824 protein-coding genes, 17 tRNA genes, 6 rRNA genes, 2 other RNA genes, 25 pseudogenes and 2 riboswitches (2 of these 876 running past the window's edge) are annotated in these 922,746 nt (G+C 53.6%); of the genes and pseudogenes, 488 read left to right on the forward strand and 386 right to left on the reverse strand.

What is annotated here, in order from left to right; genetic code table 11:
- On the reverse strand, positions 1–477 hold the 5' portion of the coding sequence (locus WM46_RS20035; RefSeq protein WP_102603127.1) for an MFS transporter. 699 nt of this gene lie to the left of the window's left edge; only the first 477 of its 1,176 coding nucleotides appear in the window; the start codon lies at positions 475–477; its stop codon lies off the left edge, out of view.
- 97 nt (positions 478–574) lie between these two features.
- Here WM46_RS20035 and WM46_RS20040 point away from each other — a divergent pair, with 97 nt between their 5' ends.
- A complete protein-coding gene (locus WM46_RS20040; RefSeq protein ID WP_061075888.1) occupies positions 575–1,333 on the forward strand; it encodes a MurR/RpiR family transcriptional regulator in 759 nt (252 codons plus the stop codon).
- Here the strand turns inward: WM46_RS20040 and WM46_RS20045 are convergent.
- From WM46_RS20045 to xanP, 4 genes are all read right to left on the reverse strand, one after another.
- Positions 1,317–2,696 carry a glycoside hydrolase gene (locus WM46_RS20045; protein ID WP_102603128.1) on the reverse strand — a complete coding sequence of 460 codons (1,380 nt, stop codon included), beginning with the start codon at positions 2,694–2,696 and terminating at the stop codon, positions 1,317–1,319. The two genes, WM46_RS20040 and WM46_RS20045, sit on opposite strands and share 17 nt — an antisense overlap.
- Positions 2,697–2,708: 12 nt before the next feature.
- Positions 2,709–4,271, reverse strand: coding sequence for a PTS transporter subunit EIIC (locus WM46_RS20050; protein WP_102603129.1), 1,563 nt, complete (start codon positions 4,269–4,271; stop codon positions 2,709–2,711).
- Between the two features lie 195 nt (positions 4,272–4,466).
- The gene (locus WM46_RS20055) at positions 4,467–6,200 is read right to left on the reverse strand and encodes an AsmA family protein (RefSeq protein WP_102603130.1); all 1,734 of its coding nucleotides are present in this window, start codon (positions 6,198–6,200) and stop codon (positions 4,467–4,469) included.
- Between the two features lie 121 nt (positions 6,201–6,321).
- A complete protein-coding gene (gene xanP / locus WM46_RS20060; RefSeq protein WP_061075892.1) occupies positions 6,322–7,713 on the reverse strand; it encodes a xanthine/proton symporter XanP in 1,392 nt (463 codons plus the stop codon).
- A gap of 229 nt (positions 7,714–7,942) precedes the next feature.
- Here xanP and gltS point away from each other — a divergent pair, with 229 nt between their 5' ends.
- Complete coding sequence (gltS, locus tag WM46_RS20065; RefSeq protein ID WP_061075893.1) at positions 7,943–9,148, forward strand: sodium/glutamate symporter; 1,206 nt, start codon at positions 7,943–7,945, stop codon at positions 9,146–9,148.
- A gap of 45 nt (positions 9,149–9,193) precedes the next feature.
- On the opposite strand, the gene recG is transcribed toward gltS, so the two are convergent.
- From recG to gmk, 5 genes are read right to left on the reverse strand one after another with little or no spacing between them, the layout of a single operon-like run.
- A complete protein-coding gene (gene recG / locus WM46_RS20070; protein WP_102603131.1) occupies positions 9,194–11,275 on the reverse strand; it encodes an ATP-dependent DNA helicase RecG in 2,082 nt (693 codons plus the stop codon).
- A gap of 3 nt (positions 11,276–11,278) precedes the next feature.
- A complete protein-coding gene (gene trmH / locus WM46_RS20075; protein WP_102603132.1) occupies positions 11,279–11,968 on the reverse strand; it encodes a tRNA (guanosine(18)-2'-O)-methyltransferase TrmH in 690 nt (229 codons plus the stop codon).
- Between the two features lie 4 nt (positions 11,969–11,972).
- Entirely contained in the window at positions 11,973–14,084 is a 2,112-nt protein-coding gene (gene spoT / locus WM46_RS20080) for a bifunctional GTP diphosphokinase/guanosine-3',5'-bis pyrophosphate 3'-pyrophosphohydrolase (protein ID WP_061075895.1), read from the reverse strand.
- A gap of 18 nt (positions 14,085–14,102) precedes the next feature.
- The gene (gene rpoZ, locus WM46_RS20085; protein WP_000135058.1) at positions 14,103–14,378 is read right to left on the reverse strand and encodes a DNA-directed RNA polymerase subunit omega; all 276 of its coding nucleotides are present in this window, start codon (positions 14,376–14,378) and stop codon (positions 14,103–14,105) included.
- A 54-nt stretch (positions 14,379–14,432) separates the two neighbouring features.
- Positions 14,433–15,056 (reverse strand): guanylate kinase, encoded by a 624-nt coding sequence (gmk, locus tag WM46_RS20090; RefSeq protein ID WP_061075896.1) that lies wholly within the window; start codon positions 15,054–15,056, stop codon positions 14,433–14,435.
- Positions 15,057–15,312: 256 nt separating this feature from the next.
- Between gmk and ligB the strand changes: the two genes are divergently transcribed.
- Positions 15,313–16,998, forward strand: a complete 1,686-nt coding sequence (gene ligB / locus WM46_RS20095) for an NAD-dependent DNA ligase LigB (RefSeq protein WP_102603133.1) — start codon at positions 15,313–15,315, stop codon at positions 16,996–16,998.
- Here ligB and WM46_RS20100 read toward each other — a convergent pair.
- Positions 16,995–17,612, reverse strand: coding sequence for a trimeric intracellular cation channel family protein (locus WM46_RS20100; RefSeq protein WP_061075898.1), 618 nt, complete (start codon positions 17,610–17,612; stop codon positions 16,995–16,997). The two genes, ligB and WM46_RS20100, sit on opposite strands and share 4 nt — an antisense overlap.
- A 254-nt stretch (positions 17,613–17,866) precedes the next feature.
- On the reverse strand, positions 17,867–18,730 hold the full coding sequence (locus tag WM46_RS20105) for a YicC/YloC family endoribonuclease (RefSeq protein ID WP_102603134.1): 864 nt from the start codon (positions 18,728–18,730) through the stop codon (positions 17,867–17,869).
- A gap of 125 nt (positions 18,731–18,855) precedes the next feature.
- Between WM46_RS20105 and rph the strand changes: the two genes are divergently transcribed.
- Together rph and pyrE are read left to right on the forward strand one after the other, a co-directional pair.
- Complete coding sequence (rph, locus tag WM46_RS20115; RefSeq protein WP_042998636.1) at positions 18,856–19,572, forward strand: ribonuclease PH; 717 nt, start codon at positions 18,856–18,858, stop codon at positions 19,570–19,572.
- A gap of 78 nt (positions 19,573–19,650) precedes the next feature.
- Entirely contained in the window at positions 19,651–20,292 is a 642-nt protein-coding gene (pyrE, locus tag WM46_RS20120; RefSeq protein ID WP_042998635.1) for an orotate phosphoribosyltransferase, read from the forward strand.
- Positions 20,293–20,331: 39 nt separating this feature from the next.
- Here the strand turns inward: pyrE and slmA are convergent, their stop codons facing one another.
- The 3 genes from slmA to coaBC form a co-directional block, all read right to left on the reverse strand.
- Complete coding sequence (gene slmA, locus WM46_RS20125) at positions 20,332–20,928, reverse strand: nucleoid occlusion factor SlmA (protein WP_042998634.1); 597 nt, start codon at positions 20,926–20,928, stop codon at positions 20,332–20,334.
- Between the two features lie 108 nt (positions 20,929–21,036).
- Positions 21,037–21,495, reverse strand: coding sequence for a dUTP diphosphatase (gene dut, locus WM46_RS20130; protein ID WP_042998633.1), 459 nt, complete (start codon positions 21,493–21,495; stop codon positions 21,037–21,039).
- Positions 21,473–22,693 carry a bifunctional phosphopantothenoylcysteine decarboxylase/phosphopantothenate--cysteine ligase CoaBC gene (gene coaBC / locus WM46_RS20135; protein WP_102603863.1) on the reverse strand — a complete coding sequence of 407 codons (1,221 nt, stop codon included), beginning with the start codon at positions 22,691–22,693 and terminating at the stop codon, positions 21,473–21,475. The genes dut and coaBC overlap by 23 nt, the downstream gene beginning before the upstream one ends.
- A 173-nt stretch (positions 22,694–22,866) precedes the next feature.
- On the opposite strand from coaBC, the gene radC (WM46_RS20140) reads away from it, so the two are divergent.
- The 4 genes from radC (WM46_RS20140) to mutM all read left to right on the forward strand — a co-directional run bounded on the left by radC (WM46_RS20140) (position 22,867) and on the right by mutM (position 25,131).
- Positions 22,867–23,532 carry a RadC family protein gene (gene radC, locus WM46_RS20140; RefSeq protein ID WP_061075901.1) on the forward strand — a complete coding sequence of 222 codons (666 nt, stop codon included), beginning with the start codon at positions 22,867–22,869 and terminating at the stop codon, positions 23,530–23,532.
- Positions 23,533–23,798: 266 nt separating this feature from the next.
- Positions 23,799–24,035 carry a 50S ribosomal protein L28 gene (gene rpmB, locus WM46_RS20145; protein ID WP_002436699.1) on the forward strand — a complete coding sequence of 79 codons (237 nt, stop codon included), beginning with the start codon at positions 23,799–23,801 and terminating at the stop codon, positions 24,033–24,035.
- Positions 24,036–24,055: 20 nt separating this feature from the next.
- Entirely contained in the window at positions 24,056–24,223 is a 168-nt protein-coding gene (rpmG, locus tag WM46_RS20150) for a 50S ribosomal protein L33 (RefSeq protein ID WP_003024094.1), read from the forward strand.
- 98 nt (positions 24,224–24,321) lie between these two features.
- A complete protein-coding gene (gene mutM / locus WM46_RS20155; protein ID WP_061075902.1) occupies positions 24,322–25,131 on the forward strand; it encodes a bifunctional DNA-formamidopyrimidine glycosylase/DNA-(apurinic or apyrimidinic site) lyase in 810 nt (269 codons plus the stop codon).
- Positions 25,132–25,156: 25 nt separating this feature from the next.
- Here the strand turns inward: mutM and coaD are convergent, their stop codons facing one another.
- Positions 25,157–25,636: a pantetheine-phosphate adenylyltransferase gene (gene coaD, locus WM46_RS20160; protein ID WP_061075903.1), complete on the reverse strand. Its 480-nt coding sequence runs from the start codon at positions 25,634–25,636 to the stop codon at positions 25,157–25,159.
- A gap of 8 nt (positions 25,637–25,644) precedes the next feature.
- Entirely contained in the window at positions 25,645–26,922 is a 1,278-nt protein-coding gene (waaA, locus tag WM46_RS20165) for a lipid IV(A) 3-deoxy-D-manno-octulosonic acid transferase (RefSeq protein ID WP_044263542.1), read from the reverse strand.
- A 411-nt stretch (positions 26,923–27,333) separates the two neighbouring features.
- Between waaA and rfaQ the strand changes: the two genes are divergently transcribed.
- The 10 genes from rfaQ to WM46_RS20215 all read left to right on the forward strand — a co-directional run bounded on the left by rfaQ (position 27,334) and on the right by WM46_RS20215 (position 37,341).
- Complete coding sequence (gene rfaQ, locus WM46_RS20170; protein ID WP_071887609.1) at positions 27,334–28,404, forward strand: lipopolysaccharide core heptosyltransferase RfaQ; 1,071 nt, start codon at positions 27,334–27,336, stop codon at positions 28,402–28,404.
- On the forward strand, positions 28,401–29,525 hold the full coding sequence (locus WM46_RS20175) for a glycosyltransferase family 4 protein (protein ID WP_102603135.1): 1,125 nt from the start codon (positions 28,401–28,403) through the stop codon (positions 29,523–29,525). Before rfaQ ends, WM46_RS20175 begins: the two co-directional genes overlap by 4 nt.
- Positions 29,518–30,315: a lipopolysaccharide core heptose(I) kinase RfaP gene (gene rfaP, locus WM46_RS20180; RefSeq protein ID WP_102603136.1), complete on the forward strand. Its 798-nt coding sequence runs from the start codon at positions 29,518–29,520 to the stop codon at positions 30,313–30,315. Before WM46_RS20175 ends, rfaP begins: the two co-directional genes overlap by 8 nt.
- A gap of 50 nt (positions 30,316–30,365) precedes the next feature.
- On the forward strand, positions 30,366–31,310 hold the full coding sequence (locus WM46_RS20185) for a lipopolysaccharide biosynthesis protein (protein ID WP_102603137.1): 945 nt from the start codon (positions 30,366–30,368) through the stop codon (positions 31,308–31,310).
- Positions 31,311–31,344: 34 nt separating this feature from the next.
- Positions 31,345–32,424, forward strand: coding sequence for a lipopolysaccharide 1,6-galactosyltransferase (waaB, locus tag WM46_RS20190; protein WP_102603864.1), 1,080 nt, complete (start codon positions 31,345–31,347; stop codon positions 32,422–32,424).
- Between the two features lie 5 nt (positions 32,425–32,429).
- Entirely contained in the window at positions 32,430–33,443 is a 1,014-nt protein-coding gene (gene waaO, locus WM46_RS20195; RefSeq protein WP_102603138.1) for a lipopolysaccharide 3-alpha-galactosyltransferase, read from the forward strand.
- 20 nt (positions 33,444–33,463) lie between these two features.
- Complete coding sequence (locus WM46_RS20200; protein ID WP_061075908.1) at positions 33,464–34,480, forward strand: glycosyltransferase family 8 protein; 1,017 nt, start codon at positions 33,464–33,466, stop codon at positions 34,478–34,480.
- A gap of 13 nt (positions 34,481–34,493) precedes the next feature.
- Positions 34,494–35,192 (forward strand): lipopolysaccharide core heptose(II) kinase RfaY, encoded by a 699-nt coding sequence (rfaY, locus tag WM46_RS20205; RefSeq protein ID WP_102603139.1) that lies wholly within the window; start codon positions 34,494–34,496, stop codon positions 35,190–35,192.
- 180 nt (positions 35,193–35,372) lie between these two features.
- The gene (gene waaZ, locus WM46_RS20210; protein WP_102603140.1) at positions 35,373–36,227 is read left to right on the forward strand and encodes a 3-deoxy-D-manno-oct-2-ulosonate III transferase WaaZ; all 855 of its coding nucleotides are present in this window, start codon (positions 35,373–35,375) and stop codon (positions 36,225–36,227) included.
- Positions 36,228–36,264: 37 nt separating this feature from the next.
- Positions 36,265–37,341: a glycosyltransferase family 9 protein gene (locus WM46_RS20215; protein WP_102603141.1), complete on the forward strand. Its 1,077-nt coding sequence runs from the start codon at positions 36,265–36,267 to the stop codon at positions 37,339–37,341.
- 26 nt (positions 37,342–37,367) lie between these two features.
- Here WM46_RS20215 and WM46_RS20220 read toward each other — a convergent pair whose 3' ends face one another.
- The 4 genes from WM46_RS20220 to rfaD are packed head-to-tail and all read right to left on the reverse strand — an operon-like array spanning position 37,368 to position 41,607.
- Positions 37,368–38,639, reverse strand: a complete 1,272-nt coding sequence (locus WM46_RS20220) for an O-antigen ligase family protein (protein ID WP_102603142.1) — start codon at positions 38,637–38,639, stop codon at positions 37,368–37,370.
- A 10-nt stretch (positions 38,640–38,649) separates the two neighbouring features.
- Complete coding sequence (gene rfaC, locus WM46_RS20225; RefSeq protein ID WP_102603143.1) at positions 38,650–39,612, reverse strand: lipopolysaccharide heptosyltransferase RfaC; 963 nt, start codon at positions 39,610–39,612, stop codon at positions 38,650–38,652.
- A gap of 3 nt (positions 39,613–39,615) precedes the next feature.
- Positions 39,616–40,662 (reverse strand): ADP-heptose--LPS heptosyltransferase RfaF, encoded by a 1,047-nt coding sequence (gene rfaF, locus WM46_RS20230; RefSeq protein WP_042998616.1) that lies wholly within the window; start codon positions 40,660–40,662, stop codon positions 39,616–39,618.
- 12 nt (positions 40,663–40,674) lie between these two features.
- Positions 40,675–41,607, reverse strand: coding sequence for an ADP-glyceromanno-heptose 6-epimerase (gene rfaD, locus WM46_RS20235; RefSeq protein ID WP_042998615.1), 933 nt, complete (start codon positions 41,605–41,607; stop codon positions 40,675–40,677).
- A 215-nt stretch (positions 41,608–41,822) separates the two neighbouring features.
- Between rfaD and kbl the strand changes: the two genes are divergently transcribed.
- The 3 genes from kbl (at position 41,823) to WM46_RS20250 (ending at position 45,325) form a co-directional block, all read left to right on the forward strand.
- Positions 41,823–43,019 (forward strand): glycine C-acetyltransferase, encoded by a 1,197-nt coding sequence (gene kbl, locus WM46_RS20240; RefSeq protein ID WP_042998614.1) that lies wholly within the window; start codon positions 41,823–41,825, stop codon positions 43,017–43,019.
- A 9-nt stretch (positions 43,020–43,028) separates the two neighbouring features.
- Positions 43,029–44,054: an L-threonine 3-dehydrogenase gene (gene tdh / locus WM46_RS20245; RefSeq protein WP_042998613.1), complete on the forward strand. Its 1,026-nt coding sequence runs from the start codon at positions 43,029–43,031 to the stop codon at positions 44,052–44,054.
- Positions 44,055–44,290: 236 nt separating this feature from the next.
- Positions 44,291–45,325, forward strand: a complete 1,035-nt coding sequence (locus WM46_RS20250; RefSeq protein WP_061075915.1) for a glycosyltransferase — start codon at positions 44,291–44,293, stop codon at positions 45,323–45,325.
- On the opposite strand, the gene WM46_RS20255 is transcribed toward WM46_RS20250, so the two are convergent.
- From WM46_RS20255 to gpmM, 3 genes are read right to left on the reverse strand one after another with little or no spacing between them, the layout of a single operon-like run.
- On the reverse strand, positions 45,312–46,271 hold the full coding sequence (locus tag WM46_RS20255; protein WP_061075916.1) for a divergent polysaccharide deacetylase family protein: 960 nt from the start codon (positions 46,269–46,271) through the stop codon (positions 45,312–45,314). The two genes, WM46_RS20250 and WM46_RS20255, sit on opposite strands and share 14 nt — an antisense overlap.
- A gap of 3 nt (positions 46,272–46,274) precedes the next feature.
- On the reverse strand, positions 46,275–47,558 hold the full coding sequence (gene envC, locus WM46_RS20260; RefSeq protein WP_042998610.1) for a murein hydrolase activator EnvC: 1,284 nt from the start codon (positions 47,556–47,558) through the stop codon (positions 46,275–46,277).
- A 9-nt stretch (positions 47,559–47,567) separates the two neighbouring features.
- The gene (gene gpmM / locus WM46_RS20265) at positions 47,568–49,112 is read right to left on the reverse strand and encodes a 2,3-bisphosphoglycerate-independent phosphoglycerate mutase (protein ID WP_061075917.1); all 1,545 of its coding nucleotides are present in this window, start codon (positions 49,110–49,112) and stop codon (positions 47,568–47,570) included.
- Between the two features lie 247 nt (positions 49,113–49,359).
- Here gpmM and WM46_RS20270 point away from each other — a divergent pair, with 247 nt between their 5' ends.
- From WM46_RS20270 to cysE, 5 genes are all read left to right on the forward strand, one after another.
- A complete protein-coding gene (locus WM46_RS20270) occupies positions 49,360–49,791 on the forward strand; it encodes a rhodanese-like domain-containing protein (RefSeq protein WP_061075918.1) in 432 nt (143 codons plus the stop codon).
- Between the two features lie 32 nt (positions 49,792–49,823).
- Entirely contained in the window at positions 49,824–50,075 is a 252-nt protein-coding gene (gene grxC / locus WM46_RS20275) for a glutaredoxin 3 (RefSeq protein ID WP_012908148.1), read from the forward strand.
- A gap of 62 nt (positions 50,076–50,137) precedes the next feature.
- A complete protein-coding gene (gene secB / locus WM46_RS20280; RefSeq protein WP_003024155.1) occupies positions 50,138–50,605 on the forward strand; it encodes a protein-export chaperone SecB in 468 nt (155 codons plus the stop codon).
- Entirely contained in the window at positions 50,605–51,624 is a 1,020-nt protein-coding gene (gene gpsA / locus WM46_RS20285; RefSeq protein WP_061075919.1) for an NAD(P)H-dependent glycerol-3-phosphate dehydrogenase, read from the forward strand. The genes secB and gpsA overlap by 1 nt, the downstream gene beginning before the upstream one ends.
- Before the next feature lie 79 nt (positions 51,625–51,703).
- On the forward strand, positions 51,704–52,525 hold the full coding sequence (cysE, locus tag WM46_RS20290) for a serine O-acetyltransferase (RefSeq protein WP_022646641.1): 822 nt from the start codon (positions 51,704–51,706) through the stop codon (positions 52,523–52,525).
- A gap of 78 nt (positions 52,526–52,603) precedes the next feature.
- On the opposite strand, the gene trmL is transcribed toward cysE, so the two are convergent.
- The 5 genes from trmL to WM46_RS20315 form a co-directional block, all read right to left on the reverse strand.
- Positions 52,604–53,080 carry a tRNA (uridine(34)/cytosine(34)/5-carboxymethylaminomethyluridine(34)-2'-O)-methyltransferase TrmL gene (gene trmL / locus WM46_RS20295; protein ID WP_102603144.1) on the reverse strand — a complete coding sequence of 159 codons (477 nt, stop codon included), beginning with the start codon at positions 53,078–53,080 and terminating at the stop codon, positions 52,604–52,606.
- Between the two features lie 39 nt (positions 53,081–53,119).
- Positions 53,120–54,307, reverse strand: coding sequence for an FMN-dependent L-lactate dehydrogenase LldD (gene lldD, locus WM46_RS20300; protein WP_102603145.1), 1,188 nt, complete (start codon positions 54,305–54,307; stop codon positions 53,120–53,122).
- Positions 54,304–55,080, reverse strand: a complete 777-nt coding sequence (gene lldR, locus WM46_RS20305; protein WP_102603146.1) for a transcriptional regulator LldR — start codon at positions 55,078–55,080, stop codon at positions 54,304–54,306. The genes lldD and lldR overlap by 4 nt, the downstream gene beginning before the upstream one ends.
- Positions 55,077–56,732 (reverse strand): L-lactate permease, encoded by a 1,656-nt coding sequence (gene lldP / locus WM46_RS20310; RefSeq protein ID WP_042998602.1) that lies wholly within the window; start codon positions 56,730–56,732, stop codon positions 55,077–55,079. Before lldP ends, lldR begins: the two co-directional genes overlap by 4 nt.
- Before the next feature lie 254 nt (positions 56,733–56,986).
- Positions 56,987–57,349, reverse strand: coding sequence for a YibL family ribosome-associated protein (locus WM46_RS20315; RefSeq protein WP_061075924.1), 363 nt, complete (start codon positions 57,347–57,349; stop codon positions 56,987–56,989).
- Between the two features lie 287 nt (positions 57,350–57,636).
- On the opposite strand from WM46_RS20315, the gene WM46_RS20320 reads away from it, so the two are divergent.
- Positions 57,637–57,843, forward strand: coding sequence for a hypothetical protein (locus WM46_RS20320; protein ID WP_102603147.1), 207 nt, complete (start codon positions 57,637–57,639; stop codon positions 57,841–57,843).
- 15 nt (positions 57,844–57,858) lie between these two features.
- On the opposite strand, the gene mtlR is transcribed toward WM46_RS20320, so the two are convergent.
- The 3 genes from mtlR to mtlA form a co-directional block, all read right to left on the reverse strand.
- Entirely contained in the window at positions 57,859–58,449 is a 591-nt protein-coding gene (mtlR, locus tag WM46_RS20325) for a mannitol operon repressor MtlR (protein WP_102603148.1), read from the reverse strand.
- Positions 58,449–59,594: a mannitol-1-phosphate 5-dehydrogenase gene (mtlD, locus tag WM46_RS20330; protein ID WP_102603149.1), complete on the reverse strand. Its 1,146-nt coding sequence runs from the start codon at positions 59,592–59,594 to the stop codon at positions 58,449–58,451. Before mtlD ends, mtlR begins: the two co-directional genes overlap by 1 nt.
- 136 nt (positions 59,595–59,730) lie before the next feature.
- The gene (gene mtlA / locus WM46_RS20340) at positions 59,731–61,644 is read right to left on the reverse strand and encodes a PTS mannitol transporter subunit IICBA (protein WP_102603151.1); all 1,914 of its coding nucleotides are present in this window, start codon (positions 61,642–61,644) and stop codon (positions 59,731–59,733) included.
- A 532-nt stretch (positions 61,645–62,176) separates the two neighbouring features.
- Between mtlA and WM46_RS20345 the strand changes: the two genes are divergently transcribed.
- From WM46_RS20345 to aldB, 7 genes are all read left to right on the forward strand, one after another.
- Positions 62,177–62,539: a DUF3302 domain-containing protein gene (locus WM46_RS20345; protein WP_061077957.1), complete on the forward strand. Its 363-nt coding sequence runs from the start codon at positions 62,177–62,179 to the stop codon at positions 62,537–62,539.
- Between the two features lie 2 nt (positions 62,540–62,541).
- Positions 62,542–63,678: an HlyD family secretion protein gene (locus WM46_RS20350; RefSeq protein WP_061075929.1), complete on the forward strand. Its 1,137-nt coding sequence runs from the start codon at positions 62,542–62,544 to the stop codon at positions 63,676–63,678.
- 72 nt (positions 63,679–63,750) lie between these two features.
- On the forward strand, positions 63,751–64,359 hold the full coding sequence (locus WM46_RS20355) for a glutathione S-transferase (protein ID WP_061075930.1): 609 nt from the start codon (positions 63,751–63,753) through the stop codon (positions 64,357–64,359).
- Between the two features lie 98 nt (positions 64,360–64,457).
- The gene (selA, locus tag WM46_RS20360; protein WP_102603152.1) at positions 64,458–65,849 is read left to right on the forward strand and encodes an L-seryl-tRNA(Sec) selenium transferase; all 1,392 of its coding nucleotides are present in this window, start codon (positions 64,458–64,460) and stop codon (positions 65,847–65,849) included.
- The gene (gene selB, locus WM46_RS20365) at positions 65,846–67,693 is read left to right on the forward strand and encodes a selenocysteine-specific translation elongation factor (protein WP_102603153.1); all 1,848 of its coding nucleotides are present in this window, start codon (positions 65,846–65,848) and stop codon (positions 67,691–67,693) included. The genes selA and selB overlap by 4 nt, the downstream gene beginning before the upstream one ends.
- A gap of 185 nt (positions 67,694–67,878) precedes the next feature.
- Positions 67,879–69,030, forward strand: coding sequence for an L-threonine dehydrogenase (gene yiaY / locus WM46_RS20370; RefSeq protein ID WP_061075933.1), 1,152 nt, complete (start codon positions 67,879–67,881; stop codon positions 69,028–69,030).
- A 252-nt stretch (positions 69,031–69,282) separates the two neighbouring features.
- A complete protein-coding gene (gene aldB / locus WM46_RS20375; RefSeq protein ID WP_042323250.1) occupies positions 69,283–70,815 on the forward strand; it encodes an aldehyde dehydrogenase AldB in 1,533 nt (510 codons plus the stop codon).
- A gap of 46 nt (positions 70,816–70,861) precedes the next feature.
- Here aldB and WM46_RS20380 read toward each other — a convergent pair whose 3' ends face one another.
- Entirely contained in the window at positions 70,862–71,176 is a 315-nt protein-coding gene (locus WM46_RS20380) for a hypothetical protein (RefSeq protein WP_061075934.1), read from the reverse strand.
- Between the two features lie 189 nt (positions 71,177–71,365).
- Between WM46_RS20380 and WM46_RS20385 the strand changes: the two genes are divergently transcribed.
- Both WM46_RS20385 and WM46_RS20390 read left to right on the forward strand, forming a co-directional pair.
- Complete coding sequence (locus tag WM46_RS20385; protein WP_102603154.1) at positions 71,366–71,692, forward strand: DUF3302 domain-containing protein; 327 nt, start codon at positions 71,366–71,368, stop codon at positions 71,690–71,692.
- A gap of 2 nt (positions 71,693–71,694) precedes the next feature.
- A complete protein-coding gene (locus WM46_RS20390) occupies positions 71,695–72,831 on the forward strand; it encodes an HlyD family secretion protein (RefSeq protein WP_102603155.1) in 1,137 nt (378 codons plus the stop codon).
- Here WM46_RS20390 and WM46_RS20395 read toward each other — a convergent pair.
- Entirely contained in the window at positions 72,828–73,802 is a 975-nt protein-coding gene (locus tag WM46_RS20395; protein WP_102603156.1) for a LysR family transcriptional regulator, read from the reverse strand. The two genes, WM46_RS20390 and WM46_RS20395, sit on opposite strands and share 4 nt — an antisense overlap.
- 122 nt (positions 73,803–73,924) lie before the next feature.
- On the opposite strand from WM46_RS20395, the gene WM46_RS20400 reads away from it, so the two are divergent.
- The 3 genes from WM46_RS20400 (at position 73,925) to WM46_RS20410 (ending at position 76,264) form a co-directional block, all read left to right on the forward strand.
- Positions 73,925–74,665, forward strand: a complete 741-nt coding sequence (locus WM46_RS20400; RefSeq protein ID WP_102603157.1) for a MipA/OmpV family protein — start codon at positions 73,925–73,927, stop codon at positions 74,663–74,665.
- Between the two features lie 478 nt (positions 74,666–75,143).
- Complete coding sequence (locus tag WM46_RS20405; protein ID WP_225622865.1) at positions 75,144–75,551, forward strand: transcriptional regulator; 408 nt, start codon at positions 75,144–75,146, stop codon at positions 75,549–75,551.
- A gap of 239 nt (positions 75,552–75,790) precedes the next feature.
- Complete coding sequence (locus WM46_RS20410) at positions 75,791–76,264, forward strand: 4Fe-4S dicluster domain-containing protein (RefSeq protein WP_061077959.1); 474 nt, start codon at positions 75,791–75,793, stop codon at positions 76,262–76,264.
- Between the two features lie 34 nt (positions 76,265–76,298).
- Here WM46_RS20410 and avtA read toward each other — a convergent pair whose 3' ends face one another.
- Both avtA and malS read right to left on the reverse strand, forming a co-directional pair.
- Positions 76,299–77,552 (reverse strand): valine--pyruvate transaminase, encoded by a 1,254-nt coding sequence (gene avtA / locus WM46_RS20415; RefSeq protein WP_102603158.1) that lies wholly within the window; start codon positions 77,550–77,552, stop codon positions 76,299–76,301.
- Positions 77,553–77,723: 171 nt separating this feature from the next.
- Positions 77,724–79,754, reverse strand: coding sequence for an alpha-amylase (gene malS, locus WM46_RS20420; RefSeq protein ID WP_102603159.1), 2,031 nt, complete (start codon positions 79,752–79,754; stop codon positions 77,724–77,726).
- A gap of 316 nt (positions 79,755–80,070) precedes the next feature.
- Between malS and WM46_RS20430 the strand changes: the two genes are divergently transcribed.
- A complete protein-coding gene (locus WM46_RS20430) occupies positions 80,071–80,895 on the forward strand; it encodes a protein bax (protein WP_061075950.1) in 825 nt (274 codons plus the stop codon).
- Positions 80,896–80,945: 50 nt separating this feature from the next.
- Here WM46_RS20430 and xylR read toward each other — a convergent pair whose 3' ends face one another.
- The 4 genes from xylR to xylF form a co-directional block, all read right to left on the reverse strand.
- Positions 80,946–82,124: a D-xylose utilization transcriptional activator XylR gene (xylR, locus tag WM46_RS20435; protein WP_102603160.1), complete on the reverse strand. Its 1,179-nt coding sequence runs from the start codon at positions 82,122–82,124 to the stop codon at positions 80,946–80,948.
- Positions 82,125–82,207: 83 nt separating this feature from the next.
- Complete coding sequence (gene xylH, locus WM46_RS20440) at positions 82,208–83,389, reverse strand: xylose ABC transporter permease XylH (protein ID WP_044328306.1); 1,182 nt, start codon at positions 83,387–83,389, stop codon at positions 82,208–82,210.
- On the reverse strand, positions 83,367–84,908 hold the full coding sequence (locus WM46_RS20445; protein WP_102603161.1) for a xylose ABC transporter ATP-binding protein: 1,542 nt from the start codon (positions 84,906–84,908) through the stop codon (positions 83,367–83,369). The genes xylH and WM46_RS20445 overlap by 23 nt, the downstream gene beginning before the upstream one ends.
- 78 nt (positions 84,909–84,986) lie before the next feature.
- Positions 84,987–85,979 (reverse strand): D-xylose ABC transporter substrate-binding protein, encoded by a 993-nt coding sequence (gene xylF, locus WM46_RS20450; protein WP_042998578.1) that lies wholly within the window; start codon positions 85,977–85,979, stop codon positions 84,987–84,989.
- A 363-nt stretch (positions 85,980–86,342) separates the two neighbouring features.
- Here xylF and xylA point away from each other — a divergent pair, with 363 nt between their 5' ends.
- The 3 genes from xylA to yiaB all read left to right on the forward strand — a co-directional run bounded on the left by xylA (position 86,343) and on the right by yiaB (position 89,732).
- On the forward strand, positions 86,343–87,665 hold the full coding sequence (gene xylA / locus WM46_RS20455; protein WP_102603162.1) for a xylose isomerase: 1,323 nt from the start codon (positions 86,343–86,345) through the stop codon (positions 87,663–87,665).
- 97 nt (positions 87,666–87,762) lie between these two features.
- Positions 87,763–89,217 (forward strand): xylulokinase, encoded by a 1,455-nt coding sequence (gene xylB / locus WM46_RS20460; protein WP_102603163.1) that lies wholly within the window; start codon positions 87,763–87,765, stop codon positions 89,215–89,217.
- 167 nt (positions 89,218–89,384) lie between these two features.
- Positions 89,385–89,732, forward strand: coding sequence for an inner membrane protein YiaB (gene yiaB / locus WM46_RS20465; RefSeq protein WP_102603164.1), 348 nt, complete (start codon positions 89,385–89,387; stop codon positions 89,730–89,732).
- A 129-nt stretch (positions 89,733–89,861) separates the two neighbouring features.
- Here yiaB and WM46_RS20470 read toward each other — a convergent pair whose 3' ends face one another.
- Positions 89,862–90,857 carry an acyltransferase gene (locus WM46_RS20470; protein ID WP_102603865.1) on the reverse strand — a complete coding sequence of 332 codons (996 nt, stop codon included), beginning with the start codon at positions 90,855–90,857 and terminating at the stop codon, positions 89,862–89,864.
- 177 nt (positions 90,858–91,034) lie between these two features.
- Between WM46_RS20470 and WM46_RS20480 the strand changes: the two genes are divergently transcribed.
- From WM46_RS20480 to glyS, 3 genes are all read left to right on the forward strand, one after another.
- Positions 91,035–91,340, forward strand: coding sequence for a YsaB family lipoprotein (locus WM46_RS20480; protein WP_042998574.1), 306 nt, complete (start codon positions 91,035–91,037; stop codon positions 91,338–91,340).
- 96 nt (positions 91,341–91,436) lie between these two features.
- On the forward strand, positions 91,437–92,348 hold the full coding sequence (glyQ, locus tag WM46_RS20485; RefSeq protein ID WP_102603165.1) for a glycine--tRNA ligase subunit alpha: 912 nt from the start codon (positions 91,437–91,439) through the stop codon (positions 92,346–92,348).
- Between the two features lie 9 nt (positions 92,349–92,357).
- Positions 92,358–94,427 carry a glycine--tRNA ligase subunit beta gene (gene glyS, locus WM46_RS20490; protein ID WP_102603166.1) on the forward strand — a complete coding sequence of 690 codons (2,070 nt, stop codon included), beginning with the start codon at positions 92,358–92,360 and terminating at the stop codon, positions 94,425–94,427.
- Between the two features lie 170 nt (positions 94,428–94,597).
- Here glyS and cueP read toward each other — a convergent pair whose 3' ends face one another.
- The 4 genes from cueP to WM46_RS20510 all read right to left on the reverse strand — a co-directional run bounded on the left by cueP (position 94,598) and on the right by WM46_RS20510 (position 97,719).
- Positions 94,598–95,137, reverse strand: coding sequence for a copper-binding periplasmic metallochaperone CueP (gene cueP / locus WM46_RS20495; RefSeq protein WP_061075958.1), 540 nt, complete (start codon positions 95,135–95,137; stop codon positions 94,598–94,600).
- Positions 95,138–95,316: 179 nt separating this feature from the next.
- Complete coding sequence (cspA, locus tag WM46_RS20500; protein WP_000014594.1) at positions 95,317–95,529, reverse strand: RNA chaperone/antiterminator CspA; 213 nt, start codon at positions 95,527–95,529, stop codon at positions 95,317–95,319.
- Positions 95,530–95,801: 272 nt separating this feature from the next.
- Positions 95,802–96,092, reverse strand: a complete 291-nt coding sequence (locus tag WM46_RS20505) for an HTH-type transcriptional regulator (RefSeq protein ID WP_061075960.1) — start codon at positions 96,090–96,092, stop codon at positions 95,802–95,804.
- 256 nt (positions 96,093–96,348) lie between these two features.
- Positions 96,349–97,719, reverse strand: a complete 1,371-nt coding sequence (locus tag WM46_RS20510) for an MFS transporter (RefSeq protein WP_102603167.1) — start codon at positions 97,717–97,719, stop codon at positions 96,349–96,351.
- A gap of 443 nt (positions 97,720–98,162) precedes the next feature.
- On the opposite strand from WM46_RS20510, the gene WM46_RS20515 reads away from it, so the two are divergent.
- Positions 98,163–98,873: a DUF3053 domain-containing protein gene (locus tag WM46_RS20515; protein WP_061075962.1), complete on the forward strand. Its 711-nt coding sequence runs from the start codon at positions 98,163–98,165 to the stop codon at positions 98,871–98,873.
- 41 nt (positions 98,874–98,914) lie between these two features.
- On the opposite strand, the gene ghrB is transcribed toward WM46_RS20515, so the two are convergent.
- From ghrB to WM46_RS20545, 6 genes are all read right to left on the reverse strand, one after another.
- Positions 98,915–99,889 carry a glyoxylate/hydroxypyruvate reductase GhrB gene (ghrB, locus tag WM46_RS20520; RefSeq protein ID WP_102603168.1) on the reverse strand — a complete coding sequence of 325 codons (975 nt, stop codon included), beginning with the start codon at positions 99,887–99,889 and terminating at the stop codon, positions 98,915–98,917.
- 22 nt (positions 99,890–99,911) lie between these two features.
- Positions 99,912–101,192: an MFS transporter gene (locus WM46_RS20525; RefSeq protein ID WP_061075964.1), complete on the reverse strand. Its 1,281-nt coding sequence runs from the start codon at positions 101,190–101,192 to the stop codon at positions 99,912–99,914.
- 67 nt (positions 101,193–101,259) lie between these two features.
- Positions 101,260–102,198 (reverse strand): sugar kinase, encoded by a 939-nt coding sequence (locus tag WM46_RS20530; protein WP_102603169.1) that lies wholly within the window; start codon positions 102,196–102,198, stop codon positions 101,260–101,262.
- 3 nt (positions 102,199–102,201) lie between these two features.
- Positions 102,202–102,951 carry a sugar phosphate isomerase/epimerase family protein gene (locus WM46_RS20535; protein WP_102603170.1) on the reverse strand — a complete coding sequence of 250 codons (750 nt, stop codon included), beginning with the start codon at positions 102,949–102,951 and terminating at the stop codon, positions 102,202–102,204.
- A gap of 100 nt (positions 102,952–103,051) precedes the next feature.
- The gene (locus WM46_RS20540; RefSeq protein WP_061075967.1) at positions 103,052–104,068 is read right to left on the reverse strand and encodes a LacI family DNA-binding transcriptional regulator; all 1,017 of its coding nucleotides are present in this window, start codon (positions 104,066–104,068) and stop codon (positions 103,052–103,054) included.
- 122 nt (positions 104,069–104,190) lie between these two features.
- On the reverse strand, positions 104,191–104,853 hold the full coding sequence (locus WM46_RS20545) for an OmpA family lipoprotein (RefSeq protein ID WP_061075968.1): 663 nt from the start codon (positions 104,851–104,853) through the stop codon (positions 104,191–104,193).
- Positions 104,854–105,007: 154 nt separating this feature from the next.
- On the opposite strand from WM46_RS20545, the gene WM46_RS20550 reads away from it, so the two are divergent.
- Positions 105,008–107,332: a molybdopterin guanine dinucleotide-containing S/N-oxide reductase gene (locus WM46_RS20550; protein WP_102603171.1), complete on the forward strand. Its 2,325-nt coding sequence runs from the start codon at positions 105,008–105,010 to the stop codon at positions 107,330–107,332.
- Here the strand turns inward: WM46_RS20550 and WM46_RS20555 are convergent.
- Both WM46_RS20555 and tag read right to left on the reverse strand, forming a co-directional pair.
- Entirely contained in the window at positions 107,310–107,741 is a 432-nt protein-coding gene (locus tag WM46_RS20555; RefSeq protein WP_061075970.1) for an N-acetyltransferase, read from the reverse strand. The two genes, WM46_RS20550 and WM46_RS20555, sit on opposite strands and share 23 nt — an antisense overlap.
- Complete coding sequence (tag, locus tag WM46_RS20560) at positions 107,722–108,300, reverse strand: DNA-3-methyladenine glycosylase I (RefSeq protein WP_042998561.1); 579 nt, start codon at positions 108,298–108,300, stop codon at positions 107,722–107,724. Before tag ends, WM46_RS20555 begins: the two co-directional genes overlap by 20 nt.
- A gap of 157 nt (positions 108,301–108,457) precedes the next feature.
- Between tag and WM46_RS20565 the strand changes: the two genes are divergently transcribed.
- From WM46_RS20565 to dppF, 10 genes are all read left to right on the forward strand, one after another.
- Positions 108,458–109,159, forward strand: a complete 702-nt coding sequence (locus WM46_RS20565) for an autotransporter outer membrane beta-barrel domain-containing protein (RefSeq protein ID WP_061075971.1) — start codon at positions 108,458–108,460, stop codon at positions 109,157–109,159.
- A gap of 230 nt (positions 109,160–109,389) precedes the next feature.
- A complete protein-coding gene (locus tag WM46_RS20570; protein ID WP_102603172.1) occupies positions 109,390–110,592 on the forward strand; it encodes an MFS transporter in 1,203 nt (400 codons plus the stop codon).
- Between the two features lie 262 nt (positions 110,593–110,854).
- Positions 110,855–112,546 carry a kdo(2)-lipid A phosphoethanolamine 7''-transferase gene (gene eptB, locus WM46_RS20575; protein ID WP_061075972.1) on the forward strand — a complete coding sequence of 564 codons (1,692 nt, stop codon included), beginning with the start codon at positions 110,855–110,857 and terminating at the stop codon, positions 112,544–112,546.
- A gap of 91 nt (positions 112,547–112,637) precedes the next feature.
- Positions 112,638–112,714: transfer RNA gene (locus tag WM46_RS20580), tRNA-Pro, on the forward strand.
- A gap of 32 nt (positions 112,715–112,746) precedes the next feature.
- A non-coding RNA gene (locus WM46_RS20585) (RtT sRNA) lies at positions 112,747–112,879 on the forward strand.
- A 701-nt stretch (positions 112,880–113,580) separates the two neighbouring features.
- Complete coding sequence (dppA, locus tag WM46_RS20595; RefSeq protein WP_061075973.1) at positions 113,581–115,188, forward strand: dipeptide ABC transporter periplasmic-binding protein DppA; 1,608 nt, start codon at positions 113,581–113,583, stop codon at positions 115,186–115,188.
- A 160-nt stretch (positions 115,189–115,348) separates the two neighbouring features.
- On the forward strand, positions 115,349–116,368 hold the full coding sequence (dppB, locus tag WM46_RS20605; protein WP_042323173.1) for a dipeptide ABC transporter permease DppB: 1,020 nt from the start codon (positions 115,349–115,351) through the stop codon (positions 116,366–116,368).
- 9 nt (positions 116,369–116,377) lie between these two features.
- The gene (dppC, locus tag WM46_RS20610) at positions 116,378–117,280 is read left to right on the forward strand and encodes a dipeptide ABC transporter permease DppC (RefSeq protein WP_102603174.1); all 903 of its coding nucleotides are present in this window, start codon (positions 116,378–116,380) and stop codon (positions 117,278–117,280) included.
- Between the two features lie 10 nt (positions 117,281–117,290).
- Positions 117,291–118,274 carry a dipeptide ABC transporter ATP-binding protein gene (gene dppD, locus WM46_RS20615; RefSeq protein WP_061075974.1) on the forward strand — a complete coding sequence of 328 codons (984 nt, stop codon included), beginning with the start codon at positions 117,291–117,293 and terminating at the stop codon, positions 118,272–118,274.
- Positions 118,271–119,284: a dipeptide ABC transporter ATP-binding subunit DppF gene (gene dppF, locus WM46_RS20620; RefSeq protein ID WP_102603175.1), complete on the forward strand. Its 1,014-nt coding sequence runs from the start codon at positions 118,271–118,273 to the stop codon at positions 119,282–119,284. Before dppD ends, dppF begins: the two co-directional genes overlap by 4 nt.
- 54 nt (positions 119,285–119,338) lie before the next feature.
- Here the strand turns inward: dppF and WM46_RS20625 are convergent, their stop codons facing one another.
- Positions 119,339–120,637 carry an amino acid permease gene (locus WM46_RS20625; protein ID WP_102603176.1) on the reverse strand — a complete coding sequence of 433 codons (1,299 nt, stop codon included), beginning with the start codon at positions 120,635–120,637 and terminating at the stop codon, positions 119,339–119,341.
- A 343-nt stretch (positions 120,638–120,980) separates the two neighbouring features.
- On the opposite strand from WM46_RS20625, the gene WM46_RS26420 reads away from it, so the two are divergent.
- The gene (locus WM46_RS26420) at positions 120,981–121,088 is read left to right on the forward strand and encodes a type I toxin-antitoxin system toxin Ldr family protein (RefSeq protein WP_187394407.1); all 108 of its coding nucleotides are present in this window, start codon (positions 120,981–120,983) and stop codon (positions 121,086–121,088) included.
- A gap of 82 nt (positions 121,089–121,170) precedes the next feature.
- On the opposite strand, the gene bcsG is transcribed toward WM46_RS26420, so the two are convergent.
- From bcsG to bcsE, 3 genes are read right to left on the reverse strand one after another with little or no spacing between them, the layout of a single operon-like run.
- Positions 121,171–122,850, reverse strand: coding sequence for a cellulose biosynthesis protein BcsG (gene bcsG, locus WM46_RS20635; RefSeq protein WP_102603178.1), 1,680 nt, complete (start codon positions 122,848–122,850; stop codon positions 121,171–121,173).
- Positions 122,847–123,038 (reverse strand): cellulose biosynthesis protein BcsF, encoded by a 192-nt coding sequence (bcsF, locus tag WM46_RS20640; RefSeq protein WP_102603179.1) that lies wholly within the window; start codon positions 123,036–123,038, stop codon positions 122,847–122,849. The genes bcsG and bcsF overlap by 4 nt, the downstream gene beginning before the upstream one ends.
- Positions 123,035–124,594: a cellulose biosynthesis c-di-GMP-binding protein BcsE gene (gene bcsE, locus WM46_RS20645; RefSeq protein ID WP_061075979.1), complete on the reverse strand. Its 1,560-nt coding sequence runs from the start codon at positions 124,592–124,594 to the stop codon at positions 123,035–123,037. The genes bcsF and bcsE overlap by 4 nt, the downstream gene beginning before the upstream one ends.
- Positions 124,595–124,883: 289 nt before the next feature.
- Here bcsE and bcsR point away from each other — a divergent pair, with 289 nt between their 5' ends.
- From bcsR to WM46_RS20695, 9 genes are all read left to right on the forward strand, one after another.
- Positions 124,884–125,072: a cellulose biosynthesis protein BcsR gene (bcsR, locus tag WM46_RS20650; RefSeq protein WP_042323607.1), complete on the forward strand. Its 189-nt coding sequence runs from the start codon at positions 124,884–124,886 to the stop codon at positions 125,070–125,072.
- An 11-nt stretch (positions 125,073–125,083) separates the two neighbouring features.
- Positions 125,084–125,836, forward strand: a complete 753-nt coding sequence (bcsQ, locus tag WM46_RS20655) for a cellulose biosynthesis protein BcsQ (RefSeq protein ID WP_102603180.1) — start codon at positions 125,084–125,086, stop codon at positions 125,834–125,836.
- Positions 125,833–128,454: a UDP-forming cellulose synthase catalytic subunit gene (gene bcsA, locus WM46_RS20660; RefSeq protein WP_102603181.1), complete on the forward strand. Its 2,622-nt coding sequence runs from the start codon at positions 125,833–125,835 to the stop codon at positions 128,452–128,454. Before bcsQ ends, bcsA begins: the two co-directional genes overlap by 4 nt.
- Positions 128,455–128,464: 10 nt before the next feature.
- Positions 128,465–130,819 (forward strand): cellulose biosynthesis cyclic di-GMP-binding regulatory protein BcsB, encoded by a 2,355-nt coding sequence (bcsB, locus tag WM46_RS20665; protein ID WP_102603182.1) that lies wholly within the window; start codon positions 128,465–128,467, stop codon positions 130,817–130,819.
- Between the two features lie 6 nt (positions 130,820–130,825).
- Entirely contained in the window at positions 130,826–131,932 is a 1,107-nt protein-coding gene (bcsZ, locus tag WM46_RS20670) for a cellulose synthase complex periplasmic endoglucanase BcsZ (RefSeq protein WP_102603183.1), read from the forward strand.
- Entirely contained in the window at positions 131,914–135,411 is a 3,498-nt protein-coding gene (bcsC, locus tag WM46_RS20675; RefSeq protein ID WP_102603184.1) for a cellulose synthase complex outer membrane protein BcsC, read from the forward strand. The genes bcsZ and bcsC overlap by 19 nt, the downstream gene beginning before the upstream one ends.
- Positions 135,412–135,503: 92 nt before the next feature.
- Positions 135,504–137,492, forward strand: coding sequence for a biofilm formation regulator HmsP (hmsP, locus tag WM46_RS20680; RefSeq protein ID WP_061075985.1), 1,989 nt, complete (start codon positions 135,504–135,506; stop codon positions 137,490–137,492).
- 175 nt (positions 137,493–137,667) lie between these two features.
- Positions 137,668–138,954, forward strand: coding sequence for a C4-dicarboxylate transporter DctC (gene dctA / locus WM46_RS20690; protein WP_061075986.1), 1,287 nt, complete (start codon positions 137,668–137,670; stop codon positions 138,952–138,954).
- Between the two features lie 222 nt (positions 138,955–139,176).
- Positions 139,177–140,670 carry a M16 family metallopeptidase gene (locus WM46_RS20695; RefSeq protein WP_102603185.1) on the forward strand — a complete coding sequence of 498 codons (1,494 nt, stop codon included), beginning with the start codon at positions 139,177–139,179 and terminating at the stop codon, positions 140,668–140,670.
- Positions 140,671–140,761: 91 nt separating this feature from the next.
- On the opposite strand, the gene WM46_RS20700 is transcribed toward WM46_RS20695, so the two are convergent.
- Entirely contained in the window at positions 140,762–141,691 is a 930-nt protein-coding gene (locus tag WM46_RS20700) for a sugar kinase (protein WP_102603186.1), read from the reverse strand.
- Positions 141,692–141,923: 232 nt separating this feature from the next.
- Here WM46_RS20700 and pdeH point away from each other — a divergent pair, with 232 nt between their 5' ends.
- Positions 141,924–142,691: a cyclic-guanylate-specific phosphodiesterase gene (gene pdeH, locus WM46_RS20705; RefSeq protein ID WP_102603187.1), complete on the forward strand. Its 768-nt coding sequence runs from the start codon at positions 141,924–141,926 to the stop codon at positions 142,689–142,691.
- A 77-nt stretch (positions 142,692–142,768) separates the two neighbouring features.
- Entirely contained in the window at positions 142,769–144,829 is a 2,061-nt protein-coding gene (locus tag WM46_RS20710; RefSeq protein WP_102603188.1) for an AsmA family protein, read from the forward strand.
- A gap of 105 nt (positions 144,830–144,934) precedes the next feature.
- Here the strand turns inward: WM46_RS20710 and WM46_RS20715 are convergent, their stop codons facing one another.
- The 3 genes from WM46_RS20715 to WM46_RS20730 all read right to left on the reverse strand — a co-directional run bounded on the left by WM46_RS20715 (position 144,935) and on the right by WM46_RS20730 (position 148,585).
- Positions 144,935–146,257 carry an MFS transporter gene (locus WM46_RS20715; RefSeq protein WP_102603189.1) on the reverse strand — a complete coding sequence of 441 codons (1,323 nt, stop codon included), beginning with the start codon at positions 146,255–146,257 and terminating at the stop codon, positions 144,935–144,937.
- A gap of 352 nt (positions 146,258–146,609) precedes the next feature.
- A complete protein-coding gene (yhjD, locus tag WM46_RS20725) occupies positions 146,610–147,638 on the reverse strand; it encodes an inner membrane protein YhjD (RefSeq protein WP_102603190.1) in 1,029 nt (342 codons plus the stop codon).
- A 47-nt stretch (positions 147,639–147,685) separates the two neighbouring features.
- Complete coding sequence (locus WM46_RS20730; protein ID WP_102603191.1) at positions 147,686–148,585, reverse strand: LysR family transcriptional regulator; 900 nt, start codon at positions 148,583–148,585, stop codon at positions 147,686–147,688.
- 119 nt (positions 148,586–148,704) lie between these two features.
- Between WM46_RS20730 and WM46_RS20735 the strand changes: the two genes are divergently transcribed.
- Complete coding sequence (locus WM46_RS20735) at positions 148,705–149,463, forward strand: SDR family NAD(P)-dependent oxidoreductase (RefSeq protein WP_061075994.1); 759 nt, start codon at positions 148,705–148,707, stop codon at positions 149,461–149,463.
- Between the two features lie 358 nt (positions 149,464–149,821).
- On the forward strand, positions 149,822–150,421 hold the full coding sequence (locus WM46_RS20740; protein WP_102603192.1) for a helix-turn-helix transcriptional regulator: 600 nt from the start codon (positions 149,822–149,824) through the stop codon (positions 150,419–150,421).
- Positions 150,422–150,436: 15 nt separating this feature from the next.
- On the opposite strand, the gene WM46_RS20745 is transcribed toward WM46_RS20740, so the two are convergent.
- Positions 150,437–150,985 (reverse strand): GNAT family N-acetyltransferase, encoded by a 549-nt coding sequence (locus tag WM46_RS20745; protein ID WP_102603193.1) that lies wholly within the window; start codon positions 150,983–150,985, stop codon positions 150,437–150,439.
- A gap of 153 nt (positions 150,986–151,138) precedes the next feature.
- Here WM46_RS20745 and WM46_RS20750 point away from each other — a divergent pair, with 153 nt between their 5' ends.
- A complete protein-coding gene (locus WM46_RS20750; protein WP_102603194.1) occupies positions 151,139–152,719 on the forward strand; it encodes an STY4199 family HEPN domain-containing protein in 1,581 nt (526 codons plus the stop codon).
- Between the two features lie 3 nt (positions 152,720–152,722).
- Here the strand turns inward: WM46_RS20750 and WM46_RS20755 are convergent, their stop codons facing one another.
- Positions 152,723–154,372 (reverse strand): alpha,alpha-trehalase, encoded by a 1,650-nt coding sequence (locus WM46_RS20755; protein ID WP_102603195.1) that lies wholly within the window; start codon positions 154,370–154,372, stop codon positions 152,723–152,725.
- A gap of 415 nt (positions 154,373–154,787) precedes the next feature.
- Between WM46_RS20755 and WM46_RS20760 the strand changes: the two genes are divergently transcribed.
- Positions 154,788–156,182 (forward strand): cytochrome-c peroxidase, encoded by a 1,395-nt coding sequence (locus WM46_RS20760; RefSeq protein ID WP_102603196.1) that lies wholly within the window; start codon positions 154,788–154,790, stop codon positions 156,180–156,182.
- 47 nt (positions 156,183–156,229) lie between these two features.
- Here the strand turns inward: WM46_RS20760 and gorA are convergent, their stop codons facing one another.
- A complete protein-coding gene (gene gorA / locus WM46_RS20765; RefSeq protein ID WP_061076000.1) occupies positions 156,230–157,582 on the reverse strand; it encodes a glutathione-disulfide reductase in 1,353 nt (450 codons plus the stop codon).
- A 71-nt stretch (positions 157,583–157,653) separates the two neighbouring features.
- A complete protein-coding gene (locus WM46_RS20770) occupies positions 157,654–158,496 on the reverse strand; it encodes a 23S rRNA (adenine(2030)-N(6))-methyltransferase RlmJ (RefSeq protein ID WP_102603197.1) in 843 nt (280 codons plus the stop codon).
- Positions 158,497–158,711: 215 nt separating this feature from the next.
- Between WM46_RS20770 and prlC the strand changes: the two genes are divergently transcribed.
- Both prlC and rsmJ read left to right on the forward strand, forming a co-directional pair.
- The gene (prlC, locus tag WM46_RS20775; protein ID WP_102603198.1) at positions 158,712–160,754 is read left to right on the forward strand and encodes an oligopeptidase A; all 2,043 of its coding nucleotides are present in this window, start codon (positions 158,712–158,714) and stop codon (positions 160,752–160,754) included.
- A 134-nt stretch (positions 160,755–160,888) separates the two neighbouring features.
- Positions 160,889–161,647, forward strand: coding sequence for a 16S rRNA (guanine(1516)-N(2))-methyltransferase RsmJ (rsmJ, locus tag WM46_RS20780; RefSeq protein ID WP_061076003.1), 759 nt, complete (start codon positions 160,889–160,891; stop codon positions 161,645–161,647).
- Positions 161,648–161,736: 89 nt separating this feature from the next.
- Here rsmJ and WM46_RS20785 read toward each other — a convergent pair whose 3' ends face one another.
- Positions 161,737–162,939 (reverse strand): NAD(P)/FAD-dependent oxidoreductase, encoded by a 1,203-nt coding sequence (locus tag WM46_RS20785; protein WP_102603199.1) that lies wholly within the window; start codon positions 162,937–162,939, stop codon positions 161,737–161,739.
- Between the two features lie 232 nt (positions 162,940–163,171).
- Between WM46_RS20785 and WM46_RS20790 the strand changes: the two genes are divergently transcribed.
- The gene (locus tag WM46_RS20790; RefSeq protein WP_061076005.1) at positions 163,172–163,675 is read left to right on the forward strand and encodes an RrF2 family transcriptional regulator; all 504 of its coding nucleotides are present in this window, start codon (positions 163,172–163,174) and stop codon (positions 163,673–163,675) included.
- Between the two features lie 59 nt (positions 163,676–163,734).
- On the opposite strand, the gene dtpB is transcribed toward WM46_RS20790, so the two are convergent.
- Together dtpB and uspA are read right to left on the reverse strand one after the other, a co-directional pair.
- Positions 163,735–165,207 carry a dipeptide/tripeptide permease DtpB gene (gene dtpB / locus WM46_RS20795; RefSeq protein ID WP_102603200.1) on the reverse strand — a complete coding sequence of 491 codons (1,473 nt, stop codon included), beginning with the start codon at positions 165,205–165,207 and terminating at the stop codon, positions 163,735–163,737.
- Between the two features lie 264 nt (positions 165,208–165,471).
- Complete coding sequence (uspA, locus tag WM46_RS20800) at positions 165,472–165,906, reverse strand: universal stress protein UspA (protein ID WP_000323571.1); 435 nt, start codon at positions 165,904–165,906, stop codon at positions 165,472–165,474.
- 402 nt (positions 165,907–166,308) lie between these two features.
- Between uspA and uspB the strand changes: the two genes are divergently transcribed.
- Positions 166,309–166,644, forward strand: coding sequence for a universal stress protein UspB (gene uspB, locus WM46_RS20805; protein ID WP_042323109.1), 336 nt, complete (start codon positions 166,309–166,311; stop codon positions 166,642–166,644).
- A gap of 60 nt (positions 166,645–166,704) precedes the next feature.
- Here uspB and pitA read toward each other — a convergent pair whose 3' ends face one another.
- On the reverse strand, positions 166,705–168,204 hold the full coding sequence (pitA, locus tag WM46_RS20810) for an inorganic phosphate transporter PitA (protein ID WP_061076007.1): 1,500 nt from the start codon (positions 168,202–168,204) through the stop codon (positions 166,705–166,707).
- Positions 168,205–168,434: 230 nt separating this feature from the next.
- On the opposite strand from pitA, the gene WM46_RS20815 reads away from it, so the two are divergent.
- From WM46_RS20815 to WM46_RS20830, 4 genes are all read left to right on the forward strand, one after another.
- Positions 168,435–169,628 carry an NAD(P)/FAD-dependent oxidoreductase gene (locus WM46_RS20815; protein ID WP_102603201.1) on the forward strand — a complete coding sequence of 398 codons (1,194 nt, stop codon included), beginning with the start codon at positions 168,435–168,437 and terminating at the stop codon, positions 169,626–169,628.
- Between the two features lie 321 nt (positions 169,629–169,949).
- The gene (locus WM46_RS20820) at positions 169,950–171,017 is read left to right on the forward strand and encodes an HlyD family secretion protein (protein WP_061076009.1); all 1,068 of its coding nucleotides are present in this window, start codon (positions 169,950–169,952) and stop codon (positions 171,015–171,017) included.
- Positions 171,014–173,752 (forward strand): ribosome-associated ATPase/putative transporter RbbA, encoded by a 2,739-nt coding sequence (gene rbbA, locus WM46_RS20825; RefSeq protein WP_102603202.1) that lies wholly within the window; start codon positions 171,014–171,016, stop codon positions 173,750–173,752. Before WM46_RS20820 ends, rbbA begins: the two co-directional genes overlap by 4 nt.
- The gene (locus WM46_RS20830; protein WP_102603203.1) at positions 173,752–174,876 is read left to right on the forward strand and encodes an ABC transporter permease; all 1,125 of its coding nucleotides are present in this window, start codon (positions 173,752–173,754) and stop codon (positions 174,874–174,876) included. Before rbbA ends, WM46_RS20830 begins: the two co-directional genes overlap by 1 nt.
- Before the next feature lie 94 nt (positions 174,877–174,970).
- Here the strand turns inward: WM46_RS20830 and nikR are convergent, their stop codons facing one another.
- From nikR to WM46_RS20860, 7 genes and pseudogenes are all read right to left on the reverse strand, one after another.
- The gene (gene nikR, locus WM46_RS26425) at positions 174,971–175,372 is read right to left on the reverse strand and encodes a nickel-responsive transcriptional regulator NikR (protein WP_042323093.1); all 402 of its coding nucleotides are present in this window, start codon (positions 175,370–175,372) and stop codon (positions 174,971–174,973) included.
- 12 nt (positions 175,373–175,384) lie between these two features.
- The gene (nikE, locus tag WM46_RS20835) at positions 175,385–176,182 is read right to left on the reverse strand and encodes a nickel import ATP-binding protein NikE (RefSeq protein ID WP_187394408.1); all 798 of its coding nucleotides are present in this window, start codon (positions 176,180–176,182) and stop codon (positions 175,385–175,387) included.
- Positions 176,179–176,943 carry a nickel import ATP-binding protein NikD gene (gene nikD, locus WM46_RS20840; protein ID WP_102603204.1) on the reverse strand — a complete coding sequence of 255 codons (765 nt, stop codon included), beginning with the start codon at positions 176,941–176,943 and terminating at the stop codon, positions 176,179–176,181. The genes nikE and nikD overlap by 4 nt, the downstream gene beginning before the upstream one ends.
- Positions 176,943–177,776: a nickel ABC transporter permease subunit NikC gene (nikC, locus tag WM46_RS20845; protein WP_102603205.1), complete on the reverse strand. Its 834-nt coding sequence runs from the start codon at positions 177,774–177,776 to the stop codon at positions 176,943–176,945. The genes nikD and nikC overlap by 1 nt, the downstream gene beginning before the upstream one ends.
- Positions 177,773–178,717 carry a nickel ABC transporter permease subunit NikB gene (gene nikB / locus WM46_RS20850; protein ID WP_102603206.1) on the reverse strand — a complete coding sequence of 315 codons (945 nt, stop codon included), beginning with the start codon at positions 178,715–178,717 and terminating at the stop codon, positions 177,773–177,775. The genes nikC and nikB overlap by 4 nt, the downstream gene beginning before the upstream one ends.
- Positions 178,717–180,291 carry a nickel ABC transporter substrate-binding protein gene (gene nikA, locus WM46_RS20855; RefSeq protein ID WP_102603207.1) on the reverse strand — a complete coding sequence of 525 codons (1,575 nt, stop codon included), beginning with the start codon at positions 180,289–180,291 and terminating at the stop codon, positions 178,717–178,719. The genes nikB and nikA overlap by 1 nt, the downstream gene beginning before the upstream one ends.
- A 303-nt stretch (positions 180,292–180,594) precedes the next feature.
- A pseudogene (locus WM46_RS20860) lies at positions 180,595–181,633 on the reverse strand (IS630 family transposase).
- Positions 181,634–181,933: 300 nt separating this feature from the next.
- On the opposite strand from WM46_RS20860, the gene WM46_RS20865 reads away from it, so the two are divergent.
- Positions 181,934–186,106: an RHS element core protein gene (locus WM46_RS20865; RefSeq protein WP_102603208.1), complete on the forward strand. Its 4,173-nt coding sequence runs from the start codon at positions 181,934–181,936 to the stop codon at positions 186,104–186,106.
- Between the two features lie 5 nt (positions 186,107–186,111).
- Positions 186,112–186,636, forward strand: coding sequence for an Imm57 family immunity protein (locus tag WM46_RS20870; RefSeq protein WP_262360405.1), 525 nt, complete (start codon positions 186,112–186,114; stop codon positions 186,634–186,636).
- Between the two features lie 187 nt (positions 186,637–186,823).
- Here the strand turns inward: WM46_RS20870 and WM46_RS20875 are convergent.
- The 3 genes from WM46_RS20875 to metJ form a co-directional block, all read right to left on the reverse strand.
- A protein-coding gene (locus tag WM46_RS20875; RefSeq protein ID WP_102603209.1) for an IS3 family transposase occupies positions 186,824–187,974 on the reverse strand; the annotation gives its coding sequence in 2 pieces (ribosomal slippage) (positions 186,824–187,716 and positions 187,716–187,974; 1,152 coding nt in all).
- A gap of 118 nt (positions 187,975–188,092) precedes the next feature.
- The gene (locus WM46_RS20880) at positions 188,093–188,701 is read right to left on the reverse strand and encodes a YiiX family permuted papain-like enzyme (protein WP_102603210.1); all 609 of its coding nucleotides are present in this window, start codon (positions 188,699–188,701) and stop codon (positions 188,093–188,095) included.
- A gap of 59 nt (positions 188,702–188,760) precedes the next feature.
- Positions 188,761–189,078 (reverse strand): met regulon transcriptional regulator MetJ, encoded by a 318-nt coding sequence (metJ, locus tag WM46_RS20885; protein ID WP_042325599.1) that lies wholly within the window; start codon positions 189,076–189,078, stop codon positions 188,761–188,763.
- Between the two features lie 277 nt (positions 189,079–189,355).
- On the opposite strand from metJ, the gene metB reads away from it, so the two are divergent.
- Both metB and metL read left to right on the forward strand, forming a co-directional pair.
- Positions 189,356–190,516 (forward strand): cystathionine gamma-synthase, encoded by a 1,161-nt coding sequence (metB, locus tag WM46_RS20890; protein ID WP_102603211.1) that lies wholly within the window; start codon positions 189,356–189,358, stop codon positions 190,514–190,516.
- 2 nt (positions 190,517–190,518) lie between these two features.
- The gene (metL, locus tag WM46_RS20895) at positions 190,519–192,951 is read left to right on the forward strand and encodes a bifunctional aspartate kinase/homoserine dehydrogenase II (RefSeq protein ID WP_102603212.1); all 2,433 of its coding nucleotides are present in this window, start codon (positions 190,519–190,521) and stop codon (positions 192,949–192,951) included.
- An 89-nt stretch (positions 192,952–193,040) separates the two neighbouring features.
- On the opposite strand, the gene WM46_RS20900 is transcribed toward metL, so the two are convergent.
- Positions 193,041–193,412, reverse strand: a complete 372-nt coding sequence (locus WM46_RS20900; protein WP_061075661.1) for a carboxymuconolactone decarboxylase family protein — start codon at positions 193,410–193,412, stop codon at positions 193,041–193,043.
- Positions 193,413–193,500: 88 nt separating this feature from the next.
- On the opposite strand from WM46_RS20900, the gene WM46_RS20905 reads away from it, so the two are divergent.
- Together WM46_RS20905 and metF are read left to right on the forward strand one after the other, a co-directional pair.
- A complete protein-coding gene (locus WM46_RS20905) occupies positions 193,501–194,406 on the forward strand; it encodes a LysR family transcriptional regulator (protein ID WP_102603213.1) in 906 nt (301 codons plus the stop codon).
- A 157-nt stretch (positions 194,407–194,563) separates the two neighbouring features.
- On the forward strand, positions 194,564–195,454 hold the full coding sequence (gene metF / locus WM46_RS20910) for a methylenetetrahydrofolate reductase (protein WP_102603214.1): 891 nt from the start codon (positions 194,564–194,566) through the stop codon (positions 195,452–195,454).
- A 94-nt stretch (positions 195,455–195,548) separates the two neighbouring features.
- Here the strand turns inward: metF and WM46_RS20915 are convergent, their stop codons facing one another.
- The gene (locus tag WM46_RS20915) at positions 195,549–197,024 is read right to left on the reverse strand and encodes a sulfatase (RefSeq protein ID WP_102603215.1); all 1,476 of its coding nucleotides are present in this window, start codon (positions 197,022–197,024) and stop codon (positions 195,549–195,551) included.
- 830 nt (positions 197,025–197,854) lie between these two features.
- Here WM46_RS20915 and katG point away from each other — a divergent pair.
- Positions 197,855–200,035, forward strand: a complete 2,181-nt coding sequence (gene katG, locus WM46_RS20920; RefSeq protein ID WP_102603216.1) for a catalase/peroxidase HPI — start codon at positions 197,855–197,857, stop codon at positions 200,033–200,035.
- Between the two features lie 108 nt (positions 200,036–200,143).
- Positions 200,144–201,049 (forward strand): DMT family transporter, encoded by a 906-nt coding sequence (locus tag WM46_RS20925; RefSeq protein ID WP_061075657.1) that lies wholly within the window; start codon positions 200,144–200,146, stop codon positions 201,047–201,049.
- A gap of 44 nt (positions 201,050–201,093) precedes the next feature.
- Here WM46_RS20925 and WM46_RS20930 read toward each other — a convergent pair whose 3' ends face one another.
- The 3 genes from WM46_RS20930 to ptsP all read right to left on the reverse strand — a co-directional run bounded on the left by WM46_RS20930 (position 201,094) and on the right by ptsP (position 205,586).
- Entirely contained in the window at positions 201,094–202,197 is a 1,104-nt protein-coding gene (locus WM46_RS20930) for a glycerol dehydrogenase (protein ID WP_102603217.1), read from the reverse strand.
- Positions 202,198–202,410: 213 nt separating this feature from the next.
- Positions 202,411–203,073 carry a fructose-6-phosphate aldolase gene (gene fsa, locus WM46_RS20940; RefSeq protein ID WP_102603219.1) on the reverse strand — a complete coding sequence of 221 codons (663 nt, stop codon included), beginning with the start codon at positions 203,071–203,073 and terminating at the stop codon, positions 202,411–202,413.
- An 11-nt stretch (positions 203,074–203,084) separates the two neighbouring features.
- The gene (ptsP, locus tag WM46_RS20945) at positions 203,085–205,586 is read right to left on the reverse strand and encodes a phosphoenolpyruvate--protein phosphotransferase (RefSeq protein ID WP_102603220.1); all 2,502 of its coding nucleotides are present in this window, start codon (positions 205,584–205,586) and stop codon (positions 203,085–203,087) included.
- Positions 205,587–205,894: 308 nt separating this feature from the next.
- Between ptsP and WM46_RS20950 the strand changes: the two genes are divergently transcribed.
- The 5 genes from WM46_RS20950 to WM46_RS20970 all read left to right on the forward strand — a co-directional run bounded on the left by WM46_RS20950 (position 205,895) and on the right by WM46_RS20970 (position 210,912).
- Positions 205,895–206,974: a PTS fructose transporter subunit EIIC gene (locus WM46_RS20950; RefSeq protein WP_061075654.1), complete on the forward strand. Its 1,080-nt coding sequence runs from the start codon at positions 205,895–205,897 to the stop codon at positions 206,972–206,974.
- 15 nt (positions 206,975–206,989) lie between these two features.
- Positions 206,990–207,310 (forward strand): PTS fructose-like transporter subunit IIB, encoded by a 321-nt coding sequence (locus WM46_RS20955; protein ID WP_102603221.1) that lies wholly within the window; start codon positions 206,990–206,992, stop codon positions 207,308–207,310.
- 102 nt (positions 207,311–207,412) lie between these two features.
- Complete coding sequence (locus WM46_RS20960) at positions 207,413–209,710, forward strand: formate C-acetyltransferase (RefSeq protein WP_102603222.1); 2,298 nt, start codon at positions 207,413–207,415, stop codon at positions 209,708–209,710.
- Positions 209,676–210,554 (forward strand): [formate-C-acetyltransferase]-activating enzyme, encoded by an 879-nt coding sequence (locus tag WM46_RS20965; RefSeq protein WP_102603223.1) that lies wholly within the window; start codon positions 209,676–209,678, stop codon positions 210,552–210,554. Before WM46_RS20960 ends, WM46_RS20965 begins: the two co-directional genes overlap by 35 nt.
- A gap of 1 nt (position 210,555) precedes the next feature.
- The gene (locus tag WM46_RS20970; RefSeq protein WP_061075650.1) at positions 210,556–210,912 is read left to right on the forward strand and encodes a PTS fructose-like transporter subunit IIB; all 357 of its coding nucleotides are present in this window, start codon (positions 210,556–210,558) and stop codon (positions 210,910–210,912) included.
- Here the strand turns inward: WM46_RS20970 and WM46_RS20975 are convergent.
- From WM46_RS20975 to argE, 4 genes are all read right to left on the reverse strand, one after another.
- Positions 210,899–211,750 carry a helix-turn-helix transcriptional regulator gene (locus tag WM46_RS20975; protein WP_102603224.1) on the reverse strand — a complete coding sequence of 284 codons (852 nt, stop codon included), beginning with the start codon at positions 211,748–211,750 and terminating at the stop codon, positions 210,899–210,901. The two genes, WM46_RS20970 and WM46_RS20975, sit on opposite strands and share 14 nt — an antisense overlap.
- Before the next feature lie 87 nt (positions 211,751–211,837).
- Positions 211,838–213,571, reverse strand: a complete 1,734-nt coding sequence (locus WM46_RS20980; protein WP_102603225.1) for a phosphoethanolamine transferase CptA — start codon at positions 213,569–213,571, stop codon at positions 211,838–211,840.
- Positions 213,572–213,775: 204 nt separating this feature from the next.
- On the reverse strand, positions 213,776–216,427 hold the full coding sequence (gene ppc, locus WM46_RS20985; protein WP_102603226.1) for a phosphoenolpyruvate carboxylase: 2,652 nt from the start codon (positions 216,425–216,427) through the stop codon (positions 213,776–213,778).
- A 372-nt stretch (positions 216,428–216,799) separates the two neighbouring features.
- Entirely contained in the window at positions 216,800–217,951 is a 1,152-nt protein-coding gene (argE, locus tag WM46_RS20990; protein ID WP_061075646.1) for an acetylornithine deacetylase, read from the reverse strand.
- 88 nt (positions 217,952–218,039) lie between these two features.
- Here argE and argC point away from each other — a divergent pair, with 88 nt between their 5' ends.
- The 3 genes from argC to argH all read left to right on the forward strand — a co-directional run bounded on the left by argC (position 218,040) and on the right by argH (position 221,313).
- Positions 218,040–219,044 carry an N-acetyl-gamma-glutamyl-phosphate reductase gene (gene argC, locus WM46_RS20995; protein ID WP_102603227.1) on the forward strand — a complete coding sequence of 335 codons (1,005 nt, stop codon included), beginning with the start codon at positions 218,040–218,042 and terminating at the stop codon, positions 219,042–219,044.
- A gap of 7 nt (positions 219,045–219,051) precedes the next feature.
- Entirely contained in the window at positions 219,052–219,828 is a 777-nt protein-coding gene (gene argB / locus WM46_RS21000) for an acetylglutamate kinase (protein ID WP_086512777.1), read from the forward strand.
- 111 nt (positions 219,829–219,939) lie between these two features.
- Positions 219,940–221,313 carry an argininosuccinate lyase gene (gene argH, locus WM46_RS21005; protein WP_102603228.1) on the forward strand — a complete coding sequence of 458 codons (1,374 nt, stop codon included), beginning with the start codon at positions 219,940–219,942 and terminating at the stop codon, positions 221,311–221,313.
- Positions 221,314–221,376: 63 nt separating this feature from the next.
- Here the strand turns inward: argH and araD are convergent, their stop codons facing one another.
- Entirely contained in the window at positions 221,377–222,069 is a 693-nt protein-coding gene (araD, locus tag WM46_RS21010) for an L-ribulose-5-phosphate 4-epimerase (RefSeq protein WP_102603229.1), read from the reverse strand.
- Between the two features lie 443 nt (positions 222,070–222,512).
- On the opposite strand from araD, the gene WM46_RS21015 reads away from it, so the two are divergent.
- The 8 genes from WM46_RS21015 (at position 222,513) to oxyR (ending at position 231,653) form a co-directional block, all read left to right on the forward strand.
- Positions 222,513–223,322, forward strand: a complete 810-nt coding sequence (locus WM46_RS21015) for a DeoR/GlpR family DNA-binding transcription regulator (protein ID WP_102603230.1) — start codon at positions 222,513–222,515, stop codon at positions 223,320–223,322.
- Between the two features lie 145 nt (positions 223,323–223,467).
- The gene (locus tag WM46_RS21020; RefSeq protein ID WP_102603231.1) at positions 223,468–224,472 is read left to right on the forward strand and encodes a substrate-binding domain-containing protein; all 1,005 of its coding nucleotides are present in this window, start codon (positions 223,468–223,470) and stop codon (positions 224,470–224,472) included.
- A gap of 63 nt (positions 224,473–224,535) precedes the next feature.
- A complete protein-coding gene (locus WM46_RS21025; RefSeq protein WP_102603232.1) occupies positions 224,536–226,050 on the forward strand; it encodes a sugar ABC transporter ATP-binding protein in 1,515 nt (504 codons plus the stop codon).
- Positions 226,043–227,035 (forward strand): ABC transporter permease, encoded by a 993-nt coding sequence (locus tag WM46_RS21030; protein ID WP_102603233.1) that lies wholly within the window; start codon positions 226,043–226,045, stop codon positions 227,033–227,035. Before WM46_RS21025 ends, WM46_RS21030 begins: the two co-directional genes overlap by 8 nt.
- Before the next feature lie 13 nt (positions 227,036–227,048).
- A complete protein-coding gene (locus WM46_RS21035) occupies positions 227,049–228,095 on the forward strand; it encodes an ABC transporter permease (protein WP_102603234.1) in 1,047 nt (348 codons plus the stop codon).
- Positions 228,095–228,976 carry an L-ribulose-5-phosphate 3-epimerase gene (locus WM46_RS21040; RefSeq protein WP_102603235.1) on the forward strand — a complete coding sequence of 294 codons (882 nt, stop codon included), beginning with the start codon at positions 228,095–228,097 and terminating at the stop codon, positions 228,974–228,976. Before WM46_RS21035 ends, WM46_RS21040 begins: the two co-directional genes overlap by 1 nt.
- A 10-nt stretch (positions 228,977–228,986) precedes the next feature.
- Complete coding sequence (locus tag WM46_RS21045; protein WP_102603236.1) at positions 228,987–230,471, forward strand: FGGY-family carbohydrate kinase; 1,485 nt, start codon at positions 228,987–228,989, stop codon at positions 230,469–230,471.
- Between the two features lie 264 nt (positions 230,472–230,735).
- On the forward strand, positions 230,736–231,653 hold the full coding sequence (oxyR, locus tag WM46_RS21050; protein ID WP_061075642.1) for a DNA-binding transcriptional regulator OxyR: 918 nt from the start codon (positions 230,736–230,738) through the stop codon (positions 231,651–231,653).
- On the opposite strand, the gene sthA is transcribed toward oxyR, so the two are convergent.
- Positions 231,636–233,036 carry a Si-specific NAD(P)(+) transhydrogenase gene (sthA, locus tag WM46_RS21055; RefSeq protein WP_042325654.1) on the reverse strand — a complete coding sequence of 467 codons (1,401 nt, stop codon included), beginning with the start codon at positions 233,034–233,036 and terminating at the stop codon, positions 231,636–231,638. The genes oxyR and sthA overlap by 18 nt on opposite strands.
- Before the next feature lie 198 nt (positions 233,037–233,234).
- Between sthA and fabR the strand changes: the two genes are divergently transcribed.
- Together fabR and WM46_RS21065 are read left to right on the forward strand one after the other, a co-directional pair.
- On the forward strand, positions 233,235–233,885 hold the full coding sequence (gene fabR, locus WM46_RS21060; RefSeq protein WP_043001797.1) for an HTH-type transcriptional repressor FabR: 651 nt from the start codon (positions 233,235–233,237) through the stop codon (positions 233,883–233,885).
- The gene (locus WM46_RS21065; RefSeq protein ID WP_102603237.1) at positions 233,885–234,244 is read left to right on the forward strand and encodes a YijD family membrane protein; all 360 of its coding nucleotides are present in this window, start codon (positions 233,885–233,887) and stop codon (positions 234,242–234,244) included. The genes fabR and WM46_RS21065 overlap by 1 nt, the downstream gene beginning before the upstream one ends.
- Positions 234,245–234,336: 92 nt before the next feature.
- Here WM46_RS21065 and trmA read toward each other — a convergent pair whose 3' ends face one another.
- A complete protein-coding gene (trmA, locus tag WM46_RS21070) occupies positions 234,337–235,437 on the reverse strand; it encodes a tRNA (uridine(54)-C5)-methyltransferase TrmA (RefSeq protein WP_102603238.1) in 1,101 nt (366 codons plus the stop codon).
- A 114-nt stretch (positions 235,438–235,551) separates the two neighbouring features.
- Positions 235,552–235,746, forward strand: a riboswitch (cobalamin riboswitch).
- 64 nt (positions 235,747–235,810) lie between these two features.
- On the opposite strand from trmA, the gene btuB reads away from it, so the two are divergent.
- From btuB to birA, 9 genes are all read left to right on the forward strand, one after another.
- On the forward strand, positions 235,811–237,649 hold the full coding sequence (gene btuB, locus WM46_RS21075) for a TonB-dependent vitamin B12 receptor BtuB (RefSeq protein ID WP_102603239.1): 1,839 nt from the start codon (positions 235,811–235,813) through the stop codon (positions 237,647–237,649).
- Positions 237,594–238,445, forward strand: a complete 852-nt coding sequence (murI, locus tag WM46_RS21080; protein WP_061075639.1) for a glutamate racemase — start codon at positions 237,594–237,596, stop codon at positions 238,443–238,445. The genes btuB and murI overlap by 56 nt, the downstream gene beginning before the upstream one ends.
- A gap of 395 nt (positions 238,446–238,840) precedes the next feature.
- Positions 238,841–240,382 (forward strand): 16S ribosomal RNA (locus WM46_RS21090).
- Positions 240,383–240,451: 69 nt separating this feature from the next.
- Positions 240,452–240,528, forward strand: a tRNA-Ile gene (locus WM46_RS21095).
- 108 nt (positions 240,529–240,636) lie between these two features.
- Positions 240,637–240,712, forward strand: a tRNA-Ala gene (locus WM46_RS21100).
- 182 nt (positions 240,713–240,894) lie between these two features.
- Positions 240,895–243,800, forward strand: a 23S ribosomal RNA gene (locus tag WM46_RS21105).
- A gap of 190 nt (positions 243,801–243,990) precedes the next feature.
- Positions 243,991–244,106: ribosomal RNA gene (gene rrf, locus WM46_RS21110) — 5S ribosomal RNA — on the forward strand.
- Together the 16S, 23S and 5S rRNA genes with 2 tRNA genes alongside form the textbook arrangement of a ribosomal RNA operon.
- Positions 244,107–244,261: 155 nt before the next feature.
- Entirely contained in the window at positions 244,262–245,290 is a 1,029-nt protein-coding gene (gene murB, locus WM46_RS21115; RefSeq protein ID WP_102603240.1) for a UDP-N-acetylmuramate dehydrogenase, read from the forward strand.
- Positions 245,287–246,249, forward strand: a complete 963-nt coding sequence (gene birA, locus WM46_RS21120) for a bifunctional biotin--[acetyl-CoA-carboxylase] ligase/biotin operon repressor BirA (protein ID WP_102603241.1) — start codon at positions 245,287–245,289, stop codon at positions 246,247–246,249. Before murB ends, birA begins: the two co-directional genes overlap by 4 nt.
- 30 nt (positions 246,250–246,279) lie before the next feature.
- Here birA and coaA read toward each other — a convergent pair whose 3' ends face one another.
- Both coaA and WM46_RS26680 read right to left on the reverse strand, forming a co-directional pair.
- Positions 246,280–247,230, reverse strand: a complete 951-nt coding sequence (gene coaA, locus WM46_RS21125; RefSeq protein WP_061069505.1) for a type I pantothenate kinase — start codon at positions 247,228–247,230, stop codon at positions 246,280–246,282.
- A 301-nt stretch (positions 247,231–247,531) separates the two neighbouring features.
- A pseudogene (locus WM46_RS26680) lies at positions 247,532–247,612 on the reverse strand (hypothetical protein); the annotation flags it as partial.
- 19 nt (positions 247,613–247,631) lie between these two features.
- Here WM46_RS26680 and WM46_RS21130 point away from each other — a divergent pair.
- The 13 genes from WM46_RS21130 (at position 247,632) to rpoC (ending at position 261,751) form a co-directional block, all read left to right on the forward strand.
- Positions 247,632–247,707: transfer RNA gene (locus tag WM46_RS21130), tRNA-Thr, on the forward strand.
- A gap of 8 nt (positions 247,708–247,715) precedes the next feature.
- Positions 247,716–247,800 (forward strand) — tRNA-Tyr (locus WM46_RS21135).
- 114 nt (positions 247,801–247,914) lie between these two features.
- Positions 247,915–247,989, forward strand: a tRNA-Gly gene (locus tag WM46_RS21140).
- 5 nt (positions 247,990–247,994) lie between these two features.
- Positions 247,995–248,070, forward strand: a tRNA-Thr gene (locus WM46_RS21145).
- Positions 248,071–248,187: 117 nt separating this feature from the next.
- Positions 248,188–249,372: an elongation factor Tu gene (gene tuf / locus WM46_RS21150; protein WP_042998968.1), complete on the forward strand. Its 1,185-nt coding sequence runs from the start codon at positions 248,188–248,190 to the stop codon at positions 249,370–249,372.
- A 239-nt stretch (positions 249,373–249,611) separates the two neighbouring features.
- The gene (gene secE, locus WM46_RS21155; protein ID WP_012907759.1) at positions 249,612–249,995 is read left to right on the forward strand and encodes a preprotein translocase subunit SecE; all 384 of its coding nucleotides are present in this window, start codon (positions 249,612–249,614) and stop codon (positions 249,993–249,995) included.
- Between the two features lies 1 nt (position 249,996).
- Positions 249,997–250,542 carry a transcription termination/antitermination protein NusG gene (nusG, locus tag WM46_RS21160; RefSeq protein ID WP_003862341.1) on the forward strand — a complete coding sequence of 182 codons (546 nt, stop codon included), beginning with the start codon at positions 249,997–249,999 and terminating at the stop codon, positions 250,540–250,542.
- Between the two features lie 157 nt (positions 250,543–250,699).
- On the forward strand, positions 250,700–251,128 hold the full coding sequence (rplK, locus tag WM46_RS21165; protein WP_012133815.1) for a 50S ribosomal protein L11: 429 nt from the start codon (positions 250,700–250,702) through the stop codon (positions 251,126–251,128).
- Positions 251,129–251,131: 3 nt separating this feature from the next.
- Positions 251,132–251,836, forward strand: a complete 705-nt coding sequence (rplA, locus tag WM46_RS21170) for a 50S ribosomal protein L1 (protein WP_042326238.1) — start codon at positions 251,132–251,134, stop codon at positions 251,834–251,836.
- Positions 251,837–252,173: 337 nt separating this feature from the next.
- Positions 252,174–252,671 carry a 50S ribosomal protein L10 gene (rplJ, locus tag WM46_RS21180; protein WP_004097644.1) on the forward strand — a complete coding sequence of 166 codons (498 nt, stop codon included), beginning with the start codon at positions 252,174–252,176 and terminating at the stop codon, positions 252,669–252,671.
- 66 nt (positions 252,672–252,737) lie between these two features.
- Entirely contained in the window at positions 252,738–253,103 is a 366-nt protein-coding gene (rplL, locus tag WM46_RS21185) for a 50S ribosomal protein L7/L12 (protein ID WP_012133812.1), read from the forward strand.
- Positions 253,104–253,422: 319 nt separating this feature from the next.
- Positions 253,423–257,451 (forward strand): DNA-directed RNA polymerase subunit beta, encoded by a 4,029-nt coding sequence (gene rpoB, locus WM46_RS21190; protein WP_042998970.1) that lies wholly within the window; start codon positions 253,423–253,425, stop codon positions 257,449–257,451.
- A gap of 76 nt (positions 257,452–257,527) precedes the next feature.
- Complete coding sequence (gene rpoC / locus WM46_RS21195; RefSeq protein ID WP_042998971.1) at positions 257,528–261,751, forward strand: DNA-directed RNA polymerase subunit beta'; 4,224 nt, start codon at positions 257,528–257,530, stop codon at positions 261,749–261,751.
- Between the two features lie 112 nt (positions 261,752–261,863).
- Here rpoC and WM46_RS21200 read toward each other — a convergent pair whose 3' ends face one another.
- The 10 genes from WM46_RS21200 to rsd all read right to left on the reverse strand — a co-directional run bounded on the left by WM46_RS21200 (position 261,864) and on the right by rsd (position 270,661).
- A complete protein-coding gene (locus WM46_RS21200; RefSeq protein WP_061075636.1) occupies positions 261,864–262,181 on the reverse strand; it encodes a PTS lactose/cellobiose transporter subunit IIA in 318 nt (105 codons plus the stop codon).
- 1 nt (position 262,182) lies between these two features.
- Entirely contained in the window at positions 262,183–262,491 is a 309-nt protein-coding gene (locus WM46_RS21205) for a PTS sugar transporter subunit IIB (RefSeq protein WP_061075635.1), read from the reverse strand.
- 181 nt (positions 262,492–262,672) lie between these two features.
- Positions 262,673–264,211 carry a sensor domain-containing diguanylate cyclase gene (locus WM46_RS21210; RefSeq protein WP_187394409.1) on the reverse strand — a complete coding sequence of 513 codons (1,539 nt, stop codon included), beginning with the start codon at positions 264,209–264,211 and terminating at the stop codon, positions 262,673–262,675.
- A 345-nt stretch (positions 264,212–264,556) separates the two neighbouring features.
- Positions 264,557–265,690: a 2-iminoacetate synthase ThiH gene (thiH, locus tag WM46_RS21215; RefSeq protein ID WP_061075633.1), complete on the reverse strand. Its 1,134-nt coding sequence runs from the start codon at positions 265,688–265,690 to the stop codon at positions 264,557–264,559.
- The gene (thiG, locus tag WM46_RS21220) at positions 265,687–266,457 is read right to left on the reverse strand and encodes a thiazole synthase (RefSeq protein WP_102603242.1); all 771 of its coding nucleotides are present in this window, start codon (positions 266,455–266,457) and stop codon (positions 265,687–265,689) included. Before thiG ends, thiH begins: the two co-directional genes overlap by 4 nt.
- 1 nt (position 266,458) lies before the next feature.
- Entirely contained in the window at positions 266,459–266,659 is a 201-nt protein-coding gene (gene thiS / locus WM46_RS21225) for a sulfur carrier protein ThiS (protein WP_102603243.1), read from the reverse strand.
- Positions 266,640–267,398 carry a HesA/MoeB/ThiF family protein gene (locus tag WM46_RS21230; RefSeq protein WP_102603244.1) on the reverse strand — a complete coding sequence of 253 codons (759 nt, stop codon included), beginning with the start codon at positions 267,396–267,398 and terminating at the stop codon, positions 266,640–266,642. Before WM46_RS21230 ends, thiS begins: the two co-directional genes overlap by 20 nt.
- Positions 267,391–268,026, reverse strand: a complete 636-nt coding sequence (thiE, locus tag WM46_RS21235; protein ID WP_102603245.1) for a thiamine phosphate synthase — start codon at positions 268,024–268,026, stop codon at positions 267,391–267,393. The genes WM46_RS21230 and thiE overlap by 8 nt, the downstream gene beginning before the upstream one ends.
- Positions 268,026–269,927, reverse strand: coding sequence for a phosphomethylpyrimidine synthase ThiC (gene thiC / locus WM46_RS21240; RefSeq protein ID WP_102603246.1), 1,902 nt, complete (start codon positions 269,925–269,927; stop codon positions 268,026–268,028). The genes thiE and thiC overlap by 1 nt, the downstream gene beginning before the upstream one ends.
- An 85-nt stretch (positions 269,928–270,012) precedes the next feature.
- Positions 270,013–270,122, reverse strand: a riboswitch (TPP riboswitch).
- Between the two features lie 50 nt (positions 270,123–270,172).
- Positions 270,173–270,661 carry a sigma D regulator gene (gene rsd, locus WM46_RS21245; protein ID WP_102603247.1) on the reverse strand — a complete coding sequence of 163 codons (489 nt, stop codon included), beginning with the start codon at positions 270,659–270,661 and terminating at the stop codon, positions 270,173–270,175.
- Positions 270,662–270,758: 97 nt separating this feature from the next.
- On the opposite strand from rsd, the gene nudC reads away from it, so the two are divergent.
- From nudC to WM46_RS21275, 6 genes are all read left to right on the forward strand, one after another.
- A complete protein-coding gene (nudC, locus tag WM46_RS21250; RefSeq protein WP_061075628.1) occupies positions 270,759–271,532 on the forward strand; it encodes an NAD(+) diphosphatase in 774 nt (257 codons plus the stop codon).
- 41 nt (positions 271,533–271,573) lie between these two features.
- A complete protein-coding gene (gene hemE, locus WM46_RS21255; protein ID WP_042326208.1) occupies positions 271,574–272,638 on the forward strand; it encodes a uroporphyrinogen decarboxylase in 1,065 nt (354 codons plus the stop codon).
- Positions 272,639–272,647: 9 nt separating this feature from the next.
- Positions 272,648–273,319, forward strand: coding sequence for a deoxyribonuclease V (gene nfi, locus WM46_RS21260; protein WP_102603248.1), 672 nt, complete (start codon positions 272,648–272,650; stop codon positions 273,317–273,319).
- A 41-nt stretch (positions 273,320–273,360) separates the two neighbouring features.
- The gene (locus WM46_RS21265) at positions 273,361–273,951 is read left to right on the forward strand and encodes a YjaG family protein (protein ID WP_102603249.1); all 591 of its coding nucleotides are present in this window, start codon (positions 273,361–273,363) and stop codon (positions 273,949–273,951) included.
- A gap of 186 nt (positions 273,952–274,137) precedes the next feature.
- Positions 274,138–274,410, forward strand: coding sequence for a nucleoid-associated protein HU-alpha (gene hupA, locus WM46_RS21270; RefSeq protein WP_001044509.1), 273 nt, complete (start codon positions 274,138–274,140; stop codon positions 274,408–274,410).
- Between the two features lie 12 nt (positions 274,411–274,422).
- Positions 274,423–275,118, forward strand: a complete 696-nt coding sequence (locus WM46_RS21275) for a DUF1481 domain-containing protein (protein ID WP_061077943.1) — start codon at positions 274,423–274,425, stop codon at positions 275,116–275,118.
- 70 nt (positions 275,119–275,188) lie between these two features.
- Here WM46_RS21275 and zraP read toward each other — a convergent pair whose 3' ends face one another.
- On the reverse strand, positions 275,189–275,617 hold the full coding sequence (gene zraP / locus WM46_RS21280; RefSeq protein WP_061077942.1) for a zinc resistance sensor/chaperone ZraP: 429 nt from the start codon (positions 275,615–275,617) through the stop codon (positions 275,189–275,191).
- Positions 275,618–275,867: 250 nt separating this feature from the next.
- Between zraP and zraS the strand changes: the two genes are divergently transcribed.
- Together zraS and zraR are read left to right on the forward strand one after the other, a co-directional pair.
- On the forward strand, positions 275,868–277,274 hold the full coding sequence (zraS, locus tag WM46_RS21285; RefSeq protein WP_102603868.1) for a two-component system sensor histidine kinase ZraS: 1,407 nt from the start codon (positions 275,868–275,870) through the stop codon (positions 277,272–277,274).
- Positions 277,271–278,596, forward strand: coding sequence for a sigma-54-dependent response regulator transcription factor ZraR (gene zraR / locus WM46_RS21290; protein ID WP_102603250.1), 1,326 nt, complete (start codon positions 277,271–277,273; stop codon positions 278,594–278,596). The genes zraS and zraR overlap by 4 nt, the downstream gene beginning before the upstream one ends.
- On the opposite strand, the gene purD is transcribed toward zraR, so the two are convergent.
- Together purD and purH are read right to left on the reverse strand one after the other, a co-directional pair.
- Entirely contained in the window at positions 278,593–279,882 is a 1,290-nt protein-coding gene (gene purD / locus WM46_RS21295; RefSeq protein WP_102603251.1) for a phosphoribosylamine--glycine ligase, read from the reverse strand. The two genes, zraR and purD, sit on opposite strands and share 4 nt — an antisense overlap.
- A gap of 11 nt (positions 279,883–279,893) precedes the next feature.
- A complete protein-coding gene (gene purH, locus WM46_RS21300) occupies positions 279,894–281,483 on the reverse strand; it encodes a bifunctional phosphoribosylaminoimidazolecarboxamide formyltransferase/IMP cyclohydrolase (protein ID WP_061075623.1) in 1,590 nt (529 codons plus the stop codon).
- A gap of 625 nt (positions 281,484–282,108) precedes the next feature.
- Here purH and WM46_RS21310 point away from each other — a divergent pair.
- The 4 genes from WM46_RS21310 (at position 282,109) to rrf (WM46_RS21325) (ending at position 287,227) form a co-directional block, all read left to right on the forward strand.
- Positions 282,109–283,650 (forward strand): 16S ribosomal RNA (locus WM46_RS21310).
- An 85-nt stretch (positions 283,651–283,735) separates the two neighbouring features.
- Positions 283,736–283,811: transfer RNA gene (locus tag WM46_RS21315), tRNA-Glu, on the forward strand.
- Positions 283,812–284,007: 196 nt separating this feature from the next.
- Positions 284,008–286,913 (forward strand): 23S ribosomal RNA (locus WM46_RS21320).
- 198 nt (positions 286,914–287,111) lie between these two features.
- A 5S ribosomal RNA gene (rrf, locus tag WM46_RS21325) occupies positions 287,112–287,227 on the forward strand.
- A gap of 132 nt (positions 287,228–287,359) precedes the next feature.
- Here rrf (WM46_RS21325) and WM46_RS21330 read toward each other — a convergent pair.
- Positions 287,360–287,809, reverse strand: coding sequence for an acetyltransferase (locus WM46_RS21330; protein WP_102603252.1), 450 nt, complete (start codon positions 287,807–287,809; stop codon positions 287,360–287,362).
- 156 nt (positions 287,810–287,965) lie between these two features.
- Between WM46_RS21330 and metA the strand changes: the two genes are divergently transcribed.
- The 4 genes from metA (at position 287,966) to aceK (ending at position 294,054) form a co-directional block, all read left to right on the forward strand.
- Complete coding sequence (gene metA, locus WM46_RS21335; protein ID WP_102603253.1) at positions 287,966–288,895, forward strand: homoserine O-succinyltransferase MetA; 930 nt, start codon at positions 287,966–287,968, stop codon at positions 288,893–288,895.
- 268 nt (positions 288,896–289,163) lie between these two features.
- Positions 289,164–290,765: a malate synthase A gene (gene aceB, locus WM46_RS21340; RefSeq protein ID WP_102603254.1), complete on the forward strand. Its 1,602-nt coding sequence runs from the start codon at positions 289,164–289,166 to the stop codon at positions 290,763–290,765.
- 157 nt (positions 290,766–290,922) lie between these two features.
- Entirely contained in the window at positions 290,923–292,227 is a 1,305-nt protein-coding gene (gene aceA, locus WM46_RS21345; protein WP_061077941.1) for an isocitrate lyase, read from the forward strand.
- 102 nt (positions 292,228–292,329) lie between these two features.
- Positions 292,330–294,054, forward strand: a complete 1,725-nt coding sequence (gene aceK / locus WM46_RS21350; protein ID WP_102603255.1) for a bifunctional isocitrate dehydrogenase kinase/phosphatase — start codon at positions 292,330–292,332, stop codon at positions 294,052–294,054.
- Positions 294,055–294,166: 112 nt separating this feature from the next.
- Here aceK and iclR read toward each other — a convergent pair whose 3' ends face one another.
- Entirely contained in the window at positions 294,167–294,991 is an 825-nt protein-coding gene (gene iclR / locus WM46_RS21355; RefSeq protein ID WP_102603256.1) for a glyoxylate bypass operon transcriptional repressor IclR, read from the reverse strand.
- Between the two features lie 193 nt (positions 294,992–295,184).
- Between iclR and metH the strand changes: the two genes are divergently transcribed.
- Both metH and WM46_RS21365 read left to right on the forward strand, forming a co-directional pair.
- Positions 295,185–298,868 (forward strand): methionine synthase, encoded by a 3,684-nt coding sequence (gene metH, locus WM46_RS21360; RefSeq protein WP_102603257.1) that lies wholly within the window; start codon positions 295,185–295,187, stop codon positions 298,866–298,868.
- Between the two features lie 130 nt (positions 298,869–298,998).
- Positions 298,999–299,400 (forward strand): hypothetical protein, encoded by a 402-nt coding sequence (locus WM46_RS21365; protein WP_187394410.1) that lies wholly within the window; start codon positions 298,999–299,001, stop codon positions 299,398–299,400.
- Positions 299,401–299,520: 120 nt separating this feature from the next.
- On the opposite strand, the pseudogene WM46_RS26895 reads toward WM46_RS21365, so the two are convergent.
- Positions 299,521–299,610, reverse strand: a pseudogene (locus WM46_RS26895) (hypothetical protein); the annotation flags it as partial.
- A gap of 57 nt (positions 299,611–299,667) precedes the next feature.
- On the opposite strand from WM46_RS26895, the gene WM46_RS21370 reads away from it, so the two are divergent.
- Positions 299,668–301,299, forward strand: coding sequence for a Na/Pi cotransporter family protein (locus WM46_RS21370; protein WP_102603259.1), 1,632 nt, complete (start codon positions 299,668–299,670; stop codon positions 301,297–301,299).
- 84 nt (positions 301,300–301,383) lie between these two features.
- On the opposite strand, the gene pepE is transcribed toward WM46_RS21370, so the two are convergent.
- From pepE to WM46_RS26430, 4 genes are all read right to left on the reverse strand, one after another.
- The gene (gene pepE, locus WM46_RS21375; protein WP_102603260.1) at positions 301,384–302,073 is read right to left on the reverse strand and encodes a dipeptidase PepE; all 690 of its coding nucleotides are present in this window, start codon (positions 302,071–302,073) and stop codon (positions 301,384–301,386) included.
- A 110-nt stretch (positions 302,074–302,183) separates the two neighbouring features.
- The gene (locus WM46_RS21380) at positions 302,184–302,462 is read right to left on the reverse strand and encodes an addiction module antidote protein (RefSeq protein ID WP_102603261.1); all 279 of its coding nucleotides are present in this window, start codon (positions 302,460–302,462) and stop codon (positions 302,184–302,186) included.
- Positions 302,455–302,772 (reverse strand): type II toxin-antitoxin system RelE/ParE family toxin, encoded by a 318-nt coding sequence (locus WM46_RS21385; protein ID WP_102603869.1) that lies wholly within the window; start codon positions 302,770–302,772, stop codon positions 302,455–302,457. The genes WM46_RS21380 and WM46_RS21385 overlap by 8 nt, the downstream gene beginning before the upstream one ends.
- Before the next feature lie 74 nt (positions 302,773–302,846).
- Positions 302,847–303,062, reverse strand: a complete 216-nt coding sequence (locus tag WM46_RS26430) for a hypothetical protein (RefSeq protein ID WP_187394518.1) — start codon at positions 303,060–303,062, stop codon at positions 302,847–302,849.
- A 38-nt stretch (positions 303,063–303,100) separates the two neighbouring features.
- Between WM46_RS26430 and WM46_RS26685 the strand changes: the two genes are divergently transcribed.
- Complete coding sequence (locus WM46_RS26685; RefSeq protein ID WP_262360407.1) at positions 303,101–303,280, forward strand: type II toxin-antitoxin system CcdA family antitoxin; 180 nt, start codon at positions 303,101–303,103, stop codon at positions 303,278–303,280.
- Positions 303,281–303,334: 54 nt separating this feature from the next.
- On the opposite strand, the gene WM46_RS21395 is transcribed toward WM46_RS26685, so the two are convergent.
- The 8 genes from WM46_RS21395 to WM46_RS21430 form a co-directional block, all read right to left on the reverse strand.
- Positions 303,335–304,147 (reverse strand): shikimate 5-dehydrogenase, encoded by an 813-nt coding sequence (locus tag WM46_RS21395; RefSeq protein WP_102603263.1) that lies wholly within the window; start codon positions 304,145–304,147, stop codon positions 303,335–303,337.
- Between the two features lies 1 nt (position 304,148).
- Positions 304,149–305,369 (reverse strand): L-sorbose 1-phosphate reductase, encoded by a 1,221-nt coding sequence (sorE, locus tag WM46_RS21400; RefSeq protein ID WP_102603264.1) that lies wholly within the window; start codon positions 305,367–305,369, stop codon positions 304,149–304,151.
- A 53-nt stretch (positions 305,370–305,422) separates the two neighbouring features.
- On the reverse strand, positions 305,423–306,247 hold the full coding sequence (locus WM46_RS21405) for a PTS system mannose/fructose/sorbose family transporter subunit IID (protein WP_046493831.1): 825 nt from the start codon (positions 306,245–306,247) through the stop codon (positions 305,423–305,425).
- A gap of 11 nt (positions 306,248–306,258) precedes the next feature.
- Positions 306,259–307,056, reverse strand: coding sequence for a PTS mannose/fructose/sorbose transporter subunit IIC (locus WM46_RS21410; protein WP_102603265.1), 798 nt, complete (start codon positions 307,054–307,056; stop codon positions 306,259–306,261).
- Positions 307,057–307,320: 264 nt separating this feature from the next.
- On the reverse strand, positions 307,321–307,815 hold the full coding sequence (locus WM46_RS21415) for a mannose/fructose/sorbose PTS transporter subunit IIB (RefSeq protein WP_102603266.1): 495 nt from the start codon (positions 307,813–307,815) through the stop codon (positions 307,321–307,323).
- A complete protein-coding gene (locus tag WM46_RS21420; RefSeq protein ID WP_102603267.1) occupies positions 307,815–308,222 on the reverse strand; it encodes a mannose/fructose/sorbose PTS transporter subunit IIA in 408 nt (135 codons plus the stop codon). The genes WM46_RS21415 and WM46_RS21420 overlap by 1 nt, the downstream gene beginning before the upstream one ends.
- Positions 308,223–308,231: 9 nt before the next feature.
- A complete protein-coding gene (locus tag WM46_RS21425; RefSeq protein WP_061075608.1) occupies positions 308,232–309,038 on the reverse strand; it encodes an SDR family oxidoreductase in 807 nt (268 codons plus the stop codon).
- A gap of 70 nt (positions 309,039–309,108) precedes the next feature.
- On the reverse strand, positions 309,109–310,062 hold the full coding sequence (locus WM46_RS21430) for a sugar-binding transcriptional regulator (protein ID WP_102603268.1): 954 nt from the start codon (positions 310,060–310,062) through the stop codon (positions 309,109–309,111).
- Positions 310,063–310,405: 343 nt separating this feature from the next.
- On the opposite strand from WM46_RS21430, the gene rluF reads away from it, so the two are divergent.
- Positions 310,406–311,284 carry a 23S rRNA pseudouridine(2604) synthase RluF gene (gene rluF, locus WM46_RS21435; protein WP_061075606.1) on the forward strand — a complete coding sequence of 293 codons (879 nt, stop codon included), beginning with the start codon at positions 310,406–310,408 and terminating at the stop codon, positions 311,282–311,284.
- On the opposite strand, the gene WM46_RS21440 is transcribed toward rluF, so the two are convergent.
- From WM46_RS21440 to rtcR, 7 genes are all read right to left on the reverse strand, one after another.
- Positions 311,281–311,553, reverse strand: a complete 273-nt coding sequence (locus WM46_RS21440) for a DUF3811 domain-containing protein (protein WP_061075605.1) — start codon at positions 311,551–311,553, stop codon at positions 311,281–311,283. The two genes, rluF and WM46_RS21440, sit on opposite strands and share 4 nt — an antisense overlap.
- A gap of 63 nt (positions 311,554–311,616) precedes the next feature.
- Positions 311,617–312,375, reverse strand: coding sequence for a DeoR/GlpR family DNA-binding transcription regulator (locus WM46_RS21445; protein ID WP_102603269.1), 759 nt, complete (start codon positions 312,373–312,375; stop codon positions 311,617–311,619).
- A complete protein-coding gene (locus WM46_RS21450) occupies positions 312,362–313,225 on the reverse strand; it encodes a Cof-type HAD-IIB family hydrolase (RefSeq protein ID WP_102603270.1) in 864 nt (287 codons plus the stop codon). The genes WM46_RS21445 and WM46_RS21450 overlap by 14 nt, the downstream gene beginning before the upstream one ends.
- Positions 313,226–313,240: 15 nt before the next feature.
- Positions 313,241–314,083 (reverse strand): histidine biosynthesis protein, encoded by an 843-nt coding sequence (locus WM46_RS21455; RefSeq protein ID WP_102603271.1) that lies wholly within the window; start codon positions 314,081–314,083, stop codon positions 313,241–313,243.
- A gap of 27 nt (positions 314,084–314,110) precedes the next feature.
- Positions 314,111–315,697, reverse strand: a complete 1,587-nt coding sequence (locus WM46_RS21460) for a PTS sugar transporter (protein WP_102603272.1) — start codon at positions 315,695–315,697, stop codon at positions 314,111–314,113.
- A 247-nt stretch (positions 315,698–315,944) separates the two neighbouring features.
- The gene (gene panS / locus WM46_RS21465; RefSeq protein ID WP_061075601.1) at positions 315,945–316,883 is read right to left on the reverse strand and encodes a ketopantoate/pantoate/pantothenate transporter PanS; all 939 of its coding nucleotides are present in this window, start codon (positions 316,881–316,883) and stop codon (positions 315,945–315,947) included.
- Positions 316,884–316,994: 111 nt separating this feature from the next.
- Positions 316,995–318,575 (reverse strand): RNA repair transcriptional activator RtcR, encoded by a 1,581-nt coding sequence (gene rtcR, locus WM46_RS21470; protein ID WP_102603273.1) that lies wholly within the window; start codon positions 318,573–318,575, stop codon positions 316,995–316,997.
- Positions 318,576–319,027: 452 nt separating this feature from the next.
- Between rtcR and WM46_RS21480 the strand changes: the two genes are divergently transcribed.
- From WM46_RS21480 to WM46_RS21490, 3 genes are read left to right on the forward strand one after another with little or no spacing between them, the layout of a single operon-like run.
- Positions 319,028–320,155: a slipin family protein gene (locus WM46_RS21480; protein ID WP_102603274.1), complete on the forward strand. Its 1,128-nt coding sequence runs from the start codon at positions 319,028–319,030 to the stop codon at positions 320,153–320,155.
- A gap of 5 nt (positions 320,156–320,160) precedes the next feature.
- Positions 320,161–321,387, forward strand: coding sequence for an RtcB family protein (locus WM46_RS21485; protein ID WP_102603275.1), 1,227 nt, complete (start codon positions 320,161–320,163; stop codon positions 321,385–321,387).
- Positions 321,388–321,393: 6 nt separating this feature from the next.
- The gene (locus WM46_RS21490) at positions 321,394–322,179 is read left to right on the forward strand and encodes a DNA polymerase beta superfamily protein (RefSeq protein ID WP_102603276.1); all 786 of its coding nucleotides are present in this window, start codon (positions 321,394–321,396) and stop codon (positions 322,177–322,179) included.
- A gap of 74 nt (positions 322,180–322,253) precedes the next feature.
- Here the strand turns inward: WM46_RS21490 and lysC are convergent, their stop codons facing one another.
- A complete protein-coding gene (gene lysC / locus WM46_RS21495; protein WP_102603277.1) occupies positions 322,254–323,603 on the reverse strand; it encodes a lysine-sensitive aspartokinase 3 in 1,350 nt (449 codons plus the stop codon).
- 293 nt (positions 323,604–323,896) lie between these two features.
- Here lysC and pgi point away from each other — a divergent pair, with 293 nt between their 5' ends.
- From pgi to WM46_RS21520, 5 genes and pseudogenes are all read left to right on the forward strand, one after another.
- Positions 323,897–325,543 carry a glucose-6-phosphate isomerase gene (pgi, locus tag WM46_RS21500; RefSeq protein WP_102603278.1) on the forward strand — a complete coding sequence of 549 codons (1,647 nt, stop codon included), beginning with the start codon at positions 323,897–323,899 and terminating at the stop codon, positions 325,541–325,543.
- 471 nt (positions 325,544–326,014) lie between these two features.
- A complete protein-coding gene (gene yjbE / locus WM46_RS21505) occupies positions 326,015–326,257 on the forward strand; it encodes an exopolysaccharide production protein YjbE (protein ID WP_042321038.1) in 243 nt (80 codons plus the stop codon).
- 63 nt (positions 326,258–326,320) lie between these two features.
- Positions 326,321–326,959, forward strand: coding sequence for a YjbF family lipoprotein (locus tag WM46_RS21510; RefSeq protein WP_102603279.1), 639 nt, complete (start codon positions 326,321–326,323; stop codon positions 326,957–326,959).
- Positions 326,956–327,693 carry a capsule biosynthesis GfcC D2 domain-containing protein gene (locus WM46_RS21515; protein ID WP_102603280.1) on the forward strand — a complete coding sequence of 246 codons (738 nt, stop codon included), beginning with the start codon at positions 326,956–326,958 and terminating at the stop codon, positions 327,691–327,693. The genes WM46_RS21510 and WM46_RS21515 overlap by 4 nt, the downstream gene beginning before the upstream one ends.
- Positions 327,693–329,788: pseudogene (locus WM46_RS21520) on the forward strand (YjbH domain-containing protein). Before WM46_RS21515 ends, WM46_RS21520 begins: the two are co-directional and overlap by 1 nt.
- Positions 329,789–329,800: 12 nt before the next feature.
- On the opposite strand, the pseudogene WM46_RS21525 reads toward WM46_RS21520, so the two are convergent.
- Positions 329,801–329,935 (reverse strand): annotated as a pseudogene (locus tag WM46_RS21525) (N-acetyltransferase); the annotation flags it as partial.
- A 13-nt stretch (positions 329,936–329,948) separates the two neighbouring features.
- Positions 329,949–330,458: a GNAT family N-acetyltransferase gene (locus tag WM46_RS21530; protein ID WP_102603281.1), complete on the reverse strand. Its 510-nt coding sequence runs from the start codon at positions 330,456–330,458 to the stop codon at positions 329,949–329,951.
- 140 nt (positions 330,459–330,598) lie between these two features.
- Between WM46_RS21530 and psiE the strand changes: the two genes are divergently transcribed.
- A complete protein-coding gene (psiE, locus tag WM46_RS21535; protein WP_042321046.1) occupies positions 330,599–331,009 on the forward strand; it encodes a phosphate-starvation-inducible protein PsiE in 411 nt (136 codons plus the stop codon).
- A 216-nt stretch (positions 331,010–331,225) separates the two neighbouring features.
- Here the strand turns inward: psiE and malG are convergent, their stop codons facing one another.
- The 3 genes from malG to malE form a co-directional block, all read right to left on the reverse strand.
- Positions 331,226–332,116: a maltose ABC transporter permease MalG gene (gene malG, locus WM46_RS21540; RefSeq protein WP_102603282.1), complete on the reverse strand. Its 891-nt coding sequence runs from the start codon at positions 332,114–332,116 to the stop codon at positions 331,226–331,228.
- 14 nt (positions 332,117–332,130) lie between these two features.
- Positions 332,131–333,675, reverse strand: coding sequence for a maltose ABC transporter permease MalF (gene malF, locus WM46_RS21545; protein WP_102603283.1), 1,545 nt, complete (start codon positions 333,673–333,675; stop codon positions 332,131–332,133).
- 209 nt (positions 333,676–333,884) lie between these two features.
- Entirely contained in the window at positions 333,885–335,075 is a 1,191-nt protein-coding gene (gene malE, locus WM46_RS21555) for a maltose/maltodextrin ABC transporter substrate-binding protein MalE (protein WP_061075588.1), read from the reverse strand.
- A 369-nt stretch (positions 335,076–335,444) separates the two neighbouring features.
- On the opposite strand from malE, the gene malK reads away from it, so the two are divergent.
- From malK to ubiA, 5 genes are all read left to right on the forward strand, one after another.
- Positions 335,445–336,554, forward strand: coding sequence for a maltose/maltodextrin ABC transporter ATP-binding protein MalK (gene malK, locus WM46_RS21560; RefSeq protein ID WP_042321056.1), 1,110 nt, complete (start codon positions 335,445–335,447; stop codon positions 336,552–336,554).
- A 74-nt stretch (positions 336,555–336,628) separates the two neighbouring features.
- Positions 336,629–337,954, forward strand: a complete 1,326-nt coding sequence (locus tag WM46_RS21565; protein WP_061075587.1) for a maltoporin — start codon at positions 336,629–336,631, stop codon at positions 337,952–337,954.
- Positions 337,955–338,146: 192 nt separating this feature from the next.
- Complete coding sequence (gene malM, locus WM46_RS21570) at positions 338,147–339,091, forward strand: maltose operon protein MalM (protein ID WP_061075586.1); 945 nt, start codon at positions 338,147–338,149, stop codon at positions 339,089–339,091.
- Positions 339,092–339,271: 180 nt separating this feature from the next.
- Positions 339,272–339,769, forward strand: a complete 498-nt coding sequence (ubiC, locus tag WM46_RS21575) for a chorismate lyase (protein WP_061075585.1) — start codon at positions 339,272–339,274, stop codon at positions 339,767–339,769.
- Positions 339,770–339,781: 12 nt separating this feature from the next.
- Positions 339,782–340,654, forward strand: a complete 873-nt coding sequence (ubiA, locus tag WM46_RS21580) for a 4-hydroxybenzoate octaprenyltransferase (RefSeq protein WP_061075584.1) — start codon at positions 339,782–339,784, stop codon at positions 340,652–340,654.
- Positions 340,655–340,780: 126 nt separating this feature from the next.
- On the opposite strand, the gene plsB is transcribed toward ubiA, so the two are convergent.
- Positions 340,781–343,201 carry a glycerol-3-phosphate 1-O-acyltransferase PlsB gene (gene plsB, locus WM46_RS21585; protein ID WP_102603285.1) on the reverse strand — a complete coding sequence of 807 codons (2,421 nt, stop codon included), beginning with the start codon at positions 343,199–343,201 and terminating at the stop codon, positions 340,781–340,783.
- A 170-nt stretch (positions 343,202–343,371) separates the two neighbouring features.
- Between plsB and WM46_RS21590 the strand changes: the two genes are divergently transcribed.
- The 4 genes from WM46_RS21590 to WM46_RS21605 all read left to right on the forward strand — a co-directional run bounded on the left by WM46_RS21590 (position 343,372) and on the right by WM46_RS21605 (position 346,222).
- Positions 343,372–343,740, forward strand: a complete 369-nt coding sequence (locus tag WM46_RS21590) for a diacylglycerol kinase (RefSeq protein ID WP_042999034.1) — start codon at positions 343,372–343,374, stop codon at positions 343,738–343,740.
- A gap of 122 nt (positions 343,741–343,862) precedes the next feature.
- Positions 343,863–344,471: a transcriptional repressor LexA gene (gene lexA / locus WM46_RS21595; protein WP_042321072.1), complete on the forward strand. Its 609-nt coding sequence runs from the start codon at positions 343,863–343,865 to the stop codon at positions 344,469–344,471.
- A gap of 85 nt (positions 344,472–344,556) precedes the next feature.
- Entirely contained in the window at positions 344,557–345,882 is a 1,326-nt protein-coding gene (gene dinF, locus WM46_RS21600; RefSeq protein WP_102603286.1) for an MATE family efflux transporter DinF, read from the forward strand.
- Between the two features lie 130 nt (positions 345,883–346,012).
- Complete coding sequence (locus WM46_RS21605; RefSeq protein WP_061077940.1) at positions 346,013–346,222, forward strand: CsbD family protein; 210 nt, start codon at positions 346,013–346,015, stop codon at positions 346,220–346,222.
- Between the two features lie 76 nt (positions 346,223–346,298).
- On the opposite strand, the gene zur is transcribed toward WM46_RS21605, so the two are convergent.
- A complete protein-coding gene (gene zur / locus WM46_RS21610; protein ID WP_042321076.1) occupies positions 346,299–346,814 on the reverse strand; it encodes a zinc uptake transcriptional repressor Zur in 516 nt (171 codons plus the stop codon).
- A 292-nt stretch (positions 346,815–347,106) separates the two neighbouring features.
- On the opposite strand from zur, the gene traF reads away from it, so the two are divergent.
- The 3 genes from traF to pspG all read left to right on the forward strand — a co-directional run bounded on the left by traF (position 347,107) and on the right by pspG (position 349,799).
- Entirely contained in the window at positions 347,107–348,342 is a 1,236-nt protein-coding gene (gene traF, locus WM46_RS21615; RefSeq protein WP_225622846.1) for a conjugal transfer protein TraF, read from the forward strand.
- An 85-nt stretch (positions 348,343–348,427) separates the two neighbouring features.
- Positions 348,428–349,423 (forward strand): tRNA dihydrouridine(20/20a) synthase DusA, encoded by a 996-nt coding sequence (gene dusA / locus WM46_RS21620; protein ID WP_102603288.1) that lies wholly within the window; start codon positions 348,428–348,430, stop codon positions 349,421–349,423.
- 133 nt (positions 349,424–349,556) lie between these two features.
- Entirely contained in the window at positions 349,557–349,799 is a 243-nt protein-coding gene (gene pspG, locus WM46_RS21625; RefSeq protein ID WP_044257370.1) for an envelope stress response protein PspG, read from the forward strand.
- A gap of 179 nt (positions 349,800–349,978) precedes the next feature.
- Here pspG and WM46_RS21630 read toward each other — a convergent pair whose 3' ends face one another.
- Positions 349,979–350,962: a quinone oxidoreductase gene (locus WM46_RS21630; RefSeq protein ID WP_102603289.1), complete on the reverse strand. Its 984-nt coding sequence runs from the start codon at positions 350,960–350,962 to the stop codon at positions 349,979–349,981.
- A 64-nt stretch (positions 350,963–351,026) separates the two neighbouring features.
- Between WM46_RS21630 and dnaB the strand changes: the two genes are divergently transcribed.
- The 5 genes from dnaB (at position 351,027) to WM46_RS21655 (ending at position 356,382) form a co-directional block, all read left to right on the forward strand.
- The gene (gene dnaB / locus WM46_RS21635) at positions 351,027–352,442 is read left to right on the forward strand and encodes a replicative DNA helicase (RefSeq protein ID WP_042321088.1); all 1,416 of its coding nucleotides are present in this window, start codon (positions 351,027–351,029) and stop codon (positions 352,440–352,442) included.
- A 95-nt stretch (positions 352,443–352,537) separates the two neighbouring features.
- Positions 352,538–353,617, forward strand: a complete 1,080-nt coding sequence (alr, locus tag WM46_RS21640) for an alanine racemase (protein ID WP_102603290.1) — start codon at positions 352,538–352,540, stop codon at positions 353,615–353,617.
- Positions 353,618–353,799: 182 nt separating this feature from the next.
- Positions 353,800–354,993, forward strand: coding sequence for an aromatic amino acid transaminase (gene tyrB, locus WM46_RS21645; RefSeq protein ID WP_102603291.1), 1,194 nt, complete (start codon positions 353,800–353,802; stop codon positions 354,991–354,993).
- A 198-nt stretch (positions 354,994–355,191) separates the two neighbouring features.
- Positions 355,192–355,905, forward strand: a complete 714-nt coding sequence (gene aphA / locus WM46_RS21650; protein WP_102603292.1) for an acid phosphatase AphA — start codon at positions 355,192–355,194, stop codon at positions 355,903–355,905.
- A 126-nt stretch (positions 355,906–356,031) separates the two neighbouring features.
- On the forward strand, positions 356,032–356,382 hold the full coding sequence (locus WM46_RS21655) for an MmcQ/YjbR family DNA-binding protein (protein ID WP_102603293.1): 351 nt from the start codon (positions 356,032–356,034) through the stop codon (positions 356,380–356,382).
- 41 nt (positions 356,383–356,423) lie between these two features.
- Here WM46_RS21655 and uvrA read toward each other — a convergent pair whose 3' ends face one another.
- Entirely contained in the window at positions 356,424–359,246 is a 2,823-nt protein-coding gene (gene uvrA, locus WM46_RS21660; RefSeq protein ID WP_061075571.1) for an excinuclease ABC subunit UvrA, read from the reverse strand.
- A 252-nt stretch (positions 359,247–359,498) separates the two neighbouring features.
- Between uvrA and ssb1 the strand changes: the two genes are divergently transcribed.
- Positions 359,499–360,026, forward strand: a complete 528-nt coding sequence (gene ssb1 / locus WM46_RS21665) for a single-stranded DNA-binding protein SSB1 (protein WP_046493925.1) — start codon at positions 359,499–359,501, stop codon at positions 360,024–360,026.
- A 250-nt stretch (positions 360,027–360,276) separates the two neighbouring features.
- Entirely contained in the window at positions 360,277–360,708 is a 432-nt protein-coding gene (locus WM46_RS21670; RefSeq protein WP_061075570.1) for a universal stress protein, read from the forward strand.
- Positions 360,709–360,773: 65 nt separating this feature from the next.
- Here the strand turns inward: WM46_RS21670 and WM46_RS21675 are convergent, their stop codons facing one another.
- Both WM46_RS21675 and WM46_RS21680 read right to left on the reverse strand, forming a co-directional pair.
- A complete protein-coding gene (locus WM46_RS21675) occupies positions 360,774–363,482 on the reverse strand; it encodes a cation-transporting P-type ATPase (RefSeq protein WP_102603294.1) in 2,709 nt (902 codons plus the stop codon).
- Between the two features lie 560 nt (positions 363,483–364,042).
- Entirely contained in the window at positions 364,043–364,324 is a 282-nt protein-coding gene (locus tag WM46_RS21680) for a YjcB family protein (RefSeq protein WP_042999048.1), read from the reverse strand.
- Positions 364,325–364,920: 596 nt separating this feature from the next.
- On the opposite strand from WM46_RS21680, the pseudogene WM46_RS21690 reads away from it, so the two are divergent.
- Positions 364,921–366,506: pseudogene (locus WM46_RS21690) on the forward strand (EAL domain-containing protein).
- A gap of 2 nt (positions 366,507–366,508) precedes the next feature.
- On the opposite strand, the gene soxS reads toward WM46_RS21690, so the two are convergent.
- On the reverse strand, positions 366,509–366,832 hold the full coding sequence (gene soxS / locus WM46_RS21695) for a superoxide response transcriptional regulator SoxS (protein WP_042321117.1): 324 nt from the start codon (positions 366,830–366,832) through the stop codon (positions 366,509–366,511).
- Between the two features lie 85 nt (positions 366,833–366,917).
- On the opposite strand from soxS, the gene soxR reads away from it, so the two are divergent.
- The 5 genes from soxR (at position 366,918) to WM46_RS21730 (ending at position 372,459) form a co-directional block, all read left to right on the forward strand.
- The gene (soxR, locus tag WM46_RS21700) at positions 366,918–367,382 is read left to right on the forward strand and encodes a redox-sensitive transcriptional activator SoxR (RefSeq protein ID WP_042321119.1); all 465 of its coding nucleotides are present in this window, start codon (positions 366,918–366,920) and stop codon (positions 367,380–367,382) included.
- Between the two features lie 254 nt (positions 367,383–367,636).
- On the forward strand, positions 367,637–368,305 hold the full coding sequence (locus WM46_RS21710) for a glutathione S-transferase family protein (RefSeq protein WP_102603295.1): 669 nt from the start codon (positions 367,637–367,639) through the stop codon (positions 368,303–368,305).
- A gap of 347 nt (positions 368,306–368,652) precedes the next feature.
- Positions 368,653–370,002, forward strand: coding sequence for a guanine/hypoxanthine transporter GhxP (ghxP, locus tag WM46_RS21720; RefSeq protein WP_042321123.1), 1,350 nt, complete (start codon positions 368,653–368,655; stop codon positions 370,000–370,002).
- Positions 370,003–370,150: 148 nt separating this feature from the next.
- Positions 370,151–371,797 carry a Na+/H+ antiporter gene (locus tag WM46_RS21725; RefSeq protein ID WP_061075566.1) on the forward strand — a complete coding sequence of 549 codons (1,647 nt, stop codon included), beginning with the start codon at positions 370,151–370,153 and terminating at the stop codon, positions 371,795–371,797.
- A gap of 170 nt (positions 371,798–371,967) precedes the next feature.
- Positions 371,968–372,459: an REP-associated tyrosine transposase gene (locus WM46_RS21730; RefSeq protein ID WP_102603296.1), complete on the forward strand. Its 492-nt coding sequence runs from the start codon at positions 371,968–371,970 to the stop codon at positions 372,457–372,459.
- A gap of 39 nt (positions 372,460–372,498) precedes the next feature.
- Here the strand turns inward: WM46_RS21730 and WM46_RS21735 are convergent, their stop codons facing one another.
- Positions 372,499–373,401 carry a LysR family transcriptional regulator gene (locus WM46_RS21735; protein WP_061075565.1) on the reverse strand — a complete coding sequence of 301 codons (903 nt, stop codon included), beginning with the start codon at positions 373,399–373,401 and terminating at the stop codon, positions 372,499–372,501.
- Positions 373,402–373,504: 103 nt separating this feature from the next.
- Between WM46_RS21735 and WM46_RS21740 the strand changes: the two genes are divergently transcribed.
- Both WM46_RS21740 and WM46_RS21745 read left to right on the forward strand, forming a co-directional pair.
- On the forward strand, positions 373,505–373,915 hold the full coding sequence (locus WM46_RS21740; RefSeq protein WP_042999055.1) for a CidA/LrgA family protein: 411 nt from the start codon (positions 373,505–373,507) through the stop codon (positions 373,913–373,915).
- A complete protein-coding gene (locus tag WM46_RS21745) occupies positions 373,908–374,597 on the forward strand; it encodes an LrgB family protein (protein WP_044257358.1) in 690 nt (229 codons plus the stop codon). Before WM46_RS21740 ends, WM46_RS21745 begins: the two co-directional genes overlap by 8 nt.
- Before the next feature lie 42 nt (positions 374,598–374,639).
- Here the strand turns inward: WM46_RS21745 and actP are convergent, their stop codons facing one another.
- The 3 genes from actP to acs all read right to left on the reverse strand — a co-directional run bounded on the left by actP (position 374,640) and on the right by acs (position 378,791).
- The gene (gene actP, locus WM46_RS21750; protein WP_061075563.1) at positions 374,640–376,289 is read right to left on the reverse strand and encodes a cation/acetate symporter ActP; all 1,650 of its coding nucleotides are present in this window, start codon (positions 376,287–376,289) and stop codon (positions 374,640–374,642) included.
- On the reverse strand, positions 376,286–376,600 hold the full coding sequence (locus WM46_RS21755; protein WP_061075562.1) for a DUF485 domain-containing protein: 315 nt from the start codon (positions 376,598–376,600) through the stop codon (positions 376,286–376,288). The genes actP and WM46_RS21755 overlap by 4 nt, the downstream gene beginning before the upstream one ends.
- Positions 376,601–376,832: 232 nt before the next feature.
- Positions 376,833–378,791 (reverse strand): acetate--CoA ligase, encoded by a 1,959-nt coding sequence (gene acs / locus WM46_RS21760; protein ID WP_102603297.1) that lies wholly within the window; start codon positions 378,789–378,791, stop codon positions 376,833–376,835.
- 431 nt (positions 378,792–379,222) lie between these two features.
- Between acs and nrfA the strand changes: the two genes are divergently transcribed.
- From nrfA to gltP, 8 genes are all read left to right on the forward strand, one after another.
- On the forward strand, positions 379,223–380,659 hold the full coding sequence (gene nrfA, locus WM46_RS21770) for an ammonia-forming nitrite reductase cytochrome c552 subunit (RefSeq protein WP_102603298.1): 1,437 nt from the start codon (positions 379,223–379,225) through the stop codon (positions 380,657–380,659).
- 44 nt (positions 380,660–380,703) lie between these two features.
- Entirely contained in the window at positions 380,704–381,267 is a 564-nt protein-coding gene (nrfB, locus tag WM46_RS21775; RefSeq protein WP_046493984.1) for a cytochrome c nitrite reductase pentaheme subunit, read from the forward strand.
- The gene (gene nrfC, locus WM46_RS21780) at positions 381,264–381,935 is read left to right on the forward strand and encodes a cytochrome c nitrite reductase Fe-S protein (protein ID WP_042999063.1); all 672 of its coding nucleotides are present in this window, start codon (positions 381,264–381,266) and stop codon (positions 381,933–381,935) included. Before nrfB ends, nrfC begins: the two co-directional genes overlap by 4 nt.
- Positions 381,932–382,888 (forward strand): cytochrome c nitrite reductase subunit NrfD, encoded by a 957-nt coding sequence (gene nrfD / locus WM46_RS21785; RefSeq protein ID WP_061075558.1) that lies wholly within the window; start codon positions 381,932–381,934, stop codon positions 382,886–382,888. Before nrfC ends, nrfD begins: the two co-directional genes overlap by 4 nt.
- A gap of 26 nt (positions 382,889–382,914) precedes the next feature.
- Positions 382,915–384,642, forward strand: coding sequence for a heme lyase CcmF/NrfE family subunit (locus WM46_RS21790; protein ID WP_187394513.1), 1,728 nt, complete (start codon positions 382,915–382,917; stop codon positions 384,640–384,642).
- A complete protein-coding gene (nrfF, locus tag WM46_RS26900; RefSeq protein WP_102603300.1) occupies positions 384,635–385,138 on the forward strand; it encodes a heme lyase NrfEFG subunit NrfF in 504 nt (167 codons plus the stop codon). Before WM46_RS21790 ends, nrfF begins: the two co-directional genes overlap by 8 nt.
- A complete protein-coding gene (gene nrfG, locus WM46_RS21800; protein ID WP_102603301.1) occupies positions 385,135–385,755 on the forward strand; it encodes a heme lyase NrfEFG subunit NrfG in 621 nt (206 codons plus the stop codon). Before nrfF ends, nrfG begins: the two co-directional genes overlap by 4 nt.
- A 470-nt stretch (positions 385,756–386,225) precedes the next feature.
- Positions 386,226–387,536: a glutamate/aspartate:proton symporter GltP gene (gene gltP / locus WM46_RS21810; protein WP_061075554.1), complete on the forward strand. Its 1,311-nt coding sequence runs from the start codon at positions 386,226–386,228 to the stop codon at positions 387,534–387,536.
- A gap of 194 nt (positions 387,537–387,730) precedes the next feature.
- Here gltP and yjcO read toward each other — a convergent pair whose 3' ends face one another.
- Complete coding sequence (gene yjcO, locus WM46_RS21815) at positions 387,731–388,420, reverse strand: Sel1 family TPR-like repeat protein YjcO (protein WP_102603303.1); 690 nt, start codon at positions 388,418–388,420, stop codon at positions 387,731–387,733.
- 103 nt (positions 388,421–388,523) lie between these two features.
- Complete coding sequence (gene fdhF / locus WM46_RS21820) at positions 388,524–390,671, reverse strand: formate dehydrogenase subunit alpha (protein WP_081093644.1); 2,148 nt, start codon at positions 390,669–390,671, stop codon at positions 388,524–388,526.
- A 290-nt stretch (positions 390,672–390,961) separates the two neighbouring features.
- Between fdhF and yjdP the strand changes: the two genes are divergently transcribed.
- Positions 390,962–391,297, forward strand: a complete 336-nt coding sequence (gene yjdP / locus WM46_RS21825; protein WP_102603304.1) for a DDRRRQL repeat protein YjdP — start codon at positions 390,962–390,964, stop codon at positions 391,295–391,297.
- On the opposite strand, the gene phnP is transcribed toward yjdP, so the two are convergent.
- The 16 genes from phnP to WM46_RS21905 all read right to left on the reverse strand — a co-directional run bounded on the left by phnP (position 391,294) and on the right by WM46_RS21905 (position 403,223).
- Positions 391,294–392,052 (reverse strand): phosphonate metabolism protein PhnP, encoded by a 759-nt coding sequence (gene phnP / locus WM46_RS21830; RefSeq protein WP_102603305.1) that lies wholly within the window; start codon positions 392,050–392,052, stop codon positions 391,294–391,296. The genes yjdP and phnP overlap by 4 nt on opposite strands.
- A gap of 63 nt (positions 392,053–392,115) precedes the next feature.
- On the reverse strand, positions 392,116–392,550 hold the full coding sequence (gene phnO / locus WM46_RS21835) for an aminoalkylphosphonate N-acetyltransferase (protein WP_102603306.1): 435 nt from the start codon (positions 392,548–392,550) through the stop codon (positions 392,116–392,118).
- A complete protein-coding gene (gene phnN / locus WM46_RS21840; protein ID WP_102603307.1) occupies positions 392,537–393,091 on the reverse strand; it encodes a ribose 1,5-bisphosphokinase in 555 nt (184 codons plus the stop codon). The genes phnO and phnN overlap by 14 nt, the downstream gene beginning before the upstream one ends.
- 2 nt (positions 393,092–393,093) lie before the next feature.
- On the reverse strand, positions 393,094–394,230 hold the full coding sequence (gene phnM / locus WM46_RS21845) for an alpha-D-ribose 1-methylphosphonate 5-triphosphate diphosphatase (protein ID WP_102603308.1): 1,137 nt from the start codon (positions 394,228–394,230) through the stop codon (positions 393,094–393,096).
- Positions 394,227–394,913 (reverse strand): phosphonate C-P lyase system protein PhnL, encoded by a 687-nt coding sequence (phnL, locus tag WM46_RS21850; RefSeq protein WP_102603309.1) that lies wholly within the window; start codon positions 394,911–394,913, stop codon positions 394,227–394,229. The genes phnM and phnL overlap by 4 nt, the downstream gene beginning before the upstream one ends.
- 168 nt (positions 394,914–395,081) lie before the next feature.
- Positions 395,082–395,840: a phosphonate C-P lyase system protein PhnK gene (gene phnK, locus WM46_RS21855; RefSeq protein WP_102603310.1), complete on the reverse strand. Its 759-nt coding sequence runs from the start codon at positions 395,838–395,840 to the stop codon at positions 395,082–395,084.
- Positions 395,837–396,628: an alpha-D-ribose 1-methylphosphonate 5-phosphate C-P-lyase PhnJ gene (gene phnJ, locus WM46_RS21860; RefSeq protein ID WP_233623242.1), complete on the reverse strand. Its 792-nt coding sequence runs from the start codon at positions 396,626–396,628 to the stop codon at positions 395,837–395,839. The genes phnK and phnJ overlap by 4 nt, the downstream gene beginning before the upstream one ends.
- 46 nt (positions 396,629–396,674) lie before the next feature.
- Positions 396,675–397,742, reverse strand: coding sequence for a carbon-phosphorus lyase complex subunit PhnI (locus tag WM46_RS21865; RefSeq protein ID WP_102603311.1), 1,068 nt, complete (start codon positions 397,740–397,742; stop codon positions 396,675–396,677).
- Positions 397,742–398,326, reverse strand: coding sequence for a phosphonate C-P lyase system protein PhnH (gene phnH / locus WM46_RS21870; protein WP_102603312.1), 585 nt, complete (start codon positions 398,324–398,326; stop codon positions 397,742–397,744). The genes WM46_RS21865 and phnH overlap by 1 nt, the downstream gene beginning before the upstream one ends.
- Positions 398,323–398,775, reverse strand: a complete 453-nt coding sequence (phnG, locus tag WM46_RS21875) for a phosphonate C-P lyase system protein PhnG (RefSeq protein ID WP_102603313.1) — start codon at positions 398,773–398,775, stop codon at positions 398,323–398,325. The genes phnH and phnG overlap by 4 nt, the downstream gene beginning before the upstream one ends.
- Positions 398,776–399,501: a phosphonate metabolism transcriptional regulator PhnF gene (gene phnF / locus WM46_RS21880; protein WP_102603314.1), complete on the reverse strand. Its 726-nt coding sequence runs from the start codon at positions 399,499–399,501 to the stop codon at positions 398,776–398,778. It lies immediately after the preceding gene.
- A gap of 20 nt (positions 399,502–399,521) precedes the next feature.
- Complete coding sequence (phnE, locus tag WM46_RS21885; RefSeq protein WP_044328535.1) at positions 399,522–400,301, reverse strand: phosphonate ABC transporter, permease protein PhnE; 780 nt, start codon at positions 400,299–400,301, stop codon at positions 399,522–399,524.
- Positions 400,302–400,398: 97 nt separating this feature from the next.
- Positions 400,399–401,415 (reverse strand): phosphonate ABC transporter substrate-binding protein, encoded by a 1,017-nt coding sequence (phnD, locus tag WM46_RS21890; RefSeq protein ID WP_102603315.1) that lies wholly within the window; start codon positions 401,413–401,415, stop codon positions 400,399–400,401.
- Positions 401,416–401,438: 23 nt separating this feature from the next.
- The gene (phnC, locus tag WM46_RS21895; protein WP_102603316.1) at positions 401,439–402,227 is read right to left on the reverse strand and encodes a phosphonate ABC transporter ATP-binding protein; all 789 of its coding nucleotides are present in this window, start codon (positions 402,225–402,227) and stop codon (positions 401,439–401,441) included.
- Positions 402,228–402,359: 132 nt separating this feature from the next.
- Positions 402,360–402,806, reverse strand: coding sequence for a VOC family metalloprotein YjdN (yjdN, locus tag WM46_RS21900; RefSeq protein WP_102603317.1), 447 nt, complete (start codon positions 402,804–402,806; stop codon positions 402,360–402,362).
- An 81-nt stretch (positions 402,807–402,887) separates the two neighbouring features.
- The gene (locus WM46_RS21905) at positions 402,888–403,223 is read right to left on the reverse strand and encodes a zinc ribbon domain-containing protein YjdM (RefSeq protein WP_042999087.1); all 336 of its coding nucleotides are present in this window, start codon (positions 403,221–403,223) and stop codon (positions 402,888–402,890) included.
- Positions 403,224–403,750: 527 nt separating this feature from the next.
- Between WM46_RS21905 and crfC the strand changes: the two genes are divergently transcribed.
- Together crfC and WM46_RS21915 are read left to right on the forward strand one after the other, a co-directional pair.
- Positions 403,751–406,105 (forward strand): clamp-binding protein CrfC, encoded by a 2,355-nt coding sequence (gene crfC, locus WM46_RS21910; protein WP_102603318.1) that lies wholly within the window; start codon positions 403,751–403,753, stop codon positions 406,103–406,105.
- Positions 406,102–406,992, forward strand: coding sequence for a diguanylate cyclase regulator RdcB family protein (locus WM46_RS21915; protein WP_102603319.1), 891 nt, complete (start codon positions 406,102–406,104; stop codon positions 406,990–406,992). The genes crfC and WM46_RS21915 overlap by 4 nt, the downstream gene beginning before the upstream one ends.
- A 17-nt stretch (positions 406,993–407,009) precedes the next feature.
- Here the strand turns inward: WM46_RS21915 and kdgT are convergent, their stop codons facing one another.
- Positions 407,010–408,008, reverse strand: coding sequence for a 2-keto-3-deoxygluconate transporter (gene kdgT, locus WM46_RS21920; protein WP_061075533.1), 999 nt, complete (start codon positions 408,006–408,008; stop codon positions 407,010–407,012).
- Between the two features lie 700 nt (positions 408,009–408,708).
- Between kdgT and proP the strand changes: the two genes are divergently transcribed.
- On the forward strand, positions 408,709–410,211 hold the full coding sequence (gene proP, locus WM46_RS21925; protein WP_061075532.1) for a glycine betaine/L-proline transporter ProP: 1,503 nt from the start codon (positions 408,709–408,711) through the stop codon (positions 410,209–410,211).
- 62 nt (positions 410,212–410,273) lie between these two features.
- Positions 410,274–410,363, forward strand: a complete 90-nt coding sequence (gene pmrR / locus WM46_RS21930) for an LpxT activity modulator PmrR (RefSeq protein WP_061075531.1) — start codon at positions 410,274–410,276, stop codon at positions 410,361–410,363.
- Here pmrR and pmrB read toward each other — a convergent pair.
- From pmrB to melR, 7 genes are all read right to left on the reverse strand, one after another.
- Positions 410,360–411,445 (reverse strand): two-component system sensor histidine kinase PmrB, encoded by a 1,086-nt coding sequence (gene pmrB, locus WM46_RS21935; RefSeq protein ID WP_061075530.1) that lies wholly within the window; start codon positions 411,443–411,445, stop codon positions 410,360–410,362. The genes pmrR and pmrB overlap by 4 nt on opposite strands.
- Positions 411,446–412,120: a two-component system response regulator PmrA gene (gene pmrA / locus WM46_RS21940; protein WP_102603320.1), complete on the reverse strand. Its 675-nt coding sequence runs from the start codon at positions 412,118–412,120 to the stop codon at positions 411,446–411,448. It lies immediately after the preceding gene.
- On the reverse strand, positions 412,117–413,760 hold the full coding sequence (gene eptA / locus WM46_RS21945) for a phosphoethanolamine transferase EptA (protein WP_061075528.1): 1,644 nt from the start codon (positions 413,758–413,760) through the stop codon (positions 412,117–412,119). The genes pmrA and eptA overlap by 4 nt, the downstream gene beginning before the upstream one ends.
- Positions 413,761–413,858: 98 nt before the next feature.
- Complete coding sequence (gene adiC / locus WM46_RS21950; RefSeq protein ID WP_044328920.1) at positions 413,859–415,196, reverse strand: arginine/agmatine antiporter; 1,338 nt, start codon at positions 415,194–415,196, stop codon at positions 413,859–413,861.
- A 128-nt stretch (positions 415,197–415,324) separates the two neighbouring features.
- Positions 415,325–416,086: an AraC family transcriptional regulator gene (locus tag WM46_RS21955; RefSeq protein WP_061075526.1), complete on the reverse strand. Its 762-nt coding sequence runs from the start codon at positions 416,084–416,086 to the stop codon at positions 415,325–415,327.
- A gap of 334 nt (positions 416,087–416,420) precedes the next feature.
- Positions 416,421–418,688, reverse strand: a complete 2,268-nt coding sequence (adiA, locus tag WM46_RS21960) for an arginine decarboxylase (RefSeq protein ID WP_102603871.1) — start codon at positions 418,686–418,688, stop codon at positions 416,421–416,423.
- A gap of 192 nt (positions 418,689–418,880) precedes the next feature.
- On the reverse strand, positions 418,881–419,816 hold the full coding sequence (gene melR / locus WM46_RS21965) for a transcriptional regulator MelR (protein WP_102603872.1): 936 nt from the start codon (positions 419,814–419,816) through the stop codon (positions 418,881–418,883).
- A 268-nt stretch (positions 419,817–420,084) separates the two neighbouring features.
- On the opposite strand from melR, the gene melA reads away from it, so the two are divergent.
- The 3 genes from melA (at position 420,085) to WM46_RS21980 (ending at position 423,213) form a co-directional block, all read left to right on the forward strand.
- Positions 420,085–421,440, forward strand: coding sequence for an alpha-galactosidase (gene melA / locus WM46_RS21970; protein WP_102603321.1), 1,356 nt, complete (start codon positions 420,085–420,087; stop codon positions 421,438–421,440).
- Between the two features lie 85 nt (positions 421,441–421,525).
- On the forward strand, positions 421,526–422,956 hold the full coding sequence (melB, locus tag WM46_RS21975) for a melibiose:sodium transporter MelB (protein WP_102603322.1): 1,431 nt from the start codon (positions 421,526–421,528) through the stop codon (positions 422,954–422,956).
- A 2-nt stretch (positions 422,957–422,958) separates the two neighbouring features.
- Positions 422,959–423,213, forward strand: a complete 255-nt coding sequence (locus WM46_RS21980) for a SemiSWEET transporter (RefSeq protein ID WP_061075522.1) — start codon at positions 422,959–422,961, stop codon at positions 423,211–423,213.
- A gap of 92 nt (positions 423,214–423,305) precedes the next feature.
- Here WM46_RS21980 and fumA read toward each other — a convergent pair whose 3' ends face one another.
- The 5 genes from fumA to WM46_RS22005 form a co-directional block, all read right to left on the reverse strand.
- A complete protein-coding gene (fumA, locus tag WM46_RS21985) occupies positions 423,306–424,952 on the reverse strand; it encodes a class I fumarate hydratase FumA (protein WP_061075521.1) in 1,647 nt (548 codons plus the stop codon).
- A 76-nt stretch (positions 424,953–425,028) separates the two neighbouring features.
- The gene (gene dcuB, locus WM46_RS21990; protein ID WP_042999100.1) at positions 425,029–426,369 is read right to left on the reverse strand and encodes an anaerobic C4-dicarboxylate transporter DcuB; all 1,341 of its coding nucleotides are present in this window, start codon (positions 426,367–426,369) and stop codon (positions 425,029–425,031) included.
- Between the two features lie 639 nt (positions 426,370–427,008).
- The gene (dcuR, locus tag WM46_RS21995; protein ID WP_061075520.1) at positions 427,009–427,728 is read right to left on the reverse strand and encodes a two-component system response regulator DcuR; all 720 of its coding nucleotides are present in this window, start codon (positions 427,726–427,728) and stop codon (positions 427,009–427,011) included.
- Entirely contained in the window at positions 427,725–429,356 is a 1,632-nt protein-coding gene (locus WM46_RS22000; RefSeq protein WP_102603323.1) for a sensor histidine kinase, read from the reverse strand. Before WM46_RS22000 ends, dcuR begins: the two co-directional genes overlap by 4 nt.
- A 121-nt stretch (positions 429,357–429,477) precedes the next feature.
- Positions 429,478–430,428, reverse strand: a complete 951-nt coding sequence (locus WM46_RS22005) for a nickel/cobalt transporter (protein ID WP_102603324.1) — start codon at positions 430,426–430,428, stop codon at positions 429,478–429,480.
- Between the two features lie 481 nt (positions 430,429–430,909).
- On the opposite strand from WM46_RS22005, the gene WM46_RS22015 reads away from it, so the two are divergent.
- The 5 genes from WM46_RS22015 to napF all read left to right on the forward strand — a co-directional run bounded on the left by WM46_RS22015 (position 430,910) and on the right by napF (position 435,962).
- Positions 430,910–433,342, forward strand: a complete 2,433-nt coding sequence (locus WM46_RS22015) for a DMSO/selenate family reductase complex A subunit (protein ID WP_187394412.1) — start codon at positions 430,910–430,912, stop codon at positions 433,340–433,342.
- Positions 433,343–433,355: 13 nt separating this feature from the next.
- Complete coding sequence (locus WM46_RS22020; protein ID WP_102603326.1) at positions 433,356–433,982, forward strand: DMSO/selenate family reductase complex B subunit; 627 nt, start codon at positions 433,356–433,358, stop codon at positions 433,980–433,982.
- Complete coding sequence (locus tag WM46_RS22025) at positions 433,975–434,748, forward strand: dimethyl sulfoxide reductase anchor subunit family protein (RefSeq protein ID WP_102603327.1); 774 nt, start codon at positions 433,975–433,977, stop codon at positions 434,746–434,748. The genes WM46_RS22020 and WM46_RS22025 overlap by 8 nt, the downstream gene beginning before the upstream one ends.
- Positions 434,749–434,832: 84 nt before the next feature.
- Positions 434,833–435,429: a molecular chaperone gene (locus tag WM46_RS22030; RefSeq protein ID WP_102603328.1), complete on the forward strand. Its 597-nt coding sequence runs from the start codon at positions 434,833–434,835 to the stop codon at positions 435,427–435,429.
- The gene (gene napF / locus WM46_RS22035; protein ID WP_061075512.1) at positions 435,426–435,962 is read left to right on the forward strand and encodes a ferredoxin-type protein NapF; all 537 of its coding nucleotides are present in this window, start codon (positions 435,426–435,428) and stop codon (positions 435,960–435,962) included. The genes WM46_RS22030 and napF overlap by 4 nt, the downstream gene beginning before the upstream one ends.
- An 85-nt stretch (positions 435,963–436,047) precedes the next feature.
- Here the strand turns inward: napF and WM46_RS22040 are convergent, their stop codons facing one another.
- On the reverse strand, positions 436,048–436,269 hold the full coding sequence (locus tag WM46_RS22040) for a hypothetical protein (RefSeq protein ID WP_102603329.1): 222 nt from the start codon (positions 436,267–436,269) through the stop codon (positions 436,048–436,050).
- Positions 436,270–436,601: 332 nt separating this feature from the next.
- On the opposite strand from WM46_RS22040, the gene WM46_RS22045 reads away from it, so the two are divergent.
- The 19 genes from WM46_RS22045 (at position 436,602) to WM46_RS22135 (ending at position 455,591) form a co-directional block, all read left to right on the forward strand.
- A complete protein-coding gene (locus WM46_RS22045; protein WP_061075511.1) occupies positions 436,602–437,132 on the forward strand; it encodes a fimbrial protein in 531 nt (176 codons plus the stop codon).
- A 75-nt stretch (positions 437,133–437,207) separates the two neighbouring features.
- Positions 437,208–437,756 (forward strand): fimbrial protein, encoded by a 549-nt coding sequence (locus WM46_RS22050; protein WP_061075510.1) that lies wholly within the window; start codon positions 437,208–437,210, stop codon positions 437,754–437,756.
- Between the two features lie 63 nt (positions 437,757–437,819).
- Positions 437,820–440,294, forward strand: a complete 2,475-nt coding sequence (locus tag WM46_RS22055; RefSeq protein ID WP_102603330.1) for a fimbria/pilus outer membrane usher protein — start codon at positions 437,820–437,822, stop codon at positions 440,292–440,294.
- A gap of 42 nt (positions 440,295–440,336) precedes the next feature.
- Complete coding sequence (locus WM46_RS22060) at positions 440,337–441,080, forward strand: molecular chaperone (RefSeq protein WP_187394413.1); 744 nt, start codon at positions 440,337–440,339, stop codon at positions 441,078–441,080.
- A 17-nt stretch (positions 441,081–441,097) separates the two neighbouring features.
- Complete coding sequence (locus WM46_RS22065) at positions 441,098–441,721, forward strand: fimbrial protein (RefSeq protein WP_061075507.1); 624 nt, start codon at positions 441,098–441,100, stop codon at positions 441,719–441,721.
- On the forward strand, positions 441,721–442,776 hold the full coding sequence (locus WM46_RS22070) for a fimbrial protein (protein WP_061075506.1): 1,056 nt from the start codon (positions 441,721–441,723) through the stop codon (positions 442,774–442,776). Before WM46_RS22065 ends, WM46_RS22070 begins: the two co-directional genes overlap by 1 nt.
- A gap of 9 nt (positions 442,777–442,785) precedes the next feature.
- Entirely contained in the window at positions 442,786–443,334 is a 549-nt protein-coding gene (locus WM46_RS22075) for a fimbrial protein (protein WP_102603332.1), read from the forward strand.
- A 23-nt stretch (positions 443,335–443,357) separates the two neighbouring features.
- Positions 443,358–444,017 carry a transcriptional regulator gene (locus tag WM46_RS22080; protein WP_061075504.1) on the forward strand — a complete coding sequence of 220 codons (660 nt, stop codon included), beginning with the start codon at positions 443,358–443,360 and terminating at the stop codon, positions 444,015–444,017.
- 89 nt (positions 444,018–444,106) lie between these two features.
- Positions 444,107–444,304, forward strand: coding sequence for a DUF4762 family protein (locus WM46_RS22085; protein ID WP_061075503.1), 198 nt, complete (start codon positions 444,107–444,109; stop codon positions 444,302–444,304).
- Positions 444,305–444,367: 63 nt separating this feature from the next.
- Entirely contained in the window at positions 444,368–445,039 is a 672-nt protein-coding gene (locus tag WM46_RS22090) for a DsbA family protein (protein ID WP_102603333.1), read from the forward strand.
- A 5-nt stretch (positions 445,040–445,044) separates the two neighbouring features.
- Complete coding sequence (locus WM46_RS22095) at positions 445,045–445,995, forward strand: ABC transporter (protein ID WP_102603334.1); 951 nt, start codon at positions 445,045–445,047, stop codon at positions 445,993–445,995.
- A gap of 8 nt (positions 445,996–446,003) precedes the next feature.
- Complete coding sequence (locus tag WM46_RS22100) at positions 446,004–448,112, forward strand: peptidase domain-containing ABC transporter (protein ID WP_102603335.1); 2,109 nt, start codon at positions 446,004–446,006, stop codon at positions 448,110–448,112.
- The gene (locus tag WM46_RS22105) at positions 448,109–449,260 is read left to right on the forward strand and encodes an efflux RND transporter periplasmic adaptor subunit (RefSeq protein WP_102603336.1); all 1,152 of its coding nucleotides are present in this window, start codon (positions 448,109–448,111) and stop codon (positions 449,258–449,260) included. Before WM46_RS22100 ends, WM46_RS22105 begins: the two co-directional genes overlap by 4 nt.
- 3 nt (positions 449,261–449,263) lie before the next feature.
- Positions 449,264–451,195: an ABC transporter permease gene (locus tag WM46_RS22110; protein ID WP_102603337.1), complete on the forward strand. Its 1,932-nt coding sequence runs from the start codon at positions 449,264–449,266 to the stop codon at positions 451,193–451,195.
- On the forward strand, positions 451,192–452,571 hold the full coding sequence (locus tag WM46_RS22115; protein WP_102603338.1) for a TolC family protein: 1,380 nt from the start codon (positions 451,192–451,194) through the stop codon (positions 452,569–452,571). The genes WM46_RS22110 and WM46_RS22115 overlap by 4 nt, the downstream gene beginning before the upstream one ends.
- On the forward strand, positions 452,558–453,811 hold the full coding sequence (locus tag WM46_RS22120; RefSeq protein WP_102603339.1) for a beta-ketoacyl-[acyl-carrier-protein] synthase family protein: 1,254 nt from the start codon (positions 452,558–452,560) through the stop codon (positions 453,809–453,811). The genes WM46_RS22115 and WM46_RS22120 overlap by 14 nt, the downstream gene beginning before the upstream one ends.
- Entirely contained in the window at positions 453,808–454,614 is an 807-nt protein-coding gene (locus WM46_RS22125; protein ID WP_102603340.1) for a MaoC/PaaZ C-terminal domain-containing protein, read from the forward strand. The genes WM46_RS22120 and WM46_RS22125 overlap by 4 nt, the downstream gene beginning before the upstream one ends.
- A complete protein-coding gene (locus WM46_RS22130; protein ID WP_061075494.1) occupies positions 454,601–454,852 on the forward strand; it encodes an acyl carrier protein in 252 nt (83 codons plus the stop codon). Before WM46_RS22125 ends, WM46_RS22130 begins: the two co-directional genes overlap by 14 nt.
- A gap of 1 nt (position 454,853) precedes the next feature.
- Positions 454,854–455,591 carry an SDR family NAD(P)-dependent oxidoreductase gene (locus tag WM46_RS22135; RefSeq protein WP_102603341.1) on the forward strand — a complete coding sequence of 246 codons (738 nt, stop codon included), beginning with the start codon at positions 454,854–454,856 and terminating at the stop codon, positions 455,589–455,591.
- Positions 455,592–455,623: 32 nt separating this feature from the next.
- Here the strand turns inward: WM46_RS22135 and WM46_RS22140 are convergent, their stop codons facing one another.
- From WM46_RS22140 to WM46_RS22150, 3 genes are read right to left on the reverse strand one after another with little or no spacing between them, the layout of a single operon-like run.
- Positions 455,624–456,808, reverse strand: coding sequence for an HD domain-containing protein (locus WM46_RS22140; RefSeq protein ID WP_410374615.1), 1,185 nt, complete (start codon positions 456,806–456,808; stop codon positions 455,624–455,626).
- A gap of 39 nt (positions 456,809–456,847) precedes the next feature.
- Positions 456,848–457,315 carry a FidL-like protein gene (locus WM46_RS22145; RefSeq protein WP_102603342.1) on the reverse strand — a complete coding sequence of 156 codons (468 nt, stop codon included), beginning with the start codon at positions 457,313–457,315 and terminating at the stop codon, positions 456,848–456,850.
- A complete protein-coding gene (locus WM46_RS22150) occupies positions 457,308–458,036 on the reverse strand; it encodes a transcriptional regulator (protein WP_102603343.1) in 729 nt (242 codons plus the stop codon). The genes WM46_RS22145 and WM46_RS22150 overlap by 8 nt, the downstream gene beginning before the upstream one ends.
- 168 nt (positions 458,037–458,204) lie before the next feature.
- Here WM46_RS22150 and WM46_RS22155 point away from each other — a divergent pair, with 168 nt between their 5' ends.
- Positions 458,205–458,570: a FaeA/PapI family transcriptional regulator gene (locus WM46_RS22155; protein ID WP_061075490.1), complete on the forward strand. Its 366-nt coding sequence runs from the start codon at positions 458,205–458,207 to the stop codon at positions 458,568–458,570.
- Between the two features lie 279 nt (positions 458,571–458,849).
- Here the strand turns inward: WM46_RS22155 and WM46_RS22160 are convergent, their stop codons facing one another.
- Genes WM46_RS22160 through WM46_RS22170 form a run of 3 tightly spaced genes read right to left on the reverse strand, consistent with a single transcriptional unit; the run spans position 458,850 to position 460,944 of the window.
- On the reverse strand, positions 458,850–459,485 hold the full coding sequence (locus tag WM46_RS22160) for a hypothetical protein (RefSeq protein WP_102603344.1): 636 nt from the start codon (positions 459,483–459,485) through the stop codon (positions 458,850–458,852).
- Positions 459,478–460,215: a hypothetical protein gene (locus WM46_RS22165; RefSeq protein WP_102603345.1), complete on the reverse strand. Its 738-nt coding sequence runs from the start codon at positions 460,213–460,215 to the stop codon at positions 459,478–459,480. The genes WM46_RS22160 and WM46_RS22165 overlap by 8 nt, the downstream gene beginning before the upstream one ends.
- A gap of 51 nt (positions 460,216–460,266) precedes the next feature.
- Entirely contained in the window at positions 460,267–460,944 is a 678-nt protein-coding gene (locus tag WM46_RS22170) for a hypothetical protein (protein ID WP_262360409.1), read from the reverse strand.
- Positions 460,945–461,014: 70 nt separating this feature from the next.
- Between WM46_RS22170 and WM46_RS22175 the strand changes: the two genes are divergently transcribed.
- From WM46_RS22175 to pilV, 21 genes and pseudogenes are all read left to right on the forward strand, one after another.
- The gene (locus WM46_RS22175) at positions 461,015–461,899 is read left to right on the forward strand and encodes a ParA family protein (protein ID WP_102603347.1); all 885 of its coding nucleotides are present in this window, start codon (positions 461,015–461,017) and stop codon (positions 461,897–461,899) included.
- A 117-nt stretch (positions 461,900–462,016) separates the two neighbouring features.
- Complete coding sequence (gene dnaB-PI, locus WM46_RS22180; protein ID WP_102603348.1) at positions 462,017–463,375, forward strand: SPI-7-type island replicative DNA helicase; 1,359 nt, start codon at positions 462,017–462,019, stop codon at positions 463,373–463,375.
- A pseudogene (locus WM46_RS22185) lies at positions 463,372–464,202 on the forward strand (ParB family protein); the annotation flags it as partial. The gene dnaB-PI and the pseudogene WM46_RS22185, both read left to right, overlap by 4 nt.
- A complete protein-coding gene (locus WM46_RS22190; protein ID WP_262360507.1) occupies positions 464,171–464,986 on the forward strand; it encodes a DNA topoisomerase in 816 nt (271 codons plus the stop codon). The pseudogene WM46_RS22185 and the gene WM46_RS22190, both read left to right, overlap by 32 nt.
- A gap of 625 nt (positions 464,987–465,611) precedes the next feature.
- Complete coding sequence (locus WM46_RS22195) at positions 465,612–466,109, forward strand: STY4534 family ICE replication protein (RefSeq protein ID WP_102603876.1); 498 nt, start codon at positions 465,612–465,614, stop codon at positions 466,107–466,109.
- Between the two features lie 73 nt (positions 466,110–466,182).
- Entirely contained in the window at positions 466,183–466,386 is a 204-nt protein-coding gene (locus WM46_RS22200) for a hypothetical protein (RefSeq protein ID WP_102603349.1), read from the forward strand.
- Positions 466,387–466,403: 17 nt separating this feature from the next.
- Complete coding sequence (locus WM46_RS22205; protein ID WP_102603350.1) at positions 466,404–466,952, forward strand: single-stranded DNA-binding protein; 549 nt, start codon at positions 466,404–466,406, stop codon at positions 466,950–466,952.
- A 179-nt stretch (positions 466,953–467,131) separates the two neighbouring features.
- Entirely contained in the window at positions 467,132–467,416 is a 285-nt protein-coding gene (locus WM46_RS22210; protein ID WP_102603351.1) for a DUF1778 domain-containing protein, read from the forward strand.
- Positions 467,407–467,889 (forward strand): GNAT family N-acetyltransferase, encoded by a 483-nt coding sequence (locus WM46_RS22215; protein ID WP_102603352.1) that lies wholly within the window; start codon positions 467,407–467,409, stop codon positions 467,887–467,889. The genes WM46_RS22210 and WM46_RS22215 overlap by 10 nt, the downstream gene beginning before the upstream one ends.
- Positions 467,890–468,169: 280 nt before the next feature.
- Entirely contained in the window at positions 468,170–468,814 is a 645-nt protein-coding gene (locus WM46_RS22220; RefSeq protein ID WP_410374616.1) for a PilL N-terminal domain-containing protein, read from the forward strand.
- On the forward strand, positions 468,811–468,978 hold the full coding sequence (locus tag WM46_RS26905; RefSeq protein WP_410374617.1) for a TcpQ domain-containing protein: 168 nt from the start codon (positions 468,811–468,813) through the stop codon (positions 468,976–468,978). The genes WM46_RS22220 and WM46_RS26905 overlap by 4 nt, the downstream gene beginning before the upstream one ends.
- A gap of 37 nt (positions 468,979–469,015) precedes the next feature.
- The gene (pilM, locus tag WM46_RS22225; RefSeq protein WP_410374633.1) at positions 469,016–469,417 is read left to right on the forward strand and encodes a type IV pilus biogenesis protein PilM; all 402 of its coding nucleotides are present in this window, start codon (positions 469,016–469,018) and stop codon (positions 469,415–469,417) included.
- An 11-nt stretch (positions 469,418–469,428) separates the two neighbouring features.
- On the forward strand, positions 469,429–471,099 hold the full coding sequence (locus tag WM46_RS22230; RefSeq protein WP_102603354.1) for a PilN family type IVB pilus formation outer membrane protein: 1,671 nt from the start codon (positions 469,429–469,431) through the stop codon (positions 471,097–471,099).
- The gene (gene pilO2 / locus WM46_RS22235; protein ID WP_102603355.1) at positions 471,096–472,397 is read left to right on the forward strand and encodes a type 4b pilus protein PilO2; all 1,302 of its coding nucleotides are present in this window, start codon (positions 471,096–471,098) and stop codon (positions 472,395–472,397) included. Before WM46_RS22230 ends, pilO2 begins: the two co-directional genes overlap by 4 nt.
- Positions 472,384–472,893, forward strand: a complete 510-nt coding sequence (gene pilP / locus WM46_RS22240) for a type IV pilus biogenesis protein PilP (protein ID WP_102603356.1) — start codon at positions 472,384–472,386, stop codon at positions 472,891–472,893. Before pilO2 ends, pilP begins: the two co-directional genes overlap by 14 nt.
- A 10-nt stretch (positions 472,894–472,903) precedes the next feature.
- The gene (locus WM46_RS22245; RefSeq protein ID WP_102603357.1) at positions 472,904–474,436 is read left to right on the forward strand and encodes a GspE/PulE family protein; all 1,533 of its coding nucleotides are present in this window, start codon (positions 472,904–472,906) and stop codon (positions 474,434–474,436) included.
- Entirely contained in the window at positions 474,429–475,541 is a 1,113-nt protein-coding gene (locus WM46_RS22250) for a type II secretion system F family protein (RefSeq protein WP_262360411.1), read from the forward strand. The genes WM46_RS22245 and WM46_RS22250 overlap by 8 nt, the downstream gene beginning before the upstream one ends.
- Before the next feature lie 16 nt (positions 475,542–475,557).
- Positions 475,558–476,175 (forward strand): type 4 pilus major pilin, encoded by a 618-nt coding sequence (locus WM46_RS22255; protein ID WP_102603358.1) that lies wholly within the window; start codon positions 475,558–475,560, stop codon positions 476,173–476,175.
- A 7-nt stretch (positions 476,176–476,182) separates the two neighbouring features.
- The gene (locus tag WM46_RS22260; RefSeq protein WP_102603359.1) at positions 476,183–476,659 is read left to right on the forward strand and encodes a lytic transglycosylase domain-containing protein; all 477 of its coding nucleotides are present in this window, start codon (positions 476,183–476,185) and stop codon (positions 476,657–476,659) included.
- 5 nt (positions 476,660–476,664) lie between these two features.
- Positions 476,665–477,303 carry an A24 family peptidase gene (locus tag WM46_RS22265; protein ID WP_102603360.1) on the forward strand — a complete coding sequence of 213 codons (639 nt, stop codon included), beginning with the start codon at positions 476,665–476,667 and terminating at the stop codon, positions 477,301–477,303.
- Positions 477,304–477,306: 3 nt separating this feature from the next.
- Positions 477,307–478,653 (forward strand): shufflon system plasmid conjugative transfer pilus tip adhesin PilV, encoded by a 1,347-nt coding sequence (gene pilV / locus WM46_RS22270; RefSeq protein WP_102603361.1) that lies wholly within the window; start codon positions 477,307–477,309, stop codon positions 478,651–478,653.
- 138 nt (positions 478,654–478,791) lie between these two features.
- On the opposite strand, the gene WM46_RS22275 is transcribed toward pilV, so the two are convergent.
- Positions 478,792–479,841: an acyltransferase family protein gene (locus WM46_RS22275; RefSeq protein WP_187394414.1), complete on the reverse strand. Its 1,050-nt coding sequence runs from the start codon at positions 479,839–479,841 to the stop codon at positions 478,792–478,794.
- 360 nt (positions 479,842–480,201) lie between these two features.
- On the opposite strand from WM46_RS22275, the gene WM46_RS22280 reads away from it, so the two are divergent.
- The 5 genes and pseudogenes from WM46_RS22280 to WM46_RS22300 form a co-directional block, all read left to right on the forward strand.
- A complete protein-coding gene (locus tag WM46_RS22280; protein ID WP_187394415.1) occupies positions 480,202–481,119 on the forward strand; it encodes a plasmid transfer protein in 918 nt (305 codons plus the stop codon).
- 24 nt (positions 481,120–481,143) lie between these two features.
- Positions 481,144–481,857, forward strand: a complete 714-nt coding sequence (locus WM46_RS22285; RefSeq protein ID WP_102603878.1) for a TIGR03759 family integrating conjugative element protein — start codon at positions 481,144–481,146, stop codon at positions 481,855–481,857.
- Positions 481,836–482,459, forward strand: coding sequence for a lytic transglycosylase domain-containing protein (locus WM46_RS22290; RefSeq protein ID WP_102603364.1), 624 nt, complete (start codon positions 481,836–481,838; stop codon positions 482,457–482,459). Before WM46_RS22285 ends, WM46_RS22290 begins: the two co-directional genes overlap by 22 nt.
- On the forward strand, positions 482,456–482,986 hold the full coding sequence (locus tag WM46_RS22295) for an integrating conjugative element protein (protein ID WP_102603365.1): 531 nt from the start codon (positions 482,456–482,458) through the stop codon (positions 482,984–482,986). The genes WM46_RS22290 and WM46_RS22295 overlap by 4 nt, the downstream gene beginning before the upstream one ends.
- Before the next feature lie 87 nt (positions 482,987–483,073).
- Positions 483,074–483,619, forward strand: a pseudogene (locus WM46_RS22300) (conjugal transfer protein TraG N-terminal domain-containing protein); the annotation flags it as partial.
- Positions 483,620–483,662: 43 nt separating this feature from the next.
- On the opposite strand, the gene WM46_RS22305 reads toward WM46_RS22300, so the two are convergent.
- From WM46_RS22305 to WM46_RS22315, 3 genes and pseudogenes are all read right to left on the reverse strand, one after another.
- The gene (locus WM46_RS22305; RefSeq protein WP_102603366.1) at positions 483,663–483,956 is read right to left on the reverse strand and encodes a hypothetical protein; all 294 of its coding nucleotides are present in this window, start codon (positions 483,954–483,956) and stop codon (positions 483,663–483,665) included.
- A 108-nt stretch (positions 483,957–484,064) separates the two neighbouring features.
- Positions 484,065–484,382, reverse strand: coding sequence for a hypothetical protein (locus tag WM46_RS22310; RefSeq protein WP_262360412.1), 318 nt, complete (start codon positions 484,380–484,382; stop codon positions 484,065–484,067).
- A gap of 120 nt (positions 484,383–484,502) precedes the next feature.
- Positions 484,503–484,820, reverse strand: a pseudogene (locus WM46_RS22315) (Tn3 family transposase); the annotation flags it as partial.
- A 141-nt stretch (positions 484,821–484,961) separates the two neighbouring features.
- On the opposite strand from WM46_RS22315, the gene WM46_RS22320 reads away from it, so the two are divergent.
- From WM46_RS22320 to WM46_RS22340, 5 genes are read left to right on the forward strand one after another with little or no spacing between them, the layout of a single operon-like run.
- On the forward strand, positions 484,962–486,188 hold the full coding sequence (locus tag WM46_RS22320; protein WP_262360413.1) for a DegT/DnrJ/EryC1/StrS family aminotransferase: 1,227 nt from the start codon (positions 484,962–484,964) through the stop codon (positions 486,186–486,188).
- Positions 486,172–487,005 (forward strand): HAD-IIB family hydrolase, encoded by an 834-nt coding sequence (locus WM46_RS22325; RefSeq protein WP_102603368.1) that lies wholly within the window; start codon positions 486,172–486,174, stop codon positions 487,003–487,005. Before WM46_RS22320 ends, WM46_RS22325 begins: the two co-directional genes overlap by 17 nt.
- Entirely contained in the window at positions 487,002–488,018 is a 1,017-nt protein-coding gene (locus tag WM46_RS22330; protein ID WP_102603369.1) for a Gfo/Idh/MocA family protein, read from the forward strand. The genes WM46_RS22325 and WM46_RS22330 overlap by 4 nt, the downstream gene beginning before the upstream one ends.
- A 1-nt stretch (position 488,019) precedes the next feature.
- Positions 488,020–488,289 (forward strand): SemiSWEET transporter, encoded by a 270-nt coding sequence (locus WM46_RS22335; RefSeq protein WP_102603370.1) that lies wholly within the window; start codon positions 488,020–488,022, stop codon positions 488,287–488,289.
- Positions 488,286–489,818, forward strand: coding sequence for a flavin-containing monooxygenase (locus tag WM46_RS22340; RefSeq protein ID WP_102603371.1), 1,533 nt, complete (start codon positions 488,286–488,288; stop codon positions 489,816–489,818). Before WM46_RS22335 ends, WM46_RS22340 begins: the two co-directional genes overlap by 4 nt.
- Positions 489,819–489,849: 31 nt before the next feature.
- On the opposite strand, the gene WM46_RS22345 is transcribed toward WM46_RS22340, so the two are convergent.
- Positions 489,850–490,302 (reverse strand): acyltransferase, encoded by a 453-nt coding sequence (locus WM46_RS22345; protein WP_057393711.1) that lies wholly within the window; start codon positions 490,300–490,302, stop codon positions 489,850–489,852.
- Between the two features lie 48 nt (positions 490,303–490,350).
- Between WM46_RS22345 and WM46_RS22350 the strand changes: the two are divergent.
- Positions 490,351–490,428, forward strand: a pseudogene (locus WM46_RS22350) (IS1 family transposase); the annotation flags it as partial.
- On the opposite strand, the gene WM46_RS22355 reads toward WM46_RS22350, so the two are convergent.
- The gene (locus tag WM46_RS22355) at positions 490,422–490,994 is read right to left on the reverse strand and encodes a recombinase family protein (protein ID WP_102603372.1); all 573 of its coding nucleotides are present in this window, start codon (positions 490,992–490,994) and stop codon (positions 490,422–490,424) included. The pseudogene WM46_RS22350 and the gene WM46_RS22355 overlap by 7 nt on opposite strands.
- Before the next feature lie 163 nt (positions 490,995–491,157).
- Between WM46_RS22355 and WM46_RS22360 the strand changes: the two are divergent.
- Positions 491,158–493,341: pseudogene (locus WM46_RS22360) on the forward strand (Tn3 family transposase); the annotation flags it as partial.
- Between the two features lie 19 nt (positions 493,342–493,360).
- Positions 493,361–493,570, forward strand: a complete 210-nt coding sequence (locus tag WM46_RS22365; protein WP_102603373.1) for a hypothetical protein — start codon at positions 493,361–493,363, stop codon at positions 493,568–493,570.
- A gap of 247 nt (positions 493,571–493,817) precedes the next feature.
- On the opposite strand, the pseudogene WM46_RS22370 reads toward WM46_RS22365, so the two are convergent.
- A pseudogene (locus WM46_RS22370) lies at positions 493,818–494,003 on the reverse strand (transposase); the annotation flags it as partial.
- Between the two features lie 802 nt (positions 494,004–494,805).
- Between WM46_RS22370 and WM46_RS26910 the strand changes: the two are divergent.
- The 9 genes from WM46_RS26910 to arnF all read left to right on the forward strand — a co-directional run bounded on the left by WM46_RS26910 (position 494,806) and on the right by arnF (position 503,811).
- On the forward strand, positions 494,806–495,144 hold the full coding sequence (locus tag WM46_RS26910; RefSeq protein WP_410374634.1) for a LuxR C-terminal-related transcriptional regulator: 339 nt from the start codon (positions 494,806–494,808) through the stop codon (positions 495,142–495,144).
- A 2-nt stretch (positions 495,145–495,146) separates the two neighbouring features.
- Complete coding sequence (locus tag WM46_RS26690; RefSeq protein WP_262360414.1) at positions 495,147–495,281, forward strand: hypothetical protein; 135 nt, start codon at positions 495,147–495,149, stop codon at positions 495,279–495,281.
- A 1,145-nt stretch (positions 495,282–496,426) separates the two neighbouring features.
- Positions 496,427–497,566 carry a UDP-4-amino-4-deoxy-L-arabinose aminotransferase gene (arnB, locus tag WM46_RS22380; RefSeq protein WP_102603375.1) on the forward strand — a complete coding sequence of 380 codons (1,140 nt, stop codon included), beginning with the start codon at positions 496,427–496,429 and terminating at the stop codon, positions 497,564–497,566.
- Position 497,567: 1 nt separating this feature from the next.
- A complete protein-coding gene (gene arnC / locus WM46_RS22385; RefSeq protein WP_102603376.1) occupies positions 497,568–498,551 on the forward strand; it encodes an undecaprenyl-phosphate 4-deoxy-4-formamido-L-arabinose transferase in 984 nt (327 codons plus the stop codon).
- Positions 498,548–500,530: a bifunctional UDP-4-amino-4-deoxy-L-arabinose formyltransferase/UDP-glucuronic acid oxidase ArnA gene (arnA, locus tag WM46_RS22390; protein ID WP_102603377.1), complete on the forward strand. Its 1,983-nt coding sequence runs from the start codon at positions 498,548–498,550 to the stop codon at positions 500,528–500,530. Before arnC ends, arnA begins: the two co-directional genes overlap by 4 nt.
- Positions 500,527–501,429 carry a 4-deoxy-4-formamido-L-arabinose-phosphoundecaprenol deformylase gene (arnD, locus tag WM46_RS22395; RefSeq protein ID WP_102603378.1) on the forward strand — a complete coding sequence of 301 codons (903 nt, stop codon included), beginning with the start codon at positions 500,527–500,529 and terminating at the stop codon, positions 501,427–501,429. The genes arnA and arnD overlap by 4 nt, the downstream gene beginning before the upstream one ends.
- On the forward strand, positions 501,426–503,078 hold the full coding sequence (gene arnT / locus WM46_RS22400; RefSeq protein ID WP_102603379.1) for a lipid IV(A) 4-amino-4-deoxy-L-arabinosyltransferase: 1,653 nt from the start codon (positions 501,426–501,428) through the stop codon (positions 503,076–503,078). The genes arnD and arnT overlap by 4 nt, the downstream gene beginning before the upstream one ends.
- Positions 503,078–503,404 carry a 4-amino-4-deoxy-L-arabinose-phosphoundecaprenol flippase subunit ArnE gene (gene arnE, locus WM46_RS22405; RefSeq protein WP_102603380.1) on the forward strand — a complete coding sequence of 109 codons (327 nt, stop codon included), beginning with the start codon at positions 503,078–503,080 and terminating at the stop codon, positions 503,402–503,404. Before arnT ends, arnE begins: the two co-directional genes overlap by 1 nt.
- Entirely contained in the window at positions 503,401–503,811 is a 411-nt protein-coding gene (gene arnF / locus WM46_RS22410; RefSeq protein WP_102603381.1) for a 4-amino-4-deoxy-L-arabinose-phosphoundecaprenol flippase subunit ArnF, read from the forward strand. The genes arnE and arnF overlap by 4 nt, the downstream gene beginning before the upstream one ends.
- A gap of 513 nt (positions 503,812–504,324) precedes the next feature.
- Here the strand turns inward: arnF and WM46_RS22415 are convergent.
- Both WM46_RS22415 and WM46_RS22420 read right to left on the reverse strand, forming a co-directional pair.
- A complete protein-coding gene (locus tag WM46_RS22415; RefSeq protein ID WP_102603382.1) occupies positions 504,325–504,588 on the reverse strand; it encodes a type II toxin-antitoxin system RelE/ParE family toxin in 264 nt (87 codons plus the stop codon).
- Between the two features lie 30 nt (positions 504,589–504,618).
- Positions 504,619–504,855: pseudogene (locus WM46_RS22420) on the reverse strand (CopG family ribbon-helix-helix protein).
- A gap of 998 nt (positions 504,856–505,853) precedes the next feature.
- Between WM46_RS22420 and WM46_RS22425 the strand changes: the two are divergent.
- The 6 genes from WM46_RS22425 to WM46_RS22455 all read left to right on the forward strand — a co-directional run bounded on the left by WM46_RS22425 (position 505,854) and on the right by WM46_RS22455 (position 512,636).
- Positions 505,854–506,594, forward strand: a complete 741-nt coding sequence (locus tag WM46_RS22425; protein ID WP_102603383.1) for a molecular chaperone — start codon at positions 505,854–505,856, stop codon at positions 506,592–506,594.
- Positions 506,595–506,650: 56 nt separating this feature from the next.
- Positions 506,651–508,291, forward strand: a complete 1,641-nt coding sequence (locus WM46_RS22430) for a fimbria/pilus outer membrane usher protein (RefSeq protein WP_102603384.1) — start codon at positions 506,651–506,653, stop codon at positions 508,289–508,291.
- Positions 508,243–509,487, forward strand: coding sequence for a fimbria/pilus outer membrane usher protein (locus tag WM46_RS26435; protein ID WP_187394416.1), 1,245 nt, complete (start codon positions 508,243–508,245; stop codon positions 509,485–509,487). The genes WM46_RS22430 and WM46_RS26435 overlap by 49 nt, the downstream gene beginning before the upstream one ends.
- A gap of 47 nt (positions 509,488–509,534) precedes the next feature.
- Positions 509,535–510,611 (forward strand): fimbrial protein, encoded by a 1,077-nt coding sequence (locus WM46_RS22445; protein ID WP_102603386.1) that lies wholly within the window; start codon positions 509,535–509,537, stop codon positions 510,609–510,611.
- Positions 510,612–510,698: 87 nt separating this feature from the next.
- Positions 510,699–511,373, forward strand: coding sequence for a hypothetical protein (locus tag WM46_RS22450; protein WP_187394417.1), 675 nt, complete (start codon positions 510,699–510,701; stop codon positions 511,371–511,373).
- A 450-nt stretch (positions 511,374–511,823) separates the two neighbouring features.
- Positions 511,824–512,636: a hypothetical protein gene (locus WM46_RS22455; protein WP_102603388.1), complete on the forward strand. Its 813-nt coding sequence runs from the start codon at positions 511,824–511,826 to the stop codon at positions 512,634–512,636.
- Positions 512,637–512,696: 60 nt separating this feature from the next.
- Here WM46_RS22455 and WM46_RS26440 read toward each other — a convergent pair whose 3' ends face one another.
- Positions 512,697–513,014: a hypothetical protein gene (locus WM46_RS26440; protein ID WP_187394418.1), complete on the reverse strand. Its 318-nt coding sequence runs from the start codon at positions 513,012–513,014 to the stop codon at positions 512,697–512,699.
- Between the two features lie 423 nt (positions 513,015–513,437).
- On the reverse strand, positions 513,438–514,544 hold the full coding sequence (locus WM46_RS22465; protein ID WP_102603390.1) for a reverse transcriptase domain-containing protein: 1,107 nt from the start codon (positions 514,542–514,544) through the stop codon (positions 513,438–513,440).
- 228 nt (positions 514,545–514,772) lie between these two features.
- On the opposite strand from WM46_RS22465, the gene WM46_RS22470 reads away from it, so the two are divergent.
- From WM46_RS22470 to WM46_RS22520, 11 genes are all read left to right on the forward strand, one after another.
- Positions 514,773–516,494, forward strand: coding sequence for an O-antigen ligase family protein (locus tag WM46_RS22470; protein ID WP_102603391.1), 1,722 nt, complete (start codon positions 514,773–514,775; stop codon positions 516,492–516,494).
- Positions 516,495–516,504: 10 nt separating this feature from the next.
- A complete protein-coding gene (locus tag WM46_RS22475) occupies positions 516,505–517,800 on the forward strand; it encodes an FKBP-type peptidyl-prolyl cis-trans isomerase (RefSeq protein WP_187394419.1) in 1,296 nt (431 codons plus the stop codon).
- An 85-nt stretch (positions 517,801–517,885) separates the two neighbouring features.
- Positions 517,886–518,587 carry an aquaporin gene (locus WM46_RS22480; RefSeq protein WP_102603393.1) on the forward strand — a complete coding sequence of 234 codons (702 nt, stop codon included), beginning with the start codon at positions 517,886–517,888 and terminating at the stop codon, positions 518,585–518,587.
- 125 nt (positions 518,588–518,712) lie between these two features.
- Positions 518,713–519,036 carry an ANR family transcriptional regulator gene (locus tag WM46_RS22485; RefSeq protein ID WP_102603394.1) on the forward strand — a complete coding sequence of 108 codons (324 nt, stop codon included), beginning with the start codon at positions 518,713–518,715 and terminating at the stop codon, positions 519,034–519,036.
- Between the two features lie 179 nt (positions 519,037–519,215).
- Positions 519,216–520,130 (forward strand): DMT family transporter, encoded by a 915-nt coding sequence (locus tag WM46_RS22490; protein WP_102603395.1) that lies wholly within the window; start codon positions 519,216–519,218, stop codon positions 520,128–520,130.
- Between the two features lie 174 nt (positions 520,131–520,304).
- On the forward strand, positions 520,305–521,132 hold the full coding sequence (locus WM46_RS22495) for a transcriptional regulator (RefSeq protein ID WP_187394420.1): 828 nt from the start codon (positions 520,305–520,307) through the stop codon (positions 521,130–521,132).
- Positions 521,129–521,611, forward strand: a complete 483-nt coding sequence (locus WM46_RS22500) for a hypothetical protein (RefSeq protein ID WP_102603397.1) — start codon at positions 521,129–521,131, stop codon at positions 521,609–521,611. The genes WM46_RS22495 and WM46_RS22500 overlap by 4 nt, the downstream gene beginning before the upstream one ends.
- A 370-nt stretch (positions 521,612–521,981) precedes the next feature.
- Positions 521,982–522,890, forward strand: coding sequence for a VirK/YbjX family protein (locus WM46_RS22505; RefSeq protein WP_102603398.1), 909 nt, complete (start codon positions 521,982–521,984; stop codon positions 522,888–522,890).
- 175 nt (positions 522,891–523,065) lie between these two features.
- Positions 523,066–523,410 carry a Dabb family protein gene (locus tag WM46_RS22510; RefSeq protein WP_102603399.1) on the forward strand — a complete coding sequence of 115 codons (345 nt, stop codon included), beginning with the start codon at positions 523,066–523,068 and terminating at the stop codon, positions 523,408–523,410.
- Positions 523,411–523,653: 243 nt separating this feature from the next.
- Positions 523,654–524,016: a YcgJ family protein gene (locus WM46_RS22515; protein ID WP_102603400.1), complete on the forward strand. Its 363-nt coding sequence runs from the start codon at positions 523,654–523,656 to the stop codon at positions 524,014–524,016.
- A gap of 187 nt (positions 524,017–524,203) precedes the next feature.
- A complete protein-coding gene (locus WM46_RS22520; protein WP_262360417.1) occupies positions 524,204–524,587 on the forward strand; it encodes a hypothetical protein in 384 nt (127 codons plus the stop codon).
- Between the two features lie 458 nt (positions 524,588–525,045).
- On the opposite strand, the pseudogene WM46_RS22525 reads toward WM46_RS22520, so the two are convergent.
- A pseudogene (locus WM46_RS22525) lies at positions 525,046–525,612 on the reverse strand (DUF4158 domain-containing protein); the annotation flags it as partial.
- Positions 525,613–525,829: 217 nt separating this feature from the next.
- On the opposite strand from WM46_RS22525, the gene WM46_RS22530 reads away from it, so the two are divergent.
- The 3 genes from WM46_RS22530 (at position 525,830) to WM46_RS22545 (ending at position 528,806) form a co-directional block, all read left to right on the forward strand.
- The gene (locus WM46_RS22530) at positions 525,830–526,852 is read left to right on the forward strand and encodes a tetratricopeptide repeat protein (RefSeq protein ID WP_187394421.1); all 1,023 of its coding nucleotides are present in this window, start codon (positions 525,830–525,832) and stop codon (positions 526,850–526,852) included.
- Positions 526,849–527,406, forward strand: a complete 558-nt coding sequence (locus WM46_RS22535) for a recombinase family protein (protein ID WP_102603880.1) — start codon at positions 526,849–526,851, stop codon at positions 527,404–527,406. Before WM46_RS22530 ends, WM46_RS22535 begins: the two co-directional genes overlap by 4 nt.
- A 635-nt stretch (positions 527,407–528,041) precedes the next feature.
- The gene (locus tag WM46_RS22545; RefSeq protein ID WP_102603403.1) at positions 528,042–528,806 is read left to right on the forward strand and encodes a DeoR/GlpR family DNA-binding transcription regulator; all 765 of its coding nucleotides are present in this window, start codon (positions 528,042–528,044) and stop codon (positions 528,804–528,806) included.
- Between the two features lie 56 nt (positions 528,807–528,862).
- Here WM46_RS22545 and WM46_RS22550 read toward each other — a convergent pair whose 3' ends face one another.
- The 4 genes and pseudogenes from WM46_RS22550 to umuD form a co-directional block, all read right to left on the reverse strand.
- Positions 528,863–529,663, reverse strand: coding sequence for a Cof-type HAD-IIB family hydrolase (locus WM46_RS22550; RefSeq protein WP_102603404.1), 801 nt, complete (start codon positions 529,661–529,663; stop codon positions 528,863–528,865).
- Between the two features lie 408 nt (positions 529,664–530,071).
- On the reverse strand, positions 530,072–531,895 hold the full coding sequence (locus tag WM46_RS22555) for an ATP-dependent nuclease (RefSeq protein WP_102603405.1): 1,824 nt from the start codon (positions 531,893–531,895) through the stop codon (positions 530,072–530,074).
- 297 nt (positions 531,896–532,192) lie between these two features.
- Positions 532,193–532,294: pseudogene (locus tag WM46_RS22560) on the reverse strand (hypothetical protein); the annotation flags it as partial.
- Positions 532,294–532,722, reverse strand: a complete 429-nt coding sequence (umuD, locus tag WM46_RS22565) for a translesion error-prone DNA polymerase V autoproteolytic subunit (protein WP_102603407.1) — start codon at positions 532,720–532,722, stop codon at positions 532,294–532,296. The pseudogene WM46_RS22560 and the gene umuD, both read right to left, overlap by 1 nt.
- A gap of 274 nt (positions 532,723–532,996) precedes the next feature.
- Between umuD and WM46_RS22570 the strand changes: the two genes are divergently transcribed.
- Positions 532,997–533,611, forward strand: a complete 615-nt coding sequence (locus tag WM46_RS22570) for a hypothetical protein (protein ID WP_102603408.1) — start codon at positions 532,997–532,999, stop codon at positions 533,609–533,611.
- A gap of 84 nt (positions 533,612–533,695) precedes the next feature.
- Here the strand turns inward: WM46_RS22570 and WM46_RS26525 are convergent, their stop codons facing one another.
- Positions 533,696–534,046, reverse strand: coding sequence for an FxLYD domain-containing protein (locus WM46_RS26525; protein ID WP_222859953.1), 351 nt, complete (start codon positions 534,044–534,046; stop codon positions 533,696–533,698).
- Positions 534,047–535,073: 1,027 nt separating this feature from the next.
- On the opposite strand from WM46_RS26525, the gene WM46_RS22590 reads away from it, so the two are divergent.
- From WM46_RS22590 to WM46_RS22630, 9 genes are all read left to right on the forward strand, one after another.
- Complete coding sequence (locus WM46_RS22590; RefSeq protein WP_102603411.1) at positions 535,074–535,964, forward strand: integrase domain-containing protein; 891 nt, start codon at positions 535,074–535,076, stop codon at positions 535,962–535,964.
- Positions 535,957–536,172 (forward strand): hypothetical protein, encoded by a 216-nt coding sequence (locus WM46_RS22595; RefSeq protein WP_102603412.1) that lies wholly within the window; start codon positions 535,957–535,959, stop codon positions 536,170–536,172. The genes WM46_RS22590 and WM46_RS22595 overlap by 8 nt, the downstream gene beginning before the upstream one ends.
- A gap of 454 nt (positions 536,173–536,626) precedes the next feature.
- Entirely contained in the window at positions 536,627–537,043 is a 417-nt protein-coding gene (locus WM46_RS22600) for a hypothetical protein (protein WP_102603413.1), read from the forward strand.
- Positions 537,044–537,131: 88 nt separating this feature from the next.
- On the forward strand, positions 537,132–537,497 hold the full coding sequence (locus WM46_RS22605) for a hypothetical protein (protein WP_102603414.1): 366 nt from the start codon (positions 537,132–537,134) through the stop codon (positions 537,495–537,497).
- A gap of 154 nt (positions 537,498–537,651) precedes the next feature.
- The gene (locus WM46_RS22610; RefSeq protein WP_102603415.1) at positions 537,652–537,960 is read left to right on the forward strand and encodes a hypothetical protein; all 309 of its coding nucleotides are present in this window, start codon (positions 537,652–537,654) and stop codon (positions 537,958–537,960) included.
- Between the two features lie 79 nt (positions 537,961–538,039).
- Entirely contained in the window at positions 538,040–538,663 is a 624-nt protein-coding gene (locus WM46_RS22615; RefSeq protein WP_102603416.1) for a hypothetical protein, read from the forward strand.
- Positions 538,664–538,762: 99 nt separating this feature from the next.
- The gene (locus tag WM46_RS22620; protein WP_102603417.1) at positions 538,763–539,755 is read left to right on the forward strand and encodes an ArdC family protein; all 993 of its coding nucleotides are present in this window, start codon (positions 538,763–538,765) and stop codon (positions 539,753–539,755) included.
- 88 nt (positions 539,756–539,843) lie between these two features.
- A complete protein-coding gene (locus WM46_RS22625; RefSeq protein ID WP_102603418.1) occupies positions 539,844–540,800 on the forward strand; it encodes a DUF1281 domain-containing protein in 957 nt (318 codons plus the stop codon).
- A 134-nt stretch (positions 540,801–540,934) separates the two neighbouring features.
- Positions 540,935–541,618: an integrase gene (locus tag WM46_RS22630; protein ID WP_102603419.1), complete on the forward strand. Its 684-nt coding sequence runs from the start codon at positions 540,935–540,937 to the stop codon at positions 541,616–541,618.
- Positions 541,619–541,656: 38 nt separating this feature from the next.
- Here the strand turns inward: WM46_RS22630 and WM46_RS22635 are convergent, their stop codons facing one another.
- The 5 genes from WM46_RS22635 to WM46_RS22655 form a co-directional block, all read right to left on the reverse strand.
- Positions 541,657–542,271, reverse strand: a complete 615-nt coding sequence (locus WM46_RS22635) for a hypothetical protein (protein WP_102603420.1) — start codon at positions 542,269–542,271, stop codon at positions 541,657–541,659.
- A gap of 1 nt (position 542,272) precedes the next feature.
- Positions 542,273–542,821: a hypothetical protein gene (locus tag WM46_RS26695; RefSeq protein WP_262360419.1), complete on the reverse strand. Its 549-nt coding sequence runs from the start codon at positions 542,819–542,821 to the stop codon at positions 542,273–542,275.
- On the reverse strand, positions 542,818–543,363 hold the full coding sequence (locus WM46_RS22645) for a hypothetical protein (protein WP_102603421.1): 546 nt from the start codon (positions 543,361–543,363) through the stop codon (positions 542,818–542,820). The genes WM46_RS26695 and WM46_RS22645 overlap by 4 nt, the downstream gene beginning before the upstream one ends.
- Positions 543,364–543,420: 57 nt before the next feature.
- Positions 543,421–544,617, reverse strand: a complete 1,197-nt coding sequence (locus WM46_RS22650; RefSeq protein ID WP_262360509.1) for a conjugal transfer protein TraF — start codon at positions 544,615–544,617, stop codon at positions 543,421–543,423.
- Positions 544,618–544,724: 107 nt separating this feature from the next.
- Entirely contained in the window at positions 544,725–545,741 is a 1,017-nt protein-coding gene (locus WM46_RS22655; protein WP_102603423.1) for a hypothetical protein, read from the reverse strand.
- A 1,031-nt stretch (positions 545,742–546,772) separates the two neighbouring features.
- Between WM46_RS22655 and WM46_RS22665 the strand changes: the two genes are divergently transcribed.
- Together WM46_RS22665 and WM46_RS22670 are read left to right on the forward strand one after the other, a co-directional pair.
- Positions 546,773–548,224 carry a TraI domain-containing protein gene (locus WM46_RS22665; protein WP_410374635.1) on the forward strand — a complete coding sequence of 484 codons (1,452 nt, stop codon included), beginning with the start codon at positions 546,773–546,775 and terminating at the stop codon, positions 548,222–548,224.
- 21 nt (positions 548,225–548,245) lie between these two features.
- Positions 548,246–549,205, forward strand: coding sequence for a tyrosine-type recombinase/integrase (locus WM46_RS22670; RefSeq protein WP_102603425.1), 960 nt, complete (start codon positions 548,246–548,248; stop codon positions 549,203–549,205).
- A gap of 280 nt (positions 549,206–549,485) precedes the next feature.
- On the opposite strand, the gene WM46_RS22675 is transcribed toward WM46_RS22670, so the two are convergent.
- Positions 549,486–549,561, reverse strand: a tRNA-Phe gene (locus WM46_RS22675).
- A gap of 169 nt (positions 549,562–549,730) precedes the next feature.
- On the opposite strand from WM46_RS22675, the gene WM46_RS22680 reads away from it, so the two are divergent.
- Together WM46_RS22680 and WM46_RS22685 are read left to right on the forward strand one after the other, a co-directional pair.
- Positions 549,731–550,576, forward strand: a complete 846-nt coding sequence (locus WM46_RS22680) for an AraC family transcriptional regulator (RefSeq protein WP_102603426.1) — start codon at positions 549,731–549,733, stop codon at positions 550,574–550,576.
- A 38-nt stretch (positions 550,577–550,614) separates the two neighbouring features.
- Complete coding sequence (locus WM46_RS22685) at positions 550,615–551,205, forward strand: LysE family translocator (protein WP_102603427.1); 591 nt, start codon at positions 550,615–550,617, stop codon at positions 551,203–551,205.
- On the opposite strand, the gene WM46_RS22690 is transcribed toward WM46_RS22685, so the two are convergent.
- The 5 genes from WM46_RS22690 to aspA all read right to left on the reverse strand — a co-directional run bounded on the left by WM46_RS22690 (position 551,202) and on the right by aspA (position 556,814).
- Positions 551,202–551,777, reverse strand: coding sequence for a transcriptional regulator (locus tag WM46_RS22690; RefSeq protein WP_043001810.1), 576 nt, complete (start codon positions 551,775–551,777; stop codon positions 551,202–551,204). The two genes, WM46_RS22685 and WM46_RS22690, sit on opposite strands and share 4 nt — an antisense overlap.
- A 35-nt stretch (positions 551,778–551,812) precedes the next feature.
- A complete protein-coding gene (locus tag WM46_RS22695) occupies positions 551,813–553,519 on the reverse strand; it encodes a protein-disulfide reductase DsbD (protein ID WP_102603428.1) in 1,707 nt (568 codons plus the stop codon).
- Entirely contained in the window at positions 553,495–553,842 is a 348-nt protein-coding gene (gene cutA, locus WM46_RS22700) for a divalent cation tolerance protein CutA (RefSeq protein ID WP_102603429.1), read from the reverse strand. Before cutA ends, WM46_RS22695 begins: the two co-directional genes overlap by 25 nt.
- A 119-nt stretch (positions 553,843–553,961) precedes the next feature.
- Entirely contained in the window at positions 553,962–555,263 is a 1,302-nt protein-coding gene (dcuA, locus tag WM46_RS22705; RefSeq protein ID WP_061075474.1) for an anaerobic C4-dicarboxylate transporter DcuA, read from the reverse strand.
- Positions 555,264–555,377: 114 nt separating this feature from the next.
- Positions 555,378–556,814 carry an aspartate ammonia-lyase gene (gene aspA, locus WM46_RS22710; RefSeq protein WP_042999158.1) on the reverse strand — a complete coding sequence of 479 codons (1,437 nt, stop codon included), beginning with the start codon at positions 556,812–556,814 and terminating at the stop codon, positions 555,378–555,380.
- Between the two features lie 340 nt (positions 556,815–557,154).
- Here aspA and WM46_RS22720 point away from each other — a divergent pair, with 340 nt between their 5' ends.
- Entirely contained in the window at positions 557,155–557,631 is a 477-nt protein-coding gene (locus tag WM46_RS22720) for an FxsA family protein (RefSeq protein WP_042999159.1), read from the forward strand.
- A 53-nt stretch (positions 557,632–557,684) separates the two neighbouring features.
- Here the strand turns inward: WM46_RS22720 and yjeH are convergent, their stop codons facing one another.
- Entirely contained in the window at positions 557,685–558,935 is a 1,251-nt protein-coding gene (yjeH, locus tag WM46_RS22725; RefSeq protein ID WP_102603430.1) for an L-methionine/branched-chain amino acid transporter, read from the reverse strand.
- 272 nt (positions 558,936–559,207) lie between these two features.
- On the opposite strand from yjeH, the gene WM46_RS22730 reads away from it, so the two are divergent.
- The 3 genes from WM46_RS22730 to WM46_RS22745 all read left to right on the forward strand — a co-directional run bounded on the left by WM46_RS22730 (position 559,208) and on the right by WM46_RS22745 (position 561,797).
- Positions 559,208–559,501 carry a co-chaperone GroES gene (locus WM46_RS22730; protein WP_000027827.1) on the forward strand — a complete coding sequence of 98 codons (294 nt, stop codon included), beginning with the start codon at positions 559,208–559,210 and terminating at the stop codon, positions 559,499–559,501.
- Between the two features lie 43 nt (positions 559,502–559,544).
- Positions 559,545–561,191, forward strand: coding sequence for a chaperonin GroEL (gene groL / locus WM46_RS22735; RefSeq protein ID WP_003025464.1), 1,647 nt, complete (start codon positions 559,545–559,547; stop codon positions 561,189–561,191).
- A 252-nt stretch (positions 561,192–561,443) separates the two neighbouring features.
- Positions 561,444–561,797: a DUF4156 domain-containing protein gene (locus tag WM46_RS22745; RefSeq protein WP_045438856.1), complete on the forward strand. Its 354-nt coding sequence runs from the start codon at positions 561,444–561,446 to the stop codon at positions 561,795–561,797.
- A 76-nt stretch (positions 561,798–561,873) separates the two neighbouring features.
- Here WM46_RS22745 and yjeJ read toward each other — a convergent pair whose 3' ends face one another.
- Both yjeJ and epmB read right to left on the reverse strand, forming a co-directional pair.
- Positions 561,874–562,740 (reverse strand): YjeJ family protein, encoded by an 867-nt coding sequence (gene yjeJ / locus WM46_RS22750; RefSeq protein ID WP_102603431.1) that lies wholly within the window; start codon positions 562,738–562,740, stop codon positions 561,874–561,876.
- A gap of 162 nt (positions 562,741–562,902) precedes the next feature.
- Positions 562,903–563,931: an EF-P beta-lysylation protein EpmB gene (epmB, locus tag WM46_RS22755; protein ID WP_102603432.1), complete on the reverse strand. Its 1,029-nt coding sequence runs from the start codon at positions 563,929–563,931 to the stop codon at positions 562,903–562,905.
- Between the two features lie 41 nt (positions 563,932–563,972).
- Between epmB and efp the strand changes: the two genes are divergently transcribed.
- The 3 genes from efp to ecnB all read left to right on the forward strand — a co-directional run bounded on the left by efp (position 563,973) and on the right by ecnB (position 564,990).
- Complete coding sequence (gene efp, locus WM46_RS22760; RefSeq protein WP_061075470.1) at positions 563,973–564,539, forward strand: elongation factor P; 567 nt, start codon at positions 563,973–563,975, stop codon at positions 564,537–564,539.
- 62 nt (positions 564,540–564,601) lie between these two features.
- Entirely contained in the window at positions 564,602–564,736 is a 135-nt protein-coding gene (locus tag WM46_RS22765) for an entericidin A/B family lipoprotein (RefSeq protein ID WP_061075469.1), read from the forward strand.
- Positions 564,737–564,843: 107 nt separating this feature from the next.
- Positions 564,844–564,990 carry a lipoprotein toxin entericidin B gene (gene ecnB, locus WM46_RS22770; RefSeq protein WP_017459191.1) on the forward strand — a complete coding sequence of 49 codons (147 nt, stop codon included), beginning with the start codon at positions 564,844–564,846 and terminating at the stop codon, positions 564,988–564,990.
- A gap of 33 nt (positions 564,991–565,023) precedes the next feature.
- Here the strand turns inward: ecnB and WM46_RS22775 are convergent, their stop codons facing one another.
- Positions 565,024–565,614, reverse strand: coding sequence for a LuxR C-terminal-related transcriptional regulator (locus tag WM46_RS22775; protein ID WP_061075468.1), 591 nt, complete (start codon positions 565,612–565,614; stop codon positions 565,024–565,026).
- A 255-nt stretch (positions 565,615–565,869) separates the two neighbouring features.
- Between WM46_RS22775 and sugE the strand changes: the two genes are divergently transcribed.
- Entirely contained in the window at positions 565,870–566,187 is a 318-nt protein-coding gene (gene sugE, locus WM46_RS22785; protein WP_042321373.1) for a quaternary ammonium compound efflux SMR transporter SugE, read from the forward strand.
- On the opposite strand, the gene WM46_RS22790 is transcribed toward sugE, so the two are convergent.
- The 5 genes from WM46_RS22790 to frdA form a co-directional block, all read right to left on the reverse strand.
- Positions 566,184–566,717, reverse strand: coding sequence for a lipocalin family protein (locus WM46_RS22790; RefSeq protein WP_061075467.1), 534 nt, complete (start codon positions 566,715–566,717; stop codon positions 566,184–566,186). The two genes, sugE and WM46_RS22790, sit on opposite strands and share 4 nt — an antisense overlap.
- 106 nt (positions 566,718–566,823) lie before the next feature.
- Positions 566,824–567,183, reverse strand: coding sequence for a fumarate reductase subunit FrdD (gene frdD / locus WM46_RS22795; protein ID WP_042999169.1), 360 nt, complete (start codon positions 567,181–567,183; stop codon positions 566,824–566,826).
- Between the two features lie 10 nt (positions 567,184–567,193).
- A complete protein-coding gene (gene frdC, locus WM46_RS22800) occupies positions 567,194–567,589 on the reverse strand; it encodes a fumarate reductase subunit FrdC (RefSeq protein WP_102603433.1) in 396 nt (131 codons plus the stop codon).
- A gap of 10 nt (positions 567,590–567,599) precedes the next feature.
- Positions 567,600–568,334 (reverse strand): fumarate reductase iron-sulfur protein, encoded by a 735-nt coding sequence (frdB, locus tag WM46_RS22805; RefSeq protein WP_061075466.1) that lies wholly within the window; start codon positions 568,332–568,334, stop codon positions 567,600–567,602.
- Entirely contained in the window at positions 568,334–570,118 is a 1,785-nt protein-coding gene (gene frdA, locus WM46_RS22810) for a fumarate reductase (quinol) flavoprotein subunit (protein ID WP_061075465.1), read from the reverse strand. Before frdA ends, frdB begins: the two co-directional genes overlap by 1 nt.
- A gap of 322 nt (positions 570,119–570,440) precedes the next feature.
- Between frdA and epmA the strand changes: the two genes are divergently transcribed.
- Positions 570,441–571,418 (forward strand): elongation factor P--(R)-beta-lysine ligase, encoded by a 978-nt coding sequence (gene epmA / locus WM46_RS22815; protein ID WP_102603434.1) that lies wholly within the window; start codon positions 570,441–570,443, stop codon positions 571,416–571,418.
- Between the two features lie 89 nt (positions 571,419–571,507).
- On the opposite strand, the gene mscM is transcribed toward epmA, so the two are convergent.
- The 3 genes from mscM to rsgA all read right to left on the reverse strand — a co-directional run bounded on the left by mscM (position 571,508) and on the right by rsgA (position 577,095).
- Entirely contained in the window at positions 571,508–574,834 is a 3,327-nt protein-coding gene (gene mscM / locus WM46_RS22820) for a miniconductance mechanosensitive channel MscM (RefSeq protein ID WP_061075463.1), read from the reverse strand.
- Between the two features lie 141 nt (positions 574,835–574,975).
- The gene (gene asd / locus WM46_RS22825) at positions 574,976–575,947 is read right to left on the reverse strand and encodes an archaetidylserine decarboxylase (RefSeq protein WP_102603435.1); all 972 of its coding nucleotides are present in this window, start codon (positions 575,945–575,947) and stop codon (positions 574,976–574,978) included.
- Positions 575,948–576,042: 95 nt separating this feature from the next.
- A complete protein-coding gene (gene rsgA / locus WM46_RS22830) occupies positions 576,043–577,095 on the reverse strand; it encodes a small ribosomal subunit biogenesis GTPase RsgA (protein WP_187394422.1) in 1,053 nt (350 codons plus the stop codon).
- Between the two features lie 106 nt (positions 577,096–577,201).
- Between rsgA and orn the strand changes: the two genes are divergently transcribed.
- From orn to WM46_RS22850, 4 genes are all read left to right on the forward strand, one after another.
- Positions 577,202–577,747, forward strand: a complete 546-nt coding sequence (gene orn, locus WM46_RS22835) for an oligoribonuclease (RefSeq protein ID WP_102603437.1) — start codon at positions 577,202–577,204, stop codon at positions 577,745–577,747.
- Positions 577,748–577,933: 186 nt separating this feature from the next.
- Positions 577,934–578,009: transfer RNA gene (locus WM46_RS22840), tRNA-Gly, on the forward strand.
- Positions 578,010–578,091: 82 nt separating this feature from the next.
- A tRNA-Gly gene (locus WM46_RS22845) sits at positions 578,092–578,167 on the forward strand.
- A gap of 82 nt (positions 578,168–578,249) precedes the next feature.
- A tRNA-Gly gene (locus WM46_RS22850) sits at positions 578,250–578,325 on the forward strand.
- Between the two features lie 269 nt (positions 578,326–578,594).
- Here the strand turns inward: WM46_RS22850 and queG are convergent.
- A complete protein-coding gene (gene queG / locus WM46_RS22855) occupies positions 578,595–579,734 on the reverse strand; it encodes a tRNA epoxyqueuosine(34) reductase QueG (RefSeq protein ID WP_102603438.1) in 1,140 nt (379 codons plus the stop codon).
- Here queG and nnr point away from each other — a divergent pair.
- From nnr to WM46_RS22955, 20 genes are all read left to right on the forward strand, one after another.
- Positions 579,733–581,280, forward strand: a complete 1,548-nt coding sequence (gene nnr, locus WM46_RS22860) for a bifunctional ADP-dependent NAD(P)H-hydrate dehydratase/NAD(P)H-hydrate epimerase (protein WP_102603439.1) — start codon at positions 579,733–579,735, stop codon at positions 581,278–581,280. The two genes, queG and nnr, sit on opposite strands and share 2 nt — an antisense overlap.
- Entirely contained in the window at positions 581,252–581,713 is a 462-nt protein-coding gene (gene tsaE, locus WM46_RS22865) for a tRNA (adenosine(37)-N6)-threonylcarbamoyltransferase complex ATPase subunit type 1 TsaE (RefSeq protein ID WP_042999180.1), read from the forward strand. Before nnr ends, tsaE begins: the two co-directional genes overlap by 29 nt.
- Positions 581,714–581,729: 16 nt before the next feature.
- Positions 581,730–583,061: an N-acetylmuramoyl-L-alanine amidase AmiB gene (gene amiB / locus WM46_RS22870; RefSeq protein ID WP_102603440.1), complete on the forward strand. Its 1,332-nt coding sequence runs from the start codon at positions 581,730–581,732 to the stop codon at positions 583,059–583,061.
- Positions 583,062–583,070: 9 nt separating this feature from the next.
- A complete protein-coding gene (mutL, locus tag WM46_RS22875) occupies positions 583,071–584,933 on the forward strand; it encodes a DNA mismatch repair endonuclease MutL (protein ID WP_102603441.1) in 1,863 nt (620 codons plus the stop codon).
- The gene (gene miaA / locus WM46_RS22880) at positions 584,926–585,876 is read left to right on the forward strand and encodes a tRNA (adenosine(37)-N6)-dimethylallyltransferase MiaA (RefSeq protein WP_102603442.1); all 951 of its coding nucleotides are present in this window, start codon (positions 584,926–584,928) and stop codon (positions 585,874–585,876) included. The genes mutL and miaA overlap by 8 nt, the downstream gene beginning before the upstream one ends.
- 83 nt (positions 585,877–585,959) lie before the next feature.
- A complete protein-coding gene (gene hfq, locus WM46_RS22885; protein ID WP_061069555.1) occupies positions 585,960–586,268 on the forward strand; it encodes an RNA chaperone Hfq in 309 nt (102 codons plus the stop codon).
- Positions 586,269–586,342: 74 nt separating this feature from the next.
- The gene (hflX, locus tag WM46_RS22890) at positions 586,343–587,623 is read left to right on the forward strand and encodes a ribosome rescue GTPase HflX (RefSeq protein WP_042321426.1); all 1,281 of its coding nucleotides are present in this window, start codon (positions 586,343–586,345) and stop codon (positions 587,621–587,623) included.
- Positions 587,624–587,812: 189 nt separating this feature from the next.
- Complete coding sequence (gene hflK / locus WM46_RS22895) at positions 587,813–589,069, forward strand: FtsH protease activity modulator HflK (RefSeq protein ID WP_061075453.1); 1,257 nt, start codon at positions 587,813–587,815, stop codon at positions 589,067–589,069.
- Positions 589,070–589,071: 2 nt separating this feature from the next.
- Complete coding sequence (hflC, locus tag WM46_RS22900; RefSeq protein ID WP_102603443.1) at positions 589,072–590,076, forward strand: protease modulator HflC; 1,005 nt, start codon at positions 589,072–589,074, stop codon at positions 590,074–590,076.
- Positions 590,077–590,162: 86 nt separating this feature from the next.
- Positions 590,163–590,360 carry a DUF2065 domain-containing protein gene (locus WM46_RS22905; protein WP_042321436.1) on the forward strand — a complete coding sequence of 66 codons (198 nt, stop codon included), beginning with the start codon at positions 590,163–590,165 and terminating at the stop codon, positions 590,358–590,360.
- Positions 590,361–590,463: 103 nt separating this feature from the next.
- A complete protein-coding gene (gene purA, locus WM46_RS22910) occupies positions 590,464–591,762 on the forward strand; it encodes an adenylosuccinate synthase (protein ID WP_042321439.1) in 1,299 nt (432 codons plus the stop codon).
- A gap of 221 nt (positions 591,763–591,983) precedes the next feature.
- Complete coding sequence (nsrR, locus tag WM46_RS22915) at positions 591,984–592,409, forward strand: nitric oxide-sensing transcriptional repressor NsrR (protein WP_042321442.1); 426 nt, start codon at positions 591,984–591,986, stop codon at positions 592,407–592,409.
- 227 nt (positions 592,410–592,636) lie between these two features.
- A complete protein-coding gene (gene rnr / locus WM46_RS22920; RefSeq protein ID WP_102603444.1) occupies positions 592,637–595,075 on the forward strand; it encodes a ribonuclease R in 2,439 nt (812 codons plus the stop codon).
- A gap of 210 nt (positions 595,076–595,285) precedes the next feature.
- Positions 595,286–596,290: a D-cysteine desulfhydrase gene (locus WM46_RS22925; RefSeq protein WP_102603445.1), complete on the forward strand. Its 1,005-nt coding sequence runs from the start codon at positions 595,286–595,288 to the stop codon at positions 596,288–596,290.
- Positions 596,283–596,990, forward strand: coding sequence for an aspartate/glutamate racemase family protein (locus WM46_RS22930; RefSeq protein ID WP_102603446.1), 708 nt, complete (start codon positions 596,283–596,285; stop codon positions 596,988–596,990). The genes WM46_RS22925 and WM46_RS22930 overlap by 8 nt, the downstream gene beginning before the upstream one ends.
- A gap of 69 nt (positions 596,991–597,059) precedes the next feature.
- A complete protein-coding gene (locus tag WM46_RS22935) occupies positions 597,060–598,061 on the forward strand; it encodes a glycine betaine ABC transporter substrate-binding protein (protein ID WP_102603447.1) in 1,002 nt (333 codons plus the stop codon).
- On the forward strand, positions 598,058–598,828 hold the full coding sequence (locus WM46_RS22940) for an ABC transporter permease (protein WP_102603448.1): 771 nt from the start codon (positions 598,058–598,060) through the stop codon (positions 598,826–598,828). The genes WM46_RS22935 and WM46_RS22940 overlap by 4 nt, the downstream gene beginning before the upstream one ends.
- The gene (locus tag WM46_RS22945; protein WP_102603449.1) at positions 598,828–599,604 is read left to right on the forward strand and encodes an ABC transporter ATP-binding protein; all 777 of its coding nucleotides are present in this window, start codon (positions 598,828–598,830) and stop codon (positions 599,602–599,604) included. Before WM46_RS22940 ends, WM46_RS22945 begins: the two co-directional genes overlap by 1 nt.
- Before the next feature lie 141 nt (positions 599,605–599,745).
- Entirely contained in the window at positions 599,746–600,477 is a 732-nt protein-coding gene (gene rlmB, locus WM46_RS22950; protein ID WP_042321448.1) for a 23S rRNA (guanosine(2251)-2'-O)-methyltransferase RlmB, read from the forward strand.
- 113 nt (positions 600,478–600,590) lie between these two features.
- The gene (locus WM46_RS22955; RefSeq protein ID WP_102603450.1) at positions 600,591–602,213 is read left to right on the forward strand and encodes an isovaleryl-CoA dehydrogenase; all 1,623 of its coding nucleotides are present in this window, start codon (positions 600,591–600,593) and stop codon (positions 602,211–602,213) included.
- A 37-nt stretch (positions 602,214–602,250) separates the two neighbouring features.
- Here the strand turns inward: WM46_RS22955 and yjfN are convergent, their stop codons facing one another.
- A complete protein-coding gene (yjfN, locus tag WM46_RS22960; protein WP_072140690.1) occupies positions 602,251–602,526 on the reverse strand; it encodes a DUF1471 family protease activator YjfN in 276 nt (91 codons plus the stop codon).
- A gap of 147 nt (positions 602,527–602,673) precedes the next feature.
- On the reverse strand, positions 602,674–603,003 hold the full coding sequence (bsmA, locus tag WM46_RS22965) for a biofilm peroxide resistance protein BsmA (protein WP_061075444.1): 330 nt from the start codon (positions 603,001–603,003) through the stop codon (positions 602,674–602,676).
- 181 nt (positions 603,004–603,184) lie between these two features.
- Between bsmA and yjfP (WM46_RS22970) the strand changes: the two genes are divergently transcribed.
- Complete coding sequence (yjfP, locus tag WM46_RS22970; protein WP_102603451.1) at positions 603,185–603,934, forward strand: esterase; 750 nt, start codon at positions 603,185–603,187, stop codon at positions 603,932–603,934.
- Positions 603,935–604,032: 98 nt separating this feature from the next.
- Here yjfP (WM46_RS22970) and yjfY read toward each other — a convergent pair whose 3' ends face one another.
- Entirely contained in the window at positions 604,033–604,308 is a 276-nt protein-coding gene (gene yjfY / locus WM46_RS22975) for a DUF1471 family protein YjfY (protein WP_044257220.1), read from the reverse strand.
- A 300-nt stretch (positions 604,309–604,608) separates the two neighbouring features.
- On the opposite strand from yjfY, the gene WM46_RS22980 reads away from it, so the two are divergent.
- The 6 genes from WM46_RS22980 to WM46_RS23005 all read left to right on the forward strand — a co-directional run bounded on the left by WM46_RS22980 (position 604,609) and on the right by WM46_RS23005 (position 608,046).
- Positions 604,609–605,373, forward strand: a complete 765-nt coding sequence (locus WM46_RS22980; RefSeq protein ID WP_061075442.1) for a TSUP family transporter — start codon at positions 604,609–604,611, stop codon at positions 605,371–605,373.
- A 159-nt stretch (positions 605,374–605,532) separates the two neighbouring features.
- A complete protein-coding gene (gene rpsF / locus WM46_RS22985; RefSeq protein ID WP_042321529.1) occupies positions 605,533–605,928 on the forward strand; it encodes a 30S ribosomal protein S6 in 396 nt (131 codons plus the stop codon).
- 6 nt (positions 605,929–605,934) lie between these two features.
- The gene (gene priB, locus WM46_RS22990; RefSeq protein ID WP_042321531.1) at positions 605,935–606,249 is read left to right on the forward strand and encodes a primosomal replication protein N; all 315 of its coding nucleotides are present in this window, start codon (positions 605,935–605,937) and stop codon (positions 606,247–606,249) included.
- A gap of 4 nt (positions 606,250–606,253) precedes the next feature.
- Positions 606,254–606,481, forward strand: a complete 228-nt coding sequence (gene rpsR / locus WM46_RS22995; protein ID WP_000135199.1) for a 30S ribosomal protein S18 — start codon at positions 606,254–606,256, stop codon at positions 606,479–606,481.
- A 41-nt stretch (positions 606,482–606,522) separates the two neighbouring features.
- Positions 606,523–606,972 (forward strand): 50S ribosomal protein L9, encoded by a 450-nt coding sequence (gene rplI, locus WM46_RS23000; RefSeq protein WP_061075441.1) that lies wholly within the window; start codon positions 606,523–606,525, stop codon positions 606,970–606,972.
- A 144-nt stretch (positions 606,973–607,116) separates the two neighbouring features.
- Positions 607,117–608,046, forward strand: coding sequence for a DMT family transporter (locus WM46_RS23005; protein WP_061075440.1), 930 nt, complete (start codon positions 607,117–607,119; stop codon positions 608,044–608,046).
- A gap of 110 nt (positions 608,047–608,156) precedes the next feature.
- Here WM46_RS23005 and WM46_RS23010 read toward each other — a convergent pair whose 3' ends face one another.
- Positions 608,157–608,807, reverse strand: coding sequence for a LysM-like peptidoglycan-binding domain-containing protein (locus WM46_RS23010; RefSeq protein WP_102603452.1), 651 nt, complete (start codon positions 608,805–608,807; stop codon positions 608,157–608,159).
- A gap of 222 nt (positions 608,808–609,029) precedes the next feature.
- Between WM46_RS23010 and fklB the strand changes: the two genes are divergently transcribed.
- The gene (fklB, locus tag WM46_RS23020) at positions 609,030–609,650 is read left to right on the forward strand and encodes an FKBP-type peptidyl-prolyl cis-trans isomerase (RefSeq protein WP_187394423.1); all 621 of its coding nucleotides are present in this window, start codon (positions 609,030–609,032) and stop codon (positions 609,648–609,650) included.
- A gap of 321 nt (positions 609,651–609,971) precedes the next feature.
- Complete coding sequence (gene cycA / locus WM46_RS23025) at positions 609,972–611,381, forward strand: D-serine/D-alanine/glycine transporter (protein WP_061075437.1); 1,410 nt, start codon at positions 609,972–609,974, stop codon at positions 611,379–611,381.
- 107 nt (positions 611,382–611,488) lie between these two features.
- Here the strand turns inward: cycA and ytfE are convergent, their stop codons facing one another.
- From ytfE to WM46_RS23045, 4 genes are all read right to left on the reverse strand, one after another.
- Positions 611,489–612,151: an iron-sulfur cluster repair protein YtfE gene (ytfE, locus tag WM46_RS23030; RefSeq protein WP_102603454.1), complete on the reverse strand. Its 663-nt coding sequence runs from the start codon at positions 612,149–612,151 to the stop codon at positions 611,489–611,491.
- 83 nt (positions 612,152–612,234) lie between these two features.
- The gene (locus WM46_RS23035; protein WP_102603455.1) at positions 612,235–613,206 is read right to left on the reverse strand and encodes a DMT family transporter; all 972 of its coding nucleotides are present in this window, start codon (positions 613,204–613,206) and stop codon (positions 612,235–612,237) included.
- Positions 613,207–613,281: 75 nt separating this feature from the next.
- Positions 613,282–614,106: an AraC family transcriptional regulator gene (locus tag WM46_RS23040; protein ID WP_061075434.1), complete on the reverse strand. Its 825-nt coding sequence runs from the start codon at positions 614,104–614,106 to the stop codon at positions 613,282–613,284.
- A gap of 81 nt (positions 614,107–614,187) precedes the next feature.
- Positions 614,188–615,036 carry an SDR family oxidoreductase gene (locus WM46_RS23045; RefSeq protein ID WP_102603456.1) on the reverse strand — a complete coding sequence of 283 codons (849 nt, stop codon included), beginning with the start codon at positions 615,034–615,036 and terminating at the stop codon, positions 614,188–614,190.
- A 90-nt stretch (positions 615,037–615,126) separates the two neighbouring features.
- Between WM46_RS23045 and WM46_RS23050 the strand changes: the two genes are divergently transcribed.
- Positions 615,127–615,507 (forward strand): winged helix-turn-helix transcriptional regulator, encoded by a 381-nt coding sequence (locus WM46_RS23050; protein ID WP_061075432.1) that lies wholly within the window; start codon positions 615,127–615,129, stop codon positions 615,505–615,507.
- 38 nt (positions 615,508–615,545) lie between these two features.
- On the opposite strand, the gene WM46_RS23055 is transcribed toward WM46_RS23050, so the two are convergent.
- Positions 615,546–617,489 (reverse strand): bifunctional 2',3'-cyclic-nucleotide 2'-phosphodiesterase/3'-nucleotidase, encoded by a 1,944-nt coding sequence (locus WM46_RS23055; protein ID WP_102603457.1) that lies wholly within the window; start codon positions 617,487–617,489, stop codon positions 615,546–615,548.
- A gap of 188 nt (positions 617,490–617,677) precedes the next feature.
- On the opposite strand from WM46_RS23055, the gene cysQ reads away from it, so the two are divergent.
- The gene (gene cysQ / locus WM46_RS23060; RefSeq protein WP_061075430.1) at positions 617,678–618,418 is read left to right on the forward strand and encodes a 3'(2'),5'-bisphosphate nucleotidase CysQ; all 741 of its coding nucleotides are present in this window, start codon (positions 617,678–617,680) and stop codon (positions 618,416–618,418) included.
- Here cysQ and WM46_RS23065 read toward each other — a convergent pair.
- The gene (locus WM46_RS23065; protein WP_102603458.1) at positions 618,408–618,965 is read right to left on the reverse strand and encodes a YtfJ family protein; all 558 of its coding nucleotides are present in this window, start codon (positions 618,963–618,965) and stop codon (positions 618,408–618,410) included. The two genes, cysQ and WM46_RS23065, sit on opposite strands and share 11 nt — an antisense overlap.
- 323 nt (positions 618,966–619,288) lie before the next feature.
- Between WM46_RS23065 and WM46_RS23075 the strand changes: the two genes are divergently transcribed.
- Positions 619,289–619,495, forward strand: coding sequence for a DUF1107 domain-containing protein (locus WM46_RS23075; RefSeq protein WP_004857160.1), 207 nt, complete (start codon positions 619,289–619,291; stop codon positions 619,493–619,495).
- Between the two features lie 62 nt (positions 619,496–619,557).
- Here the strand turns inward: WM46_RS23075 and WM46_RS23080 are convergent, their stop codons facing one another.
- From WM46_RS23080 to WM46_RS23110, 7 genes are all read right to left on the reverse strand, one after another.
- Positions 619,558–620,586: a hypothetical protein gene (locus WM46_RS23080; RefSeq protein WP_102603459.1), complete on the reverse strand. Its 1,029-nt coding sequence runs from the start codon at positions 620,584–620,586 to the stop codon at positions 619,558–619,560.
- A gap of 203 nt (positions 620,587–620,789) precedes the next feature.
- On the reverse strand, positions 620,790–622,127 hold the full coding sequence (locus WM46_RS23085; RefSeq protein ID WP_061075427.1) for a hemolysin family protein: 1,338 nt from the start codon (positions 622,125–622,127) through the stop codon (positions 620,790–620,792).
- Between the two features lie 142 nt (positions 622,128–622,269).
- Entirely contained in the window at positions 622,270–623,814 is a 1,545-nt protein-coding gene (locus WM46_RS23090; protein WP_061075426.1) for an MFS transporter, read from the reverse strand.
- A gap of 69 nt (positions 623,815–623,883) precedes the next feature.
- Complete coding sequence (locus tag WM46_RS23095) at positions 623,884–624,906, reverse strand: Gfo/Idh/MocA family protein (RefSeq protein WP_102603460.1); 1,023 nt, start codon at positions 624,904–624,906, stop codon at positions 623,884–623,886.
- An 11-nt stretch (positions 624,907–624,917) separates the two neighbouring features.
- Complete coding sequence (locus WM46_RS23100; protein ID WP_061075425.1) at positions 624,918–625,985, reverse strand: Gfo/Idh/MocA family protein; 1,068 nt, start codon at positions 625,983–625,985, stop codon at positions 624,918–624,920.
- Positions 625,982–627,166, reverse strand: a complete 1,185-nt coding sequence (locus tag WM46_RS23105) for a Gfo/Idh/MocA family protein (protein ID WP_061075424.1) — start codon at positions 627,164–627,166, stop codon at positions 625,982–625,984. Before WM46_RS23105 ends, WM46_RS23100 begins: the two co-directional genes overlap by 4 nt.
- A 15-nt stretch (positions 627,167–627,181) precedes the next feature.
- Positions 627,182–628,336 carry a Gfo/Idh/MocA family protein gene (locus WM46_RS23110; protein WP_061075423.1) on the reverse strand — a complete coding sequence of 385 codons (1,155 nt, stop codon included), beginning with the start codon at positions 628,334–628,336 and terminating at the stop codon, positions 627,182–627,184.
- A gap of 190 nt (positions 628,337–628,526) precedes the next feature.
- Between WM46_RS23110 and WM46_RS23115 the strand changes: the two genes are divergently transcribed.
- Positions 628,527–629,582 (forward strand): LacI family DNA-binding transcriptional regulator, encoded by a 1,056-nt coding sequence (locus tag WM46_RS23115; RefSeq protein ID WP_102603461.1) that lies wholly within the window; start codon positions 628,527–628,529, stop codon positions 629,580–629,582.
- A 2-nt stretch (positions 629,583–629,584) separates the two neighbouring features.
- Here WM46_RS23115 and msrA read toward each other — a convergent pair whose 3' ends face one another.
- On the reverse strand, positions 629,585–630,223 hold the full coding sequence (gene msrA, locus WM46_RS23120) for a peptide-methionine (S)-S-oxide reductase MsrA (RefSeq protein ID WP_102603462.1): 639 nt from the start codon (positions 630,221–630,223) through the stop codon (positions 629,585–629,587).
- Positions 630,224–630,437: 214 nt separating this feature from the next.
- On the opposite strand from msrA, the gene tamA reads away from it, so the two are divergent.
- From tamA to WM46_RS23135, 3 genes are read left to right on the forward strand one after another with little or no spacing between them, the layout of a single operon-like run.
- A complete protein-coding gene (gene tamA / locus WM46_RS23125; protein WP_061075420.1) occupies positions 630,438–632,171 on the forward strand; it encodes an autotransporter assembly complex protein TamA in 1,734 nt (577 codons plus the stop codon).
- The gene (tamB, locus tag WM46_RS23130; protein ID WP_102603463.1) at positions 632,168–635,944 is read left to right on the forward strand and encodes an autotransporter assembly complex protein TamB; all 3,777 of its coding nucleotides are present in this window, start codon (positions 632,168–632,170) and stop codon (positions 635,942–635,944) included. Before tamA ends, tamB begins: the two co-directional genes overlap by 4 nt.
- A gap of 2 nt (positions 635,945–635,946) precedes the next feature.
- Positions 635,947–636,291: a gamma-glutamylcyclotransferase gene (locus WM46_RS23135; RefSeq protein WP_042999209.1), complete on the forward strand. Its 345-nt coding sequence runs from the start codon at positions 635,947–635,949 to the stop codon at positions 636,289–636,291.
- 162 nt (positions 636,292–636,453) lie between these two features.
- Here WM46_RS23135 and ppa read toward each other — a convergent pair whose 3' ends face one another.
- Positions 636,454–636,984 carry an inorganic diphosphatase gene (ppa, locus tag WM46_RS23140; protein WP_061075418.1) on the reverse strand — a complete coding sequence of 177 codons (531 nt, stop codon included), beginning with the start codon at positions 636,982–636,984 and terminating at the stop codon, positions 636,454–636,456.
- A gap of 307 nt (positions 636,985–637,291) precedes the next feature.
- On the opposite strand from ppa, the gene ytfQ reads away from it, so the two are divergent.
- The 5 genes from ytfQ to WM46_RS23165 all read left to right on the forward strand — a co-directional run bounded on the left by ytfQ (position 637,292) and on the right by WM46_RS23165 (position 643,179).
- Positions 637,292–638,248 (forward strand): galactofuranose ABC transporter substrate-binding protein YtfQ, encoded by a 957-nt coding sequence (gene ytfQ / locus WM46_RS23145; protein ID WP_042999211.1) that lies wholly within the window; start codon positions 637,292–637,294, stop codon positions 638,246–638,248.
- 210 nt (positions 638,249–638,458) lie between these two features.
- Positions 638,459–639,961, forward strand: coding sequence for a galactofuranose ABC transporter, ATP-binding protein YtfR (gene ytfR / locus WM46_RS23150; RefSeq protein WP_102603464.1), 1,503 nt, complete (start codon positions 638,459–638,461; stop codon positions 639,959–639,961).
- A gap of 13 nt (positions 639,962–639,974) precedes the next feature.
- Positions 639,975–640,997 carry a galactofuranose ABC transporter, ATP-binding protein YtfT gene (gene ytfT, locus WM46_RS23155; RefSeq protein ID WP_061075415.1) on the forward strand — a complete coding sequence of 341 codons (1,023 nt, stop codon included), beginning with the start codon at positions 639,975–639,977 and terminating at the stop codon, positions 640,995–640,997.
- Complete coding sequence (yjfF, locus tag WM46_RS23160) at positions 640,984–641,985, forward strand: galactofuranose ABC transporter, permease protein YjfF (protein WP_061077936.1); 1,002 nt, start codon at positions 640,984–640,986, stop codon at positions 641,983–641,985. The genes ytfT and yjfF overlap by 14 nt, the downstream gene beginning before the upstream one ends.
- An 81-nt stretch (positions 641,986–642,066) precedes the next feature.
- Positions 642,067–643,179 carry a methyl-accepting chemotaxis protein gene (locus WM46_RS23165; RefSeq protein WP_102603466.1) on the forward strand — a complete coding sequence of 371 codons (1,113 nt, stop codon included), beginning with the start codon at positions 642,067–642,069 and terminating at the stop codon, positions 643,177–643,179.
- A 92-nt stretch (positions 643,180–643,271) separates the two neighbouring features.
- Here the strand turns inward: WM46_RS23165 and fbp are convergent, their stop codons facing one another.
- On the reverse strand, positions 643,272–644,270 hold the full coding sequence (gene fbp, locus WM46_RS23170) for a class 1 fructose-bisphosphatase (RefSeq protein WP_042999215.1): 999 nt from the start codon (positions 644,268–644,270) through the stop codon (positions 643,272–643,274).
- A 175-nt stretch (positions 644,271–644,445) separates the two neighbouring features.
- Here fbp and mpl point away from each other — a divergent pair, with 175 nt between their 5' ends.
- On the forward strand, positions 644,446–645,825 hold the full coding sequence (gene mpl, locus WM46_RS23175; RefSeq protein ID WP_061075414.1) for a UDP-N-acetylmuramate:L-alanyl-gamma-D-glutamyl-meso-diaminopimelate ligase: 1,380 nt from the start codon (positions 644,446–644,448) through the stop codon (positions 645,823–645,825).
- Positions 645,826–645,922: 97 nt separating this feature from the next.
- Here the strand turns inward: mpl and yjgA are convergent, their stop codons facing one another.
- Complete coding sequence (gene yjgA / locus WM46_RS23180; RefSeq protein WP_102603467.1) at positions 645,923–646,474, reverse strand: ribosome biogenesis factor YjgA; 552 nt, start codon at positions 646,472–646,474, stop codon at positions 645,923–645,925.
- Positions 646,475–646,569: 95 nt separating this feature from the next.
- Between yjgA and pmbA the strand changes: the two genes are divergently transcribed.
- From pmbA to WM46_RS23250, 13 genes are all read left to right on the forward strand, one after another.
- Positions 646,570–647,922: a metalloprotease PmbA gene (pmbA, locus tag WM46_RS23185; protein ID WP_061075412.1), complete on the forward strand. Its 1,353-nt coding sequence runs from the start codon at positions 646,570–646,572 to the stop codon at positions 647,920–647,922.
- Positions 647,923–648,020: 98 nt separating this feature from the next.
- Positions 648,021–648,407, forward strand: coding sequence for a cytochrome b562 (gene cybC / locus WM46_RS23190; protein ID WP_061075411.1), 387 nt, complete (start codon positions 648,021–648,023; stop codon positions 648,405–648,407).
- 325 nt (positions 648,408–648,732) lie between these two features.
- The gene (locus tag WM46_RS23200) at positions 648,733–649,071 is read left to right on the forward strand and encodes a glycine dehydrogenase (RefSeq protein ID WP_061075410.1); all 339 of its coding nucleotides are present in this window, start codon (positions 648,733–648,735) and stop codon (positions 649,069–649,071) included.
- 11 nt (positions 649,072–649,082) lie between these two features.
- Positions 649,083–649,445 (forward strand): SFCGS family glycine-rich protein, encoded by a 363-nt coding sequence (locus tag WM46_RS23205; protein WP_012134368.1) that lies wholly within the window; start codon positions 649,083–649,085, stop codon positions 649,443–649,445.
- 2 nt (positions 649,446–649,447) lie between these two features.
- A complete protein-coding gene (locus WM46_RS23210; RefSeq protein WP_042321633.1) occupies positions 649,448–649,747 on the forward strand; it encodes a DUF4312 family protein in 300 nt (99 codons plus the stop codon).
- A gap of 22 nt (positions 649,748–649,769) precedes the next feature.
- Positions 649,770–650,546, forward strand: a complete 777-nt coding sequence (locus tag WM46_RS23215) for a DUF4311 domain-containing protein (RefSeq protein WP_042321636.1) — start codon at positions 649,770–649,772, stop codon at positions 650,544–650,546.
- Positions 650,547–650,557: 11 nt separating this feature from the next.
- Positions 650,558–651,202, forward strand: coding sequence for a DUF4310 family protein (locus tag WM46_RS23220; RefSeq protein ID WP_042321639.1), 645 nt, complete (start codon positions 650,558–650,560; stop codon positions 651,200–651,202).
- Positions 651,203–651,299: 97 nt separating this feature from the next.
- Positions 651,300–652,433, forward strand: a complete 1,134-nt coding sequence (locus WM46_RS23225; protein WP_102603468.1) for an amidohydrolase/deacetylase family metallohydrolase — start codon at positions 651,300–651,302, stop codon at positions 652,431–652,433.
- Positions 652,417–653,535 carry a DgaE family pyridoxal phosphate-dependent ammonia lyase gene (locus tag WM46_RS23230; protein WP_102603469.1) on the forward strand — a complete coding sequence of 373 codons (1,119 nt, stop codon included), beginning with the start codon at positions 652,417–652,419 and terminating at the stop codon, positions 653,533–653,535. Before WM46_RS23225 ends, WM46_RS23230 begins: the two co-directional genes overlap by 17 nt.
- The gene (gene dagF, locus WM46_RS23235) at positions 653,532–654,272 is read left to right on the forward strand and encodes a 2-dehydro-3-deoxy-phosphogluconate aldolase (protein ID WP_102603470.1); all 741 of its coding nucleotides are present in this window, start codon (positions 653,532–653,534) and stop codon (positions 654,270–654,272) included. Before WM46_RS23230 ends, dagF begins: the two co-directional genes overlap by 4 nt.
- 16 nt (positions 654,273–654,288) lie before the next feature.
- Positions 654,289–656,199 (forward strand): BglG family transcription antiterminator, encoded by a 1,911-nt coding sequence (locus WM46_RS23240; RefSeq protein WP_061075406.1) that lies wholly within the window; start codon positions 654,289–654,291, stop codon positions 656,197–656,199.
- A 78-nt stretch (positions 656,200–656,277) separates the two neighbouring features.
- Positions 656,278–656,520 (forward strand): type II toxin-antitoxin system RelB/DinJ family antitoxin, encoded by a 243-nt coding sequence (locus tag WM46_RS23245; protein WP_102603471.1) that lies wholly within the window; start codon positions 656,278–656,280, stop codon positions 656,518–656,520.
- Complete coding sequence (locus WM46_RS23250) at positions 656,510–656,794, forward strand: type II toxin-antitoxin system RelE family toxin (protein WP_102603472.1); 285 nt, start codon at positions 656,510–656,512, stop codon at positions 656,792–656,794. Before WM46_RS23245 ends, WM46_RS23250 begins: the two co-directional genes overlap by 11 nt.
- 8 nt (positions 656,795–656,802) lie before the next feature.
- On the opposite strand, the gene nrdG is transcribed toward WM46_RS23250, so the two are convergent.
- The 5 genes from nrdG to treR all read right to left on the reverse strand — a co-directional run bounded on the left by nrdG (position 656,803) and on the right by treR (position 664,202).
- Positions 656,803–657,267 carry an anaerobic ribonucleoside-triphosphate reductase-activating protein gene (gene nrdG, locus WM46_RS23255; RefSeq protein ID WP_061075405.1) on the reverse strand — a complete coding sequence of 155 codons (465 nt, stop codon included), beginning with the start codon at positions 657,265–657,267 and terminating at the stop codon, positions 656,803–656,805.
- Between the two features lie 172 nt (positions 657,268–657,439).
- Positions 657,440–659,578: an anaerobic ribonucleoside-triphosphate reductase gene (gene nrdD, locus WM46_RS23260; RefSeq protein WP_102603473.1), complete on the reverse strand. Its 2,139-nt coding sequence runs from the start codon at positions 659,576–659,578 to the stop codon at positions 657,440–657,442.
- A 409-nt stretch (positions 659,579–659,987) separates the two neighbouring features.
- Positions 659,988–661,643: an alpha,alpha-phosphotrehalase gene (gene treC / locus WM46_RS23270; RefSeq protein ID WP_102603475.1), complete on the reverse strand. Its 1,656-nt coding sequence runs from the start codon at positions 661,641–661,643 to the stop codon at positions 659,988–659,990.
- A gap of 47 nt (positions 661,644–661,690) precedes the next feature.
- On the reverse strand, positions 661,691–663,109 hold the full coding sequence (treB, locus tag WM46_RS23275; RefSeq protein WP_187394516.1) for a PTS trehalose transporter subunit IIBC: 1,419 nt from the start codon (positions 663,107–663,109) through the stop codon (positions 661,691–661,693).
- A 145-nt stretch (positions 663,110–663,254) separates the two neighbouring features.
- Positions 663,255–664,202 carry a trehalose operon repressor TreR gene (treR, locus tag WM46_RS23280; RefSeq protein ID WP_102603477.1) on the reverse strand — a complete coding sequence of 316 codons (948 nt, stop codon included), beginning with the start codon at positions 664,200–664,202 and terminating at the stop codon, positions 663,255–663,257.
- A gap of 268 nt (positions 664,203–664,470) precedes the next feature.
- On the opposite strand from treR, the gene mgtL reads away from it, so the two are divergent.
- From mgtL to WM46_RS23300, 5 genes are all read left to right on the forward strand, one after another.
- The gene (gene mgtL / locus WM46_RS26915; protein ID WP_146109689.1) at positions 664,471–664,524 is read left to right on the forward strand and encodes a mgtA regulatory leader peptide MgtL; all 54 of its coding nucleotides are present in this window, start codon (positions 664,471–664,473) and stop codon (positions 664,522–664,524) included.
- A 144-nt stretch (positions 664,525–664,668) separates the two neighbouring features.
- Positions 664,669–667,377 carry a magnesium-translocating P-type ATPase gene (gene mgtA, locus WM46_RS23285; protein ID WP_061075399.1) on the forward strand — a complete coding sequence of 903 codons (2,709 nt, stop codon included), beginning with the start codon at positions 664,669–664,671 and terminating at the stop codon, positions 667,375–667,377.
- A 356-nt stretch (positions 667,378–667,733) separates the two neighbouring features.
- Positions 667,734–668,711, forward strand: coding sequence for a TRAP transporter substrate-binding protein (locus WM46_RS23290; protein ID WP_061075398.1), 978 nt, complete (start codon positions 667,734–667,736; stop codon positions 668,709–668,711).
- A 60-nt stretch (positions 668,712–668,771) separates the two neighbouring features.
- Positions 668,772–669,281 (forward strand): TRAP transporter small permease, encoded by a 510-nt coding sequence (locus WM46_RS23295; RefSeq protein ID WP_061075397.1) that lies wholly within the window; start codon positions 668,772–668,774, stop codon positions 669,279–669,281.
- Between the two features lie 30 nt (positions 669,282–669,311).
- The gene (locus tag WM46_RS23300) at positions 669,312–670,598 is read left to right on the forward strand and encodes a TRAP transporter large permease (protein ID WP_102603478.1); all 1,287 of its coding nucleotides are present in this window, start codon (positions 669,312–669,314) and stop codon (positions 670,596–670,598) included.
- A 52-nt stretch (positions 670,599–670,650) separates the two neighbouring features.
- Here WM46_RS23300 and ridA read toward each other — a convergent pair whose 3' ends face one another.
- From ridA to arcA, 10 genes and pseudogenes are all read right to left on the reverse strand, one after another.
- Positions 670,651–671,037 (reverse strand): 2-iminobutanoate/2-iminopropanoate deaminase, encoded by a 387-nt coding sequence (ridA, locus tag WM46_RS23305; protein WP_042999238.1) that lies wholly within the window; start codon positions 671,035–671,037, stop codon positions 670,651–670,653.
- A gap of 76 nt (positions 671,038–671,113) precedes the next feature.
- Complete coding sequence (gene pyrI, locus WM46_RS23310; RefSeq protein ID WP_042321682.1) at positions 671,114–671,575, reverse strand: aspartate carbamoyltransferase regulatory subunit; 462 nt, start codon at positions 671,573–671,575, stop codon at positions 671,114–671,116.
- A 14-nt stretch (positions 671,576–671,589) separates the two neighbouring features.
- On the reverse strand, positions 671,590–672,525 hold the full coding sequence (gene pyrB, locus WM46_RS23315; protein WP_061075395.1) for an aspartate carbamoyltransferase: 936 nt from the start codon (positions 672,523–672,525) through the stop codon (positions 671,590–671,592).
- A gap of 2 nt (positions 672,526–672,527) precedes the next feature.
- A pseudogene (gene pyrL / locus WM46_RS26920) lies at positions 672,528–672,663 on the reverse strand (pyr operon leader peptide).
- Positions 672,664–672,761: 98 nt separating this feature from the next.
- Positions 672,762–673,241 carry an arginine repressor gene (locus WM46_RS23325; RefSeq protein WP_102603884.1) on the reverse strand — a complete coding sequence of 160 codons (480 nt, stop codon included), beginning with the start codon at positions 673,239–673,241 and terminating at the stop codon, positions 672,762–672,764.
- A 251-nt stretch (positions 673,242–673,492) separates the two neighbouring features.
- Positions 673,493–674,968: an arginine-ornithine antiporter gene (gene arcD, locus WM46_RS23330; RefSeq protein WP_061075394.1), complete on the reverse strand. Its 1,476-nt coding sequence runs from the start codon at positions 674,966–674,968 to the stop codon at positions 673,493–673,495.
- Positions 674,969–675,002: 34 nt separating this feature from the next.
- Positions 675,003–676,082 carry an alanine/ornithine racemase family PLP-dependent enzyme gene (locus WM46_RS23335; protein ID WP_061075393.1) on the reverse strand — a complete coding sequence of 360 codons (1,080 nt, stop codon included), beginning with the start codon at positions 676,080–676,082 and terminating at the stop codon, positions 675,003–675,005.
- Between the two features lie 65 nt (positions 676,083–676,147).
- A complete protein-coding gene (argF, locus tag WM46_RS23340; RefSeq protein ID WP_061075392.1) occupies positions 676,148–677,164 on the reverse strand; it encodes an ornithine carbamoyltransferase in 1,017 nt (338 codons plus the stop codon).
- A 125-nt stretch (positions 677,165–677,289) separates the two neighbouring features.
- Positions 677,290–678,216, reverse strand: coding sequence for a carbamate kinase (arcC, locus tag WM46_RS23345; RefSeq protein WP_102603479.1), 927 nt, complete (start codon positions 678,214–678,216; stop codon positions 677,290–677,292).
- 10 nt (positions 678,217–678,226) lie between these two features.
- Positions 678,227–679,447 (reverse strand): arginine deiminase, encoded by a 1,221-nt coding sequence (arcA, locus tag WM46_RS23350; protein ID WP_061075390.1) that lies wholly within the window; start codon positions 679,445–679,447, stop codon positions 678,227–678,229.
- Between the two features lie 678 nt (positions 679,448–680,125).
- Here arcA and WM46_RS23355 point away from each other — a divergent pair.
- Complete coding sequence (locus tag WM46_RS23355; protein WP_042321710.1) at positions 680,126–680,578, forward strand: YhcH/YjgK/YiaL family protein; 453 nt, start codon at positions 680,126–680,128, stop codon at positions 680,576–680,578.
- A 121-nt stretch (positions 680,579–680,699) separates the two neighbouring features.
- Here the strand turns inward: WM46_RS23355 and WM46_RS23360 are convergent, their stop codons facing one another.
- Complete coding sequence (locus WM46_RS23360) at positions 680,700–681,623, reverse strand: IS5 family transposase (RefSeq protein WP_102602736.1); 924 nt, start codon at positions 681,621–681,623, stop codon at positions 680,700–680,702.
- 490 nt (positions 681,624–682,113) lie between these two features.
- On the opposite strand from WM46_RS23360, the gene WM46_RS23365 reads away from it, so the two are divergent.
- Both WM46_RS23365 and WM46_RS23370 read left to right on the forward strand, forming a co-directional pair.
- Entirely contained in the window at positions 682,114–683,214 is a 1,101-nt protein-coding gene (locus WM46_RS23365) for a NapC/NirT family cytochrome c (RefSeq protein WP_061075388.1), read from the forward strand.
- A gap of 27 nt (positions 683,215–683,241) precedes the next feature.
- The gene (locus WM46_RS23370; protein ID WP_102603480.1) at positions 683,242–685,689 is read left to right on the forward strand and encodes a molybdopterin guanine dinucleotide-containing S/N-oxide reductase; all 2,448 of its coding nucleotides are present in this window, start codon (positions 683,242–683,244) and stop codon (positions 685,687–685,689) included.
- A gap of 95 nt (positions 685,690–685,784) precedes the next feature.
- Here WM46_RS23370 and argF (WM46_RS23375) read toward each other — a convergent pair whose 3' ends face one another.
- Together argF (WM46_RS23375) and argL are read right to left on the reverse strand one after the other, a co-directional pair.
- Positions 685,785–686,789 carry an ornithine carbamoyltransferase gene (argF, locus tag WM46_RS23375; protein WP_102603481.1) on the reverse strand — a complete coding sequence of 335 codons (1,005 nt, stop codon included), beginning with the start codon at positions 686,787–686,789 and terminating at the stop codon, positions 685,785–685,787.
- Positions 686,759–686,854 (reverse strand): putative translational regulatory protein ArgL, encoded by a 96-nt coding sequence (argL, locus tag WM46_RS26925; protein ID WP_404979125.1) that lies wholly within the window; start codon positions 686,852–686,854, stop codon positions 686,759–686,761. Before argL ends, argF (WM46_RS23375) begins: the two co-directional genes overlap by 31 nt.
- Before the next feature lie 98 nt (positions 686,855–686,952).
- Here argL and rraB point away from each other — a divergent pair, with 98 nt between their 5' ends.
- The 3 genes from rraB (at position 686,953) to WM46_RS23390 (ending at position 689,128) form a co-directional block, all read left to right on the forward strand.
- Positions 686,953–687,378, forward strand: coding sequence for a ribonuclease E inhibitor RraB (rraB, locus tag WM46_RS23380; protein ID WP_102603482.1), 426 nt, complete (start codon positions 686,953–686,955; stop codon positions 687,376–687,378).
- A 67-nt stretch (positions 687,379–687,445) separates the two neighbouring features.
- Positions 687,446–688,210, forward strand: coding sequence for a tRNA isopentenyl-2-thiomethyl-A-37 hydroxylase MiaE (gene miaE / locus WM46_RS23385; protein WP_102603483.1), 765 nt, complete (start codon positions 687,446–687,448; stop codon positions 688,208–688,210).
- A gap of 87 nt (positions 688,211–688,297) precedes the next feature.
- Positions 688,298–689,128, forward strand: coding sequence for a topoisomerase II (locus WM46_RS23390; protein WP_102603484.1), 831 nt, complete (start codon positions 688,298–688,300; stop codon positions 689,126–689,128).
- Positions 689,129–689,134: 6 nt separating this feature from the next.
- Here WM46_RS23390 and WM46_RS23395 read toward each other — a convergent pair whose 3' ends face one another.
- The gene (locus tag WM46_RS23395; protein WP_061075382.1) at positions 689,135–689,638 is read right to left on the reverse strand and encodes a GNAT family N-acetyltransferase; all 504 of its coding nucleotides are present in this window, start codon (positions 689,636–689,638) and stop codon (positions 689,135–689,137) included.
- 177 nt (positions 689,639–689,815) lie between these two features.
- On the opposite strand from WM46_RS23395, the gene WM46_RS23400 reads away from it, so the two are divergent.
- The gene (locus WM46_RS23400) at positions 689,816–691,015 is read left to right on the forward strand and encodes a YjgN family protein (protein ID WP_102603485.1); all 1,200 of its coding nucleotides are present in this window, start codon (positions 689,816–689,818) and stop codon (positions 691,013–691,015) included.
- Between the two features lie 65 nt (positions 691,016–691,080).
- Here WM46_RS23400 and WM46_RS23405 read toward each other — a convergent pair whose 3' ends face one another.
- The 3 genes from WM46_RS23405 to pepA form a co-directional block, all read right to left on the reverse strand.
- The gene (locus WM46_RS23405; protein WP_102603486.1) at positions 691,081–693,936 is read right to left on the reverse strand and encodes a valine--tRNA ligase; all 2,856 of its coding nucleotides are present in this window, start codon (positions 693,934–693,936) and stop codon (positions 691,081–691,083) included.
- Positions 693,936–694,379, reverse strand: a complete 444-nt coding sequence (gene holC / locus WM46_RS23410; protein ID WP_042999255.1) for a DNA polymerase III subunit chi — start codon at positions 694,377–694,379, stop codon at positions 693,936–693,938. The genes WM46_RS23405 and holC overlap by 1 nt, the downstream gene beginning before the upstream one ends.
- Positions 694,380–694,516: 137 nt before the next feature.
- Positions 694,517–696,028: a leucyl aminopeptidase gene (gene pepA, locus WM46_RS23415; RefSeq protein WP_061075379.1), complete on the reverse strand. Its 1,512-nt coding sequence runs from the start codon at positions 696,026–696,028 to the stop codon at positions 694,517–694,519.
- A 153-nt stretch (positions 696,029–696,181) separates the two neighbouring features.
- Here pepA and ytgA point away from each other — a divergent pair, with 153 nt between their 5' ends.
- From ytgA to lptG, 3 genes are all read left to right on the forward strand, one after another.
- Positions 696,182–696,232: a protein YtgA gene (ytgA, locus tag WM46_RS26530; protein ID WP_211180521.1), complete on the forward strand. Its 51-nt coding sequence runs from the start codon at positions 696,182–696,184 to the stop codon at positions 696,230–696,232.
- A 62-nt stretch (positions 696,233–696,294) separates the two neighbouring features.
- A complete protein-coding gene (gene lptF / locus WM46_RS23425) occupies positions 696,295–697,395 on the forward strand; it encodes an LPS export ABC transporter permease LptF (RefSeq protein ID WP_061075378.1) in 1,101 nt (366 codons plus the stop codon).
- Complete coding sequence (gene lptG / locus WM46_RS23430; protein ID WP_061075377.1) at positions 697,395–698,477, forward strand: LPS export ABC transporter permease LptG; 1,083 nt, start codon at positions 697,395–697,397, stop codon at positions 698,475–698,477. The genes lptF and lptG overlap by 1 nt, the downstream gene beginning before the upstream one ends.
- 62 nt (positions 698,478–698,539) lie before the next feature.
- On the opposite strand, the gene WM46_RS23435 is transcribed toward lptG, so the two are convergent.
- The 5 genes from WM46_RS23435 to idnD (WM46_RS23455) all read right to left on the reverse strand — a co-directional run bounded on the left by WM46_RS23435 (position 698,540) and on the right by idnD (WM46_RS23455) (position 704,379).
- Entirely contained in the window at positions 698,540–700,042 is a 1,503-nt protein-coding gene (locus WM46_RS23435) for a helicase HerA-like C-terminal domain-containing protein (RefSeq protein WP_102603487.1), read from the reverse strand.
- Positions 700,043–700,120: 78 nt separating this feature from the next.
- Positions 700,121–701,119: a LacI family DNA-binding transcriptional regulator gene (locus tag WM46_RS23440; RefSeq protein WP_102603488.1), complete on the reverse strand. Its 999-nt coding sequence runs from the start codon at positions 701,117–701,119 to the stop codon at positions 700,121–700,123.
- Between the two features lie 57 nt (positions 701,120–701,176).
- Entirely contained in the window at positions 701,177–702,496 is a 1,320-nt protein-coding gene (gene idnT, locus WM46_RS23445) for a gnt-II system L-idonate transporter (RefSeq protein WP_102603489.1), read from the reverse strand.
- 63 nt (positions 702,497–702,559) lie between these two features.
- On the reverse strand, positions 702,560–703,324 hold the full coding sequence (gene idnO / locus WM46_RS23450; RefSeq protein WP_102603490.1) for a gluconate 5-dehydrogenase: 765 nt from the start codon (positions 703,322–703,324) through the stop codon (positions 702,560–702,562).
- Between the two features lie 11 nt (positions 703,325–703,335).
- Complete coding sequence (idnD, locus tag WM46_RS23455; RefSeq protein WP_102603491.1) at positions 703,336–704,379, reverse strand: L-idonate 5-dehydrogenase; 1,044 nt, start codon at positions 704,377–704,379, stop codon at positions 703,336–703,338.
- A gap of 217 nt (positions 704,380–704,596) precedes the next feature.
- Between idnD (WM46_RS23455) and idnK the strand changes: the two genes are divergently transcribed.
- Complete coding sequence (gene idnK, locus WM46_RS23460; protein ID WP_044264649.1) at positions 704,597–705,139, forward strand: gluconokinase; 543 nt, start codon at positions 704,597–704,599, stop codon at positions 705,137–705,139.
- A gap of 24 nt (positions 705,140–705,163) precedes the next feature.
- Here idnK and WM46_RS23465 read toward each other — a convergent pair whose 3' ends face one another.
- Entirely contained in the window at positions 705,164–706,183 is a 1,020-nt protein-coding gene (locus WM46_RS23465; protein ID WP_102603492.1) for an NAD(P)-dependent alcohol dehydrogenase, read from the reverse strand.
- Positions 706,184–706,382: 199 nt separating this feature from the next.
- Here WM46_RS23465 and WM46_RS23470 point away from each other — a divergent pair.
- The 5 genes from WM46_RS23470 (at position 706,383) to WM46_RS23490 (ending at position 710,563) form a co-directional block, all read left to right on the forward strand.
- A tRNA-Leu gene (locus WM46_RS23470) sits at positions 706,383–706,467 on the forward strand.
- Between the two features lie 198 nt (positions 706,468–706,665).
- Positions 706,666–707,934 carry a tyrosine-type recombinase/integrase gene (locus tag WM46_RS23475; RefSeq protein WP_102603493.1) on the forward strand — a complete coding sequence of 423 codons (1,269 nt, stop codon included), beginning with the start codon at positions 706,666–706,668 and terminating at the stop codon, positions 707,932–707,934.
- A 223-nt stretch (positions 707,935–708,157) separates the two neighbouring features.
- Positions 708,158–709,305 (forward strand): IS3 family transposase gene (locus tag WM46_RS23480; RefSeq protein ID WP_102603494.1). Its coding sequence is split into 2 segments (ribosomal slippage): positions 708,158–708,395 and positions 708,395–709,305, totalling 1,149 coding nucleotides; the frame shifts between segments, so codons are not numbered across the junction.
- Between the two features lie 23 nt (positions 709,306–709,328).
- Complete coding sequence (locus WM46_RS23485) at positions 709,329–709,550, forward strand: PTS sugar transporter subunit IIA (protein ID WP_262360420.1); 222 nt, start codon at positions 709,329–709,331, stop codon at positions 709,548–709,550.
- 71 nt (positions 709,551–709,621) lie between these two features.
- On the forward strand, positions 709,622–710,563 hold the full coding sequence (locus tag WM46_RS23490; RefSeq protein ID WP_102603496.1) for a sugar phosphate isomerase/epimerase family protein: 942 nt from the start codon (positions 709,622–709,624) through the stop codon (positions 710,561–710,563).
- Between the two features lie 56 nt (positions 710,564–710,619).
- On the opposite strand, the gene yjfP (WM46_RS23495) is transcribed toward WM46_RS23490, so the two are convergent.
- The 8 genes from yjfP (WM46_RS23495) to WM46_RS23530 form a co-directional block, all read right to left on the reverse strand.
- Entirely contained in the window at positions 710,620–711,369 is a 750-nt protein-coding gene (gene yjfP, locus WM46_RS23495) for an esterase (RefSeq protein WP_102603497.1), read from the reverse strand.
- A 59-nt stretch (positions 711,370–711,428) separates the two neighbouring features.
- Positions 711,429–712,532, reverse strand: coding sequence for a mandelate racemase/muconate lactonizing enzyme family protein (locus WM46_RS23500; RefSeq protein WP_102603498.1), 1,104 nt, complete (start codon positions 712,530–712,532; stop codon positions 711,429–711,431).
- Positions 712,529–713,329, reverse strand: coding sequence for an NAD-dependent epimerase/dehydratase family protein (locus WM46_RS23505; RefSeq protein WP_102603499.1), 801 nt, complete (start codon positions 713,327–713,329; stop codon positions 712,529–712,531). Before WM46_RS23505 ends, WM46_RS23500 begins: the two co-directional genes overlap by 4 nt.
- 67 nt (positions 713,330–713,396) lie before the next feature.
- Positions 713,397–714,167: an aldolase/citrate lyase family protein gene (locus WM46_RS23510; protein ID WP_102603500.1), complete on the reverse strand. Its 771-nt coding sequence runs from the start codon at positions 714,165–714,167 to the stop codon at positions 713,397–713,399.
- A gap of 52 nt (positions 714,168–714,219) precedes the next feature.
- A complete protein-coding gene (locus WM46_RS23515) occupies positions 714,220–715,503 on the reverse strand; it encodes an MFS transporter (protein WP_102603501.1) in 1,284 nt (427 codons plus the stop codon).
- A gap of 211 nt (positions 715,504–715,714) precedes the next feature.
- Complete coding sequence (locus WM46_RS23520; RefSeq protein WP_102603502.1) at positions 715,715–716,608, reverse strand: NAD(P)-dependent oxidoreductase; 894 nt, start codon at positions 716,606–716,608, stop codon at positions 715,715–715,717.
- A gap of 11 nt (positions 716,609–716,619) precedes the next feature.
- Entirely contained in the window at positions 716,620–717,924 is a 1,305-nt protein-coding gene (locus WM46_RS23525) for an FAD-dependent oxidoreductase (RefSeq protein ID WP_102603503.1), read from the reverse strand.
- Between the two features lie 55 nt (positions 717,925–717,979).
- A complete protein-coding gene (locus WM46_RS23530; protein WP_262360421.1) occupies positions 717,980–719,695 on the reverse strand; it encodes a dihydroxy-acid dehydratase in 1,716 nt (571 codons plus the stop codon).
- Positions 719,696–719,965: 270 nt separating this feature from the next.
- On the opposite strand from WM46_RS23530, the gene WM46_RS23535 reads away from it, so the two are divergent.
- Complete coding sequence (locus WM46_RS23535) at positions 719,966–720,679, forward strand: FadR/GntR family transcriptional regulator (protein WP_187394424.1); 714 nt, start codon at positions 719,966–719,968, stop codon at positions 720,677–720,679.
- 36 nt (positions 720,680–720,715) lie between these two features.
- Here the strand turns inward: WM46_RS23535 and WM46_RS23540 are convergent, their stop codons facing one another.
- The 7 genes and pseudogenes from WM46_RS23540 to WM46_RS23570 form a co-directional block, all read right to left on the reverse strand.
- A complete protein-coding gene (locus WM46_RS23540) occupies positions 720,716–721,435 on the reverse strand; it encodes a serine aminopeptidase domain-containing protein (protein ID WP_187394425.1) in 720 nt (239 codons plus the stop codon).
- Positions 721,436–721,437: 2 nt separating this feature from the next.
- A complete protein-coding gene (locus WM46_RS23545) occupies positions 721,438–722,556 on the reverse strand; it encodes a mandelate racemase/muconate lactonizing enzyme family protein (RefSeq protein WP_102603507.1) in 1,119 nt (372 codons plus the stop codon).
- A gap of 9 nt (positions 722,557–722,565) precedes the next feature.
- Entirely contained in the window at positions 722,566–723,447 is an 882-nt protein-coding gene (locus WM46_RS23550) for a D-hexose-6-phosphate mutarotase (protein ID WP_102603508.1), read from the reverse strand.
- Between the two features lie 2 nt (positions 723,448–723,449).
- Positions 723,450–724,589 (reverse strand): mandelate racemase/muconate lactonizing enzyme family protein, encoded by a 1,140-nt coding sequence (locus WM46_RS23555; RefSeq protein ID WP_102603509.1) that lies wholly within the window; start codon positions 724,587–724,589, stop codon positions 723,450–723,452.
- Between the two features lie 17 nt (positions 724,590–724,606).
- Positions 724,607–725,769 (reverse strand): annotated as a pseudogene (locus tag WM46_RS23560) (MFS transporter).
- An 85-nt stretch (positions 725,770–725,854) separates the two neighbouring features.
- Complete coding sequence (locus tag WM46_RS23565) at positions 725,855–726,565, reverse strand: SDR family oxidoreductase (RefSeq protein ID WP_102603510.1); 711 nt, start codon at positions 726,563–726,565, stop codon at positions 725,855–725,857.
- Between the two features lie 14 nt (positions 726,566–726,579).
- Complete coding sequence (locus tag WM46_RS23570) at positions 726,580–727,353, reverse strand: SDR family NAD(P)-dependent oxidoreductase (protein ID WP_102603511.1); 774 nt, start codon at positions 727,351–727,353, stop codon at positions 726,580–726,582.
- Between the two features lie 272 nt (positions 727,354–727,625).
- Here WM46_RS23570 and WM46_RS23575 point away from each other — a divergent pair, with 272 nt between their 5' ends.
- Complete coding sequence (locus tag WM46_RS23575) at positions 727,626–728,276, forward strand: GntR family transcriptional regulator (RefSeq protein ID WP_102603512.1); 651 nt, start codon at positions 727,626–727,628, stop codon at positions 728,274–728,276.
- A gap of 507 nt (positions 728,277–728,783) precedes the next feature.
- Here the strand turns inward: WM46_RS23575 and WM46_RS26930 are convergent.
- The 4 genes from WM46_RS26930 to WM46_RS23595 all read right to left on the reverse strand — a co-directional run bounded on the left by WM46_RS26930 (position 728,784) and on the right by WM46_RS23595 (position 730,741).
- On the reverse strand, positions 728,784–729,248 hold the full coding sequence (locus WM46_RS26930) for a putative zinc ribbon protein (RefSeq protein ID WP_102603513.1): 465 nt from the start codon (positions 729,246–729,248) through the stop codon (positions 728,784–728,786).
- Positions 729,239–729,577 carry a putative zinc ribbon protein gene (locus WM46_RS23585; protein ID WP_102603885.1) on the reverse strand — a complete coding sequence of 113 codons (339 nt, stop codon included), beginning with the start codon at positions 729,575–729,577 and terminating at the stop codon, positions 729,239–729,241. Before WM46_RS23585 ends, WM46_RS26930 begins: the two co-directional genes overlap by 10 nt.
- 270 nt (positions 729,578–729,847) lie before the next feature.
- The gene (locus WM46_RS23590) at positions 729,848–730,054 is read right to left on the reverse strand and encodes a helix-turn-helix transcriptional regulator (protein ID WP_102603514.1); all 207 of its coding nucleotides are present in this window, start codon (positions 730,052–730,054) and stop codon (positions 729,848–729,850) included.
- A 72-nt stretch (positions 730,055–730,126) separates the two neighbouring features.
- A complete protein-coding gene (locus tag WM46_RS23595) occupies positions 730,127–730,741 on the reverse strand; it encodes an inovirus-type Gp2 protein (RefSeq protein WP_102603515.1) in 615 nt (204 codons plus the stop codon).
- A 334-nt stretch (positions 730,742–731,075) separates the two neighbouring features.
- Here WM46_RS23595 and WM46_RS23600 point away from each other — a divergent pair, with 334 nt between their 5' ends.
- The 11 genes and pseudogenes from WM46_RS23600 (at position 731,076) to WM46_RS23645 (ending at position 737,346) form a co-directional block, all read left to right on the forward strand.
- A complete protein-coding gene (locus tag WM46_RS23600) occupies positions 731,076–731,780 on the forward strand; it encodes a hypothetical protein (RefSeq protein WP_102603516.1) in 705 nt (234 codons plus the stop codon).
- 97 nt (positions 731,781–731,877) lie between these two features.
- A complete protein-coding gene (locus tag WM46_RS23605; protein WP_102603517.1) occupies positions 731,878–732,765 on the forward strand; it encodes a GTPase family protein in 888 nt (295 codons plus the stop codon).
- 180 nt (positions 732,766–732,945) lie between these two features.
- Complete coding sequence (locus tag WM46_RS26455; protein WP_167809833.1) at positions 732,946–733,098, forward strand: hypothetical protein; 153 nt, start codon at positions 732,946–732,948, stop codon at positions 733,096–733,098.
- A gap of 135 nt (positions 733,099–733,233) precedes the next feature.
- Positions 733,234–733,689: a hypothetical protein gene (locus WM46_RS23610; protein WP_102603518.1), complete on the forward strand. Its 456-nt coding sequence runs from the start codon at positions 733,234–733,236 to the stop codon at positions 733,687–733,689.
- Between the two features lie 63 nt (positions 733,690–733,752).
- Positions 733,753–734,229 carry a DUF4234 domain-containing protein gene (locus WM46_RS23615; protein ID WP_102603519.1) on the forward strand — a complete coding sequence of 159 codons (477 nt, stop codon included), beginning with the start codon at positions 733,753–733,755 and terminating at the stop codon, positions 734,227–734,229.
- A gap of 192 nt (positions 734,230–734,421) precedes the next feature.
- A complete protein-coding gene (locus WM46_RS23620) occupies positions 734,422–735,240 on the forward strand; it encodes a DUF932 domain-containing protein (RefSeq protein WP_102603520.1) in 819 nt (272 codons plus the stop codon).
- A 137-nt stretch (positions 735,241–735,377) separates the two neighbouring features.
- Positions 735,378–735,842, forward strand: coding sequence for an antirestriction protein (locus WM46_RS23625; RefSeq protein WP_102603521.1), 465 nt, complete (start codon positions 735,378–735,380; stop codon positions 735,840–735,842).
- A gap of 11 nt (positions 735,843–735,853) precedes the next feature.
- On the forward strand, positions 735,854–736,333 hold the full coding sequence (gene radC / locus WM46_RS23630; RefSeq protein WP_102603522.1) for a RadC family protein: 480 nt from the start codon (positions 735,854–735,856) through the stop codon (positions 736,331–736,333).
- Between the two features lie 20 nt (positions 736,334–736,353).
- A complete protein-coding gene (locus WM46_RS23635) occupies positions 736,354–736,575 on the forward strand; it encodes a DUF987 domain-containing protein (RefSeq protein ID WP_102603523.1) in 222 nt (73 codons plus the stop codon).
- Between the two features lie 22 nt (positions 736,576–736,597).
- On the forward strand, positions 736,598–736,951 hold the full coding sequence (locus tag WM46_RS23640; protein WP_102603524.1) for a type IV toxin-antitoxin system YeeU family antitoxin: 354 nt from the start codon (positions 736,598–736,600) through the stop codon (positions 736,949–736,951).
- A 48-nt stretch (positions 736,952–736,999) separates the two neighbouring features.
- A pseudogene (locus WM46_RS23645) lies at positions 737,000–737,346 on the forward strand (TA system toxin CbtA family protein).
- Between the two features lie 64 nt (positions 737,347–737,410).
- Here the strand turns inward: WM46_RS23645 and WM46_RS23650 are convergent.
- The 8 genes from WM46_RS23650 to lsrA form a co-directional block, all read right to left on the reverse strand.
- Positions 737,411–738,544 carry a hypothetical protein gene (locus WM46_RS23650; protein ID WP_102603525.1) on the reverse strand — a complete coding sequence of 378 codons (1,134 nt, stop codon included), beginning with the start codon at positions 738,542–738,544 and terminating at the stop codon, positions 737,411–737,413.
- A gap of 455 nt (positions 738,545–738,999) precedes the next feature.
- Positions 739,000–739,746, reverse strand: a complete 747-nt coding sequence (locus WM46_RS23655; RefSeq protein ID WP_061075357.1) for an epimerase — start codon at positions 739,744–739,746, stop codon at positions 739,000–739,002.
- Between the two features lie 11 nt (positions 739,747–739,757).
- Positions 739,758–740,048, reverse strand: coding sequence for a (4S)-4-hydroxy-5-phosphonooxypentane-2,3-dione isomerase (gene lsrG, locus WM46_RS23660; protein ID WP_044264508.1), 291 nt, complete (start codon positions 740,046–740,048; stop codon positions 739,758–739,760).
- Positions 740,049–740,096: 48 nt separating this feature from the next.
- A complete protein-coding gene (gene lsrF, locus WM46_RS23665) occupies positions 740,097–740,972 on the reverse strand; it encodes a 3-hydroxy-5-phosphonooxypentane-2,4-dione thiolase (RefSeq protein ID WP_046487278.1) in 876 nt (291 codons plus the stop codon).
- Between the two features lie 28 nt (positions 740,973–741,000).
- A complete protein-coding gene (gene lsrB, locus WM46_RS23670) occupies positions 741,001–742,023 on the reverse strand; it encodes an autoinducer 2 ABC transporter substrate-binding protein LsrB (protein ID WP_000155278.1) in 1,023 nt (340 codons plus the stop codon).
- Positions 742,024–742,049: 26 nt separating this feature from the next.
- Positions 742,050–743,048 carry an autoinducer 2 ABC transporter permease LsrD gene (gene lsrD, locus WM46_RS23675; protein ID WP_061075356.1) on the reverse strand — a complete coding sequence of 333 codons (999 nt, stop codon included), beginning with the start codon at positions 743,046–743,048 and terminating at the stop codon, positions 742,050–742,052.
- Positions 743,048–744,097 carry an autoinducer 2 ABC transporter permease LsrC gene (lsrC, locus tag WM46_RS23680; RefSeq protein WP_061075355.1) on the reverse strand — a complete coding sequence of 350 codons (1,050 nt, stop codon included), beginning with the start codon at positions 744,095–744,097 and terminating at the stop codon, positions 743,048–743,050. The genes lsrD and lsrC overlap by 1 nt, the downstream gene beginning before the upstream one ends.
- Positions 744,091–745,638 (reverse strand): autoinducer 2 ABC transporter ATP-binding protein LsrA, encoded by a 1,548-nt coding sequence (lsrA, locus tag WM46_RS23685; RefSeq protein WP_262360422.1) that lies wholly within the window; start codon positions 745,636–745,638, stop codon positions 744,091–744,093. Before lsrA ends, lsrC begins: the two co-directional genes overlap by 7 nt.
- A gap of 255 nt (positions 745,639–745,893) precedes the next feature.
- Between lsrA and lsrR the strand changes: the two genes are divergently transcribed.
- The 3 genes from lsrR (at position 745,894) to WM46_RS23700 (ending at position 748,914) form a co-directional block, all read left to right on the forward strand.
- Positions 745,894–746,850, forward strand: coding sequence for a transcriptional regulator LsrR (gene lsrR / locus WM46_RS23690; RefSeq protein ID WP_061077934.1), 957 nt, complete (start codon positions 745,894–745,896; stop codon positions 746,848–746,850).
- A gap of 108 nt (positions 746,851–746,958) precedes the next feature.
- Positions 746,959–748,551 (forward strand): autoinducer-2 kinase, encoded by a 1,593-nt coding sequence (gene lsrK / locus WM46_RS23695; protein WP_061075353.1) that lies wholly within the window; start codon positions 746,959–746,961, stop codon positions 748,549–748,551.
- A gap of 12 nt (positions 748,552–748,563) precedes the next feature.
- The gene (locus tag WM46_RS23700; protein ID WP_061075352.1) at positions 748,564–748,914 is read left to right on the forward strand and encodes a cupin domain-containing protein; all 351 of its coding nucleotides are present in this window, start codon (positions 748,564–748,566) and stop codon (positions 748,912–748,914) included.
- Positions 748,915–748,960: 46 nt separating this feature from the next.
- Here WM46_RS23700 and WM46_RS23705 read toward each other — a convergent pair whose 3' ends face one another.
- From WM46_RS23705 to WM46_RS23720, 3 genes are all read right to left on the reverse strand, one after another.
- Positions 748,961–749,353 carry a hypothetical protein gene (locus WM46_RS23705; protein ID WP_187394426.1) on the reverse strand — a complete coding sequence of 131 codons (393 nt, stop codon included), beginning with the start codon at positions 749,351–749,353 and terminating at the stop codon, positions 748,961–748,963.
- Between the two features lie 867 nt (positions 749,354–750,220).
- Positions 750,221–751,093 carry a phosphorothioated DNA-binding restriction endonuclease gene (locus WM46_RS23715; RefSeq protein WP_102603529.1) on the reverse strand — a complete coding sequence of 291 codons (873 nt, stop codon included), beginning with the start codon at positions 751,091–751,093 and terminating at the stop codon, positions 750,221–750,223.
- 235 nt (positions 751,094–751,328) lie between these two features.
- The gene (locus WM46_RS23720; RefSeq protein ID WP_102603530.1) at positions 751,329–753,242 is read right to left on the reverse strand and encodes a sigma-54-dependent Fis family transcriptional regulator; all 1,914 of its coding nucleotides are present in this window, start codon (positions 753,240–753,242) and stop codon (positions 751,329–751,331) included.
- Between the two features lie 235 nt (positions 753,243–753,477).
- On the opposite strand from WM46_RS23720, the gene WM46_RS23725 reads away from it, so the two are divergent.
- From WM46_RS23725 to WM46_RS23755, 6 genes are all read left to right on the forward strand, one after another.
- Complete coding sequence (locus WM46_RS23725) at positions 753,478–754,674, forward strand: CaiB/BaiF CoA transferase family protein (RefSeq protein WP_001041752.1); 1,197 nt, start codon at positions 753,478–753,480, stop codon at positions 754,672–754,674.
- Between the two features lie 11 nt (positions 754,675–754,685).
- Positions 754,686–755,603, forward strand: a complete 918-nt coding sequence (locus tag WM46_RS23730) for a hydroxymethylglutaryl-CoA lyase (RefSeq protein ID WP_102603531.1) — start codon at positions 754,686–754,688, stop codon at positions 755,601–755,603.
- Between the two features lie 20 nt (positions 755,604–755,623).
- Positions 755,624–756,973: an MFS transporter gene (locus WM46_RS23735; protein ID WP_102603532.1), complete on the forward strand. Its 1,350-nt coding sequence runs from the start codon at positions 755,624–755,626 to the stop codon at positions 756,971–756,973.
- 356 nt (positions 756,974–757,329) lie between these two features.
- Positions 757,330–757,749 carry a hypothetical protein gene (locus WM46_RS23745; RefSeq protein ID WP_262360423.1) on the forward strand — a complete coding sequence of 140 codons (420 nt, stop codon included), beginning with the start codon at positions 757,330–757,332 and terminating at the stop codon, positions 757,747–757,749.
- A 618-nt stretch (positions 757,750–758,367) separates the two neighbouring features.
- Positions 758,368–758,568: a hypothetical protein gene (locus WM46_RS23750; RefSeq protein WP_061075343.1), complete on the forward strand. Its 201-nt coding sequence runs from the start codon at positions 758,368–758,370 to the stop codon at positions 758,566–758,568.
- Positions 758,569–758,588: 20 nt separating this feature from the next.
- A complete protein-coding gene (locus WM46_RS23755) occupies positions 758,589–758,813 on the forward strand; it encodes a hypothetical protein (RefSeq protein WP_146109663.1) in 225 nt (74 codons plus the stop codon).
- Here WM46_RS23755 and WM46_RS23760 read toward each other — a convergent pair.
- The 8 genes from WM46_RS23760 to WM46_RS23795 all read right to left on the reverse strand — a co-directional run bounded on the left by WM46_RS23760 (position 758,797) and on the right by WM46_RS23795 (position 765,840).
- A complete protein-coding gene (locus tag WM46_RS23760) occupies positions 758,797–759,996 on the reverse strand; it encodes an MFS transporter (protein WP_102603534.1) in 1,200 nt (399 codons plus the stop codon). The two genes, WM46_RS23755 and WM46_RS23760, sit on opposite strands and share 17 nt — an antisense overlap.
- 78 nt (positions 759,997–760,074) lie before the next feature.
- Entirely contained in the window at positions 760,075–760,938 is an 864-nt protein-coding gene (locus WM46_RS23765) for an SdiA-regulated domain-containing protein (protein WP_262360424.1), read from the reverse strand.
- Positions 760,939–761,051: 113 nt separating this feature from the next.
- On the reverse strand, positions 761,052–761,309 hold the full coding sequence (locus WM46_RS23770) for a DUF3343 domain-containing protein (protein WP_061075339.1): 258 nt from the start codon (positions 761,307–761,309) through the stop codon (positions 761,052–761,054).
- A complete protein-coding gene (gene yjiL / locus WM46_RS23775) occupies positions 761,306–762,073 on the reverse strand; it encodes a putative 2-hydroxyacyl-CoA dehydratase activator YjiL (protein WP_102603535.1) in 768 nt (255 codons plus the stop codon). The genes WM46_RS23770 and yjiL overlap by 4 nt, the downstream gene beginning before the upstream one ends.
- A gap of 9 nt (positions 762,074–762,082) precedes the next feature.
- Positions 762,083–763,234 (reverse strand): double-cubane-cluster-containing anaerobic reductase, encoded by a 1,152-nt coding sequence (locus WM46_RS23780; protein ID WP_102603536.1) that lies wholly within the window; start codon positions 763,232–763,234, stop codon positions 762,083–762,085.
- A 96-nt stretch (positions 763,235–763,330) separates the two neighbouring features.
- Positions 763,331–763,570: a DUF2164 domain-containing protein gene (locus WM46_RS23785; RefSeq protein ID WP_061075336.1), complete on the reverse strand. Its 240-nt coding sequence runs from the start codon at positions 763,568–763,570 to the stop codon at positions 763,331–763,333.
- Positions 763,571–763,579: 9 nt separating this feature from the next.
- Positions 763,580–764,863: a DUF445 domain-containing protein gene (locus tag WM46_RS23790; protein ID WP_102603537.1), complete on the reverse strand. Its 1,284-nt coding sequence runs from the start codon at positions 764,861–764,863 to the stop codon at positions 763,580–763,582.
- A gap of 50 nt (positions 764,864–764,913) precedes the next feature.
- Positions 764,914–765,840: a LysR family transcriptional regulator gene (locus tag WM46_RS23795; protein ID WP_102603538.1), complete on the reverse strand. Its 927-nt coding sequence runs from the start codon at positions 765,838–765,840 to the stop codon at positions 764,914–764,916.
- 224 nt (positions 765,841–766,064) lie between these two features.
- On the opposite strand from WM46_RS23795, the gene WM46_RS23800 reads away from it, so the two are divergent.
- On the forward strand, positions 766,065–767,303 hold the full coding sequence (locus WM46_RS23800; RefSeq protein WP_061075333.1) for a dicarboxylate/amino acid:cation symporter: 1,239 nt from the start codon (positions 766,065–766,067) through the stop codon (positions 767,301–767,303).
- Positions 767,304–767,329: 26 nt separating this feature from the next.
- Complete coding sequence (gene metC, locus WM46_RS23805; RefSeq protein WP_102603539.1) at positions 767,330–768,520, forward strand: cystathionine beta-lyase; 1,191 nt, start codon at positions 767,330–767,332, stop codon at positions 768,518–768,520.
- Positions 768,521–768,551: 31 nt separating this feature from the next.
- On the opposite strand, the gene mdtM is transcribed toward metC, so the two are convergent.
- From mdtM to WM46_RS23835, 6 genes are all read right to left on the reverse strand, one after another.
- Positions 768,552–769,784 carry a multidrug efflux MFS transporter MdtM gene (mdtM, locus tag WM46_RS23810; RefSeq protein ID WP_102603887.1) on the reverse strand — a complete coding sequence of 411 codons (1,233 nt, stop codon included), beginning with the start codon at positions 769,782–769,784 and terminating at the stop codon, positions 768,552–768,554.
- Positions 769,785–770,160: 376 nt separating this feature from the next.
- Positions 770,161–771,323, reverse strand: a protein-coding gene (locus tag WM46_RS23815) for an IS3 family transposase (RefSeq protein ID WP_102602369.1) whose coding sequence is annotated in 2 segments (ribosomal slippage) — positions 770,161–771,062 and positions 771,062–771,323 — 1,164 coding nt in all. Because the reading frame shifts where the segments join, the coding sequence is not laid out codon by codon here.
- A 250-nt stretch (positions 771,324–771,573) separates the two neighbouring features.
- Complete coding sequence (locus WM46_RS23820; RefSeq protein ID WP_102603540.1) at positions 771,574–772,293, reverse strand: FadR/GntR family transcriptional regulator; 720 nt, start codon at positions 772,291–772,293, stop codon at positions 771,574–771,576.
- Positions 772,294–772,382: 89 nt separating this feature from the next.
- On the reverse strand, positions 772,383–773,474 hold the full coding sequence (gene idnD, locus WM46_RS23825; RefSeq protein ID WP_102603541.1) for an L-idonate 5-dehydrogenase: 1,092 nt from the start codon (positions 773,472–773,474) through the stop codon (positions 772,383–772,385).
- Complete coding sequence (locus WM46_RS23830; RefSeq protein WP_102603542.1) at positions 773,443–774,804, reverse strand: MFS transporter; 1,362 nt, start codon at positions 774,802–774,804, stop codon at positions 773,443–773,445. Before WM46_RS23830 ends, idnD (WM46_RS23825) begins: the two co-directional genes overlap by 32 nt.
- Before the next feature lie 83 nt (positions 774,805–774,887).
- Entirely contained in the window at positions 774,888–775,655 is a 768-nt protein-coding gene (locus WM46_RS23835) for an SDR family oxidoreductase (protein WP_102603543.1), read from the reverse strand.
- Positions 775,656–775,992: 337 nt separating this feature from the next.
- Here WM46_RS23835 and WM46_RS23840 point away from each other — a divergent pair.
- A pseudogene (locus WM46_RS23840) lies at positions 775,993–777,245 on the forward strand (enolase C-terminal domain-like protein).
- 97 nt (positions 777,246–777,342) lie between these two features.
- Here the strand turns inward: WM46_RS23840 and WM46_RS23845 are convergent.
- Positions 777,343–777,811 (reverse strand): annotated as a pseudogene (locus WM46_RS23845) (recombinase family protein).
- Here WM46_RS23845 and WM46_RS23850 point away from each other — a divergent pair.
- Positions 777,782–778,809, forward strand: a pseudogene (locus tag WM46_RS23850) (Tn3 family transposase); the annotation flags it as partial. The pseudogenes WM46_RS23845 and WM46_RS23850 sit on opposite strands and share 30 nt — an antisense overlap.
- A 50-nt stretch (positions 778,810–778,859) precedes the next feature.
- Here the strand turns inward: WM46_RS23850 and WM46_RS23855 are convergent.
- Positions 778,860–779,501, reverse strand: a pseudogene (locus WM46_RS23855) (LysE family translocator).
- 48 nt (positions 779,502–779,549) lie between these two features.
- Positions 779,550–780,365, reverse strand: coding sequence for a helix-turn-helix domain-containing protein (locus WM46_RS23860; RefSeq protein WP_102603544.1), 816 nt, complete (start codon positions 780,363–780,365; stop codon positions 779,550–779,552).
- A 219-nt stretch (positions 780,366–780,584) separates the two neighbouring features.
- On the opposite strand from WM46_RS23860, the pseudogene WM46_RS23865 reads away from it, so the two are divergent.
- Positions 780,585–781,001 (forward strand): annotated as a pseudogene (locus WM46_RS23865) (Rpn family recombination-promoting nuclease/putative transposase); the annotation flags it as partial.
- A gap of 41 nt (positions 781,002–781,042) precedes the next feature.
- On the opposite strand, the gene WM46_RS23870 reads toward WM46_RS23865, so the two are convergent.
- Positions 781,043–782,455, reverse strand: coding sequence for a PLP-dependent aminotransferase family protein (locus tag WM46_RS23870; RefSeq protein WP_102603546.1), 1,413 nt, complete (start codon positions 782,453–782,455; stop codon positions 781,043–781,045).
- A 178-nt stretch (positions 782,456–782,633) separates the two neighbouring features.
- Between WM46_RS23870 and WM46_RS23875 the strand changes: the two genes are divergently transcribed.
- The 4 genes from WM46_RS23875 to WM46_RS23890 all read left to right on the forward strand — a co-directional run bounded on the left by WM46_RS23875 (position 782,634) and on the right by WM46_RS23890 (position 785,540).
- Positions 782,634–782,798: a DUF1127 domain-containing protein gene (locus WM46_RS23875; protein ID WP_102603547.1), complete on the forward strand. Its 165-nt coding sequence runs from the start codon at positions 782,634–782,636 to the stop codon at positions 782,796–782,798.
- A 150-nt stretch (positions 782,799–782,948) separates the two neighbouring features.
- Entirely contained in the window at positions 782,949–783,413 is a 465-nt protein-coding gene (locus tag WM46_RS23880; protein ID WP_102603548.1) for a MarR family winged helix-turn-helix transcriptional regulator, read from the forward strand.
- 5 nt (positions 783,414–783,418) lie between these two features.
- On the forward strand, positions 783,419–784,486 hold the full coding sequence (locus tag WM46_RS23885) for an HlyD family secretion protein (protein WP_102603549.1): 1,068 nt from the start codon (positions 783,419–783,421) through the stop codon (positions 784,484–784,486).
- Positions 784,476–785,540, forward strand: coding sequence for a DUF2955 domain-containing protein (locus tag WM46_RS23890; RefSeq protein ID WP_061075324.1), 1,065 nt, complete (start codon positions 784,476–784,478; stop codon positions 785,538–785,540). Before WM46_RS23885 ends, WM46_RS23890 begins: the two co-directional genes overlap by 11 nt.
- A 97-nt stretch (positions 785,541–785,637) precedes the next feature.
- On the opposite strand, the gene yjiA is transcribed toward WM46_RS23890, so the two are convergent.
- The 3 genes from yjiA to btsT form a co-directional block, all read right to left on the reverse strand.
- Positions 785,638–786,597: a GTPase gene (yjiA, locus tag WM46_RS23895; RefSeq protein WP_061075323.1), complete on the reverse strand. Its 960-nt coding sequence runs from the start codon at positions 786,595–786,597 to the stop codon at positions 785,638–785,640.
- A gap of 12 nt (positions 786,598–786,609) precedes the next feature.
- Positions 786,610–786,813 carry a YbdD/YjiX family protein gene (locus WM46_RS23900; RefSeq protein WP_024130742.1) on the reverse strand — a complete coding sequence of 68 codons (204 nt, stop codon included), beginning with the start codon at positions 786,811–786,813 and terminating at the stop codon, positions 786,610–786,612.
- Between the two features lie 107 nt (positions 786,814–786,920).
- Positions 786,921–789,071 (reverse strand): pyruvate/proton symporter BtsT, encoded by a 2,151-nt coding sequence (gene btsT / locus WM46_RS23905; RefSeq protein WP_042321961.1) that lies wholly within the window; start codon positions 789,069–789,071, stop codon positions 786,921–786,923.
- Positions 789,072–789,367: 296 nt separating this feature from the next.
- Between btsT and WM46_RS23910 the strand changes: the two genes are divergently transcribed.
- Together WM46_RS23910 and tsr are read left to right on the forward strand one after the other, a co-directional pair.
- On the forward strand, positions 789,368–790,375 hold the full coding sequence (locus WM46_RS23910; RefSeq protein ID WP_102603550.1) for an Ldh family oxidoreductase: 1,008 nt from the start codon (positions 789,368–789,370) through the stop codon (positions 790,373–790,375).
- A 165-nt stretch (positions 790,376–790,540) separates the two neighbouring features.
- Complete coding sequence (gene tsr / locus WM46_RS23915) at positions 790,541–792,205, forward strand: methyl-accepting chemotaxis protein (RefSeq protein WP_061075321.1); 1,665 nt, start codon at positions 790,541–790,543, stop codon at positions 792,203–792,205.
- Here tsr and WM46_RS23920 read toward each other — a convergent pair.
- The 5 genes from WM46_RS23920 to WM46_RS23940 all read right to left on the reverse strand — a co-directional run bounded on the left by WM46_RS23920 (position 792,202) and on the right by WM46_RS23940 (position 796,672).
- Complete coding sequence (locus WM46_RS23920; protein ID WP_102603551.1) at positions 792,202–792,717, reverse strand: GNAT family N-acetyltransferase; 516 nt, start codon at positions 792,715–792,717, stop codon at positions 792,202–792,204. The genes tsr and WM46_RS23920 overlap by 4 nt on opposite strands.
- A 98-nt stretch (positions 792,718–792,815) precedes the next feature.
- Complete coding sequence (locus WM46_RS23925) at positions 792,816–794,087, reverse strand: TRAP transporter large permease (RefSeq protein WP_061075319.1); 1,272 nt, start codon at positions 794,085–794,087, stop codon at positions 792,816–792,818.
- Complete coding sequence (locus tag WM46_RS23930; protein WP_061075318.1) at positions 794,084–794,557, reverse strand: TRAP transporter small permease; 474 nt, start codon at positions 794,555–794,557, stop codon at positions 794,084–794,086. Before WM46_RS23930 ends, WM46_RS23925 begins: the two co-directional genes overlap by 4 nt.
- A gap of 66 nt (positions 794,558–794,623) precedes the next feature.
- Positions 794,624–795,595, reverse strand: a complete 972-nt coding sequence (locus tag WM46_RS23935; RefSeq protein WP_061075317.1) for a C4-dicarboxylate TRAP transporter substrate-binding protein — start codon at positions 795,593–795,595, stop codon at positions 794,624–794,626.
- Between the two features lie 171 nt (positions 795,596–795,766).
- On the reverse strand, positions 795,767–796,672 hold the full coding sequence (locus WM46_RS23940; RefSeq protein WP_102603552.1) for a GntR family transcriptional regulator: 906 nt from the start codon (positions 796,670–796,672) through the stop codon (positions 795,767–795,769).
- 138 nt (positions 796,673–796,810) lie between these two features.
- Between WM46_RS23940 and WM46_RS23945 the strand changes: the two genes are divergently transcribed.
- Positions 796,811–797,833 (forward strand): zinc-binding alcohol dehydrogenase family protein, encoded by a 1,023-nt coding sequence (locus tag WM46_RS23945; RefSeq protein WP_102603553.1) that lies wholly within the window; start codon positions 796,811–796,813, stop codon positions 797,831–797,833.
- Positions 797,834–797,890: 57 nt separating this feature from the next.
- Here the strand turns inward: WM46_RS23945 and opgB are convergent, their stop codons facing one another.
- From opgB to WM46_RS23975, 6 genes are all read right to left on the reverse strand, one after another.
- Positions 797,891–800,182, reverse strand: coding sequence for a phosphatidylglycerol--membrane-oligosaccharide glycerophosphotransferase (opgB, locus tag WM46_RS23950; protein ID WP_102603554.1), 2,292 nt, complete (start codon positions 800,180–800,182; stop codon positions 797,891–797,893).
- A gap of 273 nt (positions 800,183–800,455) precedes the next feature.
- Positions 800,456–800,947 (reverse strand): DUF2501 domain-containing protein, encoded by a 492-nt coding sequence (locus WM46_RS23955; protein WP_102603555.1) that lies wholly within the window; start codon positions 800,945–800,947, stop codon positions 800,456–800,458.
- A gap of 60 nt (positions 800,948–801,007) precedes the next feature.
- Complete coding sequence (gene dnaC / locus WM46_RS23960) at positions 801,008–801,745, reverse strand: DNA replication protein DnaC (RefSeq protein WP_102603556.1); 738 nt, start codon at positions 801,743–801,745, stop codon at positions 801,008–801,010.
- Complete coding sequence (gene dnaT, locus WM46_RS23965) at positions 801,742–802,287, reverse strand: primosomal protein DnaT (RefSeq protein WP_102603557.1); 546 nt, start codon at positions 802,285–802,287, stop codon at positions 801,742–801,744. The genes dnaC and dnaT overlap by 4 nt, the downstream gene beginning before the upstream one ends.
- A 96-nt stretch (positions 802,288–802,383) precedes the next feature.
- Positions 802,384–802,857 carry a threonine/serine exporter gene (locus WM46_RS23970; RefSeq protein ID WP_061075312.1) on the reverse strand — a complete coding sequence of 158 codons (474 nt, stop codon included), beginning with the start codon at positions 802,855–802,857 and terminating at the stop codon, positions 802,384–802,386.
- The gene (locus WM46_RS23975; RefSeq protein WP_061075311.1) at positions 802,848–803,624 is read right to left on the reverse strand and encodes a threonine/serine exporter ThrE family protein; all 777 of its coding nucleotides are present in this window, start codon (positions 803,622–803,624) and stop codon (positions 802,848–802,850) included. Before WM46_RS23975 ends, WM46_RS23970 begins: the two co-directional genes overlap by 10 nt.
- A 295-nt stretch (positions 803,625–803,919) precedes the next feature.
- On the opposite strand from WM46_RS23975, the gene pobA reads away from it, so the two are divergent.
- The 4 genes from pobA to bglJ all read left to right on the forward strand — a co-directional run bounded on the left by pobA (position 803,920) and on the right by bglJ (position 807,589).
- Positions 803,920–805,107 (forward strand): 4-hydroxybenzoate 3-monooxygenase, encoded by a 1,188-nt coding sequence (pobA, locus tag WM46_RS23980; RefSeq protein WP_102603558.1) that lies wholly within the window; start codon positions 803,920–803,922, stop codon positions 805,105–805,107.
- 16 nt (positions 805,108–805,123) lie between these two features.
- Positions 805,124–805,999 carry a helix-turn-helix domain-containing protein gene (locus WM46_RS23985; RefSeq protein WP_102603559.1) on the forward strand — a complete coding sequence of 292 codons (876 nt, stop codon included), beginning with the start codon at positions 805,124–805,126 and terminating at the stop codon, positions 805,997–805,999.
- A 274-nt stretch (positions 806,000–806,273) separates the two neighbouring features.
- Positions 806,274–806,996, forward strand: a complete 723-nt coding sequence (locus WM46_RS23990) for a helix-turn-helix transcriptional regulator (protein WP_102603560.1) — start codon at positions 806,274–806,276, stop codon at positions 806,994–806,996.
- Positions 806,957–807,589: a DNA-binding transcriptional activator BglJ gene (bglJ, locus tag WM46_RS23995; protein WP_102603561.1), complete on the forward strand. Its 633-nt coding sequence runs from the start codon at positions 806,957–806,959 to the stop codon at positions 807,587–807,589. The genes WM46_RS23990 and bglJ overlap by 40 nt, the downstream gene beginning before the upstream one ends.
- A gap of 23 nt (positions 807,590–807,612) precedes the next feature.
- On the opposite strand, the gene WM46_RS24000 is transcribed toward bglJ, so the two are convergent.
- Positions 807,613–808,071, reverse strand: coding sequence for a YbaK/EbsC family protein (locus tag WM46_RS24000; protein WP_102603562.1), 459 nt, complete (start codon positions 808,069–808,071; stop codon positions 807,613–807,615).
- Positions 808,072–808,306: 235 nt separating this feature from the next.
- Between WM46_RS24000 and WM46_RS24005 the strand changes: the two genes are divergently transcribed.
- Entirely contained in the window at positions 808,307–809,653 is a 1,347-nt protein-coding gene (locus WM46_RS24005) for a PTS sugar transporter subunit IIC (protein WP_102603563.1), read from the forward strand.
- 28 nt (positions 809,654–809,681) lie between these two features.
- Here the strand turns inward: WM46_RS24005 and fhuF are convergent, their stop codons facing one another.
- Together fhuF and WM46_RS24015 are read right to left on the reverse strand one after the other, a co-directional pair.
- Positions 809,682–810,470 carry a siderophore-iron reductase FhuF gene (gene fhuF, locus WM46_RS24010; RefSeq protein WP_102603564.1) on the reverse strand — a complete coding sequence of 263 codons (789 nt, stop codon included), beginning with the start codon at positions 810,468–810,470 and terminating at the stop codon, positions 809,682–809,684.
- A 113-nt stretch (positions 810,471–810,583) separates the two neighbouring features.
- Positions 810,584–811,648, reverse strand: coding sequence for a GGDEF domain-containing protein (locus tag WM46_RS24015; RefSeq protein WP_061075303.1), 1,065 nt, complete (start codon positions 811,646–811,648; stop codon positions 810,584–810,586).
- A 243-nt stretch (positions 811,649–811,891) separates the two neighbouring features.
- On the opposite strand from WM46_RS24015, the gene WM46_RS24020 reads away from it, so the two are divergent.
- Entirely contained in the window at positions 811,892–812,128 is a 237-nt protein-coding gene (locus WM46_RS24020) for a DUF1435 domain-containing protein (RefSeq protein ID WP_080950076.1), read from the forward strand.
- A 36-nt stretch (positions 812,129–812,164) separates the two neighbouring features.
- Here WM46_RS24020 and WM46_RS24025 read toward each other — a convergent pair.
- The 4 genes from WM46_RS24025 to rsmC form a co-directional block, all read right to left on the reverse strand.
- Positions 812,165–812,251: transfer RNA gene (locus WM46_RS24025), tRNA-Leu, on the reverse strand.
- 31 nt (positions 812,252–812,282) lie between these two features.
- Positions 812,283–812,369: transfer RNA gene (locus WM46_RS24030), tRNA-Leu, on the reverse strand.
- A 28-nt stretch (positions 812,370–812,397) separates the two neighbouring features.
- Positions 812,398–812,483, reverse strand: a tRNA-Leu gene (locus WM46_RS24035).
- A gap of 302 nt (positions 812,484–812,785) precedes the next feature.
- Positions 812,786–813,817: a 16S rRNA (guanine(1207)-N(2))-methyltransferase RsmC gene (rsmC, locus tag WM46_RS24040; protein WP_102603565.1), complete on the reverse strand. Its 1,032-nt coding sequence runs from the start codon at positions 813,815–813,817 to the stop codon at positions 812,786–812,788.
- Positions 813,818–813,919: 102 nt separating this feature from the next.
- On the opposite strand from rsmC, the gene holD reads away from it, so the two are divergent.
- From holD to WM46_RS24080, 8 genes are all read left to right on the forward strand, one after another.
- Positions 813,920–814,333, forward strand: coding sequence for a DNA polymerase III subunit psi (gene holD / locus WM46_RS24045; RefSeq protein WP_102603566.1), 414 nt, complete (start codon positions 813,920–813,922; stop codon positions 814,331–814,333).
- Positions 814,302–814,748 carry a ribosomal protein S18-alanine N-acetyltransferase gene (gene rimI, locus WM46_RS24050; RefSeq protein WP_042322031.1) on the forward strand — a complete coding sequence of 149 codons (447 nt, stop codon included), beginning with the start codon at positions 814,302–814,304 and terminating at the stop codon, positions 814,746–814,748. Before holD ends, rimI begins: the two co-directional genes overlap by 32 nt.
- A 14-nt stretch (positions 814,749–814,762) precedes the next feature.
- The gene (gene yjjG, locus WM46_RS24055; RefSeq protein ID WP_061077931.1) at positions 814,763–815,440 is read left to right on the forward strand and encodes a pyrimidine 5'-nucleotidase; all 678 of its coding nucleotides are present in this window, start codon (positions 814,763–814,765) and stop codon (positions 815,438–815,440) included.
- Between the two features lie 92 nt (positions 815,441–815,532).
- A complete protein-coding gene (gene prfC / locus WM46_RS24060; RefSeq protein ID WP_061075300.1) occupies positions 815,533–817,122 on the forward strand; it encodes a peptide chain release factor 3 in 1,590 nt (529 codons plus the stop codon).
- Positions 817,123–817,536: 414 nt separating this feature from the next.
- On the forward strand, positions 817,537–818,154 hold the full coding sequence (gene osmY, locus WM46_RS24065) for a molecular chaperone OsmY (RefSeq protein ID WP_061075299.1): 618 nt from the start codon (positions 817,537–817,539) through the stop codon (positions 818,152–818,154).
- Positions 818,155–818,279: 125 nt separating this feature from the next.
- Positions 818,280–818,441 carry a DUF1328 domain-containing protein gene (locus tag WM46_RS24070; RefSeq protein WP_003019081.1) on the forward strand — a complete coding sequence of 54 codons (162 nt, stop codon included), beginning with the start codon at positions 818,280–818,282 and terminating at the stop codon, positions 818,439–818,441.
- Positions 818,442–818,562: 121 nt separating this feature from the next.
- Complete coding sequence (locus tag WM46_RS24075; RefSeq protein WP_102603567.1) at positions 818,563–819,636, forward strand: patatin family protein; 1,074 nt, start codon at positions 818,563–818,565, stop codon at positions 819,634–819,636.
- Positions 819,633–820,415 carry a metal-dependent hydrolase gene (locus WM46_RS24080; RefSeq protein ID WP_061075298.1) on the forward strand — a complete coding sequence of 261 codons (783 nt, stop codon included), beginning with the start codon at positions 819,633–819,635 and terminating at the stop codon, positions 820,413–820,415. The genes WM46_RS24075 and WM46_RS24080 overlap by 4 nt, the downstream gene beginning before the upstream one ends.
- Here WM46_RS24080 and WM46_RS24085 read toward each other — a convergent pair.
- The gene (locus WM46_RS24085) at positions 820,404–821,267 is read right to left on the reverse strand and encodes a YjjW family glycine radical enzyme activase (protein ID WP_102603568.1); all 864 of its coding nucleotides are present in this window, start codon (positions 821,265–821,267) and stop codon (positions 820,404–820,406) included. The two genes, WM46_RS24080 and WM46_RS24085, sit on opposite strands and share 12 nt — an antisense overlap.
- A complete protein-coding gene (locus WM46_RS24090) occupies positions 821,239–822,789 on the reverse strand; it encodes a YjjI family glycine radical enzyme (RefSeq protein ID WP_102603569.1) in 1,551 nt (516 codons plus the stop codon). The genes WM46_RS24085 and WM46_RS24090 overlap by 29 nt, the downstream gene beginning before the upstream one ends.
- A gap of 261 nt (positions 822,790–823,050) precedes the next feature.
- Between WM46_RS24090 and deoC the strand changes: the two genes are divergently transcribed.
- The 4 genes from deoC to deoD all read left to right on the forward strand — a co-directional run bounded on the left by deoC (position 823,051) and on the right by deoD (position 827,449).
- Positions 823,051–823,830, forward strand: a complete 780-nt coding sequence (deoC, locus tag WM46_RS24095; RefSeq protein ID WP_042322726.1) for a deoxyribose-phosphate aldolase — start codon at positions 823,051–823,053, stop codon at positions 823,828–823,830.
- A gap of 106 nt (positions 823,831–823,936) precedes the next feature.
- The gene (gene deoA / locus WM46_RS24100) at positions 823,937–825,259 is read left to right on the forward strand and encodes a thymidine phosphorylase (RefSeq protein WP_102603570.1); all 1,323 of its coding nucleotides are present in this window, start codon (positions 823,937–823,939) and stop codon (positions 825,257–825,259) included.
- 51 nt (positions 825,260–825,310) lie between these two features.
- A complete protein-coding gene (deoB, locus tag WM46_RS24105) occupies positions 825,311–826,534 on the forward strand; it encodes a phosphopentomutase (protein ID WP_061075293.1) in 1,224 nt (407 codons plus the stop codon).
- Positions 826,535–826,729: 195 nt separating this feature from the next.
- A complete protein-coding gene (gene deoD / locus WM46_RS24110) occupies positions 826,730–827,449 on the forward strand; it encodes a purine-nucleoside phosphorylase (RefSeq protein WP_102603571.1) in 720 nt (239 codons plus the stop codon).
- 97 nt (positions 827,450–827,546) lie between these two features.
- Here deoD and lplA read toward each other — a convergent pair whose 3' ends face one another.
- Positions 827,547–828,563 (reverse strand): lipoate--protein ligase LplA, encoded by a 1,017-nt coding sequence (lplA, locus tag WM46_RS24115; protein WP_102603572.1) that lies wholly within the window; start codon positions 828,561–828,563, stop codon positions 827,547–827,549.
- Between the two features lie 25 nt (positions 828,564–828,588).
- Positions 828,589–829,233 (reverse strand): YtjB family periplasmic protein, encoded by a 645-nt coding sequence (locus WM46_RS24120; protein WP_102603573.1) that lies wholly within the window; start codon positions 829,231–829,233, stop codon positions 828,589–828,591.
- A gap of 117 nt (positions 829,234–829,350) precedes the next feature.
- Here WM46_RS24120 and serB point away from each other — a divergent pair, with 117 nt between their 5' ends.
- The 4 genes and pseudogenes from serB to WM46_RS24140 all read left to right on the forward strand — a co-directional run bounded on the left by serB (position 829,351) and on the right by WM46_RS24140 (position 833,888).
- Positions 829,351–830,319, forward strand: a complete 969-nt coding sequence (gene serB, locus WM46_RS24125) for a phosphoserine phosphatase (RefSeq protein WP_042999345.1) — start codon at positions 829,351–829,353, stop codon at positions 830,317–830,319.
- A gap of 11 nt (positions 830,320–830,330) precedes the next feature.
- The gene (radA, locus tag WM46_RS24130) at positions 830,331–831,713 is read left to right on the forward strand and encodes a DNA repair protein RadA (RefSeq protein WP_044253979.1); all 1,383 of its coding nucleotides are present in this window, start codon (positions 830,331–830,333) and stop codon (positions 831,711–831,713) included.
- A gap of 21 nt (positions 831,714–831,734) precedes the next feature.
- Positions 831,735–832,966 (forward strand): annotated as a pseudogene (gene nadR / locus WM46_RS24135) (multifunctional transcriptional regulator/nicotinamide-nucleotide adenylyltransferase/ribosylnicotinamide kinase NadR).
- Positions 832,967–832,988: 22 nt separating this feature from the next.
- On the forward strand, positions 832,989–833,888 hold the full coding sequence (locus tag WM46_RS24140; protein ID WP_061075289.1) for a LysR family transcriptional regulator: 900 nt from the start codon (positions 832,989–832,991) through the stop codon (positions 833,886–833,888).
- Positions 833,889–833,895: 7 nt separating this feature from the next.
- Here the strand turns inward: WM46_RS24140 and argP are convergent, their stop codons facing one another.
- Positions 833,896–834,789: a DNA-binding transcriptional regulator ArgP gene (gene argP, locus WM46_RS24145; protein ID WP_061075288.1), complete on the reverse strand. Its 894-nt coding sequence runs from the start codon at positions 834,787–834,789 to the stop codon at positions 833,896–833,898.
- Positions 834,790–834,949: 160 nt separating this feature from the next.
- Here argP and rpiA point away from each other — a divergent pair, with 160 nt between their 5' ends.
- Entirely contained in the window at positions 834,950–835,609 is a 660-nt protein-coding gene (gene rpiA, locus WM46_RS24150) for a ribose-5-phosphate isomerase RpiA (protein WP_042322083.1), read from the forward strand.
- 267 nt (positions 835,610–835,876) lie between these two features.
- The gene (gene serA, locus WM46_RS24155) at positions 835,877–837,109 is read left to right on the forward strand and encodes a phosphoglycerate dehydrogenase (RefSeq protein WP_061075287.1); all 1,233 of its coding nucleotides are present in this window, start codon (positions 835,877–835,879) and stop codon (positions 837,107–837,109) included.
- A gap of 395 nt (positions 837,110–837,504) precedes the next feature.
- On the opposite strand, the gene WM46_RS24160 is transcribed toward serA, so the two are convergent.
- The 3 genes from WM46_RS24160 to zapA all read right to left on the reverse strand — a co-directional run bounded on the left by WM46_RS24160 (position 837,505) and on the right by zapA (position 838,676).
- Positions 837,505–838,101: a 5-formyltetrahydrofolate cyclo-ligase gene (locus WM46_RS24160; protein WP_102603574.1), complete on the reverse strand. Its 597-nt coding sequence runs from the start codon at positions 838,099–838,101 to the stop codon at positions 837,505–837,507.
- A 20-nt stretch (positions 838,102–838,121) separates the two neighbouring features.
- Positions 838,122–838,305, reverse strand: a non-coding RNA gene (gene ssrS / locus WM46_RS24165) — 6S RNA.
- 41 nt (positions 838,306–838,346) lie between these two features.
- The gene (gene zapA, locus WM46_RS24170) at positions 838,347–838,676 is read right to left on the reverse strand and encodes a cell division protein ZapA (protein ID WP_042322090.1); all 330 of its coding nucleotides are present in this window, start codon (positions 838,674–838,676) and stop codon (positions 838,347–838,349) included.
- A 166-nt stretch (positions 838,677–838,842) separates the two neighbouring features.
- Between zapA and ygfB the strand changes: the two genes are divergently transcribed.
- From ygfB to WM46_RS24215, 8 genes are all read left to right on the forward strand, one after another.
- On the forward strand, positions 838,843–839,421 hold the full coding sequence (gene ygfB / locus WM46_RS24180; RefSeq protein WP_086512802.1) for a UPF0149 family protein YgfB: 579 nt from the start codon (positions 838,843–838,845) through the stop codon (positions 839,419–839,421).
- Between the two features lie 28 nt (positions 839,422–839,449).
- Positions 839,450–840,763: a Xaa-Pro aminopeptidase gene (gene pepP / locus WM46_RS24185; RefSeq protein ID WP_061075286.1), complete on the forward strand. Its 1,314-nt coding sequence runs from the start codon at positions 839,450–839,452 to the stop codon at positions 840,761–840,763.
- Positions 840,763–841,941 carry a 2-octaprenyl-6-methoxyphenyl hydroxylase gene (gene ubiH / locus WM46_RS24190; protein ID WP_061075285.1) on the forward strand — a complete coding sequence of 393 codons (1,179 nt, stop codon included), beginning with the start codon at positions 840,763–840,765 and terminating at the stop codon, positions 841,939–841,941. Before pepP ends, ubiH begins: the two co-directional genes overlap by 1 nt.
- 91 nt (positions 841,942–842,032) lie before the next feature.
- Positions 842,033–843,235, forward strand: a complete 1,203-nt coding sequence (ubiI, locus tag WM46_RS24195) for an FAD-dependent 2-octaprenylphenol hydroxylase (protein ID WP_102603575.1) — start codon at positions 842,033–842,035, stop codon at positions 843,233–843,235.
- Between the two features lie 450 nt (positions 843,236–843,685).
- The gene (gene gcvT, locus WM46_RS24200) at positions 843,686–844,780 is read left to right on the forward strand and encodes a glycine cleavage system aminomethyltransferase GcvT (protein ID WP_102603576.1); all 1,095 of its coding nucleotides are present in this window, start codon (positions 843,686–843,688) and stop codon (positions 844,778–844,780) included.
- Positions 844,781–844,805: 25 nt separating this feature from the next.
- Positions 844,806–845,195: a glycine cleavage system protein GcvH gene (gcvH, locus tag WM46_RS24205; RefSeq protein WP_061075282.1), complete on the forward strand. Its 390-nt coding sequence runs from the start codon at positions 844,806–844,808 to the stop codon at positions 845,193–845,195.
- A 131-nt stretch (positions 845,196–845,326) separates the two neighbouring features.
- Positions 845,327–848,200 (forward strand): aminomethyl-transferring glycine dehydrogenase, encoded by a 2,874-nt coding sequence (gcvP, locus tag WM46_RS24210; protein WP_102603577.1) that lies wholly within the window; start codon positions 845,327–845,329, stop codon positions 848,198–848,200.
- Between the two features lie 78 nt (positions 848,201–848,278).
- Complete coding sequence (locus WM46_RS24215; protein WP_061075280.1) at positions 848,279–849,022, forward strand: SDR family oxidoreductase; 744 nt, start codon at positions 848,279–848,281, stop codon at positions 849,020–849,022.
- A gap of 90 nt (positions 849,023–849,112) precedes the next feature.
- Here WM46_RS24215 and bglA read toward each other — a convergent pair whose 3' ends face one another.
- Together bglA and WM46_RS24225 are read right to left on the reverse strand one after the other, a co-directional pair.
- Positions 849,113–850,546, reverse strand: a complete 1,434-nt coding sequence (gene bglA, locus WM46_RS24220) for a 6-phospho-beta-glucosidase BglA (protein WP_102603578.1) — start codon at positions 850,544–850,546, stop codon at positions 849,113–849,115.
- 120 nt (positions 850,547–850,666) lie between these two features.
- On the reverse strand, positions 850,667–851,395 hold the full coding sequence (locus WM46_RS24225) for a MurR/RpiR family transcriptional regulator (protein WP_102603579.1): 729 nt from the start codon (positions 851,393–851,395) through the stop codon (positions 850,667–850,669).
- A 52-nt stretch (positions 851,396–851,447) separates the two neighbouring features.
- Between WM46_RS24225 and yqfB the strand changes: the two genes are divergently transcribed.
- Both yqfB and trhA read left to right on the forward strand, forming a co-directional pair.
- Positions 851,448–851,759, forward strand: coding sequence for a N(4)-acetylcytidine aminohydrolase (yqfB, locus tag WM46_RS24230; RefSeq protein WP_102603580.1), 312 nt, complete (start codon positions 851,448–851,450; stop codon positions 851,757–851,759).
- 162 nt (positions 851,760–851,921) lie between these two features.
- A complete protein-coding gene (trhA, locus tag WM46_RS24235) occupies positions 851,922–852,581 on the forward strand; it encodes a PAQR family membrane homeostasis protein TrhA (protein ID WP_061075276.1) in 660 nt (219 codons plus the stop codon).
- An 81-nt stretch (positions 852,582–852,662) separates the two neighbouring features.
- Here trhA and ygfZ read toward each other — a convergent pair whose 3' ends face one another.
- On the reverse strand, positions 852,663–853,643 hold the full coding sequence (gene ygfZ / locus WM46_RS24240) for a tRNA-modifying protein YgfZ (protein WP_102603581.1): 981 nt from the start codon (positions 853,641–853,643) through the stop codon (positions 852,663–852,665).
- Between the two features lie 256 nt (positions 853,644–853,899).
- Here ygfZ and sdhE point away from each other — a divergent pair, with 256 nt between their 5' ends.
- Positions 853,900–854,166 carry an FAD assembly factor SdhE gene (gene sdhE / locus WM46_RS24245; protein WP_102603582.1) on the forward strand — a complete coding sequence of 89 codons (267 nt, stop codon included), beginning with the start codon at positions 853,900–853,902 and terminating at the stop codon, positions 854,164–854,166.
- Positions 854,147–854,554, forward strand: a complete 408-nt coding sequence (locus tag WM46_RS24250) for a protein YgfX (RefSeq protein ID WP_102603583.1) — start codon at positions 854,147–854,149, stop codon at positions 854,552–854,554. The genes sdhE and WM46_RS24250 overlap by 20 nt, the downstream gene beginning before the upstream one ends.
- Positions 854,555–854,654: 100 nt before the next feature.
- Here WM46_RS24250 and fldB read toward each other — a convergent pair whose 3' ends face one another.
- Complete coding sequence (gene fldB, locus WM46_RS24255) at positions 854,655–855,176, reverse strand: flavodoxin FldB (protein WP_102603584.1); 522 nt, start codon at positions 855,174–855,176, stop codon at positions 854,655–854,657.
- A 100-nt stretch (positions 855,177–855,276) separates the two neighbouring features.
- Between fldB and xerD the strand changes: the two genes are divergently transcribed.
- From xerD to lysS, 5 genes are all read left to right on the forward strand, one after another.
- Positions 855,277–856,173, forward strand: coding sequence for a site-specific tyrosine recombinase XerD (gene xerD, locus WM46_RS24260; protein ID WP_042999367.1), 897 nt, complete (start codon positions 855,277–855,279; stop codon positions 856,171–856,173).
- 23 nt (positions 856,174–856,196) lie between these two features.
- Entirely contained in the window at positions 856,197–856,910 is a 714-nt protein-coding gene (gene dsbC / locus WM46_RS24265) for a bifunctional protein-disulfide isomerase/oxidoreductase DsbC (RefSeq protein ID WP_061075272.1), read from the forward strand.
- 5 nt (positions 856,911–856,915) lie between these two features.
- A complete protein-coding gene (gene recJ / locus WM46_RS24270; RefSeq protein ID WP_061075271.1) occupies positions 856,916–858,649 on the forward strand; it encodes a single-stranded-DNA-specific exonuclease RecJ in 1,734 nt (577 codons plus the stop codon).
- 105 nt (positions 858,650–858,754) lie between these two features.
- Positions 858,755–859,853 (forward strand): peptide chain release factor 2 gene (prfB, locus tag WM46_RS24275; protein WP_099433741.1). Its coding sequence is split into 2 segments (ribosomal slippage): positions 858,755–858,829 and positions 858,831–859,853, totalling 1,098 coding nucleotides; the frame shifts between segments, so codons are not numbered across the junction.
- 9 nt (positions 859,854–859,862) lie between these two features.
- Positions 859,863–861,380, forward strand: a complete 1,518-nt coding sequence (gene lysS / locus WM46_RS24280; protein ID WP_102603585.1) for a lysine--tRNA ligase — start codon at positions 859,863–859,865, stop codon at positions 861,378–861,380.
- A gap of 50 nt (positions 861,381–861,430) precedes the next feature.
- Here lysS and idi read toward each other — a convergent pair whose 3' ends face one another.
- The 11 genes from idi to mocA form a co-directional block, all read right to left on the reverse strand.
- On the reverse strand, positions 861,431–861,979 hold the full coding sequence (gene idi / locus WM46_RS24285; RefSeq protein WP_102603586.1) for an isopentenyl-diphosphate Delta-isomerase: 549 nt from the start codon (positions 861,977–861,979) through the stop codon (positions 861,431–861,433).
- A 134-nt stretch (positions 861,980–862,113) separates the two neighbouring features.
- On the reverse strand, positions 862,114–862,239 hold the full coding sequence (locus WM46_RS26710; protein WP_225622841.1) for a hypothetical protein: 126 nt from the start codon (positions 862,237–862,239) through the stop codon (positions 862,114–862,116).
- A 1-nt stretch (position 862,240) separates the two neighbouring features.
- Positions 862,241–863,689, reverse strand: coding sequence for a nucleobase:cation symporter-2 family protein (locus WM46_RS24290; RefSeq protein WP_102603587.1), 1,449 nt, complete (start codon positions 863,687–863,689; stop codon positions 862,241–862,243).
- 63 nt (positions 863,690–863,752) lie between these two features.
- Positions 863,753–865,120 carry a guanine/hypoxanthine transporter GhxQ gene (ghxQ, locus tag WM46_RS24295; protein ID WP_102603588.1) on the reverse strand — a complete coding sequence of 456 codons (1,368 nt, stop codon included), beginning with the start codon at positions 865,118–865,120 and terminating at the stop codon, positions 863,753–863,755.
- Between the two features lie 32 nt (positions 865,121–865,152).
- Complete coding sequence (gene guaD, locus WM46_RS24300; RefSeq protein WP_102603589.1) at positions 865,153–866,469, reverse strand: guanine deaminase; 1,317 nt, start codon at positions 866,467–866,469, stop codon at positions 865,153–865,155.
- 17 nt (positions 866,470–866,486) lie between these two features.
- Positions 866,487–867,887: a nucleobase:cation symporter-2 family protein gene (locus WM46_RS24305; protein ID WP_046483296.1), complete on the reverse strand. Its 1,401-nt coding sequence runs from the start codon at positions 867,885–867,887 to the stop codon at positions 866,487–866,489.
- Between the two features lie 162 nt (positions 867,888–868,049).
- Positions 868,050–870,920, reverse strand: a complete 2,871-nt coding sequence (locus tag WM46_RS24310) for a molybdopterin-dependent oxidoreductase Mo/Fe-S-binding subunit (protein WP_046483293.1) — start codon at positions 870,918–870,920, stop codon at positions 868,050–868,052.
- A complete protein-coding gene (gene ygfM, locus WM46_RS24315) occupies positions 870,917–871,696 on the reverse strand; it encodes a molybdopterin-dependent oxidoreductase FAD-binding subunit (RefSeq protein ID WP_061075264.1) in 780 nt (259 codons plus the stop codon). Before ygfM ends, WM46_RS24310 begins: the two co-directional genes overlap by 4 nt.
- Positions 871,697–871,741: 45 nt before the next feature.
- Positions 871,742–873,070, reverse strand: a complete 1,329-nt coding sequence (ssnA, locus tag WM46_RS24320; RefSeq protein WP_102603590.1) for a putative aminohydrolase SsnA — start codon at positions 873,068–873,070, stop codon at positions 871,742–871,744.
- A 2-nt stretch (positions 873,071–873,072) separates the two neighbouring features.
- Positions 873,073–876,177 (reverse strand): putative selenate reductase subunit YgfK, encoded by a 3,105-nt coding sequence (gene ygfK, locus WM46_RS24325; RefSeq protein WP_102603591.1) that lies wholly within the window; start codon positions 876,175–876,177, stop codon positions 873,073–873,075.
- Positions 876,178–876,554: 377 nt separating this feature from the next.
- The gene (gene mocA / locus WM46_RS24330) at positions 876,555–877,127 is read right to left on the reverse strand and encodes a molybdenum cofactor cytidylyltransferase (RefSeq protein WP_102603592.1); all 573 of its coding nucleotides are present in this window, start codon (positions 877,125–877,127) and stop codon (positions 876,555–876,557) included.
- A gap of 48 nt (positions 877,128–877,175) precedes the next feature.
- Between mocA and yqeC the strand changes: the two genes are divergently transcribed.
- Both yqeC and yqeB read left to right on the forward strand, forming a co-directional pair.
- The gene (gene yqeC / locus WM46_RS24335) at positions 877,176–877,943 is read left to right on the forward strand and encodes a selenium cofactor biosynthesis protein YqeC (RefSeq protein WP_102603593.1); all 768 of its coding nucleotides are present in this window, start codon (positions 877,176–877,178) and stop codon (positions 877,941–877,943) included.
- Positions 877,944–877,991: 48 nt separating this feature from the next.
- A complete protein-coding gene (gene yqeB, locus WM46_RS24340) occupies positions 877,992–879,617 on the forward strand; it encodes a selenium-dependent molybdenum cofactor biosynthesis protein YqeB (protein WP_102603594.1) in 1,626 nt (541 codons plus the stop codon).
- Positions 879,618–879,701: 84 nt separating this feature from the next.
- Here the strand turns inward: yqeB and arcC (WM46_RS24345) are convergent, their stop codons facing one another.
- The 5 genes from arcC (WM46_RS24345) to ygeW are packed head-to-tail and all read right to left on the reverse strand — an operon-like array spanning position 879,702 to position 885,810.
- A complete protein-coding gene (gene arcC, locus WM46_RS24345; protein ID WP_046483274.1) occupies positions 879,702–880,634 on the reverse strand; it encodes a carbamate kinase in 933 nt (310 codons plus the stop codon).
- Between the two features lie 13 nt (positions 880,635–880,647).
- Positions 880,648–882,054, reverse strand: coding sequence for a dihydropyrimidinase (gene hydA / locus WM46_RS24350; protein ID WP_102603595.1), 1,407 nt, complete (start codon positions 882,052–882,054; stop codon positions 880,648–880,650).
- Between the two features lie 48 nt (positions 882,055–882,102).
- Positions 882,103–883,314 (reverse strand): YgeY family selenium metabolism-linked hydrolase, encoded by a 1,212-nt coding sequence (locus WM46_RS24355; protein ID WP_046483268.1) that lies wholly within the window; start codon positions 883,312–883,314, stop codon positions 882,103–882,105.
- Between the two features lie 55 nt (positions 883,315–883,369).
- Complete coding sequence (gene dpaL / locus WM46_RS24360) at positions 883,370–884,566, reverse strand: diaminopropionate ammonia-lyase (RefSeq protein WP_046483266.1); 1,197 nt, start codon at positions 884,564–884,566, stop codon at positions 883,370–883,372.
- A gap of 56 nt (positions 884,567–884,622) precedes the next feature.
- Entirely contained in the window at positions 884,623–885,810 is a 1,188-nt protein-coding gene (gene ygeW / locus WM46_RS24365) for a knotted carbamoyltransferase YgeW (protein ID WP_042999387.1), read from the reverse strand.
- Between the two features lie 467 nt (positions 885,811–886,277).
- Here ygeW and WM46_RS24370 point away from each other — a divergent pair, with 467 nt between their 5' ends.
- The gene (locus WM46_RS24370; RefSeq protein ID WP_102603596.1) at positions 886,278–888,056 is read left to right on the forward strand and encodes a sigma-54 interaction domain-containing protein; all 1,779 of its coding nucleotides are present in this window, start codon (positions 886,278–886,280) and stop codon (positions 888,054–888,056) included.
- Between the two features lie 89 nt (positions 888,057–888,145).
- Here the strand turns inward: WM46_RS24370 and xdhC are convergent, their stop codons facing one another.
- The 3 genes from xdhC to xdhA are packed head-to-tail and all read right to left on the reverse strand — an operon-like array spanning position 888,146 to position 891,808.
- Complete coding sequence (gene xdhC / locus WM46_RS24375) at positions 888,146–888,625, reverse strand: xanthine dehydrogenase iron sulfur-binding subunit XdhC (protein ID WP_102603597.1); 480 nt, start codon at positions 888,623–888,625, stop codon at positions 888,146–888,148.
- Positions 888,622–889,500, reverse strand: a complete 879-nt coding sequence (gene xdhB / locus WM46_RS24380) for a xanthine dehydrogenase FAD-binding subunit XdhB (protein ID WP_102603598.1) — start codon at positions 889,498–889,500, stop codon at positions 888,622–888,624. Before xdhB ends, xdhC begins: the two co-directional genes overlap by 4 nt.
- A 10-nt stretch (positions 889,501–889,510) precedes the next feature.
- Complete coding sequence (gene xdhA, locus WM46_RS24385) at positions 889,511–891,808, reverse strand: xanthine dehydrogenase molybdenum-binding subunit XdhA (protein WP_102603599.1); 2,298 nt, start codon at positions 891,806–891,808, stop codon at positions 889,511–889,513.
- A 321-nt stretch (positions 891,809–892,129) separates the two neighbouring features.
- Here xdhA and actS point away from each other — a divergent pair, with 321 nt between their 5' ends.
- The 7 genes and pseudogenes from actS (at position 892,130) to WM46_RS24420 (ending at position 899,219) form a co-directional block, all read left to right on the forward strand.
- Positions 892,130–892,867 carry an amidase activator ActS gene (gene actS, locus WM46_RS24390; protein ID WP_102603600.1) on the forward strand — a complete coding sequence of 246 codons (738 nt, stop codon included), beginning with the start codon at positions 892,130–892,132 and terminating at the stop codon, positions 892,865–892,867.
- Positions 892,868–892,946: 79 nt separating this feature from the next.
- Positions 892,947–893,020 (forward strand) — tRNA-Gly (locus WM46_RS24395).
- Between the two features lie 190 nt (positions 893,021–893,210).
- Positions 893,211–893,581 (forward strand): annotated as a pseudogene (gldA, locus tag WM46_RS24400) (glycerol dehydrogenase); the annotation flags it as partial.
- A 412-nt stretch (positions 893,582–893,993) separates the two neighbouring features.
- Positions 893,994–895,241, forward strand: coding sequence for an oligosaccharide MFS transporter (locus WM46_RS24405; protein WP_102603601.1), 1,248 nt, complete (start codon positions 893,994–893,996; stop codon positions 895,239–895,241).
- Positions 895,242–895,259: 18 nt separating this feature from the next.
- Positions 895,260–896,450 (forward strand): glycoside hydrolase family 88 protein, encoded by a 1,191-nt coding sequence (locus tag WM46_RS24410; RefSeq protein WP_102603602.1) that lies wholly within the window; start codon positions 895,260–895,262, stop codon positions 896,448–896,450.
- Positions 896,451–896,486: 36 nt separating this feature from the next.
- Positions 896,487–898,268, forward strand: coding sequence for a DUF2264 domain-containing protein (locus WM46_RS24415; RefSeq protein ID WP_102603603.1), 1,782 nt, complete (start codon positions 896,487–896,489; stop codon positions 898,266–898,268).
- A 105-nt stretch (positions 898,269–898,373) separates the two neighbouring features.
- The gene (locus WM46_RS24420; protein WP_102603604.1) at positions 898,374–899,219 is read left to right on the forward strand and encodes an AraC family transcriptional regulator; all 846 of its coding nucleotides are present in this window, start codon (positions 898,374–898,376) and stop codon (positions 899,217–899,219) included.
- Between the two features lie 322 nt (positions 899,220–899,541).
- Here WM46_RS24420 and WM46_RS24430 read toward each other — a convergent pair whose 3' ends face one another.
- The 5 genes from WM46_RS24430 to WM46_RS24450 are packed head-to-tail and all read right to left on the reverse strand — an operon-like array spanning position 899,542 to position 904,521.
- Positions 899,542–900,864, reverse strand: a complete 1,323-nt coding sequence (locus WM46_RS24430) for an ABC transporter substrate-binding protein (protein ID WP_102603605.1) — start codon at positions 900,862–900,864, stop codon at positions 899,542–899,544.
- Positions 900,857–901,930: an ABC transporter ATP-binding protein gene (locus WM46_RS24435; protein WP_102603606.1), complete on the reverse strand. Its 1,074-nt coding sequence runs from the start codon at positions 901,928–901,930 to the stop codon at positions 900,857–900,859. Before WM46_RS24435 ends, WM46_RS24430 begins: the two co-directional genes overlap by 8 nt.
- Positions 901,924–902,760, reverse strand: coding sequence for a phosphodiesterase (locus WM46_RS24440; RefSeq protein WP_102603607.1), 837 nt, complete (start codon positions 902,758–902,760; stop codon positions 901,924–901,926). Before WM46_RS24440 ends, WM46_RS24435 begins: the two co-directional genes overlap by 7 nt.
- 11 nt (positions 902,761–902,771) lie before the next feature.
- A complete protein-coding gene (locus tag WM46_RS24445; RefSeq protein ID WP_102603608.1) occupies positions 902,772–903,659 on the reverse strand; it encodes a carbohydrate ABC transporter permease in 888 nt (295 codons plus the stop codon).
- On the reverse strand, positions 903,649–904,521 hold the full coding sequence (locus tag WM46_RS24450) for a carbohydrate ABC transporter permease (RefSeq protein WP_102603889.1): 873 nt from the start codon (positions 904,519–904,521) through the stop codon (positions 903,649–903,651). Before WM46_RS24450 ends, WM46_RS24445 begins: the two co-directional genes overlap by 11 nt.
- Before the next feature lie 308 nt (positions 904,522–904,829).
- Here WM46_RS24450 and WM46_RS24455 point away from each other — a divergent pair, with 308 nt between their 5' ends.
- Positions 904,830–905,864, forward strand: a complete 1,035-nt coding sequence (locus WM46_RS24455) for a LacI family DNA-binding transcriptional regulator (protein WP_061075241.1) — start codon at positions 904,830–904,832, stop codon at positions 905,862–905,864.
- A 40-nt stretch (positions 905,865–905,904) separates the two neighbouring features.
- Here WM46_RS24455 and WM46_RS24460 read toward each other — a convergent pair whose 3' ends face one another.
- The 4 genes from WM46_RS24460 to WM46_RS24475 form a co-directional block, all read right to left on the reverse strand.
- Positions 905,905–906,324, reverse strand: coding sequence for an RbsD/FucU family protein (locus tag WM46_RS24460; RefSeq protein ID WP_061075240.1), 420 nt, complete (start codon positions 906,322–906,324; stop codon positions 905,905–905,907).
- 46 nt (positions 906,325–906,370) lie between these two features.
- On the reverse strand, positions 906,371–907,135 hold the full coding sequence (locus tag WM46_RS24465) for an SDR family NAD(P)-dependent oxidoreductase (protein ID WP_102603609.1): 765 nt from the start codon (positions 907,133–907,135) through the stop codon (positions 906,371–906,373).
- 117 nt (positions 907,136–907,252) lie between these two features.
- A complete protein-coding gene (locus tag WM46_RS24470) occupies positions 907,253–909,127 on the reverse strand; it encodes a TRAP transporter large permease subunit (protein ID WP_102603610.1) in 1,875 nt (624 codons plus the stop codon).
- A gap of 73 nt (positions 909,128–909,200) precedes the next feature.
- Positions 909,201–910,244 carry a TRAP transporter substrate-binding protein gene (locus tag WM46_RS24475; protein ID WP_061075237.1) on the reverse strand — a complete coding sequence of 348 codons (1,044 nt, stop codon included), beginning with the start codon at positions 910,242–910,244 and terminating at the stop codon, positions 909,201–909,203.
- Between the two features lie 450 nt (positions 910,245–910,694).
- Here WM46_RS24475 and WM46_RS24480 point away from each other — a divergent pair, with 450 nt between their 5' ends.
- On the forward strand, positions 910,695–911,429 hold the full coding sequence (locus tag WM46_RS24480) for an aspartate/glutamate racemase family protein (protein ID WP_102603890.1): 735 nt from the start codon (positions 910,695–910,697) through the stop codon (positions 911,427–911,429).
- A gap of 7 nt (positions 911,430–911,436) precedes the next feature.
- On the opposite strand, the gene hypT is transcribed toward WM46_RS24480, so the two are convergent.
- From hypT to WM46_RS24500, 4 genes are all read right to left on the reverse strand, one after another.
- Complete coding sequence (hypT, locus tag WM46_RS24485) at positions 911,437–912,345, reverse strand: hypochlorite stress DNA-binding transcriptional regulator HypT (RefSeq protein WP_102603611.1); 909 nt, start codon at positions 912,343–912,345, stop codon at positions 911,437–911,439.
- Between the two features lie 70 nt (positions 912,346–912,415).
- On the reverse strand, positions 912,416–913,582 hold the full coding sequence (gene iadA / locus WM46_RS24490; protein ID WP_102603612.1) for a beta-aspartyl-peptidase: 1,167 nt from the start codon (positions 913,580–913,582) through the stop codon (positions 912,416–912,418).
- 12 nt (positions 913,583–913,594) lie between these two features.
- Positions 913,595–914,056 carry a YjiG family protein gene (locus WM46_RS24495; protein ID WP_102603613.1) on the reverse strand — a complete coding sequence of 154 codons (462 nt, stop codon included), beginning with the start codon at positions 914,054–914,056 and terminating at the stop codon, positions 913,595–913,597.
- The gene (locus tag WM46_RS24500; RefSeq protein WP_102603614.1) at positions 914,053–914,739 is read right to left on the reverse strand and encodes a nucleoside recognition domain-containing protein; all 687 of its coding nucleotides are present in this window, start codon (positions 914,737–914,739) and stop codon (positions 914,053–914,055) included. Before WM46_RS24500 ends, WM46_RS24495 begins: the two co-directional genes overlap by 4 nt.
- 468 nt (positions 914,740–915,207) lie before the next feature.
- On the opposite strand from WM46_RS24500, the gene evgA reads away from it, so the two are divergent.
- The 6 genes from evgA to WM46_RS24530 form a co-directional block, all read left to right on the forward strand.
- Positions 915,208–915,837: an acid-sensing system DNA-binding response regulator EvgA gene (gene evgA / locus WM46_RS24505; RefSeq protein WP_102603615.1), complete on the forward strand. Its 630-nt coding sequence runs from the start codon at positions 915,208–915,210 to the stop codon at positions 915,835–915,837.
- On the forward strand, positions 915,834–919,022 hold the full coding sequence (locus WM46_RS24510) for a transporter substrate-binding domain-containing protein (RefSeq protein ID WP_262360427.1): 3,189 nt from the start codon (positions 915,834–915,836) through the stop codon (positions 919,020–919,022). The genes evgA and WM46_RS24510 overlap by 4 nt, the downstream gene beginning before the upstream one ends.
- Before the next feature lie 460 nt (positions 919,023–919,482).
- Complete coding sequence (locus WM46_RS24515) at positions 919,483–920,007, forward strand: helix-turn-helix transcriptional regulator (protein WP_061075233.1); 525 nt, start codon at positions 919,483–919,485, stop codon at positions 920,005–920,007.
- 116 nt (positions 920,008–920,123) lie between these two features.
- Entirely contained in the window at positions 920,124–920,642 is a 519-nt protein-coding gene (locus WM46_RS24520; protein WP_102603616.1) for a fimbrial protein, read from the forward strand.
- A gap of 44 nt (positions 920,643–920,686) precedes the next feature.
- Positions 920,687–921,364 (forward strand): molecular chaperone, encoded by a 678-nt coding sequence (locus WM46_RS24525; RefSeq protein WP_102603617.1) that lies wholly within the window; start codon positions 920,687–920,689, stop codon positions 921,362–921,364.
- 11 nt (positions 921,365–921,375) lie between these two features.
- Positions 921,376–922,746 carry the 5' portion of a fimbria/pilus outer membrane usher protein gene (locus tag WM46_RS24530; RefSeq protein WP_102603892.1) on the forward strand. Its footprint extends 1,131 nt past the window's final position, so 1,371 of the gene's 2,502 nt are visible here — the first part of the coding sequence; its start codon is at positions 921,376–921,378; its stop codon lies off the right edge, out of view.

The following is a 922,746-nucleotide window of genomic DNA, read 5'->3' on the forward strand; positions in this document are numbered from 1 at the left end:
GATGGGGGAAAACGCCAGGAGTAGCGCAACCAGCATGGGGGCCAGCGTGGTTCCCAGCGAATTAACCGCAGAGGCCAGGCACAGATTGCCAATTCGTTTGTGCGGTGCGCTGAGCAACGTCAGATAAGGATTAGCGACAACCTGCATCGCCGCCACGCCCGTCGCCACGACAAACATCGCCAGCAGCGACAGGGCGAAGGAATCCAGCCGCAGCGCCAGAGTGAACAGCAGGCATCCCGCAACCGACAACGTTAACGACAGCAGTAACACCTTACGGTACCCCTGGCGTTCAATCAGCATTGAACAGGGCAGGCAGGTCAGAAAAGGCGCCACGTAAAAAATAACGGTAATGAAAATAGACTGCGACCATGACAGATGAAAATACTGATAGAAAAAGATGATCAGCACGCTGTTGATGGCGGTTATATTTCCCCATAAGAAAAATATCATGGCGAGTAATGTCAGATTTTTATTCATTTCTTTTTTTAATATGAAATTGTGATGAAGTGACCTGTTGCACAGACCGTTTACTTAAAAAAATGATAAATTTATTCTGCACTCACAGGAGCAGAAAATGGAACTGGAAAATGTATTTCGTGATGTAAAATTAAGTAAGACAGAAGTTACCGTACTGCGCTTTATTCAGAATAATCCAGAGCAATGCATTCGTGAGGGTATCCGCACCGTCGCGGAGCACTGTTACAGCAACCCGTCATCGCTGGTCCGGCTGGCGAAAAAGCTCAAGTTTAGCGGTTGGCTGGAGCTGGTGTATTTCATTAAATTTAATATCACAATGCCAAAGCTTGATGTGACCAATGATATTAACTTTATGAATGTTCAGCCAACCGAAAACCTGGCGTTGCTATTAAATCGTCTGCAGCACGACCGTATTCTTATTCATGGCAGCGGTTTCTCTCAACTGATTGCACAATATATTTATAATAAATTCCTGGTGATTGGCGTGAATGCCAGTCTGGCGCTCTGGCCGGACTACGAAATACTGGAACAAAAAACGGCTGCAAAATTCGATTCTATCTGGCTGGTGTCTAAATCTGGTCGCAGCAGTTCGGCATTAAATTGGGTCAAGGCGCTGGAAGGAAAAAATACCGACCTTGTCTGCTTTACCGGTGACTACCAAAGTCCGCTGGCCCAGGCGGCGAACACCGCCGTCATCATTCACGATCCGCAGAAGTTTGATGATGATATCTACTGGAGCAACCCTTTCTTTGGTTACTGCATCCTGGGATTCGAACATCTGCTGAAGCTCTGGTTTTTGCAAAACCCGGGCGGGGCGCCAGTCGACGCCCCGGGGACGATCATTTCCAGTCGCTAAACTGTGCTTCGTCGAGATACTCGCCAACCAACTGTTCGGCCAACGACCAGGAGCCAATCAGCGGATGCGCCATTAATGCGCGGATTGCCAGAAACTTATCTTTGTGCATGATGGCGTCCACTGCCAGACGTTCATACTCTTTCACGCAGGCGATCATGTTTTTCTGCGCGTCCGGTACGTGGATCGGCGTCACCGGTTTCAGCCCCTCTTTGCTCAGATCACAGCTGATCTCAATGACATCATCCGGGCGTAAGAAATCCAGCGTGCCATTGTTTTGCAGTGAGACAACGATGCGTTTGCTGGTGGCGCTGTTCACGGCTTCGAGAATATCCAGCGCCACCCCGGCGTAACCGCCGCTATCCGGTTCTTCAATAAACTGTTGCAGCGTTAGCGGCGTGCGGGTATTGAATTTTTCCTGATGTGACTCACTCTGCATATAGCTATTTTCGCGGCGCAGATAGTGTTTCATCCAGATATCAAATGCGGCTTCCGGGTTTGCCTGCGCATCCACGTTCTGCAGTTCCTCGCGCATTTCCTTGTTGATCCGCGCGATGGTTTCACCGCGCGTTTCCGGCGCATCCTGAATCGCCTTCAGCGCCACTTCGCGATAGTAGTAGTAATAGAGATATTCATTCAGCAATTGCTTGTCGCAAAGCTGAACCAGCACCGGTGAGAAGTATTGCATCGCCGTTTTGCTGTACAGTTCCGGGTTGCTCACCAGTTTGTCGGTGACGTCCTCACCTTTCACTGTGAAATGGGTAAACCAGGAGAAATGGTTCAGGCCATAGCATTCCACCTTTAGATCCGCTTCGTCGCAGTTGAGAATGGCAGGCAACTCGCGAATCAGCTCTGATGGCGCATCGCAAATGCCGTAAACCCGACGTTTAAACCCGGACTTAATGATCGCCTCGGTAACCAGTCCGGATGGGTTCGTAAAGTTGAACAGAATGGCATCGGGTGCGGCATGCTCTTCAATCAGACGGCAGTAATTGAGAATGGCGGGAATTGAGCGCATCGCCATCGCAAAACCGCCCGCGCCGGTGGTTTCCTGACCTAATGTGTTATGGTTCAGCGCGATACGTTCATCGCGCACGCGGCTTTCATCGCCGCCGACGCGTAGCGTGGTGATGACATAATTACTGTTCTTTAAAGCGGATACCGGATCTGTCGTCAGGCTGAAACGAATATCAGGTCGAATCGTGGCAAAAACATAACGGGCGATTTCGCCGAAAATTTTCAGGTTCTCTTCTGCGTTATCGAGGAATACCACCTCTTGTAAACCAATACGATGCGCATTATAGGCCAGAGATTTTGCCAGGAACGCGGAACGAACGCCGCCCCCGCCTAATACGGTTAATTTCATAACAACTCCTGATTAATTATTTGCCAGCCAGTTATCTACCCGGGATCGAACCTGTCCAACCCTCACACCGTAAATAACCTGAACTTCATTTTGATTACGCACTACGCCATTGGCGCCGGTACTTTTTAATAAGGCTTCATCAATTTTGTCGGGATGATGGAGCGCGACGCGTAATCGGGTAAAACAGTTATCAACAGAAATAATGTTCTCTTTGCCGCCTAAACCCTTAATGATCTCATCGGCGACAGCCTGACCTGCATTGGCCTTTTTATTGCGATAATCTTCTTTGCTGTAGAGTTTCACTTCGCCGTCATCTTCGCGCCCTGGTGTTTTCAGGTTCAGCCTGATGACCAGCGTACGGAAAATGACGTAGTACGCAGCGAATTGCCCGATACCGATCAGAACGTATAGCGGCCAGCGGGTGAGGGCTGCCGGCAGCGGCAGGTTATATATCAGAAACTCAATGAGTCCGGACGCGCCCCATGGACGAACCGTCAGCAGATCGCAAATCGCCTGAGAGGCGGCGGTCAGCGTGGCGTGAATCAGCCACAACAGCGGTGAAATAAATAAGAACGTAAATTCAATCGGTTCGGTAATTCCGGTCAGAATAGAGGTAATAATAGCGGGCAACAGGATCGCCTTCGCCATCATTTTCTTCTCCGGCGTGGCGGTGTGGTAGAACGCCAGCGCCGCACCGGAGAGACCAAAGATTGTCGTCATGCCCTGCTGGGAAAAGCGCAGGGCTTCGTTCATCACCGGGGTGAGATCCGGATGGCGCATATAGGCCAGGAAGATGGCCTGCGTCCCGGACACCACCTGCCCGTCAACGCTCAGGGTGCCGCCAATCTGGGTCAACTGGAAGGGAGACCAGACAAAGTGGTGCAGCCCTGTTGGGATCAGGAATTTTTCAAAGAAGCCGTACACGAAGACGCCTGCCACACCGGCGTTTTTCATGAAACTGGTTAATGCCGCGATGCCGTGTGTGATGAACGGCCAGAACCAGGTAAAGGCAATGGCGTAAAAAAGGATCACCGGCGTCATGGCGATTAAAGTCAGTTTTGCTCCGCCGTACATCGAGAGTGCGCCCGGCAGCTCTATTTCAGAGACTTTATTATGGACCCAGGCAATGGTGCAGCCGAGAATAATCCCTAAAAAGATCCCCATGTCGACAACGACAAAGCCTAAAATTTGCGTTTGTCCGGTGCCATAATATTCGCCATTGACCTTTTCAGCGATGCCGTGAGTATATTCCAGCCAGGAGTGATTGGCGCCTAAAAACATAATAAAGCACATGACGGCAACCAGCGCGACTTCGGTTTTTTTATCTTTCGCCAGACCATAGCTGATGCCGACACAGAAAAGCAGTCCCAGGTTGCCAAATAATGGCCAGAAGGTATCACCGAGGAGTTGACCTATTTGATGTAAAAAGCTGGTTTCGGAAATAAGCGTCGGGTTAGTTAATATTGAGCTTAATGCCAGAATTAAGCCAATAACAGGTAAGAACAAGACCGCCCCGATCATTGCTCTGGAGAATCTTTGCATATCCGCCAGAATACGTTGACGTATTACAGACATGGCTATTCCTTTATTTTATGTAGGGTGTTTGTAATTATTAAATAAGACTTCCAACATCATCGTTATAACAACTCTCGGTGGGGATGAAAACCTGTTGCGGAAAATAGGCACAAATAGCCGATAAATGAATACCTGTTTCGTTTTCAGACAGAGAACGCTCCCGGATCGAGGATATCCGGGAGCGTTAAGAGGAGATTATGGCGTAACGGGCGCGGGGGAGACGGGGGCTGGTTCGGTTGACGTCACTTCACCTGCGGAAATAACTCCAGCCTGCATGGTTTGCGTGACCTGCTGTTTATTCGCATTCACGGCGTGCAATTGTCCATTCACTGTGGGTTTGAGCGGCGCGTCTGCCTGCACCGTTCCGCTGGCTGTCAGCTGGATATTACCGTCACCGGCGATCGGTAGTACCGGCCATCCCCATTGCTGTAGAACGTTCACCGGGACGCCGCGGCCATTCAGGCTGACCTGCGTCTGACGCGGCGGTAACTGTGACACGCTGGCGGTCGCTTCCAGAATCCCTCTTTCCGTAAAGGCGCTCAGTTCGCTGATGTTCACCGTGTTAGCGTTGGCGGCTAAAGACAAAGAGGGGCGGCGCACGTCAACGCGGTTGAAGGTGGCAGCGGCGGCATTCAGGGTCGCGTTTCCGCTCCAGACGCCCCATTTCTGGTTCTGGACCAGCCCCAGATTTGCGCCATAACCATCCAGCGCGGTCAACTGCCACGGGAATGTCGGGTCGATATCAATCACCAGGTTGCGGCTGGCAGTAAATTTCTTCAGCGTCAGGCTGTTCAGCCATGCCGGCAGCGGTTGCATCCAGCGCTGTTTCCAGTTTTCCGGCAGGGTGTACTCTATGCCCGCGATAGCGGCGTCATCGAGGACAAGGGCTTTACCTTGCCGCAGCCAGTTGCCGGAAGTCCTGACCATGCCGCCTTCCCAGCGGGTAGTGAACTGGCGCAGCGCGATACCTTGCGGCGAAAACTCGGCATTCAGAATAGGGTCGAACAGATGCAACGAGCCAAAAATGAACTCACTGGCATTCATCGACAGTTTTCCTTCCTGCGTCTGCCAGTCGTCTTTGCTGAAAGTCAGATTGCGCAAGCTAAGGTCAAGGTCGGTGACCGCCCAGTCCGGCCCCTGAAGGCGCGCGTCAGTGACCTCAAGGCGATTAATCTGTAGCGATGGAATGGTGTTAAGCGGCGCGAAAAAGTCGGCCAGCGATTTATCGCTTTGCAGTCGGATGTCGTTCAGCCGCAGATTCTCCACCATCCAACTGCCATCAGCATGGCGTTTTGCCACACCGGTTAAGGCACCGCGCGCGATATCAGCGCCGATAGTGCTTAATGTCACCTGTTCGTTATCGATACTGCCTTCAATCAGGACGTTGGCAGCAGGAACGTCATTTAGTGTCAGAGAACCCGCGCTGAGCTGAATCTGCGCTTTGCTACCGAGCACTTTACCGGCTTCGGGCAGCCAGGGAATGATGCCGCCATTTACCCGCTGAGCGCTCAGATCCCACTCGCTGCCCGGGCTATTAAACGCCATATCCTGCAACTGCAGGCGGTCGGCCTGGAAGGGGAGCGGCGCCGTCTGAGGCGAAATATTCAGGGTACCGTTTTGCAGCAGGATCGTATCGACATGCCGCGGATGCGTCAGTTGGCGAGTGCTCAGGCCAATATCGACCGCTTTTGCCACGAGCGTGGCTGGTTGACCGTCACGCCCAAAGGTGACGTTTTTCAGCAGGATATGTGAAGGAGAGGAAAAACGATGATCCATCGCCTCAAAGGATAACTGATAGTCGCTGTGCTCCGATATCCAGGCGCTGATGTGTTCTGCGCCCCAGCGCGTTTGCAGCAGGAAATAGAGGCCGAGAATCACCACCAGAAGGGCGATCAGCACGTAGAGAATCAGCTTTCCAATAAATTTCATGGTCTTCCATCCTGCGAAGGGCACATAGTTGAGTTATGCACGATTTACGCGCAATCCTCAAGGCAGGAATCGTGAAAGAGTATGATAGCGACGGTGAATTTGAATCACCGTCGCATTACGTTTACTGCTTTTCAGGTGGGAAAATCAGGTTCAGTACGATAGCGGTGATACCGCCCGCAGCAATGCCGGAAGAGAGCAGGTTTTTCACCCAGTCAGGCGCGAACTGTAGGATCAGCGGCTGCTGAGAGACGCCAAGACCGACAGCCAGCGACAGCGCAATAATCAGGATCGCGCGGCGGTTCAGGGGTTCGCGGGAAACAATGCGCACGCCAGACGCCGCGATAGTTCCGAACATGACGAGCGTCGCCCCGCCAAGCACTGGCTCAGGGATATGCTGCACAAAGCCGCTCACCGCCGGGAACAGACCGAGTACGATCAGCATCAGCGCAACCACAAAGCCAACGTAACGGCTGGCCACGCCGGTTAACTGAATGACCCCGTTGTTCTGCCCGAAACAGGAGTTCGGGAAGGTGTTAAAGACCGCAGAGACGAAGGAGTTCAGGCCGTTCGCCAGCACACCGCCCTTCAGACGTTTCATGTACAGCGGGCCAGAAACGGGCTGTTCGGAAACGTCGGACGTTGCAGTGATATCGCCGATGGTTTCCAGCGAGGTAATCATAAACACCAGCATCAACGGCAGCAGAAGGTTCCAGTCAATGCCCAGCCCATAGTACAACGGCGTCGGCACCATGATCAGTTCCTGGGAGGCTGGCGCGTTGTTTTCCGGCAGCATGCCCATAAACCATGCCAGCGCATAGCCCGCCGCCATAGCGATAACCAGTGAAGCCACGCGCAGATACGGGTTACGTTGACGGTTTAGCAGAATAATCAGCAACAGTACAACGCCTGCCAGCATCAGATTCTTGGGTGCGCCGAACGTGTTGTCGCTCATCGCGGCATAACCACCGCCGATGGACGTCAGCCCCACCTGAATTAGCGACAGACCGATAATCATCACCACCACGCCCGAGACCAGCGGGGTGATGATACGACGCGCGAGATGCAGGATCCGGGAGAGCACCATCTCCGTGCAACTGGCCAGCATCAGGGTGCCAAACAGCGCCGCCATCATGGTGGGGACGTCTGCGCCGCCGGTTTTCAGTGCGGTGCCGCCCATAATCAGCGGTGCCACGAAGTTAAAACTGGTGCCCTGAATCGATAACAACCCTGAACCCACCGGACCCCACGCTTTAATCTGAATAATGGAGGCCACGCCAGAGGCGAACAGCGACATACTGATAATGTGTTGCGTATCCTGAGCCGGTAACCCCAGCGCCTGACAGATGAGCAGCGCTGGCGTAATGACCGCAACGAACATCGCCAACAGATGCTGACAGGCGGCAAACAGGGTTTGCGGAAGCGGCGGGCGATCTTCAAGACGATAAATCAGTTCGCTGTTTTGAGTCTGCGCAACCGGTTGCGCATTTTCCGACTCGAGGGTGTTAACAGACATCAATGATAATCCCGTGGTGACAAAGCGGGCATTTTATCTGACCAGATGGTAAAAGCAAACGTTTGCGAGTGGGTATTCTTAATATTTAAAATAGATAAAATCACATTTTTATATAACTTTTCCCTCTTTTCTGCTTAAAATCCATGCCGAATTACTACTAAAAGCTAAAAATATCCGCAGGAATAAGACATCGTGCGTAACTGATTCAGACGTACTCAAGGAGCTTTGTATGTTTCAACTCGATACCTTATCAACCCTCGTTGCTGCAACGCTGACGTTGCTGTTGGGACGAAAACTGGTTCATTCAGTCTCCTTCCTCAAGAAATACACGATTCCAGAACCCGTTGCCGGCGGGTTGTTGGTGGCGCTGGCCCTGTTAGTACTGAAAAAGAGCATGGGCTGGGAAGTGAACTTTGATATGACGTTACGCGATCCGCTGATGCTGGCGTTTTTCGCTACCATCGGTTTAAACGCCAACATCGCCAGCCTACGGGCAGGCGGTCGCGTGGTGGGCATTTTCCTGATCGTCGTCGTGGGATTGCTGCTGATGCAAAACGCCATCGGCATTGGGATGGCCAGCCTGCTGGGACTTGATCCGCTGATGGGGCTGATTGCCGGCTCGATCACGCTGTCTGGCGGCCACGGTACCGGCGCCGCCTGGAGCAAGCTGTTTATCGAACGCTACGGCTTTGCTAACGCCACGGAAGTGGCGATGGCGTGCGCGACGTTTGGTTTGATCCTCGGCGGTCTGATTGGCGGGCCTGTTGCGCGTTACCTGGTCAAGCACTCGACGACGCCGGACGGCATGCCTGACGACCTGGCGGTACCCACCGCGTTTGAAAAGCCGGACGTCGGGCGGATGATCACTTCTCTGGTGCTGATCGAAACCATTGCGCTTATCGCTATCTGTCTGACCGTAGGTCGGATTGTTGCGCAACTGTTGGCGGGAACGGTGTTTGAGCTGCCTACGTTTGTCTGCGTGCTGTTTGTCGGCGTGATTGTCAGTAACGGCCTGGCGGCGGTGGGCTTTTATCGCGTCTTTGAGCGCGCGGTGTCCGTTCTCGGGAACGTTAGCCTGTCGCTGTTTCTGGCCATGGCGCTGATGAGTCTGAAGCTGTGGGAACTGGCTTCGCTGGCCCTGCCGATGCTGGCAATCCTGGTGGTGCAGTCCATCTTTATGGCGCTGTACGCGATAGTGGTGACCTGGCGGATGATGGGCAAAAACTACGATGCAGCCGTGCTGGCGGCGGGCCATTGCGGGTTTGGTCTGGGGGCGACGCCGACGGCAATCGCCAACATGCAGGCAATTACCGAGCGGTTCGGACCTTCACATATGGCCTTTCTGGTGGTTCCGATGGTCGGTGCGTTTTTCATCGATATCGTCAACGCGCTGGTAATTAAGCTGTATCTGCTGTTGCCTATTTTTGCGCAATAACGTGAAGATGCGGTGGTGATGAACCACCGCGCTTTTGCATCGCCATCAGGCGTTAGAATAGCGTTCTGTTTCCGGCATCCAGCGCTCGATTAACGCTTTTGCCTCTTGGGGGTAACGTTCATGAATGTGACGTGCGATACGCTGAACTTCCGGAATAATGGCCTGATCGCGCAGTAAATCCGCTACCTTAAACTCTGCATTCCCCGTCTGCCGCGTACCCAGCAATTCACCGGGTCCGCGAATTTCGAGATCTTTTTGCGCAATCACAAAGCCATCGCTGCTGTCGCGTAACACCTGCAGGCGTTTCTGCGCCGTTTTTGATAACGGCGACTTGTAGAGCAGTACGCAGTGCGACGCCACCGCGCCACGCCCGACACGTCCACGTAGCTGGTGTAACTGTGCTAAACCGAGACGTTCCGGATTTTCGATGATCATCAGACTGGCATTAAGGACATCCACACCGACTTCAATCACCGTGGTGGCGACAAGCAGGTGCAGTTCGCCCTGTTTAAACGCCGCCATCACCGCCTGTTTTTCGGCAGGCTTCATGCGCCCGTGGACCAGGCCGACGTTCAGTTCTGGTAGCGCGAGTTTTAACTCTTCCCACGTGGCTTCTGCGGCCTGCGCTTCTAACAGGTCAGATTCTTCAATCAGCGTACAGACCCAGTAGGCCTGGCGGCTTTCCTGCGTACAGGCGTTGCGCACGCGGTCAATAATATCGCTGCGGCGCGTATCCGGAATGGCAACCGTTGTGACGGGAGTGCGTCCGGGGGGCAGTTCGTCAATGACGGAGGTATCGAGATCTGCGTAGGCGGTCATCGCCAGCGTCCGAGGAATAGGCGTAGCGGTCATGATCAACTGATGCGGATGGAAACCCTGCTGCTGGCCTTTTTCCCACAGCGCGAGGCGCTGATGCACGCCAAAACGGTGCTGCTCGTCGATAATGACCAGCGCAAGGCCATTGAACTGCACCTGTTCCTGGAAGATCGCGTGCGTTCCTACCACCATTTGTACCTGTCCGCTGGCAATCGCGTCCTGTTGCGCCAGACGCGCTTTGCCTTTCTGCTTGCCCGCCAGCCAGCCGACTTCGACACCCAGCGGGGCAAACCAGTTACGGAAGTTATTGGCATGCTGCTCCGCCAGTAGCTCGGTCGGGGCCATCAGCGCGACCTGTTTTCCATGCGCAATCGCCCGCAGGGCGGCGAGCGCGGCAACCAGCGTTTTACCGGAGCCGACGTCACCCTGCACCAGACGCATCATCGGAATATCAAGCGCCATATCGTGCTCGATTTCCGCTACCACGCGGGCTTGTGCGCCGGTCGGCTTAAAGGGGAGCGAGGCTAACAGTTGATTTTTCAGCGTGTCATTGGCGCTCAGCGGTTGGGCATGAAAGCGCTGCGCACCCGCACGAAGCGCCAGCATGCTCAGGTTATGCGCCAGCAGCTCTTCCAGGATCAGACGACGCTGTGCCGGGTGTCGGCCGGTCTCGAGATCGCTTAACTGCAGCGTCGGCGGTGGGCGATGCAGCGTGCGGAGTGCTTCAGGCAAGCTGAGCATGCCCTGCAACAATTCCGGCGGTAAGAGTTCGGCAATGGCGCAGGTGTCCAGCAGATCCAGCGCCTGATCGGTGAGCTTGCGCAGTGTTGCCTGTTTGATGCCTTCGGTAGTGGGATAAACCGGGGTGAGGGTTTCCTGCAACTCTGGTGTACTGAGATCGCCCTGAACACGGTATTCCGGGTGGATCATCTCTGCGCCGTACTTCCCGCGCTTCGCTTCACCATAAGCCAGTACGCGCCGTCCGGTTGCGAGACTGTTTTTCATCGCCGCGCTGAAGTTGAAAAAGCGCATTGTCAGGATGCCGGAACCGTCGCTGATCTGACAGGTCATCATCCGACGCCCCCCGAAGGTGATGTTGCAGTTCAGTACTTCCCCTTCGACAGTGGCGTAAAAGCCTGGCAGCAGTTCGCCAATGGGATAGAGTTGGGTGCGGTCTTCATAACGCAGAGGAAGGTGTAACAGCAGGTCCTGCACGGTGTGCAGACCAATTTTCGCCAGTTTGCTGCTTTGCGCTGCGCCAACGCCCGTTAGTGAACTGAGCGGGACAGCATCTAACAGGCGCCCACTCATGATTTACTTCGCCGCCTGCATGGTGGACCACCAGGCGTCATCGGCTTCAATCGCACCCAGCTGATTGACATGCGGATAGGGTAGCCCTTTGCGTTTGGCGACTTTCGCCAGTACCGGATAGCCGCCTTCAAACAACAGGCGCTGCTGTTCGTCTTCCGGCAACATGCTGTTTTCGCGCAGATACATCCCGGCATTCTGCCGCTGGCGCTGCGCTTCATACAGAATCAGCGCAGAGGCAACGGAAACGTTAAGGGATTGAACCATGCCGATCATGGGGATGATGATATCCTGATCCGCCAGGTCCAGCGCTTCCTGGGTAATACCGGTTTTCTCCTGCCCCATCAGGATACAGGTCGGACGCGTGTAATCGATTTCGCGGAAATCGACGGCATTATCAGAGAGATGAGTTGCCAGAACCTGCATGCCCCGGCCTTTTAGATGGGTGACGGCATCGCCAATTGTGCGGTGGGTTTTCACCTGCACCCAACTGTTGCTGCCTGCCGCTGCCGAGGCCATGGTGCGCATACGACTGCCTGGCCAGACGGCGTGGACTTCGTGGACGCCAACGGCATCTGCGGTACGAATAATCGCAGAAACGTTATGAGGTTTGTGGACCTGCTCCATGCAGACGGTCAGGTCCGGCTGGCGCCTGGCGAGCATCTCACAAATACGTGCATAGCGCTGTAGGTTCATAAAACTAGTTTCGGTTACGGGTGACTTTTATCACGTCTGGCATCACGCGAATTTTGCGCATGATATTCGCCAGGTGCACACGGTCGCGCGCGGTAAGGCGAATAAAGGCGCTGTAGACGCGACCATCTTTCTCTTCAGTATTCAGGCTCTGAATATTAGAGGTGGTGGTGTTGATCGCCGCCGTCAGATTTGCCAGTGCACCCTGGTGGTTAAACATATCCACTTTGATTTCGGTGATAAATTCCTGCTCTGTCTCTTTGTCCCATTCCACCGCCATAAACTTCTCTGGCTCTTTCTGGTAGCCACGGATGTTACGGCAGGATTCATGGTGGATGACCAGACCTTTACCCGGACTGACGTGGGCAATGATCGGATCGCCCGGAATCGGACGACAGCACTTGGCAAAGGTAATCAGCACGCCATCTGCGCCTTTGATGGGCAAATGACCCTGGCCGGGCACCGCAGGTTGGATAGCTGAGGCATCACCCTGCTGCAGATTTTTCGCTACCACCACGCTCATGGCATTGCCAAGGCCGATTTCCGCCAGCAGGTCGTCAAGGGTCGCAAGCTTCATCCGCTCAAGCTCACGCTGGATACTCTCTTGCGGGATTTCGGCCAGCTTACGACTGCCACCCAACGCATGGTTGAGCAGGCGACGTCCCAGACTGACAGAATCATCGCGCTTGAGGTTCTTCAGCAACTGGCGGATCTTGGCGCGGGCTTTTGAACTGACGACGAAGTTAAGCCACGCCGCGTTCGGACGAGCCCCCGGCGCAGTAATGATTTCGACCGTCTGGCCGCTGGTCAGCGGTTGTGATAGCGGGTAAGGCTGTCTGTCGACGCGTGCGCCTACGCAGGCATGGCCAATATCGGTATGCACCGCATAAGCAAAGTCGACGGGGGTGGCACCGGCAGGCAGTTCGACAATGCGCCCTTCCGGTGTGAAAACGTAAATCTCATCCGGGAAAAGATCGGATTTCACGCTCTCGATAAATTCAAACGAGCTACCTGCGCTTTGTTGCAGTTCCAGCAGGCTTTGCATCCAGCGCTGGGCACGAATCTGCGCGGTAGTACTGGTTTCGCCGTGCTCTTTATAAGCCCAGTGCGCTGCGACCCCCATTTCCGCCATCTGGTCCATATCCTCTGTACGGATCTGGACTTCAACCGGAACGCCGTGCGGACCGATCATCGACGTGTGCAAAGACTGATAGCCGTTCGCTTTTGGAATGGCGATGTAGTCTTTTACCCGCCCAGGACGTGGTTTATAGAGGCTGTGCATTTGACCGAGCACGCGATAACAGGTGTCGGCGTCATGGACGATTACGCGGAACGCGTAGATATCCATGATCGAATGGAAACGCTGCTCTTTAAGCACCATCTTGCAATAGATGGAATAGAGGTGCTTCTCACGACCACTCACACGGCATGGAATTCCCGCTTCCTGCAGTCGCCCTTCGATTTCAGAGAGGATTTTTTGGATCATCTCTTTACGGTTGCCACGTGCGGCTTTAACCACCTCTTTAATCACGCGATAGCGGTTCGGGTACAGCGCCTCAAAGCCCAGCTCTTCAAGCTCGGTTTTAATGTGATGAATACCTAAACGGTGCGCCAGCGGGCTATAGATTTCGAGGGTTTCACGGGCGATGCGGCGACGTTTATCCGGGCGTAATGAGCCCAGCGTGCGCATGTTGTGGGTACGGTCGGCGAGTTTGATGAGAATGACGCGGATATCCTGCACCATCGCCATAATCATCTTGCGAAAGTTTTCGGCCTGCGCCTCTTTCTTATCGCGGAACTTGAGTTTATCAAGCTTCGACACCCCCTCTACCAGTTCAGCAACGCTTTTACCAAACAGCTGCTCCATGTCCTGATAGGTGGCGGGAGTATCTTCGATCACGTCATGTAGCAGCGCAGCCATCAGCGTTTCATAGTCGAGTTTCATCTCGGCCAGAATGCAGGCTACGGCAACAGGGTGCGTGATATAAGGTTCACCGCTTGAACGTGTCTGGCCCTCGTGAGCGTCACGTGCAACGAGATACGCCTGCCGAAGACGTTTGATCTGGTCTTCCGGCAGGTAGTGTTGAATCAGCTGATTCAGGCTTTCAAACAGATACAAGGGCGACCCGCTTTGTGATTAACGACGACCTTCAGCAATTGCGGTTACGGCTTGTAATTCAGCGGCTTCCTGCTCTTGCTGTTCCTGGCGCTCACGGACGTCGAGGATCTGGTTGTTGATCAGACCTTCTTCGATTTCGCGCAGCGCGATTACGGTAGTTTTATCGTTTTCTTCCGGTACGAGCGGATCCTTTCCGCCTACCTGCATCTGACGAGCGCGACGCGCGGCGACCAGTACCAGGTCAAAACGGTTACCAATTTTCTCTACAGCGTCCTGAACAGTTACGCGTGCCATACTTAAAATGCTCCACAGGTGAAGAAATGACTGGGCATGATACTGAATGTGGGTTCAGTCTGCCAACAGTTTGCTGATTAAAGCGTCATGACGCTGCTTTTGGCGGCTCATGCGCAGACGTTCGGCGCGAATGATGGTTTTCAGATCGCCCAGGGCGGTGTCGAAGTCATCATTCACAATAAGATAATCATATTCGGCGTAATGGCTCATTTCTGCAACAGCTTGCGCCATACGTTTCGCAATCACCTCTTCGCTATCCTGTCCACGACCCCGCAAGCGGCGGTCCAGTTCAAGTTTAGACGGCGGAAGAATAAAGATACTGCGCGCTTGCGGCATCTTCTTGCGAATTTGTTGCGCGCCCTGCCAGTCGATATCCAGAAAGACATCTACCCCGGAAGCCAGTACTTGCTCAATGGCTTCACGCGAGGTGCCATAGTAATTGCCAAACACTTCTGCGTGTTCCAGAAACGCGTCGTTGCCAATCATGGTTCTGAATTCGGCATGATCCACAAAGAAATAATGTTCGCCGTGAACCTCACCCGGGCGCGGAGCGCGCGTAGTGTGTGAAACAGAAACCTGGGTGTCGTACAACGGTTGGGTTTTTAACAAAGCCTGAATCAGGCTGGACTTACCCGCGCCACTGGGGGCAGAAACAATATAAAGCGTGCCTTGAGCCATGAGTATCTTACGTATGTGATTATCGAAAATGAACCTACATACGGGCTTATTATACACGTCGCCGCTACGCGACGTAGTCTTTGTCACACTTTTTACGCCAGATTATTGCTTTTTGCGCGCCTGTTTCCTGATTTACGCAACATTCTCTGCAAATGAGCGGAATCACTGGAAGCCTGAACGCAATCTTAACTTTTGTTGCTCGGCGCTGGCCACACAACGCGCTATATCTGCCTGGAAACGTACAGCGGAGGTGGCGATGAAAGCGGGGATAGCGATATTGATAGGGTTGTGGTTATGGCACGGGCAGTCCTGGGCGGTATGCCCGGTATGGTCGTCAGCGAGGGCTCACGAAGAGATCTCTCGTTTGCAACAGCAAATTGCGCAGTGGGATGACGCCTATTGGAAGGAGGGGGTGAGTGCGGTCGAGGACGGCGTCTACGATCAACTGCATGCACGACTGCTTCAGTGGCAGCACTGCTTTGCTGACAACTCCCCGCCCAGCCTGACGTTACCTTCTCCAGGCGGCACTGTCCCCCATCCCGTCGCCCATACCGGAGTGCAAAAGCTGGCTGACAAGCGAGCAGTGCAGCAATGGATGCGCGGGCACAACGATTTGTGGGTACAGCCGAAGGTCGATGGCGTGGCGGTTACGCTGAAATATCAGCATGGCAAATTGACGCAGGCGATCAGCCGTGGCGATGGTCTGAAGGGCGAAGACTGGACGCAAAAAGTACAGCTGATGCCAGCCGTGCCGCAAACCGTGGCGGGGGCGCTGACAAACAGCGTGTTACAGGGTGAGATCTTTCTGCGACGGGAAGGGCATATCCAGCAAAAAATGGGCGGGATGAATGCCCGTTCGAAGGTGGCGGGGCTGCTGATGCGCAAAACCAACGTGAGCGACTTATCATCACTGGGGATTTTTATCTGGGCCTGGCCTGATGGCCCGCAGACGATGTCCGAAAGAGTCAACCAGTTGAGTGCCGCGGGTTTTACGCTGGCGAAGACATTCACGCTACCGGCTGACAACGTTGAGGCCGTGGAGCGGGCGCGTACGCACTGGTGGACGTCTGCTTTGCCCTTCGTTACCGATGGGGTGGTTGTGCGAATGGACAAAGAACCTGCGTCCCATCAGTGGTTACCAGGACAAGGGAATTGGCTGGCCGCCTGGAAATACCCACCCGTTGCGCAGGTGGCGGAGGTCACAGCGATTCAATTTACGGTCGGCAAAAGCGGAAAAATCGCCGTTGTCGCAACGCTTGCCCCCGTCATGCTGGACGATAAACGGGTACAACGGGTGAATATCGGTTCCGTAACTCGCTGGAAAGAGTGGGATATCGCCCCTGGCGATCAAATCCTGGTGAGCCTTGCCGGGCAGGGGATCCCACGTATTGACGATGTCGTCTGGCGGAGTTCAGACCGCACTAAACCAATACCACCTGATAATCGCTTCAATTCATTGACCTGCTTTTTTGCTTCCGCATCGTGTCAGGAGCAGTTTATCTCCCGCCTGGTCTGGTTGGGCTCTGGCACGGTTTTAAAATTAGACGGTGTGGGTGAGGCGGGCTGGCGAGCGCTTCATCAGCAGCACCACTTTGAGCATATCTTTTCCTGGCTGGCCTTAACTCAGGAGCAGATTCAGCACACGCCAGGATTTGCGAAAGCAAAGGGCGAACAGGTATGGCATCAGTTTAATTTGGTGAGAAAACAGCCATTTATTCGCTGGATACAGGCGTTAGGCATCCCATTACCACTGGTGGCGCTCAATGCCAGTGGCGATCGTTCATGGCGGCAGTTGTCAGGGCGAACGGAATTGTACTGGCAACAACTCCCGGCAGTCGGCCCGCGTCGCGCACGTCAGGTGATGGCATGGCTGGACAACGCGGAGGTCAAACAGCTGAGCCGCTGGCTGGCGGCTCAGCAAATTGAGAGCTTTATTCCTTAGTGGCTTTCGTGGTGGTAGTAAAACACCGGCAAACCCAGCTTAAGGCGCAGCGCCAGGAGACGGGCGACAAAGCCAAACATCAGGGTTGAGATAACCACGATATCCTGATTGGAAACATAGTGTTGCAGGACGATATAAAGCACGGCAGAGGCGAATGAAACCCCGGCGTACAGCTCTTTCTGGAAAACGAGCGGAATACGTTTACAGAACATATCGCGCAGCACTCCACCGAAGACGCCAGTGGTGACCGCTGCAACGACGGCAATGATCGGCCCATGCCCCATATCCAGGGCCACCTGGGCGCCAATAATGGAAAAAACCACCAGGCCTAAGGCATCCAGCACCAGGAACACCTTGCGCAGGTAGGGCATGACGGGAGCCACAATAGTCGTCAGGACTGCCGCTGTGGCGACAATAATCACGTATTCGGGATGTTTAACCCAACCCAGAGGATAGTGGCCGAGCAGAATATCGCGGACAGAGCCACCGCCGATGGCTGTTGCGGTGGCAATAATGATGACGCCGAATGTATCCATCCGACGACGACCCGCCGCCAGCGCGCCGGTCATGGCTTCGGCAGTGATTCCTATCAGGTACAAAACGTGTAACAGCATGACTCCCCCCAGTATTTTGGGGACAAAGAGTAACGATTTGTGCTCGTCGTCACGATTGAGATTTTCTAAGGCGAGTGATTTTTAATAACTTCAGGTAATGTGAAATCGTTATTATTCTGAGGTGGTGCGTAGTATGAGGTTTTTTTTATCAACAAAATGAATGAGAAAAACTAAACTGAAGATATCCACAATTTAGCGTGGTTCGTGAAAAACGTAGCACCGCCATTGACTGACGGGCTACGCGGAAAGACGCTTTACTCGATGTTCTGGATCTGCTCGCGCATTTGCTCGATTAAGACCTTCAGTTCGATGGCGGAATTGGTCACTTCCGCATTAATGGATTTTGACGCCAGCGTATTCGACTCGCGATTAAATTCCTGCATCATGAAGTCCAGACGGCGGCCTACTGCCTCTTTTTTCTTCAGGATGTTGTAGGTTTCTTTGACGTGGGCGTCCAGACGATCCAGCTCTTCCGCCACATCAATGCGCTGTGCCATCAGGACCAGTTCTTGTTCCAGACGGTTATTTTCCAGTTGGACCTGAGCGTCTTCCAGCTTAGCGACCAGACGCTCGCGCTGCCATTGCAGAATTTCTGGCATATGGGCGCGGACCTTAACAACCTCAGCGCTGACGCCTTCCAGACGTTGTTCGATCAGGACTTTCAGTGCCTGACCTTCCGTTTCGCGGGCGACGATGAAATCGTCGAGCGTGCCGTCGAGTGCGGTCAGGATTTCAGCCGCAATGGCATCCAGATCCTGTTCCTGTGCTGCCATTACACCGGGCCAGCGCAGGATATCGACCGGATTGATTTCCCCTTCATCGCTCTGCATTTTGACCCAGTTGGCCGCATTCACGAGTTGTTTTGCGAGCTTTTCATTCAGGATGAGTTCGCCCTGCGCGCTGGCATCGGGTTCAAAGCGCAGCATGCATTCAACTTTACCGCGCGTCAGGCGCGTACGAATGCGTTCACGAACAACAGGTTCAAGGCTACGGAACTGTTCCGGCAGACGAAAGTAAGTTTCCAGATAACGCTGGTTTACCGAGCGCATTTCCCAGGTGGCGCTACCCCATTCACCCTTGATTTCACGCCGGGCGTAGGCGGTCATACTGCGGATCATAGACGTTCCTGTTTTTAAAGGAGAGATGGGAGGATTATAGCCATCCCGGCCTTGTCAGGATAGGAATAACCGCCGGAAGTCCGTATAATGCGCAGCCACATTCGTTTCAAGCCGGAGATCTCAATATGCGTCCAGCAGGCCGTAGCGCTAATCAGGTGCGTCCCGTAACCCTGACCCGTAACTATACAAAACATGCTGAAGGCTCGGTGCTGGTCGAATTTGGAGATACCAAAGTACTGTGCACGGCCTCGATTGAAGAAGGCGTACCGCGTTTTCTGAAAGGTCAGGGCCAAGGCTGGATCACCGCTGAATATGGCATGCTGCCGCGTGCAACACATACCCGTAACGCGCGCGAAGCCGCAAAAGGCAAGCAGGGCGGTCGTACAATGGAAATTCAGCGTCTGATCGCCCGTGCGCTGCGCGCTGCAGTCGATCTCAAAACGTTGGGTGAATTTACTATCACCCTGGACTGCGATGTGATCCAGGCCGATGGCGGCACGCGTACCGCTTCCATTACCGGCGCCTGTGTGGCGCTGGCGGATGCGCTGAACAAACTGGTGGCCAGCGGTAAGCTGAAAACCAATCCGATGAAAGGGATGGTTGCCGCGGTATCCGTGGGGATCGTTAACGGCGAAGCGCTCTGCGATCTGGAGTACGTTGAAGACTCGGCGGCGGAAACCGACATGAACGTGGTGATGACCGAAGACGGGCGAATCATTGAGGTACAGGGGACGGCAGAAGGCGAGCCGTTCAGCCATGAAGAACTTCTCACCTTGCTGGCACTGGCCCGAGGGGGAATCGAATCCATTGTCGCGACGCAGAAGGCGGCGCTAGAGAATTGATTTTAAGGCGACCAATGAGTCGCCTTTTTTTTGTCCGTAGATTTTGTCAATGATGAAAGTGAAATGAGGAGCGAATCCATGAAACCCTATCAACGCCAGTTTATTGAGTTTGCGCTTAACAAACAGGTACTCAAGTTTGGCGAGTTCACGCTGAAATCCGGGCGCAAGAGCCCCTATTTCTTCAACGCCGGGCTGTTTAATACCGGGCGCGATCTGGCACTGTTAGGCCGTTTTTACGCTGAAGCATTAGTGGATTCTGGCATTGAATTTGATCTGCTTTTTGGCCCGGCTTACAAAGGTATTCCCATTGCGACGACCACGGCGGTTGCGCTGGCGGAGCATCATGACAAAGATCTGCCGTACTGCTTTAACCGCAAAGAAGCTAAAGATCACGGAGAAGGTGGCAATCTGGTTGGCAGCGCATTACAAGGCCGCGTGATGCTGGTAGATGATGTGATCACCGCGGGTACGGCAATCCGGGAATCGATGGAAATCATCCAGGCCAACGGTGCAACGCTGGCTGGCGTGCTGATCTCTTTGGATCGTCAGGAACGCGGACGTGGCGAGATTTCCGCCATTCAGGAAGTTGAGCGCGATTATGGCTGTAAGGTGATTTCCATCATCACCCTGAAAGACCTGATTGCCTATCTGGAAGAGAAGCCGGAAATGGCAGAGCATCTGGCAGCAGTGCGGGCGTATCGGGAAGCGTTCGGCGTTTAACGTGAGTGGCCGGATAACGCGCGCGCTATCCGGCAAACATTACTGCAGTTGCGCAGCGAGCAGTGGCCAGCGGGCGTCAAAATCATCCGTAGGACGGTATTTGAATTCGCTACGCACAAAGCGCGACAGCATACCTTCGCAGAAGGCGAGCAGCTGGCTTGCCAGTAACGTTTCATCCGTCACGTACCCTTCACCTTCGCGCATCCGCTTTTCCCGCAATACCTGGCGCAGTTGTGCTTCAATGCGTTCGAACAGCTGGTTGATACGTCCTTGCAGACGATCCTGTTCAAACATCAACGCATGTCCGGTCAGGATGCGCGTCAGGCCTGGATTACGTTCACCGAAACCCAGAATCAATAACACAATCAGGCGCACACGCGCGTGGGTATCTTTTTCATCTTTCAGAATCAAATTGATACGGGTGATCAGGCTGTCTTCGATAAACTCAATCAGGCTATCGAACATGCGGGTCTTGCTGGGAAAGTGGCGATATAATGCCGCTTCGGAAACGCCGACAGAAGCCGCCAGTTTTGCCGTTGTGATGCGCTGGCTTCCATCGCTGGATTCCAGCATCAGCGCCAGAGACTGAAGTATTTCTTCGCGACGATTCCTTTTCGCAGTTTGTTTTTCTGCCATGTTACAAAATACCCCTGAAAATAAGCACTTGCAGGCGAGCATCCACACTATGACCGCAAACCCAAGGCTTGCGGTGATGTTATGACGTTATCGGGATGCGTAACTTTCTTACTTACGACCGGAATGGCCGAAACCGCCTTCACCACGGTGGGTGGCATCAAACTCTTCCACCAGATTAAATTCGGCCTGCACGACTGGCACAAAGACCATCTGCGCGATACGTTCGCCCGGCTCAATGGTAAAACTGTCCTGACCACGGTTCCAGACGGACACCATTAGCTGCCCCTGATAGTCAGAATCAATCAACCCCACCAGGTTGCCCAGCACGATACCATGCTTATGGCCCAGGCCCGAACGCGGCAGGATGACGGCAGCCAGAGACGGATCGGCGATGTGAATAGCCAGCCCGGTTGGCAGCAGTGTGGTTGCGCCCGGCGCCAGTTCTACGGCGTCATCGAGACAAGCCCGCAGGTCAAGTCCGGCGGAGCCGGAGGTGGCATACGTCGGCAGCGGGAATTGCTTGCCGACACGCGGGTCCAGAATCTTAACGTCGATTTTTTTCATCATAACGGGTCACGATCTCGTCGAGTAATAATTGGCCCAGGAGTGCTTTGCGCTCAAGCGGTAAGACTTTATCTCCATCCTGCCAGAAAAGGTGTAAAGCGTTGCTGTCGCTATTAAACCCTTGAGTTGAAAGCGAAACATCGTTTGCACAGATCAAATCAAGGTTTTTACGGATACGTTTTTGCCGGGCATATTCTTCCACATTATTCGTTTCCGCGGCAAACCCAACGACATAGGGGCGATGGTCTTTACGTGCGGCAACCCCGGCGATGATATCTGGGTTTTTGACCATTTTTATTGTTAATTCATCACCTTGTGTCGCCTGTTTCTTAATTTTTTCCGGGGCGACAATTGCGGCGCGATAGTCTGCTACGGCCGCGCAGCCAATAAAAATATGTTGCTGTTGGACGGCGGATTGCACCGCCGCTTCCATCTCCAGAGCGGTCATTACATCAACACGCTGCACAAAGGGCGGCGTGGGTAATGATACGGGGCCGGTGACCAGCGTAACGTTCGCCCCACGGCGGGCGGCGGCGGCGGCGATGGCAAACCCCATTTTGCCGGAGCTGTGGTTGGAAATGTAGCGTACCGGATCGAGCGGTTCACGCGTCGGGCCCGCGGTAATCATGATGTTGAGATGTTGCAGATCGTTGACAGGGGCGAAATGTGCCGCGGCCATATCGACAATCGTTAAGGGATCCAGCATACGGCCCGGCCCTACATCGCCGCATGCCTGGCTGCCGCTGTCCGGTCCCCAGATGAGCAGCCCGCGGGAAGTCAGAACGTCCAGATTATGCTGAGTTGCCGCAGTCCGGTACATCTGCTGGTTCATTGCTGGTAAAACGGCAACGGGCGCAGGGGTAGCCAGACAAATCGTGGACACCAGATCGTTTGCCATGCCGGCTGCAACCCGCGCGATAAGGTCTGCGGTGGCCGGGGCGAGCATCACCAGGTCGGCCCATTTCCCCAACTCAATGTGGCCCATCGCGGCTTCTGCTGCGGGATCCAGCAGACTGTCGGAAACGGGATACCCGGAGACTGCCTGTAAGCTGAGTGGGGTAATAAAGGCTTTAGCCGCCTCGGTCATTGCCACACGGACATCAGCGCCGCGTTCGCGCAGACGACGCACCAGTTCAGGGGCTTTGTAGGCTGCAATGCCGCCGCTGACGCCGAGAACGATTTTTTTACCGGCCAGGCTCATCATGATCATTCCTGTTGGATTACACCAGAAGGCGGATATTTTATCACAATCCGTAAACTGTCGTGCGTTCACCCATGAATCACTTTGCGAGGCGCTACGCAGGAGTGAAAATTGTACGTCGATTCCCCCACCGGGCCATGCCACCATGCGTACTGGCATGAGGAGGGGTGGGGATGGAAATTGCTGAATACGTGCTGCCGAGGGAAAAACTGTTGGCGCTTGGGGTCGACACGCTGACGGATGACGAACTACTGGCGCTTTTCTTACGGACCGGAACGCCCGGGAAAGATGTCTTTGCGCTGGCAAAAGAGATCCTGGAACATTTTGGCTCTCTCTATAGCTTGTTGACGGCGGATTACTCTCAATTCAGCGCCGTGACAGGGATTGGCGTAGCAAAGTATGCGCAGCTTAAAGGTATCGCGGAGCTGGCCCGGCGCTTTTATGAAGTGCAAATAAAAGGCACGAACCCGTTACTTAGCCCGGTGTTAACCCGGGATTTTTTGCAGAGTCAATTTGCGGGAGAAGCGCGTGAAGTTTTCATGGTGGTTTTTCTCGATTCCCAACACCATGTCATTAAACATAGCCGCCTTTTCTCTGGCACACTCACCCATGTTGAGATCCATCCGCGTGAAATTATTCGTGAAGCGATAAAAATCAATGCATCTGCGGTGATCCTTGCTCATAATCACCCGTCGGGGTGTGCAGAGCCGAGTAAAGCGGATAAACTTATCACCGAGCGTGTCGTAAAATGCTGTCAGTTCATGGATATCCGTGTGCTTGATCACCTTGTCATTGGACGCGGAGAGTACGTTTCGTTTGCGGAACGTGGTTGGATTTGACGCACTTTGCGCGATCCATCGGGATCTTTGTCTGTTCGGGACTTGAGCACATCGCTGACTCAGCGTATACTACGCCACCTTTGAGAATCTCGGGTTTGGCATTTGGGCCTGGCAATCGAGTGTTCACTTAGACGCCCAATCATTCACGTTGCGTTAAGGCAGCCTGAAGGGTGAGGTGTAGAACCGCGATGACCGGGCTGTAAAGCCTGACGAGGCGCCGATACCCCATACGAAGCTCGAGCTAATTTGATTTTTGGAGAATAGACATGTCCCGAGTCTGCCAAGTTACTGGCAAGCGTCCGGTGACCGGTAACAACCGTTCCCACGCACTGAACGCGACTAAACGCCGTTTCCTGCCTAACCTGCACTCTCACCGTTTCTGGGTTGAGAGCGAAAAGCGTTTTGTCACCCTGCGTGTATCTGCTAAAGGTATGCGTGTAATTGATAAGAAAGGCATCGATACAGTTCTGTCTGAACTGCGTGCCCGTGGCGAAAAGTACTAAGTACTAAGAGGAAATAAATCATGGCTAAAGGTATTCGTGAGAAGATCAAGCTGGTTTCTTCTGCTGGTACTGGTCACTTCTATACCACCACGAAGAACAAACGTACTAAGCCGGAAAAACTGGAACTGAAAAAATTCGATCCAGTTGTCCGTCAGCACGTTCTCTACAAAGAAGCGAAAATTAAGTAATTCTCGCTTTGCTGTAATGAAAAACCTCGCTTCGGCGGGGTTTTTTGTTTTCTGGCCATCCCCATATTAGTGAGACCTGATACAAAGCCGGAGACGTTATGCCTGAATTACCTGAAGTCGAAACCAGCCGCCGCGGTATTGAACCGCATCTGGTCGGGGCAACCATTCTGCATGCCAATGTGCGTAATGGACGTCTGCGTTGGCCGGTATCAGAAGAGATCTACCGTCTGAGCGACAAACCGGTGCTCAGCGTTCAGCGCCGTGCGAAATACCTTCTGCTGGAGCTACCCGATGGCTGGATCATCATTCACCTGGGGATGTCAGGTAGTTTACGTATCCTTGCTGAAGAACTTCCGGCAGAAAAACATGACCATGTTGATTTAGTGATGAGTAATGGTAAAGTCCTGCGCTACACCGATCCCCGTCGCTTTGGCGCCTGGCTGTGGACAAAAGAACTGGAAGGGCACAACGTACTGGCGCATCTTGGCCCTGAACCGCTAAGCGACGATTTCAACGGCGACTACCTGCAACAGAAATGCGCGAAGAAGAAAACGGCGATTAAACCCTGGTTGATGGATAACAAGCTGGTCGTGGGGGTCGGAAATATTTACGCCAGTGAATCCCTGTTTGCTGCGGGTATTCATCCTGACCGTCTGGCGTCGTCGTTGTCGCCGGCTGAATATGAACTGCTGGTGCGCGTGATTAAGGCCGTTCTGCTGCGCTCGATAGAACAGGGGGGAACGACGCTGAAAGATTTTCTGCAAAGCGATGGTAAACCGGGCTATTTTGCTCAGGAGTTACAGGTCTATGGCCGCAAAGGTGAGCCATGCAGAGTGTGCGGAACGCCGATCGTAGCATCGAAACACGCGCAACGTGCGACGTTCTATTGCCGTCAGTGCCAGAAGTAAGGCGGGGCGTCCCGGATCCGGGACGCTATTTGAGCTTAGCCAACAGCGCCTGATGAATATTCTCGGGCAGGAAGTGGGTGACATCGCCCTGATGGCGGGCCACTTCTTTCACCAGTGACGATGAGATGAAGGACCACTCTTTAGAAGGCATCAGAAAGACGCTTTCCAGTTCTGGCATCAAATGACGATTCATGTGGGCCAACTGCATTTCGTATTCAAAATCCGCCACGGCGCGCAATCCACGAATCAGGATGTTGGCCTGTTGCTCACGCGCAAAGTTGGCCATCAGATCGCTAAAGCCCAGCACTTCAACGCCAGACAGATGGGCAGTGGCCTGCTTAGCCAGCGCAACGCGCTCTTCAAGGCTGAACATCGGTTTTTTACCGGGACTCGCCGCAATCGCCAGAATGACATGGTCAAACATCTGCGTAGCACGCGTGATGATATCGATATGGCCGTTCGTCAACGGATCAAAAGTACCTGGATAAATCGCCCGTTTTTGCATAACAGCCCTCAATGCGTTTTCGGTGGCAGATAAGGTTCCAGCAGCTGTAGCAGGCGCTGTAACGCACCCTGGTTTTGATAGAGAACTTCAACTGCGTGACGACCATAGAAATTACGATAATCGGCATCGGTCAGTAAAGAGGAAACCTCCTTGGCGAGGCTTGTGGCGTCAGTGACCGTAATCAAACCGCTGGCCTGCTCCAGACGGGCGCAGATATCTTTGAAGTTGAAGGTGTGAGGTCCCATCAGCACAGGAATCGCGTGTGCCGCAGCTTCCAGCGGGTTATGTCCGCCACGTTCAACCAGTGATCCTCCGACGAACGCCAGATCCGCAATGCCGTAAAGCAGCATCAGTTCACCCATCGTATCTCCCACAACCACCTGGGTACTGGCTGAGGGAACTTCGCCGGAGGAACGTGTTGTATAGCTTAGTCCGGCTTCACGCACGAGGTTAATCGCATCCGGGAAGCGTTCCGGATGACGCGGGACCAGAATCAACAGCAGGTTGGGGAACTGGTGCAACAATGCCTGATGGGCAGCGATGATAATACTCTCTTCACCATCATGAGTACTGGTTGCGATCCACACCGGGCGATGCGGCGCCCACTGGCGACGCAGCGTAACGGCCTTTGCGGCCAGCTGTGGCGTTACGGAAATATCGAACTTCAGACTGCCGGTGACGGTCACTTGATTGTTCTTCGCGCCCAGCGTCACAAAGCGCTGACCATCCTCTTCATTTTGCGCGGCAATTAGCGTAATACGACGGAGGATTCGGCGGATAAATTTCCCCAGCTTCGCGTAACCGTCAGCGGAGCGGGCGGAAAGACGCGCATTGGCGATGACCAGTGGAATATGGCGTTTATGCAGCGCGGCAATCAGGTTCGGCCACAACTCCGTTTCCATAATCAGCACCAGCTTGGGATCAACCTTGTTCAGGAAGCGACCCAGCGCATCGGGTAAATCGTAAGGCAGGTAGACGTGCTGAACATCGCTGCCGAAGGCAGACTGGACACGCTCGGAGCCGGTTGGCGTCATCGTGGTGACGGTGATCGGCAGATCGGGGTAGCGATGTCGCAGGGCGCGAACCAAAGGAATGGCTGCCAGTGTTTCTCCGACAGAGACGGAATGAAGCATAATACCGCCCGGTTTCAGGGGGCGGCGGTAAAAACCGTAGCGTTCACCCCAGCGTTTACGGTAGGCCGGGGCCTTACGTCCGCGCACCCAAAGCCGTATCCAGATCAAGGGCTGAATAAGGTAGAGAAGGGCGGTGTAAAGCAATTCGAGCATAGTAAATAGCTGACTTATGGATGTGCTGGGGATTCTATGTATTTAGCCAGGGCTTTACCATTACTTTTCCTGTTTTTGACTTAAATAGCTTTAAGTCCGACTAATTCCGCCAGCCCGGCTCAGTTTTTTTGCATTTTTATGCCATTTATTGATTTTTACTGCCTCTGCCGTTGTTAGCCGATTCAATCGGTGACGAAAAAAGCGATGATAAGATTAATATCAATTTGATTTAAAAAAGAAAAGTATCCGTTTTGCGGTTAATTTATTCGAGTCGGATCGCAGCGAAAGAAGTGATACACTAGCGCGTAAAAGTCAGTGCAATATCAGTGATCGGGTAGCTGTTGAGCCTGGGGCGGTAGCGTGCTGTTTTCTGCTTAACTTTATCGGACAATCACAACAAAAGAGTCGCGTGTGGAAAAGCCTTTTCGAAAAATTCTGGTCATCAAGATGCGTTTCCACGGGGATATGCTATTAACCACTCCCGTTATCAGTACGCTGAAGCAGAACTATCCTGACGCCAAAATCGATATGCTTCTTTACCAGGATACGATGCCTATTTTGTCGGAAAACCCCGAGATTAATGCCCTCTATGGCATCAGCAATAAGGGGACGGGAGCGGCAGAAAAAATTAAAAATACGCTTTCGCTGATTAAGACCTTACGCAACAACCAATATGATCTGGTCATCAACCTGACCGATCAGTGGATTGTGGCGCTGATTGTTCGTTTTTTGCACGCAAGAGTAAAAATATCCCAGGATTTCGCCAACCGGCAGTCTGCATTCTGGAAACAGAGTTTTACCCATCTCGTTCCCTATTCCGGGGAACACGTTGTCGAACGTACGCTGTCAGCACTCAAACCGTTGGGTCTGGAGCATATTGTTACTGAAACGACCATGAGCTATCGACCTGAACACTGGGAGAACATGCGTCGACAGTTGCGCCAGCTCGGCGTGACGCATCAGTATGTGGTGATTCAACCCACGGCAAGGCAGTTATTTAAGTGCTGGGATAATGACAAATTTTCCCGCGTCATTGATGCTCTTGAGCGTCGTGGTTATCAGGTGGTGCTGACGTCCGGCCCTTCTGCTGACGATTTAGCCTGTGTGGAAGAGATTGCGCTGGGGTGCGAAACCAAACCGGTAACCGGGCTGGCAGGCAAAACCCGATTCCCGGAATTAGGCGCGCTGATTGATCATGCCGCCCTTTTTATTGGCGTTGATTCAGCCCCTGGGCATATCGCCGCGGCGGTCAAAACGCCGGTGGTATGTCTGTTTGGCGCGACAGACCACGTCTTCTGGCGTCCCTGGACTGACAATATTATTCAGTTCTGGGCAGGTGACTATCAGCCCATGCCTAAACGATCTGAACTGGACCGTAACAAAAAATATATGTCCGTTATTCCCGCGGAGGATGTGATTGCGGCAACGGAAAAACTGTTGCCGCAGAATGCGCAAATTATCGAAATGGATGCGCCAGTATGATCGTGGCTTTTTGTTTGTATAAGTATTTTCCGTTCGGCGGATTACAACGTGACTTTATGCGCATTGCGCAAACCGTCGCAGCTCGAGGTCATCAGGTCCGTATTTATACTCAATCGTGGGACGGAGAATGCCCGGATGCTTTTGAGCTCATTCGTGTACCGGTTAAATCGCGGACCAACCATGGGCGTAATGCGGAATATTATGCCTGGGTGCAGGCGCATTTGCGTGAGCATCCCGTTGACAGGGTCGTGGGGTTTAACAAGATGCCGGGTCTGGACGTTTATTTTGCCGCGGATGTCTGTTACGCCGAAAAGGTGGCACAGGAAAAAGGTTTTTTCTATCGTCTGACCTCCCGTTATCGCCATTATGCGGCGTTTGAACGGGCAACGTTTGAGCAGGGTAAACCGACGCAGTTATTAATGCTGACGGATACACAGATTGCTGATTTCCAGAAGCATTATCAAACCGAAGCGGAGCGTTTTCATATTCTCCCTCCGGGGATATATCCGGACAGAAAATACAGTGCGCAAATCCCGAATGCCCGTGAAATCGTTCGCCAGAAGAACGGTATTTCGGAGCAGCAAAACTTACTGTTGCAGGTCGGTTCTGATTTTACCCGCAAAGGGGTGGATCGTTCGATTGAAGCGCTTGCTTCACTGCCGGCGGCGCTGCGGCATAACACGCTTTTATATATTGTCGGTCAGGATAAGCCTCGCAAATTTGAAGCACTGGCAGAAAAACGCGGCGTGCGCAGTAATGTGCACTTTTTCTCCGGGCGCAATGATGTCGCGGAGTTGATGGCTGCCGCGGATTTGTTACTGCACCCGGCCTATCAGGAAGCGGCAGGTATTGTTCTGCTGGAGGCGATTACTGCTGGCCTGCCAGTGTTGACCTCTGCCGTTTGCGGCTATGCGCATTATATTGCGCAGGCTAACTGTGGCGATGTCATTGAAGAACCCTGGCGGCAGGACGCGTTGAACGACATTTTGCGTAAAGCGCTGACCCAGCCGTCATTGCGTGCAGCATGGGCAGAAAACGCGCGGCATTATGCGGATACGCAAGATTTGTACAGTCTGCCGGAAAAGGCGGCGGACATTATTACAGGTGGTCTGGATGGTTGAATTGAAAGAACCGTTAGCCACATTATGGCGCGGGAAAGATGCGTTTGAGGAAGTCAAAACGCTGCAGGGTGAGGTCTTCAGGGAACTGGAAACCCGGCGTACGCTGCGATTTGAACTGGCGGGGAAAAGCTATTTCCTTAAATGGCATCGGGGTACTTCTCTCAAGGAGATTGTCAAAAACCTTCTCTCACTGCGGATGCCGGTTTTGGGCGCCGACAGAGAGTGGAATGCAATTCATCGCCTCCAGGATTTAGGCGTGGATACGATGTATGGCGTTGGGTTTGGTGAGAAGGGGCTCAACCCTCTGACCAAAACGTCGTTCATTATTACCGAAGATCTCACGCCGACCATCAGTCTGGAAGACTATTGTGCGGATTGGGCAACGAATCCACCGGACGTCAACGTCAAGTGGATGCTTATTGACCGCGTGGCCACGATGGTGCGCAAGATGCACGCAGGCGGGATCAATCACCGTGATTGCTATATCTGCCACTTCCTGCTGCATCTGCCTTTTTCAGGCAATAAAGAAGACTTAAAGATTTCGATTATTGATCTACACAGGGCACAGATTCGTACGAAAGTTCCTCGCCGCTGGCGTGATAAAGACCTGATTGGCCTCTATTTTTCGTCGCTAAACATCGGGTTGACACAGCGGGATATCTGGCGGTTTATGCGGGTTTATTTTGGTGCTCCTTTGAAAACGATTATGCGCGAAGAATCGAGCCTGCTATCACATGCCGAGGCAAAAGCTGCGCAAATTAGAGAGCGGACACAGCGTAAAGGCCTATGATTTAGATCTTTTATTTGTGTATTTATAAAATACTGATAGTGTGATCCCAGATGACAGTATATTTTATAAATTGGAAGGCTGATTATGAATTAAACATGATCGGTTACCTACAAAAACATTATCAGGTAGTTAATATTTCAGTCCCATCGCGGTATGTTTGGGTTGCAAAAAAAATAAGAAAACTGAACATCAATACCAATTGGTTAGGGAAGAAGTTTATTAAAACCTATCTTCAGGAGTTGGAACCGCACGACGTTGCAGTATTTAATGATAGTGTTATAACTAAAGGTATTACTCCGCAAATTATTACTAATTTAAAATGCCATAAAGTGCTTCTGTTAAGAAATGCTGTGGATGAGTCATTTATTGAAAAACATGTTGACTCTTTTGATTTGATTTATGATTTTGAGCGCAAGGATATTAATTTTCAAAAAGTAAAACACTTAGAGCAGTTTTTCCCTATCGGACTCCATGATGTAGCGCAGTGTGCTTCTGATGAAAGAATAAATGATAAATTAGTTTGCTATTTTCTGGGGAAAGATAAAAGCAGATTAAATTTATTAACGGAGCTTGCAAGCAAGCTAATGTCATACAATGTCACCCTGGATTTTAATATTGTCGGTGATAATAACGTCAAGTATGATTCGAACTATGTAATAGATAATCCTTTATCCTATAATGAAAATTTAAAGCGTTCGTTGGCATCAGATATACTTATTGACATAACTCGGGAAGATCAAACTGGCTGGACTTTACGCATCTTAGAATCTTTGTATTTTAATAAAAAAACAATCACCAATAATAAAAGTATATTGAATTCTAATATATATGCAACAAATCGCTTCTTTATCCTTGGTTATCATGGGTGGGATAAATTTGAGTCTTTTTTGAATGCGCCTATCGAGCCCGTTACACATGATGTTTTGTATAAATACAGTCCGGACTGCATGTTGGAAACGATAATCAACGAATTCAAGAGAGATGAGTATCAATAACGATGGCTCAATTTATAATATAAAGCAAAAAATTATGAAAATCGCATTTATTGGCGAAGCTGTGTCCGGGTTTGGTGGAATGGAAACGGTCATCCGGGATGTTATCAACAACTTTCAGGCCGAACATTCTGCAATCCAGTGTGAGATGTTTTTCTTTTGCCGACATGACAAAATGGATAAGGCATGGTTAAGCGGTATTAACTATTCATGCTCTTTCTCCACTATCCGTCTGGGCTTTTTACGTCGGGCAAAGCATATCCATACGTTTAGCCACTGGCTAAAGAAAACAGAACCCGATGTGGTGATCTGTATTGATGTGCTGTCTTGCCTGTTTGCCAGTAAAGCGCGGAAGAAATCAGGCCAAAATTTTACGATATTCTCCTGGCCACATTTTTCTCTGGATCATAAAAAACACGCCGAATGTGTTAGCTGGGCTGATTATCATCTGGCAATCAGTAGCGGTATTAAACAACAGATGATCGCGCGGGGTATTGATCAAAAGGACATTACCGTTGTTTATAATCCCGTTTCCAGAAAATCAGAGATTATTCCGCAACCAGAAAAAGGCCAACCCGCGGTCTTTCTGTATGTCGGAAGGATGAAGTTTGAAGGGCAAAAAAGAATTAAGGACCTGCTGGATGGATTATCCCATGCAGAAGGCGAATGGCGGTTGCATGTGGTTGGTGACGGTTCAGATTTCGAAAAATGTCAGTCCTATGGACGAGAACTGGGTATTGACGAGCGTATAACCTGGCATGGTTGGCAGGTCTCTCCCTGGGATGTGGTGCAAAATAAGATAAAGAACGTCACGGCACTGTTGCTGACATCATCGTTCGAGGGCTTTCCGATGACCCTGCTGGAAGCCATGTCGTATGGCATTCCGTGCATTAGCTCTGACTGTATGTCTGGTCCACGGGATATGATCAAACCGGGTATCAATGGCGATTTGTATCCGCCGAACGATCTTGAACAGTTTACTCATCTGCTCAACCAAATCCTCTCTGGTCAAATGAAGTATGATAGTCATCTGATTCCTGAGACGATAGATAACTTCTATAATGAAGTCTATTTTCAACATTTAAGAAGTGCGATATTCTCCAAAATCAATAAGTGATCACTATGACTCAAACGTATTTTGAAGCAAAAGTCATTCAGCAGACTTTAGATTATAACTATGCAGAACATAGTGATGTTGATAAGTTTAATATTGCCTATGGCATTGACAAGAACTTCCTTTTTGGTTGCGGTGTGTCTATTGCGTCGATACTGATTGCTAACCCCAATACTTCGTTTGCCTTTCATGTCTTTACTGACTCATTTAGCAATGAGGAACAGACGCGATTTAATGCGTTGGCAAAGCAATATGCCACCCAAATTGTGGTGTATCTCGTTGACTGCGAGCAGTTGAAATCATTACCGAGTACTAAAAACTGGTCATATGCAACGTACTTCCGGTTTATTATCGCTGACCACTTCGCGGGAAAAACGGATAAGGTACTGTATCTGGATGCAGATATTGCCTGTCAGGGAAGTGTACAAGAACTGATTGACCTTCAGTTTGCTGAACATGAAATTGCGGCCGTGGTAGCAGAGGGCGAGTCAGAGTGGTGGACGAAGCGCTCAGTTAGTCTGGCAACGCCGGGACTGGTTTCTGGCTACTTTAATGCGGGCTTTTTGCTGATTAACCTACCTGTCTGGACCGCTGAGGATATTTCCCGCAAGGCCATCGAAATGTTACGCGATCCGGATGTGGTACAGCGTATCACTCACCTGGACCAGGATGTACTGAATATGTTGCTGGTTGGCAAGGCGCGTTTTATTGGTAAGAAGTTTAATACCCAATTCAGCATCAATTACGAATTAAAGCATGATGTGGTTAACCCAGTGGATGAAAACACGGTGTTCATTCATTATATTGGGCCGACTAAGCCCTGGCATCAATGGGGCAACTACCCCATTGCGCAAAGTTTTTTGAATGCGAAAAAGTTATCACCCTGGTGTAATGTTGAATTGCTGAAACCTAAAAATAGTCATCAGTTGCGTTATGCGGCGAAGCATATGTTCAACCAGAAGCAATATTTTTCTGGTCTGGTCGATTATGCCCTTTACTTTAAAAGCAAAATTATTAAATAAAAATAATTATAGGTGACGCAGTGGACTCATTTCCTGAAATAGAGATAGCAGAATATAAAGTTTTTGATGAGCGCTATGATAATAATGGTAACACATTAAATATCTCTTATGGAATTGATGAGAACTATCTTGATGGTGTCGGGGTATCGATTACTTCGGTGCTAATTCATAATGATATTAATGTTGCTTTTCATATTATCTGCGACAAATATACACAAAGCTTCGTTGATAAGATTGAAGCGCTGGTGCACGAGCATAAGATAAAAATTTCATTATATCTTATCAATGTCAAATGCCTTGAGGTATTGCCGAAAACACAGGTCTGGTCAAGAGCCATGTACTTTCGACTTTTCGCTTTTGATTATTTGCATCATAAACTGGATAAATTGTTGTATCTTGATGCTGATGTCATTTGCAAAGGTTCTCTGGATTATCTTCTGGACCTTGATCTCAATGATAACGTCGCTGCTGTGGTAAAGGATGTTGACTCCATTCAGTCCAGGGTAAATGAAAGACTTCCCTCTTTTAATCTACAGGGCCAATATTTCAACTCCGGTGTTGTCTTGATAAACCTCCGACAATGGGCTGAGAATCAATTAACGGCAAGGGCGTTGTCGCTTTTGACAGGCAATGATGGGAGTGCAACTTTTTTTAAATATCCAGATCAGGATGTGCTGAATATATTGCTGCGTGATAAAGTGTATTTTTTACCTCGTGAATATAATACAATTTATACTATTAAAAGTGAATTAAACGATAAGACGCATGAAAAATATTTAAATGTTATCCATGCTGATACAAAACTGATTCACTATACAGGGGCAACAAAACCCTGGCATGCCTGGGCAAATTATCCTTCCGTGATTTATTATACCACTGCTTTTATTAAATCACCGTGGAAAGATGTTCCTGCCAAAGATGCACGGACGATGGTTGAGTATAAAAAAAGATATAAACATCTTTTGGTTCAGAAACATTATCTGCGTGGAGTGATTGCGGGTGCAGCGTACCTCTATCGTAAAATTTTAGCGAAATAATACCTTTATAATTATGATCACTGAAACAAAAATTAAAAACTATACAGTATTTGTAAAACAAGACGGCGAAAAATACATTGATATTTTCAATGATTTTTTAACACATAATCTTAAAGTATTAAAAGTCTTTCGTAGTATTGAAGATACCAAGGTCGTGTTAGTTGATACCGACCATGGAAAATATATCCTGAAAGTATTTCACCCTAAAGTAAAAAATACTGAGCGATTCTTTAAGTCGTTGGTTAAAGGGGATTACTACGAAAAGCTTTTTTACCAGACCGATCGTGTGCGGCAGGAAGGTTTTGACGCCTTAAATGACTTTTATTTGCTTGCCGAAGTGAAGACCCTGCGTTATGTGCATACCTACATAATGATCATTGAGTATATCGAGGGTGTTGAACTGGTTGACCTGCCCGTCATCTCCGCTGATGTGAAAGAGAAGATAAAGCAGTCCATTCAAGGGTTGCATCGGCATGGTATGGTCTCAGGTGATCCGCATAAAGGTAACTTCATATTACAAAATGATGAAATAAGAATAATCGATCTGTCCGGAAAAAGACCTTCCCGACAGAGAATGGCGAAAGATCGTATTGATTTAGAACGCCACTATGGTATTGAAAATAATAGAAAAGACCTGGGTTTTTATCTCCTGGTTTATAAGAAAAAGTGGCGAAATTTCCTGCGCCGTCTGAAAGGTAAAAGTGTGCGCTAAGTTTCAATGTGATTATTTAGAATATTGCTTTTGGTCGTTCTAAATGCAAAAATGAGTTTGTATATTTTATGAGCAAATCTGGGCGGCCTGGTTTGTTCATCCTCGCTAAAGATAAACCATGAACACTTTCCTCAAAGATTCATCGTGATTTAAGTTGCATGACAAACCTACAGGTTTCATATGAGTAATGTTAAGTTTATAACTCGAGCAGGTGTTCAGCAACTTATTGCCAACAGAACATCTGATAACGTGATCATTTTCTTATCGGGACCCACCTCCCGAGGGACACCGCTTTCTCTTTTGCAGAACAATGATGTCATTACCGTTAACGGCGCCGCGGAATACTTGCTCAGTAATAGTATTACTCCCTTCATTTATGTCTTAACAGATGCACGTTTTTTGCTACAAAGACGTCACGATTTTTATCAATTTAGCCGGGCGAGCAAGTTTACTGTCGTCAATATGGATGTTTATGAAGCCGCTACCGAAGAAGATAAGAAATATATGCGGACTCATTGTTTGATTTTACGCGCATTTTATAAGCGTGAAAAAGGCGGCTTTTTCAAGAAACTGAAGCTGGAAATGCTTTCAAAATGGAATAAGCATCTCTTGATTCGAGTGCCCATTTCTAAACGTAAAAGACTGGTTGGGTTTAGTAAGGATATCAGTTCAGGCTACTGCTCATGCCATACTGTGGCGTATACGGCGATGCAGATAGCGTATTCATTAGGTTATGACAACACGATCTGTTCCGGATTAGACATCACCGGGAGCTGTGCGCGTTTTTATGATGAGAGTCGCCATCCGATGCCTTCTGAACTGAGCAAGGATTTAGTCAAAATTCTGCCATTTTTCCAGTTTATGTGTGAGAATGTTGACGACTTTAATATTTATAATCTGTCTGACGATACCGCCATAAGCTACGATATTATTCCCTATATCAAGGCAGCGGATGTTGCAACGTTACCTTCCAGACAGCACATCATGAACAATGCGCATGGTCTTCACGATCGTGCCGATTCTTATGTAAGTTAGTATTAACCTCTTTTTTATTTGTAGTGTGGTAACTCGCATGGGTTTAGGTGCTTTTCATAAGAAAAAAAGATACTGTATTAATAAAATTAAGATTAATTTTTTGTCATTTTTCTTCGCCAGCAAAAAGAATGCAAAAATTAATGCAGATAAGATTCAGACCTGCTTGCTAATCCATGATAACAACAAGTTAGGCGATTTAATCGTATTGAGTTCGTTGTATCGCGAACTGACTAATCGTGGTGTACAACTGTCAATATTAACCACAGAAACGGGGAAAGCGTTTCTTTCTGGTAATAGCCGGATACATCAGTTTTATATTAAAAAATCAAATGCTATCAGCGATGTGCTGGCATTACGTAAACGTCTTTCCCGCGAATCTTTCGATATCGTACTTGACCCCTTTGAAACCATGCCTTCCTTTGGTCATAGCCTGTTGCTGTCGGGTGTCAGACACGCTCATATCCTGGGTTTTGATAAGTGGTATAAACGTTACTATACCGTTTACCATCCGCATGATGAGAAGTTAACGGCGCACATGTGTACACGGGCCAGTGAGATACTGCGTCATTTTTATGGCGATGAGCGTCATGAATTTGATGTGAGTTATGATTTACCGTTACCAGAGTCGGTTGAAAAGGATGTTCTGAATTTTGTTGGCGACGCAAAAGTAATTATTATCAATGCGCTAGGGGCAAAGAAAATCTGTCGACTGTCTGATGAGCAGATCGGTACGATTTATTCGCATCTCCGTAAACAGCATCCGGATTACCGGGTTATTTTTACCGGCTTAGCCGAAGATATTCGCGCTATTGCAATACCGGGCATTGAATCCCTGCCCTTTAAAGAATTCATTTATACCGTTGCACTGACAAAATTCAGTCAGTATGTGATTTCCGTGGATACCGCACTGGTCCACATTGCATCGGCATATGAAATTCCTACGCTCGCACTTTATCCAAATGCGCGACAAACGACCTACCCCTCGCACCTCATCTGGGCACCGAATAACTGCAATGCATTACAGGTGGTCTCTCCGACGTATACGGTAAAGGATATTAGCCTGAAGGTTCTGACTGAATCGGTAGAGGGGTTGCTGTCGAAACATCAGAAGTGAGTGATAGCTCACTTCTGATGGTCAGCTTATTGTGTCGCAATATCGCCGTGCAATCGATTTTTCTTGAGGAAAAGCATTAAAACGATCGCGGTTATTAAGATGATTGGCACGCTACGAGACCAGAGAATGACATCACTGAGCCCCGTTCCGACGATCGCTAGCGTTAACGCAAAAAGTCCCAGCGAACGGTGATAATAAACCGTAAAGAACAGCGCGATATAGAATAACAGTGTCGACAGGACACCGGCGATCCCTTTCAGTGAAGCGGCTTCGATAAACTCGTTATGTAGATGGACATTCGAAAACTCCAGCGCGCCTTGCAAATATTTATGCTCAGTTGCGAGTTCTGTCATTCGCTGGGCCCGTGTATCGGCGGATCTCGCCGCGAGCGGAGCCTCTTTAAAGATGTCGAAGCCAATTTCATACATTGCCAGACGTGCACCCAGAGAACTCTTGCTATTACCCTGGCTATAGCGTGTCAGATCCGACACACCTTCGTGGAAGCGGTTATAAATCGGCTTACTAAACAAGGCAATCAGCACAACCAACGCGATGAAAAAGCCAATGACTGAAAAGAAGAGTTTCTTTGGCGACTTGATATATCCGGCAACCAACGACAGCGCGCAAATCACCGGGAAGATCAACAGCGTGGAGCGCGTCTGGGTAAGTGCCAGGGCATAGAATATCGCGATGGCATTCAGTAAAAATAATATCGGATGATTCCGCTGGGTGTAGAGAATCGATATCCCGCTGACAATTCCGACAAACATAATGGAGTAGGCCGCGCCCGTGGCCGAACCAATGCCAAAATCAAGACGAATTATGCCAGTGGTCGCTTTTATATAATACGCATATCCCGCGATAAAGAATGACAGCGAATACAGGATATAAAGCGGTAACTCTTTCTTAAAGCGAATTCTTGACGTCAGCGCCAGCAAAGTAAGAAAAGCGCCAAAGAGAAAGATTTTCGCCGTGTTCAAATAACTGTGATAGGTCGCGCGAAAGGGAGAGTGATCAACCTTAAAGGCGGAATACCACGCGACGTCCAGCGCGCCGATGATAAAAATAGCGAGCGGCAGCAACCAGTACTGTACCGAATAGCTTTCAGGTTTACCGCGTAATAGCAGCGCCAACAGACCCAATATCGCCGTAACATTATATAACTTCATGCTTAGCGTATTATCAAACATTGCAACAATCAGCGTGATGGCACAGAGCAAATAGGTTGTCACTTCCAGTGCTGAAGACGTCTTTGTGGCGTAGTGACGCCAGGGACTGATAAGACTCAAGGTTGGCATTCAATTACCTTTATAATAATGATGATAGTTCGTCGCGGACTGAATCAGCATTTAGCATTGCTAATTGATTTCCTGGCGCACGACACGCCACCTGGTTCTTCCCGTAACCACCAATAAGCCCTGGATCCGTAGGACCGTACAACGTGACGTTAGGTCGATCGAGTGCGGCGGTCAGATGGCTTAACCCCGTATCGACTGAAACGACAAATTTTGCTCCCGCCAGCACGCGTGCGACGCCTTCCAGCGTCATTCGCGGTAATACCTCAACGTGAGCGAATCCCTCAGATAACCTTTTCGCCCGTGCTTCTTCATGAGGCGCACCCCAGGGCAATTTAATGCTTATCCCACTGTCAGCCAACAGACCGATTAACGCTCGCCAGTTGGCCTCCGGCCAGTGCTTATCATCGCGCGTTGTGGCATGCAAAAATACGGCATAGGGCTGTTCATCCGTATTTCCGAAGGTAAGGAAATGCTGCGCAATGGCATAATCGCCCTGCGACGCCGGTTTTTGATAGCCTAAGCTTTTTGCAAACAGTTCGCGCGTACGCTCTACGGCATGCTGTTGTCTGGCAATATGATGGCGGCGATTATAGAACAGGCTGGCCAGCGGTTCACGCGCGGTTTGCCAGTCCATGCCGTGTTTAACCCCGTGCGCCAGACGCGTGACCAGCGCCGCGCTTTTCACCAGTCCCTGGGCGTCAATGATAGCGTCATAGTGCTCAGCCTGTACGGCATCGCGAAAGGCTTTGCGTTCTGCTTTAATCGGCGCGGAAAACCAGGCTTTACGCCAGCGGCGAATCGCCACGGGGATGACACGGTTCACCGCGGCATGCCAGGACGGTATCTGCGCAAACCCTTCTTCAACCACCCAGTCAAACTGAATATCCGGGATAGCCTGTTGCGCATCCGTGAGCGCGGGTAGCGTATGTAGCACATCACCCATTGAGGACGTTTTGACGATCAGAACCCGCATTCGTCAGGCTTCCTCTTGCAGTAACAGACTGTTGAGTTCTTCCAGTACGCGCGCCGGCGTAATGTCGATCAGACTCTGATGATAGCCTTCGGCGGCATCGCCTTTGCGTACTTTGTGATAGCCCGTTATCAGGCGAATTACGCGTGCTTTATGTGACAGAGGCGGGGTGAAATCCGGGCTGCTCGGACCATAGAGGGCGACCAGCGGACGATTCAGCGCCGCGGCGACGTGCATCAGGCCGGAGTCGTTAGTGACAACAGCCTTACACGCGCCAATCAATATGACCGCCTGTTCGAGCTGTGTTTCGCCCGCCAGGTTACGACACCACGCCTGTTGTTCATCACTCAATGTCGCCAGAATTTCGTTTCCGGCCTCATGATCTTTCGCCGAGCCAAACAGCACTATCTGATAGCCTTCATCAATGAGCTGTTTCGCCAGTTCCGCATAATGGTAGTGCGGCCAGCGTTTTGCCGGACCGAACTCCGCGCCGGGGCAAAAACCTATCATCGGACGTTCGTCAGAAAGCGAAAACGCGCTGCAGGTTAACGACTTTTCACCTTCGCTCACCTGGAGCTGCGGCCATAACAGCGGCTGAGGCAGATCTTTCGCCGTGCGCATCACGCCTTTGTCGTAAGCCAGCGCCACGTAGCGCTCGACCATTAAGGGCCAGGCGGCTTTATCCAGTACGCGCGCGTCGTTAAGCAGGCCGTAGCGCATTTCACCGCGCCAGCCCGTACGGTGAGGGATACCGGCAAAGAAAGGAACCAGCGCTGATTTAAACGAATTGGGCAACACATAAGCACGATCATAGCGTTTTTCACGCAGACTGTGACCCAGTTTGCGGCGTTCGCCGAGTTCGAGTGCGCCGTGACCGAGCGGCATCGGAATGGCCTCGTTGACTTCCGGCATCCGCGATAACAACGGACGGCACCATGCCGGTGCCATCACGTCGATTATCGCCTGGGGATAGCGCGCCTTGAGCGTGCGATAGAGACTTTGCGACATCATCATGTCGCCCACCCAGGACGGGCCAATCACCAGAATCCTCATAGATTGCCTGCCTTACGCGTCGCGGTTCAGCCAGGTCATATATTCCGTTACGCCTTCGGCAACGGTCTTGAAGGGCTTATCGTAGCCCGCAGCGCGCAGGTTGGTCAGATCGGCCTGAGTAAATGCCTGATAGCGACCTTTCAGTTTTTCCGGGAACGGAATGTATTCGAGTTCACTTTTCTTATGGTAGGCCAGCGCGGCATCTGCCACCGCCTGGAAGGATTCTGCACGACCGGTACCCAGGTTAAAGATGCCGGACACGCCGTTCTCCCAGAACCACAGATTGACATCCGCCACGTCGCCGACGTACACGAAGTCACGCTTGAAGTTTTCGCTACCTTCAAACAGCTTCGGCGTTTCGCCGTTGTTGAGTTGCGTATTGAGATGGAAAGCCACGCTCGCCATGCTGCCTTTATGGCCTTCACGCGGTCCGTAGACGTTGAAGTAACGGAAGCCGACGATCTGTGAGTTGGCTTCTGGCAGGATCTGACGGACATACTCGTCAAACAGGAATTTGGAGTAGCCGTAGACGTTCAGCGGTTTCTCATATTCGCGGGATTCGATGAAGTCAGAAGTGCGACCGCCATAGGTGGCGGCGGAAGAGGCATAAAGGAACGGAATTTCGCGCTCCAGGCAGTAATGCAGCAGCTCTTTGGAGTACTGATAGTTGTTATCCATCATGTACTTGCCGTCCCACTCGGTGGTGGAAGAGCAGGCCCCTTCGTGGAAAATGGCTTCGATCTCGCCGAACTCTTCGCCCGCCATGATCTGGATTAAGAAATCTTCTTTATCCATATAGTCGGCAATGTTCAGATCCACCAGGTTAACAAACTTGGTGCCGTCTTTCAGGTTGTCCACCACCAGGATATCGGTGATGCCTTTATCATTCAGGGACTTAACGATGTTGCTGCCGATAAAGCCCGCGCCGCCGGTAACGATGATCATAACTGTAACCTATGAATTATGGAGTCAGAGACAATCTCAGACACGAATACCTCTTATCATATCACTACATAGCGTTGGCTTCAGCCATTCACCGAATGGTCGTGTGGGTACGCGTGATTTATCCTGCATTTTAAAGAAGTGATAATGCGTCATCTCGTATCAGCGTCCAGGGTTAGGTAAGATGTGCTGAAATTTGCCCAGTCTGGAGAATCGCAATGCGTGGGGATTTTTACAAACAGTTAACCAACGATCTGCAAACCGCCCGTGCGGAAGGATTGTTTAAAGAAGAGCGCATTATTACGTCTGCTCAGCAGGCAGATATCACGGTGGCGGATGGCAGCCACGTCATTAACTTCTGCGCCAACAACTATCTGGGGCTGGCGAACCATCCGGAGCTGATTGCTGCGGCAAAAGCCGGTATGGATTCTCACGGATTTGGGATGGCGTCGGTGCGCTTTATCTGTGGCACCCAGGACAGCCATAAACAGCTGGAGCAAAAGCTGGCTGAATTTCTCGGCATGGAAGATGCCATTCTTTACTCCTCCTGCTTTGATGCCAACGGCGGCCTGTTCGAAACGCTGCTCGGCGCCGAAGATGCGATTATTTCCGATGCCCTGAACCATGCCTCCATCATTGACGGCGTGCGCCTGTGTAAAGCAAAGCGCTTCCGCTATGCCAACAACGATATGCAGGAACTGGAAGCGCGCCTGCAAGAAGCGCGAGACGCCGGGGCTCGTCATGTGCTGATTGCCACTGATGGCGTGTTCTCAATGGACGGCGTCATCGCCAACCTGAAGGGCGTGTGCGATCTGGCTGACAAATACAACGCGCTGGTGATGGTCGATGACTCTCATGCGGTGGGGTTTGTCGGTGAGAACGGTCGCGGCTCCCATGAGTACTGCGACGTGATGGGCCGCGTAGACATCATCACCGGCACGCTGGGTAAAGCGCTTGGCGGCGCGTCTGGTGGCTATACCGCCGCGCGCAAAGAGGTGGTTGAATGGCTGCGTCAGCGCTCCCGTCCGTATCTGTTCTCTAACTCGCTGGCGCCGGCGATTGTCGCTGCCTCCATCAAAGTGCTGGAGATGGTTGAGTCTGGCGGTGAACTGCGCGATCGCCTGTGGGCCAATGCGCGTCAGTTCCGTGAGCAAATGTCTGCCGCCGGGTTTACCCTGGCCGGCGCCGATCACGCGATTATCCCGGTGATGCTGGGCGACGCGGTGATTGCACAAGACTTTGCCCGCGAGCTGCAAAAAGAGGGCATTTACGTCACAGGATTCTTCTATCCGGTTGTTCCGAAAGGTCAGGCGCGCATTCGTACTCAGATGTCTGCGGCGCATACCCCGGAACAAATCACCCGCGCGGTGGAAGCCTTCACCCGCATTGGTAAACAACTGGGCGTTATTGCCTGAGGATGTGAGATGAAAGCGTTATCCAAACTGAAAGCGGAAGAGGGCATCTGGATGACCGACGTTCCGGAACCGGAAGTCGGCCACAACGATCTGCTGATTAAAATCCGTAAAACAGCCATCTGCGGCACTGACGTTCACATCTATAACTGGGATGAATGGTCGCAAAAAACCATCCCGGTTCCTATGGTTGTTGGTCATGAGTACGTTGGCGAAGTGGTCGGTATCGGTCAGGAAGTGAAAGGCTTCAAGATCGGCGACCGCGTGTCCGGGGAAGGTCACATTACCTGCGGACACTGCCGTAACTGTCGTGGCGGACGCACCCACCTGTGCCGTAATACCACGGGCGTGGGCGTGAACCGTCCGGGCTGTTTCGCAGAATACCTGGTGATCCCGGCGTTCAACGCGTTCAAAATCCCGGACAATATCTCGGATGATCTGGCCTCCATCTTTGACCCGTTTGGCAATGCGGTGCATACGGCGTTGTCGTTCGATCTGGTCGGCGAAGACGTGCTGGTGTCGGGCGCTGGCCCTATCGGCATCATGGCGGCGGCGGTAGCGAAGCACGTGGGCGCACGCAACGTGGTGATCACCGACGTGAACGAGTACCGTCTCGAACTGGCGCGTAAGATGGGTATCACCCGCGCAGTCAACGTGTCGAAAGAGAGCCTGAACGAGGTGATGGACGAACTGGGCATGACCGAAGGGTTTGATGTCGGCCTGGAGATGTCCGGTGCGCCGCCAGCTTTCCGCGCGATGCTGGACACCATGAACCACGGTGGTCGGATTGCTATGCTGGGCATTCCTCCCTCTGACATGTCTATCGACTGGACGAAGGTGATCTTTAAGGGGCTGTTCATTAAAGGCATTTACGGCCGCGAGATGTTCGAAACCTGGTACAAGATGGCCGCGCTGATTCAGTCGGGGCTGGATCTGTCGCCGATCATCACCCACCGCTTCTCGATTGATGAGTTCCAGAAAGGCTTTGACGCCATGCGTTCAGGCCAGTCCGGGAAAGTCATTCTCAGCTGGAATTAATCAGAAAAGGCCGGAAAATCCGGCCTTATTTCCTGAGGAATATCCGGAAAGCTGTAAAGAATTGTCATTGTCATAAATAATTCGTAATTGCGTCGTAGTCTTATATTGCTGTTTACCTGATGCCCCTACGCTGAAGTCTCCTGGAACCTTTACAAATATTATTATCAGCCTTAATCGTTTCTTAATACAAAGGCTGTAAAAAGGCGGATAACTTCAAAGGCATTCGGTAATTTATTATGATGAACAGTACAAACAGACTCAGTGTTATTATCCCGTTATATAATGCGGGTAATGATTTTAAAGCCTGCATGGAATCTCTCATCGCGCAAACATGGACTGCCCTGGAAATTATTATTGTAAATGACGGGTCAACGGATAATTCTGTTGATATAGCAAAGTATTACGCCGAAAACTATCCCCATGTACGACTGCTGCACCAGGCGAATGCCGGGGCATCGGTCGCCCGTAACCGCGGGATGGAGGTGGCGAGCGGTAAGTACATCGCGTTTGTTGATGCCGATGACCTCGTCTATCCGCACATGTACGAAACGCTAATGACAATGGCGCTGGAAGACGATCTGGACGTCGCGCAGTGCAATGCCGACTGGAGCGAGCGGGATACCGGCGTGACCTGGCAATCTATCCCAACCGACCGGATCCGTTCAACCGGCGTACTCACCGGCCCTGACTGGCTACGTATGGCGCTTTCTTCCCGCCGCTGGACTCACGTGGTGTGGATGGGGGTTTATCGTCGGGATGTGATTGAAAAGAATAACATCCGCTTTATTCCCGGATTACATCATCAGGATATTGTGTGGACCACGGAATTTATGTTTAACGCGTTGCGTGCGCGTTATACGGAAGAATCCTTGTATAAATATTTCTTACATAATAATTCTGTCAGCCGACTGAAACGTCAGGGTAATAAAAATCTGAACTATCAGCGGCATTACATTAAGATCACCCGCTTATTAGAGAAGCTGAACCGGAATTACGCAGACAGGATTACTGTCTATCCTGAATTTCATCAACAAATAACGTATGAAGCATTGCGTGTTTGTCATTCTGTGCGCAAAGAACCCGATATTTTGACGCGCCAGCGAATGATCGCCGAGATTTTTACCTCGGGGATGTATAAACGTATGATAATGAATGTGCGCAGCGCCAAGGTCGCCTATCAGGCGTTACTGTGGTCAGTGAGATTGTACCAATGGCGCGACAAAACGCGTTCGCACCATCGTACTGCACGTAAAGCGCTTAACCTGGGTTAACGCTGTTATCGCGGGGCGATTTTCCCCAGCCCTGCCACTGATTCTGGAACCAGTTCACCAGCGTGCTCTGACTGATGCTTTCGCTTAACACGCTGAAGAATCGACTGGTATAGACCGGTTCTACTGGTTTCTTCGGTTTACACAACGTCACGCCGCGGAATGGATTTCGCGGGGCGTCGTTGGTTTTCGGTGGTGTCAGATTCGGCGTGGAGGTATCCACCTGCGGCTCATTGAGCAGGCTGCTCGGACGGACAAGGGTGATGTCGGCTGGCAGGTTATACACCATTTGCTGTAACACACGTACCGTCGACGGATGAGGGTGGCCTATCGCGATGGCAGAACCGTTGCGGCGAGCCAGATCAATCGCGCGGGTAAACTGGCGGCGAATGTCCGCGTCGTTTTGCGTGTCGTCGAGAAACACTTTCCGCTTAATCACCTTCACGCCGGTCCCGGATGCGGCACGCATCGCCTGACTATTACCGATGGTCATACTGTCGAGAAAATAGAGATCATAGCGTTCCAGCGCCTGCATCACTTTCTGCATACCAAACAGGCTGGAAGTCATTGCGCTGCCCATGTGGTTGTTGAGCCCCACCGCGTAAGGAACTTTGCCAACCGCCTCGCGAATGATCCGCTCAATTTCGTCGCTGCTCATCTCCGGACGTAGGGTGTCTTTCTCCAGCGGCTGTTTACTCAGTGGTGCCATCGGCAGATGGATCAGCACTTCATGACCGCTGTTATGCGCTTTGGTCGCCATTTCGCGCGCATGAGGCGCATTGGGCAGCACGGCGACGGAGATTTGAGAGGGCATCGCCAGCACCTGATTTTCGTAGTGCGGGCGGTAGCCAAAATCGTCAATGACGATGGCAAGTTTGCCAGCAAAAACAGGGGAGGCGAATGCCAGCAGGCTGGCGAATGAAAGAACCGTACGACGAAACTGAGGCAAAACTTATCTTCCCAACCACGGCTGTGGATTGACGGCCTGACCCTGGCGACGAATTTCGAAATAGAGCGACGGTCGACCCTGACCCCCACTGCTACCCACCAGCGCAATCGGCTGGCCGGCGCGAACCTGCGTACCGACGCTGACCAGCGCACTCTGGTTGTAGCCATAAAGACTCATGTCGCCCTTGCCGTGTTCAACGACGACGACCAGTCCGTATCCCTGCAGCCAGTCCGCCAGAATGACGCGACCATCGGCAATGGCTTTCACTTCAGTGCCTTCAGACGCACCGATAACCATCCCCTTCCAACGTAGCTCACCTTGCAGTTGTTCGCCATAGCGATGCAGCGTGGGGCCGCGAACCGGCCAGAATGCCTGGCCGCGCGGTGAACCCAGGCCGCCGGTACGCGACATTAGCGATTTCTCACTGTCTGTGGGCTTGTACGTGGTGCCTTTGCGGGTGGCCTCTTTCTGGCGATTACGCACCGCTTCCGCCTCGCGTGCTTCACGTTCGGCACGGGCTTTGGCGGCCGCCTCGGCACGGGCAATGCTGTTACGCAAACGGGATTCGTTGGCGCGCAGTTCGCTGAGCTGTTGCTGGCCCTGCTGAATAGAGGACTCCAGCCCGGCGAGGGTTTTCTTACGTTCGTTACGCGCCTGTTCAAGCTTCGCCTGCTGGGCGCGCTGTTCATACAGCAGCGTCTGTTGCTGACTCTGCTTCTCTTCCAGTTCGGCACGCTGAGCGGCGACCTCTTCGCGAGTCTGCTTCAGCTCGTTGATCGTCTCCTGGCGCGCCTGGTTCAGATAACCAAAGTAGGCCTGCAAACGCTGGCCGCGCTGGCTCTCTTCACCACTGAGGATAAGCTGAATACCGGTGTGTTCACCCTGGCGAAACGCGGCATCCAGCTGCGCGGCGAGGCTGCGCTCCTGGTTGGCTTTCTGCCGTTCCAGCTTCGCGATAGAAGCATTCATCTCATCGATTTGTTTGTTCAGCTGCGCGAGCGTGTTTTGCGTTTCACGTAACTGGCGTGCGGCGGCGGAGATGGCCTCTTCCTGCGCCTTCAACTGCGCGAGCAGGCCGGAACGCTGTTGCTGTTGCTGACGAACGGCGCGTTCTTTGGCGGCGATATCGGCCTGAATGGATTTAAGCTGATCGCGGTCATCCGCGTGGGCGGAAAAGGCGCACAACAATACGCCAGCGCTCACCACGCTGGCGTAAATCAGAGGCCTGACTGAAAACCGTCTTGGTTTCATGGCCCCATTTTCGCTATTTATCGTCTTTCCCCTCATGGGGAAGGATTATTCCACGATGAACAGCGGCTTACCAGTCATCTCTTGCGGGATTTCCATACCCATCAGCGTCAACATGGTAGGGGCGATATCGGAAAGTTTGCCGCCTTCCACCGCTTTCACATTTTTGCTGCCGACATAAATCAGCGGAACCGGGAGGTTAGTGTGCGCGGTGTGCGCCTGACCGGTTGCCGGATCGCGCATCTGCTCGGCGTTGCCGTGGTCAGCGGTGATCAGCAGTTGACCGCCAACGGACTCAACCGCTTTCGTCACCTGCTCAACACAGTGGTCCAGTGCTTCAACCGCTTTAACCGCCGCTTCCATCACGCCCGTGTGACCGACCATGTCGCCGTTCGGGTAGTTACAGATGATGGTGTCGTATTTCCCGCTTTCGATAGCGGCCACCAGTTTTTCGGTCAGCTCTGCGGAGCTCATTTCCGGCTGCAGATCGTAGGTCGCCACTTTCGGTGAGTTAATCAGGATGCGATCTTCACCGGTGAACGGCTCTTCAACGCCGCCGTTGAAGAAGAAGGTGACGTGGGCGTATTTTTCCGTTTCGGAGATACGCAACTGCGTTTTGTCGTTCTTCGCCATCCATTCGCCAAGCGTGTTCGCCAGCGAGGCGGGCGGATAGGCAACGGCCGTTTTGATGTCGGCTGCGTATTCGGTCAGCATCACGAAGTTCAGGTTAACCACTTTCTTGCGCGCGAAGCCGTCAAAGTCAGCGTTAACAAAGGCGCGGGTGATTTCACGCGCACGGTCAGCACGGAAGTTCATGAAAATGAGCGTGTCGCCGTCTTCCATCGCGGCATCGGCCTGGCCTTCGGCGCGGATCACAGTGGCTTTCACGAATTCATCGTTTTCATCGCGGGCATAGGCGGCCTGCAGACCTTCAACGGCGGTATTAGCCTGGAATTCACCCTGCGCCAGCGTCATCAGGTCATACGCTTTCTCCACGCGATCCCAACGGTTGTCACGGTCCATCGCGTAGTAACGGCCAATGATGGAGGCGACGCGGCCTTTGCCTAGCGCGGCAAATTTCTCTTCGAATTTTTTCAGAGATGACTCTGCGCTGCGTGGCGGCGTATCGCGGCCATCGAGGAAAGCGTGCAGATAGATTTTCTCTGCGCCACGCTCTGCGGCCAGTTCAACCATCGCCATGATGTGATCTTCGTGGCTATGGACGCCACCGGCAGAGAGCAGACCCATGATGTGCACGGCTTTACCGGCGTTTTTCGCCTGGTCAACCGCTGCAGTCAGCGTCGGGTTAGCAAAGAAAGTACGTTCTTTAATTTCAACGTCCAGACGGGTCAGGTCCTGATACACGATGCGGCCCGCGCCCAGGTTAACGTGACCGACTTCGGAGTTACCCATCTGACGATCGGGCAGGCCCACTTCCAGACCGGAAGCATCGATCAGGGTATGCGGGCGTTTTGCCCACAGCGCATCCATTACCGGGGTTTTGGCAGTAAAAATGGCGTTATCCTGGCTGTCTTCACGGTAGCCATAGCCATCCAGAATCACCAGTACCATAGGTTTTTTAGAAACCGACATTGCGAAACCTCACACTCAAGAGACAAAAATAATTGCGTAATTTTACTACAGCTGAATCGATAAAATAGCCTCAGAAGATCAAAGAATGGGGCAGGCTGGTTCATGGATGGCACGGATTTGCACTTTTTTTTCCGTAGCGCCCCGCAAAAATGCAATCCATTGCACGCGCTGGCTGTATTTGCGCCAACGCGCAGGTATACTCCTGTCCTGGTTTTTTTAATCACTGAGTCGGGAGTTGTTACCCCCCATGCAAGAAATTATGCAATTTGTTAGCCGCCATCCCATACTGAGTATCGCCTGGATTGCGTTACTGGTGGCGGTATTGTTCACCACGTTTAAAGGCCTGACGTCGAAAGTTAAGGTCATCACTCGCGGCGAAGCCACGCGTCTTATCAATAAAGAAGACGCCGTGATCGTGGATTTACGTCAGCGTGACGATTTCCGCAAAGGCCATATCGCGGGTTCCATTAACCTGCTGCCGAGCGAAATCAAAGCGAACAACGTGGGCGAGCTGGAAAAGCACAAAGACAAACCGGTTATCGTGGTCGATGGTTCCGGCATGCAGTGCCAGGAAGCGGCAAACGCGCTGATCAAAGCGGGCTTTGAGAAAGTGTCTGTGCTGAAAGAAGGCGTTGCGGGCTGGAGCGGTGAGAATCTGCCGCTGGTTCGTGGGAAATAATTTTCCCGACGTAAACGAATTTGGAGATAAGTATGGCCAATATCGAGATCTACACCAAAGCAACCTGCCCGTTTTGCCATCGTGCGAAAGCGCTGCTGAACAGCAAGGGTGTGAGCTTCCAGGAACTGCCGATCGACGGCGATGCCGTGAAGCGTGAAGAGATGATCAAGCGCAGTGGTCGTACGACGGTTCCGCAGATTTTTATTGATGCACAGCACATTGGCGGCTGTGACGACTTGTATGCGTTGGATGCGCGTGGTGGACTTGATCCCCTGCTGAGCTAACGCTGGGCCATGTTATTGGCATCAAGCGCTATTTAAGGACAACACTAAAGGGTTTTCTACACATGTCAGAACAAAACAACACCGAAATGGCTTTCCAGATCCAGCGTATTTACACCAAAGATGTCTCTTTTGAAGCGCCGAATGCGCCGCATGTTTTCCAGAAAGATTGGCAGCCAGAGGTTAAACTTGATCTGGATACAGCATCTACTCAACTGGCAGATGACGTATACGAAGTAGTGCTGCGTGTTACCGTAACGGCTTCCCTGGGTGAAGAAACGGCGTTCCTGTGCGAAGTTCAGCAAGGCGGTATCTTCTCTATCAGCGGAATCGAAGGCACCCAGATGGCGCATTGCCTGGGCGCATACTGCCCGAACATTCTGTTCCCGTATGCCCGCGAATGCATCACCAGCCTGGTTTCACGCGGTACGTTCCCGCAACTGAACCTTGCGCCGGTTAACTTTGATGCGCTGTTCATGAACTATTTACAGCAGCAGGCTGGCGAAGGTACTGAAGAACATCAGGATGCCTGATGAACCAAAGTAATGCTTCAATGACTGTGATCGGTGCCGGCTCGTACGGCACCGCTCTTGCCATCACCCTGGCAAGAAATGGCCACCAGGTTGTCCTGTGGGGCCATGATCCTAAACATATCGCGACCCTTGAGCACGATCGCTGCAACGTCGCGTTCCTCCCGGATGTGCCTTTCCCCGATACGTTACGCCTCGAAAGCGACTTAGCCACTGCGCTGGCGGCCAGCCGCGATATTCTGGTAGTCGTGCCCAGCCATGTCTTTGGCGAAGTATTGCGACAGATTAAGCCTCTGCTGCGTCCTGACGCGCGTCTGGTCTGGGCAACCAAAGGGCTGGAAGCAGAGACGGGTCGCCTGTTGCAGGACGTTGCCCGTGAAGCGCTGGGCGATCAAATCCCGCTGGCGGTGATTTCCGGACCGACGTTCGCGAAAGAACTGGCGGCAGGCATGCCGACGGCCATCTCCCTGGCTTCCACTGACGACACCTTTGCTGACGATCTGCAGCAACTGCTGCACTGTGGTAAGAGTTTCCGTGTCTACAGCAATCCGGATTTCATCGGCGTCCAGTTGGGCGGCGCGGTGAAGAACGTGATTGCGATTGGCGCGGGAATGTCTGACGGCATTGGTTTTGGCGCTAACGCCCGTACCGCGCTGATTACTCGCGGTCTGGCGGAAATGTCGCGTCTGGGCGCGGCGCTGGGCGCCGATCCGGCAACCTTTATGGGAATGGCCGGGTTAGGCGATCTGGTGCTGACCTGTACCGACAACCAGTCGCGTAACCGCCGTTTTGGCATGATGCTCGGTCAGGGCATGGATGTCCAAGGCGCGCAGGACAAGATTGGACAGGTGGTTGAAGGCTACCGCAATACGAAAGAAGTTCGCGAGTTGGCGCACCGTTTTGGTGTCGAAATGCCAATAACCGAGGAAATTTATCAAGTATTATATTGCGGAAAAAACGCGCGCGAGGCAGCATTGACGTTATTAGGTCGTGCACGCAAGGACGAGCGAAGCAGCCACTAGTCTCAAGGATCCGTTTTTAAAAAATGACCCGGCCCGCGAAGAACGGGCCGGTCGTTAGCCTCATTACCTGGAGCCCGCAATGCCGTGTGAAGAACTGGATATCGTCTGGAACAATATAAAAGCCGAAGCCCGCGCTCTGGCAGACTGTGAGCCTATGCTGGCCAGTTTTTACCACGCAACGCTACTCAAGCATGAGAATCTGGGCAGTGCGCTAAGCTACATGCTGGCGAACAAACTGGCATCGCCCATTATGCCCGCCATAGCGATCCGTGAAGTGGTCGAAGAAGCGTATGCGGCAGACCCGGAAATGATCGCCTCAGCAGCCTGTGATATTCAGGCCGTCCGCACGCGTGACCCGGCGGTCGATAAATACTCCACTCCGCTTTTGTACCTGAAAGGTTTTCATGCCTTGCAGGCCTACCGCATCGGCCACTGGCTGTGGAATGAAGGTCGTCGCGCGCTGGCAATCTTCCTGCAAAACCAGGTCTCCGTGACGTTCCAGGTGGATATTCACCCGGCGGCGAAGATTGGTCGTGGGATCATGCTCGATCATGCCACCGGCATTGTCGTCGGTGAGACGGCGGTGATCGAAGATGACGTGTCAATCCTGCAATCGGTCACCCTCGGCGGGACCGGTAAAACCAGCGGCGATCGTCATCCCAAAATTCGTGAAGGCGTAATGATTGGCGCGGGGGCGAAAATCCTCGGCAATATCGAAGTCGGACGTGGCGCGAAAATTGGTGCCGGTTCCGTGGTGTTACAGCCCGTTCCGCCGCACACCACCGCCGCAGGCGTCCCGGCGCGCATTGTCGGTAAGCCAGACAGCGATAAGCCGTCCATGGATATGGATCAGCATTTCAACGGGATACACCATACTTTCGAGTACGGCGACGGTATCTGATCTCTTGCCCGGTGGCGCAGCGCTTACCGGGCCTACAAAACCGCAGGTCGGATAAAGCGACAGCCGGCATCCGACAATTCAAAGTGTGCGCAAGACTGCGCCAGGATATCCCAGCTGGCGCCACGCCTCATACACCACCACCGACACGGCATTTGACAGGTTCATACTGCGGCTGTCCGGCATCATCGGAATACGGATTTTTTGTTCAGCGGGCAGGGCATCGAGAATGCTGGCTGGCAGACCGCGCGTTTCCGGACCAAACATCAGATAATCACCATCCTGATAACTCACCGCACTGTGTGCAGGCGTACCTTTCGTGGTGAGGGCAAACAGGCGCTGCGGGTTTTCTGCGGCGACAAAGGCGTCATAATCATGATGGCGCTGGACGGCGGCGAACTCGTGATAATCCAGACCGGCACGGCGCAGGCGCTTGTCGTCCCAGGTAAAGCCCATCGGCTCAATGATATGCAGACGAAAACCGGTATTGGCGCAAAGGCGAATGATGTTGCCCGTGTTCGGCGGGATTTCTGGTTCAAATAAAACGATGTTAAACATGCTGCCCCCTTAATGACGGGGGGCAGAATAGCACTTTCACTACGCCGCATCACCCTGCGCCAATGAGGCCAGCGCGGCAGGCAGTTTGGTAAGCTCTTGCACCAGTGAATCGCGGCTGATTTCGCTGATAGATTTCGTACCGGTCAGCGTCATGGCAACCTTCATCTCTTTTTCGATCAGATTCAGCAGATTGGCCACACCGGCCTGACCCGCCGTCGCCAGCGCATACAGATATGCACGGCCCAGCAGGACGGTGTCGGCACCCAGCGCAATCATCCGTACCACGTCCAGCCCGTTACGGATGCCGCTGTCCGCCAGAATGGCGATATCGCCTTTCACCGCATCGGCAATAGCGGGCAGGGCGCGCGCGGAAGAGAGCACGCCGTCTAACTGACGACCACCGTGGTTAGAGACCACAATCCCATCGGCGCCAAAGCGAACGGCGTCGCGGGCGTCTTCCGGATCGAGGATCCCTTTGATCACCATCGGGCCATCCCAGAACTCCCGGATCCACTCAAGGTCCTTCCATGAAATTGACGGATCAAAGTTGTTTGCCAGCCAGCCGATGTAATCTTCCAGCCCGGTCGGTTTGCCGAGATAAGTGGAGATGTTGCCGAGATCGTGTGGACGACCGTTCAGACCGACGTCCCAGGCCCACTGTGGATGAGTGACTGCCTGCCAGTAGCGACGCAGCGCGGCATTCGGACCGCTCATCCCGGAGTGGGCGTCACGATAGCGCGCCCCCGGCGTTGGCATATCGACCGTAAAGATCAGCGTTGAACAGCCCGCCGCTTTTGCGCGTTCCAGCGCATTACGCATGAATCCACGGTCGCGCAGAACATACAACTGGAACCACATCGGACGGTTCATGGTTGGCGCGACTTCTTCTATCGGGCACACGGAGACGGTGGAAAGGGTAAACGGGATGCCTTTCGCATCGGCTGCCGCGGCGGCCTGCACTTCGCCGCGGCGGGCATACATGCCGCACAGCCCGACCGGCGCCAGCGCCACCGGCATCGACAGTTTTTCGTTAAACAGCGTGGTTTCCAGGCTCAAGTCAGACATGTTTTTCAGCACGCGCTGGCGTAGCGCCACGTCCGATAAGTCTTCCACGTTACGACGCAGGGTATGCTCCGCATACGCGCCGCCGTCGATGTAGTGAAACAGGAACGGGGGCAGAATGCGCTGGGCTGCGGCGCGATAATCGCTGGCGGCTGAAATAATCATGCTTTGTTCTCCCTGGGGTTTTCATTGTGGTCGCCGGGCAGACGGGTAATGCGCGCCTGGCGGGCCTGGTCTTCATCAAATTGTTTAATGGTGGTATGGACGAAACTGAGGTGCGCCATCATCGCCTTACGCGCGCCGTCGGCGTCGCCCGCGAGAATGGCATCTAATACGGCCTGATGTTGCTCCGTCAGCCGGGAAAAGACGGGTGGAACGAGATACATGCGTTGTCGGCTTTGCTTCACCGACGAATGCAGCACGTCGAAGAACCCGCGCATCGTTTGTAACAGCACCACGTTATGCGAGGCTTCGGCGATAGCCAGATGAAAACGAACGTCGGCCTGTGAGGCGAGATCCGGGTCTTCGCTGAGCGTGGCGTCAAAGCAGAGTTTGATTTTCTCTTTGTCGGCCGTGGTGGCGCGCATCGCCGCATGCCAGGCCGTACTGGCTTCGATGGCGTGTCGGGCTTCGAGAATATCGAAACTGTAATCCGGGTCGTCGGCCATCAGGGTTTTCAGTGGCTGAACGATGTTTTGTTCAGACCACTCTTCATGCTGCCAGCGGACAAACGTGCCGCCGCCGCGACGGCTGAGTAGCACGCCTTCGCTGACGAGCTTTGCCAGCGCTTCGCGCAGCGAGTTGCGCGAGACGCCAAGCTGTACCGCCAGCTGGCGCTCGGCGGGCAATTTCATGCCCGCTTCCAGCTGTTGTTCTTCAATCAGCGCCCGCACACGAGAGGCAACCTCGTCTGACAGGCGTCTGGGCATCACGATCATGGAATCATCCAGGTTAAGACGTAAGCCTGAAGCGTGGTGATAACGCCCACCATGCAGGTGAAAATCAGGCTGTGTTTGACGGTAAAACGGAACAGATCCGACTCTTTGCCGACCAGTCCGACCGCCGCACAGGCGATGGCGATGGACTGCGGCGAAATCATTTTGCCGGTGACGCCACCGGTGGTATTGGCCGCCACCATCAGCACATCGGACACGCCGATTTGCTGTGCGGCAGTCGCCTGCAGGGCGGCGAACAGCGCGTTAGATGAGGTATCTGAACCGGTCAGGAACACCCCCAGCCAGCCGAGGAATGGCGAGAAGAAGGTAAAGGCGCTGCCCGTGTGCGCCAGCGCTAACGCCAGCGTCGAGGAGAGCCCGGAATAGTTGGAGATAAACGCAAAGGCCAGCACCATCCCGATGGAGTAGATCGGCAGCGCCAGTTCCTTCAGCGTGCTGCCGAAGGTCTGAATGGCCGCGGAAGGCTTCATCTTCAGCCAGACGATGGACAGCAGCGCGGCGAACAGGATGGCGGTGCCGGTCGCGGAGAACCAGTCAAATTTATACACTGCCGCGTAGGCGGTGGCTTCGTGCACCACGGGCGGCATGCGGGCAACCAGTTTGTCGAGGAACGGGACCGGGATGTTAATCACCCAGTCGTACAGCGCGCCGCCGGGAGCGAACAGGGCTTTAAACGGCGGCACGCTCCAGAGGGTCACGGTGGCCGTCAGGAACAGGAACGGTGACCAGGCGCGAACAACCTGTCCGGCGGTATAGTTCGTGCGTGCCAGCGTCTGATCAACCTGCGATGCGCCCATATCGCCAAAGCGGAAGATGCGAACCGGCTGCCAGCGTTTCAGGAACAGCGTCAGACAAACCAGCGACACCAGCGAGGAGATGATGTCCGGCAGTTCAGGGCCGATAAAGTTGGAGCTGAGGTACTGGGCAATAGCAAACGAACCGCCCGCCACCATGACCGCAGGCCACGTCTCTTTCACGCCGCGCCAGCCGTCCATAATCGCCATGATCCAGAACAGCACGATAATCGTCAGGAACGGTAACTGACGACCAACCATCTGGCCGATTTCAAAGCTGTCGAGTCCGGTCACCTGGCCGGCGACCAGAATCGGGATCCCCATGGCGCCAAACGCCACGGGCGCGGTGTTGACGATCAGGCACAGTCCGGCGGCATACAGTGGGTTAAAGCCGAGACCTACCAGCAGCGCGGCGGTGATGGCAACGGGGGCACCGAATCCCGCCGCGCCTTCGAGGAAGGCGCCAAATGAGAAGCCGACGATCAGCATTTGCAAACGCTGGTCAGGGGTAATCGACAGAATGGACGAGCGGATGATGTCGAACTGCCCGGTTTTCACCGAAATTTTGTAGACAAACACCGCGGCGATAATGATCCAGGCAATCGGCCATAGACCGTAGAAGAAACCGTACACCACCGAGGCCAGTGCATGATCGACCGGCATTTTGTAGAACAGCAGCGCCACGGCCAGCGCAATCACCACCGTCCACGAGGCGGCAACATAGCCTTTCAGCTTGAGCTTAATCAGCGCGAAAAAGAAAAACAGAATCGGGAGCGATGCGATCAGACTGGAAAGCCAGATGTTACCGGCCGGATCGTAGTTTTGTTGCCAGAGATTCATTGCAGGTCTCCTGAGGACCACACGCACAATGTAATGAGTCTGTGCTCATCTTTTCGTCACATTATGTGTAAAAGTGGTCCTGCCAATATTGTAGTGTAGGGATAATGACAACGAATAGTTAATCAAATGTTATTTATTGGCAACGGCAGTGTAGGCTTAAATTAATGAATTGTGAACCAGTGGTCGTAACAGAAGGGGATTGGTAGGGCCAATTAAGGAAGGACCGGACAGCGGACGTGCTGCCCGGTATAAAATCAAAACTCGGTTTTAGCGAAGCCTGTCATCTCTTGCAGGCCCATTTCGCGGCCTAAGGCCGTCATCGGATGAACCACCACCAGACCGCGCACGCTTTTCTTCAGCTTGCCCATATCGGCCTGCTCTTTTTTGGTGATCGCACGACGGTACGGCAGGTTCATCAGTTTCTGCGCCTCTTTGCTCAGTTTCTGGCTGTGAACGTCACGCAGACGGGCGATTTCTGCTTCCAGCGTGGCTTTCTCTTTTTCCAGCTCAGCGTATTTATCGGCGGCTTCAACCAGGGACAGATCGGCCTGCTGGTGGCGGATAGCGTCGAGGCGATCGCTCAGACGTTTGATTTCGTTTTTTTCGACTTCTTTCATGGGATGGCTTCTGATAGAAATAAGGTGAATGGCCTATAGTATGCGCGCAGAGCGGGTTTATTCACAACTAATGGGATAATAATAATCAAATGCTGCGAGTATTTATTTGCTAACTATTTTTCTAATGGACTGATTAATTAAGAATTTTAGACAATAACAGGATCATGTAAGAGATAATTTGCCGCCGACGGATTAAGCACGTTTTCCTTAATATCATAACGCGGACGATCCTACACTAAAATTAACCGTTGCGCTTAAGCCCGACGGGAACGCATGGAGGATATAACATGGCAAAAATAGGCGAGAATGTTCCGCTTCTGATTGATAAAGCTGTGGATTTTATGGCCTCAAGTCAGGCCTTCAAAGAGTATCTGAATAAAATGCCTGAGCGTGATGACGTTCCGAGCGAAGTGCCTGCAGAAAATGCGCAGATGTACCTGCAACGACTGAATTATTATCGGCGCCTGTATCAACCCGTGCAGGAAAAGGAGTAGCAGGCAGGGAGAGGCCTACTTCTGGAAGGCTTTTTTTAAGCTGATTTTAGAAATCAGCTCAGTCAGGGAGAGAACCATCGTCGAGCGCACCGCTTGCTGGTAGCGCTGGATTTGCATGGCGTACAAACTGGGGTCGGCGGCGTCAAACTGCGGCGGTGGCGGCAGCGCCAGTACGCAGTGCAGTTCACCGAACGGCCCGAGAATCTCATCATCCGTAAAGGCATACTCATTGCCGTCATGATTCATCTCTTCGCGCATCGCCATCAGCAGCTCCGCGTCTTCATATTCAGGACGACTCAGGACGCCCAGACCGTAGATCAGTTTCAGGCGCACAGACAGATCGCCCAGCGGTCCGTCGCCGTCGAGTAACGGTTCTACAGCGTACTTCACTGCGTAGTCATCTTTGCGAAACACCTGAAGCACCAGAATGTTTACCGCCTCGGTGAGTAACTCCACGGCGGTGATCAGGAAGCTCCGTACGGTTTTGCCAGCATTCAGACGCTCAAGCACACGATTTTCAAAGGCCTGGGTTTGTTCCATTATTGCCTGCATATCTGACAATCTATTAATCAGGCGCAGGGGCTCCTGCGCCAGTTCCTGCAGCATTACTTTGCGTTATATGCGCTAACGGCCTCGACAACGACATCGCTGTTGATATCCAGCCCGGAAATCTGGGCAAGCGCAGCCTGTGGGCCTTTCTCGGCGATCAGCGCAGCCAGCTCCTGCGCCTGCGGATCGTCTTCGCTACGGAAGTGCATGGCGGCAGCAATCCCTTTGACCAGGTTAGCGTGCGGCAGATGGTATTCCAGCGTACCCAGCAACGGTTTGATTAAACGGTCACCCGCGCTCAGTTTACGCAGCGGCTGGCGGCCAACGCGCTCAACGTCATCTTTCAGATACGGGTTTTCAAAACGACCGAGGATTTTCTGAATGTATGCCGCATGTTTGTCGGCATCAAAACCGTAGCGTTTGATCAGCACCGCGCCGCTCTCTTCCATCGCCCCTTTGACCACAGCGCGGATTTTCTCGTCGAGAATCGCGTCGCGGATGGTCTGATGACCGGTCAATTTTCCGAGGTACGCGGTTATAGCATGCCCGGTGTTCAGCGTGAAGAGTTTACGTTCGACAAATGCCATCAGGTTATCAGTTAATTCCATTCCCGGGATGTTCGGCAGCTCGCCTTTGAACTGGGTCTGGTCAACGATCCACTCGCTGAAGGTTTCGACAGTCACTTCCAGCGGATCGTGGGTCGCAGAAGCTGACGGCGGCACGATGCGGTCAACGGCGGAATCCACGAAGCCGACATGGGCTTCAACCCAGGCTTTGTCGTCTTCAGCCAATGCATTCAGCACATGGCCTTTCAGTTGAGTGGTGCCTCGTACCATGTTTTCACAGGCGATGATGTTCAGCGGGGTGGTGATCCCTTGCGCTTTGCGTTTGACCAGGCCTTTGGCGATGGCCGGAGCGATGCGCTCCAGCACGACCGGGCCAACGGCTGTGGTGACCAGGTCAACCTGCGCGATCAGCTCAACAACGTCATCGCCAATGCTGCTTACCGCGTTGACGCCAGTCACGGTATCCACCTGCTCGTTTTCACCCACAACGTGAACCTGGTAGCTATGACGGGCATTCAGGGCGTCGAGCACGACCTGATTTACATCAGCGAATGTCAGTTGTATCCCCGCGTCCGCCAGCAGTTTGCCGATAAAGCCACGACCGATATTACCTGCGCCAAAATGTAATGCTTTCATAGTAGTAACCTTCATTAATGTTTTTACCCGAGAGGGCTGGGGTGAGGGGAAATCTGTTGATCCCTCACCCAAACCCTCTCCACAAGGGAGAGGATTGGGTCGGCCCGATAAGCGTAATGCCATCGGGCCACGGGGTTTACTTACGACCCGCCAACAGCGCCAGCACTTCATCCACGCTGGTGGTGTTAGCCAGGCGTTCGATGACGGATTCGTCATCCAGCGCGTTGGTCAGGCTGGTAATCACTTGAATGTGCTCGTTGTTGCGAGCGGCGATACCGATCACCAGACGGGCGATGTCGTCTTCTTCTTCACCGAAGCGAACGCCTTGTGGGTACTGGCAGAACACGACGCCGGTTTTCAGTACGCGGTCTTTCGCTTCAACTGTACCGTGCGGAACGGCGATAGACTCACCCAGATAGGTTGGGGTCAGTTTCTCACGTTCCAGCATCGCATCGACATATTCTGGCTCAACGTAACCGCCTTTCACCAGTTGCTCACCAGCGAAGCGAATCGCTTCTTCTTTGGTCGTTGCCGTACGTCCGAGGAAGATATTCTCCGCACCCAGTTTGAACAGGTTGTTATCCCCTTCATCAAAGCTGTCTTTCAGGCTGTCGCGGACTTTGACTTCATTGTCAGTGTGGCGCTGCGCGGCAACCAGACGCTCGGTCAGGCTGGAGTACAGGCCGCTGTCGAGGAAGTTGGTCAGCGAAATATGCTGCGCCTGCGGTACCTGACGCATCGCACGTTCGGTGAGATCGCGGTGGGTGATGACCAGGTCAACATCCGATGGCAGGTTGTTAATCGCGCTGTTGGTGACCGAGATCTGGCTCAGACCTGCATCCTGCACTTTCTTACGCAGTACGCCGGCGCCCATTGCGCTGGAACCCATACCAGCATCACAGGCAACGATGATTTTACGCACGTGGCTCAGGTCGTTGGTGACATCGCCAGCAGACAGCGGAGTACCGCCTTTGGATTCTGCTTTCATGTCATGCATACGGCGGGTCGCCGCTTCAATGTCATCATCTTCTTTCACTTTGCTGGTTTTCAGCAGAATGGCAGAGACAACGAAGGAGACCGCCATTGCCGCACAGATTGCCGCGATGTTAGCGAAGTAGGCGCCTTTCGGCGTCATCGCCAGCACAGCCAGGATAGAACCCGGAGACGCCGGAGAAACCAGACCGCCGTTCAGGATAGTCAGCGTAAACACGCCAGTCATACCGCCGAGGATAACGGCGAGGATCAGACGCGGGTTCATCAGCACATACGGGAAGTAAATTTCGTGGATACCGCCCAGGAAGTGGATGATTGCCGCACCGCCTGCAGACTGTTTAGCGCTACCGCGACCAAAGAACATGTACGCCAGCAGAACACCCATCCCCGGACCCGGGTTGGCTTCAATCAGGAAGAAGATGGATTTACCCAACTCATGGGACTGCTGAATGCCCAGAGGTGAGAAGATACCGTGGTTGATGGCGTTGTTCAGGAACAGGATTTTCGCCGGTTCAACGAAGATAGACGCCAGCGGCAGCATGTCATGGACAACCATGAAGTTAACGCCTGCAGCCAACACTTTCGACAGAACTTCAACTGCTGGACCAATGCCGAGGAATGCCAGAATGGCGAGGATCATACCGATGATGCCAGCGGAGAAGTTATTCACCAGCATCTCAAAACCGGATTTGATCTTACCGTCTACCCAACCATCGAAATGTTTGATTGCCCAGCCGCCCAGAGGACCGGCGATCATCGCACCGAGGAACATCGGCATGTCTGCGCCGACGATAACGCCCATGGTGGTGATTGCACCCACCACGCCGCCGCGTTCGCCACCCACCAGTCTACCGCCGGTATAACCGATCAGCAGCGGCAGGAGATAGGTGATCATTGGGCCGACCAGCTTCGCCAGCGTTTCGTTTGGCAACCACCCTGTCGGAATAAATAGTGCGGTGATAATACCCCACGCGATAAACGCGCCGATATTTGGCATCACCATATTGCTGAGGAATCGACCAAAGCTTTGCACCTTGATCTTAATATCGGATGACATAAAAACACCCCTTCTTATGTTTGCTGTCGCGCAGGCTGGAAGCCCGAGGTTTTGTTAATGTAGCGGCAGAGGTAGCCGGACCCTGTAGATATATTGCGAAATCTGGCACTGAATCGTTAAGCTGTCCAGTCAGCGACCTTTAATGTGATTTGTGTCACATAAATATAGGGGGTAGGGAGGTAATTGATGTGATGTTAATCACAAAATGACTGTGTAAAAAAACAACAAACCGCCGTTATAAACCATTAATGGCATAAATTTGTGATATGGCTCACGTTTTATATTTGCCTGTTTGTTGAATGTTTGTGATCTGAATCACAAGAAATCGTCATCCGGATTTGTCCCGATGTGATCCTGGGCAGATTCCTCTCGTCGTCACATGGCCTGATGTCATTAAGTAACCATCTGGCGCGAAAAATAGTCTTTGGCGTGATGGCGAAAATGCATAACTCCAATTATGTTCAAATCATCAGCCAAATTGCATTCGGCTGCCTGCAATAAAAACTCAAATGGGCGTGAAGTCGAGGCGGATATGTTTCTAAATTATTTCGCGTTGGGTGTGCTGATCTTTGTCTTTCTGGTGATCTTTTACGGCGTGATTGCCATCCATGATATCCCCTATTTAATTGCGAAGAAACGCAACCACCCGCATGCCGATGCTATTCATACCGCAGGCTGGGTGAGCCTGTTTACGCTCCATGTGATCTGGCCGTTTTTGTGGATTTGGGCAACCCTCTACCAACCGGAACGCGGCTGGGGAATGCATAATCACACCACGCCGCCGGGACAAGAGCCCGATCCTGAAATTGCCGCGTTATCCGCGCGTATTACACAACTCGAGAAAAAACTGGCCGAAGTAAAAACGGCTGACAATACGACGTTTCCGGAGATTTAATCATGGATCTGTTGATTGTATTAACCTACGTAGCGCTGGCGTGGGCAGTATTCAAAATATTCCGCATTCCGGTCAATCAATGGACGCTGGCGACGGCGGCTTTAGGCGGCGTATTTCTGGTCAGCGGCCTGATCCTGTTAATGAATTATAACCACCCGTACACCTTTACTGCGCAAAAAGCCGTTATTTCTATTCCCATTACGCCGCAGGTTACCGGAATTGTCAGCGAGGTGACGGATAAAAATAACCAACTGATTAAAAAGGGGGAAGTGCTGTTTAAACTCGACCCGGTTCGCTATCAGGCGCGCGTGGACAGGCTACAGGCCGATCTGGTGACCGCAACGCACAATATCCAGACGCTCAAGGCCCAACTGGCCGAAGCGCAGGCCAATACGACGCGGGTCTCTGCGGAGCGTGATCGGTTGTACAAAGATTATCAGCGTTACCTGAAGGGCAGTCAGGCAAAGGTGAATCCCTTCTCAGAAAGCGATATTGATACGGCGCGGCAAAACTATCTGGCGCAGGATGCGCTGGTGAAAGGGTCAGTGGCTGAGCAGGCGCAAATTCAAAGCCAGTTAGACAGCATGGTTAACGGCGAACAATCGCAGATTGTCAGCCTGCGGGCGCAACTGACAGAGGCCAAATATAATCTTGATCAGACCATTATTCGCGCTCCCAGCAACGGCTATGTCACCCAGGTACTGATCCGACCTGGTACCTACGCTGCTGCGCTGCCGCTGCGTCCGGTGATGGTCTTTATCCCGGAACAAAAACGACAGATTGTCGCCCAGTTCCGGCAGAACTCGCTGCTTCGCCTTGAACCTGGTGACGACGCGGAGGTGGTGTTCAACGCGCTGCCCGGACAGGTTTTTCACGGCAAGTTGACCAGCATATTGCCCGTGGTGCCGGGCGGTTCGTATCAGGCGCAGGGGGCATTACAGTCTCTGACGGTGGTGCCCGGGACCGATGGCGTCCTGGCGACGATTGAACTGGACCCGAATGCCGATGTGGATGCGTTGCCTGACGGCATCTACGCGCAAGTGGCCGTTTATTCCGACCATTTCGCCCATGTTTCGGTTATGCGCAAGGTGTTACTGCGCATGACCAGTTGGATGCACTACCTTTATTTGGATCATTGAGAGCGCCGTCACCTGCCTTTTCCCGCCGTGTGCGCCATACTCATTGTTTTGTGTTGGCGAAAAGGACTGATCATGAAACTCATTGGTAGCTACACCAGCCCGTTTGTACGAAAGATTTCGATCCTGCTGCTGGAAAAAGGCATCACGTTCGAATTTGTTAATGAACTGCCCTACAACGCGGAAAACGGCGTGGCGCAGTACAATCCGTTAGGTAAAGTACCGGCGCTGGTGACTGACGATGGCGAGTACTGGTTCGATTCGCCGATTATCGCCGAATACATTGAACTGCTGGATATTGCGCCAGCGATGCTACCGCGTGAATCGAAGGCCTCGCTGAAAGTCCGACAGCTTGAGGCGCTGGCCGATGGGATTATGGACGCCGGTCTGGTGTCAGTGCGCGAACAGGCGCGTCCCGCCGCGCAGCAATCGGAAACCGAACTGTTGCGCCAGCGCGAGAAAATCAACCGCAGTCTGGATGCGCTGGAAGGGTACCTGGTGGACGGGACGATTAAACCTGACACCGTCGATCTGGCGACCATCGCCATTGCCTGCGCGGTGGGCTATCTCAACTTCCGCCGCGTCTCACCGGGCTGGTGCGTGAGCCGACCTCACCTGGTCAAGCTGGTGGAGACATTGTTCCAGCGCGAGAGTTTTGCCCGCACTGAACCCCCAAAGGCTTGATTCATATTCTGTCCGTCCGGGCAATCTCACGTTACAATCCCCTCTATGTCGATATCCCTCTCCGTTGTGGGGAGGGTCACCAGCAGCCAGGCCTTTTCATGACGACCGAAACCCGTTCGCTCTACAGTCAGCTTCCCGCCATTGATCGCTTATTGCGTGAAAGTGAATTTCTTACCCTGCGTGAGACTCACGGGCATACCCGTGTCGTTGATCTGCTTCGTCAACTGCTTGATGAAGCAAGAGAGGTGATACGCGACACGCAGGCGTTGCCAGCGTGGTGTGAAGACTGGGCGCAGGAGGTGAACCTTCGGCTGGAAAAAGAGGCCCAGAGTGCGCTGCGTCCGGTTATTAACCTGACGGGCACGGTGTTGCATACGAATCTGGGGCGCGCCTTACAGGCCGAAGAGGCCGTCGCGGCTGTCGCGCAGGCCATGCGCTCGCCGGTGACGCTGGAGTATGATCTGGACGGTGCGGGGCGTGGGCATCGCGACCGTGCGCTGGCGGAATTGCTGCGCCGTATCACCGGCGCGGAAGATGCCTGTATTGTGAATAACAACGCGGCGGCGGTGCTGCTGATGCTGGCCGCCACCGCTGCCGGTAAAGAGGTTGTGGTATCTCGTGGTGAACTGGTGGAGATTGGCGGCGCGTTCCGTATCCCGGATGTGATGCGTCAGGCCGGGTGTACGCTACATGAAGTGGGAACCACTAACCGGACGCATGCCGATGACTATCGTCAGGCGGTGAATGAAAACACCAGCCTGCTGATGAAGGTGCATACCAGTAATTACAGCATCGAAGGCTTTACCCACTCTGTTGATGAAACGGAACTGGTTCAGATTGGCCAGGCGCTGGATATCCCGGTGGTGGCCGATCTCGGCAGTGGTTCGCTGATTGATTTGAGCCAGTACGGCCTGCCGAAAGAGCCAATGCCGCAGCAGTTGATTGCTGCGGGTGTCAGCCTGGTGAGCTTCTCGGGCGACAAGCTGTTGGGCGGTCCGCAGGCTGGGATCATCGTCGGTAAGAAAGAGATGATTGCACAATTGCAGCGTCATCCGCTTAAACGTGCGCTGCGTGCGGATAAAATGACCCTTGCCGCGCTGGAAGCGACATTGCGTCTGTATCTCCACCCGGAAGCGCTGGTTGAAAAACTGCCGACGCTGCGCCTGTTGACCCGACGCAAAGAGGCGATTCAGTCTCAGGCGGAGCGGCTGCTGGCGCCGCTGGCCGCGCACTATGGCGCGGAGTTTGCGGTGAGCGTACAGCCCTGCCTGTCGCAAATCGGCAGTGGCTCTTTGCCGGTTGATCGGCTCCCCAGCGCGGCATTAACCTTTACACCGCACGACGGCCGTGGAAGCCGTCTTGAAGCCCTGGCGACCCGCTGGCGTGAGCTACCGGTTCCGGTTATCGGCCGGATTTACGAGGGCCGACTGTGGCTGGATTTACGCTGTCTTGAAGATGAGACCCGGTTTATGGAGATGTTGTTGAAATGATTATTGCGACCGCCGGACATGTCGACCACGGGAAAACGACGCTGCTGCAGGCCATTACCGGCGTGAATGCCGATCGCCTGCCGGAAGAGAAAAAACGCGGCATGACCATCGACCTGGGCTATGCCTACTGGCCGCAGCCGGACGGGCGCGTGCTGGGCTTTATCGATGTTCCCGGTCACGAGAAGTTTCTCTCAAACATGCTGGCGGGCGTGGGCGGAATCGATCATGCGTTGCTGGTGGTGGCCTGCGACGATGGCGTAATGGCGCAAACGCGCGAACACCTGGCGATTCTGCAATTGACCGGGAATCCAACGCTGACGGTAGCGCTGACCAAAGCCGACCGTGTGGATGATACGCGGGTGCAGGAGGTTCAACAGCAGGTGGAGGATGTCCTGCGCGAGTATGGCTTTTCGCAGGCGACGCTATTTGTGACGGCCGCGAATGAAGGCCGCGGGATTGAGGTGTTACGCGAACATTTGCAGCAACTGCCCGCCCGCGAACACGCTCGGGATCAGTCGTTCAGACTGGCTATCGACCGTGCCTTTACCGTAAAAGGCGCCGGGCTGGTAGTGACCGGCACCGCGCTGAGCGGTGAAGTGAATGTCGGGGATACGCTGTGGCTGACCGGCGTGAACGCATCAGTGCGCGTGCGCGGACTTCACGCGCAAAACCAGGCGAGTGAGTATGCTCATGCCGGGCAGCGCATCGCGCTGAATATCGTCGGCGATGCTGAAAAAGAGCAGCTTAACCGGGGTGACTGGCTGCTTTCAGACGCCCCGCCTGAGCCGTTCACGCGGGTGATTGTCGCGCTGGAAAGCCATGTTCCGCTTACGCAGTGGCAGCCGCTACATATTCACCATGCGGCGAGTCATGTGACCGGGCGGGTATCGCTGCTGGAAGATAACCTGGCGGAACTGGTGTTTGATACGCCCCTGCTGCTGGCCGATAACGACCGTCTGGTGCTGCGGGATATCTCCGCGCGCGCGACGCTTGCCGGGGCGCGGGTGGTTGCACTTAATCCGCCACGTCGCGGTAAACGTAAACCAGAGTATCTGCAATGGCTGGCGTCGCTGGCGGCGGCGAAAGATGACGGTGCCGCGCTGGCTGTACACCTGCAACGCGGGGCGGTCAATCTGCCCGACTTTGCGTGGGCGCGCCAGTTAAATGGCGACGGTATGCGTTCGCTTATTCACCAGCATGGATTTATTCAGGCAGGCTACAGCTTGCTGAATGCGGAAGTTGCCGCGCGCTGGCAGCGCAAAATTCTCGACACGCTGGCGACTTACCATGAACAACATCGCGATGAGCCAGGTCCGGGGCGCGAACGCCTGCGCCGTATGGCGCTGCCGATGGAAGATGAAGCGCTGGTGCTGTTGTTGATTGAACAAATGCGCGACAGTGGCGATATTCACAGCCACCATGGCTGGTTGCATCTGCCGGATCACAAGGCCGGATTTACTGACGAACAGCAGGCTACCTGGCTTAAGGCCGCGCCGTTATTTGGTGACGAGCCCTGGTGGGTCCGCGATCTTGCTCGTGAAACCGCGACCGAGGAGCAGACCATGCGTCTGGTGTTGCGGCAGGCCGCGCAGCAAGGGATGATTACGGCGATCGTAAAAGATCGTTATTACCGCAACGATCGCATTGTGGCTTTCGCCAGCATGATCCGCGAACTGGATCAGGAAAAAGGCTCAACCTGCGCTGCGGATTTTCGCGATCGGTTAGGCGTAGGGCGAAAGCTGGCGATTCAGATTCTGGAATATTTTGACCGGATTGGTTTTACGCGTCGCCGTGGAAACGATCATTTGTTACGTGATGCGTTATTATTTCCGGCAAAGGAATAGTACAATTTATTTAAAATAAAAATGAATTGATACAATAAATAGTTTGAAACGAAAAGAGCCCATTAATTTGTAGCCTAATGTGCTCTTTTATTTTTTCATTAAATAAATGACCACTGTGATCATATTTTCTCCTGTGATTCGTTCGTATGCTGCAACCCCTTCTGAAACTATTAAGGATTGAGCATATGGCTGCTTCAACATTTTATATTCCCTCTGTGAATATAATAGGGGCTGATTCATTAAAAGATGCAATGAATGCTATGGCGGAATATGGTTTTCGTCGGACGTTAATTGTCACGGACAGTGTGCTGACGAAATTAGGCATGGCGGGTGATATTCAAAAAGCATTGCAGGAACAGGATATTTTCAGCGTTATATTTGATGGCACGCATCCTAATCCGACGACGATAAATGTCGCTGACGGCCTGAAAATCCTGAAAGATAATGACTGTGACAGCGTTATTTCACTGGGCGGCGGTTCTCCACATGACTGTGCCAAAGGGATTGCGCTGGTGGCCGCGAATGGGGGAGATATTCGCGATTATGAAGGCGTTGATCGCTCGGCAAAACCGCAGTTGCCGATGATTGCGATTAACACCACGGCAGGGACGGCGTCTGAAATGACGCGTTTCTGCATCATCACTGACGTCGATCGTCACATCAAAATGGCGATTGTGGATAAACACGTCACGCCGTTGCTTTCGGTGAATGACTCTTCACTGATGATCGGCATGCCAAAATCGCTGACGGCGGCGACCGGCATGGATGCGCTGACCCATGCGATTGAAGCCTATGTCTCTGTGGCCGCCACGCCGATCACCGATGCCTGCGCGCTGAAAGCCGTAACCATGATTTCTGACAATCTGAGCATCGCCGTGGAATCAGGCGGCAATGTGCATGCGCGTGAAGCGATGGCTTATGCGCAGTTCCTGGCGGGGATGGCCTTCAATAACGCGTCATTAGGCTATGTCCACGCGATGGCGCACCAGTTAGGCGGTTTCTATGACCTGCCGCACGGCGTGTGTAATGCCGTCCTGCTGCCGCACGTTCAGGTGTTCAACAGCCAGGTGGTCGCAGCGCGTCTGCGTGACTGCGCGGCAGCAATGGGCGTGCATATCGCGGGGATGACCGACGCCGAAGGTGCCGAAGCCTGTATCAATGCGATCCGCACCCTGGCGCGGCAGGTGAATATCCCGGCGGGCCTGCGCGATCTGGGCGTGAAAGAAGAAGATATTCCGGTGCTGGCGGCCAATGCATTGAAAGATGCCTGCGGTCTGACCAACCCAATCCAGGCCACGCACGACGAGATTATGGCAATCTATCGCGCGGCGATGTAATTCGTTTACCTGACACTCTGGCTTGCCGATCGGACGGGATTTGCAGGCCAGATAATATCCTCCGATAAGCTGATCACGTCACCCCACCGCCACGGCGTAATCGACAACAAACCGCACATCAACACCGAGATGTTTCACTCCTTGAAATAGCCTTACAGATAACGTGACCGTAGTCGTAAAGCTGTCACACCCTGGCGAGAAAATCGCCAGCGCAGACTACCCTTGTTATACCCCTGGAACAAGGAGACGATCATGACTAATAATCCCCCCCGTATTCAGCCCGGCGAGTATGGTTTTCCCCTGAAGTTAAAGGCCCGTTACGATAACTTTATCGGTGGTGACTGGGTTGCCCCGAGTGACGGCGAGTATTACCAGAACCTGACGCCCGTTACCGGGCAACTGTTATGCGAAGTGGCTTCTTCCGGTAAAAGGGACATTGACCTGGCGCTCGACGCGGCCCACAAGGTGAAAGATCAGTGGGCACATACTTCTGTTCAGGATCGGGCAGCGATTCTGTTCAAGATTGCCGACCGTATGGAGCAGAACCTCGAACTGCTGGCGACGGCAGAAACCTGGGATAACGGTAAGCCGATCCGTGAAACCAGCGCGGCGGATGTCCCGTTGGCAATCGACCATTTCCGCTATTTCGCCTCCTGTATTCGCGCCCAGGAGGGCGGGATCAGTGAAGTGGATAGCGACACCGTGGCTTATCACTTCCACGAACCGCTCGGCGTGGTCGGACAAATTATCCCGTGGAACTTCCCCTTATTGATGGCGAGCTGGAAAATGGCGCCCGCACTGGCGGCAGGAAACTGCGTAGTGCTTAAACCTGCGCGCCTGACGCCGCTGTCCGTTTTACTGCTGATGGAAGTGATTGGCGATCTCCTCCCGCCTGGCGTGGTGAACGTAGTGAACGGCGCGGGTGGTGAGATTGGCGAGTATCTGGCAACCTCGAAGCGCATTGCCAAAGTGGCATTCACCGGCTCGACGGAAGTCGGGCAGCAGATCATGCAATACGCCACGCAGAATATCATCCCGGTCACTCTGGAGCTGGGCGGGAAATCACCGAACATTTTCTTCGCCGACGTGATGGACGAAGAGGATGCCTTTTTCGATAAGGCGCTGGAAGGTTTTGCGCTCTTTGCCTTTAACCAGGGCGAGGTGTGTACTTGTCCGAGTCGCGCGCTGGTGCAGGAATCCATCTACGAACGCTTTATGGAGCGCGCCATTCGCCGGGTAGAAAGTATCCGCAGCGGGAACCCGCTGGACAGCGTGACGCAAATGGGGGCGCAGGTCTCTCATGGGCAGATGGAAACTATTCTGAATTACATTGATATCGGTAAGAAAGAAGGGGCGGATGTCCTGACCGGCGGGCGGCGTAAGCAGCTTGAAGGTGAACTGAAAGACGGCTATTACCTCGAGCCGACCATCCTGTTTGGTAAGAATAATATGCGCGTGTTCCAGGAGGAGATCTTTGGCCCGGTACTGGCGGTGACTACGTTCAAAACAATGGACGAGGCGCTGGAGCTAGCCAACGACACCCAGTACGGCCTCGGTGCGGGCGTCTGGAGTCGTAACGGTAACCTGGCGTATAAAATGGGACGCGGTATTCAGGCAGGACGCGTGTGGACCAACTGCTACCATGCTTACCCGGCTCATGCGGCCTTTGGCGGCTACAAGCAGTCGGGGATCGGCCGAGAAACTCACAAGATGATGCTGGAGCACTATCAGCAGACAAAATGTTTACTGGTGAGCTACTCCGATAAACCGCTGGGACTCTTTTAACTGACCGCGTTATGCCCGATGGCGCTTTGCTTATCGGGCATAACGATTAATCCATCACCTTAACCTGTAACGGACGGAAACGGCTGTAGACCCACAGTCCCAGGCAAGCAATCGACCCGATGAAAACGGTGAACAGTACGGTGATAAACACACCGCTGAACAGTGCGGCAGGAATCGCCAGTACACCATGCACGGGTTGATCGTTCCATTTCACCAGGTCGAAGCCGAAGAGACTCAAAACGCCACAAATAAAACTGAAAGATATCATTGGGATACCAAGGCCAATAAGTAATAAACGGTAAATAGTGGCCGCTTTGATGCGCTTAAGGCTGACGGTGGATGAGGTTTCCGCGTTGTTCATTTTTGTTCCCTTGTATTGATGTTAAAACATAATAAACTGCGACGTGCATAAAAAACAACATACTAAAAAACGTACTGTATATAAAAAAGCATATGTTGATATATAAATATGAGAATTGCAGGACATCTGGTCATTCCACTATCATTCTTAAACTCTTTTTTCTTTTTGATTCTATTCTCTGGGAGGAATATGTTTCTCGATTATTTTGCGCTTGGAGTGCTGGTTTTTGTATTCCTCGTCATTTTCTACGGGATTATTATTTTACATGATATTCCCTATTTAATTGCGAAAAAACGCAATCATCCTCATGCCGATGCTATTCATGTTGCGGGGTGGGTGAGTTTGTTTACATTACATGTTATCTGGCCTTTCTTGTGGATTTGGGCCACGCTCTATCGTCCGGAACGCGGGTGGGGAATGCAAAATCCTGAATCTGGCGTTATACAACTCCAGGAGCGCATTGCCGGGTTGGAAAAACAACTGGCTGACCTGAAATCCTCCTCTGGTGAGTATTAATTATGGATTTACTGATTATCCTGACCTATGTGGCTTTCGCATGGGCGATTTTTAAGATCTTTAAAATTCCCGTTAATAAATGGACGATACCGACGGCGGCGTTGGGCGGCATATTTATTGTCAGCGGTTTAATTTTATTAATGAATTACAACCACCCCTATACGTTTAAAGCGCAAAAAGCGGTGGTGTCTATTCCTGTTGTTCCGCAGGTCACCGGTGTAGTAATTGAAGTGACGGATAAGAAAAATACGCTGATTAAAAAAGGTGAAGTGCTGTTCCGGCTTGATCCCACGCGCTATCAGGCCAGGGTGGATCGTCTGCTGGCGGATATTGTGACGGCGCAATATAAGCAGCATGCGCTGGGCGCCGAACTGGATGAAATGGCCGCTAATACGCAGCAGGCAAAAGCCACGCGAGACAAGTTCGCGAAAGAGTATCAGCGCTATGCGCAAGGGAGCCAGGCGAAGGTGAATCCGTTCTCTGAGCGCGACATTGACGTCGCACGGCAGAACTACCTGGCGCAAGAGGCTTCGGTGAAATCGTCAGCGGCGGAGCAACAGCAGATTCAAAGTCAGTTAGACAGTCTGGTGTTGGGAGAGCACTCGCAAATTGCCAGTCTGAAAGCGCAATTGGCCGAAGCGGAATATAACCTTGAGCAGACTGTTGTTCGCGCGCCGAGCGATGGCTATGTAACCCAGGTGCTGATTCGTCCGGGAACCTATGCCGCCTCGTTGCCTCTGCGCCCGGTGATGGTATTTATTCCTGCTCAGAAGCGGCAAATTGTTGCGCAATTCCGCCAGAACTCGTTGCTGCGACTGGAACCCGGCGATGAAGCGGAAGTGGTATTCAATGCCCTGCCAGGCAAGGTATTCAGCGGTAAGTTGGCTGCCATCAGTCCGGCGGTACCTGGCGGGACGTACCAGTCTACCGGGACGTTACAGTCGTTGAATACGGTACCGGGGTCGGAAGGTGTTATTGCCACGATCGAGTTGAACGATCATGCTGATTTAAGTGCCTTACCGGATGGGATCTATGCGCAGGTGGCGGTCTACTCTGACCATTTCAGCCATGTCTCAGTCATGCGTAAGGTATTGTTACGCATGACCAGTTGGGTACATTACCTCTATCTCGATCATTAATTATCGTTGACTGAGGGTTGCTCAGGACGCAGCAGTTGCGTCCGGGCAAGCTGGTTGCGGATTTCACGTAGCATTTCATCCAGTACATACTGAACTCGCCAGGGCTGGTACTCCCGCTTGCGGAAGATCGCGACCAGGTCCAGCCACCACTCGTGCTGTTCTGAAAAGCAAGGAACCAGCGTTCCGGCCTTCAGATCGTTTTGCACGCTTTCGTTTGGCGCAAACACGATGCCCAGATGGTTACGCGCCAGTTCCAGCGCCGACTGGGTATTGTCACAAACGTAATTCCCCGTCACGCGATAATCCCGCATTTCTTTACTGCCGGCGCTGTTGAAGCGCCAGATGTTGGCGTCGTCAATCATCATGGAATCGATCAGAATGCAGGAGTGATGCTCAAGGTCTTCAGGTCGACGTAGTGGGTGCTTTTCAAGGTAAGTTGGGCTGGCAAAGGCCGTCACTGCGTATTTGGTAATAAAACTGGCAACCAGCGATTCATCTTTCGGGTGGGCATAGGTGATTAACACGTCACAGTCGTCAGGAAACTCGACGCCTTCATAAAAGGCTTTTGGCTCAAGGTTGCAGGTTTTCAGCGACAAAGAGATGTCGCCAATATCTTTAATTCTGGCGATAACCTGTTTCGATAAGTAAGCGATGATGCCTGTCGGCGCGTACACCGTTACTCGCCCTCGCTTTTCGTGTTTATAATCAGCAATGAAATGATTTAGCTGCGCGTTTCGGTCGAGCATATCATTAATGTAGGGCAGAAGCGCCGCGCCAAAAGGAGTCAGCGTCAGCTGCCGGGTCGTCCGGTCAAAAACCTTAAGGCCGACTTTTGATTCAAAATCAGCAAGATATTTGCTGACGTTGGCCTGGGCGATGCCGAGAACAGTCGCGGCATGACTGATGTTTTCACTGGCGGCAATGACCGAGATGATCTTTAATTCCCGATGCTTGAGTTGTAATTTATTCATCGCAGCAGCCCAATATATATAAGTTTTTATATATTACTATATAAATATGTGCCTTGCACCGAAGAATTTGTAAGCATTATTATTCCGACGCTTTGTGGCTTATTTTAAATGGAATGTCGGGCATGTTAATTAAACGCAATATAGTGGCACTATTTGCTTTCTCCTTTATCGCCAGTGCATCTGCTTCGGAATTATCCATCGGTGCGGGTGCGATATATAATGAATCTCCTTATCGCGGGTATAATGAAAATACCCATGCTATTCCCCTCATTAGTTATGAAGGCGAGTCATTCTATGTCCGGCAGACCACGCTGGGCTACATTTTGTCTAAAAGTGAACAAAATGAATTTAGCCTGACCGCTTCCTGGATGCCGTTGGAATTTGATCCTTCCGATAACGACGACCATGCCATGAAAAAGCTCGACAAGCGTGATAGCACGATGATGGCGGGCGCGGCATGGTATCACCATGAGAATTGGGGCAGCGTGAAAGTTTCAGCGGCCGCTGATGTTCTGGATAACAACAATGGCTGGATGGGGGAATTGTCACTGTTCCGTAAAATTCCTGTCGGCCAGCTTGCTCTGATCCCGTCCGTTGGCGTGCTCTACTACGATGAAAATTTCAACGATTACTATTACGGTGTGTCAGGAAGTGAATCCCGCCGCAGCGGCCTGGACCGCTATTCCGCACAGGACAGTTGGGTTCCTTACGTCAGCCTGACCGCAAAATATCCCGTCACTGACAACATTGTTCTGACGGCGAGCGCGGCTTATAGCGTGCTGCCGGATGAAATCAAAGACAGCCCGATGATCGACCGTGATGACAGCTTCACGTTTATGTCAGGCGTGAGCTGGCGCTTCTAAAGGTATGAGAAGAATTGCCGGACAGCGGCCATTGTCCCGGCCTGGAATTGTGCAATCCACAGGTCTGCCGCCGTTCGGCATATTTCTACCGCTATTCTGGTAAGAGAACTACACTGTAATGATAATTGTCCCGGAACGGCCTGTTGCCGGGAGTCACTTTCCCTCTCCATGACGCATTATTGATCCATGCAGCATATTAAGCTGTAATTTGTGATAAATATGCCCGTTTAACTTGCGTTGTCGAATATTCATACTGAAATAGAGTAACACTCTGATAATTTGTTTTTAGAGGTTATTTAACAGCGCCTGGATTTATCCTTTAGGTATTCAGTCTGCACTTTGCTTGCGGCGAGATTAAAATGAACGCTTCAGGTATCTATTGAAATTAACTCTATTTTTTTTAAACTTGCGTAAGACAATATCTACAAGGACTTACACATGTTTAGCTATCGATAGTTCAGTAAAACGTGAGTATGTAATGATGGAATACCAGTTACATGGATTTATGATAGGTCGGGAAATATTTTTTGACATCAATGAGTCGAGAATTTTCAGGCTTCCGGTAAATAAAATGGACAGTGTAATTGCATTTGGTGGCGTATTTTTTAACCGCACGATGCTACGCTTGTTTGTTTATCTTTTACTGAACGCCAGGACCCATTATGTTTCAAAAGATGAGTTACTCGTCAACGTCTGGGAAAAAAATGAATTAAGTGCTTCCACACAGCGTTTGTCTACGATGGTTAAAAATCTCAACAACAAATTATATTTGCTGGGATTACCTCAGCATTCCATCGTTAGCGTAAAAGGAAGCGGGTACATACTGGCACTGGATAATATTCAACCGCTCTACAGTGTGGTCGATGAGGCAGATTATCAAATATAGGTATCACTCAATCGGGTGCCAGCTTATTCCGCAGCGTGATGTCGCCTGCGGATTATTCCCCCTGGACGTCAACGCCCAGGGTTTTTTTTATGCCTCAGGCAGAAAATCGCCCGTAAGGATAAGGCGAATCCCCTGAACGCTTCTGGCATCTGACAAAATTCGACCATTTCCCCTGTTTGATCAAGGCAGCCGCGCCATTCTCTCTGGCACTCTGTGGTTTTATGGCGGGGGAGGGTGCAATGAACCGGTTTATCATGGCGGATGCGACTAAGTGTATTGGCTGTCGTACCTGTGAAGTCGCCTGTGTGGTCTCGCATCAGGAGAATCAGGACTGCGCTGCGGTGTCAGCAGGACACTTTGTCTCGCGCATCCGGGTTATTAAGGAAAATACCTTTACCACCGCCGTAGCCTGTCATCAGTGTGAAGATGCGCCGTGCGCCAATGTTTGCCCGACACAGGCCATTCGTCGCGATCGTGGACACATTTTTGTTGAGCAGGCGCGCTGTATTGGTTGTAAAAGCTGCATGCTGGCGTGCCCGTTCGGCGCAATGAACGTTGTTGCGCAAACCTCGCGCGTACAGGCGGTGAAGTGCGATCTCTGTTGGCATCGCGATACCGGACCTGCCTGCGTGGAGGCTTGCCCGACGGGGGCATTGAATTGTCTGGATGCGGCGAGCGTGCAGCGCCAGCGTCTGCACGCTCAGCCTTTATAAGCGCATTACCCGGCCTGACCAGGCCGGGACGGCATTACTGATTTTCCGTCCAGGCGCGTTCCACCTCTTCAGCCAGAATTTTCACCCCAGCTTCAATTTTCTCCGGATCGGGAACATAGTTCATGCGCATACACTGGTGCGTGTGCGGCCAGGGTTTATCGAGGCCCGGGAAGAAGTAATGTCCCGGCACCATCAGTACACCGCGTGCTTTCAGACGCTGGTAGAGTAACTCGGTGGTGATCGGCAGATCCTGGAACCACAGCCAGAGGAAAATTGCCCCTTCTGGTTTATGAATTAAGCAGCGATTTTCTGGTAAATAGCGGCGGATGATCGCAATGGTTTGCTGAACACGCTGAAAATAGAACGGTTTGATAACCGTTTCTGACAGTCGCATCAGGTCGTTACGTTTAATCATTTCGCACATCATGGCCGGCCCAATCCCGCCTGGCGCAAGGCTAATGATGCCGTTCATATTGGCGATGGCCGTGATGATTTTTTCATTGGCGATGATGATGCCGCAGCGTGAGCCTGGCAGCCCCAGCTTGGAGAGACTCATGCACAGCACAATGTTGGGATTCCACAGCGGACGCGCCTCGCTAAAAATAATGCTCGGGAACGGCACGCCATAAGCATTATCAATCACCAGCGGAATATCGTGCTGGTTGGCAAGCGTATCGAGTTTTATCAGCTCTTCATCTGTGATGACGTTACCCGTCGGATTAGTTGGCCGGGAGACGCAAATCATCCCGGTCTCTTCACCAATGTGCAGATGTTCGAAGTCTACGTGATACTTGAACTGACCCTCTGGCAGCAGCTCAATATTGGGACGCGCCGAGACGAACAGATCCTCTTCCAGCCCGGAATCCGCATAGCCGATATATTCCGGCGCGAGGGGGAACAGTACCTTTTTGGTGGTCCCATCAGCGCGACGACCGGCAAAGAGGTTAAACAAGTAGAAAAATGCGCTCTGGCTGCCGTTTGTTAGCGCAATATTCTGCGGTTCGATATCCCAACCCAGATTTTCACGGAGCAGCGAAGCAAGCATGGTCAGCAGCTCGGTTTTCCCCTGCGGACCGTCATAATTGCAAAGCGCATCAGTGAGTTTGCCGTTTTCCAGCATCTCAGTCAGGAGCGTATGGAAGTAATCCTGCATCGCCGGGATTTGTGCCGGATTACCGCCGCCCAGCATGATTGCGCCTGGGGTGCGTAAACCGTCGTTGAGGTCCTCCATCAGGCGGGTAATGCCTGAATGGCGGGTGAATTTGTCGCCGAAAAGTGAAAATGTCATAACGGATGGTCTGTCAAACGCTGAGTCGAAGTGGGTTACCTTAACGCTAGCACTGGCAGGGTGCAAATCGAGCTGAAACGGGTGCTTTGACGTTTTATGCTTATAATTTTCTTAAGAGTAGTGTTTTATTTTGCTGCGTCTGAGGGGGCTGACCTCAGACGCCGGTTTACGTTAGCGCTGACCTGCCCAGATGACCATCACCGAGTCGTCGCCGTGCTGGCGGACGAAGCCGTATCCCTGTTTGAGCGAGAGCGTGGTTTGCTTGCCTGCGCCGATGGCCGGATGTCGGGCTCTGAACTGACCGAGGCGCTGCCAGTGGGTAACGTTGTCGGCCATTTTTCCGCTGACATCCTGCCAGTTCATCTCTGAGCGTGTGCCCTGTAAAGGATCAGAGCCGGTGGGGCCAAAAGGCCGCGCGGACTCATCGCCATAGAATATTTGCACGGTGCCGGGCGCTAACAGCAGTAACTCAGCGGCTTTATCTCCACCTTCACGGAACAGACGAGTATCGTGTGAGGAGAGATAACTCAATACATTGAAACTCTGTAATTTTTCCGCCATCTGTTGCCAGATGAGATCCATATCTGACAGGCAATCAACGGCTTTTGCGGCCTGCTCCTGGTAGTCAAAGTTGATCATCGCGTCAAAACCGTGGCGATAGTAGTCGCTCTGCATTACGCCATGGCCCCAGGCTTCGCCAGTCATCCAGAACGGTTTATCATCGAGCGCTTTGTCCGGATTCGCTTTTTTCCATTCAACCAGTGCTGCGCTGGCCTGCGTTTTTAACTGTTGCCAGGCCGGAAGTTCGACGTGTTTCGCCGTGTCGACGCGAAATCCATCGACACCATAATCGCGCACCCACTGACTCAGCCAGTGGGTCAGGTAATCCCGGGGCGTGTAGCCTTCAATGGCTTTTGCGTGCGTATCGGCTTTATGTTGATAAAACACTGGCAGGCCAGATGGGATCGTCGATTCGGTTTTCAGATCCGGCAGGAAAGCCAGCGACATCGTGAGATCGTCAAAGCCTGGGTTGTCGTAATCGCCAATGTCAGTGCGGATCCACGCTTTCCCCCACCATTTTTCCCAGGCGGCCTTATCGCTAAAGTTGATGTAATCATTGAAGCTGTGCCAGCTCTGCCCGGCGGCAGGTTTCCAGTCTGTCCAGCGCTCGCCGAGCGTTTTTTTCAACTCATCGCCAGAAAGGTAGAGCGCGCCGAACTGATATTCCTGCATATCCGCCAGCGTGGCGTAGCCGGTATGGTTCATTACGACATCAAACAGAATGCGGATCCCGCGCCGGTGTGCGCCGTCAATCAGCGCGCGCAGGTCGGCTTCGTTGCCCATGTTGGCATCAAGCGTGATCCAGTCTTGCGTGTAATAACCGTGGTAGGCATAGTGCGGGAAATCGCCTTTCGTGCCGCCACCCACCCAGCCGTGGATCTGTTCGAACGGTGCGCTTATCCACAACGCATTCACGCCCAGTTGTTGCAGATAATCCAGTTTGTGAGTCAGTCCGCGTAAATCGCCGCCATGAAACGTGCCGATTTCCTCCATGCCGTCTTTATGGCGACCGTAACTCTGGTCATTGGACGGATCGCCATTCTCGAAGCGGTCGGTGAGCACAAAATAGACCGTGGCGTTGTGCCAGTCGAACGACGCTGGTGCGTCGGTCTCCGCCCGTTCCAGCAGTAACAGGCCATTACTGGCAGGGGCGGGTTGCAACGTTATCTGTCCGTTTTTCACCGTGGCGGTCTGTCCGCTGTAAAAATCGCGTACCACGCTCCCTTCCGGGAAAGTCTGCGCGACGGCTAACGTCAGTGGCTTTCCATCCCACTTCGGACACTGGCGCGCCACATTGGCGGTAGGTTCGGCCTCGCGCGGCACCGTAATCATTAACGTTGGCGTACCAGAACGGGTATCGATTTCCAGCGTATAACGGCCATCTTTGAACAGACGCCACTGTGGCGGGGTCCCTTCGCACGGGATCAGCGACAGCATCTGATTGAGTTTTATCGTATTAGCCGGCTGCCAGCACTGTTGGTCAAAATTTAGCGTTAATGAACGAGTACCCTTCGTCAGTTCAGCGTGACTGGCAAACTTACCGGTTCCCTCAGCGGTAAACGAGGGGAAGCCCTGAGACGTCCATGTTGCGGCGCTCGTGATGCCTGGCAGTAGCGCGAGGGCGATGGCGGCAAGTTTCATTGTGCGGTCCTTTTTGCGGCGATTTTAACCAGTTTGCCTGAGAAACCGCTGACGAAACTCATCCTTCAACCGCATTCAACCAGGATGAGGGGCGCGGATGAGTGATTTTGGGCAAAAAATAGCCTTAATTTGCGATAACCACCACAAATCTTTCGAATTAGTCCCTTGCGGGATAGTTTATGCGTGACACGGTTTCGGAATTGGCCTATTCCTTAGGGTGCTCTTGATCGCTATTTTTGATATGATTTGAGATTCAACTCTCAAAATTGTGAAAAAGATAAGGTGTTGGAATGATTCAATCCGACCAGGAGACCTAATGATATTGACTCCCATACGACGATATGGGGCAATGATTCTTATGTTACTCACCATCGTATTTTCGGGTGAGGTGCTGGCAAAGACGCACACAACGACATCGAGTCAAAAGTCCCACGTAACCAAGACAAGTAATAAACAGGTAAGCAGTAAACAAGAGTATTCTCGCAATAGTGCAAAGAGCAGTTCACTTCCTGATTTGCGAAAATACCCTTCCGGAACACCAAGGAAAAAAGCGTTTCTCCGGACGGTTATGCCTTATATTACCAGTCAAAATGCTGCGATCACTGCCGATCGTAACTGGCTGATCTCAAAGCAGTATCAGAACCGCTGGTCACCGACTGAGCGTACGCGCATGAAAGATATTGCGAAGCGCTACAAGGTGAAATGGTCTGGCAACACCCGGAGCATTCCGTGGAATACGTTGCTGGAACGCGTAGACATCATCCCGACCAGTATGGTGGCGACGATGGCTGCGGCAGAAAGCGGTTGGGGTACCTCTAAACTTGCGCGTAGCAATAACAACCTGTTCGGCATGAAGTGCGCGAAAGGGAGTTGTAACAATGCGCCAGGTAAAGTGAAAGGTTACTCTCAGTTCGATTCGGTCAAAGAGTCGGTCAGCGCCTACGTGATTAACCTGAACACGCATCCGGCTTACGCCTCTTTCCGTAAATCACGCGCGCAGTTGCGTAAAGCGGATCAGGAAGTGACGGCGACGGCGATGATTCATAAGCTGAAGGGTTATTCAACGAAGGGGCAGAGTTACAACAACTATCTGTTCGCGATGTATCAGGATAACCAGCGATTAATCGCAGCCCATATGTAATCCCCAAACGCCTTCTGCAAAGAAGGCGTTTTTGTTTCACTCCTGCTGCATCACATCAGCACTTCACTGTTCAGATCGCGATACTCTTTTGGCGTCGTGTCGTACTCTTTCTTAAAGACGGAATAGAAATACTGCAGCGACGGATAACCGCACATCTGCGAGATTTCGTTAATCGACAGCGTCGTGGAAATCAACAGGCTGCGCGCTTTCTCCAGCTTTTCAGCGTGGATCACCGCGTGAATGGTCTCTCCCACTTCTTCTTTAAACCGCTTCTCCAGATTGGAACGTGAAATCCCAACCGCATCCAGCACCTGATCCACCTTGATGCCTTTGCAGGCGTGGTTGCGGATATAGTGCATCGCCTGAATAACGGCGGGATCGGAGAGGGAGCGGTAGTCTGTCGAACGACGTTCAACGACGCGCACCGGAGGCACCAGAATGCGCTGGAGCGGCAGTGCCTCATCGGCCAGCAGGCGATGTAGCAGCTTTGCCGCCTGATAGCCCATTTGCCTCGCACCCTGAGCCACCGACGACAGCGCAACCCGTGACAGATAGCGGGTCAGTTCTTCATTATCAATGCCAATGACGCACAGTTTTTCGGGTACCGGAATATGCAGATGTTCGCAGACCTGAAGCACATGACGGGCGCGGGCGTCAGTGACCGCGATAATACCCGTCTGCGGCGGCAGGGTTTGCAGCCAGTCCGCCAGTCGATTTTGCGCGTGTTGCCAGAGTTCAGGCGCGGTTTCCAGTCCCTGATACACCACGCCACGATACTTCTCCTCCGCCACCAACTGGCGGAAGGCATGCTCGCGTTCCGCCGCCCAACGCTTTCCGCTGGAGGCAGGCAGGCCGTAAAAGGCAAAACGGTTGACCCCTTTTTCTTTCAGGTGCAGAAAGGCGCTCTCAACGAGGGCATGGTTATCGGTGGCAATGTAATGGACGGGAGGATAATTTTCCGCCAGATGATAGGAGCCTCCGACACCGATGATGGGCACATGGACATCAACTAACAATCGTGCGATCTCATCGTCGTCATAGTCGGCAATCACGCCGTCACCTAACCACTCTTTGATGTTATCAATACGGGCGCGGAAGTCCTCCTCAATGAAGATGTCCCATTCGGATTGCGAGGCTTGTAGATATTCACCGACCCCTTCCACCACCTGACGGTCGTAGGCTTTGTTGGCATTAAATAACAGGGTAATACGGTGACGTTTATCAAACATGGTTCTGTCTCTGCTCAATCTTTCATAAACGACAATGCCGGACAGGAGTGACCGGCATAAAAATAGCCCTATTTTTCAGCAGTTCAGGCGCGGCGTTTTGTCGCTGAATCCATCCATACTGCCAGCAACAGAATCGCGCCCTTCACGATATACTGCCAGAACGTTGGGACATCCATCATACTCATTCCGTTATCCAGAGAAGCCATAATAAATGCGCCCATCACCGCGCCCGCAACGCTGCCAACGCCGCCAGCCAGGCTAGTTCCGCCGATGACGCAGGCGGCAATGGCATCCAGTTCAGCGATGTTTCCCGCAGATGGCGACCCGGCACCGAGACGCGAACTGAGGATCAGCCCGGCAATCGCCACCATCAGACCGTTGATGGCGAACACCGCCAGTTTGGTCCGCGCGACGTTAATACCGGAAAGACGGGCGGCCTCCAGATTGCCCCCAATGGCATAAATACGTCGGCCAAATGCGGTTCGTGTCGCCATGAACATCCCGGCGAGCAGCAAAAATACCAGCAGCAGAACGGGCGTCGGCACGCCGCGATAATCATTCAACAGCCAGATGGCGCCTAACACAATAACGGCGGTTAATGCCTGACGGCCCACGACGCTGGTTGACGCCGGGGCATCAAGACCCAGGGACTGCCGACGCATGCGCCCGCGCCACTGCCAGCCGATAAACGCCATCAAACCCATCGCGCCGAGGGTGAAGCCCAATCCATTGGATAAGTAGCTTTGCCCAATCTGCGACATGGCGGAACTGGTCGGCGATACGGTTGTACCATTGGTGATGCCGATGAGGATACCGCGAAACGCCAGCATCCCGGCCAGAGTCACAATAAATGAGGGAACTTTGCGGTAAGCGACCCACCAGCCATTCCAGGCACCGAGCAGCAAGCCCAGCGCCAGCGTGACGATAATGGTGAACGGCAGCGGCCAGCCCAGCCAGACGTCGCAGATAGCCGCGACGCCGCCCAACAATCCCATCATGGAACCGACGGAGAGATCGATTTCCGCTGAGATGATGACGAATACCATGCCAACCGCCAGGATCCCCGTAATCGCGGTCTGGCGGAGCAGGTTGGAGACGTTACGTGCGCTGAGATACGCACCGTCCGTTGTCCAGGTAAAGAACAGCATGATCACAATGATGGCCGCGATCATCACGAACACCTGTAGATTCAGCGATTTAATCCCGGGAAAAACGCCCGTCAGTGGGGCGGTGAGTTTAACGTCAGACGGATTGTTTTTCGACATGATGTTCGCTCCTCAAAGCGGCTTCCATCACCTGCTCTTGCGTCAGGTTATGATTGACCAGGTTGGCTTTCAGTTTTCCTTCGTGCATCACCAGAATGCGATCGCTGAGTCCCAGCACTTCGGGCAATTCAGACGAAATGACGATCACAGCGATACCCTGCTGAACGAGCTGGTTAATAAGTTTGTAGATTTCATATTTCGCGCCGATATCGATGCCCCGCGTAGGCTCATCGAGGATGAGAATTTGCGGGTTGAGCAACAGGCAGCGCGCCAGAATGGCTTTTTGTTGATTCCCGCCGCTCAGACGGCCGATCGCCAACTCAGGAGAAGACGTTTTGACTTTCAGACGTTGCAGGGATTCGAGGATGCATTTGCACTCGGCGGCATCGTCTAACTGGCTTGCCTTGCCAGTGAACTGATCAAGCGCGGCGAGGGTAATGTTTTTCCCCACTGCCATGACCGGCACAATGCCATCGCGTTTGCGATCCTCCGGGACCATGGCGATCCCGTGGGTGATGGCCTGCTGACAGTTGCGGATGTTAACGGACCGGCCGTCAATCGCGACCTCTCCTTCCCAGCGTCCGGGCCAAACGCCAAACAGACACTGAACAAGCTCCGTGCGTCCCGCGCCCACCAGACCAGCAATCCCCAGGATTTCGCCGCGTTTTAACGAGAAGGAAACGTCATTCACGCGCCGGATATGGCGATTGACGGGATGCCAGGCCGTGAGATGATCAACGCGTAAAATCTCTTCACCCGTGGTGTGAGGTTCGCTGGGGTAAAGTGCGGTGAGTTCGCGACCAACCATCATGGTGATGATATCGTCTTCGCTCATGCCAGCTGCGTCGCGGGTGCCAATATGCTTGCCATCACGGATCACGCAGATCGTGTCGGAAATGGCTTTCACTTCGTTCAGTTTGTGTGAAATGTAGATGCAGGCGATATCGTGCTGTTGCAGATCGCGGATGATCTCCAGCAGCACCGTCGTTTCTTGCTCGGTGAGTGACGCTGTCGGCTCGTCCAGAATCAGCAGGCGCACCTGTTTATTCAGCGCTTTCGCAATTTCAACCAGCTGTTGCTGACCAAGGCCCAACTCGCCCACCCGGGTATCGGGAGAAATCGCCAGACTGACCTGCCTGAGCAATTTTTGGCAGCGCAGGGTCATCATGTCGTAATCAAGCACGCCATGACGGCTTATTTCGCTACCGAGGAAAATATTCTCCAGCACGGTTAAGTGTTTAACCAGCGCTAACTCCTGATGGATAATGGCAATCCCTTTGCGTTCGGTATCACGAATATGGTTAGCCTGTAGCGTTTCTCCGGCAAATACAATTTCACCTTCGTAACTGCCATGGGGATAAATACCGCACAGTACTTTCATCAGCGTCGATTTACCTGAGCCATTCTCGCCGCATAATGAAATAATTTCACCGGCATTCAGTCTGAGGCTGACGTTATCAATCGCCTTGACGACACCGAAGGTTTTGGTGATGTTCTTCATTTCAAGTAGACAGGACATAGCGACTCCGCAGTAGCCAATGAGAGAACCGGGCGTGGTGGGAAATGCGCGCCCGCAGCCATCGCTGGGGCGCTACGCTTACAGTTCGCTCTGCTTATGGAATCCGTCTTTAATCACGGTCTCATTGATGTTGTTTTTGTTAACGTCAATCGGCGTTAATAAGCGGGAGGGGACATCTTTCAGACCGTTGTTTAACGTAGCGTCGGCTTTAGGTTGCTGTCCGTTACCCAGTTCTACGGCGATTTCGGCGGCGGTATTGGCCAGCAACGTAATCGGCTTATAGACGGTCATTGTTTGGGTTCCTGCGACAATGCGCTTGATACCCGCAAGGTCGGCGTCCTGACCGGAAATCGCCACTTTCCCTGAAAGCCCTTGCGCACTGAGCGCCTGAACCGCCCCGCCTGCCGTCGCGTCATTGGAGGCGACAACGGCATCAATGTTGTTATTGTTGGCGGTTAAGGCGTTTTCCATAATTTTCAGCGCATTTTCCGGCAGCCAGCCGTCAACCCACTGATCGCCAACCACCTTTATTTTTCCGGAATCGATATACGGTTTTAACACTTTCATCTGCCCGGCGCGGAAAAGTTTGGCATTATTATCGACCGGCGAACCACCCATCAGAAAATAATTTCCCTGAGGGACACGTTCAACTAATGCCTGGGCCTGTAATTCACCGACTTTTTCGTTATCAAATGAAATATAGAAATCGATGTCAGCGTCATTGATCATGCGGTCATAAGCTAAAACTTTAATACCTTCTTGTTTCGCCTCTTTAACCACGTTACTTAATACTTGTCCGTTATAAGGAATAATAACGAGGACATCCACACCTCGGTTAATCATATTTTCAATCTGCGACATCTGGGTTTCTTCATTCCCGTTCGCGGACTGGACAAAGACTTTTGCACCAAGCGATTCGGCTTTGCTGACGAAAATATCGCGATCTTTCTGCCAGCGTTCGAGGCGCAGGTCATCAATCGCCATACCGATTTTAATTTCTTTGGCATGTCCCGCCACGCTGGTAAGCAAAAGGGAGGTGCAGACAGTGAGTAAGAGATTCTTCATCTTCATAATCGTGATGCCTTTTGTTAGAGGGAGCAACAATAAAAGTAACAATCACAGCATAAGACGTTGCAGAATTTAGCAATTCATACGGGGAAGACAATTACAGATTTTTATCTTGCGGTTACGAAATTTGGTTTATTTCCTGAATTATGACCAGGATCTTACTTTTTACCGTGGAGACTGAATGTTGCATTTATGCCAGCAGGATACCCATTTTTTGCAAATGGATATTTTTATTTTGCGAGGTGGCGCACACTTGTGAATTCTCTCAATAGCAGTGTGAAATAACATAATTGAGCAACGAGATGGGAGTGCTCAATATTACGACATGACCTATTTCCGTCGTATTCCCTGATTATGGAGTTCATTATGCAGGCATATTTTGACCAACTCGATCGCGTTCGTTATGAAGGCCCCCGTTCCACTAATCCGTTAGCATTCCGTCATTACAATCCTGATGAGATCGTATTGGGCAAACGGATGGAAGATCATCTGCGTTTTGCAGCCTGCTACTGGCATACCTTCTGCTGGAACGGGGCTGATATGTTTGGTGTCGGGGCGTTTGATCGTCCGTGGCAGCAACCGGGGGATGCACTGGCGCTGGCAAAACGTAAAGCGGACGTCGCGTTTGAGTTTTTCCACAAGCTGCACGTTCCGTTCTACTGCTTCCATGATGTCGATGTTTCTCCGGAAGGCGCGTCGCTGAAAGAGTACAAAAATAACTTCGCCCAAATGGTGGATGTGCTGGCTGAGAAGCAAGAGCAGAGCGGCGTGAAGCTGCTGTGGGGCACGGCAAACTGCTTCACCAATCCCCGTTACGGTGCCGGGGCGGCGACGAACCCGGATCCAGAAGTGTTCAGTTGGGCGGCCACTCAGGTGGTAACGGCGATGGACGCTACGCACAAACTGGGCGGTGAAAACTACGTGCTGTGGGGCGGTCGTGAAGGATACGAAACCTTGCTGAATACCGACCTGCGCCAGGAGCGTGAGCAAATTGGCCGCTTTATGCAAATGGTGGTTGAGCACAAACACAAAACGGGCTTCCAGGGCACTCTGCTGATCGAGCCGAAGCCGCAGGAACCGACCAAACATCAGTATGACTACGATGCGTCGACCGTTTACGGCTTCCTCAAGCAGTTCGGTCTGGAAAAAGAGATCAAACTGAATATTGAGGCTAACCACGCGACGCTGGCGGGTCATTCATTCCACCACGAAATCGCCACGGCGATTGCGCTGGGTCTGTTTGGCTCTGTGGATGCCAACCGGGGTGACGCGCAGTTGGGCTGGGATACCGACCAGTTCCCGAACAGCGTAGAAGAGAATGCGCTGGTGATGTACGAAATCCTCAAAGCTGGCGGTTTCACCACTGGCGGCCTGAACTTTGACGCCAAAGTGCGTCGTCAGAGCACGGATAAATACGATCTGTTCTATGGCCATATTGGCGCGATGGACACGATGGCGCTGTCGCTGAAAATTGCCGCGCGCATGGTTGAGGATGGCGAGCTGGATAAGCGCGTCGCGAAACGTTATGCCGGCTGGAGTAGCGAACTGGGCCAGCAGATCCTGAAAGGACAGATGTCATTAAGCGAACTGGCGCATTATGCTGAACAGCACAACCTGGCGCCGGTGCATCAGAGCGGTCATCAGGAACAGCTGGAAAACCTGGTGAATCATTACCTGTTCGATAAATAATCGACATCGCCGGGTGACGCTGCGTTTCCCGGTCGGTGATTTGACAGGCCCGGTGAGCATTGTGGCACCGGGCATTTCAGTTTAAGGAACCCACGCTATGTATATTGGGATCGATCTTGGCACCTCGGGCGTGAAAGCGATTTTGCTCAATGAGCAAGGCGAGGTGGTCGCATCGCAAACGGAAAAACTCACCGTCTCCCGTCCTCATCCGCTCTGGTCGGAGCAAGATCCCGAACAGTGGTGGCTGGCGACGGACCGCGCCCTGAAGGCGTTGGGCAAACAGCATTCGTTAAGCAAAGTGAAAGCGCTGGGGATTGCCGGGCAGATGCATGGCGCGACGTTGCTCGACAGCCAACAACAGGTACTACGACCAGCCATTCTGTGGAATGACGGACGTTGTGGCGAGGAGTGCGCGTTGCTGGAGTCAATGGTGCCGCAGTCGCGCGCCATCACCGGTAACCTGATGATGCCTGGATTCACGGCACCGAAGCTGCTGTGGGTACAGCGCCACGAGCCGGCGGTATTCCGTCAGGTGGCAAAGGTGCTGCTACCGAAAGACTATCTGCGTTTACGCATGACCGGTGAGTTTGCCAGCGATATGTCTGACGCTGCGGGAACGATGTGGCTGGATGTAGAAAAACGTGACTGGAGTGACGTGATGCTGAATGCCTGCGGCCTGACCCGTGACCATATGCCCGCGTTATTCGAAGGAAGTGAGATTACCGGCAAATTGCTGCCTGATGTCGCAATGGCATGGGATATGCCTGCGGTTTCTGTCGTTGCAGGCGGTGGCGACAACGCGGCAGGCGCAGTCGGCGTGGGGATGGTCAATGCCGATCAGGCTATGCTGTCACTGGGGACGTCTGGCGTCTATTTTGCCGTCAGTGACGGTTTCCTGAGCAAGCCCGAAAGCGCAGTACACAGCTTTTGCCATGCGTTGCCTGAGCGCTGGCATCTGATGTCGGTGATGCTAAGTGCGGCCTCCTGTCTGGACTGGGCGGCAACGTTAACCGGTCTGGAGACGGTGCCGGCGCTAATTGATGCGGCGCAGCAGGCTGATGATGCAGCCGACCCTGTCTGGTTCTTGCCGTATCTCTCAGGTGAACGTACGCCGCACAATAATCCGCAGGCGAAAGGCGTTTTCTTTGGTCTGACCCATCAGCATGGACCGGCTGAGCTGGCGCGCGCGGTGCTGGAAGGCGTGGGCTATGCGCTGGCCGACGGAATGGATGTGGTACATGCCTGTGGCGTGAAGCCGCGCAGTATCACGTTGATAGGCGGTGGTGCGCGTAGCGCGTACTGGCGGCAAATGCTGGCGGATATCAGCGGTCTGCAACTGGATTATCGCACCGGTGGCGATGTGGGACCGGCGCTGGGCGCCGCTCGTCTGGCTCAAATAGCGCAAAACCCGGAGAGATCGCTGGTAGAGCTGTTGCCGCAACTTCCGCTTGAACAGACACACATGCCCGATGCACAACGTCATACCGTTTATCAACAGCGCCGGGAAACCTTCCGCCGTCTTTACCAGCAACTACTTCCACTGATGTCCTGAGCCTGAATCCCTCCTGCAACGCAGGGGGGATTAACTCAACGCATATAAAAAATTCATCAATACATTAAATGTATGGATTTATTCTGAAATTCCACTTCTTGCTCATTTTCCAGTGTTGTCTTTCATGGTGTGTCCCTAATCTGCATCCGTTGGATAAGGAGATTCCAGTGAAAAGCTCGACGTTAATTTCATGGCTGTTGCTCATTTCAGGCACATCGACTTACGTTATTGGCTTAGGGCTGGCATGTCCGTCACTAAGCGGAAAGGGTTATTTTCTCAGCGTCCTGACGACCGCCATATTTGTTACGTACGCTTATCTGCGAGAAGAAAAACGCGGGCTACTGGACGATGGCTTCGTTACCGTGTGCCAAATGGTCGCGCTGATCACGCTGGGGTTGTTTCTGGTAGGCATCCTCAACGCGCCGTTATCACTGAGTGGGCGGGGTCTCTATCCGGTGGCGTTTTTTGTGGGTCTATTGGGTTTTGTTCGTTTATTTCGTGCATCGGGTCATTAAATAAAAGGGGATCACTTTGCTGTGGGGTTTCCTGGCTTGCTATCTGTTACGGCGTCTGAGACGGCGCTCTCTCTGATAACGGTTTTAGTCTCTCTGAAATGCCCGGCGTCACGACCGGGCATTTCATCATCAACTGACCAGCCTGCGCGTATCGACGCGTTGTAACAACATTGAAAGCAGTAAACTGCCGGCGAGGGTCGCGCTGAAAATCCACAACATATCCAGCGGCGGCCAGCGTTTGATTTCCAGCCCGCTGGTGCGCAAGGCATGAATAATGAGCGCATGAAAGCCATAAATGCCGAGCGAATGGCGGGAAATCAGCCCCAGTCCAGGGACCGTTTGCGTATTCAGCGTGTTTTTCACCAGCGTCAGCAGCGCGACGGCACAGATAAAGACCATGGGGCCGCAATAGAGATACCAGGTATCGGCAAAATTGCCGCGCCACTGTAGTTCATGCAACGTCCCACGAGAGATGATCCACACCGCAACCACAAAAAGCCCCGCGCTTAACCAGGAAAGCGCGCGTTTTTGTGTCTCCATCATGCCGATAGCGCGTCCCAGCATCCCGTACAAAATGTAGTAAAAGGTATCGCCGTTGATATACAAATTGATGGGGAGCCACTCGAACCCGCCCACTTTTTGCGACACGGTATTCGGATTGGCGAGGATGCCAATGACCACCATCAGCACCAGCAGCATTTTGCCGCTGACGTTTTTCACCTGAATCAGCGGTGAGACCAGGTAGATCACGGCGATCGCGAAGAAAAACCACAGGTGATAGAACACCGGTTTTTGCAGCAGATTTTTTAAGGAGAGTTCGGCGTTAATCGAAGTAAACAACGTGATGTAAAGCAGGGCAACGGCGCTGTAGAACAGCAGGCACAGCGCGATGCGTAAAAAATGGCGCGACTGTGCGCTGCGCTCGCCAAAAAAGAGGTAGCCCGAAATCATAAAAAATAGCGGTACGCTGACGCGTGAAGCCGAATTTAGTACGTTGGCAAGATCCCAGTTAACGGGACTGACACTCTGTGCATTGGTGATGTACCAGGTTGTGGTGTGAATCATGACCACCATCAGACAGGCGATCCCTCGCAGGTTATCAATCCAGAAAATTTTGGGCTGCATCAGTTCCTCTGTTTTCGTTTCAAAAATGGTCTGACTCACATTTTGTCAGCCTGTCCCGCTGGATTAATCTGAGTTTTTACACTAAAGCTTGTGATGGTCCGATGAGATTCGCAAAATGCGTCTGCCACACCGAACGTAATAATAATAAGACTGATCAGTAAATTAGGCGGTAATAAAATGATGATGAAATCTTTCTTTCCAGCAATGGTGATTCTGTTGCTGGCAGGATGTACTCCCTCCCAGCCATCGCCGACGCAAAAGGCGCAGAAAGTGAAAGTCAGTCCCACGCGCACGCTGGATATGGAAGCGCTGTGCAAAGATCAGGCTGCGCGACGCTATAATACCGGTACGCAGAAAATTGATGTTACGGGCTTTGAACAATTTCAGGGGAGTTATGAGATGCGCGGCGCTACCTTCCGTAAAGAGAGTTTTGTCTGCTCTTTTGACGCGGATGGGCAGTTTTTACATCTTTCCATGCGTTAAGCCCTGCCTTTTTCCCGTTTCGTACTGTATATCTTGCAGTCAGCGGGTATACTGATCCCTTCCTTTTAAAACCACACGTATCCAGCACGAAATACTATGCAAAAGTTTGATACCAAGACCTTCCAGGGCCTGATCCTGACATTACAGGATTACTGGGCTCGTCAGGGCTGCACCATTGTTCAACCTTTGGACATGGAAGTGGGCGCAGGTACCTCGCACCCGATGACCAGCCTGCGTGCGTTGGGGCCAGAACCGATGGCAACCGCGTATGTGCAACCTTCTCGTCGTCCAACTGATGGACGCTACGGCGAAAACCCGAACCGTTTACAGCACTACTATCAGTTTCAGGTAGTGATTAAACCCTCTCCGGACAACATCCAGGAGCTGTATCTCGGGTCGCTGAAAGAGCTGGGTATGGACCCCACCATTCACGACATTCGTTTCGTGGAAGATAACTGGGAAAACCCGACGCTGGGTGCCTGGGGTCTGGGTTGGGAAGTGTGGCTGAACGGGATGGAAGTGACGCAGTTCACTTACTTCCAGCAGGTTGGCGGACTGGAATGTAAGCCGATCACCGGTGAAATCACCTATGGTCTGGAACGTCTGGCAATGTACATCCAGGGCGTAGACAGCGTTTACGACCTGGTCTGGAGCGACGGCCCGCTGGGTAAAACCACGTATGGCGACGTGTTCCATCAGAACGAAGTGGAGCAATCCACCTACAACTTCGAATACGCGGATGTGGACTTCCTGTTCACCTGCTTTGAGCAGTATGAGAAAGAAGCGCAGCAACTGCTGGCGCTGGAAAATCCGCTGCCGCTGCCTGCCTACGAGCGTATTCTGAAGGCCGCCCATAGCTTCAACCTGCTGGATGCGCGTAAAGCCATCTCCGTCACCGAACGTCAGCGCTATATTCTGCGTATTCGTACCCTGACCAAAGCAGTGGCAGAAGCTTACTATGCTTCCCGTGAAGCCCTCGGCTTCCCGATGTGCAATAAAGACAAATAAGAGGCGGCCATGTCTGAGAAAACTTTCCTGGTGGAAATCGGCACTGAAGAGCTGCCACCAAAAGCCCTGCGCAGCCTGGCGGAATCCTTTGCTGCGAACGTGACGGCGGAGCTGGACAACGCCGGCATCGCGCACGGCCATGTTGAATGGTTTGCGGCGCCGCGTCGTCTGGCGCTGAAAATCGCTAATCTGGCGGAATCCCAGCCCGATCGCGAAGTTGAAAAACGTGGTCCGGCGATTGCCCAGGCATTTGATGCTGAAGGCAAACCGAGCAAAGCAGCAGAAGGCTGGGCTCGGGGGTGTGGTATTACCGTTGATCAGGCCGAGCGTCTGACCACCGATAAAGGTGAATGGCTGCTGTATCGTGCACACGTGAAAGGCGAAAGCGCCGAAGCGCTGTTGCCGAACATGATCGCGACATCGCTGGCGAAACTGCCGATCCCGAAACTGATGCGCTGGGGAGCAAGCGATGTGCATTTCGTGCGTCCGGTTCATACGGTAACCCTGCTGCTGGGCGATAAAGTCATTCCAGCGACCATTCTGGGTATTCAGTCCGATCGCATCATTCGCGGCCATCGCTTTATGGGCGAGCCGGAGTTCACCATCGACAATGCCGATCAGTATCCGCAGATCCTGCTGGAGCGCGGTAAGGTCATTGCCGACTACGAACAGCGTAAAGCCAAAATCAAAGCGGATGCCGAAGAAGCGGCGCGGACTATTGGCGGTAATGCCGATCTGAGCGAAAGCCTGCTGGAAGAAGTGACCTCGCTGGTGGAATGGCCGGTGGTACTGACGGCGAAATTCGAAGAGAAATTCCTCGCGGTGCCCTCTGAAGCGCTGGTGTACACCATGAAAGGTGACCAGAAATACTTCCCGGTCTACGCCAACGACGGCAAACTGCTGCCGAACTTTATCTTCGTTGCGAACATCGAATCGAAAGATCCTCAGCAAATCATCTCCGGTAACGAGAAGGTCGTGCGTCCGCGTCTGGCGGATGCCGAGTTCTTCTTCAATACTGACCGTAAAAAACGACTGGAAGATCACCTGCCGCGCCTGCAAACCGTGCTGTTCCAACAGCAACTGGGTACGTTGCGCGATAAGACCGATCGTATTCAGGCGCTGGCGGGCTGGATTGCCGGTCAGATTGGCGCAGACGTTAACCATGCCACCCGTGCGGGCCTGCTGTCGAAATGTGACCTGATGACCAACATGGTCTTCGAGTTCACCGACACCCAGGGCGTAATGGGCATGCACTATGCTCGCCACGATGGCGAAGCGGAAGATGTTGCCGTTGCTCTGAACGAACAGTATCAGCCGCGCTTTGCCGGTGATGACCTGCCGTCTAACCCGATTGCCTGCGCACTGGCGATTGCGGATAAAATGGACACCCTGGCGGGTATCTTCGGTATCGGTCAGCACCCGAAAGGGGACAAAGACCCGTTCGCTCTGCGTCGTGCAGCGCTGGGTGTGCTGCGCATTATCGTTGAGAAGAACCTGAACCTCGATCTGCAAACGCTGACGGAAGAAGCGGTGCGTCTGTACGGTGACAAGCTGACCAACGCCAACGTCGTTGATGACGTTATCGACTTTATGCTCGGTCGCTTCCGTGCCTGGTATCAGGACGAAGGCTACACCGTAGATACCATCCAGGCGGTGCTGGCACGTCGTCCGACCCGTCCGGCAGATTTCGATGCGCGTATGAAGGCGGTCTCCCACTTCCGCACTCTGGAAGCGGCTTCTGCGCTGGCGGCAGCCAACAAGCGTGTTTCCAACATTCTGGCGAAGTCTGATGAGACGCTGAACGAGCGTGTTAACGCTGCGACGCTGAAAGAGCCGGAAGAGATTGCGCTGGCGATGCAGGTTGTCGTGCTGCGTGACAAGCTTGAACCGTACTTTGCCGAAGGTCGTTATCAGGACGCGCTGGTGGAACTGGCTGAACTGCGTGAGCCGGTTGATTTATTCTTCGAAAAAGTGATGGTGAACGTCGAGGATAAAGACCTGCGCGTTAACCGTCTCTCGATGCTGGAAAAACTGCGCGAGCTGTTCCTGCGCGTGGCGGATATTTCGCTGCTGCAATAAATAGCGCGCAAGTCACCACCGCAGACAAACGCTGAAGTGCCCGATGGCGCAAGCTTATCGGGCCTACAGAACACAGTGCAGGCCGTCATCCGGCAAAAACTATCGCATGTGTTTTCAACGCGCTGAAACCTGCCCTCGGGCAGGTTTTTTTATGGGCGGAACAGAAAGCGTTACTGCAACTGCAATTCCGTCAGACAGGTCTGGCTGTCATCCTTCGTGGCAATGGCGTGTGACGCTGTTTTGCCGTTGTAGCTCACTTCTATTGTCCCTTCGATATTGCGTGGCAACCAGACGCCGATAAACCCATTCTGATAGCTTTTGATCGGTTTCTGAATCAGCACATCACCTTTGTTATCCGTCACTTTAACGTTGAACGTAGTGTCCGGCATTTCACCCTGGCAGCCGGACAGGCTGTGATTAAAGCATGGGTGCGTCTGCTGCTGGTAAGGTGCGAAGGAGAGATAGAACTTTTCGCCCAACGGCAGGGTATACATCTGCCCATCAGAAGCGAGTTTTAACTCGGTACTGGTGATGGACGCTGAATACGGCAGCGGACGGGATTGTGGCGTTTGATCGATGGTATCCACGATCTGCTCGACTGACTTACCGGCAAGACCATGTTCGGCAAGGAATGTGGCTTCTGGCGATGCGGCAAACGCGGCGCCGCTGGTGAGTAAACCTAGCGTGAAGAACAAAGGGAGTCTGGACATAGCGTCAATTCCATGTGAAAAACAGGGTCTTCACTATAAAGCTTACCCTTAGGGAAAGGTCAAAGCCTGGCCAGGTAAAGTAATGCAAAGAAGGGGAAGAGGGATAGCGAAAGGCGGGAAAGAGATAAAAAAAATCCCCGCCGTCTGGCAGGGATCTTGAATTCTGAGCTTATTTAAGCTTACAGGCTGGTTACGTTGCCAGCTGCCGGGCCTTTAGCGCCGCTTTCGATGGTGAAGGAAACTTTCTGACCTTCGTCCAGGGATTTGTAGCCATCGTTCTGGATAGCAGAGAAGTGTACGAACACGTCTTTAGAGCCATCGTCAGGAGTGATGAAGCCGAAGCCTTTGTCAGCGTTGAACCATTTTACGATACCAGTCATTTTACCGGACATAGTGTATTACCTTTTAAAAAATAAGTGTGCCTTTCGGCGATATGGCGTGCTCTACAGATTTTTTAAGCGTTAAGGAAATGCGCACTACGAGGGGTATCAACGATAACTCTTGAAGGGGACTGCCTTACTAAACTGCTTTAATGGTCTGTACGTCAAACCGTGGAGCGCATTAACTCATGTAACGCCAGGTGATGCAACTGTTATTTTTCTTCCTGTGGGTTAAGTGGTCAGAAAACGGCCCTGTATCAGGACCGTTCATCAACGATTGTCGATTACTCCATCAACTGCTTACTCAATGCCGGGTTAGCCTGTATCAGGCGCATCAGCTTCAATTCGGTACTGGACGGTTTAACGCGTTTTGATTCCCACTCCTGTACCAGTGCAACCGTTACGCCTAACGCTCTGGCGAAATCATCTGTTTCCAGGCCGCTCCCCCGTCGTAATTGTTCAAATTCGCTAAAGGGGCTTGGCTTATGTGTCAGGGCGATTTTTGATGATTCTTCTTTAAAAACAATTTGTTCCAGACTGCTCAGCAGCTCAAACATTGGATCTTTAGATTCCATTGAGAACTCCTTTAAATCACACTGCGGGATCGTGAATTTCATCGAAGCCAGTTAAGAATAGTCGTAAATGAGAAAGCGCGGTGGGCGTCACAGTTTATGAGGAGGACAAGACTCGTTTCAGCGACGAGGAGACGGCGGATTTGTAGCTTGCTAACGATCTGATAACGGACACTATATCCCGCGTCGTAATGAGAATTGTAAAGATTACGAAAATATGACTATTTCCTGGCAGGCCATTACCTGCCAGGAGGGGAAATCAGGCTTTTTGCGTGGCGTGAGTCGGTGATTCTGTCGGTGTTGATGCGCCAGAGAGCTGGCGTTTACCTGCCCAGTATTTCACCATCAAGGCAAAAGCAGACACCAGCGCTGGAATCGCCAGGAACGTAAAGATGGTTTCGAACGCAAGTTGCGCCTGCATCAGGAAGGCGCCGCTAAACGCGCCGAGGATGCCGCCGAAACGGCCCAGTCCTAACATCCATGCCACACCGGTCGCGCGGCCCTGCGTGGGATAAAAACCCGCTGCCAGCGCGGGCATGGACGATTGCGCACCGTTCATGATTGTCCCGGCGATAAAGACCATCACCCCCATGAGCACAAGGCTACTGGTGGAGAACCCGACCAGGCAGACGAACACTCCGGTCAGCAACCAGCCGACCGCCACCACTTTGTTTGGGTTGAATTTGTCCATCAGCGCGCCCAGCACCAGGACGCCAATTCCACCGCCCAACGGGAACAGGGCGGTAATGATGGACGCCTGACTCAGCGTGGCCCCTGTTTCACGGATCAGCAGCGGTAGCCAACTGGTCAGCAGATAGAAGATCAGCAGCCCCATAAAGTAGGTCAGGCACAACATCACCGTGCCCAGTGCGTAACGCGGCGAGAAGATAACGCCCAGCGCCGATTTCTCTTTAATCTGGCCGGTTTCACGCAGGACAAAGTGCGTCGCTTCCGGTAGCGGGGCGATACGGCGCAGAATGGTGCCAATCTGCTGCTGTGATTTGTTCTTAACCACCAGATAACGGGCAGATTCCGGCAGTAAAACGATCAACACCACTGCCAGCGCCAGCGGCATCACGCCGCCGAGGATCAGTACGCTTTGCCAGCCGTAATGCGGGATCAGCCAGGCGGAGACAAACCCGCCCATCGACGAGCCAATCGGGAATCCGACGAACATCAGATTCACCAGCAGCGCGCGACGGCGTTCTGGCGCGTATTCACTCATCAGGGTCGCGGCATTGGGCATTGCCGCCCCCAGACCCAGGCCAGTTAAAAAGCGCAGTGCCGTCAGTTGGTTCAGCGTGCCGGCAAAAGCGGTGAGCAGGCTGAAGCCGCCAAACACCAGAATCGACATGATCAGGACTTTTTTGCGACCGATGCGATCAGCCATTGGACCCGCGGTGAGCGCTCCGACGGCAAGTCCCACCAGTGCGGCGCTCATGACCGGGCCGAGCGCAGATTTTTCAACGCCCCACTCCTGAACGAGATCGGAGGCGATGAAGCCGATAATCGCGGTATCGAATCCGTCCATCGCGACGGTCACAAAGCACAGTACGAGAATCATCCACTGGTATTTTGAAAAGGGATGCTCGTTAATAAACGCTTGAATATCAGTCGTTTTGTTTGTCATGCGGTCATTCCTGCGAAAGCAACGCGGGGGACAGAGGGTGTTTTTATTTTCTCCACCGCAAGCGTTAGGATTAATTGTGCGATTATCGAACGTTTATTCGTTAATCGTTCAATTAATCAAAACATTGAAGCCCGTGTTCGGCAATCACCCCGCCGAGGTTAACGTGCGATAATCGTACGAATTGCCGCTTCACTGATCGCATACACGATGAAACTCTATTAAAATCATAGAACTACTTCCTGGTAATGCCCCTATGACAGAGGTGGTAAATGTGATGCAATTAACAATAAAATAACAATTCAGTCATCGCCATTTCGCCATGCGAATTTCCGCTACAAGATTACGCGGAAGGGGTATCCTGCGAGCCTGACCTGGACTATCCTTGTAAGCCGTAAGGCACGCGTATTGCGCAGTGCGCATTTTTGGGTGAAAGGAGTATTAAAATGGCGACAGGTAAGTCCTGCTCTCGCTGGTTTGCGCCTCTTGCGGCGTTGTTAATGGTAGTTAGCCTGAGTGGGTGTTTTGATAAAGAAGGCGATCAGCGTAAAGCGTTTGTCGATTTTCTACAGAATACGGTGATGCGTAGCGGCGAACGTCTACCCACCCTGACCGCCGATCAGAAAAAACAGTTCGGTCCGTTTGTTTCTGATTACGCGATTCTGTATGGCTACTCACAGCAGGTGAACCAGGCGATGGATTCCGCGCTGCGTCCGGTCGTTGATAGCGTTAATGCCATCCGTGTGCCACAGGATTATGTGACGCAACGTGGGCCGCTGCGTGACCTGAACGGTTCTCTTGGCGTACTGGGCCAGCAGCTGCAAAATGCGAAACTACAGGCAGATGCGGCGCATGGCGCGCTGAAACAAGCCGATGACCTGAAGCCGGTGTTTGACCAGGTGTATAAGAAAGTGGTGACGACGCCAGCAGACGCGCTGCAGCCGCTGATCCCGGCCGCGCAGATCTTCACTCAGCAACTGGTCCAGGTGGGTGATTTTGTCGCGCAGCAGGATACGCAGGTGAGCTTTGTGGCGAATGGTATTCAGTTCCCGACTTCGCAACAGGCAAGTCAGTACAACACATTGATTGGGCCGCTGGCCTCGCAGCATCAGGCATTTAATCAGGCCTGGACTGCGGCGGTTAACGCCATTCAGTGATGAAGCTGCCGGGCAGGCGATAGCGCCTCCCGGCCGTTTTGTTACCCCGCAACCTGCGGGTTCACGCAGTTCTTCTCGACCTTTCCTTGCAGCGCATCAATCAGATTATCTACCGCGCAGGCCGCCATGTTATAGCGCGTCTCGTGGGTGGCTGAACCAATGTGCGGTACCGCCACAACGTTACTCAGCGACAACAACGGTGAATCAACCGGCAGCGGCTCTTGCTCAAACACATCCAGACCGGCAGCGTGGATCTCGCCCTGTTGCAGCGCGGCAATCAGCGCGTTTTCATCGACCACCGGACCGCGTCCGGCGTTAATGAAGATGGCAGAGGACTTCATTATAGCGAACTGCTCTGCGCCAAACAGATGATGCGTCTCGTCGGTCAGCGGCAGGATCAGGCAGACAAAGTCTGATTCCTGCAGCAGCGTATCGAGATCGCAGTAGCGGGCGTTGAAGCGCTCTTCCGCTTCCTGATGGTGGCGGCGGGCGTTGTAGAGAATCGGCATGTTGAAGCCGAAGTGGGCACGCTGCGCCAGCGCAAGACCAATGCGTCCCATACCGACAATCCCCAGCGTTTTGTGGTGTACATCGATACCAAACCAGTCAGGGCCAATGCTGGAGGTCCATTCGCCGACCTTCACGCGCTCGGCCACTTCCACGACGCGGCGAGCGGTCGACAGCACCAGCGCCATGATCGTATCGGCAACGGTCTCTGTCAGCACGGTGGGCGTATGCATCAGCAGTACCTTGCGGGCGTTCAGCGCATCCACATCGAAATTGTCATATCCCACGGAGATCGTTGAAGTTGCGCGGAGCGTCGGCATTTTCTCCAGCAGCGCGGTATCGACGGTTTGGCTGGAGCCCAGCAGACCTTCAGCACTGGCAAAGGCTTGCGCGTGTTGTTCAACCGTCTGCGGGCTCAGGTTCGGCACCTGAGTGACGGTGAAATGTTCTTCCAGGCGATGCAGTAAATCGTCAGGTAACGCTTTGTAGAGAATAATGGACGGCTTCATACGACTCTCCGTGAGTTAAAGTTTACGCGTGGCGTGCGCCAACCGGGACGCGCTGATTATTAGCAGGCTTAACAATTAGAGTTAGCCATACTGAGGCGAAAAGCGCCACCCCCATAAAAATGTATGAGGCGGACGGGCTGCCGGTGGCGCCGTTGAGGTAACCGACAAACCACGAGCCGAGGAACGAGCCCAGCGCGCCCATACTGTTGATCAGCGCCATCGCGCCACCGGCAACGTTGCGCGGCAACATCTCCGGAATGATGGCGAAAAACGGGCCATACGGAGCGTACATCGCCGCACCGGCAATCACCAGCAGGGTATAAGAGGCCCAGAAGTTATTCGCGCCGACGGCCCAGGAACCGATAAAAGCGCACGCGGCAATCAGCAGCAGAGGCCAGACGAACAGCTTACGGTTCTGTAGTTTATCCGAGGCCCAGGAGGCGATAATCATCGCCACGGTGGCCGCCAGATACGGTACAGAAGAGAGCCAGCCCACTTCGACCATTCCCAGATTCGCACCGCCTTCGCGGATGATTGATGGCAGCCACAGCACGAAGCCGTAGACGCCAATGCTCCAGGTGAAATATTGCATGCATAACAGGATCACATTACGGGAGCGGAACGCTTCGCCGTAGTTGCGTACTGCCTTAATCCCCTGCTGCTCTTGTTCGAGTTGCGTTTGCAGCGCCGTTTTTTCTGACTCGGTCAGCCAACCGACCTGCGCCGGTTTGTCTTTCACCAGCACCCACCAGCAGAAGGCCCACAGAATGGCGGGAACCCCTTCGATGATGAACATCTCACGCCAGCCGAGCGCCTGGATCAGGTAACCGGACACCACTGACATCCACAGGACCGTCACCGGGTTACCAAGGATCAGGAAGGTGTTCGCTCGCGAACGCTCCGACTTCGTAAACCAGTTACTGATGTAAATCAGCATCGCTGGCATAACGGCGGCTTCCACTACCCCGAGAATAAAGCGAATAGCGGCCAGTGCCGGGATATTGCTGACCATCCCGGTCAGCGACGCGCAACCGCCCCATAAAATCAGGCAGACAAAGATCAGTTTGCGCACGCTCCGGCGTTCGGCATACACCGCGCCGGGGATCTGAAAGAAGAAATAGCCGAGGAAGAACAGGGCGCCGAGCAGGGACGAGACCCCTTTGGTGATGCCGAGGTCTTCGTTGATGCCCGCGGCGGACGCGAAGCTGAAGTTTGCGCGGTCGAGATACGCCAGGCTATACGTGATAAACACGATAGGCATGATGTACAACCAGCGTTTTGCTGCATTTGTTGAGTTTGCCATAATCAACCTCTGTGGTTTCTGCCGCCGCTGTCTGTAGGGTACAGGGGGCTGTTATCATTACGTAAGGTTATTCGCCTAACGTTTCACGTGTGGGTAAGCCTTCGCTGTCGCCCTGTACCTGAATGGCCAGTGCGCCAATTTTGTTGCCGCGTGTGACGGCCTGCTGCAACGTACGACCTTCCAGCAGGGCGCTGATGACGCCGACCGCAAAGCCATCGCCGGCACCGACCGTATCGACCACGTTGTCCACTTTGACCGGGGCAACGCTGCCTTTCTCGCCGTCGGCGGTTTTATACCAGGCACCGTCTGCGCCCGTTTTCAGCACCACGGCTTTCACGCCGTGACGGAGATAGAAATCCGCAATCCCTTCCGGCGTCTGTTGTCCGGTTAAAATCATCCCTTCTTTCAGGCCCGGTAATACCCAGTCGGCCTGGAACGCGAGACGATTCAGTTTCTCAACCATCTCGGCTTCACTTTTCCACAGCACCGGACGCAGGTTGGGGTCAAATGAGAGCGTCTTGCCCTGGGCTTTCATGATGCGCGCCGTGTGTGCCAGCAGTTCATAGGAGCTGGCAGAAAGCGCGGCGGCGACGCCGCTCAGATGCAGATGGCGGGCACTGGAGAAGTACGCTTCGTGGTAGTCCGCAACGGACAGATGGCTGGCGGCGGACCCTTTACGGAAATACTCCACAATGGGATCGGTTCCATTTTCAACTTTAGATTTCAGTTGAAAGCCGGTTGCGTAGCGCTCATCCAGGGTGACTCCCTGCGCATCAATACCCTCTTTTTTCAGTGAGTTGAGAACAAAGCGACCAAAACTGTCGTGACCTACGCGGCTCACCCAGCCGACCTTCAGACCCAGTCGCGCCAGGCCGGTGGCGACGTTCAGTTCGGCGCCGGCAACACGCTTGATAAACTGCTCGACCTCGGCCAGATCGCCGGTCTGTGTCGCCACAAACATCGCCATCGCTTCGCCGATCGTGATGACATCCAGTGAATGCTTCATGCCTTACTCCTTACGTAACAAATCGACGTAGTGGCGGGTAACCGCAGTCAGATCGGCCCCTTCCAGCGGGAATTCAATGCCGCGTGGAACGTCGGTGGGCAACAGGTTGAGCAGTTCGAGCCAGCGAGGCTCTGCCTGGTCCGGGGGAACGGCGCGATAGTTGTCGTGGTGCGCTGTGGCGGCTTTAACGTGAACATAACCGACTGACCCCGCCAGTTGACGAGCGGCCTCTTCCGGCGAATCGCCTACCCACAGCCAGTTGCCCATATCAAACGTCAGTTGCACGGGCAGCGCATGTTGCTGACTGGCGACGTTAAAACGTTGCATGGGGGCCAGTCGTCCACAGGCGGTCTGGTCGTTCTCTACTACCAGCGCCATACCGCTGCTTTCCAGCCAGTCGCGCAGGGTGTCAAACTGTTCTGCGTGGACAAAATGGCCCAGCGAAACCTTCAGCCACAGCGCGCGCAGCGTTTGCGCTTCCTGAAGCAGTGACGGCAGTTGTGGATTGAGGCGGCCATCGTCCATGAACAGCGGTTGTGGCGCGGAATAGCAGGCCAGCAGATCGAAGCATTCGATGGCTGAAGCCAGTGTGGTCAGGGCGCTGAGCTCAGCGTCAGTAAACAGTTCGCGACGAATCTCGACGCCGTCGGCACCTGCACCGGCAATGATTGGCAACATCGCGGTTTGTCCGCCGGCGGCGCGAACGGTGTCGTGACCATAGGCGGCGGTGACCACCATCATTTTTCTTTGCATAGGAACTCCAGAACTCACGCTATTGTGATTACGCTAGATGGAACCGGTTCCAAAGAAAAGCATGATGTGTCGAAATTATGATCACCATCACGAAGGAAAATTAACGGGCGGTGGAGCCGCGAACAATCAGTTCGCCGGAGAAAACCTGTTCATGAATCGCGTCGCTACCGCCTTCAATCCGGCGTACCACCTGTTCGACAGCGGCATAACCAATCTGCCACGTGGGTTGCTTCATGGTCGTAATCCCGACGCCGGCCAGTTCGGCCCATTCCAGCTCATCGAACCCCAACAGACCAATATCGCTGCCCCAGTTGAGGCCAATGCGCTTCAGCGAGCGGGCGACCTGAAGGGTGAGCGCACCGTTAGCGGAGATCACCGCCTTGCGCATCCCGCGATGCTGCTGGTGGAACTGACGTAAGGTGTTATCGAGTTGCGTATTCTCGGAAAGCGGAACTTCGGCGTTTTCGGCGACAACACCCGGATAGCGTGCCAGCGTTGCCCGAAAGGCGCTCAGTCGTTCACGGCGGGTATTGACCATCCCCAGCGGTTCACTGAGAAACAGCAGTGCCTCAAAGCCTTGTTCAATCAGGTGTTCGGTGGCGGTGGTGGCTGCCTGGGTGTTGTCCAGTCCGACGACGTCGCAGGCGAAGTCAGGGATTTTGCGATCGATCAGTACCATCGGCAACGCGGACTGTTGCAGCCGATTCAGCCCCTCTTCACGCATCCCCACGGCGTTGACCACAATGCCTTCCACCTGATAACTGCGCAGCAGATCGAGATAGTGTAATTCCTGGTTCACCTCGTTATTGGTGTTACAGACCAGCGGCGTAAAGCCTTTCTCGCGACAGGCGGCCTCGATACCGCTTAACACGTGGACGGAATAGGGGTTGGTGATATCGGCAATAATCAGACCAATCAGGCGGGTGCGACCTCGTTTCAGGCCACGAGCCATCAGGCTGGGGCGATAGTCGAGATCGGCAATGGCTTTTTCAATACGCGCCAGCAGGGCATCGGAAAGCAGGTGTTTTTCGCCGTTGAGATAACGTGAAATGCTGGTTTTACCGGTTTTTGCCGCTTTCGCGACATCGCTGATGGTGGGGCGTGTTGATTTGCTCATCGCTGATTTCCTTGCTTTTGGTGAGCATACCTTAGCGCGAAAATGCCTGATGACGCTACGCTTACCGGGTCTGGCGCGTGGTTTTGTCGGCCGGGTGGTAATGCCGCCACCCGGCACAACCGTTATTGAATCGGACTTAACGTAATTTCGACACGACGGTTCTGGGCTTTCCCTTCCGCCGTGCTGTTGCTGGCGATCGGATTTGCCGGACCCATACCGCGGGTACGGATGCGGTTAGCGGCAACGCCCTGGGTGATCAGCGCGCTGGCTACGCTGTCCGCACGCTGCTGTGACAGACGCATGTTCAGATCCTGGCCGCCGGTACTGTCGGTATAACCGATCACATTGACGGCGGTTTTTTCGTATTCCTTCAGTACCATCGCCACGCCGGTCAGCGTGTTTGCGCCTGCCGGTTTCAGGGTGGCGCTGCTGCTGTCGAAGGTGACGTTATTCGGCATGTTCAGAATGATGTTATCGCCACTTCGCGTCACGCTTACGCCGGTTCCCTGCATTTTGTCGCGCAGTTTGGCTTCCTGCACGTCCATGTAATAACCGACGCCGCCGCCGAGCGCTGCCCCTGCCGCGGCACCGATCAGTGCGCCTTTGCCGCGATCCTTCTTCGACGAGGAGAGGGCGCCAATGCCCGCGCCAACCAGCGATCCAATGCCCGCGCCAATACCGGATTTACCCGCTTCGCGCTCGCCGGTGTAAGGGTTCGTTGTGCAGCCAGAAACCGCCAGGGCGCCGCTCACGATAGCGGCAATGACTAAAACACGTTTCTTCATCTTAATTCCTTAATGACATTCTTATTTTTTGCCACAGCGACCGTGGCGGTTGATTATGACGTGTGAAGATGAAGAAAATTCCAGGGATCTCTCTGAAATTTGTAAGTAACATTGAACGCCGTAATACATCATTTTATCTGCAGGAGCGCCTGGTTTGACGACGCACAATTCGGTGTTAACCGCCGCCCATTGGGGACCCATACTTGTCGAAACGGACGGAGAAAAGGTGCTCTCCTCCCGGGGCGCGCTGCCCACTTCGCATCCCAATTCGCTACAAAGCGCGGTTCGCGATCAGGTACACAGTAAAACCCGGGTGCGTTATCCCATGGTGCGTAAAGGATTTCTCGCTTCGCCTGCGCAGCCGCAGGGTGTGCGCGGACAGGATGAGTTTGTGCGCGTGAGCTGGGACGATGCGCTGGCGCTAATTCATGCGCAGCACAAGCGGATCCGCGACACGTGGGGGCCCTCTTCTATTTTTGCTGGCTCTTACGGCTGGCGTTCCAACGGTGTCCTGCACAAATCGGCGACGTTATTGCAACGCTACATGGCGCTGGCGGGAGGATATACCGGGCATCTGGGCGACTATTCTACCGGCGCGGCGCAGGCCATCATGCCGTACGTGGTGGGCGGCAGTGAGGTTTACCAGCAGCAGACCAGCTGGCCGGTGATTCTGGAACACAGCGATGTGGTGGTGCTGTGGAGTGCCAACCCGCTGAATACATTGAAAATCGCCTGGAACGCGTCGGATGAACAGGGGATCCCTTACTTTGACGCGCTGCGCGAAAGCGGAAAAAGGCTGATCTGTATCGATCCCATGCGATCGGAAACCGTTGATTTCTTCGGCGACAAAATGGAATGGATTGCGCCGCATATGGGTACCGACGTGGCGTTGATGCTCGGTATTGCGCATACGCTGGTGGAAAATGGCTGGCATGACGAGGCGTTTCTTGCCCGCTGCACCACGGGCTATGCGATCTTCTCAGACTACCTGCTGGGCGTGAGCGACGGTATCGGGAAAACGGCTGAATGGGCGGCTGATATTTGCGGTGTTCCGGCGGCAAAAATCCGTGAACTGGCGGAATTATTCCATAAAAATACCACGATGTTGATGGCTGGCTGGGGCATGCAGCGCCAGCAGTTTGGCGAACAAAAGCACTGGATGATTGTCACCCTGGCCGCGATGCTGGGGCAGCCTGGCACGCCCGGCGGCGGTTTTGGTCTCTCCTATCACTTTGCCAACGGGGGGAATCCGACCCGCCGTTCTGCGGTGCTGGCGTCAATGCAGGGCAGTCTGGAGGGCGGCACCGACGCGGTGGAGAAAATCCCGGTGGCGCGCATTGTAGAAGCGCTGGAAAACCCCGGCGCGCCGTATCAGCACAACGGGATGAACCGTCACTTCCCGGATATCCGCTTCATCTGGTGGGCGGGCGGGGCGAATTTTACCCATCATCAGGACACGAACCGACTGATTCGCGCCTGGCAAAAACCGGAGCTGGTGGTCATCTCAGAATGCTTCTGGACCGCTGCCGCGAAGCACGCTGATATTGTGCTGCCAGCGACCACCTCCTTTGAGCGTCACGATCTCACCATGACCGGGGACTACAGTAATCAGCATCTGGTGCCGATGAAGCAGGTTGTGCCGCCGCAGGGAGAAGCACGTAATGATTTCGATGTCTTTGCTGAACTGAGCGAGCGCTGGGAAGCGGGTGGTTATCAACGCTTTACCGAAGGGAAGAGCGAACTGGAATGGCTGGAAACGTTCTACACCATTGCCGGGCAGCGCGGGGCCAGCCAGCAGGTGACGCTGCCGCCGTTTGCCGAATTCTGGGATGCTAACCAACTGATTGAAATGCCAGAAAGTCCGGCGAACGCGCAGTTCATCCGCTTTGCGGATTTTCGTCGTGACCCGGACGCGCATCCGCTGAAAACTGACAGCGGTAAGATCGAGATTTATTCGCAGCGGATTGCCGGATACGGCTATGCGGATTGCCCAGGACACCCGATGTGGCTGGAGCCGGATGAGTGGCACGGCAACGCCGAACCGGAGCAGTTACAGATCGTGTCGGCGCACCCGGCACATCGTCTGCACAGCCAGCTTAACTACAGTCATCTGCGTGAACGGTATGCGGTGGCGGATCGTGAACCGGTGACGATTCATCCGCAGGATGCGCAGGCGCGTGGCATCCGCGAGGGCGATGTGGTACGCATCTGGAATCACCGTGGTCAGATCCTTGCAGGCGCCGTGGTCACCGACGGTATCAAACCCGGCGTGATCTGCATTCATGAAGGGGCATGGCCGGACCTCGACCCTGCCGCGGGAGGCATCTGTAAAAACGGCGCGGTGAATGTGCTGACCAAAGACCTGCCCAGTTCGCGTCTGGGAAACGGCTGCGCGGGCAATACCGCGCTGGCGTGGCTGGAGAAATACAGCGGGCCAGCACTCACGCTGACGGCGTTTAATCCGCCCGCCAGCCCATAATCCAGGTGGGATGCTGGGTATCTTCCTGCCATGCGCTGTCTTCGATACGAAAGCCCAGCGCGTGGTAGAAATTCACCGCGTTCTGGTTTTTTTGATACACCTCCAGGCTCAGCACGTCAAAACGCTGCTGAACATGCTGTACCAGCGCTTTCCCTATCCCGCTACGTAACGCATCCGGGGCGACAAACAGCGCCCCTAAAAAACGTCCTTCCATGACGCTGACAAACCCTTTTAGCGCTTCTTCTTCCTCCCAGACCCAGGTTCTGGCGGCGGGCAGGTAAACATCGCGCACAACCGCCTCGCTCTCATGCCAGTAGCGTTCTGCGATAAAAGGGTGCGCATAGATGGTGCTTTCCATCCATAGCACCAACAGTGGCGTCATGTCAGCACTATGAAACTCGCGAATCATGTTTATCTCCTGGATGACAGAAACAGCCGGTGATGTGGTCGTTGACCAGTCCGCAGGCCTGCATGAAGGAGTAGCAAATGGTGGTGCCGACGAATTTGAATCCCCGTTTTTTTAACGCTTTTGACAGGGCGTCTGAGGCGGGGGTGGAGGTCGGGATTTCGCCCAACGCGGCGGCGCGGGTGATTTGCGGCTGGTTATCTACGAATGACCAGACGAAGTCGGCAAACGGTTCGCCGTTTTGCTCCATCGCCAGATATGCCCGGGCATTACCGATGATGGCCTGAATTTTCCCCCGATGGCGGATGATCCCGGCATCAAGCAGCAATCTTTCCACATCGTCTTCCTGCATGGCTGCCACACGGATGGGATCGAACTGGTGAAAGTTAGTGCGATAATTCTCGCGTTTCTTGAGGACGGTGATCCACGAAAGGCCGGCCTGTTGGCCTTCCAGACAGATCATTTCGAACAGTTTTTTACCGTCGTGCTCGGGTACGCCCCATTCGTTATCATGATAGGCAATATAAAGCGGGTCCTGACTGACCCAACCGCAACGTTCCATACTTTCCCTCGCTCTTTGACTTGCCATAAAAATATCGTTCCGGGTGCCTTGACGCTCCCGCGAAAAAGACAATATTTAATACAGGGCTTTCGCCTGTCATCCTTAATTACAATGACAATAATATCGCCGATTTCGGCTCTCTTCTGGAGTCGCATTGATGATGATAAAAAAATGCAGTGGTCGCCGGGAAATTATTCTCCTGGCGAGCGTCGTGGTTTGCTCGCTTTACATCAACACAGCCCGTGCCTGGCAGCAAGAATATATCGTTGATAACACGCCTGGATATACGACTGAACGCTATACATGGGACAGCGATCACCAACCGCGCTATGACGACATTCTGGCTGAACGTATCCGCACGACGCAAAGTGTGCCGGGTCTGGCGGTGAATCTTGAGCAAGCTTCGCCGACGGAGGCCACCAGCGGCATGAGTATGGGCTGGAATTTTCCCGTCTCTGGCGACGTCACGACCGGACCGGTGGCGGCATTACATTACGATGGCACTACGCCCGCCATTTATAACGAATTTGGCGATAGCGTGGTCAGCCAGTCGCCCGACCCGTTATGGCATGCCAGCGTCAGCACGCTGGGTTGGCGGGTGAATTCGCAATTTGGCGATCTGCGACCGTGGGCGCAAATCAGCTATAACCAGCAGTTTGGCGAAAATATCTGGAAGGCGCAGTCGGGACTGAGTCGAATGACGGCGACCACTCAGGACAGCAACTGGCTGGACGTGACGGTAGGCGCAGATATGCTGCTCAATCAGCACATGGCGGCCTATGCTGCGCTCTCGCAGGCGGAAAACACCACCAACAGTACCGATTACCTCTATACGATGGGAGTAAGCGCCAGGTTTTAACCTGCTATTTACAATTTAAACGCAGTAATAACAGTATCTGTGGCGATAGTACGCACTAACTGACGGGGCAAAAATTCATTCAATGAATATTTGTCTCGTCATTCATTCCGCATTCCAGGCATTTCATTCCATTCTGATGGCACTTCATGCCGTTTTCTCCCTGCATAAAATGCATTTCGATATGGTTGTCGGCAGAGAATTTTCCCTTTTGCTTATGCAGGAAGACTGCCATGAAAACCGCATCATATCAGCGCACCCGTTGGTTGACCCTTATCGGTACCATCATTACGCAATTCGCCTTAGGTTCTGTGTATACCTGGAGCCTGTTTAATGGCGTGCTTTCAGAAAAACTGGGTGAACCCGTCAGCCAGGTGGCTTTTTCCTTCGGCCTGTTGAGCTTAGGTCTGGCGATCTCTTCTTCTGTCGCCGGGAAGTTGCAGGAACGTTTTGGCGTGAAGCGCGTCACCATGGCGTCCGGTATTCTGCTCGGGCTCGGTTTCTTCCTGACCGCGCACTCCAGCAACCTGATGATGCTGTGGCTGAGCGCAGGCGTGCTGGTGGGGCTGGCCGATGGCGCGGGCTATCTGTTAACGCTGTCCAACTGCGTGAAGTGGTTCCCGGAGCGTAAAGGGCTGATCTCCGCCTTCGCTATTGGCTCTTATGGCCTGGGAAGCCTGGGTTTCAAATTCATCGATAGCCAACTTCTGGCAACCGTCGGTCTGGAAAACACCTTTGTGATTTGGGGTGCGATTGTGCTGGTGATGATCGTCTTCGGCTCTACGCTGATGAAAGATGCGCCGAATCATGAGGTTAAAACCCAAAATGGCGTCGTGGAAAACGACTACACCCTGGCGCAGTCCATGCGTAAACCGCAGTACTGGATGCTGGCGGTGATGTTCCTGACGGCGTGCATGAGCGGACTGTATGTGATTGGTGTGGCGAAGGATATCGCTCAGGGGCTGGCGCATATGGACGTGGCGTCGGCGGCCAATGCGGTGACGGTGATTTCTATTGCTAACCTGTCCGGCCGTCTGGTGTTGGGTATCCTGTCCGATAAAATTGCCCGTATCCGGGTGATCACCATTGGTCAGGTGGTGTCGCTGGTGGGGATGGCCGCTCTGCTGTTTGCACCGCTGAATGCGCTGACTTTCTTTGCTGCCATTGCCTGCATCGCTTTTAACTTTGGCGGGACTATCACCGTCTTCCCGTCACTGGTCAGCGAGTTCTTCGGTCTGAACAATCTGGCGAAAAATTACGGCGTGATTTATCTCGGCTTTGGGATTGGCAGCATCTGCGGTTCGATTATCGCGTCGCTGTTCGGTGGGTTCTACGTGACCTTCTGTGTCATCTTCGCGCTGTTGATTCTCTCGCTGGCACTCTCCACCACCATTCGTCAGCCAAAACGCGAGGTGCTGGAAATGGCCCACGCCTGATATCCGGTAAGATTTTTTTACAGGCCAGCCGATGAGCTGGCCTTTTTTGTTATATCTGCTGTGAATGGTCCGCTTTCAAACTTGATTTTTTGTAAATATCTCTTTCGATCACATTCTCTGTTGCCACTTTCTTTGCTGCTTGTGGTCTACTTAGCCGCGCGTGTCGATTTTACTATTTGACTACCTTCGCAATTTCACCTGCCCGGCGGATGCCGCCGTTGCGCAGGCGGTGTTAACCCCTCGATTTCCAGGGCTTGCTTGCATGAGATACATTACGTCGATGTCGCAGCAAAAGCTGAGTTTTTTGCTCGCGATCTATATCGGTCTGTTTATGAATGGCGCGGTTTACCTCCGTCGGTTTGACGGTTACGCGCAAGACTTTACCCTCTGGAATGGAATCTCCGCGGTGGTTGAACTGGCTGGCACTGTGCTGGCAACGTTCTTCTTTTTACGACTCCTGTCACTGATGGGCAGGACGGTATGGCGTGTTCTGGCTTCGTTGTTGGTGCTGATTTCAGCGGGCGCAAGTTATTACATGACCTTTATGAACGTGATGATCGGTTACGGTATCGTCGCCTCGGTCATGACCACGGATATCGATCTCTCCAAAGAGGTGGTCGGCTGGACGTTTGTCCTCTGGCTGGTGGCGGTGAGTCTTCTCCCGCTGATCTTTATCTGGTTTAACCGCTCGACGGATACCTTCTGGCGTCAGCTCTGCACGCCAAAAGTGCGCTGGCGCAGCGCGCTGATTGTGCTGATGGCGGGGCTGCTGGTCTGGGTGCCGATTCGTCTTCTGGAGATGCATCAGAAGCGTGCCGATCGTATTGCCGGTGTCGATATGCCGAGTTACGGCGGCGTACTGGCGAACTCCTATCTGCCGTCAAACTGGCTGTCTGCACTGGGCCTGTATGCCTGGGCGCAGGTGGATGAATCATCGGATAACAAATCGCTCATCAACCCGGCGAAGAAATTTACCTATACCCCGACACAGAACCTGGATGACACCTACGTGATTTTCATTATTGGTGAAACCACGCGCTGGGATCATATGGGGATGTTGGGCTATGAACGCGACACCACGCCGAAGCTTGCCAAAGAGAAGAACCTGGTGATGTATCGCGGTTATTCCTGCGATACCGCGACGAAACTGTCGCTGCGTTGTATGTTCGTTCGTCAGGGCGGGGCCGAAGACAACCCGCAGCGTACGCTGAAAGAGCAAAACGTCTTTGCGGTGCTCAAGCAATTAGGCTTTAGTTCCGATCTCTACGCGATGCAGAGTGAGATGTGGTTTTACAGCAACACGATGGCCGACAACATTGCCTATCGCGAACAGATTGCCGCTGAGCCGCGTAACCGGGGTAAAGCCGTGGATGACATGCTGCTGGTGAATGAGATTGATCGTTCGCTGCAGGAAAACCCGCAGGGTAAGCATCTGATTGTGCTGCACACCAAGGGGTCTCACTACAACTATACTCAGCGTTATCCGCGCGAGTTCGCTCAGTGGAAGCCGGAATGCTACGCTATCGATCGTAAGTGCCCGAAAGACCTGATGATTAATTCATACGATAACTCGATTACCTACGTCGATCATTTTATCGACACGGTGATTGATCAGGTACGTGATAAGAAAGCGATTGTGTTCTACGCTGCCGACCACGGTGAGTCAATCAACGAGCGCGAGCACCTGCACGGTACGCCGCGTAAGATGGCGCCGCCGGAGCAGTTCCGCGTGCCGATGATGGTCTGGATGTCAGATAAATACCTGGAGAATCCGACCAACGCCCAGGCGTTCGCGCACCTGAAGAAGGAAGCGGAAATGAAGGTGCCGCGCCGTCATGTGGAGCTGTACGACACCATCATGGGTTGTCTAGGTTATACCTCGCCGAATGGCGGAATTAATGAGAACAACAACTGGTGTCATATCCCTGATGGACAGAAAAGCGTCGCGCAGTAAGCGGGCTGACGACTTTCTCGCCGATCAAATGGCATTTTGATACTAAGGGATTGACGGGGGCGCACCTGCGCAGTAAGATGCGCCCCGCATTCGGTGATTGGCGCAGCCTGGTAGCGCACTTCGTTCGGGACGAAGGGGTCGGAGGTTCGAATCCTCTATCACCGACCAAATTCGAAACCCTGCTCAACGAGCAGGGTTTTTTGCATTCGGAGCCTGAGAGGATGAGAACCTCCGGGGGAAGAGGTTCGACTCGAGCGGAGCGAGAGAACGTTGCGTCAGCAACGGCCCGCAGGGCGAGCCACGACGTGGCGAGTTATCCTCTATCACCGACCAAATTCAAAACCCTGCTCAGTGAGCAGGGTTTTTTGCATTTGTAGGCCTGATAAGCGCAGCGCCATCAGGCATTCGGCGCACACTGCCGGATGGCGGCATACGCCTTATCCGGCCTACGAATCGCACCATCAGGCAAATATCCATTCCTACGGAACAACAACAAAATGCGCATCACTTCTCACTATTTGTTAACGGTTTTGTGACATATTCCATTGTCTTTTTTTATCTATGCATGAATCTTTTTTTGCGTTACTTATGGCTGGCGCTAGCATTTTCCGCTGTGCGTTTTAACGTTCGTGGGATTTATCGCTCAGATATGCAGCATTTCGTCAGAAATTTTTCATATTCTGCACGATTGTTAATCACCAAATGTTGCGAAATATTAAGGTATTTATTCTGGTGTTCTGGGCGTAGCATAAATTTCTCTGCTGAAAATACCCGCCTGAAGTTTTTTTAATCTTTGTTTGCTAATTCTCACCGTTGTTGTAAATCATGGTTACCTGTATTGACGTTTTCACATTCTGTTGACAGATTGTAGGGCATGAGGGGCATTTCATGGAGAATCCGCGCTGCTACTCAGTCGTCTATGTGAACGGAATCCCCACCTCTTAACGCCGACCCAGCCGGTTAAAAAACAAAAAAGGCCAGGCGGTGCAAACCCACTGCAAAGGGTAAAACAACATCACATTTGGAGCAGAAGAATGAGTATTTCCTTGAAGAAGTCAGGGATGCTGAAGCTTGGTCTGAGCCTTGTGGCTATGACTGTCGCAGCAAGTGTACAGGCTAAAACTCTGGTTTATTGTTCAGAAGGTTCTCCTGAAGGGTTCAACCCGCAGCTGTTTACTTCTGGCACAACCTATGACGCCAGCTCAGTACCTATCTATAACCGTCTGGTGGAATTTAAAACCGGGACAACGGAAGTCATTCCGGGCCTCGCTGAGAAGTGGGAAATCAGTGAAGACGGTAAAACCTACACCTTCCACCTGCGTCAGGGCGTGAAGTGGCAGGACAATAAAGAGTTCAAACCGACGCGTGATTTCAACGCCGATGACGTGGTGTTCTCTTTCGATCGTCAGAAAAACGCACAAAACCCGTACCACAAAGTCTCTGGCGGCAGCTATGAATACTTTGAAGGCATGGGCCTGCAAGACCTGATCAGCGAAGTGAAGAAAGTGGACGATAAAACCGTTCAGTTCGTGCTGACGCGTCCTGAAGCGCCGTTCCTCGCTGACCTGGCGATGGATTTTGCCTCTATTCTTTCTAAAGAATATGCCGACAACATGATGAAAGCTGGCTCGCCGGAAAAAGTAGACCTGAACCCAATCGGTACCGGTCCGTTCCAGCTGCAGCAATACCAGAAAGACTCCCGTATTCTCTACAAAGCGTTTGAAGGTTACTGGGGCACTAAGCCGCAGATCGACCGTCTGGTCTTCTCCATTACGCCTGACGCTTCCGTGCGTTACGCCAAACTGCAGAAGAACGAATGTCAGGTGATGCCGTACCCGAACCCGGCTGACATCGCGCGCATGAAGCAGGACAAAAACATCAATCTGATGGAGCAGGCGGGTCTGAACGTCGGCTATCTCTCTTTCAATACCGAGAAGAAACCGTTTGATGACGTAAAAGTTCGTCAGGCGCTGACCTACGCGGTGAACAAAGACGCGATCATCAAAGCCGTTTATCAGGGTGCAGGCGTTGCTGCGAAGAACCTGATCCCGCCAACCATGTGGGGCTATAACGACGACGTTAAAGACTACACCTACGATCCTGAGAAAGCGAAAGCCCTGCTGAAAGAAGCCGGTCAGGATAAAGGCTTTACCGTTGAGCTGTGGGCAATGCCGGTACAGCGTCCGTACAACCCGAACGCTCGCCGTATGGCCGAGATGGTTCAGGCCGACTGGGCGAAGATTGGCGTTCAGGCCAAGATCGTGACCTACGAGTGGGGCGAGTATCTGAAACGCGCCAAAGCGGGTGAGCATCAGGCAGTGATGATGGGCTGGACCGGCGACAACGGGGATCCGGATAACTTCTTCGCGACCCTGTTCAGCTGCGCAGCGGCGAAAGACGGTTCCAACTATTCTCGCTGGTGCTACAAGCCGTTTGAAGATCTGATTCAACCGGCGCGTGCGACCGACGACCACAACAAGCGTATTGAACTCTACAAACAGGCTCAGGTCGTGATGCATGACCAGGCTCCGGCGCTGATCGTGGCTCACTCCACCGTGTATGAGCCAGTGCGTAAAGAAGTCAAAGGCTATGTGGTTGATCCATTAGGTAAACACCACTTCGAAAACGTCTCTATCGAATAATAAAAGCAACGTCAGGTAAGCGCTACACACCGTTAAGTCGGTACGTGTAGCGCCACCCGGCAGTAATGCTTTATCCCCTTCTCATTGAGGAGGGGATAAGATTTGTGAGCAATACAGACTCACGGTTCCAGGCCGTGCGTCATTAGAGAGAATCCGGGTTATGTTGCAGTTCATTCTCCGACGTTTGGGACTCGTCATCCCCACGTTTATCGGTATCACTCTTCTCACCTTTGCTTTTGTCCATATGATCCCCGGCGATCCGGTAATGATCATGGCAGGTGAACGTGGTATCTCCCCTGAGCGTCATGCTCAACTGTTGGCTGAACTCGGTCTCGATAAACCGATGTGGCAGCAGTACCTCCATTACATTTGGGGGGTTATGCATGGTGATTTAGGTATCTCGCTGAAAAGCCGTTTACCGGTGTGGGACGAGTTCGTGCCTCGCTTTAAAGCGACGCTGGAACTGGGTGTCTGCGCCATGATTTTCGCTACCGCCGTGGGTATTCCCGTGGGCGTGCTGGCTGCCGTTAAGCGCGGTTCCATTTTCGATCATACTGCCGTTGGCCTGGCGCTGACCGGTTATTCCATGCCTATCTTCTGGTGGGGCATGATGCTGATCATGCTGGTCTCCGTACAGCTCAACCTGACCCCCGTCTCCGGGCGCGTGAGCGACATGGTGTTCCTTGATGACTCGAACCCGCTGACCGGTTTTATGCTGATCGACACCGCAATCTGGGGTGAAGAGGGCAACTTCATTGATGCTGTGGCGCATATGATCCTGCCTGCGATGGTGCTTGGCACTATCCCTCTGGCGGTGATTGTGCGTATGACCCGTTCGTCGATGCTGGAAGTGCTGGGCGAAGATTACATCCGTACCGCGCGAGCCAAAGGGTTGACGCGTATGCGCGTCATCATCATTCACGCGTTGCGTAACGCTATGCTGCCGGTGGTGACCGTGATTGGTCTGCAGGTGGGAACGCTGCTGGCGGGTGCCATTCTGACCGAAACCATTTTCTCGTGGCCTGGCCTTGGGCGCTGGCTGATTGATGCGCTGCAACGTCGCGATTATCCGGTTGTGCAGGGTGGGGTGTTACTGGTGGCGACGATGATTATTCTCGTCAACCTGCTGGTCGACCTGCTGTACGGCGTGGTGAACCCGCGTATCCGTCATAAGAAGTAAGGGGCCATCATGTCACAGGTTACTGAAAATAAAGTTATTGCTGCGCCGGTGCCGATGACGCCGATGCAGGAGTTCTGGCACTATTTTAAACGCAACAAGGGCGCCGTGGTGGGGTTGGTGTACGTCGCGATCATGATCCTGATTGCGGTATTCGCCAACTTCCTGGCGCCGTATAACCCGGCTGACCAGTTCCGCGATACCCTGCTGGCGCCGCCGGCCTGGCAGGAAGGCGGCACGCTGGCGCATCTGTTGGGAACTGACGATGTGGGTCGCGATATCCTGTCGCGCCTGATGTACGGTGCGCGTCTGTCGCTGCTGGTGGGCTGCCTGGTGGTGGTGCTGTCGCTGGTGATGGGCGTCGTGCTGGGCCTTGTGGCCGGGTACTTCGGCGGCATCGTTGATAACGTCATCATGCGTATCGTCGATATCATGCTGGCGCTGCCGAGCCTGCTGCTCGCGCTGGTGCTGGTGGCGGTATTCGGTCCCTCGATTGGTAACGCCGCGCTGGCGCTGACGTTTGTGGCGTTGCCACACTATGTGCGACTGACGCGCGCCGCCGTGCTGGTGGAGGTCAACCGCGACTACGTGACCGCTTCCCGCGTGGCGGGGGCCGGCGCGATGCGCCAGATGTTCATCAACATCTTCCCGAACTGCCTTGCGCCGCTGATCGTTCAGGCGTCGCTCGGTTTCTCTAACGCCATTCTCGATATGGCCGCGCTTGGCTTCCTGGGCATGGGTGCGCAACCGCCAACACCAGAGTGGGGCACCATGCTCGCTGATGTGTTGCAGTTCGCACAAAGCGCCTGGTGGGTCGTGACCTTCCCGGGTCTGGCGATCCTGCTGACGGTGCTGGCATTTAACCTGATGGGTGACGGTCTGCGTGACGCGCTCGATCCCAAACTGAAGCAGTAAGAGGTTCGAGATGGCGTTATTAAATGTAGATAAATTATCGGTGCACTTCGGCGATGTTGGTTCCGAATTCCGCGCCGTAGACCGCATCAGCTACAGTGTGAATCAGGGTGAAGTGGTTGGTATTGTCGGAGAATCAGGCTCAGGAAAATCGGTCAGTTCACTGGCGATTATGGGGCTGATTGATTATCCCGGCCGCGTGATGGCGGAAAATCTGCTGTTCAACGGTCAGGATCTGAAGCGTATCTCTGAGAAAGAGCGACGCAACCTGGTGGGCGCCGAAGTGGCGATGATTTTCCAGGATCCGATGACCAGCCTGAACCCGTGTTACACCGTCGGTTTCCAGATTATGGAAGCGATCAAGGTGCATCAGGGTGGTAACAAGAAAACCCGTCGTCAGCGGGCGATTGACCTGCTGAACCAGGTGGGGATCCCCGATCCGGCCTCGCGTCTGGACGTGTATCCGCACCAGCTTTCCGGTGGGATGAGCCAGCGCGTAATGATCGCGATGGCAATTGCCTGTCGACCGAAGCTGTTGATTGCCGATGAGCCGACGACGGCGCTGGACGTGACCATCCAGGCGCAAATTATCGAGCTGCTGCTGGAACTGCAGCAGAAAGAGAACATGGCGTTGGTGCTCATCACTCATGACCTGGCGCTGGTGGCGGAAGCCGCGCACAAAATCATTGTCATGTACGCCGGTCAGGTGGTGGAAACGGGGGCGGCGCACGACATTTTCCGCGCGCCGCGTCATCCTTATACCCAGGCGTTGCTGCGCGCGTTGCCGGAGTTTGCTCAGGATAAAGCGCGACTGGCCTCGCTGCCAGGCGTGGTGCCGGGGAAATATGACCGCCCGATGGGCTGTCTGCTGAACCCGCGTTGCCCCTATGCGACGGACAAATGCCGCAGTGAAGAACCTGAGCTGGCCCTGCTGGATGGCGGTCGCCAGTCGAAATGTCATTACCCACTCGATGATGCCGGGAGGCCCACACTATGAGTACGCATGAGGCCACCTCGCAACAACCGCTGTTGCAGGCGATCGACCTGAAAAAACATTACCCGGTGAAGAAGGGGATTTTCTCCCCGGAACGTCTGGTGAAAGCGCTCGATGGGGTCTCTTTTACCCTTGAACGCGGCAAAACGCTGGCGGTGGTGGGCGAATCCGGTTGTGGGAAATCCACGCTCGGCCGTCTGCTGACGATGATTGAAACGCCGACCGGCGGTGAACTGTATTACCAGGGACAGGATCTGCTTAAGCACGATCCGCATGCGCAGAAACTGCGTCGGCAGAAAATCCAGATTGTGTTCCAGAACCCGTATGGTTCACTGAATCCGCGTAAGAAAGTGGGACAGATTCTGGAAGAGCCGCTGCTGATCAACACTTCGCTGAGCAAAGAGCAGCGCCGCGAAAAAGCGCTGGCGATGATGGCGAAAGTGGGGCTGAAAACCGAGCACTATGATCGCTATCCGCACATGTTCTCCGGCGGCCAGCGTCAGCGTATTGCCATTGCCCGTGGGCTGATGCTCGATCCGGATGTGGTGATTGCCGATGAACCCGTCTCTGCGCTCGATGTTTCCGTCCGTGCGCAGGTGCTGAACCTGATGATGGATTTGCAGCAGGAGCTGGGGCTGTCCTACGTGTTCATCTCCCACGATCTGTCAGTCGTTGAGCACATTGCAGATGAAGTGATGGTGATGTACTTAGGCCGTTGTGTGGAGAAGGGGACGAAGGACCAGATCTTCAATAACCCGCGTCACCCGTACACCCAGGCGCTGCTCTCCGCCACGCCGCGTCTGAATCCGGACGAGCGCCGCGAGCGCATCAAACTGACCGGCGAGCTGCCCAGCCCGTTGAATCCGCCGCCGGGCTGTGCCTTCAACGCCCGCTGCCGTCGTCGCTTTGGGCCCTGCACTCAGTTGCAGCCGCAGCTGAAAGACTACAGTGGTCAACTGGTCGCCTGTTTTGCGGTTGATCAGGATGAAAATGCGCAGAAACCCGTAGCGTAAATTCGTCACTTCTTCAGGCCCGGGGATGCGGTTGTGCTCCCGGGCCTTTTCTTTCTATTCAATCAGTTTCAACAGCGGCGACAGACACAGCAACATCCCGTACAGCAAGATCAGCCAGGTTTTCAGACCGCGCAGTTTTTCCAGTGGGGCCACTTTGTAAATCAGGAAGAATGGGATCAGGCAGGAGACAATACCGTACAGCGGGCTGCCGAGCTGGAAGAACACCAGCACGGAGACGCGGAACGAAACCCAAATCACCAGCGTGGTGACGATAAACGCGCAAATACCCAGCGTAATGATGCGCGGAGGAATATTCCCGACGTTAATGATGCGCCCCAGCACATTCAAAATGATGCCCTTCATCGCCTCATGGAACCCCAGGTAGATCCCAAAGAATGCCGTCAGCACCGCAAAGATATTCAGCACTGTCGAGGTGATGTGGATAATCGGCCCCGGTATGACCTGTGCGGCTAACGCCAGCGCAGAAATGTTTTGCTCAAAGGCGGAGACCGCCTCCTCGTGGGTAATGGAAAAGGTGAACGAGAAGGAGAAAAACAGGATCACCGCAATGAGCGTGATGTAGCTGATACGGTGAGTGCGAATCGCCATGCGGGTTGCCTGCACTCTGTCCGCTTCACGCTTGCGATAGGCAATATTCATCGGGTTGAGAACCTGAATGAAGACGGCCGAAAAGAAGCAGAAGGGGATAGTGAGCAACACGTCGCGAAAGAATACCGACGCTTGCGGGAAGGCGGTGATATTGCTCAGGTTCCAGTGTGGGATCATTGCCAGTCCAAACACCACGATGATACCGACTTTCACCACCACCATAGGGCCGGAGATTTTAAAAAGTAGTTTCTCGCCGCCAGAGGCGATCGCCACCAGTGCCGCAAAAATTGCCACCTTGTAGATCAATGACTGCGAAAGGTCGGCATCAGTCAGGCCGAAGGTGCGAATGTACGATGCGCTGTCGAACACCACGGAAAGCGAGTAGATAAATATGCCGTGGATAATCATCAGGAAGTAGATCACGCCGAGGAAGACGCCCCAGTTTTTCCCCAGGTAATGGCTGATGACATCGGTATAGTCGTTACAGGTTTCGCTCTCGGAGAGCGTTTTCAGGTAGATATCCTGCACGATCCAGGTGGCCGGATAGGCAATCAGAGAGGCGGTAATAAAGACCCAGATGCCTTTTAATCCAATCTGCACTGGCATTAATACCGTTCCTGCGCCAATCGCCATGCCGATGCACAGCAACACCCAGCCAAAATCGTAGCGGGTAAACGGTAAACTCTGCGACGCCGGTTTGCCGGATGCGCGGTGATCGGAAAGTGGTGATGTGTCGTGCTGCATGGAGTCCCCTGCCAAAAAGAGCCGTCACGGCTTGATGACCGCGAGGGGACGCAATTCTACAGAAGAGTGTGGGTCTCTGCCAGTTGGCTGATTGCGAGGCGTCACGCAAAGCGAAAGCGTGTTGGATGTCGGGCCTGGCGGGTTATCGTAGAATCGGCGGCAAGCCGGGGTTTCCCCGGTGAGGCGCAACGTTGCGGGGGCTTGATCCCTGGCGGCAATGACGCTAGATGTAGAAAACCCCCGCACATTGCTCGGTAAACCAGGCAACACAACGGGGGCATCCCTATCTCTAGACAAGTTAAGGATAGCCGCGAACGGTTGCCATTGCAACACAGGCGGCGATATGACGTTGACTCAGATAGGCATGGCTTTCTGGCACGATTTAGCGGCTCCAGCCATTGCCGGTATCATTGCGGGCATGGTCGTGAACTGGCTACGTAGCCGGAAGTAAATGCGCTGATGGGCGTCTGCCTGCCGCAGTGGCAACATGCGTCCGAACCAGGCCGCAAGGGCGATCCTTGCGGCCTTTTTCGTTATTGCGGATATGGCACCCAGTCGCCGCCATTCAGACGGACGTACGGTTTGTCCTGATACTGGATAACCACCGCGTTGGCGTTTTCCGATACCGCCGCTGTTTGTGGCAGGTTGCTGGTGAGTTTTGCCCAGTCCACGTTGTCTTCGGAGAAGATCTTACCGTCAAGCACGCGTACCACCAGGTCAGAAATCGCCAGGTAGCTGCTTGGCTGATTAATGACGATCGGCGCACCCTGATGCGGCGCTTTCATGCCGAAGAATTTCACGCCAGCCGGGACGTTGGTGATCGATGGGCTCGGGATATCACGCAAACCAGAGACCTGCATTCTGTCGCCTTTCAGCGCGCCGCCGTGTTCTGGTACGACAACCACCATCACCTTACGACCCGATTTTTCCAGCTCGGTGAAGAACGCATCCAGTTCATCAAAGAATTTCTGGGCGCGCGCTTTGTAATCCGCCGTTTTGCTGACGCCAGGATAGTGGTTACCGTCATGGAGCGGCAGGGTGTTGTAGAAGGTGGCGCTACGGGAATCCTTATCTTTTTCCGTGGTTTCCATCCAGCGCTGTAGCACGGCGGTGTCGTCATACACCGGAGAACCATCAAAACCTAACAGCGGCACAGGTAAGCCCTTTTGGTCCATCAGTTCAGCCTGCATCCCACCGTTTTCACGAACCTCTTTCAGGAAGCCGCCGAATTCGCCGTTATGGCCCATCATCAGGTGCTGCGTAAAGCCCAGTTTTGACAAGTTATCAAACAGATAGCATTCGTTGCCTGCCGGTTGGTACAGGTTAGTGTGCGACGGCTGTCCGCAGCTGGCACGTAGCAAACGAATCGCCGCCGGGCCGCTATACGACGTGGCGGAATTGAAGTGCTTAAACTGAATATCAAAGTGCGACCACAGCGGGTGCGACATCAGCCCAGCGGCTTCAATATCGGACCAGGAGAGCGAGCAGATGTTGATGACCAGCAATTCAAAGGGCTGCGCATCGGCAGGAAGCGCTGACGGGAAAGGCGTTTTACGCTTGGCTTCCGCATTGTAGAACGTATTCAACCAGGCGTTGAGATTCGCCGAGGTCGGCGGCGCGGTTTGTGCCGGAATATCACCAACGACCGGCGCCCCTCCGGCGGTCGCGACCGTTTCTGCCGCCGTTCCGCCCGTGGTGGTCACCGTGGTCGTCGGTTGACCCGCCGGCCACAGAGAGAAGCCTGGTCCTGCCAGCGTCAGGACGTTCAGCCAGACCATAATTGCCACCACGAAGACGGTCACCCGAATCCATTGTGACAAAAACAGCCACGCGACCAGCAGGACAAACACGGCGCCAATCATTTGCCAGTTGATAAAGCGGGTCGCGAGATCCAGTAGATAGTCGGCGCTAAAGCCCGCTACCTGCGACCCCTGGCTCATAATACTTTCCGGGCCTGGCAGCCAGGTGTCGTGCCAGAACAGGCCAAAACCGATCGGAATAGCTATCCAGTGACGAATGCGATGCAGGCTGTAACGCGGAACAGGCATCAGCAGGAAGGCCATAAAGACCAGGTTCAGCAGCGGGTGAAAATTAAGATAGCCCGCCCAGAGCAGGCCGAACTTGACCAGAAAATAGAAGTTCCAGCCAGAAAGGCCGCGCCAGTATTGCCAGAGTGGTGAAGGCAGTGATGCGTTTTGTGTTTGTTGAGTCATTTTTTCGTTGCCCTGGAAATCACCGTGCGGCGCAATGTTCCGGCCGGTTTAACATAACGAGGTTTTGCAAATAACAGTCGGGTCATATTGCTGATCCGGCGTAGTGAATGGCGCGCCAGATATCCCAGCGGGAAGAAAATCAGCGCACAAACAACGATGATTTGCAGGATATCGCTGATAGTCATCATGATGAGCGCTCCGTTTCATCGTCCAGTAAGCGTAGTGGTTGCGGAATACGCCGCCACGTCTTGCCGTCATGCTCGGCATTGATGACGGGTTTCACGTTTTGGGTCAGCGGCAGCGGTTGTCCCCACTGTTCCGGCGCCAGTAAGCGCATCTGCACCAGTTCAGCGCTGATGAGATTATCTTCAAACCAGACCATGCGGTTAGAAAAGAGATCGCCGGTCGGGAGCGGAAAGATATGATTCAGTGCAGTATCAAGATCGTTGACGCGGCAAAACGACAAGAACAGGACCAGGCGGTTGCCGCCAATGGTGACAATATCGCCAGTACGGTGTGGGCGACACATCGTTAAGGCTTGCTCAACGCGGATACCCGGAACGGGCCGCAGCGCGACCATCACCCCTTTCCCGTCGGCAGGCAGCAGGGTGTTGCTCATCATATTGTTCACCGCTTCACAGAACACGTCCCACTTCTGGAAACCGCGCAGTTTCATCGGCTGGGTCATCGACAGCAGCGTTGTGATATCTTCCGGCACGTAGCGGCTAAATTGCTGGCCCTGAACGCTTTCAATCAGCGTCAGACAACGGGAGAGCGGGGCGTTCCACGGAATCACCATATTGGCGCCGCAGCCTAACAGCAGGCGTTCGTCAGTGGCGCGCAGGCTGGCGATGTTTTCTCGCACAAGGATTTTCAGCGCGCTTCCGCGCTGGCGACGCAGAGTATGGATGCTCCGTGCCAGGGGCTCAATCTGGCTGTTTTGCTGAAGCGAAAAGATCAACGTAGCCGCCTGAGCGGTACGCGCCTCATTGAATAAACTTTCATTATTATCGAATAATTTCCAGTGCTCGGAGAGTGGCGGCGCCCCTTCCAGCACGGCGACATTACTCAGGATCTGCTTTTCATCGCTACGGGGCTGGATTTCCGCTTCTTCTTTCTGCGCCAGTTCCCACTGTCCTTCATGATGGCGGACGGTGAGCTGTTGGCGAGCGCTGACCCCTTTTTCATTACACCAGAAGGCAATATCAAACAAATGCTGATCGCCCTGATAGCGCATACTGGCGAGGCCATAAAGCGAGCGATATTCCCCCATTAAAAGAGAGAATTGTTTATCGTTATTATTCCCGGGGTTAAGCACCACTACAGAACAGTGATGGAGACGCGTCCATTTATTCATTTTATCCAGCCACAGACGCAAACGTTCAACTGGTATATTTTGCCAGCCGTTATTTGCGCAAATAAGAATGAATAAGTAATGCGTCGGATCCACGGAACACAGCAAATCGCGGGTCATAAATTGTAGACCCTTTTCCGAATTTGGCATGGAAAATAACTGAATTTTTTCCGGACCGTGAGATTCATCTAATTTGAATATTTCTCCAGGATCGCGGCCCATAGAAATGCCCGCGACTTTTGCAGTCCCGGTCTGAAAGGCAATCGTTTGATTCGCCAGGCTGATAGCGTCTTCAACGCGATCAGTGTTAACCCACCAGACTCCGCCGGCTGGCATATGGCGTAGTTCATCCCACAATGATGAGATGCCAATTGAAAATACAGGGTCCACAGCGTTCCTCGGGTCGCTATTTTATCTGTTTATCAGTTTACTAGCGAAAGCCCAGAAATAAACCTAACATTGAAATTAAAACGTATCAGATTTAGCATGTGAATCGATTTGGCGAGCAAGAAGCCTTGTAACATCGGCCTTTCCGATTCCATGACGCGTATTTTCACGAAACAACAAGTCAGAAAATGAGCAACATTTGAGCTTGCGGAATTTCGGTGAGAACGAAGCGGAATGCGAAAAGAAAAAAATGTTTGAAGCATGGCGAGTCTATTCAAAGGGATAAAACAAAATGTCTGACAACGAACCCGGCACGCAAACTGATTCAACATTAGGCTATACCTTTCAAAACGATTTCCTGGCATTAAGCCAGGCTTTTTCATTGCCAGAATTTGATTACACTGATATTTCCCAGCGTGAACAGCTCGCCGCCGCGATTAAACGCTGGCCGCTGTTGGCTGAATTTGCGCAACAACAATAAGGGAGCCGTGGATGGCCATTTTGGGACTTCAGGGCATACGTGGCGGGGTAGGCACGACGTCGATCGCGGCTGCGCTGGCCTGGTCATTGCAATTATTAGGGGAAAACGTCCTGGTTGTTGATACCAGCCCCGATAATTTGTTGCGCCTGTCATTCAACGTCGATTTTACTCATCGCGACGGCTGGGCCAGAGCGATACTTGATGGTCGTGACTGGCAGGAAGGCGGGATGCGTTATACCTCGCAGCTTGATTTGCTGCCGTTTGGTCAACTGACGGTGCAAGAGCGGGAATATCCTGACCGCTGGCTGGAACGATTGGACAGCATCGCGGCGGGCATCCGCGCGCTGAAAGAGAGTGGACGTTACTCATGGATTTTACTGGATCTGCCTCCGGGTTCCGCGCCGTTGACCCGACAACTGGTCAATGAGTGCGATCACACGCTGGCGATTGTCAAAGCCGACACCAACTGCCATGTCCGTTTGCATCAGCAGTCGCTGCCGGCGGGCGCGCATATTTTGATTAACGACTTACGCGTTGGCAGTCAGTTGCAGGACGATCTCTACCAGGTCTGGCTACAGAGTCAGCGTCGTCTGCTGCCGATGGTGATTCACCGTGATGAAGCCGTGGCTGAGTGTATGGCCGCCAAACAGCCGTTGGGGGAATACCGCAGTGACTCACTGGCCGCAGAAGAAGTGCTGACGCTGGCAAACTGGTGTTTATTACATTACTCAGGCCATAAAACTCCTGTCGGGAGCGCATCATGAGTGTCCTGTCCCGGTGGCTGCTTATTCCGCCGGTCAGCGCCCGCTTAAGCGAGCGTTATCAGGGTTATCGTCGTCATGGCGCGTCGTCTTTCAGCGCGGCGCTGGGCTGCCTGTGGGTGATCCTCGCGTGGGTCTTCATCCCACTGGAGCATCCGCGCTGGCAGCGGATCCGTGCCGAACGTAAAGCGCTCTATCCGCATATTAACGCCGCGCGTCCGCGTCCGTTAGATCCTGCCCGTTACGCCATTCAGACCCTCTGGTTGATGGCGACGTCGCCGCGTCAGGAGACGACGCAGCCCCGCTGGCAAACCTTCTCCCGTCTGCAAGGCGTCAGAGGGCGTTACCATCAGTGGATGGATACGCTACCGGGACGCGTGACGCAAAACACCACGCACCTGGATAAACAAAAGGAGCTCGGTCACCTGAGCCCAGGCGCGCGTCGCTTTATTATCGGGATTATTGTCACCTTCTCGTTGATTCTGGCGCTGATATGCGTGACCCAGCCGTTTAACCCGTTGGCGCAATTTATCTTCCTGATGCTGCTGTGGGGCGTTGCGCTGATCGTGCGCCGTATGCCGGGTCGCTTCTCTGCGCTGATGCTGATTGTGCTGTCGCTGACGGTATCGTGCCGCTATATCTGGTGGCGCTATACCTCCACGCTGAACTGGGACGATCCGGTGAGTCTGGTCTGCGGGCTGATCCTGCTGTTTGCCGAAACCTATGCGTGGATTGTGCTGGTGTTGGGTTACTTCCAGGTCGTCTGGCCGCTGAACCGCCAGCCGGTGCCGCTGCCAAAAGATATGTCGCAGTGGCCGACGGTGGATATCTTTGTGCCAACCTACAACGAAGAGTTACACGTGGTGAAAAACACCATTTACGCGTCGTTGGGTATCGACTGGCCGAAAGATAAGCTCAATATCTGGATCCTCGACGATGGCGGACGTGAAGAGTTCCGCCAGTTCGCCCAGACCGTGGGGGTGAAATATATTGCCCGTACCACCCATGAACACGCTAAAGCCGGGAACATTAACAACGCGCTGAAATATGCCAAAGGCGAATTTGTCTCGATCTTTGACTGCGACCACGTGCCGACGCGTTCGTTCCTGCAAATGACGATGGGCTGGTTCCTGAAAGACAAGAAGCTGGCGATGATGCAGACGCCGCACCACTTCTTCTCACCGGACCCGTTTGAACGTAACCTCGGACGTTTTCGCAAGACGCCAAACGAAGGCACGCTGTTTTACGGTCTGGTACAGGACGGTAATGACATGTGGGATGCCACCTTCTTCTGCGGTTCCTGTGCGGTGATTCGCCGTAAACCGCTGGATGAAATTGGTGGTATTGCCGTTGAAACGGTGACGGAGGATGCGCATACGTCGCTGCGTCTGCACCGTCGCGGTTATACCTCCGCGTACATGCGCATTCCGCAGGCGGCAGGGCTGGCGACCGAAAGTTTGTCTGCCCACATCGGCCAGCGTATTCGCTGGGCGCGCGGGATGGTACAGATTTTCCGACTCGATAACCCGCTGACCGGCAAGGGGCTGAAGTTCGCTCAGCGATTATGTTATGTCAACGCGATGTTCCACTTCCTGTCAGGTGTTCCACGACTGATCTTCCTGACCGCTCCGTTGGCGTTCCTGCTATTGCATGCCTATATCATTTATGCACCCGCGCTGATGATTGCGCTGTTCGTCCTGCCGCACATGGTCCACGCCAGCCTGACCAACTCGAAGATTCAGGGCAAGTACCGCCACTCCTTCTGGAGTGAGATCTACGAAACGGTGCTGGCCTGGTACATCGCGCCGCCGACGCTGGTGGCGCTGATCAACCCGCACAAAGGGAAGTTTAACGTCACCGCAAAGGGCGGGCTGGTCGAAGAAGAGTATGTCGACTGGGTGATTTCCCGTCCGTACATCTACCTGGTGTTGCTTAACCTGTTCGGTGTGGTCGTGGGCGTCTGGCGTTACTTCTACGGGCCGGAAAATGAAATGCTGACGGTTATCGTCAGCCTGGTGTGGGTGTTCTACAACCTGATTATTCTCGGCGGCGCGGTAGCGGTGTCGGTTGAAAGTAAACAGGTTCGCCGCTCACACCGTGTTGAAATTTCTATGCCGGCGGCGATTGCCCGTGAGGACGGACACCTGTTCTCGTGCACCGTCCATGATTTCTCCGACGGCGGTCTGGGGATCAAGATCAACGGTCAGGCCCAGGTGCTGGAAGGGCAGAAGGTGAATTTACTGCTCAAACGCGGCCAGCAGGAATATGTCTTCCCGACGCTGGTGGCGCGCGTTTGGGGTGAACAGGTGGGGCTGCAACTGATGCCGCTGACCACCAAACAGCATATCGATTTTGTGCAGTGTACGTTTGCCCGTGCTGATACATGGGCGCTCTGGCAGGACAGCTATCCGGAAGATAAGCCGCTGGAAAGCCTGTTGGATATTCTGAAGCTGGGTTTCCGTGGCTATCGCCATCTTGCGGAATTCTCCCCGTCTTCCGTGAAAATAGTTTTCCGGTCTTTGACTTCTCTGGTTTCCTGGGTTGTGTCGTTCATTCCACGCCGTCCGGAGCAGGACGAGGTGGCGGTGCAACAGCCGGATCAGGTTATGGCTCAACAATGATGATAACGCGATGAAAAGAAAACTTTCCTGGATTTGTGCAGTGGCAATGGGGATGAGCGCAATCCCTTCTTTCATGACGAATGCGACGCCTGCAACGCAACCACTGATAAACACTGAGCCAACCGTGGCCCCGGCGGCGGCCCCTGCACAGGCAGATGAAAATCAGCCGGTGGGTCAGGTTATGCCGGGCGTTCAGGGGGCGGATGCGCCGATTGTGGCGCAGAATGGCCCCTCCCGTGACGTGAAACTGACGTTTGCGCAGATCGCGCCGCCGCCGGGCAGCATGGTGCTGCGTGGCGTGAACCCTAACGGCAGTATCGAATTTGGCATGCGCAGCGATGAAGTGGTCTCCAGAGCCGTGCTGAATCTGGAGTACACCCCGTCGCCGTCCCTGCTGCCGATACAGTCGCAGCTTAAGGTCTATCTGAACGATGAGCTGATGGGCGTGCTGCCGGTCACCCAGGAACAGTTGGGCAAAAAGACGCTGGCGCAAATGCCGATCAACCCGTTGTTTATCACCGACTTTAACCGCGTGCGGCTGGAGTTCGTCGGCCACTATCAGCAGGTTTGTGAAAACCCGGCCAGCAGTACGCTGTGGCTGGACGTCGGTCGCAGCAGCATGCTGGACCTCACCTACCAGACGCTGGAAGTGCAAAACGATCTCTCGCACTTCCCGGTACCGTTCTTCGATCCACGCGACAACCGCGCGGTGACGCTGCCAATGGTCTTTGCCGGCTCGCCGGATCGTACCCTGCAACAGGCGGCGTCAATCGTATCGTCCTGGTTTGGTTCCCGGGCGGGCTGGCGAGGTCAGCACTTCCCGGTGCTGTACAACACGCTGCCGGATCGTAATGCGATCGTCTTTGCCACTAACGATAAGCGACCTGATTTCCTGCGTGAACATCCGCCGGTGAAAGCGCCGGTGATCGAAATGATCAGCCATCCGGATAACCCTTATGTGAAGCTGCTGGTGGTGTTTGGTCGTGACGACAACGATCTGCTGCAGGCCGCGAAAGGGATCGCCCAGGGCAACATTCTCTTTCGCGGTAGCAGTGTGGAAGTGAACGAGGTGAAACCGCTGCTGGCGCGTAAACCGTACGATGCGCCAAACTGGGTGCGCACCGATCGTCCGGTAACCTTCGGCGAACTGAAAACCTATGAAGAGCAGTTGCAGTCCACCGGGATGGAACCTGCGGCGATCAACGTCTCTCTGAACCTGCCGCCGGATCTCTATCTGCTGCGCAGTACCGGTATTGATATGAACCTCAATTACCGTTACACCACGCCGCCGACCAAAGACAGCTCGCGCATGGATATCAGTCTGAACAACCAGTTCCTGCAAGCCTTTAGTCTGACCAGCAATGAGAAGAGTAACCGTCTGTTGCTGCGTCTGCCGGTACTGCAAGGGCTGTTGGACGGAAAAACGGATGTTGCCATTCCGGCGCTGAAACTGGGTGCGATGAACCAACTGCGGTTTGACTTCGAGTACATGAACCCGATGCCGGGCGGCTCGGTTGAAAACTGTGTTACCTTCCAGCCGGTGCCGAACCATGTGGTGATTGGCGACGACTCCACCATCGACTTCTCGAAGTACTACCATTTCATTGCGATGCCGGATCTGCGCGCGTTTGCGAACGCGGGCTTCCCGTTCAGCCGCATGGCGGATCTGTCGGAAACCATCACCGTGATGCCGAAAACGCCGAACGAAGCGCAGATGGAAACGCTGCTCGACGCCACCGCGACCATTGGCGCGCAAACCGGTTTCCCGGCGATTAACCTGACCATCACCGATGACAGCAGCCAGATTCAGGGCAAAGATGCGGACATTCTGGTTATCGGCTCGATCCCGGACAAACTGAAAGACGACAAGCGTATCGACCTGCTGGTTCAGGCGGCGGAAAGCTGGGTGAAAACCCCGATGCGTCAGACGACGTTCCCGAGCATCATGCCTGATGAAGCCGATCGCAAAGCGGATGCGCAGGCGACGGTAACGTCAAGTGGACCGATGGCGGCGGTCGTCGGCTTCCAGTCGCCGTTTAACGATCAGCGTAGCGTGGTGGCGCTGCTGGCGGACAGTCCGCGTGGCTACGAGTTGCTGAACCAGGCCATCAATGACAGCGGCAAACGGGCGGCGATGTTTGGTTCCGTCTCGGTGATCCGTGAATCTGGTGTGAACAGTTTACGTGTTGGCGATATTTACTACGTGGGCCACCTGCCGTGGTTTGAACGTCTGTGGTATGCGCTGGCTAACCATCCAGTGCTGTTAGCGGTGCTGGCGGCGATCAGCGTGGTATTACTGGCCTGGGTGCTGTGGCGTCTGCTGCGCATCATCAGTCGCCGCCGTCTCGATCCGGATCATGAGTGATAAATAATGAACGCGTTGCGAAGTGGGATAGTTATGGTGTTAATGCTGGCCGCACTGAGTGTACAGGCGGCCTGTACCTGGCCCGAGTGGGATCAATTTAAAAAGGATTACATCAGTCAGGAAGGGCGGGTGATTGATCCCAGCGACGCACGCAAAATCACCACCTCGGAAGGGCAAAGCTATGCGATGTTCTTTGCTCTTGCCGCCAACGATCGCCAGTCCTTTGACCAGCTACTGGACTGGACGCAGAACAACCTCGCGCAAGGGTCGTTGCAGGAACATCTGCCCGCCTGGCTGTGGGGACAGAAAGATCCCTCCACCTGGGCGGTGCTGGATAGCAACTCGGCTTCTGACGGTGATATCTGGATCGCGTGGTCGCTGCTGGAGGCGGGACGCTTGTGGAAAGAACCGCGCTATACCGACATCGGCAAAGCCTTGCTGAAACGCATTGCCAGCGAAGAAGTGGTGACGGTGCCGGGGCTGGGCTCCATGCTGTTGCCCGGCAAGATTGGCTTTGCCGAAGCCAACACCTGGCGCTTTAACCCGAGCTATCTGCCGCCGCAGCTGGCGCAGTATTTCACCCGTTTCGGCGCGCCGTGGTCCACTCTGCGTGAAACCAACCAGCGACTACTGTTAGAAACGGCACCGAAAGGTTTCTCGCCGGACTGGGTCCGTTACGAGAAAAACAAAGGCTGGCAACTGAAGGCAGAGAAAACGCTGGTCAGCAGTTACGACGCGATTCGCGTCTATCTGTGGGCGGGCATGATGCATGATGGCGACCCGCAGAAAGCGCGGCTGCTGGCAAAATTCAAACCGATGGCAACCCTGACAACTAAAAACGGTCTCCCGCCGGAGAAAGTGGACGTCGCCAGCGGCAAAGCGCAGGGCAATGGCCCGGTAGGCTTTTCTGCGGCCTTACTGCCCTTCCTGCAAAACCGCGACGCACAAGCGGTGCAGCGACAGCGCGTAACGGACCATTTCCCCGGCAGCGATGCCTATTACAGCTACGTGCTAACCCTCTTCGGACAAGGGTGGGATCAGCATCGTTATCGCTTCACCGCCAAAGGTGAGTTACTACCTGACTGGGGCCAGGAATGCGCAAGTTCAAATTGAGTTTACTCGGGGTTTCACTCGGCATTGCCCTGATGCCCTTTGCCGACGCCGCGCCGTCGGCGCAACAGCAGTTGCTGGAGCAGGTGCGGCTGGGAGAAGCAACGCACCGTGAAGATCTGGTGCGCCAGTCGCTCTATCGCCTCGAACTGATTGACCCGAATAATCCGGATGTTATTGCCGCTCGCTTTCGTTACATGCTGCGTCAGGGCGATAACGACGGCGCGCAGAAACAGCTTGATCGACTTTCTCAGTTAGCGCCAAGTTCTGACGCCTATAAATCGTCGCAAACCACCATGCTGTTAGCGACGCCGGATGGGCGTCAGTCGTTACAGCAGGCGCGTCTACAGGCGACAACCGGGCATGCCGAAGAGGCTGTCGCCGCCTACGATAAGTTATTCAAGGGCAACCCGCCGGAAGGCGACCTGGAAGTGGAGTACTGGAGCGCGGTGGCAAAAATTCCGGCCCGCCGCAATCAGGCGATCAATCAGCTCAAGGCGATTAACGCCCGCAGTCCGGGCAATAACCCATTGCAAAATACGCTGGCGCAGCTGCTGTTTGATAACGATCGCCCGGCCGAAGGCTTTGTGATTCTGGAGCAGATGGCGAAATCCAACACCGGGCGGAATGCCGCAGCCACTATCTGGTACACCCAGATCAAGGATCTGCCGGTCAGCGACGCCAGCGTGAAGGCGCTGCAAAAATACCTCACGGTATTCAGTGAGGGGGACAGCGTGGCCGCTGCGCGCAGTAAGCTCAGCGAACAGCAAAAGCAGCTCTCCGATCCAACATTCCGCGCGCGTGCGCAGGGTCTGGCGGCAGTCGACGCTGGTCAGGGCGGACGGGCGGTTTCTGAATTACAGCAGGCGGTGAGAGCCAACCAAAGCGACAGCGAAGCCGTGGGCGCGCTGGGGCAGGCCTACTCTCAGCGGGGCGATCGCGCCAGCGCCGTTGCGCAGTTTAAGAAAGCGCTGGCGATGGATCCGCAAAGCGGGAGCCGCAGCAAGTGGGAAAGCCTGCTGAAAGTGAACAGTTACTGGCTGGCGATTCAACAGGGCGATGCCGCGCTGAAAGCCAACAATATTGACCAGGCTGAACGTCTCTATCAGCAGGCCAGAAACATCGACAATACCGACAGCTATGCGGTGCTGGGGCTGGGCGATGCGGCAATGGCGCGGAAAGATTATCCGGCTGCCGAGCGCTACTACCAGCAGACGCTGCGCATGGACAGCGGCAATACCAACGCCGTACGCGGTCTGGCAAACCTCTATCGCGCGCAGTCGCCGGAGAAAGCCTCCGCGTTTATCGCCACGCTCTCTGCCAGCCAGCGTCGCAGTATTGATGATATTGAACGCGGACTGGAAAACGATCGTCTGGCGCAGCAGGCCGAAACGCTGGAGAACCAGGGCAACTGGGCACAGGCTGCGGAACTGCAACGCCGCCGACTGGCGCTGGATCCAGGCAGCGTCTGGATAACGTATCGTCTGTCACGCGATCTGTGGCAGGCCGGGCAGCGTAGTCAGGCTGATGCGCAGATGAGTGCGCTGGCGCGTCAGAAACCCAACGATCCGGAACAAGTGTATGCGTATGGGCTGTACCTGTCCGGCAATGATCAGGATCGGGCGGCGTTGGCGCATATCAACAGCCTGCCGCGCAGTCAGTGGAACAGTAACATTCAGGAACTGGCCGACCGCCTGCAAAGCAACCAGGTGCTGGAAACGGCTAACCGTCTGCGCGACAGCGGCCGGGAGGCTGAGGCGGAAGCGCTGTTACGCCAACAGCCTGCCTCCACCCGTCTCGATTTAACGCTGGCCGACTGGGCGCAGCAGCGTGGGGAATACAATGCGGCGCGAGGCGCTTACGACGCCGTGCTGGCGCGCGAACCGGACAACGTCGATGCGATGCTGGGGCTGACGGAAGTGTACATCGCCCAGGGCGACAAGTCTGCTGCGCGAGCGCAACTGGCAAAACTGCCCGCAACGCAGACTCCGTCAATCAACATGCAGCGGCGAATCGCGCTGGCGCAAATGCAGCTTGGCGACACCGCTGCGGCACAACAGACCTTCAATACTTTGATTCCACAGGCCAAAGCGCAGCCGCCGTCAATGGAAAGCGCGATGGTGCTGCGTGACGCCGCGAATTTTCAGGCGCAGAGCGGTGAGCCGCAACAGGCGCTGGATACGTACAAAGACGCGATGGTGGCGTCCGGCATCACGCCAACGCGTCCGCAGGATAATGACACCTTTACCCGTCTGACCCGTAACGATGAAAAAGATGACTGGCTGAAGCGTGGCGTGCGCAGCGATGCGGCGGATTTATATCGTCAGCAGGATTTGAACGTCACGCTGGAGCATGACTACTGGGGATCGAGCGGTACCGGCGGCTATTCTGATCTGAAAGCGCATACCACTATGCTGCATGTGGATGCGCCGTATTCGGACGGTCGTATGTTCTTCCGTACCGATCTGGTCAACATGAACGCGGGCAGCTTCTCAACAGATGCGAATGGTCGCTACGACAATAACTGGGGCACCTGTACGCTGGAAGACTGTAGCGGCAGCCGTAGCCAGTCGGACACGGGGGCGAGCGTTGCCGTTGGCTGGAAGAATGACACCTGGAGCTGGGATATCGGCACCACGCCGATGGGCTTCAACGTCGTCGATGTGGTCGGCGGCGTCAGTTACAGCAATGACATTGGGCCGCTGGGTTATACCCTGAACGCGCACCGCCGTCCGATTTCCAGTTCGCTGCTCGCCTTTGGCGGACAGAAAGATGCGCAGAGCCACAACGGCGACAGCAACGACGTTAACACCGGTAAAAAATGGGGGGGCGTTCGCGCGGACGGCGGCGGGATTAGTCTCAGCTACGACAAAGGTGAAGCCAACGGTGTCTGGGTGTCACTCGGCGCCGATCAGTTAACCGGAAAAAATGTCGAGGATAACTGGCGCGTCCGGTGGATGACCGGTTACTACTACAAAATCATCAACGAGAATAATCGCCGCGTTACCGTGGGCCTGAACAATATGATCTGGCACTACGACAAAGACCTGAGCGGTTATTCGCTGGGCCACGGCGGCTACTACAGTCCGCAGGAATACTTGTCCTTCGCGGTGCCGGTGATGTGGCGTCAGCGCACGGAAAACTGGTCCTGGGAACTGGGCGGCTCCGTATCCTGGTCGCATTCGCGCACCAAAACCATGCCGCGTTATCCGTTACTGAATCTGATTCCGTCGGATTACCGGCAGGAAGCCAGCGAACAAACTAACGGCGGCGGCAGCAGCCAGGGCTTTGGTTATACCGCGCGGGCGCTGATCGAGCGTCGGGTGACCTCTAACTGGTTTGTCGGGACCGCGGTGGATATTCAACAGGCAAAAGACTACGCGCCAAGCCATTTACTGCTGTATGTTCGCTATTCCGCCGCAGGATGGCAGGGTGATATGGATTTACCGCCGCAGCCGCTGGTACCGTACGCAGACTGGTAATCAGAAAAGTCCTTTTCAGACACAGCCTCTCTCAATGCCGCCGCGATCGGGTATACTCGGGCGGCAATCTGGGATATCCGGGGGAGACAATATTGCGCGTCAGTCGCTCGTTAACAATTAAGCAGATGGCAATGGTGGCTGCCGTTGTCATGGTGTTTGTGTTTCTGTTTTGTACCGTTTTGCTGTTTCATCTGGTGCAGCAGAACCGCTATAACACGGCGACGCAACTGGAAAGTATTGCCCGTTCGGTACGTGAACCGCTGTCTGCTTCAATTTTAAAGGCCGATATTCCCGGAGCCGAAGCGATTCTCGCCAGTATCAAGCCGGCGGGGGTGGTGCAACGGGCCGATGTGGTGCTACCGAATCAGTTTCAGGCGCTGCGCATGAGCTTTATCCCTGAACGGCCCGTCCCGGTGATGGTGACCCGGCTCTTCGAACTGCCGGTGCAGATCTCGCTGCCTCTCTATTCGCTTGAACGTCCTGCGAATCCGCAACCGCTGGCGTATCTGGTACTCCAGGCCGACTCATTCCGCATGTATAAGTTTGTGATGAGCACGCTGTCTACGTTAGTGACCATTTACTTACTTCTATCCCTGATGTTGACGGTGGCCATTAGCTGGTGCGTGAATCGCCTGATTCTGCACCCGCTGCGCAAAATTGCCCGCGAGCTGAATAACATTCCGCAACAGGATTTGATTGGACATCAGCTGGCGTTGCCGCGTCTGCATCATGATGATGAGATTGGCCTGCTGGTGCGCAGCTACAACCTCAATCAACAACTGGTCCAGCGCCACAGCGAAGAGCAGACGGACAACGCGATGCGTTTTCCGGTCTCTGAACTGCCGAACAAAGCGTTCCTGATGGGGCTGCTTGAGCAGGTCGTGGCGCGTCAGCACACCACGGCGCTGATGATTGTCACCTGTGAAACGCTGCGCGATACGGCAGGTGTGCTGAAAGAGGCGCAGCGGGAAATTCTGCTGCTGACGCTGGTAGAGAAACTGAAGTCAGTACTGTCGCCGAGAATGGTGCTCGCGCAGATCAGCGGTTACGATTTTGCCATTATCGCCCACGGCGTCAAAGAGCCGTGGCACGCGATTACTTTAGGTCAGCAAGTACTCACTATCATCAATGAACGACTGCCGGTGCAGGGGATCCAGCTCCGCCCGAGCTGCTGTATTGGCGTGGCGATGTATTACGGCGATCTCAGTGCAGAACAGCTCTACGGACGCGCGGTCTCCGCAGCGTTTACCGCCCGACGCAAGGGCAAAAATCAGATTCAGTTCTTCGACCCTGAGCAGATGGAAGCGGCCCAGAAACGGCTGACCGAAGAGAGCGATATTCTCACTGCGCTGGACAACCACCGTTTTGCCCTGTGGTTGCAGCCTCAGGTGGAGATGAGCAGCGGCAAGGTGGTCAGCGCTGAAGCGTTGCTGCGCATGCAGCAGCCGGACGGAAGCTGGGAATTGCCGGAAGGGCTGATTGAGCGGATTGAGTCCTGCGGCCTTATGGTCACCGTGGGCCACTGGGTGCTGGAAGAGTCCTGCCGCCAGCTCGCAGCCTGGCAGGAACGGGGGATCACCCTGCCGCTGTCGGTCAATTTGTCGGCGCTCCAGTTGATGCACCCGAATATGGTGTCAGACATGCTGGAACTGTTAAATCGTTACCGTATCCAGCCGGGTACGCTCATTCTGGAAGTGACGGAGAGTCGGCGGATCGACGACCCGCATGCCGCCGTGGCGATACTGCGTCCGTTGCGTAACGCCGGCGTGCGTATCGCGCTGGACGATTTCGGCATGGGCTACGCGGGACTGCGCCAGCTCCAGCACATGAAATCCTTGCCCATCGACGTGCTGAAAATCGACAAAATGTTTGTCGATGGCCTGCCGGAAGATAACAGCATGATCTCGGCGATTATCCTGTTGGCGCGCAGTCTGAATTTGCAGATGGTGGCGGAAGGCGTCGAGACCGAAGCGCAGCGTGAATGGCTGGCGCAGGCGGGTGTTGAAATCGCTCAGGGCTTCCTTTATGCCCGTGCGGTACCTGCAGAAACCTTCGAAGAACGTTATCTGAAGCACAATTGATGTGATTACAATACTTTAAAAAGGTCCGGCTTGTGCGAGCCAGCTCAAGGTTTTTAACATTTTTGTTTCAATTATGATCCTGGTGCATTTCTGCGATGTTGTCTGGGTGTTATTTTAAGGCCGCAGGTTAACCAAAACCTTACAAGACCTGTGGTTTTTACTTCAAGGACACCCTATGAAAATCTCTCTGTTTAAAAGCCTCTACTTTCAGGTCCTGACAGCAATTGCCATTGGTATTCTTCTTGGCCATTACTACCCTGAATTAGGCGCACAAATGAAACCGCTTGGCGATGCGTTCGTTAAGCTGATCAAGATGGTCATCGCACCAGTTATCTTCTGTACTGTCGTGACCGGCATTGCAGGCATGGAAAGTATGAAAGCGGTGGGCCGTACGGGTGCGGTTGCGCTGCTTTACTTTGAGGTTGTCAGTACGATTGCGCTGATCATTGGTCTCATTATCGTTAACGTGGTGCAACCCGGTGCCGGGATGAACGTTGATCCGGCAACGCTGGATGCGAAAGCGGTAGCGATTTACGCTGAACAGGCAAAAGACCAGGGAATCGTAGGCTTCCTGATGGATATTATCCCGGGCAGCGTCATTGGCGCCTTTGCCAGCGGTAACATCCTGCAGGTTCTGCTGTTTGCGGTGATGTTTGGGTTTGCCCTGCATCGTCTGGGCAGCAAAGGCCAACTGATTTTCAACGTCATTGAAAGCTTCTCGCAGGTCATTTTCGGCATCATCAACATGATCATGCGTCTGGCGCCAATCGGGGCGTTCGGGGCGATGGCGTTTACCATCGGTAAATATGGCGTGGGTACGCTGGTGCAGTTGGGGCAACTGATCGTCTGCTTCTACATCACCTGTATTCTGTTTGTGGTTGTTGTGCTGGGTTCGATCGCCCGTGCAACAGGCTTCAGCATCTTTAAATTTATCCGCTATATCCGTGAAGAACTGCTGATCGTGCTGGGGACGTCCTCTTCCGAGTCTGCGTTACCGCGTATGCTCGATAAGATGGAGAAGCTTGGCTGTCGCAAGTCGGTTGTGGGGCTGGTTATTCCCACCGGCTATTCGTTTAACCTTGATGGAACCTCAATATACCTGACGATGGCGGCGGTGTTTATCGCCCAGGCCACCAACAGTCATATGGATATCTTCCATCAGATTACGCTGCTGGTAGTACTGCTGCTCTCCTCGAAAGGGGCGGCGGGCGTTACCGGAAGTGGCTTTATCGTGCTGGCGGCGACTATCTCTGCGGTTGGCCATCTGCCGGTTGCCGGTCTGGCGCTCATCCTGGGTATCGACCGCTTCATGTCTGAAGCCCGTGCGCTGACCAACCTGGTCGGTAACGGCGTGGCAACGGTAGTGGTCGCGAAGTGGGTGAAGGAACTGGACCACAAGAAGCTTGATGATGTGCTGAATAATCGTGCACCTGAAGGCAAAACGCACGAAATATCCTCTTAATTTCGATACTTATGACCGCAGTCCCTTGTGGGGCTGCGGGCTCCTGCGCATAATTGACCCCTGGGCCCGAATCCTTCAACATGGAGGTATCGGGTTTATTTCACTTCTTCCGTGACATTTTCATGTTCTTGCGGTCTAACACGAAGTGTTTTTAACGTCATATTCAGACAAGCCCAACAGGGGTTGTCTTTTTATTACCAGGATTGTTGATCAGGGGTTCACATGCAGGGCACAAAAATTCGACTTATAGCGGGCGGTTTGCTGATGATGGCCACTGCTGGCTATGTGCAGGCAGATGCGCTCCAGCCTGACCCGGCATGGCAACAGGGGACGCTGGCGAATGGTTTACAGTGGCAAGTGTTAGCCACCCCGCAGCGCCCCAGCGACCGTATCGAGGTCCGTCTGCTGGTAAATACCGGTTCGCTCGCCGAAAGTACTCAACAGAGCGGTTTCAGTCATCTTATTCCTCGTATTGCGTTAACCCAAAGTGGCGGCCTCGATGCCGCGCAGGCACGTTCACTGTGGCAGCAAGGATTTGACCCTAAACGTCCGATGCCGCCCGTGACCGTCTCTTACGACTCCACACAGTACAATCTTAGCCTGCCCAATAACCGCAACGACCTGCTGAAAGAGTCGCTGAACTATCTGGCGAACACGATGGGCAAACTGACGATCACCCCCGACGTCGTCAATCATGCGCTAAGCACAGAGGACATGGTCACCACGCTGCCCGTCGACACGAAAGACGGCTGGTGGCGCTATCGTCTGAAAGGGTCGGCGCTGTTGGGTCACGATCCCGCCGAGCCGGTAAAAATGCCGGTGGACGCGGAGAAAGTGCATGAGTTCTATCAGAAGTGGTACACCCCGGATGCGATGACGCTGATTGTCGTCGGCAACGTTGATGCGCGATCGGTGGCCGAGCAAATCAACAAAACGTTTGGTGAACTGAAAGGGAAACGTGAAACCCCTGCGCCTGTGCCGACGCTCTCGCCGTTGCGTGCGGAGGCGGTGAGCATTATGACCGACGCGGTGCGCCAGGATCGTCTCTCTGTCATGTGGGATACGCCGTGGCAGCCGATTCGCGAGTCTGCCGCGCTGTTGCGCTACTGGCGTGCGGATTTAGCGCGTGAGGCGCTGTTCTGGCACGTTCAGCAGGCGCTGAGTAAGAGCAATGCGAAAGATATCGGCCTCGGCTTTGACTGCCGCGTGCTGTTCCTGCGCGCCCAGTGTGCAATCAACATCGAATCGCCAAACGACAAGATTTCCGCCAATCTGAGCACCGTGGCGCGTGAACTGGCGAAAGTGCGTGATAACGGCCTGCCGGAAGAAGAATTCAACGCCCTGGTGGCGCAAAAGAATCTGGAACTGCAGAAACTGTTTGCGACCTACGCCCGTACCGATACCGATATTCTCATCAGCCAGCGTCTGCGCTCGCTGCAAAATCAGGTCGTGGATATCGCGCCTGAACAGTACCAGCGTTTGCGTCAGGACTTCCTGAACAGCCTGACCGTTGAGATGTTGAATCAGGATCTGCGTCAGCAGTTGTCGCAGGATATGGCGCTGATTCTGCTGCAGCCGAAAGGCGAGCCGGAATTCAACATGAAGGAGTTGCAGGCGACGTGGGATCAAATCATGGCACCGGTGACTGCCGCGGCGACGCCGGTAGAAACGGATGATGCACATCCGGAAGTGACAGATATTCCGGCTGCACAGTAGGAGGATTGCCTGCTGGCGCTGCGCTTATCAGGCCTGGAGAACGAGTTTCCCAGGCCTGATAACGCATTTTCGTCGCGCCTCGGCGCTGGTTTTACTGCGGCATGGCGTCGCGTGGGATAATCGCCCCGCGATGCTGAATGACGGTGCTGGCGGTCAGGTGACCCCGTCTGGCGGCATCGGCGGCATCGCCGCCGATTAAGCGAACGGCCAGATACCCGGCGCTGAACGAATCACCAGCGGCAGTGGTATCGATCACTTTTTCTTTCGGCAGTTTCACCGCAGGAACGTCGATCGGTGCTTCACCGTCGACAGACACCAGGCACGAATCCGCACCGCGTTTCACCACCACTTCCTGCACGCCCGCGGCATGCGTCCGTGCGATCACCTCTTCAACCGGCTTCACGCCCCAGAGCGCATCTTCGTCGTCCAGCGTCAGGAAGGCAATATCGGTGCATTCCAGCATCTTCTGATACACCTGCCGGGTCTCTTCTTTGCTGGCCCACAGGCGCGGACGGTAGTTGTTGTCGAAAATCACTTTCCCGCCGTTGGCGCGGCATTCACGCAGCAGCGACAGCAGTTTGTCACGGCTGGATGGGCTCAGGATCGCGAGGCTGATACCGCTCAGGTAGAGATAGTCAAAGGTCGCCAGCTCTTCGCAGATAGCCGCTGACTGCTCGCTTTCCAGCCAGAATTTCGCTGCCGCTTCGTTGCGCCAGTAATAGAACGTCCGCTCACCGGTGCTGTCAGTTTCGATGTAGTAGAGGCCAGGCAGACGGTTTTCCATGCGCTGCGTCAGCGAGGTATCCACGTTTTCGCCTTGCCATGACTCGAGCATCTGCTGGCTGAAACTGTCCGTGCCCAGCGCCGTGACGTAGTGCACGGAGAGTGCCGCAGCATCAACCTGACGGGCAATGTAAACGGAGGTATTCAATGTGTCGCCACCGAATCCGCGCTGAACATCTGCGCCTTTCTGTGACAGCTCAATCATGCATTCGCCAATCACGGCAATCTTTTTGGACATAGTCGTGAACCTGCTTAAAAAAAGTTAGCGTTAGTGTGCGCTGTGGGTGTTAGGTGGTCAATCATATTAAAACAACGTTCCAAATTTTTTTTTGAGCCAGTCCGTATTCTGCATTGATTTTTACCAAACCGTTTTCGAATTTGCGCGTGGCTGAACATAAAGTTCTCCGTCTGAAGGCCGATAACCTTTGACGAGTCGGGGCAGTAACACACTTAATCACGGGACATCTGAGATGATAAACCAGGTTATCCAGCAGCGAAGCAATTCCGAGGCGAGCATTGAAAGCTTGCAGGATCGGCGCTTTTGGCTGCAGTGCGAGCGTGCTTACACTTATCAGCCGATTTACCGGACCGACGGACGCCTGTTAGCCGTTGAGCTGTTGACGGTGGTGACGCATCCGGACAACCCAACCCAACGTATCGCGCCCGACCGTTATTTTGCCGGGGTGGCGGTGCGCCATCGCATTGATATCGTCAAAGAACAACTTCAGCTACTGGAGCAGAAGGCCGACTTTTTCCGGCGTCATGAATTGTTGGCCTCTGTGAATGTCGATGGCCCGACGCTCCTCGCCATGCGCCAGCAGCCCAACATTGTGCAGATGATTGAGCGGATGCCGTGGCTGCGTTTTGAACTGGTCGAACATATCCATCTACCAAAAGAATCCTCTTTTGCCAGCATGTGCGAATTTGGCCCGCTGTGGCTGGATGATTTCGGTACCGGAATGGCTAACTTCTCTGCGCTGAATGAAGTCCGTTATGACTACATAAAAGTCGCGCGCGAACTGTTCGTGATGCTTCGCCAGACGCCAGAGGGGCGCAATCTCTTCACCATGTTGCTGCAACTGATGAACCGCTATTGCCGCGGCGTGATCGTTGAAGGAGTGGAAACGCTGGAAGAGTGGCGCGACGTACAACGTTCTCCCGCCTTTGCCGCACAGGGCTATTTTCTGTCGCGCCCGGTCCCGTTCGCCTGTCTCGACGAGGTCATTCTGTCACTGTAAAAACCGGCAGTTTCCGCTAACTCCGTCTGGCTGGACTATCTTTAGGACAGGCAAGGAAAGACGTGAGGACGCTAACTATGACTAAAGCCGGAAAAATAACTGCAGTGATAACAGGGACTTTCTTGTTGTTGATCGTGGTCGTTATCGTGCTGATAGCGACATTTGACTGGAACCGCCTCAAACCGACCATCAACCAGAAAGTCTCTACCGAACTTAACCGACCGTTCGCTATTCGCGGTGATTTAGGCGTTGTCTGGGAACGCCAGAAGCAGGAGACCGGCTGGCGCAGTTGGGTGCCGTGGCCGCACGTACATGCTGAAGATATTATCCTCGGCAATCCCCCCGACATTCCTGAAGTGACGATGGTGCACCTTCCCCGCGTCGACGCGACGCTCGCCCCGCTGGCGCTGTTAAGCAAAACCGTCTGGCTGCCGTGGATCAAGCTGGTGAAACCCGATGCGCGGCTGATTCGCCTGTCCGAGAAAAACAATAACTGGACCTTCGACCTCGCGAATAGCGAAAACAAAGATCCGAATGCCCAGCCGTCTGACTGGTCCTTCCGGCTGGACACTATTCTCTTCGATCAGGGGCGGATCGCTATCGACGATAAGGTCAGCAAAGCCGATATCGAGATCCTGGTCGATCCGCTGGGCAAACCATTGCCGTTCAGTGAAGTCACGGGAAGTAAAGCGAAAGGCGATAACGCGAAGGTTGAAGACTACGTGTTTGGCCTGAAGGCGCAGGGGCGATACAACGGCGAACCACTCACCGGAACGGGAAAAATGGGCGGCATGCTGGCGCTGCGTAGCGAAGGCGCAGCGTTTCCGGTACAGGCCGATTTCCGTTCCGGCAATACCCGGGTGGCGCTGGTGGGCGTGGTTAAGGACCCAATGAAGATGGGCGGCGTCGATCTGCAACTGAAATTCTCCGGGGATTCACTGGGCGAGCTGTACGATCTGACGGGAGTGCTGCTGCCGGATACGCCGCCGTTCGAAACGGACGGTCGGCTGGTGGCGAAAATCGACACCAACGCATCATCGGTGTTTGACTACCGGGGGTTCAATGGGCGGATCGGCGACAGCGATATTCATGGCTCACTGACCTATACGACAGGGAAACCGCGTCCGAAGCTGGAAGGTGATGTGGAATCGCGCCAGCTCAGGCTGGCGGATTTAGGACCGTTGATCGGCGTCGATTCCGGTAAAGGCGCGGAGAAAGCGCAGCGTTCGGAACAGAAAAAGGGCGAGAAGAACGTACAACCCGCGGATAAAGTGCTGCCCTATGACCGCTTCGAAACGGACAAATGGAATGTGATGGATGCCGATGTGCGCTTTAAAGGGCGGCGTATTGAACATGGCAGCAGCCTGCCCATCAGCGATCTCTCGACCCACATTATTCTGCAGAATGCCGATCTGCGTCTGCAGCCGTTGAAGTTTGGTCTGGCGGGCGGCAGCATCAGTTCGAACATCCATCTGGAAGGGGACAAAAAGCCGATGCAGGGACGTGCGGATATTCAGGCGCGGCGTTTAAAACTGAAAGCGCTGATGCCGGATGTTGAACTGATGCAGAAAACGCTGGGGGAGATGAGCGGTGATGCCGAATTTCGTGGAACCGGGAATTCCGTGGCGGCGCTGCTGGGTAACAGCAACGGCAACCTGAAACTGCTGATGAATGACGGGCTGATTAGCCGTAACCTGATGGAGATTGTCGGTCTCAACGTCGGGAACTTCATCGTCGGGCAAATCTTTGGCGATGACGAAGTGCGGGTTAACTGCGCGGCGGCGAATCTCGACATTGTAAACGGCGTGGCGCGCCCACAAATTTTCGCGTTCGACACCGAAAATGCGCTGATCAATGTCACCGGGACGGCGAGCTTTGCCTCAGAACAGCTGGATTTGACCATCGACCCGGAGAGCAAAGGCATCCGCATCATAACCTTGCGTTCGCCGCTGTATGTGCGCGGGACGTTTAAGAACCCGCAGGCGGGGGTAAAAGCCGGGCCGTTGATTGCGCGTGGCGCGGTAGCCGCGGCGCTGGCGACGTTAGTGACGCCCGCCGCCGCGCTGCTGGCGCTGATTTCACCGTCAGAAGGCGACGCCAACCAGTGCCGGACGATTTTATCGCAGATGAAGAAATGATGGTGTGCCTGCGTTGTGCCGGGTGGCGCTTGCGCTTACCCGGCCTACGGAAATGGAAGTGTTTGTAGGCCGGGTAAGGCGTCGCCACTACCCGGCATGTAAAGATTACAGCGACTGATGACGCGTCTCGTGGGTTAACAGCAGCGCAATCAGGGTTAATGCCGCCATTGATGCCAGATAGGTGCCCACCGCCGCCAGCCCGTAGTTGGACTGCAACCACGCGGCGATATACGGTGCGACAGATGCCCCGAGAATCGAAGAGACGTTATAGGAGAACGACGCGCCGGTGTAGCGTACTTCGGTCGGGAACAGTTCAGGCAACAGTGCGCCCATCGGCCCAAACGTCAGCCCCATCAGGCTCAGCCCCAACAGCAGGAAAGCGAAGACCAGCACCGGATTACCGGATCCCAGCAGCGGCTTAAAGGCGAACAGCGCAAACAGGATAATCATTGTGGTGATGATGACCATGCTCTTACGACGGCCAAACGCATCCGCGAGCAGGCCGGCGACCGGCACCATCACGCCAAAGCCAATGACCGCCATCATCAGCATCCACAGCACGTCGTTGCGCGGCAGGCCCAGACCGACCGGCGCAGCGGCGGTACTGAACGTCATTGAATACACGGTCATGATATAGAACAGCGTATAGGTCGCCAGCATAATGAACGTGCCGAGGATCGTCACGCGAACGTGTTTGGTCAGTAACGTCCCCAGCGGGATTTTCACCTGTTTTTTCGCGGCGGCCACTTTGGCGAAAACCGGCGTCTCATGCAGCGAAACGCGGACGTACAGGCCGATAATCACCAGCACCGCTGAGAAGATAAACGGAACGCGCCAGCCCCAGCTCATGAACTGCTCATCAGTCAGCAGCCAGGAGAGCAGCAGGAAGGTTCCGTTGGCAAAGAAGAAGCCAATCGGTGCGCCCAGCTGCGGGAACGAGCCGTACAACGCACGCTTACGCGGCGGGGCGTTCTCTGTCGCCAGCAGCGCTGCGCCGCCCCATTCTCCACCCAGTCCCAGGCCCTGCCCAAAACGAGCCAGCGCCAGCAGCAGCGGCGCGAAGACGCCAATGGTGGCATAGCCTGGCAGCAGGCCGATGATCACCGTTGAGATCCCCATTGTCAGCAAAGACGCCACCAGCGTCACTTTACGTCCTACCCGGTCGCCAAAGTGGCCGAAGAGCGCAGAGCCAATTGGGCGCGCGACAAAGGCGATGGCGAACGTGGCGAGCGACTGTAGCGTTGCCGCTGTCGGGTCGCCCTGCGGGAAGAAGATGTGCGGGAAAACAATCACGGCGGCGGTCGCGTAAATGTAGAAGTCGAAGAACTCAATGGCGGTGCCAATGAGCGAGGCGACGACGACCTTATTGCGCGAATTGACCGGAGTATGTTCTTGCTCGTTATCGAGTGTGGTGGCGGTTGCTTGCATAGTATTTTCTTATTTTTGGCGAACGAACGGCCATATTACGCACAGCAAAAGCGACATTTCAATCTGTAACAACCGCTCAACATGGTTAAAAATCAGGCAAAAAGCGGATAATGTTTACGCCTGCGATTTCTCGTCCATGAAATGCTTCACATAATTTTAAAATTAGTGGATAAAACTGGTTTTTGGTTAAATAAAAGTTAAGGACTGGATTTATGTGCTAAATGAGCGGAGCGAGGCGGAAGTAAGTGCCTGAACATAGTGCCGGATGGCGGCGCAAGACACTTATCTGGCCTGGGTAGCGGGTGAATGGTAGGCCGGATAAGCGCAGCGCCATCCGGCACAATACCGCGTATCAACGGTGTGTTTTGCCCGGCATCCGGGGATCGTCTTTGTACTCGGCGGTCGCAATCCATGCTGCGCAGAACAGCGTCAGACGTGCGAAAAAGTAGAAGAACGCCATCAGTCCCAGTACGGAACCAAACGCCGCGCCGGAGGGCGATTTCACCAGCGCCGGCAGAGTCCAGGTCATGATGATTTTAATGACTTCAAAGCCAATCGCCGCAATCAGCGTACCGCGAATCAATGCCTTTTTACGTGGACGATGACGCGGCAGGCGCCAGAAAATCCAGAAGAACAACAGGTAGTTGGCAAAAATGGAGATCGCCAGGCCAATCAACCGCCAGGTGGGCTTCAGCCACTCAATGCTGTCGAGATAGAGGGCGGAGATAATCATTTGTTGCGCCGAACCGGCGACCGAGGTGATCGACAGCGTCACAATCAAGGCAATCAACAGGCCAATCAGCGAGATGAAATCGCGCAGGTATTTGATCCAGATTTTTTCCTGATCCTGCGGCGTGCGCTCCCAGACGTCCCGCGACTGAGCGCGTATCGCCTCACGCAGGTTGCCCATCCAGTTAACCCCGGAGTAGAGGGCGATCCCTAACCCGACCAGACCGACGGTGGTACGCTGCTGCACCGCCGTATTGATGGTGCTTTTCAGCGTAGCGGCAAGCGTCGGGTCGCTGACGTTCATCAGGATTTTATTGAAGATGTCCTGCAACAGCGTGGGATGCGAGGCAAGAATAAAGCCCGCCGCGGCAAACGACACCATCAGGATGGGGATCATCGACAAAAACGAGAAGTAGGTAATGGCCGCGCCGAACTGGTTCCCTAACCGATCGTTAAAGCGTTCGGCCGCGCGAAGCAGGTGCGCAATTACGGGAATGCGCTGGATTTTTTCGACTGTGGTGGTCACCGTTTTCAGCTTCTCGCTGGCGGTGCTTTTCTTCTCGTGCTCAGCATCCCCGGTCGTGTCGATTTTGCGTACCGGGTCGTGTTCAAGTTCCTCAGTGGGGCGTTTTACGTCGTTATCCTGCATCATCAGGTCAGGCGTCCTTCTTTTGTTAATTCTCTGGACAGTATAGCGTCTCAGTCCACGTAGTCCTTCATTACCCCGGTCAGCCACTCCATAAACAGGTGCACACGGCGTGAAAGATTGCGCCGGTGCGGGTAAAGCAGCGATACCGGCATCGGCGAGGCGCGGTATTGCGGCAACACCTCAACGAGCGTGCCATTACGTAACGCCTCACGAACCCCGACGCGCGGAACCTGAATAATGCCCAGCCCAGCCAGACAGGCGGCGTGATAGGTTTCGGTGCTGTTAACCGTTAGCGTGCCGCCGGTTTTTATCCACTGTGTCCCACTGCTGGTGGCGATTTCAAAACCCGGCGGTCGTGTTCCCAGGTTTAGCGAGTAGTGCACCACCGCATGGGAGGCGAGATCCTCAAGACTTTCCGGGTAGCCAAAACGCGTCAGGTACTGCGGGCTGGCGCAGTTGATCACGGTAAGCTTGCCCAGCGGACGCGCGATCAGGCCCGAGTCCTTCAGCGTGCCGACGCGCACCACGCAGTCAAAGCCTTCACGGATCAAATCCACCAGTCGGTCACTGCTGCTGAGCTCCAGTTCGATCCCAGGGTACTGCTGCAAAAAGGCGGGCAGGCGGGGGATCACCAGATTTCGCGCGACGCCAACCGGCATATCGACCCGTAGCTTACCGCTGATACTGGTGGGATCGTGCTGAAACAGACCGTCCAGCTCATCCAGATTGCTCAACAGATCTTTCGCCCGTTCGTAATAGACCATGCCGTCCTGCGTCAGTTGTACCCGTCGCGTGGTGCGGTGTAAGAGCTGGGTGCCCAGATGGTTTTCCAGCGCCTGAATCTGGCGCGATACGCTACCTTTAGGGAGTCCCAACGTGTCGGCAGCGCGAGAAAAACTCTCCAGCTCTGCGACACGAATGAATAACTGCATTGCATGAATTTTATCCATCCTGTAGCCCTATTGTTGTTCCAGGTGAAACAGTCATGCGCAATTAGCGACATTTATTGTTTTTCTATCACCTAATAAGCTTTAGCTCAATCCACACAACAGCTGAAATGAGGTTTCTTATGACGCAACGTATCGCATTGGTGACCGGCGGGAGCCGCGGACTGGGTAAAAACGCCGCGCTTAAGCTGGCGGACAAAGGAACGGATATTCTCTTTACTTACCACAGTCAACAGCAGGCGGCGCGGGATGTCGTCGCTGAAATTGAGCAAAAAGGTAGGAAAGCGGCGGCAATTCAACTGAATGTCGGTGATAGTGCCAGTTTTGCGGCTTTTGCCTCTGAGGTGAAAACGCAGTTGCATACTCACTGGAACAGAGAGACGTTTGATTATTTAGTGAACAATGCCGGGATCGGTTTATACGCCCCTTTTGCCGACACCTCAGAAGAGATGTTTGACGAACTGATGCGCATCCATTTTAAAGGCCCGTTTTTCCTGACGCAGCACCTGTTGCCGTTGATTAACGAGGGCGGGCGTATTCTTAATGTTTCAACCGGGCTGGCGCGTTTTGCCCTGCCGGGGTATGCCGCCTACGCGTCGATGAAAGGGGCGATGGAAGTGCTGACGCGCTACCAGGCGAAAGAACTGGGCGCGCGTGGGATTTCGGTGAATGCCATTGCACCTGGCGCGATTGAGACCGATTTTGGCGGTGGCCGTCTGCGGGATAACAAAGAGTTGAATGCGTATGTGGCTTCGCAAACGGCACTGGGTCGCGCCGGTCTGCCCGATGATATTGGCGATGCGATTGCGGCGTTACTCAGCGACGAACTGGCCTGGATGACGGCGCAGCGTATTGAAGTTTCGGGCGGGATGTTCCTGTAAGCTAAATTCAGCGAGCCTTTGCGCTCGCTGAATGAGCATCAAATGCGAATTTTAATTCTGTAACATAATTCCACGCAGGCGACGGTTTCCTTTCTCATGCGTGTTCGTTATTCTTACTGAGATTTAATTTTCAATTAAGTTTATGGGCGGTGAAATATAAGGAATTCCTTAATTTACCGCCTGTTTTTTATCCCCGGATGTAATTCTCGTGTTTCAGCTGTAAAAAATTGTTTTTTTACTTCTCTCCCGACGCGATATCTGTACAATGGCCCCCCGCCAAATGGCGAATGTTTATTTTACCCGTCGGGTAATACCCTTCCCCTCCTTAATATTAATATCGGAAACGGTGGAGAGAGTAATGCAAATCATCATGTTTGACAGGCAGTCAATATTTATTCATGGAATGAAAATCAGTTTACAGCAACGAATTCCAGGAGTGAGTATTCAGGGTGTCAGTCAGACCGATGAACTCTGGTATAAACTGGAAGAGAACCCGGAAGCCCTGCTCATGCTGGACGGCGATCTTGACGGTGATTTTTGCCGTTGGATCCTGCAAAAAACGGTGCAACAATTCCCCCTCATCAAAACCTTAATTATCGCGACGGACTGCGCGAAAAAAGGATTACAGGAACTGACGCAATATAATGTGCTCGCTATTATTTCCCGCGATTCTGAACCGGAAAAATTTGTACTGGCGATCAATAGCGTCGCGATGGGGATGATGTTTTTACCCGGTGAATGGTTAACGACTCCGGCAGCGGAATGTCGTGATATTAATGCCTTAAGCGCCCGGCAGCGGGAAATTTTAACGATGCTGGCATCAGGCGAGTCAAATAAGGAAATTGGCCGGGCGTTAAATATCAGTACCGGAACGGTGAAAGCGCATCTTGAATCACTCTACCGCCGACTGGATGTTAAAAATCGCACCCAGGCGGCGATGCTGCTGGTTCAGCCTTAATACCCCGCTATTATATTACGACCGGGTTCCTGCGGTCGTAATATATTCCTGTTTTAATAACCCCAGCAGCCAGTCATTCTGCCAGCGCTGTTGCAGCCAGTAACTCTCCCTGAGCGTACCTTCCAGTACAAACCCCACTTTCTCCAGCACATGCCGGGAAGCCTGATTACCTTCAGTGACACAGGCAGTCAGACGGCGCAGACCCCCGGTGGTAAATGCGTAATCGCAGACGGCGCGTAGTGATTCTGTCCCGTATCCTTTTCCCTGCGCGTCTGCCGTCAACAGGAACCCGACCTCGGCACAGGCTTCCCCACGATGAATGTAGCCCGTCACCCCGAGCGGCTTGTGGTTTTCGTTATCGCACAGGAGCAAACACAGCCAGTGTGAGTCGCCTGGATGCCATGCCGGTAAGCGAGAATCGAACGCTTCCCGAATGTCGCGCTCACTTCGCGCGTCGGCCACATGGCGCATCACGTCCGGATCCTGCTGCAGTGCGAGAAAAAAGGGCCAGTCGGCAGAGGTTATCGGGCGACAGGTCAGGCGGGTTGTTTTCAGTATGGGCACGGGGCTCTCTCCTGGGATATTTCTCAATGTTCACGTAGCGGTCACTGTATTAATTATTGAACTTGTTATATCTATAAAAACTAATAATTAAAACAAAGAACTAAAGCAAAATTAATGGCTTCCGCATGGGGGCGCTTTTAGCGAAGGAAGAGAATGACGATTAGCGTTTTGACGACACGCACCACCTTTGAACACTGTCTGGGGATTATCCGCCAGGCCTCGGTGGAGATCCTGCTGCTGCTGGGGGTGCATGCCTCTGATGGCAAAGACCCGCGCTGGTTTCTGGAACACCTGGATCAGGCCCGGCTGAACCTGGGCGGCTGGAGTCAGGTCGCCCGGCGCCTGCATCTCAACGACGCGCAACTGAGCCAGTTCACGCTACAACTGCGCCATCTCCAGCAATGCGTACCGCAATATGACAGCGGGCAGGAGGTCAGTGAGAACCAACTGATTGCCGCCCTGCGCGTGGTCAGGTCGCTGGAGTTGCTGCGCCATCATCAATCGTTACTCAATTTTAAAACGGACATTGAAGAGGCCGACCACAGTCAGCAAGTGCGCGCAGAACGGCAGTTGCGCACGATTGAGCTGACCCTGACCGCGCTTATCTCGCAGATGTGGCCGGATAAAACGCAGCTCAATAATTACCTCAAAGACAACTTTGGCGCGGATAAACTCAGACGCTGGATTAAGCTGGGTGAACGTCAGGATCCGCTGAATGGGATGCGTTTTAGCGAGCTGGCGCTGATGATTGTCGATAAAAAGACCTTCACCCGCCACTATTCCGGCATCTTTAACGACGCGTCAGTGCTGAACCTGTTTGTTGAACCGCGTCTGACGCTGCGGGTGTTTCTCGATGACTGTCGCCAGGCGCGTAACACGGTGCTGGCCGGGGAGCCGCTGTCATCGGCACAGTTGACGTTACTCTCCTGTCAGTTTCAGCATATAGTCCGTCCTGTCCAGCGGGCCTATGAGCAAGGGCGCGCCCGCATTAATCCGGCGGCGTTGATGATTGTGGAAGAGGGGCAACTGGCGCAGTTTTGGGAGGAGGCGCGGAAAAAGGACCGTCAGGCGGGAGGCGATACCGAGGAAATTGGCGAATCCATTGAACCCCCGCGCAAGCGTTCCCTGCGCACGGCGGAAGAACGTGAACAACTGATCACAGGCGTGCTCTGGGGCGCGGTGGGGCTCATGGTGATCGCTATCCTGGGCGGTGGCGCGTGGTTAGTGAGTTCACAGCCGCCCGCGCCCGCGCCAAACATCAAGATCACCCAGGCGGAACCCAAGCGCGAATTGCCTTCCGCACGCGAAATGGTGACGCAGATGGGCATCACCTGGGATGTGTTTAATATGCGTGCGGCGATTGATCGCAATGACACTCGGGTCACCGCGCTCTTTTTGCAGGGCGGTATGAACTGGCAGGTCTCGTGGACCGAAACGGCGTTTTCCCGCGATAATACGGATGTCCTCGACCTGCTGTTGCGTTATCCCTCACAGATGGATGAGAGCAAACCCTGTCGCCGGTTTATCAATACGCTCGGCCACGCGATGTCTGACGGCGCGTCGTTGACCGGACAACATAAAGCGTATTTGCGGCGCTTTTGCACTGTGCCTGCAGTGGTGTCGCGGCAGCAGCATGATGCTGAACAGTCGGAACGACGTTACCGCGCCGACCCCAGCGCGGATAACAAGAAATGGCTGAAAATTCAGAGCGATATTTACGACGTGATCCGTTAGACGTTATGGCTCTCCATACAGCCCAATCAGACGGCGTGCGACGCCGTTGGTCCAGCCAAAACCATCCTGCAACGGATATTCGCCGCCGCCCCCTTCGCGCGGGGTGCCGCTGGCGATGTGATATTTCTCAATAAGTTTATGATGTTGTTGATAAAAATGATTCACCGTCTGCAGCCAGCTATGGGCGATTTCGTCTCCCAGCGCATCATCGCCGTACATCTTAAAGCCCTGAATCGCCATCCACTGTAGCGGCGCCCAGCCGTTGGGCTTATCCCACTGCTCGCCCGTTTCGTACTCGGAGGCCATAATGCCGCCGGGAGTCAACAGGCGGGCACGCACGGTATCCCCCAGCCGATCGGCCTGTTCATGGGTCGCCATCCCGACGTAGAGCGGGACAATGCTGGCGGCAGAGAACAGCGCCATCTGCTCCCGCCGCCAGTCATAGTCGCGATAGCAGCCATTTTCCTCATCCCACAAATAGCGGTTGACGGCAGCCCGTCGGTTGCTCGCCTTCTGGCGGAACAGTGCCTCAACGTCGCGTTCGCCTTTCAGCGCCGAAATATTGGCGATAGCGCTCTCCAGTTTGAACAGGAACGCGTTGAGATCGATAGGGATAAACTGCGTGGTGCGAATACTCGCCAGTCGCCCGGCGTCGCGCAGCCAGCGGGAGGAGTAATCCCAGCCGGATGCCGCGCCGGCGCGCAGATCGCGATACACTTCATTCGGCGGACGACCTGAATGTTTGGCGGTTTCCACATCTTCCAGCCATGACTCATCACGCGGCGTGTCACGGTCGTCCCAGTAGCGGTTAAGCAGGGAACCGTCCGGCATTCTGACCACATGACGATAGGCCTGGTTGAGTACCAGCGACTCTGCGCCATCCATCCAGAAGGCATACTCCATTTTCAGATGGTCGAGATAGCGCCGTGCGCCGCGTACGCCGTCCTCTTCGAACAGTTCGACCATCAGCGCAAATACCGGCGGCTGCGAGCGGCTGAGGTAATAAGTACGGTTGCCGTTCGGAATGTGGCCGTAGTTTTCAATCATCCACGCGAAGTTATCTGCCATACATTTCAGCAGGTCTTCGCGACCACTTTCCGCCAGACCCAGCATGGTGAAATAGGAGTCCCAGTAGTAGGTTTCACTGAATCGGCCGCCTGGCACGATATAGGACTGCGGCAGCGCCAACAGCGATGACCACGGAATATGATCCTGCGGCTCGCGGGTGAGTACCGGCCACAGCTGATCGATGTGCTCTTTCAGGGAATTTTCAGGATTGGAGACGTATTCGGTACCGTACTCTTCCGGCAACCAGAAATGATTTTCGATAAAGCGTCGCAAATCGAAATCCCGATGACGACGGACTTTGCGGTAGCGAATCAGAATATCGAGCGGATCCATTTTTGGCGCACAGTCAGGAAACGTTTTGCTGTCGGCAAAAATTTTCGAGGACTGTACGTGCTCGAACAGTTCGAGATAGCGGTCGGCTGGTGTCAGGGCGTCAGAGGCGGGGAGCCCCTCAATCATCTCAGGTTCCGGTTCTGCTTCAATCATCTCATCCAGTTTTAACTCGCACGGATCCGTTTCGTAGAAAAGATCGACGTCGATCGTGATTTCCTCTGACGGGGCGTGTTGCAGTTTCTGGTTGATCATAATGAGAAAGACCTCCGGATTGCGTCGTAAAGGATACGGGTGTTGCCCGGCTGTCTTTTAAGCGTAGACATTCGCTTCGGTACGCGGGGTGCAAAGCGTGCGGTAGATCACGTTTATGCCGCAGGCATTTAACGCTGTAACACTATAGTGCACTGATAATTCGAAATAATTATATTTCAGTGGAATAGTCGAGAAGGCTTATTTTCGGAACATTCGATTGCAACGATTTGTGAATGAAATAAACCTTACTCTTAATAGGGAAAAGCTATCTCATCGATAGATGCCGCCCATGTAATTGATTGATACTTATCAAGTTAGTCTCCTGCTTATTTTCTATGATGGCAAGGTCCATAAAGGACACCCGCTTTTCTCAATTTTCTGGGTCACAATAACTCACTACCGTGAGGGTAAAATAATGAAAATCATTACCCGTCTTACCGCGATTGCCATAGCAGGCATCGTTATCTGTTATTTAGGATTATCCGGTTACGTCTGGTATCACGAAAAACAACGCAGTCAGGCTGCTTCCGTTCAGGCCTCAACGCGGGAAGAAAATAATCAGGTTCTGGGATTTTTACGTGAGAAAGGATGCGATTATTGTCATACCCCTTCCGCAGAATTACCGTTTTACTCCTCTTTTCCCATCGCGAAACAGTTGATGAATTACGATATTCAACTGGGTTATAAATCATTCAACCTTGAAGCCGTTCGCGCCGCGCTGCTGGCCGATGAAGCCGTTTCACAGAGCGATCTGAATAAAATTGAATGGGTGATGCAGTATGAAACCATGCCGCCAACGCGTTATACCGCGTTGCACTGGGCGGGGAAGGTGAGTGATGAGGAACGGGAAGCGATTCTTGGCTGGATTGCAAAACAACGTGAGCAGTATTACGCCAGCAATGATACGGCGAACCAACATCGCAATGAGCCGGTGCAGCCGATTCCTAAAACGTTACCGACCGATGCACAGAAAGTGGCGCTCGGTTTCACCCTTTATCACGATCCGCGTTTGTCAGGTGACAGCACTATTTCTTGTGCGCATTGTCATGCCCTGAATGCGGGAGGCGTGGATGGGCGGAAGACATCGATTGGCGTCGGTGGTGCAATTGGACCGATCAACGCGCCAACGGTATTCAACTCGGTCTTTAACGTGGAGCAGTTCTGGGATGGTCGCGCGCCAACGCTGCAGGCACAGGCGGGAGGACCGCCATTGAACCCGATAGAAATGGCGTCGAAATCCTGGGATGAAATTATCGCTAAACTCGACAAGGATCCCATCCTGAAACAGCAGTTCCTTGCGGTTTATCCGCAGGGATTCAGCGGTGACACGATTACCGATGCGATTGCAGAGTTCGAGAAAACGTTGATTACGCCTGATTCTCCGTTTGATAACTGGCTGCGCGGTGATGAAAACGCGCTGACGGCTAAGCAAAAGCATGGTTATCAATTGTTTAAAGACAATAAATGCGCCACCTGCCATGGCGGGATGATTCTGGGCGGGCGTTCGTTTGAACCGCTGGGTCTGAAGAAGGACTTTAATTTTGGTGAGATTACCGCAGCGGATATTGGTCGAATGAATGTGACCAAAGAAATGCGCGATAAATTACGCCAGAAAGTCCCGAGTCTGCGTAACGTTGCGCTTACAGCGCCGTATTTCCATCGTGGCGATGTCCCAACGCTGGATGGAGCGGTTAAGTTGATGCTGCGTTATCAGGTGGGGAAAGAGATCCCGCAGGAAGATATCGATGACATCGTCGCCTTCCTGGAGAGTCAGACCGGAGTGTATACGCCGTATATGCAGGGTAAGTGATTATGATGTGCCGGATAGCGCTCACGCCCTATCCGGCATTTTAATGCTTAACGCATGGTCACAAACTCTTCCGCCGCCGTCGGGTGAATGGCTACGGTGTTGTCGAAGTCTTTCTTGGTGGCACCCATTTTCAGCGCCACTGCAAAGCCCTGCAACATTTCGTCCATGCCAAAGCCGATGCCGTGGATGCCGACGATTTTCTCTTCCGGGCCGACGCAGACTAACTTCATGCGGCACGGCTGGCGGTGTGAGGTTACCGCGGTATACATCGCAGTAAACGAAGATTTATACACTTTCACCTGATCGTCGCCATACTGCTCGCGGGCCTGCGGTTCGGTCAGACCTACGGTGCCAATCGGCGGGTGGCTGAAGACCACGGTAGGGATATTGCTGTAGTCCAGATGTTCGTCCGGCTTGTTGTTAAACAGGCGCTCAGAAAGACGGCGACCTGCCGCAACGGCAACCGGAGTCAGCTCGACGGCACCGGTGTTATCCCCGACCGCATAAATTCCGTCCACGCTGGTATTCTGGTACTTATCGACGACGATATACCCTTTTTCGTTGGTTTTTACGCCCGTTGCCGCCAGGTTGAAGTCATCGGTGGCCGGTTCACGACCAATCGCCCAAATCAGGCAATCGACCGTTTCACTGCGACCGTCATCCAGTTCGAGCGTCAGGCTACCGTCGGCATTTTTTACCACCGCTTTCGGGATCGCATGGGTATGGAGCTCAGGCCCTTCGGCATTCATCACTTCGACCAGGGTTTCGGTGATCATCGGATCAAAGCTGCGCAGCGGCGCGTGTTTACGCACGAACAGATGGGTTTTGGCACCCAGACCGTTAATCACGCCCGCCAGTTCCACGGCAATATAACCGGCACCGACAACCGCGACGCGCTCCGGCAGGGCCGGCAGTTCAAAGAAACCGTCGGAGTCGATACCGTATTCCACGCCCGGAATATCAGGGTGGCTCGGACGACCACCTGTCGCGATCAGGATATGGTCGGCGGTAAGGGTCTCGCCATTGACTTCGATGGTTTTGGCATCGACGAAGCGGGCAAAACCTTTGATGACATCAACGTTATTTTTACCCAGCACGTTGTCATACGAGGTGTGAATACGGTCGATATAGGCGGTACGACTGGCAATCAGTGTATCCCAGTTGAATTTATTGATCGTGGTGTCAAACCCATAGTCCGGACCATACATGTGGATCGCTTCACGGATCTGCGCAGCATGCCACATCACTTTTTTCGGGACGCACCCGACGTTAACGCAGGTGCCGCCCAGCGCTTTGGCTTCAATCAGCGCACACTTCTGGCCGTACATGGCTGCACGGTTAATCGAGGCGATACCGCCGCTGCCACCGCCGATGGCGATGTAGTCATAATGCTTGCTCATGAGTCTTATCCTTCCGTTCTGATTGCCGCGATTGTATACCTGAAATCAATAGCTTCCACCGATGACTGCGATTACTCTGGCACGATCCAGCTTACCGAGGTATGCCCGGTACCCGCTGGCACCAGCTTGCTGTGCAGCCACGGCAGCACCGAGTTCATTTGTGCTTCCAGCTTCCACGGCGGGTTGACCACAATCATGCCGGAGGCGGTCATGCCGCGCTGGTCGCTGTCCGGGCGGACTGCCAGCTCAATTTGCAGGATTTTACGGATGCCGGTCGCTTCCAGATCGTGCACCATGCGCTTGATTTGCTGGCGTAACACTACCGGATACCACAGGGCATACGTCCCAGTGGCAAAGCGTTTATAGCCTTCGCTGATCCCGGCGACAACGGCCTGGTAGTCCGATTTAATTTCGTAAGGCGGGTCGATGAGAATCAAACCACGACGGGAGACCGGCGGCAGTTTTGCCTTCAGTTGCTGATAACCGTCGGCGCGGGCGACGCGGGCACGTTCATCTTTCTGGAATTCACCCCGCAGCAGCGGGAAATCGCTCGGATGCAGCTCCGTCATATGTAGACTGTCCTGCTCGCGCAGCAGTTGACGGGCGATCAGCGGGGAGCCTGGGTAGTAACGCAGTTGCCCGCTACGGTTGAAGTGTTTGACCACGCCGATGTACGGCTCAAGTTCGGCTGGCAGGTCGTCCTGCTGCCAGATGCGGGCGATGCCTTCCAGGTATTCACCGGTGCGTTCAGCATGCTCGCCGCTTAACTGATAACGGCCCGCGCCTGCATGGGTGTCCAGATAGAGAAACGGCTTCTCTTTCTCTTTGAGCGACTCGATGATCAGGCTCTGAACCGTGTGTTTAAGGACGTCGGCGTGGTTGCCAGCGTGAAAGCTGTGGCGATAACTGAGCATGGGTAAACGTGTTCCAGGTTGTAAACGTAGGCCCGATTAGCGTCACGCTTTCGGGCGAATAAAAAGTCTATCGCCACAGTATACAGAAAACTCACCGCTGCCGCGAAAGCGCAACGCCTGGCATTGAAATCCTCTACACTTATCCCCATTCTACAGGGATATTGCACAGCGCCGGATGCGCGCTACATTCACCTTCTTCAAACAGGACAGCGCTTATGACCAATCCTCTACTGACGCCTTTCGAGCTCCCTCCCTTTTCCAAAATTCAGCCGGAACATGTGGTCCCGGCGGTAACGAAAGCGCTGAACGACTGCCGTGAGAATGTGGAACGCGTTGTGGCGCAGGGTGCGCCCTACAGCTGGGAAAATCTCTGCCAACCGCTGGCGGAAGTCGATGACGTCCTGGGGCGTGTTTTTTCTCCGGTCAGCCATCTGAATTCAGTAAAAAACAGCCCGGAACTGCGCGAAGCATACGAACAAACCCTGCCGCTGTTGTCGGAATACAGCACCTGGGTCGGTCAGCATGAAGGTTTATACAAGGCATACCGCGACCTGCGTGACGGCGATCATTACGCCACGCTGAACACCGCACAGAAAAAAGCCGTGGATAACGCGCTGCGCGACTTTGAACTCTCCGGGATTGGCCTGCCGAAAGAAAAACAGCAGCGCTACGGTGAGATCGCCACCCGCCTGTCTGAACTGGGCAACCTGTACAGCAACAACGTGCTCGACGCCACCATGGGCTGGACGAAGCTGATTACTGACGAAGCAGAGCTGGCCGGGATGCCGGAAAGCGCGCTGGCGGCAGCAAAAGCGCAGGCCGAAGCGAAAGAGCAGGAAGGTTATCTGCTGACGCTGGATATCCCGAGCTATCTGCCGGTAATGACCTACTGTGACAACGGACAGCTTCGTGAAGAGATGTACCGCGCTTATGTGACCCGGGCGTCCGATCAAGGACCTAACGCCGGTAAATGGGACAACAGCCCGGTGATGGCGGAAATTCTCGCCCTGCGCCACGAGCTGGCGCAACTGCTGGGCTTTGAAAGCTACGCCTTTAAATCGCTCGCCACCAAAATGGCGGAAAACCCACAGCAGGTGCTGGAGTTCTTAACCGATCTGGCGAAACGCGCGCGTCCGCAGGGCGAGAAAGAGCTGGCACAATTGCGTGCTTTCGCGAAAGCCGAGTTTGGCGTCGATGAACTGAACCCATGGGATATCGCTTACTACAGCGAAAAACAGAAGCAGCATCTGTACAGCATCAGTGACGAACAACTGCGTCCGTATTTCCCGGAAAACAAAGCGGTAAATGGCCTGTTTGAAGTGGTAAAACGCATTTACGGCATCACCGCGAAAGAGCGTCACGATGTGGATGTCTGGCATCCGGACGTGCGTTTCTTCGAACTGTATGACGAAAACAACGAGCTGCGCGGCAGTTTCTACCTCGATCTCTATGCCCGTGAGCACAAGCGCGGTGGAGCGTGGATGGACGACTGCGTTGGTCAGATGCGTAAAGCGGACGGCTCACTGCAAAAACCGGTCGCCTATCTGACCTGTAACTTTAACCGTCCGGTCAATGGCAAACCGGCGCTGTTTACCCACGATGAAGTGATCACTCTGTTCCACGAGTTTGGTCACGGCCTGCATCATATGCTGACCCGTATTGAAACCGCTGGCGTTTCCGGGATCAACGGCGTGCCGTGGGATGCGGTCGAACTGCCGAGCCAGTTTATGGAAAACTGGTGCTGGGAGCCGGACGCGCTGGCGTTTATCTCCGGTCATTACGAAACCGGTGAACCGCTGCCGAAGGAATTACTGGATAAAATGCTGGCGGCGAAGAACTACCAGGCGGCGCTGTTCATCCTGCGTCAGCTGGAATTTGGCCTGTTTGACTTCCGTCTGCATGCGGAATTTGATCCGCAGCAAGGGGCGAAAATCCTCGACACCCTGGCGGAGATCAAAAAACAGGTCGCCGTGGTGCCGGGGCCGTCATGGGGCCGCTTCCCGCATGCATTCAGCCACATCTTCGCCGGTGGTTATGCGGCGGGGTATTACAGCTACCTGTGGGCTGATGTGCTGGCAGCGGATGCGTTCTCACGTTTTGAAGAAGAGGGTATTTTCAACCGGGATACCGGACAGTCGTTCCTCGACAACATTCTGACGCGTGGCGGGTCTGAAGAACCGATGGAACTGTTCAAACGCTTCCGTGGCCGCGAGCCGCAGCTCGATGCGATGCTGGAGCATTACGGGATCAAAGGCTGATTTACCCGTCATACTTCACGTTGCCTCTTCGGCAACTGCGCTCACTCACCCTGGTCGCGTACGCGTTGTACGCTTCCAGGGATTCGTTCCCTTGTTGTCTTGATGCAACTCGAATTATTTAGGGTAAAGCGGAATTGAAAATCTGCTTAGTTGATGAAACGGGCGCCGGAGACGGCGCCTTATCTGTTCTGGCCGCCCGCTGGGGACTGGAGCATGACGAAGATAACCTGATGGCGCTGGTGCTGACACCGGCGCATCTGGAGCTGCGTAAGCGCGATGAACCGAAGCTCGGCGGCATTTTCGTGGATTTTGTCGGCGGGGCGATGGCCCATCGCCGCAAGTTCGGCGGCGGTCGCGGCGAAGCGGTGGCAAAAGCCGTGGGTGTTAAAGGCGACTATCTGCCAGATGTCGTCGATGCGACCGCGGGTCTGGGGCGTGATGCATTTGTCCTCGCCTGCGTTGGCTGTCATGTGCGGATGCTGGAGCGTAATCCGGTGGTGGCGGCGTTGCTCGACGACGGACTGGCGCGCGGCTATGCCGATGCGGAAATCGGCCCGTGGTTGCAGGCGCGACTGCAGCTGATCCATGCTTCCAGCCTGACGGCGCTGACCGATATCACGCCGCGTCCGCAGGTGGTCTATCTCGATCCCATGTTTCCTCACAAGCAGAAAAGTGCGCTGGTGAAGAAAGAGATGCGGGTCTTTCAGTCGCTGGTCGGGCCGGATCTGGACGCCGACGGCCTGCTTGAACCGGCGCGTCAGCTCGCAACCAAACGCGTGGTGGTGAAACGCCCGGACTACGCGCCGCCGCTGGCGGATGTTGCTACGCCGAATGCGGTGGTAACCAAAGGGCATCGGTTTGATATTTATGCCGGCACGCCTTTGGCGGATTAACAGACCGCCTGATGGCACTGCGCGTATCCGGCCTACGACGTGAAGCGCGTAGGCTGGGTAAGGCGTGAGCCGCCATCCGGCAATCCGGATTACACAAACGGTGCCAGCGGATCGGCAATTTCAAATGCGGCGGCTTTATCGGCTTTCGGCGGGTAGATCAGTTCGCGAGTGATCGACAGCTTCAGTTTCTTTGCCTCGGCACGCGTCAGTTTTACCTGCTGATCCCATCCTTCGGTATAGACCGCGCCCCAGGCCCCCAAATCCAGACAGGTGACGTAGTTTTCCTGACGATACGGCAGCGGGGCGACGTCCAGCAGGCTGGCTGCGGCGTTGTTGCCAGCAAATTTGCCCAGCAGGATTGCGTGTTGGCAGGTCATTAACGCGTGATTGCCCTTATCGTCAGTGGCGGCGTAAGCCACATCGCCCGTGGCAAAAATATCGTCATAGCCCACCACTTGCAGGTTGGCGTTGACGTGCAGCCGCCCCTGACGGTCACGCGGAGCATCAATTTGTGTTGTCAGATCGTTAGCCTGGACACCCACGGTCCAGATGACAGTCTGTGAGGCAATGGTTTGTCCGTCCTTCAGCGTAACGCCAGAGGCATCCACGCTTTCCACTTCGGCATTCACTCGCCATTCCACACCCAGTTCAGCCGAGGCGTCGACAATGACGTTACGCAATGCTTCGCTGTAGCGTGAGCCAGGCTGCGCACCGCGTTCAACTACGACCACTCTGGTCTTAGCTTCTGCGCCAAGGATATCACGCAGACGGCCAGGCAATTCCAGCGCCATTTCGATGCCGGTAAAACCACCGCCGCAAACGACCACCGTATTACGCGCATCACTCTCGGGTTGGTTTGCCAGATCCTGCAAATGTTTTTCAAGTACTGCTGCGCTTTCCAGTTGATCCAGATCGAAGGCGTGGGCTTGTGCACCCGCCACCTGCGAGCGGTTTACGTGACTGCCACTGGCGAGGACTAAGCGGTCGTAGCGCTGTAATCGCGTTTCACCGCTGGCATCCGTCCAGCTCACTTCTTTTGATGCGGGAAGAAGCTGGTCAACTGTCCCACGCAGAAAGTTAACGCCGGTGATATCGAACAGCGGCTGGAGCGGCGCGACGAGTGTTTCAACCGCATTCTCATAAAAACGCGGACGAACACGCAGCTCGGGCTGAGGAGCAATGACGGTGATATCAATGTTCGGGTTGGCTTCTTTATCAAGCAGACGAGCCGCGCTGAGTGCAGCCCACATCCCCGAAAAGCCTGCCCCGACGATCAGAATTTGTTTACGCATGTTGGTTTCATCCGGTAGTCATGATGGTTGATTTACTCGGATTTTATTTGTCGTAGTTAAAAGATGCAATCTGATTTCAGGCTCCTCTGGGGATAAACGGAGTAATATGTGTTTATCATATTGAAAAATAATAAATTAAATATTTTACCCTACCTGCTTCTCGCTTCTTGTCTGGAATGGTGATGATGAAAAAGCTACAATAACTCAGAATTATTTTGGCTGAGATAAGAGCATGGCATTCTACAGTTCCGGGGTTGAGTACGGCATTCATAGCCTGATGTGTATGGTGGATAGCAAAGGGGATGCCCGCGATATGAGCGTGCGCGAAATTGCCGATCTGCAAAGCGTGCCCTACGATTATCTGGCCAAAATTTTTACCCGTCTGTCGAAGGCGGGACTGGTGCGTAGTATTGAGGGGAAAGGCGGCGGTTTTCAGCTCGCCAGACCTGCCGAGCACATTACGGTGTTGGATGTGGTCAACGCGATCGACGGTGACAAGCGTATCTTTGAATGTCGGGAGATCCGCCAGCGGCTGGCGGTTTTTGAGGAACAGCCGCCCGCATGGGCCTGTGAAGGGATTTGCGGCGTCCGCTCGGTAATGGATATGGCGCAGCAGCGCATGGAAGAAGCATTAGGGCAGCATACGATTCTCGACCTGGCGCGCAAAATGTATCGCAAAGCGCCCGAGACCTTTGTGGTCGAGGTACAGGAATGGATTAACGTACGCAAAGGATGAATGTCTCTGGCACGAAAATCCAGGCCGGATGAGGCAAAGCCAACATCCGGCAATCACGATTATTGCGTGGTATCCGGCGTATTAATCATCCGGTTCAGCCACGGCACCATCAGCGCCATCACGACAGTGACAGCCAGCGTCACCAGCCCGATTTTACTGAACACGCCTGTATAGATCGGCAATGTCTGCAGCGGGTCGGTGATGTTCTCCGGTACGGCGGTAAAGGTCGCGACGTAACCCCCCAGCAGGAACGCAGCGGCCTGCGTCAGGAACCACATCCCAAGAATAAAGCCCATCAGATGCTGCGGAACCAGCGCCGCGACCATCGCCAGCCCCAGCGCGCTAATCAGCAACTCGCCGAGACTCTGGAACAGATAAACCAGTACGATAAACCACGGTGACGTCAGTCCCTGCGCATCTGCAAACCACATCCCCGCCGCAGCGGCGGTCAGAAAGCCCAGCGAACACAGGAACATCCCGAGAGTAAACTTCATCGGCATCGTCAGGTCTTTGCCTTTGCTACCCAGTCGCGTATAGATCGCCGCCAGTACCGGGCTGGCAACCACCACCCAGAACGGGTTCAGCGCCTGGAAGCTCACCGGGTTAATAGTGAAACCGAGGATCTCATGGTGAACGTTGTTGATGGCAAAGAAGTTCAGTGAAGTTGGCATCTGCGCATACAGAATATAAAACAGCACCGCTTCAAGCATCAGAATAAACGCCACAAACATCTTGTTGCGTCCGGTTTTATCCAGTCTGAAAGCCTGGCGGAAGAAGATAATGGTCACCACAATCGACAGAACAATCAGCACCAGGTTGGCGATTTTCACGTTGTGCATCAGCCAGGCGCAGAGGAAGACCATCGCCACGGTGCCAATCAGGACATACAGCAGATTGCGGAAGCTCATCGGCAGATGGTCTGGCTCGGAACCGATATCTTTCACCATACCGCGGCAGGCGAAATAGACCAGCAGCGCGACAATCAGCCCCGCCCCGCACAGGTTGTAGGTGACGGCATAGCCAAACTTATCCGCGATCACCGGCGCCAGTGACAGCGACAGCAGCGAACCGATGTTTATCGACATGTAGAACAGCGTGAATGCGCCATCCAGACGTGGATCTTTTGGCGGATAGCATTTGGAGAGCAGGCTTGCCGGGTTCGCCTTAAACAGGCCGTTGCCGACGGCAATCGTCCCAAGCGCGATAAAAATAAGGTCCGGTTTGAGCAACGACATTCCCGTCATGAAGTAACCAAGCGCCAGCACAATCGCGCCCAGCACCAGCGTACGTTTGGTGCCGAGCAGGTGGTCGCCAACGTACCCCCCAATCGAGATCAGACCGTAGACCAGTGCGGCAAAGGCACCGAAGGTGATAAACGCCTGCTCTTGTGAGAATCCCAGTTGCTTAACAAAGAAAACCGCCAGGATACCCTGAACGCCGTAATAACCAAATCGTTCCCATAACTCGACAAAAAAGATCATGAAGAACGGGCGGGGTTGCTGCAGCAAACCCGTTGGTGCAGATGTATTCATATTGCTTCGCCTTTCAATGCCATCCCGAAAAGTATGAACGCGTAATACAAAACGCGCCGAAAAAGTCTGACTCTGTTATAGACTGCGGCCATTGGCCGGTAGCGTAGAGTATTATACAGATTGATTTCATTCTAATCAGTTGATCACACTAATTGTGATTGATGGCCTGGAAGGTTGTACTGTTCAGGTATGGGGATGGCAGAAACAAAAACGCCCGCATAGGCGGGCGCTCTGACATGACCGGATGACCCGGTTAGCGATGTTTTATTCTTCTTCGTCGCGCAGCGGAACAATCAGCATGTCGACGTGAACGGTGTTGATCAGCTGACGCGCGGAGGACATCAGTTTGCTCCAGAAGTCCTGGTGATGACCGCAAACAACCAGGTCCATGTCGTATTTCTTAATAGCGTCAACCAGCACCTGACCCAGATCGCCGCTGCCGCTCAGGGTTTCGGTAATCGGATAGCCTGCGTTGGTGGACAGTTCGGTCAGTGCGTGGTGAGTTTCTTCAGAAATGCGTTTTTGCATGTCGCCCAGATTGACGTCGATCAGGCCGGTATAAAGGTCAGAGTAGTTTACATCAACGTGGATAAGGGAAACTTTTGCGTTGTACGGCCGTGCCATAGAGACGGCTTTTTCTACCAGAACTTTGCTTTCCGGAGAAAGATCAACCGCGATGAGAATGTGTTTGTAAGCCATAGTATTACTCCTTCCATAAAGTTGTCGATGACCAGCCAGCTAGCGATTTTTCTACCTTGCGTCACTCGCGTCCTGCGAACTGTGCGATATGTCTACGCGGGGCTAGCTCAGCCGCGATGAGGTGAATTGTAGAGACTATCCTTACATTATAGCGACCTGGATAATCCGTCAATCCGCCTTGCTTACCAAATAGTTAAACAAAATATTTAGATAATTGCATTGATAGTGATTAACCTTCTGGCAAAAAAATTAACTGATCTCCTACACTATTTAGAGAGCCGCTCTGATGATAAGCTCAAAATGAGCGGTTTTTAGTCGTACTTTTTCATTGACTGTCTGGCAAGTTTCGGGGAGCGGTAGTCCCGGAGCGGAGCTCCGTGGGCGGGTCGCCGGGGAGGTCGTATGATAAGCACCGTTGCATTATTCTGGGCATTATGTGTTGTTTGCATTGTGAATATGGCGCGCTATTTCTCGTCGCTACGCGCGCTGCTCGTGGTACTTCGTGGTTGCGATCCTTTGCTCTATCAGTATGTTGACGGGGGCGGCTTTTTCACCTCGCACGGCCAACCCAATAAGCAGGTACGCCTGGTGTGGTATATCTACGCCCAGCGCTACCGCGATCACCATGATGATGAGTTTATCCGCCGCTGTGAGCGGGTACGTCGTCAGTTCATTCTGACCAGCGCGCTATGTGGGCTCGTGGTGGTCAGTCTTATTGCATTGATGATTTGGCACTGAGCAAAAAAAGCGGGCCAGTTTCCTGACCCGCTTGCTACGGTAACTTCTTTTCTCTTTCGCTTAGATAAGCTTCAGCGAGATCCAGTACAGCGTACCGGACAACAGAATCGCGGCGGGTAATGTGAACACCCACGCCATCAGAATGCTGGTCACCGTTTTACGCTGCAGACCCCCACCGTCGACAACCATCGTCCCCGCGACGGAGGAAGAGAGTACGTGGGTGGTGGACACCGGCATCCCGGTGTAGCTGGCCAGACCGATAGAGACGGCTGCCGTCATCTGCGCAGACATCCCTTGAGCATAGGTCATGCCTTTCTTACCAATCTTCTCACCGATGGTGGTCGCCACGCGGCGCCAGCCGATCATGGTACCAATACCCAGCGCCAGCGCGACCGCCATGATGATCCAGATCGGCGCATACTCAATGGTGCTCAGCATATCGGTTTTCAGTTTCTTCAGCAGACGCTGATCGTCAGCGCTTACGCCCGGCAGCTTCGTCACTTTATCGGTTGTGTCGGAGATGCACAGCATGATGCGACGCAGTTGGCCGCGCTGCTCAACGCTCAGCTTGTCATAGCTTTCCACATTGTTCGACAGCATCGCCTTCGCGCGATCCAGCGCGTTAAGGGTGTTTGCCGGATGGCAGTGGAATTCCGTCGGCTGCGTCGCGGCCGGTTCCGGAGATGGAATGAGTTGATCGACGCCCGTCACTTTCTTCAGCAGATCAGGATGCTGCTGGAAGTAGATTTCGACGTTGTTGATGGCATCACGGGTACGGGTGATTTCATAACCCGAGGCATTCATGTTCACCACGAAGCCCGCCGGCGCCACACCAATCAGTACCAGCATCACCAGACCAATGCCTTTCTGACCGTCGTTCGCGCCATGCGAGAAGGCCACGCCGATAGCAGAAAGAATCAGGGCGATACGGGTCCAGAACGGCGGCTTTTTCTTGCCGTCTTTCTTTTCACGTTCCGCAGGCGTGAGGTGAATACGGGCGCGTTTTTTGGTACCGCTCCAGTAGCGACGCAGAAGGAAAATCAGGCCGCCTGCGACCACCAGGCCAACGATGGGCGAGACGATCAGCGAGGCAAAAATACCCATGACTTTCGGGATGTTAAGTGCGTCCACCACTGACGTGCCGGTCATCAGCGCATTGGTTAAACCGATGCCGATAATCGCGCCAATCAGCGTGTGGGAACTGGAGGCGGGTAAACCAAAGTACCAGGTTCCCAGGTTCCAGATGATGGCGGCGAGCAGCATGGAGAACACCATCGCGAGTCCGTGCGAAGATCCCATGTTGAGCAGGAGATCGGTCGGTAACATATGCACGATGGCATAGGCCACGCTGAGACCGCCCAGCAGCACACCAAAGAAGTTGAACACCGCAGCCATGACCACCGCAAGCTGCGAACGCATCGCACGGGTGTAGATCACGGTTGCGACTGCGTTGGCTGTATCATGGAAGCCGTTGATTGCTTCGTAGAACAGCACAAAAGCCAGAGCAAGCAATAATAAAAGCCCGGTATGTAAATCCAGGCCAGCAAACAAATGTAGCATAGGACGTTACGCCATCTTGAGGACATGAACGCGGCGCATTATCAGTGACTTTAGCGGCGCGGGCAAAGTGAAATATAGACTTTTTTTGATTTAACGTCTGAATACAATAGTGCCTATAAAGAATTATCTTATATATTTCATATAAATACTTCTTCCTAAGGATTTTGTCGCTGGTGCGACCACTGAGATAACTTTACAATTCACGCCCTGAATTCAGAGAGGAACGTAAAGTGGAAAGGTTTGATGCCATTATTATAGGCGCTGGCGCGGCAGGTATGTTCTGTGCAGCACAGGCAGGACAGGCCGGCAGTCGGGTGCTGCTCATTGATAATGGAAAGAAGCCTGGCCGCAAGATCCTCATGTCCGGTGGGGGTCGCTGCAACTTTACGAACCTTTATGTTGAGCCGGCGGCTTATTTGAGTCAGAACCCGCATTTTTGCAAGTCTGCGCTGGCGCGCTATACCCAGTGGGATTTCATCGATCTCGTGGGTAAACACGGTATTGCCTGGCATGAAAAAACGCTCGGGCAGCTTTTTTGCGATGATTCCGCACAGCAAATCGTCGATATGCTGGTGGCGGAATGCGAAAAAGGCAATGTAACCCTGCGCTTACGCAGTGAAGTTCTGAGCGTTGCGCGGGATGATGATGGTTTTACGCTGGAGCTGAACGGGGCGATCGTCGGCGCGAAAAAACTGGTGATTGCTTCAGGCGGGCTGTCGATGCCAGGTCTGGGCGCGTCGCCGTTTGGCTATAAAATTGCCGAACGGTTTGGCCTGAACGTTTTGCCAACCCGCGCCGGGCTGGTGCCGTTTACCCTGCACAAACCGCTGCTGGAGCAGCTTCAGGTGCTGTCTGGCGTTTCCGTTCCGTCGGTCATCACCGCGCAGGACGGTACCGTCTTTCGTGAAAATCTGCTCTTTACCCATCGCGGCCTTTCTGGCCCTGCGGTTTTACAGATTTCCAGCTTCTGGCAGCCAGGCGAATTCGTCAGCATCAATTTACTGCCGGATGTCAGTCTGGATGACGTCCTTAACGAACAACGCAGCGCCCATCCGAATCAAAGCCTGAAGAATACGCTGGCGATGCTGCTGCCGAAGCGTCTGGTGGAGTGCCTGCAACAGCTCGGGCAGATCCCTGACGTCTCGCTCAAACAGCTCAACGTTCGCGACCAGCAGACGCTGATCGATACGTTGACCGACTGGCGCGTACAGCCGAATGGCACTGAAGGCTATCGCACGGCAGAAGTGACCCTTGGCGGGGTAGACACCCACGAACTGTCGTCACGCACCATGGAAGCGCGCAAGGTGCCGGGTCTCTACTTTATCGGCGAAGTGATGGACGTCACTGGCTGGCTGGGCGGTTACAACTTCCAGTGGGCGTGGTCCAGCGCCTGGGCATGCGCGCAGGATCTTGCCGGGGAATAAGTGATTCACCCTGCATATCATTACAAACGATAAGCGAATAGACATCATCCATAATGATGCTAGTATTCCATTGATACTAGCTATGAGTATGCGTGTTTCATTTACGGCCAGGAACGCTGATGATGACAACATTACTACCCGTTTTTCGCACTTCTCTGTCATTCACTTTCCTTCACGGCGAGCGCAGTCATGACGTCTGCATGTCGCCCGGCCACTCTCACTTTTTCCTTCTTATCCCGGAGGGAAGATACCGCTGAACGTCCGTTTAGTGGGGTTTTGTGACACGCATTGTTTACTAACAGGGATTATGGCGGGTCGATTATGGACAACATTAAGCGTCATCTGACGTGGTGGGTTGTGGGCGTACTGGTGGTGATCGCTGCTGGCGTGTGGTGGGTACTACGGCCCGCAGGCGTACCGGACGGTTTTGCTGCCAGCAACGGCAGAATCGAGGCGACGGAAGTGGACATCGCCACCAAAATCGCCGGACGTATTGATACCATTCTGGTGACAGAGGGGCAGTTTGTTCGCCAGGGCGAAGTGCTGGCGAAGATGGATACCCGCGTGTTGCAGGAGCAACGGCTGGAAGCCATCGCACAAATCAAAGAGGCCGAAAGCGCCGTGGCTGCCGCACGGGCGCTGCTCGAACAGCGGCAAAGCGAAACCCGCGCTGCCCAGTCGGTGGTGAAACAGCGTGAAGCCGAGCTGGATTCCGTCTCCAAACGTCACGTCCGTTCCCGCTCGCTCTCCCAGCGTGGCGCGGTCTCGGCGCAACAGCTGGATGACGATCGCGCCGCGGCGGAAAGCGCACGTGCGGCGCTGGAGTCGGCAAAGGCGCAGGTCTCCGCGACGAAAGCAGCGATTGAAGCCGCACGCACCAGCATTATTCAGGCGCAAACCCGCGTCGATGCCGCGCAGGCGACCGAACGGCGGATTGTTGCGGATATCGAAGACAGCGAGCTTAAAGCCCCGCGTGATGGCCGGGTTCAGTACCGCGTGGCGGAGCCGGGCGAAGTGCTGGCGGCGGGCGGTCGGGTGCTGAATATGGTCGATCTCAGCGATGTTTACATGACGTTCTTCCTGCCTACCGAACAGGCAGGTTTGCTGAAAATTGGCGGTGAAGCCCGTCTGGTGCTTGATGCCGCACCGGATCTGCGTATTCCTGCCACTATCAGTTTTGTCGCCAGCGTCGCGCAGTTCACGCCGAAAACCGTTGAAACCAGCGATGAGCGCCTGAAGCTAATGTTTCGCGTCAAGGCGCGTATCCCCCCGGAATTACTCCAGCAGCATCTGGAATATGTCAAAACCGGACTGCCAGGCATGGCGTGGGTGCGACTGAACGAACAGCTTCCCTGGCCTGACTCGCTGGCGGTGAGGTTGCCGCAATGACCTCTCTGGCGCTGGTTCCCGTTCCTCCCGTGGCGCACCTTGACGGCGTGAGTCAGCATTACGGGACCACGGTGGCGCTGAATAACATCACGCTGGATATCCCCGCGCGCTGCATGGTGGGGTTGATTGGCCCCGACGGCGTGGGGAAATCAAGCCTGCTGTCGCTCATTTCCGGCGCTCGGGTGATTGAGCAAGGCAACGTCATGGTGTTGGGCGGCGACATGCGCGATCCGAAACACCGTCGTGACGTCTGTCCGCGTATTGCGTGGATGCCGCAGGGGCTGGGAAAAAACCTGTATCACACGTTGTCGGTGTATGAGAACGTCGACTTCTTCGCCCGTTTGTTTGGTCATGACAAAGCCGAGCGCGAAGCGCGGATTACGGAGTTACTGAACAGCACCGGTCTTGCCCCGTTTCGCGATCGTCCGGCGGGGAAACTCTCGGGCGGGATGAAACAGAAGTTGGGTCTGTGCTGTGCGCTGATCCATGATCCGGAATTATTGATACTGGATGAACCGACCACCGGCGTTGATCCCCTGTCTCGCGCCCAGTTCTGGGATCTGATCGACAACATCCGTCAGCGGCAGACCAACATGAGCGTGCTGGTGGCGACGGCGTATATGGAAGAAGCCGAGCGTTTTGACTGGCTGGTGGCGATGAACGCCGGCGAGGTGCTGGCGACCGGCAGCGCGCAGGAACTCCGCGATCAAACCGCCAGCGCGACGCTGGAACAGGCGTTTATCGCCCTGTTACCGCAGGCGCAGCGCCAGGCGTATCAACCAGTGGTGATCCCGCCGTATCACGCAGAGCAGGAAGAGATCGCCATTGAGGCAAAAGACCTGACCATGCGCTTCGGCAATTTTGTCGCCGTCGATCACGTTAACTTTCGCATCCCGCGAGGGGAGATTTTTGGCTTCCTCGGTTCCAACGGCTGCGGTAAATCGACCACCATGAAGATGCTGACCGGGCTGCTGCCTGCCAGTGAAGGTGAGGCCTGGCTGTTTGGTCAACCGGTTGACCCGAAGGATATCGACACCCGCCGCCGGGTGGGCTACATGTCGCAGGCGTTTTCGCTGTACAGCGAGCTGACGGTTCGACAGAACCTTGAACTCCACGCCCGGTTGTTTCACATCCCGGAAGCGGAAATCCCCCAGCGCGTTCAGGAGATGAGCGAACGTTTTATGCTGGCGGAGGTTGAGGATACGTTGCCCGAGTCGCTCCCGCTCGGCATTCGCCAGCGGCTGTCGCTGGCGGTGGCGGTGATCCATCGCCCGGAAATGTTGATCCTCGACGAACCAACCTCCGGCGTTGACCCGGTGGCCAGGGATATGTTCTGGCAACTGATGGTCGATCTGTCGCGTCAGGACAAAGTGACCATTTTTATCTCCACCCACTTTATGAATGAAGCCGAGCGCTGTGACCGCATGTCGTTGATGCATGCCGGAAAAGTGCTCGCCAGCGGTACGCCGCAGGAGCTGGTTGAACGGCGCGGGGCTGCAAGCCTTGAAGAGGCGTTTATCTCCTGGCTCCAGGAGGCGGCGGGCCCGGCGCCTGAAGCCTCTGTGCCAGTTGAAACAAAACATGAAGAGGCGAAGCCGCCGCGTCAGGGATTCAGCCTGCGGCGACTGTTCAGCTACAGCCGTCGCGAAGCACTGGAACTCAGGCGCGATCCGGTACGTTCGACGCTGGCGCTGCTGGGAACGGTGATCCTGATGCTGATCATGGGTTACGGCATCAGCATGGACGTCGAAAATCTGCGTTTTGCCGTACTCGATCGCGATCAAACCGTCAGCAGCCAGGCCTGGTCATTGAATCTGGCGGGTTCGCGCTACTTCATTGAACAGCCGCCGCTGACCAGCTATGACGATCTCGACCGGCGGATGCGTTCCGGCGAGGTGGCGGTGGCCATCGAAATCCCGCCCAACTTTGGCCGTGACATTGCGCGGGGGACGCCGGTGGCGATTGGCGTCTGGGTGGATGGCGCCATGCCCAGCCGTGCCGAGACGGTAAAAGGTTACGTGCAGGCGATGCACCAGAGCTGGTTACAGGACGTGGCGAGCCGCCAGCCGACGCCGGTGGGGCAGAGTGGACTCATGACCATTGAAACGCGTTATCGCTACAACCCGGACGTGAAGAGCCTGCCGGCCATTGTGCCGGCGGTCATCCCGTTGTTGCTGATGATGATTCCGTCGATGCTGAGTGCACTGAGCGTGGTGCGGGAAAAAGAGCTGGGGTCGATCATCAACCTGTACGTAACGCCTACCACCCGCAGTGAGTTTTTGCTGGGTAAACAGCTGCCATATATCGCGCTGGGGATGCTGAATTTCCTGTTGCTGTGTGCTCTGTCGGTGTTTGTTTTTGGCGTACCGCACAAAGGCAGTTTCCTCACGCTCAGCCTGGCCGCGCTACTGTATGTCACCATCGCCACCGGGATGGGGCTGCTGATCTCCACGTTCATGAAGAGTCAGATTGCGGCGATTTTTGGCACGTCCATCATTACCCTGATCCCGGCGACGCAGTTCTCCGGGATGATCGATCCGGTGGCGTCGCTGGAAGGACCGGGGCGGTGGATCGGCGAGATCTACCCAACCAGCCATTTCCTGACGATCGCCCGCGGCACATTCTCGAAAGCATTGGATCTCACCGATCTCTGGCCGCTGTTTGTACCGCTGCTGATCGCCATCCCGGTGGTGATGGGGCTGAGCGTGCTATTGCTGAAAAAACAGGAGGGGTGATGCGCCGACTACGCAATATTTATAATTTAGGCATCAAGGAGTTGCGCAGCCTGTTGGGCGATAAGGCGATGCTGACGCTGATCGTGTTTGCCTTTACCGTCTCGGTATACTCCTCCGCGACCGTGCTGCCGGGGTCGCTGCATCTCGCGCCGATTGCCATTGCCGATATGGACCAGTCGCAGCTCTCGAATCGTATCGTCAACAGCTTCTACCGTCCGTGGTTTTTACCGCCGGAGATGATCACCGCCGATGAGATGGATGCCGGGCTGGATGCGGGTCGCTATACCTTTGCGGTCAATATTCCGCCTAACTTTCAACGGGACGTGCTGGCCGGAAGGCAACCAGATATTCAGGTGAACGTTGACGCCACGCGTATGAGTCAGGCGTTCACCGGCAACAGTTACATCCAGAATATCATCAGCGGCGAAGTGAACAGTTTTGTCGCGCGTTATCGCGATAACAGCGAGCCGTTGGTTTCGCTGGAGACCCGAATGCGCTTTAACCCAAACCTTGATCCGGCGTGGTTTGGCGGGGTGATGGCGATCATCAATAACATCACCATGCTGGCGATTGTGCTGACCGGTTCGGCGCTGATTCGCGAACGTGAACACGGCACGGTGGAACACCTGCTGGTGATGCCGATCACCCCGTTTGAGATCATGATGGCGAAAGTCTGGTCGATGGGACTGGTGGTGCTAGTGGTCTCGGGGCTGTCGCTGATGCTGATGGTGAAAGGGGCGCTCGGCGTGCCGATAGAAGGGTCCATTCCGCTGTTCATGTTGGGTGTGGCGCTGAGCCTGTTCGCCACCACCTCGATCGGTATTTTTATGGGCACGCTGGCGCGTTCCATGCCACAACTGGGGCTGTTGATGATTCTGGTGCTTTTGCCACTGCAAATGCTATCTGGTGGTTCCACGCCGCGCGAAAGCATGCCGCAGGCGGTGCAGGACATCATGCTGACGATGCCGACGACACATTTTGTCAGTCTTGCGCAGGCAATTCTCTACCGCGGCGCCGGGTTCAGCATTGTCTGGCCGCAGTTTCTGACGCTCCTCGCCATTGGCGGCGTATTCTTCCTGATCGCGCTACTGCGTTTCAGAAAGACGATTGGCACGATGGCGTAATCAGATGCCGGATGGTGGTTACACCTTATCCGGCCTACGGGAGCGCAAAATCCAGGCCGGGCAAGCGAAGCGCCCCCGGCGGCATCGTTGACGCTTACTCTTCCTTCGGCAAACACTGTAAATGGCCGTGGCGCACGCCGCGCTGGGCGATAACATCATCGGCAAAATGCTGAACATCGCCCATATCGCCTTTCAGGACGGCAATCTCCAGACAGTCGTCATGATTGATATGCACATGCAGTGTGGCGACGGACAAATCATGGTGATGGTGCTGGGTCGACACAATGCGACTGGCTAAATCACGCTTCTCATGTTCATACACGTAGGAGAGCACCGCAAAGCCCTGGGTGCCGTGCTCCTGAGTGGTTTCCTGCGCCAGCGCGCCGCGCAGAATGTCACGAATGGCTTCGGAGCGGTTGTTGTAACCACGACGCTGGCTCAGGCTATCCAGCGTCTCCAGTAAATCGTCATCAAGCGTGATGGTGACTCGTTGCATCAGATATCAACCTTACGAAATGGCGCGATGGCGCACGGGGTAGGCGGGGAGTACCGCCTTTTGTAGCACACGACCGGCCTCGGAGGAAAAGGTTAATGCCTCACCCACCGTTTGTGTCTCAACTATTTGCCCGTCTTCCATCACCATTACGCGATGGCAAAAACGCTCCACCAGCCGCAGATCGTGGGTGATAAACAGGCAGGCGGTACCAAACTGCTGCTGTAGTTTTTTGAGCAGACGAATGACGCCTGCCTGCAACACCAGATCGAGATTCGACACCGCTTCATCGAGAATCAACAGTTTCGGCTCCACCACCAGTGCGCGGGCCAGACAGACGCGCTGGAGCTGACCGCCGCTGAGCTGTGGCGGACGTTTATCCAGCAGGTTTTCATCCAGATCGACGGCGTTAAGCATCTCGCGTACTCGCGCCAGCTGTTCGGCTTTGGACAATGAGAGTAAATGACGCATCGGCTCACGCAGGATCTCGCAGACGGTTTTACGCGGATTCACCGCGCTAATGGAATCCTGAAAGACCATCTGGATATCACGGCGAAATGCCTTTTGTTTAGCCCGGTTCAGTTTTGCCAGCGGTTCACCGCGCCAGCTCACGCTTCCCTGACTAGGCGATTCCAGCCCGACCAGCAGACGCGCTAACGTACTTTTCCCGCAACCGCTGCGCCCCAGCAGGGCAACGGTTTCGCCGCTTTTCAGGTTCAGGGAGACGTCTTTCAGTACCTGCTGATGCTGATGTTTCCCCAGACTGGCATGGGCATACTGATGAGAGAGGTCAGAGACGCTGAGTAAAGTCATGAGGCTAACTCCATACCGTACAGGGCGAGATGTGCCGATACCAGACCGCGGGTGATGGCGTGTCTGGGGGCCCTGAACAGGGTTTCCACGTCGCCCTGTTCGACGATGTTTCCGTTATCCATCACCGCCACATCGTCGGCCAGTCGTGCGACCACACCCATATCGTGCGTCACCAACAGCATGCCCGGCGCCCGGCTCTGCATAATGCTCTCCAGCAGATCGAGGATGCGCGCCTGCGCCACCACATCCAGGTCGGTGGTCGGCTCATCGGCGACGATAAACGGCGCATCGGACAGTACCGCCATCGCGATCATCATGCGTTGCAGCATGCCGCCGCTCATCTCGAACGGATAGAGCTTCAGCACGCGATCGGCATGCTCCAGGCCCACGGCTTGCAGGGCGTGGATAAGCGTGGCGTCATCTGCCGGTTTACCCAATGCCTGACAGGTTTCCCGCGCGTGAGTCGCCATCGTATGCAGCGGATTAAACGCGCTGCGCGGATTTTGCATAATGGTGGCGATTTTGAACCCTCGCAGGGAACAAGGTGCCACCGGCTTACCGTCAGCAAGAAGCGTTCCGCTTGTCTGGCGAACGCCTGCGGGCAAAATCCCCAGCGCCGCCGCGCAGGTCAGCGATTTACCGCTACCGCTGCCACCCACCAGCGCCAGCACACGTCCGCGTTTGAGCGTCAATGATACGTCGTGCACCAGCGGGCGATCGGCCTGTAAGGCGATGTTTTGCAGTTCAATGTGCTGTGGCATCAGTGGGCATGCTCCGTGACCAGATGAGGATCCAGGTGATCGCGCAGGGCGTCACCCACCATATTGAAGGCCATCACGGTGATAAACAGCGCCAGCCCCGGCCAGAACATTTGCAGCGGCTGGGTCCAGATGTACTGGCGGGCGTCGTTAATCATCACCCCCCATTCCGCCGTCGGTGCCGTCACGCCAAGGCCGAGGAAAGACATCCCGGCAACGTGCAGCATCATGTGGCCAATATCCAGCGTGGCCAGCACCAGTAACGATGGGATCACCGCCCCGGCCAGATGGTCGATGAATACCCGGACATGACCCGCGCCGGAAAGCCGTGAGGCGAGAACAAACTCGCGCTGGCGCAGGGAGATGACCAGACTGCGCACCATCCGCGCATACCACGCCCAGTGTGACAGGGCGATGGCGATAATCACGTTGGTGAGTCCCGTGCCCAATACGCCGACCATGAAGAACGACAGAATGGAGGTCGGGAAGGTCATAAACATATCGGCGATACGCATGGTGGCCTGATCGACGCGACCACCCAGCAGTCCAGCGCTACCACCGACGATCAGTCCCAGCGCCAGCACCAGCAGCAGACAGGCCATCACCGAACCCAGCGACACGCGGGTCGCAGCCAGCAGGCGAGAGAAAATATCGCGTCCCAGATGGTCTGTACCCAGCCAGTGCTGGCTGTCCGGCGCCAACAGGCGCGAGGGTAAATCGATCGCTTGCGGATCATACGGCAGCCACCACTGGCTGGTCAGCGCAATCACCGCCAGCAGGGCGATGACAATCATGGCCAGACGAACCGACCAGCGTGAAGAGAGGAAAAAGTTCACGAGTGCGCTCCTTCATGACGACGAATGCGCGGGTCCAGCGCGGCGTTCAGCAGATCAACAATCAGGTTACAGACCACGAAGACCACCACCATCATCAGCGTAAAGCACTGAATCACCGGGTAGTCGCGGTTAAAGATGGCCGAGACGGCATAGCGGCCAACGCCAGGCCAGGCAAAGATGTTCTCGATAATCATCGTCCCGCCAATCAGTTCGCCGATGTGCATCCCGACCGCGGTGATGACCGGCAGCGAGGCGTTACGCAAAATATGGCGGCGCTCGGTTTGTTTGTCGTTCAGTCCGCGCAGGCGCGCCCAGGTGACGTGACGCTGCCCGGCGACTTCTAACATGCTGGCGCGCAGGAGTCGGGCATTAATCGCCAGGGACATAAAGGCGATCGACACCGCCGGTAAAATAAGATGCTGCCAGCCGCCGTAGCCCATCGCGGGCAGCCACTGCAGGTATACCGAAAAGAACATCACCAGCAGGAAGGCGAGCCAGAAGTTCGGCATCGACACGCCGAGAAAGGCGATCAGTCGCACGACGAAATCTGGCAGACGGTCGCGGTGGCGCGCCGCCCAGATGCCGAGCGGTACGGAAGTCAGCAGGATCAGCACCAGTGCCGCGCCCGCCAGTTCCAGCGTCGCGGGCAGGAAATTCAGCATGTCATCCAGTACCGGGCGCTGGGTAGCGAACGAGATACCAAAATCCAGATGCAGCGCTTTCCACAGCCAGGTGCCGTACTGCACGACAAGCGGCTGATCCAGTCCCAGCATTACGCGGGTTGAGGCCACCATTTCCGGCGTCGGCGGCAGGTTCGATAAGCGCAGATAGTCGAGCGCCGGGTCGCCGGTGCCCAGGCGCAGCATCAGGAAGATGATCACCGAGGCGGCGAAAATCATCGGAATCAGCAGCAGAATGCGCCGCAGTACATAACGCAACATCAGGGTTTCACCGGTTTAATCTGTTCGAACGGAATTTCAGAAGCGATAGGCGCATACGGAATTGTGCCCAGTTCAGGTCTGGCGACCACCATCATCGAGACATAGCTGATGGGCAGATAGACCGCATCGTTGTGCAGGCGGGTCAGGATGTCTTTGTACAGCGCCTGACGCTGGGTGTCGTCGGTGGTTTCCAGCACCTCGCCAATCTCTTTGTCAATCAAGGCTTTGTCAGCCAAACCCTGCTGTGCCTGGTAATCCGCATGCGACGGCACGCGCATCGAACTCATAAAGGCGTGCGGGTCATACGGCGCGCCCCAGGTGCGGTTGAAGATCATACCGAAGCGACCGTCGCGCTGGCGTGCGTAAATACTGCTCTCTTCTTCGCCGATCAGTGCGACATCAACACCAATCTGGCGCATATCGGCCTGGATAATTTCCGCCATCGACTTACTCAGCGCATCGGTGCCAATGAACGACAGCTCAATGCGCAGCGGTTGACCGTTTTTCTCACGAATGTCTTTGCCCGCGGGTAGCGTCCAGCCGGCTTTTTCCAGCAGATCTTTCGCCTGCTGCGGGTCGTACTGACGTGGTTTCAGGCCAACGTTGGCATAAGGGACCGTCGGGGCGAACAGCGTGTCGGCGACCTGCTGCGTGCCGTACAGCGCATTGTCGATCAACGATTTCTTGTTCACCGCATAGTTCAGTGCTTCACGTACTGCCAGCTCATTGGTCGGTGCTTTGGCCGAATTGAGCGCCAGCATTACCGTTTCAATCGGCTGGGAAAGCTGGGTACGGTAGTTCGGGTTCTGACTGAAACGGGCGAAGGTATCGAGCGGCAACAACCCTTCGTTACCGTACAGCAGGTCGATGTCGCCAGTTTCAAACGCTACGGCGCGGGTCGTCGGGTCCGGGATCACTTTGACGGTAATCTTTTGAATCTGCGGCTTTTCACCCCAGTAGCGATCGTTGCGTACCAGTACATCGTACTGATTGAGCTTCGACTCTTTCAGTACCCATGGGCCGGTGCCAATCGGCGCTTTAATGCCGCGCATCGTTTCGTTGTCTTTAAATTGCGATGGCGCGATAAAACGGAACGGGCGCGGCAGCGCCAGCTCTTGCAGGAACGGGTAATAGGCGCTTTTCAGGGTGATTTGTAACTGGTTTTTGTCGAGCGCTTTCACGTCGACGATCTGATTGACCAGTTCCAGCCAGGCATGACGCTGACGGTTATCGAGTACCACGCGGAAGTTTTCCGCCGCGGCATGGGCGTCGAACGCATCACCGTTTGAGAAGGTCACATTATCACGCAGGGTGAAGGTCCAGGTTTTGCCATCTTCCGTGTGGGTCCAGCTTTTCGCCAGCCACGGAATGACCGAACCATCGGCCTGATACTTCACCAGCGGTTCATAGACCATGCTCTGGGCGAACATCTGGTTAGGGGTATACAGATGGGGGTTAAGTGGCCCAACGTTGACCGGCCAGGCGGTAGTGATTTCATCAGTGGCAGCGGCGTGCGTAAGGAATGACGCACAGGCCAGCAGCGCAAAAAGTGTGCGGCGTAGTCTGGACAAAATGGTGATCCCGAATGATGTAGAGGTACGACTTAATGAGTATGACGATTCTAAAGAATCATCATACTTTTGACGTGTTCTGGATCAAGAGAAGGGCGGTCAAAGGCGTGAATTATACGAAAATCGTATGTCATTCACACTCTCCAGACATCGTTGCGCCTTCGTCCAACTTGCCTTTGTATGGCGAAAGCGATTTTTCAGCAACCCTAAGGATATTGTGGTGAATGTTATGACTCACTATTTTAATATGGGTGATTAATGAGAGTTTTAATCTCTTTTCTATTTTTTAATTATACCCAATAAACCTCAAGATGCAGATTTCAGCACCTGAAAGTGATCATTAATTCGGGATGACAGAGAACCTGCTATATCCGGCAGCGTCTGGTTAAAAAACTCAGATATTGCGTCCCTGAATTCCTTCGTACTACTGAAGTAACGATTATTCCGGGCATGTTCGTTCATTAACTTCCACATTCGCTCTATCGGATTCGGATTCGGACTGTAAGGTGGAAGATAATGTAGCCTGATATTTACCACCTCCGCCCAGTCTTTCACTAACTGTGAACAGTGATAACCTGCTCCATCCAGAATAACGTGAATTTTCTGGTTGTAATCAGGATAAACCTTTCGTATCTCATTGAAAAAACGGGATACGTTATATTCATTAATCGTTTTATATTCGCAGATTAGCGGGTATTCCGGGGTCTTCAGATTCAGCGCCCCCATGATATTCAGCCGGGTACGACCTGCCTGTTGTTTTTACTGCTTTTTTCTGACCTTTGCATATCCAGCCGTAGCTGATTTTAGTGGCCTGAGTTGGATGGACTCCATCAATAAAAAGAACCGGTTCATCACCCACGGTTTCTTTCAGTTCCTCATAATATTCAATAAATTGTCTTTGTTTCTCTTCACTGAACTTATGGGGGACACCTGACGGCTTTTTGTAAGTGAAGCCGTTACGATGCAGCTACTTGTTCATGCCCGGAACGCTGAAAACGATGTTCCATGTCCGGGCAACAAACGCAATAACATCGCGGGCATGGTGAAACAAATTATCGGTTAACTGACTGATTAATAAGGCTGTTTGTTCAGAACTGAGTTTACTGTCTGAGCCGCCGTTTTCGGGCTTAAGCTTGCCTTTGTTCAGAAACTCGCTGATATGGTGGTCAACGGTCGTCTGATGCAGACGTAAAGCCTGAGCAATCATGGCAGAACTCCAGCCTTCGGAGGCCAGAAGAATGGCTTTAATACGATCGCAAACGCGCTTGTCACGACTGGAGTCGTGAAGGCGCTCAAGTTCAGCTTTTTGTTGGTCAGTGATGAATATTTTCATGGTGAACAGCATGATCTCCTGTTGCCGAAAAATCAAGCATCTTCAATGATCACGGGTATAAACATTAAATTTGTTTTTTTATTGATTATGAATTGGTTTCGCGAAAGACTACGCATTTGAATATAATTCTTATTTATTTTATTTGTTTTATTTATTTGATTCTATTAAATATTTATATCTATTATTATTTCTTTTTAATTATGTTATTAGATAATAAATTTGACTTTGAATAAATAATTTTACTCTCAACAAGATTACGCTCATCTTGCTGAATGTTCGATAATGATGAATTGGAATGCTGAGGAGAGGATCATGAGCGGAAAACCGGTCGCCCGGATGGGCGACATGACGGCTGTCGGCGGCCCGATAGTCCAGGGCTCGGCGGGCGTGATGATTGGCGCACCCACCGGCGTGGCCTGCTCGGTCTGCCCTGGCGGCGTCACCTACGGCCCGCCGGTCAATCCCTTACTCGGCGCCAAAGTCCTGCCCGGTGAAACCGATATCGCCCTGCCCGGTCCCCTGCCGTTTGTTCTCACCCGCGCCTACAGCAGCTACCGGACGAAAACGCCTGCCCCGTCGGGCATCTTCGGTCCCGGCTGGAAAGCCCCTTTCGATATCCGCTTACAGCTTCGCGATGAGGAACTTATCCTCAATGACAACGGCGGACGCAGCATTTACTTTGAACACCTGTTTCCCGGTGAAACCGCCTTCAGTCGTAGCGAACGCTTCTGGCTGGCGCGAGGCGGTGTGCTGACACTGGACAAGAGCAATCCCCTGCACCATCTCTGGCTGAGTCTGCCGGAAGACGTCCGGACCAGCGAGCATGTGTACCTGGCAACAGACAGCCTGCAGGGACCGTGGTGGCTGCTGGGCTGGAGTGAGCGGGTGCCGGGTGCGGATGAGGTCCTGCCCGCACCGCTGCCGCCGTACCGGGTGCTGACCGGGCTGACGGATAACCCGGGGCGCACGCTCACCTGTCATCGTGAGGCTGACGGGGTGTTCACCGGCCATATCACGGCCGTCACCGACGGCGCCGGTCGCCGCTTTCGCCTGGCGCTGTCCACGCAGGCGCAGCGCGCGGACGCTGCCCGCCGGTCTGGTTTAGCGGCCTGGCCTGAGGCGCTGCCTGCCACGGGGTACGGTACCGATGACGGTATCCGTCTGGAGGCGGTCTGGCTGGTGCAGGACCCGGCATACCCGGACAGCCTGCCGGCGATACCGCTGGTGCGCTATGAATACACTGACCGCGGGGAACTGGCGGCGGTGTATGACCGGGGCGGCGTGCTGGTCCGGCGCTTCACATACGATGCCGGTAACCCCGGCAGGATGGTGGCACACGGTTATGCCGGACGTCCGCAGACCACCTACCGCTACGATGCCGCCGGCCGTGTGGTGGAGCAGCACAACCCGGCAGGGCTGGATTACCGTTATGAGTATGAGAAAAATGCCGTCGCCATCACCGACAGTCTGAACCGCCGTGAAGTGCTGCACACTGACGGTGAAGGCGGGCTGAAGCGGGTGGTGAAAAAGTGTCACGCCGACGGCAGCGAAACCCTCAGCGAGTACAACATCCTGGGCTGGCTCACCGCGCAGACCGACGCTGCGGGGAGAAAAACGGAATACCGGCACAATATTGCCTCCGGTGACGTTTCAGAAATCACATCACCGGATGGCCGGCGTGTGCGCTATGGTTACAACAGCCGGCGGCAGTTAACCTCCATCACATACCCGGACGGGCTGCGGAGCACACAGGAATACGACGATAACGGCAGGCTGACAGCGGAGACGTCGCGTGCTGGCGGGACGACGCAGTATTTTTACGACAGTCCGCAGGATGAATCCCCCTCTGCAGTACAGGATGCCACCGGCAGCCGGAAACAGCTGACCTGGAGCCGCTACGGACAGTTGCTGACCTTCACCGACTGTTCGGGGTATCAGACCCGGTATGAATATGACCGTTACGGCCAGACCACCGCCATTCACCGCGAGGAAGGGCTGAGTCTTTACCGGCAGTATGATACCCGCGGCAGGCTGGTCAGCCAGAAAGACGCACAGGGACATGAAACCCGTTACGGCTATAACGACGCCGGCGACCTGACAGCCGTCACCGGACCGGACGGCGTGCGCACGGAAACCGCGTATGATGCGGCGGGCCGGGCAGTGAACACCACCACCGGCGGCCTGACGCGCCGGGTGGAATACGATACCGCAGGCCGTGTGACGCAACTCACTAACGAAAACGGCAGCCACACCACCTTCACGTACGACCTTTCGGACCGTCTGACACAGCAGACCGGCTTTGACGGCAGGACGCAGCGTTACCGCTACGCCGCCACCGGGCAGCTTATACGCAGTGAGGACGAAAGCCTTGTCACCCTCTGGCATTACGATGAATCAGACCGGCTGACGCACCGCACCGTCAACGACGAGGCGGCGGAACAGTGGCGCTACGACGAACACGGCTGGCTGACGGAGCTGAGCCATCTCAGCGAGGGACACCGCGTCACCATTCACTACGGTTACGACGATAAAGGCCGCCTCATCAGTGAGCAGCAGACGGTGAATGCCCCTGAGACCGGGGAACTGTTATGGCAGCATGAGACACAGCAGGCATACAGTGAGCCGGGGCTGGCGAACCGGTTTAAGCCGGACGGTCTGCCGCTGGTGGAGTGGCTGACGTACGGGAGCGGTTATCTGGCGGGAATGAAGCTGGGCGACATGCCGCTGGTGGAATACACGCGAGACCGACTGCACCGTGAGGTGTCGCGGCGGTTCGGTCCGGACACCCTCCCGGAAAGTTATGAACTGACCAGCATATACACACCGGGCGGCCAGCTTCAGCAGCACCTGACGCAGCCGCAACTGAACCGGGAATACGGTTACGATGAGGGAGGCAGGCTGGTACGCATCAGCGGGCCGCAGCAGACAAGGGCGTTCCACTACAGCGATACAGGGCGCTTAACAGGAGTCCACACCACCCGTCCCGGTCTGGACATCACCCTGCTGTATGCCACGGACCCGGCGGGCAACCGGCTGCCGGACCCGGAGTTTTACCCTGAGAGCAGCAGCACGGTGTGGGCGGATAACCGCATCACGGAAGATGTGCAGTACCTGTACCGCTATGACAAATACGGCAGACTGACGGAGAAGACGGACCGCATCCCGGAAGGGGTTATCAGGATGAACGACGAACGAGCACACCGTTACGAATATGATAACCAGCACCGGCTGGTCCACTATGTGCACACACAACACGGCGAAACGCAGACAGAGGGACGGTATATTTACGACCCGCTGGGCCGTCGGGTGGGTAAACGGGTGTGGAAGCGGGAGCGCAGTCTTGCGGGGTATATGGCGCTGGCGAAAAAGGCGGAAGTGACGTGGTACGGCTGGGAGGGAGACAGGCTGACGACCACTCAGACGGCACAGAGCCGCGTCCAGACAGTGTACGGGCCGGGGAGCTTCACGCCGCTGGTACGCATTGAAACCGACAGTGCAGAGCAGGCGAAGGCACAGCCCCGGAGCCTGGCGGAGAAGCTGGCGCAGGAAGGAAGTGAAGACGGTCAGGCGGTACAGCTTCCGGCAGCGCTGGTGACCCTGCTGGACAGGCTGGAGGACGAGCTGAGGCGTAACGCAGTGAGCGAGGAGAGCCGGGCATTTCTGGCGCAGTGCGGCCTGACGGTGGAGCAGATGGCGGGACAGCTGGAGCCACACGATGAGCCGCAGAGGACGCTGCATCTTTACCACTGTGACCATCGTGGTCTGCCGCTGGCGCTGATTACCCCGGATAACCAGATGGCGTGGCGCGGGGAGTATGATGAATGGGGAAATCTGTTGCATGAAGTTAATCCGGATAATCTACAACAGTTTATCCGTCTGCCGGGGCAGCAGTACGATGAGGAGTCGGGGCTGTATTACAACCGGCACCGGTATTATGCGCCGGGGCTGGGACGGTATATCACGCAGGACCCGATAGGGCTGAAAGGGGGATGGAACCTGTATAATTACCCATTGAATCCGATTGCAGGAATAGACCCTTTAGGTTTAGCTACTTGTATGTATAGTATAACGATAGGTATGCTTTCATGTGTTTCGGATATACCAAATGTTGATAATGTCCATGATGTGCTGAATATACCCGTTGCATCTGGGAATAACGGTAATAATATGCAATGTAAAAATAATCCTGACTGTACTCATTTAGCAAATAGGGGGCCAATCCCTCAAGGTTTATGGACATGGAATGTCAATGGACCTGGTGCCAGAAATACTAAACCTAATGGTACCAGACTGGTTCCCTCTGATGATACAGAGACTTATGGTCGAAGTGGTTTCTTAACACATAGTTGTTTGAATGCATTCGGGCCATCATTAGGTCCACGATTTTGTTCTGAAGGTTGTGTTACTGGCTCTTCGGAGGATATGGAGACATTAAATGAGATGTTGGCTGCTGAACCTGATAGTTCATTAACTGTAACGGATTAATTAGCATGAAACCAATCATTTTCATTTTCCTGTTTTTATTGTTTTTTTCTAATGCGACTCTGGCGGACCTGAGATTGCGAGAGTTAAAAGTGGCTGAAAATGCTATATTGTGGGAGAGAATATCTTCAAGCACAAAGGAAGGTAGAGAAGCTTGTGGGAGTAGTTCTTTTGCGTGCAAAGATTCAGATGCTGAACTTGGATTAGCCTATATAGCAGTAAGTAATGACAGAGCATCTCTTGCTTCATTATCAAAGATAATGCAATATAAAATAGATGCTAGCCTCTCTGAGTCATATACGTGTTATCTGTTAAATAAAGGGAAGCGTATAAAACCATTTTTAAAAAATTTAAACCCGAAACAACTTGTAGATGATTGCATTAAAGAAGTGCTATTTATAAAAAAAACTAATGCACCTAGATTCTCTGATTTAAATATCAAATATATATGTGCGAATGAAAGTAATATACAATGGAGGATTGATGATACGATCAAGGGCATTAACAAGTCAGTTAAATGTACGGATGAATAATGAAATAGATCACCATAAATCGAGTAGTCATCTGTCATGGTAACTGTGTGGTGAAGATTGAAATTGTATTCTAATAGGAACGGGTGTCACGCATCGGGACAAGGGATGTATCTTACTCAGGACCCGATAGGGCTGAAAGGCGGGCTAAACCCTTATATGATCCTACCCACGTAATGTGGACACGGTGCTAAGCGAGGTTCTGGTTTTCAAATTGTTCAGGGCTGAGTCCGCCACAGGCACTGTGTCGGCGCCACCGATTGTAATCACACTCGATATAATTAAACACCGTTGTCCGCATGATTTCCCGGCTGATAAAACGTTCCCCGTGGATACATTCCACTTTCAGCGAATGGAAGAAGCTTTCCGCGCAGGCATTGTCGTAACAACAACCCTTCGCACTCATACTCCCGCGCAGATTATACCGCTTCAGTAATGCCTGATAGTCCGCTGAACAGTATTGCCCGCCGCGGTCTGTATGGACGATGACATTTTCCGGGCGTTTACGTCGCCATAGTGCCATCTGTAGCGCATCGCACGCCAGTTGTGCTGTCATCTGCAGCGACATCGACCAGCCGATGACCGCACGGGACCACAGGTCAATCACCACCGCCAGATACAGCCAGCCCCCATCTGTGCGCAGATACGTGATGTCGCCTGCCCACTTCTGATTTGGCCCCCCGGCGTGAAAATCCTGCTTCAGCAGATTCTCTGATACCGGCAGACCATGTTCACGGTAGCTGACCGGCCTGAACTTACGTGCGGCTTTTGCCCTAAAGCCCTGACGACGCAGGCTGGCAGCGATGGTTTTGATGTTGTATTCCGGCAGTTCATCCGCCAGCTGCGGTGCACCATACCGCTGTTTTGCACCACTGAATGCCTGCCGGACAGTTGCATCACAGACCAGACGGAACCGCTGCCGTCGGTTTTGCTGATGGCGGCGCAGACACCATGCGTACCAGCCACTGCGGGCCACGCGCAGCACCCGGCACATCGCTTTTATGCTGAACTCTGCCCGATGACTTTCGATAAAGACATACTTCATTTCAGGCGCTTCGCGAAGTATGTCGCGGCCTTTTGGAGGATGGCCAGCTCTTCGTCCCGTTCTGCCAACTGGCGCTTAAGTCGGGCAATTTCAACAGCCATTTCCTGCTCACGTTCGGAAGAGGAATGCGCATTTTTTATCTTGCTGCGCCAGGCATAGAGTTGAGATTCATACAAGCTGAGTTCACGGGCGGCGGCTGCCACACCAATGCGTTCAGCAAGCTTTAGGGCCTCCTGCCGGAACTCGGGCGTGTATTGCTTACGGAGCTTGTTGCTGGTTATGGTTGATTTGGTCATGAGTCACCTCTGGTTGAGAGTTTACTCACTTAGTCCCGTGTCCACTATTCGCGGGTAGGATCAGAATACGGTTTTTTAATGTCTGCATTGTTATGCCGGTCACTCTAATAAGAGCTGTTCACAAGGAAAAAAGAGGCCACTCTTTGGCTACGGTTTTCAGTTGTGGAGCATCAAAAACCGCTTGTGGGGAGATAACTGTCTCATTCAGTGGAATGTTTTTACCGTAGCGTTCTTTGAGTTTGGCCTGTACCGCTGGTTGTTTGAGATCGAAATCTTTTAGTTTTTGCAATTCGCCGACACGCATGCCCAACGCATTGTGATAAACCTTCCACACCACTTCCGAACAATACTGGCGATCGTCAGTCCAGGAAAAAACCAGATCATAAGGTTTGCCGAGATAGCTTTTCGTCATTTGTATTAGCTTGTGCTGTTGCTGCGATGACAGTCCACCGTTCACTCGCCTGACGATATACTTTCCATTCTCACCGCGAGCAATCCAGTTCGGCAATGCGGTAAAGACAACCGGCCCAATAGCTTCAAAGACATAGGGCTTACCGTTACGTATGACCACCATGCCAGTATGGCTATAGTTCGAGTGAGTTGCCAGTTGGATAGCTTTACTTTGGGATGAGCGAGAAACCTGAAAGATAATGTCGCCAGTTTGCGGTTCCCAGGCAAAAACAGGAGTCGCAACCAGAAGACTGAAAATAAGTAAACCGCGATTCATGGCATAACATCCTTGTTACACAATTAAGAAGAGCAGCACTCGTGCCGCTCTTCTCTGCATCAATATTCCCACGTCTCCGGGTCGATCCCCAGTTCACGCATGATCTCTTTTGCCGCTTCCGGAATTTCGTCGCTGCGCTCTTTGCGCAGATCGGCATCGTTTGGCAGGGGTTGTCCGGTAAAAGCATGCAGAAACGCTTCACACAGCAGCTCGCTGTTGGTGGCGTGACGCAGGTTGTTCACCTGACGACGCGTGCGTTCATCGGTGAGGATTTTTAACACCTTCAGAGGAATGGAAACCGTAATTTTCTTTACTTGTTCACTCTTCTTACCGTGCTCAGCGTATGGGCTGATATATTCGCCGCTCCATTCAGCCATGAGATACCTTAATCCTCTTCGTCATTAATATGGGGCAAGACCACACCATCAGTGTGACTACTCGCCGTAATTCCGCATAGTTTACCGTACAGGCGATACCGTGACACGGATTAAGCACCTGTAGTTGTGCGCTAATGCAGATAATTTTAACGGCTATTTCCAGTTTGCTCAATCTATACGCAAAGAAGTTTAGATGTCCAGATGTATTGACGTCTATTGTTAACCTGTTTACTCTGGGACCTGATTTTTCATCGACTCAGCTCAGGAACACCCTAACATGACGCGTAAACAGGCCACCATCGCAGTGCGTAGCGGGTTAAATGACGACGAACAGTACGGTTGCGTCGTTCCGCCGATTCACCTTTCCAGCACCTATAATTTTACCGGTTTTAATGAGCCTCGTGCTCATGACTACTCCCGTCGCGGCAACCCTACGCGCGATGTGGTTCAGCGTGCGCTGGCCGAACTGGAAGGCGGTGCGGGTGCGGTGCTGACCAATACCGGTATGTCGGCGATTCATCTGGTGACGACCGTGTTCCTGAAGCCTGGCGATCTGCTGGTGGCGCCGCATGACTGCTACGGCGGCAGCTACCGCCTGTTTGACAGTCTGGCGCAGCGCGGATGCTATCGCGTGCGCTTTGTCGATCAGGGAGATGAGCAGGCGTTGCAGGCCGCGCTGGCCGAAAAACCTAAACTGGTGCTGGTTGAAAGTCCGAGTAATCCGCTGTTACGCGTGGTGGATATTGCGAAAATCTGCCAACTGGCGCGTGAAGCCGGAGCCATCAGCGTCGTTGACAACACTTTTTTAAGCCCGGCGCTGCAAAATCCGCTGGCATTGGGCGCCGATCTGGTGTTGCATTCATGCACGAAATATCTGAATGGTCACTCTGACGTCGTGGCGGGCGTGGTGATAGCCAAAGATCCGGAAATCGTCACCGAACTGGCATGGTGGGCGAATAATATCGGCGTGACCGGCAGCGCATTTGACAGCTACCTGCTGCTGCGCGGGCTGCGTACGCTGTCGCCGCGCATGGAAGTGGCGCAGCGTAATGCACAGGCAATCGTCGATTATCTGCAAACCCAGCCGCTGGTGAAAAAGCTGTATCACCCGTCGCTGCCGGAAAATCAGGGGCATGACATTGCGGCGCGTCAGCAGAAGGGTTTTGGTGCAATGTTGAGTTTTGAACTGGATGGCGATGAGCAGACGCTGCGTCGTTTCCTGAGCGGTCTGTCGTTGTTTACGCTGGCGGAATCCTTAGGGGGAGTGGAAAGCTTAATCTCTCACGCCGCAACGATGACGCATGCCGGCATGGCGCCAGAAGCGCGTGCTGCCGCCGGGATCTCCGAGACGCTGCTGCGTATCTCCACCGGTATTGAAGATGGCGAAGATTTAATTGCCGACCTGGAAAATGGCTTCCGGGCTGCAAACAAGGGGTAAACATGAGTGTGATTGCGCAGGCAGGGGCGAAGGGTCGTCAACTGCACAAATTTGGTGGTAGTAGTCTGGCTGACGTGAAGTGTTATCTGCGCGTCGCGGGCATCATGGCGGAATACTCACAGCCTGACGACATGATGGTGGTTTCCGCTGCGGGCAGTACGACCAACCAACTGATCAGTTGGCTGAAATTAAGTCAGACCGATCGCCTCTCTGCGCATCAGGTACAACAGACCCTGCGTCGCTATCAGTGTGAACTGATTAGCGGCCTGCTTCCCGCCGACGTGGCGGAGGCATTAACCAGCCTGTTTATCAGCGATCTGGAACGTCTGGCAAATCTGCTGGACAGCGGTGTGAATGACGCCGTGTATGCGGAGGTTGTGGGTCACGGCGAAGTGTGGTCGGCGCGACTGATGTCCGCGGTGCTCAATCAGCAGGGCATGGAGTCGGCCTGGCTGGATGCGCGTGAGTTCTTACGCGCCGAGCGCGCTGCGCAGCCGCAGGTGGATGAAGGGCTTTCTTACCCGTTATTGCAGCAACTGCTGATCCAGCATCCGCAGAAACGTCTGGTCGTGACCGGCTTTATCAGCCGCAGTAATGCGGGCGATACGGTGCTGCTGGGCCGTAATGGTTCTGACTATTCCGCCACGCAGATTGGCGCGCTGGCGGGCGTTTCCCGCGTCACCATCTGGAGCGACGTGGCCGGGGTGTACAGCGCTGACCCGCGTAAAGTCAAAGATGCCTGCCTGCTGCCGTTGTTGCGCCTGGATGAAGCCAGCGAGCTGGCGCGTCTGGCGGCGCCGGTTCTGCACGCCCGCACGCTGCAGCCGGTTTCCGGTAGCGATATCGATCTCCAGTTGCGTTGTAGCTACACGGCGGATCAAGGCTCCACGCGTATTGAGCGCGTACTGGCTTCCGGTACCGGCGCGCGTATCGTGACCAGCCATGACGACGTCTGCCTGATTGAATTCCAGGTGCCTGCCAGCCAGGACTTTAAGCAAGCGCATAAAGATATCGATCAGGTCCTCAAGCGTGCGCAGGTGCGTCCGCTGGCCGTTGGCGTCCATACCGATCGTCATCTGCTGCAGTTCTGCTACACCTCGGAAGTGGCCGACAGCGCCCTGCGAATCCTCGATGAAGCCGGCCTGCCGGGTGAACTGCGTTTACGTCAGGGGCTGGCGCTGGTGGCGATGGTGGGCGCGGGCGTCACCCGTAACCCGCTACACTGCCATCGTTTCTGGCAGCAGTTGAAAGGACAGCCAGTAGAATTTACCTGGCAGTCGGAAGAGGGTATCAGCCTGGTGGCCGTGCTGCGTACCGGCCCGACGGAGAGTCTGATTCAGGGTCTGCACCAGTCCATTTTCCGCGCTGAAAAACGCATCGGCCTGGTGCTTTTCGGCAAGGGCAACATCGGCTCCCGCTGGCTTGAGCTGTTTGCCCGCGAGCAGAGCACGCTCTCGGCGCGTACGGGTTTTGAATTTGTGCTGGCAGGGGTGGTGGATAGCCGTCGCAGCCTGCTGAACTACGAAGGGCTGGACGCCAGTCGGGCGCTGGCGTTCTTCAATGATGAAGCCATTGAACAGGATGAAGAGTCGCTGTTCCTGTGGATGCGCGCGCACCCGTATGACGATCTGGTGGTGCTGGATGTGACCGCTAGCGAACAGCTGGCGGATCAGTATCTCGACTTTGCCAGCCACGGTTTTCACGTTATCAGCGCCAACAAACTGGCCGGGGCGAGCACCAGCAATAAGTATCGCCAGATCCACGACGCGTTTGATAAGACCGGGCGTCACTGGTTGTACAATGCTACCGTGGGCGCAGGATTGCCGATCAACCACACCGTGCGCGATCTGATCGACAGCGGCGACACTATCCTGTCGATCAGCGGGATCTTCTCCGGCACGCTGTCCTGGCTGTTCCTGCAGTTTGATGGCTCTGTGCCGTTTACCGATCTGGTGGATCAGGCCTGGCAACAGGGGCTGACGGAGCCGGATCCGCGCGTTGACCTGTCGGGTAAAGATGTGATGCGCAAGCTGGTGATTCTGGCACGTGAAGCAGGCTACGACATCGAGCCGGATCAGGTCCGCGTTGAGTCGCTGGTTCCCGCGCATTGTGAAGAAGGCTCAATCGACCACTTCTTTGAGAATGGCGATGAACTGAACGATCAGATGGTGCAGCGTCTGGAAGCAGCCCGCGAAATGGGGCTGGTCCTGCGCTATGTGGCGCGTTTCGACGCCAACGGCAAAGCGCGTGTCGGTGTGGAAGCCGTTCGTCCAGAGCATCCGTTGGCAGCGCTGCTGCCGTGCGATAACGTCTTCGCTATTGAAAGCCGCTGGTATCGCGATAACCCGTTGGTGATCCGCGGGCCCGGCGCCGGGCGTGACGTCACCGCCGGGGCAATTCAGTCGGATATTAACCGTCTGGCGCAACTGCTGTAGTTTTTTGCCGGATGGTGCTGCGCTTATCCGGCCTGTAGTTCGGGTATAATCCAGGCCGGATAAGATGCCTCAGCATCCTGTCCGGCGCGTTACCGCCCGGCAAACACCTCTTTTGCGGCGAACAAACCGTTCAGCGCTGCCGGGAAACCGGCATACACCGCCATCTGCATCATGACCTCGATAATCTCCTCCTGCGTTAATCCAACATGCAGCGCGGCAGCGATGTGAACCTTCAACTGCGGCGTGGCGTTGCCCAGTGCGGTTAAGGCGGCAACGGTGGCGATTTCCCGACTACGTAAATCCAGCCCAGGCCGGGAATAAATGTCGCCAAAAGGAAACTCAATCAGATAGCGAGCGAAGTCGGGAGCGATGTCCTTCAGGCTCTCGACGACGGCATCGCCGCCTTTGCCATCAACCTGCTGTAGCAGGTTTTGACCGGTGATAAATCGTTCTGAATGCATGGTGTCTTCCTCATCTGTCAGGGGATGGCGTGAGGATAGGATGGGTGGAATGATTTGGATAATACCGTTTCCGTGATACCTTTTCGGTATGACAACACCGCCTCTGCACTCTCTGGATATTCGCCTGCTGCGTTACTTTGTCGTGGTGGCGGAAGAGAACAACATGAGCCGGGCAGCCCTGCGACTGTTTATGTCGCAACCGCCGCTTAGCCGCCATATACGCCAGCTTGAAGAACGTCTGGGGGTGACGCTGTTTGTCCGTCACACCAAAGGGTTGACGCTGACGAATGAGGGGCTGCGCGTGCTGGAGATCGTGCGTCCGCTGCTGGAACAGCAGGATAAAACCTATGCGGCCCTGAGCCAGCTTGCGCCAGACGGCGTGCAGTCGTTGCGCCTGGGGCTGACGACGGCATTTGAGCAGGGCGTTTTCGCCGCGCTGGAAACGCAACTGAATACCCGGGTCGACACCCTGCGTCTTGTGCGCCAGGGCTCGCCCGATCTCGTACGTCAGGTGCGACGCGGAAAACTGGATGCTGCCGTGGTGGCGCTGCCGCTGGAGACCACCGGACTGGCTATCACGCCGCTCGACTGGCGCGAGCCGCTCATCGCTGCGCTACCTGCTATCTGGCCAGAGTCTGGCAGTGACGCCCTCTCCCTGAAGGCACTTAATCTCCGACCGCTGTTCTGGTTCAGCCGGGAACGAAATCCGGCCTTCTTTGACGCTACGCGGGCGCGCTTTCAGCGCGTGGGTTACGCTCCTGCTTGTCTTGAAGAACCGCTGGAGCATGACGTTCTGCTGGCGCGAATTGCCCATGGCGATGGTCTGAGCTTATTTCCTGCTTCCTTTGCTGCTATTCAGCGTCAGGGCGTGGTTTTTCGTCCACTGAGTGACGGCGAGCTCAGTGTTCAGGCGGGGCTGGCGATGCTGCCGGAGAACGCTGCGCGCTTACAATGGCTGAAAAGCGTGATGCTATCCGCCGGCATCGCCGACTAACGTGAATTTTTTTCATCTTCCCTGACTTTTCCTCACCATCAACGATGATTTTTCAGTTGACGTCATCGCGCTTTTCCGTCATTTTTACATCTGGACGTCTAAACGGATAGATGTTCACAACACAACATATAATGACAAGCGATTGATGAGGTAAGGTATGAGCTTTTTTCACGCCAACCAGCGGGAAGCCCTGAATCAGAGCCTGGCGGAAGTCCAGGGTCAGATTAACGTTTCGTTCGAGTTTTTCCCGCCGCGCACCAGTGAAATGGAGCAAACCCTGTGGAATTCCATCGATCGCCTGAGCAGCCTGAAGCCGAAGTTTGTTTCGGTAACCTACGGCGCCAACTCTGGCGAACGCGACCGCACGCACAGCATCATCAAAGGGATTAAAGATCGCACCGGTCTGGAAGCCGCACCGCATCTGACCTGTATTGATGCGACCCGCGATGAGCTGCGCACTATTGCACAGGACTACTGGAACAACGGAATCCGCCACATCGTTGCGCTGCGCGGCGATCTGCCGGCAGGCAGCGGCAAGCCGGATATGTATGCTGCCGACCTGGTGAGCCTGCTGAAAGAGGTAGCCGACTTTGATATCTCCGTCGCCGCTTACCCGGAAGTGCATCCGGAAGCGAAAAGCGCGCAGGCGGATCTGCTCAACCTGAAACGCAAAGTGGATGCCGGGGCTAACCGCGCCATCACCCAATTTTTCTTTGACGTCGAAAGCTACCTGCGTTTTCGCGACCGCTGCGTCTCTGCGGGTATCGACGTGGAAATCATTCCTGGCATTCTGCCGGTCTCGAACTTTAAGCAGGCGAAGAAGTTTGCCGATATGACCAATGTGCGCATTCCGGCGTGGATGTCACAAATGTTTAACGGCCTCGATGACGATGCGGAAACCCGTAAGCTGGTGGGGGCAAATATCGCCATGGACATGGTGAAAATTTTAAGCCGGGAAGGGGTGAAGGACTTCCACTTCTACACTCTGAATCGGGCAGAGATGAGCTATGCCATCTGCCACACACTGGGTGTGCGTCCGACGGCGTGATACTGGCGAGGGCCGGATAAGCGTTGGCGTATCCGGCGAGAACGCCACATTGCGGGTGAAGGGCCTTCCGGCCCTGACTCGCCTGGCTGAGGAATCAGAAATCAGCAGGCCGTTCAAAACCGGGATCGCAGTAGAACGGGTAGCTATCAAAGTTATCCCCTCCACCCACGACTCTGGGGTCGTGCTCCTCTCTCAGTTGTTTCATTAACGCCTCGTCCATTTCTTGCAGAACCGCAGCATACTGCGGATCGCCAGCCAGGTTTTTCAACTGATCGGGATCGGAGACAACATGGTATAACTCCTTGTCTGCTCGTTTGCCCGTCGCTAATGCGAAAAGTGGGGCGACGCCGGGCTCGTTGCGATTTGTCACCAGCCAGGCTTTTGACGGTCCGGCATCGATGTTAGCAAATCCTGCATAATCTTTTGTTGCAACGGTATTGAAATCAACCGGCTTCTGATTGGGGCGACCGGCAGGCCAGCGATCGGGCTTGAAATTACGAATATATAAATACTCTTGCGTACGAATAGCCCGCATTGGATACCCTTCCAGAGGTTTTTCTCCGCCATCCATATGACGCTCCATCGCGGTGATGATAGAACGATGTGGTGGTTTTCCTCCCTGCATGAATGGCAGCAGATTGCGTCCGCCAATAGAGTCAGGGACGTTGCCTGCGCCAGCAGCCATAAACGTAGGGGCAAGATCTGCGAGAGAGACCAGCGCATCCGTGTTGCCCTGCGGGCGAATTCCTTTCTTCCACATCATCGCCAACGGTACGTGCGTACCTGCGTCGTACAGTGTCGCTTTGGCTCTGGGGAAAGCCCAGCCGTTATCTCCGGTGATCACAACCAGCGTGTTATCCAGCAGATTTTCTTTTTCGAGTTTCGCAAGCAACTCTCCTGCTTGTTTATCAAAATCCTGCGTGGAGGCCATGTAGTCTGCAATGTCTTCCCTTACCGGTTCCGCATCGGGTAAATAGGATGGGACTGCGCCTGCGGCTGGCATAATTCCCTGACGTTTTCCTTCCCCCTTCGCAAAAGGGCGGTGCGGATTACGGCTGCCAAACCAGAAGCAGAAAGGCGTATCCGAATTCCGTTCGGCAAGAAATGCGTCAAAATCAGCAAATTTTTTCCCTGCAGGGTTTTGTGTTCGTCCCCCGGGGGCGATTTGTCCAGGAGCCCAGCCTTTCCCAGAGAACCCGACGTGATAACCTTGCTTTGCGAGTAATTCGGTATATACATCAAACTTCACGGGGAAAGTACTTGCCAGGTTCGCGCCTTGTTCAAGCTGGTAAATGGGTCTGCCTGTCAGAATAGCGCCGCGTGATGCAGTACAGGTTGGTGCGGCCGCAAAGGCATGGGTGAAATTAATACCGTCGCGCTTAATTCGTTCAAATGTTGGAAGCTTCAATCCCAGACAATCAATCGCTCGTGAATTTTGCCAACTCCAGTCATCGGAGATGAGTAATAAGATATTAGGGCGTTGCTTAATTTCTTTTGCAAAAGCCTGATGCTGCACTAAAGCAAGTACGGCAATCGCTTCACAGAATGTTCGCCTTGTGATTCCTGTCATATTTATGTCCTTGAAGAATTAATGACTCTCTGTACTTAATGATTGTGCATCAATAATAAACTTTTAATGATTTTAATATCCGATACCCAGGCGGTTATGCCACTAAGGTATCTATGCCTGTACGTCGGTAGGCCCTGGTGTTCATGGCACTCTGTTAAACGGTGCATGTTTAATTCATTCGTTAATTGAGCAGGCCGATCAGCATCGAACTATATATCTGTAATTGATGCGTTGGGGTAATTAACGGTCCTCTACAAAAGGCTCGAAACGATAATTAAAACACTGCGGTCTTATGATTGGTGTGATAATTGTCACGCTTGCTGGTTGTCGTCGGGTGTTCTATCTTTTTATATTCATTATAAAAATAATTAAAAGATTACTTATTGGGAAATAAAATGATGTGCGGCGTCGCCATTGAAATATTACTGAAAAAAGGCGGCTATTTATTATGTATAATTGTAATCGCGTGGCACAGTGACTGGCGAATAACAGACATTTTGGCAATTTGAAGGTCCACGCACTCTGCACTCCGTATCCATTAACATCATCAGTGGCGCGACGACTCTGATGCGGCTGGTATCGTTGAGTACCCTAAGGTTACATTTTCAGAGTGAATGACGTTAACGCGTTAAGAGATCATTGGACACATTCACCTTCATAATCCAGGGTTATTGTTGAAAGTTTACGGACTCGTCGACATTTCTATGCACAGGTTTTGCTATGTTGGACAGCGCCAGAAGGAAACAACTATCAAATCTGTAGATTTTATCATCTATAACTTATCTGCAGAGCTGTATATCTTGGTATAAAACACTGAAGGGAGCAGGAAGATGAGCAATCAAGAAGACGATCACAAAACGTTATCTGCTGGAAAGTGCCCATTCCATCAGGGCAATCATGATGAAAGCGCTGGAGCAGGAACAACCAGTCGTGACTGGTGGCCTAACCAACTCCGCGTCGACCTTTTAAACCAACATTCCAATCGCTCAAACCCGCTGGGTGAAGAGTTTGACTACCGCAAAGAATTCAGCAAATTAGATTATGCCGCGCTAAAAGGCGATCTCAGAGCGCTTCTCACCGAATCTCAACCGTGGTGGCCTGCTGACTGGGGAACCTATGCCGGTCTGTTTATCCGCATGGCCTGGCACGGCGCAGGTACCTATCGTTCTGTTGACGGACGCGGCGGCGCGGGTCGTGGACAGCAGCGTTTCGCTCCCCTGAATTCCTGGCCGGATAACGTGAGCCTGGATAAGGCGCGTCGCCTGCTGTGGCCAATCAAGCAAAAATACGGTCAAAAAATTTCCTGGGCTGACCTGTTTATTCTGGCGGGTAACGTCGCGCTGGAAAACTCCGGCTTCCGTACCTTTGGTTTCGGTGCGGGTCGTGAGGACGTCTGGGAACCGGATCTGGATGTAAACTGGGGCGATGAGAAAACGTGGCTTGCCCACCGTGACCCCGAAGAACTGGCTAAACGTCCTTTAGCCGCCACCGAGATGGGGCTGATTTACGTTAACCCTGAAGGTCCTAATGCCAGCGGTGAACCGCTTTCTGCGGCCTCAGCGATTCGTGCAACCTTTGGCAACATGGGGATGAACGACGAAGAGACCGTTGCGTTAATTGCGGGTGGCCACACATTAGGGAAAACCCACGGCGCAGGCCCGGCGACGCACGTCGGCCCTGACCCGGAAGTGGCACCGCTCGAAAACCAGGGTTTAGGCTGGAAAAGCGATTTTGGCAGCGGTGTGGGCGCGGATGCGATTACATCCGGACTGGAAGTGGTCTGGACGCAAACCCCAACCCAATGGAGCAACTACTTCTTCGAGAACCTGTTCAAATATGAGTGGGTACAGACGCGCAGTCCGGCTGGTGCCATTCAGTTTGAAGCGGTCGATGCGCCAGAAATTATTCCTGATCCGTTCGACCCGTCGAAAAAACGTAAGCCGACGATGCTGGTCACCGACCTGACGCTGCGTTTTGATCCGGAATTCGAAAAAATTTCCCGTCGTTTCCTGAACGATCCGCAGGCGTTTAACGAAGCCTTTGCCCGCGCGTGGTTCAAACTGACCCACCGTGATATGGGGCCGAAAGCGCGTTACATCGGACCGGAAGTGCCAAAAGAAGATCTGATTTGGCAGGATCCGCTGCCGCAACCCACCTTCAATCCAACGGAAGAAGATATCCTGAGCCTGAAGTCTGCCATTGCGGATTCCGGTCTCTCAGTGGGCGAGCTGGTGTCCGTTGCGTGGGTGTCTGCGTCGACCTTCCGCGGCGGTGATAAACGTGGCGGGGCGAACGGTGCGCGTCTGGCATTAGCGCCGCAGCGCGGCTGGGATGTCAATGCGATTGCTACGCGTGCGCTGCCGGTTCTGGAGAAAATCCAGCGTGATTCCGCTAAAGCGTCGCTGGCCGATATCATCGTTCTTGCTGGTGTCGTGGGGGTTGAAAAAGCCGCCAGCGCTGCAGGTGTCAGCATTCATGTGCCGTTTACTCCAGGTCGTGTGGACGCGCGTCAGGATCAGACGGATATTGAGATGTTTGAACTGCTCAAGCCGCTCGCCGATGGGTTCCGTAACTATCGCGGCGAACCAGGCGCGGCAGCGACAGAATCTCTGCTGATCGATAAAGCGCAGCAGTTGACTTTGACCGCACCGGAAATGACCGTGCTGGTGGGTGGTCTGCGCGTGCTTGGCGCGAACTACGATGGCAGTAAACACGGTGTCTTTACCGATCGTCCGGGCGTACTCAGCAATGACTTCTTCGTCAATCTGCTGGATATGCGTCACGAATGGAAACCGGTTGATGAGTCAAACGAACAGTTTGAAGGTCGCGATCGTCAGACCGGTGAAGTGAAATACACCGCTTCCCGTGCCGATCTGGTCTTTGGCTCTCATGCGGTGCTGCGTGCTCTGGCGGAAGTGTATGCCGGTAGCGATGCGCACGTGAAGTTCGTGAAAGACTTTGTCGCGGCATGGGTGAAAGTGATGAACCTGGACCGTTTTGACCTGCAGTAAGCCCAACACTGACGTAATCTGACCCCACTTCAGCGACTGCTTGCAGTCGCTGAAGTGTATTTGTAGGGGTATAGTGTCCGCAGGAAACGTCAATCTACTGGATCTATCATGTCTGTCTCAGGAAAGGGCAATCCACTGGCAATCGGTGGTCTTATCTTGCTTACCCTTATCTGGAGCTATAGCTGGATTTTTATGAAGCAGGTCACGAGCTATATCGGCGCGTTCGACTTCACTGCATTACGCTGTATCTTCGGAGCCTTAATATTATTCATCGTCCTCCTTTTGCGCGGCCGTGGTCTGCGCCCGACGCCATTTCGGTTTACGCTGGCGATTGCGCTGTTGCAGACCTGCGGGATGATTGGCTTTGGCCAGTGGGCGCTGGTCAGCGGCGGGGCAGGGAAAGTCGCTATCCTGACCTATACCATGCCGTTCTGGGTCGTCATTCTGGCGGCGCTGTTTCTGGGTGAGCGACTGCGACGCCTGCAATACGCCGCGATTGCCCTTGCTGCAACAGGGCTACTGCTGGTGCTGCAACCGTGGCAACTGGATTTATCAACGTTGAAGAGCGCCCTGCTGGCGATTCTCTCTGGGGTGAGCTGGGGAGCGAGCGCCATTGTCGCTAAACGTCTGTATGCCCGCCATCCGCGCGTCGATTTGCTGTCGTTAACGGCCTGGCAGATGTTGTATGCCGCGCTGGTGATGAGTGCGGTGGCCTGGCTGGTGCCGCAGCGGGAAGTTGACTGGCAGCCGGTGGTCCTCTGGGCGTTGGGATATAGCGCGATTCTTGCGACGGCGCTGGCCTGGAGTTTGTGGCTGTTTGTCCTGAAGAATTTGCCTGCCAGTATCGCCAGTTTAAGCACCCTGGCGGTACCGGTCTGTAGCGTGCTGTTTTCCTGGTGGCTGCTTGGCGAAAATCCCGGTCCCGTTGAGGGTGGGGGAATTGTGCTGATCGTTATGGCGCTGGCAATTGTCAGCCGGAAAAAGCGTGAGCTACAGGCGGTAGAACAGGCTTGATGAAATGAGAAACACTCCCGGCGATGCCGGGAGTGTAGAGCGCGTTATTCCCACTCTTGCAGATAGCGCTGACCGTACTGGTCGGCAACCAACAGCGCTGCATAAACCTGATCCGGCGTTGCGCCGCCAGGCATGTTGTGAATGGTTTCGCCTTCCGCGCAGGAGGCTTCCGCCACGATACGCATTTTCGCCGGGATATCCTGTTTGATATCCAGTTGCGCCAGCGTAATCGGCAGACCGACGGAATGGCATAGTGCGGCAACGGTCTCAATCTCTTCAACCGGCGCGTTTTCCAGAATAAGCTGAGTCAGCGTACCAAAGGCCACTTTTTCACCGTGATAGTAGTGGTGCGCATCCGGGATCGCCGTCAGGCCGTTGTGAACCGCGTGCGCGGCAGCCAGACCGCCGCTTTCAAAGCCGACGCCGCTCAGATAGGTGTTGGCTTCAATCACGCGTTCAAGCGCCGGGGTCACGACGTGCTGCTCGGCGGCGAGCATCGCTTTTTCACCCTCTTCGAGCAGCGTGTTGTAGCACAGTTCAGCCAGCGCCAGCGCCGCCTGAGTGCATTTGCCGCCCGCCATGGTGATCGCGCCGCTGCGTGAACACGCGCGCGCTTCAAACCAGGTGGCCAGCGCATCACCAATCCCTGCGGCTAACAGACGCGCCGGGGCGCCGGCAACGATTTTGGTGTCAACGATAACCATATGCGGGTTGTGCGGTAGCAGCAGATAACGGTCAAATTCACCGGCATCGGTGTAGATAACCGAAAGGGCGCTGCATGGCGCATCGGTTGAGGCGATGGTCGGGGCGATCGCCACAGGCAGGTTCATAAAGTGGGCAAGGGCTTTGGCGGTATCCAGCGTTTTACCGCCGCCGATGCCGAGCACGGCGCCACACTGCGCGTTTTCCGCCACGCTGCGCAAACGGTCGATCTCGTTTTGCGAGCATTCACCGCCAAACGGCGCAACTTCCAGCGCCAGTTCTGCATTTTTAAAACTTTTTTCCAGCTCGCCCTGAGCGAAACCGAGAACAAATTTGTCGCCGACAACCAGCCAACGTTCAGCCAGCGGCTTGAGGTATTCGCCAAGACGTGTGATGACATCTGCACCCTGGATGTACTTACCGGGGGATTGAATAATGCGATCCATACTTTATTTCCTCTTTTATCCGTCATAATTCAGGCTGCAGATGCGTTGGCTTCTGAGTTACTCGTCTCATCCATGAGACTTGCCCTTACGGGCCGCCGCTCCGCGACGTTCAAATCTGTTCCTGACAGATTTGTCGCTCACCCCAGTCACTTACTGGTGTAAACTCCTGGGATTCGCTGCGTCGCCGTCTTCCTGCCGCGTGAATTATTTAGCCTAAAAATGAATGCTTCCGAATGCGTTTTTCCAGTCTTGTTCAAACTTCTCAACAGCTGACTGTACCGCAGGGGTATCGAGCATTTGTTGCGCTACATCTAAAGGAAGGGTGATTGCTTCACAGCCCGCCAACAGACAATCCAGCGCCTGGCGTGGCGTTTTAAAACTGGCGGCCAGCACTTTGCTTTTTGGTGCATGACGTTCCAGTAGCGTCTGTAATTCCTGAACTGTGCGGATACCGTCCCCGCCCTGGGCATCTACGCGGTTGACGTAAGGCGCGACATATTTCGCCCCCGCCAGCGCGGCAAGCAGTCCCTGAGAGGCGCTGTACACGGCGGTGCCCAGAGTGACTATGCCCTCTTTTTTCAACTGCTTGATGGCGACCAGTCCTTCAGAGGTTACCGGGATTTTCACCACAATTCCCGGAACGGCATTGTTCAGACGTTTAGCTTCGTTCACCATTCCTTGCGCATCGCGGCTCATGGTCTGGGCAAACAGAACGCCGTTTTCGCCAATCACCTTTTGCAGACGTGGCAGAACATCCCAGATGGATTCTTTGCTTGCCGCGACAATACTCGGGTTGGTCGTCACCCCGGCGATAGGGAAGATGCGGGCCAGACGTTCGACTTCCGCCACATTGGCGCTATCCAGATACAGTTCCATTTTGCTTCCTCTTAAAGTTCAAGCTCATGTTGCAGCAGGCTGGCAATCGCGTCGGCAGACGCGGCATTCACCAGCGCATTGCGAAATTCTTCGTGCATAATGCGACGGGCCAGGCGCGAGAAGATACGCATGTGCTGGTCCCCCGCAGCGTGTTTGTTGAGCGTGAGCATGATGATGAACTGCGCCTCATCATCTCCCCAGCGGACAGGCGCTTTCAGGCGTGCCACGCTGATAGTGGACTGCTCAATATGTTCAGATTTGCTGTGCGGGATGGCGAAGCTGAATCCCAGCCCGGTAGAGAATACGGCCTCACGCGCCCACAGATCGGCTTCCAGTTTGCGGGGGTAACGGCAGCGGCTGGCGAGCAGCAGATTGTCGGTCATCCCTTTGATCACCTCTTCTTTGCTGCGCCAGTCACTGTCGAGGGTGATGCATTGAGCGGTGACCAGCGGGGCATCCTGCTGCGTCATGCGGAACTGCGCCAGCAGATGTTCCACTTCCAGCGACGTGCGACAGGCCATCGCCTGATTCAGCAATTGTCGGCAGGCTCGACTGTCGAGTTGCGCCATTCGCGCTTTAGCGGCCGGAATGGAGGGGGCGCTCATGCTGATTTCATCCAGCCCCAACCCGACCAGTAATGGCAGAACGGAACCTTTTGCCCCGAGCTCGCCACACAGGCCGATCCATTTCCCCTGACGATGCACCGCCTGCACCGCGAAATCCAGTGCGCGCAGGAAGGCCGGGTTCAGGCTGTTGTAGTGGCGGGTGACTTTGGCGTTATCGCGGTCAACGGCCAACAGGTATTGCGTCAGATCATTGCTACCAATACTAAAGAAATCAATCTCTTCACAGCACTGATCGATGATGAACATCACTGACGGGACTTCCAGCATAATGCCGAGCGGGATCTTCTCATCAAACGGGATCTGCTCATTACGAAGCTGCTGTTTGGCTTCCGCCAGTTTCTCTTTCACCCACAGGATCTCTTCCATCGAGGAGATCATCGGGATCATAATTTTCAGGCTGCCGTGCGCCGATGCGCGCAGGATAGACCGGAGCTGAGTGGTAAACAGCGCGGCGTACTCTTCATAGATACGTACGGCACGATAGCCAAGGAACGGGTTGGCTTCAGCAGGAATATTCAGGTAATCAACGGGTTTATCGCCGCCGATATCCATCGTACGCACAATAATGCTGCGCCCCTGTGCGGACTCCAGCGCCTGGCAGAAAATGTTGTACAGCTCGTTCTCGTCCGGGGCGCTGGCCCGGTCCATATACAGCATTTCGGTGCGGAACAGACCCACCGCCTCCGCGCCGTTGCCAAATGCCGCCTGCGCTTCCACGGAGTGAGCGATATTGGCGGCAACTTCCATACGGATGCCATCGGCCGTGCGCGCTTCCTGGGTCAGCCAGACGCGCTGTTGCTCGCGCAGCGCCTCGTGCACGCGGGCTTCCTGCTGATAGTAGCGGCTGACCGGTTCGTCAGGTGCGACCACCACCGCCCCTGCATTGCCGTCGATATAAACCTCTTGCTGTAGCCACGGGGTTAAGGCGTCAATCGTGACGCCGACCAGGGTGGGGATGTTGAATGAACGAGCAAGAATCACGGTGTGCGAAGTCGTACCGCCGCTTTTCAGCAACAACCCTTTGAGGAACGTTTTGTCCAGTTCCAGGAACTGGCTGGGCGTCAACTCATCCGCCATACAAATGGTGGGCTGGGTCAGTTTTCCCGGTGCCGGAAAGCGTTTTTCACCGTAGATGTGTTGCAGCAACTGGAAACAGACGTCGCGCACGTCCAGCGCGCGTTCCTGCAAATAGCGACTGCTGGAACGGGCAAACTCATCGCAGAAATGGTTGGCGCTGTCGACAATCGCCTGCGCGCAGCTTAAGCCGCGAGAAACGCCAGCCAGCAAATGCTGACGCAAGGAGGTATCGCCTGCCAGCGAGCGGTGGGCTTCCAGAATCGCGCTGGTGGCGCCGTCGCTGTCGAGCAAACGAAACGCAATGTTTTTCACCAGCAGCGTTAAGCCGCGATCCAGCGCCGACTGCTCGCTTTCCACATCGGCTGCCACAGGGAGTTCGCCGAGCGCGTTGAGATCCAGCGAAGAGAGAAGCGTCAGGATGCCGCCCGCGCTGCCAGTGCAAACGCTACGGGCGCGGAAAAGCTGCGGATTCAGGTGAGTCAGTGAAGCCGGTAGCGGTTCTAATTCGCTGTTGCTGACTTCTGCCAGCGGGGCATCGCAGTGGGGGAACTCGTCGCGCAGCCACTGGCTCAGGCGCTGATGGGCATCAGCTTCATCCGCTCCCGTAATCAGCAACTGGCAGTGGTCGCCAGCCAGCGTATCCGTGCCAATCAACGCCAGCGCGCTCTTGGCGTTGCCCTTACGATCGGTTCGCAGGTTGTGCCACTCAATGTGTGAAGTAAAGGTGTTACACAGGGTTTCAACATGGCTTGCCGGACGTGCATGGACGCCATTGGGCAGCTCACAGGTAAATTCCACAATCAGGGCCATTGCCTCTCTCCCATAACAGTTTTCTGCCTACAGCATAAAAGGCCTTGCTTGTTCGCTGCCATGTGACAATTCTGCCAAAAACTGGACAAATGTAATGTAAGGCGAAAAGTGGGAGACAGTTCACAAGTCCTCTCGGTGTCCGTGAATTCTCTTATCCCTCAACTTATGAAGCGGATCGCATTTTTGTACTGACATTACAAAAATCCAGTAAATGGCCTTTTTATCCACTGTCTGCGACCTTGTGGATTGCCTATTGTTTGCCACAACAACGTTATGGACATGGGCAAACACCTGCCCGGGAGCGACTTATGAATGAGTTGGTACAAATCCTGAAAAATACCCGTCAGCATCTGATGACGGGGGTGTCGCATATGATCCCCTTTGTGGTCGCAGGCGGCATATTACTGGCGGTCTCCGTCATGCTGTATGGCAAAGGCGCGGTGCCCGATGCCGCGACCGATCCGAATCTCAAAAAGCTGTTTGACATCGGCGTGGCCGGGCTGACGCTGATGGTGCCTTTCCTGGCGGCGTACATTGGTTATTCCATTGCGGAACGCTCTGCGCTGGCGCCGTGTGCGATTGGCGCCTGGGTAGGCAACAGCTTCGGCGCCGGGTTCTTCGGGGCACTGATTGCCGGGATTATCGGCGGTATTGTCGTGCACTATCTGAAAAAGATTCCGGTCCATAAGGTGTTGCGTTCTGTGATGCCCATCTTCGTGATTCCTATCGTCGGGACCTTTATTACGGCGGGCATCATGATGTGGGGACTGGGCGAACCCGTTGGCGCGCTGACCGCCAGTCTGACCCAGTGGCTGCAAGGCATGCAGCAGGGCAGCATCGTGATGTTGGCAGTGATTATGGGGCTGATGCTGGCCTTTGACATGGGCGGACCGATCAACAAAGTGGCCTACGCCTTCATGCTGATTTGCGTAGCGCAAGGGGTTTACACCGTGGTGGCCATTGCGGCTGTCGGGATCTGCGTACCGCCGCTGGGCTTAGGCCTGGCGACGCTGGTGGGGCGTAAAAACTTCTCTTCTGAGGAGCGCGAAGCCGGTAAAGCGGCGCTGGTGATGGGGTGTGTGGGCGTTACTGAAGGGGCGATTCCTTTCGCTGCTGCTGATCCTCTGCGCGTCATTCCTTCCATCATGCTGGGTTCAGCCTGTGGTGCGGTCACGGCGGCATTGTTCGGCGCTCAGTGTTACGCCGGCTGGGGTGGACTGATTGTTCTACCAGTGGTTGAAGGCAAACTGGGCTATGTCGTCGCGGTGGCGGTGGGTGCGGTGGTTACGGCTGTCTGTGTGAACGTGCTGAAAAGTCTGGCGCGGAAGAATGTCTCTCAGACCGACGAGAAAGAAGACGATCTGGATTTAGATTTTGAAATTAATTAAGTGAGGAGTGGCGTCATGACGAAAATTATTGCAGTAACCGCATGTCCTTCAGGAGTTGCACATACCTATATGGCTGCTGAAGCGCTGGAAAGTGCAGCCAAAGCGAAAGGCTGGGAAGTGAAAGTGGAGACGCAGGGCTCGATTGGTCTGGAAAATGAACTGACACCCGCTGACGTGGCGCAGGCCGATATCGTCATTCTGACCAAGGATATCGGGATCAAATTTGAGGAGCGTTTTGCAGGCAAGACTATCGTACGCGTCAACATCAGCGATGCGGTAAAACGTGCCGACGCGATCATGAATAAGATTGGCGCGCATCTGGTGCAGACAGCGTAACCGTTTTGTTTGCCGGATGGCGGCGTTGCCTTATCCGGCCTACGAATCTGTAGGCCTGATAAGCGTAGCGCCATCAGGCATTCATGCCCACAGGAGTTCCTCATGATTAACCGCATCCACCGCTTAAAAGCGGCACTCTTTCAGAACAGCAGGGAAATTTCGCTTGAGCGTGCAATGCTGTATACCGCCAGTCATCAGCAGACGGAAGGGGAGCCGGTCATTTTACGTCGGGCTAAAGCGACCGCGTATATCCTCGAGCATGTCGCGATTTCGATTCGTGATGAGGAACTGATTGCCGGCAACCGTACCGTTAAACCGCGTGCGGGCATTATGTCGCCGGAGATGGACCCGTACTGGCTGCTCAAAGAGCTGGATCAGTTCCCGACCCGTCCCCAGGACCGTTTCGACATCAGCGAAGACGATAAACGTCTCTATCGTGATGTGCTGTTCCCTTACTGGGAAAAACGCTCGATGAAGGATTTCATCAACGGTCAGATGACGGATGAGGTCAAGGCCGCCGTCAGTACCCAGATTTTTAGCATCAACCAGACGGATAAGGGACAGGGGCATATCATCATTGATTATCCGCGCCTGCTGAATCTCGGACTGGGTGAACTGGTGACGCAGATGCGCACGCACTGCCAGCAGGAGCCGGATAACGCCTTTTATCAGGCGGCGCTGTTGCTGCTGGAAGCATCGCAGCGCCATATTCTGCGCTATGCCGTACTGGCGGAAGAGATGGCTGAACGTTGCCCGGACGCCACTCGTCGCCAGGAGTTGCTGACTATCGCCGCCAACTCGCGGCATAACGTGCAGCATAAGCCGTACACCTTCTGGCAGGCGTGCCAGCTGTTCTGGTACATGAACATCATTCTGCAGTACGAATCCAACGCCAGCTCGCTGTCGCTGGGCCGTTTCGATCAGTACATGCTGCCGTTTTATCAGGCGTCGCTGACGCAGGGAGACGATCCCGCATTCCTGAAAGAGTTGCTCGAATCGCTGTGGGTGAAATGCAACGACATCGTGCTTCTGCGTTCGACCAGCAGCGCGCGTTATTTCGCTGGCTTCCCGACCGGCTATACCGCGCTACTTGGTGGCCTGACGGAGAATGGCCGCAGTGCGGTCAACGTGCTTTCATTCCTCTGTCTGGATGCCTATCAGAGCGTGCAGTTACCCCAGCCGAATCTGGGTGTCCGCACCAACGCGCTGATTGATACGCCGTTTCTGATGAAGACCGCCGAGACTATCCGTCTGGGAACCGGTATTCCGCAGATCTTTAATGACGAAGTGGTGATCCCGGCATTCCTCAACCGGGGTGTCTCACTGGAAGATGCGCGTGATTATGCGGTCGTGGGATGCGTGGAGTTGTCGATTCCGGGCAGAACCTACGGCCTGCATGATATCGCCATGTTCAACCTGTTGAAGGTCATGGAAATTAGCCTGTACGAGAATGAAGGTAATCGCGAGCTGACCTGGGACGGTCTGCTGGCGCATATTCGCGCCAAAATCAGCCACTACATCACGCTGATGGTCGAAGGCAGCAATATTTGCGATATCGGTCATCGCGACTGGGCGCCGGTGCCGTTGCTCTCTTCGTTTATCAGTGATTGTCTGGAGAAGGGATGTGACATCACCGACGGTGGCGCGCGCTATAATTTCTCTGGTGTGCAGGGTATTGGCATTGCCAACCTCAGTGATTCTCTGCATGCGCTGAATGGACTGGTGTTTGATCAGCAGCGCCTCCGTTTTGACGAACTTCTTGCGGTGTTAAAGGCTAACTTTGCCACGCCGGAAGGGGAAAAGATCCGCGCCAGGCTGATCAACCGTTTCCAGAAATACGGTAATGACATTGATGAGGTGGATAACATCAGCGCTGAACTGCTGCGTTATTACTGTAAAGAGGTGGAGAAATATCAGAATCCGCGTGGCGGTCAGTTTACACCGGGCTCGTATACCGTTTCCGCGCATGTGCCGTTGGGAGCAGTGGTCGGGGCGACGCCGGATGGCCGTTTGTCCGGAGAACAGCTGGCGGATGGCGGTCTGTCGCCGATGCTTGGGCAGGATATGCAGGGACCGACGGCGGTGTTGAAATCGGTCAGTAAACTGGATAACACGCTGTTGTCTAACGGGACATTGCTGAACGTGAAGTTCACGCCCGCCACGCTGGAAGGAGAGACAGGATTACGCAAGCTGTGTGATTTCTTGCGTGCCTTTACCCAGCTCAAACTGCAGCATATTCAGTTTAACGTGGTAAATGCCGAAACGCTGCGGGAAGCGCAGTTGCGACCCCAGGATTTCGCCGGGCTGGTGGTACGCGTGGCAGGGTATAGCGCCTTCTTTGTCGAGTTGTCGAAGGAGATTCAGGATGACATCATTCGCCGCACCGCGCATCAGTTGTGAGGTTGTGGAGTCGTGCGGCGAGGAGGTCGCGCGCATCTTCAATATTCAACGGTATTCGCTGAATGACGGTCAGGGGATCCGCACGGTGGTCTTTTTTAAAGGCTGCCCGCACACCTGCCCGTGGTGCGCCAATCCGGAATCGATCTCGCCACGAATTGAAACGGTGCGACGGGAAAGCAAATGCCTGCACTGTACGCCGTGTCTGCGTGATGCCGACGAGTGTCCTTCCGGAGCGTTTGAGCGGATTGGCCGCGATGTCACCCTGGATGAACTGGAACGCGAGGTGATGAAAGATGACGTTTTCTTTCGCACCTCTGGCGGCGGGGTGACGCTATCGGGTGGCGAAGTGCTGATGCAGGCAGGTTTTGCCACCCGGTTCTTACAACGGCTGCGGCGCTGGGGTGTGCATTGTGCAATTGAAACGGCAGGCGATGCCCCCGCCCGTCGGCTGCTTCCGCTGGCGAAAGCGTGTGATGAAGTGCTGTTCGATTTAAAGATCATGGAGCCTGAACGGGCCCGTGAGATTGTGGCGATAAATATGCCGCGTGTGGTGGCGAATTTGCGAATGCTGGTGGCGGAGGGCGTAAACGTGATCCCCCGTTTGCCGCTGATCCCCGGCTACACGCTCACGCATGAGAATATGCAGCGCGCGCTGACGTTGCTGTTATCGCTTGGTATAAAGCAACTGCACCTGCTACCGTTTCATCTGTATGGTGAACCGAAATATCGGTTGCTTGGGCAGCAATGGGTAATGAAGGATGTTCCTGCGCCAACGGAACAGGTTATTGCCCAAATGCGTGAGATGGCGGAGAACGCGGGCTTTCAGGTCACAACAGGAGGTTAATATGTCCGTTTCAACAGGGCGATTTCTGGTCGCGGTGACGGCCTGCGTAAGCGGTGTGGCCCATACCTACATGGCGGCTGAACGGCTGGAGAAGTTGTGCCAGCAGGAAAAGTGGACCATCAAGATTGAAACGCAGGGGGCGCTCGGTACGGAAAATCACTTAACCGAAGAGGATATCCGTCGGGCGGATGCCGTGTTGCTGATTACCGATATCGAACTGGCGGGCGCGGAGCGTTTTACCCAATGCCGTTATGTTCAGTCCGGGATTAACGCCTTTCTACGCGAACCGCAGCGTGTGATGAGCGCTGTGCGTAAGTTGCTTTCCGCTCCGCAATATACCCATCTTATTCTGGAGTAATCTGCTTTTCCGTTAGCTGGCTGTGATACTGACGACGATATTCTGACGGCGAGCGTTCGGTATTTTTACGAAACAGGCGGCAAAAGTAGTTACTGTCCACAAATCCGCAGGTGTGCGCGACTTCTTTCACTTTTAAGTCGTAGCCTTTCAACAAGGTTTTTGCGTGTTCCAGTCGCGTATGGTTCAGGTATTCGTTAAAGCCAACAGCCCCTGTTTTTTGAAACAGATGCGAGAGATAGTTTGGCGAGATATAGAACGCCTGCGCCACCGATTCCCGGGTGAGCGGTGAGGCGTAACGCTCGTCAATGTAGTCACGGATAGCCTCAAACAGCGCCTGGCTGCGTGAGGCGGTTTGGATCTGGCTGCCGAGCAGGTCGCGACAGTGGCTGAGCAGACTGGCGACAATCAACCGCGCCGTTTGCTGCTCTTGTGGTTGCATCTGCATTTCATTGAGCGTCTGCAACAGAAAGGAGCCAATACGCGGGCCGCGACGCGCCACGTGTTGTTTGACCAGATTCTGGTACGTCTTTCCATCCCATTGCACCACGCTGAATCCCAGCTGTTGTTTGCCGAACAGAATACTGAGCGTGATGACCGGCACCTGCCACTGCGGAAGATTCCAGCCGCCAGCGGGCACATAAAGGACATCACACGGGGTGAGCGTGTCGGTAAGGCTGGCGTCGGACAGTTCACCTTCCAGCACGATTTCCAGACGGGGAAAATCGACCTGATACGCCAGCTCCGGGATGGGGGTGAGCGTACTGGCAAAGAAAATCTGGCGCAGCGGCGCGGGGCCATGAATCAGGCGGGATAGAAGATGGCTGACGTCTTGATACATGATGATCCCTTGCGTTGCGCAGACAGGGAAACAGTAACCGCCAGGGGGAAAAAAGGCCACCCTAAAAAGCGTGGCCTGCTGAATGACTTACTGATTTCCGACCTGATCGCCATACGGCAGAGTGTCGTAATCAATCAGCGCATTTTTCTTGTACGGGTTACCAATCCAGCGCGTGGTTTCTTTGAACTGCGGGCTGGTGATGGAACGCGTCGGATCGAAACCGTCGTAGGTCAGACCGGCTAAGTCGGACCAGGTGTGGATCAGTTCCGAGCTGCTGTACTTACGATTCACATCCTGTGATAAATCACGCGGATGCGCGGCCTGCCATTTCTCGGACGTCCACAACAGGAACGGCACGGTATACATGTGGCGCGTCGGGTTGTCCTCGTTACGACCCTGCGTTTTATGCGGCGGGGTGTCATACACCTCTTCACCGTGGTCGGAGAAATAGAGCAGGAAGCCGTTCGGATCAGTCGCTTTATAATCCTTAATCAGGCTCGCGACGACTTTGTCGTTATACAGGTTGGCGTTGTCGTAATCGTTATACGATTCCAGCTCTTCTGCGCTCAGGCCTGGCGGGACATGGTCGGTACTGCCGTCAAACTTGCCCTGGTCTTCCGGGTAACGGAATTTGTACTTAATGTGCGTGCCCAGCAAATGCACGATGATGAACTTTTTCGGTGCCGGGTCAGCCATGATTTTCTTAAATGGCGTCAGCACATTAGTGTCATATTCGCGCGCGCTTTGCGTCCGCTGCTGGTTCATATAGAACTGCTCGTCGGTCTGCTTAGAGAAAACCGTCAGCATGGTGTTACGGGCGGTCATCGTCTGCTGGTTTGTGATCCAGTAGGTCTTATACCCCGCCTGTTTCATCATGTTCATCAGCGACGGTTTTGTCAGATACAGGTCCGGGTTCTTCTCGTTCGCGAAGGTCAGCGCCTGTTGCAAGATTTCGATCGTGTAAGGGCGTGAGGTCACGACGTTATTAAACACGGTCAGATTCGGATCTGACTGATGCAAGGCGTCCAGTTCCGGCGTGGTTTCACGCGGATAACCATACAGACTCATGCGGCCACGTTGGGTGGATTCGCCAATCACCAACACCAGCGTGCGCGGCGCGTCGCCGGACGTATCTTTAAAATTGCTCAGCGGAGGCAGAGCGTGGTTCTGACTTAGCAAGTTGTTGAGTGAGGTCAACTGGCGCTGATACTGGTAGTAACCAATGACAAACTGCCATGGCGCCGCCGGCTCCATACGCGAGGAGAGACCGCTTAGCGTCTTCTCATACGGGGAGTCGCCAAACGCAGAACGAACCACAAACGGGTTCAGGATCAACCCATACAGCAACGCAAAAGAGACGAGCCAACGCCAGCGTCCGGGGATATAGACCGGGCGCAGTCGTGTCCAGAGAAACACGGCGACAACGGTATAAGCCAGCGCAATGGCAATAATCTTCAGGCTGAAGTATTGGCTCAGATATTCGCTGGCTTCGTTGGCGTTGGTCTCAAACATCACAAACAGGACGCTTTGCGAAAACTCTTGTCCGTAGATGACAAAATAGCAGAGCGTGGCCAGCGACGTAGCCCACAACACGATCCCCACCACCGCAGCAATAATGCGGGTCCGACTCGGGAACAGGAAAATCGGGATCAGCCAAAGGGAACTGTAAAGCAACGAGTCACGCAGTCCGTTGGTACCGCTGAAACCCGTAATTAAAATAATGGCCTGTAATAAGGTGGAGAAAAACCAAAAATAAAGAAGCGCCCAGCCAAGGGCTTTCCAGCTAAATGATGGCGTAGACTGGAGGGTTGTGGATTGCATATTGTCAGCCTGTCTTTAAACGTGGTGCCAAACGTAGCGACTAAACCTTAAGAGAATCTGAAGCACAGGCGCAAAGGCGCACGTTGCTCTGAAAAATCTCACGGCGGAAAAAACAGACAGAAATATAGTGAATGTGCGGGGGTTATGACAGAAATATTTCAGCCCCCTCGCGCGCAATAGCACGCGAGGGGGGAGAGGGTAAAATTAGCCGGTATTACGCATACCTGCTGCTACGCCGGCGATGGTGACCATCAGCGCTTGTTCAACGCGAGGATCGGGCTCTTTGCCCTGTTGTTCCGTCAGTCGTGAGCGGTGTAACAGCTCAGCCTGCAGGACGTTCAGCGGGTCGGTGTAGATATTACGTAACTGGATAGACTCGGCAATCCACGGGAGATCGGCCATCAGATGCGAATCGTTGGCAATCGCCAGCACCACTTTGATGTCCTCTTCCAGCAGTTCGCGCAGCTCTTTGCCCAGCGGCCACAGCTCTTTCGCGACCAGGCGATGATCGTAGTATTCCGCCAGCCACAGGTCCGCTTTCGAGAACACCATTTCCAGCATGCCGAGTCGCGTGGAGAAGAACGGCCAGTCGCGGCACATCGCTTCCAGTTCGCTCTGCTTACCATCTTCAACCACTTTCTGCAGCGCGGTACCGGCTCCCAGCCAGGCGGGTAGCATCAGGCGGTTTTGCGTCCAGGCGAAGATCCACGGAATGGCGCGCAGAGATTCCACACCACCGGTCGGGCGACGTTTCGCCGGACGCGAGCCGAGCGGCAGTTTGCCCAGTTCCTGTTCCGGCGTTGCGGAGCGGAAGTACGGGACAAAGTCTTTATTTTCACGCACGTAGCCACGGTACAAGTCACAGGAGATGACCGAAAGTTCGTCCATGATATGGCGCCAGTCGTCTTTCGGCTCCGGCGGCGGCAGCAGGTTCGCTTCCAGAATGGCGCTGGTGTACAGCGACAGGCTGCTGACGGTGACTTCCGGTAGACCGTATTTGAAACGGATCATCTCGCCCTGTTCGGTCACGCGCAGACCGCCTTTCAGGCTGCCCGGTGGTTGTGAAAGCAGAGCGGCATGGGCCGGTGCGCCCCCGCGACCGATGGAACCGCCGCGACCATGGAAAAGCGTCAGTTCGATACCGGCTTTCTCGCAGGTTTTGATCAACGCATCCTGCGCCTGATACTGCGCCCAGGAGGCCGCCATTACCCCGGCATCTTTTGCCGAGTCGGAATAGCCAATCATCACCATCTGTTTGCCCTGAATCAGACCGCGATACCAGTCGATGTTCAGCAGTTGGGTCATGACATCGTCGGCGTTGTTCAGGTCGTCGAGGGTTTCAAACAGCGGGGCCACCGGCATGGCAAAGCCAATTCCGGCTTCTTTCAACAGCAGATGCACGGCCAGCACGTCAGACGGCGTTTTTGCCATTGAGATGACGTAGGCGGCAATGGAACCTTTCGGCGCTTCGGCGATGACTTTACAGGTGTCGAGCACTTCACGAGTATCATTACTCGGCTCCCAGTTGCGCGGTAGCAGCGGGCGTTTGGAGTTCAGCTCACGGATCAGGAAGGCCTGTTTGTCCGCTTCTGACCAGCTTTCGTAATCCCCAATGCCGAGGTAGCGGGTCAGTTCACCCAGCGCTTCGGTGTGGCGGGTACTTTCCTGGCGGATATCAATACGCACCAGCGGGACGCCAAAACATTTCACGCGACGGAGGGTGTCGAGCAGTTCACCGTTGGCGATAATACCCATACCGCAGGCTTGCAGCGACCGGTAGCAGGCGTACAGCGGCTCCCACAGCTGTTCGTTTTGCGTCAGCAGACCTGCCGGTTTCGGCAGCTTCTCGCCTTTCAGACGCGCTTCCAGCCAGGCCTGAGTTGCCATCAGGCGCGCGCGCAGGTTTTTCATCAGATAGCGATAAGGCTCTGATGCGCCTTCTTCGCCGACCATCGCTAACAGCTCCGGCGTGGCATCGACCATCGACAGCTCGGAAACCAGAACATGAATATCTTTCAGGAACAGGTCGGTCGCTTTCCAGCGGCTCAGCAGCAGAACGTGGCGAGTGATATCCGCGGTCACATTCGGGTTGCCGTCACGGTCGCCGCCCATCCATGAGGTGAAACGTACGGGAACGAAATCAACGGGTAACTGGTAGCCCAGATTATCTTCCAGCTGTTCGTTCAGTTCGCGTAAATAGTTCGGTACGCCCTGCCACAGGCTGTTCTCGACCACCGCGAAGCCCCATTTGGCTTCATCAACCGGACTCGGGCGCAGCTTACGAATTTCGTCGGTGTGCCAGGACTGTGCAATCAGCTGGCGCAGACGGCGCATCAGCTGGTGGCGTTCGTATTCAACGATATCTTTGTTATCGAGCTGTTTCAGACAGGCGTTGATTTCGCCCATTTTGTGGATCAGCGTGCGACGGGTAATTTCCGTCGGATGTGCGGTCAGCACCAGTTCCAGAGACAACGACTCCACCGCTTTTTTGATGATGGCGTCGTTCAGGTCCGGCTGGCTTTTCAGTTTACGCAGGGTGCGGGCAATCACTTCCGGGTTGCTAGCGCCTTCGCCTTTTGGCGAACTGCTGTGATATTGCTCGGCGGTGTTGGCCAGGTTCAGGAACTGGCTAAACGCGCGTGCGACCGGCAGCAGCTCGTCATTCGACAGATTTTGTAACGTGGTGAGCAACTCCTGGCGATGAGCTTCATTGCCAGCGCGTGAGGATTTAGACAGCTTACGGATTGTTTCTACGCGATCAAGAATGTTCTCTCCCAGCGCATCCTTGATGGTTTCTCCCAGCACTTTGCCGAGCATACTGACATTACTACGCAACGCGGAATATTGTTCGTTCATATTAACCCAGACACCCCATCTTTAATCTATGAGTCCTGTATCTTTCGCGCCACAGCGGCGTTGGCTGCGCTCGCCCACCCAGGTCACTTACTTATGTAAGCTCTCAGGGATGGGCTCGTTTGCCGCCTTGCTGTGACACGGAATCTTTCGGACTTTGTTTATTAGTCGTCTTTTATAAAGCCACGTAAAATCCGTGACGTCAATTGCGGCGAAATCGGTTCAGCAAACGAATAAATGGCGGCTAATTTACGAAAGTTAATTCACATCCTGCCAGATAAGAAATGCTTATAGGAATGTGAAAATGCATTGCCGGATGACGCTGCGCGTATCCGGCCTACAATCGGAGGTAGGCCGGGAAAGCGGGCAGTTCGATCAGTGCCAGCAGAAGTGGTGCACAACCTGAGTAATTAATTCCCGGGTTGGCTTAATAAAACGCGTCTCGAGATACTCGTCGGGCTGGTGCGCCTGATTGATTGAACCCGGTCCCAACACCAGCGTCGGACACAGGGTCTGAATAAACGGCGCTTCGGTGCAGTAGTTCACCACATCGGTTTTTTCGCCCAGCAGTTTCTCCACCACCTCGACAAGCTGGTGGTCCGGCGGACATTCGTAGCCAGGGATAGGCGGATGGAGTTCGGAAACGGTCAGCCGACCCGGCCAGCGCTCGCTTACCGGCGCCAGAGCCTCCGTCAGCAGGCCATCCAGATCGCCCAGCGTCATTCCCGGCAGCGGGCGGATATCCATATGCAGTTCACAGCAGGCGCAAATTCGGTTCGATGCATCGCCACCGTGCAGACTGCCCAGATTCAGGGTGGGGTACGGCACGGTGAAAGCATCGTAGTGATAACGCTCTTTCAGGGTGTCGCGCAGTTGCATAATGCGGCCAATCGCGTCATGCATCAGTTCGATGGCGTTCACGCCGCGCGCCGGATCGCTGGAGTGACCGGACTGGCCCATCACCCGTACTGCCGTCGAGATATGACCTTTGTGAGCGCGAATCGGCTGTAGCGACGTGGGCTCACCGATGATCGCGCAATCAGGACGAATTGACGCGTTTTCCGAGAAGTAACGCGCCCCCGCCATACTGGTCTCTTCATCTGCCGTCGCCAGGATGTAGAGCGGTTTTTTCAGTTGTGTCACATCGACGTCGCGAAGCGCGTCGAGAATAAAAGCGAAGAAGCCCTTCATATCTGCGGTACCCAGACCATAGAGCTTATTGTCATGTTCGGTGAGGGTGAAGGGATCGCGCGTCCAGCGCCCATCGTCAAACGGTACGGTGTCGGTATGACCCGTGAGCAGTAAGCCGCCTGCTCCTTGTCCGGTACTGGCCAGCAGATTGAATTTATTGCGGGTTCCCGGGACCGGTTGAATCTCAACGTTGAAACCGAGATCGCTGAACCAACCCGCCAGCAGATTGATTAAAGACTCATTGCTCTGATCCAGCGCTTCTTCGGTAGCGCTGATGGACGGCGTGGCAATCAGCGCGCGGTAGATCTCGATAAATGGCGGTAAGTTCATTTTCATTGTTGACACACCTTAGGTCGTGATAGTATCAATATTCATGCAATAAATGTGCATAAAAATACATTAACGTTGAGCATAAAGGAACCTGATGTTGAATACGCTGATTGTAGGCGCTAGCGGTTATGCGGGCGCAGAGCTTGTAAGCTACGTGAATCGCCACCCTCATATGACCATAACCGCTTTGACCGTCTCAGCGCAAAGCAATGATGCGGGAAAGTTAATTTCTGATTTGCATCCACAGCTTAAAGGCATTGTCGATCTGCCGTTGCAGCCGATGTCCGATATCAGCGAGTTTACCGATGGCGTGGATGTGGTGTTTCTAGCCACCGCCCACGAAGTCAGCCATGACCTGGCGCCGCAATTTTTGGCTGCGGGTTGCGTGGTCTTCGACCTTTCCGGTGCCTTTCGTGTGAACGATGCCGGGTTTTATGAAAAATACTATGGCTTCACCCATCAGCATCCTGACCTGCTTGAACAAGCGGTTTACGGTCTGGCGGAGTGGAGCGCCGACAAACTGAAAGAGGCGAATCTGATTGCGGTGCCCGGGTGTTATCCCACGGCGGCGCAACTTTCTTTGAAACCCCTGATTGATGCCGGACTGCTGGATTTGGCGCAATGGCCAGTGATTAATGCGACCAGCGGAGTGAGCGGAGCGGGACGTAAAGCGGCGTTGTCTAACAGCTTCTGCGAAGTGAGCCTGCAACCGTATGGTGTGTTTACCCATCGTCATCAGCCGGAGATCGCCACCCATCTGGGGACGGACGTGATTTTCACCCCGCATCTGGGCAATTTCCCGCGCGGGATCCTGGAAACGATCGCTTGTCGGCTGCAGCCGGGCGTGACCGCTGCGCAGGTCGCACAGGTTTTACAGCAGGCGTATGCGGATAAACCGCTGGTGCGTCTGTATGACAAAGGCGTTCCGGCGCTGAAGAATGTTGTTGGGTTGCCGTTCTGCGATATTGGTTTTGCCGTGCAGGGTGAACATTTGATTGTAGTGGCAACCGAAGATAATTTGTTGAAAGGCGCCGCCGCACAGGCAGTGCAGTGCGCCAATATCCGTTTCGGCTTTGCTGAAACGCAGTCTCTTATTTAAGGGTGCAATGATGAGTCCATTAATTATCAAGCTGGGTGGCGTATTACTGGATAGCGAAGAGGCGCTGGAGCGTCTTTTTACCGCGCTGGTGAACTATCGTGAGTCGCATCAGCGTCCGCTGGTCATTGTCCATGGCGGCGGTTGTGTCGTCGATGAGTTGATGAAAGGGCTCAACCTGCCGGTGAAAAAGAAAAACGGCCTGCGTGTGACGCCTGCTGACCAGATCGACATCATCACCGGCGCGCTGGCGGGAACGGCGAACAAAACGCTGCTGGCCTGGGCGAAAAAACACCACATCGCCTCCGTAGGTCTGTATCTTGGCGATGGCGATAGCGTAAAAGTGACCCAGCTCGATGAAGAGCTTGGTCATGTTGGACTGGCGCAGCCGGGTTCGCCTACGCTGATTAACACGCTGCTGGAAAATGGTTTTCTGCCGGTCGTCAGCTCGATTGGGGTGACGGAAGAAGGGCAGTTGATGAACGTGAACGCGGACCAGGCGGCGACGGCGCTGGCGGCGACGCTGGGCGCGGATCTGATCCTGCTCTCCGACGTGAGTGGTATTCTCGACGGTAAAGGTCAGCGCATTGCTGAAATGACCGCCGCGAAAGCGGAACAGCTGATCGACCAGGGCATTATTACCGATGGCATGATTGTGAAGGTGAATGCTGCGCTGGATGCCGCACGCACGCTGGGTCGTCCGGTGGATATCGCCTCCTGGCGTCATGCCGAGCAGCTCCCGGCGCTGTTCAACGGTACGCCGATTGGTACGCGTATTCTGGCTTAACTATTAATGTGCCGGATGGCGGCTTCGCCCTATCCGGCCTACGTGAACACAACCTGTAGGCCGGATTAGCGCAGCGCCATCCGGCAATTCAAGAAATTAAGGAAGCATGTTATGGCACTTTGGGGTGGGCGTTTTACTCAGGCAGCAGATCAGCGGTTCAAACAGTTCAACGATTCGTTGCGTTTTGATTACCGTCTGGCGGAGCAGGATATTGTTGGCTCTGTGGCCTGGTCCAAAGCGTTGGTAACGGTTGGTGTACTGACTGCCGATGAACAGCTGCAATTGGAAGAGGCGCTGAATAACCTGCTGGAAGAAGTGCGTCTGGATCCGCAGCAAATCCTTCAGAGCGATGCCGAAGATATTCATAGCTGGGTGGAAGGAAAACTGATCGACAAAGTCGGTCAGTTAGGTAAAAAGCTGCATACCGGGCGTAGCCGTAATGACCAGGTCGCTACCGATTTGAAACTGTGGTGCAAAGAGACGGTGACCGAACTGCTTACCGCGAATCGCCAGTTGCAGAGCGCACTGGTCGAGACGGCGGAAAATAACCAGGATGCGGTGATGCCGGGGTATACCCACCTGCAGCGCGCGCAGCCGGTGACGTTTGCGCACTGGTGTCTGGCGTATGTCGAAATGCTGGCGCGCGATGAAAGCCGTCTGCAGGATGCGTTAAAGCGTCTGGACGTTAGCCCATTAGGCTGCGGCGCCCTGGCCGGGACCGCGTATGAAATCGATCGTGAACAGCTGGCGGGTTGGCTGGGCTTTGCCTCGGCCACACGTAACAGTCTGGACAGCGTCTCCGATCGTGACCACGTGCTGGAACTGCTGTCTGACGCCTCTATCGGTATGGTACACCTGTCGCGTTTTGCCGAAGACCTGATTTTCTTTAACACTGGCGAAGCGGGCTTTGTTGAGCTTTCCGATCGCGTGACCTCCGGTTCTTCATTGATGCCGCAGAAGAAAAACCCGGATGCGCTGGAGTTGATTCGCGGTAAATGTGGCCGTGTTCAGGGCGCGTTGACCGGCATGATGATGACGCTGAAGGGGCTACCGCTGGCGTATAACAAAGATATGCAGGAAGACAAAGAAGGTTTGTTCGACGCGCTCGACACCTGGCTGGACTGTCTGCATATGGCTGCGCTGGTGCTGGACGGCATTCAGGTGAAACGTCCGCGTTGCCAGGAAGCGGCACAGCAGGGTTACGCTAACGCCACCGAACTGGCGGATTATCTGGTCGCGAAAGGCGTCCCGTTCCGTGAAGCGCACCATATCGTGGGTGAAACGGTCGTTGAGGCGATTCGTCAGGGGAAACCGCTGGAAGACCTGCCGCTCGCCGATCTGCAGAAATTCAGTAGCGTCATCGGCGATGACGTGTACCCGATCCTCTCCCTGCAGTCGTGTCTGGATAAACGTGCGGCGAAGGGCGGGGTATCTCCTCAGCAGGTCGCACAAGCGATCAGCTACGCGAAGGCGCGTCTGGCATAACGGTTATTCTGTCTTACCAGGCCTGGCGAGATGCCAGGCTTTTTTATGGCATAAAAACACGCATTACTGACCATAATATGCATTCGCGCCATGTTTTCTCAAAAAGTGCTTGTCCAGTAACGTTTGCTGCATGGCGGTGAGGTGAGGTTGCAACTGCTGTGTGAACAAATTCATATAAGCAATTTCCTCGAGCACAACAGCGTTATGCACGGCGTTGGACGGATCGGTTCCCCACGCAAAGGGTCCATGGCTGTTTACCAGTACCGCAGGGATATCGTGGGAAGAGATCCCTCGCTGTCGAAAGGTTTCAATAATGACCTGACCGGTATCGTATTCGTAACGCCCGTTGATTTCGTCATCCCGCATGGGGCGTGTGCAAGGAACTGGGCCATAAAAATAATCTGCATGAGTTGTCCCCAACGGAAGTAAATCTTTTCCGGCTTGCGACCAGATGGTGGCATGGCGGGAATGGGTATGGACGATACCACCAATGTCAGGAAAAGCATGATATAGCGCCAGGTGAGTGTCAGTATCAGATGATGGTTTTTTATTGCCCTCAATGACGTTGCCACTGTCTATATCAATGACGACCATATCATCCAGATTCATGTTGTTATATTCGACCCCTGAAGGTTTTATGACCATGATCCCTTTTTCGCGATCGATACCGCTGACATTTCCCCAGGTAAAGGTGACCAGTTGATGGGCTGGCAGGGATAAATTAGCGGCAAGGACGTCTTGTTTCAGCGTATTCATTCGGTACTCCTGAATTACTGTTGAATATTTAAAGAAAGCGGAGTGTGCACGTTTTTTAATTTGTATGATTCATGAGTGTTGTTATTTAAATTACGCCGAATAAATAAGATGTAAAATGCCAGTGGTGCTAGCGAGGGCGTAAAACCACGTAAACGGGTGAATTCGGAATGATTCGGGCATATTTGATGATATTTTGAGTGCCCATAAATGCCCGAGTTGTGGTTTTATTGTGGAGTTAACCGAACGAAAATAGGGAAATTTGTGATGTGCATTGCTTTGTGTTGTCGTTGGTTATACCAATTGCATTGGCATTTATGATTAATATCACACTTATTGGTCGTGTGTCATTCATGTAAAACGATCCTTGACACGACTCACTTTAATTAACGGCAAAAGGACTGATTATATAGACATGATGAAATCAGTGGTTGCGAGTCGATATTATGCTGCAGGCAGAACGTTATAAAATGATTTGTGCACATGTTCAGAAGCAAGGAGCAGTGCGCGTTACGGAACTGTCGCAATTATGTCAGGTGTCGCAGGAAACGATTCGCCGGGATCTGACAAGGCTGGAAAAAAATAAGAAACTTACCCGCAGCTTTGGAGGAGCAGTCTCACTGGATATTCCGGATATTACGTCGGTAACTATCGAAGATAATACCTGGCAGGTAAACAGTGTAGATCGTGCAGAATCATTTCGTAAGCGCACAGAGGAACATCCTGATATTAAAGCTAAAATCGCCAAAGCAGCACTTCAGTTTATTCATCCTGGCGACTGTATTTTAATGGATAACAGTAGTACCTGTTGGTTTCTGGCCCGACAAATTCCGGATATCGATATTACCGTTGTGACCAATTCGCTTCGTATTATCCAGGCGCTGGCTTGCCGGGATAAAGTTCGTATTATTGGCATTGGCGGGGAATATTCTGAGCGTCATGACGATTTTCATGGTCCGGTTGCAGAGAGTGCCATCAGGAACTTTCAGATTAACAGTTTGTTTTTTTCTTGTCAGGGACTGAACCTGGAAAATGGGATCCGTGATGGTAGTGAAATAAATGCCAGGCTGAAGCAGGTTATGCTTCAGGTTTCAGCACAAAAAATATTGATGGTTGACTCCAGTAAGTTTGAGCAGTTTGCCTTTAGTAAAATATGTATGCTGGATGAAATCGATATTATGGTGACTGATCGATGCTGTGACGAACGTTACCGTAGTTTGCATCCACAGTTAAATGTTGTCGAAGTCGATAAGTAATAGATGTAAATCGTTATCTGAATAATTGAGATTATTCTCCGATTATTTAGCCAATACCAGAGAAAGGTCGAAATTAATAAAAAGTCAGGCTGATATTTTTATCGGGTTTTCCTGACGCATGAAGCTATTTCTTGAGGAAACTACGATGAGAAAATTACTTTTACCCTGCCTGATTACTGCTGTTTTAACGTCAACGACTGCCTGGGCGGAACAACCTGCCGCACCGCAAAAAGCAAACAAACCTTTTACGATGGGCGTTGTGGTCAAGGTGGGGGGCATTCCATGGTTTAACGTGATGGAACAAGGTATTAAGGAAGAGGGAAAGGCATTGGGTGTTAATGCCTGGCAAGTCGGACCGACGACGGCAGACCCGGCTGAGCAGGTCCGCGCTATTGAAGATTTAATTGCCAAAAAAGTCGATGTGATTGGCGTTGTGCCAAATGATGCAAAAGTCCTGGAGCCAGTGCTGAAGCGCGCTCAGGAAGCCGGTATTAAAGTCATTACCCATGAGTCGCCGAACCAGGCCAATGCAGACTGGGATTTTGAATTACTGAACACCCAAACCATGGGCGCCAATCATATGAAAGACATGGCTAAATGTATGGGTGAAGAAGGCAAGTACGCCATGTTTGTGGGCAGTCTGACGGTACCGTTGGTGAATGATTGGGCTGATGCCGCTATTGCCTATCAAAAAGAACATTATCCCAAAATGACACTGGTAGAAGATCGCTTTGGCGTGGCGGAATCAGTGGATGATTCGATGCGTACTGCGAATGACCTGATGTCTAAATATAAAGATCTCAAAGGCATTATGTCATTTGGTTCGCAAGGTCCGATTGGTGCTGGCCGTGCCATTGATAAACGCAAGAAAAACGATGCGATTTGCGTATTTGGCACTTTCACGCCAGGTCAGGGAATTAAGCTGCTGGAAAAAGGAGCCATTGATGGCGGCTATATTTCTAACCCAATGACGGCAGGCAAAGTCTTTGTCCAGGTTGCAACCGCAATGATGAACGGCGAACCCATTAAAGATGGCGTAACACTCGGTGATATGGGGGAAATTAAAGTTCAGAACAACACTATTCTGAGCGATAACCCTGAAAAACTCGATCTCGAAAATACGCAACGTTTAGTGAAATTAGGTTTGTAATGCCTATGTACCTCCGGGTCGTTGCTGGCCCGGACATCCTTACCGTCGTTCAGGAGCAGCAAGATGCCTCATAGTACAGAGCGAAATGCGGGTGAGCCGTTAGTGACATTAAAGTCACTGACTAAAAGCTTTGGTGGTCATCAGGCATTAAAAAATATTGATCTCACGATTAATAAAGGTGAGGTTCACTGTCTTGCGGGTGCGAACGGTTGTGGTAAAAGCACGTTGATAAAAACACTGAGCGGAGTTTATACCCCGGATACCGGCAGCGAAATTATCATTGATAATAAATCCTGGCAAAGACTGTCACCTGATAAAGCACGCGAATTAGGCATTCAGGTTATTTACCAGGATCTCTCTTTGTTTCCTAACCTGACGGTAGCGGAAAATATTGCCTTTGAGTACAACCTGAAAGGGTATTTGCGCTGGCATAAAAAATCCCACCTTAAAACCGTATCGCAAAAAATCATCCAGGAATTGAATTTCAATCTCAATGCGGATGCGCTGGTTCAGCATTTGCCTATTGCACAACGCCAGCAGGTGGCGATTTGTCGTGCCCTGGTCGCGGAAGCCAGGCTGGTTATTATGGATGAACCCACGGCGTCACTGACCCGTACTGAAGTTAACCAGCTTCTACGTACGGTGAATTATCTTCGTGAGAAAAATATTACTGTAGTTTTTGTCAGTCACCGACTGGATGAAGTGAAAGAAATTTCTGATCGCATTACGGTGATTCGCGACGGTGAGATCATTGGCACCTGGGCCGCAGATTTATTGTCACCTGGACACATTACTGAGCTGATGACTGGCAAAACAATCGTTCATCAGAAAAAATTGCCAAATAGCATTGGCGGAAAAGTCGTTCTTGAATTGAGTAAATTAAGTCGGAAAGGGCAGTTTGAGGATATTTCTTTCCAGCTTCATCAGGGCGAAGTGCTGGGATTGTGTGGTTTATTAGGTTCAGGACGAACAGAACTGGCGTTAAGTCTTTTTGGTATCACGCATCCGGATAGTGGTGATATTTATCTGGAGGGGAAGAAAGTCGCGATTAAAGATAATACGCAAGCCGTGAACCTGGGTATTGCCTATGTCTCTGAAGATCGCCTGACACTGGGGGCCGTTTTACCACAGTCAGTCAGCGACAATATGGTGCTCTCAATTCTGAATCGGTTAAAAACACCGTGGCAGTGCATTGATGAAAAGCGCCAGTCGACCCTTGTTAAGGAATGGATTCAGGATCTGGATATTAAAGTCGCCGATCCTGATAACCCACTGTCTACCCTTTCGGGCGGTAATCAGCAAAAAGTGGTGCTGGCGAAATGGATTTTAACGCGTCCGAAAGTCCTGATTCTTGATGCACCAACCGTTGGTGTCGATATCGGCGCGAAAGACAGCATTTATCAGCTTATTCATCGGCTTTCCGGGGTCGGTATTTCTGTATTGCTGATTACTGATGAGGCACCAGAAGCCTATTACAACTGCGATCGTATTTTCCATATGCAGCGTGGAAAGATTATTAATGAACTGCTGCCTTCTTGTTATACGGAACAGCAATTCGCGGAGGTGATTAATGGCTAATGTATTGCAGCCCCGATTTCCACGTTCGGTTGAAGGATGGCTGGGGTGGGTCATTGTTCTGATGCTGGCGTTTTTTTCTCTGATGAGCGATGAATTCCTGTCGATTCAGAATCTGCTGGATCTTACCGAAAGCTATGCCGTGACGGGGATTTTCGCCCTCGGTTTGTTTGTCGTCCTGGTGACCGGCGGTATTGATATTTCATTTGCGGCTGTCGCTTCCGTCGTGCAGTACGTAGTGGCGTCGTTGCTACTTAGTGGAACGATCGCCAATCCCTTGCTGTGTCTTGGGCTCGCGATCGCGCTGGGTGTGATATTTGGTTTGATCAACGCGATCCTGATTTATTACCTCAATGTGGTTTCCATCATTATCACTATCAGTATGCAGTCGCTGCTGTTTGGCATGCTGATGTGGTTGACGAACGGTCACAGCATTTACGACTTACCCGACTGGTGGGTTACGCAGCGATCCCTTTTTAGCTTTGAGATTGAAGGGGAAATGTATCAGGTCGGATTGCCGTTGGCGGTCATGCTGGGTATGGCCTGCATCACCTGGATGATCATGAATAAAACTCACATCGGACGTCAGCTTTATGCCGTCGGGGGTAGTGCGGAGTCGGCGCGGCGAATCGGTATTCGGGTTTCACTGATTTATCTGTTCGCCTATGGCTATCTTGGCGTCGCAGCGGCGATTGGCGGAATGCTGCAGGCGTATCGTATGAGCGAAGTGGTTCCCAATGCGTTGGTTGGGGGGGAGTTGGATGTCCTGGCGGCTGCGGTACTGGGAGGGGCGAGCTTATCCGGTGGACGCGGTTCCGTGATAGGTACGCTGATGGGGGTGTTCCTCATCGGGATACTCAAAAATGGTCTCAATCTGATCGGTGTGTCCAGCTACTTCGTCAATATTGTCATCGGGGTAGTCATTGTCTCGGCTATCTGCGTTACCCATTACAAAAAACGTAAAGAAACGGACGTTGGATTCGTCTGACAAGGGGCTTGAAATGAAAAAACAGGCATTTTTACCAATCGATGGCACCAGCTCCGGTTTACTGGCGATATGTTTTTTTGCCGTGGTGGCATTTAGTCTGGCGATGCCCGGACGTTTTTTTACTGATAATACGTTTCTGAGTATTGCCTTCCAGTTGCCGGAGCTGGGACTGCTCACCTTCGCGATGTTTGTCCCCATGTTGAGTGGCGGACTGAACCTGGCAATTATCGGTACTGCGAATCTGACCAGTTTGTTTATGGCCTGGCTGTTAATCCGGTTTGTGCCCGCGGATGCGTCCACTGTCCTGCAGTTAGGGTGGCTATTACTGGCATTACTGGGAGCGATGATCATTGCCATCGTAATTGGAGCCATTACGGGGATGATTATTTCCCGGGTTGGGGCTCACCCGATTCTGGTCACGCTGGGCAGCATGACGATTATCAGCGGCATTGGTATCTATCTCACCAAGGGCGCTGCGCTGAGTGGGATGCCGCCGATTGTCCGCAGTATCGGCTCGGAAGTGGTTTATGGCATACCCGTTCCCATGGTGATTTTTATCGTCGCGACGATCATGCTGGCGCTGTTTCTCGGAAAAACCCGCACGGGAAAAGTGATTTACATGTGCGGCAGCAATATCAATGCAACCTGGTTTAGCGGTATTCGGACTGACCGTGTACTGATTGCGATTTATGCACTGTCCAGTCTGCTCTGCGTGCTGGCTGGGCTCATTATGTTGGCCCGCTTTAACTCTGCGCGTATGGGCTATGGCGATTCTTATCTACTGCTGACAGTGCTGGCCATTGTCCTGGGCGGTACCGATCCGTTTGGCGGAGTTGGCAAAGTCGGTCATGTCTTCTGCGCGCTGTTGGTGCTTCAGGTGATCGCCACCGGATTAAGCCTGTCAGGCCTCAGTCTGCATTTCAATCTGGCCGTTTGGGGAATGACATTAATTGCCGCCCTGGCGTTTAAATTCTTCAAACAGAAATGGCAGGCGCGGCGTGCCATGAATAACAGCCTGAAAGCCTTTCAACAACAACTGGCCACTCGTGAGGGAAGATAATGCGTAGCCATCCATTAGGTATTTATGAAAAGGCACTCCCCAGGAATACCAGTTGGGTAGAAAAACTGGCTCTGGCGAAATCATGTGGTTTCGATTTTGTTGAAATGTCAGTAGATGAAAGTGAGGAACGACTGGCTCGTCTGGACTGGTCGCTTGCAGAACGCATGGAAATCATCAGCGCGATTCAGAAAACCGGAGTGCGTATTCCGACCCTGTGTTTGTCTGCTCATCGTCGGTTCCCGTTTGGCAGCCACGATAGCGATATTCGCCAGCAAGCGCGAATGATTATGCAAAAAGCATTGCGGCTGGCGCAAGACCTGGGGATTCGAACCATTCAGCTTGCCGGGTATGACGTTTACTATGAGCCGCAGAATGACGATACCATCGCCTCGTTTGAAGAGGCGATGGCCTGGGTGGCAGAGCAGGCCGCCGCCGCACAGGTAATGTGTGCTGTGGAAATTATGGATACGCCCTTTATCAACTCCATCAGTAAATGGAAGGTACTGGATGCGAAAATTAATTCTCCGTGGTTTTCCGTTTACCCCGACGTGGGCAATCTCACGGCATGGGGCAATGAGCTGGAGAGCGAGCTGGTAAAAGGTATTGACCGGATTGCGGCCATTCATCTTAAGGATACCTTCCCGGTGACGCCAGAGTCTCCAGGGCAGTTCCGCGATGTTCCCTTTGGTGAAGGATGCGTGGACTTCGTCATGTTATTCAGAATATTACGTCGTCTGAACTACCGGGGTACTTTCCTGATTGAGATGTGGACGGAAAAGTCCACCGAACCGTTACTGGAAATTATCCACGCGCGGCAGTGGATAGAAAGTAAGATGCAGGCGGCGGGATGGTATGACGATCGGTCGCTTATCGCAGGATAAGGAGAAGACAATGAACCATTACTTTATGGGCATTGATTTGGGCGGCACCGTCACCAAGGCGGGAATCTATACCGCCGAGGGCAGGGAAATCACGGTAGCCGCTCAGACCTTACCGTTACTTAGCCCACAGGCGGGATTCTGTGAACGCGATATGGATGAACTTTGGGTTGCAACCTGTGAAGTCATTCGGCGTGCGCTGGCTGAAAGCCATCTGTCAGCAGAACAGATTTACGGGATTAGTTTTTCCTCACATGGCAAAGGACTTTACCTGGTTAATAAGACAGGAACGCCGATACGTAACGGGATCGTCTCTTCGGATTCACGGACGCAGTCTTTGGTGGCAGCCTGGAAAGCACAGGATGTCGATCGACTGGCGTATCCGCTTAGCTTTCAGCAGTTGTGGCCTTCCCATCCGGCGGTATTGCTGAAGTGGTTGAAACTGCACGAACCGGAGAACTACGCACGTACGGGCTATGTCTTGATGGCCCACGATTATATCCGTTATCGCCTGACGGGGGAGTTCACCTGCGAAGAAACCAATATCTCGGGTAGTCAGTTGTTTAATTTGCAGCGTAATGAGTTTGATCCCACCTTGTTTGCTCTGTTTGGCATTGAAGAGATGATCGGTTGCATGCCGAAGGTGATTGGCTCTGCTGAACTGGCGGGGACGCTCACGCCAGATGCTGCTGCGTTATGTGGGTTGAAAACAGGAACGCCAGTCTTTGGCGGGGTGTTTGATGTGGTTGGCGCAGCCATCACTTCTGGCGTCTATGACAGTTCACAGTTAAGTGCCGTCGCCGGGACGTGGTCTATTGCCACCCGGGTTTTTGATAGCATTATCCCGGCAGATTATCCGTATGTATGGGGTAAATTCAGTATTCCGGGACACTATTTCGCTCATGAAGGCAGCCCCACCTCCGCCAGTAATCTGACCTGGTTTATTCAGCACTTTTTCCCGGAGTTGCAGGACGATCATGACACGCTTAACCAGTGGGTGGAACGTGGGTATGAGAAGTCGGATTGTATTCTGTTTTTCCCCTGGCTATACGGTTCGAATTATTGTGATTCATTAAGCGGCGGGTTCTTTGGGGTGGGAGGACATCACAGCGCAGAGGACATGGTTTTCGCTATCTATCAGGGAATTGTGTTCTCGCATCTGCTGCATCAGGACAAACTGTTGCAGCTTAGTGAGGGGACTCAAACAATTCGTTTTACCGGTGGTCCCACACATTCACGTATCTGGATGCAGATGTTTTGCGATGCCAGCAATCTCCCACTTGAGATTGTGGACGTGGCGCAGTCTGGCTGCCGGGCGGCGGCGATGTGCGCGGCCGTAGGGACGGGGGATTATGTCGGTTTTGAGCAAGCGATTAAGGCGACTCAGCCGCCGGTGATTCGTCTGGAGCCTGACGCAGAAAAGCATCAATTGCTGCGCCGGCGGTTCGAACGATTCAGACGTGTTGCGAAAGCCCTGAGTTCTATTGATTGCGAGTAACAGCATGTCGCTGATTCATCAATGCCTGGCGTAAAGCCAGGCTTTTTTACGCAAAAAAAATGCGGACCTCAGGTCCGCAAAAGTTCACGTTGGCTTTAGTTATTTGGGTATGAGAGAGACTCTCAGAACGGGCAGTGGCTTCAAGGGTTAAACGAGACCGCTCCGTTTCTGTGATGGATTATCAGACAGAAAGCTTGATAGGGATAATCGTTCGTTGCTATGCTACCTATCGCCATGAACTATCGTGGCGATGGAGGATGAATAATGAATATTCGTGATCTTGAATACCTGGTGGCATTAGCCGAACATCGCCACTTCCGGCGCGCGGCGGACTCCTGTCACGTCAGCCAGCCAACGCTGAGCGGGCAAATCCGCAAGCTGGAAGATGAGCTTGGCGTGATGCTGCTGGAGCGTACGAGTCGTAAAGTGCTGTTCACCCAGGCGGGTTTACTGCTGGTGGATCAGGCACGTACCGTGCTGCGTGAGGTCAAAGTGCTCAAGGAGATGGCAAGCCAACAGGGCGAAACCATGTCAGGTCCGCTGCACATTGGTTTGATTCCCACTGTGGGTCCTTACCTGCTGCCGCATATTATCCCGATGCTGCACCAGACTTTCCCGAAGCTGGAAATGTATCTGCATGAGGCGCAGACCCATCAGTTGCTGGCGCAACTGGATAGTGGCAAGCTTGACTGCGTGATCCTGGCGCTGGTGAAAGAGAGTGAGGCCTTTATTGAAGTGCCGTTGTTCGACGAGCCGATGCTGCTGGCGATCTACGAGGATCACCCGTGGGCGAATCGCGACTGCGTGCCGATGTCCGATCTGGCAGGCGAAAAACTGCTGATGCTGGAGGACGGTCACTGTCTGCGCGATCAGGCGATGGGATTCTGCTTTGAAGCTGGCGCTGACGAAGACACCCACTTCCGTGCGACCAGTCTGGAAACGCTGCGTAACATGGTCGCGGCAGGAAGCGGTATTACCCTGCTGCCTGCGCTGGCGGTTCCGCAAGAACGCAAACGTGATGGCGTGGTGTATCTGCCCTGCATTAAGCCTGAGCCGCGTCGTACGGTGGGACTGGTTTATCGTCCGGGCTCACCGTTGCGTAGTCGCTATGAGCAACTGGCAGAGGCCATCCGTGGTGCAATGGATGGCCATTTCGATAAGGCGTTAAAAAAGGCGGTTTAAGCCATTTAGCGCCGCTACCCGATAGGCTTCTGCCATGGTCGGGTAGTTAAAGGTGGTGTTAACGAAGTACTCAATCGTGTTACCACCACCTTTCTGCTCCATAATCGCCTGACCGATGTGAATAATCTCGGCTGCGCGTTCACCAAAGCAGTGAATTCCCAAAATCTCTTTGGTTTCCCGATGGAATAAAATCTTCAGCGTGCCCACGTTCATGCCGACGATTTGCGCGCGCGCCAGGTGTTTAAACTGAGCACGTCCCACTTCGTAAGGCACTTTCATCGCTGTCAGTTGCTGTTCGGTTTTGCCAACGGAACTGATCTCCGGGATGGTGTAAATCCCGGTGGGGATATCTTCAATCAGGTGCGCGTTCGCTTCCCCTTTCACCAGCGCCTGGGCGGCAATGCGTCCCTGGTCGTATGCTGCGGACGCCAGACTCGGGTAACCGATCACATCACCCACTGCGTAGACGTGCGGCAATGCGGTCTGGTACATGCTGTTGACCTTGAGCTGACCACGGCTGTCGGTTTCCAGACCGATATTCTGCAACGCCAGGGAATCGGTATTCCCGGTACGGCCATTGGCGTACAGCAGGCAGTCGGCCTTCAGTTTCTTACCGGACTTCAGGTGCATGATCACGCCATCGTCGCAACCTTCAATCTTCTCATACTCTTCATTGTGGCGAATGACGACGCCGCTGTTCCAGAAGTGGTAAGAGAGGGAGTCGGACATCTCCTGATCGAGGAACGCCAGCAGACGGTCACGGGTATTGATGAGATCAACTTTGACCTCCATACCGCGGAAGATCGACGCATATTCGCAGCCAATCACCCCGGCACCATAAATAATCACATGGCGCGGTTCGTGGTGCAGGCTGAGGATCGAATCACTGTCATAAATGCGCGGGTGCGAGAAATCCACGTCTGCCGGATGATAAGGGCGCGATCCGCAGGCAATGACAAATTTCTCTGCCGTCAGGGTTTCAACCGTACCGTCATGACATTCCAGCGCCAGCGTGTGTTCGTCAACAAAATGGGCGTTGCCCTGCAAGATCTCGCAGTGGTTACGCTCATAAAAACCCTGCCGCATCCGTGTTTGCTGATTAATCACGTTGTCGGCATGGTTGAGAATATCGGCGAATGAGGAACGAAGCAGGCGGGAATGATCGCTGTAAAGGGGATTCTGATTGAATTCGATAATACGACTGACTGCGTGGCGGAGCGCTTTCGACGGGATGGTGCCCCAGTGGGTGCAACCGCCGCCAACGTTATGATAACGCTCGATAACGGCAACGCGAGCTCCTTGCTTAACCAGACCCATTGCAGCGCCTTCGCCGCCGGGGCCGGAACCTATTACTATGGCATCGTAATCGTAGGAATGTGGCATGGTAAGGCTTACCTGTTCTTATACATAAAAGCAACAGAATAGTAACATCATTGCCGGGATAACCCAATTATCGTTGTGCTTTTTTGCGAAGCTGAAGCACAAACTGCGCGTAAACAATCATTCACAAAGCGGAACAAGCAGATTAACTTTGAACTCTGGTATAGTGCCAGACAAGACATTTGGAAGGATTCAGACATCGTGATGGGCGTTAGAGCGCAGCAAAAAGAAAAAACCCGGCGTTCGCTGGTAGAAGCCGCATTTAGTCAACTGAGCGCGGAGCGTAGCTTCGCCAGTCTCAGTTTGCGTGAAGTCGCACGTGAAGCGGGCATTGCGCCAACCTCCTTTTATCGTCATTTCCGTGATGTTGATGAGCTTGGCCTGACCATGGTCGATGAAAGCGGTCTGATGTTGCGTCAGTTGATGCGCCAGGCGCGTCAGCGTATCGCCAAGGGCGGGAGTGTGATCCGCACCTCGGTCTCCACATTTATGGAGTTCATCGGTAACAACCCCAACGCCTTCCGTTTATTATTGCGTGAACGTTCTGGCACCTCAGCGGCGTTCCGTGCCGCCGTTGCGCGAGAAATTCAGCACTTCATCGCGGAACTTGCGGACTATCTGGAAATCGAAAACCATATGCCGCGTGCGTTTACTGAAGCGCAAGCCGAAGCGATGGTGACGATTGTCTTCAGCGCAGGCGCCGAGGCGCTGGACGTGGGCGCGGAACAGCGTCGGCAGTTAGAAGAGCGACTGGTACTGCAACTGCGCATGATTTCGAAAGGCGCGTATTACTGGTATCGCCGTGAACAAGAGAAGATGCCCCTTATTCCGGGTAACGTGAAGGAAGAGTAATGAAACAGTCAGTTCAGGATAAAGGTACGCTGTTGCTGGCGCTGGTCGCTGGCTTGTCAATCAATGCCACATTCGCGGCGCTGTTTAGCTCCATCGTGCCGTTCTCTGTATTCCCGATTATCTCGCTGGTGCTGACGGTGTACTGTCTGCATCAACGTTATCAGAATCGCACCATGCCTGTGGGGTTGCCGGGCCTGTCTGCCGCCTGCTTTATTCTCGGCGTTCTGCTTTACAGCACCGTGGTGCGCGCGGAGTATCCGGATATCGGCTCCAACTTCTTCCCGGCCGTGTTGTCGGTCATTCTGGTCTTCTGGATCGGCGTGAAAATGCGTAATCGCAAGCAGGAAGTGTCGGAATAAAAACGGTCGATGTCCAGGCCGGATAAGGCATTTATGCCGCTATCCGGCGCGGTATTGCCTGATGGCGCTGCGCTTATCAGGCCTGCAACGTATCACTTCGCCGTCAACAACACCCCGCACTCCATGTGGTGCGTATACGGGAACTGATCAAACAGCGCCAGACGTGACACGTTATGCGTCTGGCTTAATGTTTCCAGGTTCTTGCACAGCGTCTCCGGATTACAGGAGATATACAGAATGCGCGGATACGCCTGCACCATTTTCTCCGTCTCGCTGTCCAGACCGCTGCGGGGCGGATCGACAAAAATCGTTTCGCACTGATAGCTTTTCAGATCGATACCCTGCAAGCGGTTAAACCCGCGCACGCCGTTCATTGCCTGAGTAAACTCTTCCGCCGCCATGCGGATAATCTGCACGTTATCAATCTGATTCGCCGCAATGTTGTATTGCGCGGCGGCAACGGACGGCTTGGCGATTTCGGTCGCCAGTACGCGATCAAAGTTGCGCGCCAGCGCGAGCGAAAAGTTGCCATTCCCGCAGTACAGTTCGAGCAGATCGCCTTTCGATGCGCGGGTGGCATCCAGCGCCCACTCCAGCATCTGAATGTTCATTGCCGCATTCGGCTGTGTAAAGCTGTTCTCTACCTGGCGATAGATCATCTCTTTGCCCGCGACCGGCAAGCGTTCATCGATGTAATCCTGGTCCAGCGCGATTTTGGTTTTCGTTGCGCGGCCAATCAGATGTACATTCAGGTTTTGCGCACGCAGAGCATCGCGCAATGCTTCGGCGGCTTCACGCCACTCGTCGTCCAGTTTTTTATGATACAGCAGCGAAACCACCGCCTGATTGCTCATGGTGGTGAGGTAATCAATCTGGAACAGCTTATGGCGCAGCACGCGGTTGTCGCGCACGCCTGCGATCATCGCGGTCATCAACTGGTTGATCAGTTCACTCGCCGCCGGGAAGCTGTCGACGCGGATTCGGCTTTTGCTCTGCTGATCAAAAATGATGTGATACAGGTCGTCACCATCGTGCCAGATGCGGAACTCCGCACGCATACGGTAGTGACTGACCGGTGAGCGAAACACTTCCGGAACCAGGTCAGAAAAGGGCGCCATCATACTCTGCAAACGCACCACTTTCTCGGCGAGCTGCGCGTCATACTGTTCTGTCGGAAGGTGTTCGGGGGTCATGATGTATCCTGAAAAATATAAGTACGCGGGGATTGTAGGGATTGCTCAACAGATGTCCAGACATTGATGACTTCCAATTTTTAACAAACGCGCTGGACAGTAAGATGTTACAAACTGTAGCATCCGTGTGCCGGTCCTGTGAGTTAATAGGGAATCCAGTGTAAATCTGGAGCTGACGCGCAGCGGTAAGGAAAGGTGAAATGAGAGCGTAAGCAGACACTGCCTTCGGGTGGGAAGTCTTCATTTCTATTATCCCTGACGGGGATAACCCTCCAAGCCCGAAGACCTGCCGGCTTACGTCGCAACTGGTTTTCATCATCGCGTACTATCGGTGGGACCTGCGGCATCCTTCTTATATTGTGGATGCTTTACAATGATTAAAAAAACATCGCTGCTGACGGCACTCTCCGTCACGGCTTTTTCGGGTTGGGCACAGGATGCCACCCCTGACACGCTTGTCGTGACGGCAAACCGTTTTCAACAACCTGTTAATACCGTTCTGGCCCCTACTGATATCGTCACCCGCGAGGATATCGAACGCTGGCAGTCCCGAACCGTTCTGGATGTCATGCGCCGCCTGCCAGGCGTGGATGTCGCTCAGAATGGCGGCATGGGGCAAAGCTCTTCTCTGTTTGTGCGGGGTACCGAAGCGAAACACGTTCTGGTGTTAGTCGATGGTATTCCGGTCGCCCGTCCGGGCATTTCGAATAACTCCGATATTGACCAGATTCCGGTTTCGCTGGTACAGCGCATCGAGTATATCCGCGGCCCGCGTTCAGCGATTTATGGCTCTGGCGCGATTGGCGGCGTGGTGAACATCATCACCATGACGGGTGAGGAGCGTTCGCAGATTAATGCTGGCGTGGGGTCAAAAGGTTATCAGCAATATGACGGTACGTACCGCCAGCGTTTTGGCGATACCGTGGTAACCGCGGCCGGGGCTTATCAGACCACCAAAGGCTTCGATGTTCAGCCGCGCTCCAGCTACAGCGGCGATAGCGATCGCGATGGCTATCGCAATAAACTGTTCTGGGGAGGCGTTGAGCACAAATTTAACGACCAATTCGATGGTTACTTCCGTGGCTACGGCTATGCCAGTAATGCTGATTATGATCAGGGAAGCTGGGGTTATGACGGCGGAAACGACGAGCACCAGAATTACACCCAGTCGTGGGATACGGGGTTACGCTTCAATTCCGGTATCTACTCGTCGCAACTGGTCGCCAACTACCAGCGTATAAAGGACTATAACTACAGCAGCCTGAACGGGCGCTATGCGACAGGTTATAGCCTTGATGATATGGAACAGCGCTACGTCCAGTGGGGCAACAACGTTATTGTCGGACACGGCGCTGTCAGTGCTGGCGTCGACTGGAAACAAGAAAAGCTGATGTCCTTTGGCGAGTATGGGACAGACAACTATAAGCGTGATAACACGGGCCTCTATCTGACCGGGCAACAGCAGATTGATAGCGTGACGCTGGAAGCGTCGGGCCGTGAAGACCATGACGACCAGTTCGGCTGGCACGGTACCTGGCAAACGGCGGCGGGATGGCAGTTTGTTGATGACTATAAGGTGACGCTTTCCTATGGTACGGGCTTCCTTGCACCTTCACTGGGGCAACAGTTTGGTGCGGAGCGTTTTGGTATCGCCTCTAACCCAAACCTGAAGCCGGAAGAGTCGAAGCAGTGGGAAGCCGGGTTAGAAGGGCTGACCGGTCCGCTTGACTGGCGTCTGTCGACCTATCGCTACAAAATTCAGAACCTGATCGACTACAACAACAATACCTACTTCAACGTCAAATCCGCGACCATCAAAGGTCTGGAATGGACGGGGAACCTGACGACCGGGCCGGTCGATCATCGCTTAACGTTGCAGTATGTTGATCCGCGTGATGATGAAACCGATCAGCAGCTTTATCGCCGCGCTAAGCAGCAGGTGAAGTATGAGCTGAGCGGACAGGTCTACGATCTGGGCTGGGATGTGACCTATCAGTATATTGGCGAGCGTTACGATTACGACTACGACAATTCCCGTAAGGTGAAAATGGGCGGGCTGAGCGTGTGGGACATCGGACTTTCATATCCAGTCACCTCACATCTCACAGTTCGTGGTAAAATAGCCAACCTGTTCGATAAAGATTACGAGACAGTTTATGGCTACCAAACTGCAGGACGGGAATACACCTTGTCTGGCAGCTACACCTTCTGATCCACGTCCCACCGTGCTGGTATTTGATTCCGGCGTCGGTGGGTTGTCGGTCTATGATGAGATTCGGCACCTCCTGCCGGATCTCCACTATATCTACGCTTTCGATAACGTGGCTTTTCCTTACGGGGAGAAGAGTGAGGCGTTTATCGTTGAGCGCGTTGTTGAGATCGTGACGGCGGTACAACAGCATTATCCTCTCTCCCTGGCGGTTATCGCCTGTAACACGGCCAGTACGGTCTCTCTTCCTGCCTTGCGTGAGAAGTTTGCTTTCCCGGTCGTGGGCGTGGTGCCAGCGATAAAACCGGCGGCGCGTCTGACGGCGAATGGCATTGTCGGGTTACTGGCAACGCGCGGGACGGTGAAACGTCCTTATACGCATGAGCTAATTGCGCGCTTTGCGAATGAGTGCCAGATAGCCATGCTGGGGTCTGCAGAGCTGGTGGAACTGGCGGAAGCGAAGTTGCACGGCGAGCCCGTGCCGCTGGAAGAGCTGCAACGGATCCTGCGCCCGTGGCTGCGGATGCCGGAACCGCCTGATACCGTGGTGCTTGGCTGTACCCACTTTCCCCTGTTGCAGGAAGAACTCTTACAGGTTCTGCCTGAAGGAACGCGACTGGTCGATTCCGGGGCGGCCATTGCGCGACGTACCGCCTGGCTATTAGAACATGAAGCGCCGGATGCGAAATCAGCAGATGCCAACATTGCCTATTGCATGGCGATGACGCCAGAAACTGAGCAATTATTGCCCGTTTTGCAGCGCTATGGCTTTGAATCGCTCGAAAAACTGGCGGTTTAACGCTGTTTTGGGCAAATATTACGCACTCGGAAAATTATTTTAAATTTCCCCTTGTCAGTCTGAAATAACTCCCTATAATGCGCCTCCACTGACACGGAACAACGGCAAACAAGCCGCCGGGTCAGCGGGGTTATCCGGTGAAAACCAGTGATGAACACCGACAGAGAAAAGCAAAAATAAATGCTTGACTCTGAATGAGGAAAACGTAATATACGGGACCTCGCGACAGAGCGCTAAAGCGCGTCGCAACTGCTCTTTAACAATTTATCAGACAATCTGTGTGGGCACTCAGAGTGACATGGATTCTTAACGTCGCAAGACGAAAAATGAATACCAAGTCTCAAAGAGTGAACACGTAATTCATTACGACGTTTAATTCTAAGAGCATCAAACTTAAATTGAAGAGTTTGATCATGGCTCAGATTGAACGCTGGCGGCAGGCCTAACACATGCAAGTCGAACGGTAACAGGAAGCAGCTTGCTGCTTTGCTGACGAGTGGCGGACGGGTGAGTAATGTCTGGGAAACTGCCCGATGGAGGGGGATAACTACTGGAAACGGTAGCTAATACCGCATAATGTCGCAAGACCAAAGAGGGGGACCTTCGGGCCTCTTGCCATCGGATGTGCCCAGATGGGATTAGCTTGTTGGTGAGGTAACGGCTCACCAAGGCGACGATCCCTAGCTGGTCTGAGAGGATGACCAGCCACACTGGAACTGAGACACGGTCCAGACTCCTACGGGAGGCAGCAGTGGGGAATATTGCACAATGGGCGCAAGCCTGATGCAGCCATGCCGCGTGTATGAAGAAGGCCTTCGGGTTGTAAAGTACTTTCAGCGGGGAGGAAGGTGTTGTGGTTAATAACCGCAACAATTGACGTTACCCGCAGAAGAAGCACCGGCTAACTCCGTGCCAGCAGCCGCGGTAATACGGAGGGTGCAAGCGTTAATCGGAATTACTGGGCGTAAAGCGCACGCAGGCGGTCTGTCAAGTCGGATGTGAAATCCCCGGGCTCAACCTGGGAACTGCATTCGAAACTGACAGGCTTGAGTCTCGTAGAGGGGGGTAGAATTCCAGGTGTAGCGGTGAAATGCGTAGAGATCTGGAGGAATACCGGTGGCGAAGGCGGCCCCCTGGACGAAGACTGACGCTCAGGTGCGAAAGCGTGGGGAGCAAACAGGATTAGATACCCTGGTAGTCCACGCCGTAAACGATGTCTATTTGGAGGTTGTTCCCTTGAGGAGTGGCTTCCGGAGCTAACGCGTTAAATAGACCGCCTGGGGAGTACGGCCGCAAGGTTAAAACTCAAATGAATTGACGGGGGCCCGCACAAGCGGTGGAGCATGTGGTTTAATTCGATGCAACGCGAAGAACCTTACCTGGTCTTGACATCCACAGAACTTTCCAGAGATGGATTGGTGCCTTCGGGAACTGTGAGACAGGTGCTGCATGGCTGTCGTCAGCTCGTGTTGTGAAATGTTGGGTTAAGTCCCGCAACGAGCGCAACCCTTATCCTTTGTTGCCAGCGGTCCGGCCGGGAACTCAAAGGAGACTGCCAGTGATAAACTGGAGGAAGGTGGGGATGACGTCAAGTCATCATGGCCCTTACGACCAGGGCTACACACGTGCTACAATGGCATATACAAAGAGAAGCGACCTCGCGAGAGCAAGCGGACCTCATAAAGTATGTCGTAGTCCGGATTGGAGTCTGCAACTCGACTCCATGAAGTCGGAATCGCTAGTAATCGTGGATCAGAATGCCACGGTGAATACGTTCCCGGGCCTTGTACACACCGCCCGTCACACCATGGGAGTGGGTTGCAAAAGAAGTAGGTAGCTTAACCTTCGGGAGGGCGCTTACCACTTTGTGATTCATGACTGGGGTGAAGTCGTAACAAGGTAACCGTAGGGGAACCTGCGGTTGGATCACCTCCTTACCTTAAAGAACCTGCCTTTGCAGTGCCCACACAGATTGTCTGATGAAAAACGAGCAGTAAAACCTCTACAGGCTTGTAGCTCAGGTGGTTAGAGCGCACCCCTGATAAGGGTGAGGTCGGTGGTTCAAGTCCACTCAGGCCTACCAAATTCGCTCCCGTGCTTTGTTGTGGCAAAGCTCGCATACTTCAGTATGCTTCGCTTCACCACGCCGCGCCCGGCAACGAATTAGGGATGAGGTTTAACTACACTGTATGGGGCTATAGCTCAGCTGGGAGAGCGCCTGCTTTGCACGCAGGAGGTCTGCGGTTCGATCCCGCATAGCTCCACCATACTGTAGAACGTAATCAAGAAAACTTCAGAGTGAACCTGAAAAGGTGCACTGCGAAGTTTTGCTCTTTAAAAATCTGGATCAAGCTGAAAATTGAAACGACACACCGTTATTGGTGTGTTCGAGTCTCTCAAATTTTCGCAATCACGATGATGAATCGAAAGAAACATCTTCGGGTTGTGAGGTTAAGCGACTAAGCGTACACGGTGGATGCCCTGGCAGTCAGAGGCGATGAAGGACGTGCTAATCTGCGAAAAGCGCCGGTAAGGTGATATGAACCGCTATAGCCGGCGATGTCCGAATGGGGAAACCCAGTGCAATTCGTTGCACTATCGTTAACTGAATACATAGGTTAACGAGGCGAACCGGGGGAACTGAAACATCTAAGTACCCCGAGGAAAAGAAATCAACCGAGATTCCCCCAGTAGCGGCGAGCGAACGGGGAGCAGCCCAGAGCCTGAATCAGCATGTGTGGTAGTGGAACGGTCTGGAAAGGCCGGCGATACAGGGTGACAGCCCCGTACACAAAACCGCATGTGTTGTGAGCTCGATGAGTAGGGCGGGACACGTGGTATCCTGTCTGAATATGGGGGGACCATCCTCCAAGGCTAAATACTCCTGACTGACCGATAGTGAACCAGTACCGTGAGGGAAAGGCGAAAAGAACCCCGGCGAGGGGAGTGAAAAAGAACCTGAAACCGTGTACGTACAAGCAGTGGGAGCCTCTTTATGGGGTGACTGCGTACCTTTTGTATAATGGGTCAGCGACTTATATTCTGTAGCAAGGTTAACCGAATAGGGGAGCCGAAGGGAAACCGAGTCTTAACTGGGCGTTAAGTTGCAGGGTATAGACCCGAAACCCGGTGATCTAGCCATGGGCAGGTTGAAGGTTGGGTAACACTAACTGGAGGACCGAACCGACTAATGTTGAAAAATTAGCGGATGACTTGTGGCTGGGGGTGAAAGGCCAATCAAACCGGGAGATAGCTGGTTCTCCCCGAAAGCTATTTAGGTAGCGCCTCGTGAATTCATCTCCGGGGGTAGAGCACTGTTTCGGCTAGGGGGTCATCCCGACTTACCAACCCGATGCAAACTGCGAATACCGGAGAATGTTATCACGGGAGACACACGGCGGGTGCTAACGTCCGTCGTGAAGAGGGAAACAACCCAGACCGCCAGCTAAGGTCCCAAAGTCATGGTTAAGTGGGAAACGATGTGGGAAGGCTCAGACAGCCAGGATGTTGGCTTAGAAGCAGCCATCATTTAAAGAAAGCGTAATAGCTCACTGGTCGAGTCGGCCTGCGCGGAAGATGTAACGGGGCTAAACCATGCACCGAAGCTGCGGCAGCGACACTAAGTGTTGTTGGGTAGGGGAGCGTTCTGTAAGCCTGTGAAGGTGTGCTGTGAGGCATGCTGGAGGTATCAGAAGTGCGAATGCTGACATAAGTAACGATAAAGCGGGTGAAAAGCCCGCTCGCCGGAAGACCAAGGGTTCCTGTCCAACGTTAATCGGGGCAGGGTGAGTCGACCCCTAAGGCGAGGCCGAAAGGCGTAGTCGATGGGAAACAGGTTAATATTCCTGTACCAGGTGTTACTGCGAAGGGGGGACGGAGAAGGCTATGTTGGCCGGGCGACGGTTGTCCCGGTTTAAGCGTGTAGGTGTGTGTTCCAGGTAAATCCGGTTCACTTTAACACTGAGGCGTGATGACGAGGCACTACGGTGCTGAAGCAACAAATGCCCTGCTTCCAGGAAAAGCCTCTAAGCATCAGGTAACATCAGATCGTACCCCAAACCGACACAGGTGGTCAGGTAGAGAATACCAAGGCGCTTGAGAGAACTCGGGTGAAGGAACTAGGCAAAATGGTGCCGTAACTTCGGGAGAAGGCACGCTGATACGTAGGTGAAGCGATTTACTCGTGGAGCTGAAATCAGTCGAAGATACCAGCTGGCTGCAACTGTTTATTAAAAACACAGCACTGTGCAAACACGAAAGTGGACGTATACGGTGTGACGCCTGCCCGGTGCCGGAAGGTTAATTGATGGGGTTATCCTCGCGGAGAAGCTCTTGATCGAAGCCCCGGTAAACGGCGGCCGTAACTATAACGGTCCTAAGGTAGCGAAATTCCTTGTCGGGTAAGTTCCGACCTGCACGAATGGCGTAATGATGGCCAGGCTGTCTCCACCCGAGACTCAGTGAAATTGAACTCGCTGTGAAGATGCAGTGTACCCGCGGCAAGACGGAAAGACCCCGTGAACCTTTACTATAGCTTGACACTGAACACTGGTCCTTGATGTGTAGGATAGGTGGGAGGCTTTGAAGCGCGGACGCCAGTTCGTGTGGAGCCAACCTTGAAATACCACCCTTTAATGGCTGGTGTTCTAACGTGGACCCGTAATCCGGGTTACGGACAGTGTCTGGTGGGTAGTTTGACTGGGGCGGTCTCCTCCTAAAGAGTAACGGAGGAGCACGAAGGTTAGCTAATCCTGGTCGGACATCAGGAGGTTAGTGCAAAGGCATAAGCTAGCTTGACTGCGAGCGTGACGGCGCGAGCAGGTGCGAAAGCAGGTCTTAGTGATCCGGTGGTTCTGAATGGAAGGGCCATCGCTCAACGGATAAAAGGTACTCCGGGGATAACAGGCTGATACCGCCCAAGAGTTCATATCGACGGCGGTGTTTGGCACCTCGATGTCGGCTCATCACATCCTGGGGCTGAAGTAGGTCCCAAGGGTATGGCTGTTCGCCATTTAAAGTGGTACGCGAGCTGGGTTTAGAACGTCGTGAGACAGTTCGGTCCCTATCTGCCGTGGGCGCTGGAGAATTGAGGGGGGCTGCTCCTAGTACGAGAGGACCGGAGTGGACGCATCACTGGTGTTCGGGTTGTCATGCCAATGGCACTGCCCGGTAGCTAAATGCGGAAGAGATAAGTGCTGAAAGCATCTAAGCACGAAACTTGCCCCGAGATGAGTTCTCCCTGACCCTTTAAGGGTCCTGAAGGAACGTTGAAGACGACGACGTTGATAGGCCGGGTGTGTAAGCGCAGCGATGCGTTGAGCTAACCGGTACTAATGAACCGTGAGGCTTAACCTTACAACGCCGAAGATGTTTTGGCGGAATAGAGAGATTTTCAGCTTGGATTCAGAGTCCGAAGGATTTTGTGCTGAGACAAGGCGGCAAACGCAGCGACGGAAGGAGCATACATGAGTATGTGACTGACGCCCGCCAGAGCAGCCAACGCAGTATCAGCACAAAAGACACAGGACAGAGTATAAAGAATTTGCCTGGCGGCTGTAGCGCGGTGGTCCCACCTGACCCCATGCCGAACTCAGAAGTGAAACGCCGTAGCGCCGATGGTAGTGTGGGGTCTCCCCATGTGAGAGTAGGGAACTGCCAGGCATCAAATAAGTGAAGAAGCCCATCCTGACGGATGGGCTTTTTTGCGTCCGTCATTTGCTGGAGCATTTTATCGAATAACGCCATCCCGCCATAATACAAGCCATACTGCGGCATATGCGGTAAACTAACCGCGATTTTGCATCAGGAAAGCGTCTATGAATCACTCCCTTAAATCCTGGAATACCTTTGGCATCGATCAAAATGCCAATGAGATTATTTGCGCCGAAAATGAACAACAACTACTTAGCGCATGGCAATCTGCCAATGCGTTGCATCAGCCGGTACTGATACTGGGTGAAGGGAGTAACGTCCTGTTTCTTGACGCCTTCCGCGGGACGGTGATCGTCAATCGTATCAAAGGCATTGAAGTGACAGAGCAACCAGATGCATGGCTGCTGCATGTCGGTGCGGGTGAAAACTGGCATCATCTGGTTCAGCATACGCTACAGCTTGGCATGCCGGGTCTGGAAAACCTGGCGCTGATCCCCGGCTGCGTTGGGTCTTCACCGATCCAGAATATTGGTGCTTACGGCGTGGAGCTCCAGCGAGTTTGTGATTATGTTGACTGTGTTGAGCTGGCGACAGGACAATCTCGGCGCGTGAGTGCGGCTGAATGTCGCTTTGGCTATCGTGACAGTATCTTCAAACATGAATACCAGGATCGCTTCGCGATCGTTGCGGTGGGGTTACGTCTGGCTAAGCAATGGCAGCCAGTGTTGACCTATGGTGACCTGACGCGTCTGGATCCGGCCACGGTAACGCCACAGCAGGTGTTTGATTCGGTTTGCCATATGCGCATGACGAAACTACCCGATCCAAAAGTGAACGGCAATGCGGGCAGCTTTTTTAAGAACCCCGTGGTGGCGGCCGATGTGGCACAAACATTACTGTCCCAATTCCCGAATGCGCCCCATTATCCTCAACTTGACGGTTCAGTAAAGCTGGCGGCAGGTTGGCTCATTGACCAGTGTCAGCTAAAAGGCACCGGGATCGGTGGGGCTGCAGTGCATCGTCAACAAGCCCTGGTGCTGATCAATGCGGATAATGCGACAAGCAACGATGTGGTCCAGCTTGCGCACCTTGTTCGTATGAAAGTGGGTGAAAAATTTAACGTCTGGCTGGAGCCTGAAGTGCGCTTCATCGGGCAGACTGGCGAAGTCAATGCTGTGGAGATCATTGCATGAAGGATAATACCGTTCCTCTGACGCTTATCTCCTTACTGGCCGATGGCGAGTTTCATTCCGGTGAGCAGCTAGGTGAGAAGTTGGGGATGAGTCGGGCGGCCATCAATAAACATATCCAGACCCTACGTGACTGGGGAGTCGATGTTTTTACCGTGCCAGGCAAAGGATACAGTTTACCGGAGCCGATTCAGTTGCTGGATTCCGACCGTATCTACAGCCAGTTGGATCGCGGTACGGTGGCTGTGCTTCCGGTTATCGATTCTACCAATCAGTACCTGCTGGACCGCATCGATCTATTGCAGTCTGGCGATGCCTGTGTGGCGGAATATCAACAGGCAGGTCGTGGACGTCGTGGACGTAAGTGGTTTTCCCCCTTTGGCGCAAACCTTTATCTTTCGATGTTCTGGCGCCTGGAGCAGGGGCCGGCCGCCGCGATCGGCTTAAGCCTGGTGATCGGTATCGTGATGGCTGAGGTGCTGCGCGATCTGGGGGCGGATAAGGTACGGGTGAAGTGGCCTAACGATCTCTACCTGCTGGATCGCAAACTGGCGGGGATCCTGGTCGAGTTAACGGGTAAGACGGGCGATGCTGCGCAGATTGTCATTGGTGCCGGCATTAACATGGCGATGCGCCGTGTGGAAGAAGGCGTGGTGAATCAGGGATGGATTACGTTGCAGGAAGCAGGGATTACGCTCGATCGCAACACGCTGGCAGCAAGGCTCGTTCGTGAATTACGTACCGCGCTGGAGTTATTTGAGCAGGAAGGGCTGGCTCCTTATCTTTCCCGTTGGGAAAAACTGGATAACTTTATCAATCGCCAGGTCAAACTGATTATCGGCGAAAAAGAAATATACGGTATTTCACGAGGTATTGATGCGCAGGGCGCATTACTTCTGGAACAGGATGGCATTATAAAACCGTGGGTTGGGGGAGAAATCTCCCTGAGAAGCGCAGAATAATAAAAAGGGAGCTTTCGCTCCCTTTTTTAATTATTTTCGCAGGCGAACCTGCTCGACGGCATGATTCGCGCTTTTGGTCATAATCAGACTCGCACGCTCACGCGTGGGTAGAATATTCTGTTTTAAATTCAGCCAGTTAATTTCTTTCCATAATGAGGTGGCCGTGTTGATCGCCTCCTCTTTCGTCAGTTTCGCGTAGTTATGGAAATAAGAGTCAGGGTCGGTAAACGCCCCCTCGCGGAATTTAAGAAAACGATTGATATACCATGTCTGGAGTAACTCTTCCGGCGCATCAACATAAATAGAGAAGTCGACGAAGTCCGAAACAAATACATGATGAGGGTCGTGTGGATAGTCCATCCCGCTCTGCAGAACATTGAGTCCTTCGAGAATTAATATATCGGGTTGGGCCACGGTTTTATCCCCATCAGGGATCACATCATAAATCAGATGTGAATAAACCGGAGCAGTTACGTTTGGCACGCCGGATTTGAGATCGGAGACAAACTTGACCAGACGGTGCATGTCATACGATTCCGGAAAGCCTTTTTTCTTCATTAATCCACGGTCTTTTAATACCTGGTTTGGATGAAGAAAACCATCAGTGGTGATCAGTTCAACACGACGGTGTTCTGGCCAACGACTCAGTAACGCCTGTAATACACGCGCGGTGGTACTTTTCCCTACCGCCACGCTGCCAGCAATACTGATGATATAAGGAATACGCTCGCCGTTCGTGCCCAGAAACTGTTCAAGAACAGCCTGACGACGCAGGTTCGAGCTGATATAGAAGTTAAGCAAACGCGACAGGGGTAAATAGATCTCTGCAACTTCTTCCAGCGATAAATCTTCATTAATCCCTTTTAACCGCGCGATCTCTTCTTCAGTGAGGGTCATCGGCACGGAATCACGAAGCGCAGCCCACTGGTTGCGGTCAAACTGTAGGTAAGGCGTCATTAACGTTTGCTCTTTTATACTCATAAGCATGTTTCTGGCTGTCATTACACCATCAGGGCAGTGATAAAAAGCGCGTCATCCCCGGCATGCAATGGCACGTCACATTTCAGTTAATTTGGACAATGGGCAGGAGGGTAACACCAGATGGGGGGGAATAATAAGAAAAAATCTCTTCTGAACATCATTCCCTGAAAAGCAATGTGACGGATATTCCAGATGTACAGGCGATGGTTTGGCGCGTTGAAGCACTACCTGACGCAGATGAGAGGAAATGGACTGCCAGATAATGTCGAAATTTTATGCTAAGCTGACTGAAAATACGTCATTTATTGGCCGTATAGCGCAAAATGTGAGCGATAGAACATTTTATGCAATTTTTTAGTTGCATGAGCTCGCAGGTCTCCATAGAATGCGCGCTACTTGATGCCGACTTAGCTCAGTAGGTAGAGCAACTGACTTGTAATCAGTAGGTCACCAGTTCGATTCCGGTAGTCGGCACCATCAAGTCCGGTGGGGTTCCCGAGCGGCCAAAGGGAGCAGACTGTAAATCTGCCGTCACAGACTTCGAAGGTTCGAATCCTTCCCCCACCACCACTTTCTGGCAGCAATTGCTGTCTGAGCTGGTTAAGAAAATAATCGGCTCGAATGAGAAAAGAGACTTGTCTCTTTTTTTGTTACAGAAAGAACTGGGTAGCCGAGTTTCAGGATGCGGGCATCGTATAATGGCTATTACCTCAGCCTTCCAAGCTGATGATGCGGGTTCGATTCCCGCTGCCCGCTCCAGACGTGCTGATATGGCTCAGTTGGTAGAGCGCACCCTTGGTAAGGGTGAGGTCCCCAGTTCGACTCTGGGTATCAGCACCACTTCACTTCTCCTCCCCGTGTTTTCTCTGTAACGACTCAATGATTCAACAGTTCAGGCATATCGCCTGGTTGATGTGGTGATATCACCGATTTATCCGTGTCTTAGAGGGACAATCGATGTCTAAAGAAAAGTTTGAACGTACAAAACCGCACGTTAACGTCGGTACTATCGGCCACGTTGACCATGGTAAAACAACGCTGACCGCTGCCATCACTACCGTACTGGCTAAAACCTACGGCGGTGCTGCTCGCGCATTCGATCAGATCGATAACGCGCCGGAAGAAAAAGCTCGTGGTATCACCATCAACACCTCTCACGTTGAATATGACACCCCGACTCGCCACTACGCACACGTAGACTGCCCTGGCCACGCCGACTATGTTAAAAACATGATCACCGGTGCTGCGCAGATGGACGGCGCGATCCTGGTTGTTGCTGCGACTGACGGCCCGATGCCGCAGACTCGTGAGCACATCCTGCTGGGTCGTCAGGTAGGCGTTCCGTACATCATCGTGTTCCTGAACAAATGCGACATGGTTGATGACGAAGAGCTGCTGGAACTGGTAGAAATGGAAGTTCGTGAACTTCTGTCTCAGTACGATTTCCCGGGCGACGACACGCCGATCGTTCGTGGTTCTGCTCTGAAAGCGCTGGAAGGCGATGCAGAGTGGGAAGCGAAAATCATCGAACTGGCTGGCTTCCTGGATTCTTACATCCCGGAACCAGAGCGTGCGATTGACAAGCCGTTCCTGCTGCCGATCGAAGACGTATTCTCCATCTCCGGTCGTGGTACCGTTGTTACCGGTCGTGTAGAACGCGGTATCATCAAAGTTGGCGAAGAAGTTGAAATCGTTGGTATCAAAGAGACTGCTAAGTCTACCTGTACTGGCGTTGAAATGTTCCGCAAACTGCTGGACGAAGGCCGTGCGGGTGAGAACGTTGGTGTTCTGCTGCGTGGTATCAAACGTGAAGAAATCGAACGTGGTCAGGTACTGGCTAAGCCGGGCACCATCAAGCCGCACACGATGTTCGAATCTGAAGTGTACATCCTGTCCAAAGACGAAGGCGGCCGTCATACTCCGTTCTTCAAAGGCTACCGTCCGCAGTTCTACTTCCGTACCACTGACGTGACTGGCACCATCGAACTGCCGGAAGGCGTTGAGATGGTAATGCCGGGCGACAACATCAAAATGGTTGTTACCCTGATCCACCCGATCGCGATGGACGACGGTCTGCGTTTCGCAATCCGTGAAGGCGGCCGTACGGTAGGCGCAGGCGTTGTTGCTAAAGTTCTCAGCTAATCGCTGATAACATTTGACGCAATGCGCATTAAAAGGGCATCATTTGATGCCCTTTTTGCACGCTTTCGAACCAGAACCTGGCTCATCAGTGATTTTATTTGTCATAATCATTGCTGAGACAGGCTCTGAAGAGGGCGTTGAGCCCGGAATGCCCAAATACATTTCGGCACAAGGTTAACTGGTTAGCCTCGCATTCGCGGGGTGAAATTATTTGTAGAATACTTCTGACAGGTTGGTTTATGAGTGCGAATACCGAAGCTCAAGGGAGCGGGCGTGGCCTGGAAGCGATAAAGTGGATCGTGGTTGTGGCATTGCTGCTCGTGGCAATTGTTGGCAACTATCTTTATCGTGACATGATGCTGCCGCTGCGTGCGCTGGCCGTAGTAATTCTGATTGCTGCAGCGGGTGGTGTCGCGCTGTTGACGACAAAAGGTAAAGCTACTGTTGCTTTTGCCCGCGAAGCGCGTACTGAAGTACGTAAGGTCATTTGGCCGACTCGCCAGGAAACATTGCACACCACGCTGATTGTGGCTGCGGTTACCGCAGTAATGTCACTGATCCTGTGGGGACTGGATGGTATTCTGGTTCGCCTGGTTTCCTTTATCACTGGCCTGAGGTTCTGAGATGTCTGAAGCTCCTAAAAAGCGCTGGTACGTCGTTCAGGCGTTTTCCGGTTTTGAAGGCCGCGTAGCCACGTCGCTGCGCGAGCATATCAAATTACACAATATGGAAGAGTTGTTTGGCGAAGTCATGGTGCCGACCGAAGAAGTGGTCGAAATCCGTGGTGGTCAGCGCCGTAAGAGCGAGCGTAAATTCTTCCCGGGTTATGTGCTGGTCCAGATGGTCATGAATGACGCGAGCTGGCACCTGGTGCGTAGCGTGCCGCGTGTGATGGGCTTTATCGGCGGTACATCTGACCGTCCGGCACCGATCAGCGACAAAGAAGTTGATGCGATTATGAACCGCCTGCAGCAGGTTGGTGATAAGCCGCGTCCGAAAACGCTGTTTGAACCGGGTGAGATGGTACGTGTCAACGATGGTCCGTTTGCGGACTTTAATGGCGTCGTTGAAGAAGTGGACTATGAGAAGTCCCGCCTGAAAGTGTCCGTCTCTATCTTCGGTCGTGCGACCCCGGTAGAACTGGACTTTGCTCAGGTTGAAAAAGCCTAAGTAGCGATCAAAAAAGCGGCGATTTAATCGTTGCACAAGGCGTGAGATTGGAATACAATTTCGCGCCTTTTGTTTTTATGGGCCTGGCCCGTAGAACGAATTTTTATATCACGGGGAGCCTCTCTGAGGCGCTATCACCCAACAGAGGAAATTGAGAATGGCTAAGAAAGTCCAAGCCTACGTCAAGCTGCAGGTTGCAGCTGGTATGGCAAACCCGAGTCCGCCGGTTGGTCCTGCTCTGGGTCAACAGGGTGTTAACATCATGGAATTCTGCAAAGCGTTCAACGCTAAGACTGATTCCATCGAAAAAGGTCTGCCGATTCCGGTTGTTATCACCGTTTACGCTGACCGTTCTTTCACCTTCATTACCAAAACGCCTCCGGCAGCCGTTCTGCTGAAGAAAGCGGCTGGTATTAAGTCTGGTTCCGGTAAGCCGAACAAAGACAAAGTAGGTAAAATTTCCCGCGCTCAGCTGCAGGAAATCGCGCAGACCAAAGCTGCCGACATGACTGGTGCCGACATTGAAGCGATGACTCGCTCCATTGAAGGTACTGCACGTTCCATGGGCCTGGTAGTGGAGGACTAAGAAATGGCTAAACTGACCAAGCGCATGCGTGTGATCCGTGAGAAAGTTGATGCGACCAAACAGTACGATATCAACGAAGCTATCTCTCTGCTGAAAGAACTGGCTACCGCTAAGTTCGTTGAAAGTGTAGACGTTGCCGTTAACCTCGGTATCGATGCGCGTAAATCTGACCAGAACGTACGTGGTGCAACTGTACTGCCGCACGGTACTGGCCGTTCCGTTCGCGTAGCCGTATTTACCCAGGGTGCAAACGCTGAAGCTGCTAAAGCTGCTGGCGCTGAACTGGTAGGTATGGAAGATCTGGCTGACCAGATCAAGAAAGGCGAAATGAACTTTGACGTTGTTATTGCTTCCCCGGATGCAATGCGCGTTGTTGGCCAGCTGGGCCAGGTTCTGGGTCCGCGTGGCCTGATGCCTAACCCGAAAGTCGGTACCGTAACGCCGAACGTTGCTGAAGCAGTTAAGAATGCTAAAGCGGGCCAGGTTCGTTACCGTAACGACAAAAACGGCATCATCCACACTACCATCGGTAAAGTGGATTTTGACGCTGACAAACTGAAAGAAAACCTGGAAGCTCTGCTGGTTGCGCTGAAGAAAGCAAAACCGACTCAGGCGAAAGGCGTGTACATCAAGAAAATCAGCATCTCCACCACCATGGGTGCTGGCGTTGCCGTTGATCAGGCTGGTCTGAGCGCTTCCGCGAACTAAGATTAGCTTTACGTGGGCGGTGGATTTGTCTACAATTCTACCCCCACGTTTCTGTTGAAAGAGACAGACACTATACAAGTCATTTGAATTGCGGTTCGAAAGACGAAGACATAGAACAGATTTGTTCGTTGGAGCCTGGCCTATCCAGGCCTCCGTCGAAGACCGCAGGTGTTTCGTAAGAGACTTAATCCCCTGCGTAGACGGTGACAGAACGCTAAGATTATTTTTGGATACTCTGGCTTGTTTCTGCTCACCGTATTTAAGACGCTCTTTTCGTTGGAAAGAGTGAAGTGAGTTCCGGAACATGAGTTCCGGCAAACATCCAGGAGCAAAGCTAATGGCTTTAAATCTTCAAGACAAACAAGCGATTGTTGCTGAAGTCAGCGAAGTAGCCAAAGGCGCGCTGTCTGCAGTAGTTGCGGATTCCCGTGGCGTAACTGTAGATAAAATGACTGAACTGCGTAAAGCAGGTCGTGAAGCTGGCGTTTACATGCGTGTTGTTCGTAACACCCTGCTGCGCCGCGTCGTTGAAGGTACTCCGTTCGAGTGCCTGAAAGACACGTTTGTTGGTCCGACCCTGATTGCATACTCTATGGAACACCCGGGCGCTGCTGCTCGTCTGTTCAAAGAGTTCGCGAAAGCGAATGCAAAATTTGAGGTCAAAGCCGCTGCCTTTGAAGGTGAGCTGATCCCGGCGTCTCAGATCGACCGCCTGGCAACTCTGCCGACCTACGAAGAAGCAATTGCACGCCTGATGGCAACCATGAAAGAAGCTTCGGCCGGCAAACTGGTTCGTACTCTGGCTGCTGTACGCGATGCGAAAGAAGCTGCTTAATCGCAGTTATCCTTTTAAAGCATCCGCTTACGTATAAACTTATTCTGATATTCAGGAACAATTTAAATGTCTATCACTAAAGATCAAATCATTGAAGCAGTATCCGCTATGTCCGTAATGGACGTTGTAGAACTGATCTCTGCAATGGAAGAAAAATTCGGTGTTTCCGCTGCTGCTGCTGTCGCTGTAGCTGCTGGCCCGGTTGAAGCTGCTGAAGAAAAAACTGAATTCGACGTAATTCTGAAAGCTGCTGGCGCTAACAAAGTTGCTGTAATCAAAGCAGTACGTGGCGCAACTGGCCTGGGTCTGAAAGAAGCTAAAGACCTGGTAGAATCTGCTCCGGCTGCGCTGAAAGAAGGCGTGAGCAAAGATGACGCAGAAGCACTGAAAAAATCTCTGGAAGAAGCTGGCGCTGAAGTTGAAGTTAAATAAGCCAACTTTTCTGGTTGCAGCTTGAGTAATCAGGCTGATGGCTGGTGACTTTTTAGTCACCAGCCTTTTTGCGCTGTAAGGCGCCAGTAGCGTTTCACACTGTTTGACTACTGCTGTGCCTTTCAATGCTTGTTTCTATCGACGACTTAATATACTGCGACAGGGCGTCCGTTCTGTGTAAATCGCAATGAAATGGTTTAAGCGTGATAGCAACAGGCATTGCGGAAAGTATTCGATTTTCCGGTCAACAAAATAGTGTTGCACAAACTGTCCGCTCAATGGACAGATGGGTCGACTTGTCAGCGAGCTGAGGAACCCTATGGTTTACTCCTATACCGAGAAAAAACGTATTCGTAAGGATTTTGGTAAACGTCCACAAGTTCTGGATGTGCCTTATCTCCTTTCTATCCAGCTTGACTCGTTTCAGAAGTTTATCGAGCAAGATCCTGAGGGGCAGTATGGTCTGGAAGCCGCCTTCCGTTCTGTATTCCCGATTCAGAGCTACAGCGGTAATTCCGAGCTGCAATACGTCAGCTACCGCCTTGGCGAACCGGTGTTTGACGTTCAGGAATGTCAGATCCGTGGCGTGACCTATTCCGCACCGCTGCGCGTAAAACTGCGTCTGGTGATCTACGAGCGCGAAGCGCCGGAAGGCACCGTTAAAGACATTAAAGAACAAGAAGTCTACATGGGCGAAATTCCGCTCATGACCGACAACGGTACCTTTGTTATCAATGGTACTGAGCGTGTTATCGTTTCTCAGCTGCACCGTAGCCCAGGCGTCTTCTTTGACTCCGACAAAGGCAAAACCCACTCTTCGGGTAAAGTGCTGTATAACGCGCGCATCATTCCTTACCGTGGTTCCTGGCTGGACTTCGAATTCGATCCGAAGGACAACCTGTTCGTACGTATCGACCGTCGCCGTAAACTGCCTGCGACCATTATTCTGCGTGCGCTGAACTACACCACTGAGCAGATCCTGGATCTGTTCTTCGAAAAAGTTATTTTCGAGATTCGCGACAACAAACTGCAGATGGAGCTGGTGCCTGAACGTCTGCGTGGTGAAACCGCCTCCTTCGATATCGAAGCGAACGGTAAAATCTACGTTGAAAAAGGCCGCCGCATCACTGCGCGTCACATCCGCCAACTGGAAAAAGACGATATCAAACATATCGAAGTTCCGGTTGAGTACATTGCGGGCAAAGTGGCTGCGAAAGATTACGTTGACGAATCCACTGGCGAGCTGATCTGCCCGGCGAATATGGAGCTGAGCCTGGATCTGCTGGCTAAGCTGAGCCAGTCTGGCCACAAACGTATCGAAACCCTGTTCACCAACGATCTGGACCACGGCCCGTACATTTCTGAAACCGTACGTGTCGACCCAACTAACGATCGTCTGAGCGCGCTGGTAGAAATCTACCGCATGATGCGCCCGGGTGAACCGCCGACACGTGAAGCAGCTGAAAGCCTGTTTGAGAACCTGTTCTTCTCTGAAGACCGTTATGACCTGTCTGCGGTCGGTCGTATGAAGTTCAACCGTTCTCTGCTGCGCGACGAAATCGAAGGTTCCGGTATCCTGAGCAAAGACGACATCATCGAAGTGATGAAGAAGCTCATCGATATCCGTAACGGTAAAGGCGAAGTCGATGATATCGACCACCTCGGCAACCGTCGTATCCGTTCCGTAGGCGAAATGGCGGAAAACCAGTTCCGCGTTGGCCTGGTACGTGTTGAGCGTGCGGTGAAAGAGCGTCTGTCTCTGGGCGATCTGGATACTCTGATGCCTCAGGACATGATCAACGCCAAACCGATTTCTGCGGCAGTGAAAGAGTTCTTCGGTTCCAGCCAGCTGTCTCAGTTTATGGACCAGAACAACCCGCTGTCTGAGATTACGCATAAACGTCGTATCTCTGCACTCGGCCCAGGCGGTCTGACGCGTGAGCGCGCAGGCTTTGAAGTTCGAGACGTACACCCGACCCACTATGGTCGCGTATGTCCAATCGAAACGCCTGAAGGTCCGAACATCGGTCTGATCAACTCCCTGTCCGTGTACGCACAGACTAACGAATATGGCTTCCTCGAGACGCCGTATCGTCGCGTTGTTGATGGCGTTGTGACGGATGAGATTCATTACCTGTCTGCTATTGAAGAAGGTAACTTCGTTATCGCTCAGGCGAACTCCAACCTGGATGACGATGGCCACTTCGTAGAAGATCTGGTGACCTGCCGTAGTAAAGGCGAATCCAGCTTGTTCAGCCGCGACCAGGTTGACTACATGGACGTTTCCACCCAGCAGGTGGTTTCCGTCGGTGCGTCCCTGATCCCGTTCCTGGAACACGATGACGCCAACCGTGCATTGATGGGTGCGAACATGCAACGTCAGGCGGTTCCGACTCTGCGTGCTGATAAGCCGCTGGTAGGTACCGGTATGGAACGTGCTGTTGCCGTTGACTCCGGTGTCACTGCGGTGGCTAAACGTGGCGGTACCGTTCAGTACGTGGATGCTTCCCGTATCGTTATCAAAGTTAACGAAGACGAGATGTACCCGGGCGAAGCGGGTATCGACATCTACAACCTGACCAAATACACCCGTTCTAACCAGAACACCTGTATCAACCAGATGCCGTGTGTGTCTCTGGGTGAGCCGGTTGAACGTGGCGACGTACTGGCAGATGGTCCGTCTACCGACCTCGGTGAACTGGCGCTCGGTCAGAACATGCGCGTCGCGTTCATGCCGTGGAACGGTTACAACTTCGAAGACTCCATCCTCGTATCCGAGCGTGTTGTCCAGGAAGACCGTTTCACCACCATCCACATTCAGGAACTGGCGTGCGTGTCCCGTGACACCAAGCTGGGGCCGGAAGAGATCACCGCTGATATCCCGAACGTGGGTGAAGCTGCGCTCTCCAAACTGGATGAATCCGGTATCGTTTACATCGGTGCGGAAGTGACCGGCGGCGACATTCTGGTGGGTAAGGTCACGCCGAAAGGTGAAACCCAGCTGACGCCAGAAGAAAAACTGCTGCGTGCGATCTTCGGTGAGAAAGCGTCTGACGTTAAAGACTCTTCTCTGCGCGTACCAAACGGTGTTTCCGGTACGGTTATCGACGTTCAGGTCTTTACTCGCGATGGCGTAGAAAAAGACAAACGTGCGCTGGAAATCGAAGAGATGCAGCTGAAGCAGGCGAAGAAAGACCTGTCTGAAGAACTGCAGATCCTCGAAGCTGGCCTGTTCAGCCGTATCTACGCTGTGCTGGTTGCCGGTGGTGTTGAAGCTGAGAAGCTCGACAAACTGCCTCGCGATCGCTGGCTGGAACTCGGCCTGACCGACGAAGAGAAACAAAATCAGCTGGAACAGCTGGCTGAGCAGTACGACGAACTGAAACACGAGTTCGAGAAAAAACTCGAAGCGAAACGCCGCAAAATCACCCAAGGCGACGATCTGGCACCGGGCGTGCTGAAGATTGTTAAGGTATACCTGGCCGTTAAACGCCGTATCCAGCCTGGTGACAAGATGGCAGGTCGTCACGGTAACAAGGGTGTAATTTCTAAGATCAACCCGATCGAAGATATGCCGCACGATGCTAACGGTACGCCGGTAGATATCGTACTGAACCCGCTGGGCGTACCGTCTCGTATGAACATCGGTCAGATTCTGGAAACCCACCTGGGTATGGCTGCGAAAGGTATCGGCGATAAGATCAACGCCATGCTGAAACAGCAGCAGGAAGTCGCGAAACTGCGCGAGTTCATCCAGCGTGCGTACGATCTGGGCGCTGATGTTCGTCAGAAAGTTGACCTGAATACCTTCAGCGATGAAGAAGTTCTGCGTCTGGCTGAAAACCTGCGCAAAGGTATGCCAATCGCAACGCCGGTGTTCGACGGTGCGAAAGAAGCGGAAATTAAAGAGCTGCTGAAACTGGGTGACCTGCCGACTTCCGGTCAGATCACGCTGTTCGACGGCCGTACGGGTGAGCAGTTCGAGCGTCCGGTAACCGTAGGTTACATGTACATGCTGAAACTGAACCACCTGGTCGACGATAAGATGCACGCTCGTTCCACCGGTTCCTACAGCCTGGTTACTCAGCAGCCGCTGGGTGGTAAGGCGCAGTTCGGTGGTCAGCGCTTCGGGGAGATGGAAGTGTGGGCGCTGGAAGCATACGGCGCGGCATACACCCTGCAGGAAATGCTCACCGTTAAGTCTGATGACGTGAACGGCCGTACTAAGATGTATAAGAACATCGTAGATGGCAACCATCAGATGGAACCGGGCATGCCGGAATCCTTCAACGTACTGTTGAAAGAGATTCGTTCGCTGGGTATCAACATCGAACTGGAAGACGAGTAATTCTCGCTCAAACAGGTCACTGCTGCCGGGATAACACCCGGCAGCGGAATGTGCTAACTCCGACGGGAGCAAATCCGTGAAAGACTTATTAAAGTTTCTGAAAGCGCAAACTAAAACCGAAGAGTTTGATGCGATCAAAATTGCTCTGGCTTCGCCAGACATGATCCGTTCATGGTCTTTCGGTGAAGTTAAGAAGCCGGAAACCATTAACTACCGTACGTTCAAGCCTGAGCGTGACGGCCTTTTCTGCGCCCGTATCTTTGGGCCGGTAAAAGACTACGAGTGCCTGTGCGGTAAGTACAAGCGCCTGAAACACCGCGGTGTGATCTGTGAGAAGTGCGGCGTTGAAGTGACCCAGACTAAAGTACGCCGTGAGCGTATGGGCCACATCGAGCTGGCGTCTCCGACTGCTCACATCTGGTTCCTGAAATCTCTGCCGTCCCGTATCGGCCTGCTGCTCGATATGCCGCTGCGCGATATCGAACGCGTACTGTACTTCGAATCCTATGTGGTTATCGAAGGCGGTATGACCAATCTGGAACGCCAGCAGATCCTGACTGAAGAACAGTATCTGGATGCGCTGGAAGAGTTCGGTGACGAATTTGACGCGAAGATGGGTGCGGAAGCGATCCAGGCCCTGCTGAAGAGCATGGATCTGGAGCAAGAGTGTGAAACTCTGCGTGAAGAGCTGAACGAAACCAACTCCGAAACCAAACGTAAGAAGCTGACCAAGCGTATCAAGCTGCTGGAAGCGTTCGTGCAGTCTGGCAACAAGCCAGAGTGGATGATCCTGACCGTTCTGCCGGTTCTGCCGCCAGATCTGCGTCCGCTGGTTCCGCTGGATGGTGGTCGTTTCGCCACGTCGGATCTGAACGATCTGTATCGTCGCGTGATCAACCGTAACAACCGTCTGAAACGTCTGCTGGATCTGGCTGCGCCGGATATCATCGTACGCAACGAAAAACGTATGCTGCAGGAAGCGGTTGACGCCCTGCTGGATAACGGCCGTCGCGGTCGTGCGATCACCGGTTCTAACAAACGTCCTCTGAAATCTTTGGCCGATATGATCAAAGGTAAACAGGGTCGTTTCCGTCAGAACCTGCTCGGTAAGCGTGTTGACTACTCCGGTCGTTCTGTAATCACCGTAGGTCCATACCTGCGTCTGCATCAGTGCGGTCTGCCGAAGAAAATGGCACTGGAGCTGTTCAAACCGTTCATCTACGGCAAGCTGGAACTGCGTGGCCTGGCCACCACCATCAAAGCCGCTAAGAAAATGGTTGAGCGTGAAGAAGCTGTCGTTTGGGATATCCTGGACGAAGTGATCCGCGAACACCCGGTACTGCTGAACCGTGCGCCAACACTGCACCGTCTGGGTATCCAGGCCTTTGAACCGGTACTGATCGAAGGTAAAGCTATTCAGCTGCACCCGCTGGTTTGTGCGGCATACAACGCCGACTTCGATGGTGACCAGATGGCTGTTCACGTACCGCTGACGCTGGAAGCCCAGCTCGAAGCGCGTGCGCTGATGATGTCTACCAACAACATCCTGTCCCCGGCGAACGGCGAACCTATCATCGTTCCGTCTCAGGACGTTGTACTGGGTCTGTACTACATGACCCGTGACTGTGTTAACGCCAAAGGCGAAGGCATGGTGCTGACTGGCCCGAAAGAAGCTGAGCGTATTTATCGCGCTGGCCTGGCCTCTCTGCATGCGCGCGTTAAAGTGCGTATCACCGAATACGAAAAAGATGCTAACGGCGAATTCGTTGCGAAAACCAGCCTGATTGATACGACGGTAGGTCGTGCAATCCTGTGGATGATCGTACCGAAAGGTCTGCCTTTCTCCATCGTCAACCAGGCGCTGGGTAAGAAAGCCATCTCCAAAATGCTGAACACTTGCTACCGTATTCTGGGCCTGAAACCGACCGTTATTTTTGCGGACCAGACGATGTACACCGGCTTTGCTTATGCAGCGCGTTCAGGTGCATCTGTGGGTATCGATGACATGGTCATCCCGGAGAAAAAACACGAGATCATCTCTGAAGCGGAAGCGGAAGTTGCTGAGATCCAGGAACAGTTCCAGTCTGGTCTGGTCACCGCCGGCGAACGTTACAACAAAGTGATCGATATCTGGGCTGCGGCGAACGATCGTGTATCCAAAGCGATGATGGACAACCTGCAAACCGAAACCGTGATTAACCGTGACGGTCAGGAAGAGCAGCAGGTTTCCTTCAACAGCATCTACATGATGGCCGACTCCGGTGCGCGTGGTTCTGCTGCACAGATTCGTCAGCTGGCTGGTATGCGTGGTCTGATGGCGAAGCCGGATGGCTCCATCATCGAAACGCCAATCACCGCGAACTTCCGTGAAGGTCTGAACGTACTCCAGTACTTCATCTCCACGCACGGTGCGCGTAAAGGTCTGGCGGATACCGCACTGAAAACAGCGAACTCCGGTTATCTGACGCGTCGTCTGGTTGACGTTGCACAGGATCTGGTTGTGACCGAAGACGATTGTGGCACGCTGGAAGGTATCACCATGACCCCGGTTATCGAGGGTGGTGATGTTAAAGAGCCACTGCGCGATCGCGTTCTGGGTCGTGTAACGGCAGAAGACATTCTGAAGCCGGGTACGGCGGATATTCTGGTTCCGCGCAACACGCTGCTGCACGAACAGTGGTGTGATCTGCTGGAAGCAAACTCCGTTGACTCTGTGAAAGTTCGCTCGGTTGTATCCTGTGACACCGACTTTGGTGTATGTGCGCACTGCTACGGTCGTGACCTGGCGCGTGGCCACATCATCAACAAAGGTGAAGCTATCGGCGTTATCGCGGCACAGTCCATCGGTGAGCCGGGTACACAGCTGACGATGCGTACGTTCCACATCGGTGGTGCGGCATCTCGTGCGGCTGCTGAATCCAGCATCCAGGTGAAAAACAAAGGTAGCATCCGTCTGAGCAATGCGAAGTCGGTTGTGAACTCCAGCGGTAAACTGGTGATCACCTCCCGTAACACTGAGCTGAAATTGATCGACGAATTCGGTCGTACCAAAGAAAGCTATAAAGTGCCTTACGGCTCTGTGATGGCGAAAGGTGATGGTGAGCAGGTTGCCGGCGGTGAAACCGTAGCAAACTGGGATCCGCACACCATGCCGGTTATCACGGAAGTGAGTGGTTTTGTCCGCTTCACTGACATGATAGACGGCCAGACCATTACGCGTCAGACCGACGAGTTAACCGGTCTGTCTTCTCTGGTGGTTCTGGATTCCGCAGAACGTACTACCGGTGGTAAAGATCTGCGTCCTGCACTGAAAATCGTTGATGCTCAGGGTAACGACGTACTGATCCCGGGTACCGATATGCCTGCGCAGTACTTCCTGCCGGGTAAAGCGATCGTTCAGCTGGAAGATGGCGTACAGATCAGCTCCGGTGACACCCTGGCGCGTGTTCCGCAGGAATCCGGCGGTACCAAGGATATCACCGGTGGTCTGCCGCGCGTTGCGGACCTGTTCGAAGCACGTCGTCCGAAAGAGCCGGCAATCCTGGCTGAAATCAGCGGTATTATTTCCTTCGGTAAAGAAACCAAAGGGAAACGTCGTCTGGTTATCACCCCGGTAGACGGTAGCGATCCGTACGAAGAGATGATTCCGAAATGGCGTCAGCTCAACGTGTTCGAAGGTGAACGTGTAGAACGTGGTGACGTGGTTTCCGACGGTCCGGAAGCGCCGCACGACATTCTGCGTTTGCGTGGTGTTCATGCTGTAACTCGTTACATCGTTAACGAAGTTCAGGACGTATACCGTCTGCAGGGCGTTAAGATTAACGATAAGCACATCGAAGTTATCGTTCGTCAGATGCTGCGTAAAGCCACCATCGAAAGCGCAGGTAGCTCCGACTTCCTGGAAGGCGAACAGGTTGAATACTCCCGCGTCAAGATCGCTAACCGCGAACTGGAAGCGAACGGCAAAGTGGGCGCAACGTTCTCCCGCGATCTGCTGGGTATCACCAAAGCGTCTCTGGCAACCGAATCGTTCATCTCTGCCGCATCGTTCCAGGAGACCACGCGTGTCCTGACCGAAGCAGCCGTTGCGGGTAAACGCGACGAACTGCGTGGCCTGAAAGAGAACGTTATCGTAGGTCGTCTGATCCCAGCGGGTACCGGTTATGCGTACCACCAGGATCGTATGCGTCGCCGTGCTGCGGGTGAACTCCCGGCTGCACCGCAGGTGACTGCAGAAGACGCCTCTGCCAGCCTGGCAGAACTGCTGAACGCAGGTCTGGGTGGTTCTGACAACGAGTAATCGTTGACTGCCTGACAGTAAAAAACCCGCTTCGGCGGGTTTTTTTATACCTGATGGCGCTGCGCTTATCAGGCCTGGAGTATACGACCCGTAGGCCGGATAAGACGTTTGCTCAATTGACCGGCGGCAACCTGCGATACAGTTCAATCATGTCACCTGCCAGATCCTGAATCACCATCGCGTTCATCAGATGGTCCTGCGAGTGGACGGTGATCAGATTCACTGGCAGCTTACCGGTCCCTTCATCGATCCCGATCAGCTGCGTCTGGATTTTATGCGCCAGCTTGACGTAATCGCGTGACTCTTCCATCGCCTGTTCGGCACCGGCAAAGTCGCCTTTGCGGGCCAGTTGCAGGGCGGTCAATGCCTGGCTTCGTGCGGCTCCGGCGTTAACCAACAGTTCCATAATGATGGTTTCTAACTCTTCCATGTTATGGCTCCATCAGCTTCAGGGCTTTGTCCAGAACGGCATCGCCTTTCATCATGCCGTAATCCATCATGTCGATCACGGCGACTTTCTTACCGAGCGGATCGGCCAGCGCCTGCAGTTTCGCCTGTTCATACTTGACCTGCGGGCCCAACAGGACGATGTCCGCCGTGGCAATATTCTCTTTAAACTCTGCGACAGGCACAGCCTTGATCGTCACGTCGATCCCTTTCTTCTGAGCGGCATCTTTCATTCGTTGTACCAGCATGCTGGTGGACATACCGGCGGCACAGCATAAAACGATATTCTTCATAGTTCGCTCCCACGGTTCCATTGATACTTCATCTTTAGTCTGAGCAAGTGATGAGAACAACCGCCTTACCGCGAATGTGTGTAAAGCATCACAAAGAAATCGCACAAATAATGAAACCGGTTACGGTTTTTCTCAAAATGAAAAAAAGCCCGTCGTAACGGGCGTTGCAGAGAAGAGGGGATTAGCGATTCGCGACAATAATCCGGTTTTTCCCTTCCTGTTTGGCTTTGTATAGCGCTTCATCAACACGCATGATCAACTGTTCCTGCGCTTCCAGATTCCATTCCCCGAGTCCGGCGCTAAAGGTGACGTGCAGACCCTCTTCACGCCATGAGCGCTGCGCGACCTCAATGCGCCAGCGTTCCAGTAGGGTATGCGCATTGTTCAATTGTTCACCCGAGAACAGCACGGCAAACTCCTCACCGCCATAGCGATAGACGGACACGGCGGCGGGTTGCATGATCTGAATCCCTTCGCGCGCGACGTTGCGCAGGACGATGTCGCCATTCAAATGTCCCCAGGTATCATTGATGGATTTAAAGTTATCAATATCCACCAGTGCCAGGGCGAACGGTTGGTGATCGTTCATCAGTGCGGCGATATCGCTGTCAAAAGCGCGGCGGTTTTTACAACCGGTCAGGGCATCAATGGTCGCCTGTCGGACGTAAGCCAGTTCGCGCTCCTTATTGGATTCGATAGCTTTGCTCAGCATTGCTTCAAGGCGCGGTGCGCGTTTCACGTCGCCGGTCTTGATCGCGTTGATGATATTCATCAGCACCGTGCGTGAGGCGTGGCGTAGATAGAGACCAAACAGCGCAATGATGATCGCCGCAAGGGCAAATCCCCAGGCCACAATGTTGGTTTCATGGCGTGTCAGGTCGACGAGTGTTGTATCTGAAACCCGATAAATCACAAACCAGTCCGGGTTGGTGAATGAATAGTAGTAGTACCAGTCCTGCGTATCCGGGTCGTACAGATGTCCTTCACCGCTGGTCATCCGGTTCATGGTTTTTTTACTGACATACTGTTTAAACAGCGCGCCCGTATCCGGATGCAATACCACTTTTCCATCACGGTCGACCACAAAGAACTCACCCTGGACGGGAGCCACCATCTGACGCAGTGCGTAACCCATTGACGTCAGATCAAGATGAAACGCAATCGTACCTTTCATTTTCCCTTCGGGAGAGATGACCGGTTTGTAGATCGTCACCGTTGGGTGGTGCGTAAAATAGTCAATATAGGGTGCGGTATAGTTGCTAAACGTACTGGCTTCAGCCTGATCCATAAACCAGGGGCGCGATTTCACGTCGAACGTTTTGCTGCGATCGGTGTTTTGCACCTGGGGCGCGCGCAGGTAATGGCCTTCTGTATCCACCAATGAGATCGAGGAGACTGACGGCATCAGCGTCTGCAATTGCATGATGGTTTTCAGACCCTGTTCCGGGTCAAGGTTTACCGTGTTGTTCAACTGGTCATCGCGAGAAAAGTAGGTCGCCGCCCGGCCAAGAATATAATCATTTTCGCGCAGCAAAGACTCGGTGTAGTTCACCGCCAGGTTATGGGTGAAGTTCCGATTAATGCCATGATAATCTTCAAGAAAATCATTCTTCTGCGTAAAGGTAATGAATATGGCGATCAATACAAAGCTGAGTATGATCCCCGTAAAGCTCACCAATATTGGAGTCGTGAATGAAAGTTTTCTGTTATGACCGGCCATTACTGTACTTATCCAGAAAGTGTAAATCCTGAAGAGAAGTGCGAAGTGAAGCCAGCAACGTGGCTCTGCATATCAGGAAAGAATGTAGGCAATTATAATCTCGCTGATATAAGTCGAGATGATTTATCTTAAGAAGTGTACACCCCAGTGGCCATTTTTGGCTGAAATTGGCGTTTTATCTCGCTGATTTCGGTGAAGGCAGGGCGAAACGAGGAAGAAGCTTTTCGCCCTGGACAGCGCAACGGCTGACGGTGATACGTTAAAAAAGTGAGAGGCTAACGACAACCTCTCGTTTTCTCTCTTTCGTCGCGGCTCGTAAAAGAGTTACCGCCTTTGCAAGGCGGTTCATAGCCTTTGCGAAGCGCGCCCCAGATACGCATCCCAGTCCTTCCATACCGGCTGAAGTCCCTGCGCGGAAAGCGCATCGGCGACAGTTTCGGGACGGCGGTTGTCATGCGGCGCGAACTGTTCCAGTTCGGGGTGATCGTCCGCATATCCGCCAGGCTGGGTTTTCGAGAACGCGCTGACATTGTTAATCGCCAGCGGGATCACGTGGTCACGAAACCAGGGCGATTCCCGCGTAGACAACGACAGCTCAATCTCCGGCGCCAGCAGACGGAACGCGCAAATGGTTTGTACCAGTTGACGCTCATCCATGATTGAGGCGGGCTCAATACCGCCAGCGCATGGGCGCAAGCGTGGGAACGAAATCGAGTAGCGGCTTTGCCAGTAGTGCTGCTGAAGCCACAGCAGATGCTCAGCAACCATATAGCAATCCACCCGCCAGTTGTCGGAAAGACCAATCAGCGCCCCGAGGCCGATTTTGTCGATACCTGCGCGCCCCAGCCGGTCCGGGGTTTCCAGACGCCAGAAGAAATCCTGTTTTTTCCCCTTCAGATGGTGCTGCGCGTACATCGCCTCGTGATACGTCTCCTGATAGACCATCACTCCGTCGAGCCCCAGCGTTTTCAGTTCGGCATATTCCGCCTCGGCTAATGGCTGAACCTCCATCTGTAATGACGAAAACTGCTGGCGAATGGTGGGTAAGTGGCGACGGAAATAGTCCATCCCGACCTTTGCCTGATGCTCGCCGGTGACCAGCAGGAGATGCTCGAAACCCAACTCGCGGATCGCCGCGCATTCGCGGGCAATTTCCGCGTCATCCAGCGTTTTGCGCTTGATGCGGTTACTCATCGAAAAACCACAGTAGGTACAGTCGTTAGCGCACAGATTGGAGAGATACAGCGGGACGTAAAAGCTCACCGTATTGCCGAAGCGCTGGCGGGTGAGCTTTTGCGCCTGTTGTGCCAGCGGTTCAAGGTATGCGCTCGCGGCAGGTGACAGCAGTGCCATCATATCGTCGCGGCTGGGGTGGGGCGCATTTAGCGCCCGCTCAACGTCAGCGGACGTTTTGCTGTTGATGCGCAGGCGGATGTCGTCCCAGTCGAGTTGCTGCCAGCGATCGGTGAACGTTTTCATGCTGAAGCCTCCAGAAAACCGGTCAGCGGGCTGGTGGCCTGCGCCTGACGGCTGCGGCTACCCGGTCCAGCCTGACGCGCCAGAAGACCCGCGTCCACCGCCAGACGGAAAGCGCGGGCCATCATCACCGGATCGTCCGCCACGGCAATCGCCGTATTCACCAGCACCGCGTCCGCGCCCATTTCCAGCGCCTGCGTGGCGTGGCTGGGTACGCCGATTCCGGCATCCACCACCACCGGAACGGTGGACTGCTGGATAATGATCTCCAGCATGGCCCGGGTTTCCAGCCCCTGATTAGAGCCAATCGGCGCGCCGAGCGGCATTACCGCTGCACAGCCCACCTCTTCCAGCCGTTTGCACAGTACCGGATCCGCACCGCAGTAAGGCAGCACCACAAATCCTTGTTTTACCAGCGCCTCGGCAGCTTTCAGCGTTTCAATGGGATCCGGCAATAACCAGCGCGCATCGGGGTGAATTTCCAGCTTCAGCCAATGGGTACCGAGCGCCTCGCGCGCAAGTTGTGCGGCAAAGATTGCCTCTTCCGCCGTTTTCGCCCCGGACGTGTTGGGCAGCAACGTGACGCCCGCGTCGATAAGGGGAGCCAGGATGGCGTCATTATGCTGGCGCAAATCCACACGCTTCATGGCCAGCGTCACCAGTTGGCTACCGGAGGCGCGGATCGCGTCAATCATTAATGCTGGTGATGCAAACTTACCCGTACCCGTGAACAGATGCGAATCAAACGTTTTATCTGCAATACGTAACATGTCAACCCCCCGCGATAACCTGAAAAAGCAGGATCTGGTCGCCTTCCTGCACGATGTGCTGCTCCCACTGCTCGCGGGGCAGGATCTGTTGATTCAGCGCCAGTGCGGCGCCGGGTTTTAACTGATTCAATTGAATCAGCAGCTTATGCACGGAGAGTCCCTCTGCACACTGCATTGGCTCATCATTGAACTGTATTCGCATGTCGCCCTCCACACACCGGACACCCGCTGGCGCGGTGTAATGCTAGGCTGCGCCACTGACTGGTTTTGCCGTCAAACAGGCGCAGTTCGCCGCCGGGTATCTCCATACCGCTGAGCAGTTTGATCGCTTCCAGCGCCTGCAGGGTCCCCATCACCCCGACGACGGGACCGATAACGCCCGCCGTACGACAGTTGCGCTCGGGTTCTGCGTCGTCTGGCCATAAGCAGCGATAGCAGCCTTGCGTCCAGGGCGGCGTCAACACCATCAACTGGCCGCCAAAACCGACCGCGCTGGCGGTAATCAGCGGGGTATCAAGCGCCACGCAGGCGGCGTTAATTTCCTGACGCGTCGCCATGTTGTCGGTGCAGTCGAGCACGACATCTGCTTGCGCCACCGCATGTCTGAGCGCCTCTCCACTCAGACGCTGCGTCAGCGAGAGCAGTTCGATATCCGGATTGAGTCGTGCCAACCGCTGCTGTGCAACCTGCGATTTAGCGCGGGCAATATCATCCGTGGTGAACAGGATCTGCCGTTGCAGATTGCTGAGGTGAACGTCATCGTCGTCAGCCAGCACCAGCGTACCGACACCGGCGCCTGCCAGATACAGCGCGGCCGGTGAGCCTAATCCGCCCAGCCCGACGATCAGCACACGGCTGGCAAGCAGCTTTTGCTGACCGTCAATAGCGATATCGCCCAGCAGGATCTGACGGCTATAGCGCATAAAGTCACGGTCATTCATCGCCTGCTCCTGCTATTGCCAGCAACTGCGCGGTGGCTGCTCGCCAGTCTTCGGCCTGGGTAATGGCGCTGACCACCGCAATACTCCCTACGCCAGTCGCCAGTACTGCGGGCGCGCGCTCCAGGCTGATCCCGCCAATGGCGACGGTTGGGTAATCGTTCAGACGATTGATATGCTGCGCGAGTTGCTCCAGTCCCTGCGGCGCAGACGGCATCTGCTTAGTCTGCGTCGGGAAGACGTGGCCCAGCGCGATGTAAGAGGGACGTGCCGCCAGCGCCACGTCGATCTCCATATCGTCGTGCGTCGAGACGCCCAGGCGTAATCCTGCCGCCTGAATCGCCTTCAGATCGGTGGTTTCCAGATCTTCCTGACCCAGATGCACGCCATATGCACGGTGTTTGATCGCCAGCCGCCAGTAATCGTTAATAAACAGACGGGCGTTGTATTTCCGCCCCAGTTCGATAGCGGCAACCACATCGGCTTCCACCTCTTCATCGCGCTTATCTTTGATGCGCAGTTGAAGCGTCTTCACGCCAGCGTCGAGCAGGCGCGCGATCCACGCCACGCTGTCGACAACCGGATAGAGGCCCAGGCGAAAAGGAACCGTCGGGAAATCAGGTTGAACCATCAGGCTTCCTCCCGTTTGAGGTAGATTTCTCCGCCTTTAGCGCGGAAGTTTTCTGACATATCCGCCATTCCCACTTCGATTGTCTGGGCGGCGGCGTAGTCACGAACCTCCTGACTGATTTTCATTGAGCAGAATTTCGGGCCGCACATGGAGCAGAAGTGCGCCACTTTGCCGGACTCCTGGGGCAGGGTTTCGTCGTGGTAGGCGCGGGCGGTGAACGGGTCGAGCGCCAGATTAAACTGGTCTTCCCAGCGGAATTCAAAGCGCGCTTTCGACATCGCGTTATCACGGATTTGCGCCCCCGGATGCCCTTTCGCCAGGTCGGCGGCATGGGCGGCAATCTTGTAGGTAATCAGCCCCTGTTTGACATCTTCTTTGTTCGGCAGCCCGAGGTGCTCTTTCGGCGTGACGTAGCAGAGCATCGCGCAGCCAAACCAGCCGATCATCGCCGCGCCAATCCCTGAGGTGAAATGATCGTAACCCGGTGCGATATCGGTGGTCAGTGGGCCTAAGGTGTAGAATGGCGCTTCGTGACAGTGATCCAGCTCTTCGGTCATATTGCGACGGATCATCTGCATCGGCACGTGGCCCGGGCCTTCAATCATCACCTGCACATCGTATTCCCAGGCGATCTTCGTCAGTTCTCCCAGCGTATGCAGCTCCGAGAATTGCGCCTCGTCGTTGGCGTCCTGAAGGGAACCTGGACGCAGGCCATCGCCAAGCGACAGCGATACATCATAGGCGGCGCAGATTTCACAAATCTCGCGGAAGTGCTGGTAGAGGAAGTTCTCTTTGTGATGAGAGAGACACCATTTCGCCATAATGGATCCCCCGCGCGAGACAATCCCTGTCAGACGTTTCGCGGTCATCGGCACATAGCGCAGCAGCACCCCGGCATGGATGGTGAAGTAGTCCACCCCCTGTTCGGCCTGCTCCAGCAGCGTATCGCGGAAGGCTTCCCAGGTCAGATCTTCAGCGATCCCGTTGACCTTCTCCAGCGCCTGGTAGATCGGTACGGTGCCGATCGGTACCGGACTGTTACGCAGGATCCACTCACGGGTTTCGTGAATATAGCGACCGGTGGAGAGGTCCATTACGGTGTCCGCTCCCCAGCGCGTTGACCACACCAGTTTCTCCACTTCTTCTTCAATGGAGGAGGTGACGGCGGAATTACCGATGTTGGCATTCACTTTCACCAGGAAGTTACGGCCAATAATCATGGGCTCAGATTCCGGGTGGTTGATGTTGGCAGGGATGATCGCCCGTCCGGCGGCCACTTCATCACGCACAAATTCCGGCGTGATGTTCTCCGGCAGGCGTGCGCCAAATCCTTCGCCAGGATGCTGCTGGCGTAACACTTCACTGCGGATGCGTTCACGGCCCATGTTTTCACGAATGGCGATAAACTCCATTTCCGGGGTGACGATCCCCTGGCGGGCGTAGTGCAACTGAGTCACGCATTTACCCGCTTTGGCGCGTTTTGGCGTCAGCAAGCCGGTGAAGCGCAGCTCGTCCAGACCGTCGTCGGCCAGGCGTGCTTTGGTGTATGCTGAGCTCCGATCGGTCAGCACCTCGCTGTCGTGACGGGCGTCAATCCACGGTTGGCGCAGCTTCGCCAGACCCTGCTGAACGTTGATCGCCACCTCGGGATCGCCGTAGGGACCGGACGTGTCGTACACCGGAATCGCTTCGTTCTCTTCAAACTGCGGCTCCGCTTTGCTACCGCCGATGAGCGTCGGGCTAAGCTGGATCTCTCGCATCGGAATGCGGATATCGCTCGTCGAGCCGGTGATGTAGATGCGTCTGGAGTTCGGGAAAGCGGTGCCTTCCAGCGTATCGATAAAGTGTTGTGCTTGCGCGCGCTGTTCGCGGCGGGACAATTTAGGGGTAGTTGCAGACATAGCTCATTCCAAAAAAGTAAGGAGATGGCTTGTCAGACGACGGAGGAGTAATAGGTGTGCGCCGCCCGTTAAGGCTTACGCATAAAGCAGAATTACTCTTGTTCCCTTCGCAGGTTTTAACCTGATCAGGTTCCGCGGATCCCGAATTAACGGTCTCAGCCGGTGTTTTCACACCAGGCACTCCGACAAGATGTAACCTCTGATAAGAGGCAATAGGGGTAAATTACGCGTTATGTGCGCCGAACTCAAGCAGGACGTTTAATGACCGCATTGTCATGCATGGCGTCAAAGACCAGCATGATCAGCTTATCTTCCAGCGCAAATCGGGCTTCCAGCGCTTCGCCGAGATCGGATAAAACCTGCTGAAACTCCAGGCAGTTATCGTGATCAATCGCCGTTTCCAGGCTGGAGTCATAGTAGTCCATAATGCGTTGTGTGTTAGCTTCCAGTAGCGGCCAAATTTTTGTCGCTTTTAAAAGCTGCCCGTTACCTTCCAATTTATACAGAATACGTTCATAAATACTGAAGTGTCCGGTGGAAAGGTAGTCGACCAGGCTCTGACAAAAATCATCCAGCGCTTTTTCATTCAGCCGCATGTACGATTCTTTGCCAGGCTTAATGCCAACCAGATTGTAGTAAGCCACGAGCAGATGCTTACGTATATGTAGCCAGCGATCAACCAGTTTGTTACTTCCTCTGACGCGCTCTGTCAGGTCTTCCAGCTGGTTTAGCATGATTGACTCCGCAAGTGTAGATTTAAAAACTGCTCACGCAGGAATTGTAAAAATAATGTTATCAACATGCCAGTGAAGCAAAGGTAGTGCAAGAGCTATGGATCGTATTATTGAAAAATTAGATCACGGCTGGTGGATCGTCAGCCATGAGCAAAAATTATGGTTGCCTCATGGCGAATTGCCACACGGCGACGCGGCAAATTTCGATCTTGTCGGGCAGCCAGCGCTGCAAATCGGAGAGTGGGAAGGGGAGCCCGTCTGGCTGGTGCTACAGCATCGGCGTCACGAGATGGGATCGGTTCGTCAGGTGCTCGATCAGGATGCGGGGCTGTTTCAACTGGCGGGTCGCGGTGTGCAACTGGCTGAGTTTTATCGATCGCATAAGTTCTGCGGCTACTGCGGGCACCCGATGCAGCCGAGTAAAACCGAATGGGCGATGCTCTGTACCCACTGCCGTGAACGTTACTATCCGCAAATCGCCCCCTGCATTATCGTCGCCATTCGCCGTGAGGATTCGATTCTGCTTGCCCAACACGTTCGCCATCGCAACGGCGTACATACCGTACTTGCCGGATTTGTTGAGGTGGGTGAAACCCTGGAACAGGCGGTGGCGCGTGAGGTGATGGAAGAGAGCGGCATTAAAATTAAAAACCTGCGCTATATCACCTCGCAGCCGTGGCCTTTCCCGATGTCGCTGATGACCGCGTTTATGGCGGAGTATGACAGCGGCGAGATCGTCATCGACCCGAAAGAGCTGCTGGAGGCTAACTGGTATCGCTACGATGATCTACCGCTCCTGCCGCCGCCAGGCACCGTCGCACGGCGTCTGATCGAAGATACCGTGGCAATGTGTCGGGCTGAGTATGAATGACATGATACACTGACGGCCTGACGCAATAAGGAACTGCAAAAATGACCGAACTGAAGAACGATCGTTATCTGCGTGCGCTGCTGCGCCAGCCCGTTGATGTCACCCCGGTATGGATGATGCGCCAGGCGGGCCGCTATTTACCGGAATATAAAGCCACCCGCGCAGAGGCGGGCGATTTTATGTCGCTGTGCAAAAATGCCGAGCTGGCCTGTGAAGTGACGCTCCAGCCGCTGCGCCGTTATCCGCTTGATGCGGCGATCCTCTTCTCGGATATCCTGACCATTCCGGATGCGATGGGGCTGGGGCTCTATTTTGAAGCCGGCGAAGGTCCGCGTTTCACCGCTCCGGTGGCTTGCAAAGCCGATGTCGACAAACTGCCGGTTCCCGATCCGGAAGATGAACTGGGCTACGTGATGAATGCGGTACGCACGATTCGTCGCGAGCTAAAAGGCGACGTGCCGCTGATTGGTTTCTCCGGCAGTCCGTGGACGCTGGCGACCTACATGGTGGAAGGCGGAAGCAGTAAAGCCTTTACCGTGATTAAAAAGATGATGTATGCCGACCCGAAAACGCTGCATGCGCTGCTTGATAAGCTGGCGAAGAGCGTCACGCTGTATCTCAATGCTCAAATCAAGGCGGGCGCACAGTCGGTGATGATTTTCGACACCTGGGGCGGCGTGCTGACCGGGCGCGATTATCAGCAGTTCTCGCTGTATTACATGCACAAAATCGTCGATGGCCTGCTGCGTGAAAACGACGGTCGCCGCGTGCCGGTGACGCTATTCACCAAAGGCGGCGGACAGTGGCTGGAAGCCATGGCGGAAACCGGCTGCGATGCGCTCGGACTCGACTGGACCACCGATATTGCCGATGCCCGTCGTCGTGTGGGGCATAAAGTGGCCTTGCAGGGCAACATGGATCCATCGATGCTCTATGCGCCTGCGGCGCGTATCGAAGAAGAAGTGGCGACGATCCTCTCCGGTTTCGGACAGGGCGAGGGCCATGTTTTTAACCTCGGCCACGGCATTCATCAGGATGTGCCGCCAGAGCATGCTGGCGTCTTTGTTGAGGCGGTTCACCGCTTATCTGCGCAGTATCATAAGTAGAGCGTCAGTATGGATCTCGCATCGCTACGTGCTCAGCAGCGTGAACTGGCCTCATCGGTGATCCGTGCGGATCGTTTCGATAACGATCCGCCGGAACTGATCGCCGGTGCCGACGTCGGGTTTGAGCAAGGTGGTGAGGTAACGCGAGCCGCGATCGTGCTGCTGAAATATCCCTCGCTGGAATTGGTCGAATACCAGGTGGCGCGGATCGCCACCACCATGCCTTATATCCCCGGCTTTCTCTCATTTCGCGAGTATCCCGCGCTGTTGGCCGCGTGGGAACAATTGCCGCAAAAACCGGATTTAGTGTTTGTGGATGGACACGGTATCTCACACCCGCGTCGTCTCGGCGTGGCCAGCCACTTTGGGCTGCTGGTGGATGTGCCCACCATTGGCGTGGCGAAAAAGCGTCTGTGCGGCACGTTTGGGCCCCTTGGTGATGAACCCGGCGCACTGGCGCCGCTGATGGACAAAGATGAACAACTGGCATGGGTCTGGCGCAGCAAAGCGCGCTGTAATCCGCTGTTTATCGCTACGGGCCATCGTGTCGGGTTGGACAGCGCTCTGGCGTGGGTGCAGCGCTGTATGAAAGGTTACCGCCTGCCGGAGCCAACCCGTTGGGCGGATGCGGTGGCATCTGAACGTCCGGCGTTTATGCGATGGCAGGAAATTCAGCCCTGATTGCGGTACACTGCCGCTAATTTCTGATTCGAGAATTCATCATGTTACAAAACCCGATTCATCTGCGTCTGGAACGTCTGGAAAGCTGGCAGCACGTCACGTTTATGGCCTGCCTGTGTGAGCGTATGTACCCGAACTATGCCATGTTCTGCCAACAGACCGGGTTTGGCGACGGACAAGTGTACCGCCGTATTCTGGACCTGATCTGGGAAACACTGACGGTCAAAGACGCGAAAGTGAATTTCGACAGCCAACTGGAGAAGTTTGAAGAAGCGATTCCGGCGGCAGACGATTATGACCTGTATGGGGTTTATCCGGCCATTGATGCCTGCGTGGCGTTAAGCGAGCTGGTTCATTCCCGTTTGAGCGGTGAGACGCTGGAACACGCCATTGAAGTCAGCAAGACGTCCATAACCACGGTTGCGATGCTGGAAATGACCCAGGCAGGTCGAGAAATGAGCGATGAAGAGCTCAAAGATAACCCGGCGGTGGAGCAAGAGTGGGATATTCAGTGGGAAATATTCCGACTTTTAGCTGACAGCGAAGAACGCGACATTGAGCTGATAAAAGGGCTTAGAGCAGACCTGCGTGAGGCTGGCGAGAGCAATATCGGTATAAATTTGCAGCAGTAAGACACGAAAACGTGATTTAACTTCTGAATTGTCGTACCTGAAGGCTTCCCTTCCGCCCCCCGTCTGGTCTACATTTGGAGGGCGAAAAAAAGTGGCTATCGGTGCGTGTATGCAGGAGAGTGCTTTTCTGGCATTTCCGTCGCACTCGATGCTTAGCAAGCGATAAACACATTGTAAGGATAACTTATGAACAAGACTCAACTGATTGATGTAATTGCAGACAAAGCAGAACTGTCCAAAACCCAGGCTAAAGCTGCTCTGGAATCCACTCTGGCTGCTATTACTGAGTCTCTGAAAGAAGGCGATGCTGTACAACTGGTTGGTTTCGGTACCTTCAAAGTGAACCACCGTGCTGAGCGCACTGGCCGCAACCCGCAGACCGGTAAAGAAATCAAAATCGCCGCAGCTAACGTACCGGCGTTTGTTTCTGGTAAAGCACTGAAAGACGCAGTTAAGTAAGACCGCGTGGCTGTGAACAGTTTTAATGAAGGGGCGGCTTCGCCCCTTTCGTCTGTCTGGCGTCGTACGTTGACGTTAGCAGGCGTGCTGTTGCTGACGGCCTGTAGCCATAACGCCTCTCTTCCGCCGTTTACCGCCAGTGGGTTTGCTGACAACCAGGGGGCGGTGCGTATCTGGCGTAAAGATGCGTCAGATGGCGTCCATATGCTTTCGGTGTTTAGTCCGTGGCGTAATGGCAGTACCACAACCAGCGAGTACCGCTGGCAGGGTGATTCCCTTTCACTGATAGAACTCAATATTTATGGCGAACCGCCGGAGCATATCCGCGTGCGTTTTGACGATCGCGGCGAGCTAAGCTTTATGCAGCGCGAAGTCGATGGCCATAAACAGCAGTTGTCGAACGACCAAATCGAATTGTACCGTTATCGTGCCGAGCAGATCCGCCAGACCAGCGATGCATTGCGACAGGGGCGGGTGGTCTTGCGTCAGGGACGCTGGCATGCCGCTGAACGTACGGTTACCACCTGCGAAGGCGAGACGATTAAACCGGATTTAGATGCCTGGGCGATGGGTCACATTGAGCGCCGCCAGAGCCGTTCATCTGTTGACGTCAGCGTGGCATGGCTGGAGGCGCCCGAAGGGTCACAGCTTCTGCTGGTGGCGAATTCCGATTTCTGTCACTGGCAGCCAAAAGAAAAAACGTTTTGATGGATGCCGGATGGCAGCCTACACCAGACATTCTGTAGGCCTGATAAGCGTAGCGCCATCAGGCAAAACATTACCAGCGCCCCATATGACCGCCGCCACCGCATCCGCCGTAACCCATCCCCATACCGCCAGGGACACCGGCCTGAGCCATGGCAACATCCCGTTTCACCCGCTGTTCATCCAGTGACTGTCTTAAGGTTTCCATCTCTTTCGCTACCGCGTTGATTTTGGCGGTATCCGGCGGATTCGTTGCTAACAGCGCGTTGTATTCATAGCGTTTGGACATCAGTTGCTGGCGTAAGGCGTTAGTCTGGTTGTAAAAGTCATTATGGATTTTTTGCGCGGCAGCCTGCTGCTCTGCGCTCAGTCCACTGCCATTCTGTTGCCACATGCCGCCGCCGTTCCCCCAGTGATGTCGCGCCAGTGCGGGGCTGGAGCCCAGCACCATCAAAGAGAGGGCGATCAGCGCCAGGCCTGCTTTTTTCGTGTTCCTTTTCATCATTTATCCTCCTGTGGGTGGTCTTATCTTCCGTATTGCATCTTCCGTGCCAGACCGATTTTTCCCGCCCGGTGTGGGTTCTGGCGACGCGCAGGCTGGCAAAGCGAGTAAAAATGACTCGCCGGAAGGATGCAGTGGGTCATTTTTACCCGGCGGTGTCGGCAGTTTGTGTGGCAAGACCGGGATACGGGCCGCGAAAAGTGGCATGATTTCTGCTGAAGCAAAAAAGGGATTGAGTCACTCAGAGCTGATGAGAATGATGCGAGAACATAAGGATACGGTAGCCCGATGGTTGAGCGGCGTGCTACCCGCCATCATCCTGATTCTGGTTGGGCTATTTGCCGTGATGGTGATCCGCGATTACGGACGGGAAAGTGACGCAGCGCGGCAGACGCTGCTGGAAAAAGGCAGTGTGCTGATCCGTGCGCTGGAGTCGGGGACGCGCGTCGGGATGGGCATGCGGATGCATCATGCTCAGCAGCAAACGCTGCTCGAAGAGATGGCGGGGCAGCCTGGCGTACTGTGGTTTGCCGTGACGGATGCGCAGGGCAACGTTGTCATGCACAGCGATCCTGCCCTGGTCGGGAAAACGCTCTACTCGCCGGCAGAGATGCAAACATTACATCCGGGAGAAGAGGCGCGCTGGCGTGCGCTTGACGCGACGGATGCGCAGGGGGAAACCGTTCCGGCGCTGGAGATCTATCGTCAGTTCCAGCCACTGTTTTTCCCCGGACGACACGGGATGCGCGGGATGTCGCGTGGCAATGCCGGAATGCCGGGTTCTGCCCATCAGTCTATTTTTATCGCCTTTGATGCCAGTGAGTTGGCCGTGACGCAGGCGCGTGAGTGGCGCAATACGCTGATTATGCTTTTCGCACTGACCACCGTATTGCTGGCGACCCTCCTGACATTCTTCTGGTACCGGCGATACCTGCGTTCTCGCCAGCTATTGCAGGATGAGATGAACCGTAAAGAGAAGCTGGTGGCGCTCGGGCATCTGGCGGCAGGTGTCGCGCACGAGATTCGTAATCCACTGTCTTCCATCAAAGGGCTGGCGAAGTACTTTGCTGAACGCGCGCCGGCGGGCGGTGAAGCGCATGAACTGGCGCAGGTGATGGCGAAAGAGGCCGATCGTTTAAACCGGGTGGTAAGCGAGCTGCTGGAGCTGGTAAAGCCTGCGCACTTGTCTTTGCAGTCGGTGGATCTGAATGCGGTGATTGGCCACTCTCTGCAACTGGTCAGCCAGGACGCGCAGAGTCGGGCGATAGATCTGCAATTTGTGTCTGACCCTGCGCTACCGCCCATTCAGGCCGACCCGGACCGGCTGACCCAGGTGTTGCTGAATCTTTATCTGAACGCGATTCATGCCATCGATCGGCAGGGGACCATCCGCGTTGAGGCAAGCACAAGCGGAGCCGATCGCGTTAAAATCACCGTTGCAGACAGTGGGAAAGGGATTGCGGCGGAACAGCTGGCCGCCATTTTCACCCCTTATTTCACGACTAAAGCGGACGGTACGGGGCTGGGGTTGGCGGTGGTACAGAACATCATTGAACAACATGGCGGGACGATTCAGGCGAATAGCTTGCCAGGAAAGGGCGCAACGTTCACCCTCTGGCTCCCGGTGACGTTAACACGTAAGGATTCACAAGGATGATTCGCGCAAAGATCGACATTCTGGTGGTGGATGACGACGTCAGCCACTGCACTATTTTACAGGCATTACTGCGAGGATGGGGCTATGACGTCGCGCTGGCCTACAGCGGGCGAGCCGCACTCGAGCAGGTGCGTGAACACGTCTTTGACCTCGTGCTGTGCGATGTACGCATGGCGGAGATGGACGGCATCGAAACGCTGAAAGAGATCAAAGCGCTGAACCCGGCCATTCCGGTGCTGATCATGACCGCGTTTTCCAGCGTGGAGACGGCGGTAGAGGCGCTAAAAACCGGTGCGCTGGATTACTTAATCAAACCGCTGGATTTTGACAATCTGCAAACGACGCTGGAAAACGCGCTGGCGCATACGCGAACGCCCGCCAGCGAGCTGCCGTCAGTTTCCGCCTCGCAGTTTGGGATGGTCGGCAAAAGCCCGGCGATGCAGCAACTGCTGAGTGAAATTGCGATGGTTGCGCCTTCCGATGCGACGGTGCTGATTCATGGTGATTCCGGTACCGGGAAAGAGCTGGTGGCGCGCGCGCTGCATGCCAGCAGCGGGCGGAGCGACAAGCCGCTGGTGACGTTGAACTGCGCGGCACTCAACGAGTCACTACTGGAATCTGAGCTGTTCGGCCATGAAAAAGGCGCATTTACCGGTGCCGACAAGCGCCGGGAAGGGCGCTTTGTCGAAGCCGATGGCGGCACGCTGTTTCTTGATGAGATTGGTGATATCTCGCCGATGATGCAGGTGCGGTTGCTGCGGGCGATTCAGGAACGCGAAGTCCAGCGCGTGGGCAGCAACCAGACGATCTCGGTCGATGTCCGGCTGATCGCGGCGACTCATCGCGATCTGGCGGAAGAGGTGAAGGTCGGGCGCTTTCGTCAGGATCTCTACTATCGCCTGAATGTGGTGACCATTGAAACGCCCGCGCTGCGTCAGCGGCGGGAAGATATCCCCCTGTTGGCTGACCACTTTCGCCAGCGGTTTGCCGAACGCAACCGTAAGGCGGTGAAAGGGTTTACCCCGCGGGCGATGGATTTGCTGATTCACTACGACTGGCCGGGGAATATCCGCGAACTGGAAAATGCGATTGAGCGTTCAGTGGTCCTGCTGACCGGAGAGTATATTTCTGAGCGCGAGCTGCCGCTGGCGATCGCGAGTCAGCCGCTGCCGCACATGACGGAACAGACCATTCAGCCGCTGGTGGAGGTTGAAAAAGAGGTGATTCTGGCGGCACTGGAGAAAACGGGCGGCAATAAAACGGAAGCCGCCCGCCAGTTAGGGATTACGCGAAAGACGCTGCTCGCGAAACTGTCGCGTTAGTTCTGCTCACGCTCGATGGCGCGCCAGCCGATGTCTTTACGGCAGAAACAGTCGTCCCAGTGGATATCGGTCATTAAGGCATAGGCGCGTTTTTGCGCCTCAGCCACCGTATCACCCAGCGCAGTGACGCACAGCACGCGACCCCCGCTGGTGACGACCTGCTCGTCATTGGTCAGTTGGGTACCGGCGTGGAACACTTTGCCATCTGCCACTTCTTCCAGCGGCAGACCGTGGATCACATCACCGGTGCGATAATCGCCAGGATAACCGCCCGCTGCCATCACCACACCAAGCGAGGCGCGCTCGTCCCACTCTGATTTTTGCTCATCCAGTTTGCCTTCGCAGGCAGCCAGGCAGAGTTCGACCAGATCGGATTTCATGCGCAGCATGATGGGCTGCGTTTCCGGATCGCCAAAACGGCAGTTAAATTCGATCACCTTCGGGTTGCCCTCCTTGTCGATCATCAGACCGGCATACAGGAAACCGGTATAGGTGTTACCTTCTGCCGCCATGCCTTTGACGGTTGGCCAGATGATGCGTTCCATCGTGCGCTGGTGGACGTCATCCGTCACCACCGGCGCCGGAGAATAGGCGCCCATCCCGCCGGTGTTCAGGCCGGTATCACCGTCGCCTACACGCTTATGATCCTGACTGGTCGCCATCGGCAAGACGTGCTCGCCGTCGACCATCACAATAAAGCTGGCTTCTTCGCCGTCGAGGAACTCTTCAATTACGATGCGATGACCCGCGTCGCCAAACGCATTGCCAGCCAGCATGTCATGTACGGCGGCTTCGGCTTCTTCCAGCGTCATTGCGACAATCACACCCTTACCGGCAGCCAGACCGTCAGCCTTGATGACGATCGGCGCGCCTTTCTCACGCAGATAAGCGAGGGCCGGTTCGATCTCCGTAAAGTTCTGATATTCGGCCGTCGGGATCTGGTGACGCGCAAGGAAATCCTTGGTGAACGCTTTGGAACCTTCCAGTTGAGCCGCGCCTGCGGTTGGGCCGAAGATTTTCAGGCCCGCCGCACGGAAGGTATCGACTACACCTTTCACCAGCGGCGCTTCCGGGCCGACGATCGTCAGGTCGATCTTTTCGCTCAGGGCAAAGTTCAGCAGCGCCGGAATATCGGTTGCGCCGATCGCGACGTTTTGCAGCGTCGGTTCCAGCGCGGTACCGGCATTACCCGGTGCAACAAATACGGTTGCCACTGTTGGTGACTGAGCGGCTTTCCATGCCAGAGCGTGCTCGCGCCCGCCGTTTCCGATAACTAATACTTTCATGTCTCGCTCCATTAATGGCGGAAGTGGCGCATGTCGGTGAAGATCATCGCAATGCCGTGTTCGTCAGCAGCGGCAATGACTTCATCATCACGGATGGAACCGCCAGGCTGGATCACACAGCTCACACCAACAGCGGCAGCAGCATCAATACCATCGCGGAACGGGAAGAAGGCATCGGAAGCCATGGCGGAACCTTTCACTTCCAGACCTTCATCCGCGGCTTTGATCCCGGCAATTTTGGCGGAGTAAACGCGGCTCATCTGGCCTGCGCCAATACCGATAGTCATGTTCTCTTTGGCGTAAACAATGGCGTTGGATTTTACGAACTTCGCGACCTTCCAGCAGAACAGCGCGTCACGCAGTTCCTGTTCGGTCGGCTGACGCTTCGTCACCACGCGCAGCTCACCGGCAGTGACCATACCCAGATCGCGGTCCTGAACCAGCAAACCGCCGTTAACACGTTTGAAATCCAGACCCGGCACGCGATCAGCCCACTGACCGCAGGTCAGGACGCGCACGTTCTGCTTAGCGGCGGTGATTTTCAGCGCCTCTTCGGTCGCAGATGGGGCGATGATCACTTCAACAAACTGACGGGAGATGATGGCCTGCGCTGTTTCAGCATCCAGTTCGCGGTTAAAGGCGATGATGCCGCCGAAGGCGGAGGTCGGGTCCGTTTTATACGCGCGATCGTAAGCATCCAGAATCGAGGTGCTGACCGCGACGCCGCAGGGGTTGGCGTGCTTGACGATCACACAGGCCGGCTCGCTGAACGCTTTCACACACTCCAGCGCCGCGTCGGTATCGGCGATGTTGTTATAGGAAAGCGCTTTGCCCTGGACCTGTTGAGCGGTCGCAACGGAGGCTTCTTGTACATTCTCTTCTATATAGAAGGCAGCCTGCTGGTGGCTGTTCTCGCCGTAGCGCATATCCTGCTTCTTAATGAAGTTCAGGTTCAGCGTCCGCGGAAAGCGACCCGCGGCATCTTTGCTTTCACCGTGATAGGCCGGAACCATGCTGCCAAAATAGTTGGCAATCATACTGTCGTAGGCGGCGGTGTGTTCGAAGGCTTTAATCGCGAGATCGAAACGGGTGTCGAGGGTCAGAGAACCGTCGTTGGCATCCATCTCATTAATAATGGCGTTGTAGTCGCTGCTCTTTACTACGATAGCGACATCTTTATGGTTCTTTGCGGCAGAGCGGACCATCGTCGGTCCGCCGATGTCGATGTTCTCTACGGCATCTTCCAGTGAGCAGCCTTCGCGGGCAACGGTCTGGGCGAACGGATAAAGGTTAACAACTACCATGTCGATGGGGGCGATGCCGTGCTGTTCCATAATCCCGTCATCCTGGCCGCGACGACCGAGAATGCCGCCGTGTACTTTAGGATGCAGGGTCTTCACGCGTCCATCCATCATTTCCGGGAAACCGGTGTAATCGGAAACTTCGGTCACCGGCAGACCTTTTTCTGCTAACAGACGGGCAGTGCCCCCTGTCGACAGCAGATCCACACCACGTGCGGAAAGTGCCTGGGCGAATTCGACGATACCGGCTTTGTCAGAAACACTGAGCAGGGCGCGGCGGACTGGACGACGTTGTTGCATGGTAAATCCCCTGGATTTGACGATAACAGAGAGCGTTAGCTGAATTTTTCGTGAAAAACTTAGCTAACGCCCCTTACGGGGCATCCTTGTTTTGCGGGGGCATTGTAACGAAAACGTTTGCGCAACGCTCGCGAATTTTTCTTTTTCGATTCTGGTACTGATTTTCTCTCTATATAGATCGTTAACGACAGGGAAGATCCGCTCAATGATCCCGACGATTGTGGATAAGTCTGTGTGTAAAAGGGTATAAGGCGGGGTTTTGCTGGGGAATGCAGCAGTCAGTCATTTTTCTGCAACTTTTCTATTGCGGATGCTCGGGAACTCCCTATAATGCGCCTCCATCGACACGGCGGATGTGAATCACTTCACACAAACAGCCGGTTCGGTTGAAGAGAAAAATCCTGAAAATCGGGGTTGACTCTGAAAGAGGAAAGCGTAATATACGCCACCTCGCGACAGAGCGCTAAAGCGCGTCGCAACTGCTCTTTAACAATTTATCAGACAATCTGTGTGGGCACTCAGAGTGACATGGATTCTTAACGTCGCAAGACGAAAAATGAATACCAAGTCTCAAAGAGTGAACACGTAATTCATTACGACGTTTAATTCTAAGAGCATCAAACTTAAATTGAAGAGTTTGATCATGGCTCAGATTGAACGCTGGCGGCAGGCCTAACACATGCAAGTCGAACGGTAACAGGAAGCAGCTTGCTGCTTTGCTGACGAGTGGCGGACGGGTGAGTAATGTCTGGGAAACTGCCCGATGGAGGGGGATAACTACTGGAAACGGTAGCTAATACCGCATAATGTCGCAAGACCAAAGAGGGGGACCTTCGGGCCTCTTGCCATCGGATGTGCCCAGATGGGATTAGCTTGTTGGTGAGGTAACGGCTCACCAAGGCGACGATCCCTAGCTGGTCTGAGAGGATGACCAGCCACACTGGAACTGAGACACGGTCCAGACTCCTACGGGAGGCAGCAGTGGGGAATATTGCACAATGGGCGCAAGCCTGATGCAGCCATGCCGCGTGTATGAAGAAGGCCTTCGGGTTGTAAAGTACTTTCAGCGGGGAGGAAGGGGTTAAGGTTAATAACCTTAGCCATTGACGTTACCCGCAGAAGAAGCACCGGCTAACTCCGTGCCAGCAGCCGCGGTAATACGGAGGGTGCAAGCGTTAATCGGAATTACTGGGCGTAAAGCGCACGCAGGCGGTCTGTCAAGTCGGATGTGAAATCCCCGGGCTCAACCTGGGAACTGCATTCGAAACTGGCAGGCTTGAGTCTCGTAGAGGGGGGTAGAATTCCAGGTGTAGCGGTGAAATGCGTAGAGATCTGGAGGAATACCGGTGGCGAAGGCGGCCCCCTGGACGAAGACTGACGCTCAGGTGCGAAAGCGTGGGGAGCAAACAGGATTAGATACCCTGGTAGTCCACGCCGTAAACGATGTCTATTTGGAGGTTGTTCCCTTGAGGAGTGGCTTCCGGAGCTAACGCGTTAAATAGACCGCCTGGGGAGTACGGCCGCAAGGTTAAAACTCAAATGAATTGACGGGGGCCCGCACAAGCGGTGGAGCATGTGGTTTAATTCGATGCAACGCGAAGAACCTTACCTGGTCTTGACATCCACAGAACTTTCCAGAGATGGATTGGTGCCTTCGGGAACTGTGAGACAGGTGCTGCATGGCTGTCGTCAGCTCGTGTTGTGAAATGTTGGGTTAAGTCCCGCAACGAGCGCAACCCTTATCCTTTGTTGCCAGCGGTCCGGCCGGGAACTCAAAGGAGACTGCCAGTGATAAACTGGAGGAAGGTGGGGATGACGTCAAGTCATCATGGCCCTTACGACCAGGGCTACACACGTGCTACAATGGCATATACAAAGAGAAGCGACCTCGCGAGAGTAAGCGGACCTCATAAAGTATGTCGTAGTCCGGATTGGAGTCTGCAACTCGACTCCATGAAGTCGGAATCGCTAGTAATCGTGGATCAGAATGCCACGGTGAATACGTTCCCGGGCCTTGTACACACCGCCCGTCACACCATGGGAGTGGGTTGCAAAAGAAGTAGGTAGCTTAACCTTCGGGAGGGCGCTTACCACTTTGTGATTCATGACTGGGGTGAAGTCGTAACAAGGTAACCGTAGGGGAACCTGCGGTTGGATCACCTCCTTACCTTAAAGAACCTGCCTTTGCAGTGCCCACACAGATTGTCTGATGAAAAGTGAATAGCAAGGCGTCTTGCGATTGAGACTTCAGTGTCCCCTTCGTCTAGAGGCCCAGGACACCGCCCTTTCACGGCGGTAACAGGGGTTCGAATCCCCTAGGGGACGCCACTTGCTGGTTTGTGTGAGTGAAAGTCACCTGCCTCAATATCTCAAAACTGACTTCAGAGTCATGTTTGAGATATTTGCTCTTTAAAAATCTGGATCAAGCTGAAAATTGAAACGACACACCGTTAATGGTGTGTTCGAGTCTCTCAAATTTTCGCAATCACGATGATGAATCGGAAGAAACATCTTCGGGTTGTGAGGTTAAGCGACTAAGCGTACACGGTGGATGCCCTGGCAGTCAGAGGCGATGAAGGACGTGCTAATCTGCGAAAAGCGCCGGTGAGGTGATATGAACCGCTATAGCCGGCGATGTCCGAATGGGGAAACCCAGTGCAATTCGTTGCACTATCGTTAACTGAATACATAGGTTAACGAGGCGAACCGGGGGAACTGAAACATCTAAGTACCCCGAGGAAAAGAAATCAACCGAGATTCCCCCAGTAGCGGCGAGCGAACGGGGAGCAGCCCAGAGCCTGAATCAGCATGTGTGGTAGTGGAACGGTCTGGAAAGGCCGGCGATACAGGGTGACAGCCCCGTACACAAAACCGCATGTGTTGTGAGCTCGATGAGTAGGGCGGGACACGTGGTATCCTGTCTGAATATGGGGGGACCATCCTCCAAGGCTAAATACTCCTGACTGACCGATAGTGAACCAGTACCGTGAGGGAAAGGCGAAAAGAACCCCGGCGAGGGGAGTGAAAAAGAACCTGAAACCGTGTACGTACAAGCAGTGGGAGCCTCTTTATGGGGTGACTGCGTACCTTTTGTATAATGGGTCAGCGACTTATATTCTGTAGCAAGGTTAACCGAATAGGGGAGCCGAAGGGAAACCGAGTCTTAACTGGGCGTTAAGTTGCAGGGTATAGACCCGAAACCCGGTGATCTAGCCATGGGCAGGTTGAAGGTTGGGTAACACTAACTGGAGGACCGAACCGACTAATGTTGAAAAATTAGCGGATGACTTGTGGCTGGGGGTGAAAGGCCAATCAAACCGGGAGATAGCTGGTTCTCCCCGAAAGCTATTTAGGTAGCGCCTCGTGAATTCATCTCCGGGGGTAGAGCACTGTTTCGGCTAGGGGGTCATCCCGACTTACCAACCCGATGCAAACTGCGAATACCGGAGAATGTTATCACGGGAGACACACGGCGGGTGCTAACGTCCGTCGTGAAGAGGGAAACAACCCAGACCGCCAGCTAAGGTCCCAAAGTCATGGTTAAGTGGGAAACGATGTGGGAAGGCTCAGACAGCCAGGATGTTGGCTTAGAAGCAGCCATCATTTAAAGAAAGCGTAATAGCTCACTGGTCGAGTCGGCCTGCGCGGAAGATGTAACGGGGCTAAACCATGCACCGAAGCTGCGGCAGCGACACTAAGTGTTGTTGGGTAGGGGAGCGTTCTGTAAGCCTGTGAAGGTGTGCTGTGAGGCATGCTGGAGGTATCAGAAGTGCGAATGCTGACATAAGTAACGATAAAGCGGGTGAAAAGCCCGCTCGCCGGAAGACCAAGGGTTCCTGTCCAACGTTAATCGGGGCAGGGTGAGTCGACCCCTAAGGCGAGGCCGAAAGGCGTAGTCGATGGGAAACAGGTTAATATTCCTGTACCAGGTGTTACTGCGAAGGGGGGACGGAGAAGGCTATGTTGGCCGGGCGACGGTTGTCCCGGTTTAAGCGTGTAGGTGTGTGTTCCAGGTAAATCCGGTTCACTTTAACACTGAGGCGTGATGACGAGGCACTACGGTGCTGAAGCAACAAATGCCCTGCTTCCAGGAAAAGCCTCTAAGCATCAGGTAACATCAGATCGTACCCCAAACCGACACAGGTGGTCAGGTAGAGAATACCAAGGCGCTTGAGAGAACTCGGGTGAAGGAACTAGGCAAAATGGTGCCGTAACTTCGGGAGAAGGCACGCTGATACGTAGGTGAAGCGATTTACTCGTGGAGCTGAAATCAGTCGAAGATACCAGCTGGCTGCAACTGTTTATTAAAAACACAGCACTGTGCAAACACGAAAGTGGACGTATACGGTGTGACGCCTGCCCGGTGCCGGAAGGTTAATTGATGGGGTTATCCTCGCGGAGAAGCTCTTGATCGAAGCCCCGGTAAACGGCGGCCGTAACTATAACGGTCCTAAGGTAGCGAAATTCCTTGTCGGGTAAGTTCCGACCTGCACGAATGGCGTAATGATGGCCAGGCTGTCTCCACCCGAGACTCAGTGAAATTGAACTCGCTGTGAAGATGCAGTGTACCCGCGGCAAGACGGAAAGACCCCGTGAACCTTTACTATAGCTTGACACTGAACACTGGTCCTTGATGTGTAGGATAGGTGGGAGGCTTTGAAGCGCGGACGCCAGTTCGTGTGGAGCCAACCTTGAAATACCACCCTTTAATGGCTGGTGTTCTAACGTAGGCCCGTGATCCGGGTTGCGGACAGTGTCTGGTGGGTAGTTTGACTGGGGCGGTCTCCTCCTAAAGAGTAACGGAGGAGCACGAAGGTTAGCTAATCCTGGTCGGACATCAGGAGGTTAGTGCAAAGGCATAAGCTAGCTTGACTGCGAGCGTGACGGCGCGAGCAGGTGCGAAAGCAGGTCTTAGTGATCCGGTGGTTCTGAATGGAAGGGCCATCGCTCAACGGATAAAAGGTACTCCGGGGATAACAGGCTGATACCGCCCAAGAGTTCATATCGACGGCGGTGTTTGGCACCTCGATGTCGGCTCATCACATCCTGGGGCTGAAGTAGGTCCCAAGGGTATGGCTGTTCGCCATTTAAAGTGGTACGCGAGCTGGGTTTAGAACGTCGTGAGACAGTTCGGTCCCTATCTGCCGTGGGCGCTGGAGAATTGAGGGGGGCTGCTCCTAGTACGAGAGGACCGGAGTGGACGCATCACTGGTGTTCGGGTTGTCATGCCAATGGCACTGCCCGGTAGCTAAATGCGGAAGAGATAAGTGCTGAAAGCATCTAAGCACGAAACTTGCCCCGAGATGAGTTCTCCCTGACCCTTTAAGGGTCCTGAAGGAACGTTGAAGACGACGACGTTGATAGGCCGGGTGTGTAAGCGCAGCGATGCGTTGAGCTAACCGGTACTAATGAACCGTGAGGCTTAACCTTACAACGCCGAAGATGTTTTGGCGGAATAGAGAGAATTTTCAGTTTGATACCGGATTGTAGTGCGCAATAGTTTGCGCAGCGGCAGGGCGGCAAATGAAGTGACGGAAGGAGCATACATGAGTATGTGACTGAGGTTCACGAATGCAGCCAGCGCAGCTGATGCGATAAAATATTGCGTACTGAGCACAAAAGAATTTGCCTGGCGGCTGTAGCGCGGTGGTCCCACCTGACCCCATGCCGAACTCAGAAGTGAAACGCCGTAGCGCCGATGGTAGTGTGGGGTCTCCCCATGCGAGAGTAGGGAACTGCCAGGCATCAAATAAGTGAAGAAGCCCATCCTGACGGATGGGCTTTTTTGCGTCTGTAGTAAGCCAGTGGCTGGTGCTGATAAGACAGCGCCATCCAGCAGAACGCCGGATGGCGGCTTCGCCTTATCCGGCCTACCGTCAGGACGAGGCAGCCTGGTAATGCAAATGCAATAACGGATATGGCTGTCCAAGATCATCGACCTCTGCGCGCCCCGTTACCCAGAATCCCATCTTCTTATAGAATCCAACGGCTTGCTCATTCTGTTCATTCACATTAGTCGTCAACGTGGGCACTAGCGAAAGCGCATGCTCAATCAACAGCTTACCCACGCCACAACCCCGGACGTCGGGATCCACAAACAGCGCATCCATATGATCTCCAGTGAGCAACATAAATGCGACGGGTTCATCCTGCTCATTAGCGGCAACCCATAAAGGGGCTTCGGGTAAAAACGAGCGGACCAGTTCTTCCAGCTCGATGCGGTACTCTTTAGACAGAAAATCATGCGTGGCGTCGACCGACCGACACCAGATCGCAATCAGTTTTTCCCCTTCATCATGCCGCGATCGGCGTATGTTAATAACCATACTCTCTCCTTTTCGTTATGCTTATATTCTAACGTATTTGTCGTCGTGAAACTTTCTCACCTTTAACATGCAGGCTCGACATTGACGTGATTTCTGGGTATCTTCAGCTATCTGGATGTCTAAACGTTTAAACGTATGTAGTGAGGTTATCAGGTTATGCCGATTCGCGTGCTGGACGAGCTACCCGCCGTCAATTTCTTGCGTGAGGAAAACGTCTTTGTCATGACGACTTCCCGCGCGTCAGGTCAGGAAATTCGTCCGCTAAAGGTGCTTATCCTCAACCTGATGCCGAAGAAAATCGAAACGGAAAATCAGTTTTTGCGGCTGCTGTCGAACTCTCCGCTGCAGGTGGATGTACAGTTACTGCGCATTGATGCCCGTGAGTCGCGTAATACGCCAGCCGAGCATCTGAACAACTTCTACTGTAACTTTGAGGATATCTGCGATCAGAACTTCGATGGCCTGATTGTCACCGGCGCACCGCTGGGTCTGGTGGAGTTCAATGACGTTGCCTATTGGCCACAGATCAAACAGGTGCTGGAGTGGGCGAAAGATCATGTCACCTCAACGCTGTTTGTCTGTTGGGCGGTCCAGGCCGCACTCAACATCCTCTACGGTATTCCGAAACAGACCCGCACCGATAAGCTCTCTGGCGTTTATGAGCATCATATTCTTCACCCTCATGCGCTGTTGACGCGGGGTTTTGATGATTCGTTTCTGGCCCCGCATTCACGCTACGCTGACTTCCCGTCAGTGTTGATTCGTGACTATACCGATCTTGAGATCCTCGCCGAGAGTGAGAACGGGGATGCCTATCTGTTTGCCAGCAAAGATAAACGCATTGCGTTTGTCACGGGCCATCCGGAATATGACGCCAACACATTGGGCAGCGAATATTTCCGCGATGTAGACGCCGGATTAAACCCCGACGTTCCATACAACTATTTCCCGAAAAACGATCCCCAGAACAAGCCTCGTGCCACCTGGCGAAGCCACGGTAATTTGCTGTTCATCAACTGGCTCAACTATTACGTCTACCAGATCACGCCATATGATCTGCGTCACATGAATCCAACGCTGGATTAATCGTCTGTCGCTGACGATCCTAAAGCGTTTCAGCATATTGAATCAGGCACCTTCGGGTGCCTTTTTTATTTCCGAAATGCACTTCAACTTGTGATTAAACTTTATTTTTATTGTTATCAATAGGTTAATTGATAATTAAATTAAAAATGGAAATTGTTTTTGATTTTGAAATTTAAATGAGTAGTCTTAGTTGTGCTGAACGAAAAGCGCACAACGATCCTTCGTTCGCATTGGGAATGCTTTGTTATCAATGACGAGGAGTTACAGAATGAATCAACAGGCAACGACTACCGATGAATTGATCTTCACGAGGCCCCATGGTGAGCCGGAGAAGCAGATCCTGACCGATGAAGCGGTCGAATTTCTCACTGAACTGGTGGCTCGCTTTACGGCGAAGCGCAATAAGCTGCTCGCGGCTCGTATCCAGCAGCAGCAGGATATCGACAACGGTATATTGCCTGATTTTATTTCGGAAACTGTTTCCATTAGAAACGATAACTGGAAGATTCGCGGTATACCGGAGGATTTACAGGATCGTCGGGTCGAAATCACCGGACCGGTTGAGCGCAAGATGGTTATCAATGCGTTGAACGCGAATGTGAAGGTTTTTATGGCCGATTTCGAAGATTCACTGGCACCGGAATGGAGCAAAGTGATCGACGGGCATATCAACCTGCGCGACGCGGTTAATGGCACCATCAGCTACACCAATGAAGCCGGCAAAATCTATCAGCTGAAGCCTAATCCGGCATTACTGATTTGCCGTGTGCGTGGCCTGCACCTGCCGGAAAAACATGTAACCTGGCGCGGTGAAGCGATCCCCGGCAGCCTGTTCGACTTTGCCCTCTATTTCTTCCATAACTACAAAGCGTTGCTGGCCAAAGGCAGCGGTCCCTATTTCTACCTGCCAAAAACGCAGGCGTGGCAGGAAGCGGCCTGGTGGAGTGAAGTTTTCAGCTATACCGAAGATCGTTTCAATCTGCCGCGCGGCACGATTAAAGCCACGCTGCTGATTGAAACCCTGCCGGCCGTGTTCCAGATGGACGAGATCCTGCACGCGCTGCGTGACCATATTGTCGGTCTGAACTGCGGGCGCTGGGATTACATCTTCAGCTATATCAAAACGCTGAAGAATCATCCGGATCGCGTTCTGCCGGACCGCCAGGTGGTGACGATGGATAAGCCTTTCCTTAGCGCCTATTCGCGTCTGCTGATTAAAACCTGTCACAAACGTGGCGCCTTCGCGATGGGCGGTATGGCGGCATTCATTCCAAGCAAAGACGCTGAACGCAACAATCAGGTGCTCAGCAAGGTGAAAGCGGATAAAGCGCTGGAAGCTAATAACGGCCACGACGGCACGTGGATTGCGCATCCGGGACTGGCGGATACCGCGATGGCGGTCTTCAACGAGGTGCTCGGCGAGAACAAAAACCAGCTGTTTGTGACCCGTGATGAAGACGCGCCGATTACCGCAGAACAATTGTTGGCGCCATGTGAAGGCGAGCGTACGGAAGAGGGGATGCGTGCCAATATTCGCGTTGCGGTGCAATACATCGAAGCGTGGATCTCTGGCAACGGCTGCGTGCCGATTTATGGCCTGATGGAAGATGCGGCGACGGCGGAGATCTCCCGTACTTCAATCTGGCAGTGGATCCATCACGAGAAAACCCTGAGCAACGGCAAGCCGGTCACTAAAGCGCTGTTCCGCCAGATGTTGGCTGAAGAGATGCGGGTCATCCAGGACGAACTGGGTGAACACCGCTACAGCAACGGCCGTTTTGATGATGCCGCGCGCCTGATGGAACAAATCACCACCTCTGACGAATTAATCGATTTCCTGACATTGCCAGGCTACCGCCTGCTGGCGTAAATGCCCAGGCTATTTTGTTCGCCATTTTGGCCCCGGGCAGTGCTCAAAATCCTCACGTACTATAAGTACGTTCCGGTTTTTGCGCGGCTTCCCGTGACCAAACTGCCTTCACCAATAACGCCTGGGAAGCCAGGAGAATAATATGGAGCATCTGCACATGAAAACCCGTACCCAACAGATCGAAGCGTTACAGAAAGAATGGACACAACCGCGCTGGGAAGGCATCCGTCGCCCGTACAGCGCGGAAGAAGTGGTGAAATTACGCGGCTCGGTTAACCCGGAATGCACGCTGGCGCAGCTGGGCGCGGCCAAAATGTGGCGTCTGCTGCACGGCGAATCGAAGAAAGGTTATATCAACAGCCTCGGCGCGCTGACCGGCGGTCAGGCGTTGCAGCAGGCGAAAGCGGGTATCGAAGCCGTATATCTGTCGGGGTGGCAGGTCGCGGCGGATGCGAACCTGGCGTCCAGCATGTACCCGGATCAATCGCTCTATCCGGCGAACTCTGTCCCGGCAGTGGTAGATCGGATCAACAACACCTTCCGCCGTGCGGATCAGATCCAGTGGTCCAGCGGTATTGAACCCAACGATCCGCGCTATGTGGATTACTTCCTGCCGATCGTCGCCGATGCGGAAGCCGGGTTTGGCGGCGTACTGAATGCGTTTGAGCTGATGAAATCGATGATTGAAGCCGGTGCAGCGGCTGTTCACTTCGAAGATCAGCTGGCCTCGGTGAAGAAATGCGGTCACATGGGCGGCAAAGTGCTGGTGCCCACTCAGGAAGCGATTCAGAAACTGGTGGCTGCGCGTCTGGCGGCAGACGTCATGGGGGTACCGACGCTGGTGATTGCCCGTACCGATGCGGATGCGGCGGATCTGATCACCTCCGACTGTGACCCGTACGACAGCGAATTTATTACCGGCGAGCGCACCAGTGAAGGATTCTTTCGTACCCATGCCGGCATTGAGCAGGCGATCAGCCGTGGTCTGGCCTACGCCCCGTATGCCGATCTGGTGTGGTGTGAAACCTCCACGCCGGATCTGGAACTGGCGAAGCGCTTTGCCGATGCTATTCATGCGAAATTCCCAGGCAAACTGCTGGCCTACAACTGTTCGCCGTCATTCAACTGGCAGAAGAATCTGGACGATAAGACCATCGCCAGCTTCCAGCAGCAGTTGTCCGATATGGGCTACAAGTACCAGTTCATCACCCTGGCGGGCATTCACAGCATGTGGTTCAACATGTTCGACCTCGCGCACGCCTATGCGCAGGGTGAAGGCATGCGCCACTATGTTGAGAAGGTACAGCAGCCAGAATTTGCGGCGGCTAAAGACGGTTACACCTTCGTGTCCCATCAGCAGGAAGTGGGTACAGGCTACTTCGATAAAGTCACCACCATCATTCAGGGCGGCACTTCCTCGGTGACCGCGCTGACCGGCTCGACCGAAGAATCGCAGTTTTGATTAATGCCCGGTGGCGCTGCGCTTACCGGGCCTACGAAGTGATGTAGGCCGGATAAGCGAACGCGCCATCCGGCATGACGTTGTGCCGGATGGGGAGAAGCGATGACACGTGGCCTGGAGTTACTGATTGCTCAGACGATTTTGCAAGGTTTCGACGCCCAGTATGGTCGATTTCTGGAAGTGACCTCCGGCGCGCAACAGCGCTTTGAACAGGCCGACTGGCATGCCGTGCAGCAGGCGATGAAAAGCCGTATTCACCTCTACGATCACCACGTGGGTCTGGTGGTGGAACAACTGCGCTGCATCACTGGCGGCAAAACTACCGACGCCGCGTTTTTGCTGCGTGTAAAAGAGCATTACACCGGGCTCCTGCCGGATTACCCGCGCTTCGAGATTGCGGAGAGCTTTTTTAACTCCGTATATTGTCGGTTATTTGACCACCGCTCGCTCACTCCCGAGCGGCTCTTTATTTTTAGCTCCCAGCCAGAACGTCGTTTCCGGACGATCCCGCGTCCGCTGGCAAAAGATTTCTTCCCCGATCACGGCTGGGAACCGCTGCTCACCCGCATTCTCAGCGATCTGCCGTTGCGTCTGCCGTGGCAGAACAAAGGGCGCGATATTCACTACATCATCATGCATCTGCGTGAAACCTTTGGTGAGGAGGCGTTGCAACACTGCCATCTACAGGTGGCTAACGAACTGTTTTATCGCAACAAAGCCGCCTGGCTGGTTGGTAAACTCATCACGCCGACGGCGACGCAGCCTTTTTTACTGCCGATCCATCGCACCGATGAAGGTGAGCTGTTTGTGGATACCTGCCTGACCACCACGGCAGAAGCCAGTATCGTGTTCGGTTTCGCTCGCTCCTATTTCATGGTGTACGCACCGCTGCCCGCCGCGCTGGTGGAATGGCTGCGTGAGATCCTGCCAGGAAAAACCACCGCCGAGTTATACATGGCGATCGGCTGTCAGAAACATGCGAAGACCGAGAGCTATCGCGAGTATTTATTGTATCTGCGCAGCTGCGATGAGCAGTTCATTGAAGCGCCGGGCATACGTGGCATGGTGATGCTGGTCTTTACGCTGCCGGGCTTCGACCGGGTTTTTAAAATTATTAAAGATAAGTTCGCGCCGCAAAAAGAGATGTCTGCCGCCCACGTTCGCGCCTGCTATCAACTGGTGAAAGAGCATGATCGCGTGGGACGCATGGCGGATACCCAGGAGTTCGAAAATTTTGTGCTGGATAAGCGTCAGATCGATCCGGCGTTGATGGCGCTGTTACTTGAGGAAGTGCCGGAAAAGATGACCGATCTTGGCGAGCAGATTGTCATCCGCCATCTCTATATTGAGCGGCGGATGGTGCCGCTCAATCTCTGGCTTGAGCAGGCAGAAGGTCAGCAACTGCGGGATGCGATTGAGGAGTACGGCAACGCGATTCGCCAGCTTGCCGCCGCCAATATTTTCCCCGGCGACATGCTGTTCAAAAACTTTGGCGTCACCCGTCATGGTCGCGTGGTGTTCTACGATTACGACGAAATCTGCTACATGACGGAAGTGAATTTCCGCCATATTCCGCCGCCGCGCTACCCGGAAGATGAACTATCGGGTGAGCCATGGTACAGCGTGTCGCCAGGCGATGTGTTTCCTGAGGAGTTTCGCCACTGGCTGTGCGCTGACCCGCGAATCGGGCCGCTGTTTGAAGAGATGCACGCCGACCTGTTCAGCGCCGACTATTGGCGCGGCCTGCAGACGCGTATTCGGGAAGGGCATGTCGAAGATGTTTACGCGTATCGCCGTCGCCAGCGATTCAGCGTACGGTTTGCCTGATTCCTGTAGGCCGGATAAGGCGATTGCGCCGCCATCTGGCAATGTGCGCCGATCTGCCTGATGGCGCTACGCTTATCAGGCCTACCGAAAATACCCCTCAGGGGTATTTTGCTTACCGAATCCCGCCGTACGCCAGCGTGACTTCTTTCGCCGCCTTGATCACCATCGCGCCAAACTCGGTCACGCGGTCGTCTGTGATGCGCGAAATCGGGCCAGAGATAGAGATTGCCGCGAACGGCTCGCGGTGTTCGTCATAAATGCACGACGCGACACAGCGCAGACCGAGCGCGTGTTCCTCATCATCAAAGGAATAACCGCGCTTGCGGGTCTGGGCGAGATCGTCCTTCAGATGAAGCGGGGAGACCAGCGTCGCATGGGTGTACGCATGCAGCCCTTTGCGGTGCAGCAACTGGGTCACCTGTTCTTCACTCAGCTGTGCTAAAAACGCTTTGCCCGCGCCAGAGGCGTGCATCGGCAGCTTACCGCCAATCGGCGCAGACATGCGCATCAGTTGGGTGCACTGCACCTGGTCAATGATTATCGCCTGATGATCGCTCTGATCCAGCACCGCCAGATTCACCGTTTCACCGGAATCTTCCATCAGTTTGCGCAGAATCGGGTGGACGATCGCCAGCAAATTGCGGCTCTGTAAAAAGCTGCTGCCGACGATGAACGCATGCGCGCCTATCGCCCAGTGTCCAAGATCGCCCACCTGACGCACAAAGCCCTGCTGCTGCATGGTGGTCAGTAAACGGTGAGTGGTCGAGTTCGGAAGACCTGCCTGCTGTGCCAGTTCGGTCAACGCCACGCTGCCGTTGGATTCCGCGATCCATTCCAGCAGTTTCAGTCCACGGGTCAGCGACTGAACCTGTCCGGCGGCGGGGGCGGTTGTCGCGGCGGGTTTTCTGCCGCGTTTGGCGGGAACGGGTGCAACCATAGCGGACTCCTTTTCTGTATCGTGGAAATCATTTTCGTTTTATTCAATTATAATGCAAGCAGTCTTGTACTGATCGGATGAGTGAAGCTGAACATGTCTCATGTTGCCTGTTGTTGGCTTTTCCGTCAGCCCTGTTTATGCCACTATGTTTTGTTGACTTTTTCGGTCTGGTTGAGCGTTGTCGGGAGCAAGTGTGAGCAGCAAAGTTGAACAACTGCGTGCGCAGTTAAATGAACGTATTCTGGTGCTGGACGGCGGCATGGGCACGATGATCCAGAGCTACCGTCTGAGTGAAGAGGATTTCCGTGGTGAACGCTTTGCCGACTGGCCGTGCGACCTGAAAGGCAACAATGACCTGCTGGTGCTGAGTAAGCCCGAGGTGATCGCCGCTATTCATAACGCGTACTTTGACGCGGGCGCGGACATTATTGAAACCAACACCTTTAACTCCACCCCTATCGCGATGGCGGATTACCAGATGGAATCCCTGTCGGCGGAGATCAACTTTGCCGCCGCGAAACTGGCGCGCGCCTGTGCCGATGAGTGGACCGCGCGTACCCCGGAAAAACCGCGCTATGTTGCGGGCGTTCTCGGCCCAACCAACCGGACCGCATCCATCTCGCCGGATGTAAATGACCCGGCATTCCGTAATATTACCTTTGATCAGCTGGTGGCTGCTTATCGCGAGTCCACCAAAGCGCTGGTGGAAGGCGGCAGCGACCTGATTTTAATTGAAACCGTCTTTGATACGCTGAACGCGAAAGCAGCGATTTTCGCCGTTAAAGAAGAGCTGGAAGCGCTGGGCGTCGACTTGCCGATCATGATTTCCGGCACTATCACCGATGCTTCAGGCCGTACCCTTTCCGGGCAGACGACAGAGGCGTTTTACAACTCCCTGCGCCATGCTGAACCCCTCACTTTCGGCCTCAACTGTGCGCTGGGGCCGGATGAACTGCGCCAGTATGTGCAGGAGCTGTCTCGCATTGCTGAATGCTACGTGACTGCGCACCCGAACGCCGGGCTGCCCAACGCGTTCGGTGAATACGATCTGGATGCCGATACGATGGCAAAGCAGATCCGCGAATGGGCCGAAGCAGGCTTCCTGAATATCGTCGGTGGCTGCTGCGGCACCACTCCGGAACATATTGCGGCGATGAGTCGTGCGGTCGAGGGACTGGCGCCGCGCCCATTGCCGGAGATCCCGGTGGCCTGTCGCTTATCCGGTCTCGAACCGCTGAATATTGGCGACGACAGCCTGTTTGTGAACGTCGGCGAGCGTACCAACGTCACCGGCTCCGCCAAATTTAAGCGCCTGATCAAAGAAGAAAAATACAGCGAAGCGCTGGACGTTGCCCGCCAGCAGGTAGAAAGCGGCGCGCAGATTATTGATATCAACATGGATGAGGGGATGCTCGACGCTGAAGCGGCGATGGTGCGCTTCCTCAACCTGATCGCCGGTGAGCCGGACATTGCGCGCGTGCCGATCATGATTGACTCCTCAAAATGGGAAGTCATTGAGAAAGGGCTGAAGTGTATTCAGGGGAAAGGCATCGTTAACTCCATCTCGATGAAAGAGGGGGTTGAGATCTTCACCCATCACGCGAAGCTGCTGCGTCGCTACGGTGCGGCGGTGGTGGTGATGGCCTTTGATGAGCAGGGCCAGGCGGATACCCGTGCGCGTAAAATCGAGATTTGCCGCCGGGCGTACAAGATCCTCACCGAAGAGGTGGGCTTCCCGCCGGAAGACATCATTTTCGACCCGAACATTTTCGCAGTCGCAACCGGGATCGACGAGCATAATAACTACGCGCAGGACTTTATCGGCGCGTGCGAAGACATCAAACGCGAGCTGCCGCATGCGCTGATCTCCGGCGGCGTGTCCAACGTTTCGTTCTCGTTCCGCGGTAATGACCCGGTGCGCGAAGCCATTCACGCGGTGTTCCTCTACTACGCCATTCGCAACGGCATGGACATGGGGATTGTGAACGCCGGGCAACTGGCGATTTACGACGATCTCCCCGCTGAGCTGCGCGATGCGGTCGAGGATGTGATCCTCAACCGGCGTGATGACGGCACTGAGCGGTTGCTGGAGTTGGCGGAGAGATACCGTGGCAGCAAGAGCGATGAGACGGCCAACGCGCAACTGGCAGAGTGGCGTACCTGGGAAGTCAAAAAGCGCCTTGAATACTCGCTGGTTAAAGGTATCACCGAGTTTATCGAGCAGGACACCGAAGAGGCGCGTCAGCAGGCGGCCCGTCCGATAGAGGTGATTGAAGGGCCGCTGATGGACGGTATGAACGTCGTCGGCGACCTGTTCGGCGAAGGTAAAATGTTCCTGCCGCAGGTGGTGAAATCCGCCCGCGTAATGAAACAGGCGGTGGCGTATCTCGAACCGTTTATCGAAGCCAGTAAAGAGAAAGGGTCCAGCAACGGCAAAATGGTCATCGCCACCGTGAAGGGCGATGTCCACGATATCGGCAAGAACATCGTTGGTGTGGTCCTGCAATGTAACAACTACGAAATCGTCGATCTTGGCGTGATGGTGCCGGCGGAGAAAATCCTTCGAACCGCTAAAGAGGTGAATGCGGATCTGATCGGCCTTTCCGGGCTGATTACCCCGTCGCTGGACGAAATGGTCAACGTGGCGAAAGAGATGGAGCGTCAGGGCTTCACCATGCCGTTGCTGATTGGCGGCGCGACAACCTCGAAAGCGCATACAGCAGTGAAAATCGAGCAGAACTACAGCGGCCCCACGGTTTATGTGCAGAACGCTTCGCGCACCGTTGGCGTGGTCGCCGCGTTGCTTTCCGATACCCAACGCGATGACTTCGTCGCCCGTACCCGTAAAGAGTATGAAACCGTGCGCATCCAGCATGGGCGTAAGAAACCGCGCACCCCGCCGGTGACGCTCGCCGCCGCGCGTGAAAACGATCTGGCGTTTGACTGGGAAAGCTATACCCCGCCAGTGGCGCATCGTCTGGGTGTGCAGGAGGTTGAAGCCAGCATCGAAACGCTGCGTAACTACATCGACTGGACGCCGTTCTTTATGACCTGGTCGCTGGCCGGTAAGTACCCGCGCATCCTCGAAGATGAAGTGGTGGGTGAAGAGGCCAGGCGCCTGTTTAAAGACGCCAACGACATGCTGGATAAGCTGAGCGCAGAGAAGGCGCTGAATCCGCGCGGTGTGGTGGGGCTGTTCCCGGCAAACCGCGTGGGCGATGACATCGAAATCTATCGCGATGAAACGCGAACGCACGTGCTGACGGTCAGTCATCATCTGCGTCAGCAGACTGAAAAAGTGGGCTTTGCTAACTACTGCCTGTCTGACTTTGTGGCGCCGAAGCTGTCCGGCAAAGCGGACTACATCGGTGCTTTTGCGGTGACTGGCGGTCTGGAGGAGGACGCGCTGGCGGATGCGTTTGAAGCGCAGCACGATGATTACAACAAGATCATGGTGAAAGCGCTTGCCGACCGTCTGGCGGAAGCCTTCGCGGAATACCTGCATGAGCGCGTGCGTAAGGTCTACTGGGGTTATGCGGCCAACGAGAACCTCAGCAACGAGGAGTTGATTCGCGAAAACTACCAGGGGATTCGTCCGGCGCCGGGGTATCCGGCCTGTCCGGAGCACACCGAGAAAGGCACCATCTGGCAGTTGCTGGAGGTGGAAAAGCACACCGGCATGAAGCTCACCGAATCCTTCGCCATGTGGCCTGGCGCGTCGGTTTCCGGCTGGTACTTCAGCCATCCGGACAGCAAGTATTACGCGGTTGCACAGATTCAGCGCGATCAGGTGGAGGACTACGCGTTCCGTAAAGGGATGAGCGTTTCTGAAGTTGAACGCTGGCTGGCCCCTAACCTGGGCTATGACGCCGACTGATCGGTCCGGGAGTCTCCCGCCAGCGTGAGCCGTTCAGCGGCGCTGGTGGGAAACGCAATGGCAACGGAGGCCATGTAACATGTTTAGCCAGTTCAAAACCCGACATAAAATTCTCTTATTCTGGGGGTTGATGGATCTGCTGGCGCTGGGCGCATATTTCTGGCTGTCTATGCGTCAGGGCAACGTTCCCTTTTATTCGGATGTGGTTAATTTCACCCGCACCTTTTCCGCTTTTGGGGCGAGTGAAGGGCCCGGCGCGGCGATCCAGATCTTCTTCTTCATGGGCGTGTTGATGAAGATTTCGCTCGTCTACACCGCATATCTGTTTCTTTTTAAAGATAAACTGAATTATATCCTGCTCGGCATTCAGGAAGTTTTACGCTTTGCATCACTGACCAGTTCGGTCTCCCTGTTTCCGCTGTTTTTCTCTTTCATCGGCAGCCATTCGGCGGCGTTGGCACTGTCCGGATTTCTTTTATCCGAATGCGCCAAAGTGGGATCGCTATGGTGGTATCACACACGTTCGGCATGAGGTGAGCGGGAAACTGCCGACGGGATGTCACGAAACTGTCATCTTTCCTTACAACTAACAGGGGGCTTACCGGGGACCCTGTCTCTTTCTTGCGTTTAAACCCTTATACTGGAAGAAGGCTCATGAGCGTGGCTTGCCGGATGGCGGCGTATACGCCTTATCCGGCCTACCGGGCTTCTTTGTAGGCCTGATAAGCCCAGCGTCATCAGGCATGATGCTGGCGCTATGAGCCCCGGGAACCTATAACAATAAGGAGTACCTGATTCCGTGTTAACTCTGCTCCACCTGCTTTCTGCTGTCGCCCTGCTGGTCTGGGGTACCCATATTGTGCGTACTGGCGTGATGCGTGTGTTCGGCGCTCGCCTGCGTACCGTGCTTAGCCGTAGCGTCGAAAAGAAACCACTCGCCTTCTGCGCGGGAATTGGCGTCACTGCGCTGGTGCAGAGCAGTAACGCCACCACCATGCTGGTCACCTCGTTTGTTGCCCAGGATCTTGTCGCGCTGACGCCTGCGTTGGTGATTGTGCTTGGCGCAGACGTGGGGACCGCGCTGATGGCGCGTATCCTCACCTTCGATTTATCGTGGCTCTCACCGCTGCTGATTTTTATCGGTGTGATCTTCTTCCTTGGCCGTAAACAGTCACGCGCCGGACAACTGGGGCGCGTGGGGATCGGCCTTGGCCTGATCCTGCTGGCGCTGGAACTGATTGTCCAGGCCGTCACCCCCATGACGCAGGCCAACGGCGTGCAGGTGATTTTTGCTTCGCTGACCGGCGATATCATGCTGGATGCGTTAATTGGCGCGATGTTCGCGATCATCAGTTATTCCAGCCTGGCGGCGGTGCTGTTAACGGCCACTCTGACGGCGGCGGGAATCATCTCCTTCCCGGTGGCGCTGTGTCTGGTGATTGGTGCCAACCTCGGTTCCGGCCTGTTGGCGATGCTCAATAACAGCGCGGCCAATGCCGCGGCTCGCCGCGTGGCGCTCGGCAGCCTGCTGTTCAAGCTGGTAGGCAGCCTGATTATTCTGCCGTTTGTCCATCCACTGGCGAATCTGATGGATGAGCTACCGTTACCGAAATCCGAGCTGGTGATCTATTTCCACGTCTTCTACAACCTGGTGCGCTGCCTGGCAATGATTCCCTTTGCCGAGCCGATGGCGCGCTTCTGTAAGCGCATCATCCGCGACGAGCCGGAGCTGGATGCGCATCTCAAGCCGAAGCATCTGGACGTCAGCGCGCTGGATACGCCAACCCTTGCGCTGGCCAATGCCGCCCGCGAGGCGCTGCGCATCGGCGATGCGATGGAACAGATGATGGAAGGGCTGAAGAAGGTAATGCACGGCGAGCCGCGTGAAGAGAAAGAGCTGCGCAAAATAGCGGATGACATCAACGTGCTCTACACCGCCATCAAACTCTATCTGGCGCGGATGCCGAAAGAGGAACTGGCGGAAGAGGAGTCGCGCCGCTGGGCGGTGATCATCGAAATGTCGCTCAACCTTGAACAGGCGTCGGATATTGTGGAGCGCATGGGGAGCGAGATTGCTGACAAGTCGCTGGCGGCGCGGCGGGCGTTTTCGATTGAGGGGTTAAAAGAGCTGGATGCGCTCTTCGACCAACTGCTCAGCAATCTGCAACTGGCGATGTCGGTGTTCTTCTCCGGCGACGTGACCAGCGCCCGGCGGTTGCGTCGCAGCAAACATCGTTTCCGGATCCTGAATCGTCGTTACTCGCATGCGCACGTTGATCGTCTGCATCAGCAGAACGTACAAAGTATCGAGACCAGTTCCCTGCATCTGGGGTTACTGGGCGATATGCAGCGTCTGAACTCGTTGTTCTGTTCCGTGGCTTACAGCGTGCTGGAACAGCCGGACGAAGACGACGAGCGGGATGATTATTAACGATAACGCGGCGTTTATCCGGTCTACAATGAACGCAATTTGTAGGCCGGATAAGGCGTTTACGCCGCCATTTGGCAACGTCGGTTAAAAGCAGTGACCCGCCTCAACGGCAACCGCGTCTTCGCCTGCTTTAAAAATATACGTGGTGTTCGGGCCGCCAAGTACCGCCTGACCTTTGCTCACTTTAATCCAGTTCCCTTCCGGCAGACCGATCACCGTCAGCTCTGGCGCGACAACCAGCAGCTCGCGAATACGCTGTTCACGCGTTTCGCCTTTATGGCCTTCCGGCAGCGCGTTGGTGAAATGTGGGTTAATCTGCAGCGGGAACAGGCCCAGCGCATCAAAACCTTTCGGATCGACAATCGGCATATCGTTGGTGGTGCGGATGGTCTGACAGGCGAGGTTCGCACCCGCGCTCCAGCCGATGTACAGCGCCCCGCGTTTAACCACGTCAACAATCGGTGCCAGCAACCCGCGTTCTCGACTCTCTTTCAGCAACTGGAAGGTATTCCCCCCGCCGACGATCACCACTTCCGCATTTTCAATTGCCGTCAGCGGATCGGCGACGCGGTGAATGCCCACCACCTTGACGCCCATGGGGGCGAAGATCGCTGCTGTTTTTTCCGTGTACTCATCCCAGGTCTGGGTCACGCCCGCGAACGGAATAAATACCGCTGAGCGGCGACCATTCAGCTGTTCCGCAATCAGCGGCAGCGCGTGTTCCATCCAGCCTTTACCTGGCAGCGTCGAGTTACTCAATAAAAGCAGTTCCATCATTTCTCCGTGAAATCAGAAAATTACAAAACGCGATAATGTACCACTGACAGTGTCGCGCCTTACTGACATGGCTCACGATGTTGGAAGGGGATTGTGGAAAGGCAAATTCATTTTTTAACGGTGAGGCTGATTCCCAGCGCCTTCATCACTGCCAGCGTGGTTTTCAGCGTCGGGTTGCCTTTCTCGCTGAATGAACGATAAAGCTGCTCGCGTGATAAACCCGTTTCCGCCGCAATATTCACCATCCCTTTTGCACGGGCCACGACGCCTAACGCCTTTGCGATATAAGTCGCGTCACCGGTTTCCAGGGCCTCCGCCATAAACACGGTCATCTCTTCGTCATCAACCAATGCAGCGGCGGGATCGTAGTGCGTAAGCTTAGTCATGGTTGGCGAGCTCCTGATAATCCAGTGAATTGGCAATGGCTTTGGCGAGAACAATATCTTTTGTTTGCGAGCTTTTATCGCCACCACAGAGCAAAACGATGATGACATTTCCTTGCTGCCTGAAGTAAATCCGGTAACCGGGTCCATGGTGGATACGCAATTCGCTGATACCTTCGCCAACGGGTTTAACATCGCCTGGTAATCCATTTGCCAGACGAAACAGACGCGAAGCAATGAGTGTTTTTGCTCTGCGATCCCTCAGACTTTGTTCCCAGCGCTGAAAGACCGCCGTTTGAAGTATTTCCACGATACTTTTCCTTTGTATTTTATAAACTACAACCTTGATTTGCAAGCAGAACGGAAAGGCTAATGTAAATCGGGTACTCAAATAAATGGCGGGTAGAGAAAACGGGAAAGCGCCTCGCAGTATTGAGCGAATGCGCCGGAACGGTGAGGGAAAAAGATCGTGGCAAGTGAGGCAATGATGGGTAAACGGGGGCGATCGTCATCAGCAATGAGAGCGTATGCCAGTTGATTCCCGCGCTGGCGCTGCTGGAAACGAAAGCCGATCAGCAGTTGTTTGCCTCCGAACTGCGTCATTAATCAGGATATTTTTCGGGATGTTAAGGAAAGACACGATGGATATTTCAGACGAAATCGAAGGCGAAGGGGGCCGTTTATCAGGGGATAAAGTTTCTGAGACGGCAGGAAAGAATGACCAGGAACGATGGTTAAGAGAGAACCAAAAATCAATTGATAGTATCAGTCTGTGGGTTGATGAGCATGGTTCTTTCAGTGAGTGCCAACGACCGTTTTAATTCATGACGTCGTAAAATGACCAGAGCGCCCATCGGCGCTCTTTTTACTCCCTGTTACCCCGCCCGGGCAAATTCAGCGGCTTCACTAATCAGCGCGTCATCCGGGCGTACGCCGGTGTACATCGCGAACTGCTCGACGGCCTGCAACGCAATCACTTCTGCGCCGCTGATGGTCTTTTTACCCAGCTTCTGTGCCAGTTTGATCACCGGGGTTTCCGGCGGCAGGGCGACAACATCGAACACCACGCTGGCGCTGGCGACCATGGCTTCGCTGTACGCCAGTTCATCGCGCTCTTTACCACCGGCCATGCCGACGGGCGTGACATTGACCAGAATGTCGCAGGCAATGCCTTCCGGCAGCGGCTGCCACTGAAAGCCATACTGTTTCGCCAGTGCCGGGCCGCTGTCCCGGTTACGAGCGGCGACGATCACATCGCGAAAACTGGCGTCGCGGAAAGCGGCAATCACCGCTTTGCCCATCCCGCCGCTGCCGCGAATCATCACCCGCGCAGCGGTGTCTAGCTGGTGGCTGGCAATCAGGCTTTTTACCGCGATGTAGTCGGTGTTGTAGCCCGTCAGTTTGCCGTCATCATTGAGGATGGTATTGACGGAATCAATGACTTTCGCCGACGGATCGACAGCGTCGAGAAACGGCATACAACTCTCTTTAAACGGCATTGAGACCGCGCAGCCACGAATGCCTAACGCGCGAACCCCTTTCACCGCCGCTTCAATGTCCTGGGTGGTAAACGCCTTGTAGATGAAATTTAAACCCAGCTTTTCATACAGATAGTTATGAAAGCGGGTGCCAAAGTTGCCGGGCCGACCGGCAAGCGACATGCACAACTGGGTGTCGCGGTTAATCATGTTAAATCTCCTCGGCATGCGACAGTAAATACTGTTCGGCTTCCTTAGACCAAATCCCGTGATGGCGTTCCAGAATAGCGCACAGCGCGGGATCGTCAATCTGGCTGAGAGCGGTTAGCGGTAACGCTTTCCCGGTATAGACCAGCTTTTTACCACCTCCCACTTTCGGCAGCTCCAGCGTGGTTTCTCCTGCGGCATTCAGGCCAAGAATGTGAGTGACCACTTTGGCCGCCTGCACTTTCTTCTCTTCAATCAGTTTGACCGCCGCGCGCATATCGTCAGTATTCCCGCCCGAAGTGCCCACGTAGTGAGTGAAGGCGTAATGCACGTCGTAGAAGTTGATCGGGGCGCTGAACTGCTTGTCCTGCGGGCCGGCAAAGAAGTTCATGCAACCGTCGGGGGCGAGCAGGGAAGAGGCCAGGGTGACCAGCTGTTCGTTCGGCACAAAGACAAAAATATCATCAAAACCGTGACCGCCGGTCAGCGCCATCAACGTGTCGTACGCGGCATCCTGTGCGTGCAGGTAGTGGATCAACGTTTGCGGTTCAGAAGGATAGTGTTTACGGGCATAGCTCAGCTTGTCGTGGTTGGTATCGGTCACCACCAGTAGCGCCGGGTTGATCGGGCCATGCAGCGCGTAGTCGATCGCCAGCAGCCCCATTGGCCCCGTCCCGCCGAGGATCAGCGTACGACCCTGCGGGCGAATCCCCATGTTGTGGTTATAGGTGCCTTCTTGCAGGTGATAGTTGGCGTTGAACGCGCCGATCACGCAGGAGAGCGGCTCGACCAGCGATCCTTCAAAGTACGTTTCGCCTTCGTAAGCCAGCAGGCAGTCCTGCTCCATCACCACATTGGGGATCACGACGTGTGTGGCTTCGCCGCCCACCCACGGGAAGGAGTAGCCGGGACAATCCGGGCGATCCGCCAGTTGCAGATTCGCCTGAATCACATAGCGCTGGCCGGGCTGAAATTTGTGCTGCCACTTTTTCCCGACGGCGACAATATCGCCGCAGAACTCGTGGCCGATGATGATCGGGTGGGTCGCCACATCGTCAGGCACCTTTTTATGATCCTCTCCCAGATTGGCCTCTTTCCAGGAAGAGAGGCACAGGCTGTCGGTGACCACGGTTGCCAGAATTTCATCGTCCTGCATCTCCGGAAGTTCAAACGTTTCCAGGCGCAGATCGCGTTTGCCATAAAGGCGCAGAGCTGTCGTTAACATATATTCCACCTCATATTGAGCGATAACCCCGGCTTACCACCGGGGTGAAAAAATCAGGACAGGAAGCCCAGTGCGTTACCGATAATCCCCAGACCAAACAGGGCGAAGATCAGCCATACCGGGTTAATTTTCTTGTTGAGCAGACGAACCATCAGCATTGTCAGGCCCAGCGCCAGCAGGCCGGGGCAGAGCTGGTCGAGGATGTTCTGCACCGTCATGGTGACAGTGCCGCCGTCCGCGCCGGGGGTTTGCGATACCACCAGTGGCACGTTGATGCTGGTCCACTTGGTCACCAGTACCCCCATCACAAACAGGCCGAGAATCGATGCGCCTTCGGTCAGTTTTTGCAACAGGTTGCCGCCCATATCACTGACGATGTTGACCCCTTTGTTGAAGCCAATTTGCAGGCCATACCATTTCATCGCCAGACGGACCGCGTTGAAAATAAAGAAGAACAGTAGTGGGCCGAGCACGTTGCCGGACAGCGCCAGCGACGCGCCGAGCGCGGCGGTGATCGGTCGCAACGTGCCCCAGACCAGCGGGTCGCCAACGCCCGCCAGCGGCCCCATCAGGCCGACTTTGATGCCATTGATCGCGCCATCATCGATTTCCGCCCCGTTCGCTCGCGCCTCTTCCATCGCGGCGGTCACGCCAATCACCGGGCCGCACACCGCGGGCGTGGTGTTGAAGAACACCAGATGGCGCTTGAGTGCCGCCACCTGATCTTCTTTCAGCGGGTACAGGCGCTTGATGGCGGGGATCATGTCGTAGCAAAAACCCAGCCCATGAATACGTTCAAAGTTGAAAGACGCCTGCTGCAGGTTGGAGCGAACAAACATGCTAAACAGGTCAGATTTGGTCAGTTTTTTCTGTTCCATGATGGGCTCCGTTAGTCATCAAGCTGGTCAAGGGCGGTGGAGGAGGTGGTCTGCGCCTGCGGTTCGGCTTTACGCCACTGTGGGTTCAGCTGGATGTAGACCAGCGCAATAATCGCGCCGACGCCGCCGAAAGCCAGCAGGCTCAGATCGAGGTAACCACCGGCGATAAAACCGAGGAAGAAGAAGGGCATCAGGTACTTCACGCCCATCATGCGCAGCACCATGGCGTAACCGACCACCACGATAAAACCACCGGCAATCTGCAGGCCGCGAGTGACGAATTCCGGGATGGCATTCAGCATATTGCTGACCATATCGGCACTGACAAACAGCGAGACAATTAACGCCGGGATGGCGACACGTAGCGCCTGCACGCCCAGCGCAGAGACGTGGAGGATGTCGATGGTGCGAAAACGCGCGTCTTCTGCGGCTTTATCCGCCGCATGCTGGAACACCACAGTGATCGTCCGGGCGAAGACGGTCAGGACCTGGCCTGCCGCTGCCACCGGCAGCGCGATAGCGATACCGGTCGCGATGCTCTGCTGGCCGACAATCACCAGAATGGCGGAGATAATACTGGCGAGCGCGGAGTCCGGGGACTGCGCGGCACCGACGTTCATCCAGCCAAGCGCGATCAGCTCCAGCGTTCCGCCGAGCATCACCCCGGTTTTTAAATCACCGAGGATCAGGCCGATAACCGTACAGGCAATAAGCGGGCGGTGGGTCTGAAATTCATCCAGCACGCTGCCCATTCCGGCAATACAGGAAAATATAAATATGGCGATAATTTGTAGGGTACTGATTTCCATAATGGGTCACCTTAAAATGTGAACATCCCTGCCTGTTAACGCATTTACACGTCGTCCTTCAGGCTGCCTCTTTGTTGGCTGAATGACTCGTCTCATCCATGAGAGTCGCCCTGACGGGCCGTCGCTTCGCAACGTTCAAATCTGTTCCCGACAGATTTGTGACTCACCCCCAGTCACATGGTTATCTACGTTCCTGGTAATTTGCTCATTTTCCGCCGCGATGCATCCAGAATGACGGTGTGTAATAAATACAGGCGCTTTTATTTATTCCGCGAACGACTGTTCTTTTATTTTTTCGAGAATATTAATGGAGGGATCGGAGGCGACCACGCGTAAATCCAGGGTGACGCCAAATTTATCCAGTTCGCGAAACGCATTAATATCATCGTCATCTAAGGATACGGCTTTGGTTAATTGTTTTTTACCCGGTCGCCAGGCCATGCCGCCAATATTTAAGGTGGCAATTTTCACCCCCTGTTTGACCATCGCCAGCGCATCCTGGGGGCGGGTAAATAAATAAAATACAGTCTCGTCCTGATATTGCGGATTATGATAAACCGCGACGGCTTTTTCGATATTCACTACGTTGACCTTCATCCCCGGCGGGGCGGCCTGGCGTAATAATGTCCGGCGCACTTCATCGTTATAAACCTCGTCATTACAGATAATAATCCGCTGGGCATTCGCCACCTTCGACCAGACGGTGGTGACCTGACCGTGGATCAAGCGGTCATCGATACGGGCAAGGGTAATATTCATCAGAAATCCTCTTCGGTCGTTTCCAGATGCTGCCAGACCACGCAGGTTTGTTGTGCAATGGTCGTCAGGTGTTCGCACAGTTCATCCACATTCATACTGCTCTGGTTATCTACCAGCTCCAGCGCCAGCGGCAGGGAAAGTCCGCTGATCACCCGAATGTCCGGGTTGTGCATCGCCAGCGTTGCCGCGGCGTTCCACGGGCTGCCGCACTGCAGGTCGACGGCAATCAGCCATTCGCTATCAGTGTGAGCACTTACCAACTTTTCCAGCTTTGTGACGATGTCGCTGGCGTTCTCGCCGGGGACAAACGCGACGGCCTCAACGTTGGCGTCACCGTAGACCATTTGCACTGATTCCAGCATGGCGCAGGCCAGTTTGCCGTGAGCACAGAAGATTGCATTGACCATAACGTCTCCTTAGCCGCGCGTTTTTCCGCCCGCAATGTTAGTGGTTACTCCGGTAATGTAGCTGGCACGTTCAGACAGAAGATAACAAACGAAATCAGCCACTTCAGTCAAACGTCCCGAGCGACCAATCGGAATGGCGTTCTTGCTATAGCCTTCGCGCAGCTGATCAACAGTGATATTGCGGGTCCAGGCCAGCGCCTCTTCATATTCCGGCGTGCGCAGTCCCGTTTTTTCCAGAATCCCGGGAGCAATCCCGACCACGCGAATGCCGTGTTTGCCCAGCTCTTTTGACCAGGAGCGGGTGAAGCTATTCAGCGCCGCCTTCGTGGCGGCATAGCAGCTCTGGCCTTCAGACCCTTCCAGCCCGCTTTCAGAAGAGACGTTGACGATCACGCCGTTACGCTGTTTCACCATCTGACGCGCCACTGCCTGTGACATTAAAAACACGCCTTTCTGGTTGATATTGACCATTTTTTCAAACGCGGCTTCGTTTAATTCATACTTTCCTGCTGGCGCTTTTTCATCGACCAACAGGCGGGGAAAGTTAACACCGGCGTTATTGACCAGACCGTCAATGCGGCCAAAGCGCTGGATAATTTCATCCACAGTGTGATTAACCTCTTTGGCGCTGGAAATATCTGTCGGCCAGAAGTGGTAGCCGTTATTACCTTCATGTTTTGCTTCGCCGCCATGAATATCCGCCATCTGGACATTTGCGCCTTGTGCTAATAACTCTTCGACAATGGCTAAGCCAATTCCGGATGCGCCGCCGGTTACAATAATAACTTTGTCCTGTAGATTTAACCACGTTTGCATAATTAACTCCCAATTTCAGAGAAGGGGATCCTGCATAAAGTTAATTACGTCAGGATCAAGATGAATATAGTTACTTCAACAATAATTCAGCAGTGTGGCTGTTAGTGACCAGACCATTAATATATTTTCCGCGTAATGCGCCGAGAATTCCGCTGAGTTTTTCCTCACCCATTGCGATGCCGATGGAATAACGTGCCTGCTTTAATTTGTTGGTTTCGATGGAGAGCGTTTTTTCGCTCATCGTGGTCTCCACCGTTACGCCGTTAATATCGTAAAAGCGCGAACAAATGTCTCCGGCAACCTGCCGGGCATGCAGGTCGTCACTCTCTTCGCTGCCGTAAAAGGCATGCCAGTTTGCGCCATCGCGAATTGCCGGAGAACCAATCCCTACCAGTGCAACATCCAGATTGTCCCAGTAGGCAGAAATCGACTTAAAGTGCTGGGACTGCATAATACCGTTGCGAATCAATGGGTTTTCCAGCAGTGCCGGAAAATCAGCCAGGTGTGATTCGCCTTTCAGCTTTGCCGCTGCGCCGTAGGTCAGCGTATTGACGTGATAGCGACTCTCGAGCTTCCCGGACGGCCCGCCGATGATCGGCACGCAGATCAGCTGGCGTGACTGGCTGGCAGGCGACAACCCTTCGACCAGTGCGCATACTGCGCGTCCCCAGGAAAAACCAATGATGTCGCCGGGTTCCAGTAAACGTTCCAGCAGTTGCGCGCCGTGCACGCCCATCATCGCGAGTTGTTCCTCTTCCTGCTCGTTGTCGCAGGTGATCACCACCGCCTCTTTGAGGCCGAATCGTTGTTTGAGCTGCTGTTCCAGCCACAGGTTTTCGTTGTAGTCGTAGTTGATGGCAATAGTGACGATGCCTTGCTCGCGACCGCGTTTCAGCAGGCGGCTGATGGTGGTGCGATAAATCCCCAGTTCACGGGCGATCTGCGCTTGTGTCATATCCTGTTCGTAATAGAGCTGCGCTATTTTTACGATCAGGCGGATATCATCACTGTTTTCCGTCGCCATTTGTAGACTCCTGCACATTTGTGCAAATCACGAACCTGCTCTCTTGATCTGATATAACCTCATAAAAGCGGGAGTTCAAAGCTATTTTCTCTTCTTTGCGCATCCTGAGTTGGCGATTAATGTTGCACATATGATGTGCGGAGTGATCGTTGTTGGCACAGATGTGCACATAATCCTAATGTATTGATTCTGCTAATTTTCATTCAACAAAATTGCACGCAAAGATCGGAGACACTTTTGTGTCGAAAGGTGTGGCGGATCACAAATAGCGCCGAGGCCATTTTGCACGATTATTTTTTATCGCCAGCAAGGTAGGGTATATTCCGCATTCAAAGGAGAAATTATGCTGCCCGACTCATCAACAACACGACTCAACAAATACATCAGTGAAAGCGGAATCTGCTCGCGTCGCGAAGCGGATCGCTTCATCGAGCAAGGGAACGTCTTCATCAATGGCAAACGCGCCACCATTGGCGACCAGGTGATGCCTGGCGACGTCGTGAAGGTGAATGGTCGGTTGATTGAGCCGCGTGAAGCGGAAGATCTGGTCTTTATCGCGCTGAACAAGCCGGTGGGGATCGTGAGCACCACTGAAGACAGCGAGCGCGACAACATTGTTGATTTCGTTAACCACAGCAAGCGCGTATTCCCGATTGGCCGTCTGGACAAAGACTCCCAGGGACTGATCTTCCTGACCAACCACGGCGATCTGGTGAATAAGATCCTGCGTGCCGGTAACGATCATGAAAAAGAGTATCTGGTCACGGTCGACAAACCAGTTACGGATGAGTTTATTCGTGGGATGAGTGCGGGAGTGCCGATTCTGGGTACCGTCACCAAGAAATGTAAGGTGAAGAAAGAGGCGCCGTTTGTATTCCGCATTACCCTGATCCAGGGGCTGAACCGACAGATCCGCCGCATGTGCGAACATTTCGGTTATGAAGTGGTGAAGCTTGAACGCACGCGCATCATGAACGTTGGCCTTTCCGGTCTGCCGCTCGGTGAATGGCGTGACCTGACGGATGATGAGCTGATCACGCTGTTTAAGCTTATCGAAAACTCTTCTTCAGAAGCGAAACCGAAGGCGAAAGCGAAACCGAAAACGGCGGGAATCAAGCGTCCGGTGGTGAAAATCGAAAAGTCGGCGGAAAAAGAGAAAGCACGCCCGGCGGCAAACGGTAAGCGCTTTACCTCGCCGGGGCGTAAGAAGAAAGGGCGTTAACGTCTGCCGCGCGTTGGCGTATTCGCAGACCAGGAAAAAGAGGCTTCTGCATCCGGTTTCCAGGCCTGCTTTTTCTTCAACTGACGGGCTTTTTTTGCCTCGGCTTCGCGCAAGACCATCAGCTTATCAATGTACTCTTTCTTTACGCTGTTGGTCTCTGCGTTGGTCAATTGGCGACCATGCGCGATACGGGCGCGATCCAGCAACGTTTTTAGTTCACGCTGTTCGCGCTCGGTCATCTCTTTTTGGGTAATGCGGGGGAGTGCCATACGGGTGCCCTCTGTCTGCCTGGTGATTTCAGTGTACGGCAATACGCTTCGGGCGGATAGCGCTCAGTCAGCAATACGCAGTTTTCCTGCGAAATCCTGTTGTGTATAACCCGTTGTTTTAAATCCCTTATCCGTAATGACGTGATCGATCTCTTTGAGAGAGGCGATACACATCACGCCGTCCTGACCAAATTTAGTATGGTCGGCGAGGATCACGGATTTTTTACTCATCGCAATCATCGCTTTGGCAACGTATGCCTCGTCAAAGCTCTTCACGAGTACACCATGCTGCGGTGAAATACCGCCCGCACCGATAAAGCAGATATCTGCGTGAATTGCATTAATCTGCTGGCACACCGAGACGCCCAGATTGGCGCGGAAATGGTAATCGTATTCGCCACCTAAGACGTAGACACGCGCCTGGAGATTATGCTCTTTAATTTTATCGGCAATTAAGGCGGAATTGGTAATAACGGAAAACGCGAGAGGGGGTAAGTGTTCGGCAAGAATAAGATTCGTGGTACAGGAATCAATAAATAGCGTATCGCGCTCGCTGACCATTCCCGCGGCCACTTTGCCAATCGCCATTTTTTCTTCGCGATGCGCATCAATTCTCGCGCCAAATGCATCTTCCTGAACAACCTGTTTTTTGACCGCGCCACCGTGAATTTTGGTGATTTGACCTTCAGACTCCAGTAAAGAGAGATCGCGGCGAATGGTTTCCGAGGTCACGTTTAGCGTTTCTGATAATTTAATAACGGTCACTTCACCGAATTTGTTTAATTCATCAAGAATATGCTTTCTTCTTTTAATCGGGTTCATTATTTTCCGCCAGGGTCGAACTTTGCCGCATGGTAACTGGATGCGCAGAGCAACGCAACCACTCCAGCGCACAGACGATACCGTCATCATCATTGGTGGTTGTCACATACCGGGCCTGACGTTTCACGCTATCTGGCGCGTTGCCCATCGCAATGCCGAACCCGGCAGCGGCAAACATGCTGATGTCGTTCTGCTGATCGCCAATGGCGGCAATCCCGGCAGGAGGCAGGTTTAATTGTCGGGCGATTTCAGCGATCGCATAGCCTTTATTTATTTCGCTACGTTGAATATCGATATAATTCCCACCGGTGATTGTCGCCTTATAGTCATTGGGTAACTGACGACTTATTTCCCGACAGAGATCTTCGATCCTGGCATGCTCTGCGACCAGTGTAATTTTAAATATATCGCGACGATTAAAGATATTCCCTGGTGCGGCGCTAATAAGCGGTAACTCAAATAAACTGGCCTCATAGGATGTCCACGGGGCGATAAGGCGATCGTAGCGATGATAAATCGCGTGTGCAGTAAAAAAATGATGAGGATAACGGGACAGCGAAATATGCCGGTCAATATCTCTGAGATCCATCCGGGTGAGGGGTGCAGAATGCAGAATGCGTTGCGACGCCAGCTCAAGGATCTGTCCGCCGTTGAAACCTGCACACCAGTCAAACAGTGACTCAACCTGCTGCTGTTGTAACAGGCGCGCTATTGAGGAGACCGGTCTGGCGGAACAGGCGGCCAGCAGACCGCCGCGCTGACGAAAGTCAACCAGCGCCTGACGTGTGCGTGGCGTGATAGTCTTCTGCGACGTCAGCAATGTTCCATCCAGATCGGTAACCAGTAGCATTATTGTTCTCTGTCGTTATGCATGAGCGATAAACGGTGTCACGGCCTCTTTGGCGGCGTTGCAAACCATATTGTCGATTGCCGTACCGACGACCAGAATATTGACCCCGGTGTCCTTAAACGCTTTGGCATTGGCGAGGTTAATGCCTCCTTCCGCCAGCGTCGGGACGTCCACCGCGCCAACCAGCGCCCGAAGACGGTCTTTAATCATCTGCGGGATATCGCCAGCCGCCACGCCTTCATAGCTCATGCCCGTCATCAGGCCAATCATATCGACGCCAATCTCCTGCATGCGCTTCGCTACGCTGGCGACCTCTTCCGGGGTGCGTGCCGGAATACCGAAGGTATGCAGATCATCCGGATGACCAATGTAGGCATCCACGGTCAGGCCATACTGATGGGCGAGGTTGACGATGTCCTGCAGGTCGTCCCAGTCAGATTTATGGGTGTGTAAACCGTCGGCCCCGGCGCGGGCAATCTCCAGAATCTCCGTTTCAGTGAGCGGGACGGGCAGTGTTTCGGTAAACCCGCCCGCAATGCCCACGGTGATGAAGATATCGTCCGGCACCACATTACGCACGCCGTGCACCGCTTCTGCCATCTGACCGTTGGTGATTTCGTGGCGGATTTGCTCCGCCGCGTGCATGTTGCTCACCCCTTTGTGTCCGCGCGCCAGCGCCAGTGCAGGATGGTTCGGCTCGAGCAGTTTCACGCCTGCCTCGCAGACCGCTTTTGCCAGGCGCGCATCGTCGCCGGTGATCCCCGTGCTGAGGATAGTTTGCCCGCCGTGCAGCGCGATGGCATCTTTCACTTTCTGTAACGCTTTGGCGCGTTTTTTATTCATATCGCCTTTAAACATGGTGTACCTCTGGTGTTGGTGCATTTATTAACGGGCAGACGCCACAGATTCACTCTGTACGACAGCCTTAAAACGGTTCGCAATGATGGTGGTGATACAGGTCATTGCCATGACAGTGACCATCACAATCGCCATCTGCAGCGCATTGCTGGATAAGAACGGTGAGGCGAACGCCGGGACGTAGGCCACCCCTTTGACGTTAAAGAAGCCGAGCATCATGCCGCCCATTCCGGCCCAGAAGATGGCGGAACCAAAGACGATTTTGTTGGCGAACATGAAGGGGTAGGCGGATTCCACAAACGTTCCGAAGCCCAGGTTGATAAGCAGGCCCGGTGTGGCGACGGCCGCTTCGCTTTTTTCGCGTGGCGCGATGACGTTAGCCAGGTTGATGCCGGCAGCAACCATCACCAGACCCACCATATCTACGGCACCGAGGAAGCTGACGCCGGATTTCTCCATCTCCAGCAGCACCAGCGGAAGAATGACCGCGTGATAGACACCACCGAGAATGGCTGGCCAGATCACCAGACCGGCCAGCAGCCCGGCCAGAATCGGACTGAATGCCAGCGTGCTTTCGATAGCCAGCTTGATATAGTTACCCGCAGAGAGCGCCAGCGGGCTCAGCAGATAGTGCATGATCAAACCGGCCGCCAGACCCGAAATCCCGCCGGCGACGATGTTGACGGTGGTCATCGGGAAGCGCCAGTTCAGGCACAGTTCAAACAACCAGCGCACAAAAATCCCGGCCATCAGACCGCCGATAATCCCCCCGATCAGGCCGCCTTCAACGGAAAGCACCCCGGCGACGACCCCGGCCACAATAGAGACTTCATCGAGTTCGGAAATCTGTTTTGCCGCCAGCACGGCAACCAGCACCGGCAGGCCCTTCAGCAGGATTTCAAAGATATCATTGAGTTTTTCCAGCCCGGGGATGTGACTCAGGGCGAGTACGATCGCCATCGCGATAAAGCCTGGCAGCGCCGGGATCATGATGCTGCGGATGTTAAAGCGCTTAAGCAGACTCTTTCCGGAACCGCCTTGTGCAGGCGACGCGCTGCCCAACTGGGGTTTGTATTTGATACCCCAGCATTTACACAGCGAGGCGACAAAGGAGACCGCGCGAGTGCGGCTGGTGGTCCCCGTGGTGCCTGAAGTCGCGACCACATTGGCGCCCTTTGCGGCGACCAGTGCCATCGAGGTGCCGCCGGTACCGACAATCGGCGTTTTCATCTCTACGGCGGCATCAAAGACGGCCTGGTTGGCTTTTACCGGATCGGCACTCATCACCACGATCCCGTCGATCTCACCGCTGCGGATCATCCCGGCTATCTGGCGATCGCTCTCGACGACGGAGGCATTCACCTCGGAGAGTTTGCCCTGGAAGATACGTTGTGGTTTTGTGTTGTTTTCTGTGGTTAAGGCATAGACGGCTGCGGGAGTGTCAGGTTTGGCGACATCCATTGAAGCCTCTGCTGCAATGAACTGCACGGCAGCGACGGTGACACCCGCGGCTTCACACTGCTGATAAATCTCCTGGAGTAACTTCTCTGGCTCGGCGCCACCCAGGTTGTAGAGGTTGCCTCCACTGCTTCCAATAATCGCAATTTTTTTCATAGCGGCCTCAAAGAAAAGATAGGGTAAGGGTTATCTGTGTTGTAGTGGAATCATATTCCCAAGCAAAACAAAATAAAGCAACATTAAAAGATCGAGGTGAGCTATCATTAAATCCGTTAATTGACATTAATTAACTGAAAATAAAGATATTAATTATATTTTTGTTTTATGTTGATATTTGTTGTTTTGTGATGAGGTTCAAACAAGGAAGGCAAGGAATGGGGGAAATCCCCCCATTCACAGGTGATCAATTTTCTTTGACAGCACTCTGCTGTTCATCAATCGGTTTACCGGACCAGTAGCCGGCCAGCAGAGAGCCGGAAAGGTTGTGCCAGACCGAGAACAGTGCGCCGGGCAGTGCGGCGAGCGGGCCGAAGTAGATTTTACCCAGCGCGGCGGCGAGGCCCGAGTTTTGCATCCCAACCTCGATTGCCAGCGTGCGGCAGGTTGACTCGTCAAAACCAAACAGACGTCCGCCCCAGTAGCCGCCAAGCAGGCCGATGGTGTTATGCAGGATCACCGCGATAATCACCACAAAGCCGACGGACGCGATATGGGCGGCGGAACCCGCCACCACTGCGCTAATAATCGCCAGAATGCAAACCATCGAAAACGCGGGCAGGTAAGGTTCAACTACCTTCACGACGCGCGGGAACAGGTGGTGGATCACCAGGCCCATGGCAATCGGAATCACCACAATCTGTAAAATACTGAGCAGCATGCCCATCACATCCACCTGAATATGCGCATCGACATACAGACGCGTCAGCAGCGGTGTGGCAACCACGCCCACCAGAGTGGAAACGGATGAGATCGTTACCGAGAGTGCGACATCTCCTTTCGCCAGATAGATCATGACGTTAGATGCCGTGCCGCTGGCGACGCTACCGACCAGTACCATCCCTGCGGAGAGCTCAGGCGGCATGTTAAACGCCAGCGCCAGTCCCCATGCCGCCAGCGGCATCACCAGATAGTGCAGGAAGATCCCCGCCGCAACCGGCGCAGGACGCGAAAGTACGCGTTTAAAATCGTCCACTTTAAGGTGTACGCCCATGCCGAACATAATCAGCATCAACAATGTGGTCACCCACGGACCGACAGGCGTAAAGGTGGATGGCGTGTAATACGCGATAACCGAGAGCAGCAGCGCCCATAACGGGAACAGCCGAGTGAGAGTGGCGAGCATGTTGTTTTCCTTGCACGTATGTTGTGTTTGCTTGTTATTAACGGGTTGGGATCGAGCCCAACCATCATTATTTTTTATCGTGCGAAGGAATATTATTCAAACAAATTATGCTTATGTTCTGACTTTGAGATTTTCCCAGCTCAGGCCAAACCGTGCCAGGTACTTACGTAAACGGTCGGCATCGTTGGGATTGGCTTTCTTTTGTCGGGAGACGGCGAAGAGTTCACGTCCGGCTTCGGACAACGATGCGCTGCGGCGACAGACCTCAAGCACGGTTTCCAGTTGGCGGCGGTCAAAAAGGTCAAGTTCCATCTCCAGTTCCGGTTGCGACCTTGCCTCTCCCCAGCTCTCCTGCAAAAGCGCAATCTCTTCGTCGACAAGGGTCAGCGTAATTCGTCCCTGCTCGGCCAGCGTCGCCATTCGCGCGACGGAGGAACTCAGTTCGCGGAAATTGCCGCGCCACTGCGCCTGGGGTGAACAGGCAAACGCCAGATAGCGTTCTCGCGCCTCTTTATCAAAACGAATCTGATTCTGTCGGCTGCGGGAGAAACGTTGTAGCTCATACTCCACGTTAGGGGCGATGTCTTCACGCCGCTGCGCAAGGCCGGGCAGGGCAAAGCGCCACATGTTTATCCGTGCGTAGAGATCTTCGCGAAAACGCCCTTCGGCGACCCACTGCGGCAGCTCGCGATGGGTTCCGGCTATCAACTGAAAATCGCTGTGTACCTCTTTATCTGAGCCAAACGGGAAGAAGGTTTTTTCCTCGATCGCTTTCAGCAGCATGGCCTGCTCATCCAGCCCCAGTTCAGCGATCTCATCCAGAAACAGCACTCCACCGTCGGCTTCGCGTAACAGTCCCGTTCGCGACGACAGTGCGCCCGTAAACGCGCCTTTCACATGACCAAACAGTGTCGACATGGCGTTATCGCCGCGCAATGTCGCGCAGTTCACTGCCACCAGTTTTCCGCCCACCAGATGCCGCGACTGGCGAAGCTGAAAAATCCGTTTTGCGAGGAAGGATTTCCCCGCGCCGGTGGGGCCGGTGAGCAGGATAGGATCGCCAGAGCGCAAGGCAACGCGCTCAATACGGTCAATCAGTGTGTTGAACGTGGCATTGCGTGTCTCGATACCGGCTTTGAGGAAGGAGACGGATTGCTGCTGCTCACGCTGAAAGCGACTGGTAAGCGTGGTATAGCGGCTTAAATCAAGATCGATCACCGAACAGGTGCCAGCGGCAACATCCTCCTGCGGCGCGCCCTTCGGCGCGGGTCCGGTTTGCAGCAGGCTGGCGGGCAGATAGCGGGCTTCCGTCAGCAGGAACCAGCAAATTTGCGCCACGTGGGTGCCGGTAGTGATGTGCACCAGATACTCTTCATTCTCGGTATCGAAGGTGTAGTGAGTGGCAAAGTCGAGGAACGCGGCGTAGACCTCTTCGAAATCCCACGGATCAGCAATGGTGATGGCATGCGGGCGGACCTGGGTATGTGGAGAAAGCAGGCTAATATCTTCCGCTAATTGCTGACACATCCCGGCATCGCGTGGCTGGTGGATAAGCTCCAGCCGATCGACCGGGAAATCCGGCTGTTGGCACAGTCCGACCGTAGGCCGCCATTTCTTTAACCGGTTTGCTCGCTTGCCGCGTTTATCCAGCACCGTACCCAGTACGCCAATCACCACCCGCCGTTTTTTCATGGCTTATCCCAAAAGATAAAGTTAGATATTAAAAGATAAAAAATATGTGCAGCCTCTGCAATCATCATTATTGGCAATAAAAATTAATTCCTTATTAATCAGATAACTAAAAATTAATTTTGTCCTGTTCTCTTTCTGGCACGCTTCTGGCAATAACTCTCTCGTCTACACGTTGAAAGCGCAGGGGGTTAAACCCCGCCGGCACGTCAGGAACGGCAGCGGCTGTTTTCCGGAGGTGTTCCGTCAACCGATGACACCTGAACAATGGGTTCGATTCCCGATTCATTTTCCCAATGAAACTGGTTGTTAATCATAGAAATAAAAACGGGCACTGCGCAGTTAACAGGCCCCAAAACAGGTTGCCGGTCACGATGCCGCGCCGCAGGCAAAAGGGAATTCCCCTGTCGCTTCGCCTCCGCACCCGCACCTGACTTGATAAGGAAAAGAGAAAAATGACGAAGAAAATCACTATCCGTAAAGGACAATTAGGTCTGTTAGCAAAAAACGGCGACTACTATCAGGTTCTGGAGGCGGGTGAACACCGTCTGCCGTGGTTCAATACGCCAGAGGTGTTGGTGGTGAATCTGGACGGCAGCGAAGTGCCGGAAGCGCTGGCGAATTATTTACGCCGCTTTCAGCCAGACTGGGTAACGCGTTATGCCCTGGCCGTTGATCTTAACGACAGCGAAGCGGGCGCGTTGTACATGAACGAGGTGTTGCAGGAGATCCTGCCGCCGTCGACGCGCCGTTTGTACTGGCGAGCCGACGACGCGTTGAAACTGGTGCGTATGGATACGCGTCAGGTTCAGGTGCCTGCAGAGGTCATGAATGCGGTTCTGCAACCGCGACGTAGCGGTGCGGTAAAAGGTCGTGACGCGATCCTCACCGTACAGGTTCCGGCCTGGCACGCGGGGGTATTGAAAATTGACGGCGAGACGCAGGCACTGTTGCCGCCGGGTCTGACGGCGTACTGGAAAGTGAATCATCTGGTGGACGCTGAAGTGGTAGATACCCGTTTGCAGGTGCTGGAAGTGGGCGGTCAGGAAATTTTGACCAAAGATAAGGTCAACCTGCGCCTGAACCTGGCGGCGAACTGGCGTTACAGCGATGTGTTGCAGGCGTTTGCGCAGCTCACTAAACCGCTCGATCATCTGTACCGCGAACTGCAGTTTGCGCTGCGTGAGGCCGTCGGGACGCGCACGCTCGATGAACTGTTGGAAGATAAACAGGTGATTGATGACGTGGTCAGCGCGCAGGTGAAAGACCGCATGGCGCCATATGGTATCGACGTGGCGTCGCTGGGCGTGAAGGACATTGTGTTGCCGGGGGATATGAAAACGATTCTGTCCCGCCTGGTTGAAGCGGAAAAATCGGCGCAGGCCAATGTGATCCGCCGTCGTGAAGAAACGGCTGCGACGCGCTCGTTGTTGAATACGGCGAAAGTGATGGAAAACAACCCGGTGGCTCTGCGTTTAAAAGAGCTGGAAACCCTCGAAAGAGTGGCAGAGCGTATCGATAAAATCTCGGTATTCGGTGGCCTGGACCAGGTTCTGCACGGCTTAGTGAACATTAAAGGATAAAAAACATGGCACATAACGACTATGCGCTGTTGACGTCGCAGAACGCGGCGCCGGTGAAAATGTGGACGCACGGCGTCCCGGTGGAACCCGAGGCGCGCCAGCAACTGCTGAACACGGCGAAGATGCCGTTTATTTTTAAACATCTGGCGGTCATGCCGGATGTGCATCTGGGGAAAGGGTCAACGATTGGCAGCGTAATCCCGACCAAAGGGGCGATTATTCCGGCGGCAGTGGGGGTGGACATCGGCTGTGGGATGATTGCAGTACGGACCTCGTTGCTGGCTGGCGATCTACCGGACAACCTCAGCGGGTTGCGGAGCGCGATTGAGCAGGCCGTTCCACACGGGCGAACCAATACGCGTTCCCGTCGCGATAAAGGGGCGTGGGACACGCCGCCAGAGGAGGTGAGTACTCACTGGGGGACACTGGCACCGCGCTTTAAGCGCCTGACTGACAAGTATCCCTCGCTGCTGAAAACCAATAACCATCAGCATCTTGGAACGTTGGGAACCGGTAATCACTTCATTGAGGTTTGTCTGGATGAGCAGCAGCGCGTCTGGGTGATGTTACACAGCGGTTCGCGTGGCGTGGGGAATGCCATCGGCAATGTCTTCATCACGCTGGCGCAGCAGGATATGCAACAACATATCGCGAATCTGCCTGACCGAAACCTGGCGTATTTCCAGGAAGGGAGTCGGCACTATAACGACTACATCGACGCGGTGGAATGGGCGCAGGATTTTGCCCGACAAAACCGGGAGGTGATGATGTCTCGTGTGCTGGCCGCGCTGTCGCGTAGCGTGAGTAAACCGTTTATCACGCAGCAGGAGGCGGTGAATTGCCACCATAACTACGTGCAGAAAGAACGTCACTTTGGTGAAGAGGTGCTGGTAACGCGTAAAGGCGCGGTTTCCGCACAGAAAGGTCAGATGGGGATTATCCCCGGGTCGATGGGGGCGAAAAGCTTCATTGTGCGTGGGTTGGGAAATGAAGAGAGCTTCTGTTCCTGTAGTCATGGCGCGGGAAGAACCATGAGTCGAACGGCGGCCAAAAAACACTTTACCGTAGCGGATCAGATCCGCGCGACGGCCCACGTCGAATGCCGTAAAGACAGTGAGGTGATCGACGAAATTCCGATGGCCTACAAAGACATCGATGCCGTGATGGCGGCGCAGTCTTCGCTGGTGGAGATCGTGCATACGTTGCGGCAGGTGGTGTGTGTAAAAGGATAAAAGAAGATGACCAAAAATGCAGTGAGTGCCGCAATGCGCGAACGGGTCATGCGGCAGCTCAAAGAGATAGAAACCCGCTACGGCGTCAGGGTGTTGTATGCCTGTGAATCGGGGAGTCGCGGCTGGGGATTTGCCTCGCCGGATAGCGATTACGATGTGCGGTTTTTGTATGTTCATCCGCCGGAGTGGTATCTGCGGGTCGAGGCGCCGCGGGATGTGATCGAACTGCCGATAGACGATGAGTTGGACGTGTGCGGCTGGGAGTGGCGTAAAACGCTGGGTCTGCTGAAGGGCGCCAACCCGACGCTGATCGAGTGGCTGGATTCCCCGGTGGTTTATCAGCAGGATGATGTGACGGTCAGCGCGCTTAAGACGATGATACCGCAGTGGTTTTCTCCGCTTCGTGCGCGCTGGCATTACTACTCGATGGCGCGAAAAAACTTTCGCGGCTACTTGCAGGGGGAAGCGGTGCGCCTGAAAAAGTACTTCTACGTCCTGCGTCCGCTGTTGGCGGTGCGTTGGGTTGAAGCAGGAAAAGGCGTTCCGCCCATGCGCTTTGCCGAACTGCTGGCGGGAAGCGATCTGGATGCGCCGTTACGTCAGGAAATAGATGAACTGCTGGCGCGCAAACAGCGGGCCGGAGAGGCGGAGTACGGCCCGCGTCGTCCGCTGCTGCATGCGTTTATTCACGCCGAACTGGCGCGAGGCGAAATCCCGCCGATGCTGCCGGATAGCCGCGAAGGTGACGTGAAGGCACTGGATCGACTGCTTTACGAGACGGTGATGTCATGATCGTGTGGCCCGATGACGCGCGCGCTTCCAGGCCGGATAAGGCGTTTCACCGCCATCCGGCATTCAGGTCTGTCTCACTCAAACAAATTCTGGTGCAGTTTCTGCACCACCTGTTCTGCCTCGGTGCCTGGCACCAGGAAACAGAGGTTATGGCTGGAGGCGCCATAGCAAATCATGCGGATATTGAACGGTTCCAGTACGCCGAACACCTCTTTGCCGACGCCGCAGGCTTTCGACAGATCGTTACCAATCAGCGCGACCAGCGCGAGACCCTCTTCGACTTCCACCCGACACAAGGCCGACAGTTCCATGAGTAGCGACTGCGTCAGCAGCGTATCGCCGGTGGAGGTGGAACCGGTGGTGTCCAGCGTCAGCGCCACACTCACTTCGGAAGTGGTAATCAAATCTACAGAGATATTATGGCGCGCCAGAATGCCGAATACTTCGGCCAGGAAACCGCGCGAGTGCAGCATATTCAGGCTGTGCAGGGTCAGCAGCGTCTGCTTACGACGCAGTGCCAGCGCACGGAACAACGGTGGATTCTGGGTTTTGTTACAGACCAGCGTACCGCCCGCTTTCGGATCTTTACTGGAGCCAACGAACACCGGGATATCGCTGCGCACGGCGGGCAGCAGGGTGGCCGGGTGCAGGACTTTCGCGCCAAAGGTGGCCATTTCCGCTGCTTCTTCAAAGGCGATTTCATCAATGCGTTGCGCCGCAGGCACCACGCGGGGATCGGTGGTATAGATGCCCGGAACGTCCGTCCAGATATCGACACGTGCAGCATGCAGCGCTTCGGCTAACAGCGCTGCCGTGTAGTCGCTGCCACCGCGTCCGAGTGTGGTGGTGCGTCCTTTGCCTTCGCTGCCGATGAATCCCTGAGTGATCACCAGCCCTTCGTTAAGACGTGGGGTCAACTGCAGCGTTGCCAGTTCTGCCAGCGCGGCGACGTCAGGTTCGGCCCGGCCAAAGCGATCGTTGGTACGCATTACTTTACGTACATCAAACCACTGCGCCTGAACGTGACGCTCACGCAGGATCTCAACAAACAGCAGAGTGGACATCAGTTCGCCGTGGCTGACCAGTTCATCCGTCAGCGCGGTAGAGGTGGCTAATGAGGCGGCTTCCGCCAGCGTGGTGATATTTTCCAGCAGGCGTTCAATCTCTTCACGAATGACGTTTGGATAACGCAGACGCTCCAGAATATCGAACTGAATTTTACGGATGGCATCGAGCTTCTCAAAGCGGGCCTGTGGTTCGAGTCCTTCTGCCAGCGCAACCAGCAGATTGGTGATGCCAGCAGAAGCCGAGAGCACCACTACGCGCACGTTTGCATCGGAAAGCACCACGTCGGCGCTGCGGTTCATGGCATCAAAATCAGCGACGCTGGTACCGCCAAATTTGGAAACAACGATTTCTGTCATAACAACCTCGTGTCAGGGAGTGAGAAAGCGACCTGGGCACAAAGGCAGAACAGAAACCGGTGCAGGCGCAAATACCGTATTTATAAATAAAATGTGCAGAGGGCACTGTCAACGCCGGGATTATGCGGATTTTTCATGCTGGCAAGTGGCTGAGTAACCGTACTTATAACAACACGGCTTTTTCACTGTATTTGACCGAAGCCAGGGCAACGGCACTAAAACAATCACACTTTTCTGTGACTGGCGTTACAATCGATCTCAGTCACAATTCTCAAATCAGAAGAGTATTGCTAATGAAAAACATCAATCCAACGCAGACCTCTGCCTGGCAGGCACTACAAAAACACTTTGACGAAATGAAGGACGTTACCCTCGCGGATCTGTTCGCGAAGGATAGCGATCGCTTCAGCAAATTCTCCGCAACGTTTGACGATCTGATGCTGGTGGATTACTCCAAAAACCGCATCACCGAAGAGACACTGGCAAAACTGCAGGATCTGGCGAAAGAGACCGATCTGGCGGGTGCCATCAAGTCCATGTTCTCTGGCGAGAAAATCAATCGTACTGAAGATCGTGCCGTGTTGCATGTGGCGCTGCGTAACCGTAGCAATACCCCGATTATCGTCGATGGCAAAGATGTCATGCCGGAAGTCAACGCGGTGCTGGAGAAGATGAAATCCTTCTCTGAAGCCATTATTTCGGGTCAGTGGAAAGGGTATACCGGTAAAGCGATCACCGACGTGGTCAACATCGGTATCGGCGGCTCCGACCTCGGCCCGTTCATGGTGACCGAAGCGCTGCGCCCATACAAAAATCATCTGAATATGCACTTTGTTTCTAACGTCGACGGTACCCATATCGCCGAAGTGCTGAAGAAAGTGAATCCGGAAACCACCCTGTTCCTTGTGGCGTCCAAGACCTTCACCACGCAGGAAACCATGACTAACGCCCACAGCGCGCGTGACTGGTTCCTGAAAACCGCCGGTGATGAAAAACACGTTGCGAAACACTTCGCCGCACTGTCTACCAATGCGAAAGCGGTCGGTGAGTTCGGTATCGACACGGCCAACATGTTCGAGTTCTGGGACTGGGTGGGCGGTCGTTACTCTCTGTGGTCAGCGATTGGTCTGTCGATCATCCTGTCTGTCGGTTACGACAACTTTGTGCAACTGCTGTCCGGCGCGCATGCGATGGATAAGCACTTCTCGACCACGCCTCTGGAGAACAACCTGCCGGTGCTGCTGGCGCTGATTGGTATCTGGTACAACAATTTCTTCGGCGCCGAAACCGAAGCCATCCTGCCGTACGACCAGTATATGCACCGTTTTGCCGCCTACTTCCAGCAGGGCAACATGGAGTCCAACGGGAAATACGTTGACCGTAACGGCAACCCGGTGGATTACCAGACGGGCCCGATCATCTGGGGTGAACCGGGAACCAACGGTCAGCATGCGTTCTATCAGCTGATTCATCAGGGAACCAAAATGGTGCCTTGTGATTTCATCGCCCCGGCGATTACCCATAACCCGCTGTCCGATCACCATCCGAAGCTGCTGTCTAACTTCTTCGCCCAGACGGAAGCGCTGGCGTTCGGGAAATCCCGCGAAGTGGTTGAGCAGGAATACCGTGACCAGGGTAAAGATCCCGCTACGCTGGAACACGTGGTGCCGTTCAAAGTGTTTGAAGGCAACCGCCCGACCAACTCCATCCTGCTGCGTGAAATTACCCCGTTCAGCCTGGGCGCGCTGATCGCGCTGTATGAGCACAAAATCTTTACTCAGGGCATCATCCTGAACATCTTTACCTTTGACCAGTGGGGCGTTGAGCTGGGTAAACAGCTGGCAAACCGTATTCTGCCGGAGCTGAAAGATGATAAAGCGATTGAAAGCCACGACAGCTCGACTAACGGATTGATTAACCGTTATAAAAACTGGCGTTAATCTGCCGGAGTGCCGGAGTGCCGGAGTGCCGGAGTGCCGGAGTGCCGGATGGCTGCGAATGCCTTATCCGGCCTACGGTGGGGCTGATAAGCGTAGCGCCATCCGGCAAATTAATAATGAAATCAGCCGATATTATTATCGGCTTTTTTTATAAGATAATTCCGGTTGTCCGTGTTGTTCTCCACAATTCTATATTGAGCATAATCCTAAAATAATAAATAACCGGAAAATAACTCCGTGTTATTTTAGGATAATACGGATCATTCAGATATACTCATTTAATGATAACTTATTGTTTTTAATGTTTATTATTATTTGTATTAAAATGAATAATTCAACAAAAGTCCAATTATCCTAAAACTGTTCCGCTATTTCTCCCTGCCGTAATTCGCATGCTTTAGTTGTGTATACTCGATCCCGCCTGAAACTCTTTTGGGCAAATCTCCATTCATTCAATGAAGGGAAATTGTTATGAAAAAAGTTCTGTATGGCATTTTTGCCATATCTGCGCTTGCGGCGAGTTCTGTCTATGCAGCCCCCGTTCAGGTGGGTGAAGCGGCAGGGTCGGCAGCAACGTCGGTGTCGGCGGGTAGCTCCTCGGCATCCAGCGTGAGCACCGTAAGTTCGGCGGTGGGTGTCGCTCTCGCGGCAACCGGCGGCGGCGACGGTTCCAATACCGGGACCACCACCACAACCACCACCAGTACCCAGTAATACCGGTACGTTTAACCATAACCACACTTCGGTGTGGTTATTTTGCCCCTCTGGAGAAGAGTCGTGAAGCGACCTGTAATCATACTGTTTTGCCTGCTGTTACAGGCATGCTCAGCCACCACAAAGCAGCTGGGCAACTCACTGTGGGACAGTCTGTTTGGCACGCCCGGCGTACAGCTGACGGACGATGATATCCAAAACATGCCCTACGCCAGCCAGTACATGCAGCTTAATGGCGGGCCGCAGCTGTTTGTGGTGCTCGCTTTCGCAGAGAACGGGCAGCAGAAATGGGTGACGCAGGATCAGGCCACGCTCGTGACCCAGCATGGTCGTCTGGTGAAAACGCTCCTTGGCGGCGACAACCTTATCGATGTGAATAACCTCGCAGATGACCCGCTGAGCAAACCGAATCAGATCGTCGACGGCGCCACCTGGACCCGCACGATGGGTTGGACGGAATACAAGCAGGTGCGCTATGCCACCGCGCGCTCCGTCTTTACATGGGATGGCAACGACACGGTAAACGTCGGCAGTGAAGAGACCCCGGTTCGCGTGCTGGACGAAACCGTCACGACCGATCAAGCGCGCTGGCATAACCGTTACTGGATCGATAACGAAGGGCAAATTCGCCAGTCGGAACAGTACCTTGGCGCGAACTTTTTCCCGGTGAAAACCACGCTGATTAAGGCGGCAAAATCATGATGAAACGGACTATTGCAGCGCTGATCTTCAGTTTGAGCGCGTCATCTGTTTTTGCTGCGGGGACCGTTAAGGTCTTTAGCGCCGGTAGCACAGAGCCGAAAACGCTTACCGGCGCTGAGCATCTTATCGATCTGGTGGGGCAGCCCAGACTGGCGAACAGTTGGTGGCCGGGCGCGGTGATCGCTGAAGAGAAAGCGACCGTGAAAGCGCAGAGCCAACAGCAGGCGCTGCTGGCACGCCTGGCGGCGTTAAGCGCCAACGCGAGCGGGGATGATGCCGCCGCCATTAATGCGCTGCGCCAGCAAGTTCAGGCGCTGAAGGTGACGGGGCGGCAGCCGGTGAATCTCGATCCGGATAGTGTACGGGTCAGCGAGCGCGGCAATCCGCCATTGCAGGGCAACTACACGCTGTGGGTCGGCGGGCAGCCGACGGACGTCACGCTCTTTGGCCTGATAAGCCGTCCCGGAAAGCAGCCGTTTATGCCCGGACGCGACGTTGTCAGTTATCTCGACGGGCAAGACCGGCTCAGCGGCGCGGATCGCAGCTATGCGTGGATTGTTTATCCCGATGGCCGAACGCAGAAGGTGCCGGTGGCGTACTGGAATAAGCGTCACGTTGAGCCGATGCCCGGCAGCATCATTGTTGTCGGGTTGGATGATGCTTTCTGGAGCAGCGAACCGGAAGCGCTGAACGCCGACGTTCTTCACACCCTGACGCAGCGGATACCCGAATAATGAAAAAAACATATCTGCTCAGCTTACTGGCGCTGGGCATCAGCGCGGCCTGCCATGCCGAAACGTATCTGGCGCCGATTGGGCCCTCTCAGTCGGACTTTGGCGGCGTGGGATTATTACAGACGCCAACCGCGCGCATGGCGCGTGAAGGGGAGTTGAGCCTTAACTATCGTGATAACGATCAGTATCGTTACTACTCCGCCTCCGTGCAGCTTTTCCCCTGGCTGGAAACGACGCTGCGCTACACCGACGTGCGGACCAAAAAGTACAGCAGCGTCGAATCGTTTTCCGGTGATCAAACCTACAAAGATAAAGCGTTCGATCTGAAGTTACGCCTGTGGGAAGAGAGTTACTGGACGCCGCAGGTGTCGGTTGGCGCGCGGGATATCGGCGGGACCGGTTTGTTCGATGCGGAATATATCGTGGCGAATAAAGCCTGGGGACCGTTTGATTTCTCGCTCGGCCTCGGCTGGGGATACCTGGGAACCAGCGGCAACGTCAGTAACCCGCTCTGTTCGTACAGCGATAAATATTGCTACCGCGATAACAGCTATAAACAGGCTGGCTCCATCGACGGCAGCCAGATGTTCCACGGCCCGGCATCGCTGTTTGGCGGTGTAGAGTACCAGACGCCGTGGCAGCCCCTGCGGCTGAAGCTGGAATATGAGGGCAACAACTACCAGCAGGATTTTGCGGGCAAACTGGAACAGAAAAGCAAGTTTAACGTCGGCGCCATTTATCGCGTCACCGACTGGGCCGACGTTAACCTCAGCTATGAACGTGGTAACACCTTTATGTTTGGGGTAACCCTGCGGACCAATTTCAACGACTTACGCCCATCGTATAACGATAACGCGCGGCCGAAATACCAGCCGCAACCGCAGGACGCGATCCTGCAACACTCGGTAGTGGCGAACCAGTTGACGCTGCTGAAATACAACGCCGGACTGGCAGATCCGCAGATTCAGGTGAAAGGCGATACGCTGTACGTGACCGGCGAGCAGGTGAAATACCGCGACTCGCGTGAAGGTATTGAACGGGCGAACCGGATCGTGATGAACGATCTGCCGGAGGGGATCCGCACGATCCGGGTGACGGAAAACCGTCTTAACCTGCCGCAGGTGACCACCGAAACGGACGTCAGCAGCCTGAAGCGCCATCTGGAAGGCGAACCGTTGGGACAGGAAACGCCGCTGGCGCAACAACGCCTTGAGCCGATAGTGCCGGAAAGCACTGAACAGGGCTGGTATATCGACAAATCGCACTTCGACTTCCATCTCGATCCGGTACTGAATCAGTCCGTGGGTGGACCGGAAAACTTCTACATGTACCAGTTGGGCGTGATGGCGACGGCGGATCTGTGGGTCACCGACCACCTGCTGACCACCGGAAGCCTGTTTGGCAATCTCGCCAATAACTACGATAAATTTAACTACACCAACCCGCCGAATGATTCGAAGCTGCCGCGTGTGCGTACCCGCGTGCGTGAATATGTGCAGAACGACGTTTACGTGAACAACCTGCAGGCTAACTACTTCCAGTACTTTGGTAACGGTTTCTATGGTCAGGCTTACGGTGGTTATCTTGAAACCATGTACGGCGGAGCGGGGGCAGAAGTGTTGTACCGTCCGGTCGACAGCAACTGGGCGTTTGGTCTGGATGCTAACTACGTGAAACAGCGTGACTGGCGCAGCGCGCAGGACATGATGAAATTCACCGACTACAGCGTGAAGACCGGACACCTGACGGCCTACTGGACGCCGTCATTCGCCCAGGACGTGCTGGTGAAAGCGAGTGTCGGTCAGTATCTGGCGGGGGATAAAGGCGGCACGCTGGATATCTCTAAACGCTTCGACAGCGGCGTGGTGGTTGGTGGTTACGCCACTCTCACTAACGTCTCGCCAGATGAGTACGGCGAAGGGGATTTCACCAAAGGCGTCTACGTGTCGATTCCGCTGGATCTCTTCTCTTCCGGCCCGACCCGCAGTCGTGCGGCCGTCGGCTGGACGCCGCTGACGCGCGATGGGGGCAGCAGCTCGGACGTAAATTCCAGCTCTATGACATGACCAGCGATAAAAGTGTGAATTTCCGCTGAGGTAGCGTGGCATTATCCAGCCGGAAGACGGCGTAATAACCTGGCTGGATTACCGGCATATACGCCTTTTTCGGTGATTGATTTGGTCACCACGCTACCCGCACCGATAACGACGCCATCGCAGATACTGACCGCCAGTATCGTTGCCATTTTGGGTCTCTCAGAGCCGTTTTTCCATGACGTGAAGCGTAACGGTCTGCGACGTGGTGGAAAAAAAAGTGTCTTTCACAAAGGTCATTCCCTGCTGTTCATAGAACTGGCGTGCCCGGGGGTTATCCGCCAGAACATCCAGCCAGATCCGCGTTTCTCCTTGTGCTTTGGCCTGGCGGACCACTTCGGCAAAAAGCTGTTCGCCGTACTGTTTGCCGGTTTCACCGGGCAGGAGGTAGATCTTGTGCAGCAATGTCCCTGGCGGGCCTTGCGGCTCAATGGCCTGATGCAACGAATACTTCGCAAAGCCAATCGGGGCGTCAGTAAAAGCGATTAACCAGAAGGTGTCCGCTTCTGCGAGACTTCTGGCGATGGCGGGCAGGGAATATTCCTGCTCAAGATACGCCGCCAGTTCGTCATCATTTTTCCACAGAGGGGCAAAATGATGACGATAGCTGGCATATCCCATTGTGCTCAACAGGCTGGCATCGTCACGTGTTGCCCTTTGAAACCGAAGCATTTGGCCTTCCTTTCAGGGGGTTAGGGTTGAGAGGATTGTTGCACCCTTTTGCTTCTGCACAAAACATAAACAAAAAATATAGATCACCGTCACATTTTTGCGTTATACAGGAACCTCACCACTGAGAAAGAGGTGCTGTTATGACGTCACTATCTCGTCCGCGCGTGGAGTTTATCTCCACGATCTTACAGACCGTGTTGAACCTTGGGCTGTTGAGTCTGGGCCTGATCCTGGTCGTATTCCTCGGTAAAGAGACGCTGCATCTGGCAGATGTGCTCTTCGCGCCTGAGCAAGCCAGCAAGTATGAGCTGGTGGAAGGGCTGGTTGTCTACTTTCTCTATTTCGAATTTATCGCGCTGATTGTGAAGTACTTTCAGTCAGGCTTTCACTTTCCGCTGCGCTATTTTATCTATATCGGGATCACCGCGATTGTCCGACTGATCATTGTTGATCACAAATCCCCTCTCGATGTGCTGATCTATTCGGCGGCGATCCTGCTGCTGGTGATCACGCTCTGGATGTGTAATTCGAAACGCCTGAAGCGCGAGTAGGTCGGATAAGGCAATGTGTGTCGTGGTTGCCTGATGGCGCTGCGCTTATCAGGCCTACAATGGGCTGGGGCGCGAATAAAAAGTGAGTAGGCCGGATAAGGCAACGCCGCCATCCGGCAGACAAAAAAAGGGCGCTCCGTGGAGCGCCGAATTACAGTCACAAGTTGGATAAAACAAGTTGAGGGTGCAGTGGCATTACAGGGACTTCGGTGAAACTTAACCTTTGACTCCGCCCGCCGTCAGGCCGTTAACCAGCCAGCGCTGCGCCAGCAGGAAGACCAGAGTGATTGGAATCGCAGACAGCACGGCGGCAGCGGCAAAATCGCCCCACAGGTAGTTTTGTGGGTTGAGGTACTGCTGCATCCCGACCGCCAGGGTGTAGCTGTTCACATCACGTAGCAACAGTGAGGCAACCGGTACTTCGGTGATGGCGGCAATGAACGACAGAATAAAGACCACCGCCAGAATGGGCACCGACAGCGGCAGCAGTACCAGGCGGAACGCCTGCCACGGGGTAGCCCCATCCAGTGCGGCCGCTTCTTCCAGCGAGCCGTCGATGGTTTCGAAATAGCCTTTGATGGTCCACACATGCAGTGCGATACCGCCGAGATAGGCGAAGATCACCCCGCCATGGGTGTTCAGACCAATAAACGGAATGTACTGACCGAGGCGATCGAACAACGCGTACAACGCGACCAGCGACAGTACCGCCGGGAACATCTGGAAAATCAGCATTCCTTTGAGCAGCGTGGCTTTGCCGGGGAAGCGCATACGGGCAAAGGCGTAGGCACAGGTGGTGGATAGCGCCACGATGCCCATTGCGGTGATCCCGGCGATTTTCACCGAGTTCCACAGCCATAACAGAACCGGGAAGGGGGGCGGCGTGACGCGGCCATCAGCGTGTTCAACGCTAAAGCCCAGCGCCAGCCGCCAGTGCTCCCAGGAGATTTTTTCCGGGATCAGGCTCCCGGTAGCAAAGTTACCTTCACGCAGCGAGATGGCGATAACCATCAGCAGCGGGAACATGATCGCCGCGATAAAAATCAGCAGGCTGAAGTGCGTAATGAAGAGACGCAGCTTTTGTGATTTGGGTTGGACCATTGCCATTTGTCGAGCCCTCCTTAGTCAAATTTCATGCGTGTGGCTTTCAGGTTCACGATGGCCAGCGCGCCGACCAGCAGGAAGATCAGCGTGGCGATTGCCGCCGCCAGACCAAAGTCCTGACCGCCGCCGCCTTCAAAGGCGATGCGATAGGTGTAGCTCACTAACAGGTCGGTATACCCGGCTGGCGTGGTCGTTCCGAGACGATCGGGACCGCCGTTGGTTAACAGTTGAATCAGCACGAAGTTGTTAAAGTTAAAGGCGAAGCTGGCGATCATCAGCGGCGTCAGCGGCTTAATCAGCAGCGGGAGCGTAATCTTAAAGAAGTTCTGGAACGGGCCTGCGCCATCCATTGCCGACGCTTCATACAGGTCATCCGGAATCGCTTTCAGCAGACCCATGCACAGGATCATCATGTACGGATAACCCAGCCAGGTGTTGACGATAATAATCATCGAGCGTGCGGTGGTCGGATCGCTGAACCACGCCGGTTTGATGCCAAACAGCGCGCTCAGCATCATGTTGATTTCACCAAAGCTCTGGTTGAACAGCCCTTTGAAAATCAGAATCGAGATAAACGACGGCACGGCGTACGGCAGGATCAGCAGGACGCGATAAATGGCTTTGCCTTTCAGCGATTCCCATTGAACAAGACAGGCCAGCACCATCCCGACCGCCACGGTCAGGATTACGGTGAGTACCGAGAACACCACGGTCCAGACGAAGATAGCGAAGAATGGCTTCTGGATCCCTTCGTCCGTAAAGACGCGGGTAAAGTTATCCCAGCCGATGGTGACGGTGTAGCCTGGACTCAGCTTCTCGTCACCCCAGTTGCCGGCCGCATTGATAGACTGGTAATAGCCGATGTCGTTATTAGGACGGTATTTCACGCCGCTCTGGTTGTTGGTCAACATACCGTCATCGGCGAGCGTGTACAGCGGCTGCGTGCCGGAGAACTGGCGCAGCGAGCTCATGATCACTTTGCTGTCATCGGGCAGCACGGCGGTAATCTGGTTCAACGCCTGACGATTCTGGGTGATGATGCGCAGCGTCGCGCGTTCACCTTCCGGCAGGGCGTTCGTTTCTTTCAGCGCCAGCTTTTGTTCGCCGCCAAATTTAAAGGCGTCGGAGAGGTAATTCTTGCCGGTTTCACCGTCGGTGAGGGCCAGTTGCCACGCTTCACCGGCCGGATACAGCCCAAAGTTGTAGGATTTACCCGCCTGATAAGAGCGGTCCATCAGCACCTCTTGGGCGCGTTCGAAAGTGAGCTGGTTGGTGCTGCTGTAGTTGGTAAAGGCAATGGCGATGGTGCAAATCAGCGGAAACAGGACGAACAGTCCCATACCGGCCATGCCAGGATAAACGTAGCGCCAGGCGTAGGCCTTACGGTTGGCGAAAATGTACAGGCCAGCAGAGCTTAAAATCAGCGTCATGATGGCGAACAGATACTCCCCTTGTGCGTACATTAAAACTACAAGGTAACCCACCAGTAGGCCCAGCAGACCAATCACTGACCACTTCAGCGTGTCGCTTTGCCACCAATGTTTCTTTTTAATGACATCCATGGGGATCTTCCTCTTTACACGTTATCCTTCACGCTACCTCTTTGTTGGCTGCGGAAGCGCACCCCAGTCACTTACTGATGTAAGCTCCTGGGGATTTGCATCCTTGCCGCCTTGATGTAGCGCGAATGATTTCGTGTAAACAATGGTTTAAATATTATCTACAACATGTGTGCCTGATAAGCGCAGCGCCATCAGGCACATCGACAGCATTACTTGGTGATACGGCCCTGTGCGTCTTTCAGTGCTGCGTCAACCGTCTGGCGACCGCTGGCGGCGTTGATGACCGCCGTACGCACGGCGTACCAGAACGCAGACATCTGCGGGATGTTCGGCATGATTTCGCCTTTCTGGGCGTTATCCATGGTGGCCGCGATGCGCGGGTCTTTCGCTAACTGCTCCTGATAGGATTTCAGCGCCACGGCGCCCAGCGGTTTATCCTTGTTCACTTCTTCCAGACCCTGATCGGTCAGCAGGTAGTTTTCAAGGAACTCTTTCGCCAGTTCTTTGTTCGGGCTGGCGGCGTTAATACCGGCACTCAGCACGCCAACGAACGGTTTAGACGGTTTGCCTTTGAAGGTTGGCAGCAGGGTGACGCCGTAGTTCACTTTGCTCTTGTCGATATTCGACCAGGCCCACGGACCGTTGATAGTCATCGCCGTATCGCCTTTGTTAAAGGCCGCTTCTGCGATGGAGTAATCGGTGTCCGCGTTCATATGTTTGTTCTTGATGAGGTCAACCAGGAAGCCCAGACCCGCCTTCGCGCCTGCGCTGTCGACGCCCACATCTTTCACATCATACTTGCCATTTTCAAACTTGAATGCGTAACCGCCGTCGGCAGCAATCAGCGGCCAGGTGAAGTACGGTTCTTGCAGGTTGAACATCAGGGCGCTCTTACCTTTCGCCTTCAGCGCTTTATCCAGTGCCGGGATCTCTTCCCAGGTCTTCGGCGGGTTCGGTACCAGGTCTTTGTTGTAAATCAGCGACAGTGCTTCTACCGCGATGGGGTAGGCGATCAGCTTGCCGTTGTAACGTACGGCATCCCAGGTGAACGGATAGAGTTTGTCCTGGAACGTTTTTTCCGGGGTGATTTCAGCCAGCAGGCCAGACTGTGCGTAACCGCCAAAACGATCGTGCGCCCAGAAAATGATGTCCGGACCGTCACCGGTTGCCGCGACCTGCGGGAATTTCTCTTCCAGCTTGTCCGGGTGCTCGATGGTCACTTTGATACCGGTGTCTTTCTCGAATTTTTTACCCACTTCGGCCAGGCCGTTATAGCCTTTGTCGCCGTTAATCCAGATAACCAGTTTACCTTCTTCAATTTTGGCCAGAGCCGGTGCGGAAATCATCATTGCTGCGAGGGCGGACAATGCGAAAACGCGTGCGCCAGTCTTGATCTTCATATCTGCCATCCTTTTGGTGATGTGCTCGTGGTATGACTTCAGTGGTTCAACGTCACTCAGTCTCCTTATTTGACATCCTCTTTCCATCCTCCTTACCCCTACGCCCCACCTGCTCTTTATGTGATCCGTGTTGCATAAATGTGAGTAATGCGTACTGGCGCACATAAAAACAGTCTCATTTTTGCGGGGGGCATCACGAAATTACGCGATGTCCCCCGGCCAGGGTCTCAGACTTCCTTCCCTCATCCTCCCGACTCCTCCCCCATAAAAAAGCCGGGGGGTGGAGGATTCACGCTCGCAGTGAATCCCTCATAGTCGGGCCATCATGAATGTTGCTGTCAATGACAGGTTGTAACGAAGGGAGAAGGCATGGCGAGCGTACAGCTGCGAAATGTAACGAAAGCCTGGGGTGACGTGGTGGTATCGAAAGATATCAATCTCGACATTCACGAAGGGGAATTCGTGGTGTTTGTTGGACCGTCAGGCTGCGGCAAATCGACCCTGCTCCGTATGATTGCCGGACTTGAAACGATTACCAGCGGAGACCTCTATATTGGGGAAACCCGCATGAACGATATCCCACCTGCAGAGCGTGGCGTTGGTATGGTCTTCCAGTCCTACGCGCTCTACCCCCATTTATCCGTTGCCGAAAATATGTCGTTTGGCCTGAAACTGGCGGGCGCTAAAAAAGAGGTGATGAATCAGCGCGTTAACCAGGTTGCAGAAGTACTGCAACTGGCGCATCTACTGGAGCGTAAACCGAAAGCCCTTTCGGGGGGACAGCGCCAGCGTGTGGCGATTGGCCGTACGCTGGTGGCGGAACCGCGCGTGTTCCTGCTCGATGAACCCCTCTCTAACCTCGATGCCGCGCTGCGCGTGCAGATGCGTATCGAAATCTCCCGTCTGCATAAGCGCCTTGGGCGCACGATGATCTACGTCACCCACGATCAGGTCGAAGCGATGACGCTGGCCGACAAAATTGTGGTGCTGGATGCCGGTCGCGTCGCGCAGATTGGCAAACCGCTGGAACTGTATCACTACCCGGCAGACCGCTTCGTCGCGGGCTTTATTGGTTCACCGAAGATGAACTTCCTGCCGGTGAAAGTCACCGCAACCGCCATCGACCAGGTGCAGGTGGAACTGCCGAACCGTCAACACGTCTGGCTGCCGGTCGACAGCCGTGATGTGCAGGTCGGCGTAAATATGTCGCTAGGTATTCGTCCGGAACATCTGCTGCCCAGTGATATCGCTGATGTCACGCTGGAAGGCGAGGTTCAGGTCGTCGAACAGCTTGGTCACGAAACACAGATTCATATCCAGATCCCCGCCATTCGTCAAAACCTGGTGTACCGCCAGAACGACGTGGTGTTGGTAGAAGAGGGCGCCACATTCGCTATTGGCCTGCCGCCAGAGCGTTGTCATCTGTTCCGTGAAGATGGCACCGCATGTCGTCGGTTGCATAAAGAGCCAGGCGTTTAAGGTGTCCCATTAAAAAAAAGCGCAAAACCCTACGGTGAAGCGTTCAAAGAAAAGCAATGATCTCAGGAGATAGAATGATGATTACTCTGCGCAAACTCCCCCTGGCGGTTGCCGTCGCAGCAGGCATTATGTCTGTTCAGGCAATGGCAGTGGATTTCCATGGTTATGCTCGTTCCGGTATCGGCTGGACGGGTAGTGGCGGCGAACAACAATGTTTCCAGGCAACCGGTGCTCAAAGTAAATACCGTCTTGGTAACGAATGTGAAACTTACGCGGAAATTAAACTGGGCCAGGAAGTCTGGAAAGAGGGCGATAAGAGCTTCTATTTTGACACCAATGTTGCCTACTCCGTGGCACAGCAGAATGACTGGGAAGCTACCGACCCGGCATTCCGTGAAGCTAACGTACAGGGTAAAAACCTGATCGACTGGCTGCCGGGCTCCACCATCTGGGCAGGTAAGCGCTTCTATCAGCGTCATGACGTTCACATGATCGACTTCTACTACTGGGATATCTCAGGTCCAGGCGCCGGTATCGAAAATATCGATCTGGGCTTCGGTAAACTGTCTCTTGCTGCCACCCGTTCTCAGGAAGCTGGCGGCTCTTATATCTTCAGCAGCAATGATATTTATAACCGTTACAAAGACACCGCGAACGATGTTTTCGACGTGCGTTTAGCCGGTCTGGAAACGAACCCGGACGGCGTGCTGGAGCTGGGTGTTGACTACGGTCGTGCGAACAAAACTGACGGTTACAGCTATGCCGACGGCGCCACTAAAGATGGCTGGATGTTCACCGCTGAACATACGCAGAGCATGCTGAAAGGCTACAACAAGTTTGTCGTTCAGTACGCCACCGATGCAATGACGACTCAGGGTAAAGGGATCCCGCAGGGTTCCTTCACGGGTAACAGCTACAACCCTGATACGGGAATTGGCGTCGTTAACAACGAAATCAACAACAACGGTAGTCTGGTGCGCATCCTCGACCACGGTGCAATCTCTCTGGGCGACCGTTGGGACCTGATGTACGTCGGTATGTATCAGGATATCGACCGTGACGATAACAACGGGTCAACCTGGTACACCGTAGGCGTACGTCCGATGTTCAAATGGACACCGATCATGAGCACCCTGATGGAAGTCGGCTACGACAACGTGAAGTCTCAGCGTACCGACGACACCAACAACCAGTACAAAATCACCCTGGCGCAACAGTGGCAGGCTGGCGACAGCATCTGGTCCCGTCCGGCTATCCGTGTCTTCGCGACCTACGCGAAGTGGGATGAGAAATGGGGTTACGACAACGGCATCGCCTACAGCGATACCAGCGCGCATACCTTCAGCCGTGGAGACAACGATGAGTGGTCCTTCGGTGCTCAGATGGAAATCTGGTGGTAATCCAGCACTAACCTGACGTAACGAGGGGCGAAAGCCCCTCCCAAACTGCTGCAATGCCCGATGGCGCAAGCTTATCGGGCCTACGGCACCAGTTTGTAGGCCCGATAAGGCGTCCGCCGCCATCCGGCATAATCTGGTTTAGCGCGCTATTGCCTGGCCACCGCTGAACCCATGCTTTCTGAGGTGATAACAATGAAAATGAAGAAAAGTCTCGTCGCCCTTTGTTTATCCGCAGGGTTAGTTGCCAGCGCGCCGGGTATCAGCCTGGCTGACGTTAACTATGTGCCGCAAAATACCAGCGCGGCACCCGCCATTCCGACCGCAGCGCTCCAGCAGTTAACCTGGACGCCGGTTGACCAGTCAAACACGCAAACGACACCGCTTTCGACCGGCGGTCAGCGTCTTGATGTCGCGGGCATCTCCGGTCCGGTTGCCGCTTACAGCGTGCCGGCGAACATCGGGGAGCTAAACATAACGCTCACCAGCGAAGTGAACAAACAAACCAGCGTCTTTGCGCCCAACGTCCTGATCCTCGATCAGAACATGACGCCTTCTGCGTTCTTTCCCAGCAGCTATTTCACCTACCAGGAACCGGGCGTGATGAGCGCGGATCGTCTGGAAGGGGTGATGCGCCTGACGCCAGCGCTGGGCCAGCAGAAACTCTATGTTCTGGTCTTTACGACCGAGAAAGATCTCCAGCAGACCACCAAACTGCTGGATCCAGCGAAAGCCTATGCCAAAGGCGTGGGTAACTCTGTTCCGGATATTCCGGATCCGATCGCCCGCCATACCACCGACGGCCTGCTGAAGCTGAAAGTGAAAACCAACAGCAGCTCCAGCGTGCTGGTAGGGCCGCTGTTTGGTTCTTCCGGCCCTGGTCCGGTGACGGTGGGCAATACCGCTGCGCCTGCACCGACCTATGCTGCACCGGTTGCCGCGCCGGTGGCTGCACCTGCGCCCGCGAAGAAAAGCGAGCCGATGTTGAACGACACCGAAAGCTACTTTAACAAAGCGATTAAAGACGCCGTTGCCAAAGGCGACGTTGATAAAGCGCTGAAACTGCTTGATGAAGCTGAACGTCTGGGATCAACATCTGCCCGTTCCACCTTTATCAGCAGTGTAAAAGGCAAGGGGTAATCTTCTCCCCACATTGCTGATTTGCAACAACTGGTGCGTCATCTGGCGCACCTTTTTTTTAGCATTTCCTGCGACTTGTTACACTTCTGTTGCGCAACAGATCACTTAATTATGTTTCCATCTTCCGTAAGCGTTTTTCTGCGATACAATGCCTTTCAGTTATGAAACGGAGAGTCAGGCATGTCACACCCCGCGTTAACGCAACTGCGTGCGCTGCGCTATTTTGAAGAGATTCCCGCCCTGGATCCAGAACAGCTCGACTGGCTGCTACTGGAAGATTCCATGACAAAACGTTTTGAGCAACAGGGAAAACGGGTCACGGTGACCCTGATCAGGGAGGGATTTGTCGGTCAAAATGAGGTGATGGAAGAGCTGACACGACTGCCAAAAGAATCCCGCTACTGGCTGCGTGAAATCCTGTTATGTGCCGATGATGAACCCTGGCTGGCTGGACGCACCGTGGTGCCTGAATCCACGCTGTCCGGCCCCGAACTGGCCTTACAAAACTTAGGCAAAACCCCGCTGGGGCGTTATCTGTTTACATCATCGACGTTGACCCGAGATTTTATTGAGATTGGTTGTGATGCCGGGCTGTGGGGACGTCGTTCCCGCCTGCGACTGAGCGGTAAGCCGCTGATGCTGACCGAACTGTTTTTACCTGCATCGCCGTTGTACTAAGAGGAAAATAAAATGGAGTGGAGTCTGACGCAAAATAAGCTGCTGGCGTTTCACCGCTTGATGCGTACGGATAAGCCCATCGGCGCCTTATTGCTACTCTGGCCGACGCTGTGGGCACTGTGGGTGGCAACCCCTGGCGTCCCTCAAGGGTGGATCCTGGCGGTGTTTGTCGCCGGGGTCTGGCTGATGCGTGCCGCCGGATGCGTGGTCAATGACTATGCCGATCGAAAATTTGACGGGCACGTAAAACGTACGGCGAACCGCCCATTGCCCAGCGGCGCGGTGACGGAGAAAGAGGCCCGGACGCTGTTTGTCATACTGGTGGTGCTCTCTTTCCTGCTGGTGCTGACGCTCAATACCATGACCATTCTGCTGTCGATTGCGGCACTGGCACTGGCGTGGGTCTATCCGTTTATGAAGCGCTACACTCACCTGCCGCAGGTGGTGCTGGGGGCGGCGTTTGGCTGGTCGATCCCGATGGCCTTTGCGGCGGTGAGTGAGTCGGTACCGTTGAGCTGCTGGCTGATGTTCTTGGCCAATATCCTGTGGGCAGTGGCCTACGACACGCAGTACGCGATGGTTGATCGCGATGACGATCTGAAAATCGGTATTAAATCGACGGCCATTCTGTTTGGCGAACATGACAAGCTGATCATCGGTATCTTGCAGGTAGCGGTGCTGGCGCTGATGGCGCTGATTGGCTGGCTAAACGGCCTGGGGCTGGGCTATTACTGGTCTGTGCTGGTCGCTGGCGCGCTGTTTGTTTATCAACAGAAACTGATTGCCAACCGCGAGCGCGAAGCCTGCTTTAAAGCGTTTATGAACAATAACTACGTCGGGCTGGTGCTGTTCATTGGTCTGGCGATGAGTTACTGGCACTTATAAAGCATCTTGCCCGATGGCGCTGCGCTTACCAAACCGTAAGCTGATGTAGGCCGGATCAGGCGGAACGCCGCCATCCGGCAATCTGACATAAAAAAAGCCGGTCATGTTGACCGGCTTTTCTATGTATTACTCGCCCTGCGTGGCGCTCTCGATGGTGAGGCGTACATCCGACGTGATGAGTTCCGCCAGCATCTGATACACCTTCATCGTTTCGCCCGGCTCCGCATCGCCGGTATCGCTGATGTAACCCTCGTCACGCAGGGTCAGCACCAGTGAGCTGAACACTGCCTTGTCGAAGAATTCCGGCGCGTTAATACCGTGCAGCACGGACAGACGCTGCGCCACGGTGCGGCTCTCTTTCTCCAGCGTCCCGCGGTTGATCGACGGGTTGGCGCTCAGCAGCCAGAAGGTAATGGCATAACGCTGCAGCGTTTCGCGCGCGCCCGCCGCCAGCAGTTGCAGCGTGCGGGAGTGGGCCGGATTGATATGCAGCTCATTATCCTGAACGGTAATCAGCCCCTGACGCTGCATTTCAGCCGTCAGCGCGTCAATCACGTCTGTCAGCTCATCGCGCTCCCAGCGCAGGAACAGCTCGGCTTTCAGCATCGGGTAGAGCACATCAACGTGTTGCAGCAGCGCTTCGCGGGAAATATGACGATGCTGGGTGACAATCGCTGCCATCAGCGACGGCAACACCAGCATATGCGCGATGTTATTGCGATAGTAGGTCATCAGCACCGCCTGCTCGCGCGGCAGAATGATGATATCGCCAATGGTATCCTTCTCGACTTCGAATTTGTTCATCTGCAACGCGTGATCGATAAGATCGCTGGCGCTGACAGACGGCACGGTCGAATCAGAGGAATACGGTACATTGCGCATTAGATCCAGGTAACAGTTGAGCTGCTCGGTCAACTGTTCGCGGGTCAGCGAACGCTGGCGAGAGGCTAGCAGCGCGGTGCAGCACAGGTTCATGGCGTTCGCCGCCCCCGCGTTGTTAATACGCACCATCAGCTCAGCCGCAATCCCGTTCACCGTCGGCGTCAGCCAGGCCGGACGCACTGCTTCGATGGGATCGATAGACTCGCGCCACTCCGGCACGTGGTGATTCAGGTACGTCATCAATGGCATTGGCTCGCCAAAGTTTACGTAGCCCTGACCGAGATTACGCAGCTTGCTCAGACCACGCAGCATCTGCGGCAGACTCTCTTTCTCTTTGGTCGCACCGCGCAGCTCTTTGGCATAGGTTCCCACTTCCATCACGTGCTCGTAACCGATGTAAATCGGTACCAGGGTGATCGGGCGGGTGCCGCCGCGCAGCATCGCCTGGATAGTCATCGACAGCGTGCCGGTTTTTGGGTCCAGTAAACGGCCGGTACGGGAACGACCGCCTTCGACAAAGTATTCAACCGAGTAGCCGCGGCTGAACAGCTCGCCCAGATACTCACGGAAAACGGTGGAATAGAGCTTATTGCCCTTAAAGGTACGACGAATAAAGAACGCGCCCAGACGGCGGAAGATCGGGCCTGCCGGCCAGAAGTTCAGGTTGATACCCGCAGCGATGTGCGGCGGCACCAGCCCCTGGTGATAGAGCACGTAGGAGAGCAACAGATAGTCCATGTGGCTGCGGTGGCAGGGAACATAAACAATTTCGTGCCCGTCGTGCGCAAGTTGGCGAACGCGTTCTGCGTTGTGAACGTTAATCCCCTGATACAGCCGGTTCCAGGTGAAGCCCAGAATACGGTCGGTCAGGCGAATCATCTCGTAAGAGAAGTTGGCGGCGATCTCTTCCATCAGCGCAATGGCGTTTTGCTGCGCCTTTTCATGGGAGATTTTCTTGCTGCGCGCTTCGTCTTCTACCGCGCGGGCAATCGCTTTGGAGGCCAGCAGTTTGTTGAAGAGATCCTGACGCGCAGGTAAACGCGGCCCCACAGCGGCCAGGCGCTGACGGGCGAAGTGCATACGCGCCACGCGAGCCAGTTTCTGCGCAATGGTTTTATCCGTGCCGTGCTCATCGGCCATTCGGCGCAGAGAGACGGAAGGCGAGAAGCGAACAAAGCTGTCGCGGCCCAGCCAGGAGACGGCAAAGAATTTCTGAATGCCGTTAAGCATGCGCAGCGGCGGGTTAACCTCGCCCTTTTCACGACCCGGAGAGCGTCCAAACATCACCGACACCGGCACCATTTGCACATCCAGATCCGGATTGCTGCGATGCAGGTCGAGGTAGTTATGGAACAGCTTGATGGACTCCTCTTTCGGCGTGTAATAGGTGAAGACACGCGGTCCGCCGTGAATGAACACATAGCGCGGCAACTGTGTGCCATCGATCTCCAGTGGTTCTAACGGGTCGGGGAGATCGTGCGCCAGACATTGTGCGCGCAGCGTCAGCAAGTCCGCTTTGGAGTTGTACGGTAAAACGTACATAATTGGACGAGAGGTATCGAGTCCCAATTCCGGGGCAGGATCCGCCGGAATAGACTTGCTTTTTACCAGTACGCTTAATGGTAAATTCAGGATTTTGTAGTAAATTCGTGGCCAGCCGGACATAAACGATGTAAAGCCTCTGGTTAATAATGCAATTGCGTTGCAAGGATATCAGAAAGTCATGTGAATTTCTGGTCTATCCCGTCATACTTCGCGCCGCGTTGCCCTGACTCGAATTACATGAGTTAACAAGACAATGTCATTGACGCCAATAATGCAAAAAGGTTCTTTTAATGGCTAATAATACCACTGGATTCACCCGAATTATCAAAGCTGCAGGCTATTCCTGGAAAGGTTTTCGCGCCGCGTGGATTAACGAGGCCGCGTTCCGTCAGGAAAGCGTGGCGGCGCTGCTGGCCGTGGCTATCGCCTGCTGGCTGGACGTGGATGCCATTACGCGCGTTCTGCTGATCGGCTCCGTTATGCTGGTCATGATTGTTGAAATCCTGAACAGCGCCATCGAGGCGGTAGTGGATCGTATCGGCTCTGATTATCACGAACTTTCCGGACGCGCAAAAGATATGGGGTCGGCGGCGGTGCTGCTTTCTATCATTGTGGCGTTGATCACCTGGGGACTCCTGTTGTGGCCACATTTTCGCTAACGTTTTTCGACCCTGATTCCATAACAGGCTAAATCTGCTGTCGAATGTGCAGTTTGTGGTTCCAAAATCACCTTTAGCTGTATATACTCACAGCATAACTGTATATACACCCAGGGGGCGGAATGAAAGCGTTAACGGCCAGGCAACAAGAGGTGTTTGATCTCATTCGGGATCACATCAGCCAGACAGGTATGCCACCGACGCGTGCGGAGATCGCACAGCGTTTGGGGTTCCGTTCCCCAAACGCGGCTGAAGAACACCTGAAAGCGCTGGCACGTAAAGGGGCGATTGAAATCGTCTCCGGCGCTTCTCGCGGCATTCGACTGCTGCAGGAAGAAGAGGAAGGGTTACCGCTCATCGGTCGCGTTGCGGCGGGCGAACCACTGCTGGCGCAGCAGCACATCGAAGGCCATTATCAGGTGGATCCGTCTTTGTTTAAGCCGAACGCCGATTTCCTGTTGCGCGTCAGCGGAATGTCGATGAAAGACATCGGCATTATGGATGGCGATCTGCTGGCGGTACATAAAACCCAGGACGTGCGTAACGGCCAGGTGGTTGTGGCGCGTATCGACGATGAAGTGACGGTCAAGCGCCTGAAAAAACAGGGCAATAAAGTTGAGTTACTGCCCGAAAACAGCGAATTTAAACCTATCCTGGTTGACCTTCGCGAACAGAATTTCACCATCGAAGGATTGGCCGTTGGCGTCATCCGTAACGGTGAATGGCTGTAGTATTCCTGTAGGCCGGATAAGGCGTTTACGCCGCTATCCGGCGCTCTCACCACTCTCGTTATGACCTCTTCTCAGGCTCGTCCCCATGCCGTTTTTTGCTTCTGCTGACAAAGCGCTCTGGCGTCTCGCCTTACCGATGATTTTCTCCAATATCACCGTTCCGCTGCTGGGACTGGTGGATACGGCGGTCATTGGTCACCTGGACAGTCCCGTGTATCTCGGCGGCGTGGCGGTGGGCGCAACCGCAACCAGCTTTCTGTTCATGCTACTGCTCTTCTTACGTATGAGTACCACCGGGCTGACGGCGCAGGCGTTCGGCGCGAAGAATCCTCAGGCGCTGGCGCGGGCTCTGGTGCAACCGCTGATCCTGGCGTTGGGCGCAGGGGCATTGATTGCGATTTTCCGCACGCCGATTATCGACCTGGCGCTACACATTGTCGGCGGCAGCGAAGCGGTGCTGGAACAGGCAAGGCGATTCCTGGCCATTCGCTGGCTGAGCGCGCCGGCGTCGCTGGCGAATCTGGTTCTGCTCGGCTGGTTACTGGGCGTGCAATACGCGCGTGCGCCGGTGATCCTGCTGATTGTCGGCAATATCCTGAACATTGTGCTCGACCTCTGGCTGGTCATGGGGCTGCATATGAACGTGCAGGGGGCCGCGCTGGCGACGGTGATTGCGGAATATGCGACGTTGCTGATCGGTTTGTTGATGGTGCGTAAGGTCTTGCACCTGCGTGGTGTCTCTCTCGCCATGCTCAGGCTGGCCTGGCGTGGAAACTTTTGTCGCCTTCTGGCGCTCAATCGCGACATCATGCTGCGTTCGCTGCTGCTGCAGCTCTGTTTTGGCGCCATCACCGTGCTGGGGGCCAGACTGGGTAGCGATATCATCGCCGTGAACGCCGTGTTGATGACGTTGCTGACGTTTACGGCCTATGCGCTGGATGGTTTTGCCTACGCCGTGGAGGCGCATTCCGGTCAGGCCTATGGCGCCCGCGACGGCAGTCAGTTGCTGGAGGTCTGGCGCGCGGCGTGCCGTCAGTCAGGTATTGTCGCACTGCTGTTCTCACTGGTTTATCTGCTCGCGGGCGAACAGATCGTCGCGCTGCTGACATCACTCCCGCAAATCCAGCTACTGGCCGATCGCTATCTGCTCTGGCAAGTGATTTTGCCGTTGGTCGGCGTCTGGTGCTATCTGTTGGATGGTATGTTTATCGGCGCAACGCGGGCGGCTGAAATGCGTAACAGTATGGCGGTCGCGGCTGCTGGGTTTGCGCTGACGCTGTTGGCGCTCCCTGTGTTGGGTAACCACGGTTTGTGGTTGGCGCTGGCGGTTTTCCTGGCGCTGCGCGGACTGTCATTAGCCTGGATCTGGCGGCGGCACTGGCGGAACGGAACCTGGTTTGCGGCTTCGTGATGGTTAAAGATTCTGAATAGTGAATTGAACCCAGAACCTATGACTACACTTAATCTCACGTCCAGCAGAAAATGAACGCAGTTGGGCGGTTTACTCTCACTATTCACAGCCTGATAAAGAGGACCTTATGATGAATAAAGACGAAGCCGGCGGTAACTGGAAACAATTTAAAGGTAAAGTGAAAGAGCAGTGGGGCAAACTGACCGATGACGATATGACAGTCATTGAAGGTAAGCGTGATCAACTGGTCGGTAAGATTCAGGAACGTTATGGTTACGCGAAAGACCAGGCGGAGAAAGAGGTCGATAGCTGGGAAAAACGCAACGACTATCGCTGGTAAGCCACCCTCATACCCGTGGTACAAGGATGTACACCCCTCTGTTTGCTTCGGGCGGCATAGCGTGCCGCCCACTTCCTTAACGGGGTTTCTTTTTAACCTGAATCGAATGATCGTGCTGGCACTCGCCAGGGTGACGGCAGGCTTCTACTTCCACGCAGGCTGAACATAATCCGTGTGCTTCAATCACATTGTGGCGCAGGGCAAATCCCATCTTCGCCGCCAGCGTATGCATGATGTCTTCCACGCCCTCCGCACACTCTTCTTTCACCGCGCCACAGCGGTCGCAGATAAACATCGCGGAAGTATGCGTTGGCTGATCGAACAGGTAGCACAATACGTAGCTGTTAGTGGATTCAACCTTATGCACAAACCCTTGTTCAAGCAGAAAATCGAGTGCGCGATAGACCGTTGGCGGCTTGGCCTGCGGTTCGGATTCACGCAGCAGGTCGAGCAGATCGTACGCGCTAATTGCGCCTTCCTGTAGACTCATCAGACGCAACACTTCGAGGCGCTGTGGGGTCAGGCGCACATTGCGTTGCGCGCACAGTTTTTCAGCTTGCGCCAGCAACTCTTGCGTTGTGGTCTTTTCCATTGGGCACCTCGGATCGCGTTGAGTAAGAAAACCCTCACTTTATCATGTTCTGGGAGAAACGCCGAGTTCCAGGCCGGAACGTTAAATCGCCTGCTAATCTTTCCCTGATTTACAAACTCTTCTATATATATTGAGGCAAATCACAAAAATAAATGCCCCAACATTAAAATGACAGGGGCAAAACAGGCGACTTTTTCCTTGTTAATCACAGCAATGCTCCAACTCTGTCCGGTTGATACTGGCAGAGACAATTTTCACCTGCGAATAAAATGGGCTTACTGTGAATAAAAATTTGAATCTTTTGGTGGTGGCGATAACGGGCTCGCTGTTGGCGTCTCAAACAGCGAGTGCGGCAAATTCCTGGACAGAAGCGCGGAATGACGCGATGGGCGGAACAGGCGTGGCGTCGGCAAATTATGGCAGCGGTGTCCTCATTAACCCGGCATTGTTGGCGAAGTCACAGCCGGATGATGACATTACGGTGATCTTCCCGGCTATCGGTGGACAGATTTCCGACAAGGATAATCTGCGCGATAAGATTGATGATGTCACCGACGACGTTAACCAATACCGCCGTTCTCTGGACAATATCAATCCCCTCGATCTCTTTGTTCCCGGCAGCGCAGGCTACCGGCAAGTGTCAACTGCCGCAGGCGATCTGGCCGACCAGCTTGAATCCCTGAAAGGGAAAACGGCCAGTGCGAAAGCCGGAGGTGGGCTTGCAGTAAGCATTCCGAACGATGTGTTAGCCGTGGCCTTTGTGGCGAAAGCCAACGCCCGCGCCCGTGTGAGTTCCTCTATCGATCAAGGTGACATTGACACGCTACGCGGCGTTGAAGCGGTGCCATCCAGCATCCTGGCGGTGGATCCCGATAACCTGAAGTCAAAAGGATTTGGCCGTGCCGCTATCGTCTCTGATTACGGTGTGGCGGTGGCGCGACAGTTCGAACTGGGCGGCGTACCGGTCTCGGTTGGCGTGACGCCGAAGCTGCAAAAGACCTGGCTCTATAACTACACGGTCTCGATTTATGATTTCAACAGCGACGACATTAACAGCAGCCGTTATCGCAACGATGACACCGGCTTTAACATGGATGCCGGTCTGGCTGCGGACTTCGGTGAACACTGGACGGTTGGCCTGAGCGGGCAAAACCTGTTCTCTCGTGATATTGACACAAAAGAGGTGGCGGGCGTTCGTGACACTTACCAGATTCGCCCGCTGGTCACCGCTGGCGTGGCGTGGCAAAACGATCTGCTGACGCTGAGCGCAGACGGTGATCTGACCGAAACTAAAGGCTTCAAAAGCGAGGAAAACTCACAGTATGTCGGCGTTGGCGCGGAAGTCCGGCCGCTCGACTGGCTGGCCGTCCGCGCCGGTTATCGTGCTGACGTGAAGGACAATGACAGTAATGTCTTCACTGGCGGCGTCGGGTTTGCCCCGTTCAATCGCGTACATCTTGATTTGATGGGACTGTATGGCGAGGACGAAACCTGGGGCGCAGGCGCGCAGGTCAGCGTGACGTTCTGATGAGTGATAACCGGAGGCATTACGTCTCCGGTTATGCCTGTGCTATAGTAGCGCCCCCAATTCACCAGATGCTCAAAAAATCACCATGTTACCAGAATCACAATCTGCCTTTCCGGCTCACCGTTTTTCCATCGCGCCTATGCTCGACTGGACGGACAGACACTGCCGCTACTTCCTGCGCTTGCTGTCTCGCCAGGCGCTGCTCTATACCGAGATGGTGACGACGGGGGCGATTATTCATGGCAAGGGAAATTATCTGGCGTACAGCGAAGAAGAGCATCCGGTGGCCCTGCAACTGGGCGGTAGCGATCCGGCAGCGCTGGCGCACTGTGCGAAGCTGGCTGAAGCGCGCGGCTATGACGAGATCAACCTCAACGTCGGTTGTCCGTCCGATCGCGTACAAAATGGCATGTTTGGCGCCTGTCTGATGGGGAATGCGCTACTGGTGGCAGATTGCGTGAAGGCGATGCGTGACGTGGTGTCGATTCCGGTGACGGTGAAAACCCGCATTGGTATTGATGATCAGGACAGTTACGAATTTCTTTGCGATTTCATCAATACGGTGTCTGGTCGCGGTGAGTGCGAGATGTTCATCATCCACGCCCGTAAGGCCTGGCTCTCCGGGTTAAGTCCGAAGGAAAACCGTGAGATCCCGCCGCTGGATTATCCGCGCGTTTATCAGTTAAAACGCGACTTCCCACAACTGACGATGTCCATCAACGGCGGGATTACGTCGCTGGAAGAGGCGAAGGTGCATCTCGAGCATATGGACGGCGTGATGGTGGGGCGCGAGGCTTATCAGAATCCGGGGATCCTGGCTTCTGTCGATCGCGAAATATTTGGCTCCTCAACCGCGGATGCCGATCCGGTTGCGGTGGTGCGGGCCATGTATCCCTATATCGAACGCGAACTGAGCCAGGGCACGTATCTTGGCCATATTACACGCCATATGCTGGGGCTGTTTCAGGGGATCCCGGGGGCGCGCCAGTGGCGTCGCTACCTGAGCGAAAACGCCCATAAAGCCGGTGCCGATGTCAATGTGCTGGAGCATGCGCTGAAGTTGGTGGCCGATAAGCGTTAGATTTTCACTAAAAGTTAGTCAATTTCACCACGCCCTGCAAAAGTTTGCGGGGTGTTTTGTTGATAAATCAATAAATTACGTTTGGCATGATTTTTGTAATGGTCTTAGCAGGAATTCATTATGGGAGAGCATCATGCTGGAACTACTTTTTGTGCTTGGCTTCTTTATCATGCTGATGGTCACCGGCGTCTCGCTGTTGGGCATTCTGGCCGCGCTGGTTGTCGCCGCATTCGTGATGTTCCTTGGCGGCATGTTTGCGCTGATGATCAAACTGTTGCCGTGGCTGCTGCTGGCTGTTGCAGTAGTGTGGGTGATTAAGGCGATTAAATCGCCAAAAATCCCACAATATCAGCGCAATAACCGTTGGCGTTACTAAAGATGTGAGGGATGCGTCACAACCTGTGATTTTGGCGTCAGAACCAAATAGGAATTGACTACCAAATCTGTCAGTATTGCGCGACTAACAGATTCATCGAGCTGTACCCTACATACAGCCGAACTAAAAAAGAAAGGGCTTCCCAATGGGAAGCCCAATTTCTTTCAGGAGCCTGGCAATTAAGGAATCAGCAAACTGGAACCCTGCGTCGCCCGACTCTCCAGCACTTCATGCGCGCGCCGTGCCTCTGTCAGCGGATATTTCTGACTGTCAGCCACATCCACTTTGATCACGCCGCTGGCAATCAGCGAAAACAGTTCGTTGCTGGCTTCGGTCAACTCTTCGGCGTTGGTGATGTAGCCCTGCAGAGAAGGGCGCGTGGCGTACAGTGAACCTTTCTGATTCAGAATTCCCAGGTTCACGCCGGTCACCGGGCCTGACGCGTTGCCAAAACTGACCATCAGCCCCCGACGTTGCAGACAGTCCAGTGAGGCTTCCCAGGTATCCTTACCGACCGAGTCATACACCACGCGGACTTTTTTGCCGCCGGTTACCTCTTTAACCCGCTCGGCAATGTTCTCTTCGCGATAGTTAATCACCTGCCATGCACCGGCATCCAGCGCTCGCTGCGCCTTTTGCGCGCTGCCGACGGTGCCAATCAGTTTCGCGCCCAGCGCTTTCGCCCACTGACAGGCAATCAGCCCTACGCCGCCAGCGGCTGCATGGAACAGGAACGGTTCGTCAGGCTTGATTTCGTAAGTTTTGCGCAGCAGATAAAAAACGGTCAGTCCCTTAAGGAAAGAGGCGGCAGCCTGCTCATAAGAGATGGCGTCAGGCAGGATAGCGGCTTTATCGGCGGGTACGTTGTGGACCGAACTGTAGGCGCCGAGTGCGGACTGCGCATACACCACGCGATCGCCCACGCGAATATGGCTGACGCCGCTACCCACTTTGCTGACAACGCCAGCAGCTTCGGTCCCTAAACCGCTGGGCAGTGCGGGAGGCGGATAGAGCCCACTGCGGATATAGGTATCAATAAAGTTAATGCCGATCGCTTTGTTTTCGACCTGGATTTCGTTCGCCGCCGGATCGGCGGGGGTAAAGTCCACGGCCTGAAGCACGTCAGGGCCACCATGCTTGTGAAATTCAATTCGTGTTGCCATGATTTCTCCAGTATCATCGGAAGATTAGCTTCAACTCACTTTTATCTCGGTAACTCCATTCACTATGGCAGGAAATAAACCCTTCAACAAACAACAGACTGATGTCCGTGACCGCGACCCACAGGTTGCCGGACTGAAAGTACCGCCGCACTCGATTGAAGCGGAACAGTCGGTGTTGGGCGGTTTAATGCTGGATAACGAGCGCTGGGACGATGTCGCCGAGCGCGTGGTAGCGGAAGATTTTTATACCCGTCCACATCGTCACATCTTCACGGAAATGGGGCGGTTGCAGGAAACCGGCAGTCCGATAGACCTGATTACGCTCGCGGAATCGCTGGAGCGACAAGGGCAACTGGACAGCGTCGGCGGTTTTGCGTATCTGGCTGAACTCTCCAAAAATACGCCAAGTGCGGCGAACATCAGCGCGTATGCGGACATCGTGCGCGAACGTGCGGTGGTGCGCGACATGATTGCCGTCGCCCATGAAATTGCCGATGCGGGTTTTGATCCGCAGGGGCGTACCAGTGAAGATCTGCTCGATCTCGCCGAGTCCCGCGTCTTTAAAATCGCGGAAAGCCGCGCCAATAAAGATGAAGGCCCGAAAAACATTGCCGATGTGCTCGACGCCACCGTTGCGCGTATCGAACAACTGTTCCAGCAACCGCACGACGGGGTGACGGGTGTTAACACCGGCTATGACGATCTCAACAAAAAGACCGCGGGCCTGCAGCCATCGGATCTGATCATCGTCGCGGCGCGCCCGTCGATGGGTAAAACCACATTTGCGATGAACCTCGTCGAAAATGCGGCGATGTTGCAGGATAAACCAGTTCTTATCTTCAGTCTTGAGATGCCCTCTGAACAGATTATGATGCGTTCTCTGGCCTCGCTGTCCCGCGTGGATCAGACCCGTATTCGTACCGGGCAACTGGACGATGAGGACTGGGCGCGGATTTCCGGCACGATGGGCATTCTGCTGGAAAAACGTAACATCTATATTGATGACTCCTCCGGTCTGACGCCAACGGAAGTGCGTTCCCGTGCGCGCCGTATCGCTCGCGAACATGGCGGTATCGGTCTGATTATGATCGACTACCTGCAACTGATGCGCGTGCCGTCGCTGTCCGACAACCGTACGCTGGAGATTGCTGAAATTTCCCGTTCGCTGAAAGCGCTGGCAAAAGAACTGCATGTGCCGGTCGTGGCGCTGTCGCAGCTTAACCGCTCGCTGGAACAACGTGCTGATAAGCGTCCGGTCAACTCCGACCTGCGTGAATCCGGCTCGATCGAACAGGATGCCGACTTGATCATGTTTATCTACCGTGACGAGGTTTATCACGAGAACAGCGACCTGAAAGGGATTGCGGAAATCATCATTGGTAAGCAGCGTAACGGCCCCATCGGGACGGTGCGACTGACCTTTAACGGACAATGGTCGCGCTTCGATAATTATGCGGGACCGCAGTACGACGACGAGTAAATTCTCGTCATCCTTTGTGCCACAGCGGCGTTGGTCGCCTTGCTGTGATGCAAATGATTGAGAAGATTATTTCTTTATTAAGGCAAGGAATGACAATGCAAGCGGCAACTGTAGTTATTAACCGCCGCGCTCTGCGACACAACCTGCAACGTCTGCGTGAACTGGCACCTGCCAGTAAGCTGGTTGCGGTCGTGAAAGCGAACGCTTACGGACACGGTCTGTTAGAGACCGCGCGAACGCTCCCCGATGCTGACGCTTTTGGTGTGGCGCGTCTCGAAGAAGCTTTGCGTCTGCGAGCAGGGGGGATCACGCAGCCCATCCTGCTGCTGGAAGGCTTTTTTGAGGCATCCGATCTGCCCACCATTTCCGCACAACACCTGCATACGGCTGTCCATAACCAGGAACAACTGGCCGCGCTGGAAGCCGCCGAACTGGATGAACCGGTGACCGTGTGGATGAAACTCGACACCGGCATGCATCGTCTGGGCGTGCTTCCTGAAGAAGCGGACGCCTTCTGGCAGCGGTTGACGCAATGTAAAAATGTGCGCCAGCCGGTCAATATCGTCAGCCATTTCGCCCGTGCGGACGAACCGGAATGTGGTGCGACCGAACGGCAGCTTGATGTGTTCAATACCTTTTGTGAAGGCAAAGCGGGTCAACGCTCGATTGCCGCCTCCGGCGGGATTTTACTCTGGCCGCAGTCGCATTTTGACTGGGTTCGCCCGGGCATTATTCTCTACGGCGTATCGCCGCTGGAAAACCAGTCCACAGGGGCCGATTTCGGCTGCCAGCCGGTCATGTCGCTGACCTCCAGCCTGATTGCCGTGCGCGAGCATAAAGCGGGCGAGCCGGTTGGCTATGGCGAAACGTGGATCAGCGAACGTGATACGCGTCTTGGCGTCGTGGCGATGGGCTATGGCGATGGTTATCCGCGCGCTGCGCCATCCGGTACGCCGGTGTTGGTGAACGGTCGCGAAGTGCCGATTGTGGGCCGCGTAGCGATGGACATGATTTGCGTTGATCTCGGGCCGCAGGCGACAGACCTGGCCGGTGACCCGGTGATTTTATGGGGGGAGGGACTCCCGGTTGAACGCATTGCGGCAATGACTAAAGTCAGTGCTTACGAACTGATTACCCGCCTGACTTCACGGGTAGCAATGAAGTACGTCGATTAAGCGGGCGTGTGGAGTGCCGGATGGCGGCGTAAACGCCTTATCCGGCCTACGGTCAGCGCGAATTTCAATAATGTAGGCCGGATAAGCGCTGTCCGGCAATATTCCCACCAGGCGCTCGATCTTCCTCTCCATCCGGTTTATTGTGTCTTAACACCCTGCCTGTAAACCTGGAGAACCATCGCGTGTTTCAAAAAGTTGACGCCTACGCTGGCGACCCGATTCTGTCGCTCATGGAGCGGTTCAAAGAAGATCCGCGTAGTGACAAAGTGAATCTGAGTATCGGTCTGTATTACAACGAAGACGGGATCATCCCGCAGTTGAAAGCTGTGGCGGAAGCCGAAGCGCGTCTTAACGCGCAGCCGCACGGCGCCTCGCTGTATCTGCCGATGGAAGGGTTGAATACCTATCGTCATACCATCGCGCCATTGCTGTTTGGGGCTGATCATCCGGTTCTCCAGCAGCAGCGTGTGGCGACGATTCAGACATTGGGCGGCTCTGGCGCGCTGAAAGTGGGGGCCGATTTCCTCAAGCGTTATTTCCCGGATTCCGGCGTGTGGGTCAGCGACCCGACGTGGGAAAACCATATCGCGATTTTTGAAGGGGCTGGATTTACCGTCAGCACCTATCCCTGGTACGACAATGCCACCAACGGCGTGCGCTTCAACGATCTGCTGGCGACCCTGAAAACGCTGCCTGCGCGCAGTATCGTCCTGCTGCATCCTTGCTGCCACAACCCAACCGGTGCGGACTTAACGCATGCGCAGTGGGATGCGGTTATCGAGATCCTGAAAGCGGGTGAGCTGATTCCGTTCCTCGACATTGCTTATCAGGGCTTTGGTGCCGGTATGGACGATGATGCCTATGCTATTCGCGCGATTGCCAGCGCCGGACTGCCTGCCCTGGTCAGCAACTCGTTCTCGAAAATTTTCTCTCTGTACGGCGAACGCGTCGGTGGGCTTTCTGTCGTCTGTGAAGATGCTTCCACCGCAGGCCGCGTACTGGGGCAACTGAAGGCGACCGTACGCCGTAACTACTCCAGTCCGCCGAACTTTGGGGCGCAGGTGGTCGCGACGGTGCTCGGCGATGACGCGCTGAAAGCCAGTTGGCTGGCGGAAGTGGAGGCGATGCGAACCCGTATTCTGGCCATGCGCCAGGAGCTGGTGAATGTGCTAACCGCTACGATTCCGGGCCGTAATTTCGACTATCTGCTGCAACAGCGCGGCATGTTCAGCTACACCGGACTGAGCGCGGCTCAGGTCGATCGCCTGCGCGAGGAGTTTGGCGTCTATCTGATCGCCAGCGGGCGTATGTGCGTGGCCGGTCTGAACGTGGCGAATGTGCAGCGCGTAGCGAAGGCCTTTGCTGCGGTCATGTAATCGGTAAGCCGGATAAGGCGATATGCCGCCTTATCCGGTCTGTTCATGAGTGCTCCCATGCTTATGTGATCCTGCTCCTTTTCCGGGACAAAACCGCAGAAAATCCTTCCTTTCACCTGTCGCCAGGGTTATGGTCAGAGAGTTTTTTGAACAATCGGTCTAATAAAATGATAACTAAATGACTTAACAGGGAAAAATATGCGAAGGCTCACACTGGCGCTGAGCGCCATCTGCTTGTTATTCACCTTAAACCATTCCGCCAGCGCGCTGGCCTCTTCTCCTTCTCCGCTGAATCCAGGCACTAACGTTGCGAAACTCGCGGAACAAGCCCCCATTCACTGGGTTTCCGTGGCGCAGATCGAAAACACACTGACCGGTCGTCCGCCTATGGCCGTCGGTTTTGACATTGATGACACCGTGCTGTTTTCCAGTCCTGGTTTCTGGCGTGGCAAGAAAACCTGGTCACCGGACAGCGAGGCGTATCTGAAGAACCCGGCATTCTGGGAGAAAATGAACAACGGCTGGGATGAGTTCAGTATTCCAAAAGAGGTCGCGCGTCAGTTGATTGACATGCACGTCCGTCGTGGCGACAGCCTCTTTTTTATCACCGGCCGTTCGCCGACCAAAACCGAAACCGTATCGAAAACGCTGGCCGATAACTTCCACATTCCGGCGGCAAATATGAATCCGGTGATTTTTGCCGGAGATAAGCCTGGTCAGAACACCAAAACGCAGTGGTTGCAGGATAAAAATATCCGCATGTTCTATGGCGACTCGGATAACGACATTACCGCCGCGCGTGATGCGGGTATTCGTGGGATCCGTATTCTGCGCGCTTCAAACTCGACCTACAAACCGTTGCCGCAGGCTGGCGGGTATGGTGAAGAGGTGATCGTAAACTCGGAGTATTAACCGGCGGGTGGGCATCTGCTGTTTTTTTAAACAAAATTGATCTGCCAGCTTTTACCTTTTGCTGTCTTGCTGCACACTGAATAGATGACATTTCAGTGGAGCATCACGCTTGCAAGGGGAATTACGATGACCAATTCGGAGTTACTGCAATACTGCATGGCGAAAATCGGCGCGGAGCAGAGTGTGCACAATGACTGGAAAGCCACACAAATCAAAGTTGAAGATGTGCTCTTTGCCATGGTGAAAGAGGTGGAAGATCGCCCGGCGGTATCTCTGAAAACCAGCCCTGAACTGGCGGAATTGTTACGCCAGCAGCATAGCGATGTGCGTCCGAGCCGACATCTCAATAAGGCACACTGGAGCACCGTCTACCTCGACGGTTCGTTGCCGGATTCACAAATCTATTATCTGGTGGATGCGTCGTACCAACAGGCGGTCAATACACTACCGGAAGAGAAACGCAAACAGTTGCAATGAACAACGCCGTTCACATCTTCACATGAACGGCGTTTTGCGTTTTACAGCATCGGTTTGAGGAAGCGAGCAGTATGTGATGCTTCACATTCCGCCACGGTCTCAGGCGTACCGGAGACGAGGATTTCCCCACCGCCGCTACCGCCTTCTGGGCCCAGATCGACGATCCAGTCCGCTGTTTTGATGACGTCCAGGTTGTGCTCAATTACCACGATAGTGTTGCCCTGATCGCGCAATTGATGGAGTACGTCCAGTAACTGCTGGATATCGGCAAAGTGCAGGCCGGTGGTCGGTTCATCCAGAATATAGAGTGTCTGACCGGTACCGCGTTTCGACAGCTCACGCGCCAGCTTCACACGCTGGGCTTCACCGCCGGAAAGCGTCGTCGCCGACTGGCCGAGACGAATGTAGGTCAGACCGACGTCCATCAGGGTTTGCAGCTTACGTGCCAGCGCCGGGACAGCATCAAAGAATTCACGCGCTTCTTCGATAGTCATATCCAGCACTTCATGGATGGTTTTGCCCTTGTACTTAATTTCCAGCGTTTCGCGGTTATAACGCTTGCCTTTACACTGGTCGCACGGCACGTAAATATCCGGCAGGAAGTGCATTTCGACTTTAATTACGCCATCGCCCTGACAGGCTTCGCAACGCCCGCCGCGAACGTTAAAGCTAAAACGCCCCGGCGTATAACCGCGCGAGCGCGATTCCGGCACCCCGGCAAACAGTTCACGCACCGGCGTAAACACCCCGGTGTAGGTCGCCGGGTTAGAACGCGGCGTCCGCCCAATCGGGCTCTGGTCGATGTCGATAACCTTGTCGAAATGCTCCAGGCCTTGCACGTCGCGATACGGCGCCGGTTCGGCGATCGTCGCGCCGTTCAACTGGCGTTGAGCAATCGGGAACAACGTATCGTTGATCAACGTCGATTTACCGGAACCCGACACGCCGGTGACGCAGGTAAACAGTCCTACCGGCAGCGTCAACGTCACATCTTTCAGGTTATTGCCGCGCGCACCGGTCAGTTTCAGCACTTTTTCCGGATTTGCAGGCACGCGCTGTTTCGGCACTTCAATCTTGCGTTTGCCGCTCATGTACTGGCCGGTCAGGGACTCCGGCACCGCCATAATCGCTTCCAGCGGACCTTCAGCAACCACTTCGCCGCCGTGGACGCCGGCACCCGGACCGATATCAATCACGTGGTCGGCGGCGCGAATCGCATCTTCATCGTGCTCCACCACAATCACGGTATTGCCGAGATTCCGCAGGTGGATAAGCGTCCCCAGCAGACGTTCATTATCGCGCTGGTGAAGGCCGATGGACGGCTCATCCAGCACGTACATCACGCCGACCAGACCGGCGCCAATCTGGCTTGCCAGACGAATACGCTGGGCTTCGCCCCCAGAGAGCGTTTCTGCGGAGCGGGACAGCGTCAGATAGTTGAGGCCAACGTTGACCAGGAACTTGAGGCGATCGCCAATCTCTTTAAGGATTTTCTCTGCAATCTTCGCCCGCTGACCGGCGAGTTTGAGATTGTTGAAGAAGTCCATCGCATGGCCGATGCTCATGTCGGAGATGGTCGGCAGCGGCGTATTCTCAACGAAGACGTGGCGCGCTTCACGCTTAAGACGGGTTCCTTCACAGCTGGCGCACGGGCGGTTGCTGATGAACTTGGCTAACTCTTCACGTACCGCGCTGGATTCCGTCTCTTTATAGCGGCGTTCCATGTTGTGCAGTACGCCTTCAAACGGATGGCGACGCACGGAGGTGTCGCCACGATCGTTCATGTATTTGAATTCGATATTCTCTTTACCAGAACCGTACAGCACCACTTTGTGCACGTTCGCGTTCAGGCTGGCCCACGGGGCTTCAACATCGAACTTATAGTGCTCCGCCAGCGATTTCAGCATCTGAAAGTAATAGAAGTTTCGACGGTCCCAGCCACGAATGGCCCCGCCCGCCAGCGACAGCTCAGGGTTCTGGATCACGCGATCGGGGTCGAAATATTGCTGTACGCCGAGCCCGTCGCAGGTCGGGCAGGCGCCCGCCGGGTTGTTAAAGGAGAACAGACGCGGTTCCAGTTCGCGCATGCTGTAACCGCAGATTGGACAGGCGAAGTTGGCGGAAAAGAGCAGTTCTTCTGCTTTTTCGTCGTCCATATCGGCAACCACCGCCGTCCCGCCGGAAAGCTCCAGCGCAGTCTCAAACGATTCCGCCAGACGAGTGCTCAGATCGTCACGCACTTTGAAACGATCGATCACCACCTCGATGGTGTGTTTCTTCTGCAGTTCCAGCTTTGGCGGATCGGAGAGGTCGCAGACTTCGCCATCAATACGGGCGCGGATATAACCCTGGCTTGCCAGGTTTTCCAGCGTTTTGGTGTGCTCGCCCTTACGCTCTTTAATCACCGGCGCCAGCAGCATCAGGCGTTTGCCTTCCGGCTGCGACAGGACGTTATCCACCATCTGGCTTACGGTCTGCGCCGCCAGCGGAACATCGTGATCCGGGCAGCGCGGTTCGCCAACGCGGGCAAACAGCAGACGCAGGTAGTCGTGGATTTCGGTAATGGTGCCGACCGTGGAGCGCGGGTTATGGGACGTCGATTTCTGTTCAATTGAGATGGCGGGAGACAGCCCCTCAATATGATCGACATCCGGCTTTTCCATTAGCGACAGAAACTGACGCGCATAGGCAGAAAGGGATTCAACGTAACGACGCTGCCCTTCGGCATACAAGGTGTCGAAAGCGAGCGAGGATTTGCCTGACCCCGAAAGCCCGGTCACGACAATCAGTTTGTCGCGGGGGATGACGAGGTTGATGTTTTTGAGATTATGGGTGCGGGCGCCCCGAACTTCGATCTTATCCATTCACCTTTCCCGGATTAAACGCTTTTTTGCCCGGCGCAGCAGGGTGCCACCGGCGATCACAAACGGTTAATTATGACACAATAAAACCTGAATGGATATACAGTATTGGAATGCAAAACGCAGAGTCTTATGTAACAATGTCCGGCTGAGGTTGTTTCGCGGAATACGCGTCGCAACGTAGTAAAATCGCTATTGGTAATGCTACAATCGCGCGTTTACACTTATTAAGAAACGTTTTCAGGAGACTCGATCATGGCCAGCAGAGGCGTAAATAAGGTTATTCTCGTGGGTAATCTGGGCCAGGACCCGGAAGTACGCTACATGCCGAATGGTGGCGCAGTCGCCAACATCACGCTGGCTACTTCCGAATCCTGGCGTGACAAGCAGACCGGCGAGATGAAAGAGCAGACGGAATGGCACCGTGTTGTGCTGTTCGGCAAACTGGCGGAAGTGGCCAGCGAATATCTGCGTAAAGGTTCTCAGGTCTACATTGAAGGTCAGTTGCGTACCCGCAAATGGACCGATCAGTCCGGCGTTGAGAAATACACCACGGAAGTGGTGGTGAACGTTGGCGGCACCATGCAGATGCTGGGCGGCCGTCAGGGTGGCGGCGCACCGGCAGGCGGTCAGCAGCAGCAGGGCAGCTGGGGTCAGCCTCAGCAGCCACAGGGCGGTAACCAGTTCAGCGGCGGTGCGCAGTCTCGCCCGCAGCAGCAGTCAGCACCGGCAGCGCCGTCTAATGAACCGCCGATGGATTTCGACGACGATATCCCGTTCTGATCCTCGTTAATTGCCCACTGATTTATTCAGTTAAAGAGCCCCGTAAATACGGGGCTTTTTTGTCAGTTTTTCTCACGCTAAGTAAATAAATCTGCAGAGTTATCAGGAAGATAAATTAACTGCGTGTGATCAAGTCATGACGACGATTATCGGTTATCCTGCGTTCGCAACTTTCACCCATTAAGACTGAACCTTGCCGGGCTTTTCAGGGAAACACGATCAGCCTGTCAGCGAACATAAGGAAATTAGTATGAACAAAGCCATTTTAATGCCGGTTGATATTCTGGCGATGGACCTTTCTGACAAAGCGATTGCCTGGGCCGATCACATGCTCAATAAAGAAGAGGGTGTGCTACATCTGTTGCATGTTTTCCCTAAGCTGCACACGTCGCCAATTCGTGGTTTTGCTTCGGATATCAAAAAATACGAAGAGTACATGACCAACGATGCGCAGGAGAAAATGCTCGCGCTGGCGAGAAAATTCAAAACGCCGCTGGAGAGGATCCGCTTTGAAGTCCGACACGGCAATATTCGCGATGAGGTGAATGACGCGGCAGCGGCGCATCATGCTGAAATGATTATTATCGGCTCACGCAAACCGGGGATTGCCACCCATCTGCTGGGCTCGGCAGCCGCTAATATTTTGCGTTACGCAAAGGTGCCGGTAATGGTTGTTCGTTAATCCGTCATCGTAGACGAAAAAGGCCTCCCGTTTTGGGAGGCCTTTTTATTGCCGGATACCGCCGGTTATTTCCGGCGGAATTTGCGGGTAAGGGGCTTCTCAATCTCAACAATGAAGAACAGCGCGATGCCGATGGCAAAGGTAATTCCCCAGTAGCGCAGCGGCAGGGCTTCAGTACCAAACAACATCTGCAAGAACGGCACGTAGATAATCGCCAATTGCAGCAGCAACAGAATACCGCTGACCAGCCAGATGCCTTTATTCATCAGCAGACCGCGACCCAGCGAGAAGCCGTCGGAAACGCGGCAGTTAAGCATGTACACCCACTGCGCCGTCACCAGCGTTTGCAACAGGACCGTGCGGATGAATTCCGGGCTGTGACCGCGCGGCTGTAGCCAGGCTTCCAGCATAAAGGCACAGGCGGCAATGAGCGTACCGACAAAACCTACACGCCAGATAGCAAAGCCATCCATCACGTTCTCATTACTCTGACGCGGTGGGCGGCGCATGATGTTGCGCTCTCCGGCTTCAAACGCCAGACCGAATGACAGCGTGGCGGAGGTCGCCATGTTCATCCACAGGATCAGCACTGGCGTCAGCGGGATCAGATTGCCCGCCAGCAGCGCGACGATGATCAGCAGTCCCTGTGCCAGGTTAGTGGGCATGATAAACAGAATGGTTTTCTTCAGGTTGTCGTAGACGCGACGCCCTTCTTGTACCGCGCTGGCGATGGTCGCGAAGTTATCATCCGTCAGCACCATGTCGGCGGCTTCTTTCGTCACTTCGGTGCCTTTAATGCCCATCGCGATCCCTACGTCGGCCTGCTTCAGCGCTGGTGCATCATTAACGCCATCCCCGGTCATGCCGACGATCTCGCCTTTATCTTGCAGGGCCTTCACCAGACGCAGCTTATGCTCCGGGCTGGTACGAGCAAAGATATCGTAGGTGACGGCAGCTTCGGCGAGTTCTGTTTCATCCATCTGCTCGAGTTCATAGCCCGTCACCGCATGTGTGCTGTTATGGATACCCAACATGCCACCAATGCTCATGGCGGTTTGCGGGTGATCGCCGGTGATCATTTTGACGCGGATCCCGGCCTGCTGACAGGCGCCGATCGCCGCAATGGCTTCTGGGCGCGGCGGATCCATCATCCCGGCGATACCGAGGAAAATGAGCCCCTCGTTCAGGCAGTCATGGGTTAGCGCATTGGCATCGGCATGTGCGGGTTTCCAGGCGGCGGCCACCATCCTCAGGCCTTCTTTGGCATAACGGGCGATTTCGGCCTCCCAGTGCGGCTGGGTAAAGGCTTCCGTGCCGTTCGCGGTTTGCTGTAACCGGCAGAGTTTAAACAGCACATCCGGCGCCCCGGTCACCAGCACGCGCTCGTCGTTGCCGATGCGATAATGCGTCGCCATATATTTGTACTGTGAATCGAAGGGGATTTTACTGCGCAGTTCGCTCTCAACGGCTGGCAGCATAGCTTTCGCGGCCAGTACTTTCAGCGCCCCTTCGGTTGGTCCGCCGGTAATTCCCCAGTGGCCCTGTTCATCGCGAATCAACTGGCTGTCGTTGCACAGATCAATCGTGCGCAGATAGCTTTCGAGCAGGCTACCAGGCGCAATCTCTGCCAGCGCGTCGTTTTCCTCGACGTGGATCTCGCCCGTGGGCTCATAGCTGTTGCCCTGCACGCGATAATTTTTATCCGCCGTGATGATGGCTTTAACCGTCATCTCGTTCATGGTCAGCGTGCCGGTTTTATCGGAACAGATCACCGACATGGCGCCCAGCGTTTCAACGGTAGGCAGTTTGCGGATGATCGCGCGTTTGCGGGCCATGGTCTGTACGCCCAGCGACAGGATAATCGAGATAATCGCCGGTAAACCTTCCGGAACCGCCGCAACAGCCAGGCTGATTAACGAAAGCAGTAATTCGCCCATCGGCATATCGCGCAGCAGCAGGCTGAAGATAAACAGCCCGACCATCATGGCAAGAATGAGGGAGAAAATCGCTTTGCCGAGCTTATCCATCTGCACCAGCAGCGGCGTGCGGTGCTTCTCGATTTCGGTCATCATCTGGTTGATATGACCCAGTTCCGTCGCTTCTCCGGTGGCGATCACCACGCCAAGTCCAGCCCCGGCGCTAATGGTGGTGCCAGAGAACAGCAGGTTTTTGCGATCGCCCAGCGGCAGTTCGCCAGTCAGGGCCTCTGCCGTTTTGTCCACAACGGTGGATTCACCGGTCAGGATGGCCTCTTCAACCCGCAGATTATGGGCCTCCATGACGCGAAGATCGGCGGGAATACGGTCACCCGCGCGCAGTACCACGATATCGCCGACGACCAGATCGGTAGTCGCGACCGTCTCATGTTGCCCGTTACGGACTACGACGGCGGATGCGGAGAGCATATTGCGGATGCTTTTCAGCGATTTTTCCGCGTTGTTTTCCTGAATATGGCCAATCAGGGCGTTGATCACCGCGACGCCGAGGATGACGGCTGTATCCACCCAGTGCCCCATGACGGCGGTGAGGGCCGCTGCGGCGATCAGGACATAGATCAGAACATCGTGAAAATGGGCCAGAAAGCGTAGCCAGGCGGGTTTGCCCGCTTTTTCCGGTAGTGCGTTCAGGCCATCCCTGGCGAGACGTGCGCTGGCTTCATTGTGAGTCAGCCCGGAAGGTTGGCTCTGCTGATTTTTCAGAACCTCTTCAACAGTCAGCTGGTACGGCTTTTTTCCAGCGCATGGCGCAGAATGGAGACGATTGCTGTTCGGCATTCTGGTCAAAGTAAATTTCCTCAAAGAATAAAATTTTAATATTTTGAAACACACGCATACTATTTGAATAATGCCTTTAGATGTTTGATATTAATCAATGGTGTTTCGGTAAATATTATTTTATCTTTGAGTGAAGGTGATATTTTCCCTTGTTTTTTATGAGGGTAAATGGAAGTGTAAATTTAGGAAAGGAGGTGTTTATGTTTGGAATATATAATGCTAAGAAGTTGATTTTATTGATTATGTTTGCAATTGTTGTTGCGGCAATTAGCGGTATTTCAACCTATTTCTTTGTAAAATATCTGAGGTGAGAATAATAAAAATAGTCTTCCTTACATAACTTTTAAATCCTGAACAATAATGACATTAGGGATATCAGAGACAACGGAAGAATATATTATAAAGCGCGGTCTGCTGAATAAATGGACCGCGCCAGATAAGCGAATCATCGATGCAGGTTTGCTGAAATCGAAGAGAGGGGGCGAGTGTGTCTGCAACAGACAGAGACGGGATTTTCTGGAAACAATAAAAAAGCCTCCGTCAGGGAGGCTCGGGGGAAATCAGGTCAATACCATCGGCCATTCCGGCGGCGTCTGGCTCATCACTTCGACCATCACGGATTCAATGTTGTTCCAGATGGCGGAGAGATCCATCAGGGTGATGCCGAGTAATCCCGTCGCAAACCAGCAGGCGGCGACAACCCCGAGTCCACTGCTGATCACAGCCAGACCAATGTAATCTGAGCGACGAAAACGAATATTCAATGTGCTGGCTAAAAACATGAGCACAGCGCTCAGCAGTTGCCAGCGGAGAAGAACCACGCCAGTGGTCAGGGTAGCCATGAAAGTTTTCCTCTGAGAATAGCAGGTGCCCTGGACAGCGCGGCGTTTTCACGGGAGGCGTGGCGCACTTTGGCTATCGACAGGCATTCACATCAACACTGAATGAAACGTTGTTTTTGTTTCATAATATTTGTGAACTATATCACGGTTAAGCGGTCGTTCGCCAGCCTGTCGGCCTCTTTTTTGCCTGTTTTATAACCATGATAAAAGCGTGGTTATGGATTCAACAATCAACACGCTTTCATCGTGGCGCAACCGGAGAGCGCGACGTAATAAAGAGGTATTGGTTTTACCTTTTCTGTATTGTCAAAAAATAAGCAGATGGAGAAATTTAACTTAATTTCATTTTGCGAATGAGCCAACAAAACTTTCATAAAACACGGCTCCTTTCGGAGAATGGATTACCCTTAATAAAATTAATCGTCACTGCGGGTTTGCTTTACGGTCGAATATTATCACCATCCTGCAATATCAGACTTTTGCTAATAAAAGTCTGTTGCTAATATTGATAGATTCATGCAACGTAACCACCTGTGTAATTTAGCATCCTGTCTTGATGATAACAGGCATATGAAATGCAGGGATATAGGGCTGAAATGAATCATCGGGTGCGACGCAATGTGCTGAAGTTCCTCGGGATAATCATGGTGGTTTTGCTCCCCGTGATGCTGGCGCTATGGTTTGCCCACCTGCAAGCGACTTCCCAAACCAGTAAGCAACTGAGCATCTTTGCTCATCTGGCTTTAGATAAAACTGAACTGGTCGTTTTACAGGCAGACTTAGCCCGTGATGCCGCTGAACAGTATCAGGGACAAGCGTGTACGCCAGCGCATCAACAACGAATGTTGAATATTATCCGTGGGCGCCTGTATATCAACGAGTTAATTTATGCGCAAGGCGATCGTTTTTTATGCTCTACGGTAATGGCACCGTCAGCGCCCTATATTATGCCGACGGCAGACTATAAACGAAAACCCAATATCTCCATTTATTACTTTCGCGATACGCCTTTTTTCACCGGTTATAAAATGACGTATATGCAACGCGGAAACTATGTTGCCGTGATCAATCCATTGTCATATAGCGAAGTGATGTCTGAAGACCCCGAGCTGGCCTGGGGGGTCTATGACACGGTAACCAACACCTTTTTCTCCCTCAGCGAACAGGCCTGGGCGGCTCAACTGTTGCCACTGGTCCAGCGTAATCAATCTGTCTTCCAGCAGGACGACCATTTTTATACCGTCGTTCACTCGGCTAAACGCCCCATTGCTGTGATTGTGTCGACCTCGATGCAGCGGTTTTATCAGAATCTGTATCAGCAGTTGTTGATTACGCTTCCGCTGGCGGTTATCAGCAGTATATTGCTGTTAATGTTCTGGTCGCGGGCGCGTCGGCAATACTACTCGCCACGGCGCATGCTCCAGCGCGCGCTTAAACAGCGCCAGCTCTGCCTGCACTATCAGCCGATCATTGATATTAAAAATGAGAAATGCGTGGGGCGGAAGCGCTGCTGCGCTGGCCGGGATGTAAAGAGCAGGTGATGAGTCCGGCGGAGTTTATCCCGCTGGCGGAAAAAGAGGGGATGATCGCGCAGATTACCGACTACGTGGTGGAAGAAGTGTTCCGTGATATGGGGACGTTTCTGGCTGCAAACCCGCAGTTGTATATCTCTATCAACCTTTCCGCGTCGGATTTCCACTCTTCACGACTGATTGCCATGATTGCGGATAAAGCGCGCGAACATGGCGTGCTTGCGCAACAAATTAAAGTCGAAGTGACCGAACGGGGATTTATCGATGTGCCGAAAACTACGCCGGTGATCCAGGCATTTCGTCAGGCAGGCTATGAAGTGGCGATTGATGATTTCGGCACCGGCTACTCTAACCTGCACAACCTCTATTCACTGAACGTTGATATTCTTAAGATCGACAAGTCCTTTATCGATACGCTGACCACCAACAGCACCAGCCATCTGATTGCGGAACATATCATTGAGATGGCGCAAAGCCTGCGTCTGAAAACCATCGCGGAAGGCGTGGAGACGGCGGATCAGGTGAGCTGGCTGCTTAAACGCGGGGTGCAGTACTGCCAGGGGTGGCACTTCGCGAAGGCGCTGCCGCCGCAGGACTTCATTCACTGGTTACAACAACCGCCCGCACTCCTGATGCAGCGCGGACAGTAATACTACAGGCGGTGGCGGTAGTCGCTGGGGGTACGATCAAATTCCCGGCGAAACACGCGGGAAAATGTCTGTTGCGACACATAGCCTAAATCCATCGCAATATCGAATATCGGTCGTTCGGTGTTGCGTAGTTCGACGGCGGCCAACAGCAGTCGGCGCTGACGGATATAGTCGCCCAACGTCTGGCGCATCACCGTGCGGAACATCCTCTGTAAATACCACTTTGAATAACCTGATTTTTTTGCGACCACATCAATGTTCAGCGGTTGGTCGATATGTTCATCAATCCATTCAATAAGGGTTTGAATAATTTGCTGATGGGACATATTGCTGCCTCCTTCTCAGTGTCCGATTCGTCTTTTGTCTGCGGGCGAGTATAATTCCTCAAGTTAACTTGAGGTAAAGCGATTTATGGAAAAGAAATTACCCCGTATAAAAGCGATGCTCACGCCGGGCGAAGTGGCAAAGCGCAGCGGCGTGGCGGTTTCCGCGCTGCATTTCTATGAAAGCAAGGGGCTTATCAGCAGTATCCGTAACAGCGGCAATCAGCGCAGATACCGGCGTGATGTGCTGCGTTATGTCGCGATCATCAAAATTGCTCAGCGGATCGGCATCCCGCTGGCGACCATCAGCGAAGCGCTGGGCGTGCTGCCGGAAGGGCATACCCTCAGCGCTAAAGAGTGGAAGCAACTCTCCTCGCAATGGCGCGAAGAGCTGGACCGCCGCATTCATACGCTGGTGGCGCTGCGTGATGAGCTGGACGGTTGCATTGGCTGTGGCTGCTTATCGCGCAAAGACTGTCCGTTGCGTAACCCCGGAGACCGGCTGGGCGAAGAGGGCACGGGGGCACGTTTGCTGGAGGATGAGCAAAACTAAAGCGCCGCAAGGGCGCTTTAGTTTGTTTTCCGGTCTTTGTCTTTCTCTCTATCCCGCTGGTTCACGGGAGGGTTTCCCCCGACGTCAACACCCCTCATTCGAGCACGTGGTGGAGGTTCCGGTCTGTGTTGATACTGTAAGTGTAAGCCGCATCATCCCGTTTGCCAGTGAATCTGGCGACTTTTTAGGCGAATTTTTTTCGCCATCTCCCATAATTTACTAGAGTGAGTAAGAGGAAATGACGGGAGAACATCATGTTGACGGTGCATCATTTAAACCAGTCCCGCTCACAGCGCGTTCTCTGGGCGCTGGAGGAGCTATCGCTGCCTTACCAGATTGTGCGTTACCAGCGTGAAAAGAGCATGCTTGCCCCGCCGGCACTGAAGAAAATCCATCCGCTGGGTAAATCCCCGGTCGTGGAAGATAACGGTGTGATCATCGCGGAATCGGGGGCGATTCTCGACTATTTGCAGGATACCTATGACAGCGAAGGGAAGTTCAAACCGGCTGATGCGGAATCCACGCGCCAGTATCGCTTCTGGCTGCATTACGCCGAGGGTTCGCTGATGCCGTTGCTGTTAATGAAGCTGGTTTTCGTCAGTCTGGGGAAACCGCCGATGCCTTTTGGTTTGCGCACGCTGGGCGGTGCGCTGGGGCAGGGCGTACAAAAAGCGTATCTCAATCCGCAACTGGAAACCCACGCGCGCTTTATCGACGCGCACCTCGCTGAGCGCCCGTGGTTTGCCGGCGACCATCTCAGCATGGCGGATATCCAGATGAGTTTTCCTCTGTTTGCGCTACTGGCGCGCGGCGGTATTGCCGATCTTCCTCATATCAGCGCGTGGAAAAAACGCGTGGAAATGCGTCCTGCCTGGCAACGTGCCATCCAGCAGGGAGGCCCTTTTGACATTCCCGGTGGTTGATGGCGGTTTTTTCACCGTCTTGCCTCCTGTATTTGCGACGCAATCCGGCAAAATTTGTTGCCGGATTGCGCATTGACGATAACGTTTGCGCATCAGTTGGCGATTTCTTCAGCGTTAGCGCAAGAAATGAGTAAAAAGCGGCAAAGTTCAGTTGATAATCCCCGTATGATCGCTGGATAATCGTTTGCTTTTTTTTACTACCCGTTTTTTTATGCGCGGAGCTAAACGTTTGCTTTTTGCGACACCCCTCTTTGTCGCGATCAGAGCACAGGGAGTTGACGTTGCGCTGGCAGTGGATTGTCCACCACGCATAAGAACGAATAATAAACTCTCAGGGGATGTTTTCTATGTCTACGCCTTCAGCGCGTACCGGCGGTTCGCTCGACGCCTGGTTTAAAATTTCACAACGTGGAAGCACTGTCCGTCAGGAAGTGGTGGCAGGTTTAACAACGTTTCTGGCGATGGTGTACTCCGTTATCGTCGTGCCTGGTATGCTGGGCAAAGCCGGATTCCCGCCAGCGGCGGTGTTCGTCGCGACCTGTCTGGTGGCCGGTCTGGGATCTATCGTCATGGGGCTGTGGGCCAACCTGCCGCTGGCGATTGGTTGCGCCATCTCTCTGACCGCCTTCACCGCGTTCAGTCTGGTACTGGGCCAGCAGATTAGCGTTCCGGTCGCACTGGGTGCGGTATTCCTGATGGGTGTCCTGTTTACCATTATCTCCGCCACCGGGATCCGTAGCTGGATCCTGCGCAATTTACCGCAGGGCATCGCGCACGGTACCGGCATCGGTATCGGCCTGTTTTTACTGCTGATCGCGGCGAATGGTGTGGGTCTGGTTATCAAGAACCCGCTGGACGGTCTGCCGGTGGCGCTTGGTCACTTCGCTACCTTCCCGGTGATTATGTCGCTGGTTGGTCTGGCGGTAATTATCGGTCTGGAGAAACTGAAAGTGCCGGGTGGCATTCTGCTGACTATTATCGGCATTTCTGTCGTGGGTCTGATTTTCGATCCGGCGGTGAAATTCTCCGGCATTTTCGCCATGCCATCGCTGAGTGATGAAACTGGTAAATCGCTGATTGGTAGCCTGGATATCATGGGCGCGCTGAACCCGGTTGTTCTGCCAAGCGTTCTGGCGCTGGTAATGACCGCTGTGTTTGATGCCACCGGCACCATCCGTGCTGTGGCGGGTCAGGCGAATCTGCTGGATAAAGACGGGCAGATTATTGACGGCGGTAAAGCGCTGACCACGGACTCCCTGAGCAGCGTGTTCTCAGGTCTGGTGGGTGCAGCGCCAGCAGCGGTCTACATTGAATCGGCAGCCGGTACGGCAGCAGGCGGTAAAACCGGCCTGACCGCCATCACCGTCGGCGTGCTGTTCCTGCTGATCCTGTTCCTTTCCCCGCTCTCTTACCTCGTTCCGGTGTATGCAACGGCGCCTGCGCTGATGTACGTCGGTCTGCTGATGCTGAGCAACGTGGCGAAAATTGATTTCGCTGACTTTGTCGATGCGATGGCGGGTCTGGTGACGGCGGTATTCATTGTACTGACCTGTAACATCGTGACCGGCATCATGATTGGTTTTGCCACGCTGGTGATTGGCCGCGTGGTCTCTGGTGAATGGCGTAAGCTGAACATCGGTACCGTGGTGATTGCCGTGGCGCTGGTGGCGTTCTATGCCGGCGGCTGGGCCATCTGATTCCGAAAGGGATTCCGAAAACGGGTGGCTTTTGCCACCCGTTTTTATTTTCAGCACACACTCGTTGTCTTTTGCGATACTCTGAGAAAGGTAAAATCGAGGCACGACGCCTCTCAAACACATAAGAAACATCGCAAACAGGGAACGCATGGAAATCTTCTTCACAATACTCATCATGACCCTTGTGGTCTCGCTGTCCGGGGTATTTACGCGCGTATTGCCCTTCCAGCTCCCCTTACCCCTCATGCAGATTGCTATCGGCGCGCTGTTAGCGTGGCCCACGTTTGGTCTGCACGTAGAATTTGACCCCGAACTGTTTTTGGTTCTGTTTATCCCGCCGCTGCTGTTTGCTGATGGCTGGAAGACGCCGACGCGAGAATTTCTTGAACATGGGCGAGAGATTTTCGGTCTGGCGCTGGCGCTGGTGCTGGTCACCGTGGTCGGGATTGGTTTTCTGATTTACTGGCTGGTGCCGGGCATTCCGTTGATCCCGGCCTTTGCGCTCGCCGCCGTGCTGTCGCCAACCGATGCGGTTGCGCTTTCCGGTATTGTCGGTGAAGGGCGGATCCCGAAGAAGATTATGGGCATCCTGCAAGGCGAGGCGCTGATGAATGACGCCTCCGGTCTGGTATCACTGAAATTTGCCGTTGCTGTGGCGATGGGCACGATGGTGTTTACCGTCGGCGGCGCGACGGTGGAATTCTTTAAGGTGGCGATCGGCGGTATCCTCGCGGGCTTTGTGGTTAGTTGGCTGTACGGTCGCTCGCTGCGCTTTCTCAGCCGCTGGGGCGGCGATGAGCCGGCGACGCAAATCGTCCTGCTGTTCCTGCTGCCGTTCGCATCGTACCTGATCGCAGAACATATCGGCGTCTCCGGGATCCTCGCGGCGGTCGCCGCCGGGATGACCATCACCCGCTCCGGGGTGATGCGCCGTGCGCCGCTGGCGATGCGTCTGCGCGCCAACAGCACCTGGGCGATGCTTGAGTTTGTGTTTAACGGCATGGTCTTTTTGCTGTTGGGCCTGCAACTGCCGGGGATTCTCGAGTCGTCGCTGGTGGCGGCGGAGGCCGATCCGAACGTGGAAATCTGGATGCTGTTTACCGATATCATTCTGATTTATGTGGCGCTGATGCTGGTGCGTTTCGGCTGGCTGTGGACGATGAAAAACTTCAGCATGCGTTTCCTGAAAAAGAAACCGATGGAGTTTGGCTCCTGGACGACACGGGAAATTTTAATCGCCTCCTTTGCGGGCGTTCGCGGGGCTATCACCCTGGCGGGTGTCCTGTCTATCCCGCTGCTGCTGCCAGATGGCAACGTCTTCCCGGCGCGCTATGAACTGGTCTTCCTGGCCGCTGGCGTGATTCTGTTCTCGCTGTTTGTCGGTGTGGTGATGCTACCGATTCTGCTGCAACATCTGGAAGTGGCCGATCATTCTCAGCAACTGAAAGAGGAACGGATTGCCCGCGCGGCGACGGCGGAAGTGGCGATTGTCGCGATCCAGAAAATGGAAGAGCGTCTGGCGGCGGATGCCGAAGAGAACATCGATAACCAGCTTCTGACCGAAGTGAGTTCCCGCGTCATCGGTAACCTGCGGCGTCGTGCCGACGGGCGTAACGATGTTGAGAGTTCGCTCCAGGAAGAGAATCTGGAACGCCGCTTCCGCCTCGCGGCGCTGCGTTCAGAGCGGGCGGAACTGTATCACCTGCGCGCCACGCGTGAAATCAGCAATGAAACGCTGCAAAAACTGCTGCACGATCTCGACTTACTGGAAGCGTTACTGATCGAAAATCAGTAACACCGTCATGTTGCCCGGTGGCGCTTCGCTTACCGGGCCTACAGGTTGTAGGCCGGATAAGGCATTTGCCGCCATCCGGCAACTCAGTTTGCGAGCCGTATTCCTGAATGAGTTTGTTACTCTTGCCAGCTCTCTCACCCCCTCCTATTTTTGCGAAAAAAGGAGGGGATATGTCTGATTATCGGCGTAACTACATTAACGGTGGAACATGGTTTTTTACCGTTAACCTGCGTAATCGCAGAAGTCATCTTTTAACAACACAAATTACGGTGCTCAGAGAGGCTATTTGGATGGCTAAAAGGAACAAACCATTTCAAATCAACGCCTGGGTCGTTCTGCCAGAGCATATGCACTGTATCTGGACTTTGCCTGACAACGAGTATGATTTTTCAGCACGTTGGCGGGCCATTAAAAAGACTTTTTCAAAGTCACTCGGTTTACAGCAGGTCTGGCAGCCCCGTTTCTGGGAACACACCATTCGGGAGCAGAAGGATTACCGACGACATGTTGATTATATTTATATCAATCCCATTAAGCATGGATGGGTAACGCAGGTAAAAGACTGGCCGTATTCAACGTTTCATCGCGATGTGCGGCGAGGTTTATACCCGCAAGATTGGGCAGGTGACATCACATCGTTACAGGCTGGTGAACGGGGGTAGGCCGGATAAGGCGTTAGCCGCCATCCGGCATTGCGATGCTTACCGGGCAACTGAGGGCACTTGCTCCGCCCAAAAACCTTCGCAGCACGATAACCACGCTTTGGCGCTGTGTGAGAGATACACCCCTTCGCGCCAAATCATCCCCAACTGCCAGCGCAACTCGCTTTCCAGTGGGATCCAGCGCAGCGTATTTTTGTCCAGTCGTTCGCAAATGGGCTCTGGCAGAATGGCAATCCCCACGCCTGCCTGCACCATCGCCGCGAGAAAATCCCACTGTCCGCTGCGGACCGCGATACGCGGCTTTACGTCATGCTCGTTGAACAGTCGCATTAACTGGCGGCTCAGGGCGAAATCTTCGTTGTAGATTAACAGCGGATGCTCGGCCAGTGCTTCTGGCGACACTGACTGACAGGTGGTCCACTGGCCGGAGCGCGGCACCAGCACACAAAGGGGGTGGCTGAATACCGGTAACGTCGCCAGACCACTTTCTTCTTCCACGGGTAGCGCGGTCATTGCGACATCCAGTTCACCATTCATCACCGCCTGCTGCACCGTCAGCCCGCCAAACTCGGAAACCTTAAGCTCTACGCCGGGGTAACGCTGGCGAAACAGGCCGATCGGTCCGGCCATCAGCATGCCGACCATCGGCGGGATGCCAAGGCGCAGCAGCCCTTTATTAAGATGGTTGATGTCGCCCAGTTCGGCTTCCAGTTGACGAAACTCGGCCAGAATCGCCAGTCCTCGCTCAAACACCACGCGACCGGTATCGGTGAGCAACAGCTTGCGGCCGTCGCGGATCAGCAGCGTACAGTTCAGTTCATCTTCCAGGTTTTTCAACATCTTACTGATGGTCGGTTGGGTGACAAAGAGTTTCTCCGCTGCGCGGGTGAAGCTCTGTTGGCGCACCACTTCAACAAAATAACGCAGCGTTCTGATATCCATGAGTATTCCTTCCGACTATGCCTGTAATGATTTTAATTCATTTCAGTCATCGGCGGGGTCTCTCTATACTGGCGTTCCGTATTATTTTTCAGGATGTTCCCTCATGGCTGTGGCGATAAGCCGCGTTACGCCTGCCGTTTTGCAACGACTCCAGGTTCCGGTTCAGGTACTGCTGTATGCAGGTTTGTTTATCGTTGCGCAATATCTTGTCTCCTGGCTGCATCTGCCGTTACCGGCCAATCTGGTGGGGATGGTGCTGATGCTGGCGCTGATTGTCTGTCGCATCCTGCCGCTGAGCTGGGTTCGCGCCGGGGCGCGCTGGCTGCTGGCGGAGATGCTGCTGTTCTTTGTTCCGGCGGTGGTGGCGGTGGTGAACTATGCCCATTTGCTGCTGGTGGACGGCTGGCGGATTTTTTCGGTCATTGCGATCAGTACGCTGATGGTGCTCGGTGCCACGGCATGGGTGGTGGATAAGGTTTATCGCTATGAAATAAGCAGGTTAAACCGTGACTAATCTCCAGCTCAGCGTGCTCTGCCTGGCGATTACGCTGGTTATCTATTTCGCCAATAAACGTCTGTACCGTCGTTTTCGTAAGCTGCCGTTGATGCCGCTGGTACTTACGCCCGCGCTGCTGGTGTTGATGCTGGTGTTGGGGCATATCTCCTGGCAAAGCTATATCGGTGAATCCCATTGGTTGTTGTGGCTGCTTGGCCCGGCAACGATCGCCTTTGCGGTGCCGGTTTATGACAATTTCGCCATTATCAAACGTCACTGGATGTCTCTGACCGCAGGCGTGGTGACGGCGACGGTGGTTGCGGTGACCAGTTCCGTCTGGCTGGCGCGTTTATTTACCCTGCCGGACGAAATTCAGCGCAGCCTGGCGGTGCGTTCGGTGACCACGCCGTTTGCCCTGGCGGCGGCTGAACCACTGGGTGGGCAGCCGGATTTAGTGGCGCTGTTCGTGGTGGTGACCGGCGTCTTTGGCATGGCGGTCGGCGATGCGCTGTTTTTACGTCTGTCGATTCGCGAAGGGATGGCGAAAGGCGCAGGATTTGGCGCGGCGTCGCACGGCGCGGGGACGGCGCGCTCGTATGAGCTTGGTCAGCAGGAGGGCGTGGTTGCCAGCCTGGTGATGATGCTTTCCGGTGTGGTGATGGTGCTGGTCGCCCCGCTGGTAGCAAGGCTGATGTTCTGAGAAGGGATCCCCGGTCAGAGTGACCGGGGAAAAACGTGTCGATTAATGGGCGCGGCCTTGTTCGACTCCGAAGCCCGTCTGGGAACGGATAAACTGAGCCCGGAACTGCTCCCGCTCGCGATTCCCTTCTGCCGAGTTATCGGTGGCAGAGAAGAACCAGATCCCAAGGAATGCCACGCTGATGGAGAACAGCGCCGGGTATTCATACGGGAAGATAGCCTTTTCATGGCCGAGGATTTGTACCCAAATGGTGGGGCCAAGAACCATCAGCACCACGGCAGTCAGCAGGCCCAACCAGCCGCCTAACATCGCGCCACGCGTGGTCAGTTTCGACCAGTACATGGAAAGCAGGATGATCGGGAAGTTGCAGCTCGCGGCGATAGCAAACGCCAGACCCACCATGAAGGCGATGTTCTGATTCTCGAACAGCACGCCGAGAATAATGGCGATGACGCCCAGCACCAGCACGGTGATTTTCGATACCCGCAACTCTTCACGTTCGGTCGCTCCTTTACGGAACACGTTCGCATACAGATCGTGAGAAACCGCGGATGCGCCCGCCAGCGTCAGACCGGCGACGACCGCCAGAATGGTGGCAAAGGCCACGGCGGAAATAAAGCCGAGGAACAGGTTGCCGCCCACCGCATTCGCCAGGTGTACCGCCGCCATGTTGTTTCCGCCAATCAACGCGCCCGCCGCGTCTTTATACGCCGGATTCGCACCGACCAGCATAATGGCGCCGAAACCGATGATGAAGGTCAGGATGTAGAAGTAACCCATAAAGCCGGTGGCGTAGAACACGCTCTTACGCGCTTCGCGGGCATCGCTGACCGTGAAGAAGCGCATCAGGATGTGCGGCAGGCCCGCCGTACCAAACATCAGGCCAAGTCCCAGTGAGAGCGCGGAGATCGGGTCTTTCACCAGCCCGCCAGGGCTCATAATCGCACTGCCTTTCGGGTGGACCGCCATCGCTTCGGTGAACAGGTTATTGAAGCTAAAGCCGACGTGCTTCATCACCATAAAGGCCATAAAGCTGGCGCCGAACAGCAGCAGCACGGCTTTGATGATCTGCACCCACGTGGTCGCCAGCATGCCGCCGAACAGCACGTACATCATCATCAGCACGCCGACCAGCACCACCGCAATGTGGTAGTTCAGGCCGAACAGCAGTTCAATCAGTTTGCCCGCGCCGACCATTTGCGCGATCAGATAAAGGGCAACCACCACCAGCGAACCACAGGCCGACAGAATACGGATCGGACCTTGCTTCAGGCGATAAGAGGCCACATCGGCAAAGGTATAGCGACCGAGGTTACGCAGACGTTCAGCGATCAGAAACAGGATGATCGGCCAGCCGACGAGGAAGCCCAGCGAGTAGATTAACCCGTCATAACCGGAGGTAAACACCAGCGCGGAGATCCCGAGGAATGACGCCGCCGACATGTAATCGCCCGCAATCGCCAGTCCGTTCTGGAAGCCGGTGATATTCCCGCCCGCCGTATAGTAGTCGCTGCGTGAACGTACGCGTTTAGAGGCCCAGTACGTAATACCCAGCGTAAACACAACGAAAATCAGGAACATGACAATCGCCTGCCAGTTGGTCGGCTGGCGTTGTACTGCACCGCTAATGGCATCCGCCGCGTTGGCCGCGAAGGGTAGTGTGGCGGCAAGCGCCGTCAGGACTCTCTTCATGATGCGTTAACCTCGCGCAGTACTGCATTGTTCAGACGGTCGAATTCGCCGTTCGCCCGCCAGATATAGATGCCGGTCAGAACGAAGGAGATCAGAATCACCCCCACGCCAATCGGAATACCCCGGGTGACACTGGTTCCCTCGTGAAGCGGGGTTCCCAGCCAGCCAGGCGCAAAAGCAATCAGTAGAATAAAGCTGATATAGACCACCAGCATGATGATCGACAGTATCGTGGCAAACCGTTGCCTTTTTTCAACTAATTCCCTGAAACGCGCACTGTCTTCTATCCGCTGATAAATGGTGTCATTCATCACAGAGTCTCCAGAGGCCCCCTGAGTCTTTCGCGTCACAGGTGCGTTGGCCGCACTTGCCCACCCCAGTCACATAGTGAACTATGCTGCTGGGATGTGCTCGCTTGCCGCTTTCCTGTGACACGAAATCCTTTGGGGAGGTTTTTATATTTTCCCTCCCAATGAAGAGAGGGTAGGGTCAGAACCTGTAGGCCCGATAAGCAGCGCGCCATCGGGCATTTCACGGTGGTGGTTATGATGGCATCGCGATGGCCTGCTTCTCTTCGAGCAGCTTCTCTACTACGCCAGGATCGGCGAGCGTCGAGGTATCGCCCAGATTGCTGGTATCGCCCGCCGCGATCTTGCGCAAAATACGACGCATGATTTTGCCGGAACGGGTTTTTGGCAGTGAGTCGGTCCAGTGCAGCACGTCTGGCGTCGCCAGCGGGCCAATCTCTTTACGGACCCAGTTGCGCACTTCGGCGTACAGCTCAGGGGACGGTTCTTCGCCGTGATTCAGCGTCACATAGGCATAAATCGCCTGGCCCTTGATGTTATGCGGAATACCGACCACCGCCGCTTCGGCGATCTTCGGATGCGCCACCAGCGCGGATTCAATCTCCGCCGTGCCCAGACGGTGACCGGAGACATTCAGCACGTCGTCGACGCGGCCGGTGATCCAGTAGTAACCGTCTTCGTCACGACGCGCGCCGTCGCCGCTGAAGTACATGTTTTTAAAGGTTGAGAAGTAGGTTTGCTCAAAGCGTTCGTGATCGCCGAACAGCGTACGCGCCTGTCCCGGCCAAGAGTCGGTGATCACCAGGTTGCCTTCGGTGGCCCCTTCCTGCGGATTGCCTTCGTTATCCACCAGCGCTGGCTGCACGCCGAAGAACGGACGGGTCGCGGAACCCGCTTTCAGTTCGGTTGCGCCCGGCAGCGGGGTAATCATGAAGCCACCGGTTTCGGTCTGCCACCAGGTATCCACCACCGGGCATTTTTCGTTACCGATCTTTTTCCAGTACCACTCCCACGCTTCCGGGTTGATGGGCTCGCCAACCGATCCCAGAATGCGCAGCGATGAGCGGTCAGTGCCCTCAATCGCCTTATCGCCTTCCGCCATCAGGGCGCGGATCGCCGTCGGCGCGGTGTAGAGAATGTTGACCTTATGCTTATCCACCACCTGGCTCATGCGCGCCGGCGTTGGCCAGTTCGGCACCCCTTCAAACATCAGCGTGGTAGCGCCACAGGCCAGCGGCCCATACAGCAGGTAGCTATGTCCGGTAACCCAACCCACGTCGGCGGTACACCAGTAGATATCGCCCGGATGGTAGTCAAACACATACTTAAAGGTCGTTGCGGCATACACCAGATAGCCGCCGGTGGTGTGCAACACGCCCTTCGGTTTACCGGTGGAGCCCGAGGTATAGAGGATGAACAGCGGATCTTCGGCGTTCATCTCTGCGGGTTGATGCTCAGGGCTGGCTTTTTCAATCAGATCGCTCCACCACAGGTCACGACCTTCCTGCCACTCGATGTTGCCGCCGGTGCGCTTGAGTACAACCACATGCTCGATGGTTTTCACGTTCGGGTTTTTCAGCGCATCGTCGACGTTTTTCTTCAACGGAATGCTGCGACCGGCGCGCACGCCTTCGTCAGCGGTAATCACCAGCTTCGAACTGGAATCAATGATGCGCCCGGCGACCGCTTCCGGTGAGAAACCGCCGAAGATCACCGAATGTACGGCGCCAATGCGGGCGCAGGCCAGCATCGCGACGGCGGCCTCTGGCACCATCGGCATATAGATCGCCACCACATCGCCTTTTTTAATACCCAGATCCTGCAGCGTATTGGCGAAACGACAGACATCGCGATGCAGTTCGCGATAGCTAATATGTTTGCTCTGCGAGGCGTCATCGCCTTCCCAGATGATGGCGGTGCGTTCGCCATTTTCCTGCAGGTGGCGGTCGAGACAGTTGGCCGCCAGGTTCAGCGTGCCGTCCTCATACCATTTAATGGAGACATTGCCTGGCGCGAAAGAGGTGTTCTTCACTTTCTGGTACGGCGTGATCCAGTCGAGAATTTTTCCCTGCTCGCCCCAGAAGGTATCTGGCTCGTTAATAGATTGTTGGTACTTCGCTTCGTACTGCTCCGGATTAATCAGGCAACGATCCGCAATGTTTGCGGGAATAGCGTGTTTGTGAATTTGGCTCATGGCTTTTGTTCTCCTTGTAGGATGTTAATAATATGTCTCACAAACGTTAAATGTAGGGGCTTTGACAGTTTTGTTTAGGTTTTGCGCGACAGATCACGCAATACAGGAATTGTGCAAATTAACGGCAATACGTTTTTTGAAGGAAACCAACAAAAGTTGGTAAAATCTTTCCGTTACAGAGGGTTATGTTAATTGTTCACGAACGGTGATCGCGGTCGAAAAAGGGGAAAGGAGTAGAGAAAAAACGGCCTGACTAACTCTAAAGTGGTATTTTACATACACTTACAATTGATTAAAGACAACATTTTGTGTGTGGTTTTTTGTTACATCTAGATTAGGGCAATGTCATGGCGGTGTGTGTGGTTATCGTCATGGATAGAATAAAAAAGAACCGTCATTGAACGCAATGGCGCAATCTGGATGAGACCTCTATGGCAAGGATTACACTACGCGCACGCCGTTTCTTCAGCCTGATCGTACCGCTGTTTTTCATTTCTGCGGTTTATGCTGAGCAAACGCCCGAACCCGCAAAGACTGTTACCGTTGAAGCGAAGAATGAAGTCTTCGCCCCTCAGCATCCCGATCAATACCTCTCATGGAAAGCGACCTCAGAACAATCAAAACGTGAAGACGCATTAGCGGAAGATCCTCGTCTGGTGATCTTGTGGGCGGGATATCCGTTCTCCCGTGATTACAACAAACCGCGTGGGCACGCCTATGCGGTGACTGATGTGCGTGAAACCTTACGTACCGGCGCCCCAAAAAATGCTGAAGACGGTCCACTGCCGATGGCGTGCTGGAGCTGTAAAAGCCCGGACGTGGCGCGTCTGATCCAGAAAGACGGTGAAGACGGCTACTTCCACGGCAAATGGGCGCGCGGCGGTCCGGAAATCGTGAATAACCTGGGCTGCGGCGATTGCCATAACACGGCGTCACCTGACTTTGCGAAAGGTAAACCTGAGCTGACGTTGTCTCGCCCGTACGCTGAACGAGCGATGGAGACCATCGGCAAGCCGTTCGATAAAGCCGGTCGTTTCGACCAGCAGTCGATGGTTTGCGGACAATGCCACGTTGAATATTATTTTGACGGCAAAGACAAAGCCGTTAAGTTCCCGTGGGATGACGGCATGAAAGTCGAAGACATGGAGAAATACTATGACGCCATTACCTTCGCTGACTGGACCAACTCGCTGTCAAAAGCGCCGATGCTGAAAGCACAGCATCCGGAATATGAAACCTGGAGCGTGGGTATTCACGGCAAAAACAATGTGACCTGTATCGACTGTCACATGCCGAAAGTGCAGAACGCCGAAGGCAAACTCTATACCGATCACAAGATTGGCAACCCATTCGACAACTTCCCGCAAACCTGTGCGAACTGCCATACCCAGGATAAAGCCTCTCTGCAAAATGTGGTCGCTGAGCGTAAGAAGGCGATCAATGGGCTGAAAATCAAGGTTGAAGATCAACTGGTTCGTGCTCACTTCGAAGCGAAAGCAGCCTGGGATGCGGGCGCAACGGAAGCGGAAATGAAGCCGATTCTGAGCGATATCCGTCACGCGCAGTGGCGCTGGGATCTGGCCATTGCCTCTCACGGTATCCATATGCACGCACCGGAAGAAGGTCTGCGGATGTTAGGCATCGCGATGGACAAAGCTGCCGATGCCCGGACTAAACTGGCGCGTCTGCTGGCAACCAAAGGCATCACCCATGAAATCGCGATTCCGGATATCTCCACCAAAGAGAAAGCCCAGGCGGCCATTGGTCTGAACATGCAGCAGATTAACGCCGATAAACAGGACTTTATCAAAACGGTGATCCCGCAGTGGGAAGAACAGGCGCGTAAAAACGGTTTGTTAAGCCAATAACCCCATTCCGCCTCGCAAGGGGCGGATAACTCAACGGAGTGAATATGAGCGTATTCCGTTCGTTATTAACTGCTGGGGTGCTGGCGTCAGGTCTGTTATGGAGCCTGAGTGGGATAACCGCCACGCCAACGCCGCAGGAGTCTGAACGCTGGACGGTCACCCAACAGCGTAGCCCGGATGCCGCGTGTCTGGACTGTCACAAGCCGGATACCGAAGGGATGCATGGTAAGCATGCGTCTGTGACCAATCCGAACAATAAACTGCCGGTCACCTGTACCAACTGTCATGGCAAGCCATCGCCTCAGCACCGTGAAGGGGCGAAGGATGTGATGCGCTTTAACGAGCCGATGTACAACGTGGAGCAGCAGAACAGCGTTTGTCTGTCCTGTCACTTGCCTGAGCAGTTGCAAAAAGCGTTCTGGCCGCACGATGTCCACGTTACTAAAGTGGCCTGCGCCAGTTGTCACTCGCTGCATCCGAAGCAAGACACGATGCAGACGTTAAGCGATAAAGGACGAGTTAAAATTTGCGTCGATTGCCACAGCGATCAGCGTAACAACCCGAACTTTAATCCGGCGTCTGTTCCTTTGCTTAAGGAGCATCCATGAGTTGCTCTCGTCGCCAGTTCATCACCGGCGTCGGCGCGCTGGTGGCCGTCAGCGGTACTGCAGGACGCGTGGTGGCGAAAACGTTGAATATCAACGGCGTGCGATACGGCATGGTGCATGATGAATCATTGTGCATCGGCTGTACCGCCTGTATGGATGCCTGTCGGGAAGTCAACAACGTGCCGGAGGGGGTGTCGCGACTGACCATCATTCGCAGCGAACCGCTGGGCACGTTTCCGGATGTGAAGTACCGCTTCTTCCGCCATTCGTGCCAGCACTGCGATCACGCGCCGTGCGTTGACGTCTGCCCGACCGGAGCGTCGTATCGCGATGCCGCGAATGGCATCGTGGATGTGAACCCGGATCTCTGCGTCGGCTGCCAGTACTGCATCGCCGCCTGTCCGTACCGTGTGCGCTTTATCCATCCGGTCACGAAAACGGCGGATAAATGCGATTTCTGCCGTAAAACCAATCTGAAAGCGGGCAAACTGCCTGCCTGCGTCGAGTCTTGCCCGACGAAGGCGCTGACGTTTGGCAATCTGGACGATCCTGACAGCGATATTTCCCGGCTGCTGCGGCAGAAAACCACCTATCGCTACAAGCTGGCGCTGGGTACCAAACCGAAGGTCTACCGCGTTCCCTTTAAATATGGGGAGGTGAGCCAATGACAAACGCATCTGCTTTCCATTTTGAATCGCTGGTGTGGGACTGGCCCATCGCCATCTATCTGTTTCTGATCGGTATCTCTGCCGGACTGGTAACGCTGTCAATCCTGCTGCGCCGTTACCATCCGGAGGCGGGCGGAGCGGACAGTACGCTGCTGCGCACTACGCTGGTGGTGGGGCCGGGGGCGATTATTCTCGGCCTGCTGATTCTGATCTTCCACCTGACGCGTCCCTGGACCTTCTGGAAGCTGATGTTCCACTACAGCTTTACGTCGGTGATGTCGATGGGGGTTCTGTTATTCCAGTTGTATATGGTTGTGCTGATTCTGTGGCTGGCTATCATCTTTCAAAAAGAGGTGATGGCCCTGCAACAGCGTTGGTTCCCCCGTCTGGGACTGGTGCAGAAGGTGTTGGCGCTGTTAACGCCGTTCAACCGTGGACTCGAAACGCTGATGCTGGTACTGGCGGTGCTGCTGGGCGCCTACACCGGCTTCCTGCTTTCGGTGTTGAAATCCTACCCGTTCCTGAATAACCCGATTCTTCCGGTGCTGTTCCTGTTTTCCGGGATCTCTTCCGGTGCGGCGGTGGCGCTGATCGCGATGGCATTACGTCAGCGTGGTAATCCGCACAGTACCGAGGCGCATTTTATTCACCGCGTGGAAACCCCGGTGGTGTGGCTGGAGATCTTCTTGCTGGCCGCCTTCTTTGTGGGGCTGGCTTTGGGCGATGACGGCAAAATGCGTGCGCTGTCGGCGGCGTTGGGTGGCGGCTTCTGGACCTGGTGGTTCTGGATCGGCGTCGCGGGGCTGGGACTGATCGTTCCGATGCTACTGAAACCCTGGGCCAACCGCGGTTCGACGTTTCACGGGGTGCTGGCGGTATGTGGTGCCAGCCTGACGGGCGTACTGTTGCTGCGCTTTTTCATTCTCTATGCTGGACAGCTCACGGTTGCATAAGCATGGCTGTGAGGGAAAGGTGATTTCTGGACGTACTCCTTCCTGAAGCCGGTTTTCTGGCGCTGTTATTCAGTCTCGGGGTCAACGTGTTGACCCCGCTTGCCGTACTGGCCGGTGAACGCCTGCGCTGGCAGGGCGTCATGCGTCTGGCGAGCGTGGGCACCTGGGCGCAATTTGCGTGCCTGCTGCTTGCCTTCTTGATTCTGGTGTTCTGCTTTCTGACCAGCGATTTCTCGGTTACCTATGTGGCCCAACATAGTCACAGCCTGCTGTCGTGGGGACTCAGGCTGGCGGCAGTGTGGGGTGGTCACGAAGGGTCTCTGCTGCTGTGGGTGTTATTTCTGTCCGGCTGGAGCGCGCTGTTTGCCTGGCGCTATCGCCGCGAATCTGATCCTCTGTTTCCGTTCACGCTCAGTGTACTCTCGGCGATCACCGCATTGCTGCTGCTGTTTGTGGTGTTCTGGTCCGATCCGTTTGCCCGTATCTTTCCGCCAGCGATAGAAGGGCGCGATCTTAACCCGATGCTGCAACATCTGGGGCTGATCCTGCATCCGCCGCTGCTGTATCTGGGGTACGGTGGCCTGATGGTCGCCGCCGGCGTGGCGCTGGCGTCGTTGCTGCGCGGTGATTTCACGACGTTGACTGCCTGGGTATGCTGGCGCTGGGCGCTGCCCGGTTGGTGTGCACTGACGCTTGGCATCATTCTCGGTTCATGGTGGGCCTATTGCGAACTGGGGTGGGGCGGCTGGTGGTTCTGGGACCCGGTGGAAAACGCGTCTTTATTACCCTGGCTTTCTGCCAGCGCGCTACTGCATAGCCTGTATGTGTCGCGTGAACGCGGCATTTTTCGCCACTGGTCGCTACTGCTGGCCATTGTCACGCTCATCCTCTCTTTGCTGGGAACGCTGATTGTCCGTTCCGGCATTCTCGTTTCCGTACACGCTTTTGCGCTGGATAACGTGCGCGCCGTGCCGTTGTTTGCCCTCTTTGCCATTCTGAGTCTGGCCGCGCTCGGCTTGTACGGCTGGCGCGCGCGGACTAACCAACAGGCCGTTCGTCTGGGCGGCTGGTCACGCGAAATGCTGATTCTGGCGGCGCTGCTGCTCTTTTGCGCGGTACTGCTGATCGTGCTGATTGGAACGCTCTACCCAATGCTTTATGGCCTGTTGGGGTGGGGAAGACTCTCCGTGGGCGCGCCGTATTTCAATCGCGCCACCTTGCCGTTTGGCCTGTTGATGCTGGTGGTGATCGTGATCACGATGGTCAGGAGCCGGAAGGGGGCCGTACACCGTCAGCTTCCGGCGCTGCTGGCGCACGCTGGCGTGCTGGTTTTTGCCGCGGGGGTTCTCTTCTCCAGCGGCAGTCGCCAGGAGGTAAGCCTTAACCTGAGTCCAGGTCAGCAGGTTGAACTGGCGGGTTATACCTTCCGCTTTGAACGGCTGGATCTGGCCGCGAAAGGGAACTACACCACCGAAAAGGCGCTTATTACGCTGTGGCAGGGCGACAAACGAATCGGCAGCCTGACGCCCGAGCGGCGCTTTTATTCCGCCCGCCGCCAGCAAATGATGGAGCCGGGCATCCGCTGGGATCTGCTTCATGACTGGTATGCGGTGATGGGTGAAAAAACGGGCGAGGAGCGGTATGCCATGCGCCTGTATGTGCAGAGCGGTGTGCGCTGGATTTGGGGCGGGGGGCTGTTAATGATTGCCGGGGCGCTGCTCAGCGGCTGGCGGGGGAGAAAGCGCGATGCGTAGTCATATTTGCAATGTGCCGGATGGCGGCGCAAGCGCCTTATCCGGCCTACGATTTACGCGCGGCGTAGGTCTGATAAGCGCAGCGTCATCAGGCGCTCTCATGGCGTTTATCTTTCTATTGGTTATCTCCTTTTCCGCTCATGCTCAGGTGGTTGATACCTGGGCTTTTGATAACCCGCAGCAACAGGAAAAGGCGCTGTCGATCGCCAGCCAACTGCGCTGTCCGCAGTGCCAGAATCAAAACTTGCTGGAATCCAATGCCCCGGTTGCGGTCAGCATGCGCCACCAGGTCTATACGATGGTGGCTGAAGGGAAAGATGAAGCTGAAATCACCGCCTGGATGACCGCGCGGTACGGTGATTTTGTCCGCTATAACCCGCCGCTCACCGGACAGACGCTGCTGCTGTGGGCGTTGCCGTGCCTGCTGTTGCTGCTGGTGGGCGGCGTGCTCTGGCGGGTCAGTACGCGCCAGCGTAAAGAGGAGGGCGAACCATGAGTCTGTCCGAACGCTCAGATGCATCTTCCCGTCCATTGCCGGTGAAGTGGCTGGCGCTGGTCGTTGGGCTGATGATTATCGTTTGCCTCAGTGGCTATCTGCTGTCGCCAAAATGGCAGGCCGTGCGAGACGAACAACGACGACGGGCCGATCCGCTACATGAATTTGCAGAGACCGCGACGCCGGAGGCCCAACTGATAGCTCTGCAAAAACAGATTCGCGCCAACCCACAGGACAGCGAAAAGTGGGCGCTCCTCGGCGAGTATTATCTGTGGCGCAATGATTACGATAATGCGCTGCTGGCTTATGGTCAGGCGCTGCGTAGCCGAGGAGAGAATGCGGAGATCTATTCGGCGCTGGCGACCGTGCTCTACTACCAGGCCGGGCAGCACATGACGCCGACGACCCGCGAGATGATTGATAAGGCGCTGGCGCTGGATGCCTCGGAAGTTACCGCGCTGATGCTACTGGCGTCGGATGCATTTATGCAGGCGGATTACAAACAGGCGATTTTGCAGTGGCAAAAAGTCCTGGATTTAAATTCGCCGCGGGTGAATCGTGCGCAGCTGATAGAGTCGATTAATATGGCAAAGTTGTTACAGAATCGGCAGAAATAGTTTTGTGATCTGTGCGATTTATCTGTTTAAAAAACAGGCAAATGAACCTCGCGGCCAAAATAATTCATGATAGTTATAATTCAAAAATTTAGATTTAAAAATCTTTCCATAACAAATAGTTATGCAATATAAACCCGATAAATTCGCGTTATTATGCATTATTTCAGCGAAAAGCCCTGTTCTTAAAGGGTTGCGCAAGATGCCCTGCAAATGGTACTGATTATACACCCGTCATATTTCAAGCTGCAGGTGTGTTGGCATGACTCGCCCTAAAGGGCCGCTTACCCCAGTCACTTACTGATGTAAGCTCCCGGGGATTCGCTGCGTCGTCGCCTTCCTGCAACTCGAATTATTTAGGGTGTAAGCGTTAATAAAATCGACAAACCAACGCAACACAATTCATACCCTTTCAGTATGTAACCATTCCTGTTTTTTACCGGAGTGGTGTTCCATTGAGGAAGTCCGTCGTTATGAAAAGTTTTAAACTCAGCCTGGCCTGGCAGATCCTGATTGCCATGGTGCTGGGCATTTTACTCGGCAGTTATCTGCATTATCACAGCGACAGCCGCGAGTGGCTGATTGCAAACCTGCTCTCTCCGGCAGGGGATATCTTCATCCATCTGATTAAAATGATCGTTGTGCCGATTGTGATCTCCACGCTGATTGTCGGGATTGCCGGTGTCGGCGATGCGAAACAGCTGGGACGTATTGGTGCAAAAACCATTCTCTATTTCGAAGTGATCACGACCATCGCCATTATCCTCGGGATTACGTTGGCGAATGTGTTCCAGCCGGGTTCCGGCATTGATATGTCGCAACTGGCGACCGTGGACATTTCGAAATACCAGAACACGACGGCAGAGGTGCAGAGCCACGCGCATGGCCTGATGGGCACCATTCTGTCGCTGGTCCCGACAAACATCGTTGCTTCGATGGCGAAAGGCGACATGCTGCCAATCATCTTCTTCTCGGTGCTGTTTGGTCTGGGGCTTTCCTCGCTACCGGCAACGCATCGTGAGCCGCTGGTGACGGTGTTCCGCTCCATTTCTGAAACCATGTTTAAAGTGACGCACATGGTCATGCGCTATGCGCCGATCGGGGTGTTCGCGCTGATCGCCGTGACCGTGGCGAACTTCGGTTTTGCCTCGCTGTGGCCGTTGGCGAAGCTGGTGCTGTTGGTTCACTTCGCGATCTTGTTCTTCGCGCTGGTGGTGCTGGGTATCGTCGCGCGTATTTGCGGGCTGAGTATCTGGATCCTGATCCGCATTCTGAAAGACGAATTGATTCTGGCGTACTCCACCGCCAGCTCTGAAAGCGTGTTGCCGCGAATTATCGAGAAGATGGAAGCCTATGGCGCGCCAGCCTCGATCACCAGTTTTGTGGTGCCGACCGGGTACTCGTTTAACCTCGATGGCTCGACCCTGTATCAGAGTATTGCGGCGATCTTCATCGCGCAGTTGTACGGTATTGACCTGTCGCTGTGGCAGGAAATCGTGCTGGTGCTGACGCTGATGGTGACATCGAAAGGGATTGCTGGCGTGCCGGGCGTCTCCTTCGTGGTACTGCTGGCAACGCTTGGTAGCGTGGGCATCCCGCTGGAAGGCCTGGCCTTTATCGCCGGGGTTGATCGTATTCTCGACATGGCGCGTACGGCGCTGAACGTGGTGGGGAATGCGCTGGCGGTATTGGTTATCGCCAAATGGGAACACAAGTTTGATCGCAAAAAAGCGCTGGCGTATGAGCGCGAAGTATTGGGTCAATTCGATAAGACCGCCCAGTAACGGTAAACGGCCTGCCGGATGGCGCTGCGCTTATCCGGCCTACGGGCTGGTATCGCTTGTGCCGGATGGCGGCTTCGCCTTATCCGGCCTACGGGCCGGTATCGCTTATGCCGGATGGCGGCTTCGCCTTATCAGGCCTACGAGTCGGTATCGCTTGTAGGCCGGATGAGCAAAGCGCCATCCGGCAATCTGAGTCAGCCGTTCGTTAATCGGTCAAACTCTTCGCAGCCGGTATCGAAGCCTTCGGTACAGCTCAGATTCAACCAGTGCAGCGCCTTCTGTTTATTCTTCTCAATAAAGCCCTGTTCGCCGTTCAGAAACAGCATTCCCGCCCAGTATTCGGAATACCCGGTGCGAGAGATGGCAGAACTGCGCTTGAAATACCAGGTGGCTTTATCATCATCAGCCTGAATCCCGACGCCGTTGGCATAAATCAGGCCGAGCAACATCTGCGCATCCACAGCAACATCGCTCTCCAGATTTTCAGAGGCGTTTTGCAGCAGGGAAATGGCTTTGGGGTAATCGGGTTTACCGGCCTGAGTATTGACCAGAATACGTGCCAGCGTAATTTCACCCGCTTTACTGCCCGCCTGAGCGGCCTTTTCCGCCAGCATTTTCGCTTCAGGGTAATCCAGACTGACCGGGTTAGTGATTTTAATTTGCGCCAACAGCGCACAGGCGTCCGCATCGCCATTGTCGGCGGATTTCTGTGCCCAGTATTCGGCTTTACTCAAATCGCCGAAGCTAAACCAGCTGTCAGCAAGGTAATATTGCGCGCGTTTGTCACCGGCCTCTGCGGCCTGCAAATACTGGCTTCCAGGCTCAGGATTGGCAGCACGGGCAAAGAATGTCATCAATAACATCAATGCAAGAAGTGGTTTCATTATTAAGTTTTAATTAGGGTACGGAATGGACAGTATAAAGAGATCGTATGGATAAAAAAACAGCCTCCAGGGTGGAGGCTGTTGAGATGCATCAACGTTGTGGTCAGCCCATTGCGGTTTCGCGCAGGCGGGCCTTCAGCTTGTTGTATTCATCAATCACGTACTGCTCGGCGGCGGACTGATCGGCAATCGGCTCCACGCGCACGGCGCAATACTTGTACTCCGGCGTTTTGGTAATCGGGCTTAAGTTCTCGGTCACCAGCTCGTTACAGGCGCCAATCCACCACTGGTAGGTCATATAGATCGCCCCTTTGTTCGGGCGTTCGCTGACCTGCGCGCGGGTGATAATTTTGCCTTTACGCGAGTGAACCCACACCAGCGCTTCATCTTCAATGCCCAGACGCGCCGCGTCGGCCGTGTTGATTTGCGCATAGCCTGGCTCGTCCGCCAGCGCGGCCAGAGCCGCACAGTTACCGGTCATCGAACGACAGGAGTAGTGGCCGACTTCACGCACCGTCGACAGTACCATCGGGTACTCTTCGGTGAGTTTATCGATCGGCGCGACCCAGTCACAGGTGAAGAACTGCGCCATGCCGTTCGGGGTATCAAACTTCTCTTTAAAGAGGTAAGAGGTCCCCTGATCGGCGTCCGACGTATCGCGGCAAGGCCACTGGATGTAACCCAGTTCGCCCATCTTCTCGTAAGTCGCCCCGTAGAAATCCGGGCACAGATGACGCAACTCATCCCAGATCTCCTGGGTGTTGTTGTAGTGCATCGGATACCCCATCCGGGTGGCGATCTCACTGATGATTTGCCAGTCGGTTTTCAGATCCCACTTCGGCTCAACGGCTTTAAAGAAGCGCTGGAAACCACGGTCAGCGGCGGTAAAGACCCCTTCATGCTCGCCCCACGACGTCGACGGTAAAATAACATCCGCCGCCGATGCGGTTTTGGTCATAAAGATGTCCTGCACGATGACCAGTTCCAGATCCTCAAAGCCTTTACGCACCGCAGAGAGTTCCGCATCCGTTTGCAACGGATCTTCGCCCATGATGTACGCCGCGCGCACTTCGCCATGTGCCGCACGGTGCGGCAGTTCGCTGATGCGATAGCCGGTGTGTGCAGGCAGGCTGTCCACGCCCCAGGCTTTGGCGAATTTCTCGCGGTTAGCCGGATCTTTCACGTACTGATAGCCCGGATAGGTATCCGGTAGCGCACCCATATCGCACGCGCCCTGAACGTTGTTCTGGCCACGTACCGGGTTAACGCCCACGCTGGGCTTACCGAGGTTGCCGGTCAGCATTGCGAGGCTGGTCAGTGAACGCACGGTTTCTACACCCTGATAGAACTGGGTGACGCCCATGCCCCACAGGATCGCTGCGCTTTTCGCACTGGCATACATCCGCGCCGCCTGGCGAATTTCACTCGCGCTGACGCCGGTTATCTCCTCGACGGACTCCGGCGTATAGCCTTCGACAATCTTGCGGTACTCTTCAAAGCCTTCCGTACGCGAGGCCACAAACGCCTGGTCGTACAGATTTTCTTCAATAATGACATGGCCCATCGCGTTCAACAGCGCGATATTCGAGCCGTTTCGCAGTGCGATGTGCATGTCGGCAATGCGCGCGGTTTCAATTTTGCGCGGATCGCAGACGATAATTTTCGCCCCATTACGTTTAGCGTTAATCACGTGATTCGCCACAATCGGGTGGGAATCCGCCGGGTTGTAGCCGAAGATAAACACTAAATCGGTGTTATCAATTTCGTTAATTGCATTACTCATTGCGCCGTTACCGACCGACTGGTGCAGACCTGCAACCGATGGGCCGTGTCAGACGCGAGCGCAGCAGTCAACGTTATTGGTACCAATAACGGCGCGCGCAAATTTTTGCATGATGTAGTTGGTTTCATTCCCGGTGCCACGCGACGAGCCGGTCGTCTGGATGGCATCAGGGCCGTATTTCGCTTTGATGGCGCTCAGGCGTTCGGCGACATAGTTCAGCGCTTCATCCCAGGAAACAGATTCCAGCTTGCCGCCACGCTGGCGACGAATCATAGGGGTTTTCAGGCGCGGGGTCAGGATCTGGGTATCGTTAATAAAATCCCAGCCGTAATAGCCCTTCAGACACAGGGTACCCTGATTGGTTTTCCCCTGCGCCGCCTCAGCCCGGACGATTTTGCCGTTATCGACCACCAGGTTGATCTTGCAACCTGATGCGCAATACGGGCAAACCGTGACGACTTTTTTCATCGGTCTCGCTCCAGTTAATCAAATCGCGCATACACGCTTGTCGCCCTGAGTATGCATCTTTTATGCCACATTTTAATTGGGGGCTTTCCCTGATATTACGGGTAATTTTTGGACAAAACCCTGACGAAAAACAGGCTGTCGTCATATTTGACGTGACGATTTCCCGTGAATGACAACACATCGCCCCTGCACAACGGCGGGGCCGCGCTGGCCGAATTTGAGATTCGTCCTCTGGTTGCATCAGGTTGCGTTAACTACCGTAGAAACCGTCCCCTTTTGAGGCAGGTTTTATGAAACGTACCCCGACGCTCTTTTTATTCAGCCTGCTGTTGCTGGCGACCGTGCCGACACAGGCCGATATCATTGATGATGCCATCGGCAACATTCAGCAGGCGATCAACGATGCCTATAAGCCTGACAGCAACAGTGGGCGGGATTATGAGGATTCGCGTGACGACAGGTGGCAGAACGAAATGAGCGACGATCGCCGCAGACAGTATGATGACCGTCGCCGTCAGTTTGAGGACCGACGACGTCAATTGGATGATCGCCAGCGCCAGCTCGATCGTGAGCGCCGCCAACTGGAAGATGAAGAGCGGCGAATGGAAGAGGATTACGAGCGTTAATCCACCACAATCTGCATCCCGTCATAGCCCGCTTCAAATCCGTTCGGGAGCGGGTTATCCATCAGCCAGACGTCAAACTGGTGGCTGATATGAGTGAGGATCACCTGCGGGCAGCGAATCACCTCATTGAGCGCCATCACTGTGGTTAAATCACAGTGATTATGCGGCGGTTGGGGACGCGGCGGATGGCTACAGTCAATGACGATAACCTGCGGTTGATTGTTGAGCAGAAAGGTGAGCGTTTTATCGGGCAGTCCGGCGGTGTCAGACAGCCACGCCACGCGGCTGTGCGCGGTCTCCAGAAGATAACCCAACGTCAGCTTTGAGTGATTTAGCGGTAGCGGTGTGACCTGCAATCCCTGTAACTCAAACACCACAAACGGCTCGATAGCGTGGCTAAAGTCGAGAATGCCGGGATGCTTAAACAGATCGTCGCACCCCTGTTCGTCCGGCGGGCCGTACACCGGGATGGACGCCCCAACGCCCCAGCGCAGCGGAAACAATCCCTGTACGTGATCCATATGGTAGTGGGTGAGTAAAAACTGTCGAAAGCTGCCCGCCGGCCAGTCGTCCATCAGGTGCGGTATGCCCGCATCCAGCAGCGTCACCGTATCGTTGAATTTGACCACGCCGCTACACGGGCGTCTACGATACTGTTCCTGCAGGCGTGCGCGACGACAGGCAGCACAGTCGCAGCCAAACGCGGGTACCCCTTGCGCACCGCCGGTGCCGCTTAGCGTGATGCTCAGACTCATCGTGACTCCCCTTGTCGTATCGCGCCGGATGGCGACGCGAGCGTCTTATCCGGCCTGCGTACCTCACAATGCTTTTGTGAAGCGAAAATGGCTCTGTTCGTAGCCTTCGCGCTGATAAAAACGGTGGGCATCATGACGCTTCACGCTGGTGGACAGTTCTGTCATCTCCGCACCTGCCTCACGGGCTTCCTGTTCCGCCCATGCCAGTAACTGGCTGCCGATTTTCAGACCCCGCGCCTGCGGCATCACCACCAGTTCCTGAATCTCGCCAATCCAGTTGGCGTGATGTAAATGATACTGCAGATGCAGGCCAATTAGCCCAACCGCCTGACCCTCAAGCAGTGCCAGTTGATAGCGCAGTCGGGCATCCTGCAAATTGGCGGTGAACCCGGCGCGAAAAGTCGGGTAATCAAAGTGGGCTTGCTTCAGTTCGCAGATGAGCGCGTACACGGCCTCGGTGTCTTGTCCGGTGGCGCGACGAAGTTCACAGGCAGACATGGCGTTGCTCCTTACGTCCCATTAAGGTTAACAGCGAATCGACGGACTGGTGCAAACTGCCATCGTTATTGAGCATATGGCAGTCAAACGGAGCATAGCGGGCGGCGCGTTCAAGACGCGCGGCGATCTCAGGTTCGCTTTCCCGCCCGCGCGTCTGTAAGCGCTGGCGCAAAATTGTCGGGGAGACCTGCAAGCAGACCGGCAGCAGCGCCGTGCCGTAGCGCGCCTGCGCCTGGGGCAGATGTGCGCGTGAGCCGTTGACCACCACGTCGAAGCCGCCGTTGAGCCAGAGATCGATCTCCACGCCGACGCCATAATAAAAGCCGTTAGCATGCCAGCTTAGCGCCAGCAGGTTATGCCCGGCGCGGGTGAAAAACTCTTGTTCGCTCAGGGCAACATGATTCTCGCTCCCGGCATTCGCCGCGCGGGTGATATAACGATGCGCCACCAGGAGTTGCGCATGTTCCTGCTGACGGAGTGCGGTCAGCAAACTGTCCTTCCCGGAGCCGGACGGCCCCATCAACCAGATCAGTTTTCCCATACTCAGAACACCCTCTTTCCCTGGCGCCAGACGTGGTCAATGTGGATGTGATCGCCTTTACGGTGCGCCAGTACCAGATCGGCGCGTTTACCTTCGCCGATCACGCCGCGATCGCTGAGACTGAGCGCCCGCGCCGGGTTGGCGGTTACCAGGCGGATCGCCTGCGGCAGAGTAAAGCGGTTGGCCTCGTCGTCTGCGACGCGAAACGCGGCATCCAGCAGGCTGGCGGGGTAGTAATCTGACGAGAGGATATCCAGTAACCCCAATTCAGCCAGCGTGTGCGCCGCGACGTTACCGGAGTGAGAGCCACCGCGCACAATGTTCGGCGCGCCCATCAGTACGTTCATGCCGTGCTGGCGTGAGGCTTCTGCAGCTTCGAACGTGGTGGGAAATTCGGCGATCACGCTGCCAAGCTGATGAGATTCCTGCACATGCCCGGAGGTGGCGTCATCGTGGCTTGCCAGCGCAATGTTGCGCTCACGGCACAGTTGCGCGATAGCGGTCCGGTTGGGCTGCGACCAGCGAGCCGCCAGTGCCAGTTGTTCCTCTTCATAGCGCGCCATCTGTTCATCGGTCAGCGAATATTTACCCTGATAATACTCACGATATTTCTCGCGGTTGGCGAACTGACGCTGTCCCGGAGAGTGATCCATCAGCGAAACCAGCGTGACCGGTTCGCGACTGACCAGCTTCTCGAACAGCGGCAGTGTGGTGTGGTGCGGCAGTTCGCAACGCAAATGCAGGCGATGCTCGGCGCGGTTTACCCCACGCTTTTGCGTCTCCTCCACGGCGTTGATCATTTTCTCCAGGTTTTCCAGACGATCGCCGCCGTCGCGGACATCGCCAATCGCCACCGCGTCCAGCACGGTGGTGATACCGCTGGCAACCATCAGCGCGTCGTGGCTGCTCATTGCCGAATGGGCAGGCCAGTCCACTTTCGGGCGTGGGGTAAAAAATTTGTCGAGATTATCGGTATGCAACTCAATCAGCCCCGGCAGCAGCCAGCCGCCTTCGCCGTCCAGCGCTTGCGGAAGACGGCTCTGACTTTGTGCAAAGGCGCGAATCACGCCATCCTGCATTTCCAGCGATCCCTGCACCACTTCATCTTCCAGCACCAGCTTTACATTGTTGATAATCATGGTGTTGTTCCCATCAGGTGCAAACGATCCGCCACGCGGTCGCGCACAGTTTGATCGTGAAAAATGCCGACAATGGCCGCACCGCGCGCTTTCGCCTCTTCAATCAGCGCCACCACGGCGGCACTGTTTTTGGCATCCAGCGACGCGGTTGGTTCGTCGAGTAACAGAATCGGGTAATCGACGATAAATCCGCGCGCGATATTGACGCGCTGTTGTTCACCGCCGGAAAAGGTTGACGGGGCGAGGTGCCACAGGCGTTCCGGCACGTTCAGACGGGTCAACAGGCTTGCGGCTTTGGCGGCGCATGCCTCGCGCGGTACGCCGAGATCCAGCAGTGGCTGCATCACCACATCCAGCGCGGAGATCCGCGGGATCACCCGCAGAAACTGGCTCACCCAGCCGATCGTGGCGCGGCGGACTTCCCGCACTTTGCGCGCCGGGGCCTGCACCAGATCCACCCATTCGTCGTGATGGCGAATGTGAATGTGCCCCTCATCGGGCAGATAGTTGGCATACAGCGAACGCAGCAGCGTGGATTTCCCGCTGCCGGAGTGGCCATGTAGAACGACGCATTCGCCGTTTTTGACTTCCAGCGAGGCATTTTGCAGCACCGGCAGGCGCACGCCGTTTTGCTGGTGGAGCACAAAGGTTTTACTGACGTTTTCAACGCGGATCGCGTTCATTTTTAGCCTCTTTAAGCATTTGTGCATTCGATTGCCTGATGGCGCTTTGCTTATCAGGCCTACAAGCGATGCCGACCCGTAGGCCGGATAAGCAAAGCGCCATCCGGCACAAGCGATGCCGACTCGTAGGCCGGATAAGGCGCAGCCGCCATCCGGCAAAACAAAAAATCAGTTCTGCAATACGGACGACACCAGCAACTGGGTATACGGATGATGCGGATCGTCGAGCACGCGGTCGGTTAATCCACTTTCCACCACCTGACCCTGTTTCATTACCAGAAGACGGTCCGCCAGCAGGCGTGCCACGCCTAAATCGTGGGTGACAATCACCACCGCCAGATCCAGTTCCACCACCAGTCCGCGCAGCAGATCCAACAGTTTCGCCTGGACGGAGACGTCGAGGCCGCCGGTCGGCTCATCCATAAACACCAGCTTCGGGTGGGTGACGAGGTTGCGGGCGATCTGCAGACGCTGCTGCATGCCGCCGGAAAAGGTGGTCGGGAGATCGTCGATACGTGAGGCTGGAATTTCGACCTCCTCCAGCCAGCGCTGGGCGGTGGCGCGGATCTCGCCGTAGTGGCGCGCGCCGGTCGCCATCAGGCGTTCGCCGATATTACCGCCCGCCGAGACCTGACGACGCAGGCCGTCCAGCGGGTGCTGATGTACCACGCCCCATTCAGTACGCAGCAGGCGGCGGCGGTCGGCTTCGCTCATGGCGTACAGCGAACGGTTCTGGTACTGAATCTCGCCTGACTGCGGCGTCAGGCGCGAGGAGATGGATTTCAGCAGAGTGGTTTTGCCGGAACCGGACTCCCCGACAATGCCCAGCACTTCGCCAGGCCACAGGTCAAAGGAGACATCGCTGAAGCCTTTGCCCGGCGCGTAGAGATGGGTCAGGTTATTAACCGAAAGCAGCGGTTGCGTCATTGGCTGAGTGCCTCGCTCTGTTGGCGGCAGTAGTCGGTGTCGGAGCAGACAAACATGCGTTTGCCGGTGTCATCGAGCACCACTTCATCAAGATAGCTGTGCGTTGAACCGCAGATGGCGCAGGGCTCATCCCAGGTCTGTACGGTGAACGGATGATCGTCGAAATCGAGACTTTCCACGCGGGTATACGGCGGCACGGCATAGATACGCTTTTCGCGTCCCGCGCCAAACAACTGGAGGGCGGGCATCATGTCCATCTTCGGGTTGTCGAATTTCGGGATTGGCGACGGGTCCATCACATAGCGTCCGTTGACTTTTACCGGGTAGGCGTAAGTGGTGGCGATATGGCCGAAGCGGGCGATATCTTCATACAGCTTCACCTGCATGATCCCGTACTCCTCCAGCGCGTGCATAGTGCGGGTTTCCGTTTCACGAGGTTCGATAAAACGCAGCGGTTCAGGGATCGGCACCTGAAAGATCAGGATCTGATCTTCCGCCAGCGGCGTTTCCGGGATCCGGTGACGGGTCTGGATCAGCGTGGCGTCTTCCGTGCGCTCGGTGGTATTGACCCCGGTGACGCGTTTGAAGAAGTTGCGGATCGATACGGCGTTGGTGGTGTCATCCGCGCCCTGATCGATAACCTTCAGCACGTCCGGTTCGCCAATCACGCTGGCGGTAATCTGGATCCCGCCGGTTCCCCAGCCGTAAGGCATCGGCATCTCGCGGCCACCGAACGGCACCTGATAGCCGGGGATGGCCACCGCTTTGAGGATTGCGCGGCGGATCATGCGTTTGGTCTGCTCATCCAGATAAGCAAAGTTGTAGCCGGAGAGGTTAGTGGTCACGAGCGGCCTCCTGTTGCAGGCGTTTGAGCAGTTCCAGCTCGGCCTGGAAATCGACGTAGTGGGGGAGCTTGAGGTGCGAAACAAAACCCGCTGCCTCGACGTTATCCGCGTGCGCCAGCACAAACTCTTCGTCCTGCGCCGGTCCCGTGACCGTTTCATCGTAATCGGGTGCCTGTAGGGCTCTGTCTACCAGCGCCATTGCCATCGCTTTGCGTTCGCTCATGCCGAACACCAGTCCGTAACCGCGGGTAAAGTGAGGCGCATCGTTGTCCGGGGCGACAAAGCCGTTGACCATTTCACATTCGGTCATCAGCAGTTCGCCGACGTTGATCGCAAATCCCAGTTCTTCCGGTACCGTTTCCAGCGCAACGTAGCCGCTGCGGATTTCGGCCGCGAACGGGTGATTGCGGCCATAGCCGCGTTGGATGGAGTAGGCCAGCGCCAGCAGATAGCCCTCATCGCCGCGCATCAGCTGTTGCAGACGTGAGGCGCGGGAACAGGGGTAAACCGGCGGCGTGCGGGTGATGTCATCCGGCGCGGCGCCGTTATCTTCTTCGGGCTTCGCCAGCCCTTGATTCGCCAGCAGCGAAAAGACGTGCGGGGCGGCGTCCTGCGTACTTTCTGCAGTCCGCAGCGGCGGCGTTTCGCCATTCGCCAGCAGCGTAAAATCGAGCAGACGATGAGTGTAGTCGTAGGTGGGCCCTAACAGCTGTCCGCCCGGAATATCCTTATAGACTGCGGAGATGCGGCGTTCCAGGCGCATTTCCGCGCTGTTCAGCGGCTCGCTTACCGCCAGCTTTGCCAGCGTGGTGCGGTAGGCGCGTAGCAGAAAGATGGCTTCGACGCTATCGCCGCTGGCCTGCTTGAGCGCCAGCGCCGCCAGTTCGCGATCGGCAATGCCGCCTTCGGTCATTACGCGATCAACCGCCAGATTCATCTGCTGTTCGATCTGCGCCACGCTCAGTTCGGCAACGGCATCGTCGCCCCGGCGTCGCTGCTCCTGTAACGCGTGGGCGTTGGCTATCGCCTTTTCGCCCCCTTTGACGGCTACGTACATCAGCACACCTCCACATGGGTGGTTCGCGGGATAGCCAGCAGCCGTTCGCTGCAGGTGAGGATGAGGTCAACGCCCAGCGGGAACGGATGCGGACGTTCGGTGAGTTCGTGGATCAGGCACTCTGGTAACTGCGGTGCGATCATTCGCTCTTCGGCGATACCTGCCCCGGTCAGGCGTAACATCCGCCCGCCGCTCAGGCTGGAGACCTGCACGATCAGCGTGGCGCTGGTCTCTGGCGCGACGGCGGAACCGGCGGAGAGGGCATTAAGCTGTTCGCTGCTGATGCGCTCGTCGGCCACGGCAAAGGCCGCCAGTTGGGGTTGTTCGACCATCGGGGCATTGGTGTGAAAACGCAGGTTCTGGCTGGCGATATCATTATTCATCGCAGGCGACAGCCAGACCGGCGTATCGCCGTCGACTAACGTCAGCAGGACGCTGGTGGTCGCCAGATTCAACGGCTGCCAGCCGTGTTTCAGTTGATGCAGGGCAACAATCACCCCCGGTTCGCTCATCGCTTTCAGCAGACGGCGAAAGCTTTGTTGGGCGTCCTGGACGGGCAGGGTAAAGGCGGTCTGTAGGGTCATTCGTTATCTCCGCGTACCAGCGTAAAGAAGTCGACCCGGCTGGCGTTGACTTCGGCGCGACGGGCGGTGATTTCCGCATCGCGTTCTGCTTCCAGCGGGCTAATTAAGGTTTCCATCAGGTTCTGGAAATGCGTTTGTTCCTGCAGTAACGCGTCGATGACGGCGCACTGCTCGGCGTGATGTTTGTTGCGTCCCAGCAGGTAGCTGTAACCCAGCGTGCCGCTTTTCAGGCGAACCACTGCGCGGGTCAGCGTGGTGTCCCCGGCAAAAAAGCGGTTGCCGGTGCCGCCCATGCGCGCCTGAATTTGCATCAGTCCGCTTTCCGGGGCGCGAATCAGTTCATATTCTGGTGCCAGTTTTAACGCCTGGAGTCGCGCATTCAGGGCATCGGCCTTGCTGTAAGCCAGCGCGCGCATCCAGCGCTGGCGGGTGGCGGTATCGAAATGCATTCAGTGCTCCATAGTGAATTCGATCATGTCGGCGCGGGTCAGGCTGACGGAATACTCCATCGCACGTTCCTCGCCTTCACGGTGGTTCAGGGTGCGCACGCAGAGCAGCGGCGCCATGTTGGGGATTTCCAGCACCTTGCTCTCTTTGGCCTGCGCACGCCGGGCGCTGATGCGCGTCTGGGTGCGCTTGAGCGTCAGGCCGGACTGTTCGCGCAAATAGTCGTGCAGCGAGCCGTGGTTAAAACCTTGCAGCAGCGGCCAGAGGGTCAGGTCGGAAAAGTAATGGTCGATCAGACACAGGGCGATGCCGTTTACCCGTCGCAGGGTGCGCAGGTGAATGACGTTATCGCCCTCCTGCACGCTGAGCGCATCGGCAACGTGACGGGAGGCCGGGCGCAGTACCGCCAGCAGTTTTTCGCTGGTGGGATGGCTTCCCTGATCCAACAGGTTTTGACTAAAACGTGCCTGGGCGTTAAGCGGATAATCGAACGGGCGCATCAGCACCAGTACGCCGACGCCCTGACGACGCTGGACCCAGCCGCGCTCAACCAACTGGTCGATGGCGCGGCGCAGGGTGTGGCGATTAACCTCATAACGCGCGGCAAGCTGATGCTCGGCGGGCAGATAATCGCCGCAGCGGTAATGTTGACGTAGCTCCTGCTCTAGTCTCGCGGCAATCTCCTGATAACGCGTTGGATAACTGGTCGGATGTGTAGACAAGTGCATAGCAATCAATGCCTCGCTAATCAGATAAAGTGCTTACGTAAACGCTGGGAAAGAAAATCCAGCAGGCTGACGGTCACAATGATCAACACCATCAGGGCGCAGGTTTGCTGGAACTGGAAACCGCGAATCGCCTCCCACAGCGTGACGCCAATGCCGCCTGCGCCCACCATCCCGACGACGGTTGCTGAACGGACGTTGGATTCAAAGCGGTACAGCGAGTAGGAGATCAGCAGCGGCATCACCTGGGGCAGTACACCGTAAAGAATCTCTTCGATTTTGTTGGCGCCGGTGGCGCGAATGCCTTCAACCGGGCCAGGCTCAATGGCTTCCACCGCTTCGGACAGCAGTTTGGAGAGCACGCCGGTAGTGTGGATAAACAGCGCCATGACGCCGGCAAACGGACCGAGGCCGACAGCGACCACGAACAGCATCGCAAACACCATTTCGTTGATGGCGCGGCAGGCATCCATCAGACGGCGCATCGGCTGGTAGATCCACCAGGGCACGAGGTTGTCGGCGCACATCAGGCCGAAGGGAATGGAGAGGATCACGGCCAGCGCGGTACCCCAGACGGCGATTTGCAGGGTCACCGCCATTTCACCAAGATAGTCCTGCCACTGGCTAAAATCGGGGGGGAAAAAGTCGGCGGCGAAGGTCGCCATGTTGCCGGAATCCTGAATCAGCGTGAGCGGGGCCATTTCGGCGCCTTTCCACGACACGACCAACACGGCAAGCAGAATGGCCCAACTCACGAGCGAGAACCAACTGCGCTTTGGCGGGGCAACGGTGATGGTTTGCATGTTTAGCTCCGTGCGTAGGTTATTGCCGGATGGCGGTTCCGCCTTATCCGGCCTACGTTTGTCGGCCCGGTAAACAAAGCGCCACCGGGCATCAGGTTTACTGCACCGCTTTAGTGACGCTGGTCATGGCGCTCAGCGCCGCGGTCAGACGGTCAAGATCGTCCAGTTGCGCTTTAATCGCGGAAGATTTGCTGGTCTTCTCTTCGGCGTTCAGTCCCTTGTTGTCCTGCACGCCCTGCATCTCTTTAAACAGCGCGAGCTGGCGAATCGGCACCAGTTGCAGGTCGCTGGAGGCGCGGAACGGCGCCCAACCCAGGCGTTCCAGCACGGTTTTTTCTTCTGGCGTTTTGCCGTAGTTCATGAAGAAGTCGTACACCTTGTCCTTGGTGGCTTCAGAGAGGTTCTTACGCCAGACGATCGGATCGCCCGGGATCAGCGGCGACTTCCAGATCACCTTCAGCGCTTTCAGCTTGTCCGGCGCGGACGTTTTCAGCTTATCGAGGTTCTCGGTGTTGTTGGTGGCAACATCCACCTGCTTGTTGGCGACTGCAAGAGCGTTGGTTTCATGACCGGCGTTGACGGTGCGTTTGAAGTCGCTGGCGGTAATATTGTTTTTCGCGAAAACGTAATAGCCAGGGACGAGATAGCCGGAGGTGGAGTTAGGATCACCATTACCGAAGGTGAGATCTTTGCGTTTGGCGATCAGATCGTCGAGGTTGTTGATCGGACTGTCCTTGTTGACGATCAGCACGCTCCAGTAACCCGGCGATCCATCGGCGGCGACGGTCTGGGCAAACACTTGTCCGTTAGCGCGATCCACCGCTTCCATTGCCGAGAGGTTACCGTACCAGGCGATATCAACTTTGTTAAAGCGCATGCCCTGGATGATCCCGGCGTAGTCCGGGGCGAAGAAGGCGTTCACTTTCACGCCCAGTTTCTTCTCCATATCCTTCAGAAACGGGTCCCATTGGGGTTTCAGGTTTTGCTGTGATTCGGTCGAAATAATGCCAAAGTTCAGTGCTTTTTCTTGTTCCTCGGCATGCGCCGGGCTTAACAAGGCGCTGATGCTGAACATGCTGGTGAAGGCCAGCGCGGCAACGGCTTTATAACTCATTTCCATTCCTCATTGTGGGGATGTCAGGCAGCCTGTGCGCTCTGTTCGACGCGGTTCATGCTGCGGTAGAGATGGTCAAATCGTTCGTTATCAAAGAGCTGGCTGCTGCCGTCATAGAAGACGTGTCCCTGACGCAGCGCGACAATGCGTTCGCAGTAGCGCAGGGCGTAATCCACCTGATGCAGCGTGACGACGACGGTAATGCCGTCGGTCTGGTTAATGTCGCGCAGGGTGTCCATCACGATGCGCGCGGATTCCGGGTCCAGCGAGGCAATCGGCTCATCGGCGAGGATCACTTTGGCCTGCTGCATCAGCGCCCGGGCGATGGCCACGCGCTGCTGTTGACCGCCGGAGAGCGTTGAGACGCGCTGCCAGGCAAAGTGCGCCATCCCGACGCGGGTCAGAGCCTGGAGCGCGCGCTGTTTCTGCTCTGCGCTAAACCAGCTAAAACAGGTGCGCCAGAACGGCGTGCTGCCGAGCGCGCCAATCAGCACGTTCTCCAGCACCGTCAGTCGATTCACCAGATTGAACTGTTGGAAGATGTAACCGGTATGCGCGCGGCTTTTGCGGATATCGCGCGCCAGTCGGCCTTCGTGTTGAACGGTGCGACCGAGTAGCTCGACGCGGCTACCTGCTGATTTATCACCGGGAATCAAACCGCTCAGATGACGTAAAAGGGTGGATTTGCCGGAACCCGACGGCCCAAGCAGAGCTACCATCTCACCGGAACCGATGTTCAGATCAACCGCATGCAGCGCCTGATGCTGATTGAACGTTTTGGAGAGTTTCTCGACGCGAATGATCGTTTCCATGATGCGGCCTCTCTAAAAAAAGTGGCCCCATCGTGGCGGATCAATATGACGTTTGGGTTAAGGGGACGTTACCCGCCGATGAAGAGTTAAGGTGAGTTTGATGACAGGACGGGAGGCACGCCTCCCGTGAGGTTACTCGGTTGGCTGGGGTTGTTTGACGACGTTGATCATCCACGGTACGCCGAAGCGATCGCTGACTTTGCCAAAGCCATGCGCCCAGAAGGTTTCCTGCCAGTCCATTTCGATTTGACCCTCTGCGGCGAGATTGTCAAACCATTGCTTCCCTTCGTTGACATTTTGCGTGTCGAGGACCAGCGTGAAACCTGAATAGTGGGCGTTTCCCGTTGGGATGCCATCGCTCATCATGATGTCGCTATGGGCGATGCGTACGTTGGCATGGGCGATGGCGGTGTCGGGGAATATCATTCCGGACGGGCAACCGTCTTCGCTGTCCTGCGCCGGTTTGGGCATTTCACCGAAGCTGATTTTATAAAGGAGTTCTGCACCCAGCGTCTTTTGATAATACGCGATGGCGTCGGCACAGTTTCCGGCAAAAGAGATGTAGGGACTTAACGGCATAATCTTTACCTCAGGTAAGAGAAGCCAGTTAAGTGTAGTTATCACAGGCCCGGTAAGCGAAGCGCCACCGGGCAATTTACATCAGTTCTTTTTCACGAATTCTGATTTCAGCTTCATCGGGCCAAAGCCATCAATTTTGCAATCGATGTTGTGGTCGCCTTCCACCAGACGAATGTTTTTCACTTTCGTGCCGATTTTCAGCATTGAAGAGCTGCCTTTGACTTTCAGATCTTTCACGACGGTGACGCTGTCGCCGTCAGCCAGCAGATTACCGTTGGCATCTTTCACGATCAGTTCGTCGCTGTCATGCGCTGGTTCTGCATCGTTCCATTCATGGGCGCATTCCGGGCAGATGTACATGCCGTTATCTTCGTAAGTGTATTCGGAGTTGCATTGTGGGCAGTGGGGTAATGACATGTCGATTTCCTCAAAAGTCAGCAAGGGCAAAAGCGCCCAAAAAATGGCAGATTGCCGAAAAAGGACGCAATTATACACAAAATCCTTAACGTTGTCGGGACTACTCTGTTTTTAAGGTAAATACCGTACTGTGACCGTAACCTATCTGCCAGACAGAAAAAACGCGCTAATATTTTTAAGGGAAATTGCTACCGTTTGTTATTTGAGATAAGGTGACGAGAGATATTCGAAATAATTGGCTGAGCGAATTTTAGTTAGGGTTCATTTACATCACCTTCCCCCTTATTTCTGGTAGGTGAAATTCACCAAAACTGGCCTGGATTTTTATAAAACTGAACTACGCTTTTTTACTTTCTTATGCCACTGAGTGTTATTCAAAAATAGTAATTAAAATAATAACTTCATCAATATCAGTAGATTAATTAATAAATTCTTTTTCCATACGTAATTATTAAAGCCGAGCATTCACTAATAAACGAAACGGCTAAATAAAAGCAATAAAAATTTGCGTTAAGGAAACATTTTTTATGTACACACAGACAATATATGAATTGAGCCAGGAAGCGGAACGCTTGCTGATGCTCTCTTTAGAGCATCTTAAGACCGTAAAAAAAATGCCAACGGCCACGCTGGAGGACGCTTCCTCATTAAAGAGTGAGGATGACTTCAACGTTCAGCCCATGCATTTCAGTACCCGGGGTGCCGAGGCCCAGCAGGCCACGCTGAATAATGAGTTGCGAAAAATCTCGCGACTGGAAATGGTACTGGCGATCGTTGGCACCATGAAAGCGGGAAAGTCGACGACGATCAATGCCATTGTCGGCACGGAGGTGCTGCCCAATCGCAACCGTCCGATGACCGCGTTGCCGACGCTGATCCGTCATACGCCAGGTCAGAAAGAACCGGTGCTGCATTTTTCCCACGTTGCGCCCATCGATGCGCTGATGAAGACACTGCAAGAGAGCATGCACGCCTGCGATCGGCAGAATCTGACGCAGGTGTTGGAAATTGATAAAGACATGAACGGCCTCATGCAACGCATCGAAAGAGGGGAAGCGTTTGAGCGCCATTACCTCGGCGCGCAGCCGATCTTTCACTGCCTGAAAAGCCTTAACGATTTGGTGCGCCTGTCGAAAGCGCTGGACGTCGATTTTCCCTTTTCTGCCTATGCGGCGATTGAACATATTCCGGTGATTGAGGTGGAGTTTGTGCATCTGGCGGGGCTGGAGAATTATCCGGGTCAACTGACGTTACTGGACACCCCCGGGCCAAACGAAGCCGGGCAGCCGCATCTGCAAAAAATGCTCAATGAGCAACTGGCTCGCGCCTCCGCCGTTCTGGCGGTGATGGACTATACGCAGTTGAAATCGATTTCTGATGAAGAGGTGCGTCAGGCCATTGCCGCGGTAGGAAAATCGGTGCCGTTGTATGCGTTGGTGAATAAATTCGACCAGAAAGATCGCAACAGCGATGATGAAGAGCAGGTGAGGGCGCTGATTTCCGGTACCCTGATGAAGGGCTGTATTAATCCGGCGCAAATTTATCCGGTCTCCTCGATGTGGGGATATCTGGCCAATCGGGCACGCCATGAGCTGGCAAACCAAGGTCATCTGCCGGATCACGAAGAGCAGCGCTGGGTACAGGACTTTGCTGAAGCCGCGCTTGGTCGGCGCTGGCGAAGCGCCGATCTGGATGATATCGAACACCTGCGCCATGCGGCGGATTTGCTGTGGGAAGATTCGCTGTTTGAACAGCCGATCCAGACCTTAATTCATGCCGCCTATGCTAATGCGTCGCTGTATGCGCTGCGTTCCGCCTCGCATAAATTGCTGAATTACGCCCACAGCGCCCGCGAATATCTGGATTTCCGCTATCACTGTCTGACGGTGGCCTTTGACACGTTGCAGCAAAATATCGTGCGTCTGGAAGCGGATATGCAGCAACTTAAGGTGAGCCAGGACAGCGTCAGTGACGAAATCCACCATGAGGTCGGGCTGGCGCTGACGTCGGCCAACGACTTTCTCAACCAGCAGCAGGCCACGATCTTGCGTAACATCGAGACCTTTTTCAGCCGCGAACAGATCCTGAAACTGTCGCGTGGCGATAGCTGGTCGCCGCTGCCGCAGGCGGAGATTGACGGGGAGATGTTGGTGCTGCATGACGAAGCGCAGGCGCAGGTGATCCTCAGTAAGCTACGTTCCGCCTGTGAGGGCGTTCTGCTGGCGGCGCAGGAAAACATCAGCCGCGACCTGGCGATGCGTTTTGAACAACTGGAAGCTACGCTCAGCCGGTCACTGAACGAGGCAATGCGCCCTATCGAAATGCGGGTGAAAGAGGAGTTGAGCCATGCCGGGTTTCGCCCCCGAATCAGCTTTCCGGCCTTTCACGCGTCCATGTTTAACTTCACGACGCGCCAGTTATTCAGCGATGCGATTGCCCAGCAGGACCACGTCGAAAGTGACGAACCTCGTGTAAGCGGGGTGCGTGAAACTTTCTCCCGCTGGCTGAATCAGCCGAACTGGAGTTGGAATGACTATGTCGAAGCGAAGACACGCTATCTGATTGATATTAATGCGCTACACCAGAGCCTGGCGGAGTACGTCAGCCACTTCTGCCAACAAATTCGTAAAGCTTTAGCCGCGCAGGTCGATGTTTCAGTTACGGCAGGACTGGCAACGTTTTTTGCCGATTTCTCATTGTGCCTGGCGGGATTACAGGAGAGCCTGCGCGAGAGTTTGCTGGTTCGTCAGCAGAATGAATCGGCTGTTCAGAGTCTGAGTCAGCAGTTGCAGCACAGTATTGCCGCCACCGCCTGGATTTATGAAGACTCTCGCCTGCTCCGTGACGACATTCAAACCCTTTTTGTGGCCGAACACACATGACAAACGCGTTACTGGAAGGCCCCGGACGGACGCTGGAGTGTATCCACCCGAAGTTTATGGTCGATCTGGTTCAGGGAGAAGAACCGAAACGGGCAGGCGGCACGTTGCAACAGCAGCAGTTTCGCGAACGTCTGACGCAGGAGATTCTGTCCCAGACGCAGTTGCGGGCGTGGGCGATGGCCGGAATGTTCAGCGAACATCTGATGATGCGCCTGAAGCTGGTGGAAAAGCTGGCGGGTATGCTCGATCCGGGGCATCTGGCGCTGACGCGGATCTCTGCGCGACTGCAGGTTCTGCAACAGACGGATCTCTCTCGTGGACCGTCCATCCCAGGGCTGGCTCAGCAACTTACCACCCTCAGCGAGTGGTTTTGCCAGCGCAGTGCCTGGAAGGAGAAAGCGCTGAGCCAGCGTGGCCTCACGGTCCAGGCCGGGGAACACAGTGAACAGGTGTTTACTCGATGGCTGGCGGGGGCCTATGAGGGATGGTCGCTGCCGGGGAGGTGTTTTATTGCGCTTGAAGAGTTGCGTTGGGGACCGTTTGGCGATGCCTGTCGTCTGGCGAATCCGGACGTGGCGGCGATGCTGAAAGATAATCTCCGGGCGATGGCGACAAACTATCTGGCCCACAGTATCAATGCCGCGCCGACGACGCGTCACTATTATCATCAGTGGTTGAGTACCACCGCGACCGCCGGTTCAGGCGAATACAGCGACATGCTGAGCTGGTTGGGAGACTGGTGCGAGGCGGATAAACATCCGGTGTGCTGGTCTGTGACGCAGCGCTGGCAGACGGTTGCGTTGGGTATGCCGCGACTCTGTTCGGCAAAACGGTTGGTGGATGCGATGGTCGAAGAGGTGTTTCCACCCTCTCCCCTCAGGTTTTGAGAGGAGAGGGCTGATGATTAGTGGTTTGCGGATTCCGCTGTCGCTTCTTCCGCCGCTACAGGCGCCGGTAGCCTGGCGAAGCGTTTGGCGTAGAGCGCGGTAATAATCGGCACCAGAATCGCCGTGACCACTACGCTGGCGGCGACCAGCGCCGTCGCGGAGGCGGCGACCGGTTCAAACGCCGGGTTGATTTGCGCGATGATCACCGGGTTGGCAACGGCGGCACCTGCCGCAGAGGACGCCGCGACACCTGCAGTACCATTACCACCACCGATCACACGGTCAGCAATGATCAGCGGAATACCGGTGATGACAATGACTGCCACACCCAGCAGGATGCCCAGCAGACCAGTATCAACAATCACGCCCAGGTTAATGGTGTTACCCAACGCAAAGCCGAAGAATGGAATCAGTACCGGTGTTGCTTTGCTGAAGAACGCACGCAGATCGTGGTCAAGGTTGCCCAGCGTGAAGCCGATCAGGAACGGCAGTACCGCGCCGATAAAGTGATGCGGTTCAAAGGAGCCCAGACCCGCCGCGCCCAGAATCACCATCGTCATCAGCGGACCGGATTCCAGAGACATCAGAACGAACGCGCCGGACTCTTCTTTCGTACCGTACTGGTTCATCAGGCTGGCATACAGACCGCCGTTGGTCATATCCATTGCGGATACAATCGCCAGTACGGAAAGACCGGCAAAGAAACCGGTCTGAATACCGGTATCCGGAATAAACGAGGCGGCAATCATTGCCACTGCCCACGCCACCGCAATTTTAGTAATCACCAGCGTACCGGATTTACGCAGGACCGTACCGGTTGCGCGTAAATCAATTGATGCACCAATACAGAAGAACCACACAGCAAGAATCGGTACCGTGCCGGTAATCATGCCTTTTGTAAAGGAACCAAAATAAGCACCGGTATTCGGCGCCAGGGTATTTACAACCGCACCCAGCAGCAATGGAATCAACATCATCCCACCAGGGATGCGTTCAATGGTGGCTTTAATTCTCATAAATGTCCTCACTTCTTGCCCGTGGAACATACGGGTAAGGTGGCAAAAAATATTAAAATTCAGAAGGTTGTATCTAACAAGAAGGCAGGAAAACCTACATTCTCTTTATGTTCTACGTAGCGATTGCACCGTGTATCGGCGTTTTTCGCTTCCCGGTGGTATTGCAACGACTATTATCTTGCATTCATTGGAATGCTGATTCAATCAAAACGAAACACTGTTTTAGTTATCTTTGTCACATAATCAATGTAAACATTCCAGCGCGATCTGAATATTTAAAATTACCGTAAAGAAGTTGTGAAAAATGAGAGAGTATTACCTGGCAGAATAATAATAACAGCAGTGACTTTTTATTAAGCAAGCACTACAAAATAGAGATCGAAAACGTAAAAAAGAACAACTCTGCGCGTTAAAAAAAGAGACTCAGGATCACCTAATTTACCTCCGTTGACGAAACCTAAACATATATGTGAAGTTGATCACAATTTTAAACACTGGTAGGGTAGATAGCTCATTAACCGCCCAAATCAGGCGTCAACAGGTTCGGTTGTACAGACCTTAACCAGTCCGTGTAAGTAAACCTGCTACGCTTGTTACAGGAGTTGCGTCTGAGCAACCCCGCGCTCGACGGTGACGTTGCGCCCAGTGCGCCAATGCAGTCGATATGCCGCGAGACAGGGCTTAGTCTACGAGGACAGCTATGCTGAAAAGGAAAAAAGTAAAACCGATTACGCTTCGCGACGTCACGATTATCGATGACGGTAAATTGCGAAAGGCGATTACCGCCGCTTCGTTGGGTAACGCGATGGAGTGGTTTGATTTTGGGGTTTATGGCTTTGTTGCCTACGCATTAGGTAAAGTGTTCTTCCCGGGGGCTGACCCCAGCGTGCAGATGATTGCCGCCCTTGCTACTTTCTCTGTTCCCTTTCTGATTCGTCCGCTCGGTGGTTTGTTCTTCGGTATGCTCGGCGATAAATATGGTCGCCAGAAGATTCTTGCCATCACCATAGTGATTATGTCGATCAGTACCTTCTGTATCGGCCTGATACCGTCCTACGCCTCGATAGGCATTTGGGCACCCATCCTGCTGCTGCTGTGTAAGATGGCGCAGGGCTTCTCCGTCGGCGGTGAGTACACCGGCGCGTCTATTTTTGTGGCCGAATATTCCCCGGACCGTAAACGCGGCTTTATGGGAAGCTGGCTGGACTTCGGCTCTATTGCCGGGTTCGTGCTGGGTGCGGGCGTGGTAGTCCTGATCTCGACGGTGGTCGGAGAAGAGAACTTCCTGGAATGGGGCTGGCGTATTCCGTTCTTTATCGCCCTGCCGTTAGGGATTATCGGACTCTATCTGCGTCATGCGCTGGAAGAGACCCCGGCGTTCCAGCAGCACGTCGATAAACTGGAACAGGGCGACCGCGAAGGCTTGCAGGAAGGACCGAAAGTCTCCTTTAAAGAGATTGCCACTAAGCACTGGCGCAGCCTGCTGGCCTGTATTGGCCTGGTGATTGCTACCAACGTCACCTACTACATGCTGTTAACCTATATGCCGAGCTATCTGTCGCATAACCTGCATTACTCTGAAGATCACGGCGTGCTGATTATCATCGCCATTATGATCGGGATGCTGTTTGTCCAGCCGGTGATGGGACTGCTGAGTGACCGTTTTGGTCGTCGTCCGTTTGTGATCATGGGGAGCATTGCGCTGTTTGCGCTGGCAATCCCGGCCTTTATTCTGATTAACAGTAATATCATCGGCCTGATTTTTGCCGGTCTGCTGATGCTGGCGGTGATCCTCAACTGCTTCACCGGGGTTATGGCGTCTTCGCTGCCAGCCATGTTCCCGACGCACATTCGTTACAGTGCGCTGGCGGCGGCATTTAATATTTCGGTACTGATTGCCGGTCTGACGCCAACGCTGGCTGCCTGGCTGGTGGAAAGCTCGCAGAATCTGATGATGCCTGCTTACTACCTGATGGTTATCGCGGTGATTGGTTTCATTACCGGTATCACCATGAAAGAGACCGCGAATCAGCCGCTGAAAGGGGCAACGCCCGCCGCCTCGGATATTCAGGAAGCGAAAGAAATTCTCGGTGAACACTACGATAATATCGAGCAGAAAATTGAGGATATCGATCAGGAAATTGCGGACCTGCAGGCGAAGCGTACGCGCCTGGTGCAGCAGCATCCGCGAATTGACGAGTAAAGCTTAAGGTTTGCTTAATCTCTGACTGGCACACTCTCTTCCATACCCTGGAGGAGAGTGTGATGAAACAGCGTATTTATGAAAGTATAACGACCGTATTCAGCGTACTGATTGTCAGTAGCTTCCTGTACGTTTGGGTCTCAACCTACTAAACCTTTTTCAACAGCACCGAGGCGCGGGTTCCGGTTGTTCCACTGCGATTTTGCAGGAAAAACTGCCCGTGGTGCAGCTGCGTAATGCGGCTGACGATGCTTAACCCCAGGCCGATTCCGCCGTAACGGCTGTCCATACGGACGAAGGCTTTGCTGAGTTCTCCGCATTTGCTCTCATCGATCCCCGGTCCTTCATCTTCTACCGCCATTGTCATTGTTGCGTCGTCATCGACATTCAGCGTAATGGCGATAGTGGTGCCTTCCGGACTGTAGCGATGGGCATTTTCCACCAGATTACGCAGCAGCATCCGCAGCAGCGTCGCGTCGCCCTGAACAATGGCATCGTCCTGGCTGTCAGGCAGCAGTAGCGTCTGTTCGCGCTGTTCCAGCATCGTGCTCAGCTCGTCGTAAGACGGCAGGATCACATCTTCCAGCAATCTGACATGCTGATAATTTCCCGATGAAAAAGACTGGCCCACGCGGGCGAGTTGTAACAGCTGCGAGACGCTGTCCATCATTTGATCAAGACGACCCAGCAGCGGCGCGACATCCACGTTATGCGCTTTTGACAGCAGTTCCAGATGTAAACGGACGCCCGATAGCGGCGTTCGCAGTTCGTGCGCCACGTCGGCGGTAAACAGACGCTCGTTCTCGATGGTCGTGGTCAGTCGATTGACCAACTGGTTGAGCGCCGAAACGACCGCTTCGATTTCGACCGTTGAGCTGTGAATTTCGATAGGGGAGAGATTATCCGCCGTGCGGGTTTCTAACTCTTGTTGCAGATTGGCGAGCGGACGGGTAATACGACGAACGGCCTGATAGCAGATGAACAGGGTTAACCCCACCATAAACACGCTGGGGACGATCAGGCTGGCGACCGCCTCGCGGATTTCATGCATGATGTGGCGATCGTTATTGCGGTTATCCCGCAGCGCCTGTTCAAACAACTGGATCTGCTCAGTGCTTTCATGCCAGAGCCAGAAGGTGCTGATAAGCTGGAAAACCAGCAAAATCATGCCGATGGTGATCATCAGCCGCCGACGCAGGGTCATGGGCTGGCGCAGAAAACGCTTCAGATTCAATTAGTTTTCCTCAGTCGCGGTCGCCACCAGCATGTAGCCAAAGCCGCGCACGGTACGAATACGGGATTTGCCCACTTTATCGCGCAGGTTATGGATATGCACTTCCAGAGTATTGGTGGACGGTTCGTTATCCCAGTTATAGATGTCGTTATAGAGGATTTCCCGGTGTACCGGGCTTCCCGATTTCAACATCAGACGCGACAGCAGCGCGTACTCTTTAGGGGTGAGAATTAACTCCTCTCCCGCTTTCCACACCTGGCGGCGGCCCATGTTCAGCGTCAGGTCACCGACCACCAGTTCACTCTCGCCCTGGTTATTGTGACGACGTAGCAGCGCGCGGATTCGGGCGTGCAACTCTTCCAGCGCAAAAGGTTTCACCAGATAATCATCGGCCCCGACGTCCAGCCCGGAAATCTTATCGCCGAGCGTGTCCCGCGCGGTGAGGATCAGTACCGGCAGGGTATATTTTTTCTGTCGGATGCGGGTAAGAAAATGCAGGCCATCTTCGTCAGGCAGGCCGAGGTCCAGCACCACCAGGCTGTAATGACCGGTTTCCAGGCATTGCTCAGCCGCACGGGCGGTCGATACGCCATCGCAGGCGTACCCTTCGGTTTGCGCCGCCAGAATCAAGCCCTGCAAAAGCAGCGTATCGTCTTCAACAATCAGTATTTTCATTGCGTGGTTCTCCTGCAGGGCTGCAGAATATCATCTGCGGCCTGATATTGCGTGGTCTGTACGCCGGTCAGTCCCAGCATGGTCGAGAAAAGATTGTCCTGTGAGTAATCCTGAGTACGCGCCTGTTTTTGCAGGCAACTGGCATCAACCTGATAGCGCTGCTGATAATCCTCTGACAGCCACAGCAGCATCGGCACATGCTTCTGGGAGTCTGGCGCAATGGCATACGGCAGGCCGTGCAGATAAACGCCGTTTTCACCCAGCGACTCGCCGTGGTCAGAAAGATAAACCAGGCTGGTGGTGAATTTGTCCTGATGCGCTTTCAGAAGATTAATTGTTTTATCAACAATATAGTCGACATACAGCACGGTATTATCGTACGTGTTCACTAATTGTTCCTGTGAACAGGTCTGGATTTCATTGGTATCGCAGGTTGGGGTAAATTTCCTGAACTGCGGCGGATAACGGTTGTAATAGGTCGGGCCGTGGCTGCCAATGGTATGCAGCACGATCACCCCGTCACCTTGCAGGTTGTTGATGTACTCTTCCAGACCGTGGAACAGAACCTCGTCATAGCATTCGCCGTCGATGCATTCCCCTTTCAGGTTTAACGCTGTCATATTCTGATGTGGCACGCGGTCACAGGCGCCTTTACAGCCGCCGTCGTTGTCATTCCACAGCACGTTAACGCCCGCGCGCTGGATAATATCGAGCATCCCTTCCTGATGCTGCGCCAGCTCTTCGTCGTAATGCTTACGCGGCATGTTAGAGAACATGCACGGTACAGAGACCGCCGTGGCGGTGCCGCACGACGTGGCGCGCGGGAAGTAGACCACATTATCTTTGGCCAACAGCGGGTTGGTTTCGCGGGAGTAACCGCCGAGCGAGAAGTTTTCGCCACGCGAGGTTTCACCGACGATCAGGATGGTCAGATTTTTGCGCTTCTCTTGCTGCATCAACGGATTACGATGTGCGTCTTCACCGATGCGTACCAGCGGCAGGTGCGCGAGGCGCTGATGGGAATACCATGACCAGCTGGCGACAATGCCGTTAGACGGGCTGAGGGCTTTGACCAGTTCTTTATTGTTGCGAAACAGCGAGGCGTAATCTTTATAGAAAAAGGCCGCCACCAGCACGATCAATAACACGGATACCAGTACGTTGGCCGCGCGATACAGCACGCTGCGCAGGACTGGCGTGGTCGGTTTGATTTTGATCCAGCAGGCGACGATGGCCGCCACAATGCCGCTAAGACCGAGCGTGAGCACCATTCGTGGCGTCATCAGGGCGAACGTTTCGGCAGGTGTCGTATCCACCATATTGGCAATCATCGAGCGGTCGATGATGATGCCGTAGGTCATGATGAAGTACTGCGCCGACGCGGCCATCAGAATAAACAGGCAGGCCAGCAGGCGGTTCAGCCACAGGAAAGAGGCCAGCGTCAGGACAATATTAATGACGCTGAACGCCACCACTGGCATCGACAAGAAGACCAGGATGTTACGCAGGGAATCCAGCGGCAGGTCCTGCACAACCTGCTTGTAGAACGCGATGTTCAGACAAACCGACAAATAGAATGAAACCAGTAGTAACCAGGCCAACAGGCTGAGAAGAGGTCTTTTGACAATGCGCTTTAACATGGTGGAGCTTCCGTAGACTAAGTCGCGCAGATCCTCGCAAAGTAAAATTAAGCCAACCTTAAGAACTTAAGGTTGGCTTCATAGTGTAAAAGAGGGGATTAGTTGCGGTTAACCGGCGCATCCAGCGGGAAGGGGTTTTTGTGGATCCGGTTGTAGTTCAGGGCGTACAGCGCGGTGATGATCATCAGGGTCACGAATGACCACATCACCTCTTTCGCGCCGGAACCCACCACTGCCCAGATGCAGTAGATAAAGGCGACAAAGGTCACCAGCAGATAGAGCGGACGCGCTTTGCCGAAGTGTCCGTGGCCGAGCAACAGCAGCGCGGCACAGGTGTACAGATACGGCACCAGCGTAAAGATGACGGACACTGAAGAGACGAGACCAAACTCTTTCGCGGCGTTTGGCGACATACTGCTGAACTGGAAGATGGTCATCAGAATACCGACGATAATCAGCCCGGCAACCGGCGTACCAGCCTTATTTACACGGGCAAAAATAGGTGGGAACAGACCGTCATCGGCGGCGGCTTTCGCGGTCTGTCCGGCCAGCAGCGTCCAGCCGCCCAGCGAACCTAAGCAACCTGCGGCCGCGCAGAAGGAGACAATCGCGCCGGCGGTGTTACCCAGCGCCATGCGTGCCGCGTCACCGAACGGTGAAGCGGAGACGCGCAGCGCGGCGTTGGGGATCATCCCCATGATGGCGGTTGTGGAGAGCACATAGCATACGGCCGCGATCAGCACCCCGCCAATGGTGGCAATCGGCACGTTGCGTTTCGGGTTTTTGACCACGCCTGCCGCTACCGAGGCGCTTTCGACCCCGATGAATGACCACAAGGTGACGTTAAGGGTGCTCTGAATCGCGCCGAAGGTGTTCATGCCGCTCACGTTCCAGGCCGCCATATAGGTTTCGCCACGGAACCAGAACCAGCCAAACACCGCGATACCGACGATGGGGACCAGCGCCAGCACGGTGGCGACGGCCTGAACGCGGGTGATCATTTTCGGACCAACAATATTGAGCAGAACAAAAATCCACAGCACCACGACGCAGGTCAGCGTCAGCACCAGCGGATCTTTCAGAATCGGGAAGAAGTAGCTCAGGTAACCTACGCCGATAACAACCATCGCGATGTTACCGATCCAGCAGGCCAGCCAGTACAACACGTTGGTCTGGTAACCGAGGAATGGCCCAAAGCAACGACGAGCATACGCGTAAGAACCGCCGGGACTGGGATCTAAGGACGACATTTTTGCGTAGACCATCGACAGCGCCAGTGCGCCGATAATCGTGACTAACCATCCGTAGATTGCAATCCCGCCGGTGGCGGCCAGGTTCGCAGGGAGCAGGAAAACCCCTGAGCCCATGATATTCCCCGACACCATTAAGGTGACGGGGATTAAGCCCACTTTGTGAGCATCAGCATCCGAGGACATAAATACACTCCTGAAAGGAACAATAAATGATGTCTCATAATACGCCTTCAGGTGTCGGTTGAATTATGTGCGACGTGGGTTATCGCTAATGCTGATATTATCGTAGCTCATTGCAAAATGTTCAAAAATCACGCGACTGCGCGATCTTTAAACTGGCTGACATAATGCAGCGGAGTCATGCCATAATACTCTTTGAAAACAGAGATAAAGTAAGATGTACTGTTATAACCACACAGTTCGGAAACCTGGGATATATTCTTGCCATCCATCAGGAGTTGATTAACGGCATAGCGCATGCGGCAAGTGGTGATGATTTGACTGTAGCTGGTATTTTCGCTTTTGAGTTTCTTCTTTAGCAAACTCGGGCTCAGGCAGAGACAACGGGCGACCTGGTTAAGATTCCAGGCTTTATGAATGTCACTCTCAATAATATGGTAAACGCTGTCGCTGACGCGACTTCGCAGCATATACATGAGCAGGGGCATGAACTTCTTGCTGTCGAGAAAGCGTGATAGCACGGTGAACAGCAGGGAGCGCGTGCGTTCCTCTTCACCAGGACTGTCGGTATGGGCAATGCTGTGCTGCGCTGCGACCCGAAAGACATCGGGAGTCAGGCAATCGGCGGTTAATACCGGGGAGGCGTTCCGTTGCCAGAGCGGAATAGCCGTGAGATCTTTATTTAAGAAACGCAGATATTCTTTAATGATATCGCGGCTAATATATGCAACCAGTGCGTTATTAATTGATGAGATATCGATGATGTTATTTTCACAGGCGATAAGCGCCATATGATTCGCTTTTAAATTGATAGCCTCTTTACCATTTACACGTAGCCAGACGTCTTTTTCAGTTAACACTATAATGCAAGGATTATTGCTGAAAATTCTCATACCCCAACTCCTGAAATATGAACATAAAATATCCGTTCTCGCCAAAGGGGAGAGATAAAGCAGATATTTTGATTTGTATGATGAATTAAGTCCGTAATAAAATAATGGTTTTTGTCGGAATTACAATAGGCGTCAGATAATAGCTATGTACAGAAACTTTTACAGGGTGGAAACCCTGTATTGTAGATAAAAAAAAGCGCGGGGGGACCCGCGCAAAAAGGTATGACAATGTTGATTTTTTTCAGCAATACTCAGGAAACGCTCGTCATAACCCTACGGCCTAAACCAGGCTGCGTCAGGGTGGCCATGTCATGACGCAGTCGTCGGAATAGATTTACGCTTTCACGCACATCACGTGATAGACGCCATCAATGATTTCAGTGCCTTCGGTTTCATGTTCGAAACCCGGGAAGTGGTGATCCCAGGACTGCAGGGCGCGGAGATAGCCCACCTGCGGACTGTTTTCGTCACCGAAGTTCTCGCCGGAAAGCAGCATCGGGATTCCCGGTGGATAAGGGATCACTGAGTTTGCTGCAATGCGTCCCGGCAGTTTCTCAATGGCCACCATTTCGATGTTGTCGTTAACGATAGCGTTATAGGCTTCACGCGGCGTCATTGCGGCAACCGGCAGGCCGGAATAGGCGGCGTTGAGCTTCGCGCCCGGATTGTTTTCCCGCAGCCAGGCGAACATCCGATCGCCCAGGTCGTGAATGCCCATATTGGCGTAGGTTTCAGGATGTTCTTCGACCAGTTCCGGCATAACCTGTGCCAGTGGGGTGTTGGCATCGTAGTGATGTTTAAATGAGCACAGGGTGTTGATCAGCGTTCCCCATTTCCCACGCGTGATGCCCATCGAGAACAGGAACATGATCTGAAAATCGGTGGTTCGGGTTGGCACGATTCCGTGACGCCCAAGCCAGGCGGTGACCAGCGCGGCAGGCACCCCCGTCTCTTCCAGTTCGCCGTCGTCACCCATCCCCGGCGCGAGAATGCTGACCTTGATCGGGTCAAGCATGCTCCAGTTATCGGGTAAGTCTTTAAAGCCGTGCCAGGATTCGCCAGGACGCATCACCCAGCAGTTCTGGTCTGTTGCCAGCAGTTTCGTCGGCGCATCAGCAAAATCGAATGTTTTCCCGGTCTGCGGATCGGTGACCACGTCTTTGTTCCACGGCTTGAAGAACCAGTCGCCGTCGGCGCTGAACTCTTTATACAGACGCGCCATGGCCTGACGGAAGTCGATGGCTTCGTCGATCACTTCCTGAGTCAGCGACAGGCCGCTGTTGCCGTCCATCATGGACACCGCCACATCGTTAGATGCGCAGATGGCATACAACGGCGAGGTGGTGGCATGCATCATGTACGCCTGATTGAAGCGGGAAAAATTCACCGCGCCGCGGCCTTCACGCACGTGGATGTAAGACGCCTGAGAGAGGGCGTTCAGCAGTTTGTGCGTAGAATGGGTGGCGAAAACGGTAGGACCGCTGTGATCACCCGGTTCACCGCGCATCGCATAGTGGTCGGCGTAAATCGGATTAAAGCGGGCGTAGCCGTACCAGGCTTCGTCGAAGTGGATGCGGTCGGTGGTCTGCGCCAGTAACGTCTGTGCGGATTTCGCGTTGTAGCAGACACCGTCGTAGGTACAGTTGGTCACCACGCTATAAGACGGCTTTTGCCCCACCTTGCCTTTGGTCAGCGGGCTTTCGCTGATCTTTTTCTGTAAGGTTTCCGGCTGCATTTCCTGCGGATAGATAGGGCCGATGATGCCGTAGCGGTTACGGCTGGGCACCATATACACCGGTTTCGCACCGGTCAGGATCAACCCCTGTTCAATCGATTTATGGCAGTTACGGTCCAGCACCACCACATCGTTATCGGTCATGCAGGCCTGCATAATGGTGCGGTTAGATCCGGACGTCCCGACCACAACGGACCAGGAACGGTCTGCGCCAAAGACCCGTGCGGCATATTTTTCGCTTTCGCCGAAAGCACCGGTGTGATCGAGCAGAGAGCCCAGCGACGCCCGTTCAATCCCCATATCGCTGCGAAACAGGTTCTCGCCGTAATAGTCATGATAGAAGCGACCGGCAGGCGTTTTGGTAAAGCCAACGCCGCCCTGGTGGCCCGGTGCGGCCCAGGAGTATTCGTGGATATCGCTATATTTCATCAGCGCATTGAACAGCGGCGGCAGCAGTTGCTGACGATAACGGGTCATCGCGGCGACCGCGCGCCCGGCGATAAAGTCAGCGGTATCTTCGAGGATCCAGGCGAACTCATCGACAAGCTCCAGCATATCGCGGTCCAGCGAGGCGGTGGCTTTCTCTCTGTCACCTAACAGAAAGACGGGCACATTTTGCTGGCGTTCATGAAGCTTACCGATCAGTTCTCTGACATTCTGATGTTCATCAGGCTGTTCCATTTGATAACTGAACATCAGGCAATCAATGGCTTCGTTTGCTGACAGGATGGCGTAGCCGTCGTCGAAAGACGTGGACTTAATGACGGTAATATTTTGCCGACTTAAGGCGTCTGCCAGACGTTCCACGGCCTTGCCAACCCAGGTGTCCTGATGCAGAAATTCACTTTCAACAATTAATACTTTCATCATCTTTTACCCGGTTGTGGAGGAATCTGTGATGCGGGCAAGTATTATCCTGACTAAAAAAGGTGTAAAGAGGGCGCGAAACGATGGGGATTCATGAATAGTTTTTTATAAACAACGAATTAAAATGATTTATCAGGCGTTTTGGGCGGCGGTTTATCGACAGCTGAACTATTTTTTGAGCTGATAGTGATATTACGCATTCCCTGCCATTTGCCGACGCTGCTGGCTCAACTTACGGTATTGTTGCGGCGACATGCCGACATATTTACTGAAGGTGCTGTAAAAACGGCTACTGGAGCGGAAGCCTGCCGTCAGCGCCACGTCGAGGATGGTTTTATCGGTATCGCTGAGCAGGGCGCGAACGTGATTAATACGCATGGCGGTGATGTATTGCTTCAGGGTCAGTTGCATCACGCGTTGAAATATCCCCATCGCATAGTTGGCATTGAGTTTCACATGGTCCGCAACGTCATTGATGGTGAGGGCCTGATCGTAATGATCTGCAATGAATCCCAACATCTGGCTGACGTAAAACTGCGCGTGGCGCGAAACGCTATTCTTGTGCGTGCGTGAGGTTTTGTTGAGCAAAATCGGCTGCCAGCCGGAAAGGCTAAAGCGCTTAAGCATCAGGCCGATTTCATCGATCGCCAGTTGACGAATTTGTTCGTTCGGGCTGTTTGTCTCCTGCTGCCAGCGCAGAACTTCAAAGGTGCTGAGCTGTTGGGTGGCCAGGGATTTTATCACCATGCCGTGCGTGACATGGTTGATAAGCTCCCGATCCAGCGGCCAGGAGAGAAACAGGTGCATCGGCAAACTGAAAATCGCCATCTGCCGACAGTTGCCAGGACGGGTAAGTTGATGTGGCGTACAGGCCCAGAACATCGTGATATGCCCTTGTTTTATCTGCACAACTTCGTTGTTAATCAGGTACTCCACGTCGCCGTCAAAGGGAACATTCACCTCGACCTGACCATGCCAGTGACTGGCGGCCATCGCATGCGGCGGGCGTAGCTCAATATCCATCCGTTGATATTCGGAATAGAGCGACAGCGGACTACGCGTCTGCTTTTCATCACCGTTGCACATATGTGGATCGGGTGGGAGAAAGGGAATTGGTTGCGTGCTCATCATCACTCCGTTTCCTGAATTGTCAGAATCATGCCAGCTTTACGGGATCAGAACCGGGAATTCGGGCACAAAATCGACGGTTATGATGGATAGTAGACCTATTAACCGCCCGGATACTCTGCTTTTCAGGCCATTTTGTCCCAAAAGCTCAGATCGCCGTGCTGCCAGCAGAGGATCTGAGCTTTCGGGAATGCTCACCGGGGAAGACGGAGGTTTTCACTCAGATCGCGTGCCACCATGAAGCTGTCCACTACTGTTCTGGAGAGTCATGATGACAGCCCCCAAAATTACTTTTATCGGCGCCGGTTCAACGATTTTCGTGAAAAATATTCTCGGCGATGTCTTTCACCGCGAGGCGCTGAAGTCGGCGCATGTTGCCCTGATGGATATTGATGAGACGCGCCTTGAAGAGTCGCACGTCGTTGTGCGTAAGCTCATGGATTCTGCCGGTGCGTCCGGCCACATTACCTGTCATACAGACCAAAAAGCGGCGCTGCAGGATGCCGATTTTGTGGTTGTCGCCTTTCAGATTGGCGGCTATGAGCCCTGCACGGTGACCGATTTTGAGGTCTGCAAACGTCATGGCCTGGAGCAAACGATCGCCGATACGCTTGGCCCCGGCGGCATTATGCGCGCGCTGCGTACCATCCCTCACCTGTGGCAGATCTGTGAAGACATGACGCAGGTCTGCCCGGATGCCACTCTGCTGAATTACGTCAACCCGATGGCCATGAACACCTGGGCGATGTATGCCCGTTATCCACACATTAAACAGGTGGGGCTTTGCCACTCTGTGCAGGGAACGGCGGAAGAGCTGGCGCGCGATCTGAACATTGATCCTGCGTCTTTGCGTTATCGCTGTGCCGGGATTAACCATATGGCGTTTTATCTGGAGCTGGAACGTAAAGCTGCCGACGGCACGTATGTGAATCTCTACCCGGAACTGCTGGCAGCCTACGACGCCGGACAGGCGCCGAAACCCAACATTCACGGTAATGATCGCTGTCAGAATATTGTGCGTTACGAGATGTTCAAAAAGCTGGGCTATTTCGTTACCGAGTCATCGGAACACTTTGCCGAATACACGCCGTGGTTTATTAAACCAGGCCGCAATGACCTGATTGAGCGTTATAAGGTGCCGCTGGATGAGTACCCGAAACGCTGTGTTGAGCAACTGGCAAACTGGCATAAAGAGCTGGAGGAGTACAAAACGGCGGAGCGAATCGATATTCAACCGTCACGGGAATATGCCAGCACCATTATGAACGCTATCTGGACGGGTGAGCCGAGCGTGATTTATGGCAATGTGCGTAACGACGCGCTGATCGACAACCTGCCACAGGGCAGCTGCGTGGAAGTGGCCTGTCTGGTGGATGCAAACGGTATTCAGCCCACCAAAGTGGGGGCGATTCCGTCACATCTGGCGGCGATGATGCAGACCAACATCAACGTACAGACGTTATTGACCGAAGCCATTCTGACGGAAAATCGCGATCGCGTTTACCACGCGGCCATGATGGACCCGCATACGGCCGCGGTATTGGGCATTGAGGAAATTTATGCGCTGGTGGATGACCTGATCGCCGCCCACGGCGATTGGCTACCGGCCTGGCTACACCGTTAATCGTCCATTTCGCCGGGTAGCAAACCCGGCGTTACCCCTTTCTAATAACAGAAGGCGGGCGCTGGTAACAGCGACCCGATACCCTATGAGCATCTCTCTGACAACAAAACTAAGTTACGGGTTCGGTGCGTTTGGTAAGGATTTCGCCATCGGCATCGTCTACATGTACCTGATGTATTACTACACCGATGTCGTCGGGCTATCGGTTGGCATCGTCGGCACACTGTTTCTGGTGGCACGAATCTGGGATGCGATTAACGACCCGATTATGGGCTGGATCGTTAACGCCACGCGTTCGCGGTGGGGAAAATTCAAACCCTGGATATTAATCGGAACGTTGACGAACTCCCTGGTGTTGTTCCTGCTGTTTAGCGCCCATCTGTTTGAAGGCACCACACAGGTGGTCTTTGTCTGCGTGACCTACATTCTCTGGGGCATGACCTACACCATTATGGACATTCCATTCTGGTCTCTGGTACCGACCATCACGCTTGATAAACGTGAGCGTGAGCAACTGGTGCCGTTTCCTCGTTTCTTCGCCAGCCTGGCAGGATTTGTCACTGCCGGGGTGACGCTGCCGTTTGTGAGTTATGTCGGGGGTGAGGATCGCGGGTTTGGTTTCCAGATGTTCACGCTGGTGCTGATCGCGTTCTTTATTGCCTCCACCATCGTGACATTGCGCAACGTGCATGAAGTGTTCTCATCTGACAGACATGCGACGGCCGACAGTTCACGTCTGACGCTTAAATCGATTGTGGGACTGATCTATAAAAACGATCAGCTTTCCTGCCTGCTGGGAATGGCGCTGGCCTATAACATTGCATCTAACATCATTAACGGATTCGCGATCTATTACTTCACGTATGTCATTGGGGATGCAGATCTTTTTCCGTATTACTTATCTTACGCCGGAGCCGCGAACCTGCTGACGCTGGTTTTCTTCCCACGGCTGGTGAAGATGTGGTCTCGTCCTCTCCTGTGGGCCGGTGCATCGGTGTTGCCTGTGGTGAGTTGCGCGGGGCTGTTTGCCATGGCGTTAGCGGGTTATCACAACGCGGCGCTGATTGTGATCGCGGGGATTTTCCTCAATGTGGGAACGGCGCTCTTTTGGGTGCTGCAGGTCATTATGGTGGCGGATACGGTTGATTATGGCGAGTGTAAACTCAACGTGCGTTGCGAGAGTATTGCCTATTCCGTACAGACGATGGTGGTGAAAGGGGGATCCGCCTTTGCCGCGTTTTTTATCGCTGTGGTGCTGGGGATCATCGGTTATACCCCAAATGTCGCGCAATCAGCGCAAACTCTCCAGGGCATGCAGTTCATCATGATTGCACTGCCGACGCTGTTTTTCATCGCGACGCTGATTCTCTATTTCCGCTACTACCGCCTGAACGGCGATACATTGCGTAAAATCCAGATTCACCTGCTGGATAAGTATCGCAAAGTGCCGCAGCCCGACTTGCAACCGGAAACACCTGCAATACCGGTTAGCGCGACTGGCGATGTGAAGGCGTAATCATGGAATGGATTTCGCTAATAGGCTATCTGGCGGCAAGCCTGACCACGCTCTCTTTTTTGCCACAGGCGATAAAAGTCATCACTACCCGTAACACGCAGGGGATTTCTGGCCTGATGTACGTCATGTTTGTCTGTGGGTTAGTAATGTGGTTGATCTACGGATTACTCATTGAGGACACCGCGGTCAGCATGGCGAACTTCCTGACGTTGGTATTTGCCTTGCCGATTCTGGTGATCAAATACCGCAGGGGATAGCGCTTCCTGCCATGAGGGGATAAGAAGTGGCCCGGGGGGATCACCGGACTGCCTTCAAACGTTGAGAGCAGTCCGGTGCCGGGCCGAAGAGGTTATTTCGCGCAGTTAGCGCACTGCTTGTTCACTATCTGCTGGAAGAAATCGTTGCCTTTGTCATCGACCAGGATGAACGCCGGGAAATCTTCCACTTCAATTTTCCAGATCGCTTCCATACCCAGTTCCGGATACTCAACGCATTCCAGATGCTTGATACTCTGCTGCGCCAGGACCGCTGCCGGGCCGCCAATGCTGCCCAGATAGAAGCCGCCGTGTTTCTGGCAGGCATCGGTCACCTGTTGGCTGCGATTGCCTTTTGCCAGCATGATCATGCTGCCGCCGTGCGATTGCAGCAGATCAACATAGGAGTCCATGCGGCCTGCGGTGGTTGGTCCTAATGAGCCAGACGGATAGCCCGCCGGTGTTTTCGCCGGACCGGCGTAGTAGATCGGGTGATCTTTAATGTACTGCGGCAACCCTTCGCCAGATTCGATACGCTCTTTCAGCTTCGCATGCGCAATATCACGGCCGACGATAATGGTGCCGGTCAGCGACAGACGGGTTGAAACCGGGTATTGCGAAAGCTGAGCCAGGATCTCTTTCATCGGGCGGTTGAGGTCAACTTTCACCACTTCGCCTTCACCAGCCTGACGCAGGGCTTCCGGGATGTACTGGGCAGGGTTGTGTTCCAGCTTTTCGATCCAGATCCCTTCGCGGTTGATTTTGGCCTTGATGTTGCGGTCCGCCGAGCAGGAAACACCCATGCCGACCGGGCAGGAGGCACCGTGACGCGGCAGACGGATCACGCGAATATCGTGGGCGAAATATTTGCCGCCAAACTGCGCGCCGAGACCCAGTTTTTGCGCCTCTTCCAGCAGTTCCTGTTCCAGTTGTGTATCACGGAACGCCTGACCGTGTTCGTTACCGGTGACAGGCAGCGCATCGTAGTAATGCGTGCTGGCGAGCTTCACGGTTTTCAGCGTGCTTTCTGCGGACGTACCGCCAATCACAAAGGCGATATGGTACGGCGGGCAGGCTGCGGTACCGAGTGTACGCATTTTCTCAACGAGGAAGTTTTTCAGCTTGCCCGGGGTGAGCAGCGCTTTGGTTTCCTGGTATAGATAAGTTTTGTTGGCGGAACCGCCGCCTTTCGCTACGCACAGGAATTTATACTCATCACCATCGACGGTGTAGAGGTCGATCTGTGCCGGCAGGTTGGTACCGGTGTTCACCTCTTTGTACATATCCAGCGCGGCGTTTTGCGAATAGCGCAGATTGTCTTCGATATAGGTGTTGTACACCCCTTTTGACAGCGCCGCTTCATCACCGCCGCCGGTCCAGACTCGCTGGCCTTTTTTCCCCATGATAATGGCCGTGCCGGTATCCTGACAGGTCGGCAGAATGCCTTTGGCGGCGATTTCGGAATTTCTCAGGAATTGCAGGGCGACGTATTTATCGTTTTCGCTGGCTTCGGGGTCATGCAGAATGGAGGCAACTTGTTGCTGATGTTCGGGGCGGAGCATGAAGGAGGCATCGTGGAAGGCTTGTTGCGCCAGCAGCGTCAGGGCTTGCGGCTCAACCTTCAGTATGGACTCACCTTCAAACTCACTCACGCTGACATAATCGGAAGTGAGCAGGTAGTACTCTGTTTCGTCTTTCCCCATCGGGAAAGGTGCCTGATAGAAGAACGCTTTATTTGACATGTGCTTCCAGCCTATTGATTTCTTTTAATATCATAAGTGACGTACCGCCCGGCGATGGGCGGCACGCGGGAGACCTTTACAGGAATCCGTACATGGCAGCAAAGATCCAGCCAAAGACGCAGGAGACGCTCACGCCAATCAAACCCGGGAGAATAAAGCTGTGGTTGATGACGAAGCGACCAATGCGGGTGGTACCTGAACGGTCGAACTGAATGGCGGCCAGATCGCTCGGATAGGTCGGCAGAATGTAGTAGCCGTAGCACGCCGGGGCAGACGCCACGATGTAGGCCGGGTCAACGCCAATCGCCAGCGCGACCGGAACGATAGCCGCCAGCGCCGCTGCCTGAGAGTTAACGAATTTAGACACCAGCAACAGAACAATCGCATAGGCCCACGGATATTCTTTCACCATGTTACCCAGCACACCTTCGATTTCTGTCATGTGCGCGCCGAACATGGTTTCCGCCATCCAGGCGATACCGTACACCGCCACAATCGCGATCATACCTGAACGGAAGACTTCGTTTTTAGAGATTGAAGCGGGATTGGTTTTGGTCAGGATAATAATCAGCGCGCCGGTCAGCAGCATGAACATCTGGATAACCAGCACCATCGACAGCGCTTTGCCGCCAAATGAAGGGCGAAGTTCAGAGAAGGCACCCAGGATAGCGACGACAGCAATTGCGGCAAGGAAGATCCACATTGCCAGCCAGTTGCTTTTCGGCAACTTTTTGTCCAGCAGCGTAGCGGTGTCGCCATACACGTAGTGATGGTTTTCCGGTACGGAGATGAATTTCTGGAAGTCTTCGTCTTTATCCAGATCTTTACCACGGAACCAGCTGAAAATACCGATCGCCAGAATACCAATCAGCGTGGACGGGATAGTGATCGCCAGCAGGTCGAGGAATTCGAGGTGCTTGCCTTCAAACGTCACGTTACCCAGCATGGCAACCAGAGACACCACCGCCACCGATACCGGGCTTGCGATAATCCCCATTTGCGCGCCGATGGAGCTGGCGGCCATAGGACGTTCCGGGCGAATGTTATTTTTAATCGCAACGTCGTAAATGATTGGCAGGATCGTGTAGACCACGTGGCCGGTACCGCAGAGGATAGTCAGGGTACAGGTGACGAACGGGGCAACGATAGAGACATATTTCGGGTTGCGGCGCAGCAGTTTCTCGGCGATCTGCAACATCACATCCAGACCACCGGAGGCCTGTAGTGTTGCCGAGGCCGCGACCACGGCGATGATCACCAGCATGACGTCAACCGGTGGCTTACCCGGCTGGAGGTGGAAAACGAAGACCAGAATGACCAGGCCGATACCGCCTAACAAACCCAGCGCGATACCGCCCTTTCTGGCACCATAAAACAAACATATTAATATTATGAGAAGTTGTATACTAAATAGCATTTATTTACCCTCGCGATAAAACCAGTCAATTTTGATAAATGGATCACAGCCATGTTCTGTTTTTTGTGAAGTGGGCGCAGAGCCTGGCTAATATTCGTTTCGTCTGAAAGTGTGATTAGTTTCTAAACATCGAATAAAAGTTTTTCATAAGGACAGGAAAACTCTCATCGTTTTCTTTCAGGCTGTTTTCAGAGAGCAAGACTCCCTGGCGATGGGTAGTGTTGAAAAAAGGAGAGCAGAGGCAGGTTCGGGATCTTTTTTTGTATCTTTATGAAAATTATGAACATATCATCTGCTCACAGAGTGTGCTTATCCGTAAGATGTAGCATGAGCTCCGTTGCTACCGTTTATCGTTTTTGTTAATCCGTCCGGTTATTTCCGGACTACTCCTTTGTGATTAAAAATACACACTCTGCGTAAGGGATAATACTTTATTAACTTTTGTTAGCGTTTTTGAAATTAAAAACAATGGCATGTCAGGTAATAATAACGCATTGAAAAATGAGAGATGATGCAATTATATTTGATCTGGCACAATTTCTGGATTTTCAAAAAGTAACCTTAACCTTTTTATTTTTTCATTATTGTAATAATTGTTACCAATATATAACGAAATAACGCAAGGTTAAGATTGATCTTCTACTGGCAATATTGCTTAAGTAAAGAATAATGTTCTGCCTGAATACGGTAGCGGTAAACTGGCCTGCCCGTGACGCCATAATGAATACTGGTGACCAGAATATGACAGTTAACCAGCCAGATAAGGTATTTGCGGCAAGAGACGCGAGAGATATTCACCGCATTCGCCAGCTCATCGGTTGAAAACTCATAATCCTGATGTGCGTCGATCCACTGACACAGCGTGCGCAGCGTCTGCGGCGTCAACCCTTTCGGCAGGCGGCGGGTGTCCTGCTCATTGGACGCATTGCCGTGAATCAGTTGGTCCAGCTCTGACTGCTCATAATACTGGTGCTTATCCATGTCCCTTTTCTTTTGCAGCCAGCTGGTGAGGGCTTCCTCAAAGCGTGAGGCCTGAAACGGCTTGATTAAGTAATCAACAACGCCGTAGTGCAGCGAATCCTTTATCGTCATGGCATCGGCGGCAGACGAGATGACAATGACATCGCTTTTGCAGCCCGCGGCATGCAAAAGCGGGAGCAGGTCCAGCCCGTTCTCTTTCTGCATGTAAATATCCAGCAGAATCAGGTCAATCTGAACATCGCTATGAAAAATAACCTCTTTGGCTTTTTCCAGCGTTGAGGCGGTTCCGCAGCACTGAAAACCGGGGATCTGTGCGACATAGCGGCGGTTTAACTCCGCGACCATGGCGTCGTCATCGATAATAAAGACATTGATCATGTGCTGGTCCTCTCCCCATCCCAGGGTATTTGTACAAAAAATTGTGTGAAAACGCCAGGTTCGGATTCCACAAAAATATTGCCACCAAGACTTTCAACTTGTTGTTTAACAAGCGCTAAACCAACGCCGCGTTCAGTTCCTTTAGACGAGACGCCTTTATCAAAAATCGCGTCAAGGCGGTGCGGTTCAATGCCGGGACCATCGTCACTCACTTCACAATGTAGCCAACCATTGCGATAGTATAAGGAGACGCTGATCTCACCTCCTGACTGCTGTGCTAACGCGTCGATCGCGTTTTCAATCAGATTTCCGAGTGCGGTAATCAATACCGCAATTTGATCTTCATTGCCGCTGTCCGGGACCTGGCTGTCATGGCTAATCACCAGTTTGTGCCCTGAATCGGATGTGCGATTAATCTTACTGAGTAAAAAGCCTGCAATGACCGGCGATCTAATTTTGCCTAACAGTGAGCCGATCTCTTCCTGATAGTTGTTTGCCGTCTTAATAATATAGTCTTCAAGCTGCTTATAACTCTTCAGATGTAACAATCCCAGAATCACATGTAATTTATTCATGAATTCGTGGGATCGTTCACGGAGTGAGTCGGCATAGTTCACCATGCCATCAAGTCGTTGCATCAACTGGCGAACTTCTGTTTTGTCCCTGAAGGTGGAGATCGCGCCAATAATCTTGCCGTCGCTGCGAACCGGGACGGTATTAATGAGCAGTAACCGGTCCTTGATGTTGATCTCTTCATCGCGGTGCGACGTACCGTCGCGCAGCACTTCGCTGAGATCCACTACCTGCGACCAGGCGTGGCTGAGCGTGGAAAACTGGGGGTCGTCCTGTGACTTACGGTAGTTCAGCAACTCCTGGGCGGCCTCGTTGATTAACGTCACTTCGCCTTTGTCGTCAACGGCAATGACCCCCTCTTTGATTGACTGCAGCATCGCCTGACGTTGTTCAAACAGGGTGGAAATTTCATACGGTTCCAGGCCAAACAGGATGCGTTTGAGCACTTTCACCAGCCCCCATGTCCCCAGCAGGCCAACCAGCACGCCAAAAAGTACGGACCAGATGATGCTGCCGCGGCTGTTGTTAATCTGTTCGGTAACCCGACTCAGTTCCAGACCGATCGACACCACCCCAATCTGGCGGTGATTGTCGTCATAAATGGGGGTGAAAACGCGCAGCGCCTGGGCGAGAAAGCCCCGGTTGATGGCGATATTCTCTTTGCCATCCAGCGCCAGCAAAATATCGTCGCCCTTAAATGGTTGTCCGATGCGCTGGGCTTCCGGATGAGAGTAACGCAGGCTTTTCATGTCGGTGACAACAATGAACAGCATATCGTTACGCTTACGCACCGCTTCGGCAATCGCCTGAATCCCACTCTCCTCGGGTTTTTTCATCAACCCCTCGCGGATTTCCGGCGAGTCTGCCAGCGTCCGGGCAACGGCCAGCGCCTTGTCTGCTAATGCATCGCGCGTCATGTGGCTGATTTGTGAGAAGTAGAACAGGTGTACGACCAGCAAGACAGAAAACAACACGGCGCTGACCATCAATATCACCGTCGTACCGAGTTTCATCGGCCGTTCACGTAGCTTGCGGCAAGGCAGGGAGTGTCTCATGGTGGTCCCGGGTTCACAGTTCGTGTGGGTATTATCCCTATTGGGACGCGTAATTCAAAGGTGGCAGGGAAATTCACTGGCGCAGGTGTGCCATTATCGGATAATTATCGCGCATACCCGCTCAGCAACCTGCGGCGATATAATCGCCGTTCGCGCTTATCGGGATCACCGTTAAAAACAGGATTGTGGCAAAAAGAATCAGCACCACACCGCCAACCATTTTCGCCGCAGGTGCAAGCCATTTCAGTGCTGGATGTCCTGTACCGAACCACGAGAGCGTCTGATTTCGGGCATAGCGTACCGCCAGAGACAGACCCATGATCGACAGCGCGGTGCCAAAGGACATGGTCATCACCGCTGCTATACCCCAGGTGACGATACCGAGAGCATTGGAAAACAGCAGGATCATGATCGCCCCGCTGCAGGGCCGGGCGCCGATGGCGAGAATCACCCCCAGTCGGGTTTTCCAGTGACCGTCCACCAGCGTCTGTCCGACGCCGTGATGCCCGCAGCCGCACTTCTCGTCATGACTGTGCAAGGGAGTGAATCGGGTGAAGGTTATCGGGCGTAAGGATTTAAGTGCCTGATAAATTAGAAACGCGCCGAATCCGGCGATCAGCCCTGCGCTGATTTTCTCTACGTACCATCGGCTGGCGCTCAAGTCGCCGGATGCGAGGTTAAAGCCAATTGCGAGAATAAACACAAACAGAATCGCGCAGACTCCTTGCATCAGGCTGCCAACAAAGGGCACGACCCGCGCGGCCAGCAGGCTTTCTTTATTGGTGCTCAGATAGGTCGTCACGATGAACTTTCCGTGTCCCGGTCCGATGGCATGCAGTACGCCGTACAGAAAGGCCCCCGTCAGTAACCAGAAACCGCCGCTGTACTGATGATTATTTAGCTGCAGCAGGTACATCACCAGATAACGATGCAGGGTGATTTGCGTCGCCAGACACCACTGAATAAACGCTCCCCAGTGCAGATGCAGGGTATAGCCGATCCCAAACAGCGTCAGCGTCAGAAGTCCTGCCAGTGACAGGCGCAGAGAGGGGTGGCGTCCGGATACGATCATGATTCAGTCTGGCTATGGGGATGATGAAACAGTATAGCCAGTTTACGGTAAGAACCCAGTTCACGCAGAAGGCTTTCTCCTTTTTGTATAACAAAAAATTATATTTTTGCGAAATTATCATAAAAAATTATATGTTTCTGAACGCCTGGAATATTCCTTTCGTCCAGGAATAATCTTTTTTGCACGCGCCACGAGAATAAGAATTTTATTGCGCTTGCCTGACGGAATATATATGCGTAGTATATTTAAGTATATAGCGATCATGCCGCTGTTGTTCTATTTTTATCTCTTGTTTGTTTCCAGAAATGCCATGTTCAGTTAAATCACTGCTTTTTATCAGATGAAAAATGATAAGAATGTCATGATTTTCCCTCTTTATTTTTCCATAAAAGTTCGTTTGATCATAATCAACCATCAGCCGTGTCTAGCCCTTTATGATTACTCATTAATAATAACTATGGATGCAATGTGAGAAATAAAGATGGAAATAAAAAAGTGGCTAAACACAACACTGTCCCGACGGGATGCGGTGACAGGCACCGCAAAAATAGGTGCCGCCGTTGCGCTCAGTAACGCGATTACATTGCCTTTCTCTGCCACCGCGCAGGCCGAAACGACCGACGCGCCAACGCAAGGTGGCAATGGCGAAACCGTTCGCCACAGTGCCTGCCTGGTCAACTGCGGCAGTCGTTGCCCGCTGAAAGTGATCGTGAAAGATGACCGTATCGTGCGTATTGAACCGGAAGACGCAAAAGACGACGCGGTATTTGGCGAACACCAGATTCGTCCGTGTTTACGCGGCCGTTCCAGTCGCTGGCGGGTATATAGTCCGGACCGCATTAAATATCCGATGAAACGCGTAGGTAAACGCGGCGAAGGGAAATTCAAACGTATTTCCTGGGACGAAGCGACAGCATTTATCGCTGCAGAATTAAAACGCGTGACGGAAAAATATGGCCGTGAGGCAATTTATTATAATTATCAGTCGGGCGCTTATTATCATACTCAGGGCACGCCTGCCTGGAAACGTCTGCTGAATCTTACCGGCGGCTATTTAAATTATCATAACACCTATTCCACGGCGCAAATTGCCACCGCAACGCCCTATACCCACGGTGTGTATGTCGGGAGCCACTTTACGCAAATTGCGCATTCCGATCTGGTGGTGTTGTTTGGTCTGAATTTGTCTGAAACGCGCATGTCCGGTGGCGGACAGGTGGAAGAGTTACGTCGTGCGCTGGAAGCCTCAAAGGCGCGGGTGATTATTATTGATCCGCGTTATACCGACTCGGTGGTTACCGAGCATGCCGAGTGGCTGCCGATTCGCCCGACGACCGACGCCGCGCTGGTGGCCGGTATCGCGCACACGTTGATTACCGAACAGTTGATCAATGAAGCCGAGGTGAATAAGTACTGCGTGGGCTATGACAGCAGCACGCTGCCCGAAGGCGCTGCGCCGAATGCCAGCTATAAAGACTATGTGACCGGTAAAGGTGATGATGGCATCGCTAAAACGCCGGAGTGGGCGGCTGAGATCACCGGTATTCCGGCGACGCGCATTCGCCAACTGGCGCGCGAAATCGCTTCGGCTCGTGCCTGTTACATTTGTCAGGGCTGGGGACCGCAGCGTCACGCCAACGGCGAGCAAACCGTGCGCGCCATTCAGACGTTACCCGCACTGACGGGCCACTTTGGCCTGCCGGGAACCAACAACGGTAACTGGCCTTATGGCACCCCCTATGGCGTGCCGCTGTTACCGATTTTGACCAACCCGATCAAGACCTCTATTCCGTGCTATCTCTGGACGGATGCGATTCAACGCCCGGAAATGATGACGGCCACCACGATGGGCGTGAAGGGGGCGGATAAACTGAAAACCGGCATTAAGCTGTTCTTTAACCAGGCCGGTAACACGCTGCTGAACCAGCACGGTGAAACCAACCGCACGCGCAAAATTCTCGCGGATGAAAGTTTGTGCGAAACCATTATCGTCATTGAAAACCACATGACGCCGAGCGCGAAGTACGCCGATCTCCTGCTGCCGGAAACCAGCTATCTCGAAGCGGAAGATCTGGTGGACAGTTCCTATGCCACGGGTTCTCACAACTACATGATCGCCTTACAGAAAACGGTCACGCCGATGTGGGAAGTGCGTAGCACCTACGATATCTGTGCCGATATCGCCGGCCATCTGGGGCTGCGTGAGCAGTACACCGAAGGACGGACACAGGCGCAGTGGGCAGAAATGCACTATCAGCAGATCCGTGAAAAACGTCCATACCTGCCGGATTGGCCGGTGGCGAAAGAGATGGGGGTCATCGACCAGCGTATCGCGACAGACAAACAGAGCCTGGCGTTTGCTGATTTCCGCGCCGACGCCGTGGCCAATCCGCTGACCACGCCGTCCGGCAAGATTGAGATCTACTCGCAAGCGCTGGCCGATCTCGCGAAAGCGTGGACGCTGCCGGAAGGCGATCGCATCCCGGCGGTACCGGAGTTCTGCGCGGTGACAGAGTCGCATCTGAACAAAGCGCTGACCGCGAAGTATCCGCTGCAGTTAAGCGGTTTTCACACCAAAGGCCATACCCACTCAACCTATACCAACGTGCTGATGTTGCATGAAGCGGTACCGGATGAAGTGTGGATCAACCCGATAGATGCCAGCGCGCGTCAGCTGAACTCTGGCGATCTGGTACATGTGTTCAACGATCGCGGCGTGGTGGCGATTCCCTGCAAGGTGACTCAGCGCATTCTCCCGGGCGTAGTGGCGATGCCACAGGGGGCGTGGACCCGTCTGGACAGCAACGGTGTGGACGTTGGCGGGTGCATCAACACCCTGACCAGTCATCTGCCGTCGCCGTTGGCGAAAGGGAACCCGCAGCATACCAACCTGGTTGAAATCAAACGCGCTTAAGGAGTGATCCGCAATGAAACAGTATGGCTTTTATGTTGACTCCTCGCGCTGCTCAGGCTGTAAAACCTGCCAGGTCAGCTGTAAGGATAATAAAGATCTGGACGTCGGTCCAAAATTCCGCCGGGTCTATGAATACGGCGGCGGAAGCTGGGTGAAAGAAGGGGAAAGCTGGCACAACGACACCTTTACCTACTACCTCTCTATCGCCTGTAACCACTGTGATGAACCCGTCTGCGTATCAGGCTGCCCGACCGGCGCGATGCACAAGCGTGAAGAAGACGGTCTGGTGCTGGTCGATGACAGTATCTGTGTCGGTTGCCGCTATTGCGAAATGCGCTGCCCGTATGGCGCGCCGCAGTTTGATGCTAAGGCCAAAGTCATGCGCAAATGCGACGGCTGTCTCGACCGACTGGAGCAGAATCTGCGTCCCATCTGTGTGGATTCCTGTCCGCAGCGAGCGCTGGATTTCGGCCCAATCGATGAACTGCGCGCGAAGTACGGCAACGAGAACGAAATTGCGCCGCTGCCCGCCGCGTCGTTTACCCATCCTAACCTCATCATTAAGCCGCATCCGAAGGCCAAACCTACGGGCGACAAGGAAGGGGCCATTATGAACATGGGAGAGGTGCGCCATGCATGAGTTACCGCTGGTCTTTTTTACCGTCTTTACCCAAAGCGCAGTCGGCGCATTTATTCTGCTGCTGATTGGCGGCACTCTGGGGCAGATCGAGGCGCGACGGATGGCCATCGGCCTGTTCTCCGTCATGTGTCTGTTTGGGGTTGGGGTACTGCTGGGGGTTATCCACGTCGGGCAACCGCTGCGTGCGCTGAATATGCTGCTGCGCGTAGGGCATTCGCCGATGAGCAACGAAATTGTGCTGTCGGCAGTGTTTGCCACGCTCGGCGGGCTGGGTTCTCTCGGTCTGCTGCTGAACCGTGGCGCGACCGCGCTATGTAAAGCGCTGGTGTGGCTGGCTGCGGTGGTGGGCGTGGTCTTTATACTGGCGATCCCGCAAATCTACCAGTTGCCGACGGTGGTCACCTGGCGCACCTCGTATACGACGGTGATGATGGTGCTGACGCCGCTGATTGGCGGCGGCATTCTGGCCGGCCTGTTCGGACTGCGTCTGGGCCTGCTGGTCAGTGTGCTGGCGATCCTCGCCAGCTTCTGCCTGCGTCCGGGGTATATGTCGACGCTGATGAGTGCGGACGGCGCGTTAACGGCGGCGCAAACCAGTTGGTTTACCGCGCAGGCGGCGCTGCTGGCGGTGGGCATTATTGGGGTGGTGACCTGGGCGCGACTGAAGTCCAGCGTCACCGTTCTGGCGATGACCGCCGTGGTTGTCATCGTGGCTGAGCTGGTGGGCAGGATTGCGTTCTACAATCTGTGGACGTTACCGATGTAAGCCTCATGGGCCGGACCGCGTGTCCGGCCCCGCCGTCTGGGCGAACATTAACCGCCATCAGGCACTTTTTCAGGAGTATCCAACATGCCATCCAGTGCTGTATTACCGAGGATCCTTGGTGCACTGTTTTACTACTCCCCCGGGCGACCGGAGGTGAAAGCGCTGTTTGACTGCCTACCTACGCTGCCCGATCTGTACCCGTGGCGCGATCCGGCGCAGATGACCAGGCTATGTGCCGACTGGCCGTTGCCGGATGCTGATGACCTGGCGTGGCAATTTTCCGTGCTGTTCGAGGGGCAGGGCGATATGCCCGCGCCGCCATGGGGCTCCGTCTGGCTGGAACGCGATAATCTGCTGATGGGCGATACCACCGCGGAATACCGCGCGTTTTTACAGTCGCAGGGAATGGCGTTTGACTCGCACCAGAGCGAACCCGAAGATCAGTTTGGCTTGATGCTGTTAGCCAGTAGCACGCTGCTGGAGGCCGGTAAAGACGCGGCGGTGAATCAGTTATTCGAAGTGTATCTGCTGCCGTGGGGATATCACTATCTGGAACGAGTGCAGGACAGCGCGGTGAGCCCGTTCTATGCGCGTTTAGCCGCTGTAACGGCGTGTTATCTGCAGGAGATGGAGCAACAGCGTGCGTTGCAACCTGCGGTGAAACGGCTGTACTTCGGATGAACAAGTCAGAGAAATATTATCAGGCGCTGATGACGCATCGGCACGTCAGTCGGCGTGGGCTGTTTCGCGTGTTTGTCAGCGCGGCAAAGCACACTGCGCCGGAGAGCGCACCGGTGCCTCAACTCGCGCATCCACTGCCGCCAGGAGCGGCGCCTGATGCGCAGTTTATCGCGCAATGTACCCGCTGCAATCAGTGTATCGATGCCTGCCCGATGGGAATTCTGACCCGTCACGAAGACGGCTACCCGCAACTGGCGATAGAGTATGCCAGTTGCGATGGTTGTGGGGCGTGCATTGACGCATGCCCGAGTGGCGCGCTGTGCGTACAGGTTCGTTTTGATACGGGTCTGCGCCCGACGTTCAGCGCTGCCTGCGTTAATCCGGTGCGCTCGTGCAACCAGTGTGTTGAGGCGTGCCCTGAGCTGGCCTGTACCCTCGGCGCGACGGGGATCCCTGTGCTGAACAGCGAGCGCTGTACCGGCTGCGGAGAATGCCGGGTACAATGCGGCGTTGATGCCGTCAGCCTGAGATAATCTTTCCGCCCGGATTTGCGAGGCGGCTTTTTCCTCCTTTATAGGTTTTGAATCCTTTGTCATCGCATGGGTGAATGATGAAGGGTCATTGCACACCTACGGCCGCAAGACCGATGCCTATAAGATTTTCGGGAAATGCTCGATAAGGGGAATCCGCCCGACGACTGGCTAAGTTTGCTTCAGGCTTGTCAAAACGACGGGAAGGAACATCCCTGAGCTCTGCTGTTGTTATTTTGACCTTAACTATTCCAATAATTTCCTGAATAACTATTTTGTTTCCGGTATTATCGGGAATTATCTTAATCACCTCGCTGTTTCTCTAATTTATTTTACTAAAAATCCATCGTGTATTTCGGATTAATCGCGCGGTTTCGCGAGATATAAACCCACCTTTCCTTTCCCTGCGAGTTAACAATGCGTATCTATTCCACAGCAAATGTAGTGCTTTGTGTGGAAATTTTGATTTGGTAGCATTTTCATCAGTTCGAAGGAGTGGTGATAATTAATATTATTGCAGTTTTAATTATTACCAGGACATTTCCAGAACAAAACCAAGAGTTGATTACAGCAGAACGGAATAACGAATGCGACGTGATGACTCTTTATTTCTCAGGATATTGGTACAAACAGGAAATTGTTATGAAAATGAATAAAGTTGCTATGGCTGTTGCGTTCAGCGCCGCTCTGGGTTCTATGTCTGTGTTAGCTGACACAACGAACGGTGTGATTGAATTCCAGGGTGAACTGGTAAATACCGCCTGTGGTCTGGCGCCAGGTTCAAGCCCGGTGACCGTTGATTTTGGTCAGATTCCTGTTTCTGCACTGGCTAACGGTGCTCGCGCCGGAAACGTACACCAGAACATCGAACTGCAGCACTGTGACATCACTGTCGCGCAAACTGCAGAAGTGACTTACACCCCGACCAGCACCAACCTAACTGACGCCACTCTGGCGGCCTTCACCTCTGGCACTGCGTCTGGTGCGGGTATCGGCCTGCGTGACAGCGCCAGCCAGGATGTGGTGTGGGGCACGGCAACTACACCGGTGCAGCTGGTTAACGGCACTAACACCATTCCGTTTGTGGCCTATGTGAAAGCAGAAAGCGCAAGCGCAACCGTGGCTGCTGGTTCCTTCCAGTCCACAGTGAACTTCGAGATTGCATACCAGTAATTGACCTGAAGTGTTGAGTGCGGGACGTGTTCCCGCACTTTCTTCACCGCAGGCATCGTACCAGGGAGGGACAAAGTGAAAATAAACAATACGCTCCTCATCGCCGTCTATTTTTGCGCTCTGGTCGGGTCGGCTTCGGTTTCAGCATCCACCGTCACGCCGGGTAAATTAGCGATGAGCGGTGAACTGATTGAGGCGGCATGCAGTCTTGACCCGAACAGTCGGGATATAGAGGTTGAGTTTGGCGATGTTTCTGCCAGCCTGATTAATCGCAATGATGAAGGCAATATTACGCGGCCAGTCCTGATACGCCTGACGGGATGTTCCGTGGTGAAACGAGGCAACGATGGTTCACTTTATCCTTATGCTTCGGTCACCTTTATGGGTAATGCGGCGGCATCCGACCCCACCACATTATTAGTCAGTGGTGACGCCGATGGCTTTGGTATTCGTCTACGTGACAATCAGGGTGAAATATTAACGCTGGGTCAACCCTCTCCGGAATATGAACTGAGCGAAACTGATAACGTTTTAAAATTTTCCGCATCGCTGGTACCGGTTCAAAAATATATAAAAGCGGGCGAGTTTACTGCCGTTGCGCAGTTTTTTATGGATTACCACTAACAGCATAACAATAACGTAGCGGGACGCAGGCCGTTTTTAACGGATTTATTCGGGACGAAAATCATGTCGGTAAAATTAAATACCCCTCTAACGATCATTGCTCTTCTGGTAATGCATAGCGGCTATGCGCCGATGGCCAGTGCCGAGGAGAGCGTTGAGTTTAATACCGATGTCCTGGATGCCGCGGATCGTACGCAGATTGATCTGTCGCGTTTTGCGACCGACAACTATGTCACCCCTGGCGATTATTTGCTGGATATCCGTATTAACGGTCAGCCAGTCGGTCAGGAGAAAATTCGTTATATCGAGGCTCCCGAAGGGAAGCGCACGCTGCCCTGCATCAGTGGCGACCTGCTGGACAAACTGGCGCTGAAAGATGAGGCCCGCGTCAGGGTCACCCAGCTCTATGAGAATTGCTACTCCCTGCAAAGTCTGCCAGGGGCGAAATTAAGCAACTATGCCGGTGTGCTTGAAATTACCGTGCCGCAGGCGTGGATGAAGTATAACGATCCCAACTGGACGCCGCCTGAACGCTGGGATGAAGGGATCGCGGGCCTTCTGTTTGACTACAGCCTCAACGGGCAACTCACCCGCCAGTTCAACGGTCAGGAAAACTACAGCGCGGTTTCAGGCTACGGCCAGGCGGGTGCGAACATCGGCGGTTGGCGTCTGCGTGGTGAATACCAGACCAGCTACTACAGCCAGAACCATCAATTCGATTTCGACTGGAATCAGATCTACGCCTACCGCCCCTTGCCGATGATCGCGGCGAAACTGACGCTGGGTGAGATCTACCTGAATTCGCAGGTTTTCGATACCGTACGTTTTACCGGGGTCAACCTGGCCAGCGATGAGCGCATGCTGCCGCCGGCGTTACAGGGCTATGCGCCTGAAATTCATGGTATCGCTCGTACCAACGCCAAAGTGACCGTTAGCCAGAGTGGACGCATCATCTATGAAACCACGGTGCCTGCCGGGCCGTTCAACATTCAGGATTTGCGCAGTTCAGTGCGCGGTACCCTCGATGTACGCGTTGAGGAACAGGACGGCTCAGTCTCCACCTTCCAGGTGAACACCGCCAATATTCCGTATCTCACGCGTCCGGGCTACGTTCGTTACAACATCTCAGGCGGTACGCCGTCCCGTTACAACCATAAAATGCAGGGTCCAACGTTCCTTTCCGGCGATTTCTCCTGGGGGGTTAGCAACGCCTGGTCGCTGTATGGCGGCTTACAGTCTTCCGGTGAAGAGTACACCGCGGCATCGTTGGGTATCGGGCGCGATCTCTACGCGTTTGGCGCGATTTCCGTGGATGCCACTGAATCCTGGAGCCGCGAGCCTGACGGCAACCGGCTGAAAGGGACCTCTTACAAGCTGAGTTACGCGAAAACCTTCGACGAATACAACAGCTCCATTACCTTCGCGGGCTACCGTTTTTCGCAGGAAGATTTCCGCTCTATGTCGCAATACCTCGATGAACGCTATCAGGGATACGATCACATCGGGCGCGAAAAAGAGCTCTATACCATTACCGGGAATAAAACGTTCTGGGCCGGTGAAGCGGGAAAGGCGACGACCGTCTTTCTGACCTGGACGCACCAGAACTACTGGGATAAGCGCAGCCAGGATCGCTACGGCATGTCGGTGGGACGCGCCTTCCGGATTGGCGAGATCAACGGCATCACCGCCAACCTTTCCGCTTACCGTACTGATTACAAAGGGCGCAAAGACGACTCGATCTCCTTCTCGTTGTCGGTGCCGATTGGCGACAACAAATGGGCGGGTCTGGATATCCAGACCAACAACGGCAAAACCAGTCCGATGGCGTCCTACACCGACAACAGTGATTACAACAACTTGTGGCGCATTCGTGCCGGTGCCAGCCAGAGCGGTAACGCCAGCGTTGACGGCTATTACCAGCATCGTTCGCAACTGGCGGAAATCAATACCAACGCCAGCTATCAGCAGAGCCAGTACATGGCGCTGAGCACGACCCTGCGCGGCGGCTTCACGGCAACCCGCCACGGCGCGGCGATGCATAACAGCGGCGCAACGATCAACACGGCGCGCGTCATGGTGGATACCAATGGCATTGGCGGCGTGCCGCTTAACGGCAAGAAGTCGCGGACTAACGGCTACGGCATTGCCGTGGTGCCGGATGTGGTGAGCTACAACAGTTTTGACACCCGCGTGGACGTGGATGCGATGGACAGCGACATCGAACCGTCAAAAGCCATCAGCACGACGACCCTGACGGAAGGCGCGATTGGCTATCAGGCCTTCGGTATGGCGAAGGGGATGAAGATGATGGGGACGCTACGCCTCGCGGATGGCAACGTCCCGCCATTCGGCGCGGAAATTTACAACCCCGATGGCGTAAGCGTCGCGATGGTGCTGGAAGACGGGCAAGCCTGGCTTGCGGGGGTCAATGCGAACGAAACGCTGAACGTGATGTGGGGCGGTAAGCAGCAATGTCAGGTCACGATTCCGCCAGGTGCAAACAACGGATCAGCGAACGCGCTTCTGCCGTGTCGTTAATCCCGACAGAACGAGTTATCTCACTGTAATAAAAGGCCAAAAATGAGCAAGAAAAGACATAGCGGATATCTGATGGCGGCGTGGGCGCTGAGCATGATTGGCGGCTACGCGCAGGCGGGGGTCTCTCTGGACAGAACCCGCGTCATTATTACGGAGAAAGAGGCATCATCGAGCGCCAATCTGTCCAATACCAGCCCGGATATTCCCTTCCTCGCCCAGTCGTGGGTCGAGGATGAAAAGGGTAACAAGATTACCTCGCCGCTGATTGTGTTACCGCCGCTACAGCGAATCAACGGGGGACAGAAAGGGATTGCGCGCGTCACCAAAACCGCGGGGATCGACAAGCTGCCGCAGGACAGAGAAAGCCTGTTCTACCTCAACGTCCGGGAGATCCCGCCGAAGCCGGATAAACCGAATACGCTGCAACTGGCCATGCAGTCGCGCATCAAGCTGTTTTACCGCCCGGCGGCGGTGATCCCGAAGACCCGGAGTGAAATCTGGCAGGACCAGGTGGTGTTTCATAAAAACGGCAGCCAGATGACCGTACAGAACCCAACGCCCTACTACGTCACGATCCTCGGGCTGTCCAAAGGGGCCGGACAAAAGATCACCCAATTTCCAGGGATCATGATCGCACCCAAATCGAGCCAGCAGTTTGCGGTGACGGACGGGAGCGTCAGCCAGTTTTCCATGATGTACGTGAACGACTATGGCGGACACCCGGAGCTGAAGTTTCGTTGCGATGGCAACACCTGCAAAGCGCTTCCACCGGCGCAGCAGGGCTAACCAGGAGGAACCAGACAATGCAAAATCCTTTATCCACTGTGGCCCTCCTTGCGATGGGCGTGGCATTTCAGTGCGGGGCGGATGTGCCAGCGCAGCCACAGCATAGCGCTCAGGAACATGTCAGCGAAGATAGCGGCATTGTCCGGTTTCACGGCTCCGTGTTTGCCTCTCCCTGTGTGCTGATGACACAAGGGCGCATTCAGGATGTCGAGATGGGCGAGATCAGCGCGCAGAATTTTCGCCAGGCGGGCGATCGCAGCGAGCCGGTACGCTTCAAATTGCATCTGAAGGACTGCCTGAAAGGGGCGTCGCAGTCGCGAGGGAGTCTGGCTTCCAGAACCACCGGGAATGACTGGCGAGCCTACAGCACCGGGGAGCAGGCGGTACAACTGACGTTCGTTGGTGAATCCGATCTTAATAACGGGCAGCTATTACGCACCAGCGGTACGACTCAGGGCGCGGGCGTGCGACTGCTCGATAAGGACGGGAATGCGCTGGATGTCGGTCAGACCCATGCGCCCTGGCTGGTGAATTCCGGTGACAGTGAACTGAATTTTATGGCGGCGCTGGAATCCACCGGTTTGCATGTGAGCGCGGGCGACTTTAGCAGTCTGGTCCGTCTGAAGATGGAGTATTTGTAATGAAACTGTCAGGCCTGTTCCGCCGAAAATGGCCGGTCTTACTGGCGCTCAGCACGCTTGGCGTGTCGGGCACGGCGTGGTCCGCACTGGATGGTGAAATTGAACCGGTGAATGGGACCTATGACTATCTGATTAATATTAGCAATCATGATATTACCTCCAACCAGGCCGGGGCGACCATTACTGATGAGTTCAATCTGGCGGGGATGTTCCAGGGGCGAGCGTACTGTACGCAGTCAGTGGTGGATCAGCCGGTGTATTACATGTCGCAGGCGACGTTGACGCAGTCCGGAATGACGGCGGGTTACCTCAAGCTCAATGACTATATGGACGTTAAAATTGAGATCTACATCGGTGGGAATCTGCAAGATTATAAAACCGTACCGTTTGATAACATCTCAAACGACGCCAATCAGAACTACTGCAACCCGCCCAGCACGATCCTTGACAACCAGTTTACCTCCGGCGCAAAGGGGAAGGTGACCTTTATGATCACCAAACCGATTATCAACGGGGTGAACCTGCAAGGCTCTGAGATCGCAAAACTCTTTGGTCGCCTGGGGCCGGGCGCAATGGGGCAAACCCCTCTGTCGCGCATCACCATCGCTTCCGGGGTCATCACCGTGCCGGATAAATGTACCGTTAATCAGGGGACGCCGATCGTCGTCGACTTCGGCAACATTCCTGGGATCGGTAGCCGACTGAACGGCACCAACTACAGCCAGAATGTGCCGATTCATGTGAAGTGCGAGGGCGGCAGCTTCGCCCAGGGCGCACTGAATATCAAGCTGGGGATCCAGCAGGCCAATCCGGCGTTTGATGACGGCAAGTACCTGAGTACGCAGGGAACAACGGATCGTTCCGAGCTGGGCATTGCGCTGCGTGACCGTCAGGGTAACCCGGTGGCACCCAACACCTTCTATAACGTGCCGGGGTTTGCCAATAACGAAGGCGACTGGAACCTGACTGCCGCACCGGTGGCGAAATACACCACGTCAGTCATTCCGGAAGGCGAGTTCCATGCATCGGCAACGGTTGTGGCTGAATTCCAGTAAGGAGGGAATATGCATCGCGTAACAATGATCTTTGCCTGTTTATTGACGACGCTCGCTCCGGCCCCGGTGTGGGCGCTGGGGGAGTTACTGGGTGGCGATCTCAGTTTCACCGGCGTGGTGATGGCCTACCCGTGCAGCATTGCGCCTGATTCAGAGCGGGTGCCGGTCGATTTCGGGAAAGTATCGACAAAGTCATTGTATATCAACGGGAAAACAGTGCCGGTTCCGTTCACGATCAAATTAGAGGATTGCACGCCGAGCGTCTTTAATTCCGTCACGGTGACGTTCAGCGGTATTGCCAACGGCAATCTGGCGGACCGACTGGCGATCAGCGCCACGTCGCCGGGCAATGCGGGGGGCGTGGGGATCGGTCTGCTGGAGGAGGACGATACGCCTGTACGCCTGAATGTGGCGACCCGTCCGGCCGCGATCAACGACACCATTTTACGGCTTAATTTCCAGGCGTTTGTGGAGGCCGAGCCGTATGCCTTAGCAAACGGCACCCTGACCACCGGACCTTTTACCGCCACGGCAAATTACACATTGAACTATCAGTAGCGTCATCAAAAGGATATTGAGGCATGGTGTATCAGTGTTTTCTTTACAACAAAGATCTCTTTTTTTCGCAAGGAATCAAAACGGTGATTGCCAGTTTGCTCGCGGAGCAAACGGACGTTTTATATTCCTTAACGGATGATTACACGCAGTTGATCAAGCAGTTACAGACTCGCGTAAATGATGACTGCTGCCTGTGGATCCTCTGCGATTTGGACAGCCTGCCGCGTGAGCGGATTCGTGCGCTGCAGCTCATGAATAATTTCTATCAGCGTGAAAACAAGAATCTGATCATTTTATTAAGCGAGCACAACATGCCGCTGTTTTTCACGTTGTATGCGCTCTTGCCAGGCGCGCACTGGTTATTGAAAAGCGAGAATCTCGCCAATACCACCCCTTTTTTTCAGGAATTATTAGATCAACGACATCAGGGATGCTGCTTTAGCTATTCATTAGTGAATTACACCCGCAGAAGACTGCACCACCGGGAAATGAATTATACGATTTCCGGTAATGAATGGTGGCTGATGGAAGAGATATTCAAAGGGAAATCACTGTCGCAGATTTCCTGCGAAGTGAATATCGATGTCCGACGCCTGAGCTATATCAAGCGGCACTTAATGAAACGACTGAATATTAGAAACAACATTGCGTTATTCACGGTGTTCAAGGGAATTATGCCGTGACCCGTGAAACGTCTTTTCGGCAGTGGTATTTGCCGAGCGATCGGTGCAAGTGATTGCACCCCATTAAACCCTAAGTAAGGAAAACAGAGATGAAAAAATTAACTGCGATCGAAGTGGCTAACGTTGTGGGCGGAACCTGTAAAACCTGCGAAACAACGTATCAGAACGTCACCATTGGGGGGGTGACCTCCTGTAAGGAACTGACGACCTGTACGGATAAGCACGGCAGCACCACCTCAATGAAAGATGCAAATGCCAGCAAGTGTGGTGGGGTTCCGAACCGCTAATCATTGGCTATGACCTGGAGGTACCCGCGCCTCCAGGTTTATCTTTTCCGCTGCGAGAATACTATGGCGACCCAATTTAAACGCATCACCATTATCAGCTATTCGCTGTGCTTGATCGTTATCTCTTCGTTGATGACGGTGCTTTGTTACCACATTTTTGTCTTTAATACCTTTGCCACGGATCACTCACAAACGCAGGCTTTTCGTGAAGTCAGCGCAGAACACATTGCACAGAGTCCGATTAAAGACGCGCGCAGTATTATCGAGGTGATGTCTTACGGTTGCCATTATTGTGCGGCAAACGAAGAAAATCTGGCGGAATTTTCCCGCACCCTGCCACCGGGCAGTTCATTTACCGCGATTCATATTGCCAGTGAGGACAGCGGTCTTGCCGCTTACGCGCCGATTTTTGCCACGCTGGAAGAGATGGGAATTGAAAAGAACGTTCGCGATAGCGCTTATAACGCCGTTATTACCCGCAATGTCGATCTCTCCGATGAGAAGGCACTGAATACCTGGCTGGTAAAAAACAATATTGATGTGGATAAATTTAACACTCTGCGTCAGAGCGATGCGGTTAAAAACCGTCTCAGCACGATGGCCGCCATTACCGCACACTATGACATTAACGCGACGCCGATGTTTATTATCAATAAACGCTATGTGGTGGCCCAGGACAGTGAATTTCCTCAATTTGCGCAGCGCATGCTGCAATTGCTGAAAGAGGATAAATAACCGCGGTGGTCAGATTTTTTATTGTCTGGAGCGTATTTAGTTTTAAAAACAGTGCGGGATGGCTGTATAACGCGAAGCGTAATTTTTCTCAGGGAACGCTGATTCTGCTGCGAAAAATAATGCGCTATCTACCGCTGCCCGTATTACTGACCGTGGCGAAAGGACTCAGCGCGCTACGGTTGCTGGGGCGCTCATTTCGCTTACGCAATGCGGTGGCAAACGAAAACACCCGCTGCCTGATCGGGCAAACCGGCCGGGTGGACGCGGCCTGGGTCGCCGTGCGTCGCCGCCTGCTGGAAGAGGCCGCAACATGGGGACAAAACCCGGCGCTGCTCCAGCAGATCCGTGCCTGTGCGGCTGAACTTGATGCCGTAGTCGCACCGCTACATCAGCAGAACATTCCTTACATTCTGGCGCCGTTACATACGGTGTCGGACGTGCTGGCGGCGATGGTCGGCGCCTGCGTCACGCCGGGTAAAGCCTGCGTGGTGGTCTCTTCCAGCGCCGAACTCTATAACGCGCAGACCCGTGCCCTGGGCGGTATCGACCTCTCCTATTGCTCCATTCATCAGCAGAACAAAACGCTGGCCGGCAGCCTGATGGCGCTCATCACCGATGTCGCTACCGGGCGGCAGAACATGATTATTTTTCCCGATATCTCGCCGGACTATACCCTACAGGCCGAAGGGGCGCTGGCGGCGAAACTGCCGTGTCGTTTATTCGGCCGCAGCGCGAAGTTACACAATGGTGTGGTTCGCCTTTCCGGGGTGATTGCGGCGCAGGTGGTGTTTTATCACCTCAGCTACCACAACGGCCTGCGCATCCATATTCATCCGCCGGTGAGCAGTCAGAACGTCGCCCGCGAGCTGCCTGACATTATTGAATCCACGCTGCGTGAATACCCACAGGAGTGGCTCCTTTGGCACAGCCATTCTCTCTTCTTTATTAATCACTGATGATAAAAATGACGACCACGATCCCGAATCTGATCTTTCAGGAAGAGACCAACGAGTGCGGACTGGCGTGCGTGGCGATGCTGGCACAAACGCAGGGTCAGCCCGTTTCGCTGGCAACATTGCGCGAGTGGTTTCCGGCCTCTGACCACGGAACCTCACTGGATATGCTGATGCGCATTCTGGCGCGGCTGGGCATTGCGACGACGCCGGTGCTGTTTGAGCACGATGAGCTGAGCTCCCTGCCGCTACCGGCCATTTTGCATTACGGTGCAAGTCATTATGTCCTGCTGGCCTGGCGCAAAGGCAACCACGTGTGCGTGATGAACCCGGCGATTGGCGAGCAGTGGTTACCGTTTGCCGCGCTTAAGCAGGAGATCAGCGGCTATGCCCTGATTGTCGAACCTGAGCAGGCATTTGCCGCAGACCCTGATTTACCGTTGTCGACAACCGCGCAGAGCGCGCCGCGGGCGATGAGCATGCAGGAAACCGCGGCGGTGCCGGGGATCTATCGGCTGATGCTGTTGACCTTCCTCGTCTCGCTGACGCTATTTCTGATGCCGACGATGGTGAGCAACGCCATCAACCAGGCCTTCTCCAGCGTGGAGAGCCGCGACTTTCCCTACGGCTGGTTTATCCTGGCGTTTGTCGCCTCCTCACTGATGGCGCTGGGCGTGCGGGTGATTAGCGAACGTTTTATCAAACGCTTTGTGCTGATCCACAGTGGCGTGGGGTTTTCCCGTCTGCTCCACAACCCACTGCGTTTTTTCGAAAAACGGGCGCCGGGGGAGATCTTCAGCCGCTTCACGGCCTGGCAGATTGGCCTGTTGCAAAAGATTGAGCTGGATAACGGCCTGCGCTCCGACTGGGTGATCTGTACGATCGCGTTGGCGATCATGTTCTGGATTGCGCCCGTGCTGGCGGCGATCTCCGCCGTCGGCGTGACGGTAATGGGGATCATCAGCGTCTGGGCGGTGATCCGCGACCGCTGGTTCACCCAGCAACTGCAGCTGAAAAGCGCCACCCTGAACGATTTTTTCATGGAGACCATTCAGGGCATTTTGACCGTCAAAACCGCCGGACTGGAAGGGCAGCGCCAGGGGCAATTCGCCGGCTTCAGTCGCGATCTGTTTTCGTGTTTGCAACGCCAGAAGGTCTATCAGCAGGTGAAAGAGGGGCTGTATCAGCTCACCGGGAGCCTGGAAATGGTGGTGTTTATGCTGGTGGTTCTGCCGATGGTGCACAGCAAACTGATCTCACTGGGCGATTTTTTTGCCTATAGCTTCCTGCGGCAAATCTTCACCTCCTACGTCACGCGGATCTTCTACGCCATCATCCAGAAATCGCAGTTGAACGTAATCGACACCCGCGCCCATGCGCTGTTTGCGCCACAGGACGAGGCAGCGCCTGTTTCGCAGGCAGCGCAACTTCCCGCCGATACGGCGCCGGACCTGACGTTTGCGTCGTTGTGCTATGGCTACGATCCCGCCAGGCCGGTGCTGTCGTCGGTTTCGCTGTCGCTGCGCGCGGGCGATCAGATTGCGATTGTCGGTGAATCCGGTGCGGGTAAGAGCACCTTACTCCGCCTGATTGCCGGACTATTTTCTCCGCAGGCGGGGGGCTGTTATGCCGCAGACACGGCGCTGACTGCGCAACAACTGGCGCAGTTTGTCTGTCTGCAAAGTCAGGAGGACATTCTGTTTAATGCCTCGGTTCGCGAAAACATTACGTTGTTCGACGCGCACTACCGCGAACGCGATCGTGGGCGGATTGAGGCATTGCTCGATTCCCTCGCGCTGGGCGAGGTGGTACGCGGATTACCGGGCGGTATTGACGCCCTGATCCGCGAAAGCCATGCGGCGCTGTCGCTCGGCCAGCGTCAGCGGTTATTGCTGGCGCGCGCGCTGTACAGTTCGCGTCCGGTGTTGTTGCTTGACGAGCCGACCGCCAATCTTGACGACGATACGGCGGCCATTGTGATGGCGGCGATTCACGCGCATTGCCAGAACGCCGGTAAGTCACTGATTGTGGTCACCCACAGCGACGCGATTCTGTCGCGGTTTCAGCGGGTTTATCAACTGACCGACGGCAAGCTCAGCCCGCTGGAGGTCAAGGTATGACGCCGAAATCGCGTTGGCTGCTGATCGGCGGCGCACTGGCGCTGGCCGTTGCGGTTGGTGGCACGTGGGCGACGCTGGCGTCGACCGCGCCGCAGGAGAATTTACCGCTGGAGACCATTGGCACGGGCGACATCGAAAAGGTGGTGCTGGTAACGGGGGTTCTGAAACCGGCGGTGCAGGTTAACGTCGGCGCGCAGGTCAACGGACAGTTGCGCAAGCTGTACGTGCGCCAGGGCGAGAAGGTGCAAAAAGGCCAACTGCTGGCGGAAATTGACCCCACTTTGCAGGAGTCTGATCTGAACAACACGCGTGCACAACTGGCCAGCGCTAAAGCGCAAAAGCTGTCGGCGCAGGCGACGCTGTTACGTTATCGTCAGGAACTGAACCGCCAGCGCATGATGCTGCGTGACGGTTCTGCCGTGCGCAGTGAATACGAGCAGGCGAAGGCGCAATACGATGCGCAGGTGCAGCAAATTGACGTGAGCGATGCGCAGATTGTGCAGGCGGAGATGGCGGTGAAAACGGCGCAGGCCAACCTCAGCTATACCCGCATTGTGGCGCCCATCGACGGCGAAGTGCTGGGTATCGTCACCCGGGAGGGGCAGACCATCGTCTCCTCGCAAACGGCGCCGACCATTCTGGTGCTGGCGGATCTCGACACCATGCAGGTGCAAACGCGTATCTCGGAAGCCGACGTGCAAAAAATCCGTCCGGGTCAGCCGCTGCGCTTCTACGTTATCGCCAATCCGGATAAACGCTACGCCAGTACGATGGGCTTCGTGCAGCCTGCGCCGCAGGAAGCGCTGGAAGCGCCCGGTGAGAGCGGCATGGGCGGTAATCAACAGGCAATGGCGGTGTACTACACCGGCACCTTTGAAGTGCCTAACGCTGAGCGAGAGCTCAAAACGTCGATGACGGCGCAGGTATTTATTCAGATTGCCGAAGCAAAGAACGTATTGCGCGTGCCGGTCGCAGCACTCGGGCAGGCGCTGGATACCGAGCGCTACACCATCACGACCGTTGAAAACGGGAAAACGCGCACCCGCACCATCCGCATCGGGATCAACGATCGACAGTACGCCGAGGTGCTGGAGGGATTGCAGGCTGGCGATCGCGTGGTGCTGGCGCAGGACACGGTGCGGGGATAGCGGATGGAACCGATTATCGTCTTACGCCAGGTTTGCCGGACATTCAGCGCGGGAAGCGAGACGCTTGCGGTGCTGAGCGACATTTCACTGACCATCCACGGCGGTGAGATGGTGGCGATTGTGGGCGCCTCGGGGTCGGGGAAGTCCACGCTGATGAACATCATCGGCTGCCTGGACAAGCCTTCTTCCGGCGAAGTGCTGATCAACGGAACGCCGGTACATGATGCCGACAGCCTGCACCTGGCCGATCTGCGCAGCCGTTATCTGGGGTTTATATTTCAGCGCTATCACCTGATGCCGTATCTGACGGCGGAAGAGAATATCGCCATTCCCGCGCTGTACACCGCGATGTCAGCGCAAGAGCGCAATGCGCGCACCCAGCGTCTTGCACGTCAGCTTGGCCTGGAAAACCGGCTCCAGCACCGACCCGCTCAGCTTTCGGGTGGGCAACAGCAGCGCGTGAGCATCTGTCGGGCGCTGATCAACGGTGCGCATATCATCCTCGCGGATGAACCCACCGGTGCACTCGACAGCGTCAGCGGCAAGGCGCTAATGGATGTGTTGCACCAGCTACATGCGGCGGGGCACACGGTCATCATCGTCACCCACGATCGCGACGTTGCCCGGCAGGCGCAGAGAATGATTGAGATCAGCGACGGGCGGATCATTCGCGACGTTCAGCACGCTGCCGTTCGTCGTCCGATTGCGCTGGGGGAGCAGGATAACGGACGCGCCTCGCTGGGTCGCCGTCTTCATGAGGCGGTCCGCATGGCCTGGCGTTCGCTGCTCGGGCACCGGATGCGCGCGTTTCTCTCCATGCTGGGGATCATTATTGGCATTGCGTCGGTGGTGTCCTCGATGGCGGTAGGCGAAGGCGCACGGCAGGCGATCATGAGCGAGATTGGCAAACTGGGAAGCACCACGCTGGAGATCCATCCCGGCACGGGGTGGGGCAGCAAGCGCCCGGATATGGAGCGCGCATTGTCGATGGATGATGTGCGCAGTTTGCAGGCGCTGCCGTGGGTCATCGGTGTCTCGCCGGTGGTCAGCAGCACCACGCTCGCGGTTCGCAAAGGGCTCGACTCCTCCATGATGCTCTCCGGCGTGTCACAAGACTTTTTCGCCCTGCAAGGGCTGCGTTTTGTGCAGGGAAATGGCTTTACCGCACGCGACGTCGCGGAAGGCGAACCGGTGTTGATCCTCGATGAGACCGGGCGCGATACGCTGTTTCCCGGTGGAGAAAATCCGCTTGACGAGATCGTCCAGATTGGCGGCGCGCCGTGGCGGGTGATCGGCGTGGCGACACGGCCCGGCCCGAAAGTGGTGGGCGGATTCATGACCGCCTGGGTTCCGCATACCTCATTACAGCAGCGACTCACCGGCGAAAAGCCGCTGGAATCGTTGATTCTGCGTTTTCAACCGCCGCTGGAACCGCATGAGGCGGCGCAGCGGGCGGAACGTCATCTGCTGCGGGAACATGGCCGGAAGGACTTCTTTATCCAGACCGACGATCAGCTGGCGAACGCGCTGCAAAAGACCTCTGACTCTATGTCGTTGTTGATTACCGCCATTGCGGCGATCTCCCTGCTGGTGGGCGGCGTCGGGGTGATGAACATCATGCTGGTGTCGGTGACCGAACGAACCCATGAAATCGGCATCCGCTTATCCGTTGGCGCGCGTCCCTCGGACATCATGAACCAGTTTCTGATTGAGGCCGTGATGATCTGCGCCCTCGGAGGCCTGCTGGGCGTGTTCGGTTCGTGGGTGGCGGGGCATCTTTTTGCTCTCGCGACCGATGCGTTCTCAATGGTGTTCACGGCGTTTCCGGTGCTGATGGCCTGTGGGTTTTCTGCCCTGATCGGCCTGACGTTTGGCTATTTCCCGGCGCGCAGGGCTGCTCGCCTCAACCCAACGGAGGCGCTGGCTCGCGAATGAAAAGACGGCTTGTGTTGCTCGCACTTTTGTTGCTCGCGGGTTGTAGCTCACAGACCCGTAGCGACTACCAGCGTCCGCTGCTGTCATTGCCCACTCAATGGCAACCGGCTACCGACACGGTGTCGGAATACGGCTGGCAGCGTTTTGGCGATCCCCGACTGTCGCGGGTGATTGAACAGGTGCTGGAAAGCAATAACGATCTCGCGGCGGCGGCCATCATCGTGCAACAGGCGCGTGTGGCTGCAGGGTTAACTGACACCAATATGACCCCCGATGTGGCGGTCAGCGGTTCTGCCAGTAACAGCAAAAACGTGCGCCGGGGAACATCCGCGCAGGAAAACTACAGCAGCGGCATCACCATCGCCTGGGAACTGGACCTGTGGGGAAAACTGGCGCGTACCCGTGAGCAAAGCGAATGGGAAGTGGTAGCGAGCGAGCAGGATTACCACGCGACGGTACTCACCACGATGGGGACCACCGCCCAGCTTTACTGGCGCATCGCGCTGTATAACCAGCAGATTCGCAATCAGCGTGACGGTCTGGCTATTTCGCAACAGACCGTGCAGCAGGTGACGTCATGGTTTAACGCCGGGAAGGTCGGCCAGCTCGATGTGTTACAGGCGCAGCAGGCCCTGCTGGAACGAGAGAATCAGTGGCGAACGCTGGTTCAGCAACGTCAGAACACGCGGAATGCGCTGGCGCTGTTGCTCAACAGACCGGCAGAGCAGCATGCCGATGAATCGCCCGCGCTGGATGCAAATCAGCAGGTGCCGATTGCGCAAAAAACACCGCTGCGGGTGATCGCGCAGCGGCCGGACATTCAGGCCGCGGAGTCGCGTCTGCGCGCAGCCCTTGCAGGTTACGACGCCTCACGGCTGCAGTTTTATCCCGCACTGTCTCTTGATGCCTCACTGAATGCCGGCAGTCAGATCTTCAGCCAATGGTTCAGCGATCCGATCCGCACGATTGGCGGCACGCTGGCGCTGCCGTTTATCCAGTGGAACACCCAACAGCTCACCGTGAAGCAAGCGGATCTCGCGGTAAAACAGGCGGCAATAGCCTTTCGCTCGACGGCCTACGCCGCGCTCGCCGAAGTGGATGAGGCGATGGAAAACCGCCTGAGCGCTGATGAGCAGCGCACGCGACTTCACCAGTCGCTGGTCCTCAGCCAGCGGCGTTTAACCCTGACGGAAAGCCGCTATCGCGCGGGCGCCGTGGATTTTCAGACGTTGTTGAACGCGCAGGACGATCGGTTGACGTTAGAGAACGCCCTCGCACAAACTCAATACGACTACCTCTACGCCACGTTGCAGCTCTGGCTGGCGCAAGGGGGTGGCGAAACGCAATACAGGATGATGCAACATGAAGCCGAATAATGAATTTAAGCGGGCCGTCGTTACCGGGTATGGCGCCGTGACCCCACTTGGCGCGACGGCTGATGAGAGCTGGCAGGCGATGATGGATAACCGTCTGGGCTATCGCTACGTCGATAAAACGGCGCTGAACATCAACACCCATTTTCTCGGGCTGGTGGATAACGAACCGAGCCTGGCGGGTGTTCCTGCGGTTATTCGTCGTCGGCTGCCGCGCTTTGCCCGGCTGACCGTCGGCGCGGCGCGTCAGGCAATGACGATGGCCTTTGGCGTCAGGCCGCCGCAGGAATACTACAGCACGCTCGACTGCGGCGTGATCATGGGGACCGGCTGGGGCGGACTGGACGAAAGCTACGACGCGCAAAGTGAGTTTGCGACCACGGGCGTCGCCTCGCCGTTTAACTGTTTTTACTCGATGCCCAGCGTTACCACCGCAGCCTGCAGCCAGTTCTGGGGACTCAATGGCTATCAGAACACGGTGGTTGCCGCCTGCGCGACGGGGACGATCGCCATTGGCGACGCTTACGAGGTGATCCGCAGCGGCAGGGCGAAAATGATGCTGGCCGGTGCCGGAGAATCTCTCACCAGCCACTGCGCGGTGTGGAACATTGACGTGCTGGGCGCACTGAGCAAGGAAGCGTCGGATCCGCAGCGCGCCAGTTGTCCATTCAGCGCCCATCGTAGCGGTTTTGTGTTATCGGAAGGGGCGGCAGTGCTGTGTCTGGAAGAGCTCGAAGGGGCGCTGGCACGCGGCGCTACCATTCTCGGCGAGATTACCGGCTACGCCAACTTCTCTGATGCCTGGGATTTCACCTCACCGGCGGAAGACTGTCTTGCCCGCGTACAAACCATTACCCACGCGCTGCAACAGGCGGAACTGGAACCGGATCAACTCGACTACATCAACGCGCACGGTACCTCGACGCCGCTGAACGATATCAATGAAACGCAGTCGCTAAAAATGGCGTTAGGGGACGCGGTGTGGTCCATTCCGGTTTCCAGTACGAAATCGTACTCCGGGCACTTAATTTCCGCGGCAGGCACCTTCGAGAGCATTGTCTGTCTGCAGGCGATCGCCAACGGCATCATTCCCGCAACGGCCAATTTCCAGCAGGCGGATGAATGCTGCGATCTGGATTATGTGGTTGAAGGCCATCGTGCGGGCAATGTCCGTCGCACGTTGAACCTGAGTTTCGGCTTTGGTGGCGCGAATGCGGCGTTGATTCTGGAGAAGCACGTATGACGCCCCTTCATTATGGCCAACAGGATGCCCGGCGCTGGGCCGCGTTTTCGGGCGATTACAACCCGGTACATTTCGACGAGGCGTGGGTCAAAGCGCAGGGCGGAAGCGGACTCAGCGTGCATGGCATGCGTGCTTTGCTGGACGTAAAACGGTTTATCAGCCCCCCGGTTGACGACGCCCCGTTTCTGAAATGTACCGTGCGTCTGCGCCGACCGCTGTGGCGGGATACCGCTTATCGCCTGACGCGCGATGCGACTAAGCGGGTTGCGGCATCGGTGCGCGAATTCTCTGCCGAAGAGGCCTGCCTTTCCTGCCAGCTCACGCCGGAAAAACACCTGCCGCTCGTCGATGGCGAAAGTCAACGGGTACTGGATTCGTCGGCGCTGGCCACGCTGCATCAGGCGTTCATGCCGCTGCTGCCCGACGCTCAGCAATGGCATTTTCTCGACGCCCTGTTGTTTCGTCATCTTCTTCAGGATACCGCGCTGTTACGCCAGCAGGCCATTGCCTCCATGCTGCCGACGTGTCGGACGCTGGATGCGCTGTTTACTCTCTTTCCCGTGGTTCAGACCCATCAGGAAGTCATTTTCGACAGTCATCTGCTGGCCTCCTGGCGAGCAGAGTCGCTGCCGGAACATCTTGAGATCGACACGTTGCCTGCCCTGGTGGTTGGCGATCTTGCGAGTGGCGCGGTGGTGGTGCGAATCGCCGCGCGAACCTGTTATCAACATCACTACATTAGCAATGCCGTGACGCTAAAAGTCGGCGCGCTGACAAAAGGAAAATCGAATGAGCCAGCATGAAATGATCTACAACAAAATCAGTGAAATGATCTGTGATGCCAAAGACCTGGCGCCGGAGGCGCTGACGCCAGAGACGACGCTGCCTGAACTGGAGCTGGACAGTCTCGACTACGTTGAACTGATGGTACTGGCGAAGCGTGAATTTAACGTCACGCTCAATCCTGAAATGTTTATGAAAAATCCCACCATGACGCTTCGCGAACTCAGCCAGCGTATTGCGCAGGAAATGGCAGGTTGATATGGCGAGGAAATGGATGCTCATCACCGGCGGCAGTCGGGGAATCGGCCAGGCACTGGTGAGTCACCTGTTGCCTGAATGGAATATTGTCTTTACCGGTCGCAACGAGGCCGGGATCGCTCGTACGCTGGATATCGCGCAAAGCCAGAGTACGTCGACCTGGGTGAAGGGCGTTCGCTGTGACGGCAGCGATGAAGCCAGCGTCGAGCCGTTAGCCATGTCGCTGCTCGAGGCGCATGGCGCGCCCGCCGCCATCATCCATAACGCCGGTATGACCAATGACGCGCTGCACATCCATCAGAACGCGCGCGACTGGCAGGAGGTGCTGGGAAACAATCTGGTCGCGGTGGTGAACTGGAATCGCATCCTGCTGCCCGCCATGATGACCCAGGGCAGTGGCTCGATTGTGTTTATGTCGTCCGTGACGGCCATTAAAGGCAACAGCGGACAGACGGCCTATGCCGCGAGCAAAGCGGCGATGATTGGCCTGACGCATTCGCTGGCGCGAGAAGTGGGGCGTTTTGGCATTCGGGTGAATTGTCTGGCGCCGGGTTTAATTGAAGGCGAGATGGTTCAGGCCATTCCGGAAGCCCGATTGAAAACCATGCGACAGAATATTCCGCTGCGCCGTCTCGGACGCACGCAGGACGTCGCCCGCGCGGTCGCATTCCTGACCGGGGAAGGGAGTAGCTATCTCACCGGTCAGACGCTGGTGCTGGACGGTGGTTTGTCCGCCTGATAACGGGAACCGCGAGAATGGCATCTCGCGGTTCAGGTCAGGCCAAGTTGGTTAATTCTCTGGACCAGGGCGCGTCGCTCTTTGACCGACTCCTGAAAAATTTGCAGTAAAACCTCGCTATTTTGCCGCACAATGTCCGCCAGCTCAGGGGCGATTTCTGCCGTTTCCCCGACGCGCGCTTTAAATTCCGATGACAGCGTGACGCCCTGCAACAGCGACGCCAGCCAGATGCTGGCCTTCAGAATCCTCACTTCCGGAGGATGTGCGGCGGTTGCAACTACTGTTTTTTGAATCTGACACCAGCGGGCAATATCCCGAATGGCTTCAATCGGATAGAGTTCACCCCAGATGGCATTATCTTCCCCGGTATGTGCCGGAGCGGCACACAGCGCCAGGGATGTCAGGTTATGCAACAAGCCACCTATTTCGATTTTCAGGCACTGGACCGGGGGAATCCCCATTTCCCGGGCCAGGTAACCGGATATACGGCCGACAACCAGGGAGTGCTGGACGCCGTTCTGGCTGAACCCATCAATAATAAACGCCAGCATGTTGGCGATATCGCGAAAGTTATGCAAAGAGATGGAGTCGTTATGGATGCGGGGAATGTCCTGGATGTAATCGTCGAACTCTGTGGATTTAATTTTTAACCAGAAGTGTTCGCAATTTGCTATTTTTCTGAATGCGTTGATAAATTCGGGGTTATACAGAATATGTTCGCCGCCAACAATAATATTAATAATTTCATCTTTTGCCGATATTATATCGCTGGAGCGGTAATGGGCGATTAAAACATCCAGACGATCCGCCAGATAAACGACATGGCTCTCTCTGGGCACTTTTTCACCGTTAACGTGGTCGCCTTTTCCATTGTCCCAGTGGGTGTGGTGATAGCGAACAATCGAACTTAACGGGTTCAGTAAAGGGACGCTGGCCAGTAATTCAGCACCGACGGCCGCGTGGTTATTGAGTTCATTGTCGTAATAGCTGAGAGGCTGAAGGCGCGATTCTTCGTTCAGTCCTCCGATATCATGAAGCAGGGCCGCCAGCAGCGTTTTTCTGCACTGTGCAGGTGTGAACCGGGATACCCTGGCCAGGTGCCAGGCGATGAATGCCGTTCTGACATGATGCAGGTTAAGCCTGGGGTTAATCATGTCTATTATTTTTGAGATGCAAGCCAGTGATTCTATTAATTTTATATTCATATAATGAGACATTTAACTTTCGCTGTGCTTCGTTAAAGAAAACCACGCTAATTAATCTCGTTTGCAACCATATTGCGGGAATACGTGGTTACCAAATAGTATGACATTATTATTGACTTTTTTTAGGAAAATTATCTTGTCGTTCGGACCTTTGCCAAACAACAAACTATTAGCAATCTCATCATCAACATTATCAGTATTATCATGTATGGTTTTGACGCTCATTATCTTATATAGATGCGCATTGGCATTGTATGTTTCATATTTCATTTTGAGCGTGCGCGAGATTAAATACTTTTTTTCATTATGTGTGAGCAGCCCGTCAATATTGATAAGAAGTTGCTCATCCGTCATGTGAACAAAAATTAGCCCTTCGGCGCGAATGTTGTCGTTGTTGATACTCTGGATAACAGAAAACTGCGACTCGCAAGAGAAAACCGGGGGCCGGGTAAAACAGTAAACCGCGCCGATCAATAACAGGCCGACACCGATCAAAAGAAAAATGGCTTGTTTAGGCATTATTTTTTTCTCTGTAATAAAAACTCATGCAACTGTCTTTATCACATTTAATGAGTAACAATTGCACAATATCACCCAGGGCACCTTGTACCTGTTGCTTGTAAACGTACAACTCCTTTTGCTGGGAGCAATCGAATGGTTGCGGGACAAAATCAAAGCTCTGTGTCACCTCTCGTAATGAGAGTGAGGAGGGCATAAAAATGACGCACTGCCCCTGAACCAGTTTTTTTATATCGGTGTCGGCTCTGAATGAATCTGGATTTATTATGAGCAGAAGGAAGGCGATAGCCAGGGCGATTATGCGGGTAAACCGCTTAAGACAGAGTTTCTGCGGCTCAACCGGCGGAGCCTCCGGCTCCTTTTCTTCGAGGAAGGGCGTTCGATACTCACGATCGTTATTGATAATGGCATCTTCCGCTATTTTGAAACCAATACGGGGAACCGTGACAATGATTTCTTTTGCGATACCCAGATCGCTCAGATTTCTACGCAATGTTGAGATATATTGATTTAGATTACTATTTGACGCTCTGGCACCATATTTATCAAAAACAGTCTGAAAGATTTCATTTCTCGAAAGGATATCGCCTTGATGATTGAGCAATTCCGCCAACAGGCGCGTAGAGGTTTGGGATAATTCAACGCAATCTCCAGTCAACAGGTTAACGAGAGACGCATCCTCCGTATCAAAAGTGATAAATCCCTCAATGTCGAACCTCATGTTCATCTCCACCCTAAACCCTGCTTTTCTCTAACATACAGTCTTCTCTTAATAAAACGACGTGAATGTTAGATAAAAATCCTGTATTTACATTCATTTCAAGCTAATGTTGCTGGCTGAATCAGGAGAACGCATACTGCTAACACCTTCAAAATCCAGGAGTCTGCAATGAAACTCTCGCTGTGTTCATATAACCCGGGTGCAGCACATCCAGGCTACAACGTACCTCATGACAATCTGCAGATGTTAGCGGCGGAAATGGGAATAAGTGACCTGCCGATGATCAGGGGGCCGGAACAAGTTTTTATTCTCAATCTATTAAAAGATCACAGTACCCAGGGCCTGTCGACCAGAGAGCTTGCCGATCTGTGTGGCATTTCAATTTATAAAGTCAGACACCTACTTCTTCCGCTGGAGAAATATGGTCAGGTTATAAGAAATAAAATGCAAAAGCACCATCAGTGGTTTTTGTCAAAGGACTCTACAGATATTGATTGGCATTCTAACAAGGGGTATTTTCATTTGCAACAATGACCGGAAAGTCAATTAGATAACGCTGAGAATATGTAAAATGCTGCTTATTATCTCGCGAGATATTAGGAAAAATCCCAATAAAATGGTAATGTCCGCGCGTAATCACTATTGCCTTCCGTCCATTTTGTTCATACCTTGCGCAAGGAGAGCAAATGAAACGTATTTCGCCGCTAAGAACTCGAGTAATACTTAACACTTTTTAACGCTGTATTACATCTGCGATGAGTCTGCTTATCAGATGCCCGTGAAACTTGGTTTCAACGGGCAACTATTTTGTTGTTAACTCTCTGTATCTGACAGCAGATGCGCCAACTGCGTATTAATCTTATCAACCAGCCATTCACTTCCTTTTTCCTGAGCTAGCGTATGAAGGGGTAATAAAATCCCCGTTCCCTTAATACCGTTATTGTCAGAAAAATAGATACCCTTATCTGTTTCCGGATAGCCTTCATAACTTTCCCAAAGGGTATAAGGCGCGTCGTAAGCCGCATCATTTCGAGTCGGTGAAAAAAGATAAATGCAGAGATAACTTTTGGCTTCTTGAGCAGAGATTTCTAGCTCAGTAGCAAGCGGTTCATTGTCTTTGCCATAGTGTTTTAGGCGCTGCTCGTAGAGAAGTTCACTATCAGTGACCAGTTTAAAATCGAGAACGTAATCCTTTGTTGTCATAGGCGTTCCAGGTTCTTGTTGCCGACTGAAAACAAATGAAACGTCCATGATGGGAAGGTAGTCCCATTTCCATGACTCAAAAGGGTTTTTGTTTGATTGCGGCGGCTTATTAAAACTCCATGTGTTCCAGCTCAGGAATGTGGTATCCAGTTTTTGTGCGGTTTCATTCAGTAAAGGGAAGAGTTGTTGATAATAAGCAGCACAAATCCGATGTGCTTGCCTGACAGCAATAAAAGGATCAGACATGATGGTTTCCTGTAAAAAAAGAGAAGGTGGTAGGGAGATATTGTGACGACAAATAGTCTAAAAGCGGTTGCCAGGACTGGAGAGGGGAGCTGACCTTGTACAGGGCAAGTGCATTCAGACAATCCTGGATAATTCTTCTTTCTTGTTGTGATGCCCATGCCGTCTCAGGATATTGAATTTTTTCCCTGACCGTACGCCATTCCAGCCCGTGAAACGTGGCTTCAGGGAAATTGTGTTTGAGTTCGGCAAACCATGCTGAATGCTTTTCCGGCAGATTTCCCAGTGCTAAAAAGTGCAGGGCAGGTTTTTTATCCTCACTGTTTTGCCAGCCGTAGATCTCTTTGTACCATTGTTGTTTATACTGTTGCCCGCCAGCTGGTGGTTTCACTTCAATAAGCAGTGCGGTATGAGTGAATTTTAAAATAACATCGGGTTCTGCATAGCGATCCTCTTTACTCACCCACTCCGCGACGTGGGTACTGATCGTTGGCGGAAAATTGTACTTCGGCCAGAAAGCGATGGACTCAAATGCTCCCCAATTTTTTACATCAACGCCGAGTAGTGAAGTGAGCACCGTTTGCAGAGATGCGTCAGACAGATAACTCATGCGTCCCCAGAATGCCGCCGTAAGCAGATCCTCATAACGCTGAAATATTGAATGCCAGCTTAGTGTTTCTTCACCTGGTAAGCTTACCCGTCGGGCCTTCCCGTTTAAAATTGCCTGTAGCATAAATATGTCCTTGCTATGAAATACCAACTGTTTTTTATCATTTTTAAGCCTTTAACCTAATGTAAAAAATTCAGGGTTCAATAAATAGACAAATGAAATCGTGAGATAGAGGTAGCCAGCCAAAAAACGCCAGTTTCTTTTGAGGATAAAAACAACGTTTTTATTTCTTCGGAATTTTTTGATTTTAGTTAAGCGTAAATAAAGCGCGCTTCTTTGAATATCTGAAACAGGAGCTTGTCTGATTTTCTTTGAAATGCGTTTTTCTGAGTCAATAAATGAATGTTTATGATGCAATTTTGACAATTTGCTGGCAAAGAAAATCAGTGTGAGCATAAAGGCACTGAGCTGAAAAAAGCGATTCGGTATTCCCCAGCATGCAAAACTTGTGAGCAGCACCCATTCAGCAACAGAATCACTTTGCAGATTTTTCCACCAGTGATTCATATCATGGGCGTAGACTCGTATCTCTTTTTTAATCTCTTCGTAAGGATCGGTTGTCATCTCTTTCTCCAGGGCCGCATCTGTGCGAATGATCGCAATGTAACAGATCAAGAGACTGAGTATTGGTAAGTTGACTAGTTTATAAGGCCGGAAAATAAAAATGAGATAAATGCGGATGGTTTCTGATGATGGGCCAAAACCCCAAAAGCAAAAACCCGCCTTTTGGGCGGGTTTTCTGAATGAGTGGTGCCGGACTCGGAATCGAACCAAGGACACGGGGATTTTCAATCCCCGTGTTCCTGTAGCGCAGGAAAATGAGCAATCGTTCTCATCTGAATAATGTTATTCAGGTGACGAAATGCATTCAAAAACAAAAGTAATACCTGTAGTTTCTACCAAAGGTGGGGAGGGTAAGTCTACCCAGTCTGCCAATCTCGCAGGTTTTCTGGCCGATGCAGGAATAAAAACCCTTCTGCTCGATGGCGACCATGCGCAGCCGACAGCCAGCAGTATCTTCCCTTTGGCCTATGAAGCTCCCTGTGGTCTGTACGAACTGCTGATGCAGACGGTCGACCTTTCTAACCCCGAAAACCTCATCTCCCGCACGTCGATTGAGAACCTGGACGTCATCGTTTCTAACGATCCACGTAATTTTCTTCCCACTGCAATGCTGAATGCACCTGATGGCAGGGTTCGTCTGCGAAATGCACTTTCGCATCCTCTTTTTAGTCCATATGGCGTAATTATTGTCGATTCACAGGGCTCACGCTCTGTAATGTCTGAGCTGATTATCCTGGCTTCTACCGGGACGATGGTTGGCGTGGCAAAACCCATTCTTCCTGATGTAAGAGAGTTTATGCGGGGGACTGTTGCTCTGATGGAAGAACTCCTTCCGTACAGTGCATTCGGTATTCAGCTACCGAATACAAAATTGCTCATCAATTGCATGGACTATGACAACCTTTCGGTTGAAACACTTGCTCAGGTTGAAAAAATCGTAGAAGAAAAACGCTACAGCGCCCATGCCGACAAAATCCATATTGACCTGCTGATGACGCGTATTTATGACCTGACCGTCTATGTTCAGGGGCATGTTAAAGGTGTGCCAGTCCATCGCCTCGAGAAAAAAACCGGCCGCAAAAGCGATTCAGCCTTTACCTCCATGTATAACCTGAGTTGTGAACTATTTCCGGAATGGAAGAATAAATTCGATGCACTAGCTGAAAAGGGGGATGAAAAATGAGCCCTGCGACCATGCTCATCGCCCTGGTATCTGACCGGCAGCAAGCACTGCCGGTGCTTCTGGTCTTAATGTCGACCCCGGCAATGAGCTGCTCCATATCGCAAATGGAGGCGGCTTATGTCTGAACTTAAAAAAGCTCTTGAAGGCCTGGCTTCTCTCGATGCCGAGCAGTGTGTACTCGGCGGCCTGATGCTGGATAACGATCGCTGGGATGAAGTCGCCATGCTTATCTGCGCGGAAGATTTTTACTCCCGGCCACACCGCGTCATCTACCAGGAGATGGTTCGTCTGGTTAACGCCGGACGCCCGCTGGATTTGATTACCATCAGCGAAAGTATTGAAAATCAGGGAAAGCTGGAGCAACTGGGTGGCTTTGCCTATCTGGCGGAAATCTCAAAAAACATCCCCAGTGCTGCCAATATCATGGCGTATTGCGAAATTGTGGCCCGCTACAGCCGGGCCCGACAGCTGGCCAGAATTGGGGCTGATATTACTCATGAAGTCCGTCAGCCTGGCAACGATATCACTCGCATCATGGAGAAAGCTGAGAGGGATATTACCCGTCTGGCTGAGCGCGCTGAACCGGAGCAGGCCGTTACGTTGATAGAAGGTATGGAAAAGCTCCTTACTGAGCTGGAGCGCCGCTGTAACGTACCTGATGGTATTACCGGGACCCCCACCGGATTTGAAGATTTCGACGCCATGACCAGTGGTCTCCAGGCGGGCGACCTGGTGCTTATTGCTGCCCGCCCCTCTATGGGGAAAACGGCTCTGCTTATCAGTCTGCTACTCAATGCTTTGATGAAAAAAGCAGACTCACTTTGTCAGTTTTACAGTCTGGAACAACCGACAGAGCAGATTTTGATGCGCATGTTTGCATCACTTGGAAGCGTCGATCTTACCCATCTTAAAAGTGGGCTGATGGATGATGAGGACTGGGCTCGTGTGTCAGGTGCCTGCGCATTAATGAGCGGTGAGCTTAATGACCGGCTTATTATTGACGACACGGGTTCTCTGACTCCAGCGATGCTGCGTGTCCGAGCCAGACGTAATGCGCGCCGCTATGGCCATCCATCGATTATCGGACTGGATTATCTGCAACTGATGCGTTGCCCGGATCAGGAAAACCGGACGCAGGAAATTGCGGAGATCTCCCGGTCACTGAAAGCGCTGGCCAAAGAGATGAAGTGCCCGGTGGTGGCGCTGTCTCAGCTGAACCGCCAGCTGGAAAGCCGCGCAGATAAACGTCCCAACAACGGCGATTTGCGGGATTCCGGTGCGCTGGAGCAGGATGCTGACGTTATCGTCTTTATCTATCGTGATGAGGTTTACCACGAAAACACTGACGATAAGGGCGTTGCTGAAATCATTATCAGCAAACAGCGTCAGGGGCCCACGGGCACGATCCGCCTGCAGTATGAAGGTCGTTACACCCGTTTTTCTGATTTAACGGGGCAGACCGGGAGGGGCGCATGAGCAATATCCATAACCTGAATCTCGGTGCAGCCATGTTGCAGCGTGGCAAATCGCCGGTTCAGGCTGCTGAGCTTTCTCCCGCTGTTGTCCAGCCAGTCAGTGAAATGGCAATGGTACTGACACTTGATCAGTTACGCCCGAATCCTGATAACCCTCGCAAAGGGCGCAATCCACGTTTTGAGGAAATTAAAGCGTCGGTTCGTGCCCGGGGGCTGGATTCCATTCCAAAAGTGACCCGCGACCCGGACGGAGATGATGTTTATATCTTCAGTGACGGAGGCAATACCCGTTATCAGATTCTCTGCGAGCTGTGGCAGGAAACCGGTGATGAACGTTTCTACCGCGTTCACACTATCTTCAAGCCCTGGCCAGGACGACTTAAATGTCTCGTTGGTCATCTGGCTGAAAATGAAGTCAGGGGAGATCTTACTTATATCGATAAAGCTTTCGGTATTCACAACGCCAGAGCAATTCAGGAAGAGCAACTGGGGCGCGCTGTTACTCTGAGAGAACTGTCGGAACTGTTAAATGCGGAGGGCTATCCGATTGATAACTCCTCTATTAGCAGGATGGAAGACACAATTAAATATTTGTGGCCTTGTTTCCCTACATTGCTTGAGAGTGGCCTTGCCCGTCTCCAGGTACTGCCATTACTACGTGTCCGATCTCAGGCAGGTAAAGTCTGGGCGCAGTTTGCACATGAATCATCGCCACAACTTTCTTTTGAACAGGTCTTCGAAGACTGTTGTCGGGGTTTTGATGATCCAGACAGTTATGCCTTTGAAACATTTCGCGATGAGTTTATTGGCCAACTGGTTCCTGTCATTGCATGAGTCCGACATTACCCGATTACAGTTCGACATTGGCGGGCAGTTGTTCCGTACAACCGGACGGACGGAAGTGGTAAAGGGCTGGAAGATACTGTTTGAGAAAGCGGGTGACGATGATGCTCAGGAAGACGATGAGGCAGGCGTTGCTCTGCCTCCGCTGGCGCCGAATGATCGTTGCGCGGTGAGCGGCGCTGAGGTGACACAGCTGATGACCCGTCCGCCGGCACAATATACGTTTGCCACGCTGATTGGTGCCATGATGAACGCTTCCACGTTTGTTACCGATCTCGCACTGCGTAAGGTACTTAAAGACAATGCGGGTTTGGGTACAGAAGCGACCCGGGCGGGTATCATTGAGCAGTTGCTGAACCGGCGTTTCATCGTGCGCAAAGGCAGTAAGCTTATGGCGACTGAACTTGGGACTGATGTTATTGATGCCCTCCCACCGCAACTGACAGATCCTGGTATGACCGCGCTCTGGGAGCAGGCGCTCGATGAGGTTGCTGGCGGACGTATGTCTCTGGACGATTTTATGTGCCGGCAGGCTGTCTGGACGCATAATCTTGTCTCCCAGGGGTTGGCGCAGCAAGTCCGAATCCGTGTGCCGCCTGTTCCTGCCTGCCCGCTGTGCGGCGGCAAAACTCGATTACGTAAAGGGGAGAAGGGCGAGTTCTGGAGTTGTCGGCGTTATCCAGATTGCAAAGGCGTCATTAACACTGGTAGTGGTAATAAACCGAGGCGATCCCGAAAGACTAAGTCGGTAAAACCAAAGAATAATTAATTCCCTGTCTCTGATTGCGGGGGCAGGGTGCCTTTGGTATTGTGACCCCGGCTCTGAAGCCACACCCCGTGACTGCGGGTCCTGTAGCACCTAATGCAGTGTTTGCAGGATACAGTCTGTATGGCCACGTCCACACCTGAACGTGAGCCATGAAGGCACAAAACTCCGTGAGACCGTGCCGGGCCCTTTCAGCCAGCGGAGCAACTGCGTTGCAGCTCAACCTCAGGTCTGTGGTGCAGACCTCACAGGCGGTGCCGAAAGGTGCCGCTTTATTATTTTTTTGCATAGATGAATTTTTACGCGAAGCGGCGTTGACATCCGCTGCGTCTGAATAAATGATAGAGAGGCTAATCGTTGTCATCGACAACTGCCAATGCCTGAGTGATTTGAGACAGGCGCCTTCGGGTAATCACATGCCAATGCCACGCAAACCTGAGAGTGGCGCCTTCGGGTGGTTTTGTTAAACCTGTTAACCTCTGAGAACAGGTACTCCCTGCGAGTTGAGGTCCATTTCACAAATACAGCCAGTCGGCACATATCTGCTGACTTCCCTGCGGGAAACACATCCCGCATGGGATCGATGTTTCTCCGCTACCTGTTTAGTTTTCACTCCGGAGATAACATTATGACTGCAACCAACAATTCTACTGCATCCTCTTCCAGCAACTCTTCTTCTGCAGCTCAGAAAAAAGAGTTTTTCAACCTCAATGTCAGCGGTATTGGCTACCTGAGTTCGATTCGTCGTGTTCAGGGACCAAATGGTGAATTTACCTGTGCCGTTATTAATGCCCTTACTGGTCCCACTGACAACGCGTCCTACACTCGTTTTGATGTCACTGTCGCGGGGCCTGATGCAACAAAACTCATCAACCGCTGCCAGAAGGCCGTCGATGAAGAAGAAAAAGTCCTGCTGGGCTTTGTACTGAGCGGCCTTAAAGCTGATGTGTTCACCCTCCAGTCTGGTGAGCATGCCGGCGAGTCCAGACCTTCTTTGAAAGCCCGACTGATTAAGGTTGAGTTCATTAAGAAAGGTCAGGAAGTCGTTTACACCGCACCGAACGCTTCTCAAACCCCTGTTGAAGGTTCTGCAGCACCGAAGGATTACGATCCGAACTCGTTCTGATTCTTTTTTTCTCACATCCGGTAAATCTCTTTCGGGAGATTTACCTTTCCCGATAACGTAACGGAGTTTTCACATGGGAAATCCATTCGGTTTATTAGCTGCAGAATCCGGGGTTGAGTTACACATCCAGGTTCTGTCCAGTCAGCGCGGTTTTTATATCGATACCGCGAACGAATTGGGGCCCGTGTCCCGTGAGTCAGTCGAATACTACAAAACCAGTCAGCAGGCCGACATTGCTCTTGAAAAAGGGGAATGGACGCAGCGCGAATATGATTAGGTACAGGAGATTACATCATGGCAAGTCGCGGAATTAATAAAGTTATTCTCGTTGGTCATCTCGGTCAGGACCCTGAAGTGCGTTATTTGCCAAACAGCACCGCAGTAACAGGGTTGAGCATTGCAACATCAGAGTCCTGGCGTGATAAACAAAGCGGTGAAATGAAGGAAAATACTGAGTGGCACCGTGTTGTGTTGTTTGGCAAGCTCGCCGAAGTAGCCGGTGAATACCTGAAAAAAGGTTCACAGGTCTATATTGAAGGCCAGTTGCGTACCCGCAAATGGACCGACAATGGCGGGGTTGAACGCTGGACAACAGAGGTTGTGGTTAGTGTAAACGGGACGATGCAGATGCTCGGTGGTCGTAATACCCAGGCCGGTTCCGGGAATGCTCATCAGTCTGGTCAGGCTCAGGGAGGTTGGGGGCAGCCTCAACAGCCTCAGTCTCAGCAGCCAGCTGCACCACGTAATCCTGCTAATGAACCTCCAATGGATTTTGACGATGACATACCGTTCCTTGGGCACGGTTATGGGATCTGCCGAAAAGCGATCTACGCCATTTCCTGAAACAATCCCACAGATGCGCCAGATTGACTGGCGCTTTTTTTCACTTCTGTTGAACTGCAGGCAGAGGGAAAGCACCGTCACATACCTCTCCCTCTTTCTGTAGAATGACAATGTATAGCAATTTGCTATCAATCGCGTTACTATGAGTGTATAGCAAATTGTTACCATGTGGAGGAAGAATGCAAACTACTATCCGTAAATCTGTTCGTGATAAGCAAATAAATATCCGGGCAACTGATGAGGAACGTGCAGTGATTGATTATGCTGCAGGTCTGGTTAACAAAAATCGTACTGATTTCATCATTGAGAAGGCTGTGCACGAGGCCCAAAATATAATCCTGGATCAGCGCGTGTTCGTCCTGGATGATGCCCGTTACCAGGAATTCATTAAGCAGCTGGAAGCACCTGTGCAGAATGTTGAAGGTCGTCAGCGGCTGATGGATGCAAAGCCTGAATGGAAATAAATGTCACTGCGCCTGTTTTACTGACAGAACAGCATGTTCTTGAGCCGTTCGATTGCGGGAATGAGGTACTTGATGACTGGCTTCGTCGGCGTGCGATGAAGAATCAGCATCTCAATGCTTCCCGCACATTCGTCATTTGCCTGGAAGGTACCATGCGTGTAGTAGGGTATTATTCCATCGCGACTGGCTCAGTGAGTCATGTCGATTTGGGGCGTAGCCTGCGGCAGAATATGCCAGATCCAATACCGGTTGTTTTGCTGGGCCGCCTTGCAGTCGATGTATGTACTCAGGGACATAACTACGGAAAATGGTTGCTGAATGACGCAGTGGTACGCGTCTCGAGTCTGGCAGACCAGGTCGGAATCAAGGCTATCATGGTGCATGCAATTAATGAGCAGGCTAAAGCGTTCTATGAATATTTTGGCTTTGTGCAGTCACCAGTTGCGGCCAACACGTTATTCTACAAAATATGATGTGTTGCCTGGCAATCTCTAAACCTTAGACAAATGCGTCGGATTACCCGGCGCTTTTTCTATTCTGCAGTTATGGTTCGGATTTAATTATAGATACATTCTGCAAGAAACAGGGACAAGAAAGTGACCACAATGAAAAGCAAGCTGATACCCCACCTTTAGCTTTTACTATCGCCAGCAGGACGTTTTTCTTCAGTTTGCAGAAATAGTTTCTCATTGTTCGATTCGCCATCAACGCCAGAATATCCGGGTTATTTCGGACTAATTCTGGGGAACCCTGATGGTAAAAATAAACCTGCAGACACGGCATCGGCTTGGGGCCATCACGCTCTGTGTGCTTGCAGCCGGTTGCACCGATTTTAATTCTCGCTCTGAACCTGTTAGCAGGCTGCAGGGCTCGCCACGTGTTCAGGATCTGTATCAGAACCGTTCCCCTGAAGTTGTTCGTTACGATCGCTACACGCTGGTCAGTACGCGGCCTGTTGATGCGCAGCGTGATCCTCTCAATCAGATTATCGATATCCGGATGCCGGCACAGGTGGTGAATACCATCGGGGAAGGTATGCGCTATGTCATGCTTGAATCAGGGTACTCGCTGTGTTCAGGCGAACCTGGTGTCTTTTCGGAGCTGTTCATCAAACCGCTACCCGCTGTACAGCGCTCAATTGGCCCCGTTAAGCTTGGTGATGCGTTACAGATTCTGGCTGGCCCGGCCTGGCGAATGCGGGTTGATGATCTGAACAGAGAGATCTGTTTCGTTCTTCGCGATGAATACCGCCATCTTGCATCTGCAACGTCAGTTTCCACCCAGGGCCGCTCTGTCAGCCAGGGGGCGGGGAAACCTCCTGCCACAGGTTCACTGTTGACCGGCACTTCGCAACCTGCAGTAGCCCGACATGGGTCGTTATCTGGCCAACCTCTGTGAATTATCGAATCGAGGCGCCTCTTACCCTTCGGGGTAATTTCGAATCCGTTGTGGTGCAACTGTTTGAGCTGTATCGCCCGGCAGAAAAACCGCTTTACGCGTCAGCAAACCGTCTCCAGTGCCTGGTATACGTTAACGATAAACCGCTTCAGGGCGGGCAATGACATGGGCTACGCCATTGTGGCAATCGCAATGCTGATGATGCTTGTAACGAACAGTATCACCGCAGTGGATACCTCTGAACAGCAGACGCAGCAGGCAAATGCCGCGGCAGAGCTGCTGGCAGACGATATGTTGCGAACAGCCAGCATGGTCAACGACTGGCGATACAGCCACAGCCTTCCTGAGGGTGGGCTGAGTCTTTCACTGTTCAGCTTCTCACCAGCGCCGGATACCCGCATTCGTGCTGCGATCAGTGGTGGCCGGCTCTGGGTATGGACACCGGAACAACCTGGTCTGCGGCCTGCGCTTAACCGTCTTTCCTCAGGCTCTGCGCTGGTCCTTTCTGTTACAGGCGGCCATCTGCTCATGGCGGATGGTTCCGATATGAATCTCTCCTTACCGGCCGGGGTGTCGGAAGGAAACATTGTTTATCTCAACTGAAGGAAGGCCGGATGACATCCTTACTGCCTCGTTTACGCGCAACCGCAATAGCGATATCCATTATGCTGCTCTCTGGCTGTGCCTGGCATGAAATTAATAAAATCGAAAAGCAGGCGCGCGCGGAAAGTGATACCGCAACACGAATTTTTGACAGCAAAACAGCCCGTCCCCCGCAACTGGTGAGCTGGACTGAAAAACCCTGGGTTGACCTGAAACCTATCGGGCTTTCGTCTGTGGTATCTGATGACAGAAACGTGCCTGACTGTCCTATTCTGATCAATCGTCCTGATGGTGTGACACTTCCGGAACTGGCGCAGCGCATTACCTCTGTCTGTGGCATAAGGGTCTCGTTTACGCCTGATGCACTTGCGTCATTGTCGACAGGCAGCTCCGGTAATGCCGCAACACGACAGGTATCCGGTTCCCTGCCAGCCCCGGATGATAACGGACGCGTATCACTTGATGCCATCAACGGTCAGAACGGTAACCAGCCACCTGTTGTGAGCGCCGGTGCCATGGCGGGCATCAAATGGGATGCTCAACTGAGGGGGTTACTTGATATAGCCGAAAGCCGGTTCGGGGTTTCCTGGCGTATGGAAAACGGTGGAATTCTCTTCTATCGCTTTGATACCCGTATGTACCAGCTGTCGTTTATGAACTCCAAAATCAACAGTTCTGCCTCGATTAATTCTGGTTCAGGTACTCAACTTGGCAGTGATGGCTCTTCCAGCTCTGGTGAAGTCAGCACTGAGCAAAAAACAGCATACGGCCTCAGCAGTGAAATTTTTGATGATATACGCAAAACCATAGCGCAAATTCTTACGCCGAACGTTGGGCGATTCTTCCTGTCCTCTTCAAGTGGCACGCTGACGGTCACTGACACACCGGAAGTGCATAATCGCGTGGCAAGTTTTGTTGAATATGAAAACAAAATTCTCAACCGTCAGGTTCAGCTGAATTTCCAGATTTTAACCGTCACTCAGTCGGTTAATCACGAGCTCGGGATGGACCTTGATCTTGTCACGAACTCCCTTCGTAACTACGGGATTAATGTCAAAGGGACTTTCAATGGTGCGACTACCGGTGCAGGGTCGATGGGGGTATCAGTTCTTGACACAGCGACCGGAAAGGCGGGCAAATTTGCAGGCAGCAATCTGATTGTTAAAGCCCTGTCCGAACAGGGTGATGTCAGTGTTGTGACCCGCCAGACCCGACTGACCACGAATTTCACGCCGGTGCCCTATCAGCTTTCAAACCAGCAGGGGATGATCACCAGCAGCGCATCGACGGCAACGGCCAATGTCGGGGTTACTTCGACAATGACCACCACGACCCTCACGACAGGGTTGTTCATGACGGCTGTGCCTTCCATTCAGGATAATGGCGACGTGCAACTGCAGTTCGCATTCAGTTATGACACACCGCCGAAGATTGAGAAGTTCATCAGCGCGGACGGCAATACCCGTAACGATTTGGCCGTTTATTCCAAAGAAGCGATTACCCAGAAATTCAACTTGCGTTCCGGAGAAACCATCATGGTCACCGGTGCCGATCAGGTCTCTAACTCTGCAGATAAACAGGGGACTGGATCTGCTGATTTCTTCGGTTTAGGCGGTGGTCGGACTGGTGCCACCAAACGTTCAACGCTGGTCATCCTTATCACACCGGTGCTGATGCCATGATCTACAGAAAAAGCAGAAAGCTGTTACAGCAGGGGGAGCGTACCGCTGGCGTTCTGGTACTGAATGGTCGCACCGGCTGGGTTGCCGGCATGCACTGGACGCAATCCGGTGCAACAGGCCTCCTTAACCGTCTGCGTCTCCAGGACACTCACTGGGTAACCAGTGGCAAGGGGACCGGCAGAGTGACGGGGCTGGTCAGCCCCGGAAAAATCCGTCGCGGGGTTAAGTTGTATTCTCTGGCATCTGTATTCCAGAGTGCAGTCGGCGGCAGCAGTCATGGTCTTTACCGACTTGATGATGACAGTAACAAATGGGTCTTTCTGGCCACGGTCCGCGACCAGCTTACAGTGATGGCTGATGTAACCGGCACACTGCAGGAAGTGTGTACGGCCCGCAACCATTTCCTGACGTTCAACGATCCCGGGGAAGAAGGCTGGCGTTGCGTCGCGGATCATCAACAGAATATCAGCTGGAAGACGCTGGTTGAGGGCCTGTCTTCTCAGAATATGGCCCGCGCACGTCTGAAAGAAACGTCCCTGCGCAGACCCCTGACCGTTATTGCCATTGCTGCGGTCATGATGGTGGCCGGCGCATGGATTCAGAATGAATCCTCGCAGGCCGCCCGGGATGCTGCTATCGAGGCGAGCCGGAAGGTCGTGAAAGTCATCAAGCCTGAAGAGGCAGTACAACCCGAAAAGCTCCCCGGTCCGTGGGCGACACGCTTCACGGTGCCGGCATTTCTGAAGGCGTGCTGGGCTACCCGGAGCCAGACCCGGATTTCGATCGTGGGATGGCGTGTTTCAGTGGGCGAATGTGATGAGCAACAGCAGGGGCTTCGTCTGCATTACGAAGCTGTCCAGGGCAGCACCATCGATAACTTTGACCGACGTGTCATTGAGCTGTACGGCCATCCGGCAACGTTTGATTTTGTTGATGGCGGAAAGAACGGAAATGTCTTTATTCCTTTTGGTTTTCCTGACGTGCACTCACTGCAGGATGAGCCACTTCGTCCGGCAAATGAACGCCTGAAGAGTTTCATCTCCCATATGCAGCGTAAAACTGTCCCGGTCCAGCTCAGTGAGGTGAAGCAGCCAGAAACACTGCCCGGTACTAAAAACGAACAGCCGAAAACCGACTGGCAGGAATACACCTTTACGCTTTCAACCGGACTGATGCCCGAACTGTTGCTTGAGGGTATGGACGCCAGGGGGGTACGCATCAGTTCCATTTCTTACACCGTAAGCCCACAGGGGCTTTATCACTACACCCTTCGTGGGAGCCTCTATGCAAAAAAATAATGCACTTCGCTGGCTTTTGCCATGCGGTCTGACTCTGCTGATGATGACGGGTCAGGCAAACGCCGATGAGAGTATGACCATCAATCGCGTCATCCCTGAAAACGTTGTAAGCGGTGAGCTTGAGCTGGCCCAGGCGCGCAATATGGTGCTTGAACAGCAGGTTCAGACAGCGCGCCTGCAACAACAGTTACGTCAGGCACAAGCCCCCGCTGAGACGAAAAACTGGACGGAAGGGGCTCCGGCCGGGTATCCCCAGACATCTGTTGCGGTAGCTCCTCAGACTCCGGAGGCCTCTTCCGTCAGTCGTGCTCCGGAACGGATCCGCCTGCAGGAAATTTACGGGAAACCTGGCTCCCTGCGGGCGCGTATCGCCCTGCCGGGTGGTGGGGTAACGGAAGTTAAGAAAGGGGATGTCATACCGGGCATGAAGGGGACCGTGGCGTTAATAAGTGGTGAGAGCGTCCGCCTCAGCGACGGAAGCGACCTGACATTCTGAGGAAGATGTGATGAAGAAATACGCAGAAATTGAGAATTTTGTTCTGGTTGATAATTCTGCCGGACAGATCTCTCTGGTCATCGATAAAAACCGGCGCACCGATGTACGTATACAGCGCTGGGTGATGGACCAGACTAAGCGTTTTCCTTATGCAATACCTGAGTTTGTCTCGCTTGGTGAGCTTAAGGCGCGCCGTGAGAAATTCCTGCCCACTCAGTCGGCGCAGCTGGTCAGTACAGTATTCGACGATGCATGGAGTGATGTGCAGAAACGTATGGTGGGGTATTTTGCACTGGCCCAACAACTGGGATCGTCAGATATCCATATTACGGTTATGCGCAGCATTGGCCTGACACGCATCGAGATGCGTATTCATGGCGAGCTGGAAGTGATTGACGAACTGACGAGTGAGGAGGGGGATTCGCTCATTCAGACCCTGTTTATGTCGATGTGTGACATCCGCATCCCTCCGGCCTTCAACGACAGCGACATGCAGGCCGGACGTGTCGACGCGAAATTTGCGCGCGCTGCGGGATTGTTTGGCGCGCGCTACCAGCATATGACAACGGCCGATGGGATCTACGTTGCGCTGCGAACCATCATTGATGACAGCGATCGGGTGCCGACACTTGAAGTGCAGGGTTTTCTGCCTGAGCAGATTGTTCTTGCTAAACAAATTATCCGTTTTCCAAACGGACTAGTTCTGCTCACCGGGCCAACCGGCTCCGGTAAAAGTACCACCCTTCGTATTTTCAGCAATATGTGGCTTGAGCGTACCCGGCACCGTAAACGTCTGCTTACGGTGGAAAACCCTGTTGAAGGCCGAATTGCCGGTGCTATCCAGACGCCTGTCATTAATGGTGACTGGGACAAGAGCAATGCCGCCGTAGTGCGCTCTGACCCTGATGCGATCCTCCTGGGTGAGATGCAGGAGATAAACGCGCTCATCGCCGCCATTCATGCCGCACACGCGGGGCACATTGTGTTCGATACCGTGCACAGCAACAGTGCAGCGGGCGCGTTACCCCGAATGGAAGTGATGGGGGCTGACAGACGTCTGATCGCTGATGCGGAACTGGTGCGGGGGCTTGTGAGCCAGCGTCTCGTGCCGACCCTGTGCCCTCACTGCAGCCTGACCTGGGCGCAGATGGCACCTGAATTGCCACCGGAAACGCGCGCCTACCTGGAAAAATATTGCACCGAGCCCGGGGTATGCACCCCTGAGAACCTGCGCTTTCACAACCCGGAAGGTTGTGAACACTGCCGCAGGACCATTGAGCTTACTGGCCGTGTGATAAGCCGGGGCATAACCGGCCGGACCGCAATTGTAGAAATTATCCCCCCGGATGCGCGTTTTATGTCGCACTGGCTCTCCCATGGAACCGCAGCAGCACGCCAGTACTGGCTTAATAACGGCGGTATCAGCCGCCGGACTCATCTTCTGATCCGGCTGAATGAAGGGCTTGTCGATCCACTGATGGGGGATGTCGAAGTGCCTCTTGATGAAGATGAATTACTTGCCATGGAGGTGGCCAGTGTCTGAGAACCGTTTCCGGCCGTCACGGCCAATGAATATTTTTCAGCGTGCCCGTTATCATTTTTTACGTCATTCCTTCTCCGGGAAGCGCCGTAAGCCATTTTATGAGGTGTTACGTTTCCTGCTGGAGAACGACAAGGCCGATGCTGAAGCCTTTCGTATGATCGGTGACGTGTATACCGATTTTGGCCTGCACTGGCACCCTTATTCGGAGCTGGTCGAAGACTGCCTGCAGGCGCTTCGTGACAACCGCCCCGGGCAACAGCTTCAGGATGCGCTGGCTCGCTGGATCCCGGCAGAAGAGGCCGCGTTGCTGGGAGCCGGGCGTAAAGGCAAGACGTTATCTGTCGCACTGGAGCAATCTGAAAGGCTGATTGATGTGCGGGGCCGCATTCTGCAACAGGTGATTTTTGCATCCACCTACCCGGCGCTGTTTGTTGTCCTGTTCGGCGCCATGATGGTGATTAACACAGTAAAAATTGTGCCAACGCTCAGTAAGATGTCAGATCCGGCCACATGGTCCGGCGCGCTGGGTGTGATGAACAGCATGGCACAGTTCACCACTCAGTGGGGGCTTGTATGTGGGATTTCCTTCGCCGGACTCCTTGCGGTTGTTCTCTGGTCGCTTCCCCGCTGGACCGGACGGATCCGTCAGTTCGCTGACCGTTTTATGCCCTGGTCTCTCTATTCCGATCTGCAGGGCGCTGTATTTCTCATGAACGTCGCTGCCCTGCTCGAGGCCGGGCTCCCTGAAATTGACGTGCTGAAGACCCTGCGTAAAACGGCGTCCCCGTGGCTGCGTGAGCGTCTTGACGCAACGATTGCCGGTATCAACCGGGGGAATTCTCTCGGGCGTGCACTGCGTTACAGTGGCTTTAATTTCCCCAGCCGGCAGTCAGCTAACTATCTCTCCCTGCTGGGGAAAGGGGACGGCGCGTCCTTACTCATCAGTCGCTACGCCGATCGCGCGCTTGACGAAATTATTGCCCGTGTGAAACGGCGCGCGAACACCGCCCGCGGTCTGTCCATGCTTCTCATTTTACTCTTCTTTGGTCTGATGGGCTCTATGGCCTTTGAGATCCAGGAAATGTCCCGCATGCCAATGCATTAATCATAAGGAAATTTTTATGTCTCAGTTATTGACCGTTTTACGTAACCGGAAACCAGGGCGCGTCGGACCTGAACCGGACAGAGGGTGGGGATCAGCAGACCAGGGTGGCTCCGGTATTCTGGGTATTCTTGGCCTTGTTGTTGTGGTTGGCCTTATCTGGGGGCTGTGGGCTCTGTTTAATGGCGGGCAGGAGGCATCCAATATCTCCGATATTGCGACCAAAACAAAGGGCTACATGGGGGGGCGCACGGGATATAACTTTACCAGTGGTACCACGATGACCGGTAACTTTATTCAGCGCGGATTCGCCCCGGGCAATATGCGTGTCGTGGGTGATGCAGATTCCGGCACGGCCACCCTCTGGAATGCCTGGGGTGGTCAGGTTGTTCTTACTCCGGTATCGAGCGGCGCAGGGATGAATTCTGGCTTCTCCATTACCACGAACAACGTGCCTATGAAGGACTGCATTTCACTGGCGCAGCAGTTCGGTAATGGTGGCATTTTCAGTGAGATTGCGATTAACAGCACCCAGCATCCTGACGGGACCGTAACCTCGGAAGAGGCGGGCAAGGAGTGCACGAAAAACAGTGGCAGTGCAGGGACCAACACAATGAAATTCCAGGTTAACGGGTAAGTAAGTTATGTGGCGACTGGTTTTCTTACTGCTGCTTCCCTTTTCCTTCTGCGTCAGGGCGTTCTGCTTTGACGCAGCCGGGCAGAAGTACCATGTTGATCCGCTTCTTATTGAGGCCATAACGATTGGGGAAAGCAGTAAGCGTCCAGGTATTACGCATGCTAACCGTAGCCCTAAAACCGGGAAAGTCGTGAGTACGGATTACGGCCTGATGCAGATTAATTCCATTCATATCCCGGGGCTGATTAAAAAAGGCTTTATCAACAGCGCGCAGGATTTGCTCACACGTCCATGCCTTAATGTGCAGATTGGGACATGGATTCTGGCCGGTCATTTTCAGGTTTGTGGTATTTCGTGGAACTGCCTTGGCTCCTATAACGCGGGTTTTCGTCAGGACCGGCATGAAACAAGGGAAGCCTATGCGAATCGCATATACAGGATTTACGTGAACCTTCTTCGGGAGAGAAGGGGGATCGCGTTGTGAAGTCCATGTTGACTACAGAGACCCTGGTGACTGCTGCGATAACCCCTCTCTTTTTTGTGTTACTGCTGCTGGTCAGGGATGAATTACGTGCTGAGCTGGCACGACTGAGCGGAGATGATGAACGTCATGCCTCAGTGACGGAAACGTTCTGGATTGCTACCCATACGGGGGTGATGTCGCTGTACTGGCTTGCTGAGGCCGGACTGTGGCCAACGTGTACCGCACTGCTTTTTTGTGTCTTTGTTTTCCGTCTGACGCTCATCGACCAGCTGACCGGCTATTTGCCGAGAGAGATGACACTCAGCTTTCTGGTGGCGGGGCTGCTCGTCGCCGGCGCAGATGGAGCCCTGTTACGTCATGCCGGCGCGGCCCTGACGGTCTGGAGTTGCCTGATGATGTGGCGGCTTGCTGGCTACCGTCTGGCGGGGCAGGAGACGCTGGGGATGGGGGATGTCTGGCTGGGTGGTGCGCTGGGTGCCTGGCTGGGGCTGTTGCCTGCGTTGTATGTCACGGCCGCAGGCGCAGGCGGTTTTTTTATCTGGCTGATGTTTTCCCGTCGTGCCGGTGGTCCTGCGGGTCCCTGGTTCGGATACAGCGCGCTGGGCGCGATGCTGATTCCGCTTTATCAACCTGTAATGTGGTGAGCCATGACTGTAGAAACTGAAATTCCAACATCCCGTAAGGATCGCGGATGGGCAATAGCGTCAACCGGCGCTGCGCTTGTCATCCTGATTACTGTTGTGATCTGGGGCGTGCAGCGATGGGATGAATACTTTGCCCGCCAGGACTGGCAGGTTAGCGCCAGGCAGGTCACACGGTTTACTCAGGCCGTTCGGGCCTATACGGGCAAATACTACGATACGTTGCTGAGTTCAGCGACAACGACAAAACCCGTCATTGTTACTGCGGATATGCTGAAAAATACCGGTTTCCTTGAACCGGGTTTCAGCGAAACCATTTCCTCTGGCCAGCAGTTGCGTGCTGCGCTCGTCCGCAATGCAACCAACACCGATCAGTTGCAGGGGCTTATCGTCAGTCAGGGGGGAACCTCGCTTCCGTATATGGGCGTTCGTGACATCTCGGTCTCAATCAGTACGGGGCTGGGGGCGTATATCTGGGGCAGTAATACAACTGTCACGGGGGCTAATCAGAGCTGGACACTCCCTTTGTCGGCTTTCGGCATCACATCGACGACGGGACATGTCGCGACGTTGCTCACAACGGATGCCCTGAATGAGGCCCGCCAGGATTCAGACCGACTGTACCGTTTTGCTGTAACGGGTAAACCCGATCTGAACCGGATGCATACCAGTATCGACATGGGGAGCAATAATCTCAATAACGCTGCTGCGGTGAACGGGCAGACCGGTAATTTCAGCGGAAATGTTACTGCCGGTGGTAATGTGGCGGCCAGCGGTAATGTAACCGCGAATGGCGGAATGACGGCCAATAATGATATCCGCAGTAATAACGGATGGATGATAACCCGGGGCAATAAAGGGTGGCTCAATGAAACTTATCAGGGTGGGTTTTATATGTCTGATAATGCCTGGGTAAGAGCAGCGAATAACAAGAATATTTATACAGGAGGCCTGGTCCGTGGAGGGACATTGCAGGCAGATGGAAGACTCACTGTCGGAGAGTATTCGCTTCATCAAAAAGTGGAAACAGCTGGCACAGCCTGCCCTCAAAACGGACTTCAGGCCCGCGACGTAACTGGCAGCGCACTTTTCTGTCAATCCGGTGCGTGGAAGTCAGGGCAAGTTAAGTTCAATACTCAGGTATACAACATCGGACAAAACGTGAGAGATCAGTATATTGGGGTTCATGCCTATTGCTCATGGACTTATCTCCTGGGGGCACCTCTGGGGGGTACACAAAAAATTTATAATAACGGCACGAACTGGTATGTCACAAATACCCCCTGGGATGGCTGGCAAACGGGCTCGATTGTATCTGTTACTTGCCTGAATCTTCCTGGTGCTGGTATCTGACTGTCAATCAATCCTGTATTCGGAAGTACGAAAGGAGTCGATAATTTTTGATAACTTGTTTTTACAATGAGTTAAAGGTTTGATGCAGAGCGTGGGGGATTAGCGAATTCGCCCCACTAAAGAGGGGCGAGGGCTTGATCATGCCTGGGTTGATGTTTGTGGTAAATATTTTTTATAATTCATACTTATGTTTTCAACAAATTTATACATGACAGGAGATAGTATTCCAGTAGCTATGATTGCAGTTATTTGCCAACAATAATTCCCACTGGAATAAAGATAGTTTTTTGCTACGGTTTGGGTAATGCCATGTATGAGATAGATAGAGTAACTACATGTTCCAAGTAACATAAATGGTTTGGATGTTAATAGCCCAAAGTAGTCGCAACCACATTTTATCGTATAAAAAATGAAGAACATGTAAAGTGGTGTTGTTGTATTATAGGCGTGTTTGGTAAAAAATAATGCCAATGCCAGAATTAATATAGCCAACAAATCCGGAACTCTTTTTTCTGTTTTTATTGTGGCAATGAGAAAACCAACCAAAAAATACATAAGAAAACTTAGGTATTGTTCTTTTGATATGAAGCTTTTATAAGTTAGAATGCAGCACATTAAAAAAATAATGAAAAATGATTTGTACTTTACTTTCTTCATGAGCAAGTACAGGAGTGGTATTGCAAAATAAAGTCGTAATTCCCACACAAGTGTCCAAAAAACTCCTGATGTAGCTATCTGTAGGGATAGTCCATTAATTAAAGCCGTGGGGGGGTCGAAAATGAATGGTAAAGACGATTTAAACCAATCAAATGAATATGAGGCGCTTTCAGGATACATGATAAATGTTGATAAATAAATCAACACTAAAGTTACAACAATTGGGGGATAAATTCTCATAAACCTTGAGACAGCGAATCCTTTGAAATCAAAAGATTCCGCAAGGGCTTTTCTGAAAAAAAGAAAACCGGATAGCATGAAAAAAATCCCAACCGAAAGCTCCCCTGTGAGATATATGAATTTTTTGGCTTCAGAGTTTATTATGTAATCAAGGGACCAGTAATTATTTTGAACTCCACCGGCTCTCCAGTATAAATGAAATATAGCAACGAGAGCTGCACAAACACCTCGTAATCCATCAAGAGCACTATATTTATGTGTACCTGGACTTATGCCGAGTATATAAGACATGACCATCACTGTGCATATCAGTATGCTGAAATACAGCAAATATTCATAAGTTATTGTCATTGCTTAAGTTCACTTTTTTTTGATGACACATTGTACAAGAAATTCCAACAAATGCACATATATGGACATGATCGAGATGAGCGCAGCCCTGGAAGTCCTTCAGGCTCTGAGGCGTTAACCGCCAGCATCGTCAGCGAAGTCCCGGTTCCTGGTGTCGATGCGTATTAAAAACTCAAAAGTGATCATAAGCACTCCTGTTCATATGGGCAGGGTGCTCCTCTGTAAGTTGTGCCCTGTCGGCTAAATCTATTATCACGAGAAATTTTCGTTTCTGGCTGATGAGTTAATCATCGCCATAGAATGATGTTTTTTGCACCTTATGGCTGTTCTGCAGCTATAAGGATTTTTGAAATGTCAGTCAGTCAAATTATGCCGGAAGATGTTGCACCCGCAAGCCCGGGTGTAACGCCCCAGGATGTTGCGCCAGTTGAACCCGATTCTCGCCGGCGTTCCCCCTTTAATCTCAAAAAAATCGCCCGGACCGGAGGTCTGGCACTGCTTATCGTTTCTCTCGTCGGTTCTGTGACCACGATTGTTGTCATGGCAGGGCAGATCTCCTCCCTGACCATCCGGGTTAACTCTCTGGATGCTGCGTTCCGCAGCGGACAGATGAGCCAGTTGTCCGGATCGGTTTCAACGCTTGAAGTGAAAAGCCTGAAATACGGCCGGCAACTGGAGTCGCTCTCATCCGGATTGTTATCCGCCACAAATCAGATGACCAGCTATCAGGACGACCTTTCTAAATTTTCCAGAACCCTGAATGACTTTTCTTCTGAAGAACAGGCACAGCGTACAGCGATAGACGGTCACTCGGAACGAATTGATACCCTCAGTACCCGACTTTCTCAACTGGAAGAACGGGTAGCCGTGATGCTCAGGACTGAAAACCATAACGCTCAGAATAGCCAGAAGCAGGCAACGCAGCCGGTTACGAAGGGTAAAGCACCGGCTAAATCCGGAGCAGGTAACTCTGCAAAAAAGCCTGAGCGGTCAGTCAGGCGCGCCGCTGTTGAAGCACCGTTTGTACTGACCGGCATTGAGCGTCGTGGTGGCCAGATGTTTGTCGTCGTTATTCCCCGCGGAAATACGCAAATTTCCGCGATGCGGTTGCTTTCTCCAGGCGACGGGATGCTGGGCTGGACGCTCCGGGCAATCCGGGACAATGGTTCAGCTGTATTCAGCGTAAACGGTGCTGAACAGAGTTTACAGGTTCAATAAGAGGTCAGGCATATGAAGCATCAGATGAAAAAAATGATGATGGCAGGAGGGTTGTTCCTGCCGTTGTGTGTGGGGGCATCGACTATCTCAACGCCATCTAACCAGAGCCAGCAAACCTCTCTGCAGGCATCGTCAACAAACCAGGTTCAGACACAGCAACAGGCTCAGCAATGGGGACTTTCAGATGCTGACTGGGGTCGCTATCAGTCGCTGATGAAAGGGGCGAGGGGCATCATGTCGCCTGGTCTTGATCCGCTGACGACGCTGGGCGTCGAGACGGACAATTCCGCTGAACGCCGCCGATTTGCGGAGCTGTGGGTTAAGCATGAATACGCCCGTGCTGAGAAGGAACTCGCGTTTCAGCGTGAAATTAATACTGCCTGGCTACGTCTTTATCCTGAAACGCTGGCCGTGAATATGGGGAATGCTGCGGGTATCGCACATGACACTCAGGGGCGGCTAGCGTTGTTTGTCAAAGAATCCTGTTCACGCTGCGATGCACGACTTGCCGCTGTTATTGCCGACAACCGGCCGGTTGATATCTATCTCGTCGGCAGTGACGGCAATGATGACAAAATCCGGGCCTGGGCAATCAGCCACGGTATATCCGTCGATAAAGTGCGCAACCGACAAATCACCCTTAATCATGATCGTGGTCTGTGGCAACGCTATGGTCAGGGACAGATGCCGGTCGTTCTGCAACAGGGAGAAGAGGGATGGCAAATCGCCGCATTCTGAAACTGGCCTGTGGTTTATGGTTTGCCTGCAGCAGCTGTCTGGCGGGCACAACATTTAACAGCAGCAATCAGGCGATCCCTCCGGCATACAGGGAAATTGCCGCAGCAGAGCGTGTGCCTGCTGAATCCCTTTACTCTCTTGCGATGGCCGAAACCACTCGTAAGACCGCCTGGGGGGCCAGACCCTGGCCCTGGACAATTAACGTTGCCGGGAAAGGGTATCATTATGAAACCCGCGAAGAGGCCTTTGAGGCACTGCTGGGGTTTATGCAGCGCTATCCGCTCAAGCGCATCGATGTTGGTGTGGCCCAGGTCAATCTTGGCTGGAACGGGCATTTTTTCCCGTCGTTTCATGATGCGTTTGATCCTTATATAAACCTGCGCGCAGCAGCCCGTATCCTCCGGGCATGCTATGACGCAAAGCCTGGTAGCTGGATAAGCGCTGCTGGTTGCTATCACCACCCCGCAGGTGGACAACCCGCGGCGAAATATATGGCTATCGTACGCCGAAAGTTAAACCAGATCACACCGGAGATTAAGGTCCCTGACGGGGAGCCGGTTGTCCTGGCCAGCCACTCATTAACCTGGGTAGAGCCACAATGAAAAAAAATCACGGCAGTTATTTAAAACCCGTTATGTGTATATCTCTTTTTGCTGCTGCGTTCAGTTGCCTGGCTTCACTGACCGTTGTAGGCGATCTGGGCGGGAAACCAACCCGGCCGTATTTTGATGCCATTAATGCAGGCCCTGATTCACCCGCACCTGATATATCGTCTCTGCCGCAAGCCCCCTCATCACTGTCAATTTCTGACATGTTGCCCGTCATTACACCTGAAATGACCCCTGGTACTGTGCCTTCACGTCCTCTGCAGTTGCCGGGGTTACCGCCTGTTTTTGTGGTCGGTGATGACGAGATGTCCCGGGCGTGGTTACAACAGCGTGGTGCTGAACTGAAACGGATGGGTGCCACGGGAATGGTGGTGAACGTCAGGACGGAAAGGGCTCTTGACTCACTGAGGAGGCTCCTGCCAGATACAGAGATGGTGCCCGTTCGTGGCGGGGATTTAGCTCAGCGACTGAAACTGTCCCATTATCCTGTGCTGATTACGGCTGATGGGTTAGCACAATGACACCCGTGTTTCTTCTGCTGGCTGCCGTATTTGTCGTCGCGTTTCTGCTGCTGCGCAAAACCAGAGGTGCCCGTGCGCGCAGGCATCAGCGATATTGGTCTTGGTCTGAAGCAGGCAGAAGCGTTACCTGGTTTTGATGCTTTGAAACAGGCACTGCCAATGATTCAGGCATTATTGTTGATGATGGTAATCACGGTCATTCCGGCATTGTTGATGTTCAGTGCCTACGATCCTAAAACCATTTTTACTATCTCATTCGCGTTGTTCGCACTTCAGTTCATTACATTCTGGTGGGAGTTAGCAGGCTGGCTTGATGACAGACTGATCACCATCCTCTATGACAATATGGCTGCGCAGGGGATTGCAAACAGCTCAGTGCCTTTCGCTGCTTTCTTTAGCTCAACGGCTGACGGGTGGATTATGAACCTAGTTCTGGGGATGATGTACTTGGTATTTCCCGCGTTTTGGGTAGGAATGCTTAGCTGGATTGGTGTTAATCTGGGAACGGCAATAACCAGTGGGTTAGAAAATGGTGGTTCTTTGCCTCAGAAGGCCGGTGCAGAGGCGGGAAAAGGGGCCCAAAAGGCCGTTACAGATACAGCTGGAGGTGCTGTAAAAGGTAGCTTCAAATAGGAAGACTTATAAGATGAACTGCACGGAGCTATAAACGTGCAGTTCATCTATTGTTTTCATACCATTGCCTGTCACGATTACTCCATTCTTCCCTTTCTTCTTCCCAGCGTTCACTCCATTCTTCATTCTGTTTTCTGCGCTCGGGAGTTACAGTCAAAATATTTGCTACACCAGCCAGTACGGCGGCTCCACATGCATTGGTTGCACTGGATAATGAAATTGGCTCAGGTTTTTTCCGCTTCAGCCTGGATTCATCATGAACGATGTTACGCCGCTTACCGGCGAACCGGGCCAGAGTGAGGCTTAAGTCGTCATCATCGAATCCACTTTCACTCATTGTGACGGTTCCTTTTGCTCTAAGTGTGATAGAAATAAGCTACTAAAAAACTATTATGCAAGCAAATTATTGTATGTTTTTTGAATAGTTTGTACTTCTCAGTTGAGATTACCGGAACGGCGTCTCAGTAAACGAAATCCGGGTACTGGTATACCCCTTGTTCTGCAACAGGAATGATATCCCCTCCATCATCATTGATCTGTTACTGCGAGGACCAATTCTGATGCTTTTCAGTGGCAGCTTATCTTTTGCTTCAATGATCATATATGGCACCAGACCGTTATCACTGACACGAAAATTGACACCATCAAAAGGACTGTCCGGCAAAATGACCATCCGGAACTCCTGTTCCTCTTTGAAACCGTCATTCTTGAAAAAAGGCGGCAGGCTGTGAGCCAGTTCTGCTGCATAGCCCAGCTCATACATCGCATCCTGGCTTATGGCAGATTGCACTTTCGGGGCATTGAAGAAAGCGAGGATCTCATTCCGGGCTTCAACCGTGGAATTCTCTTTGGGGTTTGAGGGCCAATGGAACGAAAACGTACGCTAAGTAGATAATTCATTGTTTAAATTGAAATTTAATGTCCTCATTTCTCCCTTCAGAATATCCTCCGGTAGCGTGAACGTATAATGCCCCAGCATATTGATATGCCCGTGCATCAGTGGAGATAACCGGGCGATATCTTCATCCCCGGTTTCTTCTCCATTACTGCGCATCCAGCTCAGGGCTTCCTGCATATAAAGTGTGTTCCACAGTACCACTGCGTTAGTGACCAGGCCCAGAGCACCCAGTTGATCTTCCTGACTTTCACGATAGCGCTTTCTGATCTCACCACGCTGACTATAACAGATGCCCCGGGCTACAGTTTCTGCATATTGCTAAGGCGGTCAGTAGCCCCATAAATTATGTAACATAATTGTGATCATCTTCGCTTATTTGTGATTCAGGCGCGAAAATATCGTTTTTCTATGTTTTATTTTCTCTGACATTAAATGGAGGTATTTATGGAAGATGTCAGCGTTTTGAATGAAACGATTTTCAGTGCATCAACGGAAAATGAACTGCAGGAACGATTTAAAGATATATACCAAAGTATTAATAATGAAAGTGAATATGATGATTCAGGTTCAGTCTCATTTTTGCCACTTTCAAGGCTGAACTCCCGTTCTGAACGGGCAGAAGCAAAGGACATCATTTCAGTTGTGATTGAAAGCGGATGTTTTACCAGTGGCCCCTATATCGGAGAAGTAGAAGAAACATTAAGAATATTTTATGGTGCTCATACCTGTATTGCCACCAGTAGCGGCACCGACGCGTTAAAAATAGCCCTTAAATCTGTTGGTGTAGGACCCGGTGATGAGGTCATTGTTCCTCTGAACTCCTTTGCTGCTACGGAAAATGCAGTGATGGCCGTGGGGGCCGTTCCAGTCTTCGCTAATATCGACAGTTCTTTCAATATGCTTCCGGATGAAGTGGAGCGCCTCAGTACCACAAGAACTAAGGCTGTGTTACCGGTCTGTCTTTATGGCTCATGCATGTATATTGATGCCATCCACCGAATTGCCCGCAAAGCCGACATTCCTGTTATCGTGGATGCAGCCCAGTGCTTTGGTATCAGGTCACTCATCGGTCACTGTGATCTGCTGGCGTTGAGTTTTAATCCGTTCAAGAATATTGGTTCTTTTGGTAAGTCCGGTGCAGTACTGACCCGCTCTCCTGAGCTGGCACGTCTGGCGAGGCAATATTCTTATCACGGATTTGCTGAAGGTAAAAAGAATATTAAAGCTCAGGACTGGGGATTAAACAGCCGTATGGATAACCTGCAGGCTGCCACGCTTAGTGTCAAACTTCGCCACTTTGAGAATAATGCCAGAAAACGCTGCCTGCTTGCAGCCCGTTACCATCTGTTACTGGCAGACCTGTCACATAAAATGACACTTCCGTCAGATATCCTTCAGAATACATGGCATCTTTTCCCGGTTCTGCTCTGCCAGGGCGAGCGTGATTCTCTCTTCGCCTTTGCGCGTGAAAGGGGTGTGGAGTTAGATATTTATTATCCCGTCCTTTCACATTGCGGAGAACATCCGCTGGCTACCGGATATTCCCGTCGGGAGCAGTTCAGTGCTTCTGAAAGAATACATTCTGCATTATTCCATCTGCCACTGCATAACCATATGTCGTTCCAGGAGCAGAACATCATTACCGGAGTATTGCATGACTATTTTAAATAAAGACTGGCCGGTTGAATTTCCGCTCCCGGCAGTAATTCGCACGATAGTGTGCTGTGATCTTGATGAAACTTATATTCCTTCGGACACCAAAAAAAAGGCACTGGGAGGGGTTGAACTGCTGGAGTCCTATATTACATCCCATGCAGAAGAAAAGGGCATTCTCGCTGGCTGGATCACAGGAACAAATCTGGATTCGGCCTGGCGAAAATCCAGAGGCTATATTTCGCGAAGCCCTCACTTTATCTGCTGCAGTCTCGGCACCGAATTTTACTGGGTCAAAAATGGCAGGCTTAGACCCTCTGAAACCTGGGCAGAGCGGATACGCCGTTCAGGCTACAGCCTTCAGAACGTCAACAGCCTGGCCAGGATCCTGATGGGAAAAGGGATGCCCCTGCAGAGACAACCGGAGGATTATCAGGGCCCCTTTAAAGTGAGCTATTACTACCCTGAGGGAGCTTCGATGGCCGGCGATTTTGCCACCATCCAGGCTCTGGCAGACGAACGAGGAATTCGTGTCGTTTTTACCCGCTGTAACCCGGCGGCTGGCGATCCCCCTGACTGTTATGACGTTGAATTTATCCCCCTCTGTTGTGGTAAGGATCAGGCAGTGTCTTTTCTGATGGAGGAAACCGCGCTGCCGAAAGAAGCCATTATTGCCTTTGGTGACAGTGCGAATGATTTTGCCATGTTTGCACAGGCCGGAAAAGGCTATCTGGTGGGGAATGCGGACCCGTTCGCGATCAGACAGTATGGCAGCAGCCTGAACGCTGCTTACTGCCACGGGATACTTAACGTACTTAAGGAGCTACAGGGATGAACATCGGAATTGTAGGTTGTGGGGGGATTGCCCGCGCCCATGTCAGTGCACTTTGTCTGAATCCGCTGGTCACCGGACTGGCCCTGTACGATGTGAGTGCAGATAACGTGCGGCTGCTCAGCGAAATCAGCACCGTGCCGGTGATATGCTGCCAGGACCTGAAGCAGCTTGCCGGAGTCAGTGAGGGTTTCGTTATCTGCACACCAAACCATCTCCACGTCAGCGTGGCAGAGGAAGTACTTCGCTACAAACAGCTCCCTTTTGTGTGTGAAAAGCCCCTCTCAACGGATCTGAACTCAGCACAGTATCTTCAGGAAATTGCCCCACAAGGCAGTATCGTGTCTTTTAACTACCGGTATAACCGTGTTATCGACACGATGATGCGTCTGAGAAATGAGAGGGATTTAGGTGAACTGCATTTCTTCTCAGCAGAGTTTAATAAAAATTCTGCACTGACCCGCCATCACCTGACCTGGCGTGACTCTGCACGGCAGAGCAAAAGCAGCGGAGCACTGGGCGACTTATCCTGTCATCTGCTTGATTTATTTTGTTTTATAGGGGGAAGCCCAGTTGTGGTTGATGGGATCAGGACGGTGAAGGGTACGCGCGTGGGTGCAAAATCAGATGGCCGGGTTGAAGTGGATGATAACGGCTATGTGATGGGCAGCTCAGAGAAAGGGGCTTATTTCAGAATTCATGCCAGTAAATCGGAAACAGGGCAGGATCTGGGGCTGTATATGCAGCTCGTGTTTGAAAAGGGTGAAATCAGATATTCAACTCATCATGAAAACAGTCTGCTCCTGGTCCTGTTTAATGAGACGGACGCGGAAACCGTGGGCTTCGACGGCCTAAAGCGTTTACCCGATCCACCACGGGAGCTTCCGTTCTGGTCTGATTCGTTTATTCACCTTCATGACGACTGGTGTGCCCTTATTAAATATGGCCACGCAGCCCCGAAGCTGGCGGATCTGTCATCCGGCCTTCATATACAGGAAATAATTGAGGCATTCTGATATGGACACCATTCTTTTAACTGGGCTGTTTGCCGCATTTTTCACGACGTTTGCGTTCGCCCCCCAGAGCATCAAAACGCTCCGGACACGCAACACCGAAGGTATCTCCGTTGTTATGTATATCATGTTCCTGACAGGTGTAATTGCATGGATAGCATATGGCATTCTGCGATCTGATTTGGCCGTACTGGCCGCAAATATTGTCACACTGTTTCTGGCTGCACCGGTGCTGGTAATGACACTTCTCAACCGCAGGAAAAAACACGTATGAATATTGCGATCATCGGCGCAGGACCTGCCGGCATCATTTCTGCCCGTAATGCGATTAAGGCGGGGCACTCCGTGGTTCTGTTTGAGAAAAATGCCCATATTGGGTGGATCTGGAACCCCTGGAGTAGTGGAGCTTACCGTAATGCCTGTATGCAAAACTCCCGTTGTGCATTCCATTATACTGACTTTCCCCCAGGCAATATTGATGAATTTCCGGGTGTGGCGCAGGTATTCGCATATCTTTCGGCGGTGACCGGAGAGGATGCCCTCCGTGCGTCTACCCGGCTTAATACTGAAGTGGTTGCACTCAGAAAAGACTCCGGGCACTGGGTTATTCGCAGCACCTCTGCAGGAAATGACCGGGAAGATATTTTTGACCGGGTCATCATTGCAACAGGGGAACTCTGGCAACCTCGCCGGCCTACCCTGCCGGGTGCGGAATACTTCTCCGGCACGCTGATCACATCCAAAGATTATCAGGAGCCGGAGGTATTTAAAGGGAAAAATATACTCATCATAGGCGGTGGTGTCAGCGGGGCGGATATTGCCTCAGACCTTGTTCCCTTTGCCAGAAGCGTGAGTCTGCCCGTTAAAAAGATGGGGCTGTATCTGCCAAGACAATTCCGGACGGGTCCGAACGACATGATGCATTCCTATCTGGGCCGGTGTCTGCTGAGTCGCTTGAGTTATGCAGATTTTGTCGGTTATCTCGATACCACGATGCCTGACTACATGCAGACCTACCGGGCATCCGGTTTGTTGCCCGACATGGCGAACAATAACGCGGTGCATGTTAACGAAAAAATCATACCGAATGTGGCCGCCGGACTGATAAAAATTAAACCCCAAGCAGAGCGTTTCACCGGAGAAGGGGTGATTGAGTTCGTCGACGCAACGCAGGAAAAATATGATGTCATCATTACCTGCACCGGCTATGAAATGCCTGATTATTCGTTCATTCCGGGGTTTGACAGGGCACAGCTGTATGAGCACTTTTTCTGGACGGAAGATCCTTCGCTGGCCGTCATAAATCCGCCGGTAGATACTGCCGGTTTCGGGGCCGCGTTCCCCTATTTTGACATCATCAGCCAGTGGGTCATCAACGTATTCTCCGGAGAGTCGCTTCTTCCGGAAAAAGAAGCCATGCGCAAATGGTGCGCTGAGCACATGGCTTCACTTCATGTTAAGCGCTTTTATGACAGTTGGCTGGAAACCATCCGGATTGGACTGCTGGCGGGCCTTCTCCCGGATCCCTCACGCGACTTTTCCCGATACTGGAACATCATCAGCAGTGTGGTCAAACCTGCCTATCTGGCCAGTCCTCCCGCAGCTCCGGAGCCGGGTATGATGGACAGCCTGTTTGATTTCCGGGTCGCCAGAATACGCATACTGTCAGGACTGGGAAACGATGCTCTCGGTTATTTGCTGAAAAAAGGTGATATCACTGACGCAGAATACCAGGCGGCGCTGGAAACCGATCCCCGGCAGTCGCTTTCTGTACATCTGCCGTATTCGCAGACCTACCTCTGATAGAAAGGGCCTTTACTGGCCCTTTTCTTTTTCATAATGATCTAATCAGCCTCGCCGGGTTTCCTGCATAAATACCTTTGATTTCTATCGGTTTAACCACAACAGCACCCGCGCCAATGACGGTCCCGCTGCAGATATATGGTGACAGAATGGTGGCTCCGCTGCCTATAGTAACCGAATCCCCCAGGGAAATGGTGATCCAGTTATCCGGTGATGGGTCCGGCGCTCCAGACCTGAAAAGGTCGTTGGCGAACGTCACGTTATGGCCAATGAAACAGTTCTCACCCAGTGTTACGTTTTCGCAGATAAACGTGTGCGACTGGATCCGGCTTCCACTGCCAATGAGACAGCCTTTCTGTATCTCAACGAAGGGGCCGACAAACACGTTATCCCGGAGTTCACATTCATAAATGTTGGCCGGTTTGACAATACGGACATTGGTTCCGTAAATCACATCCCGAACAGCACATTCCATAAATTTCATATAAACACTTCCTTCAAATACTGATCACCCATACTGGAATTGTTGTGGTCAGTGTCGTTCTCAAAATCGGTGGAACTGCATGACAAAACCATTGGACATTATCTGAACACAAAACATTATCAGTAAGTTGAAGTCACAACCCGATTCTGCTCTTCGAGAATTTTATAGACAGTGGAACGTGCAATGCTGAGTTGATGAGAAATATTAGTTGCACCAATACCTTTCTGATGGAGTTCCAGAACGGCATCCCTGTCTACACTTCGCTTGCGTCCGAATTTGATACCTTTAAGCCTCGCCTCCTGCCTGCCTTCATTAGTGCGCTCAAGAATTCTTTGGCGTTCGGCCTGTGCTACAGCTGAAAGAATAGTGATCACCATTTGTCCCATTGGTCCGTCGGTGCTAATCCCGTCATCAATGAACCGGACTGCAACGCCTTGAGTATCGAATGCTTTTATAAGGTGAATCATATCAGCAGTGTCGCGGCCAAGACGGTCGAGTTTTTTTACCAATATGACGTCGCCTTCCTCCACCTTCATTCGCAGCATGTCCAGACCTTCTCTGTCGGTAGAGATGCCTGATGCTTTATCTGTAAATATACGATTGGCTTTTACCCCAGCGTCTCTGAGCACCCCGATCTGAATATCGAGAGACTGCTGACTGGTAGAGACCCGCGCATAACCAAAAAGTCGCATATAAATGTACCTTAAATCGAATATCAGACACCTTGTGTCTATTATGGCAAAAATACGATTTAATAGACAGCCCATGCCTTCCGTTTTATGTTGTCTGATAATTTATAATATTTCGGATGGTTACAAAGTTGTTAACTTGTAACCTTCAGGCAGGGAGGCTGATATGCCCGTCGATTTTCTGACCACCGAGCAGGAACTGAATTATGGTCGCTACGTTGCGGAACCCAATGACGTGCAGCTGGCGCGCTATTTTCATCTTGATGAACGGGATCTTGCTTTCATTAACCAGCGGCGGGGAAGGCATAACCGGCTGGGAATAGCGCTTCAGCTTACCAGCGCCCGTTTTCTGGGCACCTTTCTAACAGATTTAACCCGGGTTCTGCCGGGTGTTCAGCAATTTGTTGCGGTGCAGCTTAATATCCGCCGTCCGGAAGTCCTCTCCCGCTACGCTGAACGGAATACGACACTCAGAGAGCATACTGCGCTGATTAAGGAATATTACGGTTACCATGAATTTGGCGATTTTCCCTGGTCTTTCCGCCTGAAGCGCCTGCTGTACACCCGGGCATGGCTCAGTAATGAGCGACCCGGCCTGATGTTTGATTTTGCCACCGCGTGGCTGCTTCAGAATAAGGTCCTGCTGCCCGGAGCAACCACACTTGTTCGTCTCGTCAGTGAAATACGCGAACGGGCAAATCAGCGTCTGTGGAAGAAACTGGCCGCGTTGCCGGACAGCTGGCAGACCGCCCGCGTGACGGAACTGCTGGACATTCCTGAGGGGCAGAGAATTTCACCGCTGGAACAACTAAAAAAGGGACCAGTCACCGTCAGCGGCCCGGCATTTACAGAAGCGCTGGAGCGGTATGTCCGGCTGCGAACCCTTGAGTTTTCCCGGCTGAATTTTACCGGCCTGCCCGCTATACAGCTACGTAATCTGGCGCGTTATGCAGGTATGGCATCGGTAAAATATATCGCACGCATGCCAGAGCAAAGAAAACTGGCCGTACTCACAGCATTTGTTAAAGCTCAGGAAATAACAGCGCTGGATGAGGCCGTTGATGTGCTCGATATGCTGATACTGGACATCACCCGCGAGGCGAAGAAAACGGGGCAGAAAAAGCGGCTCAGGACGCTTAAAGATCTTGACCGTGCTGCGCTACTGCTGGCGCGAGCATGTTCATTGTTGCTGGATGAGCAGGCTGACGATGCTGAACTGAGGGAGACCATCTTCAGCTGCGTACCGAAAAGCAGGCTGGCAGAATCCGTCAGCAAGGTTAATGAACTTGCCCGCCCTCAGAACAATAACTTCCATGATGAAATGGTGGAGCAGTACGGCCGGGTTAAGCGTTTTCTTCCTGCGGTATTGCGGGATCTGCATTTCCGCGCTGCGCCAGCAGGAGAACATACGCTGGCCGCGATTCATTATCTGACCGAACTGAACGGCTCGAAAAAGCGCATCCTCGATGATGCTCCTGAACATATCATCACCGGCCCCTGGAAACGCCTCGTGTACGATGCGGAAGGCCGGATACAACGCGCCGGTTACTCACTGTGTCTGCTCGAACGCCTTCAGGATGCACTGCGCCGCCGGGACATCTGGCTCGAAAACAGCGATCGCTGGGGAAGTCCCCGTGAGAAGCTGTTGCAGGGTGAAGAGTGGCAAGCTCAGCGTATCCCCGTCTGTCGTGCGCTGGGACATCCCACCGATGGGCATAAAGGCGTGCAGCAACTGGCCGTTCAGCTGGATGAGACCTGGAAAGCTGTCGCATCCCGATTTGAAGGGAATGCGGAAGTCCATGTTTGCAATGACGGTAAATATCCTTCCCTGACCATTAGTAGCCTGGAGAAACTGGAGGAGCCACAGTCATTGCTTTGTCTCAACAGTCGGGTCAGACAGTTGCTTCCTCCGGTTGATTTGACGGAATTACTGCTTGAAATAGACGCCAGAACAGGATTTACACGGGAATTTATGCATGTCAGTGAGTCCGGAGCGCGGGCGCAGGATCTGCACGTCAGCCTGTGTGCGGTCCTGATGGCTGAAGCCTGCAATATCGGACTGGAACCGCTGATAAAGCACAATATACCGGCACTGACCCGCCACCGGCTCAGTTGGGTGAAACAGAATTACCTCCGGGCAGAAACACTGGTCAGCGCCAATGCCCGTCTGGTTGATTTTCAGTCTACGCTGGAGCTTGCCGGGCGCTGGGGCGGTGGTGAAGTGGCGTCAGCCGACGGCATGCGCTTTGTCACGCCGGTGAAAACCGTCAATTCTGGGCCTAACAGAAAATATTTTGGTTCCGGGCGTGGCATCACCTGGTACAACTTCGTCTCTGATCAGTACTCTGGATGCCGTACCGGTGAACCCCGTGCTCAACTGTCTTTATCTGGCTAAATCTTCCCTCGATGCCGCATTTGACGACGACGGCAGGCTGAAAGGCAAACTGCTGGCCAGAATCACCGGAAACATCGCCGGTTTATCGACGCTGCTCTCACGGTGTGGCTGGAAAGCGATATCCGCTGAAACCTCCTGGACTGGCTTTTATTTACTGCGCGTAGCACCCTCTGACAAAATTTAAGGCGCTTCACATTATGCCTCCCTCTGTCTCTGACCCAGTTGAAATGCTCGAAGCCTGCCTTAATGCACTTAAATCAAGGGGACTTCCCGATAGCGCAGGTCTTAAGCCAGATATGTTTCCGGACAAAAAGCGACTCCTGGCTGACACAGAAATACAGCTGGCCATTATTGCCGTTGAAGCTGAAAAACTACTGAAACTGCAGCCCGGGGATGCCTTGTTTAGGATTGAATGTGATTATGACGATCGTGTCGCCGTCACCGGCATCGCGCTCCTGCCGGCGTATCCAGGCTCTGAGCGTCTCAGGGGAGCAACCAATCTTTTGGGCAACGGAACAGATAGCTTCCCACTGCGAGCTGTACTCATGCTGGCTTTCAAAAACCAGGCGGGTGGCACGCTGACGCACCTCGGGGGAAAACTGATTGTTTTTTGTCATCCTGTTACCTCTCTCAAGGAGTTTAGTCTCCAGGAAACCCGGTACGGTTCACTTACATTTTTTGTGTTGGTTTTATTTTTATTTTTATTTTTTTTTATGATTTCCGTTGATTGAGAGTTGCTTTGGTTTTGCATTGGGGCATAGTTACGAGCCGTGGACATGGCTGGAGTCATACCAGAGTTCGCTAAGCATAGAACGTATGTGAGATGCACCCGATAATTTTGGTGCTTCGGCTCACAAGGCAGGGCACCGCCCCTCTGCTTTCTCACCCTATGTAACTTAGGACAGTAGAACCTAGAACGGAGCACACGCATGCGGAAGACAATACAAAATCTCGGAAATACACGCGCAAACATAACCGTAGCGGGGGTTGCCCGCGTGAATGGCTGCGCCATGTGTTACGTATCGTGGGGCAGCGCCGGTCCTTTAATTATTTTCCCGTCCGTTTTACTGAGCGGTGGGAGATGTGATTGAACCCGGATTGGGCCCGACAACCGGGCAGTGCCGGGTGGAAGTGTTTTCGCCATGCTGGCTGGCTCGTACAGGAATAGTTCGTCTCCTGGAAGAAAGCGGGTGGTCGGTGGCAGAGGGCGTGGAAAGCTCAGGGGAATCGCTTACCGTAGTCTGGCTGGCCGCGCCACTTCAACAACAACTTGCTACCCTGAAGGACCTATTGGGTTACCTGTGTGAGAAGGCCGGGAAGGCATCTGTTCTGCTTATCTGCCGGGTTGATCTTGACTGGCTGTGGCAGTTCCTGCCCCCGCTCCTTAGTACGAGGCAGGGAATTGGTCAAATCCGTATTATGGATGCCGGAGACTCATTGCATCGCTGGCGGAGAACACTGAAGGGACAGGATACGCAGGTGTCTTTTTCCGGAGTGTGGGCCAGAGGTATCACGAATTCCGCGCTGACTTTCAGGGAAAAACAGGCACTATACAGTCTACTGGAGGGGAGGTCTGTCCGTGAACTCAGCGAACAACTAGGACTGTCACCCAAGACTGTATATGTCCACAGATACAGTGCAGTGCACAAGATAGCGGAAGTCCTGGCCTCTTGTTCCTCTTCACCTCGTATCCGGCACAGGCGACTGGTTCGGGAGCTGGCTATGTCGTATACGTGGCTGTCGGGAGAAGGGATGTGAATATGACAGAGAAGCTTTCAGAAACACACCGGGTACTGGTGGAGCAGTCCCGGGTGCTGCTTGAATCATGGCCGCAGGCGATTGTGATTGTCCTTACGGGGATTTTGTTGTGGGTATTCACCCGCCCCCGAAGGTGAGAGGTGACTGGCTATGGAGCGGAAAAATGAATAAAAACAGTCATGTTCGGCAGACCGTATGTCCTGAAAACGGGGGCAACAGAGAAGGGGAAGAGTGCGACAATTATCTTATTCTGGTTTTTATGGTGTGCCTGGTGCTGGTTAGGTTACTGAGGTATCTGATAGTATAGTGAAAACGGTTTGTTACGGTAAGCGTAAAGCTGGCCAGAATAATCAGCACCGGGCGGACTGACTTATTGTCGTCTTATAGCCGGCGGATGTAGCCATTAACACAGTGCAGTTAACTTAGACTGCCCACCAGTACAGACGGACATCTAGATATGAAAACCCAATCCTGACGACACAAAACCCGCAGGAATGATTCGACTGACATCAAGCTCCGTGTGGTTGAACTGGCTTACCCATGAATGAATAATCACGCCGCAGTAATCACGATTAACTATCGAATGCACAGCTATGCTGTGCCGGATTCAGTATAAGTCAGGTCAAATACGTATGGGTAATATATCAGTCGCAAAAGACTTCATTGTTTAACCACTTAACTGAGGACGGCTACGATGCCTGTACCCTATATTGTTCTTTTCCTCATTGCCTGTGTCTGCTGCGAGCCTCCGGGACAATCGGTTTTTCAGTAACATAATCTCAGTAAAATAATGTGATGCCAGAAGTTCCGGCATGACCAGAGATAAAAATACAGAGCTAATCGCTAATAGCCAGACGCAGCATAAGCTCTGTTGATAATGAAAACTCCCGGCCAGACCAACGTGATATTACGATGTATCGGGTGAAATATTTAATGGTATTTCTTCTCTTCTGGCAACGCGTCCCCTGCAAAGGTGACACGAAATGGCTTTATCTGGAATCAAAATGTGCCCAGTGTGTATTACCGTGAATAAGAACGGTGAGTCCCCCTGTGCCAGCATAGTTGTCGCTTACTTTTTTTGAAGGAATCTTATTATGTCTGTGCATACGGTGCCGACTAACATGAAATACCCGGGTGGGATGTGGCTTTTACCTCCCTGTAATAATTTTCCCCCTGAGAAATGAACGCTACCTTGAGATGAGTTTATGGTTCGTTTAAATAAAGGCGTCGGTATTTGGATAATATTGAAAAGCTACCTTTTACTCCGAAAGAGAAATGAATAATGCGCGATTTTTTGCCTTTTTCCCGTCCCTCCATGGACGTTGAGGAAATCGCCGCTGTACAGGAGGTGTTAACCTCTGGCTGGATCACCACCGGGCCGAAAAATCTGGAGCTTGAAGAGGCGTTCTGTACGCTGACGGGAAACCGTCATGCGATTGCCGTCTCCTCCGCCACGTCGGGGATGCATGTCACCCTGATGGCGCTGGGCATTGGTCCGGGCGACGAAGTCATTACGCCGTCTCTGACCTGGGTGTCGACGCTGAATATGATCGTGCTTTTGGGCGCCACACCGGTGATGATCGACGTTGACAAAGATACGCTGATGGTGACGCCAGAGGCGGTCGAGGCTGCCATTACGCCCCGCACCAAAGCCATTGTGCCGGTGCATTATGCAGGCGCGCCGTGCGATATCGACGCCATTCGCGCCATCGGTGAATACCACGGCGTTCCTGTCATTGAAGATGCTGCCCATGCCGCCGGAACGTACTACAACAACCGTCATGTGGGCTGGCTGGGGACGGCAATTTTCTCCTTCCATGCCATCAAAAATATGACCTGCGCCGAAGGCGGCCTGGTGATAACGGACGATGAACAACTGGCGCAAAAAATCCGCAGCCTGAAGTTCCACGGTCTGGGCGTCGATGCCTATGGCCGCCAGACCCACGGCCGCGCGCCGCAGGCAGAGGTCATCACCCCGGGCTTCAAATACAACCTCGCGGATATCAACGCCGCGCTGGCGCTGGTGCAGTTGGGCAAACTGGGCGAGGCCAACAGGTACCGTCATGACATTGCCAACCGCTACCTGCTTGAACTCTCGGATACCCCTTTTCAGCCGCTGCGCATTCCGTCCTGGCCGCATCTGCACGCCTGGCACCTGTTTATTATTCGCGTGGATGAAGCTCAGTGTGGCATCTCACGGGATGCCTTAATGGCGGCGCTGAAAGAGCAAGGCATCGGTACCGGCCTGCATTTTCGTGCGGCCCATACGCAAAAATACTACCGCGAGCGTTTCCCGGAGGTGTCGCTTCCAAACTCTGAATGGAACAGCGCGCGTATTTGTTCTCTCCCTCTTTTCCCGGACATGACCCATGACGACACAACCCGCGTCATTACCGCGCTCCATCAGCTTGCAGGACATTGATATGTTCAGTGCACTACCCGTACACAAAATCTCCGTGGTGATCCCTGTCTATAATGAACAGGAGAGCCTGCCGGAACTGATCCGACGCACGACGGCCGCCTGCGAGACACTAGGTAAGGCGTATGAAATTTTGCTGGTGGATGATGGCAGCAGCGACGATTCCGCGCGGATGCTGACCGACGCCGCGCAGGTGGAGGGAAGTCACATTGTTGCCGTGCTGCTCAACCGTAACTACGGTCAGCACTCGGCAATCATGGCCGGGTTCGGCCATGTCACGGGCGATTTGGTGATTACGCTGGATGCTGACCTGCAAAACCCGCCGGAGGAAATCTCTCGGCTGGTTGCCAAAGCCGACGAAGGCTACGACGTGGTAGGCACCGTGCGGCAGAACCGTCAGGACAGCCTGTTCCGCAAGCTGGCGTCACGCACCATCAACCGCCTGATCCAGCGCACCACCGGTAAAGCTATGGGCGATTACGGCTGCATGCTACGCGCCTATCGTCGCCACATTGTCGACGCCATGTTGCACTGCCATGAGCGCAGCACCTTCATTCCGATTCTGGCGAATACCTTTGCCCGTAAAGCTACGGAGATCCCGGTGCTGCACGCCGAGCGCGGGCATGGGGAGTCGAAATACAGCTTTATGCGCCTGATCAACCTGATGTACGACCTGATCACCTGTCTGACCACCACGCCGCTGCGCCTGCTGAGCGTCTTCGGTAGCGTTATCGCGCTGGCCGGGTTTGCGCTTTCCGTTCTGCTGGTTGTGCTGCGGCTGGTCTTTGGCCCGCAGTGGGCGGCGGAAGGGGTCTTTATGCTGTTTGCTGTCCTGTTCACGTTCATCGGCGCCCAGTTCATTGGTATGGGGCTGCTTGGTGAATACATCGGCCGTATTTACAACGATGTTCGCGCGCGTCCGCGTTACTTTATTCAACGTGTTGTCCGTCAGGCACACACCGCATCTCAAGAGGAAAAACACCCATGAAAGCTGTCGTCTTTGCCTATCACGATATGGGGTGCTCGGGCACGCAAGCCTTGCTGGACGCAGGTTTTGACATTGCCGCGATCTTCACCCACCCGGACGTTGCCGGAGAAAACCACTTCTTCGGCTCGGTGGCGCGTATTGCGGCTGAACACGGAATTCCGGTTTATGCCCCGGACGATGTGAACCATCCGCTGTGGGTGGATCGCATTCAGAAACTGACGCCGGATGTGATTTTCTCGTTCTATTACCGCAATCTTCTCTGCGATGCTATTTTAAGTGTAGCCGCTAAAGGGGCGTTCAACCTGCACGGCTCCCTGCTGCCAGCCTACCGTGGCCGCGCCCCGCTGAACTGGGCGCTGGTAAACGGTGAAACGGAAACGGGCGTCACGCTGCACCGTATGGTACGACGCGCCGATGCAGGCGGTATTGTGGCGCAGCAGAAAGTGAGCATTGATGCTGATGAGACGGCGCTGGAGCTGCACCGCAAGCTCTGCTCCGCCGCGCAAAGTCTGCTGCGTGACGCGCTGCCGACGATCCTCCAGGGAACCTTTACCGAAACCGCGCAGGATGAGAGCAAGGCAAGCTGCTTTGGCCGCCGCACGCCGGAAGACGGGCGTCTGGACTGGAACAAGCCCGCTCGCCAGTTGCACAACCTTGTGCGCGCCGTGACCGACCCGTGGCCGGGGGCATACAGCTTCGCCGGGGTGTGCAAATTTATCGTCTGGAAATCTCGCGTGCGTGACGACATCCCTGCGGCAAAACCGGGTACCGTCGTCTCTGTCTCCCCGTTGATTGTGAGCTGCGGCGAGCAGGCTCTGGAGATCGTCACCGGACAAACCGACAACGGCCTGTACGTTCAGGGGGCGCAGCTGGCGCTATCGCTGGGACTGGTGGCGGGGGCGCTGATTACCAGTGCGCCGGTGGTGGCTATCAAACGCCGCACGCGCGTCCTGATCCTCGGCGTGAACGGGTTTATCGGTAACCACCTGACCGAGAGACTGCTGAAAGACGATAACTACGAGATCTACGGTCTGGACATTGGATCCGATGCGATCGGCCGTTTCCTCAGCAATCCGCGTTTCCACTTTGTGGAAGGGGACATCAGCATCCACTCCGAATGGATTGAGTATCACATCAAAAAATGTGACATGGTGCTGCCGCTAGTGGCAATTGCCACGCCGATTGAATACACCCGTAACCCGCTGCGCGTCTTCGAGCTGGATTTCGAAGAGAACCTGAAGATTATCCGCGACTGCGTGAAATACGATAAGCGCATCATCTTCCCGTCGACGTCGGAAGTGTACGGCATGTGCACCGACAATAACTTCGATGAAGACGCGTCCAATCTGGTCGTTGGACCCATTAACAAGCAGCGCTGGATCTATTCAGTTTCCAAGCAGTTGCTGGACCGCGTGATCTGGGCATACGGCGAGAAAGAGGGGCTACGCTTTACTCTGTTCCGTCCGTTCAACTGGATGGGCCCGCGTCTGGATAACCTGAACGCCGCGCGTATTGGCAGTTCCCGCGCCATCACCCAGCTGATCCTCAACCTGGTGGAAGGCTCGCCCATTAAGCTCATTGAAGGCGGCAAACAAAAACGTTGCTTCACCGATATCAGTGACGGTATCGAAGCGCTGTTCCGCATCATCGAAAACAAAGATGGCCGCTGCAACGGGGAGATCATCAACATCGGTAACCCGGATAACGAAGCGAGTATCCGTGAGTTGGCCGAAATGCTACTGGCAAGCTTTGAACGCCACCCGTTGCGCAGCCAGTTTCCACCGTTTGCCGGTTTCCGCGAAGTGGAAAGCAGCAGCTACTACGGTAAAGGTTATCAGGACGTTGAGCACCGCAAGCCGAGCATCCGTAACGCGAAGCGCTGTCTGAAATGGACGCCAACCGTGAAGATGGAACAGACCATTGATGAAACGCTCGACTTCTTCCTGCGTACCGTGGAACTGTCGGAACAGGCATCATGAAAAAAGTCGGTTTACGCATTGATGTCGACACCTTCCGCGGCACGCGCGACGGCGTCCCGCGGCTGCTGGAGTTGCTGAGCAAGCACTGCGTGCGCGCCAGCATTTTCTTCAGCGTCGGGCCAGACAATATGGGGCGCCATCTGTGGCGTCTGGTTAAACCGGCCTTTCTGTTCAAAATACTGCGATCGCGCGCGGCCTCTCTCTACGGCTGGGACATCTTGCTGGCAGGTACCGCCTGGCCCGGCAGGCGCATCGGTGCGGAGAATGAAGCCATTATCAGTGAGGCCGTACATCAGCACGAGGTGGGGCTTCACGCCTGGGATCACCACGCGTGGCAGGCCTGGGCGGGCGTCTGGGATATTCCGCGCCTGACGGCTGAAGTTGAGTACGGCGTGCAGGCACTGGAGGCGATTACCGGCCAGCCCGTACGCTGTTCCGCCGTGGCGGGATGGCGCGCCGACCAGCGCGTGGTAAAAGCCAAAGAGCCCTTCGCGTTTCGCTATAACAGCGATTGTCGCGGCACTGCTCCGTTTTTACCGCTGTTGGGGAACGATTGCACCGGTACGGTTCAAATCCCGGTAACGCTTCCCACCTGGGATGAAGTGGTCGGGCGTGGCGTTAGCCCCGCAGGGTTTAATCGCTACATACTGGACTGCATGCATCGCGACGCGGGGACGCCGGTCTACACCATTCACGCCGAAGTGGAGGGGATCGTCTGTCAGCATGATTTTGATGCCCTGCTGACGCTGGCCGCAGCAGAAGGCATTCATTTCTGCCCGCTAAGCGACATGTTGCCAGATGATCTCAGCACCCTGCCCGTGGGAAGAATTGTCCGTCAGGAAATGGCTGGTCGGGAAGGCTGGCTTGGTTATCAACACACCGTGAGCACGCTATCATGAAAGCAGCCCACTATGGCGTAGCACTACTGGCACTGTTTATTGTTTATTACATTATCCCGGTCGATCTCCGCCTGTTATGGCAGCCGGACGAGACGCGTTATGCGGAAATAAGCCGCGAAATGCTTGCCTCGGGAGACTGGATTGTGCCGCATTTTCTGGGCCTGCGTTACTTTGAAAAGCCGATTGCCGGTTACTGGGTTAACAGCATCGGACAACTGCTGTTTGGTCACTCCAACGTTGCCGTGCGCGCCGGGGCTATCTTCTCTACCGGCTTAACGGCGCTGCTGGTGATTTGGCTCGCCTGGCGTCTTTGGGGGGATAAGCGGGTGGCGATCTTCTCCGGCCTGATCTTCTTAACCCTGTTCCTGGTCTATGGTATTGGCACCTACGCCGTACTGGATCCGATTATCGCCCTGTGGCTGGCAGCGGCGATGTGCAGCTTCTGGCTGGCCGCGCAGGCGAAAACCGTCGCCGGAAAAGCGGGGGGCTACGTTCTGTTGGGGCTGGCCTGCGGCATGGGCGTCATGACCAAAGGTTTCCTGGCGCTGGCGGTACCGGTGATTGGCGTGCTGCCGTGGGTGATTGCGCAGAAGCGCTGGAAAGAGGTGCTGGTTTTCGGCTGGCTGGCGATCCTGAGCTGCGTGCTTATTGTCCTGCCCTGGGGGCTGGCGATTGAGCAGCGTGAACCGGATTTCTGGCGCTATTTCTTCTGGGTGGAGCATATTCAGCGTTTTGCCCAGAGCAATGCCCAGCATAAAGCGCCGTTCTGGTACTACCTGCCGTTCCTTATTGCCGGGAGCCTGCCGTGGCTGGCGCTACTGCCAGGCGCACTGCGGCTGGGCTGGCGTGAGAGAAAAAATGAGGGCGCAGGGCTTTATCTGCTGGGCTGGGTGGTGATGCCGCTGTTGTTCTTCAGTATTGCCAAAGGCAAGCTGCCGACCTATATCCTGCCGTGCTTTGCGCCGCTGGCGATTCTGATGGCGCGCTATGCCTGCACCGTCGCCGAAAAAGGGGCCAGGGTGTTACGCATTAATGCAGGGATCAACCTGGCGTTTGGCGTGCTCGGTGTGGTGGCGGCACTAGTGGTATCGCCATGGGGGCTCGCTATTCGTCCGGTCTGGACATCGGTCGAATTATACAAAGTCTTCTGCGCGGTCATCGCTTTTCTCGTCTGGGCAGCAGTGGGCTGGTTTACGCTGAAGCTGAGTCTGCAGCGCTGGTGGCTGGCGGCGCTCTGTCCTGCCGGGCTTGCCCTGCTGATTGGTTTTGCCATCCCCAATCTGGTGGTGGATTCCAAGCAGCCACAGTCGCTGGTGTATACCGTGCGCATGCCATTAGAGGAGAGCCGGTTTGTGCTGGCAAACAGCGTTGGCGTGGCGTCGGGGCTGGCGTGGGAGCTTAATCGTTCTGACATCATTCTCTTTGGTCAGATGGGGGAGCTGAAATATGGCCTCAATTACCCGGATGTGAAAGGACGGTTTGTGAGCAATGACGAAATCGCGCAATGGATCGAAACACATCGCCAGCAGGGGGCGGTGTCGCTGGTGATCCTGCTGTCAAAAAACGATGACATTGCCCGCGCCGGGCTGCCAGAACCGGACAACCTGACGATTCAGGGGCGTCTGGCTTACCTGCAATACCTGCCGTAATGATGGCCTGGGTCTGGCTGGTACTGGCAAGCCTGTTGAGCTGCGCAGGACAACTGTGTCAGAAACAGGTGACCCGTTCGGGGGGCGGTCAGCAGGTTGCCCTGTGGCTTGGACTGGCTTTGCTGGCGCTTGGCGGTGGGATGCTTGCCTGGCTGGTAGTATTGCAGTATCTACCCGTTGGGGTGGCCTATCCCATGTTGAGCCTCAACGTTGTCTGGGTCACGCTGGCGGCGAAAACGCTCTGGCATGAGTCTGTGCCGTCACGTCACTGGCTGGGCGTCGGGTTGATTATCGTCGGGGTTATTGTGCTGGGAGGAAGTCTGTGAACGGTGCATTTTGGGCGTTATGCAGCGTGATATTAGTCAGCGTGGCGCAACTTTTGCTGCGCCATGCCATGATGACGTTACCCCCCGTTAATGACGCTTTTTTTGCTGCTCTCTGGCACGTTGCGCCCGGTACGGGAGCGCTGATGTTGGGGTTAACTGGGTATGTCGCTTCAATGGGCTGCTGGCACCTGGCCCTGCTCCGAATAGCGCTCAGTAAAGCCTGTGCCCTGCTGAGCCTCAGCTACATTCTGGTGTGGGGAGCCGCGATTTTGCTGCCCGGCTGGGGAGAACACTTTTCCTGGTGTGGGCTGGCGGGCGTCGGCTTGATTGTACTCGGTGTGCTGACGATATTTATGCCGCAGAGAGTTTGTTTCATTCTCCATGGCCCGTCATCTAAATCGTTGTGATCAGTTCGGGGGAAATCCATCCACAATCACCAGAGGGCGTCTGTCCAGCAGCGCCATCATGTCATGCTGGCGAATATGTTTCCATCTGCAGGAGCAGATGAAAATGAACGCGAGTGAGCCACTGGACAAGTGTCGCTATATGTAAACGTTGTCAAAACAGAGTTCTTGTCGTTACTCCGGGATAAGGATGGCGGAAAACTGCTTACTGGCCATCCGTCAGCCGGCATTGAGGTGGCAGGATCTCTGCGCAGGCTAAGATACAGAACGTGTGAACCTGACACGCCGATGCTAAGGGAGAAACTGTGGTTGAACACCGTGCAGAAAGAGTACCGTTGCGACATACAGGGACGAAGTTTCCCATAGTAGTGACGAAGGCGCTGTAATGGCGGACGTTATTCAGCTTTGTTTAAAGCAACAACTGCTGACAGGATGATTATTTTGAACAAAGTAAAACCTTATCTGATCGATAAGCCTCGCACCCGATTTAGATAGTTGATGGGTGACTCACCTGTCTCAACGGTTTTCTCGGGTATTCCACAGCCGTAGCACGTAGACGATAGAATCAAGAATCTCGTAACGAACCTCGTACTCTCCAGGCAAAATCCGCCTGACCTCATATGGTTCAAATTGGAACAATTGCTCTTCAGTACGCGGATTACTTAGCAGAATGGTCGGGGATTGAGTCAACAAATGTATCGCCCTCGCCGCTGCGGACTTGTTAGCCACATACAAGTGCTCCAAATCTGATAGCGCCATGCTGGTCCACTTAAGTTCCATCAACGCAGCACAGACAACGGTTAGTCGGTATCAGAGTTGCACTGCCTGATGATCAATAACCTGGCCAGCATCCACATCTGCCAGAGCTTCCAGAGTAAGGCGATCTCGCTTTTCTTCCTGGGCTATCTATGCGGAAAGTGCCTGTTTCATGATCCAACCCCGTGAACGTTCAAGTCGTGCTGCCCATTGGTCAACCTTTTCGGCCATCAGTAGTGGCACGTGTGCTGTCCGTACCCTGGATGTTGCTTGTGTCATGTTGCTCTTCATTTACCGACTCCTGGTGATTTATTATTCAAAGTTAATCAGAATGATTATTCTAAAATCAATCAAGGTGGTGTCAGTCTGGATTCGCCGTGGGTTAACCATGTTGAGCGTCTGTGGCAGTTACTGACGACACAGTCACCTGCCGTTCAATGTGGTAACGGCCAACAATCCTGGCGCTGACAACAACAATTGAAGCAGCACTTGCAGGCGTTGTCTGTGTTCTCCCCTGTTTCGCCTGTATTCGTCTTCTGTTGTCTGTGGCACCAGGGGCTGGTGAGGATTGACGTCACACGAGCGTCGACAAGACACAGTCATTGTCTGCCGAATGATAATATTTTATATCATCCATTATTCTTACCAGGGTTGACAAAAGTTTCAGGCCTGCCGCTTATTTTAAGAACGGTGAAAGGTCTGGTGAACGATAAGCCAGTATGTGTGGTATGAATCCATGAACTTTCTTTTTTATTTTCTAAATCCATAGCATTCACTTAACTGATGGAATAAATGAGTATATTAGTAAACAATAATATGTCAGGTTGTTGTTTTTTTTCTGGGGGAGGGGAGCCAGTCTGTGATAACCCCACAGGGTAAGAATGATTTTGTTGTTAGGTTTCCCCTGGTTTTTTTGTGGTTTTGTTTTTTTTGTTATGATGGGGATGTTTTGTTTTTATTTTTTCATTATAAATCATCTTGTTGCTGTATTTATTGTTTTGTGTTTGTTGTTGTTTGTGATTTTGACTGGCTGTGGGTTGTGTGTGTTTTTTTTGATGGGTATTATTTGCATCTCGAATTATGGGAATGTCCATATATGGTGACCGATAGTAACACTAATTATCTAAAAATCTCATCCCTCTGTGTGTTGATTAAGGTGAGGGTAATGATGAATGTTTTTACTTGTTAGTCTATGTAAGCTTACTGGTAAGTAGAATATAGAAGCAGATCAGATTTAGATATATAGCGTTCCCTGCTGATGTAAATATATTCACAAGAGTAAAAAAGTAATGATTAAACAAATATGGTCAGGTTCAATCCTGAGCGCAATCCTGATGATGACGAGCCTGTCGGGTGCTCATGCTGATGACGGGAAAGGCGGTATATCTCTGGACGGGACGCGTCTGGTATTTGATGGCAGCAAAGATACTGCATCCATGACTGTAACGAATTCATCGTCCACTGATGTCTGGCTTATGCGTTTCTGGGTCTCTCCTTATGGAGAACAAAATGCAGAAAAAAAACAGGATGTCCCTTTTGCTGTTACCCCGCCTCTTTATCGGCTGGATGCAAAGAGCGCGGTTCAGATCCGCGTAAACCGCCTGTCGGACAGTCTGCCGACGGATCGGGAATCAGTGTTCTACCTGAACAATCTGGCTATCCCGCCGAAAAAGGGCGAGAAGACCTACCAGAAAGCGGTACAGAGTGGTCTGCAGTTTGCTGTGAATACGCGTATCAAACTGCTCTATCGCCCGGCGGCACTGAATGATACGCAGGCATTGAAAAATGCGCCGGAAAAATTGTCGGTAGCCTCCTCCGGGAAAGAACTGCTGGTGAAGAACCCGACGCCGTACTTCATCACCCTGACACAACTGACCGTGAATGGTAAAGCAGTATCAACGGGCAAGGACACGATGATATCGCCGTTCGGTTCACTCAGTGTGAGCACGCCGGTGGCGCACGGAGCCTTCAGCTATACCACGGTGGATGACCACGGCATGACCACCCGGAAACTCGATAAAACGTTCTGAGTTCCGGGCGTGGACCGGAAGGCGGTATGCCGGACACAGGTCAGCAGGAGTAAGTGATGAGGGTGTGGCAACCGGAAGCGAAGAAAATGCCTGCGTCCAGGCGCAGGGTGTTGTCGGGATGGGTTCTGGGGGTGCTTACCGCCGTGAGCAGCATGCAGGACGGTGTTGCTGCCGACAATGGCGGAATGCCTGGTGTAAAGGCCTCCGGTGCCCTGCAGGGAAAGCAGGAAGACCAGTCGCTGAGCTTTGACAGTGATTTTCTGGGAATGGGGGGCGGAGGTACGGGCAAACATGTTGACCTCTCTTATTTTGCTCATAAAGGGGGAATGCTGCCGGGGCGGTACGCCGTCCAGGTGAAAGTGAACGGCAACGTGGTAGATGACGGGCGGATGGTGGAATTTCGCTCCCGTACTGACGAACCCGGAAAGTTGTATGCCTGCGTGAATGAGCAACAGCTCACGGAATGGTGGGGAATTATCGCTTCACGCCAGGGAGAGCCGGTACAGGTTCAGAAAAAAGAAGTGTCGGTGTCATATGGTGACAACGAAAAGAGGGACGAACCGGTGCACCCGGTCACCCTACCAGATGAAGGTTCCGGAGGCGATGCCACGCGGAGGGCGGTAGCGTTGTCGGACGCAAGTGGAAAAAACGATGCCGGCATGGACAGTAACAGCGGTGATGCCACTTGCCCGGTCAATGGTGTGGAAGCGATGGTCCCTTACGCGAAGGAAGACTTTGATTTTAACAAACGAACCCTGTCGCTGACGGTTCCTCAGGCTTCACTGGGGCCGGCCTCACGGATGCGAACTTCCCCACAACTGTGGGATGAGGGGATGACTGCCATTCTGATGAACTACAACTACAGCGGCAGTCAGCAGAACAGCAATGGTCAAAAGCGTGGCAGCGATTTTCTGGGAATGAACGGTCAGTTGAACCTGCTGGGCTGGCGTATTCGCAACGACCTGACCTGGCACAAAAGTCAGGGGAGCGGTGGCGAATGGAATGCCTCCCAGGTCTATGCTCAGCATGATTTTCAGGGGCTTGGTGGTGGTCAGATGACTGTGGGGCACACCACATCCACGGGCGGTGGTGTGGACTCAGTGCCGTTCACCGGTATCCGGCTCGATTCTGATGAGGGGATGCTTGACCCCAGATATACCACTTACCGTCCGGCTATCACAGGCATTGCCAGTTCACCGGCGACGGTGACGGTAAGACAGTACGGTAAGGTGATTTATCAACAGAATGTACCACAAGGTCCCTTTTCTCTGACGGATTTTAACCGCAGTGGGAACGGTGATGTGGATGTGGAAATTCGTGAGGCGGATGGCCACTCGCGCCACTTCACGATGGCCCAGGCCAGTAATGGTACGCTCATGCAACGGGGGGCGACCTCATGGAGTGCCTCCTCAGGAAGGGCCATCGGCAGCGCCGGCTATGTCGACGATAAGTTTGTGCAGACGGGGATTTCGTACGGTGCATGGGCAAACAGTACCCTGAATGGTGGTGTACTGCTGTCGCGAAACTATCAGGCTCTTTCGGTCGGAACGGGGGTTTACGCTGGTGCCTGGGGGGCTCTGGCCTATACCCTGAAAACCGCCCGTGCCGACCTTGCAGCGATCCCCGGACGGGGGGAGCCGCTACCGGGGTGTCACATGATGTCAGCTGGTCGCGTAATTTTGGTGATACATCGGTGAGCGCGACATGGTCGCATGCACAGACACGTGACTTTTACAGCTATTCAGACCTGCTGGTCATGAAACCGTTGACGCCCGGGGAAAAAGAGGATGCCACTGTCGGTACCCGGGACAGCTACGGTCTGTCGCTGTCGCAGTCGCTGGGAATGTGGGGGAGCATCTCCCTGAACGGGACACACTCAACTTCCTGGGGGAGTAGTGCAGTACAGAATAACGTGTCACTCAGTTACAACACCACGGTTCGTGACGTGGGTATCGGCGTCTCTCTGGGGTACAGCACGATGAATGGCAGCAGCGAGGCCGGTAGTGACAATAATGGCTCACCGGTACGGATGAACAGCAGCCTGGATAACCGGACAGACAGAAGCATTGCGGTGAATATCTCGCTACCGCTGGGGAAATGGCTGAATGCCAACAGTGTGAGTGGTAACTACTCGTATTCGCGCTATAACGGTATGGCCAGCCAGCAGGCAGGCGTGAGCGGCTCTGCACTTAATGGTGCTATGTCATGGTCCACCTCGCAGTCTCTGACCGGTACAAAAACTGGCAACGCAAGTGCAGGATACAGCGGTCGATTTGGGTCAGTCAGTACCGGTTACAGCTATGGTGGTGACAGTAAAAGCGTGTCGTACGGCCTGAATGGTGGCCTGGCCATACATCGCCACGGAGTGACTCTGGGCAGGCAGGTAGCGCTCAGCGGCGGCAATGCTCTGGTTGAAATACCCGATGTGAGTGGTATCAGTGTGAATGGTGCGGTAACTGACTGGCGGGGCTATGCCCTGGTGGGGGGACTGACACCTTATGACCGAAACCGTATTAATGTGGATATGAGTAACCTGCCAGGGAATGTTGAGCTGGATGCTTCCAGCAAGAATGTGGTGCCGACCCGAGGGGCTATGGTGGAGATACCGTTCAGAGGGCACAGGGGCTATCGCCTGATGGTTACCCTCAGGCGTAGCGGTGATGAGGTTCCGTTTGGCTCCACTGCATCGCTGAAGCAGGACGGCGAGGAGGCTATGCCGGTGACCGGTATCGTGGGTGACAGCGGGCAGGTCTATATGTCAGGCATGCCGGAGAAGGGGCGTATCACGGCGACCTGGGGGGAGGATAAGGATGCGCAGTGTACGGCGACCTACACCCTCCCGGCGAAGACGGATATGTCGCTGCTGAACGAGATAACGGCACGATGTGAGTAATTCCCTGGCCTGGCGTGGGGCAAGGATAATCAGGAAAAGGCAGGAACATGAGACAGAATGACGGCCAGAGGTCACTGGTGCACATGGTATTGATCGCCATGACGATAATGTCGGGAATGATGGCGGCGGGACATGCCGAAACGCTGAATGCGCAAAAAAGTCCGCCGGTACCGGTCACCTTTGGTATCAGAGCCCTGTCGCCGGAGACGCCGGTCGACCCGCAGACCGCTTTTGTGTCGCAGTCAATAAGGCTGCCGGATGCCGTCTGCAGTGCCTGTACGGACCAGGACCGCTGGGCCCGGACATGGACTCTCTCACAGATGACCCTTGACCGGGATAATACGCGACGTGACCAGGGCTGGTACCTGTTTCGCAGTGGGCTGAAGGGGATTGGCGTCAGTGTGAAGGTGGATCCGAAAGTGGCGCGCCCCCTGAGTGGGGTGGGCAGGCAACTGAAAAGTGATGATGAGCCAGAGGTGGGGCTGGTGCGAACCGCGCAGGATACCGGGGCTGGTCTGGCGGATTTACCGGCGGCAGAATTCACCCGAATCACCACATTTACCGGCCAGGACGGGCAGGTGAAGTATGTGCAGGAAGATACTATCCGGGTATCAGCTGACCTGCGGGTGCCGACGTGCACCACTTCGGCCGGGAATCTGAGCTTCGTATTACCGGATATAAGCCAGGCGTGGCTGCACCGTAACGTGAATGAAGGAGGATTCAGTGATACGCAGGCTTCTGACGTCCGTCTCGTGGTGGCGAACTGTTCGTCGAACACCCGAAATCTGCGTGTACGTTTTATTCCGGATGGCAACGTCACGGATTCTGCATATGGGCCGGCAACCATTCTGGTGGGACGCGATACCGACGGACAGGATAGCGGAGTGGGTTATCTGATGAAATACGACGCTACGGGATTCGGGCGCACGCAGCAGGGGATAGTACAGTGGGACCGCAACCGGCCACTGGTCGTGACGAACCCGCAACCGGAAGAGAGCAGCGATGCACTGACTCAGGGGATTACTGTTTCGCTGCAGACGTTTTATGCCCGACCGGAGAATGGTAAGGCAATCGCTGCCGGAAAAATTACGGCAAAGGGCCTTTACCAGGTCTCTTATGACTGAGGTGTATGAGACATGTACGGTCTGAGACATATACGTAACACGAATATAATTAATGAAACGAACAGCATAAATAACGGTATCAAGAGCATGCCGGGAAAGGACAGTAACGTTCCCGGTATGTTGAAAGAAATGCTCAAGGGCACCCTGCCGTGTCTGCTGTTATTCGTGGTGGTGGCCGTGGGGGGAGAGGGTGAGAGGGCTCTGGCCGGAAGTGAGACTTTTCTGCCGTCAAGGGAAATCTCTCTCAGCGGGACGGTGACGGCCCCCTCCTGCCAGGTGAAACTGGAGGAAGAGCAACTTAACTTTTCACGACAGACCGGGGGGAATGACATGCAGGTTCAGACCCTGCATCTGCGACTGAGTGAGTGTGATGCGAACGGTATAGGTATGACCTTCACTGCCACACACTGGCCGGATATGCCTGAGAGGGGGGGGCTGCAGGAGGAAAACAGCGGCGCTTATGCCACGCGGTGGTACTACACAATATCACCTCAGGACTCTCCGGAGGACGAGTGGCCCCTGACTCTGGCGCCGGACTCGCCGGCTCCGCTGCAGGTGACAGGCCGCAATAAAACAGATGCACAGGCGTACTTCAGCCTGGACAGGGTGAATTACTGGTACGACATGAAGACACCCCTGAAAACGGGAGATATGATGGTGATCCCGTTTGCGGTGACGGTCCGGCATGACGACACGCAACGCGCTGAACTGACAGAGGATGACCTTGAGGCAAAATTCACGGTACAGCTTTCCTGGCGATAACCACATGTTATTAGCCTCTCCCGCTGGAGCCGGGTGGCATATAGCGTATGAACGTGACGCCTGACTTAATAAAAGACGGCGGGAAACATATATCGTTATAAGGGGCGGAAAGTCACGATGTTATTTTGCAATCCTGAATGTGCAGAAAATCATATGCAAATAATATCATTAATATTAATGCACCAGAATAAATGTTACCTGACTGAAGGCTAACAAACGTATTGGACGTGGCAAGGTAAAAAGAAAAGCAGAGGCGTGTGTAAATGGCGATAAGGATTATAGCTGTTATTATTTTCTGTTATTGATGGAATAATGTGGCAGGAAATATAAGGAGTGATAATAATAGAATTTGTTCTGTATCATACTTCAGCTGGAGTGATGATTTTGCAATATCAATGACTTTCTGTTAATGCAGTTATTATTAGTTAATAACATTTAAAGGTATACGTTATGAGTTTTGTTATCAAAAGAAAAATGAACACCACTGCACTGGCCGTCTGTGCAATCCTGGGGATGGGTTATAATGCGATGGCTTCAGCAGCAAGCGCGGATTTTACGACGAATATTACAGTCGTTTCGCCAAATACGTGTGAAATTGAGACCACTGCTCCTGAAAGCAATTCGTGGGCGTTAACATGGACGCTCGCGGATGCTGCAGACACCAGTGGCACACTGGATTACGGCGCATCTTCCACCACCCCGTTTTTTATTAAAGCTGCACTGAAAGAGGGCTCTGCCGCAAACTGTAACCTTAATGGTGTTGTCGCCGGGGCGAACGTTACTGGTAGTAACGTTACGGAAGTGAATGGTCAAAAAGGCTATTTCCGTGTTGCTACTGAAGGCGGTTTCTGGCGTTATGCACCGACGATTGCACAGGTTAAGATGTATACTGATGCGGATGCAACGGCGGAGGCAATCGGCGATATCAAAGTGGTGGATGCCGTTGGTAAAGAACATTCCCAGTCTGCCACGCCACTCTACGCGCATCATGACGATATCAACGCGCTGGCAGGGATGAACTCTAACCCGGCGGTGGAGCTTACTGATAACTATTTTGTGGCAACGGGCGATTCATTACTGGCCGGTAATCAGGATGTAAAAATTACATCCACAGCGACCGACGCCATCAAATCGGTTCAGATTGGTGTGAGTGCGCTAATCGCCAAAGACCCGGAGAATGCTGAAGGCAATGTTGACGTCGTTGCCGTGACGGGAGATGAAAATATCTCCATGCCATTCACCGTGGATGTTGGTTACCGTTAATTTAACCCCGTTATCAGATAATACCTCCCCTCCTGGTTTTCGGGCCGGGTTGTGGAGGTGTTATACAGTTTCATTCAATAGGAAAACAGGTATGAAATTGAAAACTATTTTATCATCCTTTGCTGCGCTGGGATTGATTGCCTCATCAGCCGCCGTTGCTGCGCCGGTCGACTTCAGTGCAGCCATCGCCGCGTCAGGACCTGAGGTCGGAATTACAATTGTTCCCGAGACAACCGACATGAACGCCACGTACACGGTAACAGGAGATGACGAGTCCGGATACACCGGGTCTTTCGCCGAATTCGCACAGCCTGCGACATTTCTGGTGAAATCGACGACGGGAGGGGTATTACCTGCTTTGTCCGTTACAATACGCACCGAAGCTCACCAGAACGGCGGACGCCCTCGCGCCGTCCCAGTTGTCGAGAGGTCAGGCGTGAAGTGGGGTTTCGCTGCGGCGTACCAGCGCCTAGACGCTTACGCCGAGCCAGACGGCACGGGGGTTGCCAAGCATTTACCAGGCAAGTTCGTCAATGAAGCATATGGTAACGAACTCGCAGTTCGTTACAGCCCCCCGGATGGCGCGATGGTCGCGCCTATGTCGAAAGCCCCCGAGACGGTAAGGTTCACGCCGTTGTCCGGAGTAAAACCGTTGGTGTCCGTCACAGGGGCCAGCTCACTTGACAATAACAACGGACCGGCCCTCGAGGCGGCTGGCGGTTACCTTAAGCCGTGGGGAGTACGTAAGGTCGTGTTCCCGGACACTCTCGACTCGCGTTCGTTGCGGGTAGGCTTAATAGCCTACGCTTCGGTAACGCCCCTAACATCTGTCGGCGCTTTGGTCAACGGGTTTGCATTATCGGTTCCTGGTACGCTGACGGTTACTCCTATGTAACAACTTCTTGCCGAAGACGGAATTAAAGCTGTCAACCATCGTCTGCGGTATAACGCCATCCGTGCAGCCTGAACGTTTTTGTTCAGATGACGGATTTGCTCATAAAGCCGGTGACACTGCAGGCGGTGTTTTTCTATGGCGCGGGGAGCAATGGAATGTATCCCGTGCTCTTTAAACCACAGCCCCATCCAGTCAAAACCCCGTTCGGTTTTCCCGAGCTGGGTTTTGTCCGGGTGGAGCGTAAAACCAAATGTGTTCAAAAATTGTTTCAGGTCCCGCACTGCACGACGCAGTGTCCAGCGGGTCGGAGCCAGGAGAATAAAGTCATCCATGTAGCGGGCGTAGCGCACGCGGGTGTTTTTCGCGAACAGGCTGTCCAGTTCGTACAGGTGAAATGCCGCCAGCAGCGGGCTCAGGGCGGCACCACGACTGATGCCGCGGCGGGGAGTGTGAAAGTTTCCTCCGTCCTCAACGCTGTAGTGCAGAAACTGCCACAACAGGTTGCGCAGTACGGGATGGCTGACGTGACGGGTGAGCTGGTCGTACAGGCGCTGTTTATCAATGGCTGCGTAATAACCCTTTATGTCGGTACGGAACACAAAGGGTGTGGCACGCCGGCGGAGGTGATGATGTACCCGCAGGGCGCTCTGGCGACCACCGCCGTTTCCTTTAACGTGTTCACACAGAGGGTGGACAGGCAGGGATGGCGTCAGGATGTGGGTCAGCATTTTTAATACGAGTGCATCACGGGATGACCATAATGCGATGGTTTCACCTGTGGATTTTTTTATTATCTGCAACGGGGAGAAATGGTATTCACCTTTATTTAACTCAGATAAAATAATTTTACGCTCCCGTTGCCAGTGAAAGCGAAGGTGCCATATATCTGCGTTGTCGGGATAGCTTTTTCGCTGAATCAACCACTGATATGCGCTTTCGATATTTTGCGCCGTGAATGGATTATTGTTATTTACGTGCTGCTGTTGGTTTTTATTTGTTTTTCGTTGTTTCATTTTTAATTATTTGTCTTTCTTAACTGGTTTTGTCAATGTTTTATAATTCTGAGTGCTGTGTATTTTTACTGGTCTGGTTGCACGATTTTCTGTCCGGGCTCTTTTTTATTTATTTTTGTTATCTGGTTTGTTTTTTATATTCCCTGCCCGGTTATCCGGTGCAGGATTCTGATTTTCCGGGGTAACACTCCGGTTGTTTTTATTCTGACCGTAAAGGAAGGTAATCTGATGACTGAAACACGTCAGTATCCCGGGCAGACGGGTATTCTTGCCGGTGCACTGCTCTGTTTTGCCCTGTTATATGTGCCCTGGGGATGGCTCCTGCACACCGGTATTTCTGTGCAGGAGCATGCCGGCTGGGCGCTGGCCGGACTATTGTGTCTGCTGGCGGCCTGTCTGCCGGATATCCGCCTGCACCGGGACTGGTTCCTGTGGTGCGCGGGGGGACTGCTAACTCTTCCACTGTTGTGGATGCCTGAACAGGCTGATGTATGGGGAGCCCTGAGCCGTACCGGTGCACTGTTGACCGGCGGACTTTTATTCTGCTGGATGGCAGGGCGAACAGTGACGGAACGACAGGCCGGGCTGGTTTTCCGCCTGCTGGCTCTGTCTGGCGTCGCCTGCGCCCTCAGTGTGTTCCTGCGCGTATACTGGCCGGCCGGATTTTCAGTCTGGCACCCACTTGCCGGCGGTGGCTGGGTACCGGGCGGTGCGCTGCTTCCTGACCTCATGGCCACTTTTCTGGCTGTCGCCGTTGCGGCAGCCCTGCACTTCTGGCTGTTTCGTGCCAGGTTGCTGACCCTGGTGTTGCTGGCGGTATTGATGTATGCCCTCACCCTGTGTCAGAGCGTGCCGGGCCTGGCTGGTGTGGGCGTGGTCTTCGTGGTTATGTTGCTGGCCTGTGCCCGGGGGCTGCGTCGTCGTCTTCTCCTGGCCGGCCTGGTGCTGGCTGTTGCCGGGGTGAGTGCCTGGTATATACAGACAGGAGGAAAGACCAGTACAGTCTTCCTTAGCCTGCCGGCCGCATGGCTGTTACTGGCACCCGTCACGCGGGCGTGTCTGGCTCTGCTGATGGCTCATCCCCTGAGCGGTACCGGATATGGACGCTTCGAAGGGATGTTGCCTGATGGCCTGAATCTGTCCGGTGAGATGATGGCTTTTCATCCACATTATGTAGTCTCACATCCGGGAAACGAGGTGTTGTACTGGGCTGTTGAGGGGGGCGTTGTTGCCGTCGCAGGTCTGCTGCTGTTTCTGTTCTGGGGAGGACGGATACTGGTTCGTCTGTTCCGTCAGGCTGCACGAGTGGGTGGCTATGGTCACGCAGACAGCGATGCCCTCAGTGGTCTGGTCTGTGCCCTGCCGGTGATTCTGTTTGCTCTGTGTGGTACGCCCTGGTATCAGTCTCCGCTGCATTTCCTGCTCAGCGTAATGCTGCCAGGAATGGCCGTTGCCCGTCTGGCAACCAGCGTGCGGGTTGAAGTGTGTGAACCGGGAGTGGTTACCACTGTGTGTATCCGTACTCTGATGCTTGTCGCCGGGGCTGCACTGGTGTGGTTTGCTGCAACCAGCACTGTGGTGGCGGTGACCCTGCAGCAGGCCAGACAGTCCTCAGGCCATGATATCACTGCTCTTGAGCATACTGTTCGGCTTAACCCCTGGTATATGAAGGATTCGGTACATTTTGCCCGGACAGTGCATCGGTGGCAGGAGTATGCGCAGACAGGAGATTCAGCCATCCTGGCGGATACGGAGTCTTTCTTCAGGGACTACCTGATCCGCCATCCCGATCCGAATGTATACAGCATGTACATTACAGTACTGGATAAACAAGGGAAATCCGATGAAGCTGAACGTGTCTGGGAAGAAGGTATGCGCCGTGTACCATGGGATCGCCGCTTTACCCCTGACGAGCCGATAGTATCTACAACACAAGATGAAAACTATTAAAGGAAAGATTATGTCCCGGTTTCCCGTACAGAATACCGTGCCTTTTCGGCAACGGCTCTGGGCTTGTTTGCGTTATAACATTGTTGTTCCGGTGCTGATCGGCGCTTTATCCGGTCAGATTGTGCCGGCAGTTGCCGGGGAGCAACCGGACAGTCTGCCTCTCCAGTCAGCAACCATTTCTGAGGGGGGAGCTGATACTGATAACACGAAAAAGGCTGATGAAATGTCCACCATGGTGGAGGCTTTACAGAAACAGATAGCCGCTCAGCAGTCTCTTCTACAGACTCTACAGGCACGTCTGGCGGAGCGCTCCACCCCTGTTCAGGGTAATGAGACTGACAGTAAGGCCGGGCCATCTCAGGTGCTGGCTCAGCCTGACAGTTCTGCTTCGCCGGGACCCCCGGGGGCCGAAGTGGATGTGAAAGCGGCACCGCAATCAGAGCCGAATGCTGACTCAACGTCAACATCAACGGAATTACCATCGGATTCGGAGGTCACTGTACCAGCAACAGACGATACACTGGCAGAGCCGAAATCCCATAATGACAGTAAGCGTGATATTCCACCTGTTTCACCATCAGTGGCCGAACCGCCTGTGCCAGTTACGGGCCTGTCCTCAACGCAAGCAGATGACTCCCGTGCCCCAGTCAGTACGGAAAAGGACAGCAGTGTGGAATTAACGCTGTCAACAGATGAGCAGCGCCGGGCATATGCCAGTGGTGTCTCTGTCTGGAGGGAAATCAAGGGATCAATTGCCCTGCAGCAGTCACTGGGGATACTGCTGGACGAACGTTATGTGATGGCCGGTCTTCAGGATATGGCATTACGACGTTCCCTGAAAATGACGCAGGATGAAATGGACCGGACGATGGCGGAGCTTAACAGCGACTATACGCGGCGGGCCAGTGATGCCCGTGAGCATCAGGAGGCTGAGGGTAAGGCATACCGAATTGCGTTCAGTAAGGAAAAGGGAACCTACAGCGATGCCGGGGCATGGTACCGGATTGAAGAAAAAGGGAAAGGGCGTCACCTGCGTACGACTGATATTGCCGAAATTCAGGTAACTGGAACTCTGCCTGACGGTACTGTTTTTGATGGTAGCGGTCTGCGTGGAGAGGTCCGTAAGGTAAAAGTTGGAGCCCTGCTACCTTCGGTTGTAATCGGCCTCCAGAAAATATCTCCCGGCGGGCGACTGACGGTGGTGGTTCCACCCGGCAAAGGGTACGGCGATGCCGGGTTACCTCCCACTATCCCGGGGGGAGCCACCCTGATATTTGATATCACGGTAAAGAGTGTAAACGATTAAGCAGGATAACAGTGAAACGGATAGCTTTTCTGGAACGCTGTATCTGACGTCCGTACCTCAGGGTACAGAAAAGCCGGGAGTGTGTATGCAAAAAATCAGCGTGGTGTCGCTGCTGGCTGAGGGGCTGGGAAGTGCCTGGTTGTTGCTGTGTGGTAGCGGTGTAGCGGTGCTCGCAGCAGGGTTTCCGGTTCTTGGCGTGGGTTTTCTGGGAATTAGTCTGGCCTGGGGGCTGGGAATGATGACTGCCGGGTGGGGGCTGGGAGGAAAAGCCTTTGCCGGATTTACTCCGGTTATAGCCGTGGGGCGCTGGAGTGCGGGTGAATTGTCATTCCTGCACTGTCTGTATGGCCTTCTGGCGCAGATGGTCGGCAGTATCTTGGGGGCAGGTATACTCTTCCTGATGGTATGCCGGATCCCGTCCTTTGATGTTCATCAGGGTTTTGCCGGTAACGGCTATGATGTTCTTTCACCGGGAGGATTTACCGCTGAAGGCGTTGCACTGGCTGAATGTGTGATGGCTTTTTTTCTGATTATCCTGGTCCAGGGTTCCGGGCAGTCTCGTCGTTATCTGGTTGCCGCAGGCGCAATGATGTTGACGTCAATGCTGACCGTAACTGTAGATAATGCCATGGTCAGCCCGGCGAAAAGTATTGCTGTGGCGATTTTTGCCGGAGGCGACTGGTTCAGGCAGCAGTGGGTGTTCCTGCTGGCTCCCTTTTCTGGTTCTGTTGCCGGCGGAGTGTGTTCCCGCTTTTTATTTCCTGCACAGCCTGTAACTACCGGATAGTGTTACGGACGCACTGATGTGTACGCTGGAAAGGCTTCTGCCGTCAGCTGCGTGTGTATTTGTCGGAGGGGGCTGTTGCAGGTTCAGATTATACAGTATCCAAATAAATTCTGGGGAAATTGGTCATGAAAAAAAGAGATAAAGTGAATGAAGATTATAATCTGTCGGTTGAAGAAATTAAGCAGCAGGAAATGCAGCAGTTTCTGAACCAGACAATGCTAGAACGGTATCGAAAAATCGCAGCAGCAGCGGCATATAGTGAGCGAGCCGGGAATTACCATATTGGAGCAAAACTCTGGATGGATGCCATGCAGGTTGCAACGGGTATAAATCGGGACTGGTGTGAAAGCAGGATGGCAAGGTGCCAGCTAAATTCTTACCGGATCAAAATGAATGAGGAGGCTGCATCAGGTGAGGATACTATGGTGTATGATACAAAGTTTACGTAATGTGACTGGGTATTTCCCCATAATCAGGAAAGACGTCTTTAATACATTAATTAAAGTAACGAATTAAACATAAAACCTCACAGGATTTTTTTGCATACACCTCAGAAAAATGTGTTGTTAGATGCATAATGTTATTTACCTTTTCTATAAAACACAAAAAATAATTGTAAGGATATTGCATGATAAAAAATGACCTTTCCAGACGCATATTTGCTGGGGTGTTGTTTCTCGCCGTTTCACTGACATGGGGAACAACATGGATGGCAATGAAATTTGCCCTGACATCCTTTACACCCGCTCTGGCAACCGGTTTACGTTTCCTTCTGGCTTCACCATTATTGATTTTGATGACAAAATTTTCAGGGAAACCCTTACTGTTTCCGAAAGGGAAAAGGAAATTCCAGATGATGCTTGCTGTGTTTTATTTTGCTCTCCCTTTCTTTCTGATGATATACAGTGAGGAAACGGTCTCCCCGGGAATAACGGCTCTTATCTTTTCCGTTATGCCGGTAGCTGTTGTTGTGTCATCTTTTATGCTGATGGGGAAAAAAGTTACGCGATTACAGATAATTGGGACATTAATAGTCATGCTCTCTTTGTGCCTGATAATTACCACAGAGTCTGGTACTGCGAAGGTTGAAAGCTGGAAAGGCGTTGCGGCTATACTGATTGCTGTTGCCTGCCATGCTATTATGTATGTGCAGTGCAGAAAATATTGTTCAGATATTTCGGTGTTAACCTGTAATGCAATCCCGTGTTTTCTGGCTTCATTATTACTTATCCTGTACGGCATTCTGGAAGAGCATCCAGACAGTTACTCTTTCAGTTTCGGGGCTGTTGCTGCCATCAGCTACCTTGGTATCGTTGCAGGTGTTGCTGGCATAATGGCATATTTTAAACTTCAGCAGATCATCTCCCCGTTCCATGCCTCACTCGTTTATTTCGTTTTTCCTCTGGTTGCTATCAGTTTTGATACGGTCCTGACCGGAAATGCAGTTTCAGGGACATCTGAGGTTATGATCGTTCCTTTTCTGGCAGGCGCATGGATGGTACTTCACCCGTCAAGTCAGGTGGCAGCAACTACTGTAAAATAGCATTCACAAAGGAATGCGGATATTTTACTTCAATATTTTTGTAACGATTTCGGTAGATATGCACAGATACAGCCAGATGGTATATACTCTGCTTTTCTTCAGGGAAATAGATTAAACTGACGATAATTCAATGCCCTGTTAATGATTTCATTTGCAATTAATTCATGGCTATCTATGAGCAATAAAATAATAGTTAACGATTCTGTTGTGTACGATAAAATGCACCATTGCATATATACACAGAACAATCCATCAGGGAAAATCACTCTTCCGATTCCTGCCAGTTTGTGTCTGCAGGTTCTGATTGAAAAACCAGGAGAAATAATCCCTTACCAGTACTTCCTCGAGAAAGTCTGGCGGGAAAGAGGTATGGTTGTAGCATCAAATACACTGAGCCAGAATATTGCTCATTTAAGAAAGGCCTTCGCTAATGCAGGACTTGACGAGCAGGTCATTAAAACCCTTCATAAAAGAGGGGTTATTTTTGTTGGTGATATCGGTGTTACTGACGAAGTGGACAGTGAACTCTTTAACACTACAGCAGATACTCTGGCGGAAGAGTGTGCCACAATAAATCAGGGAGGGGTTTATGATGATGTCAGTACAACTCCGGAAAAAAAAGGAAGAGATGCACGACAAGAATACGGAGGAGTTATTCTCAGTGGTGCGAGTATTGTATCTGTAATCGCATTTCTGTTGTGTTATAACTTCATGCAAGAAAAGGGTATTCCTGTACATCGCCCGGAAGCAATACGTGACATTTCACTGGATAAAAAATGTAATATATATCGTAATATTACGTTTAAAACTGATGAGTATTATCATGATTTTATCAGAATAAATAATGCAGGGTGTGATCACAATAAAAAATGGGTGTATATCGTTAACTTCCCTCCTTCAGAGCATTTTTCTGTGATGAGATGTGTGTCTCCTTTATATTCTAAAAAACATAAAGAGTTACCACTGTGTATATCAGAGTATTACGAAGGAGGACATCAATGAAAGTTCGTACCGTATATGCATTGTCAGTTTTATTAATATTATCTGCAGTTATGGGGGGGGGGGGCGCAGGGCGCGTATTCCAGCGCATCCCCGAGTTAACCTGTGGTTCAGATTTTCATATCCATTCCGGAGATGAGACTCTGAAAATGGATGTCAGTTTTGAACTTACTGAGGGCGAAGGTATCATTACACTTAATGGTAAATACTTTAAACAGGGAAAAGAAATAGCACCATTCTGGATAACTAAATTAGTATCATATGAAACCAATGGAATGAACCTGAAGTTAACAAAGAGAAAAAACTCTCTTTCTTTTAGTGAAGAGACTCCGATGGATGTTATGAGGAAATATATTGCTACCTTTTTTACTGATGATACAACACAAAACTATATGATTAGAGTTGAAAAGTTAGAAGGTACAGAAAAAGCATGGTTGTTCTCCTCCTCGAGAACACCCTATTTTATTTGTACAAATGAATAGTTTCATTCCGGGAAACTAAGGATAAACATTCATGAAAACATGTGATGGGTTCTGGATTAGACTTATACGACAGTATTTATTCTGCAGGAGTATGCCAGTAAACCTGTAAATTCTCCTGAGCTATAGTATATAGCCCCATCAAAATTATAATTAACGAGCCTGTATGGTGTTATCCACCCCCCTCGTTATAATCACTTTTCATGACTTCTCGTTATGTTCAGAAGGTCTGGTAGTCATGTTTATTAACTTTGGGCAGAGGTGTTCTGTTACGCCACTCAGTGGAAGTTTCTACTATTTTAATTAAAGACATTTAATATCCGTTTATGTTTTTTTTGCTAATCTACGAATATATAATCAACCGGGAGTAATCATGCAGTCTATTAATACAGTGAAACTAATAACGTTATTAGTTCAGGGGCAGTGGCTTAAACATAAGCGATGGACTGAGACGAAGTTTCGGTTGAAGTTTTTTTCTCGTTGTCTTTGTCATCCATTTGTGACAATAAAATATTTTCAGGGGCTATGTTCTCTGGATAACGCAAAGTGTTTAATTGAAACTCATCCCTTGTTACCCACGAAGTTGCAACGCCCCTATTTATATAAGGGGTTGAGAATTTCGAAACGAGTTGATTGTATAATCGAACATTATATGTTTTTACAAAATACAAAATCAGTACGGGCAAAAAAAATATTGTTATCGGGTGAGACAACAAGGTTAGCCCTGCTTCGGGGGAAAAATGGCGAATTAATTGAAATTCTGTGTGGCCCCTGTGAATTTGACCGGGAGGGAGAGATTACTTTGACTTTTCTTTTCAATGGGCAAATGCTTGCTATGCTTTCTTTTGCTTTCATTAAATACAGAAATAAAAATGTTGCATTCATTGCTGGCTTACAAGGTCCAAAAAAAGGAACGGGTACAGGCCCAGTACGTGAGGCGACTAGGGCTTGTTATGGTATTTTTCCAAAGCGAATTCTGTATGAGTCATTCTGTGTTCTGATAGAAAAATTTAGTATTGAAAGTGTATTTGCTGTAGGTGAAAACAACCATGTTTATAAAGAGTCAAGATATTTAAAACATAAACAGAACTCGTTTGTTGCGAGCTATAGTGAATTCTGGAAATCAATAAATGGTCTTGAAATTGATAATGTGTATATGCTGCCATTAATAACAGAACGTAAAGAAATTGAATCCATTCCCAGTAAGAAAAGATCTGAATACAGGAATAGATATAAAATGCTTGATACTCTTAATGAGATGATAAGTGAAAAGCTCAATTAGGATAATATGTTTATTGATGTTTTATGGTCTGATATGTTTTAGTGATCACGAGTTGATATCCTCAGGTTAATTAATTTGTTATTTGTATTTAACTAACGATATTCCACATTTCTGCGCTAGCTTTCTGTTTATCTGAACGGAACATGTTTATATCTTTACATAAAGAGGGGTAACGATGATTCGTCATATTTTGTTTATTGCGTTTACCGATTCAGTGTCAGTTGAAAAAATGATTTCAGTAAAGAACTCATTTTTGCAAATCCCCACTTATGTTGATGGGGTTCTGGGTGTGGAGTGGGGGAGGAATAATAGCCAGGAAGGGAAGGATGCTGGATTTACACACTGCGTTATGATGACGTTTCAGGATGAAGTTGCACGTCAACGATACTTGCACCATCCTGCACACGACGAACTTAAAAGTTTATTCCTTCCAGTACTACAGGATATTATTGTGTTTGATTACGAAACTGGGGTTGATAGCTTAAATGCAATACTGTACCAGATGAGCGATAAAAAATAAAAAGAGTATTTAATATTAAATGTCAGTTTATTCAGGTTGATATCCCTTGCAGGAGATATAATGAATTACTCATTTGGGGCGTCGTGCTTTATTTTTCTTTTAATCACAGCATTATCAATAGTGTTGACTGTGCTGGTTAATGTTACGTAGACTCTATTGTATATCACGATATCGAAACATCGCAGGGAACCGCGGGTACCTCGCTTTTAAAATGGTACGCTGACTTCCGGTAGAGGAAAACTGATGAGTAAAAAAACTGCATTTACCGCGCTGTTACTGGTTATCGGGAGCGGCTTCTCTGTTCTGGCGGGGGCGGCAGAACACAACCCACTGCGTTCTCCGACAAAAGGTGTCGTCTGCGATGCGTATTTTTGTGCTGATGCGACAGGTATTTCAGATGTACTGACAACGAAATACCTGGGCGCGAAAAAAGGGAAGCAACTGGCTGCGCAGGAAGAGTTTGACCGCACGGTGTTTACATTTGCCAATGGCGTGTATTGTGATACCAAAGCACACGAGTGTCGTCAGGACCGCTATTTTGGTGCTGACGGTAAACCTTCCGGTAAAATCGACAGCAAAACGACACAGTGGCTGTTTGCCCAATGAGTGAAGGGACCTGGCAGATCCCTTAGTTTTTTTCATTGCTGGCAGCGATCGCTTACCCCATTCAGCCCCTCGCTTCTGGCACGGCACAGAAAAATATCCTGACGTCGCTGAGCGCCTGACGCAAATTGGGGAACAGATAAAAAGGGAAATTCCTGCCGCTCATTTTGCCGACGATCAACCTTTCAGGATGACGTCCATTGCCTTTGCTAAACCGCCAGAAGCCCATCAGTGTTCATTAATACTTAACGCATTGACGCAAGCAGGTGCTACAACCACCGTAAACAATCTCTGGATTCTTGGCTGGTCTGGAGAATATGACAAGTTATCTATGGCCCGACGAGTGCTCAGGGATTTTTACGATCTCGACATTGATGCCGAACGTTCTGCCGTATTGTATAGCGGCGACTCGACGAATGATGCGCCGATGTTTTCATTCTTTGAACATACGGTTGGAGTGAGCACGGTATCAGATTACCTTGATCAAATCCCGAAACCTCCGCAGTGGATTACCCGTGGCCCGGGAGGTGCTGGTTTTGTGGAAATTGCAGATGCGGTAATTGCCGCCAGATAGTGAAAAACGCAGGTCCCGTCGGCTTATCCGGTCACAGTGGCCGGGTTTTTAATGCGTGCGCTACGTGAAATCTGACGCAGGATAACCGCCAACAGTTTGCAGAATTCACACAGGGCACGATGGAAGGCGTGCAGAAAAGGCGAGGGATGCATTATGAGTCAAGGGAGTAAGCCTGTATTGGGCGTCATAAATTCAATTTAACATAATGTTTCTTAAGAGCACTTTAACTTATTGTTATTAAAGGATAATTAAAGACTGAGCGTTATGGACCAGCGGGAGCATTTGAACAGAAACTTACGGTTTTGCCCTTTCGTTAGGCTCAGTAACGTAAGGTTCGCCATCAACAAAGTAAGTTCCATTGGGTAATACGTGTTTATAGGGTAGTAAAGATATATGGGCTAATACGTCATCATCAATAACCTCACCATTTTCACGTAACCCTTTAACAATGTTACTTATAGCTGGTTATACAGAGTTTCGAACATTCGCTCATGTACCTGAGCACAGATACTGATGATTAGACGTTCAATTACTGTCGGTCCAGGCAAAATTACCCTGGCAGAAAGTAAATATTGCCCAGCCCGAAGAAACAGGTCATCCGGTAAAAAACCTTTCTCAGCCTGTTTTACTAACCAGATTTTAAGGTCCGACTGAATATTTTCATCATAACGGATAAAGCCCAGATAGGTCAGTATATTTTTACGTTGTTCAGCAAGCGTCGCTTCTCGCTCAGGTGAAACAACACTCAGTGATGGTGGTAAGGCAAGCTGGTTATTCAGGTAGCTCACAATGCGTGGTGACACGTTACCGATGTCCTGGATAAATCTGCCATAAAGACGGACGGCGCAAATCTGAATGGCGATAAACAGACGGGAACGGGCCCGGTAGCGACCAATCTCCTGTTGATCAGATGTGGTTAGCGTCCAGTCCCGCGCCATTTCCTCGTCAGAGAAATCCTGTGGCAACGTAACCGGCTGGTAACGTTGTCGCTGAGTCAGAAATCTTTCGTTTGCTGACACCGTCACCTCCTCCTGAAGTTTACCGTCCCGTTGATATGTTTGTGGGGAACATAGCCCTCACACAGTAAAGAAAACCCTGGTTTGTGAGAATCAAATCTGTCGTTTTGTGCATAACGTAGTTTCAGGGCTTATCGATTCTCGAAATCCATTCTTGAAACTCTATTCTTAATTCCCTATGCTCTCAACGGGTTTTGATAAAAAAATCAGCAGACAGGTGAGAAAAATGGAAAACAGATTGCGGTTTGAAGTACAGGACGATTTCGGCTGTTTCGTGTACCCGGATGAACGGTTTGCTCCTTTGCTGGATGAGTTCGATGATTTGCTCGATACCTATCAGTCCGGCGAGATGAATGATAAACGCTATATTACCGAACTGAACCGTCTCATCAGACAGGAACCGGACTTTATCGATCTTCATGCACACCTGTCATTTGCCTTCCTGGAGCAGGATAAGCCCAAAAAAGCACTGGATGCCGCCCTGACCGGGCTGGCAGCAGGTAACCGACTTATCCCTGAAAATTTTTCAGGTGTTATTGAATGGGGATATGTGGAGAATCGTCCGTATCTTCGCGCCCTGCAGGGAGCCATGCTGGCGTATGTGCGCTTACGGCGCCATAAAGATGCGGCCACGCTTATTGATAAGATGCTGGCCTGTAACCCAAATGACAATCAGGGAAGTCGCTATCTGCTGGGATCGGAAATATTGCGCGCCGGCGACAAAGAACGAGCGGCTAATATTTTTGATGAATACGCCGATGATTATCCACCTTACTGCTACGAGCTGGCCCTGCTTCATATTCTTAATAAAGACTGGGTTAAAGCTGCAACAGCACTTCGACACGGATTCAGTGCAAACAGTTACATTGCCGAAATGCTTTGCGGTAATTTTAACCCGATACCGTTAGCGATATGGCACGGGACTAATTTCGCGGAACCTGAAACGGCGACGGACTATATAGAAATGTATGGTGAATTGTGGTTTCGTTATCCTGAAGCGCTGGTATTTGTACGCTGGTTATTTAACCACTCCAGCGTTATGACTGAACGTGCCTCGCTAATGAAATGTTCTGAGGACCTCTTCAGTGAACGGGATTTTGATGCCAGGGGGCAAATTATTGACCGCCAGCGGCAGTTGCTGAATGGAATTGATCATCGGCTTTCCACAAAGATCGTTAAGAAGGTTAAAAGCAGACAAGGGCAGGAAATCTGGCCGTGGATGCACAGTTTTGGATGGTCACCCGTATGATGATTGGCTACGCACGGGTTTCTACACAAGATCAGAACCTTGATTTACAAACTGAGGCTCTGACCAGGGCCGGGTGCGAAAAAATCTATGAAGATAAAATCAGCGGTGTACGAGTTGAACGTCCAGGGCTCACCCGTGCACTAGAAATGCTCCGTGAAGGCGATACACTGGTTGTCTGGAAGCTCGATCGTCTGGGTCGTAGCGTAAAACAGCTTGTTGATATGGTTGGTGAACTGCACAAACAGGGCATTCAGTTCAAAAGTCTCACAGATGCTATTGATACAGGAACACCGGCGGGGCGTTTCTTTTTTCATGTGATGGCCAGCCTTGCAGAGATGGAGCGAGAGTTGATCATCGAACGTACCCGTGCCGGGCTTGATGCAGCAAAGCAACTCGGCCGTAAAGGTGGGCGAAAACCCAAAATGACCAGCAGTAAAATTGAATCGGCTAAAAAACTATTAGCCAGCGGTATCCCTCCCAGAGACGTAGCCAAAGATCTCGGTGTTTCCGTACCGACGCTGTATCGCTGGTTGCCAGCATCAAAACATTCTTAGCACACATTCAGGAAATTACGGTTTGCATGCTCCACAAAGAGTGAAACCGTAAGTTTCTGTTCAAATGCTCCCGCTGGTCCGTAATGGAGAAGAAACCGGTGGTGAAGATATCGCCCGGTTATCCCCACTGATGCACGGGCATATCAATATGCTGGGGCATTATACGTTCACGCTACCGGAGGATATTTTGAAGGGGGAACTGAGAACATTAAATTTCAATTTAAACAATGAATTACCTTCTTAGCGTACGTTTTCGTTCCATTGGCCCTCAAACCCCTCGACAGGGTGTTTGCAATTTGCGGAAGAACCCTTGTAAGGCATTCCACTGAATCATCCAGGATGCAGTCGTAGTAATCTTTTAAGCTGCCTGATTGTGCCTCTTTGAAGTAGAGAACAAGCATTGCCGATAATGTGTTATGTTTATGAGCTTTAAACCAGACAGAACTGAGCTTTTCCAGGTTCGCAATTCGCTGTTCAAATCTCTCCGCGCATACTGGCTCACACATTTCCCCGCCCTCATGATGAACATTCTTAAAAGATAACAGCCTGGTTACGTTACACGTGTATTATGATCGTATACCACAATGCTCTATTGTGTCCATTTTTGCAATGTTATGTTTATTTAAAGGTGAAAAATGATTGATTATGACGCCTTACCTGAGCAACGACAGGAAGTGATTTACCAGATGTTACAGCAGACCGGTCGGGTCATTGGCTCTGATATTGCCCGCCAACTGGGTGTGTCTGAGCACACTATACGCCGGGATTTGCAGGCGATGGTCCGTAAGGGAATGTGTAAAAAGGTCTACGGAGGGGCTGTAAGCCAGTTTAAACAATCAGCAAGCTTTGAAACTCGGGTGATGCACAGCATCGAGGAAAAGACTGGTGTGGCAAAACGCTGCGCGGAACTCATCAAATCCGGGACCTGTATCTTCATCGACGGGGGTTCTACGTATCTAACTATGGTGAATTTTATCCCTACGGATTTCGATCTTACCATTGTGACAAATTCTCCGCAGATAGCAGCCGCCCTGAGTGGACGTCTGCAGGGGGAAGTTATCATGCTCGGCGGGAAGCTCAATCCTCAGACAGGAAGCATTCTGGGTTCAGAGCCTCTTATTCATGTCAGAGAGATGCTGTTTGACCAGATGTTTATCGGCGTTTGCGGATTAGATATTCAGGCCGGACTGACAGCTGTTTACTATGAGGATGCCTGCTTTAAAAAAGAGGTGATGAGGCAGAGCAATGAGATTATTGCCGCAGTTATTGCGGATAAAATGCCCCAGGTCGCGCGGTATAAAGTCGCGTCATGTGAAGATATTGATATTGTCGTGGCAAGTAGTCTGACGGATACAGATTTACTAGCTCATACAAATATACGGCTTGAAATCGCAGGCTGACATGTGCCTTGTTCTCGGGGGAAGGCATGTGAATAACACCTTCCCGTTCATATTACTCAGGATTGTAACGCAAGCAGGCTGTTGATGGTTTCCATTACGGCACTATTATCATTAGTTCCGGTGACAAAACGCGCCGCATTCTTAACCTCCTCAAAAGCATTTCTCATAGCAAAGCTGTACTCTGCCTGAGCCAGAAGTTCCAGATCATTATATCCGTCACCGAAGGCCATTGTTTCCTCCGGACTGACATTCAGGATTTCTTGAAGCTTTTGTACTGTACTTCCCTTGTGTACACCATAACCGGCTATGTCTATCCATGCGGCCTCCGAGACCACGATATAGACATCATCCTCGAAAGGAGAGAGATGTGGACGGGTTTGCGGACAGTTTCCGTTCTCATCAAACACAGTGATTTTTACAAAATCACTTTTAACGCTACTGAAGTCATCTGTCTCAATAATGCGTGCATAGGAGCGTCTGACTTTATCCTTAAGCCGCTGAGGGATATCTGAGCGAACCACTGCACCATCCGGTGTACATGCAATGACAACATGAGATAAGCTGACCTCTTGAAGTGTATTGATAATTGCAAGCCCTAACGCATTATCAATAAGTGACTGAAAGGCAAATTCTCCTTGGTGCTTTATACGTGTGGCACTGTCCCCAACGATCCAGATATCCTTGCTGAAGTCACCAAACAACTCCTCCACTCTTTCACACTGTTTTCCTGTGCATGCAGCAAAATGCACTCCTTTCTCAGTCATAATTGCCAAGGTTTTTCCGAAGGCTTTTTTATCATATTCGCCCTGGCTGTTCAAAAATGTCCCATCCAGATCTGTAATAACCAGCTTGATCATCTTTTCACCTTGAACCTTTTAATTAAGATTTAGTTTCTCATCACGCGTGATGAGAAACTTGCTGCAAATAAAGCAAGCGCCAAGGTAACATTCAATGCTTGATTGTGTAAAGTTGTGTTTGGTTTGTATAAGAGAATCGATACTATACACCATTAGCTGATGCTAAGTGGCATCAATCACGCTTTCTATATCTGCAGCAGAGGCAAGTAAAGTAAAAACAGCAATATGTAGAGATGGCCAGCGCCAACTTCTGATCCTTGCTCATAGAGGACCAGGCAGCCAACTGGGCTGTCCGCTAAGTGCCACAAGCGGACGTTGACACAGCTTTTGGCTAAGTAAACTGGGAGCAGATCAACAACTCTGAATGCTCCCGAAGTTCTACAGGGAATCTCAGTTTCTTTGAAGTATTTAAAGCGCTAAATGATCAAGATGCGGGGAATGAAGCCTAATAAATATTTGTTTCCAGTTTTCCGGTAAATTTACAAAATCTGATGACCAGTTGTCCTCTATATGTTTATATGCTTTATATGGTTTTTCACTACTCGGAGGTGAATAACCTAGGATATCTTCAATACATTCCTCGACCATTATTCGGCGTTCAGGTCCAGTTACGGATAATATTATAGGATTCATGGCTTCTGCCCTTTCAGTTCCACGATCTCTATCATGCATGACTATGTAGTTAACATCTAACGCATTTAAATACTTAGCTAAAGATATGAGAACTGCTTTCCCCCTCGCCCTTAACAACTCACAATTCCCGATGACAATAGCTTTGTCACGCGGTGATAATCGCTTGATTGTTTCTCGAACAACCACCTCTTCGGTATCACCTTCAACAAAAATACACTTATTTGTGAAAAATAATCGTGAAATATAATCATCTACCTTTAATAACATCTTCAAGTTTTGTTTTTCATCTAATTGAAGATCGGTAAATGCCTTTTCAAGATTGAATGATTTAGTGGCTGAAAACCCATTTGCACTTATTGAAAACTTGGTTAGGCTGATTTTTTTATCAGATCCTAAATTAATCATATATGGAGAATGTGTTGTAGCTACAATCTGATGATTTTCACCTGCAAAGTCGTATAGAGCATCTCTAAGTTGATTAGATGCAGCAGGGTGCAAAAAAAGCTCTGGCTCTTCAAAACAAAGGATTGTCCTTCTGGGTAATTCTGATGTCCTATTTAAAAAATCTTGGATAAACCTTAACAACTGAAACACTGTCGTTCTTATCATTCCATGTCCCTGATAACTGACAGCTGTTTTGACATTACTTTCCATCTCGACATTAAAGAGTGGTTTGATACTCTTATCAGCATCATCAAGGCTGGCAGATACATGTATCGATGTATTTGGGAAAAGGCTATGTGACATCGAGTTGAGTTGATCCATCAACTGGCCAAATTGGGTATCTCTATCTTGGGGGTTCATTTCCCTAGCAAGAGCGGCCAAATATGTTTGTGCTTGTGAATAATTATCAGAACTTTGTCTAACCTCATTAAATAGATCGACTAATAAACTTAGTAAGGCACCGCTCTGGCTTGTTAATTCTGATATGCATGATTCTGCAGGAACAATTATAACCTTTGGCAGTTTTGATAATATATTCCCTGGAATCCCTCCCGGATTTTTTACCCAAGTCACTTCACTGGTAGTATCAACATCCCATAATTCTGGTAAATCACTATATTTTTCTTTGTTATTTTTATGTGTAAACAATAAATCGAGATTATCAGGGCCAAAGTACAGGGATAGAGTATCCAAATCAAAATCATCACCAATAAGATCACTGGGCTTTGTTGCAGATGAATATTTTTCTGACCTAACCTTAGTGTATTCTTTTAAGTAAACCTCCGGCTTCCCCGCATCAATTTTCCATACTTTTCTGTAAACTATCATATTTTCACTCTCACCTTCCGCTGGTGAGTTGTTTTTTATGACTCGCCCCTTAAAACCCACCCAGTTTTTTGCGATGTCTGGAATATTATGATATTCACCTATTATTTCTATCTCAGTAGCCTTGATGAAATCTTCTCGCTCTTCATTATAATGTTTTGAATAATCATCCGAAGATACGTTTGAGTTTTTATGTAGATAATCAAGAGCTTTAAAAACACTTGACTTTCCTGCGTTATTAGAACCTATCAAAAAAGTAGTATCTCTAAAGTTTACAACGCAATCTTTAAGTTTCCGAAAATTTCTTATTGTTAGCTTATCTAATCTCATCTTTACCTCAGCTGTGTTTGGAAGATTGATTTCTTTTCATTAAAATTAAACTGAAGAGGTTTATGAACCTCCAATAACTTATGGCTAAATTAATTATCGGGCAAGTATAAATTAGTGGAGAAAAGCGAATTTCTGCGGGAGATACGACATAACCTCAGTAGATAGAAGCTGGATACCAATCAAAGCAACATAACTGATACGTTCGAACGCCCGCTCCTCGCTCATAGCGGACCATTCAATTCTTCAAAGCTGAAGAATTGAAAAGCACGAAACTAACTAACACTTATCACCACTCAGATCGTTATTACTGAGCACCACCACCGGTCTGCCGCGCAGGTCCGGGCGAAAGACTTTCTCACAGCTCGCATAAAAGCTGTTCACATCTGCCAAAGCGTACATTACTTTGCTCCGCGAGTTTTATGAACAAAGGCTGTGACAACGCCAAAAATTTGTAATTGTTCTGGTTCTGGCCATAGCGTGGGATACGCAGGATTCATTGGTTGTAGCCCCGGACGTGGCGTGAGCAGCAGTCGTTTTACGGTGAATTCGCCATCGATTTCCGCGATGACGATATCGCCATGCCGTGGCGGTTCTGCCTTATCTACTACCATTAAATCGCCTGAATGAAGACCAATATCTGTCATTGAATTACCGATGGCCCTTACAAAATAAGTGGAGCCTCGTCGCTGAATGCAGTATTCGTTTAGATCAAGTTCGGCTTCGATGTAATCTTGCGCCGGGGACGGGAACCCGGCAGGGCATCGCTCAGTGAAAAGGGGAGCGGTAAACGACTCGGGACTGGATGCTGCAGGGACAAAGCGAAGCATACTACACCTCAATGATACTGTACGGATAAACAGTATTATTGATCTTTTTTGGAGGCTTTCAAGTCCTGTCAGCGCTGTTTACAGTAATCGTATGTTATTGCATGAAAAATAAGATCGGCATTACTGGGTTCGTGAGTATCTCATTGTGGGCAACCGCGTAGGAAGGGCACAGGATAAGAGCATAATTAGTTAGATGTGTACCATTATTGATAGGTTGACGTAAGTCCTGAATTCAACTGATCTCCATAGAGAGATTAAATAAAAAGGAAATGAAATGAGCAAAGACTACACAGAGGCATTTTTGAAAGCTTGCAGCTTTACAGAACATCTGGGGTGTGTATGTCCAAAAATAAATGTAGTAAATGAATTCTATCTGGATTCTGAAGAAAAACAGTCCAGCGTTCTGAATAGTCTTCAAAAGAAATTTAATGAGCAACATGGCGTTCCTTCAGTAACTGATTTTTTTGCACAATGTATCAGTACAGGTTATTTAATGCGGCCTGTCTTATCTGAAATTATAGGTAGTCCATGTGCTCTGACATTTGGTTATGTAACAGAAGGGGATGAGGCTTTTTTCAGACAGGAAGATAGTTTTTTCCACAACAGTCTCAGGAATGGTGTTCCTGATATTGTGAATATCCACGCATGGCTAACATTACCTTCCATGGAAATACTTGATTTGACCTTGTGCACAACCAGGTTGATAGCCTTATTAAGGCAAAGAAACCTCGAGGTCAATGCTTTTCATGAAGCATTAATAAGTTCACCAGATTTTGGCGGGATTATTGTTGGTGATGGTAATAATTTAAAAGACACAGATGTGAGATTCCACCCTCAAGTTATTGGTGAAGATTTTATGTTGAAAGCTGGCTTTCTCCGATTTAACTAAAGTTAAAAGTTAAAAGTTAAAAGTTAAAAGTTAAAAGTTAAAAGTTAAAAGTTAAAAGGGCTGACGAATATCAGCCCGATTTAATTATTTGGATAATATATCGATTACTTCGAATTCATCCGGTTTGCCATTAATGATATTAACCGGTGCGAATATTTTCCATTGCTGATTAGGTTTAATACCACTTGCTGTGTCAATGGTTGAGTCTGTAATTATACCATTCTGTAATAAATTGAATTTAACAAAATTTGTTTTGATGACTTTATCGGACTTATTCCTACCAAGACCTGTAATCGCATAAATACCACTCGGAAGCGATTCCAAATGTAAGTCTGTTAAAACCACTTTATCGTTTTCCACATCTTTAGCTGCACATCCGAAGCTTACAGCCAGGGCAATTACTAAAGAAACAAAGTTGCCAGAAAAACGTCTCATGTCTTACTCCATATTAGCTATATCATTTTTAAACGGCCCCGCATTACAACAAGTAATTATCGGCAACATAGTACATTTCTTCATTTTTTTGCCTCCCGTAATACATCCGACACACGGAATTACCCATTAAGATCTGGTTGAAACCGATTACGATCATGATCTAAGATGCTCTCGTTGTAACGTTGCAGATATGCAACATGCCAATGTCCCGGTGATTTGAGAGGGACGCCTTCGGGTAATCACATGCCAATGCCACATAAACCTGAGAGTGGCGCCTTCGGGCGGTAAACCTGTTAGCCTTTGAAAATGGGGATCGTTGTAATAGCGATAAAGGATTCCTCTTCACCAATAGCCTGCTTTAAGCAGCGCTTCAAAGCAGACCAGTTCAGTCTGTTTTCTTCGTTTCGTCTCGTTATTTTGACGACTGCAGCCCGTTGCGAACTTTGCGGCGTGGGTATGACCATTTGGAACATTTGGGCATCTTCCACGACCGCATTGAGAGCAGAGGAGCGCGGCGTCACTTGTGTACGAGTGAAACGAGTACCAAGTGACGCGCGCAGCGCATAACTGGCAGAGCTGACGCACTGCCGTTTCAACAACTCTTTTACTAACTGACCAACACGTACTTAAAGGTTTTAAGGGCCTTAAAAACGTACTTCATTCACTGTTTGTTTATTTATTAACCAACTGTCTTACCCGTAAAAACGGGTCAGGACTTCATTCAAAGAGGAGAAAAATCGACACGGTATCGATGGCGACACCAGTCAACCAACTGGTGTGTGGAAGCAGACTGATTAATTTCAGCCCGGTGCAAACCGCGAACAGGTCAGAGACCTGGGGAGCTTCGCAATAACTCAACATTTCGCCGCCCCGATGCACAGATATCTGTCGAGACGCAGGAAGCGCAACCATAAACCGTGCCGTCGGGGTGAAATTCATCGTCTGTAGCTGTGGCGCAGCCGGTGTCAGTGCTTTTCCGTTCACGCAGACGGAAAAGCACTGACACCTGTTTAATGGAGAGTTGACTATGGCAAAACTGAATAAGAATTTAAAAACGCTTGCCAGACAGGCTGGCGGAAGTTTTAAAACTGTTTCTGACCGTATGAAAATTGCGGACAGGTTTGCTGAACGTTTATTAAAACTTAACGTCCAGATTAGAGATATTAAGAACATCAGGACGGGGCATATCGAGTTGTATATGAAAAGCCGTCTTTCCGAAGAGATTTCCAGACGCACACTTCAGAATGAAATGTCAGCTATCCGGGCTTTGCTACGGGTTGCAGGTAAAACATTTATGGCTAATCCGGCGCATGAAAAACTGAGTAACCAGGCTCTGGGTATTTCAGAAACCAGCCGGGACGGAACTAAGGTGGCCATCCCCGAAAATTATTTCCGGCAGGTACTGACGAGTGTGGAAAAAAAAGATGAAGGTGTTGCATATGCGTTGAGGCTATCCCGGTTACTTGGTTTACGAACGGAAGAAACAGTACAGTCTGCAAAATCATTACGAACCTGGCAAAAAGCCTTGTTTAATGGTGACGAAAAAATTCGTGTTGTATTCGGGACAAAAGGAGGACGTCCCAGAGATACGACAGTGTTAGATCGTGAAGCAACACTTTCCGCAATCAATGCTGCGCTGAAACATCTGAAAGAAAATAACGGGAAGTTAATCGACAAGCCTTCATTACACACAGCAATCGAACGTTATCGCAATGTGGTTCGTGAAGCAGGCTTAACAGGGAAATATGCACCGCATAGTCTGCGTTATGCCTATTCTGTTGATGTTATGAATCTTCATATGAAAAATGGTTTCAGTAAAGAAGAGGCACAGGCTCTCGCATCAATGGATTTGGGACATGGGGATGGCAGGGGGCATTATGTGGCCCGTGTTTATAATAAGGTAGAGAGCAATGAGTAAAAATCTTTTTGTTTTTGCTGACCATTTGGTTACTGGATGTGCATTTTTTAAATTGAAGGACAGAATTGCACGTATTATCGACAGAGGGTACTACGAAGTGTCCTGTTCACAGGAGGCTCATGCACATTACGGCGATAAATTCACCCGTGCTGATGCTTGTTTTTATTTCATCCATGGTGCACTGTCTGAAATTATCAGTAAAATCTAAGGGAAAACGATTATGATACGTAAAAATATCATCCTGTGCTCTGGTCAATTTAAACAGAGCAGTAGTGGCATTCCTGTTGAAGACTTCATCTCCCGGGCTTACACCGCAATATGGGAAGATCTTTGCGTTGACACTCTTGCCGAAGATGCGGGAATTGTGTACGCTTAATTTGCTAACGTTGTCTCTGACAACTGCCAATGCCTGAGTGATTTGAGACAGGCGCCTTCGGGTAATCACATGCCAATGCCACGCAAACCTGAGAGTGGCGCCTTCGGGTGGTTTGTTAAATCTGTTAACCTTTGAAAACAGAGACTCGTACGAGTTAAGGTCCTTTCTACTTCACTTCACACTACTAAACACCTGATTTACTCATCCGGCATTTTTGGCCTGATTCTAACCCTGAGGGATACTTTCCCTTTGGGACGGTTCCCTTTATTCATAAGGAATCGTACCCATGCATTACACCAGAATGATCAATCCGCTCGCGTTACTGAGTTGTGACTCGCCTACTTCTGCAAAAATTATTGTGGATTACGTTAAAACTCAGCTTAACGTTCGTCTGGATAACAAACACAAGGTCGACGCAGATCCTCAGGTTCCTTCTGACGGCCTTCCTGATTACCTGACTTTTCTCAGACATGTCGCGCATACAGTTGGTTTTGCAACTGAGCATGGCTACATAAAACATACCTTTGTCGAAGAAGCAGTGAGCGAGCTTACGCTTCTGGGGACAGATGTTCACAGTCTTCACTGGAATACGGCTTTTCTTCAGGGCGTTACCAGGTCTTGCGAGGAAAAAGAGCTGGACGAAGCTACAGAACAATTGCGCGAAATGTTTTATCAGAGCGCCCATTTCTCTGACATCGCCTGACGGCCTTATTAATCGAATATTTTCTCACCCTAACGGGACTTCTGTCCCAGTCAGGGACAGGATTCCACAACTCTTTAAGGAATCCTTTATGAACGAGTTAATTCTCACCGAAGATTTTCACATCCGTGCCAGCGAGCGTAATGCTCACAAAGTTGCACTGGCTAAAGCGGAAGGCGAGCTGCTGAGTATCGCAGCGCTTCGCCGCCTTGACCTAAATACCGGGACAGATGAAGACGGCTTTCCGTATTACGTCTGGGATATGGCTTCTGTTGCCCGGGAACTGGCTGAACTGTATGTTCGAAAACTTATACCGGGATCATGGGAGGCATTCTTTAACGACCTCTGCCGCATGGCAGAAGGTATTGATAAAGAAGCCTGGACATATTTCTACAAAAGCGCAGTCAAAGACGAAGAGGCCTTTCTGGCTATGGAACGCAGCGATGCTGATTTCTGACGTGATGCACTGAACCCTATGGGGACTTTCTCCATACGGAGGTGGTTGTGTTTTCTGAATGAAGCCAGCTTATAACTGATGTACCAACCCATGCGGGGACAACCTCCCTGCATCTGCGGTGATGGTTTTCTCCGCATTAACTAAGGAGAAAACCATGAGCAGTATAATACTGTTGTTTATCACCCATACCACGTTCGTCCTCAGCCGCATTTCAGAAGCAATGCGGCAACAGCAGGCTGAATGGTTCACCAACCGCAGCGGCCACAGCAGTTTCCGCGCCGAGGTCGTTCAGTCTGAAGGGGGGTTTACCGCCATCATTTCACGCAGAACGGGCTACAGTTCGCGTGACTGGCAGTATCAGCAACTAGCCAGCGCTGGTCAGTTTGCCTCCGCACGTAAGGCTTTACGGGCGGGGCGGCTGATGGCGCAACAGATGGCCTGGCTGCGTTACCGTTTCGACTGAATCAGTTCTGACTGATTAACACTTCCCGGAGGGACCTTCCCTCTAGGGGAGGTTTCCTCCTTAGACTTAAGGAGTCCAGATGATTCGCTTTACCTCAACCGAATTACGCCCGCTTTTATCACAGCAGGGCGGTATGCAAAGGCCACTGCTGCTTGAGAAGAACCTTGGTATATACATCCGGGTTCCGGATGACAGAAACCCCGGGGAATGGCTCAGGGCATGGGCGGAAGGTTGTAATCCCTCTAAAGATGAAAACTGGTCGGAAAATGCTGACCGGCTAATCCCGGAGAAGGAATACTCTTTTAAGACCTTCATGGAGCAAAGCAAATTCGATGCGGTTCTGAATGAACACCACGATCTTTTTATGATGCCTGCAGATGGCCCCTTGGGTACAGGTATGACAATTCGTAAAGAGACCCGTCCGCCTGAGAAGGTTTATGTCCTGGTTGATGAATTCCGCAGCAATATTTGCTGGCTCTACGATCAATCTCTCCGTCATTTGCCTGCTTGTGTGGGTAATGTGGAACGCCTTAGCTGGCGTTCACAGGCACTGCATGTGCTTGACAGGGTAATACGTCTTGACTGCAAGCGGGCAAAGCAGGCTGATCGCGATATGCTGGAGAATGCTGTCCGCAGCGTGCGCAGCAGCGTCAGCGAGATTATGTCTGACGGTTCATTCCGTTACAGGGGGAATCGTCCCTGAGACTTAGCTGACAGCCTACGCAGTATTTTTCCACTCACCGGTGGCGCATTCTTCCACCACCGGGAAGGAGGCGCCCGTTTTTTTACAGGTTGCTTCCGTATGAACAAATCCATTCGCGGCCGACAGGCCGCGCCGTCTCAGAAAGCCGATCTTTACCAGCAGGTCACCGATAAAATAATTGCCGCCATGGTAAAAGGTGTTCCACCGTGGCGCCGGCCGTGGCGTTCTGCACAGAATGTGCATGGCAACGCTTTACCGGTGAATGCAACAACCGGCAAACATTACAGTGGAGTAAATATTCCGCTGTTGTGGATGTCAGCTGAAGAGCGGGGATTTTCTTCCGACCGATGGCTGACATATCAGCAGGCGAAGGCAGTGGGCGGTCAGGTTCGTAAGGGCGAAATGTGCTCGATGGCCATCATCTACAAGTCTTTTGAGAAACAGACGACAGATGATGATGGCACCAGACTGTTCGATGAGGATGGCAGGCCCATGATGGAGTCGCTTGCAATGCTGAAACCACTACAGCTCTTCAACGTTGCCCAGTGCGACGGACTGCCGGACGCTGTCGCAGGTATGCAGCAGCAGGTGACAACGACAGAAGATGACCGTGGTTCAATACTCAGTGAGCATCAGCAAGCGCAGATGCTGGCAATACTGAATGCGGCAGGCGTAGCGTGTACGTCTTACCGCCAGAACCGTGCGTATTACCAGCCATCGACCGATCGGATTGTGATGCCAACAACGTCCCAGTTTGTTTCTGAGGCCGATTACTGGTCCACATTGCTGCATGAACTGGTCCATGCCACCGGGCACAGCAGCCGCCTGAACCGTGAAGGGATAACCTCGTCGTCACGTAAATTCGGTGATCCGGTTTACGCCTTCGAGGAGCTTATCGCGGAAACCGGCAGCGCCTTTCTCTGCGCAGAACTGGGTGTTTATGGTGATGTGCAGCATGAAAGCTATCTGGCGAGCTGGCTGAAGGTACTTCGTGACGACAAAAAAGCATTTTTCCGTGCCTGCCGGTTTGCCCGGGAAGCGTCGGAATTTCTACTGCAGCCCCTGAACCGTCAACCGGAACAGGCTGCTTAACCACAACCTGATGGCTTCGGCCATACGTCCCCTGAGGGCATCTCCTCAGGGGGATGTCCTCTTATTTAACTAAAGAGGAGTAAACACTATGTTTTCATGGTGCAAAAACCGTCTGGAAATTACCGCAAAATCTGTTTGTGTTGACGTCATGCAGGCCTGGATCGCCGGCACAGAAACTCCGCGTTACCGGCATGCCATACGGCAGGCGATAAAGCTGTTTCTGGCCGGATGTGCCGGCATACTTAAACCCACCAAAGCAACGGAGTATGTCGCTTACCCTTTACTTACCGCCGCCGGCGCCGGGTCATCAGTCCCCTCTAATCTGGCATTCCAGCATTTTCTGGAATTGCTGGAAAAGGATGTATGGCTCGACAGTCAGGTAATTTCCCGTATGGAGCGGATCTATCTTCAGTCCGGGGTAGACAGTCTGAAATGGGAAAGCTTACCGGTCAGCGCGCGGCAGGTAATGACGCAACTGATGGCCGTTCACTACGCTGACTGGTTTGGTATCGCCGGCGCAGGTGGCACGTTTGATCCGGAGGAGCGCTGGAACTGGCTCAGTATAATGCCGGAGACGACATGCCCCTGCGATATGCTGATGGTGATGCCGTCACGTCTTGCGACAGAGCTGAACGGTAACAGCGGGCTGTTTCGTGAACTCAACACAACGTCGGAACTGTACATGCAGCTTTTTGGTATGGAATTCCCGGCCGGGCATCAGGCCGTCTGGAACAGAGAGACGATGAACACTCTGGTGCTGACGTTTGTTTCTCCGTGGTATCCGCCCTCAGGGGAGGTGATGGGAGAGATGTCCAGGCTGTTTGACTGTGAAATCCGGCATTACTGGACATCGCCTGATGTCGGTACGTTCGGGTACAACTGCTTCGAACAGGGTGATCATGTTGACAGTGGCCCTTATCCGGAAGACGTACCGGGAATGACGTCTGAAGAAGGTGCCGGTGCCCGGATGTATCTGGTCACTGACTCCACTTCTGTTATGCCGGTTACGGTAGCGACAAATCAGTACGGCAGTGTACGTGCCTGACGCTCAGACTGAATAACCGGGGAAACCCGTTGAACCCACAGGCCACGACATAAGTTGTGGTCCTTTTTTACCCTCAAGGGAAACACTGTTTCCCTGGGGGGATCGTGTTTCCTGATACGGAGACACGAACGAATATGAAAGGTGTAATTGATCACGAAAAGGCTTTTATTTCCCTCTTTAACCAGACAGCCCGGTACCATCACCGGCATCAGGTTTTCGAAGACTTTGTCAGCTGCAGCGTCATTGCTCTTCAGAATGCCCTCAGCTTTTGCGAAAAGCGGGAACAGAAATATCTGCGTATCGTTGCACGTTATGAAAAGCCGGATGTCGTCAGCATGGCAAAGCTGCTGGCCCATGTGGTAAACGGACTGGAGGACAAGCCGGGGGATTTTCTGGGCCGGATCTTTATGCAACTGGAAATGGGCGATAAGTACCGCGCTCAGTTTTTCACACCCTGGAGCGTTGGTGTGATGATGGCCAGAATGCAGCTTGGCAAAGTCGAAGAAAATTTCAGAAACAAGCCGTTTATCACACTCTCCGAACCTGCCTGTGGCGCCGGCTGTATGACACTGGCATTTGCCTCTGTTTTGCGTGAAGCAGGCTACTCTCCTCATCGATATTTATGGGTGTCTGCAACTGACATCGATCCGCTGGCAGCAGGAATGGCATACATTCAGCTGTCACTGTGCGGCGTGGCGGGAGAGGTGGTCATAGGTAATTCGCTGAATGATGAGCGCCGGCGGGTGTTATATACGTTTGGACATTATCAGGGAAACTGGTCCAGCCGTTTACGATCCGTCCTGAGTCAGGCCGCCTGAATCATTTTAAAAGCTCCCGCCGGTCGGGAGCTTTTATTTTATGGCTCCTCTTCGAACAGAGAATTTTCCTGCAGATGACGGAGTGCACCTTCCAGAGAGGGGAATTCCATTGTTTCCTGACGTGACATAAATCGGTCTGTGGCAATACCATATTTTCCGGTTTCGATGTTGAAAACGAAGCTCTGGCAACAATCCATTGCGGGATAGTTATAAATCATTAATGCTTTTTCTTTTCGCTCATCCGCAAGGAGGTATGGCAGAATGAACTCTACCATCCTGATTGTTTGTTCCAGTTCTGTCTCAGACTTTGTCGTAAAACCGATCCCGTAAACTGACTGCCCGGTATATATATTGCCGTAGGACGTCAGACGCATGCCGGGTATCGTACTGATCCATTTTTCCCGGTATGCTCGCATGGCAGAGGAGGCGTCCTCACTCATTCCAAATATTCCCTGCCAGTTTGGCGCATCTCCCCAGCTCGCGATGATGAGTTCATCTCTTTGGTTTTCCAGCTCAGCAAGGTGGTCTTCGGTTATTTCCAGATTTCGTTCTGCCCGTCTGACTGAACGCTCGCGCTTTGAAATAACTTCACCGGCATCGCTAATTTGCTTATCAATAGCGTTGATACGTCCTTTCATCGTTACACTGGACATTTCAGTCTCCTTTGATCCGGATGCCTGCAGTTGCGCATGCGTTTTTGAATTTTACTTCGCACTCTAATCGGCATGCATTGTAAATACCCGCCAAATCGAAGTTATCGAAAGTCCCGCCAACGTAGTCGTTTTCGCTTTTACGTGGTGGCATGATTAACGAAATGGTTCGCGCCTTGAGTTCAGCAACCTGCATTTTCGCTGCGTCCAGTTCTTTCCGGAAGGCCTGAAATTCATTGCGCTCATGACTGGTCAGCGGTAATACCGTATAGAGTGCAACAACACGATAACCATCAGAGCCTTCGCTCAGATTAAGTTCGCCGGCGATACTCTCAAGCAATCCCCTGTCGTGTGATACGCACACCTCATCCATGTAAGCGCTGCCATCAGGTTCTGCGATCCCATACATGAAAAAGTTCTTATCGGCTGCACGGCGCTGCTGAAGCTCTCGCATGGCAGCCGCAATATCTGCGTAATCTGTCAGTACCGAGTCATCGAACACCTCAGCACGAGCCAGAATCTCTGTGATGCGATTGTCTGTCAACTTGCTCATTGTGTGCTCCCATGGATAGCTGTCGCACCGCGTGCGACTTCCGGAATTTCTTTCCACAGGCGTGCGGTCCATTCGGGTTTGAGATGTTCCGGAGTGGAGGAGAGGTAGGTTGCTGTTACATTACTTTGTTTAGCATCGCCTCTGACTTCTAACGTCAGACGGTCACTACCAGCCCAGATCCGGCTCATGCGATAATAAGAACCTGGCTGTGCTGACCAGCTCGCACCTTCTGAAATCGCTGATGCGGACCAGCCTGCATTTCCCTGACCATTGTTTCTGGCAGCAGCAACGTCTTCATCGGAGGGAAAACCATAATGCTGCTTCAGGCGCATGGCTGCTGTATCAACGCCGACTGGCAGGATGAAAGAACGAACAACCTCATGACGTTCAGCCTGTTTTTCAGAAGTCTGTTGCTCTCCGGATGACATCATCGTGCTGACATCTGACAGTTGTTGCTGAAACGCCTTGAGCTGGTTCTGACTACACCCCACAAGGGTCAAAAGCACGAAAGACATTACAGATTGAAAGATTAGATTTTTCATAGTGTTCTCCTGAGGGCTGGAGGGGCTGTGGGTAAACAGCCCCTTAAATTTGATAAATCAGAAGGTAAATTGAAGTTGTGCAACAGCGCCGTAGGTACGATCGGTACCTGCGATACCCGTGATATCCAGGTGAACCACATCAAACGGGGAGAAACCCAGACCTGCAGTGAAGGCATTGCCTTCGCCGGAAGCCATGTTCTGGCGGTAACCGGCGCGTACCTGCATCCAGTTCCAGGCATTAATCTCGGCACCCAGGCTCGCAAACTGGCGTTTCTTGTCACTGTTGAAACCACTCGCTTCAGTCAGATCGATATCGAGCGCGGTTGTGATAAAACTGTTGTGCCATGAAGTACCGGCCGTGGCCTGCGGTTTAACCTTGAACGTTTCTTTTTCACCGTTAACTTCTTTGGTATCGATTGAGCGTGGGATGATATTCTGAACGGCCAGACCGAGAGTCCAGTTATCATTCAGGTTCGTCGCAAGACCGATATCGGCGTTAAAACCGGTTTTGGTATTACGGTACTCACTGGAATCAATGTCGTTTTTGTCGAAGTTGCTGACAGAAACGTTGTAGTTAAACAGGTCAACGCGCTGGTATTTAGGTGTGATACCGAAAGACCATGCTTGTCCTGCAATTTCAAATTCATGCGCCATAGCCACGCCGACGTCGGTGATCACCGCCGCACGTCCGTAAGCTCTGGATGTCAGGGCATCAGTGTCCACTGCAGATGATGGAATGGTGCCGTCTGCCACCTTATCGAGATATTCCAGGTCATGTTCGCTGACCTCTCCGTTGACCGAGACGGTTCCCCATGATTTCACCACGACGGCAAATGGCAGGGTCTGGTTCGGAACTGTGGCAATAACGGAAGCACCAACCTGTCCATTGGCATGCGCGTTTTTCAGATCACTGAGTTTACTTTTCAGCGCGGCCGCGCTTTCACTGACGCCGGACTGACTGTCGACTGCCGCGTCAAAATGGTCCCACAGGTCTTTCACATCATCAGCGCTGTCTACGGCTTTATCCGGGTCAGAGACCTGAGCGCCCACAGACGGCAGTACGAGACTAAAATCATCAGTCGGACCGTACTGAGTCAGTAGTGCCGGGTTAGCCAGCGCTGCGGTACCGTAGTGTGCTGACGCCACGCCGGTACCTCCCATTGCATCACCTCGGGCTTCCATCCAGCTTGTGGCCGCATGGACTGAAGGTACAGCGGAAACCAGCAGGGCTACAGAAATGCTGCGTGTAATCATTGAAATTGAAGCTTTCATCATTTATTCCTTTCTCGTTTAAGGTTTTTAAGGCAAAAGAATCCCCTGGTGCAGGCGCACCAATAAAAACAATATGTTGATTAGTTATTTCACTGAATGTTGAGCGCTGTTATTTCGCTGGCAAATTTACTCCATTCGGGGGTTATATACTCCTCGGGGAAAAGAAACGCTTCTCTTTCCTCCTCGGTCCATATGTTTTGCGAAAACTTACCTGACTCTGTACGGTGAAGTTTCTGTATCTCCCACAGAGCTGAAGCCGGAAGTACCTTTCCTTCTTTCAGTGCATCCAGTAAATAACCGGAGGCATAAAAGGTGTCGACGCTTTTGAAAATATGCTCCCTGAAAAGAATATTGCTCATGCAGAGGAACGAATTTAGCTGTGTCTTATAATCCCCTGAGGATGGACAATATCCGATACATTCAACGACACGGATTGTCGTGTTATTAATTGTTTTATAGCGCCGGATAAAAATGAATACGTGTCCGGGGGCGTCTGTGATATCCGCTACGGCGATGTCACTCTGTCTGACCAGGTAAATATCTGGTTGGGTCAGGATGTCGGCGGTGACAGTACCCTGGATTCTTTTTTTTATCGTCCGGGCAACCTGCATCCAGTCGCTGAAAGCGGTCAGATGTACGGGCCGGGCTTCACTTCCTTCCAGCCATTGGGAGCTGACATAAAACCACTCTGCCAATTGCTTCAGCAAAGGGGCAGTTAAATAATCCATCGTCCTTTCACGGCTTTCCAGAACGCTCAGGCCGATGTTCCAGTCCGAGAGCAGTCGGGCCACATCGAGAACCGAAAGCCGGTGTTCATCCATCAGCAGCCAGAACCGTTCATGAATGTGTGTGATAACAGCCTGCCGGGGAATAAGCGTCTCACGCATGATGCCCTCGACCAGAATATTAACCAGTTCAGCTGATGAGATACCCAGACGGCCTGATACCAGGGTGACGAAGTCCCTTACGGCGGGTTTAAAACGTATCGCAACAGGGCTGACAGACGTTTTTTTTCCGTCGGAAAGCCGGGTGACCAGCTGCTGCATTTTTTCATCCCGTTCAGTGGTGATGCTGGCCAGAATGGAGGTGATGTTCAGACGGTTCATAACGTTTCCCGGTGTTGGCTAACACAATAATTTGCCTTAAGTTATTTGTTTATGTATCCACTGTGGATACGTTACCGCGCGTCACACTGGATGTATAACGATGAAAATCGATCGTTCAGATCGACTACATTGATGTAGCCAGTGTGATGACAACCTGAAAATCAAAACAGGGGATTTTATTTTTCCGGATTAAAAGATTTTCGGATGACAAGAACAGGCCATATCGTTCTTGACGGGACGCGCCAGCGCCACTGTGCCAGAAGAATTTCGAGCTGCATGACTGCACGCGCAGCGGGTGTGAAGGGGACATGAATGACATGGCTCCGGTAACAGCCAGACCGAAGATGCCTTCTGATGCGTTTAATTCGGCAGGAGGTCAGCAGGTGGGATGCAATCACGACGGTGTTTTTATTATCCCTGAGGGCTTCTGCCACGCTGTCCAGAACGCCATTCCAGAACCAGACTACGCGCCTGGATGAAATACTGACGGTTGGCTGGCCAGGATGCAGGTGTACGAACGTCCTCGATTTATGCTTATGGTGGCTCAGGATGCAGGGCCGGTTGATGAGTCTGCGTTGTACCAGGTTCACTGCGCGTAAAGAAAAAGGGGATAGCAAAACAAGCCCCCAGATATATACCATCCCGTCCTGATACCCCGTAATGAGAGCGCTGATCCCGTAACTTACCAGACCCCAGCAGAGGATAATTCCACAGACCACTACTCTTTGCATTCCTGTCGCTCCACTCAGATTTCTGATGGTGCATAAGGAATCACGCAGATGAATTCACTTCACGTGAAAACTGTAAATCGCCCCTGAAGGATTAATGCAAGTTCGTTTTGTTTAATCAGGCACTAAGGCTTTTGCCTTGCAAAAAACAATGGCCCCCATAGCGTAGCCCCAATTCAGAATCAGGTTAAGGAGGTGGTGATGCGGGGGCTAAAGTGGTTAACAGGTCTGGGCCAGTCAGGCAGGGTAGAGCATACAGCAAGGCCTTCCGTACAGCTATCACAGGCGGGGAACTACAGGTGCGTGCGGCCCGGTCAGGCGATGCTGGAAACAGTGGAACGACAGAAACTCATCAGGATGTTGAGAGAGAATTGCCCGTTATCACAGGCAGCCTGTGATGAGTTCTGGTTAAAACCGCTTCAGCAGCTGGCGGGGCGTGTTCAGGAGGTACCGGCAGCATGGGCCGGGCCGTTCTCTTCTCCCGGGGGCTTTATTGACCTCAGCCTGTCTGTGGCTGCAGGTTCAGTAAGGCTGGTTCGTGGCATGATGTTACCTCCGGGAGCAACACCTGAAGAGCAGTCAGAACAGGGGCCGGCCTGGGTATGTGCCGTATTCTGGGCGGGACTTTTTCATCACCTGGACTGGCTTTCGCAGGTGGAAGGGAGTCTGGCGGGCGGTAAAACCTGGTATCCGGGCATGGAAATGCCAGGGGCTAACTGGCGGGTTCGTCCACGGCAGGGGGGGACGGGGGCGATGAATGGTATGTACATTGCCAGCAGATTAATCCCGGACGCTGCTGCGGTCTGGTTGCTGCGCTGGCCAGGGATTTCTGGTGCGCTTTATTTGTACCTCAGTGGTCAGAAAGCGCAATCTGGCATTCTGAACAGCATCATCAGTGATGCGCTTGCCAGTGTTGCTTTTACTCCAGGAACAGAATCTGTCCAGATACTGTCAGCGGTAATTCCGGAGGCTCCAGGCGAATGTATCCAGCGAAGTGACAAAACCGGGGGAAACAGCCTCCCAGATTTAATAGACGACGATATGAAACAATCGTCCAGTCATAAAGATATAACACCAGTTGCAGGGCCAATCAGTATTACATCAGCGGGTTACGATATAAACCAGACCCGGACAAGTAATGATGCTGCCGGGGGCGTTACAGAGCAGGTTACATTGTTGTCGGCATTTGATAATCGTGACATTCAGTCTCCTGACGTTACATCTGAAGAATCAGACACGAATGAGTCAGTATCAACTGCAGAACTTCTGAGCGTACTTGACCAGATGTCCGGCTCTCAGGCTTCCGGTACCGCGGTGCCCGTTGAAACAGCTACTGAAGATGATACAACGGTCACGGCGGAAAGCAGTAATCCAGGGAAAGCTTTTCTGGCATGGCTTAAATCTTCGATTCCTGACGGTTCGGTCAGCGTCAATGAGAGCGACAGCTTTGCTCATATTCTGGCTCAGTTTGTATTCATCGTATCGCCGGAGTGTTTTTATAAATATTTATCGCTGAATACTAATGAGTCGGTCGATAAATCGGAACTGCAAAAAAGCTTTGAAGCTCTTGATGTCCATTATTCACGAAATGGTAAAGGCCTGTGGCATTACCATAAATATGATACGCCAGATAAAAGCGGTCATTATGATAAATTGTCAGGTTATATGATCAATGCTGACATTATATTCAATAGAGGAAACTGTCCTGCTGACAGTATTTGGTTATCACCGAGAAATCAAAATAAACAAGTTTGATGATTGATAAATGGAGTCAAAATGAAGACTGTCATAACTTTCGAAGACCTTCTGACTGATTACTTTTTAAATAAGTTCCTGCGTCCTGCTACGGAGTGGAGTTACCGAAAAGTGGTTAATACGTTTAGCGAGTTTGCAGGCGAGGATAAATTACCGGGAAGTGTTACACGGACTGATGTACTTAAATGGAGGCGTTATGTTCTTAATGAGCAGGGGTCAAGTAAACGGACATGGAACAATAAGGTTGCACATATGCGTGCGCTTTTTAATCATGCAATAAAATATCAATTTATTACTGATAAAGAAAATCCCTTTCAGCTTGTAGTTGTGAAACCTGATATCAAGAGGAAAAAGACACTTAACGGTGACCAGATTAAGAAAATATATCTGGTAATGGAAAGAAGGATAAGAGAAGAAGAAGCAGGTATTGAGGATCACAGACCCAATGCGCTTGAACCTGCATGGTTCTGGATGACGGTTGTCGATACTCTCAGGTATACAGGAATGCGGCAAAATCAGCTGCTGCATATACGTCTGAGAGATGTGGATTTAAAGGATGGAGTGATTAATCTCAGGCCGGAAGGTTCTAAAAATCATCGTGAACATCGTGTTCCGATTACAGATCGCCTTCGGGAAAGACTGATGTACCTGTACCAGACGTCTGTTAAAAAGGGTGCCAAAGAGGACGACCAGCTCTTTAATATCAGTCGTTTTTCACTCAAGAAAAAGGTGCAAGGAAAAAATATGGATCATCCGCCGATGCGTGCTTTTTTCCGTCGCCTGTCAAAAGAATGTGATTGCGTTATCAGCCCTCATCGCTTCCGTCATACCATTGCCACGGATCTGATGAAACTGCCCGAAAGGAGCCTTAATGATGTGCAGATGCTTCTTGGTCACTCAAGCCTTGCAGTGACACTTGAGTATGTTGAAACGAACATCGAAAACCTGCGCAGAAATCTGGAGTCAGCCTTTGCTTTCTAGGAGTAATCCTAAGTCAAATTTTAAGGTCTTGATATTAAAAAGGGAAAAAAAGAGGTGTTTTACTTTACAGAACGTTGACAGAATGACGCCGAAACGGTAGAAACCTTTAACTGAAAGTATTGGGATGCGAGAAATCCGGGTGATGCTGGAACATCACCCGGATTCTTAATCCCTTAACCCTCAGATGCAGAACGATCTGTGCTCATCCTGCAAGATGATGGTTCGGGACTTTTCTTGCCCGTTAAGGATCTCATCTCTTAACGAACAGGCTCTGAAGAAGTGGTGCCCGGACTCGGAATCGAACCAAGGACACGGGGATTTTCAATCCCCTGCTCTACCGACTGAGCTATCCGGGCAACGGGGCGCATTAAACCGTAATCATGCATGACAGTCAACCTAATTTAGGGAAAAGCTGTTCAACTGCTTAAGTTTGCGGCAATCTGTGCGTTTCTGCGTTCAGTTTGCACAAATCTTCCAGACAGACGCGTTCTGAACAGGCAATGCTGGCAGCGAGAGGAGGGCAGTATGGCAAACGACTGGCTTGAGCTGCGACAACATGCCGATACCGGTATTGAGACAATCAAAGCCCATTTTGAAGGGCATGCATTTGACCCGCACTGGCACGATAGCTATCTGGTCGGCATTACGCTTTCCGGTACGCAGCAATTTCACTGTCGGCGTGAGCGTCACCATAGCCAGCCGGGTGATGCTTTTTTGCTGGAGCCGGGTGAGATTCATGATGGCGATGCGCCGGTGGCCGGTGGGTTTACCTATCTCACCTTTTATCTGGATGAGCAGTGGCTGACAAAAACGTTGCAGGGCCTTTATGACACCACGCCGGACCGCTATTCCCTGCATTTCAGCCGGACGCTGTCGCGTGAGCCGCAGCTGGTGCGCGCCATTGGCGAAACGTTTAGCGCTTTGCATACCGAAGAGATGCGTATTGTGCAGCAAAGTACGATGGATCATCTTCTTTCACAGCTCACCACCCATTGCCACTGGCGAAAGCGCCTTCCTTCGCAGATACAGAGCGCGGCGATCGCCCACCGCGCCAGGGATTATCTGCATGCGCATATGGGTGACAATATTGGACTTTCCGATCTGGCGCGCGAGACCGGAACGGATCGTTTTACGCTGACGCGCAGCTTTAAACGCGAGTTTCACCTCGCTCCGCACGCGTGGTTGATTCAGCTGCGGCTGGCAAAGGCGCGTCAGATGCTGGCGAAGGGCGCGCTGCCGGTCAATGTCGCAGCCGCGTTGGGATTTGCCGATCAAAGCCACCTGGGGCGCTGGTTCCAGCGTGCGTATCGTATTTCGCCTGCGCATTACCGTCGCTTGTGCACAAACCTTCCAGACGTTCACTGGAAATAGCGTCACAGTCAGAAGCTCAACTAAAAAGGAGTCTGCCTGTGAGTATCGCGCCGTTTTTGCTGTTTGCGTTTGTCGCCTCTATCACCCCCGGTCCCACCAATATCCTCATCCTGGCGAACAGCCAGCATCATGGCGTGAAAGCGACACTCCCCGCGTTAGTCAGCGGTTGTGTGGCGGCGAGCATGATTGTGTTGATTTCCGGTGCCGGGGCTGGGGAGGTATTGCATCAATATCCGCTGGTGCGGCAGGTGATGAGCTGGACAGGCGTAGCGTGGCTCAGTTGGATGAGCTGGCAGTTATTCAACGCTCCGGCTGCGAATCTGTCCGGAAAACCATCTCATCGCTTTACCGCGCGGGCCGCGGCGCTGTTGCAGATAGTAAATCCGAAAACGTGGATGATGGCGTTGGCGGTGGTGAGTCTGTTTGCGCCGACGGGGAGTCATGCACTGCGCGATATTGCATTGATGGCGCTGTGGTTTTTGCTCATCTCTATCGGATGTTTACTGTGTTGGGCGTGGCTGGGGAAGGCGGTAAACCGAGTGTTTCGCACCACCGTGGCGATGGTGCGCTTTCAGCGTTTGATGGCGCTGTGTCTGCTGATCTCTGCGTGGGCGGGGTTGTTGGCTTAGGTCAGCGCACCGCCCTGGCGGCACTGGGCAAAGCGCAGAATATCTTCTGCCAGACGATGCGCCGTCTCCACATCCGCATGGCTGCGATTGACCAGCATGCGGCTCAGACAGCCTTCCAGCACCAGTTCCATCTGTTTGGCCACCATTGCCGGATCGTCAATCTCCAGCGTGGTCAGCAGTTCGTGAGTGAAGTCGTGCGCCGCGCTTTTCTGCTGATCCGCCAGTTGATGAATCGGGTGCGACGGATCGGGATAAAACGTACAGGCGGCGATAAACAGGCAACCCGGGTAGCGATTATTACTCACGCACTCTGCCAGCGCAGTGTAGCGGGCCAGCAGCTTTTGCTCGGCACTCAGGGTGTCATCCAGCAACAGCTGACGACGCCAGATATCCACCTGTTGGCTGAGATAGCGCAGCGCGTCATACAGAATCGCCTCTTTGTCCGGCCAGAAACGCTGCATTTCATCGAGCGGATAATCAACGCGCTCGGCCACCATCTCCAGCGTAGTGTTCGCAATCCCATGGATCTCGAGTAATTTTAGGGCTTCTCCCAGGACATCTTCACGTTGCACGGTCATTCCTCCGTCTTTATCTCTGAAAGTGTCGCTCACGGTTGGCGATCGCGCAAATGCGCACTAAACGTCGCCGCATCCATAAAGCCCGTCACCCGTGCCTGCGGGTGTTCCTGTCCTTGTGCATCAAAGAACAGGATGGTTGGCAATCCTAATACCTGCAAATGCTTTAATAGCGCCACATCCTGCGCGTTATTGGCGGTGACGTTAGCCTGTAACAGTACCGTATCACCCAGCGCCTGTTTTACCTGTGGATGGCTGAAGGTGTACTTTTCAAACTCTTTACAGGCGACACACCAGTCGGCGTACAGGTCCAGCATCACCGGTTTGCCTTTCGCCTCGGCCAGCGCCTGCTTGAGTTCCTCAACGCTTGCCACCGGTTTGAAGTCCAGATGCGCCTGTGCCTGCGTCACCGTAGTGCCAAACGCCCAGTCCTGGAGCGGACGTACGCTGACCAGCGCCGCCGCCAGCAGGATTATCTGCACGATGCGCATCCAGCTACGCGTTGCCTGCAGGCTGGTGATAAACGCCCAGCCAAAGAAGGCCACGCCCAGCAGCGACCACAGCCGTAAGCCCCACGTATCGCCGATGATGCGCTCCAGCAAAAAGACCGGTAGGGCGAGGATAACAAAGCCAAACGCCGTTTTGACCTGCGCCATCCACGGCCCGCTTTTCGGCAGCAGACGGTTGCCAAAGACGGTGACCAGCATCAGCGGCAGCCCCATCCCCAGCGCGTAAAGATACAGCGTACCGCCGCCAAGCCACAGGTTCCCGCTCTGGGCGATATACAGCAAGATGGCGCTCAGCGGGGCGGTTGTACACGGCGAACAAATCAGTCCGGCAATTGCACCCATAACAAAAACGCCACCCGCAGAACCGCCTTGTTGACGGTTACTCATCAACGTGAGGCGCGTTTGCAGCGACGATGGCAGTTGCAGAGTGAACAGGCCGAACATTGACAGGGCGAGCAGGGTAAAGACCACCGCCAGACCGATTAAGACATACGGATGCTGAAGGGCTGCCTGGAACTGCAATCCAGCGGCGGCTACCACCAGACCCAGCGCGGTATAGGTTAGCGCCATCCCCTGTACGTAGATGAAGGTCAGCAGCAGCGCGCGTCCGGTGGAAAGACGCTGTTTACCGCCAAGTACGATGCCGGAAATCAGCGGATACATTGGCAGTACGCAGGGGGTAAACGCGATGCCAATACCGATCAGCAGCGCCCACAGGGCGGAGAAGGGGAGCTGGGCTGGCGCTTGCTCTGGTTGCGGTTGCTGTGTTGCTGTTGGCGCCGCGGGTTTTGGCTCTGCGCTGGCGGTCACTTCGCTTAGCGGCACGGTTTTGCTTTCCGGCGGATAGCAGAAACCCGCGTCGGCACAACCCTGATACGTTACCGTTAGCGTCGCGCCTGACTGCGCCTGGCTGATGGTGACCGGAATGGTGAGCGTATTGCGATAGATTTCGCTTTTCCCGTAGAACTCATCTTCATGCCAGACGCCCGCAGGCAGCGTCACTTCCGCGATTTCCGCCCGCGCAGGGGTAATACTGACCTGCTTGCGATACAGGTAATACCCGTCTTTCACCTGCCAGGTGAGATTCAGATCGTGTTGGTTTTGCTGAAAGTCAAAGGCAAAGGCCTGGTCAGCAGGGACAAAACTCGAGCGACCCGGCGCGTCGAAAAGTCCGGCAAAAGTTGATGTGCTGCAAAAAAGCAGGATCAGCGTAAGGATGCGTTGAGCCATGAGAGGTAATCACTGTCTCCGTGAGTAACGGGTAAAACCAGAAGCTCGGGCGTTTGATACGGGTGATGAGACTTCAGGCAATCGAGTAAGGCGTCCTGGTGTGCCACCGAGGTTTTTAAGATCATCTGGACTTCGTATTCCTGCTCCAGTTTTCCTTCCCAGTAATACAGCGAGGTGGCACCGGGAATAATCGTGGCGCAGGCCGCCAGTTTTTCTGCCAGCACTTTGGCCGCCAGATCCTGGGCGGTGGCTTCATCCGGCGCTGTACAGAGCACCACAACGGCATCGGAGAGGGAGATATCCTGACGACTTACATCATGCATAAACACCTCGAATGAACAGAATGACCGGCAAAAGAGTGGTCACTATACAACGGACGAGGGAAGGATGTTAGACAAAGGGGAGGGAAATGCGGGGCGTGAACACGCCCCGCAGGTAACACTTACAGCATGAAACTGCCCAGCAGGAAGCCGAAGCAGACCGCCAGTACGACACCCAGCGTACCAGGGATGAAGAACGGGTGGTTAAAGACAAATTTACCGATACGCGTTGTCCCGGTGTCATCCATCTGTACCGCCGCAACCAGCGTTGGGTAAGTAGGCAGAATGAACAGACCAGAAACCGCAGCGAAAGACGCAACGGCAGTCAGCGGGGAAACGTTCAGCGCCAGCGCCATCGGCATCAGTGCTTTAGCGGTTGCTGCCTGAGAGTACAGCAGTGCAGAAGCAAAGAAGAAGATGACGGCCAGCAGCCACGGATGGCCCTGAATCACTTCACCTGCAGTGTCTTTGATCCAGTCAATGTTGTGAGACACGAAAGTGTCACCCAGCCATGCAACGCCCAGGATACAAATACAGGCGCTCATACCGGCTTTGAAGGTGCTGGAGTTGAGGATGGCGTCAGTTTCCACTTTGCACAGGATCGTGGTCAGCGTCGCGACGCTCAGCATGATGATCAGGATAGCGTTAGTGGTGTTCATCAGCGGTTTCTCAACCAGACCGAGGCTCGGGCTGTTGACGATCGCATAAACGACTACGCACACCACGCCCAGCAGGAACAGCCAGACGGAGTTTTTCGCCATCGGTTTGATTTCGATCTGCTTCTCACCGCGCAGCTCAATCAAACCCTCTTCCAGACGTTTGCGGTATACCGGATCGTCAGAGAGTTTGGAGTTGAACAGCATGGTTACGAGGAAGGACATCACCAGCACGGCCAGCAGCGTGGACGGAATGACCACGGACAGCAGGTGGATGTAGCTAATGCCATGGCCTTCCATGACCGAAGACATGTATACGACCGCAGCAGAGATAGGCGATGCGGTGATCGCTATCTGAGCGGAAACCACCGCGGTGGAGAGCGGACGGCAAGGCTTGATGCCCTGTTCCTTCGCCACTTCAGCGATAACCGGCAGCGTTGCCAGGGAGATGTTCCCGGTGCCTGCAAAAATAGTCAGGAAATAGGTCACGATCGGTGCAAGGATCGTGATGTATTTCGGATTCCGACGCAGCAGTTTTTCTGTCTGGTTAACCAGATAGTCCAGACCGCCCGCCACCTGCATCGCAGAGATAGCAGCAATAACCGCCATGATGATGGAAATCACATCGAACGGAATGTTACCCGGTTTCACGCCGATAGCGGCAAGAACCAGAACACCCAGTCCACCTGCAAATCCAATCCCGATGCCCCCAAGTCTGGCGCCCAAAAAGATTGCCAGCAAAACAATGATAAGTTCGACAACTATCATATTAGCCTTCCTTGTTGTTTAACAAGTTGATATTAAATTGTTGTTATTTAGTAACTTCTAATAAGAAAAAGGGCACGTCATCTGACGTGCCCTCCTTGGTACTACCCTGTACGATTACTGTTCGTTTTCATCAGTATAGCGTTTTGCTTTGTAAGCCGGGTGCATCAGGTTCTGTGCGGAGAAAATATCGTCCAGCTCAGCTTCAGTCAACAGACCGCGCTCCAGCACCACTTCACGTACGCTCTTACCGGTCTCGGCGCAAATCTTACCAACGATGTCGCCGTTGTGGTGGCCGATGAACGGGTTGAGGTAAGTGACGATACCAATAGAGTTGTAGACATACCCTTCGCACACTTCTTTGTTAGCGGTAATACCGTTAACACATTTCTCCAGCAGGTTGTAGCAGGCGTTGCTGAGGATGTGAATGGACTCAAACATCGCCTGACCAATCACGGGCTCCATCACGTTCAGCTGCAGCTGACCCGCTTCAGATGCCATGGTGACGGTGATGTCGTTACCGATGACTTTGAAGCACACCTGGTTGACGACTTCCGGTACGACCGGGTTCACTTTTGCTGGCATGATAGAAGAGCCCGCCTGCAGTTCCGGCAGGTTGATCTCATTCAGGCCGGCACGTGGGCCAGAGGAGAGCAAGCGCAGGTCGTTACAGATTTTGGACATCTTCACAGCCAGGCGTTTCAGCGCGCCGTGTACCATCACGTAAGCGCCGCAGTCAGAGGTCGCTTCGATTAAGTCTTCAGCCGGAACGCAGGCAAAGCCCGTCACTTCCGCCAGTTTCTGTACGGCCAGCGGAGAGTATTCTTTCGGTGTGTTCAGACCGGTACCGATAGCCGTTGCGCCGAGGTTAACTTCCAGCAGCAGTTCAGCGGTACGTTCGATGTTTTTCACTTCTTCTTTCAGCAGTACGCTGAAAGCACGGAATTCCTGACCCAGGGTCATCGGAACCGCATCCTGCAACTGGGTACGACCCATTTTCAGGATGTCCTGGAACTCGACAGCTTTACGCTCAAAACCTTCACGCAGTTGGTTGATTGCGTCGACCAGTTTAACGATAGAAGCGTAAACGGCGATGCGGAAACCGGTTGGGTAGGCGTCGTTAGTAGACTGACATTTGTTCACGTGGTCGTTCGGGTTCAGGTACTGATATTCACCTTTCTGGTGACCCATCAGTTCCAGCCCGATATTGGCCAGCACTTCGTTGGTATTCATGTTGACGGAGGTGCCTGCACCGCCCTGGTAAACGTCTACCGGGAACTGGTCCATGCATTTGCCGTTATTCAGGACTTCATCACATGCGGCAATGATAGCATTCGCTACACTTTTAGGGATGGTCTGCAACTCTTTGTTTGCCAGAGCAGCGGCCTTCTTAACCATTACCATGCCGCGCACAAATTCAGGGATGTCACTGATTTTGTTGTTGCTGATGTAGAAGTTTTCAATCGCTCTCAGAGTGTGAACACCATAGTAGGCTTCGGCTGGAACTTCCCTGGTACCCAACAGATCTTCTTCGATACGAATGTTGTTTAACATGTGAACCTTCTTTATTTAAAGCTGCCAATGAATGCACTAAACACACAGAATATATGTGGTTTCGATTGTTTCTTGACCGACGATTATCCCCTACATCGGTCTGGTCAACGAGATCATATTCTGCTCCAGAAATTGTGCCGTAATCTGGATCACTTTAAGTGTGGTAAATTACTCCTTAATTATTATTTTGTGAAATAGGTCACCGCTTTAGGATTAACTCTAAAAATAAGTGTACAAACAGCTTGAAATTTTGCGAACCACCCCTATATCCGACTAATGCGAATCGCAACTATTTTCGGACCGACGTGCGCACCACGGCGGTCGTTTGAGGAGAATCCTTTTGCGCTGGATACCGTTACTTGCAGTCTTTCTCTATGTTTATATTGAGATTTCTATCTTCATTCAGGTCGCCCATGTGATGGGTGTACTGATGACGCTCATTCTGGTGATCTTCACCTCGGTCATCGGGATGTCGCTGGTTCGCAACCAGGGATTTAAGAACTTTTTGCTGATGCAGCAGAAAATGGCGGCAGGAGAGAGCCCGGCTGAAGAGATGATTAAGAGTGTTTCGCTGATCATCGCGGGTCTGTTGCTGTTGTTGCCAGGCTTTTTCACCGATTTCCTTGGTCTTCTTCTTTTATTACCCCCTGTGCAGAAGCATCTGACGATGAAGCTGCTGCCGCATTTGCGTTTTTCCCGGATGCCGGGTGGCGGCTTTAGCGCCGGAACCGGCGGTGGCGACACCTTTGACGGCGAGTTCCAGCGCAAAGATGAAGAACGTGACCGTATCGAACACAAAGACGATCGTCGCGACTGATTCCTGTTGGCCCGGTAAGCGTAAGCGCCACCGGGCCTTTTCGCAGAACCGGCCTATAAGTGATGTTCAACCTTTTTTCGTTGTGGCAAAAACAGCCACAGTATCACCAGCATAATCAGCGCATACAGACTCTTCCAGCCGACCATTGCCAGTAACAGAAGGCATAATAATCCGCCCACCATCGCCAGCGCACGATACCGACCTTTCAACAGGCGACACCCTGCCAGCATGCACAGCAGATAGATCATGATAAAGATGCCATTGGCGTAGACGATGAGCGCATCGAGATTGATCTCTAACGCATAAATGCACAGCGTACTGACCACACAGCAGCCCAGCACGGCATTGAGCGCATTGCGTGGAATATGACGGGAGGAGAGGCGGGCCAGATAATGGTCTGGTTTGTATTGCGCCTGTGACCACACCAGACGGGCAAAACTCTGTATATAAATGTTGAGACTGGCAAAGCAGGCCAGATAACCGATCACACAGGCTACCCACAGCGCCTGGACGCCAAACAATTGCACGACGATTTCCGGTAACGAGGCCGCCGCTGCCATCGTTTCGCCATAGGCGTCAAAGTGCAGAACCACAACGGTGCAGGCCCAATAGACCGAACCGGCCAGCAGCAGACCAATCATCAGCGCGCGCGGGAAATCCCGCTCAGGATCCTTGAATTCAGAGGCCAGGTGGGCGAACGCTTCCAGACCGACGAAACACCAGAACATCACCGACAGTGCGGAGAACAACCCCGACATCTCAATATCGCCTGGCGCAGGGAAAGGAATCTCTGCCGGTTGAAGGTCGCCAGCCCACCAGATAGCGACAATCAGCGCCACGATCAGACCCGCAATCACCGTTTGCAGGTTCGCGCTGGAGCTCGCGCCGCGTGAACCGACAAACCACACCAGCGCCAGGGTGCCAAGTTCGGCCAGCAACAGTTGCCAGCCGTGCCAGCCAAACATCGCCTGACCAAACCCGGCGGCAATGTGCAGCGCGGCAGGAAGACCTACGGGAATGACGGACAGAAACAGCCAGCCGGTGACCCGTTCAAGATGTGGGCCAAACGCCATACCGACGAAATGCGCGACGCCGCCTGCGCTGGGGTAATGGCGGCCTAGCAGGGCAAACACAATCGCAACGGGAAACACCAGAACAATCAAAACTGGCCAGGCCCACAGGCTGTTATTGCCTGCCACCAGTGCCGCCAGGGCCGGGACGGCAAACACGCCTGTTCCCAATAATGATGTCGACAACAGGCCAATGCCCTGAGCCAGTCCCAGCTCTTGTTTCAGTCCACTCATGAGTTGTTATCCATTTGCGCCTGAATTCCAGGCAACTGCGCAGGTTTTCGATGTTATCACAATCGGATTTGCTTATGACGCCAGCGATTAAATAGGCGAGAAATGTGAGGTAAGTAGGGTTTTTGCAGGATTTTTTGCTGATCAGAATTTTTTTTCACGTTGCCCCTTGAAGGGGCAAAAACCCATCCCCATCTCTCTGGTCACTAGCCGGGAACCTTAGCGGGCCGGCGTCACCCATAACTGATAATGACTTTCTCAAAGGAGAGCTATCAATGAGTATTCGTCCGTTACATGATCGCGTGATCGTTAAACGTAAAGAAGTTGAGTCCAAATCTGCTGGCGGCATCGTTCTGACCGGTTCTGCAGCGGGTAAATCAACTCGTGGCGAAATCATCGCTGTCGGTAAGGGTCGCATCCTGGATAACGGTACCGTGCAACCGCTGGACGTGAAAGTCGGCGACATCGTGATTTTCAACGATGGTTACGGTGTGAAATCTGAGAAGATCGACAATGAAGAAGTGTTGATCATGTCTGAAAGCGACATCCTGGCAATTGTTGAAGCGTAATCCGCGAACGACACTGAACATACGAATTTAAGGGAAAGAGAAAATGGCAGCTAAAGACGTAAAATTCGGTAACGACGCTCGTGTGAAAATGCTGCGCGGCGTAAACGTACTGGCAGACGCAGTGAAAGTCACCCTCGGTCCGAAAGGCCGTAACGTCGTTCTGGACAAATCCTTCGGTGCACCGACCATCACTAAAGATGGTGTTTCCGTCGCACGTGAAATCGAACTGGAAGACAAGTTCGAAAACATGGGCGCGCAGATGGTGAAAGAAGTCGCCTCTAAAGCGAATGACGCTGCAGGCGACGGTACCACCACCGCGACCGTACTGGCTCAGTCCATCATCACTGAAGGTCTGAAAGCCGTTGCTGCGGGTATGAACCCGATGGATCTGAAGCGTGGTATCGACAAAGCGGTTGCGGCTGCGGTTGAAGAACTGAAAGCGCTGTCCGTACCGTGCTCCGACTCTAAAGCCATTGCTCAGGTTGGTACCATCTCCGCTAACTCCGACGAAACCGTAGGTAAACTGATCGCGGAAGCGATGGACAAAGTCGGTAAAGAAGGCGTGATCACCGTTGAAGACGGTACCGGTCTGCAGGACGAACTGGACGTCGTTGAAGGTATGCAGTTCGACCGTGGCTACCTGTCCCCGTACTTCATCAACAAGCCGGAAACTGGCGCAGTAGAACTGGAAAGCCCGTTCATCCTGCTGGCTGACAAGAAAATCTCCAACATCCGCGAAATGCTGCCGGTTCTGGAAGCCGTTGCGAAAGCAGGCAAACCGCTGCTGATCATCGCTGAAGATGTGGAAGGCGAAGCGCTGGCAACGCTGGTGGTTAACACCATGCGTGGCATCGTGAAAGTGGCTGCGGTTAAAGCACCTGGCTTCGGCGATCGTCGTAAAGCGATGCTGCAGGATATCGCGACTCTGACCGGTGGTACCGTAATCTCTGAAGAGATCGGTATGGAGCTGGAAAAAGCAACGCTGGAAGACCTGGGTCAGGCAAAACGCGTTGTGATCAACAAAGACACCACCACCATCATCGATGGCGTGGGTGACGAAGCGGCAATCCAGGGTCGTGTGACGCAGATTCGTCAGCAGATCGAAGAAGCCACCTCCGATTACGACCGCGAAAAACTGCAGGAGCGCGTAGCGAAACTGGCAGGCGGCGTAGCCGTTATCAAGGTTGGTGCTGCGACCGAAGTTGAAATGAAAGAGAAAAAAGCCCGCGTTGAAGATGCCCTGCACGCGACCCGTGCTGCGGTAGAAGAAGGCGTGGTTGCCGGTGGTGGCGTGGCGCTGATTCGCGTAGCCTCCAAAATCGCTGGCCTGAAAGGTCAGAACGAAGATCAGAACGTGGGTATCAAAGTTGCGCTGCGCGCAATGGAATCTCCGCTGCGTCAGATCGTTCTGAACTGCGGCGAAGAACCGTCTGTTGTCGCTAACACCGTGAAAGCGGGTGATGGCAACTACGGTTACAACGCAGCGACCGAAGAATACGGCAACATGATCGACATGGGTATCCTGGATCCAACCAAAGTAACCCGTTCTGCTCTGCAGTACGCGGCTTCTGTGGCTGGTCTGATGATCACCACCGAGTGCATGGTAACCGACCTGCCGAAAGGCGACGCGCCTGACTTAGGTGCTGCTGGCGGTATGGGCGGCATGGGTGGTATGGGCGGCATGATGTAATTTAATCTTCATACTTCAAGCCGCAGGTTCGTTGGCTGCGTTCGTTCACCCCAGTCACTTACTCATGTAAGCTCCTGGGGATTCATGAACTTGCCGCCTGCCTGCAACTTGAATTATTTGATTAAATACATATCTCGCGAAAAATGAGAAACCCTCGGGCAGAAATGTCCGGGGGTTTTTCTTTTGGTCATCTTTTTAGTATAAGATTCAGTGACGGACAAAACGTCCAGCTCATTGATTATGGGGAATAACATGCACGTGAAATATTTAGCAGGGATCGTCGGTGCCGCGCTACTGATGGCGGGTTGTAGCTCCAGCAACGAACTGAGTTCCGCCGGGCAAAGCGTTCGCTTTGTTGAAGAGAAGCCAGGCGCTGAATGTCAGTTGGTTGGCACGGCCACCGGGAAGCAAAGCAACTGGCTTTCAGGTCAGCACGGTGAAGAAGGCGGTTCTATGCGTGGTGCGGCAAATGACCTGCGCAACCAGGCAGCAGCGATGGGCGGCAACGTGATTTATGGCGTCAGCAGCCCGAGCCAGGGCATGTTATCCAGCTTTGTCCCGACTGCCAGTGAGATGATTGGTCAGGTTTATAAGTGCCCTAACTAACAGGCGTTGTGGTTCGGGAGAATCCTCTTATCAGGCCTGTGTTCGTACACCAGTAGGCCTGATAAGCGCAGCGCCATCAGGCGTGTTGGGTTGCGGTGTGAACGGACTGAACCCGTAAATGATGCAGCGCGCGCAGGCATTGCTCCTGGGTCAGCGTTTGTGCTTTATCCGCCGTCAGCGTTCTGACAAAAGCCTGACAAGGTTTACCTGCCAGCTTTTTCAGCCTCGGGCTAAAGTCGAGTAAACGACGGGAAATGGCTTCAGCCTCTTTACTGCCCGATGGAACGCGGGTTTTCACGACAGTGCCGCTGAACCGTTCCTTTCCTGTTTCATCCGTAAAACGATAAAGTACCGCAAGATAATGCGTGAAAAGCGCGTGTTTCCACTCTGGCTGCGTGTAGGTGTCGTATTCCAGTCGCTCATGGTCCAGGCAGTCCGCATCATACAGCGGCAAAAAGTCCAGCAACGAGGAGAGCCGTAGCGCCAGTTCTCGCATGCCGGCATTCTCTATCGCCCGAATTATGGCATACACCAGCACCTCAATCTGTAATTCGTTCACCCGCAGGATGCAGGTATTGCCGTCGTGAAGCGTGAAGGTCAGCGTGATGTTGTCGCCATTCCCGTCGGTTAAGGCGACGGCGGTGACGCGGCGATGAATATCCGCGTGTCGAAGTTCGTCTTCCACTATCGCGGGAATGTTTTCCTGCATTTTCTTGCTGATATTGTCGCGCGTTTTTTCGTAGTGCTGACGTTCGGCAGCGTTCAGTTGCTGTTTCTGGTACAGACGACTTTCCACGGCAATCAGCAGATCGCGTAATTCCAGCACAGGCAGAAAAAACAGCGATTCCTTGTTCCTTGGCTCTTTAATTTTCAGCGCCAGCGCGATGAATTCGTTAGCTTTACGGATAACACCCGTATTCACGCCTTTGATACTGATAGCCATAACGGTTCTCCCTCACCAATAATAAATTTAGCGATTAGTTGCGACTTATAGATATGATTTTTAAATATATAGTTCGCAAGGTGTCGCTAAAATAACATACAGGATGGGGGAATCCGGGGGTTTTGGTGACGGGTGTCCGGAAACGGACACCTGATTGCGAGGTTATTGTTGACGCAGTTGTAAATCCAGTGGCGTTTTACTCGGTTCGCCGCCAATTTCCCGCGCCAGTTTGGGCACCATATAACCCGACACCAGCGTGAGCAGTTCGCGCACGATCTGGCGTGCGTCATCATCCGTCACCATGAAATGCGCCGCACCCTGCACTTTATCCAGCACATGCAGGTAATAGGGCATGACGCCTGCATCAAACAGCGCATTACTGAGGTTTGCCAGCGTCTGCGCATTATCATTGACACCACGCAGCAGGACGCTCTGATTGAGCAGCGTCACGCCTGCGATCCGTAGTTTCGCCATCGCTTGTCGAAACGCGTCATCGACCTCGTTAGCGTGGTTAATGTGATTCACCAGCAGGATCTGCAGCGAAGAACGGGTGAAGCGGGCAACCAGCTCCTCTGTAATCCTCGCAGGGATGACGATGGGCAGACGGCTGTGAATACGCAGGCGTTTGATATGGGGAATAGCTTCCAGTTGCGTGAGCAGCCAGTCCAGCTCATGATCTTTGGCCATCAGTGGATCGCCGCCAGAGAAAATGATCTCATCCAGCTCGGTATGCGCGCTGATATAGTCCAGTGCCGCCTGCCAGTTTCGCTTATTTCCCTGATTTTCGGCGTACGGGAAGTGGCGACGGAAGCAATAGCGACAATTTACCGCACAGCCGCCTTTCACCAACAGCAGCGCCCGGTTACGGTATTTATGCAGCAGTCCAGGTACGACACTATGCTGTTCTTCCAGCGGATCGGTAGAGAAACCCGGTGCGGCAATAAACTCATCCTCGGAGGTAAGTACCTGACGTAAAAGCGGATCGTCAGGATTGCCTTTTTCCATGCGCGCGATAAATGCACGTGGCACACGCAGGGCGAACAGCCGTTTGGCATCGCGTCCAGCCAACAGTTTTTCATCTGCGTCTATATTCAAAAGACGCAGGAGTTCATCGGGATTGGTCACAACATCGGCAAGTTGCGATAACCAATCTTCTCTGGATGGGGTATTTAGGGTTACAATATGCGCCATTTTGTGGCTTAGCTACCAGTTAACAATTTTCAGAGGGCCTTATGGCAACGTACTATAGCAACGATTTTCGTGCTGGTCTTAAAATCATGTTGGACGGCGAACCTTATGCGGTTGAAGCCAGCGAATTCGTTAAACCAGGTAAAGGTCAGGCTTTTGCGCGCGTGAAACTGCGTCGCCTGCTGACCGGTACTCGCGTTGAGAAAACCTTCAAGTCGACTGACTCTGCTGAAGGCGCTGACGTTGTAGATATGAACCTGACTTACCTGTACAACGACGGCGAGTTCTGGCACTTCATGAACAACGAAACCTTCGAGCAGCTGTCCGCAGATGCTAAAGCGATCGGCGATAGCGATAAATGGCTGCTGGATCAGGCTGAGTGCATCGTGACCCTGTGGAACGGTCAGCCTATCTCCGTGACGCCGCCGAACTTTGTTGAACTGGAAATCGTTGATACCGATCCGGGTCTGAAAGGCGATACCGCAGGTACGGGCGGTAAGCCGGCAACGCTGTCTACTGGCGCAGTGGTGAAAGTGCCTCTGTTTGTTCAGATTGGCGAAGTGATTAAAGTGGATACGCGTTCAGGCGAATACGTTTCCCGCGTTAAATAATCCGCGCGTTTAGTTCATTATGGTGCAGCGCTTTGCTGCGCCATTGTTTCTCCAGGGCAGGAATGATGAAACATCTTCTCGGTCTTGTAACACTGATTCTTCTCACCACCTCGTTGCTGGCGGGCTGCAATACCGCGCGCGGCTTTGGTGAGGATATTAAGCATCTCGGCAATTCCATTTCCCACGCTGCCAGCTAATTTCTTCTCGTCGTCCTAAAAAGCGTCTATCTCCCGCCATTGTTTGGGATCTTGTCTATGATTAAGTGGCACTACACAAATAACATAGGCTAGAAAAGGAAGACGTTATGGTTAAGAAGACAATTGCAGCGATCTTTTCTGTGTTGGTACTTTCCTCCGTATTAACTGCTTGTAATACCACACGCGGCATGGGTGAGGATATCTCCGACGGCGGCAACGCCATTTCGGGCGCAGCAACCAAAGCTCAGCAGTAGCCGTGTAAACGGTACGACAGTGTTGTCGTGCCGTTAATTTTTCAGTTCGGATGGCGCAAGAAACGGCGAAAAGCGATTATCCATGTGTAGCTTCATGCGGATATTACGTTTGTAGGTGTACACCGTTTTGCCATGAATGCTGAGCGCACAGGCAATCGCGTTGTTACTCGCCCCCTCCATCCACATCGTCAGCACTTTCTCTTCCTGTGGCGTAAGCAGTGTCGAGGCATTGCCGGGCGCTTCGGATACCGAGCCGCTCAGCAGGGCGTTGTGGATATTTTCAGCCAGCATCGCCAGCGAGACCTGCTTAGTTAATGACGCACAGACAGGATAGCGCTGCGTCTCTACCATCACGCCTCCTGACTCCAGTAATATCAACGGACTGCTGCCGCAGGCGAGTAAAAATGGGGCAATGGACTGGGCTGATAGGGTGTCGTTGAGAAAACCGTATAAGTCCGCAATGACCAGGTGAGGTTTCCACTGCTGGATGTGCTCTTTAACCAGTAAGAGATTATTGAGCCCAGAGACCACAAACGACGTATTAAAGAGTTCGGAATGATTAAGCCATGCCTCGATCCCTGTGCGGGTGAAGTGGCAACGGTCAATCACTAATATTTTCAACATAGCGTTTTCGCATTCAGAAGTAAGGCAAATGGCTTCCTGACTTCAGAAAGCGTCCCATCATAGAGAAGTCGGATGAGTGCTGAATGCGCAAAATACGCAGCGAAATGCGCCTAATTCAACCTTTTAGGCGCGGAAAGATAAAAATGTTGAAATTCACCGCCGCTCGGGCAAGAATGTTTTTCCACCTTCAGCGTTGCAGGACGACCTGCGAACGCTTCTTTCACCGGGGACGGCCCCATTTCTCTGGAGCCTGATATGTCCTGGATAATCTTATTAATCGCCGGTCTGCTTGAAGTCGTTTGGGCGGTGGGGCTGAAATATACCCACGGTTTTAGTCGCCTGACACCGAGTATCATCACCATTGCCGCGATGATCGTCAGTATGGCGCTCCTTGCGTGGGCGATGAAAACGCTACCCGTGGGTACCGCGTATGCCGTGTGGACAGGGATTGGCGCTGTCGGTGCCGCCATCACCGGTATTCTGCTGCTGGGTGAATCGGCCAATCCCATGCGTCTGGCCAGTCTGGCGTTAATCGTTGTCGGTATTATTGGTCTGAAATTAAGCACCCACTAAGCGCCGGGCTGCTTCACCCAGATGAGTTTACTGACATCAAACCCTTCCCGGGTCGCGACGGCCAGCATCTGCTGTTTCATTTCGTCAGAAAGCGTTGGCGTGCGTGAGAGTATCCACAGGTAGTCGCGATCCGGACCGCAGACCAGCGCGTGTCGGTACTCTCTGTCGAGCGCGATAACGTTATAGCCACCGTAGAACGGGCCGAAGAAAGAGACTTTCAGCGCAGCGCGACTGGGGTCGCCGGTGAAATAGGCTTTCCCCTCGCTTTTCTGCCACATCGCTCTGTCCGGATTCCAGCCTTTGTTGATCACAGTGAGACCGCCGTCATCGCGCAGACTGTAGGTCGCCGTGACCTTTTCCAGTCCCCGTTCAAAGCGATGATCAAAGCGGGCGATTTCGTACCAGGTTCCGAGATAGCGTTTGGCATCGAAGTTATTCACCACGGTAACGCCCTGTGGCGGGGTTGGGGTACTACAGGAAACCACCAGAAACGCAGCCGTCACAGCGGCAACGATGGGGAGCAGGCGCATAGGTTTATCCTTAGGATGTTTTTCCTAAGTGTAGAACCTGATGGGGAAAAAAACGGTGGGGACGAAAAAAATGCCCTCTTATCAGCAGACAAGAGGGCGGATTGCTTTAGACGGACAGAATGCCAATTGCCGTGACGACGGTCAGGATGGCGGCCAGACCGTAGAACACCCATTTGCCAGCCGGCACATGGATTTTCAGATCATGCATCGCGTGGTGCATACGGTGTAAGCCACACCACAGCGGCAGGACAATCATCAGGAACAGGAAAGCACGGCCGATAAAACTCTGAGCAAACGCCAGTACGCGCTCATAGCTCAGGGCATCGCCCGGGAACAGACCCAGCGGCAGCAGAATCCCCACCAGCAGAACCATCACCGGCGCGATAATCGCACCCCACATACCGCCTGCGCCAAACAGACCCCAGAATACGGGTTCGTCAGAACGTTTTGGATTTGGATTAATCATCCCGGACTCCTTACCAGAACAGGGCAACAAACAGTATGACTACGGTCGCCACCACAGTAACCGCCCAGAGACCTTTGATGATCGGCTCTGGCCCCATTTTTTCGTCTTTTACGATGATGTTGGCGGCTTTCGGTGCCAGCTCAAACCAGGTTTTGGTGTGCAGCAGCGCTGCCGCCAGGGCGATCACGTTGAGGATCACCACCACCGGGTTTTGCAGAAAACCGACGAAGCCCGCCCAGGATTCGGCACCGTGCTTCAGTGCGAACAGGCCGAAAATCAGCTCAATGCTGAACCAGACTGCCGGAACGGCTGTGCCTTCGCGCAGCATGTAAAAGCGATAAAACGGCAATTTTTTCCACCAGGTGGACGTCATCGGCCGCACATAGGGTTTGCGTTTAGTCGTCATGTTGCACTCCTTAGCGTGGTTTCAGGGTGGCGATAAGAAAGTCTTTCGAACTTTCCACTTTACCCTGCTGAATGGCAGCCGCCGGATCGACGTGCTTCGGACAAACTTCGGAGCAGTAGCCCACGAAAGTACAGGTCCATACGCCGTTCGGGCTGTTCAACTGTGCCATACGCTCCTTCTTACCGTGGTCGCGGCTATCTTCGTTGTAACGATGCGCCAGGGTAATCGCAGCCGGTCCGATGAACTCAGGGTTCAGACCGAACTGCGGACATGCGGCATAGCACAGACCACAGTTGATGCAACCAGAGAACTGGTGGTACTTCGCCATCTGTGCCGGGGTCTGGGTATTTGGCCCCTGATCCGGCGTGCGCGGGTTACCGATGATGTACGGCTTAATCGCTTCCAGACTTTCGATAAAGTGCGTCATATCGACGACCAGATCGCGTTCGATCGGGAAGTTACCCAGTGCTTCAACCTTAAGACCGTTGGTGTAATCACGCAGGAAGGTTTTGCACGCCAGTTTTGGCACATTGTTGACCATCATGCCGCAAGAGCCGCAGATCGCCATACGGCAGGACCAGCGATAGCTCAGGTCTGGCGCCAGGTTATCTTTGATGTAGCCCAACGCATCCAGCAGTGACGTTGTTTCATCATAAGGCACTTCATAGAAAGCACTGTGCGGCGCGGTGTCGGTCTCAGGGTTATAGCGCACCACCTCAACTTTCAGGTTTTTCATCTCAGCCATTACGCCTTCTCCTTCTTATCGGCTGCTTCCGCTTCTCCACCGTAAACACGTTTTGCAGGTGGCAGCGTGGTGATTTTCACGTCGCTATAGTCGAGGCGAGTCGTGCCATCAGCATCGCGGAAGGCGAGAGTATGTTTGAGGAAGTTGACGTCGTCACGCTCGGTGCAACCTTCGTCCAGACGTTGGTGGGCGCCACGTGATTCCTTACGAGCCAGCGCGGAATGCGCCATACACTCAGCGACGTTCAGGCCATGACCCAGTTCAATGGTGTACAGCAGGTCGGTGTTGAACACGCTAGAGGTGTCGGTGATGCGAACGCGCTTGAAGCGCTCCTGCAATTCGGCCAGTTTATCCACGGTTTTCTGCATGAGTTCCGGCGTACGGTAGATACCGCAACCTTCTTCCATAGAGAGACCCATTTCGTCGCGAATTTTCGACCAGTTCTCGTTACCTTCCTGGTTAACCAGGTCTTTCAGACGCTGTTCAACGCCTGCAACCTGTGCGTCGAGCGCAGCGTCGTTCGCAGTGCCCGCAGTAGATGCACGCTCCATCGCCTGCTCACCGGCCAGACGGCCAAAGACCACCAGTTCAGCCAGCGAGTTGGAACCCAGACGGTTCGCGCCGTGCAGACCGACAGAAGAACATTCGCCGACGGCAAACAGACCTTTGATGCGGGTTTCGCAGTTCTGATCGGTTTCGATACCGCCCATGGTGTAGTGCGCGGTCGGACGAACCGGAATCGGCTCTTTCACCGGATCGACACCCACGTAAGCTTTCGCCAGTTCACAGATGAACGGCAGACGTTCCAGCAGTTTCTTCTCGCCCAGGTGACGCAGGTCGAGGTAAACCACATCACCACGCGGCGTGGAGATGGTGTTACCTTTACGCCATTCGTGCCAGAAGGCCTGAGAAACTTTGTCGCGCGGACCGAGTTCCATGTATTTGTTCTTCGGCTCGCCCAGCGGTGTTTCCGGACCCATGCCGTAATCCTGCAGGTAACGGTAGCCGTTTTTGTTGACCAGGATACCGCCTTCACCACGGCAACCTTCGGTCATCAGGATACCGGAACCCGGCAGGCCGGTCGGGTGATACTGAACAAATTCCATATCACGCAGCGGAACGCCGTGGCTGAGCGCCATGCCCATGCCGTCACCGGTGACGATGCCGCCGTTGGTGTTATAGCGATACACGCGGCCTGCGCCGCCTGTTGCCATCACCACCGCGTTAGCACGGATCTGCACCAGCGTGCCTTCCATCATGTTCATCGCCACCAGGCCGCGAGCATGACCATCATCGACCAGGATATCCAGCACAAAGTGTTCGTCAAAGCGTTGGATCTGTGGGAACTGCAGAGAAGTCTGGAACAGGGTATGCAGCATATGGAAGCCGGTTTTATCCGCAGCAAACCAGGTACGCTCAATTTTCATCCCGCCGAAGCGACGAACGTTGACGCTACCGTCTTCGCGGCGACTCCACGGGCAGCCCCATTGTTCCAGTTGGGTCATCTCGGTTGGACAGTGGTGGACAAAATAATCCACGACATCCTGTTCACACAGCCAGTCTCCACCCGCTACCGTATCGTGAAAATGGTAGTCGAAGCTGTCATGATCCTGGGCGACAGCGGCTGAGCCCCCTTCGGCAGCAACGGTGTGGCTGCGCATCGGGTACACTTTTGAAATCAGTGCGATTTTCGCATTAGGATTTGCCTGCGCTGCGGCAATTGCAGCACGTAATCCCGCGCCACCGGCGCCTATAATGGCAAGATCGGCTTGAAAGGTTTGCACGACATTCCTCCAGATTATTGTAATTTCGCCACCACATATCTCGTAAAAGAGCCTGAAAAAGGTGGGTAGCGAACGTGTTTCCACTGCTCCTTTATAGGTACAACAGTATAGTCGTTGCTATGTGTGGGAAATTTGACGTGTTCGATTTTTTTAGCGTGTCAAAGGGGGGAATTATCATTGATTTTGATTAATTTAATTACTAAACCATCCCTCGGCGGTTTTTTAACCCTTCAGCCGTGCTTGAGTATTCCTGAGCAAAATTTGTTTCATCGTCGCGTTACGAGTAGACTTCGTGCCCTTGTCTTAAACTGGAGAAAGAACCATGAGCGAAACGGCAACCTGGCAGCCGAGCGCGTCCATACCTAACCTGTTAAAACGCGCGGCAATTATGACGGAAATTCGTCGTTTTTTTGCCGATCGCGGAGTGCTGGAGGTTGAGACGCCCTGCATGAGCCAGGCGACGGTCACAGACATTCATCTGTTCCCGTTCGAAACGCGTTTCGTCGGCCCCGGTCATTCGCAGGGGATGAACCTCTATTTAATGACCAGCCCGGAATACCACATGAAACGTCTGCTGGTGGCAGGGTGTGGTCCGGTCTTTCAGTTGTGCCGTAGTTTCCGTAATGAAGAGATGGGGCGTCATCACAACCCCGAATTCACCATGCTCGAGTGGTATCGTCCACATTACGACATGTACCGGTTGATGAACGAAGTGGACGATCTGTTGCAGCAGGTGCTGGAATGCCCGGCGGCAGAGAGCCTCTCTTATCAGCAGGCTTTCCAGCGTCATCTGGAGATTGACCCGTTGTCTGCGGATAAAACGCAACTGCGCGACGTCGCCGCGAGGCTCGACTTAAGCAACATTGCGGATACTGAAGAAGATCGCGATACATTACTGCAACTGCTATTTACGATGGGCGTTGAACCCCACATTGGCAAAGATAAACCGACGTTTGTTTATCACTTCCCGGCAAGCCAGGCATCACTGGCGCAGATCAGTACGGAAGATCACCGTGTAGCAGAACGTTTCGAGGTTTACTTCAAAGGTATTGAGCTGGCGAATGGTTTCCATGAACTGACGGATGCGCGTGAACAGCAGCAACGTTTTGAACAGGATAACCGTAAGCGTGCCGCGCGCGGATTACCGCAGCAACCCATCGACAACAACCTGATCGAAGCGTTGAAAGTTGGCATGCCGGACTGCTCGGGCGTAGCGCTGGGTGTGGATCGTCTGGTGATGCTGGCGCTGGGCGCAGAAAGCCTCGCGGAAGTAATCGCCTTTACTGTTGATCGCGCATAACGCGTTCTGACGTGATGAAAAGCGGTGCATAGTGCACCACTTTTCATCTCTGCGCTCGCTTCGCCTGCCCTGACGGGTACGACTAAAACTTACAAACTCCCCGCCGGACGACTTCTTCTGCCGGCAGAACTGAGCGTTTTCCCTGTTTGTCGGCCATTCAGGCTCTCCAGACGCATCTGGAACGGTGGGAATGGCATATCGATACCGTGCTCGCGGAAGCCCGCCAGAATCAACTGGTGGATTTCATGGCGCAGCGGCATGCGATGACCCATCTCGGCGGCGTAGATACGCAGTTCGAAGATCTGGATCCCCTGTTGCAGATCCACCAGGAAGACTTCCGGCGCCGGGTTGTCGATCACCAGCGAACAGCGGTGCGCGGCGGTTAGCAGGATCTGCGTCACCTCTTCGCTGTTCACATCGGACGGTGCCGGAATGGTCAGCACCACACGCGTCACGGAATCAGACAGCGACCAGTTGATGAACTGCTCGGTGATGAACGCTTTGTTCGGCACGATGATCTCTTTGCGGTCCCAGTCGCTGATGGTGGTTGCGCGGGTATTGATCTTCGTTACGCTGCCGGTCAGATCGCGAATGGTTACCGTATCGCCAATACGAATCGGTTTTTCAAACAGGATGATCAGGCCGGAGATAAAGTTGGCGAAGATTTCCTGCAAACCAAAGCCCAGACCGACGCCGAGCGCCGCCACCAGCCATTGCAGTTTAGCCCACTCAATTCCAATCATCGAGAAACCCACCAGACCGCCAATCAGCATCAGCAGGTACTTAGTGATGGTGGTAATGGCGTAGCCGGTACCCGGTGTGAGATCGAGGTGCTGCAGCAACGCCAGTTCGAGAAGCGCAGGCAGATTACGCACCAACTGGGTGGTGATGATAAACACCAGAATCGCGATCAGCACCGCGCCCAGCGTAATCGGTTCTAAACTTTCAACCCCTTGCACCGTCGAGGTGACGTCCCACAGCGAGATGTTTTCGAGGAAGCCGAATGCGGAGTGAATTTCCGACCACAACACAATGACCGACAGCAGGGCGATCAGCATCAGGATGGAGCGCACCAGACGGAGCGACTGGGCGCTGATAGCATCGAGATCGACTTCGCTCTCATCAACGTCGATGGTCCCTTCCAGACTGGTCGAATGGGCCGGTTCTTCTTCGCCACGCGCGCGCTGGGCCAGCATTTCCGCGCGGCGGTGCTTGGCACGGTCAAAGGCCAGTCTGCGGCGCTGAATCAGCATCCAGCGACGAATGACGTGGTAAATCACCAATAGCAGGAACCAGATGGCGACGGAGGTTTCCAGTCGCGCCAGCAGCGCCTGTGACGTTGCCAGATAACCCACGGCGGCCGCCAGTATCGCCACCAGCGGTGCGCCAATCATCAGGTTCCACAGCATGCTGTTCACGATGTTGTCACCACTGCCCTCTTTATCGAGATAGAGCGGAATGCCGGCTTTCTTCAGACTCAGGGTAACCAGCGCCAGCGCACCGCAAATCAGGATAAAGCACAGACGACCGAGCGAACCGGAGAACTCCCGATCGTTCAGGTTATCGAACATGATGAGCGCCATGATTAGCGGTACGATAAGCCCGATACTCATCAGGTAATAACGCATCGCACGCGACACGCGTTCGCGCGGCCAGCCGAAGTGGGCGATAAACAGGCCATTGGGCCGGGCAAATGTCGCGCAAATCATCACTACCCACAGCAGCGGCACCGTCGCCGTGACGCCATCGCCTATTGCGACGGCCAGTGGCCAGGGCCAGGCCTCGCGCAGTCCATACCCCAACGTCATCCACAGTACCGGCAGCGGCGAGGCAACCAGTATCGACCAGAACACGGTGCGTAGCGTCAGCCAGAAGTGATCCTGCGTCACCTTGCCCACTCTGGCGGCGGAACGCTCCAGAAAACGGGTGAAGTGGCGACGTGAGTAAATGCTGAACCCGACCAGAATCAGCGCGCCAAACAGCGGCAGTAGGGTATCTCTGCTGGTCAGCATCATCACGCTGGCCTGACCTAACTGGCTGAAGGTGTCGAGTGAAATCAGCCGACGCAGATCCTGCACAATATCAATCGGCCAGGAGAACGACATCGGGCGAACGTCAGAGGTCCAGAACAGATAGCGGTGGGTCGCTTCATTCACCTCTTTCAGCGCATCCTCAAGCTGGCTATTGGAGACTTTCAGTTTGGTCAGTTCGAGGATCAGCGTGTCGCCGCCCTGTAACAGCGAATTCAGCAGCTCGCGTTGGGTGCGCAGTTGTGCTTCAAGAATACGGTTTTGCTCCGCGGTGAGCGGTTGTCCGTCCGCCTGATGGAGCTGGCGCAACTGAGGCTGCTTATTGAGCTGATCTTCATAGCGCAGACGCTGGACGCGCAGTTGCGCCATTTCAGTATCTAGCTGCTGGGGTTTGGGCATTTCCGGCAGACGCGCCACCTGGGCACGTAACGCTTCGCCCAACAGGTTAGACGAGCCTAACCATTGCGACTGTTCACGCAGCGTCGTCAACGCCTGACGTACCTGCTGAGTCTGGCTGGTGGCCTGACGCTGTTGAGACGCGACGAGATCCATGCGTTGCGCCTGCTGATTCAGCGCGGCTGACAGCTCCCGGTTCACTTTGAACTGGGCGACAATGTCCGGCGGTAAATCAGCGCTGTTCTCTGCCAGTAACTCGGTGCTTTCCAGCGCCCGTTCGGCTTCACGCTGGCGCTGGCTGTTGAGCTGATTGCGCAGGGCCTGTAAATAGGCATCCAGTTGCTGGCTCTGTTTTTCCGCCAGTTCGGAGCGCATACGCGCCAGTTCCTGACGGTTGTTGGCCGAAAGTTGCGCCAGTTCCAGCTCATCAACCTGCGCTTTCAGGCGGGCGGATTCTGCCTGCATGCTGAAATTTTGCGCCTGGTTGAGCGGGGTGTTGCCGGTGGCGCTGCCAATGCGGCGTTCGATTTCGTTGAGCTGTCGGCGGGCGTCGGTTTGCTGCTGAGGCAGTTGGCTCAGCGAGTCGGCAATCTCACGGGCGCGTTCCTGCTCTTGCTGGGCCTGACGGCTCTTTTCCAGCAACTGACTGCTGACCTGGAGAATCTCCTGATTCAGCGCATCGGTCGTCATGCCCGGCGAAACGCTGCGAGGTTCATCGCGCAGATTGGTTAACTGCGCGCGCAGGCTGGCGGACATTTTCGGGAAATTATCGATAACCTGCTGATATTGCTGAGTGCGCTCGAGTGAACCTTTCCGTTCTTCAAGCGCGTTCAGGGCAGACTGAAGGGCTTCGACGACATCGGGTTGAGCAGGCTTTGCGGATTTCGCCTGCTCCAGTTCCTGGGTGATTTGTTTGGCGTCGGGGGCGGTTGCAGCGTACGCCCCCAGGCTGAGGCACCAGGCCATCAGAAAAGTTATAATCAGGCGCACAGCAGCTTCCTTTTACACGTTATCATTTAAGCTGCCTCTTTGTTGGCTGCGTTCATTCACCCCAGTCACGTACGAAGTGTACGTGACTGAGACCTCATTCTCTCGCCGCCTCGACGCATCCTGAATGATGTTGTGTATTGATTAGGTTTCGTCTTTCTTATCATCAACCAGCGGGCTGGCATCGTGCTCGGCGTTGATCTCTGCTTCTGCCAGCGGAGCGGGCTCTGCGTCAACGGGCGCAACGAATGTCTCGGTAGAGACCGCCAGCGGCTGACCAATTTTGGTCACCGAAAGACTTTCAAGCTGCTCGACCAGATTCACTTTCCCCGGCGCAAACAGGTTGATTACCGTGGAGCCCAGTTTGAAGCGGCCCATTTCCTGGCCCTTCAACAGCGCCAAGGAGCCTTCGCTTTCACCGGCAGGCCAGGTCCAGCGTTTGATCACGCCTTCGCGCGGTGGTGTGATGGTTCCCGCCCAGACGGTTTCGATACTGCCAACAATCGTAGCACCGACCAGAATTTGCGCCATTGGACCAAACTCCGTATCGAACAGGCAGATAACACGCTCATTACGGGCAAACAGGTTCGGGACGTTCTGGGCCGTCAGATGATTGACCGAGAACAGATCGCCCGGCACATAGATCATCTCACGCAGAATGCCGTTACATGGCATGTGTACGCGGTGGTAGTCACGCGGTGACAGATAGGTGGTCACAAACGACCCGTTACGGAAAAGATCCGCCATCAGGTAGTTACCTGCCAGCAGGGCTTCCAGGCTGTAGTTGTGACCTTTAGCTTGCAGGATCTTATCTTCTTCGATAGCGCCTAACTGGCTGATGACGCCGTCAGCCGGCATGACCAGCACGTTCGGATCGGTATTCAGCGGGCGAACGTCGTCACGCAGTGGGCGGACAAAGAAATCATTGAATGAGCGGTAGCTGGCGGTATCCGGCTTCTGCGCTTCTTTCATATCGACCTTGTAGTACTTCACGAACAGATCGATAACCAGCTTAGTCAGCCATCCCGCTCGTTTGCTCGCGCCCCAGCCCGCCAGGCGAGTGAGCCATAGTTTCGGCAGAATGTATTGTAGCGAAAGTTTAAATGAGTTTAACAAGGTAGCCTCCAGGCTATTGTTTTGTCGTTCCTGACCCGGCGTTCACGCCGGATCCTGAAAAGGGGGGACGATTCTAGCGATGCTTAGCTTAGTTGTCAGTCATCGGTATCAGAAAAGTTTTTACGCGTTTTTACCTGCGACATGCTTTCGAGAATACGGTGATAATTTTCGAAACGGGTTTCCGCAATTTTCCCGTCCTCTACGGCGGCACGGATGGCACAGCCTGGGTCAGCGTCGTGCTTACAGTCACGATATTTGCACAGCCCCAGATAGTCATGGAATTCGACAAAACCATGGGTGATTTGTTCCGGCTCCAGGTGCCACAGGCCAAATTCACGCACGCCAGGGGAATCGATGACGTCGCCGCCATGTGGGAAGTGGTAGAGGCGGGCTGCGGTGGTGGTGTGCTGTCCCAGGCCGGAGTTGTCAGAGACATCGTTGGTGAGAATTGCTTCCTGCAGCCCCAGCAGCGCGTTGAGCAGGCTGGATTTGCCGACGCCGGACTGGCCGGCAAAGATACTGATGCGCCCGGTCAGCGCTTCTTCCAACGGTTTCAGACCGTCCTGGGTGTGGCTGGAGACCATCAGCACGCGATAGCCGATATGACGGTAGATATCCATCTGCTCATTCACAAACGCCATGCTTTCATCATCCAGCAGATCGATTTTGTTGAGCACGATGATCGGTTCAACCTGCAATGTCTCGCAGGCCACCAGATAACGATCGATAATATTAAGCGACAGCTCCGGTAAGATCGCGGAGACAATGACAATCTGGTCGATGTTGGCGGCAATAGGTTTTACGCCATCGTAGAAGTCCGGGCGCGTCAACACCGAGGTACGTTCATGCACCGCCTCGACGATTCCTTTGACGTTGACCCCTTCCGCTGCCGCTTTGCCGGGACGCCAGACCACACGGTCGCCGGTCACCAGCGAGCGGATCGTCCGGCGAATGTTGCAGCGGTGAATTTCACCGTCGGCAGATTCGACGTCGGCATGCATGCCAAAACGGCTAATGACGATACCTTCAGCGGTCTCGCCAAACAGGTTGTCATCGTAGTCTGGCTTCTCCTTAGACGTTTTAAGACGACGCTGGTGATTAGCGTTCACGCGGCGCTGTTGGCCTTTGGAGAGTTTATTTTTACTCAATCGTACTGGCTCCTGGTCGCCCATGTTGGGCAAAACATCTATGATACACACAATTCTAGATGAGAGTAGTCACACAGAATGTGACGCATGAGGGGTGGAAAATAGCATGAGTGCCAATGAAAACAACCTGATTTGGATTGATCTTGAGATGACCGGTCTGGATCCCGAGCGCGATCGCATAATTGAAATCGCCACGCTGGTCACCGATGCCAACCTGAATATTCTGGCTGAAGGGCCAACTATCGCTGTGCATCAGGCCGATGAACAACTGGCGCTGATGGATGACTGGAACGTGCGTACCCATACCGGCAGCGGGCTGGTGGAGCGAGTGAAGGCGAGCACAATGGGCGAACGTGAAGCGGAGCTGGCGACGATTGAATTTTTGAAAGCGTGGGTGCCAGCGGGTAAGTCGCCAATCTGCGGGAACAGCATCGGACAGGATCGCCGTTTTTTGTTTAAGTACATGCCGGAACTGGAAGCGTATTTCCATTACCGCTATCTGGATGTGAGCACGCTGAAAGAGCTGGCGCGTCGTTGGAAACCCGAAATTCTGGACGGTTTGAGCAAGGAAGGAACGCACAAGGCGATGGACGATATTCGCGAGTCGGTGGCGGAACTGGCTTACTATCGTGAGAACTTTATAAAGTTGTAAGTTTGTTACTTAGCAGGCTTGCACTGTCGGGGTTTTGTCGCTAAATTGTGCAGCCTGCCGATTAATTAATCACTTGAACCTGATTTCAAAAAAATCGCTTTTAGAGGGGTTGCAGGCGGGAAGATTTCTCGTATAATGCGCCTCCCGTAACGACAGAGAATTACGCGTTACGGCAGCAACAAATTTGCGGGAATAGCTCAGTTGGTAGAGCACGACCTTGCCAAGGTCGGGGTCGCGAGTTCGAGTCTCGTTTCCCGCTCCAAAATTTGAAAGTGCTTATTAAGCACAGACCACCCAATCGCAGGATTTCGAAGCGCGACAGCAGTTCGAAAGACGAAGATTAAGCGGGAATAGCTCAGTTGGTAGAGCACGACCTTGCCAAGGTCGGGGTCGCGAGTTCGAGTCTCGTTTCCCGCTCCAAAATTTGAAAGTGCTTATTAAGCACGGACCACCCAATCGCAGGATTTCGAAGTGCGACAGCAGTTCGAAAGACGAAGATTAAGCGGGAATAGCTCAGTTGGTAGAGCACGACCTTGCCAAGGTCGGGGTCGCGAGTTCGAGTCTCGTTTCCCGCTCCAAATTCTTATCTCCAGAAAATCAACCACAGTGCATTTATGCGTTGGGGTCGTTTCGTTTTGTATCTGTCACACTCTTGTGAACAGAGTTATCCACAGCTTCAGATTTTTCTTCGGAAGATTCAAACACTTCGCCAGGTGAATAGTTTCTTTATAACTATCTGAAATCAAAGTTTAAATTAAGATTGCAAATTGTTAATGCGATCACTTGACGATTTTCTCGTTCTTGAATAGCAATGTGTTTTTATTTTTATGCACAGCCTGTGGATGATTCAGGCGTCCCGCGGCAATCCCTTCTCGATCGCATTAACCAGTCGCCTTTGCTTTGGTGATTGCACCTCGATCACGTCGGCGTTTCGCTTCGCGATCTGCTGCGCGACGGCCCACTCAATGTGTTCATCAAGAAGTGGGTGCTCACCCCGGCGGCTTTCCAGTGCGGACAGGGCGGCGTCACTCCAGGGCGCATTACCGAGTGCTACCGCAATATTACGCAGCCAGCGCAGATGACCAATACGACGAATGGCTGAACCTTCTGTGACTTTTAAAAACCAGGCTTCATTTCTGGCGAACAGCTCAATTAACTCGGGCGCATGAAGCGGCTTACGAGGACTGAAATCGTCTTCATCAGTCAGTTGCGAGTAGCGATTCCATGGGCAAATCAACTGGCAGTCATCACAACCGTAGATCCGGTTGCCCATCAGTGGCCGCAATGCTTCCGGGATTGCGCCTTCCAGTTCGATGGTGAGGTAGGAGATGCAGCGACGCGCATCCACCGTGTAGGGGGCGACAATCGCCCCGGTCGGACAGGTGGTGATGCAGGCGACACATTTTCCGCAATTTTCTTCCACGGGAGCGTCAACCGGCAGGGGGAAATCAATCAGCAACTCACCGAGAAAGAAAAATGACCCGGCCTCGCGGTTCAGGATAAGTGAGTGCTTACCTGTCCACCCAAGACCGGCTTTTTCCGCCAACGGGCGCTCAAGTATGGGCGCAGAGTCGACAAAAGGTCTAAAATTCAGCGAGACACAGTGCTGCTGAATCCTCTCACCCAGCTTTTTGAGGCGGTTTCGTAAAAGCTTATGGTAGTCGCGGCCCAGGGCATAGCGACTGATGTAACCCTGCGTGGGATTTTTCAGCGTACTGGCAAACGCGGCGTGGGCGGGAAGATAGTTCATGCGCACGCTGATGACGCGAAGCGTGCCGGGCAGCAGCTCATGGGGACGCGCGCGCATCATGCCGTGGCGCGCCATCCAGTCCATTTCGCCGTGGTATTGTTTGTCCAGCCATGCCTGCAGTTTGGGTTCGGACTCGCTCAGGTCAGTATCGGTAATACCGACCTGCTGAAAGCCCAGTTCCAGCCCCCACTGCTTAATTTTCTGCGCTAACTGATTGAGATCGAGGGGCTCTGACATGACGGACCATACAATGAAGAAAAACCCCATCAGTATACCACACTCCATCTGGCCCGCCGATGACATCAAACGGCTGGAGCGAGAAGCCGCTGATACGCTGGGGCTCACGCTGTTCGAACTGATGTTGCGAGCGGGCGAGGCGGTGTTTGACGTGGCGCGTGAGTCCCGGCCTTATGCCCGGCGCTGGTTGGTGCTCTGCGGTCACGGTAATAACGGTGGCGATGGCTATGTGGTAGCGAGACTGGCGAAAGCGGCAGGGATTCTGGTCACGTTGATAGCGCAGGAAAGCGACAAACCGCTGCCCGAGGAGGCCGCACAGGCGCGGGAAGCCTGGCTGAATGCGGGAGGCGTGATTCATTCCCCGGCGATCGCCTGGCCGGAAAATATCGACCTGATTATTGATGCGCTGCTGGGGACCGGGTTAACCCAGGCGCCGCGCGAGCCGTTGTCTGAATTAATCGAACGGGCAAACGCTCACCCCGCGCCTGTTGTCTCGATAGACATTCCTTCCGGGTTGCTGGCACAAACGGGCGCGACGCCCGGTGCGGTCATCAGGGCTGAACGCACGGTCACGTTTATCGTCCTGAAACCCGGTCTGCTGACGGGGAAAGCCCGGGATGTGACCGGGCGCCTTCATTTTAATTCGCTGGGGCTGGACGACTGGTTGGCAGGGCAGGACGCGCCGATTCAGCGCTTTGACGCCTCGCAACTTGCGCGCTGGCTCTCTCCGCGCCGTGCAACGTCGCATAAAGGCGATCATGGTCGACTGGTGGTGATCGGCGGCGATCACGGCACGGCGGGAGCGATTCGACTGGCCGGTGAGGCGGCGCTGCGCGCCGGCGCGGGACTGGTGCGCGTGCTGACGCGCAGCGAAAATATCGCCCCACTGCTGACCGCTCGCCCCGAACTGATGGTGCATGAACTGACGCCGCAGTCCCTTGACGAAAGCCTCGCATGGGCGGATGTCATCATCATTGGCCCTGGGCTTGGGCAGGCGGAGTGGGGGAAGAAAGCGCTGCAAAAAGTCGAGAATTTCCGTAAACCGATGGTCTGGGACGCCGATGCGTTGAACCTGCTGGCAATCAATCCCGATAAACGTCACAATCGCGTCATCACACCGCATCCGGGAGAAGCCGCGCGGTTACTGGGGTGTTCTGTCGCAGAAATTGAAAGCGATCGCTTACATTCTGCACAGCGTCTGGTAAAACGTTACGGAGGCGTTGCGGTGTTGAAAGGGGCGGGAACCGTGGTTGCCGCACAACCGGAGGCATTGGGAATTGTTGATGTCGGGAACGCGGGCATGGCCAGCGGCGGCATGGGCGATGTGCTCTCCGGTATTATTGGCGCATTGCTCGGACAGAAGTTTACCCCGTATGATGCAGCCTGTGCTGGCTGTGTGGCTCACGGTGCGGCGGCCGATGTTCTGGCGGCGCGTGCGGGCATGCGCGGCATGTTGGCAACCGACCTTTTTTCCACGCTACAGCGTATTGTTAACCCTGATGTGATTGACGTTTATCATGATGAATCGAGTAATTCCGCTACCTGACGAACAGGCAACATTAGACCTGGGACAACGGGTAGCCAAGGCCTGCAACGGCGCGACCGTGATCTATCTCTACGGTGATTTAGGCGCGGGTAAAACCACCTTTAGTCGGGGATTCCTGCAGGCGTTAGGCCATTCCGGTAATGTAAAAAGTCCAACCTATACGCTGGTCGAACCCTATTCTCTCGATAACCTGATGGTCTATCACTTCGATCTGTATCGTCTTGCCGATCCCGAGGAGCTCGAATTTATGGGGATCCGCGATTATTTTGCCAACGATGCCATTTGCCTGGTGGAATGGCCACAACAGGGTAAAGGTGTACTCCCGGACCCGGATGTCGAAATACACATAGATTACCAGGCGCAAGGTCGTGAGGCGCGCATCCGTGCTGTCTCCTCATCAGGTGATTCGTTGCTGGCGCGTTTAGCCGGTTAACCTTAAAGGTGGCGGGATGATTTATCGCATCAGAAATGGGTTGGTGGCCATGCTGGTTCTGCTGTGCGCGCAGGCCGGAGCAGCCAGCCTCTCCGATATACAGGTCTCCAACGGCGAACGGCAGGCGCGTATTACGCTCAGCTTTATTGGCGATCCCGATTATGCCTTTTCCCATGAAGGCAAACGTACCGTTGCGCTGGATATTAAGCAAACAGGGGTCATTCAGGGGCTTCCGCTGATGTTTAGCGGTAATAACCTGGTGAAGACCATTCGCTCCGGCACGGCGAAAGATCCACAGTCGCTACGACTAATGGTGGATTTAACCGAAAACGGGAAAACCGAGGCGGTAAAACGGCAGAATGGTGGAAATTACACGGTGGTCTTTACCATTAACGCCGATACGCCTCCGCCGCCGCCACCCGCTCCTGTCGTCGCTAAACGCGTGGAAACGCCGGTGGTGACGCCGCGTCCGACTGAACCTGCGCGAAATCCGTTTAAAACCAGCAACGATCGCACCACCGCCGTGATCAGCAGCAATACGGCGACGCGCCCTGCGGCCAGGACAACATCCAGCAATGGTGACAAAGTGGTGATCGCCATTGATGCCGGGCACGGTGGGCAGGATCCCGGGGCGATCGGTCCCGGCGGTACGCGAGAGAAAAATGTCACTATTGCGGTGGCCCGTAAACTGCGCACGCTGCTTAATGACGATCCGATGTTTAAAGGCGTATTAACCCGTGACGGGGATTATTTTATCTCTGTGATGGGGCGCTCTGACGTGGCGCGTAAACAAAACGCCAACTTCCTGGTGTCGATTCACGCTGATGCCGCGCCCAACCGTAGCGCTACCGGCGCCTCCGTGTGGGTGCTGTCGAACCGGCGCGCCAACAGCGAAATGGCGAACTGGCTTGAAGAACATGAAAAACAGTCGGAGCTGTTGGGCGGCGCGGGGGATGTGCTGGCAAATAGCCAGGCCGATCCGTACCTAAGTCAGGCGGTGCTGGATTTGCAGTTCGGCCATTCCCAACGCGTAGGGTATGATGTGGCAACCAACATGTTAGGCCAGCTCGAACGGATTGGGTCACTGCATAAACGGCGACCTGAACATGCCAGCCTGGGCGTTCTGCGCTCGCCGGATATTCCGTCGGTGCTGGTGGAAACCGGGTTTATCAGTAATCACAGTGAAGAACGTCTGTTGGCGAGCGATGCGTATCAGCAGCAGTTGGCCGACGCGATTTACAAAGGACTGCGTAACTACTTCCAGGCGCATCCGATGCAGTCGGCCCCGCAGGGAAGTGCGGCGCAAACCGCGAGCGCCGCTACGCCGGGTGAGTCGTTGATCAACTAAGGAATTTGCATGCCGATTCAGGTGTTACCGCCACAACTGGCGAACCAGATTGCCGCAGGTGAGGTGGTTGAACGACCTGCATCGGTGGTCAAAGAGCTGGTGGAAAACAGCCTTGATGCCGGGGCAACGCGTATCGATATTGATATCGAACGCGGCGGCGCGAAGCTGATCCGTATCCGTGACAATGGCTGCGGGATCAAGAAAGACGAACTGGCGCTGGCGCTGGCGCGGCACGCCACCAGTAAAATTGCCTCACTTGACGATCTGGAAGCGATCATTAGCCTCGGTTTTCGCGGCGAAGCGCTGGCGAGTATCAGCTCGGTATCTCGCCTGACCCTCACGTCACGCACTACAGAGCAACAGGAAGCCTGGCAAGCCTACGCCGAAGGGCGCGACATGGATGTGACGGTCAAACCGGCCGCGCATCCGGTGGGCACCACGCTGGAAGTGCTCGATCTGTTCTACAACACGCCCGCCCGGCGCAAGTTTATGCGCACCGAGAAAACCGAATTCAACCATATTGACGAGATCATCCGGCGCATTGCGCTGGCGCGTTTTGACGTGACGATCAATTTGTCGCACAACGGCAAAATGGTGCGTCAGTACCGCGCGGTGGCGAAAGAGGGACCGCAAGAGCGTCGTCTGGGCGCCATTTGCGGCGCGCCGTTTCTTGAGCATGCGCTGGCGATTGAGTGGCAGCATGGCGATCTGACCTTACGCGGCTGGGTCGCCGATCCCCATCACACCACGACGGCGTTGGCGGAAATTCAGTACTGCTACGTCAACGGACGCATGATGCGTGACAGGCTGATCAACCACGCGATTCGTCAGGCGTGTGAAGATAAGCTGGGCGCCGATCAGCAGCCCGCATTTGTGCTGTACCTTGAGATTGATCCGCATCAGGTGGATGTCAACGTGCATCCGGCCAAGCACGAAGTCCGTTTTCATCAGTCGCGCCTGGTACACGACTTTATCTACCAGGGCGTACTGAGCGTGCTGCAACAGCAGCTTGAATCGCCATTGCCGCTGGAAGCAGAAGGCGAACCCGCGCCCCGGCACGTTCCGGAAAACCGCGTTGCCGCAGGGCGTAACCATTTTGCTGAGCCGGCGCAGGCCCGAGAGCCTACGTCACCGCGTTACGCTTCCACACCGACAGCGGGCAGCAGCGCGCCGCGCCCGACGGCGGCAAGCTGGCCGCATGCTCAGCCGGGCTACCAGAAACAGCAGGGCGAGGTGTATCGCCAGCTCCTGCAAACGCCGACGCCTGCGACAAAATCGCCTGCGGTGGAACCTGCTGCGTCGGCGTTGGCGGGGCACTGTCAGAGCTTTGGCCGTGTGCTCACAATTGTGGGCAACGACTGTGCGCTGCTGGAACGCGAAGGGAATATTCACCTGCTGGCGCTGCCCGTTGCAGAACGCTGGCTGCGTCAGGCGCAGCTTTCGCCGGGAGCAGGGCAGGTTTGCGCTCAGCCGTTGTTGATCCCGCTGCGGCTAAAAGTCTCTGCGGATGAAAAGGCCGCGCTGGAGAACGCGCAGGACGCACTGGTGGAATTGGGGATTGAATTTCAGGCAGATGCCCAGCATGTGACCATTCGGGCAGTGCCTTTACCCTTACGCCAACAAAATTTACAAATCTTGATTCCTGAACTGATAGGCTACCTGACGCAACAGTCAGCGCGTGAACCTGGTAATCTGGCGCAGTGGATTGCGCGTAATTTGATGAGTGAGCATGCGCAGTGGACAATGGCTCAGGCCATTACCCTGTTGGCTGATGTGGAGCGGCTTTGCCCACAGCTCGTGAAGGCGCCGCCGGGTGGTCTGTTACAACCTGTTGATTTACATACGGCGATGAATGCCCTGAAACATGAGTGATATCAGTAAGGCGAGCCTGCCAAAGGCAATTTTTTTGATGGGGCCAACGGCCTCGGGTAAAACGGCGCTAGCGATTGAATTGCGTAAAGTTTTGCCAGTAGAGTTGATAAGCGTCGATTCCGCCCTTATTTACAAAGGGATGGATATCGGGACGGCGAAACCGGACGCTGAAGAGTTAAAGGCGGCTCCGCACCGATTGCTGGATATTCGCGATCCGTCGCAGGCGTATTCTGCCGCGGATTTCCGCCGTGATGCGCTGGTGGAGATGAGCGAGATCACTGCTGCGGGGCGTATTCCGCTGTTAGTGGGCGGTACGATGTTGTATTTCAAGGCATTGCTGGAAGGTCTTTCGCCGTTACCGTCGGCAGACCCACAGGTCAGGGCCAGAATTGAGCAACAGGCGGCAGAGCAAGGGTGGGATGCGTTGCACCAGCAGCTACAGACAATCGATCCCGTTGCGGCTGCGCGTATTCATCCAAATGATCCGCAAAGACTTTCCCGGGCACTGGAAGTTTTTTTCATTTCGGGTAAAACTTTAACGGAACTGACGCAAACGTCAGGCGATGCTTTACCGTACCAGGTGCATCAGTTTGCCATCGCCCCAGCGAGTCGTGAGCTGTTGCATCAACGCATCGAGCAGCGTTTTCATCAGATGTTGGCTTCAGGATTTGAAGCAGAAGTTCGGGCGCTTTTTGCCCGTGGAGATTTGCATACGGACTTGCCTTCCATTCGTTGTGTGGGATACCGCCAGATGTGGTCATACCTTGAAGGCGAAATATCATACGATGAAATGGTTTATAGAGGTGTTTGCGCCACGAGGCAGTTGGCAAAGCGCCAGGTAACCTGGTTACGCGGTTGGGAAGGAGTGCACTGGCTTGACAGTGAGAAACCTGAGCAGGCGCGGAACGAAGTATTACAGGTTGTTGGTGCTATCGCGAACTGAATGTGTACAATTAAGGCGTATCGTGCGCAATTTTCAGAATCGAAAGATTCAAAGTACAAATAAGCATATAAGGAAAAGAGAGAATGGCTAAGGGGCAATCTTTACAAGATCCGTTCCTGAACGCACTGCGTCGGGAACGTGTTCCAGTTTCTATTTATTTGGTGAATGGTATTAAGCTGCAAGGTCAAATCGAGTCTTTTGATCAGTTTGTGATCCTGTTGAAAAACACGGTCAGCCAGATGGTTTATAAGCACGCGATTTCTACTGTTGTCCCGTCTCGCCCGGTTTCTCATCACAGTAACAATGCCGGTGGCGGTACCAGCAGTAACTATCATCACGGTAGCGGCGCGCAGGGTTCTGCGGCGCAACAGGACAGCGAAGAGACCGAATAAGGTTTTTGGCTGTTTTACACACGGGGAGCCAGAATTTCTGCGTTCCCCGCTGATCTATATCGAGGGGTTGACGCTTGTTTGACCGTTATGACGCCGGTGAGCAGGCGGTACTGGTACACATCTATTTTTCGCAAGACAAAGATATGGAAGACCTCCAGGAGTTTGAATCTCTGGTCTCTTCCGCCGGTGTCGAAGCAATGCAGGTGATTACCGGTAGCCGTAAAGCACCGCACCCGAAGTACTTTGTTGGTGAAGGTAAAGCCGTTGAAATTGCGGAAGCCGTAAAAGCGACAGGCGCTGCCGTCGTATTATTCGATCATGCATTGAGCCCGGCCCAGGAACGTAACCTGGAGCGCTTGTGCGAGTGTCGTGTTATCGACCGCACTGGCCTTATCTTAGATATTTTTGCGCAGCGTGCACGTACCCATGAGGGGAAATTGCAGGTTGAACTGGCGCAGTTGCGCCATCTGGCTACGCGTCTTGTCCGTGGCTGGACCCACCTTGAAAGACAGAAAGGCGGGATTGGTTTGCGCGGTCCGGGTGAAACCCAGCTCGAAACCGACCGTCGTTTATTGCGAAACCGTATATTGCAGATCCAGTCGCGCCTGGAAAAAGTTGAAAAGCAACGTGAGCAGGGGCGACAGTCGCGCATTAAGGCGGATGTCCCGACCGTCTCGCTGGTGGGATATACCAACGCCGGAAAATCCACCCTTTTCAATCAGATAACCGAAGCCAGGGTCTATGCGGCAGATCAACTGTTTGCGACCCTGGATCCGACGCTGCGGCGTATTGACGTGGCGGATGTCGGGGAAACCGTGCTGGCGGATACCGTTGGGTTTATCCGTCATCTTCCGCACGATCTGGTAGCGGCGTTTAAAGCGACCCTCCAGGAAACGCGTCAGGCGACACTGTTGCTGCATGTGGTTGATGCAGCGGATGTGCGCGTGCAGGAAAACATCGACGCAGTGGATACGGTTCTCGAAGAGATCGATGCTCACGAGATCCCATCCCTGATGGTGATGAACAAGATCGATATGCTGGATGACTTTGAACCGCGTATCGACCGTGATGAAGAGAACAAACCGATCCGTGTCTGGCTTTCCGCGCAGACAGGGGTTGGGATACCACAGCTTTTTCAGGCTTTGACGGAGCGACTTTCCGGCGAGGTGGCGCAGCATACGTTGCGTTTGCCGCCGCAGGAAGGGCGTCTGAGAAGCCGTTTTTATCAGCTTCAGGCAATAGAAAAAGAGTGGATGGAGGATGACGGTAGCGTAAGTCTGCAAGTTCGCCTGCCGATCGTTGACTGGCGTCGCCTCTGTAAACAAGAACCGGCTTTGGAAGACTATGTTGTCTGATCTGACGGATATGGCCTGAAGATTTTTTCGCCTCTGTACCTTGTGGAGGTTGAGCGGCAGGAAGGCGGCAAGTCCTGAAATCCTCTGGAGCATAGTCAACTATGTGACGGGGGCTGAGGGATGTAGCCAACGCATCTGCCGCGCAAAAAACACAGGTATAGCATCGCATAACAAATATGGAGCACAAACATGGCGTGGAATCAGCCCGGTAATAACGGACAAGACCGCGACCCGTGGGGAAGCAGCAAACCAGGCGGCAACTCTGAGGGAAATGGAAACAAAGGTGGTCGCGAGCAGGGGCCACCTGATCTCGATGACATCTTTCGCAAGCTGAGTAAAAAACTCGGTGGTCTGGGGGGCGGTAAAGGTACCGGCTCTGGCGGCGGAAGCTCATCGCAAGGCCCGCGCCCGCATCTGGGCGGACGTGTCGTCTCCATCGCGGCGGCAGCTATCGTCATTATCTGGGCGGCAAGCGGTTTCTACACCATCAAAGAAGCAGAGCGCGGCGTGGTGACACGCTTTGGTAAGTTCAGCCATCTGGTTGAACCGGGCCTGAACTGGAAGCCGACGTTTATCGACGAGGTTACGCCGGTGAACGTGGAAGCCGTCCGCGAACTGGCCGCTTCCGGTGTGATGCTGACGTCGGATGAGAACGTGGTGCGCGTTGAGATGAACGTGCAGTACCGCATCACCGATCCGCAGAAATATCTGTTTAGCGTAACCAGCGCAGATGACAGTCTGCGTCAGGCGACCGACAGCGCCCTGCGCGGCGTGATCGGTAAATACACCATGGACCGTATCCTGACCGAAGGGCGTACCGTTATTCGTAGCGATACCCAGCGTGAACTGGAAGAGACCATTCGTCCGTACAACATGGGTATTACCCTGCTCGACGTCAACTTCCAGGCTGCACGTCCGCCGGAAGAGGTGAAAGCGGCGTTTGACGATGCGATTGCTGCCCGTGAGAACGAACAGCAGTACATCCGTGAAGCGGAAGCGTATACCAACGAAGTTCAGCCGCGTGCGAACGGTCAGGCACAGCGTATCCTCGAAGAGGCGCGTGCTTACAGAACGCAAACCATCCTGGAAGCGCAGGGTGAAGTGGCGCGCTTCGCGAAAATTCTTCCGGAATATAAAGCGGCGCCAGAGATTACCCGCGAGCGTCTGTATATCGAGACGATGGAAAAAGTGTTGAGCCATACCCGTAAAGTGTTGGTTAACGACAAAGGTGGCAATCTGATGGTTCTGCCATTGGATCAGATGCTGAAAGGCGCGAACGCGCCAGCGGCAAAGAGCGATAGCGGTTCGAACCTGCTGCGTCTGCCCTCCACGTCTTCTTCCAGCAGCAGCGGAGCAAGCAACACCTCGTCCACCAGTCAGGGCGATATTATGGACCAACGCCGCGCTAACGCGCAGCGTAACGACTACCAGCGTCAGGGGGAATAACGATGCGTAAGTCAGTTATTGCGATTATCATCATCGTGCTGGTAGTGCTGTACACCTCAATTTTCGTGGTGAAAGAAGGCGAGCGCGGAATTAAGTTCCAGTTCAGCAGCGTCGTGCGTGATGGCGACAAAAAACCGTTGATTTATGAGCCAGGCCTGCACTTTAAGGTTCCGTTTATTCAGTCGGTGAAAATGCTCGACGCGCGTATCCAGACGATGGATAACCAGGCCGATCGCTTTGTCACCAAAGAGAAGAAAGACCTGATTGTCGACTCTTACATCAAATGGCGCATCAGCGATTTCAGCCGTTACTTCCTGGCGACGGGCGGCGGCGATATTTCTCAGGCCGAAGTCCTGTTGAAACGTAAGTTCTCTGACCGTTTACGTTCTGAGATTGGTCGTCTGGATGTGAAAGACATCGTGACCGACTCCCGTGGTCGTCTGACCCTGGAAGTACGTGACGCACTGAACTCCGGCTCTGCCGGAACCGAAGACGAAGTGGCGACCCCGGCAGCGGATAACGCGATTGCCGAAGCCGCTGAGCGTGTTCAGGCTGAAACCAACGGCAATGTGCCGGTGATCAACCCGAACAGTATGGCCGCATTGGGTATCGAAGTGGTCGACGTGCGGATCAAGCAGATCAACCTGCCGACCGAAGTGTCTGAAGCGATCTACAACCGTATGCGCGCTGAGCGTGAAGCGGTAGCGCGTCGTCACCGTTCACAAGGTCAGGAAGAAGCGGAAAAACTGCGCGCGACAGCCGACTATGAAGTGACCAAAACGCTGGCGGAAGCTGAGCGTCAGGGGCGTATCATGCGCGGTGAAGGGGATGCAGAAGCGGCGAAGCTGTTTGCCGATGCGTTCAGCCAGGATCCTGACTTCTACGCCTTTATCCGTAGCCTGCGCGCTTACGAGAAGAGCTTCGAAGGCAATCAGGATGTCATGGTCATGAGCCCGGACAGCGATTTCTTCCGCTACATGAAGACACCGAATACCGCTACGCGATAATATCGTCGCAACGGTTTTAGGTTAGACGCATAAAACCACCGGCATCCTCAGGGATGCGGTGGTTTTCTTTTTATAAAGGACGTCCGATGAACTCAACAATCTGGCTCGCGCTTGCTCTGGTGTTAGTGCTTGAAGGTTTAGGTCCGATGCTTTACCCGCGAGCATGGAAGAAGATGATTTCTGCCATGACGCAGTTGCCTGAAAATACTTTACGTCGTTTTGGCGGTGGACTTGTGGTGGCGGGCATTGTGGTCTACTACATGTTGAGGAAAACGATTGGCTGATCAAAAAACGTGCGAATTTAGCTGATTTTTGCATGCAAAAAGTGCTGTATATCTGAAAAAGCGATGGTAGAATCCATTTTTAAGCAAACGGTGATTTTGAAAAATGGGTAACAACGTCGTCGTACTGGGCACCCAATGGGGTGACGAAGGTAAAGGAAAGATCGTCGATCTTCTGACTGAACGGGCTAAATATGTTGTACGCTACCAGGGCGGTCACAACGCAGGCCATACTCTCGTAATCAACGGTGAAAAAACCGTCCTCCATCTTATTCCATCAGGTATTCTCCGCGAGAACGTCATCAGCATCATCGGTAACGGTGTTGTGCTGTCTCCGGCTGCGCTGATGAAAGAGATGAAAGGACTGGAAGATCGTGGTGTTCCTGTTCGCGAGCGTCTGCTGTTGTCTGAAGCATGCCCGCTGATTCTGGACTACCACGTTGCGCTGGATAACGCGCGTGAGAAAGCACGTGGCGCGAAAGCGATCGGGACTACCGGTCGTGGTATCGGGCCGGCTTACGAAGACAAAGTCGCACGTCGCGGTCTGCGCGTTGGCGATCTGTTCGACAAAGCCACCTTCGCTGAAAAACTGAAAGAAGTGATGGAATATCACAACTTCCAGCTGGTTAACTTCTACAAAGTTGACGCGGTTGACTACCAGAAAGTGCTGGATGATGTGATGGCGATTGCCGACATCCTGACCTCTATGGTTGTTGATGTGTCCGATCTGCTGGACCAGGCGCGCAAGCGTGGCGATTTCGTCATGTTCGAAGGCGCGCAGGGTACGCTGCTGGATATCGACCACGGTACCTATCCGTACGTAACGTCCTCTAACACCACTGCGGGTGGCGTGGCGACCGGCTCTGGCCTGGGCCCGCGTTATGTGGATTACGTTCTGGGTATCATCAAAGCTTACTCCACACGTGTGGGTGCGGGTCCGTTCCCGACGGAGCTGTTTGATGACATCGGTGAGTTCCTGTGCAAACAGGGTAACGAATACGGCGCTACCACGGGTCGTCGTCGTCGTACTGGCTGGCTGGACTCCGTTGCTGTGCGTCGTGCAGTACAGATCAACTCCCTGTCGGGCTTCTGCCTGACCAAACTGGACGTACTGGACGGTTTGAAAGAGGTGAAAATCTGTGTCGCTTATCGTATGCCGGATGGCCGTGAAGTGACCACAACACCGCTGGCGGCTGACGATTGGGAAGGTATCGAGCCGATTTACGAAACCATGCCGGGCTGGTCTGAGTCCACCTTCGGCGTGAAAGAGCGTAGCGGTTTGCCACAAGCAGCGCTGAACTACATTAAGCGTATCGAAGAACTGACCGGTGTGCCGATTGATATTATTTCGACTGGCCCGGATCGTACTGAGACCATGATTCTGCGTGACCCGTTCGACGCATAATTTTGGTTCGTGGCGCAGTGCCTGATGGCGCTGCGCTTATCAGGCCTACAGAGTGTCGTTGGCCGGACAAGACGCAAAGCGTCGCCATCCGGCTTAATCGTGCGTTAAACCCTCGCTTTTTTCCTTCCCGAACTGAAATAAATTAGCGGCCTGGCTAGTGGCTGGTTTATCATCAATATAAATAAGATGTATCCCGATTCCCCCTTTTCCCTGAGGTTGATGTGCAGTTAACGAGTTTCACCGATTACGGACTACGAGCGCTAATCTATATGGCATCACTCCCGGAAGGTCGCATGACCAGTATTTCGGAGGTGACAGACGTCTACGGCGTTTCCCGTAATCATATGGTCAAAATAATCAATCAACTTAGCCGGGCGGGCTTTGTAACGGCTATTCGGGGAAAAAATGGCGGGATCCGTTTAGGCAAAGCCGCGAATACCATTCGAATCGGCGATGTCGTGCGCGAACTCGAACCGCTGTCGCTGGTGAACTGTAGCAGTGAGTTTTGCCACATCACCCCTGCCTGTCGACTCAAACAGGCGCTTTCTAAGGCCGTGCAAAGTTTTCTAACGGAGCTGGATAACTACACGCTGGCCGATTTGGTTGAAGAGAATCAACCGCTTTATAAATTATTGCTGGTGGAATAATGAAGTCCAAAGTATTTCGCGTCGTATCGCGGCAGCAACAGAGTGACAAATTCGTCAGGAACGAATTTGAACAGCCGCAGGCTGGCCTTCGGTGAGAGACAGCGATGTCTCTCATCAATCCCCAGGAGCTTACAAAAGTAAGTGACTGGGGAGAGCAAAGGCAGCCAACAAAGAGACGGCGTGAAAGACGACGGAATTCCACCGGAACTGACAATGGAGGAACCTCGATGTCACAAGATCCTTTCCAGGAACGCGAAGCTGAAAAGTACGAAAATCCTATCCCAAGCCGGGAATTTATCCTCGAACATTTAACAAAACGCGAAAAACCCGCCAGCCGCGATGAGCTGGCTGTGGAACTGAACATAAAAGGCGAAGAGCAGCAGGAAGCCCTGCGTCGCCGTCTGCGCGCGATGGAGCGTGACGGACAACTGGTCTTCACCCGTCGCCAGTGTTATGCGCTGCCGGAACGCCTCGATCTGCTGAAAGGTACCGTTATTGGCCACCGTGATGGCTACGGCTTTCTGCGCGTCGAAGGACGTAAAGACGATTTGTATCTCTCCAGCGAGCAGATGAAAACCTGCATCCATGGCGATCAGGTATTGGCGCAACCGCTAGGCGCGGATCGTAAAGGTCGCCGTGAAGCGCGTATCGTGCGCGTGCTGGTGCCGAAAACCAGCCAGATTGTCGGTCGTTACTTCACCGACGCTGGCGTGGGCTTTGTCGTTCCTGACGACAGCCGCCTGAGTTTCGATATTCTGATCCCGCCGGACGCGGTAATGGGCGCCCGCATGGGCTTTGTGGTAGTGGTCGAACTTACCCAGCGTCCAACGCGCCGCACTAAAGCGGTAGGGAAAATCGTCGAAGTACTGGGCGATAACATGGGGACCGGTATGGCCGTCGATATGGCGCTGCGAACCCATGAAATCCCGTACATCTGGCCAGCCGCCGTTGAAAAACAGGTTGCCGGTCTGAAAGAAGAGGTGCCTGAAGAGGCAAAAGTCGGTCGTGTGGATTTACGTGATTTGCCGTTGGTCACCATCGACGGCGAAGATGCCCGTGACTTTGACGATGCGGTCTATTGTGAGAAGAAACGCGGTGGCGGCTGGCGTTTATGGGTGGCGATTGCCGACGTGAGTTATTACGTGCGTCCGCCGACGCCGCTGGACCAGGAAGCGCGTAATCGCGGGACGTCCGTGTACTTCCCGTCGCAGGTGGTACCGATGCTGCCGGAAGTGCTCTCCAACGGTCTGTGTTCACTGAACCCGCAGGTTGATCGCCTGTGCATGGTCTGCGAAATGACCATCTCGACCAAAGGCCGTCTGACGGGGTATAAATTCTACGAAGCGGTGATGAGCTCACATGCGCGTCTGACCTACACCAAGGTCTGGCATATGTTGCAGGGCGATCAGGATCTGCGCGAGCAGTATGCGCCGCTGGTTAAGCATATCGAAGAGCTGCACAACCTCTATAAAGTGTTGGATAAAGCCCGTGAAGAGCGCGGCGGCATCTCGTTTGAGAGTGAAGAAGCGAAGTTCATTTTCAATGCGGAACGCCGTATTGAACGAATTGAGCAAACCCAGCGTAACGATGCGCACAAGCTGATCGAAGAGTGCATGATTCTGGCGAACATCTCGGCGGCGCGTTTCGTTGAGAAAGCCCAGGAGCCTGCGCTGTTCCGTATTCACGACAAGCCGACCACCGAGGCGATCACTTCCTTCCGTTCTGTTCTGGCGGAACTGGGGCTGGAACTGCCGGGTGGCAATAAGCCGGAACCGCGTGACTATGCGGAACTGCTGGAATCGGTCGCCGATCGTCCTGATGCCGAAATGCTGCAAACCATGCTGCTGCGTTCGATGAAGCAGGCGATTTACGATCCGGAAAACCGGGGCCACTTTGGTCTGGCGCTACAGTCGTATGCGCACTTTACCTCGCCAATCCGTCGTTATCCGGATCTCTCCCTGCACCGCGCCATTAAGTATCTGCTGGCGAAAGAGCAGGGCCATAAGGGTAACACCACCGAGACGGGGGGTTACCACTATTCGATGGAAGAGATGCTGCAACTGGGCCAGCACTGTTCGATGACTGAACGTCGCGCGGATGAAGCAACCCGTGACGTCGCTGACTGGCTGAAGTGCGACTTCATGCTGGATCAGGTCGGCAACGTCTTTAAAGGCGTGATTGCCAGCGTCACCGGCTTTGGCTTCTTTGTGCGTCTGGACGAACTGTTCATCGATGGTCTGGTGCACGTCTCCTCGCTGGATAACGACTACTACCGTTTTGACCAGGTGGGACAGCGCCTGACCGGCGAATCCAGCGGACAGACTTATCGTCTCGGCGATCGCGTGGAAGTGAAAGTCGAAGCCGTGAATATGGATGAGCGCAAGATTGATTTCAGCCTGATCTCCAGCGAGCGTGCGCCACGTAACGAAGGTAAAACGGCGCGAGAAAGAGCGAAGAAAGGCGATGCAGGCAAAAAAACCGGGCGTCGTCGTCAGGTTGGTAAGAAAGCCAATTTCGAGCCTGACAGCGCTTTCCGTGGCGAGAAGAAACAAAAGCCAAAGGCGGCGAAGAAAGAGGCCAGAAAAGCGAAAAAGCCTTCTGAGAAAACGCAAAAAATAGCGGCGGCGACAAAAGCAAAGCGTGCCGCTAAAAAGAAACCCGCGTAGTAATTACTTCTGATAACCCCTTCCAGGCGAAGGGGTTATTCTTTTTTGTCGTAAGACATTCCACAAGAGTATATACACTCCCGTCATCACTCCTTTTTTCTGCCTTATTCATTTTTCAGTAATCGTTATTTATTCTTTTTGATTAGCCCTCTTCGGCAGATGTGTATAGTGAATTTCACTTTTTAAAATCCTTAATAGCAAGGAGCACTTATGCATCTGGCTCGTTTTCCAAGAGTATCTCTTGGCCATTTTCCCACGCCGCTGGAGCCGCTAAATAATTTAAGTAAATTATTAGGTGGACCAAAAATATGGATTAAACGTGATGACGCGACCGGCCTTGCAAGTGGCGGGAATAAAACCCGCAAGCTGGAATTCCTTTTGGCAGATGCACTGGAGAAAAAAGCGGATGTGGTCATCACCCAAGGGGCGACGCAATCAAACCATGTCCGTCAGACAATCGCAGGTGCTGCAAGGCTTGGGTTAAAAGCGAAAGCGCTGTTGGAAAAACGGGTGACGGATTTTGGTGAAGATTATCAGCGCTCGGGCAATGTGTTACTCGATAACTTGCTGGGAGGGAAGATCGTTGCTCACCTGCCCGGTGGAACGGATATGCAGCAGGCAATGGAAGAGTATGCCGCAACGTTGCGTGAGCAAGGGTACAACCCGTATGTCATTCCGGGGGGCGGGTCGAACCCGACGGGGGCACTGGGTTATGTCGCCTGTGCAGAAGAGTTGCTGTATCAGTCATCCGAGCGCCGGCTGCGCATTGATCACGTCGTTCATGCCACGGGCAGTACCGGTACTCAGGCGGGATTAGTGGCGGGCTTTACGGCAACCCACAGCCATATTCCCGTGTTGGGTATCAGCGTGCGGGCGCCTAAAGCAAAACAGGAAGAGAACGTGTGGACGCTGGCTTCCCGCACGCTGGAACGGCTTGGCGTGCCGGGAGAGTTGTCGCGTCACGCAGTAGTGGCGAATAGTGATTATGTTGGCGATGGGTACGGTTTGCCGACAGAAGGGACACTGGAGGCGCTGACGTTGCTGGCTCGTCATGAAGGTATCTTGCTTGATCCCGTTTACTCCGCAAAAGGGATGGCTGGGTTGATTGACCTTATTCGTAAAGGTCACTTCCGTCGGGATGAGAACATTGTCTTTATCCATACCGGGGGATCGGCGGGGCTGTTTGGTTACCGGCAGGTGCTGGAGCATGGCTAAACCTTTCTTGCTTGGCGTGTTGGGGGGAATGGGTCCTCTGGCGACGCTGGACTTTCAACGTCGCCTGCTGGATGCCACGCCTGCGCAAAGCGATCAGCAGCAGATCCCCATGGTCGTCTGGAATGTGCCGCAAATCGCGGATCGCCAGCAAGCGCTGGCAGGAACGGGGCCATCACCCCTTCCACAACTGATACACGGTATCAGGACGCTGAATCAGGCGGGAGCAAGCCATATTGCAATCCCTTGTAATACGGCACACCACTGGTATAACGCGCTCAGCGAAGTGAGTCATGCACCCATCTTGCATATCGTTGACGCCACGCTGGATGCTTTGACTCAGTCTGATGACAAACCTTCGCGAGTGGGCGTTATCGCGACAAAAGGCACGCTGGATGCCGGCTGGTATCAGCAGAGGCTGGCTGCGCAGGGCATTGAGGTGCTGGAGCCAACCGCAGAGGAACTGACACAGTGGTTCGTACCCGGTTGTTATGCCGTCAAACGCGGCGCGCTGGTTGAAGGGGGAGAGTTGTTAGCGCGACAGGCTCATGCACTGTTTGAACGCGGGGCGCAAAAGCTAGTGCTGGCGTGTACAGAGGTGCCTGTCGCACTGGAGGCGATCAATACGCCATTTCATCATCTGACATATGACCCGGCTCAGGCACTGGCAGAGCGATGTTCGCAGTTATGGCAAATGAACTAACGTCTTAAATATATGTGCAGTCCGCACAGTGTCGGACTCAATATTCGGATTCCTCAAAGGATAAATAAAATGAAAAGAAGTCTCTTATTATTAATGGCTGTGGGTAGTTTGTGGGCGAATATGAGTGTTGCTGATACGCCAACTGAAGTCCGCGTAGCATATAGCGGTGGCTCTCAGGTATTAATGTTGGCAAAAGCGGATGGTTCTCTGGATAAAGCCTTAAACACGAAAGTGAAATGGGTGCAATTTGCTTCAGGCGCTGATGCGCTAAATTATTTCGCCAGCAATGCGATTGATATTGCCAATTTTGGCTCCAGTCCGGCGACGGCAGGTATTGTACGTAAATTACCGGTCGAGATTATTGGCGTTTCAGGGGTGATAGCCAGCTATGAGCGTCTGATTGGAAAAGACGGCATAGTCAACATCAAGGATATCGAGGGTAAACGCGTTGGCTATCCGCCAAATTCGACGGCGCAGTATGCCCTTGAAGCCGCGATCAGTGTGAACAAGCTGGATCGTAGCAAAATCACGCTGCTGCCACTGCGTCCTGCTGAGATGGTGGCGGCCTGGAAGCGTGGTGATATTGATGCTGGTTATGTCTGGGCGCCGTTTGCTCAGGAACTGGAGGCTTCGGGCGGGCATCAGGTTTTTGCGACCAAAGATCTGCAAAAAGATGGCTATCTGATTTACAACAACTATGTGGTGCGTAAAGCCTTTGCTGAGCAGCACCCTGAAGCGGTGACTGCTTTCCTGCGTGTGCATCAGCAGAAAGTAGATGAGTTCAAAAACGATCCGGAACGTGCTGCAGGGATTGTCGCCAAAGAGGTCGGTGCGCCAGTCACCACGGCTGCAAATACCCTGGGAGGACTGGAGTATCCCACGCTTGCCCAGCAAGGAACCGCTGACTGGTTGGGGAACGGGACTCAAACCACTGACAGCGGTATTGGCAAAGCGTTGAGCAAAACCTCCCATTTCCTTGCCGGTATTGGTGAGATCCGTAAGCGTGATATTCCTGCTAACTGGGATACGGCGATTGATTCTCGTTACATTCGCGAAGCGGCGGCACAATGAGATTAAGTCAGCATATCGCCATCAGTGTGTTGTCGGTGGTGGTTTTCTTTATCGTCTGGCAGCTAGCGGCGACACGGCAGTGGGTCGACCCGCTGCTGTTACCGTCTCTCACCGATATTGGTCTGACTACGGAAGAACTGATGGCGGATGGCTACCGTCAGGTACCGCTGTGGGAACATATTGTGATTAGCCTGGCGCGTGCGCTAAGCGCGTTTGCAGTGGCGATTGCTATCGGTATTCCTCTGGGTCTGTTGATGGGGCTATCGGACGGACTGGCTGCGGTGCTCAATCCTTTTGTTCAGTTTCTGCGTCCTTTGCCAAAAATTGCGTTGATCCCGCTGGCAGTGGTCTGGTTGGGAATCGGCGAGGCATCGAAGTTTTTCCTGATCTTTATTGCCACGTTTTTGAGCGTGGTGGTCGGCGCTTCGGCTGCTGTTGATCGCATTGGGCGTTCACGGATTCGCGTGGCACAAACGCTCGGTGCTTCACGCAGGCAGATCTTTATGCGTGTGGTATTGCCCGACGCGTTACCGGATCTCTTCACGACGGTCAGACTCTCCATTGGTATTGGCTGGACGTCACTGATTGCCGCAGAGATGGTTGCGGCCAGTTCTGGTCTGGGCTGGATGGTGATCAACGCCAGCTCTTATTTGCGCACTGATATCGTCATGCTGGGAATTTTACTTCTGGGCGGTATTGGATACTTGCTGGATTTGTTGTTGCTGGGGTTACAGCGTCTGACTGTGCCCTGGGCGGGGAAAGAATAATGAGTACGATTACCCTGGAAAATGTCTCGCTCTCCTTTGCGGCAAAACCGCAGCCGTTTACGGTGCTGGAAGACATTAACCTGTCGTTAAACCGCGGTGAGTTTGTGGTACTGCTTGGACCCTCTGGTTGTGGGAAATCCACCATCCTGAACCTGGTCGCTGGATTTAATCAACCGGATCGGGGACGGGTGGTTGCGGGAGGGAAAACGGTAAAACAACCGGGTCCGGATCGCGGAATGATCTTCCAGCAGCCCAATCTTTTCCCGTGGCTATCGGTGCTGGAAAACGTCACTTTTGGCCCCCGTTTGGGCAAACATCGCAAAGACGAAACCAACGCCCAGGCGCAGTTATGGCTGGAACGCGTAGGGCTGAAGGGCTTTGAACATCATGCGCCCTGGCAGCTTTCTGGTGGTATGAAACAACGCGTGGCGCTAGCCCGTGCCTGGCTTCCCGGCCCGGAAGTGCTACTGCTTGATGAACCATTTGGTGCGCTGGATGCGCAAACCCGACTGATGATGCAAGAGTTATTGCGTGAGGCCTGGCTGTCCACGGGCACCACATTACTGTTCGTCACCCACGACGTGGAGGAGGCGCTCTTTCTGGCCGACCGCATTCTGATCATGTCGGCAAAACCGGGAAAAATCGTCGACGAGATTAGTCTGCCGTTTGGGCGGGAACGGGATATTGAAACCCTTGCTGAACACCCCTTGTATAGCGAGATCAAGCATCACGTCCTGCATCGGGTTCGTCAGGAGGCGAGACGGCACTTACGTTAATAAGCGGTTTAAATGACGCAGCCAGCCGGCGGTTAAGGCTGACAGGGTCGATTTGAACGCCGGGTCGGTTATAATGGGGGCATGTGAGTTTTCTCACGGCTAATTTAACCCGGCGCACACCGCCCAAAACGAGTAAGTTCAATGAGTGAAATGATTTATGGCATCCATGCGGTGCAGGCCCTGCTGGAGCGTGCTCCTGAACGTTTTCAGGATGTTTTTATTCTCAAAGGCCGTGAAGATAAACGCCTGCTGCCGCTGATCCATGCCCTTGAAGCGCAGGGTGTGGTCATCCAACTGGCGAACCGTCAGTTTCTGGATGAGAAAAGCGAAGGGGCCGTACATCAGGGCATTATCGCCCGCGTGAAGCCGGGGCGTCAGTATCAGGAAAACGATCTGCCGGATCTGATTGCTTCGCTGGATCAACCTTTCCTGCTGATTCTGGACGGCGTTACCGATCCGCATAACCTCGGAGCCTGTTTGCGTAGCGCCGATGCCGCTGGCGTCAATGCGGTGATCGTGCCGAAGGATCGTTCTGCGCAGTTGAATGCCACGGCGAAGAAAGTCGCCTGCGGTGCAGCGGAAAGCGTCCCGTTGATTCGGGTGACGAACCTGGCGCGTACCATGCGTATGTTGCAGGAAGAGAATATCTGGATTGTCGGCACGGCGGGTGAAGCTGACCATACTCTTTATCAGAGCAAAATGACCGGCCGTATGGCACTGGTGATGGGCGCGGAAGGTGAGGGGATGCGTCGCCTGACGCGTGAACATTGCGACGAACTGATCAGCATTCCAATGGCCGGAAGCGTTTCTTCGCTCAACGTTTCTGTCGCCACCGGCATCTGTCTGTTCGAGGCTGTGCGACAGCGCAGCTAATCGACGATTTCTGAAGCCATCCAACAGGATGGCTTTTTTGTATCCCCCTTTCCAGGCATTCTCCCCTCAGACTGACCATACTTATTGAGATGCCATTGAAGGAGGGAAACAAAATGCACTGGCAAACTCACACCGTTTTTAATCAGCCGTTACCCCTGAATAACAGCAATCTGTTCCTGTCTGATGGCGCGCTCTGCGAGGCTGTAGCGCGTGAGGGGGCAAGCTGGGACAGTGAACTTCTCGCCAGTATCGGTCAACAGCTTGGCACCGCGGAATCGCTGGAGCTGGGACGGCTGGCAAATGCCTGGCCGCCGGAACTGCTACGTTACGATCCGCAGGGGCAGCGTCTGGACGATGTTCGCTTCCATCCTGCGTGGCATCTGTTGATGCAGGGACTGTGTGCCAACCGTATCCACAATCTGCCCTGGGTTGAGGCGGCGCGAGACGGATCGTTTGTCGCCCGGGCAGCGCGCTTTGTCTTGCATGCGCAAGTGGAGGCCGGCACGTTATGCCCCATCACCATGACTTTTGCCGCGACACCGTTATTACAGCAAATGTTGCCCGCCGTATTTGCCGACTGGCAAACGCCGCTATCCAGCGATCGCTATGATTCGCATCTTGCGCCGGGGGGCCAAAAACGTGGCCTGCTCATCGGCATGGGGATGACGGAAAAACAGGGCGGTTCTGATGTGTTGAGTAACACCACCCGCGCCGAGCGTCTGGCGGATGGGTCGTACCGGTTGGTGGGGCATAAATGGTTTTTCTCTGTGCCGCAAAGTGATGCCCATCTGGTGCTGGCACAGGCAAAAGGCGGGCTCTCCTGTTTCTTCGTCCCGCGTTTTTTACCTGACGGGCAGCGCAATGCGATCCGCCTTGAAAGGCTGAAAGACAAGCTGGGGAATCGTTCCAATGCCAGTGCGGAAGTCGAGTTTCAGGATGCTATCGGCTGGCTTCTTGGCGATGAGGGCGAGGGCGTTCGTCATATTCTGAAGATGGGCGGCCTGACGCGTTTTGACTGTGCGCTCGGCAGTCACGGACTGATGCGCCGCGCCTTTTCGGTGGCGATTTACCACGCGCACCAGCGTCAGGTGTCCGGCAAACCGCTGATCGAGCAACCGATGATGCGTCAGGTGCTCAGCCGTATGGCGCTCCAGTTGGAAGGGCAAACCGCGTTGTTGTTTCGTCTGGCCCATGCCTGGGATCGGCGTAGTGATACCAAAGAGCGACTCTGGGCGCGTCTGTTCACTCCCGCCGCAAAATTTGCCGTCTGTAAAGGCGGTATTCCGTTTGTGGCGGAGGCGATGGAAGTGCTTGGCGGCGTAGGGTATTGCGAAGAGAGCGAACTGCCGCGACTGTACCGGGAAATGCCGGTCAACAGTATCTGGGAGGGATCCGGTAACGTCATGTGTCTTGACGTCTTGCGGGTTATCAACAAGCAAACCGGCGTCGATGAGATGCTGAGTGAGGCATTCTCTGACGTCAGGGGCCAGGACCGGCATTTTGATCGCGCGGCACGTCAGCTTTTACCGCGACTGCGCAAACCTTCTGAAGCGTGGGGGCGCGATATCACCCAACAGATTTTCCTGCTGGGATGCGGAATGGAAATGTTACGGCACGCGTCACCGCCTGTTGCCCAGGCCTGGTGTCAGATGATGCTGGATACGCGCGGTGGGATGCTGTTATCCGAACGGGTACAGGACGCGTTGCTGCTGCGGGCGACGGGGGGATTACGCTGATACGTTGCCGGATGCGCTTTCGCCATCCGGCAGTCTGTTACGCGTAGAGTATGGCTTGTACGCGCCAGTTATCGGGCTGCTGCTCTTCATACATCTGAATAATGCGATACCACGACGCGCCTTGTTCATCGGCTTTTAACGCGACAATACGCTCCACATCCTGTGGGTTTCCGGAAATATTACTGACAGAGATCAGGCCAATTTCATTGAGGCCAGTCACGCAATCCGCACTCGCGAATTCGGCAGACTGCGCCGTCGTACTCACCAGTCCGGCAGTTAACAGCAGTGAGGATAAGGCAAGAGATTGTTTCATCGTCAGCTCCATTTTACGTTTCCCCGCAATGCGCAGGGCATTCCATCGCCGAAATAAACGTCCAGCCTCCTGCTGTCGGTTTATTGTGCACAGGTAAACGTATAGAGGCGTAAAGCTACGTGAAATTGGCTTAAATTCCATCAATGATTATTTACGATATAAGATGGCCTGCGAATACCACTGACCCGTCACGATGGTTTCATCAACCATGACAATAACGTAATAATCGGCTTTCGCTGCGGCGGCTTTCGCTCTGACTTCATCAACTGCATCATCCGGAGAGCCTCTGACCAGAGAGGTCACGGTTCCCATTCGCTGCAACCCTTGTGTCTGGTCACGACGAATTTCCTGCGGATGATCAGCGACGGGCGGTGCTGGCTGCGGCGTTCCCTGAAGAATGCTACATCCACTTAACAGCATCACCAACATCAAAGAGGTAAACCGACGCATCACTCTATCTCGTTTCCTGATAGCCATAGTGTAGTGCCTTATTAATTTCCCTTTGGGGGAATGTTCCCAAAATGTTACCTTCCGCGCGATTTTCGAATGAAAATGTCGTGAAAGCGTAATCCAGTTCTCAACATTATGAATCGTTGTTGAACACGCCACCTTGTTTAATAATGTGACCCATGGCATACCCACGCCAAAAGAGGTGCAAATGATTGAAATTGAAACATGTCAACTGGCGGAACATCATCTGCTTCACGCCTTTCCTTCGGGGCAACGCAGTACACCTTTGCCGTGTATTGTTTTCTACCACGGGTTTACCTCTTCCAGCCTGGTCTACAGCTATTTTGCCGTGGCGTTGGCGCAGGCCGGATTTCGGGTCATTATGCCAGACGCCGCCGGGCATGGGGCGAGTTTCAATGGTGACGAACAGGCGAGAATGGGCTGCTTCTGGCAGATTTTGCAGCAGAGCATGCAGGAGTTTACGGCGTTACGTGCGGCACTGCGTGCAGAAAACTGGCTGCTGGAGGAACGTCTTGCGGTTGGCGGCGCATCGATGGGGGCAATGACGGCGCTGGGGATCATGACTCAGCATCCTGAGGTCAAATGTGTCGCCAGCCTGATGGGCTCGGGCTATTTCACCCGTCTGGCGCGAACGCTGTTTCCTCCTTGCGCCCTGGACACGCCCGCCCGTCAGGAGGAATTCACGCATATCATTGCGCCGTTGGCGAAGTGGGATGTGTCGCAGCAGCTTGCCAGACTGGCCGACAGACCGCTGCTGTTATGGCATGGCCAGGATGATGATGTGGTGCCAGCGGCGGAAAGTGTCCGTTTACAGCAGGCGATGATTCAGGCCGGCCTCGACCACAATCTGACCTGTCAGTGGCAAGCAGGCGTGCGCCATCGCATTACGCCCGAAGCCCTGGCCGCAACGGTGTCGTTTTTCCGTCAGCATCTCTGACGCCTGGCGCCAGCTGCCATACGTCATTATGCAAAAAAAGCCCCCTGAACAGGGGGCAAGTCAAACTATGGCTTTCTTTTCGTTGGACTTTCCTGGTGCTAGCGATAAATATCCGCGCTGGCGTGGATGTTGCCGTTGCTACCCGGTTCCCGCATCAGGATCACATGATAGTACGTTGCGCCCTGCGCGTCGGTCTCTTCATTCAGGGCCCTTTCTGCATCACTTTCAGTGGCGAAGTTATGATTGATGTAAATGACGCCTAAGCTCTGCACATCATCCATGTTTCGGGCTTGCTGGTGGTCTATTTCAATGGCGGCGAAGGTATTTGCACTGAGCAACAGTCCCGCCAGAAGGGTGACAAAACGGATTCGCATACCTACCTCCTCGACAACTGACTCTGATTAGTGGTTTCTCCTGTTAGTCGATAACGTCTCATTTAATTTTAATCGCTACTTTGTCGGTCGATAGCGACCATTTCTGATGCAGTTGTTCAAAAAATTACCGCGATCCGTTCTTTCTGAGCGTAAACAATCGGCTAGCCTGTTTTGCTGTGGCGAAAAATACCTGTTTTTCTGGCAAGAACACTTACCGAATCGTCAATATCACTGCCGGCCATCGCCGCTTATAGTGAGCCGAAACATAAAGTTAACTTTATGATAATAAGGCAAAAAGATATGGATACTTCATTCATGGATTTCAGCTACTTCGCCATTATGTTTATGGTGGCGCTGATAGCGGGTTTTATTAATGTGGTTTCAGGCGGCGGTGGGTTCTTATCGATTGGGGCGCTGTTGATCTCAGGATTGCCGCCAGCCAATGCGCTGGCGACCAATAAGATTCAGGCGCTGGGCAGTTCATTGACGTCGGGGATCTACTTTCTGCGTCGTGGACATATCAACGTCCAGCAGCATAAGTTTGTCTTTTTAGCGGCGTTTGTGGGATCGGCGCTGGGGACGACGCTGATCCAGTTCATTGAACCGGAACTGCTGAAAAAACTGTTGCCGGTACTCATCATCGCGGTAGCGCTCTACTTTATTTTCGCCCCCAATCTCACTGAACCGAAAAAGAAGCAACAGGTGTCACTGTTTCTCTTTTCTCTGATAGGGGGAGGGTGCGTTGGTTTCTATGATGGATTCCTCGGCGCCGGGGCCGGTTCCTTTTATACCCTGTGCTACATCCTGTTGTGGGGTTACAGCATCGATAAAGCGCAAATTCACTCTAATTTCATCAACCTTGCGTCCAACATCGCCTCTATTCTGTTCTTCATTTTCGGCGGCAAGATGATCTGGTCGCTGGGGCTGGTGATGTTCGCCGGGCAGGCGCTTGGCGCACGCCTGGGGGCGACGGTGGTACTCACGCGTGGGAAGAAAGTGATCAGACCGATGATCGTGATTGTCTCTATCTGCATCAGCGGCAAAATGCTGTTGGATATGTATTAAGGACGTCCTGACAAATATTCCTGGAATCACCTTGAGTTTGCGGCCTGACACCAGTATTATGACGCGTCAATTTTTCAGCCGACCTTTAACACGTTCCTTGCCTCCATGGGCCGCGGCTGACCCAGACAGGAGGCTGAATAATCCGTAAGGAGCAATTCGATGCGTCATTACGAAATCGTTTTTATGGTCCATCCTGACCAGAGCGAACAGGTTCCGGGTATGATCGAGCGTTACTCTGCTGCCATCACTGGCGCAGAAGGCAAGATCCACCGTCTGGAAGACTGGGGCCGCCGTCAGCTGGCTTACCCGATCAACAAACTGCACAAAGCACACTACGTTCTGCTGAACGTTGAAGCTCCGCAGGAAGTGATCGATGAGCTGGAAACAACTTTCCGCTTCAACGACGCCGTTATCCGCAGCATGGTAATGCGTACTAAGCACGCTGTTACCGAAGCATCTCCGATGGTTAAAGCGAAAGACGAGCGCCGTGAGCGTCGCGATGATTTCGCAAACGAAACCGCAGATGATGCTGAAGCTGGGGATTCTGAAGAGTAATTTCTGATGACCAACCGTCTGGTGTTGTCCGGCACCGTGTGCAGGACCCCCCTTCGAAAGGTCAGTCCATCAGGAATTCCGCACTGCCAGTTCGTGCTTGAGCATCGTTCTGTGCAGGAGGAAGCCGGATTTCACCGGCAGGCGTGGTGCCAAATGCCCGTTATTGTTAGCGGACACGAAAACCAGGCCATTACTCACAGTATAACGGTCGGTAGCGCAGTGACCGTTCAGGGGTTCATCTCTTGCCACAAGGCAAAGAACGGCCTGAGCAAAATGGTTCTGCATGCCGAGCAGATTGAATTGATAGATTCTGGAGACTAGCCATATGGCACGTTATTTCCGTCGTCGCAAGTTCTGCCGTTTCACCGCGGAAGGCGTTCAAGAGATCGACTATAAAGATATCGCTACGCTGAAAAACTACATCACCGAAAGCGGTAAGATTGTCCCAAGCCGTATCACCGGTACCCGTGCAAAATACCAGCGTCAGCTGGCTCGCGCTATCAAACGCGCTCGCTACCTGTCTCTGCTGCCGTACACTGATCGTCATCAGTAATCGGTCACGGTCCATTAATACGACTTTGAGAGGATAAGGTAATGCAAGTTATTCTGCTTGATAAAGTAGCAAACCTGGGTAGCCTGGGTGATCAGGTTAACGTTAAAGCGGGCTATGCTCGTAACTTCCTGGTACCACAGGGTAAAGCTGTTCCTGCTACCAAGAAAAACGTTGAATACTTCGAAGCACGTCGCGCTGAACTGGAAGCTAAACTGGCTGACGTTCTGGCTGCTGCAAATGCACGCGCAGAGAAAATCAACGCACTGGAAACCGTTACCATCGCGTCTAAAGCAGGCGAAGAAGGTAAACTGTTCGGTTCCATCGGTACCCGCGACATCGCTGATGCAGTGACTGCAGCTGGCGTTGAAGTGGCTAAGAGCGAAGTTCGTCTGCCGAACGGCGTTCTGCGTACCACTGGTGAGCACGAAGTGGACTTCCAGGTTCACAGCGAAGTATTCGCTAAGCTGACCATTAACGTTGTTGCAGAATAAGTTTTTATTCTGACAACTTCGTAAGAAACGCCGACCTTGTGTCGGCGTTTTGCTTTTCTGCTCCCCTCATTTTTCGCGCTGGCTATTCTTTATCCTTTTCGGGATAATCACTAAAAATAAAACATAATTTCAATATGGTGATGAATGGATACTCCGCACCCACAACCTCTGTTTGCGCGTAAAAATGTTGTCTGGCTGAGCGCGGCGTTTTGTTGCCTGCTCTGGGGCAGCGCCTATCCGGCCATAAAGAGTGGTTATGAGATCTTCCAGATCGCCGCTGACGATATCCCGTCCAAAATTGTTTTCGCCGGTTACCGCTTCCTGTTCGCAGGCCTGCTGTTACTCTTGCTGGCGATAGCGCAGCGTAAGCCGATAGGCCGTCTGAGTTCCCGGCAGTTTGGGCAATTGACGCTGCTGGGGGTGACGCAAACCTCGCTGCAATACATCTTCTTTTACATCGGCCTGGCGTTCACTACCGGCGTGAAGGGGTCGATCATGAATGCCACGGGCACCTTCTTCAGCGTGCTGCTGGCGCACTTCATCTATCAGAACGACAAGCTGAGCTACAACAAAACGCTGGGATGTATTCTCGGTTTTACCGGCGTGATGGTGGTGAACTTTAACAGCGGGCTGCTGGATTTTAGTTTTACCCTGGCGGGCGATGGCTCGATTGTGATGGCGGCATTTATTCTCTCCGCCGCGACGCTTTACGGTAAGCGACTTTCTCAGACGGTGGATCCAACGGTGATGACGGGCTACCAGTTAGGGATTGGCGGCCTGGTGTTGGTCATTGGCGGTTATGTCTTTGGCGGCACACTGGCGGTCCACGGACTCGCGTCGGTGGCGATTCTCGGTTATCTGACGTTGCTCTCTTCGGTGGCGTTCGCGCTGTGGAGTATTTTGCTCAAGTACAACCGTGTGGGGATGATAGCGCCGTTTAACTTCCTGATCCCGGTCTCCGGGGCGGTGCTGTCCGCGATTTTCCTCGGCGAGAATATCCTGGAGTGGAAATACGCGATCGCGCTGCTGCTGGTCTGTTCGGGGATATGGTGGGTCAATAAGGTGAAGCGGTAACGCCACTAATGTCGTTGTTGGCCGGATAAGGCAAAGCCGCCATCCGGCACTGCGCTGATGTGCCTGATGGCGCTGCGCTTATCAGGCCTGCCAGACGACGGCAATATGCTTTAACGTGCGCGGATAAAGCTGCCGTCAGGCTGGCGGGTAAACAGCACCTGTTGATTGTTTCCGGCATCGATGGTCAGCCCGGTCACCACGCCGTTTGCATTCTGGCGAATCTGCACCATCTGCCCATTTTGCAGATTACTGAGCGGTTTGCCCGCACCTTCAACCTGCGCCATTGCGTACACGTCAGTTGGCGGCAGTCCGTGGTCACGGAACAGTTGCGCCATCGTTTTACCGGACTCAACCCGATAAGAGCGCCACTGCTGGTCAATACCGCTGTCTTGCTGGAAAGGCTGAGTTTGCGGCTGTGCTTGCTGTGCCTGAGGTTGCTCTTCCGGCTGGCCTTCCTGAACAGGTTCCGGCGCAACGGGCGCGACTTGTCCGGGATCGTTTTGTGGGGCGACAAGCTGAGCCTGAAGTTGTGCTTCTGTCGGTGGTTGAGACTGCGACTGGAGATCCAGCGGCGCGTCACGGGTTACCGCTGGCGCATCGTTTGTGTCGCTTGAGGGAAGCAGGAAACCGACGATCAGCACAATCGCCGCAATGATAATGCCGCGGCGGTGCATAGGCGGAAGCGGATCCATAATGCGAAAATTGTCCGGTGCATGCCAGATTTTCGCCAGGGTTGGTTTTAATTCAAAGCGCCCGGGCATGGCTTTCCTCCTGCTCCGCGTCTCGTTCCTCAATCATAGAGTATAGACAGCTAACGCTATGATGTTCGTGATATTCCCCGTTTTTGGCACATATACAGGGGGATATCCCTATTGTTTCTTTTTCGTCGTGATTTGTCATCCTCCCCGAGACAACATTTTACCGGGAGAAGCCTGGCTGTTATGCTGCCCGCTACTTTTTTATATCCGATGAAAGGAAATACGATGGCAACCCCGACTTTTGACACTATCGAAGCGCAAGCAAGCTACGGCATTGGTTTGCAGGTAGGACAGCAACTGAGCGAATCCGGACTGGAAGGGCTGTTGCCTGAAGCGCTGGTTGCCGGTATTGCTGACGCGCTGGAAGGCAAGCAGACAGCCGTGCCGGTTGATGTGGTACATCGCGCCCTGCGTGAAATTCATGAACGTGCGGATGCCGTACGTCGCGAACGCTTCCAGGCGATGGCAGCGGATGGCGTGAAGTATCTGGAAGAAAACCGTGAGAAAGACGGTGTGAACAGCACGGAGTCTGGTCTGCAATTCCGCGTCCTGACTCAGGGCGAAGGCGCTATCCCGGCTCGTACTGACCGCGTTCGCGTACACTACACCGGTAAACTGATCGACGGTACCGTCTTTGATAGCTCCGTTGCGCGCGGCGAACCGGCAGAATTCCCGGTAAACGGCGTGATTCCTGGCTGGATTGAAGCGCTGACCCTGATGCCGGTTGGCTCTAAATGGGAACTGACCATTCCTCAGGAACTGGCTTACGGCGAACGTGGCGCTGGCGCTGCGATCCCGCCATTCAGCACCCTGGTGTTTGACGTCGAACTGCTGGAAATCCTGTAAGTAGTCACTTCTGTTCCCCTCCATGCCGGAGGGGGACGAAAAATGCGCAATAACGCTGCCTGATTGCCGGGTATCGGAATTTTATCTTGCAAATGCATCAGTTGCGTGTATTTTTGTGAGCTAATTCGCGTTACCAGAGTGATATGACACTCACTTTAAACATATAATTAACATAATATTTAAATCTTAGTATTCATCCCGCCGATTCTTACCTAATATCGATAAGTCCTGAAAACAGGATCGTCGTATCATAGATGCACAACAGACGCATTAAAGGCCGCAGAGCCCGCACAACACAGACAGGTACAGGAAGAATAAAACATGGTAGATCAGGTAAAAGTCGCCGCCGACGAACAGGCTCCGACTGAACAGTCGCTACGGCGCAATCTTACAAACCGACATATTCAGCTTATCGCCATCGGCGGCGCCATTGGTACGGGCCTGTTTATGGGGTCGGGTAAAACGATCAGTCTCGCCGGGCCGTCGATCATTTTTGTTTATATGATCATCGGCTTCATGCTCTTTTTCGTGATGCGCGCAATGGGAGAATTGCTGCTCTCGAATCTGGAATACAAATCTTTTAGCGATTTTGCTTCGGACCTGCTGGGACCGTGGGCAGGTTATTTCACCGGCTGGACCTACTGGTTCTGTTGGGTGGTGACCGGGATGGCAGATGTCGTCGCGATTACCGCCTACGCGCAGTTCTGGTTCCCCGGTCTTTCCGACTGGGTCGCCTCGCTGGCGGTGGTGATCCTGCTGCTGAGCCTTAACCTTGCCACCGTGAAAATGTTCGGTGAGATGGAGTTCTGGTTCGCGATGATCAAAATCGTCGCCATCGTGTCGCTGATTATTGTCGGCCTGGTGATGATTGCCATGCACTTCCAGTCGCCAACCGGTGTGGAAGCGTCGTTTGCTCACCTGTGGAATGACGGTGGCTGGTTCCCGAAAGGCATTAGCGGCTTCTTTGCTGGCTTCCAGATAGCGGTCTTCGCTTTCGTTGGTATTGAACTCGTAGGTACTACCGCCGCGGAAACCAAAGACCCGGAGAAATCCCTGCCGCGCGCGATTAACTCGATTCCGATTCGTATCATCATGTTTTACGTCTTTGCGCTGATCGTCATCATGTCTGTGACGCCGTGGAGTTCGGTGGTGCCGGATAAGAGCCCGTTCGTTGAGCTGTTCGTGCTGGTGGGTCTGCCTGCCGCTGCGAGCGTGATTAACTTCGTGGTCCTGACGTCCGCCGCGTCCTCAGCAAACAGTGGTGTCTTCTCCACCAGCCGTATGCTGTTTGGTCTGGCGCAGGAAGGCGTGGCGCCGAAAGCGTTCGCTAAGCTGTCTAAACGCGCCGTTCCGGCGAAAGGGCTGACCTTCTCCTGTATCTGCCTGCTGGGCGGCGTAGTGATGTTGTATGTCAATCCAAGCGTGATTGGCGCGTTCACCATGATCACGACGGTGTCGGCCATCCTGTTTATGTTCGTCTGGACCATCATCCTGTGCTCATACCTGGTGTATCGCAAACAGCGTCCACATCTGCATGAGAAGTCGATCTACAAAATGCCGCTCGGTAAAGTGATGTGCTGGGTATGCATGGCGTTCTTCGTCTTCGTGCTGGTGCTGCTGACTCTTGAAGATGATACCCGTCAGGCGCTGATCGTCACGCCGTTGTGGTTCATTGCGCTGGGTCTGGGCTGGTGGCTGATTGGTAAGAAGCGGATGGCAGGCGTTCGTTAATTCGATTGCCGGATAGCGCTGCGCTTATCCGGCCTGTAAACTGACAAAAAAAGAGCCGCGACGCGGCTCTACAATTCCATGAATCAGGGCGCTCTCGGGCGCCTTTTTTATTCGCCTGCGAGGGCACGCGGGAACAACACATTGTTTTCTAAGCTGATGTGTTCCATCAGGTCATCAATCATCTCATTGATGCCGTTGTACATCGCTTTCCAGGTGGTGCACGCTTCTGGCGGGATCGTCACGTTCTGAGTGGTGTGTTTAATCACTTCCAGCAGTTCCCCCGCGTCATCATGCTCACTTTCCATGACGCTGATCGGCCCCATCGCCTGGCTGCCCATGCCCTGTTTGATCATCGGGAACAGGATCTGTTCCTCTTTCATCATGTGGCTTGAAAGCTCCTGATGTAGCATGGTCAGATACTTCGCCAGGCCTTTTGGTACGTTGGGCTTATCAGCATGAACGCGTTCAACTTTGGTAGCTTGCAGGATCAGTTCCGGCAGTTGTTCACGGTGTCTGTCGTGATAGCGCACGATGATGTGGTCGATAATTTCGGCCAGCGGCGCGGTACGCCAATCTTTATCGATCGGCTGTTCAGCCAGCTGCGCCAGTTGCGCTTCGATAGCATCAACATCCAGCTCTTTACGGGCGGCAGCACGCGCCAGCGTCTGCTTACCGCCGCAGCAGTAATCCATATCGTACTTACGAAACAGGGCCGAAGCGCGAGGGATAGAGAGCGCCAGTTCACCTAAAGGTTGATCGCGATAAGCCATAGCCGTTACCTCATTCTCAATAATATAAGGTGTATTTTAAATGCAACTTTAATCAAGCGCTATAACCCTTTCGGGGGGATGAATTAACGACCTGGCTCTGAAAGTGGAATGACGCGTGGTTTTTCCGGTTTTGCTCTGACCGCCACCACCACGCCGATAACCAGCAAGGCGATACCGCTGAGCGTCAGAACAGGGGGAAGGGCCTGACGCAAGATGAAGGTGTACAGTAAACCCGCCAGCGTTTCGAACACAATCAATGGGCCGAGGATCACCGTTGGTAATCGCTGGCTGGCAATATTCCAGCACAGCGCGCCTACCCATGAGCACAGCACCGCGATCGCCACCATCAGGCCTACAAACACCGCCGGTCGCGGGCCGAATGGCAGGGCGAAGTCAGGTGTTTGCCCATGCAGCCAGACGCAGGCGACGAGGTAGCCCAGCAGCGACACGGGCAGGGTCACCAGCGCCTGCGCCGTCGCCCACATCATCGGGTGTTTATCTGGATTTTCCCGCAGCCAGCGGGCATTACGCAGCGCATACCAGGCCCAGCACACCACCGATACCAGCGCCAGCGCGATGCCGGAACCGTAGCGCCAGCCGCTAAAATCAGGCAAGCCCTGATTGAGTTCCGCAATGTTCACGCACAGCAACCCGATGCCTATCAGCACCAGGGCTGGGGCCAGCCGTAGCCAGGAGAGCCTGCCGTCGCGATGGCTGTACAGCAGGTTGGCAAATACCGGAATGACGACCGGCAGCGTGCCGATGATCATCGTTGAGACCGGCGCGCCGGTGCGCTGAATGGCGCTGGCAAGGCAGACGTAATAAATCAGGTTGCCCATCATGGTCAGCGCCAGCGCGGTCAGCCAGTCTTTCGCCGAAAGCTGCCGCAGGCGCACGCGTCCGAGCCACGCCAGCGGCAGGGCAATCAGGCCTAATGCCAGATAACGCCCCATCGACTGCAGCACCGCCGGATATTCCGGCACGATCAACGGTCCGACAAAAATCAGTCCCCACATCAACCCTGCCAGCAGGGCGTACAACACACCGCTAATCATGCTTTACATCCACATCGTTAAACATGACGAAAGTGTAGGCAGGGAACCGGGGCGCGTATTGTATGAGCTTGCGCATTAGCGCGAATAAACCTGTTTTTGATAGCGCACGGGAGTGATGCCGTAGCGATGGGTAAAGGCGCGGGTGAGATGGGACTGATCGGTCAGGCCGGTCGCGGCGGCAACGTCCGCAGCGGGCATGCCGAGTGTCAGAAAGCCTTTTGCCCGCCACAGACGGATCGCCATCAGCATCTGGTGCGGCGTTACGTGGAAATGGGCTTTGAACTGACGCTGAAAATGCCAGGGGCTTAGCGAGGCAACGCGTGCCAGTTCATCAAGGGTGACCGGGCGCATGTAGTTGTCATGCAAATAGTCGCGCACGCGCTCAAAGCGATGCGCGCCTTCCTGCGGCACCGGGGCATGACGTGCCAGCGGCTGGAAGGTGTCGATCAGATCCAGCAACAATCCTTTTTGCGCCAAAGGATCGTCGGTGTGCCACAGGCCGTGGATCAGCGAACAAATCTGACGCGAGCGGCGCGGATCGTGACGCGTGACGTCGTGAAACCACCAGTGACGCACGCCAGTCACCTCTTCCAGCAGATCGGGCTCCAGATAGATCATCCGGTAGCGCCAGCCGTCGGCGGTTTCGGCCTCGCCGGTATGCAGCTCATCCGGATTCATCGTCACGACCGAGTGGGCAGGGGCAACGTACTGCGTGCCGCGATAGCGAAAGCGCTCGGCGCCGGCTTCTATCGCGCCAATACCGAACGCTTCGTGGGTGTGTGGCTCAAAGGCGTAGCGTGAGATATGCGCGTGATACAGCTCAACGCCCGGCACCTGCGCCAGATGGCGAAAGCGGGCGCTGTCTTTTTCATCGCTAAACTGCTCAGGTACACCTTGCACGTTGTCTCTCCCCACGCATCATTCTGTCATTATCAGAGAGGATGCGCGGGGATGCCACCATAATTAACCGATTATTAACACTTACAGGATACCGTTGACGCTTTCGGCCAGCGAAGTGGTCGGGCGACCGATCAACTTGCTCAGCGTGCGGCTGTCATCGAACAGGCCACCTTTGGATGCCCCGGTGTCTGAATCGGCCAGCATATCCGCCAGGCCCGCTGGCAAACCGACCCCTTTCAGCGCGGCGGCGAAATCGGCTTCGCTCAGGTTCTGATAGACGACAGGTTTGCCGCTCTGTTTACTCAGTTCTGCGGCCAGTTGGCTCAGCGTCCAGGATTCATCACCCGCCAGTTCATACACCTTCCCGGCATGGCCTTCGGTGCTGATGACCTGTGCGGCGGCGGCGGCGTAATCCGCGCGTGTCGCGGAGGCAATTCTGCCCTCGCCCGCCGCGCCGATAAACACGCCATGCTCCAGCGCAGCAGGGGCGCTGGCGAGATAGTTTTCGGTATACCAGCCGTTACGCAGCAGCGCGTGGGCAATACCGGAGTTAGCCAGCATCTTCTCGGTGTCGACGTGTTCAACGTGCAAAGCAAGGGGAGAGCGGTCGGCATGCAGCAGGCTGGTGTAGGCGATAAATTTCACGTTCGCTGCCTTTGCCGCATTAATGACGTTACGGTGCTGAGCGGCACGTTGGCCGACTTCGCTGGAGGAGATCAGCAGCAGCTTGTCCACACCCTGTAACGCCTGGGTGAATGTCGCTTCGTCACTGTAATCCGCCTGACGTACGGTGATTCCCTGTTGGCTTAACGCGGTGGCCTTCGCCGGGTTGCGAACGATCGCCACCATCTGGCTGGCAGGAATGGTTTTCAGCAGGTTCTCAATAACGTGTTGGCCCAGTTGGCCCGTCGCGCCGGTAATTGCAATCATGAGGTGACTCCTTAATGTGTCGCTTGTGTTTTATAAAGCTAGCACTTAAACTTACTTTAAGTAAGTACGCACAAAAAGGTAAGTATAAAGATGAGTGCATCGACCCTTTCTCAACAACTGCGTGACGGTAATTTGTTTGCCGAGCAGTGTCCGTCGCGTGAGGTGTTAAAGCATGTGACCAGTCGCTGGGGCGTATTGATTCTGGTGGCGCTGCGTGACGGTACCCACCGTTTTAGCGATCTGCGCCGTAAAATGGGCGGCGTGAGCGAGAAGATGCTGGCGCAGTCATTGCAGGCGCTGGAGCAGGATGGGTTTATCAACCGGGTCTCTTATCCGGTCGTGCCGCCGCACGTGGAATACAGTTTGACTCCGCTGGGCGAGCAGGTCAGTGACAAAGTCGCCGCGCTGGCGGACTGGATTGAGCTGAATTTGCCGCAGGTGTTAGCACTACGGGAAGAACGGGCGGCGTAAAACGTTGCCGGATGGCGGGGTGTCATCCGGCATTAACGTTACTTGCTTAAATCCATCTGATAAATCGCGAAACCGATGTCATCGGTAGCGACGTGTTGCATGGGATACTGGCCTTTCTCTTTGATAAACGCGGCGGCTTTATCCCCCGGCGAGGTTTCGAAGCGGATATCCAGTTTTTTCTCACTGTGAATCGACGCCAGACGCCAGTTGTTATCGGCCGCCGGATGAATTTCCCCGGCGCGTTTAGATTCCGCGCCAATCCATGCCGCCAGCACCGAGCGGTTCTCATCCGGTGATGCAAAGGCAATATGGTTGTCGCCGGTTCCGGCAAACTTACCGCCATAGGCGCGATAGTTATTGGTGGCGACCAGGAAAGTGGCATTCGGGTCAATCGGCTTGCCGTTGAAGGTCAGATTTTTAATCCTTTCTGCGGACGGATTTACCGTCTGGCATTCACCGTCATAGCGTGCGGGCTGTGAGACATCAATCTGGTATTCCACGCCATCAATCACATCGAAGTTATAGGTGCGAAATCCATCCCAGTTGATGAGCGACTGCGGCTTGCTGCTGGTGACATCGATCTGATTAAACTGCCCGGCTGAGCACTCCAGCCACTCTTTTACCTCTTTACCGTTGGCTTTAACAACCACCAGGGTGTTCGGGTACAGGTAAAGGTCAGCGGCATTGCGGAAAGTCAACTGGCCTTTTTCGACTTCGACAAAACTGGCCGGATCGTTCTTGCGCCCGCCAACTTTAAACGGAGCGGCGGCGGAAAGCACCGGCAGTTTCGCCAGATCCGGATCGCCCTGAATGAAATGTTCGACATAGGCTTTCTGTGCGTTATTGACCACCTGAACGGTCGGATCGTCCTGCACCAGCGCCAGATAGCTGTACATGTTATCAGCGGATTTGCCGATCGGCTGGCTGACAAATTCGCGCGTCGCGTCGTGGTCAGCTTTCAGAATATCCACCAGTTTGCGGTCTTCGGCAGCGAGTGATTTCTTCGCGGCGGCGTCGTAAATGGGGCGCGCTTCGGCTTTGGCCTGCGTCACCTGCCATTTGCCGCTGTCGTTATTGAGCACCAGATCCACCACACCCAGATGATCGCCCCACATGCCCGGCATCACCGCCGGCACGCCGTTCAGCGTCCCTTTTGCGATATCCGCGCCTTTGATGTTGGCAAAGTCTTTACCGGGAAAGACCGCGTGAGCATGACCAAACATGATTGCGTCCACGCCTGGCACTTCACTGAGATAATAAACCGAGTTCTCAGCCATGCTCTGGTATGGGTCAGCAGAGAGTCCCGAGTGCGCGATCACCACCACCACATCGGCTCCTTTTTCACGCATTTCCGGCACATATTGACGTGCGGTTTCGGTAATATCGTTAACCGTCACTTTGCCGCTCAGGTTCGCTTTATCCCAGGTCATGATCTGCGGAGGGACAAACCCGATATAGCCGATTTTCAGCGTCTGCTTATGGCCTTCCTGATCGACGACATCCGTCTCTTTAATAAGATAAGGGGTAAACAGCGGCTTTTGGGTCTTAACGTCGATGATATTGGCGTTAACGTAAGGGAATTTCGCGCCAGCCAGCGCTTTTTGCAGATACTCCAGCCCGTAGTTGAACTCATGGTTACCGAGGTTACCCACCGCGTAATCCAGCGTATTCAGCGCCTTGTAGACCGGATGGATATCCCCCTCTTTTAGCCCTTTGGCCGCCATATAGTCGCCCAGCGGACTGCCCTGAATCAGATCGCCATTGTCGACCAGCACGCTGTTTTTGGCTTCATCGCGTGCGGCGTTAATCAGGCTTGCGGTGCGTACCAGTCCGAATTTTTCGGTTGCGGTATCTTTGTAATAATCGAAATCCATCATGTTGCCATGCAAATCAGTGGTTTCCATTATCCGCAGCTCGACGGTCGCGGCATTCACGCTGGCCGCGATCAGCGTGGCCAGAAGCGTTGCACTAAACTTAATCATCAGAGGGCATCCTTTTAAGATCTGAAACACAGTAAAAAATGTATTTATATCTTCTTGCTTACAGAACTGTGAAGCATGCATCAGTTTAGCAAGCAAAACCGCAGACACTATCACAGTTGGCGGATTCGCTTTTGATCGGGTATAAGTAAAACAATGAGTTAAGACCACTGCCACAAATGAGGTGGAGAATGTTAGAACACGTATGCCAGCTTGCACGGAACGCGGGCGATGCCATTATGCAGGTCTATGATGGAGTCAAACCGATGGAGATTGCCAGCAAGCAGGACGACTCCCCGGTGACAGCGGCCGATATCGCGGCGCACGCGGTGATTGTTGAAGGGTTGACGCAATTGACGCCGGATATTCCTGTGCTCTCCGAAGAGGACCCGCCAGCCTGGGAAGTGCGCCAGCACTGGCAGCGCTACTGGTTAGTCGATCCGCTGGATGGCACCAAAGAGTTCATCAAACGCAACGGCGAGTTCACCGTAAACATTGCGCTTATCGAGAAGGGCAAACCGGTACTGGGCGTGGTCTATGCGCCGGTGATGAAAGTGATGTACAGCGCGGCGGAAGGCAAAGCCTGGAAAGAAGAGTGCAATGTGCGCAAGCAAATTCAGGTACGTGACGCGCGTCCGCCGCTGGTGGTGATTAGCCGCTCTCACGCAGACAACGAACTGAAAGAATATTTACAACAACTGGGCGAGCACCAGACGACGTCGATTGGTTCGTCGCTGAAGTTCTGCCTGGTCGCGGAGGGGCAGGCGCAACTGTACCCGCGCTTTGGACCGACCAACGTCTGGGACACCGCTGCGGGTCATGCCGTCGCGGCAGCGGCCGGGGCGCACGTTCACGACTGGCAGGGTAAACCGCTGGATTACACCCCGCGTGAATCGTTCCTCAACCCCGGCTTCCGGGTCTCTATTTATTAAGTAACTTATGCAGCAGGGCAATGACCTGCTGCACCTCTTCCTGGGTTAGCGCCCCGTCTTTCGCCCACTGTACGCGACCCTCTTTATCAAGCACCGCGATAGCAGAGCTCTCTTCATCCAGTTGCCAGGCTTTACGGGCCACGCCGTTACTGTCGACAATAAACTGCGACCACGGGTAGAGCTTCTTATTGCTCTCGAGGCTGCTGCGCACAAACATACCGGAGCCAGGAATCGCGTCGTCAGTGTTGACGATCGTCGTGGTCTGGTAAACGTCATGGGGCAGCTTAGCCGCTTTGATCGCTTCAATCAGCGTCGCATTTTTTTCTTTAGCGGAGGTACGCCCGGCGATGTGCTGAAGGATTCGCACCTTCCCGGGCAACTGTGCGCTGTTCCAGCTTTTATAGCTGAACTTATCATTTTCAAGAATCAATTCGCCGCGATCGGCAATCCCTACCGGCGGGACGCGCTGGCCTGTTTCGAAGCTATGCGCGGAGGCCATTATTGGCGCCAACAGGCACGCCAGCGCCAGAATCTTACGTAAGGTCATGGTGTTTCCTTCTTATTGTTTGCAGGTGATCCGACCACTTGGGTCTGATTTTTAATCATATGTGCGAATGATGCTTTTTCCCGCAAGAGTGATGCCAGTTTGCGGACGGGCGCACAAATCCTGCGAAAAACGAAGGCTTATACTGAGGAGCGCACCCTGATTCAGAGATGATTCTGATTAACTGTAATGAAAAGGTAAATAAACTTATACGCGCTGGAAACATCGTACAGATAGTCTATAGTCAAATGGCATTAAATTTTGCGCCTTAGAACGGTTGGACCGATTGTGGTACCACAAGGGCGTGACTTAAGCAGGAGATAACAATGAAAATTTTCCAACGGTACAACCCACTGCAAGTGGCGAAGTACGTGAAGATCCTGTTCCGTGGACGGTTATATATCAAGGACGTTGGCGCTTTTGAGTTTGATAAGGGCAAGATTCTTATCCCAAAAGTGAAGGATAAACAGCATCTGTCTGTGATGTCCGAAGTTAACCGTCAGGTTCTGCGTCTGCAAACTGAGATGGCTTAACCAAAGTGCTATGCAGTAGTTTAAAAAACGGCTCCCACTGGGAGCCGTTGATGTTTGTAGGGCTACGAGTGGGTCGTGCTACCGCCAACCTTTGCTTCCAGCTCTTTACTGACCCTGTCCAGTACGTCGGGGACGAAGCGTTCGGAAAAACCGCAGGCGATAGACAGCAGGATGTATTCAGCAATATCTTTTTTGGTCTCAAACCGTAAACCATAAAGCAACGACATGGCGGTGCCGGGGCTGCTTTTCGTACCGCAACCACACGCTTCACCCAATTGTTGAATTTTCGGCAGGACGTCAATGCTAACGCTATCAACGGTGAAATTCGTATCCTGTAGCATGACGAGGAGGAGTAATAACACAAACGGGGCGAGCGTTCCTAAAACGATAGAGAGAAAGATCCCCCATTTACCGTTAACCAGTTTTAGCAGTAAATCTTCCCGATCAATCCCATCCATGTTTTCTTCAGCGATGCCCTGGATGCGCCGGACAATGCTGATAATGGCGCCAAAATAACCTGCACAAATACTCGCAATCACCAGCATTGCCGCATCACTCGTAAGCGCGAGCCGGGAATGGGCTTCCATCGAATTGGTCACAACGGTAAACGCAAAGGAGAGTGCTGACACCGCAAACATGATTAGCAGTAGTGTAATAAACAGCATTTTATATTTTGCGATTACTTTCTCTTTGTTATCAAGGAAATGGTAGAATTTATGCAATAACCCGGAAATAAAAAGCGTCTCTTTTCTCAGGATTTCTTCATCGGCAATGGCCGTTTCTCCATCCTTGTTGTAGATATATTTCTCAGATTCCTTCGGTAATACCTCTTTATAGCGAAAAATGAGCTGCAGATAATACTTATCCAGGCAGTCTTTGGGCGCGATACTGATTAACTTTTTCTCGATGTAGCAGAGGTCTTCAAGCGTATCGTTATGGCTCAGGAAGCGGGCTTTAATTTCTTTAATATCATCAATATTCAGGCCAGAGGAGGGCGTTTTTAGCGCCGTGAGTTCAACCAGTTGCAGCAATTGATTAATTTTAAATCTGAACTCATCAATAATAACGTTATCGTGATTACAGAACGCCATAATGATTTCCTCTTAACAGGAATGTTAAGTGATTTTTGGCGAGCTTGTTTCATTCATCACTGATTAATTATTCGTATTTTAATCATGATTTTTGCAATAATTTGCTGGCGATGATTACGGTTTTTATTTTACGTCAATGGGTTAGCGCAAGAAGGGATAAGGAATTTTGATGAGGGGCAACAGGGTTGTTGCCCCGACGATCATCAGGATGTGCTTTCTTCTTTTGCGTCCGGCAGCTTCGGTACCAGTACGCTGGGTTTGCTGTCCAGGCGGGTCACCAGCAGCTGATCGATACGGTAGTTATCGATATCCACCACTTCGAATTTGTAGCCCGAGAACTTCACGGAATCGGTCCGTTTCGGGATTTTACGCAGCATGAACATCATAAAGCCGCCAATCGTTTCGTAGTTGCCCGACTGCGGGAACTCATCGATATCCAGCACGCGCATCACGTCATCGATCGGCGTACCGCCGTCAATCAGCCAGGAGTTCTCGTCGCGCGCCACAATCTGCTCTTCCAGGCCCTGGCCGACCAGATCGCCCATCAGCGTGGTCATTACATCATTCAGCGTGATGATCCCCACGACCAGTGCGTATTCGTTCATGATCACCGCGAAGTCTTCACCGGCGGTTTTGAAGCTTTCCAGCGCTTCAGAAAGGGTCAGCGTATCCGGAACAATCAGAGTGTTACGAATTTGCACGCCGCTGTTCAGCGCCATGCTCTGATTCGCCAGAACACGATTCAGTAAATCTTTCGAGTCAACGTAACCAATGATGTGGTCAATATCTTCGTTACAGACAAGGAACTTGGAGTGCGGATGTTCCGCCACTTTGTTTTTCAGGCTCTGCTCGTCTTCATGCAGATCGAACCAGATCACGCTTTCACGCGGCGTCATGGAGGATGGCACGGTGCGCGATTCCAGCTCGAACACGTTCTCAATCAGCTCATGTTCCTGTTTACGCAACACACCTGCGAGCGCGCCGGCTTCCACTACGGCATAAATATCATCAGACGTGATGTCATCCTTGCGCACCATCGGCAATTTGAAGATGCGGAAGATCACGTTCGCCAACCCGTTGAAGAACCACACCAGCGGCGTGAAAACAAACAGACAGAAGCGCATCGGGTTGATGATACGCAAAGCCACAGCTTCTGGCGCAATCATACCGATGCGTTTCGGGGTTAAGTCCGCGAAGAGGATAAACATACCGGTGACCAGCGAGAAGGAGAGAATAAAGCTCAACTGCTCAGAGAGTTCCGGCGACATATAGCGAGAAAATAACGTGTTAAAAGCGGGGGAAAATGCGGCATCACCCACGATACCGCCAAGAATGGCGACCGCGTTCAGACCGATTTGCACTACCGTGAAGAACATCCCCGGGTTTTCCTGCATTTTCAACACGCGTTGCGCATTGAGATTGCCTTCATCGGCCAGCAGTTTGAGTTTAATTTTACGTGAGGCGGCAAGTGAGATCTCGGATATCGAGAAGAACGCACTCACAGCGATCAGGCAAAGAATAATGAAAATACTGTTTAACATATCTTATCCGGCGTCACGCCAGATCCTCGGAAGGGAAGTTGATAAATCCATGTGGTATAGCTTAATGAAAACCGGCTCGTAGAGGTGAGCCGGTAAGTTCAGGGGCTAGTATAGCGTAAGGGACTGTAAAGCCGCCAGAGGCTTAATTTTCAGCGGTAGCCGTTCGCCTCTTATCGCGTGTGTCCGGCGTGGCGTCCCAGATTTCATCGTAGGCGAAGCCTGTGAGTGACTTAATGACGGCGCGGGTCTCTTCGTCGCAATCTTCACATTTACCGCCAAGTTTGCGGCGCGCCACCTCTTTAATCAGAATTTTGTGCGTCTTTTGCGTCAGTTTAAAGCGGAACGTGGTGTAAAAGCTGACGGCCAACAGGGCGGCGGTGGCAAATATCATCAGACCAATGATCGCGTGCAGCGCGCTGACGGGTTGCGAACCGCCGCCTTTAACAAAACCGCTCTCTTCCAACACCACGCCAATCAACATAATCGCCAGCGCGACGGTGCTTTTGCGGGTCAGCACCATCACCCCGGCAAAAATGCCTTCCCGGCGCTGACGGGTGACGATCTCATCCACATCCGGAATAAAGCTGTAGATATTCCACGGGATGTAGTACAACCCGGCTTTTGCCAGGCCGAACAGGACAAATATCGCGGAAAAGAGCAGTGCCGGGAGTTGGATATCGCCCAGATAAAGGGTCAACAGACAGGCCAGAACAAAGAAAATGCTGCCATAGGAGAGGCGCAGCGCTGCGGAAGGCGTCATGTTGAGCTTATTCATCAATTGCATAAAGCCGAACGTGCCGGGGACTGAGACAAATGCGGCAATACTTAAAAGGCCAGAAACCGTTGCCGCATCCTGTTTTAATCCATAGACCACGTAATAGGTAAATACCGCGCCAAAGACATCCAGGGCGGTGAATGAACAAATATAGATAATAATGTGCTGGCGAAAAATACGCAGTTTAAAGGCGGAAAAGAGATCCACAACCAAATACTTCAGGTGATTAAATAATCCTGTACTGCGCTGTGTGTCCGGCGTGAATTCATATTCTTCTCGCACATCTTTTGCTTCCCAGGTTGTCGCCCAGGTGGTGAATACCGCAATACAATAGATAATCGCAAATACGATCCCGGTCAGGGTATAGGTCAATGAATTATCTTTACCCGTATATTGCATAATAATACCCGGAACGGAAACCGCTAAAAAACCGCCCAACTGTGAACACATCATGCGCACGCCGGAGAGGCGAGTTCGTTCGCTGAAGCGGTTGGTCATCTCTGCCGATAGCGTCTCCCAGGGAACCAGCACCATCGCTGAGAGCAACTCGATGGAAAGATACGTTCCCAGGTAATACCAGTAACTCATGTCGGTAATCCACACCAGCGCGTAGAGAAACATGAGCGGAGCACTGATCAATAAAAAGAAACGACGGCGGCCAAACTTTTTGCCCAGCCAGGTATTGCCAAAATTATCGGTAATATAACCCATCACTGGGCTTAATATTGCATCGATGATACGTGCAATCGCAAATATAGAACCGGCTTCCAGTACAGACAGTCCACAATAGGTGGTGTAAAAAAATAACAGCCAGGTGCCAATAACTGCGAATGCACCGCCACCAAATAAATCGGTTACGCCATAGCCAATCGCTACGCCGTAACCTACTCTACGTTCAGTAGGTTTCGCCATATCATTATTCCTGTAGGGTCACTTGATTGCCGGATTGCCTTATCCGGCCTGCATTCACTTTCTGCGGGTTTATTTCTCCAGAGTTATCCAGGTCCGTAATTGCGACGAACGATAAATAGCATCGACAATCTGCAATGATTTAGCGGCTTCGTGAATGTTGCATACGTTCCCGGTGGTGGGATGGTGGAGGGCGTAATAGAACTGACGGATCGCTTCACGATGGCCGACGCCCCAGTAACGTTTACCGCTGCCATCGGGGGCGGCGTCGCTTGCCAGCTTTTGCCGCGTCTCCCCGTTGATATGCCACAGCTCGCTTCCCTCAAGGAGCAACGTGCCTTTTTCGCCGTGGATTTCCAGCTGTAGCGGTGAGTTGGTGGTGTGGCAGTTGCTGGCATAAAACAGTCCACGCGCGCCGTTGCGAAAGGCAAAAGTCGCCATGGCGCTGTCCTCACCGTCGATGGTACTGGCAAGCCAGGTGCTATCGACCACCCCCTTGACCCGCGTTGCGCCTTCGCCAAACCACTGCATCAGATCGAGCGTATGGATCGCCTGGTTGATCAGCAGACATCCGCCTTCGGTGGCTGATTTTCCGCGCCAGGGACTGGCAGTGTAATAACTACCGCCACGCGACCAGGTCAGCACCGCTTTCATTGCGAGCATCTTGCCGATGACGCCCTCCTGCAACTGCTGCTTCATGGCGAGGCTGGTGGGATTGAGCCGGTTTTGATAACAGATCCCCAGCTTGCCCCGCGCATGGGCGAGGGCCGTCTCGATTTCACCCACGTCCAGCGCGCGCATCACCGCCGGTTTTTCGCAGAACACATGTTTTCCTGCCGCCAGCGCGGCAAGGATCATCGGTTTATGCAGATAGTGCGGCGTACAAATATGCACAACGTCGATCGCGTCATCCCAGAGCATTTCGCGGTAGTCATGATAAAAATGGCAATCATAAAGCGCCGCCAACTGCCGTCCTTTGTTGATGTCCGTTTCGGCAATTGCGCGCAGCCTGACGTTGGGTAACTGCTGCAGCGCCTCTGCGTGGATGGCATGGATCGCGCCACCGCCGATAATGGCGGCATTCACTGTGTTCATGGTGCCTCCCGTCACGCGCTTGCGTTTGCCTGCATCTGCGCCTTAACGCACAGTTCCGCCGCCTTAAAGGCGTGTTCCTGCGTCATGGCGTTTTCGGTGCGCTGGATACAGTCGAGGATGAGCTGACCAAAGTAGGGAAAGCCGACTTTGCCCGCGACGGGATAGCGGAATTCGCCCTCTTTGTTGACCAGATAGACCACATCCTGCTCACCGCGAGTGAGATCGACATATTTGCGGATTTCGATATAGCCCTCAGTGCCGAGCAGCGTCAGGCGGCCATCGCCCCAGGTCGAAAGACCACCCGGTGTAAACCAGTCACAGCGAAAGTAGCCCGTTGCGCCGTTGTCTCCCGCCAGCATCGCGTCACCAAAGTCTTCGAACTGTGGATACTGCGGGTGATTCACGTTGCGTACCTGGCTTGCCACAATGTGCGCATCGCTGTTGCCGGTATAGAACAGAAACTGCTCGATCTGGTGGCTGCCAATATCACAGAGAATGCCGCCGAAATAGCGTCGCTCGTAAAACCAGTCCGGGCGATCGCTGCCTTCACGGTGCGGACCGGTGCCAAGGGTTTGTATGACCCGGCCAATCGCGCCCTGCCTGATCAGCTCTCCTGCGAAAACGGCGCTTTCCACATGCAGACGTTCGCTGTAGTAGACCGCGTATTTACGCCCGGTTTTTGCCACCATCGCTTTGGCGTCTTCCAGTTGTTCCAGCGTGGTTAACGGCGCTTTGTCGGTGAAATAGTCTTTCCCGGCGGCCATCACCTTCAGCCCCAGCGGACAACGTTCGGAAGGGATCGCCGCGCTGGCGACCAGGTCTATCGTTGCATCATTGAGGATCGTTTCCAGAGAATCGGCGACCTGCGCCTGCGGAAATTGCTGTAAAAAACGCGCCACTTTTGCTGGATCCGGGTCGTACACCCATTTCAGCGTCGCACCGGCCTCAGTCAACCCGTTGCACATGCCGTAGATATGGCCGTGATCGAGAGCCGCTGCGGCAATGATAAATTCGCCAGGCTTGACGACCGGCTGAGGTTTACTGGTCGGGGCGTAGTGCATTCCGTCATGCTTGTTCATTCTTCTGCTCCTGAATCTAAGTCTTTACCCAGCGGGATCGCACCGGCTTCAGCGAAATGGCTCACTGAGGTGGATTTCTGATAAAAATGCGGCGCGTTGTGCAGCAGGCCGCCCGTGCGATAAAACACATCGTCACGCTGAACAGGCAGCGTTACCACCGTACGGGTAATAGCCGATTTGTAGATAGCCGTGATCAATTCCAGCGATCGTTTGCCCTGTTCGCCATCTACCAGCGGCGCGACCTGCTGTTCAATGGCGGTTAACACGTTGTCGATTTGCCCGGTATGCAGCGTCCATTGCAGAGCCGGGGTGGCGTGGAACTGCGCCGTCAGTCTGTTTTCGCGCGCATCATCGTTTTCTGCTTGTGGGAAACCATTGTCTGCGGACTGGCTGGCAAATACTTTCCACGGCGCGGAAATGCGCGCCTTCTCGCCCTGAATCACAATTTTCTGATCTTCACCGTGGTGCACCACGGAGGCCGTCAGTTGGGTCAGCGCGCCGTTGGGGTAGCGGAAGATAGCCGCGCTGAGATCTTCCACTTCCGCATTATCGTGGGCGACGTTGGTCATCATCGCGACGACTTCACGGGGAAAACCAAGCATCCACTGGATGGCGTCAATATGGTGCACTGCGTGGTTGAGCGTGCAGCCACCGCCTTCTTTCTCCCACGTCCCACGCCACCACAAGTCGTAGTAGCAGTGTCCGCGCCACCAGAAGGAATCCACCTGAGCGTGGCAAATCTTGCCCGCCAGGCCGGAATCCACTGCCGCTTTCAAACGCCAGAAGGCGTCGGTAAAACGGTTTTGCGCGATGACCGACAGGATTTTGCCGCTGGCCTGCTGTGCGGCAATCATCGCGTCGCACTCTTCCAGCGACGCTGCCATCGGTTTTTCGCAGAGGACATGTTTGCTGCGGTTCAGGGCCGCGATGGCAATTTCCGCGTGGACGTAAGGCGGCGTACAGACATCCACCAAATCAACCGCCATCGCGCTCTCCAGCATTGCCTGATGGCTGGAGTAAATCTGGGCGTCGTGTAGTCCGTAACGCGTTTTTTTCTCTACGGCTTTTTCGGGAAAAATATCCACCAGGGCGACAATCCGACAGCGTTCAGGAAATGCCTGATAGGCCTGAATGTGCTGATGAGAGATATTCCCCGTTCCGACAATCGCGATGTTCAGCATGATCACTCCCCGCCGTTACCAGGTTCCGGAGGCGTCCAGCGTGCGGCTGGCGACCGTTTTTTCGACCGATGACGCCACATGTTCCTGCAACAACTGGTAGTAGCGCTGCTCGTCAATCGGCAGCGAGACCCAGTCGTCGGTCCAGGTGGAGAGATGCATCGCATTGGATAGCGTCAGGCCGTGAATACCCTCCTGGCCGGGGGCGATGAGGGGTTCGCCATGCAGGATGGCCGCGGTGAAATTGCGGGTAATGACAACGTGTTCGCTGCACTCCGGAGCGGTGGGGATAGTCACTTCCCAGCACTCCGGCTCGCCGAAGCCGTTTTGCCAGCGGGCATTAAATTCCGTTTCGGACTCGCGTAACCGCCAAAAGCGCAGGCGACCCTCTTCGACGACCACTTTGCCGCGATCGCCGACAATTTCCAGACGGTTCGTGCCCGGCGCCTCGGCGGTGGTGGTGATGAAGACCCCTGTCGCTCCGTTTGCGTACTCGGCATACGCCGTCACCTCGTTTTCAACTTCAATCTGCCGATGTTTGCCGAACTGGCAGAAGGCGCGCATTCGCACGGGCATACCGACCAGCCACTGCCAGAGATCGAGCTGGTGCGGATCCTGGTTCAGCAATACACCTCCCCCTTCGCCTTTCCAGGTTGCGCGCCAGCCGCCGGAGTTGTAGTAGCTCTGTGAGCGATACCAGTTAGTGATGATCCAGTTAGAGCGGCGCAGTTCGCCGAGTTCGCCGCTGTCGATCAGGTCTTTCACCTTCTGATACAGCGGGTTAGGCCGCTGGTTGTACATCATGCTGAAGACCACGTCGCACTGGCGGGCGCAGGCGTTCATCTCTTTAACCTGCGCGGTGTAGACGCCAGCGGGTTTCTCACAGAGGGTGTGGATCCCCAGACGCATTGCCATGATGGATAGCTCTGGATGGTCGTAATGCGGCGTGGCGACGATGACAGCGTCGATCAGTCCGCTCTCCAGCATGGCGCGCGCGTCGCTGAACAGCGTCACGGAATCACCCACCAACTGGCGGATAGCGGCATGCTTAGCGGCGTTGTTGTCGCAGACGGCGGTCAGGCAGGCGTCATTTACGGTTTCTGCCAGCAGATAACGGGCGTGAACTGTACCGATGTTACCCACACCAATAATGCCAAAACGTACTTTTTTCATGTCATGCCTTATTCAGGAGCAATGAGGGATAAGCGGAACATAAGAAACGCCTGGATGCCCGACAACGGGATTTTGTGAGAGCGCTTGCAGGACGAAAAATAAGTTAGCGAGCTAATTAAAAAGGTGTTTTAGAATCAATGAAGTACGTCTGCAAAAATTTGCAAAGATACATTGCGAGCGGGGTCACAGAATGCCGGGCAAGCTGAAAATGGATGAAATTGCCGCCTTAACGGGCTTCTCTGTGAGTACCGTTTCGCGGGTGCTGAGCGGAAAGGCCTACACCAGCGGCAAGGCGCGTGAGGCGATTGTGAAATGCGCACGACAACTGGGCGTGCTCGACTCGCTCGCCAGCGGGCGACTGTTGATTAACGGCATCGCCGTCTTTGCTCCGCAGCGCACGTTCACGCCGCAGGGGGATGCTTTTTACCTTGAAGTGACGCGCGGAATTGCAGAAGCGGTCGCTTCACACGATGTCTGGGTGAGCTATTGCGGTCTGGATGAGCAGCGCGCGGATATCAAAATCTTTCTGGAAAAGGCCAACCATAAAAACATCAATGCCATCATCCTGATCGGGATTGATGATCCGACGATCCATAAGCTGGCGCTGTCGCTGGAGAAACCCTGTGTGCTGATCAACTCGCAGGATCGGGAAGGGCTGCTGGATTCGGTGTCGCCGGACCATCGGGCGATTGGTAATCGGGCGGCGCAGTATCTGTTCGAGCAGGGGCACCGTCGTATTCTTAACGTCACCAGTCTGCGGCGGGAGACGATGTACTGGCGACTGGAGGGCATCAAAGAGGTTTATCGTCAGTACCAGATCCCGTTTGACGCCCATTGCGATCTGCTGGTCACGGAAGGGTTTTCTGCCGAGGAGTCGGAGAAAGCAATAGGCGAATGGCTGCACGATACGCCGTGCCATGACTGGCCGGAAGTGATTTTCTGCGCAGGAGCGCCGATGTCCACCGGTATTCTGCGCGTACTGAACGCTCACGGGGTGCGCGTGCCTGAGGATATGTCACTGATGACCACCGGCGTACAGGAGCTGGACGCCCGCATCGTGGCGACGATGAGCTGTATTACCATCCCCTGTCGGGCGCTGGGCGTAGAGGCGGTGCATCTGCTGCAACACCGCCTGAACCGACCTTGCGCGCCGGTATTTAATCTGCTGCTGAAGGGGATGCTTTCACACAAGGGCACAGTTGCCAGCGCCACGCGGCATGCGGCCCGCGTGGCGGTGGAGCGTTGATGTTATGCGTCAGGGGGTAAACAGACGCCAATCCCGCCGATACCGCAGTAGCCGTACGGGTTTTTGTGCAGATACTGCTGGTGGTCGTCCTCAGCGTAATAGAACGGCGTCGCGTTGCTGATTTCGGTGGTGATGGGACGGTCATCGCCTGCCGCGCGCATGGCGGCCTGGAAGCGCTCAAAACTGGCGCGAGCGGCGCTATCCTGTTCTGGCGTCAGTGGATAGATAGCCGAACGATACTGAGTGCCGTGGTCGTTGCCCTGTTGCATGCCCTGTGCCGGATCGTGGTTTTCCCAGAACACCTGCAGCAGTTGCTCATAACTGATGACCGCCGGGTCGTACACCACGCGTACCGCTTCGGCGTGGCCCGTTTCACCGGAGCAGACTTCCCGGTAGGTGGGGTTGGGCGTATAGCCGCCGGTGTATCCTGCCGCAGTGCTGTAAACGCCAGGCAGTTGCCAGAACAACCGTTCAACCCCCCAGAAACAGCCCATCGCGAAAATGGCGATGTCCATCCCGTCGGGGACATTTGTCATCGAGTGTTCGTTGACGGCATGCAGCGTCGCCACGGGCATCGGGGTATTGCGCCCAGGTAGTGCATCTGACGGTGAAATCAGGTGCTTTTTATCAAATAGACTCATGGTGCCATTCTCCCGAAAATCAGTAATTGGGGTTAAGGTTGTAACAAGACGCGTATTTGCACACAATAACCGTTATGAATGCGTCTACAGTAAACATAAGAAATATTTGGGTTGTCGTCTGTTTTTCAATCCCAGTTGTTGGGTTTTTGTTAAGCCGTGGATCGGCGTTATGATTTTTTTCCAGGGGTGGAAATAAGGGATTTCAGGAGAAAAAGTGCCACATATCCGTCAGTTATGCTGGGTGAGCCTGTTGTGTTTAAGCAGTTCTGCCTTTGCCGCGAACGTCCGTCTACAGGTCGAAGGGCTATCAGGAGAACTGGAGAAAAACGTCCGGGCACAACTCTCAACCATCCAGAGTGATGAAGTCACGCCGGACCGGCGCTTTCGTGCGCGCGTGGATGACGCCATCCGCGAAGGGTTAAAGGCGCTCGGTTATTACGAACCGACCATTGATTTCGACCTGCGTCCGCCTCCGGCGAAAGGGCGTCAGGTGCTGGTAGCCAAAGTGACGCCCGGTGAACCGGTGCGCATCGGTGGGACAGAAGTCATTTTACGCGGCGGCGCGCGTACCGACAGAGATTACCTGGATCTGCTGAAAACGCGTCCGGCAATCGGTACGGTGCTCGATCATGGGGATTATGACAGCTTCAAAAAGTCATTAACCAGCGTGGCGCTACGTAAAGGGTATTTCGACAGCGAATTTAATAAGAGCCAGTTGGGCATTGCGCTTGATCGCCATCAGGCGTTCTGGGATATCGATTACGACAGCGGTGAACGTTATCGCTTTGGTCACGTCTCCTTTGAAGGTTCGCAGATCCGCGAGGAGTACCTGCAAAATCTGGTGCCGTTTAAAGAGGGGGATGCGTACGAGTCGAAAGATCTTGGCGAACTGAACCGTCGGCTCTCGGCGACCGGCTGGTTTAACTCCGTGGTTGTGGCGCCCGAATTCGACAAAGCGCGGAAAACCAAAGTACTGCCGCTGAAGGGCGTGGTTTCACCGCGAACGGAAAACACCATTGAGACCGGGGTGGGTTATTCCACTGACGTGGGGCCGCGTGTGAAGACCACGTGGAAAAAGCCGTGGATGAACTCCTATGGTCACAGCCTGACGACCAGCGCCAGTATCTCGTCGCCTGAACAGCAGCTGGATTTCAGCTATAAAATGCCGCTGCTGAAGAACCCGCTGGAGCAGTACTATCTGGTGCAGGGCGGCTTTAAGCGTACCGATCTCAACGATACCGAACAGGACTCCACCACGCTTGCGGTTTCCCGCTACTGGGATCTTTCCAGCGGCTGGCAGCGCGCCATTAACCTGCGCTGGAGTCTCGACCACTTTACGCAGGGGCAGGTGACGAACACCACCATGCTGCTCTATCCCGGCGTGATGATCAGCCGCACCCGCTCGCGCGGCGGACTGATGCCTACCTGGGGCGATTCCCAGCGCTACTCTATTGATTATTCCAACACCGCCTGGGGCTCTGACGTCGACTTCTCGGTCTTTCAGGCGCAAAACGTCTGGATCCGTTCCCTGTACGATCGCCATCGCTTCGTCATGCGCGGTAATCTCGGTTGGATCGAAACCGGCGATTTTGACAAAGTGCCGCCGGATCTGCGTTTCTTCGCCGGGGGCGACCGCAGTATTCGTGGCTACAAATACAAATCTATCTCGCCAGAGTACAGTAATGGTGACCTGAAAGGGGCCTCAAAACTGGTCACCGGATCGCTGGAATACCAGTACAACGTCACCGGGAAATGGTGGGGGGCGATGTTTGTCGATAGCGGTGAAGCGGTCAGTGATATCCGCAAGAGTGATTTCAAAACCGGCGCCGGGGTGGGGGTACGCTGGCAGTCTCCGGTCGGGCCGATCAAGCTCGATTTTGCCGTGCCGGTCGGTGACAAAGATGAGCACGGTTTACAGTTTTACATCGGTCTGGGGCCTGAATTATGAGTTTATGGAAGAAGATAAGCCTCGGCGTACTGATTTTTATCCTGCTGTTGCTGGGAACGGTGGCGTTTCTGGTCGGAACCACAACCGGCCTGCATCTGGTCTTCAATGCGGCGAATCGCTGGGTACCGGGGCTGGAAATTGGTCAGGTCACCGGCGGCTGGCGCGATCTGTCGCTGAAAAATATCCGCTTTGACCAGCCTGGTGTGGCGGTTAATGCCGGGGAAGTGCATCTGGCGGTCGGGCTGAATTGCCTGTGGAACAGCAGTCTGTGCGTGAACGATCTGTCGCTCAAAGACATTAATGTGGCGATCGACAGTAAAAAGATGCCGCCTTCTGCGCCGGTCGAAGAAGAAGAGAGCGGTCCGCTGAATCTCTCCACGCCGTATCCGATCACGCTTTCCCGCGTAGCGCTGAATAACGTCAATATTAAAATCGATGACACCATCGTGTCGGTGATGGATTTTACCTCCGGCCTGCACTGGCAAGAGAAGGATCTGACCCTGAAACCCACGTCGTTGCAGGGATTGCTGATCGCGCTGCCGAAAGTGGCGGAGGTCGCTCAGGAAGAGGTGGTCGAGCCGAAGATCCAGAACCCGCAGCCGGATGAAAAACCGCTCGGTGAAACGCTGAAAGATCTGTTTTCGAAGCCGGTTCTGCCGGAGATGACGGACGTGCATCTGCCGCTCAATCTCAATATTGAAGCGTTTAAAGGCGAACAACTGCGCATCACCGGTGATACTGACCTGACGGTGCATAATCTGCTGCTGAAAGTAAGCAGCATCGACGGCAACATGAAACTCGATGCGCTCGATATCGACTCCAGTCAGGGCACAGTGAATGCCAGCGGTACGGCCCAGTTGGCCAATAACTGGCCGGTAGACATCACCCTGAACAGCACGCTGAACGTCGATCCGCTAAAAGGCGAGAAGGTGAAGCTGAAGGTGGGTGGGGCGCTGCGTGAACAACTGGAAGTGGGAGTGAACCTTTCCGGGCCGGTGGATATGGATTTGCGCGCCCAGGCGCGTCTGGCGGAAGCCGGGCTGCCGCTGAATCTGGAGGTGGTCAGTAAGCAGGTTTACTGGCCGTTTACCGGCGACAAACAGTTCCAGGCCGACGATATCAAACTCAAGCTCACCGGCAAGATGACGGACTACACGCTGTCGATGCGTACGGCGGTGAAAGGGCAGGATATCCCGCCAGCGACCATCACGCTCGATGCGAAGGGCAACGAACAGCAAATTACTCTCGATAAACTCAGCGTGGCGGCGCTGGAAGGGAAAACCGAGCTGAAGGCGCTGGTGGACTGGCAGCAGGCGATCAGTTGGCGAGGCGAATTGACGCTCGACGGCATCAATACCGCGAAAGAGGTGCCGGACTGGCCGTCGACGCTTAATGGTCTGATTAAAACCCGCGGCAGCCTGTATGGCGGTAGCTGGCAGATGGACGTGCCGGAGCTGAAGCTGACCGGTAACGTTAAGCAGAACAAAGTGAACGTTAACGGGTCGCTGAAAGGCAACAGCTACATGCAGTGGACCATTCCGGGGCTGCATCTGGCGCTGGGGCCAAACAGCGCCGACGTGAAAGGTGAGCTGGGCGTTAAAGATCTCAATCTGGATGCGACCATCGACGCGCCGGGACTGGACAACGCGCTGCCGGGACTCGGCGGGACGGCGAAAGGGCGGGTCAACGTGCGCGGTACGGTTGACGCCCCGCAACTGCTGGCGGATATCACCGCCCGTGGGTTGCGCTGGCAGGAACTGTCCGTTGCGCAGGTACGCGTGGAAGGCGACATTAAATCGACCGACCAGATTGCCGGTAACCTCAACGTGCGGGTTGAACGCATTTCGCAACCCGACGTGAACATCAACCTCGTGACGCTGAATGCCAAAGGCAGCGAAAAGCAGCATGAACTGCAGCTGCGCGTTCAGGGCGAACCGGTCTCCGGTCAGCTTGATCTGGCGGGGAGCTTTGATCGTAAAGAAGAGCGCTGGAAGGGCTCGCTGAGCAATACCCGCTTCCAGACGCCAGTCGGGCCATTGACCCTGACTCGCGCCATCGCGCTGGACTATCGTAACAAAGAGCAGAAAATCAGCATCGGGCCACACTGCTGGGCCAACCCGAATGCTGAGCTGTGCGTGCCGCAAACCATCGATGCTGGTGCCGAAGGGCGGGCGGTGGTGAATCTCAACCGCTTTGATCTGGCGATGCTGAAACCGTTTATGCCGGAGGCGACGCAGGCCAGTGGCGTATTTACTGGCAAAGCGGACGTGTCGTGGGACACCACCAAAGAAGGGCTGCCGCAGGGTAATGTCACGCTCTCCGGGCGTAACGTGAAGGTGACGCAGACGGTGAACGACGCACCGCTGCCGCTGGCGTTCGAAACCCTGAACGTGACAGCCGATCTGCGCAACAATCGTGCGGAACTGAGCTGGCTGATCCGCCTGACCAATAACGGTCAGCTTGACGGACAGGTGCAGGTGACCGATCCGCAGGGACGTCGTAACCTGGGCGGCAACGTCAACATCCGCAACGTCAACCTCGCGATGGTGAATCCCATCTTCACGCGTGGTGAGAAGGCCGCAGGTATGCTGAGCGCCAATCTGCGTCTGGGCGGCGATGTACAGAGCCCGCAGATGTTTGGGCAACTGCAACTAAGCGGGCTGGATATTGACGGCAACTTTATGCCGTTTGATATGCAGCCGAGCCAACTGGCGATGAATTTCAACGGTACCCGCTCGACGCTTGCTGGGGTGATACGAACCCAGCAGGGGCAGATCAACCTGAGCGGCGACGCAGACTGGAGCCAGATCGACAACTGGCGCGCGCGCGTGGCGGCGAAAGGAAGCCGGGTGCGTATCACCGTGCCGCCGATGGTGCGACTGGATGTTTCTCCGGATGTGGTATTTGAAGCGACGCCGAGTCTGTTCACCCTCGACGGTCGGGTGGACGTGCCGTGGGCGCGTATTGTGGTTCATGACTTGCCAGAGAGCGCGGTGGGCGTCTCCAGCGATGAAGTGATGCTCAATAACGACCTGCAACCTGAGAAGCCGCAGAGTGCCGGGATCCCGATCAACAGCAATCTGATTGTGCATGTCGGTAACAACGTGCGGATGGATGCGTTTGGTCTGAAAGCCCGTCTGACAGGCGATCTGAACGTGGTGCAGGATAAGCAAGGGCTGGGGCTGAACGGACAGATCAACATTCCGGAAGGCCGTTTCCACGCCTACGGTCAGGATCTGATTGTGCGGAAAGGCGAACTGTTGTTCTCGGGACCGCCGGACCAGCCGTTGCTGAACATCGAAGCTATTCGTAACCCGGAAGCCACCGAAGATGAAGTGATTGCTGGCGTTCGCGTCACCGGAACGGCAGACGAACCAAAGGCTGAGATCTTCTCTGACCCGGCAATGTCGCAGCAGGAAGCGCTCTCTTATCTGTTGCGCGGCCAGGGTCTGAGTAGCGATCAGAGCGACAGTGCGGCGATGACCTCAATGCTTATTGGCCTGGGGGTTGCACAAAGTGGTCAGGTTGTGGGTAAAATCGGGGAGACATTTGGCGTAAGCAATCTGGCACTGGATACTCAGGGGGTGGGCGACTCCTCCCAGGTCGTCGTCAGCGGATACGTACTGCCAGGTCTGCAGGTGAAATATGGCGTGGGTATATTTGACTCACTGGCGACACTCACGTTACGTTATCGCCTGATGCCTAAGCTATATCTGGAAGCCGTGTCTGGCGTAGATCAGGCACTGGATTTGCTCTATCAGTTTGAGTTTTAGCAATGCGAATATTTGTCTACGGCAGTTTACGAACCAAACAAGGCAACAGCCACTGGATGACCAACGCCCAGTTGCTGGGCGATTACAGTATCGATAACTACCAGTTGTATAGCCTGGGCCACTATCCAGGCGCAGTTCCGGGGAACGGAACGGTACACGGTGAGGTTTATCGTATTGATAACGCCACTCTGGCCGAGCTGGATGCGTTGCGCACCCGCGGTGGTGAATACGCACGCCAGTTGATCCAGACGCCGTACGGTAGTGCATGGATGTACGTGTACCAGCGCCCGGTAGAGGGATTAACACTGATCGAAAGCGGTAACTGGTTAGACAGAGACCAGTACTGAGAAAAACGCGCCACCTTCGGGTGGCGTTGTTTTATGCGCCGACATGCCTTTCGGGGAGTCAGCCTTCCTCTGTGTGCTTTATGACCTTTCGTCAAAATACAGGCATAAAAAAACCCTTACTGACCGGTAGCCGGCGTTCAGGGTTTTCAGCGTTCAGCGAACTTATTTCTTCGCCGCGCGCTCGAAGGAGGCCACGATTTCAGCTTTAGCGGCTTCTGCGTTGTCCCAACCGTCCACTTTCACCCACTTACCTTTTTCGAGATCTTTGTAGTGCTCGAAGAAGTGCGTGATCTGTGCTTTCAGCAGTTCCGGCAGATCGTTCACATCGTTGATGTGATCGTACTCTTTGCTCAGTTTGGTATGCGGTACGGCAACCAGTTTCGCATCTTCACCGGATTCGTCGGTCATTTTCAGTACGCCAACCGGACGGCAACGGATAACGGAGCCTGGCTCCAGTGGGTACGGAGTCGGGACCAGCACGTCAACCGGATCACCGTCCAGGGACAGGGTGTGGTTGATGTAACCGTAGTTGCACGGATAGAACATCGCGGTGGACATGAAGCGGTCAACGAACAGTGCGCCGCTCTCTTTGTCGACTTCGTATTTGATCGGATCGGCGTTAGCTGGGATCTCGATAACAACGTAGATATCTTCCGGCAGATCTTTACCGGCCGGGACGTTGAGTAAGCTCATGTCTGTTTCCTTTAACTGTGTCGTAAACAAGTGGCGAGTATTATAGCGATCTCGCGCCGAATGTCTCCGCCTGATTTCGATTTCACACGCCTCGTCCCCGCCTTTTCAGACCACTCGCATGACAGGAAAATCCATAACCATAGCCGCATCATTCATAGGTAAATGGAAGCGATTACAAACTTGTGATTAACGTTCTATTTACTTTTTTGAAGTGTGATGTAACGCAATCCGTTACATGCTCGATTGTCTATAGTTTTTTCGCGACTGTTTCTTAACCAACAATAACCTACCCTACGAGGACACAGTTATGTGGAAGCGCTTACTTATCGTCACAGCAGTTTCGGCAGCCATGTCGTCTATGGCCATGGCCGCCCCATTAACCGTAGGATTTTCGCAGGTCGGCTCTGAGTCCGGCTGGCGCGCCGCAGAGACCAATGTGGCGAAAAGCGAGGCCGAGAAGCGCGGCATCACGCTGAAAATCGCTGACGGTCAGCAAAAGCAGGAAAACCAGATTAAAGCCGTGCGTTCATTTGTCGCTCAGGGCGTCGATGCCATCTTTATTGCGCCGGTCGTGGCAACAGGGTGGGAGCCGGTGCTGAAGGAAGCGAAAGATGCCGAGATCCCGGTTTTCTTGCTCGATCGTTCCATCGATGTAAAAGACAAATCTCTCTATATGACCACCGTCACCGCTAACAACGTGCTGGAAGGTCAACTGATCGGCGACTGGCTGATCAAAGAGGTGAACGGCAAGCCGTGTAATGTGGTTGAGCTGCAGGGCACCGTCGGCGCCAGCGTGGCCATTGACCGTAAGAAAGGGTTTGCTGAAGCCATCGCCAAAGCGCCAAACATCAAAATCATCCGCTCTCAGTCCGGTGACTTTACCCGCAGTAAAGGTAAAGAGGTTATGGAGAGCTTCATCAAAGCGGAGAACAACGGCAAGAACATCTGCATGGTTTATGCCCATAACGATGACATGGTGATCGGCGCTATCCAGGCGATCAAAGAAGCGGGGCTGAAACCGGGCAAAGATATTCTGACCGGTTCTATTGATGGCGTACCGGACATCTACAAAGCGATGATCGACGGCGAAGCGAATGCCAGCGTTGAACTGACGCCGAACATGGCAGGCCCGGCCTTCGATGCGCTCGAGAAGTTCAAGAAAGATGGCACGATGCCTGAGAAAGTCACGATCACCAAGTCGACGCTGTACCTGCCGGATACCGCGAAAGAAGAGTTAGAGAAGAAGAAAAACATGGGCTACTAAGTTCGGGCTCTCTGTAGGCCTGATAAGCGTAGCGCCATCAGGCGTTGGGATGCCGGATGGCGACGCAGTGCGTCTTATCCGGCCTACAAACCAGCACCGTAGGCCTGATCAGCGCATCGCCATCAGGCAAATGCTCTGGCGGATGGCGGTGTAACCGCCTTATCCGGCCTACGGGCCTCTAGGGCCACACTCTTGTCGCGGAGGGCAATTATGATCGCGGAACAACACCAGGAGATCCTCCGTACAGAGGGATTAAGTAAATTCTTTCCTGGCGTCAAAGCGCTGGATAACGTCGATTTCAGCCTGCGTCGCGGCGAAATTATGGCGCTGCTCGGTGAGAACGGAGCCGGAAAATCCACGCTCATCAAAGCGCTGACCGGCGTCTATCATGCCGATCGCGGTACTATCTGGCTGGAAGGCAGTGCCATCTCCCCCAGAAATACCGCACATGCCCAACAGCTGGGCATTGGCACGGTCTATCAGGAAGTGAACCTGCTGCCGAATATGTCGGTGGCGGATAACCTGTTTATTGGTCGTGAACCGCGTCGATTTGGTCTGCTGCGGCGCAAAGAGATGGAAAAGCGCGCCACGGCGCTGATGGCGTCTTACGGTTTTTCCCTCGACGTACGTGAACCGCTGAACCGCTATTCGGTGGCGATGCAACAGATCGTCGCGATCTGCCGGGCGATCGATCTTTCCGCCAAAGTCCTGATCCTCGATGAACCCACCGCCAGTCTTGATACGCAAGAGGTTGAGATGCTGTTCGGTCTGATGCGGCATCTGCGCGATCGCGGCGTGAGTCTGATCTTTGTCACCCATTTTCTCGATCAGGTCTATCAGGTCAGCGATCGGATCACCGTCCTGCGTAACGGCAGTTTTGTCGGCTGCCGGGAAACCCGCGAGCTGCCGCAGATTGAACTGGTCAAAATGATGCTGGGACGCGAGCTGGACACCCATGCGCTACAGCGTGCGGGGCGTACCTTGTTGAGCGATAAACCGGTTGCCGCGTTCAAAGATTTCGGTAAGAAAGGGACGATCTCCCCGTTCGATCTCGAAGTGCGACCTGGTGAGATCGTCGGTCTGGCCGGGCTGCTTGGATCCGGACGCACCGAAACGGCTGAAGTGATCTTCGGTATCAAACCGGCGGACAGCGGCAGCGCGCAGATCAAAGGCAAGCCGCAGACGCTGCGATCCCCCCATCAGGCGTCATGCCTTGGGATCGGTTTTTGCCCGGAGGATCGGAAAACGGACGGCATTATCGCCGCCGCTTCAGTGCGGGAAAACATCATCCTGGCCCTACAGGCCCAGCGCGGCTGGTTGCGGCCGATTGCGCGCAAAGAACAAAACGACATTGCCGAGCGGTTCATCCGTCAGCTTGGCATTCGTACCCCCAGCGCAGAACAGCCGATCGAATTTCTCTCCGGCGGCAACCAGCAAAAAGTGCTGCTGTCGCGCTGGCTGCTGACTAAGCCACAATTTCTGATCCTCGATGAACCGACGCGAGGGATTGACGTGGGCGCGCATGCCGAGATCATCCGCCTGATAGAAACGCTGTGCGCCGATGGTCTGGCGCTGCTGGTGATCTCCTCGGAGCTGGAGGAACTGGTGGGCTATGCGGATCGGGTGATCATTATGCGTGACCGCAAACAGGTGGCGGAGATCCCGCTGGCTGAACTGTCCGTTCCGGCGATCATGAACGCCATCGCGGCGTAAGGAGACTCTTGTGATGCCCCAATCTCTCCCGCAAACCACGCCGCCAAAGCGACGCTTTCGCTGGCCGACCGGCATGCCGCAGCTGATTGCGCTGCTGCTAGTGCTGTTGGTGGACAGCCTCGTCGCCCCTCACTTTTACCAGGTTATATTGCAGGACGGGCGCCTGTTCGGCAGCCCGATCGATATCCTGAATCGCGCCGCCCCTGTCGCGTTGCTGGCGATAGGGATGACGCTGGTCATTGCCACCGGCGGCATTGACCTTTCCGTTGGCGCGGTGATGGCAATTGCCGGAGCCACGACCGCGGCGATGACCGTCGCCGGTCACAGCCTGCCGGTGGTGCTGCTTGCCGCATTGGGGACCGGCGTGCTGGCTGGCCTGTGGAATGGCGTTCTGGTGGCTATCCTTAAAATTCAGCCGTTTGTCGCCACGCTAATCCTGATGGTGGCGGGTCGCGGCGTGGCGCAACTGATCACCTCCGGACAGATTGTTACCTTCAACTCGCCTACGCTCTCCTGGTTCGGCAGCGGTTCGCTGCTGCTGTTCCCCACGCCGGTGATTATCGCGCTGATCACGCTGCTGCTGTTCTGGCTGCTGACCCGGCGAACGGCGCTCGGAATGTTTATTGAAGCGGTGGGGATTAACATCCGGGCGGCGAAAAATGCCGGGGTGAACACGCGGGTCATCGTCATGCTTACCTACGTGCTGAGCGGATTGTGCGCGGCGATTGCCGGGATTATCGTCACGGCGGATATACGCGGCGCCGATGCCAACAACGCCGGATTGTGGCTGGAGCTGGACGCCATTCTGGCGGTGGTGATCGGCGGTGGTTCCCTGATGGGCGGGCGCTTTAATCTGCTGCTGTCGGTGGTGGGCGCGCTGATCATTCAGGGGATGAACACCGGGATCCTGCTGTCCGGGTTCCCGCCGGAGATGAACCAGGTGGTCAAAGCCATCGTGGTGCTGTGCGTACTGATTGTGCAGTCACAGCGCTTTATCAGTTTGCTAAAAGGAGTGCGTGGTCGTGATAAAACGTAATTTACCGTTAATGATCACCCTCGGGGTTTTCGTGCTGGGTTATCTCTACTGCCTGACTCAGTTTCCCGGCTTTGCCTCCACGCGCGTGATCTGCAACATTCTGACCGATAACGCCTTCCTGGGGATCATCGCCGTGGGGATGACCTTTGTGATCCTCTCCGGCGGGATCGATCTCTCCGTGGGGTCGGTGATTGCCTTCACCGGCGTATTCCTGGCGAAAGCCATCGGCTACTGGGGGATCTCGCCGCTGCTGGCGTTTCCGCTGGTCCTGGCGATGGGCTGCGCGTTTGGCGCGTTCATGGGGTTGCTGATTGATGCGCTAAAGATCCCGGCGTTTATCATCACGCTTGCCGGTATGTTCTTCCTGCGCGGGGTCAGTTATCTGGTATCGGAAGAGTCGATCCCGATTAACCATCCCATCTACGACACGCTATCCAGCCTGGCGTGGAAAATCCCCGGCGGTGGGCGTCTGAGCGCGATGGGCCTGCTGATGCTGGCGGTGGTGGTTATTGGGATTTTCCTCGCGCATCGCACCCGGTTTGGCAATCAGGTGTATGCCATTGGCGGGAATGCGACATCGGCAAATCTGATGGGGATTTCCACCCGTAGCACAACGATCCGGATCTATATGTTGTCAACCGGGCTGGCGACGCTGGCCGGGATTGTCTTTTCTGTCTACACCCAGGCTGGCTATGCGCTGGCAGGGGTCGGTGTGGAACTGGACGCCATCGCTTCGGTGGTGATTGGCGGTACATTGCTGAGCGGTGGAGTCGGTACGGTTCTTGGAACGCTGTTTGGCGTGGCGATTCAGGGGCTGATCCAGACCTACATTAACTTCGACGGCACGCTCAGTTCATGGTGGACGAAAATTGCCATTGGCGTTTTGTTATTTGTTTTCATTGCGTTGCAGCGCGGTCTGACGGTGCTTTGGGAAAATCGACAGAGTTCGCCGGTCACGCGGGTCGGCCCGGCGGCTACGCCGAAGTGAGACACAGATTTTACTTAAACACCTAAACTTTTTCCGGTTGTTGTCGATAGTTTCTGTATATCTTACAACCGGAAAATAACGATGCCAAAATCCCTCTCCCTACGAAATACCCTGTTGGTTTTATTGTCGCTTATTACCCTGTTATTGCTGCTAACAGGCGGCATGGGGATTTACGCCTCCACGCGAATCATTACCTCATGGATCTATTACGGGGTGATGACCGCGACGACGCTGACGGCCATCGCCCTGCTGGCGGTGGTCTGGCTGTTAATGCGTAATAAACTACTGAAACCGCTAGATAATGTGGTTGAACAACTGGAACGCCTGGCAACGGGAGATTTGTCGGCGGCGGAAAGCCGTTATGCCAGCGCCGAGTTTAATCGTCTGCAGGCCGCGCTTGAAGGGATGCGCATGGCGCTGAGTGAGTCCGTCAAACGTGTCCGCGATGCCAGTTCGCAGATCGACACCGGCAGTCGTGAACTGACGGCGGGCAACATTCATCTGGCGACGCGCACCGAATCGACGGCGACCTCGCTGGAACAAACGGCCGCCAGCATGGAAGAGCTCACCGCAACGGTGAAACAGAATGCGGAAAACGCCGATCAGGCGCATCAACTGGCGAAATCGGTTTCTGATACCGCCGATCGCGGCAGTGAAATGGTGTGTTATGTCATTGAAAAAATGCGCGACATTTCCGGCAGTTCTAATCGTATCGCCGATATTCTTGGCGTGATCGACGGGATTGCATTCCAGACCAATATTCTGGCGCTGAACGCCTCAGTTGAAGCGGCGCGCGCGGGAGAGCAGGGACGCGGTTTTGCCGTGGTGGCGGGCGAAGTGCGCAATCTGGCCAGCCGCAGTGCGGAGGCCGCAAAAGAGATCCGTACGCTCATTGGTGATTCGCAATCTCAGGTCGGCGAAGGCAGCGATTTGGCGATGCAGGCGGGAGAAACGATGGATGAGATTGCCAGCGAAGTCATGCGGATGACCAAACTGATGCGGGAAATTGCCAGCGCGTCGCAGGAGCAGAGTCGCGGTATCGAACAGGTGAATATCGCGGTGAGTCAGATGGATGAAACGGCACAGCAGAATGCGGCGCTGGTACAACAGTCTTCTGCGGCAACCCGCTCGCTGGAAGAGCAGTCGCACGCGCTGATTGAAGCGATGGCGTCGTTTAAATTGCAGACCGCCTGATGTGAAATGCTGGATGACGACGTTGACACGTCTTATCCGGCCTACGCAGCTATTGTAGGCCGGATAAGCGTCAGCGCCATCCGGCAAGGGTTTTACGCGTCCGGGAATTCCCGGATAAAGCGTTCGACATCTTCAACCATATGGTTGTTGCCGACGAAGAACGAACGACGCTGATGCAGGCTTTCCGGGGTGATATCCAGAATACGTTCTTTCCCGTCGCTTGCCTTGCCGCCCGCTTGCTCTGCAAGGAACGCCATTGGGTTGCATTCGTACAGCAGACGCAGTTTGCCGTCCGGGTGGCTGGCGGTGCTTGGGTAGAGGTAGATCCCGCCTTTCAGCAGGTTACGATGGAAGTCAGCAACCAGTGAGCCGATGTAGCGTGAGGTATACGGGCGCTGCGTGGATTTATCCTCTTCCTGGCAGAACTTGATGTACTTCTTCACGCCGTTCGGGAATTTGATGTAGTTGCCTTCGTTAATGGAGTAGGTGTTGCCTTTCTCCGGGAAGCGCATCCGTTCCTGACACAGGCAGAACACACCCAGTGATGGGTCGTAAGTAAAGGCATGGACACCGCAGCCGGTGGTATAAACCAGCATGGTGGAAGAGCCGTAAACCACGTAACCCGCAGCAACCTGTTTGTTGCCCGGTTGCAGGAAATCTTCTTCAGTGACCGGCGTACCGACAGGCGTCACGCGGCGGTAGATAGAGAAAATGGTCCCGACAGAGACGTTAACATCGATGTTGGACGATCCATCCAGCGGATCCATCAGCACCACGTATTTCGCGTGTTCACAGCCTTCGAAAACGACGATTTCATCTTCTTCTTCAGAGGCAATACCCGCGACGATATCACGCGCCTTGAGTGCAGCTTTCAGTTTTTCGTTCGCGAACAGGTCGAGTTTCTGCTGAACCTCACCCTGTACGTTCTCAGCACCGCTGGCACCCAGGATATCGACCAGACCGGCCTTGTTGATATCGCGGTGGATGATCTTGGCGCCCAGCTTTATTGCCGACAACAACGCAGTGAGCTCACCTGTAGCATGAGAGAACTCGTGCTGCTTCTCGACAATAAATTCACCTAACGTTTTCATAACACTTTCCCTGCAATTAATATGGAGTAAAGCGACCGTAACAATCTTAACAAATATTTCAGTGGCTGCGCTCAGGTGAATCGCGCCAGCAAACTACGGATTATCCTGAAATGCGTTTCTCACTTGGCTGACATATGCGTAAAATGCCCCCTGGGTTAAATTAGGATAGTGACGTATGCGCATTCATATTTTGGGAATTTGTGGCACGTTCATGGGCGGTCTGGCGATGCTGGCGCGCTCGCTCGGTCATGAAGTAACGGGTTCGGACGCCAATGTGTATCCGCCGATGAGTACTTTGCTTGAGAATCAGGGCATCTCCCTGATTCAGGGTTATGACCCCAGTCAACTCGACCCGCAGCCGGATTTGGTGATCATTGGCAATGCCATGACCCGTGGGAATCCGTGCGTTGAGACGGTGCTGGAGAAAAACATTCCGTTCATGTCCGGTCCGCAGTGGCTGCATGACTTTGTGTTGCGCGATCGTTGGGTGCTGGCCGTCGCGGGAACGCACGGTAAAACCACGACCGCCGGCATGGCGACCTGGATTCTGGAAGTCTGCGGTTACAAACCCGGTTTTGTGATTGGCGGCGTGCCGGGGAATTTTGACGTTTCTGCGCGTCTGGGCGAAAGCGACTTCTTTGTGATTGAAGCGGATGAGTACGACTGCGCCTTCTTCGATAAACGCTCCAAATTCGTACATTACTGCCCGCGTACGCTGATCCTCAATAACCTTGAGTTTGATCATGCGGATATCTTTGATGATCTGAAAGCGATCCAAAAGCAGTTCCACCATCTGGTCCGTATTGTGCCGGGGCAGGGGCGGATCATCTATCCTGAGCACGACATCAACCTGAAGCAGACGATGGCGATGGGCTGCTGGAGCGAACAGGAGCTGGTGGGCGAGCAGGGCCACTGGCAGGCGAAAAAGCTGAACGTTGATGCTTCTGAATGGGAAGTGTGGCTGGACGGTGAGAAGGTCGGCGAAGTGAAGTGGTCGCTGGTCGGTGAGCACAACATGCACAACGGTCTGATGGCGATCGCCGCGGCCCGTCATGTTGGCGTACAACCGGCGGACGCGGCTCAGGCGCTGGGATCATTTATTAATGCCCGTCGCCGTCTGGAACTGCGCGGTGAAGCAAACGGCGTCACGGTGTATGACGATTTTGCCCATCACCCGACGGCGATTCTGGCAACGCTTGCGGCGCTGCGCGGCAAAGTGGGCGGTACGGCGCGCATCATCGCCGTGCTGGAACCGCGTTCCAACACCATGAAGATGGGGCTGTGCAAAGACGATCTGGCACCGTCATTGGGCCGTGCGGATGAAGTCTATCTGTTGCAGCCACCACATATTCCGTGGCAGGTCGCGGAAGTGGCGGAGGCCTGCATCCAGCCTGCTCACTGGAGTGGCGATGTCGATACGCTGGCTGAGATGATCGTGAAAACGGCGCAGCCTGGCGATCACATTCTGGTGATGAGTAACGGCGGGTTTGGTGGTATTCACCAGAAACTGCTGGATGGTCTGGCGAAGAAAGCCGAAGCGGAAGCTGAAGAGTAAGAAAAATGCCCGGTGGCGCTGACGCTTACCGGGCCTGCGGGCTTGTAGGCCGGATAAGACGCTTTGCGTCGCCATCCGGCCTGTTTAGCGTACGGGATTACTCTTCGTTTTCCGCCAGTTCGCGCAGATACTGGAAGATCTGACGCGCGGATTTCGGCGGCTTATTCCCTTCTTTCTCTTTCTTCGCATTGCGGACCAGCGAGCGAAGCTGTTGGCGATCGGCGTGTGGCCACAGATTCAGCACCTCTTCTACCGCGTCATCGCCTTCATCGATCAGGCGATCGCGCAGTTGCTCAAGCTTGTGAAACAGCACCACCTGTTGGTTGTGGCGATTTTTCAGCTTATCCAGCGCCTGGCGGATGGAATCCACCTCGCGTTGGCGCAGCATTTTACCAATCAACTGCAACTGGCGGCGGCGACCTTCCATCTTGATACGCTGGGCCAGCTCAATGGCGGCACGCAGGTCCGCATCAAGCGGGATCTTGTCCAGCGCGTTTTTCCCCAGATCCACCAGTTCCGCGCCCAGGCGTTTTAGCTCCTCGGCGTCGCGTTTAATTTCACTTTTGCTGACCCAGATAATTTCATCGTCTTCGTCTTCGATGTCATCACCGGGAACGTCGTCGAGCCAGTCTTCGGGCTGCTTTGTCATGTCAGGCTCCTTAAAAAAAGAGGCTAATGTTACCAGTTAAGATGCGCACTGAAAAACGGTTCTCTGTTAGACTTCAGAGAAACTCTCTCTACATTATGGCATTTGCGATGAAAGTAATCTCACAAGTTGAAGCGCAGCGTAAGATTCTGGAAGAAGCAGTCTCGACAGCGCTGGAGTTAGCCTCAGGCAAATCGGACGGGGCGGAAGTCGCCGTAAGCAAAACGACCGGCATCAGTGTCAGCACCCGTTATGGTGAAGTGGAGAATGTCGAATTCAATAGCGATGGTGCACTGGGGATTACCGTCTATCATCAGAACCGCAAAGGCAGCGCCTCATCGACCGATTTAAGTCCGCAGGCGATTGCCCGTACCGTCCAGGCGGCGCTGGACATCGCGCGTTACACCTCGCCGGACCCGTGCGCCGGTGTGGCCGACAAAGAACTGCTGGCCTTTGACGCCCCGGATCTGGACCTGTTCCACCCGGCTGACGTTTCTCCGGACGATGCCATTGAACTGGCGGCGCGTGCCGAACAGGCCTCTTTGCAGGCCGACAAACGCATCACCAATACGGAAGGCGGCAGCTTTAACAGCCACTATGGCATTAAAGTGTTCGGCAACAGCCACGGCATGTTGCAGGGCTATTGCTCCACCCGCCATTCGCTTTCCAGCTGCGTAATTGCCGAAGAAAACGGCGATATGGAGCGCGATTACGCCTACACGATCGGGCGTGCGATGGGCGATCTGCAAACGCCGGAATGGGTGGGCGCAGACTGTGCTCGCCGCACGTTATCCCGCCTGTCGCCGCGTAAACTCTCGACCATGAAAGCGCCGGTGATTTTTGCCAACGAAGTGGCAACCGGGCTGTTTGGCCATCTGGTTGGCGCAATTGCGGGCGGTTCGGTGTACCGCAAATCCACGTTCCTGCTGGATTCGCTGGGCAAACAAATTCTGCCTGAATGGCTGACCATTGAGGAGCATCCACACCTGCTGAAAGGACTGGCCTCCTCACCGTTTGACAGCGAAGGCGTGCGCACGGAACGTCGTGACATTGTGAAAGATGGCGTTCTGACCCAATGGCTGCTGACCAACTACTCCGCACGCAAGCTGGGGCTGAAAAGCACCGGTCATGCGGGCGGCATTCATAACTGGCGTATTGCCGGACAAGGGCTGAACTTTGAGCAGATGCTTAAAGAGATGGGCACCGGACTGGTGGTCACTGAACTGATGGGCCAGGGCGTGAGCGGCATCACCGGGGATTACTCCCGTGGCGCAGCCGGTTTCTGGGTTGAAAACGGAGAAATTCAATATCCTGTCAGCGAAATCACCATCGCCGGAAACTTAAAAGAGATGTGGCGCAATATCGTGACTGTGGGTAACGATATTGAAACGCGTAGCAATATACAGTGTGGTTCAGTGCTGTTGCCGGAGATGAAAATCGCCGGGCAGTGATACCTGTCATCCTTCGGGCTACAGATGCGCTTGTCGCCTTTCTGCTGCCCGAAGGCTACAGCGTATCCGTTCTATTAAAAATAAGAAGGAAGTGAGCAATGCGTAAACACCTGTTAGCAATCATCGCAGCTTCAACGTTAGTTTTGGGCTCTTCCGTGTTCGCCGCCGAACTCGAAGAGAATATGGAAACGCTTAACGATAACCTGAAGGTCATCGAAAAAGCGGATAACGCGACGCAAGTGACGGATGCGTTAACCAAAATGCGCGCCGCTGCGCTGGATGCTCAAAAAGGCACACCACCAAAGCTGGAAAGCAAAGCCTCCGATAGCCCGGAAATGAAAGATTTTCGTCATGGTTTTGACATCCTCGTCGGTCAGATCGACGGCGCGCTGAAGCTGGCAAACGAAGGGAAGGTCAAAGAAGCGCAGGCTGCGGCGGAAGAATTCAAAACCACCCGCAACGCGTACCACAAGAAGTATCGTTAATTTATAGCGCGGTTAAGTGAAAGCAGGCCGGATAAGATGTTCGTGTCGACATCCGGCATTTTTAGCAATCCATAAGTAAACGTAATATTCATCACACTTTCTCATTTTCTTCGTCAATGTAATTGTTCTTTCGGCTACGTCTTTTTCCGTTTTCACTTGCGATATTCATCACACTTTCCCAGCGATAAATCATCAAAACCGCCTTTTCTGTGGAACAGATCACTATTGCCACTCGCCTTTCCACTTCGAAGTGGAAAACAACTCGCTACAAACTTTTTACCCCCGCCGCTAGTTTTAACCCAGAGCCATTAACGGGGTAAGACGAGTGAATAACGGAGCAGTAATGAACGACATGGGGGAACAGGTGGCGCAGATTGGTGAACTGGCCGATCGCATGCTGGCGCAAGTGTATGCCTTGCTGCGTGAACATCACATCATTCCCAACGCCGTACAGGAACAAATGCTGACGTCTCACGTTCGCGCCATGGCGCACCGGTCGGTGACCGGCGAGCCTTTGCCGGAAGTGGAAGCCAGTTTGTTTGATGAAATTTCAGCCGATTCAATGGCGCTTGCCCGCGACGTGGTCGCAGCGTTTGGCAACCTTCCCGAGGAAGAAGCCTGGCTGCTGTCCGTCCACTTTGAAGTCGCGAAAGACAACCTTTAAGGAGCAACAACATGGAACAGATTACAGTCGTGATTGGCGATCGTCTGGGTAAAGGCCAGAAAGTGGCGGCAGGCGTCGAGAAAGCCGGTGGTCGTGCGGTGGTGGTACCGGGCGTTGCCGCGGATATGAAACTGGGGGACGTGATGAAAGCGGAAAACGCCACGTTCGGCATCTCTTTTTGCGGCAGCGGCGGCGCGGGCGCCATCACTGCACAGAACAAATACGGTTACAAAGCCAAATACGGGATGCGCTCTGTGGATGAAGGCGTAACAGCGATTAACGAAGGCTGCAACGTGCTGGGGTTCGGCTTTATGGATAAAGAAGAGCTTGGCGAGCGTCTGGTTCAGGCGTGGCAGAAAAAATACGGCGCGTAAGTATGAAAGAACAATTCACCACAACGGTGAGAGTCACCGGTAAAGGCGAAGCCAAAGCGCGCGCCTTTGCCGATGCCCTGAACCACGTTCAGGCCGCGGTCATGAAGGCATCGCCGCATATTTTACTGCGTATTGAGCCACAGGATGTGCAGGTTGTTCAAGCGCGTGAAGCGGTGCGCAAAGAAGCGTTTTTGTTCTTCTTTCTGCGCCGGGAACGACGCACTTACAGCGTGGAGCTGGATGTGACCGTCAACGTGACAGCCATCAATCTGGACAAGGTGGATTTTGTCTCGCAACGCTGATTCTTGTTAAGAAGGCATAATTATGTTCCTGATAATTTTAATAAAATCGCTCATCATCGGTGCCCTCGTCGGCGTGGGTGTGGGGGCCGGGGCTGCACGCATGTTTCATGCGCCTACCACACAGGGGATGGGTGCGTTTCGAACTCTGGGGGAGCTGAATTCCTGCGAAGGGGATCCGGCTTCTCACTTCTCGTTTGGTCTGGGCTTTTTCTTCAACGCCTGGGCCTCATCCGTTGCGGCGGGCTCGTTCACACAGGACGTGGATCACCGCATCATTCCTAACTGGGGCGCGGCAGCGCTGATGATCAAAAACCGCAACGTCGGTGAAACGCTGCATGACCCGAAAAAAATGGCGATTGCCTGCGGCATCATCGGCATGATTGTCGTGACCTTCCTGAACCTCACGGCTTCTTCCGTACCGGAAGCGTTGCAGGTGACCGCCGTTAAGGTGCTGGTCCCTGCGGCAAACCTGCTGGTCAACACCGTGATGCCGGTGATCTTCTGGCTGGCGGCGATCGACGCCGGTAAGAAATCAGGCTTCTGGGCAACCGTTTTCGGCGGCGCGGCACAGTTGATCATGGGTAACGCCGTACCGGGTCTGGTCCTCGGCATCCTGATTGGTAAAGGCGTTGAAGAGAGCGGCTGGAACCATGTGACCAAAGTGATGATGGCGGCCATCGTCCTGCTGTTCGTCCTGAGCGGCTTCTTCCGTGGCTTCGACATGAAGATGATCGAATCCTTCCACATGACCGTGCCGAACTGGCTCGAACTGATCCACAACTCGCTTAGCGGCAAATAACGGAGGCCACAATGGAACAGAATAAAGGTTTTTGGTTTGCCGACTGGTCGTTCCCGATCTTCGTTGGCCTGCTCTCCTCCGGCGTGTTTGCCGGGACGCACATGTACTACCTGTACGGGATTGGCGCGTTTAACGAAGTGGCTTTCGTGGCCATGCTGAAAGCGGGGATTGATACCGGATCGTACGGCGCAGTGGCGGCGTTTGGCGCCAGCTTCCTGTTCGCCCGTATTATCGAGGGCTCCCTGGTGGGGATTCTGGATATCGGCGGTGCGATTCAGACCGGCGTTGGTCTGGGGGTTCCGGCGCTGCTGTTGGGCGCAGGCATTATGTTCCCGGTTGAGAACTTTATTGCTTCTCTGGCAACGGGGCTGGCGATTGGCCTGGCAATTGGTTACGTCATTATCCTGGCGCGTAAGTTCACCATCAATCAGAGCGATTCAACCTACGGGGCGGACGTGATGATGGGCGCCGGTAACGCCTCGGGGCGTTTCCTCGGCCCATTGATCATCCTCAGCGCGATGACGGCGTCGATCCCTATCGGCGTGGGTTCTCTGGTCGGCGCACTGCTGTTTTACATCTGGCAGAAACCGATCACCGGGGGCGCGATCCTTGGCGCAATGATTTTAGGTTCAATCTTCCCGATTGCGATTAGCTAATTGCCTGATGGCGAAGCGCTTATCAGGCCTACGGATAAGCGCGTCTTTGTAGGCCGGATAGGGCGGTTATGCCGCTATCCGGCAAAAGGAGAGAGACATGTTTGATTTACTCCTGCGCCGTGCGCGTCTGGTTGACGATACGGTCTGTGATATCGCCCTGAAGGACGGCAAAATCGCCGCGTTAGGCGAGATAAACGACCCGGCGGTGAAAACCGTTGAGCTCAACGGCGAGTGCTACGTCAGCGCCGGATGGATTGATTCCCACGTTCACTGTTATCCAAACTCCCCGATTTATCACGACGAACCGGACAGCGTAGGCATTGCCACCGGCGTGACAACCGTTGTGGATGCGGGCAGTACCGGTGCCGACGATATTGATGATTTCTATGCCCTCACGCGCGACGTCGCGACGGAAGTCTATGCACTTCTGAATATCTCCCGCGTCGGACTGATTGCACAAAACGAACTGGCGAATATGGCCAACATCGATGCCGATGCGGTGCAGCAGGCAGTGAAACGCTACCCTGATTTCATCGTCGGCCTGAAGGCGCGAATGAGCAGCAGCGTGGTGGGTGAAAATGGCATCACGCCGTTGGATCGCGCCAAAGCGATGCAGCAAGCGAACGGTGATTTGCCCCTGATGGTCCACATTGGCAATAACCCGCCGGATTTGGATGAGATCGCGGAGCGCCTGACGGCGGGCGATATCATCACCCATTGCTACAACGGAAAACCCAATCGCATTCTGACGCCGGAGGGCGAACTGCGCGCCTCGGTCACCCGGGCGATCCAGCGCGGCGTGCGTCTGGACGTCGGGCACGGTACGGCCAGCCTGAGCTTTGCGGTGGCGAAACGTGCCATCAGCTTAGGTATTCTGCCGCACACCATCAGTTCTGATATCTATTGCCGCAACCGTATCAACGGTCCGGTGCATTCGCTGGCGAATGTGATGTCGAAATTCCTCGCCATCGGGATGTCGCTGCCGCAGGTCATCAACTGCGTGACGGCCAATGCCGCCGACGGTTTGCGTCTGAAATCCAAAGGTCGCCTCCAGCCAGGTCTGGACGCTGACTTAACCCTCTTTACGCTGAAGCGTCAGCCAACCGTGCTGATAGATGCCGAGAATGACAGCTTACAGGCTGAAAAACTGCTGGTGCCGCTTGCCGCAATACGTGCGGGCAAGGGCTATATGACCGAACAAGGGAGCGCGGAACATGCCTTCAATTTTTGAGAAATACCATTTAAAACAGGTGATTAATACCTCCGGACGGATGACGGCGCTGGGCGTGTCCACGCCGCGCCCGGAAGTGGTGGAAGCGGCGATGGCTGGTATGAACCAGTACTTTGAGATGAAAGATCTGGTGAATAAAACCGGGGAATACATCGCGAAGCTGCTGGATGTGGAAGGGGCGACGGTGGTTTCCTGCGCGTCTGCGGGCATTGCCCAGTCGGTGGCCGCCGTGCTGGTCCAGGATAGCGACTGGCTGCTGGAGAACCTGCACGTCACGCCGATTGAGAATAACGAAATCGTGCTGCCGAGAGGCCATAACGTCAACTTTGGCGCGCCGGTTGGCACGATGGTGGCGCTGGGCGGCGGCAAGCTGGTCGAAGCCGGTTATGCCAATGAATGCTCTGCCGCGCAGTTGGCGGCGGCGATCACCCCGCGCACGGCGGCGATCTTATATATCAAATCCCACCACTGCGTGCAGAAAAGCATGCTCAGCGTTGAGCAGGCCGTCGTTGTGGCGCGTAAACACAATCTGCCGCTGATTGTTGATGCGGCGGCGGAAGAAGACCTGCAGTGCTACTACCGTTCGGGGGCCGATCTGGTGATCTACAGCGGCGCGAAGGCGATCGAAGGCCCTACCAGCGGACTGGTCATCGGTAAAACCCAGTATGTCGAGTGGGTGAAACGCCAGACGGCGGGTATTGGCCGGGCGATGAAGGTCGGCAAAGAGGGGATTCTTGGCCTGACCTGCGCCATTGAACTCTATTTGAATGCGCAAAAAGAGAGCGGCGCGGAGATGGTGGAAAAAATGACGCCGTTTATTGATGCGCTGAATGCGCTCAACGGTGTGACGGCTCGCGTGGTGTGGGACAGCGCCGGACGGGATATCGCCCGCGCAGAAATTAAGTTTGATGAAGCGGTCACTGGCATCGCGACGGGCGAACTGGTGGAAGCGCTCAAGCAGGGCGAATACGCGATTTACTTCCGTGGTTACAAAGCCAACGAAGGGATTATTGAAGCGGATGTGCGCAGCGTAGACCGCGCACAGCTGGACATTGTGGCGCGCCGGATTGGCGATGTGATTAATCAGGAGAAACAAGCATGAAATTGACCCCGAACTTTTACCGCGATCGCGTCTGCCTGAATGTGCTGGCCGGCTCGAAAGAGAACGCGCGTGACATTTACGACGCGGCGGAAGGTCATGTGCTGGTCGGCGTACTCTCCAAAAATTACCCGGATGTCGAAAGCGCAGTGGCGGATATGCGTGACTACGCGGCGCTTATCCACAACGCGCTCTCCGTGGGGCTGGGGGCGGGCGATCCGAACCAGTCGGCGATGGTCAGTGAAATCTCCCGCCTGGTTCAGCCGCAGCACGTCAACCAGGTGTTCACCGGCGTGGCAACCAGCCGCGCCCTGCTCGGGCAGAGTGAGACGGTGGTTAACGGGTTGGTATCGCCGACCGGTACGCCAGGTCTGGTGAAAATTTCTACCGGGCCGTTAAGCAGTAAAGCGGCGGACGGCGTTGTCCCGGTCGAAACGGCTATTGCCTTGCTGAAAGATATGGGCGGCAGCTCGATCAAATACTTCCCGATGGGTGGTCTGAAATGCCGTGACGAGTTTAAAGCGGTGGCTGAGGCCTGTGCGCGTCATGATTTCTGGCTGGAGCCAACCGGCGGGATCGATCTGGAAAACTACGCTGAGATTTTGCAAATTGCCCTTGACGCTGGCGTCAGTAAAATCATTCCTCACATTTATAGTTCTATTATTGATAAGGTAAGTGGAAACACCCGTCCGGACGATGTGCGCCAGTTGCTTGCGCTGACCCGGGCGTGTGTAGGTTAAAAACGAGGAGAGTGATGTGCGATTCCCCAACCAACGTTTGGCGCAACTGTTTACTATGTTGCAAAACGAGACGCTGCCACAGGATGAGCTGGCGCAGCGGTTGTCGGTGTCCACACGAACTGTTCGTGCCGATATTACTGCGCTCAACGCCCTGCTGACTCAGCACGGCGCGCAGTTTATCCTCAGCCGGGGCAACGGTTATCAGCTCAGGATCGATGACCCGGCAAGCTATCAGTCCCTGCAATCGCAGCAGCCCAGCGCGCTGCGAATTCCGCGCACCAGTCAGGAACGCGTGCACTATCTGATGGTGCGCTTTCTGACATCCGCCTTTTCTCTCAAACTCGAAGATTTAGCTGATGAATGGTTTGTCAGTCGGGCGACGCTACAAAACGACATGGCCGAAGTGCGTGAATGGCTGCAACGCTATCATCTGACGCTGGAAACACGCCCGCGCCATGGCATGAAACTGTTCGGCAGCGAGATGGCGATCCGCGCCTGCCTGACTGACCTTCTCTGGACGTTGGCGCAGCAGGATCCTGCTAATCCGCTGGTGACCGAAGAGGCGCTGTATGCCGGGGTGCCGTCGCAGCTCCAGCCGCTGCTTGAGGAGATTTTTAATCGCTTCCATATTCGCCTTACTGACGAAGGCGAGCTGTTTTTACGCCTGTACTGCGCGGTGGCGGTACGCCGTATCAGCGAAGGGTATCCGCTGTCGGAATTCACCAACGAAGAGGTGGAAGAGAACGTGTGCCTGGCGGCGCGTGAGATTGCCGCTGTCGTGCAGCATCTGGCAAATCATCCGCTCTCGGTATCGGAAGAGAACTGGCTGAAGGTGCATATCGCGGCGCGGCAGGTACAGGAGATTGCGCCCAGTGCGATCAATGCCGACGACGAGGAAGCGCTGGTCAATTACATCCTGCGATTTATCAACAGCCAGTACAACTATAACCTGTTGAATGATAAACAGCTTCATGCGGATTTACTCACTCACATCAAAACGATGATCACCCGGGTACGCTATCAGATTATGATCCCGAACCCGCTGCTGGAGAACATCAAACAGCACTATCCCATGGCATGGGATATGACCCTGGCGGCGGTCTCAGGCTGGGGGAAATATACCCCTTACGCCATCAGCGAAAACGAGATCGGCTTTCTGGTGTTGCATATCGGCGTCGGGCTTGAGCGTAGTTACAACATCGGTTACCAACGGCAGCCAAAAGTTTTGCTAGTCTGCGACGCAGGAAATGCGATGGTGCGGATGATTGAAGCGGTACTGGCGCGCAAATATCCGCAGATCGAGATTGTAAACACGCTGACGCTACGCGATTACGAACAGCGTGAGAGTATCGCGGAGGACTTTGTGATCGCCACCGCGCGGATCGGTGAGAAAGACAAGCCGGTCGTGCAGATCGCCCCGTTCCCTACCGACTATCAGCTGGAGCAGATCGGTAAGTTGGTGCTGGTGGACAGAACCCGTCCGTGGATGCTGAACAAATACTTTGATGCCGCGCATTTTCGTATTATCGAAGGCGAAATGGACCAGCAGACGCTGTTTAAAACCTTGTGCGATCAGTTGCAGAGTGAAGGGTTTGTTGACGCGGAATTCCTCGATTCGGTGGTGGAACGCGAGGCGATTGTCAGCACGATGCTCGGTGACAGCATTGCGTTGCCGCACGCCCTCGGACTGCTGGCTAAAAAAACGGTGGTCTACACGGTGCTCGCCCCGCAGGGCATCGCCTGGGGTGACGAAACCGCACATGTGATCTTTTTACTCGCTATCAGTAAAAGCGAGTACGAAGAGGCAATGGCCATCTACGATATCTTCGTCACTTTCCTGCGTGAACGCGCCATGACGCGACTGTGCGGCAGCCAAAACTTCGCCGAGTTTAAAGCGGTGGCGATGGAGTGCGTGAGTCGTTTTTGAGAGGCATTATCCAGATATGAATGTAATGCAGATGTAATGCTATAATGCATTACGTCTTTTTCTTGATCTGGAGGCATAATGGCCACATTGAACGTCCGTCTGGATGACAAACTCAAAAATGAGGCGTACGCCGTGCTGGATAAACTCAATATTACGCCTACGGAAGCCGTAAGACTGCTTTTTCAGTACGTGGCTGAAAATGGACGAATGCCGGTGAAAACGGTCACGATTAGCGACAGCGAAGAGGCGCTACTTCAGACCGTCCGGGAACGACTGGCTAACCCGCAAAAGGGCATTAAGGTTCAGTTGGATGAGCTATGAACTGGAGTTTGATCCGCGGGCGCTGAAGGAATGGCAAAAATTGGGTGAAACAGTGAAAAATCAGTTCAGGAAGAAACTGGCTGAGGTGCTTTCACATCCGCGGATCCCCTCCGCGCGGCTTCATGACTTTCCTGATTGCTACAAGATAAAACTCAAGGCGTCTGGCTTCAGGCTGGTCTATCAGGTGAAGGACGCACAGGTTCTGGTACTGGTGATCGCTATTGGTAAACGGGAAAAATCGGCCGTTTATCAGGACGCTGACAAACGGCTTTGACGGGGACGTTAACGTAAATGATGGACAACCTGGTTGCTGCTGCCGCGCCAGATCAGCGCCGGGTCTTTCAGATCCTGCACAAATTTGCCGTCGACCAGCACGTTAATGAGATCCACAACCTGCATTTGCGCGGCGTTGAGTTCATCCAGCTTATAGCCGGTCCACACCCAGATATCTTTGCCCGCACATTCAGCGCGAATGCGTTGCACCAGCTTCAGGATATCCGGTACGTTCTGCGGATGAAGCGGATCGCCGCCGGAAAGGGAGATCCCCTGGCGGTGGATCCGCGTATCGTTCAGATCGTTAATGATCTGGTCTTCCATTGCTTTTGTGAATGGCTGACCGGAATTCAGCCGCCAGGTGCTTTTGTTATAGCAGCCAGGGCATTCGTGCACGCACCCTGAAACAAACAGGGTGCAGCGAGTGCCGGGGCCATTAACGATATCGACGGGATAATACTGGTGATAATTCATTTTTCCTCGTTGCATTTGGCGCTGTAGCGGTGTTGGCCGCTCTCACTCACCCGGGTCACTTACCGATCGGTAGTAGGCCGGATAAGGTGCTTGCACCGCCATCCGGCAACATTGTGATGCCTGATAAGACGCGATTGCGTCTTATCAGGCCTGCGGCCTTTGCAAACGGAAATTAACCGATCTGCCCATTCCCCAAATGCTTAACGCGACGCTTCACTTCTTCCTGTTTACCGGCGTTAAACGGACGCGCGTCCGGGCTGCCTAAATAACCGCAGACGCGGCGGGTCACCGACACGCGCGCGGCGTCGTGGTTGCCGCATTTCGGACAGGTGAAACCTTTGCTGGTGCACTCGAACTCACCGGTAAAGCCGCACTCGTAGCATTCATCGATTGGCGTATTGGTGCCGTAATACGGCACATGCTGATAGCTGTAGTCCCAGACGTCCTCCAGCGCTTTCAGGTTGTGCTGGATGTTCGGGTATTCGCCATAGCAAATGAAGCCACCGCTCGCCAGCGGCGGGTAAGGCGCTTCAAAATCGATTTTGTCGTACGGGTTTACCTTCTTCTCCACATCGAGGTGGAAACTGTTGGTGTAGTAGCCTTTATCGGTGACGCCCGGCACGACGCCAAACTCGGCGGTATCCAGACGGCAGAAGCGGTCACACAGGTTTTCACTCGGCGTGCTGTACAGGCTGAAGCCATAGCCCGTCTCTTCTTTCCACTGATCGACAGCCTGACGCAGACGTTCAACGATGGCGATGCCTTTTGCTCGCAACGTTTCACTGTCGTACATGTGCTTGTCGCCACAGAGGGCATTAATGGTTTCGTGAATACCGATATAGCCCAGTGAAATCGATGCACGACCGTTTTTGAAGATTTCCGCGATATCGTCATCGGCTTTCAGACGTACGCCGCAGGCACCTTCCATATACAGAATTGGCGCAACGCGAGCTTTCACACCTTCCAGACGGGCAATACGGGTCATCAGCGCTTTACGTGCCAGCACCAGACGATCGTCGAGCAGTTTCCAGAAGGTGGCTTCATCGCCATGGGCTTCCAGCGCGATACGCGGCAGGTTAAGGCTGATTACGCCGAGGTTGTTACGGCCATCGTGAACCTGTTCGCCGTTCTCGTTTTCCCACACGCCGAGGAAGCTGCGGCAGCCCATTGGGGTTTTGAACGAACCGGTGACTTTCACGACCTGATCGTAGTTCAGAATGTCCGGATACATCCGCTTGCTGGCACACTCCAGCGCCAGTTGTTTGATGTCGTAGTTCGGATCGCCAAATTTGTGGTTCAGGCCGTCACGGATCGCAAACACCAGTTTCGGGAACACGGCGGTTTTACGGTTTTTGCCCAGACCGGCGATGCGGTTACGCAGAATGGACTGCTGAATCAGGCGCGATTCCCAACTGGTGCCCAGGCCGAAACCAAAGGTCACGAACGGCGTCTGGCCGTTGGCGGTATGTAGCGTATTAACCTCATACTCCAGAGACTGGAATGCGTCGTAGCACTCTTTCTCGGTACGGGAATGCGCGTAGCCGTCGGCATCCGGAATTTGCCACTCTTCCGCCGTTTTACGGTGCTTGTTAAAGCTGGCGGTCACGAAGGGCGCCAGTACTTCATCAATACGGTTAATGGTGGTGCCGCCGTAAATATGGCTGGCGACCTGCGCGATGATTTGCGCGGTCACGGCGGTGGCGGTAGAGATGGATTTTGGCGGCTCGATCTCCGCGTTACCCATCTTAAAGCCCTGCGTCAGCATCCCTTTCAGATCGATCAGCATGCAGTTGAACATCGGGAAGAACGGGGAATAGTCGAGATCATGATAGTGAATATCACCGCGCTCGTGCGCCTGTACCACATCACGCGGCAGCAGATGCTGACGGGCATAGTGTTTGGCGACGATACCGGCCAGCAGGTCGCGCTGGGTCGGGATGACTTTACTGTCTTTATTGGCGTTTTCATTGAGCAGCGCGGAGTTGGTCTGCTCCACCAGGCCGCGAATTTCCTGGTTCAGACGACCGCGTTTCTCACGCTGAATATCACGGTCATGGCGATATTCAATGTAGGCGCGCGCCAGTTGCTTGTAAGGACCGGACATCAGTTGGTTTTCAACCGCTGTCTGGATCTCATTAATATCGACCTGGCTACGCGTGTCCATCTGACTGCTAACGACTTCTGCGACGGTGGCGCAGTAATCTGCGTCATCGACTCCCGCTGCTTTAGCTGCACGCAGAATGGCTTCTTTGATGCGCTCTGATTTAAACGGCACTTTACAGCCATCTCGTTTCATCACATGCGGTGTCATGATCACTCCATAATGTATAAGAACAGGTTATCCACAGAGGCTCGGGAAGCATTGATATGGTTATTCATCTCTCTATCCAATCACTTCCCGCAATCCAGTCCCATGTTATCCACAAAGTCACCCTGACTGTGGACATCATCGTTGTTGTAAATGTAGTTGATTAATACAACATGTTGGGGCGGATTGCATTTTAAGTTCTATATATAGTGATTTGCATCAAAAGTGTTTGCGATTTTTTTGATATAGCGCAAGGTAAACAGCAGAGCGTACAGTTGGCGGGCGTTATAGCGATTGTAAATTGTGATAGAGAAAAATCTGATTATTTATTCAGCAAAAACAGTGAGCTAAGGCAGAGAGGGGAATTCTGCCCGGGAAGACGTGCTTCTCCGGGCAAGAGGGGCTCAAACGATTACTTCTGTAACCACCAGATAGCTTCGAAAGGAAGCAGCGTCATCGCCGTCGGCAGTGGTGAAACTTCATCATAGTTGTGCATTAACACCTGCCAGTTGCCCCGGTACGATTCCGGGAACCAGGCCTGACATTCACCGCTCAGATTGGCAATGACCAGCAGCGTTTGTCCTTGCCATTCACGGCGGTAACACCAGAGATGTGGGCTGTCCGGCAACAGATCCTGATAGTCGCCCCAGGTCAGCACGGGTTCGGATTTGCGCAGCGCAATCAGCCGTTGATAGGTATAAAACACCGACGAATTATCGCCGAGCGCGTTCTCCACGTTGATGTCCGCGTAGTTATCGCACAGCGGGATCCACGGTTCGCCCTGGCTGAAACCGGCGTTCTTGCGGTTATTCCACTGCATTGGCGTACGGCTGTTGTCGCGGGATTTACTGGCCAGGATTGCCAGCAGTTCATTGGCATCGCGACCCTCCGCCCGCAACCTGGCAAACATGTTATGGCTTTCCACATCGCGGTAGTCGGTGATCCGGGTGAAATGAGGATTGGTCATGCCGATCTCTTCCCCCTGATAGATGTACGGCGTTCCCTGCATACCGTGCAGCACCATCGCCAGCATTTTCGCGGCCGGCACCCGATATTCCCCTTCGTCGCCAAAGCGCGACGCGATGCGCGGCTGATCGTGGTTACACCAGAACAACGCATTCCACGCGACGTTGTGCATCCCTTGCTGCCAGTGGCGGAACAGGGTCTTCAGCGCGACAAAATCGGGCTTCGCCAGCGTCCATTTCTCTCCATCGGGGTAATCGACCTTCAGGTGATGAAAATTGAACGTCATCGACAGTTCGCTACCGTCCAGCGCGGCGTAACGCTGGCAATGTTCCAGCGTGGTGGAAGACATTTCGCCGACCGTCATCAGCTTGCGCGGGGTAAAGACGTCACGATTCATCTCATGCAGAAATTCATGCGCTCGCGGCCCATCGGTATAAAAACGGCGACCGTCGCCGTCCAGGTCATTGGGGAAGCGCTGATCTTTGGAGATCAGGTTGACGACGTCCAGGCGCAGACCATCCACGCCGCGATCGGCCCAGAATTCGCAGACTTTTTTCAGTTCGGCACGGACGGCAGGGTTTTCCCAGTTCAGGTCCGCCTGTTCCGGGGCGAAGAGGTGCAGATAATACTGTTCGCTCTGGGCATGCCATTGCCAGGCGTTGCCGCCAAATTTGGCGCGCCAGTTGTTGGGCTGTGCATCGGGCGTGCCGTCGCGCCAGATGTAAAACTCGCGATATGGACTGTCTTTATCGAGCGCCTCATGAAACCAGGCGTGCTGCGTGGAGGTGTGGTTAAACACCATGTCGAGAATAATGCGGATGCCGCGCGCTTTCGCCTGGGCGACCAGCGCATCGAAGTCATCCAGCGTACCGTAAGCGGGATCGATAGCGGTGTAGTTAGCGACATCGTAGCCATTATCCACCTGCGGTGAGATATAGAACGGAGTCAGCCAGAGGGCATCCACGCCCAGTTTATGCAGGTAATCGAGGCGCTGCGTCACACCGCGTAAATCGCCGGTGCCGCTGCCGGTCGTATCCTGAAAGCTTTTGGGATAGATCTGGTAGATGACACCGTTTTGCCACCAGTGGGGAAGGGTATTCATAGTCAATTCCTGGTTATGCGAGGGGCGCAAGTGCGCCCCGAATAAAATCAGACAATCTGTAACGTGCCCTGACGGTATTTGCGCTGGTAGACCATGGAGGTCAGCACGATCGGGATGACAATGGCGATCGCCATCGCCACGGCGTACACCTGCCAGTAAGTCGGTTGGATGGAAAGGATGCCCGGCAAACCGCCGACGCCGATACCGTTCGCCATCACCCCGTACAGGCCGCAGAGCAGACCGGCGAGACCGGAGCCGATCATCGCGCAGAGCATCGGAAAGCGGTATTTCAGGTTGATACCGTACATTGCCGGCTCAGTGACCCCGAGATAGGCGGAGATCGCGGCAGGAACGGAGATCTCACGTTCGTTCTGTTTACGGCTGGCGATAATAATGCCTACCACCGCAGACGCCTGTGCGATGTTGGAAAGGGCAATCAGCGGCCATACCGGCGTTCCGCCCATGCTCTGGATCATCTGCATGTCGATGGCGAGCGTGGTCTGGTGCACGCCGGTAATCACCAGCGGGGCATACAGGAAGCCAAACAGCGCGGCACCAATCGGCGCGAAGCTACCGGTCATCAGATGGCGAACCGCAAAGGCCACACCGTCGCCAATCAAGCGGCCAAACGGACCGATCAGCGCATGAGCGAGGAAAACCGCGAGGATCAATGAACACACGGGCACCACAACGAGATACAGATAATCCGGCACGATGCGTTTCAGGCGCGTTTCAATCACGCCCAGCGCCAGGCCAGCCAGCAGTGCCGGAATGACCTGGGCCTGATAGCCCACTTTCGCGATGGTGAACAGGCCGAAGTTCCATACTTCCGGTATTTGTTGCCCCAGCAGATACGCGTTCATCAACTGTGGCGATACCAGCGTGACGCCAAGCACGATGCCAAGGATCGGCGTGCCGCCCATTTTTTTCACCGCCGACCAGCAGATGCCTACTGGCAGATAGAAGAAGATGGCTTCGCCAATCAGCCACAGGAAGTCATAGACCGTTTTCAGCGCCGGATACATCTGCGCCAGCGTCTGGCCGTTACTCATTGGCAGGTCGCCAATGACGTTGCGGAAACCTAAGATCAAGCCTCCGCTGATCAGCGCCGGCAGGAGCGGAAAGAAGATTTCAGCGAAGTGGGAGATCAGTTGCTCATGCCATTTCATGTTCTGACGAGCCGCTTTTTTCGCCTGCTCTTTATCGGCGTGCGCCTGCCCGGTGGTGGCCAGCAGCGCCTTGTAATAATCGCCAACCTCGGTGCCAATCACCACCTGGAACTGACCGGCGTTGGTAAAGCAGCCTTTGACCATCGGTAAGGCTTCAATTTCTTTCGGTCTGGCGTTTGCTGGCTGATTCAGCACAAAGCGCAGGCGCGTAATACAGTGACTCACTGTGGCGATATTCTCTCGCCCGCCTACCAGCTCTATCAGCCGGTCAATATCCGCTTGTTTAACTTTGCTCATCATGAAGCCTCGTGGCGATGACTGTGAAAAAGGGGGGTTATGCGATGGGCACAGAGTATATCCGGGATAAAAATTTAAAAATGGGAACGTTCCCGAAACGCAGCGAAGATCACAAATTATCGTTCAGAAAGCGATCGGCAATGATTCAGGAAAGGGTGGAAGGAATGACGATCTGGCGCAGATCGCTGCGTCCGTTGATCTGCTCGATCAACTGGGCCGCCGCCTGGCGTCCGGCTTCGGCATAGCCGGGATCGACCGTGACGATCTCCGGATGCAGGAATTTCATCAGCGGCGTATTACCGACGCTCGCCAGTTGCAGGTTATCGACCCGCTGCTCCTGTAAATACTTACTGGCACCGAGCGCGAGAGTATCCGTGGCGCAGACCAGCGCGGTCGTGTCTGGTGTAATGACGCTCGCGGCATGCTCATAGCCTTGCTTCATCGCCAGACCCGGCAGGGCCGCGACGGGATGTAACTTATGCTGTTTGCAAAACGCGAGATAGGCGTCATGGCGGCGCTTCCCGGTGGTGACGTCACTGTGCGGCACACCGAGAAAGCTGATGTTTCGATGTCCCTGATCGTACAGGCGCTGCATCAGGATTTTAATCGCCCCGTCGTCGTCGTAGCAGACGGAGGCAAAGCCTTTCGCGTCACGAGCCAGCAGCACCAGCGATGCCTGCCACGGGGCGATCATCGCGTCCGTGATGCCGGTAAAACCGAACAGCACCACGCCGTCGATGTTGCGGCGTTTCAGCATACCCAAGTGTTCTTCGACTTTTTCCGGGGAAAACTGACTTTCCATCATGATCGGATCGTAGCCCTGCTCATAAAACACCGGCAGCATCGTCTGTACGGCAAGGTTTTCCGACAGGGAGTCGAGACGGGTCACAATGATGGCGACCACTTTATCGCTCTGACCACGCATGGCGCGAGCGGAACGGGAGGGGGAAAATCCGTGCTGATTCATCACTGCTTCGACACGCTCGCGAGTCCGTTCACTGACGCCGCTTTCGTTGTTCAGCACACGGGAAACGGTGGATTTCCCCACGCCGCTTAAGCGGGCGATGTCTTTGATAGTCAGCCGATTTTGCATCCTGTTTTCCCGTGGTACGCAACAAAAGATGATAAGAGGGTAACTTTACTTAGAGAAACCTCAATGGGCAAAGTCTGGTTTATACACGTCATCCTTCACGCTGTCTCTGCGTTGGCGTCGTTCATTTTCTGCCGGGATGCGAACTGAATGATTTTGTGTATATGTTTTGTTTAATTGCCGGGGGTTATTATAACGCCATAAATGCCACAAATATTATGATCTACAACTTATAATCTGTGGGCTAACTCATTCAATTACCGGAGGCTTTATGGATCCCGATCCCACCCCTCTCCCGAAATGGAGAATACGCGCTTTCCGGTAAGCCTGCCTTTCGCTGTCTTACCGGTGATGTAAGACAGTGACGCATTAACGTCCCTGTTTAAAAATTATGTTACCTGTCAGGTAAGGCTTTGCCACGCCTGAAGGATATTTCTGCGCCCGTCTTGTTGGCGCGGAGGGACTGCCTATGTTTAAAAATATCACTCGCCAGCTGTTTGCCCGGCTTGGCCGCCATCTGCCCGATCGCCTGGTGCACCGCGATCCATTGCCTAATGCACAGTCGATTGCCAGCACCCCGATGCCTTCTTCACTGAGCGAACATTGCCTGAAAGTCGCCGTGATGGATGAAAAGACGCTATGGAAAACGTTTAATGCGCATCCGGAAGGACTCAATGCGGCAGAGGTGAACGCCGCCCGCGAACAATACGGTGAAAACCTTCTGCCGACCCAGAAACCGTCACCGTGGTGGAAGCATCTGTGGGTCTGTTATCGCAACCCGTTCAATATCTTGCTGACTCTTCTGGGCGCGATCTCGTATGCCACGGAAGATCTGTTCGCCGCCGGGGTGATCGCCCTGATGGTAGTGATTTCCACGCTGCTTAACTTTGTCCAGGAAGCGCGTTCCACCAAAGCGGCGGACGCGCTGAAAGCGATGGTCAGCAACACCGCGACGGTGCTGCGGGTCATCAATGAGAAAGGGGAAAACGGCTGGGTGGAACTGCCTATCGATCAGCTGGTGCCCGGCGACATCATCAAGCTGTCGGCGGGGGACATGATCCCGGCCGATCTGCGGGTCATTCAGGCGCGAGACCTGTTTGTCGCTCAGGCGTCGTTAACCGGCGAATCGCTGCCGGTGGAGAAAGTGGCGCACACCCGCGACGCCAGCCAAAGCAACCCGCTTGAACGCGACACCCTGTGCTTTATGGGGACTAACGTAGTGAGTGGCACGGCGCAGGCGATGGTCATCGCCACTGGCGCGCATACCTGGTTTGGTCAACTGGCGGGGCGCGTCAGCGAACAGGAAAGCGAGCAAAACGCGTTCCAGAAGGGCATCAGCCGCGTCAGTATGTTGTTGATCCGCTTTATGCTGGTGATGGCGCCAGTGGTGCTGCTCATTAACGGTTACACCAAAGGTGACTGGTGGGAAGCGGCGCTGTTTGCGCTCTCCGTCGCCGTGGGCCTGACGCCGGAAATGCTGCCGATGATTGTCACCTCGACGCTGGCACGCGGCGCGGTAAAACTGTCGAAGCAAAAAGTGATCGTCAAACATCTGGATGCCATTCAGAACTTCGGCGCGATGGACGTTCTGTGCACCGATAAAACCGGCACGCTGACCCAGGACAAAATCGTGCTGGAAAATCATACGGATATCTCCGGTAAGCCCAGTGAACGCGTTCTGCACGCGGCATGGCTGAACAGCCATTACCAGACCGGGCTGAAAAACCTGCTGGATACCGCCGTGCTGGAAGGTGTTGATGAAGGCTCCGCACGCACATTGTCTGCCCGCTGGCAGAAAATTGATGAGATTCCGTTTGATTTTGAGCGCCGCCGGATGTCGGTAGTGGTGGCAGAAGAGACGGATGTGCATCAGCTGGTATGTAAAGGCGCGTTACAGGAGATCATCAGCGTCTGTACGCAAGTACGTCATAACGGCGAAATTGTGCCGCTGGATGACAACATGCTGCGCCGGGTGAAACGCGTGACCGATACGCTGAACCGTCAGGGGCTGCGCGTGGTCGCCGTGGCGACCAAATACCTGCCGGCGCGGGAAGGGGATTACCAGCGTATTGATGAATCCGATCTGATCCTTGAAGGTTACATCGCCTTCCTCGATCCGCCGAAGGAAACGACCGCACCGGCTCTGAAAGCGCTGAAAGCCAGTGGCATCACCGTGAAGATCCTGACCGGCGACAGCGAACTGGTCGCAGCGAAAGTGTGTCATGAGGTAGGCCTGGACGCCGGAGAGGTCATTGTCGGGAATGAGATCGAAGGCATGAGCGACGACGCGCTGGCCGCGTTGGCTCAGCATACCACGCTGTTCGCACGCCTGACGCCGATGCATAAAGAGCGGATCGTCCGCCTCCTCAGACGTGAAGGACACGTAGTGGGCTTTATGGGCGATGGCATTAACGACGCGCCAGCGCTACGTGCGGCGGATATTGGCATTTCGGTGGATGGAGCGGTCGATATCGCCCGCGAAGCGGCCGATATTATCCTGCTGGAAAAGAGCCTGATGGTGCTGGAAGAAGGCGTGATTGAAGGGCGTCGTACGTTCTCCAATATGCTGAAGTACATCAAAATGACCGCCAGTTCTAACTTTGGTAACGTCTTTAGTGTGCTGGTGGCGAGCGCTTTTTTGCCGTTCCTGCCTATGTTGCCGCTGCACTTGCTGATTCAGAACCTGCTGTACGATGTATCCCAGGTGGCGATCCCGTTTGATAACGTTGATGATGAGCAGATCCAGAAACCACAGCGCTGGAATCCGGCGGATCTGGGCCGTTTTATGCTCTTCTTTGGCCCGATCAGCTCGATCTTCGACATTCTGACGTTCTGCCTGATGTGGTGGGTATTCCACGCCAATGTGCCGGAAGCGCAAACGCTGTTCCAGTCAGGCTGGTTTGTGGTCGGGCTGCTGTCGCAAACGCTGATTGTGCATATGATTCGTACGCGCCGCGTGCCGTTCATTCAGAGTCGCGCCGCCTGGCCGCTGATGCTGATGACGCTGGTAGTGATGGTCGTGGGAATTGCGCTGCCGTTCTCACCGCTGGCAGGTTATCTGCAATTGCAGGCGTTACCGCTGAGTTATTTCCCGTGGCTGGTAGCGATTCTGGTGGGATATATGACGTTAACGCAACTGGTAAAAGGGTTCTATAGCCGCCGATACGGCTGGCAGTAATCGAAAATAATGGCTGCTTCGGCAGCCATTTTCTTTTTCATCAAGCAAGAATATATTCTTCCCTCCGTCGTGTTTTATTTTTTTTGAAAAACCAAAGAGGTGTGGTCGATCACAATTTAAGCCCGCTTCAGGACATCTTTTTTCCAGGAAAAAGACCTTCATTGCAAAAATGAAACAGCGTGCTAAAAAAAATTCCATCCATCGTCATTTTGTGAACATAATCATCGTAATACTTTGTTACACCGACGAGTCTGTCTGGGCAATGTCATTCCTTACTGTCCCTTTTAATTAAGGCGGCCCTCTATCCTGCAAGTCGTTTGTATTAATGAAAATTATAAACCTCTGGAGATGGAAAAATGAAACTGACCAAAACCTTGTTAAACCTGTGCATGGGTACTGCTTTAGTACTGGCAGCGCAGGCGGCGTCTGCGCAAACGCTGCGTGCGGCAGATGTCCATCCGGCTGATTATCCGAACGTGGTTGCTGTGAAGCATATGGGCGAAAAACTCAGCGCCGCTACCGACGGACGTCTGGATATTAAAACCTTCCCGGGCGGTGTGCTGGGCGATGAAAAGCAGATGATTGAACAGGCGCAACTGGGGGCGATTGATATTATCCGCGTATCGATGTCTCCGGTTGCCGCAATATTGCCAGAGATTAACGTCTTTACGCTGCCCTATATCTTCCGCGATGAAGATCACCTGCACAAGGTTCTGGACGGGGCAATTGGTCAGGAAATTGGCGACAGGCTGACCGCCAACAGTCAGTCCCGACTGGTGTTTCTCGGCTGGATGGATGCCGGAACGCGTAACCTGATCACCAAAGATCCGGTCGTGAAACCGGAAGACCTGAAAGGGATGAAAATTCGCGTTCAGACCAGCCCCGTATCGCTCGATACCTTAAAAGCGATGGGCGCGAATGCGATCGCCATGGGGACCAGTGAGGTGTTCAGCGGGATGCAGACCGGGGTTATCGATGGCACGGAAAATAACCCACCGACCTTTGTCGCACATAACTATCTGCCGGTTGCCAAAAATTACACCTGGAGTAAGCATTTCATTATTCCTGAGCTGTTCCTGTTTTCAAAAGCCAAGTGGGACAAGCTGAAAAAAGAAGATCAGGAATTAATTATTAAACTGGCGAAAGAAGCGCAAATGGAACAGCGTCAGCTCTGGGAAGCATATAACGCGAAATCACTGGAAACGATGAAAGCGAATGGTGTGAATTTTCATGATATCGATACGAACTATTTCTATAAAGCCACACAGCCTGTCCGGGATCAATACGGTAAAGACCACCAGGATTTGATCAAGCGAATTCAGGATGTGAAGTAATTCATCAGGCGGGTGACGGAGGTCATCCGCCTGAATCGGTTATTCGTCGAGGTGATAATTATGGGTGAATGTTATTCATCGGTAATGGATGTGCTGTACCGAATTTCAATGTGGATTGCCGGGTTGGCTTTATTGGTGATGGTGGCGGTTATTCCTGTTGGGATATTTGCGCGCTATGTCATGAACAGTGCACTGTCATGGCCTGAGCCGGTCGCCATATTGTGTATGGTAACGTTCACCTTTATCGGTGCGGCGGTCAGTTACCGCGCGGGTTCGCATATTGCTGTCAGCATGGTGACCGATCGTCTTGGTGAAATGGGGCGCCGGATCTGTTTTATTGGTGCCGATCTGATGCTGCTGGCGATCAGTGTTTTTATTCTTTGGTACGGTTCGACGCTCTGTTATGAGTTGTGGCATCAACCTGTGGCGGAATTCCCCATTTTGACCGCCGGGGAAAACTATCTTCCGCTCCCTATCGGTTCGGCGATCACGCTGCTTTTCATCATCGAAAAGATCTGCCGTGGCGCTCAGTATCAACGTCCCGTGGTCATGCTGGGTTCAACCAGTTGATGACCGAACCGACTTCATAGGGGAAAGCAAATGGATGCATTTATTCTCGTTTTTACGCTCGGCATCATGCTGGCGATTGGGGTGCCGGTAGCGTACGCGGTGGGGATCAGCGCGATCGTCGGGGCGTGGTATATCGATATCCCGCTCGAAGCGGTGATGATCCAGTTAACCAACGGTGTGAACAAATTTTCGCTGCTGGCGATCCCGTTCTTTATTCTGGCCGGGGCCATTATGGCGGAAGGGGGGATTGCGCGACGGTTAGTGAACTTCGCCTATATCTTTGTTGGCTTCATTCGCGGCGGCCTGTCGCTGGTGAACATTGTGGCGTCGACCTTCTTTGGCGCGATCTCAGGATCGTCGGTGGCGGATACCGCATCGATCGGTTCGGTGATGATCCCCGAAATGGATAAGAAAGGCTATCCGCGTGACTTCGCCGCAGCGGTCACTGCCAGCGGTTCCGTGCAGGCCATCCTGACGCCGCCCAGCCATAACTCGGTGATCTACTCGCTGGCGACGGGCGGCACGGTGTCGATTGCCGCGCTGTTTATTGCCGGGATCCTGCCAGGACTGTTGCTGAGTTTTACCCTGATGGTGATGTGCGTGGGTTTTGCCCATAAGCGCGGCTATCCGAAAGGGGAACGCGTGCCGTTCCGACAGGCACTGAAGATCTTTCTCGATACGCTGTGGGGACTGATGACGGTCGTCATCATAATGGGCGGGATCCTTTCCGGTATCTTCACCGCGACGGAGTCGGCGGCGATCGCCTGTCTGTGGGCGTTCTTTGTCACCATGTTTATCTACCGCGACTACAAGTGGTCTGAACTGCCGAAGCTGATGTATCGCACGGTGAAGACGGTGACTATCGTGATGATCCTGATCGGTTTCGCCGCGGCATTTGGCGCCATCATGACATACATGCAGCTGCCGATGCGCATTACCGAAGCCTTTACCAGCATCTCAGATAACAAATATGTCATCCTGATGTGCATCAACATCATGCTGCTGCTGATCGGTACGCTGATGGACATGGCGCCGTTGATTCTGATCCTGACCCCTGTGCTGCTGCCGGTCACCAACGCCCTCGGCATTGACCCGGTACATTTCGGGATGATTATGTTGGTGAACCTGGGGATTGGCCTGATCACGCCGCCGGTAGGGTCGGTGCTGTTTGTTGCCAGTGCGGTGAGTAAACAGAAGATCGAGCAGGTGGTGAAGGCGATGCTACCGTTCTACGCGGTGCTTTTCCTGGTACTGATGCTGGTGACTTATATTCCTGAAATCTCGCTGTTCCTGCCGAAATTCTTTGGCGTAATGTAAGAGGACGACAGTAACGAAAATCCGGGCAGAAATGCCCGGATTTTTTTATCGCTTAGCGACGAACGGCGATCGCTTCGATCTCGATCTTCACGTCTTTTGGCAGACGCGCAACTTCCACGCAGGAACGAGCCGGGAAGGTGGCGTTGTGTTCGGTGAAGAACGCTTCGTAGGTGGCGTTGACGGTCGCGAAATCGTTCAGATCTTTGACAAATACGGTCGTTTTCACGATGTCGCCTACTTTCAGGCCAGCGGCTTCAACGATAGCTTTCACGTTTTCCAGCGACTGACGCGCCTGCGCGGAGACGTCGTCCGACACGCTGCCGGTTTTCGGGTCAACCGGGATCTGACCGGAAGTGATGATCATGCTGCCCAGATCTACGCCCTGAACATATGGACCGATTGCTGCGGGTGCATTTTCCGTCGCGATAGTTTTGCTCATGATTTCTCCTGAAGTACAGCGGTAAATGAATTTTCTCAGGCATTATAGGGAGCCAGGAATTTTTAACCAACTGCAATTAGTTGGCCAGCACCACATAATGAGAAAACTCTTTTTCACAGTATTTGCATTTAAGTGCGATGTCATCCACACGTTTTTTCACTGCAAAGCTGGAAGAGACCGGCTCGGCATGGCTGATGCAGTTACTGTTCGGGCAGACCAGAACGCTGTCGATACGATCCGGCAGGCTTGGACGCGATTTACCCACCACTTCGTAGTTGTCGATACGGTTGACGGTAGCCTGTGGCGCGTACAGTGACAGTTGGTTAACCTGTTCGGCGGTCAGGAAGGTATTCTCGATCTTAATCAGGTCCTTACGCCCCATTTCACCGGAAGGCAGATTAAGGCCGATAGTGATGCGCTGGTCGGTTTCGGTCAGCTTGAACAGGGTCAGCAACTTAAAGCCGATTTGCGCGGGAATATGGTCGATTACGGTGCCGCATTTGATCGCTTCAACCTGCAGTTTGTTATCGTGTGTCATCTCGTTATCTCCCCTTACAGTGCCAAATCGCTAGTCAGAACCAGTGCCAGTAACGCCTGGCGCGCGAAAATCCCGTTGCCTGCCTGCTGGAAATACCAGGCGTGAGGCGTTTTATCCACATCCGTGGCGATTTCATCAATACGCGGCAGCGGATGCAGTACCTTCATGTTTTCCCGCGCTCCCGCCAGGTCGCTGGCGCGCAGGACAAACTGGGCCTTCACGTTGGCGTATTCTGAAGGGTCCAGACGCTCTTTCTGTACGCGGGTCATGTACAGAATATCCACCTCCGCCATCACCTCTTCGATAGAGGCGTGCAGGCTCCAGGCAATGCCTTTTTCGTCGAGCATGTCGAGAATGTACTGCGGCATCGCCAGCGCATCCGGGGCGATGAAGTAGAAACGGTTGCCGTCAAACTTCGCCAGCGCCTGCGTCAGGGAGTGCACAGTACGGCCATATTTCAGGTCGCCGACCATCGCCACATGCAGGTTGTTCAGACGCCCCTGCGTTTCCTGAATGGTGAACAGATCCAGCAGCGTCTGGGTCGGATGTTGATTCGAACCGTCGCCGGCGTTCAGTACCGGCACGTTACCGGAGAATTCGGTCGCCAGACGCGCCGCGCCTTCCTGCGGGTGACGCATCACGATCGCGTCAACGTAGGTGCTGATCACAGAGATGGTATCTGCCAGTGTCTCACCTTTCTTACCCAGCGACGTGTTGGCGCTGTCGGAAAAGCCGACCACGCTGGCGCCCAGGCGGTGCATTGAGGTTTCAAACGACAGGCGGGTACGGGTCGAGGCTTCAAAGAAGCAACTGGCGATAACCTTGTGTTTGAGCAGCTCCGGCTGGGGGTTCGCTTTTAATTTCGCCGCTGTCGCCAGCACCAGATTGAGGTCGTCGCGACTGAGGTCGTTTATGGAAATGATGTGTTTTTGATATAGCGGGTTAGCCATGTTTATCTCCTGACGCCAGGGCAAAAAAAAAGCCCCTCATTTGAGGGGCTGGGAATAGGTTAGCAACGGAAAGAAAAACGGCAGGCCAGCGTCTGTTTTCAGACGCGGTAAGACAGAATGTCGTACACACTGGACCATACTTCCTCCCGGCAAATTGTCCGCGATTATACTCAGCTCCGTTTGCGGATCAAGCAAATAATGCCATTTTTATTCAATGCAAACGGTTTTAATGAATATTAATTCATTTTTAGTAAGTAGTTAATCTGTTTGTGGACAAGGCCGGTACGCTGCACAACCCGTGGTGCAACCCAGACAATACTGCTACCCGCGATGACCCCCAGGATCTCCGGCAGGGCATGATAATCAAGGATTCTGGCGACGGCGCGGCCATATCCGGCCGCCGTATGGATAAGGATAAATTCGCTGTTGTGCTCCACACTCACCACCATTTCAGCAATCGAACGGGCGGCATCGGGGGCAGGGCGCAATTGCGGATTGACGGCATAAATTTTTTGTCCTTTCGTATTTCTAATTTTTATGACGCCAAGAATTTTCAGCAGGCGGGAAACCGTCGACTGGCTGATGGTTTCAAAGCCGTAGTTTTGCAGATCGCGGCGGATCTCCTCCTGTGAGAGATAGCTTTTTTCGCCAATCAGGCGCTGACAAACAGAGAGTTGTAGTTCTTCTTTTTCTGAAGCGGGTTGGTAAAGTTTCATCATCAGTTAGTCCAGTGTAATCAGCCGAAGATAACAACCAGTAGATCTGCCCAATGTTTCTATTTTTAATTGATGACGCACTAAGCAAATGTTCTCCATTTCAACCGGGATGTCTTTGATCGGCTTATTGAAATTTTACTGGAGCGCGCTTCAGCATCCTGACGGATGGCATCTGCATGAGAAAATATTCCACTTAGTCGTCTAAGGGAAGGCGGAGTTTTGCCGCTTCGTCTTCCCTGTGCTGACGTGCATCAACTGAGCGTGAGCACGCCTGTCGCCAACAGATAGACCGCGTAGATCCCTGCGGCCACCACCATAATAGCCAGAACGATCTCTATTGGATTGAAAAGTCTTCCATTTTTCTCTTTCCGCGCCCAGACATAAAACACGATACCGAGGGCGTAAAGGATCATCGACAGCAGCAGATATTCCATCCCGGCGGCATAGACCAGCCAGGCGCCATAGAGTGTTGCCAGCGCGCCGATGATGATGTCGCGGGTGATGGAACGCTGTTCATCACTGTTATAACCGTCCTTCTGCCACGCCACTTTCAGGGCATACAAACCGCTGAGAAAATAGGGGATCAGGATCATTGAGGTGGCCAGCAGCAGCAGCGCAAGATACCCCGCCTGTTGGAAATGGGCGATGATCAGGAACAGTTGGGTCAGACCATTGGTCAGCAGCAGCGCGTTGACCGGCGCTTTGTTGGCGTTCTCCTTGCCGAGAAATTTGGGCATGGTGCCGTCTTTACCGGCCATGTACGCCGTTTCCGCAGATAATAATGTCCAGGCCAGCAGCGCGGCGCCGACGGAAACGATAAGACCGATATTCATCAGGGCTGCACCCCAAGGGCCGACCGCCGCAGCCAGGACGCCTGCGGTAGAAGGGTTCTTCAACTGGGCGAGCTCTGGCTGAGACAGAACGCCGAGCGACAGAACCGAAACGGCGACAAACAGCAGGATTGAGATGAAAAATCCAATCATGGTGGCTTTACCCACGTCTGATTTTTTCATCGCCCGACCCGAGTACATGGCGGCGCCTTCAATACCGATGAATACCCAGGTGGTGACCAGCATGATGTTTTTCACCTGGTCCATAACAGAGCCAAGCTGTTCATTGCCCCAGAATTCAATCTTAAAGGTGCGAACCTGAAAGGCGACGCTGACCAGCACGACAAACATGATCAGAGGAACCACTTTCGCGACCGTGCCGATCAGATTGAGCAGGGCGGCACCCTGTACGCCGCGACAGATCAGAAAATGCAGACCCCAGAGCAGGATAGAACCCACAATCAGCGCGGAAAGGGTGGTGCCATCACCGAAGAAACCGAGCGCGCTGAACGAGCCGAGGGCGGAACAGATCACCACATAGTACGAAACGTTGCCGATCCACGCTGAGATCCAGTAACCCCAGGCGGAGTTAAAACCGATGTACTCGCCAAATCCCGCGCGGGCATAACCATACACGCCGCCTTCAACTTCGCTTTTACGGTGCGCCAGGGTCTGGAAGACAAACGCGAGGGTTAACATCCCGATGAAGGTAATTCCCCAGCCGATCAGGATCGCGCCAGCGCCCGCTTTGGCCGCCATGTTTTGTGGCAGAGAAAATACCCCGGCGGCGATCAGCGCGCTGACCACAAGCGCCGTCAGCGCCGGAAGTTTGAGCTTACCTTCGGACTGGGAAGTCGAAGCGTCCGCAGCCGGTTTGCTGGTATCAAGAGTAGTCATGAAGAGAGTCCTCAATCTGACAGAGAGTGATTTTTTAGAAGTAGCTGTATTGTTTGCCGACGTATTCGGAGGTCATGCACTGCAAGACGCCGCTGTATCCCAGGGAGAAATAGACGATGTCGCCCACCTGATATCCCGATGCGGCGTGGGTGACATCGAGGATCAGGTGATCGGAGCTGGCGCCGAGCACTTTGACGCCGGGATCAAATGGCCGGAGCTGGGAGAAAGAGACGTCCTGTTCGCCGAGCGCGGCCAGCGCCCGATGGTGTACGCCAAGATCTTCGAATACCGGCTTTCTCCCCATGGCATCCAGCGCCGTGGAGTGTTGCGGAACGGAGGGCTTGTCTTTCAGCTCGATGATCTCCACGCCGAGCTTGATAGCGTCCTGACGAGTGTCGGGGATCGGCTCGTCATTCAGGCCGAACCCCATGATCAGCGATGCGCCAAGCCGCAACTGGTTGACGCCCGTCGGCAGTCCGCCGTTGATCAGCAGGAACAGGGCGGCGGAGCTGGCGCCGGAAATTGTGCGCAGTGCAATACCCAGCTCGTCTTCGATCTCATGGGCGAGATCGACCAGCGCCTGCTGGTTTTCGGTGGTGGGTTCCACTCCGCCGTAGCAGGCAAGATTGGCGCCCAGTCCTTCCAGCGTCAGCCCTGGCAGTTCCTTGTGCACCAGACGTGCAAGGCGCCGTGTCTCCTGCGGATCCACGCAGCCTTCGCGCAGATCGCCCAGGTCATGCATCAGAATGACCCGGTGCGTTTTGTTCTGCGCGATGGCTGCCGCAGAGAGCGCCTGCAACGTATGTTCTTCGGAATTCAGTGAGATATCCGCATAGGCCACGATGTCGTGTGCAAGGCTTATCTGCGGCAGACGCAGCAGCAGTTTGTCGACGGGCAGGTCGGCGATTTTTTTGAGATTCTGGATGCGGGAATCTGCAATCGTGCTGATACCCGCATCAATCATGGCTCTGGCGACATTTGCCGCTTCGCAGCTCAGCTTATTGACGCCGACAGGCTCTACACCGTGCTGGCGGCACAGCGCAATCAGCGTCCGGGTATTGTCACGAATGACCGAAAGATTAACGAAGAGGCATGGAAAATCTTGGTTTCGCATAATGGGTCTCCTTACGTGGGCGCGGGTCAGGAAGGCACCCGCGCCCGGTGCATTCGGTCCAGTAGCTACCGTGTGAGTGAGTCGCCGAGCGTCGCCACCATCACCGCTTTGATGGTGTGCATGCGGTTTTCCGCTTCGTCGAACACGATGGAGTGTGCGGATTCAAAAACCTCTTCCGTCACTTCCAGCCCTTTCAGGCCGTAGGCGGCTTCAATTTCACGTCCCACTTTGGTGTGTTCGTTATGGAAGGCGGGCAGGCAGTGCATGAACTTCACGTTGGGGTTGCCGGTGGCGTCGATGACCTTCTGGTTGATCTGGTACGGCGTCATCAGGCTGACGCGTTCCGCCCAAGCGTCTTTCGGTTCTCCCATTGAGACCCAGACGTCGGTGTACAGAAAATCAACGTCGTAGACGCCTTCTTCCACATCGTCGGTCAGCGTGATGCGTGCCCCGGTGGTGCTGGCGATGTCGCGGCATTGCGCAACCAGCGTTTCATCTGGCCAGAAGGATTTTGGCGCGACGAGGCGAATATCCATGCCCATCTTCGCGGCGCCGACCATCAGGGAATTGCCCATGTTGTTGCGCGCATCGCCAAGGTAGGCGAAGCTCAGCTCGGGCAGCGTTTTCCCAGGCGCGTGCTCCAGCATGGTCATCAGATCCGCGAGGATCTGCGTGGGATGGAATTCGTCGGTCAGGCCATTCCACACCGGTACCCCGGCGTATTGCCCCAGTTCCTCAACGATCTGCTGACCGAACCCGCGGTATTCGATGCCGTCGTACATCCGACCCAGTACACGAGCGGTATCTTTCATCGACTCTTTATGACCGATCTGCGAGCCGCTTGGGCCGAGGTAAGTGACCTGCGCGCCCTGGTCGAATGCCCCGACTTCAAAAGCACAGCGGGTGCGGGTGGAGGTTTTTTCGAATATCAGCGCGATGTTTTTCCCGATCAGCGTTTGCTTTTCGCGCCCGGCTTTTTTCGCCGCTTTCAGTTCAATCGCCAGATCGATAAGGAACTGGATCTCCGCCGGAGTAAAGTCGAGAAGCTTCAAAAAATTGCGATTTTTCAGTGAAATAGCCATCAATGTATCCTTGTTTGATGTAGGCCTGATAAGCGCAGCGCCATCAGGCAATGGCTGCGTTTCTCTGCCGGATAGCGGCGTCGCCTTATCCGGGCCTACGGATTCGTGCCATCAGGTAAAAAGGGTTATGCGACAGCGGTTTCGCGCCGGATCAGGGTGCCTTTATCTCCGGCGAGAATGGCCGGGCCATCGGCCAGCGAACCGATGCCCGCAATGCCGTGGCAGCGGCTGACAAAGTCGGCGCAGGCGCTGACTTTGGGTCCCATCGAACCGGCATCAAATTGCATTTCGCTCAAGAGTTCGGGTGTCACCTGTGCCAGGGGACGCTGGGTCGGTTTGCCCCAGTCGAGGTACACCGCGTCGGCATCGGTCAGGATCAGCAGCGCGTCGGCGTGGATCTGGCTGGCGAGCAGCGCGGCGGAAAGGTCTTTGTCGATCACCGCTTCCAGGCCGTGGTAACCGTCCGCTCTCTCGACGACCGGCACGCCGCCGCCGCCGTTACAGATGACCAGATGATCGCGGGCGATCAGCGCCTGGATGGCGTCGCTCTCTACGATGCGTTTTGGCTGCGGTGAAGGCACCACGCGGCGGAACGCTTTGCCGTCCGCTTTGAAGACCCAACCTTTTTCGGCCTGCAACGCGTCGGCCTGGGCAGGGTCATAAACCGGACCGATATACTTGGTCGGGTTGTGAAAGGCCGGATCGTTAGGGTCCACTTCCACCTGCGTGAGCAGGACGCTGATTTCGCGCTGCGGCAGTTGGTTCTTCAGCGCCTGTTGCAGCATGTAGCCGATCATCCCCTGGCTTTCCGCCCCGAGAATATCCAGCGGGTAGGGGGTGACGCGGTCGTAGGCGCTGTTTTGCAATGCCAGCAGGCCCACCTGCGGTCCGTTGCCGTGAACCAGCACCACCCGCCACTGCTGTGTGAGTTGGGCGATCGTTTTCGCTGCCAGGACGATGTTCTTGCGCTGGACATCGGCTTCCAGCGGTTCGCCGCGCTTGAGCAACGCATTGCCGCCGAGGGCGACAACCAGAGTCGGTTTGTTTTGCATGGTGGGTTCCTTAAATGCCATCGCGTTCCAGTGGGCAACTCATGCAGCGCGCGCCGCCGCGTCCGCGTCCCAGTTCATCGCCGGGGATAGGCAGCACAGTGATGCCAGCTTTGTCGTATTTCTCGTTGGTCCAGATGTTGCGCTCGTAGCCCACCACCACGCCGGGGCGCAGCGTGAGGACGTTGTTGGCGTCGTTCCACTGCTCACGCTCGGCTTCAAAGGCGTCGCCGCCAGTGGTAATCAGGCGCACCTGATCGATGCCGAGCGCTTTCTCAATGGCGTTAACCAGCGTGCGTTCTTCGGTACGTTTCAGGCCGCCCCGGCCGTCTGGTGTCAAGGTCCAGCACTGCACGTCCTGGCGCACCACTTCCGGATAGACGGAGAAGGTGTCGATATCGATGTGGGTCATGACGGTGTCGAGGTGCATGCAGGAGCGGTGTTTGGGGAGCTCAACGGCAATCACCCGTTCGGCCTGGCGATGGTTAAACAGCGACTGGGCAAGGAACTCGATCCCCTGCGGCGTCGTGCGTTCAGACATGCCGATCAGCACCGCACCGCGCCCGATGACCAGCACATCGCCGCCTTCTAAGGTGGCATGGTCGTAATTGATATTCTCGTCGCCGAAATATTTAATAAAATCGCCGTCGGCAAATTGCGGATGCCAGCGATAAATGGCCCGTAGATTATTGGTTTCACGCTGGCGAGCCGGTTTGGCCATTGGGTTAATGGACACACCGTTATATATCCAGCAAGAGGTATCGCGGGTAAATAAATGGTTTGGCAATGGCTTCATAATAAAGTCATTAATATCGTGGGTATCAACCACCATATTTTTAATTGAGGCGGGAATTTCACCGTAGGTGAGTCCGCCGCTTAAATGACGGGCCAGTTCCCGGTGCGACATGTCGGCCAGCCAGGCGCGGATGTCGGTGGCGAAAGTAGGGCCAAGTCGATAATCCGAGATTTGCGTTTCCAGTAGCCAGCTTTTAGCATCCGCGATATCCAGAGTTTGTGTCAGTAAATCAGTCAGTAACAGAACTTCGATACCCTGCTCGCGTAACGTGTTGGCGAAAATATCATGCTCTTCACCTGCGCGTTCAACTGACAGTACGTCATCAAACAGCAGCTCCTGGCAGTTAGACGGCGTGAGGCGTTTCAGGCTGAGATTAGGGCGATGCAACATCACACTACGTAGTTGGCCGATTTCAGAACCGACATAATGTTTTTCCATTACGATACCTTTCACTCTATTTCAGGAATAAAAAGGGGGTGGCTGCGAATAATGAAAATGCTCGCAGTCATAAGTGTTCCGATATTTTTCGAGAGGCATCATTGAATTATTTAGAGGTCGGAAATGTGATGAGTTTCACATCCATTCGGTTATTTGTTTTTTCTTAATTAATATATGACAGAGGTCTGAGAAATAACAAAAATAAAAAGTCTTAACCTGAATTACTACGCAGTTATACGTCAGATTATTCTTTAGTGTTAATTATTTGTTGGCTAAAGCAAAGAATGAAAACAACGTAACATTATGATTTTTATCGAGTAATATTAATTTAATGCATAGATATGCGTATTGTGAATTATATTATTTTCTCCATAAAGTAAATTGAGCAATAACTATGGCGATTATCATTGATTAAGCAGTGGAAATGAATTGTGATCGACTAAGGGTTTTTCTTATAAATCCTTATATAACAATTTGTTGCGAGAGTTCTTCATTGGGCATGTTTACATTTTATGCATTAAAGATGCATAGATCGCTGTTTAGTGTTAACAGACAGTCAACAACTTCAGCGATAAACATGCGCTGACGCAAAACTTTGCAAGATAGCGATGGCACGACCGGACTTTTTTTCGTATAACAACTAAAAATTGAAACGCTGTTTTGAATGAGGGGTATGAGATGATCGTTGGTAATATTCACCATCTGCAATCCTGGCTTCCTGAAGAACTCCGCCAGGCGATTGAGTACATTAAGGCAAACGTCACCGAGACGACGGAGAAGGGGAAACATGAGATTGACGGTAGCCGTCTGTTCTACCTGATTTCTGAAGATATGACCGAGCCGTTCGAGAAGCGTCGTGCGGAGTATCACGCGCGCTATCTGGATATTCAGATCGTGCTGAAAGGGCAGGAAGGGATGACCTTCAGCGTACTGCCTGCCGGTAAGCCGGATACCGACTGGCTGGCTGATAAAGATATTGCGTTTTTAGCGGAAGGCGAGCAGGAGAAAACGCTGATCCTGAATGAAGGTGACTTTGTCGTCTTTTATCCGCAAGAAGTGCACAAACCGCTGTGCGCCGTCGGCGCGCCTGCCCCGGTGCGTAAAGCGGTAGTTAAGCTGCTGGTGGCTTAAACAGAAAAGGCAGGAATTGCACAGCCGCTCCCTGAATCGGAGCGGCTGTCCTTTTTATGATTTATCCGGCTTTGTTGAATAAATCGGGTTTAAATAAAAACTTTCCCTTTCAGTCACTTCCTCAGGCAATTCGTACACTTTCTGGCATGCCTGCTCGCGTCATTTTGTTTAAGGCACGGATCATGGCCATAGCTTCTCCAACCTGCGCATCATAATCCCGCAGCGTAAGATGCCCACCGAACAGTTGTTTAACACGGTACATCGCCGTTTCTGCCACAGAACGCCGGTTGTAAGCCGTGTGCCATTTCCAGTAAGCATTACTCCCCGTCAGACGCTGCCTCGCCACCGCCTGATTTCTGTCGGCATACTCCGCCGGCCAGTAACCGGAACGCGCTCGCGGCGGGATTAATGCCATAATTTTCTTGCGCCTTAGCTCGTCGTGGCACCGTTTTGTGTCATACGCCCCATCTGCGCAGGCGACCCGAATTTTCCTGTGCGTCTGACGGATAAGCCCCGGGAATGCCTCTGCATCAGTCACATTGTTCAGGGAAAGTTCAGCGCAGATAACCTCATGCGTACCGGCGTCTACCGCCAGGTGCAGTTTACGCCAGACGCGGCGCTTTTCCTGGCCGTGTTTTTTCACCTTCCACTCACCCTCACCGAAGACTTTTAATCCGGTGGAGTCGATAACCAGATGGGCTATTTCGCCGCGCGTGGGGGTTTTGAACGGGATATTGACGGACTTAGCCCGTCTGCTGACGCAGGAGTAATCCGGACAACGGAGCGGGAGCTTCATCAGGATAAAAATAGAGTCAATAAACCCCTGCGCGGCGCGCAGTGTGAGGTGAAAGACGCGTTTGAGCATCAGTACGGTGGTAATAGCGAGCTCAGAATAACGCTGAGGACGACCACGTGAAGACGTGTTGGGCTGTTCATACCAGGCCTGAGTAGTCGACTCATCAAGCCAGAATGTCAGTGAGCCCCGATTGACGAGCGCCTTGTTGTAGTCAGCCCAGTTGGTGATTTTGAACGTTTGTTTTGCCATGTGATACCGCTACAGGATCGGGAATATGGTGATCTGATCCTGACTACGGCCAAAAGTTCGATTTATTCAACAAAGCCGATTTATCCTACATTCGTCCATAAAGATCCTTGCTCCAGCGCGAGTAGAAAAATCGTAAACTGCATCGGTATTCATTAAGAAGTGACCCGAACGGTAAAAGACGGTTTATTTCAGCCATTAATAGTGCACCGCGATCACATTATTTCCTTATGTATTTAAATATATAACGGCGGCTTGATTTTAGTTAGTCGTTGTATATTTAATTTTATATCGCTACCGGCGTAACTTCAGTCACAACATACAGTTAGCTGTAACCTTTCCTGTTAACTTTCAAAAACTCGATCAAAAGCACGTTTAACTCTTTCTGGTTAATAACACTTTTGTGTTACATCAATTCTTGTTGAAAAATCATCCAGCAAAATACATTGCACAAAATTAAATATTAACTTTTGAATTAATTTCAGGGCAAGGTATGAATAAAAAATGGAAGTGGATAGCGGGTCTTGTATTCGTGGGTATTCTGCTGGGGGGAACACTCGCGCTGTCATCGATGTGGATAATGCATAAAACGTCAGATACCTCGTTTTGTCTCTCCTGCCACACAATGCAAGCACCCTATGAAGAGTACCAGGGGTCTGCGCACTTTATGAACCAAAAAGGTATCCGTGCTGAGTGCCGTGATTGCCACATTCCACAATCGGGTATGGATTACCTGATCACCAAAGTTCGGGCCAGTAAGGATATCTGGCATGAGTTTGTCACCGGCAAAATTGATACACCGGAAAAATATGAGGCACATCGCCTCGAGATGGCGGAGACCGTCTGGGAGCAGATGAAAGCTAACGATTCGGCGACCTGCCGCTCGTGCCATCAGTTTGACGCCATGGATCTACAAAAGCAGAGTGCCGATGCGCAGAAAATGCATGCGCTGGGTATCAAAGAAAAACAAACCTGTATTGATTGCCATAAAGGTATCGCGCACTTCCCGCCTGAAATCACGATTGACACCAAAGCCCATGATGCGCTGATGGAAAACGCGCGCCAGACGCCGGCTGATGCGAAAGAAGTGTACCCCGTCGCGCCTGCCGCACTGGGCAACCTGGGCACGGTTTATCCGGCCACCAAACTGAACGTGGTGGGGCATTCCGGCGATGCGCGGGAAGTGGAGATTACCGGTAGCCAAATGCAGGGCGCTGAACAGGTGATTTACTTCGCGGCGGGTCAGCGTTTGATCCTTGCCACACTCACCGATGAAGGTCAAAAAGCGCTCAAAATCTCCAGCGACTGGGAAAAGGATCCCTACGGAAACGCATGGCGCAATGTGTCTCTACGCGCACCTCTGGCTGAACCCGCACTGAGTAAACCCGACGTCATCTGGGACTACGCCAAAACACTCGACAAAACGTATTGCTCCGGATGTCATGCGCCGATTTCCTCCGAGCATTACACCTTAAATGCCTGGCCTTCCGTAGCAAAAGGGATGGGCGCGAGAACGGATATCAGCGCCGAGGATTTAGACATCCTTACTCGCTGGTTCCAGTATCACGCCAAAGATTTTACCTCTAAGGAATAACTGACAATTACGATTAAAGGAAAACCTATGAACCTTACACGACGTAACTTTATAAAGTATGCTGGCGGTTCCGCTGGCGCGATGATGATTACCTCGGCAATCCCGATGCCAGCGTGGGCCGCAGAGGCGCCGGGTAATGCCATCCTGACGGCAGGGCGTTGGGGGGCGATGTACATCGACGTTAAAGACGGCAAAATTGTGTCGTCGCGCGGCGCGCTGGCGAAAACGATTCCCAATGATCTGCAAACTACCGCACCCGATCAGGCACATACCCCGTGCCGTATTCAATCTCCGATGGTGCGTAAAGGCTTTCTGAATGCGCCGGGCAAACCGGACGGCAACCGTGGTAAAGACGAATTCGTCAAAGTGTCATGGGAAGACGCCCTGAAGCTCATCCACGAGCAACACGCCCGTATCCGTGCTGAGCATGGCCCATCTTCCGTATTTGCGGGTTCTTATGGCTGGCGCTCCAGTGGTGTGCTGCACAAAGCGCAGACGTTGCTTCAGCGCTACATGAGCATGGCAGGCGGCTATACCGGGCATACCGGCGACTACTCTACTGGCGCGGCGCAAGTGATCATGCCGCACGTCGTCGGTTCGGTTGAAGTTTACGAACAGCAGACGGCATGGCCGCTGCTCCTCGAACATAGCCAGGTGGTGGTCCTGTGGGGCCTTAACCCGCTGAACACCCTGAAAATTGCCTGGACCAGTACTGATGAGCAAGGCCTCGAGTACTTCAATAAACTGAAAGCTTCCGGCAAAACCGTTATCGCCATCGATCCACAACGCTCAGAAACGATCGAGTTCTTCGGTGATAAAGCACAGTGGATTGCGCCGAATATGGGTACTGACGTGGCGCTGATGTTGGGTATTGCGTCCGCGCTGGTAGAAAAAGGACTGCATGACAAAGCCTTCCTCGATAAATACACCACCGGCTATGGCGAGTTCGAAGCGTATCTGACCGGTAAGAACGACAACACGCCGAAAAATCCGGCCTGGGCCGAGAAGATTTGCGGCGTTCCGGCGAAGCAAATGGAAATTCTGGCGGAAATCTTTGCCAAGAATAAAACCATGCTGATGGCGGGTTGGGGCATTCAGCGTCAGCAGTATGGCGAACAGCGCCACTGGATGCTGGTTACCCTGGCGGCGATGCTCGGCCAGATTGGGACCGAAGGCGGCGGTTTTGGTTTCTCTTACCATTACTCTAACGGCGGCAACCCAACTCGCAGTGGCGGTGTGCTGTCGGCGATTTCAGCGACAATCGCAGGCGGCTCGTCTGCTGGCAACGACTGGGCAACTTCCGATGCGGTTGAAGCGTTCCCGGTGGCGCGTATTGTTGAAGCCCTGGAAAACCCCGGCGGCAAATATCAACATAATGGTAAGGAACAAACCTTCCCCGATCTGCGCATGATCTGGTGGGCCGGCGGTGGCAACTTCACTCATCATCAGGACACCAACCGTCTGGTGAAAGCCTGGCAAAAACCGGAACTGGTGGTGATCTCCGAGTGTTACTGGACGGCTGCCGCCAAGCACGCTGATATTGTTCTGCCGATCACTACATCGTTTGAACGTAACGATCTGACCATGACCGGCGACTACAGCAACCAGCATCTGGTGCCGATGAAACAAGCCATCCCACCACAGTTCGAAGCCCGCAATGATTTTGACGTGTTCGCGGATATGGCTGAGCTGCTGAAACCAGGCGGTAAAGCTGCTTACACTGAAGGCAAGAGCGAAATGGACTGGCTGCGCGAGTTCTACGACGTGGCGCAGAAAGGCGCGCGCCAACAGCGCGTCAATATGCCGCAGTTCACCGCTTTCTGGGAGGCGAACAAGCTGATCGAAATGCGTAAGAATCCGAAAGAAGAAGTTTTCGTGCGCTATGCCGATTTCCGCAAGGACCCGGTGATGAACCCGCTGGGTACGCCGAGCGGTAAAATCGAGATTTACTCGAAAACCATCGAAGGCTTCAACTATAAGGATTGCCCGGCGCATCCGACCTGGCTGGAACCAGACGAGTGGGCTGGCAACGCGAAGGAGGATGAACTGCAGCTGCTGACCGCGCATCCGGCGTATCGTTTACACAGTCAGCTTAACTATGCGTCGCTGCGCAAACAGTATGCGGTGGCCAACCGTGAGCCGTTCTACATTCATCCGGAAGATGCGAAAAAACGCGGCATTGCCGATGGCGATTTGGTGCGCGTCTGGAATGCGCGTGGTCAGGTACTGACTGGCGCGAAAGTCACCGACGGCATCAAGCAGGGCGTGGTGTGTATCCATGAAGGTGCATGGCCGGATCTGGATTACGCCGGTACCGGGATCTGTAAAAACGGTGGTGCCAACGTGCTTACCAAAGACATCCCGACCTCGCGTCTGGCGAATGGCTGCGCGGGCAACACTGCGCTGGTGATGGCGGAGAAATACACCGGACCGGAGCTGGAACTTACCGCGTTTACACCGCCAATGGGCGCATAATTCACGGTTGTAACACTGGGCGGAAACGATGATTTTCGCTTCAGACTGCTGATGAACCCCACATTGTTATGTGGGGTTTTTCTTTGCGGACAATATTATTGTGCCAGCGTCGCCACCATCACCGCTTTAATGGTGTGCATCCGGTTTTCAGCCTGGTCGAACACAATACTGGCCGGGGATTCAAACACTTCATCGGTGACTTCCATTCCGCCGTGCAGACCAAATTCCTCCGCCATTTTTTTACCGAGCGTGGTCTGGTCATCATGAAACGCGGGCAGACAGTGCAGGAACTTCACCTGCGGGTTCCCGGAAAGCGCCATCATCTGGCTGTTGACCTGGTAGTCGCGCAGCATGGCGATACGTTCCGCCCACATATCTTTCGGTTCGCCCATCGACACCCAGACGTCGGTGTAGATAAAGTCCGCCCCTTTCACGCCAGCCGCGATATCTTCGGTGAGCGTAATGTTGCCGCCGTTTTTCTTCGCCATTGCGCTGCATTCTGCGACCAGCGATGCTTCCGGCCAGCAGCTTTTGGGAGCCACCAGGCGCAGATCCAGCCCGGTGAGCGCGGCGGCTTCCAGCATTGAGTTACCCATGTTATTGCGCGCATCGCCGGCGTAAACCAGCGTCATGTCGTTAAACGCCTTACCTGGCAGATGTTCCTGCATCGTCAGCAGGTCAGCCAGTAATTGGGTAGGGTGAAACTCGTTGGTCAACCCATTCCATACCGGGACGCCAGCATATTCGGCCAGCGTTTCGACCACTTCCTGACCGTAACCGCGATACTGAATGCCGTCATACATCCGGCCCAACACGCGCGCGGTGTCTTTAATTGACTCTTTATGCCCAATCTGGCTCCCGCTGGAACCGAGATAAGTGACGCGAGCCCCCTGGTCGTAAGCGGCAACTTCGAAAGAGCATCGTGTACGGGTCGAGTCTTTTTCGAAGATGAGCGCGATGTTTTTGCCTGTAAGTTTTTGTTCTTCTTTGCCGTTTTTCTTATCGGCTTTTAGTTTTGCGGCAAGTTGGACGAGTGCGGTGAGTTCAGCAGGGGTGAAATCGAGTAATTTTAAAAAATGCTTCTGATAAAAACCTGACATAGTTCCCTCCCATGGCGAATGCCATCTATTGAATTAAAATTCAATTTATATGGATGATTATGCATTTGCAACCCTGTTTCACAAATCTTTTCTGGAAAGGTGGAGGCAATGACGGCGGTATGTGACAATAAGAGTATCGGCAGGACATTATGAGGAACGAGCCATGGCAAACCCGGAACTACTGGAAGAGCAGCGTGAAGAAACGCGCCTGATTATTGAAGAATTACTGGATGATGGTAGCGACCCGGACGCGCTGTACACCATCGAACACCATCTTTCCGCAGACGATTTTGAAACCCTGGAAAAAGTCGCGGTTGAAGCGTTTAAACTTGGCTACGAAGTGACTGAGCCGGAAGAGCTGGAAGTGGAAGAAGGCGACACCGTCATTTGCTGCGATATCCTTAGTGAATGTGCGCTGAAAGCTGACCTCATCGACGCGCAGGTTGAACAGTTGATGAATCTGGCTGAGAAATATGACGTCGAGTACGACGGCTGGGGCACCTACTTTGAAGATCCGAACGGTGAAGAAGGTGAAGAGGGCGACGACGAAGACTACGTCGACGAAGATGACGACGGCGTGCGTCACTAAGATCTCCAAACGTTAAAATGTTAAAAAGTACGGCAGTGTGCTGCCGTACTCTTTCGACAGGGTACACATGGATTATCCGCAAATTCTCTCCCCGGTACGCCAGTTTCTGCACTGTCCGACCCCGCAGGCCTGGGTTGACCAGGCGCGCGATCCGCAAAACCTTCCTCTGCTGCTCACCGATCATCTGATATGCGAACTCAAGGCGGCGCAAACGGCGATGCTGCTGGTGCGTAAGTACGTAGCGGATAAACCGGGTGCGGATGCGCTGCTCGCCTGGCTACAGCCGTATGAAGCTTTTGCTTTCCGGGAGGGGCCGGAACCGGACTTTGTTGCGCTCCATAAACAGATGGGTAAAAGCGTGATGCCGGAAACGGACGATCCGTGGGGCCGTCAGCTTATCAACAGCATGGTGCTGTTGATAAAGGAAGAATTGCACCACTTCTGGCAGGTGCGAGAAGCGATGCAGGCCAGAAACATTCCTTACGTGAAGATCACCGCCAGTCGCTACGCGAAAGGGATGCTGAAAGCGGTGCGTACGCACGAACCGCTGATGTTGATTGATAAGCTGATTTGCGGTGCCTACATCGAAGCGCGCTCCTGCGAACGCTTCGCCGCGCTGGCCCCGTTTCTCGATGATGACCTGCAAAAATTCTATCTGTCGCTGCTGCGCTCCGAAGCGCGTCACTACCAGGACTATCTGGCGCTGGCGCAACAGGTTTCGCTGGAAGATATTTCTCCCCGCGTCCGCTATTTTGGCGACGTGGAAGCGGCGTTGATCGTCTCGCCGGACAACGAGTTTCGCTTTCACAGCGGTGTCCCCGTCGCCTCTTAATTTCGGTAGTTCTGCCCGCCGTAAGGTGACATCCCGACGCGGGCAGTGAAAAATATGTCCTTTTCAGGGCAAGGAATACCAATACCGATGAACTGGACACATGTACTTCTCGCAGGCTACGTCGGCGCGGTCATCGCCGCGGTGATAGGGCTCATGCGTAAAAAAGGCTGGGTGGGGAAGGCTTCCGGCGCGGTACTGATGATGGTGGCGATCGTCGCGTGGAACCTCTTTGACGTGCACTACCTGATCCCGCGAGACAAAGCGGCGTCCGGTCAGACGGAAGAGCAACAGTTTGATGCCGCGCTACTGCAAATGCCGACGTTTCAGGTACTGAAGGAACAGGAGCCAGCATTCTGGGTCCATCTTCGCACCCAGGCGCTACAGCTGAAAAATGAAGGCAAAACCGAACAACAAATTATCGATACCATTCAACCGCAGGTGCTGCAAATTCAGATGTCGCGTTTACAGCAGGCGCCGGACAGTAATGTCATTGATTATATGAAGATCAATCTCGAACAGACTGCGGCGGTGCAGAAAAAAGGCGACGACGAGTGTTTCCGCTTTCTCTTCCCGCAGGTCAAAGGCGGCATTAACCCAACGCGTCTGATCTCGCCGGATATTCTGAAACGGCGTATGGAAGGCGATGCGGCGATGATGCGCGCGGCATACGGCCCTAATAAACACACGGTAACCGACACTGAGAAACAGCAGGCAATGCAGGATCTGCAAAGCGTCGTACCGGTACTGGTGCAGCGCTACGGGCAGGATGTACAGCTTATGGCTGAGCCGGAGAAGGGGATCGGGAAAGAGAAGGTCGTTTGCGATCTGGTGCAGGATATGTGGACGGAAGTGTTGAAATTGCCAGCCGCGCAGGCCGCTGGCGTGATTCGACTTTCGGTATCGCCTGAGATGCAATAGCCGGTATTACAGGGGTTTGAGCATCCGCACTTCGCAATCGACGTGCCCGGTGCAGCCCAGCGGTTCGCTGATATGCTCAAACCCTAAATGTTCATACAGGCCAATCGCTTCGCGTAAAAAGGCGGTTGTTTCCAGATAGCAATGTTTAAATCCCTGCGCGCGGGCGTGATCCATCGCCATCAGCGCCAGCTTTTTCGCCATGCCTTGTCCGCGCGCCGCAGGCAAAAAGTACATTTTTTGCAGTTCGCAAATATCGGGTTCGCTACAGGTTAACGGCGCAATTCCGCCGCCACCCACAACTTCGCCATTACGCTCTACCACCCAATATGCATGTCCTGGTTGCGAGTAGAGTTGATACAGCTCATCCAGATTCGGATCGGCAACGGTATAGCCTTTGTCAGCGGTGAGACCATATTCGGCGGAAACCTGACGGATAACGTCAGCGATGGCAGGATTATCCTGTGCTGAAAGAGGGCGGAGAGTGAGCGTCTGATGCTGTTGATTACTCATATTTTTCGTTTGTTAAAGCTAAATATATATAATTGTAATTGATATCATTCTCTTTGAAAGCATGCAAGCGGTACGTAAAAAAACAAGCGTTTATTCAGCGAACAGGTTATTCTATCTTTGCTAATAAGGATACTTTTATTATTTATTAGATTTATTTTTGAAAACAAAGGAATTGTTATGGATTTGTTTGCGAACAATGAACGGAAGCCTCGTTGGCAGTTTGACTTTCATGGTCGTGCCGGGGAGTATTTTATCATCTGCTTAACTAATGTCCTTCTATGCGTCATTACTCTTGGCATTTATACACCGTGGGCAATCGTACGTAGTCGTCGCTATGTTTATGAAAACATGGAATTGAATGGCGCGCGTTTTGGTTATCATGCGACAGGGTTGGCCATTTTTTTGAGTTGGTTATTCGTCGTCCTTTTTTTTGTCGTCATCTCCTTCTTCGCGGCGATTCCGGCTCTTGAACTGACGTTAATGTTAGTATTTTTCCTCGTATTACCTGTCTTTATGGTCAAAAGCATAAAATATAATGCCATGATGACCACACTGAATAATGTGCGTTTTAACTTTCACTGCTCATTGGGGCGCGCATGGTGGGTGATGATGGGATTGCCTGTCGTGCTCTATATTATACTGACAGTATTGATTCTTGTAATAGTGAGTATTCCTGGTGATATTTCTTATAACGTAGAGGCTATTATTACAAAATTCTTGCTGGCATTTGTCATTTTTCTCGTGGGTATGGGAATAATTGCCGGTATCATCTATGCGAAATGGATTTCACTGGTTGGTGGGGGAGGGCAGTTTGGTATTCACCGTTTCTCCGTTGCCGCCAGTGTGAAGCAGTGCATCAAAGTGTGTTTACTGTCGATGCTGATTCTTGTTCCCTTCCTGGTGGTTATCGCCTGGCTCTTTTCTGACATTTTCGGTGCAATCGTGCTGGCCAATATGGGTGGGGGAATGAGTGACGAGAGGCTGGGAATGTTGATTTTAAGTTACCAGGGGGAAATCATCGCCTGTTACTTGCTTTACTTCGCGGCGATACTTTTCTCTACGGGTTATATGTGGATGGGGTTGCGCAACCACTTTATGAACAACCTGACTCTCGCGGACGGCAGTATCCGTTTTCATTCCGGTATCGCATTTCATGCACTGATAGTGCAGTGGGTGCTGATTGCCGTGGTCTCGTCCATCACACTGGGGCTGGCTTATCCGTTCATGAAGATGCGCTATCTGCGTTTCCTGGCGGCGAATACATGGGTTGATGGCGATCTGGATACTCTGGAACTGACTGACCATGATGAGCAGCCTGAGACAGGGCCGATTGCGGTGCTGTCTCGCGGCATGATGACGCAGATTCCCTTTATCTGATACAAAAGTCTGATACAAAAAGGCCGGAGCATGCTCCGGCCTTTTTACATTACCACTGTCCGTGATTACAGCGCGGCGATCACCGCCTGTTGCTCAATCAACTTCGCTTTCGCTTCGGCGTAGCCTTCCAGCTTCTCACGCTCTTTGGCGATCACCGCTTTCGGCGCGCGTGCAACAAAGCCTTCGTTAGCGAGTTTGTTTTCGATACGGCTAATTTCGCCTTCGATTTTCGCCACTTCTTTCGCCAGACGCGCCAGCTCATCTTCTTTGTTGATAAGGCCCGCCATCGGGATCAGCAGCTCGGCGCCGTCGATGATTTTGGTCACGGAAACCGGACCTTTGTCATCGGCAGGCAGTACGGTGATGCTTTCCAGACGCGCCAGGTTCAGCAGGAAGCTACGGTTGTCGTTTACGCGACGCATCGCGTCATCACTGCAACCACGCAGCAGCAGCGCCAGCGGTTTACCCGGCGCAATGTTCATTTCCGCACGGATGTTACGTACGGCAACGATCGCCTGCTTCAGCCATTCGGTGTCAGCGAGTGCGGCTTCATCAACCTGTGCGGCGTTATATTCCGGGAACGGCTGCAGCATGATGGTGTCAGCGGTAATACCGGCAATCACTTTCACTCGCTGCCAGATGGTTTCGGTGATGAACGGGATGATCGGGTGCGCCAGGCGCAGCAGACCTTCCAGCACGGTCACCAGCGTATGGCGGGTGCCACGCAGTTCGGCTTCAGAACCGCCGGTCATGACCGGCTTGGTCAGCTCCAGATACCAGTCACAGAACTGGTTCCAGGTGAACTCGTACAGAATGCCCGCGGCGATATCGAAACGGAAGTTATCCAGCGCTTCACGATACGCTTTGGTGGTCTGGTTGAATTCAGCGAGGATCCAGCGGTCCGCCAGCGACAGGGTCATCTCGCCGCCGTTGAAGCCGCAATCCTGCTCTTCGGTGTTCATCAGCACAAAACGGCTGGCGTTCCACAGCTTGTTACAGAAGTTACGATAACCTTCCAGGCGCTTCATATCCCAGTTGATGTCGCGACCGGTAGACGCCAGCGCGGCCAGGGTGAAACGCAGGGCGTCGGTGCCGTGCGGCTCGATACCTTCCGGGAACTGTTTTTCAGTACGTTTGGCAATCTTCTCAGCCAGTTGCGGCTGCATCATGTTGCCGGTACGTTTTTCCAGCAGCTCCGGCAGCGAAATACCGTCGACCATATCCAGCGGGTCAATCACGTTACCCTTGGATTTGGACATCTTCTGGCCTTCGTCGTCGCGGATCAAACCAGTCATGTAGACCGTCTTGAACGGAACCTGCGGCTTGCCGTTTTCATCTTTGATGAAGTGCATGGTCATCATGATCATGCGGGCAATCCAGAAGAAGATGATGTCGAAGCCGGAAACCATCACGCTGGTCGGATGGAACTGACGCAGCGCGTCGGTGTTTTCCGGCCAGCCGAGCGTCGAGAAGGTCCACAGCGCGGAGGAGAACCAGGTATCCAGCACGTCGTCGTCCTGACGCAGGGCAACGTCTGCGCTCAGGTTGTTTTCCTGACGCACTTCGTCTTCGTTGCGACCCACATAAACGTTACCGTCGTTGTCGTACCATGCCGGAATACGGTGACCCCACCACAGCTGACGGGAGATACACCAGTCCTGAATATCGCGCATCCAGGAGAAATACATGTTTTCGTACTGCTTCGGCACGAACTGAATGTCGCCGTTCTCAACGGCTTCTACCGCCGGTTTTGCCAGTACATCGGCACGGACATACCACTGGTCGGTCAGCATCGGTTCGATGACCACGCCGCCACGGTCGCCGTACGGGACGGTCAGGTCGTGCGGTTTAATCTCTTCCAGCAGGCCCAGCGCGTCGATCGCAGCCACCACCGCTTTACGTGCGGCAAAGCGCTCCAGTTTCTGGAATTCCGCCGGGATTTCGTTGGAGTAGACGTCGGACTCATTGCCTTTGGTGTCGTACACTTCCGCCGTTTCGCGGATATCGCCATCAAAGGTGAAGATATTGATCATTGGCAGGGCATGACGACGACCGACTTCGTAGTCGTTAAAGTCGTGCGCCGGGGTGATCTTCACGCAGCCAGTGCCTTTTTCCATGTCGGCATGTTCATCACCGACGATCGGAATGCGGCGGTTCACCAGCGGCAACACCACGAATTTGCCAATCAGATCTTTATAGCGCGGATCTTCCGGGTTGACGGCCACGCCGGTATCGCCCAGCAGGGTTTCCGGACGGGTGGTCGCAACCACCAGGTAATCTTTGCCGTCTGCGGTTTTCGCGCCGTCGGCCAGCGGGTAGCGGATGTGCCACATCGAGCCTTTAGACTCGCGGTTTTCCACTTCCAGGTCAGAAATGGCGGTCCGCAGTTTCGGGTCCCAGTTCACCAGGCGTTTGCCACGGTAAATCAGATCTTCTTTGTACAGGCGGACAAAGACTTCTTTCACGGCATTGGAAAGGCCTTCGTCCATGGTGAAGCGCTCGCGCTCCCAGTCAACAGAGTTGCCGAGACGACGCATCTGGCGGGTGATGGTGCCGCCGGATTCCGCTTTCCACTGCCAGATTTTATCGATAAAGGCATCGCGACCGTAGTCGTGACGGGTTTTACCTTCTTCAGCGGCAATTTTACGCTCAACCACCATCTGGGTCGCGATACCGGCGTGGTCGGTCCCGACCTGCCACAGGGTATTTTTCCCCTGCATGCGCTGATAGCGGATCAGCGTATCCATGATGGTTTGCTGGAAAGCATGACCCATATGCAAACTGCCGGTGACGTTCGGCGGCGGGATCATGATGCAGAAGGACTCTTTGCTTTCATCGCCGTTAGGCTTGAAATAGCCCTGCTTTTCCCAGTGCTCGTAAAGCGGCTGTTCGATATCTTGGGGGTTGTATGTCTTTTCCATTATTTCCAGGTTGCCGTATTCAGGTTAAAACCAGCCACGCGGTAGGCTTTGTAGCGCTCGCGTGCCGATTGTTTCAGAGAATCTTCGTAAGGGACGAAGTCTATCACTTCTGTGAAAGCGGTGGCAAAATCTGCAAAGCCAACGCGCAGGCTGATGAGCAGATCGCGCGGGCTGCTGTTGCGTTTTTCCGGCCAGGCGATTTCCACCGGCGCACCGCCGCGCGGCCCTTCACCGGCCAGATTGTGCGGGACGAAACGGTCGGCCGGTCTGGCCCACAGCGCTTCATCCAGGCGAATCGCCTGCTTTTCGTCTTCGCAGGCAATCAACACGCGTTTGCCGCTGCGCCAACGTTCTGCGGCAATTTCACACACCAGTTGCTCGACGGCGCTAAGGCCATCGTGTTGTGTGTCGTTGTCCAGAAGATAGAACGTTGCGTTTCTCATGATATGGGGCTTCTTGTGGTGGATTTAAATGCGTTGCCATGTTGCACGCTGTAGGCCTGATAAGGCGCATTCGCGCCGCCATCAGGCATTTTGCCGGATGGCGCTGCGCGTATCCGGCCTACGGGGCAATTTCAAACTTACTCTTCGCCGTTAAACCCGGCACGATTGAGCAGGAACTGCGACAACAGCGCCACCGGACGACCGGTTGCGCCTTTGGCTTTCCCGGAACGCCATGCGGTACCGGCGATGTCGAGGTGCGCCCAGTTGTACTTGCGGGTAAAGCGCGACAGGAAGCAGCCTGCGGTGATTGCGCCGCCAGGACGGCCGCCGATATTCGCCATATCCGCGAAGTTGGACTCCAGCTGTTCCTGATACTCATCACCCAGCGGCAGACGCCACGCGCGGTCACCTGCTTGTTCGGACGCGCCGATCAGTTCGTGTGCTAGCGGGTTATGGTTCGACATCAGACCGGTAATGTGGTGGCCGAGCGCAATCACGCAGGCGCCGGTCAGGGTTGCCACGTCAATAACCGCTTCTGGCTCGAAACGCTCAACGTAGGTTAAGACGTCGCAGAGTACCAGACGGCCTTCGGCATCGGTGTTCAGCACTTCAACCGTCTGGCCAGACATTGTCGTCAGCACGTCGCCCGGACGATAGGCGCGACCGCCAGGCATGTTTTCACAGCCTGCCAGCACGCCGATGACGTTGATTGGCAACTGCAGTTCCGCCACCATGCGCATTACGCCATACACTGCCGCCGCTCCGCACATGTCGTACTTCATCTCGTCCATGCCTTCAGCCGGCTTGATGGAGATACCGCCGGAGTCAAAGGTGAGCCCTTTACCGACCAACACAATCGGACGCACGTCTTCGGACGGACTGCCTTTGTACTCAATCACTGACATCAGCGATTCATTCTGCGAACCGTGACCGACGGCGAGGTAAGAGTGCATTCCCAGCTCTTTCATCTGCTGTTCGCCGATGACGCGGGTGACCACATTCTTGCTGTAGCTGTCAGCCAACTGACGCGCCTGTGAGGCTAAATAGGCGGCGTTACAGATGTTCGGCGGCATGTTGCCGAGATCTTTCGCGGCCTTAATACCGGCGGCAATGGCCAGACCGTGCTGAATCGCACGCTCGCCGCTGGTCAGTTCTCGGCGGGTTGGCACGTTGAAGACCATTTTACGCAGCGGGCGGCGCGGCTCGCTTTTGGTGGTTTTCAGTTGATCGAAGCTATACAGCGTCTCTTTGGCTGTCTCGACAGCCTGACGCACTTTCCAGTAGTTATTGCGGCCTTTGACGTGCAGTTCGGTCAGGAAGCAGACGGCTTCCATCGAGCCGGTATCATTCAGAGTGTTTATGGTTTTCTGAATCACCTGCTTATACTGACGTTCATCCAGCTCGCGCTCTTTGCCACAACCGATGAGGAGGATACGCTCGGACAGTACGTTGGGAACATGGTGTAACAACAGGGTCTGACCCGGTTTGCCTTCCAGTTCGCCACGACGCAGCAGGGCACTGATGTACCCGTCGCTGATTTTATCGAGCTGTTCTGCAACCGGAGAAAGGCGGCGTGGTTCAAAGACGCCCACGACGATGCAGGCACTCCGCTGTTTCTCCGGGCTACCGCTTTTTACACTAAACTCCATGCACTACGCTCCTGAATCTTAAAGACAACGGCGGCGCCTGCGGTTAGAATTGCAAGCTTTCGTAACTCATATCCGCAGTTGCGGTGACTTCGTGTTAATCTTAACGTTATTACGGCATTGGCACATCAGAACGTGTTCTGAGTGGCGAATCCGCTGAGTATAATAATTTTAGCGACGATTTCGACGACTCAAGAGAATAAATGACGTTTAAGCCATGAAACAAGCTAAATTCCTGCAAAAGACGAGTTTTTACGGGCGTATTTAAAGTGATAATCATAAGATATCTGGTGCGGGAGACGCTCAAAAGCCAGCTTGCCATCCTCTTCATCCTGCTTTTGATCTTCTTTTGTCAAAAGTTAGTGAGGATCCTCGGCGCAGCGGTTGACGGTGACATTCCGGCAAATCTGGTGCTCTCGCTGCTGGGCCTCGGCGTGCCTGAAATGGCACAACTCATCCTGCCGCTCAGTCTGTTCCTCGGACTGTTGATGACGCTGGGCAAACTGTATACCGAAAGTGAAATTACGGTGATGCACGCTTGCGGCCTGAGCAAGGCCGTGCTGGTGAAAGCGGCGATGATCCTGGCGTTGTTCACCGGTATCATTGCCGCCGTTAACGTCATGTGGGCGGGGCCGTGGTCGTCAAAACATCAGGATGAAGTGCTGGCGGAAGCGAAAGCCAACCCTGGTATGGCCGCACTGGCGCAAGGGCAGTTCCAGCAGGCCACCAACGGCGGCTCGGTACTGTTCATTGAAAGCGTTGACGGTAGCGACTTTAAAGACGTGTTCCTCGCGCAGATTCGCCCGAAAGGCAACGCCAGGCCTTCCGTGGTCGTGGCCGATTCCGGACACCTGTCGCAACTGCGCGACGGTTCGCAGGTGGTTACGCTGAATAAAGGCACCCGCTTTGAAGGTACTGCGCTGCTGCGTGATTTCCGCATCACCGATTTCCAGGACTATCAGGCGATTATCGGTCACCAGGCGGTGGCGCTGGATCCGAACGACACCGACCAGATGGACATGCGCACGCTGTGGTCCACTGATACCGATCGCGCCCGTGCGGAACTGCACTGGCGTATCACGTTGGTATTCACCGTATTTATGATGGCGCTGATGGTCGTACCGCTGAGCGTGGTCAACCCGCGTCAGGGCCGCGTGCTGTCGATGCTGCCCGCGATGCTGCTGTATCTGATGTTCTTCCTGATCCAGACCTCCCTGAAATCCAACGGCGGGAAAGGGAAGCTGGACCCGGTTATCTGGATGTGGGTCGTCAACCTGCTGTATCTGGCGCTGGCGGTGGGTCTTAACCTGTGGGATACAGTGCCGGTGCGCCGTCTGCGCGCCCGTTTTTCGCGTAAAGGAGCGGTGTGATGCAGCCATTTGGTGTCCTTGACCGCTATATCGGTAAAACCATTTTCACCACCATCATGATGACGTTATTCATGCTGGTGTCGCTTTCCGGCATCATCAAGTTCGTCGACCAGCTGAAAAAAGCCGGGCAGGGGAGCTACGACGCGTTGGGCGCGGGGATGTACACCCTGCTCAGCGTGCCGAAAGATGTGCAGATTTTCTTCCCGATGGCGGCGCTGCTTGGCGCGCTGCTGGGACTCGGGATGCTGGCGCAGCGCAGTGAGCTGGTCGTGATGCAGGCGTCGGGTTTTACCCGTATGCAGGTGGCGCTCTCGGTGATGAAAACCGCGATCCCACTGGTGCTGCTGACCATGGCCATCGGCGAGTGGGTTGCGCCGCAGGGCGAGCAGATGGCGCGTAACTACCGTGCGCAGGCGATGTACGGCGGTTCGCTGCTTTCCACCCAGCAGGGGCTGTGGGCGAAAGACGGTAATAACTTTGTTTACATCGAACGGGTGAAAGGTGACGAAGAGTTAGGCGGCATTAGCATATACGCCTTCAACGATCAGCGTCGTCTGCAATCCGTGCGCTATGCCGCGTCTGCGAAGTTTGACCCGGAACAGAAGGTCTGGCGTCTGTCGCAGGTGGATGAGTCGAATCTGACCGATCCGAAGCAGATCACCGGTTCGCAAATGGTGAGCAGTACCTGGAAAACCAACCTCACGCCGGATAAACTGGGCGTGGTGGCGCTGGACCCGGATGCGCTTTCTATCAGCGGTCTGCACAACTATGTGAAATACCTGAAGTCGAGCGGCCAGGAGGCCGGGCGCTACCAGCTCAATATGTGGAGTAAAGTCTTCCAGCCGCTGTCCGTTGCGGTGATGATGCTGATGGCGCTGTCGTTCATCTTTGGTCCGCTGCGTAGCGTGCCGATGGGCGTGCGGGTGGTGACGGGGATAAGCTTTGGTTTTGTCTTCTATGTACTGGACCAGATCTTTGGCCCGCTGACGCTGGTGTACGGCATTCCGCCGATTATCGGCGCGCTGCTGCCGAGCGCCTCGTTCTTCTTGATCAGCCTCTGGTTGATGATGCGTAAGTCATAATCGTCCGCCGCCACCGGCAACGTAAAGCGCAGTGCCTGATGGCGCTGCGCTTATCACCGGTACTATCGTTTTCTGCCGCCCATTAAGCTGCCTAACATCCCGCGAATGATCTGATTGGTGACCTGACGCGCTGCGCTTTTCGCCACGCTCTGCACTACGCCATCGCGCTTGCCGCCGCGCGGTCCGGTACTGCCGAAGAGAATGTCTTTCAGCCCGCCGAGGATCCCGTCGTCAACCGCCACCGCTTTGCCTTTCGTCGTCGGGTTACTTTGCGCTTCAGTCGCCGCCTGGACGCCTTTTTGCAGCATTTCAAACGCTGATTCACGATCCAGGTCGTCTTCATATTTGCCATAAACCGGAGAGTGGTTGATAAGCCCATTGCGCTCATCATCCGTCACCGGTCCCATCCGTGAGCACGGGGCGATCACCATCGCCCGCTCAACGACCGACGGACTGCCTTTGGCATCCAGGAATGAAACCAGCGCTTCACCGGTGCCCAGTTCCTGAATCGCCTTCTCTGTATCAAATGCCGGATTGGCGCGCATGGTCTGCGCGGCGGTTTTCACCGCTTTCTGATCTTTCGGCGTGAAGGCGCGCAGGGCGTGCTGAACGCGATTGCCCAACTGACCGAGGACGTTATCCGGAATATCCGCCGGGTTTTGCGAAACAAACCAGACGCCAACCCCTTTCGAGCGGATCAGACGGATCACCTGTTCGATTTTATCCAACAGCACCTGCGGGGCGTCGTTGAACAGCAGATGCGCTTCGTCGAAGAAGAAAACCAGCTTCGGTTTTTCCAGATCGCCGGCTTCCGGCAGTTGCTCGTAAAGCTCGGAGAGCATCCACAGCAGGCTGGCAGCGTAGAGTTTTGGCATCTGATAGAGCTTCTCGGCGCTGAGAATATTGATGATCCCTTTGCCACTGGCATCGGTCCGCATCCAGTCTTTGATATCGAGCATCGGCTCGCCAAAGAAGTGCGTCGCGCCTTGCTGTTCAAGCGTCAGCAGCCCACGCTGGATCGCCCCGACCGAGGCGCTGCTGATGTTGCCATACTGATTCTGGAAGGATTTGGCGTTATCGCCGATGTATTGCGTGATAGCCCGCAGGTCTTTGAAATCTAACAGCAGCAGGCCCTGGTCATCGGCAATACGGAAGATAATGTTCAGCACGCCGGACTGCACCTCGTTGAGGTTCAGCAAACGCGCCAGCAGCAGCGGCCCGAGGTCTGAGACCGTGGCGCGAACCGGATGACCTTTTTCGCCGAAGATATCCCACAGTACCACCGGATTGCCGTGCGGTTGCCAGTCGGTAATGCCGATATTCTTCAGTCTGGTGAGCAGTTTTTCGGAGGCCAGGCCCTCGGCGGCGACGCCGGTTAAGTCACCTTTCACATCGGCCATAAATACCGGTACGCCGATTTCCGACAGCGACTCGGCCAGCTTTTGCAGCGTGACGGTTTTCCCGGTTCCGGTCGCCCCGGTAATCAGCCCGTGGCGGTTCGCCATCCCGGGGAGTAAAAACAGTTCAGTGTCTGGCGTGCGGGCAATCAGCAGGGGTGAGCTCATTAGATTTCCTCCATTTATCCTGCGTCGAGTATAGGCAATGTGAATAAAAGAGAATATGCGCCGGGGAGAGAAAATCACTTATAGCGTATTGCCGTGGTAAATCTGGTATCCCAAATCGATCGTATTGTGGTTGTGGTCGTTGTTTTTGATTTTACTTAGCAACATCTGTGCCGCCATGCGGCCAATGTCAAAGCGGGGTGTGATGACGCTGGCAAGGCTGGGGATCATCTGTCGGCCCATTTCCAGGCCGTGGAAACCGGCAATGGAGACCTGTTCCGGTACGGACAGTTCACGTTCCCGGCAGAGCAGCAGCGCGCCCATCGCAATATCATCGTTGGTGCAAAACACGCCGTCTAAATCCGGGTGGGCAATCAGCGCGTCACGCATCAACTGCATGCCCAGACGAATCGACGAGATCGCCCGCGGGTTAACGCGCAGGGGCGTCAAGCCTCGTTGCGTCATCGCGTCACAGTAGCCGCGAAAACGCTGTTCATCACGGATATCGTCTTTCGAGCCGAGATAGAGAATTTTGCGCCGCTGGCGTTTATCCAGCATGGTGCTGACCATATCAAATGCCGCCTGGCGGTTATCAAACCCGACTTCCATATCCAGCCGATCGCCCTGAATATCCATTAGCTCGATAATGGGAATGGCCGCCGAGCGCAGGAATTTCACCGTGCGCAGGGTGTGATACTTCTCGGAAAGAATAATGCCGTCGATATTGTAGGAGAGCAGATTGATCACCGACTCTTCTTCCGACTCTCGATCGTAGTTGTAGTTGGCAATCAGCGTCTGGTAGTTGTGGTCAGAGGTAACGGATTCAATGCCGGCAAGAATGTCGGCGAAGAGCTGGTTCTGAAAGGAGGGAATGAGCACGCCAAGCGTGTAGCTTTGCGCGTTCAGCAGCATGGCCGGCGCACGGTTCGGGATGTAGTTGATCTCCTCCATGATCTGCGCGATACGCTCGCCAGTTTCCTTTGCGACCTTTTTCGGCGAGCGGATATAGCGACTCACCGTCATTTTGGTCACGCCCGCGAGCGTGGCGATGTCCTGCAAAGAAATTCTGTGGTTCCTCATCTTCTCTCCGGTACCGGGGAGCGGCGGCGACATCGCCCCCCGGTGGTTAATCACGCCTTAATGCAGAACCGCATTTAGCGCCAGCACGCCCAGCAGCCCCATGATTGAAATCAGCGTTTCCATCACGGTCCACGTCCGCAGCGTTTCACCGACGCTGAGGTTAAAGTAGCCCTTGAACAGCCAGAATCCTGGATCGTTTACGTGCGAAGCGATTACGCTACCGGCCCCGGTTGCCAACACCATCAACGCTGGATCGGCATGGGTGACGTTAATGATCGGCAGTACCACGCCTGCGGTCGTGATCGCGGCGACGGTCGCCGATCCCAGTGCAATGCGCAGTAACGCGGCCACTGTCCAGCACATCAGCAGCGGCGACAACGAGGTGCCGGTCATCAGGTGCGAGATATACTGACCCACGCCGCTGTCCACCAGAACCTGTTTAAACGCGCCGCCACCGGCGATGATAAACACAATCATGGCGATGGCGCCGATGGAGTCACCGACGATATCCATGATCTGTTCAATCGTCCTGCCATTGCGTCGACCGAGGGTGAAAATCGCCAGCACGATGGCGATAAACAGCGCGACGGCAGGGTTCCCGATAAACTCAAAGAATACCCGCACTGAGTTGGTTTTGGGCAGTGTAATTTCACAGACGGCGGCAACGGCCATCAGTATGACGGGGATCACCGCCGCAAAGATACTGTTCCAGAAGGACGGCATCTCCTCTTCGGTGAACAGGTGCGGGTTAAACAGCCCTTCCGGCGGCGCTTTTTCAAAGCGGGTCAGCAGTTTTGAAAACAGCGGGCCTGCGACAATCACCGTAGGAATGGTGATAATGAACCCGTACAGCAGCGTGGTGCCGAGGTTGGCTTCAAAAATCGTCGCAATGGCGGTCGGCCCCGGATGCGGCGGCAGGAAGCAATGGGTGACCGAGAGGGCAGCCACCATCGGCACGCCGACGTACAGCAGCGGCAAACCGGATGAGGCCACCACCGTAAATACCAACGGCAGCAGCAGTACAAAGCCGACTTCGAAGAACATCGCCAGCCCGACGACCAGTCCGGTGATAACCAGCGCCCACTGCACGCGTTTTTTACCAAACGTCCCGATCAGGGTGGTCGCGATGCGCTGCGCGGCCCCCGTATCAGAAATCAATTTCCCCAACATTGCGCCAAAACCGAGGATCATCGCCAGCCCGCCGAGCGTGCCGCCGATCCCGTTTTGAATGGAATGTAAAACGGCTTGTGCGTCCATCCCTTCGGCGAATCCCACGACGGCTGCAACCAGGACCAGGGCGATGAAACCATTGACTTTAAAGCCAATCATCAGGACCAGAAGCAGCGCGACGCCTGCCGCAATTATGATTAATGGCATAATCTTATCTCTTATGTGTGCCAAAAAGGCAGCGCTTGCGCGCTGCGTAGGGTTGTTCAGTGGTTACACAGCGACCAGCATGCCGCCATCGACGAACAGCAGGTGTCCGTTGACGAAGTCTGAGGCTTTGGAGGAGAGGAATACCGCCGCGCCAATCAGCTCCTGCGGATCGCCCCAGCGAGCGGCAGGGGTACGTTTGCACAACCATGAGGTGAAGGCTTCATCTTCAACCAGCGCTTTGGTCATTTCCGTTTTGAAGTACCCCGGTGCGATGCCGTTAACCTGGATGTTATGGCGCGCCAGCTCAACGCACATACCGCGAGTCAGCATCTTCACGGCGCCTTTCGAGGCGGCATACGGGGTGATGGTGTCGCGACCCAGTTCACTCTGCATCGAGCAGATGTTGATCACTTTCCCGGCCTGGCGCTCCACCATCCGGCGGGTGACCGCCTGGGAGACGAGGAACACGGCGGTCTGGTTAACCGCGATCACGTCGTTCCATTCCTGCTCCGGGAATTCGGTAAACGGATGGCGGCGCTGGATCCCGGCGTTGTTGACCAGCACATCAATTGGGCCAATATCCTTTTCGATATGGTCGATTGCGGCGTCGATATCCTGTTTGTACGTCACGTTAAAAGGAGCGGCAACGGCGCGGATCCCTTGCTGCTGCAGTTTTGCAACCGCGGCTTCTGCCCGTTCTGACGTAATATCGTTGACGATAATCTGCGCGCCATACTGACCAAGACCCGTTGCCAGCAAATAACCGATCCCCTGGGCGGAGCCGGTGATCAGGATATTTTTACCTGCCAGTGAAAAAAGATCGTTCATGATGTTGTTCCTTATTTTTCATTCTCAAAGACGAGCTGAACTTTCGCCGCCTGGGTTTTGTCGCTGGCGAAAATCAGCGCCTGTTCCAGGTCGGTAAACGGATATTCCGCACTCAGCAGCGGCAGTGGATCGATAACGTTATGCGCCAGCCAGGAGACTGCGGTGTTAAATTCGGTGGTAAAGCGGAACGAGCCTTTCAGGGCGATCTCTTTGCCGATGAGCATCATCATTGGGAAGTCCGGAACGGCACCGCCCATACCGACCTGCACCATCACCCCTTTTGCGCGAGTGACTTCCAGACAGGTGGTTATGGAGGAGGGATGGCCGGAGACCTCGAAACTGATATCGAAATAGCCTTTCTCTGTTTTCCACTGGTCGAGAGAATCATGCTGGGGATTCACCAGCGTATCCGCGCCCATTTGCTGAGCCAGCGATAGCGAACGGGGGCTGACATCGGCGCAGACCACTTCCGCCGCGCCCAGCGTTTTCACCGCGCTGACGATCAGGCAACCGATGGGGCCGACGCCGGAGATAAACACTTTCTTACCCTGTAGATCGCCAGCCTCATGTGCGGCATGGATGGCTACGGCCAACGGTTCAGCAAAGGCCATGACCTTTTCGTCCGCCTGTTCCGGGTAAGGAATGCACTGGGCGGTATCGACCGTTTTAAACTGGGTAAAGCCGCCGTCGACGTGCGGAAAATACATCGCACTGCCAAAAAAGCGCATTTCAGTGCACTGGTTTTCTTCATGCTGAAGGCAGTATTTACAATGACCGCATGGCTTAGACGGATTAATGGCAATCGACTGTCCTTCGCGTAAAGTTTCTGAATCGCTATGGACTACTTTACCAATAACTTCATGGCCTAAAATCATCGGCGCTTTGACGGTAAAATTACCGACTTTGCCTTCCTGATAATAATGTAAGTCGGAGCCGCAAATGCCTCCGCGGGTTATTTTTACGAGCGTGCCTTTATTATTCCATTCGATATTCTGTTGTGTTACGGCAACAGAACGCTTACCCGCGACAACGCAGGATTGAGTTTTCACTTCCATAAATGCCTCACTGGGTCAGGTCTTCATCTCCGGTGCATTTAAGCGGTTTTAATTGTCCTTATTTGTGACGCAAGTCACACTGGAAAATTGTTACACTACAATGTTACGCATAACGTGATGCGCTTTATAATTCTCATCTATGGAAATAAAAAAGCGTGAAATTGCCGATTGTACAGGCGTAGTATCGCGCCATGGAATATGACGCAGAGGGTTTTACATGGCCGGGGAAAGCTATATTTTGATGGGCGTTTCAGGAAGTGGTAAATCGTTAATTGGTAGTAAGGTGGCGGCATTATTATCGGCAAAGTTTATTGATGGCGACGATCTCCATCCCGCCAAAAACATTGATAAAATGTCTCAGGGAATACCGTTAACTGACGAAGACCGGTTACCGTGGTTAGAACGCTTAAATGATGCATCTTATAGTCTGTATAAAAAGAATGAGACGGGTTTTATTGTGTGCTCATCATTAAAAAAACAGTATCGTGATTTTTTACGTAAGGGCAGTCCTAACGTGCATTTTCTCTGGCTGGATGGCGACTACGATATTATCCTGGCGCGGATGCAGCGTCGGGCAGGGCATTTTATGCCGGTCGGCTTGCTGAAAAGTCAGTTTGAGGCGCTGGAGTGCCCGCTGGCGGAAGAAGCCGATATCGCGCGTATCGACATTAATCATGACATTGAGAACGTGACGGCGCAGTGCCAACAGGCGGTTCTGGCGTTTCGCCAGGCACGAGAGCGACTCAGCGCTTCACTTTGAACAGGGAGGCGCTGAGTCAGACCGTCAGAAATCGGCTTTCAGCACCACTCGGTAACGGGCTTTACCGTCGCGCACGTGCTGGATTGCCTCGTTAATTTGCGACATCGGGAACAGTTCGGTGGTTGGCGAGACCTTGCTGCGCCCGGCAAATTTCATCAGCTTACGCAGTTCATACGGCGTGCCGGTCGCCGAACCGGAGATGCTGCGATCGCCGGCAATCAGCGTGAAGGCGGGGACCGGCAGCGGCTTCAGCACCGCGCCGACGGTGTGGAAGTTGCCGCCGTAGGCCAGCGCTTCGAAGTAGGGTTGCCAGTCGAGATCAACATTGACGGTGTTGATGATGAGATCGAACTGGCCCGCCAGCGCCGTTAATGCCTGCGGATCGCGACTGTTCACCACTTTATCGGCGCCCATTGCCAGCACTTCTTTCTCTTTCGCCGGGTTAGAGCTGAACGCGGTGACTTCACATCCCATCGCATGCAACAGCTTGATGGCGATATGACCCAGCCCGCCAATGCCAATCACCCCGACGCGGCTGGTGGCGGTGACGTGGTGCATCAGCAGCGGTTTAAACACCGTGATACCGCCGCACAGCAGCGGGCCGGCGGATTCAATATCGATGCTTTCCGGAAGCGGGATCACCCACTGCCAGTCAGCGCGCAGCTTCTCAGCAAAGCCGCCGCGATTGAGAATGGTTGGTACTGCTCCTTCCAGGCAGTTGATCTGATTACCACTGATACAGGCATCGCAGTGACCACAGCTGCGCGCCGTCCAGCCAATCCCCACGCGCTGACCGATCTTCAGTCCTTTCCCCTGCGCCGCGCTGCCGAGGGCGGCCACGCGACCAATCACCTCATGTCCGGCAACCAGTGGATACTGAGAGAATCCCCACTCATTGTCGATCATCGACAAATCGGAATGGCAGATACCGCAGTAATCGACCTGCACCTCGACATCTTCCGGCTTGAGTTCGCCAGCATCGTATTCAAAGAGTTCGAGTTCGCTGCCCACCTCTTTTGCGGCATAGCTTTTTATCATCGACATCGTGTTTCCCTCAGTGTGGTGTTGGACAGGAAAGTGTAGAGCATGGATAACGGCGTCGCTTTGCAGAAGGGGGGATTAAGAAGAGGGCGGGATGGAAGTATGCTGATTTTTTCGACACTTAACGGAGTAGACACACGCTGGCGCTTGCATGGTGGCGCATGACAGGTATAATCCACAACGTTTTCCGCATCCCTTCCGTGCCGGAGTGGCGAAATCGGTAGACGCAGTTGATTCAAAATCAACCGTAGAAATACGTGCCGGTTCGAGTCCGGCCTTCGGCACCATCGGAACATCAATAGACGTCAACGACGTCTTTTTTTGTGCCTGAAATCCGCGATACTCAAGGCTTTACGCGATTTTCCTTTCAACAGAAGTCAATCTGAGTCAACCCACATCAAGTCGCTTGTGAGTATAGAACCGAGTATATATGCTGGTTCGATAATGGTTGTATACTCACAGTGGCACATGGAAGGAGAACTTTTATGGCTCTGACAGATATCAAAGTGCGTTCCGCAAAACCGCAGGAAAAGGAGTACACCCTTGTCGATGGGGATGGCATGTTTTTGCTTATTCATCCCAATGGCTCAAAGTACTGGCGGTTCCGCTTTCGCTTTGGTGGCAAGCAGCATCTGATGGCTTTTGGTGTTTACCCTGAAACTTCACTGGCTGATGCCCGTCAAAAAAGAGAAGAGGCTAGGAGGCTTGTTGCTGCCGGTGTCGATCCTCGTGAGCATAGGCGTGCGGTAAAAGAAGAACAGGCTAAAGAGGTCATCACATTTGAATCTGTTGCCAGAGATTGGCATGCCAGCAATCAAAAGTGGTCTGAGTCGCATAGTGGCCGTGTCCTTAAAAGTCTGGAAGATAATCTGTTCGATGCGATTGGTAAGCGTAATATCGCTGAGTTAAAAACCAGAGATTTACTTATACCTATCAAAGCCGTAGAGATGTCTGGACGTCTTGAGGTGGCGGCGCGTTTGCAGCAACGAACAACAGCAATTATGCGATTTGCCGTGCAGAGCGGTTTAATCGATTACAACCCTGCCCAAGAGATCGCTGGAGCGGTCGCCACATCTAAACGGCAACATCGTGCTGCGCTTGAACTTAACCGTATTCCTGAACTACTTCATCGTATCGACACATATACCGGCAGACCACTAACACGTTTAGCTGTTGAGCTGACGTTGTTGGTATTCATTCGATCTAGTGAACTGCGTTTTGCACGCTGGTCAGAGGTGGATTTTGATACTGCTATGTGGACGATTCCGGGAGAACGTGAGCCACTGGAGGGAGTTAAGCATTCTCAGCGTGGTTCGAAGATGAGGACTCCTCATTTAGTACCGCTGTCTCGCCAGGCATTAGAAATCCTTAAACAGGTTCACAAGCTTAGTGGTGAGCGTGATTTTGTTTTCGTTGGCGATCATAACCCTCGTAAACCGATGAGTGAAAACACGGTGAACAAGGCGTTGCGTGTTATGGGGTATGACACCAAGGTGGAGGTTTGTGGGCATGGATTCAGGACCATGGCATGTAGTTCGTTGATTGAATCGGGATTGTGGTCGAAGGATGCAGTAGAGCGGCAGATGAGCCATATGGAACGTAACTCTGTACGGGCTGCGTATATTCATAAGGCTGAACACTTGGATGAGCGCAGGTTGATGCTGCAATGGTGGGCTGATTTTCTGGATGCGAATCGGGAGAGTGGGATTACTCCATTTGACTATGCGAAGATCAATCGGGGTAATAGTATGTGAGTTATTTACGAATGTACATTTAGGTCTAATATAAAAGCTGCTGAATAATTTAAGCGGGTGGGGCAGCAGTGTTATCACCGGGTCAATTCTTTGCATTGAGTCGCATCGACGGAAACTCCGCCCCAAGTCAATCAATAAGTAATGCATTAATCAGGTTGTTTGAATCGCCACGGGTTTAACAGACACCTCAGAGTCATTTAAGATGGCTTAAAGAGAGGTGCCCATGAGCGGTAAGCGTTATCCCGAAGAGTTTAAAATTGAAGCGGTAAAACAGGTTGTTGAGCGAGGCCATTCTGTTTCCAGCGTGGCAACACGTCTGGGTATCGCCACCCACAGTCTTTATGCATGGATAAAGGCATATGGCCCGGATTCCTCAACCAATAAAGTTCAGTCAGATGCTCAGGCAGAGATCCGCCGTCTCCAGAAAGAGCTGAAGCGGGTTACCGACGAACGGGACATATTAAAAAAAGCCGCGGCGTACTTCGCAAAGCTGTCCGACTGAGGTACGCCTTTATCCGTGACAACACCTTTTTCTGGCCTGTCCGCCTGCTCTGTCGGGTGCTGGATGTTCATCCCAGTGGCTTTTACGCCTGGCTTCAGCAGCCGCATTCACAACGCCATCAGGCAGACCTGAGACTGACAGGACAGATTAAACAGTTCTGGCTGGAATCGGGGGGCGTCTATGGATATCGCAAGATCCATCTGGATCTGCGGGACAGCGGGCAACAGTGCGGAGTCAACAGAGTCTGGCGACTGATGAAACGTGCAGGGATAAAGGCTCAGGTCGGATACCGGAGCCCGCGGGCACGTAAAGGCGAGGCCAGTATCGTGTCGCCCAACAGGCTCCAGCGGCAGTTCAATCCGGATGCACCGGATGAGCGTTGGGTAACGGACATAACCTACATCAGGACCCACGAAGGCTGGCTGTATCTTGCCGTGGTTGTTGATCTGTTCTCACGCAAAATTATCGGCTGGTCCATGCAATCCCGGATGACAAAGGACATTGTCCTGAACGCACTGCTGATGGCTGTATGGCGGCGTAATCCCCAAAAACAGGTGCTGGTTCACTCGGATCAGGGCAGTCAGTACACAAGCCATGAGTGGCAGTCGTTCCTGAAATCACATGGCCTGGAGGGCAGCATGAGCCGTCGCGGTAACTGCCACGATAATGCAGTTGCAGAAAGCTTTTTCCAGTTGCTGAAACGCGAACGGATAAAGAAAAAGATCTACGGAACGCGGGAAGAAGCCCGCAGCGATATTTTTGATTACATCGAAATGTTTTATAACAGTAAGCGTCGGCATGGCTCTAGTGATCAGATGTCCCCGGCAGAATATGAAAACCAGTATTATCAACGGCTCGGAAGTGTCTAAATTATCCGTGGCGATTCATACATTTGGTAGACAAAACCGGTTTTCAGATTTTTCAGTTCCCGGATGGAGTTAACTGGGGTGATGGGAAAATTGCTTTCCTGATTGTCGCTGTTGCTGCACAGAAAGATGAACATATTAATGTGCTTTCTGGCATTGCCGGCCTCTTAGACGATGAAGTCAAAACAATGATATTAGGCAGAATCACTGATAAAGCAGAGTTTGTCGCTGAATTTAACAGAGAGTGATTCTAAGAAAACCATAATGCTGGTAGTGAAAATCCAGTGTTATTTAATTCAGAATGCAGAAGGGATTAAAAATGAAGCTTTCACTTTGTACCGACGTATTAGGTAATCTTCCGTTTCCAGCGATGCTCGACCGTGTAAAAGAATACGGCATTACTGCGGTAGAGATGACCGCTGGCGGTTGGGCCGGTTGTCCTCATGTTAAAACCAATGAACTTCTCGAATCTTCATCATTACTTGCCCAGTTCCGTAAAGAGCTGGAAAGCCGTGACATGGAAATCGCGGCGCTGAACTGCTCCGGTAACCCATTAGCGCCGGGTGAACTCGGTGCTAAACATACCGCCAGCAGCTATAAAGCCGTTGAACTGGCTGGCAAGCTTGGCGTGAAAAAAATCGTCATGATGAGCGGGCTGCCTGGCGGCTGCGCAGAAGACAAAATCCCCAACTGGATCACATCAACAGTTTCATGGCCCGACTATATGCCAGGCGTAGTGGACTATCAGTGGAATCAGGTTGCGATTCCATGGTGGAAAGAGTTTGTTGCTCATGCCAAACGTCATGGCATAGAGAAAATCGCACTGGAAGAGTTCCCAAGCCAGCTGGTCTACAACCCTTCGACCTTACTGCGCCTGCGTGATGCAGTGGGTGAGATGGTCGGTATTAACCTCGACCCTTCTCATCTGATGGTTATGGGAGCAGAACCGATTGCAGCAATTCGAAAACTCGAAGGTGCAATTTATCACGTGCATGGCAAAGATGCCCGAATCGAACGTGGTTTGGCAGATATTGATGGACTGCTGGACTATCAGCCGGTTACGGCAACTAAAACCCGTGCATGGAACTATGTAGCGGTAGGCTGTGGCCGCGACCTTCAGTGGTGGAAAGAGTTCTTCTCAGTACTCAGCATGTGTGGCTATGACGGCCACGTATCTCTTGAAATGGAAGATCTGACCATGAGCGTCGAAGCTGGCTTACAAACCTCCATTGACGCGTTAAATGCTACAATTAGCCGCTAATTTCTAAATTGCTATTTTGGATAAGAGTCTGATTACAGACTCTTATCCATGCTTTGCTATAAATTCATGCTGAAGAAATCCACACCTTCCATCAAGGCTTTCATGGGGACTTTGTGCGTTGCATCAGGATCAATGCTCATGATGCATTTATCGGCATTACCACTCTTTAGCATATGCGCATAGAGTTCTTCACTTTCCCGAACAGGAACGATTTCATCCAGTCGGCCATGCCAAAGAAAAAGCGGCTGAGCCCCCAGAGAGTCCAGGTTTTCACGCGAATCCAGTTTATTCAAATCAACTAATAATTTATCAACAGCTAAAATATCATCCTCATTATTAATAATGATGGGCGGAAACAGGCTATGGGATAGCGTCGAGTAGAACCCGGAGCCCATATAACTGGCTGCTGCGGCAATATTTTTATATTTCGCCAGTATACCTAACACCGTAAAACCACCCATAGAGGTGCCGCAAACGCCGATCCTGCCGTCAATCAACAACCCTTTTTCACGGTAATGCTGCAGATAAATACCGAACTCATTAATGTTTCTTTCGAGGATATCCCAAAATTGATAACGTCTGCGCTCGACATTTCCATCAAATCTCTCACCATGTTCTACCGCTTCCGGGAGAATAACTCTGAACCCTGCACGGGCGAAAGCATAAGCAAAAAAACTATGTAATTCTTTTGACGACGTATAGCCGTGAAAATGAAATATTGTCGGTAATGGTTGGTCTTTACAGCCTGCCGGAACGGCATGAATAACAGGAATATCGCCAATATACTCGTCGTAAATTTCAATCATTTCAGTTCTCACATCTTTCGAGAAGATGCAGCATATATTACTATATGCTGCTTGCAGTCTCAGGACACTTTAAATCGATTGATAACAGCCTCATCCGGTTCAAGACCAATACCAGGTCGATCGTTAATCGTAAAGACATTCCCTTTACGAATAGAATCGTATTTGAACAACTCAGCAGCAGGCTGGACATAAAGATATTCGACGTCTTTAACGTTACTACAGGCATTAGCCAGGTGTAGGGTCGCCAGGAATCCTGGCCCAAAATAGGGGCTGTGAGGCAATATTGTCGTCTGGTGTGCTACAGCAGTATCAACGACCTTTAAAAACTCGGTGATTCCGCCTACTTTCGTTACGCTTGGCTGAACATAATCGACGGCACCCTGTTCTATCGCGCTACGGAATTGCTGCTCAGTGCACCAGTTTTCTCCGGCTCCCAGTGCGACGCCGTGGTTACGCAGTCCGGACAGCAGAGCAAAGTCTTCAGGAGGGAAAATAGGTTCTTCCAGCCAGGCTATTTGCGCCATTGCCTCAAGCCGTGAGATGTACTCTCTGGCCTGTAAGGTTGACCAACTGCAATTTACATCGATGGCCAGTCTGGCAGACATATTCACTGAGGCAATCGCATCATGACAGGCAGCGATAATATCGATATCGGTCTCATGAACTTTCACGTCAATATAACCGTCCGCCAGCGCTTTACGGCACTGGGCGGTCGCAACATCGCGATCGTTATAGCCCACAAGGCTGGCATAGGTCGTTAATGACTTTCGTTCACCGTTACCCAGCAATGTGTATAAAGGTGCTTTATTGCGTTTCGCCCACAGATCCCAAAGCGCAATATCAACGCCAGAAATCGCGAACAGAGTAATACCGTAACGGCCAAAAATATGTAGCTTGTGCTGAATCATCCGACTCCATTCAGGAATAGATTCAACTTCGGTTCCTTCCAGCAGCGGCTTAAGAAGAGTATCCACCACTGATTTTGTTGCCGCTGACACGAAGTAGCCAAATGCCTCGCCCCAGCCCACATTACCGTCCGTGTCTTCAACCCGTATCAGTACCATTTCCAGGCTATTCCACGTGGTTGGGGTGATCGGTTTTTTCTTCCCACCGTCATCAAAAGGAATATCGATGACTTGTGTCTGGACTGAACGTATTTTCATCGTTTCTCACCCAATTCCGGAGGGAATGGGATATAGGGTCCCCCTACCCATGCGGGCCCTTCGGCCTCTGGCATCTCTGCAAGCGGCACAAAATCAACCGCTAAATGATCCTGAGCGTTTTCCAGTGGGACATAACCCAGTTCTCGTGCCCGTGTATTCGGGAAGAATGCATCGGGGCAGGCTGAAACCCCATAGACAATATCTCCACAGGCATCCGGGTGTTCGAGGCCAATAAGGGTTAATTGCGCCATATCCGCTGCACTCAGCCAGATCTTTTGACGACGACCATCGACGACATAATCCGCCGCGCTACCAATACGAATACTCAGCCCCTTTAGGCCAATTTTATGCGCGTACAGCGCCAGCGCAGACTCACCAAACGCTTTGCTTAATGCGTAGAAACCATCCGGTGCAACCGGGGCGTGGTCATCACAAAAACCAGCAGAAGGATGATGACCCACCGCATGATGAGAACTGGCAAAAACAAAACGAGGAATCGCGTATTGCTTACAGGCATCCAGTAAATACAACGTCCCCCGGTAGTTTGCCTCCAGCGTATCCTCAAACGTAATGGACAGGCTGTAGGCACAGGCCAAATGAATGATACCATCCACACCTTCACATGCTCTCAGTACCGTTTCCCGGCATGCAATATCCCCGATAATCTGTTCTTCATTATCGTGAAGGTCGTTGCAGCCAATACGATCAAACAAACGTAAACGGTAATTCTCACGTAAATAAGGACGAAGTCGCGTCCCCACGCCACCAGCAGCACCGGTGATTAAAATTGTTTTCATTCTGTTCTCATCCTGATGAATATGCATATTACCCCCGCGCCCGTGGTCAAACGGGCCCTCTCAGTATTCAGTCTTTAAACTTCGCCGTCAGCGACAGCAGACCGTTTTTCAGCACGCCTAGATCGCTGGCGATGGCCACAAAGCTCATCCCCTGCGCGATATACTGCTCAACGGCGCGCGGATCGAAAGAAACCGTACCGACCGGTTTGCCGTACTTCCGGCAGGTTTCGATAATGTGCGCGATGGCGCTGACTACTTCCGGATGTCCCGGATTGCCGAGGTAGCCCAGTGACGATGATAAATCGCTTGGACCAATAAAAATCCCGTCCACCCCAGGTACCTGGATAATCTCCTCAAGGTTCTCAACCCCTTTACCGCTTTCAATCTGGACAATGACGCCGATATTGTCGTTAATCCGGGTGAGATAATCGTCCATCATGCCAAAGTAGTTACCGCGATGAGACACGGCCAGACCGCGCGTTCCGCCGAGTGGATAGCGCGTCGCCGCCACCGCGCGTTCCGCTTCTTCGCGGCTTTCCACCATCGGGACTAAAAAGTTGGTACAACCAATATCCAGCAGCCGCTTGAACAGAACCGGATCGTTCCAGTACGGGCGAACCAACGCTGAGGTGGTGCTTCCCTTCAGGGCCATTAACTGCGGCACCAGATTACTGACGTCATTAGGCGAGTGCTCGCAGTCAAACATCACCCAGTCAAAACCGCATAACCCCACCAGTTCCGTCACCACGTGACTGGACGAGGAGCTCCAGCAGCCAATGGTCAGCTCGTGGGCGTTTAAACGGGTCTTGAATTGATTCTCAACAAATGGATATTTCATTTTTAATCCCGGTCTGTTTATGACTTAGCAATAAGGACGATAGTTAAAGAGATTAATGAGCAAGCGTAGCCTGACTCGCCTGGACTTTCGCTTTCACCAGGAACAGGACCACCGCTGAGCCAATCACACCCAGTACCCCTGCCAGAATAAAAGCGCCGGAATAGGAGCTGTGCTGCACAATCACCCCGGTCACTGTTGGCCCGATAATGCCGGAGGTGTTGGCGATTCCGTGCATCAGACCGCTGGCGCTGCCGACGTAGTTTTTCGGTGCCGCATCCTGAATAAGTGCCCAGTAAGCCGGGCCCGCCAGCTGCAGCAGGCCGATAGCCGCCGTCATGGTGGTTACCGCCACGATGGTGGTATCAGCCACCCCAGTCACGGCGATGCACAGCGAACTAAAGAAGAAGGCGGTTACCAGCACCACTTTGCGCGAGAAGAAACGGCGCTGCGTTTTGCGGTAGATGGAGTCGATCACCACGCCGCCCATCGCATAACCAATCGCACCAATTAGCCACGGCAGTGAGGTGATAAAGCTCATGTCATGAGCGCTGACACCACGGGCTTCCACGAGGAAGGTCGGGAACCAGGTGATAAAGAAGAACAGCACATAGTTGTAGCAGAACAGGGAGAGCGCCATCGCCAGAATGGCCGGTTGCAGGATCGCTTTCCACATGGACGGTTTTTCACCCGTTTCCGGTTCCACTACGGTTTCATGATCCGTCTCGCGGATCAGCGCTAGCTCCTGCGGGCTGACGCGTGAATGCTGCTCAGGTACGGATTTGGATTTCATTGACCAGATCAGCACCCAGGTCAGGCCGATAAACATCAGAACCACGAAAGAGACACGCCAGCCGAAGTAGTAGCACATCATACCGACAAACGGCCCGGATATGGCGCCACCCAGCGGGCCCCCGGCCTGCTGGATCCCAACCGCCGTGGCTTTTTCACGGATCGGGAACCAGTCGTAGATCACCTTGTTGGCAACAGCGGCATTTGGCCCTTCCCCCATGCCGAACAGGACGCGGCAGGCAAAGAACGTCCAGAAGCTGAAAGCTCCGGCAGTCAGGCCGCACATAATGGACCAGAAGCCCATCGCAATGGCGAGAACCCGTTTGGCGCCGTATTTATCAGCCAGCGCACCACCAATAAAATTAAATAACGCGTAGCCAATGGAAAAACTACTGAATATCAGCCCTTTTTCCACACTGGTAAGATGAAACTCTTCACTTATAAAGGGCATGGCAACCGAAAGTGCGGCGCGGTCAATATAGTTAACGACATAAGCAGAAGCCAGCATCGCCAGTATGACATAGCGATAATTCTTAAATACTTTCATAAAGTTCACCTATTGTAGGGTACGAAGCAGATCTTTATAAAACATGGTCAGGCATCATTATTTCTTTTGTTCGCATATCACTGCCTGTAGCAATATGTTTTTTTGAGTCTTGATTCTGGAATAGTTATTAATATTTCCTTGTTACAGTTTAAATAGCGAGGCGGCAAATAGACCGCTCCGCTATTTCGCCCTCACCAGACAGTATTTGTTATTAACAGCCCTTAACTTCAATACCTGCCATATTTTCAAAAACCTTGATCACGTTGGAGTGATCTTCGTTGCCCAGCCCCTGTGCAATACAGGTTTTGTACAGTTCGCGAACCAGGCTGGCGACAGGCATTGGGGCGTCGATCCCCGTCGCCAGTTCCATGGCCAGATTGAGATCTTTGTACTGTAAGCGGGTCATAAAGCCTGGATCGAAATTACGCTCAAGCAGCAGGCTGCCACGGATATCCAGCGCGCCGCAACGAGCGTAACCCGCAGACAAGACTTCAACAATTTTCGCCGGGTTAACGCCGGCTTTTGCCCCCATCACTAGCGATTCGCCCAGCGCCGCCATCGTGGCCGCCGCCAGCACCTGATTACAGGACTTCACCACCTGACCCGCGCCGTTATCCCCCACATGGGTGACGCGACTGCCCAGCACGTCGAGGATCGGTTTACACTGCTCAAACACATGGGCGTCGCCGCCGACCATGATGGAGAGCGTACCGCCCTTAGCCCCTTTATCGCCGCCGCTTACCGGCGCATCGAGCACCTGTGCGCCCAGCGCTTTGATGGATTTTGCAAACTCCCGCGTAGCCAGCGAGGAGATGGTGCTCATATCGATAACCACTTTGCCTTCGCCCAGAGCCGCCGCCATCCCGGTTTCACCAAACAGCACCTCTTCCACCTGCGGGGTATTGGGCACCATAGTGATGATGACGTCTGCCGCTTTCGCCACATCAAGGCTGGAGCCTTGCCCGGTTGCACCATCCTGCGCGACCTCAGCAATGTCGCTGTCGATAATGCTGTAAACGTGAACCTGATAACCGGCGTTCAGCAGATTACGTACCATCGGTTTACCCATAATGCCCAGACCGATAAAGCCTAAAACTGGTTTCATTCTCTCAATCCTTAATGCGTGTGATATTCAATGATGCTACGTAATTCATCGACATCGATTTCGTCGAAGGCGCAATTGTCACGGTGACTCAGGTGTGCCGCTGACCCTGCCGCGTATCCGGTCAGAAAACACTGTGCGGTAACACGTGCCGAGGCGAGTGCCTCATGCTCCGCGCACAAAGTGCGTCCTGCCGTAATCAGATTGGGGATGTTCTCCGGCAACAGGGTGTCGTATGGAATGTCGTAATAGTCATTGTCCAGATAGAACATAAAGATGCCGTCAGGGCCGTGAGCCTCAATGCACCAGGCACTGCTGGCGATGGCGCGGCGACTCTTACGCGCCTGAAACACATCTTCGTTGGTCAGGCAACGCTGCCCCTGAATGGTCCGGCTCTGGCGAATACCAATTTGTGCCGCCACGTCGTTAAGGCGCGCCTGCTCGAAACCGGGCACATATTTTTGCAGGAAGCGCTCATATTCGCGCACCAGCTTGCGGCCTTTCAGTTCAGCAAACGTAAGGTCTTCCGCTTTGGTGGCATCAATCGGGCGACCATCATCACGCAGCACGCTGGTGACGTTACACATCACTTCACCCGGCCGTGGCGATGGCAACAGGTAGATGTGTTTGCGCGGCAGGTTAAAGCCCTGTCCCTGAGCCTGCTCGACCCAGGCTTCCAGTTGCGGCACCGGATGACCCACGCCACGGCTGATATCGACGTTCGCCATGCGGAACACCATAGTCGGATACTGCACCATGCCGTTACGGCCGAGGGTATAAGGCACACCCGCTTTGGCACACAAGTCGCCGTCACCGGTCGCATCCACAAAACGCTTCGCGGTAATGCACTGACGCCCGGTTTTGTTCTCCACAATAACGCCGTGGACTTTCCCCTCTTCCATCACCACATCGGTCACCAGGCTGTGGAAGAGAATATCGACTCCGGCATCCTGCAAAAGATCATCAGCAATCTCTTTCCAGGTATGGGGCTCATGCACAACCAGCTTTGTTTCACCAAACGGGAACGGCTCGCTGACCGCGTGGCGGTGTTTCAGATGCTGATAAAATTCCCCGGCAAAGCCATGTACCAGCTGCTCATGCGGCCCTTTACCCGACGTAAAGAGGCCGCAGATGGCGCCCGACATGCCAGCGGTCGCCATGCCACCGCAAAAACCGTATTTTTCAATCAGCAGCGTCTTCTCACCGGCACGTGCGGCTGCCGTGGCTGCCGCAACACCGGTTGGACCACCACCCACTACCAGCACATCAACATTCAGCGAAACGGGAATATCCCGCGCCTGTTCATGACAGATCTGCATTGCTCACCTCTGGTCGAAAGAGGACAGGTCATCCCTGCCCTCTGGTCAGTGGGTTTCAATCCACAGCTTTGACGTGAATACGGCGTTTACCGAGCACCGCGCCCTGGGCGATAGGCTGCACCAGTTGTGCATACTGCGAGAGATAGGTGCCGCTCCCCCCACCCAGCTCAATAGGTTTCGGCTCCCAGGCCGCCAGGCGTGCATCGATGACTTCCTGAGGAACGTCCATATTGATGCTTAAATCGACAAAGTTGATGTGCACGGTTTCGCCCTGTGCTACCACCGCCAGCGGACCACCCGCCGCCGCTTCAGGCATCAACTGACCGACGATAATCCCACGGTTCAGACCGGAGAGTTCACCGTCCGTTATCACCGCCACATATTCAGCGATACCCGCACCGTTCAGTGCCGCCACAAAGCTACAGGCGAATACCGTACCCGGACCACCCGCAGGCCCCATATTACGCAGCACGATCACATCACCTTTGTGGATTTTGCCTTCAGACAGCGCCTCGATGGCTTCGTCTTCGCCTTCGTAGATGTTGGCAGGGCCGGTGAAGTGCTCCAGTTCACCCGGTACGGCAGAGAGTTTTACAATCGCGCCATCCGGGGCGAGGTTGCCGCGCAGAATGGCAACACCGGGGCGCTGGCTGACCGGGTTATCGAGGGTGCGAATGACTTCGTCGTTTTTCACCACCGCATGCTGGATGTTTTCGCCCACCGTTTTTTGCGTCACGGTCAGCGCATCCAGATTGAGGAAGTCACGCAGTTGATTCATGACGGCAGTGGTGCCGCCTGCCGCTTCCAGGTCTTCGGTTCTGTATGGGCCGTTCGGGCGAACAGAAGTCAGCAACTTGATGTTTTTTCCGTACTTTTCATATAGACCGACCACATCAATCGGCAGTTCTGCCTCCGTTGCGATGGCTGACAGGTGGCGAACGGTGTTTACCGAGCCTCCTACGGCCAGTACGGTCATCACGGCGTTCTGAATCGCTTTTTCGGTGATGATTTCGCGCGGCAACACCTGCGCTTGCGTCAGTTCAACAATGCGTTTACCTGCCGCCTGGGCGTACTCTTTCACCTTGCGGCCATTAGCCCAAATCGGCGAGTTACCCGGTAACGACATGCCCAGCGCTTCGGCCACAATGTGCATGGAGTTGGCGGTACCCAGACCGGCACACACGCCCGGAGACTGAATGCCGACGTCGGTCATATCGGTCAGATCCTGTAGCGAGATCGCACCGGTCGCCAGCGCGCCAACCTGCTCATAGACATCATCAATATCAAAGAACTGGTCGTCGAATTTTTCGTTAGAGCACTTACCGCCCACCTGGTAGCCGCAGGTCAGCAGCAGAGACGGCACATTAAGGCGGGCCGCAGACATCAGATGTGCCGGGGTAGTTTTATCGCAGGAGGAGAGACAGATCATGCCGTCCAGCACCGCCCCTTCCATCATGCACTCAACCTCGTTAACCATCAGGTCGCGGGTTGGCATCAGATACCGGGCTTTTTTTCCCGCGCTGGTCACGAAGTCGCTGGGTGCGACAGTGCGCACTTCAAATGGTAATCCCCCTGCGTCACGAATTGCCTGCTCAACGATTCGGCATAGTTCATCCAGATGGACATAACAGCAGGAGAGCTTGTTGGAGGTATTGATGATCGCGATCTTCGGTTTATGCATGTCTTCTTCGCGGATCCCCATACTGCGCCATTGCGCACGACGTACTGCCCAGCGGGTCGAGCCCGGCTTAAAATTGCTTCTGTACATCATGAATTCCTTTATCGGGTTGTGGTTATATGAATCGGAATATCCTCTCATTGGGTTGGTTGTCCAACCAATTTTTAAAGGAAATGCAACAAAGGTCACAAAATGCAGGTTTTTTAGTCTTTTTGATCCTTGTGCAGGGAAAGGTAGGGCGCTGAATGGCCAATAATGATATAGTGGTCCATCCAATTTTTTTGCCACAGTGATTGAGTACGACGTAGTGCAGAGAAAGCAACTGCCCACAAGTGCGATATGTCGTTGGGAAGAGGTAACGGTATGCCGGATAAGAATAAATTTACGATGATCCCCATTAAGCGCACGGACGTTTTTCAGACGATCATCCAACACATCACGAATTTCCTCGACAGCAAACAGATCAAACCGGGTGAGCGCCTGCCATCCGAGCGTGAGCTCGCCAGTATGCTCAATGTCAGCCGTACCTCAGTGCGTCAGGCGCTGAAGGTACTCGAATCGTCCGGACGTATTGAGACGCGCGTGGGCAGCGGAACCTTCCTGGCGGAACCTCCGACGGTGTCGCTTAGCGATACCCATAGTCTTGAAAGGTTGATCGAAGGTGGGGTGACAAAAGAGTTCTTGCGTAATTTGATAGTGGCACGGACGTCGATCGAGCGAGCCATCTTTGAAGACTACGCCTGGCGCGCCAATAAGTCGGGAATTAACCAACTACGGGAACTGATCGAGCTTAACCGGGAAAAATTCTCGAGCCAGGATTGCGATGATGATGACAGCGCGCTGGATCTGAGTTTTGAGAAAAAAGTGGCCCAGTTGGGCGGTAATCCGATCCTGATCAACATGCAGGAGCAGTTGCACCATTTATGGGGGCTGGCCTGGCGACAGTATGGTTTCACGCCGGAGCAGACCGAGGTGTTGCATGAAGAGCACTTAGCGATTATGGATGCGCTGGCGGCGAAGAACTCAGCGCGCGTTGCCGATCTGATCGTCCAGCATGTGGATAAAGAGATCGACTGATTGCGCACAAAGCCCGGTAATACCGGGCTGCTCGAGTTAAACCGGTAAGGACTGACGGAAAAACAGGAGGCCTTCCTCAACGGAGGATTGCGTGATTTTATGCCCTGCCTGTGGATCGATGATGCAGGTTAGTGAATCACTGTTGATAGCCTCCCGGAGACGTTCAGTGTACTGCACGTCGACAATCGTATCTTGCTCACCGTGCCAGAGAAAAAGGGGTTGTTGAGCCAGAATAGCTTCTTTTCCTGCGACGTCGTAAGGGGCCAATCCGCACAGGCAATCTGCAGTCATGTTGCCTGAAGGAGGATGAATAGCAGGGATGGCGTCGGTAAAATAACCGCTTGCCATGTAGGCGGCTCCGGCCTGAATACCCGGATAACGCGTCATCGCCCCCAGCACCGCAAAACCGCCCATTGAGGTACCCAGCAATCCGAGTCGAGTAATATCGCCCAGATTATCCTGCTGACATGCTGCGATTAATACGGGAAGCTCATCCAGGGTGTGTTGCAGGATTTGCCAGAAAGAGGCGGCGCGACGCGTTGCATCATCTTTCACGCCATGCAGCGCCGCCTGTGGACAAACTACGCTGTAACCTGCCTTCGCGAGCATATAACCCAGATTGGCATCTAACTCGCGGGAGGCCATAAAGCGATGAAACAGTACGATGAGCGGTCTGCGACTGGCACTACCGTCTGCTGGACGAAACCAGAGCGCAGGCGTGTTGGCAATCCGACGGTCAGAAATAACGATGTCCACTTTTATCCCTTCGCAATCAGATGGTGTTCCAGTACGTCGATGTCAGGGGTAAAACCCAGACCTGGCGCTTGTGGTAGATCCATCACAGGTTGGAAATGCATAAACGGATGTAGGGTTTGTTCAAACATCAACCATGGCACTTCCAGTGGAACGGGTTTTGGCAACACGCTGAGCAGATGGGCGCTGGCAAGGAGTCCGGGACCATAATAAAAACAGTGTGGCAGTAGGCTAACGTTCTCATGCGCGCGTGCGTGTTTGATAATGTCCAGCACGGCGGAGATACCGCCAATTTTGGCGACACTGGGCTGCAGTACATCTACTGCATCAAGCGCCATACTTAACGCAAACTCTTCGCTGTTGTTAAAGTTTTCTCCTGCAGCAACGCGTGCGCCGGTTATCTGACGCAGGTAACGGAGTTGGCTTATGTTTTCTGGTGGGAATGTCGGTTCTTCCACAAAGTCGACACCTGCAGCATGTAGTTGGGGGAGAATCTCTTCTGCTTGCTGCGTGTTCCATGCGCAGTTGGTGTCTACCATCAGAGTGACCTCATCTGGCAGCGTCAGGGCAACCTCCACAATAGCCTGCGGATCTCGTTCGTGCAGTTTAATATGCCTATAACCATTTGTAATTAATGGATTAATACAATCCATGAGTTTAGCGACATTTCCGTCGAAACTGGCGAGGCTGGGATACAACTCAACCTGAGAGCGCGTGCCGCCGAGCAATTTCCACAGCGGCAGATTCTCTGCTTTGCCACGCAGATCCCACAAGGCGATATCCAGTGCGGAAAGTGCATACATCATGGCGCCGCCACGACCATAGCTGTGAAAGGCATAGTGTGCTTTCTGCATCAACGCCTCTATGTCGTCGCACTTTTCGCCTTTATAAAATGGGGCGAGTAACCCGCTTAACAGCGCCATACTGGCGGGATTACAGGCGTGACCAAATGCTTCTCCCCAACCGGTAAGTCCGCTATCGGTTTCGACCCTCACCAGCAACGCATCCAGGGTGGGGTTTAGCGACCGCGCGGCATTAAAGAGACCTTCTTTATTGGTGGTGCGCGTCATTGTTGGCGTATAAGGCAGACGGACCAGAAAACTATCTATGTTCGTAATACGCATAAAGTGTCCTTAATGATGAGAGGGCGCGAACTGTACACCCAGTGACGCAGGATGCTGAGGCGTGCTGACAAGAGGGCGATCGATCGCCGCCGTTTCCAGACAGACAAAGTGTTGCCAGCCGTCATCCGGTATGTCGCTTATCTGTGCAGCCCGTTGCTGCCAGGGATTCCACACCACTACGTTGCTGTTATTGACATGGGTGAGCGTCAGGGTTCTGTCCGGCGTGACGAGTACTGTCTGCGGTTCCGCATGCGAATAGATCGCGCCAAATTCGCCATTCAGAGAGAGCGGCGATGGCAGATTCTGTCGCGGTTTCCCTGCAACGGTGTCGTAGCCTTGCGTTCCCACTCCGTGAATACGCGTAGTACGAATATCTGACGTCGCGAGATAGCTATGCAGAGCGGCGGTGGTGCTGTAATTACCGTGAGCGGTTAGCAGCAATTCGCAGATCTCTGCCGTGAAATTCAGCGTCAACTCTAGCTGAAAAGTGTGGTTCCACCACTGGCGAGTTTGCGGTGTCTCACAAAGGCGCAATGTCAGAGAAAGGGCGGTTTTGGCACTGTCGAGAGCCGTTAACTGCCATGGCATGATTCGGGCAAAACCGTGAAACGGCTCACCGCCAAGGTCGGTGAACCACGGCCAGCAAATGGGCACTCCGCCGCGAAGGGCAATACCGGCTTTAAACGGCGTGTTATCGCTTAACCACAGTACGGAAATTGTCTGTCGCGACGGCCTCCAGGCGAGCAGATGCGCCCCCTGTAAGGCTACAGCGGCGTCACAGTAGGGCGTCTGTATCACCAGAATATCCAGTTCATCCATTTTTCGCCGGGTAATACCGGGGCTGAGCGTCTCCAGCACCGGTAGAGCGAATAGCTGTTGAATTATGTTCATCGTCAGACATCCGTCCGTGTAGTGACATTTTGCTGGCGTAACAGATCGTCGTTCATCGCATAGCGCGCCAGCGCAGGACGATCGAACGTGATGCCATGTCCTGGTTCTTCACCCGGACGAATGGTGCCGTTTACGACCTGACAGGATTGAGAAATTATTCCCATCTCGCTCAGACTCGCCCCTTTTAACCCCTCGAAGAGCTGGATATTGGGCAAGCCGCACCCCAGATGCGCCATCAGTTCCATACCAAAATGCGGGATCACGGGGATATTGTGGCTTTCAGCTAATTTCGCGATTTTCACAAACTCGGTAATCCCCCCCACCCGATAAACATCCGGCTGAATGTAGTCACATGCCTCCTGGCTGATCCAGTGAGCGAACTGGTATTTGGTGTACAGGCTTTCACCAACGGCAACCGGAACAGGACATTTCTGGCGCAGCAGGCGGTGACCGTGGATGTCGTCGCTGAGCAGCGGCTCTTCCAGCCAGTACAGCCCGACCTGCTTCAGTATTGCCATCCGACGAGCGGCATCACCCGAGGACCACTTCTTATTGGCATCTACGGCGATGTTAATCGATGGTCCCACAAAGTTACGTACCGCCAGCAGGCGAACCAGATCGTCCTCAACATCCTCGCTGCCGATTTTCATTTTGACCGTGCGATAGCCTGCGCTGAGGAAACCTTCCATTTGTGCAAGCAAGGCATCGAGTGAGAGATGCAGGTTCACGCCGCTGCCGTAACCCGGTAAAGCATCCCGATAGCCACCGAGCAGTCGGTATAGTGGCTGATTCAACTGCTGGCCAATGAGATCCCACAGCGCGATATCCACGGCAGCGATTGCGTGGGTCGTCACGCCCGCCGAACCGATATCGTGGCTTTCAAGCCACATGCGGCTCCACAGGCGCTCGACGTGCAGTGGATCTTCTCCCATCACTTTAGCGGCAAGATAATGGTCAATCAGGTTTTTAAACGCGCTGCCGCCGTTGCCAGTACTGAACGTCCAGCCGGTACCAGTATGTCCGGTATCCGTTTTTAACCACACCACCACAAATTCCAGGCTGGAGAACGCGTAGTTTGACGAACCCCAGTTCTCAGTGAGCGGGACGCGGTACAGCCCGGATTCAAAATCGATAATTTTCACGCGGTCCTCCTTTTGTGCTATGCGAGGGATTTATGTCCGTCATGCTGAGCCGCTTTTTTCACAAACAGCGCCACCACAGTAGCTCCCAGTACGCCGAGACAACCGGCGAGAATAAAGGCAGCGGCATAAGAGCCTGAGCCGACAATAAAGCCGGTCACGGTAGGTGCGACGATGCCAGAGATATTGGCCAGACCGTGCATCAGTCCGCCCGCACTCCCGACGTACTCTTTGGGCGCGGCGTCCTGAATCAATGTCCAGTAGGCTGGGGCGGCAATTTGCATGAAACCAAAGGCGATAGTCATCAACGCAACGGCCCCCATCGCGGTTTGCGTCTGACTGATCAGCCCCACGCAGACGGAGCAGATGCCGAAACAGGTCACCAGTACCACTTTGCGGGAAAAGAGCTGTTTGCCGGTTTTACGGTAGATGAAGTCGATAATGAAGCCACCGGAAACGTAGCCGAGTGTCCCGGCAACCCACGGCAGCACGCCGACCAGACTCATGTCTTTCAGGCTGATCCCAGTGGTATCGACGAGGAATGTCGGGAACCAGTTCATGAAGAAAAACAGCACGTAATTGAAGCAGAACAGCGACAGCGCTGTGGCGAGAATAGACGGCTGGAGGATCGCACTCCACATCGAAGGGGCCGGGGTACCGGGCTCAGAGTCTGGAATGAGCACGTCCTCATCGCCTTCAATCAATTGGGCTTCATCAGCAGATACCCGTTTGTTATCCCGGGGTCTGTCGGTGGCAATCAGCGCCCAGATAATGGCCCAGGTAATGCCGATAAAGGCAATGATGACAAAGGAAATACGCCAGTTGAACGTAATACACAGAAAACCGACGATCGGACCGGATATCGCTCCGCCCAGCGGCCCGCCAGCCTGGTTAATGCCTACCAACAGCCTGCCGTCAGGCCGCAAATAATCGACCAGATGGACATTGACCAGGTAAACACCCGCTTGGGTCCAAATTTATCAGCCAGCACACCGCCGATAAAATTAAATAAGGCATAACCAATCGAGAAACTGCCAAAAATAATCCCTTTTTCTTCAGGTGTCAGATGAAAGTCTTGAGTAATAAAAGGCATGGCGTAGGCTAATGCCGAACGGTCGAGATAATTAATGATCATCGCCAGCGTCAGCATGACCAGAATGACTCGACGGAAGTGCGTATTCATAGGGGTACCCTTCACTAATATGAGGTTAGTGGTAAAAATAATGTATAATTTTTCGTAAAAATTATTTTGTCGTTATTTTATTCTGTCATTCCCTGACAGGATCCAGATAGCGTATTTTTCGGGTGACATAAAAACCGCCATCGAGCGTTAACATCGCCCCGTTAAAACTGTGAATGTCCGGATCGGTTAACAGTATACTGGTTTTGGCAATCTCTTCAGCGTTAACATATTCCAATAGTGGAATGCCATCATCCTTATGCAGCTGTTTTAATTGCTCGACAAACGCTTTTTGTTGTGGATCTTCCTCACTAAAACCACGGAATATCGTATTGATTTTAATGCCATAAGGTACCAGTTCCTGAATACCGGAACGGCAGATGTTCATCAGGGCCAACTGGCTGGCAGCACCATAAGAGTAGTACTCGGTGGGCACCAGCGCCGCAATATGTGCAAGCGTGACAACGCGTCCTTGCACGCCTTGTTGCACCATTTTTTTACAGGCATTTTGTACCCACCATAATCCTCTTTCCAGATCGTCATTCATCGTTTCGGCAATGATATGTTCGTCATCGTCCAACATTGAACCCTGGCGTGGTGGTGGGGAAATGTAGATAAAGGCATTCAGTTTTTTCTCACCGATAGTAATCTCGTCAATAGCCATGGCCATTTTGTGATATTCAGTTTCTTGACTGAAATAAACGCTCCATCCCTGTTGGGAATAATATTTTCCCAGCGTGGATAACAGGTTGGGTTCAGCCTGACCGCCGGTAATCAGAATGGTATTTTTGTTTTCCATTTCTATTCTCCTGATTAAATGCAGCGGATATGTTGGCCGCCATCAATTTTAATAAAATCACCTGTTACGACGGCACCGTGGTTTCCTGCCAGATAGACTGCGGCGGCGCCTAGCTCTTCAATGGTTGCGGGCTGGCCAATAGGAATGGTTGCCAGCAGTTTCTTCCGTCCTTCATCGGTTGCCAGTTCGGGCTTCGGATCATTGATATTTGTATCGACAAACCCGGGCCAGAGTTGGTTTACGGTAATGCCATAGCGTGCCAGTTCGAAGGCCATTGACTGACTCATCTGATCAATTGCAGCTTTGGTCGCAGCATAAACGCCCATCAACGCCATTGGGCGGCGAGCATGTCCAGAAGCAACATTGATGATGCGACCACGAATACCTTTTTTCACCATCATGCGTGCAGCGTGGCGTGCACAATCATAAGTACCTTTGATGTTGATGTTTACCGCATGGTCAAAGGCGGGTTTAGTGATATCAAGGAAAGGTTCCCAGACGCAAACACCGGCGTTGTTCACCAAAATATCCAGACGACCGAAGTGGGCGTCGACGTCCATAAACATTTGGCGGACCTGCTCTGGATGAGAAATATCGGCTTCAACCAGCAGCGCGCGCCTGCCAAGTCCGCGAATGATGCTGGCAACCTGTTCGGCTTCCTGTGGGTTAATAACGTAGTTGATGACAATATCTGCACCCGCCTCAGCAAGGGCGCAGGCAATGCCTTTACCAATTCCTTTCATGTTTCCCGCACCGGTCACCAGTGCGACCTGGTTTTGTAGACTCACGACCTTCTCCTTTTCAGTGTGCAACACGCGACGGCAATGTAGAGAGCCGCAGTAGCATCCTGTGTTGACGATATCTCATTCACTTAATCAACAACTGATATATTAGTTGATTATTAGATTTGCACTTTGCAGAAAAAACATCCATCATCTGTTGGGTTTATTACGATGGAGATCACAAATGTTGTCGTAACTGTCTAATTAACAGAGAATTTTTAATTTTCATTTTTGTTGCGTTAGAGGGATAATGCCCGCAACTCAGCAGGGAGAACGCCATGAATCCGCCCGTCAATAAAATGAACCAGGCCTATGAAGCCATTGAAAGCATGATTATTTTTCAGGATCTTGCGCCAGGTTCGATGGTGTCCGAAGCGCAGCTTATGGAGCTGACGGGCTTTGGGCGTAGCCCGGTGAGGGAAGCGTTACAGCGTCTGGCAAATGACCGGCTGGTGGAGATTTATCCGTATAAAGGCGTTTTTATCCCTGCCATTTCTGTTGAGGTACAGCTCAAAGTGTTGGAACTGCGCCGCTGCGTGGGAGAGTTCGCCGTACGTCTGGCAACCCGGCGCGGTACGCATCAGCAGAAGAAGGAAATGCTGCAACTGGCGGAATCCTTTGAGGCGATTAACGATATTTCTCAGATGCGTCAGTTTGGCGCATTGCTCAAGCAATCCTACGCATTGATTGGCCTGGCGGCAGAGAATGAGTATTTGCAGCCGTGTCTTTCGCCTCTACAGGGGCTTTCCAGCCGCTTCTGGTTTGCCCAGCTTAGCGCCAGTAATCAGCATGAGCTGGTGAAAGCCTCGCAACTGAACGCGGTAATGCTGCGCAATATCTGTCATGGCGATGAAGAACTGGCCGCCAGCGCCTCGAAAAATGTCAACGATTACTTCACCGAGTTTACTTATAAAGTGCTGGCCCGTTGATGTGCTTTTATGAAATGAGTCGACAGGATGCGGAAGCGGATGTGCCATTGGTGTAGTTGGCACTATCCGTAAACATTTGGAGTGCCCCCGAGCTCGTAGACAAATCTGCCCTAATGTTGGGCTGACCTTGAGTGTATCCTTGTGTTTCACCGCTATCCAATTACATTGATATTTAGACTGGCGTCGCTATAGGTCGGGAGCGTCTAGTTAGGGCGGGTTAATCTACTATCAAACGAATGACTGAGTCAGCGTTCTCTGAATTCAAAACGTCGTGACGTCGATACTGGGTTGCCGTAACGACAGCGCCTGAGCAGTCTTCTACCTATCTCAGACCGCGGCCGATGAATCAGCTCATACGCCCCGTTGCTATCTCGTGTGACAAGCACGTGTATGTGGCAGGAGCCGCAGCGCAACGGCCTGGCGTGCAGATAAGAAAGCTCATCAACCGCCACCCACTCACCATCGGCAGTAATCACATGTGCTGTTGGTCGGAATTTTATAGCCATTTTACCGGCCTCCTGACACACGAGGGAGTGAACGCAGGTCACCCGGACTATCAACAGGACTGGTATAATTCTCCCGCCATGCGGTTTCCTCAATGCTGTAGATACCCGTGTTGCAGGCCGCGCAGTGTTTCTCACCCGCATAGTGACGCCCGCACCAGACGCAGTACCAGGCCCCGACTGGGGCAGACGCATCCAGAGGAAAGAATGTGAATAAAAACCTTGTGTGCCAGTCTGCCGGCAATGTGGTTGAGCGGTTCAGATGCCTGCACTGCCTCAGCACATCCTTCCCCACTGACCGTTGGTCATGTTCAAACCAGGCGCGAATGCCAGGGTTATCAGAATGCAGTACCAAACGACATCCGCAGGATGGGCATGTCCAGCTTTCTTCGGGCTGGCTGGCCGCGCTTCTGCTGCCTGTTTGCTCACCTCTGGTATTCAGAGCCCAATAGCATGGCATCAGGAGCATATGACCTCCTCATCTCCGTAAGCGTGATATTCACTGGTGCATTGATCTGCATGACTGACCACCGGCTTCGCATTGGGTACGTAACGACGTAGCTTGCGTATCAACTGAATTTCATCAGCCGCAGGGTGAACGTAAGGGCAACCTTGCGTGCCTCGCTCAGTGAGTGCAGCATCGGTATGCGCAAACCACGGGCGCTCAGCGTCAACGTGCAGTACCAGAATACTGCCGCAGTGTTGGCAGGTGTATTGTTCGTCAGGAGAGCGTAGTGCGGTTCTGGCACCGGTCAGGCGACCAGCGTTATTGAGGGCAAGAAATGATTTTGGGTACATAGTAATAGTCCTCTCCGCCATATGACACACAGGCATAGACCGTCCCGGTATGGGCACCGTCATGCTGGGTATCAGGCGGGGTATAGATTTAAGTGTATGAGTGGGGGGGCTGAGGGGGATGACTCAGTTAGCTGCGGCGGCTATAACTTTGACCATACTGTAGCAGAACGGACACATGCGCTCCCCGCAGTATTGTCGATGGCACTGCAGACAAATCCAGCGTACCGGTGCCTGCCATGTCCTGCGGTTATGTTTCTTCGTCGTGCGTGTTCAGCCCCGTGACTCTGCAATGCGTTGCTGTAACCAGGCTTCCACTTCGCTTTGTAGCCAGCGGGAGCTTCGTCCGAGTTTGATAGGCTTAGGGAATATCCCATCCCTAATAAGCTTGTAGAACCATTTGTCGGTTAAGCCGGTAAGCTGAGTGATAAAGGCCATATCGACTAACTTCTCGCTGAGAATACTGGTTGGGGTGGTCATCGTTTTTCTCCGTCAGAGGTAAGGGAGAAGACGTTCGTGTGATGAGATACCGAACGTTCTTCAAACAATGACTCACTGCCGTAATTTTTGAATGGGAGCCTGGCTGGTGTTTCGCCGTCTGCCAGCGGCTGGTGCAGCAGGAATCTCACTCAACTGGTAAATAACCCCCCGGTTTTTCTGGGCCTGTTTACTGAGGTAGCTCAGAATGTACTGCATTCCCTTACGCCCCCTGGTATCGTCATGGGCCGTCACCCGTTCACCCCTCACGCGATAATGCTCCTCGGGTTCGCAGCGATACGCATGCCCCTCATCCCGGGTTACATACTTCCAGGTATTCCTTAGCGCTTCAAAGACCGTCCACGCCTGACGATGCTTCTGGCCATTCAGGTAAAACGCAGCGTGAATGTGATAACTATGCTGTCCGGTATGCTCCAGAACCCATGCGTAACCCACCAGCCCTTTGATGTCCTGGCTTTGCTGTAGCAGTAGCGTCATGTCCGCTACTGCGGCGTGAATGTCTCCCTCACGATGTGAGTCACTGTTCAGTCGGTAGGAGAAGTCCACCCGTAACATCAGCAGCTTTGAGTAACGCTCAAATAACTGGTTCTGGTGATGATGCAATTTACGTTGCAGGGGACGGTGCTGAGCATGATTAAAGTTGATGTCGGTAATGTCGTGATAAGCCATGTCTGAATCTCCATGTGGGTGATATCGTCATGGGAATAGATACTGGCGTTAGTTTTGAAACGAGGATGGGGATCGTGAAGCAGTTGAGATTGTTTTCTGGGGGAGAGATGGAAGGGGGGACGTTATGAAAGTGCTTCTCTATAAAATATCATTTTATTCCTTAATCCAACGTTTGCCGTTCTGGTGTGATCCCCCATCCAGACGCTACAGACATCGTTGTTTCAGGGCTCAATGCAGGCATAACCGTCCTGCGGTTAAGTCACTTAATATGTGGGTTTTTCACACAGCCGATGCCATTGCCTAAGGCATTGACTCATAATGATTTAGCTATAACATGTATGTCAATTTACATAACTTGTATGTTTTCAAAATGAACAGTTACTACTCCTCTCGCCAGGCGAAAAACATTGAAAAATCCTTTAAGGAATTATTCCGGAATCTCTCTGCCGGAGGCGCGGTCAGAGCCCTGAAATTCTCGTTTGTGATCACCCAGTTCAACAGGGGGAGCACGTATTCAGAAGACAGCGCCAGAGAGCATGCCAGGAAGACTCATCTGGCACTGAAGCATTTTCTGAATCACATGCGGGTGCTTAAATACGGGAAATGCGTCGCTGGATATTCATGGCTGATATGTAACGAAAAACGGGTAAATCGCCCCTACATTTACGCACTGTTTTACATTCCTGGGGATGCCAGTGCCAGCGATATCGCGAAATGTTTGAGTGAGTTATGGGTCCGTTCGGTTGCAAAGGCGGCTCGTGAGGGAGGCTGGAGTGATTATCCGGTAGTCATTAATTACAATACCGAGCTGGGCAATATTCAGTACTGCAGGGGAAAGCATCCCCGTCTGGCCTGTTGTGAAAAGGTACAGGAAGGCTCATTCATCAATGAGGATTTATGTGGCGGAATATCTGCCTTTCGGTACAACACCGATAATCCCGACGAGTTTCTTCTCTATCTGGGGACACTCCAGCGCAGAGTGAGGTCGATCCCCGGAGTCAGAGCATGGGGAGGTTCAGCGCTGAAACGTAAACATTAAAAAAATCTCAGATATATATTATCTCATTGAGTAACAGCGCATATCGTTCATCAGGCCATCCTCCGGGATGGCCTGTTTCATTTCTGAGGAGTGTTCAATGAAACAGCCTTCCGGATATCAGATTATCCGTCGCCATTTACGTCGCTATCCCCGGGTATTACGTCACACCCTGATGAAGGAACTGAGTCAGTTAATTACTTACGAACCCGTCATTGGCATTATGGGTAAAACAGGTGTCGGTAAGAGCAGCCTCTGCAACGCCCTGTTCCGCAGTGAAATCTGTGCCGTTAATGCCGTGGAAGCCTGTACCCGTGAACCACAGCGCGTACGTCTGCGATTTGGGCAACATTATCTCACGCTGGTGGATCTGCCTGGTGTGGGCGAGAGTCAGAGCCGGGATAAAGAATACCGCGAGCTCTATCAGGAACAACTCCCGAAACTGGATATGGTGCTGTGGGTGCTAAAAGCGGATGACCGGGCCTTCTCTGTGGAAGAGCAATTTTATCAGGCTATCCTGGCGCAGTGCGGCAGCGCTATGCCACCAGTACTCTGGGTACTTAATCAGGTTGATAAGGTGGAGCCATCTGAGTTGTGGAACCGACACTCTGCCACACCATCACCGGTTCAGCTTGAGCACATCAAACGTAAACATCAGGCCGTCGCCAGTCAGTTGGGTATACAAAAAAATGCTGTTATTCCGGTTTCAGTGAAGGGGCGTTATCACCTGGCCTGTATCGTGGAGCAGATGATAAACCACCTCCCAAAGCAAGCCCGCAGTCCGCTGCTGCCCCATCTGCATCGGTCATACCATTCAGCGCCTGTACGGGAAACCGCCCGCAGCAGCTTTGGCGACGCCGTCGTTGATACGCTTGACCGGATTATTGACAGTGCACCACTGCCACTGATTGCCCGTCAGGCATTGCAGGCTGTGACGCACACCGTTGCCCACGTTACCCGCAGCGTGTGGTCCTTCTTTTTCGATTAGTTTTTCCCGTCCAACGATAAAGAGTCTTACTTCTTCCTGATCGATTTTGTCGATCGTCCCGATCGGTTTTATTCATTATCCCTTCACTAAGCATGGTTATAAACTTGAGCAGAAATGCTGCTATCTGATTGAAATAAAACAGATATGGAGACGCACATCCAGACATTATAAGGAGATGACATGCCACTGGTTTTGTTATGGATTTTTCTGGCCGTTGTGCTGGGGTTTCTGGCGAAAGGTGCCGGAAGGTCGTTCTGGGGATGGTTTATTCTCGCGATGATAATCGACCCGATTCTTGCCGGGTTGCTCTTCTTTCTCATTGTCAGAGACTGAGGTTCCCGATGGCATTCCCGCACCGGCTGGCACGGAAAATCTTCCGCTGCTTAATCATCAATATCCTGCTCACGATTTTCATCGTGTTCGCAATGATTTTCCTCGTCGACACCTTTGGTGTGTAAGGAGTTTTACATGAAAAAAGTTATCGTGCTTTCCGCATTACTGATGTCATCAGCCGCTTTTGGCTTCGGCAGTACTGAGCAGTGGACTTCAGGCTGGGGGCAGGGGGTATCGGAATTTATCGTCCTGGGTAAGGGGCAGTCCTCGCTTTATCTGTCCTGCGAAGATTCCGCCTCCCGGGCTGCCACCATGATATTTACTGATATTCATGGTAACCAGGTCAGTAGTGATACAGGAAAACAACTGGAAATAAAAATCGACAGTAACGAAAAGGTCGGTATGGGAGACAGTGAGTCACATGCTGGTTCAGATAATTTTGGTTTTGGCTGGAACCAGTTACGTAAGGGTAAAAAAGTGATTGTTTCAGGCGATGGAGTGAAGGCAGCCGCCTTTACGTTGCAGGGTGCCTCCGAAGTCATTCCTGAATTCGGGACGGATGGCTGTATTTCTGGATTTGCTGCTCCATAACCCCCGCATTATCGACAAATTCATCCTCCAGAATAAATCTCCCGAATAATAAGGAAATCATTTATGACCGACATCACCATGCTCGGGACTCGTCTTAACACAAAAACGCTAAATTTTGTATTACTCTCCTTCGTCACCTTCGGTATCTATCCACTGATGTGGCTCTACCGTAAACAAGGCATCATTATCGACACCACGAAAGTCTCGTTTTCCTCTGACCTTTACGTGCTGTGGATAGCCATCTGCTACGGTATTTCGCGCCAACTCAGTGTGATGGGCACAACCGACCCGGAACTCTATGGTTATGACCCGACTATGGACGCCATTGCCATGCTCGGCGGCGTGTTGTCCATTGCCAGCTGTGTGATGTATATCATCTGGGCTTTCAAAGCCCGCACTGCGCTGCAGAGCTATGTACTGAACACCTTTAAGTTTGAGCTGAAGATGAATGTGTTCTATGTCATTATCTTCAATGTCTTTTATATCACTTACTGCATTAATGCGATGCCGGAGGCTTTTGCTAAACACAAAATTATCTAGGGTGGCTTAACCGCTGCGCCTGCCGAAGCCACTTTACCGGCGGAGAATAACCCAACCAATACAGAGCCGAAGTAACCGCGCGATAACTTTTGCTGCCATTACAGAATCCCGCCATTCCCTGATACACCCCCTCTGAAGCCCTGTTCATACGAGCAGGGCTTTTTCGTTTATGTCATCCATAAAGGTAACCCCATGAAATTAGCCAGCCGCTTTGGTCGCGTTAACCTGATCCGCCGCGACCGCCCCTTAACCCATGACGAGCTGATGCAACATACCCCCAGCGTGTTCGGTGAAGAGAAGCATGCATCCCGCAGTGAACGATATGCCTATATTCCCACCATTACCCTGCTGGAGAGCCTGCAACGGGAAGGTTTTCAGCCCTTCTTTGCCTGTCAGACCCGCGTCCGTGACCAGAGCCGCCGGGAGCACACGAAACATATGCTGCGCCTGCGACGTGCCGGGCAAATCACCGGCCAGCAGGTCCCGGAAATTATCCTGCTTAATAGTCATGATGGTTCCAGCAGCTACCAGATGTTGCCGGGGCTGTTCCGCAGCGTCTGCTGCAACGGCCTAGTCTGCGGGACGTCATTGGGTGAAGTACGGGTGCCCCATAAAGGAAATGTGGTGGAGAAAGTCATTGAAGGCGCTTATGAAGTACTCGGGGTATTTGACCGGGTGGAGGAGAAGCGAGATGCCATGCAGTCTCTGTTGCTGCCCCCTCCGGCGCAGCAGGCGCTGGCGAAAGCTGCCCTGACGTACCGTTTTGGCGAGGAGCATCAACCCGTCACCGAATCTCAGGTACTGAGTGCCCGCCGCTGGCAGGATGAACAGAATGACCTGTGGAGCGTCTTTAACCGGCTTCAGGAAAACCTGAGTAAAGGAGGGCTGTCCGGTCGTTCAGTGCAGGGGAAACGCAGTCGGACGAGAGCCGTCAATGGTATCGACGGCGACATTAAGCTGAATCGCGCGTTATGGGTTATGGCTGAAGAACTGCAGCAGGCGCTGAGCTGAAGTGGATGTCATCTGGTCTTCTGCCTGGACGACCTAATCTGCCAATACCCCATCTTTCTGTCCCCCGGAATCTATCTCTCAACCGTAAGGCACCGTTCAGCGGGACCTCAATGATTATCTTTCATAAGGAACATCCCATGAGTCACACCACCAGTCTGTACACGTCCGCCAATACTTACAACGCGGCTCTCATCACCGCTACTTTGCTGCCTGATGCACAGCGACTTCATTTCTGGCCGCAGCACTTTGGCGGTATCCCGCAGTGGATACTGCTGGAGCCCCATATCTTCGGCTGGATGGACCGGCTTTGTGAAAATTACAGCGGCGGCATCTGGCGTTTTTACACACTCAGCAATGGTGGGGCCTTTATGGCCCCCGAGTCGGATGATGAGAACGATGGACAGTGGACACTGTTCAATACCATGAATGGCAACCGCGCCGAAATGAGCTCCATGGCGGCCGGTATCGCGGCCTGTCTGCTGGAATACAGCCATCATGCCTGCCGTACGGAATGTGATGCCATGACGACGCATTATTACCGCCTACGGGATTATGTCCTTCGCCACCCCGAATGCAGCGCCATCATGCACCTCATCGACTGAAGGGGATAACCATGAAACAGCAACTACCGCTGTTTGCCTGTGAATTACCCGTCTCTGCACAGCGAACCATCCAGGAAGCGCTGACTCTACTGGAGCTGCAGTTACGTGAACCCGGCGCGGCCTTTACTTCCAGTCACGCCGTCCGCGACTGGCTACGCCTGCAGCTTTCCCCACTTGACCGCGAAGCCTTCACTGTTCTGTGGCTCGACAACCAGCACCGGCTAATCGCCGATGACATGCTGTTCCTTGGAACCATCAACAGCATAAGTGTGCATCCCCGCGAAGTGGTGAAGGCAGGTCTGAAACACAACGCTGCAGCGGCCGTACTCGCACACAATCACCCGTCAGGACATTCAGAACCCAGCGGTGCCGACAGACGAATCACAGAGCGTCTTAAACAGGCACTCGACCTGGTGGATATCCGGCTGCTGGATCACCTGGTGGTTGGCGGAATGGATATTGTCTCATTTGCCGAGCGGGGATGGCTGTAACCCCAGAGGAAAGCAACAACATGAAAATTATCAGTAAACGTCAGGCGATGACAATATACCGCCAGCATCCGCAGTCGCGGTTGTTTCGCTTCTGTACCGGAAAATATTACTGGTCTGGCAGCGTCTGCCACTACTACGGACGAGAGGTGCAGGATGTCAGTGGCGTACTGGCCGTCTTTGCCGAACGCCGTCAGGACCGCAACGGCCCGTATGTCATTCTTCGCAGCATCACTCTCAAATAACCACCAGCACAGGAACATCAACATGAAAAAAGATACCGGCAATAAAGTCACGGATACGCTGCAATGGGGGCTGAAATGCGCCATCACGCCGCATTTCAGCGCGCGTCTTGTGCAGGAAGGAAATCGTCTGCATTATCTGTCTGACCGGGCCAGTATCACCGGCCAGTTCAGCGAGGCAGATTTACGTCATCTGGACCAGGCTTTTCCGCTGTTGTTAAAGCAATTGGAGTTGATGCTGACCAGCGGTGAACTTAATCCCCGTCACCAGCATGCCGTGACCCTGTATGCGAAAGGGCTGACATGCGAAGCCGACACATTGGGCAGTTGTGGTTATGTTTACCTCGCGATTTACCCGACATCCAAAACAACCACGTAAACCCCGTACCACGTTTCTTTTAAACGCCCTTACAAAGAGAGAAACCTTATGCAAACTCTTTCTGCGTCCCCCGCGCGGACGGCATCGTCACGCCCGTTCCCTGTGGCCACCAGGTAAACACTGCTGTCACATCTGTTGACTCAACACTATGGTTTGGCTCTGAACGATACTCCGTTATTTAGGATCACATTGATGCCTGTATTACTTTAATTGACGATGTTAATTTTCTGGTGGAAGAGTACGAGCTGGTTCGTATCAACTACAGGGAATTTAGCTGTCAGGAACAATCACCCTATCTTCGGGCTGCCGATATTTTGCAGGCGCGACAGGCTATTGGTAGTCCAAGAAAAAATCTGATTAATCTACTGTATAGGATTTACTATTCTCACCAATAGCAGGCAGAGTAATCTGCCTGCTATTAGTGTATGCATTAGGGTTGAGAGTTTACAAAACACGGGTTCAAAAGTTTAAAACACTTTTATCCACTGCAATACATTGCTGGGCTGATTTTTTTATTTCTTCTCTTGCTTTTTTTTCTATTTCTTCAGACAGTATGTCGAAGATTATGCTTTCACGAAATTTTTTGGTCGTTTCTTTAGGACAGACAAGATAAACTCCGCCATATGAAAAAAAGATAACTCCTGATACTAAGTTAAATTTTTTATCCTCTGAGAGCTGATACACCCATCCTCTGCTATGAAGCATTTCAGAAGGAATTTCATCCGTTTTGATAGAAATTGTAACTGGTTCCATGATCGTCATCCCAGTCATCCGAAATGCCATGTTGACAATCAGTAACGGAATGACGTGCATGAAGGTTGATGACAGTAGCAATAAAGTGAAAACAAAACCTGTAGTATTTATCAGAGGTTTAAACCATCCGCTAGAAAAATCTTGTCGTAAAAAAAAGATGCATGGAAATATATTGATTATTATTACTAATGTACCATACACCAGGAGTAACGAGGTTTGCTGGTAGTCGTCCATTCCATTTTCGATGTGTAAGAATTTGCTCAATAATGTCATTGGGAAGACTACTAGCCAGCAAATGATTCCCAGTAGAAAGGGTTTCATTGAATAATCTAATAATAGGATTTTTAACTTTTTTATTGTTTTTAATGACTTCAGATGAGTGTGTATGCATTTTCTCTGAAGAGTTAATGCAATAAAAGTACTAATAATACCAGTCAATAACATCAAGGTTATGAATATGAATTCTCCTGAGGCTATGTCAAACAAAGATATTAAAGCGATAAAAGTTATGCATAGAAAAGAGTTTCCAGCATAAACACGTGCTAGAAGTATTTTCTTTCGCTTTGACTTGGCATTATTTTGATTGCTATGTATAACGAGGCACCCTAACAAAAAAGGTAGAAACAGTACGCCACAGAACAATATAATGCTACTTAAAAATATAATCCCAGAGAAGGAGAATAGCTCGTTAAAAGTGACAGCTTGAAGGAATATATCAAGACGGCCAATCCACGTTAGGTAAAACCAGATAAAAATGGCAGTGAGCGCCATCAAAACGATGCTGAGTCCTGCCCCAATGCGGAGTATTCCACCATAGCTTTTGATTGTTGAGTCTGACATTCTTATCCCTTAGAGTCCCTTGAATGAGGAGTTCAGATATACAATAATATACGGAGAGGAAAAACATTTTTACAAGTTATTAACAAAGAAGTTCAACTCCAACAAGCTTCCTTTGTCTGAGGTGGTACAACCGCGTTAGGTTGCAGTGCTTCGCGTGATTTTGTACATTCATTACTGTCTGGTGTTGAAGTAAAAAGCAGTTGAGTATACAACTGAGTATACATCAACCATGAACAGATTATTAATCACTTAAAATTCAGTTGATTAATGTTGAAATACGAGTCCGGCCTTCGCACCAAAAATAAAATAATGTCCTCAAAAGCAGTTTTTGTACCTTAAGTCCGCGCCACACAAGATTTCTCTTTCAACAATAATCATCCCTCATCCATGCCCACGAACTTCAACGAATTCATCAAGATAATACCCAAAAACTCCCCACCCAGCAGAACCCCTCATCACCCCTTTGCAGAATGTATCGTCGTTAGCCAGCGGCTGGTGTTTTCCGCCAGCGCGTCGTTCCGGAAGAGCGCGCTGCCGGATACTACGCGATCGACGCCGCTGGCAATGATCTCCGGGAGTTCTTCCTGTGTTAGCGAACCGTCAACGGCCAGAAGAAGGGAATCCCGCTTCCCGGACGCATTGAGTAATGCGACAACCTGGGCGATGCGCCGCAGTAAGGCAGGTTTGCTGAGCTTGCTACCGTAGCCTGGATTGACCGCCAGAATTTGTACGATTTCAACGTCTTCAATGACCGGCAGAATGTGCTCCAGCGGTGTTGACGGGCACAGGCTGATCCCGCGCAACACCGGCATTGTGCCGCCGGAGACTTCCGCATTTTGCTCACCCAGCCAGTGGAGCATATGGTGCAGATGCGGCGAGTTTTCCACCTGCAACGTGACGCAGTGTGCTCCCGCCTTTACGCTTGCCTGCACGACGGGCCAGGGATTATCCACCATCAGGTGAACATCCTTAATCATCTGCGCGGGTAATTGCGCGATAGCCCAGGGACCCACGGTGAACTGAGGGCAAAAATGCCCGTCCATCAGATCCAGGTGAAGAACGGGTTGTTCAAGTGCGCGAAGCGTTTGCAGGTACTCACCGAGTTTGAGCCACTGGCCGGCAAGAATACCGATGCTTAACGGGTAACGCTTCATCAACGAGACGCACTCTGCGCGATTCAATCCGGAAAAGGGACGGTTCATTTTTGAGATCCTTATGGCATCAATCCATTGAAGACGCGTTTTTTTCGTGGGCAGCTCATCAGCGATTCCAGTTTTTCCACGCAGGCAAGGTAGTGGGGCGTTGTTTTATGGAACGCAACGGCGGCTTCATCCTTATAGGCTTCATAAATATAAAAGCGGCTCTTTACTTCCGGATCCTGCAATACATCGAAGCGGAGATTCCCCTCTTCACGCACCGATCCCAAATGATTAAGGCGAAAGACGTCGATAAATTCATCGACTTTATCGTCGTGAACGTTAATTTCCACCAGAGTGACATGCATACTGTTCTCCTTGAAACGCATGGGCCTGCCTGGCAGGCCCATGACTGCTTAGTTTTTCTCGCTCAGATAGAGTTCATACGCGCGGTCAGCGGTTTCATTACGATGTACCACCGCGTGGACGGCCTTCATCATGGCGACAGGGTGATCGGACTGGAAGATGTTACGCCCCATATCGACACCGGATGCGCCCTGGTCGATGGCCTGCCAGCACATCTCAAGCGCTTCGCGTTCCGGTAATTTTTTACCACCGGCGATAACAATCGGAACCGGGCAACCCGCGGCGATGCGCTCAAAACCTTTATCGACATAATAGGTCTTGATGATCTGCGCCCCCATCTCTGCGGCGATACGGGTGGCGAGAGAGAAGTAGCGCTGATCGCGCACCATGTCTTTCCCCACGCCGGTTACCGCCATCGTCGGCATGCCGACTTTGATGCCAGCGTCGATCAACTGAATGATATTTTTGATCGACTGGTGCTCATACTCACTGCCGATATACACCTGTGCCGCCACGGCGCAGCTATTGAGACGAACCGCATCATCGATGGAGAGCGCAACCGCCTCATTGCTTAACTCGGTGAGAATCGAGTTAGCGCCTGAGGCGCGCAGAACCACCGGCTTGTTGGTGGCAGGTGGTACCACGCTGCGCAGGATGCCGCGTGTGCACATCAGCACATCAGCGAGCGGGAACAGGGGGGCGATATTGATATCAATACGCTCCAGTCCTGTCGTCGGACCCTGAAAATAGCCATGGTCAAACGCAAGCATGACCGTTCTTCCCGTCTCAGGATTAAAAATGCGCGACAGTCGGGACTGCATCCCCCAGTCAAGCGCGCCGCATCCCTTAAGCGTGAACGGGGTGTTGCGCTGCGGCGTATCGGTATGGAAATCCTTGCCATCTTTGATGTCATCTAAATCAGCCATTTTTTACTCCATGGTTAAGGAATGAAACTCAGAAATCGTATTTGTCGATGTTCTCTTTCGTGAACACCACGCGCTCAGGCAGCAGCACAATGCCATTGCCCTTCGCCTCGTAGCTGTAGCCTTGTACGCTGTTCGGCGAGACTTCAACCTGGCCCACGCCTGGAATGTCCAGCTTATCGCCGGTATTCATGTCACCTTTTTTCAGCAGCGCGTCAGCGACGTACACGGAGATCTTGCCCTGCTGGACCACGTCCCAGAGGCCAAACTCTTTCACCGTGCCGCGTTCAACATAAGGACGCATCACGTTTGGCGTGCTGAAGCCGACAATCGCCACGCTGGTGTTTTTCAGGTTCTCAGCAGCCTGTGCGGCGGCGGGAAGGGCGTTGGCATCCGGCGCGATGATGGCGTCGAGATCGGCATAAGCCTTAATAATGCCTTCTGCGGTTTGCAGCGATTTGGTGGCGTCGTTATAGCCAAACTGAGTGGTAACAACCTCCCAGCCCGGATGATCTTTGGCGATCTTGTCTTTGGCTTCTTTCACCCACTGGTTCTGATCGGTTACGGTCGGACTGGAGTAGAAGAAGGCTACTTTGGCTTTCTCTTTTTTGACCTGATTTGCGGCCATATCAACCAGCATGCCGCCTAACTGGGCAGGTGTACCCTGGTTGATGTAGTACGAACGGCATTCCGGCTTGGTGTCAGAATCCCAGGTCAACACTTTCACGCCGCGCTGCATGGCACGTTTTAACGCCGGGCATAAGCCATCAGGCGACACGGCGGAAACCACAATGGCGTTATACCCCTGGTTGACGAAGTTATTGATGAGCTGAACCTGGCCGGACACGCTGGGCTCCGTCGGGCCATCGTAGGTGACATCGACGCCCAGCTCTTTGCCTGCCTCGAGGGCGCCGTTGCCGCCGCTGGTAAAGAATCCCACGCCAACCAGTTTCGGGATAAACGCGATTCGCTCTGCGGCATAAGCATTGAGAGTGAACGCCGCCAGGCTAAGGGTACTGATTACGGCAATTTTTTTAATGCTCTGAATAGTCATGTACTTTTCCTTTAGGGCAATGGGTTTTAGGCCTGCCGGATAGCGCGACGACGCGCCAGCCAGTCTTTAATTTGCTGACGATGCAGGCTGACAGAACGACCTACGACAACGACAATTAGCAATGCGCCGGAGAGGGCGCTGGATACCTGATTGGGCACGCCAGCCATCTGCAATCCCTGCTGCAGATAGCCCACCAACAGTGCGGCGATGGCGGTACCGAGAATTGACCCGGAGCCGCCGTAGATATTGGCGCCGCCCAGGACGACCGCCGTAATGGCTGGCATCAGGAAGGAGGCGCCCAGATCGGAACGCGCAGAGCCAAAGTAAGAGACCAGCAGCACCGCCGCGACCGCCGACGCAAAGCCGGTCATCGCGTACAGCGCGTACAGCGTCCGGTTCACCGGGATAGCGCTATACAGCGCCACGCGAGGGCTTTGCCCGATCAGGAAGACATTACGTCCGGCGTGGGTCCGGTGCATCAGCAACCAGAAAAAGATCACGCTGACGAGAAAGAAGATCAGGGGGATGGGCAGGCCCAGCACATCGAGGTTGGCAAAATCGGTGAAGCCCTGCGGGAAGCCGCCAATACCTTCATAACCGGTCGCTCCCGCCATCCCCGACAACAGCAGCGCGCTGCCGCCGAACAGGTATAACGTCCCCAGGGTAATAACCAGCGGGTTCACACCCGTGTAGATAATCAACCCGGCGTTGATCAGTCCGCACAGCGCACCCAGCGCGAGCGTCAGAATAATGGCCAGCGGGAGCGGTACACCGCCCTGGAACATCACGCCGAGCGCAATGGCGCACAGCCCCATCGTCGAGCCAAAGGAGATATCGATCCCGCCGCTGACGATCACCATGGTTAAGGGCAGGGCGACAATGCCAATGCAGATAAAGTCGCTGGTGCTGAACAGCAGGACGTTCAGATCCAGCAGGCGCGGGTTCAGGGCGCCGAATCCCAGAATTTCAATTACCAGTAGCGCGGCGAGCGCCAGTTCCCAGCCGTAACGATGTAAACGAGTCATCAGGCTACCTCACGTTTTTTGGCAGTGCGCACAGAGTCCGCGGTGTTTTTTGCCGACGGACGCGGTTGGGGCGGCGGCGTGAAGCGGGCATATTTTTGCCGACGGATATTGCGTTCCAGCGCGCAGCGCAACCGGCCATCAAATACCAGCACCGCCAGCAGGACCAGACCGGCAATAAAGTCATTCCACCATGCCGGAATGCGCAGCAGGACCAGCACGCTGTCGATTTGAGTCAGGAAATAGGCGCCGAGCACGGCACCAATGATCGTCCCGGAACCACCCAGCAGGCTGATGCCTCCCAGTACGCAGGCGGCAATGGCTTTCATTTCCAGCCCGGTTCCCGTCTGATTCGGGATAAAGCCAATCTGTGAGGCAAAGACGATCCCGGCCAGCGCCGCCATACAGCCATTGAGCGAGAAGGCCAGAATCCGAATGGCTTCGGTACGCACGCCCAGTTGCCGCGCGCCCTGTAAATTATCCCCGGTGGCATAAAAACAGCGACCAAAGGCGGTTTTTGCCAGCAGCCAGGCCATCAGCAGCATCAGCAGCAGGGTCAACCAGCCAATGGCGGAGATGCCGAGGAAAACCGGGGCAGAGAGTTGCTTAAGTTGCGCTGGCAATCCTTCAATCCATTTACCGCCCGTCCAGAGCAACATGACACCGCGATACAGACCGAGCGTCCCCAGGGTGGCGACAATCGCCGGGATTTTCAGCCAGGCGACCAGCACGCCATTGATAAATCCTGCCAGCAATCCCAGTAGTAGCGTCGCCACACAGGCCACCGGCAAGGGATATCCGGCGTTCAGCAACAGCCCCAGCAGCACGGCGCACATCCCGGTGATTGATCCGACCGATACGTCGATGTTGCGGGTCAGCATCACCAGCGTTGCGCCCATCGCCAGCAGCATGAGGATTTGGGCGCTGCTGAAGATCATCGTCAGCGTCTGAACGCTGAGGTACTGGCTGTCCAGCATCCCCGGCAGCACGAACAGCAGCAGCACGGCTAACAGTGCGGTAGCCTCGCGGTTATTCTGGATAAATTTCAGCATGGCGCCTCCCCGGAATGTGGTGTAGTCCCTGACGTGCGGTCGCCAAACGCTACGTGCATGATGGTGTCGACATTAATCTCGTCGCCTTGCAGAGCATCGTTACCCGTTTCCCCCTGGTGCATGACGTAAACGCGATCGGCCATCTGTTCTATCTCCTCCAGGTCAGAAGAGATAAACAGCACCGCGACATTCTGGGCGGCAATACTGCGGAGCAACTGATAGATGTCGTTACGGGCCGAGACGTCCACACCGCGCGTCGGCTCATCCACAATCAGCACCTGCGGCGAGGCTTCAAGGCATTTGGCAATCAGGATTTTTTGCTGATTGCCGCCGGAGAGCGTGCGGGCAGGCTGTTCGGGATCGTTGAGCTTGATATTGAGCGCGCGGCGATAGCGTTCGAGCGTGGCGCTGTCTTTGGCCGGATTAGCCCAGAAACCGCTGTGGTTGTGGGTTAATGCACAAACATTCCATGCCAGCGAGGCATCCAGATTCAGCCCCGACGATTGTCGATCTTCCGGCAGATACACCAGACCGTGTTGCAGACGCTCGCGCGTGGAAAGCGTGGAGATATCCTTGCCGCCGAGCACGATGCTTCCGGCCCGCAGCGGCCGTAGCCCGTAAAGCGTTTCGGCAAGTTCAGTGCGTCCGGCACCGACCAGACCGGCCAGACCTAAAATTTCCCCGGCGCGGACCTCGAAGCTGACGTTCATAAACCCTTCGCCGGTCAGGTTCTCGAGACTTAACACCGGCGCGCCCGCATCGTGCTGCGGACGGTTGCCGGGCAATTCCAGCCACAATTTCTGTGTCGCGCTCAGCGCATTCGTGCGTGAGGCAGGCGTGATGGCCTGGATAATTTCGTCAGTGGTCAGATCCGCCGTTTTCCCGGAAAGCGCAATGATTCCGTCCCGCATCACGCTAATGTAATCCGCTATCTGGCGTATCTCTGGCAGCTTGTGGGAGATAAAGACGATCCCCACGCCGGTGCTCAGCAATTCACGCAGACGGCTGAATAAACGATCGGTTTCCGCTGGCGTCAGTGAGGCGGTAGGTTCATCGAGGATCAAAATTCGTGAATCGCGCATCAGCCCGCGCATGATTTCGACCATTTGCCGGTCGGCCACATCCAGTGAACCTGCCGGGCTGTTGATATCAAACTGGCAGCCCAGCGCGGTCAGCATCGCCGCCATTTTTTGCGCCGAGTTCTGGTGTTTGGGCAGACCAAAGAGAATGTTCTCTTTTACCGTCAGGCTGGGGAAGAGCAGCGGTTCCTGCGGGACAAGGTAGATGCCTAACTGATGCGCCAGGATGGGCGTCAATTTTGTACAGCGGGACCCCTCAATCTCAATGATCCCGCTATCCGCAGGGGTAATACCGGCGATGATTTTCATCAGCGTGGATTTCCCGGCGCCATTTCCTCCCAGGAGCGCATGGACTTCGCCTTTGCGCAAGACAAAGTCAATACCTTTCAGGACGTTGACACCAGAATACTGCTTGCAGACAGACTGCGCGCTGAGTAGTGGTGCGATCTTTTCTTGACTCATTTGCATGCCACCTCCGTTCGGCCTGGGTAGAATCAGGTTGAACAAATGTATTGTGCGATTCGAATTGTTCATAACCTTATGACCTAACTGCTCATAAAACCGACGAATAGATCACGTTTTATGCTAAAATGATCGTCAATATTAAATTTGTTCAAACGAAACCCACTGAAATGTGGGTTTAATCACAGTTATTAACGACCAATGAATGAACAATTGTGTTCAGAAATTCGATATGTTCAAAGTGAAGACAGAATGATGACTATTAATGACCCGATGATTTCCGAGCAAGGGATGTGTGAAGAAGAGCTGGTGGCGCGTATTGCGTGGTTCTATTACCACGACGGTATGACGCAGAGCGACATCAGCAACAGGCTGGGGCTGACGCGGCTTAAGGTGTCGCGGCTGCTGGAGAAGGGACATCAGTCCGGGATTATTCGCGTCCAGATTAATTCTCGCTTTGAAGGCTGTCTGGAATATGAAACCGAATTACGTCGTCGCTTTGACCTGAACAATGTGCGAGTCATCCCAGGACTTCCCGGCGCGGATGCCTGTATTCGCCTGGGGATCGGCGCCGCGCATATGCTGATGGAGTCACTCCAGCCGCAGCAGATTCTGGCGGCGGGCTTCGGCGAAGCGACCATGAATACCTTAAAACGGCTAAGCGGATTTATCTCGGCTCAGCAAATTCGCCTGGTGACGCTGTCAGGTGGCGTGGGGCCCTACATGACCGGGATTGGACAACTCAACGCGGCCTGTCCGGTCAGTATTATTCCGGCGCCGCTTCGCGCCTCTTCTGCGGAGATTGCCCGGACGTTAAAAAATGAAAACAGCGTCCAGGATGTCCTGCTGGCCGCCCAGGCTGCCGATGCGGCCATTGTCGGTATCGGCGCCATCAACCAGAAAGATGAGGCCACCATTATTCGCTCAGGCTATATCACTAAGGGTGAACAATTGATGATTGGCCGCAAAGGCGCTGTGGGCGACATTCTGGGTTACTTCTTCGATGGCGAAGGACAGGTGATCCCGGAGATGAAGATCCACGATGAACTGATTGGGTTAACCCTCAATACCCTGAAGACGATCCCGACCGTGATCGGCGTCGCCGGGGGAGTGAACAAAGCGGAAGCAATCGCTGCGGCGATGAAGGGGGGTTATATCAACGCATTGGTCACTGACCAGGAAACTGCCGCCGCCATTGTCAGCGGACAGTAATGCGTATCTGCCGTGCAGGCGCACGGCAGGAAAGTAACAGAATTTCCGTTTGTACCGTGGAGAAAGCATTGACGACCTGACAGATATAATAAGCCGAGGACTAAAACGATGGCCCGACTCTGTACCCTCTCTGAATCAGCACATTACCTGATGGCACTGGACGCCGGAACCGGAAGCGTTCGTGCTGTGATTTTCGACCTGGAAGGTAAACAAATCGCGGTGGGACAAGCGGAATGGCGGCACCTTGCCGTACCGGATGTGCCCGGCTCGATGGAGTTTGATCTGGGGAAAAACTGGCAACTGGCCTGTGAATGCATTCGTCAGGCATTGCATAACGCCGGGATTGCGCCGGAAGCGATTGCTGCCGTCTCCGCCTGTTCGATGCGCGAAGGCATTGTGGTTTATGACGCAGAGGGAACGCCCGTGTGGGCCTGTGCCAACGTGGATGCCAGAGCGGCGCGGGAAGTCAGCGAGCTTAAGGAGATCCACGACTACACCTTCGAAAGCGAGGTCTATCGCAGCACCGGTCAGACGCTGGCGTTGAGCGCCATTCCGCGTCTGCTCTGGCTGGCGCACCATCGTTCGGACATCTACCGTCGCGCCTCGACGGTCACGATGATCAGCGACTGGATGGCGTATATGCTCAGCGGCGAACTGGCGGTAGATCCTTCCAATGCCGGAACAACGGGTTTGCTGGATCTCAAAACGCGCGACTGGAAACCCTCATTATTGCAGATGGCCGGGTTGCGGTCAGATATTCTCTCTCCGGTAAAAGAGACCGGCACGCTGCTGGGAAGGGTGACGGCTCAGGCTGCTGCTCAGTGCGGGCTGAAAGCCGGCACGCCGGTGGTGGTGGGCGGTGGGGATGTGCAGTTGGGCTGTCTCGGCCTTGGGGTTGTTCGTCCGGCGCAAACCGCGGTGCTGGGGGGAACATTCTGGCAACAGGTAGTGAATTTACCCGCGCCGATTGTCGATCCCGAGATGAACGTACGCATTAACCCGCACGTCATTCCGGGGATGGTCCAGACCGAATCGATCAGCTTTTTTACCGGTCTGACGATGCGCTGGTTCCGCGATGCCTTCTGTGCCGAAGAAAAGCTGATCGCCGAACGCCTGGGCGTCGACGCCTACACTCTGCTGGAGGAGATGGCTTCCCGGGTACCGGCAGGAGCATGGGGCGTGATGCCCATTTTCTCCGACCGGATGCGCTTCAAGAGCTGGTACCACGCCGCCCCTTCGTTCATCAACCTGTCCATCGATCCAGAAAAATGTAATAAGGCCACGCTGTTTCGCGCGCTGGAAGAGAATGCGGCCATTGTGTCGACCTGCAATTTGCAGCAAATCGCCGATTTTACCGGGATCCATCCCACGTCGCTGGTGTTTGCCGGGGGAGGCTCGAAGGGCAAACTCTGGAGCCAGATTCTGGCGGATGTGTCAGGGCTGACGGTCAACGTTCCGGTCGTCAAAGAGGCAACGGCGCTGGGCTGTGCGATTGCCGCCGGTGTGGGGGCAGGGATCTGGTCATCCATGGCCGAAACGGGCGAGCGGCTGGTGCGCTGGGAGCGCGAGCATGTCCCGGACAGAGAGAAACATGAGCTTTACCGGGAATCGCGAGAAAAATGGCAGGCGGTATATCAGGAGCAGTTAGGTCTGGTCGATCACGGGTTGACGACCTCTTTGTGGAAAGCGCCGGGTTTATAACAGGAGATCGTAATGATTAAATCGAATGAAGCGCAGCATGAGTACCGTTTTGGCGACAGTGGCCCGAAGTATCTCATTCGCGGCCCGGTATGTGACATGGGCGTCGTCATGCTCCAGCCCGGTCAGTCTTTTCCCAACCATCGTCATATCGAAGCCTGTGAAATTTTTTATACTCTGGCAGGCGAGGTGACGCTGTACCTGAACGGTGAACCCTACACCTTAGGCTCGGGAGATGTTCTGCACTGCGATCCCGGTGAAGCGCATTTTCTGGTGAACAAAGGGGAGGTGCCGTGGAAAGGCGTCTTTGTGAAATCTCCCCATATTCCGGGTGACAGTCATCCGGTTGAGCCTGCCGGGTACTAGCTTTTTGGCGTTTTCACCATCAGCAGCGAGGGTATCGCTGCTGATGCTATTGATTGCTTTTGTGATCGGTTACTTTTACCGATACATCCATATTATTCTGAATTAGGATACAGTGACTGGTATCCATACTCCCGGATTGCTTTTCAACAAAGGCATTTAACCTTGTATTGACATATTCATTCATTTGTTTATATGTTTGCTCTGAACAAATAAATGCGATGTTATTATTTTGAATGATGGGATATGCTTGTATCCAGACATCATCCTGAACACCTGGTTTAATATTCCAGTTCCGATCTAACCATCCTGATGGAAAGTTTTTTGTATTAACTTTGTACCAGGTCATCGTATCGCTACGAAGACCGGTGAAAGCGAGAGTGTAGTTATTTAATTTGGTCAGCAGTCCAGGTGTTATTGTTCCAATAAAATACATAGCCATAAGGATTGTTATAGCTATTATTTGAATTGGGTTATTTTTCTTTGTCTTTTTTTTGTTGATTAAAATGTCATTGCATGCAATTAATGGTATGTATATTATGATAAGGTATGAGAGCAGTATGATTATTTTATAAAATCTGGCGACACCAGATAAAGCTGCGTTGTTATATATTGCCGACATTATTATTAGAGTTGAGATGTTTATAAATAATCCCTTAAGAAAAGCAATGAAGCTGGTTTTACATCTGTGTTGTAACCGTTCTCAGTTGAAATAACAAAGATAGAATGCAATTATAAATATTAAAAAACCTGTAACATAAGTCGTATCCGTGGTTCCAATAATTGATAAAATGATGCTGATTACAACTGAGTGAACAATGATACTTCTTGAATTGCAATTGGAGTCGAATAACGATATCCATGAGAAAATGAAGGTCGGCATTAAAAGCAATAACATCGATAAAACAATAATCAACATCATCGATGCGAAAATAGCAAGAAGTGTAGCGGGACTTGCCAGAAATGAAGTGAGGAGGTTCAGTTTATCAATGCGGGAAAGGTATATCCATATATTGATGAACCCAATTGCAGCTGAAAGTAAACTAAGTTGAGGGAGGTTTGAAAATAATAAGCTTAATACTCTTTTAAGCAGGTTGTAGACGGTGTTTTTCTTTCTGTATATGTGCTTTTTATATTTTAATTTTTCCATTCTAATTTTTTGTTCCTGAATTTATTTTATCGGTAATATTTATTTCTTTGACGCCAGTACTATGAAATTATCTATTTATAGGGCTAGTATTATGTGTTAATAAAACAGTATCTGAATTTTTATCATTAATTAGATAAAATAGTGGTAAGCCTGAGAATCTCATCCCCTAAAGACTTCCCTTCGGTGCCATTCAACGAACGCGTCCTGCGGGTAGTATGCTTTTACCTGCGGCAGAGAAATGCTCTTCCCCTGAAAATCCCAAAACAACCTGCCGACGATCCCGCTACCGTTGACCGCTTCTGAAACCTGTACTCGCATACTCTCATCTAAACCAATGGATCCCTTATCAAAAGCTTTATGATGGATTGCACAGAGGGCCAGACCATTAGGAATTTCGCAAGGGCCACCGTGCTGCTTCCATTTGATATGGGCCGCCTCCAGCGCGACAGAAGTATTGTCGTGGCGCATATTGAAGCTGCAAATGGCGCATTCGTAGTTGTAGGCTCGCAGTACCTGTTGGCGGAACAGGGGATCGCGCTGCTTACGTAGCAACTGGAGCTCAAATCCTAGTTCATCGGCGAGTTCTTCCTGAATGCTTTCGGTGAAATGGGCTTCGAGGATTTGTCGGGCGAGGGAATTAATCAGGCTCTTACTTTTTATCAGTTGGTCGTAATGTTGCTTATCAAAGCCGCCAGCAACGTTATGCTCAACCAGCTCACCTGCGGGAGGTTGTCGACTGCTGCCAAATGTGGAACAGCGCTCCGCGTTTTGCAGTTGCCAGAAACCGTCCCCCTGTAAGCGCCAGAAAGGCATATCCGGTCGGTACTGGACGCGTTGGGGGCCAAATCGCTCCAGCAGACTATGTAGGTTGTCGCGAACTTCCGAAGCGTAATCAAACAGACGCCCATGACCTTGCTGATAACCTGCCAGTACGTATAACAGCAGCAATGGCTTATGCGGCGCGCGCTGCTCGCCTTTACGCCAGGTTGTCATGTCGGCAATTGCCTGTTGCAGCATTTGACTGGAACCCATTAATTTCATTACTCGGGAAATAATTGCGATGATGCTCGCAAAATACGGCCTGATCAAGCGGTGAAGGAGGGATACACTGGCGGGGTCACGGAGTCCGGTCAATGAGACAAGCAAAGCCCCGGATTACATGGATCTCATCAAATGAATGAATTACCCGATCGCTTGCCACGTGATGTTGCACCGGCAAAATCCGCCGATGACACTGGAAGATTTAAAGCAACGATGAGATGAAATCTTAGCGATCCATCTGATTGTATTTACGCCATAAACTCATTTTGCTGATCCCCAGATGGGCGGCGACTTTCTCTTGATCCTGTTCAAAAAGATCCATGTAGAAGGCAATAATCTGTCGCTCAAGATCTTTAATGACGGCTTTCAGTTGTCCTTTACTCAGATCCGCGACGATCCTCCCATTCGTCTGTGACGCGTTGCAGGATTTTAGCGCGTTAAAGCCGGTCAGATTTAATATTTCAAACAGCGAAGCGTCGGGAAATCCGGCGGATAATAGTGCCAGTCGCTCAATAATAAAATTCAGTTCACGCACGTTTCCGGGCCAGTTGTAGGTAGAAAACAGCGCGATGAACTGCGCCAGTTTATGCCCGCAGCCCGATTTTTCGAGGAAGTGCTCAGCCAGAAAACGGACATCGCCCTCTCTTTCCCGTAGCGGAGGCACCATTAGCGGCAAGACGTTCAACCGATAGTAGAGGTCGCCGCGAAACGAGCCTTCCTCCGCCATTTTTTCCAGCGATCGGTTAGTGGCGCCAATAATCCGCACATCGACAGGGATAATGTCCTTTCCCCCCACGCGCATAATTTCGTATTCCTGTAAGACGCGTAACAGGCGGCTCTGAATAGGCAGCGGCAGCTCACCAATTTCATCGAGGAATAAGGTTCCCTGGTGCGCCAGTTCAATCAGGCCTTCTTTTCCTTCGCGCCGCGCACCGGTAAAAGAGCCCCCTTCATAGCCAAACAGTTCGCTTTCCAGCAGGGTTTCCGGAATGGCGGCACAGTTAATGGCGACAAATGGGCCACGGTGGCGTTGACTCTGGTTGTGAATACTCTGCGCGAATAACTCTTTACCGGTGCCGGATTCCCCATAAATCATCACCGGGGAGTGGGTATTGGCATAAATTTTTGCCAGATGAATCACCGACTCCATGTGCTTATTTTGCGTGAGGATATGCTCAAACCGGTATCGGGCGGTGAAGCCTTTTTTCATCAGTTTGCCGCGAATAATCCGTTCCACTTTCTGGATTTGCGGCGTATCGGTAAACGAACACACCACCCCAATACACTGCGTACCACGAAATATTGGCACCCGGCTGGTAATGATGGACGTGTTGTCCAAATCCATAATTTCCCGAATTTCGGCGGATTTTGTCAGCAATACCTGATTAATCCGTGTATTTTTAATGACCGTATCCACCGGTTTGCCAATTACCTGCGAGGCCATCAGGCCAAATATATTCTCGGCGGATTTATTGAAGATCTGGATCTCGTTATTTTCATTGGTGACGATGATCCCTTCCGTAATCGAGGAGAGGATGATCTCCAGTCGCGCCATATCCTGCTGCTTGCGGCGGGTCGTCTCAACGATAGCCATCGCTTCGCGCAGCGCGCTGTTCACCGATTCAAGACCATTTTCGATCAGAATCCCTTGCATCTCATAGTGTTCCGCCGTGTCTGACACCGGTAATCCTCCCGCCACCGTCTGGAAATTGCGTGCACGGCATTTTTTGAGTTTATCGACCATGTCGGCGTGCGACAGAAAGATAAATTCTTCAATCTCCACTTCCAGCGCGGTGGCCACCAGATTTACGTCAGATAAATAGTTCTGATAATTAAAAAAGGCGATTTTATGCGGATGTTTTTTCAGTGGCGTGAGCGATTTAAGCAAATCCAGCGCGGACGTGAGAATACGTACTACCGGAATTTTGGTCACGCGATCGATATAGTCCGCCGTACCGCCACGGCTGATAATGATGTCATAAAAATCAGGGTCGAGATTGCGGGCAATCCCCGCGGCTTTTTCCAGACTTCCGTGAAAAATATGGCAGTTAAAAATACCGGCGCACTGCTCAGACACTACGGCTGCCAGTGCCGGATAGGGGGTAATTAAGGCCAGATTCGGTAACGTTTTATGTGACATAAATCACCATGGGAAATTTGTGGCTATCACAAACCAATATCACAATTGTTATGGATTTCAAAATTGAAAGCCATTTTCCCCTCTCTCAGATAAATAGTAAAACGCAGTAAGGTTATTTATATCATCTACTTAGGTTATTTATTTCTGTTTTATTCATTTCTGGCACACATCTTGGATTAGACAAACTATAAGGCGAGCGGCCTTGTGCTCTATCTAATAAAAAGTGAGGGAAAGAATGAACAAACAGTCTGGTGTATTAAGTGGCGTTCGTGTGCTGGATTTAACCCGGGTGCTGGCTGGCCCTTATTGCGGAATGATGCTGGCGGATTTTGGTGCCGATGTAATTAAAATCGAATTACCGGGAAAAGGGGATGATTCACGAGCCAACGCGCCGCAGATCAATGGCGAAAGTGCCTACTTTATGAATTTAAACCGCAATAAGCGCGGGATGACGCTGAATCTTAAATCTGAAGAAGGTCGGCAGATATTTCTTGATTTAGTTCGCGACAGCGACGTGGTACTGGAAAATTACCGTCCGGGTGTGATGGAAAAACTGGGACTTGGCTATGAGGATTTACGTAAGGTGAATCCGGCAATTATTTACGGCGCCGTATCCGGCTTTGGTCATACCGGCCCGTATTCGAAACGCGCGGGTTACGACATTATCGGCCAGGCCATGAGCGGACTGATGAGCACCACCGGTTGGCCTGATACGCCGCCTACGCGCACCGGGACCGCTATTGCGGATGTGGTCGGGGGGATGAGTTGCGCAATTGGCGTGCTTGCCGCTTACGTCAACCGCCTGAAAACCGGCGTCGGCGAAAAAGTGGATATTGCGCTGGTCGATTCGATGGTGTCGTCGCTGGAAATTATCAACATTATTTACCTTAATACCGGACGTATTCCGACGCGTATTGGTAACCGCTATGAAGCAATTTATCCGTATGACTCTTTCCAGGCGCGTGACGGTTACGTCATTATTGCCTGCGGCAACGACAAATTATACGGCCTGCTGAAAAACGTCCTGCAAATTAGCGCGCTGGAAGATGAGAAATTTAAATCTAACCTCGACCGCGTCGCCCATCACGCCGAGCTGAAAGAAATTATCGAATGTTGGACCCGTGATTTAGATATCGACACCATCGTGTCGATGCTACTGGATGCCGGTATTCCTTCTGCGCCGATCAATACCATCGACCGCGTGACGCAGGATCCGCATATTGCTGGCGCCCGCGAAATGTTTGTCGATATTGAACACCCCGTCGCCGGGAAAATTACCATGACCGGCAATCAGGTTAAATTCACGCATAACAAGGCGACCATCAGAATGCCTGCGCCCACGCTTGGTCAACACAATTACGAAGTGCTTAAAGAACGTCTGAACTATTCAGATGAAAAAATTGAGCAGCTCATTCGTTCCGGCATTCTGTAAGGGATTCTACTATGTCGACATTTATCCAGATTACTGAAGTCGGGCCAAGAGACGGTTTTCAGAACATCAAAGCGTTTATTCCTACCGATTTAAAAATAAAAATTATCGATCGTCTGGTCGAGTCGGGGATCGGCGCGATGGAAATCACCTCGATGGTCAGTCCGAAAGCGATCCCGCAAATGAGCGATGCTCGTGAGGTTATTCAGCATGTTCTGAACACGCATCCGCATATTATTCCGTCAGTGTTAGTACCGAATGTGAAAGGGGCCAGTCTTGCCAGTGAGGCAGGCATTCAAAATATTAACTATGTGGTTTCGGTCAGCCCGGCGCATAACAAGGCCAACATTAACCGGACGCATGCCGAATCGCTGGAGGATCTTTATAAAATTCGCCACACGTTCCCGGAGATGACCATCACACTGTCGCTGGCGACGGTATTTGGCTGTCCGTTTATTGGCGAGACCAGCCGTGAAACGCTGATGGATATGATCAAGTTTGCCGATGATCTCGGGATTTCGGCGGTTACCCTGTGCGATACCATTGGCGTCGCCAACCCGACCCAGACGTTATCCGTGCTGCGTGGTATCCAGCAGAAATTCCCCAAAATGGACATCGGTTTGCATCTGCATAATACCCACGGTATGGCGCTGGCCTGTATGTTTGCTGGCGTTCAGTCGGGCATCACGCGCTTTGAGACCGCTGTCGGTGGACTGGGCGGGTGCCCGTTTGCGCCAGGGGCTGCCGGTAACGCCGCCACCGAGGATGCGGTGAATATGTTTAATCGAATGGGTTTCGATACCGGTATCTCACTGCCTGACCTGCTGGATATCGCAAACCTGATCCGCAGCACGATTGAGCCGACGTTGTTGAGCAGTCTTTCGCGTGCCAGAACCTACAGTGAATTTGATTTTTGCAGCGAAAAAATCTGACCTCTGATACGGAAACAGACATGATGAATAATAATATCGGGAAGCCGAAGATGACCCATTACAGATGGTGGGTCATGAGTTTTATCTTTGTAACCTACACCGTGGCTAATGCCGACCGCGCAAATATCGGCTTTGCTATTCCGTTTATTCAGGAAGAGTTTCAAATCTCGAATACCATGGCCGGGTTGTTAATCAGCCTGTTCTTTGCCGGATATGCGTTTTTTCAGATCCCTGCCGGGTACTTGATTAAGAAGTTCGGCATGCGTAATGCCTTTGCGATGGGGATGTTATTAACCTCCGTGTTTACGGGGTTGATGGGGATGGTGAACAACATTTTCCTGCTGAAGATCCTGCGTTTTATGGTGGGCGTCTGTGAGTCACCGGTGGTTATTGGCTCGACGGTGACCATCAACCAGTGGTTCCCGTCGAAGGAAAAAGGGACGGCAACCGGGCTGTTTCTGGCGGGATCCAAGTTTGGTCCGCTGATCGTCCCGCCGCTGTGCGCCTGGATCATCACCGTCTGGGGATGGCGCTATATTTTTGTCTTCTTTGCCATTCCTGGCTTGCTGTTGGCGATCTTCTGGTATCTGATGGTTCGCAATAAGCCGGAAGAAAGCCGCTTCGTTAATGAGCAAGAGGTCGCTTACATCCGCGAAGAACAGCTTCCGACGACGACCCAGGAAGCCGCCGCACCCGTCGCGCCTGAGTTCAATTACTGCTGGCTCGACAAGCTGATTCGCACAAAGCAGGTTGAAGAACTGTCCTGTTCAAAACAGGTCTTCCGCTGCTGGGATATTTATGGTGTCGCGCTGGGATACTTCTCGATGGTGGGGATCGTCAGCGTGCTAATGTCCTGGCTACCCAAGTATCTGATCACCGAGCGCGGATTCGATCTGACGAGTTCTGCCGCACTGGCGGCGGCGCCATTCCTCGGGACGGTAATGGGCAACTTTATCGGCGGTGTGCTTTCTGACCGGGTGCTGAACAAGCGTCGTAAACCGCTGATGTTGCTCAGTGCCGGGGCGACGATATTCACCATGTACTCGCTGGTTTATGCGCCGGAAAGCAAGATCGTTCTGTCGCTGATGCTGTTCCTGCTGGGGCTGATGCTGTCGCTGGGGTATTCCGCTTACTCGGTCTACGCGATGGGGCGGGCGAATAAAGACATTTACCCGATCGCGTACAGCGTGATCAACATGGGTGGTCAACTGGGCGGAATGTGTATGCCACTGATTGTGGGCATTATTCTGGATGCTTACAACTGGGATGCGGTGTTCATGGCGATGACCGGGTTCTGTGTTCTGTGCTTTATTCTGGTCTCCACGGTCATTGAACCGTTGTCGAAAAATATGAAGGTCAACTACCGGTAACCAGAGTGATGATGTGCGGGTAAGCGCGTGGCTTATCCGCACGTCGCCGTCCGGGTGTTCCGCTCACCATTGTCGTCACCTGGCCTGGATAATTGATTTGAATTGTGCTCTCCCGGTGCTTAAACGCTAAGGGGCAGCCCCAGTCGCGGTTCAGTAAACGGACGGAGCATCTGTAGGCGCGATCGCGCCAGGTCAATGAAAGGTATGAAACGGCACGCGAAGACTACGACTTTCCTGTTATGGAGCGCGACCGCAGAGTTCATAAAAATTAGGGTTACCTCCTCCTGTTCGTCATCGTTTTATCCGGGCGGCCTTTTGCGGCCTGCCTATCTGTGTTTGCGCAAAGGTGATGATGTATGGTTGATCGAATGTACGTTCCGCCGCTGGCTTCATGGCGGGTGAAGCAAACCCAAATTCGCGCACGCGATAAATGGGTTGAAACGGATTTGTTTGTTGAGCAGGGCGTCAGGTATTTCTTTCGTGCCACCGGAAAGTGGTGCGACATGAATCATTGTTGTGACGCGAATGGTTATACCGTCGACTATCTGAATTTTGCCCGACTCTGGCTGCGTTGCCGCCACGAACCTGCGACCTGGTTTACCTTAATTGGCACTATCGATAAATCAACCGATACCATGTTTGTCATTGGCGACGGCGCCCGACTAAATAACGGCTGGATTGCGCCTCGCAGCGGTGAGTTAGTGGTTTTTGCAAATGATATTTCAGGGATGTACTGGAATAACTTTGGTTCGGTAGTGCTGGAAATCTGGCGATGAAAAGCGAAGTCAATATTACTCTCTGATTACACGTATTCTCTATGGCGTAAAATTTAGTGTACAAAAGCAGTCGGTATTTGTGCGCTTCGTCGGATTCTTACCAAAAGCTGGCAAATTCCGGCCTTTAAAATTGATTTATATCAATTAGCACGCACTTAATTTGCGTCGTTAAAAAATGTCCTTATTTACGACTTGTTTACCTTTACTGCGTTTATGGTGGCGGTGGTAAGACGTCTGATGACAAAGAAGAGAAGTCACGTTAGCGAAAATTATTGAAAGAGATCGTCGTAACTCTCTCTAAAAAAGCCAGTTATTGGCTTCAAAGTAAACATTTATTGTAGAAGTAACTTATTGCTGCATAGGAATTTTCAATAATCACGGTGAATGTTTTACCGGAAGCGCGGGGGGCGAAATGCACTGAATTAATCAGAACATGTAAATAAACCCTGACATCATTAGCCTGCTACGGGCCATCTTTCACTTGAAACAGCGTTCCATTTTAAGGCGTTTTCTTAACATTTCCATCACCCGGCTGCTGAAATTTTGTACGTTGACTTGTTATTCGACCAACTGCATATTCCTCCCCAGTTAAGACGACATAGCCTTCAGGAGCCGACGATGCCTTCCCGCGATTACCCCGATACCCGTAAAGCCAGGGGAACCCGTTCTAAAGATATGGTGCTGTTGAGCGCCCGTGTTGAGACTACGCTTTGGGACTACGTTCGGGAGTTGGCGTTAGAAACGCGTAAAAGCAAACAGGACATTATTGCCGAAGCGCTCATGCTGCATCGCACCGCCAATGAAGGCGGCCGTGAATAAATGCGGGCGGGTTGTACAGGATGATATTTTTACCCCTCTGGCGCGCCATGGCGTGTATTACCGTCACCGCATTAGGACTGACCCTGGTCGTGACAACCGTCTCGCTCATGACGTGGGAGCTCAGCGTGACGCTCTTTCCCTGGTCAACCGCGACGACCAGTAAAATCGTCACGGCTTCGCTGCTTTACGAATTACTGGAGTGGATCCACCAGGTTCCCCGCATTGTGGTTAGCGCATGTCGTTGATGCGACAGGCCAACAAACGCTTTTGTTTATAGAATTGCAGGGCGCTGATCGTCGCGGCGATAAATAACGCCAGTGCGCCGCACAGCGTGGCATCGGTAATCGCCCGCGTGCCGCTACCTAACAGCGTGGTTAACAGCGGACCCAGAATCTGGCCGATACCGTAGGTCAGCGTCACGAACCCCAGCAGATTGAGGTTTCCCGGCACAATAAGCTGTCGTGCGAGGGTCATGACCAGCGAGGTGGTGCCCATAAACGTTGCGCCGAATCCCACGCTGCTCAGCACCAGCAACAGCGGAGAACCACTGGCCAGCGTCAGGATCACACAGGCGGCCTGAATCACCAGGTTTGCTGTCAGACATTGCAGCACTCCCCAGCGTTTCGCTGCCCACAGCCAGGCGAAGCAGCCCGGCACAATCGAGATACCAACCAGCGTCCACAGATGAACCGTCAGCAGCGGAGAACCCGCGTCTTTCGCCATCAGTGGTAAATAGGTGGCAACGATGATGTAGCCGAATCCGGCCAGTCCATAGAGCAGCGCCAGCAGCCACCAGCGCATCGGCTGCAGGTCACTTTTTGCCAGTGTTGTTGCAGGCAGCGCATGGGCGGGAGACGGAAGCAGCAGCGCCAGCAACATCGCCAGGACGGCGGAGAAGGCCGCCGCCCAGATCCACAGCGCATGAGAGGAAAGCGCAAAGTGTAGGCCGGCAATCACGTATTCGTTACCCAGCGCAATCCCGACGCCGACGCCAGAAAACAGCGAGGCAATGACAAAAGGATTGCGGGTGTGTTGCAGCACCAGCGTGGAGCCAAAAATCAGCATCCCGGCGCTGGAGACGCCCGCCAGAAAGCGCACCAGCATCACCACCATGGGGTTGGAGAACAGCGCCATCGCGAGGATCAGTCCGCCGGTCGCCACCGCTGAACTCAACAGCATAGGGCGTAAACGGCCAGGCAGATGAAAAAGCCCGAAGGAGAACAACAGGCTGCCGACCAGGTATCCCGCATAGTTCACGCTGGCTATCCACGACAGTTCGGAAAACGTGAAGCGCCCCTCAGCCAGCAGTACTGGCAGCATCGGGGTATAGAGAAAACGGCCAATCCCCATGCCCAGCGCGAGGACCATCATCCCGAAAAGGGCGGTGCGCAGTGAATAGCGGTCTGCGATGTGCGGTTGCTGGCTCATGCCGTATCCATTGTTATTTGTCGTGTGCGAAATGCGAGAGTAACAAATTTATAACAAATGGGTAAGGCGACGGAGGAATTATTGTGCGCTGTCAGACGTGAAGCGGTAAAACAGGTTGGGCTCTGCCACGATAAACAGCGTCCCCTGATTATCCATCGCGATCCCTTCAGCCTGCTCTATGGTGTGCGCCAAGCCGTGGTGGCCTTCGGTTAGCATCATGACGCCGAGAACGTTGCCGTCGGTTTTGACCTCTTTGAGCACGCGTGATTCGTGAGACAGGATCAGCAGGCTGTTCCGCTGCGGATTAAACTCCGCGCCTGAAATATCCTTCACATCAAGCTGTTGTTGCAGCGCACGGTCTTTGTTGATGGTCAGATTGTCAGTATTGAGCAGCCCCGTCACTTTATAGATCCCAATCGGTCTCTTTTCTTTAAAAAACCAGAATGTCTCTTTTTCACGTGACCAGGCGAGCCCCTCAAAACCGTCGTTGGTCGGGGTTTCATACAGATTAAGCGTTAACTTTTTGATGATGTTGACCTGTGACTGCGCATTGAGGGTAATCACGTAAATGGAATAGTCACTTTCATCGCTGATGACAAACGTGTCGTCACCAATGAACTCGATGGTCTCCAGATCGCGAATAAAATCGAGTGGGATGGTACGCAGCAGTTGACCCTGGCGGGTTAATTCAATAATCGCAGCGGGTTTATTGATTGTGCTGAACAACGTATTACTTTTATTGGACCAGGTGAGTGAGGAGACATTTTTCTTCACGCCCGCGATCGGTTTGCCGTCTATCGTCGCGCGATAATCGGCAAGGGTATTATTGTCATTGTCGGGCGCGGCGCTACCCGATATGACGTAACTCACCCCCGCAATGAGTAAAGCAAGAAGAAGCATGATTCGCAGAGGTGAATTCAGATATCGGGCGGACAATCTCATTATTCTTCCTTAAATAAAATCAAAGATATTAAGGGAGAAAGTATAAAGATTAATCTTAATGAATCCTTAAACGCGTGATAATTGCATGGCGAAATTTATCGCGGTTTCGCGGGTCAACGCGCTGGCGCGTCGAAGGTTGCCACACATTGCCAGTCGCCCTGCTCAAGGCGGTAAATAGACTCGGTGTGACCGGGGATCACCCACCGATTTTGTTCTCCGGTCTGGCAATGCAGGTAGACGCACAGCCCGCAGCCCCCGCGCAACTGGCGGGGAATGTCGGCAACCCGAAAGGTCATGCCTGCGGCCTGCAACGCTTTGCGGGTCTGGATCACGCCCACCGTCGAATGAAATAAAAACAGGTATTCCGTCATCCGCGCGTTCTCTGCCGTTGGCCGATCAGCGCTGCGCCGATAGCTCCGGCAAACTGCGCGTCCGGGTGGGTGTTTACCGGGATACCGACATGGCCTTCCAGCATCCGGGCAAAGGCCGTACAGTGGCTGACGCCGCCGGTAAACAGCAGCGGCCCTTCTGAAGAGAGTCGACCGATGAAGTTGGCGCTGCGTCGCGCCATTGCGTTAATCACACCCGCGAGGATCGCTTCCGGGGCGATACCCGCAGAGCGCAGACTAATCACTTCGGATTCGGCAAAAACGGTGCACATACTGCTGATGGCATGTGGCGCAACGCCGGCGGTAATGGTATCGAGTTGCTCCACGCTGGCACCCAGGGTGCGTGAAATGACTTCCAGAAAACGTCCGGTGCCCGCCGCGCATTTGTCATTCATCAGGAAGTCGGTGAGGTTACCGTCGTCATCCAGTTGGATCACCTTGCTGTCCTGTCCACCGATGTCAATGACCGTACGGGTAGCCGGTGCGAGCAGCCGCGCGCCCAGTCCGTGACAGGAAATTTCGGTCACCTGTTTGTCGGCAAAATCAACCAGCTGGCGGCCATAACCGGTTAAGGTCAGGTAGGGGCGCGTTTCCAGACCTTCCGCGAGAGCGTCCCAGGCCTCGCGGATGGCGTCGGCAGGGCGGAATGGCGTCGGGCACAGGAAACGGCGCTCAATCACACCGTCTGCCAGTAAAATACCTTTGGTCGCCGTCGAGCCGGAATCAATTCCTATCGAATACGTCACGCCTGCTCCTCACAGCATTTCAATAAAGGCCGCGACGCGGGTGCTGAGCTGGCCGACATCCGAGGTGGAGTAGTCGGTTTCAATGGCGATATAAGGAATGTTGTGCTGCTGGCGAACATGACGTTTAATTGCCAGTGATTCAACGGCATAGGTATGACAGGCCTGCAAAATCACGTCTACCACGCCGTCTGCCTGGTACTCTTCCACCATTTGACTGAGCAGCGTCAGGCGCTGATCGTTTGGAGAGATGCACGAACAGCCGATGGCGAGATATTTGTCGGTGAGCGCCTCGTATACGTCGCCGGTTTCCGCGACGCACTGCTCGGTCGCCTTCGCGCCGGTACAGTTTTCGTATCCCACTACCCAACCGCCGTTTTCTTCAATGGCGCGTACCACTTTTTCTGCCGCGCCGCCGATCGGGCAGCCGGTGATCAGAATACGCGGGCGGGCGTCCAGTCGTTTACCCTCCTGCCATGCCTGACGCACACGTTCAGCCATGCTGTCCAGTTCGTCGATAAGGGCTTCTTTATCAAAGCGGAAGGTCGCGCCGTACACCACTTTCAGGATATCGCTGCCGCTCAATGCCGGGGGATTAAGCTGGCCGAGACGATAGAAATTCGCCAACGCGCGGCGTTCACGATTTTTGAGGACAATGGCTTCGCGCAGTGCCGCTTCGGTAACCGGCGTCCCAAATCGCGCTTCCACAGCCTGTTGCAGACGCAGAATTTCTGCTTTCCACAGCGCGCGTGAGGCGGCATCCTGGCTGCTGTTTGGCAACTGCATAACGTGAACGGCTTTGAACTCCGCCATGTATTCATACATTTTCTTTTTACCATCGCAGGTGGTTTCACCCACCACCAGGTCGGAAAAGTAGAAATAGGGGCATTTGTCGGTTTTGCCGAAGCCATAGCTGCTTTTGATCAGCGGGCAGAGGTTGCGTGGTAGATCTTTTTCGGCTTCTTCGATGGTTTCGTCCGACGTTGAACACAGCGAAACCACCACCGCACCCGCCGCCATCGGGATCTCCTGCGGCATGAAGGTGCAATAGGTTCCCACCAGCGGGATACCCTGCTCTTTGAGATCCATCACGGTAAGAAAGCCTTTCTGGCGGGCTTCAGAGAACTGGTCGAAAATGGCGGGCAGATCGGTGATAAGCGACATGGATTTTCCTTCCCCGTGACACGGGAGATGTTAAAAGTGTTCGCATTATAACCATGTCAATGTTATGGGTTTATTGATCTCCCGCCAGGTAAGGCATTATAAAATCTTCTTCAGATCCATCTCTTCCTGGATGCGCTCGCTCCAGGCCAGATGCGTGCGAATCGCCTCCTCAATGCCCGCGTTGTAGTACGCAGGCCCCAGTTTTTCGCTAATAAAATCAATAAAAAACTCGGCGTCGAACTGTTCCAGCTCCAGTTCGAAATGATCGCGGCAGTAGTCTCTGAGCGCATCGCGCAGACCGTCGCGCTCCGCCGGGGACAGGGTAATGTCAGCCATTTTTTCTCCTTAAAAAGTGGACAGTGCGGGCAGCAGTGAGGGGATTTGCGACAACAGATATAACAGCAGCCCGATTGTCCCGCCCACCAGCGTGCCGTTGACGCGGATAAACTGCAAATCTTTCCCGATGTTAAGTTCAATCTGCCGCGACATATCGCGGGCATCCCAGCTTTTCACCGTATCGCTGATGTGGCGGGTCAGGAAGGCGGCAAACTCTGGCGCCACCCGGTGGGCGGCCTGCTCCAGATGGCCATTGAGCGAGGCGCGCAGCGCATCGTCGGCGATCAGCGTTTCGCCAAACCACTGTCCGGCATGGGCGATTCGCTGCTTCACCCTGGAGTCGTCGGCGTTGATATCCTGCTTCAGCCACTGACGTAAGTCCGCCCACAGCTCGCCGAGATAGCGGTTAAAGGCCTCATCTTCTTTCAGGTAATCCTTGATGCTTTCCGCCCGATTCGCCATCTCCGGATCGTTTTTCAGTTTGTCGATGAGCGTAAAGGTGGCGCGATCGAAGGCGTGGCGGATCTGATGCGCGCGATCGTGGCTGATGTCATCAAGTAGCGAGTTCACCGCCTCCGAGACCAGTTCTGCGCTGTGTTCGCCCAGCCACTCGGTGGGCAGAATTTTAGCCTTCAGCGGGTGCTCGGTCTCCAGCCAGTGGACGATTTGCCGGGCGATAAAGATCCTCGAACTGTCGCGCTGGAGGAGCGCGATCAACTGGGCGATCAGCGTATCAAGCAGTACCTGATGGCGATCGTTTTTGGTCATACTTTCCAGCATCAGGGCGCTGGTGCCAGAGAGGTCAACCTTATCAATCGCCTTATGCACCGCACGCTTTAGCAGGCGCTGGATACGGGCATCGTCGGTCAGTTCCAGAAAGCCGCTCATGATCTGTAACAGATGCTGTCCGACCCGTTGGGCATTTTCCGGCTGGCTGAACCAGTTACCAATCAGCAGCGCGGGTTCATGACGGCGGATCAGCGCGACCAGAGACTGGGTGTCGAGGAATTTCTCCTGCACAAACTGCCCCAGATTCTCGCCGATGCGATCCTTATTGCGGGGAATAATCGCCGTGTGCCGTGAAATGAACGGGAGAGGGACGCGGCGAAACAGCGCCACCACCGCGAACCAGTCCGCCAGAGCACCGACCATCGCCGCCTCGGCAATGGCTTTGATCCCGCTGACCCAAAAGCCGGGCGGCAGGAAGAGGGTGATGACGAACGTGGTGGCAGCGATCAGCAGTAACGAAAGCGCCAGCAGTTTGGCGCGTTTGAGTTCAGCGATTTTATTCATAGGGTTAAGGATAGAGCCAGACGGGGGGATCGTGCAAAAACAACCGGGGATCAGTCGGGGATCCAGTTGTCCCACGTTGGCAGTGTTCCTAACTCCGCGACCAAAAAATCAATAAACGAACGTACCTTCGGATTGCTGTATTTGCTGGGGAAATAGAGCGCGTAAAGAGCGTGCGTTTCGCAGGCAATCGTGCCGTCGAGCATCAGCGGGGTGATCTCCTCTTTCTGGATATGATCGCCAATCAGGTAGGTCGGCAGATAGGCCACGCCCTGATCTTCCAGCACCGATTTCAGCAGTACCAGGCTGCTGTTGGCCTGGATCGGCATATTCAGTTTCAGTTGATGCAGGCGATCCTGTTCGTCGGCAACTTTCAGAATCGGCGTCAGACCGGGGTAAACCAGACAGTCATGATCCACCAGATCGGTACGACGCAACGGCATCCCTTTCTTCGCAAGATACCCGGGAGAGGCGCAGTACGCCCAGCGGATCGGCACCAGTTTACGCATGGCATAGTTTTGCGGCGGGGCGGTGGAGATGCGCAGGGCGATATCGAAATCCGTGTCGTTCAGATTGACGAAGTTATCGTTGAGATCGATATACAGGTTCACATCCGGGTACTGGGTGCGATATTTGTCCACCAGATTGACCAGTCGGGAATAGCCGAAAGCAATCGAACAGGTAATGCGTAATTCACCCTGCGGGTTGTGATAATAACCAGAGGTGGTATTTAGCGTTTCATCAAATTCTTTCAGTAATTTATTGGCCCGGTTAAACAAATATTGCCCGGCGTCGGTCAGCGTAATACTGCGGGTCGTACGCTTAATTAATGTTGTCCCCAGCGTATCTTCCATTGCCGCCAGACTTTTACTGACCGCGGACGGTGACACGTTAAGTTGCACTGCAGCTTCAGATAATCCTCCGCAGTCCACAATCCGGACAAAAAACTCTAAATGCTTGAGAGAAATGGGTGCGCTCATTGTTTCCTTTTGCTCACAAGTGATTTGCAAAAATGGTACGAATAGGCCGTTACATTGGGTTTTGAAACATGTAACTATTGAACCACAGGAAACGACCTACGCACAAAATGAAAAAATAACAACTTAAGTGAGTTGCGTCACAAATAGTAAGGAGGCAAATACAGAACGTCGCCAAATTGTGAATTTACTCTCATTTAATTCCATTCTTATAAAAGGTACCGATTATGTGGACACGACTCGAACCCTACAAATCGTCAATTATTTTATTACTTGCTCTGGTGGCAGGTGGTTTATTAGGGATTTTAGCCCCCGCGTTTGCCAGTAAACTCCAGCCGATAGGTCAGATTTTCCTGAACCTGTTATTTATGATTATCGTTCCGCTGGTGGGAATCAGCGTAATGTCCTCCATCGCCAGTATGACCGACCTGAAACGCTTAGGACGGATTATGGCGATTATCTTTATCGTTTCCATCGCGATGGCGTTTATTCCGGCAGCCGGGATTGTGGCGTTAGCCCTGTGGTACAACCCGGCGCAGGGGGTCACTATCGATCTCTCGCAGTCCGTACAGGCGGGCAGCGGCAAGATGGATTTTGTCAGCATGATCACCACCAATGACTTTATTGGTCTGTTTTCTAAGTCGAATATTCTTGCGTTGATCGTGATGGCGATCATTGCCGGGATCGCGATTGGGCAGTCAGAACAGGCGGGTAAACGCATTGCTTCGCTGCTGGAAGATGCCAACACCGTCATTATGAAGATCGTGTCGATCATCATGAAAGTCGCGCCGCTGGGGCTCGGTTGTTACTTTGCGGCGACGATGGCCAGCCAGGATTCCGGGCTGTTGCTCACCTTTGCCCGGGCAATTGGTCTGTTCATGGTTGCCACGCTGGCTTACTACATTTTCGGTTCTATTCTTTACTCTTACATTGGCGGCGGCGTACCGGCCGTGAAGGCCTTCTGGCGTCACGCCATTGAGCCTTCTGTCACGGCGCTGGGTACCTGTTCTTCGCTGGGAACGCTGCCGGTGACGCTGCGTGCGGGCAAAGCGATGGGGATTAACCCGGAAATTGTGGATGTCTCGATCCCACTGCTGGTCAACCTGAACAAAGGCGGCGTGGCGATGATTGCGGCGCTGAAGATCGTCTTTATTTACTCGGTGCTGGGGATTCCATTCACCACGGAAACCTTCTTCCTGACCATGCTGATCGCCGTGCTTTCCGCGATTATCGTCGGCGGGGTACCAGGCGGAGCGTTCCTCGGAGAGATCTTTATCGTCACCACGCTCGGACTGCCGATGGAAACCATTCCGATGTTAGTGGTGCTGGGCACAATTACCGATGCCCCGGCGACGCTGATTAACGTGATTCATGATTTGAACGCGGCACAAATTGTAGAACGCTTCTCCGGGAAAAAGTCGGTGAATGCAGAGATGAATGCGACGGCTACGGTCGCCGAGGTTTAACGCACGGATTAAGGATAAGAAAGGTTATGAAAGATTCAGTGAAACTCGAAACCCAGTTGATCATCGCCGGACGCGATAAACGCTATACCCAGGGCGCGGTAAACCCGGTTATCCAGCGCGCCTCTTCGCTGGTGTTTGATACCGTGAAGGACAAAAAATTCGCCACCGCCAATCGCGCAAACGGCGAGCTGTTTTACGGTCGTCGCGGCACTTATACCCACTTCGCGTTCCAGAAGGCGATGAGTGAACTGGAAGGCGGTGTCGGCTGCGCGCTCTATCCGTGCGGTGCGGCGGCGGTGACGAACGCGATCCTCGCGTTTGTGCAGGGCGGCGATCATCTGCTGATGACCGGAGCGGCGTATGAACCAACACAGGATTTCTGCAATAAGATCCTGAGTAAATTCAACGTCGAAACGACGTACTACGATCCGATGATCGGTGCCGGAATTGTCGATCTGATCCGCCCGGAAACCAAAGTGGTGTTTCTTGAATCACCGAGTTCGATCACCATGGAAGTGCAGGATGTGCCGGGAATGGTGAAGGCGATCCGCGCGGTGAACCCGGAGATCGTCATTATGATCGACAATACCTGGGCGGCGGGCGTGTTGTTTAAGGCGCTGGACTACGGAGTGGATATCTCAATTCAGGCCGGCACCAAATACACGATTGGTCACTCTGACGGCATGCTGGGAACGGCGGTATCCAACGCCCGTTGCTGGGATCAGTTGCGTGAAAACTCGTATCTGATGGGGCAAACGCTGGACGCCGATACCGCGTATAACGGCAGTCGCGGCCTGCGTACGCTGTCGGTGCGTCTGAAGCAGCATCAGGAGAGCAGCATTCAGATTGCCCGCTGGCTGTCGGCACGCGCGGAGGTGGCGCGGGTGAACCATCCGGCGCTACCGGAGTGTCCGGGCCATGAATACTTCACGCGTGATTTCAGCGGCAGTTCCGGTTTGTTCTCGTTTGTGCTGAAAAAGCGACTGACGGATGAGCAGTTAGCGAACTTCCTCGATAACTTCTCGCTGTTCCACATGGCTTACTCTTGGGGCGGGTTTGAGTCGCTGATTCTGGCGAACCAACCGGAAGAGTTGAACAGCATTCGCCCGGCCGGGGATGTTGATTTCAGCGGGACGCTGGTGAGGATGCATATCGGCCTGGAAGATATCGGTGATTTGATTGCCGACCTTGAAGCCGGATTTGCCCGCATTGCTTAAAAAAAACGGCCCCGCATGACGGGGCCTGATTTTATTTCTCTGTTGCCAGTTCCGTTGCATGATACTGACGTACCCGCGTTAACAACCCTTTCAACGTGAATATCACCGCCACTCCCGCAATAACCGCCAGCAGGTGAAACGGGATCCGACCGCCGTTAAACCACAACCCGCGACCGATTTCGACGGAAACAGCCATCACCGCCAGGATGACCATGTTCAGCGAGGCCGACACGGTTCCTTTCGGCAGGTTGTTGGTAAACAGCGTGAAGCGGAACAGCGTCGGGAAGATAAGCCCGATACCAAACGCATACAGGCTGGTACCCAACACCGACCACAGCCACACGTGAGGCCAGAAAAGGTTTCCGGCGATCAGGACAAACAGGCCGCTGAGCTGAATGGGCACCGCACGCCAGATGAAGCGCGGGTCGGTCGGATCTTTCACAAAACGTGCAACGACCATGTTGGCGACGATGACCGCACCGAACACCGGAACCTGCACCCAGGCGAACTGTGAGGACGTCATGCCACCCGCGTCGATCAGGATCACCGGAGAAACGGCGACCCAGCTCATCATAGGGATGTAACTCAGCGAGATCGTGGCGACGCCAAAGAGGAACACGCGGTTGCGAAAGACATCGCGGAAATCGCGTACGACGCTGATCGCACTAAACGGCACCGCGCCGCGCTGGACCGTTTCCGGCATCGCCAGCAACAGGCCCATAAAGGCGATAAACCCCATCACCGCAATAATGGCAAACAGCACCTTCCAGTGGACGAAGTGCATCAGCGCCGCGCCGGAAAGCGGGCCGATGATCGGCGCCACCAGCACGATAGAGGTGATGATCGCCATCAGCTTGATGGCTTTCGTTTGTCCGAACGCCTCCTGCACCGTGACGTAACCGACCGTCGCGATAAAGCAGATGCTGGTACCCTGCACCACGCGCGCGACCAGAAACTGTGTCATTGAGGTGGTGAACAGCGTGGCGGTACAGGCGAGGGAAAAAATGAGCGCCCCCGTGACCAGTACCGGACGACGACCGATCCGGTCGGAAAGCGGCCCCAGCAGCCATTGCAGCGCCATTCCTCCCGCGAGATAGAGACTGACCGCCGCCGGCGCCAGACTGACATCGGCATCAAACTCCCGCACGACGTTGATGATGCCCGGCTGAATCAGGTCCGTCGACAGATAGGCGGCAAAATCGTACAGAATCAGCGCCATTGGAAAGAACAGCGTCATGGCGTGCCGCTTGAAAAACTCAATAATCCATTGCATACAAAACGAACTCCATGTGGAGAACCCCTTAACGGGAACAACGAAATTCAATACTGTCACAGGGACATCAGGCAGAAAATAGAGAACAGCAGACTGCGGATGTACTGAATTTCATGTAATCAAAAGCACTGCCTGTGGGAATCACAGACAGGGGAACACACTCTGACTCTTGTCAGAATGTGTAGCGATTACAGATGGTTATCAGCACATCACACCTCGGGAAAAGTAAGTTGAACGGAAAATATACACCTTAAGTGTCATTATAATTTGATGTTAGTCAATAGAATGAGCTGAATTCATTTAGGGGTCAGTTTGGATATCGAAAATTATTGTAGGTTTGATCCTACCCACGTAATGTGGACACGCCCTAAGCGAGGATTTGGTTTTCGAACTGTTCCGGGCTAATACCACCGCAGGCACTGTGGCGACGCCAGCGATTGTAATCACACTCGATATAATTGAACACCGCCGCCCGCATTATTTCCCGGCTGGCAAAGCGTTCTCCGTGGATACATTCCACCTTCAGTGAGTGGAAGAAGCTTTCCGTGCACGCATTATCGTAGCAGTTGCCCCTGGCGCTCATGCTCCCGCGCAGGTTATGCCGCTTCAGCAGTGCCTGAAAGGCCGCTGAGCAGTATTGTCCGCCCCGGTCCGTATGCATAATTACGTTCTCCGGCCGTTTACGCCGCCACAACGCCATCTGCAACGCATCGCAGGCAAGCCGGGCCGTCATCCGCGATGACATCGACCAGCCGATGACGGCCCGCGACCAGAGGTCGATGACCACCGCCAGGTACAGCCAGCCCTCGTCGGTACGCAAGTAGGTTATGTCTCCCGACCACTTCTGGTTCGGGCCGCTGGCGTAAAAATCCTGCTTCAGCAGGTTCTCTGACACCGGCAGGCTATGTTCACGGTAGCTCACCGGGCTGAACCGGCGTGCGGCTTTCGCCCGTAACCCCTGACGGCGCAGGCTGGCAGCAATGGTTTTCACGTTGTACGCCAGGCCCTGCGCACGCAGCTCTTCTGCCAGACGGGGCGCACCGTAGCGCTGTTTTGCCTGGCCGAAAGCATTACTGACCGCGCTGTCGCAACCCTGCCGGAAACGCTGGCGGGCACTGATGACGCTGCGGCGCTTGCGCCAGGCATACCAACCGCTACGGGCCACGCACAGTACGCGGCACATGGCTTTAATGCTGAATTCAGCCTGGTGTTGTTCGATAAAGACATACTTCATTTCAGGCGCTTCGCGAAGTATGTCGCGGCCTTTTGGAGAATGGCCAGTTCCTCTGCCTGCTCAGCCAGCTGACGTTTGAGACGGGCATTTTCAGCCGCCAGTTCACTCTCGCGCTCAGAGGATGCGGTCTGATGCTGCTGCTTGCTGCGCCAGTTGTAGAGTTGCGACTCATACAGGCTGAGTTCGCGGGCGGCGGCAGCGACACCGATGCGTTCAGCGAGTTTCAGGGCTTCATCGCGGAATTCAGGCGAATGCTGCTTACGGGGTTTCTTACTGGTTGATACGGATTTTGTCATGTGAGCTACCTCTGGTTGAGAGTTTACTCACTTAGTCGCGTGTCCACTAATGGTGGGTAAGATCAGTTAAGGGGGACTTGGCCATTTGAAGATCCGCTGATTTCAGGCCGCACTGCCGGGATTTTAAAGTGGGACTATGTCACACTGACATAGTAGTAAATAGTTGATGGATCACTTTACTCCGTTGATGGCAACTATTTCGGATTCAGCTATGTTGAAGTGTTCTACTAGTTGAGCCTGTAACCAGCTATTATTTTGTCCCTGATGTCTCTGTTGATTTGATTTTTTCGATCGCAATAATATTGCCTGACATCGCTTCATTGAGCACTTCAACTGCCGTGCTGGCATCGCGATTCTTTATCGACATGTAGACCTTGATATGGGCTTCCACACTTTCAAGGGTAATACCCAGCGCACGGTTAAGCTCTTCAAGATAGTAGTAATAGATGTCTTTAATCGAGCTCATCACGTTGTAGAACACGCTGTTGTGCGATGCCCTGACAATCGCCAGATGGAACTCGTAATCCGCTTCCGAGTATTTTTTATAATCACCTTTGTGGATCAGCATGTTGTTCAGTGCTTCTTCGAGCTGGCGAATGTCATCATCGGTGGCGTGTGTGACGGCGAGCTCCACGCATTTGAACTCCACAGTCTGACGAAAAATCATCATATCGTGAAACTCTTCGCGGCTAAGGTGCATGATTGGGCGGGGATCGTTACTCAACATTTGCGGGGTGAAGTTTTCGCTCACGTAGCTGCCGCTGCCCTGACGTGTCACCACAATCCCCAGGTCACGAAAACGCTGCACTGCGCTGCGAACGCTGACCCGGCTGACATTAAATGAGGTGGTCAGCTCCGCCTCTGAGGGCAAACGGCTACCCGGCGCCCAACTGCCGTCCAGCAGTTTGCCGCTTATCTGATCATAAATTTCATTTACAACATTCTGTTTTTGAATGGATTTTATGCTCAAGATGGGTATCCGTTAAGATGTCAGTGAAGTGATTTATTGTATAACAATTCACTTTTAAGAACAAAGCGCCCGGCCGGGCGCTTTCACCGTTAATCGAAACGAATGAGTACCTTAGCAGAGATATTTTTATCTGTGGCGGTAATCAACGCGTCTTCAATTTGCTGGGGCGGGAACTCGGCACTGATAAGCGGGCGAGGATCGACGCGCCCATCTTCCAGCCAGCGTACTGCGGTGATGAACTCACCGATAAAACGGAACGAGCCGACCCAACTGAGTTCTTTAACCAGCATCGGCGACACCGGCCAGCTTACCGGGCTGGCGCCCATCCCCACCTGAACGATGGTGCCGGCAGGACGGGTGAAATCGACGGTGGATGCCACGGCAATCGGCGCGCCGGAGGCCTCAAAAACGACATCAAAGTAGCCTTTATGCTGCTGATAATGGGCAACCTGTTCTTCATCGCGCGGATCCATCACCGCCGTGGCCCCCATCTGGCGTGCCAGTTCCAGACAGCGTGGGCTGAGATCGGACGCCACCAGTTCAGATGCTCCGGCACTGCGCGCCGCCGCGAGGATCAAACAACCAATGGGGCCTGCGCCAATCACCAGTACGCGTTTGCCGGTCAACTGACCCGCCTTTTTTACTGCATGAATGGCGACCGCCAGCGGTTCCGAAAAGGCCATCACGTTTGCGGGCACGCGCCTATCGTAAGGAATGCATTGCTCCGATTTTACCACCACGTATTCAGAAAAACCGCCATTCACATGCGGATTGAACTGCGCGCTGCCCATAAAGCGCATGGAGCCGCACAGATTTTGATGGCCGGAAAGGCACATCTCGCACTGATTGCAGGGGCTGGACGGGTTCACCGCAACCGTCTGGCCCACTTTCAGCTCGCTACCTGCTGGCACTTTGCTGATCACGCCAACAAACTCATGGCCAATCACCATCGGATGCTTAAGGACAGACATCCCCGCGCGGCCATGCTGATAGTAGTGAATATCAGAGCCACAGATGCCGCCGCAGGAGACCTTCACGACGACGTCATGTTCACCGTGTTCGATTTCACGTGATTCAAAGCGTACGTCTTTTTCCGCATGGGCCAGACAAGCGTTACAGGTTATTTTTTCCATTTTGATAATGACCTCATTATTTGTTGTCAGTTGCCGGATTAATGGCATTCTTATCCACGGTGTCGGCATTCTTTTTTTCAGGCAGGATCACTTCAATTTTGCCCACCAGGAAGATGTAGGCTAATAAGCCCAGTCCGGCGACGCCTGCGATATACCACATGGCATACTGAAAGTTTTGCGTGCGCTGGAGAATAACCCCAATAATAATTGGGCTAACGATCCCCGAAAGGTTGCCGCAAATATTTAAAAAGCCGCCCATAGTGCCGAGGAAATTACGAGGAATCACATCGCTCCAGACCACCCAACCCAGGTTTGAAAAGGCGTTGGCAAAGAACGCAACAGACAGAATAACAATCGCAATAACCGGCTGGTTTTCAAAGAAATTGACCAGACCAATAATCATGGTGACGCACAGGCCAGTCATAACAGGTAATTTTCGTGCCAGCGTTCGGGATTTTCCTTTTTTCAGCAGCATATCGCTTAGCGTACCGCCACAGAGCACCCCAAGCATCGCCATAATATAGGGCAGCATGGCCCCCATCCCGGCTTTGGAAATAGAGAGGTGTAGCCCTTTTTCCAGGTAAACTATAAACCAGGTCAGGAAGAAATAGAGTGTAGACGAGCAGGCAAACTGGGTGATGAACAGACCCCAAATCGTTTTTTTACTGAGGAAGAATTTAATATCTTGCCAGCTGATCTTCTCGCTAACCGCAGACTGGTTGGCCGAGCCGTAGCCACCACCCGCCTTGATGTAATCCAGCTCGGCCTGGTTCACAGTGGTGCTGTGCTGTGGATCGCGGTAATACATGAGCCAGTAGATGCCAAACAGAATTCCGGCGCCACCGGACAGATAAAACGACATTTCCCAACCGTAGTTAGCCACAATAAAAGCGAGGGCTGGGGTCAGCAGGGCGAGTCCAAGATATTGCGCGCTGGAATAAATTGCGGTCGCACGGGCACGTTCATGATCCGGGAACCAGGTGGCGATTATTTTTGTGTTAGACGGGAATGACGGCGCTTCGGCAACACCAATTAATGCGCGGCAGGCCAGAAGCATTGCAAATGAAGCGGTTGCCGTCGCGAATAAATGGTGTGAGGCGAGCCCCATCATAAAGGTAAAAATACTCCACAGAATAATCGCCCCACCGTAAAGAATACGTGAGCCAATGCGATCAAGGACATAGCCGACAGGAATTTGACTGGCAGCGTAGGCCCAGGTAAACATGGAGAAAAGCAAACCCAGTTGTGTTGGCGTCAGACTGAAATCACTCTGGATATTCGAACCAGCAACGGCAAGATTGGCGCGATCCATATAATTAATTGCAGTCACAATAAACAGCAATGTGAGAATAAAGAACCGTTGTCTTGAAGCCTTCATAATAATCCCTGTGTTATATCGGCATGTCTTCGGGCGAACACATGCCGTCAATTTTAAAGGCGAGTAGGTAGAGTATGGACGGCTTATAACACGGCGAGCCAGCCACCATCGACGTAGATAATTTGCCCGTTGATATAATCCGATGCTTTGGATGATAAGAAGACGGCGGTGCCGATGAGCTCATCCGGATGACCCCACCTCTGAGAAGGGTTGCTGCTTTTCACCCAGCTATCGAACTGCTTGTCTTCGATAAGCGCGGTGTTCATGTCGGTCAGGATGTAGCCCGGTCCAATGGCGTTGGTCTGGATATTAAACTGCGCCCATTCTGCAGCCATCGAGCAGGTAAGCATTTTGATGCCACCTTTTGCCGCCGTGTACGGGGCAACGGTCGGGCGGGCCGCCTGGCTGGTGAGCGAGCCAATATTAATGATTTTGCCGCCGCTTTTGCGGGCGATCATCCGTTTTGCCGCCGAGCGGGAGACTAAAAATGCGCTGGTCAGGTTGGTGTCGATCACCTTCTGCCAGTTTTCCAGCTCCAGCTCGACCATCGGTTTGCGGTACTGAATACCGGCGTTATTGATCAGGATATCAACACGGATCCCTTCTGCATCAAGTTTGCTAAAAGCCGTCTCAATTGCCAGTTCATCAGTGACATCAAAAGCCACGCCGTGTGCGTCGTAGCCTTTTCTTGTCAGCGAATCCACTGATTCGCCCAGCAGGGTGTCGCGAATATCATTCAGAATAACCCGTGCACCCGCAGCGGCAAGGCCCTCTGCGTAGGCAAAGCCCAGTCCTCGTGCAGAGCCCGTTACCAGCGCCGTTTTCCCGGTTAAATCAAATAAAGCGGTCATGTCGTTTCCTCACTCGTTTAATTTGTATGACGACTGTCTTATTTAAGGTTGAATTTTCGCTCTGATAAAATCAACAGCTCACCCATGAATTTGCAACAAGGATCACAAACAGCCCCACGTGGCGATCGCGCTATTACTATTAATTCATTGAATTATAGATATAAATTAAATTTATATTTAACGCAACTTGATCGCTATCACAAAATGGCGCTCGCAGCGTTCCTCTGTAAATGAAGCGTGATATAACAGCATTAAGTTGTAGGACAACTTACAAATGCGTGTCATATCATCCACAACGGTATGACATGCGGTAAATTCGCTGAGTTGAGGAGTGAAAGTGAGTAACCTGAAAATCACCAACGTGAAAACGATTCTGACGGCGCCGGGCGGCATTGATTTGGCGGTCGTTAAGATAGAAACCAATGAGCCGGAGCTGTATGGACTGGGATGCGCGACATTTACCCAGCGGATATTCGCGGTAAAAAGCGCGATCGATGAGTACATGGCACCTTTTCTGATTGGCAAAGATCCGACCCGTATTGAGGACATCTGGCAGTCAGGCGCGGTGAGCGGCTACTGGCGCAATGGCCCGATCATGAACAATGCATTGTCCGGCGTGGACATGGCGCTGTGGGATATCAAAGGTAAGCTGGCGGGGATGCCGGTTTATGATCTGCTGGGTGGCAAATGCCGTGATGGGATTCCACTGTACTGCCACACCGACGGTGGCGATGAAGTAGAAGTGGAGGATAACATCCGCGCCAGAATGGAAGAGGGCTACCAGTATGTTCGCTGCCAGATGGGCATGTACGGCGGTGCGGGGACCGATGACCTCAAACTGATCGCCACGCAGCTGGCACGTGCGAAGAACATTCAGCCGAAACGTTCACCGCGCAGCAATACGCCCGGCATCTACTTTGACCCGGACGCCTACGCCAAAAGCGTCCCGCGTCTGTTCGATCACCTGCGTAACAAACTGGGTTTTGGCATCGAATTTATTCATGATGTACATGAGCGCGTGACCCCGGTGACTGCCATTAATCTGGCCAAAACACTCGAACAGTATCAGCTGTTTTATCTTGAAGATCCGGTGGCACCGGAAAATATCGACTGGCTGAAAATGCTGCGCCAGCAGTCTTCCACTCCGATATCCATGGGTGAGCTGTTTGTGAATGTGAATGAGTGGAAGCCGCTCATCGACAACAAGCTCATCGACTACATTCGCTGCCACGTGAGCACCATCGGCGGCATTACGCCGGCGAAGAAACTTTCCGTCTACAGCGAACTGAACGGTGTGCGCACCGCATGGCACGGGCCGGGCGACATTTCTCCGGTCGGGGTTTGCGCCAATATGCATCTGGATTTGAGTTCACCGAACTTTGGCATTCAGGAATACACACCAATGAACGACGCGCTGCGTGATGTCTTCCCGGGCTGCCCTGAGATTGACCACGGTTATGCCTATCTGAACGATAAGCCGGGTCTAGGTATTGACATTGATGAAGCCAAAGCGGCGAAATATCCGTGCGAGGGGGGATCCCGTCCTGGACAATGGCGCGCACACCAGACGGTACGGCTTCAAGACCGTAAGCAATGAAGGCCCGGCTTGCATCTACCGGGTCTTATTCCCGACGTCCTGATGGACTCCGTTTTGGAAACAGAAATTATTGTATATTGAGTCTGCTTTTTAATCAGTGGCCACTTCTCTATAAAGAGCCTGAATACGGCATATCTGTGAGGGACTGTACCCTGTCGCGTCTGCCGTTTCCTGGATACTCAACTTCTTGATCGGCCTGCTTACCCCGGTATTTTCCCTGCGCATGGGCCCTCTCAATCCCCCTGTTTTTGCCGCTGGCGGTGACTCAGCCAGTCCTTATGCGACATTGCGGCCATCAGATCGATAAGCATATTATTGATGGCGGTTATAACGGCGCCTGTGATCGGGTCAGGCGGTCTATCTGCTCGACCAGAAAAATATCATTGTGGTGACTGTCCATCAGTAAGCGTCCCAGTTCCGGACGGTCAAGTTTTGTACCGCTGATATTCTCCCGGTAGTAACTGGCTATTTTATGTCCCCGCTCCTGAACGAACTGCTCCAGCATCTCTTTTGCCCGATCGGCGAACCAGCCGCCCTCGCAGAGCTGGTAAACGCGCAGGGGAAAAGACCACTGGCGGCATCCTGGGGAGACGGGACAACGTCATCATCAGATGGACAGAATTTCAGAACAGGCAGCTCAGGCCGCTATGCAGGGCAGGTTAACCCGAAATATGGGCAGGATCCTGGACGTCAGTTTTATACCCATATATCGGATCAATACAGCCCGTTTTACACCTGTATAATCAGCCGGATCAGGGATTCACCCCATGTGCTAGATGGCTTGCTGTACCACGAAAGCGACCTGGAAATCAGGGAGCATAACACCGATACTACGGGTTTCACCGATCATGTCTTTGCCCTGATGCATCTGCTGGGGTTTGCGTTCTGTCCGCGAACCAGGGATCTCCACGACAAGAAGCTGTTTATCAGAGGGAAAGCGGACCAGTACCCGGCGCTTCAGTCACTGATATCAACGAGCAGCCTGAATCTGAAAGAGATCGAAATTCACTGACGTGAAGTGCTGCATCTGGCGACCTCGATAAAGCAGGGAACCGTGACATCATCTCTGATGCTGAAAAAGCTAGCCAGCTACCCCAAGCGAAACGGACTTGCCAAAGCACTGAGATAAATTGGCCACATTGAGCGAACGCTGTTTATGCTCGACTGGTTCCGCGATCCTGCACTGCGTCGGCGAGTACAGGCGGGGCTGAATAAAGGTGAGGCACGTAACGCACTGGCGTGGGCGGTATTTATGCACCGGCTGGGAGAAATCCGGGACAGGAAGCCGGAAAATCAGAGCTATCGCGCCAGTGGACTGACGCTTCTGACAGCCGCCATATCCCTGTGGAATACCGTCTATATGGAAAGAGCAGTCGATGCCCTGAAGCGTAAAGGGATGAAGATCAACGAGCAACTACTGTCGCATTTGTCGCCGTTAGGCTGGGAGCACATCAATCTGACAGTCGATTATATCTGGAAAAGCAACCGGATACCGGCTTCTGGTAAGTTTCGTCGGCTGAGTCCCGCTAAAATAGAAAGGTCAAAAAACAACCTTAACGTACATAATTTTCGATATCCAAACTGACCCCATTTAGAGCATCAATAGACTACGGGAAGAGAAAGCGCCAGACGATCCCACAACCAAAGGCGATCAACACGCCACCGGCAATGCGTTCGATCCACACGATCCCATGGCTGAGTCGTCGCTGGACAAACGGCAGGCCAATCCCCATGACAATCAACAGATCCCAGCACAGCACGACGCTGGTCATCCAGATGCCGCTGACGGCCTGTTGCACCAGCGTCACTTACGGGCCAAGCAGGGCGGTCATCAGCGCCAGATAGAACAGGGCGTTTTTCGGGTTGAGTAGTGACGAGCCCAGTCCCAGCAGCACTTGTCTGCCCAATCCCGGACACGTGGACTGGGCATCTGCACCCGTCAGCGTTTGCGGACGACTGCGTAACAGCAGGCTGCCGATCCACAGTAAATAAAGTGCGCCCAACAGTGCGATCAACGTGAAGAGCAGAGGATGCTGACGGAGGATCCCCCAGCCAGCAATCGCCAGCAGGATATAGATCCCGTTACCGGCGGCGATCCCCAGGCACAGCCCGACGCTACCGCGCAGTCGATAGCGAACGGCGTAGCCCACCAGTAAAAAGAAATCCGGTCCGGGGCTGAGCAGCGCCACAAAGTGCGCCAGCGCCAGGGCGGGAAATGCAGGGGGAAAGAGTACAGACAACGGTTCCATAGTGACCTCAGTGTGCAAACCTGAGTTCACGCTACACCCGGTAAAACGCTAATTATTGTCTGATATTGATCGTCCCCGCGCATACTGGCGCGGCGTGGCGGCGGTATAGCTGACAAAGGTGCGGTGGAAATGACTCTGGTCGGCAAAACCACTCTGATAGCCGACGTCGGCGATATCGTCGCCGGCGCGCAGTCGCGTCCTGGCAAAATCGATCCGCGCGATGTTCAGATAGCTGCCCGGCGTCAGACCGGTGTCCTGCTTAAAGGTGCGGATCAGCGTCTCTTTGCGCATGCCGAACTCTTGCGCGACATCATCAAGCGACGGTGGAGAGAGCAAATTGCTTTGCAGTCGCGCTTTCAGAGACTGACTGGTCGCTCGCGGACGCGGCGGATTTCCTGACTGCAAAGGGAGTGCGCGCAGCAGGAGGCGGACGGCATCGATAAGCGGTGCGGTTTGCCGTTTCTCCATCAACGCCACAAGGTCGAGAAAGTGCTGAAAGCGTTGTGGATCGCGGATCACCGGTTCCGGGGCGAAAAACGGTGCAGGGATTGTCTGTTCGGGCAACTGAGCAAGACACCAGTCCGCGTCCAGGTAGAGCATATGGTAGCTGCGATACTGCCCATCGACCGGGTTACAGCTGTGCGGTACCCGTGGCGGGATCACTATCAGGTCGCCCACCTGCAGACGGTATTCTTTGCCACCGCTGACACAGCAGGTTTCACCTTCCAGAATGGCCCCAACAGAGAGTTGCGGATGGTGATGGCGCTTATAGGCCTGATGACTGCGCCAGGTGCTGCGCAGCTCCAGCCACGCAAGCCGTTCATCGCGCCAGAACGATTGTGGAATATCTCGGGTGTGGGTCACAGTTAGCGCCTCCGGCAAAGTGATGATTTGTTATATCACAGGCCTGGCGAGAAAAAGCGTTATAGAGAGAGGATGTGGCGCTTCTGTGCACATCATTCCGAGAAAATGTATCGGTTGCAGATGAATATATTTACTGCTGAAAACGTCTCGCAAAGATGAATAGTCGCAGATGAGAAGTGAAATCCTTCGCGCTACTGTCACATTCTCGACTCCTGGGGACGGATGGCACTACTGGAGCTTATTCAAAAGCATATCCGTAAGCGGGATCTACAGGGACTCGTGGAACGACTTGCCGTATTGCTCGTTACCAGTTGCGCTAATGACAGACAGTTGAAAGCGCTGTTTAATTATTTACTGATACAGCATGGACATACGCCCCGTTTCATCGGATTTCTTGAGAAAGTGGCTGAGCGTGTTCCTCAACACAAGGAGAGATTAATGACGATTGCAGAAAGATTTCGTAATGCGATTCTTAGAAAAGGGATGCGGGAAGGTAAACAAGAAGGTCTGGCAGAAGGTCAACTTAACGCGGCGCGACGAATAGCGCAACGGATGCTGACGGAGGGGATCGAGCGGGAGACGGTGCAAAGACTTACCGGACTTTCCGCAGAAGAGATGCAGAGTGTGATCCACTGAATGTACTGTGTGGCGTTCAAGCCGTCCGGGAAGTCGAGTGTTTACTCCATTGCGACTTTGATCGCCTCGCCCAGTTTCTGCATTACGTCCCGGTGCTTCTCGTTGGGCGGGAGTGCACAGTTTATGCGCACGCAGTTGCGGTATTTCCCGGATGCGGAGAACAGTGAACCCGGTGCGACCTGAATTTTCAGGCGACAGAGTTGTCTGGAGACACAAACCATATCGACCTGCTCCGGGAGTTCGACCCACAACATAAAACCGCCTTTTGGTCGCGTCACGCAGATCCCACAGGGAAAATATTCCCGCGCCCAGCAGGTATATATTTCCATATTACGCTGATAAATCTGCCGCATTCGCCGGACGTGACGGTGATAGTGTCCTTCCTGGACAAACGCTGCCGCGGCCAGTTGTGTTGCCGGAACGCCAGTGCCACTGGCGGAATATTTCATATGCAGTAATTTGTCATGGTAGCGACCGGGGACGACCCAGCCGACACGCAAACCGGGAGCAACGGTTTTGGTAAAGGAGCTGCACAGCACCACACGCCCGTCGATATCCCAGGAGTGAATTGTTCTTGGGCGCGGATACTCCGTTGCCAGTTCGCCATATACATCATCCTCGAAAATCACAATGTCGTGGCGTTGAGCGAGGGCCAGAACGGCTCGCTTGCGCGCATCCGGCATGATAAATCCCAGCGGATTATTACAGGCAGGTACAAGGATAATTCCTTTTATTGGCCACTGTTCAACGGCGAGTTCCAGGGCTTCAATGCTGATCCCGCTATCGGGCTCGGTAGGAATTTCAATAACCTTTAGATTAAGACCGCGCAGCAGATGTAATGTGCCGTAGTAGGCCGGCGATTCGACAGCAATAATGTCTCCCGGCTTGCATATCGCCAGCAACGACAACGACATTGAGCTTTGACATCCATTAGTGATGATAATGTCGTCTGCGGTCAGGACGGAGCCACCGTCCAGCATCAGACGGGCGATTTGTTTGCGCAGGTTCAGGCATCCGGGCAAATCATCATAGCCGAGTACAGCGCTTTGATTATGCTGTGCCACCCGGCTGAGTTCTCGCCAGAGTGGTTTCAGGCTCGGTTGGCTGACATCGGGTATTCCGCTGCTGAATGAAATGATCGAATCATCGCTATGACCCGCAAGCATGTTCATGACCTGGTCCCACTGGGTAAATTCAACCGGACGCTGTACCGGACGCGACATTGGCGGTACCGGCGGCTGCGCTTTTTGTGGCGCAATGAAGTAGCCTGAACGGGGCTGCGGCGTGATGAGTTGCAGTGATTCCAGTACCTGATACGCCTGCTGTACGGTGCTGATACTGACACCGTGCTCCTGACTCAGACTGCGCACCGACGGCAATTTCTCTCCGTGACGATACAGCCCTTGTTCAATACGCTCGGCCAGCAGATTGGCCAGATGTTGGTAACGCGTCATGCTGTATCCCTCAAAGATGCCATACAGATGTAAAAACCAGTACAGACAGGTGCAAAATATGCGATGCAGAGACAGTATTAGCGAATCTGTATGTTAAATAAAAGCTGTTTTTGAATCTGTATCGATCCACCCGAAAACCGCCAGAATAAAGGCTCTGGTATGAGAGGGGGGGTGGAGTATGGAATTTCATGAAAACAAAGCAAAGCAGCCGTTTATTGGTTTTGTCCTGATCTGGCGAGCGTTTAAAAAATGGCGCCTGCAGGCGCAAACCCGGCGGATCCTGCAACAGATGAGTGATGAACGGCTCAGGGATCTGGGGTTGCGCCGGGATCAGATTGACTAGCCTGATGGCGAAAGTCAGAGGCTGGAGGTTGAACCCGTCCGGCCTTTTTTACATTCATCAGATTTATCAATTTATGCTTCCTGGCGGCATGTTTCTTGATACTTATCCTGATAAGTATTATTTTCTCTTTCGCTAAAAGAGGAAAGAGACATGACTGAAGATGAGCTGTTTGCCCGCCGCCCGTTGGGGATGCGGATGGCGATGGTAGTGCGTCAATGGCGTGCCATCATTGATGCGGCGATCACCGATACCGGCCTGACCCAGTCCAGCTGGACGGTGCTGATGCAACTGCATCAGTTAGGCGATAACGTCTCGGTCAGCGAACTGGCGGAGGTGCAGGGTATTGAACTGCCACCGCTGATGCGCACTCTCACACAACTGGAAAATCAGGGCTATCTGGTGCGTTCCACATCGCCTTATGACAAACGCATCCGTCTGCTGATGCTGACCGCGGAAGGCCGTGCCCGACTGGTAGAGCTGAACCGGATGATTGAGGCCTATCAACGTCGCGTCACGCGTACCATTCCTGAAGCGGATCTCGCTTCCTTCAGCACCACTCTAAATTTAATCGCCTGCAATTTGCGGACAATCCGCGAAGAAGATAATCAACACTAAAAACTATGATGACTCCAGAACAGAAGTTTGCCCGTTGGGTAAGGGTGAGTATTGCCGCTTTCCTTGCCATATTCGCCTGGTTTATCGTTGCCGATATCTGGATCCCGCTGACGCCGGACTCCACGGTGATGCGCACCGTTACGCCGGTTTCGTCGCGCGTTTCCGGGTACGTCTCGCACGTCTATGTGCAGAACAACAGCCAGGTAAAAAAGGGCGACCTGCTTTATGAGCTGGATCCCACGCCATTTATTAACAAAGTCGAGGCCGCGCAAATCGCCTTTGCGCAGGCCAGACTGAGCAATCAGCAACTGGATGCACAGATTGCTTCTGCCCGCGCTAACCTGCGTACTGCCGAATATACTGCGCGTAATGACAAGCTGACGTTCGATCGCTATCAGCGGCTAAGCACGATGCAAAACGTTTCGCAGGCGGATCTCGACAAGGTACGGACGACCTGGCAGACCAGCGAACAGTCGGTAACCGCTCTGCATGCCAACATCCAGAATCTGCTGATCCAACGTGGCGAGCGCGAAGACAGCCATAACGTGACGCTGCAAAAATATCGCAATGCGCTGGAAGAGGCGCAGTTGAATCTGGCATGGACAAAAGTGCGCGCAGAGACGGACGGAACGGTGAGTAATCTCCAGCTTAACGCCGGACTTTACGCCACCGCCGCCACGCCACTGCTGGCGCTGGTCAGCAATCAGACGGACATCGTGGCCGATTTTCGCGAGAAAAGCCTGCGTCATACCCGCGTGAATACCGATGCCGCGGTGGTGTTTGATGCCATGCCGGGTAGAGTGTTCCGTGCGCGCGTTACCAGCAGCGATGCGGGGATCCTCGCCGGACAGGAAGAGGTCAACGGTCAACTGTCGCAACCGGAGCAATCCACGCGCTGGGTGCGCGATGCGCAGCGGATGCGTATTCACGTGACGCTCAGTGAGCCACTGGACAAACCGTTGCCGACCGGTGCCCGCGCCACGGTGCAGTTGTATAACAGCGAAGGCCCGTTTGCCCGAACATTTGCTGGTGCGCAAATCCGCCTGGTCAGTTGGCTGCATTATGTCTATTAACACCCTGGCGCGTGTATTCACGCCACATGACAACATCGTCTATACGGCTAACGACTTTCGCCAGACTCTGCGGATAGCCGCTGCCGGGACGATCGCGCTAAGCATTTCGACCTTTTACAACGTCCAGTACGGCGTGTTTTTTGTGGTGTATCCGCTGATGCTGATGTCGCTGGTGCCGGTATTTAACCGCCACGTGGCGCGGCAGTTTGTGTTTAGTGCGGCGGTGAACTGCATCGAAATGGTGCTAATTGTCGGTTATCTCTCGCAGTGGCCAGTGATTATGACGCTGGTGGTGTTTGGCCTGTATGTGATGCGCTTTCGCTTTATGAGCAAAGGACCGCTGTTTCTGCTGGGGTCTATGGGCGTTGTCTGCCAGAGTACGATGCTCAATTTTATGAGCTATCCCACCACAGACTGGCACACGCTGATGTTTTCCAACATGGAAGCCTGTGTGATGGCGGTAGCGCTGAGTGCGCTGCTGCACTATCTGATCCCCGACGTGGAGCCGCGCAAACCCCCGCCGCGTATTGAAAAAGATGACGCCCGCATTCGCCACGAATCGCTGCTGTCCGGGACCGTTGCGACGATGATTTTTGTCATTTTCCAGCTCTGCGATCTGAGCGATTCGCTGTCGGCGCTGATGGCGGGGATTTTGATTCTGTTTCCGATGCATTATCGCGGCGCGGTTTTGAGTTCTCTCTGGCGTGTCGTCGGCGTGGTGCTGGCCTGTCTCTATATTCTGGTGGTGCAGTTGCTTATCTATGATTTCAGTAATCACATGTTGCTGATGATGCCGCTGATCGGTCTCGGGCTGGCCTTCAGCGCCCGTCTGCACGTAATGGAAAAAGTGGGCGCAGGCGTTGGTTTCGCCAGCATCACCACCATCGGCATCATGTTCGGCCAGAACCTGCACCCGAACAGCGATTTAGTGTTCAGCGACCTGTATCGCATCACCTCAGTCACCGTCGCGCTGCTGGCAACGCTCACGATGGTGTTTCTGGTCCACCGCGTACTCAACTGCTTTGCGGCAACACGGTTTGTGATTACGGAGTGAATGCCGGATAGCTACACCTTATCCAGCCTGCGGGCGCAGGTTTTATGCCTGGGGAGAATCGTAGGCCCGATAAGCGTAGCGCCATCGGGCATGGGAATCACGACTTCTTCAGCGCCGCAAAGGCGGCTCTGATTTCGTCTTCCGGCAGTTGAATGCCGATAAACACCAGCGTGCTGTGCGGTTGTTCGTCGCCCCATGGGCGGTCCCAGTCGGCGCTGTACAGTCGTTGCACACCCTGGAACAGCAGACGGTTCGGTTCGCCTTCAATCCACAGCATCCCTTTGTAACGCAGCAGTTTTTCCGCTGACTCCAGCAGCAGATTTTCCATCACGCGGGAGACGTCGCCGATATCCACCGGATAATCCAGTTCCACCACAATGGAGGAGATATCGTTCTGCTTGTCGGCGATAAAGTGGAAACGCGGTTTGGCGCTGACGACGTTCTCTTCCAGCATAAAGCCATTGGTGTCGAACAGCAGGGAGAGGTCGATATCACCATGAGTCACGGTATAAACCGGCGCGCGGGCGTTGATGCGCGCTAAGCGTTCACGCAGCTTTTCGCTTTCGCCTGCGACGTCGGTTTTAGTCAGCAGGATGCGATCGGCATAGCCAACCTGCGACTGGGCGATGGTGAACTGATTCATTTGATCGTCGGCATGGACCGCATCGACCAGTGCAATAACACCATCTAACAGATAACGCTGGCAAATGACTTCATGGGAGAAAAAAGTCTGAATAATCGGGCCGGGGTCGGCCATGCCGGTGCACTCGATCACCAGACGATCAAAATTGATGGTGCCCTTATCGAGGTTATCGAGCAGGTCTAACAGCGCGTCTTCCAGCTCGTTGGAGCGCGTACAGCAAATACAGCCGTTGGTCAGAGTTTTGATCTGCGTGGCGCGATCGCCAATCAGCTGATCGTCCACGGACACTTCACCGAATTCGTTTTCGATAACGGCAATCTTGTAGCCGTGTTCTTCGTTGAGAATGTGGCGTAGCAGGGTCGTTTTACCTGCGCCAAGAAAACCGGTGAGTAGGGTGACTGCAATCGGGGTCATTCACTTCTCCTTCTAACAGCAGCGCATGCCGCCTTTACCGTCGCCGCCGTAGCGCGCCTGCTGGCGCTCGCGGAAGAATTCTTCATAGCTCATGTACGGCTTGTCCGGATGGTTGGTTTGCATATGCTCGACATAGTTGTCGTAGTCTGGAATACCAATCAACATCTTTGCCGCCTGGCCGAGATATTTTTTTGCCTGACCTAAGTTACCAAACATTGTGCCGCCTCGTGAATGATTAAAGCCGGATAACGGCTTTCGCCTTATCCGGCCTACGCTTACAGCATTTTGTAGGCCGGGTAAGCGAAGCGTTACCCGGCATCAGCTTAGTGATGTGAAGAGGTCTTCACGCCGCCTTCAGGAATCGGAACGTACGGTGTTTCTTTATCGGTACGTTTGTCCACGTTGCGCACATTCATCCAGGTTTTGAAACCGTAGAAGATGATGCTGTACACCACCACCAGGAACAGAATACTCAGGCCTGCGTTAGTGTAGTTGTTCACAACGATGTGATTCATGTTGGCAATTTGCTGTGCGGTCAGTTCACCGCCGTTGGCAATCTTCTCTTTGTACTGGTTAGCCATGTAGAAGAAGCCTTCCATCTGCGGATTGGAGCTGAACAGTTTCAGACCCAGCGCCCAGGTGGTGCAGATCAGCAGCCAGACAGCCGGGATGACGGTCACCCAGATGTATTTGGTGCGCTGCATTTTAATCAGTACCACGGTACCCAGAACCAGCGCCACGGCTGCCAGCATCTGGTTAGAGATACCGAACAGCGGCCACAGGCTCTTAACGCCGCCCAGCGGATCGACCACGCCCTGATACAACAGGTATCCCCACAGACCGACGCAGCCCGCCGTACCGATGATACCGGCAACCAGAGAGTCGGTTTTCTTCAGGAATGGGACGAAGTTACCCAACAGATCCTGCAACATAAAGCGACCTGAACGGGTACCGGCATCCAGCGCGGTCAGGATGAACAGTGCTTCAAACAGAATACCGAAGTGGTACCAGAAGCCCATGTCAGCCATTGGCAGCACTTTATGGAACACGTGCGCGATACCTACCGCCAGCGTCGGTGCGCCACCGGCACGGTTCAGAACGGACGGTTCGCCGATGTCTTTCGCCGTTTGCAGGATCTGCTCTGGCGAAATCACGAAGCCCCAGGAACTGACGGTTGCTGCCGCATGTGCAGTCACGTCTTTCAGTTGCGCCATAATCAGCGGCGCGTTCTCACCACCCATCTCATGCAGGTTCGGCATGGTAATGCCCAGGCCTGCCGGTGGGGTGTTCATCGCAAAGTAGAGACCCGGTTCGATAATGGAGGCTGCAACCAGCGCCATGATCGCCACGAAGGATTCCATCAGCATCGCACCGTAACCGATGAAGCGGGCGTCAGTTTCACAGGCCAGCAGTTTCGGCGTGGTACCGGAAGAGATCAGGGCGTGGAAGCCAGAGACCGCACCACAGGCGATGGTAATGAACAGGAACGGGAACAGAGCACCTTTCCACAGCGGACCCGTACCGTCGATGTACTGCGTCATGGCCGGCATTTTCAGCTCTGGGTTGAGGATCACGATACCCAGCGCCAGGCCGACGATAACGCCGATTTTCAGGAAGGTGGCCAGATAGTCGCGCGGAGCGAGGATCAGCCATACCGGCAGCAGTGCAGAAACGAACGCATAGCCGATCAGGGCAAAGGTAATGGTGGTGTCTTTAAAGGTCAGCGCCGGGCCCCAGTACGGGTCGTGAGCAATCACGCCGCCGAAGTAAATAGACGCAACCAGCAGAACAATACCAATCACCGACACTTCACCCACACGCCCTGGACGCAGGAAGCGCATGTAGATCCCCATGAACAGCGCGATAGGTACGGTGGAGCAAACGGTGAAGACCCCCCACGGACTTTCGGCCAGCGCTTTTACGACGATCAGCGCCAGTACCGCGAGGATGATGATCATAATTAAGAAGCAGCCAAACAGCGCAATGGTCCCCGGCACGGAGCCCATCTCTTCTTTAATCATTTCGCCAAGCGACGCGCCGTTACGGCGAGAAGAGATAAACAGCACCATGAAGTCCTGGACCGCACCCGCCAGCACGACACCTGCCAGCAGCCACAGGGTACCAGGCAGGTAGCCCATCTGCGCTGCCAGAACCGGACCGACCAGCGGACCTGCGCCAGCGATCGCGGCAAAGTGGTGTCCGAACAGCACATAGCGGTTGGTCGGAACGTAGTTCAGGCCATCGTTATTGATGACCGCGGGGGTAGAACGTGTAGGGTCGAGCTTCATCACCTTCTGGGCGATGTACAGGCTGTAGTAGCGGTAAGCCACCAGATATACCGACACGGAAGCGACCACGATCCACAGGGCGCTGACGTGTTCACCCCGGCGTAAGGCGACAACCGAGAGGCAGAATGCCCCGATGATCCCGAGGATCACCCAGGGTATGTGCTTGAATATCTTTTTCGTATCCATAGTAAAACCTGGTTTTATAAGATGAATAATTGGCCGAAGCCGTTTGGTTTGGGTTGCGTTTGAAGAGGTAATTTGACTGCTATGTTGGTGACGATCTTGCCAGAGAGTCGCGCGTGTAAAGTAAGGTAAATAAGTGAGCGGTCAAATGGTGAGTTAAGCGGTCAGAAGTGTCAGTAAGCGGTAAAGAGTATCGCCGGGCAGCGAATATTATGTGACTGAGATCACAAAGAAAAATCCGCCAATGAAGGGCGAATACCGACTACGCTTATTGCCGACAACATCATAAGGAGAACAACATGGAAACAGTAAACCTCACTTTATCTGAGGCTTACACGCTGGCGCGTGAGGTACTGAGCAGCAACGGCTTTAGCGCGGAACATGCGGATGCTATCGCGCGCAATGTGACGGCGGGCGAGCGTGACGGCTGTGCGTCTCACGGGTTATGGCGCTTGCTGGGGATCGTTGAGACCCTGCGTAAAGGAAAAGTCTCCGCGGATGCCCGTCCACAGATTTTCGAGCAGGCGCCCGCTATCGTTAAAGCGGATGCTGGCGGCGCGTTCTCGCTGGTGGCCTATGAGCAGGCGCTGCCATTACTCATCAGTAAAGCCAGCGCATGCGGAATTGCGGCGCTGGCGATCAACCGCTGCGTTCACTTTTCCGCGTTATTTGCGGATATTGAACCCCTGACGGACGCCGGACTGGTGGGTTACGCCTGTACGCCAAGTCACGCCTGGGTCGCACCGTCAGGCGGTACGCGTCCGCTGTTTGGCACGAACCCGATCGCCTTCGGCTGGCCGCGCAAAGGCAAACCGCCTTACATTTTTGATATGGCGACCAGCGCGGCGGCGCGCGGCGAGATCCAGTTGCATCAGCGGGCCGGAAAAGCGATTCCGGAAGGGTGGGGTATCGACAGCGAAGGGCAACCATCAACCGATCCGCAAGCGGTATTAAACGGCGCGATGCTGACCTTCGGCGGTCACAAAGGCTCGGCGTTTGCGGCAATGGTTGAACTGTTGGCCGGGCCGCTCATCGGTGACATGACCAGTGCGGAATCGTTGGCCTGGGATGAGGGGGCGGGCGGTCTGCCGTACGGCGGTGAGCTGATTCTGGCGCTTGACCCGTCCCGCTTCCTCGGGGATGAAGCGCATCATCATCTGGAGCGTGCGGAAACCCTGTTTGCCGCAATGCAAGAGCAGGGCGCACGCTTGCCGGGAGAAAGGCGCTTCAGTTCGCGTGAGAAATCGCTACAGGAAGGGCTGACGATTACCCGCTCCCTGTTTGAGGATATTTCCGCGCTGAGATAAGGCAGAACGGGCGAGGCATCCTCGCCTGATTCCCGTTCGGGTAGAGGGTAATCGCATTTTTTGCCAGTTAATTGAACAAATTTCCTGTGATAACCCTCGCGATCTCATAAAGTTTTCTCATTCCGGGCCGACAATCAGAGTATCTGTCTAGCGGAAAGAGAAAACATGTTAAAACGTATCAAGATTGTGACCAGCCTCTTGTTGGTTCTGGTTTTATTTGGCCTTTTACAACTCACATCAGGCGGATTGTTCTTTAATGCATTGAAAAATGACAAAGAGAACTTCACCGTTCTGCAAACCATTCGCCAGCAGCAGTCCACGCTGAATGGTAGTTGGGTGGCGCTGCTGCAAACGCGTAACACCCTGAACCGCGCGGGTATCCGTTACATGATGGATCAGAGCAATATCGGCAGCGGCGCGACCGTTGCGGATCTGATGCAGATTGCCAGCGCCTCTTTGAAACAGGCGGAAAAAAACTGGGCGGATTACGAAGCGCTGCCGCGCGACCCACGTCAAAGCGAAGCGGCATCGGCAGAAATTAAACGCAATTACGATATCTATCACAACGCGCTGGCCGAACTGATCCAGTTGCTGGGTGCCGGGAAGATCAACGAGTTTTTCGATCAGCCTACCCAGGGCTATCAGGATGGTTTTGAGAAGCAGTATGTGAACTATCTGCAACAGAACGACCGTCTGTATGACCTGGCGGTTGCAGACAACAACAGCTCTTACAGCCAGGCGATGTGGGTTCTGGGCTGCGTATTGTTGGCGGTGTTGGTGGTCATTATTGCCGTCTGGTTTGGCATCAAGCTGTCTCTGATCGCACCAATGAATCGCCTGATCGCGAGCATTCGTCATATTGCCAGCGGCGATCTGGTGAAGCGGATTGATGTAGAAGGCACCAATGAAATGGGCCAACTGGCGGAAAGCCTGCGCCACATGCAGGGTGAACTGGTGCGTACCGTGGGCGACGTGCGTAACGGCGCAAACGCCATTTACAGCGGCGCCAGCGAAATCGCGATGGGTAACAACGATCTCTCTTCCCGCACCGAACAGCAGGCGGCCTCTCTGGAAGAGACGGCGGCGAGCATGGAAGAGCTGACGGCGACCGTTAAGCAGAACGCCGAAAACGCCCGTCAGGCCAGCCATCTGGCGCTGAGTGCGTCCGAAACGGCGCAGAAAGGCGGGAAAGTGGTGGATAACGTGGTGCAAACCATGCGCGATATCGCCTCCAGTTCGCAGAAAATTGCTGACATTATCAGCGTGATCGACGGCATTGCCTTCCAGACCAACATTCTGGCGCTGAACGCGGCAGTAGAAGCAGCGCGTGCAGGTGAACAGGGTCGCGGTTTTGCGGTGGTTGCCGGTGAAGTGCGTAACCTCGCGCAGCGCAGTGCGCAGGCAGCGCGTGAGATCAAGAGCCTGATTGAAGACTCCGTGAGCCGTGTTGACGTCGGTTCTACGCTGGTAGAAAGCGCCGGTGAAACCATGGATGAGATTGTGAATGCGGTAACCCGCGTGACCGACATCATGGGCGAAATCGCGTCGGCTTCCGATGAGCAAAGCCGTGGGATTGACCAGGTTGGTCTGGCCGTGGCGGAAATGGATCGCGTGACTCAGCAGAACGCCTCGCTGGTGGAAGAGTCTGCCGCCGCCGCCGCCGCGCTGGAAGAGCAGGCCAGCCGTCTAACGCAGGCCGTTGCCGTGTTCCACATCCAGCAGGAACAGCAGCGTGCGCGTGGCGCTGCCAACGTGAAGTCCGTTTCCACCACGGTTCAACCGCGTAAAGCCGCTGTAGCGGAAACCGGGGATAACTGGGAAACGTTTTAATTAAGCATCAGGCGCATGGCACAACGCGATTCAAACGGGATGCCATGCGCCGTTTCTTCCTCTCGCTTCTGGCGTAATGCAGCCGGCAGCGCGTCATCTTCCAGTATTTCAAATCCCAGATGTTGATACAGCGGTGCGTTCCAGGAGACATGGCGAAAAGTGGTGAGCGTCAGGGAGGTAAAGCCCTGCTCACGCGCCCACTGCGCGACGGTGTTGATTAACTGACGGCCAATGCCTTTACCCTGCCACGCCAGATGCAGCGAAAATTCGGCAATATACAGCGACGACTCCATCGCTTCGCCCAACAGAAATCCAACGGGCCGATCGTCAGCGAGCGCCAGCCAACTCATTCCCTTAGCGGCATATTCCCGGTGCAGTTCCGCGCTGACAATGTGATCGTCCGCGATCCATGCCAGCGCTGGCACCGTTAAAAAACGCTGTCCTGCTGAGCGTTCAATGGCGGGCAGAGCGGCAGCATCTGCCGGTAAGCTGGAGCGAAAGGTGATGTGCATAACGATACCGGGAATGAAGTGACAAGGAGGGCAGTATAACGCGGCTCCCGGTCACAGGGTAACGTCCCCGGGAGCGGGGACGTTACGGTATGAACGGCTTAGACGAGAAATAACGAAATGGCCGGTATGTAGGTCACCAGCAACAGCATGAGTAACAAGGTACCCAGCAACGGCAGAGACTGGCGGAAAAACTGTCCGACGGAAACCTGAGTAATATTGCAGACCAATAACATGACGGTGCCCACCGGCGGCGTGAAGGCGCCAATGGAAAGGTTGAAAATCATGATGATACCGAAGTGTACCGGGTCGATACCAAAATGCGCCACGACAGGTTTAAGCAAGGGAACCAGAATCAGCAGAATGGCATTCCCTTCAAGAAACATTCCCAGTGTTAGCAAAAGAATATTGATAATTAACAGGAACATGTATTTGTTTTCTGTCAGCGTCGTGACAAAGTTTGCCACAGCGACGCCAGCATGTTCCATGGAGAAGATCCAACCGAGCGCGGCACTTGCCATGATGACCAACATGACCGATGCCGTTGCCCGTGCCGTTTCTCCCAGCGCTTTCACGACATGGCCGAGAGTCATTTGACGATAAATGAAGAAACCGATAATCAACACGATGAGTACCGCAGCCGCACCGGCTTCTGTTGGGGTGAAGATGTTGGCGCGAATCCCCCCTACGACGGCAAAAATCAAAAACAGTGCGGGCCATGCCTGCCCAATAGAGAAGAGGGCTTCCTTACCGGTAGGCCAGGTGTCGCGTGAGGGCTTAGCATTCGTTTTACGGGCAACCAGATAAACCGTAAACATTAACAACACCGCACAGAGCAGACCCGGAATCAGGCCGGCCATGAACATTTTGCCAATGGAGACGTCTGCCACCAGACCATAAATAATCAGGGCAATTCCCGGTGGGATAATCGGGGTGACAAGTGATCCCCCGGCGGTGATCGCCGCCGCAAAGGCGCGGTTGTAGCCTTTACGCTCCATCTCGGGGACCATCATGCGCGACAGCATCGCTGCGTCGGCCAGGTTTGAGGCGCTGACCCCCCCCATCATGGTACTGACCAGAATATTGGCGACACCGAGTCCGCCCCGCATTTTACCGACCAGAATATTCGCCACCTGCAGGATACGTTCTGCAATACCGGTATAACTCATCAGCGTACCCAGCAAAATAAAGAAGGGTATCGCCAGCAGGGACGGGCTTTGGGTTGGTGCAATCAACCGCTGAACAGCAATTTCAATCGGAACCGTGGAAAAGAAGAGGAAATAGGCAATAATGCCGATAAACATTGCCAGATACACACGAATATTCAGAAATAAGCACACGATCATTAGTGGAATAATTAATAACCAGCTCATTGTTTTTCCTCACCGACATCGGCCTGTTTAAAGTCATTAATTAACCAGTAGAGCGTATAAACTGCCGTTGCCAGGGTTCCGACCGGAACTGCAACATCAATCCAGAACCAGGACACTTTTAATATTTGCGTGACCTTATACTGCGCCATTTCCGCCAGCCGATAACCCAGCCAGGCCATATAAACCAGCAACCCAATGGACAGCAGGGCAACCAGCGAGGCAATAATGCGTTTGACTTTATGCGGGAACATATCGACGACAAAAGGAATAGTCAGATGTGCCCGATCACGTTCAGCCACCACACCGCCCAACATCACCACCCATATCATCAGCAGTCCGGACATTTCCTCAGTCCATTGGATGGGCTGTCCGACAAAATAACGCATAAATACGGCGGCAATGGTCATGACCACCAGGATAAACAGTGCCAGTGCTGCGCTCAGTTCTACAAGCTTGCCAAAGAAACGCATTAATCCTCCTTCAGAGAGTCGCCCTGGCCTTGAGAGAAAAAGGTCCCGGGCGATCTGTGCCTGTATTTATTGCAGTTGCTGTTGAATGGTTTCATACAAACCCGGCGTCCACTCCGGGAATTGCGTGTACACTTCGCGTGCTTTCTGGCGGAATGCTTCGGTATCCGGGTAAATCACTTCGACGCCTTCCGCTTCCATGCTCTTCAGCATTTCGGCGTCGCGTTCAATTGTTAATTTCTGGCTGTAGAGACCCGCTTCATAACCCGTTGAGTGAATCAATTCCAGTTGCTCAGGAGAGAGCGTACTGAAAAAGGCTTCGCCGCCAATCCATACCGAGGTGTTGGTCAGGTAATTAACCATCGACAGATATTTCGCCTGCTCAAACAGTTTTTGCCCTTGCAGAACGGAAATCGGGTTTTCGACGCCATCAATAACGCCCTGAGTCAGTGCAGGGTAAACTTCCCCCAGCGGCATAGGAGTTGGCGTGGCGCCCATTGCCTGAATGGCCTTAATTTGCATCACGTTATTGGGTACGCGGATTTTCATCCCCGCAAGATCTTCCACTTTGCGAATCGGTTTTTTAGAAATAATCTGACGGGTGCCGTACAGATAATTGTTCATCACCACATGAATCCCTTTTTTCTTCAGGTCTTCATTTTTTTGACGGAACCAGTCGCTCTCATAAATTTTGAAGAGTTTCTGCGGATCGTCAGTCAGATAAGGTCCAAACAAAATACCTAAATCAGGTTCATAATCGGCAAGGAAAGCCACGTCGGTGAGCGTGATGACGTTCATTCCCATCATGGCTTGTTCAGTCACATCTTGTTTTGACCCTAGCTGTGAGCTGGGATAAAGAACCAGCGTTATTTCTCCGTTGCTTTTTTTATTCAGAATCTCAGCCCAGTAGCGCATCACCACATCTAATGGCTCGCCTGGATTATTCTCATATGCGACTTTAATAGAAAGCGGTTTAGCCTGAATGGTGAATGGCAGAAAAAAAGTACAAACAGTAATCAGCACGGCTATTATCTTGTTCATTTTCTACTTGCTCCCAGGGGTCTACGAATAAAACCAACTTTTTTACTGGCGGAAAAATTCAGAGTGAATCCTGCCTAATCAGAAAGTAAGCAGAAAGTCATCATGGTGCTGTATGTGTTGTATGAAATCGTGCTCTTGCTAAAGGTTTGTTGTTTTTAATGTGTTTTTAATTTACTCATTTTCTTGCCGAATAGAGCGAATCATCGATTGCTTCGCCGTATTCAGGTGGTTACGCAATGCAAGAAGCGCATCGAGGTCGCTGCGGCAAATCAGCGCGCTGAGGATAGTCATATGCTCATCAATGGCGATGATATTGCGTTGTTTAAGATCGCGCTCATCCCACTGGTAATGGAAATGGAAGATCACTGAGATAATCTCAAGTGATTGATTAAAAAATATATTATCGGCAGCGGAGAGCAGCAGCGCGTGAAAATCACGGTCCAGCAGGGAGAACATGCGGAAGTTGCTGCCGACGCTGTCGCGCAGCATACGGTGGCGTTCCAGCAGCATTTTGGCCTGCAGCCAGCGCGGATCGTCATCCGGCAGATTAAGAAAATGCTGTAGCGCATGGGTTTCCAGCATCTCACGCAGCTCAAAAAGCTGTTCTGCATAGGACTGATCGAACTTTTTCATGCTCCACTGGCCGCGTTTCTCGCTCTGGATGAGATCGTAACGTCCAAATTTTAAAAGGTATTCTCGTACCACCACTGGACTGACGCCCGCCGCTCTGGCCAGTTGAAGTTCAGAGAACGTCTCGCCAGCGCGAAGCTGGCGTTGGTTAATCATCGTATAAAACGCCTGCTCAAAAATACGGTTTTGCTCGGCCATGGAGGCGGTGGTGCAGGCAAAACCATCATCATGTTCGGGGCTTCGGGTAATGACGTGGTCGTTGCCGACCAGAGTCAGTACGCCGCACTCGCTGAGGTGGTTCAGCATGTGGCGCACGGTGGTACGGCTGATGTTGTACATCTCGGCTAATGCGCTTTGCGACGGCAACGGGGAAGGAAGGTGGCCGCGCGCCATATCATCGATCACCTGGTTAATAACATTGTGACGTAAATTTTGCGAACGGCTCATCGGATCTCCTTTTGACTACATTAAAACCCGATTTAAAACATTTTAATGCGCAGGGTTTCACAAATTAGCTTTCTCGTTACGCGGCTATTTCTATTTTCATCAATATCTGAAGCAACAAAGAAACAGGAGCGCATAACGATGTCCACAATGAATATGTTGATTTGCCAGGAACCCAAAAAATTAATTCATGAGAAACGCGATATTCCGATTCCGGATAAACATGAAGCGCTAATTAAAATTAAGTCTGTCGGTATTTGCGGAACCGATATTCATGCCTGGGGAGGTAATCAACCTTTTTTTAGTTATCCACGCGTGTTAGGCCATGAAATATGTGGGGATATTGTGACGCTCGGCGAGAAGGTGACGCAGTTTAAAGTGGGTCAGCAGGTGGCGGTGATCCCTTATGTTGCCTGTCAGCAGTGCCCGGCGTGTCTGGGAGGGCGAACGAACTGCTGCGAGAAGATCTCCGTGATCGGCGTGCATCAGGACGGAGGGTTTAGCGAGTATCTCAGCGTGCCGGCGGCCAACCTGCTGCTGGCAGAGGGGATTGATCCTCAGGCAGCGGCGTTGATCGAGCCTTATGCGATTAGCGCACATGCGGTACGTCGGGCGGCAATCGTCCCCGGTGAGCAGGTATTGGTCGTCGGAGCCGGACCGATTGGGATCGGCGCGGCGGCTATCGCCAAAGCGGAGGGGGCGCAGGTGGTGGTCGCCGATACCAGTGTCGCGCGTCGCGAACACGTTGCTTCGCGTCTTGACCTGCCGGTGGTGGATCCCTCTGCGGCAGATTTTGAGGCTCAACTGCGTGCGCAGTTTGGCGGTTCTCTGGCGCAGAAAGTGCTCGATGCGACGGGTAACCAGCATGCCATGAACAATAGCGTGAATCTGATTCGTCACGGCGGCACCATTGTCTTTGTCGGGCTGTTTAAAGGCGATTTACAGTTCTCTGACCCGGAATTTCACAAGAAAGAGACCACCATGATGGGCAGCCGTAACGCCACGCCGGAGGATTTTGCGAAGGTTGGACGACTGATGGCAGAAGGCAAACTGAGCGCTGAAATGATGCTTACGCATCGCTATCCGTTCAGCCAGCTTGCGGATATCTTCGAACACGATGTGATTAACAACCGGGCGTTGATTAAAGGGGTGATTACGTTCTGACGATTGCCATGCAGCGCCCGGAGTCGTGTTGGGCGCTGTTTTTTTTATTGTCGGTGGTTAGCCCTGAGCGCTGACCACTTTGATTTCTACCATCCCGATCCCCAGCTTACGCGGCGAGTGACCGAGAATGTTGCCTTCGTTGGTTGAGACTGGATCGGGCGGGACAATCACCAGCGTATCCGCCTGCGTCGGGTTGTCGAAATGCAGCGTGGTGGTGGTGACATCGTGACTTAACACCAGCGTCTGCTCTTCCTTGCCTACGCGCACCGGAATTGGACGATTCGCATTGTCGCCGAAGGCTTTGGCGGTGATCACCAGATCGAATTTTTTCGGCAGCGGCTCTTTATATTCGATCTTCACTTCTTCCGCCAGTTGCGCGTTGGACCAGCGCCCCCAGGATTCCGGACGAGAAATCCCACTGAACTGCTTCACCTCTTCCGGCGCGCCTGCCACGTTGAAGACAAAGCTGTCGGCTTTATAGCGGATGTCGTTGTCGACGATTTTCAGGGTATCGACGTTGCCTTTATAGCGTTCCATATCGATAACCGTGTCTTTAAAGGCCGTTTTGCCTTTCCACTGCGCTTTATCAACATGCTGGACGATTTGCTCACCGCCAAGCTGACCCTGCGAGACGCACCAGTCGGTTGAGAGCGCCAGTTCCGGTGACCACAACTGGCCCATCTTGTAGCAGCGATCGACCCAGACGAAGTTATCTCGCGGAGCAAAGTCGGCAAGCTGGAAGCGCAGCGGGGCGGAGTATTCACTTTCCGGCAGTGGCTCGACACGTTTATCCGACACCCGCAGCAGCAGCGGCAGACGGAAATGGCTGCCGGAGAAGGCGATCATATTTTTATCCCGGTCGACGGTGAAATCTTTCATCTCTTTCGGGAAGTTCCACAGGCGAATGATATCCGGCTTCATGGCGAGGATCTTTTCTTTGCTGTTGAGGAACACTTCCGACATCGACTGACCTGACAGGCTACTACGCCCCAGGCCGATAAAGTTATCGCCGCCGAGAATATCCAGCACCGTGGCACCGTTATCCATGGTGTTACGCTTGACCGCCAGCGTCTCCTGCTGAGGTTTATCGCCACGTATCACGAAGAACAGGTTGTTGCGATCCTGCTTGTTCAGGTATTTCCATGCGCTGTTGTTCATCGCCAGATGGTCTGAAGAGACCACGATCACCGTATCTTTAAACCACGGTGAGGCTTTGATTTTATTGATAAATGCCGCGATATTTTCCTGACTACAGCTGACGGCGCTAAAAGACTGGTTGGGTTTACCGTCGAAATCATAGCGTTTGCGCTGACAGGCACGCGAGATAAAACCGTCCGGATGATGGGTATCAACGGTCAGAGTAAACAACGAAAAACGCTGGCCGGAACGGGAGAGTGCTTCGAACTTCTTCCACGCTTCATCCAGTACCGTATCGTCATAGAAGCCCCAGTCGTTGCGGTAATTCGGATCGGCAACGACGCTTTTTAACTCTTCGGCGCCATACAGATAATCGAAGCCGTGGGACTTCAGGAACACGTCTTTCCCGGCGAAACGCAGGTTTGCCCCTTGCACAAAGTGGTTCTGGTAGCCGGAGTTTTTCAGAATATCCCCGAGGCAGATATTTTGCGGGAAGAAGCTGGAGACTGACGCCGACGCGTTGCCTTCAAACGGCGCGAACAGGGGAATGCCGCACTGGGAAGCGACCATCCCGGCGATGGTGTAGTCTGTACCCGGTAACTGTTGGGTGTGGCTGAAATCCATGCCTTCGTTTTTCAACGCGCCGAGTTCCGGAGTGAGTTCCGGGAAGGCCTCATTGTCGAAATAGGTACGTTCCAGGCTTTCACCGTAGATGTACACCAGATTCAGTTTCGGGTCAGGAATGCTTTTCGCCGGTTCTTTATAGTAGGCTGCGAAATCAGGATCGCCATCGCGGGTCTGAGATTTGACCAGTTCGCTTATCTGACGAAATGCCGGGCTGGCATCGACGGAGCCCAGCGCCAACAGCAGGGCCAGCAGGCTGTAACCAAAATGGTGGGGATGATGACGGCGACGACGCAGCACCCAGCCCAGCGTGCCAAAAACCGCCACTAACGCCAGCGCAATGCCGATACCCGGCAGAATGTATTTGCCGACACCGGCCCCTGTCAGACTGTTCGTCAACGTGTAGAGTACTGCATCGTTAATGCCATCACCCGTGAAATAGTCGCTGGCGAAAAGCGTGATATTGAGAACCACAAAAAGTCCCAGCACCGTCAGGGTGGCGACAAACCACCAGGTGTTGCGACCCGCTTTCCAGGCATAAATCAGTACAGAGGCAAGAAACAGCGCGATGGAGAGTAACTCAGACAACGGACGATCCTCACAAATAGCCTTGTGATAAGGCTCTAAACCAGGCCTTCGACTGGCAGATTAGCGTTTACAGAAAGTACAATGTAATGGGGTTGTCACTTAGCTGCAATTCTAGTGACATTTAATTACGTTGTTATTCAGAATTGGTTTAGATATAGACTTTTTTGATCGCCGTCACTCCCCGCCATAACTGGGATGAGTAAAGGGGAAGGGGGAAAAGGGAGAGAGACGCGCCGCGTCTGGCAGAAAACGGCCAAAACGCGGCGTCGGGGATCAGGCAATAAAGTTCATACCCTGTTTGAGCACCAGGTCGCAGGCTTTGGTTTTCACTTTTTCAGCGAGCGGCGTGCTGCCGATATTGTTCAGGTTAAGCTGCTGACCGTCTTTGGTATTGAGCAGACCCTGAATACCGTCCAGATAGTTGGTGTCCTGCTTTTGCTCGGTTGCGCCGAGGCCCAGTTTATCCAGTACCTGATTTTTCACATTTTCCGCATCGGTAACGGACGCCAGCTTCTGCTTCGCGCAGTATTGCAAAATCCCGGCGGCGTTATTCATATTGTTCGCACTCAGCGCCTGGTTGCCGCCGTTCAGCAGGCTGGTCAGGGAAGAGAGCGAGGTGCCGCTTTGCGATGAGGTGGTACTCTGCTTGCTCAGTTCGCTGGCGGCGCTGGAGAGCGAGTCTTGCCAGGAGGCGGCGAAAGTATTGGCTGCGAAGCAGGCGCTGGCCGCGATTGCGCAGCACAGCAAACGTTTTGTCGTTTTCATTGTGATTACTCGTGTATAGACCTTCGTCGGAGTATAGCGCCGCTCAGCCTAAGAATGGTCTTAATACTCTTTGCCGGTTACCCGACTGCGGAAACTATCCCAGTTGAAGATTACATAAAGACTATCGCCTAGCGTCATTCTATCCATCACGCGGTCACCCAGCAGCTTGGTCATTTCTTCCATGTTGCTGTTGGTGAGCATGCCGGTCGGGCGTTTTGAAGAGGAACGACGATCGACGATCTGGTTGATGATCACTTTTTCATAGCGCGATTCGGTTTGCACGCCGATCTCATCAATGACCAGCAGATCAACATTGCTGAGATCGTTCAGCAACTGCTCTTCACTGGTTTGGCGATTGCTGAACGTCTCTTTCATCGCCGACATGATGTCCGCCACGGTGATAATCAGCACCGACTTCCCGCGCAGCAGCAGCTCGTTGCAGATTGCCGCGGCGAGGTGGTTTTTCCCCGTCCCCGGTTTGCCGGAGAAGATAAAACTGGCGATGTTGCCATCGAACTCTTCCACGTACTGACGTGCTTGATTCAGAGCATCAAGTTGCCCCTGACATTCCACTTTATAGTTTTCAAATGAGCAATTTTGATGGAGTGGTCTGATACCTGAGCGGTTAAAGGTGCGTTGCATTTTCATAGCACGATTCTCGCGCTCAATTGCAGCCGAGCGAATCGCACCCTGCTCTTTTTGCCAGGCAAGCAATTCCTCACCTGTTTTAAAGGCCGGTTTCACATTTGGCGGAATCATTTTTTGCAGGCGTTGCATCAAGCTACTAACGTCTTTCATTTAGCACCTCGGAATCCTTTAGGAATTTCTTTATCGGGTTCAGAAATTGTGTTCACATCGCGCTTTGGCAGGCCGCCGTTGCTCGCGCGGCCGATCTGGACGCTGCGCGCCAGTTTTTGCTGCCATTGCACGTGATGGAACACTTTGCCTTCCGCTTGCCAGTAGGCCACGAACGAGGCCAGCTCTTCGGCGGTGACCGGCTCTCTTAATGCCACGCCCCACAGCGCGGCCTGACGCTGAAAGTCAGCATCCGGCTGCCAGGCGGGATACATGGCGAATTTCCCCAGCGGTACGGCGACCGGCACAGGTTGCGGTTCTTCATAAAACTGCGCATCCAGCGCCACATCACTCCCTGGGCGGGTGAGCTTTTCTTCGAGCGCCAGCAGTTGCGCCAGGCGTGCGGGGGTCAGCGCATAAAAGGCCGGGGCGTTATTGGCAAACACCGCCACCGCGCCAGCTTCAGACTTCGCCAGCACTGTCTGGTGATCGTGTAATAAGGCGTCAATACCAATGACGTCCGGGGTCAAAATTCTGGATGACATAATGTTTCTCAATACCGACTGCAACCGAGAAGGGACACTGCTTCTATAGTAACACACCGATGAGGAGGAGCGGCAGGGATGCGCCTGCCGCGGCGATTAAACGCGTGGACGTTTTCGGTAGAGCCACAGGCCGGGCACAGAGAGTCCGATCGAAAGCGCGCCGACAATCGACGAGGCTTTCAGGAAATTGGTCAGCAGCGTAATCATCAACGGTTCGCTGTAGCCGAAGTGGCTGATTTTCACCGCAGAGATCATTGCCGTGTAGGCTGAAATTCCCGGGAACATCGGGATCACCGCCGCAACGGTAAACACTTTGGGATGCGCGAGATACCAGCGTGACCATTGGATGCCGATACTGCCGACAAGCAGCGAGGCGACAAACGTTGACCATTCAATATTAAACCCGGCGGTCATCATCACCATGCGCGAACCGTGACCGAGCGCACCGAGCAGCGCACACCAGGGCAGGGCGCGGTGAGGGACGTTAAAGACCATCGCAAACCCCAGTGCGGGGATCGCGGAAAGCAGCATGTCCTGTAACAGCGCGAGAATGAAATCGATTATACCCATCCGCGAAGCCCCCAAAGTGTCAGCGCCATGACCACGCCCACGCAGGTTGCGAGCGTCAGCAGGCTGGCGATCGCCCAGCGCGCCAGGCCGGTATTGATGTGTCCTTTAAACATATCCGCCACCGCGTTGATCAGCGGAAAACCGGGAACCAGCAGCAGGACGCTGGCGGCCATCGCCACCGTGGGCGTCTGGCTAAAGGTGGGAAGGTGCAACATCAGACCGGAAATGGTGGTCGCGACAAAAGCCGTGACGCAAAAGTTGATTTGTGGATGTAAATGGCGATGCGCCAGGATTTGACGAATATACATTGCCACCATACTGGCAAAAAAGGTAATCACCGCGCCGTCCCAACCGCCGTTATTCAGCTTGCAGAAACAGGCGCAGGAGAGACCGACCATCAATGCGACCAGCCAGCGCGGATAACGCAGGGGTCTGACCTGACTGAAGCGCCTCTCGACGTCTTTGTAATCCAGCAGCTTGTGTTCTGCGAGAATGACGATGTGCTGAACCTCAGTGACCACGTGCATATTAATGCCGCGATCCTGGTTTTTTCGCGTGGAGGTCAGGCATTGCCCATCTTTAATGGTGGTCAGAACGATAGCATTGGAGGAGATAGCGCTTTCGACGCTGTCCATCCCCAATGCCAGCCCAAGTCGGGTAGAGAGTTCATCAACCAACGCGCTCTCCGCGCCGTGTTGCAGTAAAAAAAGCCCACACTGAATGCATAACCGTGTAACCGTTCGCTGTAATGACTGCTCTTCTTGCATGACTCGCCCTGGCTGAAAAGACGCGTTGCGTACTGTCGAATGACGAAAGACTCCTTTGTATCACGAAGCGCGCATTTTTTGGCTCCGGCTGAGATCAATCTTTCTGTTGAAAAAAGAACCTGCTCTACGGTGGTCAGAATTTGAACTGCGCCACAGTTTTGCTAAATCGGTGAAAAGTGCAATTTTTAACCGCATTTAGACCTTCTTTTTCTGTGCCTGCTTATCAAAAATGCAATTTGAAACTTTTATTCAACATTGATTAAACAAATAATCAACGATGCAGGTGAGGAATGTGATGAAAACTCAGGTCGCAATTATTGGGGCAGGGCCTTCCGGCCTGCTGCTGGGGCAGTTACTGCATAAGGTGGGGATCCGCACTCTTATCATTGAACGTCAGACGCCGGAGTATGTGCTGGGGCGCATCCGGGCGGGGATCCTCGAGAGTGGGACGGTTTCGCTTTTGCGGGAAGCTGGTGTGGCGCAGCGCATGGACAGCGAAGGTCTGGTACATCATGGCGTTGAGTTTATTTTTGATGGCAAACGCATTCCCGTCGCGCTGAGCGAATTGACCGGCGGCAAAAGCGTGATGGTCTACGGACAAACGGAAGTCACACGGGACCTGATGCAGGCGCGTAACGACTGTGGTGCGCCTACGATTTATGGCGTTCAGCAGGTAGAGATTCACGATGCTAAAAGTGACCGTCCTTCGGTCACATTTGAGAAGGAAGGGGAGAAGTGCCGCATTGAGTGCGACTTCATTGCCGGGTGTGATGGATTCCACGGCGTTTCCCGACAAAGTATTCCGCGTGATGTCATTCGCGAGTACGAAAGCATCTGGCCGTTTGGCTGGCTGGGTTTGCTGGCCGATACGCCGCCGGTCAATCCGGAGTTGATTTATGCGCATCATGAGCGCGGATTTGTACTTTGTAGTCAGCGCTCACTAACCAGAAGTCGCTACTATTTGCAGGTCCCGCTCAGTGAGCAGGTGGACTCCTGGAGCGATGAGCGTTTCTGGGGCGAGCTGAAACGGCGTCTGCCTGATGAACTGGCCACGAAGTTAGTGACTGGTCACTCACTTGAAAAGAGTATCGCGCCATTACGTAGCTACGTGGTGGAACCGATGCAGTATGGCAAGCTCTTTCTGGTCGGTGATGCAGCGCATATCGTTCCGCCGACCGGTGCAAAGGGACTGAATCTGGCCGCGTCAGACGTGAATTATTTGTGGCGTATTTTGACGCAGTATTATCAGCACGGGCGTAGCGACCTGCTGGCGACCTATTCCCGGCTGGCGCTGAACCGGGTATGGAAAGGGGAGCGTTTCAGCTGGTTTATGACCCATCTGCTGCATGATTTTCAGGAAAAGAGCGATTTTGATCGCAAGATGCAGGAGGCGGATCGTCAGTACTATCTGGGCTCGCGGGCTGGACTGACGACGATCGCGGAGAACTACGTCGGACTACCTTACGAAAAGATTGGTGAGTAATAATGAGGAAAAAATGATGCAACCGGCTGACATTATTCCTGTTTTTAAATTATATGGTGAACAACAGGGATGGCCCACTCCCGACCTGCTGCACTGCGAATCAATTCATCAGCGCAGCAGTTTATATGAGTGGCATATTCGGGTGCATCAACATGCGGAGATCGTCCAGTTGCTCTACTTGCATCGGGGTGAGGCAACGATTGAAATCGAGGGGCAGACGACGGTGATGCGTGATGCCTGTATTCAGGTCGTCCCTGCGCTTTGTGTCCACGGTTTTCGCTTTTCCCCCGGAACTCAAGGTTACGTTCTTTCTCTGGCGTTACCGCTGATTGGCCGCCTGGAGTCTCAGTTCCCACAGCCGTTGCCATTGCTGAATACCCCTCAGTGCGTGCCGGTGGCTCAGTCTCGCAGCCACATCCGCACGCTGTTTTCCGCTTTACAGAGGGAGTATCAGACGGATAACGAGGCGCGGGAAATGATGTTGTTTTCATTGCTGAGCGCGCTGCTGGTCTGGCTTCGTCGGCAGAGTCGACCGGTTCAGCCACCGAATGACACCCTGGCACGTCGGCGTAGCGCAATACGCCTTTTTGCCCGGCAGATTGAGAGCCACTATCGCGAACATCTTCCCCTGGCAGAATACGCGCATCGAATCGGACTTTCCGCAAATTATCTGAATCAGTTATGCCGTGAATTTCATCATTGCAGTGCATTAAGCGTTTTGCATCAGCGGTTGATGCTCGAAGCCAAACGTAGCCTGCAATATACCAGCATGACCGTAAGCCAGATCTCCGACTATCTGGGATTCAGCGATGTTACCTATTTTTCCCGGTTCTTTAAAAAACATTCCACGTTGTCTCCGAAGGCGTACCGGGAATTTATTAATAATAAATAGCTTGTCCAAATTTGGATAAATAAAAAATTCGTATATAAAATAACAATGTTTAATATCCTGTTCTGGAATGCGACGCACCTATCGACAATATCGACTTGTATTATACCCCGTGATAGTTGTATAACCGCATCTTACGGAATTAAAGCAAAAACACCAGGGATAAACAATTCATATTGTCTATTGTTCTGTTTTTTGTATTGCATAATTGTATGTGTTAATTCAAACGCGATTCATTAATAACAGAAAGATAAAAGCATATGAATGTGGAGGATATATGTTGCCAGGATGCTGCAAAAACGGAATTATTATCAGTAAAGTCCCCGTGATACAAGCGGGACTTCACGGGGTTATGCAACTGCATTTCCCGGAGTATGAACTCACCACCTGTGGTGTTGTAGAAGAACTCACGCCACTACAACTGCGTCGGACGGAACTGGCGATCGTGGATTTAACCGGTGATTGCCATCACCCGCGCACTGTCTGCGAGCGATTCTACGCACTTCTTTCCCAATACCGCGATATCCATTGGGTTTTCCTGGTGTCGCGCGCGTACTACGCGCAGGCGGTCGAATTATTAATGCGCCCCTCCAGTACGCTGCTGTCTGATGTCGAACCGATTGAGAGTCTGGTCAGTACTATCCGCTCTGGACACAGCAGCCCTGACCGAATCAGCAAAATGTTGTTGTCACCGCCACAGATTGAACATCTGGAATTTGGTTCCCACGCCATTCTTTTGACGCTATCAGAGCGAAAAGTATTGCGCCTGCTGGGGAAAGGTTGGGGGATTAATCAGATTGCGGCGTTACTTAAAAAAAGTAACAAAACCATCAGCGCCCAAAAAAATAGCGCGATGCGCCGATTATCAATACACAGCAATGCGGAAATGTACGCATGGATTAACAGTTCTCAGGGAGCCAGGGAGCTGAATTTACCTTCAGTATATGGAGAGACTGCGGAATGGAAAACAGAAACCGCACGCGAAATGTCGCACTCATAGAAAAATGTGTTATGAGTGGTATTGGTATTCAGAATTTATTTAACACAACGTCTGATAGTCAATATAAATTGCACCTCTATTTGACGCTGGATGATTTTCAACAGGCGATGAGTACGACGGTTTTTTCTGCCGTTATTTTCTCTCTCTCCTCGATCAGAAAAGACCGACGGGTGGGGTTAATTAGTCTGACCAAACTGGCTGAAAATTATCCCGGCATGCGTCGTCTGGTAATTGCGGATGATGATGTTGAAGCGCGTTTAATCAGCGCACTGACGCCCTTACCGCTGGATGGTGTACTGAGCAAAGCCGCCTCGCTCCCTGCGCTGCAGGAGGCATTGTTTACCGCGTTAGGCGGCACGCGGCGGATCAGCGAAAGTAACAGTAATCTCTGGTATCTCAATCAGAGTCGCATGCTGAGCCCGACTGAGCGTGAAATCTTGCGCTTTATGTCCTGCGGTTATTCAATGCCGCAAATCGCGATAGAACTGGCGAGGAATATTAAAACCATTCGGGCGCACAAGTTTAATGTGATGTCGAAACTGGGCGTCAATTCTGACGCGGGTCTACTGCATGCGGCGGACATTTTACTTTAACCGCCGCGAAAGTAATAAGGCGATTACTGGCACACATCAACCCAGGTGGCTGAAGTCAGTTCAGCCATACGCTCTGGCGCAATACGCACTGCGCTATGTGTGGCACCAGCCGCCGGAAGGACTTCGGTGAACGAGCGTAAAGAGACATCACAATAAACAGGTAACGGGGTTTCCAGCCCGAATGGGCAGACCCCGCCAACGGGATGCCCTGTCGCATTGACAACCTCATCACTACTCAGCATGCGCGCCTTGGCGCCGAAAGTGCTTTTGAGCTTTTTATTGTCCAGTCTTGCATCGCCTTTGGCGACGACCAGGATGATGGCGTCCTTAACCTTCAGCGAAAGGGTTTTCGCTATCTGTCCGGGCTGGACGTTATGCGCTTTCGCCGCCAGCTCAACCGTCGCGGTGCTTTGATTTAATTCAATGATTTCAATATCCGGGGCATGCTCGGCTAAAAATTGCCGTACCGATTGCAGACTCATTCGATTCTCCTGACACCATTTCTACAGTCTTCAACGCTTCAGAAAACTGCTGGCGTAATTTGGCATAAGTCTTCCTGTACTGTAAATATTTTAATGTAACAAACCAGCAACATGGGCGATTTTTCGATCCTCTTCACATTCACGGAAACCGGTTACCGTAACCGGTTGCAGTCCGTGAAAGAGCGATTAATACTGGAGCTGTCACTTCCTCTGTATCACATAAAAAGAGCCACTTATGAAATCTATCAACCATGCAGTCTTTAATGTGATTTTCCGGTTTGTTGAAAACTATGTCAGCCCGATTGCCGGGCGCATTTCTTCACAGCGTCATGTTATGGCTATCCGTGACGGCTTTATCTCCGCGATGCCATTTATGATTGTCGGATCGTTTCTGTTGGTATTTGCCTATCCTCCGTTTTCACCCGATACCACCTGGGGCTTTGCCCGGACCTGGCTGGATCTGGCGAAGCAGTTTGAAGGGCAGATCCTGACTCCCTTTGACATGACCATGGGGATCATGTCGATCTACATCTGTGCCGCCATTGCCTATAACCTGGGCAAACATTACGTCAAGTCACATCAGTTGGATCCGTTCATGTGTGCCATGCTCTCTATCATGGCGTTCTTACTGGTCGCCGCACCTAAAACAAAAGGCACTCTGCCTGTGGACAGTCTCGGCGGGACAGGGATTTTTACGGCGATTCTGGTGGCAATTTACTGCGTAGAAATGATGCGCTTTCTGAAGGCGCATAACATCGGTATTCGTTTACCTGATCAGGTCCCGCCGATGATCAAAAACTCATTCGATCTGCTGATCCCGGTGCTGGTGGTGGTGCTGACATTGTACCCACTCAGCCTGCTGATTCAGGCACAGTTCGACATGCTCATCCCGCAAGCCATTATGTCCATCTTCAAACCACTGGTATCCGCTGCCGACTCTCTGCCAGCGATTTTACTGGCGGTACTGATTGGTCATCTGTTGTGGTTTGCCGGTATTCATGGTGCGGCGATCGTCTCCGGGATGCTGCAAATGTTCTGGCTGACCAATCTTGGTATGAACCAGACTGCGCTGGCGCAGGGGGCACCGTTACCGCATATTTTCATGGAGGCATTCTGGACGTTCTTCATCGTGATTGGCGGGTCGGGTGCGACGATGGGACTGGTGATTTGCTATCTGCGCAGTCGTTCCGTGCATCTGCGCTCAATAGGCCGGCTGAGCGTGGTACCCAGTATCTTTAACATTAACGAACCGGTGATATTCGGTACGCCGATTGTTATGAACCCGGTGTTCTTTATTCCTTTCCTGTTGGCGCCGATGGTGAACGCCGTGCTGGCATGGGCGGCGATGAAACTGGATCTGATTGGTCGCGTGATTTCGGTTGTGCCGTGGACTGCGCCAGCGCCAGTCGGAGCCGCGTGGGCATTAGGCTGGGATTATCGTGCTGCCATTCTGGTGGTTCTTCTGGCAATAGTTTCAGCCGTCATCTACTTCCCGTTCTTTAAAGTGTACGAGAAGCAACTGCTGGAACAAGAGGCGGAAGAGGCACAACGTTCAGACGCGGAAAACGAGCAGATTGCGTAGTCGTCATCAGGGGGCGAACGCTCCCTGATTACTTCAGCGTACAGTCACCGCACTGCTGAACGTCCGGCAGACGATAACGCTGGCAGCATGTTCTGCGTACCAGAATGCCTTCACGAGGGACGACCGTGCGCCAGAGTGGGTTGTCAGCCCCGCAGGACAACTGCTTTTCAAAGAAGCAGGCCTGGCGCAGCGTATTCAACAATGTTTCGCCCAGCAGCGGTTTCATCTCAGTGAGATACCAGTTAATCAGATAACCAGTATTGCTCCAGATAAGCTTGCCGTTGATCTCTCCGGTCGCCTCAAGCGCCTGGATGACCGGAGTCAGCGCCTGCTTAACCAGCGTTTCCATGCGTGCCTGCGGGGATTGTGTTGTCGCCAGTTGATCCTGATGTACGTCGATCCAGAAGCAGGCAGCACGTCCGGTTTCGTGAAACTCAACGTGGATATGTTCGGGCGAGACATCAATAGCCGTTTCCTGCGTAAGCAGGGCAAGCATCAGCGGAGGTACCATCAGACCGATGTACCACTGCGCCCACAGCGAGATTAGCGGCTTATTTTCGCGCGACTGCGTGGGGTGGTTGCGATAAATATGATCGGAGTAGATTGCCAGCAGAGACTGAAGCTCGCCGGGGCGACGCCACTGTGCCAGCGTCATCGCACTCTGCGGTGCGGGTTCATCCAGACGGATAAAATCCAGCAGATGCTCACGCGTCTGGGCTATGGTTGCGCGCACGGCTTCGGCCAGCGAGGGCATCTGCGGCTGGAGATGCGTTCGCCAGATGACATCGTCAATGATCGGTGCGGAACGATAGGCCATAGTCTGGATAGTAATCTAAATGATAATGATTGCTAATCCTAACGATAGGCATAACCGATAGCAAGATCTTTGTCAGTCTGGCGTTTAACGGCGCACGAATGCGCCATCGTTCGTCAGGCAATACCCGGATCGCCACTGACTAAAATATGGTTACGGCCCAAATCTTTCGCTTTATAGAGCGCCTGATCGGCATGAAGAATCGCCCCTTCCACGTCTCTTCCCACCAGAGGCGCTATACCGATACTGATCGTGACGCGAGTCGCGACGCTCTCATTGAACATATGGGGAATTTTGAGATCGTAAACATGCTGTCGGATGCGTTCCGCCGCCTCGCGGGCGGTTTGTGGGTCGCTCGCCGTCAGTAACACCATAAACTCTTCACCGCCAAAACGGGCGACGACATCACGTGAACGCACGGCGTTGCGGATCGCAGCGGAAACGCGGATTAGCGCCTGATCGCCCATCATGTGCCCGTAGTGATCGTTGTAGGCTTTGAAATGGTCGATGTCGATCAGTAAAACGTAATGTTCATGCGTATCGAGTTCCAGCACAGCGTTCAACTTATGCTGGAGTCCCCGCCGATTGTACAGGCCTGTTAATGAATCAAGCATACTCAGGTCAGTCAGCGTCTCTTTTTCGGCGAGCAGTTTGAACATCAGTTGCTGGGCAAAGTCATCGTAGCGTTTTTGAATCACATGCTGAATCGCGATACCGGCCATGGGCAGAGCCATAAAAAATAGCAACCGCAGGCCGTTTTCGTTGCCATTTAGCCATAAACAGGCGAATAAGGATGGCAGCGAATGAAGAGTGAAGGCAATGATATTATTGGCAAAAGCAATTGAGCCAATAAATAACACCGTCAGCAGTGCCATCAGCAAAAAAGAATAGTCAGGATTTTGCTGAGCCAGGTATTTCAGCGTAATGTGCGCTGCCCATAACCCACCAAAGAGTATCGAGATGGCGTGGAGATTAATCCGCTTCTTCGCATACCTTACATGCCATGTCAGTAACGCAGTGCTCAGCACAAGGATGAGGAATCCTGGTGTGGAGAGGGTTTTACTGGGATAGATCGGAAAGGCTACGGCAAACAACGCGGAAATAGCGTTGAGAAACAAAAAAAGTCGCAGAGAGAGTTGGTATTTTTTCGTGCGCAGAGTTTGCCAGGATTGTGCAGTCATATCTTAACGTCATTATTTATCTAACAATTACACTGTTCAGGCACACAAATAATGGGCGAGAAGATGCTCGCTTGAGATCAGATTATTGTGTTTCTATGTTTACCGCTGTGCAATTTATCACCTTAAATAATTCGTGTCATCATTGCTTAAGTAAAGCTCATGTAACTGGTGTATGGATTGCTGACAAATGAGAAAATTTATCATATGATATTGGTTATCATTATCGGTGTGAGAGGTGAAACCATGTTGCAACGGGCGCTGGGCAGTGGTTGGGGAGTCTTGCTGCCAGGGATCGTGATTGCTGGGCTGGCGTTTGCCGATCTTTCCCTCGGGGCATGGAAGACCATTATTGTATTCGGGTTGCTGCTGACACCGGCGATGCTCTATCACAAACAATTACGGCACTTTGTATTGTTACCATCATGCGTTGTGTTGATCGGCGGAATGATGCTGGTGATGATGAACTGGAATCAGGGATGAATAATCGGGAATGCTCTGAGAGGAAGGTAAGATAATTGGTGCGAGGGGGGGGACTTGAACCCCCACGTCCGTAAGGACACTAACACCTGAAGCTAGCGCGTCTACCAATTCCGCCACCTTCGCACAGTCATCTTACTTTTTGATATCGCCTCGTTGGTGCGAGGGGGGGGACTTGAACCCCCACGTCCGTAAGAACACTAACACCTGAAGCTAGCGCGTCTACCAATTCCGCCACCTTCGCCCAGTGCGAGCAATATCAACGTGGTTTATGGTGCGAGGGGGGGACTTGAACCCCCACGTCCGTAAGGACACTAACACCTGAAGCTAGCGCGTCTACCAATTCCGCCACCTTCGCATACCATCGATTCTTAAAAAGAATCGCTACCACGGAGGCGCATTCTAGTGGTTTTCAGCTTTTCGTCAATAGTTAATTACGTGGGATAGCGGTGATTGCTGCAAAAACGGCCATTCGCATGGCCGTTCAGACTGCTGACAAAGAAGGAAAAAACGTGGTTTTTCCTTCTTTGTGGTTATCAGCCGAAAATCAATGAATTGATTTTCCTTGTTTTTAATGAGGTGATCTCTGCTTGTCCGGTATCGGGATGATGAGGTTTGTCATCCCTCTCAACGGCCATTCGCATGGCCGTTATCGTGATGCTACGCTTTTTTCGCCTGGCGGGTCATGACCGTGCGATATACTTTGAAGCGTCCGGTCTGGGCGATAACCTCGTGGAAGCCAAAGGTCTCATCCAGAACCTGCGGATACGGCAGGAAGGCGTTAGCGACAATGCGCAGTTCGCCGCCACTGTTCAGGTGACGTACGGCACCGCGAATCAGAGATTGCGCGGCATCAAGGCTGGTTTGCATTCCGTCATGGAACGGCGGGTTAGAGATGATCATATCAAAGCGCCCCGTCACTTCAGAGAAGACGTTGCTGGCAAAGACTTCACCCTCAATGCCGTTCGCTGCCAGGGTGGCGCGACTGGCTTCAACTGCCGGTGCGGCGACGTCGCAGAGCGTTAAACGCACTTTCGGCGAGTGGCTGGCAAGTGCGACAGAAAGCACACCTGCGCCACAGCCGACGTCCAGTACTTTGCCTTTGGTATGCGGCGTCAGGGTGGAGAGCAGCAACTGGCTGCCGACATCCAGACCATCGCGGCTGAAGACGCCAGGCAAGGTTTTGATCGTCAGCCCGTCAACGTGGTACTCGCCCCAGAATTTATCGGCATCAAACGTCGGCTGCATTTCCAGACGACCGTGATACAGGCCACAACGACGCGCGCTGTCAATTTTGTTCAGCGGGGCGTATTCCGCCAGCATTTGCTCGGCGCTACGTACGCCACTGCGGTTTTCACCGACGACGAAAATATCGGTTCCCACGGGAAGCAGCGACAGAATGTTCATCAACTGGAACTGGGCTTCCGGCTTGTTTTTCGGCCAGTAGTAGATAAAGGTGTCGCAGTCGGCAACGTCTTCCGCTTGCGCGACAAGGCCAAAGCGTGCGTTGTCGCCCATCAGGCGGCTCAGCGCCTGCCAGTGGTGAAACTGTTGTGTATGCACGCGGCGGTCAGCGCTTTCAAAGCGTGCGGGCAGGTCATCCTGCAAGTCTCCGGCAAACAGAATACGGCTTTGTTCGAAATCATCACTGTGGCGCAGCAAGACTTCACTTGCCGGGGTAAAAGCAGACATGGAAAACTCCTTAATTCATACAGCGGGCGATTATAGACGTTTGATGGCGTCTATTCGACTAATTTGCTATATTTGCGCCCCTGATTACAGGAGCGATTCGCTATGACAACCCGACGAGACTGGCAGTTACAGCAACTGGGCATTACCCAGTGGTCGCTGCGTCGCCCTGGCGCGTTGCAGGGAGAAATCGCGATTTCTATTCCTGCGCACGTCCGTCTGGTGATGGTCGGTGAAACACTGCCGCCGCTGACTGAACCTCTGGTCAGTGACATTCTGCGCGCATTAACGCTGAGCCCCGATCAGGTTTTGCAGGTGACGCCCGAACGCGTCGCGATGCTGCCGCAGGGCAGCCGCTGCAACAGCTGGCGACTGGGTACAGATGATCCGTTGTCGCTGGAAGGGGCGCAGGTTGCAACGCCGGCATTTGATGAATTGCGGGCAAACCCAACGGCGCGCGCCGCACTATGGCAACAAATCTGCACACATGAACACGATTTCTTCCCTCAGTCAGAGTGATTTACCCGCCGCGTTTCAGATTGAAAAGCGCGCCCATGCGTTTCCCTGGAGTGAGCACACGTTTGCCAGTAATCAGGGAGAGCGTTATCTCAACTATCAATTGACGGTAGAGGGGAGAATGGCGGCGTTTGCCATTACGCAGGTAGTGCTGGATGAAGCGACGCTGTTCAACATTGCCGTTGATCCCGATTTTCAGCGCCGGGGATTAGGGAAAGCGCTGCTGGAACATCTCATTGATGAATTAGAAAAACGCGGCGTCCTGACGCTGTGGCTGGAGGTTCGCGCTTCCAACGTTGCTGCCATCGCACTGTACGAAAGCTTAGGTTTTAACGAGGCAACGATTCGCCGCAATTATTATCCGACCGCTGACGGTCGTGAGGACGCCATCATAATGGCACTGCCAATCAGTATGTAAAAGAAGGTGTAATGATGAAGTGGGACTGGATTTTCTTTGATGCCGACGAAACGCTGTTCACGTTTGACTCGTTTACTGGCTTACAGCGGATGTTTCTCGATTACAGCATCACCTTTACCGCTGAGGATTTTCAGGACTACCAGGCCGTGAATAAACCGCTGTGGGTGGATTATCAGAACGGCGCGATCACCTCATTACAGCTTCAGCATGCCCGCTTCCAGAGCTGGGCAGAACGGTTAAAGGTTGAGCCGGGATCGCTTAACGATGCCTTTATGAACGCGATGGCCGAAATTTGCGCGCCACTGCCGGGGGCCGTTTCGCTGCTCAATGCGATACGCGGCAAAGCCAAAATTGGCATTATTACCAACGGCTTCACTTCCCTGCAGCAGATCCGCCTGGAGCGCACGGGACTACGCGACTACTTTGATTTGCTGGTCATTTCCGAAGAAGTGGGCGTGGCGAAACCGGATCCGAAGATTTTTGATTACGCCCTGGCGCAGGCGGGCAATCCCGATCGCGATCGGGTACTGATGGTAGGAGATACTGCCGCGTCCGATATTCTCGGTGGCATCAACGCCGGGCTTTCTACTTGCTGGCTGAATGCGCATCATCGCGAGCAGCCCGAAGGCATTGAGCCAACCTGGACAGTATCGTCATTACACGAACTGGAGCAGCTCCTGTGTAAACACTGATTGCCTCCCCCCCGCTGATGGGTAAAATAGCCGCAATTTTTCGTATTCAACATGCGCGGTGCGATGCCGCGTTTACTCAAGAAGAATGAATTATGACGTTGTCTCCTTATTTGCAGGAGGTGGCCAAGCGCCGCACTTTTGCCATTATTTCTCACCCGGATGCGGGTAAAACGACCATCACTGAGAAGGTGTTGCTGTTCGGACAGGCGATTCAGACTGCCGGTACGGTAAAAGGCCGTGGTTCCAGCCAGCATGCAAAATCGGACTGGATGGAAATGGAAAAGCAGCGTGGGATCTCTATTACCACCTCTGTCATGCAGTTTCCGTATCATAACTGTCTGGTTAACCTGCTGGACACCCCGGGGCACGAAGACTTCTCCGAAGATACCTATCGTACTCTGACGGCAGTGGACTGCTGTCTGATGGTGATCGACGCCGCGAAAGGCGTCGAGGATCGTACCCGTAAGCTGATGGAAGTCACCCGTCTGCGCGATACGCCGATCCTGACTTTCATGAACAAACTCGACCGCGACATCCGTGACCCGATGGAGTTGCTGGACGAAGTTGAGAACGAGCTGAAAATCGGCTGTGCGCCGATCACCTGGCCGATTGGCTGCGGCAAGCTGTTCAAAGGGGTTTATCACCTTTATAAAGATGAAACCTATCTGTATCAGACGGGGAAAGGCCATACCATCCAGGAAGTGCGCATAGTTAAAGGTCTGGATAACCCGGATCTCGACGCGGCCGTTGGCGACGATCTGGCGCAGCAGCTGCGTGACGAACTGGAACTGGTGAAGGGCGCCTCTAACGAGTTTGATAAAGAGCTGTTCCTGGCGGGCGAAATTACCCCGGTCTTCTTTGGTACCGCACTGGGTAACTTCGGCGTTGACCACATGCTGGATGGTCTGGTGGAGTGGGCGCCAGCGCCAATGCCGCGCAAGACTGATACGCGCGTGGTGGAAGCGGAAGAAGAGAAGTTCACCGGCTTCGTCTTTAAAATCCAGGCCAACATGGATCCGAAACACCGTGACCGCGTGGCATTTATGCGCGTTGTTTCCGGCAAGTACGAAAAAGGCATGAAGATGCGTCAGGTCCGTATCGGCAAAGACGTGGTGATCTCTGACGCGCTGACCTTTATGGCTGGTGACCGTTCGCATGTGGAAGAGGCTTACCCGGGCGATATTCTCGGTCTGCACAACCACGGCACTATCCAGATTGGCGATACCTTCACCCAGGGTGAAATGATGAAGTTCACCGGTATTCCGAACTTCGCGCCGGAACTGTTCCGTCGTATTCGCCTGAAAGATCCGCTGAAGCAGAAACAGTTGCTGAAGGGGCTGGTACAGCTTTCCGAAGAAGGTGCGGTACAGGTGTTCCGTCCGATCGCCAATAACGATCTGATTGTGGGCGCGGTCGGTGTGCTGCAGTTCGACGTGGTCGTTGCCCGTCTGAAGAGTGAGTACAACGTTGAGGCCATTTATGAGTCCGTCAACGTGGCAACGGCGCGCTGGGTGGAATGTGCTGACGCGAAGAAATTCGAAGAGTTTAAGCGTAAGAACGAAGTTCAGCTGGCGCTGGATGGCGGCGACAACCTGACCTACATCGCTCCGACGATGGTGAATCTCAACCTGACGCAAGAGCGTTATCCCGACGTTCAGTTCCGCAAGACGCGCGAACACTAATTACCCCTTCAGGGCGCGGCTGCCGCTGCGCCCTGCGACTTTTCCTGCCTTATTAGCCCCTTGCGGAATGTTCTTAAATCCCTCTGTTTTGCTTATGACTGCCTGTTTTTTGCGCAATCCGCCGCGCTTTTTCAAAATTGTGATCTATATTTAACAAAGTGATGACATAAACATTGGTTTTAAATACCGTTCAATGCGTGAATCTAAGTGCTTAAAGCTAATGTCTATTGTCGTTGTGATATTAATAACTGACTCAGAGAGGTATCTGTCAGCGCATCATCATCACCTTTTCCGTTTTGTGATTGTGACCGCCGCCATTGACTTCTGAGCTGGGTGAATTTTTCACCACATTCAGCAATGCAACCTTATGTTGCCTGAGCTCAAATTATGAGCAAACCATACAGGAATAAATCGATGACTATGACAAGACTGAAGATTTCTAAAACTCTGCTGGCCGTGATGTTGACCTCCGCTGTGGCAACGGGTTCTGCGTATGCAGAAAACGCCACAACGGATAAAGCGCAATCCGGTGTAGAAAGTGCAGGGCAGAAAGTCGATAGCTCTATGAATAAAGTCGGTAATTTCATGGATGACAGCGCCATTACCGCGAAAGTGAAAGCGGCACTGGTGGATCATGAAAGCATTAAGAGCACCGATATTTCCGTCAAAACCGAGCAGAAAGTCGTGACGCTGAGCGGCTTCGTCGAAAGCCAGGCGCAGGCGGAAGCGGCCGTGACCGTGGCGAAAGGCGTTGAAGGTGTGACCTCCGTTAGCGACAAGCTCCACGTGCGCGACAGCAAATCCGACTCTGTGAAAGGCTATGCCGGCGATACGGCAACGACCAGCGAGATCAAAGCGAAACTGCTGGCGGATGACATCGTTCCTTCCCGCAAAGTGAAAGTTGAAACGACCGATGGTGTGGTCCAGCTTTCCGGCACCGTGGATTCTCAGGCGCAAATCGAGCGCGCTGAAAGCATCGCGAAAGCCGTTGATGGCGTCAAAAGCGTCAAAAACGATCTGAAAGCACAGTAAATCTTCGTTTTCTCCTCCGGCCTGGGTCGGAGGACGTCATGAGCATTACACAAACAATAGCGTGAATGAGCAGCCTGAGCGCTCATATCAAGCGGTCGACATTAACTATGGTAAAGGAGAAGCGTATGTTTCGTTGGGGCATTATATTTCTGGTTATCGCGTTAATTGCCGCCGCTCTGGGATTTGGTGGACTGGCCGGTACGGCAGCGGGCGCGGCGAAAATTGTCTTCGTCGTCGGGATTATTCTCTTCCTGGTCAGCCTGTTTACAGGGCGTAAGCGGCCCTAGCGCGTAGAGCGTACAACGATTTTGCTGTCAAGCCAGTCCAGTGGACTGGCTTTTTCGGTTTTAGCCGCCGCCTATTTGCGTTATTTTGGCACATTACGTAATAAGAAACAGGAAGGCAGAGGTGGGGCAGCGTATACCCGTCACGCTCGGCAATATTGCGCCGTTGTCATTAAAAACGTTCAAACCGGGTCGCCTGGCGTTGGTCTGCGAGGGCGGCGGGCAGCGTGGCATCTTTACCGCAGGCGTACTGGACGAGTTCATGCGCGCGCAGTTTAATCCGTTCGATCTCTATTACGGCACCTCCGCGGGGGCGCAAAACCTGTCGGCCTATTTGTGCAACCAGCCCGGCTACGGACGCAGAGTCATCATGCGCTATACCACCAGACGGGAATTCTTTGACCCGGTACGCTTTGTGCGCGGCGGGAATCTGATCGATCTCGACTGGCTGGTGGAGTCCACGGCCAGCCAGATGCCGTTACAGATGGATACCGCCTCTCGCCTGTTCGAAACGGGGAAATCGTTTTACATGTGCGCCTGTCGGGGTGATGACTACACGCCGAACTATTTCTCTCCCAATACGCAAAACTGGCTCGATTTGATCCGGGCGTCCAGCGCGATCCCAGGGTTCTATCGTAGCGGCGTATCGCTGGAAGGAATCAATTACCTCGATGGTGGGATCAGCGATGCAATCCCGGTTCGTGAGGCCGTGAAGCAGGGGGCGAAAACGCTGGTGGTGATTCGGACTGTGCCTTCGCAAATGTATTACACCCCGCAGTGGTTCAAGCGGATGGAGCGCTGGCTGGGCGAAAGCAGCCTGCAGCCGCTTCTTAATCTGGTTCAGCACCATGAAGCCAGCTATACGGAAATTCAGCAATTCATTGAAAAACCGCCGGGCAAGCTGAAGATCTTTGAAATCTATCCGCCGAAGCCACTTAAAAGCATGGCGTTGGGAAGTCGCATTCCGGCACTGCGGGAAGACTATAAAACGGGGCGATTGTGTGGGCGCTACTTCCTGGCGACCGTGGGAAAACTACTGGCAGCGGAGCCGCCGTTATCACGCCATCTGCCGCAAATCGTCACGCCGACGCCGGTGGTGGTTCCGCCGGCACCGGTGGCCAACGATGCCCATGCGGCGGTGGTGAGCGATGCGCCGCAGGCTAACGATACGACATTCAGCAATGAGGATCTGGCGTGAGTTTTCGCTTTATCGATACCCACTGTCACTTTGACTTTCCGCCTTTTACCGGGGATGAAACCCACAGCCTGCAACTCGCAGGTGAGGCAGGCATTGAGAAGATCATCATTCCGGCCACCGCAGCGGAAAACTTTGCCCGCGTGCAGGCGCTGGCGGAACGCTTTTCCCCGTTGTATGCCGCGCTGGGGCTGCATCCCATCGTGATTGAGCAACATACCGATGAGGATCTTGCGCGTCTGCAACAGGCACTGGCGACGCGCCCGACAAAAGTGATCGCCATTGGTGAGGTAGGCCTGGATCGGTATCGCGACGAGCCGCAGTTCGCGAAGCAGGAGCGGTTTCTGGAGGCCCAGTTGCGGTTAGCAAAACGCTATGATTTACCGGTGATCCTGCATTCCCGGCGCACGCATGACACGCTGGCCATGCATCTAAAACGCCAGGATCTGCCGCGTACCGGCGTGGTGCATGGTTTCGCTGGCAGCCTGCAGCAGGCAGAGCGTTTTGTGCAACTGGGTTATAAAATCGGGGTGGGCGGGACGATTACCTATCCGCGCGCCAGTAAAACCCGTGACGTGATGGCCCGATTGCCGCTGGAGGCGCTGCTGCTGGAGACCGACGCGCCGGATATGCCGCTGAATGGTTTTCAGGGGCAGCCAAATCGTCCGGAACAGGCGGCGAGAGTGTTCGATGTGTTATGCGAACTGCGCCCGGAACCCGCAGAGGCGATCGCTGAGGCGCTGTATCACAATACGACAACATTATTTACTCTAGAGATATAACGCAGGGAAGATAAGCTCAGTCACTCCGCGTTCCCGTAATGCCTGCGCCAGCGTCTCCACCTCTTGTGGCGTCGCGCTCGGCCAGGCTTTTGCCTCACCGTACACCCCGTGCGCGTGGAAGGCATTCAGCCGTAGCGGGACATTTCCCAGCTGTCCGATGAATGCGGCGAGCGAATCAATGTGCTGTAAATAATCCACCTGCCCGGGAATGACCAGCAGGCGCAGTTCTGCCAGCTTTCCTCGCTGCGCCAGCAGCGTAATACTGCGCTTGATCTGCGCGTTATCCCGACCGGTGAGTGCGATGTGGCGCGCGCTATCCCAGGCTTTGAGATCGAGCATCACGCCATCGCAAACCGGTAGCAATTTCTGCCAGCCGGTTTCGCTCAACAGCCCATTGCTGTCGACCAGACAGGTGAGCGACTGGAGCTGTGGATCGGCCTTAATAGCCGTAAATAAGTCCACAATGAAAGGTAACTGCGTCGTGGCTTCGCCGCCGCTGACGGTGATCCCCTCAATGAACAATGACGCTTTGCGGATTTGGCGCAACACCTCGTCAACGCTCATCATCTGCGCCATCGGCGTTGCCTGCTGCGGGCACATCTGCAAACAGGTGTCACACTGTTCGCAGACATCAGCCTGCCAGACAACCTTCCCGTCACTGAGACTCAGCGCCTGATGCAGGCACTGTGGGACGCATTCGCCGCAGTGGTTGCAGCGCCCCATCGTCCACGGGTTGTGGCAATTCTTACAGCGCAGGTTGCACCCTTGCAGAAAGAGGGCCAGGCGACTGCCCGGCCCGTCCACGCAGGAGAACGGTATCACCTTACTTACTGAAGCGCATCTGCTGTTCATGACTGACGACACGAGGTTGGCGTTCCAGAATATGCGTATTGCGTGCGGCCTCTTCACCTAACCAGGTGGTATTGGTCCGCGAGCCTTCGGCGCGGTATTTTTCCAGATCCGACAGGCGCACCATGTATCCGGTGACGCGGACCAGATCGTTGCCGCTGACGTTGGCGGTAAACTCACGCATTCCCGCGTTGAACGCGCCCAGACAGAGTTGCACCAGCGCCTGCGGGTTACGCTTGATGGTCTCATCGAGCGTCAGAATGTCGCTGATACCGGACTGATAATGCGCGTGATGCGGTGCGACGGTTTGCAGGTGGGTGATCGGATCCGGTTCATCGCCATAAGGTAAACGTGCGCCCGGCGTGGTGCCAATATCTGAACTGATCCCCGACTGGGCGTGCAGCATGGCGCGCTGCTGCCAGCCGTATTTCACCGGCGTATTTTCAACAAAATCCGCAAGCTGGGCGCTGATGCGATAGCCCAGATCGTTCGCCGTCTCCTCTTTGCCGTAGCGCGCATTCATACCCGCTTTTTCGCACAACAGGTTAACCGCCTCCGCCAGGCCGTACATACCGAACATCGGCACAAAACGTTGTGGATCGATCAGACCTTCCTGCACCAGGAAGCTATTCTCAAAGAAATGTGATTTTTCATAGAGGAACTCACATCGCGCATCGATGATGGCAATTTGCTGCTGACAGTAGTACGGCAGCGTGCGGTTAAAGAAGTCATAGACAGAAGTGCTGCGCTCGGCAATGGCTTTCAGATTGAGACGAACCAGCGTGCTGCCGCCGCCGGCAAGCGGCAGAGAGTTGTAACAGCTGACGATACCATAGCGACCTTTTGTGAAAATTTTATCATTTACCGGTCCATTGGAAATATGTGGCTTGCTGCATTCACAGATGTTTTTCGCCACGTCCAGCAGCAGATCATCGGGTGTGATTTCCGGGTCGTAGATGAACGTCAGATTAGGCGCGACCTGCTTTAATTCGGCATCGGCGCGTAAAATAGCCCGGGTGATAGGGGTATCGGCCGGGCCAATGTTGGCGTGCATAAAAGCGTCAGGCAGCGTTCTGTCGAGATACCGCCAGAAACGTTTTATTCGAATATCGATCGCTTCTTGTGTTAGAATTTTCACATACGGTTGCAGCAGCGTATCCAGTTGCCCCAGGTAAACCGGCATCGATGTGACGGAAGGCACGTGGTGATACAGAATGGTCAGCAGGGACAGTGCATCGTCCAGATCTTTCGCCCCTTCCAGTTCCAGCCTGGTTGAACCGTTGGCCAGAAAACGCGCGTAATCAGGAAGCACATAGCGCGGTTTATACGGCGCGTGACCTTCGAACATATCGCAGATAACCCCGTCGTCCAGCGCCTGACGCGCCCCGGCGGGCAGTGAAGGGTAAGGCAGGTTGTTCTCTGCTTCCAGTGCGAGGAAATGGCGTTTCTGTTCCGGACTGAGGAGTGAGCTGGTGACGATTTGCTGGCAACGTTGTTGCAGCGCGGTTTCATGGGTCGTAGGCATCGTAATTCCTTTATAGGCCGAAGATCATAACGTCATTGTAGAAAGATGTGCTGCCGGCACTTTGATCCTGATGCGCCTGAGTGGAGAAGAAATCGACAGAAAAGGACTATTATTTGAAGTTGATCTCATTACAGTAATGCAAATTTGTACGTAGTTTTCATTAACTGTGATGTATATCGAAGTGTAATGGCGAGTGGATGTTAGAATACTAACAGACTCGCAAGGTGAGAATTTTATACGGCGATGCCGTTGGAGAATGTTATGAGCGATTTAACTGCAAGCAGCCTGCGCGCACTGAAACTGATGGATCTGACCACCCTGAATGACGACGACACCAATGAAAAAGTGATCGCGCTGTGTCATCAGGCGAAAACCCCGGTCGGCAACACCGCTGCAGTCTGCATCTATCCGCGTTTTATTCCGATTGCACGTAAAACGCTGAAAGAGCAGGGCACCCCGGATATCCGTATTGCGACGGTGACCAACTTCCCGCACGGCAACGACGACATTGAGATCGCGCTGGCGGAAACCCGGGCGGCGATTGCCTACGGGGCGGATGAAGTGGATGTGGTCTTCCCGTACCGCGCGCTGATCGCCGGTAACGAACAGGTCGGCTTCGATCTGGTTAAAGCCTGTAAAGACGCGTGCGCGGCGGCAAACGTGCTGCTGAAAGTGATCATCGAAACCGGTGAGCTGAAAGAAGAGGCTCTGATTCGTAAAGCGTCGGAAATTGCGATTAAAGCTGGTGCCGATTTCATCAAGACGTCGACCGGTAAAGTACCCGTAAACGCCACGCCGGAAAGCGCACGCATCATGATGGAAGTGATCCGCGATATGGGCGTATCCAAAACCGTAGGCTTCAAACCTGCGGGTGGCGTGCGCAGTGCGGAAGATGCTCAGCAGTTCCTCGCTATCGCTGACGAATTGTTTGGCGCTGACTGGGCGGATTCCCGTCACTACCGCTTTGGGGCATCCAGCCTGCTGGCAAGCCTGCTGAAAGCGCTGGGGCATGGGGACGGCAAGAGCGCAAGCAGCTATTAAGTTTGAATTGCCCATCGTAGGCCGGATAAGGCGTTAGCCGCCATCCGGCATTAATACGACTCGCCGGGGAGCTCATTGCTTACCCGGCCCTAATCGGGAGGTTACCGTGTTTCTCGCACAAGAAATTATTCGTAAAAAACGTGATGGTCATACGTTGAGCGATGAAGAAATTCGTTTCTTTATCAACGGTATTCGTGACAACACCATCTCAGAAGGGCAGATCGCCGCCCTGGCGATGACCATTTTCTTCCACGATATGACTATGCCAGAACGCGTTTCGCTGACGATGGCAATGCGGGATTCAGGAACCGTCCTGGACTGGAAGAGCCTGAATCTGAACGGCCCGATCGTGGATAAACACTCCACTGGCGGCGTGGGCGACGTGACGTCACTGATGCTTGGTCCAATGGTAGCAGCCTGCGGCGGCTACATTCCGATGATCTCCGGTCGCGGACTGGGTCATACCGGCGGTACGCTCGACAAACTGGAAGCGATTCCTGGATTTGATATCTTCCCGGACGACAACCGTTTCCGCGAAATCATTAAGGACGTGGGTGTGGCGATCATCGGGCAAACCAGCTCGCTCGCACCGGCGGACAAACGTTTTTATGCCACCCGCGATATCACCGCGACGGTGGATTCCATTCCGCTTATCACTGGCTCCATTCTGGCGAAAAAACTGGCGGAAGGGCTGGATGCGCTGGTTATGGACGTGAAAGTTGGCAGCGGCGCGTTTATGCCAACCTATGAACTTTCTGAAGCGCTGGCGGAAGCGATCGTTGGCGTGGCAAATGGCGCCGGCGTGCGGACAACCGCGCTGCTGACCGACATGAACCAGGTGCTGGCGTCCAGCGCGGGTAACGCGGTGGAAGTGCGCGAAGCGGTGCAGTTCCTGACCGGCGAATACCGCAACCCACGCCTGTTCGACGTGACGATGGCGCTGTGTGTTGAAATGCTGATCTCCGGCAATCTGGCGAAAGACGACGCTGAAGCGCGTGCGAAATTGCAGGCGGTGCTGGATAACGGAAAAGCGGCGGACGTCTTTGGGCGTATGGTTGCGGCCCAGAAAGGCCCGACCGACTTCGTGGAGAACTACGCGAAATACCTGCCGACGGCAATGCTCAGCAAAGCGGTTTATGCTGATAGTGAAGGGTTCGTCAGCGCGATGGATACTCGCGCGCTGGGTATGGCGGTGGTGTCGATGGGCGGCGGTCGTCGCCAGGCGTCGGACACCATTGATTACAGCGTCGGCTTTACCGATATGGCCCGTCTGGGCGACAGCGTAGACGGGCAGCGTCCGCTGGCGGTGATCCACGCGAAAGATGAAGCCAGCTGGCAGGAAGCGGCGAAAGCCGTCAAAGCGGCAATTATCCTTGACGATAAAGCGCCTGAAAGCACACCAACGGTCTATCGTCGCATTACCGAATAGCTATATACTGATCTGATCGCTTTTTTGCAGCGCAGATGAATGGAGAACAAGATGAAACGTGCATTTATTATGGTGCTGGACTCCTTTGGTATTGGTGCGACGGAAGACGCGGATCGCTTTGGCGACGTCGGTTCCGACACCATGGGGCATATCGCTGAAGCCTGTGCCAAAGGCGAGGCTGACAAAGGGCGTAAAGGCCCACTGAATCTGCCAAACCTGACTCGCCTGGGTCTGGTGAAAGCGCATGAAGGGTCTACCGGTAAAATCGCAGCCGGTATGGACGCCAACGCGGAAGTGATTGGCGCATACGCCTGGGCGCATGAGCTCTCATCCGGTAAAGATACGCCGTCTGGCCACTGGGAAATCGCCGGTGTGCCGGTTCTGTTTGACTGGGGGTATTTCAGCGACCACGAGAACAGCTTCCCGCAGGAACTGCTGGATAAACTGGTCAAACGTGCGAACCTGCCGGGCTATCTCGGTAACTGCCACTCTTCCGGTACGGTGATTCTGGACCAGTTGGGCGAAGAGCATATGAAAACCGGCAAACCGATTTTCTATACCTCAGCGGATTCCGTGTTCCAGATTGCCTGCCATGAAGAGACCTTTGGTCTGGATAAACTTTACGAGCTGTGCGAGATCGCCCGTGAAGAGCTGACCGAAGGCGGTTACAACATCGGTCGCGTCATCGCGCGTCCGTTTATTGGCGACAAAGCGGGTAACTTCCAGCGTACCGGTAACCGTCACGATCTGGCCGTTGAACCGCCAGCGCCGACCGTGTTGCAGAAACTGGTTGATGAGAAAGATGGCCACGTGGTGTCCGTCGGTAAAATCGCCGATATCTACGCCAACTGCGGCATCACTAAAAAAGTGAAAGCCACGGGTCTGGACGCGCTGTTTGACGCCACGGTTAAAGAGATGAAAGAAGCCGGTGACAAGACGATTGTCTTCACCAACTTCGTGGACTTCGACTCCTCCTGGGGGCACCGTCGCGATATCGCCGGTTATGCCGCCGGTCTGGAGTTGTTCGACCGCCGTCTGCCGGAGCTGATGGAGCTGGTGGGTGAAGATGACATTCTGATCCTGACCGCTGACCATGGCTGCGATCCGAGCTGGACCGGTACCGATCACACCCGTGAACACATTCCGGTGCTGGTGTACGGCCCGAAAGTAAAACCGGGCTCGTTAGGTCACCGTGAAACCTTTGCGGATATCGGTCAGACACTGGCGAGCTACTTTGGTACGTCGCCGATGGACTACGGTAAAAACATGCTGTGATACCCGTTGTCTTTCGCGCTGTAGATGCGTTGACTTCATTCGCTCACCCCGGTCACATAGTTAATCTATGCTCCCGGGGATTCACGAGTTCGTCGCCTTCTTACAACGCGAAATCCTTAGGGTATTTGAATACGTTTTGTAGGCCTGATAAGGCGTAGCCGCCATCAGGCAATAACAACGAAATAAGGACAACAAATGGCAACTCCACATATTAATGCAGAAATGGGTGATTTCGCTGACGTCGTATTGATGCCGGGCGACCCGCTGCGCGCAAAACACATTGCGGAAACTTTCCTTGAAGATGTACGCGAAGTGAACAACGTTCGCGGCATGCTAGGTTTCACCGGGACTTACAAAGGCCGTAAGATCTCCGTGATGGGTCACGGTATGGGTATCCCGTCCTGCTCCATCTATACCAAAGAGCTGATCACCGATTTCGGCGTGAAGAAAATTATTCGTGTAGGGTCCTGTGGCGCCGTGCGTGCCGATGTGAAACTGCGTGACGTGGTAATTGGTATGGGTGCCTGCACCGATTCCAAAGTGAACCGCATTCGTTTCAAAGACCATGATTTTGCCGCGATTGCTGATTTTGGCATGGTGCGTGACGCGGTTGAAGCGGCAAAAGCGCTGGGTGTGGACGCACGCGTCGGCAACCTGTTCTCTGCGGATCTGTTCTACTCTCCGGACGGCGAAATGTTCGACGTGATGGAAAAGTACGGCATCCTGGGCGTGGAAATGGAAGCGGCGGGTATCTACGGCGTGGCGGCAGAATTTGGCGCGAAAGCGCTGACCATCTGCACCGTATCCGACCATATCCGTACTCACGAGCAAACCACTGCGGCTGAACGTCAGACGACCTTCAACGACATGATCAAAATCGCACTGGAATCCGTTCTGTTGGGCGATAAAGAGTAAGCGTTGTTTGCCCGGTGGCGCTGAGCTGACCGGGCTTACCATTCTTCTCGTAGGCCGGATAAGGCGTCGCCGCCATCCGGCATTTTCAGGCCAGTGCTTAACGCACCGCTCCGGCAATCCATGCCGACAGCTCGCGTAACTCTTTTTCTTGCTCCGGGAAATCAACCAGCAGCGCCTCGCACTCCTGTTGCAGCATATCCGCACGGTACAAGCATCCTTGCAGACGACCCGCCAGCGCTTCTAACGGTGCCGGATTGAGACTGTCGGTAAAGACCTGAGCACGGGTGATATGTCCTTTCTCAACGTCAAAATGCAGCTCAACGCCGCCCCAGGTAAAACGTTCATCCAGCAGATGCGAGAAGGCCGGTGCCTGACCGAAGTTCCACTCCCAACTGCTCTGACGGGCAAAGGTTTCGGCAAAGTTCGGCAGATCGGGCGTGTTGTCCGGGGAGATCACCTCCGCTTCAACGCATTCGCCGTAATGAGCGAAAAAGGCCTCGGTCACCGCCGCACAAACCTGTTCATGCGTGATTCCCGGCAGCAGTTCGGTGAGATTCGCCACGCGCGAGCGTACAGAAGTAATTCCTTTGGCCGCCAGTTTCTTTTTATCCGGATTCAAATAATTAGCCAGCCGGCTGAGATCCGCATTCAGCAGCAGTGTGCCGTGATGAAAACCACGATCTTTGGTTTCGCGGTAGGCTGAGCCAGAAACCTTACGGTCGCCATCCGCCGTTTTCACCACCAGATCGTTACGTCCGGAGGCTTCAGCCGTCACGCCCAGCGCGTTAAGCGCATTCAGGACAATTGACGTCGAAATGGTCTTATCGTATTCCGGCTTCCCGGCCATAAAGGTGAAACAGGTATTGCCGAGATCGTGGAACACCGCGCCACCGCCGCTGCTGCGGCGCGCCAGGCGCACGTTGTCCTCTTCCATCCGCCGCGTATTGCACTCTTTCCACGGGTTTTGCGCGCGCCCAATGACGACCGTATCGGCATTGCGCCACAAAAACAGCACGCGCTGAGTGGCGGGCATCTGACGGAAAATACACTCTTCGACCGCCAGGTTAAACCAGGGGTCATAAGAGTCAGAAATAAGCAGGCGAAGTGTCGACATGTCAGTTTTCCTTTCCTGTAATGAATTACTCTTTTTTCTCGTTCTCTTCCTCTTCCGGCACCGACTTGTTGGCGGTCAACAGGAAGGGAGATTGCTGCCAGCGGGTACGTTTACCCTGCAGCAGAGTGCGGGTCAGCACCACGCCGATGGCCAGTGAAAGCAGCAGCATCAGGCGTAAAATGTTGGTAGTGTTGTCCACCTGCCGGGCTTCAGTGGCTAAGGTATGCGTATCCAGCGTCAGGCGCAGATAGCCCAGTGGACCATTTTTCCCCTGAATGGGTTCAACAATCTGCTGGTTGAAGTAGCCGCCAGCTTTTTTACCGTCCAGCGCCAGACGGTCGCGCACATTTACGCTTTCGCCTGCGCGGGCGATCATATCGCCTTGTTCATCATAAACCCCGGCATCAAGAATACGGCTTTCCTTCGTCAACTGCTGCAGAATGGTCTTGATACGTCTTTCATCAGGCGTTTCAGTTCGCATCAGCGGCGCGATGTTCAGGGTCACCTGATGCGCCAGCGTACGGGCCAGCTCTTCAAGCTGCGGATTTCGCTGTCGCTGGTGATTTTGACTGAACCAGGACGCGCCCTGCATGAGCGCGACAAGCAGTGCGAGACAGAACAATACAATCACTGCACGATGAAGTCGGAATTTCAGTTTTGCGCGAGCCATATTCCACCTGCTGAAAATTTGAGGCTTAATGTTGCCAGAAGCGATGGTTACAAGGTAGCCTCATGCGTTATTTTCCCCAGGATCCTTTCCGGCCCGAACGATTTTACAGGAGCTTTAATGCCTAACATTACCTGGTGCGATTTGCCTGAAGATGTCTCTTTATGGCCAGGTTTGCCCCTTTCTTTGAGTGGTGACGAGGTGATGCCACTGGATTACCACGCTGGACGTAGCGGCTGGCTACTGTACGGACGCGGGCTGGATAAACAACGTCTGACTCAGTACCAGAGTAAACTGGGCGCGGCGATGGTGATTGTCGCGGCCTGGTGCGTCGAGGACTATCAGGTCATTCGCCTGGCTGGATCGCTCACGCCTCGCGCCACAAAACTGGCGCATGATGCGCAATTAGACGTCGCGCCGCTGGGGAAAATCCCGCATTTGCGTACTCCAGGCCTGCTGGTGATGGACATGGACTCCACCGCGATTCAGATCGAGTGTATTGATGAGATCGCCAAACTGGCCGGTACCGGCGAAAGGGTGGCGGAAGTGACTGAACGGGCGATGCGCGGCGAACTCGACTTCACCGCCAGCCTGCGCAGTCGTGTGGCGACGCTGAAAGGCGCAGATGCCAATATTTTGCATCAGGTACGTGAAAGTCTGCCGCTGATGCCTGGCCTGACGCAACTGGTGCTGAAGCTGGAAACGCTGGGCTGGAAGGTGGCGATCGCCTCCGGCGGCTTTACCTTCTTTGCCGAATATCTGCGTGAGAAACTGCGCCTAACGGCGGCGGTGGCGAACGAACTGGAGATCATGGACGGCAAATTCACCGGCAATGTGATTGGCGATATCGTCGACGCGCAGTACAAGGCCAAAACGCTGACCCGACTGGCGCAGGAATATGAAATCCCGATCGCGCAGACCGTGGCGATTGGCGATGGCGCCAACGATCTGCCGATGATCAAAACGGCGGGGCTGGGGATTGCGTACCATGCCAAGCCGAAAGTGAATGAAAAGACGGAGATTACTATCCGTCACGCTGACCTGATGGGGGTGTTCTGCATTCTCTCCGGCAGCATGAACCAGAAATAATGAGGTAAACCGTGGCAAAAGCTCCAAAACGCGCCTTTGTATGTAATGAATGCGGGGCGGATTATCCGCGCTGGCAAGGGCAATGCAGCGCCTGTCATGCGTGGAACACCATCACCGAGGTGCGCCTGGCTGCATCGCCGACGGTGGCGCGTAATGAGCGACTGAGTGGTTATGCCGGGAGCGCTGGCGTTGCAAAGGTTCAGAAGCTTTCCGATATTAGCCTGGAAGAGCTGCCGCGTTTTTCCACCGGTTTTAAAGAGTTTGACCGCGTGCTGGGCGGCGGCGTCGTTCCCGGCAGCGCGATTCTGATTGGCGGTAACCCCGGCGCGGGTAAATCCACGCTGTTGTTGCAGACGCTGTGCAAGCTCGCGGAGCAGATGAAAACCCTGTACGTCACCGGGGAAGAGTCCCTGCAGCAGGTGGCAATGCGCGCGCACCGTCTTGGCTTGCCGACCAACAATCTCAACATGCTTTCGGAAACCAGCATTGAGCAGATCTGCCTGATTGCGGAAGAAGAGCAGCCGAAGCTGATGGTGATCGACTCCATTCAGGTAATGCACATGGCGGATATCCAGTCATCGCCCGGCAGCGTGGCGCAGGTGCGTGAGACGGCGGCCTATCTGACGCGCTTTGCCAAGACGCGCGGTGTGGCGATTGTGATGGTGGGTCACGTGACCAAAGACGGCTCGTTGGCCGGGCCAAAAGTGCTTGAACACTGCATTGACTGTTCGGTATTGCTGGATGGCGATGCCGATTCCCGTTTTCGCACCCTGCGCAGCCACAAAAACCGTTTTGGCGCGGTGAATGAGTTAGGGGTCTTCGCGATGACCGAACAGGGACTACGCGAAGTGAGCAACCCTTCGGCGATCTTCCTGAGTCGTGGCGATGAGGTCACCTCCGGCAGTTCGGTGATGGTGGTCTGGGAAGGGACGCGACCGCTGCTGGTGGAGATTCAGGCGCTGGTTGATCACTCGATGATGGCGAACCCGCGACGGGTGGCGGTGGGGCTGGAGCAGAACCGTCTGGCGATTCTGTTGGCGGTGCTGCACCGTCACGGCGGTCTGCAAATGGCCGATCAGGATGTGTTCGTTAACGTGGTGGGCGGCGTCAAAGTCACAGAAACCAGCGCGGATTTGGCGCTGCTGCTGGCGATGGTCTCCAGTCTGCGCGACAGGCCGCTGCCGCAGGACCTGGTGGTGTTTGGCGAAGTGGGGCTGGCAGGAGAGATTCGCCCGGTGCCCAGCGGCCAGGAACGTATTTCAGAAGCCGCAAAACACGGCTTCCGTCGCGCGATTGTTCCGGCGGCCAACGTGCCGAAAAAACCGCCAGAAGGGATGCAGGTTTTTGGCGTCAAGAAGCTGGCGGATGCGTTAAACGTATTTGACGACTTATAATGAGTGAAACGGAGGTTACCCATGTCGTCATTTGATTATCTGAAAACCGCGATCAAGCAAAAGGGCTGTACCCTGCAACAAGTGGCGGATGCCAGTGGAATGACCAAGGGCTATCTCAGTCAACTCCTCAATGCCAAGATCAAAAGCCCCAGCGCGCAAAAGCTGGAGGCGTTGCACCGTTTTCTGGGGCTGGAGTTTCCCCGGCAGCAGAAAAATATCGGTGTGGTGTTCGGCAAATTTTATCCGCTGCACACCGGTCATATTTATCTGATTCAGCGCGCCTGTAGCCAGGTGGACGAGTTGCATATCATCATGGGCTATGACGATACGCGCGACCGTGCGCTGTTTGAAGACAGCGCGATGTCGCAACAGCCCACCGTTTCGGATCGTCTGCGCTGGCTGCTACAAACGTTCAAATATCAGAAAAATATTCGCATTCATGCCTTCAACGAAGAGGGGATGGAGCCGTATCCGCACGGCTGGGACGTCTGGAGCAAGGGCATCAACGCGTTTATGGCGGAGAAGGGGATTGTGCCAAACTGGATCTATACCTCAGAAGACGCTGATGCGCCGCAGTACCTGAAACATCTGGGTATCGAAACGGTGCTCATCGATCCCAAACGTACCTTTATGAGCATCAGCGGCGCGCAAATCCGTGAAAATCCATTCCGCTACTGGGAATATATTCCTACCGAAGTGAAGCCGTTCTTCGTGCGTACCGTAGCGGTGCTGGGCGGAGAGTCGAGCGGAAAGTCGACGCTGGTCAATAAGCTGGCGAATATCTTCAATACCACCAGTGCGTGGGAGTATGGCCGCGACTATGTCTTCTCTCACCTCGGGGGGATGAGATGGCGCTGCAATATTCTGACTACGATAAAATCGCGCTGGGCCACGCGCAGTACATTGATTTTGCAGTGAAGTACGCCAATAAAGTGGCGTTTATCGACACCGACTTCGTCACGACTCAGGCCTTCTGCAAAAAGTACGAAGGGCGAGAGCATCCGTTTGTGCAGGCGTTGATCGATGAATACCGCTTTGACCTGGTGATCCTGTTGGAAAATAACACGCCGTGGGTGGCGGACGGTTTGCGCAGCCTCGGTAGCTCAGTGGACCGCAAAGAATTTCAGACGCTGCTGGTGGCGATGTTGCGCGAAAACAATATCGACTTCGTGCATGTCGAGGAGGCGGATTACGATGGCCGTTTTCTGCGTTGCGTCGAGCTGGTCAAAGAGATGATGGGTGAGCAGGGATGAGCCTCGCTCAGGGGTGAACGCGATGTTTAAGCACTTGCAGGATATGGCGCTGTTTGCCCTGGTCGCCGAACACGGCAGCTTTACCGTCGCCGCGCAAAAGGCGGGGCTGCCGAAGTCGAGCGTCAGTCAGCGCATCAGCCAGCTTGAGCAGCACGTTGGCATTCGCCTTATTAACCGTACTACCCGCAAACTTAACCTGACCTACGCCGGTGAACACTATCTGGTGCACTGCCGGGAAATACTCGCTGCCAGCGAACGCGCAGAATACGCGGTTCAGCGCCTGCGCGACAACCCCAGTGGGCGGTTGCGCATCACGTCGCCGGCTGGCATTGGCGCGACACTGCTCGCGCGCCTGAACACGCAGTTCCAGCAACGCTACCCTGATGTTTATCTGGATGTCAGTATTTCCGATGAGCTGCTGGATTTGGTGGACAGCGGTTTTGACGTCGCGTTGCGTACCGGTAAGCCGCAGGATTCCTCGCTGATCGGACGTATGATTGGCCATTGTCCACGCTATCTGCTGGCCTCGCCTGATTATCTGTCACGCTATGCGCCGTTGAACCATCCCCGTCAACTGGTCGAACACCATTGCATTGCGCACAAGGCCTGGTCTGAGTGGTTATTCCATCGGGACGATGAAGATTACCAGCATCTGCCTGACCGGGTTCATCTGACGGATAATCTGGTGTATGCCCGCGAAAGCGCCATCGCAGGGGCGGGGATCACGCTGCTGCCGGCATTTATGCTGGAAGATAAAATCGAAAAGGGCGCTCTGGTACCGGTACTGGCGCCATGGACGGTGGCGGGAAACGATCTTTGGCTGGTTTATCCCAGCCGTAAGCTGAACTCTCCCGCGCTAATGAGCTACATCGAATTTGCCATGCAGTTCGATGAGCTCAGACACTTCTACACCGCGGAATGAGACCGGCTCAGTCCTGACGCAGCACCTTGTGACCGTAGGCCAGCAGCGCGTCGGTGACGTTGCGCATCATGCGGCTTTCTGGCGCAAACCGGTGCCAGTAGAGCATCCGGCGCTGAAACAGCCCTGGCGTGAGATCGATCAGTTCGCCGCTTTGCAGCTCTTTTTCAATCTGCAGGTGCGGGATCATACAGCAGGTGGTGCCCTGACGCGCCAGTTGCACAAAGGCTTCCGAAGAGTTGACAATGTGGCACGGAACGCTGCCTGGCGGCAGATCAAAGTTCTGTTGCAGGAAGGCCTGGTGCATATCGTCCAGATGGTCAAACGCCACCGCAGGCGCTTTCAGCAGCGCGGAGCGGGTGACGCCGTTCGGGAAGTAGCGTTCGGCAAACGCTTTGGATCCCACAAACAGATAGTCGAGCGCGCCGAGTTTATCCACCAGACAGCTGGGCAGCGCCTGATGCTGAATACTCACCGCGCCGACCACTTCACCACGACGCAGACGTTCCTGGGTGCGGGTTTCATCTTCCACCTGCAGGTTGAGACGAATAGGGGAGTCAGCCAGTACCGGTGCCAGGGCCGGTAGCAGCCAGGTCGCCAGACTGTCGGCGTTGACCGCCAGCGACAGCAGCAGCGGCGTGGAGCCGGTTTGCTCATCGCCCAGCCACTCATCTTCCAGCAACTCTACCTGTCGAAGCAGTGCCAACAGTTTTTGGCCTTGTTCCGTCGGACGTGGTGGAACGGTACGGACCAGCAGCGGTTGTCCGAACATATTCTCAAGCTGCTTGATGCGTTGCGAAACGGCAGATTGGGTGATGCACAGCTTTTGCGCCGCGCGCTCAAACCCGCGTTCACGTATAACGGCATCCAGTGCTTGTAGTGTTCTGTAGTCCGGACGTTTCATTGATCTGACACACTCCTGAAATTTTTTGCTTGTTCTGCACTATGACATAAATTTGCATTGGGTAAAGACGAAATCCGCAGCCTGCGAGCGGGTCGGGAAGATTTTTCCGCGCAATGGTCTATAATGCGCGTGAATTTTTCTCCACAAAGGCGAGACAATCATGACGCAGGATGAACTGAAAAAAGCAGTAGGATGGGCGGCACTTCAGTATGTACAGCCCGGCACCATTGTAGGGGTAGGTACCGGTTCAACAGCCGCGCACTTTATTGACGCGCTGGGCACCATGAAAGGTCAGATTGAAGGCGCGGTTTCCAGCTCGGATGCCTCAACCGAAAAACTCAAAAGCCTCGGCATCCCTGTGTTTGATCTCAACGAAGTCGACAGCCTTGGCGTCTACGTCGATGGTGCAGACGAAATTAACGGTCACATGCAGATGATTAAAGGCGGCGGCGCAGCGCTGACTCGTGAAAAGATCATTGCCTCCGTGGCGAAGAAATTTATCTGTATTGCCGATGCGTCCAAAGAAGTGGATATCCTGGGTAACTTCCCGCTGCCGGTTGAGGTTATCCCAATGGCGCGTAGCGCAGTGGCTCGCCAGTTGGTTAAATTGGGTGGTCGTCCGGAATACCGTCAGGGAGTAGTGACTGACAACGGTAACGTGATCCTCGATGTGCACGGAATGGAGATCCTCGATCCGGTGGCGATGGAAAATGCCATTAACGCCATTCCCGGCGTGGTGACCGTCGGCCTGTTTGCCAACCGTGGCGCGGATGTGGCGTTAATCGGGACCGCTGATGGCGTCAAAACCATCGTGAAATGATCTGACCGGGGGAGTGCTTCCCCGGTTAAAATTTTTTTGCAGGGCAAATTTGGTGACATGTATCACGTTTTGAATCTTGCCCTGCTGATTTCTCCAAAGAAAAACTTATCCCCAGCATTTTCCTCTGGCATTTGCCACTGAATGAACGCTCCTCAACAGGGCGACGCAAACGTTCATATTGCCGCAATAATTATTTTTGATATGTTGAAAGGCGGATGCAAATCCACACACACAACATCAGATTGCATAAAAAGACAGGGTCGGGAAATGGCAAAGGTATCGCTGGAGAAAGACAAGATTAAATTTCTGCTGGTTGAAGGCGTGCATCAAAAGGCGCTGGATAGCCTTCGGGCGGCAGGTTATACCAACATCGAATTTCACAAAGGGGCACTGGATGCTGAACAGCTGAAAGAGTCCATCCGTGATGCCCACTTCATTGGCCTGCGATCCCGTACCCATCTGACAGAAGAGGTGATCAACGCGGCGGAAAAACTGGTCGCTATCGGCTGCTTCTGTATCGGCACCAACCAGGTTGACCTGAAGGCGGCGGCAAAACGCGGTGTTCCCGTGTTTAACGCGCCATTCTCTAACACCCGTTCTGTGGCGGAGCTGGTGATTGGCGAGCTGCTATTGTTGCTGCGCGGCGTGCCGGAAGCAAACGCCAAAGCGCACCGTGGCGTGTGGAATAAACTGGCTGCCGGTTCGTTTGAAGCGCGCGGTAAAAGACTCGGTATTATTGGTTATGGTCACATCGGGACTCAGTTGGGTATTCTGGCGGAATCGCTGGGGATGCACGTTTACTTCTACGATATTGAGAACAAACTGCCGCTGGGTAACGCCACTCAGGTTCAGCATCTGTCTGAACTGCTCAACATGAGCGACGTGGTCAGTCTGCACGTGCCGGAAAACGCCTCCACGAAGAACATGATGGGCGCGAAAGAGATCGCACTGATGAAGCCGGGCTCGCTGCTGATCAACGCCGCACGCGGCACTGTGGTAGATATTCCCGCGCTGTGCGATGCGCTGGCGACCAAACACCTGGCAGGGGCGGCAATCGACGTGTTCCCGACCGAGCCGGCAACCAACAGCGATCCGTTCACTTCACCGCTCTGCGACTTCGATAATGTGATTCTGACGCCGCATATCGGAGGCTCCACTCAGGAAGCACAGGAGAACATCGGTCTGGAAGTGGCGGGTAAACTGGCGAAGTATTCCGATAACGGCTCTACGCTTTCAGCGGTTAACTTCCCGGAAGTATCGCTACCGCTCCACGGCGGGCGTCGTCTGATGCACATCCATGAAAACCGTCCTGGCGTGCTGACTTCCCTGAACCAGATTTTTGCTGAGCAGGGTGTGAACATTGCCGCGCAGTATCTGCAAACGTCGGCGCAAATGGGCTATGTCGTTATCGATATCGAAGCGGATGAAGATGTCGCTGAGAAAGCACTGCTGGCGATGAAGGCGATTCCGGGCACTATTCGCGCACGCCTGCTGTACTGATCCTTACCGATGCGGGCAGGCGCTGAGTCTGCCCGTCATTTCTCCTTTTCTCTCTTCGTTTTCCCGACATCGTCATTCCTTTCTGTAACGCATACATCCTGTTTTCGAGCCTTGCCGCAATTGATGATTAAAGGCTTCGCGACGCGTTGTACATCAACAAAAGGAATTTACGATAGAGGCGCAGCACCGCGCTGAAACGGGAAAGCCCCTGGGGAAGCAGGGGCTCTAAAAAGGAAAGGGACGATGATGAGTTATGTCATCATGCTGCTTATCCTGTTAATCATCGCCTGGCCAGCATATTAACAGCGAAAACGCAGGAGGGAGGTTCGCCTCCCTCACCCTTACCGAGGAAATTTAGGTCAAAAAAACGGCGGTGTCAATCAGCAAAGAAGCGCTTACCATTCCCACACTTTTGACGGCGTTACGACGGCCGGTAAGGGAACATCCCACTCTTCTGCCGGCAATTTCTCTACACGCTGACAGTCGTGGGCGTAGCCCACAGGCGTCAGGTCATGCTGTTGCCAGTTTTGCAAGGTGCGATCGTAGAATCCGCCGCCCATACCCAAACGCTGACCCTGCTCATCAAACGCGACCAGGGGCGTGATCAGCACGTCCAGTTGCGAAAGCGGCAGGACATCACGAACGTCGAGTTTAGGCTCCTGAATCTTCAGCCGATTAGTGACCAGTTCACTGTGCGGGTGATAGTGCAGAAACAGCAGATTGCCGGGGCTGAACGGGTGCAAGACCGGGAGATAGACGCGTTTTCCCGCGCGCCAGAGTTGTTCGATTAGCGGCTGAGTATCGAGTTCGCCATCAAATGACAAAAACACGGCGACCGTGTGCGCCATCACTACGGGCGGGTACGCAAGCATGCGTGTCGCGGCCTGCTGACCGAAGGTGATTTGCTGCGAAAGTGTGAGTGCACGACGACGTTGCCTAATCATCTGGCGAATGGTTTGTCGTGATAAAGGGAGTTCAGAAAGTAATGTCATGGCTGTCGCCAGGTAGAAGGAGAATCTCCGAGATGCCGCCGCAGGCTGTAACCCTTGAACCCTTGGTTCAAGGTGAATGCGTCGTCACAGTTTTAAGGCTTCTCGGACGGACCGAGCATGCTCACCAACCATGGATCGCCACATTCTTGTGGTATGAAATATCGGCTCAGGGGACTGGCCCGCTTGCAAACATCTCAGAGAAATTTTGTCTTCACGGTCACTCTACCATAGTAAACCGAAAAGTGTTATTCAAAGTTTTGGCTCGTTTTTTCGGTTATGCGACCCTGATCAAGCAGTGCCTGTTCAATGGTCTGTTGGAGCATCCGAATACGTTGTTCCATGCTCGCCGCGTACTCGCGGGTCTTCGCTTTTTCCTGAGTCAGTTCGTAGCTAATATTCAGTGCGGCAATGAATACCAGCTGCTCAGTATTTGTGACTCTAGTGCGAACTTTCAGATCTTGCAACCGCTGATTCAGATCGTCCGCAGCCTGATTCAACGCATCCCTTTGTTCAGGCGGGCAATTCACTCGCAGTGAACGGCCAAAAATTTGGATATCGACGGGTTGTGCAGACATGCCACCTTCCTGCTGATTGACTGCGCTGCCTTCGTCTCCAGACTCTGGGTCCGCGAAGGGGCGACACTATAGCTACCCTGGTGTGAAGATACAAGCCCTATTCTGGTTCACCAGGGTCCAAAGTGGTAGCATACCATGAATATCCTCCCTTTGATGACGAATGCTTATGTCTATACAGAACGAAATGCCTGGTTACAGTGAAATGAACCAGTATTTGAACCAACAAGGGGCCGGACTGACCCCGGCGGAAATGCACGGTTTGATCAGCGGGATGATTTGCGGTGGCAATAACGACAGCTCTTGGCAGCCGCTGCTTCACGACCTGACGAACGAAGGGCTGGCCTTCGGTCATGAACTGGCTCAGGCGCTGCGTAAAATGCACTCCGCGACCAGCGACGCGCTGGAAGATGATGGTTTCCTTTTTCAGCTTTATCTGCCTGAAGGCGATGACGTGAGCGTTTTTGATCGTGCAGACGCACTGGCGGGATGGGTTAATCACTTTCTGCTTGGCCTCGGCGTCACGCAGCCGAAGCTCGATAAAGTGACCGGCGAAACGGGCGAAGCCATCGACGATTTGCGCAACATCGCGCAGCTCGGCTATGACGAAGATGAAGATCAGGAAGAGCTGGAGATGTCGCTCGAAGAGATCATCGAGTATGTGCGTGTCGCTGCGCTGCTGTGCCATGACACCTTTACCCGCCAGCCGCCGACCGCACCGGAAGTGCGTAAACCGACCCTACACTAAAAAGTAAAACGATAATGGAGGCCACGTCATGACACCGCAGGAATACCAACGTCGTCGGCAGGCACTGCTTGCGCAAATGCAGCCAGGCAGCGCCGCGCTGATTTTTGCCGCGCCGGAAGTGACGCGCAGCGCGGACAGTGAATACCCGTATCGCCAGAGCAGCGATTTCTGGTATTTCACTGGTTTTAACGAACCGGAAGCCGTTCTGGTACTGATTAAAAGCGATGATACCCATAACCACAGCGTGTTGTTCAACCGCGTTCGCGATCTGACTGCGGAAATCTGGTTTGGTCGTCGTCTGGGACAAGATGCCGCGCCGGAAAAACTGGCGGTGGATCGCGCGCTGGCCTTCAGCGAAATCAATCAACAGCTTTTTCAACTGCTTAACGGTCTGGACGTGGTGTACCACGCGCAGGGCGACTATGCGTACGCGGATGAGATTGTCTTCACCGCGCTGGAAAAATTGCGCAAAGGTTCGCGCCAGAACCTGAAATCGCCGTCAACCCTGATCGACTGGCGGCCGATGGTACATGAAATGCGCCTGTTTAAGTCGCCAGAAGAGATTGCGGTGATGCGTCGTGCTGGAGAAATTACGGCGCTGGCGCATACCCGGGCGATGGAAAAATGTCGTCCAGGAATGTTTGAGTATCAACTGGAAGGCGAGATTCATCACGAGTTTACTCGCCACGGCGCACGTTATCCGTCCTACAACACCATTGTGGGCAGCGGTGAAAACGGCTGCATTCTGCACTACACCGAAAACGAAAGTGAACTGCGCGACGGCTCCCTGGTGCTGATTGATGCAGGCTGTGAATACAAAGGTTATGCGGGTGATATCACGCGGACCTTCCCGGTGAATGGCAAATTTACCCCGGCGCAGCGTGAAATTTACGACATCGTCCTGGAATCGCTGGAAACCAGCCTGCGTCTGTACCGTCCGGGCACCTCGATTCAGGAAGTCACTGGTGAAGTCGTGCGTATTATGATTACCGGGCTGGTGAAGCTGGGTATTTTGCAGGGCGAAGTCGATCAACTGATCGCCGATAACGCGCATCGTCCGTTCTTCATGCACGGTCTGAGTCACTGGCTGGGGCTGGATGTCCATGATGTCGGTGAATATGAGCAGGATCGTTCCCGCATTCTGAAGCCGGGAATGGTGATTACCGTTGAACCAGGGCTGTATATTGCGCCTGATGCCGATGTCCCGGAAGCGTATCGGGGGATCGGGATCCGTATTGAGGATGACATCCTGATTACGGAAAACGGTAACGAAAATCTGACCGCTGGCGTCGTCAAAAAGGCGGATGAAATTGAAGCATTAATGGCGGCAGCGAGAACGTAATGAGCGTGATCATTGTTGGCGGTGGTATGGTGGGCGCGACGCTGGCGCTGGCCATTTCCCGGTTAAGTCAGGGGACACTGCCGGTTCATCTGATTGAAGCGACCGCCCCTGAAGCGGATAGTCATCCCGGGTTTGATGCCCGGGCGATTGCGCTCGCGGCGGGGACCTGTCAACAACTGGCGCGAATTGATGTGTGGCAGGCGATTGCCGATTGCGCCACCGCCATCCATACGGTTCATGTCAGCGATCGGGGACATGCCGGGTTTGTGACGCTCGACGCTGATGATTATCGTATTCCGGCGCTGGGTCAGGTGGTTGAGCTGCATGACGTGGGTCTACGCCTGTTTGCGCTGCTGCGAAAAGCGCCTGGCGTTACGCTGCACTGCCCGGACCGGGTTGCCAGCGTGACGCGTACCCAGGAACAGGTGAACGTCACGCTGGAAACGGGCGAAACGATCGTCGGACGCGTTCTGGTGGCGGCGGATGGTACCCGTTCTGCGCTGGCAACCGCCTGCGGCGTTGACTGGCAACAGGAGCCTTATGAGCAACTGGCGGTGATTGCTAACGTCTCAACCTCCGTGGCACATAATGGCCGCGCGTTTGAACGGTTTACGGCGCATGGACCATTGGCGATGCTGCCGATGTCTGAAGGGCGCTGTTCACTGGTGTGGTGTCATCCGCTGGAACATCGCGAGGAGATTCTGAGCTGGTCAGATGAACGCTTCTGCCGCGAACTCCAGACGGCATTTGGCTGGCGATTGGGGAAAATCACACACGCAGGCAAACGGAGTGCGTATCCGCTTTCGCTCACCACGGCGGCGAAGGCGTTCACGCACCGTACCGTGCTGGTGGGCAACGCCGCGCAGACGCTGCACCCGATTGCAGGGCAGGGGTTCAACCTCGGACTGCGCGATGTCATGAGCCTCGCCGAAACGCTGACTGAAGCGCAGGCAACGGGCAGGGATGTCGGTGATTACGCCGTGCTCTCGCACTATCAACAGCGTCGTCAGGGGGATCGCCAGGCCACGGTCGGCGTGACGGACAGTCTGGTCCATCTGTTTGCCAACCGCTGGGCGCCTCTGGTTGTCGGGCGCAACATGGGACTGATGACCATGGAACTATGCCCTCCCGCCCGTAATGCGTTTGCGCAGCGGACGCTAGGCTGGGTGGCGCGGTAAACATCATCTCCAGACCGGATAAGCGAAGCGCCATCCGGTATTTATACGAACATGACGCCCGATGGCGGTTTCCGATTTCCAGGAGTAAACAGTGCAAAGTGTTGATGTAGCAATCGTGGGTGGAGGCATGGTTGGCCTGGCTGTCGCGTGTGGATTGCAGGGCAGCGGTTTACGTGTCGCTGTGCTCGAACAGCGTGAACCGCAACCGTTGGCGGCGGATGCCGCTCCTGCGCTGCGCGTGTCGGCGATCAATGCCGCCAGTGAAAAACTGCTTACCCGTCTGGGCGTCTGGTCAGACATTGTGGCTCGCCGCGCCAGTTGCTATCACGGGATGGAAGTGTGGGATAAGGACAGCTTTGGCCGTATTGAATTTGATGACCAAAGCATGGGCTACAGCCATCTGGGCCATATCGTGGAGAACGCGGTGATCCATTACGCGCTGTGGCAAAAAGCGCAGCAATCCTCCGATATCACGCTGATGGCGCCTGCCGAATTGCAGCAGGTGGCGTGGGGCGAAAACGAAGCCTTCCTGACGCTGAAAGATGGCGCAATGCTCACCGCGCGCCTGGTGATTGGCGCCGACGGGGCAAACTCGTGGCTGCGCAATAAAGCAGACATTCCGCTGACCTTCTGGGATTACCGCCATCATGCGCTGGTCGCGACTATTCGCACCGAAGACGCGCACGGTGCGGTTGCCCGTCAGGCGTTTCACGGTGAAGGTATTCTGGCATTTTTGCCGCTCAGCGATCCGCATTTGTGCTCCATCGTCTGGTCGCTTGCGCCACAAGAGGCTGAGCGGATGCAGCAGGCCAGCGATGAGCAATTTAATCAGGCGCTGAACATCGCGTTTGATAATCGTCTGGGGCTGTGTCGGGTGGAAAGCGAACGCCAGGTGTTTCCGCTGACGGGACGCTATGCACGTCAGTTCGCCGCGCATCGTCTGGCGCTGGTGGGCGACGCTGCACATACCATCCATCCGCTGGCCGGACAGGGCGTAAACCTTGGCTTCATGGATGCCGCAGAACTGGTGGATGAGCTCAAACGTCTGCATCGTCAGGGCAAAGACATCGGTCAGTACCTCTATTTGCGTCGCTATGAGCGTAGCCGTAAGCACAGCGCCGCGCTGATGCTCGCGGGCATGCAGGGGTTCCGCGAGCTGTTTGCGGGAACGCATCCGGCGAAAAAACTGCTGCGTGATATGGGGCTGAAACTGGCTGACACCCTCCCTGGTGTTAAACCGCAACTTCTCCGTCAGGCAATGGGATTAAACGATCTGCCTGAGTGGCTTCGCTAAGAATTCACCTCTTTTATAGAATTTGAAACCCGTCACATTTCCTTCTCCCGGCGTCTTCGCCGGGAGGCTTCCCTCATTTGAAATAAACTAATTTCACTCTTCTTTTCGCATTATATTTTCTAATGTCGTGATTTTTGCGTAACGCCAGTTTTGACATTTTTTTAGCGTTTAATGTTGATATGTACGCCTGTTACGAATAAATGCTTATCGTTAATCCGTGTTAATAGGCTTATTAATGGTTTTTTATGCTGATGGTGTTTTGGCGATTTTTAGTCATAAGCTAATGTGATGGTTAATTTTGTTTTATGGTTTAGCGTGGGTTTCGGTGGTAAGTTCAGGGGCAAAGAGAACGTTTGCGTCGGAGCCCAGGAGTGACTTCGATGCCGGGTTTCGTGGCGGCAATTTTCGCTGCGAAAGGGTGGTCAGCCCCGCTTATTCAATGAGGACAAGATGGCTCAACAGACGCCTTTGTACGAACAACACACGCTATGCGGCGCGCGCATGGTCGATTTCCACGGCTGGATGATGCCGCTGCATTATGGTTCTCAGCTCGATGAACACCATGCGGTTCGCACCGATGCCGGAATGTTTGATGTGTCGCACATGACCATCGTCGATCTGCGCGGCAGTCGAACTCGGGAGTTCTTGCGTTATCTGCTGGCGAATGATGTGGCAAAGCTCACGAAAACCGGCAAGGCTCTTTATTCCGGTATGCTCAACGCCTCGGGCGGCGTGATAGATGACCTGATTGTCTATTACTTTACCGAAGACTTCTTCCGCCTTGTTGTAAACTCCGCCACTCGCGAAAAAGACCTCTCCTGGATTACCCAACACGCTGAACCTTTTGCCATCGACATTACCGTGCGTGATGACCTGTCGCTGATCGCGGTGCAGGGGCCTAACGCGCAGGCGAAGGCGGCATCCCTGTTTACTGACGAGCAGCGCAAAGCCGTTGAAGGCATGAAACCGTTCTTCGGCGTGCAGGCCGGCGACCTGTTTATCGCCACGACCGGTTATACCGGTGAAGCGGGCTATGAGATTGCGATGCCGAATGAAAAGGCGGCGGATTTCTGGCGTGCACTGGTGGAAGCGGGCGTGAAACCGTGTGGTCTGGGCGCGCGCGATACGCTGCGTCTGGAAGCGGGTATGAACCTGTATGGTCAGGAGATGGACGAAGGGATCACCCCGCTGGCGGCTAATATGGGCTGGACCATCGCGTGGGAGCCGACTGACCGCGATTTTATCGGCCGTGAAGCGCTGGAACTCCAGCGCGAAAAAGGCCACGAGCAGCTGGTTGGCCTGGTGATGGCCGAGAAAGGCGTTCTGCGTAATGAACTGCCGGTACGTTTCACTGACGCCCAGGGTAATCAACTGGAAGGCGTTATCACTAGCGGTACCTTCTCACCGACGCTGGGCTACAGCATTGCGCTGGCGCGCGTACCCGCTGGCATTGGCGAAACGGCCATTGTGCAGATTCGCAACCGCGAAATGCCGGTAAAAGTGACTAAACCTGTTTTTGTGCGTAACGGCAAAGCCGTCGCGTGATTCATCCTTTTCTGGAGATTGATTGATGAGCAACGTACCAGCAGAACTGAAATACAGTAAAGAACACGAATGGCTGCGCAAAGAAGCTGACGGCTCTTACACCGTTGGCATTACCGAACATGCTCAGGAACTGTTGGGCGACATGGTTTTTGTTGACCTGCCGGAAGTCGGCGCGACCGTGAGCGCGGGTGATGACTGCGCAGTTGCCGAATCGGTCAAAGCCGCTTCTGACATCTATGCGCCGATTGGCGGTGAGATCGTGGCCGTTAACGATGCGCTGAGCGACTCCCCGGAACTGGTGAATAGCGAGCCGTACACCGATGGCTGGATCTTCAAAATCAAAGCCAGTGATGAGAGCGAACTGGACTCGCTGCTGGATGCCACTGCGTACGAAGCATTGTTAGAAGACGAGTAAATTCGCCTTTGCTGGATGGCGTTGCGCTTATCCGGCCCACCAGGCATGCGTAGGCCCGGTAAGCGTTAGCGCCACCGGGCTCGCAGACAGAGACAATCACGATTCACTGCACGTTTCAGGAACCATCGCCCATGACACAGACGTTAAGCCAGCTTGAAAACAGCGGCGCTTTCATTGAACGCCACATCGGACCGGACGCCGCGCAGCAGCAAGAGATGCTGAATGCGGTTGGCGCCGGGTCGTTAAATGCGTTGATCGGCCAGATTGTGCCGAAGGACATTCAGCTCGCGACTCCGCCGCAGGTTGGCGAGGCGGCGACCGAATACGCCGCGCTGGCAGAATTAAAGGCCATCGCCGGGCGTAACAAGCGCTTCACGTCATACATCGGCATGGGTTATACCGCCGTGCAACTGCCACCGGTTATCCTGCGTAACATGCTGGAAAACCCGGGCTGGTACACCGCCTATACGCCTTATCAGCCGGAAGTGTCTCAGGGTCGTCTGGAAGCCCTGCTGAACTTCCAGCAGGTGACGCTGGATCTGACCGGTCTGGATATGGCTTCCGCTTCGCTGCTTGATGAAGCCACCGCGGCTGCAGAAGCGATGGCGATGGCGAAGCGCGTCAGCAAACTGAAAAACGCGAACCGTTTCTTTGTTGCCGCAGATGTGCATCCACAAACGCTGGATGTTGTGCGTACGCGTGCGGAAACCTTTGGTTTTGACGTGATTGTGGATGATGCGGCGAAAGTACTGGATCACCAGGATGTGTTCGGCGTGCTGTTACAGCAGGTGGGAACCACCGGTGAAGTCCATGACTACAGCGCACTGATTAGCGAACTGAAATCACGCAAAGTGATCGTCAGCGTTGCTGCCGATTTTATGGCGCTGGTGCTGCTGACCGCGCCGGGCAAACAGGGCGCGGACATTGTTTTCGGCTCTGCGCAACGCTTTGGCGTACCGATGGGCTATGGCGGCCCACACGCGGCATTCTTTGCCGCGAAAGATGAATTCAAACGCTCCATGCCGGGCCGTATTATCGGCGTATCGAAAGATGCGGCGGGCAATACCGCGCTGCGTATGGCGATGCAGACGCGTGAGCAGCATATTCGTCGCGAGAAAGCGAACTCCAACATTTGTACCTCGCAGGTACTGCTGGCAAACATCGCCAGCCTGTATGCCGTTTATCATGGCCCGGTTGGCCTGAAACGCATTGCGAATCGTATCCACCGTCTGACCGATATCCTCGCTGCGGGTCTGCAACAAAAAGGGTTGAAACTGCGCCATACCCACTATTTTGACACGCTGTGCGTGGAAGTGGCGGACAAAGCCGCAGTGCTGGCGCGTGCGCAAGCGGCAGAAATCAACCTGCGCAGTGATATCCATAACGCAGTAGGCATTACGCTCGACGAAACCACCACCCGTGAAAATGTCTTGCAGTTGTTTACGGTTCTGCTGGGCGACAGCCACGGTCTGAATATCGACACCCTGGACAAAGAAGTGGCGCACGACAGTCGTTCGATTCAGGAAAGTATGCTGCGCGATGACGCCATCCTGAGCCACCCGGTATTCAATCGCTATCACAGTGAAACCGAGATGATGCGCTACATGCACTCGCTGGAGCGCAAAGATCTGGCGCTGAATCAGGCGATGATCCCGCTGGGTTCCTGCACCATGAAGCTGAACGCGGCAGCGGAAATGATCCCGATTACCTGGCCGGAATTTGCCGAACTGCATCCGTTCTGCCCGCCAGAGCAGGCGGAAGGCTACCATCAGATGATTGGTCAGCTTTCTGACTGGCTGGTCAAACTGACCGGTTACGACGCCGTCTGCATGCAGCCGAACTCTGGCGCGCAGGGGGAATACGCCGGTCTGCTGGCGATCCGTCATTACCACGAAAGTCGCAATGAAGGGCATCGCGATATCTGCCTGATCCCGGCCTCTGCGCACGGGACTAACCCGGCTTCCGCACAGATGGCGGGAATGCAGGTGGTGGTCGTGGCCTGTGATAAGAACGGTAACATCGATCTTGGCGATCTGCGTGAAAAAGCCGGTCAGGCGGGCGAAAACCTCTCTTGCATCATGGTGACCTATCCGTCTACCCACGGTGTTTACGAAGAGACGATCCGTGACGTGTGCGAGATCGTGCATCAGTTCGGTGGTCAGGTTTATCTCGACGGCGCGAATATGAACGCTCAGGTGGGCATCACCTCTCCGGGCTTTATCGGCGCTGACGTTTCACACCTGAACCTGCACAAAACCTTCTGCATTCCGCACGGCGGCGGTGGCCCAGGCATGGGACCGATTGGCGTGAAATCGCATCTGGCACCGTTTGTACCGGGCCACAGCGTGGTGCAGATCGAAGGGATGTTGACCCGTCAGGGCGCGGTTTCTGCCGCACCGTTCGGCAGCGCATCGATTCTGCCAATCAGTTGGATGTACATCCGTATGATGGGCGCCGAAGGACTGAAGCAGGCAAGTCAGGTGGCGATTCTGAATGCCAACTACATTGCCAGCCGTCTGAAAGACGCATTCCCGGTTCTGTATACCGGCCGCGATGGTCGCGTGGCGCACGAGTGTATTCTCGACATCCGTCCGCTGAAAGAAGAGACCGGTATCAGTGAACTGGATATTGCCAAACGCCTGATCGATTACGGTTTCCATGCGCCGACCATGTCGTTCCCGGTCGCGGGTACGCTGATGGTTGAGCCAACGGAATCGGAAAGCAAAGTGGAACTGGATCGCTTTATTAATGCGATGCTGGCGATTCGCGCAGAAATTGACAGCGTGAAAACAGGCGTCTGGTCACTGGAAGATAACCCACTGGTTAACGCGCCGCATACCCAGAACGAGCTGGTGGCAGAGTGGAATCATGGTTACAGCCGTGAAGTCGCCGTCTTCCCGGCGGGTGTAGCGAACAAGTACTGGCCAACCGTGAAACGTCTTGATGATGTTTACGGCGACCGTAACCTGTTCTGCTCCTGCGTGCCGATGAGCGAATACCAGTAATTTTTTCACAGTAGCAAATCATTTGTAGGCCGGGTAAGGCGAAGCCGCCACCCGGCTTTTTCATATCGGGAGAACTCCATGGGAATCGCACTGGTTACCGGCGGTAGTCGCGGTATTGGGCGGGCGACCGCGTTACAACTGGCAGATGAGGGCTACACGGTTGCCGTTAACTTTCATCATAATATTCGGGCTGCCACCGAGGTGGTGAATAAGATAGTCGCCGCCGGGGGAAACGCGTTTACCCTGCGCGCAGATATCAGTGACGAAGCGCAGGTTGTGGCAATGTTCGAATCGATCGACCGTGAAAATGAGCCGCTGGCGGCGCTGGTCAATAATGCCGGAATTTTGTTTGAACAAAGTACGATTGAAAACCTTTCTGCTGAGCGGATTAACCGTGTGCTGGCGACCAACGTGACGGGGTATTTCCTCTGCTGTCGCGAAGCGGTCAAGCGGATGTCGCACAAACACGGCGGTCACGGCGGGGCGATTGTGAACGTGTCGTCAGCGGCGTCGCGTCTGGGCGCCCCGGGGGAATATATTGACTATGCGGCGTCGAAAGGGGCCGTCGACTCGCTGACCACCGGCCTGGCGCTGGAGGTGGCGGCGCAAGGGATCCGGGTCAACGGCGTGCGTCCGGGGCTTATCTACACCGAAATCCACGCCTCGGGCGGTGAGCCTGGACGGGTGGATCGCGTGAAGTCGATGTTACCAATGCAACGTGGCGGACAGCCGGAAGAGGTGGCGCAGGCCATTGCCTGGCTGCTGAGCGAGAAAGCGTCGTATGTCACGGGCAGTTTTCTGGAACTGGCGGGCGGGAAGTAAACGCCGGGTGGCGGCTTCGCCTTACCCGGCCTACACGAATCATAGGTTTTGTCGGCCGGCGCAAGCGTAGCGCCGCCCGGCGTTACGGAGTTAAAGTTTCTCGCCGTTGCTGGCGATCACTGCTTTATACCAGTCGAAGCTCTTCTTGCGTGAACGAGACATGTCACCCGTGCCATCATCGTGCTTGTTCACATAGATAAAGCCATAACGTTTGCTGTACTGGCCGGTGGTGAAAGAGACGCAGTCGATACAGCCCCATGGCGTGTAACCCATCAGATCCACTCCGTCATACGTGACCGCCTTCATCATCTCTTCGACATGAGCACGCAGATAGTCAATGCGGTAGTCGTCGTTAATGCTGCCATCGTCTTCTACTTTATCGTAAGCGCCAAAGCCGTTTTCGACGATGAACAACGGTTTCTGGTAACGCTCATACAGTTCGCACAGCGAGTAGCGCAGACCCACCGGGTCAATCTGCCAGCCCCAGTCGGAGGCCTTAACGTGCGGATTCGGTACGCTGCCTTCGAACCCCGAAATGGCATCGCCGCTACCGCCGTCGGCCTTCACTGCGTTGGTCATGTAGTAACTGAAGCCGAGGTAATCGCAGGTACCTTCACGCAGAATCGCGGCATCGCCGTCTTCCATTTTAATGTTAAAGCCGCGACGCTCCCACTCATTGAGGACATAGGACGGGTAGTAACCGCGCAACTGAACGTCGGTGAAAACATAGCGCTCGCGCATGGATTCCTGGGCGAACATGACGTCTTCTGGCTTGCAGGAGAACGGATACAGCGCGACCATCGCCAGCATGCAGCCCACCTTCATCTCCGGATTGATGCGACGCGCCGCCTTCACGGCTAACGCGCTGGCGACAAACTGGTGGTGCAGCACCTGGTACATGGTCTCTTCCGGGTTTTCGTGCTCGGTATAGACCACGCCAGAGCAGCAATAGCCAAACAGCGGCGCACGCCAGTTGCGCTGGTTATTGATCTCGTTGAAGGTCATCCAGTATTTGACCTTATGCTTATAACGTTCAAACACCACTTCGGCAAAACGAACAAAGAAATCAACGACCTTGCGGTGAGTCCAGCCGCCGTACTGCTGAACCAGGTGCAACGGCATTTCAAAGTGAGAAAGGGTAATGACCGGTTCGATATTGTACTTGAGCAATTCATCAAACATGTCGTCGTAGAATTTCAGTCCTTCTTCATTTGGCTGCGTTTCGTCACCTTGTGGGAAGATTCGGGTCCAGGCGATGGACGTGCGGAAGCATTTAAAGCCCATTTCAGCAAACAGCTTGATGTCTTCTTTGTAGTGACCATAAAAATCGACCGCTTCGTGGTTCGGGTAATATTTACCTGGCACCACCTGCCGGGTGATTTCACGGGGTACGCCATGCGCGCCGCCGGTCAGAACGTCACAAATGCTGGGGCCTTTACCGCCTTTGTTCCAGCCGCCTTCAACCTGATGTGCAGCAACCGCGCCGCCCCAGAGAAAATCTTTTGGTAAGGTGAGTTTTTTCATCGTTGCGTCATCTCAAATTAATACAAACTGATTTGAGTCTAACAAAGGGAAGGTAAATGTCACGATATAACAAAATAGCGAAACGGTAATTTGTTACTGCCAAAAAACAGTCTGTTTTTTTTACGCTAATTTTTTCGCCAGCTTTCGCCCCAGAGATTCGAGAATATAAATAACGGGAATTTGCGTGGTGATATCGTACACGCCAGCAATACGGGTTTGCGGCACATGCCAGGAGAGATTAAAGTCCGCCAGTTTGGCGAGGCGCGAGTGTTCATGGCTGGTAATCGAAAGCACTTTGCAGTTATGCAGGCTGAACTGGCTGGCAAAACGCAGGATCTCTTCGGTTTCGCCAGAGACCGATAGGACAATCGCCAGCGCATTACGCGCCATATCGTTCGTCACCGGGAAATAAGGATCATCAATGTGGTTGCTGAATTTCCCGACGTTTGAGAAAAAACGCGCGCCATATTTCGCCAGGGCCCCTGAGGTACCGGCACCGACAAATATAATGCGCTCGGACGATAAAATAATCTCTATAGCCTGATCGAGTAATTGATCAAATTCATCGTTATTTACCCCTTTAAAGAAACTGATAATCTCGCTGGCGCCAAAATTAGCCTGTTGCGGTTCATTCTGCTCTAAATATAATTTAAAGCGTACGCGAAATTCAGAGTAGCCTTCACAGTTAAGCTTGCGACAGAAACGCAACACGGTGGTGGTCGATACACCCGCCGCTTCAGCCAGTTCCCGAATGGTCATGTACATGACTTTGTCACGGTTCTTGATGACATAGTTGTAGACCAACATCTCAATGTTGTTGAGACTGGCGATGGCAGCGTGGGAGAACATACTCACAATGGCAATACTCACTCATCAGATTTTACCTAAAGGGAATAATAACATGCAGCCAAATGACATCACTTTTTTTCAGCGTTTCCAGGACGACATTCTGGCAGGGCGTAAAACGATCACCATTCGTGATGAGTCAGAATCTCACTTCAGGGCCGGTGACATTCTGCGGGTAGGGCGTTTCGAGGACGATGGCTACTTTTGCACGATTGAGGTGCTGGGAACGTCAACCGTCACGCTCGACACGTTGACGGAAAAACATGCACAGCAGGAAAACATGACGCTGGAGGCGCTGAAGCGGGTGATTGGCGAGATTTACCCGAATCAGTCACATTTTTATGTGATTGATTTTAAATGTCTTTGAATTAAATGAACAACTGTTAGTTGAAAAATGTGTTTCAACATTATGATTTATAACGATTAGTTTAAAAATGATATTTATTTTAGCTAACAGGTGTTCACTGGAACCATTCTCAGTTACGCTAGAGACGCAATCACGAACGTGTTCGTTTCTCCGGAGTAAGTTATGGTTCAGAAGCCACTCATCGCGCAAGGATATTCACTGGCAGAGGAAATCGCCAACAGCATCAGTCATGGTATTGGGCTGGTGTTTGGTATCGTCGGTCTGGTGTTGTTGCTGGTGCAGGCGGTGGATATGAATGCCAGTGCGACAGCGATTACCAGTTACAGCCTGTACGGCGGCAGCATGATTCTGCTGTTTCTGGCGTCGACCCTGTATCACGCGATCCCTCATCAGCGGGCGAAGATCTGGCTGAAAAAATTCGACCACTGTGCGATTTACCTGCTCATTGCCGGGACCTATACGCCGTTTCTGCTGGTTGGGCTGGATTCACCGTTGGCGCGTGGGTTGATGATCGTGATCTGGAGTCTGGCGCTGCTCGGTATTTTATTCAAACTGACGATCGCCCACCGGTTTAAAGTGCTGTCGCTGGTGACCTATCTGACGATGGGTTGGCTGTCACTGATTGTGGTGTATCAACTGGCGATCAAACTGGCGGCGGGAGGCGTAACGCTGCTGGCTGTTGGCGGCGTGGTCTATTCGCTGGGAGTGATTTTCTACGTCAGTAAACGCATTCCTTACAACCATGCTATCTGGCACGGATTTGTGCTGGGCGGCAGCGTATGCCACTTTCTGGCGATCTATTTGTACGTCGGACAGGCGTGATGCGATGCGTTAACGCCTTATCCGGCCTACGAATGCTTTTCCGTAGGTCGGATTAGCGAAGCACCATCCGGCGCTGATAAGTTACTCTTCCAGTGAATAGGGCAGCGATTCGATGTGCAACGTGTTGGCATCGTCGCGTACGCGGAATACGCTGTCGGCCTCCATATCGTTATTCATCACCACCTGTACCCGGAGCTGACCGTCATCCAGTTGCACTGCCGCGAGGACGGTGCCAGTACGACGCCAGTTCTCACCCATTTTCATTTCAAGATCGTCACCTGCTTCCGGTACACGGCTGGCCTTACCCGCCAGAGACCATAATGCGCGTTTGTTTGCCCCGCGAAATTTCGCTCGGGCCACCATCTCCTGACCGGTATAGCAGCCTTTCTTAAAGCTGATACCGCCCAGCGCCTGGAGGTTAGTCGCCTGCGGAATAAACTGCGCGCTGTTCGCGGAATCAATCACCGGCAGACCGGCCTCAATATCCAGCGCCAGCCACTGCTGACTGTTATTCAGTTCGGCTTCACCACGCAGTTTTTCGGTTACAGTTTCTGCGGTTGTCACATCGGTAACCAACAGAAAGCGTTCTACCGGATGTTCAAACCACAGCAGGGTTGTCGCTCCTTCACGCGTGACAGGCTTTTCGCTGTCGGGCAGTTCGCTAAACAGATTCGCCAGGGCGGCGCGCGCCTGGAAACCTGCCACGCCCAGCAGCACGCGTTCGTCGTCTGGGGCAATCGTCACTTTCGAGAATACGGCATATTTTTTCAGTTCGCCCACCTGCGCGTCACGCAGACTACGACGTTCAATCCAGGCAAAACCGTCGCCATCGCGAAACAGTCGCAGGTTGCTCCACATTTTGCCTTTGGCGTCGCAGTGGGCGGCCAGTACGTGCTGGTGTTCAGTTAGTTGACTCACGTCAGCCGTCACCTGACCCTGGATATACTTCTCGCTATCAGCCCCGCTAATCGTGGCCAGCGCCCAGTCATCTAACGTCATCAACGTCACGGGCAAACGCGCTGAAGCTGATGGCTGACGAGGTGGAAATGGAGTAAATGCCATAAAAATATCCTGATTTGCTTAACGCAGTGATAATGACTAATGGTAAAAGAGCTATTGCCCAATGCAAGCGCTTTGATAGTCCCATTTGTGCCTTATCTTACAGATTGCGAGGCGGCATCCAGAAAACATGAACCCATTGACTTATTGGGGGTTTAATTAGCGATCGCGCTTGTGGTTACGGATATTCCCGCAAAACAGGATGAAAAACACGTTACAATAGCCGGGTAGTTCATTTGAGTGAGACAGGAAGAAGAACATGGATATTAACAATAAAGCACGTATTCACTGGGCATGCCGACGCGGTATGCGTGAACTCGATATTTCCATCATGCCGTTTTTCGAATATGAATACGACACGTTGAGTGATGATGAAAAGCGTATTTTTATCCGCCTGCTGGAGTGCGATGACCCGGACTTATTCAACTGGTTGATGAATCACGGTAAACCGGCAGATGCTGAACTGGAGCAGATGGTACGACTCATCCAGACACGGAATCGGGATCGTGGTCCTGTGGCAATCTGATCTCCGCGTCTCATGGCGCGCACAGTGGCTATCACTACTCCTGCATGGGCTGGTGGCCGCGGCTATTCTATTAATGCCATGGCCGCTGAGTTATACGCCGCTGTGGTTGATACTGCTTTCGCTGGTGGTGTTTGACTGTGTCCGCAGCCAGCGACGAATTAACGCCCGTCAGGGGGAGGTCAAACTTCTGATGGATGGACGGCTCCGCTGGCAGGGGCAGGACTGGCTTATCGTCAATGCACCGTGGATGATCAAAACTGGCATGATGCTGCGTCTGCGTTCAGAAACCGGTAAACGCCAGCATTTGTGGCTCGCGGCTGACAGTATGGATGACGCGGAATGGCGGGATTTACGCCGCCTGATGATTCAACAGTCGAAGCAAGGGTAGCGCCGACGAATACCTGATGGCGCGCAGCGTTAAGGCCTGTGATTCGGTGCGTCATATAGGCCGGATGAGGCGTTCACGCCGCCATCCGGCAAAACGGTTATCAGGAATAGTGCTCGGCCATTTCACCGAGAATTTGCTCGCACCACGCCTGAATACGCTCATCGCTGAGATCGTATTGATTGGTTTCATCCAGGGCGAGACCGACGAACAACTGCCCCTCGGCAATGACCGGTTTAGGGCTGGTGAACTCGTAGCCTTCGGTAGGCCAGTAACCGACGAATTTGACGCCTTTGGTCGACAGTTTGTCGTGCAACATGCCCAGCGCGTCAAGGAACCACTCGCCGTAGCCTAACTGGTCGCCCATACCGTAAAGCGCGACAATTTTGCCTTCGAGATTGAGTTCGTCCAGTTGATCCCAGACGGCTTCCCAGTCCTCCTGAATTTCACCGAAATCCCAGGTGGGAATGCCTAAGATCAGCACATCGTACTGCTCCATCAGGGCCGGGGCATCATCTTTCAGATTATGCAGCGTTACCAGTTCCGGGCCGATGATGTCGCGAATTTTCTCCGCAGCCATCTCGGTGTAGCAGGTGCTGGAACCGTAAAAAAGACCAATATTCATCGCGTAAACGTCTCAATACTTGCTATGACTTTGCGCGTAGTGTACCAGAAACCCGTATCATTGAGTCATAATGGCAGATTGCAGAATCAAAGGGGCAGATGTGGAACAGGATCTTGCGCGCATCGAACAATTCCTTGATGCGCTCTGGCTGGAGAAAAATCTGGCGGAAAATACGCTGAGCGCCTACCGCCGCGATTTGACCATGCTGGTGGAGTGGCTCGCGCACCGTCAGGTGTCGCTGGAAACCGCGCAAAGTGACGATCTGCAGGCCTTGCTGGCCGAGCGGATGGACGGTGGGTATAAAGCCACCAGTACCGCACGACTGCTGAGCGCGGTGCGGCGGCTTTTCCAGCATCTTTACCGTGAGAAGATCCGCACCGACGATCCCAGCGCGACGCTGGCATCGCCCAAGCTCCCGCAGCGCCTGCCGAAAGATCTCAGTGAAGCGCAAGTTGAGAGATTATTACAGGCGCCCGTGGTTGACCAACCGCTGGAGTTACGCGATAAAGCCATGCTTGAGATTTTATATGCCACCGGACTGCGCGTGTCTGAACTGGTCGGACTGACGATGAGCGATGTCAGCTTGCGTCAGGGCGTCGTACGGGTGATCGGTAAAGGCAATAAAGAGCGTCTCGTGCCATTGGGCGAAGAGGCGGTGTACTGGCTGGAGACGTATCTGGAACATGGGCGTCCGTGGCTGCTGAATGGCGTGTCGATTGACGTGCTGTTTCCCAGCCAGCGCGCGCAGCAGATGACGCGCCAGACCTTCTGGCACCGCATTAAACACTATGCCGTCTTAGCGGGAATCGACAGTGAAAAGCTGTCGCCGCACGTTTTACGCCACGCATTTGCCACGCATTTGCTCAATCATGGCGCCGATTTACGCGTGGTGCAGATGTTGCTGGGGCACAGCGATCTCTCTACCACGCAGATTTATACTCATGTTGCGACAGCGCGCCTGCGTCAACTTCATCAACAGCATCACCCAAGAGCGTGAATGCTGAGCGAACAGGAAAGGTTATGAAAAAAGGTTTAATGCTGTTTACCCTGCTGACCACTGCGTTTTCCGGCCTGGCACACGCCGACGACGCCGCGATCCGCCAGTCTTTGACGAAACTGGGCGTGCAGAGCACGGATATCCAACCCGCCCCGGTTGCCGGGATGAAAACGGTGCTGACCAACAGCGGCGTGCTGTATGTGACGGAAGACGGTAAACACATCATTCAGGGGCCAATGTACGATGTCAGCGGCGCGACGCCAGTCAACGTGACCAACCAGCTGCTGATGAAGCACCTGAACGCGCTGGAAAACGAAATGATCGTCTATAAAGCGCCACAGGAAAAACACGTCATTACCGTCTTTACCGATATCACCTGCGGCTACTGCCACAAGCTACATGAAGAGATGAAGGACTACAACGCGCTGGGCATTACTGTGCGCTACCTCGCCTTCCCGCGCCAGGGACTGGAAAGTCAGGCCGAGCAGGATATGAAGTCCATCTGGTGCGCGCAAGACAAAGCCAAAGCGTTTGACGACGCGATGGCAGGCAAAGGCGTGAAAGCGGCGACCTGTGGGGTGAACATCGCGGATCACTATGCGCTGGGCGTGCAGTTTGGCGTAAGCGGTACACCCGCCATTGTGTTGAGCAACGGCTATGTCGTGCCAGGCTATCAGGGACCGAAAGAGATGAAAGCGTTTCTTGACGAGCACCAAAAACAGACCAGTGGTAAGTAATTCGCGTGAAACAACAGATACAACTTCGTCGGCGGGAAGTCGATGAGTCGGCAGAACTGCCTGCTGACCTTTCGCCGCTGTTACGCCGCCTGTATGCCAGTCGTGGCGTACGCAGTGCTCAGGATCTTGAGCGCAGCGTCAAAGGCATGCTGCCATGGCAGCAACTGAGCGGCGTCGAAAAAGCGGTCGAAATTCTCTATAACGCCTTTCGCGAGGGGACGCGCATCATCGTCGTTGGCGACTTCGATGCGGATGGGGCGACCAGTACCGCCCTGAGCGTGCTGGGTATGCGATCTCTGGGCTGCGATAACATCAGCTACCTCGTGCCAAACCGTTTTGAGGATGGTTATGGCTTAAGTCCGGAAGTGGTTGATCAGGCCCATGCGCGCGGCGCGCAGCTGATCGTCACCGTCGATAACGGGATCTCTTCCCATGCCGGTGTGGATCACGCCAGGGCGCTGGGGATCCCGGTAGTGGTCACCGATCACCACCTGCCGGGCGAGACCCTGCCAGCCGCCGAAGCCATCATCAACCCGAATCTGCCTGACTGTGATTTCCCGTCGAAATCGCTGGCCGGCGTGGGCGTGGCGTTCTACCTGATGCTCGCCCTGCGCACCTTCCTGCGCGACAAAGGCTGGTTTGACGAACGTGGCATTGCGCCGCCAAACCTGGCGGATCTGCTCGATCTGGTCGCGCTGGGCACCGTGGCGGACGTGGTGCCGCTGGATGCCAACAATCGAATCCTCACCTGGCAGGGTTTAAGCCGTATTCGCGCCGGGAAATGCCGTCCGGGGATCAAAGCGTTGCTGGAAGTCTCCAGGCGTGATGCGCAAAAGCTCGCCGCCAGCGATTTAGGGTTTGCGCTTGGTCCGCGTCTGAACGCGGCGGGTCGGCTGGATGATATGTCCGTCGGCGTGGCGCTGCTGCTGTGCGATAACATTGGCGAAGCGCGGGTACTGGCCAACGAACTGGATGCGCTGAACCAGACGCGTAAAGAGATTGAACAGGGAATGCAGGCGGAAGCGCTGACCCTGTGCGAGAAGCTGGAGCGCAGTCGCGAAACGCTGCCTGGTGGTCTGGCGATGTATCATCCTGAGTGGCATCAGGGGGTGGTCGGGATCCTCGCCTCGCGCATTAAAGAACGTTTTCACCGCCCGGTGATCGCTTTCGCGCCGGCAGGCGACGGCACGCTGAAAGGCTCCGGACGTTCCATTCAAGGGCTGCATATGCGTGATGCGCTGGAGCGGCTGGATACGTTGCATCCGGGGCTGATGATTAAATTCGGCGGCCATGCGATGGCGGCGGGATTGTCGCTGGAAGAGGCAAAATTCGACCTGTTCCAGCAGCGTTTTGGCGAGTTGGTCACTGAATGGCTGGATCCGTCGCTGTTGCAGGGTGAAGTGGTCTCTGACGGCCCGCTCAGCGCCGCGGAGATGACGATGGAGGTCGCGCAGCTGCTGCGTGACGCCGGTCCGTGGGGGCAAATGTTCCCGGAACCGCTGTTTGACGGGCGTTTTCGTCTGCTTCAGCAGCGTCTGGTCGGCGAGCGACATTTGAAAGTGATGGTCGAACCCGTTGGCGGAGGGCCGCTGTTGGACGGCATCGCCTTTAACGTCGATACCGCCTGCTGGCCGGATAACGGCGTACGCGAAGTCGAGCTGGCCTACAAACTGGATATTAACGAATTTCGCGGCAACCGCAGTTTGCAGATCATCATCGATAATATCTGGCCCGTATAATCTGACCAATTTCCCGTCACTATTCTCTATAAATAAGCGCGTGGATTGGGTACAATCCCGCTCTTATCACCGCATTTTGACAAGTCCAATAAAAGAAATCAGACCATGTTTGAAATTAATCCGGTAAAAAACCGCATTCAGGACCTCACGGAGCGCTCCGACGTTCTTAGGGGGTATCTTTGACTATGATGCCAAGAAAGAGCGTCTGGAAGAAGTAAACGCCGAGCTGGAACAGCCGGACGTCTGGAACGAACCCGAACGCGCACAGGCGCTGGGTAAAGAACGTTCCTCGCTTGAAGCGATTGTCGACACCCTCGACCAAATGTCTCAGGGTCTGGAAGATGTTTCCGGCCTGCTGGATCTGGCTGTAGAAGCCGACGACGAAGAAACCTTTAACGAAGCCGTTGCTGAACTCGATACGCTTGACGAAAAACTGGCGCAACTGGAGTTCCGTCGTATGTTCTCTGGCGAATATGACAGCGCCGATTGCTACCTCGATATCCAGGCCGGTTCCGGCGGTACTGAAGCGCAGGACTGGGCAAGCATGCTGGAGCGTATGTATCTGCGCTGGGCAGAAGCACGCGGCTTCAAGACCGAAATTATTGAAGAGTCAGAAGGGGAAGTGGCCGGGATCAAGTCCGTGACCATTAAGATTTCTGGCGAGTATGCCTACGGCTGGCTGCGTACGGAAACCGGCGTTCACCGTCTGGTGCGTAAGAGCCCGTTCGACTCCGGCGGTCGTCGCCATACCTCGTTTAGCTCCGCGTTCGTTTACCCGGAAGTGGATGACGATATTGATATCGAAATCAACCCGGCGGACCTGCGTATCGACGTGTATCGCGCATCCGGCGCGGGCGGTCAGCACGTTAACCGTACAGAATCTGCGGTGCGTATTACTCACATCCCGACCGGGATTGTGACGCAGTGCCAGAACGACCGTTCCCAGCACAAGAACAAAGACCAGGCCATGAAGCAGATGAAAGCGAAGCTTTATGAACTGGAAATGCAGAAGAAAAACGCTGAGAAGCAGGCGATGGAAGACACGAAATCCGACATCGGCTGGGGAAGCCAGATTCGTTCTTACGTCCTGGATGACTCCCGCATTAAAGACTTGCGTACCGGGGTTGAAACCCGTAACACGCAGGCGGTGCTGGACGGCAGCCTGGATCAATTTATCGAAGCAAGTTTGAAAGCAGGGTTATGAGGAACCAACATGTCTGAACAACACGCACAGGGCGCTGACGCGGTAGCCGATCTTAATAACGAACTGAAAACGCGTCGTGAGAAGCTGGCTGGCCTGCGCGAGCAGGGTATCGCTTTCCCGAACGATTTCCGTCGCGATCACACCTCAGACCAACTGCATGCTGACTTCGATGCGAAAGAGAACGAAGAGCTGGAAGCGCTGAACATCGAGGTATCCGTTGCAGGCCGCATGATGACCCGTCGTATCATGGGGAAAGCGTCCTTTGTGACGTTGCAGGACGTGGGTGGCCGCATTCAGCTGTACGTTGCCCGTGACGATCTGCCGGAAGGCGTTTACAACGAGCAGTTCAAAAAATGGGATCTCGGCGACATCCTCGGCGCGAAAGGGAAGCTGTTCAAGACCAAAACGGGCGAACTGTCTATCCATTGCACCGAATTGCGTCTGTTGACCAAAGCGCTGCGTCCGCTGCCGGATAAATTCCACGGTCTGCAGGATCAGGAAGCGCGTTATCGTCAGCGTTACCTGGATCTCATCTCTAACGATGAATCCCGCAACACCTTTAAAGTGCGTTCTCAGATCCTGGCCGGTATCCGTCAGTTTATGGTCGGTCGCGGCTTTATGGAAGTTGAGACCCCGATGATGCAGGTGATCCCTGGCGGTGCGTCTGCGCGTCCGTTTATCACCCATCATAATGCGCTGGATCTGGACATGTACCTGCGTATTGCGCCGGAACTGTACCTGAAGCGTCTGGTGGTTGGCGGTTTCGAGCGCGTGTTCGAAATCAACCGTAACTTCCGTAACGAAGGGATCTCCGTGCGTCATAACCCAGAGTTCACCATGATGGAACTCTACATGGCGTATGCGGACTATAAAGATCTGATCGAACTGACCGAGTCTCTGTTCCGTACGCTGGCGCAGGACGTGCTGGGTAAAACGGAAGTCCCTTACGGCGATGAAGTGTTTGATTTCGGTAAGCCGTTCGAAAAACTGACCATGCGCGAGGCTATCAAGAAATACCGTCCGGAAACGGAAATGGCTGAACTGGATAACTTCGACTCTGCCAAAGCGATCGCTGCATCTCTCGGTATCAAGGTCGAGAAGAGCTGGGGTCTGGGTCGTATCGTGACTGAAATTTTCGAAGAAGTGGCCGAAGCGCATCTGATTCAGCCGACGTTCATTACCGAATACCCGGCAGAAGTGTCTCCGCTGGCGCGTCGTAATGACGAGAACCCGGAAATCACCGATCGCTTTGAGTTCTTCATCGGCGGTCGTGAGATCGGCAACGGCTTTAGCGAGCTGAACGATGCGGAAGATCAGGCGCAGCGCTTCCAGGATCAGGTTGACGCGAAAGCGGCGGGTGACGACGAAGCGATGTTCTTCGACGAAGACTACGTCACCGCGCTGGAGCACGGTCTGCCGCCGACCGCGGGTCTGGGTATTGGTATCGACCGTATGGTTATGCTGTTCACCAACAGCCACACCATCCGTGATGTGATCCTGTTCCCGGCGATGCGTCCGGTAAAATAAGCTTCACGGCGACGGCTAATAAAAAACCTCGGCTGACATGCCGGGGTTTTTTATTTCTGACGGCTAAAGTTAAGGAGTGACGCTCGCGCCGTATCGTTTGACGCCTGCATCACCATCCACGGACTGAAAGCCCACGGCGTTGCGCTAATTCCGCGCAGAACCTCCTCCAGATCGCTCCACTGATAGTCCATCACTTCATCGCTATTGATCTGCAGTTCACTGGTCACTCGTGCGGCATAGACCGGGCAAACCTCATTCTCTACGATCCCGCCGGGATCGGTTGCCCGATAGCGGAATGTCGGGTAGACGGAAGTCAGGTTGGTAATCTCTACACCCAGTTCATGACGGCAGCGGCGGACGACAGCTTCTTCTTGGCTTTCACCCCGTTGAGGGTGGCCGCAAACCGAGTTCGTCCAGACTCCGGGCCACGCCTTTTTTACCAGCGAACGGCGGGTCACCAAAAGCTGCCCCTCTGCATTGAACAGCCAGGAAGAGAAGGCGAGATGCAGTGGTGTGTTGGCGGTGTGGGCGGTGTATTTTTCCAGCGTGCCGGAAGGGGTGTCCTGTGCATCCAGCAAAATGACGTGTTCCTGTTGCATAATGTCTCACTGTCAATCTTAAGCACATACCAGTATATGAGATCTCGGGACGCAATGATTAGCTCAGGGAGCGTTTAACGCTGAAATTCGACATCCGCAGCTTGCGATACGGATGTCGGGGCAGGAATGTGATGTCAGAAAAACAGCAGCATAAACCGGAAGCGACTTTCAATACCCAGCGCAATGCCGTCAGAAACAGCGGGTATCGACATCAGCATGAGCAACAGCAGGGTAATCAGGCAGCGCCAAAAGAGATTCATGCTATTCATCCTGCTGATTTTTTTTCAGCTTGCGCATCAGCAACCACATTCTCACCGTTCTGACCTTCAGGTTTTTATCGGAGATGGATTCCTGTACCAGCCCGGTATGATGGTGGTAGCCATTGAAAAACAGATTCAGTACAACCGCGCTGAAGGTGGCCAGCATGATGCCGCTGTGTAGCAACGGCTGGAGAACAGCTGGCAGGCGAGAGAAAAAGTCATGCGATAACGTCGGCGTCATGCCAACCCCCAGGCTGATGGCCACAATGTAGAGGTTGTAGCGGTTCGTGGTGTAATTGCAGCGCGAGAGAATGCGGATCCCGGTTGCCAGTACCATGCCAAACATCACCAGACCTGCGCCGCCGAGGACGAATTGCGGAATGGAGGCGACCAGAACCGCCATTTTCGGCACCATGCCAAACAAAATTAAGATGACGCCAGAGGCGATGCAGACCCATCGACTGTGCACGCGCGTGACGCTGACCAGTCCAACGTTTTGGGAAAACGAGGTGTGGGGAAAGCTGTTGAACAGTCCGCCAATCATTGTCCCGACGCCATCCACGCGCAGGCCGCGAATGATATCTTGTGATGAGAGTTTACGACCGACGATTTCGCCGAGCGCCAGGAACATGCCCATCGATTCAATAAACACAATGATTAACACGGCCGTCATGGTCAGAATCGACACCGGATCAAAGACGGGGGTACCGAAGGCCATTGGGGTGACAATCGCGAACCACGAGGCATCGTGCAGGCCTGACAAATTCACTTCATTCATCATCCACGACAACGCAAAGCCAAAGATGATCCCCAGCAGGACCGCGACATTGGACATGAAGCCTTTGGCAAATCGGGTGATTAATAAAATAAAAATTAAGACCGCAAATGAAATCCCTAAATAGACCGGATTCCCATACTCAGGATTACCTTTCCCGCCAGCCGCCCAGTCAACACCCACCTGAATAATGCTCAGACCAATCGAAGTGATCACCACGCCCGTTACCAGCGGGGGAAATAAGGGCATCAGGCGACCGACAAGCGGTGCTAAGAGTGTGGTGATCACGCCAGCGGCAATGGTTGAGCCAAAAATGCCCAACAGACCGATATCTGGATTGATGCCAATCGCAATCATTGGCGTCACTGCGGCAAACGTCACCGACATAATCACGGGCAGGCGAATCCCCATAAAGCGGCCGATGCCAATACATTGCAGCAGGGTAACGATCCCGCAGCAGAAGAGATCCGAGCTGATTAACAGCGCAATGGCTTCTTTGCTGAGGCCGAGTCTGTCGCCAATCATCAGTGGTACAGCGACCGCGCCCGCGTACATGACCAGCACATGTTGCAGACCGAGTACGACCAGCTTGCCAGGCGATAATATACGGTCAACCTCATCGGTGGCGCGGCCTTGCCCCGACGGTGAGGGAAGTTGGGAATCTATGGCGCTCATGCGTTTTCTCCTGAATGGCGAGGCCGATAGAACAGCTCCGCGCGCGTTTGCGCGGAGCATCGCTTAAATAGCCCATCCGCCGGCGTAGAACGCCACCAGCGCGACGGTAATGATGACGGTACCGATATTCAGCTTCTGCCATTCCCGGGCAAAAACGCGACCGACAACCAGCGTCACGAAACCGAGCATAATGCCGGTGACGATATTGCAGGTCAGGACGATAAAGACCGCGCAGACCAGACCGGCCATCGCATCGATGAAGTCATCGAAATCCAGTTTTGAGACGTTACTGAGCATCAGTAGACCGACATACATCAGCGCAGGCGCCGTCGCATAGCCTGGGATCAGGTAGGAGAGAGGAGACAGGAACAGGATAAGCAGGAACAAACAGCCGACGATGGTGGCGGTCAGTCCTGTTTTTCCTCCGGCGGCGGTACCCGCAGCGGATTCAATATAGACGGCGGCCGGCGCTGCGCCCACCAGTCCGGAGAATACGGAGCTGATGGAGTCGCTGGTCAACGCTTTACCGCCGTTGATGATCTGGTTGTCTTTATCCAGCAGATTCGCTTGTCCGGCGACGGCGCGGATAGTACCGGTGGCATCAAATACCGCCGTCATCACCAGCGCCAGTACGCTGGGCAGTACCGCAGGCTGTAAGGCTCCCATGATATCAAGGCTAAAAATCAGAGACTTACCATCTTCACCGCTCAGGCTGGGCATGGCGACCAGACCGTGATATTTGACGGCAGGGTCAAATATCAAACCGATAATCGAGATGGCGATAATCACCAGCAGGATCCCGCCGGGAACCCGGCATTTCTCCAGCCCGAAGATGACCGCCAGCCCCAGCAGACTCATCAGAACCGGAAAAGAGGTAAATGCGCCGAGTGCCACCGGAAGCCCTTCCAGCGGGTTTTTAATCACCATACCGACGCCGTTTGCCGCGATCAGTAACAGGAACAACCCAATGCCAATCCCTGTGCCATGCGCGATGCCCATGGGTAAGTTTCGCAGGATCCAGGTCCGGACCCCGGTAACCGAGATGGCGGTAAAGATCACCCCCATCAGAAATACCGCGCCGAGGGCGACAGGAATCGAAATGTGTTGCCCCAGCACCAGGCTGAATGCGGTGAAGGCGGTCAGCGAAATGGCGCAGCCGATCGCCATCGGCAGGTTGGCCCACAGCCCCATCAACAGCGAGCCGAAGCCTGCGACGAGACAGGTGGCGACAAAGACGGCGGCGGGCGGGAATCCCGCTTTTCCCAACATTCCGGGCACAACAATGACTGAATAGACCATCGCCAGAAAGGTGGTCAACCCGGCCAGTATTTCCTGGCGCACGGTACTGCCACGCGCCGTAATCTTGAAGTAATTATCCAGCGCGCCGCGTGGTTTCGACGTGCCGGGGGTTTGCAGAATATCTCCAGACATAATGATGTCCTCAGCAGGATGTTAGCGTTCTGTCAGGTCCGTTCGTACACCAGACGCCCGTCGACGTAAGTGCGGTAAATAGAGCGATCGTCGCCCAGCGTCATCATCACGAACAATTTGTCGACCAGGGATGTTGAGTTGTCATAGCGCAGTTGTTGCAGCGGCGTCGCTGTCGGTTCCAGCACCACAAAATCTGCCTCTTTGCCCGGCATAAAGTTACCAATCAGATTGTCGAGGCCCAGCGCCTTCGCACCGCCGAGCGTCGCCAGGTAAAAGGCTTCGTATGCCGAGAGTCGGTAACCCTGTAGTTGCACCACTTTGTAGGCTTCGTTCAGCGTTTGCAGCATGTTGAAGGTGGTACCGGCGCCGATATCGGTCCCCATACCGACGTTGATCTTCTTCCTCCAGGCTTTTTGCAGATTGAACAAACCGCTGCCGAGGTAGAGGTTTGAGGTCGGACAAAAGGCGATGCTGGAGTGGGTTTCGCTCAGGCGATCCCACTCTTTCTCTTCCAGATGTACACAGTGGGCGAAGACGCAGTTTTTTCCGGTCAGTCCGTACTGGTGATACACATCCAGATAACCGTCATGTTCCGGATAGAGCGCCTTAACCCAGGCAATTTCATCTTTGTTTTCACAGAGATGGGTATGGACCCAGGTATCGGGATATTCTTCCCGCAGACGCTGCGCCATCGCCATCTGCTGTGGAGAGGAGGTCGGGGCAAAGCGCGGCGTGATGGCATACAACAGGCGGCCATTTTTATGCCAGCGCTCAATCAACGCCTTACTTTGCAGGTAGCTGCTCTCGGCGTCGTCCAGAAGGTAATCCGGCGCGTTACGGTCCATCATCACTTTGCCGGCGATCATGCGCATATTGATATGGCTGGCGGCTTCAAATAGCGCATCCACGGACTGCGGATGCACCGTGCCAAAAACCAGCGCGCTGGTGGTGCCGTTACGCAACAGTTGCTTGATGAAAAAAGCCGACATCTCGCGCGCGTATTCCAGATCCTCATAGCGTCTTTCGGTCGGGAAGGTGTGCTTATTCAGCCATTCCAGCAACTGCTCGCCATAGGCACCGACCATTTCGCTCTGGGGGTAGTGGATATGCGTATCAACGAATCCCGGCACGACCAGTTTTCCGCGATAGTCACGGACACGGATGGCGTCAGGGATCCGGTGTTTTCCCGCTTCCCACTCACCAAACCATTCGACTTTTCCCTGGCGAATCAGCAGCAATCCGTCTTCCAAAAATCGCAGGGCTGAGGCGATCTCTTCCGGGTTTTCGACGGTGCGGGTGACATCAATAAAGCTGCCGCGCACCGCTTTCAACGTGTGTTCTCCAGACATCGTAAACTCCTTTACCGTTAATCCGTTTCCTCCGGGGAGATGATGCCCGGCAGCACTTCTTCAGGCCGGTAGCCTCCAGGGAGAATGATATTCAGTAGAATGGCAGTCAGACCGCCCGCGCAGATGGGGTTTTCCACCAACACATAAATTGAGGCAGGCAGGATTTTGAATATTTCCGGGTCATAGGAGACGCCCAGACCCAGTCCCAACGAAGTAGCGACAATCAACGTTTCACGGCGCTTAAGCCCGTTGGTGATGATGATGCGGATCCCGGCGATTGCGATCATCGAGAACATTAGCGTCATCGCGCCCCCCAGCACCGCCGAAGGAATGGTGGTAAAGAAGCCGCCAATCATTGGAAACAGTCCAAGCAGCACCAGCATGACGGCGATGGTGCGGCCGATATAGCGAGAGGCGACGCCGGTCATCTGGATAACGCCGTTGTTTTGCGCAAAGGTCGTCAATGGCAGTGAACCCACCGCAGAGGCAATGACGGAGACCAGCCCATCGGCCAGCACGCCGCCCTTGAGGCGTGACTGATATTCATCCCCCTGAATGGGGCGTCTGGACACCATCGCGGTCGCGGTAATGTCGCCGACGGCTTCCAGCACGCTGAGCAGATAAATGGTCCCAACCACCAGAAAGTGATGAAAGTTGAACTGGAAACCGTACTTAAAAGGGGTTGGGATGGTGACCCACGGCAGATTGCGCATACTGCTGAAATCCACCATGCCAAGGCACAGAGAGACGATATAGCCCACACACAGCCCGATCGCGATGCCGCCCATTCTCAGTAACGGACTGCGGCAGCAGTTAAAACCGATCACCACGATCAGCACCAGCAACCCGACGCCGATGTTCTCGTAGTTTCCGTAGGTGCCGCTGCTTTTCGCCGCAAAGCCGCCGCCAAAATCGATGATCCCGACTTTAATCAGGCTCAGGCCAATCATTAGCACCACAATGCCGCTGACGGTCGGAGTGATGACTCTGCGCAAGTAAGGCAAAATGAAAGACGATCCCACCACCAGAAATGCCCCGACAAATGAAACGCCGAGCAGCGATGACATGATCAACTCTTCATGGAATCCGTCGTTTTTCATCCCGCTGCCCAGGGCAATCATCACCGTGACAAACGAAAAATTGACCGACTGAATCGAGAGTAAGCCGGAACCGACCATGCCATAGCGATTGACCTGCAGCCAGGTGCCGATGCCAGATGCAATCATCGCCATTGAGACCAGATAGGCGGTGGTTTCCGCTGACAGCTGTAGCGCGGTGCCGACAATTAATGCGGGCGTGACCATGGGGACAAAGATGGCCAGCAGGTGGGTGATCGCGCCGATAATAGACTGATGAAAGGGAGGGCGATCCTCCAGTTCGTAAATCAGATCTGAGCCTGCACGTGATATATCAGACATCCCTTCACTCCTTAATAAGTAAATTTGATCATCTGAATCAGCAGAATTAAATTCTGCGAATTTGAGGCGCAGGTTGCCCTGAGAACGGCTTATCTCATTTCCGCAGACGGCATTTAATCATTATTGAGTCATGAGAGCGGGCCGCCTGAGCGGCCCACGTCGTTACATTTTTTCCAGCGCGGTCAGTATTTTCTCCGGTGTGAAATGCCATTCGCGTAACCATACGCCACAGGCATCATGAATGGCGGTGGCAATGGCAGGCGCCGCGCCGTTAACGCCAATTTCAGAGATCGATTTAGCGCCAAAGGGGCCAACCTTATCGTCGCTCGGCACCAGCACGGCACGAAAATCCCGGGGGATGTCGCCAATTTTGGGCGCACCGTAACTGCGCAGATCGCGGGTCAGCGGATGGCCTTCGGCATCATAGAGGATCTCTTCGCTCAGGCTATGGCCGATGGCCCGCATCGACGCACCGTAAATTTGCCCCAGTGCGAGTTCCGGGTTGACCGGTGTGCCGCAGTCCAGCAGCGCGTAGAACTTGTCGAGACGGATTTCACCGGTTCGGGTGTTCACCGCGACCTCGGCGAAGTTCGCTCCATACGGGAATGCGAAGTCTGCGGTGATGTAACTGGCCGTGGCGACCAGCGTGCCAAAACCGGTTCCCGTCTCCGCTTTGTGCGCGATCTCAGCGTAACTCACTTCGCCCTGCTTGCCGCGTACAACGCCAGGTGACGCCAGTTGAACGTCAGCAACGGGTTCGCCCAGCATCTGCGCACCGTGAAAGAGGATTTTTTCACGCAGGTTTTCTGCTGCTTTACGCGCCGCGTTCCCCGAGAAGCAGGTGCCGGATGAGGCGTAAGCGCCTTTGTCGAAGAGCGCATGGTCAGTATCGCCAGAGATGACATGCACCTCTTCTGGTGCACAGTGCAGTACTTCCGCCGTCAGTTTAGTGACAACCGTATCCAGCCCAGTGCCGATATCTGCGCCGCCGGAGTGGACGATGAAGGTGCCATCGGACTCCAGTTTGATCATGCAGTTCGCCTGATCGATGTCCGGGATCCCTGATTTCTGCATAATAATGGCGACCCCGCGACCGGTACGCCAGTCACCGTCCTGCGGTTTGGGCGAGGACCAGTCGATCATCTTCCGCCCCTGACGCAGGATCTCTTCCAGTGCGCAACTGGCTGCGGAGGGAACGGAGGTTGGCGCTTTCCCTTCACCGATCGCGCCGAGTATTTTCAGTTCTTGTCCTTCGTGAACCCGATTGCGTTCGATGATCTCCAGTTGGTCAATTTGCAGCTGTTCGGCAAGCTCGGCTAACGCCATTGTCATCGCAAAGGTGCCTTTCGGTGCGCCATAGCCCTGATAGGCTCCTGTCGGGCAGATATTGCTGTAGTACGTGGTGACCTGGAAATCGACATTGTCGCAAGGGTATAGCGGTAACGAGAGTGCCGGGCCGTTGCTCGGCACGGTTAACGAATGGTTGCCATAAGGGCCAGTATTGGCGCGGAAGTCCATTTTGACCGCCGTCAGGCGACCATCTTTCTTCGCGCCAAGTTTGACCGTGACTTTTGCAACGTGACGGGAGGTATTGGCAATAAACTCCTCTTCACGGGTATAGCGGAAATAGACCGGGCGTCCGGTCACGCAGGTCGCCCATGCGCAGACTTCTTCCAGCAGGATATCCTGTTTAGAACCAAAGCCGCCGCCGACGCGCTCCTTAATGACGTGGACCTTATGCTGCTTCATGCCAACGAGACGGGCAACCTGGCGGCGCAAGTGCCACGGTACCTGCGTTGAGGCGTGAATGATCAGGCGATCGCCGTCCATGCGGGTAAAGCAGATATGAGGCTCTGCCGGGCACTGCTGCGCCTGTGTGGAGTGATAAGTACGCTCGATGATCACATCCGCTTCGGCAAATCCTTTCTCCATATCGCCGATATGACCATGAATGCTGGCGGCGATATTTTTTCGCGGGCGTGAACCAATCGGGAAGTTGATGATCATGTGTTCGCCACGTTGAGCGGCATGGCGGTTGTCTTCTTCCAGCGTCTCCGGCGCGCCAGCGACGTATACCACCGGTTCATCGTGTACGACGGGCGCATCGTCCGCCATGGCTTCGTCAATCGACAATACCGGCTTAAGCACATCATATTTCACATCGATGAGTTCGAGCGCGGCCAGCGCAATCTCTTCGCTCTCTGCAACCACGGCGGCAACACGATCGCCGACGTGACGCAGTTTCTTACCGAACATGCGACGGTCGAGCGGGGAGGGTTCCGGCGCACTTTGTCCGCCGGGCGTATAGTAGATGTCGGGACAGTTGCGGTGGGTGATCACGTGAACCACGCCGGGCAACGCTTCGGCTTTGCTGACGTCAAGATGAGTTATCAACGCATGGGCATGCGGACTGCGCAGCATTTTAATGACGCAGGCGTCGGGAGTGATACGGTCTTCCACATAGCAGGGTTTGGCCTGGACCATTTTGGCGGCATCGGTTTTTGGCCAGGGTTTACCAATCACCGCGAGATCGTCGCGGAACGTGGGGGCGACAGTCATACGGGCTTGCGGATCGTTTTTGCGCGCCACCGCCAGTTCGATCACCTGATAATATTGCTGCCAGCCGGCATCACGACTGAACAGACCGGACAACGCATCGTCAATCTCTTCACGGTCAGGAATCGCGATGCGTTCCAGCAGATCGGTGATGATCAATGCGGCAGCCGGATCGTTATAACCAGACTGCACAACACCGACATCCACCATCGCCTGTTGTACCAGGCTCAACGCATTCCATTTACCGAGTGATTCGCTGGTGCGGATCTCCGCGTGATCCAACTGCGCGGCAATCAGTAATGAGGCATTGACGATGCGACCGTTGTAGAGAATCGCGTCCGAACCGGCGAAACCGAATCCGTCGTCACTGTTGCGCACGGAGTGCATGCCCAGGTTAAACAGCAGCGTCTGTACGTTTTCGCCCGGGTTAATCTTCATTTCACGGACCATGCCGTTCAATGTGAAGTGAATCATCATACAACGTCCTCCCCGGCCATCAGACAGTCGGCATACAGATCGGCTACGACCACGCCGGTGATATAGCGCTTATAGGCCGCGCTGCCCCGAATATCATCCTGTGGGAATATGGCGTTTGCGACCGCCTGTTCCAGTTCCGTCCCTTCGCGCGTTTGTGTTTCCACATCATGCAGGCGCAGTGCTTTGTCCGCCACGCCGTCCAGCGCGATGCAAATGCCACCGTGTTCTGTTAACGCGACCGCTGCGGTCACGACGGTTAATCCGGCCTGTGAACGGCTCACTTTGCGGGTGGCGCAAGGGCGGAAGGGATCTTTAATGATAATTTCGGTGAGCAGGCGATCGCGTGGATCGGCGAGATAGCTTTCCAGTGACAGGGTTTCGCCATCACCAAACACCAACTGAGCGTCCAGCGCCAGCAGGACGGGGAGTAACACGGACTCTTGCTGTTGTGCGGCAATCTCGCCGCCGAGGGTAGACTGATTGCGTAGATGGCGGGAGTAGATAAAGCCGATCGCCTCCCGCAGTGCCGCCGGAAGATAGCGGGCGTCGTGCAACGGTTGCAGGCGAGTCATCGCCCCAATACGCAATGCGCCATTGTCCCAGTCGATCCACTCCAGCTCCAGATCCTGCAGTGAAATGGCAATCTGTTTGTGGGTACGCGTTGGCGTCGCGTTGAGTTTGCTGCCCCCGGCAAACCAGACGGCGTCCTCCTGATAGCGGCGCTTGAGTTCCAGCGCCTGGTCAACGGAGTCGGGCCTGAAAAATTGTTCAATCATCATCATTCCTCATCACTCCCTCTCCCGTTCAGGAGAGGGTACGGGCTATGCCAGCGCATCCATTCGCCGCCACATGTTGGCGGCGGCTTTTCGGGCCTGCGCATAAATGGAATCGGTATCGAAAGTGAACTGACGGTCTTCATACACCATCACGCCATTCACCATCACGCTGTGCACGCTGCCTGAACCGAGACCGAAAGCGATATGCCCGGCAACGTTTTCAGCGATCAGCGGCGTCGGCGACGAATAGTCGAGGAGGGTTAAATCGGCTTTATAACCGGCTTGCAGTTGGCCAAAATTTTCTCCGAAATTGCGGTGCAACAGTTCGTTGCCGTTCGCCAGTGCTTTCGCAAAGCTGTCAGGCCACAGAGGACCGCCCGCGTCGCGATGTTTGAAGAAGGCAAATTTCATCTCTTCAAGCATGTCGGAGCCGATGCCGTCCGTCCCCAGCGCCAGATTGCGAATATGGGTAAGGTGGTGGTTATAGCCCACATGGTTATTCATGTTGGAGCGGGCATTGTGTACCAGGAAGGCATCTTGCTGATTCAGCAGCGCGATATCTTCCGCAGACAGGTACAGGCCGTGTGCGACCAGCGTTTTACGGTCGATGAGCCCATATTCCGCCAACCTGACCAGCAGGTCTTTACCGTACAGATGATGACTGTGGGAGACATCGTAGCTGTCTTCCGCCGCATGGATATGCAGCCCACGCCCGGTAGCGTTGATGGCCTCGCGTAGCATCTCCAGACCGGCGTCGGGCACGGTAAAGGGGGCATGCGCGCCAATGTGCGCTTCCACCAGATATGGCTCGCTACCGCTCTCCCGTGCATGGTCTATCTGACGGGCGAAGCGGATATTCTCTTCGACGCCTGCCTGTAGCTCTTTGATTCCCTCGTTACGGTCGGTGGTTTCAAAGCAGGTCATTGCCCGCAGGCCGACTTTTAAAAAGGCTGAACGCAGCGTAGAGAGCGAACCCTGTATGTAGCCAGGTGAAGCATGGTGATCGATAACTGCAGAACATCCGCTCTTAATCGCCTCCAGTGAGCAAATCAGTCCGCTGTAGTAGAGCGACTCTTCGTCCAGAGCCCGGTCCAGGCGCCACCACAGGTTTTTCAACGTTGAGATAAAGTCCGGACTGGGGGCGATATTGGCCTGGATCCCGCGCGATAAACCGGAGTAAAAGTGGTTATGCGCGCAGACCAGCCCCGGCATCACGATTCGTCCATGCATCTCTTTCCATTGTGCCTGCGGGTAGCGCTGCGTCAGGGCGTCACCCACCTCAACAATAACGTCTTTGTCGATCGCAATATCCACCCCTTCACGCACGCTGGCCGGATGAAGTTGTACAGCGGTGACATTTTTCAGAATCAACATGATTACACCTCCACGCGGCCTAACAGGTAATGGTGATGCTGGTGGACATAGCTGATGACGCGGCACATATCATCCAGTTCCGGCGGGATGCTGGCGAACTGCCCATCATGGCTGATGTTTAACACCCAGCTTTGGTCATTCAGCCGGACTCTGACCCGATCGTCTTCCACCAGGAAACCCGGGTTGCTGCTGTTGTCGAAATCCTGCGGCAGGCTAAAGAGCGTGACTTTGTCTTTATACGGCTTGCCCTGCCACGGACAGAATTGAGCGCAGTTACCGCATTCGTTGCAGTAAGCGTCCAGGTGCAGCGTCTGGAAGCGGTTCTGGAATCCCGGCACGGGAATTGACACATTGGCGCGGTTCGGACAGACATCCACGCATTTGCTGCAGACATAGTTGCATTCAAGGCAGCGGGCCGCTTCCTGGGCGACAAAGGCGTCACGGTCGTCTTTATCGACCCTCGCGACCGCGATCTCGCCTTTACGCTGATAGATTTCAGCGGGGCTAACGTTATTCCAGCGCTTATCGCCATGGTGGGAGCGGATATTTTCCCGCCAGAGGATGGTATCCGTGGCCCGACGCGCAGAGCCGATGGCGGCAACAATGGATGACGGACCACGCTGGACGTCGCCAATCATGAACACGTCAGTGAGGCGGGTTTCGCCGTTGTTGTTCACCTCTGGCCAGCCTTTGCTGTCCACCGGAACACCCATTGCGTTCAGCGCTTCGGTATCCTGCTGTTCACCAATGGCGGTAATCAGACTATCGATGTGCAGAGTCAGCGTTTCGTCGGTTTCCACCGGACGGCGACGTCCTTTCTCATCCGGCTCCCCGAGCGTCATGACGCGCAGGGTGAGTGTGCCATCCGCATCAAAGCGTTCTGGATTGTTGAGGAAACGGAACTCAACCCCATCGTGCAGGGCTTCTTCATACTCTTCACGCCAGGCGGGCATCTCCTGCAGCGAACGGCGGTAGACCACGGTGACTTTTTCCACACCCGGTACGCGCAGTGCCGCACGGGCGCAGTCCATCGCCGTGTTACCCGCGCCGACGATCGCCACATGCTTACCGAGCGTCAATGCAGTTCCCTGGTTGTATTCACGCAGGAAGGGAAGCGATTTCCAGATGTTGGGGTTGTCGCCATCGAGCTTCACGCCGCTGTTTTTATCCGTACCGGTTGCGATCAGAACATAGTGGAACCCCTGATCTTTCAGGCCCTGTACGGTCAGATCTGGCGCACAGCTATATTCGAACTTCACGCCATGATCGGCGACAAAATCGATATCGTGCTGGATGAGCTCTGCCGGAATACGAAACTGGGGAATGATATTTTTCACTACGCCGCCCGCGTTGGCTTCGCGTTCAAATAGCGTCACCGGGTGTCCTGCCCGGGCAAGGAAGTAACCGGCAGCAAGCCCGGCAGGACCCGCGCCGATGATCGCAACCGGATGACGTGAGCCCGAGCCTGCGGGTTTGTGCCAGCGCTGTTTGTATTCATCCCACCCTTTTTCCAGCGCCACTTTTTTCAGTTCACGGATGTTGAGGGCGCTGTCATAGTCCAGACGGGTACAGTTGTACTGGCACTGATGATCGCAGATATGACCAGTGATTGCGGGGAGGGCGTTTCGCTGATAAATCAGCTCCAGCGCGTCGGCATAACGCTGCTCGCCCAGCAGGCGAATATACTCCGGAATGTCCTGTTTGATGGCGCAGGCCGTAATACAAGGGGCGACGTAGCAGTCGGTCAGCGGCAAGCCGTCGGCCACTTCAATACGCTCTTCAGGTTTCCAGTGTTTCTGGGTGTAGGCCATCGTGATGGCCTCTTCCGCCAGTCGATTCAGACGTTCGACATCGACATGCTCCATTCCCCACGCATCCGAGGACTCCAGTTCACGCATACAGGCGCTGAGTCGCAGGTAACCGCCTGGTTTTAACAGGTCAGTCGCCATGGTGATCGGACGAATGCCGGTGTCAAAGATATCGCGGATGGTTAACTGGCTGGCGCCGCCGGAATAGGAGATGGGCAATTGGCCGTCGAACGCCCGGGAAAGCACGGCCGCCACGTTGATTGAGAGCGGGAACAGCGCCCGGCCGGACATATACATCTCTTCGCCGGGAAGCGCACCTTTGTTATTAACGGTGCCAAGGGTGTTAGTGAGTTTGACGCCAAAACCCAGCGACTTTTCTTTTGCCAGCGCCATCAGGCGCTGCAACATTTCCAGCGCCTGGGTGAGCTTAAGATCGTGCTCAAATGACTCTTCTTTTAAGCCGATATAACCGAAGCCGCAGTTGTCCAGAATTTCACGCACCCGAGGATAGCCCAGCAGTGTCGGATTCAGCTTCACAAAGGTATTCAGCCCTTTTTCTTCCAGCATGTAGCGGCAGATGGCTTCGATTTCGTGCGGCGGGCAGCCGTGCATGGTGGATAGCGTGACGCCCTGCACCAGTTTTGCGGGAATGCGCGCCGGTAACGCCTGTAGACGTTCCCGATGTTCGTTCAACCCGTGGCGCGCCAGGAATGTCTCATCGTGTAGCCACTGCTGTAGCGTGTCACGATACTGTGCGAACTTAGGATGCGCTGACGCGTCCATCATGTTGTCGATGAACTGCTGCATAGGCGGTTGCTTGATGCCGTCAAGGTTATAGCCGACGCTCATATTAAAAATGAACGGCTTACCGGTATCGGCTCCCGAAGGTTGCAGCAGTTGCTCCAGTAAATGCAGGGCGAACCAGGCTTTAAGATACTCATCCCACGCTTTCAGCAGCGTAAATTCAGTCGACCATTCGGTATTGAAGCACTCATCCTCCGCATCAATACAGGGTTTTTCCAGCTCCAGCCGATCGAGAATCTGGACCGTTTTGAGTTCAATGAACCGACCGCCAGTCAGCCAGGAGGTGATGATATTTTGTGCAAGCTGAGTGTGCGGGCCGGCGGCGGGGCCGACGGGGGTGGCACAGGTTTCACCGAATACGCTTATCGATTTGCCTTTATCCGGTGAATAGAACTGCTGCTCAGGAATACCAAAGATCGAGCGCTGCTGCTGATATTCATCAAATAGGCGCGTCAAAAGTTCCTCAAACGGAATCGGACGCATTATATCCCCCATACCCCTCTCCTTAGCTTTACTCGGCTTACTTTCGGTTGTGGCAAGACAGCCGGAAGGCGCGCGTGTTCATAGTTGTCATTGGTTGACCGGGACTGACAAAGCCGGCGGTTTGGAGAAATAGAGCAACATTCGCACCACTCTGACAAAGCGGAGCCATAAAAATATAATTTTGTGAGGCGCTTCTAATCTTAAGTCCGCTTTGTGAAATATCTCACAAACGCTAAATGAGAATGAAAATCAGCCGGGAGAGGTATTGCGATAAGGTATTTCATCATCGCATTCTATTTTCTCAAAAATAGCGGTCGCTTATCATTATGATAAGTGAAAAATGAGGAGGGGAATATTTGAACGCAATCGTTTAACTCCGTATTTACTATTTATCTGTGTCGACGTTGCGCATTGATAAAATCCTCTGGAGTATCAATATCCAGAGTGATTCGGGCATCGTTTATTTCAATGATATTATGTTTTCCGCGCAGCAATGCCTGACGCATACTGCTGACATCCGGTTGTGATATGGCCCGCAACAGGCATGTTTGGGAAAGTAATATAGGATGACCAGGCTGGCCCTGATAGCAAGGGATAAGTGCGTTATCGTTGCGTAAAGCCCAGATTTTACGAAAAATATCGCTGTTCAGTTCAGGCATGTCGCCGTGCGTGATGAAGCAGTGCTCGCTGTGCACGGCGACAGCGCCCACCTTAATTGACGTAAATAAGCCCTGAGCATAATCCGGATTGTACGTAATAATGATATTGGGCTGATTCGCATAGCGATTATGTATCTCAGTTGCGCGGTAACCAGAAACTAATATTACCCTGTTACAAAATTGCAGCGCGTTTTTGATACTTGCATCAAGAATTGTTCCTTCGTGCCAGGGTAACATCATTTTCCATTTTCCCATTCTGGATGATAACCCAGCTGCAGTAATTATACAGTCGACGACAGGCATGGCGATTCCATAATGTCTATTAGACGTTGTGTCACTTCAGAGAGGCTTATGAGTATATCGGGGCATGCTTCTTTATTCTTTGATTTAGGTGCACAGAAACGGCCAACGGTTATTTCAATTGTCGGTGCTGGTGGGAAAACCAGTACTCTTTTCTGGCTTGCTCATCTCTTTCAATTATCAGGTCGACGGGTATTTATCACCACGACGACGCATATGTTTCTGCCTGACCAGGCCTGGCCGACCCTTTTCTGTCGGGAGCCCGCCGGGCTGCCGTATCAGGTGTTAATGCAACCCATCATAACCTGCTTTCGGTCGTGGAAAGCGCCATTGGGAAAAGCGCGTGGTTTCTCACCCGACGCCATCGATGCTCTGGCCAGGCGTTCGGAATGTGACGTGGTTCTCGTCGAGGCAGATGGCGCCCGTGGAATGCCGCTTAAAGCGCCAGATGAGCACGAACCTTGCATACCTGAAAGCAGTTGCTGCGTGATTGCCGTTATGGGTGGACACCTTCTGGGGAAAAGTGTGGGGGCCGAGCAGGTACATCGCTGGCCGCAGTTCGCCGGGATAACAGGCCTGACGGAGGGATCCCCCTTATCGCTGAAGGCGCTTATCCGCCTGGTTCAGCACCCACAGGGGGCTTTCAAAAATGCCCCGCCAGCCAGTCGACGCGTCTGGTTTCTCAATCGTTTTTCTCAATCTGAGAATGCCATTGATGAACGCGAGCTCATCCAGCCGTTATCAGACGGTGATGTGCAGGCAATCTGGCTGGGGAATGCACTGGAAATGCCTGCAATCGCGCGCAGATTTGTGAGATAGCGACGCCGGGAACACCGGGTGACTGAAAGGATATCCATTGAGGTTCGTATGAATATTTTCACAGAGGCTGCAAAACTTGAAGAGCAAAACCGCCCATTTGCGCTGGCGCAGATTGTCGATAGCCGGGGTTCCACGCCCCGCCATTCGGCACAGATGCTGGTACATCAGGATGGGTCTATCGTCGGGACTATCGGCGGTGGCATGGTGGAGCGCAAGGTGATCGACGAGGCGCTGCTGGCGTTACAGGAGAGAAAGCCGCGTATGTTTCATGGCCGGATGGCCCGCAACGGCGCTGATGCCGTCGGCTCGGACTGCGGCGGCGCAATGTCGGTCTTTATTAGCGTGCACGGCCTGCGTCCGCGACTGGTGTTAATCGGCGGTGGGCATGTGAACCGGGCGATTGCCCAGAGTGCGGCGCTGTTAGGGTTTGATATTGCCGTGGCGGATGTTTATCGCGAGAGTGTTAATCCGGAGGCTTTCCCTCCATCTGTACAGTTGTTACATGCCGATTCTTTTACCGCGGCAGTGGATGCGCTGGAGATCCGTCCGGACAACTTTGTGCTTATCGCAACGAATAATCAGGATCGGGAAGCGCTGGACAAATTGATCGAGCAACCCGTCGCGTGGTTGGGTTTGCTGGCAAGCCGCCGCAAAGTGCAGTTATTCATGCGTCAGTTGCGGGAAAAGGGTGTCGGTGAAGAGCACATTGCCCGCCTGCATGCGCCTGTGGGTTACAACATTGGCGCCGAAACGCCGCAGGAAATTGCGGTCAGCGTGCTGGCGGAGATCTTACAGGTCAAAAATAATGCGCCTGGCGGACTGATGATGCGCGCCGCGCATCCGTCCGGCCATCAGCGCGTAGTGATTCGCGGTGCAGGGGATATTGCCAGCGGCGTAGCGCTGCGATTGTTCCATGCCGGTTTCAAAGTGATCATGCTGGAAGTGGAAAAACCGACCGTCATTCGCCGTAGTGTCGCCTTTGCGCAGGCCGTCTTTGATGGTGAAATGATCGTGGAAGGCGTGACGGCACGGCTGGCCACCTCGTCGGCAGAAGCGGCGGCGTTAGCCGAACGCGGTTTTATCCCGATTCTGGTCGATCCCGCAGGTTCGTTGATCGATGCGCTGAAACCCGTCTGCGTAGTGGATGCGATTCTGGCGAAACAAAATCTGGGTACGCGAAAAGAGATGGCTCCCGTGACCATTGCGTTGGGGCCTGGGTTTACTGCGGGTGAAGACTGTCATGCAGTGATTGAAACGAATCGTGGACACTGGCTGGGGCAGGTGATTTACGCCGGTTGTGCACAGGAAAATACCGGGATACCCGGCAATATCATGGGGCATACCGCACGGCGTGTGATCCGTGCGCCCGCCGCAGGCATCATGCGCGCCAGGGTGAAACTAGGCGATCTGGTGGAAGAGGGGGACGTCATTGCCTGGATTGGGGAGCATGAAATCAAAGCGCCGCTGTCGGGGATGGTGCGCGGCCTGCTGAGCGACGGTCTGGCGGTGGTGGGAGGATTTAAGATCGGCGATATCGATCCACGCGGCGAGACGGCCGATTTTACCAGCGTCTCCGATAAGGCGAGAGCGATAGGCGGCGGTGTGCTGGAGGCGCTCATGATGCTGATGCATCAGGGGGTGAAGTCAACGAATGAGGTGCTTGAAGTGGCGTAATGTGAATGGCCAGATGGCGCCATGTTTATCCGGCCTGGGAGGAGCCAGGCCGGGTAAGCGAAGCCCCCCGGCGAACGCATAAGATTACTGGCAGATCACGGTTCCGGTTTTTCCTTCAATCCCTTCTTTCGCTTTACTGAGCACCGTAATCAGGGCTTCCCGACCGGGACGGGAGCGAGCGAACGACGCTGCGGCCTCAACTTTCGGCAACATAGAACCTTTGGCGAAATGCCCCTCGCTGATAAAGCGTTCCGCATCACTCAACGACAGGCGATCCAGCCATTGCTCATTTTCTTTACCGAAGTTAATGGCCACTTTTTCGACCGCCGTCAGGATAATAAGCATATCCGCATCGATCATCTCTGCCAGGCGAGCGCTGGCCCAGTCCTTGTCGATCACCGCACTGGCGCCACGCAGATGGTTGCCTTCGCGAATCACGGGAATTCCCCCTCCGCCCACGGTAATGACCACCTGTCCGGCCTCAACCAGCGCGTTGACGGTCTCTTTCTCAATGATGTCCACCGGCTTAGGCGAAGCCACGACACGACGATAACCGCGACCGGCATCTTCTTTGAGTGTATAACCTTGTTTCTCCAGCTGTTCCGCTTCCTGCTGCGTGAAGAATGAACCGATGGGTTTAGTGGGATTCAGGAACGCAGGATCGTGGGCATCGACTTCTACCTGCGTCACCAGCGTGGCGACCGGTTTGTGCATCCCGCGTGAGAGCAATTCTTCGCGTAGTGCGTTTTGCAGATCGTAACCGATATAGCCCTGGCTCAATGCCACGCAAACGGACATCGGCAGCATTGGCGAGTGCGCCTCTGTTTTTGCCGCGGCTTCGAATGCCTGGTTAATCATACCCACCTGCGGCCCATTACCGTGAGTCACGATAACCTCATGACCCTGCGCAATGAGATCCACAATGGCCTGCGCGGTGATTTTGACGGCCTGCATCTGTCCGGCCAGATCTTCACCCAGCGCGTTACCACCCAGCGCGAGCACAATTTTCTTCCTCATTTTTCCTCACTTATCATACACAGTTGTCTGTTTCATAAGCGCCGGTTGGGGTAAACGGCTTACGTCGTAAGAAGCGGCCCCGGCCTGCTTTCCCTGTAAAGACGCCATCGCAGAAGATCGTTTCGCCACGCGACAGCGTTCTGACAATCGCACCCTGACAGCGGAACCCCTCCCAGGGCGAATAATCGGCGTTATCGTGCAGGTGGGCATGATGGATCGTCTGGCTCTGGCGAGGATCGATAATCACCACATCGCCATCAGAACCTGGCGCCAGTAGCCCCTTCTGCGGCCACAAACCGAACAGCCTGGCAGGCATCGCACTGGTTAATGCGACAAAGCGCTCAGGGGTAATTCGCCCGCTCATCACGCCTTCGGAAAAGAGCAGTTGCAGGCGGTTTTCGACGCCGGGCAAACCATTCGGGCAGCGGCTGAAATCGCCGCCTGAGATCTGCTGGCGCTGCGCCATTGAGAAGGTGCAGTGGTCAGTCGCCACGACGTCAATGGCGCCGTCACTGATGCCGCACCAGAGCTTGTCCTGCTCACGTACATTGCGTAACGGCGGGCTGAGAATGAAGTTCAGGCCGTCTTCCCCGTCATAACGGCGTTCATCCAGCAGCAGATATTGTGGACAGGTCTCTATCCACACGGGCTGGTGATTCGCTTTCGCCAGGCGTAAATAGTCCAGCCCCAGACCGTTGGATAAGTGGACGATGTACAACGGCGCGTTCCCCGCGATCTGCGCAAGGTTAATCATCCGGGCGATGGCTTCGGCTTCACATTCCAGCGGTCTGCTCAGGGCGTGATAGCGTGGCGACGTTAAGCCAGCGGCAATGAATTCGGCCCGTTTACTGGCGATGGCGGCGTCGTTTTCCGGGTGGACGGTGGTCAGCGCGCCGGACTTGTGCAAACGACGCAGCACCTGCAAGGTTTCATCATCGTTGAGTTTGTACTGGTAGGTCAGATAGAGCTTAAAGCTGCTGATGCCTTCTTCCACCATCATCGGGATCTCGTCGAGGATGGCATGATTGACGTGCTGAATGACGCCGTGGAAGCTGTAGTCGATCGCCGCTTTGTGCGCGGCGTACCCCTGGTAGACCTCCAGTTGATGACGCAAGCGACAGCCCGTCGGACCAAATCCCATATGGTCGATAATGGTTGTTGTACCGCCACACGCAGCAGCGCGGGTACCGGTAAAAAAATCATCACAGCTACGGGCGAGTCCGGTGTCGATATTGAAATGCGTATGTACATCAACGCCGCCGGGAAAAACGTAGCATCCCGCAGCGTCAATCACTTCGCACGAGGGGGGCGGCGTAATCTCCGCGTCCAGTTGACGAACAATGCCGCTCTCAATCAGCAGGTCCTGTTTTGCCTGTCCGTCGGCGTTAACGACAATGCCATTTTTAATCAATACACGCATAGCACACTCCAGAAATCCCCCGGTAAACCGGGGGAGACAGATGGATCGTTATTTCGTTGCCAGCCAGGACAGTGGAATGGCAGCGTACATCGCGGCGCAGGTCACCAGATGTGATTTCCAGGTTTTTTCGTTTGGCGCGTGGGCTTCGGGTTCTTTACCCGGACCAAAACCGATCACCGGAATACCGTGACGTCCCATAATCGATACACCGTTGGTGGAGAACGTCCACTTGTCGACCACCGGCGCTTTGCCGAACAGGCCTTCATAGGCATTGACCAGCGCTTTGACGGTGAAGTGATCTTCTTCCACTTTCCAGGTTGGGAAGTAGCATTCGGTCGGGTAAACCAGCCCGGTCCAGGAGGGGCGGTCATAGTTGTACATCGAGACCACCGCATTGGCTTTTTTCACTGCCGGCAGGGCGCGGATCTCTTCCAGCGCGCCTTCCCAGGTTTCACCCCAGGTCAGACGACGGTCGATAGAGACAGCGCAACTGTCCGCCACGGCGCAGCGGCTGGGTGAGGTGAAGAAGATTTCGGAAACGGTTAAGGTCCCTTTACCGAGGAAATCATCCCAGGCCAGATGTTGTGACAATTCCTGCAACTCGTTGAGGATTGGGCCCATTTTGAAGATGGCGTTATCACCGCGTTCCGGGGCGGAACCGTGGCAGCTAACTCCCTGCACATCAATGCGTATTTCCATGCGTCCGCGCTGTCCACGATAAACCTGGCAATCGGTCGGCTCGGTGCTGACGACAAATTCCGGACGGATACCGGATTGCTCGATGATGTACTGCCAGCACAGACCATCGCAGTCCTCTTCCTGTACCGTACCGGTGACCAGCAGCGTGTACTCATCTTCCAGGCCGAGATCTTTTATGATCTTCCCGGCGTAAACCATGGACGCCATGCCGCCTTCCTGGTCAGACGTGCCGCGTCCGCCGATCAGTTCGTCGGTCTCCATCCCTTCATAGGGATCGAAATTCCAGTTGTTGATGTTGCCGATACCGACCGTGTCGATATGCGCGTCCATTGCGACCAGGCGCGGACCATGGCCGATGTACCCCAGAATATTACCCATCGGATCGATCTCGACTTTATCGAAACCCACTTTCTCCATTTCTTGTTTGATGCGATGGATAACGCGTTTTTCATCGCAGCTTTCGCTGGGAATGGCGACCATGTCGCGCAGGAAACGCGTCATGTCTTCTTTGTAGTCGTTTGCTTTTTCAAGAATCAGTTTAAAAGGAATGTGCTTAGCCATGACTTTTCTCCAGTGTTCGCTCCCGAATCTCCTGGGGAGCGTTTTTCAATAGGGGTTACAGTGCGACCGGATGTTTGCCTTCCCAGACCACTTCTCGGTAGTGCTTCACATCGGTATCGCCTTCAGTACTGATGACCAGCACAACGGCATCTTTATCTAACGCCAGTTTGTCCATTAGGGCCTGGCGCTGCGGGTGATGATGGACGGCAGCCAGAACGCCCAACCCTACGGCGCCGGACTCTCCGGAGATCACGCGTGGGTCGCTGCCAAAAGGATTACCCAGCACGCGCATGCCCAGCGCGGCGACGCTGTCCTGGCAGGAGATAAATTGGGTGGCGCAGTTGCGCAGAATTTCCCAGCCGAGCGGGTTAGGTTCACCACAGGCCAGACCGGCCATGATGGTCGCCATATCGCCCCCGACGTTGACGATGTCGCCTTTCACGCCGGAACGATAAATGCAGTCCGCTTTGTCGGGTTCGACGATAATGCTGTGCAGGTTTTGCGGGCCATAGACGTCGACCAGGTAGCCCAGCACGCCGCCCGCCATGGCGCCAACGCCAGCCTGTAACAGCACGTGGGTCGGCGTGACGCCCAGGGCACGCATTTGCTCAACGGCCTCATCGGCCAGCGTGGCGTAGCCCTGCATAATCCAGGTGGGGATTTTGGTGTAACCTTCCCAGGCGGTGTCCTGCACCACTTCCCAGCCGTTTTGTTGGGCGTGCTGCATGGTCAGACGGACGGTATCGTCATAGTTCATGTCGGTGACGATGCACTCTGCGCCGAGGTTGAGAATGGCGTCCACGCGCTCTTGCGCCGAGCCTTTCGGCATGTAAATCACCGCATGTTGTCCGAGCTGTTGTGCCGCCCAGGCAATACCGCGACCGTGGTTACCGTCGGTGGTGGTGGCAAACGTCATTTTTTCGCCGATGGCGTTTTTGAGTTGCTCGAAAGAGAGCGTCTCAATATCAAGATGATATTTCTCGCACAGCAGGCAGGCGATGGCCCAGGCTCCGCCGAGCATCTTGAACGCATTTAGTCCGAAGCGTTTTGATTCATCTTTGACGAGAATTTTCTTCACGCCGAACAGGCAGGCAAGGTCATCCAGCGCACAGAGCGGCGTTGGGTGGTAGCCAGCGATCTTTTGATGAAACTGACGAGCGGCTTTGGCCTGTTTTTGCGAAAAAAGGGGCGACGTTTCACCGTTATAAAAGCGATTGTCGGCAATATCGATCTTCAATGAGAAAACGGACATATCCTATCCTTTTGGCCTCCGGAAAGGAGAGCCGACCGGCAGGTCGGCTCTGGGGGTTATTTCACGCGCGGTTGCGCTTCTTTCAACAACTGCTCCAGCAGCACGCCAGGCTTCGGATATTTGCGGGAGAGGATCATCGCGGCGATGATGTAGGGCTTCCAGCTGGCTTCTTTGTACGTCGCGATGCGGTATTTTTCGAATACGGCGTCGGTGACTTCCCCTTCTTTGCAGGAGACACCGCTGATATCCGCAGGTAGGCAGTGCATATACAGCGCTTCGCCGTCGCGGGTGAGTTGCATCATTTCTTCAGTGCAGTGCCAGTTTTTATGCTTTGCGTTCTGCTCAAGGCACTGTCTTTCCAGCTCTTTCAGGGCTGCGTGGTCATTAGCGCGCAGAAGTTCGGTACGTTCTTCCATCACTTTGTAAGGTGCCCATGATTTCGGATAGACGATGTCGGCATCTTTGAAGGCTTCTTCCATGCTGGTGACCTGGCGGAAGCTGCCGCCGGACGCGTTCGCGTTGTTTTTCGCCACTTCAATCACGTCCGGAATCAGGTCATATCCTTCCGGATGTGCCAGGGTGACGTCCATACCGAAGCGGGTCATCAGACCGATAATACCTTGCGGCACGGAGAGGGGTTTGCCGTAGCTGGGTGAGTAGGCCCAGGTCATGGCGATTTTTTTACCCTTAAGGTTTTCCAGCGAGCCAAAGTGTTCACGCAGCCAGGCCAGATCCGCCATCGCCTGCGTCGGGTGGTCGATATCGCATTGCAGGTTAACTAACGCCGGACGCTGCGGCAGCACGCCCTGTTTGTAGCCGTCATCCAGCGCGGCACCAACTTCACGCATGTAGGCGTTGCCCGCACCAAGATACATGTCGTCGCGAATACCAATGGCGTCGGCGCAGAAGGAGATCATATTGGCCGTTTCGCGGACGGTTTCGCCGTGCGCGATTTGTGATTTTCCTTCGTCCAGATCCTGCTGAGCCAGGCCGAGCAGATTAAGGGCGGACGCATAAGAGAAGCGGGTACGGGTGGAGTTATCGCGGAAAACGGAAATCCCTAATCCACTATTGAAGACTTTGGTCGCGATGTTTTCGGCACGCAACATCTTCAGCGCAGCAGCGACGTCCAGGACTTGTTTCAGTTCATCCGGCGTCTGTTCCCACGTTAGCAAAAAATCCTTCTCGTGAAGGTGTGAGGTCAGCGAATTGATATCCTTTATCAGCTCATTAACAGTTTTCATTGTAAGGTCCTGGTAGTGGAATGACGGCAAGGTGGCTTATTCGCGGTAATGACAAGCGGCATCACCGATATACCAGGGACTAACAATAAGCGTGCCAAAATGAATCCGGCGGCGGATAAATGGGAATTCATCAGGCAATATGTGGTACGGATCACAGAATAAGGCTATCTGTCATTCGCCATGAATATACGAAAACGTTTGGCTTAATAAATAGCGCAATTTGTCAATGAACCGACTGACAGAATAATACCCGGAAGAAGAGTAAATACCGTCAGTTTGATAAACTCACCCCGCTGATTCTCATATTGATATAGAAATGTGATTTCTCTTGCATATTTTCATTATAAAATGATAAAGAGCCTGTGTTTTTATCAAAGCAAATTTTGTCTGAGTTAGTATCCTTATATTCTACGAACCATCAATGTCTTCAATGATCAATCATTTAAGTGATTCCGGAAGGTAAGACTATGGTGCTTGCAACAACGCAGTCCGTTTTGATGCAGATTCAACCTACAATTCAGCGTTTCGCCAGAATGCTTGCCAGCGTTTTGCAACTCGAAGTTGAGATCGTCGATGATAACCTCTGCCGCGTTGCGGGAACCGGCGCTTACGGGAAATACCTCGGACGCCCGTTGAGCGGTAACTCCAGACTGTTGCGCTATGTACTGGAAAGTAAAAAAGAAAAGGTCGTGACGCATTCCCGCTTTGACCCGTTGTGCGAAGGCTGTGATAGCAAAGATAATTGTCGCGAGAAGGCTTTTCTGGGAACACCGGTCATTCTGCAGGACCGCTGTGTAGGCGTGATCAGTTTGATCGCCGTAACGCATGAACAGCAGGAACATATCAATGACAACCTGCGTGAGTTTTCAGATTATGTTCGCCATATATCCACCATTTTTGTTTCAAAACTTCTTGAAGATCAGAGTGGCAGCGACAACATCAGTAAAATATTTTCGACAATGATCGAGAATATGGATCAAGGTGTATTGGTCATTGATGAAGATAACCGTGTACAGTTCGCGAATCAAACCGCGTTAAAAATTCTTGGCGCGGCGCAGAATAATATGGTGGGAAAGTCGGTCAGGTTTCGGCCATTAACGTTTGAAAGTAATTTCACTCACGGACATATGCAGCATATTGTCTCCTGGGATGATAAAAGTGAACTGATCATTGGTCAGTTGCATCATGTGCAGGGACGGCAATTATTCCTGATGGCCTTCCACCAGTCGCATACCAGTTCCTCTGTATCGATTGCCACCGATGAACCGCATATTGAACAACTGGTGGGTGAATGCCGGGTTATGCGCCAGCTTAAGCGGCTGATCGGTCGTATTGCCCCCAGCCCGTCCAGCGTCATGATTGTGGGGGAAAGCGGTACCGGAAAAGAGGTGGTCGCGCGCGCCATTCATAAACTGAGTGAACGACGCAATAAACCGTTTATCGCCATCAACTGCGCGGCGATACCGGAACCGTTGCTGGAAAGTGAACTGTTTGGCTATGTCAAAGGCGCATTTACCGGCGCTTCCGCCAATGGGAAAACGGGCCTGATTCAGGCGGCAAACAGTGGAACGCTATTTCTCGATGAAATTGGCGATATGCCCCTGATGCTACAGGCTAAACTGCTCAGGGCAATTGAGGCGAGGGAGGTGTTACCGCTTGGCGCGAGCAGTCCGGTTCAGGTCGATATCCGCATTATTTCCGCCACCAATCAGAACCTTGGGCAGTTTATCGCCGAAGGCAAATTCCGCGAAGATCTGTTCTATCGACTGAACGTCATCCCACTGACCCTGCCACCGCTACGTGAACGACAGGACGATATTGAGCTACTGGTGCACTATTTCCTGCATCTGCATACTCGCCGTTTAGGGCTGGTCTATCCGGGGATTGCACCGGATGTGGTGACCCTGCTCAGACACCATCAATGGCCGGGAAATCTGCGTGAATTAAGTAACCTGATGGAATACCTGGTCAACGTGGTTCCTTCTGGCGAGGTGATCGACAGCACGCTTTTACCGCCAAATCTGATCAACAACGGTAAAGCGCCAGAATCCGTTGGCGCGGTCGCTCATGCGGCGCAGTTGCTGTCTGAGGACACCGGCGGAACCGCGCTGGAAGAGATGGAAAAGCAGATGATTCGCGAAGCGCTATCCCGCCACTCCAACAAAAAACAGGTGGCGGATGAGTTAGGCATCGGCATTGCGACGCTTTATCGCAAGATCAAAAAGTATGAGCTGTTGAACGCGTAACTATTCATGCAGGCGCGTTCAGGTTGCATCGGGGCGACACACGCGTGAACGTTGTCAACCCGAAGGCAACCTGAAGGATGAGGCGTTAATTATTCAGGCTCTGTGCAGCGCTGGACGGTATCGACAATCATCTGATAACCGGTGCAACGGCACAGATTTCCCGCCAGGCTGCGACGGATCTCCAGAATGGTTAATGGTTTTTCCCGCGGCTTTGCCAGCAATGCGGTGGTCGCCATAATCAGACCCGGCGTGCAGAAGCCACACTGCACGGCACCGGATGTCGCATACGCCATCTGAACACGCGAGAGCTGACTGCCAGCCGATTCACCTTCCAGGGTGCGGATCTGTTTTCCTGCTGCCCACACGGCAAGGTACAGGCAACTGTCGATGGCCGTGCCATCAACCAGCACCGTACAGGCCCCGCATTCACCGACACAGCATCCCTGTTTGACGCTCAACAACCCTTGTTCGCGCAGGAGTTCAGAGAGCGGCATCCCTGGCATGATGCTGAGCTGAAAAGGGTGATCATTAATGACGCATTCCAGCGTGATTCGGTTAGTGTCATTCATTGCAGCTTTCCTCCCGCCGCGACAACGGCCTCAGTAACCACTTTCCGGGTCATCGTCTGGATGAGATGCAGACGAAATTCCTTACTTGCCCGCCAGGAAGAGCGCGGGGCGACATCCTGCAGAACGGATTCGGCGATCGCGTCCAGCGTCTGATGAGTCAATGGCGCATTTTGCGCCGCACTCTCCGCATGCTGACAGCGGACGGGTGTGGGAGCCGCAACGCCGAACGCCAGGCGAAGTTCTTTGACACTGCCGTTATCCAGCTGGCATCGTGCTGCACAACCAATGGTCGAGATATCCATCGCATCGCGCATGGCATATTTAAAATGCGCGCTGCCGGTATGCGCCCTGGGCTGCGGTGGGAAATGAAAGGCAACAAGGATTTCATCTTGCTCAAGAGCGACTTTTCCGGGGCCGGTGTGAAAACCGTTGATGCTGGTAAAACGCACCCCCTTTGGCGAGGTGATCTCAAGCGTGGCGTCATAAATCAGCGTTGGCGTCGCCGAGTCTGCGCTGGTTGCGCCATTGCAGATATTCCCGCCGTAGGTGGCGACATTACGGATTTGCGGTCCGGCGATGGAGGTGGCTGCCGCACACAGGGCTGGCAGATGTCGTTGCGCGACGGGATGCTCGATAATCTCGCTAAAGGTGGTGGCGGAACCGATACGCAGCCCCTCTTCCTTCGTCAGGGTAATGCCTTGTAATTCGGGCAGATCATGAATATCGACGATATGACGGTAACGCGCATTATGATGATGGAGCTGGATCAATACGTCGGTTCCGCCTGCGAGCAGTTTCGCCTGCGGATAGCGCGCCAGCAGGCTGATCGCCTCGGCAATGTCTGAAGCGCGATGATAAGAAGCAAAGTCAAACATGGTCATATCCTCAAATCAAGCCAGCCTGGTGGAACTCCGCATACAACCGTTTTGGCGTCAGTGGCAGCGTATCAATCGCAACGCCTGTGGCCATTTTCACCGCGTTACGAATGGCTGCAGCAACAGGAATAATGGGCGGCTCGCCGAGGGATTTATGCCCATACGCCGATTGCGGCTCCTGCGTTTCAACGAATGCGCTCTCCAGTTGCGGCAGGTCAGGCATGGTCGGCATTTTGTAATCAAGGAGATTCGGGTTACGCACCAGACCACTTTCCGCATCGATGATCATCTCTTCAAACAGTGACCAGCCAATGCCCATTCCCATCCCGCCGTGCACCTGACCTTCCGCCAGTTGTGGGTTCAGAATATGGCCTGAATCGTGGACGTTGAGGATACGGTTGATCGTGACCTTGCACAGTGCGATATCGACGCTCAGATCGACAAATGTGCAGCCAAACGCCGGTGGGTTAGTGGTGGTTTTCACCGAGCATTCCGCTGACAGTTGGCCGCCGCGTTCCGGATGGTAAAACGCATCCATCGCCAGCTCTTTTAATGACAGCAACGGAGAGTCTGGTCGATCGGTAAGGACGATGTGTCCTGCCGTCAACGTCAGACTCATGACGGACTGATGCAGCATGTCGGCAGCGTGATGGAGGATCTTATCGCGCAGTTGTATTGCTGCCTTACGTAGCGCTGGCGCGGCGACATAGCTCTGGCGAGAGGCAAATGCGCCAGGGTCGAACGGGGTAATATCGGTATCCTGGGTTGAAATGACGTGCACATCGCTGACCGGCACGCCGAGGGTTTCCGCTACCATCTGCGAGAAGACCGTATCTGCCCCCTGACCGATTTCCGTCGCTCCGCTCTGAACGTTGATGGTTCCATCCTGATTCATCAGCAGGCGGGCGCCAGCGATTTCCACGCCGACCGGCCAGGTGTTGGAGGTATAGCTAAAACAGGCGACGCCGACGCCCCGGCGGATGTTGCCCTGCTGGTGCAGACATTCAGCGCGACGGGCGTCCCACTCAAACAGCGCGCGGCCTTTTTGCAGACATTCCGGGAGCCCCGCGCTGTAGATGCGTTTGCCGGTAATCGGGTTCGTGTCGCCTTCGCAGGCCGCATTACGCAGTCGAACCTCGACCGGGTCGAGACCCAGCGCCGTCGCGGCGTCATCCAGCATCGATTCCACAGCAAAGATCACCTGCGGCGCGCCGTAGCCGCGCATCGCGCCAGCCGAAGGAAGATTGGTATAGCAAGTGGTGGAACGGTAAGCGTATGCGCTACGGGGATAGAGATAAGCCACTTTGTTGCCGCCCGCCGAGGCGATCGAGTGCCCGTGTGAGGCGTAAGCGCCAGTATTTGACAGAACATCCAGACGATAGCCTTTCAACGTGCCGTCGCGATTGAGCCCCATCTGTCCATCCATCGTGAACGCATGACGGGTACGGGACGCGAGAAAACACTCTTCACGGCTGAGAGAGACTTTCACCGGTATACCGCCCAGTTTGCGCGTCAGGAAAGCGGCCATTGGCTCTTCCAGCACATCCTGCTTGTTTCCAAATCCGCCGCCGACGTACGGTTTGATAACCCGCACGCATGACCACGGAATGTCCAGCGCCTGGCCCACGACCCGTCGTACGATGTGCGGGATCTGCGTGCTGGAGACGATGGAGATTCGCGAGTCATCTTCCATCCAGGCAAATGAGGTGACGCTTTCCATATGGCAATGTTGAATCACCGGCGTCTGGTAATGTCCCTGGAGTTGATAATCCGCGGCATCAATGGCCTGCTGGACATTCCCCGTGGACATTTCACCGCGATTGAGCAGATTACCGCCTGGGTGAATGGAGACGGCGTCCTGCATCAGGGCCGCTTCCGGAGTGGTAATTACCGGGAGTTTTTCCCATTCTACATTCACCAGCAAGGCCGCTTTTTCTGCGGTTAACTCATCTCTTGCCACGACAATCGCGACCGCATCGCCATGATGGCGTACGTGGCGAGTCAACAGAAAACGGTCGGCGGTGTCGCGTTTGTTCTCATCCAGCGTCCAGGCGTGTCCTGCTGTGGCGAAGGGAATATCCGGTACATCTTCCCAGGTAAACACGGCCAGTACCCCGGGCAGGCTTTTCGCCTCGTCACAGTTGATGCTGGTGGCGTAACCGTGGGCAATCGGACTGCGAACGTATCGGGCATAACACATGCCCGCCATCATATAATCATCAGTATATCGAGCCCGCCCGGTCACTTTAGCGATGGCATCCACGCGCATACATGACTCTCCGGTAGCGGTTGCTTCCCGCGCATCCATAAACGTCCCCTTGATTTAACTATTCGGTTCCTGAACAACCGTTAAATCAGGCAAGAATTACGCCAGAAGCGCAAAGTTGAGCCGTGAGAAAAGGGAAGTGTGACGGAGATAATAATATGGCCTGTCGGGAGAGGGTTCCGACCTTTAGCGATGAGCACTCTGCGTATCATTATGAGTTTAATCAACTCATTGTGATACACGCTAAGCGGTGGTGATAGCGTTTATCAGGCGGTCCGTGATGGTACTTACCGATTCAATAAATTTGGCATCCGGATTATGGCTGCTATCATATGGCGTCTGTGAATATTGCGAGGAACGGTTTTGAGCGCAGGACGCCTGAAGAAAAATAGCCTGGGTATTGCCATGCTGCTTTGTGCGGGATTGCTTGTCGTGGGCTGCTCGGGGAGTAAATCGTCTGATTCTGGCGCCGTTTATACCGTCAAACGGGGGGATACCCTTTACCGTATTTCACGCACGACCGGTACCAGCGTCAAAGACCTTGCGCGTCTGAACGGCATTTCGCCGCCGTACACCATTGAAGTTGGGCAAAAGCTGAAGCTCGGTGGTTCGAAAACGGTCTCATCGAAATCCACTAAAAAGTCGACGACCAAAACAGCCGCCGCCAGACCGTCATCTTCTGTGCCGCAATCGTCCTGGCCGCCAGTAGGTCAGCGTTGTTGGCGATGGCCTGCCAGCGGTAAGGTGATATTGCCTTATTCCACCGCGGATGGGGGCAACAAGGGGATCGACATTTCCGCTGCCCGTGGTACGCCAGTTTATGCCGCCGGAGCTGGGAAGGTGGTCTACGTGGGCAACCAGCTACGGGGTTACGGTAATCTCATTATGATCAAACACAGTGAAGATTACATTACCGCCTACGCCCACAACGATACGTTACTGGTGAATAACGGACAAAGTGTGAAGGCGGGACAGAAAATCGCCACGATGGGCAGTACTGATGCGGCCTCGGTGCGGTTGCACTTCCAGATTCGCTACCGCGCGACGGCCATCGACCCGCTGCGTTACCTGCCGCCGCAGGGCAGCAAACCGAAATGCTGACGGCGAATTAATCGCCAGTCAGCAGGTCTGTCCCTTGCCAACAAGAGCGTAAGGTTTATAATGCCTTACGCACTCCAAAGCGGGCGTAGTTCAATGGTAGAACGAGAGCTTCCCAAGCTCTATACGAGGGTTCGATTCCCTTCGCCCGCTCCAAACTCACTTCTTTTTACCTCTACTCAAGTCAATCAAATCCAGGAATAACAAGGCTTCCGCCAATATCTCTGTATCTTGACGTAAACTAACGTCTACTCAAAGCTATACATTCATGTGTATGGTAATGCGTATAGCCAGCGCTCTACACTTTGTAACTATACACAATGCCCCTCACAGACCTTGAAATCCGGCGAATACCTATCTCCGCAGCGTCAACTTTGAGAGCGGGGGGCTGGCGGCGTACGCCATTCATAACGGGCTGATGGCGGCATCATTTCTATCACAGTGAAAAAATGGCGTTCGGCACGCTGACGCACTTGGTGCTGGAAAATGCGTCGTTGGAATAAATTGAAACCGTGGCCGTCTTGTGCCAAAGCGTCGGCCTGCCGCCTGGATATTAAAACCGATATCCCGGCCAAAATGCGCCTTGTGACGCAGGCCGTATGCGCCAAAGGCGAAACTATCCACAACATGCTTGGCGGCGCGACGGTGGATCAGGTTTATGCGTCGCTGATTGTCGCCGACGAGTACGGTCAGCGTTTTCTGGAAGAGTGGGAATAAATTCTGAAAGGTTAATACCTGAGAATTAAACGTCTGAAGAGGCTGCAACGGATAAGCTTGCGGCCTTTTTTTACCTTCTTTATTCTGCTCTTGTTGCTGGTTTCCTCCTTGCGCAAAGAGATAATCGGAAACGGTGTCAGAATAAAAAAATTAAACTTTCGTATCGATAGTTTAAATTTCCAAGGTTTTCCTTAACTATTTTTCGCGCCGGCATTCAGTGTCTCTTTTTTTTGTGATACATATCAAATTCCCTTTCTGGGATCCTTATGTACGATGTGTTTATATTAAGCAAGTGGAAGCGATAATGCGTAAATAAAAACCACTCCATATATAATGCCAATCATTAATTTTAAATTTCATTCTGGCATAACCATTTCATGGGGTGTTGTTACATCTCAATGAGGACTATTTTATGAACAGAAGTACGCATGTCATTGCAAAAATGAGAGTATATGCTTTTCTTTATTATTTTACTTGGGCAGAGATTATCACGCTCTATACACTTTGGTTAAGTGAGGTCATCGGTCTGGATAGCGTAACAATCGGTACCGTTTTTGCCGTTAATGGTATCTGTGCCGTTATCTTTAAACCTATTTATGGTTATACGCTTGATAAAATTGGGATGAGCAAAAACCTGCTTTATTTTATCGGTTTAGTCACAACCATGGTTGCCCCATTCTTTATTTATGTTTATAAACCACTGTTACTAAGCTATACGCTGGTCGGGATTATTGCCGGTTCTATATTCCTTGCGCTGGGTTGGTACGCAGGTGTTGCTGCTAATGAATCATATATGGATCGCTTGAGCCGCTTGTATGGCACTGAGTTTGGGCGAATCAGAATGATGGGGTCAATTGGCAGTACGGCTGGCGCATCAATCTCAGGGATACTTTTTAATATTTCCCCAAATATTAACTTAGTCATTAGCAGCGTCGGCGCGGTGATTATGTTATTGGTGTTGTTGAGTGTAAGAATCGATGAAAAATTACTTTCTGAAAATAGCGTCATAGCAAAAGAAAGAATCAAATCAACAGATGTAGTCGCTCTCCTGCGAACCCAAAAATTCTGGATGTTTGCGCTCTATATTGCAGGCGTAGTCTGGATGATGTTTGTCGCTGAACAACAGTTCCCCCGCTTCTTTGTCACTTTCTTTAAAACTAAAGCCGAAGGGAATGAGTGGTACGGCTATATGATGACGGTTAAAAATGGACTTGAGTTTTTAACCATGCTGGCAGCGCCGATCGTTGTTAACCGTATTGGAGCAAAAAATGGTCTACTGCTCTGCGGTGCAATTATTGGTGTTCGTCTGATACTTTGTGGAGTAGTTCATAATCATATTGCCATCTCAGCACTAAAAACATTTTATGGGTTGGAAATGGCGTTGCTACTGGTGTCAGCCTTTAAATATATTGCTGAACATTTTAATAAGAAAGTGAATGCGACCATGTATCTTCTGGGGTATCAGACAATGATTTATATTGGTTCAACGTTAGTTTCCGCCCCTGCCGGACATTTCTATGATAAATATGGTTTTGAACAAACCTATCTCTATATGGGTATATGGGCCTTAACCTTTACTGTTATCTCTTATTTTACGCTTTCTAAATGCCGCTCCGGTATCAAAAAAGAAAGTGATGTGCTTACAGATGTAAAAGCTTAGTCGATGGAGTAAGAATATATGTTGCCGAAAATTCTCATGGAACCGCTAAAAAAAATTAACGAGCTGACTCCCGACCGATTTTTACTCAGGCATAAAATTCAGGCGGCTATCGATAGGGTTGCCCAGAAAACAGCAGTAAATATTAATAAGCTGGATGGGCAATTCCCTGGTGAGGTTTGTATTGAAGGCATCTGGCCGCGCACGGAAAATGTGGGCTGGACAACAGGATTCTGGGCAGGGCAACTGTGGTTGCTTTGGGAATTAACAAAAAATCCACTGTTCCATGAGCAGGCGGAACGGCTTATCGCTTCATTTAAGGAGCGCCTCGATAAGAGTATTGATGTCGATCACCATGATTTAGGTTTTCTTTATACTTTGTCCTGCGTTTCTGCATGGAAATTAACAAGGAATGAGCAGGCGCGGCAAACCGCAATTCGCGCTGCACAATCCCTGATTCAGCGCTTTAATCCAGTATCGAACGTCATTCAGGCATGGGGAGATTTGCAGGACCCGGAACAGCAAGGTCGGATGATTATCGATTGTAATATGAATCTGCCCCTGCTTTACTGGGCTGCACAACAAACTGGCGATGCTCGGTTTTCGGCAGTGGCAAAAGCGCATATTCAGCAGGCCGCCAGATACATTGTTCGCCCGGATGCCTCCACGCATCATACCTTTTATATTGATATCCATTCAGGGAAGCCCAGATTTGGAAAAACGCATCAAGGTTACAGCGACACTTCATGTTGGGCACGGGGTCAGGCTTGGGGTATTTATGGCTTTATGCTGAGCTACAAATACACGGGCCAGCCTGAATACGTCGAAATGACGCGCAGGCTGACGCATTATTTCATTAACCGTTTGCCGGAAGATTTTGTCTGCTACTGGGATCTCGATCTGGCAGGGGCTGACGTTTATCGAGACAGCTCCGCAGCAGCCATTGCCGTGTGCGGTCTGCTTGATCTTGCTGATGTACTTCCGGCAACCGATCCGTATAAAATTTATTATGCAGATACGGCTCTAAATATTATGAATTCGCTGATCGATAATTATTTATCGACTACGGCAGAACCCTGCGACGGACTGTTAAAGCACAGTGCGGCGAACGTGAATAAAAATAAAGGAGTGGATGCCTGTAATACCTACGGGGATTATTTCTTTGTGGAAGCGTTGATGAGGTTAAACCAGACGTGGGATCCATACTGGTAATGGCGTACAGGCATATTAAAACGTTAAGGTGTTCTGATGAAAGCAAAAAACGAATACTGTGAATTAATGAGGAAATGGGCTGGATCAGCAAAGCCTTTTTTTTCTCAGCACTGTAGCCGCATAAAAATGGGCATTACCGGTGCGCATTATGCCGATGATGTCGCGCAAATGGAGGGGTTCTCCAGAATGCTCTGGGGATTGCTACCTTTATGGAGCACGGGGCATTCTGTTGATTTGTTGGCGGAATATACTGATGGCGTCCGCCACGGTTGCGATCCGCAGCATGGTGAATACTGGGGCGATGTAACAGGCCCGGATCAACGCTGTGTGGAAATGGCCGCCTATGCCCTGGCGATGGCGCTACCGGACTCGCTTCTGTGGGCGTCGCTCTCTGCATCCGAGCAGGATAATCTGGTCAAATGGCTACAACAGAGTAAAAGTTTGCCGGTGCCCAACAATAACTGGCACTTTTTCCCGGCGCTGGTACAAATGGGCCTGAAATGCGTGGGACGTGATTACGATATGAACGTAATTGAGACACATCTTAATGCCATCGAGCCTTTCTGGCTGGGAAATGGATGGTATTCCGACGGCCCTGGTCGGCCGCGTGATTATTATAATTCCTCCGCCTTCCATTATTATGGTCTGCTCTACAGTTACTTTATGCAGGATGTCGATCCGGTGCGCTGTGAAAGATATCGCCAGCGAGCTAAAGAATTCGCGCTTGAGCATATTTACTGGTTTTCTGCCGATGGTCCAGCTATTGCTTTTGGGCGTAGTCTTACCTATCGCTTTGTGCAGGCCGCATTCTGGAGCGCGGTGGCTTATACTGAGCTGGATGTTTTTAGCCCCGGCATTATTAAAGGCATTATCCTCCGGCATATTGACTGGTGGGTGCAGCAACCTTTTACCCACAATGACGGTTTGTTTTCAGTTGGTTACACTTATCCCAATCTCGCGATGGCCGAAGACTATAATAGCCCCGGCTCTCCTTACTGGGCGCTGAAAACATTATTAATACTCGCCATCAGTGATGACAGTGAATTCTGGAAGTGTTCTGCGGAGCCATTTCCTGTACTGGAAAAGGTGCATTTTATTTCAGAGGCAACACAGGCTATTGTGCATTCCGAAAACAATCGCCATGCCTGGATGTTAATGGCGGATCATTTCCATCCGCTGAATTTCGTTAATACCGATGCCAAGTATTCTAAATTCGCTTACTCCAGCCATTTTGGGTTTACTATTGAGCGCGGAGCTTACGGAATAAATCATGCGTCATGTGATTCAATGCTACTTTTTAGTGAACACGATAATTATTACCGCGGCAGACGCGAAAGCAGCGCAACTGTAATGACCGATCGCTTTATTCGCAATGAATGGCATCCGTGGGCTGACGTAAAAGTGACCACCTGGCTGGTGCCTTGTGAGCAAGGCCATATTCGAATACATCGTGTGGAAACCACCCGGCAAATTGATTGTATCGAAGGAGGGTTTGCTGTGAATTACCATCAGCTACAGGAAACTATCGATAGCGCTTCAGGGGTATTTTTACGCACCGAGAATGGCGGTAGTGGTGTTGAGGATTTACTGAATAACCGCTACGCGAAAACCGTCGTCATGCCACCAAACAGCAGCATTACGTTTCCTGCACCCGCCATCGTGCCATGCCTTGCCGCCGATTTAACGCCGGGTAATCACTGGTTGGCGGGATGGTATGCCGCATCCCTGAGCGGTGTTAAAACCCACATGCCGGAAATTTACTTCAATATTGCGACACATAAGCTTTTTCTTAGGGAGGAGGAAATAGACATTTTCTGACAGGAAAATACAGGACGGCGGACAGATTTTTTGCGCTGCCGTTTTTGCGTTAAGCCGGAAAAATGTGCAGTATGAATTAGGGAAACCATTGATGAGCACAGGCAGATGAAATCGACGTCTTTATTTGAAAACATCAATCTGGACAGTAGTTCGATGGTCTTTCGCCAGAAGGACACCGCCGTTGCGCATTATTATCACTGGCATCCCTGCCTAGAAATCATTTATATTTTAAGTGGTTATGGGTTGGTCGTCGTCGATAATCAGCAGTATACGGCAAGACCCGGACGAATGTTTATTTTCCCGCCTTTTCGCCTGCACAAAGTGCAGATCACGGGGAGCGAAAAACATCCCTACGTACGTACAATTGTTCATATCGATCAGACTCAAATCCTTAACGCGCTGGAATCTTTTCCTCGCCACTGTAAACATTTTCGCTATCTGTCTTCTGATTCGTCCCCTGCCCAGGCTTATGACCTGTCGGATAAAATGGATTTTGTTGCGACGACCTTAAAGCAGTTTGAGGAAATTAATGCTGGGCCGGACTACCACATCAGTGAAGTGATGTTATTGATTATGCAGGTAATGAATTTTCTTCCGGAAGCAGATAACAGCTTCAGAAAAAAGGATGTTACGCTCTCCACCCATATTATGGAGTGGGTCGAACGACACTATTTTGAACGATTATCGCTGGAATGGTTATCCGCCGAACTGGGATTTTCACCCGGTTATATTTCCAAAACCTTCAGAGCGCAAACCGGCGGCACGATTCAGGAATATATTTTGTGTCGACGGATCAAAGAGGGATGCGATCTGTTGCAAACGTCGGATTTATCGGTTGCAGAGATTGCGGAATCTGTTGGTTTTAAAGACGTGACCTATTTCATTACGCGCTTTAAAAAGCTGATGAAATATACGCCGTTGCAGTATAAGAAAATCCAGGGGGAGCATTAAAAAAGAACTATAGCAATACCAATGAAGCGGAAGAGCAGTGCGTAGATCCAGAACATCTTCGCTTAAAGGGAAAGGATTAGAGGCAATTCTGGATGCGATCCCTATCAGCGAAAGGCCGCCTGAAGCCTTGTTCTTTTCAACATTCATCATTCTCTTGCTGCGGTCTTCGCTCCCCTGAATTCGACTGACTTACCCAAATCAGTAACGGATGTCTGGCTGGTTCGCGAGAGGGTTCATTTTCAGTAGGTGATAAAGCGGGACAAAAGCGGTAGTTTCTCCGGCAAGGCATCACTCCTCCCGGAACAGGAGGAGTGAGATAAAACTACTTCACGACTGCCAGCGCGCTTTTATCAACGTAGGGTTTCATCAATGTATCGGCTTCCTGCTGGGCTGTTTTGACCGCCGCTTCCGGTGTCACTTTTTGGTCGTTGACGACGGCAGCCAACTGGTTTTCCATTGCTTTACGTACGGCGACCGTTTCATAGGTGGAGTACCAGGGATGGGCATATTTCAGTTGTTCAAGTGCAATGGCCGCACGAGGATCCTGTTGCAGGTACGCTTTCATTTCTGGTGTGTCGTACGCGGCTTTACGCGGTGAGAAGTAACCGGTAAAGCGACTCCATTCTCCGTTCACTTGTGGGCTGACCAGCCAGCTCAGGAACTGATATGCCGCTTTTTTCTGGGCGTCCGAAATCCCTTTGAAACTGACCAGACTGGCACCGCCGATAGGCACTGCACGCTGTTCTTTTGCCGGCAGCATGGCGACGCCAAGCTCAAAGTCTTTTGTATTTTCACGCATAAAGCCCAGCGCACCAGTGCTCAGCATTGCCATTCCGACTTTCCCTGAAAAGAAGGCGGCGCTGATCTGTTTTGAGTTCAGCACGCCGGAGGGCATCACTTTGTCCTGATAGATCAAACCCTGCCAGAAGCGCAGGGCGCCAATCGTGGAAGGGGCGTTGTAATACACTTCGCCGGGATAGTCTTCGTTAAAGTACTTGCCGCCGTTGGCGCGTACCAGCGCCGAAAAAATCCAGCCGCCGTAATCGTCGTTAGTCGATGGCAACATGATCCCCCACTGACCTTTACTTTCGTCAGTTAATTTTTTCGCGTCCGCCTGCAGTTCAGCCCAGGTTTGCGGCGGTTGCGTGATACCCGCCTGGTCAAACAACGCTTTGTTGTAATAGAGGATTGGCGTGGAGTTATGGAACGGGATCGCGTAAGTCACGCCCATCACCTGCGCGTTCTTATGCATGGCGGGCCAGAACTCGTTAAGCAAAAAAGGCCCCGCCTTTTGATTACCGAACTTGAACAGCTCATCCATCGGCAGGATTTCATCTTTTAACGCCAGATCAGTGGTGAAGTTAGCGGACATGATGACCAGCGCGGGCGGTTGTCCGGCCTTTTGCGCGGATTCGGCTTTGATCTTGGTGGTGTCATAGTTGCCGGTAAAAATGCCACGCACTTCGACATCCTGCTGCGAGTCATTAAACACGTTAATGACCCGGGTCATCTCCATGGTCAGCTTGCCGTCGACGGGCGCGGGAAACATAAAATCGATTTTTTCTTTCGCTAACGCAGAGCCGCTAAAGGCCACTGCACAGCTAAGGGTGAGCGCCTGCAACGTCGTGTTCAGGGGCTTAAACATAGTCAATCTCCTGGAGTAAGTTGTGCTGTTTCTCAGCATGAAAAAGATGAAGATCCGACGGTGAAAAACCGAGGGTAAGCGTGTCGCCTTTGTCGGGGACTGCACCGCGATGGCGACGGCTGTAGCGCAGTGTGCCGACAGGCGTGCTGACGTGAAGCAGATAATCTGCCCCCATCAGTTCTCGTTGCGTTACCGTGGCTGGCAGTGTGTACTGCCCGTCGGTCGGTCTGTCAGTCATGTGTTCTGGACGTATTCCCAGCCAGACCTGTGTTTCGTCACGCGACAGCGGTGGTAGCGGATGTCTGGCGTCACCGAGTGGTATCTGACCGTTCTGACAAGGCAGAAGGAGGAGATTCATCGCAGGTGATCCGATAAAACCGGCGACGAACAGGTTTGCCGGGTTGGCGTAGAGATGTTCGGGACGACCGACCTGCTGCACGTAGCCATTGTTCATCACGACGATACGGTCGGCCATCGACATGGCTTCGGTTTGATCGTGCGTCACGTAGACAGTGCTGGTTTTAAGCTGTTGATGCAGCGCCATAATGCTATCGCGAACCTCGCTGCGCAGACGCGCGTCAAGGTTAGAGAGCGGTTCGTCCATGAGAAAGAGGCGTGGATTACGCACAATGGCGCGCGCCATCGCCACTCGCTGCCGCTGGCCGCCGGAGAGTTTGGCCGGTTTGCGATCGAGCAGTGGCTCCAGTTGTAGCATCCGGGAGACTTGCTCCAGTCGCGGCTGCCAGCTGGTTTTATCCTCTTTGCGGATTTTCATCCCAAAGGTAATGTTGTCGCGTACCGACAGATGCGGAAACAGCGCATAGTTCTGGAAAATCATCGCAAAATTGCGTTCGCGAGGGGAGAGATCGGTGATGTTCTCGTCTTGCAGCCAGATGTCGCCTTCGCTGACGCTTTCCAGACCGGAAAGCAGACGCAGCAGGGTGCTTTTGCCGCAGCCGGAGGGGCCGACCAGCACCACGAACTCTCCGTCGGCGATATCCAGAGACAGTGAATTCAGCGCTGGCTTGCCGTCAAACGTTTTACTGACGTTATTCAGTCTTAGCATGGCGATGGGTACTCATCCGTTGGGCAACTGGTATTTTCGTCATACAGCCATGGTCCGGCGTAGTGCGCCAGTGAATGCTGGTAGCTCACCCAGTGTTCTCCCACCTGGCGATGCATCAGGCAGGACGGTGGCGACATGTCGTAATAGGGACGCGTATCTTCATGACAGTAGGGCACCTGATGAACCGTCGCGGGGAGCGTGGCGATGGTTGCCTGGCGATACTGCGTCATCGTCAGATTATGGTTATGGCCGCAGAAGATGCGGATAAGCGAAGGGAAGCGATCCACCAACGCCAGCAAACGATGACCATTTTCACAGGCGATCGGATCCATCTGGGCATTTCCCAGCGGCAGCGGCGGGTGGTGCATAAAGACGGCAGTAGGCTTATCGCCGGCGCTGAAGAGCTGGGCTTCCAGCCATTCGATCGTCTCTTCGGTTAACCAGCCTTTCGAATGACCCACAAGGCTGGAGTCAATAAACAGCAGACGCGTCGCGAAATCATCGATGGCATAGCGCATGTTTTGCGGATCGTTGCCCAGTTGCGGACACAGCGGGTGCAGATATTCAAGAAAATGCGCCTTATCATCATGGTTTCCTGGGATCAGCAGCAACGGGGAGTGGAGCGCGCCGAGTATCTGGCGGGCAACGCGATACTCCTCGGGGCGGCCGCAGTTAACAATATCACCGCTGACAATAACGGCATCCGGGCGTTCACGCAGTGCATTCAATTGGGACACCACGTCGGCGTTCCCGGCGTTAACATCGATAAAACCGTAGAGCTTCTGGTCGTGACTGCGGAAATGGGTGTCGCTAATATGGGCTAACAGCATGAATTCACTCCTTATTTGATACCTGAGAAACCGAAACTTCTCAGGAACTGTTTCTGAAATGCGATAAAGGCCACCATGAGCGGCAGACAAACCATGAGCGTTCCCGCCCCGATGGTTCCCCACTGTCCGCCCGATTCCGCGCCCATCGCAAAGGAGACAAGACCGACGGTCAGCACCTGTTTGTCCGGGTCGTTAAGCATCATGAGCGGCCACAAATACTCGTTCCAGTGATAGGTAATACTGACGGTGGCGAACGCCAGCACTGACGGCCATGACATCGGGAGCAGGACGCGGTAAAGCACCTGCCACCAACGGCAGCCCTCCATCAACGCCGCTTCCTCCAGTTCTTTTGGAATGGCAAGGAACGCCTGGCGCATCAGGAACACGCCGAATGCTGATGTGAAATAGGGCATCATCACGCCGGTCAGCGTGTTAAGGAGACCGACGGTTTTCAACGTCATCATGTTCGGCACCATCATCACGACGGGCATGATCATCAACTGGACCAGAAACAGCAGAAAGAGCGTTTGCTTGCCGCGAAATTCATGGCAGGCGAAAACGTATCCGGCGGTGGTGATGGTCAGCAGTTGCACGGCGAAGGTGCCAAACGAGAAGATCAGCGTATTGACGTACAGGCTGATCCAGTTCGCGCTGGCCCAGGCATCGCGGAAGTTATCGAGCGTCAGCGGAAAGCGCGGCAATACGGAGGCCATTCCCTCCCCAAAGGTTGTGGCGCTAAACGCCGAAGACAGCATCCACAGGAAAGGGCTTACCCACAGCAGCGCCAGACAGGTCATCAGCGCGCCCAGCGTGACTTTTCTGGACTGGCGCAGGCGGAGCCACAGTGGTTTTGTCGCACGTTGTGTCCGGGGAATGACGGGGGAGATCTCAACGCTCATGATGCGCTCCTCGCTCCAGTAGCTTCAGGTTTAAAAAGGAGAAGGCAAACAGCCCAGCCAGCGTCAGAAACGTGGCGGCGGAGGCTTTGCCCAGATCGTGAGTATCCCAGGCGAGATTCTGGATGTAATAAAGCAGCACGCTGGTGGCGTTATCCGGCCCGCCGCGGGTCATGACGGCAACGTGGTCAATTTGCGTGATGGAGTAAATCAGCGCCGTGGTGATCACGAAACTTAATGTCGGTCGCAGCAGAGGCAGCGTCACCTTGAAAAATATCTGCGTTGGGGTGGCACCTTCCATCATCGCGGCTTCGCGGGCCGACAGCGGAATGCTTTGTAACCCTGCCAGAAAGAACAACATGTAATAGCCGGCGAATTTCCAGACACCAATCAATGCCAGGGCATACAGCGCGCTGTTGCTGCGACCCAGCCAGTTGTTATTCATGGGGCCGAATAGCTTTGCCAGGTAGTAGTCGAACATGCCCATTCCCGGCATAAAAATGAACAGCCAAATTGCCGCCGCGCTGACCATGGGAATAATCATCGGGAAGAAAAAGGCGGTGCGCAGCCAGCGGTTAACACGGTGGTTTTCCCATAACGCAACGGCCAGCAGTAACGCCAGCGCCACGCCGGGGATGACCGTCAGCGCGATGTAAATCAGGTTATTCACCAGCGACTGCCAGAAGACGTTATCCTCAAACAGACGAATAAAATTCTCTGTGCCGACGAAGGGGGCGGCGTCGGTTGCCATGCGGGTATCGAACAGGCTGTCATACACTGAACGAAGCAGCGGAAACCAGGTAAACAGCAGCAAAAAAAGCAGTGAAGGCGACAGGATAAGCCAGGGAAGCCAGTTCTTTTTCATCATCATCTACGGGCTCGTCGAAATGTTTCTGAAGCCAGACAGTGTGAAAAGGGATTACTGCAAAAGGATGGCCGATAGATGATGGTTTCGTGACCACCAAACTTCATCGCGTTTAACAATCATTCACGCTGAACACCACTACCGACCCGTTAAGTTTACGGGTCACTGGCTTATTTTGCCTGACACATTGCATTGACAGCGCTGTCTGTAACGTTACACTAAACCGTTGTAGTTCATAATTCCTGAGAAGATGGTGATGCCGGGTATGAGTGTCTTCCGCCATTCATCAATTGCCGCAAAGGAGATGTATGGCGAATATTCGTGATGTCGCAAAGCATGCTGGCGTTTCCGTCAGTACGGTATCCAATGTGCTCAACGGCCGGACCGATCAAATGCGGGCTGAAACTCTGGCGCGTATCCAGCAGAGCATGCAGACGCTCAATTACTTTCCAAACCGGGTGGCGCAACAGCTCAAGACCGGTCAGGCCAAAATGATTGGTCTGCTGGTGCCGTCCATTGTGAATCCCAGCTTTGCCGCCCTGGCTCGTGAAGTCGATCTGGCCGCCAAAAAGCGCCAACTGCGGGTGCTGATTGGAAATACCTACCGACAGATTGAAGAAGAAGAAGCCTTTCTGGACGATATGTTTTCCCACGGCGTCCGCGGGATTATCGTTGCCGCCTGCGATATCGAAAAAGCGCATTTTGCGCGAGCGGCAGAGCAGGGCATGGTGATGGTGAACTATGATGGCCGTATGCCTGTGCGTGCTCCGTCGGATCATTTTGCGCTGGACAGCGTATCCATGGATAACATTGATGCCGGGCGAATGGCGGCAGAACACCTGATCGCACAGGGGTGCCGTCGCCTCGCGTTTGCCACGGTGGAAGGGATGACCCCCAGCCGGGCGCACAAAATCGAGGGCTTTCTCCGCGCGGTGCAGGAGCACGGGCTTTATCGCGATGGGATGATCGTTGAAGGCCAGGCCATGGCGGCCTATGGCGACACGGAAATGACAGAACTCGGGCGGGCACTGGCGTTAAAAATCAGCCAGCAGCCAGCGTTCCCGGATGGCATCGTGGCGATCAACGATGCGCTGGGCATTGGGCTGATGGCCGGTTTGCATCAGGCCGGGATCCAGGTGCCGGAACAAATCTCTATTGTGGGCATCGACAATATTCCGCTCTCCGGACTGGTTTTCCCCGGTCTGACTTCTATCATGCCGCCGCTTCGGGAGATGGCAGAGGTGATGGTTGAGCGGTTGATTGAGCGGACCGAAAATTCGGCCATTCCGCCAGAGGAGTTTCTGTTCCCTCCGTCGCTGGTTTCCCGACAATCGGTACGATAACGGCGTGGTACGAGAAGAACGACACGTTCTTCTCGCTCTGTCATACCAGCGTTGGGGCTACAGTCAGCAGGATATTGGCGAAGCGGCGGGTTTCGCCGGAGGCGATAACCAGGATCGTGTCAGACGATTTGGCCAGCGAATAAAACGCGTTACGTTCAACATGTTCAACCTCGATTGCCTCAGAAAGCAGACCGCGGTATTCACGCTCGACCGTATTATCAAAATCCGCCGGGCTTGCCATTAACGTGGCTTTTTCCACATTAATATAGCCGAGGATTTTCTCCATAATGACGACACTCCCGATCATCCCTGGAGTGAAATTAAGCCAGATAATCCGTGCCTGCGCAGAAGTATTGGTTAAAAAAGAGTAATTGGCATCGGTGATTAAAATATTCGCCTTGTGTCCGCACTGTGCCAGCGCCTGTAATAAATCAGGATGAATAATATCTGACTTGATCATATGTCATACCTTTTAAAACTGGCGGGCCTCATCGCCCGCCATATTTTTATGCCCGGTAAATACCGCCGTTAATGTCGATGGTGGCGCCGGAAACGAAACCATCATATTCAGAGGCGAGGAAACAGATGACCCTTGCCACATCTTCCGGCGTGCCCGCTCTTCCCAGAGGAATGGCCTGGATTGTCTGGTCGGCAGAGGCCTGCGTGGTGTGCTGATCATGAAAACGCGTGCCGAGAATCAAGCCAGGCGCAACGGCATTGACGCGGATACCGTGTTCACCGAGCTCAGCGGCAAGCGAGCGAGTCCAGGTCAGCACTGCGCCTTTAGTCGTGGAGTAGACCAGAGAGCCCGCATGGCCGCCAGAGCGTCCGGCCAGAGAGGCCAGATTGACAATACTGGCGCCATCTGGCGCGGCCTTCAGCCACGGTAATGCCTGCTGAGTGACATTCAGCATCGTCGTCATATTGACGTCGATCACCGTGCGCCAGAAATGGGGCTCAATCTCACCCAGCCATTTGCGGGCAATAATGCCGCCGACGTTATTGATCAGAATATCGATACCGCCAAGAAATTCCGCTGCCTGCGCCACACAGCGGGCAGCGTCTTCTTCATCGGTTAAATCGGCGAAACCACAGGCCGCCCGACAGCCCTGTTGTTCGGCGAGCGCGATTAATTCCCGTGGGCCTTCTTCGCCACTGAAATAATGAATATAAATATCGCATCCCGCCTCAATCAGTTTTTTCGCGCTCTCTTTACCAATGCCTTGTTCTGCGCCTGTAATAAACGCTTTTTTACCCGTTAATAATCCCATTTCATACTCCCGTTATTCATATTTAAACGGCGTCAGGCAATGACGTGACATCATTTCGCCGTTTTTTGTGCGTGGATATCCCTGCCACCCGAGCGTGGCAAATACAGGATTTGATTATCAGTAGCCGGCCAGTCCGGGCAGCCAGGTGGTTAACGGTGGTGCCATGGCGACAATAATGATGCCGACAAAAACCACCGCCAGATATTTCGCCATCGGTTTGATGACGTGCTTCATCTCCACGCCACAAATGGCGCAGGTGGTATACAGACCCAGGCCGATTGGCGGTGAGAACAGACCAAAGCCCATTGCCATGATCATCACAATGCCAAAGTGCAGCGGGTTAAAGCCAAGCTGAATGGCTATTGGCACCAGAATCGGGGCGAAAATGATCAGTGCTGGCGCACCTTCGAGAACCGCACCAAAGATGATCAGAATGACAATGGTTAACATCAGGAATAGCCAGGCCCCTTGCTCCATGCCAATGCCAACCAGCAGTTCAGCGATCTGCTGTGGGATCATCTGAATGGTCAGGGCATAAGAAAGGCTGGTCGCACAGGCTACGATGAACAGCAGGACGCCGGACATCGCCGCGATATCAACGAACATTTTCACCGTGGCTTTCAGCGTCAGCTCACCAAACGCCAGGCGTCCCACCACAATGGCGTAGATTACCGCGAAGGCGGAAATTTCCGTCGAAGTGGCGATCCCCATCATGACTCCACGGCCAATCATGAAGATCATGACCAGGCCGACAGCGGCGCCGAGGTAAAGCTGAATCCGTGGACGTAATACCGGGTAGGCTTCACTGACGTTTATTTTTCCGCCGAAGCGGTTGGCGGCGACCATTAACAGCACCAGCAGGCAGGCCGCAGGTATCAGGCCGGCGATAAACAGTGCGCCGATGGAGATATTGGCGACAAAGCCCATCACGATCAGGTTCACGCAGGGAGGAATGGTTTCCGCCATCACCGCGGATGCAGCAAATACCCCGGCGGCTTCTTCGCTGTCCTGCTTCGCGCGTCGTACCGCAGGCATTAACACCCCGCCGACGGCCGCCACATCGGCCAGTTTGGAACCGGAGATGCCAGAGAAAAAGGCCATCGACAGTACGGTGGTCATGTTCAGACCGCCGCGAAAGCGTCCCATGCCGCGCACAATCAACTCGACCAGACGCGTGGACATGCCGTTGATTTCCATCGCCGCACCGGCGAGCAAGAAGAACGGAATCGCCAACAGAACAAAGTGGTCAACGCCCGCCGCTACCTGCTGTGAGAAAAAGACAAACGGCAGGGAAGGGTCGCAGATAAAAAAGACCATGGCGGACATGCCGAGCGTGAAGGCGATTGGCACACCGGCCAGAATGCCAAGCACGAAGCAAATCAGCATCAGGCCCGCCGCCGCGCTGGCCGGATCGGCCATCAGCGACAGTTTCAGATAACCCAGCGCCGCCAGCACGATGATTCCCGTGCCGCTGAGCAGCACCACTTTGGCGCGCTCATGTAGGGCATGTTCCAGCGCGGCCACCATCATCACCACGGAACCGATTAATACCGGAATCACGTAGATGGTCTGCGGCAGGCCCGTCTCGGTGGTTTGCAGTCGCGCGGCCTGCACCAGATCATAACTGGAAACGACCAGCCCGACGGAGACCAGAAACAGGATCCAGCGGCTGGCGTGGATTACGTAGGGGCGAACGCTTTCAGGCAGGAAGCGTAAGAACAGATCGACACCAATGTGTCCGCCTCTGCCGGTCGAAGTCGCGACGCCAAAAAAGACCAGCGCAATCATCAACGCTCGCGCCACTTCTTCCGCCCAGTGGATCGGTGAGTGCAGGGCATAGCGCCAGATCACCGAAGCAAATACCACCAGCACGTTGATAAACAGCACCAGCGCTCCGGCCCAGGACGTTAACGTGGTCAGAAATCGACTCAGCCGCCCCAACAGCGTCAACAAAGACTTTTCATCCTTTGTTTTCATCGGGATATCAGCCATGATGAACTCCTTTCATGGTTTGTGTGGGCAATATCGCCGACCCGCTGAACACCGCAGGCCGACGATGCGCGGCTTATGGTCTGTCGCTCGGCGCTGCGGCGCTGATCTCGTCCACCATAGGTTTCAGATCCGGGTATTTATCCAGGAAGGCTTTCCAGACAGGCTGTACGGCCTGTGCGAAGAATGCGCGATCGGTTTCCCGGAAAGTGACGCCTTTCGCCTCCAGGTTTTTAATCGCTTCCTGTTCTTTTTGACTGGCCTGCTGGCGTTCGTATTCCGTGGCCTCTTTCGCGGCGGCCAGCACGTCGGCACGTAATGATTCCGGGATCTGCTCGAAGCTCTTCTTATTCATGGCAATCATCAGCGGGTTATAGCTATGGCGGGTCAGCGTGCCATTCTTGATGATTTCATAATATTTGCTGGCGTAGATGGTCGGGGCATCATGCTCGACGCCATCGATCACGCCCATTTGCAGGCTGGAATAGACTTCCCCACCCGGCATGGGAATGGCCACCGCGCCCATGTGATTCAGCGTGGCGATAAAGTTTGGCACCGGCAGTACGCGGATTTTCAGATTCTTTAAATCCTCCGGCTTTTCAATGGCCTTTTTGGTGTACACGTTGCGCGCGCCGAGGTTATAGCCATAGCCCAGCACCATCACGTTTGCTTTATCCATCATTAGCTTAGAAAGCTGCTCACCGGCTTTGCCGTCCAGCGCTTTCCCGACCTGGTCATAGTCTTTAAACAGATAACCCAGATCCAGCACGCCCACTTCAGGAACCAGCGTGGCCCAGATTGAAGTACCTGAAATCATCATGTTAATGGCGCCGATACGGACCTGTTGTGTGGCATCGGCTTCTTTTCCCAGCATGGCGTTGGCGAAATAATTAAGCTTAATCTGTCCTTTTAACTTCTCGTTTTTATTCAGGTTTTCCTGGAAGCGGTTGAACCAAATATAGTGCGCAGAGGAGTCATCTCCTGGCAGAGACGAGTAAACACGAAAATTGATTGCTGCCTGTGCTGAAGCGCTCAGCACACTGCCTGCAATCAGGGCGCTACTGAGGCAAGCGAGTGCCAGAAAACGTCTGGCTGAACGAAACGGTGTTGTTTTCATCATGATTATCCTTTCTCACAGTGTAGAGGTCGTGATAACGCCATCTGGCAGGGCGGACGCAGCCAGCTGGTTTAACGAAAAAGTCGCTGATTCTGTTTTCTGTAACGTTTTAGTGTAACGTTACAGACGCTATCCGACTCACTGTGCAAATGCAATATGCTTCCTTTCATCAGGGTGAGTGATATGTGAATTTTGTGGCGGGTATCGCTAATTTACGGGGGAGTGTTACAAAACCGAAACGGGGTGTTCGCTGTTTAGTCACTGTTTAGCGAGGCAAGGCACACAAACCGGTACGTCGTCGGTGTCCGGGAGTGCAAACGGCAGTCTGTGTAAACCGATTCGCGTCTGTCAGGCGATAACTTTTACGCATAGCCGCTTAGAAAATGGCATTTTTTACATAGGCATCAAGGTGATAGTGTCAATTGAAATGACAGAGAAAACGCGGTGCAGATGATGAAACATACCATTGGGATTCTGGGCGGCATGGGGCCCGCAGCAACGGCAGACATGCTGGAAAAATTTGTTGAACTGCGCAGCGCCAACTGCGATCAGCAGCATATCCCGCTGATCGTTAGCTCCATTCCGGACATTCCCGATCGCACAGCCTGCCTGCTATCAGGCGGGCCTTCTCCCTGGCACTATCTGGAGCGTTATCTGCACATGCTGGAAGATGCGGGGGCCGAATGTATCGTCATCCCTTGTAACACCGCACACTACTGGTTTGATGATTTACGGGCCGTGGCAAAGGTAGACATGATCAGCATTCTGGATGCCACGCTGAGTGAGATTCCTCCCGGTGTGACTCGTGTCGGCCTGCTGGCAACGAACGCCACGCTTGCGACAGGGTTATATCAGAAAAAAATGATGGCGCAGGGACTCTCTCTGGTTCAGCCGGAAGAGGCGGGCCAGGAGCAGGTAATGCAGGCCATTTACGCATTGAAACGCGGTGATAAGTCTGCCGCGCAAAGGTTGCTGTTTCCGCAGATTGAGCGACTGATTTCCCATGGTGCGCAGATCATTATTATGGGCTGCACCGAGATCCCGTTAATTGTGGCCGGGCATGAGAGCAATTTTGAGTGCCGGTTTATTGATTCAACCGCGTCTCTGGTACACGCGGCTATTCGCTGGTATGAGTCGTGGCCGGATACGCAGATGGATGAGACTGCGCAACAGGTTGCCTGCGTTTGAAGTGAAATCAGGGGATCGTATGCAGATGGTGCAGTTCTTTCCAGAACCGCTCCGCCAGGGGCGTCATCCGCGTATCCATCCGGTAAGCATACGCCTGGATAGGAATAATCAGCTCGTCCTGGTCCAGCACTATGAGCTGTTTATTACGAATCTCCTGACGAATCGCATACTCCGGGAGCCAGGCGATTCCACAACCGTCCAGCGCAACCTGTTTAAGTAACTCACTCATCGAAGAGACAAAAAATGTACTGAAACTCAGCTCGGTATAGCGGGTTAACGTTCGGTTGATAAGCCGCCCCATGTAGGAGTTCTGGCTATAGTTGAGCAGCGGAAACGCGGGCTGGTCGAGCGTGTATCGCGGTTTCCCGTTTTCATCGCTTGCGCAGACGGGAAATAGTTGCGACTCGAACAGGTGAATATTGGCAAACGGAGGCTGGAGCAGGTTTTCGTCATAATAAGAGAAGATAAAGTCGCTTTGCCCTTCCCGCAACATATCGACCGCCTGATCGACATCGATCGCTTCAACCGACCAGGTAAACTGGGTGGGCATCTGGCTGACGATACCGGGTAATAACCCCAGCGAGAGGGAGTGCGCAGCGGCAATCTTGATTTTACGCAGCGTGAAATCGCTGCCACCGCGGAGCTCAGCCAGGTTGCTTTCCAGCTGTTGAAGCAGATGGCGTATCTGAGAGTGAAAGATTTTTCCCTGCTCGGAGAGTTGCAGCGGCGAGACCTGACGATTGAACAATTCAACCCCGACCGCGTTTTCCAGGGCGCGAATACGACGGCTGAAGGCGGGTTGCGAGACATTACGAATAATCGCGGCCTGGGAGAAGTTTCGGCACTTTTCCAGGGTCAGAAAGTCATAAAGCCATTTCGTTTCTATGTTATACAAACCTGCACCACTCACATCCATTGATCATCACCTGTCAGCCGTCTGTCTGCGCCATTTTACGGGCATTCACACGGCTGACAACCGATTGCGCTTACTCGAAGGACCCCTTCACGCAGGCTTTCCCGTCAACCACCATTTGTTTGCCGTGGGCATAAACCTGTTCAATCTCTAATTTCGGCGTCATCACCAGCAGGTCGGCATCCTTCCCGGAGGCGATTTCGCCTTTAGTGGACAGGTTAAGAAAGGCAGCCACACTGGTCGTCAGCGGACGCAGTGCGTCGGTCAGGGTAAATCCGTAATCGTTGATGAGCGATTGCACGGTTTCAAGCAAGCTCTCGAAGCCCGCCACGCCAATTCCGGTGAGTTTGCCGGCATCATCAAACAACGGCTGGCTACCATTACCATCAGAACTGACCGTTATCCGGGCAAGCGGTACACCGGCTTTGACTGCGCGCGCCACACCCTCAGCCGGTGCAACCGGATCGGGAATACCGCTGGTGATGTCGATGGTGCCGCCTTTGAGCGCAAAGGCCAGCGCTTCTTCGAACAGCGCCTCATTGCGGTTTACGTGGGTGGGAAGCAGCTTACTCATCGGCACATCACTATTTTCCAGAATGTCGTACAGCGGTTTGAGCCCCTTTTTGCTGTCGCCCATATGGAACACGCTGACCCCCGGTTTGCCGCCCAGCAGGCCACCCACACGGGATTCAGCGGCCATATTTGCCAGTTGATAATCGCCAGGCGCGGCAGAGCGGTGGTCAGAGACGGCGCATTTAACGCCGATGACGCGATCGATCAGCGCCACATCTTTTTCGACGGAACCGGTGATCGTCGGTGAAGGGACATGGTAAGCGCCGGTTAACATCCAGGCGGTGATCCCTTCTTCATTCAGCGCCCGGGTTTTCGCCAGCAGTGATTCCGGATGACGGGTCACGGAGTCGGTGCCGAGCAAACCAATGACGGTCGTGACCCCGGCTTCGGTCAGTCTGCTCAGTCTGACTTCTGGCGTGCGGGTCGTGGGGCCCGCTTCGCCACCGCCGCCAATCAGGTGAACATGCTGATCGATAAAGCCAGGACACAGGATCCGTCCTTTGAGATTGATAACCTTACAATCCGGCACAATGTGAGGCGAGATATCGCGTGCAACGGCAATAATCTTGCCGTTGGCGAGAAACACGTCGCAAATCCCCTGGTCTTCAGGGGTGTAAAGGTGTGCACCTTGCAGTAACGTAAACTCTGCGCAGGATAAATCAGGCATGATAATTCCCTTTTAAACAATAAGCTGCATAACCCAGATCGACAGTAATGCGTTGATGGCGCATACCGCAATGATGTGGGGATAATATTTGGCGTTCACTTCGGCGGTACCGAGGCAGCGACCCACGTTCTGTACAGGGTTACCCATCAGGTATATCGCCGGGAGCAGAACCGTGACGTCGTGACCACTTAATGCTCCCGCCGTGAGCAGACTGGCGGAAACGCCTACCGCGCCGCCCATGCTCATCAGCGACGCTAACAGCACGGTGGCGGCTTCACCAGGAAGTCCCCAAAGTGCCATGATCGGCTGACAAATGTGTCCAACCCAGTCAAGTAAACCGGTGATTTTCAGCGCCTGAATAATGACGAACGCCATCACCACGTTTGGCAGCAGGTTCGTGGTGGCAATCGTAAAGCCGCGGCGGGCACCGTCAATAAACATGTCCATGACATTTTTGCGTACCTGAGTGGTCATGCTTGTGCTCCTTGCGTTGGGTTACGGCGTTCTTCAAAGTTGATCCAGATACGTAGCAGATTGGCACCGACAAATTTAAACACCAGAATGACGGCCAGCGGGACGATAACAGACGTTCCCAGAAACGCGAAGACGGCGACGCCAGAGGAAAAATAGTTGGTGATAATCGCGCTGCCGCTGGTCTGGTACGCAGCAAAAATGACTTTGTCACGCTCGGTGATTTCACCATCTTGCGCCAGTTCTTTCGTCATACCCGCAGCGGCATCGGTATTTTGTAAGTTAGCAATAAGCGCCAGCGAGCAGATGCCCGGAATGCCCAGCAGCGGTTTCAGGATCGGTGTCATCAGCTGTTGCGCCGCACGTAATCCGCCAAGGCCGTCGGTGATTGAAATAATGCCCAGTGACAAAATGACTGACGGCGCGAGTTCCAGCGCGAAAAGAAAACCATCTTTTGCGCCCGTACCGCCCGCGCCCCGAAAGGTTACGGTCGTTTGTCCCGCGCCATTCGCGATCTGGCCAAACGAACCGTTCAGCACGGTAAAATCAAAAACACGCCACCAACCTTCCGTTCCGGAAAATACGCCGGAAAAGAAAATGATGGTCAGAAAAAATGCCAGATATCCCTTAAGTCCGACTTTTTCTGTTGCAAGCGGCAGCGCCGCCTGTTCCCCTTGTTGCGCCATAGCGAACCCCGTTATTTTTTTGATGATGTGTGTTTGTTGCGACAGGCCAGAAGTGGCCCGAACTCAATGACCTTACCAGCCATGGGGATATGGGGAAAATGCAAGAATGTTTCGCGCTATGCGTTTCTTGCATAGTGTGACAGAAATATCGGGAATATAACGACCCGCCAATTTCTGCCCCGTTTTAACATTGCCAGATAAATTCTTTTCCATTCTTGTAAGGAGAGTGGATACAACGGCATTGTTTTAAACATACAGAACATTGCTTAATGATGTGCAATAGCCTCAGTCATCACGATCGCGTATGAGTGAGCATCCGGTGAAATATATACAGCCAGGGCGGGGAACGGATGAGAACAGTGAACGGCTCCGCACGACAATGATTAATGTAGAGGGTAATCTACCGTATCGTTTACGCTATTCTTAATGACATAGCGTGTTTCAAGCATCACGGTCTTTGGGGGAATTATGAGTGAAATGCGTTCCCGCACGGCAATTATCGTGGACGATCATCCGCTGGCGCGTATGGCTATTCGTGGTGTACTGGAGAAAGATCGCGTTACGGTTCTCGGAGAGTATGAGGACGGTGCGATTGCGCTGAAGAGTTTGCTAAAAACGACTGCGGATATTGTGGTTATTGACGTTGAGATCCCCGGCGTCAATGGGGTCGAGCTGGTGGAGAAACTCAGAGCGAATCACTATCGCGGTGTGCTAGTTGTTGTCTCAGCGAAAAACGATCGTTACTTCAGCAAGCGCTGCGCACAGGCGGGAGCGAACGGGTTTATCAGTAAAAAGCAGAACATGGATAATATCCTGGCAGCCATTAATGCCGCACAGAATGGGTATACCTATTTTCCATTTTTCTCCGAAGAAGCCTCCGAAACCCTCACCGACGCGCAGCGTCTGGAGTCCCTTTCGGCGCAAGAGATGAAGGTCATGGGACATGTGCTTAACGGTCTGGACAATTCGCAAATCGGTGAGGCGATGCATATTAGCGGTAAAACCGTCAGTACGTATAAAACGCGGCTAATGGAAAAACTCGGTTGTAAATCATTAATCGAGCTGCTCTCTTTTGCTCATCAGAATAAGCTGACATGATGATGAATAACTGGCTGATAGTGATGTTCATTGTTTTATCAATAGGTGGGCGTGCCGTTTCCGCACAGCAAAAGTCCCCCGTTGAGCTTGAACTATCAGGGTTCAATTACATATCGCCTGTGCCGGTTTATCTGAGTGAGGATGACAAACGCTGGCTGCAACAGAAAAAAAAACTCAGCGTCGCCGTTTACGAACCCGTTCAGCCGCCGCTTGTTCTGACCACGCTGACGGGACGTTATCGGGGAATGAATGCTGATTATCTGGCATTGATTCAACACTCCCTTAATACACGAATAAGTGTGATGGCGTATCCGGATCAGGCTGATGCTGTTGAGGCGCTAAAAAAGGGTGAGGTCGATATGGTATTGACCGGGCTGGAGAGTCAATCCTGGCGTGAAGCAAGTGTTCAGGTTTCTCTGCCACTGATTCATTCCTGGCCCAATTTAGTCACCTCTCTTGGCAACGTTATGGCGCCATTGCAGAGCGCACAACGTACGGGGGGGGCGATTGTTAATCACTATCCGGATGTTGATTTTATCCGTCAGTCCTTTCCCGATGCCGAGATCGATAACTATGGCAGTTACCAGGAGGCGCTGAATTCTGTTAATAATGGGCGCAATGCCTGGTTTTTCGGTGATTCACTCACGACCAGCACCTGGCTTTCTCAGGAGTTCAGTCTTGCGCTGACAACGGTGAAGTATTGGCCAGCACCTCAGAGAAAGAGCTACTTTTTATTTTTGCCCGCACAGCAACGGCTGCGGGAAATTGTGAACAATACCCTTAGCGCAATTGATGAAAACATCCATGGGCAAATTGCCCAGTCGATGATTGATAAAGGCAATCTCTCCTTCCTGATTGAACCTCTGGACCTGACGCCACGCGAAAAGCAGTGGTTAAATAATCACAAAACACTCCGTGTGATTATCAATCCCTGGTTTGCCCCTTACACGATGGTTGATGGAAGCCAGCAAACGCGGGGTATTGTTGGCGATGTCCTTAATTTGATTGGCTTACAAACGGGTATTCAGTTTGAGACGGTGGTCGTCAAATCGAATAAAGAGATGGTCGCTGAGATGAAGAAAGGTAACTGGCATATTGTGCAGGCAGCTACCTATGATCTCAGCCGAGAAGATTATCTCTCTTTTACGCATCCATTTATCACCACACAGTTCGTGGCCGTGATCAGAAAAGAGGAAAGTAAAGAGCATGCGCTGCGGCCCGGTAACCATGTTGCAATCAGCGCCGATCACACTTTACTGGCCACACTGAAGGCGAAATATTCAGGCATTGTGTGGGAAGAGGTGGAAAATTCCAGCGTGGCATTGAATCTGGTCGCAACAGGAAAAGTGGATGCCGCCATTTCGAATCAGCTGACCGCGCGTTATCTGAGCGAGCATTACTATCCCGATCAGCTTTCCTGGATACCGCTTACCGGAGAAGAGCCCGCGGCAATTAGTTTCGCGGTGCCCCGCTCTGAGCCGGAGTTACGGCAAATTCTGGATAAAGCGTTAGATGATATTCCACAAAAAGAGGTCCTGCAGATCGTCAGTAAATGGATTCGTCTGCCGGATGTCAAAATAGATACCTGGGAATTATATAACAGGCCTTTTTATCTGGTGGCTACCTTAGCGTCGTTACTGGTACTCAGCACCTTGTTATGGGCAGTCTATCTGGTGCGGGAAGTTCGAATCAGAAAACGCTCTCAACGCTTACTGAAAGAGGAGCGGAACCGGGCTCTCAGGGCCAATGAAGAGAAGCGGGAATTTCTTTCTCACATGAGCCATGAGATACGAACCCCGGTAAGTGCCATTATGGGATTTCTTGAACTACTGCAATTTTCTCCTGCGAAGTTTAGCCCGGAAGATAAAGCATCAGTGGACCAGGCGGCTCAGGCCTCACGTTCGTTATTAAAACTTATTGGCGAGATCCTCGATCTGGAGAAGATCGAATCGGGCTTATTAGAGACCGTTCCCCAGTGGAAATATCCGGAGAGCCTGATACAAGACAACATTGCATTATTCAGCGCGCTGGCGGCGCAAAAAGGGATCGCGCTACGTTACGATTCTCGTTTAGATGCACGCGAGGCGATGCGACTGGATCCCCAATTACTGGGGCAGGTTCTCACCAATATTATCGGCAACGCGGTGAAATTTACCGAACATGGTGATGTGCGAATTTCTGCGGTGAAGCATGAGCAAACGCTGGTGATCTCGGTGCGTGATTCTGGGCCGGGAATGAGCGAAGAAGAACAACGCCGTTTATTCACCGCCTTTAGCCAGGGAAAAGCGGGAGAACATCACCGCGGTTCGGGGCTCGGATTAGCCATCAGTCGGGGATTAATGAGGCAAATGGGAGGGACAATCGAACTGCAAAGTGAAGTGAATCGGGGGACGATCGTTACGTTGAGCCTGCCAGTCCAGACGTCGTTTGATATCACGCCTGCCGTTGCGGACGTTGACGCGCCTCTGCCAGTATTGCAAGGAACAACACTCCGGGTATTAATCGCGGATGACCTTCCTTTCAGCCGATTACTCCTGAAACGTCAGCTTATGACGTTGGGTATCATGGCTGATGAAGCCGACAATGGCGAGATGGCATTGCATTATCTTCAGCAAGGAAATTATGACTTGTTGATTACCGATCTCAATATGCCGGTTATGGATGGTATTGAGCTTGCCCGCCAGGTCAGAAAAAGTAATACGACGCTTGTCATCTGGGGGCTCACGGCAACGGCGCAGGAGCACGAGCGCGAACGTTGTCTGTCGGCGGGCATGAATGCTTGTCTTTTCAAACCCATCACGTTGTCGCAACTCTCTCATTTACTCTCCGGGGTGAGTGATACCCACGACACCATATTTGATCTCGAAAGACTGGCGATGCTGGCGCAAGGGAATCGGGCATTGATGCTTCGCGCATTAAAAGATGCGCAGGTAGAAAATCGCTGTGATTTAACGGCGGCTTATAAAGCCAGTGAGTCTGGTGATTATCGTCAGGTTAAACATCATATTCATCGCATTAACGGGACGGCCCAGCTATTGGGCGTTGAGACCTTAATGAAGGCTGCACAGTCTTTGGAGGATAAACTCCCGGACGCAATGACTGTCACCGAACTGCCTGCTGAGCTTGAATATATCCAGACACTGCTGGACGAACTGGAGCGGGCAATCGAGAAATTCACGCCTTAATTTCCCTTCCTACACGTGTAGGCGGCGCCTGACAGAATAATAAGGCGCCGCTGATGTTGCTCCTGTGTTAACCAGGTAAAATAAGCCCTGTTCCAACAGAATAAAATTAGTTAATTAAACCTGGTATATTTCCTAAGAAAAATCCATGTTTTGGTTTATTACAAGTTTCAACTATCAAACACGCCTGGATCATTAAACTAAACCTATCCACATAGCTAGTGTTTAATTCTGTTTTTTATTGCGCATTCTGGGTTTTTGTTTTGATAAAAATAGCTAAGTGTGGATCGTTGTTCTTTTGAAAGTAAAAAGATAGTAGAAACGATCGTTTTTATGTTTTCTTACGAAATCCACGACTTTTGTGATGTCATGCTGAATTATTTTCTGTAAATTTTACAGCGAAACATGAGGTGACTTACTGACGTTAAAACAGCAAGCAGGAAGTGTCGAAAAGGGAAGTTCTATGAAATTGTCAGACTCCGTTTTTTCTGATGATTATTTTTTTATTGTCGGCATAAGTGCGTTGTTAACGCCGGAGTTGATTGATGAAAATTACACTATAGTCGATGTCGATGAGTCCATCCTGCAACGGAGTACAGAGTATTTGTCTCCTGGCAGGAAGATCATTGCATTTATCACCAATGATCTCGACTACTACGCATTATGCCATTTGAGAGATATAACTTTCATTGATAAGAGACGCCGGATAAATGAAATTCTCTCATGCCTGTTTGTCAATGACTCCCGGTATGCTTATCGGGTGAAATACTCGCTTTCATTCCGGGAAAGTGAAGTTCTTGATTGTATGCAAAAAGGAATGGAGGCGAATGAGATTGGTGAGTTATTGGGCATGTCGATGAAGACATTCTATGCACACCGTCGCAGCCTGATATTTAAACTTCAACTCGGTAATCGTGTATCTCTGTATCGAAATATCGCGCGAGTAAGAATGTGCAAACCATATATTCATGAGTCTGATCTTACATAAATTGTTGCGTTAATGTCGGGAAACGAGAATATGCAGAGGAGGTGAGTGCAGGAATAATTGTTTTTAACATCAACGCTTTTAATTAAATATTAACTTAACTATCTGGATTTAATTATATGAAAAAAATTGCACTGATTTCTGCAATGTTATCGCTTTCTACTCTGCAAGCCGCTAATGCAGCCGATGGCGTCATTAACTTTACCGGAACGATTACAGGAACGGCGTGTGTCGTTGATCCTTCTGCGATTGCGCAGCCTGTCGATCTGGGAACCGTTTCAACGGCGGCATTTTCTGGCGGGAATGGCGCAACAGCGGCAGCTAAGCGCTTTAATATTGTGCTGAAATCCTGTCCGGCGAGTGTGACCAGCGCCAGCGTTCGGTTTGACGGTACCACCAATACGTCTAATCCTTCGATTCTGGCGTTGACCACAGGTCAAACGGCGACGAATGTCGGCGTCGCTCTTTATGAGCAGGACAGTGCCACATTGATCCCGGTTGGCTCTTCTTCGGCTAGCGTGGCGTTGTTGGAAGACGTCGATAATACGTTGACCTATTTCGCAAAATATATGGCCACAGGTACTGTCGGAGCGGGGACGGCAAACTCGTCAACCTCCTTCACCGTGACCTATCAGTAAAAGCAGGGCCACTCGTGGCCCTGAGTAATCAATCAGGAACTCTCATGTTTCAGCAATTATATAAAACGGTTGCTGTGGGGATAGTATTTATCTCAACAGCGGCAATCAGTGGGGTTGAAATAGGCGGTACTCGTCTTATTTATAATGGTAATGCCAGTCAGGCCACCATCAGCGTCAAAAACCCGGACAATAAACCGTATCTGATCCAGTCATGGGTGAGTAAAAGTGAAAATAGTGATGACAGTGGCAGTGAATTTACCACGACGCCACCTTTGTTCAAATTAAATCCAAATTCACAGAACTCCGTTCGCGTCATGCTGGCAGAAAACAACTTACCCTCGGACAGAGAAAGTGTTTACTGGTTAAATATTAAAGCTATTCCGTCATCGTCACCGGATGCGAAAAATGAATTGTTGATCGCGGTAAAAAGCAAAATGAAGCTGTTTTATCGTCCCGCCGGGTTAAAAGGCGATCCGTCATTGGCATACCAGCAGTTAATTTTTTCACGTGAGGGTGGAAAATTAACTGTAAATAATCCAACGCCTTATAGCGTGTCGCTCAATGAAATAAAGGTGAACGGCAAGACGATCACTAAGCCTCCAATGGTATTACCATTTCAAACCGTCACGCTACCGCTATCGGGGATAACCGGCGGAGACGTATCGTGGCGTGCGATTAATGATTTTGGAGGCGTCACGACTGAACAAAAAGTTAAAATGTAGGTTAAATGCTTATGCTCCAGCTCAATACGGTTTCAGGTTTTGCAACGTTAACGAAATTATCAGTCCTGGTTTCTCTGTTTACACATGCGTCAACCGTGTTGGCTGAGGATTATTTTTCACCCGATTTTATTGAAACCAGAGGGAATATTCCGCGTGATATTGATATCTCTCGTTTCAGCAAAACTGACGGACAGGTTCCCGGTGTTTATCACGTTGATGTCTATCTGAACGGAAATTATATCGAATCTCGTGATATCAGCTTTCTGGGTAAAGAGAGTGAATTGTCCCCATCGTTAACCTACGCCGATTTCGTGAAATGGGGTGTGAAGCGTAACGCACAGCCTGACTGGATGAGTATGGAGGATTCCGCAACCATCGATAATATGGGGGCGTTACTCCCCGGGAGCCAGCTCAATTTTCAATTTGATGGCATGCGTCTGGATATTTCGGTGCCGCAAGAATATATGCAGCGCGATCCACGCGGCTCCGTTGCACCGGAACAGTGGGACGACGGACTGAATATGCTGTTCCTGAATTATAACTTCTCTGCTGCCAACAGCCATGGCAAGGGCGATTCGCGTAATGACAGCTATCTGAACCTGCGTAGTGGGATTAACGTCGGTCCCTGGCGGTTGCGGAATTACTCAACATATAACAATAACGAAGGGGACGGGCACTGGAATACCCTCAGCACTTCACTGGAGCGTGATATTAAAGTGCTGAAAAGCCAGTTCAGTATGGGGGATGGTTATACGCAGGCAGGTGTATTCGACAGCGTTCACTTCCGTGGCGCGCAAATTTATTCGGATGACACCATGTTGCCGGAAAGCGTTCGGGGGTTTGCGCCTGTGGTCCGTGGTATTGCGCAAAGTAACGCACAAGTCACCATTCGTCAGGGCGGGAATATTATCTGGCAGTCTTATGTACCGCCAGGCCCGTTTGTGATTGATGATCTTTATCCTACGGCCGCCAGCGGTGATCTTACCGTGGTGGTGCGTGAAGCCGATGGTTCGGTGCATCAGTTTATTCAGCCATTTTCGGCTGTACCGATCATGCAGCGTGAGGGCCAGTTTAAATATGCGCTGGCAGTGGGGAAATATCGTGCATCAAACAGTACGGATAAGGAACCGGATTTTCTTCAGGCCACAATGAGCTACGGGTTGCCGTGGGACACCACGATTTATGGCGGCACGCTGGCGTCGGGGGATTACCAGGCAGGGGCTATTGGGATCGGCAAAGGATTGGGTGATTTCGGTTCGTTCTCTTTTGACACCACCTTTGCCCATACGCAGATGCCAGGTAAAACGGAAGGCGGTATCTCGCTTCGCGCGCAGTATGCCAAAGATTTTTCATCCACGGGCACTTCGCTGAGTCTGATGGGG

It is taken from the genome of Citrobacter freundii complex sp. CFNIH2 (assembly GCF_002880615.1).
In the GTDB taxonomy this organism is placed as follows: domain Bacteria; phylum Pseudomonadota; class Gammaproteobacteria; order Enterobacterales; family Enterobacteriaceae; genus Citrobacter_A; species Citrobacter_A amalonaticus_F.

Coding starts and splice junctions, on each gene's coding strand:
- WM46_RS20040 (WP_061075888.1), top strand. CDS start 575: ATGGAACTGGAAAATGTATTTCGTGATGTAAAATTAAGTAAGACAGAA.
- WM46_RS20045 (WP_102603128.1), bottom strand. CDS start 2,696: ATGAAATTAACCGTATTAGGCGGGGGCGGCGTTCGTTCCGCGTTCCTG.
- WM46_RS20050 (WP_102603129.1), bottom strand. CDS start 4,271: ATGTCTGTAATACGTCAACGTATTCTGGCGGATATGCAAAGATTCTCC.
- WM46_RS20055 (WP_102603130.1), bottom strand. CDS start 6,200: ATGAAATTTATTGGAAAGCTGATTCTCTACGTGCTGATCGCCCTTCTG.
- xanP (WP_061075892.1), bottom strand. CDS start 7,713: ATGTCTGTTAACACCCTCGAGTCGGAAAATGCGCAACCGGTTGCGCAG.
- gltS (WP_061075893.1), top strand. CDS start 7,943: ATGTTTCAACTCGATACCTTATCAACCCTCGTTGCTGCAACGCTGACG.
- recG (WP_102603131.1), bottom strand. CDS start 11,275: ATGAGTGGGCGCCTGTTAGATGCTGTCCCGCTCAGTTCACTAACGGGC.
- trmH (WP_102603132.1), bottom strand. CDS start 11,968: ATGAACCTACAGCGCTATGCACGTATTTGTGAGATGCTCGCCAGGCGC.
- rpoZ (WP_000135058.1), bottom strand. CDS start 14,378: ATGGCACGCGTAACTGTTCAGGACGCTGTAGAGAAAATTGGTAACCGT.
- gmk (WP_061075896.1), bottom strand. CDS start 15,056: ATGGCTCAAGGCACGCTTTATATTGTTTCTGCCCCCAGTGGCGCGGGT.
- ligB (WP_102603133.1), top strand. CDS start 15,313: ATGAAAGCGGGGATAGCGATATTGATAGGGTTGTGGTTATGGCACGGG.
- WM46_RS20100 (WP_061075898.1), bottom strand. CDS start 17,612: ATGCTGTTACACGTTTTGTACCTGATAGGAATCACTGCCGAAGCCATG.
- WM46_RS20105 (WP_102603134.1), bottom strand. CDS start 18,730: ATGATCCGCAGTATGACCGCCTACGCCCGGCGTGAAATCAAGGGTGAA.
- rph (WP_042998636.1), top strand. CDS start 18,856: ATGCGTCCAGCAGGCCGTAGCGCTAATCAGGTGCGTCCCGTAACCCTG.
- pyrE (WP_042998635.1), top strand. CDS start 19,651: ATGAAACCCTATCAACGCCAGTTTATTGAGTTTGCGCTTAACAAACAG.
- slmA (WP_042998634.1), bottom strand. CDS start 20,928: ATGGCAGAAAAACAAACTGCGAAAAGGAATCGTCGCGAAGAAATACTT.
- dut (WP_042998633.1), bottom strand. CDS start 21,495: ATGATGAAAAAAATCGACGTTAAGATTCTGGACCCGCGTGTCGGCAAG.
- coaBC (WP_102603863.1), bottom strand. CDS start 22,693: ATGAGCCTGGCCGGTAAAAAAATCGTTCTCGGCGTCAGCGGCGGCATT.
- radC (WP_061075901.1), top strand. CDS start 22,867: ATGGAAATTGCTGAATACGTGCTGCCGAGGGAAAAACTGTTGGCGCTT.
- rpmB (WP_002436699.1), top strand. CDS start 23,799: ATGTCCCGAGTCTGCCAAGTTACTGGCAAGCGTCCGGTGACCGGTAAC.
- rpmG (WP_003024094.1), top strand. CDS start 24,056: ATGGCTAAAGGTATTCGTGAGAAGATCAAGCTGGTTTCTTCTGCTGGT.
- mutM (WP_061075902.1), top strand. CDS start 24,322: ATGCCTGAATTACCTGAAGTCGAAACCAGCCGCCGCGGTATTGAACCG.
- coaD (WP_061075903.1), bottom strand. CDS start 25,636: ATGCAAAAACGGGCGATTTATCCAGGTACTTTTGATCCGTTGACGAAC.
- waaA (WP_044263542.1), bottom strand. CDS start 26,922: ATGCTCGAATTGCTTTACACCGCCCTTCTCTACCTTATTCAGCCCTTG.
- WM46_RS20175 (WP_102603135.1), top strand. CDS start 28,401: ATGATCGTGGCTTTTTGTTTGTATAAGTATTTTCCGTTCGGCGGATTA.
- rfaP (WP_102603136.1), top strand. CDS start 29,518: ATGGTTGAATTGAAAGAACCGTTAGCCACATTATGGCGCGGGAAAGAT.
- WM46_RS20185 (WP_102603137.1), top strand. CDS start 30,366: ATGACAGTATATTTTATAAATTGGAAGGCTGATTATGAATTAAACATG.
- waaB (WP_102603864.1), top strand. CDS start 31,345: ATGAAAATCGCATTTATTGGCGAAGCTGTGTCCGGGTTTGGTGGAATG.
- waaO (WP_102603138.1), top strand. CDS start 32,430: ATGACTCAAACGTATTTTGAAGCAAAAGTCATTCAGCAGACTTTAGAT.
- rfaY (WP_102603139.1), top strand. CDS start 34,494: ATGATCACTGAAACAAAAATTAAAAACTATACAGTATTTGTAAAACAA.
- waaZ (WP_102603140.1), top strand. CDS start 35,373: ATGAGTAATGTTAAGTTTATAACTCGAGCAGGTGTTCAGCAACTTATT.
- WM46_RS20215 (WP_102603141.1), top strand. CDS start 36,265: ATGGGTTTAGGTGCTTTTCATAAGAAAAAAAGATACTGTATTAATAAA.
- WM46_RS20220 (WP_102603142.1), bottom strand. CDS start 38,639: ATGCCAACCTTGAGTCTTATCAGTCCCTGGCGTCACTACGCCACAAAG.
- rfaC (WP_102603143.1), bottom strand. CDS start 39,612: ATGCGGGTTCTGATCGTCAAAACGTCCTCAATGGGTGATGTGCTACAT.
- rfaF (WP_042998616.1), bottom strand. CDS start 40,662: ATGAGGATTCTGGTGATTGGCCCGTCCTGGGTGGGCGACATGATGATG.
- rfaD (WP_042998615.1), bottom strand. CDS start 41,607: ATGATCATCGTTACCGGCGGCGCGGGCTTTATCGGCAGCAACATCGTT.
- kbl (WP_042998614.1), top strand. CDS start 41,823: ATGCGTGGGGATTTTTACAAACAGTTAACCAACGATCTGCAAACCGCC.
- tdh (WP_042998613.1), top strand. CDS start 43,029: ATGAAAGCGTTATCCAAACTGAAAGCGGAAGAGGGCATCTGGATGACC.
- WM46_RS20250 (WP_061075915.1), top strand. CDS start 44,291: ATGATGAACAGTACAAACAGACTCAGTGTTATTATCCCGTTATATAAT.
- envC (WP_042998610.1), bottom strand. CDS start 47,558: ATGAGGGGAAAGACGATAAATAGCGAAAATGGGGCCATGAAACCAAGA.
- gpmM (WP_061075917.1), bottom strand. CDS start 49,112: ATGTCGGTTTCTAAAAAACCTATGGTACTGGTGATTCTGGATGGCTAT.
- WM46_RS20270 (WP_061075918.1), top strand. CDS start 49,360: ATGCAAGAAATTATGCAATTTGTTAGCCGCCATCCCATACTGAGTATC.
- grxC (WP_012908148.1), top strand. CDS start 49,824: ATGGCCAATATCGAGATCTACACCAAAGCAACCTGCCCGTTTTGCCAT.
- secB (WP_003024155.1), top strand. CDS start 50,138: ATGTCAGAACAAAACAACACCGAAATGGCTTTCCAGATCCAGCGTATT.
- gpsA (WP_061075919.1), top strand. CDS start 50,605: ATGAACCAAAGTAATGCTTCAATGACTGTGATCGGTGCCGGCTCGTAC.
- cysE (WP_022646641.1), top strand. CDS start 51,704: ATGCCGTGTGAAGAACTGGATATCGTCTGGAACAATATAAAAGCCGAA.
- trmL (WP_102603144.1), bottom strand. CDS start 53,080: ATGTTTAACATCGTTTTATTTGAACCAGAAATCCCGCCGAACACGGGC.
- lldD (WP_102603145.1), bottom strand. CDS start 54,307: ATGATTATTTCAGCCGCCAGCGATTATCGCGCCGCAGCCCAGCGCATT.
- lldR (WP_102603146.1), bottom strand. CDS start 55,080: ATGATCGTGATGCCCAGACGCCTGTCAGACGAGGTTGCCTCTCGTGTG.
- lldP (WP_042998602.1), bottom strand. CDS start 56,732: ATGAATCTCTGGCAACAAAACTACGATCCGGCCGGTAACATCTGGCTT.
- WM46_RS20315 (WP_061075924.1), bottom strand. CDS start 57,349: ATGAAAGAAGTCGAAAAAAACGAAATCAAACGTCTGAGCGATCGCCTC.
- WM46_RS20320 (WP_102603147.1), top strand. CDS start 57,637: ATGGCAAAAATAGGCGAGAATGTTCCGCTTCTGATTGATAAAGCTGTG.
- mtlR (WP_102603148.1), bottom strand. CDS start 58,449: ATGCTGCAGGAACTGGCGCAGGAGCCCCTGCGCCTGATTAATAGATTG.
- mtlD (WP_102603149.1), bottom strand. CDS start 59,594: ATGAAAGCATTACATTTTGGCGCAGGTAATATCGGTCGTGGCTTTATC.
- mtlA (WP_102603151.1), bottom strand. CDS start 61,644: ATGTCATCCGATATTAAGATCAAGGTGCAAAGCTTTGGTCGATTCCTC.
- WM46_RS20345 (WP_061077957.1), top strand. CDS start 62,177: ATGTTTCTAAATTATTTCGCGTTGGGTGTGCTGATCTTTGTCTTTCTG.
- WM46_RS20350 (WP_061075929.1), top strand. CDS start 62,542: ATGGATCTGTTGATTGTATTAACCTACGTAGCGCTGGCGTGGGCAGTA.
- WM46_RS20355 (WP_061075930.1), top strand. CDS start 63,751: ATGAAACTCATTGGTAGCTACACCAGCCCGTTTGTACGAAAGATTTCG.
- selA (WP_102603152.1), top strand. CDS start 64,458: ATGACGACCGAAACCCGTTCGCTCTACAGTCAGCTTCCCGCCATTGAT.
- selB (WP_102603153.1), top strand. CDS start 65,846: ATGATTATTGCGACCGCCGGACATGTCGACCACGGGAAAACGACGCTG.
- yiaY (WP_061075933.1), top strand. CDS start 67,879: ATGGCTGCTTCAACATTTTATATTCCCTCTGTGAATATAATAGGGGCT.
- aldB (WP_042323250.1), top strand. CDS start 69,283: ATGACTAATAATCCCCCCCGTATTCAGCCCGGCGAGTATGGTTTTCCC.
- WM46_RS20380 (WP_061075934.1), bottom strand. CDS start 71,176: ATGAACAACGCGGAAACCTCATCCACCGTCAGCCTTAAGCGCATCAAA.
- WM46_RS20385 (WP_102603154.1), top strand. CDS start 71,366: ATGTTTCTCGATTATTTTGCGCTTGGAGTGCTGGTTTTTGTATTCCTC.
- WM46_RS20390 (WP_102603155.1), top strand. CDS start 71,695: ATGGATTTACTGATTATCCTGACCTATGTGGCTTTCGCATGGGCGATT.
- WM46_RS20395 (WP_102603156.1), bottom strand. CDS start 73,802: ATGAATAAATTACAACTCAAGCATCGGGAATTAAAGATCATCTCGGTC.
- WM46_RS20400 (WP_102603157.1), top strand. CDS start 73,925: ATGTTAATTAAACGCAATATAGTGGCACTATTTGCTTTCTCCTTTATC.
- WM46_RS20405 (WP_225622865.1), top strand. CDS start 75,144: ATGATGGAATACCAGTTACATGGATTTATGATAGGTCGGGAAATATTT.
- WM46_RS20410 (WP_061077959.1), top strand. CDS start 75,791: ATGAACCGGTTTATCATGGCGGATGCGACTAAGTGTATTGGCTGTCGT.
- avtA (WP_102603158.1), bottom strand. CDS start 77,552: ATGACATTTTCACTTTTCGGCGACAAATTCACCCGCCATTCAGGCATT.
- malS (WP_102603159.1), bottom strand. CDS start 79,754: ATGAAACTTGCCGCCATCGCCCTCGCGCTACTGCCAGGCATCACGAGC.
- WM46_RS20430 (WP_061075950.1), top strand. CDS start 80,071: ATGATATTGACTCCCATACGACGATATGGGGCAATGATTCTTATGTTA.
- xylR (WP_102603160.1), bottom strand. CDS start 82,124: ATGTTTGATAAACGTCACCGTATTACCCTGTTATTTAATGCCAACAAA.
- xylH (WP_044328306.1), bottom strand. CDS start 83,389: ATGTCGAAAAACAATCCGTCTGACGTTAAACTCACCGCCCCACTGACG.
- WM46_RS20445 (WP_102603161.1), bottom strand. CDS start 84,908: ATGTCCTGTCTACTTGAAATGAAGAACATCACCAAAACCTTCGGTGTC.
- xylF (WP_042998578.1), bottom strand. CDS start 85,979: ATGAAGATGAAGAATCTCTTACTCACTGTCTGCACCTCCCTTTTGCTT.
- xylA (WP_102603162.1), top strand. CDS start 86,343: ATGCAGGCATATTTTGACCAACTCGATCGCGTTCGTTATGAAGGCCCC.
- xylB (WP_102603163.1), top strand. CDS start 87,763: ATGTATATTGGGATCGATCTTGGCACCTCGGGCGTGAAAGCGATTTTG.
- WM46_RS20470 (WP_102603865.1), bottom strand. CDS start 90,857: ATGCAGCCCAAAATTTTCTGGATTGATAACCTGCGAGGGATCGCCTGT.
- WM46_RS20480 (WP_042998574.1), top strand. CDS start 91,035: ATGATGATGAAATCTTTCTTTCCAGCAATGGTGATTCTGTTGCTGGCA.
- glyQ (WP_102603165.1), top strand. CDS start 91,437: ATGCAAAAGTTTGATACCAAGACCTTCCAGGGCCTGATCCTGACATTA.
- glyS (WP_102603166.1), top strand. CDS start 92,358: ATGTCTGAGAAAACTTTCCTGGTGGAAATCGGCACTGAAGAGCTGCCA.
- cueP (WP_061075958.1), bottom strand. CDS start 95,137: ATGTCCAGACTCCCTTTGTTCTTCACGCTAGGTTTACTCACCAGCGGC.
- cspA (WP_000014594.1), bottom strand. CDS start 95,529: ATGTCCGGTAAAATGACTGGTATCGTAAAATGGTTCAACGCTGACAAA.
- WM46_RS20505 (WP_061075960.1), bottom strand. CDS start 96,092: ATGGAATCTAAAGATCCAATGTTTGAGCTGCTGAGCAGTCTGGAACAA.
- WM46_RS20510 (WP_102603167.1), bottom strand. CDS start 97,719: ATGACAAACAAAACGACTGATATTCAAGCGTTTATTAACGAGCATCCC.
- WM46_RS20515 (WP_061075962.1), top strand. CDS start 98,163: ATGGCGACAGGTAAGTCCTGCTCTCGCTGGTTTGCGCCTCTTGCGGCG.
- ghrB (WP_102603168.1), bottom strand. CDS start 99,889: ATGAAGCCGTCCATTATTCTCTACAAAGCGTTACCTGACGATTTACTG.
- WM46_RS20525 (WP_061075964.1), bottom strand. CDS start 101,192: ATGGCAAACTCAACAAATGCAGCAAAACGCTGGTTGTACATCATGCCT.
- WM46_RS20530 (WP_102603169.1), bottom strand. CDS start 102,198: ATGAAGCATTCACTGGATGTCATCACGATCGGCGAAGCGATGGCGATG.
- WM46_RS20535 (WP_102603170.1), bottom strand. CDS start 102,951: ATGCAAAGAAAAATGATGGTGGTCACCGCCGCCTATGGTCACGACACC.
- WM46_RS20540 (WP_061075967.1), bottom strand. CDS start 104,068: ATGAGCAAATCAACACGCCCCACCATCAGCGATGTCGCGAAAGCGGCA.
- WM46_RS20545 (WP_061075968.1), bottom strand. CDS start 104,853: ATGAAGAAACGTGTTTTAGTCATTGCCGCTATCGTGAGCGGCGCCCTG.
- WM46_RS20555 (WP_061075970.1), bottom strand. CDS start 107,741: ATGATTCGCGAGTTTCATAGTGCTGACATGACGCCACTGTTGGTGCTA.
- tag (WP_042998561.1), bottom strand. CDS start 108,300: ATGGAACGTTGCGGTTGGGTCAGTCAGGACCCGCTTTATATTGCCTAT.
- WM46_RS20565 (WP_061075971.1), top strand. CDS start 108,458: ATGATGATAAAAAAATGCAGTGGTCGCCGGGAAATTATTCTCCTGGCG.
- WM46_RS20570 (WP_102603172.1), top strand. CDS start 109,390: ATGAAAACCGCATCATATCAGCGCACCCGTTGGTTGACCCTTATCGGT.
- eptB (WP_061075972.1), top strand. CDS start 110,855: ATGAGATACATTACGTCGATGTCGCAGCAAAAGCTGAGTTTTTTGCTC.
- dppA (WP_061075973.1), top strand. CDS start 113,581: ATGAGTATTTCCTTGAAGAAGTCAGGGATGCTGAAGCTTGGTCTGAGC.
- dppB (WP_042323173.1), top strand. CDS start 115,349: ATGTTGCAGTTCATTCTCCGACGTTTGGGACTCGTCATCCCCACGTTT.
- dppC (WP_102603174.1), top strand. CDS start 116,378: ATGTCACAGGTTACTGAAAATAAAGTTATTGCTGCGCCGGTGCCGATG.
- dppD (WP_061075974.1), top strand. CDS start 117,291: ATGGCGTTATTAAATGTAGATAAATTATCGGTGCACTTCGGCGATGTT.
- dppF (WP_102603175.1), top strand. CDS start 118,271: ATGAGTACGCATGAGGCCACCTCGCAACAACCGCTGTTGCAGGCGATC.
- WM46_RS20625 (WP_102603176.1), bottom strand. CDS start 120,637: ATGCAGCACGACACATCACCACTTTCCGATCACCGCGCATCCGGCAAA.
- WM46_RS26420 (WP_187394407.1), top strand. CDS start 120,981: ATGACGTTGACTCAGATAGGCATGGCTTTCTGGCACGATTTAGCGGCT.
- bcsG (WP_102603178.1), bottom strand. CDS start 122,850: ATGACTCAACAAACACAAAACGCATCACTGCCTTCACCACTCTGGCAA.
- bcsF (WP_102603179.1), bottom strand. CDS start 123,038: ATGATGACTATCAGCGATATCCTGCAAATCATCGTTGTTTGTGCGCTG.
- bcsR (WP_042323607.1), top strand. CDS start 124,884: ATGTCTGACAACGAACCCGGCACGCAAACTGATTCAACATTAGGCTAT.
- bcsQ (WP_102603180.1), top strand. CDS start 125,084: ATGGCCATTTTGGGACTTCAGGGCATACGTGGCGGGGTAGGCACGACG.
- bcsA (WP_102603181.1), top strand. CDS start 125,833: ATGAGTGTCCTGTCCCGGTGGCTGCTTATTCCGCCGGTCAGCGCCCGC.
- bcsB (WP_102603182.1), top strand. CDS start 128,465: ATGAAAAGAAAACTTTCCTGGATTTGTGCAGTGGCAATGGGGATGAGC.
- bcsZ (WP_102603183.1), top strand. CDS start 130,826: ATGAACGCGTTGCGAAGTGGGATAGTTATGGTGTTAATGCTGGCCGCA.
- bcsC (WP_102603184.1), top strand. CDS start 131,914: ATGCGCAAGTTCAAATTGAGTTTACTCGGGGTTTCACTCGGCATTGCC.
- dctA (WP_061075986.1), top strand. CDS start 137,668: ATGAAAATCTCTCTGTTTAAAAGCCTCTACTTTCAGGTCCTGACAGCA.
- WM46_RS20695 (WP_102603185.1), top strand. CDS start 139,177: ATGCAGGGCACAAAAATTCGACTTATAGCGGGCGGTTTGCTGATGATG.
- WM46_RS20700 (WP_102603186.1), bottom strand. CDS start 141,691: ATGTCCAAAAAGATTGCCGTGATTGGCGAATGCATGATTGAGCTGTCA.
- pdeH (WP_102603187.1), top strand. CDS start 141,924: ATGATAAACCAGGTTATCCAGCAGCGAAGCAATTCCGAGGCGAGCATT.
- WM46_RS20710 (WP_102603188.1), top strand. CDS start 142,769: ATGACTAAAGCCGGAAAAATAACTGCAGTGATAACAGGGACTTTCTTG.
- WM46_RS20715 (WP_102603189.1), bottom strand. CDS start 146,257: ATGCAAGCAACCGCCACCACACTCGATAACGAGCAAGAACATACTCCG.
- yhjD (WP_102603190.1), bottom strand. CDS start 147,638: ATGATGCAGGATAACGACGTAAAACGCCCCACTGAGGAACTTGAACAC.
- WM46_RS20730 (WP_102603191.1), bottom strand. CDS start 148,585: ATGGATAAAATTCATGCAATGCAGTTATTCATTCGTGTCGCAGAGCTG.
- WM46_RS20735 (WP_061075994.1), top strand. CDS start 148,705: ATGACGCAACGTATCGCATTGGTGACCGGCGGGAGCCGCGGACTGGGT.
- WM46_RS20740 (WP_102603192.1), top strand. CDS start 149,822: ATGCAAATCATCATGTTTGACAGGCAGTCAATATTTATTCATGGAATG.
- WM46_RS20750 (WP_102603194.1), top strand. CDS start 151,139: ATGACGATTAGCGTTTTGACGACACGCACCACCTTTGAACACTGTCTG.
- WM46_RS20755 (WP_102603195.1), bottom strand. CDS start 154,372: ATGATCAACCAGAAACTGCAACACGCCCCGTCAGAGGAAATCACGATC.
- WM46_RS20760 (WP_102603196.1), top strand. CDS start 154,788: ATGAAAATCATTACCCGTCTTACCGCGATTGCCATAGCAGGCATCGTT.
- gorA (WP_061076000.1), bottom strand. CDS start 157,582: ATGAGCAAGCATTATGACTACATCGCCATCGGCGGTGGCAGCGGCGGT.
- WM46_RS20770 (WP_102603197.1), bottom strand. CDS start 158,496: ATGCTCAGTTATCGCCACAGCTTTCACGCTGGCAACCACGCCGACGTC.
- prlC (WP_102603198.1), top strand. CDS start 158,712: ATGACCAATCCTCTACTGACGCCTTTCGAGCTCCCTCCCTTTTCCAAA.
- WM46_RS20785 (WP_102603199.1), bottom strand. CDS start 162,939: ATGCGTAAACAAATTCTGATCGTCGGGGCAGGCTTTTCGGGGATGTGG.
- WM46_RS20790 (WP_061076005.1), top strand. CDS start 163,172: ATGGCATTCTACAGTTCCGGGGTTGAGTACGGCATTCATAGCCTGATG.
- dtpB (WP_102603200.1), bottom strand. CDS start 165,207: ATGAATACATCTGCACCAACGGGTTTGCTGCAGCAACCCCGCCCGTTC.
- uspA (WP_000323571.1), bottom strand. CDS start 165,906: ATGGCTTACAAACACATTCTCATCGCGGTTGATCTTTCTCCGGAAAGC.
- uspB (WP_042323109.1), top strand. CDS start 166,309: ATGATAAGCACCGTTGCATTATTCTGGGCATTATGTGTTGTTTGCATT.
- pitA (WP_061076007.1), bottom strand. CDS start 168,204: ATGCTACATTTGTTTGCTGGCCTGGATTTACATACCGGGCTTTTATTA.
- WM46_RS20820 (WP_061076009.1), top strand. CDS start 169,950: ATGGACAACATTAAGCGTCATCTGACGTGGTGGGTTGTGGGCGTACTG.
- rbbA (WP_102603202.1), top strand. CDS start 171,014: ATGACCTCTCTGGCGCTGGTTCCCGTTCCTCCCGTGGCGCACCTTGAC.
- WM46_RS20830 (WP_102603203.1), top strand. CDS start 173,752: ATGCGCCGACTACGCAATATTTATAATTTAGGCATCAAGGAGTTGCGC.
- nikR (WP_042323093.1), bottom strand. CDS start 175,372: ATGCAACGAGTCACCATCACGCTTGATGACGATTTACTGGAGACGCTG.
- nikE (WP_187394408.1), bottom strand. CDS start 176,182: ATGACTTTACTCAGCGTCTCTGACCTCTCTCATCAGTATGCCCATGCC.
- nikD (WP_102603204.1), bottom strand. CDS start 176,943: ATGCCACAGCACATTGAACTGCAAAACATCGCCTTACAGGCCGATCGC.
- nikB (WP_102603206.1), bottom strand. CDS start 178,717: ATGTTGCGTTATGTACTGCGGCGCATTCTGCTGCTGATTCCGATGATT.
- WM46_RS20865 (WP_102603208.1), top strand. CDS start 181,934: ATGAGCGGAAAACCGGTCGCCCGGATGGGCGACATGACGGCTGTCGGC.
- WM46_RS20870 (WP_262360405.1), top strand. CDS start 186,112: ATGAAACCAATCATTTTCATTTTCCTGTTTTTATTGTTTTTTTCTAAT.
- WM46_RS20880 (WP_102603210.1), bottom strand. CDS start 188,701: ATGAATCGCGGTTTACTTATTTTCAGTCTTCTGGTTGCGACTCCTGTT.
- metJ (WP_042325599.1), bottom strand. CDS start 189,078: ATGGCTGAATGGAGCGGCGAATATATCAGCCCATACGCTGAGCACGGT.
- metB (WP_102603211.1), top strand. CDS start 189,356: ATGACGCGTAAACAGGCCACCATCGCAGTGCGTAGCGGGTTAAATGAC.
- metL (WP_102603212.1), top strand. CDS start 190,519: ATGAGTGTGATTGCGCAGGCAGGGGCGAAGGGTCGTCAACTGCACAAA.
- WM46_RS20900 (WP_061075661.1), bottom strand. CDS start 193,412: ATGCATTCAGAACGATTTATCACCGGTCAAAACCTGCTACAGCAGGTT.
- WM46_RS20905 (WP_102603213.1), top strand. CDS start 193,501: ATGACAACACCGCCTCTGCACTCTCTGGATATTCGCCTGCTGCGTTAC.
- metF (WP_102603214.1), top strand. CDS start 194,564: ATGAGCTTTTTTCACGCCAACCAGCGGGAAGCCCTGAATCAGAGCCTG.
- WM46_RS20915 (WP_102603215.1), bottom strand. CDS start 197,024: ATGACAGGAATCACAAGGCGAACATTCTGTGAAGCGATTGCCGTACTT.
- katG (WP_102603216.1), top strand. CDS start 197,855: ATGAGCAATCAAGAAGACGATCACAAAACGTTATCTGCTGGAAAGTGC.
- WM46_RS20925 (WP_061075657.1), top strand. CDS start 200,144: ATGTCTGTCTCAGGAAAGGGCAATCCACTGGCAATCGGTGGTCTTATC.
- WM46_RS20930 (WP_102603217.1), bottom strand. CDS start 202,197: ATGGATCGCATTATTCAATCCCCCGGTAAGTACATCCAGGGTGCAGAT.
- fsa (WP_102603219.1), bottom strand. CDS start 203,073: ATGGAACTGTATCTGGATAGCGCCAATGTGGCGGAAGTCGAACGTCTG.
- ptsP (WP_102603220.1), bottom strand. CDS start 205,586: ATGGCCCTGATTGTGGAATTTACCTGTGAGCTGCCCAATGGCGTCCAT.
- WM46_RS20950 (WP_061075654.1), top strand. CDS start 205,895: ATGAATGAGTTGGTACAAATCCTGAAAAATACCCGTCAGCATCTGATG.
- WM46_RS20955 (WP_102603221.1), top strand. CDS start 206,990: ATGACGAAAATTATTGCAGTAACCGCATGTCCTTCAGGAGTTGCACAT.
- WM46_RS20960 (WP_102603222.1), top strand. CDS start 207,413: ATGATTAACCGCATCCACCGCTTAAAAGCGGCACTCTTTCAGAACAGC.
- WM46_RS20965 (WP_102603223.1), top strand. CDS start 209,676: ATGACATCATTCGCCGCACCGCGCATCAGTTGTGAGGTTGTGGAGTCG.
- WM46_RS20970 (WP_061075650.1), top strand. CDS start 210,556: ATGTCCGTTTCAACAGGGCGATTTCTGGTCGCGGTGACGGCCTGCGTA.
- WM46_RS20975 (WP_102603224.1), bottom strand. CDS start 211,750: ATGTATCAAGACGTCAGCCATCTTCTATCCCGCCTGATTCATGGCCCC.
- WM46_RS20980 (WP_102603225.1), bottom strand. CDS start 213,571: ATGCAATCCACAACCCTCCAGTCTACGCCATCATTTAGCTGGAAAGCC.
- ppc (WP_102603226.1), bottom strand. CDS start 216,427: ATGAACGAACAATATTCCGCGTTGCGTAGTAATGTCAGTATGCTCGGC.
- argE (WP_061075646.1), bottom strand. CDS start 217,951: ATGAAAATGAACTTACCGCCATTTATCGAGATCTACCGCGCGCTGATT.
- argC (WP_102603227.1), top strand. CDS start 218,040: ATGTTGAATACGCTGATTGTAGGCGCTAGCGGTTATGCGGGCGCAGAG.
- argB (WP_086512777.1), top strand. CDS start 219,052: ATGATGAGTCCATTAATTATCAAGCTGGGTGGCGTATTACTGGATAGC.
- argH (WP_102603228.1), top strand. CDS start 219,940: ATGGCACTTTGGGGTGGGCGTTTTACTCAGGCAGCAGATCAGCGGTTC.
- araD (WP_102603229.1), bottom strand. CDS start 222,069: ATGAATACGCTGAAACAAGACGTCCTTGCCGCTAATTTATCCCTGCCA.
- WM46_RS21015 (WP_102603230.1), top strand. CDS start 222,513: ATGCTGCAGGCAGAACGTTATAAAATGATTTGTGCACATGTTCAGAAG.
- WM46_RS21020 (WP_102603231.1), top strand. CDS start 223,468: ATGAGAAAATTACTTTTACCCTGCCTGATTACTGCTGTTTTAACGTCA.
- WM46_RS21025 (WP_102603232.1), top strand. CDS start 224,536: ATGCCTCATAGTACAGAGCGAAATGCGGGTGAGCCGTTAGTGACATTA.
- WM46_RS21030 (WP_102603233.1), top strand. CDS start 226,043: ATGGCTAATGTATTGCAGCCCCGATTTCCACGTTCGGTTGAAGGATGG.
- WM46_RS21035 (WP_102603234.1), top strand. CDS start 227,049: ATGAAAAAACAGGCATTTTTACCAATCGATGGCACCAGCTCCGGTTTA.
- WM46_RS21040 (WP_102603235.1), top strand. CDS start 228,095: ATGCGTAGCCATCCATTAGGTATTTATGAAAAGGCACTCCCCAGGAAT.
- WM46_RS21045 (WP_102603236.1), top strand. CDS start 228,987: ATGAACCATTACTTTATGGGCATTGATTTGGGCGGCACCGTCACCAAG.
- oxyR (WP_061075642.1), top strand. CDS start 230,736: ATGAATATTCGTGATCTTGAATACCTGGTGGCATTAGCCGAACATCGC.
- sthA (WP_042325654.1), bottom strand. CDS start 233,036: ATGCCACATTCCTACGATTACGATGCCATAGTAATAGGTTCCGGCCCC.
- WM46_RS21065 (WP_102603237.1), top strand. CDS start 233,885: ATGAAACAGTCAGTTCAGGATAAAGGTACGCTGTTGCTGGCGCTGGTC.
- trmA (WP_102603238.1), bottom strand. CDS start 235,437: ATGACCCCCGAACACCTTCCGACAGAACAGTATGACGCGCAGCTCGCC.
- btuB (WP_102603239.1), top strand. CDS start 235,811: ATGATTAAAAAAACATCGCTGCTGACGGCACTCTCCGTCACGGCTTTT.
- murI (WP_061075639.1), top strand. CDS start 237,594: ATGGCTACCAAACTGCAGGACGGGAATACACCTTGTCTGGCAGCTACA.
- murB (WP_102603240.1), top strand. CDS start 244,262: ATGAATCACTCCCTTAAATCCTGGAATACCTTTGGCATCGATCAAAAT.
- birA (WP_102603241.1), top strand. CDS start 245,287: ATGAAGGATAATACCGTTCCTCTGACGCTTATCTCCTTACTGGCCGAT.
- coaA (WP_061069505.1), bottom strand. CDS start 247,230: ATGAGTATAAAAGAGCAAACGTTAATGACGCCTTACCTACAGTTTGAC.
- tuf (WP_042998968.1), top strand. CDS start 248,188: ATGTCTAAAGAAAAGTTTGAACGTACAAAACCGCACGTTAACGTCGGT.
- secE (WP_012907759.1), top strand. CDS start 249,612: ATGAGTGCGAATACCGAAGCTCAAGGGAGCGGGCGTGGCCTGGAAGCG.
- nusG (WP_003862341.1), top strand. CDS start 249,997: ATGTCTGAAGCTCCTAAAAAGCGCTGGTACGTCGTTCAGGCGTTTTCC.
- rplK (WP_012133815.1), top strand. CDS start 250,700: ATGGCTAAGAAAGTCCAAGCCTACGTCAAGCTGCAGGTTGCAGCTGGT.
- rplA (WP_042326238.1), top strand. CDS start 251,132: ATGGCTAAACTGACCAAGCGCATGCGTGTGATCCGTGAGAAAGTTGAT.
- rplJ (WP_004097644.1), top strand. CDS start 252,174: ATGGCTTTAAATCTTCAAGACAAACAAGCGATTGTTGCTGAAGTCAGC.
- rplL (WP_012133812.1), top strand. CDS start 252,738: ATGTCTATCACTAAAGATCAAATCATTGAAGCAGTATCCGCTATGTCC.
- rpoB (WP_042998970.1), top strand. CDS start 253,423: ATGGTTTACTCCTATACCGAGAAAAAACGTATTCGTAAGGATTTTGGT.
- WM46_RS21200 (WP_061075636.1), bottom strand. CDS start 262,181: ATGGAAGAGTTAGAAACCATCATTATGGAACTGTTGGTTAACGCCGGA.
- WM46_RS21205 (WP_061075635.1), bottom strand. CDS start 262,491: ATGAAGAATATCGTTTTATGCTGTGCCGCCGGTATGTCCACCAGCATG.
- WM46_RS21210 (WP_187394409.1), bottom strand. CDS start 264,211: ATGGCCGGTCATAACAGAAAACTTTCATTCACGACTCCAATATTGGTG.
- thiH (WP_061075633.1), bottom strand. CDS start 265,690: ATGAAAACGTTCACCGATCGCTGGCAGCAACTCGACTGGGACGACATC.
- thiG (WP_102603242.1), bottom strand. CDS start 266,457: ATGTTACGTATTGCAGATAAAACGTTTGATTCGCATCTGTTCACGGGT.
- thiS (WP_102603243.1), bottom strand. CDS start 266,659: ATGCGAATACAGTTCAATGATGAGCCAATGCAGTGTGCAGAGGGACTC.
- WM46_RS21230 (WP_102603244.1), bottom strand. CDS start 267,398: ATGAATGACCGTGACTTTATGCGCTATAGCCGTCAGATCCTGCTGGGC.
- thiE (WP_102603245.1), bottom strand. CDS start 268,026: ATGGTTCAACCTGATTTCCCGACGGTTCCTTTTCGCCTGGGCCTCTAT.
- thiC (WP_102603246.1), bottom strand. CDS start 269,927: ATGTCTGCAACTACCCCTAAATTGTCCCGCCGCGAACAGCGCGCGCAA.
- rsd (WP_102603247.1), bottom strand. CDS start 270,661: ATGCTAAACCAGCTGGAAGACCTGACAGAGCGCGTCAGAGGAAGTAAC.
- nudC (WP_061075628.1), top strand. CDS start 270,759: ATGGATCGTATTATTGAAAAATTAGATCACGGCTGGTGGATCGTCAGC.
- hemE (WP_042326208.1), top strand. CDS start 271,574: ATGACCGAACTGAAGAACGATCGTTATCTGCGTGCGCTGCTGCGCCAG.
- nfi (WP_102603248.1), top strand. CDS start 272,648: ATGGATCTCGCATCGCTACGTGCTCAGCAGCGTGAACTGGCCTCATCG.
- WM46_RS21265 (WP_102603249.1), top strand. CDS start 273,361: ATGTTACAAAACCCGATTCATCTGCGTCTGGAACGTCTGGAAAGCTGG.
- hupA (WP_001044509.1), top strand. CDS start 274,138: ATGAACAAGACTCAACTGATTGATGTAATTGCAGACAAAGCAGAACTG.
- zraP (WP_061077942.1), bottom strand. CDS start 275,617: ATGAAAAGGAACACGAAAAAAGCAGGCCTGGCGCTGATCGCCCTCTCT.
- zraS (WP_102603868.1), top strand. CDS start 275,868: ATGAGAATGATGCGAGAACATAAGGATACGGTAGCCCGATGGTTGAGC.
- zraR (WP_102603250.1), top strand. CDS start 277,271: ATGATTCGCGCAAAGATCGACATTCTGGTGGTGGATGACGACGTCAGC.
- purD (WP_102603251.1), bottom strand. CDS start 279,882: ATGAAAGTATTAGTTATCGGAAACGGCGGGCGCGAGCACGCTCTGGCA.
- purH (WP_061075623.1), bottom strand. CDS start 281,483: ATGCAACAACGTCGTCCAGTCCGCCGCGCCCTGCTCAGTGTTTCTGAC.
- WM46_RS21330 (WP_102603252.1), bottom strand. CDS start 287,809: ATGGTTATTAACATACGCCGATCGCGGCATGATGAAGGGGAAAAACTG.
- metA (WP_102603253.1), top strand. CDS start 287,966: ATGCCGATTCGCGTGCTGGACGAGCTACCCGCCGTCAATTTCTTGCGT.
- aceB (WP_102603254.1), top strand. CDS start 289,164: ATGAATCAACAGGCAACGACTACCGATGAATTGATCTTCACGAGGCCC.
- aceA (WP_061077941.1), top strand. CDS start 290,923: ATGAAAACCCGTACCCAACAGATCGAAGCGTTACAGAAAGAATGGACA.
- aceK (WP_102603255.1), top strand. CDS start 292,330: ATGACACGTGGCCTGGAGTTACTGATTGCTCAGACGATTTTGCAAGGT.
- iclR (WP_102603256.1), bottom strand. CDS start 294,991: ATGGTTGCACCCGTTCCCGCCAAACGCGGCAGAAAACCCGCCGCGACA.
- WM46_RS21365 (WP_187394410.1), top strand. CDS start 298,999: ATGGATCTGCTGGCGCTGGGCGCATATTTCTGGCTGTCTATGCGTCAG.
- pepE (WP_102603260.1), bottom strand. CDS start 302,073: ATGGAACTGCTTTTATTGAGTAACTCGACGCTGCCAGGTAAAGGCTGG.
- WM46_RS21380 (WP_102603261.1), bottom strand. CDS start 302,462: ATGACTAAGCTTACGCACTACGATCCCGCCGCTGCATTGGTTGATGAC.
- WM46_RS26430 (WP_187394518.1), bottom strand. CDS start 303,062: ATGACGCAGTTCGGAGGCAAACAACTGCTGATCGGCTTTCGTTTCCAG.
- WM46_RS26685 (WP_262360407.1), top strand. CDS start 303,101: ATGGATATTTCAGACGAAATCGAAGGCGAAGGGGGCCGTTTATCAGGG.
- WM46_RS21395 (WP_102603263.1), bottom strand. CDS start 304,147: ATGATTAACCGCGACACCCAGTTGTGCATGTCGCTTGCCGGTCGGCCC.
- sorE (WP_102603264.1), bottom strand. CDS start 305,369: ATGTTAACGACAGCTCTGCGCCTTTATGGCAAACGCGATCTGCGCCTG.
- WM46_RS21405 (WP_046493831.1), bottom strand. CDS start 306,247: ATGGAACAGAAAAAACTGACCAAATCTGACCTGTTTAGCATGTTTGTT.
- WM46_RS21410 (WP_102603265.1), bottom strand. CDS start 307,056: ATGGAAATCAGTACCCTACAAATTATCGCCATATTTATATTTTCCTGT.
- WM46_RS21415 (WP_102603266.1), bottom strand. CDS start 307,815: ATGAATATTACCCTTGCCCGTATCGATGACCGCTTGATCCACGGTCAG.
- WM46_RS21420 (WP_102603267.1), bottom strand. CDS start 308,222: ATGGTCAATGCAATCTTCTGTGCTCACGGCAAACTGGCCTGCGCCATG.
- WM46_RS21425 (WP_061075608.1), bottom strand. CDS start 309,038: ATGCAAACGTGGTTAAATCTACAGGACAAAGTTATTATTGTAACCGGC.
- WM46_RS21430 (WP_102603268.1), bottom strand. CDS start 310,062: ATGGCGACGGAAAACAGTGATGATATCCGCCTGATCGTAAAAATAGCG.
- rluF (WP_061075606.1), top strand. CDS start 310,406: ATGCTGCCCGACTCATCAACAACACGACTCAACAAATACATCAGTGAA.
- WM46_RS21440 (WP_061075605.1), bottom strand. CDS start 311,553: ATGGCACTCCCCCGCATTACCCAAAAAGAGATGACCGAGCGCGAACAG.
- WM46_RS21445 (WP_102603269.1), bottom strand. CDS start 312,375: ATGAACCCGATTAAAAGAAGAAAGCATATTCTTGATGAATTAAACAAA.
- WM46_RS21450 (WP_102603270.1), bottom strand. CDS start 313,225: ATGCTACTGGTTACCGATCTGGATGGAACATTGCTGACGTCGCAGAAG.
- WM46_RS21455 (WP_102603271.1), bottom strand. CDS start 314,083: ATGTTTAAAGGCGATATGAATAAAAAACGCGCCAAAGCGTTACAGAAA.
- WM46_RS21460 (WP_102603272.1), bottom strand. CDS start 315,697: ATGAAAAAAATTGCGATTATTGGAAGCAGTGGAGGCAACCTCTACAAC.
- panS (WP_061075601.1), bottom strand. CDS start 316,883: ATGCTCGCCACTCTCACTCGGCTGTTCCCGTTATGGGCGCTGCTGCTC.
- rtcR (WP_102603273.1), bottom strand. CDS start 318,575: ATGAAAAAACGGCGGGTGGTGATTGGCGTACTGGGTACGGTGCTGGAT.
- WM46_RS21480 (WP_102603274.1), top strand. CDS start 319,028: ATGACGAAGAAAATCACTATCCGTAAAGGACAATTAGGTCTGTTAGCA.
- WM46_RS21485 (WP_102603275.1), top strand. CDS start 320,161: ATGGCACATAACGACTATGCGCTGTTGACGTCGCAGAACGCGGCGCCG.
- WM46_RS21490 (WP_102603276.1), top strand. CDS start 321,394: ATGACCAAAAATGCAGTGAGTGCCGCAATGCGCGAACGGGTCATGCGG.
- lysC (WP_102603277.1), bottom strand. CDS start 323,603: ATGACAGAAATCGTTGTTTCCAAATTTGGCGGTACCAGCGTCGCTGAT.
- pgi (WP_102603278.1), top strand. CDS start 323,897: ATGAAAAACATCAATCCAACGCAGACCTCTGCCTGGCAGGCACTACAA.
- yjbE (WP_042321038.1), top strand. CDS start 326,015: ATGAAAAAAGTTCTGTATGGCATTTTTGCCATATCTGCGCTTGCGGCG.
- WM46_RS21515 (WP_102603280.1), top strand. CDS start 326,956: ATGATGAAACGGACTATTGCAGCGCTGATCTTCAGTTTGAGCGCGTCA.
- WM46_RS21530 (WP_102603281.1), bottom strand. CDS start 330,458: ATGCTTCGGTTTCAAAGGGCAACACGTGACGATGCCAGCCTGTTGAGC.
- psiE (WP_042321046.1), top strand. CDS start 330,599: ATGACGTCACTATCTCGTCCGCGCGTGGAGTTTATCTCCACGATCTTA.
- malG (WP_102603282.1), bottom strand. CDS start 332,116: ATGGCAATGGTCCAACCCAAATCACAAAAGCTGCGTCTCTTCATTACG.
- malF (WP_102603283.1), bottom strand. CDS start 333,675: ATGGATGTCATTAAAAAGAAACATTGGTGGCAAAGCGACACGCTGAAG.
- malE (WP_061075588.1), bottom strand. CDS start 335,075: ATGAAGATCAAGACTGGCGCACGCGTTTTCGCATTGTCCGCCCTCGCA.
- malK (WP_042321056.1), top strand. CDS start 335,445: ATGGCGAGCGTACAGCTGCGAAATGTAACGAAAGCCTGGGGTGACGTG.
- WM46_RS21565 (WP_061075587.1), top strand. CDS start 336,629: ATGATGATTACTCTGCGCAAACTCCCCCTGGCGGTTGCCGTCGCAGCA.
- malM (WP_061075586.1), top strand. CDS start 338,147: ATGAAAATGAAGAAAAGTCTCGTCGCCCTTTGTTTATCCGCAGGGTTA.
- ubiC (WP_061075585.1), top strand. CDS start 339,272: ATGTCACACCCCGCGTTAACGCAACTGCGTGCGCTGCGCTATTTTGAA.
- ubiA (WP_061075584.1), top strand. CDS start 339,782: ATGGAGTGGAGTCTGACGCAAAATAAGCTGCTGGCGTTTCACCGCTTG.
- plsB (WP_102603285.1), bottom strand. CDS start 343,201: ATGTCCGGCTGGCCACGAATTTACTACAAAATCCTGAATTTACCATTA.
- WM46_RS21590 (WP_042999034.1), top strand. CDS start 343,372: ATGGCTAATAATACCACTGGATTCACCCGAATTATCAAAGCTGCAGGC.
- lexA (WP_042321072.1), top strand. CDS start 343,863: ATGAAAGCGTTAACGGCCAGGCAACAAGAGGTGTTTGATCTCATTCGG.
- dinF (WP_102603286.1), top strand. CDS start 344,557: ATGCCGTTTTTTGCTTCTGCTGACAAAGCGCTCTGGCGTCTCGCCTTA.
- WM46_RS21605 (WP_061077940.1), top strand. CDS start 346,013: ATGAATAAAGACGAAGCCGGCGGTAACTGGAAACAATTTAAAGGTAAA.
- zur (WP_042321076.1), bottom strand. CDS start 346,814: ATGGAAAAGACCACAACGCAAGAGTTGCTGGCGCAAGCTGAAAAACTG.
- dusA (WP_102603288.1), top strand. CDS start 348,428: ATGTTACCAGAATCACAATCTGCCTTTCCGGCTCACCGTTTTTCCATC.
- pspG (WP_044257370.1), top strand. CDS start 349,557: ATGCTGGAACTACTTTTTGTGCTTGGCTTCTTTATCATGCTGATGGTC.
- WM46_RS21630 (WP_102603289.1), bottom strand. CDS start 350,962: ATGGCAACACGAATTGAATTTCACAAGCATGGTGGCCCTGACGTGCTT.
- dnaB (WP_042321088.1), top strand. CDS start 351,027: ATGGCAGGAAATAAACCCTTCAACAAACAACAGACTGATGTCCGTGAC.
- alr (WP_102603290.1), top strand. CDS start 352,538: ATGCAAGCGGCAACTGTAGTTATTAACCGCCGCGCTCTGCGACACAAC.
- aphA (WP_102603292.1), top strand. CDS start 355,192: ATGCGAAGGCTCACACTGGCGCTGAGCGCCATCTGCTTGTTATTCACC.
- WM46_RS21655 (WP_102603293.1), top strand. CDS start 356,032: ATGACCAATTCGGAGTTACTGCAATACTGCATGGCGAAAATCGGCGCG.
- uvrA (WP_061075571.1), bottom strand. CDS start 359,246: ATGGATAAGATCGAAGTTCGGGGCGCCCGCACCCATAATCTCAAAAAC.
- ssb1 (WP_046493925.1), top strand. CDS start 359,499: ATGGCCAGCAGAGGCGTAAATAAGGTTATTCTCGTGGGTAATCTGGGC.
- WM46_RS21670 (WP_061075570.1), top strand. CDS start 360,277: ATGAACAAAGCCATTTTAATGCCGGTTGATATTCTGGCGATGGACCTT.
- WM46_RS21675 (WP_102603294.1), bottom strand. CDS start 363,482: ATGCCGAACAGCAATCGTCTCCATTCTGCGCCATGCGCTGGAAAAAAG.
- WM46_RS21680 (WP_042999048.1), bottom strand. CDS start 364,324: ATGGCTACCCTGACCACTGGCGTGGTTCTTCTCCGCTGGCAACTGCTG.
- soxS (WP_042321117.1), bottom strand. CDS start 366,832: ATGTCCCATCAGCAAATTATTCAAACCCTTATTGAATGGATTGATGAA.
- soxR (WP_042321119.1), top strand. CDS start 366,918: ATGGAAAAGAAATTACCCCGTATAAAAGCGATGCTCACGCCGGGCGAA.
- WM46_RS21710 (WP_102603295.1), top strand. CDS start 367,637: ATGTTGACGGTGCATCATTTAAACCAGTCCCGCTCACAGCGCGTTCTC.
- ghxP (WP_042321123.1), top strand. CDS start 368,653: ATGTCTACGCCTTCAGCGCGTACCGGCGGTTCGCTCGACGCCTGGTTT.
- WM46_RS21725 (WP_061075566.1), top strand. CDS start 370,151: ATGGAAATCTTCTTCACAATACTCATCATGACCCTTGTGGTCTCGCTG.
- WM46_RS21730 (WP_102603296.1), top strand. CDS start 371,968: ATGTCTGATTATCGGCGTAACTACATTAACGGTGGAACATGGTTTTTT.
- WM46_RS21735 (WP_061075565.1), bottom strand. CDS start 373,401: ATGGATATCAGAACGCTGCGTTATTTTGTTGAAGTGGTGCGCCAACAG.
- WM46_RS21740 (WP_042999055.1), top strand. CDS start 373,505: ATGGCTGTGGCGATAAGCCGCGTTACGCCTGCCGTTTTGCAACGACTC.
- actP (WP_061075563.1), bottom strand. CDS start 376,289: ATGAAGAGAGTCCTGACGGCGCTTGCCGCCACACTACCCTTCGCGGCC.
- WM46_RS21755 (WP_061075562.1), bottom strand. CDS start 376,600: ATGAATGACACCATTTATCAGCGGATAGAAGACAGTGCGCGTTTCAGG.
- acs (WP_102603297.1), bottom strand. CDS start 378,791: ATGAGCCAAATTCACAAACACGCTATTCCCGCAAACATTGCGGATCGT.
- nrfA (WP_102603298.1), top strand. CDS start 379,223: ATGGCAAGGATTACACTACGCGCACGCCGTTTCTTCAGCCTGATCGTA.
- nrfB (WP_046493984.1), top strand. CDS start 380,704: ATGAGCGTATTCCGTTCGTTATTAACTGCTGGGGTGCTGGCGTCAGGT.
- nrfC (WP_042999063.1), top strand. CDS start 381,264: ATGAGTTGCTCTCGTCGCCAGTTCATCACCGGCGTCGGCGCGCTGGTG.
- nrfD (WP_061075558.1), top strand. CDS start 381,932: ATGACAAACGCATCTGCTTTCCATTTTGAATCGCTGGTGTGGGACTGG.
- nrfF (WP_102603300.1), top strand. CDS start 384,635: ATGCGTAGTCATATTTGCAATGTGCCGGATGGCGGCGCAAGCGCCTTA.
- nrfG (WP_102603301.1), top strand. CDS start 385,135: ATGAGTCTGTCCGAACGCTCAGATGCATCTTCCCGTCCATTGCCGGTG.
- gltP (WP_061075554.1), top strand. CDS start 386,226: ATGAAAAGTTTTAAACTCAGCCTGGCCTGGCAGATCCTGATTGCCATG.
- yjcO (WP_102603303.1), bottom strand. CDS start 388,420: ATGAAACCACTTCTTGCATTGATGTTATTGATGACATTCTTTGCCCGT.
- yjdP (WP_102603304.1), top strand. CDS start 390,962: ATGAAACGTACCCCGACGCTCTTTTTATTCAGCCTGCTGTTGCTGGCG.
- phnP (WP_102603305.1), bottom strand. CDS start 392,052: ATGAGTCTGAGCATCACGCTAAGCGGCACCGGCGGTGCGCAAGGGGTA.
- phnO (WP_102603306.1), bottom strand. CDS start 392,550: ATGTCTGCCTGTGAACTTCGTCGCGCCACCGGACAAGACACCGAGGCC.
- phnN (WP_102603307.1), bottom strand. CDS start 393,091: ATGGGAAAACTGATCTGGTTGATGGGGCCGTCCGGCTCCGGGAAGGAC.
- phnM (WP_102603308.1), bottom strand. CDS start 394,230: ATGATTATCAACAATGTAAAGCTGGTGCTGGAAGATGAAGTGGTGCAG.
- phnL (WP_102603309.1), bottom strand. CDS start 394,913: ATGAACGCGATCCGCGTTGAAAACGTCAGTAAAACCTTTGTGCTCCAC.
- phnK (WP_102603310.1), bottom strand. CDS start 395,840: ATGACGCAACCGCTGCTTTCGGTTAATAACCTGACCCATCTCTACGCG.
- phnJ (WP_233623242.1), bottom strand. CDS start 396,628: ATGATCCGCCGCGCAATCCTCAAAGCGGTGGCCATCCCCGGCTATCAG.
- WM46_RS21865 (WP_102603311.1), bottom strand. CDS start 397,742: ATGTACGTAGCCGTCAAAGGGGGCGAAAAGGCGATAGCCAACGCCCAC.
- phnH (WP_102603312.1), bottom strand. CDS start 398,326: ATGACCCTACAGACCGCCTTTACCCTGCCCGTCCAGGACGCCCAACAA.
- phnG (WP_102603313.1), bottom strand. CDS start 398,775: ATGCATTTCGATACCGCCACCCGCCAGCGCTGGATGCGCGCGCTGGCT.
- phnF (WP_102603314.1), bottom strand. CDS start 399,501: ATGCACTTGTCTACACATCCGACCAGTTATCCAACGCGTTATCAGGAG.
- phnE (WP_044328535.1), bottom strand. CDS start 400,301: ATGCAAACCATCACCGTTGCCCCGCCAAAGCGCAGTTGGTTCTCGCTC.
- phnD (WP_102603315.1), bottom strand. CDS start 401,415: ATGAGTTATAAAGCCGTTGCCGCGCTGGCCTTCACCAGCATGTTCAGC.
- phnC (WP_102603316.1), bottom strand. CDS start 402,227: ATGGAAACGATCATTCGCGTCGAGAAACTCTCCAAAACGTTCAATCAG.
- yjdN (WP_102603317.1), bottom strand. CDS start 402,806: ATGCCGTTAAGTCCCTACATCTCTTTTGCCGGAAACTGTGCCGACGCC.
- WM46_RS21905 (WP_042999087.1), bottom strand. CDS start 403,223: ATGTCATTACCCCACTGCCCACAATGCAACTCCGAATACACTTACGAA.
- crfC (WP_102603318.1), top strand. CDS start 403,751: ATGTACACACAGACAATATATGAATTGAGCCAGGAAGCGGAACGCTTG.
- WM46_RS21915 (WP_102603319.1), top strand. CDS start 406,102: ATGACAAACGCGTTACTGGAAGGCCCCGGACGGACGCTGGAGTGTATC.
- kdgT (WP_061075533.1), bottom strand. CDS start 408,008: ATGAGAATTAAAGCCACCATTGAACGCATCCCTGGTGGGATGATGTTG.
- proP (WP_061075532.1), top strand. CDS start 408,709: ATGCTGAAAAGGAAAAAAGTAAAACCGATTACGCTTCGCGACGTCACG.
- pmrR (WP_061075531.1), top strand. CDS start 410,274: ATGAAACAGCGTATTTATGAAAGTATAACGACCGTATTCAGCGTACTG.
- pmrA (WP_102603320.1), bottom strand. CDS start 412,120: ATGAAAATACTGATTGTTGAAGACGATACGCTGCTTTTGCAGGGCTTG.
- eptA (WP_061075528.1), bottom strand. CDS start 413,760: ATGTTAAAGCGCATTGTCAAAAGACCTCTTCTCAGCCTGTTGGCCTGG.
- adiC (WP_044328920.1), bottom strand. CDS start 415,196: ATGTCCTCGGATGCTGATGCTCACAAAGTGGGCTTAATCCCCGTCACC.
- WM46_RS21955 (WP_061075526.1), bottom strand. CDS start 416,086: ATGAGAATTTTCAGCAATAATCCTTGCATTATAGTGTTAACTGAAAAA.
- adiA (WP_102603871.1), bottom strand. CDS start 418,688: ATGAAAGTATTAATTGTTGAAAGTGAATTTCTGCATCAGGACACCTGG.
- melR (WP_102603872.1), bottom strand. CDS start 419,816: ATGAGCACGCAACCAATTCCCTTTCTCCCACCCGATCCACATATGTGC.
- melA (WP_102603321.1), top strand. CDS start 420,085: ATGATGACAGCCCCCAAAATTACTTTTATCGGCGCCGGTTCAACGATT.
- melB (WP_102603322.1), top strand. CDS start 421,526: ATGAGCATCTCTCTGACAACAAAACTAAGTTACGGGTTCGGTGCGTTT.
- WM46_RS21980 (WP_061075522.1), top strand. CDS start 422,959: ATGGAATGGATTTCGCTAATAGGCTATCTGGCGGCAAGCCTGACCACG.
- fumA (WP_061075521.1), bottom strand. CDS start 424,952: ATGTCAAATAAAGCGTTCTTCTATCAGGCACCTTTCCCGATGGGGAAA.
- dcuB (WP_042999100.1), bottom strand. CDS start 426,369: ATGCTATTTAGTATACAACTTCTCATAATATTAATATGTTTGTTTTAT.
- dcuR (WP_061075520.1), bottom strand. CDS start 427,728: ATGATCAATGTCTTTATTATCGATGACGACGCCATGGTCGCGGAGTTA.
- WM46_RS22000 (WP_102603323.1), bottom strand. CDS start 429,356: ATGAGACACTCCCTGCCTTGCCGCAAGCTACGTGAACGGCCGATGAAA.
- WM46_RS22005 (WP_102603324.1), bottom strand. CDS start 430,428: ATGATCGTATCCGGACGCCACCCCTCTCTGCGCCTGTCACTGGCAGGA.
- WM46_RS22015 (WP_187394412.1), top strand. CDS start 430,910: ATGGAAATAAAAAAGTGGCTAAACACAACACTGTCCCGACGGGATGCG.
- WM46_RS22020 (WP_102603326.1), top strand. CDS start 433,356: ATGAAACAGTATGGCTTTTATGTTGACTCCTCGCGCTGCTCAGGCTGT.
- WM46_RS22025 (WP_102603327.1), top strand. CDS start 433,975: ATGCATGAGTTACCGCTGGTCTTTTTTACCGTCTTTACCCAAAGCGCA.
- WM46_RS22030 (WP_102603328.1), top strand. CDS start 434,833: ATGCCATCCAGTGCTGTATTACCGAGGATCCTTGGTGCACTGTTTTAC.
- napF (WP_061075512.1), top strand. CDS start 435,426: ATGAACAAGTCAGAGAAATATTATCAGGCGCTGATGACGCATCGGCAC.
- WM46_RS22045 (WP_061075511.1), top strand. CDS start 436,602: ATGAAAATGAATAAAGTTGCTATGGCTGTTGCGTTCAGCGCCGCTCTG.
- WM46_RS22055 (WP_102603330.1), top strand. CDS start 437,820: ATGTCGGTAAAATTAAATACCCCTCTAACGATCATTGCTCTTCTGGTA.
- WM46_RS22060 (WP_187394413.1), top strand. CDS start 440,337: ATGAGCAAGAAAAGACATAGCGGATATCTGATGGCGGCGTGGGCGCTG.
- WM46_RS22065 (WP_061075507.1), top strand. CDS start 441,098: ATGCAAAATCCTTTATCCACTGTGGCCCTCCTTGCGATGGGCGTGGCA.
- WM46_RS22070 (WP_061075506.1), top strand. CDS start 441,721: ATGAAACTGTCAGGCCTGTTCCGCCGAAAATGGCCGGTCTTACTGGCG.
- WM46_RS22075 (WP_102603332.1), top strand. CDS start 442,786: ATGCATCGCGTAACAATGATCTTTGCCTGTTTATTGACGACGCTCGCT.
- WM46_RS22080 (WP_061075504.1), top strand. CDS start 443,358: ATGGTGTATCAGTGTTTTCTTTACAACAAAGATCTCTTTTTTTCGCAA.
- WM46_RS22085 (WP_061075503.1), top strand. CDS start 444,107: ATGAAAAAATTAACTGCGATCGAAGTGGCTAACGTTGTGGGCGGAACC.
- WM46_RS22090 (WP_102603333.1), top strand. CDS start 444,368: ATGGCGACCCAATTTAAACGCATCACCATTATCAGCTATTCGCTGTGC.
- WM46_RS22100 (WP_102603335.1), top strand. CDS start 446,004: ATGACGACCACGATCCCGAATCTGATCTTTCAGGAAGAGACCAACGAG.
- WM46_RS22105 (WP_102603336.1), top strand. CDS start 448,109: ATGACGCCGAAATCGCGTTGGCTGCTGATCGGCGGCGCACTGGCGCTG.
- WM46_RS22110 (WP_102603337.1), top strand. CDS start 449,264: ATGGAACCGATTATCGTCTTACGCCAGGTTTGCCGGACATTCAGCGCG.
- WM46_RS22115 (WP_102603338.1), top strand. CDS start 451,192: ATGAAAAGACGGCTTGTGTTGCTCGCACTTTTGTTGCTCGCGGGTTGT.
- WM46_RS22120 (WP_102603339.1), top strand. CDS start 452,558: ATGAAGCCGAATAATGAATTTAAGCGGGCCGTCGTTACCGGGTATGGC.
- WM46_RS22125 (WP_102603340.1), top strand. CDS start 453,808: ATGACGCCCCTTCATTATGGCCAACAGGATGCCCGGCGCTGGGCCGCG.
- WM46_RS22130 (WP_061075494.1), top strand. CDS start 454,601: ATGAGCCAGCATGAAATGATCTACAACAAAATCAGTGAAATGATCTGT.
- WM46_RS22135 (WP_102603341.1), top strand. CDS start 454,854: ATGGCGAGGAAATGGATGCTCATCACCGGCGGCAGTCGGGGAATCGGC.
- WM46_RS22140 (WP_410374615.1), bottom strand. CDS start 456,808: ATGTCTCATTATATGAATATAAAATTAATAGAATCACTGGCTTGCATC.
- WM46_RS22145 (WP_102603342.1), bottom strand. CDS start 457,315: ATGCCTAAACAAGCCATTTTTCTTTTGATCGGTGTCGGCCTGTTATTG.
- WM46_RS22150 (WP_102603343.1), bottom strand. CDS start 458,036: ATGAGGTTCGACATTGAGGGATTTATCACTTTTGATACGGAGGATGCG.
- WM46_RS22155 (WP_061075490.1), top strand. CDS start 458,205: ATGAAACTCTCGCTGTGTTCATATAACCCGGGTGCAGCACATCCAGGC.
- WM46_RS22160 (WP_102603344.1), bottom strand. CDS start 459,485: ATGTCTGATCCTTTTATTGCTGTCAGGCAAGCACATCGGATTTGTGCT.
- WM46_RS22165 (WP_102603345.1), bottom strand. CDS start 460,215: ATGCTACAGGCAATTTTAAACGGGAAGGCCCGACGGGTAAGCTTACCA.
- WM46_RS22175 (WP_102603347.1), top strand. CDS start 461,015: ATGCATTCAAAAACAAAAGTAATACCTGTAGTTTCTACCAAAGGTGGG.
- dnaB-PI (WP_102603348.1), top strand. CDS start 462,017: ATGTCTGAACTTAAAAAAGCTCTTGAAGGCCTGGCTTCTCTCGATGCC.
- WM46_RS22190 (WP_262360507.1), top strand. CDS start 464,171: ATGAGTTTATTGGCCAACTGGTTCCTGTCATTGCATGAGTCCGACATT.
- WM46_RS22195 (WP_102603876.1), top strand. CDS start 465,612: ATGACTGCAACCAACAATTCTACTGCATCCTCTTCCAGCAACTCTTCT.
- WM46_RS22200 (WP_102603349.1), top strand. CDS start 466,183: ATGGGAAATCCATTCGGTTTATTAGCTGCAGAATCCGGGGTTGAGTTA.
- WM46_RS22205 (WP_102603350.1), top strand. CDS start 466,404: ATGGCAAGTCGCGGAATTAATAAAGTTATTCTCGTTGGTCATCTCGGT.
- WM46_RS22210 (WP_102603351.1), top strand. CDS start 467,132: ATGCAAACTACTATCCGTAAATCTGTTCGTGATAAGCAAATAAATATC.
- WM46_RS22215 (WP_102603352.1), top strand. CDS start 467,407: ATGGAAATAAATGTCACTGCGCCTGTTTTACTGACAGAACAGCATGTT.
- WM46_RS22220 (WP_410374616.1), top strand. CDS start 468,170: ATGGTAAAAATAAACCTGCAGACACGGCATCGGCTTGGGGCCATCACG.
- pilM (WP_410374633.1), top strand. CDS start 469,016: ATGCTTGTAACGAACAGTATCACCGCAGTGGATACCTCTGAACAGCAG.
- WM46_RS22230 (WP_102603354.1), top strand. CDS start 469,429: ATGACATCCTTACTGCCTCGTTTACGCGCAACCGCAATAGCGATATCC.
- pilO2 (WP_102603355.1), top strand. CDS start 471,096: ATGATCTACAGAAAAAGCAGAAAGCTGTTACAGCAGGGGGAGCGTACC.
- pilP (WP_102603356.1), top strand. CDS start 472,384: ATGCAAAAAAATAATGCACTTCGCTGGCTTTTGCCATGCGGTCTGACT.
- WM46_RS22245 (WP_102603357.1), top strand. CDS start 472,904: ATGAAGAAATACGCAGAAATTGAGAATTTTGTTCTGGTTGATAATTCT.
- WM46_RS22255 (WP_102603358.1), top strand. CDS start 475,558: ATGTCTCAGTTATTGACCGTTTTACGTAACCGGAAACCAGGGCGCGTC.
- WM46_RS22260 (WP_102603359.1), top strand. CDS start 476,183: ATGTGGCGACTGGTTTTCTTACTGCTGCTTCCCTTTTCCTTCTGCGTC.
- WM46_RS22265 (WP_102603360.1), top strand. CDS start 476,665: ATGTTGACTACAGAGACCCTGGTGACTGCTGCGATAACCCCTCTCTTT.
- pilV (WP_102603361.1), top strand. CDS start 477,307: ATGACTGTAGAAACTGAAATTCCAACATCCCGTAAGGATCGCGGATGG.
- WM46_RS22275 (WP_187394414.1), bottom strand. CDS start 479,841: ATGTCTTATATACTCGGCATAAGTCCAGGTACACATAAATATAGTGCT.
- WM46_RS22280 (WP_187394415.1), top strand. CDS start 480,202: ATGATGTTTTTTGCACCTTATGGCTGTTCTGCAGCTATAAGGATTTTT.
- WM46_RS22285 (WP_102603878.1), top strand. CDS start 481,144: ATGAAAAAAATGATGATGGCAGGAGGGTTGTTCCTGCCGTTGTGTGTG.
- WM46_RS22290 (WP_102603364.1), top strand. CDS start 481,836: ATGGCAAATCGCCGCATTCTGAAACTGGCCTGTGGTTTATGGTTTGCC.
- WM46_RS22295 (WP_102603365.1), top strand. CDS start 482,456: ATGAAAAAAAATCACGGCAGTTATTTAAAACCCGTTATGTGTATATCT.
- WM46_RS22305 (WP_102603366.1), bottom strand. CDS start 483,956: ATGAGTGAAAGTGGATTCGATGATGACGACTTAAGCCTCACTCTGGCC.
- WM46_RS22310 (WP_262360412.1), bottom strand. CDS start 484,382: ATGTATGAGCTGGGCTATGCAGCAGAACTGGCTCACAGCCTGCCGCCT.
- WM46_RS22320 (WP_262360413.1), top strand. CDS start 484,962: ATGGAAGATGTCAGCGTTTTGAATGAAACGATTTTCAGTGCATCAACG.
- WM46_RS22325 (WP_102603368.1), top strand. CDS start 486,172: ATGACTATTTTAAATAAAGACTGGCCGGTTGAATTTCCGCTCCCGGCA.
- WM46_RS22330 (WP_102603369.1), top strand. CDS start 487,002: ATGAACATCGGAATTGTAGGTTGTGGGGGGATTGCCCGCGCCCATGTC.
- WM46_RS22335 (WP_102603370.1), top strand. CDS start 488,020: ATGGACACCATTCTTTTAACTGGGCTGTTTGCCGCATTTTTCACGACG.
- WM46_RS22340 (WP_102603371.1), top strand. CDS start 488,286: ATGAATATTGCGATCATCGGCGCAGGACCTGCCGGCATCATTTCTGCC.
- WM46_RS22345 (WP_057393711.1), bottom strand. CDS start 490,302: ATGAAATTTATGGAATGTGCTGTTCGGGATGTGATTTACGGAACCAAT.
- WM46_RS22355 (WP_102603372.1), bottom strand. CDS start 490,994: ATGCGACTTTTTGGTTATGCGCGGGTCTCTACCAGTCAGCAGTCTCTC.
- WM46_RS26910 (WP_410374634.1), top strand. CDS start 494,806: ATGGATGCCGGAGACTCATTGCATCGCTGGCGGAGAACACTGAAGGGA.
- WM46_RS26690 (WP_262360414.1), top strand. CDS start 495,147: ATGACAGAGAAGCTTTCAGAAACACACCGGGTACTGGTGGAGCAGTCC.
- arnB (WP_102603375.1), top strand. CDS start 496,427: ATGCGCGATTTTTTGCCTTTTTCCCGTCCCTCCATGGACGTTGAGGAA.
- arnC (WP_102603376.1), top strand. CDS start 497,568: ATGTTCAGTGCACTACCCGTACACAAAATCTCCGTGGTGATCCCTGTC.
- arnA (WP_102603377.1), top strand. CDS start 498,548: ATGAAAGCTGTCGTCTTTGCCTATCACGATATGGGGTGCTCGGGCACG.
- arnD (WP_102603378.1), top strand. CDS start 500,527: ATGAAAAAAGTCGGTTTACGCATTGATGTCGACACCTTCCGCGGCACG.
- arnT (WP_102603379.1), top strand. CDS start 501,426: ATGAAAGCAGCCCACTATGGCGTAGCACTACTGGCACTGTTTATTGTT.
- arnE (WP_102603380.1), top strand. CDS start 503,078: ATGATGGCCTGGGTCTGGCTGGTACTGGCAAGCCTGTTGAGCTGCGCA.
- WM46_RS22415 (WP_102603382.1), bottom strand. CDS start 504,588: ATGGAACTTAAGTGGACCAGCATGGCGCTATCAGATTTGGAGCACTTG.
- WM46_RS22425 (WP_102603383.1), top strand. CDS start 505,854: ATGATTAAACAAATATGGTCAGGTTCAATCCTGAGCGCAATCCTGATG.
- WM46_RS22430 (WP_102603384.1), top strand. CDS start 506,651: ATGAGGGTGTGGCAACCGGAAGCGAAGAAAATGCCTGCGTCCAGGCGC.
- WM46_RS22445 (WP_102603386.1), top strand. CDS start 509,535: ATGAGACAGAATGACGGCCAGAGGTCACTGGTGCACATGGTATTGATC.
- WM46_RS22450 (WP_187394417.1), top strand. CDS start 510,699: ATGCCGGGAAAGGACAGTAACGTTCCCGGTATGTTGAAAGAAATGCTC.
- WM46_RS22455 (WP_102603388.1), top strand. CDS start 511,824: ATGAGTTTTGTTATCAAAAGAAAAATGAACACCACTGCACTGGCCGTC.
- WM46_RS22465 (WP_102603390.1), bottom strand. CDS start 514,544: ATGAAACAACGAAAAACAAATAAAAACCAACAGCAGCACGTAAATAAC.
- WM46_RS22470 (WP_102603391.1), top strand. CDS start 514,773: ATGACTGAAACACGTCAGTATCCCGGGCAGACGGGTATTCTTGCCGGT.
- WM46_RS22475 (WP_187394419.1), top strand. CDS start 516,505: ATGTCCCGGTTTCCCGTACAGAATACCGTGCCTTTTCGGCAACGGCTC.
- WM46_RS22480 (WP_102603393.1), top strand. CDS start 517,886: ATGCAAAAAATCAGCGTGGTGTCGCTGCTGGCTGAGGGGCTGGGAAGT.
- WM46_RS22485 (WP_102603394.1), top strand. CDS start 518,713: ATGAAAAAAAGAGATAAAGTGAATGAAGATTATAATCTGTCGGTTGAA.
- WM46_RS22490 (WP_102603395.1), top strand. CDS start 519,216: ATGATAAAAAATGACCTTTCCAGACGCATATTTGCTGGGGTGTTGTTT.
- WM46_RS22495 (WP_187394420.1), top strand. CDS start 520,305: ATGAGCAATAAAATAATAGTTAACGATTCTGTTGTGTACGATAAAATG.
- WM46_RS22500 (WP_102603397.1), top strand. CDS start 521,129: ATGAAAGTTCGTACCGTATATGCATTGTCAGTTTTATTAATATTATCT.
- WM46_RS22505 (WP_102603398.1), top strand. CDS start 521,982: ATGCAGTCTATTAATACAGTGAAACTAATAACGTTATTAGTTCAGGGG.
- WM46_RS22510 (WP_102603399.1), top strand. CDS start 523,066: ATGATTCGTCATATTTTGTTTATTGCGTTTACCGATTCAGTGTCAGTT.
- WM46_RS22515 (WP_102603400.1), top strand. CDS start 523,654: ATGAGTAAAAAAACTGCATTTACCGCGCTGTTACTGGTTATCGGGAGC.
- WM46_RS22520 (WP_262360417.1), top strand. CDS start 524,204: ATGACGTCCATTGCCTTTGCTAAACCGCCAGAAGCCCATCAGTGTTCA.
- WM46_RS22530 (WP_187394421.1), top strand. CDS start 525,830: ATGGAAAACAGATTGCGGTTTGAAGTACAGGACGATTTCGGCTGTTTC.
- WM46_RS22535 (WP_102603880.1), top strand. CDS start 526,849: ATGATGATTGGCTACGCACGGGTTTCTACACAAGATCAGAACCTTGAT.
- WM46_RS22545 (WP_102603403.1), top strand. CDS start 528,042: ATGATTGATTATGACGCCTTACCTGAGCAACGACAGGAAGTGATTTAC.
- WM46_RS22550 (WP_102603404.1), bottom strand. CDS start 529,663: ATGATCAAGCTGGTTATTACAGATCTGGATGGGACATTTTTGAACAGC.
- WM46_RS22555 (WP_102603405.1), bottom strand. CDS start 531,895: ATGAGATTAGATAAGCTAACAATAAGAAATTTTCGGAAACTTAAAGAT.
- umuD (WP_102603407.1), bottom strand. CDS start 532,722: ATGCTTCGCTTTGTCCCTGCAGCATCCAGTCCCGAGTCGTTTACCGCT.
- WM46_RS22570 (WP_102603408.1), top strand. CDS start 532,997: ATGAGCAAAGACTACACAGAGGCATTTTTGAAAGCTTGCAGCTTTACA.
- WM46_RS26525 (WP_222859953.1), bottom strand. CDS start 534,046: ATGAGACGTTTTTCTGGCAACTTTGTTTCTTTAGTAATTGCCCTGGCT.
- WM46_RS22590 (WP_102603411.1), top strand. CDS start 535,074: ATGGCAAAACTGAATAAGAATTTAAAAACGCTTGCCAGACAGGCTGGC.
- WM46_RS22595 (WP_102603412.1), top strand. CDS start 535,957: ATGAGTAAAAATCTTTTTGTTTTTGCTGACCATTTGGTTACTGGATGT.
- WM46_RS22600 (WP_102603413.1), top strand. CDS start 536,627: ATGCATTACACCAGAATGATCAATCCGCTCGCGTTACTGAGTTGTGAC.
- WM46_RS22605 (WP_102603414.1), top strand. CDS start 537,132: ATGAACGAGTTAATTCTCACCGAAGATTTTCACATCCGTGCCAGCGAG.
- WM46_RS22610 (WP_102603415.1), top strand. CDS start 537,652: ATGAGCAGTATAATACTGTTGTTTATCACCCATACCACGTTCGTCCTC.
- WM46_RS22615 (WP_102603416.1), top strand. CDS start 538,040: ATGATTCGCTTTACCTCAACCGAATTACGCCCGCTTTTATCACAGCAG.
- WM46_RS22620 (WP_102603417.1), top strand. CDS start 538,763: ATGAACAAATCCATTCGCGGCCGACAGGCCGCGCCGTCTCAGAAAGCC.
- WM46_RS22625 (WP_102603418.1), top strand. CDS start 539,844: ATGTTTTCATGGTGCAAAAACCGTCTGGAAATTACCGCAAAATCTGTT.
- WM46_RS22630 (WP_102603419.1), top strand. CDS start 540,935: ATGAAAGGTGTAATTGATCACGAAAAGGCTTTTATTTCCCTCTTTAAC.
- WM46_RS22635 (WP_102603420.1), bottom strand. CDS start 542,271: ATGTCCAGTGTAACGATGAAAGGACGTATCAACGCTATTGATAAGCAA.
- WM46_RS26695 (WP_262360419.1), bottom strand. CDS start 542,821: ATGAGCAAGTTGACAGACAATCGCATCACAGAGATTCTGGCTCGTGCT.
- WM46_RS22645 (WP_102603421.1), bottom strand. CDS start 543,363: ATGAAAAATCTAATCTTTCAATCTGTAATGTCTTTCGTGCTTTTGACC.
- WM46_RS22650 (WP_262360509.1), bottom strand. CDS start 544,617: ATGATTACACGCAGCATTTCTGTAGCCCTGCTGGTTTCCGCTGTACCT.
- WM46_RS22655 (WP_102603423.1), bottom strand. CDS start 545,741: ATGAACCGTCTGAACATCACCTCCATTCTGGCCAGCATCACCACTGAA.
- WM46_RS22670 (WP_102603425.1), top strand. CDS start 548,246: ATGAAGACTGTCATAACTTTCGAAGACCTTCTGACTGATTACTTTTTA.
- WM46_RS22680 (WP_102603426.1), top strand. CDS start 549,731: ATGGCAAACGACTGGCTTGAGCTGCGACAACATGCCGATACCGGTATT.
- WM46_RS22695 (WP_102603428.1), bottom strand. CDS start 553,519: ATGGCTCAACGCATCCTTACGCTGATCCTGCTTTTTTGCAGCACATCA.
- cutA (WP_102603429.1), bottom strand. CDS start 553,842: ATGCATGATGTAAGTCGTCAGGATATCTCCCTCTCCGATGCCGTTGTG.
- dcuA (WP_061075474.1), bottom strand. CDS start 555,263: ATGATAGTTGTCGAACTTATCATTGTTTTGCTGGCAATCTTTTTGGGC.
- aspA (WP_042999158.1), bottom strand. CDS start 556,814: ATGTTAAACAACATTCGTATCGAAGAAGATCTGTTGGGTACCAGGGAA.
- yjeH (WP_102603430.1), bottom strand. CDS start 558,935: ATGAGTGGACTGAAACAAGAGCTGGGACTGGCTCAGGGCATTGGCCTG.
- WM46_RS22730 (WP_000027827.1), top strand. CDS start 559,208: ATGAGTATTCGTCCGTTACATGATCGCGTGATCGTTAAACGTAAAGAA.
- groL (WP_003025464.1), top strand. CDS start 559,545: ATGGCAGCTAAAGACGTAAAATTCGGTAACGACGCTCGTGTGAAAATG.
- WM46_RS22745 (WP_045438856.1), top strand. CDS start 561,444: ATGCACGTGAAATATTTAGCAGGGATCGTCGGTGCCGCGCTACTGATG.
- yjeJ (WP_102603431.1), bottom strand. CDS start 562,740: ATGGCTATCAGTATCAAAGGCGTGAATACGGGTGTTATCCGTAAAGCT.
- epmB (WP_102603432.1), bottom strand. CDS start 563,931: ATGGCGCATATTGTAACCCTAAATACCCCATCCAGAGAAGATTGGTTA.
- efp (WP_061075470.1), top strand. CDS start 563,973: ATGGCAACGTACTATAGCAACGATTTTCGTGCTGGTCTTAAAATCATG.
- WM46_RS22765 (WP_061075469.1), top strand. CDS start 564,602: ATGATGAAACATCTTCTCGGTCTTGTAACACTGATTCTTCTCACCACC.
- ecnB (WP_017459191.1), top strand. CDS start 564,844: ATGGTTAAGAAGACAATTGCAGCGATCTTTTCTGTGTTGGTACTTTCC.
- WM46_RS22775 (WP_061075468.1), bottom strand. CDS start 565,614: ATGTTGAAAATATTAGTGATTGACCGTTGCCACTTCACCCGCACAGGG.
- sugE (WP_042321373.1), top strand. CDS start 565,870: ATGTCCTGGATAATCTTATTAATCGCCGGTCTGCTTGAAGTCGTTTGG.
- WM46_RS22790 (WP_061075467.1), bottom strand. CDS start 566,717: ATGCGCCTGCTCCCCATCGTTGCCGCTGTGACGGCTGCGTTTCTGGTG.
- frdD (WP_042999169.1), bottom strand. CDS start 567,183: ATGATTAATCCAAATCCAAAACGTTCTGACGAACCCGTATTCTGGGGT.
- frdC (WP_102603433.1), bottom strand. CDS start 567,589: ATGACGACTAAACGCAAACCCTATGTGCGGCCGATGACGTCCACCTGG.
- frdB (WP_061075466.1), bottom strand. CDS start 568,334: ATGGCTGAGATGAAAAACCTGAAAGTTGAGGTGGTGCGCTATAACCCT.
- epmA (WP_102603434.1), top strand. CDS start 570,441: ATGAGCGAAACGGCAACCTGGCAGCCGAGCGCGTCCATACCTAACCTG.
- orn (WP_102603437.1), top strand. CDS start 577,202: ATGAGTGCCAATGAAAACAACCTGATTTGGATTGATCTTGAGATGACC.
- nnr (WP_102603439.1), top strand. CDS start 579,733: ATGACGGACCATACAATGAAGAAAAACCCCATCAGTATACCACACTCC.
- queG (WP_102603438.1), bottom strand. CDS start 579,734: ATGTCAGAGCCCCTCGATCTCAATCAGTTAGCGCAGAAAATTAAGCAG.
- tsaE (WP_042999180.1), top strand. CDS start 581,252: ATGATGAATCGAGTAATTCCGCTACCTGACGAACAGGCAACATTAGAC.
- amiB (WP_102603440.1), top strand. CDS start 581,730: ATGATTTATCGCATCAGAAATGGGTTGGTGGCCATGCTGGTTCTGCTG.
- mutL (WP_102603441.1), top strand. CDS start 583,071: ATGCCGATTCAGGTGTTACCGCCACAACTGGCGAACCAGATTGCCGCA.
- miaA (WP_102603442.1), top strand. CDS start 584,926: ATGAGTGATATCAGTAAGGCGAGCCTGCCAAAGGCAATTTTTTTGATG.
- hfq (WP_061069555.1), top strand. CDS start 585,960: ATGGCTAAGGGGCAATCTTTACAAGATCCGTTCCTGAACGCACTGCGT.
- hflK (WP_061075453.1), top strand. CDS start 587,813: ATGGCGTGGAATCAGCCCGGTAATAACGGACAAGACCGCGACCCGTGG.
- hflC (WP_102603443.1), top strand. CDS start 589,072: ATGCGTAAGTCAGTTATTGCGATTATCATCATCGTGCTGGTAGTGCTG.
- WM46_RS22905 (WP_042321436.1), top strand. CDS start 590,163: ATGAACTCAACAATCTGGCTCGCGCTTGCTCTGGTGTTAGTGCTTGAA.
- purA (WP_042321439.1), top strand. CDS start 590,464: ATGGGTAACAACGTCGTCGTACTGGGCACCCAATGGGGTGACGAAGGT.
- rnr (WP_102603444.1), top strand. CDS start 592,637: ATGTCACAAGATCCTTTCCAGGAACGCGAAGCTGAAAAGTACGAAAAT.
- WM46_RS22925 (WP_102603445.1), top strand. CDS start 595,286: ATGCATCTGGCTCGTTTTCCAAGAGTATCTCTTGGCCATTTTCCCACG.
- WM46_RS22930 (WP_102603446.1), top strand. CDS start 596,283: ATGGCTAAACCTTTCTTGCTTGGCGTGTTGGGGGGAATGGGTCCTCTG.
- WM46_RS22935 (WP_102603447.1), top strand. CDS start 597,060: ATGAAAAGAAGTCTCTTATTATTAATGGCTGTGGGTAGTTTGTGGGCG.
- WM46_RS22940 (WP_102603448.1), top strand. CDS start 598,058: ATGAGATTAAGTCAGCATATCGCCATCAGTGTGTTGTCGGTGGTGGTT.
- WM46_RS22945 (WP_102603449.1), top strand. CDS start 598,828: ATGAGTACGATTACCCTGGAAAATGTCTCGCTCTCCTTTGCGGCAAAA.
- rlmB (WP_042321448.1), top strand. CDS start 599,746: ATGAGTGAAATGATTTATGGCATCCATGCGGTGCAGGCCCTGCTGGAG.
- WM46_RS22955 (WP_102603450.1), top strand. CDS start 600,591: ATGCACTGGCAAACTCACACCGTTTTTAATCAGCCGTTACCCCTGAAT.
- yjfN (WP_072140690.1), bottom strand. CDS start 602,526: ATGAAACAATCTCTTGCCTTATCCTCACTGCTGTTAACTGCCGGACTG.
- bsmA (WP_061075444.1), bottom strand. CDS start 603,003: ATGGCTATCAGGAAACGAGATAGAGTGATGCGTCGGTTTACCTCTTTG.
- yjfP (WP_102603451.1), top strand. CDS start 603,185: ATGATTGAAATTGAAACATGTCAACTGGCGGAACATCATCTGCTTCAC.
- yjfY (WP_044257220.1), bottom strand. CDS start 604,308: ATGCGAATCCGTTTTGTCACCCTTCTGGCGGGACTGTTGCTCAGTGCA.
- WM46_RS22980 (WP_061075442.1), top strand. CDS start 604,609: ATGGATACTTCATTCATGGATTTCAGCTACTTCGCCATTATGTTTATG.
- rpsF (WP_042321529.1), top strand. CDS start 605,533: ATGCGTCATTACGAAATCGTTTTTATGGTCCATCCTGACCAGAGCGAA.
- priB (WP_042321531.1), top strand. CDS start 605,935: ATGACCAACCGTCTGGTGTTGTCCGGCACCGTGTGCAGGACCCCCCTT.
- rpsR (WP_000135199.1), top strand. CDS start 606,254: ATGGCACGTTATTTCCGTCGTCGCAAGTTCTGCCGTTTCACCGCGGAA.
- rplI (WP_061075441.1), top strand. CDS start 606,523: ATGCAAGTTATTCTGCTTGATAAAGTAGCAAACCTGGGTAGCCTGGGT.
- WM46_RS23005 (WP_061075440.1), top strand. CDS start 607,117: ATGGATACTCCGCACCCACAACCTCTGTTTGCGCGTAAAAATGTTGTC.
- WM46_RS23010 (WP_102603452.1), bottom strand. CDS start 608,807: ATGCCCGGGCGCTTTGAATTAAAACCAACCCTGGCGAAAATCTGGCAT.
- fklB (WP_187394423.1), top strand. CDS start 609,030: ATGGCAACCCCGACTTTTGACACTATCGAAGCGCAAGCAAGCTACGGC.
- cycA (WP_061075437.1), top strand. CDS start 609,972: ATGGTAGATCAGGTAAAAGTCGCCGCCGACGAACAGGCTCCGACTGAA.
- ytfE (WP_102603454.1), bottom strand. CDS start 612,151: ATGGCTTATCGCGATCAACCTTTAGGTGAACTGGCGCTCTCTATCCCT.
- WM46_RS23035 (WP_102603455.1), bottom strand. CDS start 613,206: ATGATTAGCGGTGTGTTGTACGCCCTGCTGGCAGGGTTGATGTGGGGA.
- WM46_RS23045 (WP_102603456.1), bottom strand. CDS start 615,036: ATGATTGCAATTACCGGCGCGACGGGCCAACTGGGCCAACACGTTATT.
- WM46_RS23050 (WP_061075432.1), top strand. CDS start 615,127: ATGAGTGCATCGACCCTTTCTCAACAACTGCGTGACGGTAATTTGTTT.
- WM46_RS23055 (WP_102603457.1), bottom strand. CDS start 617,489: ATGATTAAGTTTAGTGCAACGCTTCTGGCCACGCTGATCGCGGCCAGC.
- cysQ (WP_061075430.1), top strand. CDS start 617,678: ATGTTAGAACACGTATGCCAGCTTGCACGGAACGCGGGCGATGCCATT.
- WM46_RS23065 (WP_102603458.1), bottom strand. CDS start 618,965: ATGACCTTACGTAAGATTCTGGCGCTGGCGTGCCTGTTGGCGCCAATA.
- WM46_RS23075 (WP_004857160.1), top strand. CDS start 619,289: ATGAAAATTTTCCAACGGTACAACCCACTGCAAGTGGCGAAGTACGTG.
- WM46_RS23080 (WP_102603459.1), bottom strand. CDS start 620,586: ATGGCGTTCTGTAATCACGATAACGTTATTATTGATGAGTTCAGATTT.
- WM46_RS23085 (WP_061075427.1), bottom strand. CDS start 622,127: ATGTTAAACAGTATTTTCATTATTCTTTGCCTGATCGCTGTGAGTGCG.
- WM46_RS23090 (WP_061075426.1), bottom strand. CDS start 623,814: ATGGCGAAACCTACTGAACGTAGAGTAGGTTACGGCGTAGCGATTGGC.
- WM46_RS23095 (WP_102603460.1), bottom strand. CDS start 624,906: ATGAACACAGTGAATGCCGCCATTATCGGCGGTGGCGCGATCCATGCC.
- WM46_RS23100 (WP_061075425.1), bottom strand. CDS start 625,985: ATGAACAAGCATGACGGAATGCACTACGCCCCGACCAGTAAACCTCAG.
- WM46_RS23105 (WP_061075424.1), bottom strand. CDS start 627,166: ATGCTGAACATCGCGATTGTCGGAACGGGGAATATCTCTCATCAGCAC.
- WM46_RS23110 (WP_061075423.1), bottom strand. CDS start 628,336: ATGAAAAAAGTACGTTTTGGCATTATTGGTGTGGGTAACATCGGTACA.
- WM46_RS23115 (WP_102603461.1), top strand. CDS start 628,527: ATGCCGGGCAAGCTGAAAATGGATGAAATTGCCGCCTTAACGGGCTTC.
- msrA (WP_102603462.1), bottom strand. CDS start 630,223: ATGAGTCTATTTGATAAAAAGCACCTGATTTCACCGTCAGATGCACTA.
- tamB (WP_102603463.1), top strand. CDS start 632,168: ATGAGTTTATGGAAGAAGATAAGCCTCGGCGTACTGATTTTTATCCTG.
- WM46_RS23135 (WP_042999209.1), top strand. CDS start 635,947: ATGCGAATATTTGTCTACGGCAGTTTACGAACCAAACAAGGCAACAGC.
- ppa (WP_061075418.1), bottom strand. CDS start 636,984: ATGAGCTTACTCAACGTCCCGGCCGGTAAAGATCTGCCGGAAGATATC.
- ytfQ (WP_042999211.1), top strand. CDS start 637,292: ATGTGGAAGCGCTTACTTATCGTCACAGCAGTTTCGGCAGCCATGTCG.
- ytfR (WP_102603464.1), top strand. CDS start 638,459: ATGATCGCGGAACAACACCAGGAGATCCTCCGTACAGAGGGATTAAGT.
- ytfT (WP_061075415.1), top strand. CDS start 639,975: ATGCCCCAATCTCTCCCGCAAACCACGCCGCCAAAGCGACGCTTTCGC.
- WM46_RS23165 (WP_102603466.1), top strand. CDS start 642,067: ATGCCAAAATCCCTCTCCCTACGAAATACCCTGTTGGTTTTATTGTCG.
- fbp (WP_042999215.1), bottom strand. CDS start 644,270: ATGAAAACGTTAGGTGAATTTATTGTCGAGAAGCAGCACGAGTTCTCT.
- mpl (WP_061075414.1), top strand. CDS start 644,446: ATGCGCATTCATATTTTGGGAATTTGTGGCACGTTCATGGGCGGTCTG.
- yjgA (WP_102603467.1), bottom strand. CDS start 646,474: ATGACAAAGCAGCCCGAAGACTGGCTCGACGACGTTCCCGGTGATGAC.
- pmbA (WP_061075412.1), top strand. CDS start 646,570: ATGGCATTTGCGATGAAAGTAATCTCACAAGTTGAAGCGCAGCGTAAG.
- cybC (WP_061075411.1), top strand. CDS start 648,021: ATGCGTAAACACCTGTTAGCAATCATCGCAGCTTCAACGTTAGTTTTG.
- WM46_RS23205 (WP_012134368.1), top strand. CDS start 649,083: ATGGAACAGATTACAGTCGTGATTGGCGATCGTCTGGGTAAAGGCCAG.
- WM46_RS23210 (WP_042321633.1), top strand. CDS start 649,448: ATGAAAGAACAATTCACCACAACGGTGAGAGTCACCGGTAAAGGCGAA.
- WM46_RS23215 (WP_042321636.1), top strand. CDS start 649,770: ATGTTCCTGATAATTTTAATAAAATCGCTCATCATCGGTGCCCTCGTC.
- WM46_RS23220 (WP_042321639.1), top strand. CDS start 650,558: ATGGAACAGAATAAAGGTTTTTGGTTTGCCGACTGGTCGTTCCCGATC.
- WM46_RS23225 (WP_102603468.1), top strand. CDS start 651,300: ATGTTTGATTTACTCCTGCGCCGTGCGCGTCTGGTTGACGATACGGTC.
- WM46_RS23230 (WP_102603469.1), top strand. CDS start 652,417: ATGCCTTCAATTTTTGAGAAATACCATTTAAAACAGGTGATTAATACC.
- dagF (WP_102603470.1), top strand. CDS start 653,532: ATGAAATTGACCCCGAACTTTTACCGCGATCGCGTCTGCCTGAATGTG.
- WM46_RS23245 (WP_102603471.1), top strand. CDS start 656,278: ATGGCCACATTGAACGTCCGTCTGGATGACAAACTCAAAAATGAGGCG.
- WM46_RS23250 (WP_102603472.1), top strand. CDS start 656,510: ATGAGCTATGAACTGGAGTTTGATCCGCGGGCGCTGAAGGAATGGCAA.
- nrdG (WP_061075405.1), bottom strand. CDS start 657,267: ATGAATTATCACCAGTATTATCCCGTCGATATCGTTAATGGCCCCGGC.
- nrdD (WP_102603473.1), bottom strand. CDS start 659,578: ATGACACCGCATGTGATGAAACGAGATGGCTGTAAAGTGCCGTTTAAA.
- treC (WP_102603475.1), bottom strand. CDS start 661,643: ATGAATACCCTTCCCCACTGGTGGCAAAACGGTGTCATCTACCAGATC.
- treB (WP_187394516.1), bottom strand. CDS start 663,109: ATGAGCAAAGTTAAACAAGCGGATATTGACCGGCTGATAGAGCTGGTA.
- treR (WP_102603477.1), bottom strand. CDS start 664,202: ATGCAAAATCGGCTGACTATCAAAGACATCGCCCGCTTAAGCGGCGTG.
- mgtA (WP_061075399.1), top strand. CDS start 664,669: ATGTTTAAAAATATCACTCGCCAGCTGTTTGCCCGGCTTGGCCGCCAT.
- WM46_RS23290 (WP_061075398.1), top strand. CDS start 667,734: ATGAAACTGACCAAAACCTTGTTAAACCTGTGCATGGGTACTGCTTTA.
- WM46_RS23295 (WP_061075397.1), top strand. CDS start 668,772: ATGGGTGAATGTTATTCATCGGTAATGGATGTGCTGTACCGAATTTCA.
- WM46_RS23300 (WP_102603478.1), top strand. CDS start 669,312: ATGGATGCATTTATTCTCGTTTTTACGCTCGGCATCATGCTGGCGATT.
- ridA (WP_042999238.1), bottom strand. CDS start 671,037: ATGAGCAAAACTATCGCGACGGAAAATGCACCCGCAGCAATCGGTCCA.
- pyrI (WP_042321682.1), bottom strand. CDS start 671,575: ATGACACACGATAACAAACTGCAGGTTGAAGCGATCAAATGCGGCACC.
- pyrB (WP_061075395.1), bottom strand. CDS start 672,525: ATGGCTAACCCGCTATATCAAAAACACATCATTTCCATAAACGACCTC.
- WM46_RS23325 (WP_102603884.1), bottom strand. CDS start 673,241: ATGAAACTTTACCAACCCGCTTCAGAAAAAGAAGAACTACAACTCTCT.
- arcD (WP_061075394.1), bottom strand. CDS start 674,968: ATGACTACTCTTGATACCAGCAAACCGGCTGCGGACGCTTCGACTTCC.
- WM46_RS23335 (WP_061075393.1), bottom strand. CDS start 676,082: ATGCGAAACCAAGATTTTCCATGCCTCTTCGTTAATCTTTCGGTCATT.
- argF (WP_061075392.1), bottom strand. CDS start 677,164: ATGGCTATTTCACTGAAAAATCGCAATTTTTTGAAGCTTCTCGACTTT.
- arcC (WP_102603479.1), bottom strand. CDS start 678,216: ATGCAAAACAAACCGACTCTGGTTGTCGCCCTCGGCGGCAATGCGTTG.
- arcA (WP_061075390.1), bottom strand. CDS start 679,447: ATGGAAAAACATTATGTCGGTTCTGAAATCGGCCAACTACGTAGTGTG.
- WM46_RS23355 (WP_042321710.1), top strand. CDS start 680,126: ATGATCGTTGGTAATATTCACCATCTGCAATCCTGGCTTCCTGAAGAA.
- WM46_RS23360 (WP_102602736.1), bottom strand. CDS start 681,623: ATGGCAAAACAAACGTTCAAAATCACCAACTGGGCTGACTACAACAAG.
- WM46_RS23365 (WP_061075388.1), top strand. CDS start 682,114: ATGAATAAAAAATGGAAGTGGATAGCGGGTCTTGTATTCGTGGGTATT.
- WM46_RS23370 (WP_102603480.1), top strand. CDS start 683,242: ATGAACCTTACACGACGTAACTTTATAAAGTATGCTGGCGGTTCCGCT.
- argF (WP_102603481.1), bottom strand. CDS start 686,789: ATGTCAGGTTTTTATCAGAAGCATTTTTTAAAATTACTCGATTTCACC.
- argL (WP_404979125.1), bottom strand. CDS start 686,854: ATGCATAATCATCCATATAAATTGAATTTTAATTCAATAGATGGCATT.
- rraB (WP_102603482.1), top strand. CDS start 686,953: ATGGCAAACCCGGAACTACTGGAAGAGCAGCGTGAAGAAACGCGCCTG.
- miaE (WP_102603483.1), top strand. CDS start 687,446: ATGGATTATCCGCAAATTCTCTCCCCGGTACGCCAGTTTCTGCACTGT.
- WM46_RS23390 (WP_102603484.1), top strand. CDS start 688,298: ATGAACTGGACACATGTACTTCTCGCAGGCTACGTCGGCGCGGTCATC.
- WM46_RS23395 (WP_061075382.1), bottom strand. CDS start 689,638: ATGAGTAATCAACAGCATCAGACGCTCACTCTCCGCCCTCTTTCAGCA.
- WM46_RS23400 (WP_102603485.1), top strand. CDS start 689,816: ATGGATTTGTTTGCGAACAATGAACGGAAGCCTCGTTGGCAGTTTGAC.
- WM46_RS23405 (WP_102603486.1), bottom strand. CDS start 693,936: ATGGAAAAGACATACAACCCCCAAGATATCGAACAGCCGCTTTACGAG.
- holC (WP_042999255.1), bottom strand. CDS start 694,379: ATGAGAAACGCAACGTTCTATCTTCTGGACAACGACACACAACACGAT.
- pepA (WP_061075379.1), bottom strand. CDS start 696,028: ATGGAGTTTAGTGTAAAAAGCGGTAGCCCGGAGAAACAGCGGAGTGCC.
- lptG (WP_061075377.1), top strand. CDS start 697,395: ATGCAGCCATTTGGTGTCCTTGACCGCTATATCGGTAAAACCATTTTC.
- WM46_RS23435 (WP_102603487.1), bottom strand. CDS start 700,042: ATGAGCTCACCCCTGCTGATTGCCCGCACGCCAGACACTGAACTGTTT.
- WM46_RS23440 (WP_102603488.1), bottom strand. CDS start 701,119: ATGAGGAACCACAGAATTTCTTTGCAGGACATCGCCACGCTCGCGGGC.
- idnT (WP_102603489.1), bottom strand. CDS start 702,496: ATGCCATTAATCATAATTGCGGCAGGCGTCGCGCTGCTTCTGGTCCTG.
- idnO (WP_102603490.1), bottom strand. CDS start 703,324: ATGAACGATCTTTTTTCACTGGCAGGTAAAAATATCCTGATCACCGGC.
- idnD (WP_102603491.1), bottom strand. CDS start 704,379: ATGGAAGTGAAAACTCAATCCTGCGTTGTCGCGGGTAAGCGTTCTGTT.
- idnK (WP_044264649.1), top strand. CDS start 704,597: ATGGCCGGGGAAAGCTATATTTTGATGGGCGTTTCAGGAAGTGGTAAA.
- WM46_RS23465 (WP_102603492.1), bottom strand. CDS start 706,183: ATGTCGATGATAAAAAGCTATGCCGCAAAAGAGGTGGGCAGCGAACTC.
- WM46_RS23475 (WP_102603493.1), top strand. CDS start 706,666: ATGGCTCTGACAGATATCAAAGTGCGTTCCGCAAAACCGCAGGAAAAG.
- WM46_RS23490 (WP_102603496.1), top strand. CDS start 709,622: ATGAAGCTTTCACTTTGTACCGACGTATTAGGTAATCTTCCGTTTCCA.
- yjfP (WP_102603497.1), bottom strand. CDS start 711,369: ATGATTGAAATTTACGACGAGTATATTGGCGATATTCCTGTTATTCAT.
- WM46_RS23500 (WP_102603498.1), bottom strand. CDS start 712,532: ATGAAAATACGTTCAGTCCAGACACAAGTCATCGATATTCCTTTTGAT.
- WM46_RS23505 (WP_102603499.1), bottom strand. CDS start 713,329: ATGAAAACAATTTTAATCACCGGTGCTGCTGGTGGCGTGGGGACGCGA.
- WM46_RS23510 (WP_102603500.1), bottom strand. CDS start 714,167: ATGAAATATCCATTTGTTGAGAATCAATTCAAGACCCGTTTAAACGCC.
- WM46_RS23515 (WP_102603501.1), bottom strand. CDS start 715,503: ATGAAAGTATTTAAGAATTATCGCTATGTCATACTGGCGATGCTGGCT.
- WM46_RS23520 (WP_102603502.1), bottom strand. CDS start 716,608: ATGAAACCAGTTTTAGGCTTTATCGGTCTGGGCATTATGGGTAAACCG.
- WM46_RS23525 (WP_102603503.1), bottom strand. CDS start 717,924: ATGCAGATCTGTCATGAACAGGCGCGGGATATTCCCGTTTCGCTGAAT.
- WM46_RS23530 (WP_262360421.1), bottom strand. CDS start 719,695: ATGATGTACAGAAGCAATTTTAAGCCGGGCTCGACCCGCTGGGCAGTA.
- WM46_RS23535 (WP_187394424.1), top strand. CDS start 719,966: ATGCCGGATAAGAATAAATTTACGATGATCCCCATTAAGCGCACGGAC.
- WM46_RS23545 (WP_102603507.1), bottom strand. CDS start 722,556: ATGCGTATTACGAACATAGATAGTTTTCTGGTCCGTCTGCCTTATACG.
- WM46_RS23550 (WP_102603508.1), bottom strand. CDS start 723,447: ATGAACATAATTCAACAGCTATTCGCTCTACCGGTGCTGGAGACGCTC.
- WM46_RS23565 (WP_102603510.1), bottom strand. CDS start 726,565: ATGGAAAACAAAAATACCATTCTGATTACCGGCGGTCAGGCTGAACCC.
- WM46_RS23575 (WP_102603512.1), top strand. CDS start 727,626: ATGAATCCGCCCGTCAATAAAATGAACCAGGCCTATGAAGCCATTGAA.
- WM46_RS26930 (WP_102603513.1), bottom strand. CDS start 729,248: ATGCTCCTGATGCCATGCTATTGGGCTCTGAATACCAGAGGTGAGCAA.
- WM46_RS23585 (WP_102603885.1), bottom strand. CDS start 729,577: ATGTACCCAAAATCATTTCTTGCCCTCAATAACGCTGGTCGCCTGACC.
- WM46_RS23590 (WP_102603514.1), bottom strand. CDS start 730,054: ATGACCACCCCAACCAGTATTCTCAGCGAGAAGTTAGTCGATATGGCC.
- WM46_RS23595 (WP_102603515.1), bottom strand. CDS start 730,741: ATGGCTTATCACGACATTACCGACATCAACTTTAATCATGCTCAGCAC.
- WM46_RS23600 (WP_102603516.1), top strand. CDS start 731,076: ATGTATGTCAATTTACATAACTTGTATGTTTTCAAAATGAACAGTTAC.
- WM46_RS23605 (WP_102603517.1), top strand. CDS start 731,878: ATGAAACAGCCTTCCGGATATCAGATTATCCGTCGCCATTTACGTCGC.
- WM46_RS26455 (WP_167809833.1), top strand. CDS start 732,946: ATGCCACTGGTTTTGTTATGGATTTTTCTGGCCGTTGTGCTGGGGTTT.
- WM46_RS23610 (WP_102603518.1), top strand. CDS start 733,234: ATGAAAAAAGTTATCGTGCTTTCCGCATTACTGATGTCATCAGCCGCT.
- WM46_RS23615 (WP_102603519.1), top strand. CDS start 733,753: ATGACCGACATCACCATGCTCGGGACTCGTCTTAACACAAAAACGCTA.
- WM46_RS23620 (WP_102603520.1), top strand. CDS start 734,422: ATGAAATTAGCCAGCCGCTTTGGTCGCGTTAACCTGATCCGCCGCGAC.
- WM46_RS23625 (WP_102603521.1), top strand. CDS start 735,378: ATGAGTCACACCACCAGTCTGTACACGTCCGCCAATACTTACAACGCG.
- radC (WP_102603522.1), top strand. CDS start 735,854: ATGAAACAGCAACTACCGCTGTTTGCCTGTGAATTACCCGTCTCTGCA.
- WM46_RS23635 (WP_102603523.1), top strand. CDS start 736,354: ATGAAAATTATCAGTAAACGTCAGGCGATGACAATATACCGCCAGCAT.
- WM46_RS23640 (WP_102603524.1), top strand. CDS start 736,598: ATGAAAAAAGATACCGGCAATAAAGTCACGGATACGCTGCAATGGGGG.
- WM46_RS23650 (WP_102603525.1), bottom strand. CDS start 738,544: ATGTCAGACTCAACAATCAAAAGCTATGGTGGAATACTCCGCATTGGG.
- WM46_RS23655 (WP_061075357.1), bottom strand. CDS start 739,746: ATGAACCGTCCCTTTTCCGGATTGAATCGCGCAGAGTGCGTCTCGTTG.
- lsrG (WP_044264508.1), bottom strand. CDS start 740,048: ATGCATGTCACTCTGGTGGAAATTAACGTTCACGACGATAAAGTCGAT.
- lsrF (WP_046487278.1), bottom strand. CDS start 740,972: ATGGCTGATTTAGATGACATCAAAGATGGCAAGGATTTCCATACCGAT.
- lsrB (WP_000155278.1), bottom strand. CDS start 742,023: ATGACTATTCAGAGCATTAAAAAAATTGCCGTAATCAGTACCCTTAGC.
- lsrD (WP_061075356.1), bottom strand. CDS start 743,048: ATGACTCGTTTACATCGTTACGGCTGGGAACTGGCGCTCGCCGCGCTA.
- lsrC (WP_061075355.1), bottom strand. CDS start 744,097: ATGCTGAAATTTATCCAGAATAACCGCGAGGCTACCGCACTGTTAGCC.
- lsrA (WP_262360422.1), bottom strand. CDS start 745,638: ATGAGTCAAGAAAAGATCGCACCACTACTCAGCGCGCAGTCTGTCTGC.
- lsrR (WP_061077934.1), top strand. CDS start 745,894: ATGACTATTAATGACCCGATGATTTCCGAGCAAGGGATGTGTGAAGAA.
- lsrK (WP_061075353.1), top strand. CDS start 746,959: ATGGCCCGACTCTGTACCCTCTCTGAATCAGCACATTACCTGATGGCA.
- WM46_RS23700 (WP_061075352.1), top strand. CDS start 748,564: ATGATTAAATCGAATGAAGCGCAGCATGAGTACCGTTTTGGCGACAGT.
- WM46_RS23705 (WP_187394426.1), bottom strand. CDS start 749,353: ATGGCTATGTATTTTATTGGAACAATAACACCTGGACTGCTGACCAAA.
- WM46_RS23715 (WP_102603529.1), bottom strand. CDS start 751,093: ATGGGTTCCAGTCAAATGCTGCAACAGGCAATTGCCGACATGACAACC.
- WM46_RS23720 (WP_102603530.1), bottom strand. CDS start 753,242: ATGTCACATAAAACGTTACCGAATCTGGCCTTAATTACCCCCTATCCG.
- WM46_RS23725 (WP_001041752.1), top strand. CDS start 753,478: ATGAACAAACAGTCTGGTGTATTAAGTGGCGTTCGTGTGCTGGATTTA.
- WM46_RS23730 (WP_102603531.1), top strand. CDS start 754,686: ATGTCGACATTTATCCAGATTACTGAAGTCGGGCCAAGAGACGGTTTT.
- WM46_RS23735 (WP_102603532.1), top strand. CDS start 755,624: ATGATGAATAATAATATCGGGAAGCCGAAGATGACCCATTACAGATGG.
- WM46_RS23745 (WP_262360423.1), top strand. CDS start 757,330: ATGGTTGATCGAATGTACGTTCCGCCGCTGGCTTCATGGCGGGTGAAG.
- WM46_RS23750 (WP_061075343.1), top strand. CDS start 758,368: ATGCCTTCCCGCGATTACCCCGATACCCGTAAAGCCAGGGGAACCCGT.
- WM46_RS23755 (WP_146109663.1), top strand. CDS start 758,589: ATGATATTTTTACCCCTCTGGCGCGCCATGGCGTGTATTACCGTCACC.
- WM46_RS23760 (WP_102603534.1), bottom strand. CDS start 759,996: ATGAGCCAGCAACCGCACATCGCAGACCGCTATTCACTGCGCACCGCC.
- WM46_RS23765 (WP_262360424.1), bottom strand. CDS start 760,938: ATGAGATTGTCCGCCCGATATCTGAATTCACCTCTGCGAATCATGCTT.
- WM46_RS23770 (WP_061075339.1), bottom strand. CDS start 761,309: ATGACGGAATACCTGTTTTTATTTCATTCGACGGTGGGCGTGATCCAG.
- WM46_RS23780 (WP_102603536.1), bottom strand. CDS start 763,234: ATGTCGCTTATCACCGATCTGCCCGCCATTTTCGACCAGTTCTCTGAA.
- WM46_RS23785 (WP_061075336.1), bottom strand. CDS start 763,570: ATGGCTGACATTACCCTGTCCCCGGCGGAGCGCGACGGTCTGCGCGAT.
- WM46_RS23790 (WP_102603537.1), bottom strand. CDS start 764,863: ATGAATAAAATCGCTGAACTCAAACGCGCCAAACTGCTGGCGCTTTCG.
- WM46_RS23795 (WP_102603538.1), bottom strand. CDS start 765,840: ATGAGCGCACCCATTTCTCTCAAGCATTTAGAGTTTTTTGTCCGGATT.
- WM46_RS23800 (WP_061075333.1), top strand. CDS start 766,065: ATGTGGACACGACTCGAACCCTACAAATCGTCAATTATTTTATTACTT.
- metC (WP_102603539.1), top strand. CDS start 767,330: ATGAAAGATTCAGTGAAACTCGAAACCCAGTTGATCATCGCCGGACGC.
- idnD (WP_102603541.1), bottom strand. CDS start 773,474: ATGCCATTAATCCGGCAACTGACAACAAATAATGAGGTCATTATCAAA.
- WM46_RS23830 (WP_102603542.1), bottom strand. CDS start 774,804: ATGAAGGCTTCAAGACAACGGTTCTTTATTCTCACATTGCTGTTTATT.
- WM46_RS23835 (WP_102603543.1), bottom strand. CDS start 775,655: ATGACCGCTTTATTTGATTTAACCGGGAAAACGGCGCTGGTAACGGGC.
- WM46_RS23870 (WP_102603546.1), bottom strand. CDS start 782,455: ATGACGCGTTACCAACATCTGGCCAATCTGCTGGCCGAGCGTATTGAA.
- WM46_RS23875 (WP_102603547.1), top strand. CDS start 782,634: ATGGAATTTCATGAAAACAAAGCAAAGCAGCCGTTTATTGGTTTTGTC.
- WM46_RS23880 (WP_102603548.1), top strand. CDS start 782,949: ATGACTGAAGATGAGCTGTTTGCCCGCCGCCCGTTGGGGATGCGGATG.
- WM46_RS23885 (WP_102603549.1), top strand. CDS start 783,419: ATGATGACTCCAGAACAGAAGTTTGCCCGTTGGGTAAGGGTGAGTATT.
- WM46_RS23890 (WP_061075324.1), top strand. CDS start 784,476: ATGTCTATTAACACCCTGGCGCGTGTATTCACGCCACATGACAACATC.
- yjiA (WP_061075323.1), bottom strand. CDS start 786,597: ATGACCCCGATTGCAGTCACCCTACTCACCGGTTTTCTTGGCGCAGGT.
- WM46_RS23900 (WP_024130742.1), bottom strand. CDS start 786,813: ATGTTTGGTAACTTAGGTCAGGCAAAAAAATATCTCGGCCAGGCGGCA.
- btsT (WP_042321961.1), bottom strand. CDS start 789,071: ATGGATACGAAAAAGATATTCAAGCACATACCCTGGGTGATCCTCGGG.
- WM46_RS23910 (WP_102603550.1), top strand. CDS start 789,368: ATGGAAACAGTAAACCTCACTTTATCTGAGGCTTACACGCTGGCGCGT.
- tsr (WP_061075321.1), top strand. CDS start 790,541: ATGTTAAAACGTATCAAGATTGTGACCAGCCTCTTGTTGGTTCTGGTT.
- WM46_RS23920 (WP_102603551.1), bottom strand. CDS start 792,717: ATGCACATCACCTTTCGCTCCAGCTTACCGGCAGATGCTGCCGCTCTG.
- WM46_RS23925 (WP_061075319.1), bottom strand. CDS start 794,087: ATGAGCTGGTTATTAATTATTCCACTAATGATCGTGTGCTTATTTCTG.
- WM46_RS23930 (WP_061075318.1), bottom strand. CDS start 794,557: ATGCGTTTCTTTGGCAAGCTTGTAGAACTGAGCGCAGCACTGGCACTG.
- WM46_RS23935 (WP_061075317.1), bottom strand. CDS start 795,595: ATGAACAAGATAATAGCCGTGCTGATTACTGTTTGTACTTTTTTTCTG.
- WM46_RS23940 (WP_102603552.1), bottom strand. CDS start 796,672: ATGAGCCGTTCGCAAAATTTACGTCACAATGTTATTAACCAGGTGATC.
- WM46_RS23945 (WP_102603553.1), top strand. CDS start 796,811: ATGTCCACAATGAATATGTTGATTTGCCAGGAACCCAAAAAATTAATT.
- WM46_RS23955 (WP_102603555.1), bottom strand. CDS start 800,947: ATGAAAACGACAAAACGTTTGCTGTGCTGCGCAATCGCGGCCAGCGCC.
- dnaC (WP_102603556.1), bottom strand. CDS start 801,745: ATGAAAGACGTTAGTAGCTTGATGCAACGCCTGCAAAAAATGATTCCG.
- dnaT (WP_102603557.1), bottom strand. CDS start 802,287: ATGTCATCCAGAATTTTGACCCCGGACGTCATTGGTATTGACGCCTTA.
- WM46_RS23970 (WP_061075312.1), bottom strand. CDS start 802,857: ATGGGTATAATCGATTTCATTCTCGCGCTGTTACAGGACATGCTGCTT.
- WM46_RS23975 (WP_061075311.1), bottom strand. CDS start 803,624: ATGCAAGAAGAGCAGTCATTACAGCGAACGGTTACACGGTTATGCATT.
- pobA (WP_102603558.1), top strand. CDS start 803,920: ATGAAAACTCAGGTCGCAATTATTGGGGCAGGGCCTTCCGGCCTGCTG.
- WM46_RS23985 (WP_102603559.1), top strand. CDS start 805,124: ATGCAACCGGCTGACATTATTCCTGTTTTTAAATTATATGGTGAACAA.
- WM46_RS23990 (WP_102603560.1), top strand. CDS start 806,274: ATGTTGCCAGGATGCTGCAAAAACGGAATTATTATCAGTAAAGTCCCC.
- bglJ (WP_102603561.1), top strand. CDS start 806,957: ATGGAAAACAGAAACCGCACGCGAAATGTCGCACTCATAGAAAAATGT.
- WM46_RS24000 (WP_102603562.1), bottom strand. CDS start 808,071: ATGAGTCTGCAATCGGTACGGCAATTTTTAGCCGAGCATGCCCCGGAT.
- WM46_RS24005 (WP_102603563.1), top strand. CDS start 808,307: ATGAAATCTATCAACCATGCAGTCTTTAATGTGATTTTCCGGTTTGTT.
- fhuF (WP_102603564.1), bottom strand. CDS start 810,470: ATGGCCTATCGTTCCGCACCGATCATTGACGATGTCATCTGGCGAACG.
- WM46_RS24015 (WP_061075303.1), bottom strand. CDS start 811,648: ATGACTGCACAATCCTGGCAAACTCTGCGCACGAAAAAATACCAACTC.
- WM46_RS24020 (WP_080950076.1), top strand. CDS start 811,892: ATGTTGCAACGGGCGCTGGGCAGTGGTTGGGGAGTCTTGCTGCCAGGG.
- rsmC (WP_102603565.1), bottom strand. CDS start 813,817: ATGTCTGCTTTTACCCCGGCAAGTGAAGTCTTGCTGCGCCACAGTGAT.
- holD (WP_102603566.1), top strand. CDS start 813,920: ATGACAACCCGACGAGACTGGCAGTTACAGCAACTGGGCATTACCCAG.
- rimI (WP_042322031.1), top strand. CDS start 814,302: ATGAACACGATTTCTTCCCTCAGTCAGAGTGATTTACCCGCCGCGTTT.
- yjjG (WP_061077931.1), top strand. CDS start 814,763: ATGAAGTGGGACTGGATTTTCTTTGATGCCGACGAAACGCTGTTCACG.
- prfC (WP_061075300.1), top strand. CDS start 815,533: ATGACGTTGTCTCCTTATTTGCAGGAGGTGGCCAAGCGCCGCACTTTT.
- osmY (WP_061075299.1), top strand. CDS start 817,537: ATGACTATGACAAGACTGAAGATTTCTAAAACTCTGCTGGCCGTGATG.
- WM46_RS24070 (WP_003019081.1), top strand. CDS start 818,280: ATGTTTCGTTGGGGCATTATATTTCTGGTTATCGCGTTAATTGCCGCC.
- WM46_RS24085 (WP_102603568.1), bottom strand. CDS start 821,267: ATGAACAGCAGATGCGCTTCAGTAAGTAAGGTGATACCGTTCTCCTGC.
- WM46_RS24090 (WP_102603569.1), bottom strand. CDS start 822,789: ATGCCTACGACCCATGAAACCGCGCTGCAACAACGTTGCCAGCAAATC.
- deoC (WP_042322726.1), top strand. CDS start 823,051: ATGAGCGATTTAACTGCAAGCAGCCTGCGCGCACTGAAACTGATGGAT.
- deoB (WP_061075293.1), top strand. CDS start 825,311: ATGAAACGTGCATTTATTATGGTGCTGGACTCCTTTGGTATTGGTGCG.
- deoD (WP_102603571.1), top strand. CDS start 826,730: ATGGCAACTCCACATATTAATGCAGAAATGGGTGATTTCGCTGACGTC.
- lplA (WP_102603572.1), bottom strand. CDS start 828,563: ATGTCGACACTTCGCCTGCTTATTTCTGACTCTTATGACCCCTGGTTT.
- WM46_RS24120 (WP_102603573.1), bottom strand. CDS start 829,233: ATGGCTCGCGCAAAACTGAAATTCCGACTTCATCGTGCAGTGATTGTA.
- serB (WP_042999345.1), top strand. CDS start 829,351: ATGCCTAACATTACCTGGTGCGATTTGCCTGAAGATGTCTCTTTATGG.
- WM46_RS24140 (WP_061075289.1), top strand. CDS start 832,989: ATGTTTAAGCACTTGCAGGATATGGCGCTGTTTGCCCTGGTCGCCGAA.
- argP (WP_061075288.1), bottom strand. CDS start 834,789: ATGAAACGTCCGGACTACAGAACACTACAAGCACTGGATGCCGTTATA.
- rpiA (WP_042322083.1), top strand. CDS start 834,950: ATGACGCAGGATGAACTGAAAAAAGCAGTAGGATGGGCGGCACTTCAG.
- serA (WP_061075287.1), top strand. CDS start 835,877: ATGGCAAAGGTATCGCTGGAGAAAGACAAGATTAAATTTCTGCTGGTT.
- WM46_RS24160 (WP_102603574.1), bottom strand. CDS start 838,101: ATGACATTACTTTCTGAACTCCCTTTATCACGACAAACCATTCGCCAG.
- zapA (WP_042322090.1), bottom strand. CDS start 838,676: ATGTCTGCACAACCCGTCGATATCCAAATTTTTGGCCGTTCACTGCGA.
- ygfB (WP_086512802.1), top strand. CDS start 838,843: ATGTCTATACAGAACGAAATGCCTGGTTACAGTGAAATGAACCAGTAT.
- pepP (WP_061075286.1), top strand. CDS start 839,450: ATGACACCGCAGGAATACCAACGTCGTCGGCAGGCACTGCTTGCGCAA.
- ubiH (WP_061075285.1), top strand. CDS start 840,763: ATGAGCGTGATCATTGTTGGCGGTGGTATGGTGGGCGCGACGCTGGCG.
- gcvT (WP_102603576.1), top strand. CDS start 843,686: ATGGCTCAACAGACGCCTTTGTACGAACAACACACGCTATGCGGCGCG.
- gcvH (WP_061075282.1), top strand. CDS start 844,806: ATGAGCAACGTACCAGCAGAACTGAAATACAGTAAAGAACACGAATGG.
- gcvP (WP_102603577.1), top strand. CDS start 845,327: ATGACACAGACGTTAAGCCAGCTTGAAAACAGCGGCGCTTTCATTGAA.
- WM46_RS24215 (WP_061075280.1), top strand. CDS start 848,279: ATGGGAATCGCACTGGTTACCGGCGGTAGTCGCGGTATTGGGCGGGCG.
- bglA (WP_102603578.1), bottom strand. CDS start 850,546: ATGAAAAAACTCACCTTACCAAAAGATTTTCTCTGGGGCGGCGCGGTT.
- WM46_RS24225 (WP_102603579.1), bottom strand. CDS start 851,395: ATGTTCTCCCACGCTGCCATCGCCAGTCTCAACAACATTGAGATGTTG.
- yqfB (WP_102603580.1), top strand. CDS start 851,448: ATGCAGCCAAATGACATCACTTTTTTTCAGCGTTTCCAGGACGACATT.
- trhA (WP_061075276.1), top strand. CDS start 851,922: ATGGTTCAGAAGCCACTCATCGCGCAAGGATATTCACTGGCAGAGGAA.
- ygfZ (WP_102603581.1), bottom strand. CDS start 853,643: ATGGCATTTACTCCATTTCCACCTCGTCAGCCATCAGCTTCAGCGCGT.
- sdhE (WP_102603582.1), top strand. CDS start 853,900: ATGGATATTAACAATAAAGCACGTATTCACTGGGCATGCCGACGCGGT.
- fldB (WP_102603584.1), bottom strand. CDS start 855,176: ATGAATATTGGTCTTTTTTACGGTTCCAGCACCTGCTACACCGAGATG.
- dsbC (WP_061075272.1), top strand. CDS start 856,197: ATGAAAAAAGGTTTAATGCTGTTTACCCTGCTGACCACTGCGTTTTCC.
- lysS (WP_102603585.1), top strand. CDS start 859,863: ATGTCTGAACAACACGCACAGGGCGCTGACGCGGTAGCCGATCTTAAT.
- idi (WP_102603586.1), bottom strand. CDS start 861,979: ATGCAACAGGAACACGTCATTTTGCTGGATGCACAGGACACCCCTTCC.
- WM46_RS26710 (WP_225622841.1), bottom strand. CDS start 862,239: ATGAATCTCTTTTGGCGCTGCCTGATTACCCTGCTGTTGCTCATGCTG.
- WM46_RS24290 (WP_102603587.1), bottom strand. CDS start 863,689: ATGAGCGCCATAGATTCCCAACTTCCCTCACCGTCGGGGCAAGGCCGC.
- ghxQ (WP_102603588.1), bottom strand. CDS start 865,120: ATGTCTGGAGATATTCTGCAAACCCCCGGCACGTCGAAACCACGCGGC.
- guaD (WP_102603589.1), bottom strand. CDS start 866,469: ATGTCTGGAGAACACACGTTGAAAGCGGTGCGCGGCAGCTTTATTGAT.
- WM46_RS24305 (WP_046483296.1), bottom strand. CDS start 867,887: ATGTCTGATATATCACGTGCAGGCTCAGATCTGATTTACGAACTGGAG.
- WM46_RS24310 (WP_046483293.1), bottom strand. CDS start 870,920: ATGATGATTCACTTCACATTGAACGGCATGGTCCGTGAAATGAAGATT.
- ygfM (WP_061075264.1), bottom strand. CDS start 871,696: ATGATTGAACAATTTTTCAGGCCCGACTCCGTTGACCAGGCGCTGGAA.
- ssnA (WP_102603590.1), bottom strand. CDS start 873,070: ATGTTGATTCTGAAAAATGTCACCGCTGTACAACTTCATCCGGCCAGC.
- ygfK (WP_102603591.1), bottom strand. CDS start 876,177: ATGGGGGATATAATGCGTCCGATTCCGTTTGAGGAACTTTTGACGCGC.
- mocA (WP_102603592.1), bottom strand. CDS start 877,127: ATGCCTGTCGTCGACTGTATAATTACTGCAGCTGGGTTATCATCCAGA.
- yqeC (WP_102603593.1), top strand. CDS start 877,176: ATGAGTATATCGGGGCATGCTTCTTTATTCTTTGATTTAGGTGCACAG.
- yqeB (WP_102603594.1), top strand. CDS start 877,992: ATGAATATTTTCACAGAGGCTGCAAAACTTGAAGAGCAAAACCGCCCA.
- arcC (WP_046483274.1), bottom strand. CDS start 880,634: ATGAGGAAGAAAATTGTGCTCGCGCTGGGTGGTAACGCGCTGGGTGAA.
- hydA (WP_102603595.1), bottom strand. CDS start 882,054: ATGCGTGTATTGATTAAAAATGGCATTGTCGTTAACGCCGACGGACAG.
- WM46_RS24355 (WP_046483268.1), bottom strand. CDS start 883,314: ATGGCTAAGCACATTCCTTTTAAACTGATTCTTGAAAAAGCAAACGAC.
- dpaL (WP_046483266.1), bottom strand. CDS start 884,566: ATGTCCGTTTTCTCATTGAAGATCGATATTGCCGACAATCGCTTTTAT.
- ygeW (WP_042999387.1), bottom strand. CDS start 885,810: ATGAAAACTGTTAATGAGCTGATAAAGGATATCAATTCGCTGACCTCA.
- WM46_RS24370 (WP_102603596.1), top strand. CDS start 886,278: ATGGTGCTTGCAACAACGCAGTCCGTTTTGATGCAGATTCAACCTACA.
- xdhC (WP_102603597.1), bottom strand. CDS start 888,625: ATGAATGACACTAACCGAATCACGCTGGAATGCGTCATTAATGATCAC.
- xdhB (WP_102603598.1), bottom strand. CDS start 889,500: ATGTTTGACTTTGCTTCTTATCATCGCGCTTCAGACATTGCCGAGGCG.
- xdhA (WP_102603599.1), bottom strand. CDS start 891,808: ATGGATGCGCGGGAAGCAACCGCTACCGGAGAGTCATGTATGCGCGTG.
- WM46_RS24405 (WP_102603601.1), top strand. CDS start 893,994: ATGAACAGAAGTACGCATGTCATTGCAAAAATGAGAGTATATGCTTTT.
- WM46_RS24410 (WP_102603602.1), top strand. CDS start 895,260: ATGTTGCCGAAAATTCTCATGGAACCGCTAAAAAAAATTAACGAGCTG.
- WM46_RS24415 (WP_102603603.1), top strand. CDS start 896,487: ATGAAAGCAAAAAACGAATACTGTGAATTAATGAGGAAATGGGCTGGA.
- WM46_RS24420 (WP_102603604.1), top strand. CDS start 898,374: ATGAAATCGACGTCTTTATTTGAAAACATCAATCTGGACAGTAGTTCG.
- WM46_RS24430 (WP_102603605.1), bottom strand. CDS start 900,864: ATGTTTAAGCCCCTGAACACGACGTTGCAGGCGCTCACCCTTAGCTGT.
- WM46_RS24435 (WP_102603606.1), bottom strand. CDS start 901,930: ATGCTAAGACTGAATAACGTCAGTAAAACGTTTGACGGCAAGCCAGCG.
- WM46_RS24440 (WP_102603607.1), bottom strand. CDS start 902,760: ATGCTGTTAGCCCATATTAGCGACACCCATTTCCGCAGTCACGACCAG.
- WM46_RS24445 (WP_102603608.1), bottom strand. CDS start 903,659: ATGAGCGTTGAGATCTCCCCCGTCATTCCCCGGACACAACGTGCGACA.
- WM46_RS24450 (WP_102603889.1), bottom strand. CDS start 904,521: ATGAAAAAGAACTGGCTTCCCTGGCTTATCCTGTCGCCTTCACTGCTT.
- WM46_RS24455 (WP_061075241.1), top strand. CDS start 904,830: ATGGCGAATATTCGTGATGTCGCAAAGCATGCTGGCGTTTCCGTCAGT.
- WM46_RS24460 (WP_061075240.1), bottom strand. CDS start 906,324: ATGATCAAGTCAGATATTATTCATCCTGATTTATTACAGGCGCTGGCA.
- WM46_RS24465 (WP_102603609.1), bottom strand. CDS start 907,135: ATGGGATTATTAACGGGTAAAAAAGCGTTTATTACAGGCGCAGAACAA.
- WM46_RS24470 (WP_102603610.1), bottom strand. CDS start 909,127: ATGGCTGATATCCCGATGAAAACAAAGGATGAAAAGTCTTTGTTGACG.
- WM46_RS24475 (WP_061075237.1), bottom strand. CDS start 910,244: ATGATGAAAACAACACCGTTTCGTTCAGCCAGACGTTTTCTGGCACTC.
- WM46_RS24480 (WP_102603890.1), top strand. CDS start 910,695: ATGAAACATACCATTGGGATTCTGGGCGGCATGGGGCCCGCAGCAACG.
- hypT (WP_102603611.1), bottom strand. CDS start 912,345: ATGGATGTGAGTGGTGCAGGTTTGTATAACATAGAAACGAAATGGCTT.
- iadA (WP_102603612.1), bottom strand. CDS start 913,582: ATGCCTGATTTATCCTGCGCAGAGTTTACGTTACTGCAAGGTGCACAC.
- WM46_RS24495 (WP_102603613.1), bottom strand. CDS start 914,056: ATGACCACTCAGGTACGCAAAAATGTCATGGACATGTTTATTGACGGT.
- WM46_RS24500 (WP_102603614.1), bottom strand. CDS start 914,739: ATGGCGCAACAAGGGGAACAGGCGGCGCTGCCGCTTGCAACAGAAAAA.
- evgA (WP_102603615.1), top strand. CDS start 915,208: ATGAGTGAAATGCGTTCCCGCACGGCAATTATCGTGGACGATCATCCG.
- WM46_RS24510 (WP_262360427.1), top strand. CDS start 915,834: ATGATGATGAATAACTGGCTGATAGTGATGTTCATTGTTTTATCAATA.
- WM46_RS24515 (WP_061075233.1), top strand. CDS start 919,483: ATGAAATTGTCAGACTCCGTTTTTTCTGATGATTATTTTTTTATTGTC.
- WM46_RS24520 (WP_102603616.1), top strand. CDS start 920,124: ATGAAAAAAATTGCACTGATTTCTGCAATGTTATCGCTTTCTACTCTG.
- WM46_RS24525 (WP_102603617.1), top strand. CDS start 920,687: ATGTTTCAGCAATTATATAAAACGGTTGCTGTGGGGATAGTATTTATC.